Origin of the sequence: Bacillus sp. BD59S, from assembly GCF_007363175.1 — a bacterium.
Taxonomy (GTDB): Bacteria; Bacillota; Bacilli; order Bacillales; family Bacillaceae_G; genus Bacillus_A; species Bacillus_A pacificus.
Window position 1 is genome coordinate 884,387 of sequence record NZ_CP034686.1, and the last position, 922,746, is coordinate 1,807,132.

At 35.2% G+C, this 922,746-nt stretch carries 972 protein-coding genes, 1 tRNA gene, 3 other RNA genes, 14 pseudogenes, 11 riboswitches and 12 other annotated features (2 of these 1013 only partly in view); of the genes and pseudogenes, 721 read left to right on the plus strand and 269 right to left on the minus strand.

Going from position 1 to position 922,746, the window contains the following annotated elements:
- From EKQ63_RS06370 to EKQ63_RS06400, 7 genes are all read left to right on the plus strand, one after another.
- Window positions 1-339: the 3' portion of a MerR family transcriptional regulator gene (locus EKQ63_RS06370; protein WP_143880864.1), read on the plus strand. It extends 405 nt beyond the left edge of the window; 339 of the gene's 744 nt are visible here — the last part of the coding sequence; the start codon falls outside the window, past its left edge; its stop codon occupies window positions 337-339.
- A gap of 51 nt (window positions 340-390) precedes the next feature.
- Window positions 391-717, plus strand: a complete 327-nt coding sequence (locus tag EKQ63_RS06375) for a nucleoside triphosphate pyrophosphohydrolase (RefSeq protein ID WP_087951513.1) — start codon at window positions 391-393, stop codon at window positions 715-717.
- Between the two features lie 197 nt (window positions 718-914).
- Window positions 915-1,775, plus strand: coding sequence for a DnaD domain-containing protein (locus EKQ63_RS06380; RefSeq protein WP_143880865.1), 861 nt, complete (start codon window positions 915-917; stop codon window positions 1,773-1,775).
- Window positions 1,772-3,061, plus strand: coding sequence for a replicative DNA helicase (dnaB, locus tag EKQ63_RS06385; protein WP_143880866.1), 1,290 nt, complete (start codon window positions 1,772-1,774; stop codon window positions 3,059-3,061). The genes EKQ63_RS06380 and dnaB overlap by 4 nt, the downstream gene beginning before the upstream one ends.
- Window positions 3,062-3,244: 183 nt before the next feature.
- Window positions 3,245-4,444: an FAD-dependent monooxygenase gene (locus tag EKQ63_RS06390; RefSeq protein WP_087951516.1), complete on the plus strand. Its 1,200-nt coding sequence runs from the start codon at window positions 3,245-3,247 to the stop codon at window positions 4,442-4,444.
- 136 nt (window positions 4,445-4,580) lie between these two features.
- Window positions 4,581-5,198 carry a hypothetical protein gene (locus EKQ63_RS06395; RefSeq protein ID WP_143880867.1) on the plus strand — a complete coding sequence of 206 codons (618 nt, stop codon included), beginning with the start codon at window positions 4,581-4,583 and terminating at the stop codon, window positions 5,196-5,198.
- 7 nt (window positions 5,199-5,205) lie between these two features.
- Window positions 5,206-5,436, plus strand: a complete 231-nt coding sequence (locus EKQ63_RS06400; protein WP_263053824.1) for a DnaB-like helicase C-terminal domain-containing protein — start codon at window positions 5,206-5,208, stop codon at window positions 5,434-5,436.
- 88 nt (window positions 5,437-5,524) lie between these two features.
- On the opposite strand, the gene EKQ63_RS06405 is transcribed toward EKQ63_RS06400, so the two are convergent.
- Entirely contained in the window at window positions 5,525-6,310 is a 786-nt protein-coding gene (locus EKQ63_RS06405; protein ID WP_143880869.1) for a TrmB family transcriptional regulator, read from the minus strand.
- A gap of 261 nt (window positions 6,311-6,571) precedes the next feature.
- Between EKQ63_RS06405 and EKQ63_RS06410 the strand changes: the two genes are divergently transcribed.
- Window positions 6,572-7,339: a TSUP family transporter gene (locus EKQ63_RS06410; RefSeq protein ID WP_087995468.1), complete on the plus strand. Its 768-nt coding sequence runs from the start codon at window positions 6,572-6,574 to the stop codon at window positions 7,337-7,339.
- Between the two features lie 157 nt (window positions 7,340-7,496).
- Here the strand turns inward: EKQ63_RS06410 and EKQ63_RS06415 are convergent, their stop codons facing one another.
- Entirely contained in the window at window positions 7,497-8,384 is an 888-nt protein-coding gene (locus EKQ63_RS06415; RefSeq protein WP_087995466.1) for a DMT family transporter, read from the minus strand.
- Window positions 8,385-8,917: 533 nt separating this feature from the next.
- Here EKQ63_RS06415 and EKQ63_RS06420 point away from each other — a divergent pair.
- Window positions 8,918-9,463 carry a hypothetical protein gene (locus tag EKQ63_RS06420; protein WP_143880870.1) on the plus strand — a complete coding sequence of 182 codons (546 nt, stop codon included), beginning with the start codon at window positions 8,918-8,920 and terminating at the stop codon, window positions 9,461-9,463.
- Between the two features lie 2 nt (window positions 9,464-9,465).
- Window positions 9,466-10,125: a PspA/IM30 family protein gene (locus EKQ63_RS06425; RefSeq protein ID WP_087951522.1), complete on the plus strand. Its 660-nt coding sequence runs from the start codon at window positions 9,466-9,468 to the stop codon at window positions 10,123-10,125.
- Window positions 10,126-10,169: 44 nt separating this feature from the next.
- Here EKQ63_RS06425 and EKQ63_RS06430 read toward each other — a convergent pair whose 3' ends face one another.
- Window positions 10,170-10,745, minus strand: a complete 576-nt coding sequence (locus EKQ63_RS06430; protein WP_143880871.1) for a TetR/AcrR family transcriptional regulator — start codon at window positions 10,743-10,745, stop codon at window positions 10,170-10,172.
- Between the two features lie 142 nt (window positions 10,746-10,887).
- On the opposite strand from EKQ63_RS06430, the gene EKQ63_RS06435 reads away from it, so the two are divergent.
- Entirely contained in the window at window positions 10,888-12,363 is a 1,476-nt protein-coding gene (locus EKQ63_RS06435; RefSeq protein ID WP_143880872.1) for an MDR family MFS transporter, read from the plus strand.
- Window positions 12,364-12,403: 40 nt separating this feature from the next.
- Here the strand turns inward: EKQ63_RS06435 and EKQ63_RS06440 are convergent, their stop codons facing one another.
- The 5 genes from EKQ63_RS06440 to EKQ63_RS06465 form a co-directional block, all read right to left on the minus strand.
- A complete protein-coding gene (locus tag EKQ63_RS06440) occupies window positions 12,404-12,931 on the minus strand; it encodes a permease (RefSeq protein WP_143880873.1) in 528 nt (175 codons plus the stop codon).
- The gene (locus tag EKQ63_RS06445; protein WP_143880874.1) at window positions 12,928-13,410 is read right to left on the minus strand and encodes a hypothetical protein; all 483 of its coding nucleotides are present in this window, start codon (window positions 13,408-13,410) and stop codon (window positions 12,928-12,930) included. The genes EKQ63_RS06440 and EKQ63_RS06445 overlap by 4 nt, the downstream gene beginning before the upstream one ends.
- Window positions 13,403-13,744 (minus strand): PadR family transcriptional regulator, encoded by a 342-nt coding sequence (locus tag EKQ63_RS06450; RefSeq protein WP_000683189.1) that lies wholly within the window; start codon window positions 13,742-13,744, stop codon window positions 13,403-13,405. Before EKQ63_RS06450 ends, EKQ63_RS06445 begins: the two co-directional genes overlap by 8 nt.
- Window positions 13,745-14,252: 508 nt before the next feature.
- Entirely contained in the window at window positions 14,253-14,513 is a 261-nt protein-coding gene (locus EKQ63_RS06460) for a hypothetical protein (protein WP_000997169.1), read from the minus strand.
- A 442-nt stretch (window positions 14,514-14,955) separates the two neighbouring features.
- On the minus strand, window positions 14,956-15,081 hold the full coding sequence (locus tag EKQ63_RS06465; RefSeq protein WP_000540377.1) for a YjcZ family sporulation protein: 126 nt from the start codon (window positions 15,079-15,081) through the stop codon (window positions 14,956-14,958).
- Between the two features lie 198 nt (window positions 15,082-15,279).
- Here EKQ63_RS06465 and EKQ63_RS06470 point away from each other — a divergent pair, with 198 nt between their 5' ends.
- On the plus strand, window positions 15,280-15,525 hold the full coding sequence (locus EKQ63_RS06470) for a hypothetical protein (RefSeq protein WP_016716656.1): 246 nt from the start codon (window positions 15,280-15,282) through the stop codon (window positions 15,523-15,525).
- A 345-nt stretch (window positions 15,526-15,870) separates the two neighbouring features.
- Here the strand turns inward: EKQ63_RS06470 and EKQ63_RS06475 are convergent, their stop codons facing one another.
- From EKQ63_RS06475 to EKQ63_RS06485, 3 genes are all read right to left on the minus strand, one after another.
- Window positions 15,871-17,280, minus strand: coding sequence for an alpha/beta hydrolase family protein (locus tag EKQ63_RS06475; RefSeq protein WP_087965719.1), 1,410 nt, complete (start codon window positions 17,278-17,280; stop codon window positions 15,871-15,873).
- A gap of 565 nt (window positions 17,281-17,845) precedes the next feature.
- Window positions 17,846-19,021, minus strand: coding sequence for an MFS transporter (locus EKQ63_RS06480; RefSeq protein WP_143880875.1), 1,176 nt, complete (start codon window positions 19,019-19,021; stop codon window positions 17,846-17,848).
- A gap of 294 nt (window positions 19,022-19,315) precedes the next feature.
- Complete coding sequence (locus EKQ63_RS06485) at window positions 19,316-19,627, minus strand: ArsR/SmtB family transcription factor (protein ID WP_060629779.1); 312 nt, start codon at window positions 19,625-19,627, stop codon at window positions 19,316-19,318.
- Window positions 19,628-19,818: 191 nt separating this feature from the next.
- Here EKQ63_RS06485 and EKQ63_RS06490 point away from each other — a divergent pair, with 191 nt between their 5' ends.
- Complete coding sequence (locus EKQ63_RS06490; protein WP_087951528.1) at window positions 19,819-20,403, plus strand: CGNR zinc finger domain-containing protein; 585 nt, start codon at window positions 19,819-19,821, stop codon at window positions 20,401-20,403.
- Window positions 20,404-20,521: 118 nt separating this feature from the next.
- Window positions 20,522-21,076 (plus strand): HPP family protein, encoded by a 555-nt coding sequence (locus tag EKQ63_RS06495; protein WP_143880876.1) that lies wholly within the window; start codon window positions 20,522-20,524, stop codon window positions 21,074-21,076.
- Window positions 21,077-21,195: 119 nt separating this feature from the next.
- Here EKQ63_RS06495 and EKQ63_RS06500 read toward each other — a convergent pair whose 3' ends face one another.
- Window positions 21,196-21,303: a YjcZ family sporulation protein gene (locus tag EKQ63_RS06500; protein ID WP_000505670.1), complete on the minus strand. Its 108-nt coding sequence runs from the start codon at window positions 21,301-21,303 to the stop codon at window positions 21,196-21,198.
- A 154-nt stretch (window positions 21,304-21,457) separates the two neighbouring features.
- Window positions 21,458-21,724, minus strand: coding sequence for a YmzC family protein (locus EKQ63_RS06505; protein ID WP_088326359.1), 267 nt, complete (start codon window positions 21,722-21,724; stop codon window positions 21,458-21,460).
- Window positions 21,725-22,233: 509 nt separating this feature from the next.
- On the opposite strand from EKQ63_RS06505, the gene licT reads away from it, so the two are divergent.
- The 9 genes and pseudogenes from licT (at window position 22,234) to EKQ63_RS06550 (ending at window position 30,466) form a co-directional block, all read left to right on the plus strand.
- The gene (licT, locus tag EKQ63_RS06510; protein WP_087951531.1) at window positions 22,234-23,082 is read left to right on the plus strand and encodes a BglG family transcription antiterminator LicT; all 849 of its coding nucleotides are present in this window, start codon (window positions 22,234-22,236) and stop codon (window positions 23,080-23,082) included.
- A 146-nt stretch (window positions 23,083-23,228) separates the two neighbouring features.
- Entirely contained in the window at window positions 23,229-25,121 is a 1,893-nt protein-coding gene (locus EKQ63_RS06515) for a beta-glucoside-specific PTS transporter subunit IIABC (RefSeq protein WP_143880877.1), read from the plus strand.
- Window positions 25,122-25,215: 94 nt separating this feature from the next.
- The gene (locus EKQ63_RS06520; RefSeq protein WP_143880878.1) at window positions 25,216-26,655 is read left to right on the plus strand and encodes a 6-phospho-beta-glucosidase; all 1,440 of its coding nucleotides are present in this window, start codon (window positions 25,216-25,218) and stop codon (window positions 26,653-26,655) included.
- Between the two features lie 156 nt (window positions 26,656-26,811).
- Complete coding sequence (locus EKQ63_RS06525) at window positions 26,812-27,270, plus strand: MarR family winged helix-turn-helix transcriptional regulator (RefSeq protein ID WP_000198936.1); 459 nt, start codon at window positions 26,812-26,814, stop codon at window positions 27,268-27,270.
- A 19-nt stretch (window positions 27,271-27,289) separates the two neighbouring features.
- The gene (pssA, locus tag EKQ63_RS06530; RefSeq protein ID WP_143881757.1) at window positions 27,290-27,823 is read left to right on the plus strand and encodes a CDP-diacylglycerol--serine O-phosphatidyltransferase; all 534 of its coding nucleotides are present in this window, start codon (window positions 27,290-27,292) and stop codon (window positions 27,821-27,823) included.
- Window positions 27,824-27,845: 22 nt separating this feature from the next.
- Window positions 27,846-28,223: an ATP synthase subunit I gene (locus tag EKQ63_RS06535; protein ID WP_143880879.1), complete on the plus strand. Its 378-nt coding sequence runs from the start codon at window positions 27,846-27,848 to the stop codon at window positions 28,221-28,223.
- 453 nt (window positions 28,224-28,676) lie between these two features.
- Window positions 28,677-29,312 carry a VanZ family protein gene (locus tag EKQ63_RS06540; RefSeq protein ID WP_087951535.1) on the plus strand — a complete coding sequence of 212 codons (636 nt, stop codon included), beginning with the start codon at window positions 28,677-28,679 and terminating at the stop codon, window positions 29,310-29,312.
- A gap of 32 nt (window positions 29,313-29,344) precedes the next feature.
- Window positions 29,345-29,599, plus strand: a pseudogene (locus EKQ63_RS06545) (hypothetical protein); the annotation flags it as partial.
- Between the two features lie 213 nt (window positions 29,600-29,812).
- Entirely contained in the window at window positions 29,813-30,466 is a 654-nt protein-coding gene (locus EKQ63_RS06550; RefSeq protein WP_143880880.1) for a DUF2306 domain-containing protein, read from the plus strand.
- Between the two features lie 98 nt (window positions 30,467-30,564).
- On the opposite strand, the gene dhaQ is transcribed toward EKQ63_RS06550, so the two are convergent.
- Both dhaQ and dhaS read right to left on the minus strand, forming a co-directional pair.
- Window positions 30,565-31,563: a DhaKLM operon coactivator DhaQ gene (dhaQ, locus tag EKQ63_RS06555; protein WP_143880881.1), complete on the minus strand. Its 999-nt coding sequence runs from the start codon at window positions 31,561-31,563 to the stop codon at window positions 30,565-30,567.
- 19 nt (window positions 31,564-31,582) lie between these two features.
- Window positions 31,583-32,149 (minus strand): dihydroxyacetone kinase transcriptional activator DhaS, encoded by a 567-nt coding sequence (gene dhaS / locus EKQ63_RS06560; protein ID WP_143880882.1) that lies wholly within the window; start codon window positions 32,147-32,149, stop codon window positions 31,583-31,585.
- 178 nt (window positions 32,150-32,327) lie between these two features.
- Here dhaS and dhaK point away from each other — a divergent pair, with 178 nt between their 5' ends.
- Window positions 32,328-34,079 (plus strand): dihydroxyacetone kinase subunit DhaK, encoded by a 1,752-nt coding sequence (dhaK, locus tag EKQ63_RS06570; RefSeq protein ID WP_143880883.1) that lies wholly within the window; start codon window positions 32,328-32,330, stop codon window positions 34,077-34,079.
- 317 nt (window positions 34,080-34,396) lie between these two features.
- A complete protein-coding gene (locus tag EKQ63_RS06575; RefSeq protein ID WP_087951540.1) occupies window positions 34,397-34,786 on the plus strand; it encodes a hypothetical protein in 390 nt (129 codons plus the stop codon).
- A gap of 189 nt (window positions 34,787-34,975) precedes the next feature.
- Here EKQ63_RS06575 and EKQ63_RS06580 read toward each other — a convergent pair whose 3' ends face one another.
- Window positions 34,976-35,809: a CPBP family intramembrane glutamic endopeptidase gene (locus tag EKQ63_RS06580; protein ID WP_087951542.1), complete on the minus strand. Its 834-nt coding sequence runs from the start codon at window positions 35,807-35,809 to the stop codon at window positions 34,976-34,978.
- Between the two features lie 294 nt (window positions 35,810-36,103).
- On the minus strand, window positions 36,104-36,586 hold the full coding sequence (locus tag EKQ63_RS06585) for a GNAT family N-acetyltransferase (protein WP_001049722.1): 483 nt from the start codon (window positions 36,584-36,586) through the stop codon (window positions 36,104-36,106).
- 350 nt (window positions 36,587-36,936) lie between these two features.
- Here EKQ63_RS06585 and EKQ63_RS06595 point away from each other — a divergent pair, with 350 nt between their 5' ends.
- Window positions 36,937-37,266: a 6-aminohexanoate hydrolase gene (locus EKQ63_RS06595; RefSeq protein ID WP_087951544.1), complete on the plus strand. Its 330-nt coding sequence runs from the start codon at window positions 36,937-36,939 to the stop codon at window positions 37,264-37,266.
- A 309-nt stretch (window positions 37,267-37,575) separates the two neighbouring features.
- Entirely contained in the window at window positions 37,576-38,700 is a 1,125-nt protein-coding gene (locus EKQ63_RS06600; RefSeq protein ID WP_142940632.1) for an HD-GYP domain-containing protein, read from the plus strand.
- Between the two features lie 152 nt (window positions 38,701-38,852).
- On the opposite strand, the gene EKQ63_RS06605 is transcribed toward EKQ63_RS06600, so the two are convergent.
- Window positions 38,853-38,963 (minus strand): YjcZ family sporulation protein, encoded by a 111-nt coding sequence (locus tag EKQ63_RS06605; RefSeq protein ID WP_000540371.1) that lies wholly within the window; start codon window positions 38,961-38,963, stop codon window positions 38,853-38,855.
- Between the two features lie 403 nt (window positions 38,964-39,366).
- Between EKQ63_RS06605 and EKQ63_RS06610 the strand changes: the two genes are divergently transcribed.
- Complete coding sequence (locus EKQ63_RS06610; protein WP_087995452.1) at window positions 39,367-39,648, plus strand: hypothetical protein; 282 nt, start codon at window positions 39,367-39,369, stop codon at window positions 39,646-39,648.
- A gap of 592 nt (window positions 39,649-40,240) precedes the next feature.
- On the opposite strand, the gene EKQ63_RS30550 is transcribed toward EKQ63_RS06610, so the two are convergent.
- Window positions 40,241-40,456, minus strand: a complete 216-nt coding sequence (locus EKQ63_RS30550; protein WP_372514586.1) for a hypothetical protein — start codon at window positions 40,454-40,456, stop codon at window positions 40,241-40,243.
- A 964-nt stretch (window positions 40,457-41,420) separates the two neighbouring features.
- Between EKQ63_RS30550 and EKQ63_RS06625 the strand changes: the two genes are divergently transcribed.
- The 4 genes from EKQ63_RS06625 to EKQ63_RS06640 all read left to right on the plus strand — a co-directional run bounded on the left by EKQ63_RS06625 (window position 41,421) and on the right by EKQ63_RS06640 (window position 45,641).
- Window positions 41,421-43,157, plus strand: coding sequence for an S-layer homology domain-containing protein (locus EKQ63_RS06625; RefSeq protein ID WP_143880886.1), 1,737 nt, complete (start codon window positions 41,421-41,423; stop codon window positions 43,155-43,157).
- Between the two features lie 138 nt (window positions 43,158-43,295).
- Window positions 43,296-43,610, plus strand: a complete 315-nt coding sequence (locus tag EKQ63_RS06630) for a PadR family transcriptional regulator (RefSeq protein ID WP_001078063.1) — start codon at window positions 43,296-43,298, stop codon at window positions 43,608-43,610.
- A gap of 13 nt (window positions 43,611-43,623) precedes the next feature.
- Window positions 43,624-44,235, plus strand: coding sequence for a DUF2812 domain-containing protein (locus EKQ63_RS06635; RefSeq protein ID WP_088327694.1), 612 nt, complete (start codon window positions 43,624-43,626; stop codon window positions 44,233-44,235).
- A 263-nt stretch (window positions 44,236-44,498) separates the two neighbouring features.
- Window positions 44,499-45,641 (plus strand): S-layer homology domain-containing protein, encoded by a 1,143-nt coding sequence (locus EKQ63_RS06640; protein WP_143880887.1) that lies wholly within the window; start codon window positions 44,499-44,501, stop codon window positions 45,639-45,641.
- Window positions 45,642-46,725: 1,084 nt separating this feature from the next.
- Here the strand turns inward: EKQ63_RS06640 and EKQ63_RS06645 are convergent.
- Window positions 46,726-46,833 carry a YjcZ family sporulation protein gene (locus EKQ63_RS06645; protein ID WP_000505670.1) on the minus strand — a complete coding sequence of 36 codons (108 nt, stop codon included), beginning with the start codon at window positions 46,831-46,833 and terminating at the stop codon, window positions 46,726-46,728.
- Between the two features lie 310 nt (window positions 46,834-47,143).
- On the opposite strand from EKQ63_RS06645, the gene EKQ63_RS06650 reads away from it, so the two are divergent.
- Window positions 47,144-47,557 carry a hypothetical protein gene (locus tag EKQ63_RS06650; RefSeq protein ID WP_088327695.1) on the plus strand — a complete coding sequence of 138 codons (414 nt, stop codon included), beginning with the start codon at window positions 47,144-47,146 and terminating at the stop codon, window positions 47,555-47,557.
- Window positions 47,558-47,643: 86 nt separating this feature from the next.
- Here the strand turns inward: EKQ63_RS06650 and EKQ63_RS06655 are convergent, their stop codons facing one another.
- Together EKQ63_RS06655 and EKQ63_RS06660 are read right to left on the minus strand one after the other, a co-directional pair.
- Window positions 47,644-48,099, minus strand: coding sequence for a hypothetical protein (locus EKQ63_RS06655; RefSeq protein ID WP_143880888.1), 456 nt, complete (start codon window positions 48,097-48,099; stop codon window positions 47,644-47,646).
- 95 nt (window positions 48,100-48,194) lie between these two features.
- Window positions 48,195-48,563: a VOC family protein gene (locus EKQ63_RS06660; RefSeq protein WP_000545706.1), complete on the minus strand. Its 369-nt coding sequence runs from the start codon at window positions 48,561-48,563 to the stop codon at window positions 48,195-48,197.
- Between the two features lie 107 nt (window positions 48,564-48,670).
- On the opposite strand from EKQ63_RS06660, the gene EKQ63_RS06665 reads away from it, so the two are divergent.
- The 3 genes from EKQ63_RS06665 (at window position 48,671) to EKQ63_RS06675 (ending at window position 49,638) form a co-directional block, all read left to right on the plus strand.
- Window positions 48,671-49,060: a YflT domain-containing protein gene (locus tag EKQ63_RS06665; RefSeq protein WP_000448809.1), complete on the plus strand. Its 390-nt coding sequence runs from the start codon at window positions 48,671-48,673 to the stop codon at window positions 49,058-49,060.
- A 50-nt stretch (window positions 49,061-49,110) separates the two neighbouring features.
- Window positions 49,111-49,311, plus strand: coding sequence for a CsbD family protein (locus EKQ63_RS06670; protein ID WP_143880889.1), 201 nt, complete (start codon window positions 49,111-49,113; stop codon window positions 49,309-49,311).
- A gap of 75 nt (window positions 49,312-49,386) precedes the next feature.
- Window positions 49,387-49,638 (plus strand): GlsB/YeaQ/YmgE family stress response membrane protein, encoded by a 252-nt coding sequence (locus EKQ63_RS06675; RefSeq protein WP_000522903.1) that lies wholly within the window; start codon window positions 49,387-49,389, stop codon window positions 49,636-49,638.
- A 181-nt stretch (window positions 49,639-49,819) separates the two neighbouring features.
- Here the strand turns inward: EKQ63_RS06675 and EKQ63_RS06680 are convergent, their stop codons facing one another.
- The gene (locus EKQ63_RS06680; protein WP_143880890.1) at window positions 49,820-50,020 is read right to left on the minus strand and encodes a methyltransferase; all 201 of its coding nucleotides are present in this window, start codon (window positions 50,018-50,020) and stop codon (window positions 49,820-49,822) included.
- Between the two features lie 199 nt (window positions 50,021-50,219).
- Here EKQ63_RS06680 and EKQ63_RS06685 point away from each other — a divergent pair, with 199 nt between their 5' ends.
- The 5 genes from EKQ63_RS06685 to EKQ63_RS06705 all read left to right on the plus strand — a co-directional run bounded on the left by EKQ63_RS06685 (window position 50,220) and on the right by EKQ63_RS06705 (window position 53,610).
- Window positions 50,220-50,555, plus strand: a complete 336-nt coding sequence (locus tag EKQ63_RS06685; protein ID WP_143880891.1) for an STAS domain-containing protein — start codon at window positions 50,220-50,222, stop codon at window positions 50,553-50,555.
- A 6-nt stretch (window positions 50,556-50,561) separates the two neighbouring features.
- Window positions 50,562-51,044: an anti-sigma B factor RsbW gene (rsbW, locus tag EKQ63_RS06690; RefSeq protein ID WP_087951556.1), complete on the plus strand. Its 483-nt coding sequence runs from the start codon at window positions 50,562-50,564 to the stop codon at window positions 51,042-51,044.
- Window positions 51,007-51,783, plus strand: a complete 777-nt coding sequence (sigB, locus tag EKQ63_RS06695; protein ID WP_087951557.1) for an RNA polymerase sigma factor SigB — start codon at window positions 51,007-51,009, stop codon at window positions 51,781-51,783. The genes rsbW and sigB overlap by 38 nt, the downstream gene beginning before the upstream one ends.
- 68 nt (window positions 51,784-51,851) lie before the next feature.
- The gene (locus EKQ63_RS06700; RefSeq protein WP_059304056.1) at window positions 51,852-52,292 is read left to right on the plus strand and encodes a ferritin-like domain-containing protein; all 441 of its coding nucleotides are present in this window, start codon (window positions 51,852-51,854) and stop codon (window positions 52,290-52,292) included.
- A gap of 175 nt (window positions 52,293-52,467) precedes the next feature.
- Complete coding sequence (locus EKQ63_RS06705; RefSeq protein WP_087951558.1) at window positions 52,468-53,610, plus strand: fused response regulator/phosphatase; 1,143 nt, start codon at window positions 52,468-52,470, stop codon at window positions 53,608-53,610.
- Between the two features lie 38 nt (window positions 53,611-53,648).
- Here EKQ63_RS06705 and EKQ63_RS06710 read toward each other — a convergent pair whose 3' ends face one another.
- The 3 genes from EKQ63_RS06710 to EKQ63_RS06720 form a co-directional block, all read right to left on the minus strand.
- A complete protein-coding gene (locus tag EKQ63_RS06710) occupies window positions 53,649-54,506 on the minus strand; it encodes a CheR family methyltransferase (protein WP_087951559.1) in 858 nt (285 codons plus the stop codon).
- 16 nt (window positions 54,507-54,522) lie between these two features.
- On the minus strand, window positions 54,523-57,213 hold the full coding sequence (locus EKQ63_RS06715) for a response regulator (RefSeq protein ID WP_087951560.1): 2,691 nt from the start codon (window positions 57,211-57,213) through the stop codon (window positions 54,523-54,525).
- A 205-nt stretch (window positions 57,214-57,418) separates the two neighbouring features.
- Window positions 57,419-57,670 carry a hypothetical protein gene (locus tag EKQ63_RS06720; protein WP_140168617.1) on the minus strand — a complete coding sequence of 84 codons (252 nt, stop codon included), beginning with the start codon at window positions 57,668-57,670 and terminating at the stop codon, window positions 57,419-57,421.
- Between the two features lie 208 nt (window positions 57,671-57,878).
- Between EKQ63_RS06720 and EKQ63_RS29825 the strand changes: the two genes are divergently transcribed.
- The 5 genes from EKQ63_RS29825 to EKQ63_RS29830 all read left to right on the plus strand — a co-directional run bounded on the left by EKQ63_RS29825 (window position 57,879) and on the right by EKQ63_RS29830 (window position 59,865).
- The gene (locus EKQ63_RS29825; RefSeq protein WP_000359813.1) at window positions 57,879-58,016 is read left to right on the plus strand and encodes a hypothetical protein; all 138 of its coding nucleotides are present in this window, start codon (window positions 57,879-57,881) and stop codon (window positions 58,014-58,016) included.
- 39 nt (window positions 58,017-58,055) lie between these two features.
- Window positions 58,056-58,586, plus strand: coding sequence for a general stress protein (locus tag EKQ63_RS06725; RefSeq protein ID WP_143880892.1), 531 nt, complete (start codon window positions 58,056-58,058; stop codon window positions 58,584-58,586).
- 140 nt (window positions 58,587-58,726) lie between these two features.
- On the plus strand, window positions 58,727-58,930 hold the full coding sequence (locus tag EKQ63_RS06730) for a DUF4028 family protein (protein WP_001970570.1): 204 nt from the start codon (window positions 58,727-58,729) through the stop codon (window positions 58,928-58,930).
- 136 nt (window positions 58,931-59,066) lie between these two features.
- On the plus strand, window positions 59,067-59,378 hold the full coding sequence (locus tag EKQ63_RS06735) for a YbjQ family protein (protein ID WP_000637511.1): 312 nt from the start codon (window positions 59,067-59,069) through the stop codon (window positions 59,376-59,378).
- Between the two features lie 340 nt (window positions 59,379-59,718).
- On the plus strand, window positions 59,719-59,865 hold the full coding sequence (locus EKQ63_RS29830; protein ID WP_176364517.1) for a hypothetical protein: 147 nt from the start codon (window positions 59,719-59,721) through the stop codon (window positions 59,863-59,865).
- A gap of 95 nt (window positions 59,866-59,960) precedes the next feature.
- Here EKQ63_RS29830 and EKQ63_RS06740 read toward each other — a convergent pair whose 3' ends face one another.
- Together EKQ63_RS06740 and EKQ63_RS06745 are read right to left on the minus strand one after the other, a co-directional pair.
- Entirely contained in the window at window positions 59,961-60,266 is a 306-nt protein-coding gene (locus tag EKQ63_RS06740; protein WP_087951563.1) for a hypothetical protein, read from the minus strand.
- A gap of 117 nt (window positions 60,267-60,383) precedes the next feature.
- The gene (locus tag EKQ63_RS06745) at window positions 60,384-61,376 is read right to left on the minus strand and encodes a zinc-dependent alcohol dehydrogenase family protein (RefSeq protein WP_143880893.1); all 993 of its coding nucleotides are present in this window, start codon (window positions 61,374-61,376) and stop codon (window positions 60,384-60,386) included.
- 214 nt (window positions 61,377-61,590) lie between these two features.
- On the opposite strand from EKQ63_RS06745, the gene EKQ63_RS06750 reads away from it, so the two are divergent.
- Window positions 61,591-62,175 (plus strand): hypothetical protein, encoded by a 585-nt coding sequence (locus EKQ63_RS06750; protein ID WP_087995441.1) that lies wholly within the window; start codon window positions 61,591-61,593, stop codon window positions 62,173-62,175.
- 90 nt (window positions 62,176-62,265) lie between these two features.
- Complete coding sequence (locus EKQ63_RS06755) at window positions 62,266-62,511, plus strand: 3'-5' exonuclease (protein ID WP_087951565.1); 246 nt, start codon at window positions 62,266-62,268, stop codon at window positions 62,509-62,511.
- Between the two features lie 53 nt (window positions 62,512-62,564).
- Here the strand turns inward: EKQ63_RS06755 and EKQ63_RS06760 are convergent, their stop codons facing one another.
- Window positions 62,565-62,705, minus strand: a complete 141-nt coding sequence (locus EKQ63_RS06760) for a YflJ family protein (protein WP_000273536.1) — start codon at window positions 62,703-62,705, stop codon at window positions 62,565-62,567.
- A gap of 306 nt (window positions 62,706-63,011) precedes the next feature.
- Between EKQ63_RS06760 and EKQ63_RS06765 the strand changes: the two genes are divergently transcribed.
- Window positions 63,012-63,374 carry a hypothetical protein gene (locus EKQ63_RS06765; RefSeq protein WP_000582785.1) on the plus strand — a complete coding sequence of 121 codons (363 nt, stop codon included), beginning with the start codon at window positions 63,012-63,014 and terminating at the stop codon, window positions 63,372-63,374.
- A 26-nt stretch (window positions 63,375-63,400) separates the two neighbouring features.
- Here the strand turns inward: EKQ63_RS06765 and EKQ63_RS06770 are convergent, their stop codons facing one another.
- Window positions 63,401-63,586, minus strand: coding sequence for a YhzD family protein (locus EKQ63_RS06770; protein WP_143880894.1), 186 nt, complete (start codon window positions 63,584-63,586; stop codon window positions 63,401-63,403).
- Between the two features lie 294 nt (window positions 63,587-63,880).
- Between EKQ63_RS06770 and EKQ63_RS06775 the strand changes: the two genes are divergently transcribed.
- The 7 genes and pseudogenes from EKQ63_RS06775 (at window position 63,881) to EKQ63_RS06815 (ending at window position 72,571) form a co-directional block, all read left to right on the plus strand.
- Window positions 63,881-65,122, plus strand: coding sequence for a metallophosphoesterase family protein (locus EKQ63_RS06775; RefSeq protein WP_143881758.1), 1,242 nt, complete (start codon window positions 63,881-63,883; stop codon window positions 65,120-65,122).
- Window positions 65,119-65,715 (plus strand): annotated as a pseudogene (locus EKQ63_RS06780) (AAA family ATPase); the annotation flags it as partial. The gene EKQ63_RS06775 and the pseudogene EKQ63_RS06780, both read left to right, overlap by 4 nt.
- Window positions 65,716-66,356: 641 nt before the next feature.
- Window positions 66,357-67,487, plus strand: a complete 1,131-nt coding sequence (locus tag EKQ63_RS06785) for an RNA-guided endonuclease InsQ/TnpB family protein (protein WP_143880896.1) — start codon at window positions 66,357-66,359, stop codon at window positions 67,485-67,487.
- Between the two features lie 167 nt (window positions 67,488-67,654).
- A complete protein-coding gene (locus EKQ63_RS06790) occupies window positions 67,655-69,958 on the plus strand; it encodes an ATP-binding protein (protein WP_143880897.1) in 2,304 nt (767 codons plus the stop codon).
- A gap of 41 nt (window positions 69,959-69,999) precedes the next feature.
- Complete coding sequence (gene yhaM / locus EKQ63_RS06795; RefSeq protein ID WP_000726639.1) at window positions 70,000-70,944, plus strand: 3'-5' exoribonuclease YhaM; 945 nt, start codon at window positions 70,000-70,002, stop codon at window positions 70,942-70,944.
- A gap of 258 nt (window positions 70,945-71,202) precedes the next feature.
- Window positions 71,203-71,664, plus strand: a complete 462-nt coding sequence (locus tag EKQ63_RS06805; protein ID WP_088327941.1) for an Imm30 family immunity protein — start codon at window positions 71,203-71,205, stop codon at window positions 71,662-71,664.
- A 578-nt stretch (window positions 71,665-72,242) separates the two neighbouring features.
- Window positions 72,243-72,571: pseudogene (locus EKQ63_RS06815) on the plus strand (hypothetical protein).
- Between the two features lie 9 nt (window positions 72,572-72,580).
- On the opposite strand, the gene EKQ63_RS30670 reads toward EKQ63_RS06815, so the two are convergent.
- Window positions 72,581-72,628, minus strand: a complete 48-nt coding sequence (locus EKQ63_RS30670) for a hypothetical protein (protein WP_223290794.1) — start codon at window positions 72,626-72,628, stop codon at window positions 72,581-72,583.
- Window positions 72,629-73,048: 420 nt separating this feature from the next.
- Between EKQ63_RS30670 and EKQ63_RS06825 the strand changes: the two genes are divergently transcribed.
- The 12 genes and pseudogenes from EKQ63_RS06825 to glpD all read left to right on the plus strand — a co-directional run bounded on the left by EKQ63_RS06825 (window position 73,049) and on the right by glpD (window position 84,426).
- Complete coding sequence (locus EKQ63_RS06825; protein WP_087951569.1) at window positions 73,049-73,993, plus strand: ring-cleaving dioxygenase; 945 nt, start codon at window positions 73,049-73,051, stop codon at window positions 73,991-73,993.
- A 44-nt stretch (window positions 73,994-74,037) separates the two neighbouring features.
- Window positions 74,038-75,015, plus strand: a complete 978-nt coding sequence (locus EKQ63_RS06830) for a ring-cleaving dioxygenase (protein WP_001072550.1) — start codon at window positions 74,038-74,040, stop codon at window positions 75,013-75,015.
- A 120-nt stretch (window positions 75,016-75,135) separates the two neighbouring features.
- Window positions 75,136-75,663: a DUF2199 domain-containing protein gene (locus tag EKQ63_RS06835; RefSeq protein ID WP_087951570.1), complete on the plus strand. Its 528-nt coding sequence runs from the start codon at window positions 75,136-75,138 to the stop codon at window positions 75,661-75,663.
- 570 nt (window positions 75,664-76,233) lie between these two features.
- Complete coding sequence (locus EKQ63_RS06840; protein WP_143880898.1) at window positions 76,234-77,331, plus strand: response regulator aspartate phosphatase; 1,098 nt, start codon at window positions 76,234-76,236, stop codon at window positions 77,329-77,331.
- Window positions 77,332-77,589 (plus strand): Phr family secreted Rap phosphatase inhibitor, encoded by a 258-nt coding sequence (locus EKQ63_RS06845; RefSeq protein ID WP_087995537.1) that lies wholly within the window; start codon window positions 77,332-77,334, stop codon window positions 77,587-77,589.
- A 238-nt stretch (window positions 77,590-77,827) separates the two neighbouring features.
- A complete protein-coding gene (locus EKQ63_RS06850) occupies window positions 77,828-78,700 on the plus strand; it encodes an alpha/beta fold hydrolase (protein ID WP_140168618.1) in 873 nt (290 codons plus the stop codon).
- A gap of 77 nt (window positions 78,701-78,777) precedes the next feature.
- Entirely contained in the window at window positions 78,778-78,978 is a 201-nt protein-coding gene (locus EKQ63_RS06855; protein WP_000449227.1) for a sporulation YhaL family protein, read from the plus strand.
- A gap of 204 nt (window positions 78,979-79,182) precedes the next feature.
- Window positions 79,183-79,398 (plus strand): annotated as a pseudogene (locus tag EKQ63_RS06860) (transcriptional regulator); the annotation flags it as partial.
- A gap of 97 nt (window positions 79,399-79,495) precedes the next feature.
- Window positions 79,496-80,056 carry a glycerol uptake operon antiterminator GlpP gene (gene glpP / locus EKQ63_RS06865; RefSeq protein ID WP_000394283.1) on the plus strand — a complete coding sequence of 187 codons (561 nt, stop codon included), beginning with the start codon at window positions 79,496-79,498 and terminating at the stop codon, window positions 80,054-80,056.
- 228 nt (window positions 80,057-80,284) lie between these two features.
- The gene (gene glpF, locus EKQ63_RS06870; protein ID WP_087951572.1) at window positions 80,285-81,106 is read left to right on the plus strand and encodes a glycerol uptake facilitator protein GlpF; all 822 of its coding nucleotides are present in this window, start codon (window positions 80,285-80,287) and stop codon (window positions 81,104-81,106) included.
- A gap of 13 nt (window positions 81,107-81,119) precedes the next feature.
- On the plus strand, window positions 81,120-82,610 hold the full coding sequence (glpK, locus tag EKQ63_RS06875) for a glycerol kinase GlpK (protein ID WP_088327937.1): 1,491 nt from the start codon (window positions 81,120-81,122) through the stop codon (window positions 82,608-82,610).
- 133 nt (window positions 82,611-82,743) lie between these two features.
- The gene (glpD, locus tag EKQ63_RS06880) at window positions 82,744-84,426 is read left to right on the plus strand and encodes an aerobic glycerol-3-phosphate dehydrogenase (RefSeq protein WP_087951574.1); all 1,683 of its coding nucleotides are present in this window, start codon (window positions 82,744-82,746) and stop codon (window positions 84,424-84,426) included.
- Window positions 84,427-84,622: 196 nt separating this feature from the next.
- Here the strand turns inward: glpD and EKQ63_RS29835 are convergent, their stop codons facing one another.
- The gene (locus EKQ63_RS29835) at window positions 84,623-84,787 is read right to left on the minus strand and encodes a hypothetical protein (protein ID WP_000561154.1); all 165 of its coding nucleotides are present in this window, start codon (window positions 84,785-84,787) and stop codon (window positions 84,623-84,625) included.
- 138 nt (window positions 84,788-84,925) lie between these two features.
- Between EKQ63_RS29835 and EKQ63_RS06885 the strand changes: the two genes are divergently transcribed.
- From EKQ63_RS06885 to EKQ63_RS06900, 4 genes are all read left to right on the plus strand, one after another.
- A complete protein-coding gene (locus EKQ63_RS06885; protein WP_088327936.1) occupies window positions 84,926-85,336 on the plus strand; it encodes a DUF2283 domain-containing protein in 411 nt (136 codons plus the stop codon).
- Window positions 85,337-85,618: 282 nt separating this feature from the next.
- Window positions 85,619-86,152, plus strand: a complete 534-nt coding sequence (locus EKQ63_RS06890; protein ID WP_143880900.1) for a sigma-70 family RNA polymerase sigma factor — start codon at window positions 85,619-85,621, stop codon at window positions 86,150-86,152.
- Window positions 86,153-86,156: 4 nt separating this feature from the next.
- Entirely contained in the window at window positions 86,157-86,564 is a 408-nt protein-coding gene (locus tag EKQ63_RS06895) for a PadR family transcriptional regulator (RefSeq protein WP_143880901.1), read from the plus strand.
- A 7-nt stretch (window positions 86,565-86,571) separates the two neighbouring features.
- Window positions 86,572-87,843: an FtsW/RodA/SpoVE family cell cycle protein gene (locus EKQ63_RS06900; protein ID WP_143880902.1), complete on the plus strand. Its 1,272-nt coding sequence runs from the start codon at window positions 86,572-86,574 to the stop codon at window positions 87,841-87,843.
- Between the two features lie 101 nt (window positions 87,844-87,944).
- Here the strand turns inward: EKQ63_RS06900 and EKQ63_RS06905 are convergent, their stop codons facing one another.
- Window positions 87,945-88,508 (minus strand): hypothetical protein, encoded by a 564-nt coding sequence (locus EKQ63_RS06905; protein WP_143880903.1) that lies wholly within the window; start codon window positions 88,506-88,508, stop codon window positions 87,945-87,947.
- Window positions 88,509-88,596: 88 nt separating this feature from the next.
- Window positions 88,597-90,930, minus strand: coding sequence for an RNA polymerase recycling motor HelD (helD, locus tag EKQ63_RS06910; protein ID WP_143880904.1), 2,334 nt, complete (start codon window positions 90,928-90,930; stop codon window positions 88,597-88,599).
- A gap of 279 nt (window positions 90,931-91,209) precedes the next feature.
- Here helD and EKQ63_RS06915 point away from each other — a divergent pair, with 279 nt between their 5' ends.
- Window positions 91,210-91,455, plus strand: a complete 246-nt coding sequence (locus EKQ63_RS06915) for a cytoplasmic protein (RefSeq protein ID WP_143880905.1) — start codon at window positions 91,210-91,212, stop codon at window positions 91,453-91,455.
- Between the two features lie 82 nt (window positions 91,456-91,537).
- On the opposite strand, the gene prsA (EKQ63_RS06920) is transcribed toward EKQ63_RS06915, so the two are convergent.
- Window positions 91,538-92,404, minus strand: a complete 867-nt coding sequence (prsA, locus tag EKQ63_RS06920) for a peptidylprolyl isomerase PrsA (RefSeq protein WP_071723759.1) — start codon at window positions 92,402-92,404, stop codon at window positions 91,538-91,540.
- Window positions 92,405-92,829: 425 nt separating this feature from the next.
- Complete coding sequence (locus EKQ63_RS06925; protein ID WP_000172692.1) at window positions 92,830-93,024, minus strand: hypothetical protein; 195 nt, start codon at window positions 93,022-93,024, stop codon at window positions 92,830-92,832.
- A gap of 118 nt (window positions 93,025-93,142) precedes the next feature.
- On the opposite strand from EKQ63_RS06925, the gene EKQ63_RS06930 reads away from it, so the two are divergent.
- Complete coding sequence (locus EKQ63_RS06930) at window positions 93,143-93,478, plus strand: DUF1878 family protein (RefSeq protein ID WP_000383660.1); 336 nt, start codon at window positions 93,143-93,145, stop codon at window positions 93,476-93,478.
- Between the two features lie 5 nt (window positions 93,479-93,483).
- Here EKQ63_RS06930 and EKQ63_RS06935 read toward each other — a convergent pair whose 3' ends face one another.
- The 3 genes from EKQ63_RS06935 to EKQ63_RS06945 form a co-directional block, all read right to left on the minus strand.
- On the minus strand, window positions 93,484-94,041 hold the full coding sequence (locus tag EKQ63_RS06935; protein ID WP_000834918.1) for an HTH-type transcriptional regulator Hpr: 558 nt from the start codon (window positions 94,039-94,041) through the stop codon (window positions 93,484-93,486).
- A 298-nt stretch (window positions 94,042-94,339) separates the two neighbouring features.
- Window positions 94,340-94,702 (minus strand): YtxH domain-containing protein, encoded by a 363-nt coding sequence (locus EKQ63_RS06940; protein WP_000030301.1) that lies wholly within the window; start codon window positions 94,700-94,702, stop codon window positions 94,340-94,342.
- A 178-nt stretch (window positions 94,703-94,880) separates the two neighbouring features.
- A complete protein-coding gene (locus EKQ63_RS06945; protein WP_001016840.1) occupies window positions 94,881-95,315 on the minus strand; it encodes an HIT family protein in 435 nt (144 codons plus the stop codon).
- 560 nt (window positions 95,316-95,875) lie between these two features.
- Here EKQ63_RS06945 and ecsA point away from each other — a divergent pair.
- Genes ecsA through ecsC form a run of 3 tightly spaced genes read left to right on the plus strand, consistent with a single transcriptional unit; the run spans window position 95,876 to window position 98,544 of the window.
- Window positions 95,876-96,619 carry an ABC transporter ATP-binding protein EcsA gene (ecsA, locus tag EKQ63_RS06950; RefSeq protein WP_143880906.1) on the plus strand — a complete coding sequence of 248 codons (744 nt, stop codon included), beginning with the start codon at window positions 95,876-95,878 and terminating at the stop codon, window positions 96,617-96,619.
- Complete coding sequence (ecsB, locus tag EKQ63_RS06955; protein WP_087951581.1) at window positions 96,612-97,823, plus strand: ABC transporter permease EcsB; 1,212 nt, start codon at window positions 96,612-96,614, stop codon at window positions 97,821-97,823. Before ecsA ends, ecsB begins: the two co-directional genes overlap by 8 nt.
- 13 nt (window positions 97,824-97,836) lie before the next feature.
- Window positions 97,837-98,544, plus strand: coding sequence for an ecs operon protein EcsC (gene ecsC, locus EKQ63_RS06960; RefSeq protein ID WP_000634125.1), 708 nt, complete (start codon window positions 97,837-97,839; stop codon window positions 98,542-98,544).
- A gap of 145 nt (window positions 98,545-98,689) precedes the next feature.
- Here ecsC and EKQ63_RS06965 read toward each other — a convergent pair whose 3' ends face one another.
- The 4 genes from EKQ63_RS06965 to EKQ63_RS06980 all read right to left on the minus strand — a co-directional run bounded on the left by EKQ63_RS06965 (window position 98,690) and on the right by EKQ63_RS06980 (window position 100,355).
- Window positions 98,690-99,013 carry a hypothetical protein gene (locus EKQ63_RS06965; protein ID WP_088327931.1) on the minus strand — a complete coding sequence of 108 codons (324 nt, stop codon included), beginning with the start codon at window positions 99,011-99,013 and terminating at the stop codon, window positions 98,690-98,692.
- Between the two features lie 64 nt (window positions 99,014-99,077).
- Complete coding sequence (locus EKQ63_RS06970) at window positions 99,078-99,410, minus strand: DUF1433 domain-containing protein (protein ID WP_103627341.1); 333 nt, start codon at window positions 99,408-99,410, stop codon at window positions 99,078-99,080.
- 182 nt (window positions 99,411-99,592) lie between these two features.
- Window positions 99,593-99,910, minus strand: a complete 318-nt coding sequence (locus EKQ63_RS06975; RefSeq protein ID WP_088327930.1) for a DUF1433 domain-containing protein — start codon at window positions 99,908-99,910, stop codon at window positions 99,593-99,595.
- Between the two features lie 115 nt (window positions 99,911-100,025).
- Window positions 100,026-100,355, minus strand: a complete 330-nt coding sequence (locus EKQ63_RS06980; protein ID WP_088327929.1) for a hypothetical protein — start codon at window positions 100,353-100,355, stop codon at window positions 100,026-100,028.
- A 65-nt stretch (window positions 100,356-100,420) separates the two neighbouring features.
- Between EKQ63_RS06980 and EKQ63_RS30455 the strand changes: the two genes are divergently transcribed.
- Both EKQ63_RS30455 and EKQ63_RS30675 read left to right on the plus strand, forming a co-directional pair.
- Window positions 100,421-100,549, plus strand: coding sequence for a hypothetical protein (locus tag EKQ63_RS30455; RefSeq protein WP_254918725.1), 129 nt, complete (start codon window positions 100,421-100,423; stop codon window positions 100,547-100,549).
- 9 nt (window positions 100,550-100,558) lie between these two features.
- Window positions 100,559-100,754 (plus strand): annotated as a pseudogene (locus EKQ63_RS30675) (hypothetical protein); the annotation flags it as partial.
- 55 nt (window positions 100,755-100,809) lie between these two features.
- Here EKQ63_RS30675 and EKQ63_RS06985 read toward each other — a convergent pair.
- The gene (locus EKQ63_RS06985; RefSeq protein WP_071729444.1) at window positions 100,810-101,133 is read right to left on the minus strand and encodes a hypothetical protein; all 324 of its coding nucleotides are present in this window, start codon (window positions 101,131-101,133) and stop codon (window positions 100,810-100,812) included.
- Window positions 101,134-101,200: 67 nt separating this feature from the next.
- Between EKQ63_RS06985 and EKQ63_RS06990 the strand changes: the two genes are divergently transcribed.
- From EKQ63_RS06990 to EKQ63_RS07040, 12 genes are all read left to right on the plus strand, one after another.
- The gene (locus EKQ63_RS06990) at window positions 101,201-102,451 is read left to right on the plus strand and encodes a lipase family protein (RefSeq protein ID WP_088327928.1); all 1,251 of its coding nucleotides are present in this window, start codon (window positions 101,201-101,203) and stop codon (window positions 102,449-102,451) included.
- Between the two features lie 14 nt (window positions 102,452-102,465).
- Window positions 102,466-102,762 carry a hypothetical protein gene (locus EKQ63_RS06995; protein ID WP_001137438.1) on the plus strand — a complete coding sequence of 99 codons (297 nt, stop codon included), beginning with the start codon at window positions 102,466-102,468 and terminating at the stop codon, window positions 102,760-102,762.
- 200 nt (window positions 102,763-102,962) lie between these two features.
- A complete protein-coding gene (locus tag EKQ63_RS07000) occupies window positions 102,963-103,544 on the plus strand; it encodes a TetR/AcrR family transcriptional regulator (RefSeq protein ID WP_087995556.1) in 582 nt (193 codons plus the stop codon).
- Window positions 103,545-103,546: 2 nt separating this feature from the next.
- Window positions 103,547-103,717: a hypothetical protein gene (locus tag EKQ63_RS29840; protein WP_176364518.1), complete on the plus strand. Its 171-nt coding sequence runs from the start codon at window positions 103,547-103,549 to the stop codon at window positions 103,715-103,717.
- Between the two features lie 83 nt (window positions 103,718-103,800).
- Window positions 103,801-104,277 (plus strand): PH domain-containing protein, encoded by a 477-nt coding sequence (locus EKQ63_RS07005; protein ID WP_087995560.1) that lies wholly within the window; start codon window positions 103,801-103,803, stop codon window positions 104,275-104,277.
- Window positions 104,270-105,721, plus strand: coding sequence for a PH domain-containing protein (locus EKQ63_RS07010; protein WP_143881759.1), 1,452 nt, complete (start codon window positions 104,270-104,272; stop codon window positions 105,719-105,721). The genes EKQ63_RS07005 and EKQ63_RS07010 overlap by 8 nt, the downstream gene beginning before the upstream one ends.
- Window positions 105,722-105,816: 95 nt before the next feature.
- Entirely contained in the window at window positions 105,817-106,242 is a 426-nt protein-coding gene (locus tag EKQ63_RS07015) for a hypothetical protein (RefSeq protein WP_142940637.1), read from the plus strand.
- A 4-nt stretch (window positions 106,243-106,246) separates the two neighbouring features.
- A complete protein-coding gene (locus tag EKQ63_RS07020; protein ID WP_087951592.1) occupies window positions 106,247-106,513 on the plus strand; it encodes a CPCC family cysteine-rich protein in 267 nt (88 codons plus the stop codon).
- A gap of 947 nt (window positions 106,514-107,460) precedes the next feature.
- Window positions 107,461-108,402 carry a hypothetical protein gene (locus tag EKQ63_RS07025; protein WP_143880907.1) on the plus strand — a complete coding sequence of 314 codons (942 nt, stop codon included), beginning with the start codon at window positions 107,461-107,463 and terminating at the stop codon, window positions 108,400-108,402.
- 250 nt (window positions 108,403-108,652) lie between these two features.
- Entirely contained in the window at window positions 108,653-108,949 is a 297-nt protein-coding gene (locus EKQ63_RS07030) for a protoporphyrinogen oxidase (RefSeq protein WP_087951594.1), read from the plus strand.
- Window positions 108,950-109,023: 74 nt separating this feature from the next.
- On the plus strand, window positions 109,024-109,500 hold the full coding sequence (locus EKQ63_RS07035) for a PH domain-containing protein (protein WP_087951595.1): 477 nt from the start codon (window positions 109,024-109,026) through the stop codon (window positions 109,498-109,500).
- Window positions 109,493-110,896: a PH domain-containing protein gene (locus EKQ63_RS07040; protein WP_087951596.1), complete on the plus strand. Its 1,404-nt coding sequence runs from the start codon at window positions 109,493-109,495 to the stop codon at window positions 110,894-110,896. The genes EKQ63_RS07035 and EKQ63_RS07040 overlap by 8 nt, the downstream gene beginning before the upstream one ends.
- Before the next feature lie 77 nt (window positions 110,897-110,973).
- Here EKQ63_RS07040 and hmoB read toward each other — a convergent pair whose 3' ends face one another.
- Window positions 110,974-111,477, minus strand: a complete 504-nt coding sequence (hmoB, locus tag EKQ63_RS07045; protein WP_087951597.1) for a heme-degrading monooxygenase HmoB — start codon at window positions 111,475-111,477, stop codon at window positions 110,974-110,976.
- Window positions 111,478-111,605: 128 nt separating this feature from the next.
- Between hmoB and EKQ63_RS07050 the strand changes: the two genes are divergently transcribed.
- The 4 genes from EKQ63_RS07050 to hemY all read left to right on the plus strand — a co-directional run bounded on the left by EKQ63_RS07050 (window position 111,606) and on the right by hemY (window position 117,338).
- Window positions 111,606-113,723: a transglycosylase domain-containing protein gene (locus EKQ63_RS07050; RefSeq protein ID WP_088327921.1), complete on the plus strand. Its 2,118-nt coding sequence runs from the start codon at window positions 111,606-111,608 to the stop codon at window positions 113,721-113,723.
- 177 nt (window positions 113,724-113,900) lie between these two features.
- Complete coding sequence (hemE, locus tag EKQ63_RS07055) at window positions 113,901-114,947, plus strand: uroporphyrinogen decarboxylase (RefSeq protein ID WP_000252612.1); 1,047 nt, start codon at window positions 113,901-113,903, stop codon at window positions 114,945-114,947.
- Window positions 114,948-114,961: 14 nt separating this feature from the next.
- Window positions 114,962-115,897, plus strand: coding sequence for a ferrochelatase (gene hemH, locus EKQ63_RS07060; RefSeq protein ID WP_000726775.1), 936 nt, complete (start codon window positions 114,962-114,964; stop codon window positions 115,895-115,897).
- A gap of 19 nt (window positions 115,898-115,916) precedes the next feature.
- Window positions 115,917-117,338 carry a protoporphyrinogen oxidase gene (gene hemY / locus EKQ63_RS07065; RefSeq protein WP_087951599.1) on the plus strand — a complete coding sequence of 474 codons (1,422 nt, stop codon included), beginning with the start codon at window positions 115,917-115,919 and terminating at the stop codon, window positions 117,336-117,338.
- Window positions 117,339-117,377: 39 nt separating this feature from the next.
- Here hemY and EKQ63_RS07070 read toward each other — a convergent pair whose 3' ends face one another.
- Window positions 117,378-118,730 carry a DUF4026 domain-containing protein gene (locus EKQ63_RS07070; RefSeq protein ID WP_087995576.1) on the minus strand — a complete coding sequence of 451 codons (1,353 nt, stop codon included), beginning with the start codon at window positions 118,728-118,730 and terminating at the stop codon, window positions 117,378-117,380.
- A gap of 241 nt (window positions 118,731-118,971) precedes the next feature.
- Between EKQ63_RS07070 and EKQ63_RS07075 the strand changes: the two genes are divergently transcribed.
- The 3 genes from EKQ63_RS07075 (at window position 118,972) to EKQ63_RS07085 (ending at window position 122,594) form a co-directional block, all read left to right on the plus strand.
- Window positions 118,972-121,338: a DUF6359 domain-containing protein gene (locus tag EKQ63_RS07075; protein WP_143880908.1), complete on the plus strand. Its 2,367-nt coding sequence runs from the start codon at window positions 118,972-118,974 to the stop codon at window positions 121,336-121,338.
- A 104-nt stretch (window positions 121,339-121,442) separates the two neighbouring features.
- Window positions 121,443-121,742 (plus strand): hypothetical protein, encoded by a 300-nt coding sequence (locus EKQ63_RS07080; RefSeq protein ID WP_143880909.1) that lies wholly within the window; start codon window positions 121,443-121,445, stop codon window positions 121,740-121,742.
- Between the two features lie 15 nt (window positions 121,743-121,757).
- Window positions 121,758-122,594 carry an alpha/beta fold hydrolase gene (locus EKQ63_RS07085; RefSeq protein WP_143880910.1) on the plus strand — a complete coding sequence of 279 codons (837 nt, stop codon included), beginning with the start codon at window positions 121,758-121,760 and terminating at the stop codon, window positions 122,592-122,594.
- 60 nt (window positions 122,595-122,654) lie between these two features.
- Here EKQ63_RS07085 and EKQ63_RS07090 read toward each other — a convergent pair whose 3' ends face one another.
- Window positions 122,655-123,509, minus strand: coding sequence for a hypothetical protein (locus EKQ63_RS07090; RefSeq protein WP_087951603.1), 855 nt, complete (start codon window positions 123,507-123,509; stop codon window positions 122,655-122,657).
- 383 nt (window positions 123,510-123,892) lie between these two features.
- On the opposite strand from EKQ63_RS07090, the gene EKQ63_RS07095 reads away from it, so the two are divergent.
- The 6 genes from EKQ63_RS07095 to EKQ63_RS07120 all read left to right on the plus strand — a co-directional run bounded on the left by EKQ63_RS07095 (window position 123,893) and on the right by EKQ63_RS07120 (window position 130,833).
- Window positions 123,893-124,294: a BlaI/MecI/CopY family transcriptional regulator gene (locus EKQ63_RS07095; protein WP_143880911.1), complete on the plus strand. Its 402-nt coding sequence runs from the start codon at window positions 123,893-123,895 to the stop codon at window positions 124,292-124,294.
- Between the two features lie 2 nt (window positions 124,295-124,296).
- A complete protein-coding gene (locus EKQ63_RS07100; protein WP_143880912.1) occupies window positions 124,297-126,195 on the plus strand; it encodes a M56 family metallopeptidase in 1,899 nt (632 codons plus the stop codon).
- Window positions 126,196-126,585: 390 nt separating this feature from the next.
- A complete protein-coding gene (locus EKQ63_RS07105; protein ID WP_087951604.1) occupies window positions 126,586-127,158 on the plus strand; it encodes a TetR/AcrR family transcriptional regulator in 573 nt (190 codons plus the stop codon).
- A 214-nt stretch (window positions 127,159-127,372) separates the two neighbouring features.
- The gene (locus tag EKQ63_RS07110) at window positions 127,373-130,174 is read left to right on the plus strand and encodes a YhgE/Pip domain-containing protein (protein WP_087951605.1); all 2,802 of its coding nucleotides are present in this window, start codon (window positions 127,373-127,375) and stop codon (window positions 130,172-130,174) included.
- 132 nt (window positions 130,175-130,306) lie between these two features.
- A complete protein-coding gene (locus tag EKQ63_RS07115; protein ID WP_223290795.1) occupies window positions 130,307-130,489 on the plus strand; it encodes a hypothetical protein in 183 nt (60 codons plus the stop codon).
- A 38-nt stretch (window positions 130,490-130,527) separates the two neighbouring features.
- On the plus strand, window positions 130,528-130,833 hold the full coding sequence (locus tag EKQ63_RS07120) for a DUF2087 domain-containing protein (RefSeq protein WP_143880913.1): 306 nt from the start codon (window positions 130,528-130,530) through the stop codon (window positions 130,831-130,833).
- A 31-nt stretch (window positions 130,834-130,864) separates the two neighbouring features.
- Here the strand turns inward: EKQ63_RS07120 and EKQ63_RS07125 are convergent, their stop codons facing one another.
- The 4 genes from EKQ63_RS07125 to EKQ63_RS07140 all read right to left on the minus strand — a co-directional run bounded on the left by EKQ63_RS07125 (window position 130,865) and on the right by EKQ63_RS07140 (window position 134,968).
- A complete protein-coding gene (locus tag EKQ63_RS07125; protein WP_143880914.1) occupies window positions 130,865-132,058 on the minus strand; it encodes a hypothetical protein in 1,194 nt (397 codons plus the stop codon).
- 64 nt (window positions 132,059-132,122) lie between these two features.
- The gene (locus EKQ63_RS07130; RefSeq protein WP_000733102.1) at window positions 132,123-132,860 is read right to left on the minus strand and encodes a hypothetical protein; all 738 of its coding nucleotides are present in this window, start codon (window positions 132,858-132,860) and stop codon (window positions 132,123-132,125) included.
- Between the two features lie 581 nt (window positions 132,861-133,441).
- The gene (locus EKQ63_RS07135; RefSeq protein ID WP_143880915.1) at window positions 133,442-133,942 is read right to left on the minus strand and encodes a DinB family protein; all 501 of its coding nucleotides are present in this window, start codon (window positions 133,940-133,942) and stop codon (window positions 133,442-133,444) included.
- A gap of 84 nt (window positions 133,943-134,026) precedes the next feature.
- Window positions 134,027-134,968, minus strand: coding sequence for a helix-turn-helix transcriptional regulator (locus EKQ63_RS07140; RefSeq protein ID WP_143880916.1), 942 nt, complete (start codon window positions 134,966-134,968; stop codon window positions 134,027-134,029).
- Between the two features lie 197 nt (window positions 134,969-135,165).
- On the opposite strand from EKQ63_RS07140, the gene EKQ63_RS07145 reads away from it, so the two are divergent.
- Window positions 135,166-136,179 (plus strand): LacI family DNA-binding transcriptional regulator, encoded by a 1,014-nt coding sequence (locus EKQ63_RS07145; RefSeq protein WP_087951610.1) that lies wholly within the window; start codon window positions 135,166-135,168, stop codon window positions 136,177-136,179.
- A gap of 39 nt (window positions 136,180-136,218) precedes the next feature.
- Here the strand turns inward: EKQ63_RS07145 and yhfH are convergent, their stop codons facing one another.
- On the minus strand, window positions 136,219-136,347 hold the full coding sequence (yhfH, locus tag EKQ63_RS07150) for a protein YhfH (protein WP_000567010.1): 129 nt from the start codon (window positions 136,345-136,347) through the stop codon (window positions 136,219-136,221).
- A gap of 180 nt (window positions 136,348-136,527) precedes the next feature.
- Between yhfH and EKQ63_RS07155 the strand changes: the two genes are divergently transcribed.
- The 10 genes from EKQ63_RS07155 to EKQ63_RS07200 all read left to right on the plus strand — a co-directional run bounded on the left by EKQ63_RS07155 (window position 136,528) and on the right by EKQ63_RS07200 (window position 146,258).
- Complete coding sequence (locus tag EKQ63_RS07155; RefSeq protein WP_087965579.1) at window positions 136,528-137,262, plus strand: MBL fold metallo-hydrolase; 735 nt, start codon at window positions 136,528-136,530, stop codon at window positions 137,260-137,262.
- A gap of 9 nt (window positions 137,263-137,271) precedes the next feature.
- Window positions 137,272-138,261, plus strand: a complete 990-nt coding sequence (locus EKQ63_RS07160) for a lipoate--protein ligase (protein ID WP_062922014.1) — start codon at window positions 137,272-137,274, stop codon at window positions 138,259-138,261.
- 420 nt (window positions 138,262-138,681) lie between these two features.
- Window positions 138,682-139,014 (plus strand): hypothetical protein, encoded by a 333-nt coding sequence (locus EKQ63_RS07165; RefSeq protein ID WP_097610105.1) that lies wholly within the window; start codon window positions 138,682-138,684, stop codon window positions 139,012-139,014.
- Window positions 139,015-139,175: 161 nt separating this feature from the next.
- Window positions 139,176-140,708: a fatty acid--CoA ligase family protein gene (locus tag EKQ63_RS07170; RefSeq protein WP_087951613.1), complete on the plus strand. Its 1,533-nt coding sequence runs from the start codon at window positions 139,176-139,178 to the stop codon at window positions 140,706-140,708.
- Window positions 140,709-140,820: 112 nt separating this feature from the next.
- Window positions 140,821-141,072, plus strand: coding sequence for a hypothetical protein (locus EKQ63_RS07175; protein ID WP_143880917.1), 252 nt, complete (start codon window positions 140,821-140,823; stop codon window positions 141,070-141,072).
- A gap of 89 nt (window positions 141,073-141,161) precedes the next feature.
- Complete coding sequence (locus tag EKQ63_RS07180; protein WP_143880918.1) at window positions 141,162-142,187, plus strand: S-layer homology domain-containing protein; 1,026 nt, start codon at window positions 141,162-141,164, stop codon at window positions 142,185-142,187.
- A gap of 212 nt (window positions 142,188-142,399) precedes the next feature.
- The gene (locus EKQ63_RS07185; RefSeq protein WP_087951615.1) at window positions 142,400-143,455 is read left to right on the plus strand and encodes a sulfate ABC transporter substrate-binding protein; all 1,056 of its coding nucleotides are present in this window, start codon (window positions 142,400-142,402) and stop codon (window positions 143,453-143,455) included.
- A 21-nt stretch (window positions 143,456-143,476) separates the two neighbouring features.
- Entirely contained in the window at window positions 143,477-144,304 is an 828-nt protein-coding gene (gene cysT / locus EKQ63_RS07190; RefSeq protein ID WP_087951616.1) for a sulfate ABC transporter permease subunit CysT, read from the plus strand.
- A gap of 11 nt (window positions 144,305-144,315) precedes the next feature.
- Window positions 144,316-145,173: a sulfate ABC transporter permease subunit CysW gene (gene cysW, locus EKQ63_RS07195; RefSeq protein WP_087951617.1), complete on the plus strand. Its 858-nt coding sequence runs from the start codon at window positions 144,316-144,318 to the stop codon at window positions 145,171-145,173.
- 11 nt (window positions 145,174-145,184) lie between these two features.
- Window positions 145,185-146,258 (plus strand): sulfate/molybdate ABC transporter ATP-binding protein, encoded by a 1,074-nt coding sequence (locus EKQ63_RS07200; protein WP_143880919.1) that lies wholly within the window; start codon window positions 145,185-145,187, stop codon window positions 146,256-146,258.
- A 45-nt stretch (window positions 146,259-146,303) separates the two neighbouring features.
- Here the strand turns inward: EKQ63_RS07200 and cytK2 are convergent, their stop codons facing one another.
- Together cytK2 and EKQ63_RS07210 are read right to left on the minus strand one after the other, a co-directional pair.
- A complete protein-coding gene (gene cytK2, locus EKQ63_RS07205; RefSeq protein ID WP_000830612.1) occupies window positions 146,304-147,314 on the minus strand; it encodes a beta-channel forming cytolysin CytK2 in 1,011 nt (336 codons plus the stop codon).
- Between the two features lie 157 nt (window positions 147,315-147,471).
- A complete protein-coding gene (locus EKQ63_RS07210) occupies window positions 147,472-148,017 on the minus strand; it encodes a TetR/AcrR family transcriptional regulator (protein ID WP_087995376.1) in 546 nt (181 codons plus the stop codon).
- Window positions 148,018-148,186: 169 nt separating this feature from the next.
- Between EKQ63_RS07210 and EKQ63_RS07215 the strand changes: the two genes are divergently transcribed.
- The 3 genes from EKQ63_RS07215 to EKQ63_RS07225 all read left to right on the plus strand — a co-directional run bounded on the left by EKQ63_RS07215 (window position 148,187) and on the right by EKQ63_RS07225 (window position 151,560).
- Window positions 148,187-149,104, plus strand: coding sequence for an alpha/beta hydrolase (locus tag EKQ63_RS07215; RefSeq protein ID WP_143880920.1), 918 nt, complete (start codon window positions 148,187-148,189; stop codon window positions 149,102-149,104).
- Between the two features lie 146 nt (window positions 149,105-149,250).
- Window positions 149,251-150,378: a metallophosphoesterase gene (locus tag EKQ63_RS07220; protein WP_143880921.1), complete on the plus strand. Its 1,128-nt coding sequence runs from the start codon at window positions 149,251-149,253 to the stop codon at window positions 150,376-150,378.
- Between the two features lie 204 nt (window positions 150,379-150,582).
- Window positions 150,583-151,560, plus strand: coding sequence for an HD domain-containing protein (locus tag EKQ63_RS07225; protein WP_088327908.1), 978 nt, complete (start codon window positions 150,583-150,585; stop codon window positions 151,558-151,560).
- A 39-nt stretch (window positions 151,561-151,599) separates the two neighbouring features.
- Here the strand turns inward: EKQ63_RS07225 and EKQ63_RS07230 are convergent, their stop codons facing one another.
- Entirely contained in the window at window positions 151,600-151,932 is a 333-nt protein-coding gene (locus EKQ63_RS07230; protein ID WP_087951621.1) for a winged helix-turn-helix transcriptional regulator, read from the minus strand.
- A 131-nt stretch (window positions 151,933-152,063) separates the two neighbouring features.
- On the opposite strand from EKQ63_RS07230, the gene EKQ63_RS07235 reads away from it, so the two are divergent.
- Complete coding sequence (locus tag EKQ63_RS07235) at window positions 152,064-153,443, plus strand: MFS transporter (RefSeq protein ID WP_143880922.1); 1,380 nt, start codon at window positions 152,064-152,066, stop codon at window positions 153,441-153,443.
- 40 nt (window positions 153,444-153,483) lie between these two features.
- On the opposite strand, the pseudogene EKQ63_RS07240 reads toward EKQ63_RS07235, so the two are convergent.
- Together EKQ63_RS07240 and EKQ63_RS07245 are read right to left on the minus strand one after the other, a co-directional pair.
- Window positions 153,484-154,603 (minus strand): annotated as a pseudogene (locus tag EKQ63_RS07240) (anti-sigma factor).
- A gap of 5 nt (window positions 154,604-154,608) precedes the next feature.
- On the minus strand, window positions 154,609-155,112 hold the full coding sequence (locus tag EKQ63_RS07245; RefSeq protein WP_140168599.1) for an RNA polymerase sigma factor: 504 nt from the start codon (window positions 155,110-155,112) through the stop codon (window positions 154,609-154,611).
- A 118-nt stretch (window positions 155,113-155,230) separates the two neighbouring features.
- On the opposite strand from EKQ63_RS07245, the gene EKQ63_RS07250 reads away from it, so the two are divergent.
- Together EKQ63_RS07250 and EKQ63_RS07255 are read left to right on the plus strand one after the other, a co-directional pair.
- Complete coding sequence (locus EKQ63_RS07250) at window positions 155,231-156,133, plus strand: AraC family transcriptional regulator (protein WP_087951625.1); 903 nt, start codon at window positions 155,231-155,233, stop codon at window positions 156,131-156,133.
- 61 nt (window positions 156,134-156,194) lie between these two features.
- Window positions 156,195-156,560 carry a VOC family protein gene (locus EKQ63_RS07255; RefSeq protein ID WP_088327906.1) on the plus strand — a complete coding sequence of 122 codons (366 nt, stop codon included), beginning with the start codon at window positions 156,195-156,197 and terminating at the stop codon, window positions 156,558-156,560.
- Window positions 156,561-156,808: 248 nt separating this feature from the next.
- Here the strand turns inward: EKQ63_RS07255 and EKQ63_RS07260 are convergent, their stop codons facing one another.
- On the minus strand, window positions 156,809-158,551 hold the full coding sequence (locus EKQ63_RS07260) for a sensor histidine kinase (RefSeq protein ID WP_087951627.1): 1,743 nt from the start codon (window positions 158,549-158,551) through the stop codon (window positions 156,809-156,811).
- Window positions 158,552-158,560: 9 nt separating this feature from the next.
- Window positions 158,561-159,265 (minus strand): response regulator transcription factor, encoded by a 705-nt coding sequence (locus EKQ63_RS07265; RefSeq protein ID WP_000272685.1) that lies wholly within the window; start codon window positions 159,263-159,265, stop codon window positions 158,561-158,563.
- Between the two features lie 141 nt (window positions 159,266-159,406).
- On the opposite strand from EKQ63_RS07265, the gene EKQ63_RS07270 reads away from it, so the two are divergent.
- From EKQ63_RS07270 to aceA, 11 genes are all read left to right on the plus strand, one after another.
- Window positions 159,407-160,255, plus strand: coding sequence for a CPBP family intramembrane glutamic endopeptidase (locus EKQ63_RS07270; protein ID WP_173601718.1), 849 nt, complete (start codon window positions 159,407-159,409; stop codon window positions 160,253-160,255).
- Window positions 160,256-160,289: 34 nt separating this feature from the next.
- A complete protein-coding gene (locus EKQ63_RS07275; RefSeq protein WP_087951629.1) occupies window positions 160,290-160,619 on the plus strand; it encodes a hypothetical protein in 330 nt (109 codons plus the stop codon).
- A gap of 25 nt (window positions 160,620-160,644) precedes the next feature.
- A complete protein-coding gene (locus EKQ63_RS07280; RefSeq protein WP_001006054.1) occupies window positions 160,645-160,944 on the plus strand; it encodes a hypothetical protein in 300 nt (99 codons plus the stop codon).
- Between the two features lie 11 nt (window positions 160,945-160,955).
- A complete protein-coding gene (locus EKQ63_RS07285; RefSeq protein WP_074615152.1) occupies window positions 160,956-161,144 on the plus strand; it encodes a hypothetical protein in 189 nt (62 codons plus the stop codon).
- 133 nt (window positions 161,145-161,277) lie between these two features.
- Window positions 161,278-162,543, plus strand: coding sequence for a M48 family metallopeptidase (locus tag EKQ63_RS07290; RefSeq protein WP_140168598.1), 1,266 nt, complete (start codon window positions 161,278-161,280; stop codon window positions 162,541-162,543).
- Window positions 162,544-162,638: 95 nt separating this feature from the next.
- Window positions 162,639-163,541, plus strand: a complete 903-nt coding sequence (locus tag EKQ63_RS07295; protein ID WP_088327904.1) for a DMT family transporter — start codon at window positions 162,639-162,641, stop codon at window positions 163,539-163,541.
- 84 nt (window positions 163,542-163,625) lie between these two features.
- Window positions 163,626-164,297, plus strand: coding sequence for an S-layer homology domain-containing protein (locus EKQ63_RS07300; protein WP_087951632.1), 672 nt, complete (start codon window positions 163,626-163,628; stop codon window positions 164,295-164,297).
- A 417-nt stretch (window positions 164,298-164,714) separates the two neighbouring features.
- Window positions 164,715-165,374, plus strand: a complete 660-nt coding sequence (locus EKQ63_RS07305; protein WP_087951633.1) for an S-layer homology domain-containing protein — start codon at window positions 164,715-164,717, stop codon at window positions 165,372-165,374.
- A 339-nt stretch (window positions 165,375-165,713) separates the two neighbouring features.
- Window positions 165,714-166,373 carry an S-layer homology domain-containing protein gene (locus EKQ63_RS07310; protein WP_087995371.1) on the plus strand — a complete coding sequence of 220 codons (660 nt, stop codon included), beginning with the start codon at window positions 165,714-165,716 and terminating at the stop codon, window positions 166,371-166,373.
- A gap of 190 nt (window positions 166,374-166,563) precedes the next feature.
- Window positions 166,564-168,153: a malate synthase A gene (gene aceB / locus EKQ63_RS07315; RefSeq protein ID WP_087951635.1), complete on the plus strand. Its 1,590-nt coding sequence runs from the start codon at window positions 166,564-166,566 to the stop codon at window positions 168,151-168,153.
- Between the two features lie 23 nt (window positions 168,154-168,176).
- On the plus strand, window positions 168,177-169,454 hold the full coding sequence (gene aceA / locus EKQ63_RS07320) for an isocitrate lyase (RefSeq protein WP_088327903.1): 1,278 nt from the start codon (window positions 168,177-168,179) through the stop codon (window positions 169,452-169,454).
- 121 nt (window positions 169,455-169,575) lie between these two features.
- Here aceA and EKQ63_RS07325 read toward each other — a convergent pair whose 3' ends face one another.
- Window positions 169,576-170,367: a phosphotransferase gene (locus EKQ63_RS07325; protein WP_088327902.1), complete on the minus strand. Its 792-nt coding sequence runs from the start codon at window positions 170,365-170,367 to the stop codon at window positions 169,576-169,578.
- Window positions 170,368-170,720: 353 nt separating this feature from the next.
- Here EKQ63_RS07325 and cspA point away from each other — a divergent pair, with 353 nt between their 5' ends.
- Entirely contained in the window at window positions 170,721-170,924 is a 204-nt protein-coding gene (cspA, locus tag EKQ63_RS07330; protein ID WP_000301518.1) for an RNA chaperone/antiterminator CspA, read from the plus strand.
- A gap of 190 nt (window positions 170,925-171,114) precedes the next feature.
- Here cspA and EKQ63_RS07335 read toward each other — a convergent pair whose 3' ends face one another.
- Window positions 171,115-171,327 carry a hypothetical protein gene (locus EKQ63_RS07335; protein WP_000412670.1) on the minus strand — a complete coding sequence of 71 codons (213 nt, stop codon included), beginning with the start codon at window positions 171,325-171,327 and terminating at the stop codon, window positions 171,115-171,117.
- Between the two features lie 319 nt (window positions 171,328-171,646).
- Window positions 171,647-171,832 (minus strand): hypothetical protein, encoded by a 186-nt coding sequence (locus EKQ63_RS07340; RefSeq protein ID WP_087951638.1) that lies wholly within the window; start codon window positions 171,830-171,832, stop codon window positions 171,647-171,649.
- 284 nt (window positions 171,833-172,116) lie between these two features.
- On the opposite strand from EKQ63_RS07340, the gene EKQ63_RS07345 reads away from it, so the two are divergent.
- From EKQ63_RS07345 to EKQ63_RS07380, 7 genes are all read left to right on the plus strand, one after another.
- The gene (locus EKQ63_RS07345; protein WP_044792696.1) at window positions 172,117-172,698 is read left to right on the plus strand and encodes a competence protein ComK; all 582 of its coding nucleotides are present in this window, start codon (window positions 172,117-172,119) and stop codon (window positions 172,696-172,698) included.
- Between the two features lie 239 nt (window positions 172,699-172,937).
- Window positions 172,938-173,534, plus strand: a complete 597-nt coding sequence (locus tag EKQ63_RS07350; protein ID WP_087951639.1) for a DUF4306 domain-containing protein — start codon at window positions 172,938-172,940, stop codon at window positions 173,532-173,534.
- A gap of 354 nt (window positions 173,535-173,888) precedes the next feature.
- Entirely contained in the window at window positions 173,889-174,482 is a 594-nt protein-coding gene (locus tag EKQ63_RS07360; protein ID WP_048553998.1) for a TVP38/TMEM64 family protein, read from the plus strand.
- Between the two features lie 56 nt (window positions 174,483-174,538).
- On the plus strand, window positions 174,539-175,102 hold the full coding sequence (gene lepB, locus EKQ63_RS07365; protein WP_000751900.1) for a signal peptidase I: 564 nt from the start codon (window positions 174,539-174,541) through the stop codon (window positions 175,100-175,102).
- Window positions 175,103-175,218: 116 nt separating this feature from the next.
- Window positions 175,219-178,734, plus strand: coding sequence for a helicase-exonuclease AddAB subunit AddB (gene addB, locus EKQ63_RS07370; protein WP_143880923.1), 3,516 nt, complete (start codon window positions 175,219-175,221; stop codon window positions 178,732-178,734).
- Window positions 178,731-182,456, plus strand: a complete 3,726-nt coding sequence (gene addA, locus EKQ63_RS07375) for a helicase-exonuclease AddAB subunit AddA (RefSeq protein ID WP_143880924.1) — start codon at window positions 178,731-178,733, stop codon at window positions 182,454-182,456. The genes addB and addA overlap by 4 nt, the downstream gene beginning before the upstream one ends.
- A gap of 12 nt (window positions 182,457-182,468) precedes the next feature.
- Window positions 182,469-182,756, plus strand: coding sequence for an RNA polymerase alpha subunit C-terminal domain-containing protein (locus tag EKQ63_RS07380; RefSeq protein WP_087951643.1), 288 nt, complete (start codon window positions 182,469-182,471; stop codon window positions 182,754-182,756).
- A 104-nt stretch (window positions 182,757-182,860) separates the two neighbouring features.
- Here EKQ63_RS07380 and gerPF read toward each other — a convergent pair whose 3' ends face one another.
- The 7 genes from gerPF to EKQ63_RS07415 all read right to left on the minus strand — a co-directional run bounded on the left by gerPF (window position 182,861) and on the right by EKQ63_RS07415 (window position 185,122).
- A complete protein-coding gene (gene gerPF, locus EKQ63_RS07385; protein WP_001141566.1) occupies window positions 182,861-183,076 on the minus strand; it encodes a spore germination protein GerPF in 216 nt (71 codons plus the stop codon).
- A gap of 42 nt (window positions 183,077-183,118) precedes the next feature.
- A complete protein-coding gene (locus tag EKQ63_RS07390) occupies window positions 183,119-183,505 on the minus strand; it encodes a spore germination protein GerPE (RefSeq protein WP_087951644.1) in 387 nt (128 codons plus the stop codon).
- 15 nt (window positions 183,506-183,520) lie between these two features.
- Window positions 183,521-183,715, minus strand: coding sequence for a spore germination protein GerPD (gene gerPD / locus EKQ63_RS07395; protein WP_001102341.1), 195 nt, complete (start codon window positions 183,713-183,715; stop codon window positions 183,521-183,523).
- A 6-nt stretch (window positions 183,716-183,721) separates the two neighbouring features.
- The gene (gerPC, locus tag EKQ63_RS07400; protein WP_087951645.1) at window positions 183,722-184,336 is read right to left on the minus strand and encodes a spore germination protein GerPC; all 615 of its coding nucleotides are present in this window, start codon (window positions 184,334-184,336) and stop codon (window positions 183,722-183,724) included.
- A gap of 67 nt (window positions 184,337-184,403) precedes the next feature.
- Window positions 184,404-184,610 (minus strand): spore germination protein GerPB, encoded by a 207-nt coding sequence (gene gerPB / locus EKQ63_RS07405; RefSeq protein WP_001012508.1) that lies wholly within the window; start codon window positions 184,608-184,610, stop codon window positions 184,404-184,406.
- Window positions 184,611-184,624: 14 nt separating this feature from the next.
- Window positions 184,625-184,846 (minus strand): spore germination protein GerPA, encoded by a 222-nt coding sequence (gerPA, locus tag EKQ63_RS07410; RefSeq protein ID WP_001111187.1) that lies wholly within the window; start codon window positions 184,844-184,846, stop codon window positions 184,625-184,627.
- Between the two features lie 96 nt (window positions 184,847-184,942).
- Entirely contained in the window at window positions 184,943-185,122 is a 180-nt protein-coding gene (locus EKQ63_RS07415) for an aspartyl-phosphate phosphatase Spo0E family protein (RefSeq protein ID WP_000462845.1), read from the minus strand.
- A 248-nt stretch (window positions 185,123-185,370) separates the two neighbouring features.
- On the opposite strand from EKQ63_RS07415, the gene EKQ63_RS07420 reads away from it, so the two are divergent.
- Window positions 185,371-186,270, plus strand: coding sequence for a fumarylacetoacetate hydrolase family protein (locus EKQ63_RS07420; RefSeq protein ID WP_173601724.1), 900 nt, complete (start codon window positions 185,371-185,373; stop codon window positions 186,268-186,270).
- Window positions 186,271-186,305: 35 nt separating this feature from the next.
- On the opposite strand, the gene EKQ63_RS07425 is transcribed toward EKQ63_RS07420, so the two are convergent.
- On the minus strand, window positions 186,306-186,590 hold the full coding sequence (locus EKQ63_RS07425) for a hypothetical protein (RefSeq protein WP_143880925.1): 285 nt from the start codon (window positions 186,588-186,590) through the stop codon (window positions 186,306-186,308).
- 106 nt (window positions 186,591-186,696) lie between these two features.
- Window positions 186,697-187,887, minus strand: coding sequence for an ornithine aminotransferase (gene rocD, locus EKQ63_RS07430; protein ID WP_000616655.1), 1,191 nt, complete (start codon window positions 187,885-187,887; stop codon window positions 186,697-186,699).
- A gap of 150 nt (window positions 187,888-188,037) precedes the next feature.
- On the opposite strand from rocD, the gene EKQ63_RS07435 reads away from it, so the two are divergent.
- Window positions 188,038-188,403, plus strand: coding sequence for a YisL family protein (locus EKQ63_RS07435; protein ID WP_000233489.1), 366 nt, complete (start codon window positions 188,038-188,040; stop codon window positions 188,401-188,403).
- A gap of 60 nt (window positions 188,404-188,463) precedes the next feature.
- Here EKQ63_RS07435 and EKQ63_RS07440 read toward each other — a convergent pair whose 3' ends face one another.
- Complete coding sequence (locus EKQ63_RS07440; protein WP_087951648.1) at window positions 188,464-189,018, minus strand: DUF2777 domain-containing protein; 555 nt, start codon at window positions 189,016-189,018, stop codon at window positions 188,464-188,466.
- A 239-nt stretch (window positions 189,019-189,257) separates the two neighbouring features.
- Here EKQ63_RS07440 and asnB (EKQ63_RS07445) point away from each other — a divergent pair, with 239 nt between their 5' ends.
- The 11 genes and pseudogenes from asnB (EKQ63_RS07445) (at window position 189,258) to EKQ63_RS07495 (ending at window position 202,257) form a co-directional block, all read left to right on the plus strand.
- On the plus strand, window positions 189,258-191,105 hold the full coding sequence (asnB, locus tag EKQ63_RS07445) for an asparagine synthase (glutamine-hydrolyzing) (protein ID WP_087951649.1): 1,848 nt from the start codon (window positions 189,258-189,260) through the stop codon (window positions 191,103-191,105).
- Between the two features lie 187 nt (window positions 191,106-191,292).
- A complete protein-coding gene (gene hemH, locus EKQ63_RS07450; RefSeq protein WP_016716850.1) occupies window positions 191,293-192,252 on the plus strand; it encodes a ferrochelatase in 960 nt (319 codons plus the stop codon).
- Between the two features lie 59 nt (window positions 192,253-192,311).
- The gene (katB, locus tag EKQ63_RS07455; RefSeq protein WP_001069174.1) at window positions 192,312-193,778 is read left to right on the plus strand and encodes a catalase KatB; all 1,467 of its coding nucleotides are present in this window, start codon (window positions 192,312-192,314) and stop codon (window positions 193,776-193,778) included.
- 115 nt (window positions 193,779-193,893) lie between these two features.
- Window positions 193,894-194,198 (plus strand): annotated as a pseudogene (locus EKQ63_RS07460) (hypothetical protein).
- Between the two features lie 785 nt (window positions 194,199-194,983).
- Entirely contained in the window at window positions 194,984-195,334 is a 351-nt protein-coding gene (locus tag EKQ63_RS07465) for a YtxH domain-containing protein (RefSeq protein WP_016716852.1), read from the plus strand.
- A gap of 45 nt (window positions 195,335-195,379) precedes the next feature.
- The gene (locus EKQ63_RS07470; protein WP_143880926.1) at window positions 195,380-199,918 is read left to right on the plus strand and encodes a cation-translocating P-type ATPase; all 4,539 of its coding nucleotides are present in this window, start codon (window positions 195,380-195,382) and stop codon (window positions 199,916-199,918) included.
- Between the two features lie 13 nt (window positions 199,919-199,931).
- Window positions 199,932-200,228 carry a hypothetical protein gene (locus EKQ63_RS07475; RefSeq protein WP_143880927.1) on the plus strand — a complete coding sequence of 99 codons (297 nt, stop codon included), beginning with the start codon at window positions 199,932-199,934 and terminating at the stop codon, window positions 200,226-200,228.
- On the plus strand, window positions 200,218-200,451 hold the full coding sequence (locus EKQ63_RS07480) for a hypothetical protein (protein ID WP_016716854.1): 234 nt from the start codon (window positions 200,218-200,220) through the stop codon (window positions 200,449-200,451). Before EKQ63_RS07475 ends, EKQ63_RS07480 begins: the two co-directional genes overlap by 11 nt.
- A gap of 114 nt (window positions 200,452-200,565) precedes the next feature.
- Window positions 200,566-201,183, plus strand: coding sequence for a sporulation membrane protein YtaF (gene ytaF, locus EKQ63_RS07485; RefSeq protein WP_143880928.1), 618 nt, complete (start codon window positions 200,566-200,568; stop codon window positions 201,181-201,183).
- A 20-nt stretch (window positions 201,184-201,203) separates the two neighbouring features.
- Entirely contained in the window at window positions 201,204-201,440 is a 237-nt protein-coding gene (locus EKQ63_RS30560; protein ID WP_074585542.1) for a hypothetical protein, read from the plus strand.
- 175 nt (window positions 201,441-201,615) lie between these two features.
- Entirely contained in the window at window positions 201,616-202,257 is a 642-nt protein-coding gene (locus tag EKQ63_RS07495; RefSeq protein WP_087951651.1) for a helix-turn-helix domain-containing protein, read from the plus strand.
- A gap of 120 nt (window positions 202,258-202,377) precedes the next feature.
- Here EKQ63_RS07495 and EKQ63_RS07500 read toward each other — a convergent pair whose 3' ends face one another.
- Complete coding sequence (locus EKQ63_RS07500) at window positions 202,378-203,613, minus strand: ammonium transporter (RefSeq protein WP_143880929.1); 1,236 nt, start codon at window positions 203,611-203,613, stop codon at window positions 202,378-202,380.
- A gap of 213 nt (window positions 203,614-203,826) precedes the next feature.
- Here EKQ63_RS07500 and EKQ63_RS07510 point away from each other — a divergent pair, with 213 nt between their 5' ends.
- Together EKQ63_RS07510 and EKQ63_RS07515 are read left to right on the plus strand one after the other, a co-directional pair.
- Window positions 203,827-205,128, plus strand: a complete 1,302-nt coding sequence (locus EKQ63_RS07510; RefSeq protein ID WP_143880930.1) for an alpha-amylase family glycosyl hydrolase — start codon at window positions 203,827-203,829, stop codon at window positions 205,126-205,128.
- Window positions 205,129-205,444: 316 nt separating this feature from the next.
- Window positions 205,445-206,347 carry a helix-turn-helix domain-containing protein gene (locus EKQ63_RS07515; RefSeq protein WP_087994578.1) on the plus strand — a complete coding sequence of 301 codons (903 nt, stop codon included), beginning with the start codon at window positions 205,445-205,447 and terminating at the stop codon, window positions 206,345-206,347.
- A 482-nt stretch (window positions 206,348-206,829) separates the two neighbouring features.
- On the opposite strand, the gene EKQ63_RS07520 is transcribed toward EKQ63_RS07515, so the two are convergent.
- Window positions 206,830-207,321: a YajQ family cyclic di-GMP-binding protein gene (locus EKQ63_RS07520; RefSeq protein ID WP_001040152.1), complete on the minus strand. Its 492-nt coding sequence runs from the start codon at window positions 207,319-207,321 to the stop codon at window positions 206,830-206,832.
- A 238-nt stretch (window positions 207,322-207,559) separates the two neighbouring features.
- On the opposite strand from EKQ63_RS07520, the gene EKQ63_RS07525 reads away from it, so the two are divergent.
- Window positions 207,560-208,414, plus strand: coding sequence for a CvfB family protein (locus EKQ63_RS07525; RefSeq protein WP_000281266.1), 855 nt, complete (start codon window positions 207,560-207,562; stop codon window positions 208,412-208,414).
- A 49-nt stretch (window positions 208,415-208,463) separates the two neighbouring features.
- On the opposite strand, the gene prsA (EKQ63_RS07530) is transcribed toward EKQ63_RS07525, so the two are convergent.
- Together prsA (EKQ63_RS07530) and EKQ63_RS07535 are read right to left on the minus strand one after the other, a co-directional pair.
- Complete coding sequence (gene prsA / locus EKQ63_RS07530) at window positions 208,464-209,321, minus strand: peptidylprolyl isomerase PrsA (RefSeq protein ID WP_087951656.1); 858 nt, start codon at window positions 209,319-209,321, stop codon at window positions 208,464-208,466.
- Window positions 209,322-209,451: 130 nt separating this feature from the next.
- Window positions 209,452-209,583, minus strand: coding sequence for a DUF3941 domain-containing protein (locus EKQ63_RS07535; protein ID WP_001120845.1), 132 nt, complete (start codon window positions 209,581-209,583; stop codon window positions 209,452-209,454).
- Window positions 209,584-209,683: 100 nt separating this feature from the next.
- On the opposite strand from EKQ63_RS07535, the gene EKQ63_RS07540 reads away from it, so the two are divergent.
- Window positions 209,684-210,541, plus strand: coding sequence for a YitT family protein (locus tag EKQ63_RS07540; RefSeq protein WP_087951657.1), 858 nt, complete (start codon window positions 209,684-209,686; stop codon window positions 210,539-210,541).
- Window positions 210,542-210,566: 25 nt separating this feature from the next.
- On the opposite strand, the gene EKQ63_RS07545 is transcribed toward EKQ63_RS07540, so the two are convergent.
- The 3 genes from EKQ63_RS07545 to EKQ63_RS07555 all read right to left on the minus strand — a co-directional run bounded on the left by EKQ63_RS07545 (window position 210,567) and on the right by EKQ63_RS07555 (window position 211,820).
- Window positions 210,567-210,764, minus strand: a complete 198-nt coding sequence (locus EKQ63_RS07545) for a DUF3813 domain-containing protein (RefSeq protein ID WP_087951658.1) — start codon at window positions 210,762-210,764, stop codon at window positions 210,567-210,569.
- Window positions 210,765-210,905 carry a hypothetical protein gene (locus EKQ63_RS07550; protein ID WP_000516816.1) on the minus strand — a complete coding sequence of 47 codons (141 nt, stop codon included), beginning with the start codon at window positions 210,903-210,905 and terminating at the stop codon, window positions 210,765-210,767.
- A gap of 105 nt (window positions 210,906-211,010) precedes the next feature.
- The gene (locus EKQ63_RS07555) at window positions 211,011-211,820 is read right to left on the minus strand and encodes a Cof-type HAD-IIB family hydrolase (RefSeq protein WP_001041235.1); all 810 of its coding nucleotides are present in this window, start codon (window positions 211,818-211,820) and stop codon (window positions 211,011-211,013) included.
- 494 nt (window positions 211,821-212,314) lie between these two features.
- Here EKQ63_RS07555 and EKQ63_RS07560 point away from each other — a divergent pair, with 494 nt between their 5' ends.
- The gene (locus tag EKQ63_RS07560; protein ID WP_000531421.1) at window positions 212,315-212,494 is read left to right on the plus strand and encodes a YjzC family protein; all 180 of its coding nucleotides are present in this window, start codon (window positions 212,315-212,317) and stop codon (window positions 212,492-212,494) included.
- A 210-nt stretch (window positions 212,495-212,704) separates the two neighbouring features.
- A complete protein-coding gene (gene clpB / locus EKQ63_RS07565; RefSeq protein WP_087951659.1) occupies window positions 212,705-215,305 on the plus strand; it encodes an ATP-dependent chaperone ClpB in 2,601 nt (866 codons plus the stop codon).
- Between the two features lie 37 nt (window positions 215,306-215,342).
- On the opposite strand, the gene EKQ63_RS07570 is transcribed toward clpB, so the two are convergent.
- Window positions 215,343-215,525 carry a YjzD family protein gene (locus EKQ63_RS07570; RefSeq protein WP_001211116.1) on the minus strand — a complete coding sequence of 61 codons (183 nt, stop codon included), beginning with the start codon at window positions 215,523-215,525 and terminating at the stop codon, window positions 215,343-215,345.
- Between the two features lie 156 nt (window positions 215,526-215,681).
- Here EKQ63_RS07570 and EKQ63_RS07575 point away from each other — a divergent pair, with 156 nt between their 5' ends.
- The 7 genes from EKQ63_RS07575 (at window position 215,682) to EKQ63_RS07605 (ending at window position 221,768) form a co-directional block, all read left to right on the plus strand.
- Window positions 215,682-216,416 carry a lipase family protein gene (locus EKQ63_RS07575; protein ID WP_000028705.1) on the plus strand — a complete coding sequence of 245 codons (735 nt, stop codon included), beginning with the start codon at window positions 215,682-215,684 and terminating at the stop codon, window positions 216,414-216,416.
- Window positions 216,417-216,445: 29 nt separating this feature from the next.
- Window positions 216,446-217,318, plus strand: a complete 873-nt coding sequence (locus tag EKQ63_RS07580; RefSeq protein ID WP_140168481.1) for an NAD-dependent epimerase/dehydratase family protein — start codon at window positions 216,446-216,448, stop codon at window positions 217,316-217,318.
- 53 nt (window positions 217,319-217,371) lie between these two features.
- On the plus strand, window positions 217,372-217,548 hold the full coding sequence (locus EKQ63_RS07585; protein WP_009879752.1) for a ComZ family protein: 177 nt from the start codon (window positions 217,372-217,374) through the stop codon (window positions 217,546-217,548).
- A gap of 232 nt (window positions 217,549-217,780) precedes the next feature.
- Window positions 217,781-218,713, plus strand: coding sequence for a beta-ketoacyl-ACP synthase III (fabH, locus tag EKQ63_RS07590; protein WP_143880931.1), 933 nt, complete (start codon window positions 217,781-217,783; stop codon window positions 218,711-218,713).
- A 31-nt stretch (window positions 218,714-218,744) separates the two neighbouring features.
- On the plus strand, window positions 218,745-219,983 hold the full coding sequence (gene fabF / locus EKQ63_RS07595; protein ID WP_087951660.1) for a beta-ketoacyl-ACP synthase II: 1,239 nt from the start codon (window positions 218,745-218,747) through the stop codon (window positions 219,981-219,983).
- Window positions 219,984-220,089: 106 nt separating this feature from the next.
- Window positions 220,090-220,878, plus strand: coding sequence for a DUF2268 domain-containing putative Zn-dependent protease (locus EKQ63_RS07600; protein ID WP_002194672.1), 789 nt, complete (start codon window positions 220,090-220,092; stop codon window positions 220,876-220,878).
- A 143-nt stretch (window positions 220,879-221,021) separates the two neighbouring features.
- Window positions 221,022-221,768, plus strand: coding sequence for a YjbA family protein (locus EKQ63_RS07605; protein WP_143880932.1), 747 nt, complete (start codon window positions 221,022-221,024; stop codon window positions 221,766-221,768).
- 158 nt (window positions 221,769-221,926) lie between these two features.
- On the opposite strand, the gene trpS is transcribed toward EKQ63_RS07605, so the two are convergent.
- Window positions 221,927-222,916, minus strand: a complete 990-nt coding sequence (gene trpS / locus EKQ63_RS07610; protein WP_000110985.1) for a tryptophan--tRNA ligase — start codon at window positions 222,914-222,916, stop codon at window positions 221,927-221,929.
- Window positions 222,917-222,991: 75 nt separating this feature from the next.
- Window positions 222,992-223,208: a binding site (T-box leader), on the minus strand.
- A gap of 106 nt (window positions 223,209-223,314) precedes the next feature.
- A complete protein-coding gene (locus EKQ63_RS07615; protein WP_071727854.1) occupies window positions 223,315-223,695 on the minus strand; it encodes a DUF3899 domain-containing protein in 381 nt (126 codons plus the stop codon).
- Between the two features lie 319 nt (window positions 223,696-224,014).
- On the opposite strand from EKQ63_RS07615, the gene EKQ63_RS07625 reads away from it, so the two are divergent.
- From EKQ63_RS07625 to EKQ63_RS07645, 5 genes are all read left to right on the plus strand, one after another.
- Entirely contained in the window at window positions 224,015-225,646 is a 1,632-nt protein-coding gene (locus EKQ63_RS07625; RefSeq protein WP_087951662.1) for a peptide ABC transporter substrate-binding protein, read from the plus strand.
- A gap of 127 nt (window positions 225,647-225,773) precedes the next feature.
- Window positions 225,774-226,703 (plus strand): oligopeptide ABC transporter permease, encoded by a 930-nt coding sequence (opp3b, locus tag EKQ63_RS07630; RefSeq protein WP_000534165.1) that lies wholly within the window; start codon window positions 225,774-225,776, stop codon window positions 226,701-226,703.
- A complete protein-coding gene (gene opp3C / locus EKQ63_RS07635) occupies window positions 226,700-227,716 on the plus strand; it encodes an oligopeptide ABC transporter permease (RefSeq protein ID WP_048553963.1) in 1,017 nt (338 codons plus the stop codon). Before opp3b ends, opp3C begins: the two co-directional genes overlap by 4 nt.
- An 18-nt stretch (window positions 227,717-227,734) precedes the next feature.
- Window positions 227,735-228,778, plus strand: a complete 1,044-nt coding sequence (locus tag EKQ63_RS07640) for an ABC transporter ATP-binding protein (protein WP_000854346.1) — start codon at window positions 227,735-227,737, stop codon at window positions 228,776-228,778.
- Window positions 228,771-229,706 carry an ABC transporter ATP-binding protein gene (locus EKQ63_RS07645; RefSeq protein ID WP_000166346.1) on the plus strand — a complete coding sequence of 312 codons (936 nt, stop codon included), beginning with the start codon at window positions 228,771-228,773 and terminating at the stop codon, window positions 229,704-229,706. Before EKQ63_RS07640 ends, EKQ63_RS07645 begins: the two co-directional genes overlap by 8 nt.
- Before the next feature lie 144 nt (window positions 229,707-229,850).
- On the opposite strand, the gene EKQ63_RS07650 is transcribed toward EKQ63_RS07645, so the two are convergent.
- A complete protein-coding gene (locus tag EKQ63_RS07650) occupies window positions 229,851-231,296 on the minus strand; it encodes an MATE family efflux transporter (protein WP_140421274.1) in 1,446 nt (481 codons plus the stop codon).
- 351 nt (window positions 231,297-231,647) lie between these two features.
- On the opposite strand from EKQ63_RS07650, the gene EKQ63_RS07655 reads away from it, so the two are divergent.
- The gene (locus tag EKQ63_RS07655; protein ID WP_087951664.1) at window positions 231,648-233,294 is read left to right on the plus strand and encodes a peptide ABC transporter substrate-binding protein; all 1,647 of its coding nucleotides are present in this window, start codon (window positions 231,648-231,650) and stop codon (window positions 233,292-233,294) included.
- 28 nt (window positions 233,295-233,322) lie between these two features.
- Here EKQ63_RS07655 and EKQ63_RS07660 read toward each other — a convergent pair whose 3' ends face one another.
- Window positions 233,323-233,526 carry a hypothetical protein gene (locus EKQ63_RS07660; RefSeq protein ID WP_000559976.1) on the minus strand — a complete coding sequence of 68 codons (204 nt, stop codon included), beginning with the start codon at window positions 233,524-233,526 and terminating at the stop codon, window positions 233,323-233,325.
- 592 nt (window positions 233,527-234,118) lie between these two features.
- Between EKQ63_RS07660 and spx the strand changes: the two genes are divergently transcribed.
- The gene (spx, locus tag EKQ63_RS07665; protein WP_000258267.1) at window positions 234,119-234,514 is read left to right on the plus strand and encodes a transcriptional regulator Spx; all 396 of its coding nucleotides are present in this window, start codon (window positions 234,119-234,121) and stop codon (window positions 234,512-234,514) included.
- Between the two features lie 49 nt (window positions 234,515-234,563).
- Here the strand turns inward: spx and EKQ63_RS07670 are convergent, their stop codons facing one another.
- Entirely contained in the window at window positions 234,564-235,238 is a 675-nt protein-coding gene (locus EKQ63_RS07670; protein ID WP_048553954.1) for a TerC family protein, read from the minus strand.
- A 342-nt stretch (window positions 235,239-235,580) separates the two neighbouring features.
- Between EKQ63_RS07670 and mecA the strand changes: the two genes are divergently transcribed.
- From mecA to pepF, 4 genes are all read left to right on the plus strand, one after another.
- Complete coding sequence (mecA, locus tag EKQ63_RS07675; RefSeq protein WP_000350710.1) at window positions 235,581-236,264, plus strand: adaptor protein MecA; 684 nt, start codon at window positions 235,581-235,583, stop codon at window positions 236,262-236,264.
- A 72-nt stretch (window positions 236,265-236,336) separates the two neighbouring features.
- Window positions 236,337-237,881, plus strand: a complete 1,545-nt coding sequence (locus EKQ63_RS07680) for a cardiolipin synthase (protein WP_000799204.1) — start codon at window positions 236,337-236,339, stop codon at window positions 237,879-237,881.
- Between the two features lie 79 nt (window positions 237,882-237,960).
- Window positions 237,961-239,205, plus strand: a complete 1,245-nt coding sequence (locus EKQ63_RS07685; protein ID WP_143880933.1) for a competence protein CoiA — start codon at window positions 237,961-237,963, stop codon at window positions 239,203-239,205.
- Window positions 239,206-239,255: 50 nt separating this feature from the next.
- Window positions 239,256-241,082 carry an oligoendopeptidase F gene (gene pepF / locus EKQ63_RS07690; RefSeq protein ID WP_048553950.1) on the plus strand — a complete coding sequence of 609 codons (1,827 nt, stop codon included), beginning with the start codon at window positions 239,256-239,258 and terminating at the stop codon, window positions 241,080-241,082.
- A gap of 117 nt (window positions 241,083-241,199) precedes the next feature.
- On the opposite strand, the gene EKQ63_RS29845 is transcribed toward pepF, so the two are convergent.
- From EKQ63_RS29845 to EKQ63_RS07705, 4 genes are all read right to left on the minus strand, one after another.
- Window positions 241,200-241,373, minus strand: coding sequence for a hypothetical protein (locus EKQ63_RS29845; protein ID WP_000754592.1), 174 nt, complete (start codon window positions 241,371-241,373; stop codon window positions 241,200-241,202).
- 229 nt (window positions 241,374-241,602) lie between these two features.
- The gene (locus tag EKQ63_RS07695; protein ID WP_087951667.1) at window positions 241,603-242,496 is read right to left on the minus strand and encodes a ClpXP adapter SpxH family protein; all 894 of its coding nucleotides are present in this window, start codon (window positions 242,494-242,496) and stop codon (window positions 241,603-241,605) included.
- Window positions 242,496-242,894: a globin domain-containing protein gene (locus tag EKQ63_RS07700; protein ID WP_087951668.1), complete on the minus strand. Its 399-nt coding sequence runs from the start codon at window positions 242,892-242,894 to the stop codon at window positions 242,496-242,498. The genes EKQ63_RS07695 and EKQ63_RS07700 overlap by 1 nt, the downstream gene beginning before the upstream one ends.
- A gap of 180 nt (window positions 242,895-243,074) precedes the next feature.
- Window positions 243,075-243,653 (minus strand): CYTH domain-containing protein, encoded by a 579-nt coding sequence (locus tag EKQ63_RS07705; protein ID WP_087951669.1) that lies wholly within the window; start codon window positions 243,651-243,653, stop codon window positions 243,075-243,077.
- A 146-nt stretch (window positions 243,654-243,799) separates the two neighbouring features.
- On the opposite strand from EKQ63_RS07705, the gene EKQ63_RS07710 reads away from it, so the two are divergent.
- Genes EKQ63_RS07710 through EKQ63_RS07725 form a run of 4 tightly spaced genes read left to right on the plus strand, consistent with a single transcriptional unit; the run spans window position 243,800 to window position 246,565 of the window.
- A complete protein-coding gene (locus tag EKQ63_RS07710; RefSeq protein WP_048553937.1) occupies window positions 243,800-244,171 on the plus strand; it encodes a UPF0738 family protein in 372 nt (123 codons plus the stop codon).
- A 30-nt stretch (window positions 244,172-244,201) separates the two neighbouring features.
- The gene (locus tag EKQ63_RS07715) at window positions 244,202-244,840 is read left to right on the plus strand and encodes a GTP diphosphokinase (RefSeq protein WP_001081482.1); all 639 of its coding nucleotides are present in this window, start codon (window positions 244,202-244,204) and stop codon (window positions 244,838-244,840) included.
- Window positions 244,841-244,858: 18 nt separating this feature from the next.
- A complete protein-coding gene (locus EKQ63_RS07720) occupies window positions 244,859-245,656 on the plus strand; it encodes an NAD kinase (RefSeq protein WP_000673185.1) in 798 nt (265 codons plus the stop codon).
- Between the two features lie 15 nt (window positions 245,657-245,671).
- Window positions 245,672-246,565: an RluA family pseudouridine synthase gene (locus tag EKQ63_RS07725; RefSeq protein WP_087951670.1), complete on the plus strand. Its 894-nt coding sequence runs from the start codon at window positions 245,672-245,674 to the stop codon at window positions 246,563-246,565.
- 48 nt (window positions 246,566-246,613) lie between these two features.
- Here EKQ63_RS07725 and EKQ63_RS07730 read toward each other — a convergent pair whose 3' ends face one another.
- The 7 genes from EKQ63_RS07730 to EKQ63_RS07760 all read right to left on the minus strand — a co-directional run bounded on the left by EKQ63_RS07730 (window position 246,614) and on the right by EKQ63_RS07760 (window position 253,883).
- Window positions 246,614-248,002, minus strand: a complete 1,389-nt coding sequence (locus EKQ63_RS07730; protein ID WP_143880934.1) for a peptidase G2 autoproteolytic cleavage domain-containing protein — start codon at window positions 248,000-248,002, stop codon at window positions 246,614-246,616.
- 127 nt (window positions 248,003-248,129) lie between these two features.
- Window positions 248,130-248,870, minus strand: coding sequence for a bis(5'-nucleosyl)-tetraphosphatase PrpE (gene prpE, locus EKQ63_RS07735; RefSeq protein ID WP_087951672.1), 741 nt, complete (start codon window positions 248,868-248,870; stop codon window positions 248,130-248,132).
- A gap of 74 nt (window positions 248,871-248,944) precedes the next feature.
- Complete coding sequence (locus EKQ63_RS07740) at window positions 248,945-250,105, minus strand: FtsW/RodA/SpoVE family cell cycle protein (RefSeq protein ID WP_088327848.1); 1,161 nt, start codon at window positions 250,103-250,105, stop codon at window positions 248,945-248,947.
- Window positions 250,106-250,251: 146 nt separating this feature from the next.
- On the minus strand, window positions 250,252-251,187 hold the full coding sequence (locus tag EKQ63_RS07745; RefSeq protein WP_087994568.1) for a glycosyltransferase family 2 protein: 936 nt from the start codon (window positions 251,185-251,187) through the stop codon (window positions 250,252-250,254).
- A gap of 6 nt (window positions 251,188-251,193) precedes the next feature.
- Window positions 251,194-251,952, minus strand: a complete 759-nt coding sequence (locus tag EKQ63_RS07750) for a class I SAM-dependent methyltransferase (protein ID WP_087951675.1) — start codon at window positions 251,950-251,952, stop codon at window positions 251,194-251,196.
- A gap of 138 nt (window positions 251,953-252,090) precedes the next feature.
- The gene (locus EKQ63_RS07755; protein ID WP_061183201.1) at window positions 252,091-252,936 is read right to left on the minus strand and encodes a TylF/MycF family methyltransferase; all 846 of its coding nucleotides are present in this window, start codon (window positions 252,934-252,936) and stop codon (window positions 252,091-252,093) included.
- A 122-nt stretch (window positions 252,937-253,058) separates the two neighbouring features.
- Window positions 253,059-253,883 carry a BclA C-terminal domain-containing protein gene (locus EKQ63_RS07760; protein ID WP_143880935.1) on the minus strand — a complete coding sequence of 275 codons (825 nt, stop codon included), beginning with the start codon at window positions 253,881-253,883 and terminating at the stop codon, window positions 253,059-253,061.
- Window positions 253,884-254,048: 165 nt separating this feature from the next.
- Here EKQ63_RS07760 and EKQ63_RS07765 point away from each other — a divergent pair, with 165 nt between their 5' ends.
- From EKQ63_RS07765 to EKQ63_RS07810, 10 genes are all read left to right on the plus strand, one after another.
- Window positions 254,049-255,149 carry a glycosyltransferase gene (locus EKQ63_RS07765; RefSeq protein WP_061183199.1) on the plus strand — a complete coding sequence of 367 codons (1,101 nt, stop codon included), beginning with the start codon at window positions 254,049-254,051 and terminating at the stop codon, window positions 255,147-255,149.
- Between the two features lie 151 nt (window positions 255,150-255,300).
- Window positions 255,301-255,990 carry a class I SAM-dependent methyltransferase gene (locus EKQ63_RS07770; protein ID WP_016716878.1) on the plus strand — a complete coding sequence of 230 codons (690 nt, stop codon included), beginning with the start codon at window positions 255,301-255,303 and terminating at the stop codon, window positions 255,988-255,990.
- A complete protein-coding gene (locus EKQ63_RS07775) occupies window positions 255,987-256,673 on the plus strand; it encodes a glycosyltransferase family protein (RefSeq protein ID WP_001271197.1) in 687 nt (228 codons plus the stop codon). Before EKQ63_RS07770 ends, EKQ63_RS07775 begins: the two co-directional genes overlap by 4 nt.
- Window positions 256,674-256,685: 12 nt before the next feature.
- Window positions 256,686-257,366: a glycosyltransferase family protein gene (locus EKQ63_RS07780; protein ID WP_000651514.1), complete on the plus strand. Its 681-nt coding sequence runs from the start codon at window positions 256,686-256,688 to the stop codon at window positions 257,364-257,366.
- A gap of 14 nt (window positions 257,367-257,380) precedes the next feature.
- Window positions 257,381-258,118, plus strand: coding sequence for a sugar phosphate nucleotidyltransferase (locus tag EKQ63_RS07785; protein WP_087951678.1), 738 nt, complete (start codon window positions 257,381-257,383; stop codon window positions 258,116-258,118).
- An 8-nt stretch (window positions 258,119-258,126) separates the two neighbouring features.
- Window positions 258,127-258,672, plus strand: a complete 546-nt coding sequence (gene rfbC, locus EKQ63_RS07790; protein ID WP_087951679.1) for a dTDP-4-dehydrorhamnose 3,5-epimerase — start codon at window positions 258,127-258,129, stop codon at window positions 258,670-258,672.
- Window positions 258,673-258,687: 15 nt separating this feature from the next.
- Complete coding sequence (rfbB, locus tag EKQ63_RS07795; protein ID WP_143880936.1) at window positions 258,688-259,656, plus strand: dTDP-glucose 4,6-dehydratase; 969 nt, start codon at window positions 258,688-258,690, stop codon at window positions 259,654-259,656.
- A gap of 11 nt (window positions 259,657-259,667) precedes the next feature.
- Entirely contained in the window at window positions 259,668-260,522 is an 855-nt protein-coding gene (gene rfbD, locus EKQ63_RS07800) for a dTDP-4-dehydrorhamnose reductase (protein ID WP_087951681.1), read from the plus strand.
- Between the two features lie 107 nt (window positions 260,523-260,629).
- On the plus strand, window positions 260,630-261,400 hold the full coding sequence (gene fabI / locus EKQ63_RS07805; protein ID WP_000421885.1) for an enoyl-ACP reductase FabI: 771 nt from the start codon (window positions 260,630-260,632) through the stop codon (window positions 261,398-261,400).
- Between the two features lie 294 nt (window positions 261,401-261,694).
- The gene (locus EKQ63_RS07810; RefSeq protein WP_087951682.1) at window positions 261,695-262,228 is read left to right on the plus strand and encodes a spore coat CotO family protein; all 534 of its coding nucleotides are present in this window, start codon (window positions 261,695-261,697) and stop codon (window positions 262,226-262,228) included.
- Window positions 262,229-262,288: 60 nt separating this feature from the next.
- Here the strand turns inward: EKQ63_RS07810 and exsY are convergent, their stop codons facing one another.
- Window positions 262,289-262,747 carry an exosporium assembly protein ExsY gene (gene exsY, locus EKQ63_RS07815; protein WP_001277726.1) on the minus strand — a complete coding sequence of 153 codons (459 nt, stop codon included), beginning with the start codon at window positions 262,745-262,747 and terminating at the stop codon, window positions 262,289-262,291.
- 125 nt (window positions 262,748-262,872) lie between these two features.
- On the opposite strand from exsY, the gene EKQ63_RS07820 reads away from it, so the two are divergent.
- Both EKQ63_RS07820 and EKQ63_RS07825 read left to right on the plus strand, forming a co-directional pair.
- A complete protein-coding gene (locus EKQ63_RS07820) occupies window positions 262,873-263,232 on the plus strand; it encodes a DUF1360 domain-containing protein (RefSeq protein ID WP_087951683.1) in 360 nt (119 codons plus the stop codon).
- Between the two features lie 101 nt (window positions 263,233-263,333).
- The gene (locus EKQ63_RS07825) at window positions 263,334-263,519 is read left to right on the plus strand and encodes a cytochrome C oxidase subunit III (RefSeq protein ID WP_087951684.1); all 186 of its coding nucleotides are present in this window, start codon (window positions 263,334-263,336) and stop codon (window positions 263,517-263,519) included.
- A gap of 76 nt (window positions 263,520-263,595) precedes the next feature.
- Here EKQ63_RS07825 and exsF read toward each other — a convergent pair whose 3' ends face one another.
- The 6 genes from exsF to EKQ63_RS07855 all read right to left on the minus strand — a co-directional run bounded on the left by exsF (window position 263,596) and on the right by EKQ63_RS07855 (window position 268,809).
- Window positions 263,596-264,099: an exosporium protein ExsF gene (gene exsF, locus EKQ63_RS07830; protein WP_088327845.1), complete on the minus strand. Its 504-nt coding sequence runs from the start codon at window positions 264,097-264,099 to the stop codon at window positions 263,596-263,598.
- 167 nt (window positions 264,100-264,266) lie between these two features.
- A complete protein-coding gene (gene cotY, locus EKQ63_RS07835; protein WP_001277715.1) occupies window positions 264,267-264,734 on the minus strand; it encodes a spore coat protein CotY in 468 nt (155 codons plus the stop codon).
- Window positions 264,735-264,876: 142 nt separating this feature from the next.
- Window positions 264,877-266,943: an ATP-dependent helicase gene (locus EKQ63_RS07840; protein ID WP_087951686.1), complete on the minus strand. Its 2,067-nt coding sequence runs from the start codon at window positions 266,941-266,943 to the stop codon at window positions 264,877-264,879.
- Between the two features lie 99 nt (window positions 266,944-267,042).
- Window positions 267,043-267,465, minus strand: coding sequence for a GNAT family N-acetyltransferase (locus tag EKQ63_RS07845; RefSeq protein ID WP_143880937.1), 423 nt, complete (start codon window positions 267,463-267,465; stop codon window positions 267,043-267,045).
- A gap of 1 nt (window position 267,466) precedes the next feature.
- Window positions 267,467-267,985 carry a YjcG family protein gene (locus EKQ63_RS07850; protein ID WP_000765878.1) on the minus strand — a complete coding sequence of 173 codons (519 nt, stop codon included), beginning with the start codon at window positions 267,983-267,985 and terminating at the stop codon, window positions 267,467-267,469.
- Window positions 267,986-268,077: 92 nt separating this feature from the next.
- Complete coding sequence (locus EKQ63_RS07855) at window positions 268,078-268,809, minus strand: alpha/beta hydrolase (RefSeq protein ID WP_143880938.1); 732 nt, start codon at window positions 268,807-268,809, stop codon at window positions 268,078-268,080.
- Between the two features lie 203 nt (window positions 268,810-269,012).
- On the opposite strand from EKQ63_RS07855, the gene EKQ63_RS07860 reads away from it, so the two are divergent.
- Together EKQ63_RS07860 and EKQ63_RS07865 are read left to right on the plus strand one after the other, a co-directional pair.
- Complete coding sequence (locus EKQ63_RS07860; RefSeq protein ID WP_087951689.1) at window positions 269,013-269,924, plus strand: DMT family transporter; 912 nt, start codon at window positions 269,013-269,015, stop codon at window positions 269,922-269,924.
- A gap of 76 nt (window positions 269,925-270,000) precedes the next feature.
- A complete protein-coding gene (locus EKQ63_RS07865) occupies window positions 270,001-270,576 on the plus strand; it encodes a Crp/Fnr family transcriptional regulator (RefSeq protein ID WP_087951690.1) in 576 nt (191 codons plus the stop codon).
- Here EKQ63_RS07865 and EKQ63_RS07870 read toward each other — a convergent pair.
- Window positions 270,566-271,237: a DUF4386 domain-containing protein gene (locus tag EKQ63_RS07870; RefSeq protein ID WP_087951691.1), complete on the minus strand. Its 672-nt coding sequence runs from the start codon at window positions 271,235-271,237 to the stop codon at window positions 270,566-270,568. The two genes, EKQ63_RS07865 and EKQ63_RS07870, sit on opposite strands and share 11 nt — an antisense overlap.
- Window positions 271,238-271,324: 87 nt before the next feature.
- On the opposite strand from EKQ63_RS07870, the gene EKQ63_RS07875 reads away from it, so the two are divergent.
- Window positions 271,325-271,720: a PH domain-containing protein gene (locus EKQ63_RS07875; protein ID WP_087951692.1), complete on the plus strand. Its 396-nt coding sequence runs from the start codon at window positions 271,325-271,327 to the stop codon at window positions 271,718-271,720.
- A 24-nt stretch (window positions 271,721-271,744) separates the two neighbouring features.
- On the opposite strand, the gene EKQ63_RS07880 is transcribed toward EKQ63_RS07875, so the two are convergent.
- Window positions 271,745-272,143 (minus strand): Ig-like domain-containing protein, encoded by a 399-nt coding sequence (locus EKQ63_RS07880; RefSeq protein WP_143880939.1) that lies wholly within the window; start codon window positions 272,141-272,143, stop codon window positions 271,745-271,747.
- Between the two features lie 163 nt (window positions 272,144-272,306).
- Window positions 272,307-273,785 (minus strand): sodium/proline symporter PutP, encoded by a 1,479-nt coding sequence (gene putP / locus EKQ63_RS07885; protein ID WP_087951694.1) that lies wholly within the window; start codon window positions 273,783-273,785, stop codon window positions 272,307-272,309.
- Between the two features lie 307 nt (window positions 273,786-274,092).
- Window positions 274,093-274,330 (plus strand) — a binding site (T-box leader).
- 42 nt (window positions 274,331-274,372) lie between these two features.
- Window positions 274,373-274,617: a binding site (T-box leader), on the plus strand.
- A 52-nt stretch (window positions 274,618-274,669) separates the two neighbouring features.
- Between putP and trpE the strand changes: the two genes are divergently transcribed.
- The 12 genes from trpE (at window position 274,670) to EKQ63_RS30465 (ending at window position 284,703) form a co-directional block, all read left to right on the plus strand.
- A complete protein-coding gene (gene trpE / locus EKQ63_RS07895; RefSeq protein ID WP_140421273.1) occupies window positions 274,670-276,088 on the plus strand; it encodes an anthranilate synthase component I in 1,419 nt (472 codons plus the stop codon).
- Entirely contained in the window at window positions 276,085-276,672 is a 588-nt protein-coding gene (locus EKQ63_RS07900) for an anthranilate synthase component II (protein ID WP_087994561.1), read from the plus strand. Before trpE ends, EKQ63_RS07900 begins: the two co-directional genes overlap by 4 nt.
- Window positions 276,669-277,694: an anthranilate phosphoribosyltransferase gene (gene trpD / locus EKQ63_RS07905; protein WP_087994560.1), complete on the plus strand. Its 1,026-nt coding sequence runs from the start codon at window positions 276,669-276,671 to the stop codon at window positions 277,692-277,694. Before EKQ63_RS07900 ends, trpD begins: the two co-directional genes overlap by 4 nt.
- A 1-nt stretch (window position 277,695) precedes the next feature.
- A complete protein-coding gene (gene trpC, locus EKQ63_RS07910; protein WP_143880940.1) occupies window positions 277,696-278,457 on the plus strand; it encodes an indole-3-glycerol phosphate synthase TrpC in 762 nt (253 codons plus the stop codon).
- Window positions 278,454-279,068 (plus strand): phosphoribosylanthranilate isomerase, encoded by a 615-nt coding sequence (locus EKQ63_RS07915; RefSeq protein WP_087951699.1) that lies wholly within the window; start codon window positions 278,454-278,456, stop codon window positions 279,066-279,068. Before trpC ends, EKQ63_RS07915 begins: the two co-directional genes overlap by 4 nt.
- Window positions 279,065-280,258 carry a tryptophan synthase subunit beta gene (gene trpB, locus EKQ63_RS07920; RefSeq protein WP_087951700.1) on the plus strand — a complete coding sequence of 398 codons (1,194 nt, stop codon included), beginning with the start codon at window positions 279,065-279,067 and terminating at the stop codon, window positions 280,256-280,258. The genes EKQ63_RS07915 and trpB overlap by 4 nt, the downstream gene beginning before the upstream one ends.
- A 3-nt stretch (window positions 280,259-280,261) precedes the next feature.
- Window positions 280,262-281,038 carry a tryptophan synthase subunit alpha gene (gene trpA, locus EKQ63_RS07925; RefSeq protein WP_143880941.1) on the plus strand — a complete coding sequence of 259 codons (777 nt, stop codon included), beginning with the start codon at window positions 280,262-280,264 and terminating at the stop codon, window positions 281,036-281,038.
- Between the two features lie 74 nt (window positions 281,039-281,112).
- A complete protein-coding gene (locus tag EKQ63_RS07930) occupies window positions 281,113-281,472 on the plus strand; it encodes a DUF4029 domain-containing protein (RefSeq protein ID WP_087951702.1) in 360 nt (119 codons plus the stop codon).
- 116 nt (window positions 281,473-281,588) lie between these two features.
- Entirely contained in the window at window positions 281,589-283,088 is a 1,500-nt protein-coding gene (locus tag EKQ63_RS07935) for an L-lactate permease (RefSeq protein WP_143880942.1), read from the plus strand.
- 90 nt (window positions 283,089-283,178) lie between these two features.
- A complete protein-coding gene (locus EKQ63_RS07940) occupies window positions 283,179-283,874 on the plus strand; it encodes a DUF2278 family protein (RefSeq protein WP_087994556.1) in 696 nt (231 codons plus the stop codon).
- Window positions 283,875-283,976: 102 nt separating this feature from the next.
- Window positions 283,977-284,267: a DUF5694 domain-containing protein gene (locus EKQ63_RS30460; protein WP_254912619.1), complete on the plus strand. Its 291-nt coding sequence runs from the start codon at window positions 283,977-283,979 to the stop codon at window positions 284,265-284,267.
- 4 nt (window positions 284,268-284,271) lie between these two features.
- On the plus strand, window positions 284,272-284,703 hold the full coding sequence (locus EKQ63_RS30465) for a DUF5694 domain-containing protein (protein ID WP_254912618.1): 432 nt from the start codon (window positions 284,272-284,274) through the stop codon (window positions 284,701-284,703).
- Window positions 284,704-284,737: 34 nt separating this feature from the next.
- On the opposite strand, the gene EKQ63_RS07950 is transcribed toward EKQ63_RS30465, so the two are convergent.
- Window positions 284,738-285,571 carry a hypothetical protein gene (locus EKQ63_RS07950; protein ID WP_087994555.1) on the minus strand — a complete coding sequence of 278 codons (834 nt, stop codon included), beginning with the start codon at window positions 285,569-285,571 and terminating at the stop codon, window positions 284,738-284,740.
- 350 nt (window positions 285,572-285,921) lie between these two features.
- On the opposite strand from EKQ63_RS07950, the gene EKQ63_RS07955 reads away from it, so the two are divergent.
- Window positions 285,922-286,707, plus strand: a complete 786-nt coding sequence (locus tag EKQ63_RS07955) for a zinc ribbon domain-containing protein (protein ID WP_087994554.1) — start codon at window positions 285,922-285,924, stop codon at window positions 286,705-286,707.
- A gap of 128 nt (window positions 286,708-286,835) precedes the next feature.
- On the opposite strand, the gene EKQ63_RS07960 is transcribed toward EKQ63_RS07955, so the two are convergent.
- A complete protein-coding gene (locus EKQ63_RS07960) occupies window positions 286,836-287,264 on the minus strand; it encodes a hypothetical protein (RefSeq protein WP_074567599.1) in 429 nt (142 codons plus the stop codon).
- Between the two features lie 199 nt (window positions 287,265-287,463).
- Here EKQ63_RS07960 and EKQ63_RS07965 point away from each other — a divergent pair, with 199 nt between their 5' ends.
- The 3 genes from EKQ63_RS07965 (at window position 287,464) to EKQ63_RS07975 (ending at window position 289,947) form a co-directional block, all read left to right on the plus strand.
- On the plus strand, window positions 287,464-288,798 hold the full coding sequence (locus EKQ63_RS07965; RefSeq protein ID WP_087951708.1) for an FAD-dependent oxidoreductase: 1,335 nt from the start codon (window positions 287,464-287,466) through the stop codon (window positions 288,796-288,798).
- Window positions 288,799-288,901: 103 nt separating this feature from the next.
- Entirely contained in the window at window positions 288,902-289,390 is a 489-nt protein-coding gene (locus EKQ63_RS07970) for a GNAT family N-acetyltransferase (protein WP_087951709.1), read from the plus strand.
- A 146-nt stretch (window positions 289,391-289,536) separates the two neighbouring features.
- Window positions 289,537-289,947: a DUF3908 family protein gene (locus tag EKQ63_RS07975; RefSeq protein WP_087994551.1), complete on the plus strand. Its 411-nt coding sequence runs from the start codon at window positions 289,537-289,539 to the stop codon at window positions 289,945-289,947.
- 29 nt (window positions 289,948-289,976) lie between these two features.
- On the opposite strand, the gene EKQ63_RS07980 is transcribed toward EKQ63_RS07975, so the two are convergent.
- The 6 genes from EKQ63_RS07980 to odhA form a co-directional block, all read right to left on the minus strand.
- A complete protein-coding gene (locus EKQ63_RS07980; protein ID WP_087994550.1) occupies window positions 289,977-290,567 on the minus strand; it encodes a class I SAM-dependent methyltransferase in 591 nt (196 codons plus the stop codon).
- A 91-nt stretch (window positions 290,568-290,658) separates the two neighbouring features.
- Window positions 290,659-292,200, minus strand: a complete 1,542-nt coding sequence (locus tag EKQ63_RS07985) for a SagB family peptide dehydrogenase (protein ID WP_143880943.1) — start codon at window positions 292,198-292,200, stop codon at window positions 290,659-290,661.
- A 15-nt stretch (window positions 292,201-292,215) separates the two neighbouring features.
- Entirely contained in the window at window positions 292,216-294,165 is a 1,950-nt protein-coding gene (locus EKQ63_RS07990; protein WP_143880944.1) for a TOMM precursor leader peptide-binding protein, read from the minus strand.
- Window positions 294,162-296,081 carry a putative thiazole-containing bacteriocin maturation protein gene (locus tag EKQ63_RS07995; protein ID WP_143880945.1) on the minus strand — a complete coding sequence of 640 codons (1,920 nt, stop codon included), beginning with the start codon at window positions 296,079-296,081 and terminating at the stop codon, window positions 294,162-294,164. Before EKQ63_RS07995 ends, EKQ63_RS07990 begins: the two co-directional genes overlap by 4 nt.
- A 124-nt stretch (window positions 296,082-296,205) precedes the next feature.
- Window positions 296,206-297,465: a 2-oxoglutarate dehydrogenase complex dihydrolipoyllysine-residue succinyltransferase gene (gene odhB, locus EKQ63_RS08000; RefSeq protein ID WP_000569898.1), complete on the minus strand. Its 1,260-nt coding sequence runs from the start codon at window positions 297,463-297,465 to the stop codon at window positions 296,206-296,208.
- A 133-nt stretch (window positions 297,466-297,598) separates the two neighbouring features.
- Window positions 297,599-300,466: a 2-oxoglutarate dehydrogenase E1 component gene (gene odhA / locus EKQ63_RS08005; protein WP_087951714.1), complete on the minus strand. Its 2,868-nt coding sequence runs from the start codon at window positions 300,464-300,466 to the stop codon at window positions 297,599-297,601.
- Window positions 300,467-301,292: 826 nt separating this feature from the next.
- Between odhA and EKQ63_RS08010 the strand changes: the two genes are divergently transcribed.
- From EKQ63_RS08010 to EKQ63_RS08065, 12 genes are all read left to right on the plus strand, one after another.
- Window positions 301,293-301,502 (plus strand): helix-turn-helix transcriptional regulator, encoded by a 210-nt coding sequence (locus tag EKQ63_RS08010; RefSeq protein WP_000428510.1) that lies wholly within the window; start codon window positions 301,293-301,295, stop codon window positions 301,500-301,502.
- A gap of 2 nt (window positions 301,503-301,504) precedes the next feature.
- Window positions 301,505-301,882 carry a hypothetical protein gene (locus tag EKQ63_RS08015; RefSeq protein ID WP_001109901.1) on the plus strand — a complete coding sequence of 126 codons (378 nt, stop codon included), beginning with the start codon at window positions 301,505-301,507 and terminating at the stop codon, window positions 301,880-301,882.
- A gap of 28 nt (window positions 301,883-301,910) precedes the next feature.
- Complete coding sequence (locus EKQ63_RS08020) at window positions 301,911-302,093, plus strand: DUF3976 domain-containing protein (RefSeq protein WP_001178300.1); 183 nt, start codon at window positions 301,911-301,913, stop codon at window positions 302,091-302,093.
- Between the two features lie 238 nt (window positions 302,094-302,331).
- The gene (locus tag EKQ63_RS08025; RefSeq protein ID WP_254918721.1) at window positions 302,332-303,048 is read left to right on the plus strand and encodes a WXG100 family type VII secretion target; all 717 of its coding nucleotides are present in this window, start codon (window positions 302,332-302,334) and stop codon (window positions 303,046-303,048) included.
- Window positions 303,049-303,061: 13 nt separating this feature from the next.
- Window positions 303,062-303,259, plus strand: coding sequence for a hypothetical protein (locus tag EKQ63_RS08030; protein ID WP_001255351.1), 198 nt, complete (start codon window positions 303,062-303,064; stop codon window positions 303,257-303,259).
- Window positions 303,260-303,508, plus strand: a complete 249-nt coding sequence (locus tag EKQ63_RS08035) for a DUF4176 domain-containing protein (RefSeq protein ID WP_087994546.1) — start codon at window positions 303,260-303,262, stop codon at window positions 303,506-303,508. It begins immediately after the preceding gene.
- 38 nt (window positions 303,509-303,546) lie between these two features.
- Window positions 303,547-303,735, plus strand: a complete 189-nt coding sequence (locus EKQ63_RS08040; protein WP_000516413.1) for a hypothetical protein — start codon at window positions 303,547-303,549, stop codon at window positions 303,733-303,735.
- A 444-nt stretch (window positions 303,736-304,179) separates the two neighbouring features.
- Window positions 304,180-304,593, plus strand: a complete 414-nt coding sequence (locus EKQ63_RS08045) for a hypothetical protein (RefSeq protein ID WP_223290782.1) — start codon at window positions 304,180-304,182, stop codon at window positions 304,591-304,593.
- 155 nt (window positions 304,594-304,748) lie between these two features.
- Entirely contained in the window at window positions 304,749-305,627 is an 879-nt protein-coding gene (locus EKQ63_RS08050) for a WXG100 family type VII secretion target (RefSeq protein WP_087994545.1), read from the plus strand.
- Between the two features lie 2 nt (window positions 305,628-305,629).
- Window positions 305,630-305,824 (plus strand): hypothetical protein, encoded by a 195-nt coding sequence (locus EKQ63_RS08055; protein ID WP_077316981.1) that lies wholly within the window; start codon window positions 305,630-305,632, stop codon window positions 305,822-305,824.
- 171 nt (window positions 305,825-305,995) lie between these two features.
- The gene (locus EKQ63_RS08060) at window positions 305,996-306,244 is read left to right on the plus strand and encodes a DUF4176 domain-containing protein (RefSeq protein ID WP_071727897.1); all 249 of its coding nucleotides are present in this window, start codon (window positions 305,996-305,998) and stop codon (window positions 306,242-306,244) included.
- 50 nt (window positions 306,245-306,294) lie between these two features.
- Window positions 306,295-306,483 (plus strand): hypothetical protein, encoded by a 189-nt coding sequence (locus EKQ63_RS08065; RefSeq protein ID WP_087994544.1) that lies wholly within the window; start codon window positions 306,295-306,297, stop codon window positions 306,481-306,483.
- Window positions 306,484-306,917: 434 nt separating this feature from the next.
- On the opposite strand, the gene EKQ63_RS08070 is transcribed toward EKQ63_RS08065, so the two are convergent.
- A tRNA-Val gene (locus EKQ63_RS08070) sits at window positions 306,918-306,990 on the minus strand.
- Window positions 306,991-307,168: 178 nt separating this feature from the next.
- Window positions 307,169-307,384 carry a hypothetical protein gene (locus tag EKQ63_RS08075; RefSeq protein ID WP_049111720.1) on the minus strand — a complete coding sequence of 72 codons (216 nt, stop codon included), beginning with the start codon at window positions 307,382-307,384 and terminating at the stop codon, window positions 307,169-307,171.
- A gap of 434 nt (window positions 307,385-307,818) precedes the next feature.
- Here EKQ63_RS08075 and EKQ63_RS08085 point away from each other — a divergent pair, with 434 nt between their 5' ends.
- The 6 genes from EKQ63_RS08085 to calY all read left to right on the plus strand — a co-directional run bounded on the left by EKQ63_RS08085 (window position 307,819) and on the right by calY (window position 312,932).
- Entirely contained in the window at window positions 307,819-308,046 is a 228-nt protein-coding gene (locus EKQ63_RS08085; RefSeq protein WP_143880946.1) for a hypothetical protein, read from the plus strand.
- Between the two features lie 155 nt (window positions 308,047-308,201).
- A complete protein-coding gene (locus tag EKQ63_RS08090) occupies window positions 308,202-309,488 on the plus strand; it encodes a D-alanyl-D-alanine carboxypeptidase family protein (RefSeq protein WP_087994540.1) in 1,287 nt (428 codons plus the stop codon).
- 192 nt (window positions 309,489-309,680) lie between these two features.
- Window positions 309,681-310,250, plus strand: coding sequence for a signal peptidase I SipW (gene sipW, locus EKQ63_RS08095; RefSeq protein ID WP_087951725.1), 570 nt, complete (start codon window positions 309,681-309,683; stop codon window positions 310,248-310,250).
- Window positions 310,251-310,312: 62 nt separating this feature from the next.
- Window positions 310,313-310,900 (plus strand): CalY family protein, encoded by a 588-nt coding sequence (locus EKQ63_RS08100; RefSeq protein WP_000172849.1) that lies wholly within the window; start codon window positions 310,313-310,315, stop codon window positions 310,898-310,900.
- A gap of 161 nt (window positions 310,901-311,061) precedes the next feature.
- A complete protein-coding gene (locus tag EKQ63_RS08105; RefSeq protein WP_143880947.1) occupies window positions 311,062-311,814 on the plus strand; it encodes a DUF4047 domain-containing protein in 753 nt (250 codons plus the stop codon).
- 524 nt (window positions 311,815-312,338) lie between these two features.
- Window positions 312,339-312,932 carry a biofilm matrix protein CalY gene (gene calY, locus EKQ63_RS08110; protein ID WP_000053729.1) on the plus strand — a complete coding sequence of 198 codons (594 nt, stop codon included), beginning with the start codon at window positions 312,339-312,341 and terminating at the stop codon, window positions 312,930-312,932.
- A gap of 71 nt (window positions 312,933-313,003) precedes the next feature.
- Here calY and EKQ63_RS08115 read toward each other — a convergent pair whose 3' ends face one another.
- A complete protein-coding gene (locus EKQ63_RS08115) occupies window positions 313,004-313,327 on the minus strand; it encodes a helix-turn-helix domain-containing protein (RefSeq protein ID WP_000578882.1) in 324 nt (107 codons plus the stop codon).
- Window positions 313,328-313,406: 79 nt separating this feature from the next.
- The gene (locus EKQ63_RS08120; protein ID WP_000276223.1) at window positions 313,407-313,541 is read right to left on the minus strand and encodes an anti-repressor SinI family protein; all 135 of its coding nucleotides are present in this window, start codon (window positions 313,539-313,541) and stop codon (window positions 313,407-313,409) included.
- Window positions 313,542-313,882: 341 nt separating this feature from the next.
- Here EKQ63_RS08120 and inhA1 point away from each other — a divergent pair, with 341 nt between their 5' ends.
- The 11 genes from inhA1 (at window position 313,883) to EKQ63_RS08175 (ending at window position 327,022) form a co-directional block, all read left to right on the plus strand.
- Window positions 313,883-316,273, plus strand: coding sequence for a M6 family metalloprotease immune inhibitor InhA1 (gene inhA1 / locus EKQ63_RS08125; protein WP_087951727.1), 2,391 nt, complete (start codon window positions 313,883-313,885; stop codon window positions 316,271-316,273).
- A 171-nt stretch (window positions 316,274-316,444) separates the two neighbouring features.
- Window positions 316,445-317,812 carry an aldehyde dehydrogenase gene (locus EKQ63_RS08130; RefSeq protein ID WP_087994484.1) on the plus strand — a complete coding sequence of 456 codons (1,368 nt, stop codon included), beginning with the start codon at window positions 316,445-316,447 and terminating at the stop codon, window positions 317,810-317,812.
- 238 nt (window positions 317,813-318,050) lie between these two features.
- The gene (potA, locus tag EKQ63_RS08135; protein WP_000720319.1) at window positions 318,051-319,034 is read left to right on the plus strand and encodes a spermidine/putrescine ABC transporter ATP-binding protein PotA; all 984 of its coding nucleotides are present in this window, start codon (window positions 318,051-318,053) and stop codon (window positions 319,032-319,034) included.
- Entirely contained in the window at window positions 319,031-319,879 is an 849-nt protein-coding gene (potB, locus tag EKQ63_RS08140; RefSeq protein ID WP_000715498.1) for a spermidine/putrescine ABC transporter permease PotB, read from the plus strand. The genes potA and potB overlap by 4 nt, the downstream gene beginning before the upstream one ends.
- Before the next feature lie 6 nt (window positions 319,880-319,885).
- Window positions 319,886-320,686, plus strand: coding sequence for a spermidine/putrescine ABC transporter permease PotC (gene potC / locus EKQ63_RS08145; RefSeq protein WP_000714199.1), 801 nt, complete (start codon window positions 319,886-319,888; stop codon window positions 320,684-320,686).
- Window positions 320,687-320,725: 39 nt separating this feature from the next.
- Complete coding sequence (gene potD / locus EKQ63_RS08150) at window positions 320,726-321,775, plus strand: spermidine/putrescine ABC transporter substrate-binding protein PotD (protein ID WP_087951729.1); 1,050 nt, start codon at window positions 320,726-320,728, stop codon at window positions 321,773-321,775.
- 59 nt (window positions 321,776-321,834) lie between these two features.
- Entirely contained in the window at window positions 321,835-322,482 is a 648-nt protein-coding gene (locus tag EKQ63_RS08155) for a phosphatase PAP2 family protein (RefSeq protein ID WP_140168460.1), read from the plus strand.
- Between the two features lie 110 nt (window positions 322,483-322,592).
- Window positions 322,593-324,785: an MMPL family transporter gene (locus EKQ63_RS08160; RefSeq protein WP_087951730.1), complete on the plus strand. Its 2,193-nt coding sequence runs from the start codon at window positions 322,593-322,595 to the stop codon at window positions 324,783-324,785.
- A gap of 101 nt (window positions 324,786-324,886) precedes the next feature.
- A complete protein-coding gene (locus EKQ63_RS08165; protein WP_000490297.1) occupies window positions 324,887-325,303 on the plus strand; it encodes a hypothetical protein in 417 nt (138 codons plus the stop codon).
- 98 nt (window positions 325,304-325,401) lie between these two features.
- Window positions 325,402-326,325 (plus strand): RluA family pseudouridine synthase, encoded by a 924-nt coding sequence (locus EKQ63_RS08170; protein ID WP_143880948.1) that lies wholly within the window; start codon window positions 325,402-325,404, stop codon window positions 326,323-326,325.
- Between the two features lie 91 nt (window positions 326,326-326,416).
- Window positions 326,417-327,022 carry a DUF1648 domain-containing protein gene (locus EKQ63_RS08175; protein WP_087951733.1) on the plus strand — a complete coding sequence of 202 codons (606 nt, stop codon included), beginning with the start codon at window positions 326,417-326,419 and terminating at the stop codon, window positions 327,020-327,022.
- A gap of 40 nt (window positions 327,023-327,062) precedes the next feature.
- Here the strand turns inward: EKQ63_RS08175 and EKQ63_RS08180 are convergent, their stop codons facing one another.
- The 4 genes from EKQ63_RS08180 to EKQ63_RS08195 form a co-directional block, all read right to left on the minus strand.
- Window positions 327,063-327,890, minus strand: a complete 828-nt coding sequence (locus EKQ63_RS08180; protein ID WP_087994482.1) for a CAP domain-containing protein — start codon at window positions 327,888-327,890, stop codon at window positions 327,063-327,065.
- Between the two features lie 465 nt (window positions 327,891-328,355).
- Complete coding sequence (locus tag EKQ63_RS08185; protein WP_087951735.1) at window positions 328,356-329,684, minus strand: (Fe-S)-binding protein; 1,329 nt, start codon at window positions 329,682-329,684, stop codon at window positions 328,356-328,358.
- Window positions 329,681-331,093 (minus strand): glycolate oxidase subunit GlcD, encoded by a 1,413-nt coding sequence (gene glcD, locus EKQ63_RS08190; protein ID WP_087951736.1) that lies wholly within the window; start codon window positions 331,091-331,093, stop codon window positions 329,681-329,683. The genes EKQ63_RS08185 and glcD overlap by 4 nt, the downstream gene beginning before the upstream one ends.
- Before the next feature lie 117 nt (window positions 331,094-331,210).
- Window positions 331,211-332,326, minus strand: coding sequence for a CdaR family transcriptional regulator (locus EKQ63_RS08195; protein ID WP_143880949.1), 1,116 nt, complete (start codon window positions 332,324-332,326; stop codon window positions 331,211-331,213).
- 136 nt (window positions 332,327-332,462) lie between these two features.
- Between EKQ63_RS08195 and EKQ63_RS08200 the strand changes: the two genes are divergently transcribed.
- The 9 genes from EKQ63_RS08200 (at window position 332,463) to EKQ63_RS08240 (ending at window position 340,600) form a co-directional block, all read left to right on the plus strand.
- Window positions 332,463-333,437 (plus strand): YncE family protein, encoded by a 975-nt coding sequence (locus EKQ63_RS08200; RefSeq protein ID WP_143880950.1) that lies wholly within the window; start codon window positions 332,463-332,465, stop codon window positions 333,435-333,437.
- Window positions 333,430-334,101: a response regulator transcription factor gene (locus EKQ63_RS08205; protein ID WP_000049878.1), complete on the plus strand. Its 672-nt coding sequence runs from the start codon at window positions 333,430-333,432 to the stop codon at window positions 334,099-334,101. Before EKQ63_RS08200 ends, EKQ63_RS08205 begins: the two co-directional genes overlap by 8 nt.
- Before the next feature lie 3 nt (window positions 334,102-334,104).
- Window positions 334,105-335,505, plus strand: coding sequence for a sensor histidine kinase (locus EKQ63_RS08210; protein WP_087951740.1), 1,401 nt, complete (start codon window positions 334,105-334,107; stop codon window positions 335,503-335,505).
- Window positions 335,506-335,731: 226 nt separating this feature from the next.
- On the plus strand, window positions 335,732-336,421 hold the full coding sequence (locus tag EKQ63_RS08215; RefSeq protein WP_254912616.1) for a FadR/GntR family transcriptional regulator: 690 nt from the start codon (window positions 335,732-335,734) through the stop codon (window positions 336,419-336,421).
- A gap of 168 nt (window positions 336,422-336,589) precedes the next feature.
- The gene (locus EKQ63_RS08220; RefSeq protein WP_087951741.1) at window positions 336,590-337,309 is read left to right on the plus strand and encodes a (Fe-S)-binding protein; all 720 of its coding nucleotides are present in this window, start codon (window positions 336,590-336,592) and stop codon (window positions 337,307-337,309) included.
- 16 nt (window positions 337,310-337,325) lie between these two features.
- The gene (locus EKQ63_RS08225) at window positions 337,326-338,747 is read left to right on the plus strand and encodes a LutB/LldF family L-lactate oxidation iron-sulfur protein (protein ID WP_143880951.1); all 1,422 of its coding nucleotides are present in this window, start codon (window positions 337,326-337,328) and stop codon (window positions 338,745-338,747) included.
- A complete protein-coding gene (locus EKQ63_RS08230) occupies window positions 338,747-339,457 on the plus strand; it encodes a LutC/YkgG family protein (protein ID WP_087951742.1) in 711 nt (236 codons plus the stop codon). Before EKQ63_RS08225 ends, EKQ63_RS08230 begins: the two co-directional genes overlap by 1 nt.
- A gap of 112 nt (window positions 339,458-339,569) precedes the next feature.
- Entirely contained in the window at window positions 339,570-340,292 is a 723-nt protein-coding gene (locus tag EKQ63_RS08235) for a prepilin peptidase (RefSeq protein WP_087994479.1), read from the plus strand.
- 14 nt (window positions 340,293-340,306) lie between these two features.
- Complete coding sequence (locus tag EKQ63_RS08240; protein ID WP_087994478.1) at window positions 340,307-340,600, plus strand: cyclic-phosphate processing receiver domain-containing protein; 294 nt, start codon at window positions 340,307-340,309, stop codon at window positions 340,598-340,600.
- Window positions 340,601-340,635: 35 nt separating this feature from the next.
- On the opposite strand, the gene EKQ63_RS08245 is transcribed toward EKQ63_RS08240, so the two are convergent.
- From EKQ63_RS08245 to phaQ, 7 genes are all read right to left on the minus strand, one after another.
- Window positions 340,636-341,487 (minus strand): formate/nitrite transporter family protein, encoded by an 852-nt coding sequence (locus EKQ63_RS08245; RefSeq protein ID WP_087951745.1) that lies wholly within the window; start codon window positions 341,485-341,487, stop codon window positions 340,636-340,638.
- A 354-nt stretch (window positions 341,488-341,841) separates the two neighbouring features.
- On the minus strand, window positions 341,842-342,636 hold the full coding sequence (locus EKQ63_RS08255) for a TerC family protein (RefSeq protein ID WP_000383324.1): 795 nt from the start codon (window positions 342,634-342,636) through the stop codon (window positions 341,842-341,844).
- A 91-nt stretch (window positions 342,637-342,727) separates the two neighbouring features.
- A riboswitch (yybP-ykoY riboswitch) is annotated at window positions 342,728-342,892 on the minus strand.
- Window positions 342,893-342,930: 38 nt separating this feature from the next.
- On the minus strand, window positions 342,931-344,250 hold the full coding sequence (locus EKQ63_RS08260; protein WP_087951747.1) for a TrkH family potassium uptake protein: 1,320 nt from the start codon (window positions 344,248-344,250) through the stop codon (window positions 342,931-342,933).
- Between the two features lie 114 nt (window positions 344,251-344,364).
- Window positions 344,365-344,550, minus strand: a complete 186-nt coding sequence (locus EKQ63_RS08265; protein ID WP_001140707.1) for an alpha/beta-type small acid-soluble spore protein — start codon at window positions 344,548-344,550, stop codon at window positions 344,365-344,367.
- A gap of 148 nt (window positions 344,551-344,698) precedes the next feature.
- Window positions 344,699-345,142, minus strand: coding sequence for a MaoC family dehydratase (locus EKQ63_RS08270; protein ID WP_001067916.1), 444 nt, complete (start codon window positions 345,140-345,142; stop codon window positions 344,699-344,701).
- 101 nt (window positions 345,143-345,243) lie between these two features.
- Entirely contained in the window at window positions 345,244-345,768 is a 525-nt protein-coding gene (gene phaP, locus EKQ63_RS08275; protein WP_000448589.1) for a polyhydroxyalkanoic acid inclusion protein PhaP, read from the minus strand.
- A gap of 42 nt (window positions 345,769-345,810) precedes the next feature.
- The gene (gene phaQ / locus EKQ63_RS08280) at window positions 345,811-346,263 is read right to left on the minus strand and encodes a poly-beta-hydroxybutyrate-responsive repressor (RefSeq protein ID WP_087951748.1); all 453 of its coding nucleotides are present in this window, start codon (window positions 346,261-346,263) and stop codon (window positions 345,811-345,813) included.
- 198 nt (window positions 346,264-346,461) lie between these two features.
- On the opposite strand from phaQ, the gene phaR reads away from it, so the two are divergent.
- The 5 genes from phaR to EKQ63_RS08305 all read left to right on the plus strand — a co-directional run bounded on the left by phaR (window position 346,462) and on the right by EKQ63_RS08305 (window position 351,670).
- Window positions 346,462-346,944 (plus strand): polyhydroxyalkanoic acid synthase subunit PhaR, encoded by a 483-nt coding sequence (phaR, locus tag EKQ63_RS08285; protein ID WP_074602806.1) that lies wholly within the window; start codon window positions 346,462-346,464, stop codon window positions 346,942-346,944.
- 151 nt (window positions 346,945-347,095) lie between these two features.
- Entirely contained in the window at window positions 347,096-347,839 is a 744-nt protein-coding gene (locus tag EKQ63_RS08290) for an acetoacetyl-CoA reductase (RefSeq protein WP_000250412.1), read from the plus strand.
- 82 nt (window positions 347,840-347,921) lie between these two features.
- The gene (gene phaC, locus EKQ63_RS08295; RefSeq protein ID WP_000206335.1) at window positions 347,922-349,007 is read left to right on the plus strand and encodes a class III poly(R)-hydroxyalkanoic acid synthase subunit PhaC; all 1,086 of its coding nucleotides are present in this window, start codon (window positions 347,922-347,924) and stop codon (window positions 349,005-349,007) included.
- A gap of 96 nt (window positions 349,008-349,103) precedes the next feature.
- Window positions 349,104-350,297 carry an NAD(P)/FAD-dependent oxidoreductase gene (locus EKQ63_RS08300; protein ID WP_143880953.1) on the plus strand — a complete coding sequence of 398 codons (1,194 nt, stop codon included), beginning with the start codon at window positions 349,104-349,106 and terminating at the stop codon, window positions 350,295-350,297.
- Between the two features lie 23 nt (window positions 350,298-350,320).
- Window positions 350,321-351,670: a TrkH family potassium uptake protein gene (locus tag EKQ63_RS08305; RefSeq protein WP_001204696.1), complete on the plus strand. Its 1,350-nt coding sequence runs from the start codon at window positions 350,321-350,323 to the stop codon at window positions 351,668-351,670.
- A gap of 38 nt (window positions 351,671-351,708) precedes the next feature.
- On the opposite strand, the gene EKQ63_RS08310 is transcribed toward EKQ63_RS08305, so the two are convergent.
- On the minus strand, window positions 351,709-352,044 hold the full coding sequence (locus EKQ63_RS08310) for a DUF3905 domain-containing protein (protein WP_087951750.1): 336 nt from the start codon (window positions 352,042-352,044) through the stop codon (window positions 351,709-351,711).
- 148 nt (window positions 352,045-352,192) lie between these two features.
- Here EKQ63_RS08310 and EKQ63_RS29850 point away from each other — a divergent pair, with 148 nt between their 5' ends.
- The 11 genes from EKQ63_RS29850 to cbpA all read left to right on the plus strand — a co-directional run bounded on the left by EKQ63_RS29850 (window position 352,193) and on the right by cbpA (window position 364,853).
- On the plus strand, window positions 352,193-352,345 hold the full coding sequence (locus tag EKQ63_RS29850; RefSeq protein WP_000240799.1) for a hypothetical protein: 153 nt from the start codon (window positions 352,193-352,195) through the stop codon (window positions 352,343-352,345).
- A 228-nt stretch (window positions 352,346-352,573) separates the two neighbouring features.
- Window positions 352,574-353,650: a putative 2-aminoethylphosphonate ABC transporter substrate-binding protein gene (locus tag EKQ63_RS08320; protein WP_000750887.1), complete on the plus strand. Its 1,077-nt coding sequence runs from the start codon at window positions 352,574-352,576 to the stop codon at window positions 353,648-353,650.
- Between the two features lie 20 nt (window positions 353,651-353,670).
- Window positions 353,671-354,672 carry a putative 2-aminoethylphosphonate ABC transporter ATP-binding protein gene (locus EKQ63_RS08325; protein ID WP_087994475.1) on the plus strand — a complete coding sequence of 334 codons (1,002 nt, stop codon included), beginning with the start codon at window positions 353,671-353,673 and terminating at the stop codon, window positions 354,670-354,672.
- On the plus strand, window positions 354,673-356,430 hold the full coding sequence (locus tag EKQ63_RS08330) for a putative 2-aminoethylphosphonate ABC transporter permease subunit (protein ID WP_143880954.1): 1,758 nt from the start codon (window positions 354,673-354,675) through the stop codon (window positions 356,428-356,430).
- A 170-nt stretch (window positions 356,431-356,600) separates the two neighbouring features.
- The gene (gene phnX, locus EKQ63_RS08335) at window positions 356,601-357,395 is read left to right on the plus strand and encodes a phosphonoacetaldehyde hydrolase (RefSeq protein ID WP_087951752.1); all 795 of its coding nucleotides are present in this window, start codon (window positions 356,601-356,603) and stop codon (window positions 357,393-357,395) included.
- Between the two features lie 15 nt (window positions 357,396-357,410).
- A complete protein-coding gene (phnW, locus tag EKQ63_RS08340; protein WP_143880955.1) occupies window positions 357,411-358,508 on the plus strand; it encodes a 2-aminoethylphosphonate--pyruvate transaminase in 1,098 nt (365 codons plus the stop codon).
- A complete protein-coding gene (locus tag EKQ63_RS08345) occupies window positions 358,505-359,689 on the plus strand; it encodes a saccharopine dehydrogenase family protein (RefSeq protein WP_143880956.1) in 1,185 nt (394 codons plus the stop codon). The genes phnW and EKQ63_RS08345 overlap by 4 nt, the downstream gene beginning before the upstream one ends.
- A 40-nt stretch (window positions 359,690-359,729) precedes the next feature.
- Window positions 359,730-360,512, plus strand: a complete 783-nt coding sequence (locus tag EKQ63_RS08350) for a DeoR/GlpR family DNA-binding transcription regulator (protein WP_048553810.1) — start codon at window positions 359,730-359,732, stop codon at window positions 360,510-360,512.
- Between the two features lie 413 nt (window positions 360,513-360,925).
- Window positions 360,926-363,226 carry an NEAT domain-containing leucine-rich repeat protein gene (locus EKQ63_RS08355; RefSeq protein ID WP_143880957.1) on the plus strand — a complete coding sequence of 767 codons (2,301 nt, stop codon included), beginning with the start codon at window positions 360,926-360,928 and terminating at the stop codon, window positions 363,224-363,226.
- Between the two features lie 248 nt (window positions 363,227-363,474).
- Window positions 363,475-364,104, plus strand: coding sequence for a class II aldolase/adducin family protein (locus tag EKQ63_RS08360; RefSeq protein WP_087951757.1), 630 nt, complete (start codon window positions 363,475-363,477; stop codon window positions 364,102-364,104).
- A 125-nt stretch (window positions 364,105-364,229) separates the two neighbouring features.
- On the plus strand, window positions 364,230-364,853 hold the full coding sequence (cbpA, locus tag EKQ63_RS08365; RefSeq protein WP_087951758.1) for a cyclic di-AMP binding protein CbpA: 624 nt from the start codon (window positions 364,230-364,232) through the stop codon (window positions 364,851-364,853).
- 67 nt (window positions 364,854-364,920) lie between these two features.
- Here cbpA and EKQ63_RS08370 read toward each other — a convergent pair whose 3' ends face one another.
- Window positions 364,921-365,691 (minus strand): divergent polysaccharide deacetylase family protein, encoded by a 771-nt coding sequence (locus EKQ63_RS08370; protein ID WP_001234128.1) that lies wholly within the window; start codon window positions 365,689-365,691, stop codon window positions 364,921-364,923.
- A gap of 338 nt (window positions 365,692-366,029) precedes the next feature.
- Here EKQ63_RS08370 and EKQ63_RS08375 point away from each other — a divergent pair, with 338 nt between their 5' ends.
- Window positions 366,030-366,311 (plus strand): aspartyl-phosphate phosphatase Spo0E family protein, encoded by a 282-nt coding sequence (locus EKQ63_RS08375; protein WP_000495532.1) that lies wholly within the window; start codon window positions 366,030-366,032, stop codon window positions 366,309-366,311.
- 29 nt (window positions 366,312-366,340) lie between these two features.
- Here the strand turns inward: EKQ63_RS08375 and EKQ63_RS08380 are convergent, their stop codons facing one another.
- Window positions 366,341-367,837, minus strand: a complete 1,497-nt coding sequence (locus tag EKQ63_RS08380) for a DUF3149 domain-containing protein (protein WP_087951759.1) — start codon at window positions 367,835-367,837, stop codon at window positions 366,341-366,343.
- A gap of 190 nt (window positions 367,838-368,027) precedes the next feature.
- Here EKQ63_RS08380 and EKQ63_RS08385 point away from each other — a divergent pair, with 190 nt between their 5' ends.
- The 4 genes from EKQ63_RS08385 to EKQ63_RS30160 all read left to right on the plus strand — a co-directional run bounded on the left by EKQ63_RS08385 (window position 368,028) and on the right by EKQ63_RS30160 (window position 371,217).
- On the plus strand, window positions 368,028-368,474 hold the full coding sequence (locus EKQ63_RS08385) for a MarR family winged helix-turn-helix transcriptional regulator (protein WP_087951760.1): 447 nt from the start codon (window positions 368,028-368,030) through the stop codon (window positions 368,472-368,474).
- A 160-nt stretch (window positions 368,475-368,634) separates the two neighbouring features.
- Window positions 368,635-370,329, plus strand: a complete 1,695-nt coding sequence (locus tag EKQ63_RS08390) for a M3 family oligoendopeptidase (RefSeq protein WP_087951761.1) — start codon at window positions 368,635-368,637, stop codon at window positions 370,327-370,329.
- A gap of 138 nt (window positions 370,330-370,467) precedes the next feature.
- Window positions 370,468-371,001, plus strand: coding sequence for a DinB family protein (locus EKQ63_RS08395; RefSeq protein WP_000941965.1), 534 nt, complete (start codon window positions 370,468-370,470; stop codon window positions 370,999-371,001).
- A 99-nt stretch (window positions 371,002-371,100) separates the two neighbouring features.
- Entirely contained in the window at window positions 371,101-371,217 is a 117-nt protein-coding gene (locus EKQ63_RS30160) for a DUF6254 family protein (RefSeq protein ID WP_000038254.1), read from the plus strand.
- A gap of 11 nt (window positions 371,218-371,228) precedes the next feature.
- Here the strand turns inward: EKQ63_RS30160 and kinB are convergent, their stop codons facing one another.
- On the minus strand, window positions 371,229-372,437 hold the full coding sequence (gene kinB, locus EKQ63_RS08400; RefSeq protein WP_087951762.1) for a sporulation sensor histidine kinase KinB: 1,209 nt from the start codon (window positions 372,435-372,437) through the stop codon (window positions 371,229-371,231).
- 207 nt (window positions 372,438-372,644) lie between these two features.
- A riboswitch (PreQ1 riboswitch) is annotated at window positions 372,645-372,688 on the plus strand.
- 93 nt (window positions 372,689-372,781) lie between these two features.
- On the opposite strand from kinB, the gene queC reads away from it, so the two are divergent.
- Genes queC through queF form a run of 4 tightly spaced genes read left to right on the plus strand, consistent with a single transcriptional unit; the run spans window position 372,782 to window position 375,160 of the window.
- Window positions 372,782-373,444, plus strand: a complete 663-nt coding sequence (gene queC / locus EKQ63_RS08405) for a 7-cyano-7-deazaguanine synthase QueC (RefSeq protein ID WP_087951763.1) — start codon at window positions 372,782-372,784, stop codon at window positions 373,442-373,444.
- On the plus strand, window positions 373,444-373,935 hold the full coding sequence (queD, locus tag EKQ63_RS08410) for a 6-carboxytetrahydropterin synthase QueD (RefSeq protein WP_000368413.1): 492 nt from the start codon (window positions 373,444-373,446) through the stop codon (window positions 373,933-373,935). The genes queC and queD overlap by 1 nt, the downstream gene beginning before the upstream one ends.
- Complete coding sequence (gene queE / locus EKQ63_RS08415; protein WP_087994469.1) at window positions 373,928-374,644, plus strand: 7-carboxy-7-deazaguanine synthase QueE; 717 nt, start codon at window positions 373,928-373,930, stop codon at window positions 374,642-374,644. The genes queD and queE overlap by 8 nt, the downstream gene beginning before the upstream one ends.
- Window positions 374,645-374,662: 18 nt before the next feature.
- Window positions 374,663-375,160, plus strand: a complete 498-nt coding sequence (gene queF / locus EKQ63_RS08420; RefSeq protein ID WP_000918895.1) for a preQ(1) synthase — start codon at window positions 374,663-374,665, stop codon at window positions 375,158-375,160.
- Between the two features lie 55 nt (window positions 375,161-375,215).
- On the opposite strand, the gene EKQ63_RS08425 is transcribed toward queF, so the two are convergent.
- The gene (locus EKQ63_RS08425) at window positions 375,216-375,401 is read right to left on the minus strand and encodes a YkvS family protein (protein WP_001165081.1); all 186 of its coding nucleotides are present in this window, start codon (window positions 375,399-375,401) and stop codon (window positions 375,216-375,218) included.
- Window positions 375,402-375,659: 258 nt separating this feature from the next.
- On the opposite strand from EKQ63_RS08425, the gene EKQ63_RS29855 reads away from it, so the two are divergent.
- Together EKQ63_RS29855 and EKQ63_RS08430 are read left to right on the plus strand one after the other, a co-directional pair.
- Complete coding sequence (locus EKQ63_RS29855; protein ID WP_190240639.1) at window positions 375,660-375,818, plus strand: hypothetical protein; 159 nt, start codon at window positions 375,660-375,662, stop codon at window positions 375,816-375,818.
- A gap of 88 nt (window positions 375,819-375,906) precedes the next feature.
- Entirely contained in the window at window positions 375,907-376,509 is a 603-nt protein-coding gene (locus EKQ63_RS08430) for a histidine phosphatase family protein (RefSeq protein ID WP_087951764.1), read from the plus strand.
- 35 nt (window positions 376,510-376,544) lie between these two features.
- On the opposite strand, the gene EKQ63_RS08435 is transcribed toward EKQ63_RS08430, so the two are convergent.
- A complete protein-coding gene (locus tag EKQ63_RS08435) occupies window positions 376,545-377,123 on the minus strand; it encodes a GNAT family N-acetyltransferase (protein WP_087951765.1) in 579 nt (192 codons plus the stop codon).
- Window positions 377,124-377,368: 245 nt separating this feature from the next.
- Between EKQ63_RS08435 and EKQ63_RS08440 the strand changes: the two genes are divergently transcribed.
- From EKQ63_RS08440 to EKQ63_RS08500, 12 genes and pseudogenes are all read left to right on the plus strand, one after another.
- A complete protein-coding gene (locus EKQ63_RS08440; protein WP_000356683.1) occupies window positions 377,369-377,563 on the plus strand; it encodes a hypothetical protein in 195 nt (64 codons plus the stop codon).
- Between the two features lie 25 nt (window positions 377,564-377,588).
- Window positions 377,589-377,906 (plus strand): hypothetical protein, encoded by a 318-nt coding sequence (locus tag EKQ63_RS08445; RefSeq protein ID WP_074602820.1) that lies wholly within the window; start codon window positions 377,589-377,591, stop codon window positions 377,904-377,906.
- 476 nt (window positions 377,907-378,382) lie between these two features.
- Window positions 378,383-378,742, plus strand: a complete 360-nt coding sequence (gene nrdI, locus EKQ63_RS08455) for a class Ib ribonucleoside-diphosphate reductase assembly flavoprotein NrdI (protein ID WP_000959450.1) — start codon at window positions 378,383-378,385, stop codon at window positions 378,740-378,742.
- Window positions 378,729-379,856 (plus strand): annotated as a pseudogene (locus tag EKQ63_RS08460) (ribonucleotide reductase N-terminal alpha domain-containing protein); the annotation flags it as partial. The gene nrdI and the pseudogene EKQ63_RS08460, both read left to right, overlap by 14 nt.
- Before the next feature lie 382 nt (window positions 379,857-380,238).
- Window positions 380,239-381,189 (plus strand): ribonucleotide reductase large subunit, encoded by a 951-nt coding sequence (locus EKQ63_RS08465; protein WP_074543497.1) that lies wholly within the window; start codon window positions 380,239-380,241, stop codon window positions 381,187-381,189.
- Window positions 381,190-381,270: 81 nt separating this feature from the next.
- Entirely contained in the window at window positions 381,271-382,239 is a 969-nt protein-coding gene (gene nrdF / locus EKQ63_RS08470; protein ID WP_001203021.1) for a class 1b ribonucleoside-diphosphate reductase subunit beta, read from the plus strand.
- A gap of 216 nt (window positions 382,240-382,455) precedes the next feature.
- Window positions 382,456-382,836, plus strand: coding sequence for a GntR family transcriptional regulator (locus tag EKQ63_RS08475; protein ID WP_087951767.1), 381 nt, complete (start codon window positions 382,456-382,458; stop codon window positions 382,834-382,836).
- Window positions 382,833-383,531 carry an ABC transporter ATP-binding protein gene (locus EKQ63_RS08480; protein WP_087951768.1) on the plus strand — a complete coding sequence of 233 codons (699 nt, stop codon included), beginning with the start codon at window positions 382,833-382,835 and terminating at the stop codon, window positions 383,529-383,531. Before EKQ63_RS08475 ends, EKQ63_RS08480 begins: the two co-directional genes overlap by 4 nt.
- Window positions 383,528-384,316 (plus strand): ABC transporter permease, encoded by a 789-nt coding sequence (locus EKQ63_RS08485; RefSeq protein ID WP_087951769.1) that lies wholly within the window; start codon window positions 383,528-383,530, stop codon window positions 384,314-384,316. The genes EKQ63_RS08480 and EKQ63_RS08485 overlap by 4 nt, the downstream gene beginning before the upstream one ends.
- Window positions 384,317-384,330: 14 nt before the next feature.
- A complete protein-coding gene (locus EKQ63_RS08490; protein ID WP_087951770.1) occupies window positions 384,331-385,233 on the plus strand; it encodes an ABC transporter ATP-binding protein in 903 nt (300 codons plus the stop codon).
- Entirely contained in the window at window positions 385,233-386,009 is a 777-nt protein-coding gene (locus EKQ63_RS08495; protein ID WP_088326518.1) for an ABC transporter permease, read from the plus strand. Before EKQ63_RS08490 ends, EKQ63_RS08495 begins: the two co-directional genes overlap by 1 nt.
- Before the next feature lie 195 nt (window positions 386,010-386,204).
- Entirely contained in the window at window positions 386,205-387,218 is a 1,014-nt protein-coding gene (locus tag EKQ63_RS08500) for a CPBP family intramembrane glutamic endopeptidase (RefSeq protein WP_143880958.1), read from the plus strand.
- A 29-nt stretch (window positions 387,219-387,247) separates the two neighbouring features.
- Here the strand turns inward: EKQ63_RS08500 and EKQ63_RS08505 are convergent, their stop codons facing one another.
- Together EKQ63_RS08505 and EKQ63_RS08510 are read right to left on the minus strand one after the other, a co-directional pair.
- On the minus strand, window positions 387,248-387,430 hold the full coding sequence (locus EKQ63_RS08505) for a DUF3913 family protein (protein WP_000707103.1): 183 nt from the start codon (window positions 387,428-387,430) through the stop codon (window positions 387,248-387,250).
- 100 nt (window positions 387,431-387,530) lie between these two features.
- Window positions 387,531-387,983 (minus strand): Lrp/AsnC family transcriptional regulator, encoded by a 453-nt coding sequence (locus EKQ63_RS08510; RefSeq protein WP_001175495.1) that lies wholly within the window; start codon window positions 387,981-387,983, stop codon window positions 387,531-387,533.
- 63 nt (window positions 387,984-388,046) lie between these two features.
- On the opposite strand from EKQ63_RS08510, the gene EKQ63_RS08515 reads away from it, so the two are divergent.
- The 3 genes from EKQ63_RS08515 (at window position 388,047) to EKQ63_RS08525 (ending at window position 389,570) form a co-directional block, all read left to right on the plus strand.
- Complete coding sequence (locus tag EKQ63_RS08515) at window positions 388,047-388,538, plus strand: carboxymuconolactone decarboxylase family protein (protein WP_140421173.1); 492 nt, start codon at window positions 388,047-388,049, stop codon at window positions 388,536-388,538.
- The gene (locus tag EKQ63_RS08520; protein WP_143880959.1) at window positions 388,531-389,085 is read left to right on the plus strand and encodes a cysteine hydrolase family protein; all 555 of its coding nucleotides are present in this window, start codon (window positions 388,531-388,533) and stop codon (window positions 389,083-389,085) included. The genes EKQ63_RS08515 and EKQ63_RS08520 overlap by 8 nt, the downstream gene beginning before the upstream one ends.
- 86 nt (window positions 389,086-389,171) lie before the next feature.
- Window positions 389,172-389,570, plus strand: coding sequence for an SseB family protein (locus EKQ63_RS08525; RefSeq protein WP_000435209.1), 399 nt, complete (start codon window positions 389,172-389,174; stop codon window positions 389,568-389,570).
- 27 nt (window positions 389,571-389,597) lie between these two features.
- Here EKQ63_RS08525 and EKQ63_RS08530 read toward each other — a convergent pair whose 3' ends face one another.
- The gene (locus EKQ63_RS08530) at window positions 389,598-390,518 is read right to left on the minus strand and encodes a S66 peptidase family protein (protein ID WP_143880960.1); all 921 of its coding nucleotides are present in this window, start codon (window positions 390,516-390,518) and stop codon (window positions 389,598-389,600) included.
- Between the two features lie 115 nt (window positions 390,519-390,633).
- On the opposite strand from EKQ63_RS08530, the gene EKQ63_RS08535 reads away from it, so the two are divergent.
- Window positions 390,634-391,728, plus strand: coding sequence for an NAD(P)H-dependent flavin oxidoreductase (locus EKQ63_RS08535; RefSeq protein ID WP_088326530.1), 1,095 nt, complete (start codon window positions 390,634-390,636; stop codon window positions 391,726-391,728).
- A gap of 17 nt (window positions 391,729-391,745) precedes the next feature.
- Here the strand turns inward: EKQ63_RS08535 and dltD are convergent, their stop codons facing one another.
- From dltD to EKQ63_RS08560, 5 genes are all read right to left on the minus strand, one after another.
- Window positions 391,746-392,921, minus strand: a complete 1,176-nt coding sequence (gene dltD / locus EKQ63_RS08540; protein ID WP_048553776.1) for a D-alanyl-lipoteichoic acid biosynthesis protein DltD — start codon at window positions 392,919-392,921, stop codon at window positions 391,746-391,748.
- On the minus strand, window positions 392,918-393,157 hold the full coding sequence (gene dltC, locus EKQ63_RS08545) for a D-alanine--poly(phosphoribitol) ligase subunit DltC (protein ID WP_000807310.1): 240 nt from the start codon (window positions 393,155-393,157) through the stop codon (window positions 392,918-392,920). The genes dltD and dltC overlap by 4 nt, the downstream gene beginning before the upstream one ends.
- A gap of 69 nt (window positions 393,158-393,226) precedes the next feature.
- A complete protein-coding gene (gene dltB / locus EKQ63_RS08550; RefSeq protein ID WP_143880961.1) occupies window positions 393,227-394,393 on the minus strand; it encodes a D-alanyl-lipoteichoic acid biosynthesis protein DltB in 1,167 nt (388 codons plus the stop codon).
- Window positions 394,390-395,904, minus strand: a complete 1,515-nt coding sequence (gene dltA / locus EKQ63_RS08555) for a D-alanine--poly(phosphoribitol) ligase subunit DltA (protein ID WP_000770525.1) — start codon at window positions 395,902-395,904, stop codon at window positions 394,390-394,392. Before dltA ends, dltB begins: the two co-directional genes overlap by 4 nt.
- Window positions 395,905-395,916: 12 nt before the next feature.
- Window positions 395,917-396,063: a teichoic acid D-Ala incorporation-associated protein DltX gene (locus EKQ63_RS08560; protein WP_000440293.1), complete on the minus strand. Its 147-nt coding sequence runs from the start codon at window positions 396,061-396,063 to the stop codon at window positions 395,917-395,919.
- 336 nt (window positions 396,064-396,399) lie between these two features.
- On the opposite strand from EKQ63_RS08560, the gene amaA reads away from it, so the two are divergent.
- From amaA to EKQ63_RS29865, 5 genes are all read left to right on the plus strand, one after another.
- Window positions 396,400-397,569, plus strand: a complete 1,170-nt coding sequence (gene amaA / locus EKQ63_RS08565) for an N-acyl-aliphatic-L-amino acid amidohydrolase (RefSeq protein ID WP_087951780.1) — start codon at window positions 396,400-396,402, stop codon at window positions 397,567-397,569.
- A gap of 229 nt (window positions 397,570-397,798) precedes the next feature.
- The gene (locus tag EKQ63_RS29860) at window positions 397,799-397,975 is read left to right on the plus strand and encodes a hypothetical protein (RefSeq protein WP_000929012.1); all 177 of its coding nucleotides are present in this window, start codon (window positions 397,799-397,801) and stop codon (window positions 397,973-397,975) included.
- Complete coding sequence (locus EKQ63_RS08570) at window positions 397,968-398,414, plus strand: flavodoxin (RefSeq protein ID WP_087951781.1); 447 nt, start codon at window positions 397,968-397,970, stop codon at window positions 398,412-398,414. The genes EKQ63_RS29860 and EKQ63_RS08570 overlap by 8 nt, the downstream gene beginning before the upstream one ends.
- Window positions 398,415-398,438: 24 nt before the next feature.
- Window positions 398,439-399,212, plus strand: coding sequence for a hypothetical protein (locus EKQ63_RS08575; RefSeq protein ID WP_087951782.1), 774 nt, complete (start codon window positions 398,439-398,441; stop codon window positions 399,210-399,212).
- Window positions 399,213-399,310: 98 nt separating this feature from the next.
- Window positions 399,311-399,472 (plus strand): hypothetical protein, encoded by a 162-nt coding sequence (locus EKQ63_RS29865; protein WP_016716967.1) that lies wholly within the window; start codon window positions 399,311-399,313, stop codon window positions 399,470-399,472.
- A 2-nt stretch (window positions 399,473-399,474) separates the two neighbouring features.
- Here the strand turns inward: EKQ63_RS29865 and EKQ63_RS08580 are convergent, their stop codons facing one another.
- From EKQ63_RS08580 to EKQ63_RS08590, 4 genes are all read right to left on the minus strand, one after another.
- Window positions 399,475-400,377 (minus strand): aminoglycoside phosphotransferase family protein, encoded by a 903-nt coding sequence (locus tag EKQ63_RS08580; protein WP_143880962.1) that lies wholly within the window; start codon window positions 400,375-400,377, stop codon window positions 399,475-399,477.
- 188 nt (window positions 400,378-400,565) lie between these two features.
- Complete coding sequence (locus EKQ63_RS29870; RefSeq protein WP_000743738.1) at window positions 400,566-400,715, minus strand: hypothetical protein; 150 nt, start codon at window positions 400,713-400,715, stop codon at window positions 400,566-400,568.
- Window positions 400,716-400,733: 18 nt separating this feature from the next.
- Entirely contained in the window at window positions 400,734-400,907 is a 174-nt protein-coding gene (locus EKQ63_RS08585) for a hypothetical protein (RefSeq protein WP_000343560.1), read from the minus strand.
- Window positions 400,908-400,976: 69 nt separating this feature from the next.
- Entirely contained in the window at window positions 400,977-402,341 is a 1,365-nt protein-coding gene (locus EKQ63_RS08590; RefSeq protein ID WP_087951784.1) for an MATE family efflux transporter, read from the minus strand.
- Between the two features lie 184 nt (window positions 402,342-402,525).
- Between EKQ63_RS08590 and uppP the strand changes: the two genes are divergently transcribed.
- Both uppP and EKQ63_RS08600 read left to right on the plus strand, forming a co-directional pair.
- Complete coding sequence (gene uppP / locus EKQ63_RS08595) at window positions 402,526-403,317, plus strand: bacitracin resistance undecaprenyl-diphosphatase (protein ID WP_000796264.1); 792 nt, start codon at window positions 402,526-402,528, stop codon at window positions 403,315-403,317.
- Window positions 403,318-403,505: 188 nt separating this feature from the next.
- The gene (locus tag EKQ63_RS08600; RefSeq protein ID WP_016716970.1) at window positions 403,506-403,970 is read left to right on the plus strand and encodes an SRPBCC family protein; all 465 of its coding nucleotides are present in this window, start codon (window positions 403,506-403,508) and stop codon (window positions 403,968-403,970) included.
- Window positions 403,971-404,007: 37 nt separating this feature from the next.
- Here EKQ63_RS08600 and EKQ63_RS08605 read toward each other — a convergent pair whose 3' ends face one another.
- Window positions 404,008-404,595, minus strand: coding sequence for a thioredoxin family protein (locus EKQ63_RS08605; protein WP_140421174.1), 588 nt, complete (start codon window positions 404,593-404,595; stop codon window positions 404,008-404,010).
- Between the two features lie 33 nt (window positions 404,596-404,628).
- Window positions 404,629-405,060, minus strand: a complete 432-nt coding sequence (locus EKQ63_RS08610; RefSeq protein WP_088326538.1) for a YrvL family regulatory protein — start codon at window positions 405,058-405,060, stop codon at window positions 404,629-404,631.
- Between the two features lie 162 nt (window positions 405,061-405,222).
- Between EKQ63_RS08610 and EKQ63_RS08615 the strand changes: the two genes are divergently transcribed.
- Together EKQ63_RS08615 and EKQ63_RS08620 are read left to right on the plus strand one after the other, a co-directional pair.
- Entirely contained in the window at window positions 405,223-405,642 is a 420-nt protein-coding gene (locus tag EKQ63_RS08615) for a MarR family winged helix-turn-helix transcriptional regulator (protein ID WP_016716972.1), read from the plus strand.
- 135 nt (window positions 405,643-405,777) lie between these two features.
- Window positions 405,778-405,933: a hypothetical protein gene (locus EKQ63_RS08620; RefSeq protein ID WP_000184931.1), complete on the plus strand. Its 156-nt coding sequence runs from the start codon at window positions 405,778-405,780 to the stop codon at window positions 405,931-405,933.
- Between the two features lie 21 nt (window positions 405,934-405,954).
- On the opposite strand, the gene EKQ63_RS08625 is transcribed toward EKQ63_RS08620, so the two are convergent.
- Complete coding sequence (locus EKQ63_RS08625) at window positions 405,955-407,190, minus strand: dicarboxylate/amino acid:cation symporter (RefSeq protein WP_016716973.1); 1,236 nt, start codon at window positions 407,188-407,190, stop codon at window positions 405,955-405,957.
- A gap of 1,330 nt (window positions 407,191-408,520) precedes the next feature.
- On the opposite strand from EKQ63_RS08625, the gene EKQ63_RS08630 reads away from it, so the two are divergent.
- Window positions 408,521-409,864 carry a TrkH family potassium uptake protein gene (locus tag EKQ63_RS08630; RefSeq protein ID WP_087951786.1) on the plus strand — a complete coding sequence of 448 codons (1,344 nt, stop codon included), beginning with the start codon at window positions 408,521-408,523 and terminating at the stop codon, window positions 409,862-409,864.
- A gap of 33 nt (window positions 409,865-409,897) precedes the next feature.
- Here EKQ63_RS08630 and EKQ63_RS08635 read toward each other — a convergent pair whose 3' ends face one another.
- Window positions 409,898-410,290: an imidazole glycerol phosphate synthase gene (locus EKQ63_RS08635; RefSeq protein ID WP_002020776.1), complete on the minus strand. Its 393-nt coding sequence runs from the start codon at window positions 410,288-410,290 to the stop codon at window positions 409,898-409,900.
- Between the two features lie 263 nt (window positions 410,291-410,553).
- Between EKQ63_RS08635 and ytfJ the strand changes: the two genes are divergently transcribed.
- Window positions 410,554-411,021, plus strand: coding sequence for a GerW family sporulation protein (gene ytfJ, locus EKQ63_RS08640; RefSeq protein ID WP_087951787.1), 468 nt, complete (start codon window positions 410,554-410,556; stop codon window positions 411,019-411,021).
- Between the two features lie 108 nt (window positions 411,022-411,129).
- On the plus strand, window positions 411,130-411,219 hold the full coding sequence (locus tag EKQ63_RS08645; protein ID WP_000608225.1) for a hypothetical protein: 90 nt from the start codon (window positions 411,130-411,132) through the stop codon (window positions 411,217-411,219).
- 363 nt (window positions 411,220-411,582) lie between these two features.
- On the opposite strand, the gene EKQ63_RS08650 is transcribed toward EKQ63_RS08645, so the two are convergent.
- Window positions 411,583-411,822 carry a YkuS family protein gene (locus tag EKQ63_RS08650; protein WP_001062582.1) on the minus strand — a complete coding sequence of 80 codons (240 nt, stop codon included), beginning with the start codon at window positions 411,820-411,822 and terminating at the stop codon, window positions 411,583-411,585.
- A gap of 85 nt (window positions 411,823-411,907) precedes the next feature.
- Entirely contained in the window at window positions 411,908-412,147 is a 240-nt protein-coding gene (locus tag EKQ63_RS08655; protein ID WP_000752509.1) for a DUF3911 family protein, read from the minus strand.
- Window positions 412,148-412,206: 59 nt separating this feature from the next.
- Between EKQ63_RS08655 and EKQ63_RS30565 the strand changes: the two genes are divergently transcribed.
- The 21 genes from EKQ63_RS30565 to EKQ63_RS08760 all read left to right on the plus strand — a co-directional run bounded on the left by EKQ63_RS30565 (window position 412,207) and on the right by EKQ63_RS08760 (window position 430,796).
- Window positions 412,207-412,422, plus strand: a complete 216-nt coding sequence (locus tag EKQ63_RS30565; protein ID WP_140168456.1) for a hypothetical protein — start codon at window positions 412,207-412,209, stop codon at window positions 412,420-412,422.
- A 141-nt stretch (window positions 412,423-412,563) separates the two neighbouring features.
- On the plus strand, window positions 412,564-413,460 hold the full coding sequence (ilvE, locus tag EKQ63_RS08665) for a branched-chain-amino-acid transaminase (protein WP_001005497.1): 897 nt from the start codon (window positions 412,564-412,566) through the stop codon (window positions 413,458-413,460).
- Window positions 413,461-413,476: 16 nt separating this feature from the next.
- Window positions 413,477-413,705 (plus strand) — a binding site (T-box leader).
- 72 nt (window positions 413,706-413,777) lie between these two features.
- The gene (gene ilvB, locus EKQ63_RS08670) at window positions 413,778-415,478 is read left to right on the plus strand and encodes an acetolactate synthase large subunit (RefSeq protein WP_087951789.1); all 1,701 of its coding nucleotides are present in this window, start codon (window positions 413,778-413,780) and stop codon (window positions 415,476-415,478) included.
- Window positions 415,475-415,984, plus strand: coding sequence for an acetolactate synthase small subunit (gene ilvN, locus EKQ63_RS08675; protein WP_087951790.1), 510 nt, complete (start codon window positions 415,475-415,477; stop codon window positions 415,982-415,984). The genes ilvB (EKQ63_RS08670) and ilvN overlap by 4 nt, the downstream gene beginning before the upstream one ends.
- A 26-nt stretch (window positions 415,985-416,010) precedes the next feature.
- The gene (gene ilvC / locus EKQ63_RS08680; protein WP_087951791.1) at window positions 416,011-417,021 is read left to right on the plus strand and encodes a ketol-acid reductoisomerase; all 1,011 of its coding nucleotides are present in this window, start codon (window positions 416,011-416,013) and stop codon (window positions 417,019-417,021) included.
- Window position 417,022: 1 nt separating this feature from the next.
- Window positions 417,023-418,543: a 2-isopropylmalate synthase gene (gene leuA / locus EKQ63_RS08685; RefSeq protein WP_087994454.1), complete on the plus strand. Its 1,521-nt coding sequence runs from the start codon at window positions 417,023-417,025 to the stop codon at window positions 418,541-418,543.
- A gap of 76 nt (window positions 418,544-418,619) precedes the next feature.
- Window positions 418,620-419,684, plus strand: a complete 1,065-nt coding sequence (gene leuB / locus EKQ63_RS08690; RefSeq protein ID WP_087951793.1) for a 3-isopropylmalate dehydrogenase — start codon at window positions 418,620-418,622, stop codon at window positions 419,682-419,684.
- Window positions 419,684-421,078, plus strand: a complete 1,395-nt coding sequence (leuC, locus tag EKQ63_RS08695) for a 3-isopropylmalate dehydratase large subunit (RefSeq protein ID WP_088328133.1) — start codon at window positions 419,684-419,686, stop codon at window positions 421,076-421,078. Before leuB ends, leuC begins: the two co-directional genes overlap by 1 nt.
- Window positions 421,056-421,637: a 3-isopropylmalate dehydratase small subunit gene (gene leuD / locus EKQ63_RS08700; protein ID WP_087951795.1), complete on the plus strand. Its 582-nt coding sequence runs from the start codon at window positions 421,056-421,058 to the stop codon at window positions 421,635-421,637. Before leuC ends, leuD begins: the two co-directional genes overlap by 23 nt.
- A gap of 310 nt (window positions 421,638-421,947) precedes the next feature.
- A complete protein-coding gene (gene hisZ, locus EKQ63_RS08705) occupies window positions 421,948-423,210 on the plus strand; it encodes an ATP phosphoribosyltransferase regulatory subunit (protein WP_088328134.1) in 1,263 nt (420 codons plus the stop codon).
- Entirely contained in the window at window positions 423,186-423,821 is a 636-nt protein-coding gene (gene hisG, locus EKQ63_RS08710) for an ATP phosphoribosyltransferase (RefSeq protein ID WP_087951797.1), read from the plus strand. The genes hisZ and hisG overlap by 25 nt, the downstream gene beginning before the upstream one ends.
- 11 nt (window positions 423,822-423,832) lie before the next feature.
- Window positions 423,833-425,122: a histidinol dehydrogenase gene (gene hisD, locus EKQ63_RS08715; RefSeq protein WP_088328135.1), complete on the plus strand. Its 1,290-nt coding sequence runs from the start codon at window positions 423,833-423,835 to the stop codon at window positions 425,120-425,122.
- The gene (gene hisB / locus EKQ63_RS08720; protein WP_087951799.1) at window positions 425,122-425,706 is read left to right on the plus strand and encodes an imidazoleglycerol-phosphate dehydratase HisB; all 585 of its coding nucleotides are present in this window, start codon (window positions 425,122-425,124) and stop codon (window positions 425,704-425,706) included. Before hisD ends, hisB begins: the two co-directional genes overlap by 1 nt.
- A complete protein-coding gene (hisH, locus tag EKQ63_RS08725; RefSeq protein WP_087951800.1) occupies window positions 425,707-426,336 on the plus strand; it encodes an imidazole glycerol phosphate synthase subunit HisH in 630 nt (209 codons plus the stop codon).
- Window positions 426,309-427,028: a 1-(5-phosphoribosyl)-5-[(5-phosphoribosylamino)methylideneamino]imidazole-4-carboxamide isomerase gene (gene hisA / locus EKQ63_RS08730; RefSeq protein ID WP_088328136.1), complete on the plus strand. Its 720-nt coding sequence runs from the start codon at window positions 426,309-426,311 to the stop codon at window positions 427,026-427,028. The genes hisH and hisA overlap by 28 nt, the downstream gene beginning before the upstream one ends.
- A complete protein-coding gene (gene hisF / locus EKQ63_RS08735; protein WP_087951802.1) occupies window positions 427,022-427,780 on the plus strand; it encodes an imidazoleglycerol phosphate synthase cyclase subunit in 759 nt (252 codons plus the stop codon). Before hisA ends, hisF begins: the two co-directional genes overlap by 7 nt.
- Entirely contained in the window at window positions 427,777-428,082 is a 306-nt protein-coding gene (hisI, locus tag EKQ63_RS08740; protein WP_000803969.1) for a phosphoribosyl-AMP cyclohydrolase, read from the plus strand. Before hisF ends, hisI begins: the two co-directional genes overlap by 4 nt.
- Before the next feature lie 10 nt (window positions 428,083-428,092).
- A complete protein-coding gene (hisE, locus tag EKQ63_RS08745) occupies window positions 428,093-428,416 on the plus strand; it encodes a phosphoribosyl-ATP diphosphatase (RefSeq protein ID WP_087951803.1) in 324 nt (107 codons plus the stop codon).
- A gap of 11 nt (window positions 428,417-428,427) precedes the next feature.
- Window positions 428,428-429,444, plus strand: coding sequence for a histidinol phosphate phosphatase domain-containing protein (locus EKQ63_RS08750; RefSeq protein WP_088328137.1), 1,017 nt, complete (start codon window positions 428,428-428,430; stop codon window positions 429,442-429,444).
- A 68-nt stretch (window positions 429,445-429,512) separates the two neighbouring features.
- Window positions 429,513-429,680, plus strand: coding sequence for a DUF4025 domain-containing protein (locus EKQ63_RS08755; protein WP_087951805.1), 168 nt, complete (start codon window positions 429,513-429,515; stop codon window positions 429,678-429,680).
- A 144-nt stretch (window positions 429,681-429,824) separates the two neighbouring features.
- A complete protein-coding gene (locus EKQ63_RS08760; RefSeq protein ID WP_223290783.1) occupies window positions 429,825-430,796 on the plus strand; it encodes a 2-hydroxyacid dehydrogenase family protein in 972 nt (323 codons plus the stop codon).
- A 32-nt stretch (window positions 430,797-430,828) separates the two neighbouring features.
- On the opposite strand, the gene pssA (EKQ63_RS08765) is transcribed toward EKQ63_RS08760, so the two are convergent.
- Window positions 430,829-431,530 (minus strand): CDP-diacylglycerol--serine O-phosphatidyltransferase, encoded by a 702-nt coding sequence (gene pssA, locus EKQ63_RS08765; protein ID WP_000285422.1) that lies wholly within the window; start codon window positions 431,528-431,530, stop codon window positions 430,829-430,831.
- Between the two features lie 181 nt (window positions 431,531-431,711).
- Entirely contained in the window at window positions 431,712-433,598 is a 1,887-nt protein-coding gene (locus EKQ63_RS08770; RefSeq protein ID WP_087951807.1) for an LTA synthase family protein, read from the minus strand.
- Between the two features lie 254 nt (window positions 433,599-433,852).
- Here EKQ63_RS08770 and EKQ63_RS08775 point away from each other — a divergent pair, with 254 nt between their 5' ends.
- The 12 genes from EKQ63_RS08775 (at window position 433,853) to EKQ63_RS08830 (ending at window position 444,864) form a co-directional block, all read left to right on the plus strand.
- Window positions 433,853-434,248 carry a DUF3888 domain-containing protein gene (locus EKQ63_RS08775; protein ID WP_173601331.1) on the plus strand — a complete coding sequence of 132 codons (396 nt, stop codon included), beginning with the start codon at window positions 433,853-433,855 and terminating at the stop codon, window positions 434,246-434,248.
- An 89-nt stretch (window positions 434,249-434,337) separates the two neighbouring features.
- Window positions 434,338-434,519: riboswitch (Lysine riboswitch) on the plus strand.
- A 180-nt stretch (window positions 434,520-434,699) separates the two neighbouring features.
- Complete coding sequence (lysA, locus tag EKQ63_RS08780; RefSeq protein ID WP_143880964.1) at window positions 434,700-436,016, plus strand: diaminopimelate decarboxylase; 1,317 nt, start codon at window positions 434,700-434,702, stop codon at window positions 436,014-436,016.
- A gap of 117 nt (window positions 436,017-436,133) precedes the next feature.
- A riboswitch (SAM riboswitch) is annotated at window positions 436,134-436,242 on the plus strand.
- Between the two features lie 72 nt (window positions 436,243-436,314).
- The gene (locus EKQ63_RS08785) at window positions 436,315-436,458 is read left to right on the plus strand and encodes a YezD family protein (RefSeq protein ID WP_000116161.1); all 144 of its coding nucleotides are present in this window, start codon (window positions 436,315-436,317) and stop codon (window positions 436,456-436,458) included.
- Window positions 436,459-436,544: 86 nt separating this feature from the next.
- Complete coding sequence (locus tag EKQ63_RS08790) at window positions 436,545-437,249, plus strand: phosphoadenylyl-sulfate reductase (RefSeq protein ID WP_087951810.1); 705 nt, start codon at window positions 436,545-436,547, stop codon at window positions 437,247-437,249.
- 38 nt (window positions 437,250-437,287) lie between these two features.
- The gene (gene sat / locus EKQ63_RS08795; RefSeq protein WP_000107515.1) at window positions 437,288-438,424 is read left to right on the plus strand and encodes a sulfate adenylyltransferase; all 1,137 of its coding nucleotides are present in this window, start codon (window positions 437,288-437,290) and stop codon (window positions 438,422-438,424) included.
- Between the two features lie 12 nt (window positions 438,425-438,436).
- Window positions 438,437-439,030: an adenylyl-sulfate kinase gene (cysC, locus tag EKQ63_RS08800; protein WP_000380508.1), complete on the plus strand. Its 594-nt coding sequence runs from the start codon at window positions 438,437-438,439 to the stop codon at window positions 439,028-439,030.
- Window positions 439,031-439,041: 11 nt separating this feature from the next.
- On the plus strand, window positions 439,042-440,664 hold the full coding sequence (locus EKQ63_RS08805) for a nitrite/sulfite reductase (protein ID WP_143880965.1): 1,623 nt from the start codon (window positions 439,042-439,044) through the stop codon (window positions 440,662-440,664).
- A gap of 10 nt (window positions 440,665-440,674) precedes the next feature.
- Window positions 440,675-440,875 carry a DUF3906 family protein gene (locus tag EKQ63_RS08810; RefSeq protein ID WP_143880966.1) on the plus strand — a complete coding sequence of 67 codons (201 nt, stop codon included), beginning with the start codon at window positions 440,675-440,677 and terminating at the stop codon, window positions 440,873-440,875.
- A gap of 86 nt (window positions 440,876-440,961) precedes the next feature.
- Window positions 440,962-441,738 (plus strand): uroporphyrinogen-III C-methyltransferase, encoded by a 777-nt coding sequence (cobA, locus tag EKQ63_RS08815; protein ID WP_143880967.1) that lies wholly within the window; start codon window positions 440,962-440,964, stop codon window positions 441,736-441,738.
- 1 nt (window position 441,739) lies between these two features.
- Window positions 441,740-442,495 carry a sirohydrochlorin chelatase gene (locus EKQ63_RS08820; protein WP_049111557.1) on the plus strand — a complete coding sequence of 252 codons (756 nt, stop codon included), beginning with the start codon at window positions 441,740-441,742 and terminating at the stop codon, window positions 442,493-442,495.
- Window positions 442,470-443,087 (plus strand): NAD(P)-binding protein, encoded by a 618-nt coding sequence (locus EKQ63_RS08825; RefSeq protein ID WP_000283349.1) that lies wholly within the window; start codon window positions 442,470-442,472, stop codon window positions 443,085-443,087. Before EKQ63_RS08820 ends, EKQ63_RS08825 begins: the two co-directional genes overlap by 26 nt.
- A 61-nt stretch (window positions 443,088-443,148) precedes the next feature.
- Window positions 443,149-443,397: a binding site (T-box leader), on the plus strand.
- A 111-nt stretch (window positions 443,398-443,508) separates the two neighbouring features.
- Window positions 443,509-444,864, plus strand: a complete 1,356-nt coding sequence (locus EKQ63_RS08830) for a sodium-dependent transporter (RefSeq protein ID WP_000665439.1) — start codon at window positions 443,509-443,511, stop codon at window positions 444,862-444,864.
- A gap of 30 nt (window positions 444,865-444,894) precedes the next feature.
- Here the strand turns inward: EKQ63_RS08830 and EKQ63_RS29875 are convergent, their stop codons facing one another.
- Together EKQ63_RS29875 and EKQ63_RS08835 are read right to left on the minus strand one after the other, a co-directional pair.
- Window positions 444,895-445,056: a hypothetical protein gene (locus EKQ63_RS29875; RefSeq protein ID WP_001095994.1), complete on the minus strand. Its 162-nt coding sequence runs from the start codon at window positions 445,054-445,056 to the stop codon at window positions 444,895-444,897.
- Between the two features lie 101 nt (window positions 445,057-445,157).
- Window positions 445,158-446,429, minus strand: a complete 1,272-nt coding sequence (locus tag EKQ63_RS08835; RefSeq protein ID WP_143880968.1) for a murein hydrolase activator EnvC family protein — start codon at window positions 446,427-446,429, stop codon at window positions 445,158-445,160.
- 499 nt (window positions 446,430-446,928) lie between these two features.
- Between EKQ63_RS08835 and gltP the strand changes: the two genes are divergently transcribed.
- The 9 genes from gltP to EKQ63_RS08880 all read left to right on the plus strand — a co-directional run bounded on the left by gltP (window position 446,929) and on the right by EKQ63_RS08880 (window position 454,645).
- Window positions 446,929-448,200, plus strand: a complete 1,272-nt coding sequence (gene gltP, locus EKQ63_RS08840) for a glutamate/aspartate:proton symporter GltP (protein ID WP_000821146.1) — start codon at window positions 446,929-446,931, stop codon at window positions 448,198-448,200.
- Between the two features lie 66 nt (window positions 448,201-448,266).
- Window positions 448,267-448,785, plus strand: a complete 519-nt coding sequence (locus tag EKQ63_RS08845) for a ribonuclease FAU-1 family protein (RefSeq protein ID WP_087951815.1) — start codon at window positions 448,267-448,269, stop codon at window positions 448,783-448,785.
- 120 nt (window positions 448,786-448,905) lie between these two features.
- Window positions 448,906-449,011, plus strand: a riboswitch (SAM riboswitch).
- Between the two features lie 94 nt (window positions 449,012-449,105).
- Window positions 449,106-450,422 carry a Na+/H+ antiporter NhaC family protein gene (locus tag EKQ63_RS08850; protein WP_000665478.1) on the plus strand — a complete coding sequence of 439 codons (1,317 nt, stop codon included), beginning with the start codon at window positions 449,106-449,108 and terminating at the stop codon, window positions 450,420-450,422.
- Window positions 450,423-450,650: 228 nt separating this feature from the next.
- Window positions 450,651-451,007 carry a lmo0954 family membrane protein gene (locus tag EKQ63_RS08855; protein WP_000808648.1) on the plus strand — a complete coding sequence of 119 codons (357 nt, stop codon included), beginning with the start codon at window positions 450,651-450,653 and terminating at the stop codon, window positions 451,005-451,007.
- Window positions 451,008-451,057: 50 nt separating this feature from the next.
- Window positions 451,058-451,720 carry a PspA/IM30 family protein gene (locus tag EKQ63_RS08860; protein ID WP_000814138.1) on the plus strand — a complete coding sequence of 221 codons (663 nt, stop codon included), beginning with the start codon at window positions 451,058-451,060 and terminating at the stop codon, window positions 451,718-451,720.
- 106 nt (window positions 451,721-451,826) lie between these two features.
- The gene (gene liaF / locus EKQ63_RS08865; protein ID WP_000716094.1) at window positions 451,827-452,567 is read left to right on the plus strand and encodes a cell wall-active antibiotics response protein LiaF; all 741 of its coding nucleotides are present in this window, start codon (window positions 451,827-451,829) and stop codon (window positions 452,565-452,567) included.
- Entirely contained in the window at window positions 452,567-453,622 is a 1,056-nt protein-coding gene (locus EKQ63_RS08870; RefSeq protein WP_087951817.1) for a sensor histidine kinase, read from the plus strand. Before liaF ends, EKQ63_RS08870 begins: the two co-directional genes overlap by 1 nt.
- Window positions 453,619-454,251, plus strand: a complete 633-nt coding sequence (locus EKQ63_RS08875; protein WP_000598709.1) for a response regulator — start codon at window positions 453,619-453,621, stop codon at window positions 454,249-454,251. Before EKQ63_RS08870 ends, EKQ63_RS08875 begins: the two co-directional genes overlap by 4 nt.
- Before the next feature lie 55 nt (window positions 454,252-454,306).
- Window positions 454,307-454,645, plus strand: coding sequence for a DUF3922 domain-containing protein (locus EKQ63_RS08880; RefSeq protein ID WP_373408446.1), 339 nt, complete (start codon window positions 454,307-454,309; stop codon window positions 454,643-454,645).
- Window positions 454,646-454,667: 22 nt separating this feature from the next.
- On the opposite strand, the gene brnQ3 is transcribed toward EKQ63_RS08880, so the two are convergent.
- Entirely contained in the window at window positions 454,668-456,023 is a 1,356-nt protein-coding gene (gene brnQ3 / locus EKQ63_RS08885; RefSeq protein WP_087951819.1) for a branched-chain amino acid transport system II carrier protein BrnQ3, read from the minus strand.
- Window positions 456,024-456,080: 57 nt separating this feature from the next.
- Window positions 456,081-456,339, minus strand: a binding site (T-box leader).
- A 271-nt stretch (window positions 456,340-456,610) separates the two neighbouring features.
- Here brnQ3 and EKQ63_RS08890 point away from each other — a divergent pair.
- Entirely contained in the window at window positions 456,611-456,820 is a 210-nt protein-coding gene (locus tag EKQ63_RS08890; protein ID WP_000880630.1) for a hypothetical protein, read from the plus strand.
- Between the two features lie 39 nt (window positions 456,821-456,859).
- Here EKQ63_RS08890 and EKQ63_RS08895 read toward each other — a convergent pair whose 3' ends face one another.
- Window positions 456,860-457,636: a class I SAM-dependent methyltransferase gene (locus EKQ63_RS08895; RefSeq protein WP_049111547.1), complete on the minus strand. Its 777-nt coding sequence runs from the start codon at window positions 457,634-457,636 to the stop codon at window positions 456,860-456,862.
- Window positions 457,637-457,744: 108 nt separating this feature from the next.
- On the opposite strand from EKQ63_RS08895, the gene EKQ63_RS08900 reads away from it, so the two are divergent.
- On the plus strand, window positions 457,745-458,596 hold the full coding sequence (locus EKQ63_RS08900) for a YhfM domain-containing protein (protein ID WP_143880970.1): 852 nt from the start codon (window positions 457,745-457,747) through the stop codon (window positions 458,594-458,596).
- 94 nt (window positions 458,597-458,690) lie between these two features.
- On the opposite strand, the gene EKQ63_RS08905 is transcribed toward EKQ63_RS08900, so the two are convergent.
- Window positions 458,691-458,888: a hypothetical protein gene (locus EKQ63_RS08905; protein WP_001978191.1), complete on the minus strand. Its 198-nt coding sequence runs from the start codon at window positions 458,886-458,888 to the stop codon at window positions 458,691-458,693.
- 150 nt (window positions 458,889-459,038) lie between these two features.
- Here EKQ63_RS08905 and EKQ63_RS08910 point away from each other — a divergent pair, with 150 nt between their 5' ends.
- From EKQ63_RS08910 to hmpA, 3 genes are all read left to right on the plus strand, one after another.
- Window positions 459,039-460,136: a site-2 protease family protein gene (locus EKQ63_RS08910; protein WP_088328142.1), complete on the plus strand. Its 1,098-nt coding sequence runs from the start codon at window positions 459,039-459,041 to the stop codon at window positions 460,134-460,136.
- 114 nt (window positions 460,137-460,250) lie between these two features.
- A complete protein-coding gene (locus EKQ63_RS08915) occupies window positions 460,251-460,772 on the plus strand; it encodes a hypothetical protein (RefSeq protein ID WP_087951821.1) in 522 nt (173 codons plus the stop codon).
- A 155-nt stretch (window positions 460,773-460,927) separates the two neighbouring features.
- Entirely contained in the window at window positions 460,928-462,136 is a 1,209-nt protein-coding gene (gene hmpA / locus EKQ63_RS08920) for an NO-inducible flavohemoprotein (protein ID WP_088328143.1), read from the plus strand.
- 197 nt (window positions 462,137-462,333) lie between these two features.
- Here the strand turns inward: hmpA and EKQ63_RS08925 are convergent, their stop codons facing one another.
- Complete coding sequence (locus tag EKQ63_RS08925) at window positions 462,334-462,834, minus strand: Crp/Fnr family transcriptional regulator (RefSeq protein WP_087951823.1); 501 nt, start codon at window positions 462,832-462,834, stop codon at window positions 462,334-462,336.
- Window positions 462,835-463,002: 168 nt separating this feature from the next.
- On the opposite strand from EKQ63_RS08925, the gene EKQ63_RS08930 reads away from it, so the two are divergent.
- On the plus strand, window positions 463,003-463,230 hold the full coding sequence (locus EKQ63_RS08930) for a hypothetical protein (RefSeq protein ID WP_087951824.1): 228 nt from the start codon (window positions 463,003-463,005) through the stop codon (window positions 463,228-463,230).
- A gap of 293 nt (window positions 463,231-463,523) precedes the next feature.
- Here EKQ63_RS08930 and EKQ63_RS08935 read toward each other — a convergent pair whose 3' ends face one another.
- The 3 genes from EKQ63_RS08935 to EKQ63_RS08945 all read right to left on the minus strand — a co-directional run bounded on the left by EKQ63_RS08935 (window position 463,524) and on the right by EKQ63_RS08945 (window position 466,072).
- Window positions 463,524-464,324 (minus strand): sulfite exporter TauE/SafE family protein, encoded by an 801-nt coding sequence (locus EKQ63_RS08935; protein ID WP_000455758.1) that lies wholly within the window; start codon window positions 464,322-464,324, stop codon window positions 463,524-463,526.
- A 117-nt stretch (window positions 464,325-464,441) separates the two neighbouring features.
- A complete protein-coding gene (locus tag EKQ63_RS08940) occupies window positions 464,442-465,440 on the minus strand; it encodes an inorganic phosphate transporter (protein WP_000380267.1) in 999 nt (332 codons plus the stop codon).
- An 11-nt stretch (window positions 465,441-465,451) separates the two neighbouring features.
- Window positions 465,452-466,072: a DUF47 domain-containing protein gene (locus tag EKQ63_RS08945; protein WP_000231448.1), complete on the minus strand. Its 621-nt coding sequence runs from the start codon at window positions 466,070-466,072 to the stop codon at window positions 465,452-465,454.
- 312 nt (window positions 466,073-466,384) lie between these two features.
- Between EKQ63_RS08945 and EKQ63_RS08950 the strand changes: the two genes are divergently transcribed.
- Window positions 466,385-468,427: a transglycosylase domain-containing protein gene (locus EKQ63_RS08950; protein ID WP_000769283.1), complete on the plus strand. Its 2,043-nt coding sequence runs from the start codon at window positions 466,385-466,387 to the stop codon at window positions 468,425-468,427.
- 124 nt (window positions 468,428-468,551) lie between these two features.
- Here EKQ63_RS08950 and EKQ63_RS08955 read toward each other — a convergent pair whose 3' ends face one another.
- The 3 genes from EKQ63_RS08955 to EKQ63_RS08965 form a co-directional block, all read right to left on the minus strand.
- Window positions 468,552-468,980: a hypothetical protein gene (locus tag EKQ63_RS08955; RefSeq protein ID WP_087951826.1), complete on the minus strand. Its 429-nt coding sequence runs from the start codon at window positions 468,978-468,980 to the stop codon at window positions 468,552-468,554.
- A 195-nt stretch (window positions 468,981-469,175) separates the two neighbouring features.
- Entirely contained in the window at window positions 469,176-470,162 is a 987-nt protein-coding gene (locus EKQ63_RS08960) for a Gly-Xaa-Xaa repeat protein (RefSeq protein WP_173601333.1), read from the minus strand.
- Between the two features lie 194 nt (window positions 470,163-470,356).
- Entirely contained in the window at window positions 470,357-471,628 is a 1,272-nt protein-coding gene (locus EKQ63_RS08965) for an ATP-binding protein (protein WP_087951828.1), read from the minus strand.
- A 160-nt stretch (window positions 471,629-471,788) separates the two neighbouring features.
- On the opposite strand from EKQ63_RS08965, the gene EKQ63_RS08970 reads away from it, so the two are divergent.
- Window positions 471,789-472,634, plus strand: coding sequence for a DUF72 domain-containing protein (locus EKQ63_RS08970; RefSeq protein WP_087951829.1), 846 nt, complete (start codon window positions 471,789-471,791; stop codon window positions 472,632-472,634).
- 445 nt (window positions 472,635-473,079) lie between these two features.
- Here the strand turns inward: EKQ63_RS08970 and EKQ63_RS08975 are convergent, their stop codons facing one another.
- The 4 genes from EKQ63_RS08975 to deoD form a co-directional block, all read right to left on the minus strand.
- A complete protein-coding gene (locus EKQ63_RS08975) occupies window positions 473,080-473,274 on the minus strand; it encodes a DUF3924 family protein (RefSeq protein WP_001094859.1) in 195 nt (64 codons plus the stop codon).
- A 119-nt stretch (window positions 473,275-473,393) separates the two neighbouring features.
- Entirely contained in the window at window positions 473,394-473,924 is a 531-nt protein-coding gene (locus EKQ63_RS08980) for a tyrosine-type recombinase/integrase (protein ID WP_000806236.1), read from the minus strand.
- Between the two features lie 107 nt (window positions 473,925-474,031).
- Window positions 474,032-475,843, minus strand: coding sequence for a sensor histidine kinase (locus EKQ63_RS08985; protein WP_087951830.1), 1,812 nt, complete (start codon window positions 475,841-475,843; stop codon window positions 474,032-474,034).
- A 156-nt stretch (window positions 475,844-475,999) separates the two neighbouring features.
- Window positions 476,000-476,707 carry a purine-nucleoside phosphorylase gene (gene deoD / locus EKQ63_RS08990; protein ID WP_000110707.1) on the minus strand — a complete coding sequence of 236 codons (708 nt, stop codon included), beginning with the start codon at window positions 476,705-476,707 and terminating at the stop codon, window positions 476,000-476,002.
- Between the two features lie 189 nt (window positions 476,708-476,896).
- Between deoD and EKQ63_RS08995 the strand changes: the two genes are divergently transcribed.
- Window positions 476,897-477,685, plus strand: a complete 789-nt coding sequence (locus EKQ63_RS08995; protein ID WP_041184453.1) for a hypothetical protein — start codon at window positions 476,897-476,899, stop codon at window positions 477,683-477,685.
- A 4-nt stretch (window positions 477,686-477,689) separates the two neighbouring features.
- On the opposite strand, the gene mprF is transcribed toward EKQ63_RS08995, so the two are convergent.
- The gene (gene mprF / locus EKQ63_RS09000) at window positions 477,690-480,275 is read right to left on the minus strand and encodes a bifunctional lysylphosphatidylglycerol flippase/synthetase MprF (protein WP_087951831.1); all 2,586 of its coding nucleotides are present in this window, start codon (window positions 480,273-480,275) and stop codon (window positions 477,690-477,692) included.
- Window positions 480,276-480,461: 186 nt separating this feature from the next.
- On the opposite strand from mprF, the gene EKQ63_RS09005 reads away from it, so the two are divergent.
- From EKQ63_RS09005 to EKQ63_RS09070, 14 genes are all read left to right on the plus strand, one after another.
- Complete coding sequence (locus tag EKQ63_RS09005) at window positions 480,462-480,851, plus strand: hypothetical protein (RefSeq protein WP_143880972.1); 390 nt, start codon at window positions 480,462-480,464, stop codon at window positions 480,849-480,851.
- 21 nt (window positions 480,852-480,872) lie between these two features.
- Window positions 480,873-481,364 (plus strand): YpuI family protein, encoded by a 492-nt coding sequence (locus EKQ63_RS09010; protein ID WP_000067566.1) that lies wholly within the window; start codon window positions 480,873-480,875, stop codon window positions 481,362-481,364.
- 105 nt (window positions 481,365-481,469) lie between these two features.
- Window positions 481,470-482,384 carry a superoxide dismutase gene (locus tag EKQ63_RS09015; protein ID WP_087951833.1) on the plus strand — a complete coding sequence of 305 codons (915 nt, stop codon included), beginning with the start codon at window positions 481,470-481,472 and terminating at the stop codon, window positions 482,382-482,384.
- A 189-nt stretch (window positions 482,385-482,573) separates the two neighbouring features.
- A complete protein-coding gene (dacB, locus tag EKQ63_RS09020) occupies window positions 482,574-483,698 on the plus strand; it encodes a D-alanyl-D-alanine carboxypeptidase DacB (protein WP_087951834.1) in 1,125 nt (374 codons plus the stop codon).
- On the plus strand, window positions 483,691-484,287 hold the full coding sequence (gene spmA / locus EKQ63_RS09025) for a spore maturation protein SpmA (RefSeq protein ID WP_046955232.1): 597 nt from the start codon (window positions 483,691-483,693) through the stop codon (window positions 484,285-484,287). The genes dacB and spmA overlap by 8 nt, the downstream gene beginning before the upstream one ends.
- Entirely contained in the window at window positions 484,284-484,814 is a 531-nt protein-coding gene (gene spmB, locus EKQ63_RS09030; RefSeq protein ID WP_000029511.1) for a spore maturation protein SpmB, read from the plus strand. Before spmA ends, spmB begins: the two co-directional genes overlap by 4 nt.
- Window positions 484,815-485,103: 289 nt before the next feature.
- On the plus strand, window positions 485,104-485,832 hold the full coding sequence (rluB, locus tag EKQ63_RS09035; RefSeq protein WP_000440556.1) for a 23S rRNA pseudouridine(2605) synthase RluB: 729 nt from the start codon (window positions 485,104-485,106) through the stop codon (window positions 485,830-485,832).
- Between the two features lie 93 nt (window positions 485,833-485,925).
- Complete coding sequence (gene resA / locus EKQ63_RS09040) at window positions 485,926-486,447, plus strand: thiol-disulfide oxidoreductase ResA (protein WP_000742200.1); 522 nt, start codon at window positions 485,926-485,928, stop codon at window positions 486,445-486,447.
- A 121-nt stretch (window positions 486,448-486,568) separates the two neighbouring features.
- Window positions 486,569-488,194 (plus strand): cytochrome c biogenesis protein ResB, encoded by a 1,626-nt coding sequence (resB, locus tag EKQ63_RS09045; protein WP_143880973.1) that lies wholly within the window; start codon window positions 486,569-486,571, stop codon window positions 488,192-488,194.
- A 14-nt stretch (window positions 488,195-488,208) separates the two neighbouring features.
- The gene (resC, locus tag EKQ63_RS09050; RefSeq protein WP_087951835.1) at window positions 488,209-489,366 is read left to right on the plus strand and encodes a cytochrome c biogenesis protein ResC; all 1,158 of its coding nucleotides are present in this window, start codon (window positions 488,209-488,211) and stop codon (window positions 489,364-489,366) included.
- A gap of 302 nt (window positions 489,367-489,668) precedes the next feature.
- Window positions 489,669-490,385 (plus strand): DNA-binding response regulator ResD, encoded by a 717-nt coding sequence (gene resD, locus EKQ63_RS09055; protein ID WP_000426862.1) that lies wholly within the window; start codon window positions 489,669-489,671, stop codon window positions 490,383-490,385.
- Window positions 490,385-492,160, plus strand: coding sequence for a sensor histidine kinase ResE (gene resE, locus EKQ63_RS09060; protein ID WP_143880974.1), 1,776 nt, complete (start codon window positions 490,385-490,387; stop codon window positions 492,158-492,160). Before resD ends, resE begins: the two co-directional genes overlap by 1 nt.
- Before the next feature lie 137 nt (window positions 492,161-492,297).
- Window positions 492,298-492,879, plus strand: a complete 582-nt coding sequence (locus tag EKQ63_RS09065; protein ID WP_087951836.1) for a cob(I)yrinic acid a,c-diamide adenosyltransferase — start codon at window positions 492,298-492,300, stop codon at window positions 492,877-492,879.
- 84 nt (window positions 492,880-492,963) lie between these two features.
- Complete coding sequence (locus EKQ63_RS09070) at window positions 492,964-493,578, plus strand: peptidoglycan DD-metalloendopeptidase family protein (protein ID WP_087951837.1); 615 nt, start codon at window positions 492,964-492,966, stop codon at window positions 493,576-493,578.
- Between the two features lie 29 nt (window positions 493,579-493,607).
- Here the strand turns inward: EKQ63_RS09070 and EKQ63_RS09075 are convergent, their stop codons facing one another.
- Window positions 493,608-494,294, minus strand: coding sequence for a hypothetical protein (locus EKQ63_RS09075; RefSeq protein WP_087951838.1), 687 nt, complete (start codon window positions 494,292-494,294; stop codon window positions 493,608-493,610).
- Window positions 494,295-494,539: 245 nt separating this feature from the next.
- A riboswitch (FMN riboswitch) is annotated at window positions 494,540-494,679 on the plus strand.
- Window positions 494,680-494,841: 162 nt separating this feature from the next.
- On the opposite strand from EKQ63_RS09075, the gene EKQ63_RS09080 reads away from it, so the two are divergent.
- On the plus strand, window positions 494,842-495,420 hold the full coding sequence (locus EKQ63_RS09080; RefSeq protein ID WP_000810855.1) for an ECF transporter S component: 579 nt from the start codon (window positions 494,842-494,844) through the stop codon (window positions 495,418-495,420).
- A 121-nt stretch (window positions 495,421-495,541) separates the two neighbouring features.
- Here the strand turns inward: EKQ63_RS09080 and EKQ63_RS09085 are convergent, their stop codons facing one another.
- Window positions 495,542-495,790 (minus strand): ferredoxin, encoded by a 249-nt coding sequence (locus EKQ63_RS09085; RefSeq protein ID WP_001151996.1) that lies wholly within the window; start codon window positions 495,788-495,790, stop codon window positions 495,542-495,544.
- 297 nt (window positions 495,791-496,087) lie between these two features.
- Between EKQ63_RS09085 and EKQ63_RS09090 the strand changes: the two genes are divergently transcribed.
- The 12 genes from EKQ63_RS09090 (at window position 496,088) to EKQ63_RS09145 (ending at window position 506,001) form a co-directional block, all read left to right on the plus strand.
- Window positions 496,088-497,149 carry a YpbB family protein gene (locus EKQ63_RS09090; RefSeq protein ID WP_087994428.1) on the plus strand — a complete coding sequence of 354 codons (1,062 nt, stop codon included), beginning with the start codon at window positions 496,088-496,090 and terminating at the stop codon, window positions 497,147-497,149.
- The gene (locus EKQ63_RS09095) at window positions 497,139-498,668 is read left to right on the plus strand and encodes a RecQ family ATP-dependent DNA helicase (protein WP_087951840.1); all 1,530 of its coding nucleotides are present in this window, start codon (window positions 497,139-497,141) and stop codon (window positions 498,666-498,668) included. The genes EKQ63_RS09090 and EKQ63_RS09095 overlap by 11 nt, the downstream gene beginning before the upstream one ends.
- Window positions 498,668-499,231 carry a CPBP family intramembrane glutamic endopeptidase gene (locus tag EKQ63_RS09100; RefSeq protein ID WP_001025765.1) on the plus strand — a complete coding sequence of 188 codons (564 nt, stop codon included), beginning with the start codon at window positions 498,668-498,670 and terminating at the stop codon, window positions 499,229-499,231. The genes EKQ63_RS09095 and EKQ63_RS09100 overlap by 1 nt, the downstream gene beginning before the upstream one ends.
- 22 nt (window positions 499,232-499,253) lie before the next feature.
- Window positions 499,254-499,733, plus strand: coding sequence for a LysM peptidoglycan-binding domain-containing protein (locus tag EKQ63_RS09105; RefSeq protein ID WP_001254344.1), 480 nt, complete (start codon window positions 499,254-499,256; stop codon window positions 499,731-499,733).
- Between the two features lie 58 nt (window positions 499,734-499,791).
- Window positions 499,792-500,568, plus strand: a complete 777-nt coding sequence (locus tag EKQ63_RS09110) for a metallophosphoesterase (protein ID WP_087951841.1) — start codon at window positions 499,792-499,794, stop codon at window positions 500,566-500,568.
- Window positions 500,568-501,443 (plus strand): MerR family transcriptional regulator, encoded by an 876-nt coding sequence (locus tag EKQ63_RS09115; RefSeq protein ID WP_143880975.1) that lies wholly within the window; start codon window positions 500,568-500,570, stop codon window positions 501,441-501,443. The genes EKQ63_RS09110 and EKQ63_RS09115 overlap by 1 nt, the downstream gene beginning before the upstream one ends.
- A 77-nt stretch (window positions 501,444-501,520) precedes the next feature.
- Entirely contained in the window at window positions 501,521-502,129 is a 609-nt protein-coding gene (locus tag EKQ63_RS09120) for a genetic competence negative regulator (protein WP_001235392.1), read from the plus strand.
- Between the two features lie 268 nt (window positions 502,130-502,397).
- On the plus strand, window positions 502,398-503,684 hold the full coding sequence (gudB, locus tag EKQ63_RS09125) for an NAD-specific glutamate dehydrogenase (protein ID WP_048527007.1): 1,287 nt from the start codon (window positions 502,398-502,400) through the stop codon (window positions 503,682-503,684).
- 78 nt (window positions 503,685-503,762) lie between these two features.
- On the plus strand, window positions 503,763-503,972 hold the full coding sequence (locus tag EKQ63_RS09130; RefSeq protein WP_143880976.1) for a hypothetical protein: 210 nt from the start codon (window positions 503,763-503,765) through the stop codon (window positions 503,970-503,972).
- Window positions 503,973-504,064: 92 nt separating this feature from the next.
- Window positions 504,065-504,301 carry a DUF3961 domain-containing protein gene (locus EKQ63_RS09135; RefSeq protein ID WP_001983018.1) on the plus strand — a complete coding sequence of 79 codons (237 nt, stop codon included), beginning with the start codon at window positions 504,065-504,067 and terminating at the stop codon, window positions 504,299-504,301.
- Window positions 504,302-504,380: 79 nt separating this feature from the next.
- Window positions 504,381-504,911 carry a peptidoglycan recognition protein family protein gene (locus tag EKQ63_RS09140; protein ID WP_001240643.1) on the plus strand — a complete coding sequence of 177 codons (531 nt, stop codon included), beginning with the start codon at window positions 504,381-504,383 and terminating at the stop codon, window positions 504,909-504,911.
- 109 nt (window positions 504,912-505,020) lie between these two features.
- Window positions 505,021-506,001 (plus strand): YpdA family putative bacillithiol disulfide reductase, encoded by a 981-nt coding sequence (locus EKQ63_RS09145; protein ID WP_087994426.1) that lies wholly within the window; start codon window positions 505,021-505,023, stop codon window positions 505,999-506,001.
- Between the two features lie 37 nt (window positions 506,002-506,038).
- Here EKQ63_RS09145 and ansA read toward each other — a convergent pair whose 3' ends face one another.
- Entirely contained in the window at window positions 506,039-507,013 is a 975-nt protein-coding gene (ansA, locus tag EKQ63_RS09150; protein WP_000822020.1) for an asparaginase, read from the minus strand.
- A gap of 180 nt (window positions 507,014-507,193) precedes the next feature.
- Here ansA and EKQ63_RS29880 point away from each other — a divergent pair, with 180 nt between their 5' ends.
- From EKQ63_RS29880 to EKQ63_RS09165, 4 genes are all read left to right on the plus strand, one after another.
- The gene (locus EKQ63_RS29880) at window positions 507,194-507,367 is read left to right on the plus strand and encodes a YpfB family protein (RefSeq protein ID WP_000738061.1); all 174 of its coding nucleotides are present in this window, start codon (window positions 507,194-507,196) and stop codon (window positions 507,365-507,367) included.
- 128 nt (window positions 507,368-507,495) lie between these two features.
- Window positions 507,496-508,173, plus strand: coding sequence for a (d)CMP kinase (cmk, locus tag EKQ63_RS09155; RefSeq protein ID WP_000361265.1), 678 nt, complete (start codon window positions 507,496-507,498; stop codon window positions 508,171-508,173).
- A 335-nt stretch (window positions 508,174-508,508) separates the two neighbouring features.
- Entirely contained in the window at window positions 508,509-509,657 is a 1,149-nt protein-coding gene (gene rpsA, locus EKQ63_RS09160; RefSeq protein WP_087951845.1) for a 30S ribosomal protein S1, read from the plus strand.
- A 12-nt stretch (window positions 509,658-509,669) separates the two neighbouring features.
- A complete protein-coding gene (locus tag EKQ63_RS09165) occupies window positions 509,670-510,719 on the plus strand; it encodes a type 2 isopentenyl-diphosphate Delta-isomerase (RefSeq protein WP_087951846.1) in 1,050 nt (349 codons plus the stop codon).
- A 316-nt stretch (window positions 510,720-511,035) separates the two neighbouring features.
- Here EKQ63_RS09165 and EKQ63_RS09170 read toward each other — a convergent pair whose 3' ends face one another.
- On the minus strand, window positions 511,036-511,170 hold the full coding sequence (locus EKQ63_RS09170; RefSeq protein ID WP_000513900.1) for a YpzI family protein: 135 nt from the start codon (window positions 511,168-511,170) through the stop codon (window positions 511,036-511,038).
- A gap of 116 nt (window positions 511,171-511,286) precedes the next feature.
- Here EKQ63_RS09170 and EKQ63_RS09175 point away from each other — a divergent pair, with 116 nt between their 5' ends.
- The 29 genes from EKQ63_RS09175 (at window position 511,287) to EKQ63_RS09320 (ending at window position 536,065) form a co-directional block, all read left to right on the plus strand.
- On the plus strand, window positions 511,287-511,898 hold the full coding sequence (locus tag EKQ63_RS09175; protein WP_087951847.1) for a YphA family membrane protein: 612 nt from the start codon (window positions 511,287-511,289) through the stop codon (window positions 511,896-511,898).
- Entirely contained in the window at window positions 511,891-512,784 is an 894-nt protein-coding gene (locus tag EKQ63_RS09180; protein WP_087951848.1) for a YIEGIA family protein, read from the plus strand. The genes EKQ63_RS09175 and EKQ63_RS09180 overlap by 8 nt, the downstream gene beginning before the upstream one ends.
- Complete coding sequence (locus tag EKQ63_RS09185) at window positions 512,781-512,966, plus strand: capping complex subunit for YIEGIA (RefSeq protein ID WP_000979054.1); 186 nt, start codon at window positions 512,781-512,783, stop codon at window positions 512,964-512,966. Before EKQ63_RS09180 ends, EKQ63_RS09185 begins: the two co-directional genes overlap by 4 nt.
- A 124-nt stretch (window positions 512,967-513,090) precedes the next feature.
- The gene (der, locus tag EKQ63_RS09190) at window positions 513,091-514,401 is read left to right on the plus strand and encodes a ribosome biogenesis GTPase Der (protein ID WP_001125893.1); all 1,311 of its coding nucleotides are present in this window, start codon (window positions 513,091-513,093) and stop codon (window positions 514,399-514,401) included.
- Between the two features lie 18 nt (window positions 514,402-514,419).
- On the plus strand, window positions 514,420-515,442 hold the full coding sequence (locus tag EKQ63_RS09195) for an NAD(P)H-dependent glycerol-3-phosphate dehydrogenase (RefSeq protein ID WP_000161775.1): 1,023 nt from the start codon (window positions 514,420-514,422) through the stop codon (window positions 515,440-515,442).
- A 115-nt stretch (window positions 515,443-515,557) separates the two neighbouring features.
- A complete protein-coding gene (locus EKQ63_RS09200; protein ID WP_000369754.1) occupies window positions 515,558-515,809 on the plus strand; it encodes a stage VI sporulation protein F in 252 nt (83 codons plus the stop codon).
- A gap of 370 nt (window positions 515,810-516,179) precedes the next feature.
- Entirely contained in the window at window positions 516,180-516,383 is a 204-nt protein-coding gene (locus tag EKQ63_RS09205) for a DUF2768 domain-containing protein (protein ID WP_001288995.1), read from the plus strand.
- Window positions 516,384-516,431: 48 nt separating this feature from the next.
- Entirely contained in the window at window positions 516,432-517,145 is a 714-nt protein-coding gene (locus EKQ63_RS09210) for a hypothetical protein (protein ID WP_139303897.1), read from the plus strand.
- A 243-nt stretch (window positions 517,146-517,388) separates the two neighbouring features.
- Window positions 517,389-518,867, plus strand: a complete 1,479-nt coding sequence (spoIVA, locus tag EKQ63_RS09215; RefSeq protein ID WP_000416519.1) for a stage IV sporulation protein A — start codon at window positions 517,389-517,391, stop codon at window positions 518,865-518,867.
- 298 nt (window positions 518,868-519,165) lie between these two features.
- Window positions 519,166-519,438, plus strand: a complete 273-nt coding sequence (locus tag EKQ63_RS09220; RefSeq protein WP_001043860.1) for an HU family DNA-binding protein — start codon at window positions 519,166-519,168, stop codon at window positions 519,436-519,438.
- Window positions 519,439-519,558: 120 nt separating this feature from the next.
- Window positions 519,559-520,128, plus strand: coding sequence for a GTP cyclohydrolase I FolE (gene folE / locus EKQ63_RS09225; protein WP_001151482.1), 570 nt, complete (start codon window positions 519,559-519,561; stop codon window positions 520,126-520,128).
- Between the two features lie 215 nt (window positions 520,129-520,343).
- Window positions 520,344-521,093 (plus strand): heptaprenyl diphosphate synthase component 1, encoded by a 750-nt coding sequence (locus EKQ63_RS09230; protein ID WP_143880977.1) that lies wholly within the window; start codon window positions 520,344-520,346, stop codon window positions 521,091-521,093.
- A gap of 29 nt (window positions 521,094-521,122) precedes the next feature.
- A complete protein-coding gene (gene menG, locus EKQ63_RS09235; RefSeq protein WP_001187662.1) occupies window positions 521,123-521,836 on the plus strand; it encodes a 2-heptaprenyl-1,4-naphthoquinone methyltransferase in 714 nt (237 codons plus the stop codon).
- A gap of 31 nt (window positions 521,837-521,867) precedes the next feature.
- Window positions 521,868-522,830, plus strand: coding sequence for a heptaprenyl diphosphate synthase component II (hepT, locus tag EKQ63_RS09240; RefSeq protein ID WP_087994423.1), 963 nt, complete (start codon window positions 521,868-521,870; stop codon window positions 522,828-522,830).
- A 124-nt stretch (window positions 522,831-522,954) separates the two neighbouring features.
- Window positions 522,955-523,401, plus strand: a complete 447-nt coding sequence (ndk, locus tag EKQ63_RS09245; RefSeq protein ID WP_000415885.1) for a nucleoside-diphosphate kinase — start codon at window positions 522,955-522,957, stop codon at window positions 523,399-523,401.
- Between the two features lie 270 nt (window positions 523,402-523,671).
- Window positions 523,672-524,844, plus strand: a complete 1,173-nt coding sequence (gene aroC / locus EKQ63_RS09250; protein ID WP_087994422.1) for a chorismate synthase — start codon at window positions 523,672-523,674, stop codon at window positions 524,842-524,844.
- The gene (gene aroB, locus EKQ63_RS09255) at window positions 524,844-525,929 is read left to right on the plus strand and encodes a 3-dehydroquinate synthase (RefSeq protein ID WP_087994421.1); all 1,086 of its coding nucleotides are present in this window, start codon (window positions 524,844-524,846) and stop codon (window positions 525,927-525,929) included. The genes aroC and aroB overlap by 1 nt, the downstream gene beginning before the upstream one ends.
- A gap of 130 nt (window positions 525,930-526,059) precedes the next feature.
- Window positions 526,060-527,172, plus strand: coding sequence for a histidinol-phosphate transaminase (gene hisC, locus EKQ63_RS09260; protein ID WP_087951854.1), 1,113 nt, complete (start codon window positions 526,060-526,062; stop codon window positions 527,170-527,172).
- Between the two features lie 432 nt (window positions 527,173-527,604).
- Window positions 527,605-528,867, plus strand: coding sequence for a tetratricopeptide repeat protein (locus EKQ63_RS09270; protein WP_001168676.1), 1,263 nt, complete (start codon window positions 527,605-527,607; stop codon window positions 528,865-528,867).
- Window positions 528,868-528,940: 73 nt separating this feature from the next.
- Window positions 528,941-529,477, plus strand: a complete 537-nt coding sequence (locus EKQ63_RS09275; RefSeq protein ID WP_001095923.1) for a ReoY family proteolytic degradation factor — start codon at window positions 528,941-528,943, stop codon at window positions 529,475-529,477.
- Window positions 529,478-529,612: 135 nt separating this feature from the next.
- Complete coding sequence (locus EKQ63_RS09280; RefSeq protein WP_140168448.1) at window positions 529,613-530,086, plus strand: YpiF family protein; 474 nt, start codon at window positions 529,613-529,615, stop codon at window positions 530,084-530,086.
- A gap of 143 nt (window positions 530,087-530,229) precedes the next feature.
- Window positions 530,230-530,742, plus strand: coding sequence for a menaquinol-cytochrome c reductase iron-sulfur subunit (qcrA, locus tag EKQ63_RS09285; RefSeq protein WP_001290418.1), 513 nt, complete (start codon window positions 530,230-530,232; stop codon window positions 530,740-530,742).
- Window positions 530,743-531,417, plus strand: a complete 675-nt coding sequence (gene qcrB / locus EKQ63_RS09290) for a menaquinol-cytochrome c reductase cytochrome b subunit (RefSeq protein ID WP_000932700.1) — start codon at window positions 530,743-530,745, stop codon at window positions 531,415-531,417.
- Between the two features lie 43 nt (window positions 531,418-531,460).
- A complete protein-coding gene (gene qcrC / locus EKQ63_RS09295; RefSeq protein ID WP_000554603.1) occupies window positions 531,461-532,228 on the plus strand; it encodes a menaquinol-cytochrome c reductase cytochrome b/c subunit in 768 nt (255 codons plus the stop codon).
- A gap of 112 nt (window positions 532,229-532,340) precedes the next feature.
- Window positions 532,341-532,931, plus strand: coding sequence for a lipoprotein heptaprenylglyceryl N-acetyltransferase LhaT (locus EKQ63_RS09300; RefSeq protein ID WP_140168447.1), 591 nt, complete (start codon window positions 532,341-532,343; stop codon window positions 532,929-532,931).
- A 24-nt stretch (window positions 532,932-532,955) separates the two neighbouring features.
- Window positions 532,956-533,642, plus strand: a complete 687-nt coding sequence (locus EKQ63_RS09305) for a lipoprotein intramolecular transacylase Lit (protein WP_087951858.1) — start codon at window positions 532,956-532,958, stop codon at window positions 533,640-533,642.
- 107 nt (window positions 533,643-533,749) lie between these two features.
- Complete coding sequence (gene ypjB / locus EKQ63_RS09310) at window positions 533,750-534,538, plus strand: sporulation protein YpjB (protein ID WP_087994419.1); 789 nt, start codon at window positions 533,750-533,752, stop codon at window positions 534,536-534,538.
- A gap of 104 nt (window positions 534,539-534,642) precedes the next feature.
- A complete protein-coding gene (locus EKQ63_RS09315; RefSeq protein ID WP_000499536.1) occupies window positions 534,643-535,323 on the plus strand; it encodes a zinc metallopeptidase in 681 nt (226 codons plus the stop codon).
- Window positions 535,324-535,423: 100 nt separating this feature from the next.
- Window positions 535,424-536,065: a uracil-DNA glycosylase gene (locus EKQ63_RS09320; RefSeq protein WP_087951860.1), complete on the plus strand. Its 642-nt coding sequence runs from the start codon at window positions 535,424-535,426 to the stop codon at window positions 536,063-536,065.
- A gap of 28 nt (window positions 536,066-536,093) precedes the next feature.
- On the opposite strand, the gene EKQ63_RS09325 is transcribed toward EKQ63_RS09320, so the two are convergent.
- Window positions 536,094-536,975 (minus strand): YitT family protein, encoded by an 882-nt coding sequence (locus EKQ63_RS09325; RefSeq protein ID WP_087951861.1) that lies wholly within the window; start codon window positions 536,973-536,975, stop codon window positions 536,094-536,096.
- 269 nt (window positions 536,976-537,244) lie between these two features.
- Between EKQ63_RS09325 and EKQ63_RS09330 the strand changes: the two genes are divergently transcribed.
- The 7 genes from EKQ63_RS09330 to EKQ63_RS09360 are packed head-to-tail and all read left to right on the plus strand — an operon-like array spanning window position 537,245 to window position 542,799.
- Window positions 537,245-537,586, plus strand: a complete 342-nt coding sequence (locus EKQ63_RS09330; protein ID WP_001992677.1) for a nucleotide pyrophosphohydrolase — start codon at window positions 537,245-537,247, stop codon at window positions 537,584-537,586.
- The gene (dapB, locus tag EKQ63_RS09335; protein ID WP_000658804.1) at window positions 537,586-538,386 is read left to right on the plus strand and encodes a dihydrodipicolinate reductase; all 801 of its coding nucleotides are present in this window, start codon (window positions 537,586-537,588) and stop codon (window positions 538,384-538,386) included. Before EKQ63_RS09330 ends, dapB begins: the two co-directional genes overlap by 1 nt.
- A 14-nt stretch (window positions 538,387-538,400) precedes the next feature.
- Window positions 538,401-538,796 (plus strand): methylglyoxal synthase, encoded by a 396-nt coding sequence (gene mgsA, locus EKQ63_RS09340; RefSeq protein WP_000684765.1) that lies wholly within the window; start codon window positions 538,401-538,403, stop codon window positions 538,794-538,796.
- Between the two features lie 11 nt (window positions 538,797-538,807).
- Window positions 538,808-539,512, plus strand: coding sequence for a bacillithiol biosynthesis deacetylase BshB1 (bshB1, locus tag EKQ63_RS09345; protein ID WP_087951863.1), 705 nt, complete (start codon window positions 538,808-538,810; stop codon window positions 539,510-539,512).
- Complete coding sequence (gene bshA / locus EKQ63_RS09350; protein ID WP_087951864.1) at window positions 539,509-540,654, plus strand: N-acetyl-alpha-D-glucosaminyl L-malate synthase BshA; 1,146 nt, start codon at window positions 539,509-539,511, stop codon at window positions 540,652-540,654. Before bshB1 ends, bshA begins: the two co-directional genes overlap by 4 nt.
- The gene (locus EKQ63_RS09355) at window positions 540,641-541,834 is read left to right on the plus strand and encodes a CCA tRNA nucleotidyltransferase (RefSeq protein ID WP_087994418.1); all 1,194 of its coding nucleotides are present in this window, start codon (window positions 540,641-540,643) and stop codon (window positions 541,832-541,834) included. The genes bshA and EKQ63_RS09355 overlap by 14 nt, the downstream gene beginning before the upstream one ends.
- Window positions 541,819-542,799, plus strand: coding sequence for a biotin--[acetyl-CoA-carboxylase] ligase (locus EKQ63_RS09360; protein WP_016717023.1), 981 nt, complete (start codon window positions 541,819-541,821; stop codon window positions 542,797-542,799). The genes EKQ63_RS09355 and EKQ63_RS09360 overlap by 16 nt, the downstream gene beginning before the upstream one ends.
- Window positions 542,800-542,888: 89 nt before the next feature.
- On the opposite strand, the gene EKQ63_RS09365 is transcribed toward EKQ63_RS09360, so the two are convergent.
- Window positions 542,889-543,278, minus strand: coding sequence for a cupredoxin domain-containing protein (locus EKQ63_RS09365; RefSeq protein ID WP_143880978.1), 390 nt, complete (start codon window positions 543,276-543,278; stop codon window positions 542,889-542,891).
- Window positions 543,279-543,685: 407 nt separating this feature from the next.
- Here EKQ63_RS09365 and panB point away from each other — a divergent pair, with 407 nt between their 5' ends.
- From panB to EKQ63_RS09415, 10 genes are all read left to right on the plus strand, one after another.
- Window positions 543,686-544,522, plus strand: a complete 837-nt coding sequence (panB, locus tag EKQ63_RS09370) for a 3-methyl-2-oxobutanoate hydroxymethyltransferase (protein ID WP_087994416.1) — start codon at window positions 543,686-543,688, stop codon at window positions 544,520-544,522.
- On the plus strand, window positions 544,522-545,370 hold the full coding sequence (gene panC, locus EKQ63_RS09375) for a pantoate--beta-alanine ligase (protein WP_087994415.1): 849 nt from the start codon (window positions 544,522-544,524) through the stop codon (window positions 545,368-545,370). Before panB ends, panC begins: the two co-directional genes overlap by 1 nt.
- 12 nt (window positions 545,371-545,382) lie before the next feature.
- On the plus strand, window positions 545,383-545,766 hold the full coding sequence (gene panD, locus EKQ63_RS09380; protein ID WP_087951869.1) for an aspartate 1-decarboxylase: 384 nt from the start codon (window positions 545,383-545,385) through the stop codon (window positions 545,764-545,766).
- A gap of 128 nt (window positions 545,767-545,894) precedes the next feature.
- Window positions 545,895-548,699, plus strand: coding sequence for an ATP-dependent DNA helicase DinG (gene dinG, locus EKQ63_RS09385; RefSeq protein WP_143880979.1), 2,805 nt, complete (start codon window positions 545,895-545,897; stop codon window positions 548,697-548,699).
- A gap of 261 nt (window positions 548,700-548,960) precedes the next feature.
- Complete coding sequence (locus EKQ63_RS09390; protein ID WP_000358352.1) at window positions 548,961-549,131, plus strand: YpmA family protein; 171 nt, start codon at window positions 548,961-548,963, stop codon at window positions 549,129-549,131.
- 7 nt (window positions 549,132-549,138) lie between these two features.
- A complete protein-coding gene (locus EKQ63_RS09395; RefSeq protein WP_014893172.1) occupies window positions 549,139-549,642 on the plus strand; it encodes a cell wall elongation regulator TseB-like domain-containing protein in 504 nt (167 codons plus the stop codon).
- A gap of 18 nt (window positions 549,643-549,660) precedes the next feature.
- The gene (gene aspB / locus EKQ63_RS09400; RefSeq protein ID WP_087951872.1) at window positions 549,661-550,848 is read left to right on the plus strand and encodes an aspartate transaminase AspB; all 1,188 of its coding nucleotides are present in this window, start codon (window positions 549,661-549,663) and stop codon (window positions 550,846-550,848) included.
- Between the two features lie 122 nt (window positions 550,849-550,970).
- Window positions 550,971-551,678 (plus strand): DNA replication protein DnaD, encoded by a 708-nt coding sequence (gene dnaD / locus EKQ63_RS09405; protein WP_000728540.1) that lies wholly within the window; start codon window positions 550,971-550,973, stop codon window positions 551,676-551,678.
- 15 nt (window positions 551,679-551,693) lie between these two features.
- Window positions 551,694-552,341: an endonuclease III gene (gene nth, locus EKQ63_RS09410; RefSeq protein WP_087994413.1), complete on the plus strand. Its 648-nt coding sequence runs from the start codon at window positions 551,694-551,696 to the stop codon at window positions 552,339-552,341.
- Between the two features lie 3 nt (window positions 552,342-552,344).
- Window positions 552,345-552,863: a YpoC family protein gene (locus EKQ63_RS09415; RefSeq protein WP_087951874.1), complete on the plus strand. Its 519-nt coding sequence runs from the start codon at window positions 552,345-552,347 to the stop codon at window positions 552,861-552,863.
- 23 nt (window positions 552,864-552,886) lie between these two features.
- On the opposite strand, the gene EKQ63_RS09420 is transcribed toward EKQ63_RS09415, so the two are convergent.
- Window positions 552,887-555,589, minus strand: coding sequence for a PBP1A family penicillin-binding protein (locus EKQ63_RS09420; RefSeq protein ID WP_087994412.1), 2,703 nt, complete (start codon window positions 555,587-555,589; stop codon window positions 552,887-552,889).
- 65 nt (window positions 555,590-555,654) lie between these two features.
- Window positions 555,655-556,257 carry a Holliday junction resolvase RecU gene (gene recU / locus EKQ63_RS09425; protein WP_000155593.1) on the minus strand — a complete coding sequence of 201 codons (603 nt, stop codon included), beginning with the start codon at window positions 556,255-556,257 and terminating at the stop codon, window positions 555,655-555,657.
- A 103-nt stretch (window positions 556,258-556,360) separates the two neighbouring features.
- Between recU and EKQ63_RS09430 the strand changes: the two genes are divergently transcribed.
- Window positions 556,361-557,386: a DUF2515 domain-containing protein gene (locus EKQ63_RS09430; protein WP_143880980.1), complete on the plus strand. Its 1,026-nt coding sequence runs from the start codon at window positions 556,361-556,363 to the stop codon at window positions 557,384-557,386.
- Window positions 557,387-557,539: 153 nt separating this feature from the next.
- Here EKQ63_RS09430 and EKQ63_RS30165 read toward each other — a convergent pair whose 3' ends face one another.
- On the minus strand, window positions 557,540-557,725 hold the full coding sequence (locus EKQ63_RS30165) for a phage portal protein (RefSeq protein ID WP_087994411.1): 186 nt from the start codon (window positions 557,723-557,725) through the stop codon (window positions 557,540-557,542).
- Between the two features lie 85 nt (window positions 557,726-557,810).
- Between EKQ63_RS30165 and EKQ63_RS09435 the strand changes: the two genes are divergently transcribed.
- Together EKQ63_RS09435 and EKQ63_RS09440 are read left to right on the plus strand one after the other, a co-directional pair.
- On the plus strand, window positions 557,811-558,053 hold the full coding sequence (locus tag EKQ63_RS09435) for a hypothetical protein (RefSeq protein WP_001252039.1): 243 nt from the start codon (window positions 557,811-557,813) through the stop codon (window positions 558,051-558,053).
- Between the two features lie 15 nt (window positions 558,054-558,068).
- Window positions 558,069-558,413 (plus strand): YppE family protein, encoded by a 345-nt coding sequence (locus EKQ63_RS09440; RefSeq protein ID WP_000872959.1) that lies wholly within the window; start codon window positions 558,069-558,071, stop codon window positions 558,411-558,413.
- A gap of 24 nt (window positions 558,414-558,437) precedes the next feature.
- On the opposite strand, the gene EKQ63_RS09445 is transcribed toward EKQ63_RS09440, so the two are convergent.
- Window positions 558,438-558,629 (minus strand): YppF family protein, encoded by a 192-nt coding sequence (locus EKQ63_RS09445; protein ID WP_000242661.1) that lies wholly within the window; start codon window positions 558,627-558,629, stop codon window positions 558,438-558,440.
- 177 nt (window positions 558,630-558,806) lie between these two features.
- Here EKQ63_RS09445 and EKQ63_RS09450 point away from each other — a divergent pair, with 177 nt between their 5' ends.
- From EKQ63_RS09450 to pbuX, 13 genes are all read left to right on the plus strand, one after another.
- Complete coding sequence (locus EKQ63_RS09450; protein WP_048551627.1) at window positions 558,807-559,301, plus strand: YppG family protein; 495 nt, start codon at window positions 558,807-558,809, stop codon at window positions 559,299-559,301.
- A gap of 155 nt (window positions 559,302-559,456) precedes the next feature.
- Window positions 559,457-559,858: a spore coat protein gene (locus EKQ63_RS09455; RefSeq protein ID WP_087951877.1), complete on the plus strand. Its 402-nt coding sequence runs from the start codon at window positions 559,457-559,459 to the stop codon at window positions 559,856-559,858.
- 56 nt (window positions 559,859-559,914) lie between these two features.
- Entirely contained in the window at window positions 559,915-560,469 is a 555-nt protein-coding gene (locus tag EKQ63_RS09460; RefSeq protein ID WP_000862921.1) for an SLOG family protein, read from the plus strand.
- Window positions 560,470-560,566: 97 nt separating this feature from the next.
- Window positions 560,567-560,905 carry a cell division regulator GpsB gene (gene gpsB, locus EKQ63_RS09465; protein ID WP_000622430.1) on the plus strand — a complete coding sequence of 113 codons (339 nt, stop codon included), beginning with the start codon at window positions 560,567-560,569 and terminating at the stop codon, window positions 560,903-560,905.
- An 87-nt stretch (window positions 560,906-560,992) separates the two neighbouring features.
- An RNA gene (rnpB, locus tag EKQ63_RS09470) (RNase P RNA component class B) lies at window positions 560,993-561,383 on the plus strand.
- Window positions 561,384-561,563: 180 nt separating this feature from the next.
- Window positions 561,564-562,703 carry a THUMP domain-containing class I SAM-dependent RNA methyltransferase gene (locus EKQ63_RS09475; protein ID WP_087951878.1) on the plus strand — a complete coding sequence of 380 codons (1,140 nt, stop codon included), beginning with the start codon at window positions 561,564-561,566 and terminating at the stop codon, window positions 562,701-562,703.
- A gap of 61 nt (window positions 562,704-562,764) precedes the next feature.
- Window positions 562,765-562,947 carry a DUF3921 family protein gene (locus EKQ63_RS09480; protein WP_087951879.1) on the plus strand — a complete coding sequence of 61 codons (183 nt, stop codon included), beginning with the start codon at window positions 562,765-562,767 and terminating at the stop codon, window positions 562,945-562,947.
- 137 nt (window positions 562,948-563,084) lie between these two features.
- The gene (locus EKQ63_RS09485; protein ID WP_000493699.1) at window positions 563,085-565,022 is read left to right on the plus strand and encodes an ATP-dependent DNA helicase; all 1,938 of its coding nucleotides are present in this window, start codon (window positions 563,085-563,087) and stop codon (window positions 565,020-565,022) included.
- 101 nt (window positions 565,023-565,123) lie between these two features.
- Entirely contained in the window at window positions 565,124-566,641 is a 1,518-nt protein-coding gene (gene ypwA / locus EKQ63_RS09490) for a carboxypeptidase (protein WP_087994409.1), read from the plus strand.
- Window positions 566,642-566,686: 45 nt separating this feature from the next.
- Entirely contained in the window at window positions 566,687-567,160 is a 474-nt protein-coding gene (locus tag EKQ63_RS09495; protein ID WP_087951881.1) for a GNAT family N-acetyltransferase, read from the plus strand.
- Window positions 567,161-567,299: 139 nt separating this feature from the next.
- Window positions 567,300-568,046, plus strand: coding sequence for a type I methionyl aminopeptidase (locus EKQ63_RS09500; RefSeq protein ID WP_087994408.1), 747 nt, complete (start codon window positions 567,300-567,302; stop codon window positions 568,044-568,046).
- A gap of 116 nt (window positions 568,047-568,162) precedes the next feature.
- Window positions 568,163-568,264: riboswitch (purine riboswitch) on the plus strand.
- A gap of 109 nt (window positions 568,265-568,373) precedes the next feature.
- Window positions 568,374-568,967, plus strand: coding sequence for a xanthine phosphoribosyltransferase (locus EKQ63_RS09505; protein ID WP_087951883.1), 594 nt, complete (start codon window positions 568,374-568,376; stop codon window positions 568,965-568,967).
- A gap of 3 nt (window positions 568,968-568,970) precedes the next feature.
- A complete protein-coding gene (pbuX, locus tag EKQ63_RS09510) occupies window positions 568,971-570,293 on the plus strand; it encodes a xanthine permease PbuX (protein ID WP_087994407.1) in 1,323 nt (440 codons plus the stop codon).
- A gap of 16 nt (window positions 570,294-570,309) precedes the next feature.
- Here the strand turns inward: pbuX and EKQ63_RS09515 are convergent, their stop codons facing one another.
- Window positions 570,310-571,473, minus strand: a complete 1,164-nt coding sequence (locus tag EKQ63_RS09515; RefSeq protein ID WP_087994406.1) for a DUF418 domain-containing protein — start codon at window positions 571,471-571,473, stop codon at window positions 570,310-570,312.
- A 551-nt stretch (window positions 571,474-572,024) separates the two neighbouring features.
- On the opposite strand from EKQ63_RS09515, the gene EKQ63_RS09520 reads away from it, so the two are divergent.
- Entirely contained in the window at window positions 572,025-575,684 is a 3,660-nt protein-coding gene (locus EKQ63_RS09520; protein ID WP_087994404.1) for a dynamin family protein, read from the plus strand.
- Between the two features lie 3 nt (window positions 575,685-575,687).
- On the opposite strand, the gene EKQ63_RS09525 is transcribed toward EKQ63_RS09520, so the two are convergent.
- The gene (locus EKQ63_RS09525; protein ID WP_000369737.1) at window positions 575,688-575,942 is read right to left on the minus strand and encodes a DUF3931 domain-containing protein; all 255 of its coding nucleotides are present in this window, start codon (window positions 575,940-575,942) and stop codon (window positions 575,688-575,690) included.
- 72 nt (window positions 575,943-576,014) lie between these two features.
- On the opposite strand from EKQ63_RS09525, the gene EKQ63_RS09530 reads away from it, so the two are divergent.
- The 18 genes from EKQ63_RS09530 (at window position 576,015) to EKQ63_RS09620 (ending at window position 592,175) form a co-directional block, all read left to right on the plus strand.
- Window positions 576,015-576,482 carry a GNAT family N-acetyltransferase gene (locus EKQ63_RS09530; RefSeq protein WP_087994403.1) on the plus strand — a complete coding sequence of 156 codons (468 nt, stop codon included), beginning with the start codon at window positions 576,015-576,017 and terminating at the stop codon, window positions 576,480-576,482.
- A gap of 21 nt (window positions 576,483-576,503) precedes the next feature.
- The gene (locus EKQ63_RS09535; RefSeq protein ID WP_087951888.1) at window positions 576,504-576,776 is read left to right on the plus strand and encodes a YpbS family protein; all 273 of its coding nucleotides are present in this window, start codon (window positions 576,504-576,506) and stop codon (window positions 576,774-576,776) included.
- Window positions 576,777-576,778: 2 nt separating this feature from the next.
- On the plus strand, window positions 576,779-577,612 hold the full coding sequence (locus EKQ63_RS09540) for a sulfurtransferase (RefSeq protein ID WP_087994402.1): 834 nt from the start codon (window positions 576,779-576,781) through the stop codon (window positions 577,610-577,612).
- Window positions 577,613-577,728: 116 nt separating this feature from the next.
- A non-coding RNA gene (gene ssrS, locus EKQ63_RS09545) (6S RNA) lies at window positions 577,729-577,911 on the plus strand.
- A 21-nt stretch (window positions 577,912-577,932) separates the two neighbouring features.
- A non-coding RNA gene (gene ssrS / locus EKQ63_RS09550) (6S RNA) lies at window positions 577,933-578,116 on the plus strand.
- A 204-nt stretch (window positions 578,117-578,320) separates the two neighbouring features.
- Window positions 578,321-578,484, plus strand: a riboswitch (M-box (ykoK) riboswitch).
- Window positions 578,485-578,829: 345 nt separating this feature from the next.
- Window positions 578,830-579,555, plus strand: a complete 726-nt coding sequence (locus EKQ63_RS09555) for a P-type ATPase actuator domain-containing protein (protein ID WP_087994401.1) — start codon at window positions 578,830-578,832, stop codon at window positions 579,553-579,555.
- Window positions 579,556-579,684: 129 nt separating this feature from the next.
- Window positions 579,685-580,551: a 5'-3' exonuclease gene (locus tag EKQ63_RS09560; protein WP_000757054.1), complete on the plus strand. Its 867-nt coding sequence runs from the start codon at window positions 579,685-579,687 to the stop codon at window positions 580,549-580,551.
- 359 nt (window positions 580,552-580,910) lie between these two features.
- Window positions 580,911-581,051 carry an FbpB family small basic protein gene (locus tag EKQ63_RS09565; RefSeq protein ID WP_048527108.1) on the plus strand — a complete coding sequence of 47 codons (141 nt, stop codon included), beginning with the start codon at window positions 580,911-580,913 and terminating at the stop codon, window positions 581,049-581,051.
- A gap of 329 nt (window positions 581,052-581,380) precedes the next feature.
- Complete coding sequence (locus tag EKQ63_RS09570; protein ID WP_087951891.1) at window positions 581,381-582,574, plus strand: acyltransferase family protein; 1,194 nt, start codon at window positions 581,381-581,383, stop codon at window positions 582,572-582,574.
- Entirely contained in the window at window positions 582,575-583,318 is a 744-nt protein-coding gene (locus EKQ63_RS09575) for a YveK family protein (RefSeq protein WP_087951892.1), read from the plus strand.
- Window positions 583,305-583,925 carry a CpsD/CapB family tyrosine-protein kinase gene (locus tag EKQ63_RS09580; protein WP_140168446.1) on the plus strand — a complete coding sequence of 207 codons (621 nt, stop codon included), beginning with the start codon at window positions 583,305-583,307 and terminating at the stop codon, window positions 583,923-583,925. Before EKQ63_RS09575 ends, EKQ63_RS09580 begins: the two co-directional genes overlap by 14 nt.
- An 18-nt stretch (window positions 583,926-583,943) precedes the next feature.
- Window positions 583,944-584,582, plus strand: coding sequence for a sugar transferase (locus EKQ63_RS09585; protein WP_087951894.1), 639 nt, complete (start codon window positions 583,944-583,946; stop codon window positions 584,580-584,582).
- A 37-nt stretch (window positions 584,583-584,619) separates the two neighbouring features.
- Window positions 584,620-586,056 carry an oligosaccharide flippase family protein gene (locus EKQ63_RS09590; protein ID WP_143880981.1) on the plus strand — a complete coding sequence of 479 codons (1,437 nt, stop codon included), beginning with the start codon at window positions 584,620-584,622 and terminating at the stop codon, window positions 586,054-586,056.
- Window positions 586,057-586,059: 3 nt separating this feature from the next.
- Window positions 586,060-587,274 (plus strand): O-antigen ligase family protein, encoded by a 1,215-nt coding sequence (locus EKQ63_RS09595; protein ID WP_143880982.1) that lies wholly within the window; start codon window positions 586,060-586,062, stop codon window positions 587,272-587,274.
- Complete coding sequence (locus tag EKQ63_RS09600) at window positions 587,249-588,049, plus strand: glycosyltransferase family 2 protein (RefSeq protein ID WP_087994397.1); 801 nt, start codon at window positions 587,249-587,251, stop codon at window positions 588,047-588,049. Before EKQ63_RS09595 ends, EKQ63_RS09600 begins: the two co-directional genes overlap by 26 nt.
- The gene (locus EKQ63_RS09605) at window positions 588,046-589,098 is read left to right on the plus strand and encodes a glycosyltransferase family 4 protein (protein WP_143880983.1); all 1,053 of its coding nucleotides are present in this window, start codon (window positions 588,046-588,048) and stop codon (window positions 589,096-589,098) included. Before EKQ63_RS09600 ends, EKQ63_RS09605 begins: the two co-directional genes overlap by 4 nt.
- A gap of 90 nt (window positions 589,099-589,188) precedes the next feature.
- Window positions 589,189-590,736 carry a glycoside hydrolase family protein gene (locus EKQ63_RS09610; protein ID WP_140168444.1) on the plus strand — a complete coding sequence of 516 codons (1,548 nt, stop codon included), beginning with the start codon at window positions 589,189-589,191 and terminating at the stop codon, window positions 590,734-590,736.
- A 578-nt stretch (window positions 590,737-591,314) separates the two neighbouring features.
- On the plus strand, window positions 591,315-592,175 hold the full coding sequence (locus tag EKQ63_RS09620; protein WP_143880984.1) for a GNAT family N-acetyltransferase: 861 nt from the start codon (window positions 591,315-591,317) through the stop codon (window positions 592,173-592,175).
- Between the two features lie 40 nt (window positions 592,176-592,215).
- Here the strand turns inward: EKQ63_RS09620 and EKQ63_RS09625 are convergent, their stop codons facing one another.
- On the minus strand, window positions 592,216-592,776 hold the full coding sequence (locus EKQ63_RS09625) for a cysteine hydrolase family protein (RefSeq protein ID WP_087994393.1): 561 nt from the start codon (window positions 592,774-592,776) through the stop codon (window positions 592,216-592,218).
- 183 nt (window positions 592,777-592,959) lie between these two features.
- Here EKQ63_RS09625 and EKQ63_RS09630 point away from each other — a divergent pair, with 183 nt between their 5' ends.
- Window positions 592,960-593,220 carry a DUF6123 family protein gene (locus EKQ63_RS09630; protein WP_001195212.1) on the plus strand — a complete coding sequence of 87 codons (261 nt, stop codon included), beginning with the start codon at window positions 592,960-592,962 and terminating at the stop codon, window positions 593,218-593,220.
- 2 nt (window positions 593,221-593,222) lie between these two features.
- On the opposite strand, the gene EKQ63_RS09635 is transcribed toward EKQ63_RS09630, so the two are convergent.
- From EKQ63_RS09635 to EKQ63_RS09645, 3 genes are all read right to left on the minus strand, one after another.
- Complete coding sequence (locus tag EKQ63_RS09635) at window positions 593,223-594,128, minus strand: DMT family transporter (RefSeq protein ID WP_142940647.1); 906 nt, start codon at window positions 594,126-594,128, stop codon at window positions 593,223-593,225.
- Between the two features lie 13 nt (window positions 594,129-594,141).
- On the minus strand, window positions 594,142-594,528 hold the full coding sequence (locus tag EKQ63_RS09640) for a reverse transcriptase-like protein (RefSeq protein WP_000573871.1): 387 nt from the start codon (window positions 594,526-594,528) through the stop codon (window positions 594,142-594,144).
- A gap of 70 nt (window positions 594,529-594,598) precedes the next feature.
- Window positions 594,599-595,471 (minus strand): aldose 1-epimerase family protein, encoded by an 873-nt coding sequence (locus EKQ63_RS09645; RefSeq protein WP_087951903.1) that lies wholly within the window; start codon window positions 595,469-595,471, stop codon window positions 594,599-594,601.
- Window positions 595,472-595,603: 132 nt separating this feature from the next.
- Window positions 595,604-595,648: riboswitch (PreQ1 riboswitch) on the plus strand.
- A gap of 6 nt (window positions 595,649-595,654) precedes the next feature.
- On the opposite strand from EKQ63_RS09645, the gene EKQ63_RS09650 reads away from it, so the two are divergent.
- The 3 genes from EKQ63_RS09650 (at window position 595,655) to EKQ63_RS09660 (ending at window position 597,140) form a co-directional block, all read left to right on the plus strand.
- On the plus strand, window positions 595,655-596,140 hold the full coding sequence (locus tag EKQ63_RS09650) for a QueT transporter family protein (protein ID WP_001026467.1): 486 nt from the start codon (window positions 595,655-595,657) through the stop codon (window positions 596,138-596,140).
- 151 nt (window positions 596,141-596,291) lie between these two features.
- Complete coding sequence (locus tag EKQ63_RS09655; RefSeq protein WP_087951904.1) at window positions 596,292-596,951, plus strand: ribonuclease H family protein; 660 nt, start codon at window positions 596,292-596,294, stop codon at window positions 596,949-596,951.
- A 12-nt stretch (window positions 596,952-596,963) separates the two neighbouring features.
- Window positions 596,964-597,140 (plus strand): zinc-finger domain-containing protein, encoded by a 177-nt coding sequence (locus EKQ63_RS09660; protein ID WP_000358801.1) that lies wholly within the window; start codon window positions 596,964-596,966, stop codon window positions 597,138-597,140.
- 33 nt (window positions 597,141-597,173) lie between these two features.
- On the opposite strand, the gene EKQ63_RS09665 is transcribed toward EKQ63_RS09660, so the two are convergent.
- Both EKQ63_RS09665 and cspB read right to left on the minus strand, forming a co-directional pair.
- Window positions 597,174-597,422: a DUF2564 family protein gene (locus EKQ63_RS09665; RefSeq protein ID WP_000534391.1), complete on the minus strand. Its 249-nt coding sequence runs from the start codon at window positions 597,420-597,422 to the stop codon at window positions 597,174-597,176.
- A 119-nt stretch (window positions 597,423-597,541) separates the two neighbouring features.
- Window positions 597,542-597,739 (minus strand): cold shock-like protein CspB, encoded by a 198-nt coding sequence (gene cspB, locus EKQ63_RS09670; RefSeq protein WP_001161727.1) that lies wholly within the window; start codon window positions 597,737-597,739, stop codon window positions 597,542-597,544.
- 265 nt (window positions 597,740-598,004) lie between these two features.
- Between cspB and EKQ63_RS09675 the strand changes: the two genes are divergently transcribed.
- The 7 genes from EKQ63_RS09675 (at window position 598,005) to EKQ63_RS09705 (ending at window position 604,195) form a co-directional block, all read left to right on the plus strand.
- Window positions 598,005-598,733: a YqcI/YcgG family protein gene (locus tag EKQ63_RS09675; RefSeq protein WP_016717045.1), complete on the plus strand. Its 729-nt coding sequence runs from the start codon at window positions 598,005-598,007 to the stop codon at window positions 598,731-598,733.
- A gap of 138 nt (window positions 598,734-598,871) precedes the next feature.
- Window positions 598,872-599,504, plus strand: coding sequence for a LysE family transporter (locus tag EKQ63_RS09680; RefSeq protein WP_087951947.1), 633 nt, complete (start codon window positions 598,872-598,874; stop codon window positions 599,502-599,504).
- A gap of 19 nt (window positions 599,505-599,523) precedes the next feature.
- Window positions 599,524-599,817, plus strand: a complete 294-nt coding sequence (locus tag EKQ63_RS09685) for a hypothetical protein (RefSeq protein ID WP_000286356.1) — start codon at window positions 599,524-599,526, stop codon at window positions 599,815-599,817.
- Window positions 599,818-599,896: 79 nt separating this feature from the next.
- Window positions 599,897-600,526, plus strand: a complete 630-nt coding sequence (locus EKQ63_RS09690) for a sterol desaturase family protein (RefSeq protein ID WP_087951905.1) — start codon at window positions 599,897-599,899, stop codon at window positions 600,524-600,526.
- A gap of 234 nt (window positions 600,527-600,760) precedes the next feature.
- Complete coding sequence (locus EKQ63_RS09695; protein WP_087951906.1) at window positions 600,761-601,102, plus strand: DUF485 domain-containing protein; 342 nt, start codon at window positions 600,761-600,763, stop codon at window positions 601,100-601,102.
- A 2-nt stretch (window positions 601,103-601,104) separates the two neighbouring features.
- Window positions 601,105-602,655 carry a solute symporter family protein gene (locus EKQ63_RS09700; protein ID WP_001098247.1) on the plus strand — a complete coding sequence of 517 codons (1,551 nt, stop codon included), beginning with the start codon at window positions 601,105-601,107 and terminating at the stop codon, window positions 602,653-602,655.
- 190 nt (window positions 602,656-602,845) lie between these two features.
- Window positions 602,846-604,195 carry an aspartate aminotransferase family protein gene (locus EKQ63_RS09705; protein WP_143880985.1) on the plus strand — a complete coding sequence of 450 codons (1,350 nt, stop codon included), beginning with the start codon at window positions 602,846-602,848 and terminating at the stop codon, window positions 604,193-604,195.
- Window positions 604,196-604,327: 132 nt separating this feature from the next.
- On the opposite strand, the gene EKQ63_RS09710 is transcribed toward EKQ63_RS09705, so the two are convergent.
- Window positions 604,328-605,491 (minus strand): cation:proton antiporter, encoded by a 1,164-nt coding sequence (locus EKQ63_RS09710; protein ID WP_000393891.1) that lies wholly within the window; start codon window positions 605,489-605,491, stop codon window positions 604,328-604,330.
- A gap of 332 nt (window positions 605,492-605,823) precedes the next feature.
- On the opposite strand from EKQ63_RS09710, the gene EKQ63_RS09715 reads away from it, so the two are divergent.
- The 3 genes from EKQ63_RS09715 to EKQ63_RS09725 all read left to right on the plus strand — a co-directional run bounded on the left by EKQ63_RS09715 (window position 605,824) and on the right by EKQ63_RS09725 (window position 609,916).
- Complete coding sequence (locus EKQ63_RS09715) at window positions 605,824-607,497, plus strand: ribonuclease J (protein ID WP_088328166.1); 1,674 nt, start codon at window positions 605,824-605,826, stop codon at window positions 607,495-607,497.
- A 96-nt stretch (window positions 607,498-607,593) separates the two neighbouring features.
- Complete coding sequence (locus tag EKQ63_RS09720; RefSeq protein ID WP_143880986.1) at window positions 607,594-608,424, plus strand: MerR family transcriptional regulator; 831 nt, start codon at window positions 607,594-607,596, stop codon at window positions 608,422-608,424.
- Between the two features lie 136 nt (window positions 608,425-608,560).
- Window positions 608,561-609,916 carry an MATE family efflux transporter gene (locus EKQ63_RS09725; protein WP_087951910.1) on the plus strand — a complete coding sequence of 452 codons (1,356 nt, stop codon included), beginning with the start codon at window positions 608,561-608,563 and terminating at the stop codon, window positions 609,914-609,916.
- A 36-nt stretch (window positions 609,917-609,952) separates the two neighbouring features.
- Here EKQ63_RS09725 and EKQ63_RS09730 read toward each other — a convergent pair whose 3' ends face one another.
- Window positions 609,953-610,618, minus strand: a complete 666-nt coding sequence (locus tag EKQ63_RS09730) for a DUF421 domain-containing protein (RefSeq protein ID WP_087994386.1) — start codon at window positions 610,616-610,618, stop codon at window positions 609,953-609,955.
- Between the two features lie 160 nt (window positions 610,619-610,778).
- Here EKQ63_RS09730 and EKQ63_RS09735 point away from each other — a divergent pair, with 160 nt between their 5' ends.
- The 4 genes from EKQ63_RS09735 to EKQ63_RS09750 all read left to right on the plus strand — a co-directional run bounded on the left by EKQ63_RS09735 (window position 610,779) and on the right by EKQ63_RS09750 (window position 613,401).
- Entirely contained in the window at window positions 610,779-611,357 is a 579-nt protein-coding gene (locus EKQ63_RS09735) for a YdcF family protein (RefSeq protein ID WP_087951912.1), read from the plus strand.
- Window positions 611,358-611,503: 146 nt separating this feature from the next.
- The gene (locus tag EKQ63_RS09740) at window positions 611,504-611,821 is read left to right on the plus strand and encodes a magnetosome magnetite crystal formation protein family (RefSeq protein WP_143880987.1); all 318 of its coding nucleotides are present in this window, start codon (window positions 611,504-611,506) and stop codon (window positions 611,819-611,821) included.
- Between the two features lie 173 nt (window positions 611,822-611,994).
- A complete protein-coding gene (gene nfsA / locus EKQ63_RS09745; RefSeq protein WP_087951913.1) occupies window positions 611,995-612,729 on the plus strand; it encodes an oxygen-insensitive NADPH nitroreductase in 735 nt (244 codons plus the stop codon).
- An 87-nt stretch (window positions 612,730-612,816) separates the two neighbouring features.
- Entirely contained in the window at window positions 612,817-613,401 is a 585-nt protein-coding gene (locus EKQ63_RS09750) for a type 1 glutamine amidotransferase family protein (RefSeq protein ID WP_087951914.1), read from the plus strand.
- Between the two features lie 95 nt (window positions 613,402-613,496).
- Here the strand turns inward: EKQ63_RS09750 and EKQ63_RS09755 are convergent, their stop codons facing one another.
- The 6 genes from EKQ63_RS09755 to EKQ63_RS09780 all read right to left on the minus strand — a co-directional run bounded on the left by EKQ63_RS09755 (window position 613,497) and on the right by EKQ63_RS09780 (window position 618,120).
- Window positions 613,497-614,222: a sulfite exporter TauE/SafE family protein gene (locus EKQ63_RS09755; protein WP_087994384.1), complete on the minus strand. Its 726-nt coding sequence runs from the start codon at window positions 614,220-614,222 to the stop codon at window positions 613,497-613,499.
- Window positions 614,223-614,327: 105 nt separating this feature from the next.
- Window positions 614,328-615,548: an MFS transporter gene (locus EKQ63_RS09760; RefSeq protein ID WP_087951916.1), complete on the minus strand. Its 1,221-nt coding sequence runs from the start codon at window positions 615,546-615,548 to the stop codon at window positions 614,328-614,330.
- Between the two features lie 19 nt (window positions 615,549-615,567).
- Complete coding sequence (locus EKQ63_RS09765) at window positions 615,568-616,017, minus strand: ArsR/SmtB family transcription factor (protein WP_143880988.1); 450 nt, start codon at window positions 616,015-616,017, stop codon at window positions 615,568-615,570.
- Window positions 616,018-616,145: 128 nt separating this feature from the next.
- A complete protein-coding gene (locus EKQ63_RS09770) occupies window positions 616,146-617,360 on the minus strand; it encodes an MFS transporter (protein WP_087951918.1) in 1,215 nt (404 codons plus the stop codon).
- A 6-nt stretch (window positions 617,361-617,366) separates the two neighbouring features.
- Window positions 617,367-617,834, minus strand: a complete 468-nt coding sequence (locus EKQ63_RS09775; protein ID WP_048551693.1) for a VOC family protein — start codon at window positions 617,832-617,834, stop codon at window positions 617,367-617,369.
- Window positions 617,835-618,000: 166 nt separating this feature from the next.
- Complete coding sequence (locus EKQ63_RS09780) at window positions 618,001-618,120, minus strand: YjcZ family sporulation protein (RefSeq protein ID WP_000120179.1); 120 nt, start codon at window positions 618,118-618,120, stop codon at window positions 618,001-618,003.
- 238 nt (window positions 618,121-618,358) lie between these two features.
- On the opposite strand from EKQ63_RS09780, the gene EKQ63_RS09785 reads away from it, so the two are divergent.
- Both EKQ63_RS09785 and hfq read left to right on the plus strand, forming a co-directional pair.
- Window positions 618,359-618,577, plus strand: coding sequence for an aspartyl-phosphate phosphatase Spo0E family protein (locus tag EKQ63_RS09785; RefSeq protein ID WP_002091864.1), 219 nt, complete (start codon window positions 618,359-618,361; stop codon window positions 618,575-618,577).
- A gap of 53 nt (window positions 618,578-618,630) precedes the next feature.
- Window positions 618,631-618,819, plus strand: coding sequence for an RNA chaperone Hfq (gene hfq / locus EKQ63_RS09790; protein ID WP_000400661.1), 189 nt, complete (start codon window positions 618,631-618,633; stop codon window positions 618,817-618,819).
- A 27-nt stretch (window positions 618,820-618,846) separates the two neighbouring features.
- Here the strand turns inward: hfq and EKQ63_RS09795 are convergent, their stop codons facing one another.
- Window positions 618,847-619,449: an HD domain-containing protein gene (locus EKQ63_RS09795; protein ID WP_000400753.1), complete on the minus strand. Its 603-nt coding sequence runs from the start codon at window positions 619,447-619,449 to the stop codon at window positions 618,847-618,849.
- Window positions 619,450-619,621: 172 nt separating this feature from the next.
- Between EKQ63_RS09795 and EKQ63_RS09800 the strand changes: the two genes are divergently transcribed.
- The 7 genes from EKQ63_RS09800 to EKQ63_RS09830 all read left to right on the plus strand — a co-directional run bounded on the left by EKQ63_RS09800 (window position 619,622) and on the right by EKQ63_RS09830 (window position 627,747).
- Entirely contained in the window at window positions 619,622-620,455 is an 834-nt protein-coding gene (locus EKQ63_RS09800) for a flagellar motor protein MotP (protein WP_074540183.1), read from the plus strand.
- Between the two features lie 22 nt (window positions 620,456-620,477).
- Window positions 620,478-621,155 carry an OmpA family protein gene (locus tag EKQ63_RS09805; RefSeq protein WP_048551696.1) on the plus strand — a complete coding sequence of 226 codons (678 nt, stop codon included), beginning with the start codon at window positions 620,478-620,480 and terminating at the stop codon, window positions 621,153-621,155.
- A gap of 150 nt (window positions 621,156-621,305) precedes the next feature.
- Complete coding sequence (locus tag EKQ63_RS09810) at window positions 621,306-621,674, plus strand: response regulator (RefSeq protein WP_000940576.1); 369 nt, start codon at window positions 621,306-621,308, stop codon at window positions 621,672-621,674.
- A 129-nt stretch (window positions 621,675-621,803) separates the two neighbouring features.
- Window positions 621,804-623,807, plus strand: coding sequence for a chemotaxis protein CheA (locus tag EKQ63_RS09815; RefSeq protein ID WP_143880989.1), 2,004 nt, complete (start codon window positions 621,804-621,806; stop codon window positions 623,805-623,807).
- 173 nt (window positions 623,808-623,980) lie between these two features.
- Window positions 623,981-625,621 (plus strand): flagellar motor switch protein, encoded by a 1,641-nt coding sequence (locus tag EKQ63_RS09820; RefSeq protein ID WP_087994381.1) that lies wholly within the window; start codon window positions 623,981-623,983, stop codon window positions 625,619-625,621.
- Between the two features lie 29 nt (window positions 625,622-625,650).
- Window positions 625,651-627,003 (plus strand): transglycosylase, encoded by a 1,353-nt coding sequence (locus tag EKQ63_RS09825; RefSeq protein ID WP_143880990.1) that lies wholly within the window; start codon window positions 625,651-625,653, stop codon window positions 627,001-627,003.
- A gap of 27 nt (window positions 627,004-627,030) precedes the next feature.
- Entirely contained in the window at window positions 627,031-627,747 is a 717-nt protein-coding gene (locus tag EKQ63_RS09830; RefSeq protein ID WP_000403958.1) for a hypothetical protein, read from the plus strand.
- A 33-nt stretch (window positions 627,748-627,780) separates the two neighbouring features.
- Here the strand turns inward: EKQ63_RS09830 and cheR are convergent, their stop codons facing one another.
- Window positions 627,781-628,563 (minus strand): protein-glutamate O-methyltransferase CheR, encoded by a 783-nt coding sequence (gene cheR, locus EKQ63_RS09835; RefSeq protein WP_000582886.1) that lies wholly within the window; start codon window positions 628,561-628,563, stop codon window positions 627,781-627,783.
- Between the two features lie 39 nt (window positions 628,564-628,602).
- Window positions 628,603-629,100 carry a flagellar motor switch protein FliG gene (locus tag EKQ63_RS09840; RefSeq protein ID WP_001020114.1) on the minus strand — a complete coding sequence of 166 codons (498 nt, stop codon included), beginning with the start codon at window positions 629,098-629,100 and terminating at the stop codon, window positions 628,603-628,605.
- Window positions 629,101-629,243: 143 nt separating this feature from the next.
- On the opposite strand from EKQ63_RS09840, the gene EKQ63_RS09845 reads away from it, so the two are divergent.
- The 22 genes from EKQ63_RS09845 to EKQ63_RS09950 all read left to right on the plus strand — a co-directional run bounded on the left by EKQ63_RS09845 (window position 629,244) and on the right by EKQ63_RS09950 (window position 648,063).
- Window positions 629,244-629,708, plus strand: coding sequence for a YaaR family protein (locus EKQ63_RS09845; RefSeq protein WP_000946323.1), 465 nt, complete (start codon window positions 629,244-629,246; stop codon window positions 629,706-629,708).
- Window positions 629,709-629,724: 16 nt separating this feature from the next.
- Window positions 629,725-630,177, plus strand: coding sequence for a hypothetical protein (locus EKQ63_RS09850; protein ID WP_087994379.1), 453 nt, complete (start codon window positions 629,725-629,727; stop codon window positions 630,175-630,177).
- 17 nt (window positions 630,178-630,194) lie between these two features.
- The gene (gene flgK / locus EKQ63_RS09855) at window positions 630,195-631,493 is read left to right on the plus strand and encodes a flagellar hook-associated protein FlgK (RefSeq protein WP_087994378.1); all 1,299 of its coding nucleotides are present in this window, start codon (window positions 630,195-630,197) and stop codon (window positions 631,491-631,493) included.
- 205 nt (window positions 631,494-631,698) lie between these two features.
- A complete protein-coding gene (locus tag EKQ63_RS09860; RefSeq protein ID WP_087994377.1) occupies window positions 631,699-632,562 on the plus strand; it encodes a flagellar hook-associated protein 3 in 864 nt (287 codons plus the stop codon).
- Window positions 632,563-632,582: 20 nt separating this feature from the next.
- Complete coding sequence (locus EKQ63_RS09865; RefSeq protein WP_087994376.1) at window positions 632,583-633,959, plus strand: flagellar hook-associated protein 2; 1,377 nt, start codon at window positions 632,583-632,585, stop codon at window positions 633,957-633,959.
- 22 nt (window positions 633,960-633,981) lie between these two features.
- Complete coding sequence (gene fliS / locus EKQ63_RS09870; protein ID WP_001149509.1) at window positions 633,982-634,350, plus strand: flagellar export chaperone FliS; 369 nt, start codon at window positions 633,982-633,984, stop codon at window positions 634,348-634,350.
- The gene (locus EKQ63_RS09875) at window positions 634,340-634,612 is read left to right on the plus strand and encodes a hypothetical protein (protein ID WP_001058076.1); all 273 of its coding nucleotides are present in this window, start codon (window positions 634,340-634,342) and stop codon (window positions 634,610-634,612) included. The genes fliS and EKQ63_RS09875 overlap by 11 nt, the downstream gene beginning before the upstream one ends.
- 368 nt (window positions 634,613-634,980) lie before the next feature.
- Complete coding sequence (gene flgB, locus EKQ63_RS09880) at window positions 634,981-635,388, plus strand: flagellar basal body rod protein FlgB (RefSeq protein ID WP_002020944.1); 408 nt, start codon at window positions 634,981-634,983, stop codon at window positions 635,386-635,388.
- Between the two features lie 20 nt (window positions 635,389-635,408).
- A complete protein-coding gene (gene flgC / locus EKQ63_RS09885; RefSeq protein WP_042511534.1) occupies window positions 635,409-635,822 on the plus strand; it encodes a flagellar basal body rod protein FlgC in 414 nt (137 codons plus the stop codon).
- 16 nt (window positions 635,823-635,838) lie between these two features.
- Window positions 635,839-636,138: a flagellar hook-basal body complex protein FliE gene (gene fliE / locus EKQ63_RS09890; RefSeq protein ID WP_048551712.1), complete on the plus strand. Its 300-nt coding sequence runs from the start codon at window positions 635,839-635,841 to the stop codon at window positions 636,136-636,138.
- A gap of 22 nt (window positions 636,139-636,160) precedes the next feature.
- Window positions 636,161-637,735, plus strand: coding sequence for a flagellar M-ring protein FliF C-terminal domain-containing protein (locus tag EKQ63_RS09895; protein ID WP_087994375.1), 1,575 nt, complete (start codon window positions 636,161-636,163; stop codon window positions 637,733-637,735).
- 13 nt (window positions 637,736-637,748) lie between these two features.
- Window positions 637,749-638,753 carry a flagellar motor switch protein FliG gene (locus EKQ63_RS09900; protein WP_087951930.1) on the plus strand — a complete coding sequence of 335 codons (1,005 nt, stop codon included), beginning with the start codon at window positions 637,749-637,751 and terminating at the stop codon, window positions 638,751-638,753.
- Complete coding sequence (locus EKQ63_RS09905) at window positions 638,740-639,426, plus strand: FliH/SctL family protein (RefSeq protein ID WP_143880991.1); 687 nt, start codon at window positions 638,740-638,742, stop codon at window positions 639,424-639,426. Before EKQ63_RS09900 ends, EKQ63_RS09905 begins: the two co-directional genes overlap by 14 nt.
- Entirely contained in the window at window positions 639,423-640,727 is a 1,305-nt protein-coding gene (gene fliI, locus EKQ63_RS09910) for a flagellar protein export ATPase FliI (RefSeq protein ID WP_143880992.1), read from the plus strand. The genes EKQ63_RS09905 and fliI overlap by 4 nt, the downstream gene beginning before the upstream one ends.
- Window positions 640,728-640,843: 116 nt before the next feature.
- Entirely contained in the window at window positions 640,844-641,254 is a 411-nt protein-coding gene (locus EKQ63_RS09915; protein ID WP_143880993.1) for a cytoplasmic protein, read from the plus strand.
- Between the two features lie 10 nt (window positions 641,255-641,264).
- Window positions 641,265-642,380: a flagellar hook-length control protein FliK gene (locus EKQ63_RS09920; protein ID WP_143881761.1), complete on the plus strand. Its 1,116-nt coding sequence runs from the start codon at window positions 641,265-641,267 to the stop codon at window positions 642,378-642,380.
- A 3-nt stretch (window positions 642,381-642,383) separates the two neighbouring features.
- Window positions 642,384-642,956: a flagellar hook assembly protein FlgD gene (locus EKQ63_RS09925; protein WP_001143478.1), complete on the plus strand. Its 573-nt coding sequence runs from the start codon at window positions 642,384-642,386 to the stop codon at window positions 642,954-642,956.
- A gap of 21 nt (window positions 642,957-642,977) precedes the next feature.
- A complete protein-coding gene (gene flgE / locus EKQ63_RS09930) occupies window positions 642,978-644,291 on the plus strand; it encodes a flagellar hook protein FlgE (RefSeq protein ID WP_074540169.1) in 1,314 nt (437 codons plus the stop codon).
- Window positions 644,292-644,340: 49 nt separating this feature from the next.
- Entirely contained in the window at window positions 644,341-644,679 is a 339-nt protein-coding gene (locus EKQ63_RS09935; RefSeq protein WP_087994372.1) for a DUF3964 family protein, read from the plus strand.
- Window positions 644,680-644,949: 270 nt separating this feature from the next.
- Window positions 644,950-645,435, plus strand: a complete 486-nt coding sequence (locus tag EKQ63_RS09940) for a LysR family transcriptional regulator (RefSeq protein WP_087994371.1) — start codon at window positions 644,950-644,952, stop codon at window positions 645,433-645,435.
- Between the two features lie 124 nt (window positions 645,436-645,559).
- Window positions 645,560-646,468, plus strand: a complete 909-nt coding sequence (locus EKQ63_RS09945) for a chemotaxis protein (RefSeq protein ID WP_000075958.1) — start codon at window positions 645,560-645,562, stop codon at window positions 646,466-646,468.
- Between the two features lie 647 nt (window positions 646,469-647,115).
- The gene (locus EKQ63_RS09950) at window positions 647,116-648,063 is read left to right on the plus strand and encodes a DNA-binding domain-containing protein (RefSeq protein WP_140168462.1); all 948 of its coding nucleotides are present in this window, start codon (window positions 647,116-647,118) and stop codon (window positions 648,061-648,063) included.
- A 96-nt stretch (window positions 648,064-648,159) separates the two neighbouring features.
- Here the strand turns inward: EKQ63_RS09950 and EKQ63_RS09955 are convergent, their stop codons facing one another.
- Together EKQ63_RS09955 and EKQ63_RS09960 are read right to left on the minus strand one after the other, a co-directional pair.
- Window positions 648,160-648,960 (minus strand): flagellin N-terminal helical domain-containing protein, encoded by an 801-nt coding sequence (locus tag EKQ63_RS09955; protein ID WP_087994369.1) that lies wholly within the window; start codon window positions 648,958-648,960, stop codon window positions 648,160-648,162.
- 240 nt (window positions 648,961-649,200) lie between these two features.
- A complete protein-coding gene (locus tag EKQ63_RS09960) occupies window positions 649,201-650,304 on the minus strand; it encodes a flagellin N-terminal helical domain-containing protein (RefSeq protein WP_001222348.1) in 1,104 nt (367 codons plus the stop codon).
- Window positions 650,305-650,561: 257 nt separating this feature from the next.
- On the opposite strand from EKQ63_RS09960, the gene EKQ63_RS09965 reads away from it, so the two are divergent.
- The 16 genes from EKQ63_RS09965 (at window position 650,562) to EKQ63_RS10040 (ending at window position 662,711) form a co-directional block, all read left to right on the plus strand.
- Complete coding sequence (locus tag EKQ63_RS09965; protein ID WP_143880994.1) at window positions 650,562-651,347, plus strand: lytic transglycosylase domain-containing protein; 786 nt, start codon at window positions 650,562-650,564, stop codon at window positions 651,345-651,347.
- Between the two features lie 62 nt (window positions 651,348-651,409).
- Window positions 651,410-651,634 carry a flagellar motor switch protein FliN gene (locus tag EKQ63_RS09970; RefSeq protein WP_000775712.1) on the plus strand — a complete coding sequence of 75 codons (225 nt, stop codon included), beginning with the start codon at window positions 651,410-651,412 and terminating at the stop codon, window positions 651,632-651,634.
- Between the two features lie 14 nt (window positions 651,635-651,648).
- The gene (fliM, locus tag EKQ63_RS09975) at window positions 651,649-652,635 is read left to right on the plus strand and encodes a flagellar motor switch protein FliM (protein WP_000012366.1); all 987 of its coding nucleotides are present in this window, start codon (window positions 651,649-651,651) and stop codon (window positions 652,633-652,635) included.
- Between the two features lie 10 nt (window positions 652,636-652,645).
- Complete coding sequence (gene fliN / locus EKQ63_RS09980; RefSeq protein ID WP_000680012.1) at window positions 652,646-653,005, plus strand: flagellar motor switch protein FliN; 360 nt, start codon at window positions 652,646-652,648, stop codon at window positions 653,003-653,005.
- Window positions 653,006-653,017: 12 nt separating this feature from the next.
- Window positions 653,018-653,338, plus strand: a complete 321-nt coding sequence (locus tag EKQ63_RS09985) for a hypothetical protein (protein WP_000121176.1) — start codon at window positions 653,018-653,020, stop codon at window positions 653,336-653,338.
- Window positions 653,335-654,093: a flagellar type III secretion system pore protein FliP gene (locus EKQ63_RS09990; RefSeq protein ID WP_001220582.1), complete on the plus strand. Its 759-nt coding sequence runs from the start codon at window positions 653,335-653,337 to the stop codon at window positions 654,091-654,093. The genes EKQ63_RS09985 and EKQ63_RS09990 overlap by 4 nt, the downstream gene beginning before the upstream one ends.
- Before the next feature lie 33 nt (window positions 654,094-654,126).
- Window positions 654,127-654,402, plus strand: coding sequence for a flagellar biosynthetic protein FliQ (locus tag EKQ63_RS09995; RefSeq protein ID WP_001098085.1), 276 nt, complete (start codon window positions 654,127-654,129; stop codon window positions 654,400-654,402).
- A 15-nt stretch (window positions 654,403-654,417) separates the two neighbouring features.
- The gene (locus tag EKQ63_RS10000) at window positions 654,418-655,179 is read left to right on the plus strand and encodes a flagellar biosynthetic protein FliR (RefSeq protein ID WP_001055694.1); all 762 of its coding nucleotides are present in this window, start codon (window positions 654,418-654,420) and stop codon (window positions 655,177-655,179) included.
- Window positions 655,180-655,189: 10 nt separating this feature from the next.
- Window positions 655,190-656,236: a flagellar type III secretion system protein FlhB gene (flhB, locus tag EKQ63_RS10005; protein WP_001030104.1), complete on the plus strand. Its 1,047-nt coding sequence runs from the start codon at window positions 655,190-655,192 to the stop codon at window positions 656,234-656,236.
- A gap of 23 nt (window positions 656,237-656,259) precedes the next feature.
- Window positions 656,260-658,326 carry a flagellar biosynthesis protein FlhA gene (gene flhA, locus EKQ63_RS10010; protein WP_087953061.1) on the plus strand — a complete coding sequence of 689 codons (2,067 nt, stop codon included), beginning with the start codon at window positions 656,260-656,262 and terminating at the stop codon, window positions 658,324-658,326.
- A gap of 14 nt (window positions 658,327-658,340) precedes the next feature.
- On the plus strand, window positions 658,341-659,651 hold the full coding sequence (gene flhF, locus EKQ63_RS10015; RefSeq protein WP_087994367.1) for a flagellar biosynthesis GTPase FlhF: 1,311 nt from the start codon (window positions 658,341-658,343) through the stop codon (window positions 659,649-659,651).
- Between the two features lie 42 nt (window positions 659,652-659,693).
- Window positions 659,694-660,467 (plus strand): flagellar basal-body rod protein FlgG, encoded by a 774-nt coding sequence (locus EKQ63_RS10020; protein WP_087953059.1) that lies wholly within the window; start codon window positions 659,694-659,696, stop codon window positions 660,465-660,467.
- 154 nt (window positions 660,468-660,621) lie between these two features.
- Window positions 660,622-661,458 carry a TrmB family transcriptional regulator gene (locus EKQ63_RS10025; protein WP_143880995.1) on the plus strand — a complete coding sequence of 279 codons (837 nt, stop codon included), beginning with the start codon at window positions 660,622-660,624 and terminating at the stop codon, window positions 661,456-661,458.
- Window positions 661,451-662,176, plus strand: coding sequence for an AzlC family ABC transporter permease (locus EKQ63_RS10030; RefSeq protein WP_143880996.1), 726 nt, complete (start codon window positions 661,451-661,453; stop codon window positions 662,174-662,176). The genes EKQ63_RS10025 and EKQ63_RS10030 overlap by 8 nt, the downstream gene beginning before the upstream one ends.
- Window positions 662,167-662,478 carry an AzlD domain-containing protein gene (locus tag EKQ63_RS10035; protein WP_000425945.1) on the plus strand — a complete coding sequence of 104 codons (312 nt, stop codon included), beginning with the start codon at window positions 662,167-662,169 and terminating at the stop codon, window positions 662,476-662,478. The genes EKQ63_RS10030 and EKQ63_RS10035 overlap by 10 nt, the downstream gene beginning before the upstream one ends.
- Before the next feature lie 62 nt (window positions 662,479-662,540).
- Complete coding sequence (locus EKQ63_RS10040) at window positions 662,541-662,711, plus strand: DUF3951 domain-containing protein (protein WP_143880997.1); 171 nt, start codon at window positions 662,541-662,543, stop codon at window positions 662,709-662,711.
- 24 nt (window positions 662,712-662,735) lie between these two features.
- On the opposite strand, the gene EKQ63_RS10045 is transcribed toward EKQ63_RS10040, so the two are convergent.
- The 5 genes from EKQ63_RS10045 to EKQ63_RS10065 all read right to left on the minus strand — a co-directional run bounded on the left by EKQ63_RS10045 (window position 662,736) and on the right by EKQ63_RS10065 (window position 665,684).
- The gene (locus EKQ63_RS10045; protein WP_143880998.1) at window positions 662,736-663,095 is read right to left on the minus strand and encodes a hypothetical protein; all 360 of its coding nucleotides are present in this window, start codon (window positions 663,093-663,095) and stop codon (window positions 662,736-662,738) included.
- Window positions 663,096-663,106: 11 nt separating this feature from the next.
- On the minus strand, window positions 663,107-663,700 hold the full coding sequence (locus tag EKQ63_RS10050; RefSeq protein WP_087953054.1) for a dienelactone hydrolase family protein: 594 nt from the start codon (window positions 663,698-663,700) through the stop codon (window positions 663,107-663,109).
- Window positions 663,701-663,702: 2 nt separating this feature from the next.
- Window positions 663,703-664,038 carry an antibiotic biosynthesis monooxygenase family protein gene (locus tag EKQ63_RS10055; RefSeq protein ID WP_087953053.1) on the minus strand — a complete coding sequence of 112 codons (336 nt, stop codon included), beginning with the start codon at window positions 664,036-664,038 and terminating at the stop codon, window positions 663,703-663,705.
- A gap of 185 nt (window positions 664,039-664,223) precedes the next feature.
- On the minus strand, window positions 664,224-664,403 hold the full coding sequence (locus tag EKQ63_RS10060; RefSeq protein WP_001025740.1) for an H-type small acid-soluble spore protein: 180 nt from the start codon (window positions 664,401-664,403) through the stop codon (window positions 664,224-664,226).
- A 66-nt stretch (window positions 664,404-664,469) separates the two neighbouring features.
- Entirely contained in the window at window positions 664,470-665,684 is a 1,215-nt protein-coding gene (locus EKQ63_RS10065) for a helix-turn-helix domain-containing protein (protein ID WP_087994362.1), read from the minus strand.
- Window positions 665,685-665,802: 118 nt separating this feature from the next.
- Here EKQ63_RS10065 and EKQ63_RS10070 point away from each other — a divergent pair, with 118 nt between their 5' ends.
- Both EKQ63_RS10070 and EKQ63_RS10075 read left to right on the plus strand, forming a co-directional pair.
- Entirely contained in the window at window positions 665,803-667,071 is a 1,269-nt protein-coding gene (locus EKQ63_RS10070; protein WP_087994361.1) for an MFS transporter, read from the plus strand.
- Window positions 667,072-667,197: 126 nt separating this feature from the next.
- A complete protein-coding gene (locus EKQ63_RS10075; RefSeq protein WP_087953050.1) occupies window positions 667,198-667,722 on the plus strand; it encodes a DUF4398 domain-containing protein in 525 nt (174 codons plus the stop codon).
- Between the two features lie 40 nt (window positions 667,723-667,762).
- Here the strand turns inward: EKQ63_RS10075 and EKQ63_RS10080 are convergent, their stop codons facing one another.
- Window positions 667,763-668,656, minus strand: coding sequence for a LysR family transcriptional regulator (locus EKQ63_RS10080; RefSeq protein ID WP_087953049.1), 894 nt, complete (start codon window positions 668,654-668,656; stop codon window positions 667,763-667,765).
- 160 nt (window positions 668,657-668,816) lie between these two features.
- On the opposite strand from EKQ63_RS10080, the gene EKQ63_RS10085 reads away from it, so the two are divergent.
- From EKQ63_RS10085 to EKQ63_RS10105, 5 genes are read left to right on the plus strand one after another with little or no spacing between them, the layout of a single operon-like run.
- On the plus strand, window positions 668,817-669,809 hold the full coding sequence (locus EKQ63_RS10085; protein ID WP_087994360.1) for an ABC transporter ATP-binding protein: 993 nt from the start codon (window positions 668,817-668,819) through the stop codon (window positions 669,807-669,809).
- Window positions 669,787-670,812 (plus strand): ABC transporter substrate-binding protein, encoded by a 1,026-nt coding sequence (locus EKQ63_RS10090; protein WP_000714695.1) that lies wholly within the window; start codon window positions 669,787-669,789, stop codon window positions 670,810-670,812. Before EKQ63_RS10085 ends, EKQ63_RS10090 begins: the two co-directional genes overlap by 23 nt.
- 12 nt (window positions 670,813-670,824) lie before the next feature.
- Window positions 670,825-672,495 (plus strand): ABC transporter permease, encoded by a 1,671-nt coding sequence (locus EKQ63_RS10095; RefSeq protein WP_143880999.1) that lies wholly within the window; start codon window positions 670,825-670,827, stop codon window positions 672,493-672,495.
- Window positions 672,492-673,754, plus strand: coding sequence for an MBL fold metallo-hydrolase (locus EKQ63_RS10100; RefSeq protein WP_140168440.1), 1,263 nt, complete (start codon window positions 672,492-672,494; stop codon window positions 673,752-673,754). Before EKQ63_RS10095 ends, EKQ63_RS10100 begins: the two co-directional genes overlap by 4 nt.
- A gap of 20 nt (window positions 673,755-673,774) precedes the next feature.
- Window positions 673,775-674,608, plus strand: a complete 834-nt coding sequence (locus EKQ63_RS10105; protein ID WP_087994358.1) for a hypothetical protein — start codon at window positions 673,775-673,777, stop codon at window positions 674,606-674,608.
- 47 nt (window positions 674,609-674,655) lie between these two features.
- On the opposite strand, the gene EKQ63_RS10110 is transcribed toward EKQ63_RS10105, so the two are convergent.
- A complete protein-coding gene (locus EKQ63_RS10110; RefSeq protein WP_000214603.1) occupies window positions 674,656-675,078 on the minus strand; it encodes a YfmQ family protein in 423 nt (140 codons plus the stop codon).
- Between the two features lie 198 nt (window positions 675,079-675,276).
- On the opposite strand from EKQ63_RS10110, the gene ucpA reads away from it, so the two are divergent.
- The 7 genes from ucpA to EKQ63_RS10145 all read left to right on the plus strand — a co-directional run bounded on the left by ucpA (window position 675,277) and on the right by EKQ63_RS10145 (window position 680,316).
- The gene (gene ucpA, locus EKQ63_RS10115) at window positions 675,277-676,071 is read left to right on the plus strand and encodes an SDR family oxidoreductase UcpA (RefSeq protein ID WP_087953043.1); all 795 of its coding nucleotides are present in this window, start codon (window positions 675,277-675,279) and stop codon (window positions 676,069-676,071) included.
- Window positions 676,072-676,279: 208 nt separating this feature from the next.
- Window positions 676,280-676,441 carry a hypothetical protein gene (locus tag EKQ63_RS10120; protein ID WP_000109006.1) on the plus strand — a complete coding sequence of 54 codons (162 nt, stop codon included), beginning with the start codon at window positions 676,280-676,282 and terminating at the stop codon, window positions 676,439-676,441.
- A 161-nt stretch (window positions 676,442-676,602) separates the two neighbouring features.
- Window positions 676,603-677,238, plus strand: coding sequence for a cupin domain-containing protein (locus EKQ63_RS10125; protein WP_087953042.1), 636 nt, complete (start codon window positions 676,603-676,605; stop codon window positions 677,236-677,238).
- A gap of 99 nt (window positions 677,239-677,337) precedes the next feature.
- A complete protein-coding gene (locus EKQ63_RS10130; RefSeq protein ID WP_087953041.1) occupies window positions 677,338-678,429 on the plus strand; it encodes a serine hydrolase in 1,092 nt (363 codons plus the stop codon).
- Window positions 678,430-678,479: 50 nt separating this feature from the next.
- A complete protein-coding gene (locus EKQ63_RS10135) occupies window positions 678,480-679,121 on the plus strand; it encodes a DUF3885 domain-containing protein (protein ID WP_143881762.1) in 642 nt (213 codons plus the stop codon).
- Window positions 679,122-679,279: 158 nt separating this feature from the next.
- The gene (locus tag EKQ63_RS10140) at window positions 679,280-679,855 is read left to right on the plus strand and encodes a histidine phosphatase family protein (RefSeq protein WP_087953039.1); all 576 of its coding nucleotides are present in this window, start codon (window positions 679,280-679,282) and stop codon (window positions 679,853-679,855) included.
- A gap of 89 nt (window positions 679,856-679,944) precedes the next feature.
- Complete coding sequence (locus EKQ63_RS10145) at window positions 679,945-680,316, plus strand: hypothetical protein (protein WP_060630314.1); 372 nt, start codon at window positions 679,945-679,947, stop codon at window positions 680,314-680,316.
- Window positions 680,317-680,334: 18 nt separating this feature from the next.
- On the opposite strand, the gene EKQ63_RS10150 is transcribed toward EKQ63_RS10145, so the two are convergent.
- The 3 genes from EKQ63_RS10150 to EKQ63_RS10160 are packed head-to-tail and all read right to left on the minus strand — an operon-like array spanning window position 680,335 to window position 681,955.
- Window positions 680,335-681,171 (minus strand): alpha/beta hydrolase, encoded by an 837-nt coding sequence (locus tag EKQ63_RS10150; protein WP_242071317.1) that lies wholly within the window; start codon window positions 681,169-681,171, stop codon window positions 680,335-680,337.
- A 60-nt stretch (window positions 681,172-681,231) separates the two neighbouring features.
- Entirely contained in the window at window positions 681,232-681,561 is a 330-nt protein-coding gene (locus EKQ63_RS10155) for a DUF3147 family protein (protein ID WP_087953037.1), read from the minus strand.
- On the minus strand, window positions 681,545-681,955 hold the full coding sequence (locus EKQ63_RS10160; RefSeq protein ID WP_087953036.1) for a MarR family winged helix-turn-helix transcriptional regulator: 411 nt from the start codon (window positions 681,953-681,955) through the stop codon (window positions 681,545-681,547). The genes EKQ63_RS10155 and EKQ63_RS10160 overlap by 17 nt, the downstream gene beginning before the upstream one ends.
- Before the next feature lie 123 nt (window positions 681,956-682,078).
- Here EKQ63_RS10160 and EKQ63_RS10165 point away from each other — a divergent pair, with 123 nt between their 5' ends.
- On the plus strand, window positions 682,079-682,906 hold the full coding sequence (locus EKQ63_RS10165; RefSeq protein ID WP_087953035.1) for a PP2C family serine/threonine-protein phosphatase: 828 nt from the start codon (window positions 682,079-682,081) through the stop codon (window positions 682,904-682,906).
- Between the two features lie 42 nt (window positions 682,907-682,948).
- On the opposite strand, the gene asnB (EKQ63_RS10170) is transcribed toward EKQ63_RS10165, so the two are convergent.
- Entirely contained in the window at window positions 682,949-684,772 is a 1,824-nt protein-coding gene (gene asnB, locus EKQ63_RS10170; RefSeq protein WP_087994355.1) for an asparagine synthase (glutamine-hydrolyzing), read from the minus strand.
- Window positions 684,773-685,043: 271 nt separating this feature from the next.
- On the opposite strand from asnB (EKQ63_RS10170), the gene EKQ63_RS10175 reads away from it, so the two are divergent.
- A complete protein-coding gene (locus tag EKQ63_RS10175; protein ID WP_087953033.1) occupies window positions 685,044-685,610 on the plus strand; it encodes a sigma-70 family RNA polymerase sigma factor in 567 nt (188 codons plus the stop codon).
- Window positions 685,607-686,713 (plus strand): DUF4179 domain-containing protein, encoded by a 1,107-nt coding sequence (locus EKQ63_RS10180; protein WP_087994354.1) that lies wholly within the window; start codon window positions 685,607-685,609, stop codon window positions 686,711-686,713. The genes EKQ63_RS10175 and EKQ63_RS10180 overlap by 4 nt, the downstream gene beginning before the upstream one ends.
- Before the next feature lie 40 nt (window positions 686,714-686,753).
- Here the strand turns inward: EKQ63_RS10180 and EKQ63_RS10185 are convergent, their stop codons facing one another.
- Window positions 686,754-687,827, minus strand: coding sequence for a WD40/YVTN/BNR-like repeat-containing protein (locus EKQ63_RS10185; RefSeq protein WP_087994353.1), 1,074 nt, complete (start codon window positions 687,825-687,827; stop codon window positions 686,754-686,756).
- Window positions 687,828-688,090: 263 nt separating this feature from the next.
- Between EKQ63_RS10185 and EKQ63_RS10190 the strand changes: the two genes are divergently transcribed.
- Together EKQ63_RS10190 and fbpA are read left to right on the plus strand one after the other, a co-directional pair.
- Entirely contained in the window at window positions 688,091-688,990 is a 900-nt protein-coding gene (locus EKQ63_RS10190) for a cation diffusion facilitator family transporter (RefSeq protein ID WP_143881000.1), read from the plus strand.
- Between the two features lie 193 nt (window positions 688,991-689,183).
- A complete protein-coding gene (fbpA, locus tag EKQ63_RS10195) occupies window positions 689,184-689,354 on the plus strand; it encodes a Fur-regulated basic protein FbpA (RefSeq protein ID WP_000098301.1) in 171 nt (56 codons plus the stop codon).
- Between the two features lie 56 nt (window positions 689,355-689,410).
- On the opposite strand, the gene EKQ63_RS10200 is transcribed toward fbpA, so the two are convergent.
- From EKQ63_RS10200 to EKQ63_RS10210, 3 genes are all read right to left on the minus strand, one after another.
- Window positions 689,411-690,082 carry a GntR family transcriptional regulator gene (locus tag EKQ63_RS10200; protein WP_087953030.1) on the minus strand — a complete coding sequence of 224 codons (672 nt, stop codon included), beginning with the start codon at window positions 690,080-690,082 and terminating at the stop codon, window positions 689,411-689,413.
- Window positions 690,083-690,098: 16 nt separating this feature from the next.
- Window positions 690,099-691,064, minus strand: a complete 966-nt coding sequence (locus tag EKQ63_RS10205) for a DMT family transporter (RefSeq protein WP_140168461.1) — start codon at window positions 691,062-691,064, stop codon at window positions 690,099-690,101.
- A 185-nt stretch (window positions 691,065-691,249) separates the two neighbouring features.
- Complete coding sequence (locus EKQ63_RS10210; protein WP_000757655.1) at window positions 691,250-692,437, minus strand: GTP-binding protein; 1,188 nt, start codon at window positions 692,435-692,437, stop codon at window positions 691,250-691,252.
- A gap of 183 nt (window positions 692,438-692,620) precedes the next feature.
- On the opposite strand from EKQ63_RS10210, the gene EKQ63_RS10215 reads away from it, so the two are divergent.
- The 5 genes from EKQ63_RS10215 to fumC all read left to right on the plus strand — a co-directional run bounded on the left by EKQ63_RS10215 (window position 692,621) and on the right by fumC (window position 698,503).
- On the plus strand, window positions 692,621-693,598 hold the full coding sequence (locus tag EKQ63_RS10215; protein WP_087994351.1) for a permease: 978 nt from the start codon (window positions 692,621-692,623) through the stop codon (window positions 693,596-693,598).
- Window positions 693,599-693,610: 12 nt separating this feature from the next.
- A complete protein-coding gene (locus tag EKQ63_RS10220) occupies window positions 693,611-694,483 on the plus strand; it encodes a TIGR03943 family putative permease subunit (RefSeq protein WP_087994350.1) in 873 nt (290 codons plus the stop codon).
- A gap of 112 nt (window positions 694,484-694,595) precedes the next feature.
- Window positions 694,596-695,255: a class I SAM-dependent methyltransferase gene (locus tag EKQ63_RS10225; protein WP_087994349.1), complete on the plus strand. Its 660-nt coding sequence runs from the start codon at window positions 694,596-694,598 to the stop codon at window positions 695,253-695,255.
- Window positions 695,256-695,586: 331 nt separating this feature from the next.
- Window positions 695,587-696,990 carry a Na+/H+ antiporter NhaC gene (nhaC, locus tag EKQ63_RS10230; protein WP_087994348.1) on the plus strand — a complete coding sequence of 468 codons (1,404 nt, stop codon included), beginning with the start codon at window positions 695,587-695,589 and terminating at the stop codon, window positions 696,988-696,990.
- A 124-nt stretch (window positions 696,991-697,114) separates the two neighbouring features.
- Window positions 697,115-698,503 (plus strand): class II fumarate hydratase, encoded by a 1,389-nt coding sequence (gene fumC, locus EKQ63_RS10235; protein ID WP_087953023.1) that lies wholly within the window; start codon window positions 697,115-697,117, stop codon window positions 698,501-698,503.
- 64 nt (window positions 698,504-698,567) lie between these two features.
- On the opposite strand, the gene EKQ63_RS10240 is transcribed toward fumC, so the two are convergent.
- Both EKQ63_RS10240 and EKQ63_RS10245 read right to left on the minus strand, forming a co-directional pair.
- Window positions 698,568-698,990 carry a PH domain-containing protein gene (locus tag EKQ63_RS10240; protein ID WP_087994347.1) on the minus strand — a complete coding sequence of 141 codons (423 nt, stop codon included), beginning with the start codon at window positions 698,988-698,990 and terminating at the stop codon, window positions 698,568-698,570.
- Between the two features lie 360 nt (window positions 698,991-699,350).
- Entirely contained in the window at window positions 699,351-700,136 is a 786-nt protein-coding gene (locus EKQ63_RS10245; RefSeq protein ID WP_087994346.1) for an MBL fold metallo-hydrolase, read from the minus strand.
- Window positions 700,137-700,360: 224 nt separating this feature from the next.
- Between EKQ63_RS10245 and EKQ63_RS10250 the strand changes: the two genes are divergently transcribed.
- Together EKQ63_RS10250 and EKQ63_RS10255 are read left to right on the plus strand one after the other, a co-directional pair.
- Window positions 700,361-701,125 carry a DUF2087 domain-containing protein gene (locus tag EKQ63_RS10250; protein WP_014893866.1) on the plus strand — a complete coding sequence of 255 codons (765 nt, stop codon included), beginning with the start codon at window positions 700,361-700,363 and terminating at the stop codon, window positions 701,123-701,125.
- Window positions 701,126-701,224: 99 nt separating this feature from the next.
- Window positions 701,225-702,634: an MATE family efflux transporter gene (locus EKQ63_RS10255; RefSeq protein WP_087953019.1), complete on the plus strand. Its 1,410-nt coding sequence runs from the start codon at window positions 701,225-701,227 to the stop codon at window positions 702,632-702,634.
- Between the two features lie 206 nt (window positions 702,635-702,840).
- Here the strand turns inward: EKQ63_RS10255 and EKQ63_RS10260 are convergent, their stop codons facing one another.
- A complete protein-coding gene (locus tag EKQ63_RS10260) occupies window positions 702,841-703,539 on the minus strand; it encodes a peptidase E (protein WP_087953017.1) in 699 nt (232 codons plus the stop codon).
- Between the two features lie 471 nt (window positions 703,540-704,010).
- Between EKQ63_RS10260 and EKQ63_RS10265 the strand changes: the two genes are divergently transcribed.
- From EKQ63_RS10265 to EKQ63_RS10285, 5 genes are all read left to right on the plus strand, one after another.
- The gene (locus tag EKQ63_RS10265; RefSeq protein ID WP_014893865.1) at window positions 704,011-704,409 is read left to right on the plus strand and encodes a DUF3942 family protein; all 399 of its coding nucleotides are present in this window, start codon (window positions 704,011-704,013) and stop codon (window positions 704,407-704,409) included.
- A 93-nt stretch (window positions 704,410-704,502) separates the two neighbouring features.
- Window positions 704,503-704,916 carry a BlaI/MecI/CopY family transcriptional regulator gene (locus tag EKQ63_RS10270; RefSeq protein WP_016717115.1) on the plus strand — a complete coding sequence of 138 codons (414 nt, stop codon included), beginning with the start codon at window positions 704,503-704,505 and terminating at the stop codon, window positions 704,914-704,916.
- Between the two features lie 4 nt (window positions 704,917-704,920).
- Window positions 704,921-705,733, plus strand: coding sequence for a M56 family metallopeptidase (locus EKQ63_RS10275; protein WP_087994343.1), 813 nt, complete (start codon window positions 704,921-704,923; stop codon window positions 705,731-705,733).
- 55 nt (window positions 705,734-705,788) lie between these two features.
- On the plus strand, window positions 705,789-706,343 hold the full coding sequence (locus tag EKQ63_RS10280) for a TlpA family protein disulfide reductase (protein ID WP_087994342.1): 555 nt from the start codon (window positions 705,789-705,791) through the stop codon (window positions 706,341-706,343).
- Between the two features lie 18 nt (window positions 706,344-706,361).
- Complete coding sequence (locus EKQ63_RS10285; RefSeq protein WP_087994341.1) at window positions 706,362-707,042, plus strand: prolipoprotein diacylglyceryl transferase family protein; 681 nt, start codon at window positions 706,362-706,364, stop codon at window positions 707,040-707,042.
- Window positions 707,043-707,092: 50 nt separating this feature from the next.
- Here EKQ63_RS10285 and EKQ63_RS10290 read toward each other — a convergent pair whose 3' ends face one another.
- Window positions 707,093-707,638, minus strand: coding sequence for a helix-turn-helix domain-containing protein (locus tag EKQ63_RS10290; protein ID WP_087994340.1), 546 nt, complete (start codon window positions 707,636-707,638; stop codon window positions 707,093-707,095).
- A gap of 150 nt (window positions 707,639-707,788) precedes the next feature.
- Here EKQ63_RS10290 and EKQ63_RS10295 point away from each other — a divergent pair, with 150 nt between their 5' ends.
- Both EKQ63_RS10295 and EKQ63_RS10300 read left to right on the plus strand, forming a co-directional pair.
- Window positions 707,789-709,120, plus strand: coding sequence for a D-serine ammonia-lyase (locus EKQ63_RS10295; protein WP_087953012.1), 1,332 nt, complete (start codon window positions 707,789-707,791; stop codon window positions 709,118-709,120).
- Between the two features lie 154 nt (window positions 709,121-709,274).
- A complete protein-coding gene (locus EKQ63_RS10300; RefSeq protein WP_087994339.1) occupies window positions 709,275-710,522 on the plus strand; it encodes a DUF445 domain-containing protein in 1,248 nt (415 codons plus the stop codon).
- A gap of 32 nt (window positions 710,523-710,554) precedes the next feature.
- On the opposite strand, the gene exsE is transcribed toward EKQ63_RS10300, so the two are convergent.
- From exsE to EKQ63_RS10320, 4 genes are read right to left on the minus strand one after another with little or no spacing between them, the layout of a single operon-like run.
- A complete protein-coding gene (gene exsE / locus EKQ63_RS10305) occupies window positions 710,555-711,511 on the minus strand; it encodes an exosporium protein ExsE (protein WP_071722986.1) in 957 nt (318 codons plus the stop codon).
- On the minus strand, window positions 711,508-712,578 hold the full coding sequence (locus EKQ63_RS10310; RefSeq protein ID WP_087953010.1) for a hypothetical protein: 1,071 nt from the start codon (window positions 712,576-712,578) through the stop codon (window positions 711,508-711,510). Before EKQ63_RS10310 ends, exsE begins: the two co-directional genes overlap by 4 nt.
- Complete coding sequence (locus EKQ63_RS10315) at window positions 712,571-713,014, minus strand: hypothetical protein (RefSeq protein WP_048551833.1); 444 nt, start codon at window positions 713,012-713,014, stop codon at window positions 712,571-712,573. Before EKQ63_RS10315 ends, EKQ63_RS10310 begins: the two co-directional genes overlap by 8 nt.
- The gene (locus tag EKQ63_RS10320; protein WP_001195471.1) at window positions 713,011-713,493 is read right to left on the minus strand and encodes an RNA polymerase sigma factor; all 483 of its coding nucleotides are present in this window, start codon (window positions 713,491-713,493) and stop codon (window positions 713,011-713,013) included. Before EKQ63_RS10320 ends, EKQ63_RS10315 begins: the two co-directional genes overlap by 4 nt.
- A gap of 284 nt (window positions 713,494-713,777) precedes the next feature.
- On the opposite strand from EKQ63_RS10320, the gene EKQ63_RS10330 reads away from it, so the two are divergent.
- The 5 genes from EKQ63_RS10330 to EKQ63_RS10350 all read left to right on the plus strand — a co-directional run bounded on the left by EKQ63_RS10330 (window position 713,778) and on the right by EKQ63_RS10350 (window position 718,876).
- Window positions 713,778-714,416, plus strand: coding sequence for a response regulator transcription factor (locus EKQ63_RS10330; protein ID WP_071722977.1), 639 nt, complete (start codon window positions 713,778-713,780; stop codon window positions 714,414-714,416).
- A gap of 4 nt (window positions 714,417-714,420) precedes the next feature.
- On the plus strand, window positions 714,421-715,521 hold the full coding sequence (locus tag EKQ63_RS10335; protein WP_143881001.1) for a sensor histidine kinase: 1,101 nt from the start codon (window positions 714,421-714,423) through the stop codon (window positions 715,519-715,521).
- A 123-nt stretch (window positions 715,522-715,644) separates the two neighbouring features.
- Window positions 715,645-716,583 (plus strand): ABC transporter ATP-binding protein, encoded by a 939-nt coding sequence (locus EKQ63_RS10340; protein WP_087953008.1) that lies wholly within the window; start codon window positions 715,645-715,647, stop codon window positions 716,581-716,583.
- Window positions 716,584-716,619: 36 nt separating this feature from the next.
- Window positions 716,620-717,729, plus strand: coding sequence for an ABC transporter permease (locus tag EKQ63_RS10345; protein WP_087953007.1), 1,110 nt, complete (start codon window positions 716,620-716,622; stop codon window positions 717,727-717,729).
- Window position 717,730: 1 nt separating this feature from the next.
- Window positions 717,731-718,876 carry an ABC transporter permease gene (locus EKQ63_RS10350; protein ID WP_087994336.1) on the plus strand — a complete coding sequence of 382 codons (1,146 nt, stop codon included), beginning with the start codon at window positions 717,731-717,733 and terminating at the stop codon, window positions 718,874-718,876.
- A gap of 42 nt (window positions 718,877-718,918) precedes the next feature.
- Here EKQ63_RS10350 and EKQ63_RS10355 read toward each other — a convergent pair whose 3' ends face one another.
- Window positions 718,919-719,857: an esterase/lipase family protein gene (locus tag EKQ63_RS10355; protein ID WP_143881002.1), complete on the minus strand. Its 939-nt coding sequence runs from the start codon at window positions 719,855-719,857 to the stop codon at window positions 718,919-718,921.
- Between the two features lie 117 nt (window positions 719,858-719,974).
- Between EKQ63_RS10355 and cls the strand changes: the two genes are divergently transcribed.
- Complete coding sequence (gene cls, locus EKQ63_RS10360) at window positions 719,975-721,186, plus strand: cardiolipin synthase (RefSeq protein WP_143881003.1); 1,212 nt, start codon at window positions 719,975-719,977, stop codon at window positions 721,184-721,186.
- Between the two features lie 51 nt (window positions 721,187-721,237).
- Here cls and pyrH read toward each other — a convergent pair whose 3' ends face one another.
- Window positions 721,238-721,981, minus strand: coding sequence for a UMP kinase (pyrH, locus tag EKQ63_RS10365; RefSeq protein WP_001248049.1), 744 nt, complete (start codon window positions 721,979-721,981; stop codon window positions 721,238-721,240).
- A 378-nt stretch (window positions 721,982-722,359) separates the two neighbouring features.
- Between pyrH and EKQ63_RS10370 the strand changes: the two genes are divergently transcribed.
- The 6 genes from EKQ63_RS10370 to EKQ63_RS10395 all read left to right on the plus strand — a co-directional run bounded on the left by EKQ63_RS10370 (window position 722,360) and on the right by EKQ63_RS10395 (window position 732,493).
- Window positions 722,360-723,631 (plus strand): cation:dicarboxylate symporter family transporter, encoded by a 1,272-nt coding sequence (locus tag EKQ63_RS10370; RefSeq protein WP_000713288.1) that lies wholly within the window; start codon window positions 722,360-722,362, stop codon window positions 723,629-723,631.
- Between the two features lie 24 nt (window positions 723,632-723,655).
- The gene (gene aspA, locus EKQ63_RS10375; RefSeq protein WP_000224194.1) at window positions 723,656-725,095 is read left to right on the plus strand and encodes an aspartate ammonia-lyase; all 1,440 of its coding nucleotides are present in this window, start codon (window positions 723,656-723,658) and stop codon (window positions 725,093-725,095) included.
- Between the two features lie 74 nt (window positions 725,096-725,169).
- Window positions 725,170-726,882: an oxaloacetate-decarboxylating malate dehydrogenase gene (gene malS, locus EKQ63_RS10380; protein ID WP_140421236.1), complete on the plus strand. Its 1,713-nt coding sequence runs from the start codon at window positions 725,170-725,172 to the stop codon at window positions 726,880-726,882.
- A 65-nt stretch (window positions 726,883-726,947) separates the two neighbouring features.
- Window positions 726,948-728,246 (plus strand): ATP-binding protein, encoded by a 1,299-nt coding sequence (locus EKQ63_RS10385; protein WP_143881004.1) that lies wholly within the window; start codon window positions 726,948-726,950, stop codon window positions 728,244-728,246.
- A gap of 2 nt (window positions 728,247-728,248) precedes the next feature.
- Complete coding sequence (locus EKQ63_RS10390; RefSeq protein ID WP_000291931.1) at window positions 728,249-729,181, plus strand: response regulator; 933 nt, start codon at window positions 728,249-728,251, stop codon at window positions 729,179-729,181.
- A 117-nt stretch (window positions 729,182-729,298) separates the two neighbouring features.
- On the plus strand, window positions 729,299-732,493 hold the full coding sequence (locus tag EKQ63_RS10395; protein WP_087994334.1) for a DEAD/DEAH box helicase: 3,195 nt from the start codon (window positions 729,299-729,301) through the stop codon (window positions 732,491-732,493).
- A 100-nt stretch (window positions 732,494-732,593) separates the two neighbouring features.
- Here EKQ63_RS10395 and EKQ63_RS10400 read toward each other — a convergent pair whose 3' ends face one another.
- Window positions 732,594-732,728 carry a DUF3934 domain-containing protein gene (locus tag EKQ63_RS10400; RefSeq protein ID WP_000047591.1) on the minus strand — a complete coding sequence of 45 codons (135 nt, stop codon included), beginning with the start codon at window positions 732,726-732,728 and terminating at the stop codon, window positions 732,594-732,596.
- Between the two features lie 406 nt (window positions 732,729-733,134).
- Window positions 733,135-733,393 (plus strand) — a binding site (T-box leader).
- Window positions 733,394-733,463: 70 nt separating this feature from the next.
- Here EKQ63_RS10400 and asnA point away from each other — a divergent pair.
- Both asnA and EKQ63_RS10415 read left to right on the plus strand, forming a co-directional pair.
- Window positions 733,464-734,447, plus strand: coding sequence for an aspartate--ammonia ligase (gene asnA, locus EKQ63_RS10410; RefSeq protein ID WP_087953002.1), 984 nt, complete (start codon window positions 733,464-733,466; stop codon window positions 734,445-734,447).
- 136 nt (window positions 734,448-734,583) lie between these two features.
- On the plus strand, window positions 734,584-735,012 hold the full coding sequence (locus tag EKQ63_RS10415; RefSeq protein ID WP_087994333.1) for a helix-turn-helix domain-containing protein: 429 nt from the start codon (window positions 734,584-734,586) through the stop codon (window positions 735,010-735,012).
- A 231-nt stretch (window positions 735,013-735,243) separates the two neighbouring features.
- Here EKQ63_RS10415 and EKQ63_RS10420 read toward each other — a convergent pair whose 3' ends face one another.
- Both EKQ63_RS10420 and EKQ63_RS10425 read right to left on the minus strand, forming a co-directional pair.
- On the minus strand, window positions 735,244-735,699 hold the full coding sequence (locus EKQ63_RS10420; RefSeq protein WP_087953001.1) for a VOC family protein: 456 nt from the start codon (window positions 735,697-735,699) through the stop codon (window positions 735,244-735,246).
- A 352-nt stretch (window positions 735,700-736,051) separates the two neighbouring features.
- Window positions 736,052-737,281: an aspartate kinase gene (locus EKQ63_RS10425; RefSeq protein ID WP_087994332.1), complete on the minus strand. Its 1,230-nt coding sequence runs from the start codon at window positions 737,279-737,281 to the stop codon at window positions 736,052-736,054.
- A gap of 199 nt (window positions 737,282-737,480) precedes the next feature.
- Window positions 737,481-737,667: riboswitch (Lysine riboswitch) on the minus strand.
- 192 nt (window positions 737,668-737,859) lie between these two features.
- Here EKQ63_RS10425 and EKQ63_RS10435 point away from each other — a divergent pair.
- The 3 genes from EKQ63_RS10435 to EKQ63_RS10445 are packed head-to-tail and all read left to right on the plus strand — an operon-like array spanning window position 737,860 to window position 741,014.
- Window positions 737,860-738,768: a DoxX-like family protein gene (locus EKQ63_RS10435; protein WP_087994331.1), complete on the plus strand. Its 909-nt coding sequence runs from the start codon at window positions 737,860-737,862 to the stop codon at window positions 738,766-738,768.
- 3 nt (window positions 738,769-738,771) lie between these two features.
- Complete coding sequence (locus EKQ63_RS10440) at window positions 738,772-739,383, plus strand: DUF4166 domain-containing protein (protein ID WP_143881005.1); 612 nt, start codon at window positions 738,772-738,774, stop codon at window positions 739,381-739,383.
- 5 nt (window positions 739,384-739,388) lie between these two features.
- On the plus strand, window positions 739,389-741,014 hold the full coding sequence (locus EKQ63_RS10445; RefSeq protein ID WP_143881006.1) for a YndJ family protein: 1,626 nt from the start codon (window positions 739,389-739,391) through the stop codon (window positions 741,012-741,014).
- 28 nt (window positions 741,015-741,042) lie between these two features.
- Here the strand turns inward: EKQ63_RS10445 and EKQ63_RS10450 are convergent, their stop codons facing one another.
- On the minus strand, window positions 741,043-741,528 hold the full coding sequence (locus EKQ63_RS10450) for an 8-oxo-dGTP diphosphatase (RefSeq protein ID WP_087952996.1): 486 nt from the start codon (window positions 741,526-741,528) through the stop codon (window positions 741,043-741,045).
- Window positions 741,529-741,697: 169 nt separating this feature from the next.
- On the opposite strand from EKQ63_RS10450, the gene EKQ63_RS10455 reads away from it, so the two are divergent.
- Both EKQ63_RS10455 and EKQ63_RS10460 read left to right on the plus strand, forming a co-directional pair.
- On the plus strand, window positions 741,698-742,942 hold the full coding sequence (locus tag EKQ63_RS10455) for an N-acetylmuramoyl-L-alanine amidase (RefSeq protein ID WP_087952995.1): 1,245 nt from the start codon (window positions 741,698-741,700) through the stop codon (window positions 742,940-742,942).
- 255 nt (window positions 742,943-743,197) lie between these two features.
- Window positions 743,198-744,610, plus strand: coding sequence for an S-layer homology domain-containing protein (locus EKQ63_RS10460; RefSeq protein WP_087952994.1), 1,413 nt, complete (start codon window positions 743,198-743,200; stop codon window positions 744,608-744,610).
- Window positions 744,611-744,644: 34 nt separating this feature from the next.
- Here EKQ63_RS10460 and EKQ63_RS10465 read toward each other — a convergent pair whose 3' ends face one another.
- Window positions 744,645-745,178 (minus strand): GNAT family N-acetyltransferase, encoded by a 534-nt coding sequence (locus EKQ63_RS10465; RefSeq protein WP_087952993.1) that lies wholly within the window; start codon window positions 745,176-745,178, stop codon window positions 744,645-744,647.
- Window positions 745,179-745,308: 130 nt separating this feature from the next.
- Between EKQ63_RS10465 and EKQ63_RS10470 the strand changes: the two genes are divergently transcribed.
- Together EKQ63_RS10470 and EKQ63_RS10475 are read left to right on the plus strand one after the other, a co-directional pair.
- On the plus strand, window positions 745,309-746,571 hold the full coding sequence (locus tag EKQ63_RS10470; protein ID WP_087952992.1) for an MFS transporter: 1,263 nt from the start codon (window positions 745,309-745,311) through the stop codon (window positions 746,569-746,571).
- Window positions 746,572-746,599: 28 nt separating this feature from the next.
- Complete coding sequence (locus tag EKQ63_RS10475; protein ID WP_087952991.1) at window positions 746,600-746,878, plus strand: hypothetical protein; 279 nt, start codon at window positions 746,600-746,602, stop codon at window positions 746,876-746,878.
- 19 nt (window positions 746,879-746,897) lie between these two features.
- Here EKQ63_RS10475 and EKQ63_RS10480 read toward each other — a convergent pair whose 3' ends face one another.
- Window positions 746,898-747,362, minus strand: a complete 465-nt coding sequence (locus EKQ63_RS10480; RefSeq protein ID WP_087952990.1) for a hypothetical protein — start codon at window positions 747,360-747,362, stop codon at window positions 746,898-746,900.
- A 90-nt stretch (window positions 747,363-747,452) separates the two neighbouring features.
- On the opposite strand from EKQ63_RS10480, the gene EKQ63_RS10485 reads away from it, so the two are divergent.
- The 5 genes and pseudogenes from EKQ63_RS10485 (at window position 747,453) to EKQ63_RS10505 (ending at window position 752,826) form a co-directional block, all read left to right on the plus strand.
- The gene (locus EKQ63_RS10485; RefSeq protein WP_000661601.1) at window positions 747,453-747,761 is read left to right on the plus strand and encodes a hypothetical protein; all 309 of its coding nucleotides are present in this window, start codon (window positions 747,453-747,455) and stop codon (window positions 747,759-747,761) included.
- Between the two features lie 271 nt (window positions 747,762-748,032).
- Window positions 748,033-748,845, plus strand: a complete 813-nt coding sequence (locus EKQ63_RS10490; RefSeq protein WP_087952989.1) for a polyphosphate kinase 2 family protein — start codon at window positions 748,033-748,035, stop codon at window positions 748,843-748,845.
- A 176-nt stretch (window positions 748,846-749,021) separates the two neighbouring features.
- Window positions 749,022-749,559, plus strand: a pseudogene (locus EKQ63_RS10495) (PadR family transcriptional regulator).
- A 36-nt stretch (window positions 749,560-749,595) separates the two neighbouring features.
- Window positions 749,596-751,344 (plus strand): MFS transporter, encoded by a 1,749-nt coding sequence (locus EKQ63_RS10500; protein ID WP_143881007.1) that lies wholly within the window; start codon window positions 749,596-749,598, stop codon window positions 751,342-751,344.
- A gap of 207 nt (window positions 751,345-751,551) precedes the next feature.
- The gene (locus tag EKQ63_RS10505) at window positions 751,552-752,826 is read left to right on the plus strand and encodes an MFS transporter (protein WP_087952987.1); all 1,275 of its coding nucleotides are present in this window, start codon (window positions 751,552-751,554) and stop codon (window positions 752,824-752,826) included.
- A 43-nt stretch (window positions 752,827-752,869) separates the two neighbouring features.
- Here EKQ63_RS10505 and EKQ63_RS10510 read toward each other — a convergent pair.
- Window positions 752,870-753,139 (minus strand): annotated as a pseudogene (locus EKQ63_RS10510) (3-oxoacyl-[acyl-carrier-protein] synthase III C-terminal domain-containing protein); the annotation flags it as partial.
- On the opposite strand from EKQ63_RS10510, the pseudogene EKQ63_RS10515 reads away from it, so the two are divergent.
- Window positions 753,139-753,531: pseudogene (locus EKQ63_RS10515) on the plus strand (MFS transporter); the annotation flags it as partial. The pseudogenes EKQ63_RS10510 and EKQ63_RS10515 overlap by 1 nt on opposite strands.
- Before the next feature lie 43 nt (window positions 753,532-753,574).
- On the opposite strand, the gene EKQ63_RS10520 reads toward EKQ63_RS10515, so the two are convergent.
- On the minus strand, window positions 753,575-754,558 hold the full coding sequence (locus EKQ63_RS10520) for a ketoacyl-ACP synthase III (protein WP_087952986.1): 984 nt from the start codon (window positions 754,556-754,558) through the stop codon (window positions 753,575-753,577).
- 180 nt (window positions 754,559-754,738) lie between these two features.
- Here EKQ63_RS10520 and EKQ63_RS10525 point away from each other — a divergent pair, with 180 nt between their 5' ends.
- Complete coding sequence (locus EKQ63_RS10525) at window positions 754,739-755,284, plus strand: cobalamin biosynthesis protein CbiN (RefSeq protein ID WP_087952985.1); 546 nt, start codon at window positions 754,739-754,741, stop codon at window positions 755,282-755,284.
- Window positions 755,285-755,767: 483 nt separating this feature from the next.
- On the plus strand, window positions 755,768-757,027 hold the full coding sequence (hflX, locus tag EKQ63_RS10530) for a GTPase HflX (RefSeq protein WP_071722928.1): 1,260 nt from the start codon (window positions 755,768-755,770) through the stop codon (window positions 757,025-757,027).
- Between the two features lie 41 nt (window positions 757,028-757,068).
- Here hflX and EKQ63_RS10535 read toward each other — a convergent pair whose 3' ends face one another.
- Entirely contained in the window at window positions 757,069-758,709 is a 1,641-nt protein-coding gene (locus EKQ63_RS10535) for a peptide ABC transporter substrate-binding protein (protein WP_049110690.1), read from the minus strand.
- 222 nt (window positions 758,710-758,931) lie between these two features.
- On the opposite strand from EKQ63_RS10535, the gene EKQ63_RS10540 reads away from it, so the two are divergent.
- From EKQ63_RS10540 to EKQ63_RS10555, 4 genes are all read left to right on the plus strand, one after another.
- A complete protein-coding gene (locus EKQ63_RS10540) occupies window positions 758,932-760,143 on the plus strand; it encodes an MFS transporter (protein WP_087952983.1) in 1,212 nt (403 codons plus the stop codon).
- 10 nt (window positions 760,144-760,153) lie between these two features.
- Window positions 760,154-761,071, plus strand: a complete 918-nt coding sequence (gene cysK / locus EKQ63_RS10545) for a cysteine synthase A (RefSeq protein ID WP_143881008.1) — start codon at window positions 760,154-760,156, stop codon at window positions 761,069-761,071.
- 79 nt (window positions 761,072-761,150) lie between these two features.
- Window positions 761,151-761,663 (plus strand): GNAT family N-acetyltransferase, encoded by a 513-nt coding sequence (locus EKQ63_RS10550; RefSeq protein ID WP_087952981.1) that lies wholly within the window; start codon window positions 761,151-761,153, stop codon window positions 761,661-761,663.
- 93 nt (window positions 761,664-761,756) lie between these two features.
- The gene (locus EKQ63_RS10555; RefSeq protein ID WP_087952980.1) at window positions 761,757-762,581 is read left to right on the plus strand and encodes a DUF4037 domain-containing protein; all 825 of its coding nucleotides are present in this window, start codon (window positions 761,757-761,759) and stop codon (window positions 762,579-762,581) included.
- A gap of 36 nt (window positions 762,582-762,617) precedes the next feature.
- On the opposite strand, the gene EKQ63_RS10560 is transcribed toward EKQ63_RS10555, so the two are convergent.
- Entirely contained in the window at window positions 762,618-764,252 is a 1,635-nt protein-coding gene (locus EKQ63_RS10560) for a putative polysaccharide biosynthesis protein (RefSeq protein ID WP_087952979.1), read from the minus strand.
- Between the two features lie 220 nt (window positions 764,253-764,472).
- Window positions 764,473-764,695, plus strand: a binding site (T-box leader).
- Between the two features lie 300 nt (window positions 764,696-764,995).
- Between EKQ63_RS10560 and EKQ63_RS10565 the strand changes: the two genes are divergently transcribed.
- Window positions 764,996-766,333, plus strand: a complete 1,338-nt coding sequence (locus EKQ63_RS10565; RefSeq protein ID WP_087952978.1) for a sodium-dependent transporter — start codon at window positions 764,996-764,998, stop codon at window positions 766,331-766,333.
- Between the two features lie 40 nt (window positions 766,334-766,373).
- Here EKQ63_RS10565 and EKQ63_RS10570 read toward each other — a convergent pair whose 3' ends face one another.
- On the minus strand, window positions 766,374-767,078 hold the full coding sequence (locus EKQ63_RS10570) for a polysaccharide deacetylase family protein (RefSeq protein WP_143881009.1): 705 nt from the start codon (window positions 767,076-767,078) through the stop codon (window positions 766,374-766,376).
- Window positions 767,079-767,403: 325 nt separating this feature from the next.
- Here EKQ63_RS10570 and EKQ63_RS10575 point away from each other — a divergent pair, with 325 nt between their 5' ends.
- The 4 genes from EKQ63_RS10575 to EKQ63_RS10590 all read left to right on the plus strand — a co-directional run bounded on the left by EKQ63_RS10575 (window position 767,404) and on the right by EKQ63_RS10590 (window position 769,593).
- Window positions 767,404-767,667, plus strand: coding sequence for a CD3324 family protein (locus EKQ63_RS10575; RefSeq protein ID WP_087952976.1), 264 nt, complete (start codon window positions 767,404-767,406; stop codon window positions 767,665-767,667).
- 160 nt (window positions 767,668-767,827) lie between these two features.
- On the plus strand, window positions 767,828-768,514 hold the full coding sequence (locus tag EKQ63_RS10580) for a DUF421 domain-containing protein (protein ID WP_087952975.1): 687 nt from the start codon (window positions 767,828-767,830) through the stop codon (window positions 768,512-768,514).
- A 110-nt stretch (window positions 768,515-768,624) separates the two neighbouring features.
- A complete protein-coding gene (locus tag EKQ63_RS10585; RefSeq protein WP_087952974.1) occupies window positions 768,625-769,266 on the plus strand; it encodes a FusB/FusC family EF-G-binding protein in 642 nt (213 codons plus the stop codon).
- Window positions 769,267-769,374: 108 nt separating this feature from the next.
- Window positions 769,375-769,593, plus strand: coding sequence for a hypothetical protein (locus tag EKQ63_RS10590; protein ID WP_087952973.1), 219 nt, complete (start codon window positions 769,375-769,377; stop codon window positions 769,591-769,593).
- Between the two features lie 127 nt (window positions 769,594-769,720).
- On the opposite strand, the gene msrA is transcribed toward EKQ63_RS10590, so the two are convergent.
- A complete protein-coding gene (gene msrA / locus EKQ63_RS10595; protein ID WP_143881010.1) occupies window positions 769,721-770,257 on the minus strand; it encodes a peptide-methionine (S)-S-oxide reductase MsrA in 537 nt (178 codons plus the stop codon).
- A 193-nt stretch (window positions 770,258-770,450) separates the two neighbouring features.
- Window positions 770,451-770,696: a binding site (T-box leader), on the plus strand.
- A 66-nt stretch (window positions 770,697-770,762) separates the two neighbouring features.
- Window positions 770,763-771,002, plus strand: a binding site (T-box leader).
- Window positions 771,003-771,154: 152 nt separating this feature from the next.
- Between msrA and ilvE (EKQ63_RS10600) the strand changes: the two genes are divergently transcribed.
- The 6 genes from ilvE (EKQ63_RS10600) to ilvA are packed head-to-tail and all read left to right on the plus strand — an operon-like array spanning window position 771,155 to window position 778,054.
- A complete protein-coding gene (ilvE, locus tag EKQ63_RS10600) occupies window positions 771,155-772,054 on the plus strand; it encodes a branched-chain-amino-acid transaminase (RefSeq protein WP_087952970.1) in 900 nt (299 codons plus the stop codon).
- A gap of 22 nt (window positions 772,055-772,076) precedes the next feature.
- Window positions 772,077-773,792: an acetolactate synthase large subunit gene (gene ilvB, locus EKQ63_RS10605; protein WP_143881011.1), complete on the plus strand. Its 1,716-nt coding sequence runs from the start codon at window positions 772,077-772,079 to the stop codon at window positions 773,790-773,792.
- Window positions 773,789-774,019: an ACT domain-containing protein gene (locus EKQ63_RS10610; RefSeq protein WP_000019911.1), complete on the plus strand. Its 231-nt coding sequence runs from the start codon at window positions 773,789-773,791 to the stop codon at window positions 774,017-774,019. Before ilvB (EKQ63_RS10605) ends, EKQ63_RS10610 begins: the two co-directional genes overlap by 4 nt.
- A 14-nt stretch (window positions 774,020-774,033) precedes the next feature.
- Window positions 774,034-775,041 carry a ketol-acid reductoisomerase gene (ilvC, locus tag EKQ63_RS10615; RefSeq protein WP_143881012.1) on the plus strand — a complete coding sequence of 336 codons (1,008 nt, stop codon included), beginning with the start codon at window positions 774,034-774,036 and terminating at the stop codon, window positions 775,039-775,041.
- 45 nt (window positions 775,042-775,086) lie between these two features.
- Complete coding sequence (gene ilvD, locus EKQ63_RS10620; protein WP_087952966.1) at window positions 775,087-776,760, plus strand: dihydroxy-acid dehydratase; 1,674 nt, start codon at window positions 775,087-775,089, stop codon at window positions 776,758-776,760.
- Between the two features lie 31 nt (window positions 776,761-776,791).
- Window positions 776,792-778,054, plus strand: coding sequence for a threonine ammonia-lyase IlvA (ilvA, locus tag EKQ63_RS10625; protein ID WP_143881013.1), 1,263 nt, complete (start codon window positions 776,792-776,794; stop codon window positions 778,052-778,054).
- A 79-nt stretch (window positions 778,055-778,133) separates the two neighbouring features.
- Here ilvA and EKQ63_RS10630 read toward each other — a convergent pair whose 3' ends face one another.
- The gene (locus tag EKQ63_RS10630) at window positions 778,134-778,361 is read right to left on the minus strand and encodes a hypothetical protein (protein ID WP_143881014.1); all 228 of its coding nucleotides are present in this window, start codon (window positions 778,359-778,361) and stop codon (window positions 778,134-778,136) included.
- Window positions 778,362-778,413: 52 nt separating this feature from the next.
- On the minus strand, window positions 778,414-779,517 hold the full coding sequence (locus EKQ63_RS10635; RefSeq protein ID WP_143881015.1) for a CapA family protein: 1,104 nt from the start codon (window positions 779,515-779,517) through the stop codon (window positions 778,414-778,416).
- A 216-nt stretch (window positions 779,518-779,733) separates the two neighbouring features.
- Here EKQ63_RS10635 and EKQ63_RS10640 point away from each other — a divergent pair, with 216 nt between their 5' ends.
- Window positions 779,734-780,450 carry a DUF554 domain-containing protein gene (locus EKQ63_RS10640; RefSeq protein WP_087952962.1) on the plus strand — a complete coding sequence of 239 codons (717 nt, stop codon included), beginning with the start codon at window positions 779,734-779,736 and terminating at the stop codon, window positions 780,448-780,450.
- Between the two features lie 168 nt (window positions 780,451-780,618).
- Window positions 780,619-781,833: a multidrug efflux MFS transporter gene (locus EKQ63_RS10645; protein ID WP_000179308.1), complete on the plus strand. Its 1,215-nt coding sequence runs from the start codon at window positions 780,619-780,621 to the stop codon at window positions 781,831-781,833.
- 53 nt (window positions 781,834-781,886) lie between these two features.
- On the opposite strand, the gene EKQ63_RS10650 is transcribed toward EKQ63_RS10645, so the two are convergent.
- Window positions 781,887-782,648 carry a DODA-type extradiol aromatic ring-opening family dioxygenase gene (locus EKQ63_RS10650; protein ID WP_087952961.1) on the minus strand — a complete coding sequence of 254 codons (762 nt, stop codon included), beginning with the start codon at window positions 782,646-782,648 and terminating at the stop codon, window positions 781,887-781,889.
- A 204-nt stretch (window positions 782,649-782,852) separates the two neighbouring features.
- On the opposite strand from EKQ63_RS10650, the gene EKQ63_RS10655 reads away from it, so the two are divergent.
- Window positions 782,853-783,776: an alpha/beta hydrolase gene (locus EKQ63_RS10655; RefSeq protein ID WP_143881016.1), complete on the plus strand. Its 924-nt coding sequence runs from the start codon at window positions 782,853-782,855 to the stop codon at window positions 783,774-783,776.
- A gap of 54 nt (window positions 783,777-783,830) precedes the next feature.
- Entirely contained in the window at window positions 783,831-784,436 is a 606-nt protein-coding gene (locus EKQ63_RS10660; RefSeq protein WP_143881017.1) for a pentapeptide repeat-containing protein, read from the plus strand.
- 53 nt (window positions 784,437-784,489) lie between these two features.
- Here EKQ63_RS10660 and EKQ63_RS10665 read toward each other — a convergent pair whose 3' ends face one another.
- On the minus strand, window positions 784,490-785,470 hold the full coding sequence (locus EKQ63_RS10665) for a serine hydrolase domain-containing protein (RefSeq protein ID WP_143881018.1): 981 nt from the start codon (window positions 785,468-785,470) through the stop codon (window positions 784,490-784,492).
- A 388-nt stretch (window positions 785,471-785,858) separates the two neighbouring features.
- Here EKQ63_RS10665 and EKQ63_RS10670 point away from each other — a divergent pair, with 388 nt between their 5' ends.
- The 5 genes from EKQ63_RS10670 to EKQ63_RS10690 all read left to right on the plus strand — a co-directional run bounded on the left by EKQ63_RS10670 (window position 785,859) and on the right by EKQ63_RS10690 (window position 790,588).
- Complete coding sequence (locus EKQ63_RS10670) at window positions 785,859-786,503, plus strand: LytTR family DNA-binding domain-containing protein (RefSeq protein WP_087952957.1); 645 nt, start codon at window positions 785,859-785,861, stop codon at window positions 786,501-786,503.
- A 127-nt stretch (window positions 786,504-786,630) separates the two neighbouring features.
- The gene (locus EKQ63_RS10675) at window positions 786,631-788,145 is read left to right on the plus strand and encodes a succinyl-CoA:acetate CoA-transferase ScpC (RefSeq protein WP_087952956.1); all 1,515 of its coding nucleotides are present in this window, start codon (window positions 786,631-786,633) and stop codon (window positions 788,143-788,145) included.
- Between the two features lie 233 nt (window positions 788,146-788,378).
- A complete protein-coding gene (locus tag EKQ63_RS10680) occupies window positions 788,379-788,822 on the plus strand; it encodes a GNAT family N-acetyltransferase (protein ID WP_087952955.1) in 444 nt (147 codons plus the stop codon).
- Window positions 788,823-788,849: 27 nt separating this feature from the next.
- The gene (locus EKQ63_RS10685; RefSeq protein WP_087952954.1) at window positions 788,850-789,209 is read left to right on the plus strand and encodes a YunG family protein; all 360 of its coding nucleotides are present in this window, start codon (window positions 788,850-788,852) and stop codon (window positions 789,207-789,209) included.
- 53 nt (window positions 789,210-789,262) lie between these two features.
- Window positions 789,263-790,588: a bifunctional S-methyl-5'-thioadenosine deaminase/S-adenosylhomocysteine deaminase gene (locus EKQ63_RS10690; protein ID WP_113741978.1), complete on the plus strand. Its 1,326-nt coding sequence runs from the start codon at window positions 789,263-789,265 to the stop codon at window positions 790,586-790,588.
- Window positions 790,589-790,740: 152 nt separating this feature from the next.
- Here EKQ63_RS10690 and EKQ63_RS10695 read toward each other — a convergent pair whose 3' ends face one another.
- Window positions 790,741-792,123, minus strand: coding sequence for an alpha/beta hydrolase family protein (locus tag EKQ63_RS10695; protein WP_143881019.1), 1,383 nt, complete (start codon window positions 792,121-792,123; stop codon window positions 790,741-790,743).
- Between the two features lie 587 nt (window positions 792,124-792,710).
- On the opposite strand from EKQ63_RS10695, the gene EKQ63_RS10700 reads away from it, so the two are divergent.
- From EKQ63_RS10700 to EKQ63_RS10720, 5 genes and pseudogenes are all read left to right on the plus strand, one after another.
- Window positions 792,711-794,339: a peptide ABC transporter substrate-binding protein gene (locus EKQ63_RS10700; protein ID WP_087952951.1), complete on the plus strand. Its 1,629-nt coding sequence runs from the start codon at window positions 792,711-792,713 to the stop codon at window positions 794,337-794,339.
- A gap of 473 nt (window positions 794,340-794,812) precedes the next feature.
- The gene (locus EKQ63_RS10705; RefSeq protein ID WP_000233907.1) at window positions 794,813-795,484 is read left to right on the plus strand and encodes a hypothetical protein; all 672 of its coding nucleotides are present in this window, start codon (window positions 794,813-794,815) and stop codon (window positions 795,482-795,484) included.
- A 123-nt stretch (window positions 795,485-795,607) separates the two neighbouring features.
- Window positions 795,608-795,988: a BA_1872 family lipoprotein gene (locus EKQ63_RS10710; protein WP_000838922.1), complete on the plus strand. Its 381-nt coding sequence runs from the start codon at window positions 795,608-795,610 to the stop codon at window positions 795,986-795,988.
- Window positions 795,989-796,316: 328 nt separating this feature from the next.
- Entirely contained in the window at window positions 796,317-798,362 is a 2,046-nt protein-coding gene (locus tag EKQ63_RS10715; RefSeq protein ID WP_087952950.1) for a class I SAM-dependent methyltransferase, read from the plus strand.
- A 117-nt stretch (window positions 798,363-798,479) separates the two neighbouring features.
- Window positions 798,480-798,737 (plus strand): annotated as a pseudogene (locus EKQ63_RS10720) (SPASM domain-containing protein); the annotation flags it as partial.
- Between the two features lie 117 nt (window positions 798,738-798,854).
- On the opposite strand, the gene EKQ63_RS10725 reads toward EKQ63_RS10720, so the two are convergent.
- The gene (locus EKQ63_RS10725) at window positions 798,855-799,385 is read right to left on the minus strand and encodes a GNAT family N-acetyltransferase (protein WP_087952948.1); all 531 of its coding nucleotides are present in this window, start codon (window positions 799,383-799,385) and stop codon (window positions 798,855-798,857) included.
- 142 nt (window positions 799,386-799,527) lie between these two features.
- Between EKQ63_RS10725 and EKQ63_RS10730 the strand changes: the two genes are divergently transcribed.
- The 3 genes from EKQ63_RS10730 to EKQ63_RS10740 all read left to right on the plus strand — a co-directional run bounded on the left by EKQ63_RS10730 (window position 799,528) and on the right by EKQ63_RS10740 (window position 802,226).
- Window positions 799,528-800,226: a response regulator transcription factor gene (locus tag EKQ63_RS10730; RefSeq protein WP_087952947.1), complete on the plus strand. Its 699-nt coding sequence runs from the start codon at window positions 799,528-799,530 to the stop codon at window positions 800,224-800,226.
- Entirely contained in the window at window positions 800,216-801,283 is a 1,068-nt protein-coding gene (locus tag EKQ63_RS10735) for a HAMP domain-containing sensor histidine kinase (protein WP_142940688.1), read from the plus strand. The genes EKQ63_RS10730 and EKQ63_RS10735 overlap by 11 nt, the downstream gene beginning before the upstream one ends.
- 82 nt (window positions 801,284-801,365) lie before the next feature.
- Window positions 801,366-802,226 carry a M23 family metallopeptidase gene (locus tag EKQ63_RS10740; RefSeq protein ID WP_087952945.1) on the plus strand — a complete coding sequence of 287 codons (861 nt, stop codon included), beginning with the start codon at window positions 801,366-801,368 and terminating at the stop codon, window positions 802,224-802,226.
- 55 nt (window positions 802,227-802,281) lie between these two features.
- Here EKQ63_RS10740 and EKQ63_RS10745 read toward each other — a convergent pair whose 3' ends face one another.
- Window positions 802,282-803,577, minus strand: coding sequence for an Nramp family divalent metal transporter (locus EKQ63_RS10745; RefSeq protein WP_001030649.1), 1,296 nt, complete (start codon window positions 803,575-803,577; stop codon window positions 802,282-802,284).
- A 477-nt stretch (window positions 803,578-804,054) separates the two neighbouring features.
- Between EKQ63_RS10745 and EKQ63_RS10750 the strand changes: the two genes are divergently transcribed.
- Window positions 804,055-805,014, plus strand: coding sequence for an oxygen-dependent tRNA uridine(34) hydroxylase TrhO (locus EKQ63_RS10750; RefSeq protein ID WP_000246215.1), 960 nt, complete (start codon window positions 804,055-804,057; stop codon window positions 805,012-805,014).
- A gap of 250 nt (window positions 805,015-805,264) precedes the next feature.
- Here EKQ63_RS10750 and EKQ63_RS10755 read toward each other — a convergent pair whose 3' ends face one another.
- A complete protein-coding gene (locus EKQ63_RS10755) occupies window positions 805,265-806,740 on the minus strand; it encodes a hypothetical protein (protein ID WP_143881020.1) in 1,476 nt (491 codons plus the stop codon).
- A gap of 175 nt (window positions 806,741-806,915) precedes the next feature.
- Here EKQ63_RS10755 and panE point away from each other — a divergent pair, with 175 nt between their 5' ends.
- The gene (gene panE, locus EKQ63_RS10760) at window positions 806,916-807,860 is read left to right on the plus strand and encodes a 2-dehydropantoate 2-reductase (protein WP_143881021.1); all 945 of its coding nucleotides are present in this window, start codon (window positions 806,916-806,918) and stop codon (window positions 807,858-807,860) included.
- 55 nt (window positions 807,861-807,915) lie between these two features.
- Here panE and EKQ63_RS30470 read toward each other — a convergent pair whose 3' ends face one another.
- Window positions 807,916-808,044, minus strand: coding sequence for a hypothetical protein (locus tag EKQ63_RS30470; RefSeq protein ID WP_000031873.1), 129 nt, complete (start codon window positions 808,042-808,044; stop codon window positions 807,916-807,918).
- A 140-nt stretch (window positions 808,045-808,184) separates the two neighbouring features.
- A riboswitch (cyclic di-AMP (ydaO/yuaA leader) is annotated at window positions 808,185-808,331 on the plus strand.
- Window positions 808,332-808,475: 144 nt separating this feature from the next.
- Between EKQ63_RS30470 and EKQ63_RS10765 the strand changes: the two genes are divergently transcribed.
- The 5 genes from EKQ63_RS10765 to EKQ63_RS10785 all read left to right on the plus strand — a co-directional run bounded on the left by EKQ63_RS10765 (window position 808,476) and on the right by EKQ63_RS10785 (window position 815,343).
- The gene (locus tag EKQ63_RS10765) at window positions 808,476-810,302 is read left to right on the plus strand and encodes an APC family permease (RefSeq protein ID WP_143881022.1); all 1,827 of its coding nucleotides are present in this window, start codon (window positions 808,476-808,478) and stop codon (window positions 810,300-810,302) included.
- Between the two features lie 593 nt (window positions 810,303-810,895).
- Window positions 810,896-812,056, plus strand: a complete 1,161-nt coding sequence (gene nheA / locus EKQ63_RS10770; protein WP_087994492.1) for a non-hemolytic enterotoxin NHE subunit A — start codon at window positions 810,896-810,898, stop codon at window positions 812,054-812,056.
- Between the two features lie 31 nt (window positions 812,057-812,087).
- Window positions 812,088-813,296, plus strand: coding sequence for a non-hemolytic enterotoxin NHE subunit B (gene nheB, locus EKQ63_RS10775; protein WP_000162968.1), 1,209 nt, complete (start codon window positions 812,088-812,090; stop codon window positions 813,294-813,296).
- Window positions 813,297-813,403: 107 nt separating this feature from the next.
- A complete protein-coding gene (gene nheC / locus EKQ63_RS10780) occupies window positions 813,404-814,483 on the plus strand; it encodes a non-hemolytic enterotoxin NHE subunit C (RefSeq protein WP_087965046.1) in 1,080 nt (359 codons plus the stop codon).
- A 233-nt stretch (window positions 814,484-814,716) separates the two neighbouring features.
- On the plus strand, window positions 814,717-815,343 hold the full coding sequence (locus tag EKQ63_RS10785; RefSeq protein ID WP_088327267.1) for a LysE family translocator: 627 nt from the start codon (window positions 814,717-814,719) through the stop codon (window positions 815,341-815,343).
- A 144-nt stretch (window positions 815,344-815,487) separates the two neighbouring features.
- Here EKQ63_RS10785 and EKQ63_RS10790 read toward each other — a convergent pair whose 3' ends face one another.
- Window positions 815,488-816,144 (minus strand): CPBP family intramembrane glutamic endopeptidase, encoded by a 657-nt coding sequence (locus EKQ63_RS10790; protein ID WP_087952937.1) that lies wholly within the window; start codon window positions 816,142-816,144, stop codon window positions 815,488-815,490.
- 610 nt (window positions 816,145-816,754) lie between these two features.
- Here EKQ63_RS10790 and EKQ63_RS10795 point away from each other — a divergent pair.
- From EKQ63_RS10795 to EKQ63_RS10830, 8 genes are all read left to right on the plus strand, one after another.
- The gene (locus EKQ63_RS10795) at window positions 816,755-817,345 is read left to right on the plus strand and encodes a TetR/AcrR family transcriptional regulator (protein ID WP_087952936.1); all 591 of its coding nucleotides are present in this window, start codon (window positions 816,755-816,757) and stop codon (window positions 817,343-817,345) included.
- Between the two features lie 387 nt (window positions 817,346-817,732).
- The gene (locus EKQ63_RS10800; protein ID WP_087952935.1) at window positions 817,733-818,680 is read left to right on the plus strand and encodes a DNA-binding transcriptional repressor DeoR; all 948 of its coding nucleotides are present in this window, start codon (window positions 817,733-817,735) and stop codon (window positions 818,678-818,680) included.
- 309 nt (window positions 818,681-818,989) lie between these two features.
- Window positions 818,990-819,661: a deoxyribose-phosphate aldolase gene (deoC, locus tag EKQ63_RS10805; protein ID WP_088327269.1), complete on the plus strand. Its 672-nt coding sequence runs from the start codon at window positions 818,990-818,992 to the stop codon at window positions 819,659-819,661.
- Window positions 819,662-819,763: 102 nt separating this feature from the next.
- A complete protein-coding gene (locus tag EKQ63_RS10810) occupies window positions 819,764-820,945 on the plus strand; it encodes a NupC/NupG family nucleoside CNT transporter (protein ID WP_000876168.1) in 1,182 nt (393 codons plus the stop codon).
- A gap of 36 nt (window positions 820,946-820,981) precedes the next feature.
- Complete coding sequence (locus EKQ63_RS10815) at window positions 820,982-822,283, plus strand: pyrimidine-nucleoside phosphorylase (protein ID WP_143881023.1); 1,302 nt, start codon at window positions 820,982-820,984, stop codon at window positions 822,281-822,283.
- Window positions 822,284-822,316: 33 nt separating this feature from the next.
- Window positions 822,317-822,712 (plus strand): cytidine deaminase, encoded by a 396-nt coding sequence (locus EKQ63_RS10820; protein WP_000358524.1) that lies wholly within the window; start codon window positions 822,317-822,319, stop codon window positions 822,710-822,712.
- 145 nt (window positions 822,713-822,857) lie between these two features.
- Entirely contained in the window at window positions 822,858-823,253 is a 396-nt protein-coding gene (locus EKQ63_RS10825) for a DUF2871 domain-containing protein (RefSeq protein ID WP_087952934.1), read from the plus strand.
- A 15-nt stretch (window positions 823,254-823,268) separates the two neighbouring features.
- Window positions 823,269-823,748: a CcdC family protein gene (locus tag EKQ63_RS10830; RefSeq protein WP_087952933.1), complete on the plus strand. Its 480-nt coding sequence runs from the start codon at window positions 823,269-823,271 to the stop codon at window positions 823,746-823,748.
- Between the two features lie 47 nt (window positions 823,749-823,795).
- Here EKQ63_RS10830 and EKQ63_RS10835 read toward each other — a convergent pair whose 3' ends face one another.
- Window positions 823,796-824,026: a DUF896 domain-containing protein gene (locus tag EKQ63_RS10835; RefSeq protein WP_000789788.1), complete on the minus strand. Its 231-nt coding sequence runs from the start codon at window positions 824,024-824,026 to the stop codon at window positions 823,796-823,798.
- A 181-nt stretch (window positions 824,027-824,207) separates the two neighbouring features.
- On the opposite strand from EKQ63_RS10835, the gene EKQ63_RS10840 reads away from it, so the two are divergent.
- Entirely contained in the window at window positions 824,208-825,491 is a 1,284-nt protein-coding gene (locus tag EKQ63_RS10840) for an aminopeptidase P family protein (RefSeq protein WP_143881024.1), read from the plus strand.
- A gap of 110 nt (window positions 825,492-825,601) precedes the next feature.
- On the opposite strand, the gene EKQ63_RS10845 is transcribed toward EKQ63_RS10840, so the two are convergent.
- Window positions 825,602-826,147 (minus strand): hypothetical protein, encoded by a 546-nt coding sequence (locus tag EKQ63_RS10845; protein WP_087994496.1) that lies wholly within the window; start codon window positions 826,145-826,147, stop codon window positions 825,602-825,604.
- Window positions 826,148-826,481: 334 nt separating this feature from the next.
- Here EKQ63_RS10845 and topB point away from each other — a divergent pair, with 334 nt between their 5' ends.
- Window positions 826,482-828,626 carry a DNA topoisomerase III gene (gene topB, locus EKQ63_RS10850; protein WP_143881025.1) on the plus strand — a complete coding sequence of 715 codons (2,145 nt, stop codon included), beginning with the start codon at window positions 826,482-826,484 and terminating at the stop codon, window positions 828,624-828,626.
- 269 nt (window positions 828,627-828,895) lie between these two features.
- On the plus strand, window positions 828,896-830,143 hold the full coding sequence (locus tag EKQ63_RS10855; RefSeq protein WP_143881026.1) for a DUF4153 domain-containing protein: 1,248 nt from the start codon (window positions 828,896-828,898) through the stop codon (window positions 830,141-830,143).
- 126 nt (window positions 830,144-830,269) lie between these two features.
- On the opposite strand, the gene EKQ63_RS10860 is transcribed toward EKQ63_RS10855, so the two are convergent.
- Window positions 830,270-831,235 carry an arsenic resistance protein gene (locus tag EKQ63_RS10860; RefSeq protein WP_143881027.1) on the minus strand — a complete coding sequence of 322 codons (966 nt, stop codon included), beginning with the start codon at window positions 831,233-831,235 and terminating at the stop codon, window positions 830,270-830,272.
- Between the two features lie 293 nt (window positions 831,236-831,528).
- Between EKQ63_RS10860 and EKQ63_RS10865 the strand changes: the two genes are divergently transcribed.
- The 5 genes from EKQ63_RS10865 (at window position 831,529) to EKQ63_RS10885 (ending at window position 837,013) form a co-directional block, all read left to right on the plus strand.
- Window positions 831,529-832,221 (plus strand): FMN-dependent NADH-azoreductase, encoded by a 693-nt coding sequence (locus tag EKQ63_RS10865; protein WP_000522524.1) that lies wholly within the window; start codon window positions 831,529-831,531, stop codon window positions 832,219-832,221.
- Window positions 832,222-832,461: 240 nt separating this feature from the next.
- A complete protein-coding gene (gene brnQ, locus EKQ63_RS10870) occupies window positions 832,462-833,820 on the plus strand; it encodes a branched-chain amino acid transport system II carrier protein (RefSeq protein ID WP_087952925.1) in 1,359 nt (452 codons plus the stop codon).
- Between the two features lie 83 nt (window positions 833,821-833,903).
- Window positions 833,904-834,323 (plus strand): VOC family protein, encoded by a 420-nt coding sequence (locus EKQ63_RS10875; RefSeq protein ID WP_000750836.1) that lies wholly within the window; start codon window positions 833,904-833,906, stop codon window positions 834,321-834,323.
- Window positions 834,324-834,653: 330 nt separating this feature from the next.
- Complete coding sequence (locus EKQ63_RS10880) at window positions 834,654-836,303, plus strand: copper resistance CopC/CopD family protein (RefSeq protein ID WP_140168465.1); 1,650 nt, start codon at window positions 834,654-834,656, stop codon at window positions 836,301-836,303.
- A gap of 89 nt (window positions 836,304-836,392) precedes the next feature.
- Window positions 836,393-837,013 carry a YcnI family copper-binding membrane protein gene (locus EKQ63_RS10885; RefSeq protein ID WP_087994500.1) on the plus strand — a complete coding sequence of 207 codons (621 nt, stop codon included), beginning with the start codon at window positions 836,393-836,395 and terminating at the stop codon, window positions 837,011-837,013.
- Window positions 837,014-837,055: 42 nt separating this feature from the next.
- Here the strand turns inward: EKQ63_RS10885 and EKQ63_RS10890 are convergent, their stop codons facing one another.
- Window positions 837,056-837,961 (minus strand): DMT family transporter, encoded by a 906-nt coding sequence (locus EKQ63_RS10890; RefSeq protein ID WP_000192817.1) that lies wholly within the window; start codon window positions 837,959-837,961, stop codon window positions 837,056-837,058.
- 97 nt (window positions 837,962-838,058) lie between these two features.
- Here EKQ63_RS10890 and EKQ63_RS10895 point away from each other — a divergent pair, with 97 nt between their 5' ends.
- The 7 genes from EKQ63_RS10895 (at window position 838,059) to EKQ63_RS10920 (ending at window position 844,031) form a co-directional block, all read left to right on the plus strand.
- Window positions 838,059-838,928 carry a LysR family transcriptional regulator gene (locus EKQ63_RS10895; RefSeq protein ID WP_087952922.1) on the plus strand — a complete coding sequence of 290 codons (870 nt, stop codon included), beginning with the start codon at window positions 838,059-838,061 and terminating at the stop codon, window positions 838,926-838,928.
- 120 nt (window positions 838,929-839,048) lie between these two features.
- A complete protein-coding gene (locus EKQ63_RS10900) occupies window positions 839,049-839,480 on the plus strand; it encodes an Rrf2 family transcriptional regulator (protein WP_042515328.1) in 432 nt (143 codons plus the stop codon).
- A 71-nt stretch (window positions 839,481-839,551) separates the two neighbouring features.
- The gene (locus EKQ63_RS10905) at window positions 839,552-840,202 is read left to right on the plus strand and encodes a DsbA family oxidoreductase (protein WP_000216664.1); all 651 of its coding nucleotides are present in this window, start codon (window positions 839,552-839,554) and stop codon (window positions 840,200-840,202) included.
- Window positions 840,203-840,259: 57 nt separating this feature from the next.
- Window positions 840,260-840,862, plus strand: coding sequence for a nitroreductase family protein (locus EKQ63_RS10910; protein WP_061131162.1), 603 nt, complete (start codon window positions 840,260-840,262; stop codon window positions 840,860-840,862).
- A 126-nt stretch (window positions 840,863-840,988) separates the two neighbouring features.
- A complete protein-coding gene (locus tag EKQ63_RS30475) occupies window positions 840,989-841,120 on the plus strand; it encodes a hypothetical protein (RefSeq protein WP_000997341.1) in 132 nt (43 codons plus the stop codon).
- 109 nt (window positions 841,121-841,229) lie between these two features.
- Window positions 841,230-842,840, plus strand: a complete 1,611-nt coding sequence (locus EKQ63_RS10915; protein ID WP_143881028.1) for an amidase family protein — start codon at window positions 841,230-841,232, stop codon at window positions 842,838-842,840.
- A gap of 177 nt (window positions 842,841-843,017) precedes the next feature.
- Window positions 843,018-844,031 (plus strand): AI-2E family transporter, encoded by a 1,014-nt coding sequence (locus EKQ63_RS10920; RefSeq protein WP_087952919.1) that lies wholly within the window; start codon window positions 843,018-843,020, stop codon window positions 844,029-844,031.
- 54 nt (window positions 844,032-844,085) lie between these two features.
- Here the strand turns inward: EKQ63_RS10920 and EKQ63_RS10925 are convergent, their stop codons facing one another.
- Entirely contained in the window at window positions 844,086-845,030 is a 945-nt protein-coding gene (locus tag EKQ63_RS10925; protein WP_000715321.1) for an L-lactate dehydrogenase, read from the minus strand.
- 200 nt (window positions 845,031-845,230) lie between these two features.
- Between EKQ63_RS10925 and EKQ63_RS10930 the strand changes: the two genes are divergently transcribed.
- Window positions 845,231-846,667, plus strand: coding sequence for a flavin monoamine oxidase family protein (locus EKQ63_RS10930; RefSeq protein ID WP_087952918.1), 1,437 nt, complete (start codon window positions 845,231-845,233; stop codon window positions 846,665-846,667).
- A gap of 106 nt (window positions 846,668-846,773) precedes the next feature.
- Window positions 846,774-847,697 (plus strand): CobW family GTP-binding protein, encoded by a 924-nt coding sequence (locus tag EKQ63_RS10940; RefSeq protein ID WP_048551979.1) that lies wholly within the window; start codon window positions 846,774-846,776, stop codon window positions 847,695-847,697.
- Window positions 847,698-847,805: 108 nt separating this feature from the next.
- On the opposite strand, the gene EKQ63_RS10945 is transcribed toward EKQ63_RS10940, so the two are convergent.
- The gene (locus EKQ63_RS10945) at window positions 847,806-848,801 is read right to left on the minus strand and encodes an S-layer homology domain-containing protein (protein ID WP_087952917.1); all 996 of its coding nucleotides are present in this window, start codon (window positions 848,799-848,801) and stop codon (window positions 847,806-847,808) included.
- Between the two features lie 353 nt (window positions 848,802-849,154).
- Between EKQ63_RS10945 and EKQ63_RS10950 the strand changes: the two genes are divergently transcribed.
- From EKQ63_RS10950 to EKQ63_RS10995, 10 genes are all read left to right on the plus strand, one after another.
- The gene (locus EKQ63_RS10950; RefSeq protein ID WP_140168466.1) at window positions 849,155-849,760 is read left to right on the plus strand and encodes a TetR/AcrR family transcriptional regulator; all 606 of its coding nucleotides are present in this window, start codon (window positions 849,155-849,157) and stop codon (window positions 849,758-849,760) included.
- 15 nt (window positions 849,761-849,775) lie between these two features.
- The gene (locus EKQ63_RS10955; RefSeq protein ID WP_143881029.1) at window positions 849,776-851,266 is read left to right on the plus strand and encodes an o-succinylbenzoate--CoA ligase; all 1,491 of its coding nucleotides are present in this window, start codon (window positions 849,776-849,778) and stop codon (window positions 851,264-851,266) included.
- A 4-nt stretch (window positions 851,267-851,270) separates the two neighbouring features.
- Complete coding sequence (locus EKQ63_RS10960) at window positions 851,271-851,687, plus strand: MaoC family dehydratase (protein WP_087952915.1); 417 nt, start codon at window positions 851,271-851,273, stop codon at window positions 851,685-851,687.
- Window positions 851,687-852,682, plus strand: a complete 996-nt coding sequence (locus EKQ63_RS10965) for a 3-oxoacyl-ACP synthase (RefSeq protein WP_001020508.1) — start codon at window positions 851,687-851,689, stop codon at window positions 852,680-852,682. Before EKQ63_RS10960 ends, EKQ63_RS10965 begins: the two co-directional genes overlap by 1 nt.
- A gap of 62 nt (window positions 852,683-852,744) precedes the next feature.
- Window positions 852,745-854,541, plus strand: coding sequence for a 6-bladed beta-propeller (locus EKQ63_RS10970; RefSeq protein WP_087994537.1), 1,797 nt, complete (start codon window positions 852,745-852,747; stop codon window positions 854,539-854,541).
- Window positions 854,542-854,764: 223 nt separating this feature from the next.
- A complete protein-coding gene (locus EKQ63_RS10975) occupies window positions 854,765-855,982 on the plus strand; it encodes a substrate-binding domain-containing protein (protein ID WP_087952914.1) in 1,218 nt (405 codons plus the stop codon).
- Between the two features lie 90 nt (window positions 855,983-856,072).
- Window positions 856,073-856,846, plus strand: a complete 774-nt coding sequence (locus EKQ63_RS10980; protein WP_087994503.1) for an ABC transporter ATP-binding protein — start codon at window positions 856,073-856,075, stop codon at window positions 856,844-856,846.
- Window positions 856,824-857,525: a branched-chain amino acid ABC transporter ATP-binding protein gene (locus tag EKQ63_RS10985; protein WP_087952911.1), complete on the plus strand. Its 702-nt coding sequence runs from the start codon at window positions 856,824-856,826 to the stop codon at window positions 857,523-857,525. Before EKQ63_RS10980 ends, EKQ63_RS10985 begins: the two co-directional genes overlap by 23 nt.
- 21 nt (window positions 857,526-857,546) lie before the next feature.
- Window positions 857,547-858,407, plus strand: a complete 861-nt coding sequence (locus EKQ63_RS10990; RefSeq protein WP_087952910.1) for a branched-chain amino acid ABC transporter permease — start codon at window positions 857,547-857,549, stop codon at window positions 858,405-858,407.
- A 49-nt stretch (window positions 858,408-858,456) separates the two neighbouring features.
- Entirely contained in the window at window positions 858,457-859,410 is a 954-nt protein-coding gene (locus EKQ63_RS10995; RefSeq protein WP_140168475.1) for a branched-chain amino acid ABC transporter permease, read from the plus strand.
- Window positions 859,411-859,508: 98 nt separating this feature from the next.
- Here the strand turns inward: EKQ63_RS10995 and EKQ63_RS11000 are convergent, their stop codons facing one another.
- The gene (locus tag EKQ63_RS11000) at window positions 859,509-860,297 is read right to left on the minus strand and encodes a LysR family transcriptional regulator (RefSeq protein WP_088327282.1); all 789 of its coding nucleotides are present in this window, start codon (window positions 860,295-860,297) and stop codon (window positions 859,509-859,511) included.
- A 120-nt stretch (window positions 860,298-860,417) separates the two neighbouring features.
- Here EKQ63_RS11000 and EKQ63_RS11005 point away from each other — a divergent pair, with 120 nt between their 5' ends.
- From EKQ63_RS11005 to EKQ63_RS11075, 15 genes are all read left to right on the plus strand, one after another.
- A complete protein-coding gene (locus EKQ63_RS11005; protein ID WP_087952906.1) occupies window positions 860,418-860,957 on the plus strand; it encodes a DUF4865 family protein in 540 nt (179 codons plus the stop codon).
- A 40-nt stretch (window positions 860,958-860,997) separates the two neighbouring features.
- Window positions 860,998-861,402, plus strand: coding sequence for a tautomerase family protein (locus EKQ63_RS11010; RefSeq protein WP_087952905.1), 405 nt, complete (start codon window positions 860,998-861,000; stop codon window positions 861,400-861,402).
- A gap of 4 nt (window positions 861,403-861,406) precedes the next feature.
- Window positions 861,407-861,727, plus strand: coding sequence for a carboxymuconolactone decarboxylase family protein (locus EKQ63_RS11015; protein ID WP_140168467.1), 321 nt, complete (start codon window positions 861,407-861,409; stop codon window positions 861,725-861,727).
- A gap of 154 nt (window positions 861,728-861,881) precedes the next feature.
- Window positions 861,882-862,325: a MarR family winged helix-turn-helix transcriptional regulator gene (locus EKQ63_RS11020; RefSeq protein WP_087952903.1), complete on the plus strand. Its 444-nt coding sequence runs from the start codon at window positions 861,882-861,884 to the stop codon at window positions 862,323-862,325.
- A gap of 120 nt (window positions 862,326-862,445) precedes the next feature.
- Window positions 862,446-863,501, plus strand: a complete 1,056-nt coding sequence (locus tag EKQ63_RS11025; RefSeq protein WP_087952902.1) for an LLM class flavin-dependent oxidoreductase — start codon at window positions 862,446-862,448, stop codon at window positions 863,499-863,501.
- A gap of 605 nt (window positions 863,502-864,106) precedes the next feature.
- Entirely contained in the window at window positions 864,107-865,510 is a 1,404-nt protein-coding gene (gene cydA / locus EKQ63_RS11030) for a cytochrome ubiquinol oxidase subunit I (protein WP_000448877.1), read from the plus strand.
- Entirely contained in the window at window positions 865,497-866,513 is a 1,017-nt protein-coding gene (cydB, locus tag EKQ63_RS11035; RefSeq protein ID WP_087952901.1) for a cytochrome d ubiquinol oxidase subunit II, read from the plus strand. Before cydA ends, cydB begins: the two co-directional genes overlap by 14 nt.
- Window positions 866,513-868,228, plus strand: a complete 1,716-nt coding sequence (cydD, locus tag EKQ63_RS11040; RefSeq protein ID WP_087952900.1) for a thiol reductant ABC exporter subunit CydD — start codon at window positions 866,513-866,515, stop codon at window positions 868,226-868,228. Before cydB ends, cydD begins: the two co-directional genes overlap by 1 nt.
- A gap of 2 nt (window positions 868,229-868,230) precedes the next feature.
- On the plus strand, window positions 868,231-869,955 hold the full coding sequence (gene cydC, locus EKQ63_RS11045; protein WP_087952899.1) for a thiol reductant ABC exporter subunit CydC: 1,725 nt from the start codon (window positions 868,231-868,233) through the stop codon (window positions 869,953-869,955).
- A gap of 316 nt (window positions 869,956-870,271) precedes the next feature.
- Complete coding sequence (locus EKQ63_RS11050) at window positions 870,272-871,420, plus strand: hypothetical protein (RefSeq protein WP_087952898.1); 1,149 nt, start codon at window positions 870,272-870,274, stop codon at window positions 871,418-871,420.
- Window positions 871,421-871,526: 106 nt separating this feature from the next.
- Window positions 871,527-874,088, plus strand: a complete 2,562-nt coding sequence (locus EKQ63_RS11055; RefSeq protein ID WP_087994505.1) for a glycosyltransferase — start codon at window positions 871,527-871,529, stop codon at window positions 874,086-874,088.
- A gap of 19 nt (window positions 874,089-874,107) precedes the next feature.
- Window positions 874,108-875,238, plus strand: coding sequence for an aminotransferase class I/II-fold pyridoxal phosphate-dependent enzyme (locus EKQ63_RS11060; protein WP_087952896.1), 1,131 nt, complete (start codon window positions 874,108-874,110; stop codon window positions 875,236-875,238).
- Window positions 875,231-875,797: an acyltransferase gene (locus EKQ63_RS11065; RefSeq protein ID WP_087994507.1), complete on the plus strand. Its 567-nt coding sequence runs from the start codon at window positions 875,231-875,233 to the stop codon at window positions 875,795-875,797. The genes EKQ63_RS11060 and EKQ63_RS11065 overlap by 8 nt, the downstream gene beginning before the upstream one ends.
- Before the next feature lie 128 nt (window positions 875,798-875,925).
- Window positions 875,926-876,147, plus strand: a complete 222-nt coding sequence (locus EKQ63_RS11070; RefSeq protein ID WP_140168468.1) for a hypothetical protein — start codon at window positions 875,926-875,928, stop codon at window positions 876,145-876,147.
- 90 nt (window positions 876,148-876,237) lie between these two features.
- Window positions 876,238-876,684 (plus strand): DUF6376 family protein, encoded by a 447-nt coding sequence (locus tag EKQ63_RS11075; protein ID WP_143881030.1) that lies wholly within the window; start codon window positions 876,238-876,240, stop codon window positions 876,682-876,684.
- A 35-nt stretch (window positions 876,685-876,719) separates the two neighbouring features.
- Here EKQ63_RS11075 and EKQ63_RS11080 read toward each other — a convergent pair whose 3' ends face one another.
- The 3 genes from EKQ63_RS11080 to EKQ63_RS11090 form a co-directional block, all read right to left on the minus strand.
- Window positions 876,720-877,058: an EamA family transporter gene (locus EKQ63_RS11080; RefSeq protein ID WP_087952892.1), complete on the minus strand. Its 339-nt coding sequence runs from the start codon at window positions 877,056-877,058 to the stop codon at window positions 876,720-876,722.
- Window positions 877,051-877,392 carry an EamA family transporter gene (locus tag EKQ63_RS11085; RefSeq protein WP_048552020.1) on the minus strand — a complete coding sequence of 114 codons (342 nt, stop codon included), beginning with the start codon at window positions 877,390-877,392 and terminating at the stop codon, window positions 877,051-877,053. Before EKQ63_RS11085 ends, EKQ63_RS11080 begins: the two co-directional genes overlap by 8 nt.
- 143 nt (window positions 877,393-877,535) lie before the next feature.
- Window positions 877,536-878,537 carry a S66 family peptidase gene (locus tag EKQ63_RS11090; protein ID WP_143881031.1) on the minus strand — a complete coding sequence of 334 codons (1,002 nt, stop codon included), beginning with the start codon at window positions 878,535-878,537 and terminating at the stop codon, window positions 877,536-877,538.
- Window positions 878,538-878,783: 246 nt separating this feature from the next.
- Here EKQ63_RS11090 and EKQ63_RS11095 point away from each other — a divergent pair, with 246 nt between their 5' ends.
- Together EKQ63_RS11095 and EKQ63_RS11100 are read left to right on the plus strand one after the other, a co-directional pair.
- On the plus strand, window positions 878,784-879,737 hold the full coding sequence (locus tag EKQ63_RS11095) for a D-alanyl-D-alanine carboxypeptidase family protein (RefSeq protein WP_087994509.1): 954 nt from the start codon (window positions 878,784-878,786) through the stop codon (window positions 879,735-879,737).
- Between the two features lie 245 nt (window positions 879,738-879,982).
- On the plus strand, window positions 879,983-880,585 hold the full coding sequence (locus EKQ63_RS11100) for a nitroreductase family protein (RefSeq protein WP_173601407.1): 603 nt from the start codon (window positions 879,983-879,985) through the stop codon (window positions 880,583-880,585).
- Window positions 880,586-880,704: 119 nt separating this feature from the next.
- On the opposite strand, the gene EKQ63_RS11105 is transcribed toward EKQ63_RS11100, so the two are convergent.
- Window positions 880,705-880,875 (minus strand): DNA mismatch repair protein MutT, encoded by a 171-nt coding sequence (locus EKQ63_RS11105; RefSeq protein ID WP_088327292.1) that lies wholly within the window; start codon window positions 880,873-880,875, stop codon window positions 880,705-880,707.
- A gap of 729 nt (window positions 880,876-881,604) precedes the next feature.
- Here EKQ63_RS11105 and entFM point away from each other — a divergent pair.
- On the plus strand, window positions 881,605-882,885 hold the full coding sequence (entFM, locus tag EKQ63_RS11110) for an enterotoxin EntFM (protein WP_000755519.1): 1,281 nt from the start codon (window positions 881,605-881,607) through the stop codon (window positions 882,883-882,885).
- Window positions 882,886-882,982: 97 nt separating this feature from the next.
- Here entFM and EKQ63_RS11115 read toward each other — a convergent pair whose 3' ends face one another.
- Window positions 882,983-883,747 (minus strand): alpha/beta fold hydrolase, encoded by a 765-nt coding sequence (locus EKQ63_RS11115; RefSeq protein ID WP_001194311.1) that lies wholly within the window; start codon window positions 883,745-883,747, stop codon window positions 882,983-882,985.
- A 239-nt stretch (window positions 883,748-883,986) separates the two neighbouring features.
- Here EKQ63_RS11115 and EKQ63_RS11120 point away from each other — a divergent pair, with 239 nt between their 5' ends.
- From EKQ63_RS11120 to hitS, 3 genes are all read left to right on the plus strand, one after another.
- Window positions 883,987-885,747: an ABC transporter ATP-binding protein gene (locus EKQ63_RS11120; RefSeq protein ID WP_087952887.1), complete on the plus strand. Its 1,761-nt coding sequence runs from the start codon at window positions 883,987-883,989 to the stop codon at window positions 885,745-885,747.
- An 88-nt stretch (window positions 885,748-885,835) separates the two neighbouring features.
- Window positions 885,836-886,513, plus strand: a complete 678-nt coding sequence (gene hitR / locus EKQ63_RS11125) for a response regulator transcription factor (RefSeq protein ID WP_217368355.1) — start codon at window positions 885,836-885,838, stop codon at window positions 886,511-886,513.
- A complete protein-coding gene (gene hitS, locus EKQ63_RS11130) occupies window positions 886,510-887,583 on the plus strand; it encodes an envelope stress sensor histidine kinase HitS (protein WP_140168469.1) in 1,074 nt (357 codons plus the stop codon). Before hitR ends, hitS begins: the two co-directional genes overlap by 4 nt.
- A 23-nt stretch (window positions 887,584-887,606) precedes the next feature.
- Here hitS and EKQ63_RS11135 read toward each other — a convergent pair.
- Window positions 887,607-888,128: pseudogene (locus EKQ63_RS11135) on the minus strand (DUF3139 domain-containing protein).
- 267 nt (window positions 888,129-888,395) lie between these two features.
- Here EKQ63_RS11135 and EKQ63_RS11140 point away from each other — a divergent pair.
- The 5 genes from EKQ63_RS11140 to EKQ63_RS11160 all read left to right on the plus strand — a co-directional run bounded on the left by EKQ63_RS11140 (window position 888,396) and on the right by EKQ63_RS11160 (window position 892,295).
- A complete protein-coding gene (locus EKQ63_RS11140; RefSeq protein ID WP_000818985.1) occupies window positions 888,396-889,115 on the plus strand; it encodes a 3-ketoacyl-ACP reductase in 720 nt (239 codons plus the stop codon).
- A 148-nt stretch (window positions 889,116-889,263) separates the two neighbouring features.
- A complete protein-coding gene (locus tag EKQ63_RS11145) occupies window positions 889,264-889,935 on the plus strand; it encodes an O-methyltransferase (protein ID WP_143881032.1) in 672 nt (223 codons plus the stop codon).
- 133 nt (window positions 889,936-890,068) lie between these two features.
- Window positions 890,069-890,941 (plus strand): aminoglycoside 6-adenylyltransferase, encoded by an 873-nt coding sequence (locus EKQ63_RS11150; RefSeq protein WP_087952884.1) that lies wholly within the window; start codon window positions 890,069-890,071, stop codon window positions 890,939-890,941.
- 117 nt (window positions 890,942-891,058) lie between these two features.
- Window positions 891,059-891,886, plus strand: a complete 828-nt coding sequence (locus EKQ63_RS11155; RefSeq protein WP_088327296.1) for a peptidoglycan-N-acetylglucosamine deacetylase — start codon at window positions 891,059-891,061, stop codon at window positions 891,884-891,886.
- 70 nt (window positions 891,887-891,956) lie between these two features.
- Entirely contained in the window at window positions 891,957-892,295 is a 339-nt protein-coding gene (locus EKQ63_RS11160) for an SdpI family protein (protein ID WP_140421228.1), read from the plus strand.
- Window positions 892,296-892,343: 48 nt separating this feature from the next.
- Here EKQ63_RS11160 and EKQ63_RS11165 read toward each other — a convergent pair whose 3' ends face one another.
- On the minus strand, window positions 892,344-892,952 hold the full coding sequence (locus tag EKQ63_RS11165) for an NUDIX hydrolase (protein WP_087952881.1): 609 nt from the start codon (window positions 892,950-892,952) through the stop codon (window positions 892,344-892,346).
- Window positions 892,953-893,033: 81 nt separating this feature from the next.
- On the opposite strand from EKQ63_RS11165, the gene EKQ63_RS11170 reads away from it, so the two are divergent.
- The 16 genes from EKQ63_RS11170 (at window position 893,034) to EKQ63_RS11250 (ending at window position 910,433) form a co-directional block, all read left to right on the plus strand.
- Window positions 893,034-893,672 (plus strand): pyridoxamine 5'-phosphate oxidase family protein, encoded by a 639-nt coding sequence (locus EKQ63_RS11170; protein ID WP_061182722.1) that lies wholly within the window; start codon window positions 893,034-893,036, stop codon window positions 893,670-893,672.
- 237 nt (window positions 893,673-893,909) lie between these two features.
- Window positions 893,910-894,141 (plus strand) — a binding site (T-box leader).
- Between the two features lie 115 nt (window positions 894,142-894,256).
- Window positions 894,257-894,488: a binding site (T-box leader), on the plus strand.
- 154 nt (window positions 894,489-894,642) lie between these two features.
- The gene (locus tag EKQ63_RS11175; RefSeq protein ID WP_143881033.1) at window positions 894,643-895,938 is read left to right on the plus strand and encodes a homoserine dehydrogenase; all 1,296 of its coding nucleotides are present in this window, start codon (window positions 894,643-894,645) and stop codon (window positions 895,936-895,938) included.
- Window positions 895,931-896,989: a threonine synthase gene (gene thrC / locus EKQ63_RS11180; RefSeq protein WP_143881034.1), complete on the plus strand. Its 1,059-nt coding sequence runs from the start codon at window positions 895,931-895,933 to the stop codon at window positions 896,987-896,989. Before EKQ63_RS11175 ends, thrC begins: the two co-directional genes overlap by 8 nt.
- Window positions 896,986-897,879 (plus strand): homoserine kinase, encoded by an 894-nt coding sequence (gene thrB / locus EKQ63_RS11185; protein ID WP_061182726.1) that lies wholly within the window; start codon window positions 896,986-896,988, stop codon window positions 897,877-897,879. Before thrC ends, thrB begins: the two co-directional genes overlap by 4 nt.
- A 108-nt stretch (window positions 897,880-897,987) precedes the next feature.
- On the plus strand, window positions 897,988-898,197 hold the full coding sequence (locus EKQ63_RS11190) for a DUF6366 family protein (protein WP_061182727.1): 210 nt from the start codon (window positions 897,988-897,990) through the stop codon (window positions 898,195-898,197).
- Between the two features lie 212 nt (window positions 898,198-898,409).
- Complete coding sequence (locus tag EKQ63_RS11195; RefSeq protein WP_143881035.1) at window positions 898,410-900,716, plus strand: glycoside hydrolase; 2,307 nt, start codon at window positions 898,410-898,412, stop codon at window positions 900,714-900,716.
- Window positions 900,717-900,999: 283 nt separating this feature from the next.
- Window positions 901,000-902,001 (plus strand): LCP family protein, encoded by a 1,002-nt coding sequence (locus EKQ63_RS11200; RefSeq protein WP_016717240.1) that lies wholly within the window; start codon window positions 901,000-901,002, stop codon window positions 901,999-902,001.
- A gap of 164 nt (window positions 902,002-902,165) precedes the next feature.
- Entirely contained in the window at window positions 902,166-903,413 is a 1,248-nt protein-coding gene (locus EKQ63_RS11210) for a hypothetical protein (protein ID WP_016717241.1), read from the plus strand.
- A gap of 13 nt (window positions 903,414-903,426) precedes the next feature.
- The gene (locus tag EKQ63_RS11215; RefSeq protein WP_016717242.1) at window positions 903,427-904,116 is read left to right on the plus strand and encodes a response regulator transcription factor; all 690 of its coding nucleotides are present in this window, start codon (window positions 903,427-903,429) and stop codon (window positions 904,114-904,116) included.
- Window positions 904,113-905,474, plus strand: coding sequence for a sensor histidine kinase (locus EKQ63_RS11220; RefSeq protein ID WP_016717243.1), 1,362 nt, complete (start codon window positions 904,113-904,115; stop codon window positions 905,472-905,474). Before EKQ63_RS11215 ends, EKQ63_RS11220 begins: the two co-directional genes overlap by 4 nt.
- Before the next feature lie 101 nt (window positions 905,475-905,575).
- Window positions 905,576-906,397 (plus strand): peptidoglycan-N-acetylglucosamine deacetylase, encoded by an 822-nt coding sequence (locus EKQ63_RS11225; protein WP_016717244.1) that lies wholly within the window; start codon window positions 905,576-905,578, stop codon window positions 906,395-906,397.
- Between the two features lie 14 nt (window positions 906,398-906,411).
- Complete coding sequence (locus tag EKQ63_RS11230) at window positions 906,412-907,068, plus strand: YkyA family protein (protein ID WP_000873553.1); 657 nt, start codon at window positions 906,412-906,414, stop codon at window positions 907,066-907,068.
- 159 nt (window positions 907,069-907,227) lie between these two features.
- Window positions 907,228-907,908, plus strand: a complete 681-nt coding sequence (locus EKQ63_RS11235; protein WP_000119508.1) for an MgtC/SapB family protein — start codon at window positions 907,228-907,230, stop codon at window positions 907,906-907,908.
- Window positions 907,909-908,001: 93 nt separating this feature from the next.
- Window positions 908,002-908,526, plus strand: coding sequence for a GNAT family N-acetyltransferase (locus tag EKQ63_RS11240; RefSeq protein ID WP_143881036.1), 525 nt, complete (start codon window positions 908,002-908,004; stop codon window positions 908,524-908,526).
- Window positions 908,527-908,761: 235 nt separating this feature from the next.
- Window positions 908,762-908,968 carry an alpha/beta-type small acid-soluble spore protein gene (locus tag EKQ63_RS11245; protein ID WP_000113545.1) on the plus strand — a complete coding sequence of 69 codons (207 nt, stop codon included), beginning with the start codon at window positions 908,762-908,764 and terminating at the stop codon, window positions 908,966-908,968.
- Window positions 908,969-909,203: 235 nt separating this feature from the next.
- Complete coding sequence (locus EKQ63_RS11250) at window positions 909,204-910,433, plus strand: bacillibactin exporter BcbE (protein ID WP_131102727.1); 1,230 nt, start codon at window positions 909,204-909,206, stop codon at window positions 910,431-910,433.
- A gap of 53 nt (window positions 910,434-910,486) precedes the next feature.
- Here the strand turns inward: EKQ63_RS11250 and EKQ63_RS11255 are convergent, their stop codons facing one another.
- On the minus strand, window positions 910,487-911,101 hold the full coding sequence (locus EKQ63_RS11255) for a LysE/ArgO family amino acid transporter (protein WP_087968171.1): 615 nt from the start codon (window positions 911,099-911,101) through the stop codon (window positions 910,487-910,489).
- 118 nt (window positions 911,102-911,219) lie between these two features.
- Between EKQ63_RS11255 and EKQ63_RS11260 the strand changes: the two genes are divergently transcribed.
- Window positions 911,220-912,662, plus strand: coding sequence for an aminotransferase-like domain-containing protein (locus EKQ63_RS11260; protein ID WP_087968230.1), 1,443 nt, complete (start codon window positions 911,220-911,222; stop codon window positions 912,660-912,662).
- A gap of 12 nt (window positions 912,663-912,674) precedes the next feature.
- On the plus strand, window positions 912,675-912,842 hold the full coding sequence (locus EKQ63_RS11265; RefSeq protein WP_000816383.1) for a DUF3933 family protein: 168 nt from the start codon (window positions 912,675-912,677) through the stop codon (window positions 912,840-912,842).
- Between the two features lie 111 nt (window positions 912,843-912,953).
- On the opposite strand, the gene EKQ63_RS11270 is transcribed toward EKQ63_RS11265, so the two are convergent.
- Together EKQ63_RS11270 and EKQ63_RS30170 are read right to left on the minus strand one after the other, a co-directional pair.
- The gene (locus EKQ63_RS11270; protein WP_143881037.1) at window positions 912,954-913,919 is read right to left on the minus strand and encodes a patatin-like phospholipase family protein; all 966 of its coding nucleotides are present in this window, start codon (window positions 913,917-913,919) and stop codon (window positions 912,954-912,956) included.
- Between the two features lie 87 nt (window positions 913,920-914,006).
- Window positions 914,007-914,117: pseudogene (locus EKQ63_RS30170) on the minus strand (YjcZ family sporulation protein); the annotation flags it as partial.
- A 210-nt stretch (window positions 914,118-914,327) separates the two neighbouring features.
- On the opposite strand from EKQ63_RS30170, the gene EKQ63_RS11280 reads away from it, so the two are divergent.
- From EKQ63_RS11280 to EKQ63_RS11295, 4 genes are all read left to right on the plus strand, one after another.
- The gene (locus tag EKQ63_RS11280) at window positions 914,328-915,080 is read left to right on the plus strand and encodes a YwqG family protein (RefSeq protein ID WP_087952865.1); all 753 of its coding nucleotides are present in this window, start codon (window positions 914,328-914,330) and stop codon (window positions 915,078-915,080) included.
- Window positions 915,081-915,225: 145 nt separating this feature from the next.
- A complete protein-coding gene (locus tag EKQ63_RS11285; RefSeq protein WP_087952863.1) occupies window positions 915,226-916,386 on the plus strand; it encodes a transglutaminase domain-containing protein in 1,161 nt (386 codons plus the stop codon).
- 107 nt (window positions 916,387-916,493) lie between these two features.
- Complete coding sequence (locus EKQ63_RS11290; RefSeq protein WP_014893815.1) at window positions 916,494-916,691, plus strand: DUF4083 domain-containing protein; 198 nt, start codon at window positions 916,494-916,496, stop codon at window positions 916,689-916,691.
- A gap of 31 nt (window positions 916,692-916,722) precedes the next feature.
- Window positions 916,723-917,184, plus strand: a complete 462-nt coding sequence (locus tag EKQ63_RS11295; RefSeq protein ID WP_087994521.1) for an NUDIX hydrolase — start codon at window positions 916,723-916,725, stop codon at window positions 917,182-917,184.
- A 47-nt stretch (window positions 917,185-917,231) separates the two neighbouring features.
- On the opposite strand, the gene nadE is transcribed toward EKQ63_RS11295, so the two are convergent.
- Window positions 917,232-918,050 carry an NAD(+) synthase gene (gene nadE / locus EKQ63_RS11300; RefSeq protein ID WP_000174881.1) on the minus strand — a complete coding sequence of 273 codons (819 nt, stop codon included), beginning with the start codon at window positions 918,048-918,050 and terminating at the stop codon, window positions 917,232-917,234.
- A gap of 271 nt (window positions 918,051-918,321) precedes the next feature.
- On the opposite strand from nadE, the gene EKQ63_RS11305 reads away from it, so the two are divergent.
- The 3 genes from EKQ63_RS11305 (at window position 918,322) to EKQ63_RS11315 (ending at window position 921,898) form a co-directional block, all read left to right on the plus strand.
- Window positions 918,322-920,202, plus strand: a complete 1,881-nt coding sequence (locus EKQ63_RS11305; protein WP_087952859.1) for an FtsX-like permease family protein — start codon at window positions 918,322-918,324, stop codon at window positions 920,200-920,202.
- A gap of 115 nt (window positions 920,203-920,317) precedes the next feature.
- Window positions 920,318-920,605: an AbrB/MazE/SpoVT family DNA-binding domain-containing protein gene (locus EKQ63_RS11310; RefSeq protein WP_143881038.1), complete on the plus strand. Its 288-nt coding sequence runs from the start codon at window positions 920,318-920,320 to the stop codon at window positions 920,603-920,605.
- Window positions 920,606-920,947: 342 nt separating this feature from the next.
- Window positions 920,948-921,898: a serine protease gene (locus tag EKQ63_RS11315; protein WP_001089039.1), complete on the plus strand. Its 951-nt coding sequence runs from the start codon at window positions 920,948-920,950 to the stop codon at window positions 921,896-921,898.
- 39 nt (window positions 921,899-921,937) lie between these two features.
- Here EKQ63_RS11315 and EKQ63_RS11320 read toward each other — a convergent pair whose 3' ends face one another.
- Window positions 921,938-922,246 carry an ArsR/SmtB family transcription factor gene (locus EKQ63_RS11320; RefSeq protein ID WP_001259915.1) on the minus strand — a complete coding sequence of 103 codons (309 nt, stop codon included), beginning with the start codon at window positions 922,244-922,246 and terminating at the stop codon, window positions 921,938-921,940.
- 107 nt (window positions 922,247-922,353) lie between these two features.
- Between EKQ63_RS11320 and EKQ63_RS11325 the strand changes: the two genes are divergently transcribed.
- Window positions 922,354-922,746, plus strand: the start of a protein-coding gene (locus EKQ63_RS11325; RefSeq protein WP_087952857.1) for an aldo/keto reductase. Its footprint extends 543 nt past the window's final position; 393 of the gene's 936 nt are visible here — the first part of the coding sequence; it begins with the start codon at window positions 922,354-922,356; the stop codon falls past the right edge of the window.

The window sequence follows — 922,746 nt, forward strand, 5'->3', positions numbered from 1 at the left end:
AAGGAATGGCTAGAGGAACACTTTTCAACGGATAGTGTTCGAGCGTTTTATAATAATAAGGAACTAAAAGAAAAGTTTGAACAGCGATTTATGGATGTGATAGGGAAGTTGAAAAAGTATAAGGTAGAAGAGAAAAATCCGGGTCATCAAGACGTTCAAGTTACCTTGAAGGAATTTTTCAATGTAATAGAAGAAGTAACGAATTATCTTGATACACCCCAAAGCGATATAGAGGATATAATCCAAAAATCAAACCTCCCACTATCCGAATTCCCAACCCTCTTCACAACCGAAGAAGAAAACTATATAAAAGAAGCAATGAAGCAGTTTAACACCTAGTTAAACTGCTTTTCCATTATAATAGAAGAAAACCAAACGGAGGGAAATCCCATGCCAACCTACAACAAACTAATCAGAAACAAAATCCCACAAATAATAAAAACTAACGGAAAAACACCTACAACAAGAATCCTACCCGAAGACGAATACATAAAAGAAATCTGCAAAAAAACACAAGAAGAACTAACAGAATACATCGAAGCAAAAACAAAACTCGATAAACTCGAAGAACTATCCGACCTACTAGAACTAATAAACGCCCTAGCCGAACACGAAGGCACAACACTAGAAGAAATCAACAATATCCGAAAAAAGAAAGCAGAAGAAAGAGGCGGCTTCTCAGATCGAGTCTTTCTAATTGAAGTAACCGATAACTAGCCCCTCCTAAGCCCCTTACAAGCCCCTACCAAGTAATAAATCACTAAGAAAAAACATAACAAAACAAAAACACCAACAAACACCGTAGTAGGAGTCGAAAAAAATTTTGAAATAACACGCCAAAAACCCGGCCCTCCTTCCTATATATAGTACAAAGAGGAATTTTTCATTTTTGAACGGAGACGGGAGGAATTAGGATGGCGGTATATCGTACTGTGCAGGTGAATTTTTGGCAGGATGATTTTGTTTTGGATTTGACGCCGGAGGAGCGGTATTTTTATGTGTATTTGTTAACTTGTTCGAAGACGACGCAGTGTGGGATTTTTCCTTTTCCGAAGCGGTTAGCTGAGATGGAGACGGGTTATAATCGGGAGACTGTTGATAAGCTTGTGCAGCGCTTCATTGATTATGGGAAGATTCTTTATGATGCGGATACGCGGGAGTTATTTGTTTTGAATTGGCTTCGTTATAATCCTGTGACGAATACGAATGTGGAGAAGTGTGTGCTTCGTGAGCTTAAGGGTGTGAAGAATAAGGAGTTTGTACATATGTTTCTTCAGAAGTGCGTAGAGGAGGAGCTGAATGTTCCAATGCTTTTAGCGCATTTCGGTATGCCTGGTGAATTGGTTATGGATGATGTTGATCCGATTTGTGAGGAGACAGAGGAAGAAGAGGTTATAGAAGAAGAAATGGGAAGTCGCGTGTTTTCTTTTTATGAGCAACATTTCGGTAGTTTGTCTCCGTTTGCGGTGGAGGAACTGAGTGCGTGGATGGAAGATTTGTCAGAGGAGCTTGTGCTGAAGGCTCTTCAAATTGCGTTTGAGAATAATAAGCGGACGGTTGCTTATGTGAAGGGGATTTTGAGAGGTTGGCACGGGAAAGGATTTACGAAAGTTTCTGAGGTTGAGGCGGATACGGCTAATTTTCGGAAGAAGGATTCGTCTGTTAGTACGGGGGAGACGGAGGAGTTTTTGGCGAGATGTGAGGAGTGGGAGAAGAATGCGCCGTCTGAGGAAGAGTTGCAGCGCTTTTTAGCGGAGCGCGGGTGGCGTCCATGAGTATTCAAAATGTGGAGGCGGAGAAGACGGTGTTAGGTTCTCTATTAATTGATGGAGAGCTTATTAAGGAGTGCCGTTTGACGGAGCAGTATTTTTCGATGCCAGTGCATAAGTCTATATTTCAGTTAATGCGAAAAATGGAAGGAGAGGGGCAACCGATTGATCTTGTAACTTTCACTTCTAGAGTGGACCCGAATTTTTTGAAGGGGATCGGGGGAATGGAGTATTTTATAGGGTTAATGGATGGTGTGCCTACTACTAGCAACTTCTCGTATTATGAGGGGCTTGTTCGAGGTGCCTGGAAAATGTATCAGGCGGGTGTTCTCGGGCACAAGATGGGAGAGCGTCTTATTGCGGAGAAGAGTGAGAAAATTATTGGTGAGACGATTACGGCACTTTGTGAGTTAGAGGAGAAGGACTGTGTATGTGAGTTTGATTTGAAGGATGCGCTAGTTGATTTATATGAAGAGCTTCATCAAGATGCGAAAGAGATTACGGGTATTGAGACTGGTTATATATCGCTAAATAAAATGACGTGCGGATTGCAGGAAGGTGATTTTGTTGTTCTTGGTGCGCGTCCTTCTATGGGGAAGACTGCGTTTGCGCTAAATGTTGGACTGCATGCGGCGAAGTCTGGCGCGGCGGTGGGGTTGTTTTCGTTAGAGATGAGTAGTAAACATTTGTTAAAACGGATGGCATCTTGCGTAGGCGAAGTGTCAGGAGGTAGGTTGAAAAATCCGAAGCATCGTTTTGCGATGGAAGACTGGGAAAGGGTGAGTAAGGCGTTTGCGGAGATTGGTGAGTTACCACTTGAGATTTACGACAATGCAGGTGTTACAGTGCAAGATATTTGGATGCAAACTCGTAAGTTAAAGAGGAAGCATGGTGATAAAAAGATTTTAATTATTGTAGATTACTTGCAGCTTATTACGGGCGATCCGAAGCATAAAGGCAATCGATTTCAAGAGATTAGTGAGATTTCGCGTAAGCTTAAGTTATTAGCACGTGATTTAAATGTTTGTGTAGTAGCGCTGTCGCAATTATCTCGTTCTGTAGAGTCACGGCAAGATAAGCGTCCTCTTTTATCTGATTTAAGAGAGACAGGACAAATTGAGCAAGATGCGGATGTCATTATGCTTATGTATCGCGAAGATTATTATGATAAGGAAACGATGCAGAAAGAGATGACGGAGATTCATGTGGCGAAGCATCGGAATGGACCTGTGGGGAGTTTTAAGCTGAGGTTTTTGAAGGAGTTTGGGCGGTTTGTGGAGATGGGGAATTAAGTGTTGGGAAAATAGTCAATTTGTAATAAAGTTTGATCAAATGTCCTATATTGATAGGCAGGGTTTTTACTTTTCCAGCAAGCGGGTTATTTGTTGAATAGTTCAATACCTATTATTTTGTTGCGGTGAATATACTGGAGGGTATGTTAAGACTTTCATTAGGATAGGAGTGAATAAGTAATTATGAAAAAAGCGATACGCGTCCTTATTTCTGGTGCGAGCATTACCGGTCCGGCACTCGCTTACTGGCTTCATCGTTATGGCTTCGACGTGACTGTAGTAGAACGCGCACCTGCATTGCGCTCTGGTGGATATGGGGTTGATATTCGTGGTGTAGCTGTTACGGTGCTTGGACAGATGGGTATACTCGATCAAGTCCGTGCAGCTGATACAAACATGACCGGTGTGTACTTCGTGAACAGCAAAGGTAATGTTGAAGGTCAATTAAGTGAAGCGAGTTTCGCGAACCAGCATGGTGTGGACATCGAAATCATGCGTGATGATTTGAGTAATATTTTGTACGATTTAACTAAGGACACAATTAAGTACATTTGGAGTGAGTCAATTACTGCTATACATGAAACTGAAGATGGTGTAGAAGTCCAATTTATTCATGAAAAGCCACAGACGTTCGATCTGGTTATCGGTGCGGACGGGCTGCATTCTAATGTGAGGTCCCTGACTTTTGGTGATGAAGCACAGTTTAAACGTACACTTGGTTGTTATATTTCGATTTTCACCCTCGAGAATTACCTCAACCTTGACCACCGCGTAATGCTTTATACAATGCCAGGCAAAACTGTGGGTATGTATAGCGCTCGTGGTAATACAGAGGCAAAAGGTATGTTCCTGTTCCAATCGGAGGCACTGGAGTACGACCGCTATGATGAAGAATCTCAAAGAAAACTTGTAGAAAATGCATTTGTAGGCCATACAGAAGACTGGGAAACTTCACACATACTTAAAACTATGAAAGAGGCGGATGACTTTTATTTTGATGAGATTTGTCAAATTCACATGCCAACATGGTCAAAAGGTCGAATTACATTGGTAGGTGATGCGGCATATGGTCCATCACCTCTATCAGGGCAAGGTACTAGTCTAGCGCTTGTCGGAGCTTATGTATTAGCAGGCGAACTAAAAAATGCGCGTGGTGATCATTCCCGTGCCTATGTTGCTTATGAGCAAGAGATGAGAAAGTTTGTTGAGAAGAATCAAAAAATAGGGAAACTAGCTGCTGGGAGCATGGTTGAAAAATCGAGCTTTAAAATCTTTCTGCGCAATTTCATGTTACGAGTACCAATCCTTATGGTCGTACAGTTTAAGGTAATCTCGAAAATGGTAGCGAAAGCCGCTAACGGGATCGAGCTAAAAGACTATTGATATGAATATGTAAGAAAAGAGCTTTGTCTCCATGATTTATATTACCGCACAAGATTGATTGTAATAACTGTTTCTAGTTAAAAGACTGAAAAATCAATAAATATAAATGGAAAAATTATTGGATAGGGGGAAGTTTATGGGAGATCACTCGAATAAGTCAGATGAAGAACTGGAACGGTTATATTATGAAGGGAATACATGTGCAAGTCGAGATGCAGAAAATAAGTTATACGACAGAGGATATACACTAGATTCTGATAGTGATACATGGGATTTAGCATCAAATCAAAATGATACCCATTCAGTAGGGATTCCAATACCTACTGGACAAGGAACATTCCTTTTGTTTTTAGCTATTTTAATAGGCGGTTTAATCGCTTTTTTCATCGGTGGGTTTCTTGTTATTGCGTACGCGGTTGAATATGCTACATATATTTATATAGGCTTTGTTATATCATTTATACTCATGTATGTAACAAAAGGTAATGCTAGATTTATGAATTTTTTATTCTATTTAGGGTGTTTAGCTCTAGCCACTAGGTTATTTACTAATGTTATTGAACTGTTTGAAAATGTAGATTATGTCACTTTTATAATGAGAGATACTGATGGATTAGGGGTTATTATTAAATACGGAATTATATATATTATATACGCAGCTGTTATTCCCTTATTGTTAATGAAGGTAATAACGGCAATTGTAAGAAAAATAAACTTAAAATCTAATAATAACAATTCTACATTAAATGTTTAAAAAAGAGGTGTCACATAGTTATAAGGTGACACCTCTTTTATTTGATCTAAGAGAAACAGGACAAATTGAGCAAGATGCGGATGTCATTATGCTTATGTATCGTGAAGATTATTATGATAAGGAAACGGTGCAGAAAGAGATGACGGAAATTCATGTGGCAAAGCATCAGAATGGACCTGTGGGGAGTTTTAAGTTGAGATTTTTGAAAGAGTTTGGGCGGTTTGTGGAGGGGAAATAGTGAAAAGACTTGAGTATTACTTTGCGTATAAAATAAAGCATAAGTTTTCCAGTGTATTCACTTATGCTTTATTTTTTGAATATGTTCCTTATTTTCCTATAAAGAAAGATCGTCTCTCTGCAGTAATCCATTGCTCCAAGTCATCTTGGCTACGTCGGACAAGTCGATTTACTAAAACATCATGCCATACATAATCCTCTAATAAGTATATATGAACGGGGTCATCTGTATAAAAAGCAACATTACGCTCTTCAAGTGATGGGCCATAAATCATTTCTTTAGAATCTATTGATAAAATAAACCAATGTTCTGTAGAGAGGGTTTCTGTATAAGTTGTTATACGATGTGCTTCTAGATTTTTAATAGGATTTTCAACATGCAAGGTAATGCCTTGTACTGTGACTTTATCAGCTACCTCAGCTAGGTCCTCTTTTAACGCTTCATACATTTCATCCCACATTGAAATGACAATACGTTGTTCTGCTTTTTTTATTAATGTTTGACAGTAGCTAATGATTGTTTGATTATCTTTTAAAGTAATGACTCGATTATCCGTTTTTTCTTCGGAAGTTTCTAGTTTTTTTAATGAATCACTAATTCCTTCATAAGTAGACTGCCATTCTGATTGCGCCTTCTGTAAAAAGATTTCAACAGGTAGAGGTGAATAGCGGGTAGTGTCATTTATTTCTTCCTTCATGACAATTCCTTTTTCTACAAGGTTACCTAAAATCTCATAAATTCGCGCTCTTGGGACACCCGAATCTTTACTCACTTGATAGGCTGTGACAGGCCCTTGTTTCACAAGAGATACATAAGATTTAGCTTCATATTCATTAAAACCAATTTTTTTAAGCTGTTGTACTATGTAGTCCACTTTTTTGTCCTCCGATGTTTGCTGTTATCCCGCTTTAACGGGCAGTAAGACCCCCACCTCAAAATTCAGCGGAAGCAAAGAAGTTAGGTGGGGGCCGGGCTGCCCGTAAAAGCCCGATTGGTGAGGGCTGATAATCAGTGGGGGATGAACAAAACCCCACTGATTAAAGTTTCACTTTATATTTCAACGTTACAATAACTCTTTACATTTAGCAAATTGATAGTTACTATTACGATAGTGACTAAAGGGGAGGCTACTAATATGGATTTTTATTTAGACCCATCTGTATTAATGATTTTGATTGTTTTTGGGTTTGTGGCTGCATTTATTGATTCAGTTGTAGGTGGTGGCGGACTCATCGCCTTACCAGCTTTATTATTTACAGGATTGAATCCAGCAAGTGCAGTAGCCACAAATAAGCTAGCATCGACGATGGGAAGTGCAACTAGTAATATTGTGTTTTATCGTTCTGGTAATCTTGATTTGAAATCGGCGTTTAAATTATTTCCAATCACTTTCATAGGTTCCATAATAGGGGCGTGGACCGTTCATTTAATGAATCCAGAAGTATTGAAGCCATTGATGCTGGTAATGCTTGGTGCAGTCGCTATTTATACGATATTCAAGAAGGATTGGGGAAGTATTTCTACTCATAAAAAATTGTCTGGTCGACACGTCATTATTTTTACCTTTTTTATTTTTGCTATTGGTTTTTATGATGGATTTCTAGGTCCTGGTACAGGTTCATTTTTAATGTTTGCTCTTTTATTTATTGGGTATGATTTTTTAAAAGCAGCAGGTACGGCGAAGTTTCTTAATTTAGGAAGTAACGTTGGTGCATTGTTCATGTTTATGTATGTAGGGCAAGTAAACTATGCGTATGGTTTTATAATGGGAATTGCTCAAATTGCTGGAGGAATTGTCGGCTCCAAGTTTGCTATAAAAAAAGGAAGCGGGTATGTTCGTGCTCTTTTCATTACAGTAACTTGTTTATTGTTAGCGAAAAATCTGTATGACTATGTGCAGTAAGTAATGTAGAAACGGTGAACTATGCAGGCTACATAAATATAATAATTCCTTTTAACATTTTTTAGATGCTATCTTATTCGAAGATAGCATCTAAAAAAGTCTCATTTAAAAGAGAATGAAAATAATAGTAACGAATATTTTCCCGGGGTATGTTTATCTATTCTACATTCTTTTTATAATTAACCCGTAATAAACTCTTAAAATCCACCTCAGCAATCAACACACTGACTAATATAAGTGTCGCTCCTAAATATCCTTTTCCGGTAAGTGTTTCACCTGTGAAAACGAAAGCAAACCCTGCGGAAAAGACTGGTTCTAATGAAAAGATAAGTCCGGTATGTGTAGGCGTTGTGTATTGCTGGGCGATCACTTGCACGATGAATGCGACTGCAGTGCAAAAGATGCTTAAGGCTAAGATGATGAGCCATGAGTTGATTGTGCTAGGAAGCTTTGGCGTTTCGATAATGAATGAAAAAATAAGACTAAATAGGCCGACGAAACCAAGTTGCACTACTCCAAGTGCAATGGAGTTCACATGTTTCGTTACGCTGCCGGTAATGATGACGTGAATCGCATAAAATAAGGCAGACAGTATGCAAAATATATCGCCGTTACCGATTTTGAATTCGCTCGTTAATGTTAATAAGCCGATTCCTATTATCGTTAAAATGATTCCTACTATAACTTTCTTTTCCGGAATGTGTTTTAAAAATATAGCTGATAATATCGGAATGAAAATGACAGTGAGACAGAGTAAGAAACCAGCATTAGAAACACTCGTATACTTTGTGCCGAAAGTCGCGAAAATGTAAACGATAAATAAGACAGAAGCGAGTATAAATGCATATTTTACCGTTTTAAAATCGATTTTGAATAAATGTTTGTAAAATATTAAACCTGATAAAAGAAAGGCAATAATAAATCGTAATGCGATTAAATTGTATTCTTCTATGCCTTCGAGTCCAACTTTTGTAAGTAAGATGGATGCACCCCAAAAGAATGTAACTAGTAGTAGCATTAAATCCGCTTTTAATTGTAGTTTCATTTCTATTCCCTCGTTATGTATAAAATTTAAAATCCCATACCCCTATCCCCATTGTTTATTTTAATATTAATTCTGAATATTTGTAACTTAAATTTATCGACGGTTTTTTCTCCATAATGAAGAAGCTATTTAAAAATTCCTATCTAACAACATCCGAAGCTGCTTTGCAACAACTTCGGCCAGATGAACATGTATCAGGTCAGCGTATGAACAAAGTGGATGATGCGAGTTAAGAAGGTGGGGTATTCCCGTTCAGTTGTTGAAAGTTCGGATTTGAAGAAGGGTGGTATGTGAGTTGCTAAAGTGAATAAAAATAATGAAACAAGGATCCAATTTCTCTATTTTTTATGGAGAAATTGTTTTTTTTCGTTTTGAAATCATTATGAGAAATTTCTTATATATTTCTCATATATTCATCATGCTTCCTTCACTTTCTTCTCACGTCTACGTTTTACAATCGTATGTATCAAAGGTAAAGGGAGGTCATACATTTTTTACTTATTTCAAAACGAAGGATAGATGGTGGTGAACAGATGAAAAAGAATAAACGTAAAAAATTGCGTTGGTTAAAATGGGTTTTGATCCTTCCGTTACTTCTGGGATTACTACTGTTTGGATTACATAGTATGAAGTTTGAAAGGTGGAATCATGAGAAACATAAGCAAGCAGCATATACTGTTTCTCACGATAAAGAAAGAGAAGCTTTCGTTACGCAAAAAGAGAAATTTAATAACTTTGAGCGAGATAAGCATCATGAAAAACACCATGAAAAAGAGTTTGAAGGTGTATTCTTTATACCATTCCTGTTAGCGTTTGGATTTGTTCTTTTCGGCTGGTACATGCTTCGTAAGTCTGAAGGGAATATGGTTAAAAAGTGGACAGGCATATTCCTCCTAGTTATTGGTGTATTACCAGTTCTTCCGGTGCTCGCATTTGTTCCGATAATTGGTTGGATATATAAAAAATTAAAAGAAAAAAGATTAGCAACTCATATAGATGTATACAGCGATTTTCAAGTGCATCAACAGGTGGATATTTTAGATCAATGGGAAAGAAGTATTCGTAAGGAGGAGAAGTAATAATGGGTATTTTAAAACGTATTAAAAATATTGTAGTGGCGGATGTGCATCAAACGTTAGATAAGATAGAGAATCCGGTTAGTATGTTAAAGCAATATCTTCGCGAGACCGAACAGCAAATTACGAAGGCGGAAAAAGCACTTTCGCATCAATATTATTTAGAAAAAAAATATGAAGCATTAATTTCAGAAACGACTGCTCTTATTGCGAAGAGAACGCGCCAAGCGGAACTTGCTGTATCACGCGAAGAAGATCATATGGCGCAGTTAGCCCTGCAAGAAAAAATTGTGAATGAGAAAAAAGCGGAGTTATACCGCCAGCAGTACGAAATAACAAAAGAGCAAACAGCGACGCTTTATGAACAAATTGACAAACTGCAAAAGAAATATGGAGAATTGCAATATAAAGAACTCGTTCTTGTTTCAAGGTTAAATGCGGCGCAAGCGATAAAAGAAAGCAACAGAGCAATTGATTCGTTCCATACAGAAAGTACAGCGAAAGGTTTTGCACGTATTGAATCTTACGTACAGAAACTAGAAGCAGAAACAGCGGCTAGCAACTACTTTTACAATATGAAGTCTCCGAAGCAACAAGAAGTGTTAGATCAAAATTTACAAGAAGAAGTGCAGCGGGAGTTAGAGAAGTTGAAAGAGAATAAATAGTATGTAAAAAGCCCATTTCATATGGGCTTTTTTTATCGATAAAATTATTCTTTTCCAAACTGAAAAATATCCCGGTTAATAAGTTGGTGGAGATACATATCCATTTCAGTAGCAGAAACTTTTCTTTCATTTTTAAACCACCATGCGTTTAATGAGGTAATTGCCCCTGAATAAAATTCAATGATTAAATCATTTGGCATCGTATGATTTTTACACAGTTGATTTAACGCTTCTATTTCTTGTTTTCTCGTTTCGTGACTTAAATATTGTGCACGACTAATAAATTGTTCATCAGACATTTGTGTTTCTAATATTTTACCGATTTCTTCATGATGTAGGAATTGTTCCATTACTTGAAATGGTTTACTTAATCGATCTGAGACCGGTATTTCAGCAATCATCTTGCCGTATCGTTTAAATCCAAATGTTAATAAAGCATCTTTATCTTCAAAGTGTTTATAAAAAGTTGTTCGGTGTACCATTGCGCGGTCACATATTTGGTTAATTGTGATCGTACTATATTTCTGTTTTGATTGTGTCATTAATTCGAATAAGGAATCCCATAGTAATTTATGTGTACGTCTAATACGTAAATCAAGTTGTTTTTCATTATCATTCATCTACAATTCTCCTTTTTTGTAGATTAAATATACAGTGGCTGAAAATTGATTCTCCCTTTTTAATCTACATATGTATATTATATTACATGTGTTCCGGTGTATTTAAAATGTTTTAAGTAAGAAACAGGAGGAGAATTTGTAAATGAATATGACAACTAAGAGCCCTGCAAGTGGCAAAGTTGATACTTCTAATTTGAAACATACCCCCATTTTAATTGCATTACTTTTAGGGGCAATGGTTGCATTATTAAACGAAACGTTACTTGGTAATGCGTTAACAGTATTAATGAAAGAATTCGACGTAACAGCTTCAACGATTCAATGGCTTTCTACAGCATACATGTTGGTGGTTGGGGTTTTAGTCCCAATTACAGCGTTACTTCAGCAATGGCTTACAACGAGACAGATGTTTTTGATCGCTATGGTAACGTTTTTAGCTGGTACATTAATTGCGGGATTTGCACCGACATTTTCTGTTTTATTAATTGGCCGTATCGTCCAAGCGATAGCGACAGGGTTAATTTCACCGTTATTAATGAATACGATTTTAATTATTTGTCCGCCTGAAAAACGCGGTGCCACAATGGGATTAATCGCACTTGTGATGATGGCAGCTCCGGCAATTGGTCCTACATTATCTGGAGTAATTGTGGATTCATTAAATTGGCGCTGGTTATTCTATATCGTTATTCCTATCGTGATCATTTCCATTATGATTGGAATGAAGTATATTCAAAATGTTTCAGAGTTAACAAGACCAAAAGTAGATTATCCATCTATCCTTTTATCGACATTAGGATTTGGCGGGCTTGTGTATAGCTTTAGTGCATCGGGTGATTTAGGATGGTCCGATGGGAAAGTATATGGTGCTTTAATTGTTGGGCTTATCTCATTATGTATTTTTGTAATTCGACAATTGAAAATTGAGAATCCAATTTTAGAATTACGCGCATTTAAATTTCCGATGTTTACATTATCAGTTGGATTAATTGTCATTGTGATGATGTCGTTATTTTCAACAATGACTTTATTACCGATGTTCCTGCAAACCGTTTTACTCGTTACAGCTTTTAAATCAGGAATTATCATGCTTCCGGGAAGTATTATTAGCGCTATAATGGAACCAATTGCAGGTAAACTATTTGATAAATTTAGTCCGAAAGTTATTATCGTTCCCGGCATTGTGTTAGTAGGGATTGCAATGTTCTTATTTAAAGGCATTACACCTGACACATCAATGTTACAAATTATTATTATGCATAGCGTATTAATGGTTGGACTCATGTTTGTCATGACAGCACAAACATACGGTTTAAATCAATTAACACCAGATTTATATCCGCACGGAACAGCACTGTTTAATACGCTGCAGCAAGTAGCTGGCGCAATTGGTACGGCTATCTTTATTTCAAAAATGTCTTCAGGAACAACTCAGTATATGGAAAGCTCCGCAAATCCAATGGATCCAGTAGAGAAGTTAAATGGTTTAACGTCAGGATTCCAAGGTGCATTTGCACTTGGATTAGTCTTTATCGTTGTTGCATTTATCGTATCGTTGTTCTTAAAAGAAGAGAAAAAGGGAGTAAAGGTAGCAGGGGTTTTACAGAACGAAAATTAAGATTTATATAAAAAGACATCTTTATGATTAAAGATGTCTTTTACATTTCCTCCGTAACATCATACCGAAGCAACTCTTCCTGATTATAAAACCTCTCAAAAATAAGCCCCATAATATAGAAGAATACTAGACCAAAACAAATATGAATAAGTGTAAAAGTAGTGCCAAATGAAGAAAATTCATACACGAGAATTGGCAATTTCGCAGTTGTCCAAACGCCTAAGAAAAATACGATGTACCGAATGCTTGCACCTTTTTTTAATAGTAGTGCTGCGATTGGAAAGGCGACGTAGAGAGGACCAGCTGCAATGCCGCCTAATAATAGAGAGAATAAGATACCATAGATGCCTGATTTTTCACCCATATATTTCATGAGCGTTTCTTTTTTCACCCACTGATCAAGTAGCCCTACAAATAGTAAGACAGGGGGGAGGAGAAACAGCATATCTAAAATGCTATTTCCTGTTAGTTGTAATGCACTCCATCCTAAAGATTGATTTATAAAAGTTAATAGAAAGAGCCCGAGTAGTAAGACGAAAAAGAAGCGATATCTCTTTAGTTCTTTCATACCATCACCATCCAAATGATATAGGAGAATAGAAGAGACATGAGCAAAGCAGATGCATTACGTGCGTAAGCAAAGCTTCGCCCAAATATCTTTTGTTCCATCGGCAAGGTTGTAATTCCTACTGACATGAATGTAGACATAAGTGCCGCAACTTGAGGTAAGCCTGCACCGTGTTGGACTAACGTATGACCAAGAGGAAATACGACAAAGCTTGGAATAAGTGCAATGGATCCGAGTATTGCTGAATACATAATACCTAACACTCCGGACTGTTCTCCAATGATAGAAGAGATAAAGGACGGCGTTAATATAGAAAGCGATAAGCCAACGAAAAGCATGACGGAGAGCATCGCAGGGAGAAGGTTGCGAAACATTTTCCACGACTTCATTAGAGCATCTTTTGTTTTCTTGCGGTCCTTCATAAAAGAAATCCCCGTAAGAATAATGGCTAAAGTATAAAGAATCACGCCGTTAATCATGGTCGGATTCCTGTAAGTCTTTATATTTGCCCAGGAAAAAGGATAAGTTCTTCATTTTTTCTTCAATGTCCATTTGAAAGTCTGCCAATTGTTCCTTTCCAGCAGGCGTAATTTTGTACATCTTTCTCGGTTTGTCTTGATGATCTGTGCTTACGTAAGATTCAATCGCACCTTCGTTTTCTAATTTCTTTAACGTGCGATATAAAATGGCACTATCGATTGGATTGACGGGAAGTTCTTCCTCGCACTTTTGTAGTAATTGCCCGCCGTAGTTATCGCCCTCAGCTAAAAATAACAAAAGAAATGCACCTGTATGTCTTCCTGTATGTTTCATGGGTTTTCCTCCTAGAATGAATTAGGATATATACTGTTAATGACAGTATACTGTTGTTAACAGTATATGGTGCATGAAGTGTTATGTCAATTTTAAAATGTGTAATTCTTCAGAAGAAAAATATAATCGGTTTAATTGTAATTGTTTTCTGATTTTGTTGAGTGACAAAATTAAAGCATGCGGCATTCTCGTTCAAATGTTTATTGAGTGCCTCGGTTGAAATACAACTAACAGTAGCTTCATTTAATTTTGTGCAAAGAGTAACTAAAGACTCAGAACTGATTGTTTGTCCTAAAAATACAAAGAGTAATAGAAGATTCTGTGCCTGAGATTTTTGTTTTGGTTGAATCATACCTGTTTAATACATAAGTTCCTCGATTGGGCTTCATTGTTTATAGCCATAAATTAAAACACCCTTTCATACAGTACTGCATGGAAGGGTACCCTAATTCATTATTTTATTCATTTTCTTAAGTTGATGGCTATGCTCTTATGAGTGCCTACAGTGTTAGTTTTTAAGTTCTAAATTTTTAGAATGAGACATGGAACTTACATGATATTTTTCTCCACCGTATTCTACATCTGCAGAAAAGGTTTTACTCTCATCATCTTTTATATGCCCGTTTATAAAGACGGTTTGAAAATCACTTGGGGCAAATTTATGTCCTGTAATGACTACTTCTAAATTCTCTTTTTCTTTGAAATATTTAATAGTTACTTCTTCGGCCTTTTTTACTATTTTTTGTTCTTCTTTCTTATCATCATTCATGTTACATCCTCCTAAAATGATTAATATAAAAATAATACTCAAACTGGAAAAGATTTTTCTCAATTCAATTCCCTCCATTAATGGTATCTAATATTTAAATCTATACTTTGTGGAATTGATTGAGCTATTAGATCAAAAAAGAGACGCTGTAATTAATGTTTCTTTACAATAAGTGTACTCTTACAGTTTAAGCATACTATTTCTTTTTGTTTGAATACAAGGTGCTGCCTATTACAAGTTAGGAAAATAATACCAAAAGAGGTTAAACGTAATGTATTATATTCATGACTCTAAAAACCCGTTGTTTAAGAGGAGTTTATATAAGGGAGACGTAGTAATCAGTTCATAGGGCATTAACGGATTATATATGTAAATTGAGTGCAGCTAGAGGGGAAATTAATTATTATAAGTAAAAAAAAGACACTCTCAAGAGTGCCTCCCCTTAGCAGCCGAATCCGCCGCCCCAACAGCTAGCGCCAACGATGATTAATAAGATAAAGAGTACAACTAGTAAAGCGAAACCGCCGCCGAAACCGCAGCCTCCACCACAACTACCGCCATAGCCCATATTAACTCCTCCTTCCATAAAGACCATTAATTAATGGATTTAATTCACTTTATGTTTTTACGGATAATCTTGAGCAGGTCCTTTTGAAAAATAAAGGTGCTTAGATTTTAAAAGAGTTGACAACATTATTTTTGTCACCGCTATTCGGCTGATGACATATTGTATTTTATTCTGTGTATTGGGGGAAGGAGGATCTTTATGGCCAATTCTGAAATGATTTTACGATTACTTACGGATTTAAAGATTGAACAGCAAGCCTTAAAAGAGCAGTTGGAAAAAATACAGACAGCTGTGAATACTCTTGAAGAAAAATCAGCAATTGTGGAAGAAAAACCAAAGACTATTGAAGAAAAACCAGCTGTTGCTGCTGCAAAGCAAAGAGCTCATTCTGGACACCCAACATCTTTTCGTGCTTGGAGAGCATCTGCTCAACGGAATTCATAAAAAATATAAGAAAAGAAGACATCTAGTAAGATGTCTTCTTTTGCTTGTACAATCCAAATGAAGTTAAGAAGATATATCTATATTGCTTTAAAAATAAGAAGAAAATAACGATTGTCGACTCCTTTTTTAGTATAGCATGTAATAGTGAAATTTTTCTATGTAATATTGCATATATACGAATTATACAATTTTTATCGTATATATTTTAATTGTCTGTTATTTGTTTTAATTCATTTACTTATATTATTTTTTGAGTGCCCCAGTGATGGGGCCTTTTTTTATAATTGTTTTAAAGTGGAAACCCCTCAAGCATAAGGAGGGGTTCCATAACTAGGGAAATGGTTATTAGTGTTTAATAAGATGAAGCTCAGGATATTGCTTCTGAATTTCTTCTAAATGATTTTCGTTTATCCCTTTTAAAGTTTGATCGAAAAAGCTAGTTACTAGTTTATTAATGAGTTTATAATTTGCGGCTACATCTTCACCGGGTTCATTAATAATACGTGAAAATGCGGCTAAATCTGTAAAACTATTATGATTTGTTTTTGGAATTACAACTGTGTACACGCCAGGTTTTTCAATGGTTTTATTTCTTAAATAGGATATTTCAAACAATTCATCTTGGATTCCGCCTGTCTTTTGATTCTCCGCTTCTTTCATATACTGAATGGTAGCTTCAGCGTTCATCAACATGAATGGTTTCTGAGGGCCGTCTTTAGGCATTGGATCTCCATACAATCCGCCGTCCATATCAATTGCAGCTTTAATACGAGTATCCTTTATTAACATTTGCGCGGCAGTTGCTCCTCCATAAGAGTGACCTAACATGCCGATTTTGTCATCGTCAATTAAATTTGCAATGGCTGTAAAGTTTTTATCAAAATTGCCTTTTATTACTTCGTTTAAAACAAAAGTAGTATCCTGTTCCCAATTTCGAACCATGTTATTTAAAGCGTTAGGTGTAAATTCAATTGGTACGGAATCTATACGTTTTCCATTAGGGAAAATTGTTGTTGCTGCGTATCCTGTGAAATTAAGAGCGATTACTACATAACCTTGACTAGCTAATTCTTCTAACTGGAATGTATTTTGTTGTCCGTATAATTCCATCCCATGGCCGAATAAAAGGAGTGGGAATTTTTCTTTAACTTGAAGTGGCTTAGCACCTTGATAAGAATGTGTTTTTGTCAGCCCTAAATGTGTCGTTACGATATACGGAGCACCTTTTGTTACACCCAATTGTTCAGCGAGGGCGTCTATGTTCTCAAAGTAGGCAGAAGGTTTCCCAGATCCTTTTTCAGCAGGATAGTACACTTGTATCATAAGTTCACGATTTCCATGACTACTACTCGGTACAATGGTTTCTTTTCGATTTGTATCAATTAAATGAAAAGCTTTCGTTCCTACTGTATATTTTCCTGTAGGCTCTGGGAGTGTTAAGATCGGAAAAAGCAAGGGTAGCGTAAACATTGCGATAGCAGTTACGATAATTCCTAACCCTTTTAAAATTTTGATCACTAACTTTTTAGAAACAGCTGTAGTTTTTGGTTTCAAAAAAACTTGTAATGTTAAAACGAACAATAAGAAATAGGCAGGGATCATCCGCCAGTTTGCGTCAATTAATACGATGGTGGCTAATAAGAATGTGTAATTTATTATTAAGATGAATACATTCTTTTTCGTCAACCCGCGCTTGATAAAGATAAGTTGGATGCTAGACAAAAGTAATACAGCAACAAAAATGATTTCTAACATTTTCAGTTTTTAGCTCCTTTCCTAATCATATAAATGTAGATTGCTAAATTGATAATCTATAATCTTATCGGTTATATAACCGTCATTGATAATTGTATGCATGTAAGTAAGTTTAGAATGTTTTCAGATGACATATTAAGAAAAAAGTACTCATACGAGTACCTTTTTCTTAAACCGTGCCCCATAAATGATAAACCATACCGATAACAAAAAAAGCGAGTCCCACAAATAAAACGATTAAAGCAAGTATTCCATTTTTATTATGTTCCATACAGTCAGCTCCTTTTTAGTTATATAGAAAAAAGCCTTTAGTCGTAATTATGGCTAAAGGCTTTGGGTATCATACGTTTAAGTTTATAAAAATTTACTTGGTTATGTATCCCACTATTTGCGGGCTAATAATCAGTGGAGGGTGGACAAAGCCCCGGCTGATTAAAGTTCCACTGTATGGGAGACTTATATCCTGTAATAATGAGAAAAACAATATAATGATTCCGATGGAAATAGGTTGTATATTTGAATGTAATCCAAAATGAAAGAAGAATTTACGGCGTTACTAAATGTATTAACTTGATAATGATGCTTGATTATTAGAATCGAAAAATTTTATTTTTATTATAATTAATAGAAATGAAAGTAGTATAAATATAAATCCACTCCAAATAAGCTGGTGAATACCTAAGTTTGAAATAAACCAGCCTCCAATAGTTGTACCTAAAGTAATTCCGAGATTGGAGAATGAAACGAATAGGCTATTACCAAATTCAGGTGCTTCTTTTGCTTCGCTTATTAACCATGTTTGACCAACAATTAATCCGCCGGCATGTATGATTCCCCAAATGAATACCATAAAAATCATTGGAACAAGGTAGGAGCCTAAATAATAAACCAATATGTAAACAATAGAATATAAAATAGGGAACGATATTACTGTATTTACTATACTTTTTTGTAGGAGACCACCAAATAATTGATTGCCTAAAATCATAACTATACCAAATATAAATAGCATAATACTGATGAGCGATCCATTCATAGAAGTTACTTTTGCAAGGTACTCGGCGAAATAGCTGTATACAGAAAACATGGCCGCAAAAAGGAATGTGACGGTTAAAATATTTAACCATAATCCCGGTTTTCCGAGTATGCGAATTTGTTTGCCAAAGGACATTTTTTCTTTAACAGGCATAGAAGGAAGTGAAATTAATATTCCAATGAATGCAAGAGCGTTAACAAGCGCTCCGAATAAGAAAGCAATTTCTAGTGAAAACTGGTCTGCAAGGTAAGAGGTTAATGGTACACCTAGAGCAAAACCAACTGTAATTCCCATAAAAACTTTTGTAACTGCTTGACCACTTTTTTCAGGGGGGACAAGTTTAGCAGCAGTTACAAGAGCGATTGAAAAGAAGAGTGGGTGAAGAGCTGCTGGTAAAATACGAAAAATAAGCATGATTTCAAATTGTGTTGTATAAGCGTAGATTATATTTGAAATAACAAAAACAAAGATTGCTGTTATTAAAATTATTTTTCGATTCACACTAGAGACGAGCAAAATTAAAAACGGACCAGAAATAGCAACAACTAGCGCGAATATACTTACTAAAAATCCTGCTTGTGCAGTGGAAATACCAAATTTCTGAGTGATTTGTGGTAATACACCGACAATACCCATCTCGGTAGTAATAATTCCGAACACACCTATTGCTAGTGTCAGAATAAGTAAAGGATTTACTTTTTTCATTTGTAAAAATCTCCATTCTTATTATTATTTTGAAAATAAAGTTGATTCATTAACAAAGAAAATGAGCATTATTATAAGTATGATTGGATGTAAATAGTATTAGAATTATGTAATGTTAAATACAATAACAGATATCTAAATAACTAGATATGATATGTTAAAAAATTTTCTCCTTTCTATGTTTTTTGCTTTTATAGGTAGTGCAATTTTATAAAAGAGTAATTGGACACCTGTAAAAAAGCAGAAGGTGTGAAAGCTACTAATCAATTGGTAGTTTGATTAGTAGCTTTTACTTTATAATTCGTTTTGGACATATTCAGAAAACGCCCGTATTGTTTCTTCATTTCGACGATAGTATGTCCATTTTCCAATTCGATCAGAGTCTAGTAGCCCTGCCTTTTTCATAGTTAATAAATAACTAGAAATAACCGATTGGGCTAAGCCAGTTTTAAGCTGGATATCTCCTACACACACTCCAATCTGAAAATTAATTCCTTGTTCTAAATAAGGTTTTTCGTCGAAATGGTTTTCTGGATTTTTTAACCATGATAAAATTTGACATCTTGTTTCATTTGACAATGCTTTATAAATTAATGAAGGTTCCATAAGGATATTATATCTACTTTTATAGATTTGTAAATGGGTTTTGGTGATTTTAAGGGAAGGAGGTATATGTAGATTCTTTTAAATGTGAATGGGATGCTCTAGTAAGGGGGGGTTCTAGATGTGAATTTATAAAAAGTTGTACTTCTGTATGAATTTGGAATATGATTATTTAAAGAGTAGGTGATGAGTACATGCAGGAAACAAAACAATTCCCGCTTATATCTGGAAATCTCTCATTAGATTTAGTGAATACAGAGTTAGTTAGGCGTGGACAACGTTATGATTTATTAATAACAGATGAAGATGTATTAGAATGGATACATGTAATAAAGGTTAATTTGCCTTTTTGGAATGAAAAAACACTTATAGAAATTCAAGAGCGCATGAATCAAGTTACATCTAGCATATTAGAGGCAAGAGAGGTACTGAGAAAACAGTTTGAGGCAATTGCTGATCAGCACGAAATTTCTAATGATTTTATTACGTATTTAGAAAAACAAATTGAGAAGGCACCATTTACATATAAAGTCATTGAACAACGTCTAGTACCTGTCCCAGTTGGAGAAATTGAGGATGTACTTGTATCGATAATTGCATTGGATGCTTTAACCTTAATAACAGAAAATAAGCTTATTTCTCTTAAAAGGTGTTCAAATCCCGACTGTGTTTTATTATTTATAGATAAAAGTGGAAAACGAAAATGGTGTTCTATGAAAATATGCGGGAACCGGAAAAAGGTAGCAAAATTCCAGGATCGAAAATGTGAAGAGGTTTAGGGGATCAACTGATAGCAGTTGATCTTTTTTTTATGTATTTTTAAACTAACCCCTAAAATTAATATTGACCGGTTAGTTTGTTTAGAATATAATTGTTGGTAAATAAAGGAGGAGAATGATGAATCCTATAACAGCAGCTAAGCAGCAAGAGGCTCAACCAATAAGGGTACGATATTTTGCAAAAATGAAAGGGAAAGGAAGAAGTCCGTTACAAGTAAATATAAAAGATTCTTTAATGGGATTATTGGGGGGATTTTTAACAATTCTCACCTTAACATATTTAACGAGTATAACTTCTACAGAATTGTTAATGGCTCCATTTGGGGCGAGTTGTGTATTAGCGTTTGGAGTTTGGAATGCACCGTTATCGCAGCCGCGTAATATTATTGGAGGACATTTGATTTCAACTTTCATTGGTCTATCAATATATCATTTGTTTGGGAATGAATATTGGACAATTGCTTTAGCAGTTGGGATGTCGATTGCTATTATGATGTTAACGAGAACAACACATCCTCCGGCAGGGGCTGATCCAATTATCGTTATTTTAGGGGCATACAGTTGGAGTTATTTAGTAACACCCGTTTTAGTTGGTTCTCTTGTTATTGTAGTTATTGCTTTATTCATCAATAACATGAGTAGTAAAAGAAGCTATCCAACTTTTTGGATATAATTAATAAGGTGAAAAACAATTTGAGTAAGTATCCCGTTTTTCCTATGTCTTCATTTCATATACTTTTTAGTTTACAAAGAAAAGACACCCATATAAGAGTGTCTTTTCCGATAGTTTGTTTAGCAGAAGCAAGCAGCTCCAACGATGATTAATAAAATGAATAACACAACTAGTAAAGCAAAGCCTCCAGCGAAGCCACAGCCTCCACAACTACCACCAAAGCCCATAATAGTTCCTCCTTTAAATAAGAGGGAGAAAACAAAGGATCACTCATGCGTTTTAACGGATTCTATATACTTTATGTTTGACGCATGAATGTGAGCAGGTCCTTTTGAAAATAAAAAAAGACACCTTGAGGTGCCTTCTGTTCAATGGATGTAATTAATATTCGTTAGCATAAAACTCTTTTATTAGCTTTATTTCATTTGTATCCGGATCAAACTTAAATATTTTAATTTGATTAGATTCGTCTTTATAGGCAAATGTATGATCGCCAACTTGGGTCATATTGCTAGTGTTTAAGATAGGGTCACTATCATGATCAGTGATTTCCACAGGTTTGTCACGATCCCAAAATGCAATGACAATGATTAAGATAATAAGGCATATACGTATGTTACGTAGTTCTCTTGCTAGAGGATGCTCCATATGATAGTCTCCTTTTTCATTTGCTAGATTTTGTGTATAAAAGAGATATTTTCGATGAGAATATAAATAAAAAAGACACTGTAAAAAGTGTCTTTTTTATTTGATTTATGCGCGTTGCTTAATAAGACGCTAGTTCCTCAGTATAAATATGAGTAACTATGTAGGGTGATTTCATTATAACATTTTAACCAGTAATGGGTCTATATGGAATTTTTGTAATGATTATGTTTATTTATTCAGAATGATAGATGTAGTGAAAGATAAATGCTACCTGCAGCAATTGTAAAATATAATGATGTTTGCTTTGTAAAAAAATATTCAATAATTCATCATTGCAACCGCTTACTTTTTGTGTATAATGAAGGTAAGTTAATAAGTAAAAGGATTGTTACTGTTCGGCAGGCAAAACCTAAATTGATTTAGAGGCTACGGGTGTAGTGTGGCTTTTGGAATCAGTTTAGGTTTTTTTATTACCTTTTGTGAATTTAAGAAGAAGAAGGCGGAACACTATGAGAATCCATAAAATCTTAAATAACAATGTTGTTTGTACGATGAAGGATAATGAGACAGAAGTTGTACTTATGGGCAGAGGTTTGGGATTTCAGAAAAAAGTAGGCGATACGATTGATGAATCTAAGATAGAAAAGACCTTTGTGCTAGAAACAAGGGAATTATCAGAGAAACTTGCTAGGCTGCTAACTGAAATTCCTGTAGAAAATTTAGAGATTACCGAGAGAATTATTCAGTTTGCTAAGACAGTTTTGCCGGGGACTTTAAGTGATTATATTTATCTTACATTAACGGATCACTTAAGTTTCGCCTTAACTCGGCATAAAGAAGGAATGGATCTGAAAAATACTTTGCTTTGGGAGATTAAGAGATTCTATCAGAAAGAGTTTGAAATTGGTCTACAAGCTTTGAACATTATTGAAGAAGAGACTGGCTTTAGACTTTCTGAAGATGAAGCAGGGTCAATTGCCTTGCATTTCGTGAATGCGCAGCAAGGAGAGCCGGCAATGCAGCAAACGGTGGCGATGACGAAAATCGTCCAAGATATTTTAAATGTTGTAAAGTACCACTATAAGATGAACTTAGATGAAAATTCATTTAATTATAGTCGGTTCGTAACGCATTTACGATACTTTGCCCAGCGTTTAATGCAGAAGGAATTGCATTCGGCAGAGGATGATTTTTTATACGAGCAAGTGAAAAGTAAGTATGAAGAGGCATATTGTTGTACAGAAAAAATTGAAGCATACTTACAAAAAGCACATAATAGTCATCTTTCAAAAGATGAAAAAGTGTACTTAACGTTGCACATTCATCGTGTAACGAAACGCAATGCATTATGTAATTGAATAAACGGGATTGTTACTGTTTGGCAGGCAAAACCTAAATTGACTTGTAATGGAGTGATTCGTATGTATCACGTCGTTACGGTTAGTTTAGGTTTTTTCTTTTATAAAAATGATAAAAGGCATGATTGTAGGGAGGGAAAGTTACTATGAAGTGTGAAAAATTAGCAAAAGACATACTGAAGAATGTTGGCGGGAGAGAAAATATAAGTAGCGTTGTACATTGTGTCACTCGTTTACGATTTCAGTTGAAAGATGAGGGGAAAGCAAATACAGAAGTACTGAAAAGTATGGAAGACATTGTGACTGTTATGAAAAGTGGCGGACAATATCAAGTTGTAATTGGTAACCATGTATCCGACGTATATAAAGCAGTTATTGCTGTTGGAGGGTTTCAAGAAACAGAGGAAGAAAGTGCGGGTGAGAAGAAAAAGAGTAGTCTTATAGATATTCTTTCTAGCATTTTCACTCCTATTTTAGGAGTGTTAGCTGCAACTGGGATGATTAAAGGATTGAATGCACTATTTGTAGCGTTAGGCTGGTTAAGTATGCAGTCAGGAACGTATCAAATATTAAATGCAGTTGGCGATTCGTTATTTTATTTCTTCCCAATCTTCTTAGGATATACAGCAAGTAAGAAATTTGGAGGATCACCATTCATCGGTATGGCAATTGGGGGAGCGTTAGTGTATCCGGCTTTATCCGGTTTAAAAGCAAGTGAGCCATTATATACGCTATTTGCAGGGACGATGTTTGAATCACCAATTCATATTACGTTTTTAGGAATACCAGTTATTTTAATGAACTACGCATCATCTGTTATTCCAATTATTCTTGCTGCTTATTTTGGAGCGAGAGTTGAACAGTCTTTAAAGAAAGTGATTCCGGATGTTGTGAAAACATTTGTACTACCATTCTTAACGTTACTAATCGTTGTACCAGTTACATTTCTCGTTATTGGTCCAATTGCGACGTGGGCAGGGCAGTTTTTAGGACAGGCGACACTTTGGGTTTATCATTTAAGCCCGTTAGTAGCAGGTTTGTTACTTGGCGCTTTCTGGCAAGTACTCGTTATATTCGGTCTTCATTGGGGAATTATTCCGATTGGTTTTAATAATTTAGCAGTGCACGGTATTGATCCGATACTCGCACTTATATTTGCTGCTTCATTTGCTCAAATAGGTGCTGTGCTTGGCGTTTGGGTGAAAACGAAAGATAAGAAATTAAAAACACTTAGTATTCCAGCTTTTATTTCAGGTATTTTCGGCGTTACAGAGCCGGCGATTTATGGTATTACACTTCCGCTTAAAAAGCCGTTTATTATGAGCTGTATTGCGGGAGGAATTGGTGGCGGAATACTTGGTGTATTCGGTACACAAGGGTATATGACAGGCGGACTTGGTATATTTGCACTTCCGACATTTATTAGTCCGAAAGATGGGATTACTGCTGGATTTTGGGGAGCAATCCTTGCGATGGTTGTTTCTTTACTAGTCGGTTTTATTCTGACTTACTTATTCGGTTTTACGAAAAAACAAACATCTACAGAAACAGAGGACACAAGTAAAAAAATTGCTGCATCAAACGATGATGAAGTAATATTTAGTCCTTTCCATGGCGTCGTTATGCCGCTTCAAAATATTGACGATGCTGCATTTGCATCAGGTGCACTAGGTGAAGGTGTCGCGATTGAGCCTTCAGAAGGAAAGTTGTTTTCACCAGTTTCAGGTACGATTTCTGCGCTGTTTCCGACGAATCATGCGGTAGGAATTACGGCAGATTCAGGTGCTGAAATTTTAATCCATATTGGGATGGATACTGTGAAATTAAATGGCGAATTTTTCTCCTCTCATATTGAACAAGGAGCGAGAGTAGAAAAAGGGCAATTACTTATTGAGTTTAATATATCTGAAATTCAAAAGGCGGGTTATATTGTGACAACGCCAGTCGTTGTTACAAATTATGATAAATATAGCATCAAAAAAACAGAAATAGAAAAGATTCAAGCAGGAGATTCCTTACTAAAGTTAGGAGTTAAATAGTAGTACATTTCATACAGGTTCAAACGAAGAAAGGTATTCTTTGAGAATCGTAATACCTTTCCTCGTTCATTCTTATATAAAGGAGTTTTTCTATATGTCTAAAGTTAATTTTCCAAAAGGATTTTTATGGGGTGGAGCAACTGCAGCCAATCAAGTTGAAGGCGCATATGTAGAAGACGGAAAAGGATTAACGACGGTTGATCTATTACCAACTGGTGAGAAACGTTGTGATATTATGAAAGGAAATATTCATTCCTTTACACCGGTAGAAGGAGAGTTTTACCCGTCACATGAAGCGATTGATTTTTACCATCGTTATAAAGAAGATATTGCGTTGTTTGCAGAGATGGGATTTAAAGCGTTACGCGTATCGATTGCTTGGACACGTATTTTCCCAAATGGTGATGATGAAAAGCCAAATGAGGCAGGGTTACAGTTTTATGATAATTTGTTTGATGAACTGTTAAAGCATGACATTGAACCAGTCGTTACGATGGCTCACTTTGATGTACCTGTTCATTTAGTAGAAAAGTATGGAAGCTGGAGAAGTAGAGAGCTTGTCACTTTCTTTGAGACGTACGCAAAAACGATTTTTAATAGATATAAAGATAAAGTGAAATATTGGATGACGTTTAATGAAATTAATATGCTGTTACATTTACCTTTCATGGGAGCAGGATTAGCGTTTAAAGAAGGTGATAATAAAAAACAAATTCAGTATCAAGCAGCGCATCACCAACTTGTCGCAAGTGCGTTAGCTGTAAAAGCGTGTCATGAAATTATTCCAGATGCAAAAATCGGTTGTATGCTTGCTGCTGGTGCGACGTATCCGTACACATGTAATCCAGACGACGTTCAACGCGCGATGGAACAAGACCGTGAATCATTCTTCTTCATTGATGTACAAGCAAGAGGAGCATATCCTGGATACGCAAAACGCTTCTTTACAGATAATAATGTAACAATTGAAATGGAAAAAGAAGACGAGGAAATTTTAAAAGAGCATACGGTTGATTATATTGGCTTTAGCTACTATTCAAGCCGAGCAACAAGTACAGATCCAGAAGTGTTAAAAAGCATAACGAGCGGAAATGTATTCGGTTCTGTTGAAAATCCATATCTTGAAAAATCAGAGTGGGGATGGACGATTGATCCGAAAGGCTTCCGTATTACAGCGAACCAACTGTACGATCGTTACCAAAAACCTTTATTTGTTGTTGAAAATGGTCTCGGTGCAATCGATCAATTAAATGGTGAAGACGAAGTGAATGATGAATACCGTATTGATTACTTACAAAAACATATGATTGAAATGTCCGAAGCCATCCAAGATGGAGTAGATATTATCGGATACACAAGCTGGGGCCCGATTGACCTTGTAAGTGCTTCTACTGGAGAAATGAAAAAACGTTACGGATATATATATGTTGATAAAGATAATGAAGGAAAAGGTTCATTAAAAAGATCGAAGAAGAAAAGCTTCGATTGGTATAAGGAAGTAATTAAGACGAATGGTGAGAGCTTGGAGTCTTAAGTATGAAAAGAAGACATCTTAATGGATGTCTTCTTTTTTCGTTGTGAATAAAGTGCGGAGCTAGATTTCCCTTTACACAAACATAACGGTATACTATAGTTAAGTTAAGTGAACTTAACTATTAAAACCGAAATAACCGCATGGAGGAAGAGTGCTATGACGAGAACGTATAAAGAAATAATTAATGAAATGAACCGAGCCTATAATGAATTCTACATTTTACTATTTCAGGAGTTAAAAGATGAGTACGGTCTTACAGGACAGCAAGAGAGTATGTTATTTCATATTCATTTAAATGAAAACACGACAGCAAATCACATTGCGACTACTTTTAATGTATCGAAAAGCGCTGTGAGCCAAGTGTTATCGAAATTGGAAAAGCAGAAGATGATTTCAAAACAAGTAAATCCTAATAATAAAAGGGAGTATTTCCTTACCCTTGGTCCAAACGGTAGTAAGTATATGGAGCAGTTGTCTGAGCTAGATGATGTATTAATTGAAAAGTATTTTTCAAAAATTGATATCGGTGCTTTAGAGCAAATGACGGATACGTTAAAGAAAATAAATAAGGTGATATTGGAAGAAAAACAGAAAGATCTTGATTGTAATGAGTAAAAAGGAGGAGAAGCATGTGATGAGTTACATACCAAATATGATGACGATAGCAAACTTTGTATGTGGACTTCTCGCTATTCACGCTGTTTTCGTTCACGATATGCATGGTGCAGTCATGTTCATTATTACAGGTATGGTATTTGATTTGTTTGATGGTATGGTGGCTCGGAAACTGGATGCTGTTTCGGAAATTGGCGGAGAGTTAGACTCATTTGCGGATTTAGTTACTTTTGGTGTGGCACCGTCTATTCTTGCCTATAGTGTCGCGTTAAAAGATTTGCAGTCTATTGGGATGATATGTGCGCTTGCTTATAGTATTTGCGGAATGCTTCGGCTTGCGAGATTTAATACACAACAAAGCAAACTCCCGACATTCATCGGAATGCCCATTCCATTTGCGGCAATGTGTCTCCTCATTTTATGTCTCTTAAATAAACCAGTTTCCGTGGCATTTGGCACATGCGTACTTGCTTATTTAATGGTGAGCAAAATCAAATTCCCTCATTTTAAAAAAGATATATCGGAAAGCTTGAAGTCCGAAAGATGGGAGTAATAGGAAAGGTAAGGAGCATAACATGATTCGTATGGCATTAAGATCATTTAACATACAAATATATTGTTTGCTAGGCGTGATGTTACTGGGATGGCTGATGACACCTTTTCGAGCACAGTTTGTAGGGATAAGCATTGGCCTTATAGTTAGTATGTACTGCGCCTGGATTTTAGGAAGGCGTATCGAAAAGTTTGGAAATAGCATCATAAAAAAAGAAAAAGCACCGATGCTTGGCATGATGAATCGATTTGCAGCCGCCATACTCGGCGCGATTATTATGTATGAAATTGAACACCGTGAGTACATGTGGACATTTGCTGCTGGAATTATGGGTGGGTATTTCTTGGTTATTGTTAATTTGGGGTATTATAGTATGAGGGATGAGAAGGAAGAAATATGAGGAAGTTAAGGGATTGCTATATGGCAATCCCTTAATTAATATAATTCCTTAATAGTTTCTTTAGCAAATTCATTAAAAGCATCGAACTCTAAAATTTTATTACAAATTGCAAGTACCTTTTCATTCACGCTAACTGTTTTCCTCTTGTCAGACTTCCATACTGCATTGATGAAAATACTACAAGGGTTGCATGTAAAGATTTAAGAAAAATTTTATATTTACCCCACTTTTTATTTTAAAAGTTTTTCTTATCCTATAAAGTGAAACTTTAATCAGTGGGGGCTTTCTTCATCCCCACTGATTATTAGTTGAACCAATCGGGCTTTTACGGGCAGTTGACCCTCCACCTAACTCCTTTGCTTTCGCTGAATTTTGAGGTGGGGGTCTTACTGCCCGTTAATGCGGGATAAACAACAAAGTCATAGATGAAATTTTAAAGTTAGGGGATTCCACATGCATACAGGAGTTTTAATGAGTTATTTGTATACGTATTTTTTTACTATAATTTTTTGTATTGTGTTTCAAATTGGATTTTATTTTAAAGCGAAAAACAATATATCTATTCGGCATTTTTTATGGGTATATGTTTTTCTATTCTACCTTTCGCTCGTGTATAAGGTGACGCAAATCGCGACTGTATGGGATATAAGTAGATATGAAACGTGGATTCGTGTAAATCAAATCAACTTGAATCTATTTGATACAGTAGGTAGTACTACGTATCTTTTAAACATTGTACTGTTTATGCCGTTCGGTTTTTTACTACCGACTATTTGGTCGCAGTTTAGAAAAATGAAAAACACCGTATGTGCGGGATTCTTTTTTTCATTGGCAATTGAGTTAAATCAATTATTAAATAATAGAATTACAGATATTGATGATTTATTTACGAACACCCTCGGGACGATTATTGGATATTTATTATATAGAGCTTTTAAAATGATATGTAAAAGAGAGGGGGAAAAGCTTGATACCAATTCTTCCCTAGTTATAAAATACGAAGCTGTTTTTTGTTTAGTGTGTTCATTTGTAGGTGCGATGTTAATTTATCATCCAGCTTTATTTGGGAGACCTGTAATTCTCCAATGAGATGTGCGATCTCGTTTATAAAATGATTCTAGTATTTCTTCCAATCAGCACAAGATTCTCTCTATACGTTATTAAGCTATTCAGCAGACTGTAAGATTATCAGTAATCGTACTGGTGAGATTGAAATAAAGACTGACAGTTTCTATCCAAGCTTTTCATTTATGTATGATGCGCAAGAATTATTTATTATTGGTGGAGAAGAAAAATGGTCACATATCGATTATATAAAGAGATTTTTCCATCTTGAGCAGATTACAGATGAGCGGACTGTTGATTTAAGAAAATGAGAGACGAGAAGGAATAAATGAGTAAACCCTCAAGTATAGAACGATATACTTGAGGGTTTTTATGTATGAAGAAGGGCCTTATATCATATATTTTATTCGTCGTTCCATGTAAGTCATTCGGTTTATAAAAACAATGTATTGAATAAATCAGTAAAGAAGGATTTTCTATTTTTCCCTAGAATGAACAGTAATGTAATAAGGAGGCAGTAAAATTTGAACAGGAAAATTTGGTATGTATTTACTTGTTTTGCTTTTTTAGTATCTAGTTATATTGTTGTCCAATATTTTATTATGGATGGATTTCAAACAGGGCTTGTAAAAGTGAAGCTTATGTTTGGATCTAAATTAAGTGCGTTCTGGTATATGATGCTATTTATACATATTACAACTAGTATAGTAGCATTAGTAATTGGTCCGTTTACATTATCCACTAAATTTAGAGAAAGGAATATCAACCGTCATCGAATAGCTGGGAGAATCTATATGGTTGGTATATTATTAGGAGGCGTTTCTGGACTGTACCTATCCTTTTATGCTACGGGAGGATTAGTAGCGAAGCTAGGTTTCGGTTTGTTATCTGTATTTTGGTTAACATCAGCATATCAAGCGTTACATAGGGTTAAGAATAAAAAAATGAAAGACCATCGGAATTGGATGATTAGAAATTATTCTTTAACCTTTGGAGCAGTTACATTAAGAATTTGGCTACCGTTGTTTATCGTTCTATTTGGGATAGAACATTTTGAACTTAGTTACGCTATTATTGCTTGGTTAGCGTGGGTACCTAATTTAATTGTTGCAGAATTATTCATAAGAAAAAGGCTTAATAAAGGAAAATACGAAGGAAATGAGGATTTACATTTTTAATGTAAATTTGCTGTAATATTGAGGACAGAAATTTTTAAATAGCTGAATTTCGTGCAAAAATAGGATGGCCCATTGAAGCCATCCTATTTTTATTTGTATTACCAATTAGCAGTTTCCGTATTTTCTTTCAACCACTTCACCCAATCAGAATCCTCCACCTTAAGCAAACTAAGTGAAACACCCTTCATATCTAAAGAAGTTAGTAGCGTACCAACTTTTACAAATGTAACTTGCAAGCCTTCCAGCTCACATAAACGGCGAATGTCATTTGCGAAAATGTATTGTTCCATTAATGGGGTTGCACCTAATCCATTAATGAGAATAGCGAAGTTGTCACCTTTTCTCCAGCGATAAATGCTTTTTAATTTGTTCATCAGTTCAATCGCTAATATTTCAGAAGAGGATAGCGCTTCTTTACGGTACCCTTTTTCGCCGTGGATACCGACGCCATAAAAGACTTCATCGTCGTTTAACGTGAAAGAAGCTTTTCCTTTCACTGGATTATTGGCAGGTGAAAGAGCGACTCCTAATGTGTGTAAGTTTTCAGTGATAGAATGGCCGAGTGCTGTTAGTTCTTCTAAAGAATGTCCTTCAAGGGCAGCCGCACCAAGTATTTTTTGAACGAAAACAGTGCCAGCGACGCCGCGTCTTCTTTTATTAAAAGAAGCATCATCTTCAATTGAAACGTCGTCATTTACGATGATATGGTCAATTTTTCTTCCTTCTTCTTTGGCAATTTTTTCAGTCTCTAAAAAGTTAGTTACATCATCTTTAAAGTTTTTGATGATGAATAAAATACTCTTATCTTTTGGTATGAGGCGAGTTGCAGCAATAATTTGTTCCACTGTAGGCGGAGTGAAAATCCTGCCGTTTACTGCCGCTGTAAGCATTCCTTTTCCTACATAGCCAACATCAGCAGGTTCATGTCCGCTACCACCGCCGCTTATAATAGCGACGTCTTGCTGCAGTTTTTCGATATCTTTTACATAAATGATGTTATTTGTTTCGTCGTAATTTACTTTGTCGTTATGTTCAAAATAAAAGCCATGCAGCATATCTTGAACGATATGTTGTACATCATTCATAATCTTTTTCATTGCTTTTTCCACCCTTTAATTACTTTGCTGATTGCTCCAGTAATAGTAGTAATTGATTGTTTATCATATTTTTCATGAGAGAAGACATAATGGACGGATCTACTTTGCAGTTGCTTTCAATCCAATCTTTTATCGTTCCGACGAAGCCGTGACTATAAAAGGAGGCAATCGTATTTTTTGTCTCATCAGAAAGGCTGAATCCATAGCTCACAGATAATTCATCAATAATCTTCATATATAAGTTTTTCGTATGCTCAAATAAATAGTGATTAAACGAGTTTTGTTCAATGACTTTAAAAGCATTTCGGTAAAATTTTTGATTTTCATAAAAGTAATCAAATAATAAATCGAAAATGTTTTCCCACGTTTCATAGTCGAGAAAGTCGATAATGTTCTCTTTCGTTTCTTCTCTATAAATCCAGCTTAATAGTTCAAATTTATCTTTAAAATGATAATAAAAAGTTTGCCTACGCATTTGACAGTGTAACATAATATCGCTCACTGATATTTTATGAAATGACTCTGTTTCCATTAAATACTTCAATGAGTTCGCGATTATCTTTTTAGAAATTATAGAAGAGGTCATCTGAATCATCCCTAGAATGTTAGTAATATGAAAATCCTACCCATAAATGAGAGCGGTGTCTTTAGACAGATTGTCCATTTTGTCCGTTTACTATAAAACGCTTTCATTTTAACATGGATAGTAAGAAGAAGATTTCAAATATATCACAATATATTAAAGGAATTGAGGGAGAAGCACAATGAAAAAGATTATAAACAAACCAGAAACATTAGTAATGGAAATGTGTAACGGAATGGTTATGGCTCATCCAGAGCTTGAGCTTTTGAAAAAATATAAAGTCATTAAGAAGAAAGAAATGAACGAAAACAAAGTAACGTTAATTAGTGGCGGCGGTAGTGGTCATGAGCCGGCACATGCAGGATTAGTCGGAAAAGGAATGTTAGATGCGGCAGTGTGCGGAGATGTGTTTGCGTCACCTTCACAAATTCAGGTATATCAAGCAATTAAAGAAACAGCTAGTAAAAAAGGTACGTTATTAATTATTAAAAATTATAGCGGCGATATTATGAATTTCAAAAACGGTGCGCATTTAGCGACTGAAGATGGAATTGAAGTTGACTACGTAAAAGTGGACGATGATATCGCGGTAGAAGATAGCCTATATACAGTAGGACGCCGCGGCGTTGCGGGCGTTATTTTAGTCCATAAAATTGCTGGTGCAGCAGCGGAAGCAGGTATGGATTTAGGAGCGGTGAAAGCTGTAGCAGAAAAAGCAGCTGCTAACGTGCGCACAATCGGTTTAGCGTTAACGTCTTGTACCGTTCCAGCGAGCGGATCACCTACTTTCACACTTGCGGAAGATGAAATGGAATACGGCGTAGGTATTCACGGCGAACCAGGAATTAAACGTGAAAAAATGCTGTCGGCTGATGAATTAGCGAACCGTATGACAAATGATTTAATGAAAGATTTAGGAGTAAAAGACGGCGAGGAAATCGCACTTCTAGTTAACGGTTTTGGCGGTACGCCACTGCAAGAACTTTACTTATTTAACAACGCAGTTACGAGAGAATTAGCAGCTAGAAACATTAAAATTAATAGAGTATTTGTCGGTAACTATATGACTAGTATCGATATGGCAGGTATGTCTTTAACAGTGATGAAGCTAGATGATGAGCTAAAAACATTACTATCGAAAGAATGTAATACACCAGCGTTTAAAGTAGATGGGCCAGTTGAAAGTGTTGAGTATGTAAATGTACTTGAAGAGGCAGAAGAGAAGGAAGTTTCCTTTGAACTAGAAACGGCGGAAGAGCACGCTGTGATTAAAGATAATGTTATTACATTAAACAACATGGTTTATCTCGTTGATAAAATGAGCGATATTATTATTAAAAATGAAGTACCATTCTGTGAGCTAGACACGCATGCTGGTGATGGAGACTTCGGAATGAGTGTAGCAAAAGGATTTAAGCAATTAAAACGTGAGTGGCATTCGATTGTAGAACAAGAAAACGTCACGATCGGATCATTCCTTGACGGTTGTTCGATGATTATTATGGAACATTGCGGCGGCGCATCTGGTCCAATTTGGGGCGGTGCATTCCGCGCAGCTAGTAAAGCAGCAGGCGAAAAACGTGAGCTAACAGTGAAAGAATTTGCTGAAATGTTGCAAGCAGCACTGCAAGGCATACAATCGATCGGTGAAAGATCATTCGGAAGAGGAGCAGTAGTTGGTGATAAAACACTTGTTGACGCACTTGCTCCATGTGTAGACTCTTGGTTAGTTAGCGCTTCAAGCGAAGAAGACATGAAAACTGCCTTTGAAAAAGGTGCAGAAGCAGCAGTTAAAGGAGCAGAGTACACGAAAGAAATCGTAGCTCGCATGGGCCGCGCCGGTACAGTTGGTGAAAGAAGTTTAGGCTATCCAGATGCAGGTGCGCATGCACTTGGGGTTATCTTTACGGAGATTGCGGGTAGTTTGAAATAGGAATAATGTTAGTTTGAAAGAATCCCCTTCATGGTAAGTTGTTTACTGTGGAGGGGATTTTTGTAGTTGATATATATAATTTCATTAAATGTTCTCTCCACAAAGATATGTATTTTATAAATACTGAGATGAAAATTTTAAAAGAAGTAATATGAGTCCTTATTTTTTACGGTACTTATTAATCTTTCTCATCATTGGCTTAGTAATACCGGGGGGGATTATAAATATATTAATTACATAATTTGTCCCTATCAAAATGAACGTTTTTTGCATCTAATATATTGTAAATATATTTTATTTTGAAAGGATGTGATGATATGGCTCATAAATCTACTGGAGTGTTTCGAGTTCCAGTTTCTGAAAATGGGATTATTCCAACTGCTCTCAACATTATGTTAAACAATGATTCACGCTGCCATACTAGTAATGTAACGGTAACTGTTAAGAGAAGTCCAAACACTTCTTTCCCAACTCAAAATGAATTAGTTGAAATCTCTCGTACTTTTGTTTCTTTACAACCGAACAGAACAACTAAGATTGTGTTGTTTACTCCAGAATTCCAAATAGAAGATTTTCTTGATGTTATTATTAGTGGAAATAAAGCTGATGTTAAGGATGTTCTTGTATATTCTTTCTTAGCAGATTCAGCGGGTCACAATTTGTCATCTACTGTTTTCAGAAATGCAGAATACACTTTTGCCTGCTGACAACGTGATGATGTATTCTTTACATCATATCAAGGTGCCATCCTGCAGCATGATATGATAGTAATTTTATTGTGTTGTTATTATATAAGAAAAGAAGACATCGATTAAGATGTCTTCTCTTACTTGTACACTTGGTGTTAAGAAGGTATTATATTGCTTAAAAACCATAAAAAATTGTAGAAACTATTATTAAATCAAATCATGTTCTCTATTAACAAATTTTTTAATTTTATTCCCATATAATACTTTCTTTGGATTTATAATTATAAGTAAAATCGCAACTATTAAATAAAAAATTGCAGTATACATAATTAATTCAATTAATGGTCCATTTATTATGCCAATAAATAAATTAAAGAAAAAATGGATGATAATTGGAACAATTAAATTTTGATTTAAATTATAAAATGTTGTCATGATAATTGTAGTAGATATAATTGCAATCATAAAAAATAAAATATATTTGATTAAATTACTGCCTGTAAAACCTGTAGTAAACCATATAGGAAGATGCCACATTCCCCACCAAAAACCAATAATGATTGAAGATTTTAATGGCGAGTATTTTTTCTGGAGCTCCATTAATGCAAAACCCCTCCACCCTAATTCTTCTCCTAGTGGTCCAGATACAATAGTTTTAACAACATAATAAAGTAACACGCCCCATGTAGTTCTATTAAAAATAGAGTCTGCTTCACTATTAGTCGAAATGAGAAACAGCATTGTCAAAAATATAATTATTTGAATCATACTGACAGTAAGAACGATAGAGTAGTTAAGTTTATTTTTAAATCTATCTTTTACGAATTGAATAAAACTTTGTCCAGAATAAATTCTTTTAAATAGAAACATAAAAGCAAAAGTGGAAGACCAAGCTGATATGCAGAGCATTACATCAAAAATCCAAGTTGGAAAATGTAATAACTTTGTAATTCCTACAAGCAGAAAAAGTGGCCAAAAAATAATGTTGGTTAGTAATATAAAACTTACCACGGGCTTTTTCAGTCTTTTATCTTCAGTCATATACAATCCCACCTTAAGCTAAATTTTTAACATATAATAATGTACTTATTCAGCGCGTCGAGATAATGAACCGAATATTCTTTCTATTATATTTGACATATGTAAATTCCTACAGAGATTTTTCATTGTATATGTTGGAGTTACTTGCCGTTTACGTTATAAGAGATATATACATCTTGGTAAATTTTTAGATGCAATGGGTGTTTCAAGATTTTTTTGCTTCATATGTTAAAGAATATGGAGCAAAAACCAGAAAATGAAAAGATTTATACAGAACTATAGGTATATATAATTTTATACATTTACATAGTTTTTTAATTTTAAACAGTAAACTAATTCTGGATGGTGTCCTTCTTCAATCTCTCCTGTTGGCCTAAAACCCACTTTTTCATAAATCCGCTTTGCGCGTTCATTATCGTGAATAACCGATAAGAATATTTCTTCGCATTTGTACGTCTGAACCATACTATCTATTACTGCTTTTAAAACAGGAACCCCATACCCTATCCCTTGATATTGATGGCCAAGCATCATACTAATTAACTCATATTGCTTCGTTTCATTTCTAAACCCATACGAAGCAAAACCTATTAAAACATCATTATCATATATAGCTTTCGGAGTAAACCCAAACGTTTGGCAAGCTGCAAGAAAGAAAGCATTTGAACCAACCCATCTTTCATATATTTGAATGTGTTTTTCTTGAAGTTTATCTGATTTTAAATTAATAATTTCAAAGAAATTTTCTTCTGTTACATCTATTAATTTTAGATTCATCTTTTCCCCTCTTTCCATTTTTTACATTATCTATTCTAATTCTTTATCGTATTTCTTATTCCTTTATCTTCTTAATCAATAACTCATTAGTATTCCACATACTAATTGCATGAATTAAGAGGTTTCGTGCACTACTTCTTGGAAGTTGATCATGTAGTGCTCTATTTCGTAATTCACTATGTTTTCCAAAGAAAATAATGAAAGGAAAGGCGATGAATACATTTACAAAATGACAAAACTGTAAGAATACACGAATGTTTGTAAGAAAGTTCGATGTTTTCCTTTTTCTTTTTTTATTATAGTGAAAAAGAAGAACGAAATATTCTCTTATGTAGGAAAGGAAGATAATAATGATTGATCTATTAAATAAATGGATGTTAGAAAGTACAGGCAATTTCAATATTGTTGTAGGACTTACAGCACTTCTATTTTTAGGTTCAGTAATTGCACTTATTATTATTTACAAAAAAATTGGTAAACCAGATGAAAGAACAAATGCTATTTATTTTAAAATTATTTCTTGTATGTTTACTACTCAAATTCTAATGAATTGCATATTTATTTCTTTAGTTGGTAAAGATATCGAGAATTTCCGTCAAATCTTTATATTATTTGAAGCTTTTGTATTCTTTATTGGAGCTATTTATTCGTTTAAATTATATAGACAGGAATACAAATAGTTCACTTATAAGAAACAATAAAAAATGTAAACTTTTCATTTTTAGTTTACTGTATATTCTATACATATGAGGTTAATATAACGTCTCATTATCGGTAGCAAGAAAAAGGCGAATTCCAAATTTCAAAAGGAATTCGCCTTTTTCTTTTTCTATAACCCTATCCATCTCTTTATACATTCCTATCATGGCAGTACCCTATTTATAGGTTATGAGAAAGGGTGTTTTTTGCACTATTATCTATTCTTAGATATTATTAATAATATCTATATGAACTTCTTTTTTATTAAAAAAGGTTTGGCGGTGTGTAAAATGATTAAAGGGATTAAAAATATTGAAACGAAAGAACCGATAAAAATGTTTCTATTGGTTCCCTGTAGTATTCTTTTGTTTGATAATATTTATCAACATTTTATTCTTAGAAAGGACTTTTCACTACAGAAACTTTTATTTGAACTCGTATTTTTATTTATTTTTATTTCATTTATTTTATATAATAAGTGTTTACAAAAAATGAATAAACAAATGTTTACAAAATATATTTTTCTTGGAGTAAGTATTATTTATCTTTTGGCATATGATCTTATGTTTATACGTAATCCTGATGCCTCTTTACATATCCCTTATTTAGAGTGCTTCTTATTAATTTCTGCACCTTTATTTTTAAGTATTCAGTATCTGCTATGGGTATCTATTTGTATGATATGTAGATTTTTAATTGCTATTTATTATTTTGACATTAACTATCCAATATCATTAATACTATTGTTTCTAACAATTTTTGTTACGTCATTTTTTGTATTTCTTTCATTAAAATTTTTAGTACAAAAAATCAAAGCATCCTATGAAAAACAAATGAAAGAAACAGCTTTATCGATAATGAGGATAATGGAATTAAAGGACCAATATACGAAAGGACATAGTGAACGTGTAGCAAATTATGCTACTATTCTTGCTAAAGAAACAAATGAATATGATGATAATTCTTTAAAACAATTTCATTTTATTTGTTTATTACATGATATAGGGAAAATAGGTATTCCGGATGAAGTTTTAAAGAAAGCATCTTCTCTTACAGAAGAAGAATATAATATTATTAAGACACACCCACAATTAGGATTAGAAGTCTTCAAAAATATATCTTTAATAAAAGGTAGTGAAGATATAATTCTTTCTCATCATGAAAGATGGGATGGAAAGGGCTATCCTCAAAAACTAAAAGGAAATGAAATACCATTATGCGCAAGAATTGTTGCAATAGCAGATGCTTTTGATGCGATGACTTCTTCAAGAGCGTATCGTTCGGCTCTATCTCCTGAAGAGGCGTATAGACGTATTATAGAAGGATCTGGTACACAATTTGATCCTTCCATGGTAGAGATTTTCAAAAAGGTATTTCCTTTGTGGGAAAAAATGGTCCCCAATTCTTTTCGTTAAAAACACATGTCTGAAATCGATTCTTATTTCAGGTATGATGAATACGAAAAATGAAAAAACAAATTCAATCGTGATAAAAGTTTGGAACTAGATAATGAATAAGGCACATAAAGAAAAGGTACCTATATGTAGGTACCTTTTCTAATAGTTTTTTAGCAGAAACAACTGCATCCGATAATGATTAATAGAATAAATAATACAACTAATAAAGCAAATCCTCCAGCGAAACCGCAGCCTTCGCCGCAACTACCACCATATCCCATAACAATTGTGCCTCCTTTAGATAAGAGGGGAAAACTAGGGTTCATTCCATGGATTTTAATGGGTTCACTTTACCTTATGTTTTAAAGAACGAATGGAGCAGGTCCTTTTGAAAATAAAGAAAAAACGCCATTAGGCGCCTTCCTTTTAGGTAGATAAGACTTTAGTTTTCCAATCTAAAGAAATTTTGTATCAGTTCTTTGTGAGTATATCATAATATCTGGTTGATTTATTATGCATTGTTACATACTTCTCTAAATTCCTCTATTTTTCATTTGATAAAATAAAATCCTAATATTACCAAAAGTTAAATAAATATTTCTACATATTCAAGATATTTACATAAATTACAAAAGTGATACATTTAAGTTGTAAGTTATAAAAACTATTAAAGGGGGATTTATTATGTTCAAGAAATTAGTAGTAGGGCTATTAGCAACTGGTATTGCATTAACAGGAGGAATTGGAGCGGCTTCAGCTGATACGCAAAAGGCTGTGAGTTCGCCGAAGCAAGCAGCATGCTCAATTCCTTATGAGTATTCTAATGGTAAATTCAAAAGAACTCTTTATTACTCAAATGGAGTATATGCTAATAGTTTTACTGAAAATGTTTGTGGCGGGACGATTACATGGCATTTAAAACATGTTCAAAATGGAGTTGCTTTTTACGAAGGTAATTTAAAATAGTAGAGTTTTTGAACCTCATGTATTGAGGTTCTTTTATTTTTGATTTTTAAACTGATTCTCTATAAAAAAGCTAGGATTTCTCTTAGCAAAAGAGTTATATGTCATACAGAAAGACAATTGTATGCAAACTGGATATTTTCAATTTTATTATATAACGTTTATTGAGGGATTAATTGAATTATAGCAATCTTTACGTAAGTTTTATGTGATATTAAAGTTTTTGGGAGAGGTTGAAGTAGAATTTTGTACAAATAAGTAGGAAGTATGGGGATAATATTATAAATAAAGGGCTCAATTCTCAAAAGGGAGAGAGTTGAGCCTGAAGAGGTAATTACTAAGCTCTCGGGTTGATGAAAACTAGTAATTAAATAAAATCGCCCTAGGTTTAAGGGGTCTAGGGTTTCACGTTTTGGTATATCTCACACGACATTATAAAAAGAATAGAACGTACTGAAGATAACACATGAATGTTTCATAAATGTATCAAAAAAATGAACAAATTGTGTTTGAAATAAAAAAGGTCCTTACTATTATGTAAGAACTCTATAAACAAAGAAAAAAGTCGTATGTGCCTCTATATTAGAATTGAAAGTTAGCAAGCAATACTTAAAAAAGTAAAAACGGTAAATCCGTAAACTAATAAGCTACTAGTAGCAAGGAATTTTATAATTTCATGTGTAGAAATAATAGTTAAACATAGTGATATAGATGCACCTATAAAGAATTGGTACTTCGTATGTATATTTGTAAGATTAATTATTACAAGTATAGTTAAGAAAAGTGAAATGAAGTTAAAATATCTTTTCATTGTCATATTTCCTTTCAATGTTTGATCTGTATTTATTATACCGGATTGTACCAGTAATAACATACTTTGTAATGAATCTTAATAGAAATCTTATTTTTCATAAATAAAAAGGCAGTTGTTTCCGCAACCACCTTTCAGCAAAACAAAGCACTTTTTCAGAAATAAAATATGGATGATTCCTAAAAATGTTATAGGATATAATTCCATTTTTATATTTCAAGTGACGAGCTTAATTTATAAGAGAGGAATGACTACATTATATGAAAGCTTGTTTAACAAGGTTACATATAAAAGAGCAGCTAGCAAAGGCTAACTGCTCAATACAAGGAGATACAGAGAAAACTAAATGGTTTTTGGCATACAGCCTATCAACATTATGGACATAATATTGAGTTTTATTCGAAGGAATTCATGTTTTATAAATTAGATTATAATAATATATAATTTAACAAATGCTACGATTGGTTTAGGGTTAATAAGGCAATACATCGCTCCACAGAAATTAGAAAAGGCTGTAGCTTGTATAATGAAATAAGTGATGATATGGCACGAAAGCAAACGCGAGAGTCTCTTAGTATTGTACTAGATAAAACGATAAATGCGTTTATAAAAATGAGGAATAAAAGAAAGGACCCCCTGGAGTTCGGGTCCTTTTAGAAGTGATGATGTTTTCTTGGCTTGGGAAACTGAGAAAATACAAAAATATAATACATTGAGATTTAGAGAATTTCAATACTAAATTAGAGATTATCATGAGGGAGTTATAACGAGTTACTATTTATATATCCACAAGTAAAACAACATAATATCACCATGAGCTTCTATAACAATATGAATTTTTGCATATTTCAAAACCTAATATATCCTTCAAAAAATTTTAATAGTATAATATGTTTTGTCATATTTTTTTTAGATTTTTCGACAAAAAATAACATAAATAGAAACGATATTGGGAGAAGGAATTATGTACACAAAACTACTAAAATCAATTACATCATTATCACTTATTGGTGGTGCTTTACTGTATACAAACGGCAGTGATGTGAGAGCTGCTGAGGCGGGGATTTTTTCTGATGTGCCTACATCGCATTGGTCGTATCCAGCGATTAAAGATTTATCGAGTAAAAATATTATTTCTGGTTATGGAAATGGGAAGTTTGGTTTCGGTGATGTTGCGACGAGAGAGCAAGTTGCAGCTTTAATTTATCGTGCGTTGTTACCGAATAAGCAAGGTGGTACGTTTAGTAATGACGGTGCTTGTTACGTATTACAAGATGGATCCACTTTAAACAATCCGTATCGAGATATTCGCTCAGGATCCACATTGTTTCCAGAAGAGGTTTTAACGTTAACGAAATTAGGGATTTTTAACGGGGATGGAAACGGAGGTTTTAGACCGAAAGATTCTGTTAGCCGTGCAGAAATGGCGCAAATTATTAAAAATGCTTTTCAAGTTTCGGCTAAGCAAAAGCATACATTTAATGATGTTCCGAATGGTTTTTGGGCAGAAGGGGCGATTAGTGCGGTGCAGTCAAACGGGATTGCATCTGGTACAGGCGACGGGAAATTTGAACCTTCTAAAACGGTAACGCGTGAACAATATGCACAGTTTTTATATAATGCTTTGCAGTATAAAAAGCCTGCGGTTGCGGTGCAAGATACAGGGGATGCAGCACTATTAGCAGCATTTAAAGATGAAGTGCAAAAGCGTATTAATGCGTACGAAACGAATATTACACTTCCATATAAAACGACAAATAGTAATACAAAAGAAGTGATGAATACACTTTTTAACGCCTATAAAGAAGTGGCAAGTAAAAATGAGTATACAAATAATAATAGATCGAATGTTTCATATGGACTTTCTGGATCACCTGGAAATTATACGTTTACGCTGAAAATTACATATCGTGAAACGAAAGAACAAACAGAATATGTAATGAAGCAAGCAAAAGCAATTGTTTCTTCTATTATACAAGTTGGGATGGATGATCACGAAAAAGTGAAAGCGATTCATGATTATGTCGTAAAACATGTTTCTTATGATACGTCTTATAAAGCTTACACAGCATATGAAGCACTCGTAAATCGTTCTGCGGTTTGCCAAGGTTACGCACTATTAACTTACCAATTATTAAAAGAAGCTGGAATTGAAAATCATTTCGTAACGGGAACTGGTGATGGACAACCTCATGCTTGGAATCTAGTGAAAATCGAAAACAAATGGTATCACCTTGATACAACATTTGATGATCCAGTGCCAGATGAACAAGGCCGCGTAACATATTCTTATTTCAACTTATCAGATGAGCAAATCGCAAGAAATCATGAGTGGAACCGAGGGGAATATCCGCAAGCTACAACAAATTATTATAGTACATTAACAAATAAAATTGCTGCAGGTGGTACGAAAATCCCTGCCTATCAGCAAATATTAAAAGATACAAAGTTAAATTATTTAGGAAATGAATACATCGCAAATAACTATAATGAATTAAAAAATAAAATGCATCAACGTTATAACGAAAAGTCACCAAAGATCGAAATCCTTTATAAACAATCAATGGATGGCGCATTGCAAGATGTGAAAAAAGCAATTGGGGAAATCGGTTATCCGCAAGGGGCGAGCCGTGTTTCTTATAAAGCGGAGCCGTATAATGCGAAAGAAGGGTATTCTTTAGTGACGATTACGTTTATGTAAAAAATAACCTAGATCCTATGGGATCTAGGTTATTTTTTATAACTTAATTTGACATATACAGTCGAACTGTATAAAATCAAACTATACAGTTTGACTATATAGTTTAGCTATATATTTATCGTTACATTGGAGGTCTTTATGAATAGAGATAAGAATTTACCATTAACGGAAACAACGTATTACGTTCTTTTAGCTTTATTAGAGCCAGCACATGGTTATTTAATTATGCAAAAGGTGGAGGAACTGAGTAATCATCAAGTAAAAATCGCAGCGGGTACATTGTATGGGGCGGTTGAAAATTTATTAAAACAAGGGTTAATAGAATCGGTAAAAAGTGAAGATAAACGAAGAAAAGTGTATGTCATTACGGAACGCGGGAAAGAAGTATTGCATTTAGACTTTATGAGAATGCAGCACATTATTGCCGTTACAAAAAGTTTATTACATGTATAGTTAGGGGGAAACGATGATGTGGAGATTGAAATTCTTTTTAGACTTTGAAAAAGAGGAAAAATGGTTAGAAGAGATGGCTTGGAAAGGCTATCAATTAGAAAGCAATACATTTGGTTATACATTTAGATATACAGAACCAGAAGATGCGACGATTAGAATAGACCATAGAGTATTTAGTAGAAAAAGTGAATTTATGAATTACTGTACATTATTTGAAGATAGTGGCTGGGAGCATATAGCTGGTAATTGGTGGTCAGGTACGCACTATTTTAAAAAGGTAAATGAGGAAAATGAAGATGACATTTTTTCAGATCAAATGTCACGAGCAGGGAAATATAAACGTCTATCTAAAACATTTTTAGAATTAGCGATATGTTCTATTCCGATATTAATTCTATTTATGTTTAATGACACGATTCGTTTAGGAGCACTTGCAAATCCGAAAGAACTATATTTTACGCCAGGACTATGGGATAAGCAAGGTGTATCATTTCTATGGGCATTCTTATTTGAAACACCACTTGCATTGATGAGAGGCTTTGCATGGTTGTTTATCCCTGCTGCAATTGTTATGTATTTAGTTTGTTCGTATAAAGCAAATCGATTATATGAAGAGAGAAGATGATAGGATGGGTCCCCTTAAAGCTGATGCTTTGAGGGGATTTTTTGCATTTATAAACTGTATTTTTTTAAATGGATAAAGGAAATGAGTGCGTATTGGAAGCAAGTTAGTACGATTTTAATTTAGTTGTATAAACATTATATGCTGGAATAACCTTCTTTAAATATTCCATAATTAACCTACAAAAAACATTTTTATATGTTAATATTAAAAAATGTGTACGGTATTTTTTTAATATATTATTTTAAGAATAAGGGGATTCAATTATGAATTTTAAACAATTAATTTTAGCAGGGGCAGTTATTGCATCAACAACACTAACACCTCTAACAAATGTGCAAGCAGAAAATACACTAGGATTTAAAGATGTTCCTGAAAATCACTGGTCTTATCAAGCAATTATGGATTTAAAAGAGAAAAATATTGTGGCTGGTTATGGAAACGGAATGTTTGGTTTTGGTGATAATATTACACGAGGACAAGTAGCTAGACTAATATATGCCTACTTGAAGCCAGTAGATGAACTTAATACACAAAACCCTTTCACAGATATAGAAGAGCATATGTTTAAAAAAGAAATTTTAGCTCTTAATAAAGCTGGTATTATGAACGGATTTGGTAATGGGAAATTTGGTCCAGATAACGTTTTAACGCGTGAACAATTAGCTGTTGTATTAACAAAGGCTTTTAACTTCAAAGCAACATCTACTACTACTTTCAAAGATGTAGATAAAAATTACTGGGCAACAAATGCTATCAGTGCATTACAAGAAAATAAAATTACGACGGGCACAGGTGATAATAAGTTTGAACCACAAAGTCTCGTGACTCGTGAGCAGTATGCACTATTCTTATACAATGCTATTATTAAATCCGAAAAACCAGAAAAAGAGCCTGAGTCAAAGCCTACTGTTATTCCGCAAGATTTAGCAGACGATGATATTTATTATGACAAAGATTATTGGATGAATGGATCATCTGTATTAAAAAAATCTATCTCTAAGGAAGCGCAAAATCTTGTTACTGAAATTAATGCAAAATATAATGCGGAGCTAAAATATATAGGGATAGGCGGTCCACGTTCAGAGGTCGTGTTATTCTCTCCGGTATTAGAAGGGATTCCAGAATTTAATGGGAATTTCACTGTAGAAGGCGATAATGAAAGTAACTTTACCGTTAATTTTGTAATTGATAGAGGTCAAGGTAAGAAGGCGTTAGTAGAGTTAGGGAAAAAATGGATCAATATGATAAATCCAAACTTAGATTTGAGTACAGAGATTGATAATATAGTGGCTTCTAATACACGCACAGGTAATTTTGATATAAATAAAAACAATCTTAAAATAGAGATAAGCTTAGAGAAGCAAAATTCTAGTAGCGATCTAATGAGTGTTAAAATCCACAAGTAAAAAAGAGGAGTGAAATTTCACTCCTCTTTTAATTATATTATTTCTACTGTTATCCCTCATTTGCCCGTAAATGCTCGATAGGTTCAATTAATAATCAATGGGGAAGGGGGCTTACCGCTGATTATAGTTTCACTTTATGTTTGGTGACGCTATATAATTGGAATTAAAAATGGTTTGTTTAGGGTTAATTGTTATTTATATCCTTTTTTGTTTGAGTGTGATAAAATTAATAATAATATTCCTTAGGAGGATGATCATCATTCATACACTTTTAGGTATTATTGGAGCAATTGTTTTACTCGCTTTTGTTATCCACCCCGGTGTTCCAGACAAACGTGTCCCTCTAAAAAATAAACTTGCAGTAATCCTTCCATTGATTGTTATATCCGGGTTAATTTCATTGTATATATAATTTGAAAAAGTACGTAACTTAATTTAGTAAAAACCTCACTAGAACTATCACTATGGCTAATTCTTCACGATAATTACGTGCTAATTCCTTTTTCTTCTGGTTCCTACGTCATATATAAGATATACAGTATAAATTTTATTGGTATGTTACACCGACTTAGCATGTGGTTTTACCTTTAATTAATAGCTTGTTCTCTTATTAATCGCTGCATGGATTACCAAAATATCTAATACAGAAGACCGGCATACATAAACTATTGTATTTCTCAATAAACAAAAACAACTTAACATGGTAAAATAATAGTTGGATGGGAGTCCAATACATATTATTAAAATTAAGATGGTTCAAGTCGGAGGAAGGCACCTTAGGGTGTCTTTTTCTTTTTTAAAATGACAGTTTTGACTTAAAGAAGATACATTTTCAATGGATGATTCCCATGAATATATAAATAAAGTTTATCCATTGATAACTAAGTTGAAAGTGGAAAATATATTGTAATAACAATTTTACTTCTTCTATTTTCATGAATATGTATAATTACATAAAAATTCAAGGGAAAAGAGAGTATACTTTCTTATTGTGTAATAAAGATAAGGCCTGCCTACGGAAATAGGTGGGCTTTTTTTACATATGAAGAAAAGACACTCACATGAGTGTCTTTTCAATAGTTTTTTAGCAGAAGCAAGCAGCTCCAACGATGATTAATAAAATAAACAATACAACTAATAAAGCAAATCCTCCGGCGAAGCCACAGCCGCCACAACTACCACCAAAGCCCATAACAGTTCCTCCTTTTAATAGGAGGAGAAAAACAAAGGTTCACTCATGTGTTTTAACGGATTCCATTTACTTTATGCTTTTACGAATGAATGGAGCAGGTCCTTTTCAAAATAGATTTATTTATTCTTAGAAAGAGTTCAAGGGCAAAATAGGAGAATCTATATTATTCATTAAGAGGGGATAAGTGGAAAATAAAATATCCAAAAATACAGATAGAAATCCGCTTTTATACCTTTCATTAAAATAATACTAGCATTATATATTATAAGGAATACTTGTCCTTAATTGTAAATGAAAGGGGGGAATTGATATGAGTTATGGCTATGGTCATCCTCCTGGAAGATGTCATAAACATCACAATGAAACTTTGTCAACGGGTGTATTACGTAGACATTCCGCTACTTTATTTCTTACTGTGGAAGCTATGAATGTTGATCCAGATAATACTTATACAGTAACTGTTGAAATGTTTGATTGGTCATCAGGTTCTCCGGTATTGTTACCATTAGTAGACCCTTCAACACAAACATTGGCACCTAATCGACGTGTTACTTTTCGTTCAGCAGCTCTTCCTCCAGGAGTTTTTGCTTATGAAGTAAGAATCATTCGTTCGAAAGATAGAGATGTTGTTACGAATGTTTTTGGTCTTAGTGCAATAGTATTTAACCCACAAGAAGGAAATAATGTTTTACAACATGATTTAGCAAAATTAGATCTTAAATAGCTTTTATAAAAGTTTATTTATTGGACAAGATTAAAAAAGAGTAGGATTACATCCTACTCTTTTTTAACATCAATTATATTAAAATTTTAAAAGAAATCCTTCATCATTTTCACATCTTTAATATTCACTGTCACACCTTCAACCTTATCCTTCTCCTCATCTTTAGCAATCGTAATTTTCTCCTTATTATCAACCCATACAAGAAATTCTTCTTTTGCGTCATCTTTATATGTAACGGTAATAGTAGAATGTGCAGATTCTCTCTTTTTTTGATCTAAAGTGATTGTTTTAGGTGTTCCATTTTGAACTGCTGAAACGATAGATTGTATCATTTCTTCGTTGTCTGTTTGAGATTTTGAAACGTTGTTATTTATTGTGCTAAGTATTTCAATGTCTGTAATATTTGCGGATTTTAATTGAAAGGTAGTTTGTGTATGTTCTTGCTTAGCTTGTGAAGCTTTATCTGTAGCCGAGGTGCTTGTACATCCTATTAAAGTGAAAGATAGAGCGGTTAGAGCGCATATAGATATGATTTTTTTCATAGTATCCCTCCTTAATTTTAATTATAACAATTTTCTGTTAATTTAGGTAGTTATTGTAAGGGGATTTATTCTACTAGTTTTGGGATAGAGAAAATTCAAGAGGAGGTTAATCGTAAATAATAACCATCAGGGTCTACGATACGAAAATCCTTCATTCCCCAAGATTGCATTTTAAGGTTAGATTCCACTGGATAATTTTTTTCTAATACATGTTGGTATATTTGTTCGATATGATCAAAAACTATGATAATCTCAACACCTTTACCTTTTGGATTAAGTCCATCTGTTTTTAAATAATGATTTTCATTAAGAATATAATCAGGGGTCAATAATAAAGAAAAATCCCCTAGTTTAATCATTGCACCAGTTGTATTCTTTTTTGAGAATACAAGGGTAAGGATTTCCTCATAAAAACGAATAGACCTTTGCAAATCTTCTACAAATAACTCTAGACGAAAGTGCATATGTACTCTCCTTCTCATTTTTTTTCAAATTTTATGTTTAACATTTCGAAAATGGGTGTACTACATATAATATAACAAATAATTCATTTTAAAGGAGGAAGTTAAAGATGGAAACGAAGTATAGTAAACCTTTTGTATATGAATTTATTACGGAGAAAGAGGTCATGAATGCGGCGAATGATCTAGTGAAGAAAGGAATAGACCAAAAAGATATTTACGTATTAACACACGAGAAAGAAAGGACAGATAGAATCGCAGACAATGCAGACGTAAATACAATTGGTATAAAAGAGGAGGGGCTTGGGACAAGCATTATTAATGTCTTTCAAAAAACGGGAGATCAGTTAAGAAATAAGATGCAGGAGTTAGGGCTTAATGAGGAAGAAGCAAACTTTTACGAAGAAAAGCTAGATGAAGGGAAGATCTTGTTATTCGTTAAAGATTTAGAAAGAGTTGGTGAATGGTTACAAGAAAGAAGATGCACGTATTCTATTTAAATTTGTATCCTTTATATCTATAAATCTATTACGAAAAGGAGATGGAAAATATGAGTGAGAGCGGGCTAAAAGAACAAATTACGGGTAAAGTTGAAAAGAAAAAGGGGCAAGTAAAAGAAGGAATTGGTGAAATTACAGAAGATAGAGAGTTGAAAAATGAAGGGAAGTGGGAGAAGACGAAGGGAACGATAAAAGAAAAAGTCGGAAAAGTGAAACAAAAGATAAGTGATGGGTTGGATCATAAAGAATAATACATGTTTATCAAGCTTTGGTTACATACCAAAGCTTGATAAACACAATATAAAAACAATATAGGAGGGTTAATTGTGGGACTTATTATTACGTGTATTGTAGGTGGACTTATTGGGGCGTTAGCTGGAATGATTACGGGAAAAGACTTTCCTTTAGGTATAGTTGGTAATGTGATTGCTGGATTAATCGGATCTTGGGTAGGTAGTGCATTATTTGGTCATTGGGGTCCTGAATGGGGAGGTATTTTCGTTCTTCCAGCGTTATTAGGTGCAATTGTCTTTATTTTAATCGTTACATTCTTCTCTAGAATGCTACGGAAAGCTTAAGTATGATAATGAATAGTAATCTTAAGTTTATTATATATAGTTATAAAGTGAATGAACTGATAAAAATACATAAAAAAGCATCCAAATTAGTTTAATTGGATGCTTTTTTAATGTAATCTGCATAGGAATGAACGGGGGATGAAGGTCCCCCGTTCATTGAAATTACACTTTCTATTATGTATTAAACCACCGTTACTTTTTCACAATTATTTATTCTTACGACCTGCCGTGGCTCTATATGAGATAAGTCCTCGTTATTACCTATATCAACTACAATTGTATTCGTTAGTATGTTAATAATGGAACCAACTAATTTTGTAGCATGATCGTGTCGATAAGAAAATTGAACAAAATCTCCCTTTTTAAAGTTGTGCTCTTCCATAGATAGATCCCCCTAAAAATAATGTTTATACATTATACATACACAAATTTACAAGGTTTAAACATTTAGTAGTATTTTTTAAGAGTTAAGCCGAGAAAGGTGTAGAAAATTTATTTATAATAAAAATAAAAAAATATGTTTAAAACCAATTTTTATGGGTAATTAAATAGTAAAAGTTTGAGATAAGGGGGCGGAAATAATGAATTTGGCAATACATATTTTGCGAAATGATTTAGGGTATACGGTACAACTTAATGGTGAAATTGATGCATATACGGCATCAGATTTGAAAAATAAGATCATGCCTATTGCAAGAGAGAAAGAGGTTCATATTGTAGTAGATTTTCATAAGGTAGATTATATGGATAGTACAGGCTTAGGTGTTTTTATAGCGCTATTAAAAGCAGTTAAGAAAAATGATGGAAAACTAGAGTTTATTGGTGTATCTAAAAGGTTAAAAAGATTATTTGATATTACAGGGTTAACAGAAATATTAAATTTGAATTCCGATTTTGAAAAAGTAGAAAGAAGGTGACTAGGGATGATGGAGAGATTTGAAAAGATAGAAATGAAAATTCCTGCAAAGGCAGAATATGTGGCTATTATTCGTTTAACAATGGCTGGTGTTGCGAATCGAATGGGCTTTGCTTATGACGATATAGAAGATATGAAAATTGCTATTAGTGAAGCATGTACAAATATTGTACAACATGCATATAAAGAAGACGTTGGAGAAATTGCAATTGTCTTTGGGCTATATGAAGATCGATTAGAAATTATGGTTGCGGATAATGGGGTTAGCTTTGATTTTAATAACTTAAAAAGGAAAGTTGGTCCGTATGATATTAATAAGCCGGTAGAACATTTGCCGGAAAATGGTTTAGGTTTATATTTAATCAATACGTTAATGGATGATATACAAATTATGCATGATGAGGGCATGACAGTTTTAATGACAAAATATATACAAAGAGAGCAGGTGGAGAATGATGGAAATCCAATCTCAACCTACAACTCTTTCTAAAGAAGATGTTATTAAACTCATTGCAGAATTTCAACAAAACCAATGTGATGAAGCACAGGAAAGGTTAGTTGAGCACTATAAAAATCTCGTATATTCCATTTCATATCGTTATTCAAAAGGTGGGCCGATGCACGAGGATATTATACAAGTAGGCATGTTAGGGCTCTTAGGAGCAATAAGAAGGTATGATTATTCGATAGGGAATGCTTTTGAGCCGTTTGCAATACCAACGATAGTAGGGGAAATAAAGAAGTTTTTACGTGATAAAACTTGGGGCATTCACGTTCCAAGGCGAATTAAAGATTTAGGCGGGAAAATTAAACTTGCGATAGAGGAGTTAACAGATCACCTGCAACGTTCACCGAAGATTATAGAGATTGCGGATCATTTAGGACTATCCGAAGAGGAAGTGCTAGAAATTATGGATGCGAAAAATAATTATCGAGTATCTTCCTTAGATGATGTAGTCGAAAATTCATCTGATGGAAGTTCGGTAGCGAGAATTGAATCTGTAGGTGAAGTAGAGCAAGGATATGAAGAGACAGAAAGGCGTCTCGTTTTAAAGGATATTTTTAACGTATTAAATGATACGGAAAAGAGTGTTATTCATTATATATTTGGAGAAAATTTAAATCAAAAGGATACAGGGGAACGGTTAGGTATTTCACAAATGCACGTTTCTCGTATTAAAAGACAAGCGATAAGTAAATTGAAGCAGGCAGCATTTTTAGATACATAAAAATTTTAAAGAATTATGTTTAAAACATGAGAAAAGGGGTAGTTATTAAGTATAGGAGGAGATAGTAAATGTCACACGATGTGAAAGAACTAATCGAAGGATTGAATGAAGATTTAGCAGGAGAATACGCAGCAATTATTATGTATAACCATAATGCAGCTACAGTTTCTGGTATATATAGACAAGTGTTAAAACCTTTCTTTGAATCTGAAATTAGTGATGAACAAGGACATGCCCTATATTTAGCGGAGAAAATTAAGACGTTAGGTGGTACACCTACTACAATCCCTTTACGAGTGAAACAAGTAGAAGATGTGAGAGAAATGTTAGAAGAAGCTAGGAAGTCAGAATATGAAACAATTAAGCGTTATGAAAAGCGAAAAGAACAGGCAGCAAAATTAAATATGACAGAGTTAGTTGTAAAGTTAGAAGATATGATTGCAGATGAAACAAATCATATGGAAGAATTGGATCGTCTTTTAAATGACAAAGCAATGGTGCTAAATTAAAAGTGGAAATAATTTATAGAGTGAAAGAACAAACTCTCATCTCTGGGGGTTTGTTCTTTTGCTGTATAAATGTGTTTGAGTAGGAAATTTTCATTTTATAACTGAGTATGTAATACTAGAAAAATAGAAAATGATAATCGATTTACATTTTAAATAAGAAAAGGGGAAATAACTTGTGTCCATTTTAATTGTAGATGATAATCCGGTGAACATCTTTGTAATTGAAAAAATTTTGAAACAAGCCGGATATCAGGATCTTGTATCGCTGCATTCTGCACAAGAGCTTTTCGAATACATACAGTTTGGAAAAGATTCTTCCAGGCATAATGAAATAGATTTAATCCTATTAGATATTATGATGCCTGAAATTGATGGACTTGAAGTTTGTAGGCGATTACAAAAAGAAGAGAAGTTTAAAGATATTCCTATTATTTTTGTAACAGCTTTAGAAGATGCGAATAAATTGGCCGAAGCGCTTGATATAGGGGCAATGGATTATATTACGAAACCTATAAATAAAGTTGAATTGTTAGCGCGTATGCGTGTAGCATTACGCTTGAAATCGGAATTAAATTGGCATAAAGAACAGGAAGAAAATCTTCGGAACGAACTAGATTTAGCTACACAAGTACAAAGAAACTTATTAAGTTGCCCATTAAGAGAAGAACATATAAAAATTGAAGCAAGTTACTTACCTTCATTCAAACTAGCAGGAGATATGTATTATTGGTATAAAATCGATGAAAACCGCTACGGTATTATATTACTAGATGTGATGGGACATGGTGTATCTGCTTCATTAGTTTGCATGTTTATTTCGTCTGTATTACGTGAAACGATTAAATGTTTAATCGATCCAGAACTCGTTATGAAAGACTTAAATAAATATATGACTCTTTTACATAATGAGAATGACAATATTCCATATTATTTTACAGCGATATACTTAGTTGTTAATACAGAAGATAGAACGATTGAATATGTAAATGCAGGACATCCTTCTGGATACGTTTTAGTTGATGAAACGAATGTAGTGGAACTAAATCGCGGGAGTTGTGCGGTAGGATTTTTTGATGAAATAAAAGTTAAAAAGACCGTTATACCTTTTGAGAAGAACGCCCAAATCGTATTGTTTACAGATGGTGTTCTTGAAGCAATTGCAAATGATGAATTTGAGGCTGAAGAGAAATTACGTACTTTTACAGAAAGAAAATGGGGAGAGTTAGAAGAAGAGATAGAAGGGTTTTACAAGGAAGAACAGAAGAAAGCGCAATCAGATGATATGTGTCTCATTATGATACAAACGAATGCGAAATAAAAAGCGTATGAAATCCAAACAGAGGATTTCATACGCTTTTATTGTATTTTTTGATAGATTTGTTCGTTCGGATTAAATTGGATATAATGCGGCATTATATTTGAAAAACGAAGAGTTTCTTTATTTCCTAAACATAGGAATCCATTGTGACTTAAACTTTCATAAAAGAGTTGCTGTACTTGGTTTTGAAGTTTACTCGTAAAGTAAATTAAAACGTTACGGCAAAGTATAATGTGAAATTCGTTAAAAGATTGATCAGTTACTAAATTATGCTGTGCAAAAATAATGTTTTGTAACAGTGACGGATTAAAATAAGCAAAGCGACTATCCGTTGAATAATAGTTAGAAAATGCTTGTGTACCGCCAGCTTGTAAATAGTTTTTCGTATAAGTTTGCATTTTATTTAATGGAAGAATACCTTGTTTTGCTTTTTCTAATACATTTGTATTCATATCTGTTGCGTAAATAACAGCTTTTTCACTTAATCCTTCTTCGTGAAGTAAGATGGACATTGATAATACTTCTTCCCCAGTTGCACATCCAGCATGCCAAATTCTAATTTCAGGATGCTTTCTTAATTCAGGAATAACATGCTCTCTTAGCGCCTTAAAAAAGATAGGGTTGCGGAACATCTCAGTTACATTGATCGAGAAATCATTTAATAACTGTTCTAAAACCCCTTCCTCATGAATTACTTTTTCAATTAATTTTGAAATGGTAGGGATATGAGAGAGCTGCATTCGATTACAAATCCGTCTATAAATAGATGTGCGAGCATATTGGCGAAAATCAAATCCTGATAGTTTAAATACCGCTTCTAATAGTAAGTCAATTTCTAAGTTCGTGCGCTTATCCGTATCTACTGATGGATCAAAATTATAATACTTATTTTCCACTGAAACAAAACCTCACTTATTTTATTAACCATACACTCATTACCGAATAGAGTTGATGTAAATTTAATGGTTTACTTATATAATCTGAAGCGCCAGCAGATAAACATTTTTCCTTATCATTTGGCATTGCTTTAGCAGTTAATGCGATAATAGGTATTTCATGTAACCCTAAATTCATTCGGATATGTTCCATCGTTTCATAACCGTCCATATTTGGCATCATAATATCCATTAAAATAAGGTCGATATTTGTATTGTTTTTTAGTATTTCTAAACACTCTAGGCCGTTTTGTGCAGTAATGATATTGGCATGTTGTTTTTTTAATGCATTTTGTAATGCAAATATATTTCGATGATCATCATCGACAATTAAAATGGTTTTCTCTTGGAAGACGTTATTAGTTTCTGGAATCACGATAGTCTCCTCAACAACTTCAGCAGGAATAACTTCATCTACCGTTGCTGCGACTTCTAAATTGGATAACTGTATATCATGTAATCCATTTGGAAGGTTAGGAATATATACTGTAAAAGTACTGCCTTCTCCTACATGACTATCTAACGTAATCCAACCACCTAACAATCTAGCAAACTCTTTACAAATAGATAAACCTAAGCCTGTACCACCATACTTTCGAATTGTTGCACCATCTGCCTGTTGAAAGGCTTCGAAAATAAGTTGATGCTGCTCTTTAGCGATACCAATACCAGTATCTTTTACCGAAATTGTCATCCAATCATTACTGATAGACTGCATATCATGACTTAAATTAGTTGTTTCTATTGAATCGAAATGTAAAGAAACGGATCCTGTTTCCGTGAATTTAAATGCATTGGATAATAAATTTTTAATAATTTGTTCAATCCGTTTTGCATCTGTATAAAACAGATCAGGAATGGTGTCACTGTCTTCAACAGTAAATTCTACATTTTTTTGTGCAGCGATATGTAAGAAGTTTTGCTGCATACTTGCTGCCATATCACTTATGTTCGTTGCTTCGAAAATGACGTCTAGTTTTCCAGCTTCTACTTTAGATAAATCAAGTATGTCATTAATTAAAGTAAGCAAATCTTTTCCTGATGAATGAATAACGGTTGCTAATTCAATTTCATCATCGGATAAATGATTATCATGATTTTCTCTTAACATTTCAGATAATAGTAAAATACTATTTAACGGTGTGCGTAATTCATGTGACATATTTGCTAGGAATTCTGATTTGTATTTTGAGCTACGTAACAACTCGCTTGCTTTTTCTTCTAATTCTAATTTAGTGATTTGTAAGTCAGCTGTCTTTTGTTCAGCTTCTTCAGTTCTAGTTTCTAATTGTTCATTCGTTGTTCGTAATTCTTCGGCCTGCATTTGGAGTTCTTCCGCTTGTGTTTGCAATTCTTCTGATTGAACTTGCAACTCTTCCGTCATTGCTTGTGATTCATGTAAAAGAGTTTGAATTCGCATACGTCCCATAATACTATGGATTGTTAAACCTAGATTATCAACAGTTTGTTGAATGAAATCTTGATGTAAGTCTGAGATCTCAGTTACACTTACTAACTCCATTACTGCAATTACTTCATCTTCAAATAAGACAGGGATGACTAGTATATTTTTAGGACGTATTTCTAATAATCCAGTAGTAACGTAACGAAACTCTTTGGGTATGTCCCTAATAATAAAACTTTTCTTTTCTAAAGCAGACTGTCCAATGAAACCTTCACCCATTTTAATGGATTGTTTTCCAATATCAACACCTTGATCGGCGAAAGAAGCTTTTTTCACATAGTAGACAGCTTCTTCAACTTCTTCACGTACATAAAATGCACCGCAAGAAGTTTGCGTTTTTTGTATAATTCCACTCAAAATTTTGTTACCTAACATTTCAATAGAAGATACACCTTGATACATTAAAATTAATTCTGCAAGCTCAGTTTGCAACCACTCTCTTTTCGATATTTCGTCTAGTAGGTGGTTCGTTGTATGAGCAAGATCTTTTATTTCGTCATGGGTGTTTACATGAATTCTTTCCGTAATTTTTTCTTTAGAAGAAATGGATTTAATAGCTTGAATTACATGTTTAATCGTTTTTGTAATGGAATTCGAAATATAGAGTGAAACGATAATAGAAATACAAGAAAGTAAGAACAATAAACTGTATAACCAAATCTCTAATTTATTATTTTCAGTATCTAATTGTGCAGCTCTTTTTTTCGTTAATTGCTCCTCTACACTACGGAAGTCAGTTAGCTGCGACTGTAATGACTGAATTTGAGTTGTGTCGATTGCTTGTATGTTATTACTAGTATTGCTTGTAATTAGTGGGTGAATCTCTTTATTTATCCAACTAGTAATGTTTTCGTTAATCTGTCTTAATTTTTCTTGCTGAGAGGGGTTATCCTCTAATAGAGCAAAAAGATCATGATAATGTTTTTCGTAATCCTTTTCCGTAGCGTTAAGGGATTGAACATAATTTGCATCATTAGAAGTGATAAAGCTTTTCGCTTTATTTTCAATTGTTAGCAATTCTTTTTCCACTTGATTCGTTAAATTAAGAACTTTAAAATCGTGATCAATAATAAAATTACGAGATTTTTGTAAATTAGAAATCTCATTGTTTAGCATAATGAAAGAAATAAGTAAAAACAAAATGATAACTAAATAACCAGCCATAATTTTGTAGCGAATACTAAATTTTGCTTCCGATTTCATTAAAAATTCCTACCTTCAAGGTTATTAAAAGTTTTCTATTTTAAAGAATGAAAAACGTAATATATATTATATCAGTTTTCATAGGGCCAAACTAGAAATCCCCCTATTGTATTAGGGGGCTCGTTTGGAATAGAGGAAATCATTTTGAAGTATAAAACGATATATGAAAAGTAACGATTGAGGGAATAGGGGGATAACAAAACTTTTAAGAAGGAAAGAGTGTTCTTAAAGCTTTTTTTGCATCTATTCCTTCAAAGATAAATAATACAAGTTCTTTCTTTTTGACAGTAAGGAAAAAGGATACTAATGTGCTTAAGTTTTTAATAGAAGTAAGTGTTCCATGTTTACTTATAAATACATTCGTTTGAAATGTTGTCATTACAGCATAAAAATGATGAATCTGCGTTATTGTAGGTGTTTCATTATAAAGAATAGTAGTAGAGTGAATGGCATTCATCGTAATATTCCTTTCCATATAATAAGCATAACAATATAAACATACCCGTTTTAAAAAATGTTAAACATATAAATAAGAAAAAATATAATTATAGTTTTTTACGTTTAGAAAGAGTTACGGAGGGTATACATATACTACAAAGAGATTGACCGAAGATGAATTGTAAGGTTTTATACTTTTACTTTAAATAAAAAGGAGACTGTTACATATGGATAAAATGATAACGGATATTACATTTGATTTCATTTACTTGTTAAGTAGTTCTCTTGTAATTCTTTTATTGTTAGCGTTTTTCGTAAATGGTTATGTGAATAAAAAAATTAGTGTATATAAAAACGAAGAGTAATAAAGAAGCATTATATAAAACTTTAGGAGGTTAATAGTTATGAATATGGATAGAAAAATAGTAGGTGTTTTTCAAAAAATTGATGATGCGGCACTCGTTATTAATGAATTAAAGGAAAAAGGATACCCGGCAGATAACATTTCAGCTATTGCGAAAGATCAAAAGGAAATTGAACATCTGGAAGAAAAATCAGGTGAAAAAGTGAATCATGAAACTGCGCATAAAGCGGATATCTTTTCAGCAACAGGGCTTGTAGCAGGAGGAGTAGCAGGTGGACTCGGTGGTTTATTAACAGGTCTTGGTGTACTTGCCGTATCTGGACTGGGCCCAATTGTAGCAGCAGGACCTATCGCAGCAGCTATTGGAGGGGCCGGTATTGGCGGAGGAGCTGGAAGTTTAATAGGGGCATTTATCGGCTTAGGAATCCCTGAAGAACATGCTAAAAAGTATGAAGAATATATTTACGATGGAAATATATTAATTTTAGTAGATGCAAAATTAGATGATAAGTTAGAAATCTATAAAATATTTGATAAGCATCATGCTTATAACTCTGATTTCTTTAAATAAAATGTAAACAAAGTAAATATCGTTTTTTGGTCTTACAACTTTGGCGCGACCGAGGAGTCGTATGACTATAAGAGAGGAAGGGCTTATAGTAAAAGATCAAGTTCTATTACGTTATTTTAAAAGGAAAGAGGTGTCTATTCGTGATTGTAAAAATATTAAAAGATAGTAGTAATAGTTTCCTTTGTACAGTTCAAAATAAAAATGGAGATCAGTATGTGAAGAAATGGTTTCGTAAACATGAAAACAATGAAGAATTAGGACGACCAACTTTTAAAGAAGTAGAACGCGACTGGAAAGAAAATAGGGAATCGTTTATATATCCTAATGTTAAAGCACTTTATTAAACATAATAGGCATTTTATTCTTACAAAACTGTCACATTCCTGTAAGGTAATTCAATAGATTCGTTGCTTGTTCCATGTCATAATAAAGACATAAGAAAGCTTATTCAAACTACAACTTATTAGGAGAGTGTCAGTCATGATTGTAACAACAACGTCTGGAATTCAAGGTAAAGAAATTATTGAGTATATCGATATTGTAAATGGTGAAGCTATTATGGGTGCAAATATTGTCCGCGATTTATTCGCTTCTGTTCGTGATGTTGTCGGTGGTCGTGCTGGTTCTTACGAAAGTAAGCTAAAAGAAGCTCGTGATATCGCAATGGATGAAATGAAAGAACTTGCAAAACAAAAAGGTGCGAACGCTATCGTTGGCGTTGACGTAGATTATGAAGTTGTTCGTGATGGAATGTTAATGGTTGCTGTAAGTGGTACAGCTGTACGTATATAAGTAAATAAAAAACAGGCTCACCCCTTGAAGTTTATGCTTTGAGGGGGTTTTTTTATTTTTCTTTTGTTCATGACTAAAGTTAAAATAGAGAAGGGCCGACGTACTAACTCGCTTATTTCAAATGTAGTATATTATTTCCAAAGATGAAAGTAATAATATGGAAAAATATATTTAACGAAGATGTTAACTTTATGACAAATAATAAAATTGCTATTTGATGTACGGAGAGAATGAGTGGTATGAATAATTTTAGAGAGTGTATAGTTGATAGAAATAAACGATGGAGCATGTAAAGAGTTATATTACATAAAATTTATAAAGAATTGGAGGCGGTTACAATATGTTTTGGTTAGGGTGCTTTTTAGGATACATTGTAGGTTCCGTTATTACATGTGCGTTACTTTACTTTGGATATCGATCTAATGAAAATAAAAAAGCGGATATGCAAAAGGGGAAGGAGAGGAAAATCAATAAAAAAGGTGTATAGTAGGCGAAAGGTAAGGTGATAGTGTTGATACAAAAATAAAGAACAGTACATATTGTATATGACTACTATGTACTGTTCTGCTTATTCTTTTTGGATTATGAGAAGTTGTTTCCTGTCTTGCTATAAAATTCATAGGCAAAAAAACCAAATAAATAGCCGATTCCGGATCCTAAACTAATGGAAAATAGTGAGAAATCCGGGAAAAACATGCCGAAAATCAAACCGATTATACAGCCAACAAGCATTCCTATAGGTATTAAACTGTCTAATAACAGTTGAGCCTCTTTTGATTTTTTCTTACCCAATTTGCCGTGCTTATATTTATGTTCCAATCTTTTTATTACAAATACTACAATTCCCCCGACTAGTATAATAGGCCAAATTGCCGTAAGTAACCACATGTTAGAGTCTCCTTTCACCTTTTAACATAATTATACTAGATATTTACAATTAGAAGTTTCTAAACGTACTATCTAGTCTATTTAAAAGGCCAATCAAAAAGACTCCTTCAATTGTATTCAATAACTCGTCAAAAACACTTTCCCTTTCGTTTTTTTAGCAGACTGCACAACATCAACCGCTGTTTTCACATCTGCTAAGTCATATGTAGAATGTACTTTCATAAAACGTAATTGCTTATTTTCTACTAAGTGAATTAAATGACGGAACGTTTCTTGCCATTTATATGGTGACACTTCTTTATTCCAATGTCGTAAATGAAATATGTTCGCGTGCACTTTTGCTTTCGTGACAATTTCTGCCCAGTTAACTTGTACACCTGATAGAAGACCAATCGTTAAAAAGTGCCCGTTTGGACGTAAGGAGAAAGCTAATTCATTTCCATCCGGTCCCCCGATAGAATCAATTGCAGCATTTGCACCAATCCCGTTTGTTAATTCCATAACGGTTTCATAAAGCGGGGCGGTGGAAGTATCAATTACATACTCGGCACCAAGGCGCAGTAACTCTTCTGTATGCTTATTATTTCTTGTAACAGCAATTAATCGGAAGTTTAAAATTTGTGATAACTGTGCAAATAGATGACCAATAGCGGATCCGCAAGCATTCACTAATAAAATGTCATTACTCTGTAAGTTTAACGTTTCTGTACAAGTAACCCAAGCCGTAAGTGGATTAATATACATTTGTGCCGCTGTGAAATCGTCAATGGATTCCGGAATAGGGACTACAAAATCAGCTGATGTCTTCACATACTCCTGCCAAGTACCTTCTCCGCGTAACGGTAAAACACGTTTACCGATAAGGTCTCTCGTAACGCCCGCACCTATATCTTCTACAATACCAACACCTTCATAACCAGGTATGTTAGGTAACGGAATTCTATGTGCGTACGCTCCCGTGATTGGAATTAAGTCAGATGGATTAATTGGTCTAACTAACATACGAACGAGAACTTCATTCTCTTTTAATGGTTCTATATTTTTATATTCCACTTGTAATACATCTTTTGGGTTGCCGAACTTGTGAAATTGAATGTGTTTTCCGTGCAAGATAAATGATCCCCCTTAGTTTGATTGGGTTTATTATAGCATTTTCAGCTTGGTTATTTACTTCGTTAAATATATAGGGAATAGAAATTTAAAAAAGGGAATAAACACGAAGAACTAGCCAAACAAAAACTAAAGTTAAAGGCACCCGAAAGAGTGCTTTTATTTTGTTTTTACAAATATAATTTAAAGATTATACATAAATGGGGGATTCAGCATGAATAAAAAGATAATCTGGGGAATTTTAGGGGTTATTGTAATCATCATAGCTCTTGTGAGTATGAACGTATTACAGGAAAATGCTAAAGAAGCAAAAGAAAAAAAGGAACGTGAAGCTAGATATGTTCAAGCGGCAGCGGAATTTTATTATAATATTGAACTAATGGGGTTTGTTGCTACTTTTGTTTTACCGCAATATTCCGAGGTTTGGTCTAAAGCTATTGATGATCGCCGAGACTTTAACGTAGCTATTCATGCTAAGAGAAAATCTCTAAATTCAATGGTGGCTCAATCTTCTGTAATATATAGCGATATGGAAGATCAATTAAAAACAGTGTCTGAAGCTGCAAAAGAAAATCCAAATAAGTACAAAGAACTTTATGATGAATACAAAAAGATGTACGGCACTATTACATCTTTAAAGGAACAAACAGAATCACCTAGTGGGACTCTGGTGACATTTAACCAAAATGCAAATATGTTACTCCAAGAATACAAGAAATATAAAGGGAATATAGAAGTGGCTGTATCTGAGGATATAAAAAATGAAGTAGAGGAGATAAAAGAAAAAAATAAAAAATAATTACAAAATAAAACATATGGCTTAAAAAGAAAAATTATTAATTCTATTATATAGTTAAAGCTTTAAAAGTTTGTGATGGAGGTATTCTAAATGAAGCTATTTAAAGGAAAAGTTGTTTGTCCAAGGTGTGATGGAAATGGTCTCGTTTATAAAGCAGAAATTAAAGATATAAATAAAGTTGTATATGTTTGTGATGAATGTGACGCAACGTGGTTTCGGAATGACAGGTTTGGAATGGATAATTTTGTGGACTATGAGACGTTTCTTGAGGAGAATTCATTGTCTTATATGAAGGCGAATGTTATTCATTTAGGCTATGATTGGTACGAAAGATAGTAAATTTTTCAAAAGCAAGAAGCTACTTGAAAAGTAGCTTCTTCTATTTTTTATTAAGCCGAAGCTTTCTTCATTCTCTCAAGTAAACTAGATAACACATGCGTACGATACGATTCTAGTTTTTTACCTTCATAAGTACGGATACCTAATTTTTTAAGTTCTTTTACATACCAACCTTTGCTTCCGAAATACATGTGATCGCTCCCCTTCAACTTTGTTTTTACCCCGCATTAACGGGCAGTAAGACTCCCACCTTGAAATTGGGCTATGAAGCAAAGCAGTTAGGTGGGAGATCAACTGCCCGTAAATGCCCGATTGGTTCAACTAATAATCATTTGGGATGAAAAGATTCCCCAATGATTAAAGTTTCACTTTATCTGTTCTGATTGCATATGGAGGTACAGGATAATAATGAAGGAAATGAATTTCGCGCGAAAATGGTTAACTTTGTTGCAAAAGACATATATACTAAGGATAGTATATAACGAGGTGGGCAAGACGTGATTATAGAGAAGCACGAAATTCAAATTGACCAAATTACGAGCGGTAAAGTGAATATCTTTACTTTCTATCGAAATAGAAAGCAAATTGATGATCATTTTTTACGATTGCAAGAACCATCGCTTACAGCAAACTACTTCTTCCATTTCCATTTTGATGCAGAGAGCTTGCATCTACTGCAGAAAGAGTTTCCAAGCGTATATCCGTACGACGGTAGTGAAACGATTCACGACTGGACGGAAAAGATGAAAGCAGAATTGCAACATCAGATCCAAACAGGAAAATGGAATAAACGCGTACGTATCGGTAATCGCATTCTAGATGTGGTGTTTACGTGGTGTGACGAAGATATAGTAGAGTGAAAAAGAAGCGGATGACGCTTCTTTTTTTAGCGCTGGAATAAAACGAGCTTACCTGCAGTAGATGTGCAGCGATGTGTTTTTTCATACAATCCTTTTTCTCGTAAAATAGATTTACCTTTTGCTTTCGCTTCTTTTTCAGTTGCCGCCTCGAATGATTCGTCTAATGCTTTAGAACCATCTTTTTCAAAGACTGTTAGAACGTATACTCCCATGAAAATTCCCTCCAATAATAAAAATCAGAATCTTATAACTATTTTGGCATAAATCACTAGAATATGCAAAGAAATATATGACATTGCGTGGTAAAATAAAGTGAAACTTTAATCTTCGGGGAGTCTTTTCATCCCCGAAGATTATTAGCCTTCACCAATCGGGTATTTATGGGCAGTTAACCCTCAGATTAGCTTCTTTGTCTACTGCCCGTTAATACGGGATAAAGGGGAAGTTTTATGGACACTAGATTTACTATTCGTAGTAAAGTACGGAAAAAGAAAGGATCGTTATTTGTGAAACAAGTGAAGTTTATACATGCGGCTGATTTGCATTTGGATAGTCCGTTTAAAGGGATGGAGATGAATGTACCGCAGTCTGTTTGGGAGAGAATGAAACAAAGTACGTTTGAATCATTCGAACGTATTGTTGATAAAGCGATTCAAGAGCGCGTTGATTTCGTATTGCTAGCCGGGGATTTGTATGATGCGGAGACGAGAAGTTTGAGGGCGCAAGTGTTTGTGCGCGAACAAATGAAGAGACTGTCGCAGTACGATATCCCTGTTTTTATTATTCACGGTAACCACGATCATTTAGGGGGAAGCTGGGCAGCAATTGAGTTTCCGGAAAATGTTCATGTGTTTACGGAGCCTTACGTAGAAGAGAAATCATTTTATAAAAATGGTGAGTTGTTAGCTTCTATTTACGGTTTTAGTTATTTGCAACAAGCGGTAACGGATAATATGACAGCGCAGTATACGAAAATGAGTGATGCGCCTTTTCATATTGGTATGCTTCACGGAAGTGTGGAAGGAGATGCAGAGCATAATCGCTATGCACCGTTTCAAATTCGTGAGTTGAAAGAAAAACAGTTTGATTATTGGGCTCTTGGCCATATACATAAACGTGAAATTTTATCAGAAGAGCCGTGCATTATTTATCCAGGGAATATACAAGGGCGTCATCGTAAGGAAATGGGCGAGAAGGGTGCGTACCTGATTGAACTTACGAAACAAGGAACGCAATGTTCCTTTTTCCATACGGCAGATGTTGTATGGGATGAAATCGAAGTCAATATTGATGGACTTGAAACTGTTGATGACCTTATGACGGCAGCATCAACTATGATGAATGAGTGCCGGAGAGAAGAGGAAGGTACGTTACTAACTGTTGTATTTACAGGACAAGGGCCACTTTCTCCTTATTTACGTGATGAAAAACGCGTAGAAGAGATTTTTCATATATTAGCATCTGGCGAAGAACGAAAAGATTTCGTATATGCGATGAAGTGGAAAAATGAGACGGTTTCGTTTGCAGAAATTGAGCTTTTGAAAGAAGAAAATCATTTCGTCGGTAGTGTGCTAAAGGAGTTAGAAGCTTTCACAAATATGGACGGAGTATTGCGCACCATTTGGACATCTCCTGTAGCACGTAATAGTATTGAATCTTTTACAGAGGAAGAGAAGAAAGAGATTCAGAAGGAAGCGGAAAATATTATTTTAGAACAATTATTCCAGCAAGAGAGGGATAAAAAATGAGAATGGAAAAACTCTATATTTATGGGTACGGAAAATTAGAAAATGTGGAAATGGATCTTTCAACGCTGACGGTGTTATACGGTGAAAATGAAGCGGGAAAATCGACAATTCGCTCGTTTATGAAAAGTATTTTGTTCGGCTTTCCGACGAGAGGACAGCGCCGTTATGAGCCGAAAGAAGGCGGCAAGTATGGCGGAGCAATTACTGTACAAACAGAGAAATACGGCCGTTTGAAAATTGAACGATTGCCAAAGACGGCCGCTGGCGAGGTGACCATTTATTTTGAAGACGGGAAAACGGGCGGCGAAGAGATTTTACACGATATATTAACCGGGATGAATGAAAGCTTATTTGAATCGGTCTTTTCTTTTGATATGCACGGTCTTCAAAACATTCATCAGCTTGGCGAAGCGGATATCGGCAATTATTTATTTTCGGCAAGTGCGGTCGGAAGCGATGCGTTATTGCAACTCGATAAAAAGCTAGAAAAAGAAATGGATCAGCGTTTTAAACCGAGTGGGCGTAAACCAGAGATTAACGTGTCACTGCAAGAGATGAAGAAACTGGAAGAGAAGATGAAAGAGTGGCAAGGGTAACTAACTGTTACGATTTATTTAACCAATTATAACGAAAGTTAATTAAATATATCAGTAAGCCCTGCTAGTCAAGTGATTGGCTAGTAGTGAGGGTTAACTGCGGGCAATCCCTAAAGCTGATTGAACTACAACGTGGCTAGAAATGGTGAGCGTGAATGTCGCGAAAGCAGAAAAAATCAATCAGATGGTGCAAGGTTAAATCCTAAACACTAGAACAATGGGTCTTCCGCCTCGAATCATCTAAGTCAAAAGTGATAAGATGAACGTTCAACGACTATCTCGTATAACTGACGAGAGTACACCACAAGCCTATGGTGGTGGAAAAATCCTCTATCTCTAAAGAGATAAACATATAGTCTGCGCTCATGTGAAAACATGAGAAGTTCATAAGAGAACTGGCTAAGGAATTGCGCCCTTAGTTGAACGAGATACATTTAATTAAATCTATCAAACCTCATTGAATATATAGAACGTATGTGCTATGGTGGTTTCAATGAGGTAAGAATAATAATGAAATTTTCACGAGTTAGTCAAGTATCAGAATTAACAGGTTTGCATCCGAGTGCTCTCAGGAGAATGCTGGTGGAACACGCTACTATTCAGAAGAACAAATCTTTCATTAAAGGAGTTACATTCTAATGATATTGGCGAAGAAAGTTAGACTGATTCCAACGCCTGAACAAGAACAAGTGCTTAGAAACCATGCCGGTGCTGCAAGATTCGCTTATAACTATTGTAAAAGAATGAGTGATAGATACTATAAGCTATTTGGAAAATCTGTTTCACAGTTAGCTTTACAGAAACGATTTACAAAGATCAAGAAGCGAAAGAGATATGAGTGGTTACATGACATCAACGCACAAGTTCCCAAACAGGCTTCAAAAGATTTTGATAAGGCGAGAAAACATTCGTTCAAAAAGTACAAAAATGGGTATCACACTTCTTATAAATCAAAAAAAGATTTAATCCAAGGATTTTATGCCAATTATGAAAGGCTGATTATAGGAAAGAAAGTCGTTCATATTCAGTCTATTGGAGAAGTGAAAACAAGCCAACAACTACCAAGAAACAAAAAACCATCAAATCCAAGAGTTACCTTTGATGGTCGTCACTGGTGGATTAGTGTAGGATTCCAAGAATCCTTTGAATCACAAGAACTAACGAATGAGTCGATTGGTGTGGATGTTGGTTTAAAAGAGCTGTTAGTAGCTTCTAATGGTACGAAAGAACGAAATATAAACAAAGATGCCAAGGTTAAAAAACTTTTGAAAAGGAAAAAGTCAGCGCAAAGAGATATGTCTAGGAGATTTAAAAAAGGTGTAAAAACTCAATCTGCCGGATATGAAAAAGCGAAAGCTGAGCACCTGCGGTTATCTAGGAAAATTAAGAATATCCGAAATAACCATATCCATCAAGCAACAGCTAAATTGGTGAAAACCAAACCAATGAGGATTGTTGTGGAAGACTTATCTATCTCAAACCTGTTAAAAAACAAAAAACTATCGAAAGCATTTTTATTTCAAAAATTAAACTTCTTCTTTCAATGTTTATCATACAAGTGCGAGAAGTATGGCATTGCGTATGTAAAAGCTGATAAATGGTTCGCCTCAAGCAAGATTTGCTCATGTTGCGGCGTGAAATACGACCATTCCGTTCAACCAGAAGGACAGTGGAGTTTAAAAATACGTGAGTGGCGTTGTGTTCCATGCAATAGCCATCACGATAGGGATTTGAATGCTTCGATAAATTTATCAAGATGGGTAAAATAAATGCTTGATAATAGGAGGTAACGATACTGCCTCGTGTGGAGTGTTAGACCCCTCGTCCCTTCGGGGCTGCGAGAACACTTTGAAGCACTAACTTGTGTAAATTTGATTGAATTGTATAGATTTAGTTAAGTTTATCGTATCGGAAAATTGGCACGTATGAAAAGCAAGTGGAGCAGTTGAAAGAAAGTGAAGAGAAACTAGCGTCTGTTCGTACAGAAAAAGAGAGTGCAGAAAAGCGAAAGCAAGATTATGAAATATTAGCAGCACTAGAACCTCTCGTTATTGAAAAGCGTGCGCATGAGAAAGTGCTAGAAAACGAGAACGGGCAATTTCCGGTAAACGGAATGGCGCGCTATGAAGCAATTAAGGCGAAGATGGAGCCGCTCCAATTACAAGTTGATTCGCTCCATAAAAAAATAGAGACAGTGCAATCAGAAATAGAATCGATTCAAATAGATGAAGAGTTTTTACAAAAAGAAAGTTATATAGAAGAACTTCGTATGCAGCATATGTCGTATGAAAATGCACGCCAAGAAATGCGTGATATGACAGGAAGTATTGCGAATATAAAAGAAGAAATCGCAGAACTAGAGCAACAAATTGGTGCTACTTTTGAAAAGGAAGCGGTTCTTGCGTTTGACATGAGTTTGGCAACGAAAGAATTAATTACGCAAACCGTACAAAAAGCACGTGAATTAGAAACGCAAAAAGCACAGCTTGATGATCATTTTAAAGTAGCGCAGGAGCAATTAGAAGAACAAGAAGAAAACATAAGACAAATTCAGAAACAAATGTTAGCGGATGAAGAGCGAAATACGTTAGTTGAGAAAGAAAAGTCATTCCAAGATGCGGCGTTTATCGGTATGGGCGCTGAGCGAATGAAGCGCAAGTATGAGGAAAAAGCAGGAGCCGCTATGCAAAAGAAAAAGCAGTGGCAAAGAGTTTGTCTTCTTTTACTTCTTATTAACACAGGCGTTTTATTCACAAGCTTATTTATAGATAACCGAGCGCTTTTATTTATTAGTGTCATTGTTTTTGTAGGGATTGTTCTTGCTCTCGTTTTATATAAAGATCCATCAAGTGGATTACAAGAAGAGCTTCTTACTCTACAGCAAAGTGCTGGCGGGAGACAAAGTGAAGAAGCGATGTCTGTGCGATACCAGTTAGAAAAAGACGAAGAGATTTGTAAGTTATTTGAGCGTGAGTCATATAAGTTGCAGCAAATGGAACGTGTTTATGATAAAGTCGTTTCATCGTATGAGGAATGGGAGAGAGAAACTTTCCGCATCAGTGAACAAGTAGATGCATATAAAACGCGTTATATGTTCCCTGAATTTTATACGTATGCACACATATTGCCGGCGTTTGAGCGTATGGAAAAAATGCAGCAATTATATCGTGAATTAGAGAAGCAAAGCGCGCGAAAATCTTCATTATATGAAATGATTTCGCAATTTGAACATAAACTAGAAACTGTTATCGGTAGTGCGGAGTATAATAAGCTACACGAGGCACAAAGTCGTATGCAAAATGAGAAAGAAAAGCGCCAAACTTGTAAGCAGTTAAAAGAAAAACTGGCGGAATGGCAAGAAGAATATGAGTTTATGCAAGAACAATTAAAGCAACTACTAGTAGAACGAGATGGTTTATGGCATATTGCAGAGTCTACAAATGAAGAAATGTTTTTAGAAGCAGGTAAACTAGCGGAAAAACGTGAAGATGCAGAGAAACAAGTTGGGCGTTTATTACCGCAAATTGATCTGTTAGAACAGCGTTTAACGAGTTTATCATTAGCTGAACATTACGAAGCTGACGGTTATGATGAAAAATTAAAGCAAGAACTGATAGCCGCGCAAAAATGTCTGGCACAAGAAAAAGAATTGACAGAGCGTATTGCGAAACATCGTATGGAAATTGCGAATTTAGAAGAAGGTAGTACGTACGGTGATTTACTACACGAATGGGAAATGAAAAAAGCGCAAGTGCGTGAACAAGTGAAGAAGTGGGCTGCTTATGCGGCCGCAAAGACAGTGTTAACGAAAACGAAGCAATATTATCATGAAGTACATCTTCCTCGTATTTTACAAAAATCAGAAGAGTATTTCGTCTATTTAACGGGCGGACGATATAGTAAAATCTTTTCACCGTCAGAGGCGGAGCCGTTTATTGTGGAGCGTAACGACGATATGCGTTTTTATAGTCATGAACTAAGCCAAGCGACAGCTGAGCAGTTGTATTTATCGCTGAGATTTGCGTTAGCAAAAACATTTGAGCATGATTATCCATTTATTATTGATGATAGTTTCGTGCATTTTGATGTGGTAAGGACGAATCGGACGATTGAACTTATAAAGGAAATTGCAAAGGATAGACAAGTGATCTTCTTTACATGTCATGCGCATTTACTCGCGTATTTTACAGAAAAACAGATTATAAAATTAACGCATAAGCGTAAAGAAAATGAGTTGTAGTGTGCTATACTAAAAGTAACTGATTTGGTGGAGGAATTCGAATGAAAAAGAAAATTGCAGAGTATGAAGTTGGTGAACAAGTCGATATTTTCTTGTTAATTAAAACAGCGACAAAAGGTATCGCAAGCAATGGAAAGCCATTTTTAACAGTAATCTTACAAGATCCAAGTGGAGATATTGAAGCGAAATTGTGGGACGTATCACCAGAAGTTGAGAAACAATATGTAGCGGAAACAATCGTGAAAGTGGCTGGAGATATTTTAAATTACAAAGGACGTATTCAATTACGTGTGAAACAAATTCGTGTTGCGAATGAAAATGAAGTTACGGATATCTCAGACTTCGTAGAAAAAGCACCAGTGAAAAAAGAAGATATGGTTGAGAAAATTACGCAATACATATTTGAAATGAGAAACCCGAACATTCAACGTCTAACAAGACATTTATTAAATAAGCATCAAAACGAATTTTTAGACTATCCAGCAGCGACGAAGAACCATCACGAGTTCGTATCTGGACTAGCTTATCACGTCGTATCGATGCTTGATTTAGCGAAAGCTATCTCAAATCTATACCCATCATTAGATAAAGACTTACTTTATGCAGGCGTTATTTTACACGACCTTGGTAAAGTAATCGAATTATCTGGCCCAATTTCTACAACGTATACGTTAGAAGGAAATTTACTAGGCCACATTTCGATTATGGTGAACGAAATTGGGAAAGCAGCAGACGAGCTGCAAATCGATGCAGAAGAAGTATTAATTCTTCAACACATCGTCCTTTCTCACCACGGAAAAGCAGAATGGGGTAGTCCAAAACCACCATTAGTAAAAGAAGCAGAAATTCTGCACTACATCGATAACTTAGATGCAAAAATGAACATGATGGACCGCGCATTAGGACGCACGAAACCAGGCGAATACACAGAACGTGTCTTTGCTCTTGATAATCGTTCGTTCTATAAACCGACGTTCCATAATTAATAGTGTGAATTGAATGGCCTCATTAAGTGTTAAAAGCTTAGTGGGGCTGTTTTTTATTGAAAATGAAATGAAATAGTTAAAAAGATAGTACAGGATTTTCAGCTATTGAATACGCTAGAAAATTCCCATATAGATCAAGTTTAATTGAAGGGGTGAGAAAATATGGATAAAAAAGAGCCTGTTGAATTTATTGAAAAAGCTGGGGCCAGTATTGTTTCAAAAAATATAATAAATAAAACATGGAAAGGATGATTACTTTTGGATATTAAGAGTCATCTAAAAAGACTATACGATAATCGTTTATTAGAAAATGAAAATGAGATACGAGATTTTAATGAGTCATTAATGGAAGTAATAGAGTACAACGACGTCTCTGTTATTACAGATTTATGTTTAGTTTTGGATGATGAGACTGAGCAATTTGAGGTTATGTTTGGTTTAATTCATGGAATAGAGAGCTTATATAAAAATAATATAGAAGAAGGACTTGCGTGTATTGCTAAAGCTGTTCCGAAGATGATTAACTCAGCAAAAGAATGGGTAGAAATTTTACATTATAGAATTCTTAATCACCCTCAAGTAAGATTAGCATATGGAAAAGTACTTTCGGAATTTGATCCATCAATTACGATTAGTATTAAAGAATTATTGATTGATATAAAAAATGAAGACCCTGATATGTTTAGTGAATCTGTTAATGAGGTAATTAAGAGCATCTAATGTTTAAAGTTGGAAAGATATAAAAGCACATAAGGCAAGTCAACAAGAAAAGAACTTATTATTGTAGTGGAAAGAAAAAGAATAGGTTGTTTAAAAGTGCATACTCTAGATGGTACAACCATCATAGAGTGCTATGTGCAATGATAGAATAAGAAAACGAGGTACGTGCTTAGGCGAGATGACATTTTACTGGGTGATGAATATAAACACACGGAATGTATATAAAACTAACGAACTCGTACAAACTCGTAAGATTTAACGTAGTAGTTGTCATGACATGTAAAAGGTATCATACTGTTACTACAAAACTTACAAATTTATGCTACTTAAAAATGGATGAACTTAAAGCACTTGATTGTCAATTAAAGGAAACAAGTGCTTTTTGCATTTTAGCGTAGAAATTTAAAAGAGCATTATAATTTTATAAGTGTATTAAGTGTTAAATTTTTATTGTTGTTTTATAGATTATAATGGCTATGTACAGTGTACGACGATAGTAGAGGGGAAAATAAAGGGTTGTGTTATTTTTTGAAGTCATCGTAAAGTCCGTTTTAACGGATGGACGTTATGCACAAGTTATCCGCAAAAAACAAGTAAACGTTATGGGCTTCTCCACTGTTTGTCCATATAAAATTGAAGAAGGAAAAAATTATCCTGTTATTCTCGACATTACAGTTTTCGATAATATTGAAATAAACGAAGGAATAGAGGGAGTTAAAAGTTTAAAAAGAATTGATAATTCTTTTAAGTATCGTATTAGTGGAATATTAAATCGTGGTTTTATTGATGCAGGGATTATTATTACAGAGACGAAGATGAAATATTCCTTGAACGCAGTGAATACTTTAACAAGTATGTTGAAATAGAAGCTGATAGAATCAACATTGAATTTGTAAAAAGAGGCTAGTCTCTTATCTTACTTAAACTCATACCACCAACATCTACGATCAAGGTATCCTTTCAATCCATTAAGTTGCCCATCTGGTGTTTCATAGGGGGAGAAATCTCCTGATTTGCTGATGGCGTTGCAACTTTAATTTAGAGTGACGGTTCTGTTCTCCACTAACGTTTTTTATATTTACTAAACCATTCTCCAGTCCAAAATGTTATGCAATAAAAAAATATCTCGAATTTGAGATAAATCACTTGCTTTTTAATCACTTGAGGTGTAAAGTGATAGTAACGAAAGCGATTGAGTCATATGAAAAACATACACTCAGTTGCTTTCGAGTTAAAAACGAAAGTAACTTATTCAGTAAAAACTACGATAAATTTACAAAAACATAATTAAGAATAAATTGAAACGCTAAAAACCATATTAGTTGTGGGAAATGTTATTTTTTAGTTATCACTTGACTAGTAAAATGAAACGGAGGAATAAACAATGTATGAAATTAAAGGGCATCATCACATTTCAATGGTTACGAAAAATGCAAATGAAAATAATCACTTTTATAAAAATGTACTTGGCTTACGTCGCGTGAAAATGACGGTAAACCAAGATGATCCGTCAATGTATCACTTATTTTATGGAGATAAAACAGGAAGCCCAGGCACAGAATTATCGTTTTTTGAAATCCCTTTAGTAGGAAAAACGTACCGCGGTACGAATGCCATTACTCGAATTGGATTACTCGTTCCTTCCGAGGAAAGCTTACATTACTGGAAAGCGCGATTTGAGGAATTTGATGTAAAACATAGTGAAATAACAACATATGCAAATCGTCCTGCTTTGCAGTTTGAGGATGCTGAAGGTCTTCGCTTAGTATTACTCGTTTCAAACGGAGAAAAAGTAGAGCACTGGGAAACTTGGGAGAAATCAGAAGTTCCTGTAAAGCATCAAATTCAAGGAATGGGTTCTGTGGAAATGACAGTTCGTAGACTTGATAAAATGGCGAGTACACTTACAGAGATGTTTGGTTATACAGAGGTTAGCCGCAGCGAAGAGGAAGCAATTTTTCAGTCCATTAAAGGAGAGGCTTTTGGAGAAATCGTTGTGAAATATTTAGATGGTCCTACTGAAAAGCCAGGCCGCGGTAGCATTCACCATTTAGCAATTCGCGTGAAAAATGATGCAGAGCTTGCTTATTGGGAAGAACAGGTGATTCAAAGAGGCTTCCAGTCTTCAGGAATCATCGACCGTTTCTATTTTAAAAGCTTATATTTCCGCGAATCAAACGGAATCTTATTTGAAATTGCGACAGATGGACCAGGATTTACAGTTGATGGAGATGTGGAACATTTAGGAGAAAAACTTGATTTACCACCGTTCTTAGAAGATCAGCGTGCAGAGATTGAAGCGAATTTAGCACCTATTGAAGAGAAGTAATAGAAGAGAAAATATAAAATTTGAAACTATTGGAGGAATATAAAATGAACCAATTAAAAGGAATTCACCACGTTACAGCGATTACAAGTAGTGCAGAAAAAAACTATGAGTTTTTCACTCACGTTTTAGGAATGCGTTTAGTTAAAAAAACAGTAAACCAAGATGACATTCAAACATATCATTTATTCTTTGCAGATGATAAAGGTAGTGCAGGAACAGATATGACATTCTTTGACTTCCCAGGTATTCCAAAAGGAGTACATGGTACGAATGAAATTTCAAAAACTTCATTCCGCGTGCCAACTGATGCAGCATTAGAATATTGGGTAAAACGTTTTGACCGTCTGGAAGTGGAACATACAGGCATTAAAGAACAATTCGGTAAGAAAACTCTATCTTTCGTTGACTTTGATGACCAACACTATCAATTAATCTCGGATGAACTTGATAAAGGGATCGAATCAGGTACACCTTGGCAAAACGGACCAGTTCCATTAGAATATGCAATCACTGGCTTAGGACCTGTATTTATCCGCATTGCAAACTTTAGTTTCTTCAAAGAAGTGTTAGAAAAGGTTCTATTATTTAAAGAGGTTGCGCAAGAAGGAGAATTCTATTTATTTGAAGTAAACGAAGGCGGAAACGGTGCATCTGTCATTGTAGAACATAATACGGTTCTTCCAGAAGCACGACAAGGTTTTGGTACGGTTCACCATGCTGCATTCCGCGTAGAAGATCGCGCTGTATTAGAAGAATGGATCGAGAGAATCAGCAGTGTAGGGCTTCCTTCATCTGGTTATGTAGATCGTCACTTCTTCGAGTCATTATACGCAAGAGTTGCACCACAAATCTTATTTGAATTTGCAACAGATGGCCCAGGGTTTATGGGAGATGAGCCATACGAAACACTTGGCGAAAAATTATCTTTACCTCCATTCCTAGAGCCAAAACGTGAAGAAATCGAAAAATTAGTTCGTCCAATTGATACAGTGAGAAGTACGAAGGAATTTATTAAAGAGTAAAAGTAGAGGTAATAAGTAGGAGAGCAAGTAGTTTTAGCTGATAGCTGGAACTGCTTGCTTTTTTATTTTCGCTTTATGAGTATTTTGCTAAAATGTATGTAAAACTGATGGAGGAATAAAATGACGAAAATGAGTGGGTATACTTGTAGATGCTGCGGTACATATCATGAAGAAATTCCAACGAGCTATGGATCATCAGCTCCTGTTTATTATTATGATGCTGAACCTGAAGAGCGAGAAGATAGATTTGAAATGAACGATGACTTATGCGTGATGGATGGAGAACATTTCTTCATGCGAGGGAGTATTGAAATTCCTATCATTGGTACAGATGAACATTTCATATGGGGTGTATGGGTTTCATTAAGTGAAGCGAATTTTGATAAGGTGAATGAATTCTGGGACAAACAACAATTATTAGAGCCGATGTTTGGTTGGCTTTCGACTGATCTACCATATGAGTTGGAAACAGTAAGTTTAAAAACAATGGTTCATCCGAGACCGAATGGTATTCGTCCTTATATTGAACTGGAACCGACTGATCATCCTCTAGCTGTGGAGTTTAGAGAAGGAATAACAATGGAACGGGTACAGGAAATAGCAGAACAACTTTGTTTAAATAACGAGGATGATGAGGGAGAGTGCTGATATTTGTACAGTGCTCTTTTTTCATTATGTGAAAATCAAGAGTGGAAACAAAGTGTACGATTTCATAAACTCGTTTTTACGGTTCTAATTCGGCAGTATTCAGGAAATGCATTTTTGATATACACTCTATTGTTTAACTTGTGCCAAGATAGAATAAGAATCATGAAGCATTGTACTTAAAGTAATCTTAGTTCGGAAATTTGCTGAGCTAAGGTTATTTTTATCCCGCTTTAATGGGCAGGGCAGTAAGAACCCCATCTCAAAATTCAGGGAAAGCAAATAAGTTAGGTGGGGGTCGGGCTGCCCGTTAATGCCCGATTGGTTTAACTAATAATCAGTGGGGGACGGATAAACCCCCCACTGATTAAAGTTTCACTTTATTTGTTCTACAAAATTTTCTGAAAAATGTTTCTCAAGTTTTTAAAATAGAAATATTTGGTATAATTCATTTAAATTATAAATTTTCTGACAATTATTTTTCAATACATAGAAAAGAGGTGGTAATATACAATTTGGATAATTGTATGAATATCCTAATTTTGTAAGTTTGAGAAAAGGAGATGCGAGTGTATGGGAGCAGATGTAGTAACAAGGGAGCAAATGAAACATTCTTTAGATGATTGGTATCGTGTAATGTTGCAGCAAAATATAGAGAAAGCAACGGAGATGAAGGAAGAGATTGATAGTAAGATTAGTGGTTTGGACGTGGATCAAGATGTATTGCTTTATCATGCGTTGTTGAACTTTAGATATGATGCATTAGTTGATTGGATTGGGGTTAGAGAAGATAGTTTTGATAAAGTGGAAGCTTTCGAAATTCCAACAGAGGGCTTTTTAGCTTATTATTATCACTTTTTTAAAGGGTTTCATTGTACATTAATTTCAAATTATAACGAAGCGAAAGAACAGTATGAGCAAGCTGAGAAGTTATTAAAATATATTGCAGATCCGATAGAGCATGCGGAGTTTAATTATCGGATGGGATATTTTTACTATCAAGTATATCAGCAAATGTTAGCTTTAGATTATATCAAAAAGGCGAAAGAAATATTTTGTGAACATAAAGGTTACGAAGGAAACGTGGCGTTGTGTCATAACTTCATAGGATTATGTTGTATTGATTTTAAACAGTTTGAGTTAGCGGAGGAAAGTTTTAATACCGCAATCCATTTACTTCAACAACATGATAAAGAAGAAAAACATATTTTAATGGTTAGAAGTAACTTAGGGTGGTTATATAGTAGTCAGAATTTATCAGATTTGGCAATTAGACATTTAAGTGAAGTGACTAAGAAAATGCCTAAGCATTTTAAAGCGATTTTTACTGAAGCAGAGGAAAATTATAAACTGGGTAAAATAGAAATTGCTAATAACTTAATAGAACTAGGGCTGAAAATTTGTAATGAGTTGCAAAATAAAGAATTTCAATATCGCTTTATGATATTGAAGGAATTAAATATTAATTCGAGTGCTAATGAGTTAGAGAAAGTAACTGTGGAAAGTATTTCGTATTTTGAAGAACACTCCCTTTTAGATTGTGTTAAGGAATACGCAGAAATATTAGCTTATAAATTTTATCAAGAAGAAAAACATGAAAAGGCTAGTAAGTACTTTTATATTAGTAGTCAAGCTCGAAAAAAACTTTTAAAAGAAGGAGCGTTAAAATAAATGAAAAAAATTAATACATTGATAGCGGGTTTAGTAATACTGCTTTCGTTAGGGCTGAATGCTTTTACAGAGTCTGAACAACATGCTTTAAATAGAGGAGATGGTGGAGGAGCGCCAGCAAGACCAGACTACGTTAACATTGGTGACACAGGCGGAGCACCAGCAGATAATAGAGGCGATGGAGGAGCACCAGCCAACTTCAATAAAGGTGACGGTGGCGGTATTAGCAAACAAGACTCACATGCTGACCATTTTTAAATTAAATAATAAAGTGAAGGGACCTCACAACGAGGTCCCTTTTCTTTTTACGACCAAAAAGAATTGACTTACTTTAAATATGTAACTATAATAGTTACAAAATAACCATCACTAATAGAAGTGAGTAATATTTTTTTTAGTATAAATGTAACTAAATTAGTTACATTTAAAATTAATTATAAAACAACCAAATAATGTAAAAACTTTAAATAGCAACAAGAGAAAGGAGACGGGAATGTTGAAACGGTTTAAGTTTTATATGATTAGCGGTATTGTGCTCGTTTTACTTATCGTATGTAACTTTGTTGATAAGCCGATTGCGAAGGTCGAAGAAGTGAAAGATACTGTTATGATGAAGCTGAATACGAAAGAGAGTATGGCACAGATTGACGGGCAGACGATTTATTTTAAGAAAATTGGTGAGGGGAAACCACCTTTACTTATGCTGCATGGGTTTGGGGGTTCTTCAGATGGATTTAGTGATATTTATCCGGAACTTGCGAGAGACCATACAATTATTGCAGTTGATATTTTAGGGTTTGGGCGTTCTTCTAAGCCAATTGATTTCGAGTATTCGTTTCCTGCGCAAGTGAATTTATATTATAAGTTAATGAAGAAGCTTGGATATGATCAATTCGCAGTACTCGGTCATTCGATGGGCGGAGAGATGTCACTGAATTTAGCGTATTTATATCCGGATGCAGTGACGCATCTCATTTTGGCGGATTCTACAGGAATAGAGTCTTTTCAGCAAAAAGAAAGTTATGAAGTGCCGCCACTATCGACAGACTTACAAACTGTAACTGAGATTACGGATTACAATAAAAATGAAGTGAAAAATAGTCGTGACGATAAAGAGCACTATGATCAGCTGACGAAAATGAGAGAGCGCCGCATTGCGATGGAAGCCGATAAAATTAAGGTGCCGACTTTAATTATATGGGGACGACACGATAAGAGCGTTTCTTGGAAAAATGGTGAACTGTATAATCATCTATTTGCCAATAGTACGTTCCATATCATTGAAAAAGGATACCACGCACCGTTTCGTCAGGAACCAATCGAGTTTATGGAATATGTACAAGCGTTCTTCGCGAAGAATCCGCAATAAAATTTTAAGCATAAATCCACTTCTTTCCTCATACAGTGAAACTAATAAGGCTTGTCTAAGGAAAGGAATGAAGTTGAGTGGAAACTTTACCATGGTGGGTGTATCTTGTAATCGTTGGGATCGTATTAAGTGGCTACATGGTTTTATATACTTCAAAAAAAGAGCAAGAGATGGATAATGAGTTTATTGAAAAAGAAGGCGAAGTATATATGAAGCGTTTAGCAGAAGAGCGAGAGAAACGTAATCAGGATAGTGATAAGGATTCGGTTTTATTATAATTATGGGAGAGTGGATAACATGGTGTTATCCACTTTTTTCTTTATTGAAATATATCAACGATTTTTCGAATATATCAAACACAACTTGGAATATATCAATGATTTTTTTAATATATCGACGTTTCGACAAAAGGTATCGACTTACCGATACGAAGCGACAATGTTAAAGGGTACGATTATTTACCAGGGAAAATATGTAAGTGATTAATACGTCCAAAATGGAAGGTGTTTTTTGATAGTCTATTTATGATAGGAGTATTTTTGTCTATTGCAAAAATCGTTGTATGGATGCTAAATAAGTTTGCAGGAGCAAGTATTACAATTGTAGCAGATACTCCATATGTAATGAATCTTTTGCCCCTTGCATTCATGATTGTAGGTGGTATGGGATCTGAGAAGTTGAAGAAAATATATAAATAGAGGAAAGATTTGAAAGAAATCCCCTACACTAGCTGTTCTTTTCACTTAAATTGTGTACTATAAAGGATAGGACGACATAAAGAAGGGGACATATAGAATGGAATTTCATGAACAAAAGATTTTGCCGGCAGTGAGGCAAATTAAAGATTTGGAAAAGCTATTACATAGTTCGTATGAGTATATCGTTATTTTAGATATTCATGTCGGTCAATTGAAGAGTGTTATATCGCTTGCGAAGCAATATTGTAAAAAGGTATTTTTACATGTGGATTTAATTCATGGCTTGCAGAGTGATGGGCATGCGACGGAATATTTATGTCAGGAGTTTAGACCGTACGGGTTACTTTCAACAAAGGCGAGCGTGATTATGAAGGCGAAGCAAAAAGGTGTTGTGGCAATACAACGCATCTTTTTAATCGATTCGAGTGCGATGGAGAAGAGCTGCAATCTTTTAGATAAGACGAAACCGGATTATATAGAGGTACTTCCTGGAGCATTAACGGACGTTATCGCTGAAGTGAAAGAGCGTACTGGTGTACCGATTTTAGCGGGTGGTTTTATTCGTACAGTGGATGATGTGGAGAAAGCGTTAAATGCTGGTGCGACAGCAATTACGACATCAAAACGCGAACTATGGAAACATTACCAAAAAAAGTGACGAAAATGTGAAATAATTCTGTTGACACCGCTTTCATTAACGGTTAACATTATAGACAAGTTAATAAACGTGACGGAGAAAAGAAGAGATCCACATTTCATTGTTTCTATATAAATTTATATAGAAGCGTGCAAAGCTGTGGGTCTTTTTCTTTTGATAAAAACGAATGGCCATTCATTTTACCTCTATCACATTTGGAAGCGTTTAAATTGATTGTGGAGGGATACTATGTCAGCATTTTTAGGAGAGTTAATAGGGACTGCGTTGTTAATCATACTTGGTGGCGGCGTTTGTGCTGGTGTAAGTTTAAAGAAGTCGTTTGCGAAAGATTCTGGTTGGATTGTAATTACAATGGGCTGGGGCTTAGCGGTAGCGGTTGCAGCGTATGCGGTTGGATCAATTAGTGGGGCACATTTGAATCCAGCTTTAACGATAGGATTAGCATTTAAGGGAGCGTTCCCATGGAGTGACGTACCTGGTTATATCGCAGCACAAATGATTGGGGCAATTATCGGGGCAGTTATCGTATATTTACATTACTTACCACACTGGAAAGAAACAGAAGATCCAGGAACAAAGTTAGGCGTATTTGCAACAGGTCCAGCAATTCCGAACACATTTGCAAACCTTTTAAGTGAAATGATTGGAACATTCGTTTTAGTATTTGGTATATTAGCAATTGGTGCAAATAAATTTGCAGATGGATTAAATCCATTCATCGTAGGTTTCTTAATTGTAAGTATTGGTTTATCATTAGGTGGAACGACAGGATACGCAATCAACCCAGCACGTGATTTAGGCCCGCGTATCGCACACTTCTTCCTTCCGATTGCAGGAAAAGGCGGTTCAAACTGGAAGTATGCATGGATTCCAGTAGTAGGTCCGATTTTAGGTGGATCACTTGCAGGATTATTCCATCAAGTTGTATTTGAAGGAAAACAAAATGCAGCACTTATTTATGTGATTATTGCAACAGTGATTATACTAGCAATCTCTTATATGACAAGCAAAAAAAGTGGAAGCAATACAAATAGTAGAAAAGTAGCATAAGGGGGAAACCATTATGAAAAAATATATTCTTTCATTAGACCAAGGAACAACTAGCTCACGCGCAATTCTGTTCAATAAAAAAGGTGAAATTGTTCATTCAGCTCAAAAAGAGTTTACACAACATTTTCCAAAGCCAGGCTGGGTAGAGCATAACGCGCAAGAAATTTGGGGATCTATTTTAGCAGTTATCGCAACTTGCCTAAGCGAAGCAGATGTAAAACCAGAACAAATCGCTGGTATCGGTATTACGAACCAACGTGAAACAGCGGTTGTATGGGATAAATCAACAGGTAAACCAATTTACAACGCAATCGTATGGCAATCTCGCCAAACAGCTGAAATTTGTGATGAGTTAAAAGAAAAAGGTTATAGCGAAATGGTTCGCGAAAAAACAGGTCTTTTAATTGACGCATACTTCTCTGGTACGAAAGTGAAATGGATTTTAGATAACGTTGAAGGTGCAAGAGAAAAAGCAGAAAACGGCGATTTATTATTTGGAACAATTGATACGTGGCTTGTATGGAAACTATCTGGTGGTAAAGCGCACGTAACGGATTACTCAAATGCATCACGTACGTTAATGTTTAACATTCACGACTTACAGTGGGATGATGAACTTCTAGACATGTTAACAGTACCAAAGAGCATGCTTCCAGAAGTACGTCCATCATCTGAAGTGTATGGAGAAACAATTGACTATCACTTCTTCGGTCAAAATGTACCGATTGCAGGTGTAGCTGGTGACCAACAAGCAGCATTATTTGGACAAGCTTGCTTCGGTGAAGGTATGGCGAAAAATACTTACGGAACTGGTTGCTTCATGTTAATGAACACTGGTGAAAAAGCAGTAGCTTCTGAGCATGGTCTATTAACAACAATTGCATGGGGAATAGATGGTAAAGTAAACTATGCATTAGAAGGAAGTATTTTCGTAGCAGGTTCTGCAATTCAGTGGTTACGTGACGGAATGCGCATGTTTAAAGATGCAAGTGAGAGTGAAGTGTACGCTTCTCGCGTTGAATCAACTGACGGTGTATACGTTGTACCAGCATTCGTAGGTTTAGGTACACCTTACTGGGATAGTGAAGTACGCGGCGCTATGTTTGGTGTAACGCGCGGTACGACGAAAGAGCACTTCATTCGTGCAACACTAGAATCTTTAGCTTACCAAACAAAAGACGTATTATGCGCAATGGAAGCAGATTCAGGTATTGAACTAAAAACATTACGCGTTGATGGCGGGGCAGTTAAAAATAACTTCTTAATGAAGTTCCAAAGTGATATTTTAGACGTTCCTGTAGAGCGTCCGGTAATCAATGAAACAACAGCTTTAGGTGCAGCGTACTTAGCTGGTCTTGCGGTTGGATATTGGAAAAACCAAGATGAAATTAAAGAACAGTGGCATATGGACAAACGCTTTGAACCAACGATGGAAGCGAAAACAAGCGAAGAGCTATATGCTGGATGGAAAAAAGCAATTGAAGCAACAAAAGCTTTCAAATAATCATAAACAGTGTTATAATGGTGATAAGTTAATAATTCGGTAGGAGATTTGGAGAGACCACAACACGCTATAGAGGCGAAATCTATAGCGGAGTTTGTGGTCTCTTTTTTCGTTATCAAAGGGAGGAATTACCATGAAATTTTCAAGTAAACAACGTAAAGACGTATTAAACGGAGTAAATAAACAAGAATTAGATGTGATCGTAATTGGTGGAGGTATTACTGGTTCTGGTATTGCATTAGATGGAGCAACACGCGGGTTATCAACAATTGTGTTTGAAATGCAGGACTTTGCAGCAGGTACATCAAGTCGTTCAACGAAGCTTGTACACGGTGGTCTACGTTATTTAAAACAACTTGAAGTGAAAATGGTAGCAGAGGTGGGGAAAGAGCGTGCGATCGTATATGAGAACGGTCCCCATGTAACAACACCAGAGTGGATGTTACTTCCGTTCCATACAGGTGGTACGTTCGGATCATTCAGTACATCAATTGGTCTTCGTGTATACGACTTCTTAGCAGGTGTAAAACGAAGCGAGCGCAGAAAAATGTTTAGCCGTGAAGAAACGCTGAAGAAAGAGCCTCTTGTAAAACAAGAAGGATTAAAAGGCGGCGGTTACTACGTTGAATATCGCACTGATGATGCGCGTCTTACAATCGAAGTAATGAAAGAAGCAATTGAGCACGGCGCAAAAGCTGTTAACTACGCAAAAGTAGACGGTTTCTTATATAAAGATGGAAAAGTATGTGGTGTACGTGTAATCGATTTACTAGACGGAGAAGTATATGAAGTTTACGGTAAGAAAATTGTAAACGCAGCGGGTCCTTGGGTAGATACACTTCGTGAAAAAGATAACTCGAAAAAAGGGAAAGTACTTCAGTTATCAAAAGGTGTTCACTTAGTAATTGATCAAAAACGTTTCCCATTAGGTCAAGCGATTTACTTCGATACACCAGATAAACGTATGGTATTCGCGATTCCTCGCGGAGGAAAAACATACGTAGGTACAACAGATACGTTCTATGATAAAGACGCAGCTGTACCACAAATGACAACAGAAGATCGCACATACATCATTAATGCGATTAACTACATGTTCCCAAGCGTAAAAATTACGGAAAAAGACATCGAGTCAAGCTGGGCTGGTGTTCGTCCGTTAATTTACGAAGAAGGTAAGAGTGCATCTGAAATTTCTCGTAAAGACGAAATTTGGACTTCTGAATCTGGTTTAATTACAATCGCAGGTGGTAAATTAACAGGATACCGCAAAATGGCTGAAATGGTAGTAGACTACGTAACGAACTTACTACAAAAAGAAGGTCATAGTGCATATCCGAAGAGCACAACGAAACATATGCCAATCTCTGGTGGACATGTAGATGGCTCTAAAGGATTACCAGCATTTATCGCGAAAAAAGCAGGCGAAGGTACGAAATATGGTTTAACGACAGCACAAGCAGAAGAATTCGCAAAATTCTACGGCTCTAACGTTGACGTACTATTTGATCTAGCGAAAAAACATAAAGACGAAGCGAAAGAATACAACATGCCGCTAGACGTTCTAATCCCACTTGTATACGCAATGGATTACGAAATGACAGCAAAACCAGTCGACTTCTTCGTACGCCGCAGAGGCGCTGTATTCTTCAACATCCACTGGGTATATGAGTGGAAAGAAGCAGTAATCAACTACATGGCTGCAAAACTTGGTTGGAGCAAAGAAGAGCAAATGAAATACACAGCAGAACTAGAAAAAGCATTAACAGATGCTGTAATTCCTGTAGATCAACAAGAACAGGCAGCTGCGTTAGCGTAAAAAGAGAAACACCTGAAGGGAGCCCTTTAGGTGTTTTTTCTCTTGACTAAAAATAATTAGAATGTGTTACAATAATGATAGAGTATGTAGTATGAATGTTGCATAAAATAAAGAAGACAGAAGCCTGAGAAACTTCTGCCTTTGTAACCTAACTTGCTATTGTGGTGGTAGTAGGTGCGGTTATAAGACAATTACATTAACGTTTTAGCCGAGAACCGCCCTTACCTTTTCCACGAAGCAGGGTGGTTCTCGCTTTTTTGTATACAGAAATTAGCCACGGACCGACGTATCTTCTACCGATGACAACGCCAGCTCCGGTTAGGATACCGTACACTAATTTAATTACAAACATTGCGATCATATTATCACCTCCCCCCTTTTTTCAAAATGGAAGAGATGATTGCCACACCTACTAGTGATAGCTTATTAAGTCACGTATTAATTGTATTATGTTTTAAAATAGGGAACAAGACATATGAATACGTATATGAGGTGTATCATGAAAAAATTAATTACTTACGACCCTGAAATCCAGATGGCATATCTGTATGTAATTCCATTCACTTCAGAAATTAAGATTGAATCGACTGAAGAATTGGAAGAAAATCCAAAACTAAATTTAGATATAGATCAATTTGAGTGTATAGTGGGGATTGAGTTTTTTGGAGAAAATGCTCATAAATTAAAAGAATTAACACATATGAGTAAAATATATAAAAAGAAAGCTTCAAACGATAATGCATACATATACTCATTTAGAGTTTCTCAGGATAATTATTTGCAAAAAGTGTTATTTCAAAATTTTGTATTTTATTTTGCAGATAAGAAGTATGAAGAATTTATTGGTTTTGATATTATCAAGCCATCTTTGTATGGCCATGGAATATTAGATTCTTTAAGTGAGTGTTAGAAAGAAGGAGGACTCAATGAAATGGGTTCTCTTTTTCATTTAGCGATGAGGGGAATCTTGACGATAGAAAACTAACACAAAACTCTTATTGCAAACTTAAAGAGCGCCTTGGGAGAGAGGCGCTCTTTAGGTGAATGTATTGTAACGAATATTCGGTTTATTATATGTAAGTTGCTGAGGAAGTGTTTTATAAAAAAACGTTATTGCCGTCCTTATTTTTTATAAATTTATAAAACTTTTCCATACAGTGCGTCGTCTAATATATGGGAAGGAGGAAATGATGTGGATGAATTAACGGTAGAAGCGTTTGAAATAGAAGATAAGGAACTCCTTATCGATGAAATCATGAGCAAGTATGGACAAGAGGTCTTACAGCTTGTGTATTCATATGTGAATAATAAAGAGGTTGCGGAGGATGTAACGCAAGATATATTTGTGAAATGCTATAAAGCTCTTCATACATATAAAGGGAATTCGAACTTAAAAACATGGTTATGGAGAATTGCGATTAATCAATGTAAGGATTATATAAAAAGTTGGTATAACAAAAAAGTTATCGTGACAGAGGATGACTTTACGTATATGGGGAGTCAAAAGGAAAGTGTAGAACAAACTGTCATTCAAAATGCGGAGGATTGTGAACTGACTTCTGCAGTAATGAATTTACCGATCAAATATCGAGAAGTGATTTATCTATTTTATTATGAAGAGTTATCAATTAAAGAGATTGCTACAGTAATAGATGTGAAGGAAAACACGATAAAGACAAGACTAAAAAAAGCGAAGGAACTTTTGAAGGAAGGATTGGAGGAATAATCAAATGGAAGATCGATTAAAAGGCCTGCGAAAATCAATGGAGAATACAACGTTTAAACATTTGAGTTTTTCTGATCAGCACCGGAAGCAGGTGCGCGAAAAAATCAATGCTTCGAACGAGAAGGAAGAGGACATCTCGTTAGCGATTTTACAACTCCTCAGTAATGAAAAAACAGGATACGAATTGTCACAGCTGCTACGAGGAAGAGGGATTCGAAAATTCGAAGGAAATGAAGGGTTTTTATATACCGTATTACATCGTCTAGAGCAGAATCGTTTTATTCAATCAAGTTGGGATCATGAAGGAGCGAAATATTATCAATTAAATGATCAAGGAAGAAAGATGCTGCGAAAGGCAGAAAAAAATGCTACGAAGGTACAATTTATACTAAAAGGCTTAGTACAGGAGTGAGGCGGAATTGAATAAAAAAGGGGATCGTTTTGTAAGCGAAGTTACGAATCATATTAGATCAAAAGAAGCAAAGAGCTTTGTAGCAACGGAACTAGATTTTCACCTAAAACAGGCGAAGAACACATGGATAGAAAAAGGTTTGAGTGAGGAAGTCGCTGAAAATAAAGCGGTGGAACAAATGGGAAGTCCGATTAAACTAGGGCAAGAACTTAATAAACTTCATAAGCCAAAGGTGGATTGGTTGTTACTTATTTTATTAGTGGCTGCTATGGGATTAGGTTTTTTGCCAGTTCTAGCTTTTGGATATATGGATGACTTACTAATGAATAAGGTGATATCTGTTATTCTCGGCATTGCAACAGTTGTAGTGATGATGCTGACTGATTACCGGAAATTAGAGAGATTAGGGTGGCTGTTTTACACAATTGGGGTACTTATTTTGTTAATATTATATTGTTTTCCGAGCGTTTCGGTGGCTGGAGAACCGTTAATAAAAATTGGGCCCGTTGCAATTAGTCGTTTAATGGCAGTGCCGTTCTTTTTTCTAGCCTGGGCTTCTTTTTTCAATAATAGTAGGTTGAAAGTTAGGTATCTCGTCGCTTTATATTTATTTTCGCTATATTTATTCTTAATTGGATCCGCTTTTTCAACAATGTTTATTTATATCGCAATGGTCTTCGTTATGCTTTGGTGGAGTAAATTAGGAAAGAAAACGGCAGTGATTATTACAGCTGTACCCATTTGCTTATTTATTATTAGGATGTCCTTTTCTCTGCATTCAGTGAAAAATTACTACTGGCCTACCTTTTTAGCATATATAAATCCAGAGCGTGATGCGCGTGGCGCAGGGTTTATGTATATACGTTTAAAAGAGGCGATGTCGTCAGCAGGTTGGTTTGGTACAGCTGGAGATACAAGGTTCATCCCTGCTGGAGATACTGATTTTGTATTTGCTAGTTTGACTTACTATTATGGATATTGGCTTGCGCTCATTCTTGTCTTAGTTCTTTCTCTTTTTACAGCAAGATTAATAGTCATCTCTTATAAAATAAATGATCGGTACGGTAAATTGCTGCTCGTTGGTGGAGTGACTCTTTTTGTATTCCAGTTCATTTATAATGTTGGAATGATACTAGGATTATTGCCGCATGCTGCTATATCCTTACCTTTTATTAGCTACGGATTAACGCCGACTGTATTTCATGCGCTTTTAATGGGAATCGTACTGAGTGTATATCGACGTAAAGATATGTCGTTTAGAATAAGAAAAACACCTTGATACTTATATAAATTGCATGTAAAAGATTGTATTATTATGATCAAGTATAGACATAAATAGAGAGCAGAAGAGGGGTATGATAAATAACCCTCTTTTCGTGTTTAAATAAGTGCACTCTCTTTAATAGAAATACATAATTCAGAACGAGAAATTGATTCAGCTAGTTGCTGTAAATAGGCGTATTCTTCCGCGTCTATTTCAGAAGTATTAGGATCCAATACAGGTGAAGAAAGAAGTATATCAATCGTAAGTATGTCTGCATCATGAGAGACGATATTATAACCTGCAAATACAGGTTGTTTTAAGTCTTTTACTTTTTGAATCATCTGATGGAATTTCGTAACACTTATATGGATTTGTGCGAATGGAAAGCATTTTTGGGTAGGATTCCCGATGGTCTTTCTAATTTTATAATCGTATACATAGTAGTACTTTTCTTGCTGCTTGAGTGTTTGCAACTCTTTCGTTAATAAGTGGTATTTGTCTGTAAGTCCAGTTGTAAGTGCATCGTGTTCTTCGCCAACTAATAATGTGAAAGGTCTTGGTGAGGAGATTGCAATGGTGCGGACGTTTAGGTCAGTAAAAGTGTGCTTAGATTGTAAAATGGTATGTAATTTTTCGGTAGGAAATTCACCGTCATAAATAGCAATAAAATAATGGTTCATCTTTTCGCTCCTTAACTTTTTTCTAAACTGATATATTCTACTTTAAAGGTGTAAGTCCTGCATAAAAAAGAAAACACCTTGATTGTTATCAAGGTGTTGTAATAAGCTCAAAACTCTCCGAATCAGCCTCAAGAATAAAAGGACTAACCTCGCCAACGCTATAAAGTTGTAATTCATGCATTGCACGCGTACAAGCAGTGTAGAATAATCTACGAACGCTCTCATCGCTGTATACATCTTTAGAAGCATTGTAAATAATAACAGCATCAAATTCGATACCTTTCGCTAAGTAAGCGGGGATCACGACGATGCCTTGCTCATACTCAGCTGAGTTACTCTTCACGAGTTTAATATTCTCGATATGACTAAGCGCTTCGTATGCAGCGGCACTTTCAGCTGCAGATTTACATATAATTGCGATCGTATTGTACTGCTCTGTTTGTAGTTCAGCAACTTTGGCAGTAATATGTTCGTGCAGTTCGCTATCATTCGATACTTTCGTCACTGTAGGTTTCTCACCGTCACGTTCAAATGCGTGAATGTTTTTTCCTTCCGGTACGAGAGCCCGTGTAAATTCAATAATCGGTTTTGTTGAGCGGTAGCTACGAGTTAAGTTAATACCGTTCGTTTCATCTGGTCCGTATAAGCTAGTGAGCGTATTGAAATTCACTGCTTCACTTGCATGGGCAAATATTGCTTGGTTAAAGTCTCCAAGTACAGTCATTCTTGCAGCAGGGAAGAGACGTTTTAAAAACTCGAACTGAAATGGTGAATAATCTTGCGCTTCGTCTACGAGTACGTGCTTAATCGATCTATTTGTTTGGAAGCCTTCAATTAACTCTTTTAAAAGTAAAAATGGAGTTGCGTCCTCGTAATATAGCTTTCCTTCATCTAACATGTTCACCGTTAATGAGCAAATGTCATCCCAGTCTTTCGATTTTTCTCCCGTAACCCATGATGCATCTGTGAATAGTTGTTTATATATACCTGTGAAATTGATAAAGCGCAATGTTTGAACACCTTTACGAAGTGGCTTCAATTTTTTACGGACAATCATACGTCCAAGTACTTTCGCCTCTTTCTCAAAATCGTTAAAGGAGTTGTCGTCAAACTCGCCTTTTTTCTGTAAATATTTATAAGCCTTTTGATATTCATCTTTACTAAGTAGTTCGATTTCTTCTTCTACCCAAGGCTTTTTCAGTTCTGCTTTTTCAAGTGCATCTATTTGCTTATTTAGCCAATCCGTTAACTTCTCAATTCGGCTATGGAAGCGGAGGGAGGAGTCAGTATTATAAAATTGCTCTGTAATTTCTTTCGCAGAGACAATTAGCTTTCCTCTAAACTTCATTCCTCTAAATAGCATACCTGAAGATTCAAGAGATTGTCTGTACGCTCGAATCATTTCGAAAAATTGAGTAGATGCTTTAAAGCGAATGCTTGCATTTCTCGTTTTATAGATAGGGCTATTTGTTTCAGTGAGCATATATTCTAATTGCTCGTATGGATCTTCCACGTCAAATGACTTACTTAGTCTATGATTTAAATATTCTTGGAATGTCACTTGCTGCATATTTTCTTCGCCGAGTTCAGGTAGTACGTTAGATACGTAGCTATTGAACATAGAGTTAGGGGAGAAGAGAATAATTTGATCTGCTTTTAGCCATTCGCGATATTTATATAGTAAGTAGGCGATTCGTTGCAGCGCAGCGGACGTTTTACCGCTACCAGCAGCTCCTTGCACGATAAGAAGTCGGCCTTCATCGTGACGAATAATTTCATTTTGCTCGCGCTGAATTGTAGCGACGATACTTTGCATATGTTTGTTTGTACCTTTTCCGAGTGCTTGTTGTAGGATTTCATCGCCAATTGTAAGGCTCGTATCGAACATAGAATCAATCTTGCCATTTTGAATAATGTATTGTAATTTTTTCTCCACATTGCCGTGAATTACGCCTCCTGGTGTACTGTATTCAGCCGGTCCTGGTGGATAATCGTAGTAGACACTCGAAATGGGTGCGCGCCAGTCATATATAAGAAAGTTTTCTCCGCTAGCATCAGTAAGTGTAGCAACGCCGATATAAATTTGCTCTGCAGCGGATTCTCCTTCTTCTTTGAAATCAATCCGTCCGAAATAAGGTGCTTTATGCATGCGTCTTAATGCGGCAAGTCGATTAAAGGTGTGCTTATGAGTAATTTGTGTGACAGCTAGTGACTGAGCTTGTTGTCTTAAGTTGATAACTGTTTCAAGATAATCATCAAAAGTATCAGTATTCACTTTCACATCATCCCAAAAGTGTTTACGAATATGGATTACTTCTGCCCGGCGTCTGCCAGTTTCGTTTTCCAGTTTATCCATTTGCTGCGTAATCGTTTCGATTACGGTATCTAATCGTTTTTGCTCTTGATCAAGTTTTTTGTTCATACGGTAGCACTCCTTTAAAAGTGAAAAATAGAGGTTGACTGAAGATGTGTTTTGGTGTACAATTAAGATACGGATAAATACGTTCTTTTTGTTTTAGGAAACGTGTTTCTGTACTAATTTAACATAGTTTTTGAATTTAATCAATGATAATAAGCTAAACCTTGATTCCGTGTGGCGTGGATCGAGGTTTTTTTGTGTTTTTCTTTAAGGGAGAATTGCAATTTTATTGAGGAGAATGTAAGTAAAGCAAAGAAGAAAATCAGGAATAGGGGGATACTGATGCAAAAGTATTTTGAGGAAGCACATCGATTTTGTTCTCGTAATAGAAAGCGCTTAGAAAAGGGTGTTATATGTGGTTGTTTCTATTGTTTAGAAATTTTCCATCCAGAAAAAATTACAGAGTGGTGGGATGATGATAACACAGCAGTTTGTCCGCATTGCGGGATTGACTCTATTATAGGCGAAAGTTCTGGATTTAAAATTACAGAAATGTTTTTAAGTAAAATGCATAAAAGATGGTTTTAGTTAAACGAATGAAAAAATAAACTTTCGTTAACGAAGAGGATACATAAAAAAGCTCGGGCCTAAGCCCGAGCTTTTTATTTCATTATTTCTTTTCTTCTTTTTTAGCGTCAGTTTTCTTCTCTTCGAAAAGATCTTTCAAATCTTTATCGTCAACTTTTACGTCAGCTTTTTTGATTTCTTTCATCATAAGGTCGTTCATGAATTCGCCATCTTGTGCTTTCTTCTGAACGATTTCTTTTTTGATGTCAGCTTTAGATTGTTCGAATGATTTTTCTGGCTCTTTAATGTCTGTTACTTTAATGATATGGTAACCGAATTGTGATTTCACAGGTTCGCTTACTTCATCTTTTTTCAGCTTGTAAGCAGCCTCTTCGAATTCTTTAACCATTTTACCAGGTCCGAAGAATCCTAAGTCTCCACCTTTTTCTTTTGAACCAGTATCTTCAGAGTATTGTTTTGCTAACTCTTCGAAAGATTTACCTTGTCCAAGTTCTTCTTTTACCTTTTTCGCAGTTGCTTCATCTTTTACAAGAATGTGGCTTGCTTTAATTTCAGGCTTGTAGTTGTCTTTTAATTCTTTATCAGTGATTGTTTTCTCGATAGCTTTTTCTTGCGCTAATTGAGCACGCACACCATTTTTTATAGTTTCTTCTTTAATACCTTGTTGTTTTAATAGTGTATCGAATTGATCACCGTATTGTTTTTTCATTTCATCGAACTTTTTGTCTACATCTTTGTCTTCGACTTTGTAGTTTTTAATAAGTACTTTTTCCATAACCATGTTGTTTAGTACTTGTTTACCATATTGTTGTTTCATTTGCGTGTAGAAATCTTCTTTTGTAATGTCACCAGCTTTAGAAGTAACAACTTTGTCTGATGATGATGATGTTCCACATGCTGATAATGCGATTACACTTGTTGCGGCTAAGGCAAGCATAGCTTTCTTCATTCAATAAACACTCCTACTATTATGTATTTTTAATTTATCCTATACCGATGAATTTTAGTTCATAAGAGCCCGATTAAGTCTCACTGATACTTTTGCTTTTTATATTGGTAAAGCGCGCTTAACAGGGCTTACCGAGGCTTTAGGATAAAGTTAAGATGCGTGTCATTTATTTCATAGTATAAGCAATATGTACAAAATTTAATATATCATATTTCGACGTGTTTTCATATTGATAAAGAAAAATTAACCAGTACGTGTCAGATTTTGAAGGTGTACCGTAATGGGCATATGCCGCATATACAGAAAAGAGGAGGGGATGGGGATGAATTCTCAACTTATTTTATTACTTGTACTGTTTATTTTATTGGTTATAGTAGGTATAATTTGCTTATAGAGGAAAAAAGTGAGGAAGGGGCTTTCCTTCCTCACTTTCCATGAAATATAATTTCTATATAACTAGAAATTAATAAAATTGTTATACATACATTAATAACCCGAAAGACACCGGGTTGGCGGCTCGCAGATATTTGTTTTCGTTCACACAGTGTATGTGTCATGAAATTCGTGTAAAATATAACAAGAAGTGCGAATGCGACAAAAACAACTGTTATAAGTGTCATGAGGCGAGACCTCCTTTTGGCTAAAATACATATACTTTATATATTGTATCATACGATATTTTGTTCGTGTTATAAAATTCAGAAATAGAAGACTTTGTGTTAGAAAGTGAGGGAGAAAATGGACGTTGTTAGAAGATTAGAACAAGCTGAATACTACGTAGACCTACTATTTAAAATGATTGATGAAGAAAAGTGTCCATTTTATTCTTTGATCATAAAGAAAAAAGCTCGTAAAAAAGATGTTGAACGTATACTACATCTTTGTGAAAAGCTGAACGAACAATATGTAGCGGAGAAAGCAGAAGGACTTCTTTTGTTCGATGCGCTGTTAGATCAATTTGAAAAAGCGCTTCCACATCAGCTCGAAGTACACGAAACTGCGGAAGCGCTAGCAAAACAAGGTTTATTCAAACCGCTTATGAATGAATTCTTAAGCATGATTGCGAAAAAGTAAATAGATTACTTCTTAACTAACTTTTGATCGGATTCTGTAAAGTTCTCTTCAATATCTTCTAATGATTTCTCAAAAATATCGATGAAGTCTTGTCCGTAAATGTTACGCAAGATAGCAATCAGTTCGATATTTTCTGGGAACTTCCCATAAAAATTACGAAGTGCAAGAGCCCCATTAAACACTGAATTATTTTCAGGGTCATACTCCTCCATTAAGCGAAGTAGTAATTCTTCCCCTTTGTCTGTAATTTCAATGTACGTATTTCGTTTATCATCTTCTTTTTTCGAGAATACAAGATAGCCGCGTTCTTCCAACTTTTTCGAGAAGTTAAACGCAGTTGATACGTGCATAACTCCAAACTTAGCAATCTCAGAAATAGAAGCCCCTTTTAAATGATAAGCGATTGTTAAAATATGATGCTCATTAATGTTTAAATCATAAGGTTTAATCCACATCTGCCAATCTTTCTCTACACATTTCCATAACGCTTTCGATAATTGAGCAATGCGTTGGCTGAAAATCATCGCTTCTTTTACCGAGTAATCTTTTTCTCCACTTTTCATATACTCACCCACTTTAACATTCTTTTTCATTACTATCTATTATGCCAGTAAAATAAAAATTAATAAAGTCTTTTTGTGAGAATTGTGAAAATTTTTTAAAAAAATGACATTCTATACAAATCATGCATAACTATGGAAGCGGTTTATGAGTCGTGAATACATGTGTTGTCCATACATGTTAAGTGATAACATATATTGTAAATGCATAAAAACACGGCATATCTATGTGATATGCCGTGTTAAGGTCAATTTATATAAAAAATATTTGTTATATGCAAAAAACTAAGCAGGAATTTGTTTACGCTTTTTCCGGAACAGCTTCTTGTAGTTTCTCAATTGATTTTTGAATGTCCAAAATCTCTTGTTCAATATGTCGTTTGTTTTGAGAAATATCTTGCTTCCAGTTAGAAAGTGTATCGTGCATGTCGTCTTTTAATTCTTGGAACACTTCTTTACCTTCTGAAGCAGTTTCAACGATTTGACGTTTTAATAATTTTGTATCAGCTGTAATATCAGCTAAAGTCTTTTTAATATCATTTCCTTTTTCTTTTAACTTACCGCGCATGTCTTTGCCAGAAGAAGGAGTTGAGAAAAGAACAGCTAGTCCAGCAACTGCTCCGCCGCAAATGACACCTGTAATAAAGGATTTAGCTTTTGACATAAAAGGAGACCTCCTTATTTTTTGTTCGTATTCATGATGTGAAAAAATATGCATATCTTTAAGACGAGGGAAAGGAAAGTGTGCAGTCCCTGGTATCTTAAGTGGAGAAACAAGCCGTGCCATATTTAATCACTTTAGGAAAGTGGCTTGTTATGTATGACTACTTATTATAGTGTCACTATTTCACGCTATTTGCAATTGTACTTGCGATGTTTTGTAAATTTTCCATAGTGTATTCATTCTGATGTGATTTCCAAACAGCACCGAAACCATCGTTTTCACCGTAGCGTGGAATTAAATGAAGGTGGAAGTGGAACACAGTTTGTCCAGCTTTTTCACCGTTGTTGTTAAGTAGGTTAAAGCCAACTGGATTAAACTCTGCTTTAATCGCGTTTGCGATTTTCGGAACGACAGAAAAAATATGTGATGCGATTTCTGGCGTTAACGCAAAAATGTCTTGTTTGTGAACTTTTGGAATAACAAGAGTATGTCCTTTTGTTACTTGACTAATATCTAAAAATGCAAGCACATGTTCATCTTCGTATACTTTTGAGCAAGGGATTTGCCCATCAATAATTTTACAAAAAATACAATTGTCCGCTGTATGATTCATTGATCTCATCCTTTCAAATATCCTTAGCCGTATTTTACCATAATTACATAAGAGAACAAACACGAAAAACAGGAAGCTGACTCAGCTTCCTGTTTTCTGAAGAGGGATTGAAAAAGCATTATCGTAATTTACGTTTCGCAGACACCTCATTTATTTAAGAAATGCACGGTAAATCGGCTAAAGTTTCTGCCGTAGACACCCCATTTTCAAGTGAAATGAATTGCAATCTTTTATAAAATGAAATTGTTTATTTTTTAAAACAGTATATGCTCTTTCAGAGACACCCCGTTTCGAAAATGAAACAAATAATCTGGTTATGTGTAAATTTCTTTGTCCAACATGGACACCCCATTTCATGATGACTTCACTATGTTGTTGTACTCATCAATAGGTGGTCGCTTTTTCAATGTGTTCCTTCTTCAATAATTATGATGTCCGCTTTCGTAATAATATATGCGAACAAATTTAAAATTTTTTTGAACGCATCGATACTATGTAGTACAGCGTAATTTTTGGTAAGATAAATATAGAACGAATATAAATGAAGAAAGTGGTGTCGTATGAGCGAGTTATTGCGTGTAGAAAATGTTACAGGAGGATATACGAAACGACCTGTATTAAAAGATGTTTCGTTCTCTGTTAATAAAGGCGAACTTGTCGGCTTAATCGGTTTAAATGGAGCGGGTAAAAGTACGACGATTAAACATATTATCGGTTTAATGGAACCGAAAAAAGGAACTGTCACAATTAATGGGAAAACAATTCGTGACGATATGACAGCGTACCGTTCTAGTTTTTCGTTCATCCCAGAAACACCAGTATTATATGATGAGCTAACGCTAGAAGAACATTTGAAGTTAACAGCGATGGTTTACGGTGTAGATGAAAAACAATATGAAGAACGTGTAGGACAATTATTACAAGAATTTCGTATGAAAAATCGTTTGAAGTGGTTTCCGTCTCATTTCTCAAAAGGGATGAAACAAAAAGTAATGATTATGAGTGCATTTTTAGTGGAGCCATCTCTTTACATTGTGGACGAACCGTTCGTTGGGCTTGATCCGTTAGCCATCCAATCACTCCTTCAAATGATGGATCAAATGAAAAAGAGCGGTGCAGGTATTTTAATGAGTACACATATTTTAGCGACGGCAGAGCGTTATTGTGATTCATTCATTATTCTGCATCAAGGCGAAGTAAGAGCGAAGGGAACATTATCTGAGCTGCAATTACAGTTTCATATGCCGGGTGCAACGTTAGATGATATTTATATTGCATTAACGAAGGAAGAAGATTATGAATAGCACAGCGTTATGGAAAGAACGATTTCGTCACTTTCTACAAGAAGTTCGTACATATAGTAAATACGTATTTAATGATCATTTAAAATTTATTTTCGTATTCATCATCGGCGCAGGAGCGTATTATTACCAGCAATGGTTACAAACGTTAACACCTTCGTTTCCGACGGCCCTCGTTATGGCAGTGTTGCTTGGGCTCGTATTAACGACCGGATCAATTCAAACGTTGTTAAAAGAAGCAGATCTCGTTTACTTGCTGCCAGTTGAAGAAAAGTTAAAACCGTACTTCACAAAGGCATTTCTTTTTACGTTTATGATTCAGTTATACATAATCGCAATCGTAGCAGCAGCGCTTGCCCCGTTATACTTCCAGCAAATGAAACAAACAGGAGCGGCTTACATATGGATTGTAATCGCGTTTATCATTGTAAAAGCGTGGAATTTATTCGGCGCGTGGGAAAAATCATTCTTAACAGACCAAAATATACAAAGAGCCGATTGGTTCATTCGATTTATTTTAAACGCCTTATTTGTGTATTTCCTTGTAGAACGTACTTCCGTTATGTTTATTAGCGGAATCGTTCTTCTCATGGTGTTATACCTCGTTATCATGCATCAAATGGTGAAGGGAAAGCCGCTGAACTGGGAGTATTTAATTTCTGAAGAAGGTAAAAAGATGATGCTGCTGTACCGCATCGCGAATATGTTCGTTGATGTACCAGCATTAAAAGAGAGAGTAGCACGCAGAAAATGGCTTGATGTCATTCTGTCGATGATAGGCGAAAAGCGTACCTATTTATACTTATATACGAGAACTTTCTTAAGATCTGGTAACTATTTTGGCTTATATGTGCGCCTGCTCGCTCTTGGCGGAGTTATTCTTTACTTTATTCCGTTTTTATATGGACGATTTATCGTAAGTCTTATCTTCCTATACTTAATCGGTTATCAGCTATTAACTTTATGGAAACATCACCGCATGAAAATTTGGCTTGATTTGTACCCAGTAGGCGGAGAAGCGAAGAAAAAAGATTTTCTTACTTTATTAAATGCAATTCTTATTACAGGTAGCGTTATATTTACAATTATATTTGCACTTGCTACGAAAGATTTCATGATGACGGGAATTTTACTAGTCGTAAGCATAGTATTTAGTATCGGTTTCGTTTATCAATACGGGGCAAAACGTATTGAGCGTTTAAATTGAAGGGAATGAACCTATGATTACATATGAAGAAAAGGTTATAAAAGAACTGGAGCAGTGGAAAGCTACATTCATGAAAGATTCTTCTATGATGACACGGTTCTCAAAGAAAGTGCAGACGAAAGTACAACAGCTTATTCCGGCGAAAGTACAAAAAGTATTAACAGAAACGATTCGGATGATGGTGCAAACAATTAGTGCCGGATCAAACTTTATAAAGCCGAAATTAAAAGAGACGAACTGGTCGTTACAAAGACGAGATGATGAAGTACGTAAAAAAATGGATGAGTACAAAAAAATAGCAGCGGCAGAAGGGGCTGGGACGGGAGCAGGTGGTATTCTCCTTGGCCTTGCTGACTTTCCGCTGTTGCTCGGCATTAAAATTAAATTTTTATTCGATGCAGCAACATTGTACGGATTTGATACGAGTGACAAAGAAGAGCGCCTTTTTATCCTTCACGTTTTCCAACTTGCCTTTTCAAGTGACGACCACCGAAAAGAAATATGGAAAGCAATCGAAACATGGGACACAGAAGAAGAAAATCATATGGACTGGGAAAAGTTCCAAACAGAGTACCGAGACTATATCGATTTAGCGAAAATGCTTCAGCTCGTACCAATAATCGGTGCCCCGGTCGGTGCATATGCGAACTATCAATTACTGCAAAGACTTGGAGAAGTAACGATGAATTGTTATCGTATGCGATTGTTGAATAAGGATTAAAAAGAAAGCATCCTAAATGTGTGATTTAGGATGCTTTTTTGTTTTAATGATTAATGCTTGAAAAGAAGAAGGTATAATTCAGATTGTCTTTTTAGCGTTTTAGGCTGAAATTAGTGGTGGAGGTAGTTGACATGTAATAAGGTAATTATGAATCTAGATGATCTAATCCCCATCCAACAACTGAATAATTTTGCCGTTTACTAATTGAAACAAAGAATTTTCTGTTTTTCTGGTCTTTTACATGACCAGAAACTCGAATCATACCACCACTAACGGCAGGCCTGATATCAACTTTAGTCACTATAACATCAATATTTTCTTTTTTCTTAATATGTTCTATGGCAGCTGTAGCAGCTTTTTCTTTTGTTATATTTCTATCGTGAATAAAGGATGTAGTACAACCTATGGCTAAAAATATAATTGCTAAAATGATTAAAATTATAATCCTTTTCTTTTTTGATTGATCCATATTTATCTCCTTAAATTTCTTTATATTATTTTTTATAAAGAAATAATATAAAACGAATCATTAACTAATCGTGTTTTAGTTCAAAATTTTTCGTGGTTGAAATGGTACTGATATGATAGTTATTAGCGTATTCAACTGCAACACTAAATTCTTTGTTTTTGTCATCCGTTACATAACCAGATATAAAAATTGTTTGCAGATCATTTGGAGTGAATTTATATTTAGTAATAGTTACATCTACGTTTTCCTCCTCCTTGAAGTATTTAATGGTTTCTTCTTTAGCTTTATTAATGATTTGTTGTTCCTCATTCTTTTGATCTATCGTACATCCCCCTAAAATACTTAAAATAAATATAAAGAATAGAAAAAAACTAATTTTTTTGATTGTAATATTCATATTTATCCTCCAATAATGACATCTTGATTATATAAAATATCGTGATAGAAGGAAGGTTTTTAGTGAAAAAAGCACTCACTTTTTCTGGTAGCGGGTGTTTTTTAGTTTTTCTTTCTTATAAGGGACACTCCTGAATGAAAGAAACAAACTTAAATAGTTATGTTAAAGTGAAACCGTTAGATTTATTGTTTTAAATCAAAACCTTCAGATGTGGAAATGGAACCGATGTGATAATCATTAGCGTATTCAACATCTGCCGGGAATGTTTTATTTTTATCATCTTTCACATGTCCTGAAATCCAAACACTTTGAAAGTCCTTCGGGGCAAATTGATGTTTAGTAATCACTACGTCTAGATTTTCTTTTTCTTTAAAATATTGAATTGTAGTTTCTGTTGCTTTATTAATGATTTGTTGTTCCTCATTCTTTTGATTTATCGTACATCCCCCTAAAAGGATAAGTGTAAAGATAAAGAATAATCTTATACCGTATTTTTTCATGAATAATCACTCCATAAATGTTGTGTTATATTTCTCTTTACTAAATTTTATATCGACAGAACATTGTGTGGTGAGGTATAAAGAAAAGGCACTTTAAAAGAGTGCCTTTTCTTTATTATTTTAAATGTAAATTTTCACTTGTAGGGATAGAACCTATTGTATATTCATCTCCACCGTATTCTATTGTAATATTAAATGTTTTGCTTTCATCATTTTTTATATAGCCGGAGATAAAGATACCTTGTAAATCACTTGGACCAAATCTATAATCAGTGATTACTACATCTAAGTCTTGTTTTTCTTTGAAGTATTGGATTGTCCTTTCTTGTGCCTTTTCAACTATTTGTTGCTCTTCATTTTTTTGATCCATCGTACATCCCCCTAAAATACTTAAAATAAATATAAAGAATAGAAAAAAACTAATTTTTTTGATTGTAATATCCATATTTATCCTCCGTAAATGTTATCTTAATTATAAGAATATATCAAATGTTGTAGGAGAAAAATGTTTTGAGTAACAAAAATGAAGTTTTAGATTCTACTTTCTATCAATTAGCAGACACAACGTATAAATCTGATAAAGATATTGAAGAAGAAGTTGTTATTATCAATGAAGATGGTCGAAGTTTACAAACATAGGAAAAGGGAGGAACATTCCATGATAAATTGGAATAGGCGCAGTCGTCTTTGTACGAGATGTGAATGGGGAAAAGCAAGTTATGATAGCTTTCTGGGGGACAGAATGAGATAAATTTATAGAGAAAAACTCTTTAGGTGTTCTGATGAAGATAGGGAAGGTATGAAGGATTTAAAAACAGATACAAATTATTTTGTTAAGAAAGAAATTCATATGCTAAAATATTTTACGTAAAAAAGACACTCTAGTGAGTGTCTAATGATTATTCTTTTAATTTTAGATTTTTAGAGTATGATCTAGAACTTATATTATACTCTCCACCCCCATATTCTACACCTACTCCAAACGTTTTGCTTTTATCTCCTTTAACATGTCCATCTATAAAAACAGTTTGAAAATCATTGGGGGAGAACTCATGTCCTGTAATTACTACATCTAGCTCCTCTCTTTCTTTAAAATATTTAATGGTTACCTCTTCTGCCTTTGCTACTATTTCTTTTTCTTCATTTGTTTTATTATTCATACTGCATCCTCCTAAAAGTATAAGTGTAAGGATAATGAATAATCTTATACCATTTTTTTTCAATCAAAATCCCTCCATTAATGTTATTCTATATTTAGAATATATTAAATTATCTGGGAGGGGAAATGTTTTGAATGAAAATGATAAAGTTTTAGATTCTAGTTATTATCAAATGTCAAGGTTTGCTTATCGTGATGATGAGAAGTTAGGAAACAGTATTGAGGTCACCGACAACAAAGGTAATCCTTTACAAAAATGGGAAGTGAGCGAGACGTTCCATGACAAACAAACCGGAATGGACGCAGTAGTCTTTGAACGAGATGTGGATGGGAAAAAGCAAGTTATGGTAGCTTTCCGAGGAACAGAAGGGGATAAAATTATAGAGAAAAACTCTTTAGGCATTCCGATGAAGCCAGGGGAAGGTATGAAGGATTTAAAAACGGATACGAATCATTTTGTATTACGAGAAGGTGTTCATGAACCAGCAGCACCTCCAGTAGCAGGGACTGAGAATGAAGGTTCAAAGAAATATTGGAATGAAGAGAATCAGCGCTGGGAAACACATAATCAATTTGAACAAGCTGAAAGGGTCATGAAACAAGTAACGGATACATATAAGGGCAGGGATGATGTGGAGATATATACGACGGGGCATTCATTAGGGGGAGCTTTAGCGGAATATGCAGCGGCATCTAATGACAATGTAAGGTGTATGTCATGGAATGCACCGAGTGCAAAACATTTGTTACCGCCTGATTTACAAGAAAGAGCTAATAATGGAGAATTTAAAGGTAGAATTGTTTCGATTGTTCACGGATCAGATTCAATCGGTTATGGTCCTTTTGGTCCATATGATGGTCATATAGGTTCAACTTATGCTGTTACACCACCTGTTACGAAAGAAGACCTTTCTAAATTACCATTGGAACAAAGATTATTGTTTGAAGCTAATCGCTTTTTGGACTCCGTAAAAGATAAACCTGGATTTCATTATCAAAATAATAAGTATTTTAAGATGGGTAAAGATGGAAATTTGTCGAGTTCCTATCTTTTGAATTTAGATACAGGAGAAAGAGTATATGATTCACCTGGTAAGTTATTAGGCGGGGGAGAAATTCGTGTAGTTGTAGAGAATCTAGAACAAGCTGTAAGAGATATGAAGCGAAACGCACAAGAATTTCAAGATAGAGTACCAAGGTTAATTTCTAATATGATGACATTATTAGAAACGGCTGAAAGTAGACGGGTAGAAGCTAAAGTAAATAATATACGCGCACATGTAGAGCATTTAAGTTTTTGGTACATACGAACAGCGACGGAAATTTCAGAGTTTATTGAGAAGAAAGCCGATGATTATAAGAAGACGGATCAACAATATTAAGGGAGAAGGTTAGGATGCCGAGAATTTACTTAAATGAAGAAGTATTGAGCCAAGCTTTACAACAATTTGACCATATGATTCAAGATTTAAACCATAATAAAAGGGTTGTAAGTAATGTACATAATTTACTCTTATCAAGCTGGTCTCAACTTGGAGTAGGAAAAAAAGCCATTAGCGATTTAGAATCTTTCAAAAAAGATATTGAAAGAAGAATGGAAGAATTAGAGTCTGATAAAAGAGAGTTAAAGGGTGCGATTGATTTATTAAAAGCGTTAGATCAAAGTTATGATTACATGGGGCCTAAATATTAAATTACAAGAAGCACTCGCAAAGGTGCTTTTTGTAGTTTAATTGGCTGAAAGATTACTATAGTAATTATGGAAGAATATGATTCTGATTCATAAAGTGAATGGAGAAAGTAATATGTAGTTTTGAATCCAACTTGCAAACGATAATTTTTTATTTTACAATTTATTTACCGACCGGTAAGTAAAAATAAGTGAGGTACAGTATGACAAAGAATTTACAAACATCGCAAAACATTGTAGAGGCGTCATTTAAACTTATGGCAGAGCACGGCATTGAGAAGATGAGCCTTTCCATGATTGCGAAAGAGGTAGGTATTTCAAAACCGGCTATTTATTATCATTTTTCTTCTAAAGAAGCGTTAGTGGACTTTTTATTTGAAGAAATTTTTTCTGGGTATCATTTCGTGAGTTATTTTGATAAAGAGCAATATACGAAAGAAAATTTTGCAGAAAAGTTAATCACAGATGGTTTACATATGCTCTCTGAGTATGAAGGACAAGAAGGAATACTGCGTGTTATAAATGAATTTATCGTAACTGCGACGCGAAATGAAAAGTATCAGAAACGTTTATTTGAAATACAGGAAGAGTTTTTAAATGGTTTCCACGATTTATTGAAGAAAGGTGTGGAACTTGACGTTGTGTCACAACAGGCAACGGAAGAAAATGCTCATACGTTAGCGCTCGTGATCGATAATATGAGCAACTACATGCTCATGGGATTCCAGTTAAAGTATAAAGAAATTTGGATTCGGAATGTGAAAAACGTCATGAAGGAGGAGTAAAGATGAAAATGCAAAAAAACTGGTGGCTCGGTTTTCTTGGGTTTATTGGGGTGTATAAAATTCCAGGCATGATAGAAGCTTTTCAAGCGGATGGAAATTGGATGAAGTTAATCGGTTTCATTTGGCTACTTTGGTTCGGGTATTTTATTCCTGAGAAGAAAGAGGATAAATAATAAAATTTCAATTTTATGTAAAGTTATGTAAAATATAGATTGAGAGTATTCATATATTAGATTACTAGATTTGGAGTGGTTACATGGAGCCATTGAAAAATGAAATTCACCCTGACATGGTCAAGGTGTGGAAAGTTCGTGCTGTAATTGAAGAAGGGATCGGTATTCTTGTCATTTTAGCTTACCTTTTCCTCATGATAAAGTTTGATTGGTGGGCGTGGATTTTGTATGTGATGATTGGGCTAACAGTTGTGTTCGCACCATTTTCGTACTTTTTATTCCCGCAACTACGCCAACGTTATTACAGTTATCAATTAAATGAAGAAGAACTTGAAATTCAGCACGGTCTTTTCGTCGTAAAGCGCGTATTAGTACCGATGATTCGTGTACAGCACGTTACGATTGAACAAGGACCAATTATGAGAAAATATGGCTTAGCAGAATTGCACATTTCAACAGCGGCAACTTCTCATAGCATCCCAGGCTTAACGATGTATGAAGCAGAAATGTTGAAAACGAAAATCGCAGAATTGGCGAAAGTGAGTGATGAGGATGTATAAGAGGCAGCATCCAATCACGATGTTATTAGAATTAAAAATAACAGATTTTATACCACTCTTTATTTTCATGTTTAGTTTAAACGGAAAGTTCCCGTTTTGGTATTTAATTCCCGCTGCATTCGGTTTACTTACTATCTTTTCAGTGTTTGAAAAGTGGTATTACACAACATATTGGGTTGAAAATAACGTATTACATGTGAAACAAGGGCTCTTCGTGAAAAAGGAGAGTTACTTAAATAAAGAACGTGTTCAAACGATTAATACAAGTTCAAACGTGTTATATCAAATGCTTGGTTTAAAGAAAATTCAGATTGAAACAGCTGGCGGAGGCGATGATGCAGAAGTTAGCTTAGCTGGTATTACAGTAGAAGAGGCAACAGAGCTTATTGCAATGCTAAATGAGCCAACTCCAGAAGTGAAAGCAGAAGAAACGTTAGACGAAGCAGTAGAAAATACAGTAGAAAACGAAATTGTTACAGAGGAAAAACAATCGACAGAGTATAAATTGACTTGGAAAGAAATTTTATTAGCATCTGTTACATCAGGTCAGTTTGGACTATTATTCTCATTAATCTTTTTCGTGTACCACCAAGTAGATGAGTACATTCCGAAATGGATAGAGAATGGCGTAAAGTCGTATGTAATGGAACATGATATATATGGCTGGATTTTCATGGTAGCCATTTTGATCGTCCTTTCGTGGATTATATCTACAATCGGTTATGCGCTAAAACATGGAGATTTCACAGTGAATCGAAGAAATGATGAAGTTCGCATTTCACAAGGATTACTTGAGAAAAAAGAACTCGTCCTAAAATTGCACCGTATTCAAGGTATTAGGATAAAAGAAAGTATTTTACGTCAGCCATTTGGTTATTGTGCTGTGCAAGTAGAAGTTATTCAAAGTAAAGGAATGGGTGACGAAAAAGAAAAGGTTACACTGCACCCAATCATTCGAAAAGATCGCGTGCAACAGTTACTCGCGCATTTACAATTACCATACGAACTGAATACAAATATTATTTCATTACCAAAAACAGCATTACGCCGCTATCTCATTGATAGTTTCATTTTCTTCGCAATGCTAGCAATCCCGCTTATTGGAATAAGTATATACTCTGAAAAGTACTTCATCATGTGGTCATTACTACCGCTCGCAATCCTCATCTTTACACTTGGATATGCAACATTTAAAACAAATGGTTACAGTGTAAATGGAGAGCAAATTACGCTTGTATATCGCAGCGTCGGAAAATATACAGGGCTTGTTAGAAGAAGACACGTCCAATCGATGGAAAAGACACAATCATATTTCCAGCGCCGTGCAAATCTATGTACGTATAAGTTCTCTAACGCATCATCGGATTATAAATTAGAGCATACGAGAGTAGAAGATGCGGAGAGAATGCAGGATTGGTATAAGAAGAGAATAAGTGAGAATTAATTTGAAAAGGCTCGTCTTTTGCGGAAGGCGGGCTGTTTTTTCATGTGAAAATAATGAATAATATATGGGGAAGGGAAAAAGTGAGGTGAATGAGAGTGAGCAAATTTTTAATTCCGTATTCATTTTCTATATATAGTTTTTTTATTTCAGTAACGGCACTTGATTTATATGATAGGATAGAAAATTTTAATGAGGGGACGTCGCCGAACATAATTGGAAAGGTAATTCAATCTACTTCGCAAATGGGAGTCCTTACATTGTATTTCGGAGTACCTATTATTTTAGGTGGATGTCTTCTTGGTGAGCTATTGTTTAGAGGTATCATTTTACGATTTAAATTGAGCTATATTATATCTTTATTATTATATGTACTTTTAGCTTTTAGTATCGTTTTCGTAACGGTAGGGATTCCAACTACATATGAAGATTCTAATAATTTTTTCATGGGGATAACTGTGATTTACGCTGTTACATTCTTTGTGAGTCGGAATATATGGGAGAAAAAGTTGATAATGGAGTGACAAAATGAAACATACATGTCCATGCTGCGGATATAAAACAATAGAAGAAGAACCACCAGGTACATATGGAATTTGTAATATATGTTATTGGGAAGATGATGGGGTTCAGTTTAACGATCCTGACTATGAAGGCGGGGCGAATGAAGTCTCTTTAAGACAAGCACAGAAAAATTTCATTGTATTTGGTGCTTGCGAGGAATGTTTTGTTGGATCAGTTAGAAAGCCGACTAGTGAAGATGTGAAGGATGCTAGTTGGAAGCAAATTTGTTAAACAAAATGTTATTGATATTTTAAGATGGATTGATCCAGGGAAAAATCCTGTTATTATTCAAACTCCTGAAAATGAACTGACAAACTATTAATTTGATACGCTTAAAAAATCTTTAAGTGTAAAATGTATACAGCATTATTGTAAGTCTACTTTAATTAGTAGGCTTTTTTGTTAATGTCAAACGCTAAGGGATTATTTCATTAAAAACTTGGATTTACGATACGTTAGGAATGTTTCATAAACGGTTGTTTGTAGTTTTTTGAGACTAATAAATAAATTTTTTAATACATAGGCATTAACGTGAATAAAATAAAAGGTCAATTTCTTTTAATGTAAAGAAGTTGGCTTTTTTATTTAACTTTGCTTAGCGTAAGGGATTTTTGTTTCAGAGTACTGTTTATTTTTCAACTTGATGATAATGAGGAGAGATATCTATATACTTTTATGAAGAATCCTTATTTACATTAAGGATTGGAACCTGATTGTTGCCTGAAAATATAGACGGGGGAAAATAATGTAAAAAAAACTATTGTATATTTAAAAACCTTATGTTACATTTTTGTTACAGGAAAGTTACAAACCGTAACTTATATTACGGTTTGTTTTCTTTTGTTTTTCGGTATGTTACGAAATGAGGTTCGTAGCAAAACAACCGAGAATATGTAAAGTTAAAAAAATAGCAACCTAAAAATAGTTTTTCTATGTGTATAAGAGTGTGTGTAGTAAAGAGCCTGGTGAGAACTTTGCGCACATTATTAAAATTCCTTTCTGTCTTTAAAAGAAGAAGAAAACCAACTACCAACTACTTAGGAGTTTTAAGCAATGATAGTAAATGAAATGTACTTCCTTTCCCACACACAAAGTACATCTTTACTTTCAGTCTAATTACTACACAGACTTTTATACATATGCTGTTATCGTTTTAGGGATATATAGGAGGAGAAAAAATGAAAAAGTTATTAATGGTAATTGGACTTACATTTTTAATGTTAGCTGGATGTAGTAATGGGAATTTTGACAAAGCAATGGATGAAGGAAAGACCGCGTTAACGAATAAAGAATATAAAAATGCCTTATCATCATTTGAAAAAGCGCTAGATGAGAAAAAAGACGATTCGGATGCAAAGATGCTTGTAGAACAAACAAAAGTAATGATTGAAGCAGTGAAGTTAAAAGAAGAATCAAAGGTAGAAGAATCAATCAAGTCATTTGAAAAAGTAGAGAACATGCAGAATGGAAATACTACGCTTGTAAAACAAGCAAAGGAAGAACGAACAGCATTACTAGCCATCTTAGAACAAAAAAAGAAGTATAGCGAGCAACTGACGAAAAGTGAAGAGTTAATAAGTAAGAAAAATTATGCAGAAGCGAAAGAGATAGTAAATAAACTAGTTGCAGAAACAAAAGGTAACAAGAACCTTGAAGAATATAATAAAAAAGCGGTAGAATTAGTTACTAAAATTAATGAAGAAGAAAAAAATGCAAAGAGTGAAGCAGCGAAGGCACAAAAAACAAATGTAGTAACGAATCAAAAGGTAGCAACAGAGAGTAATAAAAAAGTAGAAGCAGACAAGACTCAAAAAGTAGCGACAGAAAATAATAAAAAAGTAGAAGCAGACAAGACTCAAAAAGTAGCGACAGAAAATAATAAAAAGGTAGAAACAGGAAAGACTCAAGATACATTTACTTTTGAGAAAGCTAAAGCATATATTAAAAATGAATATAAAGAAGACTATGATTACACACTAGAGAATACGCAAGTAGAGAATGGAAAGAAATATTATCAAATTAGAGTGCATACGACATATAAAATAGAAGGTGCAGGTGGACCAGGATTTACTGGTGTATTTAAAGTATTCGAAGATGGTACAATTATTGAAATGCACTAAATTGATGAAAAAGGTATCCTCAAAGTAATTGAGGGTACCTTTTTTAATATAAAAAAAAGCATCTAGCAAAAGTACTAGATGCAAATAAAAACACAAAGGAAGACAAAATTCTTCCCTTTTCCCGTAAGTAATTATATCAAAAAATTTATAAAAAACTAGTTTTATTTTTAATATAATTGATGTGTGAAGCTATGAAAGTATAAGATTACACTATTTTTGTAGTGTTTTATTGAAAAAAGGAGCTGCGTATATGATTAATTTTAAACCAGAAAATTTGAACCAACTATTAAAAGTGATGTTAATTAGTGCGAATAAGTCTTATGATGCGATTAAAGATTATGAATTTACAGGGGAAGCGGTAGTATTCCGTGTGGATTTCGACCATATTGATGTTTCTCTAATGATTGTAGATATGTTAGGAAGATCAGCTTCTAAATTTAACATTTTGCCATTTGCTAAACCAGATACGAATGAAATAGATTACATTCAGTTTCAAGTGTATGCCATTAATGAAGGGAATTTTAAAGAAATGATTGATATGATGTGAAAAACTATAATTTTACAAATATGTATATACCAACTAATATATAAGTAATACATTCATATAATTGGAGTGATGAAATGCAGCCGTTAGAAAGGGAGATTCATTCTAATATGCTGAAAGTGTGGCGAATTCACGCTTTAATTGGGACGGCAGTTATACTAGCCGTCGTAATTGCGTATTTCTTTTTTATGATCAATTTTAATTGGTGGGGTTGGTTGTTTGGCTTGTTAGTAACAGGAGCTATTATATTTATCCCGCTTGATTATTTTGTGTTTCCAAATTTACGTCAGCGCTACTATAGTTACAGATTAAATGAAGAAGAGATTGAGATTCAAAAGGGAATGTTCGTTGTAAAACGCGTGCTCATTCCGATGATTCGCGTGCAGCACGTAACGATTGAACAAGGACCGATTATGAGAAAATATAATTTAGCAGAATTACATATTTCAACAGCAGCAACTTCTCATAGTATTCCAGGTTTAACGAAAGAAGAAGCTGAGCAGCTGAAAAGACAAATTGGAGAGCTTGCGAAAGTGAGTGATGAGGATGTATAAGAGGCAACATCCGATCACAATCTTATTAGGTATTCGAATTGCGGGTTTATTGCCTTTTATTTTTCTTGTTCTATTTAAATCAGATGGCCAAGTAAAACCTTGGTATTTCTTTCATCTCGTTCTTTTGGCCATATTATTTATTATGGCTATTTTCTCAGCGATAAAATGGTATTTTAAAGTGTACTGGGTTGAAAATAATATTTTACATATAAAGCACGGTGTGTTCATGAAGAAAGAAAGTTACTTAAATAAAGAACGTGTGCAAAATATTAGTACGTCTTCTAACATCTTTTATCAAATACTTGGACTGACGAAATTAAATATTGAAGTGGCAGGCGGCGGTACTGAGCCAGAAGTGATGTTGGCGGGTATTAGAGAAGAAGAAGCGAAGGAACTCATTGCTTTATTACATAAAGAAAGAAGCGTTGTGAGTGAAGAAGGAAGTAAGACGGTATATCAGTTAACAACGAAAGAAATTTTAGCAGCATCTATTACATCTGGTAGATTCGGATTAGTGTTTTCTATGTTAGTCATCCTTTACACAGAGTTCAATCAATTTCTACCAGAATGGCTTATCAATAAAGTAGAAGCGTATGTGATGGATAACGGTGTATATGAATTAATCGTTATGGTGGCGATTTTAATGGCAGTTTCGTGGGTCATTTCTACAGCTGGCTATGCATTAAAATATGCGAACTTTAAAATAGAGCGAAACGAAAATGAAGTTCGCATCGTGCAAGGGTTGTTTGATAAGAAAGAGTTTGTGTTAAAATTACACCGCATTCAAGCGATTACTGTGAAAGAGGGAATTCTCCGCCAGCCTTTCGGTTATTGCTCTGTCGAAGTAGAAGTCATTCAAAGTATAGAAGCGGCAGGAAATGAAGTGATGTTACATCCTTTTATGAAGAAAAAAGATGTGCAGCAGTTACTTACGTATTTACAGTTGCCGTATGAAATGGAAGAGAAAATCGTTCCTTTACCGAAGGCTGCATTACGTCGTTATGTCATCATGGGATGGATTACAAGTGCTGTACTCGCTGTTCCGATCATCGGTGCGAGTATATATTTTAAACAAAATATCGCGTTATTCACTCTCATACCACTATGTATTATATTTACGTTACTTGCATACGCTCGGTATACAAGTAGTGGTTATATGATACGAGAAAATCAGTTAGTCATGGTGTACCGAGGGCTTGCGAAATATACAGGAATCATGCGAAAAAGACATATTCAAGCAGTCGGATACAGTCAGTCGTATTTTCAAAAGAAAGACGAGTTATGTACAGCTGTCGTATCGGTAGCGGGGCATCCTTACAAAGTGAAGCATATGCAAAAAGAAGATGCACTTTGTATATATAATTGGTATAAAGAAAAAGGAAACACCGGCGTGTAACGGTGTTTCCTTTTTGTGTCGTCATTTGTCAATAAGTCGATATAATTTCACATATCGCCGTCTCCAAACGCCAAAACTTAAACTAACACATCAAAAGTAGTCACGAAAGATGGACGAGAGAAAATACTCTTTTGCTGTTCTGCATGTGGATGCGCCTGAGCTGGAGCTTGTCCTTCTGCTTGTGCGGGGCGCTTTTTATGAGCGTTTTCGAATGAACGTGATTCTGTCCAGTCTTTAAAGTTTTGCTCTGTTTCCCACATCGTTAAGATGACATATGTATCGTTACTTAATGGGCGTAGGACGCGAATCGCTTGGAATCCTGGTTCATTTTCAATAAGGCCTGCGCGGTTTTTAAAACGGTTTTCAAATACAGGGCGACCTTCGTCTGTTACAGAAATGTTGTTACAAACGATATAGCCAGGTTGTCCTTTAAATTCGCCAACAGCGTCTAGTACATCATACTGAAGTGATCCTTCTACAGATTCTTCTGTATTTTCTTTATAAAACATATCTTTTTCATCATTTTTTGCAGTGAAATGTGCTTGTTCTAGAGGTGTTTCGTATGAAATTATAGCCTTCATTTTAATGCCCCCTTTAAATGTTTGTTTCCATTATATCAACTCTCGTAAAAAACTTCGAAGATTATATACATAAAGATACTTCTTTTTCAAATAATAAATGTACCATCATTTGGAAAGAAGGCCGATGTATGAAGAAAGTAAAGTGGACTTTGTTAGGTGGGTTAGCAACGCTTGTATTAGCGATTGTCCTTTATAAACTTATCGTGTTAGCTGGTGGCTATATGATGGATGAAAAGCAGCTCGTTTTCCACTCTTCATCACGTATCGTTGACCAGAAAGGGAAAGAAATTACGAAATTATACGTAGAAAATAGAGACCTCGTACCAATCGAGCAAATTCCCAAATACGTGCAGCAGGCGTTCGTTGCGGTGGAAGATTCTCGTTTTTATGAACATCAAGGAATTGATTATCCGTCTATATTTCGGGCTCTTTATAAAGATACGTTAGCTGGTGAAAAGGTAGAGGGCGGTAGTACGATTACGCAGCAACTTGCTAAAAATGTCTTTTTAACTCGTGAAAAAACAGTTACGCGGAAATTGAAGGAAGTCGCAATTTCCCTTCAATTAGAGCAAAAATATACGAAGCAACAAATTCTTGAAATGTATATGAATCATATTTACTTTGGTCATGGAGCTTACGGTATTCAAGCAGCAGCAAAGTTGTATTTTAATAAAAATGTAGAAGATTTAACAGTAGAAGAAGGGGCAATGCTTGCAGGTCTTCCGAAGTCGCCAAACGGATATTCACCTTATTTCTCTCCAGAGAAGAGTAAGCAACGCCGTGATCTCGTATTGTCACTTATGCATAAACAAGGCTATTTGACTGCCGAAGAAAGCGTACGTTATCAAGGGAAGACAATTGCTCTATATAAAAACTTAGATGAGAATGAGCTCGCATATATGCCTTATATTGATATGGTTATAGATGAAGCAGCTCGTTTATACGGATTGTCTCATCAAGAAGTACTCCGAGGAGGATATACGTTTGTTGTTCCGATGGATGAAAAGATTCAAAAGGTAGCGTATAACCAGTTTCAAGATGCAAGGAATTTCCCAGGGAAAGAAGAGGGGGCGCAAGGTGCGTTTTTATTAATGGATAATCGTACGGGCGGTATTAAAGCTGCGATTGGCGGAAGAAAGTACGTCCCGAGAGGGTTTAATCGTGTTTTTGCAAAAAGACAGCCCGGTTCTGTGCTAAAACCACTTATCGTTTATGCGCCAGCACTCGAAACGAAAAAGTATAATCCGTATTCTTTATTAAAGAATGAAAGACATTCTTTTGAAGGGTATGAACCTCAAAATTATAACCATGCGTATTCGAAAGAAATGACGATGTACGATGCAATTGTAGAGTCAGCAAATGTACCGGCAGTTTCTTTATTAAACGAATTAGGGGTAGAAGAAGGAAAGCAATATTTAGAGAAAGGGAATGTTCACATTGCTGATGCTGGTTTAAGTACAGCGCTTGGCGGATTGAAAAACGGTGTTTCACCATTTGAACTTGTGAAAATGTATCGTGCTTTTTTAGCAAATGGCGCTATTATTGAGCCACACGTGATTGATAAAGTGTTAAATAGACACGGCGCAGTCATTGGAGAGTCACCAAAAGTAGAAACGAAAATTTTCTCGAAACAAACGGCATGGTATATGACGAAAATGCTTGAAGGAGTTGTAAAGGAAGGGACAGCGAAAGCCGGTGTATATAACGGGGCGTTAGCAGGGAAAACAGGTACAACGTCCTTACCAAATGACGATAATGGAGCGAGAGATATGTGGTTCGTTGGCTATACGCCAAATTTAGTAGGCGCTGTTTGGCTCGGTTATGATCGTATAGATAAAGAGCATCAGTTGCAAGGAGAAAGTGCGTCCGCAACAAAATTGTTTAAGAAAATTTTAACGAAGGCAAATGTAGAACAGAAAGAGCAATTTATGAAACCAGAAGGTGTGGAAACAATCGGTGCTCCGATTCGGCTGCGCAAGATAGAAGATGTGAAAATGAAATTAGCATTTAGCCCTTTCGGTTTATTTAAAGCGAAATTAAGCTGGACACCACTTCCAGATGAAAGAATTATGTACCGTATTTATAGAGTGGAAAACGGAATTCATACGCATGTAGGTACTGTAAACGGTGCCGGGGAATATGAGGAAAAGTTCGTTAACATCTTTTCAAAACCAAGCTTTTACGTTGTGCCATATAACACACAAACGAATCGCGAAGGAGAAAAGTCAAAAGTAGCTAAACCATAGTTTTTCTCTGTGTTATAATAAGAATGTTATGAAAATAGTAAGCGTTTTTAAGAATGTTTGTGTCAATTTAATGAACAACGTACATAATATTATGCATTTTGTTTTTACAAGCTGTATAGTAAAAAAAGATAAATATCGAACGTATTCGAAGCATTGGTAAGGAAGGGAGCAAGGGTCTTGGTAAGAACTATAAATGAGACATTTTTAAAAGCATGTAGGGGGGAACGTACTGATTATGTACCAGCATGGTATATGCGTCAGGCAGGTCGTTCGCAGCCGGAATATAGAAAGATAAAAGAAAAGTATTCTTTATTTGAAATTACACACAATCCAGAGTTATGTGCTTACGTTACAAAACTGCCGGTTGATCAATATAACGTGGACGCAGCAATTCTTTATAAAGATATTATGTCACCACTACCTGCAATTGGTGTGGATGTAGAAATTAAATCAGGTATTGGCCCAGTTATTGATAATCCAATCCGTTCTTTACAAGACGTAGAAAAACTAGGGGAAATCAATCCAGAAGATGACGTACCGTACATATTAGATACAATTCGTTTATTAACGACAGAAATGTTAGACGTACCGTTAATCGGTTTTTCAGGAGCTCCATTTACATTAGCGAGCTATATGATTGAAGGCGGTCCATCTCGTAACTACCATAATACGAAAGCGTTCATGTATGCAGAGCCAAAAGCTTGGTTCGCTTTAATGGATAAACTAGCAGATATGGTTATTACATATTTAAAAGCGCAAATTAACGCAGGTGCAAAAGCAGTTCAAATTTTCGATTCTTGGGTTGGAACAGTAAACGTAGCAGATTACCGCGTATTTATTAAACCAGCAATGGAGCGTATTTTTGCAGAAGTTCGCACGATGGGTGTACCGATGATTATGCACGGCGTAGGAGCTGCACACTTAGTAAATGAATGGCACGACTTACCGCTTGATGTAGTCGGCTTAGACTGGCGCTTACCAATCGAAGAGGCACGTGCACGCGGCGTTCATAAGGCGGTACAAGGTAATATGGATCCTTCGTTCTTACTTGCACCATGGTCTGTTATTGAAGAACATGTAAAAGGTATTTTAGATCAAGGGATGAAAGAGCCAGGTTATATTTTTAACTTAGGACACGGTGTATTCCCAGAAGTAAATCCAGATACATTAAAACGTTTAACTACATTTATTCATGAATACTCTAAAGGGCAGTTAGCGAAGTAAAGGAGAATTGCTGTATGAAAAAGAAAATTGGTTTGCTTGTAATGGCATACGGAACGCCATATAAAGAAGAAGATATTGAACGTTACTATACACATATTCGCAGAGGAAGAAAGCCAAGTCCTGAAATGCTAGAAGATTTAACAGAGCGCTACCGTGCAATTGGTGGTATTTCTCCTTTAGCTACTATTACATTAGAGCAAGCTAAAAAGTTAGAGAAGCGTTTAAATGAAGTGCAAGATGAAGTCGAGTACCATATGTATCTTGGCTTAAAACATATTGAACCGTTTATTGAAGATGCGGTGAAAGATATGCATAACGACGGTATACAAGATGCAATCGCGCTTGTTCTTGCGCCGCACTATTCTACGTTTAGCGTAAAATCATACGTTGGACGAGCACAAGAAGAAGCTGAGAAACTTGGAAACTTAACAATTCATGGCATTGATAGCTGGTATAAAGAACCGAAATTTATCCAGTACTGGGTTGATGCAGTGAAAGGTATATATAACGGTATGTCAGACGCAGAACGTGAAAAAGCAGTATTAATCGTATCAGCTCATAGCTTACCAGAAAAAATTATCGCAATGGGCGATCCATATCCAGATCAATTAAATGAAACAGCTGATTATATTGCAAGGGGCGCTGAAGTAGCAAACTATGCAGTAGGCTGGCAAAGTGCAGGAAACACACCAGATCCTTGGATTGGTCCAGATGTACAAGATTTAACGAGAGAACTAAATGAAAAGCACGGTTATACTTCATTCGTATATGCACCAGTTGGATTTGTTGCGGAACATTTAGAAGTTTTATATGACAACGACTTTGAGTGTAAAGTTGTAACGGATGAAATTGGCGCGAAATATTATCGTCCAGAAATGCCAAATGCATCGGACGCATTTATTGATTGTTTAACAGATGTTGTATTAAAGAAAAAAGAATCTGTACTGTAAGAAGAAAGGGGGAGCCTGCTTGAGGAAAAAAGTTGTGATCATCGGCGGAGGCATCACTGGATTAACAACAATGTATCACTTACAAAAAGATATTCGTGACAACAACTTGCCGATCGATACATTACTGATAGAAGCATCGGGTAAACTTGGCGGGAAAATTCAAACCGTTCGAAAAGATGGATTTACAATTGAGCGCGGACCAGATTCTTTCTTAGCACGAAAAGAAAGTGCAGCTAGATTAGTGAAAGAATTAGGTCTTGGCGATGAACTTGTAAATAATGAGGCCGGTCAATCATTTATCCTCGTAAACAATCGGTTACATAAAATGCCGAGCGGATCAATGATGGGAATTCCAACGCAAATTACGCCGTTTCTATTTTCCGGGCTGTTCTCCCCAATTGGTAAACTAAGAGCTGGTTTTGATCTATTAATGCCGAGATCAAAGCCAGTATCTGATCAATCACTCGGGCATTTTTTCAGGAACCGCCTCGGAAACGAAGTAGTTGAAAATTTAATAGAACCATTATTATCGGGTATTTATGCAGGAGATATTGATGAAATGAGCTTAATGTCAACATTCCCACAAATGTATCAAATTGAGCAGAAACATCGCAGTATTTCACTCGGTATGCGCACGCTTGCTCCGAAAGAAGAGAAAACTGAACCGAAAAAAGGAATCTTTCAAACAGTGAAAACAGGTTTAGAATCTATCGTAGAATCTCTCGAAATGAAGATGCATGAAGGTACGATAATAAAGGGCACTCGCATTGAAAAAGTTGCAAAACAGGGTGATGGCTATACGATTACTCTTAGTAACGGAAAAGAAATAGAAGCGGATGCGGTCGTAGTGGCAAGCTCGCATAAAGTATTGCCATCTATGTTTGCACAGTACAAGCAGTTTCGTTTCTTCCGCAACATTCCGTCCACATCAGTTGCAAATGTAGCAATGGCTTTCCCGAAATCAGCCATTCAGCGCGATATTGATGGTACAGGATTTGTTGTCTCTCGAAATAGTGATTATACAATTACAGCATGTACGTGGACACATAAAAAGTGGCCACATGCAACGCCAGAAGGAAAAATGCTACTTCGTTGTTACGTTGGACGACCTGGTGATGAAGCAGTTGTAGAACAAACAGAAGAGGAACTCGTTCAGCTCGTACTAGAAGATTTACGAAAGACGATGGATATTACAGAAGATCCAGAGTTTACAGTCGTAAGCCGCTGGAAAGAAGCGATGCCCCAATATACAGTAGGTCATAACGAGCGAATGAAGAAACTCACAACATTTATGGAACAAGAGCTTCCAGGTGTGTATTTAGCTGGTAGTTCTTACGCTGGTTCTGGTCTGCCGGACTGTATTGATCAAGGTGAGAAAGCAGCAAAGCGTGTGCTAGCTCATTTGGAGAAAGTAATGGATACGGAATTAATCGCACAGTAAAGTGAAACGCCTTCAATACGATTGAAGGCGTTTTGTTATTTATTCACCAATAAACATATATAAGTTATTTGGCTTTATCACTGCATCTCCTGCATAAATAATCCATTCTGTTAAGTTATCAAAATCTAAAGGATAACTATTTCCTGCACTCATATCTGCTATAAAATATGGTTCATTAATGAGTATTCCTTGAATAAAGTCTTCTGTAATATGCTGCATTTCAAACCACATATGCTCACTTTTTCCTTCTTCGTAGGAGACACCAAACTTAGCTAGGAAACGAAAATCTTCATTTGATTGTTCAATATGAAAAATGTTGCTGAAATACCCGAAAGTATTCTTCGCATTGTAAGCCATACGAGCCGTTTCACTATTTGTTTTATAAAACATAAGCCCTGTAGCTTCCTCGTGTTCTTTGAAAAAGCTTTCGATACATTCTTCTGAAGTATCAAATTTGAACAAGAGAACAGATGGCGATTGATGGTATTCATCTCGGTCATCCATCCCGCCTAAGAATGTGTTTTGTGCATCTATTGGTTGTAGCTTCACTTCTTCATTCTCAATTGAAGATAATTGATCCATACTCGTTTTATGCCCAATATAAGATAATCCTTTTTCCCACGGAACAGCTACGGTATGTATAGAACCTTGCTGACTATGCGCGATAACGATAGGCTCATTCATAGGGACTTGTCCATTCTCAACGGCATTATTCGCAAATGTTTGAAAGAGGTCACCAATGCCGTAGTAGGAAGAAATACGATTTGGAATAATTAATTCTATTTCTGTTACGCCTGCTCTTAAAAGGCCATGTGTATGAAACCAATATTGCGTAGGCTCACCGTCTTTACCGTCTTCATAAACGGAATGAATAACGTATAAGTCAGGAATGTCAGGTAATAATTCATTTTCAACGTGATATTCAATATAGCTTCTAGATATCACCTTCATTGCTGCACTTGAATCGATTACAAATAACAAATCTGGCGCAAGGTTCCATAAAAACTGTAACTGCTGGAAAAAGCAGTCCAGTACATCACCTACAAATAGCGTGCGAGTGAAAATTTCAGTACCGAAAGCCGCATCTTCAAAATGACGATCTACGATTGTAGAATCTTGTCTATTGTACAGTTTATATTCTTCTGGATCATTGGCCTCATCAATATGCAGTTCATACGGTATGATTGTTTCATCCATATGTAACTCAACGATAAGGCTTATCTCATCATTATAAACAATTTTTAGCTCATCAACTTTAGTAGCGATATTCTCTAGTCGCTGTTTTAACTGCTCAATTGTAATTCTAGTAGGTATAACGGCAATCATATCTGAAAAATGACGTTCTAATGTTCCATTCATAGCTGCGCGGTATGTTTCTGTTTGCACTTCCATCCAATCACTCCTATTCAAATGAATCCATTTTACATGCCAATGAAATATCGATATTTTCTGTTTTCTCTCTCTAACATTATAGAGTGCATTCGTAGAAAGTGTAAAATTATTATTTTGTATTATAGTTTGAAAACGAGTAAAATAGATTAATTTTTTGTAAAACTTGTCGAAATAGCATTCTATATAACGAATCATTTGATATGATAGAAATGCTGAGAAAATATGAAATAGGGAGAGGAAAATGGCTGTGAAGAAATTGTTAAGTGTCTTTTTATCATTCATACTATTGCTTTCATTTACTGGAACTTTAGTACAAGCAGAAGAAACGACTTCTATGTCAGTAGAAAAAGCAATTCAAGTATTTAAGCAGCAAGGGAAAACAAAGGGGACAGTGGAAGGATACATTGTTGGATATACGCAAAGTCCTTCTAAATACACGAAAGATCCGGCTAAGTTTGATGATACAAACGTAGCCATTGCGGATTCGCCAAATGAAACGAATCCAGACAAAATAATGCCTGTACAGTTGCCAAAAGGCGATGTGAGAACGGCAGTAAACGTGAAAGATCATCCTGAAAATATCGGGAAGAAAGTTAGTTTAACAGGGACGCTTGAATTATATTTTAGTAGCCCAGGTGTAAAATCGGTAACAGCTCATAAGTTTCAAGGGGAAGGACAAAACCGTGTTAGCGATGTAGTAGCTTCGCCTAGTGGCGGAGAAGTTGCGAAGGGTACAGCGGTAACATTAACAACGAATACAGAAGGAGCAACAATCTACTATACGTTAGATGGCTCTAATCCTACAAATAAAAGTGTTCGTTATAACGGACGAATTATAGTGAATGAAAATAGTGTCATTAAAGCAATTGCAGAGAAAGAAGGGCTTACTTCTTCAGCGATTTCCACATTTTCATTTACTATCGTAAACAATGAACAGGTTCGTATTCATGATATTCAAGGAAAATCACATATTTCTCCTTACAGCGGGAAGAAAGTCTACAATGTGGAAGGCGTTGTAACAGCGCTTGATAAAAATGGTTTTTATATAGAAGATAATCAGCCGGATAATGATCCAGCTACTTCAGAAGGTATGTATGTGTACAAAAAAGATGCGAATGTAGTGGCAGGAGATCTTATTCAAGTTGATGGAGTAGTTGAAGAATATGTTGGACCTGGATATGCAGAAAGGTTTGAAACAGACTTAACGACGACGGAAATTAAAGCGAGCCGCGTTGCTGTAATCGCAAAAGATCAAGCTTTACCAGCGCCGATTGTACTTGGAGAAAACGGTGTGAAAATTCCTGATCAAATTATCGATAATGATGCATTTGGTTTATTTGATCCAAATGAAGATGCAATCGACTTTTATGAAAGTATAGAAGGTATGCGCGTTACGATGCCAACGCCAAAAATTATTGCACCTCAGAAAAACGGGAATTTATATGTAACAGTGAAAAATGGTGGGAATAAAGTTGTAACGAAATATGGCACACCTTTATTAGATGAAAATCAATTAAACCCAGAGCGTCTTTCTGTAAAAGTACCTCGTGATTATGTAGCAAAAGTAGGAGATACTTTCACAGGAGATATAACAGGAGTAGTCGGATATGATTACGGTGCGTTCCGCATTGCGCCAATAACGGAATTACCATCTGTAGTAGACGGTGGATTTAAGCAAATAGGAGCAAATATTCAGCCGCGTCTTGATAAGTTAACAGTTGCTACATATAACATTGAAAACTTCTCGGCGAATAAAAAAGAAACAACAGATGAAAAAGTAAAAGCGTTAGCGTATTCTATTAAATACAATTTAAAAATGCCAGATATTATCGGTGTAGAGGAAATGCAAGATAATAACGGAACGATTAATGACGGTACAACAGATGCTTCATTAAGCGCAAAACGTATCATTGATGCAGTGCTAGAGATTCGCGGGCCAAAGTATGAGTATGTAGAAATTGCTCCAAACAACAATTTAGACGGAGGAGCACCAGGAGCGAATATTCGCGTCGGTTTCTTCTACAACCCATCACGCGTGAAATTAGCAACAGTACCGAAGTTGCTTGATAAAAACGTTGTCCGTATTGGAGACGACAATCCATTATTTGAAAGTACACGTAAACCACTTGCGGCAGAATTTACATTCCAAGGACAAAATGTTGTTGTCGTTGCAAATCACTTAAACTCAAAACTAGGAGATGCAACGCCATTTGGAAAAGTACAGCCACTCGTATTAAAGAGTGAAGAAAAACGAGTTCAATTAGCACAAGAAGTAAACAATTTCGTACAAGGTATTCAGAAAAAAAACACGAATGCACTAGTTGTTGTGTTAGGGGATATGAACGATTTTGAGTTCGCTAAACCATTAAAAACACTAGAAGGAACAGTCTTAAAAAATATGTTAAACACAGTGCCGAAAGAAAATCGCTACACGTACATTCATGAAGGAAATGCACAAGTGTTAGATCATATTTTAGTAACAAACAACATCGCACCACACACAATTGTAGATCCAGTACACTTAAACTCAAACATTATGAAAGAACACGGACGTGTAAGTGACCACGATCCAGTACTTGCTCAAATTGATTTGAAGAAAGCATCTTAAATAGTTGAGAAAGAACGCTTAGAGATATACTGAGCGTTCTTTTTCTGTAAAAATCATGTTAAAATTAATTAAAAATTCAGTTTTTTATAACAAGGAGGTTAAAGATGCAAGCATGGTTAAATGGAAAGGTAACGAATCAGCTTGCAATTTTTTTTAGTACAATCGTCATGCTTCAATTTCTAGCTGATATAACCGGACTTACGCAAAATTTAGATATTACATATAACTTAATACATACAGTAGCATCTTATATAACGTTTAGTTTAGCAGTTATTTTTACTTTAATCGGCGCGAGAAGAGAGTTAAGTAAATATGCAATTATTTCATTATGTTTAGTGGTAGGTATTAAAGCGATTTATTTTGTAGCGGTCGTTATTTTATGGGAATTGGTTGGTACGCCGTAAAGGGAGGATGATGATATGAGTAGTGAAAATATACGAGTGATAAATGTAAATAACAATAATCTCTATGTAAAAATGTTAGGAGAAGGTGAACCAATCATATTTCTTCATGGAGGACCTGGAAGTGAACACCGCTTTTTTCTTCCCTATATGGCTCCACTAGCAGAAAAATTCCAACTAGTTTTTTATGATCAAACAGGTTGTGGAGAATCGGAAGCACCAAAGAATAATCAATATTCTATGAGGGATGAGGTTGCAAACTTAGAAGCACTGCGTGTGCAATTAGGGTTTGAAAAAATAAATATATTAGGTGAATCATGGGGATCAATGCTTGCATTATTGTATGCAACTACATACCCCGGACGAGTGAATAAGTTACTTTTAACAGCTGCGATAGGAGTTAATGTAAAAGGATTAGAAAGATTTGGAGAAGAACTGCAAAAGAGATTAACGGAAGAAGATAAAGTAGTTATTTCTGAAATAAATGAGAAGATTAAAGTAGGAGAGGCTTCTATATACGATATGTTACAAGTGCTAGATCCGTATTATGTGTTTACTATGGAAACTTTAACTTATAAACAGAAAACAACTTTTAGTAATGAAGTGAACACGATACTAGGTGCAGATATGGTGAAAAATTATGATGTGACTAAACATATAAAAAAGCTCTCGAAAATTCCAATATTAATTGCACAAGGAAGTCATGATATTTTAACTCTTGCTACTATAAAAGAACATTTTACAGAATACATACCTCATATAGAGTTTTTAGAGATTGCAAATTGCGGACATTGGACGGTAGTAGAGCAGCCAAAGCAAATGTGTAATATCGCAGGTAGTTTTTTTGAGAACTAAGAATAAGAGCGTAACTCCCTAAACTAACTCAGGGAATTACGCTCTTATTCGTTCAATGATTTAGTCTGAAATGACTTGAAACGCTTTTCTACAACGATCTCTTTTTTGCAGTCGTCTTTTATATTTTTTTCTATCCCGCCTTACTCCTTGTATATACATAAGTAAGCTCACGAAAAGGAAGAAAACACATTGCGTTATTAAAATATATGGTGACATGCCTTGCAATGGTTGTTTCGGATCATATAAATGAAAAGGAGCTCCGCCTATTGAAGGAAGTATTGTATTTAGCAGGACGTACGGAATGGAGGCGGCTGCGAATGGAAAGAGAATTGCCATATAGTCTTTTTGTGACCATACAGATGCAGCAAGTCCTAAAAGGGCCATTAAACCTGCAAATAAAAAATTAATTCCGATATATACAGTAATGTAAGTGAGAGGCGCATTGAAATATAGGTTTGCGAACATTCCATCAGCATTTATGATGCCTGAACCAACCGTAGGTGTTCCGTCTGGAATGGTTAATTTGCAAAATAATAACGATAAGATGAACGGAAGCGTATAAAGAAATCCTCCGCAAAAAAACGTAACGATATATTTCGCTACTGAATAAGGAAATATAGAAATCCCCTTACTCACAAACGGTTTAAAACCATCTGACTTATCCGAATTATAACTTGTACTAAAGGGAAAACTCGCAATAACTGGCATTAATAATAAATAAACATCCATTTCATTGTCGCGAAATCCAATCCATTTTATATCTGTTGATATAGGTCCGCTTGCAGCGTCTCCTAAATAACGAATGACATAATAATAATGATAAATACAAATAAGAACGAATCCACTAAGCATCATAATGAAAGAAATACGACTACAAAAAGCTTGCTTTATATTTAAACGAAGCGCACGCATCATGACTGAAAAAGCCTCCACTATTTTGATAAAGTGAAACTTTAATCAGTGGGGGGGTTCTTCATCCCCCACTGATTATTAGTCTTCACCAATCGGACTTTTAGGGGCAGCCCGATCCCCACCTAAATTCTTTGCTTTCGCTGAATTTTGAGGTGGGGGTCTTACTGCCCATTAAAGTCGGATAAACTTGTCTATTTTCTATATTACTATTAAATGTAAACATTTTCTTGTTTTTTTTATTTGATTATTTGAAAAAAGGGGAATTTGTTGTCGTTAAGTAAGGTTTAACGGAAATTATATTTTCTAAAATATGGTTGACAATTTAGTATTACATTTGTAATCTTAATTGTAGATTACAAATGTAATACGGAGGAGTGAAATATAATATGACAAATCAATTACCTAAAATATCTGAAGCAGAATTAGAAATTATGAAAGTACTTTGGTCTAACTCTCCACAAACAGCGAATGAAATTATAGAAGTACTAGAAGATGAAATGGACTGGAAACCGAAAACAATCCGTACATTAATTAATCGGTTAGTACAAAAGGAAGCCGTTTCTTACCATCAAGATAAAGGGCGTATGTATGCTTATTACCCGTTAGTATCACAAGATAATTATTTACAAGTTGAAACGAAATCTTTGCTAAAGCGTTTTTGCGGTGCAGCGTTCAAGCCGTTACTTGTTAATTTCTTAAAAGAGGAAAAATTGTCTTTAGAAGATATTAATGAACTGAAACGCATTTTAGATGAGAAGACAGAGGAGAACAAGAGGAAGGATAGATAACAATGATGGACGTGCTTATAAATGTATACCTTTCTCATTTTTTTGATTGGCTTATAGAAACATCACTTATGGCCAGCATATTAGTTGGATTTATTCTATGTATAAAAGTGCTATTTAGAAATCAGTTAACACCCCGGTGGCAATATATGCTGTGGATCGTACTAATGATACGACTCCTTTTACCATGGTCACCGGATAGCTCTTATAGCATTTATTCATTATTTTCCTATCGTTCTAGTGTATCGGAAGTTATTCAAAAAAATACATCTTCACCTGAGAATACAGTGAATAACGAGATGAAACAGACAGTGGAATTAGAATCAAATTCTGAAACTGTGACAAAGAATAGTGAACCTGAGGTAAACGCGAGTGCGGAACAACAGACTACACTTTCTTTATACAAAATTGCTCTATATGTTTGGTTAGCTGGGGTAATCGTATTAGCAATCATCACGTTTATTACAAATAGACGGTTATATTCTTACATAAAGAAACAACCAGATATTACGGATGAACAGGTCGTTACAGTGTTTAATCGCTGTAAGCAGTCTATGAAAATGAAGAAGGCAGTTTCATTACGTCTAGCGGGAAAGATTGCGAGCCCAACTGTTTTTAGTTTCTTTCGCCCGAAAGTATTACTATCAAAAAAACATATGAAAGTATTAAATGAGCAACAATTACAATATGTCTTTTATCATGAGTTAGCTCATATTAAGAGAAACGACGTAGCGGTAAATTGGATTATGTATAGCTTAATCCTATTAAATTGGTTCAATCCGATTCTTTGGTACGCCTACTTCTGTATGCGAGAAGATCAAGAATTAGCCTGTGATGCATATGCGCTTACGTTTATAGATAAAGAGGAGAAAATTGCATACGGTCATACAATTATTACCCTTTTAGAACATTATTCCTATCAAGTACCAAGTCTAGCAAGTTTAAGTAGAAATAAACGAACACTAAAAAGGAGAATCGTTATGATTAAAAAGTTTCAAAAGAAATCGTATCGTCTGTCTTTACTTGGAGTTATTGTTATAGTTGCTATAGCATCCCTCTCTTTATTCAACGCACGTGCAACGGAAGGAAAGGAAAAGCAAGAGGATAAAGTAGAGCAGTCAAAGGATGCTTTCCAAAATGCTGTAGATATGCTGTATGGTACAGAAGAAAATGCGAAAAAAGAATATCATTATTCAGCAAGAGTGTATGAAGAAAAGACAGATTACTTATATTTAGCTGAAAAAGCATTAACAAAAGATGAGTTCCAGCAGTACATAAAATTATCTAAAAAAATTATTAATATACAGAAAAAAGGTGCTCCGAGAGTTTCTGACTATGAGTCAACATTTTTTAGAGAAGAGCGTTTATCAAAAGCCGATCGTGACAAATTATATGCACTTTATGATCAAGCAAAACCATTTGATGACAAAGTGCATGAATCTTTAAATTATACAGTGAAAGAAGCGCAGGAACATGTTGATTTTCAAATTAAGAAGCCGACGTATACAATTGAAGGATACAATCTGAAAGATGAAAAGGTATATTATTTTATTAAGAGAAGACCTGAATTAATTATTGAATTAGAATATACGAACGGAAAAGGAAATTATATAATTTCTCAATCACAAGTTTTTGGGGAAAGCAAAGATTCATTTAGCCACCAGTTTGTAGTGCCTGAAAATATAGAACAGTACGAATTAGAAGGGAATCAAATATTCTATGCTACTGATCACTCGGATAGTAATTTACAAGGTATGAAGATGATTGTTCCAGAAAAAGGGAAAAATAGTGCATACCAAATTGTTATTATTAATCATAGTTTAGAGAACCCAGGAGAAGCAGTATTTGATAAAAATATCAATAAAGAAGAGTTAGAGAAGGTTATGCTTTCTATGTTGAAATAGTAAAAATGCTCCTAGGTTTTTAACCTTTGGAGCATCTTTTTAAAATTACGAAGAAGTTTAGAGTTAAAGAATGTGAAATACTATGATTATAAAAGAAATACACCCCCGTATTCATGCAGATTCTTTACTGTTAGAAGAAGAAAATATTCGTAACAGAAGGATTCAATTACAAAAAAATTGAGTGAAATAAAGAAATTATTATGAATATATTCTAGCTTTCCATACAAGTATATTTTTTGATACACTATGACAGTATCATATAATTTGACTGAAATTTTTTATGATGGAAATAATAAAAAAGAGAACTTGTATAGAATGTAAGCATGTGGTAATATCAAAGATGTACTGATTGACTATATTATCCAATTGGTCATTTTTGGAGGTGAAGATGTGGCGATAGATCGAAAACGTTCTATTATTGAAGCTGCAACAAAGTCTTTTTCAGCGTTCGGTTATAAAGCAACAACGATGGATCAAGTAGCGAAATTAGCGAATGTAGGAAAAGGAACGATTTATACTTTTTTCAAAAATAAAGAAGAGCTATTTGGTGAGATTATTTCTAATTTAATTACAGAAATGAAGCAAGTTGCAGAAAATGCAATTCGTTCAGATGTTTCATTTTTTGAAAATGTACATAGAGCATTATATAGCATATTAGAATTCAGAAAAGAACATCAGCTCATGATTAAGTTAATTCAAGAAGAGCGCGATATGGGAACGAAAGAAGTACAAGAAGTGATGCAACAAGTAGATGTGGAAATTGTCTCTTTCATTCAATCGTATTTAAAGATTGCGATTGCAAAAGGTGAAATTAGCAAATGTGATCCAGAAATTACAGCATTTATTATGCTTCGCTTATACGTATCGCTTATTTTTGATTGGGAAAAAAATCATGAACCGCTAGAAAAAGAGAAAATTGCAGAATTATTCGAACTTTATTTATTAAGAGGATTGTCAAACTAAGATAATCCTTTTATTATTATAAAAAATGACCAATTGAACAAAATGGTCATACATTTAATTTAGGAGGGATAATACAAATATTCACTTCATAGTAAGGAACAGTTGCATAGTATAAATTCGGGGATAAGGCATATGTATGAATCAGTATAGCCTTTTTGTTTGGGTAAAAATGACTGATTGAACATTTTGGTCATTTTAAAAAGGGGGAGAAATGATGAAAGGAAATCAGTTACTTCGTAAAGAGTTCACACAAATTATAAAAAGTAAAAAAATATTAATTCCAATTATCGCGGTTTTATTCGTACCGATTTTATATGCAGGTATGTTTTTATGGGCCTTTTGGGATCCGTATAAACAGTTAGATGATTTACCAGTGGCGGTAGTCAATTTAGATAAAGGTGCAGTATTTGATGGAAAACCAATTGAGGTCGGAAAAGGGCTCGTTGACAACTTAAAAGATAATACAAGTTTTAAATGGGAGTTTGTAAGTGAAAAAGAAGCGAAAAAAGGAATGGAAGGTAGAAAGTATTACATGTTAGTACGTATTCCAGATGACTTCTCAAGTAATGCTACAACGTTATTAAAAGACGATCCGAAGCCATTAAACTTAGAATATATTCCAAACGAAAGCTTAAACTTCTTATCTTCACAAATTGGCGGAACAGCCATTGAAAAAATTAAAGGTGAAGTATCAAGTACGTTAACGAAAACATATGCAGAGAAAATGTTTGATTCCATTCAAGACGTCTCAAAAGGATTAGCAGATGGGGCGGAAGGAGCAAATAAACTACACGACGGATCAAGTGAGCTGCATGATGGTTCAAGTAAAGTAACAGATGGACTTCATACACTTCAAGGAAAGTCTGGGGAGATGAAGGATGGAGTTCAGAAATTAGCAGATGGATCTAATAAATTAGTAGATGGGTCAGGGAAAGTGACAGTAGGTTTAAATACGCTAAATAGCAAAACGGGTGAGGTGCAGATAGGTATAGGGAAATTAGTAGACGGATCTGGAAAAGTAACGAACGGTCTAAATACGTTAAATAGTAAAACAAGTGAAATGCAGACAGGTATCGGAAAATTAATAGATGGCTCTGGAAAAGTAACAGACGGTTTAAATACGTTAAATAGCAAAACGGGTGAAATGCAAAAAGGAATTGATGAATTACATGATGGATCTGAGAAAGTGACCGGTGGTTTGAACAAATTAGTAAGTAAATCCGGTGAATTAAAAACAGGAACAACGGATCTATCAAATGGTATGGAACAACTGGTTGGGGGACAAAGACAATTCGAGGAAGCCTCTCAAAAAATTGAAAAAGGTTTGCAAGATTTAAATAGTAAAGTGAAAAGTTCTGCTGCAGCTTTAGAGGAAATGCAGTCAAAAGGGAATACAGTAAAAGAGAAAATAGATGGAGCTGGGGCGAATGTAAATCAGTTAAATGAACTTACGCAATCAACAGCAGGAGATGCAAAAAATGCAGCGCAAGATGTAGCGAATTTACAAAAGCAAATTGAAAGTTTACCAAAAGAATATCAAGAGCAGTTACAACCATTCATAACAAGTGCTGTAAAAAATACAGCGACAGTTCAGCAAAAAGCTGCCGGAGTAGCAGGTGGAACAAATAAATTAAATGAAGAAGTAAAACAATTAAAAGGCGAAATAAATCAAAAAACAAGTGATGGACAAAACAAACTGCTGAATGCAGCAGAATTACAATCTTTAACTGTTGATATTGAGCGATTATCCAGTGCACAAACAGGGTTTGTTGAAAAATTCCAAGGGTTTGGTGTGAAATTAAATAATGCTAAAGAAGGGGCAAATACATTTAAAAACGAATCAGGTCACTTAATTGATGCGATAAATCAGTTAGCAGATGGCTCGGATAAAGTAACGGGTGGATTAGGTGCATTATCTGCAGGGGCAAATCAAATGGCAGGTGGTGTAAATCAATTAGCAAATGGCTCAAGCCAAGTAACAGGCGGTTTAGGAACATTATCTGCAGGGGCAAATCAAATGGCAGGTGGTGTAAATCAATTAGCAAATGGCTCAAGCCAAGTAACAGGTGGTTTAGGAACATTATCTGTAGGAACAAACCAAATGGCAGGTGGCGTAAATCAATTAGCAGATGGATCTAATCAAGTAACAACTGGCTTAGGTACTCTAAATGGTGGTCTAAATAAAATGTCAACAGGCTCAACCCAGCTAATCGATGGCGTAAATAAACTAGCAGACGGATCAGGAAAAGTAACAGATGGTCTCGTAAAAGTAAACGACGGTTCAGGTGAACTTGCTGAGAAACTTGGCGAAGGAGCAGAAAAAACTGGTGAAGTAAAAGGGACGGATAAAACGTATGATATGTTTGCAAGCCCTGTAAAAGTGAAGACGGAGAAAATGGCGGAAGTTCCAAACTACGGAACTGGATTTACACCGTATTTCTTATCACTCGGTTTATTCGTTGGGGCACTATTATTATCTATCGTATATCCATTACGTGACACAGTTGGTGTTCCAAAATCAGGGTTTAGCTGGTTTATTAGTAAGTTCGGCGTTTTACTATCAGTCGGTATTATTCAAGCTGTAGTAGCAGATATCATATTACTATTCGGATTAGGTGTAGAAGTACAAAGTATTCCGTATTTCATACTCTTTAGCATCGTTACAAGTTTAGCGTTTATCGCATTAATTCAATGTTTAGTAACAGCATTCGGTGATGCAGGACGTTTCATTGCCATCATCACATTAATTATTCAGCTGACAACGAGTGCCGGAACATTCCCGCTAGAATTGATTCCGAAGTTTTTACAACCATTCAATGCTTGGTTACCGATGACATACTCTGTATCTGGATTGAAGGCAGTCGTATCAAGCGGAGACTTTAACTTCATGTGGCAAAACATTGGAATGCTCATGATCTTCATCGTTGTATTATCACTTGGAACAATCGCTTCATTAACTTGGATGCACAAACGACAATTTAGAAATATTGCTGAAAATCAATCGATTGAAGCGTAGAAAAAAGCACCTTTTCGGTGCTTTTTTTATTTTAATGTAGGGCTAAATAAAAGGACAGGAATTGCAACCATTTGAACAGAAGTATATTACATAGGAGCTGATATGATGAAAGGAAATCTTACTTACTAATTTATCGTAAATCCGCTAATCATCTTTCTTGTTTACGCCCTTTCACCTATCTTGTTTCATAAAGAAAAATATATACATATGAAAGATGCACTAGGAATACTTGTAGTTTACTATGTGCTAATTAGTGGGTATTACCTTATGGATGTTGTAAGTGAAAGAATGAAAAAAAACGGTAAAGACAAATAAAGAGTTTTATTACATAAAAACCGATGGAGGATAACAACATGACCGAAAATGAAATCAAATTCAGAGATACAACCATTCGTAATTTTTTCGATAAAGAGGACCGTCTAAAATCGATTCCAGGTCAAAAGAAGAAAAAACTAGTATTGTTAGAGTATTTAATTAGCAAGTTAAATGCGGAGAATCAGTATACGGAAAAAGAAATCAATGCATTCATCAAACAATATCATGACGATTTTTGTACGATTAGACGCGAGTTTGTTGTGCAGGGGTTTATGGACAGAGAGGATAATATGTACCGTATAAATGGGAGAGAAATGTGGACGAAGTGGGAGGAGTTAAAATGAAAAGCTCTGTTATTGAAAACAGAGCTTCTTATTATTTATTTGGTTGCAATATTTTAAAATCGTAGGCGTAAATGGATTTACCACCTTTAACTGATGTAACAATTTGATCCATGTCTTTGATTGTAGTAGTTTTAATTTTTTTACCGGTTGTTAGAGAGTATGTTTCTATAGAATATTTATGTTCTTGTTTTTCATTATAACGTAATACATATAATTGATCGTCTTCAAAATATGTTTGTTCATTATATCTAACGCCATCGGTTACATGGTAATCAATTTTGAATTTAAGATTGACTGCATTTGTTTCTGTATTAAAAGTTATGACATCACCTAGTCCATTTATAAAAAATAATTCATTGTTATGTAGATAAGCGGAATTATTTTTTGTAAATGGTATGGAAGCTGTGGAATTCTCCTCGGAAGAAAGTAAAATTAAATCTTGTTTTAATGATTTTTTATCAATGCGTAATAAATATACTTTTCCTTTAATTGAATTATCATTCTCAATTAAAATCGTATAATAAAAATTTGAGTCACTTAAAATAGATGAGTAACTAGAATACGACATGTTTTTATCAAGATTAATTGTTGTAACATCTTCAAGATGCATAGTTGAATCATTAAATAATAATTTTTTTAAACTATGCTCATTTTTATCTATATCTTGAGTTAAAACTAAAACTTCATCTGTATTAACGCCAGAACTAATAAGATAATGAGGGATATTTCCTTTATGAATTTGCTTTTGATTACCATAAATTACATTTGAATCATAATTGCCAGTAGTGGAGTTACTGCCTGAATTGTAAATGTTAACAAATAAGTCTTGTTTTTTTAAATATATCCTTTGATCTCCTGTATGTTGGTATTTCATTTTATAATTTTTAAAATCTTCTCCAATAAATTTAATATTATCTTTACTTTCTAGTACGATTTCTTTTTTGTTATCAGACACACCTATTCCGCCGAGTTCTAAACCATTCATTTTATATCCATGTGCTTTTTCGTTTTTATCGATGAATATCGCATAACTAATCCCGTTGCCATCCATATCTTGGTCGGCGGTAGAAGAGAGATATATGACAGCTTGTTTATCTTTTAAAAAATCCTTTTTTTCAATATCTTCTTCAGATATCGAATTTACAGTACTGTTTCTAAAGAAGAAAAAATAGATGAGTGCTGCAATTAAAATTACACTTAAAATAAGAATGATTATTTTTTTCACTGTTATGAGCTCCTTTTATAAGAAGAAGTGCAACAACTATAGTTGTTGCACTTCTTCTTCAGTATTAAATATTACGAATTGTTGAGGTTTGTTTTGCGTCACGAACATCTCGTGGATATACACCAGCACCGCCATCTTTATCTAAATCTAGTCCGCCATGAAGTTGATAAGCCGACCAAATTAATTTAGAACAGTTTTTAGCTCCATAATGGGTTGTACTTCTATTTGTAGCAAAATTATAAGAATATGAATCTTTACCTACACGATCTTTTGCCCACCATGCCGCATCATTTTTGTTTTGCCAAGATGTATTTACGGATTTTACTACCGCATCTCCTTTATCTACTTTACGGGATGTAGTACTAATTGTACGAACGCCATCACCTGGTACAGATTCAACAATTGTATTTGAACTATAATACATACCAACATGTCCATGATTTAAGTATGCAGTGTATGAACCCGTATAGAAGAAATCCCCCATATTGCTATTCCCTACTGAAACTGTACCACCACTAGCTCCTAAAGTATTCATTTTTTTACTTGCTTCTTTTTTGCCTTGTTCTTCATCTGCTTTTAGCTCTTTATAAATCTGTTCAGAAACAGCTTCTTTTGTATTCCCAGTGTTGTTTGCTAATTCATTAATACTAGATATTAGCTCTTGTGTACTTACATCGGGCTGCATTTTTTTGATTTCATTTAAGTAAGGTAAATCATCACTTTTTGCCAGAGAAGCAGTAGGTACAATTACAGTAGAAGCTAGTAACCCCATTGTTAATGTTAATGCATGTAGCTTTTTCATAATCCATCCCCTTTGTGCAATTTATTTTTTCTGGGAATTTTACCTGTATTTTATTTAAATGGTAAAATTCTCCTTAATGATAAGTGATAGTTTTATAGCTGTAAATCGTATTTTAGTAATTAATTGTTGAGAAAGTTTGGCTTGTAATAGGTTTGAAAAATAAGGTTATTATGTTTTTAAGTGTAGATAAATTATATGGAAATGTATAATACAGTTTGTGTGAATATTTGTCTAAGGAATTAAAGGAGGGAATGATTATGGCGGGCTTTATAAAAATTATTCTTTAGTCGTACCATTTGTTATAATACGTGATATTCGTAATTTGTTATATTCCCTACGTTTTTTTGTTGAGAAATAAAAATAGTACTTTATTTGAACTTTCACTTTCAGTAATATATATAATTGTCTCAATTCAGTTTTTCAACGAGGGTTCTTACAAATTAGTAGCTTACTTTGTATAGTTCCATTTTAATAGTCATGATTAAAAAGATGGCCAGGTAAATATCTGAGCCATCTTTAAAACATTTTATTCTTCCTCCCACTATATTGGTGGGAGGATTCCATTTTCCCTTTATGAGAAATTATGAAATTGCGTTCTCTAATCGCTCTTTCTGGCGCAGATGATGTGCAAAATGCATAAAAATAAGCTGGAACCATTCTGCTGCATGTAAGTAACCAAGCCCAGGATGTTCGACTTTACAATCCCTAGGGATAGAAGAAAGTGTTGGCTCAATGTCTTTAACATCTGTAATTAATTCTAGAAGCTGTTTCTGTACGTCTTCTTTATTAGCTGGGTTTTCAGGCGTATATCCAGGATGATCTGGTAATTTGATTTTTATGTCTGGGAAAGCCCCCATCATATATACCTTTTCTCCCATATCTGTTTTCTTGTTAGTTACAGAAGGTAATTCAGTTCTGCATTTCGTGATTGCATCTAACTGCATGCGTGTAGCTGAAATTAAGTGATTATACATTTGACCGAGAGACCATTCCTCATGAGAAGGCTTCATCCTAAATTGTTCTATAGAGTACCTTTCTAATTCGTCTATGTAATACGTTGCTAATTCCTCAAATTTCTTCATATTGTTAACTCCCTTTTATGAAAATGCATTTGTTAATACCTACTATAAAGGAGGGCTACTGACAGCATTATGTCAGTAGTGAAATTAAAGTTTTAACATTTTTTTTGCTTCATCACGGATTTTCTCAGAAAGAATTTTTGGCTCAAGTACTTGCACTTGGCTTCCCCAGCTCAATACCCATTGAAACACTTCGTCTATGTTCCTTGATTTCAATAAGACGTGAAAAACGTTATCTTTATGTTCATATGAATCTATAAAAAAATATCGTGATTCAATAATTTTATGAGCAATATGAGATGGAAACAATAAATGGATTGTAACAGTACGACTGCTTTCAGGCTTGTAGTTTTGTAAAGAAAAGTCTTTCGGTTTTGTGAAAAATTCTTGTTCTTGCTGTAATGTATCCATACGATTTAAGCGGAAATTGCGTATTTGTTTTCGAAGTAAACAGTGGGCAACGATGTACCAAATTCCTGAAATATTGACTAAGCCATAAGGATGAACGGTCCGCTTTATTTTTGTAGTTTCTCTCGGTTTCCGATAAGAAAAAGAGATAGCTTGTTCTTTTTGAATAGATTCTTGCAATAGAAGAAGTTGATTTTCTAGTTTCTTTTGTTCAGATTGCTGATGTGAAAATATAGGAGAAAGGAAACGAAAAGTTTCTCGTAATTCCTGGGCTTTCTTTTGTTGATCAGCAGGGAGAACAATTTCAAGTTTCTCTTTTGCTGATCGTGCATGTACAGAAAAAGAAGAAGTAAAAGTTTTCTCGATATAATCACCGTCTAGTAAAAGAGTAACAGCCTCTTCAGGCGTAAGCTGAATGGGGGGCAAGAAATAACCATCCATTAATGAATACCCGTGGCCGGGCATGGCGAAAAGTGGGACGCCAGATTCACTAAGTGCATCCATGTCTCGATAAATAGTTCTTATACTTGTTTCGAATTTTTCAGCTAAGCTTTTTGCTGTAACAGTTTGTCTTCTTTGTAATTCAATTAATATGGCTAATAAACGATCTGTCCGATTCATGAAATATCACCTTCAAATTTTTATAAATATGCTTACTGTAAACTTCTAAAAGCAGTATGTTCTCCCCTCCCATTAACATACTTTTCCCTATGTATAATATTAATATAGTAAAATCATAACAACCGATATTGCAGTTTCCAATAATATACTATATAATCAATTTAAGAAAACGTTTTCATGCAAAGGGGGAGAATTTCGTGTCGACTATAGAGGACGTGGCGAAATTAGCGGGGTTATCAAGGACAACGGTTTCTAGGGTGATTAATAATCATCCATATGTTTCAGATGAGAAGAAAAAAAGGGTTCAATTAGCAATGAAGCATTTAGGCTTCGTTCCTAATTCTGCGGCGAGAAGGCTTCGTAAACAAAAGACGGAAACAATTGCGGTGCTAGTTCCAAGGATTACAAATCCTTTCTTCAGTAGATTTATTGAAGCAATCGAGATTGCTGCTTCTGAACATAAATATAAACTGATTATTTGTCAAACAAGATATTTACCGGAAAAAGAGATGGAGTATTTACAATTATTATCTACGAAACAAGTAGATGGGATTATTCTATGTTCACTAGAAAATTCATGGGAAGATGTAGAGCCATACTTACAGCACGGTCCAATCGTGTTATGTAATGAATATATTGAGGAAGCAAATGTTCCAACAGTGAAGTTTGATCATGCGCAAGGAGCATACATAGCTGCTAAGCATGTGTTAGAACAAGGGTATCGTAATCTTATTTTTTGCCGTGGTAACGAAACCAAAGTCGTTAGCCAACAGCGAAAAATGGGCTTTTTACGTGCGATAACAGAGAAGAGCCGCGAAGTAGAAGCGATCGATTTTCTTGAAAACGCTTTCTCTTGGGAGGATGGAAAACGAATATTCCATGAAGTATTAAAGGACAAAAAAAATCCTACCGCGATTTTGGCAGGAGGCGATGAGGTAGCAGCTGGAATTATCTCAGAGGCGAAACGCCATGACTGGAGTATTCCAGATGATCTCGCTGTTATCGGTTTTGATAATCAAATTTTATCACAGATTACAGAGCCAGGTATTACGACAATTGAACAGCCAATCGATGAGATGGCCCGAAAAGTTGTCGACCTGATGATGGATAAAATCCATACGAAAAATTATCGAAAAAAAGAATTGTATGAGTTTGAACTGGAGCTCTTGGTGAAAGGTTCAACGATGAAGGATACGATGTTATTAGCCTAGTAGACTATGTCTGCTAGGTTTTTTTATGTTCACAAACTACTATTCTTCGTGAACGCAGTCATCACATTTGTTATGGTATGCTTCGTGCTGCTCATCAATTTCTTTCCCGCAGTGCGCACAAGTTTTCGTCGGTAAATTTCTGAAAAACTCCATTGGTTGATCGATCATGTCAATCCCTCCATTTCCATTTCTTACTATCATTGTATTAGTACAAATAACGAAAGTCAACAACTGTTTTATAACAAAATTGAAAATTAATGAAAAAGTTTAGGAAATGGATTATAGTTAACAATGTAGGATGTAAGTAAAACATGCATTTCTACTCGGTTTTAGAAAGGATTGATACATATGAAAATGACTGTTGTCGGCTTTTGGGGCGGCTTTCCAGAAGCGGGAGAAGCAACGTCGGGGTATTTGTTTGAACACGATGGTTTTCGTTTACTTGTAGACTGTGGTAGTGGTGTACTAGCACAGCTTCAAAAATATATAACACCGTCTCATATAGATGCAGTTGTACTGTCGCACTACCATCACGATCATGTTGCAGACATTGGGGTATTGCAATATGCGAGATTAATTACGAGCGCGACAAAGGGACAACTACCGGAGTTACCAATATACGGTCATACGTTTGATGAGAATGGATTTAATTCTTTAACGCATGAACCGCATACCAAAGGAATCGCGTACAATCCAGAAGAAACACTTCAAGTTGGACCGTTCTCGATTTCATTCTTAAAAACTGTTCATCCTGTTACATGCTTTGCGATGCGTATTACAGCAGGTAGTGATATCGTAGTATACAGCGCTGACTCCAGTTATATTCCTGAGTTTATTCCATTCACGAAAGATGCTGATCTTTTCATTTGTGAGTGTAATATGTATGCACATCAAGAGGCTGCAAAAGCAGGGCATATGAATAGTACAGAAGTAGCAAGTATTGCGAAAGATGCGAATGTAAAAGAACTTTTATTAACGCACTTACCGCATACAGGCAATCCAGCTGATTTAGTAACAGAAGCAAAACAAATTTTCAGTGGCCATATTACGCTAGCGCATAGTGGCTACGTATGGAACTCATGAGGTGATATGATGTTATTTATTGATAATAAAGGAATTACAGATCCTAGAATAAACTTAGCAATCGAAGAATATTGTGTGAAGAATTTAGACATTAACGAAACTTATTTACTTTTCTACATTAACGAACCTTCTATTATCATTGGTAAAAACCAAAACACAGTAGAAGAAATTAATGCAGATTACGTAAAAGAAAAAGGTATTCATGTTGTTCGTCGTCTATCGGGCGGAGGCGCAGTATATCATGATTTAGGAAACTTAAACTTCAGCTTTATTACGAAAGATGATGGAGATAGTTTCAGCAACTTCAAAAAATTCACAGAGCCTGTAACGAAAGCGCTTGGTAAATTAGGGGTAAATGCAGAACTAAGTGGTCGTAACGACATTTTAGCTGAAGGCAGAAAAATTTCAGGTAACGCGCAGTTCTCAACGAAAGGTCGTATGTTCAGTCATGGTACGTTACTATTTGACTCTGAAATCGATCACGTCGTATCAGCGTTAAAAGTAAAAATGGATAAAATCCAATCAAAAGGCATTAAATCAATTCGTAGCCGCGTTGCGAATATTACAGAGTTCCTAAACGAAGAAATGACGACAGAAGAGTTTAGACAACTTCTTCTAGAAACAATTTTCGAAGGGGAAACAGAAATTCCAACGTATGAATTAACAGAAGAAGATTGGAAAGAAATCCATAAACTTTCTGAAGAGCGCTACCAAAATTGGGATTGGAACTACGGAAAATCTCCGAAGTTCAACTTACAACATTCACACCGCTTCCCAGTTGGACAAGTTGATGTTCGTCTTGAAGTGAAAAAAGGAACAGTAACAGAATGCAAAATTTACGGTGACTTCTTCGGTTCACTAGATGTGCATGATATTGAAGAACGTCTAACAGGCGTACAATTCGATAAAGATGCATTCACTACAGCTTTAGAAGGCGTAGATATCGCACGCTACTTCGGTAATATTACAACAGAAGATTTCTTACATTTGTTCTTCTAAAAATAAGGGAGGCTGTCGTAACGAGCAGCCTCTTTTTTTTGCGTAGATTGTCGCGTTTTGTCGGTAAGTCGATATATTCGAAAAATCGCTGATATAATTTCATATACCATAAAATCACAAGACATTTGCCCCTTATAAAGGAATATATATATTTAAAAGGAGGCGGATTGAAATGAAGAGGGTAATGTACGTTGTATTATTGCTCAGCTTCGTCATCGGAATGACAGCTTGTAACGATGAAACGTCCCAAAGTCGCACACTTTTATCCGACTTTAATGGGCAGTAAGATCCCCACCTCAAAATTCAGCGAAAGCAAAGAAGTTAGGTGGGGGATCAACTGCCCATAAAAGTCCGATTGGTTCAACTAATAATCAGTCGGGGATGAAGAAAACCCCCACTGATTAAAGTTTCACTTTATCTATTGGCAAACCAGCGAAAGATAATGTTATATATTTTACGCATACAGATAACAGACGAAAGATACAGGAAATACAAGACATGTTTCAAAATAAGAAGTGGAAAAGAAATGAAACATTCAGCACTGTTAATAAGACACCAGATGTCGTTTTTTCAATAGATGAAGACAATACAGGGTTACCGACATTATATGTTACGGTGTATTTTCATGAAGATGGAGCGGACGCGATCAACTTGTTTGGAGAGCATACGACGTTAAATAAAGAGGAACTTACTAAACTTAGAGAAAAGATGAGTGCATATTATCCTAAAATGATTTTTGGTCTAGTTTCATAAATTACTTGCAAATAAAATTCCCTTATCCTTCCAAAGTAAATGAAGAGAAGGTGATCTGTTTATATGCAGTTAATGGAATAACACTTGCCACTTTAATTTTCTTTTAATATAATTAATTTAGAATTTTTAAATATTCTAAATTTTATAAAGGTGGGGTTTGTGTGAATCTCGTTCAATCTTTGGCTGAAACGGCGAAAAAGAAGGGGGATAAACCGGCTTATATATTTATGGATCAGTCGGTCTCATATGACCAATTAAACAAAATGGTCACAAGGTTTTCTAGCAATTTAGCAGCAATGGGCATTGGAAAAGGGGACAATGTCGCATTAGTTGTTGGAAATTCACCACATTTTTTGGTCGGTTTATACGGAACAATGAAAGCTGGAGCAACTGTTATTCCAGTTAATCCAATTTATACAGCAGACGAAATGCATTACATTTTACAAAATGGAGATGTAAAAACAATCATCGTACTCGACGTCCTTCTACCTGTTATACAATCTCTTACAACAAGACTTCCTTCATTAGAAAACATCATCATATGTGAAACCTCATCAGATTTTAACCATACAGAAACCGAAAAAATGAAAACGTTTACCAGAATGATAGGGGCTGGAGATTTAACTTACGAAGGTCCTGAACTAGATGAAGAAGATGTAGCGGTTATTTTATACACTTCGGGCACAACTGGAAAACCGAAAGGTGCTATGTTAACTCATAAAAATTTATATAGTAATGCGAGTGATGTGGCATCGTATTTACAATATACGGCTGATGATCGCGTCGTTGCGGCACTGCCGATGTTCCACGTATTCTGTTTAACAGTGGCGGTAAATGCACCGATTGTGAACGGAGCAACGATTTTGATGTTACCGAAATTTAGTCCGAAAGAAGTATTCCGTATTTGTCGTACGTACGAACCGACGATTTTTGCTGGTGTACCGACAATGTACAATTATTTATATTTATTTGAAGAAGCAAGCGCAGAAGATGTGAAGACGCTTCGCCTTTGTATTTCAGGTGGTGCGTCAATGCCTGTTGCTCTTCTGCAAAACTTTGAAAAACGTTTTGACGTTATTGTTTCAGAAGGATACGGTTTATCAGAAGCATCACCAGTTACTTGTTTCAATCCGCTAGATCGTCCTCGTAAACCAGGATCGATTGGCACAAATATTTGGCATGTAGAAAATAAAATTGTAAATGAGCTTGGGGAAGAAGTACCTGTTGGTGCAGTCGGTGAATTAATTGTTCGCGGGCCGAACGTTATGAAAGGATATTATAACGCACCAGAAGACACAGCTGCGACGTTGAAAGACGGCTGGCTATATACAGGTGACTTGGCGAAAATGGATGAAGAAGGTTACTTCTATATCGTTGATCGTAAAAAAGATATCGTCCTAGTTGGCGGTTATAACGTATATCCTCGTGAAGTAGAAGAAGTATTATATACGCACGAATCAGTAGCGGAAGTTGTCGTAATCGGCGTTCCTGATGAAAACTTAGGAGAAGCAGTACGAGCTTACGTCGTTCTGAAACAGGCTAACGTAACAGAAGAGGAACTCATGCATTACTGTACGTTACATTTAGCAAAATATAAAGTACCAATGAGTATCGAGTTTTTAGCAGAATTGCCGAAGAATACGACAGGCAAGTTGCTGAGAAGAGCTTTGAGAGAGAAAGCGATACAAGTTTAAAAATAGAGGCAACCATCTTTATGAAGATGGTTGCCTTTCTATTTTTTAGCATTGGTTAAGCTAGGGTGCCATATATTTAAACCGTAATATGACTAATAAGGAGGAGATATACGTGGAGCAGAAGGAATTACGTTTGCAACGAGTACAATATCTTATTTGTGACATTATGGATGAAATGAACGCGGAAAGTGAGAAGAAAAACTTAGAAATACTGCAGCAAGTCATTGATCATCTTTCAGGAGCGATAGGTGATTTAGTGGATCCATCAAGCTCGTACTCTATCGATTATTTAGAACGGAAAGTTCATACGGCGCATTATTTACTTTTTAAAAATGAGCGGAAAGCGTACTTATGTAGGAAATAATAGTATTATTTTTGTTTGACATTGATAATCATTATCAATATGATGGTTATGTTGGGTATATTCATATAAAGGGAGATGTCATATTGATAATGATTAAGAAAAAACATGTAAATGCATTTGTTATAGCAGCAACGTTAGTAGTTCCATTTAGCGGTATTATGGCACCAATCGAGAAAGCTGAAGCAGCGGTTGAAATGAAAGCAAATAGTAAACTAGCAGATGGCACGTATGACGTTATTTTAAAGACTTATAAAGATCAAACGAATGATACATCTGTTGCGTCTACATATTTAAAAAATGCAAAAGTAACCATTCAAGGTGATAAAAAAATCGTTACGTTAACAGTTCAAGATAGTAGCTATTTCCAGTATCTTAGAGTAGAAGATACGAATAAAGTAGGGACATTCCATGATGTAAAAGTAATTTCCGAAGATAAAGCGAATAACGGTACGAAAGTTGTTCAATTTGAAATTGATGAGTTTTCGAAAAAACATAATATGCAAATGCATATATTAATTCCAGCAATTAAATATGATCATAAATATCAAGTACAGTTTGAAATTGATGCGAGTGCAATTGAACAGAATCCTAAATTCTCTGACGTACCAGCATGGGCACAAGAATCAGTTCAATATTTAGTAGATAAAGAAGCAGTACACGGTAAGCCAGACGGTACATTTGCACCAGCTGAAAATATCGATCGTAGTTCCGCTGCAAAAATGTTAGCAACTGTTTTACGGTTAGAAATTAAGAAAGATGCAAAGCCATCATTCCCTGATGCACAAAATCACTGGGCAACGCCGTATATCGCTGCTGTTGAAAAAGCAGGTATTGTAAAAGGTGATGAGAGGGGTAACTTTAATCCGAGCGGGTTAATTAACCGTGCATCAATGGCTTCTATGCTAGTAAATGCATATAAATTAGAAAGAAATGAAAATATAAAACTACCGAAAGAATTTGCTGACTTAAACAATCATTGGGGTGCGAAGTATGCCAATATTTTAATCCAAGAAAACATTTCAATTGGAACAGATAATGGCTGGGCTCCAGATAAAGCGGTAAGCCGTGCGGAAGCAGCACAATTTATTGCGAAGACGGATAAGTTGAAGAAATAAAGTGAACGAAAAGTCAGTGAGGATTTTCCCACACTGACTTTTCGTTATTAAAAAAACAAATTCCAAGTTGACACATGCGAATTGCGGAATTAAAATGAAAAGAAATCGAATACATTAGAAGCTAATCAGATAAACTGAAGGCGCACAATGTTCACGTTTGTGAATATATTGTGTGCCTTTTTCTATTGTATAAACTAAGGGGGGATTTAACGATGAAACAGTGGGGAAAGACAGCGTTTATGAAAAGTACAGGTGTTTTATTATCAGCAGTTGTACTTTTATCAGGGTGTGGTTCAGCAACATCCACTAATAATTCTGAAGGAAGTGGAGATAAAAATACAGTTGAGCTTTTAAATGTTTCGTATGATCCAACTAGGGAGTTATATCAAGATTTCAATAAAGATTTTGCGAAGTACTGGAAAGAGAAGCATGGGCAAACAGTAAATGTAAAACAATCACACGGAGGATCTGGAAGTCAAGCGCGTTCTGTCATTGATGGCTTAGAAGCAGACGTTGTTACACTAGCACTTGCTTATGATATTGATGCAATTAGTAAGAAGAAACAACTAGCAGAAGATTGGCAGAAGCGACTTGCGGATAATTCCACTCCGTACACATCAACAATTGTATTTCTTGTACGAAAAGGAAACCCGAAAGGAATTAAAGATTGGGATGATTTAACGAAAAAAGGTGTGTCTGTCATTACGCCTAATCCGAAAACATCAGGCGGAGCACGTTGGAACTATTTAGGGGCATGGGGATATGCGTTGAAAAAATATAACAATAGTGAAGATAAAGCGAAAGAGTTTGTCGGTCAAATTTATAAAAACGTGGAAGTACTAGATTCAGGGGCACGCGGAGCAACGACAACTTTCGTTGAAAAAGGAATTGGTGACGTATTAATCGCGTGGGAAAATGAAGCATTACTATCACAAAAAGAGCTCGGAAAAGATAAATTTGAAATTGTAACACCTCCAATTAGTATACTAGCGGAACCACCAGTAGCTGTTGTGGATAAAGTAGTTGATAAAAAAGGAACGAGAAAAGTGGCAGAAGGATATCTTGAATATTTGTATTCAGAAAAGGGGCAAGAAGTTGCAGCGAAAAACTTCTATCGCCCTCGTAACGAAAAGGTAGCAGAAAAATACGCATCTCAATTTCCGAAGATTCAATTATTTACAGTAGATGAACTATTTGGTGGTTGGAAAAAAGCGCAGGAAAAACATTTTAATGATGGCGGTATATTCGATCAAATTTATAAAAAATAAGGGGGGATGAGGTGAAAGAAGATGAGGAAAAAACGTGTTTTACCGGGGTTTGGATTATCTCTTGGATTTACAATGCTATATATGAGTTTATTCGTACTTATACCACTTTCTATCGTATTTATTCAAACTTCACAGTTAGGTTGGAAGAAATTTGCTGAGGTTGTAACGAGCGAGCGTGTACTGCATTCTTATCAAGTGAGTTTAACGACTTCACTTGCAGCAGCAGTTGTAAATGCCATTTTTGGTTTGCTAATTGCTTGGGTACTCGTTCGTTATACATTTCCAGGGAAACGATTGTTAGATGGATTAATAGATTTACCATTCGCTCTTCCGACTGCTGTAGCTGGTATTACACTGACAACGCTATATGCCGAAAATGGCTGGGTGGGGAAAATATTTAGTTTGTTTCATATAAAAGTAGCTTTTACGCCGCTCGGAATTATTGTTGCACTTACGTTTATTGGGTTACCGTTTGTCGTTCGAATGGTGCAACCGGTACTTCAAAATATTGATAAAGAAGTAGAAGAGGCGGCTTCTAGTTTAGGGGCGTCACGCCTCCAAATATTTATAAAAATCATTTTGCCAGAAATATTCCCAGCCTTACTTGCTGGCTTTTCACTCGCATTCGCAAGGGCATTAGGAGAATACGGATCTGTCGTTTTTATCGCCGGGAATATGCCGATGAAAACAGAAATCGCACCGCTTATGATTATGACGAAACTAGAACAATATGATTACGCAGGTGCAACAGCTGTGGCGACCGTGATGCTTATTATTTCTCTCCTGTTCCTTCTTTTTATTAACATGATTCAAAGCTGGAGTAGAAGGCATGAATTAAAAAGTGAATAGGAGGAGAGAAAATGGAACCAACATTATTAGAAAAGAAAATAGTAAAAAGCGTGTCATCTAAAAAAGATTCAAAGCTTGTACCGAGTATATTAATTACGATTACAGTTTTATTTTTATCTCTCTTTCTATTGCTCCCGCTCGTAACAATTTTTTTGAAAGCTTTTGAAAAAGGATTTGATGTATATCTTGCTGCTATCACAGATCAAGAAGCATTTTCAGCAATTAGGTTAACGCTTCTCGTTGCGTTAATCGTTGTGCCACTTAATACAATATTTGGGATAGCGGCCGCGTGGCTTATTACAAAGTTTCAGTTTAAGGGGAAACAGGTATTATTATCTCTTATTGAACTGCCGTTTGCCGTGTCACCAGTTATCGCAGGATTAGTGTTCGTTTTACTCTTCACACCGAGGGGGGCTCTTGGTGAATGGTTACTCGAACATGGAGTGAAACTTATCTTCTCTGTACCTGGCATTATTATCGCAACAATCTTTGTAACTTTCCCGTTCGTTGCACGTGAATTAATTCCGATTATGCAGGCGCAAGGGAAAAGTGAAGAGGAGGCAGCTTTATCACTTGGCGCAAGTGGCTGGAAAATGTTTTGGCGCGTTACGCTTCCCAATATAAAATGGGGTCTTTTATACGGCATGATTCTATGTAATGCCCGTGCTATCGGTGAGTTTGGAGCCGTTTCTGTTGTATCAGGTCACGTGCGCGGCATTACGAATACGATGCCGCTTCATATTGAAATTTTGTACAATGAATATCAATTTTCAGCAGCGTTTGCAGTAGCGACGTTAATGTCATTAATCGCGGTGTTTACGCTCGTTATAAAAAACTGGATCGAATGGCGAATGGAAAAACGACAATAAGGGGGATTACGGTGAGTATTCAAATTCAAGGTGTATCAAAACAATATGGTACATTTCAAGCGTTGACAGACATTCATTTGGATATCCCAAAGGGTGAACTTGTCGCCTTATTAGGCCCGTCAGGTTCTGGAAAAACGACGTTATTACGAATTATTGCAGGATTAGAAGAAGCGGATGAAGGCTCTATTTCATTTGAAGGGGAAGATCTAACAGACATTCACGTAAAAAATCGGCAAGTCGGTTTCGTCTTCCAACACTATGCGCTTTTTAAACATATGAATGTATTTGAAAATGTCGCTTTCGGTTTAAAAGTAAGAAAGAAAAGCTTAAGACCTTCAGCAGAAGCGATAGAAGAAAAGGTAATAGAATTATTAAAGCTTGTAAAGATGGATGGCTTTGCTAAACGTTATCCAGCTCAATTATCTGGCGGACAACGACAGCGTATCGCACTCGCGCGGGCACTTGCAGTCGAACCGAAAATTTTATTACTTGATGAACCGTTCGGTGCACTTGATGCAAAGGTGAGAAAAGAATTACGAAGATGGCTCCGAAAATTACACGACGAATTTCAAATTACGAGCGTATTCGTAACGCATGACCAAGAAGAAGCGTTAGACGTTGCAGACCGCATCGTTGTAATGAATGAAGGGCGCATTGAACAAATGGGAACACCGGAAGAAGTATATGAAAATCCAGCAAGCCCGTTCGTGTACGACTTTTTAGGAAATGTAAATTTATTTCACGGCCGCGTCCATAAAGGTAAGCTAAATGTAGGATCCGTAGAACTAGAAGCACCAGAGCATAAACACGTTTCAAACGTAGACGGAGTAGCTTACGTAAGGCCCCATCACTTATCCATCTCCCGTACGAAACAAAGTGTAGATGCAATCCCTGCGAAAGTATCATACTCTCACGCAGTTGGACCTGTCGTATATGTAGAATTAAAACGAGATGGAACAGATGAGTACTTAGAAGCAGAAATAAGTAAAGAACAGTTCAAGCAGCTCAGTATTCAAGCGGGTGATGTTGTATACGTACAGCCGAAAGAAGTGAAGGTGTTTATTCCGGAGGATTTTGTTATTTAAATAAAAACCGAACCACCATCTAAATGGCGGTTCGGTTTTCTTTATCTATTTTTTCTCTACTAATTTTTTATTCTTCCAATCTAGTGTGAACGATTTATTAAATGTTTTTTGATCAACATCTTTTACGTTGTTTCCAACCCAGTTTGCAGTTCCAAATGTGTAGCCTGGACGAAGTTGGTAGTCGTCGGCGTGTTTCGTATAAGCGACTTGTAGGTTAGATTGGTCTGTATTTTTTTCAGAGATAACAACAGCAATCATACCCGGAGAGAAACCGCTATTTGTTAGCGCTGGAAGTTGATCCATCGGTATTAAATTACCTTTTGCATCAGATTCATATAGGTATGTGCGAGAGTACATGAACAGTTGATTTCCGTATAAAGAATGGTAGGAATCCCGTGTATAAATACCCCAGTTTTGATTGTTATATCCGTTAAAGAATACGTTCCATTTTACGTTTTTATTTGTTTGGTCAATTAAATTTGTTTTATAGCTTGTTTGTTTATAGCTTACAGAGTCGGACCAAGTTACTTGACCAGTTGCGCCAGCTTCAGCGCTAGGCCCATTTGGCGTTGCAGAAGCTTTAACAGAACCGCCAAGTTGATAAGATACACTAGAGGTTACAGTCGTTTCTTCTACAGCATTTGTAGGTGCTACGTTAAAGAAACGGGCGCTATTATCTTGAAGATTAAAGGCAATATCATATTGTGAAGGATAGCGTAATGTTGCACTAGCGCCAGGGATTGGGTAGTTATCAATAGGCGCACTACTTATAGTAGGATTTGCTTTTAGAAAACTACCAGTTGTATTAATAACGGCAATCTGTTTATCAGCGCTTGGATCATCGATAAAAGTTACCTTTAAAGACATTGTCATATTATCAGTTTGATCATTATTAAATGTATTATAGCTCGTATGTGTTTTTGCATTTTGCCCGATATCTGTTACAACTTGTGACGTCGTTTGAGCGTAAGCAGCAGGTGTTGAAAGTGCCAAAGCGCTACTAGCAAAAACAGCGGAGAATGCTAAACATTTTAAATACGTTTTAGAGCGTTTCATACAATCACTTCCTTTTATTTTTGTCGATATATGTCGTATTTCGTTTATATCGTAACATGAAAATAAAACGGAAGGGATAGTTATGCATAATTGCATAGGTGAGTTTTGGATAGTGAAATTTTATGAATCCTTCTCAAGGGAATCGCCGCTGTATTGTTTATATATTCCTCCTCATCAACTCCCCAACTTGCGTCGCAACATACTCAACATCACTATCAATTTCGTCTAACACGTAAGATTCCAAAATGCCCATGACAGCCGTTCCTAAAAATTTTAAAATGATGTGTTTATCGATGTTTTTATTTATTGATGTGTTTGTGTTTAACTTTTTCTCTATTTCGCCCATGATGAAAATTAATAATTTTTTTTGAAATGATAATGTGCTGTTACTTTTAAATAACGCCGCGAAAAATGGTTTGTGTTCTTTGAAGTATTCAAACCATATGATCGTTCCTTCTATAAATCCTTTGTTTTGTTTCTCATAGCATATTTCTTTTAATTGGTCTAAATGATCGTCCACAATTTTATCTAATAAATTGTACTTATCTAGATAGTGTAAGTAAAAAGTTTTTCGCCCGATGTTTGCTTTTTCGGTAATGTTTTTTACTGTAATTTCGTCGAAACCATCTGTAATTAACATTTCTATAAATGCCGATTGAATGGCGTTTTGTGATTTTATAATTCTTCGATCGATTTTCTCCATATGGTGTTCCTCCGTTGTTGATACACATATTTCTGTATGTGTGTATTATGACCTAAATGCGTAAATGTGGTCATTGAAACAAGTGGTTGCTCGCTTTATTATAAATATACACATGAGTAATAACTCTCACAAGTGTAAAATTAAAAATGAGATAAAGGTGGTTTTATATATGGCAGTTACGAAGAAAAATGTACGATTTTATGCAAGAGGTTTACAAGTTGCAGGTATTTTGAACATTCCCGAAGGTGCTGAGGAAAAGAAACAAAATGCAGCGATTGTTTGTGTGCATCCAGGTAGTAGCTGTAAAGATCAAACAGCAGGGTTGTATGCGGAAAAGTTAGCAGAACAAGGGTATGTAACGCTTGCGTTTGATGCATCGTATCAAGGTGAAAGTGAAGGTGCACCGAGATATATGGAAGAGCCAGCTGCGCGAGTTGAGGATATTCGCTCAGCAGTAGATTATGTAACTACCCTACCTTATATAGATGAAGAACGTATCGGTGTGTTAGGGGTTTGTGCAGGCGGTGGTTATGCGGTAAATGCTGCGATGACAGAACGCCGTATTAAAGCGGTTGGTACAGTTGTTGGTGCAAATATCGGTCGTTTAAATCGTGAGTCTAACCCGATTGGTGTGTTAGAGGCAATTGGTAAACAACGTACTGCTGAAGCGCGCGGAGCAGAAGAAATGATTACAAATTGGATTCCTAAAAATCAGGAAGAGTTAGCGGCAGCAGGTATGACGGATATAGATATTGTAGAAGCAGTTGAGTATTACACAACGCCGCGAGGTCAAAGTGTGAACTCTCCAAACAAATTAAACTTTACAAGTATGGGATCGGTAATTGGTTTTGATGCGTTCCATTTAGCAGATACGTTATTAACGCAGCCGCTGCAAATTATTGTCGGCAGCAAGCAAGGCGCATTCGGTTCTTATAAAGATGGTCATGAGCTTTATGAGAAAGCAGCATCAGAGAAAAAAGACTTACTTGTTGTGGAAGGTGCGAGTCACTACGATTTATATGATCAAACAGAACCAGTAAAAATTGCGGTTGAAAAATTAACAAGTTTCTATAACGAAAATCTGTAAAAGGAATGTTGTTTTGAATTGCACCTCTAATTGTTAGATTTGCGTCTAGCAATTAGGGGTTTTTATTGTGAAGATTGCAGTGCTTAATATTTACGTTTAACGTGCATAACAAGATATAATAGAAGAAATACATAAGGAGGCACGCTGTGAAGAATCTTCGCTATTTCAATATATTTACTATGTTACTTGTATACACACTACTTATGTTTTACATTGGCTGGAACGGCTGGGTTTGGCTTCATGCAGTATTTGGCTGGGAATCTTGGGGATATTACGCTTTCGTAGTCGGATTTATTTCATATGCGTACATTCTCGTGCAAGTGTTTAAGTTTCTGCCATTCCTACGAACGATAGGTTCGATTTGGTTTGCGGTCATACAATACGCGCTTATGCTATTGCCTTTAGCTAATATTATGGTCTTTCTTTTACAGTTTTCAGTGGAGAAAGAAGCGGCAATTATTTGGACAGGGGCGGCTGTGTTAGCTGCATTTATTTTAATCTTTGCGTACGGAGTATTCAACGCATATAGCCCGGTAGTAAGAAAATACGAGGTGCACATACCGAAAAAAGTAGAGGGACGTAAAAGCTTACGCATTGCGATGGCTTCTGATATGCATTTCGGTAAATTGTCTGGTGTTTCGCATTTAAAAAGACTTGTCCGTCATGTAAATGAAATGGAGCCTGATATTATTTTACTGCCAGGTGATATTATAGATGATCATCCAGGTGTGTTCATTCAAAAAAATATGGGACATATTATGAAACAGATGAAAGCTCCACTAGGTGTATATGGTGTGTTAGGAAACCACGAATATTACGGGCGAGCAGTTCCAGAATTCCTGCAAGAGATGGATAAGATTGATATTCGCATTTTATTAGATGAAGTAATTACAATTGAAGATCAGTTTTATCTCGTTGGAAGAAGGGATAAAACTGAGCGAGATCGCCAAAGTTTTGAAAATCTTATGAGTACGGTAGATAAAACGATGCCAGTTATCGCAATGGATCATCAACCATTCGAGTTAAAACAAGCAGCGGATGCTGGCGTAGATTTACTATTATCCGGTCATACGCACCGCGGACAAATGGCGCCAAATCATATTGTAACGAGAAGAATGTACGAACTAGACTGGGGATACGCACAAAAAGGTGCATTCCACGCAATTGTTTCTTCTGGTTTCGGATTTTGGGGACCACCATTAAGACTTGGAAGTAGGTCGGAGATTGTACAGGTGGAGGTTACGTTTGAATTAGTGTATGTAATAGAGAGCTAATGGCTCTCTATTTTTACAAATAAAAAAGGCTCCACATAAGGAGCACTCAATAAAAACAAATGAATTAAAACAAATAACAGACATGTATAATATACAACATTTGTAATTTAATATCAATATATTCGGATTTAAAACTTTCGTTGGTGTTGATTTTATAAAAGAGGTACGATTATAAGAGGCGGCTAAGATAGAGGGGGATTATAAGTGATCATATCAGATATACTATACGGAGAATTTGAAGTGGATCCAGTAGTAGAAGAATTAATCTTAAGTAAGTCTGTGCAAAGACTAAAAGGTATTCATCAAACTGGCGCAAGTTATTTAGTGAACAAGGAATGGAATGTAACGCGCTTTGATCATTCAGTTGGCGTTATGTTGTTAGTTAAAAAGTTAGGTGGTTCAGTAGAAGAGCAAATTGCAGGTTTACTGCACGACGTATCGCATACTGCTTTTTCTCATGTGATTGATTACGTTTTTGATAATAGAAATGAAAGTTATCATGAAGAGATATTTAGTTCTGTTGTGAAAAACTCAGAAATTCCAGCGATTCTTGCAAAGTATGGCTATAACTATGAAGATATTTTATTAGATGATTCAAAGTGGACGTTATTGGAAAGGTCAGCGCCCGAATTATGCGCAGATCGAGTGGATTATACGTTACGAGATATGTATACATATGGGTATATTTCTTTAGAAGAAGCTCACAGTTTTTTAGAAGATGTAATTGAAGTAAACGGAAAAATGGTCCTTCAAAACATCGAAATGGCAGAGTGGTTTACAGAAACGTATTACAAAGAAGTCATCGATTTCTTTATGCAACCAATGAATAGTTACGGAAATGATATGTTAGCAAAAACGCTAAAGTTAGCTCTACACAAAAAGGTTATTCATGCAGATGATTTTCTTCTTGAAGATGATGAGCTAATTTCGAAATTGCAGCAATGTAGTGATCCAGAAGTACATGCTTTATTAAGCAAAGTCCACCCGAATGTAATAGTAAAAGAAGATAGAAACGATTACGATTTGTATCAGAAAAATAAAGTCCGTCTCATTGATCCTCCATTACTTCATGAAGGGGAAGTTGTTCCAGCGTCTGTCGTATCAGAAAAAATAAGGCAGATGAGCGAAATTGCTTATGAAAAAGCGGTGAGAGGGATGTATGTGAAAGTGATTTCGGATTAACAGAAAGAAGGTATCATCACATAAGATGATACCTTCTTTCTATTCATCTAATATTTTCCACTCGTTTCCCCAATCCTTCATCGCGTCAAAAATAGGACGGAGTGTTTCACCTTTTTTTGTTAGTGAATATTCCACGTGAGGTGGCATAGTTGAATAGATTGTTCTCTTTATAATATTTTCTTGTTCAAGTTCTTTTAAGCGAAGAGATAGGGTGCGTGGGCTAATACCGTTTAGGCATCTTTCAAGCTCAGCAAAACGTTTAGGACTATAAAACAAATCTCTTAAAATTAAGAAGGTCCACTTTCCGCCTATTACAGACATTGTTTTTTCAATAGGGCATTTTAATAAAGTTTCTTTATTTGTATTTTCCATATAAACACTCCTTACTATATAAAAGTATAGGTACTATATAAAAAATCAGTACTTTTATAAATGAAGTACTTTATTTATTATAGTCCTAAAGGAATATATAGGTAAATTACTAATTTTTGAAAGGGGAGTAAGTGAGTGGGGTGGCTAGTAGAAATTTAGATGTTCAAACTAAAGAGAAATCAGGTATTATCATTTTAATCGCTTTAGCGATGGGGTTTATTATGGCAACATTAGACGTAACAGTAGTAAATGTTGCGGTAGTGAATATTCAAGAAACATTAGGACTGACATTGTATAGTTCGACATGGATTGTCGACGGATATATTTTATCTTTTGCGGCATTATTATTAGCTGGAGGGGCGTTGGCCAATCGATTTGGAGCAAAAAAAATATATATGATTGGTTTAATTATTTTTGTGTTCGCATCTCTTTTATGTACGGTTGCTACAACGGGGAACACTCTTGTTATAGGGCGGATAATTCAAGGTGTTGGAGCGGCTTTATTTATGCCAAGTTCACTTAGTTTATTAGTAGTATCATTTCCAGATGAAAAGAAGAGAGCTAAAATGTTTGGGATATGGTCCGCAATTGTCTCTATTGCTTCTGGTACGGGCCCTTTTATTGGTGGCCTTTTAGTAAATACATTTGGTTGGCGAAGCATTTTTATTATAAATCTTCCAATCGGGATGATTGGTATTTTAATGGCTTTTGTAATTATTCCAAATGTTTTACCGAAAAAGGAGAAGATAAATGTAGCGAATCATTTAATCGGTATAATTGCAATAACATTGTTGGCGTTTACTCTAATTGAAGGGCCAAGTTACGGATGGTCTTCGCCTCAAATTTTAGGAGGAGTAGTGGGGACGGTATTAACTACTATTCTCTTTGTTTATGCAGAACGAAAATCAAAAAACTCAGTTGTACCAAGAGTGTTGTTCCAAAACGAGACATTTATTTCGGCGAATATAGTTGGATTTCTAATAAACTTTGCGTTATTTGGCGGCATATTTATGTTTGGACTCTTTTTACAAAAAGCATATGTAGCAAGCCCATTTGTAGCAGGATTACAACTATTGCCGATGATGAGCGTATTTGTTATTGGGAATGTATTATTCGCAAAAATGGTGACTAAGTTTAGCTCAAAATCGTTATTATTCATAGCGTTATTTATAGCTAGTATAGGGTCTTTATTATTAATGCTTCTAGTAAATAATGTGAGTTATATAGGAATTGCAATCATTTATAGTGTTGTTAATCTTGGAATCGGTATAGCAGTACCTGCCATGACTACAATTGTAATGAAATCTGCTGGTCGTGAAAATGGGAATATGGCTGGAGCAACTTTAAATGTAAATCGTCAAATTGGTGCATTAGTCGGTATAGCAATTATGGGAATCATTTTAAATGAATCATCGAATTGGTACAAAGGGGCAAGCAATAGTTTTTTAGTTATTGGAATCGCCTATTTATGTGCAGTATTTTTAGTTTGGAAGTTTGTGGAGAGGGAATAAAAAGTAGAGCAGCCCCCCTAGATGCTCTACTTTTCCCACATTACTGATCAAGCCAATTCCAAACCTCAATATCTCCAAGAGTCGCATAACGAACGTGAGGCGAGTTTTGTAATTTTAATAACTCTTTCGACGGGCCTGTAATGACAATTCCATATACTTTTACGCCGTTATCTTTTACATACTCATAACGCTTATCTAAGTTCAGCTCTTTTTCAGGAGTCCAAGTAGTTTTGCTTACAGTTTTTTTATGCTCAGAAAGGATGCGCATCATTTCGATTACTTCATCTTCTTTTGTCTTCGGTCGTTCAGCTTCACTATCAGGGAGGTTTATATGTTCTGGAAATCCGATAACCTCTCCGCTATGCAAGATGAAATCTTCCTCATCTATTCTCTCTTGTCCTGTGTCTAAAGCGTACCATAGAGGAGTGGGCGGCATTTCTTGTGCTCCAAATACGCTATATAAAAGGGATTCTACTTCCTGCAACTTGTAAGGTTTGTCAAAAGATATCGCTACTTCAGCAACGGTTCCGTCATGTACTTTTGCAAGTGTATCCCAAACTTTTTTAGACGATTCTTTTAAGTGATCACCTTGTTTTATTTTTGGATGAACAAAATAAAGATTAGAGTAATTCAATTTGTTTGCCCAAGATTTATTTGTAACAGTTACAGACGATAAGAAGCTTTTCGTTGTTACTGTACCGAATTGAACTTCTTTTTTGCCGACAGTTTTAACTAAATTCATTTCATTTTCTGTACGGAAAAAGGGTTTGATTTTTGTACTGCCTCCAGCGGAACGACTATTTGGAATGGTTGCTTCTAGTGCGAGTGCTGGAATCTCATTTACTTCGGCTAACTTTTTCATATTATAGAAGTAAAGAGAAGACGAAAAATGACCGAAAAAATAGATTGCTATACAAACCGCAAGGACAAAACTAACGGTTTGCCAACGTTGTTTCCATTTTATTTTCCAAAACGGGACTGTAAGATTTAGTGGTGGTAGTTTTTTTCTTTATTGGTTCATTCTTCAAAAGCAACTCATCTAAGTAAGCTTCACATTCTTCACATGTTTCAATATGATTTTCTAACAGTTCCTGTTCATCATGCGTGAGCGTTCCGTTTTCGTACTTCTTCCATAGTTTTTTAAATGCTGCACAACCCATCTGTATCACTCCTTAATGCCTTTCATTTCTTTCCGTCCCCCGTGTAATTCAATTTTCACTTTCGCTAGTGAGAGACCGGTCATTTCTGCTATTTCCTTATACGAGAATCCGTAGTAATCTCGTAGTAGTAGGACATTTCGTCTTTCGAGCGGAAGAGAAGATAAACCTTCTAACCAACTAGCAATCTCATGTTTTACGAAATAAGAGTGCTCTGTACTTGGCACGTTTGGTAAATGGAATTCTTCAATTGTCGTTGTTTTATATTTTTTCTCTTTTCGGTACCAATCGATAAAGGCGTTGTAGGCAATTGTAAATAACCAAGGCCTAATTTCTTCTCCTTTATAATAGTTAATATGGACGAGCATTCGGTAAAATGTTTCTTGCATAAGATCTTCAGCAAAATGGGAATCTCCGGTTAGGGAGAGAAGATAGCGAAATAAATCATGCATATGCTCTGAGTAAATTTCTTCTAATGATTGTTTGCGTTTCACTAATTTCCCTCCCTTCATACATAACAACGAAATACATATAAAAAAGTTACATTTGTTTTTAAAATTATAGTAAAAAACGTCAAGAATTGGATAAGATTCTCTTTTATCATAATACATATAAGGCGGGTGAACAGAGATGGAAAGCTATGAAACACAAATTCAAAGGTCAATTGATTATATTGAGGAAGATGTAATGGAAAAACAGACGCTGCGTAATTTAGCACGTATTGCAGGTTTTTCTGAATCGCATTTTCATCGTGTATTCCAGGCGTTAGTAGGTGATACAGTAATGGAGTACGTTCGAAAGAGGAGGTTAGCCCGGGCAGCTTATCAACTTTCTCATACGGATGAAAAAATTATTGATATCGCATTTGAGCATGGCTTTCAATCTCATGAAACGTTCACGAGAGCCTTTAAAAAATTATTTCAAATGACACCGAGTGAATATCGAAAGCAAGAAATAGAAACACCGATGTATTACAGCGTGAATGTAAAGCAAAGAAAATTAAATCCGTATTTAGGGGGCATACAAATGGAATATCGTATTGTAAATAAACCAGAATTTTTAGTGGCGGGTTATGAACTGAAGACGACGAGTAAAGAAGGGAAAAACCATCAAGACATTCCAGCATTTTGGCAAGAATATTTACAAAAAGATCTTGGAACGACAATTCCGAATCGTAAAGATACGAGCCAATGGGTAGAGCTTGGATTATGTACTGATTTTAATTTAGAAACGGGCGACTTCACTTATATTATCGGAATGGAAGTTACAGGCTTTGAAAATGTACCAAATGAAGTTGCGAAGCGTACTTTCCCAGCAGCAACATATGCAGTATTTACAACGCCGAAAGTTCCTCATGAAGAAATGGTATCGTCTATTCACCAAACGTGGAATGCAGTATTCTCAGAATGGTTCCCGCATTCAGGCTATGAACATTGCGGCGTTACAGAGTTTGAATTATACGATGAGCGTTGCCACGAAGATAAGAGTGAGTTCGCTCAAGTAGAGCTTTGGATACCGGTGAAGAAAAAATAATAGGATAAGGGCGAATCATTGGGAGATGATTCGCTATTTTATACAAGGGAGAAATGGGAAGATGTTCAAAAAATTAGAATGTGTATCTATACATACGAAGGATATAGGAAAATCCGTTTCTTTTTATAAAGAAATGGGAATGGAGCAAAACTGGATTATAGAGAGAGAACTAGAAGAAGGGGTTATTTGGACGTTAATAGGATTGAAGTTTCCAGATGAGAAAAGTTCGGAGTTAGTAATAAGCAATCATCCGGATATTAATTTTATAGAAGTCGAAGTATTAGTAGAAGATGTGCAACAAACGTATGATAGTTTAAAAGATAATAAAGATGTAAAATGGATTCGCGAACCATTTCCAACAGAATCAGGACATGTTGCGGTAATGGAAGCACCTGATGAAAATGTGTTTGTGTTAGTAGGGAAATAGCTAAAATATGGAGATGACCTTTCATAGTGAGTTATGGAAGGTTATTTTTACTTTGTATAGTAGTAGGTTATCGTTGTCGATTTTTGTCGGTAAGTCGATATATTCAGAAAATCGCCGATATATTCGTAAAATTGCATATGTAATTTCATATACCGCTAAAATAACTCATAAAGATGGTCTATATCATTTCATTTACCGCTGAACTCTCCCAGAATAGAAAAAAGAAAAGACGCCACATAGCGCCTTTTCTATGAACGAAACGGAAAAACAAGTATAATCGTCGTTCCTTTTCCAAGTTCGCTATCAATGGAAATCGTTCCGTTATGAGCATGAACGAGCTGCTTTGTAATAGCGAGGCCAAGTCCCGTTCCGATGTTGCTTTCTTCTGTATTTGTTCCCCTATAATATCGCTCAAAGAGAAGTTCTTTCGTTTTATCATCCATTCCTTTTCCGTTATCTGAAATAGAGAGTGTAAATGAATTTCCATTTTGCGAAAGTTTTACGATGACGTTTGTCGTTTCATTATTATGTTTTATGGCGTTTGCGAGTAAGTTTTCGATAATACGCTGGAACCATTTTTCTTCAATAAAATATTGAATTTTATTTGAGCTTGGTACAAATTCAATATTTTGATTTTGAAGTGTCGGATTATTAATGAATTGTAATAATACTTTTTGAACGAATTGATTCATTTCAATATTTACGTGTTGCGCAGGAAGACTGTTATTTTTTAATTGATACGTTAAGCTTAAATCATCAATTAATGTCGTCATATATTGAGATTTCTCTTTCATAACACTACCGAATTGTTGAATGTCACGATCAGTCCAGTTGTATTGCTGTGATTCTAGTAATAAAGCATAGCCATATATAGAGCTTAGTGGTGTTTTTAAATCATGTGTGAGACCGGTAATCCATTCCTCACGTGTTTGCTGCAGTACTTGCCTCATCGCATCATTTTTTTTGAGTGTAATAGAAAGGTGCTCTAGTGAACTTGTAACATCTCGAAACAAGCGGAATGACCATTTTTCTTTACCAGATCGCCTGAATCTGATAGGTTTCCCTTTTTTACTAACAGGTTCTTCGTACTTTCCGCCAGCTATGTTTTTAAGCCAGCGCATCGCATGTAATAACGGTTTTCCAAATTTATTACCGTACCAAATAGAAAGAATAACTAAATAAACAAATACGATAAGAAGGATTAATCCGCATCCGATTAGAAACTTTTTAGTAAATACATCTTCTATTTCATCATCTGGGTAGTAGTGCTCATTTTTGGCAGTTACAACAAGGAGATGATTGCTATTTGTGTCATAAAAGCTAGACGTGTTTTCTTTATGATTCCACGGTTCTTTTTCACTAAGAGCGGCTTGTATAACAGAAAATGTTTTTTTCTTTCCATTTGGATAGGAGAATACTTCTTCGCCAACGCTATTAAAGATTTGAAGTGTTGCTTTTTCTTTAGAAAGTAAATGCTGTTCTTCTTCTGTTAATGTGAACGAATCCGTAGATACAGAAGGGTGCGTTTTCTGGATTGTTTTTAGTAATTCATTGCTTTTTAACATACTGCCGTAAATAACAAGCACATTCTTTTCTTCTAATTCAATTTCCCAATACGTAAATGTATAAGGGCTTTCTATGTGATTCTGTATATATGAGAATAAAGATGCCTTCGTATAAGATGTCGGTACGTCACTAGGTGTATTAAAGTGATAGAGAACTTTTCCGTTTTCCTCTACAACTTGAATCCAATCATTTTTCTCTTTCATTAAGTCTTTTACTTCAGTTTTTAACGAAATATCGCCATCTTCTGAAGAGATATATCTTGCAATCATAAAATTATCAGCATCTGGAATATTCGGTTCATATGAAGTACTCGTAACAAGAAAAATTAAATAAGTGAAAGCAGCTACTACAGCAATTAGTAATGTAACTAAAACAAATACGTGTTGCAGAATAAACTGGATAATGAGTCGTTTATTAAAATTCATATCGTCACCCTACTTTGTAATGAACTTATAGCCAAGTCCGCGAACGGTTTTTATATATTCTGGTTTACTTGGGTCTTGTTCAATTTTTTCACGTAGTTTTCGAATGTGAACCATAACGGTATTGTCATCGCCATTATAGGCTGGTGCTCCCCAAACTTTTTCGTATATTTCTTCCTTCGAAAATACATAGTTCGGATTCTCGCAAAAGAAGAGTAGTAGCTGAAATAGCTGGGCGGAACATTCGACAACATGTCCATTCACTGTCAGTTCTGCGGAATCGCGATCAATTGCAAATCTACCAAATGAACTAGAGTGTGCTTTTTGTTCATGTGTCATTACTTGCTTCATATGTCTTCGGAGTTGTGCTTTCATACGAGCTACTACTTCAAGTGGATTAAATGGCTTCGTAATATAATCATCTGCACCGTGTGCAAATCCAGATATTTTATCTAAATCAGATGCTTTAGCTGTGAGGAAGAAGATAGGGCAATCTGTTTTCTGTCGAATGATGGGACAAATATCAAAACCAGATTGTCCAGGAAGCATGACATCTAAAATAATTAAGTCGTAATCGTTTTGCTGAGTGAGAGATAAAGCTATTTCAGCTGATGTTGCAGTTGTAATATGAGAAAAACCTTCTTTTTCAAGAATGGTAGTTAGTAATTGTAAAATTGCTGTTTCATCATCAACGAGCAAAATATTTGCTTCATACATAAAAAATCCCTCCTAATTTCCTCGAATATCATATCATCTTTCGGTAACTTATGGAATTTTTAAGGAAATTTTAAGGTTTTCTTTCTCAAAAAATTAAGAATCAAATGATATGATAAAAATAACATAGGGGAGGAGATGAGTGTGAATCCGTTTCAAACGATGCGAGCCAGATATTTTTTAATTGTATTTGCACTATTAACTGTAGTTGCAAGAGCCAGTAATGAATTGATAGAAAATACATTTCATATGCAAAATTCTACTTTTATAAATATTCTTATATTCTATATTCTGCCGATTACGTGGATTTTTTTTGAGTATAAAAAACACCGTGTTGCATTTTCATTATTTATTAATAGAAATGAAACATTTAACCTGGTGCAAGTTTTATACATTACGATCATGTTATGCGTGTTTAGTTATGGATATCTTATTTTGTACATGTATAGCTTTGCGTGGATTACACCGACATTTATTATGAACGCATTACGTGAACCGATTATGGATAGCACTGGAGGATATGTTTATCAAGTTATTATGGTCGTATTCATCGCACCAATTATTGGGGAATTTGTTTTTCGCGGATTTTTACTGCAACGCTTCGCAGCAAAATGGGGAACGAGTATAGCGATCATTGTTGTAGCAATATTGTTTGCATTGTTACACGTTGATTTCCTAGGTGCAATTGTATTTAGCGTTGTACTATCAATCGTATATATTCGTACGAATAGTTTACTCATGCCAATCGCTATTCACATGTTAAACAATGCATTTGTAATCGGTGCTTCTTTTTTAATAAATAAAGAAGAGATAATGAGTTTTGCAGATTTCTCAAATTATACGACGTTCTTTCCAGGACTTATTATTTTTATAACAGGATTAAACTTAGTACTCATCTTTTTATTTGTTAACCGCAAATATTGGAGTAAAGAAATGCCCGCTATATATGTAGAGCAGGAAAAAAGCTTTTCAGACGTCGTGGGGAATAAGTAAGGTGAAGAAAACGTTTGAAAAAATATGAAAAGACATGATAGATTCTACGTCTATTACAGATATGTGTGATAAAAGCGTTTGTCATTGGCTGCAACCTGTAGTAGATACGATTGTGTTTCCGGAGTATTACTTATTTTCTAGTACTCATTTAAAAGGAAATATTATTTCTCTTCTTATTGTGTTAGGGGTTTTACTAATATTTGGTCTAATTGTAGAAGAAATGATGAAGCGCATCTTCAGAAAGAATGAAGAGAAGTATATGTGGGTTCATAAAGTATTCGAGAAAGTAATAGTGGCTTTCCTTTTGTTTTATAGTATGAAAGCAATCATTTACTTTATAGTCTTGAAACATCATTCATTCTAAATTTGAAAGGGATGTATAAAATTATATGAATGAAACAATATCATCAAATAAGTTTTTTTATTTGATTGTGCTTAGTATAGTGCTAATAACGACAGTCAACGTTATTCTTCGCTGGGAGGAAGCTTATTTCTTTATGTATTTAGCACTTCATTTGCTAGGGATTTTATGTATTAGTGGCGGCGTAGTTGCTGAAAAAAAGAGTGAAGAAAGCGTTAATTATATGTGTGTGACCGGTCTTATTTTACTTTTAGCTGTACAAGGTATTATGAAATATAGTTCTTTTTCTTTACAAGATTTTAGCTTATTAATGGATGTACTTCCTTAAGGAGGCACGTTATGTTATCTAAGAAGCAAATAGGATATGTACTAGTTTTAATTGGATTTTTTACGCTTATTGTAACGACTTTATTTTTTCAAGACTATGAATATATACGCTATATAAAAGGCGTTGGTTTAATATGTTGGGTGGTAAGTACGTTTCTTATCCCAGAGTATGAACCGAAGAAAGCGTCTAAAGGTAGGTAAAACTCTTCTATTTGTAGAAGAGTTTTTTATGTAAATAAAAGGCTCTCGAGCAATTCGCGTAATAAGCTTGTTCTAATTTAGCGTGTACGAACTTACAATAATAATAGACAGGCAGCATAGAGGAGGGAATAGCGTGAGGAAGGTTATCGGGTGGTCGCTTTTTTTGTACGTTGGGTTTGCGTTATTTATATATTGGTATTTATTTGGATGGAATCATGAACTGATTCCTGACATGTACAAAGGAACGAGTGCAGATCCAGAAACGTTTATGAATGCAAGAGAGCTTACGCTAAGCCAAGATTATTCGCGCGTGAAAAATTTACTATACTTTTTAGCGACGCCTCTTGAATGGATTATTTTATTATTTGTACTTGTGCTTGGTATTTCAAAAAAGTTTGAGAAATGGTCGAAGGAAACGACGAAAATAAGTGTCCTGCAAGTTGCGATTTATTTCTTTTATTTATCATTACTTACAACAGTTCTTGCCTTGCCGATGCAATGGATTAGCCGAAAAGTGTCCGTTGATTACGGTATTTCAACGCAAAGTACACAAAGCTGGATAAAAGATCACGTTATCGGTTTTTGGGAAAGTTATGCGACGATGTTAATTGTAGTTGCCGTTCTGTTATGGCTTATCCGTAAATTCCCGAAGAGATGGTGGTTAGCAGGCTGGGCGCTCTCTGTTCCATTTACAATCTTTTTAACATTTATACAGCCTGTCGTGATTGATCCACTGTATAACGATTTCTCGACGCTGAAAAATAAAGAATTAGAAACGAAAATTTTAGCGATGGCAGACAAAGCTGATATTCCAGCAAAACACGTATATGAAGTAAATATGTCGGAAAAAACGAATGCATTAAATGCCTACGTAACAGGAATAGGACTTAACTCGCGTATTGTAATGTGGGATACGACGCTTAAGCAATTAAAAGATAAAGAAATTTTATTTATAATGGCCCATGAAATGGGGCATTATGTTATGAAACATATATATTGGGGCGTTGCGAGTTATGTGTTGCTATCGTTTATAGGGATGTACCTCATTAGTCGTATTATCAATATGTGTATTCGAAAATGGGGGGATACGCTGCAAATTTCAAAAGCAGCATGTTTTTCAATTTTACCATTATTTTTCTTAATTTCTTCTGTCCTCTCTTTTGTATCACAACCAGCAACAAACTATGTTTCTCGTATAGAAGAACGAGCAGCAGATCAATACGCTTTAGACATGACAAAGGACGGGAAATCTGGTGTAAAAACGTTTCAATATTTATCAAAAACGAGTTTAAGCCAAGTAAATCCTCCTGCGTTAGTGAAGTTTTTCTTATACACACATCCACCAATTTTTGAAAGAATTCATACGTTTGAACAATATGAAAAGGAAAAGAAGCGGTAGTGTACTGCTTCTTTTTTTATGCGTTATTCGAGTTTTGGAAAATTATAGTGTATAATATATGGAATATTCAGTGAAATGTTTAGGAGGTTAATATTTTGTTTCATTCAAAATCAATGCCGGCTATAAAAATGATCCTTTCGATGTCTATTTTCGGATCAATTGGATTTTTCTCTGTTCAAACAGGTTTACCGTCTTTTGAATTAGTATTCGTTCGTTGTATTTGTGCGACTATATTTTTAGCATTATGTTGGCTCGTAACAGGACAATATAAAAGTGAGCAATGGAATAAAAAAGAAGTTATGCAAATATTAGCATGCGGTGTATTTCTCGTTTTTAATTGGGTATTTCTATTTAAAGCGTTTGAAGTTATGTCGATTACAATTGCGATTTCAGTTTATCATCTAGCACCCATTATCGTATTGATGATTGGTAGTATCGTATTTAAAGAGAGACTTACAATGTTTGCTATTTTGTCCATTGTCATTTGTTTTATCGGTACAGTGTTAGTGGCTGGAGTAGATGGAAGTCTATCACTTGAAAAACTTATGTCATCTGGCATGGTATGGGCACTACTTGCGGCACTATTCTATGCTTTTACTACTTTACTAGGAAAAGGAATTCGGCATACGAGTGCATATGCGATGACATTTTTACAAACGTTTTTAGGTATATTTTTATTGCTGCCATTCGTAGATTTTGGCAAGTTTCAAGGGTTAACAGAGATGAATTGGATGATGATTACAGCGACAGGTCTTATACATACGGGATTTGTATATTACTTATTTTTTGACAGTTTAAGAGATTTATCGACGAGATTAATTTCTGTATTAGTGTTCTTAGATCCAGCGGTTGCAATACTATTAGATACAGTCTTTACCGGGTTTAGACCGACTAGTATGCAAATAGTAGGAATTGTTCTTATATTTGTAGGAATGGCATTTACTTTTCGAAAAACGAAGGATGAAAAAATAGTAGTAGAAGAAAAATTCTATTCTTAATTGTAAATAATTAGGTTGAAATGAATTTATAATTTTCAGATTTATTGTATAATATAATTTGCAGGAAAATAAAGGAAAAGGTAGATGAGAGAGATGAAAAAGCTAGTAAAGATAGCGACATCGTTAACACTAATGGGAGGAATATTTGTAGGTGCAAATGGTGTGTCTGCAAATACAGGTATTATCCAAAAATCTAGCCCTAATATTATGATAGAATTTGATGATGTATCAACAGGCCATTGGGCATATGATGAAATTACGAATTTAGTATATCATCGCATTATGTATGGTTATGGAAATGGTAAGTTTGGGACAGAAGATAATATAACACGTGAACAGGCAGCGGCGGTGCTACATCGCGCACTTCATTTAAAGCGTAGTGTGTTTAATGAAAACCCATATGGAGATATTAATGTAAAATCAACAATGTTCCCTTACGAGATTTTACACTTAACAAAGATTGGTATTTTTAAAGGGGACGAAAATGGAAATTTCCGTCCGAAAGATACATTGACTCGTGCAGAATTAGCACAAATTTTAACGAAAGCATATGAGTTGAAAACAAAGAGTCCACATACATTTACAGATATACGAGAAAACCATTGGGCAAGAGATGCAATTAGCGCATTGCAGTCTAATAAAGTAGCGGTAGGAACGGGAAATGGCAAGTTCGAGCCTGAAATGCTCGTTACACGCGGACAATTTGCGAAGTTTTTACAACGAGCAATTGATAATTCTCCAGGGAAAATGGAATAGATAAAGAGAAAGAGAAAGCTCATAATGTGTAGAAGAGGTATCTTCCGCTTATTATGAGCTTTTATTAATAGAGAGGTTAATATTGTCGTATGTTGTAGTTAAGTCGATATAATTGCATTTTTTGTCTAGAAAATGAACTTTTAAAACGTGAAGGATTTCTTTTAAAAAAAGTAGAATATTTATATTATAGAAACACCTTTACATGAATACAGGAAAGAAAATTAGTTTGCGCACAATTCGGTATAAAAATTGAAATTGAGAGCGAATTGGCTCTCCTTTAGTAGTGATTTTCACAATAATAGATTTTTTAAATGTAATATATTACATAAATGGTGCAAAGGCAACATATGTAATATTGGAAAGGATTTCAGTCTATTATTTTCCGTTTTTTCAAATGGAGGTAAAGGGGAGAGGGCAATGAAGAAGAACATGTTACGTATAATGGCAACGGTAACTATTATGGGTGGTTTGTTTGTAAGTACGAATGTTCCAAACGTAAAAGCAGAAGAATATCCAGAAATGATTGTGTTTGATGATGTTCCAGTAAACTACTGGGCATATGACGATATAATGGATGTAGTATACAATAAAGTAATGTTAGGGTATGGAAATGGTAAGTTTGGTGTAGGTGATAATGTAACAAGAGAACAAGTAGCAGCAGTGCTGTATCGTACATTGAATTTGAAAAAGGAAGGACCTTTAAAAAATCCATACAAAGATATTTCTGAGAGAGCAACAATGTTTTTAGATGAAATTTTAGTATTAACAGAGCATGGTATTTTTAAAGGTGATGAAAAAGGAAACTTTAGACCAACTGCACCAGTAACACGCGCAGAAATGGCACAAATTCTTACGAATGCATTTACATTTGAGGTGAAGAAGAACCATACATTTAAAGATGTACCAAATAATCATTGGGCAAAAAATGCGATTAGTGCACTACAGTCTAATCATGTCATAGTAGGAACAGGAAATGGGAAATTTGAACCGAATAAAGTTGTAACACGTGAGCAATATGCAACGTTTTTAAATAGAGCTGTTTTTTATTTTCCAGTAAAAGATGAAGATTATGAATGAAAGTTAAAATATAAGGATATTTAAGTTATATTAATATAATATGTATTAAAAAAAAAGCGCGGGAATTCCACGCTTTTTTCTTATTTAAAATTATTTGTAATTATATCGATTTTCTATTCGTAATTTAGTTTTTCGATTTTAGTGGATAAGAAGAGATTGAATAAAGTGACTTTTTATTGTTTAAATATACGGTTTAGTAACTTTATTATTAATAACGTGTAAATAAAAGTATATGAAATAGAGTTCATAAATTAGACAAAAATCACATGGAAATTATATTGTTACGCTTCCATTAATTCTTTATATTAGAAAAAAATATGTTTTTAGGGAGAGAATACTTTGAAGAAAAAGTTTTTAAAAGTAGCAACAGCTTTAACAATTATGGGTGGAGTGGCATTTAGTGCTGAAGGGACAACAGCAAAAGCTGAATTAGCTGCAAAGCCACAACAAGCAAGTCAGGCGATCTTTAAAGATGTACCAGCAGGACATTGGTCTTATGAAGCAATTCAAACTTTAGCAGAACACGAGATTATGCTTGGTTATGGAAATGGTGTATTCGGTTTTGGACATAACGTAACACGTGAACAAGTAGCCGCTTTAATTTATCGCACAATGGATTTCAGTGAAGTATTCGAGGAAGGCGATATTCTTGAAAATCCATATAAAGATATTAATGAAAGATCAACAATGTTCTTAGAAGAAATTTTAGTATTAACAGAATTAGGTATCTTTAATGGTGATGGAACTGGAAACTTTAGACCGAAAGATACATTAACACGTGCAGAAATGGCACAAGTGCTTACAGTAGCATATGAGTTAGAAGTAAAAGAAACAAAAGGATTTAAAGATGTACCAAAAGGACATTGGGCAGAAAATGCGATTAATGCAGTAGGTTCAAATGGGATTTCAGTAGGAGATGGCAAGGGTAACTTTGCTCCAAACATGAAAGTAACACGTGAACAATATGCACAATTCTTATTTAAAACAATTTTTGAATAAATAATAGAACAAGAAGCTGGTGTTGTATAACACTGGCTTCTTTTTTATGTGTAATGCCGGTGAAAGGATACAGTTTCGTAAAAAAAACGATTAAATTTTCAAAAAAAACTTCCTTTTCTGAAGATTTGTTATATAATATAAAACATAAAATCAAATCTGTTATAAAACAGTTTAAGAAGGGGATGCTAATATGTCGACGCAAACTTCACGGGTTACATTGCCCGGAGAAATGTTGCCAGCGTACAACGAAATATTGACACCTGAGGCGCTTAGTTTTTTGAAGGAACTACATGGAAATTTCAATGAGCGCCGCATAGAACTTTTACAAAAGCGTGCGGAGAAACAAAAGAGAATTGATGCAGGGGAGTTTCCGAAGTTTTTAGAAGAAACGAAGCACATACGTGAAGCGGATTGGACAATTGCTAAATTGCCAAAAGATTTAGAGGATCGCCGCGTAGAGATTACTGGACCAGTAGATAGAAAGATGGTTATTAACGCTTTAAATTCAGGAGCACATCTTTTTATGGCAGATTTTGAAGATTCGAATTCACCAACTTGGGAAAATGCAATTGAAGGACAAATAAACTTACGAGATGCAGTAAAGGGAACGATTTCACATAAAAATGAAAACGGAAAAGAATATCGTTTAAATAGTAAAACAGCAGTATTAATTGTGCGCCCAAGAGGATGGCATTTAGAAGAAAAACATATGCAAGTTGACGGAAAGAATATGTCTGGTAGCTTAGTAGATTTTGGACTTTATTTTTTCCATAATGCGAAAGCTCTTTTAGCAAAAGGAAGCGGTCCATACTTTTACTTACCGAAAATGGAAAGCTATTTAGAAGCAAGGTTATGGAATGATGTTTTCGTATTTGCTCAAAAATATATCGGTATTCCAAACGGAACGATTAAAGCAACAGTATTATTGGAAACGATTCACGCTTCGTTTGAAATGGATGAAATTTTGTATGAGCTTAAAGATCATTCTGCTGGATTAAATTGCGGAAGATGGGATTATATTTTTAGTTTTTTAAAGGGTTTCCGTAATCATAATGAATTTTTACTTCCAGATAGAGCGCAAGTCACGATGACGGCGCCGTTTATGCGCGCGTATTCTTTGAAAGTCATTCAAACATGTCACCGTCGTAATGCACCAGCTATTGGAGGAATGGCAGCACAAATTCCAATTAAAAACAATCCAGAAGCAAATGAAGCAGCTTTTGAAAAAGTGCGTGCGGATAAGGAGCGCGAAGCTTTAGACGGTCATGACGGGACTTGGGTTGCCCACCCGGGACTTGTACCAGTCGCGATGGAAGTATTTAATCACATTATGAAAACGCCGAATCAAATTTTTAGAAAACGTGAAGAAATACATGTTACAGAAAAGGATTTATTAGAAGTACCAGTGGGAACGATTACAGAAGAGGGTCTTCGTCTGAATATTAGCGTAGGTATTCAATATATTGCATCTTGGTTAAGCGGCCGGGGAGCAGCACCAATTTATAACTTAATGGAAGATGCAGCAACAGCGGAAATTTCTAGGGCACAAGTATGGCAATGGATTCGCCATGAAGGTGGAAAATTAAATGATGGCCGTAATATTACACTTGAATTAATGGAAGAGCTAAAAGAGGAAGAGTTAGCAAAAATAGAAAGAGAGATTGGTAAAGAAGCCTTTAAGAAAGGGAGATTCCAAGAGGCGACAACGTTATTTACAAATCTCGTTCGGAATGATGAATTTGTACCATTTTTAACATTACCGGGTTATGAAATTTTATAAAAAGTGAAAAGGGGATGGAACAAATGAAAAACGAAAGAATCGAGAAATTACAAGAGAGCTGGGAACTAGATACGCGTTGGAAAGGGATCACACGTCCATATTCGGCAGCAGATGTAATTCGCCTGCGCGGATCAATTGATATTGAACATACGTTAGCACGTCGCGGTGCTGAAAAGCTTTGGGCGTCGCTTCATACGGAAGATTATATTAACGCACTTGGTGCATTAACAGGAAACCAAGCGATGCAGCAAGTAAAAGCTGGGTTAAAAGCGATTTATTTAAGTGGTTGGCAAGTAGCAGCAGATGCAAATCTTTCTGGACATATGTATCCAGACCAAAGTTTATATCCAGCAAATAGCGTACCTGCTGTTGTAAAACGAATTAATCAAACGCTTCAACGTGCGGATCAAATTCAGCATATGGAAGGAAGCGGTGATACAGATTATTTCGTACCAATTGTAGCAGATGCAGAAGCTGGATTTGGCGGACAATTAAACGTATTTGAACTGATGAAAGGTATGATTGAAGCGGGTGCATCAGGTGTGCACTTTGAAGATCAATTATCTTCAGAGAAAAAATGCGGTCATTTGGGCGGAAAAGTATTACTACCGACGCAAACAGCGGTGCGTAATTTAATTTCGGCACGCCTTGCGGCAGACGTAATGGGAGTACCGACAATTATCGTTGCAAGAACAGATGCGGATGCAGCAGATTTAATTACGAGCGATATCGATCCTGTTGATAAAGCGTTTATTACAGGAGAAAGAACACCAGAAGGATTTTACCGTACGAAAGCAGGTCTTGACCAGGCGATTGCACGTGGTTTAGCATACGCTCCTTACGCAGACCTCGTTTGGTGTGAAACATCTGAACCAAATTTAGAAGATGCAAAACGATTTGCGGACGCAATTCATAAAGAGCATCCAGGGAAATTGCTTGCATACAACTGTTCACCTTCATTTAACTGGAAACAAAAACTAGATGAGAAAACAATTGCGAGCTTCCAAAAAGAAATCGCATCTTACGGTTATAAGTTCCAGTTCGTAACACTTGCTGGATTCCACTCATTAAACTACGGCATGTTCGAATTAGCACGCGGCTATAAAGAGCGCGGCATGGCAGCGTACTCTGAACTACAACAAGCAGAATTCGCAGCAGAAAAACACGGCTACTCTGCAACTCGCCATCAACGAGAAGTAGGAACAGGTTACTTTGATGAAGTAGCACAGGTGATTACAGGTGGTACTTCATCAACGACAGCATTAAAAGGATCTACAGAAGAAGCACAATTTACGAAATAAAAGGAAGGGGCCCCTTTTTGAAGGATGCCCCTTATTATTTTTCGCACGATTCGAGAGTAAATGAAAATATATCGACGATTCGACAAAGAATATCGACTTACTGACAAAAAAGACAATATGATCAAATCCACTCAGCTCTATGCTCACGAATAAACTTCATATCTTTCTCATAATGCTCTAAATGACCTTCATCAATCATTCTTTGGAAATTTACGTCGCCTTCGTTTGCTTTTCTTTTCATATATGTACATAATGCTTCTAATCGCAGTAACACCATACCTAAGTAATCTTCATCCATACTTTTACCGTAGGACCGGACGAATAATTTTATTCTTTTTTTCATACGGCCAGCATGTTGTGCCGATTCATAATGAACTGCCTCGCCTGATTCTGTATAATACGTTCTACTTAAAGGTACACAAGTATAGAGCGTATAAGCGATATCCCAAATTCTTGGTCCAGGAGCAGCAACATCGAAATCAATAACCCCTACTGGCTTCTCGTTATTAAATATAATGTTATATATAGCAAAATCATTGTGGCATAAAACCTCAATATTATTTGGGGTTTGGTCCATAGGTTTCCACTCATCTAATAACGCAAAGTCACTTACCGCATCATGATAAAGGCGAAGCATCTTTGCTATTTCTTTTAACACATCATTAGATCGCATATATTCTTTTAAAGGATAATTCCCAGCCTCTCCTTCAATAAAAGATAAAATCTCTCTATTTTTCTCATCTATACCTAAAAACTTTGGTGCGTAATGAAAACCTTTGTTTTCTAGATGCTGTAATAACTTATGAATTTTTGCACTGTCTGGTCTCAATTCTCGCCGAACAGTATTTTTAGAACGATATACGTTTGAGACGTTTCCCCCTGTAAGCTTTTCTTCGTTGGCGTAGTTTGACATATAATCCCCTCCATTATCAAGACTGTGTGATTATATTGTAACACCTTAGAACAAGGATGTAATCGCATTCAAATACTGTGTTTATTTTCGTTCGAATAAGATATTTATAATTGTATACGCGACTTAATTTGTCAGTTATTTTCAAAAAAGATTGTACATTTTATTTTAATGTGCTATGATAATGTCAGTTGAATAGTTAAATTAAGCAATCCATATATTATCAAGTGCTGAAAACGAACGAGAAAAAGTATGTGAGAACTAGTTTATGTTTCGTATTTGATAATGTGTGGATTCTTTTTTTAGATAGGAAAACTAAAAATTTAAAAAATGTATTTTCTTAGGAGGAAATAATTATGGCAGTAACAGGACAAGTAAAATGGTTTAACAACGAAAAAGGCTTCGGTTTCATCGAAGTTCCAGGCGAAAACGACGTATTCGTACATTTCTCTGCAATCGAAACTGACGGTTTCAAATCTCTAGAAGAAGGTCAAAAAGTTAGCTTCGAAATCGAAGATGGTAACCGTGGACCTCAAGCTAAAAACGTAATCAAACTATAATTTTATAGTTTATTATGGAAAAAAGGATGGCTGCTGCCATCCTTTTTTTGTTGTGGAGAAAGTCTTTCCATCTTAAAATTCGGCGGGAGACCAACTGCTTGTTAACGCTCAATTATTGAGGGCTGAATAAAGTTTTACTTTCTAAACGAGAAAGTAAAACTTTATTTGTTCTTAATTTTTTTTTTGTAATTCATTTTTTATTGGTTGTTCTGTCTACATCTGAAATGGGTAAATCTGCGCCATATAGGCTTTGATTCATATCTTTTTTGTTAGCATTGTTGTTAGAATTTTGTTCGTCTTGAGATGATGTTTCTAACATTTGTTCTTGCTCCTTACTAGGGGTATTCAGAGCATCTGATGGGGCGCTATTAATCTGTTGGCTTAATAGACTTTTTTTCTCCATATTATACAGCTCCTTTTTGGAATTAAATAAAAAACTAATGTAATCATAAATAATCACTTACATATTTTGTGTTTTGAAATGGAATTATATACAAAACTTATATTGCAGATTTAACGAATTAAAAAGTTACTAGTGATGTATAAAGTGGAAGTTCTTAATGGAAATTAAAAACGGGTAACACGTACAAGTACTTTTAAAGAAGTGGATAATTTTCTTATCATTTTTTTAATATGTAATAATATTAAAAATAAAGGGGATATAGAGACACTTGGAAGAAAATATGAAGAAAAGTAAAAGGCTTTCCGAAATGGAAAGCCTTTTACTTTTCTTTTTCAACCTTTTTCTTCTCTCGTTTTTTACATTCAGAGCATTTCGATTTACGAAAAGGCTTTGCAAAAAATAATAGAATGAAAAATAAAGCGAATATAATGCTAGCTGAGTTTTTCACGATCACAATGCTGCTATTTTTCATGTGAATCGTTGGTTGCATTTCTTTTTCTTCCATAGCGGACCTCCATATATTGGATTTTTATTTTAATTATAGCAAAGTTAATTGTCTTAATGATGCGAAATGAGGAAGTAGTTGTAAATATTTATAGGTAGTATAAATAGATTTTGTATAGGTTTGTTTTTATAAAAACGATATATTTTTATTTTGTAATTTAAAAGGTATTTGACAAATAATAAAGTATTGTAAAAAAGCGGAATCTGTAAGCCATTTCCTTTTCATAGATGCTAAAATTATACATGCAGCTGCTAATATAAATAGAAAAAAGGAGATAGTGGAATATGGAAAGTAAAGTAGAACGCTACGTCGAAAACTATGTTGTAAATAAAAATACAATGGCCTTACTTCCTGTAATTCTCAGTGAAAAGAAAATTGTTACGCGAGTTGTTGAAGTGCAAGACTCTTTTTTCGTATTTCAAAAACCTCTAGATATTATAGAAAGAAGTTGTCGCAAGCATGGTTCTAGTTTCTTAGGCAGAAAAGAAGGAACGAAAGAGTTAACTCATATTACACATAAAGCACCAATTGCGATTAGTCCGACCGATCAACTTTATTTTTTCCCTACCTATTCGTATTCTAGAAAAGAGTGCGCGTGGTTATCTCATTTTTATATTGAAAGCAATAAAGAATTAAAAGATGGAAACCTTATTATTAGATTTATAAATGGCTTTGCGGTGAAGTTAGAGATATCGAAAACTAGTTTTGAAAATCAACAAAATCGTACTGCGAAATTGCGAACGGAGTATGAAGATCGTAGGAAAAAACAAGGGAGCCCTTGTTTTAAAGAGATTGATCAAAGGGATGAATCAACATTAAGACCAGCTTATGAGAAAGTGTATTTTGTTAGAGAAGAGGATGTATGAGAGGAAAAGGATGGGGTGACTCATCCTTTTTGATTTCATTATATATCCAGTTTACGTTGTAAGATTTATAAACAAAACGAGAGAAATGTACAAACTTTTTGTTCTCTAAGGGCTTAAGATAATATAAAATTACAATATAATGGTAATTCTCCTGTGTACTTAATATAGTGTGAACATATATCATGTTACATTTGTGAAGTACATAATATTTTTTTCATACTGTATAAAAAGGAGATGGTATGTTGAAAAGGACTATGTTATTTTGGGCGCAATATATTCTTGTTTTGCCTATATTATTGCTTACCTTTATGTTTACTGGTTTTGTTGGTAGTCAGTTAATGATAGGGGCTGACAAACAACATTTTATTTTTACGCCTCAAAATGCTACAGAATATAATCAAATTAGTGAGATTGATAAATTACTATTTTCTTTTTCAATTCAACCAGTTGTCACCATAGTATTTCTTCTATCGATTGTGTACGTACTGACACTGCTTGTTTTTCAAATTATTGAATGCAAGAAGCAAAGAAAGATATTGCATAGTTTGCAATATATGATTCTTATATCAATTTTTATTTACTTATGGTTAGGGATAACACAATTTTCCGCAGTTAGTTTAACTTGGATAGATAATTGGAAAGATTATCTTATGTTTACTCCTGCAACTATAACGAATGAGCAAGATATATATATGGTTGATAAGTTTCTATACAAATTTCGAATGTTACCTATTCGGAGTACAGTATTAATACTATCTTTTATATATTTGTTAATACTTACTGTGATTGACAGTGTACGTTTGCTAAAAAGATTGCTTGTAAGAAATAGCCAATAGAAAAGGGGAATTGTTTGAAGGTAAAATAATTATCCGCTGCTACTTATTTTCGTATAGGTAGAAATAACCTTACTTGCAGTAGGGTTATTCTTATGAAAAAAGACTAATTATTACTTTCTGTATCTTCTTCTTTTTTATAATAACCATTGAGTGATAATCTGGGTACGTTGTCTAAATTAACTTCATATCCTGTCGAATATTGATAGATTATCATAGCATAATAATGAAGGAATTCTAATGAAAGGTATGGAAACTTAATAATTACATCTCCATATGTCGTATCTACCATTTCCTCTTTCATATAGGCAATGATACAGTAGAGGTAGTACTTAGAGTAAAGGGGTAAAGTGTAGAATGGATTTTCAGACAATCAAAGAGTATTTTTCACCAGAAAATATGGATCATATTGTTGAAAGCTATAAAGCGTTCGGACCACTTCTTGGTATTGGGCTACCGATGATAGAGGCGCTAATTCCAGCATTGCCACTTATCGTATTTGTACTGGCGAATGCTGTTGCATTTGGATTTTGGCTCGGTTTTCTTTATTCTTGGCTTGGATCAGTAATGGGTGCCTTACTTGTCTTTTTCATAATCCGCCATTTTGGTCGAAGTCGTTTCTTTTCTTTTGTGAATAAGCATGAGAAAGTACGAAAGGCAATGGGATGGATTGAAAGGAAAGGGTTCGCGCCGATTTTCGTCATCTTTTGTTTTCCGTTTACACCGTCTGCGCTTATAAATGTTGTCGCTGGTCTATCACGCATTAGTGTAAAACAGTTTGGCCTTGCGCTTGCGTTCGGAAAGCTTGTGATGATTTTTATTTTAACGTATATCGGTCATGATTTAATGTCATTTATTCATAATCCGGTGAAATCAGTCATTGTAGCGATTGGTATTTTTATTTTATGGTATGTCGGTAAGAGAATTGAAGTAAAGTTAGAACTACATTAAGAATAGTCTTCTTTGTAAAGGAAAGCTTCATTATTAAAGGATAAGGGGAGAAGCGGATGAAGAAAACTTTGAAAAAAGAAGGCATAGAGTGGATACGAACAATTTTAATTGGTGTATTATTAGCTGTATTTTTTCGAACGTTTTTCTTTTCAACGTATGTTGTAGAGGGGAAGTCAATGATGCCGACATTGCAAGATGGCAATATGCTCGTTGTAAATAAGGTGAGTTATCAAGTGGGGGACTTGAATAGGTTTGATGTTGTTGTGTTTCATGCGAATAAAAAAGAGGACTACGTAAAACGAATTATCGGTTTACCTGGGGATCATATTGAATATAAGCATGATAAACTATATATAAACGGACAATTCGTAGATGAACCTTATCTAGAGAAATATAAGAAAGAGATAAATGGACGACAACTAACAGGTGACTTTACGCTAGAAGAGTTAACGAAGGAAAAAACGGTGCCGCCTGGATATATTTTTGTAGTAGGTGATAACCGCCTCGGGAGCTGGGATAGTAGACATTTTGGTTTTGTAAAAGCTGATACAGTTGTCGGTAAAGTTGATTTACGATATTGGCCAATTCAAGAGGTGCAAACGAATTTTTCAAAAGGTTGATATAATAGGTAGAAGTATAGAAAAAGACAAACTACTCCGTTTGTCTTTTTTCGTGTCCTATAATACAATTATAATAGCAAACTAACGTTCGTTATGTAAGTGAAAGGTGGGGTTACATGTCACTTCGATTTGTGATTGGTAGAGCGGGAAGTGGAAAAAGTACACTTTGTTTACACGAAGTGCAAGAAGAGTTAAAACAGCGCCCAAGAGGGGAAACAATATTATATCTTGTGCCAGAACAGATGACATTCCAAACGCAGCAGGCGTTAATTGGTAGTGAGGATGTTAGAGGTTCTATTCGGGCACAAGTTTTTAGTTTTTCACGATTAGCGTGGAAAGTATTGCAAGAAGTTGGCGGAGCGAGTCGTCTTCACATTGATGAAGTGGGCGTACATATGTTACTTCGTAAAATTGTAGAGTCTCGTAAAGATGGATTATCGGTGTTCCAAAAAGCAGCGGAGCAAAACGGTTTCTTTGAACATCTTGGCAGTATGATTGCGGAGTTTAAACGATATAACGTGACGCCATCAAACGTATATGAAATGTGGCAACAATTAGATGCGCATAGTAGCAGTGCCGAACAAAAGCTATTAGCGAATAAAGTGTATGATTTACAACTACTATATGATGATTTCGAGCGTGCTTTAATCGGAAAATATTTAGATTCAGAAGACTACTTACAATTGCTAGTAGAAAAGCTTCCGCAGTCTGAATATGTAAATGGGGCTGAAATTTATATAGATGGATTTCATTCATTCTCACCGCAGGAGCTAGAAATTGTAAGGCAGCTTATGATTTGCGGAGCGAGAGTGACAATCACGTTAACGCTAGATGAAAAAACGTTAGCACAACCAGTAAATGAACTAGATTTATTTTATGAAACGACGTTAACGTATGAAAAAATAAAACAAGTAGCACGTGAAGAGAAGATAGAAATTGAAAAAACGATTCCACTTATGGAACAGCCGCGTTTTCATTCGCAATCATTAGCGCATTTAGAAGCGCACTACGAAGCACGACCAAATGAAAAATTTCACGGAGAAGCAAGTGTAACGATTCATACAGCCGCGAATTTACGAGCTGAAGTAGAAGGTGTTGCACGTGAAATTCGTAGACTTGTGGCGGACGAAAACTACCGTTACCGAGATATTGCGGTTCTTCTTCGTAATGGGGAAAGTTATTACGATGTGATGCGAACGTTATTTACAGATTATAATATCCCGCACTTCATCGATGAAAAACGCCCGATGTCACATCATCCGCTAGTAGAATGCATTCGTTCTGCACTCGAGATTATTAGCGGGAATTGGCGTTATGATGCAGTATTTCGCTGCGTGAAAACAGAGCTTTTATATCCATTGGACGTAAGAAAAGAAACGATGCGCGAAGAGATGGATGAGTTTGAAAACTACTGTTTAGCGTACGGTGTACAAGGAAAGAGATGGACTTCTGAAGATCCATGGATGTATCGTCGCTATCGTTCTCTTGACGATACGGACGGGATGATTACAGACAGTGAACGTGAAATGGAAGAGAAAATAAATCGATTACGTGACGTTGTAAGAACGCCAGTTATTCGTATGCAAAAAAGACTGAAGCGTGCGGGAACGGTTATGCAAATGTGCGAAGCTGTTTACTTATTTTTAGAAGAGCTTGACGTTCCGAAGAAGTTAGAGGAATTACGTATTCGTGCAGAAGAGAGCGGAGATTTCTTATTTGCGACAGATCATGAACAAGTATGGGAAGAAGTTATGAGTCTTCTTGATACGTTCGTTGAGATGCTTGGCGAAGAGAAAATGTCACTTTCTATGTTCACAGACGTTATGTCGACAGGTCTTGAGGCGCTTCAATTCGCAAACATTCCGCCGTCATTAGACCAAGTGTTAATTGCGAATATTGATCGTTCTAGATTATCAAATGTGAAAGCAACATTTGTCATTGGCGTGAATGAAGGTGTGATTCCAGCAGCACCTATGGATGAAGGTATGCTTTCTGATGAGGAAAGAGATGTTCTTAGCGCTGCAGGTATTGAACTCGCACCAACGACGAGACAAACTTTATTAGAAGAACAGTTCGTTATGTACCAAATGGTAACGAGAGCAACTGAAAAATTGTATATTTCGTGTCCGCTTGCAGATGAAGAAGGAAAGACGTTACTTGCATCTAGCTTTATTAAGAAAATAAAAAGAATGTTCCCTGATGTGAAAGATACATTTATTACGAATGATGTAAATGATTTATCACGTTCGGAACAAATTTCATACGTAGCAACGCCAGAAGTAACATTGTCATATGTTATGCAGCAACTTCAAACGTGGAAGCGATATGGATTTGAAGGCAATTTAGACTTTTGGTGGGATGTATATAATTTCTACGTAACTTCGGATGAATGGAAGCAAAAAAGTAGCCGCGTATTATCAAGCTTATTCTACCGAAATCGTGCGCAAAAGCTAAGTACAGCTGTAAGTAGAGATTTATACGGAGATAAAATAAAAGGGAGCGTCTCTCGTATGGAGTTATTTAACCGTTGTGCGTACGCTCATTTCGCGCAGCACGGTTTATCGTTAAGAGAGCGTGATATTTTCAAACTTGATGCGCCAGATATTGGGGAATTATTCCATGCAGCACTGAAGAGAATTGCGGACAGGCTATTACGTGAAAACCGTACTTGGGCGGATTTATCAATAAAAGAGTGTGAGCATCTTTCTGCTGTAGTAATAGAAGAAATTGCACCGTTATTACAAAGACAAATTTTATTAAGTTCAAACCGTCATTTCTATTTAAAACAAAAACTACAACAAATCATTTTCCGTACGTCAATCATTCTTCGTGAGCACGCAAAATCGAGTGGTTTCGTACCAGTTGATTTAGAAGTACCATTCGGTATGGGCGGTACAGGATCGCTTCCGCCAATGGAATTCTCATTACCAAATGGTGTGAAGATGGAAGTAGTTGGTCGTATTGACCGTGTTGATAAGGCAGAAGATGAAAACGGAACATTCCTACGTATTATTGACTATAAATCAAGCTCAAAAGCGTTAGACTTAACGGAAGTGTATTACGGATTAGCACTTCAAATGTTAACGTATTTAGATGTTGTTACTTCAAATGCGCATACGTGGATGAAAAAAGGCGGCACGGCATCACCAGCTGGTGTATTGTATTTCCACATTCATAACCCAATTGTGGAGGTAAAAGGTGACGCATCTGAAGCAGAAATTGAAAAGGAAATTTTAAAGAAATTCAAAATGAAAGGTCTCGTACTAGGAGATGCTGACGTTGTTCGTTTAATGGATAACAAACTTTCAACAGGAAGCTCTGATATTATTTCTGCTGGTCTGAAAAAAGACGGTAGTTTTAGTGCGCGTTCAAGTATTGCCAGTGAACAAGAGTTTAACGTCCTGCAAAAATACGTACACCATACGTTTGAAAATATCGGGAAAGATATTACAGAAGGCGTTATCGATATTGCTCCTTACAAAAAGGGGAATAAAGCGGCGTGTACGTTCTGTAACTTCAAATCGGTTTGCCAGTTCGATGAATCACTTGAAGATAACCAGTTCCGTACGTTAAAAGATATGAAAGATAGTGAAGCGATGGAGAAAATTAGAGAGGAGGTTGGCGGAGAATGATGGAAAATTGGCCTGAAAAACCAGAAGGTAGTCAATGGACAGATGACCAGTGGAAAGCCGTTGTAGCGAATGGGCGTGATATTTTAGTCGCAGCAGCAGCAGGATCAGGGAAAACAGCGGTATTAGTTGAACGTATTATCAAAAAGATAATAAATGAAGAAAACCCAGTCGATGTGGACCGCCTGCTCGTTGTAACATTTACGAATGCAGCGGCGCAAGAGATGAAAAACAGAATTGGGGAAGCGTTAGAAAAAGTATTAATTGATGAGCCTGGCTCTCAGCACATCCGAAAGCAGCTGAGCTTATTAAATAAAGCTTCCATTTCAACGATCCATTCATTTTGTTTACAAGTTATTAGAGGATACTATTACATGCTTGATGTTGATCCTCGTTTCCGCATTGCGAATCAAACTGAAAATGAATTGTTAAAAGAAGAAGTGCTAGATGACATATTAGAAGAAGAGTATGGAATTGAAGATAATACGATATTCTTTGAACTTGTTGATCGTTATACGAGTGACCGTAGTGACGATGATTTACAACGTATGATTTTAGCGCTTCATACAGAATCAAGAGCACATCCAAATCCGGAAAAATGGCTTGATAAATTAGTAGAAGCATACGATGTGGAAGGAAAGACAATTGAAGATTTAGTGTACGCTTCCTACTTATTAGAAGATGTGAAATTCCAGCTTGAAACAGCAGAACAGCATATTCGTAAAGCGACAGAACTCGCAATGCTCCCTGACGGTCCAGCGCCTCGCGTTGAAACACTGCAAGCGGATTTAGCTTTACTTGGAACGTTATCATCAGCTGCTCGTGAGTCATGGACAAGCGTGTATGAAGCGATGCAAAACGTATCGTGGCAAACGTTAAAGCGTATTAAGAAAAGTGATTATAACGAAGACATTGTCAAACAAGTAGACTCTCTTCGTAATAAGGCGAAAGATGAAGTGAAGAAACTACAAGAAGAGCTATTTAGCCGCAAACCTGAAAGTTTCTTACGAGATTTTCAAGATATGCATCCTGTATTAGAAAAGCTTGTTCAGCTCGTAAAAGTATTTACAGAACGTTTCCAAGCGATGAAACGAGATAAAGGAATGGTTGATTTTACAGATTTAGAGCATTTCTGTTTACAAATTTTAAGTGAACAAAGTGAAGACGGTGAAATGAAGCCATCAGCTGTAGCGCTTCAATATCGCAATAAATTTGCTGAAGTATTAGTCGATGAATATCAAGATACGAACTTCGTACAAGAATCGATTATTAAGTTTGTAACGAAAGATTCTGAGAGTGAAGGAAACTTGTTCATGGTAGGTGACGTAAAGCAGTCGATCTATCGTTTCCGACTAGCAGAACCAGGATTATTCCTAGGAAAGTATAAACGCTTCACGCAAGAAGGATTAGGCGGCGGAATGAAGATTGATTTAGCGAAAAACTTCCGTAGTCGTCATGAAGTGTTAGCGGGTACGAACTTTATTTTTAAACAAATTATGGGTGAAGAAGTTGGGGAAATCGATTACGATGCTGACGCTGAATTAAAGTTAGGTGCTACCTATCCAGAAGGTGAAGATGTAGCAGCTGAACTAATATGCATTCAGCAAACGGAAGAAGAAGTATTAGACGGTGAAGAAGGTGCGGAAGTAGAAAAGGCGCAGCTTGAAGCTCGTCTTATGGCGCAGCGCATTAAAGCGATGGTCGATTCGGGTTATGAAGTGTATGATCGTAAAACGGATAGTATGCGCCCTGTACAATACCGCGACTTCGTTATCTTGCTTCGCTCCATGCCGTGGGCACCGCAAATTATGGAAGAGTTAAAGCTGCAAGGAATTCCAGTATACGCTGATCTTGCGACTGGTTACTTTGAAGCGACAGAAGTAAATATTATGATGAACGTCTTCCGCGTTATTGATAATCCGATGCAAGATATTCCGCTTGCAGCAGTGCTTCGTTCACCAATTGTTGGACTAAATGATGAAGAACTTGCGACGCTTCGTGCTCATGGGAAGAAAGGCTCGTTTTATGAAGTAATGAGCTCATTCTTAAAAGGGGCACCGCTTGAAGAAGAAAAAGAACTACATGATAAATTAGAATGGTTCTACAACTTACTGCAAGGATGGCGTGCATTCGCGCGCCAACAGTCTCTTTCTGACTTAATTTGGAAAGTGTACGGTGAGACAGGTTATTACGATTTCGTTGGCGGTTTACCAGCTGGAAAGCAAAGACAAGCAAACCTGCGTGTACTATATGACCGCGCAAGACAATATGAAGCAACGTCGTTTAGAGGATTATTCCGCTTCTTGCGTTTTATTGAGCGTATTTTAGAACGCGGTGATGATATGGGTACGGCGAGAGCTTTAGGTGAACAAGAAGACGTCGTTCGCATTATGACAATTCATAAAAGTAAAGGACTTGAGTTCCCAGTCGTATTTGTCGCTGGACTAGGTCGCCGCTTTAATACACAAGACTTAATGAAACGTTTCTTACTGCATAAAGACTTCGGTTTTGGTTCGCAATTTATCGATCCTCGTAAACGAATTAAATATACGACATTATCGCAACTTGCGATTAAGCGTAAAATGAAAATGGAATTAATTGCGGAAGAAATGCGCGTATTATACGTAGCATTAACACGTGCAAAAGAGAAGTTAATTTTAATCGGAACAGTTAAGGATGCAACTAAGGAAATGGAAAAATGGCTGGATGCTAGGGAGCATAGTGAATGGTTATTACCAGATCATATACGTGCCGGAGCGTCTTGCTACTTAGACTGGATTGCACCTTCATTATATAGACACCGTGATAGTGAAATACTTCTTGAATTAGGACAAGGGAGCATTCCAGATGAAATTTATGGGTATAGTGCGAGCTGGAAAGTAGAAGTTGTTGACGGAAACACGTTACTTGCGCCAGAGCCCGTTCAAGAAGAGAAACAAGAATTGTTAGAAGCACTTCGTGAGAAAAAGGCCGTTCCGTTAGAAAGTGAACGGAAAGAAGAGGTGTACGATAGATTAATGTGGAAGTACGGATATGAGGAAGCGACATCTCATCGTGCGAAGCAGTCTGTTACAGAAATAAAGAGAAATTATCAATCTGAAGAAGGTAGCGATAATGCCTTTATTAAAAAATTACGTGCACCAATTAAAACACGTCCTCGTTTTATGGAGAAAAAGGGATTAACATACGCTGAAAGAGGTACGGCAGTTCACGCTGTTATGCAGCATGTTGACTTGAAGAAGCCGATTACGGTTGAAGTTCTTCAAGAGCAAATTGCGGGAATGGTAAATAAGGAATTATTAACATTTGAACAAGCAGAAGAAATAGCAATTGAAAAAGTAATTTCATTCTTTGATAGTGACCTAGGTAAACGGGTATTAGCGGCGAAAAGTGTTGAGCGTGAAGTGCCATTTACGATGATGCTTGCAGCAGAAGAAGCATATCAAGATTGGCAAGGGAAGAGCGGGGAATCCATTCTTGTCCAAGGGGTTATTGACTGCATGATCGAAGAGGAAGACGGTATTACGTTAATCGACTTCAAAACGGATACAATTGCAGGAAAATTCCCAAGCGGATTTGATCAGGCGAAGCCAATTTTAGAAGAGCGATATAAAGTGCAGCTTTCGTTATATGCAAAAGCGCTCGAGAAAAGCTTACAACATCCTGTGAAAGAGAAATGTTTATACTTCTTTGATGGCAATCATGTTGTAAAAATCGAAGAATAGAGGAACTTAAAAATGGTAACGGAAAAAACGTTAAGAACGTGTGAAAAAGGACATGAATACTACAAAAGTAGCGATTGTCCAACTTGCCCAACCTGTGAGAACGAGAGAGCGCCGAAAGAAGGTTTTCTCGCTTTTCTTTCAGCACCAGCAAGAAGGGCACTAGAACATCATGGAATTCACACTGTAGAAAAACTCTCAAAGTATAGTGAGAAAGAAATTTTAAAGCTGCATGGTATGGGACCTGCGTCGATGCCAAAGCTTAAAAAAGCTTTGGAGGAACAAGGATTATCATTTAAATAAAAAGAGTATTATGCTCTTCTAGACGAAATAGAAAAGAGTCCATCATGTTAGATGGACTCTTTTACTATCTACCTATAAGGGGGAATCACAGGGCAGCCCTTTCATTACGCTGTTCCAATCTGATCTTGATCGGCCACATCAGAATCAAATGTATTTGTTGCACTAACACCGTTAAACGTATTCACGACAAATCCAACATTGGAAGCTCCGGAACCATTATAAGCTTTCGTATTTTCTTTCGGAGACACGTTATAAAAATCCCCTAAATTGAAAGAACCATTACTGTTTTGAACGACGAGATTTCCAACAACGGAAGGCATACCATCCACCTACTTTACTAAGCTTTTTAATTACTATATGAATTATGGAGCGGAAGGTTCATCCGTAATATATTGACGGATTTGCATAATACGAGAGTTATTAAAAACATAATCAACATTTCCAATTTGAAAGCAGCCAGAATTTAAAAGTGTTCGTAATTCAACATCATTCACTTCGATAAAAGGACATTCATTTACAATGTTTAGTTTTACATCTGTCGTTCTTTTTGGGATTGTGATGTGTTCATCTGTAAAAATTTCAAATGCATCTAAGCGACCTTCCCCTTTTATATAACAAGGGATTTCTCTGTGGACGGCAAGAGCTCTACTTTTTAATTCCATTTGATTTGCATCTCCAACTTGAAATACGGCAGCAATCCCTAAAGAAATAATAGAAACATTTTGGACAACAGACACATGATGTAACATAATTTCTCAGTCTCCTTAACCTGGAGTAGGAGGGACATCTGTGACTAATGGTACAAATGGGCCCTCTGTAACAGTTTCGAATGGTGTATCAAGAATAGAAGATAGTATGAGGAAATTTGCATCCCCAATTAAAAAGAGTGCGGACGATGATACACCGTTCATTTTAATCTGTCCGACTTTTAATTCACGATTTACAACGTTAACATTCATACATACTTACTCCTTTCGGAAATTGCCCGGTATGTGTTGAATAAAAGAGAGGAAGGCTTTGTCGATATCATGTTTCATTGCTTGAATAATGATATCTCGTAAATAATCTGGATCTGTTGAAATCCCTTCATGTGATTGCGCTTGTGATAAATAATAAGGAAGTCTATGCTCCATCTGTTTCTTTATGTCATCAACCATCATTTGTCGATACATTTCATCGAGCGGCGTTCTCTCTTCTTGTTCAAAATGGAGAATTCGATTATATGCTTCTTCATCTAAGTAACGATGCATTTCTTGAAGGATGCCTTGGTAAAAGTCTGGATTTGTGTCAGTTTCAGGGTTGACTTTCAAAGTTTCTGTATCCACTTGAAAGTCTTCAATTTGCTGTCCTTTTGCTGAAAACGGATTTAAACCAATATTTAAAGTCCCATTTAAATTTTCAACTTTTAATTGATCGAATTTGTATTCCACTTTTCCTACAGAAGAGGAGGGGCGATTTTTTAATTCGTTAAGCTCTTCTTGGAGTTGGCGCACTTGATCTTCTAAATTTAGGATGGCTGTTTGTTGTGTTTGAAGAGCTTGCTGAAGTTGGTATAAGTAAGTATATATATCTTGATTCATTTGTGAAACCTCCTTTTCAATAGGGAGGGTAAATATATTCCTGCTATATATTTATGACAAGGATATCTTAAGAAGAACTAGTTGATGGTTTAATAGAAATAATTTGTCCTTTCGCCTGTAATGGGCGAAGGGGCTCTGTAAATCCGCCAGTATTTGAGAATTTGGATAGAGCTTTAATACTTCCAGCAGTACCAATTTGGAATACAGAAGAGGTTGTAATGCTATCAATTTTAATGCTGTTAATGATGATACTTTGGTTTACATAAAAATTCAATACAATCGCCTCCTCTAAGTTGAACCAATTATCGCTTGATCAATTACGTCTGAGTCATTAACAGTCGTTGCACTTTGATAATTGTAGACAGAAACATTATCTCCAACATTAAAAGAGCCGGCCCCGGCGAAAGCGCGTGAATAACTAATAGGCCTAATCGCAAATACATCTCCAATATGAAAAATACCACTTGATCCAATATTGACGATACGAATATGTCCGACCATAGCTGGCATACAAAACACCTTTCGTTTTTAAAGTTTTCTTTTCTACTATTGTATGGGCGTTTTCAATAAAATGTGTGTTTTTTTGAAATAAAAGAAGCACACACGTTATTGCGTGTGTGTATCGAGTGTTTGATTAGGGTGAAAATCCGTATGTACATGCCAAATTACATTTAAGAGCCTGTCCAGTTCTTGGCTACAATCCACTGTTTTTTGAGAAGTCATTCCGTAGCGTTCAGCAAAATAAATCATCTTTTCACGTTTTTTTTCAATCGCTTGCTCAAACATTGAAATCGGCTCCATCTCTAAATGAAATTTTTAGTATATTATGTAGTACATATTATACAAAAAAAACATAAAAAAGAAATGCATTCGCTAAAAAAAGTAAAATTTCTACATTTTATGCCAAATGATAAAGGAGTAACAAATCGGATATAAGAAGAATATTGTAAAAATTAGCGTGTATGAGAAGGTTTTTTTCTTACGGATGCGAATACAATTAAAGTGTATGAGTTTTAGGATGGAGAGTGGAAATATTGCGTTTGGTAACGGCGAAAAAAGATGAAAAGGTATTTGTAGGTATTGTGGATGAAGAGGAAGAAAAGGTATTGCATGTAAGAGAAGCGCAAAGACAAAAAGGGGAAAAGGTTACGATTCCAATTACAATGTTAGAGTGTATTGAAAGAGGAACCGAATGTGTTGAAAAAATGTGTGATATTGTCAATTGGGCGAAGGAAAATGAAGGAACCGCGTATTACCCGTTAACTGAGGTGAAAATATTAGCACCAATTCCAAGGCCAAGGAAGAATATTTTGTGCGTTGGAAAAAATTATCGTGAGCATGCGATAGAAATGGGCGGAGTAGAGTCAATTCCAGAAAATATAATGATCTTTACAAAAGCGCCAACGACAGTTATTGGAATGGATGAAAAAATTAATAGTCATCCCCACGCAACGAATGAACTAGACTATGAAGGAGAACTAGCTGTCATCATTGGTAAGCGAGGGAAACAAATAAAAAAAGAAAAAGCACTTGAGCATGTTTTTGGTTATACCATTATAAATGATATAACTGCTCGCGACATTCAAAGGAAGCATAAACAATTTTTCCTTGGAAAAAGTTTCGATACATTTTGTCCGATGGGACCGTATTTAATTCATAAATCGATGATTAATGCGCCAAATGCGTTACACATTGAAACGGTAGTAAATGGGGAAGTAAGACAAACTTCAAATACAAATAAAATGATTTTTTCAATAGAAGAAATCATTTCAACGATAAGTAAAGGAATGACATTAGAACCAGGAGATATTATCGCAACAGGAACCCCGGCTGGTGTTGGAAAAGGTTTCACACCACCGAAGTTTTTGCATGCTGGTGATGAAGTAGTCATTACAGTAGAAGGAATTGGTACTTTGCGAAATGTAGTGAAGTGAAGAAAAGAGCTATCTTATTAATAGATAGGTCTTTTTTATGGCCATGGAATATTGAAAAAATCTAAAATAGCGAAAATATATAATCCAATGAGTATTAATGTATAAATCCCAATTAGTATAACGGCAAGAGAACTTCTTTCGCGACCAAACCCGATAGCTGTAAGGAAAACAGCAGCCAAAAATGAGATTTTAAGTAGCATGAATGTATGAGGTGTTGAATAGTGACTAAGTAACGTTGTGGATAATAAGAATCCGATGAATGTAATGGAAATGAGAATGGTAGCTAAATAGTTAATATGTTTTCCATATTTCAAAAGCATACAACTACCCCCTTCGTAAAATAAACAGAATATTAAAATTTACTTTACGATAAACTATTAAAAAAAGAAAGAGGCTGTCCTAACATGTAGGACAGTCTCTCTATTATTACGATAATACCGCTTTAATTTTTTGGAATGCCCACTCTAAATCTTCTTCAGAGATTACTAGAGGTGGTGCGATACGAATTACATTTTCGTGTGTTTCTTTACATAATAGACCCGCTGCTTTTAGTTGTTCACAGTAAGGACGAGCTGGCTCGTTTAATTCGATACCGATAAATAAACCTTTACCACGAACTTCAGTAATCATTGGGTTATCAATTTCTTTTAATTGTCCAACTAATTTTTCACCTAATTGAAGAGAACGCTCTGTTAATTTTTCTTCTTCTAACACTTCAAGAGCTGCGATAGAAACAGCACATGCAAGTGGATTACCACCGAATGTAGAACCGTGAGAACCTGGCTCAAATACCCCTAAAATGTCGCGGTTTGCTGCAACGCAAGAGATTGGGAATACGCCGCCGCCAAGTGCTTTACCAAGTATGTACATGTCAGGAGTTACACCGTCCCAGTCACAAGCAAATACTTTACCAGTACGGCCTAAGCCAGTTTGGATTTCATCTGCTACGAATAAAACGTTTTCTTTTTTACATACTTCAAGAGCTTCTTTTAAGAAACCAGCTGGTGGGATGTTAATTCCTGCTTCACCTTGGATTGGCTCTAAAATGAATGCAGCTGTGTTTGGTGTAATAGCAGCTTTTAACGCTTCTAAATCACCATAAGGAATTACAACGATACCAGGAAGCATTGGACCGAATCCACGCTTGTACTCTTCGTTTGAAGACATAGAAACAGCACCCATCGTACGTCCGTGGAAGTTATCTTCACAAACGATAATTTCAGCACGGTTTGCTTCTACTTTCTTCACATCATAAGCCCATCGGCGAGCTGTTTTAATTGCAGTTTCAACAGCTTCTGCACCTGTATTCATTGGAAGTACCATTTCTTTATTTGTTAGTTTCGCAACTTTTTCGTACCAAGGACCTAATTGATCGCTATGGAAAGCACGAGAAGTTAACGTAACACGATTAGCTTGGTCAATTAAAGCGTTAATAATTTTTGGGTGACGATGACCTTGGTTTACTGCAGAATATGCACTTAATAAGTCCATATAGCGGTTTCCTTCAGGATCTTCTACCCAAACGCCTTCTGCTTTAGAAATAACGATTGGAAGTGGGTGATAGTTATTTGCCCCGTATGTGTCTGTAAGTTCGATAATATCCTTAGTTTGAATCATGATTGTTCCCCCTTTTGTTATTACAAGAAGTTTGTAAATACTCTAAATATTATAGCATTTAAATGTAAAAAAGCGAAACATTTCCTGAAAATAAATGAACATGTTATCATATAGAGTGAAAAAGTGTGAAAAGAGGAGGCAAGGGATACGATGGTACATATGCATATTACAGCATGGGCGTTAGGTTTAATTTTATTCTTCGTTGCGTATTCACTTTATTCAGCAGGAAGAAAAGGTAAAGGTGTACATATGGGGCTTCGCCTAATGTATATCTTCATTATTGTGACAGGATTTATGTTGTACATGAGTATTGTGAAAACAGCAACAGGTAGCATGCACATGTGGTACGGTTTAAAAATGTTAGCTGGTATATTAGTAATCGGTGGAATGGAAATGGTTCTTGTAAAAATGAGCAAAAACAAACCAACAGGGGCGGTTTGGGGCTTATTTATTGTCGCGCTAGTAGCGGTAATTTATCTAGGGCTGAAATTACCGATTGGTTGGAAAGTATTCTAATAAAGAAAATAAAACCACCTTATAATCTCAAAGACTTGGGAGATAAGGTGGTTTTTTATTTTATGTCGCATCGATATGCAACTCTTCTCCGTTCGCTTTTGTAAAACGAAACATATTTTTATTTGACGTAGCGTGACGAACGAAATGGTGCTGTAGTGTACAAATCATCTCTTCGTTATCAAATAAAAGAATATTTACTCCTTCGCATGCTTCCTCTTTCGGTAAAAAGGATAAATAATTATGACAATACATGCAATCATATAAAGAGTAATGAAGTGATTGCAATGCCTCTGTTAATAAGGCAAAGACAGAGTCAGGTAATTCCTCAAGCCATTCCGTATAGCTAAGGAGTAATTTTTTACGAATGCGTATCATTTCCCCATTTTGTAAATGGTGCTGTTCGTTGGCGATTTGTAATACATCTTGTTCATAGAAACGGGCTGGTAGCCAATTGTTATTATACAAAATTTCAAACCCATCTTCGGCAATCTCTTCTAATAAAAATGCTTCCTCATTTTCATCATCAAAGAATACCCATTCATTGTTTATATATTCTACATTACCGACCGTATGAGCGCGGGGCTGATTATATAAAATATGTTTACGTTGTATCATACACGATTTCTCCTTTATGAAAAGTAGTTATTCCTGTTATAGACAGTTCGTGCATTCTTTATAACTAGACACATATAGACATAGGTGGGCATACAATAAAACACGTTTTACTGAGTGAAAATGCTATTCCATATGTGGATAGTAGGTTATCGTCAAGTTTTTCATTTTTTTGATCCGCACTCTTAGGGTGGGGATTACTGCACGTTCAAGAAAAGAAATAAGATGGAAGGATGATTTATATGTGCGGGATTACAGGATGGGTGGATTATAAACGCTCATTAGAAGGAGAAAGAGATGTCGTTACGAAGATGGCTGAGACGTTAGCCAAACGTGGGCCGGATGATAATAAAGTTTGGATTAAAGGCAATGTCGCATTTGGACATAAACGGTTAATCGTTGTTGATCCTGAAGGTGGTAAACAGCCGATGACTTGTTTAAAAGATGAAACGAATTATGCCATTTGCTATAACGGTGAACTTTATAACACAGAAGACATTCGAAAGGAATTATTAAGAAGAGGATATACGTTCAAAGGTCATTCTGATACAGAAGTATTATTAGCTTCTTATATTGAATGGAAAGAAGAATGTGTCGATCATTTAAACGGTATATATGCGTTTGCAGTATGGGACGAACAGAAAGAACAAGTATTTATCGCGAGAGATCGATTAGGTGTAAAACCGCTCTTTTATAAATATGACAGTGGGCGATTACTATTTGGCTCAGAGTTAAAAGCGATATTGTCGCATCCAGATGTGAAGGCGGAAGTGACGTTAGAAGGATTATCAGAAATATTCGGACTTGGACCATCTAGAACGCCTGGCCACGGTATTTATGCTGGTATAAAAGAATTACGTCCAGGTCATGCGATGACATTTTCAAAGAACGGTTTATGTATATGGAGATATTGGAATGTAGAAAGTAAAAAGCATGAAGACTCCTTTGAAGAAACAGTAGAGAAAACACGTTTTTTATTACAAGATGCGATTACAAGGCAGCTCGTTTCTGATGTACCACTGTGCACTTTTCTATCAGGTGGTGTAGATTCGAGCGCGATTACAGCAATTGCTGCGAAAGAATACGAAAGATCAGGAAAAGGGCAATTACACACGTATTCGATTGATTACGAAGATAATGACAAATACTTTAAAGCAAATGCGTTTCAGCCAAATTCAGATGCACCATTTATTCATTTGATGACTGAAACGTTTCAAACAATCCATCATCGCTGCGTCATTTCAAATGAACAATTAGCGCAGTATTTAACAGAAGCAGTGCTCGTTCGCGATTTACCTGGTATGGCAGATATTGATTCGTCATTATTATGGTTTTGTCGAGAGATTAAACAAGATTTTGTCGTCGGTCTATCTGGGGAATGTGCAGATGAAATATTTGGTGGTTATCCGTGGTTTTATAGAGAGGATGATTTACAATCGAGTGCATTTCCGTGGATGCGCTCTACAGAAGCACGTGAACAACTGCTAAAGAAAGAATGGAGAAATAAATTAAACTTACAACAATATGTACAGCAGCGCTATGAAGAGTCCATTCAAGAAGTTCCTATTTTAGAGGGAGAAAGCCCAATTGAAGCAAAGAGACGACAATTATTTTATTTAAATATGGTATGGTTTATGACAACATTATTAGACAGAAAAGACCGTATGAGTATGGGTGCAAGCTTAGAGGTACGGGTTCCGTTTGCGGATCATCGACTTGTCGAATATGCTTGGAATATTCCTTGGGAAATGAAAATGTATAAAAATCGCGAAAAAGGTCTATTACGTAAAGCGTTAGAAGGATTACTTCCAAATGAAATCTTATATAGAAAGAAGAGTCCGTATCCGAAAACACATAATCCGCACTATACGAAAGCAGTAACAGTATGGCTACAAGATTTATTAACAGATAAAGGCTCAATTTTACACGAACTATTTGATAAAGAGCAGCTGAGCGGATTAATTGAGTCAGGCGGCAGTGCATTTCAATCCCCTTGGTTCGGTCAATTAATGACTGGTCCTCAACTTTTAGCTCATTTAGCGCAAATTCATGTTTGGTTTAAAGAATATGGGGTAAATATTAAGGAATAGAAGAAAAGCGACTTACTTTTGTGTAAGTCGCTTTTTATTAAAAAAATTGTCATATAAAATTTAAAATCATATTAGAAATAATACTTATTTATAATAATTATTTTGACGTACTTATTATTAGTTGTTATAATTGGAAACAAATGTTCTTGAAAAAGATTCTCATTTATAAAATTGAGGTGTTATATAGATGAAAAAGAAAAAAATAGGTTTACTCGTAATGGCGTATGGAACGCCGGATTCATTAGATGAAGTAGAGGCATATTATACACATATTCGTCATGGGCGTAAGCCATCCGAGGAAGCGCTCCAAGATTTAATCAGGCGCTATAAAGCAATTGGCGGAATTTCACCGCTTGCAAAAATTACGAAAGAGCAAGCGCATAAATTAACAGACTCAATGAATAATATGTTTACAGAGTATGAATTTAATTGTTACTTAGGCTTAAAACATACTGCTCCGTTTATAGAAGATGCAGTAGAAGAGATGAAACGTGATGGAATTGAACAAGCGATTAGTATCGTATTAGCGCCGCATTATTCTACCTTTAGCATTAAGGCATATAACGAGCGTGCAATTCGTCTCTCGGAGGAAATAGGTGGTCCTGTTATTGAGCCGATTGAACAATGGTACGATGAACCGAAGTTTATTTCGTATTGGGCAGATCAAATAAAAGAAACATTTACAAAAATTGAAGATAAAGAGAAAGCAATCGTAATTTTTTCGGCGCATAGTTTACCAGAAAAAATTATTGCAGCGGGTGACCCTTATGTGGAGCAATTACAGCATACAGCGGATTTAATCGCAGCAGCTGCAAACATCCAAAACTATACAATTGGTTGGCAAAGCGCCGGAAATACACCTGATCCATGGATTGGACCGGATGTGCAAGATTTAACGAGAGATTTATTTGAAGAGCATAGATATAAATCTTTCATATATTGCCCAGTTGGCTTTGTGGCAGAGCATTTAGAAGTTTTATATGACAACGATTACGAGTGTAAAGTTGTAACGGATGAAATAAATGCTACGTATTTTAGACCGAATATGCCGAATGCACAATCTATATTTATCGATTGCTTAACTGAAATTGTTTCCAAAAAAATGAAAGAAGTAGTTGACAAAGATCTAATTTTGAATAATAATTAATTTATAATAATTTTAAATAAATAATAATTACTATGAAAGAAAGAGGAGGATCCCCCTAGATGAATCCAAATAATCGCTTAACAACAAACCAAGGTGCTCCGGTTGGAGACAATCAAAATTCTCGTACAGCTGGTCGCCGTGGACCGGTATTATTAGAAGACTATCATTTAGTAGAAAAATTGGCTCACTTTGATCGTGAACGTATTCCAGAGCGTGTTGTACACGCACGTGGTGCAGGTGCTCACGGTGTATTCGTTACGAAAAATAGCATGAAGCAATATACGAAAGCAGCATTTTTACAAAATGAAGGAACTGAAACGCCTGTATTTGTTCGTTTTTCAACGGTTATTCATGGTCAAGGTTCTCCGGAAACAGCTCGTGATCCGCGTGGGTTCGCTGTTAAATTTTATACAGAAGAAGGAAACTATGATATCGTAGGTAATCATTTACCGGTCTTCTTCATTCGTGATGCAATTAAATTCCCTGATATGGTGCATTCTTTAAAACCAGCACCTGATACAAATATTCAAACACCAGATCGTTACTGGGATTTCATGACGTTAAGTCCAGAATCTACACATATGATGACATGGGTATTTTCTGATTACGGTACACCAGCAAGCTATCGTGAAATGGAAGGGTTCGGTGTACATTCATTTAAATGGATTAATGCAGAAGGTAAAATTGTCTACATTAAATATCACTGGAAACCACAGCAAGGTGTACGTAACTTAAGTGCAAAAGAGGTGCAAGAAGTACAAGGAAAAGACTTCAACCATGCAACTCGTGACTTATTCGATGCAATCGAAAAAGGGAATTATCCGAAGTGGGATTTACACGTACAAGTGATGCAATTAGAAGAAACGGATTCTTTAGATTTCGATCCGTTAGATCCAACGAAAGTTTGGCCAGAAGATCGTTTCCCGTTAATGGAAGTAGGGACAATGACGTTAAATCGTAACCCGAAAAACTTCTTTGCGGAAGTAGAACAAGTGGCGTTCTCTCCAAGTGCAACTGTAAATGGTATTGAACCATCTGAAGATAAATTATTACAAGGTCGTTTATTCTCTTATCCAGATACACAGCGTTATCGCCTTGGTGCAAACTACTTACAAATTCCTGTAAACTGCCCATATGCAGCTGTTCATAACCAACAACGTGATGGTGCGATGCAAATCAATCAAAACCCATCTACAATCAACTACGAACCGAGCCGTCATGCTGAAAATCCAGTTGAAGACCCAGCTTACCGCGATTCAACTATGAAAGTAGAAGGCTATGTATCTCGTGAGAAAATTGACAAACCAAATGATTTCAAACAAGCAGGTGAGCGTTACCGTTCATTCTCTAAAGAAGAGCAAGACAATTTAATTGCAAACTTAACAAATGACTTAAAAGACGTAAATGAACGCACGAAATTACTAGCTGTTTGTAACTTCTTCCGTGCAGATCAAGAGTACGGTATGCGCTTAGCACAATCATTAAATGTTGATATTACGCAATATGTAGGAAATGCTCCGAAATAAATTGGAAAAGACGACCGTTTAACGGTCGTCTTTTTGTGTAAAAGATATTTTACATGAGGGGTAAAAGGTGTTATACTCTTGTCAAAAAAGTTTTACATATAAGAGGTGTATTTTGATGGATGTTTTGATTTTTATTATTGCGTTAAGTGTCTTTTTATTTGTAGTGTTTGCTATTATAAAAATGTTTATAGCGATTGGGAAACAAGGTGATGAGCGTGCTGTATTTATAAAAAATAAAGCGATGGCTGAGACGTTTCAAATTGCAATGGGGCTAATGGTACTTGAGATGATCCCTTTTATTTATCATCGTTTTAATGAAACGGTAGGAACACCGTTTAATCCCGTTCGTTTTTAGCTGTAATAGCGATTGCATTTCTTATTATATTAAGTTTGAATAAAAGTAAGTATGGTGATTCGTGAGTGACACGGGGGTATTTTACGTTTAAGTCATGTCGAAGTTTGTTGGTAAATCGATATCCTGTGTCGAAACGTCGATATATTGAAATAATCGCTCATATATTTGAAAAATCGTCGATATATCCGAATAATCGCCGATATATTCTACCCAATACTAGATGGGGTATTTCAAGATGCGAATATAAACACTATGTAACGGTTCCCCTACATTCAATAAAGCTAAGCAGCCTGAGTTCTACAATAGATAGGAACTCAGGCCTTTTTATGCGAAAAATTTATGAAATCTTTTTGGGACAAAACTGAGGACGAGGAAAAGTGCGATTTCACCTAAAATAGCGACAATGATATTAAATAAGAAGGTGCGAAAATTTGTAGTGATATGATTAAGAATTGCGTATTTCCAATAGGATAAGCTCATGAAAATCACTCCCTGAGGCATTTTTTATAGTATATAAAATTTGTTTCGTAAAAGTGCATGTCTTAGTTTGTGATTTGTAAAAAAACAAAACGAATTCTCAATATAATCTCAATAATTGAGCAAGAATAATGTGGAATATATTACCTGTATACTTGCATAAGAATAGAAAAGTTCACAAAACCTTTTTCTGAATTAACATAAAATTTACAAAAAACTAATAAATTGTTGAAATAATGCAAATGAAAATATATACTCGATATATACTTTTTACAAAAAAAGGATGTGACAAAATGGATTACACGTTTACTTAGCTTGGATAGGATTGATTCATTTTACAGACTCAAAAATAATGAAGTGAGGAGAAATGTACATGTTTCGATTTATGAAATCACCAATCGGTATAGCTGTTGGGGTAGCAGCAGTTATATTGGCGTCACCGAAAGCGAGAACGGGGTTAAGAAAATTAGCGGTAAAAACAGTATCTGCTTTTCTCGGTGCAAAAGAACAAATGAAAAGTGCTGGTTCAGAAATGGAAGAAGCTCTGCCGAAAGTGAAAGAAGCGGCACGAAAAGTGGCGGTAAAAACAGTATCACCGATTATCGGAGCAGTAGAAGCAGTGCCGATTACAATTTCTAAATTCCAGGAAAAATGGGCATCTCGTGTAAATGCATATCATTCGAATGAGAGTGTAGATTATGAAAGCCTACCTGTTACTCCTTAAATAGTAAGTGATGTTATTTCATTTACAAGAATAAGGAGGATGATGATGCAGAGTAAATCATTGAAAACGAGATTTATACGATCGTTACCTGGAAGAATTCGAATTGAAATATATAAACTGAAATACAATACAAATATGGCGAACTTGATAGTAGAACGTTTTCGTGACGTGGAAGGTATTTATCAAGTAAGTCCCTCTATTTCTACAGGAAGAGCCCTTATTACTTACGATATCAACAAGACCTCTCTACATACAATTTGTGAAATAATTAAACTCCTAGAAGAACAAATTACAAAGAATAATAACCTTAATAATATGGAAGAAACGAAGAAAGTAGAAGATTCTTCATCTAGTGTAATTTCTTACGAGAAAAAAGGTGAAGGTGTCCCGTTACCGTTAGCGCTTTCTGTCGCTGGATTAGGTGCATTTGGTATAAAACAATTATTTATGGGAAGGTCAGCTTTAGCTAGAAGTCCAGGGCTTTTTTATGTATCGGGTGCTTTATCCGTTGTAACAGGATATCCGTTTCTTAAACGAGGATTCAAAAAAATGGTTGCTAGCAAAAAAGTGAATTCTGATTTAGTGCTTGGCATAGGAACGCTAGCGCTAGCACTTGCGCGAGAAAATATTATCGTATTAGCGGGACTTAGTCTATTAAACTATTTAAATTGGAAGCGTAGTCAGGCGAATATAAATGAAGAAACAGATTCGTACAAAGAAAGGATTTTATCCCCGGAGATTAAAGCATACAGTGAAAGACAATCGAAATGGGGCATGCTTTTTGGCGGAGCAACATGGGCATTTACGAGAAATCCGTTACGCGGAATGGCGGTTTTATTAGCTGCGAATCCAAAACCTGCTGTTTCGTCTGCTGAGTATGCGTGGCGACAAGGGGATCTCGTTGCGCGAGAAAGAGGATACGTTATTCCAAATGAAGGGTCATTATCTCAATTGTCTCGAACGAGAACGGTCGTATTTGACGATGTGTCTCGTATATTCCGTAATGAAGCAGCGGAGATTAGCTGTGTTTCAGAGGATAAAGGGCAAATTTGGTGCACGGCAGCTTCGTTACTAGAGAAAAGTGAGCATGATTGGAAAGATGAGGTTGTGCAACGAGCGAAGCAAACAGGAAGAACGTTAAGGAAAGCTTTTGAAGTTGAAGTTGATGATGAAGGGATAAAAGGTGATATACAAGGAATTCCATCCTTTATCGGTAGTCAAGTATTTGCAAAACGAAATGGTGTAGATATAAGCCTGTATGTGTTAGAAGCGAAGAGGCTGAGCAAAGAAGGATTTAACGTTCAGTTTGTTGCTAAAGGTCAAAAGTGCCTCGGATTGTTAGTTGGATCAAAAATAGCAATTGTTCCTGAGTTTGCAGACATCTTTCTTAAGTTAAACGAAAATAAATGTGCGATAGCTGTTATGGAAAATAGTTTGAATATGAATAAGAGTGTTCTTACGCAATACGGTATTGATGTAAGTTGGCAACATAGCGATGTTGTAGAGCGTGTAGAGCGTATTCGTTCGAATGGGGAAGAAGTATTATTTGTATGTGAAGATGATATTGAATTTCCGTCTGTATCTCACCATGAAATGAAAAATATATTTCAATCTATAGCCTATGCAGAACGAATCGATCTATTGGTGAAAGAACATTTTCGAGTAGCAAAAATGTGGAACATTGCTGGAGAGATGTTGGCTGTTTGGTCTATATTTACTGCACCTGTCATCGCTTTAATGGCGAATGCTCTATCTTTAACATTTTTATCTAGAGCGAAGCGGGTGAGTGAGAAGATTTTTTCTAATAAAGAGATAGGGAATAAGAACGACTCGCCAGTGAGAGAACCTTCTACTAAATGGTATACACTTTCGCAAGAAGATGTAATAAATGATTTACAAGTGGAGAAACAGCAGGGATTAAGTGAGCAAGAAGTGCAAGTGCGACAAGAAAAGTATGGGGTGAATACAATTGAACCGAAGCAGTCTGTTCCTTGGATTGTTTCATTTATGGGCCAATTTAAAGAGTTTACATCGCTTATTTTACTTGGAGCAGCTGGAGTGTCTGTATTATCAGGCGGTGTGTTTGACGGGGTAGCAATGGGCATAATCCTCGTTGTCAATGCAGTAATTGGAACTCTTCAAGAGCGGAAGGCCGAAAAAGTAGTGGAAGCTTTAAATCAATTCCATGCGCCGAATTGTACAGTACTTCGAGAAGGAGAAGAAGTAGAAATAGCAAGTAGTGAGCTTGTTCCCGGTGATATTGTTTGCCTGCAGGCTGGAGACCGTGTACCTGCTGATCTTCGTACTATACATTCTTGGAATTTGGAAGTGAATGAAGCGATGTTAACGGGGGAGTCTCTACCTGTTGAGAAGAAAGTGGATGCTATAGGAGAAGAATGTTCGTTAGCGGAGCGGAATAATATGCTCTTTATGGGTACGTCTGTAACGCGCGGTAAAGCGAGAGCTATAGTAGTAGAAACAGGGATGAGTACAGAAATGGGCTATATGATTTCCTTGATGAAAGGAGAAGAAACAGAGCCTACACCACTCCAGCAAAAGGTGACGTCTATTAGTAAAACATTTATTAAAGGGGCTTTTGTAGCTGGTGGTATTGTACTTGTAGCGGGATTACTACGTGGTTTACCAATTACGCAAATGATTACAACGTCAGTTGCTCTTACAGCATCAGCTGTTCCAGAAGGTTTGCCGATTATGATTACAATCGCTTTAAGCGCAGGGATATTCCGTATGCAGAAGCAAAATGCGCTCGTTCGGAAGCTTTCCAGTTTAGAAACGTTGGGTAGAACAACGGTTATTTGCTCTGATAAAACAGGTACTCTTACGAAGAACGAAATGACGGTTAAAGTGATCGCTACACCAAATCGTGTATGGGGTGTATCTGGTGACGGATATGAACCAGTTGGTAAGATTTCGGATGTAACGTCATCTAAAGTCGCTGCTGCTGTAGAGATGGAAGTAGAAGAAGCGACTTATCATGAAAGTGAAAACACACCATTAGAACATCCAGATTTAGTTCGCGTTCTGCAAATTAGTGTCCTTTGTAATAATAGTAAATTAGAACAAGAAGAGGATCAGTGGATTGTAAAAGGTGACCCGACTGAAGGAGCTTTGTTAAGTTTGGCCTCTAAAGCGGGGGTGTCACAAAAAGATATGACATCATTTGAACGACATCATGAAGAACCGTTCGACTCTGAGACGAAAATTATGAGTGTTGTTTGTAAGGAAAATGAATCAATCTATAAGTTTTCGAAAGGATCTGTAGAGGCGATTCTTACTAAATGTAAATGGTATCAACATAATGGCGAAATCTATCCGTTATGTGATCAAGAAAAAGAAGTGATTTTACAACAAAATGAAGGTTTTGCAGAACAGGCGCTGCGAGTATTAGGTTTTGCGTATAGTAATGGTGAAAATGATGACCTTATTTTTGTTGGATTAGTTGGTATGATTGATCCGCCGAAACCTGAAGTAGAAGAGAGTATTCGTGAAGCGATTGAACTTGGTGTAAAACCAGTCATGATTACTGGGGATCATCCGACTACGGCGATCTCTATTGCGAAGCAGACTGGCATTTGGAATCGTGATGATCATGTTTTAACAGGGATAGAAATTGATAATTTAACAGATGAAGAGTTGGAAAATATCGTGAAAAGCACGTCTGTGTTTGCGCGAGTAACGCCAGCCCATAAATTACGCATAGTAACTGCATATCAAGCTGACGGTCAAATTGTATCGATGACCGGGGATGGTGTAAATGATACACCTGCTATAAAGAAAGCGAACATCGGTATTGCAATGGGGCAAACGGGAACAGAAGTAACGAAAGAGGCTGCCGATCTTATATTGAAAAAAGATCATTTCGGTTCCATTGTGGAAGGGGTAAAAGAAGGTAGAACGATCATTGGTAATATTCGAAAAGCAGTTGGGTGTTTATTAACGGGAAATTTAGCTGAAGTATTAGTGACAAGTGCAGCAGTTATTGCGGGAATGCCCATTCCGTTAGTGCCAATTCAAATTTTATTAATGAATCTCATTACGGATGCTTTACCAGCGATGATTTTAGCTGTAAATCCTGGAAACAAAACGAAGCAAACGAAACGTCAAGATATTGTTGATAAAGAGCTATACAAAAAGGTTGTAACGCGAGGCATACTGCTTGGAGCAGGTTCACTTGCTTTATTCGGTATGAGCTTAGCAGCTGGCGTGCCTCTTGCGGTAGCGCAAACATCAGCATTTGCTGCATTAGTTGCAGGTCAACTTATTCAAACGTTCTCTTGGAGACAAGAAGGATCGGACGAAACGATGCGTGATTGGTCAAAAGATCGTTTCTTTGTGACAGCGTTAGGAACGTCTTGGCTTGTATTATTATCAGCTATATATGTTCCGCCGTTTGCTCGTATATTCCATACCGTTCCATTGACATTTATACAATGGGTACCTGTTCTTCTTGTAGCGGGCACAGTATCTCAAATTTCAAAACCTATTATTAATGTAGTTTCATATAAGAATGATGATTCAAAAAAATTGGCAGTTAATGAACTAGCATTATTAAAAACAGTGTAAAGGAGTAATGAAAATGATACGAAAAATTGTTATTGGATCTACTTTAGCGTTAGCAAGTGCCGCTTTATTACCTGTTGTAAGAAATACACTTCGTTCACTTGTTGAATCAGGGGCAAAAGGTGTGAAGTCTACTTTTGAAACGATTAAAGAAGAAGTGGAAGATATTATTGTAGAAGCGAAAATGGATAGAATGCAAAAACAATTTGAGAAAGAGCTTTCTTATGTTGAAGATGATCATGCTGAAGAGCAAGAGGTAATAGAAGCAGCTGCAAAGGTTGAGGAAAAGGAGGAAGTAAGAAATGACGCATAAAGCTGTTGAACAAAATGTAGATTACCATTTAGAAAAAGCGTTAGAGCATTTTGAACAGGCGCTAGACTTGAGTGTAAAGGTGGCATCAGAAAATAAAGAAATGCAAAAAGAGATTGCTACTAAAATGGGATCTTTTACGGGAGATATTTTTCAATCCGTTCGTGAAAAAGGAAAAGTGAATCGCATGAATATAATGAAGTGGTTCACTTTGCCTCGTTTTTAAAAAGAATTGTTAATTGAGAGGGATATAGGGAGTGTTGTCTCCCTTATCCATATTCCGTACTATGTATGTCACTTTGGATTCTGGAATGTTTAATGAATCGAAGGGGTGAACGAAATGGCAGCATGGATGATGGTCTTGGCATTAACATTTTCATCAAGTATCGATAACTTAGGGGTAGGAATTTCTTACGGCATTCGAAATATAAAAATTAGTCATCTATCAAACTTTATTATTTCGATAATTTGTTTTTTATTTAGTGTAGTAGGAATATATTTTGGCTTATGGCTGTCAAAAATTTTACCTGGGATTATGCCTGTTGTAATCGGTTCGTTCTTATTAGTGATAATTGGTCTCCGAATTATTTTACTAGCAATTCCTCGTAAAGTTCCGGTGCAAGAGACTGAGGGAGAAGTGGCAAGTACAGAAATAAATGGTTTAACGAAAAATATCGGTAAATGTGGTGAAATCGGTTTTGTAGAGTCTATTTTTCTTGGAATTGGTTTGTCTGCGAATGCACTAACGAATGGTTTAGGAGCAGGGTTGTTCGGTTTGAATCCAATTGCCATTTGTATTGCCGCTGCAGTGGGTAGTTTTATTACGGTATGGGGTGGAGTTGCGTTAGGGAGAAAGATTGCTCACGTTCGTATCGGTAAATTCACTTTAGGTCAGTTTGGAACATTGATTAGTGGAACATTATTATTAGTTATTGCGTTTGCTGCATTTTTTGATTAATTCATAGAAGGTGAGTGAAATTGAGATTACTGTATAAAAGGCTAAAATATTCGGAGTTAGAGTCGGAGTTGCAATTAGTTGAAAGTGTTTTAACTTCAGGATACTTTATTTTATTAGATTTGCTCTTTGTGTCTTTCTTATTGATGATACTAACCTTTTCTCTACATCATTCATTTTTTATGGCCATCGTCATATTCGTGAGTTCTTACATAATTTGCGGTAGTGTATTTGTATTATTACGGAAATGGTTAAAATAATTTTAAAAAGCTATCTTGAATATAAGATAGCTTTTTTGTTTGCAAAATATAAACATATAAAGGGACTTCTATCTTGTAAATGGTCAGAAAAATTTGTTAATATAAAATGTATAGTGATGTAGTTATTTTTCATATAATAACTATGGTTATTCTCGTGAATAAAGGGGAATGAGATATGTCTCAAGATCATGAAAAAAGTAATCTTGGATTGTTGTTGAAAAAATTGCTTAAGGAAAAGTCTTTATCGATGCGAAAACTTAGTGCGCTCACTAATATTGATACCGCTACAATTTCAATGATTGTAAATGGTAAGCGAAAGGCGAATCCAAAGCATTTGCAAAAGTTTGCAGAGAGCCTTGATGTTCCGGTAGGTGATTTGTTTGTAGCGGCAGGTTATTCTATTGACACGAAACAGGAGGAGCAATCTGATATTCACGTTTCTATTAATAATATTGAACACTTACTTGAATCTGCTCAGCTATATGATCAAAAGTTTAGTATATCGAATGTAGAGCAGCAGTTAGCGAATTATGAACAATATTCGCAAACAGAAGAAGGGAAAGAAACAATTGAAAAGGGGTTTCTTGAAAAGATTCAAAAGGTAAGCAGTATTGGCCCATTTATTAATGATTTGAAAGAATTGTACGAGAGATTTTCGAAGAAGAAAGGAACGACTGCAGAACTTGCTTTAATGGGAAGTGCGCTTATTTACTTTATATTATCGGTCGATGTAATCCCAGATTATATATTTCCAATCGGCTATTTAGATGATGCGGTTGCGGTACAACTCGTTTTAAATGCACTAATGAAAAGATAAGATGTTTATATGAATAGATAGATGAAGATATTTATATACCAATAGTTTGGGATAATTGTATCGTTATGAATATACGAAAAAGGTGTACCCCGTGTTAGAACGGAGTACACCTTTTTCGTTTTAATTAGCCGATTTTTCTACATACTCATAAGCTTTCTCCCCATGCATTGAAATATCAAGTCCCATATGTTCCTCGTGCTCATCTACCCGGACAGGGAGGAAGAAGTTAATTGCTTTAATAATCGCGTACGTCATGATGATTGTGAACGCATATGTTGCGCCGATTGCTACAAGTTGTTTCAACAGTAACGCGGCGTTTCCGTAAAATAATCCGTTAGCACCATCGCCGTTTACGGCAGTAGTTGCAAATAGTCCTGTCGCAATGCCGCCCCAAGTTCCGCCGATGCCGTGACATCCGAATGCATCGAGTGTATCGTCGTACCCAAATTTTGTTTTTAAGAAAAAGACCGCTCCGAAGCATAATACGCCCCCAATTGCTCCGATAAGAAGAGCTGAGAAAGGTGTAACGAACCCGCAAGCTGGCGTAATAGCGACTAGACCGGAAACGACGCCACAAGCAGCTCCCATCGCAGTCGGTTTTGATTGGAAGAACCACTCTGAAAGCATCCAAGTTAATGCAGAGGCAGCGGCAGCTATATTTGTATTAATAAATGCAGTTAAAGCTACATCATTTAAAGATAATGCGCTTCCGACGTTAAAACCGAACCAGCCGAACCACAGTAAACCAGCTCCTAACATCGTAAATGGTAAATGATGAGGAGAAGAACCGTTTATGTTTTTTCGTTTTCCAAGGAAAATAGCTAATACAAGGCCAGCCACGCCAGATGTAATATGAACGACATTACCACCAGCGAAGTCTAACGCACCAATTTCTCTTAGCCATCCGCCAACGCCCCATACCCAATGAGCGACAGGATTGTAAACGATTGTTGTCCATAGAAGGATGAAAATAAGGAAAGATGAAAATCGCATTCTTTCGGCAAATGCTCCTGAAATTAAAGCGGGAGTTAAAATAGCGAACATGAGTTGAAACATCATAAATAAATTGTGAGGAATGGTAGATGAGTAGTCTGGATTTGGTGCGTAGGTAACTCCGTTTAAACCGAACCAATCGAGTGTGCCGATAAGTCCGTGCCAATCTGGTCCGAATGATAAAGAATAACCAATTATAATCCATTGAATCGAAACGATAGCCATTGCGCTATAACTATGCATTGTTGTACTGAGTACGTTTTTACTGCGAACCATACCCCCATAAAAAAGTGCTAATCCTGGTGTCATTAACATGACCATTACTGTCGCTACAAACATAAAAACTGTATCTCCCGTATTCATTCTCTCTCCTCCTGTAATGTTAGAAAAAATAACATCAATTTGTTATGTTTCATATCATATTCGAAATGAAAGGAAAAATCAACTAAAAATTCAGAAAACTTTATGTATCATGTTAGGAAATCTAACATGGAGTATTTTGAGAAGAGTGAAATCAACGTATGCGATTCGTTCGGATAATTGGTATAATATTCTTACAATTAAAAAACATGGGGGATGCGTGTGGGGAAAATACATACTAGGAAATTATTCATTTGTTTTTGTTTAACTGTCGTTTTGTTTGTACCAATACATACATTTGCAGACGAAAAAAGAGAGTGGCGAGACGAAGTTATATATTCCATTATGATTGATCGTTTTAATAATGGGGAACCAAAAAATGACAAACAGTTAGAAGTTGGCAATTTAGAAGGATATCAGGGCGGAGATATAAGAGGCATTATAAAAAGACTGGATTACATAAAAGAAATGGGATTTACGACTGTTATGCTTTCGCCGCTTTTTGAAAGTGTAAAATACGATGGGTTAGATGTGCGCAATTTTCAGAAGGTAAATGAACATTTCGGAACAGAAAATGATGTGAAAGAACTTGTGCAAGAAGCTCATGCAAAAGGAATGAAAGTTGTATTTCAATTTCCACTTGGAGAAAACGAACAACAAGTAATCGACTCGATGAAATGGTGGATCAAAGAAGTTGATTTAGATGCAAGTTATGTAATACATAGTGAAAAAAAGTCGCCTGCTTTTTGGGATGATGTGCAAAAAGATATGCAAGTGATAAAGAAAGATTTTCGAGTTATGACAAAAGAAGATAGTGAATACAACGAAAAAATAGTAGATGCGTTTTCCAAAGCGGACGTATCGGTGAAACCTTTATATGATGTGAGTAAAAAAGACGGAGCAGCCGCTACATTTTTAGATAATCAAGATACAAAAAGATTTGCTCGTATTGCAAAAGAGAATATGAATTATCCACCATCTCGTTTGAAACTCGCTCTTACATATTTATTAACAACACCAGGTATTCCGAATTTTTATTACGGAACTGAAATTGCATTGGATGGAGGAGGTACGCCAGATAATAGACGATTAATGGACTTCAAATCAGATGAAAAGTTTATGCAACACATAACGAAACTCGGTGAGCTTAGACAAGCGAGACCATCTTTACGCCGCGGTACGTTTGAGCTTCTATACGATAAAGATGGAATGAGTGTACTAAAGAGAAAGTATAAAGATGAAGTGACAGTAGTAGCGATTAATAATACGAAAGAAACACAAAAAGTTGCTTTACCTGCAAGTGCGGTTGGTGAAAAACAAGAGTTAAGGGGATTGTTAGAAGATGAAATTATAAGAGAAGAAAACGGAAAATTTTATCTCGTTTTAAAGCGTGAGGAATCAAATGTGTATAAAGTTAACGGGGAAACAGGTGTGAATTGGCTATTTATTTCTTTAATCGTCGGTGTGAACGTATTGTTTATTGCTTTTTTAATTGTGGTTAAAAAGAGGCGGAAATAAGGGGATATTCTCTTTTGTGTTCAATTAAAAGTGCGTGATGAGGTGAGATGTTTGAGTCTTCTTATCGTATTCGTAATTCTGTATTTTGTGGATAACAGTGACGATGGGGAATTTGTTCGGTGGGACAGGTTAAGGAGAAAACTTTCTCCCTAGTCTGTTTTTCTTTGAAGTAAGACTCTCACCTCGAAATGCAACTGAGCAAAGAAGTAAAAAAATCGATAGAAGCAACAATAATTGAAAATATACTAATTTTACATTACATTAAAGGGTGAAAAGTTTTTTGTTACTCATTGAGGGTTATATTTGAGGAGGAAAAATGGAATTTTACGATTTGGGTATTACCATTAAAGAACTTAGAATGAAAAAGAATATATCACAATCTGAATTGTGTCATGGAATATGTTCGCAAAGTCAAATTAGCAAAATAGAAAAAGGTATGATTTATCCATCTAGCATATTGTTATATCAATTATCTGAAAGACTTGGTATTGATCCAAATCATATTTTCGCACTAACTCAAAACAAAAAACTAAAATATGTAGAAAATGTAAAATGTGTAATGAGAGATTGTACAAAACAAAAACAATATAATGAACTTTATGAAATAGTGAAACAAGAGAAAACCGAAAATAATTTCCAGTTAAAAGAAGATAAACAATTTCTAATATGGCATGAAGCGATTGCTATATTTTATGTGAATAAATCAATAAAAACTGCTTTAAATCTTTTAAATAAGGCACTAAAACTAACTGTAACGAATGGTGATTTTTTATCAGAAAGAGAAATAGATATTATGCAGTCGATGGCTATATTTCATTGGGCAAATAAAGAATATGAAAAGAGTATTACTATATTAAGAAGATGTTTAACTAATTTTAATAAGTTAGATTTCCCTAGAGATAAAGAGGTTAAATTAAAAATCATTTTTAATTTGGGGAAAATGTTAGGTCATGTAAATCAACATGAAGAGGCAATAAAATACAATGATATGGGTATTAAATTAGCTATTAATCTAAATACTTTATATTTATTAGGCGAATTATACTATGGAAAAGCTTGGAACATGCTAAAGCTGAAACAATGTAATGAAGAAGATGTAGCTGATAATATGAAAAAAGCATTATTTATCTTTGAACTAACAGAAAAAGAAGATCTGATAAAAATAGTTAAAGAAAAATATTTTGAACAACAAAATAAAAAAATCACTCATAATTTCTGATGAACATCTTATTATTCTCTATAAAAAAGCACCTTATGGTGTCTTTTTTATGACTTATATCATCAATTATTACAGTTCGTAGGTTTCTTATACCAAGCTTTGTTGATGTATTTACAATTCGCAGGTGTTGAAGTTTTAGATGTATCCCCAGGTGTAGTTATATTATTAGAACACCCTGCAATATATAGACAGAATGTAGTTAATAAAAAACATAGTATTAATTTCTTCAAATAACCACTTCTAACTCTTTTTAATTAACATTTTTCATAAAATAAATTCTTTACTAATTTTACATTACAGGAAAGGGTGGAAAATATTCTTATACTCATAATTTGTTACATTTGATTGGGGAGGGAGGTTTTTGTTCCGATTTTTAAAAGGGTCTTCTTCATTTATGCATAAAATTTATCCGATTGCCCGTAAGCCTAGACTTTTACACGCTAAAAAGAAAAACATCCTCTACATAGAGGATGTTTTTCTTTTTAGCGGTAGTTAATAAATTGTACGTCAATCGGTAAATCAGCGCTACGAACTGCTGCGATAACTGCTTGTAAGTCATCACGGCTTTTTGCTGTAACACGTACTTGATCATCTTGTACTTGTGTTTTTACTTTTAATTTCATTTCTTTAATGATGTTGTTAATTTTTTTCGCGTTATCTTTATCGATACCTTGTTGAAGTGTTGCGCGTTGGCGAACAGTGTTACCAGCTGCCGCTTCAACTTTGCTATAATCTAAGTTCTTAATTGGAACGTTACGTTTTACAAGTTTAGAAATAAGAACGTCTTTTACTTGCTCTAATTTGAACTCGTCGTCAGAAGTTAAAACAAGTACTTCTTTTTCAAGTTTAATATCACTTTTACTTCCTTTAAAGTCATATCGGTTTTGGATTTCCTTTAATGCGATATTAATTGCGTTTGTTACTTCAGGTAATTCTACTTTCGAAACGATGTCAAAAGAACTATCTTTTGCCATAGTTAGCACCTCCAAATATATTTCTAATCTTTTTATGTACTGTACATACTAAAGTATAGCTGAAAACGAGCTTAGACTTAAGTGTTTTCATACTTATAATGATGTAACCTCATTTTATTATAGTGAATTTTGGGCAGTTGGACAAATAAAGGAAAAATCGTGTTATAATTAACTTTTGTTTGGAATGATAAAAAGATAAAAAAGTTAATTTTATATATATAGAAGGGAATTAAAAAATATGTATTTACAAATAGGATCGATTGAACAGGTAACTGTTTTACGCGAAACGGAAATCGGATATATGGTTGGAAATGAAGAAGAAGAAATTTTTCTACATAAAAATGAAGTAGCTGGAGAAATTGAAGAAGGCGATACGATTGATGTATTCTTATACCTTGATCACCAAAATCGTATTTCGGCAACAATGAAGGAACCAATTATTACAACGTATGATTGGAACTGGGTAAAGGTTGTAGAAGTCATTCCTAGTCTAGGTGTGTTTGTTGACATTGGTGTATCAAAAGATATACTAATTCCAGCTGATGAATTCCCAATTTATATGCCAGTATGGCCAGAAGTTGGAGACGAATTATATTGTACGTTAAAATTAACGAATCGTGATCGTTTAATTGCTCTTCCAGCAAGAGACAGTGATATGCAAGAAATCGTTGTAGATGCAACGCCATCTATGCGTAATAAAAACGTAAATGGACGTGTATATCGTTCACTTCAAGTTGGTTCATTCGTCTTAACAGATGAGCATTTCCGTGCATTTTTACATCATACAGAAAGAAAAGAACAAGTTCGCATCGGTCAGCGCGTAACGGGACGAATTATTGATGTAAAAGATGACGGCACAATTAACATTTCACTTCTTCCTCGTAAAGAAGAAGGAATGGAAGATGATGCTGCAGTGATTTATGCATATATGGAAGAACGAGGCGGAGCAATGCCATTTTGGGATAAGAGCTACCCAGAAGACATTAAAGAACGTTTCAATATGAGTAAAGCTGCATTTAAGCGTGCGCTTGGTAAGTTGATGAAAGAAGAAAAGGTTTACCAAGAAGAAGGTTGGACGTACTTTAAGAAATAAAGGAAATAAAAAGCACCACCTTATATTTTACCTATAAGGTGGTGCTTTTTTAATTCCCTTGCTCATGTACAAGAGTGAACGTATCTTTCAATTCACTATCATTTATTTTAATATTTGCTTTTTTTAATTCATTTTGCAATAGTTTTTTGCCGAATATAGGGTCAGAGATACGTTCTTCTTCTAAGTTTTTGCGAATAGAGTCTTTCACTTCATCATAAGGCTTTAAAGCTTTTTTATCAGTTAATTTAATAATATGATAACCGTTTGGTGATGCAACGGGATTGCTAATTTGTCCGACTTTTAGTTTATAGGCAGCAGTTTCAAATTCAGGTGCCATTCTACCTGAATTGAAGTATCCAAGGTCTCCGCCTTTCTCTTTTGATAGCAGGTCTTGTGATTCTTGTTTTGCTAGTTCTTCAAATGAAGCACCAGCATCTAATTTTTTCTTTATTTCTTTTGCTTCATTTTCGTCACTTACTAAAATGTGGCTTGCTTTAATTTCTGGTTTATAGTGGTCTTTTACGTCTTTTTCTGTAATACTTTTCTTAATCGCTTCATTCATAGCAAGTTTGAACTTAATTTGATTTTTGAAATCAGCTTCATCTTTTAAACCATTGTTTTTCAATACGTTTTTAAATTGGTCTCCGTATTGATTTTTCGCTTTTTGTACTTCTTTATCTACATCATCGTCAGATACTTTATATTTTTTCGTGATAACGTCTTGTGCCATCATTTCGTATAGCATGTCTTTTCCATAACGATCTTTTAACTGTTTTTCGAAGTCGCTCTTCGTAATGGTTGAGTCTGTTGCTGTAGCGACTGTATCTGAGTCGTTTTTTTGTCCACAAGCAGATAGCATTAATATACTTAGTAGTGCAGTAATAATGAAAATGTGTTTCCCTCTCATGCTAACACCTCATCCGAATATGTTATCGCTATTGTAGAATATAGAAGTGAACATGAAGTGAATTTTTAATGTTTTTTCCCTGTAAACTGTAAAAAAAGTACACCAACAATATTGTTGGTGTACGATGGAATCAAAGGTGATCGGTCTTTTTAGAATAGGCACGCTTACCTTGCTCTATATTCTTTTGTTCTTGCTCATTTTTTTGCGCGCGTTTTGCATTATTATCGCGTGCTTTTTTGTCGTTATCACTCGTATGTGGCATATGTATCAACTCCATTTCTAAACGTTGTACGTTTATCATTTCCTTTTTCGTAAAGACTATGTATAGCAGTGTATTCATGAATAATGAAGGTGGATTGGAAATGGATTTGAAGTTGAATTATACCGAACTTATAAAGAAGTTAATCGTTGTAATCGTCGCAGGTTTGTTAAATGCGATTGGAATGAATTTATTTTTAACGCCAGCGAAAGTGTATGCAAGTGGCTTTGCTGGATTGTCTCAATTGCTATCACAAATATTAGGTGATTTTTTATCTATTCACATATCAACCGGGATATTATTTAGCTTGTTTAATATTCCTGTCGTTATTTTAGCCTGGAAAAAGGTTGGAAAGGCCTTTACTTTCTTTAGTTTTCTTTGCGTTATCTTTATGACTATGTTTTTAGAAATTATCCCTGTTAGGGCAGTTTCGAACGATATCATATTAAATGCGATTTTTGGCGGGCTTATTTCAGCAATCGGGGTAGGGATTGCGTTGAAGTGGGGGGCTTCTACAGGTGGTTTAGATATAATCGCCATGATTTTATCAAAGATTAAAGACAAGCCTGTCGGTACGTATTTTTTCTTCTTTAATGCACTGATCATTATCGCTGCCGGCTATGTGTATGGATGGGAAAAAGCATTATATACTTTGGTGACTTTGTATGTGTCAACGCGAATCATCGATGCAATTCATACGCGTCATGTGAAGATTACGGCATTAATCGTTACGAAAAATGGGGCGGATGTAAGAAAGGCGATTCACTCACGCTTAGTGAGGGGGATTACAACTATACCGGCAACTGGTGCTTATACGAATGAAAATAAGGAAATGTTAATGATTGTTATTACTCGTTACGAACTGTATGAATTAGAGAGGGTTATTAAACAAGTAGATCCGGGGGCATTTACAAACGTTCTGCAAACGGTTGGGGTATTCGGATTGTTTCGAAAAGATTAAAGAGGACCAAAGCTGGTCCTCTTTTTTAATGTGCATTCGTAATGTTTTGCAACTGCTCTTGCATTTCACGTAGCTGAGCTTTTTCAGCTGTTGAAGAGTTTGCGTAAGCAGAGTGCAAAGCGTTTTTTGCTCTATATACGAGATCTTGTTGCTCGGTGCCGCTTGAACAAGATACGGCATTTGCAACAGCATCTCTAGCTTGTTGAAATAGTAAATTCCCCATTTAGACCCCTCCAAAAGAAGAGTTACTTCTCGCTTTTTCTGCCTCAGCTAATGTACCTCGGTACGGGAATCTTGCATCATGCTTCATAACAGCATCGGCTCCTTGTTGGATAAAACGTTTTGATTTATTCTTTTTACCCATTCGAAAAACCCCCTTTATTTAGCTGAAAACAATCGACGCGCTAACTTTTGCGTCTAATGATAGTATGAGCGTTTGGCGAGAAACTATAAGCAGGGAATTTTTAGATTACAACCCAAGAACCTCTTCTAAATATAGTGCAATGCCATCTTCTTCGTTCGTTAGCGTCGTATGGTTTGCGAGTGATTTTAATTCAGGGATGGCATTGCCCATTGCGATGCCGTGACCAGCAAATTCAATCATTTCAAAGTCGTTATCTTCATCACCGAAAGCGATAATTCGCTCTTGTGGAATGTTGTAATGACTAGAAATTTTTTGTAGTCCAACAGCTTTATTTAGTCCGCTTTTTACAATTTCAATAATCGGCCAAGGTGCGCCCCATTTTCTATGGTCAATTACTTCAGCATGCATATCAGTTAAATGTTGACGAATTGCACTGGAATGCTCGTCATGTGCGTCAATTAATAAGCAAGTTGGATGATCGTTTAAAATATTTAATAAGTCTCCTGTAAAAATGTTTGGAGAACCGAATTCAAAAATATGTTTTTTATCTTCATCAATTTCACGAACATACACATCGTCCATTACTTCAGCGTATATATTTTTTACGCCAAAATCAAAGCAAGCTCGGACAATTTCTTGTGCTGTTGCTAGCTCAAGAGGAGAGTGATGTGTGCCCCACTTTGAATCAAGAGGGTGATGTACGTAAGCGCCATTAAAGTTTACGATTGGTGTATTCAGACCAAGTTCTTTATAGTAATCATAACTAGCGCGGAATGGACGTCCTGTTGAAATAACGACAATATGTCCTTGTTCCTTTGCTTTTGCAATTGTATGTTTCGTTCGAGTGGAAATTATTTTGTTGTCTGTTAATAAAGTGCCGTCTAAGTCTAGTGCGATTAAATGCTGTTTGTTCATAATTTCACCTCTTATAATAATTTATTTTTGTTTCTATCTGTATTTCCGTTTTAATATGCAGAAATAAGAGGTTAAGCTGGGTGAGACCACCAAAGATGGAAACTTCACTATATATCCATCTTACGTCGCAAAGTGTTACGGTGTCTACTATTTCTCGCTGGAAATTAAGAAAAGTCAACATCTTTTTAGAAAGTTCAAACAATGTTTCTTTCATTATGGACAAAATGTGAAAAGGGTTACATTGTTCGTAGGATGAGGCTTATAATGAACATGTAATCTTCTCGTATATGTTTGACTCTCCTTTGAAACTGGCCTATAGTAGGTTGGTTTCTTTTTTTTCTACAAATAGGAAAGAAATCCCTGCTTTAAGCTTGTGTCATTCATGTATATGTACAAGAATGAAATGTAGTACTTGTTTCCTAAACATGACAGACAAGCTTTCTTTTAAAATGGATATACTAATGAGGCAAAGACGTCATGGAAGGAGAATGGAAATGGGACAAAATCGTAGGTTTCGTTCTGGACAAAAAGCGCCGAATGATGGCATTTACGTAGAAATTGGTGAAACGGGAAGTATGGTGAAAGATCCGCAAATGGTAAAACTAACTGCTGGTGAAAAGTTTCCAGATAACACAAATCATAACCGCCAGTGGACATATAAAAGAAAACCGTAACAGAAGCCGCAATCATTATTGCGGCTTTTTTGTCGTTATCCATTTTAATTTCATTTACCGTATATTTTTCAGTCGTATCATGCATGCTCCCTTTTTCTTTTTCCAATAATAAGTTTGAAATACATAAGCAAAATTATTGTATAAAAAAGTCAGTTGGCGTATAATCAAATCAAAGGTCAAAGAAAGTCAAACATTTGGAGGACTGTAAAGATGGACTTAAATCAAATGACAACAAAAACACAAGAGGCGATTATGAGTGCTCAATCTTTAGCGGTATCTCATCATCATCAAGAAGTAGATACTGTTCATCTCTTGTTTACATTATTAGAAGAGCAAGATGGGTTAGCAGTACGTATTTTTCAAAAAATGAACGTCGATATAGAAGCATTAAAACAAGGCGCCGAAAATTTAATTAAGAAAAAGCCTTCCGTAACAGGAAGCGGTGCAGAAGCAGGTAAATTATATATAACAGGTGCTTTGCAACAACTACTTGTAAGGGCAGGAAAAGAAGCAGAGAAATTGCAAGATGATTACATTTCAGTTGAACATGTATTACTTGCTTTTACTGAAGAAAAAGGCGATATAAACCAATTATTTACAAGATTTCATATTACGAAAGATAACTTATTAAAGTCTTTAATGACAGTTCGGGGGAATCAAAGAGTGACTAGTCAAAATCCAGAAGCAACTTATGAAGCGTTGGAAAAATATGGTCGTGATTTAGTGGCGGAAGTAAGAGCGGGGAAAATTGACCCTGTTATCGGACGCGATAGTGAAATTCGCCGCGTAATCCGCATTCTTTCACGTAAAACGAAAAACAACCCGGTTTTAATCGGGGAGCCCGGTGTAGGTAAAACAGCAATCGTTGAAGGGTTAGCACAGCGTATTGTAAAAAAGGACGTACCAGAAGGATTAAAAGATAGAACAATCTTTGCATTAGATATGAGTGCGCTTGTAGCTGGAGCGAAATTCCGCGGTGAATTTGAAGAGCGTCTCCAAGCTGTATTAAATGAAATTAAAAAGAGTGAAGGACGCATTTTATTATTCATTGATGAACTTCACACAATCGTCGGCGCTGGTAAAACAGAAGGCGCAATGGATGCAGGAAATATGTTAAAACCGATGCTTGCGCGTGGTGAACTGCATTGCATTGGGGCGACGACGTTAGATGAATATCGTAAATATATTGAAAAAGATCCAGCGCTAGAAAGACGTTTCCAACAAGTATTAGCAGAAGAACCAACTGTTGAAGATACAATTTCCATTTTACGTGGTTTAAAAGAGCGTTTTGAAATTTATCACGGTGTAAATATTCATGACCGCGCGATTGTAGCAGCATCAGTTTTATCAGATCGATATATTTCGGATCGTTTCTTACCGGATAAAGCAATTGATCTTGTTGACGAAGCGTGCGCAACAATTCGTACAGAAATTGATTCTATGCCAACAGAATTAGATGAAGTAACGCGCCGCATTATGCAGCTAGAAATTGAAGAAGCAGCTCTTGGAAAAGAGAAAGACTTTGGTAGCCAAGAACGTCTAAAAACATTGCAACGTGAATTATCGGATTTAAAAGAAGTGGCAAGCGGTATGAGAGCCAAATGGGAGAAAGAAAAAGAAGATATTCACAAAGTTCGTGACTTACGTGAACATTTAGAGCGTCTGCGCCGTGAATTAGAAGAAGCAGAAGGTAATTACGATTTAAATAGAGCAGCGGAACTTCGCCACGGAAAAATTCCTGCAATTGAAAAAGAGTTAAAAGAAGCAGAAGAAATGGGCGCGAATAATAAACAAGAAAACCGTTTATTACGTGAGGAAGTAAGTGAAGAAGAGATTGCTGATATTGTTTCACGCTGGACTGGCATTCCTGTCGCAAAACTCGTTGAAGGTGAACGTGAGAAATTATTACGATTAGAGCAAATTTTATCAGAGCGTGTCATCGGACAAGAGGAAGCAGTAAGCTTAGTGTCAGACGCAGTTCTTCGTGCACGCGCAGGTATTAAAGACCCGAACCGTCCGATTGGTTCCTTCATTTTCTTAGGACCGACTGGTGTTGGTAAAACGGAACTTGCAAAAACGTTAGCGCAGTCTTTATTTGATAGTGAAGAGCAAATGATTCGTATTGATATGTCTGAGTACATGGAGAAACACGCTGTGTCACGCTTAATTGGTGCACCTCCTGGATATGTTGGATATGAAGAAGGCGGTCAATTAACAGAAGCAGTAAGACGTAAACCGTATTCCGTTATTTTGTTAGACGAAATCGAAAAAGCACATCCAGAAGTATTCAACATTTTATTACAAATGTTAGATGACGGACGCATTACGGATTCGCAAGGACGTACAGTAGACTTTAAAAACACGGTTATTATTATGACTTCAAATATTGGATCTGCTCATTTATTAGATGGATTAGAAGAAGATGGTTCCATTAAAGAGGAATCAAGAGAACTTGTCATGGGACAATTAAGAGGACATTTCCGACCAGAGTTTTTAAATCGTGTCGACGAAATTATTTTATTCAAGCCTCTTACAACGAATGAAATTAAAGGTATTGTTGATAAAATTGTAAAAGAATTACAAGGCCGTTTAGCTGATCGTCATATTACGGTACAATTAACAGACGCAGCGAAAGAGTTTGTTGTCGAAGCTGGCTTCGATCCAATGTACGGAGCTCGTCCGTTAAAACGATATGTACAGCGTCAAGTTGAGACAAAATTAGCGAGAGAATTAATTGCAGGTACGATTACTGACAATAGTCATGTAGTGGTTGATGTAGAAAATAACGAATTAGTTGTTCATGTGAAGTAAAATAAAAAAGAGTTCGGATAAAATCCGGACTCTTTTTTTAGTGTTGTTCTACTGGCTCGTTTGGAATTGCAGCTGAAATTGCTAGTACTAATACCGCAAGAACAACTGAGAAAATAGACGCTTGGTTAAAATCGTATGTACCGCCAGTCATAGAGCCGATTACGTAGCTCATCATATGTACAAGCAAGAACGACCAAATTAATGCCCAAATGAAACGCATATTTTACACCTCTATTCGTTCAATCTGTCCTTATTGTAACACAATTGAAAAAAGAATATAGAAAAATATTTGTAGATTTTTCAACGCAAATTTGCATTCCGTTCATACATTATAAAAGAGTACTTTTATACGTTTAGAAAATAAGGCGGGGGAAAAATGAGTATTACGGAACGTTTTTTTTACTTAGAAAAAGAACCATGTGTCATTTATTTACCGGAGAAGCCAAATGGATTTTCTGTCATGCTTCTAGGTGATTACAACTACTTTATTGAGAATGGTACAAGTTTATGGACACAGCATGCGGGTAGATCTTATTTTTTACATGGCCTTATTGAGGAAGGCTATACAGTCTTTTCTTCTAATTTATACGGAAGACATTGGGGAAACGATCAATCTGTTCGTCTAGCAAAACGCCTATATGACGTTGTTCTGAGAAAAGAGACATTGAATGCGAAAATGCACATTATGGCAGATGGTATGGGGGCACTTGTAGCGCTTGAAATGATGAATAAATACCCTGAATGTATACGCTCTGTCATTATGCTAAATCCGTGTTTAGATTTACCAGAATATGTCGAGTTTGAGAAAGAGCATAAGTTTTTTTACAAGAGACTCGTGAAGGAATTATGTTTAGCGTATGATTCCAAAGAAGAAGAATTAGAATCCAAAATAAATAAGAAATCATTTACGCTTCTTCCGTCTTGTGTACCTGTTAAAGTTTTCGTATCAACACAAGAAAAAAGAGGAAGAAAACAGTTGTTACGTAAATATGAGAAAATGAGGCAATTTAATCAATGTGATACTTCTGTCTTATTCCATCTGCAAGATGTGAAATATAAAATGGTTAGGCAAACGACTGATTTCTTTAAAAAATATGAAGAAGAATTGTGAAGCTCCCATATACATAAATGAGGAGCTATTTGTTTCAAGGGGAAAGGGTTGGTGGTATGGAACGCGTGCTAATTATAGGTGCACTTACGTTTGTAGGTTATCACCTTGTGAATAAAATGATTGCAGAAGGAGTAGAAGTATATGGTCTTGATTTTGATGAATTTGATAGTATGACAAAAATTAATGAAGAGAAGTTATTGTTAATTGGGCGAAATGCGTTATTTACGTATTATTCGATAAGAGATGAAGACGGATGGAGATCCGTAGAGGAAGAGAAATTTGATGCCGTTTACTTTTGTCTGTATGAGCCTAACCAACAAAGGGGCTTTCGAAATGAAAGAGTTATATTACAGTATTTAAAGCGAATTATAAGACTGTGTGAAGAACATAAAGTGAAGTTAAATCTAATTTCTTCTATTGAAGTAGGAAACGCAGATAAGTCCGAAAATAAACGTTTATTTTCGAAAGTGGAAGAAGGATTGAAAAAAGGAGAGGTACAATATAGTGTATTTCGAGTTCCTACATTATATGGTCCATGGCAACCATCTTTTATGATGTATCATCAGCTCATTTTATCAGAACTGGGTGAGAAAGAGTGCCATTATGCGAGTGAGGAAAACGCCAGTGATCTACTGTACGTTGAAGATGTATGTGAATACTTATGGGAAAATGGAAGGAACGAGGAGCATCTCGGTATATATAATTTACTTAGTGGCAAAAAATCGTTATGGAAAAAAGGTATGAACCTTTTACGCGCAGAGGATAAAGTGAATAAAGAGAATGCGGAAGAAAGAGATGGAGCGGCCGAGGATATTTCAATAAAAAGAAATACCCCGTTAGAATACGGTTTAAATAAACAATTGGCACATATGAAAAAATATAAAGAGTTATACGAAGGATAGCGAGCGTGTTACACTATGTATGTGAAAGTTTTAATGGAGAGGAAGAACATAATATGAATGAGAAAAGCATGCAATTTTTACAAATCGCAATGAAGCACTTACCAGAAGCAAAGGCCATTTTAGATGATAATGGAATTGCGCTTGATATGGAGAAAGCTCAACCAGTATTAGAGTTATTGATGAAAGTTATGAACGAAGCATATGAGCTTGGGAAAGCAGATCAAGAATAAAAAGCATCTTTTTAAGATGGAAGAGAGGCCTGAACCGTGGATAGAAGCGGTTCGGGCCTTTTATATTTCGAAAGAACAGGGAAAGGTATGTTTCCTTTTCTTTTCATAAACAATAAGGTGAATAATGCGTTAGCTTTATGTTTTAGCTGAAATATATTCTAGACAAAAATACATTTATGTTTTAAAATTAGTACCAAGTCATAATAATTGATATAAAACGGAGGGCTGCGATGTGAACGTGGGCATTTTAGGGATCGGAAGATATGTGCCGGAAAAAGTAGTCACAAATCACGATTTAGAGAAAATAATGGATACATCCGATGAATGGATTCGTACGAGAACAGGGATTGCGGAAAGACGCATTGCCGATGATACAATAGATACTTCATATATGGCCGTAGAGGCTTCTAAAAAAGCGCTTGAAGATGCAGGGGTTAGCGGAGAGGATATCGATCTTATTTTAGTGGCAACAGTAACGCCAGATCGTGCTTTTCCAGCAGTAGCTTGTGTTATTCAAGAAGCGATTGGCGCAAAACATGCAGCCGCAATGGATTTAAGTGCAGCGTGTGCTGGTTTTATGTACGGAATGATTACAGCGCAGCAATTTATTCAAACGGGAACTCATAAAAATATACTAGTAGTTGGTAGTGATAAACTATCTAAAATTGTAGACTGGAACGATCGAAATACAGCAGTACTATTTGGAGACGGAGCCGGTGCGATCGTAATGGGAGCTGTTTCAGAAGGTAAAGGCGTTCTATCTTTCGAATTAGGAGCGGACGGAAGTGGCGGTAAGCATCTTTATCAAGATGAGTATGTTATGATGAATGGCAGAGAAGTCTTTAAATTTGCTGTTCGTCAACTTGGGGATTCTTGTCTTCGCGTTCTAGATAAAGCTGGTCTTACGAAAGAAGATGTGGATTTCTTAGTACCGCATCAAGCGAATATTCGTATTATGGAATCTGCAAGAGAGAGATTAAATTTACCACAAGAAAAAATGAGTATGACAATTGAAAAGTTCGGTAATACATCAGCTTCTTCCATTCCGATTGCGATGGTAGAGGAATTGCAAAACGGACGTATTCAAGATGGTGATTTAATTATACTTGTTGGTTTTGGCGGCGGATTAACATGGGGAGCAGTCGCTCTTCGTTGGGGTAAATAAGGACTGAGAGAAAAAAAGGAGTGTATTTTGTATGGAAAAAAAGAGGGTCGTAATTACAGGACTAGGAGCTGTTACACCGGTCGGTACAGATGTTGAAACAGCATGGGAAAACATAAAAAGAGGTGTATCTGGAATCGGACGACTTACAAGAATTGATCCGGAACTATTTCCAGCAAAAGTAGCAGCAGAAATTAACGACTTTGAAGTCGAGAAATATATTGATAAAAAAGAAGCGCGCCGTATGGATCGCTTTACACAATATGCAGTAGCAGCAGCGAAAATGGCAGTTGCAGATGCAAAGCTTGAGATTACAGAAGAAAACGGACCTCGAATTGGTGTATGGATTGGTTCTGGTATTGGCGGTATGGAAACATACGAAGAACAATTTAAGATTTTTACTGAGAAAGGTCCGCGCCGCGTGAGCCCATTCTTCGTACCAATGATGATTCCAGATATGGCAGCAGGCCAAGTATCAATCGCAACTGGAGCAAAAGGAATTAACACTTGTTCTGTGACGGCTTGTGCATCTGGTGCAAACTCAATTGGTGATGCGTTTAAAGCGATTCAGCGCGGTGATGCTGATGCAATGATTACAGGCGGAGCAGAGGCGCCGTTAACAAGTATGGCATTCGCAGGATTTAGCTCAGCAAAAGCATTAACATTCAATGAAGATCCAGCAACAGCTTGCCGTCCATTCGATAAAAACCGTAGTGGTTTCGTAATGGGTGAAGGTTCAGGTATTTTAATTCTTGAAGAATTAGAGCACGCATTAGCTCGTGGTGCTCACATTTATGCGGAAATCGCTGGTTACGGTGCAACTGGTGATGCGTTCCATATTACAATGCCGGCTCCTGGCGGTGAAGGTGGCGTGCGCGCAATGCGTCAAGCTTTAGCAGATGCAGGTCTACAGCCAGAAGATATTGATTACATTAATGCGCATGGTACAAGTACGGATGCGAATGAAAAGTATGAAACGATGGCAATTAAAGAAACGTTCGGTGAGCATGCGTATAAAGTAGCAATTAGCTCAACGAAATCAATGACAGGTCACTTATTAGGAGCAGCTGGTGCTGTTGAAGCGATCTTCTCTATTAAATCAATTACAGACGGAGTAATCCCTCCAACAATTAACTATGAAACACCAGATCCAGAATGTGACTTAGATTACGTACCGAATAATGCGAGACATCAAGAAGTAAACGCGGTGTTAAGTAATTCATTAGGATTCGGTGGTCATAACGCAGTATTAGTATTTAAAGCGTATAAATAATAGATGAGATAAGGAGTTTTTTCGCGATATATTGCGAAAAAACTCCTTATTTATTTTTACGTCTTTTTCTCCTTTTGCATATACATAAGAAAAAGGAGGGATAAAGATGGGGATTGTTGAAACTGCTGAGTGGTTACATCTATATTATGGACGGCCAGAAAAGCTGTGTGAGAAGTTTACGAAGTATATCCCGCTGCCAAAAGAAAGGTTGTATCGCTTTTTAATTTCTAAAGGTATGTATCGCCCTGTTATGCGAGGAGAACGAGAAATTAAAGAGTTAGAGAAAAAGGAAGTTTGGAAAGAGTTACGTGCGGAGTATGAGAAACTGAAAAATTGGTTAAAAGGTCCAGATGTCCCTGTCTTTATTCTATTATCAGATTCCTATAATCGAACTGTACAAGAAGAGTATAACGGCAGGGCTGGATTATCTATGCGTCACGTTATTTTCTTATTTGTATGTGGACGGAATTCGGTGGAAGAATTAAAAGTGTTACTAGCGCATGAATATCATCACATATGCAGGTTGCATCAAATTGAGACGAAAGAAACGGAATATACATTACTTGATACGATGATTATGGAAGGGTTAGCTGAGCAAGCGGTAACGGAAAGATATTCAGAAAAAAACAATGCACCGTGGACGACGTATCTTTCAAAAGAAGAGGCTATATATTATTGGAAAAACGTTGTACATGAAAGAATAAGTATAAAGCGAGGAACAAGGGAGCACGACATCTTATTAAATGGATTTCATTCTTATCCGAAGATGCTTGGCTATGCGCTTGGATTTCATATTGTCAAAGATTGTGTAACTTTGGAAGGAGAAGATACACTTTCTTTATTGCCTATAGATGCGAAAGAAATATTGAATAAAGCAAATACATTTCATATATAAAAAAACAGGAGCTCTCTTTCCTGTTTTTTTAGTATTAATAGAAGAAAAAATAATAATTAGAATATATTTCCTTAGGTGGAATAAAGTTAAGAAAAATTGAACATAATGATGGATACAAACAGTAGTGAAGTGAGGGGTAGTGAATGTTATATCTACATGATGTATGGGTAAATTGGTTTGAAGGTGAAGAAAATGGGTATAACGTTTGTCATTTTTACGAATGGCGGAAAGATGATACGATTGAGCTATTAGATCAAGTGCCATTATTAAAAGTAGATGCCACATTATATCATTACATCGAGAACGAATTGTTAGAGCTTCCGCAAAAAATGTTGGAAGACGTACATCATAAGGCTTATATTCGTAAAAATCATGAACGTTTGCAGCAAGAGTATTGCTTTGTAGTTACAGATGGAAAAGGAATTATTGCGATTGACACAATTGGTTACAATATACCGATTCGAAAAAGTAGACTTATACCGCGCCAAGAGCAGATGGTATATGAGATGGTAGAAAACGTACAAGCAGAAAAGTATGAGTTCCAAGTAGAAGAAATAGAAAAAGAACATCATATTTTATCACCATCACCATTCATTATGAATGGCTTAACTCGTAAAGAAAGACAGCTTAAACAATTATTATTTATGGCGTTAGATCAATTACATACAACGAAAAACACAGCAGAGATTCGCTATTGGTTCACAGAGTGGGATCCATCAGCATACGGAATGGTTCAACATATGGAATTTGAAGATATTTGGGCTAAGCTGTATGAGGAAGCGAAAGCAGGTTGGTCTGAGAAGCACGAACAATTATGCGAGCGTCTCGTAAAAGGACAACCATTTTTTGAAAAGTTATGGGAAATGGAAAACGAGCAAAAGGTAAATTAAAAAAACCGCCAATTGGCGGTTTTTTTTAATTTGGTATAACTTAGCTTCAGCAACAAGCTCTTCGTGTCTAAGAACCTTCCGCATAAGAAGACAAAAAGCGTCTTCTATGCGAAAGAACCTTAGCCGTCAGGGCTAAGCAGTCGCCTCCGCTTTATATGTTACCTACGTTTTCTGCTTAGTCCCATTGCGTTTTCTACTTTGCGTAGTTGTTTGAATGCGACGCGGTTTGCTTTTTCAGCACCTTTGTCTAGAATTTCGTCTAGTTCTGGTGAGTTGATTAGTTCGTTATATTTGTCTTGGATTGGACGAATCGCTTCTACGACTACTTGTGCTAGGTCGCCTTTGAAGTCACCATATCCTTTTCCTTCGTACATTGCTTCGATTTCTTCAACTGTTTTTCCAGAGAATGAAGAGTAAATTGTTAATAAGTTAGAGATACCAGGTTTGTTTTCTTTATCGAATTTCACGATACCTTCAGAGTCAGTTACAGCACTCTTAATTTTCTTTTCAATTGTTTTTGGTTCATCAAGCATACTGATCATTGATTTTGGATTCGGATCAGATTTACTCATTTTTTTCGTAGGCTCTGTTAGTGACATAACGCGAGCTCCTACTTTTGGAATGCGAATTTCAGGAATTGTGAATACTTCACGGAAGCGTTTGTTGAAACGCTCTGCTAGGTCACGTGTTAATTCCATATGTTGCTTTTGGTCATCACCAACAGGCACGATCTCAGTGTTGTAAAGTAAAATATCAGCAGCCATTAATGGTGGATAAGTTAGTAATCCAGCTGGTACTGAATCTCTACCTGACGCTTTATCTTTATATTGCGTCATACGCTCTAATTCTCCAACGTAAGCAACTGATTGCATAATCCATCCTAGTTGAGCATGTGCCGGTACTTCTGATTGTACAAATAAAGTAGCTTTTTCAGGATCGATGCCGCATGCTACATAAAGTGCAGCAAGACTGCGGATGTTTTTACGAAGCCCGACGGGATCTTGAGGTACTGTAATCGCATGTTGATTTACAATACAGAAATAACAGTCGTGTTCATTTTGAAGCTCTGTAAATTGCTTCATAGCTCCTAAATAGTTTCCAAGTGTAATCGTTCCACTCGGCTGAATACCAGAAAAGATAACTGACATAAGTAATTCCTCCTAAATTTGAATGCGTGATAGGGAAGAGAAGGCAAACAAAAAAGCCCATTCATCCCAAAAAACTATAGGGACGAATGGACCGCGGTACCACCCTAATTATTTCACTACTGTGAAATCTCTCTAATCCATAATAACGTTTGGATATAACGCCAAAGCCTACTACTCTCGGTTCGGTTTGGAGCTCAAAAGCCCATTCCATACTGTACAATTACTTGTTCACACCAGCCACAAGCTCTCTGAAATTGCCTCAATATGTACTCTTCTTTATCATCGCATACATATAAATTTATTTATTGTTACCTGAGCTCTTTTAAATATGAAAGAACTAAAGTTTTATAACAAAATGTTTTGCTGATTATTATATCATATGGGATAGTGTTTGCAAACTACATCAAAATAGTAAAGCTAATGAAGGTCGAGAACAATCCAAGAACGATACCGGTAATGCAAATTGGATACGTCCATTTGAATGAATATGTTTTATAAATACGTTCTTTCTTATCGACAGGTTCTTCTACTTCTTCAATTAAAGAGTCAATTTTTTTGTTCGTACCAAATACTCTTTGGAAGGCGTAAATTGTTACGTTAAAAAATCCATTTTGAAATATGAATAAAAAACCGCCTATAAGAATAAAAAATAGTGCAATATAAAACGAGATGTTGACAAAATTCAACAAAAAATGCGATGAAACGAGGAATGCGCCAATACTAGAAGCGATTATCGCTATGAAAATTAGTATACAAGTATGAAAAAAAACTTTATTCAAAATGTTCCCCTCCGTCAAAATATTACTAGAATTATTATACTATAAAAGCTATAATATGTACTAGAACTAATTTTTTGAAAATTATACGCAATTAAAGGTCTGATTGCAAGATGATGGTAGCAATGTTAACGTATCCCTTTACAAAAAAATAAAAATATAAACATTTTATTAAAAATTTTAACAAAAAAACAAAAAACTATATTCACAATTGTTGTATTATATGTATAATGAAAATTGTAGAAACTTGGAGATTATTCTTTCAATTCTACTTTTTTACAAGTGAGGGTACAGGAAGTGCAATTAGGGGAGGCAACACAACATGAAGAAAAAGATACCGTTATTACTTGCATCGACGTTGACTGTCAGTATGTTAGGAGCTTGTAGTTACCAAAAAGAGGATAATAAAGCAGGCGCAAAAGAAAAATCCTCAAACAAGCAAGTGTTAAATTTAACTGAGACAGCTGAAATTCCAACTATGGATACGACGTTATCAACGGATGCAGCATCTTCTAACATCATGAATAACACAATGGAAGGGTTATATCGTCTGGGGAAAGATGATAAACTTGTTCCGGGTGTCGCTAAATCTTATGAGAAATCAGAGGATGGCAAAAAGTATGTGTTTAAGTTACGGGAAGATGCGAAATGGTCTAATGGTGAACCTGTAACAGCGAAGGACTTCGTTTATTCTTGGCGAAGAGCTGTAGATTCAAACACGGGTGCCAAGTTTGCTTACATACTATTTGATGTTAAAAATGCGGAGAAAGTTAACAAAAAAGAGTTACCAGTTGAAGAACTTGGTGTAAAGGCAATTGATGATCATACACTTGAAGTGGAATTAGATAACCCTGTTCCTTATTTTGTAAGTTTAACAGTCTATCCAACATTGTATCCTTTGAATGAGAAGTTTGTAACAGAACAAGGAGCAAAATTTGGATTAGAATCCAATACGACACTTTATAATGGTCCATTCGTATTAAATGAATGGAAGCATGAACAAAGTTTCCAACTTAAGAAGAATCCAACGTATTGGGAAAATAAAGAAGTAAAACTTGAGGAAATAAACTTCAATATTGTTAAGGATCGTTCAACTGCTATAAATTTATATGAAACGAAAGCAATTGATCGTGTAGTCTTAACATCAGAGTTTGTAGATAAATACAAATCAGATGCTGACTTTAAAACGATTAAGAGACCATCTACACAATTTATTCGTTTAAATGAAAAGAATAAATTTTTAGCAAATAAAAATATCCGAAAAGCAATTGCAATGTCCTTTGAACGTGAAAACATCGGAAAAGTGATTTTAAACGATGGTTCAGAGGGGATATATGGTTTTGTTCCGAAAGGCTTAGCAAAAGGTCCGAATGGGAAAGACTTCCGTGAAGAAAACGGAAAGCTTATAAAAGAGGATATGAAAGAAGCACAAAAATACTGGGAAGCTGGTAAGAAAGAACTTGGTGTAGAAAAAGTAGAGTTAGAGCTATTAAACTTTGATACTGATGATGCTAAAAAAATCGGAGAGTATTTAAAAGGCCAATTTGAAAAGAACTTACCAGGTTTAACAGTTCCAACAAAAATGCAGCCATTTGCACAAAAATTAAAACTTGAAGCGAGTGGAGATTATGCAATGTCATATGCGGGATGGAGTCCAGATTATATGGACCCAATGTCATTCCTTGAAATGTATACGACAGGTAATGCGCAAAACAAAGTACATTACGCAAACCCAGCGTATGATGATTTAATTAAAAAAGCAAAAACAGAAGTTGATGTACAAGCTCGTTGGGAGGCATTATTACAAGCAGAAAAACAACTGCTTGAAGATGCAGCAATTGCTCCAGTATATCAACCAGGAAAAGCTTATTTACAACGTGGCACAATTACTGGCCTATTAGAACATAAATATGGCGGGGAATTTAGCTATAAGTGGGTTGAACTCAAAAACTAAAAATGGTTTCCATCATGAATAAGGGTATATGCCTATGATGGGCATGTACTCTTATTTTAAAAAAATAAAAGTAAGAATATTTAAAACTATCTTATTGCTTTTGAGAAAAACGGGGAGGTGCTTGACTATGGGACGTTATGTATTAAAACGTTTCGTGTACATGGCTTTGACATTATTTTTAATTACTACACTGACTTTCTTTTTAATGAAATTACTTCCGGGTTCTCCGCTTAAAAACCAGGAGAAGTTATCACCGGCACAAAAAGAAATCATTCTTGAAAAATATGGCTTAAATGATCCAGTACCAGTTCAATATGCACGTTACTTAGGTAACTTAGCAAAAGGTGATTTAGGGGTATCATTCCAATATGATAACCGTCCAGTAACAGACATGATTGTGGATCGCATTGGACCATCAGCACAACTTGGTTTACAAGCGATTATATTAGGTACATTTATCGGTTTAATTTTAGGAATCGTTGCGGCACTTCGTAATAATACGTGGGTCGATTATGGGGCGACAATTATTTCCGTACTCGGGATGTCGGTACCATCATTCGTATTCGCCGCATTACTACAATATTTCGTAGGGGTAAAACTTGGATGGTTCCCAGTAGCATTCTGGAAAGGACCAGAGTTTACAGTAATGCCTACAATTGCTTTATCGATGGCAGTTATCGCAACAATCGCACGTTTCGCTCGTGCAGAGTTAATTGAAGTTATGCAAGCTGACTACATTTTAACAGCGAAAGCGAAAGGAATTAGCCAAGGCGTTATCATTATTAAACACGCACTTCGTAACGCATTAATTCCAGTTGTAACAATTTTAGGACCAATGGTTGCAGGGTTAATTACAGGTACATTAGTTATTGAGCAAATTTATGCTGTACCAGGACTAGGGGAACAGTTCGTTAAATCGATTACAGTGAATGACTATACAGTTATTATGGGAACTACAATTTTCTATAGTGCAATCTTCATCTTAGTTATTTTCATTGTCGATATTTTATACGGAATTATTGATCCTCGAATTCGTTTAGCGGGAGGGAAAAAATGATGAAAGATGTACAAAAATTATCTCCAGACTTATTTCAACAAGCCAATCAAAATAATGTGGATAATGAAGTCATTGCCCGTCCAAGCTTAACGTTTTGGCAAGATGTAAGAAGACGTTTGTTCCAACATAAAGGAGCGATGTTCGGTTTCGTTTTATTAACGCTTATTATCTTACTAGCGATTTTCGGACCGATGGTAAGTAAGCACTCATATAAAGAGCAAGATTTAGGACGTGCGAAATTACCACCGAAAATTCCTGTTATTGAAAATGTTCATTGGCTACCATTTGACGGTACAGATCAATACGGTGTTGACCAATATGAAAAACGTGATATTAAAGAGTATTTCTGGTTTGGTACAGATGATCTTGGCCGCGATTTATGGACAAGAACATGGGAAGGTACGCGTGTATCATTATATATCGCTCTTTTAGCAGCAGCAATTGACTTAGTAATTGGGGTTGCATACGGAGGTATTTCAGCGTTCTATGGCGGTAGAGTAGATAACATTATGCAACGTATTATGGAGATTATTAACGGTATTCCATACTTAATTATCGTTATTTTAATGGTAATCATTATGGGATCTGGTATATGGTCAATTACACTCGCAATGGCAATTACAGGTTGGATAGGGATGTCGCGTATCGTTCGTGGACAAATCCTAAAATTAAAAAATCAAGAATACGTATTAGCATCTCGTACATTAGGTGCAACAAATACACAATTAATTGTAAAGCACTTAATCCCGAACGTAATGGGACCAATTATCGTAATGACAATGTTTACAATTCCAACAGCGGTGTTTGGTGAGGCGTTCTTAAGCTTCATCGGTTTAGGTATTCAGCCGCCATTCGCGTCACTTGGTTCTCTTGTAAATGACGGTTATAAATCAATTCAAACGTATCCGCATATGATGTTCATCCCTGCGGTTGTCATCAGTATATTAATTTTAGCGTTTAACTTAATGGCAGACGGATTACGCGATGCGTTAGATCCAAAAATGCGTAAGTAAAAGAGGGGAGAGGTAAAGATGAAAACATTGTTAGAGGTAAAAGATTTACAAGTCTCCTTTGATACACATGCAGGTGAAGTACAAGCTGTACGCGGCGTTACTTTTGATTTGAAAAAAGGAGAAACATTAGCGATTGTAGGAGAATCTGGTTCTGGGAAATCAGTTACTTCTAAAGCGTTAATGGGATTAATTCCGAATCCTCCTGGACGTATTAAAAATGGTGAAATCGTATTTGAAGGTCGTGACTTAACGAAATTAACAGAAAAAGAAATGCAGCAAGTACGTGGTAAAGATATTGCGATGATTTTCCAAGATCCAATGACATCATTAAACCCAACGATGACAATTGGAAATCAAATTATGGAAGGTCTTATTAAACACCAAGGGATGAGTAAAGCAGATGCACGTAAAGTTGCGTTGGAATTAATCGACCTTGTAGGTATTCCAAATCCAGAAGCTCGTTTAAAGCAATATCCGCACCAATTCTCTGGTGGTATGAGACAGCGTGTAGTTATTGCGATGGCGTTAGCTTGTAACCCGAAATTATTGATTGCCGATGAGCCGACAACAGCGCTAGACGTTACAATTCAGGCGCAAATTTTAGAGCTTATGAAGGACATTCAGCAAAAAACAGAAGCAGCAATCATTTTCATTACGCATGACTTAGGTGTAGTGGCAAACGTTGCGGACCGCGTAGCAGTTATGTACGCTGGTAAAGTTGTTGAAATCGGAACTGTAGATGAAATTTTCTACAATCCAAAACATCCGTATACTTGGGGCTTAATCGCATCTATGCCAAGTTTAGATGGTTCAGAGGAAGAGTTATACGCAATTCCTGGAACGCCTCCAGATTTATTGAAGCCGCCAAAGGGAGATGCTTTTGCACCACGTAACCCACAGGCACTGAAAATTGATTTTGAAATGGACCCACCTTTATTTAAAGTAAGTGATACACACTATGCGGCAACTTGGTTACTTCATGAGCAAGCTCCAGAAGTAAAACCGCCGGCAGTCGTTGAAAAACGCATTCTTCAAATGAAAGCAGGTGAACAACATGACTAAACAACGTGAGAAATTAATTGAAGTAAAAAATGTAAAGCAGCACTTCGACGTGAGTGGTGGTGTTGTCAAAGCGGTTAATGATATTTCATTTGATATTTACCGCGGAGAAACATTTGGTCTTGTAGGAGAATCAGGTTGTGGTAAATCAACAACTGGAAGAACGATTATTCGTTTATATGATGCAACTGCTGGTGAAGTATTGTTCGACGGTGAAAATGTACATGGTAAAAAATCACGCGCAGAGCTGAAGAAGTTCAACCGTAAAATGCAAATGATTTTCCAAGATCCATATGCATCATTAAACCCTCGTATGACAGTAGGGGATATTATTGCAGAAGGTATTGATATTCATGGATTAGCGAAAAACAAAAAAGAGCGTATGGACCGTGTGCATGAATTATTAAACACAGTTGGTTTAAATAAAGAGCACGCAAACCGTTTCCCGCATGAATTCTCAGGTGGACAACGTCAACGTATCGGTATCGCTCGTGCACTTGCTGTAGAACCTGAATTTATCATTGCCGATGAGCCAATCTCAGCACTTGACGTATCAATCCAGGCGCAAGTTGTAAACTTACTGAAAAAGTTACAAAAAGAAAAAGGTTTAACATACTTATTCATTGCCCATGATTTATCAATGGTAAAATACATTAGTGACCGCATTGGCGTAATGTATCGTGGTCAAATCGTTGAATTAACAACAAGTGATGAGTTATATGCGAATCCAATTCATCCATATACGAAATCACTATTATCAGCGATTCCACTTCCAGATCCAGATTATGAGCGCAATCGTAAACGTATCGTATACGATCCATCTCAACATAATTATGGTAGTGAAGAACCGACAATGCGTGAAATTCGCCCAGGACATTTCGTACTATGTTCTGAAGCGGAGTATAAGAAATATAAAGAGATTTATCAATAATAAAAAATCCATTCTTCTATCAAAGAAGAATGGATTTTTTTACCGTTTAAAAGAATTGTCAATATTTCTCGGTAAGTCGATATATTTAAAGAATCACAGATATAAGTTGCCTTTACTAAAGGCTACGCCTTAATTAAACGAGTATTATTGCACCTGAACAGAAACAATCTCCTCTTGTTCTTCAGGTTTAACAAGTGCGTAACGCTCCCACGCTCTACTTTTCCAGCGGAAGAACATAATAATGGCACGTGTCCATTCATCAATAGCAATTGCTAGCCAAATACCAACGAGCCCCATATCTAAATGGAAGGCGAAAAAGTAACCGAGTGGCAAACTCATTAACACCATAGAGAATGCGCCGATTAAAACTGGGTACTTTGCATCACCAGCTGCGCGAAGTGAATTGATGATGACGATATTCATCGTACGCCCTGTTTCAAGTAGTACACTTAGTAAAAGAACGCTTGCACCTAACGCAATAATGTGCGGATTATCTGTAAATAGTCCCATTAATTGTGTACGGAATGTAATAACAAGAGCGACCATACATAAAGTGACTCCAATTGCCCACTTTACACTTTTCCATACGCGTTCATACGCTTCGTCTTTTTCACCACCGCCAACGAGGCGTCCGATAATAATGGCTGTTCCCATACCGATCGCAATCGCGAATAAATAAGTGAACATAGAAATGTTTGTAGCGTATTGTCTCGCCGCTAATGATTCCGTTCCTAAGTATGTTGCATAGTATAAGAAGACAATTTGGCAAGCTTGATACATAACCTGCTCAAATGCAGATGGAATCCCGATTTTTAAAATTTTCCCGATATATTCTTTTGATAAGGTGAAGTAGTATTGTAATTTCACACGGTACTCCATAACGCGGTACAGTAACCAGAAGAAAACGATAAGCGCTATAAGTCGGCTGACAGCAGAAGAAATGGCAGCCCCTTGTACACCAAGCTCCGGAAAACCAAATTTCCCAAAAATGAGTACGTAGTTTCCAGCGATATGAATAATATTCATTCCAAGTGAAATAAACATCGCTTGCTTTGTGAAGCCATGTACGCGGATAATTGCGGCTAATGAATTAATAATAGCTTGAAGGAAAATAGCTCCTCCGACGATGGATAAATAGCTCTGTGCATACATAAGTACATCGCCTTGTAAGTTCATTGCCATCATCATATGTTTTGAAAATAAAAGAAAACCAGCGCTTATAACGAGTCCGACCACTAAATTTAATGTGACGGCTAAAGCTGATATTTTAGATGCTTCCATAAAACGTTTGGAACCGAGGTATTGAGATACGACGATAGCTGCGCCGTTCCCGATGACTTCTAGTACCAAAATAGCGATATGGAGATATTGATTCGCTGCACCAACCCCAGATACAGCATCGTCTGATAATGCACTTAACATGAAAGTATCAGCGATCCCCATCAACATAAATAGAAAAACTTCTAGAAAAATAGGCCATGTTAATAAGAATAAACTTAATTTCTCAGTAGGCCCGTTTTTTGCCTGAATTGCTGCCATGTCCGTCCCCTCTTTATCGATATCTATTTTTAGCAAAGTGTATCGTAACATACTTTCTTATCCTTTGCACTCATTTTAACCTACATATCTTTATTATGAAGGAAGTGCTATTTTATGATAAAAAGAGGAGGATAATTATGCAAAAAGTATTATGGAATATAAAATTCATTTTTGTCTAATAATTTAGAAAATATAAAAATTATTATTTCTAACACTTTAGTAGGGGAAATCGGCAATATGAAACGTTTACAAAGGTTTATTTTTAAACAGAAAATTTTAATAAAATAGAAATATAAATATACAAAAAATATATTTGTGTGTATAATATGAATTGTTAGAACATATATATATTTCTATTTGTTTGAAAATGAAAGGGCTAACATTTTTGTGGAGGGTGGAAATATGAAAAAAAAGATGCCAGTTTTTGTAGTATCAACAGTAGCGATGAGCATGATGTTAGGGGCATGTAGCTACCAAAAAGATGAACCGCAAGCGAACGCAAAAGGGGATAGCGGGAAAAGCGGTACTAAGCAAGTTATTAACTTAATTGAAACGCAAGAAATTCCAACGATGGATCCAGCGTTATCAGCTGATGCAGTTTCTTCAAGAGTAATGACTAATACGATGGAAGGCTTATACAGTTTAGGAAAAGATGATAAGCTTGTTCCAGGTGTAGCGAAGGAATTCAAAAAGTCAGAAGACGGTAAAAAATATACATTTACATTACGTGAAGACGCAAAATGGTCAAATGGTGAGCCTGTGACGGCGAAAGATTTTGTATACGCATGGCAAAGAGCAATTAACCCAGATACAGCTGCGAAATCAGCGTACATTATGTATGATATAAAAAATGCTGAGAAAATCAATAAAAAAGAGATGAGTCCAGATCAATTAGGTGTAAAAGCAATTGATGATTATACATTAGAAGTGGAATTAGACAATTCCATTCCATATCTTGTAGATTTAATGGTATATCCAATCTTCTATCCTGTGAATGAAAAGTTCGTGAAAGAGCAAGGTACGAAGTTTGGTTTGGAAGCGAATACAACACTTTATAACGGACCATTTACATTAAGTGATTGGCAACATGAACGTAGCTTTAAAATGACAAAGAGCGCGTCATATTGGGACAATAAAGAAGTGAAGATTGAGGAAGTAAACTTTAATATTGTAAAAGATACGTCTACACCAATTAATTTATATGAAACAAACGCAGTCGATCGAGCGACGTTATTAGCGGAGTTCATCGATAAATATAAAGGAAAACCAGATTTCCAAACAGTAGAAGATACATCTGTATTCTTCCTTCGTTTAAATCAAAAAGATCCAGCGTTAGCAAATAAAAATATTCGTAAAGCAATTTCACTTGCTTTTGAACGTAAACCGTTCGTTGATACATTATTAAATAACGGTTCTAAGCCAGCAACAGGATTAATTCCTGATAACTTCATTAAAGGACCGGATAAAAAGGACTTCCGTGCTGTAAATGGAGATATTGTAAAACCAAACGTGAAAGAAGCGAAGAAATATTGGGAAGCTGGTAAAAAAGAGCTTGGTAAAAATGAAATTGAATTAGAGTTATTAAACGAAGATGTTGAATTATCGAAGAAAACGGGGGAATATTTAAAAGGTGAGTTAGAAAAGAATTTACCAGGTTTAACAGTGAAAATTAAACAACAACCATTCGCGCAAAAATTAAAATTGGAAGATGCGGGCGATTTCGTCATGTCATTCTCTGGATGGAGTGCAGACTTCCCAGATCCAATTACATACCTTGATATGTTTGTAACGGATGGATCACAAAATAAAATGAAATATTCTAATCCGAAATATGATGAGATCATCATGAAAGCGAAAAAAGATGGAAGCGATGTAAATGCTCGTTGGAAAAGTTTACTAGAAGCAGAAAAAATGTTACTTGATGACGCTGCGATTGTTCCAGTATATCAACGTGGTAGAGCATACTTACAAAGAGAATCAATTAAAAATATGTACAACCATAAATATGGCGGCGATTTAAGCTTTAAATGGGCGTCAGTAGAGAAATAAGAAAAAAGCAGGTGATTACCTGCTTTTTTTAATACGTACGTTTCTTATAAATACCTTTCCCGCCAACCTCGTTCCAGCCGGATTGTACATCCAAACTTTTATTAACAAACTTCATCTTTTCTTTTCCGCCAAAGAGTTTTTCACCAATGCTATTTGTAATGACACCAATCAATGCTGTTATTCCGATGATGAGGGCAGCAACCGTGACAAAATCAATAAAAAAAGCAATCATTTGCAAATTCCCCCTTTGCCTGTCTGTATGTTTATTGTATGAGATAAAAGATAAAAAAGAAAGAAATGTCAGAAAAATATTTAATATATTTTAGAAATCGTATAGACATGAATGAGAATGTTTGTTAAAATAAGAACAAATGTTCTTTTGATTCTCACTTATATAGTCTTACATTTCTTAATTGATTTATCAAAAAAAGGTAAGAAAACGTTCTCTTTTTCATAGAAAAGATTATGAGGAAATAACTATAAATCATATGAAAAATCTATGAAAAGCAAGTGTTAAGAGGGTTGAAGGTTATTGTTAAAGAACAGCTGAAGTAAGTGCGATTATGTTACATAGCAGTGGAATACACGGAAGAGTTTTCTCAATTAGAAGGAAATTTACTGTATATTTCTTGCAAAATCTATTGTATAATGATTATAGAAGTTACTTATTAAAAGTAATTGTTGTTTACTAAAAGTTGTTGCTTACATGAAAAGCAATTTTTGCACTTTGTTTTAAGACAAGGTATCGCGAAAAATTGCTGAATTAAGAAATTTAAACTGTAATTAGTACAGAATTTGTACTCTTTAAGGAGAGTGAGCTTTGTATGGTAACATTATATAGTTCTCCAAGCTGTACGTCTTGTAGAAAGGCGAAATTATGGCTAGAGGAAAATCATATTCCTTATACAGAACGTAATATTTTCTCAGATCCGTTAACGATTGAGGAAATTAAAGAGATTTTACGTATGACAGAGAGCGGAACGGATGAGATTATTTCTACTCGTTCGAAAGTTTTCCAAGAATTAAATGTAAACTTAGAGTCTTTACCACTTCAAGATTTATATAAGATGATTCGTGACTATCCAGGGATTTTACGTCGTCCAATTATGATTGACGAGAAACGCCTTCAAGTAGGTTACAATGAAGACGAAATCCGCCGTTTCTTACCACGTACAGTAAGAACGTTCCAATTACGTGAAGCACAGCGTCTTGTAAATTAATTATAATAATATGAAAACCTTCTACCTATTATATAGTAGAAGGTTTTTTTTAATGTTTCACATTTCGTAATCGAACTCGTTGAACGATAAAGCCGATGCATAAGATGGTAAAAATAAATAAGTAAGGAATGCCTGCAGTGAAACTTGGGTTGTTATGAAAAAAGGTTGCCAGTCTGTCTTCATGTGTGACCATTTTCCCTGCTGTATAAGCGAGAATTGCTGCCCCGCAATAAATGAGGAATGGAAAGCGTTCCATAAGTATTAAAATGAGTTTGCTGCCCCAAATAATAATCGGGATAGAAATGAGTAAACCGATTATTACGAGTAAAAATCTTCCGTGAGCTGCCCCTGCAATGGCGATAACGTTGTCAAATCCCATAACAAGGTCCGCGAATACAATTGTACGCACAGCTTGAAATAAAGTTGTTTTTCCTTGAATAGAAGAAAGATCGTTGCTATTATCAGTTAGTAAATTTACTGCAATTAATGTAAGTAAAATGCCCCCGATAAGTTGCAGAAATGGAATGTCGAGCAAATAGACAGCTAGTATAGTAAGGATAATTCTTAGTACGATTGCTAAAAGAGTACCGATCAAAATAGCTTTATTTCGTTTCGATTCAGGTAAATTTCGGCTAGCTAGTGCGATAACAATTGCGTTGTCACCACCTAATACAACATCGATACCGACAATCATTAGTACAGATGTTAAAAACTCTAAGTCCATTCGTCTGCCTCCATTTATGATGTTTTAATAAGCGAACTATATGTATGCGGTGAAAAAAGAGACTAAAGGATTTTCTCTAATAAAAGTTTCACTTTATTACAGTGTACGGGGGAAGATGGAAATGTATGTCCAAATTTTTTATAAGTGAGAAATCGCCATAATGATATATTTGTGTATAACATCGAATGAAGATAGGTATATAACTATTTTTGTAAAATAAATCGATTTTATTTCCATTCTGGAGAATCTTATCATAAAATGAGAGTACAAGAATCTATTGATTTGTCATATGAGTGGGGAATCCCTTCATAACAATTCTAAGCAGGAAGGGAGAGTTGTATTTTGGATATTGAAAGAATTAATGATCATACGATGAAATTTTTTATTACGTACATTGATATAGAGGACAGAGGCTTTAATCGTGAGGAAATTTGGTATGACCGCGAAAGAAGCGAAGAGCTCTTTTGGGAAATGATGGACGAAGCTCGTGATCATGACGATTTCTTTATTGATGGGCCGTTATGGATTCAAGTGCAAGCAGTCGATAAAGGGATTGAAGTACTTGTAACGAAAGCAGAACTTTCAAAGGATGGACAAAAGTTAGAACTACCAATAGGTGTAGATAAAATTATAGACATTCCTCTAGATGAAGGTATTGAATCATTATTCCAGCAAGAATTAGTGGAAGAGGTAGAGGAACAAGCAGGTACAAACTTTAACGAAGATGGTACGTTTGGTTTTTTAATTAAGTTTAATGATTTTGAAGATGTCATTTCATTAAGCCACCGTCTTATCTTTGAAGATATAAAAGATGAGCTGTATTCATTTGAGGACCGCTATTATGTATATGTGGAATTCGATGAAGTGCTACATGATGAAGAAGAAATTGATCGTATTTTAAGCATTGTTTTAGAATACGGGGAAGAATCCACTTTAACAATTCATCGTGTAAGTGAGTATGGGAAACAAATTGTGAAAGAGCATGCGCTTGAAACAATTCGCAATAATTTTCCTGCTAAAACGTAGGCCGATTTCTGTAGTATGAAATCGGCTTTTTATATGAAGAATAGGAAAGCTTTCTTAGTAAGGAGGTAAGAGATGAAAAATACGTTAAAGTTGATTTTCTTTGTATTACTATTGTTTGCATTATTTGTGTCATTACGTATGTTTATTGATGTAGCATTTTATTCGGATGTAATTGGGATAAAAGATGTTTCGATTTTAGGTATTATTAGTATTTTATTTACGGTATCTGCATTTTTAATTGGCTGCGTTATTTTCTTAGAGAACCGTCATCCGTCAAAAACACTTACATGGCTCATTGTGTTAGGGATTTTTCCGGTATTTGGATTCTTCGCTTATTTATTATTCGGACAGAACTTTCGGAGGAAGAGAATGTTCCAAAAGAAGGCTTTGCTCGATGAACAAGCGTTTTTACAATATAAGGGGCATGAAGATTACGAAGAACGGATTTTGCGCAATCATAAGCATCAAGAGCTGTTATTTCGTTTAGCGGATCGCTTAGGCGCTTTAAATATTTCATTTCAAACTGAAACGAGAACATTAACAAATGGAGATGAAACGTTTCAGGCCATTTTAGATGGATTAAAACGAGCGAAACATCACATTCATATGGAATATTACATTGTGCGTGATGATAAGCTTGGAACAGAAATTAAAGATATTTTAATACAAAAATCAAAAGAGGGCGTAGTCGTTCGTTTTTTATATGATGCGGTTGGAAGTTTTAAATTATCAAAATCATATATTGAAGAATTAAACGACGCGGGTGTCGAAATGATTCCGTTCTTCCCTGTGCGCTTTCCGATTTTAAACGATAAGATTAATTATCGAAACCACCGAAAAATCGTTATTATTGATGGAAACGAAGGATTCGTAGGTGGATTAAATATTGGTGATGAATATTTAGGGAAGGATAAGTACTTCGGCTTTTGGCGAGACACACATTTATATTTGCGTGGTGAAGCTGTGCAAAGTTTGCAACTTATTTTCCTTCAAGATTGGTTTTATATGACTGGTGAGGCGGTGCTAGCCCCTGAATATTTACAAGCGAAAGCAGTTGAGGGGGAGCATTGGGGAGGCGTGCAGCTCGTTGCAGGTGGGCCGGATAATAAATGGGAAACAATTAAACATTTATATTTTGCTATGATTGCTTCTGCGCGGAAATCCATTTGGATTGCAACGCCGTATTTCATCCCGGATGATGATATTTTGTCCGCATTAAAAGTAGCGGCACTTGCTGGTATTGATGTTCGTTTGTTAATGCCGAGTAAGCCTGATAAGCGCACTGTCTTTTATGCATCAAGATCGTACTTCCCAGAGCTTTTAGATGCAGGGGTAAAGATCTATGAATACGAAAAAGGTTTTCTCCATAGTAAAGTTGTCATTGTTGATTCTGATTTAGCTTCAATTGGGACAGCTAATATGGATATGAGAAGTTTTCATTTGAACTTTGAAGTAAATGCCTTTTTATATGATACAGATAGCATTCGAAAGCTTGTTCAAGATTTTAAAGACGATTTAGAAGAATCCAGTGAAATTCACGTCGATCGTTTTCATAAAAGGCGTCTGCATAGACGAATTGTTGAATCAACGTATCGGCTATTATCGCCATTATTATAAAAAGAGATGTCCGAAATTGGGACATCTCTTTTTTAAAGGAATTTGTAATAAATTGTAGAATATAAGGAGCTGAAAGGATGTGATTACGATGTTTATTGCTAAAAGAGAAAACGGAGAAAAAATTAATCTACTCTATCATCATGATGAAGAGCTTTTGCACCGTATGCGGAAAAGGGAAAGTTTCTATTGTATAGCTTGTGGGAAGAAAGTACTAATGAGATTAGGAAAACAAAAAAAGTGGCATTTTGCTCATAAGAAAGAAGATTCATGTTTAGCCTTTTATGAAGCAGAATCTATGTATCATAGGCACGGTAAAGAATTGTTATATAGATGGTTCAAACGTCAAAACTTTCATGTAGATATAGAGCATTATTTACCAGAGATTCAGCAACGTCCGGATATTCTTATAGAGAGAGCAGGGAGAAAGGCTGCGATTGAATACCAGTGCGCGAATCTCTCTATAGAACAGCTGTACAAACGAACCTATTCGTATTGGCGAGCTGGTATACAGGTCATTTGGATTATCGGTGGAAATCAATTGAAAAAGCACTCTGTCTATTGGATGAAATTCTCCTCCCTTATGGCTTTCTCCTTACAATCTTACCCTCAACCACTTCTTATTTTCTTCTGTTCGAAACAAAAATCATTTATGAAATGCACGTTTATGACTTCAGTTTCTACAAGCGTCTCTTTCTCACATATTATATATTTACCAACTGAAACGACTACTTTTGAAATGCTCTTTTCTTCTGTTCCTTTTCAAAAGGAGATATTAGAACGAGAATGGAAGAAGCGAAAGGACTATTTTCGAAAAAATGCTTTGCCTATTTGGAATTATAATCATAAGTCACTATTACGCCTCTTGTATCAATGTAAATATACCCCAGCAAATTTCCCTTCTGAAATTGGTGTGCCGCTTCCGTCCTCATTTGCTTTTCAAACAAATCCATTTATATGGCAAGCTTTTTTATATATGAAGTGTATAGGTGAGCTTGCGGTAGGGGAGTATATTTCCCTTCCATACGTGTGTAGTTATATAAAAAAGTATACGAAAAGGCGTATGCTCCCGTACTTTGCACAGCATATATGGAAAGTAGCAGTTACTGAATATATGACATTTTTATGCTATGTAGGTGTATTGCAGAAAGTAGGGACATATAAGTACCAAAAAAAAAGGAGGATAGTTATGCTGAAAACAGAGGAAGAAGTTATGAAATATGATGAAGTTTGCTTAGCGTATGCCTTATCTTTATTTGAGGAAAAGTACAACATGAGAGAAGGAAAAGGGGATATAATAAAGACTGATCGTGAAGGAATTACATAAGAAAAATCGAATTGTATGTAAGTAGAGATATTTAAAGGAGGGCTTAAAGGATGTCTGAACAAAACACAGCAAAAACATTACCAGATCGTAACGAGATTGAAGAATCAAGTACGTGGCGATTAGAAGATATTTTCCAAACAGATGCAGAATGGGAACAAGAATTCCAAGCTATTAAAGAGTTATTACCGAAGTTAACTGAATTTAAAGGGAAACTTGGTGACTCTGCGAACAATTTACTTGAAGCATTGCAATATGAAGATGAAATTTCAATGCGATTAGGTAAGCTATATACATATGCACATATGCGTTACGATCAAGATACAACAAACTCTGTGTATCAAGCGTTAAATGACCGCGCGACAAATTTATATTCACAAGTATCTAGTAGCACAGCATATATTGTGCCTGAAATTTTATCGATTTCAGAAGATACACTGCAAACATTCTTGAAAGAAAATAGAGACTTAAGTGTATATGAACATGCATTAGAAGAAATTACGCGCCAACGTCCGCACGTATTATCTGAAGCGGAAGAGGCTTTATTAGCAGAAGCATCTGAAGTAATGAGTGCGTCAAGTAATACATTTGGCATGTTGAATAATGCGGATTTGAAATTTCCATCTATTAAAGGTGAGGATGGAGAAGAAGTAGAAATCACACATGGTCGTTACATTCAGTTTTTAGAAAGTGATGATCGTCGTGTGCGCGAAGATGCGTTCAAAGCTGTATATGAAACGTACGGAAAATATAAGAACACATTTGCAAGTACGTTAAGCGGAGCTGTAAAGCGTAATAATTTTAATGCACGCGTTCGTAAATATGACTCTGCACGTCAAGCAGCATTAAGTAATAATAATATTCCTGAAGCGGTGTACGATCAACTCGTTGAATCTGTAAATGATAATTTACACTTGCTACATCGTTACATTGATATTCGTAAGCGTGCACTAGGGCTTGATGAGCTTCATATGTATGATTTATATACACCACTTGTACCAGAAGTGAAAATGAATGTGAAGTATGAAGAAGCGCAAGACATGTTATTAAAGTCTTTACATGTACTTGGTGATGAGTATGTTGATATTTTGAAAGAAGCATATGAAAATCGCTGGGTAGATGTGTATGAGAATAAAGGAAAACGAAGCGGAGCATATTCATCTGGTGCATATGGAACAAATCCTTATATTTTAATGAACTGGCATGATAATGTAAATAATTTATTTACACTTGCTCATGAATTTGGCCATTCTGTCCATAGTTACTACACAAGAAAAACGCAGCCGCACGTATACGGTGACTATTCAATCTTCGTTGCGGAAGTAGCATCAACTTGTAATGAAGCGCTTCTAAACGATTATTTATTAAAAACGACAGAAGATAAGAAAGAGCGTCTATACTTATTAAATCATTATTTAGAAGGATTCCGTGGTACTGTATTCCGTCAAACGATGTTCGCAGAGTTTGAGCATATTATTCATAAGAAAGTACAAGAGGGACATGCGGTAACGCCAGACATGTTAACGGAGATCTACTATGATTTAAATAAGAAATATTTCGGTGATGCTTTAGTAATTGATGAAGAAATTGGTTTAGAGTGGTCTCGTATTCCGCACTTCTACTACAACTATTACGTATACCAATACGCAACAGGATTTAGTGCAGCAACGGCTCTATCTAAACAAATTTTAGAAGAAGGGCAACCAGCAGTAGAACGTTACATTAATGAGTTCTTAAAAGCAGGAAGCTCAGATTATCCAATTGAAGTGCTGAAGAAAGCTGGAGTAGATATGGCATCTCCAGAACCAGTAAAAGAAGCATTGCAAGTATTTGAAGAGAAATTAAATGAATTAGAAGCATTATTATTTGAAGAGAAGTAATAGAAAAGACGAGGAATTTGCCTCGTCTTTTTCTTAATGTCATTTTGTCGATATTTGTCGAGAAAATAAAGTGAATTGTCTTCTTTTTTCTAAATTAGAAGGCAGTTTTACAGTCCATTAAAACCCTTTAAATCGTTTCTTATGGTTGAAATAAGAGAGAGCGATGACAATGACTCCAAATAAAAGAGGGAAGGCAATCATTTTAGGAAAAGCTTGTAGTAGAGAGAGGATGTACAAGAAAAAAGAAACAATGATAGCTAGAATGATAAGTAAAATATACGTTTTTTTCATACAGAACACCTCCAAAATAGCTTTTTTATAGCTTATTCAAAAATGAAAACGTTTAGAATGTGACAAAAGTGTGAAATTCGACAAAAGGGGTTGTCATCTGACGTCGAATCTTGTAATATAATAAGCGTGAACGAATTCACATACAAACATATACCCCTTTGTTTGAACGTGAAAATTTCTCCCATCCCCTTTAATATTTTTATAAGCCGTAAAGAAAAAGACCTGGTGTTTACACCAGGTCTTTTTCTTTTGCTATCCATTTCCAATAACGCTCACATTTTACATCAATCATTTGTACTTTTCGTTTCAGTTGTAATTTTTTTAGTTCACGCTCAATTTCTTGCTTCGAGCAGTCATATATAAATGCTACTTCTTTTGAAGATATAAATTGCGTTGCTTCTAGTAATACCTCTAAAGATGGTAATGGTTCTGGCTCAATTTCACATTTTACAAGTTCTTTTAATAATTGTACGTATACGTCATAGGAATACGTTCCAGCGATTTTAATACCTTCTTCATCTGAATTTGCATGAAAAAATACGAGAGAAGGTATTTCTGTAATATGCATCTCATTTGTAAATTTCAAGTCACATTGGAAAGCTTTTTTTGCGCTAGCTGAATATAGGTCTTTTTTAAATTCTTCTACATCAATATCGCTATCTTTTGCGCATGCAAGTAATAATTCGCAGTTAGGATTTGATACATTTTCAAGGAAAATGTATTCTTGGAGTTTTCGCAAAAACTTCGAACCTGCTTTTCGGCCTTGCAACTCCGCTGCCTTAATTGCCATCGAAACTAAATATGGTGTTGACGATGCCTCTTGCATATGTACCTTTCCATCACATGAAAAACCTTGTAAACTTGTTGTCTTTTCCCACACAAATCGAATATTAGCAGGTTTATTCCATTTGTGTGAGGAAGCGTTCGTTCCGTCCACTTTTCCTGTTACGATATGACGAATAGAGAAGTATTTCCCATATTCAAGCCATAGTTTAATAATAAAGGGCTCAATTTCCCAGCAATCTTTACAAAGTGGATCAATAAATAAATATGCTTCTACAGACTTATGCTCACATGCGGAAGGAGATGGCATATTGATATGCTTTGCTTCCTGTTTATCCATTATATTTCACCTGTTTCGTCTGGAGTATTAACCATATGCTGAGCAGTTAATGCTAAACGTTCAAAAACGAACTCTCTTATATGACCGTGCACTCCTGTATCATCCATTGCTTGCTCCATGCACGATAGCCAAGACTCTGCTCGTTTTGGAGTAATCTCAAACGGGAGATGGCGTGCTCTTAACATAGGATGACCATGTTCTTCAGTGTACAAATTAGGACCACCTAAATATTGTGTTAAAAATTGCTTCTGCTTCCTAGCTGTTTCTGTTAAATCATCCGGGAAGATGGGAGATAGGTCAGGGTGTTTACTGACATAGGAATAAAATGTGTCTACTAATATTGCAATGCATTGTTCACCGCCAATTGCTTCAAATGGTGTCATCGGTTGCTTGCTCATCCTTTTAAACTCCTTTTTCCATGAAATGTATATCTATTGTAGCAATGGAATGTTAGGGAGGGCAAATAAACAGCCTTCATAACGTTCTTTGCTTATTCTACAGATGTAAAAGAATCTTTTCTTTTTCAAAAAGTGAGATGTATCCACTAGTAGAACGTATTCACTAGTGGAATTTTCACTTTAGCGTGCTTTGTTTTGTTTGGCAAGGAAAAAGCGTTTTACTTTATTATTTGTATGACGGATTGGTATGTCGTGTTGCTTTAACAAATGAATAAATGCAGCTTTGCCTGCTTCTTCATCTTGCACTTCAAATTCAATTTCATAATCATCGTGATTGTAATAGAAACTATGATCAAAGACAAGCGTTCCGCCTTCAAATAGTGTTTCGGCTCTTTCAGTTGTTAAACTACCCATATAAGTTAAAGCAGAAACAGGAATTTGTAATTTGTGTAGTTGATCTACTACAGCGCCTTGAATAATTGTATTTGTTTCCATCATCAATCTTGCTTCATCTGCTGTTATAACTTGATGCGTTTCCAACAAGCCGACTTCTGCAGGTTGTTTCAATGTTAATGTATAAGTTTCTCCTTTATGACGAATACGAAGTGCAGAGCCAGCTTCTTTTAATGAGAAGTTGGGTGTTTCAAAGTAGTGATTCACCTGTTTCATAAATCCTTCAATAGAGAATGATTTACATAATGTATTGAATTCTTCTTCTGTAACAATATTTTTAAATTCAATTTCAATTTCTTGTGTCATTGTATGCGCGCTCCTTTTGAAAAATAATTCTTTACACATTATCGCTTTTTCGCAAATTTGGTTCAATGTTTTATTTGTTTGCGTCCATGTTATGATACAATAATACTGTTAAGTAAGACAGGAAGTTGAGATGGAGGAGTTAGAGCATGCAAAATAAAATCCAAGTTAAGAGCGTAGAAAAGAGAGAGAATGCTCTTATTTTTTGTGCGGAAAATAGTGAAATAGCGGTAAAGGAGTTAAGTGCGCGTAATCACGTACTTGTAGACTCAGATAATTTATCATTTTTATATATCTTAGAAAACGAATCATCTTTCATTTATGTAAGCATTCCACACACATGCTGGGAAGCAATGCATGAAGCGATGAATAACGACGTGGTTATGTTCGTTCGCGTGAATGACATTGAAATGGAATTAGAAGGGTTAAAAGAAGAAGTAGAATATTTAGTTGAAAATATTGAAGGTAATGCAAATTACGGAGAAGAACTAGTAACTGCTGTAGAAAAAGTATTTCTATAAGCAAATGGATTGATTTTGGTGGTGGTTGAAATGAATCGAAATTGGGAAGAATTTTTAGCACCTTACCACCAAGCGGTGGCAGAGCTGAAAGTGAAACTAAAAGGAATGCGTACTCAATTTGCAATGTTAACAGAGCATTCTCCAATTGAGTTTGTAACAGGAAGGGTAAAGTCGGTTGCAAGTATTATTGATAAAGCGGAGAAGAGAAATGTACCGTTAGACCGGTTACGAGAAGATATGCAAGATATCGCGGGCCTTCGAATGATGTGTCAATTTGTTGATGAGATTAAGCCTGTTGTAGAATATCTTCGAAAACGAAATGACTTTGAAATTGTGGAAGAACGTGATTACGTCACGCAGAAGAAAGATAGCGGTTATCGTTCTTATCACGTTGTCATTAGTTACCCAGTTCAAACGATTCAGGGTGAACAAAAAGTATTGGTAGAAATCCAAATACGTACGCTAGCAATGAACTTTTGGGCAACAATTGAGCATTCTTTAAATTATAAATATAGTGGACGTTTTCCTGAAGATATTAAAATACGCTTGCAACGTGCAGCGGAAGCAGCATTTTTATTAGATGAAGAAATGTCTTCTATCCGTCTTGAAATTCAAGAAGCGCAAAAAGCTTTTTCAAGAAAGCAAGAAACGAAAGATTCCGAATCATAAACTAAAGGGTGTTGGGCGATGAAATTTACAATTATGTCAAAGGGAGATCAATCATCAGATGCACTGGCAAGCACGATGAAAGAATACTTGCTAGATTTTGGATTTATAATGGATGAACAGGAACCCGATATTGTAATTTCTGTTGGGGGAGATGGAACGCTTTTATATGCATTTCATCGTTATTATAATCGATTGGATGAAACAGCATTTGTTGGTGTACATACAGGGCATTTAGGTTTCTATGCAGATTGGTTACCGACAGAAGTAGAGAAATTAGTAATTGCAATTGCTAAAACACCATTCCAAGTGGTGGAATATCCGCTTTTAGAAGTGATTATTCGCTATGTGAATGGGAGCAAAGAGTCACAGTATTTAGCGATGAATGAAGCGACTGTGAAAAGTGCAGAAGGTACATTAGTAACAGAAGTGGAAATACGCGGAGAGTACTTTGAAACGTTCCGCGGGGATGGCCTTTGTATTTCTACTCCTTCGGGAAGTACTGCGTATAATAAGGCGCTTGGCGGAGCAATTATTCACCCTTCTATTGAAGCGATTCAAATTGCAGAAATGGCATCTATTAATAACCGTGTGTTTCGTACGGTAGGTTCGCCGCTCGTATTGCCGAAACATCATACATGCGTGCTGAAGCCGACTGCAGGAATGAACTTACAAATTACGGTGGACCATTTAACGATGGTTCATCAAGATGTGAAATCAATTCAGTATCGCGTGGCAAACGAGAAAGTACGGTTTGTTCGTTTCCGTCCATTTCCGTTCTGGAAACGAGTTCGTGACTCGTTTGTTGCAGATAAATAGAAAGGGTTTATATATTTGAACAGATTTACATTGAAATGGGATATAGACTCGGCTGAGGAAGGAACTTTGGTTAGAGAATTTTTAAAAACAAAAGGGATCTCCAAAGCCGCATTAACGGATATAAAGTTTCACGGCGGAGCAATTGAAGTAAATGGTCAACATGCGAGCGTTCGCCATCAGTTGCAAGCTGGTGAAGAATTACGTGTCTTTTTTCCGGTGGAGGAAAGAAGTGAAGGGATGATTGCAGAAGATATCCCTTTATGTATTGTATACGAAGATGATGCAGTTCTTGTCATAAACAAAGAGGCGAACATGTCAACGATTCCGTCTAGAGAACACCCGGCCGGAAGTGTTGCAAATGCGCTTTTATCTCATTATGATAAGCAACATCTTGCAAGTACGGTGCACATCGTAACGAGGTTAGACCGTGATACTTCAGGGCTTATGCTTATTGCAAAAAATCGTTTCGTACATCATCTTTTATCGAAACAGCATCAACAAAAAGCTGTGAAAAGAACGTATGAAGCGATCGTTCACGGTGAGATGGTAGAAAGAGAAGGAACGATTGACGCACCGATTGGACGAAAATCGGATAGCATTATTGAGCGAACCGTTTGTGAGGAGGGGCAAAGAGCCGTTACTCATTTTAGAGTGATCGATAGCGCCAATCATAAGACGCATGTATCACTTGAGCTCGATACAGGGAGAACGCATCAAATTCGTGTACATATGGCGCACATAGGACATCCGCTACTTGGTGATAATTTATATGGTGGAAAAAGAGATGAAATGAAACGACAAGCGCTTCACAGTACATCCCTGACGTTTTATCATCCTATTTTAGAGAAAGAAATGTCTTTCACTACACCGATTCCAAGCGATATGCAAGCGGTAGTAACGCATACTTAAAAAGGGAACAAAATTCTTATGTAACGAAGAATTTTGTTCCCTTTTTTCTTAGCGGAATAATATTAAAATTTGATTGTCGCCCGTGCGCTTTATAACGAAAAAGCCACTTTCAGATTTTGTAGCAATGCCATCGTTATTTGGACGACAATATCCATGCGTTTCGCAAGTGCCGTCATCACGTACTAACATTTGTCCGATTAATCCGACAGGAAGCCACTCGGTACGATCTTTTCTTGCTATATATTTGCAAGCTGGATCCCATTCTGTATTTAAAAGAGGTTGTATGTCTTGCGATTCCGTACGTACATATTGACGTTTTCCAAAGCTATCTGTTTTATAGCGTTTTTGCCAACTTAAAGCGCCGCTATTTCCTATAAGAGCGGGGGTGGCGCTAGATATTCCTAAGATGAATGAATCGTTTGAAGTAGCGATTCGAATTTTTTCTTCGCTACTAAATGTAACGAAATAACCTACATCAATAAAAGTATTGTCTACTGTTTCAAACATTTGTGCAAAATCAGTTCCGCTTGCATTGTAAGAAGCGCCATCAATGTACATTTCTCCATTATGAGCAAGCCACTTTGCACCGATATTATGATCGGTTTCATTTGTGCCGTTTGCAATAAACCAAGAATAAGATTCATCTGCTGTGCCGAAGCGCCCCATAATATGGCTACCTGCAAAATGAGCTGTTGATGTATGATTACCTTCCGCATGAGAAGAAAATCCGTTAGCGATAGTCGCGGTTCCTTCTGCATGTGCTGCTTCGCCTAAAGCGATTGTATGTTTACCTTCCGCATGAGAATAAGCGCCACCTGCTGTCGTTTCACTTCCTTCACTATGGGAACTATGTCCAGTTGCTTTCGTTTTTGATCCTTCTGCATGAGAGAAAGAACCTTTTGCATGTGTCAGAAGTCCTTCTGCATGTGAAGCCGTACCCTCTGCATTAGAGTGAAGACCCTCTGCATGTGCATACCTCCCCCCTTTTTTTACTTTTGTATTTTCAGGTGTAGGGGTTTGAATTATGATAGTCTTTTCTGTTTGTATATTGCCTGATGGTGCTAATGCTTCTTTAATTTTTTTTACTTGATTTATAATAGCAGCTGGAATTTCTGCTTCCGCTTTTTTATTTATCGCTACAGGGCTGTTTTCTTCCGTATTCTTCTCTACTTGCTCAGAAGGCACAATCTGTTCAGTATGAGTAGAGAGAGGTTTATCTTTTTGCTGCCTTTTTGTTTTTCGATTATCAATTATGCGGCTCATTACAGCATTTTCTAAAGAGACATATTTGGGTCGAGCTTTGATTTTTGGGGAAGCCTCTTGTCCTTCCAGTTCTTCTAAAGCGGCAGCTCGAATGCTGCACCAGTTGTTAATTCCGTACATGGGCAGATAAAAAGGCGGGCATTTTCTTTTTTGTTTAGAAGATTTTTTCTTCATTCTGTCACCTCCTGCGACAGTATATGCCGTGTAATGAAAAAAAGATGCACTTTATTGCATCTTTTTTTCATTGCTTTAAGCAGTTTTTATATGAGAGCGACCTAAATGATCTGGCATCCCTCGTAAGTTATGAAATTGGGCGGAATTTCTCAGGGACAAAAGGCAGGGAGGAAGGAACGGAAACAGTCTCCATTTCAGGATAACGTAGTCCAGTTAATTTCCCACCAAATACAGCGCCAGTGTCAATATTGACTGTATGATTTACAAAGCGGGGTTCTTTTACGGGTGTATGTCCATATACAACCCAAGCTGTTCCTTTATACTCCTTTGCCCAGTCGCGACGGACAGGAGAGCCGTCAGCATGTTTTTCTCCTGTAATATCGCCGTATAATACAAAGGTTTGTACTTTTTTATCTTGTCTTCCTATGTAATCTTGCCGAATGCCGGCGTGACACACAATTAACCTTTTTTCATCGAGTACATGATATAAAGGGGAGTGCTCGTAAAGTGTGATGAATTTTTCTTTTATCATGTTTTGTTGATGAGAAGGCAGTGCTTCATATTCGGCAACAGTTGTTTCGAGTCCATGAGCGATTGTCACATTACGTCCAAGGAAAAATCGGTATAGTTTATTGCAGTGATTTCCCGGAGCGTAATACGCTACTTTTTTATTTATGACAAGTTCCCATACAATTTCAATCATACGTAATGAATGAGGACCACGATCTGTGATATCGCCAACAAAAGCAAGCTTGCGTTGATCAGGGTGAATCGGCAAGTCACTATTCCAGTTATATCCGAGTTTTTTGGTTAAATCTTGAAACTCTTGGAAGCATCCATGAATATCCCCTATAATGTCATATTTCATATGTAAACCTCCATCATATTTTTCATTAGTATATCTAAAAAAGGATAGAGATAAAAATATACCGTTTTTGTGCTTCAGTTGAACATAAAGATTTTCGTTCTTGAGCGGACGTTTAAAACAAATCCAATCGCTATCATGTATGTGAGTAAGGAGCTTCCTCCGTAGCTCATAAGGGGTAGTGTGATGCCTGTAATAGGTAGTAATCCGATTGTCATCCCGATATTTTGAAATACTTGAAAAGTAAACATTCCGATTGTACCAGCGCAGATGTAACTACCGAAAGGGTCATTACTCTCTATAGCGATATGAATCATGCGGAAAATAAGTAGGAAAAAAAGTGCAATAATGACGCTTGCGCCTAAAAATCCGAATTGCTCAGCGACATTCGTGAAAATAAAATCTGTATGTGGTTCTGGAAAGTATACTTGTCCATTTTCCCAACCTTTTCCTTGCATTTCTCCTGATCCGGTAGCTAAGAAAGCTTGTCTTAATTGATAGCCTTGCGCATCATATTTGTATGGCGCTAACCAGCCGTAGAAGCGATTTAGTTGATATTCTTGTAAAATGTGTGCTTTAAAGAATTTTGTATGAGTGAAAAAAATATACGTTAATGTAAAGCCAGATACAAAGATACCAGAAACTAACCCGAAAATAAAACGCCAACGTATACCAGAAACTAATATCATTGCTGCGAGCATAGCTGAAATTACCATTGTGTTTCCTAAATCAGGTTCCTTTGCAATCAGTAGTAGTGGCGGCAAACTTGTTGCGCATATTTTTCCGAGTAATAGAAAATCGTCGTGTATTGTTCGGTAAAAATATTTCTCATTATGATTAGCTATAATTCGTCCGATGACGATAATTAAAAACAATTTCATAATTTCGGAAGGCTGGAAATTTCCGATGCCTGGGAGCCTGTACCAAGCGGTCGCACCTTTAATTGTAACGGCACCTGGTACTTGAAATTCTAGTCCAATAAGTAGTACCAATGCAAAGCTATATAAATACCAAGCAATTTTTTGATAACGATCGAAATCAATAATCATAATTATACCAATGGCTATGAATCCAATGAAGTACCACTGGATTTGCTTTAATACAAAATTTACATGTTGCAAAAATGGTGGTAAAGAGGCTTGTGCACTTGCAATTGCAAAACAACTAACAATCCCAATGGCAAATAAAATGAATAGTAATACGTAGTCTATTTGATATTGAGAATTTGGATCTTTCAATGTGTGTATTCCTTTCTATCGCCTAGTAAGTATATGGATCATGTCATGATAAAAATAATATACAAGCAGACTATGCATACATTTATTCCACTATTTGTGGGAAGTCATACATCACACGGAAGGAGTAGTGCCTACCGTGTGATGGACTATATGGCATGGAGTTCTTTTGTAATGATATTTAAACAATGGGAGAGACGGGCATGTGTATCGGAAGTTGGAATGAGGTTTGGGAATAACTGATAAAAATTCACGGCATCATCGTGCCATTCGCAAGCTTTTAACAGACTCGATTTATAATGGGTGCTATCTTGTAAGAAACCATATTTTTTGGAGGTTAAAACGAGATGTGAAAAATCTTCACAACCTTCAAGGAATTTGTGATGTACTTGCTGCCCCGTGTGAAGGCGGAATGAACTTAAGGGCTCAGTTATATACATCGCATCACCTTTTGACAGTAAACTGATCCAAGAGGCCATATCAACACTACAACCATATTTTCTACCATTTAAAGTGCCGAAAGGTTCTGCTAATAGATGTTTTCGAAAGAGTACAGTCGTAGGTTCACCAATAATGTTTTGTCCCAGTATAAGCATATGGTTTCCAAAATCTTCCCCGTTTAGTAGAGTATCTTCATCATATAATTTTTTCATGGAGGGATGTTGTTCAATTATATCTCCATTATCATCAATCCAAGTGCGATAGGAGGTGATAAGTGCAATGTCTTGATTTAAATCTTGTTGGAAATAAAACATCATTTTTTCGATTTTATTATTATAAAATATATCATCGTCCATTAAGAAATTTATGTACTCTCCATTTGATTGCTTTAAGAGCATAAGGGCGTTATGAAATTGCCCTAGAGTAGTGGCATTTCGAATGTATGTTATATTTTTATGCTTATGTAAATAATGTCGGTATATTAATTTTTCTGTTTCATTATTTGTACTATCGTCTCCTACAATGATTTCAATATTGGAATACGTTTGTGCTAATGCACTTTCTAGAGCAATTTTAAAATAATGTGGTCGATTATAGGTGGGAATAAGGATGGAAACGAGCGGCAGATTTTTTATATTATTCATATACAACTACCTTTCAGAAATTTTTTGTGTAAGAATAATATCTTGATAACTTGTATGCTCAGTTCTGCCACACCATGAGCCATAATGGGGAGGAGTCTGCATTTCTAGTCCATACTTATTTAATAGGGTAAGAATATCTTTCTCAAGATAGGCAACTGCGAAATTCGGGATTTCTTTATTTAGAACATAACAATTGTCAATTTGATGATAAAAACCTAACGTACTTAGACCTGCATTTAAAAAATAGGAAGATTCAGGGTTAATTAAAAAGAAAGTAATGAAACATCTCCCATCCTTTTTTAAAACTCGAGAAATTTCACTTAAGTAATGTTCCAATTCTTTCGGAAGGAGGTGGGTAAATATAGACGTTAAAAAAATAAAATCAAATGATTCATCTTCATATGGAAACTTGTATTGGGAAGCATCTTCTTTTCCATCAGGATTATAGAATTGATTATATATATCGACATGTTCAAAATGGAAATTGTTACGGCGTGTTGAAATGTTATTTTTGCACCATGTAATTCCCTTAGTGAATAAGTCAAATCCATAATAAGTACCATCATCGTTTAAATAATCCATTAATGGAACCGCCATCCGGCCGATACCGCAACCTATATCTAACACTGTTTCATTTGGTTTTACATTGCCAATTTCAATAAAATACTGCATAAACTCTTTTCCAACTTCTTCAAAGTCACCACCTACATATTGAACGAGTTCTGGAGGTGGAATTAATGTGGATTTTCTCTTATTTTCGTTCATACATTCACTCCGTCCTTATAGTAAAGTAGGGGATTTCTATTGTATATAAGTTCATCAGTTATAGTGAGGGGAACTTTACACGATTGGTTCTTATGAATAAGTAGTGTAAAGTTCCTCTCAAAAAAATAAACTTGTATTCTATTCTTTCCGCCAATAAATACCGAAATCATCAATTTTAGTAATAGGAGCTTGTAAGTTTCTTTCATTTCTGAAATCTGTTACAGCTTCTGCGCATGTTACTAATCCGTAGTCATCAATAATAATAAAGCCACCTGTTGACACTTTATCGTATAAGTTTACAAGACTATCCATCGTTGATTCATACATATCACCATCAAGGCGAGCAATTGCAATTTTTTCTACCGGTGCTGAAGGTAATGTATCTTTAAACCAACCCTTTAAAAATTTCACCTGATCATTTAATAAATCATATTTTCTAAAGTTCTCTTGCACTGTTTCTAAAGAAACCCGTAAGTAATCGAATGTGTGCAAGTAATCACCGTAATCTTTCGGGTATTGTTCTAAGTTAGGTGCTGGTAGACCTTCAAACGAATCGGCAACCCACACAGTACGATCCGTAATGTTGTTTGCTTGTAAAAAACCATTCATAAAAATGCATGATCCTCCGCGCCATACACCAGTTTCAATAAAATCACCTTCTATATTTTCACGGACAACAGTTTCCATAGCTTCGTGTAATTGATTCATACGTTTTCGGCCAATCATACTATGTGCTGCTCTTGGCCAATCTTTGCCGCCTTGCCGCTCACTTTTTGAAACGTTAGGGTCAACGATTTTTAAATTGTGATTTTCTACGTACTGCTTAAGAAATAAAGGAAGCGGAACAGTAACTGGTTCATATGATAGCTCTTTAGATATATGTAACGAAGCAGGTAAGTATGGTTCGTATTCTAACCATATTTCAAATAAAATTGTTTTCTTTAATAATTCAAGATAAAGCTGAACAGCTGATTTATTTTCCATATAAGTGCCTCCTGCGGAATGTCATACAACATTATGACTATGTAGAAAAGAAAGATTTAATGATTGAATTTACAAATGAAAAAGCAGTAAGACTAATACCAGTCTTACTGCTAAGTACAAAATTAAGCAATTTTCTCAATAATAATTGATGCACTTGTACCAAGAGCTAGTGATAATCCAATTCCTGTAACAACTGCTTCAACGAGTGATGGTGTTGTCGTAATTTGTGTAATGGCTTGGATAACGATAGGAGCTCCAAGTGAAATTAAACTTGTGCCCGCTCCCGGCACAGTAACCCCATTAACTTGAATTGCAAGACTTCCTAATACACTTACTGCCGCTGTATAAGCAATAACCGTAATTTTATAAAAACCAGTTTCACTAATTACGAAAGTATCGGCATCCATTTGAGAAATTGCCGTACCAAATTGAGATCCAACGGTATTAAATGGTACTGGATCATTAATTCCAAGAGCTACAGAAATTGCAGCTGAGTTAAAGGCATACAATCCTGCTGGCAGTCCTAACCCAGAAGGTCCAGTTGGCCCAGTTGGCCCAGTAGCACCAGTAGCACCAGTTGGTCCAGTCGCGCCAGTAGCACCAGTTGGCCCAGTCGGTCCAGTAGCACCAGTAGCACCAGTAGCACCAGTTGGCCCAGTTGCGCCGGTAGCACCAGTCGCACCAGTCGGCCCAGTCGGCCCAGTTGGTCCAGTTGGTCCAGTTGGTCCAGTTGGTCCAGTCGGTCCAGTTGGTGCAGTCGGCCCAGTTGGTGCAGTTGGCCCAGTCGGTCCAGTCGGTCCAGTCGGTCCAGTCGGCCCAGTCGGCCCAGTCGGAAGGGTAAACGGCGGTATCGGTGGTAATGTTGGTCCTACAAGATTAGGGTCAAATGCACTAGCTGATAAAGATTCATCGGGATTTAATCCATCTGAATAATTATTATTTGACATAAATTCACCTCCATAAAGCGTTCATTATATAGTAGATGCAAAACCGGAAGAAAATGACACGGACATTTGAATTATTGAAAAGAAATCTTAAACTGCTTGTGCAAGTTAAAAAAGTGGAAAGTTTATTGTATGTATAACATATGAATGATTTGGAAGAGGGTGATTATGTTGACCAAGCAAGGAATTACAATTAGTTTATGTATGATTGTTCGAGATGAGGAAGATACAATCGGTCGATGTTTAGACGCAGTAGAAAAAATTGTTGATGAAATTATTATAGTGGATACAGGTTCCATTGATCGGACGAAAGAAATTGTAGCTCAATATACTTCTAACATATATGACTTTCCATGGATTAATGATTTTGCGGCAGCTAGAAATTTTTCTTTTTCGAAAGCAACGCAAGAATATATATTCTGGTTAGATGCTGATGATGTGTTATTAGAAGATGCGCAAGAGGCATTGAACTTATTAAAAAGAGAATTAGATCCTAATGTGGATGCCGTTTCGATGCCATATCATCTTGTAATGGATTCTAACGGGAAACCTTTATATTGTACAAGAAGATATCGACTTGTAAAGCGTGAAAAACAATTTCAATGGTTTGGAAAGGTGCATGAGTATTTAGCTATTTTTGGTGAGATTTTTAATAGTAATGTTGCGATTACGCATAAAAAAGAAAAGAAAGTAACGAATCGTAATTTGAAAATTTTTCAAGATGCTGTAGTAGCTGGGGAAGAATTGAGTCCGAGAGATTTGTTTTATTATGCGAATGAATCTATGGATAATCAAAAATATGATGATGCAGTTTTACTATATGAAACATTTCTTAATCAAGAAGAGGGTTGGTATGAAGAGAAAATTTATGCATGTGGTAAATTAGGAGATTGCTATGCAAAGCTTGGATCATGGGAAAAGGCAATTGAATCTTGCGTGAAGTCGTTTCGATATGATGTTCCAAGAGGAGAGAATTGTACAAGAATAGGATATATATATATGGAACAACAAAAGTATAACGAAGCGATATTTTGGTTTAAACTTGCAACGGAAGTACCAATGGCGACGGAGAGTCCGTTTCATAGTCCGGCGAGCTACACATGGCTTCCTTATTTACAAATGTGTATTTGTTATAGCAAGTTAGGTGAGCAAGATAAAGCTTATTATTACAATGAATTAGCAGCTTCTTATGTTCCGAATAATGCTGCAATTGAATATAACCGCAAATATTTTCGGAGTGTTTTTGATAAACAATATAAATCGTTATAGGCAGCTTTTTTTAGAAATGGCTCATTGCGATTCTAACTCTAATAGATTAGCTATATAGTAAAGTATCGGCAATGTAACTAGTACTGGTTACATCTATAGACTTTAGATGAAATTTATATTTCAAATTCAATTTGCATAAGGAGTGTGTAAAATGAATTCTCCAAAAAATTCTTTATATGAAGAAAAGTCTGGGCATTATTATAATGCAGTGAATCCGAATGTATTAAAACATATAAAAAAGGAATGGAAAGAAGTTCTTGATATCGGTTGTTCGAGTGGTGCACTTGGAGCTGCCATAAAAGAAAATGGCACACGTGTATCTGGAATTGAGGCATTCCCAGAGGCGGCAGAACAAGCAAAAGAAAAACTAGATCATGTTGTTTTAGGCGATATAGAAACAATGGATATGCCGTATGAGGAGGAGCAATTTGATTGCGTTATATTTGGTGACGTATTAGAGCATTTATTTGATCCGTGGGCGGTAATAGAAAAAGTAAAACCGTATATAAAGCAAAATGGTGTGATTTTGGCTAGTATACCGAATGTTTCACACATTTCAGTATTAGCTCCCTTACTTGCTGGAAATTGGACGTATACAGAATATGGTTTATTAGATAAAACACATATTCGCTTCTTTACATTTAATGAAATGCTACGAATGTTTTTAAAAGCAGGCTATTCAATTAGTAAAGTAGATCGTGTATATGTTGATCATAAAATGTATGAGCCGCTTATTGAGGAATTATATGGTATTTGTAAAAAATATCGTCTTGGAAGTGGCTTCATGGCTGAGACGGTTGTATTTCAATACATTATTGAAGCAGAAAAATCACAATTATGAGTGCAGCAGATAAAACAATATTATTTGTTACGTGTATAAATGATCGGAAAATGTATGCACAATGTGCACGACATATATTACAATTGCCAGTTCCTCCAGGATACACGATACAGTTTATGCCGATTCGGAATGCGAAAAGTATGACGAGCGGATATAATCAAGCAATTTCGCATCCGGCAAAATATAAAGTGTATATACATCAAGATGTTTTCATTGTAAATGTAGGGTTTTTATATGGATTACTTCAATTGTTTCAAGAACATGAACATCTTGGAATGATTGGTATGGTTGGAGCCCAATATGTTCCTCCAAATGGAATATGGAATGTAGGCAGAGGAGTTGTTGGAAAAGTCATTGGTTATATGAATGATTTATTTTATATGGCAAGTCAAGAAAAGCCGTATCATGACTCAAAAACATTTATGCCTGTAGAATGTATTGACGGTTTATTAATGGCAACACAATACGATATTCCATGGCGGGAAGACTTGTTTGATGGGTTTGACTATTATGATGTGTCTCAATCGTTTGAATTTAGAAAAGCGGGCTATACAGTTGGGGTTCCTGTACAGCGTGATGCGTGGTGCATTCACTATCATATCGATGTGGATATGACCAACTATGAAAAGTATAGAAAGATATTTGTAGAGCACTATATGTCAGATGTAAATCAAGACGAATAGAGGGGCTACAAAATGAAAGATCATACAATATTAGTCGTTGTTTGTATAAATAATGAAGAGCTATTTGAACAATGCGAGAGACAAATAAGAAACCTTTTTGTTCCCCCTGGTTATGTCGTACAAATTTTTCCGATACGAGATGCGAAAAGTATGGCGAGTGCATATAACCGAGCGCTTTCATATCCCGCGAAGTATAAGGTTTATATACATCAAGATACTTATCTTATTAATCGAGAGATGTTTTATACACTCATTTCTCTTTTTAAAGATAACGAAAAACTAGGTTTAATTGGAGTAGCTGGCGCCCAGTTTTTACCGAGCAACGGGATATGGTGGGAAGGGAAAAATTTAGTAGGGAAAGTGATTGAGTACAGGAGACAGAATTATCAATTATTAAATTTAGATCAAGTTTTTTATGGGAATCAACCATTTTTGTCAGTTCAGGCAATTGATGGTTTATTGATGGCAACGCAATATGATATTCCGTGGCGAGAAGATTTATTTCAAGGATTCCACTTTTATGATGTGTCGCAGTCTTTAGAGTTTCAAAAGGCGGGTTATTTAATTGGTATCCCTAATCAAGCAAATGTATGGTGTATTCACTACAACGGGGATGAGTTTGATGCGGATACATATGAGAAGGATCGGAAAGTGTTTGTAGAACATTACAAAGATATATTATCTCCATCATAAGGGAGAGATGCAGGGTGAAAGGAATTATTTTAGCAGGTGGAACTGGGTCGAGATTATATCCCATAACGAAAGTAACGAATAAACATTTGCTTCCTGTTGGACGTTATCCAATGATTTATCATGCGGTATATAAGCTAAAACAATGCGAGATTACAGATATTATGATTATTACAGGTAAAGAGCATATGGGAGATGTTGTTAGTTTTTTAGGGAGCGGTCAAGAGTTTGGCGTGTCCTTTACGTATCGTGTGCAAGATAAGGCTGGCGGAATTGCGCAAGCATTAGGGCTTTGTGAAGATTTCGTTGGGAATGATCGCATGGTAGTTATATTAGGAGATAATATCTTTTCTGATGATATTCGTTCGTATGTTGAAGAGTTTGCAAATCAAAAAGAGGGTGCGAAAGTACTGCTGCAATCTGTAGATGATCCGGAGAGATTTGGCGTAGCGCATATTCAAAACGACAAAATAATTGAAATTGAAGAAAAGCCGAAAGAGCCGAAAAGTTCCTATGCAGTCACAGGAATTTATTTGTATGATTCGAAAGTCTTTTCTTATATAAAAGAATTAAAACCTTCCGCAAGGGGAGAACTTGAAATTACAGATATTAATAATTGGTATTTAAAACGAGGTGTACTTACTTATAATGAAATGAGCGGTTGGTGGACGGATGCAGGAACTCACATTTCTCTTCAAAGGGCGAATACGTTAGCGCGGGATATAAACTTTGGTAAACAGTTTAACGGAGAATAGGTGAGAATATGAAAGTTATAGAAACAAACTTTACTGACGCAAAATTGTTAGAACCGAGGTTATTTGGAGATGGGCGTGGCTTTTTTACTGAAAGTTATAATAAGAAGGTGTTAGAAACATTAGGGATTACGTATTCATTTGTACAGGATAATGTTTCATATTCAGCGGAAGCGGGAACGATTCGGGGATTACACTTTCAAAAAAATCCGAAAGCACAAACGAAACTTATTCAAGTTATGCAAGGAGCAATCTATGACGTTATCGTCGATTTGCGAAAAGATTCTCCAACGTTTAGGCAGTGGAGAGGATATATTTTAAGTGCAGATAATCATCGGCAATTATTAGTACCAAAAGGATTTGCGCACGGTTTTTGTACACTTGTTCCGCATACGATTGTTATGTATAAAGTAGATGAGTATTATAGTGCTGATCATGATTCAGGGGTGCTTTGGGGTGATAAAGAATTAGCAATTCCATGGCCGGTAACAAGTCCTATTTTGTCTGACAAAGATCGAATATTACCATCACTCCAGGAATGTGAAGATAGTTTTTGAGTAGGAGAGTTGTTTATGAATATATTAGTAACAGGTGGAGCTGGATTTATTGGAAGTAATTTTGTGCATTATATGTTACAAAGCCATGAAACATATAAAATTATTAATTTCGATGCATTAACATATAGCGGGAATTTAAATAATGTGAAGTCTCTTCAAAATCACCCGAATTACTCTTTTGTAAAAGGGGAAATTCAAAATGGAGAGCTGCTGGAGCATGTTATTCAGGAACGTGATGTGCAAGTCATTGTCAATTTCGCAGCTGAATCACATGTGGACCGTAGTATTGAAAATCCGATCCCTTTTTATGATACAAATGTAATTGGGACAGTCACCTTATTAGAATTAGTAAAAAAATATCCGCATATTAAACTCGTGCAAGTATCAACGGATGAGGTGTATGGATCTTTAGGAAAAACAGGGCGATTTACCGAGGAAACCCCGTTAGCTCCAAATAGTCCATATTCTTCAAGCAAAGCGAGCGCCGATATGATAACTTTATCTTATTATAAAACATATCAATTACCAGTTATCGTAACGCGTTGTTCCAATAACTATGGACCGTATCAATATCCTGAAAAATTAATTCCGTTAATGGTTACGAATGCGCTCGAAGGAAAAAAATTACCGTTATATGGCGATGGATTAAATGTAAGAGATTGGCTACATGTAACGGATCATTGCAGTGCGATTGATGTTGTTTTGCATAAGGGACGTATAGGAGAAGTATATAATATAGGTGGAAATAATGAAAAAACAAATATAGATGTTGTGGAACAAATTATTACTCTCTTAGGAAAAACGGAAAAGGATATTGAATATGTGACAGACCGTTTAGGACACGACCGCCGTTATGCGATTGATGCAGAGAAAATGAAGAATGAATTTGATTGGGAACCGAAGTATACGTTTGAGCAAGGGTTACAAGAAACGGTGCAATGGTATGAGAAGAATGAGGAATGGTGGAAACCATTAAAAAAGTAAGGGGCATATAAATGAGAGAACGGATTATCATAACAGGAGCAAATGGTCAATTGGGAAAGCAACTACAAGAAGAGTTAAATCCTGAAGAATATGACATATATCCATTTGATAAAAAGTTACTAGATATAACAAATATATCCAAAGTGCAGCAAGTAGTACAAGAAATAAGGCCACATATCATTATTCATTGTGCAGCGTATACGAAGGTTGATCAAGCTGAGAAAGAACGAGATCTTGCTTTTAGAATAAATGCAATAGGGGCTCGAAATGTAGCAGTTGCCTCACAATTAGTGGGGGCGAAGTTAGTTTATATTAGTACGGATTATGTATTTCAAGGTGATAGACCGGAAGGGTACGATGAATTTCATAATCCGGCGCCGATAAATATATATGGTGCTTCTAAATATGCGGGAGAGCAGTTCGTCAAAGAGTTACATAATAAATACTTTATCGTTCGTACATCGTGGTTATATGGTAAGTATGGAAATAATTTTGTGAAAACGATGATGCGATTAGGGAAAGAAAGAGAAGAAGTATCTGTTGTAGTGGATCAAATCGGTTCTCCTACGTATGTGGCGGATTTAAATGTAATGATTAATAAGCTCATTCATACTTCTTTATACGGTACGTATCACGTATCCAATAGAGGATCATGTTCTTGGTTTGAATTTGCAAAGAAAATATTTTCGTATGCAAATATGAAAGTGGATGTATTACCGGTTTCAACTGAAGAATTTGGAGCGGCGGCAGCGAGACCAAAATATTCTATTTTCCAACATAATATGCTACGATTAAATGGTTTTTTACAAATGCCTTCCTGGGAAGAAGGATTAGAGCGTTTTTTTATAGAAACAAAAAGTCATTAACATTTTAAGTTAATGACTTTTTTGTTTGCCTTTAAGAGGTTTTATGTTACTATAATTATAGTATCAGGTACTAATAACAAGTATAAGTATTTCTGGGAGGATATATCATGGAACTATTACAAGGGAAAACATTTGTTGTTATGGGCGTTGCGAACCAAAGAAGTATTGCATGGGGAATTGCTCGCTCTTTGCATAATGCAGGTGCAAAATTAATCTTCACATATGCAGGAGAACGTTTGGAGAGAAACGTTCGTGAATTAGCGGATACATTAGAAGGACAAGAATCACTTGTATTACCTTGTGATGTAACAAATGATGAAGAACTTACCGCTTGTTTTGAAACAATCAAGCAAGAAGTTGGTACAATTCACGGTGTTGCACACTGTATTGCTTTTGCAAATCGTGACGACTTAAAAGGTGAATTTGTAGATACTTCTCGCGACGGATTTTTACTTGCACAAAATATTAGTGCATTCTCCTTAACAGCTGTAGCAAGAGAAGCGAAGAAAGTAATGACAGAAGGCGGAAATATTTTAACGTTAACATATCTTGGCGGCGAGCGCGTTGTGAAAAACTATAACGTTATGGGCGTTGCAAAAGCTTCATTAGAAGCGAGCGTGAAATATTTAGCGAACGATTTAGGTCAACATGGCATTCGCGTTAACGCTATTTCAGCAGGTCCAATTCGTACGTTATCTGCAAAAGGTGTAGGCGACTTTAACTCAATCTTAAGAGAAATTGAGGAGCGCGCACCACTTCGTCGTACAACAACTCCAGAAGAAGTTGGGGATACGGCAGTATTCTTATTCAGTGATTTAGCACGCGGCGTAACAGGAGAAAACATTCACGTTGATTCAGGGTATCATATCCTAGGATAATTATAATATTAAATGTTAAAGGACAATCTCAACATGTAGAGATTGTCCTTTTTATTTGTTCTTCGAAAGAACGATTTTTAACGAAAGTTCTTACCATGTGATGAATATAACTATAGTAGTACACGATTTATCCGACTTTAATGGGCAGTAAGACCCCCACCTCAAAATTCAGCGAAAGCAAAGAAGTTAGGTGGGGGATCAACTGCCCATAAAAGTCCGATTGGTTAGGGCTAATAATCAGTGGGGGATGAAGAACCCCCCCACTGATTAAAGTTTCACTTTATCCAGCTACGTATGGAAGTGGGAGGGACGAGTGTGAAGAATAAAAATAAAAGTTCAACAGTTGGAAAACCGTTGTTATATATTGCGCAAGTAAGTTTGGAACTTGCTGCACCGAAAATAAAAAGAATTATCTTAACAAACTTTGAAAATGAGGATCGAAGAGAGGAAAGTAATAGAAACGAAAATGTTGTAAGTAGTGCTGTGGAAGAGGTCATAGAACAAGAACAGGAACAACAAGAGGAGCAGCAAGTGGAAGGGAAAATAGAAGAAGAGGAACGAGTACAAGAACAGCAAGAGCCAGTGAGAACTGTTCCATATAATAAATCATTTAAGGATATGAATAACGAAGAGAGAATTCATTTTTTATTAAATCGCCCTCATTATATTCCGAAAGTAAGGTGCAGAATAAAAACAGCTACAGTCTCATATGTTGGATCAATCATATCGTATCGTAATGGAATTGTAGCGATTATGCCACCAAATAGCATGCGAGATATTAAGTTGTCTATAGATGATATCCAATCAATTAGTATGGCTGGCTTTTAAATATGTAAAGGTGGTAGAAATCTTCTACCACCCCAATAGTTTTTTAGTTTACTTCACTTATTAGATAGAAACGTCGCGTAAGCACTGGATAGCACAGAAACAGCTTAAATCAACAGTAAGGCAAGTGTTAGTCGATACTAATCTTGCATTTGGTACAGCTAAAAACGTACAAATTGGATTATCACCAGGCGGTACAGGAGAACCGTCACCTAATACAACAGTTAATACACGTAGCACAGCACAGCTATCATCATCTACACTTTCCACACGGAAAATTGGAGATTGGCAGCTAACAAGGCTTGCAGATGGTGCAAATGCTTCAAATGCTGTTCCAGCTTTTGTGTATAAAATAAAAGGACGTGTATTTGCTACTGAAGCACTATTGTGTGCCCCTAAAAATGGGATTTCACAACCAGATCCACACGTTGTTGTAGAACAATCTTGTAATTCATTGATGAATTTTACAACGTCAACTACACAATGAGAAGAGCCATGGTGTTTATTTTCGTTACAACTCATTAATGTCACTCCTTATCTTCTTGTTTGTATTTACATTAATAAGATATTGGAGTCGAGGAGATTTGGTCACAATCTCAAGACCTTTTTTTTTAAATAGGCGAAAGAAGATAAGGGAAGGTGGAATCATGCTGTTTACAAGTTGGCTTTTATTTTTTATTTTCGCGTTAGCGGCTTTTAGGCTCACCCGTTTAATTGTTTATGATAAAATTACAGCTTTTTTGCGAAGACCGTTTATTGACGAATTAGAGATTAAAGAGCCGGATGGAAGTGTATCAACTTTTACAAAAGTAAAAGGTAAAGGATTAAGAAAGTGGATTGGCGAATTATTAAGCTGTTATTGGTGTACAGGTGTATGGGTTAGTGCTTTTTTATTAGTGTTATATAATTGGATCCCTATCGTTGCAGAACCGTTACTTGCGTTATTAGCTATTGCAGGAGCAGCAGCAATCATTGAAACGATTACAGGATACTTTATGGGAGAATAATATATTTTCATAATACGAGAAAAAGCGGAGTTTAAAAGAATGAGGGAACGGAAATAAAGAGTTGTTCATATAGTAAATAGACAGAATTGACAGTAGAGGAGATGTTTGCTGTGAGCAATAATCCAAGGCGAAATTCATATGACCTGCAGCAATGGTATAACATACAGCAACAGCACCATGCACAACAACAGGCATATCAAGAACAATTGCAACAACAAGGATTTGTGAAGAAAAAAGGATGCAATTGTGGGAAAAAGAAGAATACAATAAAACACTATGAAGAATGAAACACTCATGCTACTGTGAGTGTTTTTTATTATACATATAAAAAGCGGTATTTCAATGAAGAAATACCGCTTTTTACTAACTAATTTGTGAAACTGTTAATGCTGCAGCACGGATGTCTACAGTTCCAATTAACTCAACTGGTACAATTTGAATTAAGTCACCAGGGTTTAAGTTAATAAGAATAACACCACTGGATACGTCTACTTCACCAGTACCAATAACGTTAGAACGAACCGCTGTACCTGATCCAGGAATAATGTTAGCCGGTGTACCTAATGATAAGAAGAAACGACCAGCCTCTGGTGCAGTAGGTACATTATCAAGACTAATTGTTAATGTATAACTGATTTGATAAATACCAGCTCGTAGAATTCGAATGCCATCTCCGACACTTACTGTATCATTTATTACAGGAACAGGAATATTTGGGTTTGGACTTACGCTAGGTAATAGTAGTGGTGTAAATAATGAAGCGAACTGAGGTGCAGACGCGTTGAAAGCAAAACCGAAGGCAGGTAGTGTACTAGCTGGTTTCGCCTCACAATCGATTTTTGTAAATTCGCAATCAGAAGAGAACATGTTTTTCACTCCTTTATCTGTTTCTACTTTCAGTTAATGAAAGGGACAGGTTCTATGTTCTAGACAAGTTCCCAATTTTAAGAAATTTACATAATAATACTCGTTAAGCATGGATTGGGTGGCAGATAATTCTGCCACCCAATCCATGCTTAACTCATTATTTAGTTTTAAATCGTAACATCACGTAAGCATTGAATAGCGCAGAAGCAACTTAAATCAACAGTAAGACAAGTGTTGGTCGATATTAATCTTGCATTTGGTACAGCCAAAAACGTACAGATTGGATCGTCACCAGGTGGCACAGGAGAAGTATCACCTAATACTACAGTTAATACACGCAATACAGCGCAATCATCATCATCTATACTCTCGACACGGAAAATTGGAGATTGGCAGCTAGAAAGGCTTGCAGATGGCGCGAATGCTTCAAATGGTGTTCCGGCTTTTGTGTATAAAATAAAAGGACGTGTATTTGCTACTGATGCGCTATTATGTGCTCCTAAAAATGGGACTTCACAACCAGATCCGCATGTTGTTGTTGCACATTCTTGTAGTTCATGTATAAAACGAACGACATTAGATACACAGTTGAAATCAAAATCATGTTGATGATCTTCGTTACAATTGCAGCTCATTATGTTCACTCCTTCTCGTGAGTTCTGACATACACTATTACAATATGAGTGGGATATGGTTGATATTACGTTAATTCTTATGATAAAAAGAGGGAATTTATATAGGAGGGATGTACATATTGCAATATAAAAAAAGACATCCTTATTTCGTGGATGTCTTTTCAGGTAAATCTTTTCGCACAGTATACAAAAAGCGAGATATATCTAATTTTTTTCCTCTAAAAAATTGCGGAGAGGAAATATACAATTCTTCTTTCGCACGTGTAATTGCGACATAAAGTAGTCGGCGTTCTTCTTCTAAAGCTTCAGAAGTCTCTGTAACACGATCATTTGCATCTTTTAAAGAAGAAGTATGAGGCAGAATACCATCGCTCGCCCCGAGTAAAAAGACACATGGAAATTCAAGGCCTTTTGCGTTATGAATAGACATAAGCGAAACAGCATCTTTTTGTGGCATTGTTTTTAATGCTTCCATTTCTTTTTGCCCTTGAATTGCTTCATCAATAAATTGTAAATAAGCTGGAATGTCGGTGAAACGAGTAGCAGACTCCATTAATTCTTCTAACATTTCTTCTTGTATATCTTTATGCATCGTAAAGGAAGAACGATCGTTACTTTGTAAGTACTCTAAATACTTTCCTTTACCATGAATAATTTCTTTTAATGCTTTTTTCGGTTCTAATTCTTTTATAAATTTAATAAAATCGATACGCTCATTTACCTTTTTCACTTGAAAAGGTTTTAAGCTCGGATTTAATAATAAGAAATGAAGAAGAGAAGGGAAACGACCTTCCCCATATTTCCATTGTTCACGTTCAATAAATGAAATACAATCATCACGTCCGATATACATCGTTGGCAATATGTTTGAAAGTGATTCTAATCGAAATGGTTCAATTACTAGTCGTAAATGATCCAATACAGGCTTAATTAACGAATGTTCATAAAATGACTGACTCGCACCGTGCTTAATAAATGGGATTTTATGAATGGTAAGCTGATCAAGTAACGAACGGCTTACAGAATGTGTACGATACAGCAAACAAAAATCTTTATAGCTTCGTTCACCGCTATCAACCTTTTCTTGAATGAGCTGCAAAATTTGATTTGCTTCATCAAGAGTTGTAGCCGGTCTTGCGTAAAAAGGTTGTACGCCTTCTTCACGAACAGAATATAGCTCTTTATCAAACCGTTCTTGATTTAGTTTGATCACTTCATTTCCAAGTCCGACGATAAAAGGATTGGATCGATAATTCGTATTAAGGGCGATAATCGTAGTGTTATCAAATTCTTTTGGAAAAGATAAAATAATTTGGTGACTTGCCCCTCGCCAACCGTATATCGCCTGATCGTCATCACCTGCGATAAATAAATTATTTCTTGGCGAAGCTAACAATTTTACAATTTCATATTGAGCATACGATGTATCTTGGAACTCATCTACTTCAATATAGTGGAAACGTTGTTGTAATTGGGTAAGCAAAGGAGCGTTATTTTCTAACATATAATATGTTTCTAATAAGATATCATCGAAATCAATATAATTATATCGTTGTTTCACTTCTTCAAAACGCTCGTATACTTCTTTAAATTCTTGTTCAACGGGTGTTTTTGCTTTTACATCTTTCGGACGATTCAATTTGTTTTTCTCAAGTGAAATCATCGCGAGCATCGTTTCAGCATCATAATCGTCTTTTAAACGTAATTCTTTTAAAATCTTCTTTATCATAATTTGTTTATGTTTTTCGTTTGCTAAAATTTGCTGATTATATCCTTGACTACGAAGTAATTTTAAAAAGACAGAGTGGAACGTACCAGCAACAACGTAGCTACTTGCGGCATGATTCATACCTGGTAAATTCGCTACACGATTTCGGATTTCTTCAGCCGCTTTTTGTGTAAATGTAAGCAATAAAATATTTCGCGGATGAACTTGTTTCACATTTACTAAATAACCTACGCGAGTTGTTAAAACAGATGTTTTCCCGCTTCCGGCACCAGCTAATGTAAGAACAGGACCTTCTGTCGTTCGAACGGCCTCTAATTGTTTTTCGTTTAAAAATACATTTTGTTGTTCGAGAGCGCGGAAATACGCCGCATCTGCATCTTCTTCCATAATTAAATGGGTAGATGTTTTCGGAATATGATATGTTGCACGCGGAATATCAGCGTGCGTTAATGATTTTTGTGAAAATTTTTCTTGTGTCATACATTCACCTTCAAAACTATAGCATCAACATTTAACTTTAGCGGAAGAAAAAGAAAATAGCAATGTAAAAAACAGGAGGGGATACCTCCTGTTTTCAAATTACAATTCTTTTATCATAACGACGTGAGGAATATTTGCTTCCATGAATACATCAGAACTCGTTACATATCCAAGTTTCTTATAGAAATCTTCAGCATGTGTTTGAGCATGCAACTTCAATTTTTGTAGCGAGTTTTCCTTCGCATATGCTTCAAGTGCATCCATAACAATTTTTCCAATTCCTTTTTTACGATGGGAAGCTAGTACGCAAATGCGTTCCATTTTTCCAATCCCATCAATGGTGCGAAAACGCCCAGCACCAACGGGAACATCATTATCATATATAACGACGTGTATGGAAGTTTTTTCAAACTCATCATACTCTTCTTTGGCAGAAACTTGCTGTTCATTTACAAATACTTGCTTACGTACAGAGAATGCATCTCTTAGTTGTTCGTCCGTTTGTACGATCTGTGCATGCAAATTAGTTGTTCCCCTTTCCAAGGCGGAATGTTTCGTGTACAGTCCATGTTCCGTTTTCTAATTGATATAGAAGGTGGAAGCGGTCAATTGGTTGTTCATAATAGAAATCTTTCATACGTAATCGACCTAGTACATCAGCATGCTCTGCATCAGATAAGCCTTGTCCGATTGTTAAATGAGGTACGAAAGCGTATTCGCGTTCTTGTGTAAAGAACCCGCTGTGCATTTCCTCATTTAAGAAAGTAAGTTCTGGTGTTTTTTCTACTTTAAAATAAAGAACATTATTAACAGGTGCGAATGAACCAACTTTTCCAACGTGAAGGGTAAAAGGGTTCGTTTTACTTGCGATTGTATGTAATTCGTTTACAATCGATTCTAATTGTTCGTCTTGCGTCTCAAAGGGTGTTTTCAATGTAATATGTGGCGGAACTAATGCGTAGTGTGGATCATAACGTTTACGCAATCCGTTCGCTTTATCTTGAATCATTTTAGATGGAAAAATTACAATGCCTAATTTCATGTTCCAATTCCTCCCTTTGTAAGTCTAGTTAGATTTTGAGAAAATAACTCTCTTAATCTATTATATCAAATTATTCTGAATACTGCTCTCTATTATTTCATTGATAGCATATGAGAGAAAGCTTTCGGTAAATCAGTTTGCCAATATTTCCACGTATGATTACCTTCAAACTCCTCGTAATACGTGATGAAATTTCTATCTGTCAGAAGCGTATTCAGTTCACGGTTCGGCCCTACGAAATCAGATACTTGTCCATCAGTACGCTTTACAGCTGTTTCTTCTGTCCCAATAACGTGATAAAGCTCTAGCGCCTCCGGATTTTTGAAGTCTTTTGCTAAGTTCATTACTGTTTCATCCACAAATGGTGATTGCATAACGACTTTACCGAATGTATGCGGATACATCAGTGCGGTCATAAAGGAAACCGTTCCGCCAAGTGAATCACCAATTAACACACGACCTTTTCCCATTTGGTACGTTGGATAATTTTCATCGATATATGGCGCAAGTTCATGAGCAAGGAAACGAATATAAGCAGCGTTTTTAACTTCGCTTGGGAAATATTTTTCTTTACGATCGTGTACATTTTTATATGGAATACCGACAATAATTGTACGGTCAATTTCTTCAGTTTCACGAAGGCGCTCAATTACACGGTGTGCTTTACCAAGCTGAAAATAATCTCTGCCATCTTGTGCAATGACTACTGTATGTTTGTGCAGCGGTGTGTAATTTACTGGTAAGTAAACGAGAAGTGTAACATCTTCTTGAAGTGATGCACTATAAAATGAAATCTCTTCAATTCTCCCAATTGTTTGATTCATGTAGATCCCCCTAAATAAAAATTTACTGTAATGATTGTAAGAGCGACGCTTGTAGTGAAAAAGAAAGAAATATTCACTAATAGGTGCTTTCGTTTCTATTTTACCATAATGGTACGAAGAATCTAAAAAATTAGTATTTAAGTTAGGGAAGAAAACGGATATAATGAAGTGGGATTTTTGACAGGTGAGAGGGGAGACGGAATTTGAAACAAGAAAGATCAATCGCGCTACCATTAGCTATTTCCATTATAGCCATTTCATTCGCAGCAGTTTTTGTAAAGATGTCCTCGGCACCATCTTCCATATTAAGTATGTATCGATTATGGATTATCGTACTTCTTATGCTGCCTATTGTTTGGAAAAAACGGGAAGAGTTTAGTAAGATTCAAATAAAAGATTGGGGATTTTTAATCGGATCTGGTTTCTTTTTAGCACTTCATTTTCTTTTATGGTTTGAATCTTTAAAGCATACAACAGTTGCGAGTTCGACAATTATTTTAGCGCTTCAACCAATCGTATCTTTAGTTGGAGGTTTTTTCTTATTTAAAGAAAGAACAACATACTCAGCCATTGCGACAATGGGAATTGCGATATTAGGTGTAGTGTGTATTGGTTGGGGAGATTTAGGACTAAGTGAACAAGCAATTTATGGCGATATATTATCCTTTTTAAGTGTAATAGCAGTTGTCGGTTATTTATTTATCGGCCAAACGACAGTAAAGAAAGTATCACACTGGATTTACAGCTTTACCGTTTTTGCATTCGCAGGTATTTTTATGGGGATTTATAATATAGTGTTGCAAGTGCCTTTTACGGGTTATACAAAGTGGGATTGGACCGTTTTTCTTTTACTTGCGGTCGTGCCGACAGTGTCACACGTCATTAATAATTGGTTATTAAACTACGTAAATGCAACAACAATTTCGATGAGTATTTTAGGAGAACCCGTTGGAGCATCTATACTAGCGTTCTTCTTACTCGGTGAAAGACTAAATGCTATGCAAATGATCGGTAGCATGCTCGTATTGTTTGGTGTATCTGTTTTCTTACTACAGCAACAAAAACGAACAGCAAAAAATGTAGTAAATGAGCCGGCTTATACACAGGAATTATAATGTTAGAGGGGAAAAGAGAAGTTGTAATACTTCTCTTTTTGTTTTACAGAAATATAGGGGAGGAAGGGGGAGGGAAATGGAAGAAATATTAAAGAAGTATATGCAGAACCTTACAACACTAAGTGAAGAAGAGCAGCACATGATTCTCAGTGAATTACAAATTGGAGAATATAAAAAAGGAACAGTGCTCTTAAGGCAAGGAGATGTCCCTTCGAAATGTTATTTTGTATTACAGGGATGTATTAGGCAACATTGTATAGATGAAACGGGGAAAGAGGTTACATCAAATTTCTATACAGAAGAACAAGCAATCGTAAATTTTAATCACCATAAACAAGATAAAGCATCCCCGCATACGTTAACGTGTTTAGAAGATTGTCTAGTTGTAGTTGGCGACCTGCACAGTGAAAAGGACATGTATAAGAAATATTCACAATTAGAAGAAATGACACGCCAAATGATTGAATACAATTTCGGTGAGGTACAAGAAGAACTTTCATTATTCATTGCATCGACACCAGAAGAGCGTTACAAATCATTATTACAAAAACGACCGCATTTAATCAATCGTGTTCCTCAATATCAATTGGCAAGTTATCTAGGTATTACGCCAGAATCATTAAGCAGAATTAAGAAACGACTCAAACAGTAGTGTTTTTTCCACCTTTAATCAATAGCCATATACTAAATCCGAGTTCACCTGCGATCATCGGTAGTTGAAAGACAACATTAAGAATGGAAATCATCGCATCATATTGTGAAAACATTGTATTTATGACGTGAATTACGATATAACCGATAGAAGCCAAGAATAGTAGTATACTAATACATTTCGGTATATGTTTACATAGAAAAGCTACATAACCTAAAACGAAAAGATGTAAGCCGAAAATGATTAACCCTACAGACCAAATGTATTCGAATGCACTGAGAGACAACATCACATATGTTTCTGGATTCGCAATCATACTTTTTGAAAGTAGCAATGCCAATATTAAATTGAATATGGCGATTCCAAGTATTGCTGTATACATAAGACGAAGCAAGGCAGCTAGTAATGAGAGGCTAGTATGAATTGGTTTTAGAAAGAAATAAAGAGCCCACGCGGCGACAATATCAGTAATGAAAATGATAATCCAACCGAAGATTTCCGCTTTGAAAAGTGAATTTGAAGTTTGGATATTATGGAATGTCACGCTCGCGTTTTCTTGTACAACGAGATTTCCATGAACAAAACCGTAAGAAAAAAATGCAATGAATGCCATAACAAGAAGAGAAGAGCCAGCAAGTAATGCATACTTTCGTTCAGTCATAATACGTCCTCCTATCCTAATGGTGTTTTCATTGTAATAGAGAAGAAGAGGAGGTTCATTGACTTAAATCAAGAGAGGAGAAGTTTAGTGGAATTTCCATCAAAAAAAGATGTATGGTTATATCCGATTTTTTTCGTTGTCATTGGAGCCTGTTTTGCTCCAATATTTGCAGGAAGAGAATATTTTCTTTTATTTTTCACAATCCCATTGGCCATCTTATTTATGTGGAGTTGGTTTTCAACAAAATATATCGTCGGAGAAGAAAGAATTACTATTAAATCGGGTTTCGTTAAAAAGCGCATATTTATACGAGATATAAAACGAATTTCAAATACGAAAAATCCAGTAGCAGCCTATGCTTTATCGTTTGATCGACTTGAAATTGTTTACGGTGCACATCAAACAGAAATTATTTCTCCTAAAGATAAAGAGCAATTCATCAATCTCGTTACAAGTAAAAATTCACACATTGAAACAAAGTAAAAGAGTGGCTACGAAGCCACTCTTTTACTTTGGATTTGTCATATAAGGTTGTACATGAATCATACATAGGTCACGGAACTTTCCTTCAGCAGTTGTGACAATTAAGACTGCTCTACCTGCACTTTTTCCAGTAATCTTTACCGTATTACCTTTTGGGTATATTGTGATAACATCAGCATTCATATTTGTCCAAATAAGTTCTGTATTCGTTGCTTGCACTGGCAAAACAGAAGCTGATAGCTCAGTGCTTTGTCCCGTTCTTACTTTTAACTTGTTTTTTTCCATATGAACACCAATGACTGAAATAACAGAAGGAGCAATTGAAATTTTAGGTGGATTAGGTTGTATGTTCAAACAAGACGCAGAAGTATTTGTGATAGGTGAAAATTTTCGTGTTTGTTGTTGCTGGAAAGCTGCTAACATGTTGGAGTCCCCTTTCTGTATAAGTGCTGATAGTACTACTATAAAGGAGTAGTGTTACGTTTAATTTAATGAAACATAAAGAAATTGTTAAATTCGAGCAGAAGATTGTCGAACTTTGATATAAAGAAAGCTCTGCTGATACAATAACAGCAGAGCTTTTCCTTTATAGATTATGATTATGTTGTTTTTCGAAATTCTCAAATTGCTCTTCAATTTCTTTTGAAGGTTGTGTTAGTAAACTAACAATTACGATTACTAGTAAACTAATAGTGAAACCAGGAATCATTTCATATAAGAATTCTTTTAAGAATTTGAATTGAGTCCAAATAATGACTGTAGCGGCACCAGAAATCATACCAGCAAGTGCGCCCCACTTCGTCATGCGTTTCCAATATAAGCTTAATAAAATAGCAGGTCCGAATGAAGAACCAAATCCAGCCCAAGCGTATCCAACAAGAGCTAAAATCGTATCATTTTGTTTAAACGCTAAAGCGCACCCAACTAATGCAATAACAAGTACAGCCATACGACCGACAAATACAAGTTCTTTATCAGAAGCAGAACGTTTAAAGAATGTACGATATAAATCTTCTGTTATAGCACTAGAAGTAACGAGTAACTGAGATGAGATTGTACTCATAATCGCTGCTAAAATCGCTGCTAATAAAAATCCAGTAATAAGTGGGTGGAATAAAATTTTTCCTAGTTCAAGGAAAATTGTTTCTGGGTTAGATAATGTTAACTCTTGTTGTGAGTAGTAAGCAATACCGATAAGGCCAGTAAACATAGCTCCGACAACAGAGAAAATCATCCAGCTCATACCAATTCTTCGTGCGCTTTTAATTTCTTTTACAGAGGAAATCGCCATAAAGCGTACGATAATATGAGGTTGTCCAACATAACCAAGGCCCCATGCAAATAAAGAAATAATCCCTAAAGTAGAGGCACCTTTAAAAATATCTAAACGTGTTGGATCTACAGAACGAATTGTATCAAATGCAGGTCCAAGTCCGTTCGAATTCATAATTGTTACGATAGGAACAAGAATAAGAGCAACTACCATAATGATTCCTTGCACGAAGTCTGTCCAACTTACTGCTAAGAAACCACCAAATAATGTGTAAGCGACAACAACACCAGCTACAATGAATAATCCAACATGGTAGTTCATACCAAATGAATTTTCAAATAATACAGCGCCTGAAACTAATCCTGAAGCTACATAAAAAGTAAAGAAAATCATAATAACAAGTCCGGATACTAAGCGTAGCATGTGAGATTTGTCGTGGAAACGGTGTTCCAAAAATTCTGGGATAGTAATAGAGTTGTTTGCAATTTCAGAGTAGGTACGTAAGCGAGGAGCGACATATAGCCAGTTTGCGTATGCGCCTAGTGTCAGGCCGATCGCAATCCAACTACTACTTAATCCAACGCTAAACATTGCACCGGGTAATCCCATTAAAAGCCAACCACTCATATCGGATGCTCCAGCACTTAATGCTGTTACTGCGGGGCCTAGTGTACGCCCGCCAAGCATATAATCTGTTAAGTTGGACGTTCGTTTGTAGGCGAAATAGCCAATTACTAACATCCCGAGCATGTAAATAGAGATAGAAGTTAAAGTTAACATCTGCGTACTCATGTAGTTCCCCTTCCTTTTGTCATGTCTTTTGATGCGTTATGCATATTTATAATCTATCATGATTATTCTGAAAAATCCATACAGAAATACGAATTTTCAGAAATGTAAGCGTTTTTTGATGTTATTTTACTTTTTTAATATATAATATTCATACAAAAAAACCTTATTTTTAATAGAGTATTTATTATATTTACATAAAAAGCGGTTGTTTTGTCAATATAATATTGAAAGGAAAGAAAAATAAAATTTTTGAAAAAGTATTGACTTGTGAAAAAAGTCAGGTCTATAATGAGTGCAACTTAAAAAAATGCAAGCGTTGATGAAGAAGAGTACACATGATGAACATGTCAGAGAGCTGATGGTTGGTGCGAATCAGTATGGAATTGATGTGGAATGGGCTTCGGAGCTTCCAAACCGAAACGACAGAAGTAGGCTTTGGCGACATGATCTCATCGATACAAGAGACACGTATTGTTTTTGATACGGTAAAGTGCGTTACATTCGTAACGAATTAAGGTGGCACCACGGGAGTACCCGTCCTTTTTATAGGATGTGTACTCCCTTTTTGTGTATAAAAAATTAAATAAATGAAATCGTTGAAGTAAGAAGAGTACGTATATTGGAGACGTTACAGAGAGCCGGGGATAGGTGGGAACCCGGTGCGGTGTCATATACGGAATGGGCTTACGAGAGGTATGCTGAACAATTATTTTCAGTAGGCAACCCGGGTTCCGCCGTTACAAGGATAAGGTATATATTTTGTACCTGAACAAAGCGGGATGCTTTTGCATCCAACACGAGGTGGTACCGCGGTATATTTATCGTCCTCTACATATTTTCGATATGTAGGGGACTTTTTTATTTTTCAGGGCGAGGTGAAGGACATGATGACGAAAGAAGAATTTATAAAACAAAAAAGAGAGAGAAAGACATTTTTAGTAATCGCTGAAGAAGAAGGAGATAGCATTACGCCAATTTCTTTATATAGACGTATGAAAGGGAAGAAGAAATTCTTATTAGAAAGTTCACAGCTTCATCAAGATAAAGGGCGTTATTCTTACTTAGGATGTAATCCTTATGGAGAAGTGAAAAGCGTTGGTACGGAAGTGGAACGAACGATTTTCGGTCAAACAGAAAAGTTACAAGGTAACGTACTACAAGTGTTAGAAGAAGTGATTGCGTCAGCTCAAGTAGACAGTCCATTTCCTTTTTGCGGAGGAGCAGTTGGTTATATTGGCTATGACGTTATTCGGCAATATGAAAACATTGGAACAGATTTACACGATCCATTGAATATTCCAGAGGTACACCTTTTACTGTACCGTGAGTTTATCGTGTATGACCACTTACGTCAAAAGTTGTCGTTTGTATATGTATGTAGGGAAGATGATTCAGCAGATTATGAAGAAGTATACGAAAGGCTGCGAGTATACAAAGAGGAAGTGCTACAGGGAGAAGAAGCGGAAGTAACTGAAATAAGATCAACATTATCATTCACTTCTTCTATAACGGAAAAAGAATTTTGCGTTATGGTAGAAACGGCGAAAGAATACATCGGGGCCGGGGACATATTCCAAGTCGTATTATCCCAGCGTTTACAAAGTGAATGTATTGGTGATCCATTCGCGTTATACCGAAAACTACGAATTGCCAATCCATCACCATATATGTTCTATATCGAGTTTCAAGATTATGTTGTACTCGGTTCTTCGCCAGAAAGTTTGCTATCGGTAAGAGAGGATAAAGTGATGACAAATCCAATTGCTGGTACGAGGCCGAGAGGGAAGACAAAGCAGGAAGATACGGAAATTGAAAAAGAGCTGTTAGAAAATGAGAAAGAACGAGCAGAGCATATGATGCTTGTAGATCTTGGGCGAAATGATATTGGTAGAGTGAGTGAAATCGGCTCGGTTACGATAGATAAATATATGAAAGTAGAAAAATACTCTCACGTTATGCACATTGTATCTGAAGTTTACGGAACATTGCGAAAACAAATGGGCGGATTTGATGCATTAGCGTACTGTTTACCAGCGGGGACGGTATCAGGTGCTCCGAAAATTAGAGCGATGGAAATTATAAATGAGCTAGAGAATGAAAAAAGAAATGTATACGCCGGTGCAGTTGGATACGTTAGTTTTTCAGGAAATCTTGATATGGCGCTCGCCATTCGAACGATGGTTGTGAAAGATGAGAAAGCATACGTTCAGGCAGGAGCGGGTATTGTCTACGATTCAGACCCAGTTGATGAATATGAAGAAACGTTAAATAAAGCGAGAGCGCTTTTGGAGGTAATGAAATGATTGTACTGATTGATAATTACGATTCATTCACATATAACTTGTATCAACTGTTAGGTGAATACGAAGAGGATATTGTTGTCGTAAGAAATGATCAAATAACGATAGAACAATTAGAAGAAATGAAGCCGAAAGGAATTGTGCTTTCACCAGGACCAGGAAAACCAGAGGATGCTGGCATTTGTATTGAAGTGATTCGTCATTTTTATAAGAACGTTCCCATATTAGGTATTTGTCTTGGACATCAAGCAATTATATCAGCATTTGGAGGAGATATTGTAAGAGCAGAGCGCATTAAACACGGAAAAACATCCCGTGTGAAACATAACGGAACGTCAATCTTTTCATACGTGACACAGCCGCTAACAGCGATGCGCTACCATTCTCTTGTTGCAGAGCAAACGAGCTTGCCAGAGTGTTTTGACATATTAGCGACAGCGATGGAAGACGGAGAAATAATGGCAGTCCGTCACAATTATTATCCGCTCTTCGGATTACAGTTTCATCCGGAATCAATCGCGACAGAAGAAGGCGGAAAGTTAATATGTGCCTTTTTAGGCGAAGTGAAAGAGGAGGAAAGAGTATGAATAACTATCTTCGTAAATTAGTGGAGGGACAACATTTAACAGAAGAGGAAATGTATAAAGCAGGGCTTCTTTTATTAAATGAAAACATATTGGAAAGTGAAATTGCAGCTTTCTTAGTCTTACTGAAAGCGAAAGGTGAAACTGCAGAAGAAATATACGGTCTCGTCCGAGCTCTTCGTGAAAAGGCATTACCGTTTTCGAATCATATAAAAGGAGCGATGGACAATTGCGGGACAGGTGGTGACGGTGCCCAAACGTTTAATATTAGTACAACATCGGCATTTGTACTGGCAGGAGCTGGTGTAAAGGTTGCAAAACATGGTAACCGTGCTGTTTCTAGTAAAACAGGAAGTGCAGATTTATTAGAAGAACTCGGTGTAAATATTAGCAGTACGCCAAACGAAATTGATTATTTATTAGAGCATGTCGGCATTGCATTTTTATTCGCACCAGCGATGCATCCAGCATTAAGGCGCATTATGAAAATAAGAAAAGAATTAAATGTGCCGACGATCTTTAATTTAATTGGTCCTTTAACGAATCCGGTGAATTTAGAAACACAATTTGTCGGCATTTATAAACGAGACATGTTACTACCAGTTGCGCAAGTATTACAGAAACTAGGAAGAAAACAAGCACTTGTCGTAAATGGAAGTGGATTTTTAGATGAAGCATCATTGCAAGGAGAAAATCGTGTTGTCATTTTAAAAGATAATGAAATAGTAGAAACGAGTATTGAACCTGAGAAATATGGTTTCTCAATAGTGAAAAATGAAGAGATTAGAGGCGGAAATTCGAAAGAAAATGCAAAGATTACGCTCGGCGTGTTAAGTGGAGAAAAGAGTGTCTATCGCGATACTGTTTTATTAAATGCAGGCCTAGCCCTTTTCGCAAATGGAAAAGCAGAAACGATTGAAGAAGGAATTACACTAGCGGCACATAGTATTGACTCAGGAAAAGCATTAGCCAAACTAAACTTATTAATTGCAGCAAGTAACGAAAAATTAGAAAGGGTGAATTAAAATGGGGACGATTTTAGACAAAATTGTAGACCAAAAGAAAAAGGAAGTTGCGGCATTATATGAAACATATACACCAATAAAAGAAAGTAGAAAGACACATTCACTCGTAGAAGCATTACAGCAGTTTACTGTTATTGCAGAAGTAAAGCGAGCATCACCATCAAAAGGAGATATCAATTTACACGTGGATGTACGAAAACAAGTGAAAACATACGAAGAATGCGGCGCAGGAGCAGTTTCTGTTTTAACAGACGGTCAATTTTTTAAAGGATCGTTTCATGATTTACAAACCGCAAGAGCAGAAAGTAACATTCCGCTTTTATGTAAAGATTTCATAATCGATACAATTCAAATTGATAGAGCGTATGAAGCTGGCGCAGATATTATTTTATTAATTGTAGCGGCGTTAACGAAAGAGAAGTTAAAAGAGTTGTATAGCTACGTACTAGAAAAAGGGTTAGAAGCAATTGTTGAAGTTCATGATGAACAGGAATTAGAAATTGCGATCCAATTAAATCCGCACGTTATCGGTATTAACAACCGTAATTTAAAAACATTCGAAGTCGATTTAAGCCAAACAGAAAAGCTTGGAAAACGATTAAACAAGGAGAAATTACTTTGGATTAGTGAAAGCGGGATTCATTCAAAAGAAGATATTATTCGCGTCAAACGAGCTGGAGCGAAAGGTGTATTAGTTGGAGAAGCACTTATGACATCATCTTCTATTCGTACCTTTTTTGAAGATTGTAAGGTGAACATATGAAAGTGAAAATTTGCGGCATCACTGATGTTGAAACGGCAAAACGTGCTTGTGAATACGGAGCTGATGCACTCGGATTTGTTTTTGCAGAAAGTAAGCGGAAAATCAATCCAAAGAGAGCGAAAGAAATCATTCAGGAGATTCCAGCAACCGTATTAAAAATCGGTGTTTTCGTAAATGAATCAGTAGAAGAGATTCAGAAAATTGCAGATGAATGCGGGTTAACGCATGTGCAACTACATGGGGATGAAGATAATCATCAAATCAGAAGATTGAATATTCCGTCTATAAAATCACTCGGAGTAACTGCAAAGGACGATATGAAAAAGGCTCAAACATATGAAGCGGATTATATATTGTTTGATAGCCCAAAAGAAAAGTTTCACGGAGGAAATGGAAAGAAATTTTCATGGGAGTTACTCACGCATATGCCAAAAGAGTTGCGAGAGAAAACGATATTAGCTGGTGGCTTAAACGCTCTTAATATAGAAGAAGCGATTCGAACTATTCAGCCGTGCATGGTCGATGTAAGTAGCGGAGTAGAGACAGAAGGAAAGAAAGATGTAGAGAAAATAAAACAATTTATTATAAAAGCAAAGGAGTGTTCCAAATGAACTATGCATATCCAGATGAAAAAGGTCACTACGGTATATATGGAGGACGATACGTTCCAGAAACGTTAATGCAATCTGTATTAGAACTAGAAGAAGCATATAAAGAGGCAATGGAAGATGAAGCGTTTCAAAAAGAATTAAATTATTATTTAAAAACGTATGTCGGAAGAGAAACACCGCTTTATTTCGCTGAAAATATGACGAAGTATTGCGGCGGTGCAAAGATTTATTTAAAACGTGAAGATTTGAACCATACAGGAGCTCATAAAATTAATAATACAATTGGTCAGGCACTTCTTGCAGTACGAATGGGCAAGAAAAAAGTTGTTGCTGAAACAGGGGCTGGACAACACGGTGTTGCAACAGCTACTGTATGTGCCCTTCTCGGTTTAGAATGCGTCATCTTTATGGGAGAAGAAGATGTGAGACGCCAAAAATTAAACGTGTTTCGAATGGAATTACTCGGAGCGAAAGTAGAAAGTGTAGCGGCAGGTAGCGGCACATTAAAAGATGCGGTGAACGAGGCGCTTCGTTACTGGGTTTCACACGTGCATGATACGCACTACATTATGGGATCCGTTCTTGGACCACATCCATTCCCGCAAATTGTCCGTGATTTCCAAAGTGTAATTGGAAATGAAACGAAAAAACAATATGAAGCGTTAGAAGGGAAATTACCAGAAGCAGTTGTTGCTTGTATTGGCGGTGGTAGTAATGCGATGGGAATGTTTTATCCGTTCGTACACGATGAAGAAGTTGCTCTTTACGGCGTAGAAGCAGCTGGAAAAGGCGTTCATACAGAACAGCATGCAGCTACTTTAACGAAAGGAAGCGTCGGAGTTTTACACGGATCGATGATGTATCTTCTACAAAATGAAGAGGGACAAATTCAAGAAGCTCATTCTATTTCAGCAGGACTAGATTATCCAGGTGTTGGGCCGGAACATAGCTTGCTAAAAGATATTGGCCGCGTTTCGTATCACTCGATTACAGATGAAGAAGCGTTAGAAGCATTTCAATTATTAACGAAAAAAGAAGGGATTATCCCGGCGTTAGAAAGCTCGCATGCTGTCGCATACGCATTAAAATTAGCACCGCAAATGAAAAAAGACGAGGGGCTTGTCATTTGTTTATCTGGCCGCGGTGATAAAGATGTAGAGAGTATAAAACGTTATATGGAAGAGGTGTAAAAAATGGGAGTAGAAAAAATTAAAGCAGCATTTGAAAATGGCAAGAAAGCATTTATTCCGTACGTAATGGGTGGAGATGGTGGCCTTGAAAAATTAAAAGAAAGAATTCGTTTTCTAGATGAGGCTGGAGCAAGCATCGTTGAAATTGGTATTCCGTTTTCAGATCCAGTTGCAGATGGCCCAACGATTCAAAGAGCAGGGAAACGAGCACTAGATAGCGGTGTAACAGTAAAAGGCATTTTTCAAGCATTAATAGAGGTAAGGAAAGAAGTACAAATTCCGTTTGTACTTATGACATATTTAAATCCAGTACTCGCATTCGGAAAAGAACAATTCATTGAAAATTGTATAGAAGCAGGGGTAGACGGTATTATTGTTCCAGATTTACCGTATGAAGAACAAGACATTATTGCACCGCTTCTCCGAACGGCAAATATCGCTTTAATCCCACTCGTTACCGTAACGAGCCCAATTGAGAGAATCGAAAAAATTACAAGTGAATCAGAAGGATTCGTCTACGCCGTTACAGTAGCGGGCGTAACAGGAGTACGTCAAAATTTTAAAGAGGAGATTCATAGTTACTTAGAAAAAGTAAAATCACATACGAATTTACCGGTAGTAGCAGGGTTCGGTATTTCAACGAAGGAACATGTAGAAGAAATGATTACAATATGTGACGGAGTTGTCGTTGGAAGTAAAGTGATCGAGCTGTTAGAAAATGAAAAACGAGAAGAGATATGTGAATTCATACAGGCAACAAAACAAAAAGAAGAGGCATAAGTCTCTTCTTTTTGTTTTGCGTAATAAATGTTAAAATATACAGAAAATACATATAATTTAGAGGGTGAGAAGGCATGCTAAGACGTAAACTATTATATCTACTTCTAACTGTACCACTATACGCTTGGCTCATTAGCATGACAAAAATAGAGTTGATGGCTCTATTTTTAGGATATGTATTCATCTTTTCCAACTTAAATCGCATTCAAGAACAGTCTATTTTAGAAATATGTCTATTTTCCATTAGTATAGAATTATTTAGTATCGTTTCGATTGTATTATTAAATGAATTATTCAGATGGATCCGTTCATTTGAATTAATGAAATTTGGGAATATTGTATTGCAAGTAATATGTGCTTATATTGTGTTTGTTGTGTTAGACAAAATAATCAGGCAGCAGAGGGTTTTTCAAGATAAGAGAAAATGGAACTGATTCAAAAAAGGAGCTAAATGGCTCCTTTTTTAAATCTGTTGCAAAAACAATTGAAATTTATGTCATCTGTTATATAATAGTTAAAAATTGTATTTTTAATGAAAAGAGATGATAACATGGCCATATTGTTGGCACTTATCCCAATTATGATGATTTTCATTTGTTTATTTTTATTTAAACAAACGTCATTAAGGTCTTCTTTAATTGCTTACGTTGTGTCTGTTGGAATCGTTTTACTCTCGCCAACGTTTCAACTAGGGATAAGTGAAACTGTGCACGCAACGATTAAAGGTTCGTTAATTTGTTTTATTGTTGGGTACGTTTTGTTTTTCGGCATTTTTTTATTTCACCTCATGAACAAAATGGGGTACATCGATCAAGTAGCACGTTTTTTAGAAGAAGTTACGCACGATCGTTTATTACAAATGCTTCTTATGTGTTTTGGTATTTGCCCACTAATTGAATCAGTAAGTGGATTTGGAATTGGCTTTATGGTTGCAGCACCTATTTTTCTATCATTAGGCTATAAACCGTTTCAATCTGTACTGCTCTCGTTTATCGGCTTACTAGCTAGTTCATGGGGAGCAATGGCAACTGGTACGATTATCGGTTCGCAACTTATCAATATGCCTCTTACAACACTCGGTACAAATACAGCGCTATTAAGTATCCCGATGTTTGCTTATTTCGTCATTCTTTCTTTATATGTTGTTGGCGGCTGGCAGGCGGTTATTGAAAAGTGGAAGGAAGGATTCGGTTTCTTTCTATTATTTTCTCTTGGAATCTATCTTTCTAACGCATACGTAAGTGTTGAACTAGCAGGTATATTAAGTTCCATCGTTACCATTACATTTGGCTTTCTTATTGTTAAATTAAAAGGAAAAAACGAACAAAACCTAATAACAGAACATGCTGCTACAACGGAGAGAGAAGTATCTATTATAAAAATTATTAGCCCTTATATATTTCTAACAGTTTGTATTTTACTTTCTCGCCTTGTACCAGTATTCCATGACTTATTGAGATCATATGCGGTTCTTGATTTAAAATCATACTCTTACAAACTAGAGCTACTATATTCGCCAGGTTTTTGGCTAGGTATGACTTGTTTATTTACAATCATTTTCTTCCGAATTTCATCAAATATTATTAAACAATCACTCTCGCAAACGATAAAACAATGGATTCCCTTTGCGATTACGACGACAATGTTTATCGCCATTTCAGAACTAATGGGTGCATCTGGCATGCATGCATTACTGGCAAAAACAGCTGGTGAAACGTTTGGAACTTTTTTCGTTTTCGTTGCTCCGTTTATCGGCGGAATCGGTGGCTTTTTAACAGGTAGTAACGCAGGCTCAAATGCGATGTTTATAAAACTACAAATGCAAACGGCACAAAACGTAGCACTCCCGTGGCAATACGTTACAACACTTCAAAACACCGCCTCGTCAGTAGCGACAATTGCTTGTCCGTCACGGATTACACTAGGTGCGTATTTATGTAACATCCCGTATCGTGAAAATGAACTATTAAAGAAGACGACGTTAATGATTTTTGGTGCGGTGTTACTTGTAGTGGTAGAGGTTATTGTTTGGTATATGTTGAGAAATTAAAAATCCTCCTAACATAGGAGGATTTTTTGCACGATTGGATAATGTTTTAAATATGAACAGCTTCTACTAAATGAATAGGAGATGAAATGTATGCCCCTAAAAAACTACGGCGTGTTAAAAGGTACCGTTATACAATCTAAGATCGGAAAAGGGAAAACTCCTCATTATCAAGTTCATTTACAAGGTGAAGCAGAAGTAGATTATCGTATTGCAATTAATGTAAAGTCGCAAAGTTACCCGTCAGAAGTTTTATATTTTGCAAGCGACAATATTCGGTCAGAAGCGATTCATATTTTACCGACGTTACCGTTTGGTTTTACAGAAATAAAAAACAATGAGCCGAAAGTAGCTTTAGATTATGTAAGAGGTAATGTATTTGATTCGAAACAAATGATTCCTTTACCTGCTGAAAAAGCAGGAGTAGACAATGATTTAAATGAAAAAATAGAACATTATATAAAACGAGCGATAGAAAAAAAAGCAATTATTTACGCGTTCGGTGAAAGATGGGGACCAGAAGAAAATACACCCGATTCTTACTTTCATTTCGAACCAGGAAACGGGATACACGATATTCACATGAATCAAGGAAATGTAGAGAAATGGAAAGGTGATGATGGCATATGGCAAGACGGAGGAATACTCATTCACTTCGAGAAGGAAGAAGAATGGATCGGTATTTTTCTTGCCTTCCAATCACAGTCATGGTGTACCGATGAAGAGGGACATGCTCGTGTGCCGGTTGAGAACTGTAATTATACAAATAAGAGGTTATTATATAAGTAAAGGCCATTGCAAGTTAGATGGCCTTTTTTGCATAATACAATTATTTACAATTGAATTTACTTTGGTAGAATTGAATAGTCAGAATAAAAGGGGAGGGTGGAAATGAAAGAAAATAAACCGAAAGTTCTAATACTGGGATCTTGTCATATGAGTGAGCATGAAGAATTATTATCGGAAAAGAGGCAAGCCGAAATTAGAGAGCTTGTTTCTATCATACAGAAATTCCAGCCAACAAAAATTGCAGTTGAAAGTATTACAGATAAGCAGGATAAATTAAATGAGAATTTTAAACAGTACAAGATAGGTGCATACGAATTAGCATTAAATGAAATAGATCAAATTGGTTTTAGAATGGCAACAAACTTAAAGCATAAACAGGTTATATGCAATTGATTGGATGGGTGGAAATGAAGTTACTGATGTTTGGGATGTACATAAATGGGTGAAAGAAAATCAACCAGATTTATTTGAAGAAATATTTAGTTTGGTACCAGAAATAAATTTAGCGGATACTAAAAGTGTTCTTGAGTTTTACCAAGAAATGAATAATCAAGAAGTATTTAATCAGCTACATAAGTTATATGTAAATATGGCACGCATTGGTGATTTCGGTCAATATGTTGGGATGGAATGGTTAACATGGTGGTATAAAAGAAATTTAATTATGTATTCAAATATTGTTCGTTTAATTGAATCAACTGATGAACGTATTTTATTTATAGTTGGTGTGTCACATTGTTCGATTGTTGCTAGATTCCTTGAAGAAGGAGAGAATTGTGAGGTCGTATTAGCAGACAAATATCTGTATGAAGAACATGCATTTAAATAAAAGGGTATCCAGTTGTAATTGGATACCCTTTTATTTAAATAGAACGCCCTCCTCTTATTTTATAAAAACCAAAACTAACAAGTGTAGAAATACAAGAGAACAACAGTGCCACACTAGAAAACGCAATGAGATACATATTATACTTCATCATTTTTCCAATAAGCTGGTTACTATCGTACTGAAACAGTCCCGCTATTATATTGAATAAAAATAACACGATAAACATGACGATAATGCCGTCTATTGATCCTTTAATGTCTGGTTTACTTAAAGCGATATGGGCCGAAATACAAATAGCGATAAATAAAAATAGCCAAAAGGAAGGATTCAATAAATTGCTTATTGTAAATAAGCTTTTCAACAATACAAATGTTGAAAAGAGCATGTTTTGAACCATTTCTACATTAATAGAAGTAGAAGCGATTGTTTTTTCGAGAGTTGTATGAAATAAGAAATATGAATTTGGTACGAAATAGCGCATTAAAAGGATTAGTGAAGTAATACCGGAAATAATAGGACCAATTCCAATGAAGAAATTCCCAATTCGTTGATATACACTTTTTTGATTGTATTGATGTTGTACGTAACCTAAAGCACCTTGACTTGTATCTGTTGGAAAGAACTGCGTTGCTACAATTTTATGACGGAACAGCACGCACATAATGGCATGTCCAAGTTCGTGAATAGGAACACCAAGCCAAGCCGTTAATAGGAATCCTTTTCTTCCGAAAGCTCTCGACCAATACATTCGTGTGAGAGATTCTAAATAACCTAATAGAAATCCAATTACAATGATAACACCAATTAAGGAAAATAATTGGATTACGCTTGTAAGGAGTATTTGAAAAATTGAGTTTAACAATTCCATTGTTTTTCATCCAATCTGTTAAAAATATTATTTATCCGACTTTAATGGGCAGTAAGACTCCCATCTCAAAATTCAGCGAAAGCAAAGAAGTTAGGTAGGGGGCGGGCTGCCCATAAAAGTCCGATTGGTGAGGGCTGATAATCAGTGGGGGATGAAGAAAACCCCCACTGATTAAAGTTTCACTTTATTCTGTTTCATAATAGCATTATTTTTCAAGATTGCTAACATATATATTTCTTTTGAAAGAAGGATTTCATAATCTTTTTCTAGTAGTCATGTTTTATGTCCCAAGTCATATATTGAATTTGTAACACCCTATATGGTATCTACTTAAGGGGGGGAATGCGAGAATGAAATGTCCGGCGTGTCATACAGAAAATACAGCAGAGGCAAAGTTTTGCGGGAATTGTGGACATTCGTTAACGGAGGGAGCAGTAGCGAGTAGTTCACAGGAAGAAGGTGAGCAACAGGCACGCGTAGCACAAGCGAAGGAAGCTCGACCAAATGAAACGGTAGAGCAAGCAAAGCAGTTTGCAAGTGGCTATTTTCAGTTTTTTAAACACGCATTACAAGCACCGACAGCTATTATGAAAAGTGGTAAGGTTGAAGTACGAAATGGAATTGTAAGTCTTGTTCTTATTTGTTTTTTAGGGGCATGTATTTTTTATAGAATGATGAGTGCTGGGGCAGCACTTACGAGAACATTAGCGCCAGATTTATCTACTCCTTCTTTCTTTGGAGACTCTATAACAGTCTTTTTATTTTTACTCATTTTAACTTTATTTATCGGATTTATTATCTTTGTAAGTGGAAAGATGATGAAATCTTCATTTTCATTTCTTGAAGTATTTGGTGTGTGGGGAATGATAGCGACACCAGCTATTGCTATATTAGTTCTTTCTTTTCTGTTTAGCTTTTTATTAATCTTTTTCTTACCAATTTTATTAGGGCTGTCTACAACGTATATGGCAATTAGTATAATTGTAGCTATAGTAAAACTAGATAACGGCGGATTAGATTCTATTTATACACTACTTATCGCAAATGTTTTAATCGGAATTGCAACATTCATTGTACTGTGGTCTTACATTAGCACGATAATTCAAACCTTTACACAGGGAATAACTGGTCTCTAAAGAAAAGGTGGATGAATGTATGTACAAAGTGTGGGATTCAGTTTGAAGATTGAATCTTATAATGTTGAACTGAATAAATCAAGAGAATAGAACATATGAAAAAGGTACAGTGCACAACTGTACCTTTTCTATGGTTTTTTAGCTGGACCAGGTTCTCTTGAGAAAAAGATATGAAAGAGGAATGTGACTTTGCTTGCTCCTCCTGATGTACTGGCTTGCACATCAGATAAAGAACTAGATGTTAAAGCCGCTTCGGAACGAGGCGGGACGACTATTTTGAGAGTGTCATCTGATTCTGAGGATATAGTAACTGTTATTGTATCATCAGAAAAATTTATAATTTTCACAGTACCAACTGGGAAGATTGATTTATTGGCGTGTGATGCAGAAGAGAAGCGAGTGGCTTTCCAAATAGTTTGTGGGAAAGTGTCATTGTCAGATAACCAAGCGCGAGCGCTGTATAAAGTTGCACTAACGGTAAACTCTTGTTCAAGTGGAAGGGCGGGTTTTGGTTCTCTCGGTTCTTCTGGGAGCTGGACGAGAAGGCCGGCGCACATGTATGTTTCACCTACTTTCGGTAGTTACTGTTATAGCATATTAAACATGTTGTTTATAAGACACGACGGTTACCTATTTAGGCATAGGTTTGTGCACAAAATTTGAAGATGAAATTCTCTTTCTTTACAATGGAAGTAGGTGTTATTTCTATAAAATATGGAAAACGTAAAGAGTATGTAAAAAAGAAGGAGTGGTAAAGTGAATTATGTCATTATTGGCGGAGATGCAGCTGGTATGAGTGCAGCGATGCAAATTGTTAGAAACGATGAAAATGCAAATGTTGTGACGTTAGAAAAAGGTGAGATTTATTCATACGCGCAGTGTGGGTTACCGTATGTCATTAGTGGTGCTATCGCTTCAACGGAAAAATTAATTGCGCGTAATGTGAAGACGTTTCGTGATAAATATGGAATTGATGCGAAAGTACGACATGAAGTAACGAAAGTAGATACGGAAAAGAAAATGGTATACGCAGAGCATACGAAGACGAAAGATGTCTTTGAATTTCCGTATGATCGATTATTAATTGCGACCGGAGTACGTCCTGTTATGCCGGAATGGGAAGGCCGAGATTTACAAGGTGTTCATCTTTTAAAAACAATTCCGGATGCTGAGCGCATATTAAAAACGTTAGAAACGAATAAAGTTGAAGATGTAACCATTATTGGCGGCGGTGCAATTGGACTTGAGATGGCAGAAACATTCGTCGAACTTGGTAAGAAAGTAAGAATGATTGAGCGAAATGATCATATCGGTACAATTTATGATGCAGATATGGCGGAATATATACATAAAGAAGCAGATAAACATCATATTGAAATTTTAACGAATGAAAATGTAAAAGCGTTCAAAGGGAATGAACGAGTAGAAGAAGTTGAAACGGATAAAGGTACGTATAAAGCGGATCTTGTTTTAGTATCTGTCGGAGTGAAGCCAAATACTGATTTTCTTGAAGGAACAAATATACGTACAAATCATAAAGGGGCAATTGAAGTAAATGCATATATGCAAACGAATGTGCAAGACGTATATGCAGCTGGTGATTGCGCAACACATTACCACGTTATAAAAGAAATTCATGATCATATCCCGCTCGGCACGACTGCCAATAAACAAGGGCGACTTGCTGGACTGAATATGCTGGATAAACGAAGAGCCTTTAAAGGTACGTTAGGTACAGGCATTATTAAATTTATGGATTTGACGCTTGCAAGAACAGGTTTAAATGAAAAAGAAGCAAACGGACTACATATCCCGTATAAAACAGTCAAAGTAGATTCGACAAATATGGCGGGCTATTATCCAAATGCGAAACCACTTTATTTGAAATTACTATACCGTTCTGACACGAAACAATTATTAGGTGGACAAGTGATAGGAGAAGAAGGTGTAGATAAACGGATTGATGTAATCGCAATGGCACTTTTCAATAAAATGAGCATTCACGATTTAGAAGATGTCGACTTAAGTTACGCACCGCCATATAACAGCGTTTGGGATCCAATTCAGCAAGCGGCAAGGCGAGCGGAATAGCACTTTTTAAGTGCTATTTTTTTTCGTTAAAAGGGGAATCATCATTTTTGTCGAATGAAGAGGATTGGGAAATGGTTACATATAGGAAAGGGGATCATTAAAAATGTTTGCAACACTTCAAACCGTTCAAGAATCAGAAAAAGAAATATTACGTAATTTGTACGCACTATATCTTCATGACCTCTCTACATTCACTCCTAATATAACGATCGGGCCAAATGGATTTTTTGAATACGAAGATTTGCATACGTTTTGGGTAAATGATGGAATTACTCCGTATTTTATAAAAGCTGAAAATAGCATTGTAGGATTTTTATTATTGTTGGAACGTCCATTTTTGAAGAAGGAAAACGACTTTAGTATTCATGACATTTTCTTATTGAATCAGTACAAAGGAAAAGGAATCGGTAAACAAGTTATTGAGAGTTTGCTAAAAGAGAAACGAGGAAAATATTTCGTTATCGAACTTGTGAAAAATGTACCAGCTGTTTCTTTTTGGAAGAAAGTATATAGGGAGCTAAACATCGAATTTGATGAGAAAATACAGTTAATCGATGATGAAGAATGTCTCGTTCAAACGTTTGAAATATAATGAAATGGATTCTTTTAGTATATTACTTTGAAATTTAACTTTATTTTGAATATATCTTTCACCCTTGAAAACATAGTATGTATCGCTTATATTGTCATATAGTATTTATTTTAAAACAAAGCAATGAACGAACCAGGGGGCACAGTATGGCAATTAATATGAAAACAATCGAAGAATGGATTGCTGAATCAAACACAAGACATGAAGAAGACTTTGGACACGTTATTGAAGAGATGAAAGAAGTATGCGTCGGACTTGATAATGCGACATTAATTTATACGAAAAATGTATTTTGTTTCGGTAAGAAAGTAGAAGTCTTTTTCTTCTTCCAAGACCATGTCGTGATCGGACAAGAAAAAGATGAATATGTTGAAATTGAAAAATTGAAGTATGATGCTATTACACATAGTAACTTAAAAACAAATGATAAAAATACAACGCTAGAATTAAAGTTTGCTAACGGACAAACTATCAATTTAGATAGTTTAAATGACAACTACGGTACGAAAAACTGGTTGTTTGCAAGACAACTTAAAAGTATCTTTAAATTAATCTAGTAAAAAGCAGACCTCAAAGGGTCTGCTTTTTATTTCATTCCTATTACACAAAGGCATCCTCTTTCTTCATAACATTTCACATTTGTAAATCCTGTCTTATAAAATAGATTTATTAATTCTTCAGTCGTTTTATATTTCTCCATATGATATTGAATTTTGAAAGTTTCGGCTACTAATAAAAAAGATCCTTTCGGTTGTAAGACGCGAAATACTTCTTTTATATCTTGTTCCACATCAGGCCAAAAGTAGTGTGTTTGAAACGCGGTTATGAGATCGAAGAAGTTTGTATTGTGAGGAATAGAGGAGACACTTGCTTGATGAATGATTACTTTCCTTGTTTTTACGTCCTGTATATTGGCTTTCTTTGAGTTTTCAACAGCTTGTTCTGCATAGTCAATTCCATATATTTTCCCAAACGGAATTCTTTTGGAAAGAGTATGTATTGTTTTGCCTCCGCCACAACCAATATCTAAAGTAATCGCATCTTTACGTATATGTATTTTTTGTAAAGCCCAATTTGTTAGTCTCGTATGTGCACTGTTCATAATACAAAGCATGGAAGAACCAATTGTCCCGCGAGGATTTTTTGCTTGCTGGATTAATCGTTGTAAAATGCTCAAGTTAAACTCTCCTTTTATGTAAGAATATATACTCATTTCGCTTTTTATAAATTAAGTCCTTTAAAAAAGCACGCCGTTCACCGGCGTGCTTCTAAATACGTAAATCCCCTTTTAACCAATTCCGCGCTCGGTAGGCTCCAACAGGAATTTGAATCAGTGCCGTTTCATTCCCAGCCTCTATCCCGTACAACTGATCACATGAATTTGTATCAAAACTTAGTAAAGGATGCCCAGCCATTCCCATTGCGGTCGCTGCAAAAACGAGTTTATGAACGAGTATACCTGCTTCCATTTGGTGAATGCGGTATCCTCTATAGCCTAATGCATTTGTATAATAATCTTTCTTTCCGACTACATGTAGGCAAAGTGGTACTTGAAAAAGATTTACGTTATCCATCGTCATACTAGATTGAAGGGGATAACGAAGATCTCCGTACCGAAGTGGTTGTATGGAATGCGTTTTACTGTTATAAGCGTAAGCGCCGTTTTCTATATCTGTTACATTATAGAAACATCCATATAATGAGACGCGCGCATTTTCATTTACATACTGACCATCAAGGTCGTTGTAATAAGGGAAGGAGAGGCTCGCTTCTTGTAGTAAAGTAGCGAGCTCGGCTGCATCCCATTTCGTTAAAATAAAGTCAACATCAGGGGAATACCGTTTTTTGCAAAGTTGTAAGAAATCATAAGATAAACGCTCTACTTTTGGCAGTTGTACAGCGTGCACATGATGTTGAAAGTGCTCTTCATGAGCTAGTGTTTGGAAGTGTGTTGTCGATTCAATCATAGAAGCTTCATTTATTTTTGTTATCATCGGATATTCATCAACATGTTTTGACCGAATGAAATGTTCATGTGCGAGCGGCGGGATTTGTTGTAACAACTCATGAGAAGTAACTGTTTTATTTTCATGGTAATCATTGTAAAACCAATCAATTTGCGGCTCTGTGCTGAAAGGAACAACAGCATACACGCTTTCTTCGCCTTCTGACAGTCCGAGTAAATGATTGATTGCACGATCTAAAAACTGAAAATATACGCCATTTGTGTAACCGAACTGTTTGGCACATTCAAGTAATTGTCCGATGAGAACACCACTATCTAACCCTTGAAGCCGATACGAAAAGTTATTGTATTTAAAGTAGTTTTTCCAAAACATAGTGGATACGAATGCAGCACCAAAACAAGAATGTAAGTTACAACGATTTCCAAGTGCTTCCGAAAGATAAGAATCGAAATTTCCTTCGCGTAGTAAGATAAGTCGGTGATGCGCGGCGTCGTAATGGTAAATACCGTCTGGATAATCGTCAATCTTTAAATATATATACAATTCATTTGGATATAAAGCACCGCCGGAAGGGATAGATCTTCGGAATAAAATTTTCTCGCTATTTAGCTGACATAATTGTGTTAAACCAAATGAGCACCAAAGGTAATGACCAATCTCATTCAAAGTAGGTGTAGTAGAAGAGTTAGGTAAAGATAATGGGATTTCTAAAGAGAGAGGAATGATAGGTACATTTCGATATAGTTTATAAGGGAGCGGTGCATCTTCCCAGTCCACTTCATGATTCGGCATAATTTCGTCTATAGAAAAATGGAGATGATGTAAAAAAGTATCCAGCTGCATAGATTCCCTCCTTTACTATGGAAATGGATGCGGATGCGGATTTAATTGTTCATTCGTTAAAGGTTCATTTGTATATCCAAGTGTCATCGGTACAGTATACACTCTATCCAGTCCTGTAATCCGAGTGAGATGGTGACCGAACGTCATCGGTAGCATGCCTGGAATAATGACTTTTACACAATGTAATCCGTTTTTTTCTATAAGAGGCACTGTTTGATTTACAACGATTACCTCAAGTCCAGATTGCCCTAGACGATTTAAAAGTTGATGAAGATCGGATGTTAAATCAAGATCAAATGATTGTAATCCGTTCATTTCTTGGAACGTTTGCATCGGAGCATCGTCACGTAAAAGAAAGTGGAGACGTTCTTCTGCTTCTTTCAATCCGTACAGCATACTGTGGTCTCCCATTTGGCTAACGAGATAAGGGTCTTGTAAGCAGTTTTCGTAGTGCTCTCTTTTTTGTTCAAGCTCATCGTCTGTTATAAGTAACATGCCTGCTATTTCGTGAATGGCACTCTTTAAAGCGCGGATTGGGTCTAAATGAGAGCCACCAGCACAAACAACGTTCATTCCATTTTCACGCGTATTTTTCGCAATTACCCATAGGCTTGGGATGCCGTGTTCCATCGTTGCGTTAAAAGCATGTAATTCATAACCGGTAATCGTGTATAGCCGCTGAATCATTAATTGTAATTCCGTATCATTTGCTGAACTAAGATCAAGGCGGGGAAGAGGTAATGCAGCATACCAAGTGAGCAAAAAGGCGTCACGCTCTACAACTTCTAAAATGCCGTGAAAAATTGCTTCTTCTAAACTACCACCAATGGCACATCCATTTGATGTTTCATATACGAAGGCATCTCGATGCCCGAGGCTATAATAAGCGATTGATTCTGGAATTAAAATTGGCCGGTTTTGTGACAACGAATATCCCCATACCCAGTTTTGTTCAAAGTCAGGATCAAACTGTTTAAATGGAAAACCATCACGATTATAATGTTCATTTGTATGCACACCGAGCGTAAGGGGATTTAGTGCATAATCCTCTAAATCATGAAAACTACCATGCACATTCGTCTTTTTTCCTCGAGGTGACATACCACAATATCGTTCTAAACCTTCTAAAATGGCAGTTGCTTCACTTATTGCAAATGAAAGAGTTCGGCCTGCAACCCCTTCATTTCCAAACATTAATGGCATGTTTATAATAACGTCAGCAAATGGTAATAAAGAATGCTGCATTTTTCCGTTCAACATACCGACTCGGTAATCTAAATAGTCCTTCGTTAAAAATGTGTTTAGTTCATGAATGGAACGACAGCGATATGTTGCATCACTTGTTTTTAAGCTCGGTTGTAATGAAATCGCTGCTGCATCTGCTGTGTCATCAGGTAAATTACTACATACAGGGCAGAGCGGATCTGGAAGAAAAGAATGCCGCGTACATTGCAGCGTTTGTAAGTTTAGTAAAATGAGTTCATTTTCTAAAGAAGAATGAGTATGAGTTAATATTTTCTCTGTTTCTGCGCAAATAAGATGGCACATTTGCAGAATACCATTTTGGGTGGCACGTACATCCCGCCTCGTTACGTTTTCTTCCTTTACCGCATATTTTCGTTGTAGCTCCCACATTTCTTTTTGATCAAATCCAGCGATAAAGCGTCGTCCATCGGCACAATGAGTACATCCTGCTGCAAGAGGATGAATATAAGGACCGATAACCCCTTCACCAAATGAAGTAAAACCACGTAGCCACGGAATATGATTTGACCGGAAAGTTAGCTCAGCGTCATGATGAATCGTAGAAGGAGAGCCGTCGTGTAATACGAGAGCGAGGTCGATATTTTCAGGGATTTCGTCTGCAATTGTGTGTTGGCGAATGATGGAATATTGTTTGCATAATTGATCATGTACATAGTCTGCAAGAACGCCATCTCCTATAAGTAATATATTTTGAGTCATAGACCGTCCTCCTTTGCAATTAATACCCCGTACACACCATCTAAGTTCTCTTTCAAAAATGGTTCGATAGCTAAATCAAACACGAATGGATAAAAATTATGTTCTTCTAAATGTTGCAAGGCAAGCTGTACAGATTGCGTGCTTGGAATTTCTTCTTCCGCTTGTATTTCTAATCTAAAAGAATCTGTGTCATATAAAATAATAGAGGATTCCGGCAAGATATTAGCTCTGTATGGAGTCTCTTCATTTTGAATATGAAGAAGGGATAGTTGTAGTGCGTTTCGTAACGCTAACGTTGTATTAATATTAGATGCGCCGTACCATCGATCATTTATACCGACCCAAACGACTGGAAAACTGAGAATCTCTTCACTTACCGCTATTTTAGGTGTTTCATGAATTGTAGCGAGAGCATCGTAATAAAATCTACAATGTTTATCATGAATTTCGGTTAAATCGACCGTCGTAATTTCTTCTAGCATATGTGAATGCCGCTCATACAATTTATTATTTAAATGTTGTTGTAGCGCCCGGTATACACCTTCTGTCATCGTTTCCCCAGCGCCAATACCGATATCGTTATGTTCAGGAATAAGGTGGTGCATAATTTCTGCTACATATGTTTCAATTCCTGCTAAACCAGCTTCTCGGCGCGCTTCGTTATGAGTCAAACCAGCGCAAATCATAAGAGGTAGGAGGGAAGCTGGACCATCTGATAGCGGTGTAGCTACTTGAATATTACATTGTGATAATGGTAATTGATATAAATCTTGTTCATCCCATACATGGAATATACCAGCTTCTTTAGAAGTTAATGAATCGAAAAAACGGAATAATTCAGTTGAAGTATGTTGGCTAGACCGATGCTCAAGTTGTTCAGAAAAGTCTTCTATCGTATCAATTGTAAAACTTTCATCAGTTGCGAGAGGGTGTTTTATAAAAGGATGCCATGCTCCTTCGAGTGTTTCATAATTTAATAAAAAGAATTGAGGTTCTTTTTCTCGGTAAGAATCATTAGCAACGTGCTTAAATAATTCAAAAACGATTATATTTGCTAGCATTGCAGATGTAATAGGGGAGAAGGCGGCTGATGAATTTTCATTTTGTAAAGTCGTTTCATGTAGCCGATGCCATGCGGATTCCCAGCATTCTTCACGATTAGCCATTACGACAGGACCAGCTATACCAAGTGTTGATAAACAAACGGCTGGTATGAAGTTCTTTCCTACTTCCTTGCAAAACGTGTGAGCTGCTCTTAGGCCATCAATATCTCCATTTTGAGAAACGTACAAAATCCAGTCGAAAGGCTCGAACACTTCATGCAGAGGACGATCAATTGTCGTGTCTATTTCTTGAACAAGTACAGTATTATCTACTTCATGTGCAAGTTCTATTAGCTCATGAATGCGGTCGTAATTCGTTTCTTCATAATCTGTCACAAGGTAATGAAAGGTAGGTAATCCGGATTCTAATAAAGAAGAAACTAAGGAAGTAAGCATATCTCCAGAACCAATTATAAGGACATTCCCTTTGCGGTACGTTTCGAATTTTAATGCGCCTGAATGAGAATCTGCTTCTAGAAATTCAATTTGCGAAGCGTATCTATCAAGCAATGCACTGTTTAATTCATGAGGTGCGTCTTGACTTACATCACGGACAAACCCATTTGTATATAAAATCTCTCCAATTTCAAACACACGATTTTGATAGGGAAGAGGGAGACCATCCGTTATTTCTGCTAAAGAATAATTACCGTTAAACATCGGCATTAATTTTTCAATCCAATTATAAATTCCATCACCGTCCATACGAAATGAACTGGCGTTATTTCGAAAATAGACACCCCCGTTTGAGTCGGGGAGGAAGAAAGTATCCTTATTTGCTTTCAATTTTGCATGAATTGGAAGGTTACTCATTTTAATCCTCCTTACGTTATAGGCATACATTATTAGCTTATGTCATGCGATTTGTCCCATATGAACGCAAAAAAGGCTGTAGAATGATTATTCTACAGCCTTTATATAATAGATTATTAATCTATCAACCTTCTAATAATAATGATTTTGGATCTTCAAGCATATCTTTAACAGCAACAAGGAAGCTAACTGCTTCTTTACCATCAACAATACGGTGATCGTAAGATAAAGCGATGTACATCATTGGACGGTTTTCCATACGCTCGTTATCAATTGCAACTGGACGTACTTGGATTTTGTGCATTCCTAAAATACCAACTTGTGGACTGTTTAGGATCGGTGTTGACATTAGAGAACCGAACACACCACCGTTTGTAATTGTAAATGTACCACCTTGTAGTTCTTTTAATGAAAGTTTGTTGTCACGTGCTTTTTTACCTAATTCACGAATTTCGCTTTCGATTTCAGCGAAGTTTAATTGGTTCGCATCGCGTACAACTGGAACAACTAATCCATCTGGAGCTGCTACTGCAATACCGATATCATAGAATTTTTTAATGATAAGCTCGTCACCTTGAATTTCAGCATTTAATAATGGGAATTGTTTTAATGCTGCAACAACTGCTTTTGTGAAGAATGACATGAAACCAAGACGTACATCATGTTTTTTCTCGAAAGCATCTTTACGCTCTTTACGTAATTCCATGATTGCAGTCATATCAACTTCGTTAAATGTTGTTAACATTGCAGATGTTTGTTGAACTTCTACAAGACGTTTTGCAATTGTTTGACGGCGGCGGGACATTTTCACGCGCTCAACTGGTTTTTCGAATTCAGTTTTTGCAACTGGAGCAGGAGCTGGACTTTTTGGAGCAGCTGGTGCTTCTTTTGGTGCTGCAGCATGAGCTTGTACATCGTGTGGTCTCACACGTCCAAGTGGATCTGTGCTACGTACGTCGTTTAAGTCGATTCCTAATTCACGAGCCATTTTTCTAGCAGCTGGTGATGCGATAGGACGGTTTGTATTTGGTAAACCTTGTAGAGTTGCAGTTTGTTCAGCACTTGGTGCCGCAGCTTTTGGTGCTTCAGCTGTTTCTTGTTTTGGTTGCTCAGCAGCCGGTGCAGGTGTACTTACTGCAACTGGTGCTCCGTTTGCATCTAAAATTGCGATAGTTGCGCCAACTTCAACTGTATCCCCAGGTTCGCCTAGTAACTTCGATACAATACCTGAATCTTCTGCAATGATTTCTACATTGACTTTATCAGTTTCAAGCTCAACAACGCTGCCACCTTTCTCAACTTTGTCGCCTACGTTGATAAGCCATTGTGAGATAGTTCCTTCAGTAATAGATTCTGCAAGCTCAGGTACTTTAATTTCGATCATTTTAAATGTCCTCCCCTTATTTGCCTAACGGTGTGTTTTTTCTTCTTTTGTCTTCGGTAATCTCCATTTGTTAGCCTGACCTTGGGCAGAATATCTGCCCAAGGAACAAGCTAGAAATCTTCATTGTTACTTTTTAGTTGCTGAAAACTTCAATTTCTAGTTTATCTTGACGGAAGTTATACTTTACATCTAAAGCGTGTGCAACAATTAGTTCTTGCTCAGCTTTGTGAGCGAATGGATCGCCGCCAGATGGGCTAGAGCGGTCTGGACGTCCGATGTAACCTGTTTTCACTTTATCTCCAGCTAGTTCGAACAGAATTGGAGCCATGTAATGCCATGCGCCCATATTACGAGGCTCTTCCTGAACCCAAATAATTTCTTCTAAGTTTTTAAAGCGTTTAATAATAGATTGAACTTTCTCAGCAGGGAATGGGTACAACTGTTCAATACGAACGATATGAATTTCATCTAAGTTGTACTCATGCTTACCAGACTCGATTTCTGCTGCTAAGTCAATCGCCATTTTACCTGTACTTAAAACAAGACGTTTTACTTTGTTTGGTTTTGTACCAAGGTTTTCTTGTTCTAAAGCAGGTTGGAAACGTCCTTCGCTTAACTGACTAGCAGTTGAAAGCGTAAGTGGGTGACGTAATAAACTCTTCGGCGTCATCAGTACTAATGGTCGAACAGCTTCTGTTCCTAAGATAGATGCTTGACGACGTAAAATATGGAAGTATTGTGCCGCGCTCGTTAAGTTTGCAACTGTCCAGTTGTTCTCAGCAGCTAACTGTAAGAATCGCTCTGGACGTGCACTAGAGTGCTCTGGTCCTTGACCTTCATAACCGTGTGGTAATAGAAGAACTAAACCAGATTTTTGACCCCATTTTGCTCTTCCAGCTGAAACATATTGATCAAATAATGCTTGCGCAGTATTTGAGAAGTCACCATATTGCGCTTCCCACATAACAAGCGTTTCTGGAGCGAATACGTTATAACCATACTCGTAACCAACAACAGCAGCTTCTGATAACGGACTGTTATGAACAGAGAATGAAGCGTTGATGTTTGGTAAGCGATGTAATGGTGAATATGTTTCATTTGTATCAGTATCGTGTAATACGATGTGACGATGCGCGAATGTACCACGCTGTGAATCTTGACCAGTTAAACGAATTGGCGTACCTTCTTGTAAAATAGAAGCGAATGCTAATGACTCAGCAAGTGCCCATTCAATTTTACCGTTCTCTTCAAGAGCATCTTTACGGCGCTCAAGAATTTTCTTCACCTTCGGATATACGTTAAATCCTTCTGGCCAAGATAATAGACCTTCATTAATTGCACGAAGTGAATCAAGCCCAACACCAGTATCGATTGGCTGAATGCCTTTTGCAACAACATCTGGCACTTTAACGTGAATTGTTGCATCGCTCGTATCAGCTGGCGGTACTTGTGCATAGTCAGATTTTAATTGCTCTTGTATAAACTGTGTAATTGTTTCAATTTCATCTGCATTTAGAACACCAGCAGCTTGTAATTGGTCTGCATAAATTGCTCTTACAGTTGGGTGATTTTTAATCTTTTTGTACACTTGTGGTTGTGTAACTGCTGGGTCATCCATTTCGTTATGACCGTAGCGGCGGTAACCAATTAAATCGATTAAGAAATCTTTTTTGAACAACATGCGATATTGAATCGCAAGGTTAGCAGCAGCAAGACAAGCTTCCGGATCATCAGCGTTCACGTGAACAATCGGAATATCGAAACCTTTTGCAAGGTCACTTGAATATTTCGTAGAACGAGAATCATAGCTATCAGTTGTAAAACCAACTGCATTGTTTGCGATAACATGAATTGTTCCGCCTGTTTGGTACGCGTTCAATCTGCTTAAGTTGAGTGTCTCAGATACAATACCTTGACCAGGGAATGCAGCATCACCGTGAACTAAAATTACGAATGATTTTGAAGTATCTTGTTCTGGAAGACCAGATTTTTTACGGTTTTCTTGAGCCGCACGTGCGAAACCTTCTACAACAGGGTTAACGAACTCAAGGTGACTTGGATTATTTGCTAATGTAACGCGAGTGCTAACTTCCTCGTTACTAACGACTTGTTCTCTACCTAAATGGTATTTCACGTCGCCAGTCCAGCCAGAATTTGCTACTGCGCCTTCTATTTTTGCATGTTTGAACTCAGCAAACATGTGACTATATGGTTTTTCTAATACGTGTGCAAGTACGCTTAGACGACCGCGGTGAGCCATACCAATCATGACATCTTCTACGCCGTTCTTGGCACCTTCTAGCACAATTTCATCTAGAACAGGTACAAGCATATCAACGCCCTCGATAGAGAAACGCTTTTGCCCAACGAATGTTTTATGCAAGAATTGCTCGAAACCTTCAACAGCTGTTAAACGTTTTAAAAGAGCAGTTCGTTTTTTATTTGATAGTGGTTGACGCAATGAATTTGATTCCACCATTTGATGCAACCACGCGCGTTCTTCACTATCTTGTATATGAGAAAATTCATAAGCTAAAGATTGTGTATACACTTCTTTTAATCTATGAATTACATCAAGTGCAGTGTGAATACCTTCTGGTGCATCTTGCCATACTGTTTTAGCTGGAATCGCTTTCAAATCAGCATCGCTCAGTTCGTTCATTGCTTTCTCAAGAAGAGATTGTCCATTTGCAGCATCCTCCATCGGATTGATGTGAGCCAACGTATGCCCGAAAGAACGAATCTGTTCAACAAGCTGAACGACTTTAAGAATCTTTTCAATGTTACCTGTGTTTTGAGGAGAAAAATGTGTTGCTGTGTTGTCCCCTGTTACGACATCATCTTGAAACGAAGGAGCTCCAAAAATTTCAAAAAGCTCTTGTAATTCCGGATCAACAGAACCTGCTCCAGTTACGTAAAGATCATACTGTTCAATAACATAACCAAGGTTCGGACCGTGGAACTTGGCCCAAGGGTTTGTCGTTGTATTCTTCCTCGTCATTTGTTTAAACCTCCCAATGCATATAATCCTTTTTCCATACAAAAAGGTGCATTTTGCTCTTTTCAATAATTGATGAACCAATAATCAATGTAAATGTTTTTCTTTACTCTTATGTTATTACAATAATTTACATAATACCAAACACTATTACTTATCTGTTTTGTAAAAAAACATTCACAATAACTTATCACCCAAGTTAATCTTTCATGTTATAAAGTAATTTTACAGAAAAATAGGGTGGATATATTTGGTATACCTATACGAATAACTAAAATTGTTGCATGTAAATATAAGTATAATAGTTAGAATGTTTCGATAAAAATAAGTTCGAATTATGTATATTGAAATAATAAGCGCTTTCATTGATATTATACAACAATATAACGGAATATAGTATAAAAAATAAAAAATTATGAATTTAGCGTAAACTTTATTTAGATAGTGTTAAATATTGAAAGGAAAGTGAAGGATTTCTACAAAAAAAGTTGCTAAACATAAAAAATGCTTCATAAACAGTTAGTTTCTATAAATATGACGAAAAACACCGTAAAATCAATAACGCATTTCGTGGAATAAAGAGAGAAATGAAATATTTTAAAAGGATAAAACAAATATGGAGATATTAAATTTTAAAAAAAGAGAGGTGGAGATATAGTAACAGTTATTTACATTGTTCCATGTTTCATTACAAAATAGACGTACTGAAATTCAAAAAGTTTCTTCTATATAAATAGCGTGAATAATAATTAAAATGAATGTAAAGGAAGCTTGACGTAAAGTTTGCTTTACGTATATACTCGGTATAAGGGAGGAGGGAGAAAATTCCTTGGAAAATAAAATGGTCGAATACCGAAAAAAATTTGGACTATCTCAAGAAAAATTGGCTGAGAAACTTGGCGTTTCCAGACAAACCATCATTTCAATTGAAAAAGGAAAATACGATCCGTCACTTCCGTTAGCATTTGAAATAGCAAAAACATTTCAGACAACGATAGAACATGTATTTATTTATGAAGGAAAAGAAGGGGAGGAGTAAAGATGAACTATTCACAAAAGTACTTCGTAATTATGGGGATTATTTTTCTATTTATGAGTGGATTTATGATATTAACAGGTATAATGACGCATTCTGCACCGCCGGCTATAACGTATCCATTGCTTGGGATGATGATTATGAGTTTTTGCCTAAGTTACCTGCACCCACAATTTAAAGAAAAAGACGAACGAATGAAACTCATTCGTTATAAAGGAATGTTCGTGACCTTTTTTGCATTAACAGCATATTATCTTCTTTTCTCTATCGGCTTAAACTTAAAAATACTTACACTATCTGCTACTGAACTATTGAACATACTTATGGCACTCACGATGAGTACCGTCTTTATCTCGTTTGTTGTTTTGGCAAAAAGATATTAAGATGGAAAAGAGAAAGGAAGATTAACATATGCAAATGATGTATGCTTTTGGCATTGGACTTGTATTATTTTTAGCCGTATTCTTATTTATTCGGAAAGACGTGCAAGGTGGGACGTTAACGAAACGAGGCTTTTATAAAATGATCGGCTGTTTAGTTGTTATGTTTATAGCGATTATCGTAATGATCGTTTTAATAAATCAGTCACTATAGAATGAACCTTACTTGAGTAAGGTTTTTCTTTTTGTTATAAAATCCTAAAATTCCCACTAAATCCATTTGTTGCATATAGTAGATATTATATAATTTAATAAAATGATAGATAGAGAGCATATTATATGAATAAAAAAACTATCTTCTTTTTATTAATATTTCTATTACTTGTAGCTAGTACTACTTATATAATATGTAACAAACGAGAACAAGTGCCACCAGTCAGAATTTCTATCAAATGTTTAACGAAGCGAAACCAAGGATTTTTGAAGTTAATAATCTATTGGATGAAATTTCAGAAGAACTCAAACACTCTGCCAAGAAATTCCGCGAAGCAGATCAAATGAATTATATGATTGCGAAGGCGAAGTCCCAAAAAAATGTAGAATATTTAAAAGGTAGTATGGACGCGAATTTTGGTGATGGTAGAGTGTCACTTAAAGGTAGTGGAACTGTGATAAATGCCGAACATGAGTTATTTGATAATGCAAACTTTACCTTTAAAGCATTAAACGGTTCAGCAGAATTCAACATACCATATACGGTCGAGGCTGCTAAAGAAGATGTTTTACAACGAAATATTATAGGGGTAAAAATAGAAGGTGCTGTTGCAGAAGAGACGATAGCTTATAAATATAATTCTTCTAAAGGTTTTGGAGAGGAATTAACTCTTACTAGCAAACAAGGAGTAGCTTCTTATGTACAGGGGATTGAGGGATTTTCTTTTAAAAGTGAAAACATGATAGCTTTGCAAGTATACGAAGCGGAAATTACGAAGATTAAGATACCTGATTATATCCCTGTATTAGGTGACTATGATATAGATGTTAAAGGTGAAATCATACTGGGTGGATATGGTTATAAAATCCGTGCAGGTGAAGAATCAGGATTTTCCGCAACAGCACCTAATGGTTATGGTGGAGGATTCTCATTTAAATTTAAGAAGGAAGAGTGAGGATGGGGTTAAAATGCGTAGAGTCACACAAGTAGTAATATGTATTGCAGCGGTACTATTAATTACACTAGCTATGATAAATGGAGAAACGTGGAAAGATAAAATTGTTATTTCGCTGGCTGTTCTTATATTTACTGGATTTTCTCTAGTGTGGAACTCATTTGTTATAAATCTTATGGAAAAAGTCAATAAAAAAAGGGGGAATAAATAAATGAAACTTTTACCGATTGGAACAGTTGTGAAGCTAGAAGATATAGAACAATTTGTGATGATTATTGGAAGAATGGTTACTTCAGCGGATAAGCGTGAGTTCGATTATATAGGTGTTCCTTATCCAGTGAGCTATCTAGGTGATGAAAAAGTATTATGTTTTAATCATGATAAAATTGTAGAGGAAATGCATAGAGGGTATATGACTGAGAGTGAATTGGTCCTACGTGAGAAATTAGTAGAATTGTAAAAAAACGTAAATCTTAAAGATATGATAGGAGAAACAAAATGGGGAAGATAATGAGAATTATTGTAATCATTGGTATTCTTATTCCTCCAGCGTTACTGTGGAGTGCACCTGATATCCCTCTAAATGTTAAACTTCTGTTTACAGGTTTACAACTAACTGTAGGATTCATCGCAGTAGTAGTATTAGAGGTAATATTTAGAAATCGAAAAAAGAAGAGGGCAAAATAGATATAAATTGTATAGAATGACAGATGAAAATATTGGTAGCTAATCTTCTCAATAAAAGAAATTAACAGAAGCAGGGAGAAATCCTTGCTTTATTTTTGTATAGAATTATTAAGTAGAGTATCGTTAAATTAGGATATCTGAGGGGGATAGGGATCTGAGTTAAAGAAACAGTAGTCTTAAGAGTTATCTCACTGATTTCAATGAGTGTAAAAACTATAATTTTAATTACTATACAAACTTAAGTAGCATTTTCTTTTCAGCCCTTTCTTAGTTTTATGGAAACAAAAAAGAGGACTACTTATGGTGTCTGATAGAGATCACCACAAGTTTAGCTTGTGAGAATACCCTATCAAGCCTTGATACTATTAGGTTTTATGCCCCCGGAGAGGCTCGAACACAGAATCTCTATCAACAATCTTTCATGATTATAGCAGATGATAGAGGATGAAAGTTGTTGTAGCGCCGTTCCATAGAGATACTAAACAGGAAACAGTTGATAGGCACACTTCAGAGGGAGAAGTGCTAGATGTAACTGTTAAGGAGATTAGTGAGCTGGAATATAAAAGAGAGAACACTAATATGAACAAATATATTAAAGTAGCTGTTGCTTATAAGTTTAAACCTGAGGGAGAAGTCTATAAACAGGCACAATATAGAAAAGTAACACCTGAGGAAGATATCCAGCAAGTTCAAAACGATGTGTTACACATATTTAGTAATCTGTTTGATAAGTTAGTCTACCTCGAGGGGATTAATGTTACTGAGGTAAGTGAGATAGAATACCGAGCAGGTAGGATAGAGGAAGATGCTGAATTGAGATTCCTCCAACAGATCACACTGGATGGTTGTGTCTCGTGAGGCAGCAATTCAAAGCTACCTCTTTAGTTTTACCTAGAAAGATAAGGCTAGGGGTAGGGAGTTTTCGGATTTTTAAGAGTATAAAAAATATTATTCTGTAAAATTAATTTTATATGGTAAAATATCCTATATAAATATTTAAAAGGGGAATGGCTATGGGGAATATAAAAGTTACTCCTGAACAGTTGCGAAAAGTGGCAGGGACTATTAGATCAACTATCACGAATGCAACTGCAACACAGGAGCGACTAAAACGAGATATTGATATGATTTCTAGTAATTGGTTGGGCTCAACCTATATGAAATTTAATACGGATTTCCGTGATTCATCATTTAAAATGGCACAATTTATAACCATATTAGAGCCGCTTGAGAAGTTTCTACTTGCAACCGCAAAAAAATTTGAAGAAACTGATAATATGGAGGTTGCTAGTTCTGTGGGGTCATTGTATCTACAAGACCGCGTAAATGGTCAAACTGAGTTTTTTATAGGTTCAGCTGAATGGAAAGAAGATGGCCGCCTTGGCGGGAAAGCGGAGGGGGATTTAGTAACAGGAAAGTTTGATATTTCAGAAAACACTCAATTCATGTTTAAGGCAGGACATGGGGAGATTGATGTAAATGCTCCTTATTCCTTTGATACCATAAAGGAAGACTTGTTTACAGGCAACATTATTGGAGGAAAAGCAGGTGTTACAGGTCTAGAGAATACCATTACAACTAGTGCTATATTCGATCAGGAGATGAAGGCAACGCAAAAATTCCTAGATGGTTCTGTAGCTTTTGGAATTGAGGATTACACCTTAAAAGATGATGCAGAGTTAACGGTTCAAAAATATGAATTATCAACAAAAATTGATATCCCAGACTTTATCCCAATAATAGGTGAATATGATTTTGAAGTACGTGGAGAATTAGGATTAGGAACATTTGGTTATAAGCTTCATGCTGGCCAAGAAACTGGTGCGTATGTCGGTGGTGGAAAAGTTGGTGGTGGTTTGTTTGGTAAATTTGTTAAGGAAGGACAAGAGTAATTATGTTTAAACAAGCAAGAGTTATAAAAATTTTTGGATTTTCAGCTTTACTTATATTTAGTTTATTTGCTCCTTATGGGTGGGGGAAAAAATTAGCGTTAATTGCTTTTATAATATTGCTAGCTCTTTTGTCTTTTGGTACAACGAACTTATTAGAATACATAACTAATAAATTTAAAAAAAATAGAGATAAGTAGTTTACTTAAACAAGGAAGAATTCAATTATTGTAAGTATGCTCTGTGTATTATGATAGGGGATACCTATGGTCACAAGTACAGAGGAATTATTTGTGATTTTGAGGGTACTTTAACTTGTAGATTTTAATAATATTTGATTGGTTTTTATAACAATGAAAAGGAGAATATATATGAAACTTTTACCAATAGGAACAGTAGTAAAACTAGAAGAAGTAGAACCGATTATTATGATCATTGGAAGAATGGTTGTATCAGCAGATAAACGTGATTTTGATTATGTGGGCGTCCCTTACCCAGTGGGCTATTTAGGTGATGAAAAAGTATTGTGTTTTAATCATAATAAGATTGTAGAGGAAATGCATAGAGGGTATATGACTGAAAGTGAATTAGTTCTACGTGAGAAATTAGTCGAATTGTAGATTAGTTTAAAAATACATATAGATTTTAAAAACACGATAGGAGAAACAAAATGGGTAAGATAATGAGAACTCTTGTAATTATAGGTATACTTATCCCTCCGGTACTACTGTGGAGTGCACCTGATATTCCTCTAAATGATAAACTGCTGTTTACAGGTTTACAGCTAACTGTAGGATTCACCACAGTAGTAGTGTTAGAGGTTATATTTAGAAATCGAAAAAAGAAGAGGGCAGAATAGATATAAATTGTATAGAATGGCAGATAAGAATATTGGTGGTTAATTATCTCAATAAAAGAAGCTAACAGAAGCAGGGAGAAATCCTTGCTTTATTTTTTTTATAGAATTACTAAGTAGAGTATCGTTAAATTAGGATATCTGAAGGGGAGTACTGTAGGTGAACTGGCGATCTGGTTAAATAAATAGTAGTCTTAAGAGTTATCTCACTGATTTCAATGAGTGTAAAAACTATAATTTTAATTACTATACAAACTTAAGTAGCATTTTCTTTTCAGTCCTTTCTCAGTTTTATGGAAACAAAAAAGAGGACGCCCCCTGAGCCAGCTGGTTTGCTGACTAGAATTAGTCCTCTGTTAACTTGTAGTGTCTGATGGAGACCCCACAGTTTTAGCTTTTGAGAATACCTTCTCAAGCCTTGATACTATTAGGTTTTATGACCCCGGAGAGGCTCGAACTCACGACCTCCACCCTGTCAAGGTGGCGCTCTCCCTGCTGAGCTACGGGATCTTCAAAAGTGCGTATGTAACAGCCTCTTCAATCTTTATGCTAAAGCAATTATATATAATTAACTGAAATTTAGCGATATTTTTTCAGTAAGTTTTAAAAGGGAAATCATATGCAATTATGCGAGTAGTATCTGAAGGGATAATAATGAGAAAAAACTTAGTAGGATGTAGCGGTCGTATTATTTAAGATATTTATCCAAAGGGTTTTCATCGTTTAAATCAACAAGTAAAGGACATAGGAATAATAGAGGTAGAGCGGCATTAGCATGATGAAAGGTGTCATTAGATAGATACTGCCTTCCAAAACAATACGGGCAATCCTTTTCAAATGTCACGAGTATCGACCACACATCTTTTACTTTCCACTTCGTTTTACAATACGTACAACGCGCCATGGAGTTCCTCCTCATTATAAGTTTTCTTCTAGTATATTCCATTCTATTGTACGAAAGTCATTTGTATTTGGTGTGATACAATGTAAGTTGTTTTATTTTTATGTGAATGTATTTAGTAATTTATGATCATTTGCATATCGTTTCATATTTTTGCAGGATGATAGATTTTCAGTTTCAATATCCAAATTGGCCAATATATCCTTTTTACAATTTACTTAAAATCATGTATAACAGAGATACAAGATTATTTTACCCCGCATTAACGGGCAGTAAGATCCCCGCTCAAAATTCAGCGAAAGCAAAGAATTTAGGTGGGAGATCAACTGCCCGTAAAAGCCCGATTGGTTCAACTAATAATCAGTGGGGAATGAAGCCCCCCCACTGATTAAAGTTTCACTTTATAAATATTCAGAAGTAGAGGGAGAATTATTGCAATGGTAAGGAGAATGTTCAAGATGCGCGTATCTAGAAATAGAACGATTTTGATTAATGGTTCGATTCTTGATGTGGATGTTACACATGATGAGTTTTTACAAGAGTTTGTTGAGTGGGTCGATTCTAAAGGTTGGTCGTTTATGGGGATGACAGATGAGATTACACCTGAGGAAGCTAGTCAAAATTTAATTGATTCATTGATTGATGAGAAGGATAAGAAAGAATAATTCTTTCTTATTTTTTATTGTATATTTATGTTCTTCATCGTAAAAGTATGATATAGTAAAAAACAGTAAATGTTCTTCCAATTTAATACAAATTACATGTAGATTGGTAGATTCAATTTTTAAACTGTGAGAGTATAGTGAAAAGGGAGAGTCATATGGTAAATTTTAAGAAAATTTTGGCTTTTATTACCGTTATTTGTTTATTTTTTTTGACACCTATGACGTTACGTGCTGAGACGAATATTGGAGTGAATCCAGAACAAGTGGCACCACCACCTAAGGAAGGGCCAAATGTTTTTGGTCAGTTTGCAACTACGATTGATGCGAAAACTGGAGATGTTTTGTATGACAAAAACGCACATCATCGTGCATTTCCGGCTAGTATGACGAAAGTGTTAACGGCTATTTTACTTATGGAACATACGAAGCCAGAGGATCAATTTACGTTTTCACAATTAGCATTAGATCAAGAGAAGAGTAATTATCAAATTGAGTTTCAACCTGGTGAGACGATTAATAGAAATACTGCACTTATGATTTTAATGGTACTGAGTGCAAATGATGTGTCGTATGCGATTGCGGAGCGTATTGGCGGAAGTGTTGAGAATTTCGCTAATATGATGAATGAGAAAGCGAAGCAATTAGGGGCGACAGATAGTCACTTTGTCACGCCAAATGGATTGCATGATCCGAATCATTATACAACACCATTTGATATGGCTATGATTACGAGAGGTGTGCAAAAGTACCCTGAGATTTTGCAAGCGATGAATACGAAAAGGACGACAGTTACGACATCTAGGCAGACGGTTTCTATTTTTAATAAATCTACTTATTTTGAAAATCCATTTAGTATTGGCGGTAAGACAGGTTTTACAAATGAAGCACGCAATACGCTCGTTCTATTAAATGAGAAGGATGGAAATCGTATTATAAATGTAGTAATGGCTTCTCAAAGACCTGAAATTTATGAAGATTTAAAGCAGATGGCGGACTATTCTTTTGGTCAATTTGTGAAGCAAACTGTACTAGATAAACATAGTTGGCATCAAAAGACAACGTATCTAAATAAAGATATTGATAGCGAGCTTGAAAAAAGTGCAGAAGTGATGCTTAAGAAAGATGAAGGAAAAAATGTGAGGACGATTTTCCGTGCGGCTTCATTAGATAAAGATTCTTTGTATCATAAAGGAATTCATCGTGGTGAGGTAGTTGGGGCAGTTGATATCACAAAGAATAATCAAACAATTGCGACGGTTAATGTTCTTTCTAAAGAAGATGTTACTTTTGCAATGCCTAAAAAAGATACGATCGAGCCTGAAGTAAATGAATCAAACGTGAAAATAATAAGCATTGGGATAGGTGCTGCCATATTATTTGGAGCCATTTTATTTGTAGTGTTACGCCGAAATACAAAAGGAATGAAATCAGAAGAAAAATAAATTACTAGTTTAAAGGGCTGTGAAGAGAATTTGTCACAGTCCTTTTTTATATTTAAAATAACTAATAATTGTAAATTTTCTTATTGCATTTCCGTTTCGTTCGTTATATTATTTACTTGTGTTCTTGTTAAAGAACAATAGTGGATATTGCATACTTCAAATAATATAAAACAACGGAGAGGGAGAGAAACGATGAAATTAATTTGGAAGGTGATTAGCAACGTTATCTCATTTGTTTTATTTGCATTAATGGTTTGCTTAGCTTTTGTAGTTATTTCTTCAAAAGCTAGCGGTGGGGATCCAACGGTGATGGGATATCAATTTAAATCAGTGTTATCAGGATCAATGGAACCAACATTTTTAACAGGATCAATCATTGCGATAGAACCGACGAAAGATGGCTCTAAATATCAAAAAGGTGATGTTATTACCTTTAAAGAAAAAGATGAAAAAATTATCACTCACCGTATTATCGGTGTGAAAGATACAAATGGAAAAGTAATGTATGAAACAAAAGGGGATAACAACAACGGCCCTGATTTAGAACCAGTACTTGCGGAGAATGTCATTGGGAAATATGCAGATATTACAGTTCCATATGCAGGGTATGCATTAAATTATGCGAATTCAAAAGCTGGAGCTGCTTTGCTTCTTATTATTCCAGGTGTCTTTTTACTAGGCTATTCCGCGATTTCTATTTTTAGTGCTATTCGTAGCATTGACGGAGAAAAAAAAGAGAAAAAAGTAGAACAATCCGTCTAGTTCGTTTGGTTATACTTTCCTTTTAGGAAGTTAACAAATATATATATTAAGGGGATATGGACATGACTTTAAAGAAAAAATTAGGGATGGGTATCGCATCAGCAGTATTAGGAGCGGCATTAGTTGGTGGAGGAACATTTGCATACTTTAGCGATAAAGAAGTGTCAAATAATACATTTGCGTCTGGTACGCTTGATTTAGCATTAAATCCATCAACAGTTGTTAATGTATCGAATTTAAAGCCTGGTGATACAGTTGAAAAAGAATTTAAATTAGAAAATAAAGGGACATTAGATATTAAAAAAGTACTACTAAAAACAGATTACAATGTAGAAGATGTGAAGAAAGATAATAAAGATGATTTTGGTAAACATATTAAAGTAACATTCTTAAAAAATGTAGACAAGCATGAAACAATCGTAAAAGAAACAACGCTAGATAAATTGAAGGGTGACACACTTACTGCGGTAAATAACGATTTAGCTGCTTGGTTCTGGGATGAAAAAGGTATTTCAGCAGGTAAATCTGATAAATTCAAAGTGAAATTTGAATTCGTTGATAATAAAAAAGATCAAAATGAATTCCAAGGCGATAAGTTACAATTAACTTGGACGTTTGATGCACAGCAAGGCGATGGTGAAACAAAATAATAAGGACAACAAAAAGAGACTATCGAAAGTGATAGTCTCTTTTTCTGCTAAAAGTGAAATGTAAAAAGAAACATAATTTTTATATCATTTTGTAATTCATTTTATTATAATAAAGATATAGTTCTTGATAAAGAACACGTTGTTCGATAGGAGAGATTAAAATGCTGAAGCCACCTCGTAAATTCAAAAAGATGCTTATATTGCCATGTTTGTGTTCGATTACTTTTTATTTAGGCTCTCAAATGATGACTTATACAGAAGCAGCTTTCATTCATGAAACGAAAGTAGCGGCTACTATTTCTACAGCAAGTATTTTTCCGAAAACAGTTGATCAATTAATAGAACAAGCTAAGCAGCATAAGGAAGTTATTTTGAATGAGTATGAAGGGATGAAATCAAAATTAACTGTTAGCTCCGCTCAAGAGTTAGAACAGGCGCTTGTTATATGGAAGAAAGGGCGAGAGAAAATAGCAATTGAGAGAGAATCGTTACAAAAAGTATATAAATCAATAGAAGAACCTTATAATCAAGTACAAGAAGAGTTAAAAGGAAATACAACTGAATCGAATAAGCAAGTATTCTCGTATGTGAATGCTGGTTTTCATATAGTGAAAGAAAACTGTGAGTATGTTGATAAAGAAGTTAATTTACAGGTGATTGATAAACAAATTCAAGATTTTGAGAAGCTACTAGTAGATGAAACAGCAAAACAATTGAGTGAGGCTGAGAAACAAAAGGAATTAGAAGAGAGTAAGAAACAAGAGGAAGCGAAAAAACTAGAAGAGAGTAAGAAACAAGAGGAAGCGAAAAAACTAGAAGAGAGTAAGAAACAAGAGGAAGCGAAAAAACTAGAAGAGAGTAAGAAACAAGAGGAAGCGAAAAAACTAGAAGAGAGTAAGAAACAAAGAGAGTAAGAAACAAGAGGAAGCGAAAAAACTAGAAGAGAGTAAGAAACAAGAGGAAGCGAAAAAACTAGAAGAGAGTAAGAAACAAGAGGAAGCGAAAAAACTAGAAGAGAGTAAGAAACAAGAAGAGCAGAAAAATAAAGATAGCAAGTAAAATATAGTAATATTCTAGAGTAGATAGGGATCATAAATAAATAGGTGAGGAGAGCACTATCACTCGCCTATTTCTCATGTCCTGCTCATTTTAGTTAGATGGATAAGGCTATTAATTAGTGGGGATAGGTCAAGAAATCAACAATATTATTTTGATTTTTCAACATTTAACTGAAAAATCAAAATAATATTGAGAAATAAAAATAACTGAAAATATTAATAAATATGTGTTGTATTTAGATAGTGATGTTCGTTATAATGAACGTAAGGTTTTTAAAAAAGAACAAATATTAGCTAAGCTAATATAGTTTTAGTTACATCTCTTATTTTAAATAAGAGATAGCAATAAAAATATAAAAAACAGCTAGGGGGAATTGATTGTGAGTCTGAAAAAGAAATTAGGTATGGGAGTTGCATCAGCAGCATTGGGGTTATCTTTAATTGGTGGAGGAACATTTGCATACTTTAGCGATAAAGAAGTATCGAATAATACATTTGCGGCTGGGACGTTAGATCTTACATTAGACCCTAAAACGCTTGTAGATATTAAAGATTTAAAACCAGGGGATTCTGTTAAGAAAGAGTTCTTATTAAAGAATAGCGGTTCATTAACAATTAAAGACGTTAAACTAGCGACAAAGTATACTGTGAAAGATGCAAAAGGCGATAATGCTGGTGAAGACTTTGGTAAGCACGTTAAAGTGAAATTCCTTTGGAACTGGGATAAACAGAGTGAGCCTGTATATGAAACAACTTTAGCAGACTTACAAAAAACTGATCCAGATCTTTTAGCTAAAGATATCTTTGCTCCTGAGTGGGGAGAAAAGGGTGGATTAGAAGCTGGTACAGAGGATTATTTATGGGTACAATTTGAATTTGTAGATGATGGAAAAGACCAAAATATCTTCCAAGGTGATTCATTGAATTTAGAATGGACATTCAATGCTAACCAAGAAGCTGGAGAAGCAAAATAATAAAAAAAGCGGGTATCCCCCGCTTTTTTTAAAAAGAAAAAAGAAGTGCGGTTTGTAAGCACTTCTTTCTATTATTTTTGATCTTGCTTCCATTTTGTAAATTCAAGAAACTCACGAAATTGTTCTTTGGAGACACCTGAGCTCATTGCATCTTTAACGAGTTGTGTCCATTCGGAGTCTAAGTGATTTTCCTTTGTTGTTTCATCATGAAGTAAAGTATCAACTGGAATTTGTAGAACTGCTGCGATTTTTTCAAGAAACTGAATGGAAGGGTTTTTTTGTAAATTGCGTTCTATAGAACTAATGTAAGATTTAGCAACACCGGCTTTTTCGGCAAGTTCAGTTAATGAAATACCTTTTTGTAAACGCAGGCGTTTTATACGTTCTCCAATCATATTTGCGCACCTTTCTATCAATATGTCGTCGTCTTATGATGTCATTATTATAACATAAACTTCGCTAAAAAGAACAAACCTATTGAGCCTGGCTTGATGGTCTCATACGTTGGAAAAAATGTTCGATATCTTGCAAGGCGATACCGGCGTCTAGAGCTTCAAGTATTAAATCAATCCATTCTTGATCCAATGTGTCAGTCTTATCTTTGTACAAATGTAATTCCTCCCTAATTATCGGTCATAACTGCTGCTACAGAATACGTGATAATGCAATCGGATTTTGTATTTATGTAGTGAATTATCAAATATTTTGTAGATAAAACAAAGATAAAATCCCCATTAAATTCCCTCTATGGCGATTATAAAGTTTCTGACAAATATTTTCAATATTTTCAGAAAACATTGTTGAATTGTGATATATTCGTATGCTAACTATGGAATTTTTACAAATATATTAAAAACATTACATGATATGACTAAATATTGAAAAAATATTGAATTTTTAATAAAATTCAATTTGTAATACATATTATTTATTAGGGGAGGAAATAAGGGATGAACAAGAAACCGTTCAAAGTTTTATCATCAATCGCTTTGACAGCTGTATTAGGCCTTTCGTTCGGAGCTGGTACTCAATCTGCATATGCTGAAACACCTGTAAATAAGACAGCTACGAGCCCAGTTGATGATCATTTAATTCCGGAAGAACGTTTAGCGGATGCGCTAAAAAAACGTGGGGTAATTGATTCGAAGGCTTCAGAGACAGAAACAAAGAAAGCTGTCGAAAAATACGTAGAGAACAAAAAAGGTGAAAATCCTGGGAAAGAAGTAACAAATGGGGACCCACTTACGAAAGAAGCATCTGACTTTTTAAAGAAAGTGAAAGATGCAAAAGCAGATACGAAAGAAAAGTTAGATAAACCTGCAACAGGAACACCTGCAGCGACAGGACCAGTTAAAGGTGGGCTAAATGGTAAAGTACCAACATCTCCGGCAAAGCAAAAAGCGTATAACGGTGATGTTCGTAAAGATAAAGTACTCGTTTTACTTGTAGAGTACGCTGACTTTAAACATAACAATATCGATAAAGAGCCAGGCTACATGTATTCTAATGATTTCAACAAAGAACACTATGAAAAAATGTTATTCGGTAATGAGCCATTCACATTAGATGATGGAAGTAAAATCGAAACATTCAAGCAATATTATGAAGAGCAATCTGGTGGTAGTTATACAGTAGACGGAACAGTTACAAAATGGTTAACAGTTCCTGGGAAAGCTGCTGATTACGGTGCAGATGCTGCTAGCGGTGGTCATGATAATAAAGGGCCAAAAGGACCACGTGACTTAGTGAAAGATGCATTAAAAGCAGCTGTAGATAGTGGTATAGATTTATCAGAGTTCGACCAATTTGATCAATACGATGTAAATGGTGACGGAAATAAAAATCAACCAGACGGTTTAATTGATCATTTAATGATTATTCATGCGGGTGTTGGACAAGAAGCAGGCGGTGGTAAATTAGGTGACGACGCAATTTGGTCACATCGCTGGACTGTTGGACCAAAACCATTCCCAATTGAAGGCACACAAGCGAAAGTTCCATATTGGGGTGGAAAGATGGCAGCATTCGACTACACAATTGAGCCAGAAGACGGAGCAGTTGGTGTATTCGCACATGAATATGGTCATGATTTAGGTCTTCCAGATGAGTATGATACACAATATAGTGGTCAGGGTGAGCCGATTGAAGCTTGGTCTATTATGAGTGGCGGAAGCTGGGCTGGTAAAATCGCTGGAACGACGCCAACGAGTTTCTCACCACAAAATAAAGAGTTTTTCCAAAAAACAATCGGTGGTAACTGGGCAAATATCGTAGAAGTAGATTACGAGAAATTAAATAAAGGTATCGGTTTAGCAACATATTTAGACCAAAGTGTTACGAAATCAGCAAGGCCAGGTATGATTCGTGTAAACTTACCTGATAAAGATGTAAAAACAATTGAGCCAGCATTTGGTAAGCAATATTATTACAGCACAAAAGGTGATGATCTTCATACGAAGATGGAAACACCACTGTTCGATTTAACGAATGCAACGAATGCAAAATTCGATTTCAAGTCATTATATGAGATTGAAGCAGGTTATGATTTCCTTGAAGTACACGCTGTAACAGAAGATGGTAAACAAACGTTAATTGAAAGACTTGGTGAGAAGGCTAATAGTGGAAATGCAGATTCGACAAATGGAAAATGGATTGACAAATCATATGACTTAAGCCAATTCAAAGGTAAGAAAGTAAAATTAACATTTGATTACATTACTGATGGTGGTTTAGCATTAAATGGATTTGCTCTTGATAATGCTTCATTAACAGTAGATGGTAAAGTAGTATTCTCTGATGATGCAGAAGGTACACCGCAATTAAAATTAGATGGCTTTGTTGTATCTAACGGAACTGAGAAGAAAAAACATAACTATTATGTAGAGTGGAGAAACTATGCTGGTGCAGATAACGCATTGAAATTTGCACGCGGTCCAGTATTTAACACTGGTATGGTCGTATGGTATGCGGACTCTGCTTACACAGATAACTGGGTTGGCGTACATCCAGGACATGGTTTCCTTGGTGTAGTTGACTCTCACCCAGAAGCAATTGTAGGAACTTTAAATGGTAAACCGACAGTTAAGAGTAGTACACGATTCCAAATCGCTGATGCAGCGTTCTCATTCGACAAAACACCAGCTTGGAAAGTTGTATCTCCAACGCGTGGAACATTTACGTATGATGGCTTAGCGGGTGTACCGAAATTTGACGATTCGAAAACGTATATTAACCAACAGATTCCAGATGCAGGACGTATTTTACCGAATCTTGGTCTGAAGTTTGAAGTAGTAGGACAAGCTGATGATAATTCTGCAGGTGCTGTTCGTTTATATCGTTAATACAGTAAAACTACCGAGAGATTTTTTTTCGGTAGTTTTTTTGTGAGCAATGAATTTTATATAAAAGAAGAAATTATATATAATGTAACTTTACGAATAGAAATTTATTATATATGAAGTCTATATAAATAATGAAAGAATTGGATGAAAATAGTGGGAGAAGGTGAATGAATGAGTGTTTCTTCTATTGTAAATAAACAAAAAGCATATTTTTATAATGGCCATACGAGAAGTATAGAAGTGAGAAAGAATAATTTGAAGAAGCTTTATGAAGGCATTCAGCGTTTTGAAGAAGAAATATTTCAGGCGTTGAAATTAGATTTAAATAAGTCAGTTCATGAGTCGTTTACAACGGAAGTTGGATATGTATTAAAAGAAATTTCCTTTCAATTGAAGCATATTTCATCGTGGAGTAAACCGAAGCGTGTTCGAACAGCGCTGACTCATTTTGGATCAAAGGGGAAAGTAGTACCTGAACCGTACGGTGTGACACTTATTATTGCACCGTGGAACTATCCGTTTCAATTAGCAATTGCGCCACTTGTAGGAGCGCTAGCAGCTGGAAATACAATCGTTTTAAAGCCGTCAGAGCTAACGCCAAACGTTTCTAAAGTGATTACGGGAATGTTAGAGGAATTATTCCAAGAAGAACTTGTAGCAGTAGTAGAAGGTGGCGTTGAAGAAAGTACCGCTTTGCTGAAGGAACCATTTGATTATATTTTCTTTACAGGAAGTGTGGGCGTTGGAAAAGTAGTAATGGAAGCAGCAGCAAAACAGTTGACGCCGCTTACGTTAGAACTTGGCGGGAAAAGTCCATGTATTGTACATAAAGATGCGAAAATAGATGTAACAGCAAGAAGGATTGTGTGGGGAAAGTTTTTAAATGCAGGGCAAACGTGTGTAGCGCCTGATTATATGTATGTGCATGCTTCCGTGAAAGAACAGTTAATTGAAGCGTTGCGACATGAAATTGAGGAGCAGTATGGAAAAGAGTCACTGCACAATGATAATTATGTACGAATTGTGAGTGAACGTCATTTTGAACGTTTATGTACGTTTTTGAAAGATGGTAAAACTGTAATTGGCGGGAACTATAAAAAAGAAACTTTACATATAGAACCAACAGTGTTAACTAATGTTACATGGGAAAGTGCTGTTATGGAAGACGAAATTTTTGGTCCGATTTTACCAATTATAGAATACGACAACATAGAAGATGTAATTGACACGATTCAGCAACACCCGAAGCCGTTAGCGTTATATGTATTCTCTGAAGATAAAGGAGTGCAAAAGAACGTAACGAGTAATATTTCGTATGGCGGAGGCTGTATTAATGATGTCGTCTATCATCTTGCAACGCCATATTTACCTTTTGGGGGCGTCGGAAGTAGTGGATTAGGGAGTTATCATGGGGAAGAAAGTTTTCGGACTTTTTCACATTATAAAAGCATTTTAGCCCAATCTACGGCATTCGATATGAAAATTCGTTACTCTTCTACAAAAAGTGCTTTAAAATTCATACGAAAGTTGTTAAAATGATGATGGTGTTTATCAGTAGGCGTAGCCGTATGATAATAACCCCTTCGCAATGGAAGGGGTTTTTCTGTTCGACATTATGTATCATGCGAAAATGAATCAAACATACTACATAAAGAATAGAAGTGAACGCTTGCTAAATAACCATTTTTGTTTGGATCGAAACAAAAAATAGTCTATAGAACATAAATATTTATTCATGAATATAAAAATTTAAATTTGAGGTAGATAGGACGGGAAAATGAAAAAGATTATTAAAGTTGAAGCAGTAGAAAAACATTTTGGAAATCAAGTGATTATCCCACCGCTTTCTTTAGATATTAAAGAAGGAGAATTTTTAACTATTTTAGGGCCGAGTGGTTGCGGAAAAACGACGTTACTTCGTATGATCGCAGGATTTGAAACTCCAACTAAAGGGAATCTTTTATTAGATGATGAAAAGATTAACGATTTGCCACCATATAAGCGTCATATGAACCTAGTGTTCCAACATTATGCGCTATTCCCACATATGAATGTGGAGAAAAATATTTGTTTCGGTATGAAAATGCAGAAAGTACCGGCAGCAGAGCAGAAAGAGCGTGCTGAAGAGGCAATGCGTTTAACGCAGTTACTTGAGTTCCGTAATCGTAAACCTGCAAAGCTTTCTGGTGGACAGCAGCAGCGTGTAGCAATTGCGAGAGCGATTGTAAATAACCCGCGTGTACTATTACTAGATGAGCCACTTGGGGCGTTAGACTTTAAGTTAAGAAAAGACTTGCAACGTGAATTAAAAAACTTACAACGTAATTTAGGAATTACGTTCATATACGTAACGCACGATCAAGAAGAAGCGATGAGCATGAGTGATCGTATCGTTGTTATGAATAAAGGACATATTGAACAAATTGGAACGCCGAAAGAAATTTATAATAAGCCGAAAACGTTGTTCGTTGCGACATTTATCGGTGAAAATAATATTGTAAAAAACGGGGAAGGCTATGTAGCAATTCGTCCTGAAAATGTAAAAGTGCGTTCGGTTGAAGAGCCAATTTTAAAAGAATACCACCTTGGACATATTGAAGACATTGAGTTTGTTGGAAATATGGAGAAGCTTTATGTACGTGATGAGAAAACATCAGAATTACTAATGGCATATCAAACTGCTGAAGAAGCAGCACAGTGGAGCATTGGAGATAATGTATACGTAGGCTGGGAGCAAGAGGACGAGGTGACCTTAAATTGAAAAAAGGGAAATTACTCGCACTACCTACAGTCGCATGGCTGTTAATCTTCTTCCTAATTCCCCTTCTGTTTGTATTGGCATTTGCCTTCATGCAGCGCGGAGCATATGGGACAGTAGAAATGCAATTTACATTAGAGAACATAGAACGTGTATTTGATCCATTATATATGGGGACGTTATGGGAAACAGTAAAAATTGCGGTTATTACCACAGTAATATGTTTACTGATCGGTTATCCATTTGCATATACAATTACAATTGTCGATCGCAAATATCGTTCGATTCTTTTATTATTGGCAACGATCCCGTTTTGGATTAACTTCCTTGTTCGTTCTTACGCATGGATTGTTATTTTACGTTCACAAGGTCTTGTAAACACATTGCTATTGAAGCTAGGTATTATTAGTGAACCTTTAAATTTACTATATAATACACCTTCTGTCATACTCGGAATGGTATATTCTTTATTACCATTTATGATTTTACCAGTGTATGCAGCGATCGAGCAGCTTGATAAGCGTAAGCTAGAAGCAGCTTATGATTTAGGGGCAACACCAGTAAAGGCATTTTGGAATGTTACAGTACCAATGACGATGTCAGGGATTGCTACCGGTTCTATTTTAGTGTTTGTTTCTTCTATCGGAATGTTTGTTGTATCAGACGTTATGGGTGGATCGAAAGTAGCATTAATCGGAAACGTAATTCAAAATCAATTCTTAGGAGCGCGTGATTGGCCGTTTGGATCTGCGTTATCTATGATTGTTGTTCTATTCTCTGTTCTGTTAATTTACTTATATTATCGTGCAACGAAAGTATATAAATATGATGGGAACGGAGGGGAATAGGCAAAGATGAAGAAGTTTTTAGTTTCTTATTCTTGGTTAATTTTATTGTTCTTGTATTTTCCAATGATGGTTTTAATGGTGTATTCCTTCAATGATTCTCGCATTAATGCGGAATGGGAAGGATTCACATTCCATTGGTATACAGATTTATTTCAAAAACAAGATGTTATTGATGCGTTTGTAAATAGTATGACGATTGCGATTGTAACGACGATTGTAACGACTGTTCTTGGTGTGATTTTTGCAATTGCATTACATCGTTATAAATATCGTTATGAAGGTGCGATTAACGGTCTTGTATATTTACCAATTTTAATCCCTGATATTTTAATGGGATTATCTTTACTTATTTTATTTAGTCAATTAGGTATGGAGCTTGGTAAAACAACAATTATTATTGCACACATTACATTTAGTATTTCATTTGTTGTCGTTATTTTAGCAGCACGCCTTTCTGGTATGGGACGTGATTTAGAAGAGGCTGCGAATGATTTAGGAGCAACGCCGTGGCAAACGTTTCGTTATGTAACGTTTCCAGCAATTGCACCAGGAGTTATTTCTGCCGCATTATTAACATTCACATTATCAATTGATGATTTTGTAATTAGTTTCTTCGTATCAGGACCAGGATCAACAACATTGCCATTATACATTTACAGTATGGTTAAGCGCGGAGTATCACCAGAAATTAATGCACTTTCTACAATTTTAATTGTGGCTATCGTAGGATTAATGGTTCTATCTGAAATCTTCCGTAACAAAGGTGCAGATGGTGAAGAAAACTCTGGAGGACACCTTCCTTTATAATACGAACGATATAGAAAGTACGAGGAGGTAATAAAACCGATGAAATTAATGAAAAGATTAGCCGGCGCAGCAATTAGCTTTAGCCTTGTTGCTGGTGTACTTGCTGGTTGTGGTGAAAAAAAAGAAGAGTTAAACATTTATAGCTGGGCTGACAATTTTGATGAGCAAGTGTTAAGAGATTTTGAAAAGAAATATAACGTGAAAATTAACTATGATAAGTATGCAAGTAATGAAGAAATGCTTGCGAAATTACAAGCAGGTGGCGCGAAGTATGATTTAATTCAGCCGTCTGATTACATGGTTAAAACAATGGCGAAAATGGATTTATTAGCGCCGTTAGATAAAAAGAATATCCCAAATATCGAAAACATGATTTCTAATTTCAAAACACCTGCATTTGATCCAGAGAATAAATATTCTTTAGTATATACTTGGGGCGTAACAGGTATTGCATACAATAAAAAGTATGTGAAGGAAGCACCTACAAGTTGGGCTGACTTATGGAATGAGAAATATAAAGGGCATGTAACTTTATTAAATGATTCTCGTGAAGTGTTAGGAATGGGTCTTAAGAAGCATGGATTTTCAAACAGCACGAAAGACGATGCACAGTTAAAGACAGCAGCAACTGATTTACAGAAGCTACTTCCAAACTTATTAGCATTTGATACAGATAATATTAAACAAAAATTTATTACAGAAGATGCTTGGATCGGAACAGTTTGGTCTGGGGATGCAGCATTTATCGCAAAAGATAATAAAGATGTAGAGTACGTTGTACCAAAAGAAGGCGGTACAATTTGGGCTGATACGTTAGCAATTCCAAAAGGTGCGAAAAACAAAGAGCTTGCAGAGAAGTTTATGAACTACTTACTAGATGAAAAAGTAAGTGTGAAAAACTACGAGTCAATTGGATACAGTAATCCAAATGAAAAAGCTCATCCTCTTCATAGTAAAGAATATCGTGATAACCACATGATTTTCTTAACGAAAGAAGAGTTAGATCGTACAGAATGGCTTGTTGATGTAGACGATAAGTTAAAAGACTATGATCGTTACTGGACAGAGCTAAAAACAAAAGGTAAATAAGTAAGGAAATGCGGTTTCTAAAGTAGAAATCGCATTTTTTCATAGTAGGAGGAAATCGTTTGAAGAAGAAGTTGCATCAATATGAGGTAATGTGTATCGGTTTATTATTTGCTGTATTTGGCATTGTTGCTTGGAGAGTACATGCTGGTGGTGTTACAGTGATGGATACATATGTCAGAGGGTTAGTAAAAGGATTACAAACTGAAAGTTCGCTTACATTTTTCTCACACTATACAAAATTAGGATCTGCCATTGGGATCGTAACTACGCTCGTTATAAGTTTACTTGTTTTTTGGAGAAAACGTTACTATGCTGCGATGATCGTATATCCAGTGGGCATCTTAATAACCCATCTTGTGAATAAAGGGATAAAAGAAATTATGAAAAGGGATCGTCCGTCGCTAAATGAAGCGTTGGATGCACTTGGATATAGCTTCCCTAGTGGACATGCGATGTTATCTATTATGACATTCGGATTTCTTGCTTATATCATTGCGGCAAATTTGAAGAGTGTAGCAGGGAAATATATGATAACCATTTTGATGGGAATAATCATTGTATCGATTGGATTAAGTAGAGTCATTTTAAATGTGCATTATCCAACTGATATTTTAGCAGGCTACTGCGTAGGTGGTATTTTATTAATTATGGCGATTTATTACCATCGTTTACTTACTGAGAGGTTTGGTCTTAATAAAGAGAGATAGAAAAACGTCTAGAAAAACTATTATTATAGTTTTTCTAGACGTTTTTTGTTTGTATGAAGATGTGATACAGTATAAGTGGCAATTGAATTATGTAAAGTAGGTGAAAATGTGTGAAAACAAATGTACATAAAGTAGATAAGTGGGGAAAATTAGGAGCTTTTTTGTATCAGTTCCGTTATACAGTAATAGTAGCATTACTATTGGTTGCGATAGCACTCGGTATATTCGCACCAAAGCTACCAGGCGTATTAGGTGGTGATGGCTTCCAAACGGAAGGGGACTACCAAAAAACGAAAGAAATTTTAGATAAAGATTTTAAGAGGTCTCAAGATACACTTCTACTCGTTTTTGAAAAAAATAAGGGCGTTTCACATGAGGAATTTCAAAAGCAAGTAGAGGGTATTGTAAAAAATGTACAAGAGAAAGAGAAATATGAATCTTTCCATCATCCAGTGCAAAATAAAGAAATGTTACAAGATGATATCGGCTATGCGACAATTTTATTTTCCGGGAAAACAAATAAAGAACGAATGGAAAAGACATTACAATTTGCTGATAAAATCGAAAAGAAAAGTAATGAGGCATTAAAAGTAACGCCTACAGGATTTCCGAAAATTAACAAAGAGATTAATGAAAGAACGCAAAATGATTTAAAAGTAGCAGAGATGATTGGGTTACCAATTGCATTTCTCGTATTACTATTTTCATTCGGTAGCCTTTTGGCATCTATTTTACCAATTGTAAATGGGGCACTTAGTGTTATTAGTACGATGGGCATATTATACTTTATAGGTAGCGATAAGGAACTATCTATCTTTGTGCTAAATGTTGCACCGATGATCGGACTTGCGTTGTCTATTGATTTTGCGCTATTATTTGTAAATCGTTTTCGAGAGGAAGTTGCAAAGCGAACGGTAAAAGAAGCGATAGCAATTACATATCAGACAGCAGGGCGAGCAATCGTATTTTCAGGATTATGTGTATTCGTTGGCCTATCCGGTTTGTTTTTCTTTAAAATCGATTATATTCAGTCCGTCGCAATTAGTGGAATGATTGTTGTAATTATGAGTATTTTATTCTCGCTCACACTTCTTCCAGCGCTATTATCGTTAATCGGTAAACGAATATTAAAAAAGAATCAAGTAGCACATACACCGGCAAAGGCGTGGCGTACATTTGCACAATTTGTAATGAAACATCCAATTGCGATGATTATTGTTGTTACAACATTTATTGTGATTTGCTTATTACCATTACGTACAGCTAATTTGCAGTTCCCTGATGTGGAAGCTTTACCTAAACAAAGTGATACAAGAATTGCATATGAGAAGTACGAAGAGGCATTTAATGAAACTGCAAAAACACATGCTGATGTTACGTTAGTCGTAGAGACGAAAAAAGATATGAAAGAAAAAGAAAGTTTACAAAAGCTAGAAGAAGTCGTTCGGAAGTTAAAAGATGATAAGAAAGTATATGAAGTAAGAAGTTTATACGACAGTTTAAATGGAATGAAATCAAATCAAGTTGCTGGGATGTTACAGTCGCCAGAAGCTGCTAAAATAGCTCCGGTATTTGAAGCGTATACGGAAGGAAATAAGACAACAATCGAAGTCTTTTTAGATACAAAACCACGTACTGAAACTGCTAAACAGTGGGTTCGTGATTTTAAACGAAATTATAAAGAAACGAATGTTACGTATTATCTAGGCGGAATGACGACGTTCCAACAAGAGTTAGAAGATGAAATTAAAGATAAAGTTGCAATTGGTATGTCTGTTATATTTGGATCGACGTTTGTTATATTATTATTTGCATTTCGATCTATACTCATTCCAATTAAGGCGATTATTATGAATATACTTAGTCTAAGCGCAACAATTGGGATTGTTGTTTGGTTATTTGAAGGTGGTCATTTTGGTTTAGAAGCAAGTCCAGTTCTATTTGTTTTACCAATCTTCATTTTCGGTCTCGTCTTTGGGCTTAGCATGGATTATGAAGTATTTCTTATTTCGCGTATCCATGAACTGTATGAAGAAACGGGGGATAACGATCAAGCAACGTTAGAAGGACTTGTTTCAACAAGTAGAATTATTACATCAGCTGCATTAATTATGATTGTTGTAACTGGTGCTTTCGCCTTTACTGATATTTTACCAGTACGGCAAATGGGTCTTGGCGTTGCATTAGCGATATTTCTTGATGCAACAATTATTCGTCTTATGCTCGTACCAAGTTTAATGAAATTGTTTGGAGACTGGAACTGGTGGTTACCATTTCGAAAGAAGAGAGAAAAATCATCATAAAAAATACTCATCTATAAGATGAGTATTTTTTTATGAATAGCAAGACCTACATTTTGCAAATAGTATGTGATAAGAACATTACATATAAGTAGGTGAAGGCAATGTTTCGTTATTTTAAGTTTAAGCTAAATGATACAGTACAGTTTGCAGAAAATGATGGGCATATGTATCGCATTGTCGGTTATCGGTTAGAAAAAGGGTTTTATCCAAAAGATGAATGGACTCATATCATTTATGAATTGCTTAGAGATTTTGATGGGTATACGATGGATGCGGAAGAAGAGGAACTTGTAAAGGTCATTCAAGTAGAGGATGAGTATTACAAAATACAAGAAGTATCAGGCTATCGTTATCCGGTAAAAATGAAGCAAAAACAACAAGTGATGAAAGTAGAAAAGATGGATGACTTATTAGATACGTATAATGATTATAAAAGATTGGCGGATTTCTTTAAAGATTTATCGTATGAACAAAAAGCGGAAGAAGTGTTGCAGGAAATGAGAAGGCGTAGAGCATGAGGGGCAGTCTATTATAAGACTGTCCTCTATTTTTGACGGTGCATCAAAGTGTATTTTCCGTTACAATGAGAGAATCAATAGAAATAAGGTGATACAGTATGGAAACGAAAAAGAAGGGCGAATGGTGCGAAATTACTGTGCCAGCGAAATGGAATGGTATAAGCATTGAGTCGTTATTAAAAATAGAATGGGAAATACCGAAAAAGTTGTTACATCAGCTTCGTATGGAAAAAGGTGTTACTGTTAACGGAGAACAGAGAAGATGGAATGAGCTTTTAAAAGAGGACGAAAAGTTACAAGTCCATATGTTTATGGAGGAAGAATACGGTGTAGAGCCTGAATATGGTGAATTAGATGTAGTATATGAAGACGATCATGTACTCATCGTAAATAAGCCTGAGAAGATGGATACGCACCCTGCTGAAAAAGGCGGGATGGGAACACTTGCAAATCTTGTCGCCTTCCATTTTCAAATGCAAGGTTTAGAGACGAAGGTTCGTCATATTCATCGGTTAGATAAAGATACGACAGGTGGTGTCGTGTTTGCCAAACATAGAATTGCTGGTGCAATTATGGATCGTTTATTAATGGAACGAAAAATTAAAAGAACGTATGTGGCTCTTGTAGAAGGGAAAGTGAAAAAGAAGCAAGGAACAATTGACGCGGCTATCGGAAGAGATCGCCATCATGCGACGAGACGACGTGTTTCTCCAAAGGGAGATCAAGCAATCACATATTATAAAGTAGAGAAGTATTTTAAAAAACAAAATGTTACGCTCGTAACGTTACAATTAGAAACTGGTAGAACCCATCAAATCCGTGTTCATATGAGCTATAATGGTAATCCGTTAATTGGGGATGTTTTATATGGTGGAGGAACAAAATATATGTCTAGGCAGGTGTTACATGCGATGAAGATAAACTTCTTACATCCAATTACGAAAGAAGAGATTGAAGTTGATGTACCATTCCCTACAAAATTAAATGATACAATGAAAGAATTTCAAAGAATGAATGCGTAAAGTGGAAGTTTAAAGTTGAGAAAAGTAGATTTTTGCAGGAATTTCTCTAAAAGAAGCGAAGCCGTTAAGAGAAAAGAGAGGTGAGAATCACTTGATCAAATATAAATATATACTAGGAATATTTTTCGCTTGTCTTTTAGTTACTCTATGTCTCTATCCATATTTACCAGAACATTTGGCGGTACATTGGGATGTAAATGGTCGGCCGAACGAGTTTATGAGTAAACAAGTTGTTATAGCACTTATTCCTTGTCTTATTATTTTCTTACATGGATTGATGTATATTATTTCACATAATATATATAAGTTTAATGAAGAAGAGCATGTCATTATAAGTGGATTTCTAAAGACAATTACTTTATTTATGTTGTTTATCCATATGCTCATTCTCTTTATTAATTTTGGAAGCATGATATCCTTTCAAACAGGACTAACAATTGGGATTAGTATGTTTCTTTTTATGCTTAGTAAGGCGTTTAAAAAAGTTCAGAGTACGGAAAAAGACTCAATCAAATTAAAAAAGATCCGTTTAGTGAGTAGGCGGATTTTTCAAGTGATGGCATGTAGTATATTATTTTCATTGTTTTTGAACTTGAAATGGGGATTTTATGTGTTACTTAGCGTAATAAGTGGTGGTTCTATTTTGTTTATGTTCTACGCTTTATACTCATACATAATAGAAAGTTATGAAACGTAAAAAAGAGTCTTCTCATTATGAGAAGACTCTTTTAATCTATTTACTTCGTAATAAATTGTTGTGTCCAGTAGTTGCCGCTTTCTACATAGCCAACACCGATGTGAGTGAAGCCATTATTTAAGATGTTTGCACGGTGTCCAGCACTGTTCATCCAAGCTTGTACTACTTCTTCAGGTGTACGTTGGCCTTGAGCGATGTTTTCACCTGCAGATGTATAAGAAATACCAAATTTCTTCATCATGTCAAACGGAGACCCGTATGTAGGGCTGTTATGATCAAAGTAGTTATTTTTTTGCATATCTTCAGATTTAATGCGTGCTACTTTGCTTAATTCAGTGTCGATTTTTAAAGCTGGTAAACCTTGTTTTGCACGCTCAGCGTTTGTTAATTCAACAACACGTTGTTCGAACTCGCTTAAAGATTTTGCTTCTTCAGCAGGCTTTTGCTCAGCAGGTTTTTGTTCAGCAGGTTTTTGCGTATTATTGTTTTCAGCAGGCTTTTGAGCTTCTGGTTTTTGCACCTCTTCAGCAGGTTTTTGCTCAACTGGCTTTTGCTCAGCAGGCTTTTGAGTTTCTGGCTTAGCTGTTGGTTGCTCAGTTACAACATTTTCAGTAGGTTGTTGACCAGGAATAATGCAATTTGGTTGGAAGTTTCCTTGTTGCCATTGTGCTAATGACTCAACGCCCATAGATTGTAAGAATGCTTGTAATTCTTGTTGGCTCATTTGTTTCATCATCACTTTTGAATGCTGAATATTTTGAACCTTTATGTTAGATGGTTGTACTGTTGCAGCTTGTGCATCTAGAGAAGATACTCCTAAAGTAAGAGCCGTTGCAGCAGCTACAGATAATAAAACACGCTTTTTCATGATGTGTGTCCCCCTATGTAAAGTTTTAATTTGTTTTCACACGATTTGTTTTTGACAGCCTGTCTGACTGACAAATTCATCGTAGCATAGATTTTGCGAGAAAAAAGATGGAAAAAAATTCATAGACTTAAAATTTACCTAATTTATCCTAAGAGGGGAAAGGCGGAAAAATAAGAGAAACATAGAGTATAAAAGGAATTTTCCGCATTTTTATACTTGGTTATAAGAGGGGGTTTTTGGATAAATGTACCTATATTGAAAATGAAGAATCCTATTGTATCAATGATTTGAGCGTTTTTTTGAGGAATATACTGGATTGATTTTTACAAAACTGTAATGTTTCTGTTGTTCTTTTTTATAATAAAGTAACATATTTTTAATGTTGTAGCGGACAAAAAAGCGGCTATCTCTTTACAAAGACGAAGGAGATAGCCGTTTTCTTATTATTACGTATGTTACGAGTTATTACGAGTTGGTTTCAATTGCTTCTAATAATAAATCAACAATGTGAATTCCTCTCATTTTATGAGAAAGACCTTCTCGTTCAATACCTAATTTCATTTGTAATAAACAACCTGGATTTGCAGTAACAATGGTTGCTGCTTCTGTTTCATACACACGGTCCATTTTGTAATCTAGAAATTCCATGGATAGTTCTGAATGAACAATGTTATAAATACCAGCAGAACCACAGCAGCGATCCGCATCTTTCATTTCACGGTATGTTGCGCCTTGAATTGCTTCTAGTAACATACGAGGTTCTGAAGATGTTCGCATAACATTGCGTAAGTGACAAGAGTCTTGATACGTAATAATTTGCGGCGTGAGTCGTAAGTCATTACGTTTATGGAAATCTAGTTCTACTAGAATAGCAGTAATATCTTTAATTTTAGAAACAAACTGCTTTGCACGTTCAGCCCACTGTGGATCATCTTTTAACAGGTAATCGTAGTCTACGAGGTAAGCTCCGCAACCACCAGCATTCGTAATAATATAGTCGATGTTTAAGTCTTCGAATGCTTTTATATTGCGCTTTGCTAATTCTTTTGCTCCATTCTTCTCACCAGCATGCCCATGTAATGCCCCGCAACAACTTTGTGTTTTCGGAATAACGATATCACAACCAGCTAACTGAAGAAGTTTCATCGTTGCGTTATTTGTTTCTAAAAACATTGTATCCATTAAACAACCTGTGAAGAATGCAACTTGTTTCTTTTTTGTACTTTCAGCATGTAAAAATTCAGGACGATCTTTCATTGCTTTCATTTTAGGAACCTTAGGCAAAACGAGATCCATTGTTGCAAGTGTTTCAGGGAATAACTTCATAATCCCTGTTTTATGTGTTAGCGTTTGTAAACCAGAACGCTGATAAAAACCAATTAGTCCGGTTAATGTTCTCATTCGATTTTGATGCGGGAATAGTCCTTCAAAAACGACTTTACGAACGGCTTTCACGGGCACTGAGAATTTTTTGTTTTGATTTATAATATCACGGGCTTCTTCTAATAAATGGCCATAATTCACACCAGATGGACAAACAGGTTCACAAGCACGGCAGCCAAGGCAAACGTTTAATGTGTTTTCAATATCTTCATCTGGCTCAATTAAACCGTCAACGACCGCTTTCATTAATGCAATACGTCCTCGTGGTGAATGTGATTCTTTATATCCAGATTGAATGTAAGTAGGGCAAGTTGGTAAGCAGAAACCGCATCGCATACAGTTTAGTAGTTCATCTTCACTTAATCGTTCTTTAAATTCCTTTTGAATGTTTTCTTTATTTAATGTTGTCATCGCTCAACCACCACTCTTTTACGAGTGTCCTTCGCGAACATCTTTCCTGGATTCATAATGTTATTTGGATCGAAGGCTTGTTTAATCCCTTGCATAGCAGCAATACCTTCTTTACCTAATTTCATTTCTAAATACGGGGCTTTCATCGCACCAACACCATGTTCACCAGTAATCGTGCCGCCAAGTTCAATTGCTTTCGCAAATATTTCAGCGAAAGCTTGTTCAGCTCTGTGCATTTCTTCTTCATTACGAGCATCTGTCATACAAGTTGGATGTAAGTTACCATCACCAGCATGCCCAAACGTACAAATAGGAATATTATATTTTTTTGCAATGGCATTAATCGCTTCAACCATTGGAGCGATTTGTGAACGTGGTACCGTTGCATCTTCCAGTATTGTAGTAGGTTTTAATCTTGCAAGTGCTGATAGTGCACTACGGCGAGCTGTTCGAAGCGCATCTGCTTCTGCTTCATCTTTTGCAACGCGAACATCAACTGCATTCATAGAACGACAAACGTTAGCCATTTTTTCAATATCTCGATTGACAACTTCAGGCGGACCATCTTGCTCAATTAATAAAATTGCTTTTACGTCAGTTGGTAAACCGATTTGAGCAAACTCTTCTACAACTTCAATTGTCGGCTGGTCTAAAAACTCAAGTGTCGCTGGAATGATTTTATTTGCAATAATAGAAGAAACAGCACGTGCAGCTTCGTTAATATCTTCATATAGTGCAAGCATCGTTTTCTTCGTTTCAGGTATAGGAACAAGTTTTAATATCGCTTCAGTCACGACGCCAAGAGTTCCTTCAGAACCGATAAATAAACGAGTTAAATCGTAACCAGCTACATCTTTTGCCAATTTACCACCAGTACGAATCATATCACCATTTGGTAAGACAAGTTCAAGACCCATCACATAATCACGTGTTACGCCATATTTTAATCCACGTAATCCACCCGAGTTTTCATTAATGTTACCGCCAATTGTAGAAATTTTCATTGAGCTTGGATCTGGTGGATAAAATAAACCTTTTTCTTCTACGGCTTTAATAATATCAAGTGTAATGACACCAGCTTGTACAGTAATTGTTAAATTCTCTTCATCAATTTCTAAAATGTTATTCATATGGCGGAAGATAAGAACAATACCGCCTTTAAGTGGACATGTCCCTGCACAAAGGTTTGTTCCAGAACCACGAACATATACAGGGATTTTGTGAGCGTTACATACTTTTAACACTTCAGCTACTTCATTTGTATTACGAGGAGCAATGACTGCATCAGGCATTGCTTGGAAGTTTGGAGTGGCATCATAACTATACGTTAAACGCCCCATATTGGATGTATCCACATTCTCTTCGCCAACAATGGATACGAATGAATCAATAATTTGTTTTTCTAACATTGGAAATCCCCCTCAAACTGTTAACGTAATTAGTCATAATAAAAAACGTTATCACAGTGCTTTCATTATAATGATAAAAAAGTCGGGGGATTCTTTCTATGTATAATCATCTAAAGATTAATCTGTTTTATCATTCTTTTTTGTATGATTATCTAATAAGAGGAGCGAGAAGTATAAAATGTTTAAGTCTTTGAATTGTTTCGGATCAAGTCCTGTATACTCCTCAATTTTTTTAAGTCTGTAATGCAATGTGTTAATGTGTATATGTAATTGCTCCGCTGTTTGTTTATAAGATTGGTTATAATCGGTAAATAAACGTAAAGTGTGTATAAGCTCAGGAGATGATAGTAAGTTTTCGATGGTGCGCTTTAGAAACTGTTCCCGCGTTTCGGCAGAAATATCTTGTAAGCACATTTCTAAACGTAAATCTTCATTAAATACAATTTGTTTCGTTTCAAGTGATACGGAAAGAGCTTGTAATGCTTGTTCGTACGATAAGTTCATATTGCTTGGCGTAACGGACTGTCCAATCCCGATATATAAAGGAGTAGAAAATAAAGTTTCACAGTCTTGTTTTAATCGTTTTAAAAATTGGTACGTTTGCTCTTTGGAGTTCGTGACTGTAAATAAAATAAATCGATCGTTTCCCCAGCGAACAAATAGATGCTCCTTTGTTAATAGATTGCGTACATGTTGCCAAATCTTACGCTGAAGCATCGTGTCATTTTGATCGATAGAGAACAAAATAAGTTGTTTTTTCTTATATAAATCAATACCAAGTGTTTTGGCACGATCGAGAAAGCTTGGAGACCAGTCTGTATTTTGAAGCCAATCAAAGACAAATGCTTCATAAGAACGGTGTTCAAGTTCTAGTTGTTCTAAAAAGTAGTTTTCATGGATGAGTAGTTCGGTCATTTTACGTAATATTTCTCCGTATTGTGAAATATTTTCAGGTTCACCTGTGATTCCAATGACACCAATTACTTCGTCATGGAATAGTAAAGGGAGATTCATACCTGCCTTTACGCCTTGCAAACGTCGTTCATCCTCTTTTGTAATAATGACAGTTTTCTTTTGTTTTGCGCAGCGGAGTGCGCCTTCATGAAATTGGCCGATTCTTTCTATATCTGTACTTGCGATAATAACGCCTTGTATATTAATGATAATAATATTTTCTTTAATTAGCCTGCGTACTTCTCGTACAATTTTATTCGCTAAATCAGGAAAAAGCATAATTGGCACACCTCAAATTCTATTTGTTGTACATTATATATGTAAATGAAGTAGGAAAGGGAAATTTCACACTTTCCACACATTTATTTGTTATTTTACAATTATAACGAAATCATCCGAAGATGGAGGGGATCTTTTGAGAAAGTATATTTTTCTTCTCTGTTTTTTATTTCTATTAGTAGGGTGTCAAGGAAGTTCCTATACATCGATTGCTAAAGATAAAAGTGTTATTATAACAACGAATATAAAAGAAGGTAGTATTAGTTTTGTTGATAAACATACTAAAAAGTTAATTACGACATGGGAACTTAACGAACCAATGGCAGGGATTGCACTACTTCCAAATGGTGAGGACATACTTGTATATGGTAAGCAGTTAGAGTACATGTATGTATATTCACTAGCAGAAGGAAGGCAAGTGGAAAAATATAAAACAGGAAAAGGCATTGTAAATGTAGTCGTATCAGAAGATAAAAAGCAATTATTTGCTGCTGATCAAAATGCCCAAAAGGTAAGGTTCTTTACGATTAATGGAAAAGAGACAGGGAATGTTTCGACAGGAAAAGGACCAATAACGATGGTAGAGTACCATAACCAGTTATCTGTATTAAACTTTTATGATACGAAGCTAACGACAATTGATACAAAGAAAAAAGAAGTGATGCAATCCTTTACGATTCCACCAGCGTCAACGGGAGCAACAATTAGTCCAGATGGGAAAGAAATATGGATTGGCGGACATGGTGATGGAAATCAGGTGAATGAGAAAGTATTAGTGTATTCTTTGCAGAGCGGAGAAATGGTACGTTCTTTACACGCTCCGTTTATGCCTGTGAATATTACGAAGGATAATAAGTATGTATATGCATTAAGTCACGGTTCGAATACGCTTAGAAAGTTTGATGTTAGCACGTATAAAGAGGTGGCTTCTGTAGAAGTAGGATCGAACCCATTTGCATTTTTGAAGAGCGGAGCAGAAGGATACGTAGCAAGCTATGATAGTGATGAAGTGTGCGTCATGGATATGAAGAATTTGAAAATAAAACAAACAATTAAAGTCGGAAAAGGACCGTTTCAACTCATAGAGAGAGAAGGGAAGGACAATGAGTAAATATAGGGTGCTAGTTGTAGATGATGAAAGTGATATGAGGCAACTTGTTGGAATGTACTTAGATAATTTCGGATACGAGTGGGGAGAAGCTGAAAATGGAAAAGAGGCTCTAAAAAAATTAGAAACGGACCATTATGATTTCGTTGTACTAGATATTATGATGCCAGAGATGGATGGACTTTCAGTTTGCAAAGAAATTAGAAAAACGTCAGATGTACCAATTATATTTTTAACAGCAAAAGGTGAAGAGTGGAATAGGGTGAACGGCTTACGTATGGGGGCGGATGATTATATTGTAAAACCATTTAGTCCTGGTGAATTAATCGCTCGTATGGAAGCTGTGTTAAGACGTTATACAAAGCAAGAGCAACAAGAGGAGATTCAGTTTGGACCGATCCTTATTAATGAAAAAAGTAGGAAGATTGAGGCTGATGGTGAACCGATTTCTCTTACAGTAAAAGAGTTTGATTTACTCTATTTTCTTTGCCAACATACAGGGCAAGTATTTAGCCGGGAACAATTGCTGGAAAAGGTATGGGGATATGATTATGCCGGAAGCACAAGAACAGTAGATACGCACGTGAAAACGATGCGTTTGAAGCTTGGAGAAAGTGGAAACTACATTCAAACTGTTTGGGGTGTAGGCTATAAATTTGAGGTGTAACGTATGTTTACGATGGTACAGAAGCTTTGGCTGACAGTAGTATGTGCAGTATTTGTAACAGTTTCCTTTCTTTATTTTGTATCTTTATACTCGTACGAAAAACTATACGTTGATAATTTAAAAGATTCATTAGTAATGGAAGGGAAGCGTCTTGCTGCGCAATATGATAAGCGCGAAGGAATATCAATTTTTGAAGAGAAAGTAAGAGCATTTGATCAAATATCTAGTTCAGACGTTCTTTTCGTATCGAACCCACGTGATTTAAGCGCATGTTTACCATTTGATGTGCACCATCATTCTCTTATAAGTGAAGGGGACAGGCAAGCATTATTAGATGGAAAAACTGTGACAAAGATAGGATACGAGGAACATTTTGACCGTAATATTATGGGGGTTGTCATCCCTGTTTTAGAAAATAAAAAATTAGTTGGTATTGTATATTCTTATATTCCTTTAAAAAGTATAAAAGACTTAATATATGATATGGGTCTTATTTTAGCACCGTTAGCACTTGCTATAACTTTACTGACAATATGGATTGGTAGAAAAATTATTATTGCTATTACGAAACCACTTTCGCAAATGGAGCGAGTTGCCAATCATTTGGCTACAGGAGATTTCTCAGAACGAATTACAATTTCTTCTGAAGATGAAATTGGGCGATTAGGAAAAGCATTTAATAAAATGGCAAATTCTTTGGAGACAGAAGATGTAAAGCGTAAGGAGTTTTTAGCTAACGTTTCGCATGAACTAAGAACACCGCTTAGTTATATAAAAGGGTATAGCGAGGCTATTTTAGATGGTGTAGCGAAGGGAGCGCAGCAGGAAAAAGTAACACAGCTCATTCATAAAGAAGCAGATCGTATGCAGCGTCTCGTTCATGATTTATTAGATTTAGCACAATTAGAAGGTGAACATTTTCCGTTAAAGAAACAACCTATCGTTTTTTCACAACTGATTGAAGATGTGTTAGATACGTATGAGATTAAGTTTATAGAAAAGAAAATTCGTATTTCAACAAATTTAAATCCAGAAATCATTGTAATGATTGATGAGGATCGTATGCAACAAGTGCTTCATAACGTGTTAGATAATGCAATACGGTATACAAATCAAAACGGGGATATTATGGTAACGCTCAGACAGACAGATGATTACTGTGAATTGAACATAAAAGATACGGGAATCGGTATTGATACAGAGCATTTAGAAAACCTTGGCGAACGTTTTTACCGAGTTGATAAAGCGAGAAGTCGTCAACATGGTGGAACAGGTTTAGGCCTGGCAATTGTAAGACAAATTGTTCATATACATGATGGACAGTGGCGGATTGAAAGCGAAAAAGGGAACGGTACGACGGTTAGTATTAAATTGAAAGTACAGGATGAGGAGAGCATGTTCTAATTTTTAGGGCATGCTCTTTATATGGAAGACAATAATTATACGTAAGATATAAATTAATATGTAATAAATATCGGAATTTTGACGAATTTATGAACAAAACATTTGTACTTCTTATTAATTCGTTCTAAAATAGTTATGATGCAAAGTTCTTATAAATCGTTTCAATTGTTGTTTGGAAGATACTGAGGTGATTTAACTGGAGTACAAATCTATTAAACCGAAAAAGATTTACGAAGAAGTATCTGAAGCTATTTTAACAATGATTAAAAATGGTACGTTAAAACCTGGTGACAAACTACTTCCTGTACATCAATTAGCTGAGCAGTTTCAAGTTGGTAGATCTGCTGTTCGTGAAGCGCTAAGTGCGCTAAGAGCAATGGGCTTAATTGAGATGAAACAAGGAGAAGGTACATATGTGAAGAACTTCGATTCTTCTTCATTAACAAAATCATTAAACAATAGATTACTGATGAAGAAAGAAGATATTTTGAATTTATTAGAAGTACGAAAGGTGCTTGAAGTGGGGGCAGTTCGAGCAGCTGCGGCAAAACGTACGGAAGATAATTTGCAAAATATGAAGCATTGGTTAGATGAAATGGCAAAGAGCGTTGGAGATGAAAAAGCTGGTGAAAAAGCAGATTTTCAGTTCCATATGGGAATTGCAGAGTCTTCGCATAACAACATTTTGCTTGAACTTATGAATCATGTTTCAGAGATGATTGCTGAAACGATTGGTGAATCAAGACGCATTATTTTATATGGTGAACAAACAACATCAGAACGACTTATAGAAGAGCATCAAGTTATATATGATGCAGTGTTAAAGCAAGATGTAGAATTAGCGCAGCAAGCAATGCTAGATCATTTAACAAATGTAGAACATATTGTCACAGGTAGAAACGATATAAATTCTTAATTTAATCTTTTAAAAATCTAATTTTCTGATAAAATAGAGAGAGATTAAGTAAGCGTTTTCTTTAGAAGAGGGAGAGGATAGGCCATGGTTGAGCCTATTTCTTCTCTCCTTAGTCATCTGATGACCATATGTTTGTTGGTAGAGTTGTAAAAAGGGGGAGTAATAATTATGAAAGTTACTTTATTTGTTACTTGTTTAGTCGATATGTTTGAAACAAATGTCGGCAAAGCAACAGTTGAGGTGTTGGAGCGTTTAGGTTGTGAAATTGAATTTCCAGAAGCACAAGTTTGTTGCGGTCAGCCTGCTTATAATAGCGGCCATGTAGAAGCGGCAAAAGAAGCGATGAAACATATGATTGAAACTTTCGAGGATGCAGAATATATCGTTACGCCATCTGGTTCTTGTGCGACAATGTTTCATGAGTATCCGCATGTTTTTAAAGATGATCCGAAGTGGGCTAAACGTGCACAAAAAGTTGCTGATAAAACATATGAATTTACACAATTCATTGTAGACGTTTTAAAGGTTACTGATGTTGGTGCGAGTTTATCAGGGATTGCTACTATTCATAAATCATGTCATATGACACGTATGCTTGGAGTAACAGAGGCACCAGGAATTTTATTATCTAATGTAAAAGGGTTAACTGTGAGAGAGTTACCAAATGTGCAAAATTGTTGCGGGTTTGGGGGAACGTTTTCAGTGAAGATGACTCCAATTTCTGAGCAAATGGTAGATGAAAAGGTAGATAGTGCAATGGAAACAGGTGCTGATTATTTAATCGGTGCAGATTGTGGGTGTTTGTTAAACATTGGCGGACGTATTGAGCGTTTAGGAAAAGAAATAAAAGTAATGCATATTGCTGAGGTACTGAATAGTCGCTCATGAAGGGGGAACATAAGCTATGTCTATGAAAATCAGTGAGAAAAAATTTAATGATCGCGTTGGCGATGGAATTCAAGATTCGTTTATGCGCGGAGCAGTATCGTCTGCACAAACGCGTTTATATACGAATCGCTTAAAAGCAGCGGATGAATTAGGAAACTGGGAAGAATGGCGTGAACTTGGTGAAGAAATTCGTCAACATACGTTAGAAAATCTTGATTATTACTTAATGGAGTTAAGTGAAAATGTATCAAAAAGAGGCGGACATGTGTACTTTGCAAAAACGAAAGAGGAAGCAGCAAAGTATATTCAAGACGTTGCGAAAAAGAAGCAGGCAAAAAAAGTAGTAAAATCAAAGTCGATGGTAACAGAAGAAATTAGTATGAATCATGCGCTTGAAGAAATTGGTTGTGAAGTGTTAGAAAGTGACTTAGGAGAGTATATTTTGCAAGTAGATAATGATCCACCTTCACATATTATTGCGCCTGCACTTCATAAAAATAGAACGCAAATTCGTGATGTATTTAAAGAAAAGCTTGGCTATGAAAATTCTGATGACCCATATGAGATGACCAAGTTTGTTCGTAAACAACTTCGTGAAAAATTTATGGATGCAGAAATTGGTGTAACAGGTTGTAACTTTGCTGTTGCAAATACAGGTTCCCTTTGTTTAGTAACGAATGAAGGTAATGCCGATCTTGTCATGTCGATTCCAAAAACACAAATTGCAGTTATGGGTATGGAACGTATGGTTCCGACAATGGAAGAATTAGATGTTTTAGTTGGTTTACTATGTCGTAGTGCAGTAGGTCAAAAGTTAACAAGTTATGTAACGGTAGCGGGACCAATTCAAGAAGAAGAAGTAGATGGCCCAGAAGAATTCCACTTAGTTGTGGTTGATAATGGTCGTTCTCAAATTCTTGGATCTGAATTCCGTCAAGTGTTGCAATGTATTCGATGTGCAGCTTGTGTGAACGTATGCCCTGTATATCGTCATGTTGGTGGACATTCATATGGCTCTATATACTCAGGGCCAATTGGTGCGGTATTAACACCACTTTTAGGTGGATATGATGATTACAAAGAGCTTCCTTATGCTTCTAGTTTATGCGGAGCGTGTACAGAAGCTTGTCCAGTAAAAATTCCATTGCATGATTTATTATTAAAACATCGTCAAGTTATCGTTGAGCAAGAAGGACGTGCTCCACTTGCAGAAAAATTAGCAATGAAAATGTTTAGTATGGGTGCATCTTCAGCAGCTTTATATAAAATGGGATCAAAGATGGCGCCAGCAGCAATGAGTCCATTTACATCTGGTAACCGTGTATCAAAAGGTGTTGGGCCACTTAAAAACTGGACAGATATTCGTGAATTCCCGGCTCCAAGTAAAGAACGATTCCGTGATTGGTATAAAAATCATAAGAAAGGCGGGGAAAAATAATGACAGGATTAATTCAAAACCGTGAGTCCTTTCTAGATAATATTGCAAAAGAACTTGGACGTGAGCGGAAAACGGAAGGCGTAAAGCGTCCAGCATGGAAAAGTAATGTAAATGTAGAAACGCTAAAAGATTATTCACAAGAAGAATTGTTAGAAGTATTTAAAAATCAATGTACAAACATTCATACAACTGTAGTGGAAACGACAAACGATCGTTTACGTGAAGATATTCAAAAAGTAATCGTTGAAAACGGCGGGGGACCGATTATGTTATCGGCAGATGAACGTTTTGATTCTTATGGATTGACTTCTTTATTTAAAGAAGAGCTTCCAAAGCAAAATGTTGAAGTGAATGTATGGGATCCTGAGAAAAAAGAAGAGAATATGCGTATCGCAGAAAGAGCGAATATTGGAATCGCATTTAGTGATTATACTTTAGCTGAATCGGGTACGATTGTGGTACAAAGTCATAAAGGCCAAGGTCGTTCTTTACACTTTTTACCGACTGTCTATTTTGCTATTATTCCACGTGAAACACTTGTGCCTCGTATTACACAAGCAGTTCAGGATATGAACAAACGTGTAGAAAATGGTGAAGAAGTGGCATCTTGTATTAACTTTATTACAGGACCTAGTAACTCGGCAGATATTGAAATGAACCTTGTTGTCGGAGTACACGGACCATTAAAAGCAGTATATTTCATCGTATAAAAGAGGGGAAAGCAGGCCGGAAAATGGCCTGCTTTTTTAATAGAATAGAGATAATATGAAGTAGAAGTTCTCTCCTTTTTTTGCTATGTTCTTCTGGAAAGGAGAGGAAGGGATGTTCACTTATTTATATGCATTGTTAGTGGGGATGGTGTTTGGTTCTTTTTTTATGGTAATTGCGATGAGAGTTCCACTAGGTGAGTCTATCATTACCCCGCGTTCACATTGTCATTATTGTAAGTATGTGCTAAAGCCAAAAGAATTGATTCCAATCATTTCATTTTGTATACAAAGGGGACGTTGTACGAATTGTAAGAGGGCGATTTCAATTTTGTACGTAGTATTTGAACTTGTAACCGGAATGATATGTCTTCTTACTGTATATATGATTGGGGTGAAACGAGAGCTTATTATCATTTTATCGCTATTTTCATTACTTCTTATTATTTCAGTTACAGATTACATATACATGTTAATCCCAAATCGTATTTTAGCTTGGTTTGCCTGTTTACTCATTTTAGAATGTATTTTTGTACCGTTAGTCACTTGGACAGATAGTATAGTTGGTAGTAGCGTTATATTCATTTTGTTATATTGCATGCAAAAGATATATCCAGAAGGGCTTGGTGGAGGAGATATAAAATTACTTTCGCTGCTTGGATTTATAGTGGGACTGAAAGGGGTTTTTATGATTTTATTTTTAGCATCTTGCTTTAGTCTTTGTTTCTTTGGAGCCGGTATAGTAGTAAAACGTATGAAAATGAGGAGCCAAATTCCGTTTGGTCCTTTTATTAGCCTTGGTGCAATATGTTACATGCTGGTCACGTATACAAAATAGAGAGGGGATAGAACATGAATGTATATATGGATGATCAAAGAAGTTGTCCATACGGGTATGTACCCGCAAATACAGTAGAATGTGCTTTGCAAATGGTTCGGGATTATGAGGTGAATATTCTTTCCCTTGATTTTAATATGGGATGGGGAGAAAGAAATGGATTAGATTTTGTAGAGGCTTTTTGTAAAGAGGGTTTATATGTAAATGAAATTCACCTTCATACGAATGATGTCATCGGTATGCACAAGATGAAACAGAGGATTCATAAGGGAAAGGAAGAAGGGCTCACCTTGTTGTTAAATATGTGAGGAGCTAAAAACTCCAAAGTAAAACTTTGGAGTTTTTAATGCTTCATATGCGCTTGCAATGGAATGATTTCTTCTTGTTGAGCTGCTACTAATTCAGTTTCTTCTTGTTTCACGTCAGGTACTTTCTTTGTTAAGTAATGGTAAACCATACCAACAAATACAGACCCACCAATGATGTTACCGATTGTAACTGGAATTAAGTTATGAATAGCACCTGCAAAAGAAATTGTCTCCGGATGCGGTGAAACTAAAGATAAAGCAAACAGTGATAAGTTTGCAATGCTATGCTCGTAACCAGATAAGAAGAATGTGAAAACGAGCATCATCATCATCATAATTTTTGCTGTATCCCCTTTAACTTGAGAAGGTAAGAAACACGCAAGACATACAAGCCAGTTACATAAAATTGCTTTAAAGAATAATTGCATTGTAGGTGTATTCATTTTTCCTTCTACTACTTTATTCATGAAATGACTGTGATCAATTGCTTCGAAAATTCCAGTTGCATAAAATAGTAAGGCAAAGAATAAAGCACCAGCTAAATTCCCTGCATAACAAGCAACCCAGTTACGAAGTGTATCAGCAATTGTTGTTTCTTTTCTTAAAGTTGCTACAGTGAAGTACATTGTGTTTCCAGTAAACAATTCAGCACCGCCATATATAATAAGTACGAGGGCAATTCCGAAAAACATAGAAGCAGCTAAATAAGTTGCTGGTGAATCTGCAATGTGAAAAAAGTTACCTAATTTAAAACATAGTACAATAATAAAACCGATATAAATACCTGCAAGTGCGGCACGAATGAAATATTGCATCGGGTTTGTATCTAACATTTGTTTTTTGCTCTTAGCCAGTTTGACAACATAATCTAATCCTTGTTCTAGCATGAGTAATACGCTCCTTTAGTACATCATCTATAAAGTGAAACTTTAATCAGTGGGGGTTTTCTTCATCCCCCACTGATTATTAGTTGAACCAATCGGACTTTTATGGGCAGTTGATTCCCCACCTAACTTCTTTGCTTTCACTGAATTTTGAGGTGGGGGTCTTACTGCCCATTAAAGTGGGATAAATATTCCTTATATGAATAAAGTACATGGATTCTGTCATAGTTTCAATAAGTTTGTGCAACATTTCACAAAAAGGACATACATAAACTTGGAAAACGCTTACAAATGATGGTATAATAAAATTTTTTCTGGACATAGAGAGGGGACAAGGAAAAAGAAAAAGCGCTGTAATTACAGCGCTTTTTCGTCTAAATTCTTTTCTATTTTTGTTTCTACTTCTTTCGAGAAGAACCAACCACCAACTGCGATTCCAACTAATACAATCCAGAATGTAAGCTTCCATGGTGTAGATTCTGGGAATGAATGCGGAATTACATTTAATGCAGGGTGTGCTAACGTATAAACTGCTAGTTTCACACCAACCCAGCCTACAATTAAGAATGCTGCAGTTTCAAGTCCTGGTTTACGTTTTAAGATTTGTACGAAAGCAGTTGCCGCAAATCGCATAATGATTAATCCGATAAGTCCACCTACAAAGATAACAACGAATTGCCCAGTATCAAGACTACCAATTGTACCTAATCCTGTTTTTGGTAAAGTCATTGCTAATGCAACAGCAGCTAAAATAGAATCAACTGCGAAGGCGATATCTGCAACTTCAACTTTAAATACAGTCCACCAAAAGTTCTCTTGTTTTTTCTTTGCTTCTTTTTCTTCTGTTTCTTCATCTGTATTCTTTTTAACATACGTTTTAAATAAATGATTACCAGCGATAAACATAAGGTAAATGGCACCGATTGCTTGCACTTGCCATACGTCGACTAGGAACGAAATCATAAATAACGATCCGAAACGGAAAACAAATGCCCCTGCTAATCCATAAAATAGTGCTTTCTTTCTTTTTTCTTCTGGTAAATGTTTTACCATAATTGCAAGAACAAGAGCGTTGTCAGCCGCTAAAATCCCCTCTAGTGCAATTAGGATGAGTAATACCCAACCATACTCCAATAATAATGATACATCCATGTACATTCTCCTCTCATTTCTATAAGTACTAAATAAGTGAAGAATTTCCCCACTATTTAGTTTCCCCATACTCCTGCCTATTAACTTTGGAAGAATTTGGAAATGGATGCAAAAAAGACCTCTGCCGTTAATAGGCAAAGGTCTTGCTAGACATATGTAATAAAAATGCCAACAAAGCCGGAAGAACTAAGTTCTACGTAATGACGACTTTGTTTCCAAGAAATGTTCTTGGACGCTACTCCCCTTTGGAGATATGCTATTGTACTCTCATTATATGGATAATTTATACGGTTGTCAACCTGTTAAAATGTCTTCATTCGGATATTTTATTTTCCGGTTCTTTTTACGTGCAAATGAAAAAGCTAATGTTAAAGGTCCCATCTTCCCAAAAAACATCATAAAGATAATAATAGCTTTTCCAATCATAGTTAAGTGTGGTGTGAAATTCATACTGAGACCGACAGTCCCAAATGCTGAAAATACTTCGAAAGCACTCATCAATAGAGGAACTCGCTCAGTAATGCTTAAAATTAAAATAGCAAAAAAAATAAATGAAATAGAAATAATAGCGATGGTCAATGATTTGACAATGAGGGTATCTTTAATGGATTTTTTAAACACGACAATATCATCTTGTTCTTGTAAAAATTTAAATACCCCAAAAAACATGATTAAAAATGTTGTCAACTTAATCCCACCACCAGTTGAAGCACTACCAGCGCCAATAAACATAAGGAGCATCATTAATAGTAGGGAAGGCTTCGATAAGGCAGAAATATCAACTGTATTGAAACCGGCAGTACGCGTTGAAACTGCTTGAAAATAAGCGGCCATGCCTTCTTCAAATGGGGTAAAGCCTCTCATAGAAAGAGAATTGTGAAACTCGAATATAAAAATAAAAACAGTCGCAATAATATTGACGATTAGAGTAGAAGAGAGCATAAGTTTTGAGTGTAATGTAAGGTTTTTAAAATTTTTCTTTCTTTTTATATCTACGATTACTGTAAAACCAATCCCACCTAAAATAATGAGGGAGGAAATGACGAGATTGACAAGAATGCTGTGAGAGTGGGACATTAAATTATCGCTCCAAACAGAAAAACCTGCATTGTTAAAAGCAGAGATGGAATGAAAAAAGCTATAATAGATCCCCTTAGCAATCCCATATTTCGGAACCCATTCAAAAGAGAGAATGAAAGTAGCGATACATTCGACTGTAAAAGAGAATAAAAATAATGCTTTGGCAAGACGAATGACACCGCCTATATTCGTTTGATTTAATGCTTGTTGCAGTAAAATTCGGTTTTGAAGGCCAATTTTTCTGCCAAGCATAATCGCAATTAAAACGGCAAAGCTCATAATGCCAAGTCCACCCACTTGTATAAGTGTTAAAATGACACATTGGCCAAATAAGGTAAATACTTTTCCAGTGTCCACAACACCAAGCCCTGTAACCGTACAAGCAGAAACGGTTGTAAATAAAGCATCGAGCCATGAAATAGACGTCGTTGTAGCAATTGGCAATTTTAATAAGCATGTACCGATAATTGATAACATAATAAAAGACAAAGTAAGAACACGGGGAGGACTCATGTGAAGGTTAATCCGTTTCATGTTACATATCGTTCCTTTCAGTTTGCTTTTACTAGTATGTGAAAAAGCACCATTATGTATGTTAAAAATAGAAAGAGGCAGAGAATATCTGCCTCTAAGCCATATGTTATATTGTTATCCACGTAATTGTTGTTGAGCTAAAGAAACAAGACGTTTTGTTACTTCACCGCCAACTGATCCGTTAGAACGAGATGCTGTATTAGACCCTAAGCTTACGCCGAACTCTTGTGCAATTTCATATTTAAATTGATCAAGTGCTTGTTCAGCACCTGGAACTAGTAATTTGTTTGTTTTTGCCATGATGATACACATCCTTATGAGTAGTCCAGTCCAGCTAAGTACTTAGCTGAACTGGTACCGTTATTTTATGTGGAACCGACGTACTCATACGCGGAAGTAATCGGTGTGATTAGAAGTTATTGGATAGAAAAAAGAGTAGCAAAAATTGCTACTCTTTTTTTAGTATTGTCGCTGTACCTTCCACGACAATATCATCCGATTGATTATATATATTTGTTTGCAACGTAATGATTTTTTTATCGTCACGTTTTTTGATGACCTCTGCCACAACGCGAAGTGTATCACCGATTTTGACAGGAGCGCGGAATGAAACGTTTTGAGATAAATAAATCGTATTTTTACCCGGGAGTTTCGTTCCAAGGATGGTAGAAATAAAACTTGAAACGAGCATACCATGGGCAATACGTTCTTTAAACATTGTCGTTTTTGCAAAAGAGTCTAAAATATGAATAGGATTCACATCTCCAGTCAATTTTGCAAAATTGATAACGTCCTCATCCGTAATCGTTTTTGTAAGTGATGCTTGATCACCGACTTGAATCTCATCATAACGAAGCTCCGGGACGGTTTGTGCTTCTTGAAATGGATTCATTTTGTCCTCCTTCTTTTCCATATCGAAAAATGCTAGCCATCTTGATGTAGTAGGAGGAAGAAAGAGTTTTGTTTGTGCTGCAGTTAGCTCCCACATTTTTCTTACTTGATGGAAGTAAATAGATTTTTTGAGTTTTCCTCGAACTTTTTTGCGAGTTCCAACTGTTTTGTCTTGAAATCTTCCAAAAAACCTTCTAACTGTTTTTGAGCCTCTTCACGTTGTAATTGTTGTTGTTCAATAAATTGCTTCGTTGTTTCTTCAAATTGACCGCTTGTTTGAGTAAGGATAGACAAAGATGTTTTTGTAGGAGAAACAGTTAGCTGTTGCATATGAGCAGAAAGTTCTTTCCATTTGTCTTGCCACTCGTTAATTTGATCATTTAAGGAGTTTCCAGTTAATTGCTTCACGTAATCTGTATATTGATTATTGAATTGAGTAGTAAATTGTTGCAGTTCTTTTTCCAGTTCATCTACTCCTGATGTTAATTTATGCAAAGCGTCTTGTTGTTGTTTTAATGTTTCTAAAGTAAGTTGCTCTAATTGTTTCCCAGCTGAAGAGAAAAGGGAAAGAGATTGAGACCAGTTTTTCCAAAATGCATCGACCAATTCGTATGGTTTAGTTTCCATTGTTTGACCCCCAAATGTTTTTTTGCATATTGTGAACGCAGATTACTCTGCTGTACCACCAGGTGAAGATGAAGAATCCTTTTCATCCTTTTCTGGAGAAGTGGCAAATGGAAAGAATGCGTTCGTATATAACGTGAAAAACGTTCGCAGCATATTTTGGTAATGCTCAAAAGAAGTTGCACATGTTGCTAAATATTTCTCTCCATATTCAGTTAAAGAATAAATTCTTTTTGCTGGCCCTCCTTCGCTTGTATCCCAAGTAGAAGAAATGAGGTTTTCTTTTTCTAATTTGCGTAGTGTTCTATAGACATTACCTTGGTCAACAGAAGAAAAGCCGATATCCATTAGCATTTGAATAAGTTTGTAACCATGAAGACTCCAGTCTTTTAGACATAGAAGTAAGAAGGGAACTAAGAAGTTTTTTGGCATGGAGTTTGGTTGTTTTGCTTGGGTGTTCTCCAAAATTTCGCGTTGTTCTGGTTCATTATGTAGCATGATTGTGCATCACCTCATGAATCAGTTAGATGGAATTTTTTGCTTATAAGTGCAATTTACACCTATCTGTTTTTAAAGTCAATACATTTGTTAGAAAATAGAAAAAAATAAAATATAGACTTGAAGTTTTATTCAGAATATTAGAAAATAATGAATAGGTTGAATTGTTTCAAAAACGAAAAAGGGAGTGTAGGTAAAGTGATTGATCAAAAATTCGATCCACTACAAGCATGGAAAAATGCTTATGAACAAACCGAAACATTTTGGGGAAAAGCGCTCAATGAAACAATTAAAACAGAAGAATATTCTGCTTGGATGGGCAGCGTTCTAGATTTGAATTTGTTTTATCAAAAAGCATTAAATGATACGACAAAAAATTATTTAGAGCAGGTGAATGTGCCTACGAAAGAGGATATCGCTAGAGTGGCTACGCTTGTTATTAACTTAGAAAATAAAGTGGATAACATTGAGGAGTTTCTAGAAGAGAAGGTAGAGTCAGTAGGACAAGCTCCTACATTAAAGCGCGATGTTACGAAAGTAAAACAAGATATTCGCACATTAGAAACGAAAGTTGATCAAATTTTAGAATTGCTAGAAAAGCAAAATGCAGTACTAGCAAAACTACAAGAACCTGTAAAAGAAGAAGTAAAACCTACGAATAAGCCAGAAAATAAAAAGTGATAATAGCGCTTGTTTATAACATATGAAAGAGAGAGGGAGAATCTCATTTCTATGTATAAACAGCGAAACATAATTATATAGGGACTCCATAGTATGAGTACCAAAATGATTCATAATAGTCGTTCACAAATTCATTTAAGGGGGAAAAGAAATGGTTCAATTAAATGGAAAAGTAGCAATCGTAACAGGTGGGGCAAAAGGAATTGGAAAAGCGATTACAGTAGCGTTAGCACAAGAGGGCGCAAAAGTTGTTATTAACTATAACAGCAGTAAAGAAGCAGCTGAAAACTTAGTAAATGAACTAGGAAAAGAAGGACATGACGTTTATGCAGTTCAAGCAGATGTTTCTAAAGTAGAAGATGCAAACCGACTTGTAGAAGAAGCAGTGAATCATTTTGGTAAAGTAGATATTCTTGTTAATAATGCTGGTATTACAAGAGATCGTACATTCAAAAAGTTAAATCGTGAAGATTGGGAGCGCGTAATTGACGTGAACTTAAGCAGTGTATTTAATACGACAAGCGCTGTACTTCCATACATAACGGAAGCAGAAGAAGGAAGAATCATTAGCATTTCTTCTATTATTGGTCAAGCGGGTGGATTTGGACAAACAAACTACTCAGCAGCAAAAGCAGGTATGCTAGGATTTACAAAATCATTAGCATTAGAGCTTGCAAAAACAAATGTAACTGTAAACGCTATTTGCCCAGGATTTATTGATACTGAAATGGTAGCAGAAGTACCAGAAGAAGTACGTCAAAAAATCGTTGCTAAAATCCCGAAAAAACGTTTTGGTCAAGCTGATGAAATTGCAAAAGGTGTAGTATACCTATGCCGTGACGGTGCTTATATCACAGGTCAGCAATTAAACATTAACGGCGGATTATATATGTAATGAAGTAAGAAAAAAGTGCATATCCATAGCAGGAATGCACTTCTTTTTTTAGAAGGAAATTGACCAAAAAGGAGATAGAAAGATGACTACATTCGCAACAGAATGGGAAAAGCAATTAGAGCTATACCCAGAAGAGTACCGAAAAGCATATCGCCGAGTGAAAAGGGCGAGTGAAATTTTATTACGTGAACCAGAGCCACAAGTAGGATTAACGCCGAAAGAGGTTATTTGGACGAAGAATAAGACGAAGCTTTATCGCTACATTCCAAAACAAGAAAAAACACAAAGAGTTCCAATTCTATTAATATATGCTCTTATTAATAAACCATATATTATGGATTTAACTCCTGGAAATAGTTTAGTGGAATATCTAGTGGACCGTGGTTTTGATGTGTATATGCTTGATTGGGGCACATTTGGTTTAGAAGATAGTCATTTGAAATTTGATGATTTTGTGTTTGATTATATTGCAAAAGCAGTGAAAAAAGTAATGCGAACTGCAAAATCGGACGAGATTTCTTTACTTGGTTATTGCATGGGGGGAACGCTAACTTCTATTTATGCGGCACTTCATCCACACATGCCAATTCGTAACCTAATCTTTATGACAAGTCCTTTTGATTTCTCTGAAACAGGATTATATGGTCCTTTATTAGACGAGAAATACTTCAATCTAGATAAAGCGGTTGATACATTTGGAAACATTCCGCCAGAAATGATTGATTTCGGAAACAAAATGTTAAAACCAATTACGAACTTTGTTGGTCCATATGTTGCTTTAGTAGATCGTTCAGAGAATGAGCGCTTCGTTGAAAGCTGGAGGTTAGTTCAAAAGTGGGTTGGCGATGGCATTCCGTTCCCAGGTGAATCATACAGACAGTGGATTCGTGATTTTTATCAAAACAATAAACTCGTTAAGGGTGAACTCGTTATTCGCGGACAAAAGGTAGACCTTGCAAATATTAAGGCGAATGTCTTAAATATTTCAGGGAAACGTGATCATATCGCCCTGCCATGCCAAGTAGAAGCGTTGCTAGATCATATTTCTAGCACAGATAAACAATATGTATGTTTACCAACGGGACATATGTCGATTGTTTACGGTGGAACAGCGGTAAAACAAACGTATCCGACGATTGGAGATTGGCTTGACGAGCGCTCTAAGTAAAAATAAAAAGATCCAACTAGCATATGTTAGTTGGATTTTTTTTATGTAAAATAACAAAACATAGAAAGGAGAAATTTATATTTTAGGAGTATAATTATGAAGCTTATGACTGGTAAGTTGTTTTGGGATACAGGAGCTTCTATGCCTTGTTATCCATCGTTAGAAAATGATATGATATGTGATGTGCTTGTAGTTGGAAGTGGCGAAGCAGGTGCTCAAATAGCGTATTCGTTAGCGAAAATTGGAATGCGCGTTACACTTATTGAAAAAAATATGATTTCATGTGGTAGCACAGCTGCTAATACAGGGTTATTACAATTTCTTCATGATAAATCGTTAACTTCACTTATCCATACATTTGGAGAAGAAGAAGGGGTGCGAGCATATAAGCTTTGTTACGAAGCGTTACGAACAATGGAGAAAGTTGTACCGACTCTCGATATTGATCCCCAGTTTATTCCGCGAAATAGTTTATATTATGCAAGTAAAAGTGAAGATGTCTCATTTTTACAAGAGGAATACAAAACGTTACAGAATTATGAGTTTCCGGTTGAGTATTTTACAGCATCTGATATTAAGGAACGTTATCCTTTTACAAAACAAGCGGCATTATATACACACGGTGATGCTGAGGTAAATCCGTATTTATTAGCGCATAGCCTTTTGCATAAAGCAAATCAAATGGGGGCTACTATATATGAACAGACAGAGGCCATACATATAAAAAAACGTCAAAATGATTTAATTTGTTATACGAAAACAGGAAATCAAATTGTAGCAAAGAATATTATTATGGCGACGGGTTATGAAGCACTTTTCGGAAAGAAAGAAAAAAATACAACAGTGGAAACATCATATGCAGTTGTGACAAATAAGGTAGATTCATTTGAAGGCTGGCATGAGCAATCATTAATTTGGGAAACAGCAAGGCCTTACTTATATTTTAGGACGTATGAAAATCGTATTATTGTAGGTGGATTGGATGAAGCAATGAAAATTCAAACAATCGGTGATACGAAATTATTGCATAAGCGTGATGTCCTTATTAACATTATAAAAGAGATGTTCCCGCAGTATAAAGATATACAGGCGGAGTACTATTGGGCGGCAGCATTTGGCGGTAGTCATGATGGTCTCCCTATTTTAAAAGAAGATACTAAGATACATAATTTATTTTATGCATTGCCATATGGAGGTAATGGAACTGTGTATGGAATGGTATTTGCTAAAATATTTGAGCAGTTATTTACAAATAAAGAAAGTGAAGATTTTTCTTTATTTAATCGATAGAAAAAAGGTAGCGAAGTGATGGAATGAGAGATATAAAAAAGTTTTTACAAAAATTGCGTCCTGTACAACTCATTGTTTTGTTTTATTTATTAGCAGTAGTTGTATCGGTAATATTACTTAGTTTACCGTTTGTTACAAAGGCTGATGTGAAATGGACATTTATCGATGCCCTCTTTACATCTGTTAGTGCGGTAAGTGTTACGGGACTGTCTGTTGTTACGATTTCAGATACATTTACTACGGCAGGAATTATTATTTTAGCCCTTATTTTACAATTGGGCGGCTTAGGCATTATGGCGTTAGGTACATTCGTTTGGATTATAACAGGAAAAAAGATTGGTTTGCAGAGAAGAAGACTGATTATGGCAGACCATAATCAAGGGAATTTATCAGGTCTTGTAGAATTGATGCGTTCTATTTTAATTGTAATTATTTCAATAGAGCTTATTGGAGCAATATTATTAGGTACAAGATTCTTACTTTACTTTCCAACTTGGCAAGAAGCTTATTTTCACGGTTTCTTTGCAGCTGTTAGTGCAACTACGAACGGCGGATTTGATTTAACAGGACAATCGCTAATTCCGTATAAAAAAGATTACATTGTTCAAATGATTCATATGTTACTTATTATTTTAGGAGCAATCGGATTCCCTGTATTAATGGAAGTGAAACAATTCCTTAGTAAAAGGAGACAGCAACTATTTCGTTTTTCGTTATTTACAAAATTGACGACAACAACATTTTTTGCGCTCGTGGTCGTTGGAACGATTATGATTTTTTTACTAGAACGAAATCATTTTTTAGCAGGAAAGTCATGGCATGAAACAGTTTTCTATACACTATTCCAATCTGTGACGACGCGAAGCGGGGGACTTGCTACAATGGATATACTTGAATTGTCACAACCGACGCTTTTATTTATGAGTATATTAATGTTTATAGGAGCATCTCCAAGTTCGGTTGGGGGCGGGATACGTACAACAACATTTGCTGTTAGTATATTGTCACTATACACTTTTGCAAGAGGCGGGAGAACAGTTAGAGTCTTCAAACGTCAGCTACATGAAGAGGACGTGCTGAAAGCATCTGTCGTTATGACAATGGGGATTTTATTATGTGCCACAGCCCTATTTATTTTATCTATTACGGAAAATGTACCGCTTATGAGTTTAATTGTTGAAGTCTGTTCTGCTTTCGGGACGACAGGACTATCGACAGGTATTACGCCAGATTTAACAACTGTTGGTAAACTTGTACTCATTGTACTTATGTTTATCGGGCGTGTCGGTATTTTAACATTTATACTAGCTAGTGGCGGAAGAGAACAGCCACCTCGCTATAAATATCCGAAAGAGAGAATTATTATTGGATAGTATGAAACCATTCTACCTAACATAGGTAGAATGGTTTTTTAGTCGTTAATGCCAAATTGCGGATGCATAAAAGTATCCTTCTTATTATCTACTTCTTTTTTTAGTAACTCTTGATTTTCTTCTGAAATCCACCCAATATCATTTGTAGGATGGATCCATTCTTCACCAGCCATAATGGCAGGATCTACATCATCACTCCAATTGTGAAGTGGACTGTTCTCGGAATCATATTTACTGTCTCCGATTATGACGTCATATTGATTTATGAAAGGTTGTTGCATCTTTTTTCCTGTTCCTTTAAAAGATGGGAAATTCATTTGATGCGGGAGCGTTTCATCTAAAATGGGTGACTGGACTTTATCTTTCTTCTTCAAAATAAGAGCTCCTTTTTATTATGATTTCTTCATAGGTAGTATTTCCATCTAGCAGTTCTTATGTACTTGTTAACACTTGCCAGTAATAATTATTTTAGCTTGCTTCAAACTAGAGTAGAAAGTGAATTTTTGAGAGCAGGTGAATGTATTGGTAAAAAGAAAAGTGAAACAAAATGCGGCAATCAACAATAATAAAACTCCGAAAGAAAGCTTACCAGATGCAGAATTTGCATTAGAGTATGAAGGAGAAAATAGCGCGAAGTATGCAAATCGTAATTCAAAAAAAGGTAAACAAAAATGAGGCGTTTTTTACAAACGCCTCATTTTTTTGTGGCATTATAAAGGTTTTTTTAATTATTTGTAAATTTAGTGTTCATTATTAGCAGAAAAATGCGAAAAAACATAGAAGTAGCAACGTATTACACAAAAACAAACAACAAACAAAAGATTAATGTTGGTTTAATACTGCTTTTACACTAGTTGTTTATATTTGAGTTGTACATAAGATTTGTAAAAGGAGAGAGAGACAGTGAAAAAAACAATCTTTAAAGCTGTAGCAACTGGAATGGTATTTTCGTTATTAATGGGGTGTGGTGCAAAGAAAGAAGAAAGTGCTGGGGCAAAAGTAAAAGATGATAAATTATCTGGATCATTAACTGTTTACACAGCAATTGAAGAAGAACTTGTACCAATTTATCTTGATTCTTTTAAAAAGAAATATCCAGATGTGAAGCTGAATATTGTTCGTGATTCAACTGGAGTTATTACAGCGAAATTGCTAGCTGAAGGAAAAAATACACAAGCAGATGTTGTATGGGGAACTGCAGCTTCAAGTCTATTAGCTTTAGATAAAAAAGATATGTTAAAAGGATACTCTCCAAAAGGAGCGGATCGCGTTTTACCGCAATTTAAAGATGATAAACAACCAGAAAAATGGGTAGGAAATACTGCATTTATGACGGGGATTGCTATAAATAAAGAAGAATTAAAGAAGAAAAATTTACCGATGCCAGAATCATACGAAGACTTAACGAAACCAGAGTATAAAGGAACGCTTGTTATGCCACATCCAGCATCTTCTGGAACAGGATTTTTAACAGTTTCTGCATGGTTACAAATTATGGGTGAAGATAAAGGGTGGGATTACATGAAGAAACTTCATGATAATATGGCAACTTATACTCATTCAGGTTCAAAACCAGCGAAATTAGCGGGTGCGGGTGAATATCCAGTTGGTGTATCGATGGTTTATAGTGCTTTGAAAGAGAAACAAAAGGGTGCACCAGTTGAAGTTGTATTGCCAAAAGAAGGATTAGGTTGGGAAGTAGAAGCGAACGCACTTATTAAAAAAGATAATGCAAAAAATGAAAAATTAGCGCAAGCATTTTTAGATTGGGCAATTACTGATGATGTAATGAAGTTATACTTCGAGAAAAATGGATTTGCGACAATTAAAAATGATTATAAACTTCCAGATGGATTCCCTAAAGATGTGACGGAAAAGTTATACAAAAAGAACGACTTTAAGTGGGCAGCAGAAAATCGTGACAAAATTTTAGAAAAATGGGAAAAAGAGTTTGGCCAAAAAGCAGAACCGAAAAAGTAAGTGAGTGGGAGAGAGAAAAAATGAGCGAATATTTATCAATTCAACACATTCAAAAACAGTTTGATGCATTTACAGCGTTAAAAGATATTTCTTTTACTGTGAAAAAAAATGAGTTTGTATGTTTATTAGGCCCAAGTGGTTGTGGCAAAACAACATTGCTTCGAATTTTAGCAGGGCTAGAAGAAGCGACAACAGGTAGTATAGCTGTGAATGGAAAAGATATTACAGCATTACCTCCTGGAAAGAGGAATTTCGGAATGGTGTTTCAATCCTATGCATTATTTCCGAATTTAACAGCACTTGAAAACATTGAATATGGCTTAAAGACAAAAAAGTATGGAAAAGCAGAAGTAAAAGAGAAGGCGCTATCGGCGTTAGAACTAGTTGATTTACTGAATGTAAAAGATAAATATCCTGCTCAAATGTCTGGTGGACAACAGCAGCGAGTAGCACTTGCACGTGCGCTCGCTCTGTCTCCGGATATTTTGTTACTCGATGAGCCGTTATCTGCTTTAGATGCAAAAGTACGTGAAAAGTTACGTAGAGAAATGCGTGATTTGCAAGAAAAAGTAGGAGTAACAACTATTATGGTCACGCATGATCAAGAAGAGGCATTAACGATGGCTGATAAAATTGTTGTAATGAATCATGCGGAAATTATGCAGATTGGCACACCAGAGGAGATTTATCAAAGACCAGCCAATCCGTTTGTGGCAGATTTTATTGGTTCTATTAATTTCTTTTCGAAAAATAATGAAGAACATGCAATTCGTCCAGAACATGTAACGATTGTACAAAATGATGGTATGAAAACGATTGTGGAAAGTATGGAATTTCGTGGATCTGTATACCGGACAGAAGTGCGAGTTATAGATGAGAAAACGCATCTATATAATGAGAAAATCGTTGTAGATATATTGGCATCAGAAGTAGAAAAAACAGCTATTAGGAAAGGAAAGCCGATTCAAATCTCTTTCTCAGAAAATCATATGTTGTCATATGGAAAGAAGGTTGTTGTATAGATGGAGATGTTAGAAAATTTAAAGGTAGAAAGTACGAAAAAAAAGATTAAGAGACGTATCGGTAAAGAAGAGTGGGTACAAAGACTATTAATTATTGGTATGATTCTTGCCTTTTTGATAATGCTTGTATTGCCGCTATTACAATTGTTTACACAAGCTTTTTATGATAAGGATGGAGCTTTCATTGGTGTTGCGAATTTCAGTAAATATTTCACAACTCCAACATTAGTTCAATCATTACAAAATACGATATGGGTTTCGGGTGCGACAACAATTATTGCAGTGACACTTGCTTTCGCTTACGCCTATGCGATCGCTCGTACGAATGTATTTGGAAAGCGTGTATTTCAATATGTCGCATTGTTACCATTATTCGCACCAACGATGATGCATGGTATCGCACTTACATATTTATTTGGTAATCAAGGATTAGTAACGAAAGGGATGTATGGTTTATTTGAAGGCATACAAATCCCTTTATATGGACCAGTAGGAATTGTAATGGCTGAAGTCATGTATACATTTCCGCAAGCATTTCTTATATTATTAATTGCTTTCCAAGGTTCAGATTATCGTTTATACGAAGCTTCTAATATGTTGGGAGCGAGTAAAATAAAGCAATTTCTCACTGTTACTTTACCTAGTGTAAAGTATGGATCAATTAGTGCGATGTTTGTTGTGTTTACACTTAGTTTTACTGATTTTGGCGCACCAAAAATTGTTGGTGGGCAATATAATGTACTTGCTACTGATGTATACAAACAAGTAATTGGACAACAAAATATGCCGATGGGTGCAACTGTCGGAATGATTTTATTAATCCCAGCTATATTTGCGTTTGCAGTTGATCGTATTACACAAAGAAAGCAGGCAAATTTCTTATCTTCAAAAGCAGTGCCATATAGAATAACTGCTAATAAGAAAAGAGATGTAGCCTCGTTCATATATTGTAGTGTGATTACACTTATGATTATTCTTTTATTTGTGGCAGTTGGTATTGCGGCAAGTGTGAAAGTATGGCCATATAATATGAGTTTTACATTTGAACATTTTAATTTTTCGAGTTTAACAGGAGATGGACTTGAAGCATTTAAAAATAGTGTAATTGTATCAGCGATAACAGCAGTTATTGGAGCAATTTTAACATTTATGTTCGCATATGCGATTGAAAAAATAAATCAGCTAAAGTTTTTCCGAAAAACAGGCTATTTTTTCTCAATCGTACCTTTAGCAATCCCAGGTCTAGTACTTGGATTGGGATACGTCTTTTTCTTTAGTCAACCAACGATTCAAATACTTGGATTATCAGTAACGAATCCGTTTCATTCTTTATACGGAACAATCGCTGTGTTAGTACTGGTCAATATCATTCATTTTTATTCTATAACATTCGTTACGGCAACGACTGCTTTAAAGAAATTAGACCGAGAGTTTGAGCTTGTTTCGCAGTCGATGGGCATTCCGTTTTATAAAACATTCTTTAGAGTAACGGTACCAATGTGCTTACCAGCAATTTTAGAAATGGTCATGTACTATTTCGTAAATTCGATGGTAACTGTGTCAGCGGTTGTATTCTTATACGCAGCTGACTTTAAACTAGCGGCCGTATCAATCGTAAATATGGATGATGCAGGAAATGTAGCGCCAGCAGCTGCAATGAGTGTACTTATTGTTGTTACAAATATTATAGTAAGAGTTGTATATGAATGGGGAACGAAAGCACTTCGTAACCGAACGTCACAATGGCAAAAAAGATAAAGTGAAACTTTAATCAGTGGGGGTGTTCCTCCCCCACTGATTATTAGTTGAATCAATCGGGCGTTTACGGGCAGTTGATCTCCCACTTAACTTTTTTGCTCCAGCCGAATTTTGAGGGGGAAGTCTTACTGCCCGTTAACGCGGGATAAACAAGAAGGGTGATGGATTGTATGAAAATAGAAGCAGTTATTTTTGATTGGGCTGGTACGACAGTTGATTACGGATGTTTTGCACCACTGGAAGTATTTATGCAGATCTTCCATAAACGCGGTGTTGAAATTACAGTAGAAGAAGCCCGTAAACCAATGGGATTATTAAAAATTGATCATGTAAGGGCGCTAACAGAAATGCCTCGTATTGCGAGTGAGTGGAATCGCGTTTTCGGAAAATTACCAACAGAAACAGACATTCAGGAGATGTATGAAGAATTTGAAGAGATTCTCTTCACTATTTTACCGCGCTATGCGTCGCCAATTCATGGAGTAAAGGAAGTGATTGCTTCTTTGCGCGAAAGAGGAATTAAAATTGGTTCAACGACTGGTTATACGAGAGAGATGATGGACATTGTAGCAAAAGAAGCAGCACTACAAGGATATAAACCTGATTTTCTTGTAACACCAGATGATGTTCCTGCTGGGCGCCCATATCCGTGGATGTGCTATAAAAATGCGATGGAACTTGGTGTATACCCGATGAATCATATGATAAAAATTGGAGACACCGTATCAGATATGAAAGAGGGAAGAAATGCTGGTATGTGGACAGTTGGTGTAATTCTCGGTAGTAGCGAACTCGGCTTAAGTGAAGAGGAAGTGGGGAATATGGATCCAGTAGAGCTTCGTGAAAAAATAGAAGTAGTTCGTAATCGCTTTGTTGAAAATGGAGCGCACTTTACGATTGAAACGATGCAAGAACTTGAAACCGTAATGGAACATATTGAGAAACAACAACTTATTATTTCGTAAAAGGGGAAGAGGATCATGACTGAAAATCACTACTTATTATTAACGCCAGGACCATTAACGACAACAAAAACAGTAAAAGAAGTTATGCTATACGATTGGTGTACTTGGGATGTTGAATATAACACAATGGTGCAAGATGTAAGAGCTAAACTTGTATCGTTAGCAACGAAGGAAGAAGAGAAATATACGACTGTTCTTATGCAAGGAAGTGGTACGTTTTCAGTTGAAGCAGTAATTGGTTCTGTCATTCCTAAAAATGGAAAGTTACTTGTTTGTACAAATGGTGCGTACGGTAAGCGAATTGTACAAATGGCAGAGATGTTATATATAGATGTGGTGGTCAGTCAAACAGAAGAGTGGGAGCCTACTAATATTGTAGAAGTAGAAAAGATATTACAACAAGATAAAGAGATTACACATATTGCAGTTGTTCATTGTGAAACAACGACAGGCATTATTAATCCAATTGTAGACGTATGTAAATTAGGGAAGCAATACGGAAAAGTAACAATAGTTGATGCAATGAGTAGTTTTGGTGGTATTGAAATAGATATCGCTGAGTTGCAAATTGACTTTCTAATTAGTAGTGCGAATAAATGTATTCAAGGGGTTCCAGGGTTCGGATTTGTTATTGCAAAGCGCGATGAATTGTTGAAATGTAAAGGGCAGGCACGTTCATTATCTTTAGATTTATACGATCAATGGGAAATGATGGAAAAACAAAATGGAAAATGGCGTTTTACATCACCTACACATGTTGTACACGCTTTTTACCAAGCACTACTTGAATTAGAAAAAGAGGGCGGAGTAAAAGCACGTTACAATCGATATGATAACAATCAAAAACTATTAGTGAATCGAATGAGAGAAATCGGATTTAAGCCACTAGTAGATGAAAAATATCAATCGCCTATTATTACATCTTTCATTTATCCAGAAGAATGGTTTGATTTTGAGCAATTATACAATGAATTAAAACGTGATGGATTTGTTATATATCCAGGTAAAATTTCAAAAGTAGATACATTTCGCATTGGAAATATCGGTGATGTACATGAGGCAGATATTAATCGCTTAGTTGATAGTATCGCTAAAGGGGTTGTTATAGGTTGAAAGTATTTTGCTTAGGTGGAGCAGGAAAAATTTGTCGTGAAGCAATTTTAGATTTAGTGCAATTTTCATCTTTTGAGACGATTACAGTAGCAGATTTTAACGAAGAAGAGGGGCTTAAAGTAGTAGAATGGCTCAACGATCCTCGCGTTAATTTTGTGAAAGTAGATGTAACGAATCATGAGGATACGGTTGCAAAAATGAAGGGCTATGACATTGTAATGGATGGTACAACAATTAAGTTAAATGGGTTATCTACTCGATGTATTGCAGAAGCAGGTTGTCACGGTGTGAATTTAAATGGATTTGGTGAAGAAAATGATTCGCATTTTATATTTGTTCAAAACGGAAAAACATGTTTACCTGGGTTTGGTATGACGCCAGGTGTAACGCAAATGATGGCGATGCATGCAGCAAATCAGTTACATACTGTAGAGTCAGTTCGTGTAAGTCATGGTTCATATCGTCCCATTGCTTTTTCTGCATCCATTACAGAAACAACGACATATGAATATGATCCACATTTACCATCGCGTACAGTGTATGAAGATGGTGAGTTTAAGCAAGTACCTCCGTTTGCGCGTCCGAGAGAAATTGAATTACCGGCGCCTTATGGTAAGGAAACGCAGTATATCATACCGCATTCTGAAACGATTACGTTAGCAAAAGCAATAGAAAATAAAGGCGTTAAACTAATAGAGACGAGAGGAACTTGGCCAAAGCAAAATATGCAGCTCGTACGTGCATTGTATGATTACGGTATATTGCGTAATGATCCAGTTGAAATAAATGGAAAAGAAATTGGCATAATGGATTGTATTGCGAAGTATTTATTGCAATCGAAAGAAGGACAAGAAACAGAGATTTACGGTTATGCACTTCATGTAGAAGTAATAGGTATGAAAAATAATGAGAAACAAAGACGCGTATTATATCATACACACCCGTTATCTGATGGATCTGTTGTAGGATGGGAAAAATTAAGAGCTTATACGAGAAACGTCGGTATTCCATTTGGGATTGCTACAGAGTTAATCGCAAAAGGGAATGTAAATAAAGTTGGTGTTGTGACACCCGAGGAAGCTTTTGTCAAACCACAAATTATTTTTGATGAACTAAAAAAGCGTGGTATTCATATTCACGAGGAAGTTTTCGTTGAAAAGGAAAGTTATAACTTTGTATAGGTAAGGCAGTGTATGAGGTAGAAATCAATGGGGTGAGGTTATGTCTGTAGTAGGTGAAGAAAGAAAGCGAACCATTCTTGAGAAGGTAGAGTTTAAAGGGAAGGTAAAAGTTTCAGAATTAGCGAGAGAGTTTGCTGTATCAACAGAGACGATTCGTCGTTATTTAGAAGAATTAGATCGTGAAAAGAAGTTGAAGAAAGTGTATGGTGGAGCCGTCCAACTTCCGGGAGCTGGAATAGAGGCACCAATGTTAGAACGAGAGATGCTACATATAGAAGAGAAGAAGCGAATCGGGTATAAAGCAGCAACATTTGTAGAAGATGGAGATGTGATTGCGATTGATGACGGAAGTACACCACTTCAAATGGTACCATATCTTGTACATCGCAAAAATTTAACGATTGTAACAAGTTCATTTCCAGTAGCGACACAATTAATTTCTTCTATTAATAAAAAGATGTTTCACGGTGAAGTTTTATTTATTGGTGGAAAAGTATCTTCAAAACATTCACGCGTATCAGGATCTATTTCGCAGCAAGTCATTCAGCAATTTCATTTTCATAAAGCATTTGTTTCGATTGATGGATTATTACCTGGTTTTGGAGTTTCTAGTTTTGAATTAGAAAAGGCGAAACTGTCAGAAGCGATGATGAAATTAGCAGAGAAAACATATATTTTATGTGATCATACAAAGGTAGGCGTAAAAGGAAATTACCGAATAGCAGCGTTTTCGCGCATTCAACATGTAATTTGTGATAAGAAAATGCCCTATAGTTTTGAAGAGGAAGTTAAAAGGCATAATATTCAATGGACAATTTGTTAAATACGTGGAACTCCCACCTGATTGTGAGGTGGGAGTTTTACTGCTTGCAAATAGCGGGATAAAAGATTTGTATTTATGCAAAAAAAGTGGACACATTTTCGCATCTCTTTCATATAATTTACCAATATAAAAAAAGTTGGTCGAAGGAAAGAAGGGAGAACATGTCAGAACGAATATATAATAAACTTGTATTGTACGCGAATATTTTGCAAAAAATCGGTGTCATCAATGAGAAGGAAAAAAATGAAATTCTTCATACGATAGGTAAAAAAGCTCTTTGAATAAAGGGCTTTTTTATTTTTCACCTTTAAAAATATAAATTTAATGTAATATTCTCGTTGACAATGATAATGAGATTCATTATCATTTATTTGTGTATAATTGATAACGTTTATCAATTATAAAAATTATATATGATAGGGGATATTATTTTGAAAAAAAATTATATGAAGGCGCTAGTAGTAGCGACAACATTAGCAATTCCATTTGCTGCATACTCTACTCCAGCGTTAGCAGCAATAAAAATTGAAGCAAACCAATCGGTGGCGGCAGCTAGTGAACGTACATACGATACTGAGATTAAAATATATAAGGACCAAAAAGACGAGCCATCTATGGTTTCTCAATATATAAAAGATCCTAAAGTAACGATTGCGGACGGAAAAAAAATTGTAACTGTAACAATGCAAGATAGCGATTATTTTCAATACCTTAGAATAGAGGATAAAAACCAACCTGGCGTATTCCATGATGTAAAAGTTTTGTCAGAAGATAAGAGGAAGAATGGAACGAAAGTAGTTCAATTTGAAATTGGCGAGTTTGAGAAGAAGCACAATATGCAAATGCATATACTTATTCCGGCTATTGGATATGATCACAAATATCAAGTTCAATTTGAAATTAAAGATCCAACTGTAGGTGACAAAGAAACAGAGAAAACAGATGATAACTCTAATTCAGGCAATACGGAAACGGATAATCCAATTGATAATCAAAATATGATAACAGATAACAAATTAAGAGAGCTTGTTAATAAAAAAGTATTTAATAGAAAAGATTTAAATACACCAATCACGAAAGAAGAGTTATTACAAGTAAAGGACTTGTTTTTAAATACGAATGAGATACTGGATTATAGTGCATTAAAATATATGCCAAATTTAAAATCTTTAACAGTTGCGAATGCGAAGATAAAAGATCCATCATTCTTTACGAGCTTAAAACAATTGAAACATTTAGCTTTACGTGGTAATGAATTTTCAGATGTAACACCACTTGTTAAGATGGATAATTTAGATTCTCTTGATTTAAGTAATAATAAAATTACGAACGTTGCACCACTAATTGAAATGAAAAATGTAAAAAGTTTATATTTATCAGGCAACCAAATAGAAGATGTAACAGCATTAGCGAAAATGGAACAACTAGATTACTTGAATTTAGCTAATAATAAAATTACGAATGTTGCGCCATTAAGCGCGTTGAAAAATGTAACATACTTAACTTTAGCAGGTAATCAAATTGAAGATATTAAACCGTTATATTCATTACCTTTAAAAGACTTAGTATTAACACGTAATAAAGTAAAAGATTTATCTGGTATTGAGCAAATGAAGCAATTAGAAGAATTGTGGATCGGGAAAAATGAAATAAAAGATGTTACTCCTCTAAGTAAGATGACACAGTTAAAACAATTACACTTACCTAACAATGAGTTAAAGGATATTACTCCATTATCAAGTCTAGTAAAATTACAAAAGCTTGATTTAGAAGCGAATTATATTTCAGACTTAACACCAGCTAGCAATTTGAAAAAGTTAGTATTCTTAAGTTTTGTTGCAAATGAAATTCGTGATGTTCGACCAGTGATAGAACTAAGTAAAACAGCCTACATCAATGTTCAAAATCAAAAAGTATTTTTAGAGGAAACAGAAGTAAATAAAGAAGTAAAAGTACCTATATACGAAAAAGATGGTAAAATTTCTACAAAAATTCGTTTGAAGAGCGAAGGTGGTACGTATAGTAATGATGCAGTTAAATGGAGTACATCAGGCGAGAAAATATACGAATTTGGTGTGAAAGATCCATTTGCGGATACAGGAATCTTCTTCACAGGATCTGTAATTCAAAATGTGGTAGAAAGCCAAGGAGATAACACTTCTAAAGAAGATGAAAAAGTAGAAGCAGTAGAATTTAAAGATGTACCAAAAGGACACTGGTCAGAAGAAGCAATTAACTATTTAGCGAAAGAAAATATTTTCAAGGGATATGGAAATGGACAATTTGGATTTGGGGATCGTATTACCCGTGGACAAGTTGCGTCTTTAGTACAAAGGTACTTGAAATTAGAAAATAAAGTAGAGCAGAAAGAGAGGTTTACAGATACGAAAGGGCATATGTTTGAACAAGATATTGCTACAGTTGCGCAAGCTGGAATTATGCAAGGAGATGGTACTGGTGAGTTTCGTCCAGATGGAGTATTAGCTCGATACGAAATGTCTGTAGTATTATATAAAGTATTTCAGTTAAAAGAAGATGAAAATAATAAAATGAACTTTAATGATGTACCAACTGGTCATTGGGCAGAAGGATATGTGAAAGCGTTAGCGGATAATAACATATCAAGAGGTGATGGAAAAGGAAACTTTTTAGGTGATGATTTTGTAACACGTGAACAATATGCACAGTTCTTATATAACACAATAACGAAATAAAAGATGAGAAAATACGTTATTCTTTGATTGAAAAAGAATAACGTATTTTTTATGTATAAAATGAAGTAGTCAATAGACAGGAGTATAGATATATGAATGGCCCATTTTAAAGAAGAGCTGTGAAACTATATTGACAAAAAGGCATTCTCATGTGATAATTCAATTAAATTTTTAGAATAATCAAAAAATACTCCTTTTACATAGAAAGGATTCGAACATTATATGAATATTACGCCGGGGGTGACGAAATGTTATTTTTTCTAAAGAAATGGAATGAATTAAAAGATGTGAAATCTGAACTAGCACTTCGTGATTGGTTTTATGGTACAAAAATTAGTTTATCACTCTGTACGTCAAAAGAGCCGTTAACTTTTTTAGTAAACGTTGAGGGAAGGGATAAAGGGTTATTTTCAGAAGAAGATTTTATTGTTGTAAACTGTATGTGTGAACCAGTATTTGAAAATGAAGAAAAACCAGCTGCGGAATCATTTATGCATGCAGATATTTATAAAAAAAGTAGTGCAGAATGTATTTTACAAGTACAGACTGTAGATAGTCATTTAATATCAGAGTTGTATGGAGAAGAAGGGGAAGTAACATTCGATAAACGTACCGTGGAACGTGTTTTTGGAAAAGAAGGTATAACAGAAATGACAATTCCCATTGTAGAAGATGAGAAAAGATTCGCTGATTTATTAGAGAATAATGTGCCGAATTTTATTGAAGGTGGAGGAGTAGTTCTCGTTCATAATTATGGCATGATTGTGTGGGGAAAAACTCCAGAAGAAGCGAAAAAATGGTTGGAGGGTATAGAATATTTAATGAACTACCATGTAAAATTGTTAATGATAAAAGGTGCAAAGAGCTCTGTTATATGAAATGTTTGTGATGTCGTTACAAGTCAATAAGTAAATGAAAGCGTTTTAAAAATAATTTTACTCATAAAATATAGGTCTCCTTATTATATATAGATTACATGTTGACATGTAAGGAGGAACATATTTTGCGAGTTAAATATCATTTTCTGCCAAAACAGCAAGTAACATTTTGCAAAATGAACGATTCAGGTAAGAAGGCTCTGCAAATTATGAATGAAACGGGATTTCGAGCAATCCCTGTATTAGCAGAAGATGAAAAGAAATTCATGGGGATTATTTATAAAGTGGATCTTTTAGAAAAGAAGTGTAATGGTGGATTAGAGGAATTAAGAACGGAACATATGCTAGAAGATTCCACTGCATTTATTTTTGAAAAGGACTCTTTTTTCAGAGCATTTTATGTTATTCGTCGTCTTCCGTTTTTAGCTGTATTAAATGATTATAATGAATTTGTTGGCATCTTAACTCATTCCAATGTATTTGATGTTATTGAGGATTCATTTGGTATGCGGACGGGTGGTTATATATTAACAATTGCAACACAAGATTGTAAGGGAACGATTAAAGAACTTGGGACATTGTTGAAAGCATTTCATATCGGTGGACTATTTACGCTAGATAACGGCGATCAATATATTCGCCGCGTTATTGTCAATATAACAGATGAGTTAAATGAAAAAAGATTAAAGCAATTAATCGAAAAAATAGAGAAAAAAGGATTCAGGGTGAGTCATGTAGATTATATTTAAGATGAAAAGGAAAGGGAGCAATTTGCTATATGCAGATTGCTCTCTTTTTTAGTTTGAGTCATGAATCTTATTTTGAAACAGGAGGCGGAGATAATGCTAAATCGGATAAAAAAATAAAATCTGCATGTTCACGAATTTTAGGAATAGAGGTTTCTATAACACGTGATGTAATTTCACCTGGAGGCCCAACGTGTCCGATAGCTACCATAATCGGTTTTTCTTGAAGTTTTTTAATGAGTAATTGGGCTTGTTTTGAAATATGTGCCGCTGTGTACACGTCATCAAAAAATAATTGATTTTCAATAATTGGCACTCCTAATTCTTTCCCGATTTTTGGGACGACACTCTTAGGATTTGTTTTGCTATCTAAATAAAATAAACCGTGTTTTTTACAAGCTGCAAGTATAAGTCGTACAATTCTTTCGTCCGCAGTCACTTTTGATCCCATATGATTATTCATCCCAATTGCATGTGGTACTTCTTGAATCGCTTGTTCGAGTCGGTTGTTTATTTCTTCGTCGCTTAAATCAGTTGTAATTGCTTTTGGTCCAAGCCATTCTTTTTTACCTTTAATCGGTTCCATTGGCATATGTATAATAACTTCGTGTCCTTTCTTATGAGCCGCTATCGCATCTTCCTTTGTGGAAGGAAGAAAAGGCATAACAGCAACAGTTAGTGGAATAGGAAGTGATAACATTTTATCAGTCCCCTTCATATTATTGCCGAAGTCATCAATGACAATAGCTACTTTGTTTGTATGGGCCTTGGCTTGAACAGGAAACAAGAAGGATGGCAAGAACATAGTCAAAATCAGCAATGCAATCGTATATTTGCGCATATAAATAGTTCCTTTCTATAATTATTAATCATCATTATGATTTGCTTTTTTATATAAATTAAACAAAAAATGTCGAAGAAGAGTATATGGAAAATAGAGAATCCGCTATTTAATTGGTGTTTGTAAAAAAAGAAGATGAAAAAATTGTCTATTATTGCGAATGTATTTACAAAGATAGAATAATTTGTAATAATTCTCAAAGTGAGGGTAAAGATTTGTAAATTACAGGGAGAAAATGTTAAATTTTCTGATTCTTCAAATTCAAATATGATTAAGCAGTTAAAAGTCCGATGGAGAAGTGAAGTAGAGAGCATGGAAGTATAATAAGGGGGATATGAATGTTTACTGTAAAAAGGAAGTACACACTAGAAAAGCTTTCACGTGATATTCATATGAAACGTGAAGAGATGATTCAATTAGGTTTAACGAGTGGGTTAAATAGTATGGAGACGATTCAAGTGAGTCAAGAATTGGACAAGCTTATTTTACAGTACCAGTGTTATAAAGAAAAACAAACACCAAAATGGTTATCAATTATAAAGGTACCTATTTTTCAAATTGGGTATGAAGGGAAATCAAGTAATTTTTGGCGAATGCTTGTGGCTGGTTTTATGAAATAAGTATAATTATCCTTTAGGGATAAGGATAATTATACTATGTGTAACGGAATTTCGATATGAACTGTCGTTCCTTCGTTTTCTATACTGTTAATAAAAATATGCCCGTTGTACATCTCTACAATTCGTTTACATATGACAAGTCCAAGACCTGTTCCAGTATCTTTATTAGTAAAGAACGGATGAAAGAGGTGTTTTTGAATATGTTTTGGAATCCCTTTTCCAGTATCTATAATTTGCAATTGTGCGTGTGTTTCATTGTTTGTTATGAAAATAGTTAGTGTATCGCCAGAAGTCATAGCTTCAATTGCATTTTTTGTAATGTTTAAAACCACTTGTTTCATATGGTCTTTTGAGCACCGGATATGAACAGGACGGTCTGGCAAATGTAAATGGAATACAATATTATGTAGATTCGCCTCAGATTGAATAATTAATGCTACCTCATTTAGAATGGTTCTCACATCATATGTTTGTTCAATGATTGCAGTTGGCTTTCCAAGAATAAGAAATTCACTTACAATTTCATTAATTCGCTCTATTTCTTGTTCGATGATGGAAAAATAGAACTGATCTTGTTCATCTTTATATTTCTCTTTCAATAGAGCGACGAGCCCTTTAATTCCGGTAAGTGGATTACGGATTTCGTGGGCTGTACTAGCTGCAAAAGTTCCAACTAATTCAATTTTTTGTAGTTCATTTTGTTGTCTTTCCAGTTTTGTTTGTCGTTTTAACAACATATATTGAGCGAGTAAAAATAAAATTGACATTAAAAATAAAGTAGCTATACATTCTACGGCAACCCACTGGTTTAAAGTTTTTTGATGAATAGGTAACGGAGAAACAGAGACCTTCCAATCTAATCTTTGGAGTGGAGTAGTAAGCATATTAGAATGCGCATCACTTGTTTCGTTATTATCATCGGTTAGAAAAACTACATCATACTTATCAGTTACTTCAAAATGGTATTGTGGCTTAATGGCATTTAAAGATGATGAAATGTAGTCAAAGCGTAAACTTGCTAACAATAAGCCTGAGAGCTCCTTCTGTTTATTAAAAATGGGAGAAGCAATCATAATAGCTTGATGGCCAAGAACACGATCTGTAATGACGGATGATACAGTTGTTTTCTTAGTTTGTAATGCGTTTTGAATATATTTACGATCTGAGACATCAACAGGTGGTCGGTCACCTTCCGATGCGATTGTAATGATACCTTCTGGTGTAGCGTAATATAGACCAGAAAAACGTGCATCGTTTCCATCTGTATCATGTACAATTTCTTTCATCCCATTAATATTTCCAGTCTCGGTTCCTACGACCTTTGCGAGCATTTCTAGGGCAGAAATTGCTTCGCCAAGGTGGTGATCTAAATAGTCTCTATATAAAAAGAGAACCGTATGGGCAACTTGTTTATTTTCTTGTTTCATTTTATACGAATGATATGAATAAAATGTAGCACCAATCCCTATTGTTGGTAGGATAACAAGCAATATATATAAAACTATGCTGTGGAATTTGAATTTCAAATTTGGTACTCCTTCTTTTTTATTATCATTATATATAAACTATGTTAAAATTGTCATGTTTTTATTCAAGAATCATTCATAATATATTTGGGGAGAGGTAATGAATGAGTGAATACTCATTCGGAATTTATATGAAGTACTATGTTGTTCTTTTTATTACTGAGAATTTAAGTGAAGGGTTGAAAGTTGTATGACATCAAATAATGAACGAGAAGATATTTCTCAATCTTTAAAAGTATTTATTGCATTATCTCGTGTACATCGTTCTGTTATGGATACTACAAATAAGTCGATACAAAGTAACGGTTTAAATCCAACTGAGTTTGCTGTATTAGAACTGCTATATCATAAAGGCGGTCAACCACTTCAGCAAATTGGTGAGCGTATTTTAATAGCTAGTGGCAGCATTACATATGTTGTGGATAAGCTAGAGAAAAAGGGACTAGTAAAAAGAATTCCGTGTCCGAATGACAGACGTGTTATTTATGCACAATTAACTGAGGCTGGGGAGAACTTTATTGCTTCTATTTTTCCAGGGCATGAACAAGTTATACATCAGTCTTTTGAAATGTTAACGAAAGAGGAAAAGGACGAATTACTGGATCTATTAAAAAAGATTGGAAAGTATGAAAAGTAATAATATGTTCCAAAGGAGCTTTGGATAAAGAAATCCAAAGCTTTTTTGTTTACATGTAATGTTGGCAGTATATGTTGTATTTTGCTGAAGAATAAAAGGAGATTTGTAAGTAAGCATTGAATTATAGTAAGGATGCATATAATGGAGAGGAGGCTCGTTCATGTCATTTAAAGACTATGAATATAAAAGGCCAAATATTGAAGAATTAAAAGAGAAGTTTACTGTTGCTTTAGAGAAGTTTGATAATGCGAAAACTGCGGAAGAACAAAAACAAGTTATTCATTCAATTAACGAAATTCGCAACGATTTTGGTACAATGGGGAATCTTTGTTACATTCGTCATTCTGTCGATACGACAGATGCTTTTTATAAGGAAGAACAAGATTTCTTTGATGAATTCTCTCCAGTTGTACAAGGGTATGGTACAAAGTATTATCATGCGTTAATTCATTCTCCATTCCGCGAAGAATTAGAGGCGTATTATGGGAAGCAATTATTTGCTCTTGCGGAGTGTGATTTAAAAACATATTCTGATGAAGTCGTGAAAGATTTACAATTAGAGAATAAATTGTCTTCACAATATACACAGTTATTAGCATCTGCAAAAATTGATTTTGCAGGAGAAGAAAGAACGTTATCACAGCTTATTCCATTTATGCAAGGGAAAGAGAGAAGTGAACGTAAAGCAGCAAGTGAGGCGTATTACGGATTTTTAGCTGAGAATGAAGAAGAGTTAGATCGTATTTATGACGAGCTTGTTAAAGTGAGAACGAAAATCGCCAAATCTTTAGGTTTCAAAAACTTTGTTGAACTTGGATATGCAAGAATGTACCGTACTGATTATAATGCAGAAATGGTAGCGAATTATCGTCAGCAAGTGCTAGATTATATCGTTCCTGTTACAACGGAATTAAGAAAACGACAACAAGCACGTATCGGTGTAGAGAAGTTAGCATATTACGACGAAAACTTTGAATTCCCTACAGGTAATCCAACTCCAAAAGGAGATGCGGATTGGATTGTTAATCATGGAAAAACGATGTATAAAGAGTTATCGGCTGAAACAGATGAATTTTTCAATTTCATGTTAGATAATGATTTATTAGATTTAGTTGCGAAAAAAGGAAAAGCTGGCGGTGGATATTGTACATATATTGAGAATTATAAAGCGCCGTTTATCTTCTCAAATTTTAACGGAACGTCTGGTGATATTGACGTATTAACACATGAAGCGGGCCATGCTTTCCAAGTATACGAAAGTCGTAAATTTGAAATTCCAGAATACAATTGGCCAACATATGAAGCGTGTGAAATTCACTCTATGAGTATGGAATTCTTCACATGGCCATGGATGAAGCTATTCTTTAAAGAAGATGCAGATAAATATTACTTCTCTCACTTAAGTTCAGCACTTCTGTTTTTACCGTATGGTGTATCTGTTGATGAGTATCAACATTATGTATATGAAAATCCTGAAGCAACACCAGAAGAGCGTAAGACTGCATGGCGTAATATAGAGAAAAAGTATTTACCGCATCGCGATTATGAAGATAATGATTATTTAGAGCGCGGTGGATTCTGGCAACGTCAAGGACATATTTATAGCTCGCCGTTCTACTATATTGACTACACGTTAGCACAAATTTGTGCACTGCAATTTTGGAAACGTGCAAGAGATAATAGACAAGAGGCGTGGGAAGATTATGTGAATCTGTGCCAACAAGGTGGAAGTAAATCATTCTTGGAATTAGTAGAAGTTGCAAATTTAACATCACCATTTGCTGAAGGCTGTGTGAAAAGTGTTATTACAGAAATTGAAGCATGGCTACATGCAATTGACGACACAAAATTGTAAAAAACATGCGCTTTTTTTCACATGTTTAACATCGACATAACAAGAAAATGATGAGATAATAAAAGAAAATTCAGAATACTAAAGGGGTGTTTCTAATAAGGAGCACCTCTTTTCACCAACAAAAGGGGGGAAAGAAGTATGCTTCAATCTAATATGGATGTGAGTTTAGAAAGTTTGGTGAACTCATTACAGTCTACCCGAAGCACGCTATTATCAGAAATTGAAATGTTAAATGATACAGAAGTGAATGTAAAGCCACGTCGTGATAAATGGAGTATTATTCAAATTTTGCATCACTTGCATTTAGTTGAACAATCTGTTACGTCTGCCCTTGCATATGCTTTACAAAAAAATGAAAGAAACACGACTCCATTTAAAGACCTCCAACTTACGCTGGATCGCACGCATAAACGAGAAGCTCCTCAGCAAATGAAACCAACAGAAACGCTAATGAAAAAACAGCAAGGAATTCAATTACTAGAACATTCACGACAAGAACTATTACACACGCTTCATAGTGTTTTAGATGAAAAAGATCTATTTGAAAATGGATTAAAGCATCCTGTTTTTAATGATTTGAATTTGTATCAGTGGGTTCAATTTCTTGATTTGCATGAACAAAGACATCTTACGCAGTTAAAAGAGGCGAAACACGCAATTTTGCAACGATAATCAGAAGGAAGTGGGAGACCACTTCTTTTTCATACGTGTATAGTTTTCTTTCTTATTTTGGAATACTACATGGAGAAAGATAAGAAGGAGTTGAAAAGTATGTCCAAGAAAAAGAAAGAAGAAGAGCGCGCATGGAAAGCACGTAAAGAAAATCAAAAACCACATGGCAAAGTGAAAGCTTTTGCTGAATTAGTTGAAGGAACAGAAAAAACGTGATGAGTATTTCATCACGTTTTTTGTATGAGTGGAAAAGTTAATAAGAAGGTTGTACCTGTACCTTTTTCACTTATAATATCAATTTTTCCATTCATAGCTTGAATAACACTGAATACGACCATCATTCCAAGACCAGTACCTTTTTCTTTTGTTGAGTAGAAAGGGGATCCAAGGCGTTTTACTTGTTCTTGATCCATACCAACTCCTGTATCTTTTATATACAATTGAATATGCTTATGATCAGGAACTAATGTGAAATAAAGATCACCGCCTTTTGGCATGGCCTCAATGCAGTTTTTTAAAATATTTAACAAACATTGATTTAGTTTTTGTTTTTCTCCCGCGATAAAAAAAGAAGTACTTTGCTTTATATAATGTGTACGCACATTTGTTAAATTAGCAAGCGGTGTAATTAACGATAATGCATGCAGTAGTTCTTCTTCTAACTGTAATGTTTGTTCTTTTTCAATACTTGGTTTTGCAAAGGTTAAATAATCTGTAAGAACGTGATTTGCTTGTTCGATTCCATTGATGGCTATGTCAATATATAATTTTCGCTCTTGCTCAGTGCATGTATCTGACTGCAAAAGTTGTAAAAATCCTTTTGTTGAAGTTAACGGATTGCGAATCTCATGAGAGATGGATGCTGCCATTTCGCCAATTAAATGAAACTTTTCAGCATTCATAAGTTCGTTTTGAAGACGAACTTGAGTTTGTAATATGTGTAGTAAATATAAAATAAGTATCGTACCAAGTATCGTACATAACTCATACACAATAATATGTGGTATATAATCAGTCTTATTTGTAACCTTTGAAAGGAAGAAAGGTATCCAACTCAATCCGTATGTGAGACTGTAGATAATAGCAAGTGCTACTTTTATACGATTAGAGGTTCGATTGAAAACTTTATATGTAAATAGTAGGACAATAAATAGAAGGATAGAACCGATAAGCGATGGGAAAACACCTATTCCTCCTAATAAGAAGCGATATATATTTAGTACAACTAATATAGATCCACCGGCAATAGGACCTCCTGTTAATGTACCGACAATTAATACGATATGACGCATATCAAATTGAAATCCATAATTTGTTTTTGCTCCGAAAGTGATACATAGTATGGTAGCGAGGCAACATAATGTAATAAATATAGTTGAATTTAATTTAGGAGAACGTTTCCCTTTTTGATTCCAAAATAAATGGTATACGAGCATTGTAACAAGGATGAATAATATATTTAAAAAGAGATAAATAATAAAGGGTTTCAGTGGGATGCCTCCTCTCTTCTCACATTAGATTAATCATACTATAAAATGCAAGAAATGAAATGAGAAATAGCGGAAAAATCAGAAATTTTTTCTGGTAGCATACAATATGTTACAATAAGCTTTGTCAATGAAAGAAGGAATTCCGTGTAATGCACGGGAGAGGTTCGCGAACTCCCTCTATAAAAAACTATGGAAACAACAATATCATTAGGTATTGTTTTGTTTTTTTATTGTGACAGTTCAAGAACGTTCTTTCTTCTTATTCGTAGTAGAGAAGGAGAATGAGTGAAATGAAAAAAGAAAAGGCAGTTGTTGTTTTTAGTGGAGGACAAGATAGTACGACATGTTTATTTTGGGCAATGCAGCAGTTTGCAGAAGTAGAGGCTGTAACGTTTAATTACAATCAACGTCATAAGTTAGAAATTGATTGTGCAGCGGAAATTGCAAAAGAGCTAGGAATTAAACATACGGTACTAGATATGAGTCTATTGAATCAACTTGCTCCAAATGCGTTAACGAGAACGGATATGGAGATTACACATGAAGAAGGTGAATTGCCGTCGACTTTTGTAGATGGACGAAATTTACTATTCTTATCATTTGCTGCTGTATTAGCAAAACAAGTTGGAGCACGTCATATTGTAACGGGTGTATGTGAAACTGATTTTAGTGGTTATCCAGATTGCCGTGACGTGTTTGTGAAATCGTTAAACGTTACTTTAAATTTATCCATGGATTATCCGTTTGTGATTCATACACCACTTATGTGGATTGATAAAGCGGAAACATGGAAATTATCAGATGAGCTTGGAGCATTCGAGTTTGTTCGAGAAAAAACATTAACATGTTATAACGGAATCATTGGTGATGGTTGCGGTGAATGTCCAGCATGTCAACTTCGTAAAGCAGGATTAGATACGTACCTACAAGAACGCGAAGGAGCGAGTAACTAATGGATAATTTCTTTGGATTTCGCATTGTAGAAAATTTGCAAAAAATGGACAAGGATATTCAGCGTAAACAGCTTAAATATCATAATAAAAGAGTAATGGTCAGCAAGGAATTTACATTTGATGCAGCACACCATTTACACTGTTATGAAGGGAAATGTAAAAACTTACATGGTCACACATATAAAGTTGTATTTGGGATTAGTGGATATGTAAATGAAATCGGTCTTGCAATTGACTTTGGAGATATAAAAGAAATTTGGAAGAATGAAATAGAAATTTATTTAGACCATCGTTATTTAAACGAAACGTTACCAGCGATGAATACAACTGCTGAAAATATGGTCGTTTGGATTTATGAAAAGATGGCAGAAGCGTTAACAAAAGATAATCGTGTGAATGAATATAAAGGAGCTCGTGTTGAATTCGTTCGTCTATTTGAGACTCCGACTAGTTATGCAGAAGTAAGACGGGAGTGGATGCTCGATGAGTAAAATCCCTGTCTTAGAAATATTTGGTCCGACTATTCAAGGTGAAGGAATGGTTGTAGGACAAAAGACGATGTTTATCCGTACAGCTGGCTGTGATTATAGCTGTGCTTGGTGTGATTCTGCTTTTACGTGGGATGGATCTGCTAAAGATCAAATTAGACAGATGACAGCGGAAGACGTTTGGAATGAGCTTGTAGAAATTGGCGGCGAAAATTTTTCTCATGTTACGATTTCAGGTGGAAATCCGGCATTGCTGAAAAATATTGAGTTTCTTCTTTCTATATTAAAAGAGAATGGAATGCGAACAGCAATCGAAACGCAAGGGAGTAAATGGCAAGATTGGCTACTTCAAATTGATGAGATAACGATTTCTCCAAAACCACCAAGTTCGACAATGAAAACTGATTTTCAGAAGTTAGATGCTATGATTCAGAAACTAGCAGGAAAAGATATTAGTTTAAAGGTAGTAGTATTTGACGATTATGATTTCGAGTATGCAGTTAAGATGCACGAACGTTATCCACATGTACCATTTTTCTTACAAGTAGGGAATGATGATACAAAAACTGGGGATGATGCGATGTTGATTAAAAAGTTATTAGATAAGTATGAGTGGCTAATTGAAAAAGCAGTTAATTGTAAAGAAATGAATAATGCAAAAGTATTGCCGCAGCTTCATGCGTTAGTATGGGGAAATAAACGCGGAGTATAATGAGAAGGGATGTTTAAAATGGCAGGAAGATTAGATGAAGATTTAAAAGATGTAACATTATTAGGAAATCAAAATACAAAATATTTATTTGAATATAGTCCAGAAATTTTAGAGGTATTTGATAATAATCATCCAAACCGTGATTACTTTGTTAAATTCAATTGCCCTGAATTTACAAGCTTATGTCCGAAAACAGGCCAACCGGATTTTGCAACAATTTATATTAGCTATATTCCAGAACAAAGAATGGTAGAGAGTAAATCTTTAAAACTATATTTATTTAGTTTCCGCAATCATGGTGACTTCCACGAAGATTGTATGAATGTTATTATGAATGACTTAATTAAATTAATGGATCCACGTTACATCGAGGTATGGGGTAAATTCACACCACGTGGAGGGATTTCCATTGATCCTTACTGCAACTACGGTCGCCCAGGAACGAAGTATGAACAAATGGCGGACTACCGCATGATGAACCATGATTTATATCCAGAAACAATTGATAATCGTTAATGTATAATAGAAAGAAAGGATCTGTATAACATACAGATCCTTTCTTTCTATTATATTATGCATTTTGATTAATGACAGTATAGTTTTTATGACTAACAACTGTAAGAGGTTCCATATCTAGTTCTCTAAAATTCTCCATAATTGTTATATCTACAATAACGGAGTTTTGATTTACTTTTTGAACACGGCCTTGCATTCCACCTTTAAATTCAATGATATCTCCAGTTTCTGCGATCTGCATAAGCAACTCTCCTTGTTACAGTTTTTCCAAAAAAGAATAATTTGGGATTTTTTATTTTCCTTTATTTTGAACTATGTTTCCTGTTTTGTAAATGTTTTCAAAGTAAAAAATCGAAAAATATTCACTTTTTGTAAGAAAATATCCAAGAATGTCATGTTATTAGAAAAAAAGAAAGGTTTAAATGCAGACATCTTTATATAGGGGTATAATAAAAATGTACAAGAACCTACTAAAGTGGGAGAAATTAGAGGCGGTAAAATGATGTTTGAATTTGTGGGGAGTGTTATAACATTAACTTTATTTGTATTTTCTTATATACATTTAAAAAAGATTCGTCATCATGAAATGACTACATATTTTGATGGGATGGATGGGATACATGCTGGGATCACACATGAGAGTGGCGGGGATATGTAAAGTTGTATAACTTTCTTTTTTTGCGTGGTATGATATGTAAAAATAGTACATAATAGAGTTCGTAAGTGATGAATGGAGAGTGGAAAGAATGAAGATTTCTTTTATTCGTCATGGTCGCTTAGACCGTACTATAGAACCAATGACGGTTACATCCTTTCGTGAATGGATGAAAGGATATGACTTACATACTATAACAGAAAAAGCACCTATACCAACGGAAACAAGGGAAGCGGTTGAAGCGGCAAAATTGATTGTAACGAGTGATCAAAGGTGTGCTGTACAGTCAGCAGCTGAATTAACGGATTCTTTATCTTTTATGCAAAATACTCTATTTAGGGAAGCGGAAGTTCCGACGAGTTTTTATGCTCCAAAATGGTTGAAGTGTAAACCTGACGTATGGATGTTTATCGGACGAACATTATGGATACTTGGTTACCATAAAGGTGTGGAGTCTTATAAGGAAGTAAGAGAGAGGGCAAGACAAGCGGCTTACTTATTACATCGTTATGCTCTCGTACATGGAAGTATTGCTCTTGTAGGGCATAATTATGTGAATGTAATGATTGGTGCCGAACTGAGAGCGATGGGATGGTCTGGTTCTCCTATTTTGCACAGAGAGCCATGGGGATGTACAACATATACGTTTCATGAGGCTATGAATGGAAATATATTGAATACGAATTTAACATAAAAGCACACGATTTATATAAGTCGTGTGCTTTCTTTTTAAGATATAGAAATTTTGATGTTTAATGGTTTTACGAGATGTGCGTAAGGTTCGCCTACAAGCATAACGATTTGATCTTTTTTATAACCTAGTTTTTCGTATAGTGAATAGGCACGTTTGTTTTCTAAATTAACAAGTAATGCGATTTTCTCATACTCTTTTTCAGTTGCATGTATTTCAGCAGCTTCAATCAATTTAGAACCAATTCCTTTTCCACCATATGCACTTGAAACGGATAAGGTATCAATGTAATATTCATCAAGCTCGGCTTCTTTTTCTAACATAATTGATTCATCTTTATGTAATTCTCTTAAGTGATGTACAATTGGTGCATCAAGCATTGTTGCTTCACTACCGTGATAAGCGACAATAACTCCAACTGCACCCCCGTCTTGCTCATATACAAAACAGTTTTCATAGCTCAGTCGATTTCTCTCTTTTGAGAACCATGTTTCAAGTCCTAGTAATACTTCTGTCTCAACTGTGCTACCTGTGATTTTTTCAGCAATTTCGTGCAGAGCGTTATACAATAAAGGTGCTACCAGTTTCGCATCTGTCTTTTTTGCTTTCCGAATCATAGTATCCCTCCTAGTTCTATTTATATATTGTAGCATAGTGGTATGGAATTTTGCATAATTGAATGTCGAAATGTTTGATATAGAGAAGTAGCTATGTTAGTATATGATATTTAGTGGACATCTACTAAAGAGATCTTTTTTGAAAAATAATGAAAATGAAATGAAGGTATAGCATCTGGATAATTTTACAGTTGTTGACCTATAGAATATAAGATAAAATAAAATATTGCATAGAGGTGAAATACATGGATAAAGAATTAGCAAATACAATTTTGGATCAGCTGAAAAATGGTGAAATAAAGGAGTATGTTGTTACGAAAGATGTATTTTATACGTTCAGAGAAGTTTTAGTAAATCGAGAAGACTTTAAACATTTCATTGGTAACGCACAGCGCGGCGGACAGGTCATTTATACATATTCAGAAACGCCACGTTCGTAACTAAAAGAATATAGGGAGGAGACTTATGGGCGATTTTAAACAAGGCATATTGCCGCATTGGGATTATATGTGGAAAGATAGAGCCGGAAATCGATTTATGGGGATGGTCATGTATCCAGAGAAACGAAAGTGTTCGGCAAAAATGCTTCAGAAAATAAAAAGAGCATATGAAGAGGCTGTAGAAATTAAAGTAACTGTACAAGTTCAACATACATATCAGTACGTTGAAGGAATGATTGTGTACTTTGATGAAGAAGCTCCTGTATGTACAATGATTGATAAAGATGAAAATCCGCATCATATATTTGTAAAAGATATTGTGCGTATTGAGCACTCTGAATAATCTTTTCATAAATAAGTTGAATTTCCATAATAATAATCTTTTTCTATAATAGTTATCTTTTAGTATGTAACGCGAACTGAAAGTATATGTATAATATTTAATAAAGTAAAGTTGATAAATGTAATCGTTTTTTAGAACAGATTATCGTTTCATGTCTGTTCTTTTTTGCGTGATGCTGGAGAAATATATTCCTCCAGCATTTGCCGTTTTATGACAAAATATATTGTTAACTTTTTTAAAAATAAGGTTAAATTCGTTGACAACTTTTTTGAAAAGCACTTTATTGACATGAGTTTTAGAATGTTGTTTCATAGTCATTGTATTGAAAAAAATCGACGGTCTTGTCGAAAAGTAAAAGTTAAAAAAAGAAAGAATTTATACATATATCTTGTGTCTTATTTTGAAACGTAATACAATATATAGAGAAATCAAGAAACAACATACAGAGAGTATAGATTGAAAAGGGAGGGTCGGAAATGTTAGTTGCATATGATTCTATGACAGGAAACGTGAAGCGTTTCATTCACAAATTAAATATGCCGGCCGTTCAAATTGGTGAAGATCTAGTAATAGATGAAGACTTTATTTTAATTACGTATACAACAGGTTTTGGCAATGTACCAGAACGTGTTTTAGAATTTTTAGAGCGCAATAATGAAAAATTAAAAGGCGTATCTGCAAGCGGCAATCGTAACTGGGGAGACATGTTCGGTGCAAGTGCTGACAAAATTTCTGCTAAATATGAAGTGCCTATTGTATCAAAATTTGAGTTATCAGGAACAAATAACGATGTAGAATATTTTAAGGAAAGGGTGCGGGAGATTGCGACACATTGAACTGAATAATGAAATCACGCAAATGCAGGACGGTTTTTATCAGCTTCATAAAGATAAAGAGGCATTAGAAGTCTTTATGGAAGAAGCTAGAGAGAATACCGTTCATTTTAATAGCGTGGCAGAGCGAATGGAGTATATGAAAGAACATGATTACTATTACAACGTTCTGGACGAGTATAACTTGGAGGAAGTAGAAGAGGTATATAACATCGCTTATGGTGAAAACTTCGAGTTCCAATCTTATATGGCAGCATCTAAGTTCTACAAAGATTATGCGTTAAAAACAAATGATCAAAAACAATACTTAGAAAGCTATGAAGATCGTGTAGCAATTGTGTCATTATACTTAGGACGCGGTGATGTTGCGAAGGCAAAACAATTCGCAAGCATGATTGTCAAACAAAACTACCAACCAGCGACACCAACCTTTTTAAATGCGGGAAGAAGCAGAAGAGGAGAAATGGTGTCTTGTTTCTTGTTAGAGATGGATGATAGCTTAAATTCAATTGGCTTTAACATTAATACTGCAATGCAATTATCAAAAATCGGCGGAGGAGTAGCTTTAAACTTATCTAAGCTCCGCGCACGCGGTGAGCAAATTAAAGGTATCGACAACGCTGCAAGTGGTGTAGTACCTGTTATGAAATTACTTGAAGATTCGTTTTCATATGCGAATCAACTTGGCCAACGAAAAGGTGCTGGCGCAGTATACTTAAACATTTTCCATTGGGATATTATTGAATTCCTTGATACGAAAAAAATAAATGCCGATGAGAAGAGCCGTATTCAGTCTCTATCAATCGGAATTATCGTTCCAAGCAAGTTCTTTGAGCTTGCTGAGAAAAACGAACCTTTCCATGTTTTCGCGCCTTATACGGTGTATAAAGAATACGGAAAGCATTTAGATGATATTGATATCGATGAAATGTACGATGAATTAATGAGCAATCCTAAAGTGAAGAAGAAGCCGCTAGATATTAGTGCACGTGATATGCTTATTAAAATTGCTATGATTCAGCTTGAGTCTGGTTATCCGTACTTAATGTTTAAATCAAATGCAAATAACCAACATCCATTGAAGGATATTGGAACTGTGAAGATGTCGAACTTGTGTTAAATATGTAGCACCTTCTAGTAGAAATGCTAGTCGAAAACTCCGTTAAACGGGGAAAGCCTCAAATTTGAGGTAACCTACCGTGCTAAATCTTATCTTAGAATGAAAATATAAAAGTTCAGAATGTATCTTATTATTTTGTATAGCAGAGTTATGGGACAACATAAAGTAATAAGAGACTTTCTGAAAGATTAAGATAAGTAAAAGCCTAACGACTATCCCTTATGGGAGTAGAGCGCAAGCGATTGGCGTTCGAAAAGCGGAGCACCTAATCAGGTAATGCTGTAGGTGATGATATAGTCTGTCCTGTATGGTGACATACAGCAGTTGCATGAGCAACGGGCTGAGGAGTAGCGAACTCGGTTGAACATTCGAGACAGAAATCTTCCAGCTTCAAGAAACTTCTGAAATAAATGATTACGGTACAGATGACATTATCCGTCGTGATATTAACTGTAACTTAGGATCGTTAAATATCGTAAATGTAATGGAAAACAAAGAAATTCGTGAAGCGGTTCATGCGGGAATGGAAGCTTTAACAGCTGTTTCTGATATGACAATCATTCCGAATGCACCAACTGTGAAAAAAGCTAATGATGAGCTTCATTCCGTTGGACTTGGCGCAATGAACTTACACGGATATTTAGCAAAAAATAAAATCGCTTATGAAAGTGCAGAAGCGAAAGAGTTCGCTCGTACATTCTTTATGATGTTAAATTACTACTCTATTGAGAAAAGTATGGAAATCGCTAAAGAAAAAGGCGAAACATTTAAAGACTTCGATAAATCTGATTATGCGAATGGCACATACTTTGAAAAGTATGAAACGACAGATTACAGCCCAGTAACTGAAAAAGTTCAGCAATTATTTGAAGGAATTCATATTCCAACAAAAGAAGATTGGACAAGTTTAAAAGAGCAAGTGCAGAAGAATGGTTTATACAACTCATATCGTCTTGCAATTGCTCCGACACAATCAATCAGTTACGTTCAAAATGCAACTTCAAGCGTAATGCCGATCGTAAGTCAAATCGAATCAAGAACGTATGCGAATGCGACAACATATTATCCAATGCCGTATTTATCAAAAGATACGTTCTGGTACTATAAATCTTCTTACGATATGAATCAGTTTAAATTAATTGATTTAATCGCAGAAATTCAAGAACATATTGACCAAGGGATTAGTACAATTCTTTACGTTAATAGTGATATTTCAACACGTGAATTAGCACGTTACTACATCTATGCACATAAAAAAGGCTTAAAGAGTCTGTATTATACAAGAACGCGTAAATTAAGCGTGGAAGAGTGTGTGGCTTGTACCGTTTAATATAAAAAGTGAGACATGATGAGCAGGGTTTTCTGAACCCTGCTCATGCTTAGTTATCATATTTAGAGAAGGGGCGATTGAATGCGTGCGGTAAACTGGAACAAAAAAGAAGATGATTTTAGTTTAATGTTTTGGAAGCAAAACATCGCTCAGTTTTGGACAGAAGAAGAAATCGCAGTGTCTTCTGACAAAAATACTTGGGCGCAATTATCAAAAGAAGAGCAGGTTGCTTATAAGCGTGTATTAGGTGGTTTAACACTTTTAGATACGAAACAAGGCGGCGAAGGGATGCCACTTGTACTTGTTCACCTTGAAAATTTACAAGCGAAAAGTGTATTAGCTTTCATGGGTGCAATGGAAGAAGTACATGCGAAGAGTTACAGTCATATTTTCACGACGTTAGCTACTGAAGAAGAAATCGATGAGATTTTTGACTGGGTAGATACTCATCCGTTACTTGAGAAAAAGGCTGGTATTATTACGAGTTACTATCGTCGTTTATTAAAACCTGAAGTGACGAAAAAAGAGTTATACATGGCAATGGTAGCAAGTGTGTTCTTAGAAAGTTACTTATTCTATAGTGGATTCTTCTATCCGCTTTACTTAGCTGGTCAAGGTAAACTGACGGCAAGTGGTGAGATTATTAACTTAATAATTCGTGATGAGTCAATTCACGGCGTATTCGTCGGTATTTTAGCGCAACAAATCTTCGCGGAACTTTCTGCAGAAGATCAACAAGAAGTGCAAAAAGAAACGCAAGAGTTATTAATGGAACTATATGAAATTGAAATGGCATACACAGAAGAAATTTACACTTCTATCGGTCTTGTAGAGGATGTAAATCGTTTCGTTCGTTACAATGCGAATAAAGGACTTATGAACTTAGGACTTGAGCCGAAGTTTGAAGAAGAAGAAATTAACCCAATCGTTTTAAATGGTTTACGTACAGATACGAAAAACCATGATTTCTTCTCTGTAAAAGGAAATGGTTACGTAAAAGCAACGAACGTTGAAAAGTTATCTGACGATGACTTCGTGTTTAATTTTTAATATATGATCATAAAGAAAAGCTGTCTTATCAATGAATAAGATAGCTTTTCTTTATGATTTTGTTTACATAACACTATTATTTTTGTATAACGATTTTTGTTTGAAAAATTCTATCCGGTTAATGGATAGAATTTTTTTGTAAGTAAATGGGTATTTACAATCTTTTTGTATCGGTGTATTATTTAACTAGTACACCGATACAAAAGGAGGGAAGAAATGAAAATAGAGTTTTCTCCAAATATACCAATTTACATCCAGGTAATGGAATACATAAAAAAAGAAATCGTAACGGGACATTTATTGCCTGGTGATAAAATTCTCTCTGTACGTGAATTAGCGAGTGAATTACAAGTAAATCCAAATACGATCCAGCGTACATTTCAAGAGCTAGAACGGGATGGGGTTGTTGTAACGCGTAGAGGAATGGGACGATATGTAACGAATGAAGGGGAGAAAATTATGGAGCTGCGAAAAGAGATGGCGAAAGAATTACTTCATTCTTTTATAGATGGAATGGATAATTTAGGTTTTTCAGAAGAAGAAATTCTTACAATCCTTCGTTCTTCATTACATGAGAAAAGGGAGGAGAGCGAATGACAGAGCTATTAAAAATAGAAAACTTATGGAAGAGATACGGGTTAAAAGCAGTAATCCGTGAATTAAGCATTGAGATTACGGAAGGGAAAATTGTTGGACTCGTTGGAGATAACGGGAGCGGGAAAACGACGTTATTGAAAATGATTGCTGGTTTGCAGCATCCTTCCGAAGGGAGTATTATAATCGCTGGTAAAAAAGTAGGATTAGAAACGAAAGAGATCGTTTCGTTTATGTCTGATAAGCCAGTATTTGATGATTGGATGACAGTAAAAGATTCTATATTTTTCTATCGTGATTTTTATAAGGACTTTGATATGCAAAAAGCGGTAGATACGATTGCAGAGTTTAAAATACCGTTAGAAGAAAAAGTTACAGCTTTATCAAAAGGGATGGTTGAAAAGCTACAAATTATTTTAACATTTTCGAGGAAAGCGAAGTTATACGTGCTAGATGAACCACTGGGCGGAATTGATCTCGTTTCTAGGGAACACGTACTGGAACTTATTTTACAGTTTTATCGCGAAGATTGTACGATACTAATTTCGACGCACTTAATAAATGAAGTTGAAAATATTTTTGATGAAGTGATCTTTTTAAAAGATGGGGAAATTGTATTGTATGAAAATGTAGAAGAGTTACGTTTTCAGAGAGGAAAAGCTGTTACAGAGGTGTTTAAGGAGGTGTTTAGTAGATGAAGCCGAGCTTAATATATATGTACAATATAAATAAAAAACAAATAATTATTTCTTTGTTATCATTTATATTCGTTGTCGCTGTAGCTTTCGTAAGTTTGGGAAATTATATTAAGCAAGAATCAGGAGAAGTAAGACAAACAATTATAGTTGCTTTCGTTATTCTAGTATATATAACTTTTTTAGCAATGATAGTTATTCAGGCGGTGTCTGCATTTGGAAAAATGACTGAAAGCACATTATTTCGGTTAACATCGATATCCGGTAAAAAGATTGTTTTAGCAATATTGTTATACGCTGTAATTTATTTACTTATTTTTGAATTAATAGGCTCTATTTTTTTATATGGCATTTCTATGAAAATAATAAAAGGTACAGAGCTCTATGAAGTATTATTTACTCAAAGTGTATTCAATCCACTAAAGCACCTCTTTAGTACTATGTTATATGTATTTAATTTATCAAGTATATTGTTAGTTTTACTTTTTACAGTAGCTGGTGTGAAAGTATTTTCTTTGAAAAAGAAAAAAATGGAGTATGTAATTATTTTCTTCTTATTTTTACTAATAACGAAAGTAATCAACATGATATATGAAATGCTAGGCGGACTTGCACCTACATCTAATTTTATTAGAAAATTAATTTATATAGATGACTCAATAGATATAAATTTTATACTATATCCGGAAAGTCTTATGAATTTATATAGTATTGCTTTTTCAATCGGTATATTTGTTTTACTTGTTTATATAACAGGTCGCATAATTGATAAAAAATTAGAAGTCTAAAGGAGGAATAAACATTGGGAAACGTAGTAGTAAAGTTAGAGAATGTTCGAAAAAAGATTGGTGGAACGGAAATTATTCGTGGTTTATCATTTAAAGTTCGTGAAGGAGAAGTGTACGGGTTCCTTGGACCGAACGGTAGTGGTAAAACGACGACGATCCGTATGATGACAGGTCTTATTTCAATGACAGAAGGCGATATTACAATTTGTGGTCATAGTATTCGCACGGAGCGTGAAAAGGCGCTAGAGCAAATTGGAGCGATTGTAGAAAATCCTGAACTATATGATTATATGACAGGAATGCAAAACTTGAAGCATTTTGCGAACATGGCAATTGCACCAATTCGTAAAGAGCGCATTGCTGAAATTGTAAAACTGGTTGAATTAGAGCATGCAATTCATAAAAAAGTGAAAACATATTCACTTGGTATGAAACAACGTTTAGGAATTGCGCAGGCATTACTGCATCAGCCGAAAATTTTAATTTTAGATGAGCCGACAAATGGATTAGATCCAGCTGGTATTCGCCAAATTCGTGATTATTTACAACGTTTAGCGAAAGAAGAGAATATTGCTGTAATCGTATCAAGTCACTTATTAAGTGAAATTGAACTCATGTGTGATCGCGTCGTTATTATTAAGCAAGGTGAGTTTGTACAAGAATACAACTTACATGAACAAGCAAAACATGATGAGACAGTAGTTGTAGCGTTTGAAGTAGATCAAGTTCAGAAAGCAAATGAAATCATTAAAGGAAAGGCGCAAAGAAATGTCATTGTAGTATCTGTAACGAAAGAAGAAATTCCACAACTTGTAAAGAAACTTGTGAATGAAGATGTGCTTGTATACGGAGTTACCATTCAAAATAAAACGTTAGAGGATGAGTTCTTAGCGATTACAGGGGGAGTGAAAGCGTAATGTTTAAATTAATTCAAAATGAATTTTTAAAGTTGCATGCGAAAAAAGGTATGTATATTTTAATTGGTGTTATTGCAGTATTGGAGATTTTGGGAGTTTTAGTGATGCTGAAATGGGGAGACGGAACTGAATTTAAAGGATCATATTTAGATTTTGCAAGTTCAGAGATTGGTTTAATTACTTTGTTTGCAACAATTTTTGGCATTACGATTGCTTCTCGTATGATTACTGATGAGTTCCAAAAAGGTACAATTAAGCAGTTATTAATCCGTCCAAGAAAACGAATGACAGTTTTATTCTCTAAATATATTACAGTGTTACTTACTATAGTATTTATCATAGTTGCTAGCACGTTAATTGCAATGATTATTGGCGGAATTGTAATGGATGGTAGCAAAACAGAATTAACGGTAGGAATCGTAATGAAATCTACTTTATATCAAGTACTTTCACCGTTCTTCTTTGCGACTCTTGCATTTTTCTTAGCAAACGTATTTAGAAAATCTGTATTACCATTAATTATCACGATGTTCTTCTTCTTTTTACAAGGAGCAATTAATATGGCACTAATGATGTTTGCAAAAGGTGTAGCGAAGTTTGTAGTGTTCTTCCATTTAAATTTAAGTGTGTACGATAGCAATAAGCTAGTAAGTGGCGGAATAGAACCAACATTTACAGAGTTTACATTTACAACTTCATTATTACTTGTAGCTGCATACTTTGTTGTATTACTTGTAGCATCAAGTGCATTATTCCAAAAACGTGACGTATTATAATAAAAGAAATCCCCGCTTGTAAAAACGGGGATTTTTATTACATAACTTTCTTGTATATTTCAACTGAAAGAAAAGAATGATTACTATATATGTTATTCGAAAGTATTTGAGAAAAATAGGGAGAATTTCAACTATATTCATATTATAATTTAGTTATCACACCATTTACTTTTACTATCTTTGGGGGTGTTCTATATGCACGATGCATTTTCACGTATAAGACTACGTAGCTTTTTTGGATGGATGATTATAGGGTTGTTCCTTACGATGATCCCATTAGGTCTATCAAATGTTTCTGAGAATACGACGGAGGTTATTTCACAAATAACTGTGTTTTTTGTATTTCCGTTATTTTGGTTATACGTAAAAACCAATAAAAATAATGTTATATTTAACAGTTTTTTTGATAAGCCAGGACGTTTACCGTGGGGATTAATTGTGTTAGCAACGGTAATGGGAATGATTTTTTCAGTTGGTATATCTCATATTCAATTTTACATATTAGCACATACGTTACCGAATTTCTTAGTTACTATGTTAGAAGATGGAAATGTTATTAATACGAGTAACATATATATGACAATATTTACTTTCATTTCATCATGTGTGTTAGCACCTATTATGGAAGAGGTTATTTTTAGAGGATTCTTTTTACAGCGAATGGCTTATAAATGGGGCATTAAAAAAGCTGTCATTATATCTTCCATTATTTTTGGCTTAGGACATTTTGATGTTATTGGTGCGTTCATGTTTGGTGTTGTTATGTGTCTTTTATACATAAAAACAAAAAATATATGGACGAATATAGCTGTGCATGCTTTAAATAATTTCATTGCAACAAGTATGCAATTTGTCGGCGGAGAAGAGAGTAGCGCCATTTCAATTCCTGAATTACAAGCACAAAGTAATTTATGGATCGGTATCGGTCTTACAGTTGTTGGATTACTTTGGTTAATTCCTTACGTTTGGAAACAATGGCGCATGGTAAAAGAAGTGGGTGTGCCACCAGTGCGCTTCATAAATGAGGAAAAAGTAGTGAGTGCATCAGAAGAAAATGAAGTGTATAGTCAAGTGATTGTAACAGATAGATTGATGGCTGTAGAGCTACCAGATGAGGCTGTAAATAAGCTCGGGTTAGAAGAAAATGATTATGTAACAGTATCTGTAGAAGACGATAAAATCGTTATAAAGAAAGCGCATGATAGATAAGTAAAAAGTAGCTCCTTGTGAGCTACTTTTTACTTTGTGATAATTTCCACACGAAAATTATTGCCGTTCTTTACATATTTAATATCTGTAACAGTGCGCACTGCTTTTAAAATCTCAACTTTTTCACCAATTCGAGGGATAGTCGGAACATTGTCCCAAATGCCAAGCAAGTCATCTAATTGTGCCGTTTTTTCATAAAACCAGATTTTCAATGTAAAGCCCCTTTCTCGAACTTTGTGTATTTTAATACATAATATATTATTTTTATTCTTATTGTAAGGGGTTTTTATATATTTTATGAATAAAAATTAATTAATCTTCTGGAAAGATATGTTCAATATCAGGAGTAAGAGATATTTCTGATAATACGATATGAGAAACAGTCGTTGCATATGAAGAAACATCATTGATAAATTCTTCAAGTTCAACGAGTGAAGGAACAGAAATTTTTACAATGTAGCATAAGCTTCCTGTTACTCGGTAACAAAAACTTGCAGATGGATAGGACTGAATAAACTGTTGCATACGTGTTGTATCACCGTTTTTTAAAGTGATTTCTAAAATACAGTCTAAAACAAGTCCTGCTTTTTTATAATCGATATCGATTGTGTATTTTTGGATAACGCCTTCACTTTCGAGTTTACGAACACGTTCTGCAGTAGACGGAGCAGATAAGTTTACTCGTTTCGCCAATTCACGCATGGAAAGGCGACTATCATTATATAATTCATTTAAAATTTTTCGATCAACACGGTCTAGTTGCATTTGTAAATATACCTCCAGTAAAATGATAATTTTTGTAAAGGAAAAATATAAATTAAGATTCATATGAAATGTAAAGAGAACTTTATTTATTTTACAATAAAACTGAAGGGAATAGGAGGAAAAATAATGGCGAGAATTTCATTATCAAATGTAGGAGATACAAAGTTTCAAAGGTTATTAGGTCATAATCCGGAAATATTACATTCGTGGAGTACATTAGAAAATACATTATACAATAAAGGAACTCTTTCAGCAGAGTTAAAGGAGCAAGTGAGAAGAACATTAGCGTATGGGAATGAATGCCCGTACTGTATGGCAAAGGGAAGGCCTGATGATATGCAAAAGGTAGAAGAAATTGGTGTAGCAGTTACTTTTGCGCATACATTTATTCATGACAAAAAGGCGATAGATGATACTATGTTTCATGTATTGAAACAATATTGGACGGAAAAAGAAATTGTAGAGCTTTGCGCTTATATTTGTTTTATTACTGCGTCACAACAATTGGGTTTTCTGTTTCAATTACAGCCGAAAGAAGGAGAAAATGATGAATAATCAAATAGCACTTATCATAATTGATGTACAAAAAGCATTTCAATTACCATACTGGGGTGAGAGAAATAATCTTTTTGCTGAAGAAAACATGAGAATGTTATTAGAACAATGGAGAAAAAGGAAGCGACCGGTTTTTCATATTCAACATGTAAATAAAGAAAATGCGCAGTCGATGTTTTATGAGAGAGCGGAAACAGTCAACTTTAAAGAAGAGGTGCAACCACTACCAGGTGAAGTGGTTATTCAGAAATCTGTTAATAGTGCATTCATTGGGACAAATTTAGAAGAGCAATTAAGAGAGAACAAATGTAATGCAGTAGTGATTGTAGGATTAACGACAAATCATTGTGTGGAGACTACGACACGAATGGCAGGGAATTTAGGATTTAAAACATATTTAGTGAGTGATGCGACGGCTACTTTTAACCGTAAAGGTCTAGATGGTAAAGAGTATAGTGCAGAAGATATTCATAATAGGACACTTGTAAATTTACATGAAGAGTTTGCTACAATTATGACGACAAAAGAAGTATTAAAATTATTTTAAGAAAATAATTGCGAATTATGTAGAAAAAAATAAGAATATTTCGTATAATCTAAGTACAATCATTTTGAAAATAGGGGTGGCATCATATGGAGCAAATTCCGGTAAAGAGAATAGAAGAAGTACTTGTTGTAGCAGGGGATGATAAACAAAAGCAAAAGGAATTTTATGAATTGCTCTTATCTACTGAGTTTTATGTTGCTGGCTCACTAGAAGCAGAGGAAGGGGCAACAGAAGGAATACTTCGCTTGCGTCATTTCCAAGGAGAGGGTAGATGGATCGTTCCGTTCTTTACACAAATGGAATTTGTAAAAGACGTGTTGCCAGAAGGAACACCCCTTATTACGATACGTGGGAAAGAATTATTTAGTAGCATTGAGAAAGATGCTACAGCAGTATTAAATGTCGGTACTGATATAAGTAAAACATTTATTCCAGAAGAAATTGCAGATATCGCATCTGGACGAATTTTTAACTATTATAAATAAAAGGAAAAGCGTAATCGCTTTTCCTTTTTAATTTGAACACGGGGGGGCTACGCCGGAAGAAATAGAGAGTGTTTTATTATGTGTACTTATTGTAGCTGTAGCTCCAAGAGGAATCCCAATGTTTGGGCTTATATGTCCAATCGGTAAACCGAATAGGACAGGTATAGCATATGGAGTAAAATATTCATATAGTATTGTTTGTAATGATTGAGATGGTTTAGAAGGAGTGCAGTCATGACAACTTGTAAAAATAACGCCACTACATTCATTAAACTTTCCAGATAAAAGTAGCTGATTTAACATACGGTCAATGCGATATGGCTCTTCCCCAATGTCTTCAAGCAATAAAAGTTTATTGGACGTATTTATCTCGTAGGCGGAGCCAATGATACTCGTTAACACCGCTAAATTGCCTCCAACTAACTGACCTGTAATTGTACGAGAAGAGCTAGGTACGATACATTCTGACGCAGATAAAATGATTGAATACGGATGAAAGAGTTGATTGAAAGAAGATAAAGAAAGAGAATCTACACCTTTTCCTAACTCTTCAACCATTGGGCCATGAAAAGTAACGAGCTTTGCATAACGTGAAAAGGCAGTATGTAAAGCTGTAATATCGCTATAACCCCAAAAGATTTTAGGGTTTTGCCGAATGATTTCATATTGAATGTGAGGGAGGAGACGAGCACTTCCGTAACCACCTCGTGCACAGAAAACGGCTTTTACTTCATGGTTTGAAAATGCTTCATGTATATCATCGAGCCGAACTTGATCACTTCCCGCTAAATATCCATATTTCTCATAAACACTCTTCCCGATTACTACAGATAAACCCATTTCTTGTAGTACAGTTACACCTTTTAATACGTTTTCAATTGTTGGCGGGCCGGACGGTGCAATAATCATTACTGTATCACCTTGTTGTAATGCATTTGGATATATCATTTTTTTCAGCCTCCTTCACTTTCAATATATTCGCTTCATAGGAAGTTCAACCCTTGTAAAAGAAGGGGAAAGTTTGTCAAATAAAGAAGATATAAAGGGAATAGGAGGAGAAATGATGTTTACAAGTCGAGTCATAGATTTATTACAAATTAAGTATCCCATCATTCAAGCCGGAATGGCCGGTGCGATTACGACGCCAGAACTCGTTGCAGCTGTAAGTAATAGCGGAGGATTAGGAACGCTTGGAGCAGGCTATATGAGCCCAGAACAAATTCGTGAAGCGATTTATAAAATACGGGAACGAACAGATAAGCCTTTCGGTGTTAATTTACTATTAACGAAAGAGATACAAATAGAAGAAGAGAAGATAAACTTGGCTAAGGGATTACTTAGCGGAGTGAATAGAGGATTGGGTATAGAGGAAGAAGAACAGTTAAAGCTTCCAAAAAGTTATAAAGAACAATTACAAGTGTTAGTAGAAGAAAACGTGCCAGTCGTAAGCTTTGCATTTCAAACGTTAGAAAAAGAAGAAATAAATGACTTGAAAAGAAGAGGAATAAAAGTCATCGGAACAGCTACTCATGTGGCAGAGGCGAAAGTACTTGCTGAATTAGGAGTAGACATTATTGTAGGTCAAGGTAGTGAGGCAGGGGGGCATAGAGGAACGTTTATCGGGAAAGAACAGGACGCTATGATTGGGACATTCGCATTAATTCCGCAGTTAGTAGCAGCAGTTCCGCATATCCCGATTGTTGCAGCAGGTGGTGTAATGAACGGGCAAGGGCTTGTTGCGGTATTTACACTGGGAGCAGAAGCTGTTCAAATGGGGTCTGCCTTTTTAACGAGTGAAGAGAGTATTACGCATGACGTGTATAAAAAAGCGGTTTTACGTAGTACAGATACGAGTACAACTGTGACGCGTGCGTTTTCTGGGAAATATGCACGCGGTATTCGTAATGAATTTATAGAGAAGCATGAAGGGAAAGAAGAAGACCTTCCGATGTATCCAGTGCAAAATGTATTAACCTCTAAAATACGCCAACAAGCAGCAAAGCAAAATAATGGAGAATATATGTCACTTTGGGCAGGACAAGCGTCATCATTAGCACGAATAGAATCAGCTCAGCATGTAGTGGAGAGAGTGATGAAAGAAGCAGATAACGTAATTGAACAATTGCAAAATGTATATAGAAAAAGACCACTTGAATAATTCAAGCGGTCTTTTCTTTAGTTTGCTTTATAAAATTGTTGGATGGCTTCATCAATATAAACCCAGCCTTTCCAACCTAAGTGCATGTGATCTTTTAAGAAGTATTTATCATACTCATGATTTGAGAAGTCGGCAATTGGATAGCCAGCTTTCTCAATTTGCTCATGAACTTTCTTGTAGTACAATTCGCGGCGTTCTTTCGGGAAGCCAGCGTAATCGTACCAAGGACCTTTTACAGGAACAGAAATGAAGAGTGGTTTTGCACCAGATTGTTTTAATAAATCAAGTACAATTTGTAGATCTTCATACTCTGGCGATTGATCATAAGCGTCATTTTTTAAGTAGCCTTCACGTTGCTTTAATTTCTTCTTGATTTTGCTGTTGAAGTAATCATCTTCGATACCATATTCGTTAGATCCTGATTCTACTGCACCAGTTTGATCTGCATGTTTACGAGCCTCTTCCCAGTTCATTTGTTTTAATGAAGGGTCAAGCTTTTCTTTATGCGGTTTAATATTAAACATAGCTGTAAATAAATCTTTACGATCTAAAATGTTACGGTAAATATAAGCGAAAGGTTTAGCAGCAAGTGCTTTTACTTTATGCTTTGTATCATCGTAAACGATACCTTCAAGCGAAATTTTAAGTAAAGTTTCTTTCTTAACGATCTCAAAGTTTAATAAACGCTTTGCAATTTGCTTTTTCATTTCAGGTTTTACATCATCGTTGAAAATGAAGTGGTAACCTTGTTGCTTTGAAAAGTTAGGTGCAAAGTGTGTTTCATCAATACCTTGTGGTACAAACCATTGCGGAGAAAGAACGAATACCATTTTCTTATCTTTCAATTGATCCATTGTAGATGCAAAGTTTAATACATGTACAAGGTCTTGTGTTCCTCCGCGTCCAAGAAGGAATGGTGTGAACCCTTCAGGCTTTACTTTGAAATAATTTGATGGATGGAAAGCATCCATACGTGCAAATTCCGATGAACCGTACATCGGAAGGTATTTCGGGTCTGCTAACATCTTTTGCTGTAAAATCATACTTTGAATCTTTTCTTCTTTTAAAGAAGTGGCAGCTTGTTCTACTTTTTCATCGCTTAAAAGCGGAAGTAGAAAGCGCGTCGGAATAAGTAAGAATACAGCAAAAAGGGCCAATGCTAAAAGCATCGGACCAAATTTTGCTTTGTTCATCGGATTTCTTCCAACTTCTTAATAACCATGTTTGGGGTAGCCCACTCGTCACGGTCAAAATCAGAAATAGAAACTTCAATATCTAAACGCTCTTGGAATTCAACTAATAAAGATACTACAGCGAAAGAATCAAGAATACCTTCTTCAAATAATTGAACATCTAAGTTTTCTTTCACAATATCGTTTTCACATACTTCTTCTAAAATATCTAATACTTGCTCTTTGAATTCTGCCATTTTTAAAATCTCCTTTATATCCGAAATATATTATATGTGCAACTTCTTACTAGTTATAAGAAGGGTGCATTAAAAGTATCTGTTAAGGTGTCCAGAGAAAATGAGGAAACCGAAACATACAACGTGGAACGTAATTACAATCGCAAGGACGTGTGTAAATTTATTGTTTGGCCAAAACTTATGCTTCTTGTTTTTTCGTTCGAAAATATCGAATAAAATAAACAGTGCAGCATGATATAGACCATAAATAACATACTGCGCAACAGCGCTTCCTTGGATGTGCCAAATTCCCATAATGAAGAAGTTTAAAAATGCCCCGATATACGAAATAGTGTAACGGTTCTTAATTAACTTTTTCTTCGTTGCAAAAAAGACGAAACGCATGTAAATAAAATCACGGAACCAGAATGATAAACTCATGTGCCAGCGGTTCCAGAAGTCTTTAATATTACGACTGAGGAATGGCTTATTAAAGTTTTCAGGAGTTTTAATTCCCATCATATAACTGATACCAATTACGAACGCACTATAACCCGCAAAGTCAAAGAATAACTGCATGCTAGTAGCGTACATAAAAATCACATTAGATAAAAGTGTATCTTGATTGGCGAATACTGCCTTTACAAGGTATGTTGTTATCAAGTGCGCGATTATAAACTTATACAGAAAACCTTGGAAAATACGGTTAAGCCCTGTATATAGTAAATTTTGATATTCCTCAGCACTAGGTGGCTTTTGGATATCTTTTTGGAATCTACGATAACGATCGATAGGTCCACTTGAAATCGCAGGGAAAAATAAAACGAATTCCCAGAAATTAAAGAAGGAAATTTCTTTAATTAAATTATCACGAACTTCAAAGACCATTTGTACAGCTCTAAATGTTACATAAGACATACCTGCGAAAACAATAAAATGCAATTCAGGTACAAATGGTGCGATTTTTGCCAAAATAAGTGGCAAAATCGATAAAATAACAGCTATACAAAACGTGAATGTACTATTGTTTTGTTTTCTTAAAAGTAAATAGCCTTTAATCAGGGCATATTGCCAAATAATAAATGCGGCTAACATAATCGCTTGCTTCGGTTTATCCGAGAAGATAATAGCAAGCATGACTAATGTTAAAACGGCATTATATTTACGCAACATTTTACCTTTTAATCCAGCTATGATAGTAGGTATTAATAAAATGCCCACTATAGCGAAAAAATAAAATGATCCATATGCGGTCATGCTGTAACCTCACTCAATAATTTTTTGCGATCTACCTTTCCATTTGGTGTCATTGGAATAGAAGATTGATACATGAATTTACGTGGAATCATGTAGTTTGGTAATCGCTCATTGAGTTCTTTTTTGATTGCAGATGTTAATTTGAATTCTTTTTCAAATGAATGTTCTCCAGGAACAACAACCGCTAATAAATAATCGTATTTCTCACCTTTTTTAATTGGAACGATAACTGCTCCTTCTACGTAAGAACACGCACGAAGGTGATGCTCAATTTCTTCTAATTCCATTCGATAACCATGCAGCTTAATTTGGAAATCAAGACGACCATTATAGAATAGAAGACCATTTTCAACATAGCCAGCATCGCCTGTTTTATAGGCGCGCTCACCGTCAATCATAGTAAATGCTTTTTCTGTTAATTCAGGGCTTCCTAAATATCCAACGCTTACGCTTGGACCGACAATTACGATTTCACCTTTTTCACCATCAGGTGCAATCGTTCCATCTTCTTTCATAATAAGAAGGCGGCAGTCTGATTTACAGTAGCCAACTGGAAGTGATTTGTATTGATCAAGCACTTCTTCTGTAACGTGAATACCTGTTACAGCGACAGTAGCTTCTGTTGGACCGTACGTATTCATAATTGTTGCTTTTGGGAAACGCTCAATTAATTTTCTAGCTACTTCATTTGGTAACACTTCACCGCAGAATAAGAATGTTTTCATGTTTGGTAGCATACTCTCAGAGAAAGATGCTTCCATTAAACACATCTCTGCGAAAGATGGTGTGGAAGTCCATACTTGTATATCCGATTGCTCTAAAGAAGCAAACAAGTCTTTTGGACGTGCAATCATATCTTTATCGATTGCCCAAAGTGTACCACCTGTTACTAATGATGGGTAAATATCCATGACAGATAAATCGAATGAGAAAGGTGCTTGGTTTAAGAATACTTGCCCCGTTTGTAAGTTGAAATCTTCTACAGCCCATTTTGTAAAACTTACAAGGCAGTTATAAGTAATCTGAACCCCTTTCGGATTACCTGTACTTCCTGATGTGTAAATAATGTAGAAGTTCTCATCACCTTTTACCGCATGTTCAGGATTTGGAGTGTTCCCTTTATGAGTAAAGAAAATATCTTTTAAGTTGTCCTCACTTACAATGCGAACTGGTAAATCAGTTACAGTTACTTCAGTTCCTGATAAAAGTAGTTTCGCACCAGAATTTTCAGCGATACGTTGTACACGATCAGCTGGGATAGATAAATCTACAGGAATATAAGCATGTCCAGCTTTTACACATCCTAAAAAGTTAATAATCATTTCAGGTTGCATATGGCCATACACCATAATTGGTGAACGATCATCTGGATACTCAGAAGAAATCCAATGTGCTAACGCATCAGAATCTTCCTTTAATTGTTTGTACGTAATTTTCGCATCTCGCCAAACAAAAGCAGTTTGATCAGGCGTTTCAATAGCCCACTTTTCAATTTGTTCTAATAACTTCATAACGTTCCCACCCTAGAATTCATTGTAAATAAATGTACTTGTGTTTGTATCATGGAATCCATACAACCAAAGTAATGCAAATAAAATTGCAAGGTAATAAACCGTCTTTGCAACCCATTGTGTGAGTGGTCGAGACCATATCTCTTTTAATCTTTCCATGTCTTTCCCTCTCTTAATGAAATAATAGCTCTTTGTAGGTATCATGTCCTACATGATTGTGAAAAAAACAAAATTCCACATTTTAGGTAAAAATAAGTCAAAAGGCTCTTTTCTGATATTAGCACTAAATACTAAAAAAGAAAATCCCTAACTTAGCAATTATATTACATTCAGCATCAATTTGTAATGGATTTGATATGTAAATAGGAAGTGGACTGTGTGAATACATAAAAGTGGACTAGAAGAATACGTAAAATATAGTATTTGTGCTTATGAGTCATTCGAGATGAAGTAAACTTTTACATTTCTAGCCCCTTTAAAAAGGAGGAAATTATTATGAATAGAGTGTGGAAGAATCTAATTTCGGAAGAAAATATCGTGAAATGGAGAAGGTATTTCCATAAGTATCCGGAATTATCATTTCACGAAAAAGAAACTTCGCAATTTATATATGATACAGTATGCTCATTTTCTTCTTTTGAAGTAACGAGACCGACGAAGTATAGTGTACTAGCAATTAAAAGAGGAACGGAACAAGGGAAAGTAGTTGCGATTCGAGCTGATATAGATGCTTTACCAATTCAAGAGGAGACAAATAAATCTTATACGTCTGTGAATAAAGGAATGATGCATGCATGTGGGCATGATGCTCACGCAGCTATTTTGTTAAGCACAGCAGAGGTACTGTCAAATATAAAGGAAGATTTTGCAGGGGAGATTCGTCTATTCTTTCAGCACGCAGAAGAGGTATATCCCGGCGGGGGACAAGAAATGGTTGAAGCAGGCGTAATGGATGGTGTTGATTATGTAATAGGTTTACATGTTATGTCAGGACTTGAGAGCGGGAAGATAGGAATTGCATATGGGCCGATGATGGCGGCACCAGACGTATTTACAGTTGAAATTCAAGGGAAAGGAGGGCACGCGGCGAGGCCAGAAGAAACGATAGATCCTATTGCTATCGGAGCACAGATTATTACAAATTTACAACATATCGTATCAAGAAATACAAGTGCTTTTATGCAAAGAGTCGTTTCAGTTACGCAGTTTCATGGGGGAATGGCTGATAATATTATTCCTAGTGCAGCAACTTTAATGGGAACTGTTCGTTCATTTGATCAAGCATTAAGGGTGGAAGCAGAAGAGAAAATTGAGAAAATCGTGAAAGGAATTACAAGAGCACATGGAGGGTCGTATACATATTCGTATCGATATGGATATGATCCAGTTATTAATGATGAATATATTACGAAAGTAGTAGAAGAAAGTGCACTACATTTGTTTGGAAATGAGCGTGTTGTGAAGCTTGAACCTTCTATGGGAGGAGAAGATTTTTCGGCATATTTAAGAAAAGCACCTGGTTGTTTCATTAAATTAGGGACTGGTAATAAAAAGATAGATACTTGCTACCCGCATCATCATCCAAAATTTGATGTAGATGAATCAGCTCTCATTTATGGAGTGGAATTATTTTTAGAGACAGCGATAAGATTACTAAAATCATAGAAAAGTATAAAAAAAAAAGGCAACTGCGCTCTATCGCAGTTGCTTTTATTTCTTTCCGTCAGAGAGGGCTGAGAAAGAACTATGCTCATTTATAGTATATGAATAGCTAACGGACAAGCTTGTACATTTTAATCATTTTTTTAAAAAAAGTTGTTGACAGTGATAATCAATGTCAATTAATCTAAAAGTAGTTGAAATTGATAATTATTATCAATAGGATGGATGCGACATGTTAATGAGAAAAAAATTTCACCTTCTACGGAGGGGATTAAAAGATAAAAATAAAGAAGTTGATCAGCATATGGAATGGCAACGAAATGTAATTCGTTCTGAATATGTAGATGAGAAGAAGAGCATTCAAACAGAAAAAGAGATACAAAGTAAAGGGAGAGGTTCAGTTGAGTAAGTTAGTAATGATTTTTGCAAGTATGAGTGGAAATACAGAGGAAATGGCTGATCATATTGCCGGCGTGATTCGTGAAACTGAAAATGAAATTGAAGTGATTGATATTATGGATTCACCAGAAGCCTCTATATTAGAACAGTATGATGGAATTATTTTAGGTGCATACACTTGGGGAGATGGTGACCTTCCTGATGATTTCTTAGATTTTTATGACGCAATGGATTCTATTGATTTAAATGGGAAAAAAGCGGCGGTATTCGGATCATGTGATTCGGCTTATCCAAAATACGGCGTGGCAGTTGACATTTTAATAGAAAAGCTACAAGAACGCGGAGCTGCAGTTGTGTTAGAAGGACTAAAAGTAGAATTAACGCCAGAAGATGATGATGTAGAAAAATGTTTACAGTTTGGAGCTGAATTTGTAAAACACCTTTCTTAATGGCAGAAGGGAGATGAAGAGCAAGTGCATGAGAAAATCGCAATTAAAACGATGACAGATTATCATTTGTATGATTTTATGCGTTGTCCGCATAAATTTTATTTTCGTCATATAAAAAGAAGAGAACCTTCTTCGTTTGAATGGCAACAAATCGCACAAATGATTGTGAATCGAATTATTAACGAATATTACACACTACCTGCAGGTCAACAAACGAAAATTGTACTTTTAATATTAATAGAAAAGTATTGGAAAAAAGTAAGGGTTAATATGTTTGTTTCAAAGACTGAGTATTACATTGTGTTGGCGAAGCTAACGGATCACTTATTACAGTTTGTTGAAAGAGATAATAGTCAGACACCACCGTTATTTTTATATGAAAAATTTCAAACATATATGGAAGAGTTAGGTGTCCACATGTCATTGACATTAGAAGTTGGTGAGTGGAGTACTGAGTCGTTTGTAATTAAAAAGTATGTTGTCGATGCGGATGAGGAAATGCTTGCTCTTTGTCAAAAGTTAATGACAGTATTCAGTTATAAAGCTTTCGGCATTCTTCCAGGAAAAATTGAAGTTATTAATTTAATAGAAGGAACTAAGTATGATTACATTCCGAAACAGGAAGATATTATAACTGGAATGGTTCATTTATCTAGAATGAAAGAAATGTTACAGCAACCTGAGCATTATACAGAGCGTCATTTTCGTTCTGAGTGTATAAGTTGTGCATTTCGTAGTGAATGCCAAGGGGAAGAAGTAAAGAAAGAAGCGAAACAGAAGAAAAATATCGTACATTAGAGGATGCAATGTTGCATTCTTTTTTGTTATTGACATGAAAAGCTTTTCATCATGTACCGTATATTTGTAGCAGATTTTAATAAAGGGAGGAATAATCAATGAAAGATGAAACGCAAGTATTTCAATGGTTAAAAGAACAGAATGCCCCTTTTGGAATTCAACTGCAAATTTTACAGGCATTTCAACTGTATAAAGTCATTGTTGAAATGGATAAAAAGTTAATGTTATATGAGGAGAGAGAATATAGGGAGAGAATGTAATCTCATCCCTGTAGTATTGCTTTCAGTTGTTCTATACTAGCTAAAAACTCAAGTTCATTCTTTGTTTCAAAGTTATAAATCATATTATGTAGTAAAGGACTGTATTGATAAAAATTTGTGATGCGGTGAATGAGTAATGGATCATGGTGTGAAGTAAGTGTACTGTATTGTTCATATACTGATGTAGTAAATTCATGTCCGAAATCATAATATAGCCCAGCAAAATCAAAGGCAGGATCTCCAATTTGAGCATCACCAAAATCGATAATTCCTGAAATGGTTTTATTTTGGTTATCAAATAAAATGTGATGATGTGTAAAGTCGCCGTGAATGATTGTATTTTGAAATTTGGATGTAGCTAGGCAGGAAAAGAAATTCTCGAATAAACGATTTAAGGCTGATTTCTGGAACGAAGTAAGATTGTTAGTAACATACTTATTTAATTTTGTTTGTAGCTCTTTCCAGTAGGTAAGTGTTTTTTTAATAGGGAATCCTAACGCTATAACATTTTTTAAAGGAATACTATGTAGAGCAGCAAGGAAAGTTGCTAATTGTGTAATAAGTGCTTTTCGTTCTTGTTTTTCTAGTGTAGTAACTATTTCTGTTTTTAAAGGTTCACCATGAATGAGAGTATAGTAGCTACAAAGCGGAATAGCATCAGTATTCTTTTCATAGAATAGGAGATACTTTGGAACTTCAATTTCATGTAGTGAACAAGAGAGAAGTGTGCATAGTTCTTTTTCTAATGGAATTCGCATTGCATATTCCTGTTTTCGCGGGAAACGAAACAGTAGCTCATCATTTACTATAATCGCTACATTATCCCATCCTTCTTCATTTTGTTTATAGGAATGTATAGAAAGATTAGGTAGAGCTTCTTTAATATATTGTTTGTAAGAGTCCATAATTGTTCCTCATTTCTAAGTTAAGTTATTCTATCCCATGATATCAGAATTTTCCATCTATATGTTAAAATATAATTATTATTATGAAGAGGGGGGAGTGTTATGAAGAAAAGACTATTAATCACTTCTCTAATGAACCAGCACCATAAATAGCGATATAAAAAAATCCCCCAGTTCTTTGAGGGATTCTAAAGGTTTTCATTTTGTTGACCAATTTCTTTTTGAGCAATATATAAATTTCCTTGCTCGACTTGTTTTTGAGTAAGAACAGAATCACCTGCATACCCTTTTTCTGTTTTTACAGTTCTTTTTGAACGATTGGAATCTTGTTTCTTCATATAATAAATCACCTTCCATCAAAAATAAACGAAAATGATAAGCACAAGCAATACAGCAGCAAAAATGGTAATACCCATTAAAAACGAAGTGTTTTTATATTTAGGTTGTTTATGTACATCTTGCCGATATCCAGGTGAAATTTCAGGGGCGAATTCTTCGTCGAATGATTGCTTTTTTTCTTTTTCGTCCATATGTATCCACCTTTCTTTTTCATTATGTTATACGTTTAAAGAAAAAATATGCATAAAGAAAACCGCCCTCTATCGTGAGCGGCGGTCTTCTGTTGTGTATTTTCTTTGAACTTGAAAGAGACGGACAAGCAGGAAGGTTGCTCCAAATGCTAGACCGATAATAAGACCAATCCAATATCCTTTTGCTGCCCAATCAGTATAGGTTGCTAATATGTAGCCAAGAGGGAGACCAATTACCCAATAGGCGATCAATGTCATAATTAAGGCGACATTTACATCTTTATAACCTCGTAGTGCCCCTTGTACAGGAGTTGCAATTGCATCTGAAATTTGAAATAAAATCGCAAATATAAGGAATTCTTTTGCTAAATGATGAACTTGTATATCTGTCGTATAAATCGAAGCAATTTCATCATCAAAGAAGTAAAGAAGAATGGAATATAATAGGGCGAATGCAAGTGCTAAGCCAATCCCGATAAATCCATATTGTTTTGCGTTATTATATCGTTTCGCTCCAACTTCAAATCCAACAGAGATGGTCATGGCCATTGCTAAACTTAAAGGAGTCATATATAGCAAGGAAGCGAAGTTCATAGCTGCTTGATGAGCTGCGATTGTTGTCGTACTAAAATTACTCATCATAAGTGTTACCGCAGCGAAAATACTCGTTTCAAAAAAGATAGCAAATCCGATAGGGACGCCAAGTTTTAAGAATTCTTTCCAACTCGAAAGAGAAGGGCGATATAATTGTTTAAAGATATTGAAAGATGCAAAAGGCTCTTTCGTACGAATAATCATAACGGTAATAATTAAAATGCACCAATAGGTTGCTGCAGAAGCAATTGCTGCTCCGACACCACCGAGTTTTGGAAAACCGAAGTTACCGAAAATTAATACATAATTTAATACTACATTAATTGGTAATGATAGTAATGTAATGATCATCGTTGTACGAGTTTTTCCTAATGCATCAATAAATCCGCGTAAAACTGTGTAAGTAAATAAAGGGATAATTCCAATTGCGATAATACTTAAAAATTGTGCTGCAATACGTTCTACAGGTTCTTCTAATCGCATGCCATTTAAAATAGGTGTAACAGTAAAGAAACCGATAAGGATAACAATGAGGCTAGCGAAAATGGCTAAATATACTGCCTGTATGACAACGTGAGGAACATCCTCTTTTTTCTTAGATCCAACGAGTTGTGCAACAATTGGAGTCGTAGCCATCAAAATTCCTGTTAATCCCGTACTAACTGGAATCCATATACTTGTTCCGATAGCAACACCTGCTAAATCAATAGGGCTTGCATGTCCTGACATTGTCGTATCGAAAAAACTCATTGCAAATAATGACATTTGCGTAACGAAAATCGGGAAAAATAGTAATACAAATTGCTTTAATTTTTGTGATAATGAATTAGTTTCTTTCATAAAATCCCCTTTCCGCTAAAAAACAAACTCTAACTATCATACAATTTAATCAAAAAATAGAAAAGAAATACGTGTCTACAACATACGGTATCAATAAAAAAAGGATGCACTTTAAAAAGGGATAAGGTATTATGGTAAGGTGTGAAAAAATTACATATTATTTGTTATTAAGGAGGCACTACTTGTGGCTGATTGGTTAATTGGTTTAATCATGGGTGCTGTTGAAGGTTTAACAGAGTTTTTACCAGTATCATCAACAGGACATATGATTTTAACAGGACACTTAATTGGATTTGAAGACGAGAGAGCGAAAGTTTTTGAAGTTGTAATCCAATTGGGATCGATTTTAGCGGTTGTAGTTGTATTTTGGAAACGGTTATGGTCGTTAGTTGGAATTGGAAAAGTAAAAGAAGGGCCATCGTTAAATTTATTACATATTATTATTGGGATGATTCCTGCCGGGGTACTAGGTGTATTATTCCATAGTGCAATTAAAAAGGTTTTATTTGGTCCAGGACCAGTTGTCATTAGTTTAGTGGCTGGTGGTATTTTAATGATTGTTGCTGAGAAGTTTTCAAAACCAAGTACAGCAAGAACGTTAGATGAAATCACATATAAGCAAGCATTTACAATTGGAATGTTCCAATGTTTAGCACTTTGGCCAGGATTTTCTCGTTCTGGTTCTACAATAAGTGGTGGTTTATTAGCTCGCGTGTCGCATACAGCGGCAGCTGAATATACGTTCATTTTAGCAGTACCGATGATGGTGGCTGCAACAGGATTAGATTTAATTAAAAGCTGGGATGTATTAAGCTCGGCAGATGTAACGTTATTTGCAACAGGATTTGTGACTGCATTCGTTGTTGCGATGCTTGCAATTGTTTCATTCTTAAAATTATTAGCTCGTGTAAAACTAACACCGTTCGCTTATTACCGTTTCATTTTAGCTGCGGTATTCTACTTCTTCATTATGTAAGAAATAGATTCTTGGTAACACCCTATAGAATAGACATTTGAAAAAAGTCTATTCTATAGGGTGTTTTTTTATCGTGAGGGAAAATTTTTACCCTCATATACTTGTATTTCACCATATGAAATATGACATAATGATGTCTATATAATAATTTTAAGGAAATCGATAGTGTATTTGAGAGGGGCAGTTTAGTGAGTTTTGCAATAGAAATAGTAATTCCAGCACCAATTGATGTTGTATTTGATTATGTAAATAATGACGAGAAAATAATGGAATGGAGTACCTTTATGGTGGAAAATAGGTATCCTCCACATGTAGATGTAAATAATCCTCGTGAAGGTGATAAATATATATCCGTGCAAAAGATGGGAAAGAAAATATATGAGTTTGAGGCAGAAATTTTAGAGTGTGAAGCACCTTATATCGTATCAATTGGATGTGAAATGAAGCAAGGCTATACAGCCGCAACTTATATGTTAGAAGAGGATGAGGAAGGTACATCACTTACTTTAATTATAGAATTTGAACCGAAGAATTTTTTATATAAGATTATGTATAAGTTGACTGGATGGATGACCCGTGCAGTATATATGGGTGAAATGGAACGGTTAGCAGAGTGCGTAGATGCTGCATATTCTCAGAAAAAAGGATTGTAATTTTGTTTAATAAAAAACCTGCCGAAATCGGCAGGTTTTATTTTATTACTTTCTCAATCATACTTTCCATTACATGTTCCCAAAGAGAAGTGTCATCAGCTAATGTGGCACGGAAATTAGCGTACATTTCTTTTTGTTTCTCTTCGAATGTTGGGTCTTCTTTTTCAGGCAATGTAGCGCGCATTGAAGTTACTAACTCTTGTACTTTTGGAGCACGTGGTCCCCAAACGGCTTGTTCGTTTCCATCTTTATCAATGAAAATAAAGATTGGAATCGCACGTGCTGTTCCATTTGTTAAATATTGATCCATTAATTCTAAGTTTTCATCGCGAATTAATAATGACATATCAATATTTGCAACTTCAGAAATTCGTTTCATAACAGGCACGCATAAAAGAGCATCGCCACACCAATCAGCTGTTAATACGATAACACGCCAGCCATCATTTTGACGTTCTTCTAATACAGGAAGTAATTCATTTGGAATTAAAAAGTTATTGTAAATGTGCAGTAGCTCGTATTGATTTACTTTCATTTCATTCACATATGTATCAAAGGACATACCTTTATCAGCCCATTGTTGTAAGTTCATAAGTAACACCTCTTTAGTATGATTTGTTTTCATTGTACCAATTTTTATATAGAAAAGCTTGTATTCTTACTCTTTCTTGTCACTTAATAATTTACTTAATAGGAAAAAGAATAGTACGACACATAATTCAGCTATGTTGGATAGTTGCACGCTCTCTATCCAATCGTCAGCGGTATGAATGACGAACCAATCTAGGGTAATTTCAATGATTGCGAAAAGAGTAATAGAAAGCCAATTTGGCATGTTTTGTGTCATTGCATATAGCAGTGCCTTGAAGAAACTGAAGATGAAAAATATAATACCGTCTAAGAAAGTAATTAATAAAAAAAATAGAAGTAAGGCAGTGCGCGACCTATACTCTACACCAGTAATATGAAAGATTCCTACATATACAAAAAATATAAATGCAAAAATTACAATGAGGAACAGAATAACAAAACCAATAATCAAAGTTTTATCTTTTAGATTGAGATTCAAAAATTTGTCTTCTTCACCCACTATCCCAACTCCTTTTTTTGGAAATTCAACTTCATTTTATCATGAAATATCTATTAAAAAACTACGAATTATGGGAAAATAAGGTGACAAAAAGTAAGATTTCATGTAAAATTATTAATAAGGTTTTTATTTAACCAAATGAAATAAAAGGGGCTGTCAAAGTTGTCTCAAAATCGAGAGCAATTAATGGAAGAACTATCGACAAATGTTTTTGCTATGTTCCGCACGTTGCGTAATGATATTGGAAAAATATTTGGTGGTTACATACCGTGGAATGAGTTCATCGTCCTTAGAATATTGAATCGTACGAATAAAGAAATGGTATCACGTGTGGCGAATGAGTTAAATGTGTCGAATAGTCATATTACAGCTGTTACAGAAAAATTAATTAATAAAGGTTTTGTAACTCGTTCACGTTCTACGTCAGATCGCCGAGTTGTATATTTGGAGATTACTGAACAAGGAAAAGATTTAGTTGCAAAAATGGAAGATGCAAAAAAACAATATTTGCAAGAAAGATTTTCTGCGCTTTCAGAAGAAGAAATGAATATAATGATATCTATTTCTAAAAAACTTATTTAAGTCATTATAAGTAAGAAAACGCTTACGTTTTGAAAAGAAGACTTTCCTTATATGAGGAAGGTCTTCTTTCGTATGTAAAAGATTATAAAAAAGAAAATATGTAACATACTACTAATAAAGGAAGGGGGCAGAAATATGACAAATCGAAATGGTAGTAAAGGGAGCGGAAATCAAGGCTCACCGAAATCAGGGCAATTTCAGCAAGAGTTTAGTGCAGAATTTGAAACTGGTAACGATAATAAAGGAAAAGAATATCGTTCGAAAAAGGGAAGTAAATCAAAAAAGGAGTGAATCATTTCACTCCTTTTTGATTTAAGACGCGGCAGATTGATCTGTAGTATATTTTTCTTCTGATTTTGCGACAATCATTGCGCAAATTGCATCACCAGAAATATTTACAGCTGTTCTTGACATATCTAGAATGCGGTCAATACCGATAATTAAGGCAATACCTTCTACTGGTAGATTTACTTGATTTAAAACCATCGTCAGCATTACAAGCCCAACACCTGGTACACCAGCAGTACCGATACTTGCTAGTACAGCAGTTAATACGACTACAGCTAACTGGGAGATAGTAAGTTCAACGCCGTATACTTGAGCGATAAATACAGTTGCTACACCTTGCATAATGGCAGTACCATCCATATTAATTGTTGCACCTAGTGGTTGTACAAAAGAGCTGATTGCTTTTGGAACACCAAGCTTCTCTTGTGCGGTTTTCATTGCAAATGGAAGAGATGCATTAGAGCTAGATGTACTAAATCCAATCGCCATTACTGGTCCGAAATGTTTAAAGAAACGGACAATGCTTTCTTTTGCTAATACTTTTAATAAGCCACCATATACGAAGACACCGTGAATAATAAGTACTAGCATAACGACAATCATATACTTGAACATCGCAGCGACGCCTGCAAGACCCATTTTACCAACGGATGAAGCAAGCAACCCAAATGTTCCGATTGGAGCTAATTTCATAACGAGATTAACGAGATACATCATTAATTCGTTGCCCTGTTCAAGTAATGAATGAATACCTTGGACACGTTTTCCTAAAATAGCTATACCAAGTCCAATTAATACGGCAAAGGCAATAATTTGTAACATGTTTCCATCAGCCATCGCTTTTGCTGGATTATCTGGTACGATATTTAACAATGTATCAACGAAAGATGTTTCGGTTTTTGCCCCCTCATATTTAAGTCCTTCGGTTTTAAAGTTACCGCCAGATCCTGGTTTTATAATAAGTGCAAATGTAACAGCGATAGAGATGGCAACAGCTGTTGTGACGAGGAAGAATGAAATTGATTTTAAACCAATTCTTCCAAGTTGCTTCGGATCTCCAAGACCAGCAGCTCCAAGCACGATAGAAATAAACACAACAGGAACAACTAGCATTTTAATGAGTCGAATAAATAATTGACCAAGTGGATTGAATACATATTGATTTAATGGATCAAAAATGGATGGAGCAGCTAAATTTAAAGTAAGTCCGACAACTAAACCGAGAAATAATGCAATTAAGATTGCTTTTGTTTGTTTCAATAAAATCCCCCCTTATTTTTTGTAAAATAGCTTTCTACATTAATTGTACCGAAAAAATACCTATTTTGACAATATTTTCTGAATATTTAGTATGAGATTTTTGTTTTAATGTAGAGAGGATTACATTTTGTATTTGAAAAACAAAATAGACCATCACATAGGATGGTCTAGGGAAGGGGACAATTTATGTCAATTTAATTAGGGATGGAAGCCATTCAAAGACACTGGGGAATGTCTCTTAAATTAGGGAGGAATAGCTTCGATACATATACTATAAAAGGTAAGTGTGACTTTGATGTGAACATAGAGTGAAAGGGAGAGGGAGTTTTAAATAGAAGATAGAGTAAACAAAAAATAAGACCATCACACAGGATGGCCTAAGGAAAGGGACAATTTATGTCAATTTAATTAGGGATGGAAGTTGTTCAAGACACTGGGGAATGTCTTATAAATTAGGGAGGAACAACTTCGATATATACTATAAAAGGTGAGTGTGACCTTGATGTGAACATAGAGTGAAAGAGAGAGGGAGTTTTAAATAGAAGATAGAAAGATAAAAAATAAGACCATCACACAGGATGGCCTAAGGAAAGGGACAATTTATGTCAATTTAATTAGGGATGGAAGTTGTTCAAGACACTGGGGAATGTCTTATAAATTAGGGAGGAAAAACTTCGATATATATACTATAAAAGATAGATGTGACCGGGGGGTGAACATAGAGTGAAAGAGAGAGGGAGTTTTAAATAGAAGATAGAAAGACAAAAAATAAGACCATCACACAGGATGGTCTAAGGAAGGGGACAATTTATGTCAATTTAATTAGGGATGGAAGTTGTTCAAGACACTGGGGAATGCCTTATAAATTAGGGAGGAACAACTCCGATACATATACTATAAAAGATAGATGTGACCCCTATGTGAACATAGAGTGAAAGATATGAGGATTTAAGAAATGATACATATAAAATGATTGTTGCGAGAGTTGTAGAGTAAGGATAAATATAATAGAAAGAGTCTTGTCATAAAATGAAGTAAAGTTCGAGTATAAATAAAAGTTGAAAACTATGAAAAAAAGGATTATGCTCAACTATATTATAAGAATATAAGGTTTATCCCGCTATTTAAGGTTTTTTATCACGCTTTAATGGGCAGTAAGACCCCCACCTCAAAATTCAGCGAAAGCAAAGAAATTAGGTGGGGGGCGGGCTGCCCATTAAAGCCCGATTGGTTCAACTAATAATCAGTGGGGGATGAAGAAAACCCCCACTGATTAAAGTTTCACTTTATAAGCCTTTAGTTATGAGGGGCAAAAAGGGAGTTAGTGAATATGGAAGTAACAAAAAGACAAAGGCTGTATAATCGTTTTATACGATTAAATCCACCACAAATATTAGCATTAGGTTTTTTCTGCCTAATTGTGGTTGGCGGTTTGTTATTAAAGTTACCATTCGCAACGAAAGTACATATTAGTTGGGTAGATGCTTTCTTTACGGCAACATCAGCAGCGACTGTAACGGGATTGGGAGTAGTAGATACTGCAAGTACGTTTACGATGTTCGGCGAAATTGTAATTATGTTTTTAATTCAAACAGGCGGTCTAGGTCTTATGACAATTGCCATTTTAGTTGTTTGGGTATTAGGTAAAAAAATCGGATTACGTCATCGCTTGTTAATTGGAGAGGCGTTTAATCAGACAAATATAGGTGGTCTCGTAAAATTAGTAAAACGTGTCTTTATATTTTCAATTTGTATTGAGTTTATTGGAGTCATCTTTTTATCATTTCGTTTTATTCCAGAGCTTGGCTTTGGAAAAGGTGTATACTATAGTATTTTTCACGTGATCGCATCTTATAATAATGCTGGATTTGCTCTATGGCCGGATAATTTAACAAGGTATGTAGGCGATCCTATTATTAATATTGGGATTTGCTCTTTAATCGTAATAGGTGGTCTCGGATTTACCGTATTAATTGATATATGGTATAGCCGGAGTTTTCGAAAACTATCGCTTCATTCCAAAATCATGATTATTGGAACGGTAGCGCTAAATGTGATAGCGATGCTTGTGATTTTTGTATTGGAATATAATAATGTGAAGACGTTAGGGAATTTACCTTTAAATGAAAAGTTATGGGCTTCTTTCTTCCAAGGGATTACTCCTCGTACTGCTGGATTTAATACAGTTGACTACGGGGGAATGGAAGAATCATCTATATTATTTACGATGGTTTTAATGTTTATTGGTGCAGGAAGTGTATCAACAGGTGGAGGGATTAAATTAACAACGTTTGTTATTTTAGTTACATCTGTCCTTTCTTTCTTTAGAAAGAAAGAGGAAATCGTATTATTTCAGCGCACAATAAAAATGTCGACAGTAACGAGAGCATTAGCCATTGCCGTTGCCAGTCAAATCCTCATTTTTGCAGCAGTATTTGTATTAATGCTTACAGAAAACTTCAGTTTTATTGAGTTACTATTTGAAACAATTTCAGCATTTGGTACTGTAGGGTTAACGATGGGGATTACTGCGAAGTTATCAGCATTTGGAAAATGTATGATTATGTTTGTTATGTTTTGTGGATTAATTGGACCGTTAACACTTGTATTTTCTTTAGCGCGACCAGCAAAACAAAAAATTAAATATCCGTCAGAAGATGTATTTACAGGATAAGGTATCCCGCATAAGCGAGATACCTTTTTCTTTTTAAAAGAGGGAGAACAATAAGCCGATAAGTGCTACTCGGAATAAAATTGCAATGAGTGCTGCAATTCCGCCGACAATCGCAGCGATACCACCAGTTACAGTAGCTCCGCGGTTATAAGCGTAAATACCTAGTAGTACAGAAACAAGACCGAATAATGTTGGGAAGGTGAAAAGTGATAAGATAGATAAGGCAAGAGCGATAAAGCCAGCCGTTGATCCAGCAGCGGAAGATCTTACATCATCTTTATGGTCCTTCTCATCGTAATCATAATCAATGCGCTGTGGTGCAACCTCAGCTGCATATTCTTCTTTATAGTCACTATAATCACTATCTATTCTATCTCTTTTTTTATACTCATCAAATTTCTCAGTCAAAGTCATGACTCCTTTCATAACAAGGTTCAATAGTAGTATGTATCTCTTTATCTTTTTTATCCCGCTTTAATGGGCAGTAAGACCTCCACCTCAAAATTCAGCGAAAGCAAAGAAGTTAGGTGGGGAATCAACTGCCCATAAAAGTCCGATTGGTTAGGGCTAATAATCAGTGGGGGATGAAGAACCCCCACTGATTAAAGTTTCACTTTATCCGAGTATGTACAGGGAGTAATATCCATTTAAAAGGTGAAGATTGTTTTTTTGAAATAGGAAAAGTTAGTATGACTTCCTCTATTTTGGAAAGTATAAAAAAGAATAATGAGGAAAGGGTGCAATACATAATGGAACATCCAATTGAAAATTTAATGAAAACAGCAATGACAAATTTAAAAGAGATGGTAGATGTAAATACGATTGTTGGAAGTCCAGTTTCAACAGCTGATGGAAATGTAGTATTAACAGTATCTCAAGTGGCCTTTGGTTTTGGAGCTGGAGGAAGTGACTTTAAAGGTGAATTTATTTCCCAAAAACATAATAATGGACAAGGGCAGCATAAAGAGAATAAGCAAAGTCATCCATTTGGAGGCGGAAGCGGGGCTGGGGTTTCTATTAGCCCAGTTGCTTTTTTAGTAGTTGGTTCTAACGGTGTGCAAGTATTGCACCTCAATAGTAGTACGCATTTAATTGAGAAGGCTTTAAATACTGTACCAAGCACTGTAGATAAATTTGTAAATAATCGTCAAAAGTGAACTTGCATTTTTTAGGAATTATGATATATTAGAAAAAGTGCGCTTTATGATGATCGGAATAATTGAACTGTAAATATATATGATGTGTGGAATAAGGGAGAGGAACTTATGATTAATATCAAAAACTTAGTAGTTGGCTTATGTATGTTAGTAAGCGGCTTTGTTGTATATGTAATAAAAGAAAAAGCTCCATTCTAAAACAGACAAACCGTTACTGTCTGTTTTTAATTTGTAAAAAATGTTGACAAGTTATTATATTGATGTTAAAATTTTAATTCGTGTCTCGGTTACAGCTAGTGTAAAGTGAATAAATCTTATAAATATAATACGAAAAGTTTGCGAAAGATCGGGTAGTTTTACCAACAACTTTTGTGAACAAACCCTATAAATTATAATTATAGGCTTTATAGGTATACTAGTGAATCAAGGAGCGGTCAGTGGAACCGTAATGATGAGAGAGAGGTAGGGCTTTCATCCAGTATATGTTACTTTCCCGTTAGGTGAATATAAAAAAGAGGGCTCCTTTTCAGAAGGAGTCCTCTTTCTTTTTGTGTATTGAATTTAAATACGGCTTTCAACTTGTTGGCAAATTTCATCCGTTGTTAAACCATGAGCTGTAATTACCGATCCTTTTATTGAGGTATCTGCAATACCCATCATATTAGAATCTTGCCCAGTTACAACACAACAGTCGCATCCTTGTGCATCATGTTCTGAGTTAAGGGTAACGACCTCATGTCCCTGTTGCTGAAGAGCTTGCTGAACATCTGTTAACGAGTTTTCAACACCAATTTTAGCCATAATTCTCACCTCCTACCATCTAGTTGTTAGTATGCTCAAGTTCGGCGCATATATTTATGAAAGATGGTAGGATATATTCATTTGTTTAGTCGTTATATACACCAGTAAGCATTTGGCTTACGAATTGATCGTTTAAAGTATCTTGGGCGGAAGAAGTATTTGAATGGATGTCGATGGAAGCAATAAAATTGTTATGTTTTTTATTATTTGGTTCTACCTCTACATAATTATCGAATTTACAAAAACCTTTCGTATCCATTAGATCAAATAGTTGAAGCATTTCTACTACCTCTTGTCTCGTTCCTTTAATTTGTACACACGCCATATTGATTTCCTCCTTCATTTTGACAAATTGTTTTTTAAAAATAGGATTATGATTCCGAAATGAAAAATATGAATGTTATTTTTAGACAGCGTTATTTTTATTATTTTCCCCCTTTTTCAGCAAAAGTCATTGTATATTCCCGAATTTATAAAAACGGACGTCCGTTTATTGAATACAATAGATTCGTATCAATTGACGAAAATCCTTCTTTTAAACAAATATTTTTTTTAGTGAAAATTGACGAAAAAAATTTTTTGACTTTTTGTAAACGTTAACAATGTTGTTAAATCAATATAATTAAAGATGTACGTACGAATAAAAATTATAAATTTTCTAAAAATTCACTTGATTTATTTAGAAAGGAGAGTAAACTAGGAAACAATAAAAAATTCATAGAACATAGGAGGCGCTTTCCAGTGAACGAGCAATGGATTTTCTTAAATGGAGAATTTGTTCCAAAAGACGAGGCAAAAGTATCAGTATATGATCATGGTTATTTATATGGAGATGGAGTATTTGAAGGAATTAGAGTCTATAGCGGTAATGTTTTCCGTTTGAGAGAGCATCTTGTCCGGTTATATGAATCAGCAAAATCCATCATGTTAGAAATTCCATATTCTTTAGATGAAGTAACGAATATTGTTGTTGAGACGATTCGACAAAATAAATTATCTAATGGATACATTCGCCTAGTTGTATCGAGAGGAGCAGGAAACCTTGGATTAGATCCTGATTCTTGTAAAAAACCGAATGTAGTAGTAATTGCAGAGCAACTATCTTTATTCCCGCAAGAATATTATGAAAAAGGGATTCCAGTTGTAACAGTTGCAACGCGTCGAAACCGTCCAGATGTATTGTCGCCTCAAGTAAAATCTTTAAATTACTTAAACAATATTTTAGTTCGCATCGAAGCGAAATTGGCTGGAGTACAAGAAGCGCTTATGTTAAATGATCAAGGATACGTAGCTGAAGGCTCAGGGGATAATGTATTTATTGTAAAAGGAAATAAATTAATTACACCACCAAGTTCTGCTGGAGCGTTAGAAGGTATTACACGAAACGCTATTTTAGAAATTGGTGAAAAACTTGGATATGACGTTAGAGAAGAGTTATTTACAAGACATGACGTATATGTAGCTGATGAAGTATTTTTAACAGGAACAGCAGCTGAAGTAATTGCTGTTACGACAGTAGATGGTAGAACGATTGGTTTAGGGCAAACGGGTCCACATACGAATCGTTTATTAGAAGAATTCCGAAAGTTAGTTATAGAAGATGGAGAGAAAATTTACGAAGAAAATAAAGTTGGATAACAACTCTTTATAACATAAGAAAGCGTTGATAGGGAGGAGTAGTTGATTGTGAAGCCTCACAGAGAGTCGGTGGTTGCTGGAAACCGATGGTTCACGTCGACGAACATCGCCCTTGAGTGCTAAGCTGAAGCATTTGTCTAGGCTTAGACGGTAGCTCCGTTATTAGCTAGACTCATTTTATGGGTCACTGAGGCAAGAGTATTCTTGCAAAGAAGGGTGGTACCGCGAAATCTTTCGTCCCTTCAGCACATAGCTGGAGTGTGGACGTAGGATTTTTTTTATTGATAAAAGTTTTTAAAAGGGGGCTTATAAGAACAATGTCTTCAAAAACGGAAGAGAAACTGGCAACTGGTGCACAGCTATTGTTAGAAGCGCTAGAAAAGGAAGGAGTAGAAGTGATTTTTGGTTATCCTGGTGGTGCTGTTTTACCTCTTTATGATGCACTCTATGACTGTGAAATTCCGCATATTTTAGCAAGGCATGAACAAGGTGCTATTCACGCTGCTGAAGGATATGCCAGAATTACTGGCAATCCAGGGGTTGTCATTGCAACGAGTGGACCGGGTGCTACAAATGTGATTACTGGTCTAGCAGATGCGATGATTGATTCATTACCACTTGTAGTATTTACAGGGCAAGTAGCAACAACGTTAATTGGAAGTGATGCTTTTCAAGAAGCAGATATTATGGGGCTTACGATGCCGGTGACCAAACATAATTATCAAGTGCGAAAGGCTTCAGATTTACCTCGAATTATTAAAGAAGCATTTTATATTGCTAGAACAGGAAGACCAGGGCCAGTCGTTATTGACCTTCCGAAAGATATGGTAGTAGAGCAAGGCGAACGATGTAATGACGTACAAATGGATTTACCAGGATACAATCCGAATTATGAACCGAATCTACTCCAAATAAACAAATTATTACAAGCAATTAGGACTGCAAGCAAGCCGTTAATTTTAGCTGGAGCAGGTGTATTGCATGCGAAAGCATCAAAAGAGTTAACGAGTTTTGCTCGTAAATATGAAATTCCAGTTGTGCATACATTACTTGGTCTTGGAGGCTTTCCGCCAGATGAAGAGCTTTTTCTAGGGATGGGAGGAATGCATGGTTCTTACACAGCTAATATGGCGTTATATGAATGCGACTTACTCATTAATATAGGTGCGAGATTCGATGATCGTCTTACTGGAAATTTAGCTTATTTTGCGAAAGAGGCGACTGTCGCGCATATTGATATTGATCCAGCAGAAATCGGAAAAAATGTGCCGACTGAAATTCCTATTGTTGCAAGTGCTAAGCAAGCGCTCCAAGTATTACTTCAACCAGAAGGAAGAAAAGAAGATCATCATGAGTGGATCTCTTTATTAAAGAAAAGAAAAGAAAAGTATCCATTCTCTTATAAACGAAATTCTGAAAGTATTAAGCCTCAATATGCAATTGATATGTTATATGAAATTACGAAAGGAGAAGCGATTGTAACAACAGATGTGGGGCAACATCAAATGTGGGCAGCCCAATATTATCCGCTAAAAAATCCAGATAAATGGGTAACTTCAGGAGGATTAGGAACGATGGGATTCGGATTCCCTGCAGCAATTGGTGCACAAATTGCAAAGCCTGAAGAATTAGTAATTGCAATTGTCGGTGACGCTGGATTTCAAATGACCCTACAAGAATTAAGTGTGTTAAAAGAACACTCCTTACCTGTTAAAGTGTTTATTTTAAATAATGAAGCTTTAGGAATGGTAAGACAATGGCAAGATGAATTTTATAATCAAAGATACTCGCACTCTTTACTGTCGTGTCAACCAGACTTCGTCGCTCTTGCGAATGCGTATGGTATAAAAGGAGTTCGCATAGATGATCCACTTCTTGCAAAGAAGCAAATACAGAATGCGATTGAATTACAAGAGCCAGTTGTAATTGATTGCCGTGTACTTCAATCAGAAAAGGTAATGCCGATGGTTGCGCCAGGGAGAGGTGTTCACCAAATGGAGGGAGTGGAAAAAAGGTGAAGAGAATTGTTACAGCAACAGTTCGAAATCAAAGCGGTGTGTTAAATCGAATTACAGGTGTTATGACACGAAGACATTTTAATATTGAAAGTATTTCAGTAGGTCATACGGAATCATCGGATATATCGCGGATGACGATTGTTGTACACGTTGAAAATGAACAGCAAGTGGAGCAGTTAATTAAACAACTTCATAAGCAAATTGATGTTTTGAAAGTATCAGATATTACAGAAGAAGCGATGATTGCAAGAGAACTTGCACTTATTAAAGTAGCAACTTCAGTAGCGAGAGCGGAATTATATAGTTTAATTGAACCGTTTCGAGCCGCTGTAATAGATGTTGGAAAGGATTCCATAGTTGTGCAAGTAACCGGTACGCAGGAGAAAGTAGAAGCGTTAATTGAATTACTTCGTCCATACGGTTTGAAAGAAATTGCTAGAACAGGTGTAACAGCATTTACGCGTAGTATGAAAAAACAAGATAAGCAAATTATGTTAATTCAATAATCATTTAAATATAGGGGGAAATGAAAATGGCAAAGGTTTATTATGAGAAAGATGTAACGGTAAATGTATTAAAAGAAAAGAAAGTAGCAATCATCGGATATGGCTCGCAAGGTCATGCGCATGCGCAAAACTTGCGTGATAACGGATTTGATGTAGTAGTAGGTTTAAGAAAAGGGAAGTCTTGGGATAAAGCGAAAGAAGATGGATTTTCTGTATATACAGTAGCGGAAGCAGCAAAGCAGGCTGATGTAGTAATGATTTTACTGCCAGATGAACTGCAACCAGAAGTATATGAAGCTGAAATTGCACCAAATTTACAGGCAGGAAATTCTCTCGTTTTTGCACACGGATTTAATGTTCACTTTGATCAAGTAAAACCACCAGCGAATGTAGATGTATTTCTAGTAGCCCCAAAAGGTCCAGGACATCTTGTACGCCGTACATTTAGTGAGGGCGGCGCTGTTCCGGCATTATTTGCAGTATACCAAGATGCAACAGGAGTTGCGACTGAAAAGGCACTTTCTTATGCTGATGGAATTGGAGCGACGAGAGCGGGCGTATTAGAAACGACGTTTAAAGAAGAAACAGAAACAGATTTATTTGGAGAGCAAGCTGTACTTTGCGGCGGAGTAACTGCGCTAGTAAAAGCTGGATTTGAAACGCTAGTTGATGCAGGATACCAGCCTGAACTTGCATATTTTGAATGTTTACATGAACTAAAACTAATCGTTGACCTTATGTATGAAGGTGGACTTGAAAATATGAGATATTCAGTTTCAGATACAGCACAGTGGGGCGACTTCGTATCAGGACCACGCGTTGTAACGGAAGATACGAAGAAAGCGATGGGTGCAGTACTAGCCGAAATTCAAGATGGTACATTTGCGAAAGGTTGGATTGCAGAGCATAAAGCAGGAAAACCAAATTTCCATGCGACAAATGAGAAAGAGAATGAACATGAAATCGAAGTAGTTGGACGTAAATTACGTGAAATGATGCCTTTCGTACAGCCGCGAGTAAAGGCAGGGGTCAAATAATATGAAGCAGATTTTGTTCATGGATACGACGCTACGTGATGGCGAACAATCACCAGGAGTGAATTTAAATGAACAAGAGAAATTGCAAATCGCAAGGCAATTAGAGAGACTTGGTATTAACGTAATGGAAGCTGGCTTTGCAGCAGCTTCCGAAGGGGATTTTCAATCGGTAAAACGCATCGCAAATACGATTCAAAATGCTACAGTCATGAGTTTAGCTAGAGCGAAAGAATGTGATATTCGAAGAGCATATGAAGCGGTGAAAGGTGCTGTATCTCCTCGTCTACACGTATTTTTAGCTACGAGTGATATTCATATGAAGTATAAGCTTTGTATGTCAAAGGAAGATGTATTAGATAGTATTCATCGCTCGGTTACACTTGGGAAATCGTTATTTCCGACAGTACAATTTTCTGCAGAAGATGCGACAAGAACAGCAAGAGATTTTTTAGCTGAAGCAGTAGAAGTGGCGATTCGTGCAGGAGCAAATGTAATTAATATTCCAGATACAGTTGGATATACGAATCCAGAAGAATATTATTCTCTTTTTAAATACTTACAAGAATCCGTTCCTTCATATGAAAAAGCAATTTTCTCTTGTCATTGTCACGATGATCTTGGGATGGCTGTAGCCAATTCATTAGCTGCGGTTAAAGGCGGAGCGTTACAAGTAGAAGGAACAATTAATGGAATTGGAGAAAGGGCAGGGAATGCGGCGTTAGAAGAGGTCGCAGTTGCTCTTCATATTAGAAAAGATTTCTATAAAGCGCAGTCTTCTATGACGCTAAAAGAAATTAAAGCGACGAGTACATTAGTAAGCAGATTAACAGGGATGGTTGTACCGAAAAATAAAGCGATCGTGGGAGCGAATGCATTCGCTCATGAATCAGGAATTCATCAAGATGGTGTATTAAAAGAAGTGACAACGTATGAGATTATTGAACCAGAGCTAGTAGGCGAATCTCAAAATCTATTTGTACTTGGAAAACATTCTGGACGTCACGCGTTTACAGAAAAAATGAAAGAGCTTGGCTATGAATTTACAAAGGAAGAACGAGATGCAGTGTTTGAAGCCTTTAAAAAATTAGCTGATCGTAAGAAGGAAATTACGGAGGAAGATTTACAAGCACTTATGCTTGGTGAAGCAGCATTTGCGGCTCAGCAATATACAATTACGCAACTGCAAGTACATTTCGTATCAAATAGTACACAATGCGCGACAGTTGTATTAAAAGATGAAGAAGGAAATGTATACGAAGATGCAGCTACTGGCTCAGGTAGTATTGAAGCAATTTATAATGCAATCCAAAGAATTTTAGGCTTAGAATGTGAATTGGCAGATTATCGCATACAATCTATTACGCAAGGTCAAGACGCGCTGGCTCATGTTCATGTTGAATTAAAAGAAGGAACGCATCAAGTATCAGGTTTTGGTGTCGCGCAAGACGTATTGGAAGCGTCGGCAAGAGCATATGTCCACGCAGCGGGGAAATTAAAATCTTTTATCCAGCTTGTGAAATAAGTGTTTGACAGGTGAGAGGAGCTATTCTCACCTGTCAATTATAGTTCTGAAAATTCCGTTAAAAGGAGTGTTGAAATTGGAAAAACGTATCGTTTGTTTAGCTGGTGATGGTGTTGGTCCGGAAGTTATGGAAAGTGCGAAGGAAGTATTGCGCATGGTAGAAAGGCTATATGGTCATCATTTTCATTTGCAAGATGAGTACTTCGGCGGGAGTGCTATTGATTCAAATGGGCAACCATTACCACAACGAACACTTGCCGCTTGTTTAGCAAGTGATGCGGTTTTACTAGGAGCAGTTGGTGGACCAAGGTGGGATAGTGCGAAAGAAAGACCAGAGAAAGGATTATTAGCTCTAAGAAAAGGCCTCGGTGTATTTGCGAATGTTCGCCCTGTAACGGTAGAAAGTGCAACGGCACATTTATCGCCATTAAAAAAGGCTGATGAAATTGATTTCGTTGTCGTTCGTGAATTAACAGGTGGGATTTATTTTTCTTACCCGAAAGAACGGACGGACGAAGTAGCAACAGATACACTTACGTATCATCGCCATGAAATTGAACGTATCGTTTCTTATGCTTTTCAATTAGCGAGTAAGCGGAAGAAAAAAGTAACATCTATTGATAAGGCGAATGTTTTAGAATCTAGTAAACTATGGAGAACTGTAACAGAAGAAGTAGCACTTCGTTATCCAGATGTTGAACTAGAACATATTTTAGTAGATGCTGCTGCCATGGAGTTAATTCGGAATCCAGAACGGTTTGATGTAATTGTAACAGAAAATTTATTTGGGGATATTTTAAGTGACGAAGCTTCCGTATTAGCTGGATCATTAGGAATGCTTCCATCAGCAAGTCACGCGGAAAAGGGACCTTCATTATATGAGCCTATTCATGGATCAGCACCTGATATTGCCGGGAAAAATAAGGCGAATCCAATTGCTATGATGCGCTCTGTTGCCATGATGCTTGGGCAATCGTTCGGATTAACGAGAGAAGGGTGTGCAATTGAAGAAGCGATTTCAGCAGTTCTTAAATCAGGAAAATGTACAGCAGATATCGGGGGGACTGAAACGACAACTTCATTTACAAAGGCAGTTATGCAAGAAATGGAAGAGCAAGCGTTAGTAGGGAGAGGAAGATAATGGGGAAAAGGTTGCTAGATAAGCTTTGGGAAAAACACGTAGTTACGACAAATGAAAATGGATTAGATTTATTATATATCGATCTGCACCTTGTTCATGAAGTAACGTCACCGCAAGCCTTTGAAGGCTTGCGGCTTACAAACCGAACGGTACGCAGACCAGATTTAACATTCGCAACGATGGATCATAATATTCCAACGAAAGATGTTTGGAATATTACCGATCGCATTGCGAAGCAGCAACTAGATACACTTCGGGAAAATTGTAAACAATTTCAGGTGCCGTTAGCGGATATCGGAGATGAAGAGCAGGGGATCGTTCATGTTATCGGACCAGAACTTGGGCTCACGCAGCCAGGAAAAACTATTGTTTGTGGTGATAGTCATACAGCGACGCACGGTGCGTTTGGTGCGCTAGCGTTTGGTATTGGTACGAGTGAAGTGGAACATGTATTGGCAACGCAAACGCTGTGGCAAAGAAAACCGAAAGCGATGGGTATTGAGCTAAAAGGGAAATTACAGAAAGGCGTTTACGCAAAAGATATTATTTTACATCTCCTTTCAAAGTACGGTGTAGCAGTTGGAACTGGATATGTAATGGAATTTTACGGAGAGACAATTGGAGCTATGGAGATGGAAGAGAGAATGACGCTTTGTAATATGGCAATTGAAGGAGGAGCGAAGGCTGGTATTATAGCACCAGATGAAAAAACATTTGCTTATGTAAAAGGATGTAAATATGCACCGGAAGACTATGAAACTTTTGAGAAAAAATGGTCTGAACTGTATACAGATTCAGATGCAATGTATGATTTACATATTTCGGTAGATGTGGCGGATTTAGCACCGTACGTTACGTGGGGAACAAACCCGAGTATGGGTGTTCGTATTGATGAAAAATTGCCAGAAAAGCATGATGCAAATGACGAAAGAGCATTTTCTTATATGGGATTAAGACCCGGACAAAGTACGTATGACATTCCAGTTCAGCATGTTTTCATTGGATCTTGTACAAATTCCAGGCTCTCTGATTTAGAAATTGCTGCATCTGTTGTGAAAGGGAGAAAGGTAAAAGAAGGTGTGCGAGCACTCGTTGTGCCTGGATCGAAAAGAGTAAGGGACGCGGCGATGCAAAAAGGACTACATCACATATTTGAAGAAGCGGGATTTGAATGGAGAGAACCTGGATGTTCCATGTGTCTTGGAATGAATCCAGATCAAGTACCTGAGGGAGAGCATTGTGCTTCCACTTCAAATCGTAATTTTGAAGGAAGACAAGGAAAAGGAGCAAGAACACATTTAGTTAGCCCAGCAATGGCGGCAGCAGCTGCGTTATATGGTCATTTTGTTGATATTAGAAAGGAGAGTTATGATGGAGCCATTTCGTATTCATAAAGGTACTGCCGCAGTACTGATGAATGATAACATTGATACAGATCAAATTATTCCGAAGCAATATTTAAAGAGAATTGAAAGGACGGGATTTGGAAAATATTTATTCGATGAATGGCGTTTTGATAATAACCGCCATGAAAATCCTAATTTTCCGCTTAATGCACAAGATAGAAAAGGAGCAAGTATATTAATTACAGGTGATAATTTTGGTTGCGGTTCTTCAAGAGAACATGCTCCGTGGGCGCTTGCTGATTATGGTTTCCGTGTTATTATCGCTGGTGGGTTTGCAGATATTTTTTATATGAATTGTATGAAGAATGGTATGTTACCAATTGTAATGGATAAAGAAATGCGAGAAAAGCTTGCCAAAACGGATGCAAGAGAACAAATAGAAGTAGACTTAGAGAATGAGGTCATTACAACAAGTACGCACAGGTTTCATTTTACAATCGAGAAAATGTGGAAAGAGAAATTATTAAATGGTTTAGATGAAATTAGTATTACAATGCAATATGAACAAGAAATAAAAGAGTATGAAAGAAGGGTAGCTGTATATTAAAAGATAACGGAATATTTAAAATGTATTTACATTCAGAATTAAGTATTATATACTATGTAAAAATTAGAGGAGAAAGGGAGTAAGTATTATGAAAACAATGCAATCTATTAAAATGCTTACACAACTACATCATCATACATAAAGCCCTTGAACCTAGCGTGAAAACGTGTAGGTGCAAGGGTTATTCCCGTTGTACCTACACGCTACTAAAGAGCCTTGTAGGTATATTTTATCTACAAGGCTCTTTTTATTTTCGGTTTAGGTGCATGAAATAAGCATACATTAGAAAGGGAAAGGTGTGAGAATTTCGATGACAAAATGGAAACGGGCAAATCCAAATGGAACGAGAGATTATTTATTCGAAGAATGTACGTTAATTGAAGAAGTGGAGCAAAAATTAAGGCGTACTTTTTTAGAGAGAGGTTATGAAGAAATAAGGACACCAACAATTGAATTTTATGATGTGTTCGCCTTTCAAAGCCGGCCGATAGATGAAGAAAAGATGTATAAATTTTTTGATGAAAAGGGAAGGATTATCGTATTGCGTCCAGATATGACAATTCCTTTAGCGAGAGTGATCGGAACGCAGAGGTGTGATACGCCACTTAAAGTGACGTATAGCGGAAATGTATTTCGAGCGAATGAGTCCCTAACCGGAAAATATAATGAGATCGTACAAAGTGGTATTGAAATTATTGGTATTGATAATGTAAGAGCTGAAATTGAATGCGTCATAAGCGTCATTCAATCACTGCAAAAGGTGAAGGTGCAATCTTTTACAATAGAGATTGGGCAAGTGCAGTTATATAAATGTATTGTCAAAAAGCTCTCCATTCATGAGGAAGAAGAGAGAGTACTTAGAACATATATTGAAAGTAAAAATTATGCTGCTTTATCAAATTTTATTAGAGAAAAGAAATTAGATCGATGTGATGAAACAGTAAGATTACTTGAGAAATTACCAAGGCTATTTGGGAATTTAGAAGTGATTGAGGAAGCAGAAAAACTCGCCTCGAGTAATGAAATGAAAATGGCCATCGCAAGAGTGAAAGAAATATATGAAGCCATTGAAAAACTAGGTTATGGATCTTACATATCAATTGATTTAGGTATGATCCAACATCTAGATTACTATACAGGAGTTATTTTCAAAGGGTATATATATGAGATTGGAGAAGAAATTGTTAGTGGTGGAAGATATGACGAGTTAATCGGAAATTTTGGAGAAATGCTGCCGGCTGTTGGGCTCGCGGTGCAAGTCAATCAAATTGTGAAGGCGATGCAAGAGCAGCAAGAACCATATGAACGAAAGAAAATAGATATTATCATTCATTATGAGTTAAATAGATTAGCAGAAGCGGAAAGATTACGAAATTTACTTCAAAAGGATGGGAAAAAAGTAGAGCTATCCTTATTCTCTAATGTAAACGACACCTTTCAATTTGCAAGAAAAAATCAAATAGTAACGGTCGTTGAGGCACAGAATGAATCGTTAGTGGAATATGTATGGAAAGAGAAATGGGTAGTCCAGAAAGAAGGAGAAACTTCATGCGTAACATTCAAATTGCGTTAACGAAAGGAAGATTAGAGAAGCATGTGATTCCACTCTTTGAGCAGATTGGAATTGATTGTTCAGAGCTCAAAAATAAAGGACGAAAGCTTGTCTTTCAAAGTAAAAATACAGATATCTCATTTATTTTAGTGAAAGCAGTAGATGTCGCTACTTATGTAGAACATGGAGTAGCTGATATTGGTGTCGTTGGAAAAGATATTCTAATGGAAAACGAGAAAGATATTTATGAAATGTTGGATTTAGGAGTAGGCGTGTGTAAGTTTTGTGTAGCTTCTATTCCTACTTATAACCCGAAAAGTTACCGAAAGAAACGTATTGCAACGAAATATCCACATATTACTTCTAACTATTTTCATGATAAAGGAGAGAATGTAGAAATTATTAAAATAGAAGGTTCTGTAGAAATCGCTCCTATTCTTGGATTGGCAGATGCAATTGTCGATATTGTTGAAACAGGAAAAACATTACAAGAGAATGGACTCATTGTATTTGAGGAAATGTGTTCTATATCTGCTCGAATGATTGTAAATAAGGCTGCATTAAAAACTAAAAAAGACGAAATATTCAGTATTATAAATATGATGGAGCAAGAAATTTTGTCAGGAAAATAGGGGGGCTTGTAATGGAGATCGTTTGTGAAGATTTTCAAAAAGCGTTATCGAAAATAAAATTGCTACGAGAAAACGCTAATATAATAGAAGAAACTGTTCAAAGAAATGTAAGCGAAATTGTTCGGAATGTAAGGGAGAGTAAGGATGAGGCCCTATCTTTTTATACAAACAAGTTTGATGGTGTGGAGATGAAAGAGTTTCGTGTAAGTGAAGAAGAAATAAAAAGAGCGAGTATGTTTGTAGAAAATTCATTTTTAGAAGCGTTACAAGAGGCGAAGAAAAACATTATTTCGTATCACGAAAAGCAAAAAAGGCAATCCATATTCGATTGCGAGAGTAAAGGCATCGTTAGAGGACAAATCATTCGGCCGTTAGAAAATGTAGGAGTATATGTGCCGGGCGGAACGGCTTCGTATCCTTCGTCAGTATTAATGAATGTATTGCCAGCAAAACTCGCTGGTGTGCAAAAGATTGTAATGGTAACACCGCCGAGAGAAGGAGGAATTGATCCACATATTTTAGTTGCTGCAAGTCTTGCAGGGGTGGATGAAATTTATACGATAGGTGGTGCGCAAGCAATTGCAGCTTTAGCATACGGAACGGAATCGATTCCGAAAGTGGATAAAATAGTTGGACCTGGAAATTTGTACGTCGCTCTAGCAAAACGAGAAGTATATGGAATAGTAAATATCGATATGATTGCCGGACCATCAGAAATTGTAGTTATCGCTGATGAAACCGGTAATGCAAAATATATCGCTGCTGATTTATTATCACAAGCAGAACATGACGAGAGAGCAACGGCAATTTGTATTACAACAAATATAGAGTTAGCAAAAAAAGTAGAAAAAGAGATAGAAAGACAGTTAGAAACATTACCGAGAAGCGAAATTGCACGTGAATCGATAAATAGAAATGGAGCTATTTGTATCGTTCCTTCTTTAAATGAGGCGCTCCAATTATCGAATGAAATTGCCCCGGAACATTTAGAGTTACATATAAAAGAACCGATGAATGCTTTAGCTTATGTGAAACACGCAGGATCTATCTTTCTTGGACCATATGCACCGGAACCGCTCGGTGATTATGTAGCAGGACCGAATCATGTGTTACCGACGAGTGGAACGGCAAGATTTTTCTCACCGTTATCAGTCGATGATTTCGTGAAAAAATCAAGTTTCCTGTCTTATACGGAGGACGCGTTAAGAGATGTCCAACATCATATTGTAGAACTTGCCAATAAAGAAGGGTTACATGCGCATGCGAGAGCAATTCAAATAAGATTTGAGGAGGAAGAATAATGCGTGAGTTTAGTCAAATACGTGAGACGACAGAAACAAAAATAAAATTAAGTTTGCAGCTTGATGAAGGAAAGAACGTTTCTGTACAAACGGGAGTGGGATTTTTTGATCATATGCTAACTTTATTTGCAAGGCATGGAAGATTTGGTTTGCAAGTGGAGGCGGAAGGCGATGTATTCGTTGATGCGCATCATACAGTTGAAGATGTTGGAATTGTACTCGGAAATTGTTTGAAAGAAGCATTGCAAAATAAAGAGGGGATTAACCGTTATGGCTCTGCTTATGTACCGATGGATGAATCTTTAGGTTTTGTCGCAATTGATATAAGCGGCCGCTCGTATATTGTGTTTCAAGGAGAATTAACGAATCCAAAGCTAGGAGATTTTGATACAGAACTAACAGAAGAATTTTTTAGAGCAGTTGCTCATGCTGCCAATATTACATTACATGCTCGTATTTTATACGGAAGTAATACACATCACAAAATTGAAGCGTTATTTAAAGCATTTGGTAGAGCGCTTAGAGAAGCAGTCGAAAGAAATGCTAACATTACTGGTGTAAATTCAACGAAAGGGATGTTGTAATTGATTGCCATTATAGATTATGGAATGGGAAATATTCGTAGTGTAGAACAAGCATTAAAGTATATTGGAGCAGCGTACATTGTAACGAGTGATAAAGAAGAGATTTTTAGAAGTGATGGAGTGATTTTACCAGGAGTAGGTGCATTTCCAAAAGCGATGGATGTATTGGAAGAAAAAGATTTAGTGCGTGTGTTACAAGAAATCGGGCGTTCAAGAAAACCACTTCTAGGTATTTGCCTAGGAATGCAGCTTTTATTTGAAAAAAGTGAGGAACTACAAGACTGTAACGGGTTAAATTTATTGCCAGGCGTTATTCGAAAGTTAAAGGTTCCTTATAAAATTCCTCATATGGGATGGAATGAGTTAAAGAAAGAAGGAGAGATAGCGCTTTGGAATGGAGTAGAGGACGGTTCTTTCGTATATTATGTCCACTCTTATTACGCAGATTGTCCAAATGAAATTGTGTATGGAATAAGTGATTATGGAGTGAAAGTACCTGGTTTTGTAGCAAAAGGAAATATATATGGCGCACAGTTTCATCCTGAAAAAAGTGGTGACATAGGGATGAAAATGTTGAAAAATTTTAAAGGAGTGGTAGAATCATGGAAATCTTCCCAGCTATCGATTTAAAAAAGGGACGATGCGTTAGACTGTATCAAGGAGAATTTAGTAAAGAAACAGTAATGAATGAAGATCCGGTTGCGCAAGCGATTATATTTGAAAAATTTGGAGCGAAACGGTTGCACATTGTTGATTTAGATGGTGCAGTTGCTGGTGAGTCGTTAAACTTGTCCGTCATTGAAAGAATTTGCAAGGCAGTACGTATTCCAGTGCAAGTTGGAGGAGGAATTCGATCACTTGTAGCGGTAGAGAAGTTATTTTCAGTAGGGGTAGATAAAGTGATTTTAGGAACAGCTGCTCTGTATGATAAGACATTTTTAGAAGAAGCAGTTTTTTTATATAAAGAAAAAATCATCGTCGGAATTGATGCGAAAAATGGTTTCGTAGCAACGAGAGGTTGGCTTGATTTATCTGAAGTTTCTTACATTGATTTAGCGAAACAAATGGAGAATGTAGGTGTTCAAACGATTGTATTTACAGACATTTCGAAAGACGGGACACTTGCAGGACCGAATATAGAACAATTGGAGTTACTACAAAAAAGCGTTTCTACTCGACTTATTGCTTCTGGAGGAGTTGCATCTATTCAAGATGTGAAAAAGTTAAATGATATGAACATATACGGTGTCATAATTGGTAAGGCTCTTTACGAGAAAACGATTGATTTAGAAGAAGTGCTAGAGGTAACAAAGTTATGTTAGCAAAACGCATTATTCCATGTCTAGATGTGAAAGAAGGGCGAGTCGTAAAGGGGGTAAATTTTATAGGGTTACAAGATGTCGGGGATCCTGTTGAAATAGCAGCTTTATATAATGATGCGGGAGCAGATGAAATAGTATTTTTAGATATTACGGCAACGTATGAAGGACGAAAAACAATTATAGATGTTGTAGAAAAAACGGCTTCAAAAGTATTTATTCCTCTTACAGTTGGCGGAGGAATTTCAAGTGTGAAAGATATGTACAATTTACTAAGAGCTGGAGCAGATAAAGTTTCAATTAACTCAGCAGCATTGCGAAATCCAAAATTAATCGAAGAAGGGGCACAGCATTTTGGTTCACAATGTATCGTCGTCGCAATTGATGCTAGAAAAGTAGCAGAAGATAAGTGGAATGTATATGTGAACGGCGGGAGAGTTGATACGGGAATGGATGCAATCAGGTGGGCAAAGCGCGTTACAGAGCTAGGCGCAGGCGAAATTTTATTAACGAGTATGGATGCAGACGGAACGAAAAACGGATATGACCTTCGTTTAACAGAAGAAATTTCAAAAAGTGTTTCCGTACCTGTCATCGCGTCAGGTGGATGTGGTCATGCTGATCACATTATAGAAGTGTTTCAAAAGACAACAGTTGATGCAGCATTAGCGGCATCAATCTTTCATTACGGTGAGGCGACAATAGGGGACGTAAAGAAAAAGTTAAGAAATGCAAACGTTGAGGTGCGGCTATGAAACCTAACTTTTCAAAAGGACTATTACCAGCAGTTGTAATTGAAGAAGATACAAAAGAAGTTTTAATGCTAGCTTATATGAATGAAGAAGCATATGAAAAAACAATAGAAACGAAAAGAACATGGTTTTATTCTCGTTCAAGAAGGTCGTTATGGAATAAAGGAGAAACATCAGGTAATGTCCAACATGTGCAATCTCTTTATTTAGACTGTGATCAAGATTCAATCGTTGTTGTCGTAAAGCAAGTAGGACCTGCATGTCATACGGGAGAAAAAACATGTTTTCATTACAAAATTATATAGGGGGATACATATGAAAAACGCCTTTACATTACTATTTGAAACAATTGAAGAACGAAAGAGAAACCCACTTCCTGAATCATATACAAATTACTTGTTTTCAAAAGGAGAAGATAAAATTTTAAAGAAAATTGGTGAGGAATGTTCTGAAGTAATTATTGCATCCAAAAATAATGATAACGAAGAGCTAGTGAAAGAAATGGTTGATGTATTGTATCACTGCTTCGTGTTATTAGCCGAAAAAAATATATCATTAGAAGATATTATAGAGGAAGTGACAGAAAGAAATGGGAAGCTTTCGAGAATAGGGGACAGAAGAGAAATAGATACATTATAGGGGGAATATGTATGAAGGTGGATTATCACATTCATTTAGAAGAAGGGCCATATTCAATAGGATGGCTAGCTAAAATAAATGAATCATTACAACATTATGAACCGCTAAAAGAAGAAAAACATTCTATGGAATGGCTTGTGAAAACACAAGAACGCCTGCAAAGACGTGTGAATGAAGGACCATTTACAACGAAATGGATTGATTTATATTTAGAAGAAGCTTTGCGAAAAGGGATAAAAGAAGTTGGTATTGTCGATCATTTATATCGTTTTTATGAAGCGAAAGAATACTATGAAAAATATGTTGATATTAGTGATTCGGGGCTTGGACGTTTACAAAAGGAATGGTTAGAACAAGTAAGGGTAGCTTCACTACATGATTTTACAAAGGCAATTGAAGAGGCGAAAGAACGGTGGAGTAAAAGAGGTGTTACGCTTAAACTTGGAATTGAAGCAGATTATTTTATTGGTGGTGAACAACAATTACAATCTTTACTCGCATTAGGAGATTTTGATTATGTAATTGGTTCTGTTCATTTTTTAAATGGCTGGGGATTTGATAATCCAGATACGAAAGAATATTTTAAGGAACATGACTTATATGCTTTATATGATACGTTTTTCAAAACGGTTGAGTGCGCAGTTCGTTCTGAGTTATTTGATATTATTGCTCATCTTGACAACATAAAAGTATTTAATTATCGGTTAGATGAGAATGAACAACTTTCTTATTATAAGAAAATTGCGCGTGCATTAGTAGAAACAAATACAGCAACGGAAATAAATGCGGGATTGTACTATCGCTATCCTGTGCGCGAAATGTGTCCGAGTCCGCTATATTTACAAGTATTAGCTAAACACGAAGTTCCGATTACACTCTCTTCAGATGCTCATTATCCGAATGATTTAGGAAAATATGTGGAAGAGAATATAAAGACGTTACGTAATCATGATATTGCTCACTTAGCTACATTTACGAAACGAGTCCGAACGATGAGATTACTAGAAGAAGTAACAATTTCAAAATGATCACGATTTTTTCATGAAAACCCATCTTTTTGTTCAAAATAAGAAAGAATAAAAAGGAGGGTAAAGAAATGGTGAAACAACAAAATAAACGAAATGCACAAGATGCACAGCAACAAGCGTATACTTCTGAAACGAATGCTACATCTCAATCCGTTATTGAGGAACAAATTAGTGATACAGTTGCAGAAGGAACGATCGATGTGAAGCTTGGAAAACAATCGCAAGAAAAAGAATAAGAAGAGGGGGAGACTTGCATCTCCTCTTTTTTGTGGAAAAGTGTCGATTTTCAAAACTATAATCAAATTCCTTGGTTTTTATATGTGGATTTCTTACAATGAAAGATAAGAGAGATCTTATTTTCTATAGAAGAGGTGTTAGTAGTGGCAAAAATATTAGTAGCAGGGAAAATTCCAGCAATCGGATTAGAACTATTAAAGGATCATAATGTAGAAATGTACGATAAAGAGGAGTTAATTTCTTTAGATGAATTAACAGAGCGTGTAAAAGACAAAGATGCATTGTTAAGCCTACTTTCTACAAAGGTGACAAAAGAAGTGATTGATGCGGCACCTAATTTGAAGATTGTTGCAAACTACGGTGCTGGTTACGATAATATTGATTACTCGTATGCTGGAGAAAAAGGGATTGCCGTAACGAATACACCGAAAGTATCAACGGAAGCGACAGCAGAATTAACATTCGCACTTCTTTTGGCAGCTGCACGTAGAATCCCTGAAGGTGATACGCTATGTCGTACAACTGGATTTAATGGATGGGCACCGTTATTTTTCTTAGGCCGCGAAGTACATGGTAAGACAATTGGAATTATCGGTCTTGGAGAAATCGGAAAGGCAGTTGCGAAGCGTGCAAAAGCGTTTGGAATGAATGTTTTATATACAGGACCAAATCGAAAGCCTGAAGCTGAAAGTGAACTGGAAGCAACATATGTAACATTGGAAGAATTATTACAAACAGCAGACTTTATTACAATTAACTGTGCGTATAATCCGAAATTGCATCATATGATTGATGAGGAACAGTTCAAAATGATGAAGAAAACAGCGTATATTATAAATGCTTCACGTGGACCAATTATGCATGAAGCGGCACTTGCTCATGCTTTAAAAACGAATGAAATTGAAGGGGCAGCTCTTGACGTGTTTGAATTTGAGCCAAAAATTACTGAAGAGCTAAAAGGATTAAAGAATGTGGTACTTGCTCCTCACGTAGGAAATGCAACATTCGAAACGCGTGATGCGATGGCCGAAACGGCGGTAAGAAATATTTTAGCTGTGTTAAATGGCGAAGAACCTATAACACCTGTCAATCAAAAAGTATTCGTTACAAAATAAAAAGAAACCTTCCGGAATCGGAAGGTTTCTTTTTATTTTTCTTTATTTGCTCTTTTTGATGGTCTTTGTCTAAGGAATTGAGATAGCATGTACAAAATATATAGTGGAATAGCAATGAATAAGAAAACAGAAAAATTACCGAATCCTGTTTGGTACATTGTGATAATGATGCCCACTAAAAATAGTGTAATAATGATGCTATATCGTGGAATTGGTACATCTTTTAAACTTGGGATACGAATGCGGCTCACCATTAAAAATGCGAACGTTACAAATACTGTAATAAGAACGATTTTTGGAATGGTATGTGAAAATAATGTTAAGAAAGCAACAAGCCCTCCCGCTGCTGTAATCGGTACCCCAGTGAAGTATTTCATTGAAGTAGAAGATGGTGTTACATTAAATCGTGCTAAACGATATGCTCCGAAAAGAGGGAATAGCCCCGCTATGTATAGTCCGATGATTCCATAATTAGAGAAAGATGTGTAATACATAAGAACAGCAGGTGCTGCACCAAATGTTACGACATCCGCAAGCGAGTCAAGTTCTTTTCCCATTTGTGAATCAACACGTAATAAACGAGCAACACGCCCATCAAGACTATCTAACATCATCCCGATAAGTACTAAAATAGCAGCTGATTTATAATATCCTAAAGATGCATAGCCGATTGACAAGAATCCACTATATAAATTTCCGAGCGTAAATAAGTTTGGAATAGCTGCTCTATACAAAATCTGATCCCTTGCTTTCTGTAATAAATTCTTAATTAGTGTATGAAAGTTTACTTATTTTATCATACCATAAATTTCTTCCTCATACGAAAGAAATTCCCAATTTGTGAAAGATTTCATAGCAGAATGATTTGAAAAATAAGTGAAAAAAGAAGCAACTTTTATCAAGTTGCTTCGTGTATTATTCAAATTTCGTTGTCATAGTTCCAGTTTTATACCGGTTGTTAGGATCGAAACGTAACAAATCTCCATAAATGAGTTTGTCGGAAAGTTTCAATTCCGTTTTTGCTTTTTCAATATTCGGTTGACATAATGAGATGTCTGCTTCTTCACCTGTGTTTCGTTTATAGCACATGTTTTTTGTATACACATAATCTCCCGAAACGAAGCTACCATCACGCATTACCATAAGAGGGTCTTTTTCTTTAATAAATAGGTCAGTTCCAAATTCAACTGATTGATTTGTTTTAATACCAAGTAAATGAAGTAGCGTTGGTTTAATATCAATTTGACCAGACACTTTAGAAATGACTTTTCCTTCTTGACCAGGCACGTGAATGATGAGAGGGACGCGTTGTAATTGCATAGAATCAAACGGTGTAATAGCGTCTTTCCCAAGGAACTGAGCCATAGCTGCGTTATGGTTTTCAGAAATACCGTAATGATCTCCATAAATGACAATTACGGAATTATCATACAGTCCTTCTTCTTTTAATTGTTTAATAAATTGTTTAAGAGCTTCATCCGTGTAACGAACAGTTGGGAAGTAACGGTTTACAACACCACTTTCTGAATTAAACTCATCAACATATTGATCTTCTGGATTTAGAAGAAATGGAAAATGGTTTGTTAAAGTAATGAATTTTGTATAGAACGGCTGTGGTAAAGATTTTAGCTTTGGAATAGATTGTTCAAAGAACTCTTTATCTTTTAACCCCCAACCGACAGACATTTGTTCTGTGCCTACGTAATCATTTAAATTAAAGTAACGATCATATCCAAGTGCAGGATACATTACATCACGATTCCAAAACGTTTTATCGTTTGAATGGAAGACAGCAGAAGAATATCCGTATTTCTTTAATTGTTCTGGTGTAGCTGTATATTCATTTGTTGCATGAGTAAAGAATACAGAACCGCGGTCTAACGGATAAAGTGAATTTTCAACGATAAATTCAGCATCAGAAGTTTTACCTTGCCCTGTTTGATGATAGAAGTTATCGAAATAAAAACTATCTTTAATAAATTCATTTAAAAATGGAGTAATTTCTTTTCCATTTATTTTTTTATTAATAACAAAACTTTGTGTAGATTCCATTGAAATTAAAATTACATTTTTACCTTTTGCAGCTCCAAATAAGTTCTTATCAACTTGCTTATCTTTTGAGTCTGTATAGTTTTTAATTTCAGAGAACCCGTCCCCACTTGCAAATACACGTTCAGCTGAAGATTTAGATTGAAGTGTAATATCAAATAAATGATATGTGTATAAACCTAAATTTTTCACGACAGTTTGACGGTCAAACGAGCGCGAGAACATTTGTGGTTTATAAATAACGGAAACAACAATTTGTAGTGCTAATAGAGCAGTTACACCGCTAAAGAAAGTTCTCTTCTCAGAGCGAGAAAGCGGCGTCTTGTCGCAAAATGCTGGGAATTTACGCGAAAGAAACATTAAGATGATCGCATCTGCGAATAACAGTAATGTTTTATACGTAAAGAGTTCTTTTATACTCGTCCCTAAATCAGCCATATTATTTGTTTGAAATAATACTGGGAACGTAACGAAATCGTTATAAAATCCATAAAACATTGCATTTCCAAATAAAATGAATGATAGTATAAAACTAATTCCAACTATAATGCGGTTTCGGTGTTTAGATGCAAATAAAGCAAAACCGAAAAATAAAAGTAACGCAGCTAATGGATTAATAAAAAGCATAAATTCTTCAAAGAAATTATCAATTTTAATATCAAAAGCTAGCTTGTACACAATATATGTTTTTATCCATAATAAAACGACTGCAACGAGTGCGAATCGCAGTTTTGGAAACAGACGTTGTAGCATAATATACTCCTCTCCTAAAAAGCATGACGGTTCTTGTGGGCCTATTTGATTAGCGCCTCATTTTATATATACGAACAGTCCTTTATTATTATGTTTATTATACTATGAGTATCATTATACGAAAATAAAAGAGAGTTGTGGACTTTTTTATAACAATTGAGTAGAAAAAGGGCAGTAGGAGACAATAAAATGGAGTTTCTATGTATGATTATTATCGTGCGCGGAAAGAATCGTGTAACAATACGGAGGTTATAATGCGAAAATTATTATATTTTATAGTATGCAGTAGTGTTATACTTTTTGCTTCACCAAGTGTGTCGGTAGCTCAATATGATGCACCTCTTATGGAAGATGCCCTTTATTCTGTGTTATTCCCGAAAATAAATAAAGCAATTGAAAAACAATATGGGAGCTTGAAGCCTTATCAATGTCCTAAAATTATTAGTTTAAAAAAAGTGTATAGTGGTACATATTTATTTCAAGCAAGTATTGAAGTGACAAAGTATGAACGTGTTGCCGGGAAAATTGCGCCACCCTTTGAGAAGGTAACGATTACATTTAATAACGAAGAAGGCGAATGGGAAGTGACAAAGGTTTCAGTAAAGCGCTTACCAAATGATACGAAACTAAACTGTAAAAAAGCAATATAAAAAATTGTTTGACAAATAAAATGATCCTTTGGTATTGTTAATAGCAACAATTAGATGTTTGAAAATTAAATAGACTTACCTCATCTACTCTCAAAGGTAGAGGCCGCGATAGGAAAGAGTAAGCTATGGGAGATTTAATGGAATCTGTGATCATAGGTTGAAAGGGACTATTGCCGAAATATAAGAATAACCATCTTATTCATATATTGGGACTGCATTGAATAAATGTAGTACTGTCATAAGATTTATTTTATGGAGAGCTATTTGGAGATGTTGATGCGGTTTCTTATTTTGAGGAGATAACAACTCGTTTATTTTTTCAATATATATTTTTCCTAATAAGAAACGCGTGTGAACATTGTTCCGCGCGTTTTTTGTCTATCTAAAAGCGTGCTGCAATGAATAGAAGATTGGGGTTATGAGTTTTAGAGGAAATAAGGGAGGAATTCAAATGTATTTACACGGCACAAGCCGAATCAATGGGCAAGGACACTTAGAAATTGGAGGGTGCGATACGACGCAGCTAGCAAAACAATACGGAACACCACTTTATGTATACGATGAAGAGTCAATTCGAGGAAAGTGCCGCGCGTTTCATCGTGCTTTTAAAGAAAGTGGTTTCTCTTATCAAGTAGCATATGCAAGCAAGGCGTTCTTGTGCATGGAGATGTGCCGAGTAGCTCGTGAAGAGAATATGTCATTAGATGTTGTTTCTGGAGGAGAATTATATACTGCGCTTCAAGCAGGATTTCCGGCATCGCGCATTCATTTTCACGGCAATAATAAAACAGATGAAGAAATTGTGATGGCTCTTCAGGCAAATATTGGTTGTTTTGTCGTAGATAATTTTTTAGAATTAGAAATTTTGCATGATTTAGCAGTGCAACATGGGAAATTTGTGAACATATTAATTCGTGTAACGCCCGGAGTAGAGGCGCACACACATGAATATATTACAACAGGTCAAGATGATTCAAAATTTGGATTTGGCGTGTCAAATGGTCAAGCGATGCAGGCAATTGATCGTGCTTTACAAAAATCAAATTATAACGTGTTAGGAATTCATTCACATATCGGATCACAAATATTTGAAACGGCTGGCTTTGTGCGAGCAATTGAAGTTCTTCGTCAATTTTTAGAAGCAGTGAGAGAGCGAACAAACTATGTAGTAAAAGTGCTAAATGTAGGGGGAGGATTCGGAATACGCTACACAGAGTCCGATACACCATTAACTCTTGAGACGTATGTGCGAGCTGTAACAAGTGCGGTGAGAGAACAATTTACGTTATGTAATTATCCATTGCCAGAAATATGGGTTGAACCAGGCCGTAGTATTGTAGGTGATGCTGGAACGACACTTTATACAGTCGGATCTGTGAAAGACATTCCTGGTATTCGGAAATATGTATCAGTGGATGGTGGGATGACTGATAATTTAAGACCTGCTTTATATAACGCTCGTTATGAAGCAATGTTAGCGAATCGAGGGAATGATGAGAACGAGGAAGTTGTTTCGATTGCAGGGAAGTGCTGTGAGAGTGGGGATATGTTAATTTGGGATATTACTCTACCGAAAGTTGCTTCTGCGGATTTACTAGCAATTTCCTGTACAGGGGCATACGGGTACTCAATGGCGAATAATTATAATCGGATTCGTAGACCAGCTGTCGTCTTCGCGAAAGGTGGTACATCACAAATTGTTGTAGAGCGCGAAACATATGAAAATATTATTAGGAACGATCGCATACGTATAAAAGAACTTGTTTAAATGAGGAAAAAGGAGTTGTTCGGATGGGCAATTCCTTTTTTATAAAATAAAATAATTAAAATATATCGGAAAACTAGGATTGAAAAAAATCAGAATTGTGATAAAATACAAATACAAAGCTTATCAAGAGAAGCGGAGGGAACTGGCCCGGCGAAGCTCGGCAACCTGCTTATAGAAAGCAAGGTGCTAAATCCAGCAAAATGGAATCCATTTTGAAAGATAAGGTAAAATATATTACCGAACAGTCTTTTCGAAATGGGAAAGATTTTTTTTATGAATAAAAAGGGGGGCTGTTCGCGTGAGCGTACGGGAACATTTTGAGGAAGTATCTGAGAAAATTGAAGCGATGCTTGCTGATATGAAATATGGTTCAATTACAATTGTTGTGCAAGATGGAAAAGTCATTCAATTAGAGAAAAGTGAAAAAGTACGTTTAAAGTAAAAAGCGCTGACTAGAAAAACTAGAGGCGGTTTTAACCTATTTTATTAGGTTAAAACCGTCTTTTTGCTTTTACAGGGGGAAAAAACATGTTGACGTATGAAACGTGGGAAGAAAATGATGTTTCATTTTCAGAAGTAGATGAAACGAAAGGCGCATTATCTGTATTAAGTTGGGCTTATAAAGAATATAAAAGTGAAATTGTATACGCATGTAGCTTCGGAGTGGAAGGGATGGTACTGCTGCATCTTATTAACCAAGTAAATCCATCTGCTAAAGTTGTATTTTTGGATACAAACGTACATTTTCAAGAAACGTATGAATTAATTCAAAAAGTGCGGGAACGATTTCCTTTATTGAATATTATAGAAAAACAGCCAGAACTTACACTTGATGAACAAGCCAAAGCGCATGGTGACAAGCTATGGGAAAGCAATCCCAATCTCTGTTGTAAGATTAGAAAAATTTTACCTTTAGAAGCATCATTAGCGAATGAAAAAGCGTGGATATCGGGATTGAGAAGGGAACAATCAGAAACCCGTAAGCATACAAAGTTTATAAATCTAGATCATCGCTTTCAATCTATTAAAGTTTGTCCGCTCATTCATTGGACGTGGAAAGAAGTATGGAGATATGTATACAAACATAGCTTGCCTTATAACCCATTACATGACATTGGATATCCAAGTATTGGGTGTGAGAAGTGTACGTTGCCTGTAGGAGAGGGTGGCGATTCGAGAGATGGTAGATGGGCTGGGAAAGTGAAAACTGAATGTGGTCTTCATTACCAATAAGATGAATTTGAAAATAAAGCTAAGAGAGGGTATAGAAAATGAGTACAAGAAACGAATTAATAAATCGAATAGACGAGACATACGACGTATCACAAATTAAAAAAGAAATTGGGCTAGATAACATTGCGTTAAGTGATTTAGAACTATTAGCGACAGGAGGATATAGCCCGCTTACTGGTTTTTTAGGAAAGAAAGATTATGATTCGGTTGTAGAAACGCTTCGTTTAGCTAATGGGAGCGTTTGGAGTATACCAATTACATTACCAGTAACAGAAGAAGTAGCAGAGACGCTAAAAGTTGGAGAGGAAGTAAAACTTGTTAACGGTGGAAATGTATATGGTGTTATTCAAATAGAAGATATTTTTGTGCCTGATAAGGAAAAAGAAGCGTTACTAGTGTATAAAACGACGGATGAGGCTCATCCTGGAGTGAAAAAATTATACGAAAGACCGAACGTTTACATCGGAGGAGCTATTGTTCTTACGAAACGTTTTGAAAATAATCTGTTTCCTTCTTATCATTTAGATCCAATTGAAACGAGAGAAGAATTTAAAAAACGTGGTTGGAAAACAGTAGTTGGATTCCAAACGAGAAATCCGGTACATCGTGCCCATGAATATATTCAAAAATCTGCTCTTGAAATTGTAGATGGCCTCTTTTTAAATCCGCTCGTTGGGGAAACGAAGTCGGATGATATTCCTGCTGATGTAAGAATGGAAAGTTATGAAGTATTACTTCAAAACTACTATCCGAAAGATCGTGTCTTTTTAAGTGTATTTCCTGCAGCAATGCGTTACGCAGGACCGAGGGAAGCGATATTCCATGCGTTAGTCAGAAAGAATTTTGGATGCACCCACTTTATCGTAGGGCGCGATCATGCTGGGGTAGGAGATTATTATGGTACTTATGAAGCGCAAGAAATTTTTACAAACTTTACAGTGGAGGAGTTAGGGATTACGCCATTATTTTTTGAACATAGTTTTTACTGTACGAAATGTGAAGCGATGGCTTCGACGAAAACATGCCCGCATGGAAAAGAAGATCATGTCATCTTATCGGGTACGAAAGTAAGAGAACTATTAAGAAACGGTGAGGTTCCGCCAAGTACATTTAGTCGTAAAGAGGTAGTAGAGGTACTAATTAAAGGTTTGAAAAAAGAAGTAGTAACAGAATAGGGAGAGAATGAAATGGATACGAATATTACTTGGCATACAGCTTCTGTTTCAAAAGATGAGAGAAGAGTGAAGAATGGGCATCATAGTTTTGTCATTTGGTTTACTGGTTTATCAGCGTCGGGTAAATCTACAGTAGCAAACGCGGTTGCTCGTAAACTATTTGAAAAGAATATTGGAAACTATGTACTAGATGGAGATAATATACGCCACGGTTTAAATAAAGACTTAGGCTTTTCTGAAAGTGATCGTATGGAAAATATAAGACGGATTGGCGAAGTGGCGAAGTTATTTGTAGATCAAGGGACTGTTGTTCTTACAGCGTTTATTTCACCGTTTCGAGTAGACCGAAAACAAGTTAGAGATCTATTAGCTGCAGATGAATTTATAGAAGTGTTTGTAAAATGTCCAATTGAAGAGTGTGAGAAACGTGATCCGAAAGGGCTTTATAAAAAAGCAAGAAAAGGTGATATTAAAGACTTTACAGGTATCGATTCACCGTATGAGGAACCAGAGAAAGCGGAATTAATTGTACAAACGCACAAGTATTCTATTGAAGAATGTGCAGAACAAATCGTGAAGTACTTACAAGAGCGTAGTTTTATATAGGGGGATAAAAAATGAGTTATGAAAAAGTATGGGCTAACAATGAAAAATTAAATCAAACTGAGAAAAATAAATTAAAAAAAGATGGATTGGAAATCTTTAATGATATTCCTTACTATGCAGAGAATGGCTTCGAATCTATTCCGAAAGAAGAGTGGGACGCATTCAAATGGGCAGGGTTGTATTTACAAAGACCGAAAGAAGCTGGTTATTTTATGATGCGTGTAAATATTCCTTCTGGGATTATTACGAATGCACAGGCAGAAGTGCTTGCTTCTATCGCTGAGGATTATGGACGTGACGTAATAGATATTACGACAAGACAGGCAATTCAGTTTCATTGGTTAGAAATTCATCAAATTCCAGATATTTTTAAAAGATTAGCAAGAGTTGGGTTATCTTCAGCTGGGGCGTGTGGTGATATAACGCGTAATATTACAGGGAATCCACTTGCTGGCATTGATGCAAATGAACTATTTGATACAACTGGCATTGTGAAAGAGGTATATGATTATTTCCAACATAATGAAGAATTTTCTAACTTACCACGTAAATTTAAAATGTCTATTAGTTCTAACATTTATAATTCAGCAAACGCAGAGATTAACTGTGTTGCATTTACACCTGCAACGAAAGAGATAGATGGTGAGAAAAAAGTTGGTTTTCATATAAAAGTAGGCGGTGGGTTATCAGCCCGTCCATATTTAGCTGATGAATTAGATGTATTCGTTTTACCAGAAGAAGTGAAGGCGGTAGCAATTGCGATTGCTACGATATTCCGTGATTTTGGATATCGTGAAAAACGTCATTTAGCTCGTTTGAAATTTCTTGTTGCAGACTGGGGAGCAGAGAAGTTTAAAGAGAAACTAATAGAATATACAGGACCATTACAAAGTAAAGGAGAAAGTGCTCTCAAAGGCTGGAATGCGGGATACTTTTATGGTGTCCAAGACCAAAAACAAGAGGGACTAAAATATGTAGGTTTTAATGTGCCGGTAGGACGCCTACATGCAGAAGAAATGTTTGAGATTGCAAGAATTGCACAACAATATGGAAATGGACAAATTCGTACATGTAATTCGCAAAACTTCATTATTCCGAATGTTCCGCCAGAAAATATAACTGGCTTGCTAAATGAGCCGTTGTTTGAAGCAATATCAGCAAATCCGAAATCGTTTATTGGTCACGCGGTTTCCTGTACTGGTATTGAATATTGCAATCTTGCTTTAGTAGAAACGAAAGAAAGATTACGAAAAATTGCCGAATACTTAGATACACAAATTGCACTCGATGTTCCGATTCGTATTCATATGGTAGGATGCCCGAATTCATGTGGTCAACGTCAAATTGCTGACATTGGATTACAAGGTGTAAAAATGAAAACGAAGGAAAAAGGAATTGTTGAAGCATTTGAAATATATGTAGGTGGAACGTTGTTAAATGGTGGTGCTTATAATCAAAAGTTAAAAGGGAAAATAGATGGAGAGGATCTACCTGATGTACTCGCATCATTTATAAGTTACTTCAAAGAAAATAAATTACCGGCTGAAACGTTTTATGATTTTGTAGGCCGTGTTGGTGTAGAGACATTACAAATAGCGTTAAATAACGTGTTAGAAGAAGTAATAGCGTCTTAGGAGGGGCAATATGGATTTATATCGATTTGAAGCGGTATTAGTGGATAGCATTGTTTCAATTGTTGTTGTTGCTGAAAGTGAAGAACAGGCATTTAAGATGGTGGAGATTGAGCTTGAAAAACATTTTTTACCGTTACCAGAAGTAAAGGAGATTGCTTTATTTGAAAAAAAGAAGATTCGAAAAAGCGCGGCCTTTGTTATTCATGAGTAAGGAACATTGAAATATGAAGAAATGAAAACTTCCATTCATATATAAGGATGGAAGTTTCACTTTAATAGTAGAAATGAGGAGAGATGATGGGAAAAGTATATATCGTTGGAGCGGGCCCTGGAGATTCAGATTTAATTACTGTAAAAGGATTGAAATGTATTGAGAAAGCAGATGTTATTTTATACGACCGTCTCGTAAATAAAGAATTGCTTTCTTATGCAAAGCCTGAAGCGGATTTAATTTATTGCGGAAAACTACCAAATTATCACACGATGAAGCAAGAGACAATTAACACGTTTCTTATTAAATATGCGAAAAAAGGAAAAGTTGTAACGAGGCTAAAAGGTGGGGATCCATTTGTATTTGGTAGAGGAGGAGAAGAAGCTGAAGCGTTAGCAAAGCAAGGTGTACCGTTTGAAATTGTTCCTGGTATTTCAGCTGGAATAGCTGCTCCTGCTTATGCAGGCATTCCAGTGACACATCGTGATGCAAGTGCAAGCTTTGCTATTGTGACAGGGCATAGGAAAGAAGATGCTGCAGAGGAAGTGAAGTGGGAAAATTTAGCGAAAGGTGTAGAGACTTTAGCTGTATATATGGGAGTTAGCAATTTACCCTACATATGTGAACAACTGATAAAGCATGGAAAAGATAAAAGTACGCCTGCTGCTATTATTGAGCGGGGAACGACATCTATGCAGCGCACAGTTGTTGGGACGTTAGGAACAATTGTAGATGTTGCGAAAAAAGAACAAATTCAAAATCCAAGCATGATTGTAATTGGAGAAGTCGTCCGTTTTAGAGAAAAAATCCATTGGTTTGAGAAACAGACAGAAAGTACGTATCAAGTAAGTGGAGTGTTATAAAATGAAAGCCATCTTATATATATGTCATGGAAGTCGCTTGAAAGCAGCGAAAGAAGAAGCGGTTGCATTTATTACGTCATGTATGAACCGTGTAGAGGCAAGTATTCAAGAAATTTGTTTTTTAGAGTTAGCGAGTCCAACTATTGATGAAGGGTTCCGTACATGTGTGAAGCGTGGTGCTACAGAGATTATTGTTATTCCAGTTTTTTTATTAGCGGCAGGTCATGTGAAAAAAGATATCCCGTTTGAATTGGAAAAGTTAACTAATCAATTTTTGAATGTTAAAGTGACATATGGTAATCCGTTTGGTGTATCAGAAACACTTGTTAAATCGGTGTATAGCGGAAGTGGTATTGAACAGGAAGATAAGAATGAAGTCACGTTGCTTCTCGTTGCAAGAGGGAGTAGCGATCCTGAAGTATTAAGAGATATAAACTGGATCGCTTCTTTATTTCAAATGGAAGAGAAGATTAAGAAAGTAGAAGTTTGTTATTTAGCAGCTGCAGAGCCAAAATTTGAGGAGAAGTTAAAGGAAGTTGTAGAACGAAAAGAAAAGAATATCGTTGTACTGCCTTACTTGTTATTTACAGGTTTGCTTATGAAGCATATTGAAAAAGAAGTACGCCAATATGAGCTAGATGAGATAAAAATAAGTCCATATTTAGGGAAGAATGAAGCGTTTCAGTATATGTTAATTCAGAAAACGAAGAAATTATTGAAGGGAGATCAATATGTATCCACTTACAGTGCGAGTTGAGAAGAAACGTGTTGTTGTCATTGGTGGAGGGAAAGTCGCGGGATTCAAAATTATTCCTTTACTCAAACAAGGTGCAGATATAGTTGTGGTAAGTCCTGAATTGGATGCAAATTTAGTGAAACTTGTAGAAGAAAAGAAAATTCGTTGGTATCAAAGGGAGTATGAAAAAAGTGATATTAATGGTGCTTTTTTAGTTGTAGCAGCGAGTAGTGATGCCGTATTGAATGAAAAGGTTGCTGAAGATACGGCAGAAAATCAGCTGGTAAATGTTATTACGAATCCGGAAAGTGGAAATGTTCATTTTCCGGCGGCGTTTCATCGTGGGCTACTTAATATAGCTGTTTCTACTGGAGGAGCGAGTCCGAAACTTGCAAAAAAAATTCGAGATGATATCGCAAATAAATATGATGAGACGTATGAATCGTATCTTGATTTTTTATACGAAGTTAGAATAAAGGTGAAAGAATTACAAATAGAGAAAAGAGAGAGAAATATATTGTTGCAAGAGGTATTGAAGTCGATATATGTTCAAAATGAACAAAAAAGAGAATTGTTCTTACAAGAATTAGAGAGAAGAGTTCATATAGGATAATAAATAAATTGTACTTTACAACTATAAAAATATAATTTATAATCACAAGTAACTTCAATAGATGAAATCGATGAGCAAGAAGAGTATGTATATTTGATACGTTCAGAGAGCTGGGGTAAGGTGTGAGCCCGGTACGATAAAATATACAGAATGGGCTTGCGAGAGGTATGTTGAACATTGTAGTAGGCAGCCCGGGTTCCGCCGTTAAAAGGATAGAGTATCGGAGTTTTTCCTGTACTTGAACAAGTGGGGTTTATCAATCCAATTGAGGTGGTACCACGGTATTAACATTACATATATCGTCCTCTACATGCATATTTGCGTGTAGGGGACTTTTTTATTTTCTAAAGGAGGTGTGCGAGTATGAAATGAAAGTGTATAATTAACAAAAGTTTAAATATTCAGAAAAGGAGAATTTATGATGAAAGAAACACAGCAATGGACGTCGAAAATAGGCTTTGTACTCGCAGCAGCCGGAGCCGCAGTAGGTCTTGGTGCAATATGGAAATTTCCGTATGTTGCAGGTAATGGCGGGGGAGGCGCATTCTTCCTTGTATTTTTACTATTAACTTTATTTATAGGTATGCCGCTTCTTATAGCTGAATTTGTTATTGGACGTAGTACACAAAAAGAGGCAGTTACTGCGTATAAAGTATTAGTGCCAAATAGCAAGTTATATCCTTGGATTGGTCGTATGGGAGTTGTTACTTGTTTTAGTGTACTATCTTTTTATAGTGTTGTAGGTGGATGGATTTTACTATACTTATATTATAGTGTGACAGGAAGCTTCTGGAATGGTGTTGTTGATTATGGGAAATTGTTTGGTGAAACGATTTCAAATCCAGTAAGCGCGATTGGAGCGCAATTTGTCTTTATGCTTTGTACGATTTTTGTTGTAAGTAAAGGTGTAGAGAAAGGGATAGAAAAAGCAAGTAAGTACATGATGCCGCTATTATTTATTTTGTTTATTGCGATCATTGTTCGTGCATTAACACTGGATGGTGCTTTTGCAGGAGTAGAGTTCTTCTTGAAACCAGATTTTTCAAAGCTGACAGCAGATACAATTTTATATGCGATGGGACAATCGTTCTTCTCGCTAACAGTAGGGGCCTCAGTAATGGTTACGTATAGTTCCTATTTGAAGAAAGAAGAACATTTAGCGAAATCAGCAACATCTATTGTAAGTTTAACTGTTTTTATTACAGTACTTGCAGGATTAGCGATTTTTCCGGCGATTTTCGCATTAGGTGTTAAGCCGACTGAAGGACCGGGGTTACTATTTATCGTCCTTCCAGCAGTATTTGCGAAAATACCATTTGGACAATTTTTCTTCATTATGTTTTTGGTGTTATTCTTCTTTGCAACGTTAACATCTGCGATTTCCATGCTTGAAATTGTAGTAGCATCTGTTGCGAAAGATAACGAGAAAAAGCGTCCGTCAGCATCGTTATTAATTGGTATTCTTATTTTTGCAGTTGGAATTCCGTCAGCTCTATCGTTTGGAATTATGAGTGATGTGAAAATATTTGGGAAAACATTCTTTGACTTAGTCGACTTCTCAGTAAGTAACGTATTGCTGCCATTAGGGGTACTAGCTATTTCGTTATTTGTACCAAATAAAATGAGTAAAGAAATGTTAATGAAAGAATTAGAAGTTACGGAAACGAAAGGGAAAACATTATTTAATATTTGGTTCTTCTTACTTCGTTATGTTATTCCAGTAACTGTAATTATTGTATTTTTAAATGCGATAGGCGTATTTAAAATGTTTGCATAATAAAAAGACGGAGAAATCTCCGTCTTTTTATTATGTTGTAGGTGTATTTAATAAACGATTATATGCTTTATAGGCTGTGACGACTGCGAGGAATGATCCGATTAAAAATAAAACTGAGCCGCCAAATGTAAATATCCGGCCAATAAAAGTCTCTCTAGCTTCTTGTATTTCTTGTTGTAATTGTGTATTCATATAACTCACCCCGTAAACTATAGGCATTTAGTTGTAGTCTATGTGGAATGCCTATAGTGTGTGAAGGGGAAATAAAAAAACTCGGTATGCACCGAGTTTTTTTATAATCCGATATAAGGAGATGGATCAACTGCGTTTGTCTTACCGACATTCCATTCTCCAAGATGAAGTTCAAAGTGTAAATGTTGTCCGTATGATTGGCCGGTATTCCCCATAAATCCAAGTTGAGTTCCTTGTTTTACAGTTTGTCCATTCGATACAGAACGGCTACTCATATGAGCATATACTGTTGTATATGTTTTTCCATTAATACGGTGAGATAAGTACACAACATTTCCGTAACTAGATGATAATTCTGAGCGAATAACAACGCCATCTGCAGCGGCAATAATTGGAACAGTTCCTGAAGCAGCGATATCGATTCCTTTATGGTTATCTATAGAGCGCACGCCAAAACCAGAAGTTTTTGATCCAGCTGCTGGTTTAATAAATCCTCCGATGTTTGTATCGTGTGGTGTTGGGGCCGCTTGAGCTGTTTGAGCAGATGAAGCAGCTTGTTTACGAGCTGCTTCCGCCTTGCGAGCTTCCTCAGCTTTACGAGCTTCTTCTGCGCGCTTTTCTTCTTCAATTGCCTTTTGAACAGCTTGACGCTGATTTTCTAAAATGCCTTTAGATTCTTCTAATCCTTCAATCTCTGAATCTACTTTTGCCACTTTCGTATGTAGATCGCTAATAAAAGTTTGTTGCTGTTGTTGGTTATTTTGTAATTCTTGTTGTTTTTGTTCTAATTTTTGCTCGGATTCTTTCAGTTGTTGCTCTTTTTTCTCAACAGCCTCTTTTTCTTTCGTCACAGCATCTTGGTCAGTTGTTTGTTTTTTCACAATATCAGTATCGTTGTTTAAAATTAAACTGACAGAGTACATATTATCAACAAGATCAGCAATGTTTGCAGAATTTGTTAATACTTCCGTAATGATATTTGTGCGAGGTTTTTCTTGCATAGATTGCAGTCGTTGCTTAATAACTTCCTGACGTGTATCTATGTTTGTTTGTAATTGCTCTATATGTTTCTTTTTTTCAGTAATTACTTGTTGTGTTTTACTAATTTCTTTTTTTGTATCGTTTAATTCAGCTTCGTTTTTATTAATAGAAGTAGTTAAATCGTCGATTTTCTTTTGTAATTCTTGAATTTCTTTTTCTATTTGTTCTTTCTCGGCTGATTTATTTTGTAAGTCATTTTGTTTTCCTTCTAATTCAGATTGAATATTAGATAATTTATCTTGATTCGTTTCAGCGTATGCGGGTGAAAGTAACGGGGAAGCAAAAATCGTTCCTGCTGCTAAAACGCTGAACGCTACAAATTTCTTTTTCATGGTTGTCTGGCTCCTTTCCCTATGACTGTTATATATCATAAGAAGAAGAGTGTCTATCGTTGTAACCATAATGTAAAGAAAATTTTATAAAATTACTAAGTTTTGTCGGAATTTATCATTTTTCAACGATAAATTTCACTGTAGATTCATTTTTTATATTTGTGTAACAAAGGTTTGTTTTTAGAGTTTTCTTGTAAAATAAAGGGAAAAGTGAATTTGTTTTATGTAGTGAAATATTAGTTATACATTCAATAAAACACTGGTAAGGAATCGTTCTCATGTTAGGTTTTCTGACATGGGTTTTATTTTTGTCAAGAAAATTATTTGCGTTCGGGCAAACTTATTTTGTTGTCAGATTTTAAATTTTGATTTATGATTTTTAACAGGGACAAAATGTAGTGAATTGTCGAATAATATGTAATACTCTTAATTTCAAGTTTTATAGAGATAGATAGAATGAGAGATAGAGTGACACATCGAAGAGGGGGTTACAACAAATATGAAAAGAATAGGACTTGCATGGCAAATATTAATTGGTCTTACGCTAGGTATTGCAGTTGGGGCGATTTTCTTTGGCAATCCGGCAGTGGTGAGTTATTTACAACCAATTGGTGATATTTTTATCCGATTAATTAAAATGATCGTTGTACCGATTGTTGTAGCGAGTATTGTTGTTGGGGTTGCTGGTGTTGGCGATGTTAAAAAATTAGGTCGACTAGGCGGAAAAACAATTATTTACTTTGAAATTATTACAACAATTGCAATTATTGTCGGTCTATTAATTGCGAATATTTTCCAACCAGGAAAAGGCGTAAATATGGAGCAGTTAACAAAGACAGATATTTCGAAATATACACATACGACAGAGCAAGTACAAAGTCATTCATTTGCAGATACATTTGTAAATATTGTTCCAACAAACATTGTAAAGTCATTAGCTGACGGAGATATGCTTGCTATTATCTTCTTCTCTGTATTATTTGGTTTAGGTGTAGCGGCAATTGGTGAAAGAGGAAGACCGGTTCTTCAATTTTTCCAAGGTGTAGCTGATGCAATGTTTTACGTAACAAACCAAGTTATGAAATTTGCACCATTTGGTGTATTTGCGTTAATTGGAGTTACAGTTTCTACATTTGGTCTTTCTTCATTAATTCCATTAGGGAAATTATTAATTGTCGTATACGGAGCAATGATTTTCTTCGTTGTAGTCGTATTAGGAATTACAGCGAAAATATTTGGAATTAACATTTTCCAATTCTTTAAGATTTTAAAAGATGAACTAATCTTAGCGTACTCTACAGCAAGTTCAGAAACAGTTTTACCAAAAATCATGGAGAAAATGGAGAAGTTTGGTTGTCCGAAAGCAATTACATCTTTTGTTATTCCGACAGGTTATTCATTTAACTTAGATGGATCAACTTTATATCAAGCAATTGCGGCTATTTTCTTAGCACAAATGTATGGTATTGATTTATCTATTACACAACAAATTACATTATTACTTGTATTAATGCTTACATCAAAAGGTATTGCGGGTGTACCTGGCGTATCATTCGTTGTATTATTAGCGACACTTGGTACAGTAGGTATTCCAGCGGAAGGTTTAGCCTTTATCGCTGGTATTGACCGTATTTTAGATATGGCTCGTACAGCAGTTAACGTTGTAGGTAACTCTTTAGCAGCTGTAGTTATGTCTAAATGGGAAGGTCAATATGACGCTGAAAAAGGACAAGCCTACTTGAAAGAAATTTCTAATAAGCAAGCAGCTTAATTATAATTTGAACAAGCTCTCACATAATATGTGGGGGCTTTTCTATATAGAAGGGGAGCAGACGTAATGAAACGTAAATATGGTGACGGTTCTTCGTGGAAGCGACTACTAGAGAAGAATTATACGGTTAAGCAAATAGAAGAGGGAATGCTAGGAATACTGGAAATAAAAAAGGTGAGAGAACCTAGTTGTAAAGAATATGACGGTAAAGAGCTATGTATTGCTGGCAATCAGTATACGTGGATTCAATATTTCATAGACGGGAAAAACTTTGCGATTACCGCTATGTTAGATGATCAAAAAGAATTAGTGCAATATTATATCGATGTGGCGAAAGAATATGAAATAGACGAGCGTGGTTTACCGTATTTTGATGATTTATATTTAGATGTAGTGTTATTACCGAATGGTAAGATGTATGTGCTAGATGAAGATGAGCTAGAGGATGCTTATAAAAGTGGCGATGTTACAAAAGAAGAGTATGAGTTAGCTTGGTACACTACGAAATGGATCATAGCTGCAATAAAAAATAGTGAATTTTATTGGATTTCAATATTGGAAGAAGAAATCAAAAAGTTAAAATGATTATTGTATTCAAATTTTTGTATAATTACCAAAAAAATCTATACAAAAAATAATTGACTTTTGTTTTGTAAGCGAGTAAAGTTAGGGAAGAAATTATTATTAAAAAATAAATATGAAACCTTCTTATAAAGAGAGGCGGAGGGACTGGCCCTACGATGCCTCGGCAGCGGACTCGATTTCAGAGTGCTGTGCCAAATCCAGCAAGCATATGCTTGAAAGATGAGAAGAGCGTTTCTTATAGATGTATAAGACCTCTTCTTGTTGGAAGAGGTCTTTTGTTATTCATTAGAAAAAGGTTGAAACTAGGGAGAGATGGTACTTTGAAAGAAACGAGAGGAAATGGTTTGGCATTATTACCACTTGGGATATTTCTGGCGCTATTTATTGGTTCTGGAATTATTACAGGTGATTTCTATAAATTGCCGATACTTGTAGCAATTTCAATTGCTGTAGGAGTTGCTTTAGCAATGAATCGTAAAGAAAGTTTTCATGTAAAAGTGGAACGATTTGCTAAAGGTGCAGGGAACCCAGATATTATGATTATGGTTCTGATTTTTGTACTGGCAGGAGCGTTTTCTGAAACAGCAAAAGGGATGGGTGGCGTTGATTCTACAGTTAACTTAGCGTTATCAATTTTACCACAAGGATTTATCGTAGCTGGCATTTTCGTTATAGGAGCGTTTATTTCATTAGCGATGGGAACTTCCATGGGAACAATTGCTGCATTAGCACCAATTGCTGTAGGTATTAGTGGGCAAACTGATATCTCAATTGCACTTACGATGGCTACTGTTGTTGGCGGAGCGATGTTTGGAGATAATTTATCATTTATTTCAGATACAACAATCGCAGCTGTACGTTCACAAGGAACAGAAATGAAAGATAAGTTTAAAACGAACTTTTTAATTGTATTACCAGCAGCTATTATTACAATTGTACTATTAGTAATCATTACTTTAGGAAGCGATACGCAGATTAAAACGCATAGCTTTGACTGGATAAAGATTTTACCGTATGCAGGAGTACTTATTACAGCGCTACTTGGTTGGAATGTACTTATCGTGTTAACCGGTGGAACTGTACTATCTGGGGTTATCGGTCTTTTAGATGGAAGTTATACGTTAGAGAGTTTCTTTAAAAGTGTAACGACTGGAATGGGCGGTATGATGGAGTTAGTATTACTTGCTATTTTAATTGGCGGTATGGTCGAATTGATTCAATATAATGGTGGCATTCAATATTTAATGAATATTTTAACGCGTAACATTCGTTCAAAAAAAGGAGCAGAGTTCGGTATCGCTGGTTTAGTAGGTATGACGAATATGTGTACAGCGAATAATACCATTTCTATTATCTTTACAGGTCCGCTTGCGAAAAACATTGCAGATCAATATGAAATTGATCCTCGTAAATCAGCGAGTGTATTAGATCTTTTCTCGTGCTGTGTGCAAGGGTTAATTCCGTATGGTGCGCAAATGTTAACAGCAGCAGGATTTGCGGCGTTATCTCCAATTGAACTGTTACCATATGCGTTTTATCCAATCTTAGTTGGAGTATGTGGAATCATTTCTATATTAATTGGTTTCCCGAGGTTTTCTAAAGTAGCGGAAAAGAAAGAGTATCATAAAACAGCATAATGAAAATGAAGTGTATGAAAAGTAACGAAAGCCGTACAGAGAATGTTCTCTGTACGGCTTTTTATGTGCGGGAAAAGAGTGAATGATCCCATGCTACCATATGTTTTTACAAAAGGCTGAATGCAACTCGGTCTTAAGTCTGAGTTAAAAACGGTTCTTAAGCTCGTTATGGAAAAAAGAAAAAATAGTTAAGATAAGAGTATCAAATCGAAGGGAGGCAAGCACAAGATGAAACAATTTCTAGCGTTTATCGCGGCTGGTATTTTAGCTTTAATTGCTCTTGGCAGTCTTGCTGGTATTGTAGGATTCGCAATTGGAGCAGGAGTTGTGTACTGGAGCTATAAATCATTTGTGCGAGCACAATCATTTTTTGGAAAGTTAGCTTGGGGTATTGTTGGTTTGATCGGCTTGTCCATCGCCCTTTCGCATTCCCCAGCATTAATCGGTATAGCAGCATTAGTAGTTTTATACTACGGATACCGTGAGTGGAAAAAAGAAAAAGATGTAGTTGTTGATTCTGCTCCAGAAAGTTCTAAACCATATAGTAACTTTGAAGATGAGTGGAACAAGTTAATGAAAAACTAATATAAAATCAATCAAATCAAATTTATAAAGTAGAAGAGAGGAAGATTATAATGAAACAATCTTTATTCGGACGTGTACGCGATGCAATTTTAGCGGATTTTCATAATGTGTTAGATGAGAAAGAAAGAAAAAACCCAATTGCTATGTTAAACCAATATTTACGCGATAGTGAGCGTGAAATAACAAAAATTGAGAAGTTAATTCAGCGTCATAAAACATTAAAATCTAACTTTGCTCGTGAGCTTGAGCAAGCACGTTATTTCGTGAATAAAAGATCAAAGCAAGCGATTATCGCTCAAGAAGCAGGAGAATTACAACTACATGAGCGTGCATTAGAAGAAGTAGCTTATTATGAAGGGCAAGTAACTCGATTAGAAGAAATGTATGCAGGTGTTGTAGAGCAAATTGATGAGTTAGAGCGTCGTCTTTCTGAAATGAAAAATAAATTAAAAGAAATGCACGCGAAACGTATGGAATTAATGGCACGTGAAAATATGGCACATGCAAATCGTCGTATGAATACTGCGATGCATAAAATGGATGAAAATAATCCATTCTTACGCTTTGAAGAAATTGAAGATCATATTCGCGACTTAGAAACTCGTATGAACGAGGAGCATGAACGTGATACATTTGATATGAAGATTGCAAAGCTTGAGCGTGAAATGAAAGAAAAGAATGATGTATCGTTAACGAAAGAGTTAACAAAATAATAGTAGTATATTATAAAACAGGCTTATGATATAGTGATAGGAGAAAAGGTGTTGGAAAGCAATGCCTTTTCTTCTATGTATATGTGACAAGAAGGGGGGAGCTGAAATGAAGAAACATTTTTCAAAGACACAATTAATGGGGATGCTCCTCATCATATTTGGATTCGGTCTTTTTCTTGATATGATACTTGGACATTTTGAACCAGGTGGTCTCATTTTTGCATTTATTATGCTTATGTTTGGAAGGCATTATCGTAAAAAGAATCGTTATGTACGGGGAAATGTATTTTTATTTGTTGGTGGTATCGTATTTTTATTCTTCTTATTTTCATCAGCAGCATTTGTTCTTGTCGTATTTGCTTGTTTAGCTTTAATTGGTTATCAATTGATTCAACAAGGGCATCAGCAAAAAGCAATGAAGGTTGAAATTAAAGAAAAAGGGATTATAGATGAAGAGAAGCAAATATATCGTACAGAACCATATTTGAAAAATATGTTTGTTGGCAATGTACGAATGATGGATCATATTTATGAACTTGAGGATATTAATGTTCAATATGGTGCTTGTGATGTGGAAATAGATTTAACAACTGCTATGATTCCAGAAGGAGAAACGGTAATTGTTATTCGGGGTGTCGTTGGTAATATTCGTTTATATGTGCCATATGATATTGAACTGTCTTTAAATCATTCTGTTATTGTCGGACGTGTGCTCTTGCCAGGTCATGAGGAGACAGGGTTTAACCGCAATGTTACATTTAGAACAGAGCAGTATAAAGAGGCTCCTCGTCGTATTAAAATTATTTCTTCGCTTGTCGTAGGCGATACGGAAGTGAGGAAAGTATAATGAAGAAACAAAAAAATATTTCGTGGATGTATATTCGTTATTCTATGTTGTCCTCAGTTAGTATCGCACTCATTTGTACAATTGTATATGTATGGAAAAGCGAGCAACAAGTATATGATTTATTATGGAAGGAATCCATCGCTTCTGTTCCAATTGGCTTGTTTATTATGACTACAAGTTTACTTATCGGGGGAATTGTAGGATATGCAATCGGTTACTATATAGAGCAGCGTATACAAGGATTAAATACGTTTCTATTTGAAGTAGAGCGAGGGAATTTTCCGAGTGATGTTTCGTTTACTGCAGATGATGAATTTCGTGAAGTGGAACGAAAAGTAATCGGTCTGGCTCGTCGATTAGAGGAGCAAGCTGGACTCTTTCAAAAGGTAACGAATGAACGAGCTCATTGGAATGAAGAGATGAGACAAGAAGCGATTTCCCAAGAAAGGCATCGATTGGCGAGGGAGCTGCATGATTCTGTAAGTCAGCAGCTTTTTGCAATGTCGATGATGATGTCGGCTATTAATGAACAAGTAGCTGAATTTCCAGAAACGACGAAAAAGCAGTTACAGCTCGTTGAAAATATGGTTGTAAATGCCCAGTCAGAAATGAGAGCATTGCTTCTTCATTTACGCCCAGTACAGTTAGAAGGTAAGAAACTAACAGAAGGTATAGAAGAATTATTAACAGAACTATCTAGAAAGCAACATATGAAAATTGAATGGTTAATTGAACCGATTCAATTAAAAAAAGGTGTAGAAGATCACTTATTCCGCATTGTACAAGAGGCGCTATCTAACACTTTACGTCATGCGAAGGCAAAGAAAACGGAAGTGCGTCTTCGAAAAATTGATCAATATGCAATATTGAAAATTATTGATGATGGTGTAGGTTTTAAAGTAGGAGTGAATAAGGCTGGTTCTTACGGATTAAGGTCAATACAAGAGCGTGTTCATGAAATTGGTGGGACATTAAAGGTACTTAGTTTTCCAAATAAAGGTACACAAATAGAAGTAAAAGTACCGATTATGATTGAGAGAGGGGGAGAATCATGATTAAAGTATTACTAGTGGATGATCATGAAATGGTTCGAATGGGTGTATCAGCATATTTATCAACGCAGCCAGATATTGAAGTAGTTGGAGAAGCTGAAAATGGAAGAAAAGGTTCAGAGTTAGCTTTGCAATTAAGGCCGGATATTATTTTGATGGACCTTGTCATGGATGAGATGGATGGTGTTGAAGCAACACGTGCTATTATTCAAGAATGGCCAGAAGCAAAAATTGTAGTTGTAACGAGCTTTTTAGATGATGAGAAATTGTATCCTGTTATTGAGGCCGGAGCGACAAGTTATTTATTAAAAACATCAAGAGCGAGTGATATAGCAGACGCTGTACGAGCTACTTATGACGGAGAAACGGTATTAGAGCCGAAAGTTACTGGTAAAATGATGTCTCGTATGCGTCAGAAGAAAGAACAACCTTTGCATGAGGAGTTAACAGAAAGAGAGTCTGAAATTTTGTTATTAATTGCAGAGGGGAAAAGTAATCAAGAGATTGCAGATGAGTTGTTTATTGCCCTCAAAACAGTAAAGACACATGTGAGTAATATATTAAATAAGCTAAATGTAAGTGATCGAACACAGGCGGTTATTTATGCGTTTCGACATCAATTGACGAAATGATAAAGTGAAACTTTAATCAGTGGGGTGGTCCCCACTGGTTATTAGTTTGTACAAAATCTTTTTATTGACGCTAATAAATGTAAGCGTTATCATTGAGTTGTTAACAGTACATACAAAGGGGAGAATGTATATGTTAGTTCAAACTATATTCGGCATGGATAAGTCTAAAAAACTAGGGGATTATGTGAACGCATTACAAGCGCTTTGTGAACAATATAATGTTGAAACAGATAAAATTGCAATTGTTGAGGCGACAGAAGAGTACTATTTATTTTTAGTAAAGCAAGAAGAGTGCTACGATGTTGTCAAAGTAGAAACAGTGGATACAAATATTGATTATTATACGAAAGCGTATAAAATAAGCAGTTTTAATCATACTGCTTATCAAATGTAAAAAACTCCCTTTCGGGAGTTTTTTAGGATGCTTTTATTTCACGAGATTCGGTTAGTAAGGGAACTTTTTTCGCGCCGCTTAGCTTAGCGATTGTAAGTCCGCTAAGAGCTCCGATTAATGCAGGTACTAGCCAACCTATTCCTTCATTATATAAAGGGATAAATTCAAAATATGATGTGATAAATGAAACTGAAATACCACCTTGTTTTAATCCATCAAATACGCTTACGATTGCTGCTCCAATTAAAGCACCTACATAAACAGAGCGATATCCACCGAAATATTTATGCAGTAACGATAGTAGAACAAGTACAATCGCAACTGGATATACAACAAGTAGAATTGGAACAGAGATGGAAATGATTTTTGTTAAACCTAAGTTGGCAACTAATAATCCCAATACACAAATGATACTTGCGAATGTTTTGTATGAAAATTTAGTCAATAATGTTGAGAAATATTGACTACATGCAGATACAAGTCCAACACATGTTGTTAAGCAAGCGAGTGTAACGATAAGAGATAATAAAAGCAGACCATATGGACCGAATAATTGTTGTACGATCACAGTAAGTAATTGTCCACCATTCTTTGCATATCCGAGCGAGACGCTAGTTGCACCGAGCCAGCCAAGCGCACCATATACAAGTACGAGGCCAGTAGCAGCAATAAGTCCAGCTTTGGCTGTTGCGATAGCAATGGATTTACGATCCTTCACACCTTTAGAGCGAATGGTATTTACAACGATAATTCCAAATGCAAGTGCTGAAATGGTATCCATCGTTAAGTATCCTTCCATAAAGCCTTTGAAAATCGGAGAAGTTTGATACTCTTGCATTGCAGGTCCTGATTGTCCAAGTGGTGTAAATACACTTTTAACAAACAATAAGAAAATAGAGAATAATAAAATAGGTGTTAATATATTTCCAATACGATCTACAAGTTTAGATGGATTCAAACTCAGCCAATATACGATAGCAAAGAAGATGATTGTATATACAAAAAGTGCTAGGCTGCTAGAGCGAATCGTTTCTGGTAAGAAAGAACTAACGCCCATTTCATAAGCGACATTTGCAACGCGTGGAATACCCATAGAAGGACCGATTGCGATGTATACAACTACCGTAAAGAATATTCCGAATAATGGGTGGACATGACTTGCAAGTTGCTGCATACCATTTCCTGATAACGAAATTGCGATAACTGTTAGTAGTGGTAAACCGACTCCTGTTAGTAAAAATCCAATCATTGCCGGCCAAAAGTTTTCGCCTGCATTTTGTCCAAGCATGGGAGGGAAAATTAAATTACCTGCCCCAAAAAATAAAGAAAATAGCATAAGACCCGTGAAAAAAATATGTTTTTTTGATACAGTGTTCATTGTTTTTCCTCCTTTATTAAAATTCATTTGTAAGAACACAAAAAACTCGTCCCTAAAGAAAGGGACGAGTTATATTTACCCGCGATACCACCCTAATTTATACATGTAGAATTGAGTCTATATGTATACGGCTTTACAACGTACAACATGATACGTGTTCCTTGTAACGGGGGACAGCCGGTAAGAACTTACTGTAACATTCGGTTCTACTTCTCGGAGATGATTTTCGGCTATGCACTGAACGTTGGCTTTCAGCAAATCGCCAACTCTCTGGGGGACAGTCCTATAACATACTCGTTCTCGTCAATGAATTTTTATTCAAGTATTCTGACAGTATTGTTACATGTTTTTTTTTGAAAGTCAACATTTTTTTGAAAGATATGTTTATATACAGAAATATCGAATTTGATATTCGTTGTAGTAAAAAGAATGGTGAATTGTAAAACGGGAGTAAAATTTTGTAGAGAATTGTAAAGTTTATAGAGAAAGTTGATATTTATAGGAGTAAAGAAGGTATTGTTTGAATTTACAGAGAATAATACAACAATCCACTTGCTGGAAAGAACAAACCAAAAGAGGTGACTGAAATGCTTGCGATGGGAGTATTATTTGGCATTATTGCTATAATTGGTTTTATGTGGTTATATTATTCGCGTTCGTTTAAACAAGCAGAAGTTTTACTCTTTCAAAAAGGTAGTTTGTTGACAAATCAGTCTAGATATTTAGTATGTCCGAAGTGTGGAAGTGCACAGGCCAGAAGTGGAGGATATCAAGAGTGTTGCAAAATTAGATTATGAAAGAAGGAAGCCTCACATTATTTTGTGAGGCTTCCTTCCTTACAACTTCATGGCGCTCCAAATGGTCCAACGATCTCTTTCGATAATAGGAGAGACGTTTTGTAAGGCGGTCTTTACTTGTTGTAGAAGTTGAGAAAGTTCATAATCTGTTAGTTCATATAGAATGGATCGGCCTGTTCGAGGCGATAAATCTTGCAATAATGCCTCTACAGAATCATGTATTTTTCGTATCTCCCATTGTGTTTGAGTGGGGAAAACGTGAAGAAAATATTTTTGTAATTCTTGCTGTATCTTGGTGGTTTTTGGACGTCTTTTTGATTCTATTTCAATGAGTTTTGGGAAGATAGAGAAAAAATATCCACGGATGTGCTCGGGACTTCCAGGGATCGTACAATCTTCAATAGTTCGGTCTTGTACAATAAGTACACCGTTTTTCTTTAATATCCGAGAAGCTTCACGTAGAAATGTAGGAACGTCTTGTAAATGATGAATAACTGCGCGCGAAATAACAATGTCGAATGTATCATTAGGATATGGGACGCTATGTGCATCACCTTGAATGAAAGAAATGTTTGAAAATCCGCTACAATTTTCTTTTGCAGCCTGTAATATTTCTTTTGAAAAATCAAGCCCAACAACACTTTCTGCTCCCATAAGAGCAAGTTCTTTCGTATAAATCCCGCCACCACAGCCTATATCAATTATTCGTTTATTTTGTACGTCTGTAATATTTTTTATCATTTCTCTCCAAGAAATATGGGCGTTTCGCTGTGCGTATGTGTATTTATTATTTGCATCGTGAAAATTAATGGACATGAAAAAGACCTCCTTTCAATGCTTAGTATAGCGTATTTTATAGTGTGTCACGTTTTTGTTTTTTGTATGAAGATTATAAGAGTTTCTTATTGTAAAAGGAGGATTAAGTTGAAAAGGAAATATGTATTGCTGTTATTTGTTATGTTACTAGCATCTTGTAGTCAAGTTGAGCAAAAAAAAGAAACAAAAAAAGTGGAAGAGACGGTGAATGAAGTGAAAGAAACAATAGAGGTAACCGTTATACCAAAAAAACATAAAGAGAAAAAGTTACAGGAATCAGAAGCTAAGGTAGTAATAGACATTATAGAGAAAGCTGAGAAACAAGACATAACAGGTAGCTTTGGTGAACCTGAATATGAAATACAAATTAGTAGAGATGGGAAGAAAGAAACGTATTATGCATGGCTAAGAGGAGAAGACAGACGAGGATGGGTACAACATAAGAAAGCTATGTATATGCTGAATAAAAAAGATACAGAAAAGCTTTTGGCTATATTTCCAAATGTATCAGAACAAAAAGAAGATGAAACACAGGCAGGTCCTTTAACGGAAGTAACAAAAAAAGATTTGCATATTACCGCGTTCCATATTAAAGCGGGCGATCAAAAAGTGAATTATACAGTACGGTATACGATTTCACAATCACTATACAACAAGTTAGAGAAGGAACAAGAATACTATTTGCAGGTCATTTTTCCAGAAAAAGTTCAAAAATTAATTGGAGCAAAAGAGAGTGAAAAAATCTTAGGAGAAAAGGTAAAGGAAGGATATAAACAGTATGAATTGCATGCTACTGTTCCCGTACAAGGTGCTTCAGAATCACAATTAAAGTCATTAGAAACATATTATGAAAATTATGATTTAAATATATTAAATAGTAAAAAAGAAAAAATAGGTGTTTTTCAAAATATTATTCAAATTGTTAAAGAGTATGGTGAAAAAATGAATTTACAAAGATAAAGTGAAACTTTAATTAGTTGGGAGGAATGTAAATTCGTAAAGTCTATATGACCTTTCCTAGGAAATGATAATAGAGAGGGGAGTCCCCTCTCTATTACTTTGCTTTTGCAGATGGCTCATTCATTGATTTTCGCGTAATAAGAAAAGAAATCATAAGAGCAGAAAGGATGATAAAAGCAATAAATACGTGATTTGGCAACAAATCTAATAATAATACGTAGCTAACGGTATAAAAAATAAGAGTTGAAGCTAAAAACGATAAAGCGCCTATTATGAGAGATTGTAAATTCATTCGTGTACACCTCCTTTTATTTATATTTTTGGCTAAAAATGGATTAAATAAACATTATTTCTAACGATAGAAAAAAATATGTCATAATAGAGAAAGAACCGGCGTTAATGAATAAATATGATTCATTAATGAGAGATAAAGGAGAGGAATATGAAAAATAATAAAAAAGGATTATGGGGAATTATTGTTGCCATAGGTTTATTTTTACTTTCTAAGTTAAAGTGGGTATTTGCAATTTTTAAATTAGCAAAGTTTTCAACAGTATTTAGTATGTTTCTATCACTTGGTGCATACGCAGTTATATATGGTTGGAAATTTGGAGTAGCGCTCATTTATTTGTTGTTTATCCATGAAATGGGCCATTTATGGGCTGCGAAAAGAAAAGGTATACCAACATCACCAGCAATATTTATTCCATTTATGGGCGCTCTTATTGGGATGAAAGAGATGCCTAAAAATGCAAAAGATGAAGCATATATTGCCTATATGGGACCTCTTTTCGGATTACTTTCATTTTTACCGGCTATTCCACTTTATATGATAACGAAAGAGCCGTTTTGGGCGCTCATTATTTTACTCGGAAGTATGATTAATTTCTTTAATTTAATTCCGGTTTCTCCGTTAGACGGGGGACGGATTATTTCAGTTGTAAGTACGAAAATTTGGGGAGCGGGGCTTGTTTTACTACTTGGGTATTCAATTTATTTTAAAAGTATTTTAGGCGGATTTATTGTTATTATCGGCTGTATGGAATTATATAGAGTAATAAAGCGAGATGAGCCGATTAAGGAATTAGGATATAGAATTGATGGAATGAAAGAATATGTTGCAAGGCTTGAAGAAGAGTTAAAAGAAACTGGTGCAGTACATCGGAATATATATATGATGCAACATGAAATAAATGTATTAAGGCAAAAAGAAAGAGAGAAAGAATTAAAAACAGGAGAACTTCAAAAGATTGAAGTGTTAGAGTATCTGTTACCAAAGTTTGAGCCACTTGATTACGTCCCATATGAAGATGAAAAAGAAACACATACAATTCATATACGAGAAGCATTTGAATTGTCAGAAAGAAAATTACAGGAATGGGATGCAGACAAGAAACAACAGGAAAACTATTACAAAGTGGATACGAAAACGAAATGGACAGCATTTGCTTGTTATATCGGATTAATGGCTATACTCGGTTACGCAGCTTATGAAGGGTATATGGTTTTACAAGAACATTTGCCAACGAGGAATGTATAGAAAAATATTGTCGAAATGATAGGAAGAATTTATACAGGAATTAGATTTCTACGAGAGAATGTTACAAGTATAGTATCACATTGTAATATCTCTAGTAGAGAAGGAGTTCTGTATATGAAGAAATTGTTACGTGTATTCGGGATTATTATCGTGATGATCATTGCGAGTTATAGCCTTATGAAAGTGCTGTTACATTATGCGAATAAGCCTGCTGATGTAAATACGATAGCTCAAATAGAAGATGTACAAGAAGAGACAAAAGTACTGGATTTTATTCGTATGACACATGAAAGTTATAATAATTTCTTAAATTATGGTAAAGCAGAGAACTATACAGAAGGGGACTGGAACCAATTGAAACAATGGTTTCAACAGCAAGAATCGACTTTGAAAAATATACATACAGAAGTAAAGAGTGAAAAAATAAAACGTGATGTAAATAGAAGCTATGAAATTGCAAAAAAAGGTGTGGAACTTCAAAATATTGAGTATGTAGTTTATGCGCATCGTGTATACCATGACTTGGATATTATCGTAAATAAATATAGAGGTGAAACGAATATCTGGGGTTATACAGAATTTGGAGATGGGAAAGATATAAGGCTAATTGAACAAGCTATTCAGTCTAAAAAATAAGCTAGCTAGTATTCTAGTTAGCTTATTTTTTTTGTAAGTGCAATGTTCATATATTTTTCACAAAAACATCGTGTTAATAGTGATTAAAATCACAATCTGTATTATACAATTCAGTTAAACTAAAAACAGTTAAGGAAATAGAGGAGTGGGATACAATGTTAAGTGAAAAAACAATTGAAATCGTAAAGTTAACAGTACCATTATTACAGGAAAAAGGCGTTGAAATTACAACGAGATTTTATGAAATTTTATTTTCGGAACATCCGGAGTTATTGAATATCTTCAATCATACAAATCAGAAAAAGGGAAGACAACAACAGGCGTTAGCGAATGCTGTTTATGCAGCTGCAACGTACATTGATAATTTAGAAGTTATTATTCCAGTTGTAAAACAAATTGGGCATAAGCATAGAAGTTTAGGTATTAAAGCGGAACATTACCCAATTGTAGGTACATGTTTACTACGCGCAATTAAAGAGGTTGCAGGTGCACCTGATGAAGTCTTACATGCATGGGGAGAAGCTTATGGTGTCATTGCTGATGCATTCATTAGCATTGAAGCAGAGATGTATGAAGAAGCGGCACATAAAGAAGGTGGATGGAAAGATTTCCGTAACTTTGTAGTTGTTAAAAAAGTGAAGGAAAGCGATGTTATTACGTCATTTTATTTAAAACCTGAAGATGACGGGAAAGTTTCTTCATTCATCCCAGGACAATATGTGACGATTCAAATAAATATAGAAGGTGAAACATATACGCATAATCGTCAATACAGTTTATCAGATGCTCCTGGAAAAGAATATTATCGTATTAGTGTAAAGAAAGAAAAAGGTGTAGATACACCGGACGGTAAAGTATCTAACTACTTACAGGATCATGTACAAGAAGGGGATATGTTACCAGTAAGTGCACCAGCAGGGGATTTCGTATTAAATATGGATTCAACATTACCAGTTGTACTAATTAGTGGTGGGGTAGGGATTACTCCGATGATGAGTATGCTAAATACGTTAATTGAACAAGACTCAAAACGTAATGTATGTTTTGTTCATGCAGCGATAAATAGTAATACACATGCAATGAAAGAACACGTTGAGGCAGTAGGTAATGAATACGAACAAGTGAAAGCATACACTTGCTATTCTGCACCAACTGAAAAAGATTTGGAAATGAAGAACTTTGATAAAGAAGGTTTCATTGAAGCTGAATGGTTAGAAACTATTATCCCGACAACGGAAGCAGAATTTTATTTCTGCGGTCCCGTACCATTTATGAAACATATAAATGCTGCACTAACTGATTTAGGTGTAAAACAAGAGCATATTCATTATGAATTTTTCGGTCCAGCAGCAAGCTTACAATAGATGGAGTTTTGAAGAAGCAAAAAAACGAGGTATTATTTCATCTCGTTTTTTATCCCGCTTTAATGGGCAGTAAGACCCCCACCTCAAAATTCAGCGAAAGCAAAGAAGTTAGGAGGGGGTCGGGCTGCCCCTAAAAGTCCGATTGGTGAGGGCTGATAATCATTGGGGGATGAAGAAAACCCCCAATGATTAAAGTTTCACTTTATTTGTTCTCGTAATAGTCGATTTACCGTTTCGCGGCGTATACCGATGAGCTGACCAATTTCAGTTTGTGTTAATATTTCATATATAGGAATGTCACCTAAATATAGTGTGAACCATTCTTGTAAGCGATGAAGACGTTCTTTTGGAGAGACGGTCGTCAATTGGTCGATACGTTGCTGCATCATTCTTAATTTTGACTGTAATTGCATAGCGATATTTGCATATGATGCAGGGTCCGCTTGAAGTTGATTGTACCACTCATTGCTAATTATAGGTTCAACTTCCGTTTTCATTAAAGCGATTGCTGTACCGTGATATTCCTTCGGTGAAATTAAGGAATGGTGAGGTATCGTTTCTCCTGGAACGATAATGTTGAATAGAAATGGTGTTCCATCTTCTTCTATCCTTACTACTTTTAATAAACCTGTTTTTATAAAATATAAAGGACCGTCCTCACCTTGACGGAATAGTACATCTCCTTTGTGTAGAATCAATGTTAGCCCCCCATTTATTAAACATTTCTATTTCTTTTAGTGTATATGTATAAAGACAATATGCTATTTAAACAGCAATTTCATTGACGAAATATATGCTATTACAGTAGTATACTATTTAGTGTGTAATAGTACTAGCAATGAATACGCTGTAGGGGGTTTAGTATATTGTTAGATGCGATAAAAATGACGGATATGAGAATTCCAGCGAATGCCATCATTCATGTAGAAGAGATGAAAGGTGGAGTCGTGTTATCCGTTGAAGTAGATGGCCAAATTATTTATACGATGGCTTATGATGAAGAAACAGATAGTTATGCTGAATTATATGATCGAAGCGATAAGAGGGCGTGCCAAGTACATGAAGACTTTATGGGATGGTCACTTCTTCACTAAAAAAGATGTCAATATGACATCTTTTTTTATTAAAACGATAGAATATACAAAGAAATGAAATATAAGGATAAAATTTGTAATAAATGATTTTGCATTGTTAGCACTTTGTAACTGCAAGTAAATTATTTTTTCGCTATCATAAAGATAACAGTCGCAGTTATAGGAGTGGTCAACGTGAAGAAAGTACATATTTCCAATTACATGTTATTATGTGTTTGTTTAATTTTATTTGTTCTCTTAGGAGGATTTTTATATTCATGTGTATAAAAAAAACGCATTCTAAAAAGAACGCGTTATAAAAAAGAAGTAATGATTAATCTAGTCCCAAGAATAATTAATGTGATACGTAATAAATTAATTACGGCGTTACCGCTTAATTTTGTATTAATATACGCCCCGATTTTTCCACCAATCCATGCACCAGGAATAAGAATTAATGCGTAAATCCAGCTGACATTTCCAAGGGAGATGTGAGTTGCAGAACTTACAATTGCTGATAGAAATACGATAAACATCGAAGTTGCTACAGCAATATGTGCTGGGAATGCAAAAAGTAGCATCATTGCTGGAACAAGTAAAGCACCGCCACCAATTCCAAATAATCCAGATATAAAACCAACTATAAAGGCGATAAAGATAGCGAGAAGCGGTGGGAATTGATAGTGTACAGTGTTTCCTTCGTTATCTGTAAAAGAGCGCTTGATTACAGTCATATTTGATAAAGAAAGGGGTTTTAATTTGTCTCGTAACATAAGAAGAATGGAGACAAAAATAAGAAAAATCCCAAAATATAAAGAAAATGTATCTTGGTTTAAAAATTTATTTGCCCACGAGCCGATGATACCACCAGGGCCACTCCCGATAAATAAAATAAGTCCACTTTTGTAATCTACTCGTTTATGCTTCATATAAGTAAGGGTGGAAGATAGTCCTGTAAAAACGACTGTTACCATTGAGGTTCCTACTGCAAGTTGTGGTGATAGGCTGTGTAATCCGATTAATAACGGAACAATAATAATTCCGCCGCCAAGTCCGACTAGACTCCCGACTGTCCCGGCGATTAGCCCAATGAAAAGTAACATGATGTATTCCAAAATTGCCAACTCCTCTATATAACTTATCCACCAATTATTATACACGCTTTTTCATGAGAAAAAGCTTTGTTCACAAAAAAGTCGTCTTCCTAGAAAAATAAGGAAGACGACTTTTGATTAAAAGATTAAGTGTAATAAAGAGTAAAATAAAGCAGCTAAAGAAGCTGAAATAGGAAGTGTGATAACCCAAGTAATTAACATGCGTTTTGCAGTTCCCCATTTTACACCTTTTACACGATGAGAAGCACCCACCCCTAAAATAGAAGAAGAGATAACGTGCGTCGTACTAACTGGTAAGTGAATGAATGTTGCACCGAAAATAACAAGAGATGATGATAAATCGGCAGCTACACCATTTACAGGACGAATTTTCATAATTTGTCCACCAACAGTTTTAATAATTTTCCACCCACCGACAGAAGTACCAAGACCCATTGCAATTGCACAAGATAATTGTACCCAGAACGGGATGTCGCTAGAAGTATGATAGTTATTAGCCATAAGAGCCATTGTAATGATTCCCATTGCTTTTTGCGCATCATTCGTACCATGTGTATAAGCTTGTAATGCAGCAGTGAAAATTTGGAATATACGGAAATTTTTGTTCGTCTTCGTTAAATTAAAGTTTTTAAAGACGACTTTAAAAATACTGTATACGATATACCCGATAACAAAAGCGATAATCGGTGAAATGATTAAAGCTTCAAGAATTTTTATGAAACCTTTAAAGTTTAATGAACTAAAGCCAGCAGCAGCAATAGCTGCACCTGCGATTGAGCCAATAATGGCATGCGAAGAACTACTTGGAATACCGTAGTACCAAGTAATCAAATTCCATGCTATCGCCGCAAGTAAAGCTGCTAAAATAACAAGAGAACCATTTGGTAAAGCGAACGGATCAACGATGTCTTTGGTAATTGTTTTTGCTACACCTGTAAATGTCATCGCACCTAAAAAGTTCATAATAGCTGCCATAATAATTGCATGTCTAGGCTTTAGAGCTTTCGTTGAAACAGCCGTTGCAATAGCGTTTGCTGTATCGTGAAATCCATTAATAAAGTCAAAAGCTAAAGCGCAAATGACTACTAAAACGGTCAGTATCAAGAGTGTATCCATGATCAAACTCCTTACGCGTTCTTCATAATAATTGTTTCTAATACGTTTGCAACGCTTTGGCAGCTATCCGCTACTTCTTCAAGCTCTTCGTAAATCTCTTTGTATTGAATGATCTTAATTGGATCCTTTTCACGAGAGAATAAGTGCTTAATCGCATGACGGCGAATATCATCACATTGTGATTCATAATCCTTAATCTTAATCGCATTTGTACGAATGTCGACTAATTTTTTGTTAGACATTAATTCAACAGAGTTTGCAATTTCAATCGCACATTGATTAATTGCCTCTACGAATTTAATCATGTATTCATCAGCTTCTGTAATAGAATACATTTCGAATAGACCAGCACTATGATCTAATCCGTCTAATACATCATCCATACTCATTGCAAGCTGTAGGATGTCCTCACGTTCAATAGGAGTAATAAACGCTTTGTTTAGCTCCATAATGATTTCGTGAATAAATGAGTCACCTTTTGACTCATACTCTTTCATGCGCATAGAAAACTCTTTTAAATCGCTAGCATTTTTAATTTTATACTCCACGAAAAACTGCGCGCCTTCTTTTAAATTTTCGGAAACATTCATTAACATTTCAGAAAATTTATCTTTTTTTGATTTAAAGACCATTATTAGTTACCCCCACAAAAGTAATATATGTAAAATATATTGGCTAGTCAATTCTAACAAAAAACTGTCGTTTTTTAAAACATTTTATCGAAAAGTTTACAAAAACTTAACATAACTCTTATTGTTGTATTAATAATATTAATAATCAATATTGAATATCTTACTTGTAGAATGTCCTTTTCTTGCAAAAAGTATGAATGTGAAAGAAAAGCTTTACACTACAGGAAAGACTACGTTATTATAATAAATTTAAAAGGAGGTATATTCTTCCTTTTGAAAAGAAGAGTGTAAACAAACGAAGGAAGTGAACGAATGAAATTGAAGAACACTCACTTAAAAAAAATGCAGGAGTGGTTCAACAAGAGGAAGAAGCTTCGTAATTCATTAATTGTATTAGGAAGTTTGCTCGCTACTCTATTTATTGCTATAAATATAATAATTTCTATTCAAGACATATCTGAATTAAAGCAAGCTGTTCCGCAGCCGACCTTAATTTATGATGCAAATAATGAAGTTGCGACTAAATTAGCTTCTTCTAAAACAGAAGGCGTAAAAAAGAAAGATATTCCTGATATTATGGTTCAGGCCATTGTTGCAGTAGAAGATAAGGAATTTTTTAACCATCATGGGATTTACTATAGTGGAATTATAAGTGCAGTTTTTAAAAATATTACAGCAGGAGAAGTTGTAGCAGGGGGAAGTACAATTACACAACAACTTGCGAAAAATGTATTTCTGACACAAGACCGCACATACTCTCGAAAAATTAAGGAATATTTTTTAACAAAAAAAATAGAGCGTACGTATACGAAAGATGAAATCATTGAAATGTATATGAACCAAATTTATTTTGGTGAAGGTGCTTGGGGTATAAAAAGGGCAGCTAAATCTTATTTTGATAAAGATGTAAAAGATTTAACAATTTCAGAAGCAGCAACGATTGCGGGCTTGATTAAAGCACCATCTGCGTATTCACCTTATAAAAACTTTAACAAGTCAATTGAAAGACGTAATGTCGTATTAAGTTTAATGAAAGAGCAAGGGTATATTTCGGACGAACAGTATAATAAAGAAAAAGAGAGTGGACTTGTGTTAAAACGTGGCGTTGATGATAAATACAAGGGAAAATACTCTCAATATGTAGACTATATTGTTAGAGAGGCGATGGACAAGTACGAATTAACACAAAATGAAATTTTAGCAGGTGGTTATCGTATTTATACAGAGCTTGATCCGAAAAAACAACAGGCCGTAGAAGACGTTGTGAATAATGATAGTTATTTCAAAGATAGTGGCTCAGACCAACTTATGCAAACGGGTGTAGTTCTTATGAATCCCAAAACAGGTGGTGTACCAGCTTTAGTTGGAGGCAGAGGGCCGTATCAGTTTTTACAGTTTAACCATGCAACCCAATTAAAAAGACAACCTGGCTCAACGTTAAAGCCTTTGGCTGTATATGTACCAGCGTTAGAACAAGGATATGAAGTATACGATATATTAAAAGATGAACCATTTAACATCAAAGAATATAAACCACAAAATAGCGATCATACTTTTCACGGTGATGTGACAATGTATGAAGCCGTAGCAAAGTCGTATAATGTTTCAGCTGTGTGGCTATTAGAACAAATTGGATTAGATAAAGGATTGAAATCTTTAGAGCGATTTGGTATTCCATTAGTGCCAGAAGATCGTACGTATCCGATTGCTTTAGGCGGTATGCATGTGGGAACATCTCCATTTGTAATGGCTCAAGCATACAGTACATTTGCAAATGACGGAGTCCAAGTGGAAGCTCATGCAATTAGGGAGATACAAAATGCTGAAGGTGAAACGCTTGGAAAGTGGTATAAGAAAGAGACACGAGTGACGAGCGAAAAAGTTTCTCAAAAAATGACATATTTATTAAAAGGTGTTGTCGAAAAGGGAACGGGCGAAAAGGCGAAAGTTAATAATGTTGATACGGCAGGTAAGACAGGAACTACTCAAATTGTAAATGGCCCGAGCACCGGTGCAAAGGATTCATGGTTTGTTGGATACACACCAGATTTGGTAGGTGCAATTTGGGTAGGATATGATAAAACCGATAGCGATCATTATGTTCCGGGTGGTAGTCAAATTACGACGACAATGTTCCGGGATATTATGAAAAAAGCGAACGCAAATCCAGCTCAAAAAGCATTTCAGTTATCTCTCATATCTGAGGCTGATTATAAAAAACAATTGACTACAATAGAAGAGGAAAAACGAAGAAAAGAAGAAGAGAAGAGAAGGAAAGAAGAGGAACAACAACGAAAACAAGAGCAACAAGAGTGGCTTGATAAAGTGAAAGAGTGGATTCCTTCATTTTGGTAAAAGAAAGAGGCGAATAACGAAATTCGCCTCTTTTTTTGTACAAAAACAACATAAACTTTTAATCGGTAGAGATTTTTGTCTATCTTCATTAGCTATTAATCCATATCTATTGAGATACATGATATTACTCATTAAGTATAATATTTGTACTGCCAAAGGATTCGGAATCGTATGTGACGATTATTTGGCCTTTACTAATAGGTTCGTAAGGTAATTCTTCTTCGTAATTACCGCTATTTTCATTGTGGATAGAAAGTGTCATTTCATCGATTTTTTTATTTTTATACTGATCTTTAATCGTTTCAGCAATTTGGAGTAACGCCTCGGAACTAGAAGCTTTCGTAATAAGCATCCCTTTTATAACTTTTTTTTCATTCTTTGTGGCATTGGAATAAGGAATGTTGCTTTGTTTCGTATATAGAAGTTTGTATGGAGCAGTTTTTCTCTCTGCTTTTGATATAGTGGAATATTTTAGAGTTAAAAAAAATCCTACACATAAAATAATGCATACCATAAGTGCAAACCAAATGCGTATTAGTGACATAACTCTCATTTTCATCCCTCTTTCATATCTTTGACTTCACTATTTATCATACAAAATGAGGATTAAGTTAAAGTAAATTTGAGGTAAAGAAACGTAAAGAAGGAGCACTTATCCTCCCAAATAAGTGCTCCTTTCTATATAAAGAGAGATTTAATGCATGGTTAAACAATACATACTATTATAAATATACTTATTGAGTGAAAATTAGTAAATTCGGAATACAGATAGTGTTGCAGTTGTATCGCCTGTGTTTGGAATAGAAATAGTGTTTGCTGTAGGTTGTACAGCAATCGTTGTACCAGCTTGTAAAGTAACGATTGTAGAGAAAGAAACAGCACTACCGATAACGTTAGTTGAGAAATTGCGAGTAGGTGGTTGGCCATTGAACGAAATACCAAACCCAAACGGTGAAGATCCTGGGAAAGTTGTAGACGCTGAGAAACTAATATCATATACGCCTGTTTCTAAAATTGTTAAAGTATCTGAAGTATCGTTGAAAGCGATATTAGTTAATTCAAATACTTGGTTTAATTGGATGTTTGTTCCAGGGTATATAGTTTGTGGATTTGAGTTTCCGATTGCCGCGATCGTTACAGGAATTGGTGTACCCGCTGGTCCTTGAGCACCAGTAGCACCTTGAGCGCCCGCCGGCCCTTGAATACCTTGAGGCCCTTGAGGTCCAGTAGCACCAGTAGCGCCAGTTGCTCCTCCTCCAAGGCATCCTGACCCGTATTGAACTAGGATAGTTTGGATCTCTGTTATGAGTTTAACTAGTTTGTCGGTCGTACAACAATCTACTTTGAATAACTTAGCGATATACAATAAATAATTCAGCAGGCTTTGTAGTTCAACGTACAACGCTCCGCATGAGAAAGGTGTTGTTCTTAAAATAGTTAATAGATTAGCAATGATAGAATTTCCAATTTGTCTTTGTGCTGGAGATAAATCTAAGCAATTGAGAAATTTTTGTAAGTTATTTAGGGCAGCGATCAAGTTATCGATATTATTTTGAGAAGGGTTTTGAAAGACAGCTTGAATAGCTTGGCCAAGAACTTGAAGCAGTCTAACGAATTCTGTAAGTTCGGACTTAGAGATGTTAATATGACTGCAAGCTCTGACTTCGCAACAATCATTACCATAAAATACTTTTCCTTTATTTTTATTGTTCATCTTTTCATTCTTTTCTTTCATAGAATGAATAGTCATTACTATATATTAAAATGAAATTTATACTAAATCAGTGCTGGACAAACTACCATTTCTAAAAAAATAAGTAAAATATAGAGAAGGTTTTATATAATGTAAAGAAGAAAAGTTCAACATAAAAAACTGCATGTCAATTGTTGAGGGATTTAACAATTGACATGCAGTTCGTGGATTGGATTTTATTTGTATTGATTTAATCTTTCAAGGGCTGTTTTAGGTAAGATTGGAATTGAAATAGTAAAAGTAGTACCATCTTCATTACTAGTCATTTTTAATGTACCGTTATGATTTTGAATAATTTTTTTCGTTACTGCCAAGCCGAGTCCTGTACCGGAATCTTTTGTTGAGAAGAATGGATCAAAGATATATTCTTGAATGGCTGGTGGAATACCAGTCCCATTATCAGTGAAAGTAATACGAACAAAATTATCTAGACGATAACTAGTGATTTGGATAGAAAGTTTTTTTTCTCCTTGAGCATCGACAGCGTTCTGGAATAAGTTTAAAAAAACTTGCACAAGTTCATGACGATCAATATGAACTAAAATATTATCTAATTCGGTAGAAAAATTATAATCAATTGAAATGTTATGTAAAAAGACTTCGCTAGCTAGTAACTGTTGAATATACTCACGTAAAAATGTATTAATTGGAAAGGGCTCTCTTGTAAATTCGCGTGTTTTTGAAATAGATAAAAATTTTGTAATGATACTATTTGCGCGATCTAATTCAGGAATAAGTAAGTTTTTAAATAGTTCTTTATTAGATGGAGAAACAGTTTCTTGTAAAAATTGTAAATAACCTCGTACGGTTGTAAGAGGATTACGTACTTCATGTGCAATACCAGCTGCGATTCGCCCTGCTAATGAAAATTTTTCTGCATCACGTTCTGTGTTTAAATAATGAAAGACACTAATAACTCTAAAAATTTCTCCGTTATAATCACGAATAATTCGGTTATTTAAAATGCCATAGTTTTTGTCTAAAACTTCTTCATTATATATTTCTGTGCCTGTTCTTAATGTTTCAAGAGCTTTAATTTTTTCTTCAGGTAATTTTAGTAATTGTTGAATTGGCTTTCCGATTATATCATTTCGTACTACACCAAAATCATCTGCCGCAGCCTGATTACATAAAGTTATATTTCCTTTATTATCAACAAAGGTTACATGATGTGAAAAAGCATCAAAAATATGAACAAAGTATGTTTCAAGTTGTTTAAATAAAAATAATGAATCGCAAGTAAGCTGAAAATCAGCCTCTTTATTCTCTTTTTGTATGTTTTGAATAGAATGAGTTGATCTCGTTTTCTTTATTTGTAAACCAATCTGTGGATTTTTATATGTGAAATGATGTGGTAATTGATTCACAAGTTCTTCATAAAAACGTACTTTATTTTCTAATTCTTCTATTCGTTTTTCATGACACACAATATCATCTTTTGGAAGCATAAATAAATAACCCCTCAATTTAAAAATTCTTCCATCTAGTATATCATATTTTTATACGGATACTCTTAAAGAAGGGACTACTTAATGAAATTGATTGGTCGAAGTGTTCAGGAAGTGAGTAGAATGGATAGTAGGTGAAGTTAAAAAGGGAGGAATATATTTGCTTTTCATTGGAGTAACAGGGTGGGGAGATCATGCTTCTTTATATATAGATCCCTATGAAAATAGAAATAAATTACGAACATATAGTGAGTATTTCCCTATAGTAGAAGTGGATAGTTCATTTTATGCGATGCAACCTGCACGAAACTATACAAAATGGGCAATGGAAACACCGAAAGATTTTTCTTTTATCGTCAAAGCATATCAAGGAATGACAGGACATATGAAAGGTGAAATTCCTTTTTCTACGTTCGATGAGATGTTTGATGTATATAAACAATCTATTCTTCCTTTAATTGAAGCTGGTAAATTAAAAACGATTTTATTTCAATATCCACCGTGGTTTGATTGTAAAAAGAAAAATGTAGATTTTCTCCGATATACGAAAGAAAAAATGGAAGGTTTGCCGTGTGCAATAGAATTTCGAAATCAAACATGGTTTTATCCAGAAATGAGAGATAAGACGTTACAGTTTCTAGAGCAAGAGAAATGGATTCATACAATTTGTGATGAGCCACAGGCAGGGATGGGTTCAGTACCACTCGTATTAGAAGTAACGAATGCAGAGATGGTGTTAATACGTTTTCATGGCCGAAATGTTCATGGCTGGCTTGATAAAGGGGAAAATTGGAGAGCGGTTCGTTGCTTATATCGCTACAACAATAAAGAATTAGAAGAATGGGTAGAAAGACTAGAACAATTAAAAAAGAAGGCAAAGGACATATACGTACTATTTAACAATAATTCAGGCGGAGATGCAGCTGATAATGCGAAACAGCTTATGAAAATGATGAACATTACATATGGCGAGCCAAAGCCTGAGCAATTAAATTTGTTTGAGTGATAATAAACAAGAAAGGCACTGTACAAACAGGGGGAATGTACAGTGCCTTTCTATATGAAAAAGAGGGGTAACAATGTTACTGAGCGTTTGGTTGATTCATCAATTGTTGGCTTCGTAATAAATGATAATGGTTATCATTATCATTGTCAATGGTTTTCCTGAAAATAAATAAAAAATTTTTTATGAGGTAGTAACGATAGGGAGATGCCTAATAGAAGTTTGGCTAAAGTAAGGAATTGTTTCGAGGTAGATTTCCGGCAAACCCCTGATAAAGTGAAACTTTAATCAGTGGGGGGGTTGTTCATCCCCCACTGATTATTAGTTGAACCAATCGGGCTTTTACGGGCAGCCCGACCCCCACCTAACTTCTTTGCTTCAGCTGAATTTTGAGGTGGGGGTCTTACTGCCCGTTAATGCGGGATAAAGTATAAAAAAAGAACAGCAATTAATGCTGTTCTTTGCTAGTGATGAATTGTTGTAAATCAAAAGGAGTTATCGCTTGGATAAATTCTTTTGAGATAAGTGTTTGAACAAGAGTACTCTCAGAAATAGAAGCACCTGTTTTCTTTTCATAAGCTTGTTTTAATAAATCAAGTTTTTCAGCCGTTTCTTTCGGTAATTCAATTGTTAAAGTGTTCATAATTTCTCCCCCTTACTATTAGAGTACCACTACAATATAGGAGAGACAAGAAAAGAGAATGTGAAACATAAAAAAGGTTACCATTTATAAATGGTAACCTTTTTTATGTATAAGAGTTATTAAGCAATACCGATATACTTTAAAGTTTTTGATGGAGTACTATGATCAAAGAAGTGTTGTAAAAATGCGATATCAACACCTGATTTGTATGCACAATATCCCCAAGTTTTTCGAAGTGTATGTGAGCTAATCCCTTCTAATCCAACTTCTTTTGCAGCTTTGTTTAAAATGTACCACGCATGTTGTCTCGTAATAGATTTTGTTCCTTTTTGAGACTTTAACAATGGTTCATTACGTTTCCAAGTTTTACGTTCTTTCATATAGTCTTCGATCGCGTGCTGTAAGTCTTCATTTACAGCGAACCATTTATGTTTCTTTACTTTTTCATTGTAAAATAAAATGGAATGGCGAACATTTTCATTTTCATCGATTACATCACTAACTTTTAATTGTAAGATTTCGCTTACTTTTAAGCCAGAATTTACAGCTAATACGAATAATAAGCCATCACGTTTCGAAGATTGTAAAAGTATATTTTTGATAGTTTCTAATTGTTTTTCGTTTTGAATAGGTTGTCCTGCTTGTTTCATTTCACGCACTCTCCTCTTTTATATGTGTAAAGGAAAGGATTAACTTGTTTCTTACTATAAAGGGAGAGTGTGAATTTCATGTGAACTCCTAGTGAAATTAAGACAAATTATTTGACTTCTTTTACTTTTTGTAAATTAAAGTAGAATACAACACTATTAGTCGTATTATATACACCGTACTCGGCATGGTGGAGGTCTAAAATATTTTTAACAATAGATAATCCAAGACCAGTACCACCAGTATGACGGCTACGCGATGCATCTAAACGGTAGAAACGATCCCAAATTTTTTCAAGACTTTCTTCTGGAATAGGGTTTCCTGTGTTTTCGATTTCAACTTTTACTGTATCTTCCATTTCCATAACGGAGACTTGTATTTTTTCTCCATCTGGTGTATAGCGAATTGCATTGCTAAGTAAGTTCACAACTACTTGCTCAATACGACTACGATTCGCTTTCACAAATATAGAAGGATCTACATCTATATTCACTTGTAAATGCTTTTCCTCCATGCTAAATAATAACTTTGTATAGACTTGTTGAATTAATTCACCAATTGAGAACGTCGTCATATCTAGTTTGTACGTACCTGATTCTAATTTTGCTAATTCTAACATTTCAACAATAAGTCTGTTCATGTTTTCTGTTTCTTCTAAAATAACATCTGTGTAATACGTCGTATCTTTACTAACGCCATCTTTAATTCCCTCAGCGAAACTTCTAATTACACTGAGCGGTGTTTTTAATTCGTGTGATACACCAGAAATGAATTCTTTTCGCGTTTTTTCTAATTGACGTTCACGTTCAATATCTTGTTGTAATTTTGTATTGGCAACATTTAATCGATCGATTCGGTCTTTTAAATTTACAGATAACGTATTAATACTACCGGAAAGCCCTCCAATTTCATCGTCTGCTGTTACAGGTAATTTCTCGCTAAAATCAAAATTGGCCATTTTTTTTGTAACACGATTCATTTTAATTAATGGTTTCACAATGATTTTTGAGTAGTAGAAGGATAATAAAATAATTACGAGAAATACGATGATTAAGGCATAGACATAATAATCTTTCAAAACAAGCATCGCTTCATTAACAGGTTGCAAGGATGCTATCGCAAAAGCATATTCTGTAATCTCTCCATTTTTCATAATAGGTTTTACAAAGATACTATTCTTTATATTCTCCCCGCTATCTATTATATAAGTGTTTAATTGCTGCGAGTTAGCAGTACCATTTCTAATAAGCTCTGCAAAATATTGAACGGCTTGCAATGTTTCAATATCATTTGCAAGACGAACCTCAGTTCTCGATGGAAGCTGTAACTTAGAGATCGTACCAGTAAACTCAATTTGAGTAACAGTTTTGTATCGGTTTGTAAGTCTATTTTTAGAAGGGTTACCATTAATAGATGAAAAATCTGAATTGGTATATTCGTTTTGCCATCGATTATAATTTGTTGTCAATTTTATTGGTGTTATTGTTTTGTTTTGTAGCAAACCGACGACGTTTATCACATCGTCTTTTTTCAATCCTAAGTTTTCAAATTTCTTATATTCTTCGGGTGTTAAAAGATTATTGAGCGGAATAGAATATGTCTCATTATTTTTAGGATTAAATACATCAATATAGTAATTGTTGTCGCTTTTAATAATGCCATTCGTATTTAAAAATTGCATGTCAGCATTTGTTTTATCATGAAATTCTTGTTTTAGTTTTCGAATTTCTTCATAAGTTTTCCCACTTTTTTCGTACGTATCTACGAACTTTTCAAAAGCAGTTTGAACTGTTTTTACTTTTTTATTAATATAAAATTTCTCTAAAAATAGAGATTGTCCTAGGAAAAATAGGAGGAATATGATTGTAAATAATGTTGATGTTAATAAAAATAGTTTAAAGACGATACTTCTGTTTTTCACTGCGTCACCTCTTGTGAGAAATACTGTAAATGATTTCTTTATTATAACAAACGTTACAAAAAAGTAGAGGAGAAAATCTGTCTCTTCTGGAAGTAGTTTTTAATAAAAAGTCATATAAAAAGAACTCGACAGACGTATGACGAGTTCTTTAATGTATTATTGTTGAATTGCTGCATCTAAAGCGATTTCAATCATTTCGTTAAATGTAGTTTGACGCTCTTCAGATGTTGTTTCTTCACCAGTGAAGATGTGATCGCTTACTGTTAATACAGATAACGCATTTACACCGTATTTCGCTGCTAATGTGTAAAGCGCAGTTGTTTCCATTTCTACTGCTAGTACACCGTAATCTCCAAGCTTTTTAACCATGTCCATGCTTTCGCGGTAAAATACATCTGCTGTTAAAACGTTACCAACACGAACGTGTAAGCCTTTTTCAGTTCCAGCATCGTAAGCTTTCTTTAGAAGGTCGAAGTTTGCAGCTGGTGCAAAATCAAATCCTGGGAATGTTAAACGGTTCATATTAGAATCCGTACAAGCTGTCATTGCAATAATAACGTCACGAACTTTTACGTCTTTTTGAATGGCACCGCAAGTTCCAACGCGAATTAAATTTTTAACTCCGTAGCTTTGGATTAATTCGTTTACATAAATAGAAATAGAAGGAACACCCATACCTGTACCTTGCACAGATACACGTTTTCCTTTATAAGTTCCAGTGAAACCTAACATACCACGCACGTTATTATAGCAAGTAACGTCCTCTAGAAATGTTTCAGCAATATATTTTGCACGCAATGGATCACCAGGTAATAGAATAGATTCAGCGATTTCGCCTTGTTTTGCTTCAATATGTACACTCATGAAAAGTCCTCCTTATAATGTATTGATAGAAATCAATATCATTTGCATTATACACTACGCATTATACACTACGAATCCTTTCAATTAAAATCTTTTTATTATTTGTAATATGTGCAAAACAGAAGGATTTCATAAATTATCATCTAGAATATATATGTAAGAAGTTTTGTATGAATAGAGACTATAAAAATGGTAGGTGATGTTTTGAAAAATCTTGTCATTGGACTCGTTGCTTTGCTATTTGTTGTAGTAGGCGGATTTTACATAAAAAAGTATCAAGAAACAACAGAGACTGTAGGTGATGTTCAGGAAGTAAAATGGGATGTGTCAAATGGAAAAGGAAATGAGAAAGCAGATATTGTGTTTCAATTATTAAATAATAAAAGTAGCGAAGTGCGTGGTGTGAATGATCAAATTCGGGCAGTTATTGTAGACGGACAATTAAAACATGTACAACAAATGAAACCTACATTCGCAGGAAATGGATCATATAAGGTATCTTCTAAAATAGCGAAAGATGAAGGATATACAATATTTTTATATGAAGACAAAAATAAGTCTGTGCAATCATTTGCGAAGAAAGATTTTGGGAAGGAAATAGAGGAGAAAAATAAGAAAAAAGTAAAATTTCCAATCGATAGTGTACTTACAAAAAAAATAGGGGAGTATGAAGTTTCTCTTTTATTCGGTGCACTGCATCCGAATGAGCCAGTGACGTTAACATTTCAATTTCAAGCGAAAAAGGGTGAAAAATTGAAATTACATTCAGAGAGAGGAGAAGTGGAGGCGCTCTATATTGTGGACGAAACGAGAGAAAATTTTTTATATGCAATCCCTGTTGATACAGATGGACAATTACAATACCGTATTACATTTCCTGCTGAAGGAACGTACAAAATATGGGGAGATTTCTATATAAATGGTAAGAAATATGAAAAAGAATTTATTGTACAAGTTCAAAAAAGAAAAAACAGCTAACTATTTAGCTGTTTTTTCTTTTTCCTATTAATTTTGTTACAGAGAGCATTGTAATTGGTAAAGAATGATTCTTTCTAAATGCTAAATATTTACCGCTCCATGCTGGTTTATATTTTTCTTTAAAATGTCGTAACCCGCTGAAACTATATGTATAACGAACATTATTAAAGATGGCAGCAGCAACCCGTTCAGACCAGAAAGATTGTGTCGATAAACCTACATTTGAAAGTGGTGCCATACCAATATTAAAGGAGTGGTATTCATTTTCTTTTGCCCACTGGAATAGGTGGATGAAAATTGCATCCATAATACCGCTAGGCGCATCTGGATAATAGCGCATTAAATCAACAGACAATGATCCGTCTTGATATACGGGCATAAATGTCGTGAATGCAATGATTTTTCCATCTGCATCAGATAATGTAGCGATAGGAGCACGGCTAATATATTCACGATCAAAGTATCCGAGTGAGAAACTTTTCTCTTTTTTTCCACCGAGCCACGCATCTGAAACTTTTTTTAATTCTTCAAATAGTTCATCTGAGAACGGCGGCTGGTGAATAGAGAATGTATAGCCTTCTCGTTCAAAACGGTTGAAAGTCGCTCGCATACCGGCACGTTTTTTTCCTGTTATTGTAAATGTGTTCAAATTAACGACAGCTTCTTCACCAAGCTTAAAGAAGTTGTAACCAAAATCATGATATAAACTCATCCATTTACTTTCGATTTGGTAGAATACACAAATGTATCCAAATCGGTCAGCTTCAGCTAAAAACTCTTGTAACACAGTACGGTAGGAGGAAGGATCTCCAATTGGATCACCTAGCACAACAAGACGTTTTCCAGTTATAGAGAAGAGAAGGAGCGCTTTCCCATCACTACTAAAGAAGAATTGTTTATCACCTAAAAAACCTAAATGACTAAGTACATTTCCACCATGTTCATCTAAAAAGTTTTGCAATCTTTTATCATTAGCTGGTTGCCCGGGAAATTCATTTCGATAACGATTAGCAATGAGTGAGCCAATCAGTAAAAATGTAGGAACGAAAAAGGCAGCTGCTAATGCACTTCGTTTTACTTGCGTAATATTACGAACGACAAAATCAGGTTTAAAAGCTTCTTTTGCACCTGCAAATAAAATACCTAAGTTTTTATATAAATATAAAGTTATAAGTAAGAATATAAAAACTTTTACGATATCAGAAAGTGAGACTTCCATTTTCTCGCGTACAAATCTTTTACGAAGCATATATAATACAGCGAGTACAATTAATAAAATAAACGTTTCTTCAATATCAATCCCTTTTAGCGTATTAAAGATAGCTGCTCCGATTAAAGAAATAATCGTCATATAGTAAGAACGCTTTGTTCCATAATATATGCCTCGTGAAAGGATCAGGAGGAGAATACCGAATGTTAGTGATAAGCTAAAAGAAAATTGAATAAGATGTTTTGGAGCTAGAATATGTAAGGCGTGAGCTCTGTTTATACTTGTCGGTAGAATGGTCGATAAAATAACCATTAATCCAGCAAATACTGTTAAAGCAGCAGAGGCCCATGAACCTAGTTTTCCTAGAAAATCACGCTGCAAAGTCCATATAACACCAGTTGTTTCTAATGCAGGCGCAATAAAAGGTTTGTCTTCAAACTTTTTAATGGCCACGCCTGTCATTTCAAAAGCTGCAAAAATAAGACCAAGGCAGAATGGTAAAATGTAATAGACGAGGCGATATAATAACATAGCAGGTAGTAATACGCCTGTATCAATGCCATATTGTCCGAGCCCAGTTAAAAAGACAAGGTCAAATGAACCAAGTCCACCAGGTACAAGACTAACAACACCAGCTAAAGCAGCAATGACATACACGCCTAAAAACTTTTGAAATTCGATATCAATGCCAAATAATATTAGTATGACGTACATAACAATGCCAGCAGATACCCACTCAACTAATGAGACTAATGAGTATAAAACAGTTGGGTTTTTCTCTTCTTCTCCTTCAACTTGTCCTTCGGTTTGCTTTGGTTTTCTATTTTTTAGTTTAGAAAAGCCGATGTATATAGGGACGAAAAGGGCGAAGAAGATCAAAACAGGCCATAGCCACGGTTTTTCATGCAAAATAAAACTTGTGTCTAATATTCCAATAAGACCGAGGAATGAAAGAATAGCGAGTCCGTTAATAAAAGCAGTTGTCATCCAGGCGATACTTTTAATAAGCTTGCCATTTTCTTTTATGTATGGACGATAAAGCATTGTACGTACACCCGCTCCAACGAGACCACCAAATCCAATAAATCCATTTAAGGTATTAGCAATCCAGGAGATACGAAAAATCTTTTGGACTGGTATATCAGCTTTTAAATAACGAAGCATAACATAGTCGTAAAAGAACATTGTTGATACGGCAAATGCACCAAGTGTAATTGCTAAAAAGACTCCTCCGGTTGGAATGTTTTTAATTGTATTGATTGCTTCTAAAAAAGAAATGCCTGCTAATTCTTTTTTTGCTTGAAAGAATACAATGGTTAATACAACAAATGGGAAGATAATTTTCCCGATTTGTAAGAAACGTTTCCATGAAAACGACATAAATACAACTCTCCTTGTATAAGAAAACTGAGACAATAATATTATTATGACAAACTTCAAGAAAAATAAAAAGGTAAATTCCTGTATAAGGAAGCTATTTTTTATAGGGATTATATTTAAAAGAGTATTTCGTTTGTCAGAAAATTAAGTTAAAATAAATTGAAAGAAGGAAGAGAGGGGAATTAGATGATTATAATAGGTTATGCGGGATATGAGCTAGAGAAAGCAAAACCTAATACGTCAGAAGATTTTTTTAATAGATCTGAAGTGACATATATATTAAATGATAAAGAAAGAACCTTTTCTGTTTTATATATTCGGTATTTTGAAGAAGTTTTACAAGAAATTACTCCTTTTGAAGGAAATCCGGTATGTAAAGTAGAAAATCAAGACATATATTTGCGGGAAATTGTAGCGATCTGTTGTTTACTGAAAGAGAATAAGCTTCGCATGCAAAAACGTTTGTATTTAAATAATATAGAAGAATTCCAACAATATTTTGATGAGGAAATAGTCGTGAAAGTACAAGAAATATTGGCTGAATTACATAAAAATAAAAGAGTAGAAATAGCGTGAAATGGCAAAGGAGAGGGAAAAATGTCTAATCTAATGGTGGAAAATCAAACAGAACAAGTTTCTATGTTTTTAGAAGATGTTATTCATTTGATAACCAATTATGTAAATTATCATACGTTGCCTTCTTTATTAGAAGAGACACCGGCAGGAAACGAACAATATTATAAAGGGTTATTAGCGTCAATAAGACGTCTTCTCGTTTTTTGTGAAGAAGGGCATGATGCGTGTTTTGTTTTGTTAAATAGCCAGCCATTTCGAAAGACAGCAGCTGAAAAGATTTTATATAAAATTTATCATCAAGTAATTGCAGAGTTTTTTTCACCAAAGAGTGATCATTGGTATGAAAATAGTCGATCTGCTTATACAGGGAAAAACTCCATCGTTTTTCAACAAACGCCACCTGCATCTATAGAGCAAGTAATGAAGAATTTAGAAGGTAAATTTCAATTGATGCGTGAAGAACTAGAATATTATGAGACGGATTACCAAACAAAGATGTTACACAAATATTAATTGTGAAAAAGAAGCTAAGGGTACTTAGCTTCTTTTCCTTTTGTACAGTTATATAAGGGATTTCCTTTGAATATATTTAAGGGGATAGCATTAAGGAGGTGTAACATGAGTCAGCAAGGTGTATTCACAGATTACTTTCATGAAGTAGAAAGCTGGTGTGAAAGTGTTCTTCACGTGTTAGATAGCCGTGCAATGGAAGTGTATGATGTCCATATGCTTGCTTATAAAATTCAAACGTTATTAGACCGTATGAAAGAGCATGAGTATGATACAGATGCAGAGTTTATGTATGAAATAAGTGATGATGTAGAACATATTCAGCATCATTTGCAGGAAGTATTCGTGCAGGCAGAAGAGGAATATGAACTATGTGAAAGAGGGGATAGTGAACGAGCTGTTCCAATTGGAGGGCATACACTCCCGCCACTACCTTATCCATATAATGCGTTAGAACCGTATATTTCTAGAGAAATTATGATGTTACACCATGATAAACATCATCGTAGTTACGTAGAAGGATTAAATAAGGCAGAGAAGATGATGGAAGAAGCGAGAAAAACAAATCAATTTGATTTAATTAAGCATTGGGAAAGAGAAGCGGCCTTTCATGGATCAGGTCATTACTTGCACACAATATTTTGGAATAACATGAAAAAAGGTGGCGGCGGAAGTCCAAGAGGGGCTCTTTCACACCGGATTGAACAAGATTTTGGAAGTTTCTTGCGTTTTCAAAAACATTTCACAGAAGCAGCCTCTAAAGTGGAAGGTTCAGGATGGGCAATTCTCGTTTGGGTTCCGCGATCGGGAAGATTAGAAATTTTGCAGAGTACACTTCATCAATTATTTACACAATGGGATACGATACCGCTCCTTGTACTAGACGTGTGGGAACATGCGTATTATTTACAATACCAAAATCGAAAAGATGAATATATTAAAAATTGGTGGAATGTTGTAAATTGGCCGGATGTAGAAAAAAGATTTGAAAGTGCAAAACAAATTGAATGGACGCCATATTAGACGCATATTGTATGCGTCTTTTTTATATCACGAAGGCTTGAATATTGAGGGCTAATGGTTAGTGGAGAATCAACAAAGCCATAACTGATTACAGTTTGGTTTTATTGGGGGAGAGGGAGATTTCGTTCATATTTTAAAAGGCCAAGCATACACTTGTACAAAAAGTGCCAAAAGGACGTGGGGGGAAATATGAGACGAATTTGTGTAATCATTACGCTTCTTATTATGTACGCAAGCGTTATACCAATTCCTACATATGCAAAGATGAACAGTAATGTCAGTGCTCGAAATGCTGTATTAATGGAGCAACAGTCAGGTCGCGTATTATACGGAAAAGCAGAACATGAGCCACAAAAGATTGCTAGTATAACAAAAATTATGACTGCCTTGTTAGCTGCTGAATCAGGAAAAATGAAAGAAATGGTCTCGGTTAGTAATGAAGCAGTGAGAGTGGAAGGCTCAGCAATTTATTTAAAGCCTGGACAGAAAGTGAAGTTAGAGGACATCGTATACGGACTTATGCTTAGATCTGGTAATGATGCAGCACAAGTAATTGCTGAAAATGTAGGAGGGAGTATAGAAGGGTTTGTATATTTAATGAATGAGAAGGCGAAACAAATTGGAATGAAAGATACTCACTTTTCAAACCCGCATGGTTTAGATGGAGATGGATCTCATTATTCGTCTGCCTATGACATGGCACTTTTAACAAGGTATGCAATGGGGAACGAAACTTTTAAGAAGATTTTTGGGACAAAAACGTATAAATCAGATTCGTGGGATTATCCGTGGAGAAACAAACATAAACTTGTGACGTCTTATTATGAATTTGCAACAGGAGGAAAAACGGGTTTTACGAAGAAAGCGGGACGGACGCTTGTTACAACAGCATCAAAAGATGGACTAGATCTAATTGTCGTAACTTTGAGCGCTTCTAGCGATTGGGATGATCATATGAATTTATTTGATAAAGGTTTTGAACGTTTCAAACAAACAAACGTTGTAGGACAAGGAGCTCTTGCTGAAATAACTGAAAAGAAATATGCGAATCATGTTTATACGAAAAATAGTTTTGCGGTACCTTTAACTGAGCAGGAAAGAAAGGATGTCGTATTAAAAGTTGAACTTGATAAAAGTGCGAAACTTAAGGATGGAGTAAAGGTTGGGAAGACAGAAATTTATGTTGGCAATGAGAAAGTTGGAGAACGAAATTTATTTTATAGTAAACGGAAGTTAGTAGCTACAACGGGAATGTACTGGAATAATGTGAAAGAAATTTTTTCTCATATGATAGGTGTTGGAAGCGATGGTTAATCTCGTATGGGTAGCGATGGCAGTCATAGGGATCGTATATGCCATGATCAATGGAACGATGGAAGCAATAAATAAAGCAGTATTTGATGGAGCAAAAGACGCAGTAACAATTTGTATAGGACTGATTAGTGTTTTAGTATTTTGGCTCGGTTTAATGAAAATTGCAGAGGAAGCAGGGTTATTAAAAAAGTTAGTTACACTTTTTATGCCGATAGTCAAAAGGCTGTTTCCAGAAATACCGAAAGATCACCCGTCAATGGGATTTATTTTATCGAATATGATGGCTAACTTTTTTGGGTTAGGTAATGCTGCGACCCCTCTTGGTATAAAAGCGATGGAGCAATTGAAAGAGTTAAATGGGGGAAAGGATTCGGCGAGCCGTTCTATGGTGACGTTTCTTGCGTTAAATACATCAGCGATTACTTTAATTCCTACTACTGTCATTTCGATTCGAATGACGTATGAATCAGCGAATCCTACTGAAATTGTTGGGGTAACATTCATTGCACAAGTACTCTCTATGATCGGAGCGATTTGGATTGATCGCTATTTTTACCGAAGAAGGAGTAGGAAGGGGCGGAAAAAATGAGTATTGTTAATACGATATCATTATGGGTAATCCCTTGTGTAATTGGTTTTATCCTTTTATATGGAACGATAAAGAAAGTTCCGACGTACGAATCGTTCGTTGAGGGGGGGAAAGAAGGGATTCAAATTGCAATCTCTATTTTACCGTTTATGGTTGGAATGCTCGTATCTATTTCTATATTTCGAGCTTCAGGTGCACTAGATGCAATGATATCAGTAATGAAGCCGATGTTAGATTTAATTCATGTCCCAGCAGAAATTGTTCCACTAGCACTTATACGTCCTATTTCGGGCTCTGCTGGTTTAAGTATTACGACCGATTTAATTGCCACATATGGACCAGACTCATTCATTGGACGATTGGCTTCTACAATGCAAGGGAGTACAGATACGACTTTTTATATTTTAACGGTATACTTCGGAGCTGTTGGAATTAGAAAAATGGGGGATGCATTAAAAGTAGGACTTTTTGCTGATTTAATCGGAATTATTTGTTCGATTGTGTTTGTTTCTTTAATGTTTAAGTAATACTATTCATTTTTTATGCTATTTCGCTTATAATACGTATACGACCACTATTAAGGTGTTGCTTAATAGTGGTTTTTTTATGCGGTATTTTTGACAAAATAATGAACTTTTATTGTAAGCAATATGAAAAATATGGACAATAATAAAAGGTAAAAACATGATTTGACCTTTATATGTTTATTATCATCGCTATGTTGTTTAAGTCAGATGAAGCGAAAAGCCGTCAAGCGTATGCGGTTGCCAAGTCTTTCTAATGTAAGGTAAGATAAATTCGAGGTGAAAAAAAGAAATGGAACGATTACAAAAAGTGATTGCGCAAGCAGGTATTGCATCGAGAAGAAAGGCTGAGGAATTAATTCAGCAAGGAAAAGTGAAAGTTAACGGAAAAATAGTGAAGGAGTTAGGAACGAAAGTAACTCCTCAAGATAAAGTAGAAGTAAATAACATCCCTCTTGAAAAAGAAGAACCTGTTTATTTTTTACTATATAAACCAACTGGCGTAATTTCAAGTGTATCAGATGATAAAGGAAGAAGTGTTGTAACAGACTTTTTCCCGGAAATTACACAACGTTTATTCCCAATCGGACGCTTAGATTATGATACGTCTGGCGTATTATTAATGACAAACGATGGGGACTTCGCAAATGTATTAATGCACCCTAGATATAAAGTTGAAAAAACATATGTTGCAAAAATAAAAGGGCCTCTAACAGGTGAGAAAATCCGCATGTTAGAACGCGGTGTGACGTTAGAAGACGGAAAAACAGCACCAGCGCGTGTGAAGATTATTTCTTGGGACAAGCGTAAAGAAATGGCGATTGTACAATTAACAATTCATGAAGGACGTAACCGTCAAGTACGTCGTATGTTTGAAGCGTTAGACTGTAAAGTAGTGAAACTAAAGCGTGAACGCTATGCCTTTTTAGAAGTGGGTAGCTTGCGACCTGGTGATGCAAGAGAATTGACACCGCATGAGGTGAAACAATTGCGTGCATTGGCTTCTACAAAGCCTCGCTAATCGATATTGTGAAACTTTCACCAGTGGAATGCTCCGCTGGTGATTTATTAAAAATACATATATTCATCACTCGTCGAAGAGAGGGGAAACAATATGAAAAAAAATCGCTTATTATTTCGCGTTATTATTCTGCTCATTTTATGTGGTGCTGTAGGATTTACACTTTATCAAGGATATTTCACTAAAGAAGAGAAAATGGAAATTGGAAAAGAAGCACCTAACTTTGTTGTGACAGATTTAGAAGGAAAGAAAATTGAGCTAAAAGATTTTAAGGGAAAAGGTGTATTTTTAAACTTTTGGGGTACGTGGTGTAAACCTTGTGAGAAAGAAATGCCTTATATGAATGAACTATATCCAAAGTATAAAGAAAAAGGCGTTGAAATCATTGCGTTAGATGCAGATGAAACGGATATTGCTGTTAAGAATTTTGTGAAACAATACGATCTTAAGTTCCCCGTTGCAATCGATAAAGGTGGAGAAATTATAAAAACGTATGGAGTAATACCATTACCAACAAGCTTCTTGATTGATAAAGATGGTAAGGTGATTCAAGAGATTAAAGGTGAACAAACGAAGGAACAATTGGAGGAGTATTTAAAGAAAATCACTCCGTAATAAAGAAAGCCGTTACATAAGTGGCGCTTACCTATAGCGCCTTCGATTTAAAAATTCTGAGTATTGTGGTAACTTTAGGTTAGAATATACAATAGTACATATAGATACAGGGGCGGTGAGAGTGTTGAAAGAAATTAAGTGTGAATGTGGACATGTAAATCCGATAGGAACTGTTTTTTGTGAAGCTTGCGGGAAACCATTTGAAAGCAATGAAAATATAAAACTATTGGATATGCGCTATGAGGGGAGTGCTCGAAGATCTCTCACGCAAACAAAAACGATAGTCGATAAAATTTGGAGTTTTTTCTCTTCTGTAAAAGTCGGTGTGTGGCTCATTGTAATTACTTTAGCTGCATCAGCGATTGGAACTATTTTTCCGCAAGAAATGTACATAACTCCAGGGATTGCACCCGCCGAATATTATAAGCAAGAATACGGATTTTTAGGGCAATTATACTATCAATTAGGTTTTAATAATTTATACGGTTCATGGTGGTATATAATGTTAATTGCTTCAATTGGTATTTCTCTTGTGATATGTAGCTTAGATCGTGTCATTCCACTTTATAAAGCTTTAAAGAAGCAAGGGGTAAAAAGACACCCTAGCTTTTTAAAGAGACAGAGATTATATGGCACTGGTACACCGCAAGAGGGAGATTTTGAAAAAGTTCAAAAGAATTTAAAGAAAACGAACTATAATGTGAAAGTGGAAGACGGAAACGTTTTAGCAGAAAAGGGACGTTTCTCGCGTTGGGGTCCATATGTAAATCATATCGGTCTTATTATCTTTTTATTCGGTGCGATGCTTCGTTTTTTACCGAGTATGTATGTAGATGAAACGCTTTGGTTACGTGATGGTGAAACGAAAGAAATACCAGGGACGGATGGCCAATATTATTTAAAAAGTGAGAAGTTTATAAAGGAAGTTTATGATAAAAGTAAGGACAAGGAAGTTTTTGATGAAGCAATTGACCGTGTAGGTGATAAAATGATTGCGAAAAACTTCCAAACGAATGCCGTATTATATAAAGCGGTAGGTGAAAAGGTAGCTGGACAAAAACCAAAATTGGAAAAAGTAAAGGAAGTTGAAATTCGAGTAAATGAACCGCTGAAATTTGATCAATTTGCTGTTTATCAATTGAGTTATAGAGAAAATGAATTTAAAAGTATGTCCTTCCGTTTGCAAAATAAAGAAAATAATCAAAAGTGGGGACCGATTAAAGTTGATTTAACAAACCCTGCAGAAAAATATGATTTAGGAAATGGTTATTCTTTAGAACTATTAAGCTATTTCCCTGATTTTTATTTTGATGAGAATGGAAGACCAAATACAAAAACAAAATTACCAAACAACCCTGCATTTGTATTTAAAATGTTTACACCTGAAACACCAGATGGTGAAGTGAGTTTTGTTGGTATTCAGCAAAATATAGAACCTGATGGGAATAACAAATATAAAATGTCCTTTGCAGGTGTGGAAATGCAAAATGCAACAGCACTTACTGTAAGAAAAGATTTAACGCTTTGGATTCTCGGTATTGGAGGATTTATATTTATGGTTGGTGTCATTCAAGGAATGTATTGGAATCATCGCCGTATTTGGATACAACGCGTTAATGATGAATGGTGGATTGCAGGACATACGAATAAAAACTGGTTCGGTTTAAAGAAAGATATTGAAAGAGTACTAGAAGGTACAGCAATTCCGCAACCAAATGATAAAATAGTCGATAAAAAAATTAGTTAAGGTGGGGAAACGATATGGTGCAAATAAGTAGTAACTTTCTCTTTACCGCATTTATTTTATATTTAATTGCCACTCTGTTTTTTGGGGGAGCAATTAAAGAAAAGGGTCATAAATGGGCAAATATAGGAATAACGATTACAATTTTAGGGTTTATTGCACAAACAGTTTATTTTGTAACAAGGTGGATCGCATCAGGTCATGCGCCAGTTAGTAACTTTTTTGAATTTGGTACGTTTTTCGGCATGATGCTTGTCGGAGCATTTATTGTCATGTACTTTATGTACCGCGTAAGTATAATCGGATTATTTGCATTACCGGTTGCGCTTTTATTAATTGCTTATGCAAGTATGTTTCCAAGGGAAATATCACCGCTTATTCCATCTTTAAAAAGTAATTGGTTACATATTCACGTGACGACTGCGGCTGCAGGACAAGCAATTTTAGCAATTAGTTTTATTACGGGTGTTATGTATTTATTGAAAAATGTAGATCAATCAGTGAAAAGTAAACGTACATTTTGGCTAGAGACGGTAGTATTCACACTTGTTTGTACAGTTGGGTTTATTGGAGTAACAACGGTATATTCTAGTATGAAATATGAAGCGAAGTTTCAATGGATTGATAAAAATGAACAACAAGTGGAAATGAAATACAATCTTCCGGCTTTAGTGGGGCCGCATGAAGGGAAGTTACTGACAGAAAATAAATTAGAGCCGACAGTTGAAGTTCCGGCAATTGTAAATGCGAAAAAATTAAATACTGTTATTTGGTCAGTGTTAGTCGGAACGTTACTCTATATCGTATTAAGGCTAATTTTACGTAAACGAGTATCAGCGGCGCTTCAGCCGTTAGTGAAAAATACGAATAGCGATTTGTTAGATGAAATAGGATATCGTTCTATTGCAATTGGATTCCCAGTTTTCACATTAGGTGCATTAATTTTCGCCATGATTTGGGCTCAAATAGCGTGGACACGTTTTTGGGGCTGGGATCCAAAAGAGGTTTGGGCGCTTATTACTTGGCTCTTTTATGCTGCGGTATTACATTTACGTTTATCAAAAGGATGGCATGGAGAGAAGTCAGCATGGTTAGCGGTAATTGGTTTTGCAATCATTATGTTTAACTTTATTGTAGTAAACTTAATTATCGCGGGTTTACATTCATACGCATAGAGAAATAAAATAGGAGAGTGTATGTCACTTTCCTATTTTATTTTTGTCAACTTTTCTTCTTTTTTGAGAAAAACATGACAAAGTAGCGGTTGATTTTGTAAAATGATGTCGAGGACATTATATACTGTTCAAAAAAAATACATAGTTTTGGAAAAAAATTGAACAAACTTTATTATTCTTGTGAAGCATAATATGGGAAGTGAAACATTTAGAAGATTGCTTAAATAAACGAGAATAGCGCAACATAATAGTATAGAAGGGTAGGTGTGAACCGTTGTGGTAAAAGTACGCAACGGGTAGAAATGGAAAATGAATCAAGAATTTTAATTGTAGACGATGAGGATCGTATTCGTCGTTTGTTGAAAATGTATTTAGAGAGAGAACAATACACAATTGAAGAAGCAGACAATGGTGATACAGCTTTAGAAATGGCGCTGCAAAATGATTATGATTTAATTTTATTAGATCTTATGATGCCTGGTAAAGATGGTATCGAAGTATGTAAAGGGGTTCGTGAGAAGAAAGCGACGCCAATTATTATGTTGACAGCAAAAGGTGAAGAAGTAAATCGAGTACAAGGGTTTGAGGTAGGAACTGATGATTATATTGTGAAACCATTTAGCCCACGTGAAGTAGTGCTTCGAGTGAAAGCGGTCTTACGCCGTTCTGTACCAACAACATTCTTTACACAAGATACAACGACAAAAGATGTTACTGTATTCCCGCATTTAACAATTGATAATGATGCACACCGTGTTACAGCAGATGGTAATGAGGTGAACTTAACACCGAAAGAGTACGAATTACTATTATTCTTAGCGAAAGCGCCTGATAAAGTATTCGATCGTGAGCAATTGCTAAAAGAAGTATGGCAATATGAATTCTTCGGAGATTTACGTACAGTTGATACGCATGTAAAGCGTTTACGTGAGAAGTTAAGTAAAAAATCACCCGATGCTGCCAAGATGATTGTTACCGTTTGGGGAGTAGGTTACAAGTTTGAGGTTGTGAACGACTGATGCTTTGGAGAAGTGTAGTAGGGAAGTTATGGATGACCATATTGCTTCTCGTTTCGTTCGTGCTTGGATTTGTTGCGATTTTACTTTCACAGTTTTTTAGAACATATTATGTTGATATGAGTGAAGCTAGGCTTCAAAAAGTTGCAACAAGTGTTTCAGAGTTAATTGAAGAAGGTGCCGATGTAAAAACAATTGAGAATATCGCATACAAATTCTCTGACCCACTTTCAAGGATCATTATTGTAGAAGATGGTAAAGAAATATCTTCTTCACCGAAACAAGAAGGATTAGTCACTCTTACAATGGATGACTTAAAAGAAGATAAAGAATTAGCGGCTGTGTTTACAGACAAAAAAGAAATTAAGAATAACATTAGAAAAGCCTCTAATAGTAGAAAGAATAAAAATACTGAAAATGATATTATGATTGTCGGAAAACCAGTACAGTCAAAAAATCAAAGTGCAGTGTTTGTATACGAATCTTTACAAGTACCGATACAAGGTATGGAAAGAACGACTGATTTTATATTCTTATCAGCAGGGATTGCGATTATATTAACAACTTTCTTTGCATTCTTCTTATCTACTCGAATTACAGCACCCCTTCGTAAAATGCGTGAGGTTGCTTTTGAGGTATCGCGTGGGAAGTTTGATGCAAAAGCTCCTATGGTATCCCAAGATGAGATTGGTGAGCTTGCAACAGCCTTAAATCAAATGGGGAAACAGTTGAAGTTTAATATGAATGCCCTGCAGCAAGAGAAAGAACAGTTAGCTAGTATTTTAAGTAGTATGGCAGATGGGGTTATTACATTAAATCAAGAGGGTGAAGTCGTTGTAATTAATCCGCCGGCTGAACATTTCTTACAAGTTTGGCAAGAAGAAAAAGAGATAGAGCTCAGTAAAAAACTACCTTCTGAACTTGTTGAACTATTCCATCTCGTTGTAGAAAGCGAACAACAACAAGTGGTTGAAATTAATTTACAAAAGGGTAATTATGTAGTTCTTATGACGCCGCTTTACAATCAAACGAAAATTCGTGGGGCTGTAGCTGTATTGCGTGATATGACGGAAGAACGCCGTCTTGAGAAAATGCGCCAAGACTTTATTGCGAACGTATCACATGAACTTCGTACACCGATGGTCATGCTCCAAGGGTATAGTGAAGCAATTTTAGATGATATTGTGCAAACAAAAGAAGAAATTAATGAGTTTGTTCAAATCATTTATGATGAATCCGTTCGTTTAGGGAAACTTGTAAATGAATTGTTAGATTTAGCGCGTATGGAAAGTGGTAATGTAGAGTTACATATAGGTGAAGTTGATATTCATCCTTTCGTTGAAAAAATAGGTCGTAAATTCCAAGGAATTGCAAAGAATAAAGAAGTCGCGTTAACGGTTGATTTCAAAAATCCAATTGAGCAATACCCGTTTGATGCAGATCGTATGGAACAAGTATTGACGAATTTAATTGATAACGCAATACGTCATACGAACGCAGGTGGACATGTAACGCTTGTAATTGATACGAAAAATAATGGTCTTATTTTTGAAGTACAAGATTCGGGCGCTGGTATTCCAGAAGAAGATATTCCATTTTTATTTGATCGTTTCTATAAAGCTGATAAAGCAAGAACACGTGGAAAAAAAGGTGGAACAGGACTCGGGCTTGCGATTGCAAAAAATATTGTGCAAGGCCATGATGGGAAAATTGCTGTTTCAAGTGTTGTTGGAGAGGGAACTACATTCTCTGTATATTTACCGAATCGTATAATTTAGATATGTGTTTTTAAAGTTGATAATGAATAAAGTTCTACTGTTGTTTATTTTTTTGTAAAATCGATTAAATAAATAATAGTAGAACTTTTTTTCTAACTTAGTCGAATGAAGAATCATGAGAGGGGTGTCGTAAAGCGATGAAATTATATACAAAAACAGGAGATAAAGGGACAACAAGTGTAATAGGCGGCAGAGTGGATAAAGATAATATCCGAGTTGAAGCATATGGCACAATAGATGAGGCGAATTCTCATATTGGATATGCGATGACTAAACTACAAGGCGGGTCTTTCGGAGATATTTATAATGAACTTGAAACGATTCAACATGAACTATTTGATTGCGGGGGAGACTTGGCGATAGTAAGCGAGAAAATTCCTTATAAACTAAAAATTGAAATGGTCGAAAACTTAGAAAGTAGGATTGATTCGTATATAGAAGAAGCACCGCCGCTAGAACGGTTTATTTTACCAGGTGGAAGCGAGTCGGCAGCTGCTATTCATATTGCACGTACAGTTGTAAGGCGAGCAGAACGATGTATCGTGTCCCTGCAAAAGGAAGGAGAAATAAATGAAGTCGTTCTAAAGTATGTAAATAGATTATCTGATTATTTATTTGCAGTAGCTAGAGTAATAAACGCTCGATTACAAGTAAAAGATGTAGAGTATAATCGCAGTGCAATCGTTTTTCGTGATAAGAAAGAGAAGGAAGTGGAGTGATTCACTTTCTTTTTTTGTATAGTTTTTTCTGTAATATACCAAAATAGAGAAGGTATGGTCGTAATTAGAAAACGGAGGATGTATATGAAAGCTTTAAAATATGGCGTCATGTTATTGACAGTACTATTTTTATCTCAATTACATGTGTACGCAGAGGGAAATCAATGGGCATGGCCTGTTGAAGGACAGATAAGTGATTATTTTGGAACAAGGCACGGAAAACACTACGGTATAGATATAGCGGCACCGATCGGCGCGCCTGTGTTAGCTATTCAAGAAGGTAAGGTAACAAAGTCTTATTATTCAAGTAGTTATGGAAACGTTGTTTTTATTAAACATGGAGAATATGAGGCTGTGTATGCACATTTAAATAAGAGATATGTAGTTCAAGGGGATTATATTTCAAAAGGAGAAATAATTGGAGAAGTAGGAAATACAGGAGAATCCCGAGGTGCACACTTACATTTAGAAGTCCATCAAGGAAGATGGACGATGGCAAAAAAGAATGCGATGAATCCATTGCTTGTTTTACATGAACAAAGAAATGAAGCAGTTTCTTCATCGTTATACGTCGTCCAAAAAGGCGACACTCTAGTTAGCATTGCGCGGAAATTTAGAATGTCAGTTAAGGAAATTCAAGAAAAAAATGGGTTGCAACAAGAGCTGATTTATCCAAATCAACAATTATATGTAAAGTAAAAAAAGAGCTAGTTTTAACTAGCTCTTTTTTACCAAAAAATAAAGACACATATAAATCCAGAAATAGCTAAGTAGCTATATAAGTAAAATACTTTCGCTCTTGTTTTTTCGTTTGTTCGAAATAGTACAATAGTTGGTTCAATTAAACCAATTGTCAAACAAAGTAAACCAAGAAGCATACAACCAATTGAAATAGAGTACAGGGCGATTTGTGGTGCTTGAAATGGAATCATCCATTTTAATAAAAATGCAATGAGTGCAGTGTAGCAAATGCTGCCGATGTATTTATTCAATGGTGCATTAGAACGGAAGCCTGGAAGTTTTTTTAAGAAAGAGCGGGAAACAACTTCAGTTTGTAAAGATGTATGCTCTTCTATTATTTTTTGAGCTTCTTTTCCTTTTTGAAAAAGGGATAATATCCAGTTTCGCTCACCTTGAAAAATAAATTGTGAAGTTGTCAAATAATGATCAACCTTTACTTTATTCCAACTCTTCCATGGATGACGCTCACATAATTTTAATTTACTTTCTGTCTTTTTATCATACTGATAAATACTGATGCCGTCTTCATCGAAAGCAGCATAGTATGTCTCGCTTGAGAATGTGCCTAAATCAATTGGACAGTAGAAAAGTAATTCTTTTTTTAAGTAAAAGTATTCTTTCCTTAAGTTTTTTTTCATTGTTTCTCGAATAGAGTGTCTCTTCTCTTTCTTCATGACATTTCCTCCATAATCCAGAAAATGTTCTTATCTTAACAATTCAACATCTTATCACTTTTAATTATATATGACTAGGGGATTCATAGGAGAAATGCCGAATACTAAAAAATATGGGGTGTATTGTAAAATATAATGAATAATCTTGGTTATGTAAAATTAATAACTTATTTTTAATAAGTTACGATTTTTTTGTTCACAATACGATCATGTTGTTGTATAATGAAGTAGAAAATAGAATATCGGTCTATCTTCGGGGCAGGGTGAAAATCCCGACCGGCGGTGATGAACTATATGTTATTTTGTTCTAAGCCCGCGAGCCGTTAAGGCAGGATTTGGTGTGATTCCAAAGCCGACAGTACAGTCTGGATGGGAGAAGATGGAGGTTCAAGCGTTCAAAAAAGATAGGTATTTGAACGTCTGTTTGATGTGCCTTAAATTCTCCCTTTGTGTAAAACACAAAGGGTTTTTTCGTTCTATGAAAAAGTAGGCATAGCAGAACCTTTCCACTTTCCATGAGATGATCGATGGAAAAGGAGAGAGAAAGATGAAACAAAAAAACAGTGTAGTGCAGATGGTGAGTGTAGCAATGCTAAGTAGTATTGCATATTTACTGATGATGTTGGATTTCCCGTTCCCAGGGCTTCCGCCATTTTTAAAAATTGATTTTAGTGATGTGCCAGCTCTAATTGCTGCGATTATTTTCGGGCCAGTTGCAGGGGTTATTGTAGAAGCGATAAAGAATATTTTACATTACGGGATTCAAGGGAGTTTAACGGGAGTACCAGTTGGAGAAATTGCTAACTTTATTGCAGGATGTTTATTTATTGGACCAGCAGCTTTCTTATTTAGGAAGTATCGTACTGTTAAGAGTTTAACGACAGGATTAATGCTAGGGACAATTACAATGGCGCTCATTATGAGTGTGTTAAATTACATCATCATATTCCCAGCTTACACTTGGTTTTTAAATTCACCAGCTATGTCTAGCGAAGCGATAAAAACAACGGTTGTAACGGCAATCTTACCATTTAATTTGATTAAAGGAATTGTTGTGACAATTGTATTTGTAGCGTTATTCTCACGCCTGAAAGTATGGGTATTTGCAAAAATGAAAAATGCATAAATATAAAATAAAACCATTAGTAGTATATACTACTAATGGTTTTTTATTAAGGAGACTGACAATAGAAAACAAAAAATACCCCTCAAATGAATGAGGGGTATTTTTTGAAGTTAATAAAAGACTATTCGAATTTTAAAGCATCGCCGTCGAATGATTCGTCAGCAACTTTAATTGAGTCAGTTGGACAACCTTCGAATGCATCCATCATATCTTCAAGTAATACATCTGGAATTTCAACGATACCTTGGTTATCGTCTAATGTTACGAATGCAATACCTTCATCATCATAGTCATAAATGTCTGGTGCAGCAGCGCCACAAGCACCACATGCAATACAAGTATCTTTATCAACGATTGTATATTTTGCCATCTTTTTTCCCTCCTGATAATATGTATGTGAAAAGCTCGCCATAAAAATTATAACCTTATTGTAAAACGGTTTTTAAAACTTTTCAACATAAAATTATAATGATAATCCTTATCAATTAGAGTGTCAACTAATTTTTGCATTATGTCATAAGATTTTCAAAATACGTAAATGTTATTTCGTTTGGTACAATATAATATATACAAGTATATATTGCCCATATGATAAGTTTAATGAGTAACGGTAGATGGCGCAATCATATCAAAAGCAATTAAGTTAGATTGAAAGGTGGAAGCGGTAATGCAACTACAATATACTGTATTGTATTGTTTAAAACAATTGAATGGTGAAAGAACCGTTTCTTCTATTTATTATTTATTAAAGGGAAAACGTTCTTCGCAAACGTTACAAGATGGAAATATGTTCCGAATTTCTTTTTTGTTTGGAATATATAAATCGTTAAATAGAACTGAATATGATCGTGAAGTTGCAAAGTTGTTGCAAGCAGATTTGATTCAAGAAATACATGAAAATACATATTTGTTAACACCTAAAGGTAACATGCAGTTACATACATGGGAGGAAGGGTATGCTTTTCCAGTCCATTTGCATGGTTTGCACTATGGTGAATTAGGTGAAACGTTTTGGAAAAGATTATCTTTAATTATTCAAACTGTATCTAATTTACAACAGAATAATACGAAGTTTATTCCTATTCAACAAGATACAGAAATAATGGTGTGGGTGAAGCGGTTTTTAACAGGTATGCCGTATAGGCGAAGTGAATTGGCGAAAAGATTATGGAAAGAAATACATAATCTTTTAGGGAAATGTGATGTGATAGAAGCGACGATTGTAACATATAGATTAACAGGATATGAACGTATCGGTTGTACATTGCAGCAGTTAGCGGAAATTACGAAACGAGATATTTTCAGGGTATATTTTTTATTTTGGGGTACAATTCATTTCCTTATACAAGAAGTTCGCGATAAAGAAAATGAATTTCCGTTATTAGCTGAGATTATCTCTTATCCAAATGAGAGAGCTGAATTATTTAGTTTATCAACGAAAAAAACATATAATTTTTGGAGACAAGGGCGCTCATTAGAAGAAATAGCGACAATTAGAAATCTAAAGGTTGCAACGATAGAAGATCATTTTGTTGAAATTGCTTTGCGAGAAAGAGATTTTTCTATCGAGATGTTTATGGAAAAAGACAAAATAGATAAAGTAACAGAAGTAATTGATGCATTACAAACACGTAAGCTGCGTGAGTTGAAACAAGCGGTTGGAGAGGGTATCTCTTATTTTGAAGTTCGTCTTGTATTGGCGCGGATGGAGGGTATAAATGAAACTTGAGGAATATTTATATAGGTGGTTTGGATATTCTGAATTTCGTCCAGGTCAAAAAGGGGTAATTACAGATTTATTGGAAGGAAAAGATGTTATAGCGATGCTTCCGACCGGAAGAGGGAAGTCTATGTGCTATCAACTTCCAGGGCTCATGCAAGAAGGGACAGTACTTGTTGTATCACCATTATTATCTTTGATGGAAGATCAGGTTACACAATTAAAATATGTTGTGAAAAACCGAGTGATAGCATTTAATAGTTTTCGGACATTACATGAAAAAAGAGAAGCGATGAAAAGGTTAGCTTCCTATAAATTTATTTTTGTTTCACCTGAGATGTTGCAGTCGGAAGTGTTAATAAGAGAATTGAAGAAAGTTCATATTTCATTATTTGTTGTGGATGAAGCTCATTGTATTTCGCAATGGGGTTATGATTTTAGACCAGATTATAAAAAACTAAATGTAGTTATTGAAAATATCGGGTCTCCTACGGTGCTAGCATTAACTGCAACAGCGACGAAAGATGTACTCCGAGATATAGCAGAGAGTTTGAATCTGAAGAATGTGACGCAGCATGTGTACTCTATTGATCGTCCAAATATAGCAATGGAAGTACAATTTGTAGAGACGATAGAAGAGAAGAAAGAGGCGCTTTTGGAACAGGTGATGTATTTACAAGGGCCGGGGATTGTATATTGTTCAAGCAGAGCGTGGACAGAACGTTTAACGGAATATTTAAGAGGAAAAGGCGTTACTGGTGTCGCTTTCTATCATGGTGGTATGGAACATGAAGAGCGCATGTTAATTCAACAGCAGTTTATGAATGACCAGTTGCAGCTTGTAATATGTACAAGTGCTTTTGGTATGGGAGTAAATAAATCAAATACGAGATATATTATTCATTTCCACTATCCGACTAATATAGCTTCTTATTTACAAGAAATCGGAAGAGCTGGAAGAGATGGTGAACCTAGTATAGCTATTTTATTATGTAGTCCGTTAGATCACGATTTACCAATTTCAATAATTGAAGATGAATTGCCAAGTCAGTCACAAATACAATTTTTATTTTCTTTACTGCAGGAAAGAATGTTTCAAACGAAAGAATTACCAATAGAAGAGGTAGAAGAAATTTGTTATAATGCAGCAAGATTTAATGAACAATATTGGCGTTTCATCCGCTATCATCTTGAAAAGCTTGGAATCATACAACAGAGAAAATTAATATTAGAGAGCTTGTCAGATGAAATTATGACAAGATTAATAGCTGAAGTAGAAATCAGGCTACGTAATAAATATAGTGAGCTAGAAAACATGAAATCATGGATACAAGTGAAAGAATGTAGACGTGAATATTTGCTGCGACAGTTCGGTTACAGAAAAGAGGGCGAGTTAAAGAATTGCTGCGACTATTGTCATATTACAAAAATAGATTATAAAAAAAGACAAGCGCAACAATCGGATTTCGACTATAATTGGGAAACAGAGTTACAAAAGCTTTTCGGTCTAGAAAAGATGGGGGAATGATGAACATTCAAAGGCATAATATTGAAGATATGAGTCCGAAAGAAATAAGGCTGAATCTGTATATCACACAGTTCATTATTATCGGTATCGGTTGTTTACTAGCATACATACTATTCCGAGATATAAAATCGGTGTATAGTCTGTGGAAATGGGAACCGGTGTCTATACTTATAATAGGTGGCTTGTTAGCGATTGGTATTGTGTTATTAGATTATGTTGCAATGCGAGTATTTCCAGAGTCTTGGTTTGATGATGGGGGTATTAATGATAGGATGTTTCAAGGGATGTCAGTTATGCATTTACTTGTTATTACATTCATTATCGGCTTTGCAGAAGAATTTTTATTTAGAGGTGTAGTGCAGACGCACTTTGGAATTGTAATAGCGAGTTTCGTATTTGCAGTATTACATATTCGGTATATAAAAAAGCCATTTTTGTTTTGTTTCGTCTGTTTCATTAGTTTTGTCTTTGGTTATGTATTTGAATGGACAGGAAATTTGTTTATAACAATCTTTGCACACTTTCTTGTTGATTTTATAATGGGGCTCCAATTAAGAAAATAAATGGAAGGTGGTGGTGAACAACATGAGAAGACGAATTCCTGATTTTGAAGAGGAATTAGAAGTTGAGCGAGTGGAAGAAAAAGAAGGTTTACCGCCGCGTAGTGAAATTCATAGAAATAAAGAGAAAAAACAAAAGTTTAAAATGAATCATATTTTCGTCCGAGTTTTAACATTTCTATTCATATTACTACCAATTAGCATTTTATGGTATACGGATAAATATATTCAGGTGAAAAGTGATGGTAATAACGCTGGAAAAAGTGCATTTGAGGTCATTTTCTTTGATTCAGCTAAATCTCAGTCCGAGGCATCATCTGAGAAAGTTGTCACGCATACGGTGAAAGAGGGAGAAACCTTAGAAAGTATAGCGAAGCAATATTTTTCAGATGAAACTGGGATCGAAGTGATTAAAAAGTATAATGATTTACAAAAAGATGAAGTGAATGTAGGTCAAGAATTAAAAATTCCGATAAAAGATAAGTCCACAAAGCGAGAGAGTTAGTAAAATACTTACTATAAAAACTGGGAATTATCTTTATGAGGAAGGGAGTAAAAAATATATGATATGGATTATCTTATTAAGTACTCTCGTTTGTATTGGTATTATATTTCTTCTTGTAATGTATACGGAAGCAACGCGTGATACGGTGCTAGAACATACTTTAATATTTGAAGAATTTCCGAAAAGTTTTAAAAAAGTAAATGTATTCTTTATATCAGATATTCATAGAAGGGGCATTTCAAATTCGTTAATTGAACAAGTAAAAGGAAAAGTAGATCTTGTAATTATTGGTGGTGATTTAGCGGAAAAAGGTGTCCCTTTATCGAAAATCTCTGCAAATATACAAAAGTTAAGAGCGATAGCTCCTGTATATTTTGTATGGGGAAATAATGATTATGAGATTGAATATCATGAATTGGATGCTTTATTATTAGAAAATAATGTGAAAGTTTTAGATAATACAAGAGTTGTATTTGAGTCTGAATTAGGAGAGAAGATTTGTTTGCTCGGTGTAGATGATGTTGGTTTGAAACGTGATCGTTTAGATTTAGCGTTGGCTGATTGTAAGGAAGATGGTTTTCGCATATTAATTAGCCACAACCCTGATATAATAAATAAAATGTCTGGAAAAGAACAAATTTCACTTGTGTTAAGTGGACATACACATGGAGGACAGATCCGATTATTCCCATCTGAAAAATATTTAAAAGGTGGCGTATATAAGCATTCAAATATGACTCTTTTTGTTAGTAATGGGTATGGAACAACGTTGGTTCCACTTCGCTTCCGAGCACCTGCTCAAACACATATTATTACGTTATGCGGAGGGAAATGATGCCAACTCTAAACGGAAAATATAATATAAAAGCTGTTTCGAATATAATTGGAATTCAACCAAGTACGCTTCGTGCATGGGAAAGACGATATCAAATGATTGCCCCAAAGCGGAATCATGCGGGGCATCGATTATATACAGAAGAGCATATTCAAATTTTGAAATGGTTAATGGACAAGGTTTCTTCCGGCATGATGATTGGACAAGCAGTTCAATTATTAGAAGGGAATCGTTTGCAGAATAATGTTCAAAATGAAATACATTACGATAGAGAAGTTGTTTTAGTGGACGATATACTACAAGCTTTGTTAAAATTTGATGAAATTACAACTTCTGCATTGTTAAACGAGGCTTTTAGTATTTATGCAACAGAAAAAGTTGTAGCAAGTATTGTTCTTCAAGTGTCAAATAAATTGTTAGCGTTAAAAAATAATAATGAAGTTACAATGGTGCAATTCCAATATGTCGTATCATTTTTACAAACGCGTCTAGGAATGGTATATCATAATGCATCATCGTTTTCTTCTATACACAAAGTTGTCGTGTTAGAAAGTAATATGTTGAAAGGGTTTGTTTTCTCAACGTATTTACGATTAAAAGGATATGATGTGATATATATTCGGGCAAGCTTAGCGGAAGATAGTATTTCATTAGCTGTTGAGCAAATAAGACCTAAATATGTAGTGATTTCTTTTGATGACGGACGAGAACGGAAGAACGCAATGAGCTATGTGGATTTTTTGCAAGAAAAAAATGAGAACCTTTCTGTTGGGGTTATAGGAGGAATAGGTGCTCGAGATCAGTTGAACATTCAAACAAGCCTAATTGGTGATACGAAAGAAGAATGGGATGATTGGTTAAACATGTTAGAATAGTTGTTCGAAAAGAACCATCTATTTTCTATTTCATATAATAAAAATTATATTCATTGGTTGCGTAGGGAGGGTATGAGATGAGGCTGGAACGATTAAATTACAATAAGATAAAAATTTTCTTAACATTTGATGATTTATCTGAAAGAGGATTAACGAAAGAAGATTTGTGGAGAAATGCACCGAAAGTACAGCAATTATTTCGTGATATGATGCAAGAAGCAAATAAAGAATTAGGATTTGAAGCGGATGGTCCGATTGCAGTTGAAGTATTTTCTCTACAAGCGCAAGGAATGGTCGTAATTGTAACGAAAGAACATCAAGAAGCGGATACAGATGATGAATTCCGTGACGAGTTTATTGAAATGCAAGTGACTCTAGATGAAAGCGAGCATATCCTTTATGAGTTTGCTACACTAGATGACGTAATTAACCTGTCGAATCGTTTATATAACCTTGATGTAACTGGCGGAAAATTATACACGTGGGATGGGCGTTTCTATCTTTGGATGGAAGAAGAGGAGCAAATTCAATTACTGAAGGCAGATTTTATAGCTATTTTAGCAGAATATGGTAATCCGTCTACGGCAACTATTTATCGTCTAATGGAGTATGGTAAAGAATTAATGGCTTCTCAAGCAATTGAACAAATACACAATTACTTTGTGAAAAAACAAAACCTTAGCTAATGTAACATAGCTAAGGTTTTGTTTTTTTACTTTACTTAAATGTATCTTTTCAAAGTACTGTACATGAATAAAATAAAAAATATTTAAATATTTAAGTATTTTACTTTTCTAAAAGTAATAAAAGGACTATAATGATAGTGAAAACGCTTGCAACGGAAAATACTTTGTATATATTTGTTAGCGTTTTCTATTGCATTCCAAATTTAACGGTGTATACTAGGCAATGAAGGTTTACTAAACAAGTGAAATTACAGGGGGTTTACTTACTATGGTAGCCGAAAAGGGAACTCAAACAAAAACACAACAACAAAGGGAACAACATTTTGAACTATTGAATTCAACACAAATTGTTATCAGTGAAGCGTTAGAAAAATTGGGTTATCCAAACGAAGTATATGAATTATTAAAAGAACCAGTTCGTATGATGACAGTGAAAATACCAGTTCGTATGGATGACGGGACTGTTAAAATATTTACAGGATATCGTGCACAACATAATGATGCTGTTGGTCCAACGAAAGGTGGAATTCGCTTCCATCCGAATGTAACAGAAAATGAAGTGAAAGCACTTTCAATTTGGATGAGTTTAAAATGTGGTATTGTCGACTTACCATATGGCGGAGGTAAAGGTGGAATTATCTGTGACCCACGTGAAATGTCATTCCGTGAGTTAGAAAGATTAAGCCGCGGTTATGTACGAGCAATTAGTCAAATCGTAGGGCCGACGAAAGATATTCCAGCTCCAGATGTATTCACAAACTCTCAAATTATGGCATGGATGATGGATGAGTATAGCCGTATTGATGAATTTAACTCGCCAGGATTTATTACAGGTAAGCCACTTGTATTAGGTGGATCACATGGACGTGAAACAGCAACGGCGAAAGGTGTTACAATTTGTATTCGGGAAGCTGCAAAAAAACGCGACATTGATATTAAAGGTGCGCGCGTTGTTGTTCAAGGATTCGGTAATGCTGGTAGCTTCTTAGCTAAATTTATGCATGATGCAGGTGCGAAAGTTATTGCAATCTCAGATGCTTACGGCGCATTGCATGATCCAAATGGATTAGATATTGATTATTTATTAGACCGTCGTGATAGCTTCGGTACAGTAACAAAACTATTTAATAATACAATTTCAAACAAAGAATTGTTAGAACTTGATTGTGACATTTTAGTTCCAGCTGCAATTGAGAATCAAATTACAGAAGAAAATGCTAATAATATTAAAGCGAAAATTGTTGTTGAAGCTGCAAATGGCCCAACAACATTAGAAGCAACTAAAATTTTAACAGATCGCGGAATTTTACTTGTTCCAGACGTATTAGCTAGTGCTGGTGGGGTAACAGTATCTTACTTTGAGTGGGTACAAAATAACCAAGGTTACTACTGGACTGAAGAAGAAGTAGAACAACGTTTAGAAAAAGTAATGGTAAGATCATTTGATTCTATTTATGAAACAGCACAAGTTCGTAAAGTGAATATGCGCTTAGCAGCGTATATGGTCGGTGTTCGTAAAATGGCTGAAGCAAGTCGCTTCAGAGGTTGGGTATAATACCATATCATGAGAAAACGTGATTCCTTTCGAGGGAATCACGTTTTTTTGTTGAAGTATTAGAGTGAGGTGTTGTAAATGGGAAATGAAATGATGGAACGAGTAGAACAATTAGAAGAAAAGGTTAAGAGGTTAGAGGGAGAACTCGTAAAAACGAAGCAAGACCGAAAAGTAAGTACCGCTCGGGTGTTCGGAGAAGGATTATTGTTTTTAATACTTGGTGCGGTTGTAGTAGGGCCGATTATCGCTTTTATATTAGTAATTATTAATTGGTTTGTTGAAAAATAAAACAAAACTAAAAAGAACGCTTGTTCTACTCGAACAAACGTGCTATACTCTCCTTAGATAAACAAAACGGAAATGATTTTAAGGAGAGATAAATGATGAAAATGACAGTAGACCAAAGATTTATGATGCCAGCGGATGTTGTAGAACGAGTGGAAGTATTAAGAAATAAACAAAGTAAGCGCGGCACATTATTACAATCAGTAAATAAATTTTTCGGTTTAGATACGAAAGAAGATTGTGTTTGGTTTTACGGTTTTTATGGAGTTGCTGTAAGTATTTTATTATTTATGGTGTTCACATCAAATATTTTCGATTTTCTCTTCGCGTAAGAAATATGCTATAAGGACATTACTACCGAATACATATATAAGGAAGTAAGGTAATCTTCTGAAGCGGGAGTTGGTAGTAATGGCGATGTTTCCTATAGAGCGTAACTATATTGGATATGGAAGTTCACGACCGGGAATTCCTCTTTCTAAAGTTAGGTTTATTGTAAGTCATGATACGGGGAATCCTGGTAGCAATGCGATAGGGAATCGAGATTATTTTAATGAAATACAACCGAAAGCTTCGGCACATACATTTATAGATGACAAAACGATATTAGAAATTATTCCTATAAATGAAGTTGCCTATCATGTTCGATATGGTGTGCCGACAGATAATGACTTATATGGGTATGATGCTAATAAGGCTGCCATTGGAGTGGAGCTTTGTTATGGCGGTGATGTTAACTTTTGGGAAGCATATACCCGTTTTACGTGGTATCATGCGTATTTATGTCAAAACTTCGGCTTGAATCCGAAAAAAGATATTGTATCACATAAAACACTTGATCCAGCTAGAAAGATTGACCCGGAAAATGTATTAGGGAAACAAGGTATTAAATTTCAGCAGTTTTTAGCAGATGTCTATCGGATGTACGTTTCGTTTAGATGACAAATATATGAAAAATGAATACAATAAAGATAGGTGCCTACTGCTGTAAGTAGGTTTTTTCTTGTTTTTATAAATAGTGTATTGGTAGAAGACTAGGAGTGAACCGAGTATGCAGAAAGAAACAGCTATCATAATTGGAGGCGGTCCGTGCGGATTAGCAGCAGCAATTTCGTTGCAAAAGGTAGGGATAAATCCATTAGTAATTGAAAAAGGAAACATTGTAAATGCGATTTATAATTATCCAACTCATCAAACATTTTTCTCTTCTAGTGAAAAATTAGAAATTGGTGAAGTAGCTTTTATTACAGAAAATCGTAAGCCAGTTCGAAATCAAGCACTTGCGTATTATCGCGAAGTAGTAAAGCGTAAGTCTGTACGTGTAAATGCTTTTGAACGAGTAGAGAAAGTTCAAAAAGATGGAGAAGTTTTTCAGGTTGAGACGACAAAGCGTGACGGAAGTAAAGAAATATATATAGCGAAATATATTGTTGTAGCAACTGGATATTATGACAATCCAAATTATATGAATGTTCCAGGTGAGGAATTGAAGAAGGTAGCTCACTATTTTAAAGAAGGACATCCTTATTTTGATCGAGATGTAGTCGTTATAGGTGGGAAAAACTCGAGTGTAGATGCCGCTTTAGAGCTTGTGAAAGCTGGTGCGCGTGTAACGGTTTTATATCGCGGAATTGAGTACTCACCAAGTATAAAGCCGTGGATTTTGCCAGAGTTTGAGGCGTTAGTCCGAAATGGTACAATTGACATGCATTTCGGGGCTCATGTGAAAGAAATTACTGAACATACATTAACGTATACAGTTGATGGCGAAGCATATACAATCCAAAATGATTTTGTATTTGCGATGACTGGTTACCATCCTGATCATAGTTTCTTAACAAAGATGGGTGTTCGGATTGATGAAGAGACAGGACGTCCAATTTATGCAGAGGATACGATGGAAACGAACGCTGAAAATATTTTCATTGCAGGTGTAATTGCTGCTGGAAATAATGCAAATGAAATATTTATTGAGAACGGTCGATTTCATGGGGATGCGATTGCGCAAACCATTGCAACAAGAGAAATATAAAAAGAAGCTGTCGAAATAAACTTCGACAGCTTCTTTTTTAATCGTGCATAAACATGTTTTGGATTGCTTCATGAGAAGTTGTATTCTCTAATGCAACTAATAATTTAATACGTGCTTTTTGAGCGTTTAAACCGTATGTGAATACAATACCCATATCTTTTAATTGTTTGCCGCCACCTTCATATGAATATACATCTTGAACGATGCCGTTGAAACAGCGAGAAACTAATACGACAGGAATTCCTTTATTTATTAGTCGCTCTAGACTAGGAAGTGTTCTTGGAGGTAAATTACCTTGTCCAAGCGCTTCAATAACAATCCCGTCTACCGGAAGATTTTCAATTGCTGCTAACAATGTATCGTCCATACCAGCGTACGCTTTTAGAACGACTACATTTTTAGAAACCTTATTTACTGAATATGTTTCGTGATGTACTAAAGCATGGTGGAATACAACACCACGTTTTGTTACCATACCGATTGGTCCATACTGTGGACTTTGGAATGTTGCTACATTACTTGTATGTGTTTTCGTTACGTTTGTGGCGCAATGAATTTCGTCGTTTAATACGACTAAAACGCCTTTTTCGGCAGCTTCACTACTGCTAGCGACTTTTACAGCTGATAAGAAGTTATATAGACCATCAGCACCTAATTCATTGCTAGAGCGCATTGCGCCTGTTACAACGATCGGAATAGTTGCTTGTACTGTTAAATCTAAGAAATAGGCCGTTTCTTCTAATGTATCCGTACCATGCGTAATGACTACGCCATGAATGTTGTCTTGTTTTACTCTTTCATCAATGATGACTTGTAATTGTAACATTTCGCTCGGTGTCATATGAGGAGATGGTAGATGAAACACATCTTCAACGATTAAATCAACATCGCCTTCTAAATCAGGAATGAATTTTAAAAGAGGATTTTTTTCACCTGGTTGTACGACCCCAGTTTCTTTATCTTCCTCCATTGCAATTGTTCCGCCTGTGTGTAAAACTAGGATTCTTTTCAATGCTTATACCCCTTTCAAGTAAAAAAATACATTTAGAACATAACATGTTTTGAGTAAATTCGACAATGGAAATGTATAAAAGTATGCCTCGAAAATGACAATAAAATGAACTGCTATATGTACGATGTATAAAATTACGAAACGAAATGTGCAAATACAGTATAGGAGGGAGCCATTACGTTGAAAAAGATGGAGAGAATGCTTATTCGTATATTAATAATACAATTCATTTGTCTTTCTGTTGTACAATTGTTATTTATACATAAGTCATCAGTGAAATATTTATCTAAAATTGTTTATTATGAAGGTGTCATGGTAAAAAACAAAGCAGAAATCTTACAGGTGAATAGGTAGTTTTCATTTTCTTCTATGAAGGATTATGCTACAATAATTGAGGATTTAATGACGTGAAGCAAATGAGAAGAAGCAGGAGAATACCTGCTTTTCGTTTTGTTTTATAAGTGAAAAAATGAGGTGTTACAATGGATAAACGAATTTCAATTGCTATAGATGGTCCAGCAGCTGCTGGAAAAAGTACAGTTGCAAAAGTTGTAGCGAAGAAGCTTTCTTACGTTTATATTGATACAGGCGCAATGTATCGTACGATTACATATGCAGCTCTTGAGCAAAAAGTTGACATTGAGAATGAAGAACAGTTAATGGAAGTTGTAAAAAATGTGAAAATTGAGTTTCAGCAAGGAGAAAATACACAACTTGTATTTTTAAATGGACAAGATGTTTCGGAAGTCATTCGTACACCTGAGGTGACGAATCGAGTATCGATTGTGGCGAAACATCGCCTTGTTCGTGAAGAAATGGTACGCCGTCAACAAGAGTTAGCAGAAAAAGGCGGCGTTGTAATGGATGGCCGTGATATTGGTACACATGTGTTACCAGATGCTGAAGTGAAGATCTTTATGCTTGCTTCTGTTGAAGAAAGAGCAGAGAGAAGACATTTAGAAAATATGAATAAAGGCTTCGATTCTAATTTAGAGCAGTTAAAAGAAGAAATTGCTCAGCGTGATAAATTAGATTCAGAACGTGAAGTTTCTCCTCTAAAAAAAGCTGATGATGCATTGGAATTAGATACAACTTCTTTATCAATTGAAGAAGTTGTCCAAAAGATTATGAGTATTGTTTCAGGAGTGTTTGCGAAATAAAGAAAGGGCATAGCCCCTTTCTTTTTTTTATTTCTATAGAAATGTAAAGGATACGTGAATTGTGAGTCTCTTTCCTTGACAAATGATCAGATTTGTAAGAAGTTAATAAAAGAGGGATAAAACTTTCAGAATATATTCGCTATTATATTTCAAAACATACTTTCTTCAAGATGATTTTGCTGTATACTATTTATATAGGTTTAATATATTTTCTAGTGAAATGTATGAAGCTTACGTATGTGATGATAAATTCTTAAACATGCAAATGGAAACAATTGTTTTCATTTCGTATATACATAAAAAATGCTTTGTCAATTCTGTAGGGAGGTATTTCCATGGTAGAGAAAATGAATGAAGAAGTTATGGATTCAAAAGAATTACAAGTTGGTGACGTTGTTACAGGTTCTGTAACGAAAGTTGAAGAGAAACAAGTGCTTGTAAATGTTGGATACAAAACAGATGGCGTAATTCCAATTAGTGAATTAGCTAACGTTCATATTGAAAAAGCAAGCGATGTTGTAGAATTAGATCAAACACTAGAATTAAAGATTATTAAATTAGAAGAAAATGATCTTGTCTTATCTAAACGTGCTGTTGATGCAGAAAAAGCATGGGTAGAATTACAAGAGAAATTTACTTCTGGTCACGTATTTGATGTTACCGTAAAAGATATCGTGAATGGTGGATTAGTTGTGGACCTTGGTGTTCGTGGTTTTATCCCAGCTTCACTTGTAGAAGTACATTATGTAGAAGATTTTACTGACTATAAAGGAAAAACATTAGCCGTGAAAATTGTTGAATTGGACCGTGAAAAAAATCGTGTGATCCTTTCGCATAAAGCGGTAGTAGAATTAGAACTAGATTCTAAGAAGAAAGAAGCAATTTCTTCATTAAAAGAAGGAGACGTTGTTGAAGGAACAGTACAACGACTAACGGACTTTGGTGCTTTCGTTAATGTTGGGGGTGTGGACGGTTTAGTTCATATTTCACAAATTTCACACGAACGTGTAGAGCAACCTTCTGAAGTATTAGAGCAAGGTCAAAAGGTAAAGGTGAAAGTGTTATCTGTGGATGCTGATACACAACGTATTTCTTTATCAATTAAAGCAGCTCAACCAGGACCTTGGGAAAATATTGCTGGTGAAGTAAAAGCTGGAGATATTCGTGAGGGAATAGTAAAACGTCTTGTTACATTTGGTGCATTCGTTGAAATTTTACCTGGCGTCGAAGGTCTTGTGCATGTATCTCAAATTGCAAACCGTCACGTGAAAAATCCAAATGAAGTATTGGAAATGGGACAAGAAGTAAAAGTGAAAGTACTTGAAGTTCATGTAGCAGAGAAACGTATTTCTTTAAGTATAAAAGAAGCGCTTGAGGAAAATAATGTAACTGAAGATTATAGTCAGTATGAACCGAATGCTGATTCTGCTACTTTCCAATTAAGTGACATTATTGGTGAACAACTGAAAAAATTAAAGAAATAAAGAGGGGTACAAGTGGTAAGGGCAAAACGTAAATTAGATCATATTGAATACGCTCTTTCTACTGGTCAGTCTCGTACGCATGGCTTTCATGATATTGATTTTGTGCATCAAAGCTTGCCAAATTCAAATTATGACACAATAACATGTGAAACAAAAATCGGCGAACTTTCACTAAGTTCGCCGATTTTTATCAATGCGATGACTGGTGGTGGAGGAGAGAAAACGTTACATATCAATGAGCAATTAGCATATGTAGCGAAACATCATAACCTTGCTATGGCTGTAGGTTCGCAAATGGCGGCATTAAAAGATGAAAGTGAGGCTGCTTCTTATAAGATTATCAGAAAGGTAAATCCAAATGGTATTTTCTTTGCTAATTTAGGTAGTGAGGCAACTATCGAACAGGCAGAGCGTGCTGTTGATATGATTGAAGCGAATGCATTGCAAATTCATTTAAATGTCATCCAAGAGTTAACGATGCCAGAAGGAGACCGTGACTTTACTGGTGTACTTCGGCGCATTGAGAAAATTGTTTTAAATAGTAAAGTTCCTGTCATTGTGAAAGAAGTTGGATTTGGGATGAGCAAGGAAACAATGCAACAGTTAGCGAGCATAGGTGTAACGGCAATTGATATTGGCGGACAAGGTGGTACGAATTTTGCTGCTGTTGAAAATGAAAGAAGACAGCGAATGCTTTCTTATTTTAATAACTGGGGCATACAAACAGCAACCTCGATTATTGAAGCAACCTCTACAAATAATAACCTCTCTTTTATTGCATCTGGGGGTATACAAACAGCGCTTGACGTAGCGAAAGCAATCGCATTAGGGGCGAATACAACTGCTTTTGCTGGATACTTTTTACGCATTTTAATGCAAGATGGCATCGAGAAGTTAGTGGATGAAATTGATCTTTTACATACAGATTTGAAATTTATTATGACAGCTCTCGGTGCGAAGACGATAGAAGAGTTGCAATCTGTACCTCTTGTTGTAAAGGGCGAAACGTATCATTGGTTAACGCAGCGTGGAATTGATACGACGCATTATAGTAGGAGATAAAAAATCAACCGTTTGGTTGATTTTTTTTGTATTCTATTCGTTTTAGTAATATAAGGCGAGGGATATAATTAATATTCTATAAAAATAAAGTTATCTATATATATGAGTATTTAATTAAAAAGTTTCGACTGAAAAATGTAGATAGTGTGCAATTGAATTCTTGAAGAAGGTTTAATTTTGCTAAGGGAAAAGGGAAGGGTAAAAAATAAATTGTAGAAAGATTCGCAGGTGAAATATTATTTTGATATAAATAAAAATTATGAGGGATATATGAAAGACGGTTTCGTACCATATCGAAACCGTCTTTTTGTATTCACTAGTGCTGATTTTGTTTTCGAGCTTGTTCTGGTGTATCAAGTCCAGTTGCGCCTGGATATTGTAGTGATTGGTCACGGTCAGATTCAACGCGGCGTGATTCTCTTAGTTTTCGTTCTTGACGATCTTTACCCATAATGAATAGCACCTCCTTATTAAAAGTGTTGCTGTTATATGAAAAAACTATGCGTGAAGAAAGTGGATTAACTTTCATAAAAAGTTCCCATAATGGAAAACATAGGAGGTGAAATGATGGAAGGGAGTACTTTTTATTTTGTAGCTTGGATAGGGTGGATTATTGTAACCTTTTTTATGAAAAAGGACTCTATTCGGTGGAAGATAAGCGCCTGTATATTGATTTTTATTATTTGCTCTCCGTTACATGTAACGATTGCTTCATTCACGGTATCAGTAAATGCACTTTTACTTTCTGTTGTTGCTTTTATAGGAATCGCACTATATTCTATTTGGAAAAAATTATATAGCTTACTTTCGGCACTTATTATTGCAATGTTATATACAAGTTTTCATTTGTTAGAAGTATATGATCCAATTTGGATTGTGGTGGACAGATTGTTTTTGTTAAGTGGTGCACTTGTGTATGCATCGGTCTTATTACACGAAGATCGCATACTACGATTATGTTCTCTTTATATAGGAATGTTACAGGGGGAATTGCTAGTGACACTTATTTTTCGGAAACTACATTTTCCTTATGATTACGGAAGTTTAGCATTTTTTGATATCGTCGCCGTTTCTACATTTTTTATGGCAATTTTGTTTTGGATTGCGAAAGCATCAGTATATATGGAACAGTTCAAGAGAAAAACACGTAAAAGAAAGGCGAGGGTAATACATGACTGAATATACACCGGCCATTTTATGCGGCGTAATAGCGGGGACAGTAACGAGAGTGCTAATGCTCCGGACAGATACGCGGCAATATCCGACGAGGCTCCACGGGAAAATTATTCATATTGCGATGGGGTTAATTGCGGCGGCTTTAGGAGCGATTGCGATTCCGTCTATATTGAAAAAAGATTTTTCTGCCATTACGTTTCTTACGTTGGCAGCAACACAGTTTCGTGATGTGCGTAATATGGAAAGAAATACATTGCAACAATTAGATGGTTATGAGCTTGTACCGCGTGGGAATACATATATTGAAGGAATTGCATTAGTTTTTGAAAGTCGCAACTATTTGGCGATGTTAACGTCGTTTGTAACGACGTTTGCCTATATAGGGTTCCGTTCATGGATTGCTGGAGTAGTTATGGCTATCATCGCATTTTTTATCGCGAAAAAATTAATGTCTGGTAAGAGGTTGCATGATCTTGTTGATATCGAGCATGTTCCACTTCGTTTTGAAGGAGCGGGACTGTATATTGATAATATTTACATTATGAATATTGGATTGCCAGCAAGACAAGAGGAAATTATGAAGTATGGAATGGGTTTTATTTTAAGACCGAAATCAATTGATGCGATGGTGACAATCTCTAACTTAGGACAACGACAAGCTATTTTACATGATGTTTCTGTTGCTTTAGGGATTTATAGAGATTCTGGTACGCCGGCACTTGTACCGTTAGCAAAGCGTGATTTAGAAGATGGCAGGGTTGGAATCTTTGTCTTGCCACAAGATCAAGATGCGGAGAAAGCAATAGGTGTCATAGGGAACGTGCCGACGTTAGAAAGTGCTGTTCATATGTCATCGGAAGCCCCGAAAGGAAGGGGAGATAAGAGATGATGTTAGAAAGTGTAATTCTTGCAGTTATTACAACGACCCCGGAGAAATTTGCTGGTGGTGCTCCTCTGTTTACTTGTGAATCTACAGAGGAATTAGAATTTGTTGCAAATAATTTAGAGGCAATTCTAGATGGCATTGCGCATCGCTTACAAGAGAATGTATATATTATTGTGAAACATTAGCAACGTGTGTTATAATGTGAGGTGTTTTGATACGTTGAGAAATATTCTGGAATGCAAATCCCTTCTTGCACAAAGAAGGGTTTTTTACATAATAAACAGAAGCAAGTTGAAAGGATGAAAGTATATGCCGAAACCAGTAATAGCAATAGTAGGCCGCCCGAACGTAGGGAAATCTACTATTTTCAATAGAATTGTTGGAGAGAGAGTTTCAATCGTAGAAGATATTCCAGGTGTAACGCGCGATCGTATTTATAGCGCTGGAGAATGGTTAAATCATGAATTTAACATTATTGATACAGGTGGAATTGATATTGGAGACGAGCCATTTTTGACACAAATTCGTCAACAAGCTGAAGTGGCAATTGATGAAGCGGATGTTATCATTTTTATGACAAATGGTCGTGACGGTGTAACAGCAGCTGATGAAGAAGTTGCAAAAATATTATATCGTTCAAATAAACCGGTTGTACTGGCAGTAAATAAAGTGGACAATCCGGAAATGCGCAGTGATATTTATGATTTCTATGCATTAGGATTTGGTGAGCCATTCCCAATTTCAGGTACACACGGATTAGGATTAGGTGACTTATTAGACGAAGCTGCACAGCATTTTCCAAAGATTGAAGAAGACGGATATGATGAAGATACAATTCGTTTCTCTTTAATTGGACGTCCAAACGTAGGGAAATCATCACTTGTAAATGCTCTTCTTGGTCAAGAGCGTGTAATTGTTAGTAATGTAGCAGGAACAACTCGTGATGCGGTCGATACACCATATAGTAAAGATGGGAAAGATTATGTAATTATCGATACAGCTGGTATGCGTAAAAAAGGGAAAGTGTATGAAAGTACAGAAAAGTATAGTGTACTTCGTGCACTAAGAGCGATTGAACGTTCTGACGTTGTTTTAGTCGTTTTAGACGGTGAAGAAGGAATTATTGAACAGGATAAAAAAATCGCTGGATACGCTCATGATTCAGGGCGAGCTGTCGTTATCGTTGTAAACAAATGGGACGCAGTGAAAAAAGACGAGAAAACAATGAAAGCATTTGAAGAAAACATCCGTGCTCATTTCCAATTTTTAGAGTACGCACCGATTGTGTTCTTATCTGCGAAAACGAGAAAACGTACACAAACGCTAATACCGGTTATCGATGAGGTAAATGAAAGTCATAGTATCCGTATTCAAACGAATGTATTAAACGATGTAATTATGGATGCGGTAGCGATGAACCCAACGCCAACGCATAACGGTAGTCGTCTGAAGATTTTCTATGCAACACAAGTTGCGGTAAAACCACCAACATTTGTTGTGTTTGTAAACGATCCAGAACTATTGCATTTCTCATATGAGCGTTTCTTAAAGAATCGTTTACGTGAATCATTTGGCTTTGTGGGAACGCCGATTCACATTATCGCTAGAGCAAGAGACTAATGGAGAGGATGTGATTTTATGACAAAAATCACAGTAGTTGGAGCAGGTAGCTGGGGAACAGCGTTAGCGATGGTATTAGCTGACAATGGGCATGATGTACGTATTTGGGGAAATCGTTCTGAGCTTATGGATGAGATTAATACAAAACATGAGAATAGTCGATATCTTCCGGGAATTACATTGCCAAGCACAATCGTAGCCTACTCTTCTTTAGAAGAAGCATTAGTAGATGTAAATGTAGTACTGCTTGTAGTACCAACGAAAGCGTATAGAGAAGTACTACAAGATATGAAGAAATATGTAGCGGGTCCGACTACTTGGATTCATGCAAGTAAAGGAATTGAACCTGGTACGTCAAAACGTATTTCGGAAGTGATTGAGGAAGAAATTCCAGAGGACTTAATTAAAGATGTTGTTGTACTGTCTGGACCGAGTCATGCTGAAGAAGTTGGGTTACGTCAGGCGACAACTGTTACGTCTGCAGCAAAGCGTATGGAAGCGGCTGAGGAAGTACAAGATTTGTTTATGAATAGTTACTTCCGTGTATACACAAATCCAGATATCGTTGGAGTTGAACTTGGTGGTGCGTTAAAAAATATTATCGCATTAGCTGCTGGGATAACTGATGGTCTTGGATTAGGTGATAATGCGAAAGCGGCATTAATGACGCGTGGTTTAACGGAGATTGCTCGTTTAGGAAGAAAAATGGGTGGAAATCCGTTAACATTTGCTGGTCTAACTGGTATGGGTGACTTAATTGTAACTTGTACAAGTGTCCATAGCCGAAATTGGCGTGCTGGGAATTTGCTTGGAAAAGGACACTCTTTAGAAGAAGTGTTAGAAAGCATGGGTATGGTTGTGGAAGGTGTAAGAACAACGAAAGCTGCGCATGAGTTGGCAGAGAAAATGGAAGTGGAAATGCCGATTACAGCTGCTTTATATGACGTCTTATTCAATGGGAATAATGTAAAAGATGCAGTGGGCTCATTAATGGGGCGTGTTCGAAAACATGAAGTGGAAGCTATACCTGACTTACTTTAAAGAAAAGCGACAGAAGTACAATTGTACTTCTGTCGCTTTTTATTTTTTTGGGTCTTTTCACCATTTTTTTATTTTTGCATAGGATGAAGAGTAACTTGAGGAGAGGGTGAAAAGAATGGATAACAACATTTTTAATAACATTGAAAAAGAAGCAAAAGTGAATAAAGAAGATATTTTTAAATTAGCATCATCTGTACAAAATGCGAATTTACGTGATGAGACTGTACTTCGTCAATTGATTCATCAAGTGGCTCTTATGGCAGGACGTGAAGTGCCGAAAGAACAAGAGGATCAAATTGTAAAAGCGATTATTAACAATAATATGCCGACAGATTTTGGCTCGTTAAGCAAAATGTTTAAAAAATAAAATATGAGAAACAAAGAGTTTGTAGATTGCATATGATAGCCATGAAAGTATGGGAATAGAGCTGTTTTGGGCATATTTGGTCAACCGAAGCGAGTGTATCACTCGCTTCGGTTTTATTTTTATCCCGCTTTAATGGGCAGTAAGACCCCCACCTCAAAATTCAGCGAAAGCAAAGAAGTTAGGTGGGGGATCAACTGACCATAAAAGCCCGATTGGTTCAACTAATAATCAGTGGGGGATGAAGAAAACCCCCACTGATTAAAGTTTCACTTTATCTAGATTTGTAGTAAAATGTTCTTTTTGTATTTGTTTAAAGATTTTAATTTGTTAAAATAGTATAAAAATAGATTGATAAAAAGGGGGTGTGTATATGTCGGAAGGGCTTATAAAAATGTGGTTTGCTTTAGGGGCAATTGGATTTATGTTTTTTGCAGTAAGTTTTATTTTGCTAAGCAGATATAAAATAAAGAATAAATTTTTGAAAGGGATTACAGCGTTGGTAGCGTACACCCTTATGATTGTATCAGGAATTGTTATTTTTCTTGTTGTATTTAGTGGACCTGTACAGCAGTAAAGGGCATGGTACGGAGCGAGTTATATTAGTATGAAAAGGTGATTACTAGTGAAAAAAATCCATATTATTTTAATATTTTGTTGTATGAGCATTTTAACAGGATGTCTGTATCCAAAAGAAAATATGAAACAAAATGCTGTGCCTTATGAAGATCAGTTGCAGGTCGTTCAAAAAGCTGTTGCGACATTTAAGGAGCAAAATGACGGGATATTGCCAATTAAGACGCGGGATATGAATACGCCTATTTATCAAAAATACCCAATCGATTTTCAAAAGATTTCTCCGCGTTACATACAAGAAGCGCCAGGGAATGCCTATGAAAGTGGGGGAGTATATCAATACGTATTAATAGACGTTGAAACAAACCCGACAGTAAAGTTAATTGATGTGAGGATGGCTGAACAAATTCAGCAATTATCATTAAAGCTTAGGATGTATCGAGATGAACATCAATATCCACCATTTAAAAAGGTAATTTCAGATGGTGTGTATGAATTAGATTTCAAAAAACTTGGATATAAAGATGTACCGCAAGTGACAAGTCCGTATTCTGGTAAAGGACTTCCGTTTGTAATTAATGAAAAGGGAGAAATTTATGTTGATTATAGAATCGACTTATATGAAGCGTTGAAAAAAAACGAAGGGCAAATTAAGGAGGGGGAAGATATTCGGAATATACTTTCGAAAGATTCTCCGTTTGTACCTGCGTATTCTTTACCGTATACGGTAAAGAATGGAGAACCAATTTTTTTAAAATCATAAGTCATGAACCTTTCTTTTAGTGAATAAGTTCTAGAAGAAAGGTTTTTTATGTTACACAACTTGCGATGCAAACAAAAGGTATTTTTTTAATAGTCATATGAAATTGGACAAAATTATATGATATATTGTCCGCACTTCTAGAATACCATTATATTATATCAGATATTATAGGCAACGTTAGAGAAGGTATTAGTTGACTATAAACGTGGAATTATTCCCAAAAATATTGAGGGAGGGAATCACTTGGAAAAGGTAGATATTTTTAAAGATATTGCGGAACGCACAGGCGGTGATATTTATTTTGGAGTTGTAGGAGCTGTTCGAACAGGAAAATCAACATTCATCAAAAAATTTATGGAACTTGTAGTTATTCCTAATATTGAAAATGAGTCTGACCGTCAAAGAGCGCAGGATGAACTACCTCAAAGTGCTGCTGGCCGTACAATCATGACGACGGAACCGAAGTTTGTTCCAAACCAAGCGGTTTCTATCGAAGTAGATGAAGGTCTTGAAGTGAATATTCGATTAGTAGATTGCGTCGGATATACAGTTCCAGGAGCAAAAGGTTATGAAGATGAGAATGGCCCGCGCATGATTAATACTCCTTGGTATGAAGAACCTATTCCGTTCCATGAAGCTGCAGAAATCGGAACACGTAAAGTAATTCAAGAACATTCAACAATTGGTGTTGTAATTACAACAGATGGAACGATTGGTGAAATCCCAAGAAGAGATTATATAGAGGCAGAAGAACGCGTCGTAAATGAGCTAAAAGAAGTCGGAAAACCTTTCATTATGATCATTAACACTGTACAGCCGTATCATCCAGATACAGAGCAATTGCGCCAAAGCTTATCTGAAGAATATGATATCCCAGTCATTGCGATGAGTGTTGAAAGTTTAAGAGAAACAGATGTATACAATGTACTTCGAGAGGCGTTATTTGAGTTCCCTGTTTTAGAAGTGAATGTGAACCTTCCGAGCTGGGTAATGGTGCTAAATGAAGGGCATTGGTTACGCCAAAGTTATCAAGAAGCCGTTCAAGAGACTGTGAAGGATATAAAACGTCTTCGTGATGTAGACCGTGTCGTATGGCAGTTTAGTCAGTATGAATTTATTGATCGAGCGAGCCTAGCTGGCATTGATATGGGGCAAGGCGTAGCAGAGATTGATTTATATGCACCAGATGAATTATATGATCAAATTTTAAAAGAAGTAGTAGGGGTAGAAATTCGAGGGAAAGATCATTTATTGAAGCTTATGCTCGATTTATCTCATGCGAAAATAGAATATGATCAAGTGGCGGATGCCCTGCGTATGGTAAAACAAACAGGATATGGTGTAGCGGCGCCTGCGTTAGCTGATATGAGCTTAGATGAGCCAGAAATTATTCGTCACGGTTCAAGGTTTGGTGTGAAATTAAAAGCTGTAGCACCATCTATTCATATGATTAAAGTTGATGTGGAGTCCACGTTTGAGCCAATTATTGGTACTGAAAAACAAAGTGAAGAACTAGTTCGTTACTTAATGCAAGATTTTGAAGATGACCCATTATCAATTTGGAATTCTGATATATTTGGACGTTCGCTTAGCTCAATTGTTCGGGAAGGCATTCAAGCGAAACTATCTTTAATGCCAGAAAATGCGAGATATAAATTAAAAGAAACGCTAGAAAGAATTATTAATGAAGGATCTGGCGGATTAATCGCGATTATATTATAAGAAAAAATCCCTCTCATCGTAGAGGGATTTTTTTAATTTTCGCATACAAAATAGAGAAATAAATAGCCATTATCTAATATATTGTTGTAAATTGTCAAGTTTCATCAGATTTTCACATTTTAAGAGTAACAATTTCCTTAAAAATATTGAATTATAAAGGAGAATCGTATAATATAGGCGTTGATAATGATTTATCTACATCTTTGTAGTATAGAATTTGTAAAAATTGCCTACAAATGAAAGTAAGACTCATTTTATGATCATTATACAGTCTTATCTTTGGGAGGAGGTGAATGGCATGAACAAGACAGATTTAATCAATGCTGTTGCAGAAGCAAGTTCCCTTTCTAAAAAGGACGCAACAAAAGCAGTAGACGCTGTTTTTGATTCTATCTTAGAAGCTTTAAAACAAGGTGATAAAGTACAACTGATCGGATTCGGTAACTTCGAAGTTCGTGAGCGTGCGGCTCGTAAAGGTCGTAACCCACAAACAGGTGAGGAGATTGAAATCGCTGCAAGTAAAGTACCTGCATTCAAACCTGGTAAAGCGTTAAAAGATGCGGTTAAATAATCCTTACATATTAACAGGGAAGAAGAGTTTCCTTTTTGGAAACTCTTCTTTTTGCTTTTAAAAACATAAATATGCTAGAATGTGTTCGTATCACTTTTAGGTTTTCGGGAGGGCTAGCGGATGGCAAAAGTTAATTTAGAACAAATTGAACATGCAGTACGCCTTATTTTAGAGGCAATCGGAGATGACCCAAATCGTGAGGGAGTACTTGATACACCAAAGCGTGTTGCAAAAATGTACGCAGAAGTGTTCTCAGGTATGCATGAAGATCCGAAAGAACATTTGCACAAAGTGTTCGGAGAAGATCACGAGGAGCTTGTACTAGTAAAAGATATACCGTTTTATTCGATGTGTGAGCATCATTTAGTTCCATTCTATGGAGTTGCTCACGTTGCATATATTCCGCAAGGCGGAAAAGTGACAGGGTTAAGTAAATTAGCTCGTACTGTAGATACAATTGCACGTCGTCCACAACTGCAAGAACGTATTACATCAACAGTAGCGAATTCTATTATGGAAGTACTAGAGCCGCATGGTGTAATGGTAGTAGTAGAAGCGGAACATATGTGTATGACGATGCGCGGTGTGAAAAAGCCAGGTGCAAAAACAGTAACAACAGCAGTACGTGGTGTACTAGAAAATGATGCTGCAGCACGTAGTGAAATTTTATCTTTTATTAAAACGAAGTAAAGAAAAGTGGGAAACTGCTTTTCTTTTTTTTTTTTTTTGTAAATAAATGATATAGTTTTAGCAAGGCAGAGTGAGAATAGAAAAGCTACTTAAAAGAATAGAAGATGTTATTTAGTTCGATAGAAGTTTGGAAAGAGTAGCCAAGTTTTGGTTATAGAAAATAGAGTGTATGTGTTATAATAAGTTTTATGAATTAGAAAACAAGGGTGATTTTTGTGTGTGACATCTACGGAGGGTATGCGGGTATAAGAGAGAAATTGATGGTGAAATTACGCCATCCTTATTTTATAAACTATATTGAAGAACCATTTATTGATGAAGAGAAAATAGCATTGTTATATGGTGCTTTAAAGGGTGCAAATTTACATATAGAACAAATTGAGCATTATGTAGTAACGATTATGCTTGTGCAAATTGCGCTTGATACACATGAAAGAGTATCGAATAAAGTAGGGGAAGAAGCGAATGAATCGCATAAGCGTTGCCAGTTAACAGTGCTTGCTGGTGATTATTATAGCGGGTTATATTATTACTTATTGTCTATGAATCGTGATATCGTTTTAATTCGTGCGCTTGCTGAAGGAATTAAAGAAATTAATGAACACAAAATAATGTTATATCAAAAAGCGCATAAAACGATGGATGACATACTGGAAAGTGTAGTAACAATTGAGTCTGCACTTTTGCAAAAAACATGTGATCATTTTCATTTATCGCATTGGAAATCGTTTATAACATATGTACTAGGGAAAAATCGTCTCCAAAAAGAATGTGAACTACATGTTGAAAAACAGCATTCACCTGTTTTTCAAGCGGTTCAAGAGATTTTGAACGATCAAGCGGATGCAGAAACAGTTATGAATGGATGGATGATGGAACTCGGAAAGAAAGCAAATAAATTTTTAGAAAATCACACAGATATAAGCGAAATAAACTCTGTGTTAAGAGATAAATCGAAGACATAAGCAATTTTACATTGGAAGAAGGTACGAGCATGCAACAATCAAAAGAAGAAAGAGTACATGATGTATTTGAGAAAATCTCTGATAAATACGATGTAATGAATTCTGTAATTAGTTTTCAAAGGCATAAAGCGTGGCGTAAAGAGACGATGCGCATTATGGATGTAAAACCAGGTAGTAAAGCGCTTGATGTCTGCTGCGGGACAGCGGACTGGACAATTGCGCTAGCTGAAGCAGTGGGTGAACAGGGCAAGGTTGTTGGTTTAGACTTCAGTGAAAATATGTTATCTGTTGGTAAGCAAAAGGTAGAGGCTTTACAATTAAAACAAGTAGAACTTCTACACGGGAATGCAATGGAACTTCCATTTGAAGATAACACATTTGATTATGTAACGATTGGATTTGGTTTACGTAACGTACCGGATTATATGCACGTATTAAAAGAAATGACGCGTGTAGTAAAACCTGGTGGGAAAGTAATTTGTTTAGAAACATCTCAACCAACAATGATTGGTTTTCGACAAGGTTATATTTTATACTTTAAATATATCATGCCGTTATTTGGAAAGTTATTTGCGAAAAGTTATAAAGAATATTCATGGCTGCAAGAATCTGCTAGTACATTCCCAGGTATGAAAGAATTGGCTAATATGTTCGAAAAAGCTGGACTTGAACGTGTGCAAGTGAAGCCATTTACTTTTGGGGTAGCAGCGATGCATTTAGGTATGAAACCAGAATCAAAATAGAAAAAAGAAGTTTTAGGTTAAGGTGAACAATATGAAGTTACAACTTATGTACTCTTTTTTACGATCGGATATTAATGTGATAGAAAAAGAATTAAAAAAGACAGTTGCTTCTGAACAGCCATTAGTAGAAGAGGCGGCATTACAACTTATTGAAGCTGGTGGGAAGCGAATTCGTCCTGTATTTGTGTTGCTTGCAGGGAAATTTGGAGATTATAAGTTAGACGCAATTAAGCATGTAGCTGTTGCGTTAGAACTTATTCATATGGCTTCTCTTGTTCACGATGATGTTATTGATGCAGCGTTTTTACGACGTGGTAGTGCAACTGTGAATGCGAAATGGGGAGATCGTATTGCCATGTATACAGGGGACTATTTATTCGCTAAGTCTCTTGAATGTATAACGAATATTGAAATTCCAGAGGCACATCAGGCTCTATCGCATACCATTTTAGAAGTTTGTAAAGGTGAAATCGAACAAATTAAAGATAAGTATGACTATGACCAAAATTTAAGAACATATTTAAGAAGAATAAAGCGAAAAACCGCATTATTAATTGCTGCAAGTTGCCAACTAGGAGCGATTGCTGCTGGTGCTAATCGTGATACAGTAAGTCGTCTGTTTTGGTATGGCTATTTCGTAGGGATGTCGTATCAAATTATTGATGACATTTTAGACTTCGTTTCCACAGAAGAGAAACTTGGAAAACCTGCTGGTGGTGATTTATTGCAAGGAAACATTACGCTTCCTGCTCTATATGCTATGGAAGATCCGATCCTGTGTAAGAAAATCAGATCTGTACATGAAAATACAACAGCGGACGAAATGAAAGAAATTATTGAGGCTGTAAAGAATAGTGCTGCTATTGATAAAGCATTTGCGTTTAGTGAACGTTATTTACATAAAGCATTAGAAATTATAAAACCACTCCCACGTGGACAAGCAAAGTATGCATTACAAAATGTAGCAAAGTATATTGGAAAACGAAAATTTTAGTGTTTTTTCTAAAAAATAAAATAATCTCTCTATTTCAAAACTATTGCACAATTGTGATAAGGGTGTTAATATGTGTGTGGGGATATACAATTACATACATAATTCAGAAGTGGAGAGATTTTTTATGGAAAAAACATTTCTAATGGTTAAACCAGACGGTGTACAACGTGCCTTCATTGGGGAAATTGTAGCTCGTTTTGAGAAGAAGGGCTTTCAATTAGTTGGTGCAAAATTAATGCAAGTCACTCCGGAAATTGCTGGACAACATTATGCTGAGCACACAGAGAAACCTTTCTTTGGTGAATTAGTAGACTTTATTACATCTGGCCCTGTATTTGCAATGGTATGGCAAGGTGAAGGTGTAGTAGATACAGCTCGTAACATGATGGGTAAAACAAGACCACATGAGGCAGCTCCTGGAACAATTCGTGGAGATTTCGGTGTAACTGTTGCGAAAAATATTATCCATGGTTCTGATTCGTTAGAAAGTGCAGAGCGCGAGATTGCTATTTTCTTTAAAGAAGAAGAATTAGTTGACTACTCAAAATTAATGAATGAATGGATTTACTAATTATTTTGAAATAATTTGTAAACGCTTTAATCACTGTGATAATAGTAGAAAGTGCAAGGAGAATAGGGGTATTCTTCTTGCACTTTTTTTATTTCTATTAGTTACGAAGTTAGAGCTGTTATGATATATTGATATGTAAAGTAAAGGCCTATCGGAGAATAAGCGAATGGCTGATGTATTCATAACTCTTTCATATTTTTAGAGTAATGAAAGATAATATTATTGCTTAATATAGCGAGATAAATACATATACGAAAAGAGGAATAACGTATGCGATATATTACAGCTGGTGAATCTCATGGTCCACAACTTACAACGATTATAGAAGGTGTTCCAGCCGGACTACCATTAGTAGCGGATGATATAAATGAAGAGTTAGCTAGAAGGCAAAAGGGATATGGGCGCGGTAGACGCATGCAAATTGAAACAGATCAAGTGCAGATTGTAAGTGGTGTTAGACATGGAGAGACATTAGGTTCTCCAATTGCACTTGTTGTCGAAAACCGTGATTTTGCACATTGGACAAAAATTATGGGTGCAGAGCCGTTAACGGAACAAGAAGAAAAAGAAATGAAAAGGAAAGTAACAAAACCAAGACCTGGACATGCTGATTTAAATGGTGCGATTAAATATGGTCATAGAGATATGAGAAATGTACTGGAACGTTCTTCGGCTCGCGAAACGACAGTACGTGTTGCTGCTGGTGCGATTGCTAAAAAATTGTTAGCGGAACTTGGTGTTGCAGTAGCAGGCCATGTAATTGAAATTGGCGGTGTTAAGGCTAAGGAGACTACGTATCGTTCAATTGAAGAATTAAAAAGTATTACAGAAGCATCACCTGTCCGTTGTTTAGATGAAGAAGCTGGTAATCAAATGATAAAAGCAATTGATGATGCGAAAGCGAATGGTGATTCAATCGGTGGCATCGTTGAAGTAATTGTGGAAGGGATGCCGATTGGAGTAGGAAGCTATGTGCATTATGATCGAAAACTAGATGCAAAATTAGCAGCCGCAATGATGAGCATTAATGCTTTTAAAGGTGTCGAGATTGGAATTGGTTTTGAAGTAGCACATAGACCGGGTAGCGAAGTTCATGATGAAATTTTGTGGAATAAAGAGCATGGATATACACGAAGAACAAATAACGCGGGTGGTTTAGAAGGCGGTATGACGACTGGAATGCCAATTGTTGTGCGCGGAGTGATGAAACCGATACCTACACTATATAAACCGCTTCAAAGTGTCGATATTGATACGAAAGAGCCTTTTACAGCAAGTATTGAACGTTCAGATAGTTGTGCTGTTCCAGCAGCTAGTGTCGTTGCAGAAGCGGTTGTAGCTTGGGAATTAGCTACAGCTTTAATAGAACAATTCGGATTAGATCGTATGGACCTTATTCGTGAAAATATTGAGAAACATAATGAATATGCGAGGGGATTTTAATGGGAAACATACATATTCAAACGAAGTCAAAAGAATATGATGTACACGTTGGAAAAGAAGCGTTGTCACATTTGATAACAATTGTTCAAAATATGCAGCCAGCTGTGTCTAATGTAATGATCATTTCAGATGAAGCTGTTGCATCTTTATATTTACAGACAGTTGTAGATGCGTTGCAAATAGAGCAAAAAGTATTTTCATTCGTTGTACCGAGTGGTGAAAAAGAGAAGTCCTTTGAAAATTTCTATGCGGCTCATACGTCAGCTCTTGAAAATAAATTAGATAGAAATTCTTTAATTGTTGCACTTGGAGGTGGGATGATTGGAGATTTAGCTGGTTTTGTTGCTGCGTCATTTATGCGTGGAATTCGCTTTGTTCAAGTTCCGACGACTTTATTAGCTCACGATAGCGCAGTAGGCGGGAAAGTAGCAATCAATCATCCGTTAGGTAAAAATATGATAGGTGCATTCCATCAACCAGAAGCAGTCGTATATCATACGCCGTTTTTACAGTCTCTTCCTGAAAAAGAGTGGCGCTCAGGTTATGCAGAAGTGATAAAACATGCTCTAATTGGTGATGTAAAACTATATCATTGGCTAAAAGAAGAAGTGCAAACATTAGCAGATCTTCGTGATGAGAAATTAATCCACATATTAACGAAGGCGATTCCTGTAAAGGCAAACATTGTAGCACAAGATGAAACAGAAAAAGGTGTACGTGCTCATTTGAACTTTGGGCATACGTTAGGTCATGCTCTTGAAAAAGAACTAGGATACGGAAATATTACTCACGGTGACGGAGTAGCAGTTGGAATGTTATTTGCTATATTCTTAAGTGAGCAAGTGTATAAGGTTAATCTTGCTTATGAAGAGATGAAGCAGTGGTTTTTAAAGTACGGTTATCCAAAAATGCCACGTGATTTGAATGTAGAACGCCTCGTCGGGTTGATGAAACAAGATAAGAAAGCGAATGCAGGAACAATTCATATGGTGCTTATGCAGGAATATGGGGTAGTAAATGTCGTATCTATTCCAGATGAGACTGTTCATATTGCGTTAGAGGCATTTCAAAAGAATATGGTATAAAGATAGGTAACAACTGTGAAGAGCCTATTTAGAAGTGTTTTCGTAATAGTGACGGTTATGATAAACGATTATAGTAAGGGAGTATAACCATATTGTAATCGTATTGAATAAAACGACTGGGGGAAGAAAAATGAGAGTAAAAGAGCAATTGTTAACTTTGAGAGCATATGTACCTGGGAAAAATATTGAAGAAGTAAAAAGGGAATATGGGTTATCAAAAATTGTGAAATTAGCATCGAACGAAAATCCATTCGGTTGCTCAGCGCGTGTGACAGAAGCATTAACTTCTTTAGCGAGCCAATATGCCCTTTATCCAGATGGATATGCCTTTGAACTGCGGACAAAAGTAGCGGAACATTTAGGTGTAAAAGCAGAACAACTACTATTTGGTAGTGGATTAGATGAAGTCATTCAAATGATTAGCCGTGCATTACTACACGAAGGAACAAATGTTGTAATGGCGAATCCAACATTCTCGCAATACCATCACCATGCTGTTATTGAAGGAGCAGAAGTTCGTGAAGTACCACTTAAAGATGGCATTCATGATTTAGATGCGATGCTAGAGCAAGTAGATGATAAAACGAAGGTCGTATGGATTTGTAATCCGAATAATCCGACAGGTACATATGTAGAGAAACAAAAATTACTTTCATTTTTAGAATCAGTTCCTAAGTCAGCGCTCGTTATTATGGACGAAGCATACTATGAATATGCGGGGGCAGAAGACTATCCGCAAACGTTGCCACTTCTTGACAAGTATGAAAATCTTATGATTTTACGCACGTTTTCAAAAGCATATGGTTTAGCAGCTTTCCGTATCGGATATGCGGTTGGTAATGAGCGGTTAATTGGGCAACTAGAAGTAGCAAGGTTACCATTTAATACATCGACTGTAGCGCAATCTGTAGCACTCGCTGCATTAGAAGATCAAGCATTTTTACAAGAATGCGTGAAAAAGAATGAAGAAGGTTTAAATCAGTATTATGCATTTTGTAAGGAATATAACGTATTCTATTATCCATCTCAAACAAATTTCATTTTCTTAAAGCTCGGTATTCCTGGTAATGAGGCTTTCGAACGATTAATGAAGAAAGGCTATATCGTTCGTTCTGGTGCTGCATTTGGTATACATGATGGCATTCGTATTACTGTCGGTTTGAAAGAAGAAAATGATGAAATTATAGAACTGTTGAAAGAGCTTGTAAACGAGCAAGTAAAGAAAGAAGAAACATACTCTTAAGAGTTTGTAAAGGCTCCTAATATAGGAGTCTTTTTTATTTAAATAAAGAAGAACTGTAAAGAGTTCGTGCGGGCTAATAATTAATAAGGGGAGTTATTTGCACGGTCATAAAAGAAAACGGTACAATAGAAAGTAGTAATGCGGTATCGGTGTCATATTTGAATCGTTATCAGTGAAAGTACAAGAAGAAGTATGCTCATTCTAAAGGTTGCGTTCTTACACTTAGTTGCTTATGATAAAGTGAAACTTTAATCAGTGGGGGGATGTTTATCCCCCGCTGATTATTAGTTGAACCAATCGGGCTTTTACGGGCAGTTGACCCCAAAACTAACTTCTTTGCCGTAGCTGAATTTTGAGGTGGGGTCTTACTGCCCGTTAATAGCGGGGTAAATGAACAGAAAAGAATATTTTTTAGAATTAAAGGAGACGTTTATGCAAAAGTTTGAACAAGCTGTTTCATATATTGAAAATGGTGAAGCGGAAAAAGGGTTACAATTATTAAAAGAACAATTAAAAATTGCGAATGATGAAGAGAAGTATGATATCGCTCGCTATTATCATACACTGGGATTTACGGATGAAGCGTTAGCTATTACAGAAGACTTACGTTTATTGTATCCAGAGGAAAGTGAATTCACTGTATTTTTAGCAGAATTATATATTGATCTTGACAAAGAAGATGAAGCGATTGAGGTGCTTCATGATATTCCAGAAAATGATGATTTATATGTTCAATCGTTATTACTTGTTGCGGATTTATTCCAAATGCAAGGTTTCGATGATGTAGCAGAACAAAAACTATTAAAGGCGAAAGAAATGATGCCTGACGAGCCTGTCATTACGTTTGGATTAGCAGAGTTATATAGTAGTAAAGGTGAAGAACAAAAGGCAATCACTTATTATGAGTCGCTATTAGCGGAACATAAAGTAATGGGTGGTGTTGTCATTGCGCTACGCCTTGGAGAAACGTTAAGTGCGATTGGAAATTGGGAAGAGGCGATTTCTTACTACGAAGCAGGTTTAGAGGAACAAAAAGATATTCACTCATTATTTGGATATGCCTTCACGTTATACCAAGGTGAAGAATACCAACGAGCAATTGGTGCTTGGCAAGAACTGAAAGAATTAGATCCTGAGTATGCATCGCTTTACATGTATTTAGCGAAAAGCTATGAAAAAGAAGGGATGCTTCAAGAAAGCTATGAAACACTTCATGAAGGAATTAAAGTAGATGAGCTTTCTGTACCATTTTATGTAGAATTAGCAAACATTGCGGCGAAATTAGGGAAAATTGCGGAAGCAGAGGAAGTACTTCAAAAAGCGCTTGAGTTAGATCCAGGACATTTAGGTGCAACATTAAAATATGCGTACATCTTAAAGGAACAAGAAAAATATGAAGAGTTAATCGCTGTTGTAGAGCGTGCAATTGATAGCGGAGAACCAGATACACAACTACTTTGGGATCTTGCATTTGCAAAAAAACAATTAGAAATGTATTCGGATGCATTAAAACACTATGAAAGTGCATATACTTCTTTTAAGAATCATCCAGACTTCTTGGAAGAGTACGGTTATTTCTTATTGGAAGAAGGTATGCGAAAAGAGGCGAAAGAAGTATTTACTCAGTTAATACAACTAGACCCGACACAAATTCATATTGAAGAATTGTTATATAATTTAGAGGATTTTTCATAAGTTGGAAGGAAACTGAATGCCGCTTCTTGAATCTAAAAAGAAAAGAGAAAGACAGAGGAGGGACTTAATTGCTATGAATACCCCTGTTTCTGTAAACGAGAAGAAGGATTTTGTAAAATGGTTTTTGAATAATTACCAACTGAAACAGCGTGAATGTGTATGGATTTTGAATTATTTAATGAGTCACGACCAATTGATGCATAAAGTCCACTTCGTAGAGCATGCAAAATATTGTCCGCGTGGCTTAGTAATGTCCGCGAATTGTGTAAAAGATACACCGTTTCACTTTTTTAAACAAAATGTTATGACAACAGATGCTGAAAAATCGTTTCATGATATTCGTTTAAATCGAGATGAGGATATTTATATTCAACTCAATTTTAAATCATCGTTTCAAAATGCCAACTATGTAGCTGTATTAGAAGAAAACCCGTATTTACCAAAGCACATTGAAGTAAATGAAAAAGATCGTTTACTTGCAGAAAGGTTTTTAGAAGAAAGTGTATTTTCTTTTAGAAGAGAACGTCTTCTAAAGCAAATTGATGAAGCGCTGGATAAGCAAGATAAGGAAGCATTTCACAGGTTAACAGCGGAGTTAAAGATGTTATAGAATTCATTTGGATTCATAAAATTTTACAAATTTCAGACTTTTTAAGAAAAACTACCTTAATATAGGTAGTTTTTCTTTTTTTACCTCTTTTAGTATGGTTTAATATATATAAAGTGAAAGTTCTGTCATTTTCAGGTGAGGGAGGGAAGAAATTTGAAATGGATTGTAAAAGATGTGGAGCAGTTTGAGCAAGCAAGAGAATATGTAGATACGGGTGTTATACCACTTTTATCAATTTCAGCAGCAAAAGAAATGAAAACGGTAGTAGAACAAGGGGAATTTATCGAATTGTTGAGTATGGAGCTAGAAAGAGAATATAAAGGAAGAGTGCTTTTACTACCTGCATTTACGTATTTAGTAGAAAGTCAAAAAAACGAAAAAGGTCGTTTGCAAGAATGGACAAATCATTTGAGAAAGCAAGGTTTTAAGCATATTGCTTATGTTACAAGTGATTTTTCATGGAAAGAAGATATGCAAGAATTGCAGGGAGATTTATTTTGGTTTCCTTCATTAGCGTTAGAACAATTTAGTGATCAAGCGAAAAGAGAAGTGATTCATGCACATATAAAAAATATCATGGTAATGTTAGAAGAAAAATGGGGAAAATAATAATAAACAGAAAGTTCTTATTATTATGAGTAGTATGATATTGACCTGTGCATGAGCGTATTATATCATGATAGTGTCCTAGTTTTTATTTTTTATATAATTTATCACGAGGGGACAATTTCTGATAGAGGGGGGAAATTTTCGTGAGCGAGAAAGAACATCGTGTGTCAAGAAGACAGTTTTTAAATTACACCCTTACAGGGGTAGGAGGCTTTATGGCAGCGGGTATTTTAATGCCGATGACGCGATTTGCGCTTGATCCGGTGTTAAGAAAAGAAGCGGGAACGGATATGGTTGCTGTTGCACAAGTAAAGGATATTACAACAGAGCCGAAACGTTTCGACTTTAAGGTGAAGCAGGTTGATGGTTGGTACAAGTCCGAAGAGCCAAAATCAGCTTGGGTTCATAAAGATGAAAGCGGAGACATTGTTGCGTTCTCTCCAGTATGTAAACATTTAGGATGTACGGTTAACTGGAATTCGGACAAAGCACATCCGAATCAATTCTTTTGTCCATGTCACGGGGGTCGTTACACAAAAGACGGAATTAACATTAAAGGCACGCCGCCCCTTGCTCCACTTGATGTATACGAATCTAAAGTGAAAGATGGAACGTTGTATCTAGGAAAAGCGAAGCCAAGAGGGGGTGCAAAGTAGATGCTAAATAAAATTTATGATTGGGTAGATGAAAGGTTAGATATTACACCAATATGGCGTGATATCGCTGATCATGAAGTACCTGAACATGTAAACCCGGCACATCACTTTTCTGCATTCGTTTATTGCTTTGGTGGACTTACCTTTTTCGTTACTGTAATTCAAATTTTATCTGGAATGTTTTTGACGATGTATTATGTGCCTGATATTAAAAATGCTTGGGAATCGGTTTATTATTTGCAAAATGAAGTTGCATATGGGCAAATTGTTCGTGGTATGCACCACTGGGGTGCTAGTCTCGTAATTGTAATGATGTTTTTACATACACTTAGAGTTTTCTTCCAGGGTGCGTATAAAAAGCCTCGTGAGCTAAACTGGATTGTTGGTGTTCTTATTTTCTTTGTTATGTTAGGTCTTGGTTTTACCGGATATTTATTACCGTGGGATATGAAAGCGTTATTTGCTACGAAAGTAGGGATTCAAATTGCAGAGCAAACGCCGCTCATTGGTCCTTACATTAAAACATTACTCGCTGGTCATTCCGAAATTGTTGGCGCTCAAACATTAACTCGCTTCTTTGCTATTCACGTCTTCTTCTTACCAGCAGCACTTCTAGGTTTAATGGCCTTCCACTTCATCATGATTCGCAAACAAGGTATTTCCGGTCCACTATAAGAGATTGCTAAATTAAAGGGGAAAGAACTAAAGGAGGGAGATTATGCATCGCGGCAAAGGGATGAAGTTTGTAGGAGATTCTCGGGTACCAGTAGCTCGGAAACCAAATATTCCAAAAGACTATTCTGAATACCCAGGGAAAACAGAAGCATTTTGGCCGAACTTCTTGTTAAAAGAATGGATGGTTGGTGCAGTTTTTTTAATCGGTTATTTATGTTTAACAGTGGCGCATCCGTCACCGCTTGAAAGAATGGCGGATCCAACTGATGCTGGATATATACCACTTCCAGATTGGTATTTCTTATTCTTGTATCAGTTATTAAAGTATTCTTATGCTTCTGGCTCATTTACTGTAATTGGAGCGTTCATTATGCCAGGGATTGCGTTTGGCGCATTACTGTTAGCTCCATTTCTTGATCGAGGCCCAGAAAGACGCCCATTGAAGCGTCCTGTAGCAACGGGATTTATGCTTTTAGCAATTGCATCGATTATCTTTTTAACTTGGGAATCTGTAGCACACCACGACTGGGAAGCTGCAAAAAAACAAGGAGCAATTGTAAAAACAGCACCAGTTGATAAAAATGATGACGGTTATAAATTAATGCAAAAAAATACTTGTTTAACATGTCACGGTGACAATTTACAGGGCGGGGCAGCAGCACCGGCACTGCAAAATTTAACTTTAAAGCCAGAAGAAATTGCTAAAATTGCGAAAGAGGGAAAAGGTTCCATGCCTAAAGGTGTATTTAAAGGTACAGATGAGGAGCTGAAGAAGCTTTCGGAATTCGTTGCAAAGTATAATAAAAAATAATAAAAAGCTGACTACAAAAAATTTGTAGTCAGCTTTTTATTTTGATGATAGAAAGTTTACTATATAATAGAGTAGAGTCTGATGAAAGAATGAAAGGTGTTGGACATACAACTTGGTTTACTTGTATGCAATGTTAAGACAACGCTCCGTATTATTATTTTTATTAGTTGTTAACATACTAGGTACGATATACGGATTTATATGGTATGGAAATCAATTAAAAGAAACTTCACCTATATTTTGGCCGTTTGTACCCGATAGCCCTATGGCAAGTCTCTTTTTTGTCATTGTTTTAATTGCTTTTTTAATAAAAAGAAATTGGGGATTAATAGAGGCGCTAGCGATTGTTACTTTAATAAAATATGGAATATGGGCTGTTGTTGTAAATGCGGTTATGATTTATGTAAAAGGTCCTATTGGCTTTATCGGGTATATGTTAATGCTTTCACATTTTGCGATGGCAGTACAAGCAGTGCTATATGCACCGTTTTACCGTATAAAAAAATGGCATTTTGCGGTAGCAGCTATATGGACATTACATAACGATGCAATTGATTATTTGTTTTGGCAAATGCCGAGATATGGAATTATGCATTTGTTTGTAGGGGAAATTGGTTATTTTACGTTCTGGCTAAGCATTGTTGTGCTTTGTATGACATATTATTATTGCTTACGTGAGAATCGAAAACAGTTTTCTTTATAATCGTTAGAACATTAGGGGGAGAAAATGAAGAAAAATACGAGTGGTACAAAAATATTGGATCGATTGATTACGATAATTGTTTCATATAGCATAGCATTTTCTATATTTGCACTCGCAACAACAGTGGTGGTGTACGGAAAATGGTTATATTATTTTGAAATTGATTTTTTAAACATTCCAGACTTAGCGGATATGACGAAGGCTGATATTAAAAGAAATTATGATGTGCTTATCACATATTTATCTCCGTTTTATGACGGGGCATTACAGTTTCCAACATTAGATATGTCCACAAATGGCCGTATTCATTTTGTAGATGTTAAAAATATTTTAGTGAAAATTCAATATGTGATGTATGCGACAATTATGATTGCAATAATAGGCGGGATTTATTTATTAAAAAAGAAAAATGAAAAGTTTTTACTGCACGGATCAATTGTAACAATTATCTTTCCGATAGCGCTTATGTTACCGATCGCTATTAATTTTGAAAAGAGTTTTGTATTATTCCATAAGCTTTTATTCAGTAATGATTATTGGATGTTTGATATTGAAACAGATCCGATTATATTAATGTTACCAGAAGAGTTCTTTATGCATGCAGCGTGTGCTATTTTATTATTTATTTTATGTGGTAGCATAATTTGTTATAGCTTATATAAATATTTCGTAAAAAAGAAAAGGATTTCAAAAGAAAAATTCTCTGTTTAAAGAGAATTTTTTTGTTTGTAAAACGATAATATATTTTTCGGTCCAGTTCTGTTCTATTCTTGTCCAAATTAACATATTTTGTACTAGTAGTTATAGGGGGGACCGTGATGAAGAGAACATTAGTTGGATTGATAGCATTTCTAATTATAATGTTTCCGTTACGTATATATGCTGAAGAGTGGAGTGAACTAACAGGGTTGTTGGATGACTCATTACAATTAGTGAAGCGTAATGAAGATGAAAAAGCAGTACAAGTATTACAACATTTCTCGGAGCAGTTTGTCATAAAGGGGAATGAAAAGAAGCAAGAAGTAACGCCAAATCAAGTTAGAGTTATTTCTTTAGCTTACGACAACGCGAAACAATCTCTCGTGGAAGAAGATGTAAGTAAACAAGTTAAAATTGATAATGTGCTAGCACTGCAGCTCGCTGTTGATGCACAAGTATCGAAGTATCAACCACTTTGGATGGAAAGAGAAGGGAAAGTAATGGGTGCCTTTTCTCAAATGGAAAAAGCGATAACAAAAGAAGATACGGGACAGTTTCAACAAACGTTAAACACATTTTTACATGAATTTAATATTATTTATCCAAGCTTAATGATAGCCTTGCCAGAAAACGAAGTGCAGCGTGTAAATGCACATTTATCTTATTTGGATGAATTTCGTAACGTTATGTTAAAAACGAAAGGTGGGCAAATGCAAGTAGGAATCATAAAAGGGGATTTACAAAAGATATTTCATACAGTAAAAAAAGACGAAATTGCACCCTCTCTCATTTGGTTTATGACAATTACTGGAGGTCTTATTTTATTCACATTAACTTATGTTGGATGGAGAAAGTATAAAGGGGAGAGAGAAAAAAGAAAAAGTAATGTCCATTCTAAGAATAGATAATGTAATAAATAAAGATACGGATTGTAAGGTTTATTCATTGACAATGGTGGCAGAAGAAAATAGAATGAGAAGTACTATAATTAAAACTTCAATGGAGGTTCATGATGTTTTATTTAATTTACTTCGCGATCATTTTGATCATACCGTTGTATGCACAGTCAAAAGTACGTAGTGCCTATAGCAAGTATTCACAAGTTTACTCAACATCAGGTATGACAGGAGCAGAAGTGGCTCGGAAAATCTTAGATGAGAATGGATTATACAACGTAGCTGTTGAAGAAACACCAGGTCATTTATCAGACCATTATGATCCAACTGCAAAAACAGTTCGATTATCAACAGATAACTATTACGGTCATTCAGTTGCTGGTACAGCAGTTGCAGCACACGAAGTAGGACACGCAATTCAAGATGCAAAAGATTATAACTTTATGCGTATTCGTCATTCGTTAGTGCCAGTTGCAAACTTTGGATCGAATATTTCCTGGATATTTATTATGATTGGTATTTTTGCATCGATGGCTAACATGATATTTTTAGGTATCATTTTAATGGCAGCAGGTGTTGTGTTCCAACTTGTTACATTACCAGTTGAGTTTGATGCATCCAAGCGTGCAATGCAACAAATTGAAGCGTTAGGTATCGTATCAACTGATGAATATGGGCAAGCTCGTAAAGTATTAAATGCGGCAGCATTAACATATGTAGCAGCTGCAGCTGTAGCGGTATTTGAATTATTACGTCTCGTATTGATTTATACTGGTATGCAGCGTAGCGACGACTAAAGACTATCAATTTTGATAGTCTTTTTTTGTTGTATGGATTGAATTATATAATTATTGCAAATAGAAATAATAGAAGTAATGCGGAAAGGCGGTGGGGGAAATGAAATATCCAGACCATTTAGTAAAACAAGTGAAAGAGCGTAGTGCTCCTTATCAATTAGAAGGTTTTTTAAGTGGACAAGGTCCTGAAAATCCTAAATTTATGTTGTTAGGAGAAGCGCCTGGTGAAACGGAAATTCATAATGGGATTCCGTTTAGCGGGAGGGCAGGAAAACAATTAATGGGTTTTTTAGAACGTATTCACGTTACAAGGGATGAAGTATATATTACGAGCGCTGTTCGGAGTAGACCTTATAAATGGCGAGAGAAAAAAGAACGAAATGGTGAAATCATACAAAGAAAGTATAATAGAACGCCAAATCAAGGAGAAATAGTTGCCCATGCGCCTTTGTTAGATTATGAATTAGAGAAAATAAATCCGAAGCTTATCGTCACGCTTGGCAATATCGGTCTTCAACGTTTAACAGGAAAAGATAAAAAAATCACAGATGTACACGGACAATTATTAAAACAGCCCATTCAAAAATTAAAGGATATGCAAAGTGCAGAGTTTACATGGTCAGAGAAAGAATATCATATTTTTCCGACATTCCACCCTGCTTCCATTTTTTATAATCGGAGCTTATTGGAGCTTATTTATGAGGATTTAGAGAAACTTAAGCGATATGTAATAAAAAACTAGAAAAGCTAAAAAGCTTTTCTAGTTGTGTTTATGTATGTAATGGATTTTTATTTTCATCCAATGTAAAACCTTCACCAACTACATCATGTACGTCACTTACAGCAACAAAGGCGTGAGGATCTACAGAAGTAATAATGTTTTTTAATTTCACAATTTCATTTTTAGCAACAACGCAATACAATACGTTCCGTTCCACTTTTGTATACGACCCAACAGCTTTTAAAAAGGTTGCTCCGCGCTCCATCTCACATAAAATTTTGGCAGCAATTTCATCGTTTTTATCTGAGATAATCGTTGCTCCTTTTGCTGCATAGGCTCCTTCTTGCATAAAATCAATCACTTTCGCTCCGATAAAAACAGCAACTAACGTATACATACCCTCGCGATATGATAAATAGGTAAGGATAGAGACGATAATGACGATAGCATCAAACATAAACATCGTTTTCCCCATACTCCAGCCAACATATTTATGAGCGAGTCTCGCGATAATATCTACACCGCCAGTAGTTCCGCCGTATTTAAATATGATCCCAAGACCGATACCAATAAATGCTCCGGCGAATAAAGCAGCGAGTGTCATATCGTTTTGTAAGTTTACATGTAAGTTGAGAACTTCGTAACGCTGAAAAATCCATAGAAATAAAGATACGCTAAAGGTGCCGATTAGTGTATATATAAATGTCGTTCTTCCAAGTAACTTCCAACCAATAAAAAATATAGGGATATTTAAAATTAAGTTTGAATAAGAAGGGTCAAACTTAAATAGAAAATACAATAATAGTGTAATACCGGTAAATCCACCTTCTGCAAGGTGATTTTCAATATTGATATTCACAATACCGAAAGAAAAAATAGCGGAACCGATTAAAATGAAAATGATATTTCGAATCTTCAAATTTGATGTCATATAGAAATCCCCCTAATTATGTAAATGGCATTGCTCCGCTGAAACGGTAAAACATAATGATAAGTAATTCTCGTTGCTAGTGAAAATAGTGAAGGCTATAAAAAAATGATTGGCTTAGGCTGATCTTTTGCAAAAATCGCAAAAGAAAGTTTCACTTTATTATAATCTTTCCCAAAAAGGGTCGCAAATAGGTGTTTGGCGGGGAATAATATTTGTCAAATCGCGATGAATTGGCTAACATGAAAGAGGAAGGATTAGAGGTGAATTGTATGGAAGCGAAAACGATGAAGGATATGCAGAAAGAAGTAGATGCATATATTGGTCAGTTTAAAGAAGGTTATTTCAGTCCACTTGCAATGATGGCTCGTTTAACGGAAGAAATGGGGGAGCTTGCAAGAGAGGTTAATCATTATTATGGTGAGAAACCGAAGAAAACAACTGAAACAGAACGTAGTATTGAAGAAGAGCTTGGAGATGTATTATTTGTTATGATTTGTATGGCAAATAGTTTAAATATTGATTTAGAAACAGCACATAACATTGTAATGAATAAATTTAATACGCGCGATAAAGATCGCTGGACACGTATTGATGAGGGAGAGAAAGAATAATGAAAGAAATTAAAGTAATTATCGCTGGACCAAGAGGACGTATGGGACATGAAGCAGTTCTTCTTATGGAAAGAACGGAACATTTTAATTTAGTAGCAGCAGTGGATTATAAGCATGGTGGAGAGAAAATCTCTGATTTACCTGGAATGCCAGCGTTAGATACACCTATTTACGCGGATTTACATACTTGTTTAGAGGAAGTAGAAGCAGATGTGTTGTTAGATTTAACAACGCCAGAAGTTGGAAAACAACACGTTACACTAGCAGTTGAGCGTGGACTTCGTTCTGTTATTGGTACAACTGGATTTACAGAAGAAGAGCTAAAACAATTAACCGAGACTGCAAAAGAAAAAGCAGTAGGAACAATTATCGCTCCAAACTTTGCAATTGGTGCAGTTCTTATGATGAAATTCTCACAAATGGCAGCGAAGTACTTCCAAGATGTTGAAGTAATTGAATTGCATCATGATCAAAAGTTAGATGCACCATCTGGTACTGCAGTAAAAACAGTAGAATTGATTCGTCAAAATCGTGAATCAAAGCAGCAAGGTCATCCAAATGAAGTAGAGCAACTAAAAGGAGCTCGTGGTGCAAACGTAGACGGTATTCACATTCATAGTGTACGTTTACCAGGACTTATTGCACACCAAGAAGTAATGTTTGGTGGAGACGGACAAATGTTAACAGTTCGTCATGATTCATTCAATCGTGCATCATTTATGTCTGGTGTAAAACTATCAATTGAGACAGTAATGAATCTAGATCATCTTGTGTACGGTTTAGAAAATATTATCGACTAAAGGGGAGACAACGGATGAAAATTGCCTTAATCGCACATGACAAAAAGAAAAATGACATGGTTTCGTTTGCATACGCATATAAACCAATTTTTGAACAACATGAATTATTTGCAACAGGAACGACAGGGCTTCGTATCATGGAAGCGACCGGTTTAGTTGTAACGAGATATCAATCTGGTCCTCTTGGCGGCGATCAAGAAATTGGTGCAATGATTGCAAAAAATGATTTAGACATGGTAATTTTCTTCCGCGATCCATTAACAGCACAGCCGCATGAACCGGATGTGAATGCATTGCTTCGTTTATGTGATGTATATGCGATTCCACTTGCAACGAATATGGCGAGTGCTGAAATGTTAATGCACGCATTAGAGCGAGGAGATTTAGATTACCGCAAGTTAAGAAAATGAGGGGAACAATTATGAGTGGATTACATATATTAGCGTTTGGTGCTCATGCCGATGATGTTGAAATTGGCATGGCTGGTACCATTGCTAAATATACGAAGCAAGGGTATGAAGTAGGTATTTGTGATTTAACAGAAGCTGATCTTTCTTCTAATGGAACGATAGAGTTAAGAAAAGAAGAAGCAAAGGCGGCAGCTCGTATAATGGGAGTAAAAACGAGATTAAATTTAGCGATGCCAGACCGTGGTTTGTATATAAAAGAAGAGTATATACGTGAAATTGTAAAGGTGATTCGTACATATAAACCAAAACTAGTTTTTGCGCCGTATTATGAAGATCGTCACCCAGATCATGCAAATTGTGCAAAACTTGTGGAAGAAGCTATTTTTTCAGCAGGAATCCGTAAATATATGCCGGAACTTTCACCACATCGTGTGGAGTCTTTTTATCATTATATGATTAATGGTTTTCATAAACCGAATTTTTGTATAGATATAAGTGAGTACCTCTCTATAAAGGTGGAAGCATTAGAAGCGTATGAAAGTCAGTTTTCAACAGGGAGTGATGGTGTGAAAACGCCGTTAACAGAAGGTTACGTTGAAACTGTAGTCGCTCGTGAGAAAATGTTTGGAAAAGAAGTTGGAGTCTTATATGCCGAAGGATTTATGAGTAAGAAACCGGTTTTATTACATGCTGATTTAATAGGGGGATGTAAATGAAATTAAAAATAGGTATTACATGTTATCCTTCAGTAGGTGGTTCTGGTGTTGTTGGAACAGAATTAGGAAAGCAATTAGCGGAACGAGGGCATGAAATTCATTTTATTACATCGGGTTTACCATTCCGGTTAAATAAAGTGTATCCAAACATTTACTTTCATGAAGTAACGGTAAATCAATACTCTGTATTTCAATATCCACCGTACGATTTAGCATTAGCGAGTAAAATGGCAGAGGTTGCACAAAGAGAAAACCTAGACATTTTACATGTGCATTACGCAATACCACATGCCATTTGTGCTTATTTAGCAAAACAAATGATTGGAGAGCGTATTAAAATTGTTACAACCTTGCATGGAACAGATATTACTGTGTTAGGTTCCGACCCTTCGTTAAATAATTTAATTCGTTTTGGTATTGAGCAATCCGATGTTGTGACGGCTGTCTCGCACTCATTAATTAACGAAACGCATGAGCTTGTAAAACCAAATAAAGACATTCAAACGGTATATAACTTTATAGACGAACGTGTATATTTCAAGCGTGATATGACTCAATTAAAGAAAGAATACGGTATAAGTGAAAGTGAAAAGATACTCATTCATATTTCAAATTTCCGTAAAGTGAAACGTGTGCAAGATGTTGTTCAGGCATTTGCTAAAATTGTTACAGAAGTAGATGCGAAGTTGCTTCTTGTTGGAGATGGACCAGAATTTTGCACGATTTTACAGTTGGTGAAAAATTTACATATTGAAGATCGCGTCTTATTCTTAGGGAAGCAAGATAATGTTGCAGAGCTACTTGCGATGAGTGATTTAATGTTACTTCTATCAGAGAAAGAGAGTTTTGGTCTTGTTTTATTAGAAGCGATGGCGTGTGGTGTACCTTGTATCGGAACAAGGGTTGGAGGTATTCCAGAAGTCATTCAACATGGTGAAACAGGATATTTATGTGAAGTTGGCGATACGACGGGAGTGGCAAATCAAGCCATTCAGTTATTAAAGGATGAAGAACTTCACCGTAATATGGGAGAGCGAGCAAGAGCAAGTGTTTACGAGCAGTTCCGCTCTGAAAAAATCGTCTCACAATATGAAACGATTTACTATGATGTACTAAGGGATGACAAAAATGAAAAGATTTAAAAAAGCTAGTTCTATTATTGAGACTTTAAAGCAACAAGGACATGAGGCCTACTTTGTCGGCGGAAGCGTACGCGATCTTATTATCGATAGGCCGGTTGGAGATATTGATATTGCGACATCTGCTTTACCAGAAGAAGTGATGGGGATATTTCCAAGACATGTTCCTGTTGGTCTTGAGCATGGAACTGTAATTGTTGTAGAAAATGGTGAGCCTTATGAGGTAACTACTTTTCGAACAGAGAGTGAATATGAAGACTTTCGAAGACCAAGTAGTGTTCAATTTGTTCGTTCATTAGAAGAGGATTTAAAACGTCGTGATTTCACAATGAATGCAATTGCCATGACAGAAGAAGGCGAAATGGTTGATTTATTTGCTGGACAGGAAGCGATTCAAAAGAGAGAAATTGTGACAGTGGGAAATGCTGCGGATCGTTTTCAAGAAGATGCCCTGCGAATGATGCGTGGTATTCGGTTCGTAAGTACGTTAGGTTTTTCTTTAGAAATGAAAACGAAACAAGCAATTGAAACATATGGACATTTGCTGGAACATATAGCAATTGAGAGAATTACAGTGGAGTTTGAAAAACTGTTAACTGGCACATATTGTGTGAAGGCTCTCAAAGAATTAGTAGAAACAAAACTATTTTCTCATCTACCATATTTACAGATGTCAGAAGAGAGATTGTTAAAAGCTACGCAGTATAAATGGGATTCTTTTGAAACAGACATTGAGGCATGGGCGTTTTTCTTATATTGTATCGGGGAAGAACATCCAGCTGTCTTTTTACGTCAATGGAAGTTTTCGAATAAAAAAATAAAAGATATCGTCGCAGTTTTATTAACAATCCGTAAGAGAAAGGAGAAGGATTGGGATACAGTTCTTCTTTATAAAACGGGAATTCATATCGCTGAAATGGCAGAAAGAGTATATGAAGCGATGATTGAAAGCTATGATCATACAGCTGTTAACCGGGTACAAACGTTGTTTCAAGCATTGCCAATCAAGAGTCGACAAGAGATGAATGTGACTGGGAATGATTTGTTAAACTGGGCAAGCAAAAAGCCAGGTCCGTGGGTTGCTGAAATGATTCAAAAAATTGAAGAAGCAATCGTACAAGGAAACGTAGGTAATGAGAAAGAGTGTATAAGGGAGTGGCTGCAAGAATGCAATCTACTATAAGAAAGCAGTTATTGCAAGTTTTTTCGGAAGCAGATGGCGAGTTTGTATCTGGTCAAACGATTAGTGATAAACTTGGTTGCTCAAGAACTGCTGTGTGGAAACATATGGAGGACCTTCGGAATGAGGGGTATGAACTTGAAGCTGTACGCCGATTAGGATATCGAATTGCAAGTAAGCCAGACAAAGTGACTGCGAATGAAATTCAGTTAGGGTTACAAACGAAACATATTGGTAGAACAGTGTATTTTGAAGAGTCTGTTGAATCGACGCAGTATATTGCAGCAAAACTTGCTTATGAAGGTGCAGAAGAAGGAACGATTGTTGTGGCAGAAGAACAAACAGCCGGTAGAGGTCGTTTAAGTAGAAAATGGCATTCACCAAAAGGAACAGGAATTTGGATGAGTATTATTTTACGTCCATCAATCCCGGTTCATCATGCACCACAACTTACTTTGTTAGCCGCTGTTAGCGTTGCGCAAGCAATTGAAAAGTGCACAGGTGTAAACGTAGGAATAAAATGGCCGAATGATATTTTAATTCAGGGGAAAAAAGCTGTAGGTATATTAACAGAAATGCAAGCTGATCCTGATAAAATTAATGCTGTCATTATGGGTATTGGTATTAATGCGAATCAAAAGCAAGAACATTTTGATGAGGAAATTCAGCATATTGCTACTTCTTTAGCGATTGAATCTGGTAAGCCAATTGTTCGTGCGGAGCTTATGCAACAAATCTTTTTACAACTAGAAAAATTATATGAAGAGTATTTACAAAATGGTTTCTCTGTCATTAAAATTCTTTGGGAAAGTTACGCTGTGAGCATCGGGAAAGAAATTAACGCTCGAACGATGAGAGAGACAATTACAGGGATAGCAAAAGGAATTACAGAGGATGGTGTATTGCTTCTAGAAGATCATGAAGGAAAAGTACATCACATTCATTCTGCGGATATCGAAATTAAGTAAAAGAAGTTCCTCTTTTGGAACTTCTTTTTTATTTCAATATTTTTGAAATGAGTTTGCGGTGCGATAATGAATTTTTTAGTATTTACTTGTCATTTGACGATTACTTTTCCCTCCATTCCTTTAAGAAGGTGATACCGGCATATTAATTCATATGTACCAGTATTTTTAGGTTTCATGGTAATATTTTTTTCTTTTCCTGACTCGACTACGACGTCAATGCCGAGTTTTTTTACTGTAAAGGTGTGCTCCCTCTTGCCTTTATTTTTCAATAGCAATGTTGTTGATTCTTCAATTGGAATCGTGATGACGTTCGGTTTAAAGTAATCATCGTTTAGCTCGACTTCAATCACTTTGGCAGACTCAACAGGTTGTGTTACGACGTTAATTGAGGCAAATACATTGAGGGAATTTAAAGTTGTTACTCCCACAAGCATCACAAGAAAACCGATGAATCGAAATAACCATGTACGTATAGACATTAGCAATTCTCCTTTTGTAAGTATGTTTCCTCAATTAACCTGCATCATTATTTTAAGAGTTATACTATGCATGTAAACAAATCTGTTTATCTTTCTATGCATGCGTTATTTAAAAATTTCACATACCGTAATAAGGATAAAAATTATTTTTTCAAAAAAATGTAGTAATTCCTTTTTAGAGTTTGCTATAATTAGTTCGAATGTGGGCAGTATCAGAGCGAACTGCACCATAATTCGAAGCAATACGAAAAATAATAACTTGGATTCTGCCTTGATCCAATAACGGACTGGGACAGAGGGATGAATAATGCCGACTAACACACAACCCTTCTGCCCTTTTATGGCCAGAGGGGTTTTTTATATGATTTCGGCCATCTCCTCTCTCCTGTATAAAGGAGGAGTAGTTTTTGAAAACAAAAACAGATTTTTTAAAAATGAAAGAGCAAGGTGAGCCGATTACAATGCTAACGGCGTATGATTATCCATCTGCTAAGTTAGCAGAAGAGGCGGAAGTTGATATGATTCTAGTTGGAGATTCCCTTGGGATGGTTGTGCTTGGATACGATTCAACAGTACCTGTAACAGTAGAGGATATGATTCATCATACGAAAGCTGTACGCCGAGGAGCGAAAGAGACGTTTATTGTAACTGATATGCCATTTATGTCGTATCATGTGTCGCCTCAAGATACGATGGTGAATGCACGCCGCATCGTTCAAGAGAGTGGTGCTCATGCACTGAAGGTAGAAGGTGCAGGAGAAGTGATATCAACGATTCATTACTTGACAAATGCGGGGATTCCTGTTGTAGCGCACTTAGGCTTAACTCCTCAATCTGTAGGAGTATTAGGTGGGTATAAAGTGCAAGGAAAAGATGCTGAAAGTGCAAAAAAATTAATAGAAGATGCGAAGAGATGTGAGGAAGCTGGTGCGATAGCACTTGTATTAGAATGTGTGCCAATGCAGCTAGCAGAATTCATTTCGAAGCAACTAACAATTCCAACGATTGGAATTGGAGCAGGACAAAAAGTAGATGGGCAAGTACTCGTTTATCATGATCTTATTTCATACGGCGTAAATCGTGTTCCGAAATTTGTGAAGCAATATACGTCTGTTCAAGAGGAGATTGTGAGAGGAATTTCACAATATGTTACTGAAGTAAAGACAGGACAATTTCCAGAAGAAAAACATTCATTCACAATGAAAGAGGAAGAATGCTTAGCGTTATACGGAGGAAACCAATAATGAAAATCGTAACTACAGTGCAAGAGATGCAGCAAATTACAAACGAACTGCGTGCAAGTGGAAAAAGTATTGGTTTTGTCCCAACGATGGGGTATTTGCATGAAGGCCATGCGACTTTATTACGTCAGGCAAGAGAAGAAAATGAAATTGTAGTGTTAAGCGTGTTTGTTAATCCGCTACAGTTTGGACCGAATGAAGATTTAGATCGATACCCTCGTGATATTGATAGGGATGAAAATGTAGCAAAAGAAAACGGTGTAGATTATTTATTTTATCCGAGCGTGGAAGAAATGTATCCAGCAGAACAAACGACAACAGTTGAAGTTGTAAAGCGTACCGATGTATTATGTGGCAAACAAAGACCGGGTCATTTTGCTGGTGTCGCGACTGTACTAATGAAACTATTTAATATTACATTACCAACGCGTGCTTATTTCGGTATGAAAGACGCTCAGCAAGTTGCTGTCATTGAAGGGTTTGTTGCTGATTTTAATATTCCGGTTACAATCGTACCAGTAGATATTGTAAGGGAAGAAGATGGATTAGCGAAAAGTTCTCGTAACGTGTATTTATCACAAGAAGAGCGTGAAGAAGTTCCTCATTTATACCGTAGCCTATGTGTAGCGAAAGAAAGAATTGAGGCAGGCGAACGGAATGCAGAAATCATTACAACTCTTGTGAAAGAGTATATTGAGGCGCATACGAAAGGTACTGTAGATTATGCTGATTTATATGCTTATCCTTCACTACAAGTAATGGATAAAATTGAAGGACGAATCATTTTAGCGATTGCAGTTAAATTTGAGAATGTACGATTAATTGACAATATAACAGTAACGGTTAAATAAGGGGGAGCATCTATGTTTCGCACAATGATGAGAGCGAAGTTACATCGTGCAACAGTAACAGAAGCAAATTTAAATTATGTAGGTAGTATTACAATTGATGAAGATTTAATGGATGCAGTAAATATTGTAGAAAATGAAAAAGTACAAATTGTAAATAATAATAATGGTGCTCGCTTAGAGACATATGTTATTAAGGGTGAACGTGGTAGCGGTGTTGTTTGCTTAAATGGTGCAGCTGCAAGGCTTGTACAGCCAGGAGATAAAGTTATTATTATTTGCTACGGTTTAGTGGCAGAAGAAAATATTCATAAACAATCGCCGAAAATTGCAGTATTAGATGATGATAATCAAATTATTGAAATGTTAGGTGCTGAAAAAGCAGGTACGATATTATAAGTAAGAAGGCTATCTCTATTACGGAGATAGCTTTTTTGTGCATCTTTTCATTAAGATGAGATAAAACGTGGTATAGTAACATTATATAATTTTGTGTTTGATAGGTAAGAAATTGAGGTGTTACATATATGAGTAAGCGTTATGTCGTTGTGGATTTAGAGACGACAGGGAACTCCTGGAAGGATGGGAAGGATAAAATTACCCAAATTGCAGCTGTTGTAGTGGAAGATGGAGAGATATTAGAGATTTTTTCATCTTTTATTAATCCGAAGAGAGAGATTCCGCCATTTATTACAGAACTAACAGGGATTGATGAGAGTATGGTTAAGCAAGCCCCGTTATTTCAAGATGTAGCCCCGATGGTTGTTGAGCTATTACAAGGTGCAGCTTTCGTTGCACATAATGTTCACTTTGATTGGAATTTTTTAACGGAAGAATTAAGGCAGGCTGGATATACAGAAATACATTGTCCAAAAGTTGATACAGTTGAGTTGGCGCAAATTCTTTTGCCAACGGCTGATAGTTATAAATTACGTGATTTAGCTAAACAACACGAATTAGAGCATGATCAACCGCATCGTGCTGATAGTGATGCTCTTGCAACAGCGGAATTGTTTTTACAATTTTTAAATGAAATTGAAAAGTTACCACTTGTCACCTTGCAATCGCTTTATGAATTGAGTGATGTGTTTCAAAGTGATATAGCGGATGTACTTTCTGAAAATATTTTAAAGAAAATGATGCATGGTAAAAAAGGAGCAGAGGGATATGAAGTGTATCGAAATATTGCGCTTCGAAAACGGAATTATTCTTTAAACCTAAGTGAAACATGTGCATTTAAATTTGATGCTTTCTTGCATAAGACAATTGATAAACTTGCGTTGAATATGCCAAAGTTTGAAAAAAGAGAAAGCCAACAGAGTATGATGAAGGAAATATATACAGCGCTAAGAGATTCTAGGTTTTCACTAATTGAAGCAGGAACAGGAACAGGGAAGACTCTTGCATATTTGCTTCCAAGTATTTATTTTGCAAAGAAAAAAGAAGAACCTGTTATCATAAGTACCCAAACTGTACAACTGCAACAACAAATACTAGAAAAAGAAATTCCATTATTACAGAAAATAATGCCATTTTCATTTGAAGTAGCTCTTCTGAAAGGAAGAAAGCATTATCTTTGTCTACATAAATTTGAATATGCTTTGCAAGAAGAAGAGAAGAATTATGATATGGCGCTCACGAAGGCAAAAATTTTAGTGTGGTTATTGCAAACGGAAACGGGCGATCGTGATGAATTAAATATTCCTGAGGGCGGAAAGTTACTTTGGAACCGTATTTGTAGTGATGTACATAGTCCGGGCGGGATGCAAAGCAACTGGTATAGTCGTTGTTTTTATCAACGAGCAAAGAATAAAGCATTATTTGCAGATATCGTTATTACAAATCATGCGTTATTATTTCAAGATTTTTCAAGTGAAGAACCATTATTTGCTTCATGTGAACATATTATTTTTGACGAGGCTCATCATATTGAGGAAGCGGCAAGTAGAACATTAGGTGAACAGTTCTCCTGTATGTATTTCCAGCTAGTTTTATCTCGTCTTGGTACGCTAGAAACAGATGATGTACTTTCTAAAGTATATAAAATGATGAAAAAAACAGAACAAGCCTCCCGTTCGACTTTCCGCATGGTAAGTCATAGTTTGAAGGAATTGAAATTTGATGCGGATGAGCTATTCCAAATGTTACGTGCATTCATCTTTAAACAAACAAAGCAGGAACAAGGGATCAGCAATATGCCACTCATTTATCGATATAACACGGAAGTAGAAAAAGGAAAGTTATGGGATAGTATTACCGAGTTAACAAATCGTTTTGTATATGATGTAAGAAAATTACTCTCTACACTTGAGAAGCAAGTTGATATATTGCAAAGTAAATTAGAATGGGAAATGCATGTTGTTACAGGTGAATTTATGCATTTAATTGAGTTATTGAGAAAGATGGCGCAATCTTTACAAGTGCTCATTTTAGAAAAAAATTCATATGTGACATGGATGGAAACTGAAACGAAGGGAACCATTCATTCAACTGTTTTATATGGGCAACCTGTTCATATTGGTGAAAGATTTGCTGATAAATTTTTAACAGAGAAAAAGAGTGTTATTTTCACATCAGCAACGCTAACAGTAAACGATTCATTTGACTATATAAAAGAAGAGCTAGGTTTACATGATTTTGCTCCAAATACATTACAGGTCCCATCACCATTTCGTTTTGAAGAACAGATGAAATTAATGGTTTCAACGGATGTGCCTTTTATTAAGCAAGCAAGTAATGAAGAATATATTGAATCTGTGTCGGCTCATATTGCAAAAATAGCGAAAGCTACAGAAGGTAGAATGCTTGTTTTGTTCACTTCGTATGAAATGTTGAAAGAAGCGTATACGAATTTGAAAAATGATGAGGAATTAGAAGGCTATTTATTATTAACGCAAAGTGTGAATAATAAGAGCAGAAGTCGTCTCATTCGTAAGTTTCAAGAGTTCGATAAATCAATTTTATTAGGAACAAGTAGTTTTTGGGAAGGGATAGATATACCTGGAGATGCCCTTAGTTGTCTTGTTATTGTCCGCCTTCCCTTTACGCCTCCTCATCAACCGATGATGGAAGCAAAAGGAGAGTGGTTAAAAAATCAAGGAGAGGACGTATTCGCTAAGTTAGCACTCCCGCAAGCAATACTGCGTTTCAAACAAGGATTTGGTCGTCTTATTAGAACAAGTACAGATACCGGGACGGTGTTTGTATTAGATCGTCGTTTGACAAGCGCTTCCTATGGAAAACGTTTTTTACAATCAATTCCAACTGTTCCGCTTTATGAAGGCCCTCTAGAAGAATTGTTAGAACAATTAAAGGAACGGTTAACTGAATAAAGTGGGATAAAATTGGAAGAAAAAATACGCCTGAAGTACATGTAAACTTCAGGCGTAAAAAATGTGGGTAGGAGGAATTTTATTTTTCTTACTTCTTGTATACAAAATGTATTGGTTTTCGACTTGAAACCTTTTTTTGCTGTACATGTCCTGCTATAATAGATGGGTGATGAAGCAGGGGTTGTAAAGAATGTACTCTTATTGTAACCGCATTGCGTTCTTCTATAATTAGAAATTTTTGTGTAACGGAGGAGTTTTTTCATGGATAAGAAAATCGAAGTCTTATCAACGACGCGTATTAAATATTCATCTGACTTGTATAAAATCGTTGATAGTTTGAATCGTACGTTAAAAGAGCAGGACCTCATGTTCGGATTAGCATTAGACGAAAAAGATAAAGAAACAGCTGTATTTACGATTTACAGAACGTAGTGATACAATGAAAAAGTGGATCTTTGCAATCGTTATCGTAATCGTTGCTAGCGGAATATATGGGGCGTATGTTTATAATAAAGCAATGGAAAAGAAAATCCCTAAAGAGGCAAAATCTGTAGAAATTGCAAAAGAAAAAGCAAAGCTTGTAAAAGTAAAATCTGTGGATTATTATAACGGAGAATCTTCATATACAGTCGTACAAGGTACAGATGAAAAAGGAGAACAACTTATCGTTTGGGTGCCTGAGAAAAAAGGGGAAACTATAGTAAGGAAAAAGAGTGAAGGTATTTCTGAAAAAGAGGCTTTACAAAGAACGATTGAACAAGTCGGAGATGACAGTAAAGAGCACAAAAGTAAGCCTAAAGAAATTTTAAAAGTAAAATTAGGCTTTGAAAACAATATACCATTATGGGAAGTTACATATATTGATGATGAAAATCGTTATAGTTATTACTATCTTGCATTTAAAGATGGTCAGTTTTTACGACGATACAGCATTGAAAAATAGATGTAGGGGGAACTACAAATGAAATTAGCAAAGCGAGTAGCTGCTTTAACACCATCTGCAACTCTAGAAATTACAGCAAAGGCACAAGCATTAAAAGCAGAAGGCCACGATGTAATTGGATTAGGGGCAGGAGAACCTGACTTTAATACGCCAGAACATATTATGGATGCTGCACATAAAGCGATGTTAGAAGGACATACGAAGTATACACCAACAGGTGGGTTACAATCGTTAAAACAAGAAATTGTGAAGAAGTTTACTCGCGATCAAGGAATTGCGTATGATCCGTCTGAAATTATTGTATGTAACGGCGCAAAGCATGCATTATATACATTATTCCAAGTGTTACTTGATGAAGGTGATGAAGTTATCATCCCGACACCTTACTGGGTAAGTTATCCGGAACAAGTAAAGCTTGCTGGTGGTAAGCCAGTTTATGTAGAAGGCCTTGAAGATAATGAATACAAAATTACAGCGAAGCAGCTGCGTGAGGCAATTACAGAGAAAACGAAAGCAGTTATTATTAATTCACCGAGCAATCCAACAGGAATGATTTACAGCAAAGAAGAATTACAACAGCTTGGAGAAGTATGTTTAGAACACGATATTTTAATCGTTTCAGATGAAATTTATGAGAAATTAATTTATGGTGGAGCAGAATATACTTCGGTTGCCCAGCTTTCTAATGCATTAAAAGAACAAACACTTATTATTAATGGTGTATCTAAATCTCATTCTATGACAGGATGGCGTATTGGATATGCAGCAGGAAATAAGCAGCTTATTAAAGCGATGACGAACTTAGCGAGTCATAGTACGTCAAACCCTACTTCAATCGCTCAATACGGCGCAATCGCGGCATATGCAGGCTCACAAGAACCTGTAGAAACAATGCGTCAAGCATTTGAAGAGAGATTAAACATTATTTATGATAAATTAATTCAGATCCCTGGCTTTACTTGCATTAAACCACAAGGTGCATTTTACTTATTCCCTAATGTAAAAGAAGCAGTAGCTTTATCAGGATACGAAACTGTTGATGATTGGGCAAAAGCTCTATTAGAAGAGGAAAAAGTAGCTCTTGTACCAGGTACAGGATTTGGTGCTCCAAATAACGTTCGTTTATCATATGCAACATCTCTTGAACAAGTGGAGAAAGCATTAGAACGTATTCATACGTTTATGAAAAGTAAAGTGCAAGCTTAATTGTATATTTTATTAATGTAATACAAAAAAACCTTCCTACATGATAGGGAGGTTTTTTTGACGAATTGTGGCAAAAAGAAATAGCGAAAGGTGTGTTATACTAGAGAGCGAGGTGTTTGGTGATGAAAAAGAAAATGATGTTACAGTGGTTTGAGCAGGGAAGCATTGCAATTCCAAAATTACTTATGATGCATTATAAAAAATTAGGGTTAAATGAAACGGAATTTATGGTTGTACTTCATGTACATACATTTTTAGAGTCGGGCAATTCGTTTCCGACTCCGTCAGAGATTTCAGAACGGATGACGATTACCGAAATGAAATGTATGGAAGTCATTCAGGCATTGATTCAAAAAGGTTTTTTATCACTAGAAGGTGGACAAAAATCAGAAGCGATGATGTGTGAAAGTTATTCTTTACAACCGCTATGGGAAAAAATATTGCATTTCTTAATGAATGAATCAATAGAGGAAGAACAAAAAGAAATAAAGCAACTGCAAGTAAATTTATATACAGTATTTGAAAAAGAATTTGGAAGACCACTCTCTCCATTTGAATGTGAAACGTTGGGAATGTGGGAAGATCAAGATCAACATCATCCGAATTTAATTCAAGCGGCCCTCAGGGAAGCTGTAATGAGTGGTAAGCTTAATTTCCGATATATTGATCGTATTTTATTTGAATGGAAAAAGAATGGTATTAAAACAGTAGACCAAGCCCAAAACCAAGGACGAAAATTTAGAGCAAATCAACAAAGAACGCAGCAAACAACAAAACAAGAGACGAAATTTACTGGAAAAGTGCCTTTTTATAATTGGTTGGAGCAGTAATGTAGGAGGAAGTATATGTTAAATAAAACGCAAATTCGCTATTGTTTGGACACAATGGCGGATATGTATCCAGAAGCACATTGTGAATTAATTCATGATAATCCGTTTGAACTAGTAATAGCGGTGGCGTTATCTGCACAATGTACAGATGCACTTGTAAATAAAGTGACGAAAAATTTATTTCAAAAATATAAAACACCAGAAGATTATTTAAGTGTTTCGCTAGAAGAATTACAACAAGATATACGTTCTATTGGTTTGTATAGAAATAAAGCAAAAAACATTCAAAAATTGTGCCAGATGTTACTGGATGATTATAACGGAAAAGTTCCAGAAGACCGTGACGAGTTGACGAACTTGCCAGGAGTAGGGAGAAAAACAGCAAATGTAGTTGTTTCGGTAGCGTTTGGTATTCCGGCAATTGCTGTTGATACGCATGTAGAGAGAGTGAGTAAACGGTTAGCGATTTGTAGATGGAAAGATTCGGTGTTAGAAGTAGAAAAGACATTAATGAAGAAAATTCCGATGGATGAATGGAGCGTTACACATCACCGTATGATTTTCTTTGGACGTTATCACTGTAAAGCACAGCGACCACAATGTGAGGAGTGCCCTTTACTAGAAGTATGTCGTGAAGGAAAGAAGCGAATGAAGGGGAAATAAAGGATGGAGCGAGTGATAGAAATACCGAAAGAATTTCGATGCTTACCATTTTTTAAAGAAAGTAAAAATTCGATTGTGTATTATACAGAACAGTCTTTTGAAGAAACAATACAAAATACTTATTTTATATATGATATGGAAAGACAATATGAGCCGTGGAATGAAATTGAAAATAGTATTCCAGTATTATTGAATGTATGGAAAAGTAAGCATGAAGACATTGCGACACTTTTTCGAAACAGAAATAAGCAAGAAGCTGAAGGGCCAATGATTCTTTTTGCAGCACATTTGTTATCAATTGTATATTGGCTAAATGAACAACCTGTTTATAGTTTGAACGAAATGGAAGATTTCACGAGTAAATTGGAAGTACAACCAGTTAATTTTATGGAGAGATATTTGTTCATTATAAAGAAACCGAATAATTATCATTCTTATATTCAGTTAGCGCAGTTGTATATTGAAATAGAAAAGTTATATGTAAAGAAAATGATAACAAAAAAGAAGTCCTTTTCTCGTTAAGAGAAAAGGACTTCTTTTTTGTATTAAGACTCTGTTGTAACAACATTTCCGTCTGCGTGTGGTGTATCTTCGCCGGTATTGTGTTGTTGCTCTTGTTGTTTCTTAGCTTCTTCTTCAGCTTTTTTTCTAGCTTCCTCATCAGCTTTCTTTTGAGCCTCTTCTTGCTGTTTACGTTGTTGCTCTTGTTGTTTTTTAGCTTCTTCTTCAGCTTTTTTTCTAGCTTCCTCATCAGCTTTTTTTTGAGCTTCTTCTTGTTGTTTACGTTGTTGTTCTTGTTGTTTCTTAGCTTCTTCTTCAGCTTTTTTAGTAGCTTCTTCTTGTTTTAATTTATCTTCATTGGCCTTTTTCTGAGCTTCCTCATCAGCTTTTTTCTTAGCTTCTTCTTCAGCCTTCTTCTTAGCAGCCTCATCTTCAGCTTTCTTCGCGTCTGGAGTTCCTCCAGGCGCAGTGAAGGATGCACCAACGGCAGGGCTTGTTCCAGTACCTTTTTTCGCTACTACAGAGAAGCTGTAAGTAACGCCTGGTTTAATACCACCAAGAGTAGCTGTCGTACCTTTTATTGATAAACTACCACTTGAACCGTCAGTCGCTTTATAGCTTGCGGCATACGCATCAACTTCTGCTGGTCCAGACCAGTTTAGTGTAACTGTGCTAGCGCCATCAAAAGTGACATTAAGACCACTAGGTGCATCTACTTTAATTTGTTTCACTGCATCTTTTTTAGCGCCTTTTACGTACAATTCACCATTTAATTCTTGTACAGAAGAAGGGCGTTCGAAACGAGTTTTATCTGTAGCGAATTTACTCATCATTACTTGGAACATTTGCTGTGCAATTCTAGTATAACGATCACTAATGTAGTTTTCTGGGCCATTTTTTTCGTAACCAGTCCATACTGCCATTGTATATTGCGGTGTATATCCAGCGAACCAGCTATCTCTGTTTGCATCAGCTGGTATACCATATTCTTTTATAACGTCTTCATCAAAGTTTTGTGTTCCTGTTTTACCGGCAACATCAACACCTGAAACGTATGCTGTTGGACCAGTACCGCCAGAACCAGGTCTTACTACGTCACGAAGAACGTCAGTAACCATGTAAGCTGTGTAGTCTTGCATCGCACGTTGCTCTTTCGGTTTAAAACTTTTCTTTTTCCCATCTGGGAAGATAACTTCTTTTACGAAGTGCGGTTTATTGTAGTTCCCACCATTACCAAAGGCTGCATATGCACCTGCTACTTGTAATGGTGAACTATCGTTACTACCAATTGCTGTTGATTCAAATGTTTTGCCGTCTTTAAATGTCATACCTAAACCTTCAGCAAACGCTTGTGACTTAGGAAGACCAACCGCTTGGGCTGTTTTTAAAGCTGGGATGTTTAATGACTTTTTCAAAGCTTCACGTAGTGAAACGTCACCTTTGTAACTATTTGTTGCATTTCGTATTTTTTTACCATTGGAATACGTATATTCTGAGTCATTTAATTGATGGTATGTAGACCATTGTAAATTTTCAATTGCTGGTCCGTAGTCGAAAATTGGTTTCATTGTTGAACCGACTTGGCGTTTTAAATCAGTCGCCATATTATGACCTTTGAAAGTAGACTTACTTTCTTTACGCCCAGCTCCAATTGCACGAACTTCTCCAGATTGTGTATCCATAAATACGAATGATCCTTGGAATTGATCGTTCGGATACTTAATAAGATTGCCATCCATAATTTTTTCAGCATAATCTTGAGCATCTTGATCAAGTGTTGTATGAATCGTCAAACCATCTGAACCAATATTTACATCAGGATATTCTTTTTCAACTTCTTTTACAACCGCATCTAAAAATGCTTGATACTTCATCTCAGTTATTTCGGAAGACGGTTGAAGACCCTCTGTTACTGGGATTTTAACTGCGTTATTCATTTCTTCTTTTGTTATATAACCATGCCGATTCATTAATGACAATACGACATTACGACGATTTGTTGCTCGTTCAACATTTTCCTTTTTGGTTGGATCATAAATGTTTGGACCTTGGGGTAAACCAGCGAGCATAGCAGCTTCATGTAATTGCAAGTCTTTTAAATCTTTACCATAATATTTTTGCGCTGCTGTCGCAATACCATATGAACGGTTACCTAAATTAATCTTATTTAAGTACATTTCTAAAATCTCATGTTTAGAGTATTGTTGCTCTAATTTGTAAGATAGGTACCATTCTTGTACTTTTCTCTTTGCAGTTTTGTCCATCGTTAGAAAATAGTTTTTGACTACCTGTTGTGTAATCGTACTACCACCTTGAGATCCGAAACCTCCAGTGACATTTTCCATAACTGCTTTTGTAGTTCGTTTAAAATCAATTCCATTATGATCATAGAAACGTGAGTCCTCAGTTGCAAGGAATGCATTTTCAACTACTTTTGGAATTTGATCATACGTAACGTGGGTTCGTTTTTCAGCACCGTATTCATAGAAAAAGTTCCCATCTTTATCAAGAAACTTTGTTGATAAAGGATTGACGAGTTTTGATTTGTCTAATTTTGGAGCGTCCTTCACCATAACAAAGAAAGCGGAAACGCCAGCTACAAGACCAACGATACCAAGAAGTAGACAACCTATAAGGAATTTTTTAAAAAAGGAGCCTTTTTTCTTTGGTTTTTTCTCTGTATTTGTTTCTTGCTTTTGATTTTTTACATGATTTCGTTCTGTACGAGAACGATAATTATCTGACATTATACTTTCTCCTACCTTTCATTCTCTCCCCAAAAGTCGAAAAAAGAGCCTTAGTGATGACTCTATCACGAAAAATAAACCGTGTCTAGTACACGGATATAATCAATCCGAGGGTGATAACCGCATGATAATAAAGATCCATGCTCTACTATTTCTTCTTTCGTAATCGATTTTCGTCCACCAGTATTTTGACGATTCCAAAATGCAATAATATGTTTTGCATCTAATAAATAAAGTTCATCAAAAAGTGTAAATTTAATAATAACAAATGCAATTCCATTATGAGCGATTACTTGCTTCATATGCTCAATTTGATGAAGGTGGAAGTTTTGAAGTGGAAAACTCGTTTTATTTTTTGTTTCTTTCGCTTCAAAATCGATGTATTTCCCTTTATATACACCGTTGTAATCTGTTGTAGAAGGTTGTTTAAAATACGCTTCTTTTACCACTGCAGCACTTCGAGCGGGGTAATCTACTTTTACAATTTGAAGAGGTGTAGGTTTTTTATGTACACATGCAATATTATGGGTTAAGTAATATTCATTTGTTTCATTCAATTCCTCTTCAAGGGACATACCTCTGTTACTATAAGTATGTTTTTTAATTGGTGTTTTATGAGGTTGTGAAGCTTGATTGTACCGTTTTCCATTTGGGTAACGAATGGTCATAGTGTGTCCACTCCCAACTTGCTAAGAATTACTTACAAAGGTGATTATAACAAAAAATGAAAAAAGATGTGACCTTTTTGAAGAAAGGTATGATGACTTATTCATGTTTACATGGAATGATTATGAAAAAATTAAACAATATCGTAAAAATACGGTCTGTACAGAGGAAGAAAAAATAATGGTTTACAACATGAAGAGGGAAATAGAAATAGCTAATATGGACAACATTTCTCGAACGCATTGTTATCAAGAATATTATGTAAGAAATAGTGAAATTAGGTGGGCTTTTTTAGCGAGTATGGTCTCGAGAAATGCAGGATGGAATATGACTGATTTACAAGGGAGGTATTATGCTACTGTTTTACCTCAAACAGTAAAAAAACATTTGTTTTTGACTTATGAAGAAGCGAATTGGATTATTTTTTTAGATGTATTTCCTCAGCTGTTGTTATATGAAGAAAGTAAGAGGAGGCAGGTGCCACTATTCCATTTGTTACAATATTTCAACGTATCCATTTTTATGGAAAAAGAATGGATATATTTTTGGGAGAAAAAAGATATAAATAGACTTATGACAGCGCTTATTATAAATGAACAAAATAAAATTCAAAAACCAATTATTGAGAATACATATTTTAAAAAACATGTATTTCATACAGCACTTTTTAAATTGCAAGAAATGCTTCATGTTAGTGCTGTTATTTTTCCAACCGTTGAAGGGAAGATGTATGGTTTTTCAGTTTATCAATTTGAAACGTTACAGAAGCGTATAGAACTAGGAAAGAAATTAGCAGCGTTACTGTTTCATCCGAATTACAAAAGTTTATTCCATAGGTTTGCATTGCAAACGATACACACAGGATCAAGAGCAGATTATGAATGTTATGTAAGAGAAGCTAGAAAATCTTGTACACCAGCTCTTAGAGAAGTTTATCCTGTTGTTGCACATGATGAAATAAGTATGAGAGATTGGTTTTGTAGAGATACGGAAATAAATGAACTATTTTTACCAGAAGAGTATAAGGGTGAAGTCGATATAACAGAATGGTATAAAAGAAAGAGGGAGCAAATCTATATTGCTTCCACCGTAAATCGTTTTGTTAAAAGGATAGAAGAGTTCGTGATATAATAAAAAAGAAGTCCTGTCTTCATTTATGAAGACAGGACTTCTTAATGTGAAGTAACCCTGCTACGAGTAAAAATTCAATCTCAAAACGTAATGAACATAAGAGATTAAGGATACTTCAGAAATTAGCTTTTTATAAAAGTGCTAAAGTTCACTTTATGTAGCAGGGAAGTTTGGACCATCTAATTTTGGATTTCCAGTTTCGGGTTTATTTTGTTTGTTTTGTTTGTTTTGTTTTTTCTTTTTTTCGTTTTTGTTCTTTGTCATTTTCATGCACCTCCTTTTTGTATTGTTACCATTTCTATAAATGACATACAAAATGATTTCTTTGACGAATAACAACTAGTTTTGTCATGTGGGCAGGAGTGAAGAATCATTCGGCGAAATTACATGACAAAGGAAAAGCAAAGAAGGAGGCGTTTTGTATATGGCGATGGTTCAGAAGGAAGATGTAATGAAAACAATGGATCAAATGTTAAGTTCTCTCGATTTGCTGGAAATGAATATAGGGATTAGAATGAATCATGCATTAAAGGATAAGAGTGAAAAAATATGCAACAAGATAGAAATAACAGAAATGCATATTGAGCATATGGAAAATAAATTAGTGCATCACGAAGAAAAAGGGAATTGGGTGAAGGCATTTCAAAACGTCGTAGTGAGTGCATAATAAGGTGGGAATAAAATGAAGTATGAAGCATTAATACAGTCTTCGGAAAAACTTATGCAACATAATAATGAAGCAAATGTGAAAAAAAGAGAAATGATTGAATACGATTTTTATAAGGATATGAAACCGTTTGTAGATATGGTAGATGAGGAATTAAAAGTGTGGAAAGAATTAGCTTATGAATGGATTAAGGAAGAAAAACCGAAGTATATACATGTACAGCAAATTGATCAAGTGTACGATAATTTACAAACAAATGTGTTGCAATGTTTTGTAAATAAAGGTAAAGGTAAGCGATTCTTTGAAACGCATCAAGCCATTTCGTATACTTTGCAAAATATAATTGAGCAATGTAAGTAACAAGAGGGGAAACCCTCTTGTTTTTTATGCTTCTGTCATTGTTGTAGGCTTTGTTGCACCGTTTATTTCTAATTCTTTTATTAATGTTCGGTAATCTGAAATGCATATTTTTCCTTCGAGATACCAATGTCTCGCAAAGTCTAACAATTCATTTACATTCTCTGTGTAATACCCCTTTTTTTGAGAAAACGCTTGTTTTAAATCCCCTAATACCATGTTGATTCCTCCCCCATGAGAATCTTCTTCTTCATTATCATAGCATGGAAGGGTTTTCTTTTATAATTTTTTAAAAATTGAAACTTCCGACAAAAATAGACAGATACTTCGTCACACAAATTATTTTACAAGTACATATTATATATGTAGAAACTTATGAGAAGGAGGAGAGAATGCATGTTTCAACAATCTAACGTATATCAGCAATCTAATCCATATGCACAGCAAAATATGTACCAATATAATACGGATACATATTTACGTTATAATATGTATCCTTTCGAGCCTCATTATGGAAATCAAAATTATTACCAGCCATTTGAAGTGTCGTTTATGAATCAACCGCAACAACCTTATATGAATCAACAACCGCAGCAGCCCTATATGGATCAACAACAGCAACCTTATATGAATTCGCAATACTATATGCCACCACCATCTCCCTATAATCAACAAGCGATGTTTTATCCACCAAAACAACCGTATCCGACACAAAATAAACAAAAGCAACAGCAACAACCAAGTCAATTTTCTAGTTTTGTTTCCCAATTTAAAAATTCAGATGGTAACTATGATGTAAATAAAATGATGAATACAGCTGGACAAATGATGAATGCGATGAATCAAGTAACAGGCATTGTAAAGCAAGTGGGAGGTTTTTTTGGTAAGTAATTTTGGAGGGTTGTCTATAAAAAACATTGTATATGAAATAAAGGACTAGACAAATTTCCTTAGAATAAATGGGTATATATAACAAGCGGCTTACCCTCTTTTCTCATACTGTAAAGTGTAATCAGATTTTTTTTATGAGAGAGGAGAGAAAAACTATGCATCATTGTCATCCTTGCTTTGGAGGGCATAAGCCTACAGGACCTATTTGTACAACGGCTCCTGTCATTCATCCGACGAAACAATGCGTAACACATTCTTTTTCAACAACGGTGGTGCCACACATTTTCCCAACGCATACAACACATGTACACCATCAACAAATTAAAAACCAAAACTTCTTCCCACAAACAAACTCAAATGTAAATGTTGTGGACCCAATCGACCCAGGATTCGGCGGATGTGGACCATGTGGCCATGGTCATCATCATCACCACCACGGTCATCAAATATCCCCATTCGGACCAGGACCGAATGTATCACCGTTTGGACCAGGACCAAATGTATCACCAATAGGTCCGAATATTGGACCAAACGTTGGTGGAATATTTAAAAAGTAAATGATATGTTAGAACTAGCGAAATGCTAGTTCTTTTTTTGTAATTGGAGTGTTGATATGAAAGTTATTGCAGTAACAGGCTATAAGCCATTTGAACTTGGAATATTTAAAAATGATCATCCAGGAGTAGAATGTATAAAAAAGGCGCTACGTCGTAAATTAACTGCTTTTGTAGAAGATGGTTTAGAGTGGGTTATAATAAGTGGCCAGTTAGGTGTAGAATTATGGGCTGCTGAAGTTGTTTTTGAAATACAAGTAGAATATCCAGATTTAAAATTAGCGGTATTTACTCCATTTTTAGAACAAGAAGAAGGTTGGAAGGAAGATAACCGTGAATATTACGAATTTATTCTCTCTCAAGCAGACCATGTTGATAGTATCACGAAACGGAAGTACGAAAGCCCAGAGCAATTTAAATTAAAAAATCAATTTTTTATTGAAAAAAGTGATGCACTTTTAGCTGTATATGATGAAGAAAAACCAGGGAGTCCTAAATACATTGTAGAAGCGGCAAAGAAAAAAGGAGAAATAGAAAATTATCACAGTTATTTCATTCTTTTTTCCGATTTACAAGATATAATAGAAGAGGAACAGTGGAATAATGCTGAGTAATATGTAATATAGTACTCGTATATATGATTGACAAAAAGCATTGTTTCTGAAAAAATTTAGTTAATGAAAGTTTTGGCAAAAATTTGAGGTGAAGAAAATGATTTCGGATAAAATTAAATTAACGGCGAAAGATATTTTAGAAAAAGAATTTAAAACAGGTATGAGAGGTTATCAACAAGAAGAAGTAGACAAGTTTCTTGATATGATCATTAAAGATTATGAAGCTTTTCACAAGGAATTTGAGCAATTAAAGCAACAAAATGCTCGTTTAAAGCGTGAACTAGAAGAACAAAAGCTAGCAGCAACGCAAGTTCCACAACAACCAGTTGTACAAACACCAGTTGCACAACCGGTATATAACAACACAAATACGGACATTTTAAAACGTCTATCCAATTTAGAAAAAGCTGTATTTGGAAGTAAGTTATACGAATAATTTCTGGTGATAAAAAGGTTAAAGCATTTTACATAGAAAAAAACATTGCAAAATCTTTTTGTTTCCACTATACTAATGGATGTCATAACGTTTGGGTAATCGCTGCAACGCCAACGTTGTAGAGGAAAGTCCATGCTCGCACGGCCTGAGATGGCTGTAGTGTTCGTGCCTAGCCAATTCATAAGCTAGGGTATTCTGGCTGTAAGGCTGGTTTAACGGCAGGGAAAAAACCTAAGTCCTTTCGGATATGGTTTGACTACCTTTAAAGTGCCACAGTGACGAAGTCCTTGAAGAAATGATAGGAGTGGAACGAGGTAAACCCCACGAGCGAGAAACCCAAATAATGGTAGGGGAATCTTTTCCAAGGAAATGAACGATGGGAAAGGACAGGTTGTATAACCTGTAGATAGATGATTGCCACCGGAGTACGAGGCGTGGGCCGTTTGCAGTACAAAGGAACAGAACATGGCTTACAGAACGTTATGAACCAACTATGAAATAACTCAGCTCTCCTTTGTTAGAGGAGGGCTTTTTATTTGTATGAAGTTATAAATTATGAGTTAAAATGGTTAATGAGAAAATTCTTCGTAAAATGTAATAATTAATAGGATAAATGGCTATTAATTATTGTTTGAATATACATAAGAGGTGAATGCAAATGGGAAAAGTTACTTTAATCGCAACAGCGGCAATGGGTATTGAAGCTTTAGTTGCCCGAGAAGTTCGTGATCTTGGTTATGAATGCCAAGTAGAAAACAGCAAAGTAACATTTGAAGCAGATGAAAAGGCGATTTGTCGCACGAATTTATGGTTACGTACTGCGGACCGTGTGAAAATTAAAGTTGGCGAATTTAAAGCGACAACATTTGATGAGCTGTTTGAGAAAACGAAAGCATTAAACTGGGGAGATTATATTCCAGAAAACGGTGAGTTCCCTGTTATCGGTAAATCTTTAAAATCTGAGTTATTCAGTGTTTCGGATTGCCAACGTATCGTTAAAAAGGCTGTCGTTGAAAAATTAAAAACAACATATAAACGTACAACTTGGTTTGAAGAAGATGGCCCGTTATTCCGTATTGAGATTGCAATGTTAAAAGATATCGCAACATTAACAATTGATGCAAGCGGTGTTGGGCTTCATAAACGTGGATACCGTGTGGATCAAGGGGAAGCGCCATTAAAAGAAACATTGGCTGCGTCTTTAATTAAGTTAACAAACTGGAAGCCAGATCGTCCTTTCGTAGATCCTTTCTGTGGATCAGGTACAATACCGATTGAAGCAGCATTAATTGGACAAAATATCGCACCAGGATTTAACCGTGGTTTTGCATCAGATGAGTGGGGCTGGGTAGGTAAACAAAACTGGCGTGAAGCTCGTCAAGAAGCTGAAGATTTAGCGAATTATGATCAACGACTGCAAATCATTGGATCAGATATCGATCATCGTATGATCCGAGTTGCTCAAGATAATGCAGAAGAAGTAGGTTTAGGCGATTTAATTACATTTAAACAAATGCAAGTAAAAGATTTCACAACAAAAGAGGATTATGGCTATGTTGTAACGAATCCTCCATACGGAGAACGTTTAAGTGAAAAAGCACTTGTTGAACAACTGTATAAAGAAATGGGACAAGTATTCCGTCCATTAGACACATGGTCGGCGTATGTATTAACAAGTTACGAAGCGTTTGAGAAGTGCTACGGAAAAGATGCATCGAAGAAACGTAAACTGTTTAACGGATTTATCCGTACAGATTACTACCAATACTTCGGAAAACGTCCACCTCGTAATTCATAGTATAAAACTCCTCCAGCGCGCATATACTGGCTATTATGCAATGCGTAAAGGAGGAACTGATATGGATAGTTTCCAATTATCAATGATTCAAAAAGCAATTCACCGCACGTATGATGAGCTCGGAAAAGAAGTGGATAGCCACAGTGTGATTGTAGATGAAATACAAAAAGCACAAGAAGAATATTTGTCAGCTCTTTCACATGAAACAGCGATTGATAAACGGTATTTAAAGTCATTAATATAGAAGAAAATTTTCCTTTTTCGAAAGGAAAATTTTTTTTCGTGTATTTCTATGTATTACAACAGGGGAAAGTGGCTGCACACATATGAGTAGCAGTTGCTATATCTTTTATAGAAAAACTTTTTGGTTGGAGGCTAAGGATGTTTACTGAGAAGAGATTACCATTTGAAGTAGGGAAACAAGACAATTTTTATGATAAGTTGAATGAGTGGATTGGAGATGTGTTTTACGACATCCTTCCGGAAAAAGGCTTTGAAGAGCGTGATGAACAAATTTTTATGGCGTTTCAATTAGAACGTGCTTTCCAAGAAAAGAAAGTTATGTTCGCAGAAGCGGGTGTAGGAACCGGGAAAACAATTGTATATCTTTTATATGCAATTTGTTATGCACGTTATACTGGAAAGCCAGCGATTATCGCTTGTGCAGATGAAACGTTAATTGAGCAGCTTGTGAAAGAAGAAGGGGACATTGCTAAATTATCTGAGGCATTAGGCTTATCGGTAGATGTAAGACTTGCCAAATCAATGGATAATTATTTATGTTTACGTAAACTTGAAGATGTTATGAGTGGACGAGCTCCAGAAGTAATTGAAGATGTATACTACGAATTACCGCAGTTTGTATTTGACCACGGTACGATGCAAAACTTTACTCACTACGGTGACCGAAAAGAATTTCCGCTTTTAAATGACGAGGAATGGTCAAAAGTAAATTGGGATTACTTCCAAGATTGCTTTACTTGTGATTCTCGTCATCGTTGCGGTCAAACTCTATCACGTGAACATTATCGTAAAGCAGCAGATTTAATTATTTGTTCTCAAGATTTCTATATGGATCATATTTGGACGTACGATGCTCGTAAGCGTGAAGGACAAATTCCGTTATTACCAGAAAGTAGTTGTGTTGTATTCGATGAAGGACATCTTGTAGAATATGCAGCTCAAAAAGCTTTAACATATCGTTTAAAACAAACGATGATGGAGCAACTTTTAACGAGATTGTTGCAAAACGATATTCGCGAGGAGTTTGCACATTTAGTAGAAGAAACAATTTGGCAAACAGAGCGATTCTTTGATGTGTTACAAGAAAATAAAAAGGAAATTGCCGGTTCTGATCGTTTAGAGATTACTGTGACAGAAAAAGTAACTGCCGAAGCGAAGCGACTTTATGCGAAAATTGGTGAAGTTGGTGATGCATTAGTATTTGAAAGTGAAATGCATACAGTAAACACGTATGATTTAAATATCGTTGATGAACATTTAGATGTATTAGAGCACTCGCTGCGTCTATTTATGCACGAGAAAAATGTAATTACATGGGGTGAAGAAGGTGATGGAGCCTTCACGTTAGTAATTATGCCGCGTGCAGTTGAAGAAGTATTACAAGAGAAAGTATTCTCGAAGAAAATCCCGTATATTTTCTCTTCTGCTACATTATCTAACAACGATTCATTTGCATTTACAGCAAATAGCCTAGGGGTAAAAGATTACTTATCATTCTCAGTTGCCTCACCGTTTGATTACGAAGAACAAATGGCAGTAAACTTACTATCGCATACGAAAGAAAATGAATGGGAAAGAAAGTGTCAATATACACTTGAAAATATACAAAAAACAAATGGACGTACACTTGTATTATTCCGTACAACACAAGAACTTGCAGCGTTTAAAGAATACGTAAGTAAAGAACAAATGTCAGTTCCGTTCTTATATGAAGGAGACCAAGAAATTAGTCAGCTCGTTTCTCGTTTCCAAAATGAAGAAGAGACTGTACTTTGTGCCGTTCATTTATGGGAAGGTTTAGATATTCCAGGTTCATCATTATCACATGTTATTATTTGGTCATTACCATTCCCTCCAAACGATCCTGTGTTTGAAGCGAAGCGTAAACACGTAAATGATCCATTCTGGGATGTAGATGTACCATATATGATTTTACGTCTTCGTCAAGGGATTGGCCGTTTAATTCGTACGAGCGACGATAAAGGTGCTATATCAATCTTCTTATCTGATACAGAAGATGAGAAAGTGGTAGAAGCGGTGAAAAACGTACTACCAGTAGAAGGTAAAGAATTGTAAGGAGAAAGCTTGGCGCTTGCCAAGCTTTTTTTCTATTATAAAAGGAATTTAGATTTTCATGTCGAATTAAGATTGTGGTAGAAAAAGGAGGTTTTTATACGATGACAGTAGCTACATATGAAGTAGAAAAACAATTTTTAACATATGTGAAAAAGATACAGAATTACGGAGAAGCATTAAGCTTAATGTTTTGGGACTTGAGAACAGGTGCGCCTAAAAAAGGTGTAGACCAGCGTTCAGAAGTAATTGGCATGCTTTCATCAGAAGTATTTGCCATGTCGACTTCAGATGAGATGGGGAACTATTTAACAGAGCTTGAAACTTTAATAAGTGAAGACAAACTTTCTGAAACGACGAAGAAAATGGTTGAAGAGTGTCGTAAAGAATATGATAGAAATAAGAAAATTCCACAAGCGGAATATGAAGCGTATGTGAAATTAGAAGCGAAAGCAGAAAGTGTGTGGGAAGAAGCTCGCGAAAAATCTGATTTCGAAATGTTCCGTCCGTATTTAGAACAAATCGTTGAATTTAAAAAGAAATTTATTACATATTGGGGTTACGAAACATATAAATATAATACATTATTAGATATGTATGAGCCGGGTATTACGGTAGAAGTGTTAGATCACGTATTTGGTCAACTTCGTGAGCGTATCGTTCCACTCGTAAAAGAAATATCAGAGTCGCAAAAGAGATTAAAGACAAGTGCTTTATCAGAACATTTTTCAAAAGAAAAACAAAAAAGCTTTACATTAGAGCTATTAAAGCAATTAAATTATGACTTTGAAGCAGGTCGTCTTGATGAAACGGTACATCCATTCGAGATTACATTAAATAGAGGGGATGTTCGTATTACGACACGCTATGACGAAAAAGATTTCCGTATGGCTGTGTTTGGAACAATTCATGAATGTGGTCATGCTGTATATGAACAAAATATTGCAGAGAAATTTGAAGGTACACCGCTATGTAGTGGCACATCTATGGGTATTCATGAGTCACAATCATTATTCTTTGAGAACTTTATCGGTCGTAATAAATCATTCTGGAAGAAAAATTATGATTTATTAAAAGAGTATAGCGATGGTCAATTCAATGATATATCAGTAGATGAGTTTTACGATGCGATAAATGAATCGAAGCCTTCATTTATTCGTATAGAAGCAGATGAGCTTACATATCCGCTTCACGTTATGGTTCGTTATGAACTTGAGAAAGAATTGTTTGATGGCACATTACAAGTGAAGGATTTACCAGCGGCTTGGAATGATAAGATGGAAGCATATTTAGGCATTCGTCCGGCTAACGATGCACAAGGCGTATTACAAGATGTTCACTGGGCTGGGGGTTCATTTGGATACTTCCCATCTTATGCGCTTGGTTATATGTATGCAGCGCAATTTAAGCAAAGGATGTTAAAAGATATTCCGAACTTTGATGCATTATTAGAAGAAGGAAACGTAACACCAATTCGTGAATGGTTAACAGAAAACATTCACCAATACGGTAAAACGAAAAAGCCACTTGAAATTTTAGAAGATGTAACAGGTGAAGGATTAAACGCAAATTACTTAGCCGATTATTTAGAAGCGAAGTATAGAGAGATTTATGAGTTATAAAAAGAGCTGCTTACTTGCAGCTCTTTTTTTAAAGGGGATAGAAAAATGGAGTATACTTATACAGTAATGACGCAAGAAGAAGCAGAAGAAATTGCATACAACTGGCATTATGAAGGGAAATATTCCTTTTACGATATAGAGGCAGATGAAGAAGATTTAGCTGAATTTTTACATGATGAAAGTAGAGGGGATCATACATTTTCTGTGAGGGAAAATGGCACTCTCATTGGTTATTTTACTGTTTGTAAAATAAATGCTGGAACGGTTGATATAGGTCTTGGAATGAGACCTAATATAACTGGGAACGGATTTGGTTTACAGTTCTTAAACGCTATACTAGCTTTTAGTAAAGAAAAATATGGATGCAAGTATATAACACTATCAGTAGCTAAATTTAATAAGAGAGCAATTAAAGTGTATAAAAGGGCAGGATTTGAAGTGGTTGGAACGTTTATACAGAAAACAAATGGTAGTTATTTTGAGTTTTTGAAAATGAATTATATATGTAAAAATGCATAAAAAAACAGAAGAATCTCCTTCTGTTTTTTTATGCAGAAATGAATCATACTTTTTGTAATTGGAAGTTTTGAAATTTTGGAAGAGGATGTGTATGATTGAAGTTTAATAGTAAATAGCAAGTTTAGTAAGGAGAGACAGCATGAGTATAATTAAAACGAAAAATGAAATAGAGTTAATGCATGAATCTGGAAAATTACTTGCTTCATGTCATAGAGAAATTGCGAAAATAATGAAACCGGGTATTACGACAAAAGAAATTAATACGTTCGTTGAAGCATACTTAGAACAGTATGGTGCAACATCTGAGCAGAAAGGGTACAACGGATATCCATATGCGATATGTGCATCTGTAAACGATGAAATGTGTCATGCGTTTCCGGCCGATGTTCCTTTAACTGAGGGTGAGATTGTAACAATTGACATGGTAGTAAACTTAAATGGTGGTCTTTCAGATTCTGCTTGGACGTATAGAGTTGGAAAAGTTTCTGATGAAGCAGAAAAGTTGTTGTTAGTAGCTGAGAATGCTTTGTATAAAGGGATTGATCAGGCGATAATCGGTAATCATGTAGGAGATATTGGCTATGCAATTGAAAGTTATGTAGCAAGTGAAGGTTTTTCTGTCGCAAGAGACTTTACGGGACATGGAATCGGTAAAGAGATTCATGAAGAGCCAGCAATTTTTCATTTTGGGAAGCAAGGACAAGGGCCTGAGTTACAAGAAGGAATGGTAATTACGATTGAGCCAATTGTCAATGTAGGTATGCGATATTCGAAAGTAGATTTAAATGGATGGACCGCGAGAACGATGGACGGGAAATTATCAGCTCAATATGAGCATACAATTGCGATTACAGAAGATGGACCAATTATTTTAACGAAGTTATAATTGGGAATGAAAGAGTTTACAAAACTCGAACGAAAATGATGATTTTATAAAATTTGTCCGTGTTTTATTAATAAAAGCTTTTCAAAGTATAAAAAGTACGTTATAATCCTTCTATAAAATAAATAGTTAGCTACACTCATATAATCGCGGGGATATGGCCTGCAAGTTTCTACCGAAGTACCGTAAATACTTTGACTATGAGTGAGGACGAATATATTTGCTTGTTTAGCATTCTTTTTTTGCGAAACTCCAAAAGCGCGTCTCTCACTTGTAACGAGTGGTGGCGGCTTTTGGAGTTTTTTTTATTGCATAAGAGGGGGAACAAACATGAAAGTATTACAAGAAAAGATTTTGAACGAAGGAAAGGTATTATCTGGTGACGTATTAAAGGTAGATGCTTTTTTAAATCATCAAATTGATCCAGTACTTATGCAAGAAGTCGGAAAAGAATTTGCTAAACGTTTTAAAGAAGAGAACATTACAAAAATCGTGACGATTGAATCTTCAGGCATTGCACCAGCGGTTATGGCTGCATTAGAACTTGGTGTAAAAGTGATTTTTGCTAGAAAGCGTAAATCGTTAACGTTACAAGATAATATGTATGTTGCAAACGTATATTCATTTACAAAACAAGAAACGAATGAAATTTCATTATCTCGAAATCATATCGATGAAAGTGATCGCGTTTTAATTATCGATGACTTTTTAGCGAACGGTCAGGCTGCTTTAGGTTTAATGAGTTTAGTTGAGCAGGCAGGAGCAAGTATTGCAGGAATTGGGATTGTTATTGAAAAGGCATTTCAAGATGGAGGAAAGAAGCTTCGTGAACAAGGAGTTCGTGTTGAATCACTAGCAGAAATTGCATCACTTGATAATAACGCAGTTACATTTGTACAGCAAGAAACTGCGGAGGTGAAATAAACGATGAAGCAACATCCATTTAAAATCGCATCACTTGGTATGCAGCATATGCTTGCAATGTATGCTGGTGCAATTATCGTTCCGCTTATTGTGGGCGGCGGACTTGGTTTAAATCAAAAAGAGTTAACGTATTTAGTCTCAATTGATTTATTAATGTGCGGCGTTGCGACAATTTTACAAGCATTATCAAATCGCTTTTTCGGTATTGGACTTCCAGTTGTACTTGGTTGTACATTTACAGCGGTTGGCCCGATGATTGCAATCGGGAAACAATACGGCGTATCCTCTATTTATGGAGCGATTATTGCTGCGGGGTTATTCGTTGTTATTTTTGCGAAATTATTTGGAAAGCTTGTAAAGCTGTTTCCCCCTGTTGTAACAGGATCTGTCGTTACCGTAATTGGAGTTACACTTGTTCCTGCCGCTATTAATGATATGGCTGGTGGAGTAGGAAGTAAAGATTTTGGTAGTCTTGAAAATTTAGCATTAGCATTTGGTGTGTTACTATTTATCATCATTATGTATCGTTTCTTTGACGGATTTATTCGTGCGATCTCTATTTTACTAGGTCTATTGTTCGGTACAATCGTTGCGGCATTTATGGGGAAAGTAAGCTTGCAAGCGGTTGGAGAAGCAGATTGGTTCCATGGTATTCAGCCATTTTACTTCGGTACACCAACGTTTGAATTAACGCCAATTATTACGATGATTTTAGTTGCTTGCGTAGGGATTGTAGAAGCGACAGGTGTTTACTTTGCATTATCTGATATTTGCAATAAAAAGATTGGTGAAAAAGAATTAACAAAAGGGTATCGAGCAGAAGGATTAGCGATGGTGTTAGGTGGTATTTTCAACGCCTTTCCGTATACAACATACTCTCAAAACGTAGGACTTGTTCAATTAACTGGAGTAAGAAATCGCGTTATTATTTATACTTGCGGTGGTATGTTAATCGTTCTTGGGTTCATTCCAAAAATCGCAGCTATTACAACAATCATTCCGAAATCAGTACTTGGCGGTGCAATGTTAGCGATGTTCGGTATGGTAATGGCATATGGTATTAAAATGTTAAGTAGCGTTGATTTTGGAAGACAAGAAAACTTATTAATCGTTGCATGTTCTGTTGGAATTGGGCTTGGGGTTACAGTTGTTCCGACACTATTCTCACAACTTCCAGAAAGCATTCGTATTTTAACAGATAACGGAATCGTACTTGGAAGTGCGTCAGCAGTCCTTTTAAATATCGTATTTAATATGGTGCCGCAGCGTAAAGTGAAAGTAAAGGAAGAGCCAGTGTCTATGCAAAGTGCAGTAAGAGAAGCGTAAAAAAAGCAAGGTCTCATTACGAGACCTTGCTTTTCTTTTTAAGTGGCATCATTTTCCCATACGTACCAAGACGCCATATATATTCAAGTGGTCCGTATTGGTAACGTGACAGCCACCAGCGGCTAATAAAGATTTGCAGCGTGTAGAAACCGATGCAAAATAGTGGTCCTACCCATAATGGAGCAAGATAATCATTTTTGAACAATATTCCGAATACAAGCAACGTAACCATTGTATGCGAGATATAATTTGTTAATGCCATTCGACCAACGTACTGGAACGGACGTAATATCTTTTGCCATTTTTCTTTTTGTAATAAACGCATGAGCGTGAAAATGTAGAATATGAATAATGTCTTTCCGCTTATCATCGTGATACCCATAAGTGAAAATGGTGTGTATGGTTGATTGTTCATAAAGAAGTAAACCATAATAAACCACATCGGTAATGTTAAAATGAACATAATGATTTGCCATTTTTTAAGTTTTGGATCTAATTCCTTAGCACGGCGGAAAATGTCTTTTTTACCGGCATATAATCCGAGTAAAAACAATCCTAGTGTTTCAGGAAGCATAATAAGACTGTTACTTATTGCTTCAGAGTAGAAAGAATAGAATCGGTCTGTGATTTGTAAGCCCCAGTTTTCTAACGGCATAATTGCTGTGGAAAGGCCTAACTCCTCTACTGGCACGATTAACATGAGGAGAGAACCTAATAATGAGAATAGTTGCATGAAACTTAATAGTACAATTGACCAAATTAAAATAGTTCGTGGCTCTCTCTTATAAAATAAAAATAAGAAAAAACCAGTAATTGCATAAGTATGTAAAATGTCTCCGTCCCATAAAAGAACGTAATGCAAGAAACCAAATAATAATAAAATAAGTAAGCGACGAACAAATAAAGTTTTTGGACGATCTGTTTTTGCCTCAGCACGATTCATAAAAATATAAAAACCTAATCCGAATAAAAACGAAAAAATGGTATAAAATTTCGTTTGAATAAACATATCGTAAAATAGGCGAATGTAGCTGTCTATCCCTTCGTAAATTCCTGTAATATCACGTGAGTCAACGCCAGCAATAACAGGCCAGTTCACAAGAAAAATACCTAATACAGCTATTCCTCTAATAATATCGATGGAGTGTATCCTCTCGCCTTGTGAAATATTTTGTGTCATTATTTTCCTCCTTGTTAAGTAATTCCCTTTTATTATACAAAATGTAAACGGGAGGGTATATAGGTAATTTCCAATTTTTAAAACTGTTAAGATGTGCATTATGAGATATAATAAGAGTGCACAACAAGTTTTACCTTTTTTCAAAACAGGCAGTGAAGCTCCTTCTTATAAGGGGCTTTCTTTATGAAAAGTGTTGATAATGATTCTCTTTAATGATAAAATGTATTCAAAAGTGATAATCATTATCAAAAAAAGGTTGGTGCATGAGTATGGTATATGCATTAGTAGCAGGTACAGTTGCTGTATATGCAGTTATTGCAAAGTATGTTTTAAATGGAGTAGGAACAGCAAAATGAGTGATATGACATGAAATCCCTTTCATTTGTAAAAAGAATGAAAGGGATTTTTTATTTTTAATGAGAATATGCTGAAAATTTAGTATGATAGTAAAGTGAAACGGTAATCAATGAGGGGATGTATCTCTTGTTTGATTATGAGCTCGCAAATAGCGGGGAAAAGTATATACATCTTGGATAAAGGGGAACAAGGGGATGACAAACATAGTACAGACAAACGGTATGAAAAAACTTGTTTGTTTTTATGAAGAGTGGCAAAAACACGGCGATGCAGAGAATAGTTTAAAGTTGTTTGAAGTAATTCAAAAATATAAACGAGAGCAGCTTATGATAGCATTCTGCGGTCACTTCTCAGCAGGGAAATCAACGATGATGAATCATCTATATAAAGCGCAGTTGTTACCGACAAGTCCAATTCCGACAAGCGCTAACGTCGTTAAAATTGAAAAGGGATTTGATCGTGTTGTTGTAACGATTAAATCTGGAGAGCAGTACGAATATGACGGTGCATATTCAGCAGAAGAATTAAAACAAATTTGTAAAGATGGCGATGAGGTAATTGGTGTTCATATTTATCGGAATGATGCTCCAATTCCTGAAGGTGTTATGCTAGTTGATACACCAGGGATTGATTCAACAGATGATGCCCATCAATTAGCGACAGAATCAACGCTGCATTTAGCAGACGTAATTTTTTATATGATGGATTATAATCACGTCCAATCGGAAGTGAATTTACAATTTGTTAAAGAATTGAAACAACGTAATAAAACGGTTTATCTCGTTGTAAATCAAATAGATAAACATAAAGAAAATGAATTATCGTTTGCGGATTATAAAGATAGTGTAAAACAATCGTTCTCTAACTGGGATATTGAAGTAGATGGCGTGTATTATACTTCATTACGAATGATGAACCATCCACATAACGAAATTAGAAACCTAGAAACATTAATTACTTCTATTATGAAAGAAAAAGAGCAGTATGTAAGCGAGGGAATGGAGCGAGAAACAGAATATTTAATGGGGGAACATTTCTCGTTTATTCTTTCTGAAAATGAAAAAGCTCTTTTGAAATATGAGGAAGAGTTAGCATCACCGCTTTCTATTTCAGAAATAGTTGAAAGGAAAGAGGAGCTAACGGAAACGAAACATCGCGAGGCTAGTAGAGAGTCTCATGTGAGAAACGAATTTATAAAAGGCTTACAAGCTATATTAGATAACGCGTATTTAATGCCATTTGAAATGAGAGAATTGGCAAATGCGTACTTAGAAACGAAATTAACAAAATTTAAAGTTGGTTTACTATTTGCGAAAGGAAAGACTGAGCAAGAAAAACAGAGACGTTTAGATGCTTTTTATTCTGCTTTGCAAAAGACTGTCGAAACGCAACTTGATTTTCATGTGAAAGAATTTATTGTTGCCTTCTTAAAAGAAGAAGGTTTGTTTACAGAAGAGATTGGGAAAGACATATATGCTTTAGAAATTGCTTTTGGACCAGAAATGTTAGCTGAAGTAATTAAACAAGGTGCAGGTTTCACTGGTGATTACTTACTTCTTTATACAGCGGATGTAGCGAATGAATTAAAGAAACGTTATTTTACAAAAGCACAGCAAATTTTTGATAAAAGTGCAGTCGTTTTAAAGCAAAAGGTGAAAGAAGAAGTTGATCGTATTGAAGAAGAGATTGAAACATATACGATGTTGCAAACGGCGAAAGAAACACAATTGCAATACAGTAACAACTTGGAGGCATATGAAGGCTATTTACAAAATGTTTGGCATGAGCGTGTTGCTACACCAGAAGGGTTGCAAATAGAAGAGATATTGCAAAGTAAAAAACAAATTGTAAGTGAGAAATTCACACTACAAGAGCAGGAAGTTGTAAATGATAACGTAGCGGCTCATGAGGAAGAGATAAAAGGAACGGCAGCTTTAAATATTCAGCGTATATTAGAGAAAGTGAAGAAAGCTGAAACGATATTAGAGCCATTGCCAGCGCTGAAACATGTACAGCAAGAGGTAATAGAAAAAAGGCGCCGTGTGGAAACGAAACAATTTACAGTAGCGTTATTCGGAGCTTTTAGTGCTGGGAAATCATCATTTGCCAATGCATTGCTTGGTGATAAAGTACTTCCTGTGTCACCAAATCCGACGACGGCAACGATTAATCAAATTTTGCCAGTTACTGAGGAAAAACCACACGGAACAGTAATGGTTCAATTTAAATCAAAGCAAGCCTTATTAGAAGATATGAAAGCTGTTTATAAACTGTTTCATTATGAAATTACTACGTTAGATGAAGCGTTAGCACAGATTGATAAAGTTATGAAATACCCTTCACCAACTGGAAAGCAAAAAACAACATTTAGCTTTTTACGAGCTGTACAAAAAGGGTATGATACGGTTTCTACGCATTTAGGTGAGCAAATACAAGTTACATTAGATGAGTTTTCTGATTATGTAGCGAATGAAGAAAAATCTTGTTTTGTTGAGTACATGGAGCTTTATTATGATTGTGCATTAACAAGGCAAGGGGTAGCGCTTGTAGACACACCTGGAGCAGATTCTATTAACGCCCGCCATACAGACGTTGCGTTCCAGTATATTAAAAACGCAGATGCTATTTTGTTTGTAACGTATTATAATCACGTGTTCTCTCGTGCTGACCGTGAATTTTTAATTCAGCTTGGTCGTGTAAAGGATACTTTTGCTCTTGATAAAATGTTCTTCTTAATTAATGCGGCCGATTTAGCAGAGTCTGAAGAAGAACTTGAAATGGTAAAAGGTTATATCGCAGACCAGCTACTGCAATACGGTATTAGAAATCCACGTTTATTTGCAATTTCAAGTTTATGTGCGCTTGAAGAGAAACAAGGAAAAAATATTGAGAAAGACAAGTACGGTATTTTACAAAACTCTGGGATTGCTAAGTTCGAGGAATCATTTACATCCTTTATGATGAGAGATTTAATGCTCGTATCTGTTCATGCTTTATATGGTGCATTGCAAGGGGCAGATCAGCTGTTAGTAAATATGATAAATGGTGCAAAGCAGGGGAATGAAGAGAAAGAGAAGCAAACGAAAAAATATGAAGCAGAGCGTGATCAACTACTTCATATTATTTCATCATATAGTGTGCTTGCTGAAGAACAGGCGATGCAAAATGAAGTGAAAGAATTGCTTTATTACGTGCAACAACGTCTATTCCTACGCTATAACGATGTGTTTACTGAATTTATTAATCCAGCATCGCTTCGAACGGATGGAAATGTGAAAGTGCAGTTGCAGCAGTGTGTTATGGAATTAGTAGCATTTATTCAGCATGATTTATTACAAGAAATGCGTGCGACATCATTACGCCTTGAAAGATGGATAGATGAAGCGATGAAGCGTGCAAAGAATGAAATTGTGGTGAACTGTAAAGTAGAAAATGAATCAATTTCTATGAATGGAACAGTGGAATATGAATATAAAGATATTACACATAAAGAACCGTTCCCTTCAGTTGAAATAAAAGATTTCAAAAAAGCATTGGCACACTTTAAAAACGAGAAAAGCTTTTTTGAAAAGAATGACAAAGCCTTTATGCAAGAAGACGCTAAATCTGTATTAGAACCTCTCGTATCAAACTATGTAACTGATGAAAAAGATTTATTTGTTCATCATTATAAGCAAGAGTGGGATTTGAAATGGAACTTATTCCAAAAAGTGATGCAGCAAGATGTGATGAATTATTATGAAAGTGTATTATTTGCATTGGCTGAAACAATTGATGTATCACTATATGAACAAAGTAAGGAACAATTGCAAAAGCAATTAGTAGAGATTGAAAAAGAAATGTATGTGATGTAGTCGTTATGAGAAAAAGATTCGTTCAATTTTCTTTTGTAGTACTGTATCTAAAGATTTGACAAACCCAGCAAATTCATCGGTAGAAATCATATGAGTAAGAACGAGTCGTCTGCCGTCTGGTGTTTCACCGCATAAGACGAATGAAGAGAATTCATATGTTTTATTTTCTACTACTAATTTTGGATGGGAATACGTATCGCTCTTTTTCTTCTTTCCATCAATAGAGATGACGTTGCATTTTTTCTCATTGTTGTCCATGGTGAATCCCTCCTTTCTATTACTTATGGTAGACAAGGAGGGTTTAGAACAATAGAGAAGGGGGAATTTTTTATGACTGTTGTAATAGAACGTATTTCAAAAGAAGCTATACCGAAGTCTTTATTACTACTTGCTGATCCAAGTGAACAGCAAATTGGTGCATATGTACAAAGAGGGATAACATATGTAGCTAAGCAAGAAGATAATGTAATCGGTGTATATGTGATTTTGGAAACAAGGCCGAAGACGATGGAAATTATGAATATTGCGGTTGTAGAGCATTTGCAAGGAAAAGGAATTGGAAAGAAGCTATTAAGTCATGCTATAGCAACTGCTAAAGGATATGGTATGTCAAAACTTGAAGTTGGTACAGGCAATTCAAGTGTTTCACAACTTGCTTTATATCAAAAATGTGGATTTCGTATTTTTTCTATTGATTTTGATTACTTTTCGAAGCATTATGAAGAAGAGATTATTGAAAATGGGATTGTATGTCGTGATATGATTCGGCTTGCAATGGAATTGAATGAGAACGTATAACTTATTTAGGGGGAAGAGAAGATGGAAGTACATAAAGCAATTACAGCACATTCTCGTAAACAAAATGAAAGTGTAAAAGCATGTTTACAATTAGATGCGCAGCGTGAAGCAGCTATTGAAGCTGCTGTATCTCTTGCGTCAAATGGGAAAGAATTTTCGGTTGATGTCATTAATGCTGTAACGAAGCAAATTAACGCTCTTGCAAAAAATGGTGTTACCTTGCAGCGTAAATATGTTACAAAAGAAATGGTTATGGAGTATGTAAGTCGTTTGAAAGAGAAAGAAGGTCGTTAAAGATGATAGTTACAGTCGAATGGTTACGTGAGCATATAGAAGATGAGAACGTCCGTATAATCGATTGTCGTTTTGATTTAGCGAATCCTAATTGGGGTAGAGAAAAGTATGAGGAAGAACATATTCCTCATGCATTATATTTTGATTTGAATTTAGATTTATCAAGTCCTGTAACAGAACATGGTGGTCGTCATCCGTTGCCAAATATTGAGGAGTTTGCGGACAAGCTTTCGCGCGCTGGTATTGATGAACACACGACAGTAGTTGCATATGACAGTCAAGCGGGTGCAAATGCTTCTCGTTTCTGGTGGTTACTAAATTATGTAGGACATGAGAAAGTATATATATTAGATGGCGGATTTCCAGCATGGAAAGAGAATGGACTACCGATAACACCGGAAATTCCTGTTGTTATACGAAAGACATTCAAAGCAAATATACAAGATCATATGCTTGTAACGATGGAAACGGTGAGAGAGAATATTCATGCAGGTACAGATGTTGCATTAATTGATTCCAGAGAGCCAAAACGTTATGCTGGTGCAGAGGAACTTGTTGATCCAAAAGCAGGGCATATCCCAACGGCAGTAAATTATTTTTGGAAGGATGGAATGCTGCAATCAGGGCAATTTAAGAATGAAGCTGGGCAACAAGAACGATTCCAAAATCTTTCGAAAGATAAGGAAACAATTGTATATTGTGGTTCTGGTGTTACAGCATGTCCAAATATCGTTGCATTGAAATTAGCTGGATTCCAAAATGTTAAATTGTATGCAGGTAGCTGGAGTGATTGGATTTCTTATCCAGAAAATCAAATTGCAAAAGAAGAAGATTAATCACTTGCATGCAAAAATAATTTGTATTAAAATAAGGTCACAAGCAAGAGATTGTTCAAAAAACTTTGTATTTTACACATTGGAAACAATGTGATAATATAACGACAAGTAAATAATACATCCTGCGGTGTACGTAACTTATTTATGTCTAAAACCGATGTTAGTTATACGGAAGCTCAATATTTAGCGACCATCATCAAGCCTTCCTTGTGGAGGAAGATGTACGGTAACTGTGAGGGCATCCACCTGCGAGTAGCGGGTTTTTGGACATTTACGAGGAGCGGCACGTGCGGGGGTCTTATTTCAACTAACATTATATAAAATTCCTACGGTGTACGTAGCTTATGTATGTCTTAAACCAATAAGTTTAATATGGAAGTTCAATATTTAAATGTAGCTAACATGCCATCTTTTTAAGAAGGAAGTTACAAACATTTGTGAGAGCATCCACCTGTGAGAGCAGGTTTATGGACATCTAGAGAGAACGGCATATGTGGGGCTATATAAAAACCTTACGTTTTATACGTAAGGTTTTTTTGTTGTATACATATATCCATGTTATCTGGATTCACCTGTGAAGTTTCCGTAATAAATATAGCACTTTCTGTCTTTATTATATCTAGGTTAGTTTGTTATACCTTTCGAAAAAAATGTAGGCTACTGTTGACATCTATTTTAAATAAGAGTAACATTTTCTATGTAATAAAAATAAGTCTCTGTTAGGTGAGGCTCCTGTATAGAGAAATGCTACTGCCCAAAAATGTCGAGAGACGCCAATGGGTCAACAGGAATGATCGAATTAAGGTTTTTCTTAACGTAGCTGGTAATGTACCTATGCTATACAGTGCTAAAACTCGGCGAGGGAGAGGTCCGTAGATTTCTAATTGTATTAGGAATCGTTTATTTGTGTATGTCATGGCCTTTACTCTTTTCGGAGTAAAGGTCTTTTTGTTACAAAGCTATGAGTAATTTCATAGTATAAACTATAAAATGAAACGAGGAGGTGAGGAGCATGTCAAATTCTGACTCGGTTCCGTTACCCATATACTTCAAATCAAAAATATATGATGTAGGCAGGAAACGACTTGTTCCTCCCTTTATATTTATCATCATGTAGCGTTTATATGTATGTTTAAGCGCTAGACGCTTTCACAGTAAAGTGGATAAATTGAGAAACAAAGCGTTTCTTCCTATGTTCTAAAGGAGGAGACGATAATATGTTATATGCAAACAAAACTGTGGGTAACACGTCATATAAATTAAGTAAAAAATCAATGAAAGAACAAACATTGCTTCAAAAAAATAAAGATTTATTAATTGAAATCGCAACGAGAGATGTAAAATCTGTATTTGCGTATTTTAAAACAACAAGAGATGGATTATCTATGAAAGAGGCACAAAAACGTATTCAAGTATACGGCCGAAATGAATTAACTTCAAAAAGAGCTCGTATTGCGGAAGTGATGATGAAGCTAGGTGGAATGATCCCAGGTTTTTCAAAACAAAATGTGAGAGATGGATTACAATGTGAGAAGATTACTGTGTCTCGAGTAGAATGTTCTAGTGTAACAGGTTTAAACGGTGAATTAAAAATGATGGATTTGCCAGTACAAGAGCTTGTTCCTGGAGATATGATTTTCCTTTCAGAAGGTGATACAGTACCAGCAGATGTACGTATCATTTATGCAAATGATCTATTAGTAAATGAATCTGTGATAACAGGAAACGATGCGAGTATTGAGAAATTTGAAAGTTGCTATCATCTTGAACGCAAACGATTTATTCCTTTGAAAAGAATGAAAGACTATAATCCACTTGAACTTGAAAATGTATGTTTCAAAGGGACGTATATTGTTAGTGGAAATGCAAAAGCTGTAGTAGTTTCAACTGGGAAAAATACGTATACAGGGATTCTTCATACTTGTTGTAGTAGAACGTCTTAATGCGTAAATGATGCTAAATATACAAAAACAATGTATAATAGACAAAGTTGAAAAACGTAGAATGGTAATCTATTTATATAACCTTACGTGATGACGTGAGGTTATTATTTTTTTGGTAGGAGAGGAATTATGAAAAAAGTATTATTAGTTGATGGTATGGCACTATTATTTCGTGCTTTTTATGCAACAAGTGTCTACGGGCAGTTTATGAAACGACAAGATGGTACCCCTACAAACGGGATTCATGGTTATATGAAACATTTATTAACGGCAATGCAAGCAATTGAACCGACACACATCGTAACATGCTGGGATATGGGAAGTACAACATTTAGAACAGAATCGTTCTCAAATTATAAAGCGAATCGTGCAGCGCCGCCTGAAGAATTAATTCCACAATTTGATCTAGTGCAAGAAATGACTGCAAAATTATCTGTTCCAGTTATCGGTATGAAAGGGTATGAAGCCGATGATTGTATCGGTACACTGGCAAAACAATATTGCAATGAAGCGGAAGTTTATATTTTAACAGGTGATACGGATTTACTTCAGCTTGTTGATAAGAACGTTACAGTTATGCTTTTGCGTAAAGGAATTGGAAATTACGAGTATTACACACCGGAGAAAATTATGGAAGAAAAAGGTGTAGAACCTTGGCAAATTGTTCATGCGAAAGCTTTTATGGGAGATACAAGTGATAATTATCCAGGTGTAAAAGGTATTGGTGAAAAAACAGCATATAAGCTTATACAAGAACATGGTACAGTAGCAACTGTACTAGAAAATGTGGCATCATTAACGAAAGCGCAACGTACGAAGATTGAAAGTGATTTAGAGAATTTAAATATTTCATTACAATTAGCACAAATTCATTGTGAAGTTCCTATTTCATGTTCACTAGAAGAAGGATTACACACAATAGATGAAGAAAAACTACGATTCGTTTGTGAAGAAATGAATTGGGGAAGACCTGAAATGTTAATCAATATGTTGTAAATAGTTTGAAAAGAAGGATGTTGCATGAGTCGAAGTTTGACTAGGTGACACCTTCTTTTTTATTTTGAAAAAAAGAATTTTAGTAGATGAAAGTATATGGAATGGAGCTTGAAATATATAAATATTTCGACAAGGTAAAATTGATATAAGATGACGTAAATGGCGATTTATGTAATGAAATGAAGCAACTACAAAAATGTTTTACGTAGATCTCTTTTTCGTGTTCACAAAGTTGTCAGAAAATAAACGGAATTTTCATGTAAAGTTCAAATGGAATTCACAACAATCAATTATTATAAGAACAACCAGATAATTCGTTATCTTTTATATAAACCATCCCCCAAGGAGGACAATAAAAAATGAGAAAAAAAGTGAGAAAATCTTTTAAACAATTATTAATTGAAAATAAACAATCACTATTAAATAATAAAGAAAATATGAAAGAAATTGAGGAACGAATTGAGAAACGACATGTCGCATATAGTGGCTCGAGCAACTAAATAAGGTAAAAAAAGATAGCCGATAAAGGCTATCTTTTTTGTTTTATATTGAAATAACTATATTTCCCTCTTTAATTTTTGTAAATATACAAGATATTTTCATAGTGTTTTTCTACCAATTTTTTTCATTTTTCGAGGTTGAAATTGGTATATACCAATTTAAGAGAATTTCTATTCATAATATTACAAAAAATGTTACAATACATTCAAAATTACGCTATAAATCATTTTAATATGAAAAATTGGAATGAAAAGAAAGGAGAGGAATATGAATAATGGTGTCGCTTTGAAATGATTATTATCATTTCATTAGGAGTTGATATAAAACGATGGATAGGTATGAAGAACTGGATTCAATTCGAGGAATTTCCTCATTGGTAGTAATGATTGGTCATCATTTAATGATTTTTTCAGTATTTCAAAATTACAGTTATGAAGATAATAAACCATTTGTTATGTATCTATTAAAAGAAACACCTGCTCGTCTAATTTTTAGTAGTGGTAACGAATCTGTTATTATCTTTTTTGTTTTGAGTGGATTTGTTTTGTATAGATCCATTCAAAACAACTACGATAGTTATGGGTCCTTCCTTTTAAAGCGTATATGCAGAATCTATATTCCATATATTGTAGCAATACTTATAGCTATTTTATGCCAAACTACAATGAGTGAATATGGAATTTCTCATTTAAGTGAATGGTTTAATCGCTCATGGACGATTGAAAGTTCTTTAAGCCTAATCGTGCAGCATATATTATTGGTTGGGAAATATAATACAGATGCATATAACGGCGTAATTTGGTCACTTGTTCATGAAATGCGAATATCAATAATTTTCCCGTTAGTTTTGATGGTTTGTTTACGAAAAACGTTGAGAGATTCGTTATTGATATTGTTTAGTTTTAGTATATGTTCTGTCGGGATTCTATTATTATTTCACTCAAGTTTAACATTAACAAGCTATGCATTAACCCTGCATTACACAGTACTGTTTTTACTAGGGGCACTAGTTGCGAAGTATAAAAATAATGTAATAGTTTTTTATAGTAATCGTACTAAAAATGAGAAAATTGCATGGTTTTTATTAGCGATTTTACTTTATATGTATGAAGGGCTTATCGGAGAAATTAAAGTGCTCAATAATTTTATATTGCGAGACTACGTAGTAGCGATAAGTGCATGTTTATTTGTCATATTAAGTTTATCAGTATCAACTTTTTCGTCGTTGCTGCGTAATAAATACTTGTTATATTTGGGGAAGATTTCTTATAGTCTTTATTTATACCATATCATATCGTTATTTTCCCTTATATACATGCTCCATGAAATATTACCGTTGCCTATCATTTTAATTTTTTCACTCGTTTTTTCATTTATACTTGCAATGCTTTCGTATATATCTGTAGAAAAATTTGCATTCAGAGTCGGAAAGTATGTAACAAAGCAAGCGAATAGAAAGAAGAAAGGGTTATCTGTAAAGAATGATGTGCAGAATATGAATCAGACAAAGGCGGTGAAATAATTGAAGCAAGAAATTAGTATGAAGGATTTTCAACAGTTATTGAAAAGAAGGATAGTAACAATTTTTTTGACGATGTGCTGTTTAACTGTTTCTCTAATTCTTATCTCTATGTACGTATTAAAGCCTTCATATCAATATTCAACACAAATTCTCGTTGGGAATCTAGATGAGTTTAATAAGGAAAATTCAACAAATAAAACACAGGAAAATAAGCAGCTCGTAACTTCGTATGTTGATATTTTAAAAAGTCCACTTATTATTTCAACCGTCAAAAAAACTTTGAAATTAGAGCAATCAAGTTATGAATTAGCTCAAAAGATTTCAGTAGTGAATATGGACAATTCACAAATTGTTACTGTTACAGTAAAAGATTCGGATTCTAAAATTGTAAAAGAAATCGTAAAGTCACTGGCAGAACAATCTCAAAAAAGTTTTCAACAGTATACGAATGTACAGGGAGTAAAAATATTAACTGACCCTGAGTTACAGGAAAATGCAGAAAAGTTGTTTCCGAAATTTCAACTTATTATCCCTATCTCTTTACTTGTTAGTTTTTTTGTTGGGGTAGGTTTAGCTATATTTCGAGATTATTTTGATGAGCGTATATACGTGGAACAAGATTTGGAGAAAATAACAACAATCCCTGTTATTTGCTACATAAATATGAAACCGAAAAGAAAAAAGAAATCTACAGAAGTTGATACGCAATCATCTATATATCGAGGTGAACATGTCGATGTTTAAGACAAAGAAACAGCTTCCATTTGATCCGCATAATGCTTTAATGAAAGAGCAGTTTTATACGCTGTATCACGAGTTGAAAAAATCGGGGAAACAAGTGTTCACAATTAGTTCAACGAAGGATAGAGGCGTTGTTGCCTCGCTTATAGTCAATATAGGGCTAGTGTTTGCAGAAATGAAAAAAAAGGTGTTACTTATCGATGTGAATTTTTCCGATCCTAAGCTACATCTACTATTACAAAGCAACCATACGAAAACAGTGAATGATATAATAAGCGATTCCTCCTGTAGTTATGAAACTTTCTCTAGTAACTTATCTAAATACTTATATTGTATTCCTGCAAAAAAAACAGTACACACTGGTACACCTTTAGTTGCTACAGATGAATTTGATTATGTAATTGCAAAATGGAAGGAAGATTTTGATTACATTTTCTTGTATTCCTCTGAAGTATTTGAGCTTCCTGCTACGCACATGATTGCAGGGAAATGCGATGGAGTGGTCTTAGCGGTTAAAAGGAGAAAAGATTCCCTACATACTGTGCAAAAAGTGATAGCAAATATAAAGAAGAAAGAATGTGAATTAATAGGTATAGTTTTATATTCTTGAATGTGGGGGTAACGATCTATGATTCGTGAAACAAATCAAGCCAAGTTGTATACGATTCCGGCCCAAGAAAAGACCAGTATTTTGAATCGAAGTATAAAGCGCTTGTTTGATATTATATTTTCACTCATATTGTTACTAGTAACGCTGCCAACTATGTTGTTTTTTTGTATTATAATTGCTTTCGAAACAGCAGGAGCTCCAATTTATTTTCAAGAACGTTTAGGGATGAATGGAAAGAAATTTAATGTATTTAAATTAAGGTCGATGGTAAAAGATGCTGAAATAAATGGACCGCAATGGGCAGATGAAAATGATCCAAGAATTACTAAAGTTGGATCATTTATAAGAAAAACGAGAATTGATGAATTGCCGCAACTTTTCAATATTTTAAAAGGCGATATGTCTTTTGTTGGACCTAGGCCAGAGAGAGAGTATTTTTATAAACAATTTGATGCCTATATTCCGGAATTCAAGGAACGTTTAATTGTGAAGCCAGGGTTAACAGGATGGGCACAAATAAATGGCGGGTATGATCTTGATCCAAAAGAAAAGTTGAAATGGGACATGGAGTATATTGAAATGAAAACGATTAAGATGGACATTCATATTTTATGTAAAACTGTTTTAATCGTATTGAATGGTAATGGTGCAAGATAAATATATGTAAGTAGGTTGCTTGCAAAGGAGAACAGGTATGGGTAGATCGATTTTAAATAATATTATCCATCTATTTTATAGCACGATTTTAGCTAATCTTCTTCAGGCTGTGAGTTTAATTGCTTTAGCAAATTTTTTTAATGCACAAAATTATGGGATGTTTAGTGTTGCTATAGCAGTGACGTTTGTTATGTTATTTTTTACAGATTTAGGACTTACGAATACGTTTCTTCGAGAAGGGGCAAAAGATGGAATAGACTTAGAGATGATTTTATCGTCGTATATAAAGGTAAGGATGATTCTACTTATTTTTATTTCTATAATTGGCTATATTGCTATTCATTATATGTATGCGGATAAAAATTTGATTTATATGATGATAAACGTAATGTTTTTCATGTTAATAGGATTAACTTGGCAAAATATAGGGATTGCCTACTTTCAGCTAACGGAGCGTATGAAGTATATAGCACTTATTAAAGTTGTATCAGCGGCAGTTGTCAGTATCATTACATGTTTTTGTATTTTCGGAGAGTTACCAGTTTATATAACTGCGCGTTTATATGGATTGGGTTATATGATTGGTGGTATATGCAGTATATATGTAATGAAAAGAAAGACGAATGTGAATATGAAAGTTGTAATTCATAAAGCGTTGTTTTGGCAAGTAACACCTTTTATTATTAGTGGTTTTTTAATAATGGGTACGCCACAATTAGCACCTATCTTACTTAACTATACACTGCCATTAAGTATGTTAGGTGTTTTCGCGGTGGCGTATCGGATGCCAGCGGCTTTATATCAAGTACCGGGGGTGATTGCAGGGGCGTTTTATCCAGTGCTCTTTAAGCATTATAATCAGAATAAATTAGAAGAGCATACGAAATTAAACTTACTTCAAATAAAATTAATGGCGATCGTGGGAATATGTATGACGCTAGTTTTATATCATTTAGCACCTTACTTTATTTCTATATTTTTTCATGAGGAATGGAAAAATGCAGTAGAGCCACTCCAAATATTATCATTTCTCATTGCACTGCAAAGTTTAAATATTGCTATAGCTGATGGTTTAACAACGAGTGGACGTCAAAATAAAAGAACGGTTGTGCAATGTATAGCATTAGTGATAGGTGGGATTATGCTTTATAGCTTTAGTAGTATTGGTGGAGTGATAGGAGCGGCTTATGCTATGGTTTTATTTGAAATTGTAGCCTTAGTTGGGTATATAGCGGTAAGTGTAGTGAAGGGGAAAATTGTATTTCAAATTGTCATACCTTATACAATTTATTTTGGCGTAACTTTTATTGGGGTGCAATATATATTGCATACATATCATTTCATTGCGCTCGTTCTTAATACGTTAATCGTAGTAGTGGGTATATTCCTATATGACTATGAGCTGAAAAAACTTCTTCTCTCGTTTATAACAAAAACACGTAAAAAGGATTATATTACGAAACAGGGGATATAGCCTATGGAAAATAATATGAAAATATCGATGAAATGGATTATGCTCTTAATATTATTTGTCATGTTAAGTAAATACAATATATATATTGGATTTTCGCTGAAGATATATATGATTTTTTTAGTCATATATTTTTGTTTAACAGTTAAAAACTTTCATATTCAAAAGCTATATTTTCATGAAGTTGTATTTTTACTATTTTATTTCATTTATTGTTTCAGTGGAATTCTTTCTATATATTTACATGCTAGTATTCGTATGATTTTTGGTGTGTTACTTGTTTTAGGGTGTTATTTTATAATGAGAAATTTAGTAGGAAATGTTGAAATAGCAACACTTGAATCATCTATTGTCTATGTGGGAATTATATTTAATATTGTAAGTCTAATACTGTATATAGTCGGTTTACAGCACTTTGGATTGTACGGTGGAGAAGAAAGAGAAATTTTTGCCGGACTATTAGTTGATAGAGGATACCCAAGGTTAATTGGTTTGCTAGATGATCCTAACATTTTTATTTTTTATAATACAATATTTTTTATGTATTATATGACAAACCTACATAATATAACGAACATTTTAGGATTGATTTTATGTGTGACGACAAGTTTTTTAACTTTCTCAAGGGGAGGGATATTAGCACTTGTGCTCGTCGTTTTTGTATATGTATGTACATCTAGTTTTGCAAAAAAAATAAAAATAATAATGTGTTTACTATTGTTTGGTGTAGTAATCTTCAGTTTATCGAATAGTGTAATGGGTGGCCAATTGGATGACATATTGAATAAACGAATTTCTGATTTTTCGCATGATAATGGAAGTGGAAGATTTACATTATGGGAAGCTGCTTTTAAATATTATGTATCCAATCCATATATCGGAATTGGTGCGTTTAATTTTTCGAATTATTATGAGTTTCAATTTAATGAAAAATTATATGTGCACAATACATTTTTAGAAATTTTGTCTGAATCGGGTACAATTGGTTTTCTTTTATATAGCGCTTTTTTATGCATATTAATGTTTAAATTAACGCAGTATACTCTATTTCGTGAAAAACCGTATCTTTTATTGACTATGATTGGATTTTTATTTCAGATGATGTCATTGTCACTCATTATTAACGAAGCGTTCTTTTTATTTTTAGCAATAGTTGTGAAGTACATTTCAATATATGAAGGAAGGGGAAAGGTAGATGGTAAAATGTCTATCAGCACATAATAAGGCGCCTCATGTTTCTGTAATAACACCTTCTTATAATAGTATACGATTTATAGGTGAGACGATTTTATCAGTACAAAATCAATCATATGAAAATTGGGAAATGATTATCGTTGATGACGCTTCAACTGACCAATCTGCTACAAAAATTAAAGAGATAATAGAAGGGGACTCGCGTATTAGGCTAATATCATTAAAAGAAAATGTTGGTGCTGCGAAATCTCGGAATTTAGCGATTGAAGAGGCGAGAGGAAGATATATTGCTTTTTTAGATAGCGATGATATATGGTTGCCAAATAAATTGAAGACACAATTGTTATTTATGGAAGAAATGAATGCGGCCTTTTCGTATGCATCGTATAGTTTAATCGATGAAAACGGTAATGAACTAAATCGAGAAGTGAATGTACCAAAATCTGTTGATTATTATCATTTGGCAGGAAATACAATTATCGGTTGTTTAACAGTAATGATTGATCGTGAAAAAATTTCCCATATTGAAATGCCTAATGTGCAGCCGGAAGATACAGCGCTATGGCTAAACTTATTACATGAAGGGCATGAAGCGAAAGGAATACAGCAAGTGTTAGCGAAGTATAGAATTGTGGAAAATTCTGTTTCGAGAAATAAAATGAGAGCGGCTTTTCGGTATTGGAAATTATTAAAGGAACAAAAACGATTAAATGCGGTGCAAATTTTTTACTATTTTAGTAAGTATGCTTTTCATGCCTATAGAAAAAATAAAATCAATGTAGTTGGGAAGACGCAATTATGAATATATTGTTGATGACAGACAAATTGATAACTGGAGGAGCTGAAAGTTATTTCTGTAAATTGGAAAGCAATTTGCGTGGTGAGAACTTTACAGTTTATACAGCTGCAGGTGATGGAGAACTATATGAATCTCTTACTAGAAAAGAAAATTTCATGTTGCTTAGTCGATGGAATCATTTGAGAAATATTTATTACTTGCGAAGAGAAATATGTGATCGAAAGATAGAAATTATTCATGCAAATAGTTTACGAATGGTTTTATATTCAATTCTACTTCAAAAGTTTATGAAAAAAAAGATAAAGGTTTTGTATACGAAACATAATGTAACGATATTAGAAAAGAAAATGCCAATTCTTTTTCGTTATTTCATGAATAAATATGTGAACAATATTATTACAGTAAGTGAGTTTGAAAAAAATAATTTAATTTCAATGCATGTAGCTGCAGAAAAAATAAAGACGATTTATAACGGTGTGGATATTGAAAAGTTTTTATTTCGGCAGAAAAAGGCAGAATCTACTTATCATGTAGGGATATTAGCTAGATTATCCAAAGAAAAAAACCATCAACTATTTGTAAAAATTGCAAATGTGTTGAAAAAGAGAGATGATTTTAAGTTTTATATTGCTGGTGATGGACCAGAGAAAGAGTCTATTATGAAAGAAATAGAAAAGTATGGATTGCAGCAAAATGTAAAGATGTTAGGGAATATTTCGGAACCACATAGATTTATAGGAAATATGGATGCCTTACTTTTATTATCTTTTCGTGAAGTGTTTCCGATGGTGGTAATTGAAGCGATGGCCACAGGAACACCAATTATTTCAATAGATGTCGGCGGAATAAATGAAGCGGTAATAGATGGAGAATCAGGTGTTTTGATATCTGAATATTGCGAATTTAGGTTCGTAAGTGCGCTTGAGGACTTAAAAGAGAATGAAGAAAAGGTGAATGGTATTAGACTGAAAGCACGAGAGAAAGCAGAGAGATATTTCTCGTTAACGAAAATGATAGAAGAAACGAAAGATTTATATGAATTAAACAAATGACTGTAGAAGTCGTTTGTTTTTTATTATAGAAACTTTTAAGATAAAACTCACATATTATATGAAAAAGGTAATATGAGGAGTGAATTTATTTTGTCAGAATATATTTCTTCCCAAGAAGATTGTGCACCAGAAAATAGCGTTCATATTGATTGTTTTGGAGCAGTTCCAAACTCGGGAAATGATAGTTCATTAGCAATTCAGCAAGCTATAAATTATTGTGTAGCGAATCGAATTTCGACGGTTAGAATTACAGGGGTAAATACGTACAAAATTGTAAAGCCGATTGTTATTAAATCAAACGTAAGATTAGAGCTTGATCCTACTGTTACGTTGCAAATTGATGGAGATTTTAATGCGTTTGAACTGCAACAAAATGCGTCTATAACAGGTGGTACAGTTCAAGTTATAAATCCACTGTTTCAATCTGCAGTTATGTATGTTTCTGGTTCACAACAAATAGAAGTTCCTAATTACTCTCTTATATCAAATATAAATATATTAAATGCAACGTCGTCATATAAAGGAAAGGCTATACACTTTTATTGTCAAAAAGCATGGGATTATATTAGTTTTTTTCAAGTTAACTTTATTCAAATTAAAAACTTTCAAACTGCAATACATTTAAAGACAGAATTTATAGATGATATAAATACACCTTGCTGGATTAACGCAAATGTATTTCAATCTATATTTATTGATGGATGTCAGTATGGGATTGAAGTAGATGGAAATAGTGATTTGCCAAATGAAAGTTCAGGCAATACATTTCATGATATTCAAGTACAATGTAGACAGCAAACGAAAAAAGTAATTCGTTGTACGGGTGCCTATAATACATTTGATTGTATGATTTGGGATACGTACCGGATGAGTAGCGAACCGATTGTCATTGAATTTTCTTCTAATTCGCATCGTAACTATCTTTTTTCGAATTTACTTTCCACAACGATTGTCGATAAAGGACAATACAATGTTTGTAAGTCTACCTATGAAGAATCTCTTCGGGTTCAGTTGCCAATTACGTTAAATAAACCACATTTAATAGGGAACCAAGATGATATATTAGTAAATGCTCAGCAGAAGTATACTGTTAAGCAAGCAAGTGGGAAATTACCTTACGGTGGGAATCTTGCAAATTGTTTTAATTTAATAGATGAACAAAGTGTAAACTATATCGATGTTCCAGATAGTAATCCAGTTGTGATTGAACTAGATTTTACGAAAAATCCAATCCAAATGCTGAATTGTTTTGGCATGTATTTTGGGTGGGGAGAGAGCCCGAAGAAAATTAAAATTGAGTATGCATTAAGTGCAACTGGAAATTGGGTTGTTGCATCGGATGTTCCATTAAATGTAGGCGATACAATTATATCGAATATGAAGGCGAGTCAACTATATAAAGTAAGAATTACACTCAGTGGTTACGTTCAAGACCATAAACGTTTTCGAATTAATCGTATGTTTGCGAGGTCTTCTATGGAGAATGGAAATGCTTGGTTAGCGACAACAGGCGGAAGAATGTTTGGAGATATTGAAATAGAAGCAAGTAAAGGTATCGTCATGAAGACTGCTAGTGGAGCGAAATGGAAAGTAACGATTAATGAGGCTGGCCAACTTATTACGACTAAATTAACTTGAGATGATGCTCGGTTATAAATGCTTGGACGAGTTATTAAGTAGTACGATAAAGAGAATGAAAAAGAGATTGTAATTTAGTTTCAACCAAACTACAATCTCTTTTTGTTTCATTTAATCCCGCCAAATCCAAGTCCAAAGGTAATTTCGTACATTTCGAGGAGTAATCCGTATGAAGCGTTCACCGTCAAAGAAGCAATTAAAATTTGGAAGTGTTTGATCTGGATTTTCTGGAACAAAGGTGACGATGTTTTTGTTACTCGTAACGGTTACTGTGATTGATGGATCTGTAGCGAGATTTGAAGCAGTAATATTTTAATCATAAGATAGATGGTTTTCAATCGAAAAATAGATTCTACATAAAGACTAGTACTACTACTAGCAGGAATATTAAAAATAACGATAGAACTATTTTTTATATGGTTAATGTTGCATCAGTATGTTTTTTATTGCTATTGTATTTAATTCTTATAGGAATGTTGTCACCTCATATTCGTGGTCAAAATAGGAACAGATAAAGGGAAACATGTACAAGGTGATTCGGGAAGAATAAATGAAATGTCTAGATAAGGGGATAGAGTATGGTTAAATTAGAAATTAGAGTAGAGCGTCTTAGGGAAGAACAAATTGGCGATATTGTAGTATTATCTTCTTATATTGGCTGGGATTATAACAGAGAAGAAATTGAAACGGTTTTTCACTCAGGTATTGTATATGGCGTATGGAATGAAAGAAAAGAACTGATTGCAAGTGCTGCAATTATATTATACGGAGAGGCGTTAGCGTCAATAGGAATGGTAATTGTACATCCAGATTATAAGGGGAGAGGGATTGGAAAGGCGATAACGAGTGCATGCATGAAGAGCGTATCGGCTCAAACTCCTATTATGCTTATTGCTACGGACGAGGGAAAGCCTTTATATGAAAAATTGGGATTTAGAGCAGTAAGTTATGTTTCTAAATACATATGTAACTCGTACAATGTGTATAATTATTGTATGAGAAATGAAGATTATATGATGAATTATGAGGAGTGTGATTTAGAAGAAATAATAAAATTAGATGAATATGCGTTTGGAACAAATAGAAAAGAGTTTTTAAAGAAAAGAATTATGCAAAGTGAACAATGTGTCGTTGTAAAGGATAAGGAACAAAATGTATTAGGTTACGGTTTAAGCATACAAACACCAGAAAATAAAATAATAGGGCCGGTTGTTGCTAAAAATGATGCGATGGCAATGAGAATTGTACATGCTTTAGCAAGGGGACATAATGGGAGATTAAGAATAGATGTAACAGAAGGAAAGGACGATTTTCTGAAAGAGTTAGAGATTGCTGGTTTTAAAAGGGCGAATATACCACCCATTATGTTGAAAAATAGTGATCAATTATTGAAAAGAAATGGAGAACTATACAGTATTGCAGCGCAAATTTTTGGCTAAAAAAGAATCCTTTTCACGTAAGGATTCTTTTTTAGTTCATTTAATCACGATATTGATCATGAGTCGGCTGAAAGAGGTCTTCCTCGATATCCCTCACCATAGAAAAATGATCAACGTTATAATGCCCATGTAAAGTTTTATTGTGGTGACCAATAATTTGTTCTGCAGACAATACGTCAGAATCAGTTGTGGAATGCCCGTTTTTAATTAATGTAACATCAAAGCCTTGTACAGTTGCAGTCCTCACAGCAGTATCAATACAATGCTCTGTTTTACATCCACCGATAACAATATGGTTAATCTTTTCTTCTTTTAAAAGTTCAAGTAAAGAAGTGCCATAGAATGCGTTTGTGGCTGCTTTATTAATAAGGATTGCAGACTGAGGTACTTGAATTTCATTATGTACTTCAAAGCCTACGCCGCTACCAGAAGCAACATCGATATCTCTTACGAAAACAATAAGGGCATTTGAATCGATTGCTTTCTGCACGGCTGTATTGAGTGTAGATAATAATTCGCTTTTACGAAAAACTTCACTTTCTTGTTCATTTCCATCCATTAATTCTTGCTGCGCATCGATAATTAATAGTGCTTGTTTCATCATGTCTCCCCTTTAATATGGAATAAGTTCCACTGTACATATTCCTTCATATTGTAAAGAAATCCTCCATTTATAAGCGAAGTAGACGATTGATTTACAAAGTTGTCAAAGAAATTTCATTCTCATAGCGTATAAAAACATGTATGATAGGAAGTGGAGAATTTTTGAGTAGGTGGGAATAACATGCAAACAGTAGAAGATTATCTTTCATTCTTACATACGAAAGGATTTAAATTATCAGAGGAAGCACAAGGATTTATTATGTTCGGACAAGGATATACGGGTGCATCTGATGGCATTGTAAACGCAGCAATAGAAGCGACAATTAAGCATCAATTGCAGTTTGATGGCAGTTATTTTGTTGCGTTATTAGAACGATTGAAAGAAGAAGAGATTACAGATAAAAAAAGCGCTAAGGCTTTTATGCGGAAGTTACAAGCGTAACTTCACGCAGCCTGCGCTTCTTTTTTTGTTTTAGAAGGTAATTCAACAAAAACCATGCCTAGGAAAATACAGAGGCATCCGATAATAGCGGAAATAGAAAGTTGTTCGTTTGCAACGAGAACGCCTGTTAAGGCAGCGAAAACGGGCTCCATTGCGAAAATAATTGCTACTCTCGTTGGAGACGTATGTTTTTGTGCTGATGTTTGAATGAAAAAAGCAATGGATGTCGCGAACAGGGAAGTTAGAAATAGAGCAAATAAAAAGGAAGAATTCGTCCATAGTGCTACTGAAAATAATTTTTCCCAATCTTCAAACAAAAAGGCGCAAATAGAAGAAAACATACCGACAGCTAATACTTGCGATGTGCTTAACAATAAAGGTGATATTTTCTTAGAGAAGAAGCCGTTAACGAGAATATGAGCAGCGAAAGCAACTGCACAACCGAGAACGAGTACATCTCCAATGTTTAATTGAAAAGAATCACCTGCTGTTAATAAATATAAACCCGCTGTTGCTACAGCAATGCCAATTACGATAAAAATAGTAGCTTTTTGTTTTAAAAAGATAAAAGACAAGATTGGTACCATAACGATACTAAGCCCTGTTAAGAAACCTGCTTTTGAAGAAGTTGTATACAGTAAGCCGAATGTTTGTAATACATAGCCAACGCATAAAAAGAACCCAACGGTTAATCCAGCGAGGCTACTCTGTTTTATATCTTGTTTGGAAGTTTTTTTTGAGAAAATCATTTGAACGAATAATAAAATGATTCCAGCGAATAAAAATCGTATACCATTAAATGTAAATGGACCGACGAAAGACATAGCATTTTGAACGACGACAAATGTAGCTCCCCAAATAAAAGACACAAATAATAAAGCAAGAGGAGCAATCCAATCTTTTTTCACACTCATACCCCCGTTAATTTTGTAAGATAGCTTTTCTAGCTAATTCATCAGCAACTTTATTTTGACTACTTGGAATCCACTTAATAAAAAAGAGATCGAAACTTTTTATGTACTGCAGTGCTTCCTCTAATAGTGGTGCAAACATTTTATTTTTTGCGTATTCTTTTTCGACAGCTCGCTCGACAAGTTGTGAATCTGTACGAAAAGAGACAATGTTATAATTATGCTCCATGCAATATTTTAATGCCGCAAGTAAAGCGTGATATTCCGCTTCATGATTGGACATTGTCCCAAGGGGTAATGATAATTGTACAGCGGGTTGAACCCCTTTAATAAATACGCCTGCACCAGAAGGACCAGGATTTCCTTTTGATGCACCATCAATATATACTTCAATCAAAATGAGAAACCTCCAAATGATAAGATGATCCCCTACTTATATGTTTCTTTGAAGTAGGGGATAGAGTAACTTAGCCGATTGTAATACTATAACGACATGTAAATGTTTCATTCGCTTGTAAAGATTGAATTCCTTTTTTTTCCTTGAAATCTTTTGCTGGATTTACTTCATCAGCAATTCCATACCAAGGTTCGATACATAAGAAAGGAGCATTCTCGCCTGGTGTCCATACGCCGACAAATGGGAATCCGTCAAATTCTACTTTTACGAATTTATTATGTTTATGAGAACGGATGGAGATTTCATCCGTATTCATATTTTCAAAAATAAGTGCATCGTTTTTAAATAGGTCGTATGTAAGTGGCAATTCATTCGTACTTTCAGCAATTAGTTGCTTCGTATTTGAAAGGTAAGGCCCTTCTAATATGCTCGTTTCTAAACGTTCTGAACCATTAAAAGATAGATGGTAATCTGTAAATGATTCGCCCTCTAATAATGGGAAATTGAAACCAGGATGTGCGCCGATTGAGAAGAACATCTCTTTTGAAGAAGGGTTATTCACTTCGTATGTTACATGAACGATTTGTCCGTCTAGCTCATAAGAAACGAGTAATTCGAATTCGTATGGGTATTTTTTTAATGTTTCTTCATTACTAGTAACGATATAAGTGATTTTCGTTTCACTTTGTTCTTTTACAGAGAATGTAAGATCCCGAGCAAAGCCGTGTTGTGTTAAAGAATAAGCTTTACCGTCTACGTAGTATGTATTATCTACTAATCGGCCGACGATAGGGAATAAAATTGGTGCACGGCGTCCCCAATAAGTAGCATCACCTTGCCATAAGTATTCTGTATTGTCTTCTTTTAAGCGAACGCTTTGTAATTCTGCACCTTTGTCAGAGATGGTAACGACCACTTTTTCATTTTGAATTGTTGCAGTCATGAAGTAAAACCTCCTAAATCTTTCATATATTTCATTATACGTTGTCTAAAAGAAAAAGGGTAGTTCATGGTAGGAATCTATTGACGAAAGGGGGGCTACCGCGTAAAATATAATCTTGTTGCTTAAAAAACGAATAACGTGGTTCGAAACCATCCCACGTAAAAAAACTAAGGAGATTTTGTCATGAATATTAGAACTTTAGTCGGTAATGGTATTTTAGCGGCATTATATATTGCTGTTTCTATGCTTATTCAGCCATTTGGCTTTACGAATGTACAGTTTCGTATTTCAGAGATGTTTAATCATCTCGTTGTATTTAATAAGAAAGCAATTTACGGAATTGTATTAGGTGTATTTTTAACGAATCTCTTTTTCTCACCTATGATCGCTTACGATTTAGTATTTGGAGTAGGGCAATCTATTCTTGCATTAGTTGCAACAATTATTTCTATGCGATTTATTAAAGGTGTTTGGGCTCGTATGATTTTTAATACAGTTATTTTCACAATTACAATGTTTATGATTGCAATTGAACTTCATCTTGCATTTGATTTACCATTTATGTTGACTTGGTTAACATGTGCAATCGGTGAATTTGTTGTCATGGCAATTGGTATGCCTGTAATGTACTGGATTAATAAACGAGTACAATTTGAAAGATTTATGTAATAGATGAAAGAGCTATTCCTATAGGGATAGCTCTTTTTGCATGTGATAATATTGAATATAATTCTTTAGCTCTTGATAAAATATAATAAAATAAAGTGAGGCTTTCATTAGCTGGATACATATAAGAAGTCTTACATAAGGGGAATCTAGTATGAAATATAAAATTCATTGGTTGTATAAAACAAAACGCGGTTTGCAGACGGAATTAACGACAGATTATATGAACATAGAAGAAGCACTTCAATTTGCGGAGGATTTCGAGAAAACAGGAAGAGTGAAAGCATTATTATTTTACGATGAAATGGCTGCAGAATGGTCATTAAAGGAAATGAAGAAGCTGAGCAAACAAGTGGAGGAAGAACCCCAAGAAATACTCGTTTATTTTGATGGGGGGTATGATGTTCAGACGAAAGAAGCTGGAGTAGGTATATGTGTATACTATAAAAAAGGGAATAAACAATACCGAATTCGCCGTAATGCATATATAGAAGGCATATATGATAATAATGAAGCGGAATATGCATCATTACTATATAGCATGAATATACTCGAGGAATTAGGAATTAAGTATGAAGCGGTCACGCTTCGCGGAGATTCTCAAGTTGTACTGCAGCAATTGGCTGGAGAATGGCCTTGTTATGATGAACATTTAAATCATTATTTAGACCAAATTGAGCAAAAGGCGAAGCAAATGAAATTAAAACTTGTATGTGAGCCTATATCAAGAAAACAAAATAAAGAAGCACATCAATTAGCTACGCAAGCATTAGAAGGAACAGTGATTGATAGTCATAAAGAAATAACCGAATAGAGGGGTGCAAAGGTGGATAAAAAGCAACTCATTACAGAGGTAAATGACTTATTAGAAACGTATTGTGAAGGATGTTTTTTGCGAGAACATAATCGAAAAACAAATAGTAAGTATTATGCTCATTCCTTTTGTATAAGACAATGTACAGTTGGAGAAACATTGAAAAAGTATGGGGAACAGTTGTCATGAAAAAACATCCAGAGAAAACTCTCTGGATGTTTTTTAGTGCTTCGCTTCATTTAATTGATGCTCGCACTCGCTTAATTTCTTTTCCTCATTTATTAAAAACGGCTCATCTAAATCTGTTGCCACAGATTTCATAATCTCAAGCTGAGAGCGAGCGGCTTCTACAGCAGTAGTCGCATGCTCTAATGTATCTGGATCCATTGAAATTGTCGCTGATCCTACCATTTTTTGTGCTGTTTCTACACGGAATTTCACTTCTTCAAAATCATTTACTTCTGATCCCATTAATAATTCCTCCTTTGTATAGTGCGCATTTCACATAGTTTTTGCTCTGGAAAACGGAAATATACAAAGGAATAACAAAGGAGGTTACCAAGTAAGGTAACCTCCTGTCATATGTTGGATTAAAGTTTTACTACGTTAGCAGCTTGAGGTCCACGGTTTCCTTCAGTGATATCGAAAGATACTTCTTGACCTTCTTCTAAAGCTTTGTAGCCTTCGCCTTGAATAGCAGAGAAATGTACGAATACATCGTCAGCGCCTTCAATTTCGATAAATCCAAAACCTTTTTCGTTGTTAAACCATTTTACTTTTCCTTGCATGTTACAATTCCTCCCAGAAAACATTTACGTTTTTTCATTTAGTGAAATTCATTTGAAAAGATAATATAAACTAAAAATGCTATAATCTTGAATATTCTGCTAAATGATTAATTTAAATATACACGAATTGGGAGAATTTAGTCAAGTAAGCGATTTTATTTTTTTGTATTTTTAAATAATTTTTTAGCCAAATTTTTTAATAGGTATAGGACAGGCCGAGTATGTAATAGTCTTAATTGAACGCTATACATAATGAGGTGAAAGAATGAATGAGTCTTATTTATTAGATAATGAAGGAATGAGAACGAGAAACGACATACCGAATTGGGTTGCAAAGGAATTTCAAAATTTTTCGAGTGTTGTGCTAGAACCAACTTTTCCGTGTTATTTCGGCTTAACAGCTTTAAAAAAGAATGAACTTCGTTATTCATTTCTCTCTCATAATGATTGGAGTCATTTGCCACATACAATGTTATCTTTTTTAGAGTTAATGAAAGAGCGTCCAATTGTAAGAAGAGGATTTTTTCTTTTTGTAGAACCGGAATGTGAGGAGCAATCACTGGAATATTACCGTGATTACTTTTGGAAAGTACTACAATATTTACATGAAAACGATAAGGAAACATGGCCAAAGCAAATTCCTGAAGACCCAGACCATTACTTATGGGAATTTTCATTTGGCGGGGAACCGATATTTGCATTTGGAAATGCACCAGCTTATAAACAAAGAAAAACTAGGCATTTAGGAAATTCTCTCGTTATTGGATTTCAGCCACGTACTATATTTGATGGATTAGAAGGGGATCGTCCTAAAGGAGCATATTCTAGACAAACGGTCCGCGAGCGAGTTGAAAAGTGGGATCAGCTGCCGAAACATCCTAACATTAGTCATTATGGTGATCCGGATCATCGTGAATGGAAACAATACTTTATAGGAGACGATGTAGAACCGTTAAAAGGAAAATGTCCTTTTCTTCATAAGATAGAAAAGTAAGAGTCATCATCTAGATGGCTCTTTTGCATATTTTGGATAAAAAAGGGTATTTTAGTAGTAAATATTTTGATGAAAGCTAGTCTATTTTTAATCATTACATCATTACTTAATAGTAAAGGAAGTAGAAAGGATAGAGTGATGTTTGGAGCAATTATACAACAAATTGTATTAGGTATTTCATTAGCTGCGCCAGTAGGTCCGATTAATATTGAAATGTTAAAACGAGGAATTGAACGAGGTTTTTGGCATGCGTGGGTTGTTGGAATTGGTGGAATGACTGCAGATATTTTGTTTATGCTTCTCATTTATTTCGGTTTATCTTCTCTGTTTATGTATACATATGTACAAGCTTTTATGTATTGCACAGGGTTTTTCTTATTATTTTATTTAGGATTTCAAAGTGTAAAACAAGGAATTTCTCACACGAATATGGAATATAAAAAGGAAGAGGTAGGTGGTCTTAAACAATCGTTTATGGCAGGTTTTTTAATTGCGATATCCAATCCTCTAAATCTTGTTTTTTGGTTTGGTATATACGGAAGTACACTTAGCTCATTGCTTACGAAGGTAACGAAACAAGAAGCCTTTTTGTACAGTCTTTGTATTATTGTTGGCATTATTTTATGGAATTTAAATATTGCTTTTTCTGTCCATTTTGGCAGAACTTTATTAAAGCAAAAAGCACTTGGCTATATAACAGCCGGAGCAGGTATTATTTTAGTAGGATATTCTATCCATTTTGCATACAAAGCTTTACAGTTGTTCACATAAGATTGAAGGGGAGATTTTTATGTATCGAACCACTATTGACGGAAAAGAAATCATTATTACGTTAGCACCAAAAATCAGAAAAGAAATTATTGATAGAAATCCACTATATGAAGCAGTATTTCATAATGCAGCAAGATTACTACAAACAAAGCAACCAACGTTTGCTGTAAATCATGAAATATTTGGACTTATCATTGGAGAGGTACAAAGAGGAGAAGTAACAGTGTTTGCGGTGGAACATATTATTCCAAAGCAAAATATATTTGGACCGAACAATTTTTTCTCGACAATAGAGCAACAGGCAAATTTGTAAAGCGTATAGAATAAGATATAGAAAAGAAATAGTCGTAACGATATTGTTGCGACTGTTTTTTTGAAAAGGGGGAAGGAAGATGAAGAGGGTGGGGAAAGAGTTCTTTTTACAACATGATATCGTTATTATGTATAGTATTTTATTTGTTTTTATTATTATTTTAAAAATGCAATTTTTCACATGGATCGGTTTGTTAGCTTGTTTATTTGGGATTATTTTTTATACGCTAAACGAATATATGACACATCGATTTTTATTTCACTTAAAGCCACCTAAAAACGTATTTTTATTAAAAATGTTAAGAAGGTTGCATTATGACCATCACGTATATCCAGATGATTTAAAACTTTTATTTTTGCCTGTATGGTTTAGTATACCGAGTTTTACTATATATTTATTTATATCATACGTGATAACCAAAAGTGTTACCATTACACTTTCATTCGGAATCGGAATGATTATTATGCTTCTCGTTTATGAATGGAAACATTATATTGCACATAAGCCAATTCGTCCCGTCACTAAGTTTGGTAGGTGGCTAAAAAAACAGCATATATTACACCATTATAAAAATGAAAAGTTTTGGTTTGGTGTTTCAAATCCAGTATTCGATTTCATATTTGGAACGCTTAAAGATGGAAAAGACGTTGAATTAAGCGAAACAGCTCGTAATTTAGAAAAAGAGAAAAAAACAGAAGTGGTGCGATAAGCACTACTTTTTTATTTTGTTTTAATGAGTATAAAAGTTTCACTGGCACGTAAATTTTATGTTAAAAAAGTATATTAAAAACTTAGGGAAAAATGCCGAAAAATGTCTATCGAAAAATCTTTGCAGGAATGTATGGATTGTCTAAAATGAAAATAAGTTTCTGAATATTTATAAAATTTAGTCTTTAGGTATACAAGGGGGAATTGTATTTCTAGTAAGAGAGGGGATTAGAGAATGAAACGAGATGATACGTCAGCACGTAAGTTGCAAAAAGAGGTGAATTATACAGAAGTTGTTCAGTCAGAAGAATTTCAGTTGTTATTAAATACGAAAAAGAAGTTTATCGTTCCGATGAGTATTTTCTTTTTAAGTTTTTTTATTGCGTTACCTATTTTAACATCGTATTCAAAGGTACTCAATACACCAGCATTTGGTGATGTTACGTGGGCGTGGATATTTGCTTTTGCACAATTTATCATGACGTGGGCTTTATGTATGATTTATAGCAAAAAAGCAGAATCCTTTGATGAAATCTCCCGAAAAATTCTGCAAGATATGCAAAAGGGGAGGGGCTGACTTTGAATACAACCGCTTTTGCACTATTTTTAATCATCGTACTTGGTACACTCGTCATAACTTATTTTGCATCGAAGAAAACGAAAAATGCGAGTGAGTTTTATACGGCTGGAGGGGGATTAACTGGTTGGCAAAATGGTCTGGCCATTGCGGGAGATTACATGTCTGCTGCATCCTTTCTTGGTATAGCCGGAGCGATCGCGTTAACTGGTTTTGATGGATTCTTTTATAGTATCGGTTTCTTAGTTGCTTACTTAGTTGTATTATACTTAGTTGCAGAGCCACTTAGAAATTTAGGGAAGTACACGCTAGCAGATATGATTGCGGCGCGTTTTGATGCGAAAAAAGTTCGCGGAGTTGCAGCGCTTAATACGATGACGATTTCGATTTTTTATATGATTGCACAATTAGTTGGTGCGGGTGCACTTATTAAATTATTATTAGGGATTGAATATACGACATCAGTTTTAATCGTTGGTACATTAATGACAGTGTACGTTATTTTTGGGGGAATGACTGCGACAAGCTGGGTACAAATTGTTAAAGCTGTATTACTTATGGCTGGTACATTTATTATTTCTGTTATCGTTTTCGCAAAGTTTAATTTTAGTGTGACGGAGATGTTCGCTCAAATGAAAACTGCTACACCTTTAAAAGATTCGTTTTTAAATCCAGGAGTAAAGTATAAGGATGGTCTTGATACGCTATCTTTAAATTTAGGACTAGTCCTTGGTACTGCAGGATTACCACATATTCTTGTTCGCTTTTTTACAGTACGTGATGCAAAAACAGCACGTCAATCTGTAGTATATGCTACTTGGCTAATTGGCGCATTTTATATTATGACAATTTTCTTAGGATTTGGTGCGGCGGCATTCGTAGGGAATGAAGCAATTATGAAAGCAAACCCTGCTGGTAATATGGCAGCACCTTTATTAGCTAAAGCATTGGGCGGAGATTTCTTATTTGCTTTCGTATCAGCAATTGCCTTTGCAACAATTTTAGCTGTAGTGGCAGGCCTTGTATTAACAGCAGCATCAGCATTTGCGCATGATTTTTATAATGAAATTATCCGCAAGGGGAAATCAACGGAAAAAGAGCAAGTATCCATGGCTCGTTATGCGTCTATTGGAGTAGCTGTATTATCTATTATACTAGCGTTATTTGCTCAAACGTTGAACGTAGCATTTTTAGTTTCGTTAGCGTTTGCAGTTGCAGCGAGTGCAAACTTGCCAGTTATATTATTCACAATATATTGGAAGCGCTTCAATACAACAGGTGCCATCTCTGGTATGATTGTTGGTCTTGTATCAGCTATTGTTCTTGTAGCGTTAAGCCCAAATGTATGGAACCCTGTAGCTGGAAAAGCTATATTTGTTGGGGAAGCGATATTCCCATATACGACACCTGGAATTATTTCGATTCCGCTCGGATTTCTTGCAGCGTATTTAGGAACTGTTTTATCTAGTAAGAAAGAAGATGCAGCGAAATTTGATGAAATTCTCGTGAAATCTAATACTGGGCATGGTATTAGTGACGCGTCTTCGCATTAAAAAAGAGGAGCTTTTCGATAGATAAGAAAAGCTCCTTTTTCTTTTGTCATTTTCTTGTAAATAATACTGCTTTGTAAGTAGGATTTGTCTTAATTTTGTGGAATGAAAATAAGCAGGGAGAAATTTAAATCATCATGGTACCAGCGCAGCTTTTGTGAAAAATAAGTTGTTATGGAAGGTGGAAGAAATGATGAAAACGAAACAGACTGATGAATTATTAGCAAAAGATGAGCAATATGTTTGGCACGGAATGCGTCCCTTTAGTCCAAATAGTACAATGGTAGGGGCAAAAGCAGAAGGGTGCTGGGTTGAAGATATACAAGGAAAAAGATATTTAGATGGTATGAGTGGTCTTTGGTGTGTGAATAGTGGATATGGCAGAAAAGAGCTTGCAGAGGCAGCTTATAAACAATTACAAACATTATCATACTTTCCGATGTCACAATCACATGAACCGGCTATAAAGCTTGCAGAAAAATTAAATGAATGGCTTGGAGGAGAGTATGTTATTTTCTTCTCTAATAGTGGTTCGGAAGCGAACGAAACAGCTTTTAAAATAGCAAGACAATACTATGCGCAAAAAGGTGAACCACATCGTTATAAATTTATGTCACGTTACCGCGGCTATCATGGGAATACAATGGCAACGATGGCAGCGACGGGACAAGCACAGCGTAGATATCAATATGAGCCATTTGCTTCAGGATTTTTACATGTAACGCCGCCAGATTGTTATCGTATGCCTGGAATAGAAAGAGAGAACATTTATGATGTAGAATGTGTAAAAGAAGTAGATCGGGTCATGACATGGGAACTAAGTGAAACGATTGCAGCTTTTATTATGGAACCAATTATTACAGGCGGAGGCATTTTAATGCCGCCACAAGACTATATGAAAGCTGTTCATGAAACGTGTCAAAAACACGGTGCCCTGCTTATTAGCGATGAAGTGATTTGCGGTTTTGGACGTACAGGAAAGGCATTTGGATTTATGAATTATGATGTGAAGCCTGATATTATTACAATGGCAAAAGGCATTACGAGTGCATATTTACCATTATCAGCAACAGCTGTGAAAAAAGAAATATATGAAGCATTTAAAGGAAAGGGAGAATATGAATTCTTCCGTCATATTAATACATTTGGTGGAAATCCTGCAGCTTGTGCACTAGCACTTAAAAACTTAGAAATTATGGAAAATGAAAATTTAATTGAGCGATCTGCACAAATGGGCTCGCTTTTATTAGAGCAATTAAAAGAAGAAATCGGAGAGCATCCACTTGTTGGGAATATTAGAGGAAAAGGTCTACTAGTTGGAATTGAACTAGTAAACGATAAAGAGACGAAGGAGCCAATTGATAACGACAAAATTGTCAGTGTTGTAAATGCTTGTAAAGAAAAAGGGTTAATAATAGGCCGAAACGGTATGACAACAGCAGGATATAATAACGTCTTAACATTAGCGCCACCACTTGTTATTTCAAGTGAAGAAATTGCCTTTGTTGTTGGAACGTTGAAGACAGCGATGGAACGCATTTAGTAATGATATGGATGATGAACCAGCACGAACTATTTTTGAAAACTGGTTAAAAAAGAACAAGATCGTTTAAAGACAAAACAAAAAAGAGATTACTATCTTATAAGATAGTAATTTCTTTTTTTAATATGAAACTTATTTACTTGCTTTCATTGCTTTATCTTTTGCACCAAAAGTGTATTTTAACATTGGTGGTGTAATCATTGTAGTTAAGATAACGACAATAACGATAGCTGTAAAGTAATCTTGTGCTAGTAGACCTGAAGAAAGTCCTGTTCCTGCGATGATAAGTGCAACTTCACCACGAGAAACCATTCCAGAACCGATAATTGCAGAAGACTTAGCATCAAATCCAGTCATTCGTGCACCTAAGCCACAACCGATTAGTTTCGTTAATACAGCGATTACTGTTAATGCTAGGATGAACCAAATTTGATCGCCAATACCGTCAAATGTAATATTCATACCGATACTTACGAAGAATACTGGAACGAACATAGCATAAGCGATTGGTTCTACTTTTTTTTCTACTTCATGTTTGTAATTCGTTTGAGAAATAGCGATACCAGCTGCGAAAGCACCGATAATACCAGCAATTCCTAATAATTCGCCGAAATATGCGAATGAGAAACAGATGATAAGAGCCGCGCTCACGATAGACTCAGATACGCGTAGTGGTGATAACCAGCGCATAATCGCAGGAACACCTTTCCAGCCGATTAAAATAATAGAAGCGAAGAATACAACTTTCTTCAAGATAATCATTGTTAAGTTAACATCGTCTGTACCTAAGAAGCTCATTGCAAATGCTAATAAAATAACGACAAGAATGTCATCAAATACAGCTGCGCCCAGCATAGTTGTACTTTCACGTGTTTTCATCTTTCCTAAATCGCGAAGTGTTTGTACGGAAATACTAACACTTGTCGCACATAGAAGTAATCCTAAAAATACAGCATTCCCTTGTTCCATTCCCATAACAAGACCAGAAACGTAACCACCTACGAATGGAAGAATGATACCTCCAAGTGCAACAGCTAAAGAAGAATTACGATTTGCGTTTAATTCTTCTAAGTCTGTTTCAAGTCCTGCCATAAACATTAAAAGAATAACACCGACATTACTTAATTGTGTTAGAAGCTCTGAATTTTCAATCCAACCTAATACAGCTGGACCGATAACGATACCGACAATTAATTTACCTAGTACAGAAGGTTGACCTAATCTAACACTAAGATCACCAGCAAGCTTTGTACTTAATAAAATAAGTGCAATTTGAAAGAAAAATTCGAATTCCATCGGATCCTCTCCTTATCATTTTTATTTTTATCATACGATTTCTCGGAATTTGCCTAATGAAAATATGTAAAACCCATTAAACAAAAGGTCTTATTACAAGTTCTTTTGAACTCGTAATTTGAACCTGTAATTAATATATAATAGATTTTACAAAAAATCAATGAAAAAATGGGGGCTTTTTTAGAGAGAGACTGTGTAATTGGGGATATACATATAAGAGTAGCGTGTGAATTTATATATGTATGAAATGGTATGAAGTCCTTTTTCATTACAAATAATAAAGCCTAAATGCTATTTCACGAATTATAAATGTGAAAGGGAGGACTTATCATTTGAAGTCATTAAAAAACAACTTGTCTATCGTTGCTTTAGGTGGAGTAAATGAAATAGGGAAAAATATGTATGTTATTCAATTTGAAAATGATATTGTCGTTATTGACTGTGGATCAAAATTTCCAGATGAAAGTTTATTAGGAATTGATTTAATCATTCCAGATGTCACCTACTTACAAGAAAATAAAGAAAAAATTCGCGGATTAGTCGTGACGCATGGACATGAAGACCATATTGGCGGAATACCATATTTTTTAAAACAACTAAACGTACCAATCTATGCTACGAAGTTAACGTTAGGTTTAATTGAAATTAAATTAAAGGAACATAACCTTCAAGATGATACAGAATTAATCGTTATTCATTCAGAATCAGAAATTGATTTCGGTGCTATTAAGACAACTTTCTTTAAAACGAATCATAGTATTCCAGATTGCCTCGGTATTGTTTTTCATACACCAGAAGGTACTATAGTACATACAGGTGATTTTAAATTTGATTTAACACCAGTTAATAATCAACATCCTGATATTCATAAAATGGCTAAAATAGGTAGTGAAGGTGTATTAGCTTTACTATCTGAAAGTACAAATGCAGAACGACCTGGATTTACCCCATCAGAAAGGTCGGTAGGGGAACGGATAGAGGAAATATTTATGAAAGCAAATAGGAAAGTGATTATTTCTACTTTTGCTTCTAATGTGAATCGTGTTCAGCAAATAGTTGAAGCTTGTATAAAAACAAATCGAAAACTGGCTTTGCTCGGCAGAAGTATGGTAAATGTAGTAGAAGTTGCTCTAGAGAAAGGGTATCTAAATATTCCAGATGGTATGCTAATTGAAGCAAATGAGGTAAATAATTTAGATCCAAAGCAGGTCGCAATACTTTGTACAGGAAGTCAAGGAGAACCAATGGCAGCTTTAGCGCGTTTAGCTAGTGGAAACTATAGGCAAGTAGATGTTTTACCAGAAGATACAGTTATTATAGCTGCGACTCCTATTCCAGGAAATGAACGTAATGTTTCGCGAATTATCGATAACTTATTTGCATTAGGGGCAAGAGTGATTTACGGATCAGGCAGTTCTACTGGAGTCCATGTATCTGGCCATGCATATCAAGAAGAATTAAAGTTAATGCTCACATTAATGAAGCCAAAATATTTTATCCCCATTCATGGAGAGTTTAGAATGCTACATCACCATAGCTTGCTAGCGGAATCAATTGGTGTCGAAAAAGAAAATATCTTTATCGTTCGTAATGGAGATGTTGTAGATATAAGTAATCAAGTGGCAATTCAATCGAGAAAAATACAAGCAGGAAATATATATGTAGATGGATTAGGAATTGGTGATGTTGGAAATGCATTATTACGTGATCGAAAACAACTTTCAGAAGATGGAATGCTCGTTATAGTTATTACTTTTAATAAAGTGGATGGAGAAATAATTTCAGGTCCTGATATTATTTCTCGTGGATTCGTCTATGTTCGTGATTCAGAAGAATTTTTGAAGGAATTAAATAAATTAGCTGTTATTACGATTAATAATATAAAGAAAGAGAAAGTGAATAGCTGGGGTATTTTGAAAAGAGAAGTAAGAGAAGCTTTAGGGAAGTATATATATACGAGTACGAAAAGAAAACCGATGATTCTTCCTATAATTATAGAGGTGTAATAATGTATAAAAAGAATTCTCTTAAGGGAATTCTTTTTTGTTTTGAAGATAGAATGAACATATAATGAAATAAATAGAAATGGAAGGGAATAAAAGATGTTATTAAACAAACGCTTTACAATTGGAGAAATGGCAAAAATGCATAATATAGCGGAATCTACTTTACGTTATTATGATGAAAAAGGAATTTTTCATCCGTCCATTGTGGACCCACAAACAAATTATCGCTATTACACAATCGATCAATTTTCACTATTAGATACGATTAAGTTTTTACGCCAATTAAATATTCCATTAAAGGAAATTAAGAAATATATTGATGAAAGAAATCCAGCATACGCACTCAATTTGTTGGAAAAACAACAAGAAATGATGTTGAAAAAACAAAGAGAAATTGAGTATGCTTTGGCGAAAATGGAGCATAGAATTCATTTGATTAAGGAAGCAACAAAAGCAAAAGCTAAACAAATGGTAATGAAAGAGATCCCGCGGCGAAAAATTACAGCCATTGCAGTTGCTCCAAATACGACGGATGACATGTTTGAGTACTACATCCATTCGTTGCAAAAAAATATGAGACAAATGGATGATAGTCTATTTTCAGGAGATATAGGTGTGACAATTTCAAAAAAAGCATTAATGCAAAAGGAGTTTCAAGCATATAGTAGCGTATTTATTCTTTTGGATTATATGCCGTATGAAGTGCATACTTCAGATGAAATTAAAGAAGGTTTATATGCTTGTTCTTATCATCATGGACCGTATGAAGAAACAGATGCAACGTACAAGGAGTTACTTACATACATTGATAAAGAAGGTTATGAAGTACAGGGAGATTCGATTGAGATTGGATTAATCGATTGGTCTGTAACAGAAAATCCAGAGGAGCAAGTAACAGAAATTCAAATTCCTGTAGTAAAAAAATAAGATGAAAACCTTTGAATTGATTACAAATTTACATTCATTCATATAATTCAGTTACCTATTTTTAATTCTCTCTTGACCTTCAAGTTACTTGAAGGTTTAAACTGTGAACAGAGAGTTGAAAAAGGAGCATAATAGTATGGAAGCAACAGAAAAATTAAGAGAAAAACCAATTAAAAGTTTATTTATTTCTTATTTAATACCAGCTGTTCTAGGAATGGTATTAATGTCGGTTAATATTGTAATTGATGCGGTAATGATTAGTCGGGGAGTTGGAGCAACTGGATTGGCAGGAGTAAACGTGGCTATTCCAGCGTTTTCAATTTTCTTCTCTATTTCATTATGGATTGGGATGGGCGGGGCAACGTTATATTCCATTGCATTAGGTGAAAATAAAATTGAAAGAGCAAGGTCTATTTTTACTCAATCTATGACGGTAGCAGTTGTTATCGTAGGTGTTTTAGCGGCTATTTGCTTATGGAGAATAGAGGATTTAGCATACTTATTCGGTGCAAATGAAGTGATTTTACCGTATGCGTTAGATTATTTACACGTATTATTAACATTTGGAATGATATATGTTTTAGAAAATATTTTAAGTACATTTATACGAAATGATGGAAATCCAAATTTAGCAATGGCAGGTTTAGTTGTAACAGCTGTATTAAATATAGTGTTTGACTATATCTTTATTTTCATCTTTAAATGGGGCGTAACAGGAGCTGCTTCAGCAACTATTCTTTCGGCAGCGATTGGTTTCCTTGTATTATTAACGCACTTCTTTAGAAAAAGTAGTATTTTAAAATGGACGAAATTCCATTTTGAATGGGATACAGTTAAACAAATTATGATAATAGGTTTTCCAAGTTTTACAGCAGAAAGTACAGTAGCGATTGTAACGATTGGTTTTAATATTGCATTCGTTCAATATGCAGGAGAAGTAGGAGTTGCTTCTTATGCGATGGTGAATAGTATTCATGCGATGACATTACTATTATTCTTCGGCGTTGGAGCAGCGTTACAACCAATTGCTAGTTTTCATTACGGTGCAAATTTATCAGAAAGATTGCGTGAAGGATTGCAGTTTGCAGTGAAAATTGCAGTTGTACTTGGAGGCGTTGCAATAATTGTCGGATTATTCTTCGGGAAATATATTATTGGTCTATTTGATGTTCAATCTCCAGAGTTATTGGAGTTAACATTAACAGGTATTAGCTTGTTCTTTATCCAATATGTATTTTTAGGTTATAACATTGTGTATGGAGAGTACTTCCAATCAGTGCGACAAACGAAAAAATCAGTACTTATTATAATGAGCCGAGGGTTACTATTTATTATTCCATTATTATGGATTATGCCGAAATTATTTGGGATAAACGGAATTTGGCTCGTTATGCCAGTAGCTGAAGTATTGACAGCGATTATCGTATTTACGATGAATCGTATGAAACATCCTGTGCCATTAAACATGGCAGGCGAGAAAGAAGCAATATGATGAAGAAAATCCCCTTGAACAAGTAAGGGGATTTTTTTATTGTTTTAGACTAATTGCAAAAGATCCATCTGTTTCTTGAACAGATGCAAAGGCAACGTTTTTAATATTTGTGATGCCTTTTTCTTTTAACTCTTTATATAACCACCTTTCGTCCTTATGAATTAACTTTAAGTTATCGTATTGAATTTGTGAATCAACGATAAGAGCAATTGGTAATCCGGCATACTTAACATCTATGTTCAAATCTTTCGGAGTTAATGGTACAAGTTCACGCTTTGGTAAAATGCTAATGGCTCCATTTGCTTCTAAAATAGCGTATTCAATTTCATGAACACTCGGGTATCCTGCAACGCGAAGGTTAGAAAGTAATTCAGCAATGGGATATCTACTTTTTTGTAAGTTCTCAAAAATAATGTCACCATGTTTAATTAAAATAATAGGGTGACCGAGAATGAAACGGTTTAGTTTGTTGAATAAGCTTAATTTTGTAAGAATTAAATGTAAACATGTAATAACGATCATACCGAGAAAAGCTTGCAAAGCACCAGAGACTGGTATGGCTTGAAAAGCTAAATAAGATAAAAAGATAATAGCACCAAAATCATGAGGAGTTAGTTGTGCTAAAGCAGATTTACCGAGCATCTTAAGCGATAGTAAGAATAAAATAAAAAAGAACGATACGTTACATAAAAAGAGAAGCAATAGGGACACTCCTTCGTGCAAAGTTGTACTTACTGTTCCCGAAAGGAATATAAATATTACTTTCTAGAGGATAAATTAGGTTGAATTGGAATTTGTCTGTATACAAACAAATAAATGGATATTATCATGAAAGAAGCAAAGAACATAGGAGAATATGGATATGAGAAAGAAGAAAATAATTAATTATATAATAGCAATTATAATGGTTTGCGCCGTTTATGTGGGATTTTTACAATATTACATATATAAGCATGGACATATGAAAGCGACCTACGATGCGGATTACATCATTGTATTAGGCTCGAAAGTCAACGGAACGAAACCATCGTACTCATTGCAATATCGTATTGATAAAGCAGCTGAGTATTTACAATCGCATGAGAAAACAATTGCTATAGTATCTGGAGGGAAAGGAAAAGGGGAAGATATTTCAGAAGCATTAGCAATGAAAAATGAATTAATGAAATTAAAAATTGCAGAAGATCGCATTATCATGGAAGATAAGTCAACGAGTACAGATGAAAATATTAAATTCTCAAAACCTTTAATTCCGGACAATATGAAAAAAGGAATGATCGTAACAAACGATTTCCACATGTTTAGAGCGAAAAAAATAGCAGCTAAGCAAGGGTTACAATTAGAAGGTCTTCCGGCCGAAACACCGCAGCGAATTGTTATTCCATCGAATATACGTGAGTATTTAGCCATTACGCAATATTGGTTTATGAATCGAATATAGTGAAAGTGATCCCGCCTAGCATTCTAGGCGGGATCTTTTGAGGAGAATCTTACAAATATGTCACCTTAATGAAAGGTAAAGCGATAGTTTCTAAAATGGATTCCTGACATAATGAAGATAACAAAAACTACTTAGAGGTGAATCGGATGAAAGGAAATAATATATTATCTTCCCTATGTTACTTTAGTATCTTTTTTGCACCATTTTTACTACCAATAATCGTGTACTTCGTTGCGGAGGATGAAGTGAAATACCACGCGAAAAAAGCATTTTGGTCACATATTTTCCCGTACGCAATTTTATTTGGAGGATTAGCGATATCAGGAATATACGGTTTAGGATTCAATCAATCTGAAGGTGCTGGAATTGGAATGATGATCACATATGCAGTGTTCATTCTTGTAGGAATTTACTACTTTATTTGGAATATCGTAAAAGGTATTAAAGTTTTGAAAGCGGCGTAATAAGATAAGAAATAATCTGATGTACATCTGTCGGTATAATTTCATTTACCGTACTAATAGACGTTTTAAAAAGAGCAATTCAAAAAGAATTGCTCTTTTTGTGCTTATAAGTTGTGAATATTGAAAAAGATATGTTAATTTTTCATTATGAAGAGAAAAAAGGAGTGTTTTTCATGAATGAGATCATACATAAAATGGAGCAACACGTTTCAGTTCGTAAATATAAAGAAGAATCAATTTCAAAAGAGGTAATAGAAAGAATGGTGCAAGCTGCTCAGCATGCGGCGTCCTCACATTTTGTACAGGCGTATTCTGTTATATATGTAACAGACCAGGAATTAAAGGCTAAACTAGCAGAGTTATCCGGAAATCGTCACGTGAAAGACTGTGCAGCGTTTTTTGTTTGTTGTGCAGATTTAAAACGACTTGAAATGGCATGTGAAAAACATGGTACCGAGATAAAGCATGAAGGAGTAGAAGATTTTATCGTTGCGACAGTAGATGCTTCACTTTTTGCGCAAAACTTAGCGCTAGCAGCAGAATCGTTAGGATACGGTATTTGCTATATTGGTGGAATTCGTAATAATCCGAGAGAAGTGAGTGAATTGCTTCATTTACCGGATAAAGTATATCCTGTATTCGGAATGACAGTCGGTGTACCAGATGAGGATCATGGAGTGAAACCACGTTTACCAGTAACAGCTATCCTTCATGAAAATGGATATGATGAAAAGAAATATGATGAATTATTAAACGAATATGATGAAACGATGAGCGCGTATTATAAAGAAAGATCATCAAATCAAAAAAACGTAACATGGACGGAATCAATGAGTTCATTTATGTCTAAAGAAAAAAGAATGCATATGAAAGAGTTTTTAAGTGAAAAAGGATTTAATAAGAAGTGAGCAAAGGGGCAAACCTGTGATGCAGGTTTGCCTTTTTTGGAGGAGAAATGTAATTGTCTTCGAATAAGTATAGGGGGAGGAGATAATATGAAAAAAGCTTTAATTTTTTTGTTTGATGGATTTGCAGAATTTGAAGTGAATATAGCGAGTTTATTTTTGATAAGTAAGCAATTTGAAATAATAACAGCAACAGTAGACGGCAAAAAAGTTACAGGAGAAGGCGGTTTTTTGTGTCAACCACATGTCTCTATCAAGCAAATTAAAATAGAGGACTATGAAGTGTTTATCGTACCAGGCGGACATATTTTTGTTCATTTAGAAAATGAACAATTGTTATCTATTGTGAACAAATTACATAAGCAAAATAAATGGATAGCGGGTATTTGTGCAGGAACATCTTTATTACATGCAGCAGGAGTGCTGAATAAGAAGAAATTCTCAACATCATTAACATCAGATGAAAAACAATTAGCACATTTACATGAATGGGAATATAAACAAAACAAAGATGTAACTGTTGATGGGAAAATCATAACAGCAGTAGGGTCTGCATATGTTGAATTTGCTACTGAAATAATGAAGCAACTCAATTTATTTAATGAAGCTGAAGCGAAGGAGAACTTGCAATATTTTAAAAATGTAACAGAGATTTGTGATGAAACGTTAGTTTAAGTGAAAATAAAAAGCGGCATAATAGCCGCTTTTTATTGTTATTACGTTTAAAAATATTGAAAACTTATCCGTTATGACACAAACTAAAGCACCTACTATAACGAATGCAAACTTTCAATAAGAAGATATATGCCCGTGCAACTTAAAAGGATGTACGTAAATATTTTAAAAATCTGTTGATTAAGCCATTTGAAAATAATTTGACCTATATACAAACCTAGAAATACGATTGGAATAGCGTAAAAACTTGATTCCCAAATTGTCTTGTTTGTGCCAGTAAAGAGTATTTGCGTTAGTAGACTAATGAAATATATAAATAGATAAAAAGCTAAAGTAGTTGCTCTCAGCTTCTCTTTTTTTGTATCAGTTCCTGTAAAGTACAGTAACAGAGGTGGTCCCGGCATACCGATACTTGTCGTTAAAAGACCGGATAATCCTCCCACTAAGAAATCTCTAGATTTTGTTGATTGAATCTTAAAGTTACAGATTAGCATCAACGTTAATAGTAAGAGCAGGATGCTAATTGCTAATTTAAACGTGTTGATGTTAATGGAAACGAAAATGAAAATACCAAAAGGAACACCAACTATACTTCCGACAATTAATCTTTTCAGTAGAATACAATCAATGTCCATTCTTATTTTCCAAATGAGTGATATAGAAATAATGAATGATAAAATGATATTTATTTGTATAGCTTCTTGTGGTAGAAATAACATGAGTAAGAAAGGTGTTGCCATAATAGAAAAGCCAAAACCGGTACTCGTTTGTAAAATAGAAGCTACTAATATAATACAAATGAACATGAATATAGTATTCAAAAAAGCCCTCCTACATAATCAAATTTCATTAATATTTTAATATAAAGTAAAACTTTAATCAGTGAGGGCTTACTACCTAGCAAATCGCCGCTTGTTATGTTGCGGTTAATATTCCAATGATGATCCTGTAGCCTTAAAATATTTTTCTCGTGAAGGCGTCATTACTCGGATTGCTAATAAACAGGAAAGGAAAAGGATGAGTAACGAGCTACTTATTACAGTCATTTGAACAGAAAGAAATTGTGCGGACGCCCCAATTGCTAAAATGAAAAAGATTTGGATGAAACTTTTTATTGAATCAAACACGCTATCAATACGTCCGATCATATGTATAGGGATGTTATTTTGATAAAATGTGATAAAGCCAGTACCAGCAAATGATGAAGAAATGCCAAGTAAAATGAAACCGCCTGCCGCGACTATAAATGAATTTGAAAAGGCGAAAATTACATAGCCTATTGCTGTGAAAATTGTCCCTAATCCGATACAATATTGAATTGGTAAACGTTTGGAAAAGAGAGAGACGAGAAATGAACCGGAAACGTAAGCAGCGCCAGTTATACTAACAAGCATGCTGTATTCTATATCGGTTAAAAACAGTACTTGTCTTGTAAAAACAACTTCTTGTGAATCAAGTGCCATAGCGACAAGCATAGTCGCTTGAAATAAAACGAATATGAGAATAATGTACGTTTCCGTTCGAGCGAACGAAAAAACTTGTTTCCAATCACTTCGTAATGTTTGTACGAAAGTATTTGTAACTTCTTCGTTTTGCTTTGTTTGTAATGTAATGTTTGGCAAGAAGTAAATAAGAATGGTAGAAAGAAGAAATGAAAGTGAGTTGCAGTAAATTACAAAGGCTGCTGAGTACGTGGTGAGAAGTATTCCAGCAAGAGCTGGACCGATAATAAAAGCCCCGCTTGTACAAAAGCTACTCCAAGCGTTGAATTGAGCGCGTTCTTCAGCAGGTATAAGCATTGTTTTATAAGAAAATGAAGCTGGATCGAAAAATGATGTAGCAATGCGAGTTAAAAAGATAAAAATATAAATGGCCCAAATAGAATCAAATAGTGGAATACAGCCAATGAGAGCTGCTCGAATGATATCTGTGATGAGCATAATAGAGCGTTTGTTTAATCGATCTACTATGCTACCAGACCATATTTTTGTAACAACGGTGGCAATTGGGCCAACAATCCATAATCCTGCTACAGCAGCAGGGGAGTTTGTACTATTTAATACCAGTAAGTTTAGGGCGATTAGATACATAAAATCACCTAAACGAGAAATCCCTGTTCCCGACAATAATAATAATTTATTTTTCATGAGCAGCTGGACCTTTCTTTCATTGTTTTTTTATCCTGCAGGAAATAGCGTATTCCTCTTCGGAGTTTGATTGACGAGCGGTTTTGTTTTCCCAGCGTAATAAAACTTGTGTAACCTCCCAAGTAAGCTGTTGTAATTCCTCTGGAGTTAAAAACAAATGAGAAATAATATGACTGCCTGTATTCGTTCCCTCTGTGCCGCTTTCTTCAATATAGAAATGAGCAGCTTTTGCTTTATAATATTTTTCAATAATCCCTCTTTTTTCCTTCGTGTCTACTAATTCAAGTAACCCTCCATCATATAAAATTTGAACGTGATAATGTACGCTACCAGCAGATTTATTTAGTTTAGTAGCTACTTGCTTTGCAGTGAGTGCTTCGTCTTTTAAAAGGTGAAGAATTTGAATGCGGGTTGCATTGGAAATAAGCTTCTGCTGCTCAGCTGAAATAGTAAGTCTATCTTCAAACATTATTACATCTCCTTTCTTATAATCTAAATTTATTGTACATTCTAAAAAATTAGAACGTAAGAAAAATAAATCGCCTTTTTCCTCTGTTTTTCGACATAAATAAAAATAGCATGTACATAAACATGCTATTAAGTAATAGTAGATTCTTCATTAAGTTTCCCGCGATAAAACAGGTAAAGCCATATAAAACTTACAAATATACAGCATGTAGCTAGAAAACTACCAATTATTTGAGGAGAAAGGATTTCTAATAGCCATCCTGTAATGAACATAGAGAACTGTATAAGTGAACCGTAAATTGAGTAATGAAAGGAAAAAACTTTACCAATCATACTTTCGTGCGTGTAAGTTTGAAGTAATGCCGTATCAAGTGGAACGATGATTCCCCCTGCTATACGCATACAGAGTAATGTAATGATACCGAAAATAAGTTGATCGGATAGAATGAATCCAAGAAAGAAAAAGCCTTGTAGGAAGTAGGCCCAACCAAATGCTTTTTTCATTTTTTCTTTATTGCTGGATATGTAAAGATTAACGAGAAGGCTTCCTATCATAAGCCCAGCCCCTTGAACCGTATATAAAATCCCAATGTTCGTGTGGAAAATTTTTTCGGCATAGATCGTTAGAAATAGCTGATAAGCGCCACCAATAATCCCCCATGAAACGCCGACAAGAATTAATGTTAAAATGATTTTTGTTTGTAATATGTATGTATATCCATCTTTTATATCAGTCAAAAATGCTTTTTTCTTATTAAAATTAATATGAGCAGGGATACTCATACTATAAATAAAATAGGCTGAAACAAAGTAGGAAAGGCTATTTACTAAAAAAGCGAACTCAATATGTAAAGACTGTGCAATTATCCCGCCTAAAGAAGCCCCCATAATAGACATAAAACCATTCATTGTACTAGAAAGAGAATTAGCAGTTACGAAATGATTTTGATGTACGATGTTTTTTAAGGTTGCTTGTTTAGCCGGCTCAAATAAGCAAGAAAGTACAGATAAACATATATTAGTAATGAAAATAATTTCAATTTTATAGCTGGCGAATAAGTATGTAAGGACTAGAATTCCCCGTGTAATATCGGTAAAAATCATAATATTCTTTTTAGAAAAACGGTCTACAATTCCGCCTATGAATGGACTAAGAAGGAGCTGTGGTAAACCTTTACTTATAAAAGTAAGTGCGATCATAAACGGAGATTCCGTTATGCTATAGACGAATGTTAATAAAGCTACTGTATGAAACCAATCTCCAAGCACACTTAATGTTTGCCCATAAAATAGTTTTTTGAAGTTAGTATTTGTTTTAAGAAGCGCGGAATAAGAAACTGACATAAAAGATTAATCCTTATGTAATAATGATGCTTGAACTTGTTTTTTCCACTCACTTAAATACACTTTCTCCTCTGTAGGGAGTCCGACAGGTAAATGTGCAATCAATTCTAAACTATTTCCGTCAGGATCGTTAAAGTATACGGCGGCATGCGCTAATTCAGGAAAAACAATCGGTTCAATTGGCTCCATTCCAAAATCTTTTCGTGCTGAAATGCCTTTTTGGTTTAGCCAATGTATCGCATGTTCTAAATCATGTAAGCTTACTTGAAAGGCGATGTGTCGTAAAGAGGGATGATAATTTACTTTGTATTCTGTACCTTCCCAAAGACCGAGCCAACTTTCATTTTCTTTAATCCAAAAGAAAGCAATATCATCTCCTCTTTTATATAATTTCAGTCCAAGTGATTCATAAAAAGATATTGATACCTCTAAGTTGCGGACAGGTAAATGTGCTTCGTAAAGACCTTTAATCATTGTAATCCTCCTAAGTAAAAATATTTCTTATTTCATAGTAAACATTTTTTTATGAGTTGAAATCAGAAAAAGGAGGGACATAAATTCATACGAAAGTATGAAAAAACAGCTCAAATATGAGCTGTTTTCTTATAGTTTTTCGTTCATTTGTTAAGGATAGGATATATTAGTATCCGTATCCGCCGCCACCCCAACAGCTACATCCGATGATGATTAGAAGGATGAATAGTACGATAAGCAAAGCAAATCCACCGCCGAAACCAGCGCAACTTCCACCATAACTCATATGTTTTCCTCCTTTTGAGTAAGTTAATCTATATAATTCATGGACTACTGTATACAGTATGTTTTTCGTATGGAAAAGGAGCCAGTCTCTTTTTTAATTAGACAAACGCCTGTATGGTCATTTTGATTGTATATGGAGCTAGGGGTATGTGAAGAAATCGTTATATATTTCGCGATTTGTTCATAAAAAATATAAAAATTGTAAAAAAAACCATTTTTATATTTTTTTATGAGAGGATTTGTACTATAATTTTACAAGTAATATTATGGGAAAAGGGAGTTTTAGTGAAGAGATGGAGATGGGACAACTACAAAATAAAATAGAAACTAAAAAGAAAGAGCTAATTCAACTTGTTGCTAGACATGGATTGGATCATGATAAAGTTTTGTTATTTAGCCGAGATTTAGATATACTTATTAATAAGTTTATGAATGTGAAAGATAAAGTACATAAATAAATAATTTGTAGTTTTTTATATTAAGATATTCAACAAAGAGGAGAGAGATATATTTGGAACATTTACAAGAAGAGCTATATAAACAAATAAAAGAAGAAAAAGGTATTGTTACAATTTTTTTAAAGAGTGGCGTTAGAATAGTAGGGGAAGTTGTTGCAATAGACAAATTTACCGTTTTAATGTTAGTTGATGGAAAACAACAACTTATTTACAAGCAGGCTGTATCAACAATAATGAAATAAGACACTCGTACTGAGTGTCTTATTTCATTATTGCTTGCAGGCTTCAACGTCAATGCCGGCAGCTAATAATTTTTTTTCACCATCTTGCTCAATGATTTTTTGTAATTTAGATAGGAAAGAATCAAAGTTTGTATGCTTTGCTACTTGGAATGTCATTTTATGCTCAATTGGCAGCCACGTATCAATATCAGCTTCGTTATGCTGAATTTTTACCTCAAGCTTATCAAGTGCGTTAGCAACTTTTGCTTCGTACGTTTCTTTCGCTTCAAACTCCATCCATAAATCATATAATTCCTCGCCGAGAGAACCTTTTAATGTTCGTTTAATATTTAAAATTGCTTCTTGTTCATTTATTTGTTTTTGTAATTGTAATTCATGACTATTCATTGTATCAAAAGCAGGAATGTCACCAGCTTCTGCTTCGACTAGATCGTGAATAATCACCATTTTAAGTAATTTTTCGATATTTACTTTTTGATCTAAATAAGGTTCAACTAAAATGGCCATTAGAGACATGCGCCACGTATGTTCAGCAACGCTTTCTTGACGTCCGTTAGAAAGCCAGCTATGTCGCATTTCATATTTTAGTTTTTCTGCTAGTGCAATGACTTGTAAAATGTTATGTTCCATCGTGATCCTCCTCATATTTCCATACTATAATTCTAATATGGAAATGAAATGTGTCAATTTCATGAGTATATTGCGATAAATAGATGATGAGCGTATAATACTTATTATATGTGAAAACGCATTATTAAAATAAAAAAATGTTTTATAAAAATGAAAAGGGAAGGGCAGGAATATGGGAGACGAAAATCAAGTGTTTGCTAGACCAGAAAGAAAAAAAAGGAAGTTTGATATTTCTAGCCCAGTGGGCATAATAGTAGGTTTTGCTATTGTAATAGCAGCAATTATGCTTGGCGGCGGTGGAATAAAAGCTTTTAAAAACTTTTTAGATGTTTCATCTATTTTAATTGTTATAGGGGGAACAACAGCGACAATTGTTGTGGCATATCGATTTGGAGAAATAAAAAAATATACGAAAAGTATTTTTACTGTTTTACATAGAAAAGAAGAAGATTTAGAACAGTTAACGGATTTGTTTGTTGATTTTTCGAAAAAATCTAAAAAACACGGTTTACTTTCTTTAGAAGTTGATGGAGAGCAAGTAGACAATCCTTTTATTCAAAAAGGAATTCGATTAATGTTAAGTGGTTACGATGAAGAGGAATTAAAAGAAGTGTTAATGAAAGATGTTGAAACGGAAGTGTATGAGTTAAGAAAGGGAGCGACATTATTAGATAAAATTGGTGATTTCGCTCCCGCTTGGGGTATGATAGGGACTTTAATTGGTCTTATCATTATGCTTCAAAACTTGCAAGACACGTCGCAAATTGGTACAGGGATGGCAGTTGCAATGTTAACGACATTGTATGGATCAGTACTTGCAAATATGATTGCAATCCCTCTTGCTGAAAAAGTGTATCGTGGTATTGAGGATTTATATACAGAGAAGAAGTTTGTTATTGAAGCGATTTCAGAATTGTATCGTGGACAAATTCCGTCTAAATTAAAGTTAAAACTCGATACGTATGTATACGAAACAAAGATAAAAAAAGTAAAACGAGCAGCCTAATATTGCAAGGAGTGGTATGGTTATGTTGAAACGACCGCAAAAGGGATCGCCTCGTTGGATGACGACTTTTACAGATTTAACGATGTTATTATTAACTTTCTTTGTATTACTAGTTGCTACTTCAAAGCAGGATGCAGTAAAATTGTCAAAGATGCTTGAAAAGTTTAGTGATACGGAGCAAGTAGATGCAAAAGTAATGGAAAATACAATACCAGATATTTCTCATGAAAAAAATGATGAAAAAATGATCTCGAAAAAAAGAATGGATGAATTATATAAGAAGTTAAAAGCATATGTAGATAATAACGGGATTAGTCAAGTGAATGTATATCGAGAGGATACGGGAGTAAGCGTCGTTATAGTAGATAATTTAATATTTGATACGGGTGACGCGAACGTTAAACCAGAAGCGAAAGAGATAATAAGTCAATTAGTTGGGTTTTTCCAATCGGTACCAAATCCCATTGTTGTAGAAGGTCATACAGATAGTAGACCTATTCATAATGACAAATTCCCTTCTAACTGGGAGTTGTCTTCAGCAAGAGCAGCAAATATGATTCACCACTTAATCGAAGTGTATAATGTGGATGATAAAAGGCTAGCTGCGGTAGGATATGCAGACACAAAGCCAGTTGTACCAAATGATTCACCGCAAAATTGGGAGAAAAACCGTCGCGTTGTCATTTACATAAAAGAATAGTATATTATCATTTTAATAATAAAATAATAAAAATACGAAAATTCTTTTAAAAAAATATTAAATTTTATCATTTTATTTTGTATAATGAGTGAGAATGATAAGGTGAAATATTAAGATATATTTATACATAGAAGGAGAGAATCAAAAAGAATGGCACATAAAATTTTAGTTGTAGACGATGCGATGTTCATGCGAACGATGATTAAAAACTTATTAAAAAGTAATTCTGAATTTGAAGTAATCGGAGAAGCGGAAAATGGAGTGGAGGCAATTCAAAAGTATAAAGAACTTCAACCTGATATTGTTACATTAGATATTACTATGCCAGAAATGGACGGACTTGAAGCATTAAAAGAAATTATTAAAATTGATTCAAGTGCAAAAGTTGTCATTTGTTCTGCAATGGGACAACAAGGTATGGTATTAGATGCAATTAAGGGTGGAGCAAAAGACTTTATTGTAAAGCCATTCCAAGCAGATCGTGTAATCGAAGCGTTAACAAAAGTAGCAAACAGCTAATATAGAAGGGGTGCCACAAGGAATCTAAACATTGATAGCGGATATGCGTGTGGCCCCCTTTTTTCTTGCTTTAAAACACTAAATTGTTATACATAAATGAAATGTTTGTTAGACAGGTAGGGGATTAAAATGCAAACAGATCTATTAAATATATTTTTTGAGGAATCAGAAGAACATTTACAATCGTTAAATGAAAATGTGCTAACTTTAGAACAAAATCCCACTGATATGGATGTTGTGGGAGAAATATTCCGCTCAGCCCATACATTTAAAGGTATGTCAGCGAGTATGGAATTTACGGAAATGGCGGATTTAACGCATAAAATGGAAAACGTTTTAGATGAAATTCGTCATGGGAATATAGTTGTAAATGCGGAAATTATTGATGTGATTTTTGAGTGCATTGATAATTTAGAGAAGATGGTTGCAGATGTGCAGCAAGGTGGAATGGGCAATATTGATGTAGTTGCAACGAAACAGAAATTAGAAGCATTATTGAATGGCAATATAGAAATTCCTACTGAACATATAGAACAAGAAACTATAAATAACGATGATGAAGCTTCACATGAAGTGCATATAACTGTTGAGCAACAAGCTATTTTAAAAGCAGTACGTGCCATTATGTGTATTGAAGCGCTGCAAAATGTAGGTAATGTACAAAGAACAGTTCCAAGTATTGAAGAAATTGAAGCAGATGCTTTCGGATTTGAGTTCACAGTATTTATGGATACTGATCAAAGTGAAGAAGAATTAAAACAAGTAGTGCTTCATGTTTCTGAAATTGAGAAAGTAGAAGTGAAGCAAGCACATATATCAAAAGAAGTAGTTTCGGGAAAATTGGCTACACAAGAAGCCATACAAGAAGTTTCACAAGCGGCTACGCATGTGGAATCAACTAAAGAAGTATCTAAACAATCTACTAATGCTACACCAGCTAAAAGCGCTGCAAAAACGAAAAATGGTAAAGTGGAAAATCGTTCCATACGTGTTCAATTAGAAAAAATCGAAAGATTAATGAACATGTTTGAAGAAAGTGTAATTGAGCGTGGTCGTATAGATGAATTGGCACAAGCAATTCAAAACAAAGAATTAATTGAGCATTTAAATCGATTAGGCGATATTTCAAAAGATATTCAAAATGTACTTCTAAACATGCGTATGGTGCCGATTGAAACAGTCTTTAATCGTTTCCCGCGTATGGTACGTATGTTAGCGAAAGATTTAGGGAAAAAAATCGATTTACAAATTACAGGTGAAGATACTGAAGTCGATAAAATTGTTATTGATGAAATCGGTGATCCGCTTGTTCATTTAATTCGTAATGCAATTGATCATGGGGTTGAAACTGTTGAACAACGTCGTGATGCAGGTAAAAATGAGACAGGTACGATTAAATTAGAAGCGTTCCATAGTGGAAATCATGTCGTAATTCAAATTACGGATGATGGAAATGGAATTCATAAAGGGAAAGTATTAGAAAAAGCGATTAAAAATGGTGTTGTAACAGAATCTGAAGCAAATAAATTAACAGACCGTGAAATATTTGATTTGATCTTCCAACCAGGATTTAGTACAGCTGAAGTTGTATCAGACCTGTCTGGACGCGGCGTTGGATTGGATGTAGTGAAACATACAATCCATAGTTTAGGTGGACATTTAATTATTGATTCTGAAGAAGGAAAGGGAAGTACATTTAGAATTGAACTTCCATTAACGTTGTCTATTATACAATCTATGCTTGTTCAAACGAATGATAAACGTTATGCTTTACCTCTTGGTAATATTGTTGAAGCAATTCGAATCAAGAGAGAAGACATCCAATCCATACAAGGAAAAGATGTGTTAAATTACCGTAATCAAATTATTGAAGTGAAGCATTTAAGTACGGTATTTGGTGAGAAAACAGCAGATGAGGCGTTTGCGTCATATGATGGTCAAATGGTTCCTGTGTTAATTGTTCGTAATACACATCGCAGCTATGGACTTATTGTAAACACAATTATCGGTCAAAGAGAAATAGTCTTAAAGTCATTAGGTGACTTCTTTGCAGAGAGTTCTAATTATTTCTCTGGTGCGACAATTCTCGGTGATGGACGAGTGGTCCTCATTTTAAACCCAGAAGGTTTATAATAGGAATGAAGGAAAGCTCCCCACTTGTATACAATTGGGGAGCTTTTTGGTTAATCGTTACTAATCTAAAAATGGGAATAAATACATATTAACGTTTTATATAATAAGTTTGTTAAAATAAAATGAGAGTTTATATCATTTGATAGAAAAACAGAAATGAGGAGGCAGAGAAAATGCCTGAGCAACACACAAAAGGGGATACGAGCACAATTGTGCTAGAAAAAGAAAATGAGCATTTAACGCCTCAAGAATGCGATATTCTTGGCGAAATTGCAAATATATCATTTGGTTCAGCTTCGACTGTATTATCAACAATCTTAAATAGGCAAGTAAGCATTACTGCTCCTCGCATCGAATTGGTAGATTTATATGATTCAAGCGACGTCGAAGTTCCACACGTTGTATTAAACATTCATTTTACAAAAGGATTAGATATGGAAAACCTTCTTGTCCTTAAGCAAGATGTTGCATTATCCATTGCTGATTTAATGATGATGGGAACAGGTGAAGTGGAGGACGGAAAAGAACTTGGTGAATTAGAGCTAAGTGCTGTACAAGAAGCGATGAATCAAATGATGGGGTTCGCAGCTACATCTATGTCTGAATTCTTCCAAGATACAGTAGATATGTCTCCGCCGACAATTAAAGTTGTAAAGTTATCAGAAGAAATGGAGAAAATCTCGGAAATCGATGGGAATCAAACGATTGTTAAAGTATCGTTTGATTTAAAGATAGATAATCTTGTAAACTCTAAACTTGTGCAAATTGTTTCAGTTGAACATGCGAAACAAATGATAAATAAATTAATGCAATTATCTGGTGAAGTAGAAGAGCAAGACGAGCCAGCAGAAGTAGTGGAAACTGAGATTGTAGAAGAACAAGTTGGAAAAGAGCACTTAACGCAAGAAGAGAAAGATGTCCTTGGTGAAATTGCAAATATTTCAATTGGTTCAGCTTCAACAGTATTGTCAACACTATTAAATCAGCCAGTTACAATTAGTACGCCCAATGTAGAATCAATCAATGTTCGTCATTATGACGGAGTACCAGTCCCGTTTGTTATTTTAAATGTTGATTTTGTTGAAGGACTAAAGAATGAGAATGTATTCGTATTTACGAAAGATGTCGCTTTAACAATGGTAGATTTAATGATGATGGGAACAGGTGAAGTTGATCCGGAGAAGGAGCTTAGTGAATTAGAACTGAGCGGTATTAAAGAAATCATGAACCAAATGATGGGGCATGCTGCGACGGCGATGTCAGAAATGTTTCAAGAAAAAATGGACATGACGCCACCAAATGTTAAATTCGTAACGTTAAAAGAAGAAATGGAATATTTGGGAGAGTCAATGAAAGTGGACGAACTCGTTCAAATTACGTTCAACCTTGAAATTGGCGACCTGCTTCAATCGAAAATGTATCAAATTTTACCGATTTCAGAAGCGAAAGAAATGGTAAGACGACTTCTATATCCAATGGTGGAAGAAGAAGAGATTGTTACGGAAGAAATTGAAGAAGAAAAAGTTGTAGAACCTGTTGTGCAACCTATTGAATTTAAAGAAGTAAAACAGATGGAACCAGTATACATGGACACATCCATCCTACAAAATGTAGAAATGAACGTGAAATTTATATTTGGAAGCACAGTGAAAACAATTCAAGATATTTTAAGTTTACAAGAGAATGAAGCGGTTGTGCTAGATGAAGATATTGACGAACCAATTCGTATTTATGTAAATGATGTATTGGTGGCGTATGGTGAACTTGTAAATGTAGATGGATTTTTCGGAGTAAAAGTGACGAAATCGCTATAAGTCGTTGAAATAGGAGTTTGAGCTAGTAGATGAAAAACGTAAAGTTTTTTCTAATGAGCTGGTTATGCATACATGTGTGCTTGCTCTTCCCGCTACAAAGTAAAGCGGAAGAGCAAAATGTGCCAGAACAAAATATAAATGAAGTGAATGTGCCAGAAGAGAATAAGGAAGTTCAAGAACAGCTAGAACAAGTGGAAATGAAGCAAGATAAAGAGGAACAACAAGAAGCAAAAAATAAACAAGGAACCGAAAAAAAGATAGAGACGGATCAAGGGGTTATTACAGTAAATAAGCCGGAATTAAAAGTTGGCGAAGAAGTGCTGGTTATTGTAGAGCCGAAAGAGAAAAATGTTCAAAGTATAAAAGGTATTTTGCGCTTGCCAAAAAACGGCGATCAGTATGAACAAGAAAGAATGCTATCGTTTAAGTATGAAGAAGAAACGAAGCGATGGATTGCTAACTACAAGGTCGAGACTTTTGATTTGCAAGGTGATTGGAACCTTCAGCTCATTCAAAGTTTAAAAGAAAATGAGAAAGAAGAGCTCTTAGAAAATGAAGTGAAAGTCCCGCTCATTCGTATAAATAATGAAACGCCAACAATAGATAAAGAGATGCCGAAGTTGCATAAGGTTACTATCGACGAGGCGAAGGGGAACGTAATCGAACGAAAACAAGGCGATTCTATACGTGTAAGAGTGAAGGCAACAGACGTAGAATCAGTCGTGAAAGAAGTTCGTGTTACATTAAAAGGAAAAGAAAATAAAGAGATTACATTTTTATTAGATTACAATAAGCGCGACATGGAATGGCAAAAAGTATTTGAAATAACGGATGCGTTGCCAAGTGGGACATACGGACTACTTGTAGAGGTAGTAGATGCGGCTGGAAATAAACTGATTGAAGCAAGTGAGTATGTCGTTTCTGTTTTGGAGCAAAAAACAGAAGAGGATAAAAAGATAGAAGAACGAGAGAATAAAGATAAATTAGAAAATAAATTAGAAGATAAGAAAGAAACTGAGAAGCAGGAAGACTTGAAAGTGGAAATCCCGCTTCCAGAAGAAAAACCGCCAGTTGTTCAAATTCCAAAAAAAGAAGAGAAAGTAAACAATTTTATAAAAGAACCATTGAAAGAGAAAGAAAAAATTACTTATGTTATAAAAGAGCCTCTCACAGACAACAAGGAAGTAAATAAAACGAAGGCTCAAAAAGATAAAGATAATAACAATCAAGTCATTTCGAAAAAGAAAGAGAAAAAAGAAGAGCCAGAAGAGAAGAAAGAAGCAAAAAGTGAACAGGGAATACAAGCTTCTAATGTATTTGCTATCATGTCAGGTTTATTCGTACTATTTTTAGTTTTAAAGAGTAATAAAGAATGGGGCTAAGTATTACATAGTAGTGGAGGCGCTTAAATGGAAATTAAACGTACGACAATTGAAGATAAGACGCTACAACCATTAAAACAGCCTGCAGCTATTTCGGAACATGAAATTCAGAAAGAACGAAAGCGTAGTAATTTAGTGTTTACTGGACATTCTAAAATTATTACGAAAAATAATGAAATAGGGATTTTACTTGCAAGTTTAGGTGATGGAAAGGTTATGAAGGAAATGCTTTCTAAAGAGATGGATACAGTACTGCAACTCTTTAAAAAGCTACATACGTTATCTGGAGAAGGAAAGCAAACAGATAAAATATTTGAACAAGTAATGAGAAGCTTGCAAGGACTTGTTAAGCAAGCGCATATAAAAGAACTTCCTTTGTTAGATGGAACGTATGATTTCGCAGAAGTACAACTATCATTTGGTAGAAAGGTACATATTCCGTTATTAGATGTAAGTGCACTCCTTTCTAGAGTGGAAAGTGATTCGTCAGAAGGGAATATAAATTTAATGGTAACGGTTATTACTGCATATATAACGAAATTGTCTAACGAAACCATTTTAATTAGCGTTACAGATCGCACTGCTAAAGAGCGGGATGTAAGCGTATGGAGAGCACTTGCAGAAATGAATATGACACAATTATCACAGGCTTTGAAACATACGATGCAAGAACATAAATGGTCTATGACGTTTCTTTTTCTCTTTGTATGGATTGTTGCTATTATTTTAATTCGAGTTATATAAAAAGGTCGTCACTTTACATTGTGACGACCTCTTTTATATTTTTTCGTAGAAGAATGTATCGAAGCGCTGAAGATTATAACGTTCAGGTGTTAAAATTTGTTCAGTACTACCAACAAATAATACGCCGCCTTTTCGTAAAGCACGACTAAACTTTTCATAAAGTTTTACCCTTGCTTCTTCAGTAAAGTATATCATTACGTTGCGACAAATGATTAAATCGTAATTTGTATCGAACGACTGCATTAACAGGTCATGCTGCTTGAACGTCACGTTTTGCTTAATGTTTTGGTGTAATGAATATATATCATTCTCTTTTGTGAAATGACGCTCTTTTAAATCGGCAGGTAATTCTTTTAAAGAACGTTCTGTATATTGACCGCGTTTTGCAGTTTCTAAAATGTGAAAATCAAGATCTGTTGCTTGTATTTCAAAACGATATGGAGCTAGGTGCTTCGATAAAATTAAAGAGAGTGTATATGGTTCTTCACCGGCAGCGCAAGCGGCACTCCATACTTTTAATTTTCCGTTATTTTGCTCGAGTAATTTTGGTAGTGCTTTCGTCTCTAACGTTTGCCAACGTTCTTTATTTCTAAAAAACTCTGAAACGTTAATTGTAATATAGTCAATAAAACTTAAAAATAACTTTTGATCGGTACGTAAATTGCTTAGAAAACTAGTGTAGTTCTCAAAGCCCTTTCTCGAAATAAAAGCATCGATTCTACGACGCATTCTATCTTGTTTATATGAAGCGATATCCATATTGAATTGTTGTTTAAAACTCGCGATAAAATGATCATAATCTTGTTCAATTATCATATTTATAATAGGCACAATAACGATATTGTGCCTCCCCCTTTACATCATACGGATTTTTTGTTCAAAGTTTTTTTTCATCTGTTTTTCATGTAAACCTGGTAAATCATAAATAACAGCATCAATTCCTGCTTCTTTTGCAACGTCAACGGGAATGACAGATGTATGCTTGTCCCCATTATAAAAACAGAGAACTAAATCGGTATCTTCGATTATTTGTTTTACAAAAAACATATAATCTGATCGGTAAATGGAGTCGGAAGGATGATCAAAAGCGACATACTCGGCTCCGTGTTTTTTTAAATAATCAACGATTTCTTGAAATTCATCTGTTACTGCTTGTAACGGTTGTAGCGTGTAAAGGCATAAATTTTGAGCGAGTCGTTCGTTTTCGACGAAAAAACGAAGTACCTCATTTTCAATAGATTTATAACATAATATGTAAATTTTATGTTTGTGAGCATAGTCAGTTAAAAATTTTTTTATTTCTTCCTGATCTAATGCTGTTAATTGATTTGAACCACAAAGAAAAATATTCATAGATTTGTGCCACCTCATGCTAAATTGTAACATATCTTTTATAAAAAATAACTGCAAAATATTAGTGTTCAGAGTATAATTATAAATAACTGGATTTTACGATTAAGTTTAGGAAGAAATAAAAAAATAAATAGGTGATATATATGCTGCGTTCGATCTCGCATAATCCAATTTTATCGCATATACCGCCTGCTACTCAAATGCCGAAAGAAGCAAATGTCAGGACAGGACTTGCATTTTCGGATAATTTGCATGCAGATCCAAAAAAAGATAAATTGTTAGAACAAATGGAAGCATTTGTCGATAACATTGGAGAAATTAAAGAGAAAATTGAAATGGAATTAACGCTTGATAATGTAATGGAATACAAAAATACAGTAAAATCATTTTTGAATTTTTACGTAGATAATGTATTGCAATATAAAGATGTCATGTCGCGCCATCCACGTTATGGCTATTCACAGAAAATGACGATTGTGAAACAGGCGGAAATGGGATTAAATGAGTTAGAAGATGTTATGAATTTAATTAATACGAAAACGGGACATTTAGAAATGTTAAATCAGATTGGAGAAATCCACGGTTTAATTGTAAATTTAGTATTGTAAAAGGGAAGGAAACGATATGTACATACAATTATATGAAAAGCTCGTTATTATTCAAAAAGCATATGAAAACATTCAAACGCTTGGAGAACAAATATATGAGAATTTGAAACATAAAAATGTAAATGCAGTTCAAAAATTGCAAGTAGAGCAATTGCAGTACATTGATGGTTTAAAAAAGTTATCAAGTTCATTTGAAGAAATGGTTGTTCAGTTTTGTAAAGAAAAGGGAATCGAATCTTTTCGTGTAAGTGCATTATTTTTGCATTTTTCTAACGAAGAAATTGAAAAAATGGAAGAATTACAAAAAAATGTAGCTGGATTAGAAGAGAATGTAAAAATGATTCTTTTGAAAAATCAATATTACTTAAACGTACTATTAAAAACTACAGAAAGTATTGTGGATTCCGTTTCCGAATATAATTTAGAACGAAACAATAATTCACAAATCTTTATGAACGAACTATTGTAAAGGGGAAGTGAAACATTATGAGACTGTCTGATTATAATACGCCGCTATCGGGTTTGTTAGCGGCACAAATGGGATTACAAACGACGAAACAAAATTTATCAAACATTCATACGCCTGGTTATGTGCGTCAAATGGTGAATTACGGATCGGCTGGAGCAAGTCAGGGCTATTCACCGGAACAAAAAATAGGTTACGGTGTACAAACGTTAGGTGTTGACCGTATTACAGATGAAGTGAAGACGAAACAGTTTAACGATCAATTATCCCAACTCTCATACTATAACTACATGAATTCGACTTTATCACGTGTAGAATCTATGGTTGGAACGACAGGAAAGAATTCATTATCTAGTTTAATGGATGGCTTCTTTAATGCCTTTCGTGAAGTCGCAAAAAATCCAGAACAACCAAATTACTACGATACATTAATTTCTGAAACTGGGAAGTTTACAAGTCAAATAAATCGTTTGGCAAAAAGCTTAGATACAGCAGAAGCACAAACGACAGAAGATATTGAAGCGCATGTCAATGAATTTAATCGTCTTGCTGGTAGTTTAGCGGAAGCGAATAAAAAAATTGGACAAGCAGGTACACAAGTGCCGAATCAACTTTTAGATGAACGTGATCGTATCATTACAGAAATGTCTAAGTATGCAAATATAGAAGTGTCTTATGAATCTATGAATCCTAATATCGCGAGTGTTAGAATGAATGGTGTTTTAACAGTAAATGGACAAGATACATATCCACTTCAATTAAATAAAGAAAAAGAACCAATGACTGCTGAAATTTACGGTTCGGAAATTCCTTTAACGAGTGGAGCAATCCAATCAGCGATCGATACGAAAGCGAAGATTGCTAGTTATAAGAAAAACCTTGAAGAACTAATGAGTTCTGTAAAGAATGAAGTGAACACAGTAATGGGGAAAGAGTTCTTCGTTGGAGATCAAGCGAAAGATATGAAATTAAACCCTGAATTTGCAAAAGATGTTTCGAAAATGAAAATATCAGCTGAAACGGCAAATAAACTAGCAGCAATTACAGATGGGAATTATAAAGAAGGTCTTTCTTATAAACAAGCATTAGATCAATTCGTAGTTGGTGTTGCATCTGATAAAAGTGCAGTGAATGCTTATCAAAAAATTCATGGAGATTTATTAGAGGGGATTCAGCAAGAAAAGATGGGTGTTGAAGGCGTTAATATGGAAGAGGAAATGGTTAATTTAATGGCCTTCCAAAAATATTTCGTTGCAAACTCTAAAGCTATTACAACTATGAATGAAGTGTTTGATAGTCTATTTTCGATTATTCGATAATGAGAGGTAAAAACAAAACCCTTTCCTTTTATGTTTGAAGAGAGAGCCAGCAGAGTGTAGAAGCGGTCAGTACCTAATAGTGGACCTATCGGTGTGAGACCAGAGATACGGGGCGGTAGAGGGATAAGTTAGGTAAGGAGGGAGCCGGAAATAATTCTGGTTTCTTCTTCAAATTAATTTGAAATAGATAAAGGAGGAGATAGAAATGAGAGTATCTACATTTCAAAATGCAAGCTGGGCAAAGAATCAGTTAATGGATTTGAATGTGCAACAACAATATCACCGAAATCAAGTAACTTCAGGGAAGAAAAACCTTCTTATGAGTGAAGATCCACTTGCAGCAAGTAAATCATTTGCGATTCAACATTCATTGGCGAATATTGAACAAATGCAAAAAGATTTAGCGGATTCGAAAAATGTATTAACACAAACTGAAAATACTTTACAAGGTGTTTTCAAATCTTTAACGAGAGCAGATCAATTAACAGTTCAGGCGTTAAATGGAACGAATAGTGAAAAAGAATTGAAGGCCATCGGTGCAGAGATAGATCAAATTTTAAAACAGGTCGTATATTTAGCGAATACGAAAGAGCAAGGTCGTTATATTTTTGGTGGTGATAGTGCGGAAAAGCCACCATTTACAGAAGATGGTACGTATCAAGGTGGACAAAATGATGTGAACTGGCAACTAAATGACGGTTATGAATTAAAAGCATTTCGTAACGGCGAAGCGTTATTATCCCCTGTTATAAAAACATTAAAACAGATGAGTGAAGCGATGCAAAACGGGGACCAAAAAGCGTTACAACCGTTATTAGGAGAAAATAAGAAAAACTTAGATGGCATCATTAACCGTACAACTGAAGTTGGTTCAACAATGAATACAATGGAGACGTTTAAAACGATTTTAAGTGAACAAAATCTAGCACTTCAAGAAAATCGTAAAGAAATTGAAGATGTTGATTTAGCGGTAGCGATTTCTGACTTGGCGTATATTAATGCGACGTATGAAGCGACGCTTAAAGCGGTTAGCACGATGAGTAAAACGAGTATTTTAGACTACATGTAATCTATAAGGAGTGAGAAATTATGGCAGGAACATTAACGGGTATCGGTGGTAGACAACAAATATGGAACCTCGGAAATAATATGATCGATACATCTAACTTTGTAGAATTAGAAATGCAAGCGTTAGAAATGAGAAAGACGCCTTATGCTAATGAAAAGAGCCAACTTTCACAAGATAAACTATTATATACAAGTTTAAAATCAGAATTTAGCTCTTTTACACAAACTTTTAAAAACTTAGCGGCTTTTAAAGGAAATGAGAAAAAGGTAACAACATCACAAGACGGTTATATTAATGTAAAAGCTGATGGTGGCGCGATTGCCGGAACTTTTAATATGACGATTACACAGCTTGCGCAGCGTCATCAAATAGCTTCTAAAGAAATTGATGTAGATGCAAAGCTTAATAGAGATGAAACATTAAAACTAGGTGGTAAAGAATTAAAAGTAACACCTGATATGACATATAAAGATTTAATTAATAAAATTAATGATGGAGATTACGGCGTATCAGCTTATACACTTGGGAATAAAATTTTCATGACCTCAAAAAAAGAGGGAGAAGATGGAGTAATTAATTTTAAGGACAATACATCTACATTGTTTCAAGATATAGGGTTAGCTAGTAAGGATGGCGTAGCGGTTAATGTAATTAATGAAGCGCAAAATGCCGAATATACGATTAATGGTATTAAAGGTAAAAGTTCTACCAATACAGTTGAAGCTCTTCCAGGTGTGAAAATTGAATTATTGAAAGTAACTGAGCCGAAAGTAGAAGGAACACCAGATGCAGGTACAACAACAGAACCAAAAGCAAAAGGGATAGATCTAAAATTCACAGTAAGTGACTCAAACGTAACAGACGCAGCAAATGTTATTAAAAAAATGGTTGCGGATTATAATAAGGCTGTTTCAACAGTAGATATCTTTGCTGGAAAAGGCGGGGCGTTCCAAGGGCAAGCTATTATGCAAAGTGTGCGTCAAGCTATGAACAATGTTGTAACATTTTCACAAGATGGTAATTACTTATTCTCATTTGGTATTCAATTAAAACAAGATGGAACGATGGAAGTTAATGACGAAGCATTAACGAAAGCGTTAAAAGAAAAACCGGATGCAGCGAAGCAGTTTTTCTTTAGTTCTAACGGTTTAGGAAAAATGATGGAAGAGCCACTTGATAAGTTATTTGGTGATAAAGGTGTAGTCGGAGAGAGAGTAAAAAGCATTGACTCACGTGTAAGTGATTTAGATAAAAAGATTAAAGATATTGAGACGCAAAACTTGCAAAAACAAGATGAAATTGTGAAGAAGTATCAAAAACTAGAGAGTACATTAGCGGCGCTAGATAGCCAATTAAAAACAATTAAAGCAATGACAAAACAAAAAAGTGATGATTAATGAAAGGTAAGGAAGTGATTGTATGCAAGCATGGCAACGTTATATGCAAAATGATATTATGACGAGTAATCCAATTAAAAATACAATTTTTATTTATGAAAGATGTATTGTAGAGTTTCGTAATTTAGAAGAACTGCTACATGCTTTTAAACTACAAGAAGGAGATGCACTTCTTGAAAAGTTAGAACGTATTTTTGAAGAATTAAAGCTTCAATTAAATCCTGAAATTACGAAAGATTTATATGATAGTTTATATGGCTTATACGATTGGATTAGCATTCAAATTCAAACAATGAAAGTAACACGTGAAGCAAAAGACATTGATGCGATTGTAAAAGTGTTACAAGATTTAATAGACGGTTACCGCGGAGCACTTGAAAATGAACAATGATATTTATCGGACGTTTGTCGGCTGTTTTAATGAAATCGGTGAATTACAAGTGTCAGATGAAGAGTTTGCTGAGAAGAGTGAAATGTTAAATCGCTGGATGATGACATTGGATGAGGAAACGCGTGCGCAAGTTGCAGCAGAAGTAAGCCCATTCATTATTAAGGCGGCACAACATATTCGAGATAAGCAAAAGATTTTGGAAGAAATGATTATGACAAATGATGGGCGCATGAAAGCTAATTCATTTTACGGTAAATTTTAGTGCTAGAGTTTAGAAACGGATTCCCCTTTTAAGAGGGGATCCATTCCTTTATTTAAATAAAGATTTCCGCTGATTGAGGTTTCATTTTATGACTGTAATGAAAAATAGTAGTAATCTAAATAATGTGAAAATGAACTTTAGTTTGTAAATCATAGATTGAAATATTTCATAGATTATTGCGTGTATACAGTTTTTTTGTATTCTTTTTTATATTTTTGTATTTTTCTAAAGACAACAATGGAAAAATGGAATAAAATATGTAAGGGTACATGATTGTTAATATTTTAATAAACACATATAAGAAAATAAATAATGAAGTGAAACTTCCATCAGTGGATCATTAAGTAAAAAAAGAAAGGGTGTGGAATATGCCAGATTTAGTGAGTGATGTAGGCCATTATATGAATTATTTAGTGACGAAACGAAATACTGTTTCTAGTAATATTGCAAATGCGAATACACCCGGCTATAAAGCGCAAGATGTAACATTTGCTGAGCAAATGAATAAAAGTAGTGCATTATATAAGAACAATGCTGCAGACTTAAAGGGCAATCCAGATTTATATCAAACGAATGAAATGCACTTACCGACAGTAAATACGAAAAATACATATGCAAAGATTCAAACAAAATCAATGCAAACGAATAAAGATGGAAATAGTGTGGATGTAACGACAGAAATGCTAGATTTAATGAAAGCAAATCAGTTATACGGTATTTCAATTAACGCGATTAATACACAATATGCAATTAACCAAGCGGCACGCGGACGTTAAAAGTAGAAGGAGAGACAACGATGTTTCAGGCAATTAATGCAAGTGGCTCAGGACTAACGACAGCGAGAAAGTGGATGGAAGTTACTTCAAATAATATTGTAAATGCAAATACAACGGCGGCTCCGGGGGCAAATTTATATGAGCGTCGTAGTGTAGTGCTAGAATCAAACAATAGTTTTGCAAATATGTTAGATGGGTCTCCTACTAATGGGGTAAAAATAAAAAGTATTGAAGCAGATAAAACTGAAAACTTAGTGTATGATCCAACACATCCGCATGCAAATGAAGAAGGATATGTACGTTATCCAAATATTGATGTGACTGCTGAAATGACGAATGTAATGGTTGCCCAAAAAATGTACGAAGCAAATACAAGTGTATTAAATGCGAATAAAAAAATGCTTGATAAAGATTTAGAAATTGGCCGAGGATAAGGGGGAATATAGTAATATGAAAATCCAACCAATGTTAAATACGCAACCATTTGGAGCAATTCAGTCAATTGGTGCACCGAAAAATTCTCAAACATCAGTAGTTGAAGGGAAAAAGTTTATCGATTTATTGGAAGATATGAATCAAACACAAAACAATGCGCAAACAGCAGTATATGATTTACTAACTAAAGGGGTAGGAGAAACGCATGACGTTTTAATTCAGCAGAAGAAGGCTGAGTCTCAAATGAAAACGGCTGCCCTCGTACGTGATAATCTTATTGAAAATTATAAGTCACTAATTAATATGCAAATTTAGGAAAGTGGACGGGTGTGTTTAAATGGAAAAGATGAAAAATGTTATCCAATCGTTAAAAACGTGGCATAAGTTAGTAATCGGTGCTGCGCTTTTAGCGATTGTAACAGGAGCACTTTTATACTTCACCTTGCCAGATAAATATGTTGTTGTATATCAAAATTTAAATGATACAGATAAGCAAGAGATTACAGCAGAATTATCAAAGTTAGGTGTCGATTATCAGTTAGCGGCCGATGGATCGATTCGTGTGCAAAAAAATGATGCTCCATGGGTTCGAAAAGAAATGAATGGGATGGGCTTACCGTTTAATTCTAAAAGCGGTGAGGAAATTTTATTAGAAAGCTCGCTCGGTTCAAGTGAGCAAGATAAAAAAATGAAGCAAATTGTCGGTACGAAAAAGCAATTGGAGCAAGATATTGTAAGAAACTTTGCGACAGTTGAAACGGCGAATGTTCAAATTACATTACCTGAAAAAGAGACAATTTTTGATGAGGAAAAAGCAAAAGGAACAGCTGCGATTACGGTTGGTGTGAAGCGTGGCCAATTATTAACTGCTGATCAAGTTGCGGGTATACAGCAAATGATTAGTGCAGCAGTTCCTGGCGTGAAAGCAGAAGAAGTAAGTGTGATTGATAGTAAAAAGGGTGTCATCTCAAAAGGAGCAGATGAAGCGCATTCTACTAGTTCTTCTTCTTATGAAAAAGAAGTAGAGATGCAACAACAAATTGAAGGTAAATTAAAGCAAGATATTGATGCAACATTAATGACGATGTTTAAACCGAATGAATATAAAGTGAATACGAAAGTATCTGTAAACTATGATGAAGTTACACGCCAGTCAGAAAAATATGGTGATAAAGGTGTACTTCGTAGTAAACAAGAGCAAGAAGAGAGCTCTACTGCACAAGAAGGAGCAGAGACGAAACAAGGCGCTGGTATTACAGCGAACGGCGAAGTACCAAACTACGGTACGAACAATAATCAAAATGGTAAAATCGTCTATGATAATAAAAATGGTAACAAAATTGAAAACTATGAAATAGATAAAACAGTTGAAACAATTAAGAAACACCCAGAATTAACGAAAACAAATGTTGTAGTATGGGTAGACAACGATACGTTAGTAAAACGAAAAATAGATATGACTACTTTCAAAGAAGCAATCGGCACAGCTGCTGGGCTTCAAGCTGATCCGAATGGAAACTTTACAAACGGTCAAGTTAACGTTGTAACTGTTCAGTTTGATCAGCCGAAAGAAGAGAAGAAGAAAGAACCAGAAGAAAGCGGCATAAACTGGTGGTTATTCGGTGGAATTCCAGCTGGTTTATTAGCGATTGGTGGTCTAGTATGGTTCTTCTTAGCAAGACGTAAGAGAAAGAAAGAAGAAGAGGAATATGAAGAATACTTAGCAGAAGAGGAAATTGCTGCAAGTAATGAAAGTATTATGGAAATTCCTGAAGAAAAAATAGTACCAGAACCAAAACCTGAACCAGAAGAACCGAAAGAACCAACGTTAGATGAACAAGTACAGGATGCTACGAAAGAACATGTAGAAGGTACTGCAAAAGTAATTAAAAAATGGTTAAATGGACAGTAAGGGAGGAACAACGATGTTAGATGAAATCTCCTCCAAAGAAAAAGCTGCCATCCTTATTCGTACATTAGAAGAAGGGGTGGCAGCAAAAGTCATTGAATATATGACGGCTGAGGAAAAAGAAGTATTACTTCGTGAAATCGCGAAGTTTCGTGTATATCAACCGGAAACGTTAGAAAATGTACTAGGGGAGTTCTTGTATGAATTAAATGTAAAAGAATTAAACCTAGTGACTCCAGATAAAGAATATATTCGTCGCATATTTAAAAATATGCCAGAAGACGAACTAGAAAAATTATTAGAAGATCTTTGGTATAACAAAGATAATCCGTTTGAATTCTTAAATTCACTTACAGATTTAGAACCACTTCTTACTGTACTTAATGATGAATCGCCACAAACGATTGCGATTATCGCTTCTTATATTAAACCGCAGCTTGCTTCTCAATTAATTGAGAGATTACCAGATCATAAGCGAGTAGAAACGGTAATGGGGATTGCGAAGCTAGAGCAAGTAGATGGTGAATTAATAAATCAAATTGGGGATTTATTAAAATCAAAATTAAATAATATGGCATTTAATGCAATTAATAAAACAGATGGCTTGAAAACAATAGTAAACATTTTAAATAACGTTTCACGAGGTGTTGAAAAAACAGTCTTTCAAAAGTTGGATGAAATGGATTATGAGTTATCTGAGAAAATTAAAGAAAACATGTTTGTATTTGAAGACTTACTCGGACTTGAAGATCTTGCACTTCGTCGTGTGTTAGAGGAAATTACAGATAATGGTGTTATTGCGAAAGCACTTAAAATTGCAAAAGAAGAAATTAAAGAGAAATTATTTACATGTATGTCTTCAAACCGTAAAGAGATGATTCTAGAAGAATTAGACGGCTTAGGACCGCTTAAGATGACGGATGCTGAAAAGGCACAGCAAACGATTACAGGCACAGTGAAAAAGCTAGAGAAGGAAGGAAGAATTATCGTTCAAAGAGGTGAAGATGATGTCCTTATTTAAAAACAGAATTCCGAAGAATTCTGTTTCTTTTTCTGAAGAAACGTATGAATTACAATTTCCAAAACCAATACCAGTTCAAGTAGAAGAAGAAATACAGGTGGACCATGAAGAGCTTCTTGCACAGCAACAATCATTACATACTGAACTGAATCAACTAAGGCAAGAACAACAAATGTTAGAACGAGAGCGTCAACAGTTATTACATGATCAAGAACAATTTCAAATACATGTACAACAACAGATGAAAGAGATAGAATTCGCACGTATACAGTTTCAAAAAGAACAACAAGAAACAGCGTACGAATGGACGGAATTATTATGGGATCAATCTTTTCAACTAGCAGAAAAAATTGTGAATCAAGCAGTAGATTCGCGCTTACTTGATGTGTTACCCATTTTAACTGGCATCGTTCAAACGTTGCCGACTTCGTTTGAAAAATTGGTCATTACCGTACATCCAGAAACATTTGAACGCATCCAAGAAGAGAAGGAAAATACGAAAGAATATTGGTTACTACAATTAGTAGAATGGAAATATGATTTCTCCTTACAGTTCGGTGAATTTGTTCTAGAAGAAGAGAAAGAGTTCTTTGAATTTAAATTTGCACCTATATTTGCGAAACTTCGCCAGAAATGGGAAGAAGAGAAATTATTTGAGGAGCAAAATGTATGAATCGACTATTAATGAATGAAAACCAAAAATGGAATACGTTTATTGAAACGCCGTTTTATACGAAAGTCGGTAAAGTTCATAGTGTACAAGAGCAGTTTTTCGTAGCAAAAGGGCCAAAGGCGAAAATTGGAGATGTTTGTTTCGTTGGAGAACATAATGTTTTATGTGAAGTGATTGCGATTGAAAAAGAGAACAATATGTTACTTCCATTTGAACAGACAGAAAAAGTATGTTATGGAGATTCAGTTACACTAGTTTCAGAAGATGTTGTTGTACCTTGTGGTAATCACTTACTCGGAAAAGTATTAAGTGCAAATGGTGAAGTGTTAAATGAGAACGTTGAAAATATTCCATTGCAAAAAATAAAACTAGATGCCCCGCCTATTCATGCATTTGAACGTGAAGAAATTACCGATGTATTTGAAACGGGAATTAAATCTATTGATTCTATGCTAACAATTGGTATCGGTCAAAAGATTGGTATTTTTGCAGGTTCTGGTGTTGGTAAATCTACTTTACTCGGAATGATTGCGAAAAACGCAAAAGCTGATATTAATGTTATTAGTTTAGTAGGAGAACGTGGCCGAGAAGTAAAAGACTTTATTCGAAAAGAATTAGGTGAAGAAGGAATGCGAAAAAGCGTCGTTGTTGTAGCGACGTCAGATGAAAGTCACCTAATGCAACTTCGTGCAGCGAAGCTTGCAACATCTATTGCTGAATATTTCCGAGACCAAGGCAATAACGTACTACTTATGATGGACTCTGTTACTCGTTTTGCTGACGCGCGTAGAAGTGTTGATATTGCCGTTAAAGAGTTGCCAATCGGTGGTAAAACACTCTTAATGGAAAGTTATATGAAGAAGCTATTAGAGCGCTCTGGGAAAACACAAAAGGGATCTATAACAGGTATATATACCGTACTCGTCGATGGGGATGATTTAAACGGACCTGTACCAGATTTAGCGCGTGGTATTTTAGATGGGCATATTGTATTAAAGCGTGAACTTGCAACACTCAGTCATTACCCTGCTATTTCAGTGCTAGACTCAGTGAGTAGGATTATGGAAGAAATCGTTTCGCAAACTCATTGGCAACTTGCAAATGAAATGAGAAAAATCTTATCTATTTATAAAGAAAATGAATTGTATTTTAAATTAGGAACCATACAAGAAAATGCAGAAAATGCTTATATTTTTGAATGTAAAAACAAAGTAGAAGGTATAAATACGTTTTTAAAACAAGGTCGATCTGATCGTTTCCGATTTGATGATATTGTTGAAGCGATGCACCATATAGTATAAGACCTCTGCTCAAGAGGTCTTATTTTTTTGTTTTTTAATATTTCACAGATTTTTTTGGAAAAAAACTATATAATAGAAAAAGAGAGCGTTATAATAGGAAGGGGCTATTAAAACAGGTGGATAAGCAGCAGTACGACACGATAAAATTGCAAATAAATCAAGAAAAAGAACAGATTTTGAAAGAAGTGTATGAATTAACAGCTGAAAAAAGAAAAATAGAACAAAAAAAAGAATATGATTTATATGTAGTAAAATCGCGTAGTAAAGTCGTACAAACTGGGCAGCGTATAATGGCTGGTATGCTTTCCTCACATACGTTTTCACCTGAAAGAATAGAAGAATGGAATCGGAAAATTAAAAAAACGGAAGATTTTATTCGAAAAAATAAAAGCCTTTTAGAACAAGTAAAAGAAAAAGAACGTGTCATTGATGAGATGTATCAAGAAGATTGTAAAAAGCTTGCGAAATTACGAGAAAAGCAGGAAGAAAAAATGCTTCTTGATTTGAAAATGTGTATGAATGGATGAGGTGAATATAGTGATACAGTCTGTATTACCGGTGCAACAAAGTTTACCTCCGCAAAAAGAAAAAGGGCTAGAAGTACAATCAAAAAGTGAAGATTCTTCATTCAATCGTACGATGAGAATGGAAAATAAAAAGCAGCCGAAAACGGAGAAAATGAAACAAGAAGAAGCACCAAAAGAAGAAAAAAAAGAATATATTCTTTCTAAACAATCAGTAACGAAAGAAGAGCCAATTGTAAAGAAAGAAGAAAAAAAAGAGACAGAACAGTTGTTATTAGCTGTATCTGAGCAAATGGTTGCAATTGAGCAATTACGTGTGCAGCCAGAATTGTTATATCAATACATACAAAAAATACAAGAGCTGTATAAAGAATATGGAAATATAAAACTTAACGAATTACCTGCAGCTGAATTACAACAATTACAAGAGCTCCTTTCAAATATGAATATCAAAAATGCTATATGTTTAGAAGATACAATGCAAACGGTATTAGATAAAGTGACGATGCCAGAGCAAACGATGCAAGTATTGAAAGTAGTAGAAACAGAAACTTGTAATATTGCAAAGAAACAAGAAGAGTCCAAAGAATTAGATGTAGATCTTCCGAAAGCTGAGAGCGATGATGTAAAGATAGAGTTGCCAGAAGGTGATGTATTCAACGATTCAAGTTCTGCGGGTGCGGAGTTATTAAATAAAGCAACGAGTACCGATTCAATAGGGAAATCTAATAGTGGCGCTGAGAAAGTTTCATTGCCTGATTTAGGAAAGAAAATGGAAGCACAAGTAGAAGCACTGCAAAAATTTGTAGTGAAACAAGAACGTGTTTTATTTCAGTTAAATCCAGAAAAACTCGGTACATTAACAGTGTTTATGAAAAAGCATGGAGATCAAATTGATGTTCACGTAGAAATGGAAAAACACGATGCGAAAAAACGGGTTGAAATCATTTTTGATGAATTGAGACTGAAGTTAAAAGAAAAAGAAATCAATATTCAAATTAGCTATTCAGATAAAGATGAAAATCGAAAAGAACAGCGAGAACAAGAGCAAAGACAAAAACAAAAATTAGCAAGTCCGAAACATGAAAAACAACATGCAAAAGAATTTGCGGGATTATTGGAGGAATAAAGTGTGCCAACAGTTGGATTAAATACAACGAGTACAAATCATATTCCGTTACAAGCAGGAGCACAAACAAAAAATGCATCTGTTACTGGTGCACAGTCGACAGCTCAACAAGCAAACGGAGTATCAGCAAATACTCAAAAAACACCCGGTATTATGGATAAAGATGATTTCCTGAAACTTTTCTTAGCAAGCTTTCAACATCAAGACCCGTTTAATGCGATGGATATGAACCAAATGATGAACCAAACAGCACAGCTATCGCTTATGGAGCAAGTACAGAATATGACGAAAGCAGTAGATAAATTGCAATCAACGATGTATTCGACAGCTCTTGATGGAGGGATGAAGTTTTTAGGAAAGTACGTTAGAGGTGTAAGCAATAATGGAAAGCAAGTGACTGGTCAAGTAGAAACAGTTCGACTTGCTGAAAATAACGATGTGCAACTTATTGTTGATAATCAAGTTGTCTCACTTCGTTTCATAGAAAGGGTTTCTGATAAACCGATAACAGAAACTAATCCGGAAGATGAGAAGAAAGATGATATAGAAAAAAATGAAGAGGTTAAGCCAGATTAATAAAAGGAGTGTACAAAGGTTATGATTAAAGCGTTATATACAAGTATTACAGGGATGAATGCAGCACAAAATGCATTAAGTGTTACTTCAAATAATATTGCAAATGCACAAACAGTTGGATATAAAAAGCAAAAGGCTATTTTTGATGATTTGCTATATAATAATACGGTTGGTTCACGTGGTGATGGTGCTTATGCTGGTACGAATCCAAAGAGTATTGGTAACGGTGTAAAGTTCAGTGGGACATCTACAGATTTTAGTGATGGTTCTATTACTTTAACTAGTGATAAGATGGAGACAGCGATAGAAGGAAACGGTTTGTTTTTAGTTGGTGATCGTAATGCTGGAAATGTAGAGTATACGAGAAAAGGGTCTTTCGGTGTATCGAAAGATAACTATGTTACAACTACAGGTGGACAGTATGTGCTAGGTTATGGTGTGAAAACAGGAACACAAGAAATAGATTTTTCTTCACGACCAAGCCCAATTCATATTCCGATGGGATCAGCTGTTGGTGGGATTCAAACAGATAAAGCGACAATAGGTGGAAACCTTCCTAGAAACCAAAATGCATTATCTCACGAATTCACAGTTTTTGATGCGGAAGGAAACTCGTTAACGTTACGTGTAAATATTAAGCAAAAGACTACAAAAGAGAATGTAGATGGTAAAGAAGTTGAAAAGCCAGTGCCAGGCGAATATACATATACAGTTTCTGTAAGGAATGATTCTAAAAACGAAAAAGAATTTAAGCCTGTCGAAGGCATGACGGGCGAAAAAAATCTTAAATTTGATACATTAGGAAATTTAAAGGAGACAGATGAGGCTGTACAAAAAGATCCAGTAACTGGTGAAATTACTAAAGGTGGATCTGTTCAAATTCCTTTTGGTAGTGGTCTAACACTTGATTTAAGCGGATTAACAAATTATCCGACAGGGAAAACTATTTCTACCACAGAAGTAACGGGGCGCCCAGCTGCAATTGCAAATGACTATTCTATTTCTGACGGTGGTTTCGTTATGATGAAATATTCAGATGGTAGTATGAAAGTTGTAGGACAACTAGCTGTAGCTACATTCCCGAATTCAGGTGGATTAATGAAAACAGGGAATGGAAATTACGTTGCGACACCATCAGCGGGTATTCCAGGAGTAGGTGTTGCTGGTGAGAATGGTGCAGGGAATGTACGAGGGTCAGCAAAAGAAAGTTCAAACGTAGATTTATCTGTAGAATTTGTTGATTTAATGCTTTATCAACGTGGATTCCAAGGAAATGCGAAAGTAATTAAAGTTTCAGATGAAGTATTAAATGAAGTTGTAAACTTAATTCGATAATATATCATAAAGTAAAATTGTAATGTAGTAGAAAGGGTTTTTTTTTCGTATGACGACAAGACAAGAACGAATTTTACAATTGCCTTTTTTCGAAAATAAACGTGAACTTGCCGAGCAAGTGTTAAAAATGGAACGAGAAGAGCATATATATTTACCTGATCAATTTGAAATTAAGCAAGTACCTCCATATTCATTTGGCGAAAGGCAATCAATCATTGGCCGTATTCATGAGTTTTATTTCGTAAGTGTTGGTAGTGAAGGAGAATGGAAGTATCAACTGTTTAAGGACGAGATGAAGTGCCGTGAGTTTTTTATTACACTATCAGGGATAACGGATCAGCAGATTGCATTTTGGTTCAATAACATTGAGTTATTGAAAAGCTCTTAAAAAGATCTAAAAAGACCTTAAAAGCTCTTTTTAGGGTTGAAGAGAGGACCCAGCGTTGTTTTGGAGCGATTAGTGCCTAATAGGACCTCGACTGGTGTGTAAGGACAGAGGTATGGAGAGTTACTAGGGTAGTTGAAGAAGATGTAAGCGAAGTGTAGTTGCAAAAATGGATCTATGGAAGGTTACTGGGATGGTTAATCGTTTTATGGCAGACCGGTGCTTTTCGATAGTATGTGACGATAGATTTCTATAAAAGGAGAGGTGAGGAGGATGGCGCAGAATAAGTATCGCGTTACATTCATTTCGCCAAGTGAGGTTGAGCAGCGGACTGTTATGGCGGCGAGTAGTTTGCCGAATTTAATTCGTCAAGTAGAGAGTATTATTGCTGATCCGAACGGTTATTTTGTAAATGATAAAAAAAATAATTGCTATTTTAAAGTGATTAAAGAAAATGTTACGTTTATTCAATATGAGTTACTATTTTCGGATAAGGAAATTCATATTGAAAAATTAAAACATATAGCACCAGCTATATTGAAACAATTATTTAAAAAAATAAATGATCCAGAATTATATGCACTTGCGCTACTTGATGTTGATATAGCGACGAAAGAATATGTGCTAGAAGAAATGGATTCGGAGCTAAGAATAAGAGTAGAAACGGAGCTTTCGAAAAAGTGGGAAGCAATGCCGACAGAAATTGTAGGAGCACAAGAAGTGTTATTAGAAGCACTTGCTTCGTTTATACAAGATTAATTGTCTTTTTAAATAAATGAATCGTCCAACTATCTATATTTTTTATATAGATAGTTGACTTTTTCTCTTTTATAAAGCTTAATAATTAGATATACGGAATTAATGGAAGGGGAGCGACACCTTTATGTCACAAGCACAAAGTATTTTATTAGAAAGCGGAACAAATGAATTAGAGATTGTTACATATACTGTTGGTGAAAACCTATTCAGTATTAACGTAATGAAAGTACGTGAAATCATTAATCCATTCCCTGTTACAACTGTGCCAGAATCTCATCATGCAGTTGAAGGTGTTGTACAAGTACGTGGTGAAATTTTACCTGTTATTAACTTAGCGACAGCTCTTAATTTAAAATCGACAAAGCCACTTGATCAAACGAAATTTATTATCTCTGAATTAAATCAAATGAAAGTTATTTTCCGTGTTGATGAAGTGCATCGTATTCAACGTATTTCTTGGGAACAAATTGATGAACCAGCTTCATTGTCTATGGGACTAGAAGAAACGACATCTGGTATTGTAAAGCTAGATGGGCAAATCATTTTGCTATTAGATTATGAGAAAATTGTATGCGAAATTAGTGGTACTGGTTATGACAATAAATCACTTGCAGGGTTAGAACAGAAAACAGATCGAGCTGAAAAAGTGATTTATATTGCAGAAGATTCAGCAATGCTTCGCCAAATATTAGAAGAAACATTATCATCAGCTGGATATACGAAAATGAACTTCTTCAGCAATGGTGCAGAAGCGTTAGCACAAATTGAAAAATTAGCGAAAGAACAAGGGGAAAAAATGTTTGAACATATTCACTTGCTAATTACGGATATTGAAATGCCGAAAATGGACGGACACCATTTAACGAAAGTGGTTAAAGATAGTGAAGTAATGAATCGTTTACCGGTCATTATTTTCTCTTCATTAATTACAAATGAATTATTCCATAAAGGCGAAGCTGTAGGAGCAAATGCTCAAGTAAGTAAGCCAGATATTCAAGAGTTAATTGGTTTAGTTGATAAGTTAGTGCTGTAAAAAACGTTTTGAAAAGCTTTTTTAGCTGGAATAGAAGCTCTAACCATGCGTAGAGCGGTCAGTGCCTAATAGAGCCCTATGCGATGTGAGACCAGATATATGGAGTGGTTTTAGGTTAGTAGAAGAAAAGAGCCTTTAATTGAGGGTTTGAAGAATGATATATAACTCTATTTTTTTAGTAGGGAGGAGGGAACTAGCCACGTGTAAGTAGTACTGGCTAGTTCCTTTTTTGCATTCTATACTTTACTGTACAGGTAGAAAGATTAAACGTTTCTGGAGTGTTTGTGGCTGTATGAATAGTCTCTACTTCGAGATTTTCAATTCGTTTAATGAATAAATAGCGGGCTTGTTTATTTGAAAATATAAGAGAGCGTATTTTTCGAATATGCTAGTAAGGTTGCGGAGTAACGCAAACTTTTTCGGTGAAAATATATCCGAAATACCATATAATATAATTAATATGTAATTATACATATTAATTAAAAATAATTTTTCTATTTCTATACTTTCTATACATTTTTATATGTTTAATATTTGACAGATAATTTCGAAATGTTATAATATGGATATGAAAAAATTGCTATTTTCTGAGAAGACATGGGAGTCAGATGAGAATTGTGAAAGGATGAGGGGGAGTGACACAGATTATGTATCACCACACAGCAATCAATGTATTAAGTCTTTTACAAAACATGTCAAATAATAAAATGAACGATATGCAACTAGAAGCGGAATTTAAAAAAATAGAAAAACAATTCCAAGTAAAATATGAAGAACTAGTTGATTTATATAATAGAATAGTATTATTTCAAATAGATATAGAAAAACATGGTGGGATGCGAGCATATGAAAAATCAGCGATTACATGGCTGAAGACTGAGCTAGAGTTACTGTATGAAGTGTATCAATTTTCCCAACGTCACGGTTTAAACATTATTAATATTTCAAAATACGTTAGTAAAAAAGAACTAAATCTTTTTCCGAAAACAGAAAGTCAATTACAAAATACGTATTACAAATTAAAAAAATGTGAAATACCGTTTGAAAATATTGAAAAACAAAAACCAGGACGAAAGCGAAAATATACACCTGTCAAAGAACCAATTGTTGAAATAAAAAAAGAAAACAAACAAGAATTAAGAAATGAAGTTCCAAATACAGAGAACGAAAAAAATCTTGTAACAGTTATATCTGGCATTGTTGATAATTTTGAAACGATTAGTCAGTGTAGTGAAAGAAAAGAGCACGAGCTACATCAGTTTATGGAAGGAATCTATAAGCTTTCTAGTATGGCTGCAGAGCGTTCAAAAGATGAAAAGAATGCTCGTGGTCTCGAAGGCGAATTACATGTATTACGAGCTGAAAATGAAAGGATCAAGCGAGAAAAGGAAGAGCTTGTTCATGATATAAAAGAAATGACGCATCATTTAATTCATTTCATTACGAGTTCTGATATCGATCAAATTCGCACATTGCCTTTCTTTGTAAAAGAATGTAAACAAGATTTGCATAAATTAGGGTTATATAACGCACAAGACGGTAAAATGAAAATTATGGTTGATCGCAGTGGACAGGTTATGACTGTAACGCAGTAATAAAATTTGGGTACAAAATAAAAGGGAGATACATAGTTTATATGTATTTCCCTTTTGTTTTGTATGGAATCGTTTCAAAGAAGGAAGATGATTTTTTTAAGATTGTAGTAACTTGGAAACCATTTGCGGTATTTGATTTGCTTGTGAAACCATACTAAGTGCAACTTCAGTTAACAATTTAAACTTTAAAAAATCGCTCATTTCCTGCGCCATATCCGCATCTTCAATTCGGGATGCAGCATCTGTTAGGGCCATACTTTGGCTATTTAAATTTTCAATATTAAACTGTAAACGGTTGATCATAGCCCCGAGGTCAGCGCGGTGAAGTGATACATTTTGTAAAGCTTCTTCAATTTTACGAATCGCCGCTCTTGCTTCTTGTTCTGTTGAAATGTTGATGTCATGTTGTGTAGGGGAAGGGGAGATATGTTTCGTTACATTTACCGTATGACCAATATCATCTAACGTAACAGGTCGGTTTTGTCCGTCAAATACGGATAAATCATTAAACTCAGTCGTCTCGCCAATATAGCAAATTTGTTCTGTTAAAGATTGAAACTCTTTATTTAGTGAATCACGGTTTTTATTTGAATTTGTACCATTTGCAGATTGAACAGCTAAATCACGCATGCGCTGTAAAATATTCGCCACAGTTTGAAGAGCAGCTTCCGCTGTCCGAAGCATCGATATCGCATCCTCATTATTACGAATCGCCACACGCATACCACTTGCTCGTGCATGCATACGAGTCACAATTGCAACATTAGCTGGATTATCAGAAGCATGATTCAACTTCTTACCAGTCGCCAAATGCTCCATAGCAACATTCATACGTTTTTCATTCTCATATAGCGATTGCCTAGCATTCATACTCAAAACATTCGTACCAATACCCATAATAGACACTCCTTATAGATTGATATAGTCGGTATCTCTTAATCTAATAAACAGCTATGAACAGAAAAAGAGACTTATGCTTATCTTCTAGTTGTGTTTTAACATGAGAGGGGATAAAGATAGGCACTGACCGCTTCTACGCCACGCGGATGCTCTCTCCCATCAAAAAAAGGAAGGTTTTACAAAAAATAAACCTCTCCGCAAGCAGAGAGGTTTATTCATGAAACTAACTCAAATGGCTTATTGTAATAATTTAGAAACCATTTGTGGAGTTTGGTTTGCTTGAGAAAGCATGCTGATACCAGCTTCGTTCAAGATTTTGAACTTAGTCATTTCAGACATTTCTTTCGCCATGTCAGCGTCTTCGATTTGAGAAGCAGCTGAAGCCATGCTAGCAGATTGGCTCTTTAGGTTGTTTACGTTAAAGTCAAGACGGTTTAATGTAGCACCTAGAGTTGCACGGTTAGAAGCAACTGTTTTTAGAGCCGCATCAATTGCATCCACTGCTGAAGATGGATTTGATGTGTTTGGTGTACCAGCTGTAAGACCAGTAATTGCTGTGTTAAATGCAGCTTGAATAGCGTCAGCTTTATCAGCTTTATCAGCTGGATCAGCTACTGTGTAATCATTAAATGCATTTTCTACATTTTGAACGTTAGTTTTATTAGTGATAAAGCCTTTAATTTTATCAAAAGATTCTTTTGCAGTGTTAACATCAAGTGCAAAAGTAGATGGATCAGCATTCTGATCTGCCTTTACAAGTCGAGCCATTGTAGCTTTTGCTACATTTAAGCTTTCAGCTGATAGTGTTTCAGAACCGATATTTACAGTGTCAAGACCTAACTGATTAAGAGTAACACCTTTTAAATCAATAGAAATTTGTTTGTTAGTGTCAGCAGAATCTAAAGTTTGTATCTTAACGCTATTGTCAGCCTTTAATAAAGTTTTATCATTAAATTCTGTATTGTCTGCAATGTAAGAAATTTGTTCTTTTAATTGACCAAATTCTTTTTGTAGAGCTTGTTGGTTGTCAGCTGTGTTCGTACCGTTCGCAGATTGGTTAGCGATGTCACGCATACGAAGTAAGATGTTAGATACAGAGTTTAAAGCTGAGTCAGCTGTACGGATTAATGACATACCGTCTTGTGTGTTGTTAGCTGCAACTCCTAATCCGCTTTCACGTGCACGCATACGAGTTGCGATTGCAAGACCTGCTGCATCGTCAGAAGCGTTGTTGATACGTTTACCACTTGATAAACGGTCCATAGCGTTGCTCATTTTTGCTTGGTTTTGGCGCATGTACTCTTGCGTACGCATGCTATTAATGTTTGTATTAATTCTCATGATTAAGAACCCCCATTTTTTTATATTGACTTTTCTGCAAATTGAAAAACGGTAATATGCGAAAAAATCAATTTCGAGATTTATTGTAATCCCTGTCATAGCGGGTGTCAACTAAAAATTCGAATTAATAAATATAAAAAAATAACAGTTTAACAATATATTCATTTTTTTATTACAATATTATTAAAAGGATTATTGCAAACTTTAAAAAAAAACTCTAATATTAGATTATCTTTGTTTACCGAAAAGGTGATATTATGTTAGTTGGAAATATAGTAAAAGAAGTGCTTGCATATAAGAAAGGACAAATTCAGCAAAAGCTAAGTAGTCCACAAGCATTCGTTAGTAGTCGTTTTCAAGAGAAGTTGCAGAGTGAACCTGCGAAGGAGACGAAGGGTACTACGCAGCTGGCAAAGGTAGAGGATATGAGTCAGCCGGTACAATCTACGAAAATAGAAACGGTCGTAAATAAACCGGAACAATCTATTAATAAAGTAGAGGAAGCGAGTAAGCCTGAAGAAAAGGCTGAAACGAAGAGCGTAGATGAAGTGCAAGTCGCACAAAAAGAGTTTGAACGACGTTTCCCAGAAACGAAAAATGAGGCTGCTGATACGTGGGGATTAACGAAGAAGTATAATATTCAAAAAATACGTTCTTCTAATGAAGGAAAGTATGAGGATATTATAGATCGTGTAAGTCATACATACGGAATTCCGAAAACGTTAATTCAAAAAATGATTGAAGTAGAATCTGATTTTAATCCGAAAACGGTGTCACATGCAGGAGCGATGGGGCTTATGCAGCTTATGCCAGCGAATGTGAAAGAGATGGGTATAAAAAATCCATTTTCACCGGCTGAAAGTATTGAGGGCGGCGTGAAAGAGTTAAGCGGTTATTTGAAGAAAAATAACGGCGATCTCGTACTAGCGCTTGCATCTTATAATGCAGGTCCTGGTAATGTGAGAAAGTACGGGGGCGTACCACCATTTAAAGAAACGCAAGGATATATTAAAAAAATATTAAATATCGACGTTTCAAAATAAGAAGTTTCATATATAGAGAGAACATGAAATTTTCGTGAACATGATATGGGAGTTGGCTAGATTTGAAATTACAAGATGATATTCCGTTAACAATTTATTTTGAAATCGGAAATACGAAAAAGAAAATTGAAGATTTGCTTCATATTACGAAAGGTACATTGTATCGTCTTGAAAATTCAACGAAAAATACGGTGCGTCTTATGCTTGAGAATGAAGAGATTGGAACCGGAAAGATTTTGACGAAAAACGGGAAGATGTACGTTGAAATCGTTGAATTGAAAAGGTAGGGAAGGGGATTGTCATGAGTGGCGAAAAATTAAGCCAAGAGCAAATTGATGCCCTGCTGAAGGCGGTAAATGAAGGCGAGGAAATGCCAGCTTTCGCACAAGAAGCAGGAAAGCAAGAGAAATTTCAAGAGTATGATTTTAATAGACCGGAGAAGTTCGGTGTTGAGCATTTACGTAGTTTGCAAGCAATTGCTTCTACATTTGGTAAACAGACGTCACAGACGTTGTCAGCGCGTATGCGTATTCCGATTGAGTTAGAGCCTTCTACGGTTGAGCAAGTTCCATTTACGAGTGAGTATGTGGAGAAAATGCCGAAAGATTACTATTTATATTGCGTTATTGATCTTGGCCTTCCAGAGCTTGGGGAAATTGTTATTGAGATTGATTTAGCATTCGTTATTTATATTCATGAATGTTGGCTTGGCGGAGATAGTAAGCGTAACTTTACGATGCGCAGACCACTTACCGCATTTGAGTTTTTAACACTGGATAATATTTTTATGCTCCTTTGTAAAAATTTAGAGCAATCATTTGAAAGCGTTGTTGCGATTGAACCAAAATTTGTAACGACGGAGACAGACCCGAATGCATTAAAGATTACGACAGCAAGCGATATTATTTCATTATTGAATGTAAATATGAAAACGGATTTTTGGAATACGACGGTGCGCATCGGAATTCCGTTCTTATCTGTTGAAGAAATTATGGATAAGTTAACATCTGAAAATATTGTGGAACATTCTTCAGATAAACGTAAGAAGTATACGTCTGAAGTGGAAGTGAAAGTAAATCAAGTGTATAAACCAGTTCACGTTGCGATTGGTGAGCAGAAGATGACGATGGGTGAGATTGAACAAATTGAAGAAGGCGATATAATTCCGCTGCATACGAAAGTTTCGGATGAATTACTTGGTTATGTAGATGGAAAGCATAAATTTAATTGTTTTATTGGAAAAGATGGAACGCGTAAGGCGCTCTTATTTAAAAGTTTTGTAGAGTAGGAGGATCCATATGAAGCATGAAGTATCTCCTGTGTCATTAATGGGATTAGAAGATTTTGCAGGAAAGCGAAATGAAGCAAGTAAAGCACATATTGATACTGTTTCAGATATTTCGATTGAACTTGGTGTAAAGCTTGGAAAGGCATCTATTACGCTCGGTGACGTGAAGCAATTAAAAGTTGGCGATGTTCTTGAAGTAGAGAAAAACTTAGGACATAAAGTAGATGTGTATTTAAGTAATATGAAAGTTGGCATCGGTGAAGCGATCGTAATGGACGAGAAGTTCGGTATTATCATTTCTGAAATTGAAGCTGACAAGAAGCAAGCTGCGCTTATGAAAGCGCAAAGTCAAATGCAAGATAAAGAGTAGAGGAGGAGTCATATGTCGTATATGACGACCTTATTTCAAGTCGTTTTACTGTTTGGTGCGCTCGGCTACGGTGCATATTATATGACGAAAAAGACGCGCAAGCAGCAGTTTTTTAAACAAGGTGAAAATGGCCATATTCAAGTAAAAGACGGCGTGTATTTAAATCATCAAACGAGTGCCTTTTTATTTGAAGTGGATGGCAAGCAAGTGTTCACTGTTATTAGTAATAACGGTGTACAATCTGTGCAATTAACAGGAACAGGAAATCAGTTTCAACAAGCGCTAGAAGACGCGGTGAAGAGTGAAACGAAAAAAGTAGAGGATCCATCATGAGAATAAAGAAACAGTTATCATTATTAGCCGTTATTTTCGTATTTTCTATCGTTTTTTCAATTATTTTTGTAAATCCAGCGTATGCGGCCCCGAACGGTTTTATTAATTTCGAAAATGGAAAAGAGTTTACGAGTAATTCAAGTGTACAGTTATTTGCGCTCGTTACCCTTTTATCATTATCTTCATCTATCGTTCTATTATTTACACATTTTACTTATTTTATGATCGTTCTTGGGATTACACGTCAAGGACTTGGGGTAATGAATTTACCACCGAACCAAGTACTTGTTGGACTTGCCTTATTTTTATCACTCTTTACGATGCAGCCTGTTCTTGGGCAGCTAAAGAGCGATGTGTGGGATCCGATGACAAAAGAGAAGATAACAGTAAGTCAAGCTGCGGAAACGACAGCGCCGATTATGAAAGAGTATATGTCAAAGCATACGTATAAGCATGATTTAAAAATGATGCTGAAAGTGCGCGGAGAAGAGTTGCCGAAAGATTTAAAGGATCTTTCATTATTTACGCTCGTACCATCCTTTACGTTAACGCAAATTCAAAAGGGATTGTTAACAGGGATGTTCATTTATTTAGCGTTTGTATTTATAGATTTGATTATTAGTACACTTTTAATGTACCTCGGGATGATGATGGTACCGCCGATGATTTTAAGTTTACCGTTTAAAATACTCGTTTTCGTATATTTAGGTGGATATACAAAAATCGTCGACATTATGTTTAAAACAGTCGCCTGAAGCGTTTGATGCTATGTGATAGGAGTCATATAAATGAATACGTCACCAATTATAGATATTTTTCAAACCTTTTTTTATAAAGGGGTTATGATTTTAATGCCGGTTGCCGGCGTTAGTATGATTGTCGTTATTATCATCGCTGTTATTATGGCGATGATGCAAATTCAAGAGCAAACGCTAACGTTTTTACCGAAAATGGCGAGTATTGTACTCGTTATTATCATTTTAGGTCCGTGGATGTTTCAAGAGTTAACGACGCTTATTTTAGATTTATTTGATAAAATTCCATCGCTATTGCGTTCGTACTAAGATAGGGGAACTGAAATGAATATGGAATTATGGGCGGCGACGTTTTTTGCGTTTTGCCGCATTACTTCATTTTTATATTTTTTACCGTTTTTCTCAGGTCGATCCATTCCAGCGATGGCGAAGGTTACATTTGGACTTGCTCTTTCCATTACTGTTGCCGATCAAGTTGATGTCTCTCACATAAAAACAACTTGGGACGTTGCAGCTTATGCTGGTACGCAAATTGTAATTGGATTATCACTTTCAAAAATTGTAGAAATGCTGTGGAACATTCCGAAAATGGCTGGGCATATTTTAGACTTTGATATCGGTTTATCACAAGCAAGTTTGTTTGATGTAAACGCAGGTTCACAGTCTACTTTACTATCAACCATTTTTGATATATTTTTTCTCATTATTTTTATTTCACTTGGCGGCATTAATTATTTCGTTGCCACGATTTTAAAGTCGTTTCAATATACAGAGGCGATTTCAAAATTGCTGACGACTAGTTTTTTAGATAGTCTACTCGCAACGTTATTATTTGCGATCACATCAGCGGTTGAAATTGCTCTTCCGCTTATGGGAAGTTTATTCATCATTAACTTTGTTTTAATTTTAATCGCAAAAAACGCTCCGCAATTAAACGTTTTTATGAATGCGTATGTTATTAAAATTACATGTGGTATTTTGTTTATTGCGATGAGTGTACCGATGCTCGGTTATGTGTTTAAAAATATGACGGATGTATTGCTTGAGGAATATACGAAACTATTTAACTTTTTCTTAACGAAGTAGGGGGACGCATATGGCAAAGGATAATAAAACAGAAAAGGCCACCCCGCAGAAGCGTAAGAAATCGCGTGAAGAAGGGAATATTGCCCGGAGTAAAGATTTAAATAATTTATTTTCCATACTTGTGTTAGCAGTTGTCGTTTACTTTTTCGGAGATTGGCTAGGGTTTGAGATTGCCAATTCCGTATCGGTGCTGTTTGATCAAATTGGAAAAAATACAGATTCGACCGAGTATTTTTATATGATGGGGATTTTACTACTAAAAGTATCAGCTCCGATATTAATACTCGTATACGCTTTTCATTTATTCAATTATATGATTCAAGTCGGTTTCTTATTTTCTTCTAAAGTTATTAAGCCGAAAGCGTCACGTATTAACCCGAAAAACTATTTTACGAGATTGTTTAGTCGTAAAAGTTTAGTAGATATTTTGAAATCACTGTTTTATATGGGGTTAATTGGTTATGTCGCTTACGTTCTCTTTAAAAAGAATTTAGAGAAAATCGTGAGTATGATTGGATTTAACTGGACGGCGTCACTTACTGAAATTATTAGGCAAATTAAATTTATCTTTTTAGCTATTTTAATTATATTAATCGTTCTTTCTATTATTGATTTTATTTATCAAAAATGGGAGTACGAACAAGATATTAAGATGAAAAAAGAGGAAGTAAAACAAGAGCATAAAGATAATGAAGGGGACCCGCAAGTAAAGGGGAAACGAAAAAACTTTATGCACGCCATATTGCAAGGAACAATTGCGAAGAAGATGGATGGCGCAACGTTTATTGTAAACAATCCGACTCATATTTCGGTCGTACTCAGGTACAATAAACACGTTGATGCAGCACCAATTGTCGTTGCAAAAGGGGAAGATGAGCTCGCATTATATATACGAACGCTTGCCCGTGAACAAGAAATACCAATGGTGGAAAACCGTCCGCTTGCTCGTTCTTTATATTATCAAGTCGAGGAAGATGAGACGATTCCAGAAGATTTATACGTAGCTGTAATTGAAGTTATGCGCTATTTAATTCAAACGAATGAACTTGAAGTATAATAGCGCGTTTGGAGGAGATCTCTTTGTTTAAGATAGATTCTGCAAGAACCTATTTTTCTATCTTTTTAGCAGCGTCATTCGTAGTGGCGCTCTTAATTCCACTTCCACCATTTATACTTGATATCATTATCGTTTTTCTACTAAGTATGTCAGTGCTTATTTATATGCGAGCGACAAGTATTAACGAGTGGGATGAATTAAAGTCATTTCCGACGATGTTGTTATTAATCGGGATTTTCCGCGTATCGATTAACGTATCGACGACGCGAGCGATTTTGACAGACGGAAATGCCGGACATGTTATTGAAGAGTTCGGCCAGTTCGTAATTGGCGGGAACTTATTAATTGGTATCGTTATTTTTACAGTATTAATCATATTCCAGTTTATCGTTGCAAACGGTGCATCTCGTACAGCTGAAGTAGCAGCTCGTTTTACACTTGATTCTTTACCAGGGAAACAAATGTCTATCGATGCGGATTTAAATCAGCGTATTATTTCAGAAAAAGATGCACAGGCAAAACGAAAAAAATTAAATATGGAAACAGAGTTTTACGGGGCGATGGATGGTGCCGGGAAGTTCATTAAAGGGGACGTTATTTTCGGGATCGTCATTTTATTCGTAAACATTATTTTCGGCTTAATTGTCGGAATGATGCAGCAAGGAATGACTTTTGCAGATGCGGCTCTTCACTATACACAGTTAACTGTCGGTGACGGAATCGTAAACCAAATTGGATCGCTTATGCTTGCGATTTCAACTGGTATTATCGTAACGCGTGTATTTGACGGTTCACCGGATACAGTAACGGAAGGTATCTTTAAAGAGTTATTAGCGCATGAAGTCGTTGTCTATGCGCTTGGTGGTTTATTTATCGCAATGGGTATTTTTACTCCGCTACCATTTCTACCATTCGCACTCGTTGGTGGAACAATTATCTTCTTAGGAATTCGTAATAAAAACCGAATTAAGAAAGAAAAAGAAGACGAGCTTCAAAAAGAAATAGAAATGATTCAAGGCGAAGATGAGCAACTGCAACAAGTGGAAGATTCATTTGGCGTATTTACAGATAAATATCCAATTATTGTAGAACTCGGCTTAGATTTAGCAGCACTTGTAAAGCAGAAAATTAACGGGGAAACAGCTCGTGATAAAGTTGTTCTTATGAGGAAGTCGATTATTACCGACCTTGGTATTAACGTTCCTGGAATTAACTTTAAAGATAATACGAGTTTTAGACCACGCGGACGTTACATTATTCGTATTAAAGGTGCGAAGGCAGCTGAAGGTGTTTTAAAATCAGGTTACTTATTAGCACTGAAAACACCGAACGTAATGGCCGATTTAGATGCAGAACCAGCGAAAGATCCGATTTTCGGCGAGGATGGATATTGGATTTTAGAACATATGGTACAAGATGCACAAATGAAAGGCTATCAAGTATTAGAGCCACTTAGCATATTAATTACGCATTTAGATGTTGTCGTTAGACGTAATCTGCATGAGTTAATTCAGCGTCAACATGTAAAAGACTTAATTAACTCCCTTGAAAATGATAACGGCGTTTTATTAGAAGAGATTAAGAAGAAAGAAATCGACTTATCACTCGTTCAAAATGTTATTAAGCAATTGCTAAAAGAAGGTATTTCTATTCGTGATTTACCAACTATTATTGAAGGTATTATTGACGGAAAAGAAATTTATCAAAATCATGTTGACGGCGTAACGTCATTCGTCCGTGAATGTATTTCAAAAGTGATTTGTGAAAATGCGAAAAATCCTGACGGGAAAATATATGCGGCGCTCTTCTCAGATTCAATTGAGTTAGATGCAGACGTTGTGAACAATTCTTATCAAGGTTATTTATTAAACTGGGATTTAGATTTAGAAACGCGAGTCGTTGAGCAAGTACAACGCGTATTGAAACAAGCGAGGTTAATGGGAAGAGAGCCAGTATTATTAACGCGTAGAAAAGATTTCAGGTTTGCGATTGTAAGACTTCTTGAGCGTTATCAAGTAGAAGCGCAAGTACTTTGTATTAGCGAATTAGCACCAGAAATTGTTGTAGATCAAATTGCCTATATTGAATAGTAGGGGGTGAAGTAATGGAAAGTACAGAAAAGAAAGAAGCGTTAATGCGAATAAAAGCAGCTTCGAAAAATGAATTGTATCGAAAGTTATTTGACCAATATGGTACAGACTATTATTACGTTGTAGATGAAAGTGTAAAGCGAAATATCCCGTTTTTTTGGAAAAAGAATTATGAAATGTTAGTTGCTTTTCCAGAGGATAAACAGGAAGAAGTGAACGAAGGCACAGCTCAATTTCATGAACAATTAATGGATGTTGTAAATGAGCCTTCAGAACAAATTGTGAAGGCGAACGGAATTCAATCGGTACTGCACAATTTAGAAAACGTGACGACTCCTATGTCGTACGCGGCGATGCAAACAGGAAATAGTGAAGAATGGGCAAGAAAGAAAGAGAAACTATTAAAGCTGTTTGAAAAAGGTATCGTCGTTGTGAAACAGACAGAAGAAACGAAAGTAACGAAAAAGCAAAAAGCTGTGAAAAAAGTCGTTCCTGTCAAAAAAGAAGAAGTAGTTGCAAAAAAAGAAAAGCAAGAATCTGTACCATTTATTATTCAAAAAGTAATTCGCATGCTAGAGCAAAACGATGTAGAACAATATTTCATTCATGCATATGCTGAAAAGTTAAAAGTGAAGTTTGAGAATGCAACGATGATTACAGAAGAAGAAGTAATCGAATATATATTGGAAGATATGAGCTCTCATTTCAATACGGAAAATGTATTTGAAAAAGAAGTACAAACAATTGCATTAATCGGTCCAACTGGTGTTGGAAAAACGACGACACTTGCGAAAATGGCGTGGCAGTTTCACGGTAAGAAAAAAACGGTTGGTTTCATTACGACCGACCATTCTCGCATTGGGACAGTTCAGCAACTGCAAGATTACGTAAAGACAATTGGATTTGAAGTAATCGCTGTGCGTGATGAAGCTGCAATGACAAGAGCACTTACGTACTTTAAAGAAGAAGCGCGCGTCGATTATATTTTAATTGATACAGCTGGAAAAAATTATCGTGCGTCAGAAACAGTGGAAGAAATGATTGAAACGATGGGACAAGTAGAGCCGGATTATATTTGTTTAACGTTATCAGCTTCGATGAAAAGTAAAGATATGATCGAAATCATTACGAACTTTAAAGATATTCATATTGATGGTATCGTATTTACGAAATTTGATGAAACAGCAAGTAGTGGTGAATTGTTGAAAATTCCAGCGGTATCATCAGCTCCCATTGTATTAATGACAGACGGACAAGACGTAAAGAAAAACATACATATCGCTACAGCGGAACATTTAGCGAAACAAATGTTACAAACATCATAGAAAAGAGGTGAAGAATAAGGCAATTGTCTTATTCAATCGAGTATGAACGGTCTTTATATAGGTTCTATGGGCATGATGAATTACATGCAGCGCATTAATGTTCATTCGAATAACGTTGCAAATGCCCAAACGACAGGATTTAAAGCAGAAAATATGACTTCTAAAGTATTTGATGTACAAGACACATATCGCCGCGGTGACGGAGCTGTAACAAATATCGGTTCAGTCGATTACGCTGTAGTACCAGCCGCAACGCATGTGAACTTAGTACAAGGAAATATACAAATGACAAATAGTGCTACAGATTTCCTTTTAGATGACGGAACTGCTGGCACAGCTTCGTTTTTCGTTACATCTAAAAATAATGAAACGTTTTTAACGAGAGACGGTAGTTTTACATTAAATAGTGATCGTTATTTACAAACAACTTCAGGCGCTTTCGTAATGGGAGAGAATAATGAACGTATTCGTATTCCAGAAGGAGCAAAAGTAGCTGTACAAGCAGACGGTACGTTATATGATGCAGTGACGCAAAACAATATTGCTCGCTTGCAAACAAAAACAGTAGGTGCAGAAGCGAATAATCGTCTAATACAAAGAGAGAACAAAAGCTTTACTCTAGCAGAAGGGAACATTGCTGATTTACCGAATGGAGTAGGGACAGTAAAAAATTATATGCTAGAAAATTCAAATGTAGATATGACGAAAGAGATGGCTGATCTTATGACAGATCAAAAAATGATTTCAGCGTCACAACGTGTTATGACTTCATTTGATAAAATTTATGAAAAAGAAGCGAATGAAATATTGAGATAAGGGACTTCCATTAGCGGAAGTCTTTTTCGTTTAAATTTCAGAATTATCAATTGACTTTATAGGTCTGTTTTTTTATATTAGTAGGTATACTAATAACTACTAACGTACATACATTGTTTTGAAATGAGAGTTATTTAGATTGTGAGGAGTACTAATGGATGAAATTATAAAGGAATTACAAAAGTTAGGTTTTTCCCAGTACGAATGTAAAGCGTATATTGGATTACTAAAACATTCCCCAGTAACTGGTTATGAAGTGAGTAAACAAACAGGAGTACCTCGTTCTATGATTTACGAGGTACTAGGTAAGTTAATGGATAAAGGAGCGGTACATATTGTACCTTCTGAACCAGTGAAATATGTACCAGTACCAGCTACCGAATTAATGAATCGAATGCGAAAAGACTTTGAGAAGTCCTTTGAATTTTTAGATGAGAAATTAAATGGTTTAGAACAAGAGCGACAAATAGATGTAATTTCGCATATTCGCTCAAATGATCGTGTTTTAAAAGAAATATGCAATATAATTAATAGAGCGAAGGAAGAGTTATGGATTTCTGTATGGGAAGATCAAGTGCATGAAATTGAGCCATACATTCATCAAAAGGAAGAGGAAGGTGTACATATATTTTCAATCTTATTTGGCGCTCCAGAAACAAAAATAGGCGCGACGTTTCACCATAATTATATGACGCCCCACGTTGTTGAAAAGAGAATGGGTGGTCATTTAACTGTAATCGCACGTGACGGAGAAGAAGTATTAATTGCGAACTTCTCAAATGATAGCACTTCATGGGCTGTTACAACGTATGACCCAGCTCTAGTTCTCGTTGCTACAGAGTATGTGCGGCACGATATTATGGTTGAAGAAATCACGCAGGAATTTGGAGCTGATAAGTTAGATACGTTATGGCGTGAAAACATAGATTTAGTTCATGTCGTAACAGGAAAACGAACTTTAGAAGGAATGGAGGATGATATGGATGAGTAAAGCTCAGGCACATGTAGCTTTGCAAAGCGATGATACATTTCAGCAAGGAGTAAAAGATTGTTTACCAACTGTATTTGGTTATTTAAGCATCGGTATAGCAGCCGGTGTAATTGCAAAAACAGCAGGTTTCTCCATTATTGAAATTGCGTTTATGTCCACTTTAATTTATGCAGGTTCTGCCCAATTTATATTAGCTGGTATGTATGCAGCTGGTGCACCTGCTTCTGCAATTATTTTCACCGTATTTTTTGTTAATTTACGTCATTTATTAATGAGTGCAGCACTTGCACCTTATTTTACGAAAATTCCTCTATTCAAAAACTTAATCATCGGTTCGCAAATTACAGATGAAACGTTCGGCGTTGCAGTGCAGCACGCGGCGCAAAAAGGATATTTAGGTGAAAGATGGATGATCGGGCTTAACGTAACAGCGTATTTAAATTGGATTCTTGCTACTATTATTGGCGGGCTATTTGGTGAGTGGATACCAGACCCACATACGTACGGAATGGATTATGCATTACCAGCAATGTTTATCGGATTATTTGTACTTCAGCTCATAAGTAGTAAACCGAAGCTAGCAATTCATCTTACAGTTGCAATTGTAGCGATTATAATTGCATACGTTGCACACTTATTTACGCCTGATAGTATAGCAGTTATTATAGCAACACTATTAGCTGCGACGATTGGAGTGGTAATTGAAAAATGGAAATGAGATTAGACGTATTATTACTTTTATTAGCAGCAGGTGCTGTCACACTCGTGCCACGTATTTTACCTCTACTCGTATTTAGTAAACTACAAATTCCAGACTGGGGTTTAAAATGGTTAAATTACATACCAATCGCGATATTAGCAGCACTTTTAGCGCAAGTTTTATTTATGCATGAGACGGTGCAGTGGGATTACCTTATCGCAGCAATTCCAACATTTCTTGTAGCAATATATACTCGTAGTTTATTAGGAACAGTATTAACGGGAGTGATTGTGATTATTTTGTTACGTTTCTTTTTCTAAAAAGGATTACGCTCATATAATAGCGAAAGGTGTAATAACATGAAAAATATAGGGGTGGTGTTATGATACTTTTAACGATAGGAGCAATTTTGTTAACGTTGTTTATTTTCTTTATTATCGGCTTCATTACGTTTATGATGTTTGTTGATAAGGCGACACCTCAAATTTATTACTCACCTTGTGAATCAGTGGCAGTGAAATCTAAAGGTAAAAATAGAAGGAAGAAAAGTTGAAAGTTGGCTTTTCTTCCTTTTGTTTTACATCCCCGAAAGAACTAACAACAATAACCCAAATAGAAAACTAATAAAGGAAAGAAAACCGATACATATCGAAAACACACGATTATTTCTCCATTCGCGCCAAAAAATGATAAATCCTAAAATACAAAGGAAAAACCAAATGGGCAAGAATATGAGCTCACTAATTTTCTCGGGGAGTAACGCATAAAAAGTTGATAAATATAAAATCCAATTTGTAAAAAATAAAATGCAAACGATAATAGATTGTAAGTAGGGACGTTTGGAAAACTTCCCTTTTTTGACGGTTACAAAAATAATAGTTAGCGCTGAGAAAAAGGCAATGAATATGAAAATAAGTAAGAGTACTGTAAGTGTCACTTAGATCTCCTTTATAAGATTGTTTTTGCAAGAAATGAATCTATTATATTGTATGCTTGTTTTGTAGAGTGCTCGTTATATTTTTCAGTGTACGGATTTAGAAAACCATGTTCACCGGATAGTTGTTGCATTTCTAATAAAGGATTATTTTGTTGCTGTAATGTTTGCATTAAAGAGGATACTGAAAAACTAGCTTCTTTTTCAGGGAAAATAAGTAAGGTAGCACATGTTGGTTTCATATGAATATAGTCACGTATACGGGAACCGTAACAGCCGATAATAAAGTCTATTTTCGGATTGTTACTACATAGCCATGAGATCGTAGCACCAACACTAAAGCCGATAAGTCCAATATGTGTGTAACGACTAGAAAGATGCGTAATCAATTCTTCAATTTGTTTTTGGCCATTATTAAATCCAATATGATTCATAAAAAAACGATATGCTTTTTCTTCATCACTATAATGAAATGCTTGTTGCGGTTGTATAAGATTAGGACAGAATACATCTATATGAGATGAAGTGAAGTGTTGGGTAACGTGATGCATATGGTCGTTCACACCATATATTTCATGAACAACAACGAGAGCTAATTTTTTCTTCATCGTTACAATATACCTTTATGAAACTTAAATTCTTTCTCAACAAGGCATATGCGCAGGTGGAAGTTTTCATACCATTGCTCACGCCCTCTTTTTTTCGCTTCTTTATGTAAGGCGTTTTGTTTCCAATTTTCAATTGCTTCAAGTGATTCCCAATAAGAAATGGTGATTCCGAGTCCTGAATGATCACGTGCACTTTCTACACCTAAAAATCCAGGTTGCTGTTTTGCAAGTTCCTCCATTTTGTCGGAAACTGTACTATAATCTGCTGTATCATTTGATAAATTGGAAGTGAATATAACTGCATAATAATGCTTGTTCTTTTCTAAATCAGTTTTCATTATTTTTCCCCCTTAATGTATAGTGTGAATAATTAATCCATAGTTTGTATTTTAGCAGGTCACAAAAAGAAAAAAAGTAGAAAATTCTTATTTTTTAGCTCCTGTAAAATAGAAGATAGAAGAAATTTATAATAAGTAATCTAAAAAAAGAGAAATGCCACTTCAAAAAAATGAAGTGGCATTTCTTATATTTCCTCTAAGCTATTAACTGGAACTGTTAATTCGCGTCCTGGGTTTTTTACTTCATATATGCGGGCGGTTTCATTGCTTTCGTCGACGTGTTGAATCATAACAGGCATGCCTTGAAAACTAACATTAGCTTGCTCCGCTGACACAGAAAGCTCTTTTGCACGTTGAATATTCATTTATATTCCTCCCATCATTATTATCTTTGCTAAAAAGGAGGAATAATATACCATTTCGAGACATTCTTAAAGTTTTTGTATTATTTGTAATGTTTCTTTAATAAATGAGGAGAAGATGGAATCAGGATAGCTATCTATCGCTTGAACTGCATCTTTCGCTTCTTTTAAGGCAGATTTTTTATCTTGAAGTTCTATATGGCAAAGGGCACGATAAGACCCAGCAGTTAATACCCACGATTGATCAAGTGGATGACTCATATAATCTGGTATGGTAGCGTGTTTTAATGTTTCTAAAGCTTCCTTATAACGTTTTAAACCATACAAAGATTTTCCTTTTTCAAGATAATACAATCCGTCGTCTTGAAAAATGGGCTGATCTTTTAGTTTTTCTCGAAACTGTTCTAGATGTTTTAATGCGATTGTATATTCATTAGTAATCGTGTTGTAGTAGTAAGCTTTTAAAATATCAATAATCGCAATGGATAGAGTATCTTCTGTAAAAATGGCAAATTGCTCAGATTTTTTTATGTAATATAAATATTTTTCTTTATCAGCTGTAATGACTTTTTGGTAAGATAAAATCCGGTAAAATTCGTCTGTTTTATAATACACTTGATGTTTTTTTGAAAATGCAAGTGCGTCTAAAATGACTTTTTCACATTTTTCATAATTGCCGTATGCAAGTAAAATAATTGCTTCTTTTAAGTATAGTTGTATATGTGTAATAAGATCCATTTCTAAATTCTTCGTTTTATATTCATCACGAATTGTGCTGATCATCTGTAAACATTCTTTATATTTTTTACGTTTGAACAGCATATAGTAAAACAGTAGTTTCGTTTCAGTGCTTTCTCGATATAATGTGTATTTTTCAAATATAGAAACAGCGGTTTCAACGTAATATTCAATATGATAATCGTTCATAATAGCTGCTCCTGTTATGAACTGTTTATATAAACGTGCTGTATTTAAAGTAAGAGGTAATTCTTTTTGAACGATAGGTAGTAAAGTCTCATATACTTCATCGCATTTATTTGCTTTTATTAATGGCTCCATTTTTTGAATGATTGCTACAATTTCTACATCATCTTCTTCTAATAAAAAACTTGTTTCACATTCAAGTTTTTCTGCAATATATTGTAATGTTTTCATGGAAGGTGTAGCTTTACCATTTTCAATTTGACTAAGCATACTTTTTGTCATTTCCGAACCTGCTAGCTCAGTTTGTGTAAGTTTTTTTTCTTTTCGCAATGCTTTAATTTTTTCGCCGAGAGTTGCCATATCATTGCTCCTTTATATTTAAAAAGTTAAATTGTATTTAACTTTTTGTTGTGGAAATTGGAAAGCTGATTATATAATAAGTTTAACACAATTTAACTTTTAAGGGGAGAGTGTCAAAATGGAAGATGTAAGTATAGGTCAAACTGATTCAAGAATGAAGATTGCAACGAGAAATATCATTTTAATGATGATTGGAAAAATGACGTCTTTATTAGGCGCAGGTATTTATACGTTCGCAATGGGGTTATACGTACTAAAGACAACAGGTTCAGGAATGGGGTTTGCTACTACGCTCGTTTGCGGGTCGTTTCCAAGGATGATTTGTGGTCCGATTGCAGGTGCTGTAGCAGACCGTGTGAATCGAAGATGGCTTGTCATTGGTACGGATTTATTAAGTAGTTTAACAATGCTTATTATGTTTATCCTTGCTACAATATTTGGACCATCACTTCTTTTTATTTATGTTTCAGCAGCATTATTATCAATTTGTGCAAGTTTTTATTCTGTTGCATTAACTTCGTCTATTCCTAGTTTAGTAGATGAGGGGCGTATTCAAAAAGCGAGTGCTTTAAATCAAACGGCGGCTTCTTTATCCAATATTTTAGGGCCAATTATTGGCGGAGTCGTATTTGGTTTCTTTTCCATTCAGTTGTTCTTTTTGTTAAATAGTATTACGTTCTTTTTAGCAGTTATTTTGCAATTATTTATGGTATTTGATTTATATAAAAAAGAAGTGGCTGAGAGTAAAGAGCATTTCTTGACGAGTATAAAAGAAGGTTTTTCATATGTAAAACGACAACATGAAATATATGGTTTAATGAAAATAGCATTGTGGGTAAACTTTTTTGCTTGTGGGCTAACCGTTGCACTGCCATACATTATCGTCCATACATTGCATTTATCTTCAAAGCAACTCGGTACTGTAGAGGGAATGTTAGCAGTCGGGATGCTAATGGGTGCGATTGCTTTATCAGTGCGTAAAGAAGTGAATAATCCGTTTCGTTCTATTTACACTGGACTGTTTTTATTTGCGGGGTTAAGTTTATGTACAGTCTTTCCGTTGTTAGTTATTATTCCAAAAGTAGCGAGTTTTATTTACTATATTGCATTTATGATGTTAACGGGTATAGCAATTATGATTGTAAACATTCCGATGCAAGTACATATGCAAAAAACGACAGATCCGAGCTACTTAGGGCGTGTGTTTGGCCTACTTGAAACAATTGCGACTGCAATCGCACCGCTCGGTATGATTGTATATGGATTATTATTAGATATGTTACCAACTAGCATTGTTATGATGACAATAGGCGGAGGTTTATTGTTAGTTGTATTAGTTGGAGTAAGGCAACATATGGCGAAAAAGCAAGTGGATGTGTCTGCTTAAAAATAATAAAATAATAAAAATTTGACTTATCATTATAAAAATGACCAAATTAGTATTTTAGTTTTTGAAACTCTTTTTCATGTATGTTAAAGTAAAGTGAGCAGGCAAAGAAAAGGAGAAAACATCATGAAAAAATTAAGTTTTGTTATGCTTTTTCTGTTAGTTGTAATGGCTGGATGTAGTAATTATGACACATATATTGAAACAGGTATGCAATCATTGAAAGATGAAAAATATAGTGATGCAACAATGTGGTTTGAAAAAGCAGAAAAAGAGAAATCAGGAAATGAAGCGAAATCATATAAAGAAATGGCTGAGAAAATGGATCATGGAGCAACAGCATTAAAAGACGGTAAGTATTTAGAAGCGAAAGACATTGCAAATGAAGTGTTACAAATGAAAAAAGACGCTGCACTTGAAACAGCTGTAACATCAAATGCAGAGAATATGCTTCAAAAAGCAAAAGATGTAGAAGAGAAAGTAAATGAAAGAGTAGCTAAGCGTAGAAAAGTAGAAGAAGAAGGAATTGATAAACTTATTAAAGCTGTTGATAGTATAGATGACGTGAAAGAAAAAGAGAAAAAAGTTTCAGAAGCATTAGATAAGGCTGAAGAAGCACAAGCAAAAATTGAAGCGAAGAAAAATAAATAGAGTTATAGTGTAAAAGGCTGTCGTGTATAACGACAGCCTTTTAATTTTTTGCTGCATAAGAATTGATGCTCTGTAGTAAAAAAGAAATAATTTTAGAATTCCATCTGTCCTCATGATGAATCGTATAAATGTTACGTTGAAATTCAAATCCAGGGATGGGTATGTAGTGTAGTTCATTTCGTTGTACTTCCTGCTCAATAGCAAGTTTAGAAATAAAGGCAACCCCATTACCGTATTTTAAAATTTGTTTTATTGTTTCTAATGAATCTAATTCAATTTCTGATTGGAATGTAATGTTATGAGCTAACATCCATTTTGTAAGTAAATCCCTCGTTGTAGATGGATTACGATGCAGTAATATCCGTTCCTTTTCGATATCTTGTAATGATACATTTTCTTTTTTTGAAAAATGATGTTCTTTGGAGAAAGCAAGAACAAGTGTATCAGGCATTATATTTGTCTGTTTTAAAAGTGATTCATCAAATGGTGCTGCGGAAATTACACCGAGATCAATTTCATGATTTTGTAGCATTGTTCGAATTTCAGGAGCTGTTTTTACCATCAGTGTTATTTTTATATTTGGAAATTCACATTGAAATTGATGAACAATTTCTGGTAAAAGATATGTCGCTGGTACATAACTAGCGCCAATTGTTATAGCACCTTTATGAAAATCTTTAAATTCTTGCGTGACCCGCCTAGCTTCCTTCATCAGTGCATCTATTTTACAAGCATAATGATGTAATGCCTCACCAGCCTCTGTTAAGAAATATCTTCCAGAACGTAATTCAAATAAAGGAACACCGAGTTCCTCTTCTAAGCTTTTTATATGGAATGTAATAGTAGGTTGTTTAACTCCAAGCTGTTCTGCAACAATCGTGAGCTTTTTGTATTTCTTAATAAGCACTACAATTTCTAATTTTAAGAGATTCATGGCAAGTTGCCCCTTTTTCTTCTAACTATAGAAAAAATCTATAGAAATAAATAGTTTATTAGAAGTTTTTTAATTTAATCTTTACAGTACATTAACATTCAGTATAAATCTTCCATATAGAATGAAAGCAGGTTAAGAGTGAGGGGAGAGAGGTGAAACGATGGATATTAAAATTAGTGGATTAGAAAAATCATTTGGAAAAGTACAAGCGTTAAAGTCGTTACAAATTGTTATGAAACAAGGTGAATTCACCACACTTTTAGGACCTTCTGGATGCGGGAAAACGACATTACTTAGAATGATTGCAGGACTGGAAGAGCCAGATAAAGGTGAAATATATTTTGGAGATACGTGCATGTATTCTTCTTCTAAAAAAATAAAAACATCTCCTCATGAACGTAATATCGGTATGGTATTTCAAGATTTTGCTTTATGGCCACACATGACTGTATTTGAAAATGTTGCATTTGGTTTAAGAGCTACAAAGCAAACGAATCAATTACGGGAAAAAGTAGAAGAGGCAATAAAGCGAGTTCGCTTGCAAGGGATGGAGAAAAGATATCCGCATGAACTCTCTGGCGGACAGCAACAACGTGTCGCATTTGCTAGAGCCATTGTAACGAAACCGCATTTTATTTTGTTTGATGAACCGCTTAGTGCACTCGATGCAATTTTGCGAGAAGAAATGCGATTAGAGCTTATGGATATCGTTCATTCTATTGGTTTAACGGCATTGTATGTAACCCACGATCAAACAGAAGCGATGTCAATGTCAGACCAAATCATTGTCATGAAACAAGGAGAAGTATTGCAAAAAGGAACACCAGAAGATATTTATGTGAAGCCATCTCATGAATTTGTTGCAAAATTTGTTGGTAAGGCAAATTGGCTTGTAGAGGGGAAACAAATGGTTCGCCCAGAGCATGTGAGCTGGACGAATAATGACCTGTGCGAAATGTATACAGGTAAAATTCAGCACGTTACATATGTAGGGGAACGTTATGAAGTGAAAGTAGACATGGAGACACGCGGTGTATGGACAGCTTATCACAATAGTAAGCTAAGCATCGGGAAACCAGTTTCGTTATATGTACCGAAAAAATGTATTCATCATATAGGGGGAGAATCGTATGAAGAAATTCAGTTCGCTTAAGTCTTTATTTGTATGTACTTTATTATTTTCTGCAGTAGTAACAGGGTGTAGCTCAAAGACAGGTAATGCAGATGCAAAAAGTAAAACTACGAATGAAAAGAAAATTGTTGTATATAGTGCAGGACCAAAAGGATTAGCAGAAAAAATTCAAAAGGACTTTGAAAAGAAAACGGGTATAAAAGTGGAAATGTTTCAAGGAACAACAGGTAAGATTCTAGCGCGAATGGAAGCCGAAAAGAAAAATCCAGTCGTTGACGTAGTCGTACTTGCATCTTTACCAGCGATGGAAGGATTAAAAAAGGATGGACAAACGTTAGCTTATAAAGAAGCGAAACAAGCTGATAAGCTTCGTTCTGAATGGTCGGATGATAAAGGACATTATTTTGGATATAGTGCTTCAGCGTTAGGGATTGTGTATAACACAAAAAATGTGAAGACAGCACCTGAAGATTGGAGTGATATAACGAAAGGAGAATGGAAAGGGAAAGTGAATCTTCCAGATCCAGCACTTTCAGGTTCAGCTTTAGACTTTGTAACAGGATACGTGAAAAAGAATGGAAAAGATGGATGGAATTTATTTGAACAGCTTAAGAAAAATGAAGTTACAGTAGCAGGGGCAAACCAAGAAGCATTAGATCCAGTTGTAACAGGAGCAAAAGATATGGTTATTGCGGGTGTTGATTATATGACGTACAGTGCAAAAGCAAAGGGTGAACCAGTTGATATTGTTTATCCAAAAAGCGGAACAGTGATTAGCCCACGTGCAGCAGGCATTATGAAGGATAGTAAAAATGTTGAAGGTGCAAAAGAGTTTATTGATTATTTATTATCTGATGATGTACAAAAACAAATTTCTAAAGCATATTTATTGCCTGGTAGAACAGATATAAAAGCTGAAAATAGACCAAATGTGGAGGAGATTCCAGTATTAAATATTGATTGGAAAACAGTTGAGAAAGAACAAGATGAAATAGGAAAACAATTTAAGAAAGTATTTCAATAAGATGGTGATTACATGGTAAATCGATTCGGATCAGTAAGGCAAGTTGGGATGACGGTAGCGTTGTTACTTGTGGCGATGTTAATCGTCATTCCACTTTTTCTCATTTTACTTTCTAGTGTATATGAAAATAGTAGTTGGAATTTTTTTAAGCCGTTTGAAGTGATGCAGAGTGGTGGATTAGCTGGGATTTTTCTAAATTCGATGCTTCTAGGTCTACTCGTAGTAATAGGAGCAACCATCTTTGCATTTCCACTGGCTTTCATTATGAGCAAAACAGATGTTGGAAAGTATAGCAAGTTAGATATTGTTTTTATGATTCCATTTATGACTCCGCCGTATATTGGATCGATGGGCTGGATTTTGTTCATGCAACCGAACGGCTATTTCGAACAGTTTTTTCCGATGCTAAAGACGATTTCATCTTCGTTTTTTAGCTTAGGAGGTATGGTTTTAATTATGAGTCTGCATTTATTCCCATTTCTATACTTTATGTTGAAAAACACGTTACTTCAAATTGGGAGTAGTAAAGAAGAAGCGGCAGCAGTTCATGGTGGAAGCTTTTTCTATCGTTTAAGAAAAATCATATTGCCGTTATTAGTATCAAGTTATGTAATGGGTGCTTTACTCATTTTCGTAAAGACGATTGCTGAATTTGGAACACCGGCTACATTTGGACGAAGAATAGGATTTCATGTGTTAACATCAGAGATTCATAAATTTATTTCGAGTTGGCCAATTGATTTTAGTAGTGCAACAGCATTATCTTCTTTATTACTTAGTGCATGTATGCTCATTTGGTATATGCAAAATGTATTAAATCGAAAGTATTCATATGCCATGGTTAGTGGAAAAGGTGTGAAATCTAAAAGATATACTTTGTCTATATTTACGCGTGTTGTAGCATGGTTTTATGTAATTGGTTTATTAATCGTATCAATTGGAATCCCGTATTTTTCAATATTGATTGCTTCTTTATCAAAATTAAGAGGGGGCGGCTTACATGTAAATAACTTTACAACGAGCCATTATGAAGCATTATTTACAATCGGATCTCCAGGATTAGAAGCTTTATGGAACAGTTTTCTCTTTTCGCTTATAACAGCGATTATAGCTGTTATGATTGGCGTCTTTTTAGCACTTATGATCCGAAAGGGGAAAAGGTCCTCTGAAAAATGGCTGGATATGTGCGGTATGTTACCGAATATGGTACCAGGAATCGTGATGGTTGTAGGGCTTATTTTATTTTGGAATTCTCCCTATATGCCCCTGTCCATTTACAATACACCAGTCATGGTTATCGTAACGTATGTCGTTCTTTTTTTACCTTATACAGTGCAGTATGTAAAAGCATCGCTCGGGCAAATTGATGATTCTCTTGTGCAGGCAGGAAGTATTTTTTCTGGGAATTATATGTATATTTTTAGAAAAATAATATTACCTCTTATTATCCCAGGTATTCTTGCCGGATGGGCGATGACATTTACAATCTCGATACGAGAGTTAGTAGCATCGCTTCTCGTACTACCTCCATCAGTAGAAACGTCAGCAACATTTATTTTTGCTCAATTTGAACAAGGAGAAGTATCTATTGGAATGGCGATGGCTGTCGTATCAGTTGGACTTACAACACTATGTTTATTACTTCTGCAGCATATGGAGCAAAAAAGAAAAGGGGTAGCATGATGAGAATAGAAGTGTGGGGAGGAGCGGGAGAATACGGTCGTTCTTGCTACTTCGTAAAAAATAAAGAAACGAAAATAGTATTTGATTGTGGTATTAATCGATCATATGAGGATAGTTATCCAAAAATAGAGAAGGAAGTTGTACCGTTTTTAGATGCAGTATTTTTATCACATATTCATGAAGATCATACGATGGGTTTACCTTTATTAGCGAAGTATGGATATAAGAAAAAAATATGGACAACTCGTTATACGAAGGAGCAACTTCCCGCTTATTATAAAAAATGGAGAAACTACAATGTGACGCAAGGATGGAATGTACCTTATAACGACCAAAATGTGAAAGATTTAAATTATGTATATGTTGATGAGATTAGTAATCCGAATGAATGGATACAGATTACTCCTACATTGCGGTTTCAATGGGGGTATAGTGGGCATGTATTAGGAGCTGTTTGGTTTTTAGTGGATATGAGCCATACATATATATTTTATTCTGGCGATTATTCAGCAGAGTCTAACATACTACGAGCGAATTTACCTGAGAAATTACGTGGCGATATAAAAGTTGCAATTGTAGATGCCGCTTATCATACTGATGATGTTTCGCAACATGAACGAGTAAACGAACTATGTGCAGAAATTGAACGTGCTGCAGGAAATAAAGGGATAGCATTATTACCTTTGCCACCCCTTGGTAGGGCGCAAGATATCGTATTGTATTTATATAAAAAATATAAAGAACTTCCCATTATAGTAGATCAAGAAATTTTGGATGGATTCCAACAGATGTTCGTATATAAAGATTGGATCAAAAATCATGAAGAACTTGAAGAGCTAATAGAGAGTTTAAAAAGAAACATAATAGTTATGGATGATGACAGTGGTATGCAACATAGTTATGGAATAGTTGTAATGAGTGATGCAAATATGCAAACGAAACGAGCGCAGTTATATTATGAACAACTTCGGAATGAAGAACGAAATTCTATTATCTTTACTGGACATATTGCGAAAGGGAGCTTTGCAGAAAAAGTTTTGAAGGAACGTGTAGGTAAAGAATGTAGGGTGAAGCGAGTTCCATATAAAGTTCACCAAAGTATAAGAGATGTGAAAGAGATGTTAAATACATTATTACCAGAACATACGGTGTTAGTACACGCATTGAAAGAGGATACGGATCGATTACAGAAAAAGCTTAGTACGGAAGGGTATGAAAATATATATTCACTTACTATGGAACGTATAGAAGTCATTTGAAATGTAAAGGGGATAGGTATATGAAAAAAGTATTTGTATGCGTAAGTATTTTCTTTTGTTGTTTCCTTTATAACGTTAAGGAAGGATTTGCTGCAAGTCCAATGACACCTAGTTTTGAAGTGAAGTTATTATTAAAGCCAGAACAAGTACTAGGTCCTAACAAAGAGATGAAGCAAGATGTACTAGAGCATTTTCAGACTGGTACAAATTATGAAAGAATACAAGTTCAGTTTTTAGATACGGCAAATAAAGATTTAAGTAATGGAGGCTGGTTTGCCAGAATTCGAAAGAAAGAATTTAGTAAAGATTTTGAGCTAACATATAAAAAAAGATACCCGATTCAAAACGGTGTAATTCAAGATGCACTAGTAGTAGCTAAAAAAGATGGATTTGATAGTAAAACTGATAATTATGAGGCAGAAATAGACTGGGGATTTGAGAAGAAAACGTTAAGTATTTCAAATAAGAAAAGCTACAGTGCGAAAGGATATGGAGTACTTGATTTACCAAATGAACGAGACGCCCAAAACATGGTAGTAGAAAAGTTACCAGGGAAAATGAACAAATGGTTGTATACGAATTGGGGAGAAGAGATGTTAAGGGATTCTCGTATTTACGGTCCTGTATTAATGAAAAGGTATACAGGTGAGTTTGAAAATAGTAAAACGAATATTGAAGTTTGGCCACTAAGTAATACAGGGAAAATAGAAGAGGATTTCGTAATAGAAGTGTCGTTTAAAACAAATGAGGAAAGTATTGCAAAAGAAAAAAGAGAATTATTAATGAAGAGTTTAGAACAAAAAGGATGGCTGTTACCAAAAGATAGTTTGAAGACAGAGCTTATTTTTCAGTAAATAGTAAAAAGGAATCCATATGCCATGGATTCCTTTTTATATGAGTATTAAGCTAAATCAGCTGACACAAACATATCACTGTTTTGAAGGTTTTTAGAGCGTAAACTATAAGCAACAACCTTCTTTTTATATTGCTTTACAACATCAACATGCTCTTCATGACTATAAATATAAAATGTAAAATCTTTTTTGCCGCGTTTTGCATTAATAATTAAAGGAGTACCCTCATTGTGTGGCGGTGCATAATAGCGATCTAAAAATAAACCTTCGTTAAAATCATGAATAATTTTAGATTTCTGTTCGCCTTCTACATTATTTCCGTGAATTGTAATAGTCACATTCTCTTCTTCAAGTTGTGGATGTGTTTCGTACTTGCTAATAATGGATTCAATAACAGTGTTAGGAAGGCTAGAAACGATAATTTTAAATGCCCCAAATACAACTAACATTACAATAAACCAAGTCGTCATAGTATATCATCCCCTTTATTCTATTTAATAATATAACTCATATGGTAATAGTACATATGGTGAAGTTTTGTATAATTTGTGAAAATTTTTCCTTTTTATGAACATTTTTTAACAAATGGAGGTGTGCAAAGAATACAAGGGAATATTTGGTATGATAAAAATGTAAAGGTTTTTTATTTATTATAAGGGGGTTATCAAATGGGGAAATTAGATGGTAAGGTCGCTTTTGTTACAGGAGCTGCGATGGGGAACGGAGCTGGAATTGCTCATGTGTTTGCAGAGCTGGGGGCAAAAGTATTACTTGTTGATATTTCAGAGACAGTTCATGAGACTGCCAAAAATATTGTTAGCAAAGGGTTAGATGCTGCGAGTTATGTAGTCGATGTGGCTGATATTCATGCTGTAAAGGAAGTAACGAAAGATGCATATGAGAAGTACGGAAAGATTGATATATTAGTAAATAACGCCGGCGTTATTCGACTTGCAAATTTTTTAGATATGTCAGATGAAATGCGTGATTTTCAATTCCAAGTGAATATTAATGGTGTATGGAATTTTTCTAAAGCAGTATTGCCATATATGATTGAGAAAAATTACGGGAAGATTGTGAATATGTCTTCTGTAACAGGAACGTTGGTTGCTGATGAAGGTGAAACTGCATATGCAACGACGAAGGCAGCAATTTGGGGATTTACGAAAGCGTTAGCACGTGAAGTGGCAAAACATCATATTACTGTAAATGCAATTTGCCCAGGTTACATTATGACACCAATGGCAGAGCAAATAGCAAATGAATCCGATCCAAATGAGCCGAGTAATGTAATCGATGGAATTGCTTCAGGTGTTCCTTTAGGACGTTTAGGGAAAATTGAAGAAGTAGGTCAGTTAGCAGGTTTTTTAGCATCCGATGAATCAAGCTACATAACAGGTACACACATTGTCATTGATGGTGGTAGCACATTGCCAGAAACGGTTTCAGTCGGTGTAAAGTAAAAGGATTATGAATGAGAGTTTTAGTTCTTTGAATGATAACGCTAGAAGAAATCTGAAAGAGATTTCTTCTAGCATTATCATGTTATGTACTATTATTAGAAAAATCAATTTTGTTACAAAAAGTTGAAATTGAAGTATTTTAAAAGAAAAAGGTTTATAATAAAAATATAACTAATAACCACATTACTAATTATAAGGAAGTGTAACTATGAGTACTGTAACAATCGTGTATGGTATTATTCTTTCCACAATTATCGTTTTATTTTTCGTTGGGGTTTCACGTTATATTCATAAATGGAAAGAAGGCGTTGCGAAATTAAATCACATTGAAGAAGAACTTAGTGATTTAATGTTACATCATGGTAAGTAAACATTTATTTTTTAACTAAACAATGTGAAGGATATCACAAAACATGCTCTCCTTATGAAGGCATGTTTTTTTGTTATGTGAATGATTAGGCACATTCATACATTTTTTCCATACGATACAGTGTGAAAGTAGAAATGTTCGGAGTGGAAAAGAGGGATAAAATGAGTAGTTCAGGCTATGTTCCAGATAATAAAAATTTAAAGAAAAGCTCAGGAACTCCAAACCTTTTCTTTGATTCGAGAAAAAATGTCTTTTTTAAAAGGGATGAGAAAAACGTTGCATATGAAGTTACGTCCACGCAGTTACCAGCAATGATAGGTGGAGCGTTTGTTGATTTATTTATGACAAAAGGGCACATGCGAGAACCACATTGGCATCCGAATGCATGGGAATTGGATGTTGTTGTATCAGGAGCAGCAGTTACATCTATCTTAAATCCCGAAACGAATCAATTGCAAAATTATCATGTGAAAGCGGGGCAAACTGTATTTATTCCAATGGGATGGTGGCATTGGATCACAGCAGTAACAGAAGAAGTACAATTGCATTTGTTCTTCAATAACGATCAGTTTGAAACAGCAGAAGGGTCAGACATACTTAGATTAACACCGCCAGAAGTATTTCAAGCTGCATATGGTGTAAGTGCAGAAAAATTAGAGAAGGACCTTTCGCCAATTAAGGAATCAGTTGTAATTGGTCCTCCTAACTCAAATCGAATAAATAGTGTGAAAAAAAGTGACGAATCAAATATAGTCGTTACGTTAAATGGACAAATAACATCATGTGAAATAGAGTAACTCTTTCCTTCTAGGAAGAGTTACTCTATTTTGTATAATTTTGTAATTTGGTTTGTTATAATTATGATGTTGAAGGGAATGTATTAGAGGGGGTATATTGTGAACATATTAAAGATTATAGGAATAATTGCAGGGGTCATTATAGTAGCTGTTATAGCTTTCTTTGTTATTATGAATTACTATTTGTCAAAAGAAGATCCTGATTACGTATTAAAGTACATAAAAGAACATAAAGAAGATGAAACATGTTCATTACTTATTAAAAGAAATGGAGAAGTATTAACTTCTATAAATGAAAATAAAAAATTGCCATTAGCAAGTATGGCAAAAATCGTAATAGCAGTTGAATTTGCTAAGCAAGTGTCAGAAGGAAAAATAAGTCGTGATGAACAAATTTCATTGCACGAGCTAGAAAAATATTACGTTAAAGATACTGATGGTGGAGCACATCCTAACTGGTTAGAAGATGCCAAAGCGAGAGAATTAGTGAAAAATGGACAAATCGCTTTAGAAGAAGTCGCTAAAGGAATGATTCATTATAGTTCTAATGCAAATACAACATATTTGTTAGAAAAGCTTGGAATAGAAAGAGTAAATGAAAGTATAAAAGAGTTAGAGCTTACTAGTCATGATAAGTTCACTTCTTATACCGCTGCACTATATATGAGAGGATACGTAGAAAAAGAACTTCATGTGCCAGAAAATCAGTCATTAAAAACGTTACGTAACATGTCAAAAGATGAATATAATAAACATGTGTTACAAATACAGGAATGGATGAAAGATGAGGAAGAATGGAAAAATCGGGATATTCCATTAAAAGTAGATATGGAATTTCAGCGAATTTGGTCAGATCGATTAGTGGGTGCGAACGCTAAAGATTATATGAGTATAATGGAAAAGATAAATAGTAGAAATTATTTTCCAAAATCAATGCAAGAAGAGATCGAGAACATTTTCAAAGGAACAGTTAAAAATAGTAAGTTCGAATATGCTGGTCAAAAAGGTGGTTCTACCGCATTCGTATTGACAAAAAGCTTGTATACTACAGATAAGAAAGGGAATAAAGTAGAAGCTGTCATTATGTTTAACGGTATAGAAGATCAAATTGCATATCAAAAGTTGAGAAATAATGTAGACTATTTTATTCGAGATATTATAACAAGTGAGGAGTTTAGAAATAAATTATAATAGAATAATTTTATTATGTAAACAAGATGCTATTAAAGATAGGTGTTGAGATGAGGTTGAAGGAGTATATGGTTGAAACGTTTCCAAATTTAGAACTTAGACCACCTCTATTTTATAATGGGGATATGGGTATTCGCTTTAAATTAGGTGTGAACTATGATTGCACTAATATTTATGAAAACTGCCCATATTTAGAAGGCGTTTATAATAGAGCCATTACTTTATTTCAGTCTTTACATTCCAAAACAGATGATATGTATATTGTAGTGGATGTAAATGACTATGCAGACGGTGAAACTTTCAAACACAAATTGAATATCTTTTCTAAGCATGTAAAAGAGAAGTCTGATTTGTTTAAGTTACAGAAAAATACAATCCCTTATGTTTTTCCAGAAGACGATGAAGACGGGGTATATAAAACATATAGATATACTTTGAAATGTAAAGTTTCAGACTTGAAATACATTCCTATGATAAAAGCAATTTGTAATCAAGATATGGGGATAAAACCGCGTATTTTTCATAGGGTGTATTTCATAAATATTAACAAGAATACTATATTTCACATTTATGATGATAGAGGTTGTGATGTATTAGCTACCTCTCCTAATACAATTAGGAATATGTATCATACATATAATGATTGGATATTAGAATACGACAGAAATAAAATTGATAAAGTATTTAATTGAATGTAGTCTATTTTAAATGAGGGAAATACCATATGGGGTGTTTCCCTTTTATTAATATGAAAATCAACATTTAAATTTGAAAGCACTTATTATAAAGGTAAAGGGATTTGATGGTAATGTATTGAATTTGGGTAGAAACGGAAAAAGGAGATGAATAAATGACAACAATATATTTCGTTCGCCATGCCCATTCTACCTATACAAAAGAAGAACGGGAGCGACCTTTATCTGAAAAAGGACAATTGGATGCAGAAAACGTTACAAGCTTATTAAAAGATGCACATATTGATGTAGTGATTTCTAGTCCGTACAAAAGAGCAATTCAAACTGTACAAGGAATTGCGAATACATATCATGTATCAATAGAAATAGAAGAAGATTTACGAGAAAGGTTATTAAGTTCAGAGCCAGTAGCAGATTTTAATGATGCTATCGAGAATGTGTGGGAAGATTGGAGTTTTGCATACGAAGGCGGAGAATCGAATGATGTAGCGCAAAGGCGTGCTGTAATATGTATGCAAAATATATTAAAAAAATATAAAGATAAGAATATTGTAATAGGAACTCATGGGAATATTATGGTATTACTCATGAATTATTTTGATTCAAAATATGATTTTCAATTTTGGAAAACAATTCGTATGCCTGATATATTTAAGTTGAATTTTCATAATGAAGATTTAGTTTCTGCCGAAAGGATAGAGAATACGGGTCATCAGATAAATAATTTGTAAAAGTTTATCAAAAAAAGAGGAAAGAGAGATGTTATTGTAGAAGTATGACTTTGTAACATAAAAATTATATGTTAAAGGAGGCTGTTTACATGTTTGAGAAAGAGAAAGAAGGGCTTATTGAAGTTCACAACGTATATGAAATTGTACCAGCAGATGGAACAATTATTGGTATGGCAACGGAAGAAGAAATGGAAATTGCTGCTGAACTAGAGCTGCAGTACTATGCCCATTCTCGTTTGCTAGAAGCAAATATTCAGTTAGACGGTTCCTCCTACAAAGAGTTACTTCAGGAGTTCCAGGAGTACGAAAGAAAATCAATGAGCTTTTGGCGAGCAATACATAAGCGTTTAGCTGTGCCATGGGCATGGGTATTACGTATTGATGTTGCGAATGGCCCTATTTATGTAAGTAATGGGAATTCATATTACGAAGAAATCGATGATGAAGAAGATTATGAATAGATAAGTAAGGAGGCAGCTTTAGTTGCTTCCTTTTTTTATTTTTAGAGAGTGAACCGCTTCAATGATAATATCTGGTCGATCATTTTCTATTCCGTGACCAGCATGTTCGGCAAGTATATATTGGCTATTTATTGAGATTTGTAATTGTTCATGAATCAGTTCTTGCCACATTGCTTCAAGTTGTGTCGCTTCCTCTTTTTGCATGCCGCCCTTAGTCAACTGAGTAATAGAATATTGAGGGTCTCTACCAATAACGATTAAAGGTACTTCTAATGTTTTATAGAGTTCTTTTATTGAGCGAGCACAATTTTTCCACTCCGATAGTTCAGAAGCTGTCGTTTTATATAATGTAGGAGAGGTAGAAAATTCAATGTACTGTCTTGATTGACCGGCTAGCATTGGTTTTAGTTCATTAGAAAGCATGTCTACATCCATTTTGGAGTATGTATGATATTTTTGAAGCCACAGATCATCCGAATCAGTCTGATCAGAAATTGGTAAATGAAGTTCATCTAATCGGTGTAAGTTCATGGAGGTAGAATCAACTAAAATAAGTGCTTGCATCTTATCTTCATGTAACATGGCAAAATGTTGTGCGCATAGGCCTCCGTAGGAATGACCAATTAGAATGATTGGGTCGTTAATATCTAGTTTTTGTAGTAACATACGAAGTTCTTTTGTTGTTTGTAATGTAGTACGTGAATGATTCCTTAGTTCACTTTTTCCGTAACCTGGGCGATGGTAGGAAACGACTGTAAAGTGCTGTGAAAGCTTTTCTATAATAGGAAACCAATCATAAAATGAGCAAGTCATTCCGGTTTGAATGACTACAGTTTGTTTACTACTTCCTTTCATATATACTTCTATAGTTTGCCCCAATACCTCTACAAATTTATAAATAGTAACCCCTCCTAACTAAGTTTGAAATAATTTTTGACAAGCGAAAACGATGCACCAGACACCTATACCGAACAGGATAGATGTACTAAGTGAAAACGAATTTTTCAATCCAATATAGACGATAAATAATAATAGTGCGGATGCAGGGAATCCATATAATACGCCTATAGCAAATTGACTTAATTCTTGTTTGTTCCCGCCTTCGAAAGAAATCCAAAATAGGCTTAGTAAACTTACGAGAGGAAGGGCAGCGATAAAACCACCTATCGTACTATAATGTTTAGCTACTTCAGTAATAACACCGATAATAAGTGCGGAAACGATTACTTTAACGAGGAAATGCATATTTAGCCTCCTTCGCTAATAACGAAAAAGCTTTTTCGACTAATTGTTGTTCTTCTTTTGATAACTGTGATTCTAATATTTTTATCTTTTCTTTATCTAGTAAAGTATGCTTTTCTAATACTTCAATGCCTTCTTTCGTTAAAGTAAGGTTCACAACTCTTTCATCTTGTTTGTTTCTTTCTTTCATGATATACCCTTTTTGAATAAGGCGCTTTACGTGTTCAGATGCTGTGTTATGAGAGAGAGTAAGCTCAGTAGCGACTTTTCCAATTGTTATATCTTTCTCACGAGAAATGATTTGTAAAATACGAATGGCTTGGTGAGAAAGGTTGTCTTCATATTCATATCGTAAGTGATAATAAATACTCTCCCAATGCTGATTGATGTCTTTCATAATAAGCCCTCCTATTTTTTTGTGTCGTATAATAAGATATATTCGTTAGTATAGAAGTAAAATCCTTTTATTTGGATAAAAAATGTTGAAAAAGTTTATTTTTATTGAAATATAAGGTAATCTATTTGTAAAGGTATACATTCAGCAAGAGAGAGGATGATAGCTGTGAATACATTCAAATGGATGAGTCATGAACAGATGTATGTAGATGAAATACATGTTGAAAAATGTGGTCCTCTTTCAGTCGGCGTATATGGGGGAAATCAAGAGAGTGATGCATACGAACGAGGAGATGCGGTGCTTGCTTGGTGGGATCCGGAATTACAATTTGAATTTGTTATGATTTTTGATACACACCACAAAACAAAAAATATTGATTATATAATAGAAGCCATTTCAGAAAGAAAAGAGAAACTAACAGAGTTATTTTCCTACCCAACACATTTAGCTTTTCATCATACACATATGTACTTATTAGCGTTATTTACAGATGAGTTGTTTATTGAAAAATGTGATCAAGATGATGAGGAACTTGCATGCTTAATTTGTTTGCGAAAAGGTGAATTTTTATATTGGTTATCAGTCGGTGATTGTTTCGCATATTTATTCCATTCTGAGAAAACGAAAAATGGTAAAGGGCGATTAAATAAACGGAAGAATTACGAATATATTGGTAGGAAAAATATTTTTGCAGCAAATACACCTTGTTTTACGTCAGGTGTAAGAGGATTAGAAAAAGGAATGAATCACATCGTAATGGCAACGGACGGTATTTTAGAGTGTGATAAACGAAGGTTTGATGATGACCAATCTTTAATAGAAATATTACACGACGGAAGTTGCTTACAGATTGAGCCAGTATTAACAAATGTACTGCAGTGGAAAGGCAGAGATTGCGCCACAATTATTGGATGGTCCATTGACACTGAAAATAAACGATGCGCTAATTAATATAAAAGGAGTTCAAGGTTTTTATCCTTGAACTCCTTTTTGTTAAGCAATATGGATGTGATATGTTTTCAACCATTCATTTACTTGCAGCATGTATTCCATAGCACTTCTTGCTTCAAAATTGTTAATTTCTTTATTACTTTCATTGGCAATCGAAAGTAATGTGGAATGATTAATAAGTGAGAAAATAGGATTGTTTTTATTACTGCACATGTCGAGTGATAAATGACGGATTGTTTGTAAATAATGTGGGTCTTGTGAAGTTGGGTAAGCACTTTTTCTTCTATTACGCACATCATCAGGTAAAGCAGTTTTTAGTGCTCTACGTAAAATGCCTTTTTCAATATTATCAATGCTTTTTATGTTGAAAGGAACGTTCCATAAATATTCAACTAATCTATAATCGCAAAACGGTACACGAACTTCAAATCCTACAGCCATACTCATACGGTCTTTACGGTCAAGTAAGAACGGAAGAAATCTCGTTAAAAATAAATAAAACATTTGACGTTGTTTCGCGGATGTTTTACTTTCGCCTTCAAGAGTAGGTACTTCAAGTATCGCTTCTTGGAATCGTGTATCAATATAGTTTTTTAAGTTACATTGGTTACTTACTTCATTTAGTAGAAGAGGAGATGTATTTTTCCAATTTGTTAGCCAAGGAAACTTATCTACATAAAGTAATTCTTCTTGATGAAACCAAGGGTATCCACCGAATACTTCATCAGCAGATTCGCCGGATAAAGCTACGGTCGCATCTTTTTTCATTTCGCAAAATAGTAAATATAGTGAAGTTTCCATTTCACCAGCACTCGGTAAATCTTTTGCACGAAGGGGAACGAATAAGTGATTTGCTAATTCTTCAGCATTCACAATAATATCATGATGAGATGTCCCTACATGTTCAGAAACGCGTTTTACCCAAGGAGCGTCTAAACCAGTGCGAGCAAATGTCAGTTCGAAATCTTTTGCACTATTTACAAAGTCAATGGAATACGTATGAAGTGTTTTGTTTTCAGCAGCAAATTCTTTTCCCGCTAGTGCAGTAATACCGCTAGAATCTAATCCTCCTGATAACATACAAACGAGAGGAACATCGGCAATTAATTGTCTTTTTACTGTATCTTGTAAAATAGATAAAATATGTGATGATGTATCTTCTATAGAATCTGTATGGACCTTACTTTCTAAATTCCAATACTTCGTAACTACTTTTTTATCACGTGTGAATGTTATAGAATGTCCAGCACGCACTTCTTCAATATGTTTAAAGACGCCACATCCTGGAGTTCGAAATAAGCCTAATCCAAATATTTCATTTATGCTATCCGCATCAATTTTAGCAGGGACAGATGGATGTGCTAATAATGCTTTTATTTCAGATCCGAAAATAATGCTGTCATTTCTTTCAGTATAAAAGAGTGGCTTTACGCCTAAATGATCACGTGCTAAAAATAATTGTTGCTTCTGATCATCCCATAAGGCGAAAGCGAAAATTCCGTTTAAATGTTGTACGCAGTCTTCTTTCCATTCTAGATAAGCATGTAGTAACACTTCTGTATCTGAATGCGTTTCAAATGCATGACCGCATTTTTGAAGTTGCTCTCTAAGCTCACGGAAATTATAAATTTCTCCATTATAAGTAAGAGCATACGTATAATCACCAGTATGAAATGTCTTCGGCTGTGCTCCGCCTTCGGGATCAATTACAATTAAACGCCGGTGTGCAAAGGCAGCACGAGGTGAAAACCAATATCCTTCAGCATCCGGACCGCGATGCCCAATACTATTTGCCATCTTTTTTAAAATAACATGTTGATTTGAAAGGTCTTCTTTCCAATCTACCCAACCTGTAATTCCACACATACATATCTCATCTCCTAATTTAAAATGTTGAAAAGTAGATTAATGAAATAAAATGTACACTAAGTTAAAGAATGACTATATAAATAGTGTACTACATGAATCAAATTGCAGACTTGAGAAAATTTTCTTTGAACGCATAGTTATGTGAGACAATGGGTAAGGGAAAGTATTCCATTACATACAAAAAATAATAAAAAGATGAGAGGAAATATTTTTTTAGACGTTATATAGGGTGTAAAAGCTTTTACAAAAAAATAAGGGGAATCGCTACATGAAATCAAATGAGAAAAATTATATAAAAAGATTACAGCGACAAAAAGAAGATGCGCTAGAATTTGTTGTCGATACATATTTACCACTCATAAAGGGAATCACGCATAAAGTTCTACTTCCAATTCAAAATGATGGACTCATAGAGGAATGTATAAACGATATATTTCTTTCCATATGGAATAATGCAAATAAGTTTCATGGAGAGCCGAATGATTTTAAAAAATGGATAGCGGCGATTGCGAAGTTTAAAGCAATTGATTATTACCGGAAAGCAACTAAAAAAGTAGAAATTATTTCAGATGAGTTCCATATTAGTACGGAAAAGTCAGCAGAAGATGAATTAATCGTTATGGAAGATAGGGAAGAGTTATTGAAGCTTATTAATCAATTAGAACCGTTAGATCAAAAGGTGTTCATTATGAAATATCTTCTTGGTATGAAGACAGAAGAAATAGGAGACAAGTTAGGGTTAACTCGGGCAGCGATAGATAATCGTGTGTATCGTGGAAAAAAGAAACTACAACAAAATGCTACGAAAATTAGTTTTGGAGGTAGTGTCATATGAAAGACATTTATGAACTATTAAATGATATTGATATAGATGAGAAAGAACTTGAGGAAATTGAGGCTTCTAAAATTGAAAAAGAAAAAGTGAAGCGCAATGTAAAACAATCGATGCGTACGAAGAAAAAGATGAAAAGTTGGAAAAAAGGCGTTGCTGCTGCATCTATTTTAGTAGGATTATCAGTTGCAACGCTCGGTATCGGGTTTCCTACATATGCCGGGGGATTGCCAATTGTAGGTGACATATTCCGATTTTTAGATAATGGTAGAACAGGGCTATATGAAAATTATAAAGAGTTTTCGACTGAGTTGAATATGACGAGGGAGAGTAATGGAGTTAAGGTTACACTCAATGATGCTGTATTTAACGGAAGAACTGTAACAATAACGTATTCTATTGAAAGTGATAAAGATTTAGGAGAAAATCCAAACATCCTTGAATCCTTACAGGTTGTAGGTTTTAATGGTATGACTGGTAGCTCTAAAATTACAAAAATAGGGGATAAAAAGTATGTGGGTATGAGTACAGCAAGTGATGTTGATGGTAAAAAAATGAATGTTGCAAATATCAAGTGGGAGATAGACAAAATAGAAACAATAGATGGAAAAAAATCAATAAAAGGAGATTGGAATTTTGCGTTGTCTTTAAATGCTATGGAAAGTAAAGAAATGAAACTCAAAGGAAGTACTGAAAATGAATTAATAAAAGTAAATATAGACAAAATGGAAGTAACCTCGATGTCCTTTATCGTTTTTTATAATCAAGAAGAATCTAAGGCATTAAGAAGTATATGGGATAGTGCTGATGTGGAATTAGAAATAAAAGATGATTTAGGAAATAAATATGCAGGTGAAGGAAATGGTGGAAGCAGTACAGTAGCGGAGCCACATAAAAGTAGTTGGAGTACTACATTCCAAAAGTTGAACGAAAATGCAACAAAGCTTATCGTTACACCGCGTGTTCATTTAAGAGTTCATACACCAGAAAACTTTGGTGGAGTGGAGTTTATTAATGGAATCGAGAAGAAAATTGAAGTGCCGAAAAAAGAAGCGAAGAGTAAAGATATAGTGTTAGATGGTATCGTAATTGATTTAAAGAAATAAAAGAAAGACTGCCTAAAACGATTAGGCAGTCTTTTTCTTCTTAAGAACTAGTAACAAGTAAAGCATGCGGATGTTGCGTTTTATATTCATCTTTCCAAGGAATATTTAGTTGTTCCCACGATTCGCCGCTATCAGTGGATTGAAACAGGCCATTGTTATTTAAATTGTAAAACGTATGTGGTTCTGCTGGATTTGTCGCAAACATTGAAATAACTGTACCGATTGCTGATGGTAGACCTTGCTGTACTTGCTGGAACGGAGTATCTTTCGTTTTACGATAAATATAAGATTCATAAGGAATACGGTGATGAGCGAGGTCAGCGCTTGGTGCGGCAGAAACGAGAATTGTATCACAATCAGCTGGATCGATAGCCATGCTGTATAAATAATGATGTTCAAGTCCTTCGCTGCATGAGATCCAGCTGTTTCCACTGTTATAACTTTCGAGGTATGCGCGATCAGGTCCGCCCATAAATCCGTCACCACATGATGCATAAAGGCGATTTGGAGCTTCTGGGTGCATAAGCAATTGATGAGCATCGATAGGAGCACCGAATTTTTTATCCATCCATGTATGCCCTCTATCATTACTTTGAATAACAGCACCAGCTTCAATTGAAACATGGATTGTATTTGGATTATTTGGATCAACTGTAATCCAGCGTACGTGATGGGTAAACGGTCTAGGCGGGAAAGCCCACGTATAAGAAGATAATAATGATTTCATATTTTTCAGTTCCGTCCACGTTTCACCACCATTTTCCGAACGGAATAAAGCACTAGGTTCTGTTCCTACATAAACGACGCCATATCCGTTAACTTGTTCATTAGGGCTTATTGTAATAGAAGTGATCGAAGAATGTAAAATACCATCTTCATTTGGAAAATCAAAGTAACGATATGAATCTCCAATTGGTTTCCACGAATCTCCGCCATCGTCGCTTAACCATAAGCCTCGTCCAAATGTCCCGCAATATACACGGTTTTGTTGAAACGGGTCAACAGCGATACAGGTAGGTTGCATATTTTGTAAGTGATAGGATGCTTCATAGTTACCATATCGTTCTTTTACAACAACAAGTTCACGCTCCATACAGAGAAATAATCTTTTCAATTTCGTCCCCTCCTTAAAAATTCCTTCCTTAGTAAACAATATGAAAATAAAAAAGAAGTAGTCTTGTTTTTATTTGAGAAAAAGGACTTGTTTGAAAAATAGCGAAGTGTGTATACAGAGGAAGTGAGGTAAAGTGAAACTTTAATCAGCGTGTGGCATCCCTACTGATTATAAGCTTTCACCAATCGGGCATTGATGCGGGATAAAGATGGGGAGTTTGTTTCATACTAACATACAGATATTGCACTTAAAGGAGTATTGGTATGGGACATTCACATGATCACGGTCATTCTAACAATAAAAAGGCGCTGCTAATCGCTTTCGTATTAACGACAAGTTTTATGATTGCTGAAGTAATTGGCGGATTTGTAACAAATAGTTTAGCACTATTATCTGATGCGGGGCATATGTTAAGTGATGCGGTATCTTTAGCTTTAAGTTTACTTGCGTTTAAGCTTGGAGAAAAAACAGCAACAGCTGCGAAAACATACGGGTATAAGAGAGTCGAAATGTTAGCAGCATTATGCAACGGTGTCGTTCTTATAGTCATTTCAGTATACATTTTCATTGAAGCAATTCGCCGTTTTACAGAACCAGTTGAGATTGCTAGTAATGGGATGCTCATTATTGCTGTACTTGGTCTGCTTATTAATATTTTATCAGCTTGGATATTAATCAGAGGCGGAGATGTGAAGGGGAATTTAAATTTAAGAAGTGCTTTCTTACACGTATTAGGCGATCTATTAGGGTCAGTTGGAGCGATTATTGCAGCGCTATGTATTAAATTTTTCGGGTGGACTGCTGCAGATGCGATTGCTAGTATTCTTGTGTCCATTTTAGTCATTATTAGTGGATGGCGTGTAACACGTGATACGGTCCATATATTAATGGAAGGTGCACCACAGCACATAAATGTTGAAGAGGTAAAAAGTACATTATTAAATATTACGGTTGTAAAAGAAGTTCATGATTTGCACATATGGTCTGTCACATCTGATTTTCAAGTATTAACTTGCCATTTGATTATTACAGGTAATGAAACGCAAAGTGTACTAAAAGAGGCTTCGGATGTATTAAAGGAAAAGTTTCATGTAGAACATGTCACCATTCAAGTAGAGATAGATGGTGAATTTAATCATAGTGAGACAACTTGCAAAGTATGAAAGAAAAAGGATAAGAAAAAGTGTCATAACATTTTTCGCGCGGCATACATATATATAATGTGGCCACAAATACTTTGTAAGGTAAATATTTCATGAAATTACTTTACTTATAACGAGTCATCTTTTATAATCAAAAGTGGTAATTGATAGAGATTATCATTTTCAATGATCGTAGAAAGGAGTTTTTTAAAAGATGAGTAGTCAACTCCGTTTTGCTGTTGAAAATCGTAAGAGGCATTTAATTGATGAGTTAATTGGAGCAGGTGTGTTTAAAATTCGCGACCGACAATTATACGAGCTGTCTTTAGAGGAATTGGAAAAAGAGTACGAAGATATGGAAGATTATGCAGATATTCAGGCGTAGCTATATAGATTAATAAAAGATGAGCTGGTTACGATTTTATGTAACCAGCTCTATTATTATTTCGTAGAAATTATTTTTGATATTTCTTTCATTGGACGGAGCCAGTTTTGAGACATCATTTGTTCCATTTGTTTTTCATCCTTCTTTTGCAGTGCTTGAATGATTGAGTGATGTTCTTCAATAGATTGACTTGCTGGAACAAAGTTTTGGAAAAACAAGTATTCAAGACGTAAAACGTGAAGTTGCATATTTGCTAGAAAGGGCTCAATATATTGATTTTTAGCAATAGAAGAAATTGTATTGTGAAATTGTATATCTAGTTGTAACGCTTGTTTTGCGTTTTTCTTCTCTATAGAGCGCTGAAAATCATCATTTATTTCAGAAAGTAGTTTCAAATCAGCGTCTGTAATATTTTGAAGTGCTTGCTTTCCTATAATAGAGTGAAGACCAGCCATCGTCTCATAAATGATCGGAATGTCGTCTAACTTAATAGGAGCAATTTTTGTTTTTTGCCCAGGTACCATTTCCACCAATCCAGAAAGTTCTAATATTTGCAGTGCTTCTCTTACAGGTGTTCTACTTACTCCTAGTGCTTCAGCCAATTCACCATCATTAATTTTTTCGTCAGGCTGCAGTACACCTTCAATAATCCAATCTTGTAGTTGATTTAAAACGAGTGATTTTGCCGAAAATCTTCCTTGTTTTTTATAATTTTGAGGGATAGGCATTGTGAATTCCATCCTTTCATTGTATATTTTCCTTTTTCTCATGAACAAACTTTAATTTTGGTTTCCCTTCATCCGGTTTTTGACTTAAAATGAGTACCATTACAATGACACAAAAAGCCCCTAATAACTGAAAAGATTGAAACGGCACATGTAATATAAGTACAGAAGAAATAATAGCTGCGAGTGGTTCAGTACATCCGAATAATGTCGTTTCTTTCGGAGTCAAGTATCGTATGCTGTCTAAGTATAAATAAAAAGCAATAAGTGTCCCAAAAATGATGACAAATGTGATAAGTGGTAAGGTATTTAGTTTTACATATTTCATCGTTGATAATAAAATGAATTCTTTCGTAGAAATAAAGTGTACAATCGTTACACCAATACCTCCAATAATCATGCCCCATCCAACGATAACTGAGGAAGACCATCTATCTAGTAATTCCTTTGAGTATAAACTATAAAAAGCAAGAGATAATCCAGATAAAATTCCCCAAATGATAGCTGGTGTAGAAACAGCTAAGTTATGTATAGACCCGTTTGTCAGTAAGAGAAAAGTGCCTACTAATGAAAGAGCAATTGAAATGAAATCAATTTTTGATGGACGAACGTTCCATTTGAAAAGTAAGTATACAGTAATAAATATAGGAGCTAAATATTGCAATAATGTTGCGACGGCAGCATTTCCTTCTTTAATAGAAGCGAAGTACGTGTATTGTACAGCAAGCATACCGAATAGGCCAAACAATATCATTTTAGTAGCATCAGATCTTTGTTTCCATATGCTGAATATTTCTTTTTTTCTCGTTCCGAATGATGAAATAATGAGCAAGATAACGCCCGATATAAGCAATCGAATTGTAACTAACCATTCAGTAGAAACATGTTCATATTGAAAAAGTTGTTGTGCAGTTGTTCCGGATAATCCCCATAAACAAGCACCAATTACAACCATAATGATTCCTTTTAAACGATTTGGATTCATCATGTATTGATTCCTCCTTTCAAAAAATATATTGTATACAATATGCAATATATCACGAAATGAATAAAAAATAAACTGAAAATTCTCACTTGATGTAAAGCTGTTATTCAGATTAAAGAAGTTTGTTAAATAAGAGAACGATAAAATAGAAAGGCTTTCGTTTACGGAAGCCTTTCTATTTTAAATTATGAAGTGTAAGTAAAAGCTGGAATAGGATCAATGAATGTATCCCAGTTTTGTGCCATTTCTTTTTCTGTTAATAGACAATCATCTAATGATTGTTCAATTAAAGAACGGTTCATATCAATTCCGATAAATACGAGTTCGGTTATTCGATCTCCATATCGCTCGTTCCAGCTTTTCAATACTTCGGGTTCTTCTGTAATAATTTGATTTCTTTCAGTTTCAGGTAATGCCGCTATCCATTCACCGGCTCCTTGAATTGTAATAGAGGAACCCGCTTGGGATAGAAGCCCTATCATATTATTACGTGATGCGAGCCAGAAAAAGCCTTTTGCTCTTACGACATCCACAGGCCATTTTTCTAGCCAATTCATAAGGCGTTCAGGATGGAAAGGATATTTACGGCGATACACAAAGGAATTGATGCCATATTCTTCAGTTTCAGGTGTATGATGTTCACTATTTAATTCTTGTATCCAACCCGCCGATTGACTCGCTTCCTCATAATTGAATAAGTTTGTATTTAAAATTTCTTGCAGTGGTACGTTGCTAAATGAAGTTTCAATAATTTTTGCACTAGGATTTAATTTCTTAAGTAAATGATGCAGCTCTCTCACATCTTCTTTTTCTAGTAGGTCTATCTTATTAAGGAGAATTACATTTGCAAACTCAATTTGATCTATTAATAAATCAATAACTTCCCGAGTATCGTTTTCATCAATTGCCTGCTTACGGTCTAATAAACTTTCACCATCTGCAAAATCATCCCAAAATCTATTTGCATCTACAACAGTAACCATTGTATCGAGGCGACAATTTTTTGTTAAGTCAATGTTCAGAACATCGTCTGTATACGTAAACGTTTGGGCAACTGGAATCGGCTCACTTATACCGGAAGATTCAATAACTATATAGTCAATATCACCGTTTTCCACAAGCCGATTCACTTCTATCATTAAATCCTCTCGTAGTGTGCAACAAATACAGCCATTTTGAATTTCTACTAGTTTTTCCTCCGTACGTGAAAAACCACCTTTTTTGATAAGGGATGCATCAATGTTTACTTCGCTCATATCATTAACGATAACAGCTACTTTTAAGTTGTTCTTATTAGTCAAAATATGATGTAGTAAGGTAGTTTTTCCAGCTCCTAAAAAACCACTTAATACAGTGATAGGTACTTTTTTCATGAAATACTCTCTCCTTTAAATCGTAATAATTACGTTTTATATTAAATGATGGAAAAGGAAAAATCAATAATAAATCATAATGGTTACGATTTAAGAATAGGAATAGACTATAAAATTTGTGCTGTAGCAGGAAGCTTTTGGACAAGCACTTGTTTACATATAAGTAAAATGGAGGCGAGAAGGATGGTCTTTAATAGGGTTTCAAAAGAATTAATAGGAATAGCTCTTATTGCTATGTTTCTCTTTTTATTATTTTTTGTAGATTTTACAAGTTTAGCAAATTTGCATAAAAGTATGCCAAAAGAATGGTTGAATGTGAATACGGTGTTTTTAAGTATTATATTTGAAGCAATACCATTTATTTTATTAGGGGTAATTGTTTCTTCTCTCATTCAAGTGTTTGTGACAGAAGATATGATTCAAAAAGTAATGCCGAAATCTCCAATTGTTGCAATGGTTCCAGCAGTATTTGTTGGAATTCTTTTTCCAATGTGTGAATGTGTCATTATACCAATTGTAAGAAGGCTCATTCAAAAGGGGTTACCACTTCATGTGGGCATTGTTATTTTACTAAGTGCACCTATTATGAATCCAGTTGTTCTTTTATCTACTGTATATGCGTTTCAAAAAAATGATTACATTGTATATGCACGCTTTGGGGTAACAATTCTTGTTGCTCTATTCATAGGTTTAATTGTGTATTATCGCTATCGCGAAAGAAATGTTTTAAAAGACGTAGAGGTGTCAGTTCAAAAAAACAAAAAAAAGAGTTGGAAAGATGTTACGAATCACACTGTAGATGAGTTTTTTGATACTGGTAAGTATTTACTGATTGGTGCTTTTTTAGCAAGTGTATTTCAAACATTTTTTGATCGGAATGTACTGGATGCAGTAGCACATAACGAAGTAATTGCCCCAATTATTATGATGGGATTTGGTTATGTTTTATCCATTTGCTCTGCGGCCGATTCGTTTATAGCGGCATCTTTTGGACATGTTTTCTCTGTAAAAGCACTTCTCGCATTTCTTGTGTTTGGGCCTATGCTCGATATGAAAAATACGTTCATGTTGTTTGCATATTTTCAAAAGAGATTTGTATTCTTTTTGATTGGAATTATTATTTTATCGGTGTACACAATCGTGCAAATTACAACGTTATAGGAGATGAGAAACGTGGAGGGAAAGGAACAGAAGGCCTATCATCGCTATATTCGTGGCATTATTTTAATTGGTTTAGCAATGCTCTTATTTAAACTATTTGTAACCGGGAATATTTATAATTTTATCGCTCCAAAAATGATTAAATTTACGTATATAGCTTTTGTAGTAATTTTACTTCTTGGTTCATTACAAGTTTGGGGAGATGAGAGAGAGGAACAAGATGATTGTAATTGTTGTGTGCATCATAGGGAATTGAAGTTAGGGTTAAAAAGATATTTTGTATACGTTTTATTTGTTGTTCTAATTATTAGTGCTTTTTTATTAGGAGGTGTAACAATTGATGGAAGTTTAGCAGGAAAAAGGGGTATGAATCAAAGTGTACAGGCGAGAAGTATGGAAAAGAACGAAAAAGAGGGAATACAGGCAAATTCTAATGGGAAAGAACAAGATGAAACTTCGAATTTAAAAGTGACTGATCAAGCGGAAGAACAATTAGCAAAAAGTATGTTGGGACAACGAAAGATACAAGTAGAGGATAAGGATTATGTTCAAACAATGAGTATAATTGGTCAAGATGTAAAAGGATTTAAAGGGAAGGAAATTACATTCTCAGGGTTTATATATAATGATAAGGATGTGACAGGTGATAAAGCGGTAGTGGCGCGATATGGCATAACTTGTTGTATTGCGGATGCATCAGTCTGGGGGATGATTGTTGCAGGGGAAAACGTAAAAAAGCTCCCACAGGAAACATGGGTGAAAATAACAGGTTTGTTGGACGAAACGACATATAAAGGAGCACTATTTCCACTTGTAAAAGTAAGTAAAGTAGAGAAAATCAATACGCCTAAAGATCCGTATGTATACGATGCTTTACCACAATGAAAAAGAACTAATTCTTCATATTTTCATGAAATAGACTCATAATTGCGGTAACAAAAAAATAAAGATAAGAGTAATTTGGTTTGTTAAAAATATGGGTAGAAGGAGATATGCGATGAGCTGGGTTACTCATAAACCAACATTTGAATTTGATAATTATAGCCATTTTATTCGGGCAAATACGGCGTGGATTGGGCATTTAGACTTTGCATATGATTTAGTAAGGTTTGAAAAGCCGGAAGTATTAGTCGAGTTAGGTACACATTTAGGAGCTTCTTTTTTCAGTTTTTGTCAAGGGGTAAAGGATGGGGGATTATCTACAAAATGTTTTGCTGTAGATACTTGGGCGGGAGATGAGCATACAGGTCCATATGGAGAAGGCGTTTATCAAATCGTAGAGAAAGTCGTAAATACGAGTTATCCCAATATAGGTAATTTAATTCGTTCTACTTTCGATGAGGCCGTTGATCAATTTCAAGATGGAACGATAAACTTGTTGCATATTGATGGCTATCATACGTATGAAGCAGTTTCTCATGATTATAAAACATGGTTACCGAAACTTGCGAATAACGGTATTGTGTTATTTCATGATATTGAGGTGAAAGATCGAAACTTCGGCGTGTATAAGTTTTGGGATGAAGTCACAGCAAAGCACCCTCATTTTCAGTTCCAGCATTCATATGGACTCGGCGTATTATTCCCGAAAGGTTGTAGCGATAAGTTTGTGGAAATACTTAAAAACAAAGAAGAAATACAAAATATGTATAAATAAAAGGGAGCATGCATCATTTGAATGATGCGTGCTTTTTTGTTTGGAGAATAATGATATTCCTTTAAACGGTAAGGATAATAGTAAAAAGTTTTTTGGTGGCAAATATTAAAAAAGTTACTCTTTGATTGTTAAATATAAAAAATGTAACATTTTTTATATTTTCCATTGCGAAAAGTAGCATCTACTTTTACAATAGAAAAGGTGTCCAATATATTATACTGGAAAAATAAATCGAAATAATATGAAAATTTTGTTTTGTCTTCGCTAATTGTATATTACATACATGTAAGACGACACACGTCATGTTATCGACTTGTAAGGAGAGAAAAAAATGAAAAGTGTAAGATTACCATCGATGCTAGAAATCATAGTTCTTTTATTACTATTTCTTGCTGTTGTCTTTTCCTTCCAAACGATTTTTGATCTCCCAATTCAATTAGCGCTATTTATTTCATGGTTTTTAGTAATTGCGCTTGGATTAAGATTAGGATTTCGTTATCAAGAATTGCAAGATGCAATTACGAAAGGGATTTCTAACGGATTAGAAGCAATACTGATTTTAGTTGCAGTAGGTGCTTTAATTGGAACATGGATTGCTGGTGGCGTTGTACCAACATTAATCTATTATGGGTTAGAATTTATTCACCCTAGCATATTCCTATTAGCAACATTAATTATTTGTTCGATCACTTCTATCGCAACAGGAACATCATGGGGAACAGTTGGAACAGCAGGTATTGCTATGATGGCGATTGGTGAAGGGCTTGGATTACCACTTCCACTTGTTGCTGGTGCAGTTCTTTCAGGAGCTTATTTCGGCGACAAATTATCACCACTTTCTGATAGTACGGTTCTGGCAGCTTCTATGGCGAAAGTAGATGTTATTGCTCACGTTCGAGCTATGCTCGTATTAGATGTTCCGGCTTACATTATTACTAGTATTATGTTTACTGTAGCTGGTTGGATGTATGGCGGCGATAACGTAGATTTAAATCGAGTAGAGTTTTTAAAAGAAGCTTTATTAAAGCAATTTGATATTAAAATATGGATGCTTGTTCCAGCGGTCATTGTTATTGTTCTATTAGCACTAAAGAGACCGTCTATGCCAACAATTGCAATGGGAGCTTTAATTGGTGCAATTTGGGCAACTCTTTTCCAAGGAATGAACTTTGGAGAGGCGATTGGAACAGCGTATAACGGATTCTCAATTCAATCTGGTGTTGAATTTGTGGACAAGTTATTAAACCGTGGTGGAATTAACGGTATGCTTGGATCAGTAGCCGTTATTATTTTCGGTTTAGGATTTGGTGGATTACTTGAAAAACTAGGTGTTTTAAAAGTAATCGTATCAAAATTTGAGAAGAAATTAAATTCTGCAGGTAATGTAACATTGTCTACATTAATCGTGGCATTCTTAGCGAATATATTTGGTTGTGCAATGTACGTATCATTAATTTTAACACCGAAAATTATGGAAGAAAGCTATGATAAATTAAAAATAGACCGACGTGTATTAGCACGTAACTCAGAAGTAGGTGGAACGTTAACTTCAGGTATGGTGCCATGGTCTGATAATGGTATTTTTATGGCTGGTATTTTAGGTGTAGCAACGTTCTCATACGTTCCATTTATGTGGTTAAGCTTCGTATCGTTAATTTTAGCGATTATTTACGGATATACAGGCAAATTTATTTGGTATGTTGATGATGCTGAAAAAGGAAAGCAAGCATCATAAAAAAATACCTTCTGTGATGGCAGGAGGTATTTTTTTTATGCACACGAGTGAGAATTCTTATCATTTAAGAGAAAGTCTGTTATTATAAGAGATGTAGGTATTTTATTTTCAAGGGGATGAAAAAATGGAGTACAGAATTGAAAGAGATACATTAGGAGAAATAAAAGTTCCAGCTGATAAATTATGGGCAGCACAAACACAACGTAGTAAAGAAAACTTTCCGATTGGAACAGAGCAAATGCCGCTTGAAATTGTAAAAGCATTTGCCATTTTAAAGAAGAGTGCAGCACTTACTAATAAAAAATTAGGAAAGCTATCAGAAGAAAAAGCAGAAGCAATTGTGACAGCAGCTGACGAAGTGATTGCAGGGAAATGGAATGAACATTTTCCACTTGTCGTATGGCAAACAGGGAGTGGTACGCAGTCAAACATGAATGTGAATGAAGTAATTGCAAACCGAGGGAATCAAATTTTGAAAGAGAAGGGATCTGACGTACATATTCATCCGAATGATGATGTGAACATGTCTCAAAGTTCAAATGATACTTTCCCAACTGCGCTTCATGTAGCATGTGTACTCGCAGTAGAAAATCACGTGTTACCAGCACTTACCAAATTAAAAGAAACGTTAGCAGAAAAAGTAACTGCATTTGAACATATTATAAAAATTGGTCGTACACATTTACAAGATGCGACACCGTTAACATTAGGACAAGAAATTAGTGGATGGCACCGTATGCTTGAAAAAACAGAGCGTATGATTGCAGAGAGCAATACATATATGAAAGAGCTTGCGATTGGTGGTACTGCAGTTGGAACAGGTATAAACGCCCATCCTAAATTTGGTGAGATGGTATCTGAGGAAATTAGCCAATTTACAGGTAAGCAATTTATTTCTGCACCAAATAAATTCCATGCATTAACGAGTCATGATGAAGTTGTATATACGCATGGTGCATTAAAAGCATTAGCAGCGGATTTAATGAAGATCGCTAACGATGTGCGCTGGCTGGCAAGTGGTCCACGTAGTGGGCTAGGAGAAATTATTATTCCAGCAAATGAGCCAGGAAGCTCTATTATGCCAGGTAAAGTAAATCCAACGCAAAGTGAAGCATTAACGATGGTTGTAGCACAAGTAATGGGAAATGACGCAACAATCGGATTTGCAGCGAGCCAAGGCAATTTTGAGTTAAATGTATTTAAACCTGTTATTGCATATAACTTCTTACAATCTGCTCACTTATTAGCAGATGCAATTGTTTCATTTAATGATAATTGTGCAGTTGGTATTGAAGCAGATGAAGAAGTCATTAAAGAGAATGTGAATCGTTCATTAATGCTTGTTACAGCATTAAACCCTCATATCGGATATGAAAATGCAGCGAAAATTGCGAAGCATGCTCATAAAGAAGGGTTAACGCTAAAAGAAGCAGCGCTGCAATCTGGACTACTAACAGAAGAACAATTCGATGAAATTGTCGATCCGAAAAAAATGATTGCTCCGAAAGAGTAATAAAAACGCCAAGATTCTTTGTTTAGAGTCTTGGTTTTTTTATTACTGTAAGTGCCAAAATATATTATTTGTTAGCAGACATATTCAATATTTTCATATGTGGGCAGTTTTCTTTTAAAAGCGCAATGAATTTTTCTTCTTCTTGTGGTATGAAAGTTGTCACAGAGTCGAATAAATTATAATGGATTTCTAATTGCTGTCTAGTCCATTTCTTTGAATGAAGTTTTTTACCAGAGTATTTAATGTGGCGAATATCTTCAAAGGGAATTTCAGTACGTAGTATGAAACCATGTTTTACGACAAGAGATGATTCCGTTACGTTGTAGTGAGAGAAATAGAATGAAGAAAGATTCACGATATTTAGCAGCATCATGAGGGTGAAAAAAATAGAATTTTCATTTTGGAAGAATAGCGAAATGAAAAAAATCATGATAAATAATGTAATAAAAATGACGTGAAATGGATTTTTTTTCGCTTTAAATTTCAAGTTAGTCACCTCGGTATACGTGTACTTTAACTAAATTAAATCATAACATCGTAATAAAACGTGTGAATATGCATAATTGCATATTCACACGTTTTATTATTCATGTAAAATTTCTTGATGGGATAAATTTAAAAGAAGTTTTGTAATAGTGGAGTGGCATGAAGTGACTTACAAGAATAGAAAGATAGTGTTAGTCATAATTAGTTGTATAATCATTATGGGTAGTTGTGCTAATAAATTTGTTGAGGATGGAAATCGAAAACATATATTTGTAGAGGTAAGTAAGGTTTTAGTAGAGACTGTAAATAGAATATATAAAAAGTAAAAGGTGTTTTCTTATACGGAAACACCTTTTTTTAGTTAAAATTGAATGCTGAAGTTTTGGAATGTATGAATACCAGTCCCGTGTTTGATTAGCTCTTTATCATTTAAATATTGAATAGCATATTTCACCTCTTTCAATATAACAGGTGAAAGGCCGAGGGTATGATGTGAACCAAAAATTTGTTTAATAGGAAAGACGTTTGTAATTTTATTTAGAGACTGAACTAGATCTACAGGATTTGTAGATGGATAAAATGCAAAAATCGTGCCCTCATAAAGTAAATCTCCCGTAAATAAAAACGCAGTTTCATAATCGTATAGGCAAATATGTCCCGGTGAGTGACCTGGGGTATGTATAATTTGAATCTTCCTATTTCCGATATCAATAATGTCTCCATCTTGTAGTAATTTTGTTGGTGTTCCTTGAAAAGGCTTGAATGTTTCAGGTTGAAATGTTTTAGGTGTAGGTAAAGTGATATCTCGAGCGATGTCATGCCTAATTTGAGTAATAGGAAGTCCTTTTATCCCGTTAATGAGCCAATCTGCTTCTAAAGCATGTACATAGATCTCTTCATATTGTGAGTGACTACCGATATGATCCCAATGGACATGTGTTGTGACAACAGTAATTGGTAAGGTTGTTAGTTGGTCAGTTATACGCTTCAGATTATCGATACCTAGTCCAGTATCAATAAGGAGTGCAATAGTATGGCCTACAAGTAAGAAGGAATGTACTTTCTCCCAATGTCCATATTCACTAATTGCATATGTATTTTGGGCAATTTGTTTAACAGTAAACCAAGGGTCGTCCAGAATAGTCATGTTTTGTTTCACATCCTATCGTAATTCATATATTAAATACATTCGCTTTTTGTTGCTTTATGTCCTTTTTAAAGAATATCCAATAGACGTTTTTATAAAAGTTTATAAAATAGGTAAACGAAACATTGAAAAGTTTGTTTTTGTTATGTTAAGATGATGAAGTGATAATAAACGTTATTAAGATTTGTCTATTTTAAAATAAACATTTTAAAGGAGTGTTTAGTATGAGTGATATTTCAGAGAAGTTTTGGGACGCTTCAGTTGAGGAGTTGAAGAAAGGGTATGTATTTGAAGCGGAAGCAGAGGAATATATTTGTTTAGCTTGTGGAGAAGCGTTTATAAAGGGTGTTATTTATCAAGATAATCAAGTTTTGTATGAAGCAGAAAAGTTTGTACAATTGCATGTGCAAAACGAACATACGTCGATGTTTGATTATTTATTAAACCTAGATAAGAAGTATACGGGTTTAACTGATTTGCAAAAGAAGATGGTTCAGTTTTTCCATATGGGGCTGAATGATAAAGAGATTGTAAAAGAGATGGATGGCGGAAGTACTTCAACTATCCGCAATCATCGGTTTACCCTTCGAGAGAAAATGAAGCAAGCGAAAGTGTTTTTGGCGTTAATGGAACTTTCAGAAGAAAAATCAAAAGTACAAACGAAATTTGTACCCATTCATAGAACAGCAACGATGGTAGATGATCGCTACAATATTACAGAAGAAGAAAATGATGAAGTGTTAAAAACGCATTTTACAGAGGGATTAGATGGACCGCTTTCTAAATTTCCAAAAAAGCAAAAGCGTAAATTAATTATATTACGTCATTTAGTGACGAAGTTTGATAGTAATAAAAAGTACACTGAAAAAGAAGTAAATGCTATTATAGAAAGCGTATATCCGGATTTTGTAACTTTGAGAAGATATTTAATCGAATACGGGTTTTTAGATAGAACAGCTGATGGAAGCCAATATTGGGTGAAGTTATAATAACATAGAAAAGAATATGAATAGAAGCACACCATTACAACAAATATACAAAAAGAGGGAAGTTGAAAAACAGATTTTTAATAAAAGGAGACATGAAATTTGAAACCACCTACAAATAACAATAAAGAAGGTGCGGAGTCACATAAGTTAGAAAGTGAGAGTAAACCGATTTGGAAATCGATGTCCATGTTTTTAGTACCGTTACTATTAAGTAATGTACTACAATCAGTTGGACAATTATTCGGTATGGTAGTAGTAGGAAGGTGGCTTGGAGTGAATGATTTAGCGGCTATATCGGCATTCTTCCCATTATTTTTCTTACTTGTTTCATTCGTAATTGGTATTGGTTCAGGGAGTTCCATTTTAATTGGTCAGGCGTTTGGTGCAAAAAACGAAGATCGTTTAAAAGCGATTGTTGGTACGACGCTAACATTTACCTTTATTATTGGAGTTGTGTTAGCGATAGTAGGTAGTATTTTTGCAATGGATATTATGCGCCTTATGGGGACGCCAGAAAATATTGTTGAAATAAGTGTACATTATGCACGTATTTTATTTATATCGATGCCAATCTTATTTTTATATTTCGCATACACAACGTTTATGAGAGGTACAGGAGATTCTAAAACGCCATTTTACTTTTTAATTGTAAGTACAGCGCTAAATATGATCTTATTACCAATCCTTATTTTTGGGTGGTTAGGTGCTCCAAAATTAGATGTGTATGGAGCAGCATATGCTTCTGTTATATCTACAGTTATTACGTTTATTGTCATGTTAGTGTATTTAAAGAAGAAAAATCACCCGCTACAATTAGATAGTACGGTAAGGAAATATCTTCGAATGGATTGGGGTTTATTAAAGTTATTACTACGACTCGGTATTCCAGCAAGTATTAATATGATATTAGTTTCATTATCAGAAATTGCGGTAATCGCGTTTGTAAATCGTTACGGTTCGGATGCAACAGCAGCTTATGGCGTTGTGAACCAAGTTGCAAGTTATGTACAAATGCCAGCCGTTAGTCTTGGTATTACAGTCTCCATTTTTGCTGCACAATCAATTGGTGCGAATCAATTTGATCGATTGCAGAAAGTTGTGAAGGCCGGAATTATTATGAACTACGTCATCGGTGGTGTGCTAATATCTCTCATTTACTTGTTCTCAAGAGACATTCTAGCACTATTTTTAACGAGTCAAACTACAATTGAAATTGCTCATAGCCTAGTTATGATCACATTATGGAGTTATTTAATTTTCGGTCATGCGCAAATTATTAGTGCGACAATGCGAGCAAGCGGTACAGTATTATGGCCAACTGTTATTGGCGTCGTATCAATTTGGCTTGTTGAAGTACCTGTAGCGTATTACCTTTCTTACCATACAAGTCTTGGCATAGAAGGGATATGGATTGGATACCCAGCAGCATTTATTGTCAGCTTAATTTTACAGTATGCATATTATAAGCTTTCATGGCAGAAGAAACGAATTACACGATTAGTGAGTTAAACACAAAAAATGCCCCTAAGTTATTATACTTAGGGGCATTTTTGTAAAGGGATGTTTATCCCGCATTAACGGGCAGTAAGACTCCTACCTCAAAATTCGGCTGGAGCAAAGAAGTTAGGTGGGAGATCAACTGCCCGTGGATGCCCGATTGGTTCAACTAATAATCAGTGGGGATGAACAAAACCCCCACTGATTAAAGTTTCACTTTATAAATAGCTTTTTAAAGTAATATCAAAATGTTGTCTAATGAGTTTATTATCACTCATGTAAAACTCCCACGCTTTTTCTGGTTCACCGATAATTTCAAAAGATTCTTCTGTAATATATAAGGCGCAATTATCCTCTAGTGCAATGCCTTCTATATTACCTTGATGATTTTGTAAAAAGGAATGGAAGGCGTTCATTCTATTTAATTGATTATAATGTGGACAAAACCTTTTGTTCACAATTCCCCAGCCGTTACTCTCTATATAACCAGAACCTTCATAATCTGAGCGGATACTAGATGTGAACCAACACATAGCACCAGCGCTACACCCTGCAATGAGCGTTCCTTGCTGCAGAGCCAATAGTAATTTTTCATCGAGCTTATGTTCTTTCCATTCTGTAATCATTTGAATATAGTTCCCGCCACCGAGATAAATTAAATCAGCAGACTGAATCATTTCGTCTATTTCATATTTTGAAGGTGTATCGGCTATAATACGTAAAATTTGTACTTCACAGTGTAATTGTTTTTCGAATGTGTCTAAAAATAATTTTATATAGCTTTCATCATCATGACTAGCTGTAGGAATGAATAATACTTTCGGATACTGTTTATTTGTTAATTCTATAAGTCGCTCATTAATAGGCGAGTGATTTGAATCTTGTAAATCACCGCCACCAATGACAGCTAATTTCATAGTAAAGCACCACCTAATCATTTTCGTTATATAAAAATTCGATAGAAGAGAGTTACATTCCTTCTCTTACGTAATGAATAAGTAGAAAATGGGGTTTAAATATATTGGAATAATAAAGGTGATAGTGGCTATATAGGAAAATGAATTAGAAACAGTTTATCCCGCAATAACGGGCAGTAAGACCCCCATCTCAAAATTCAGCGGAAGCAAAGAAGTTAGGTGGAGGATGAACAAAGCCCCTACTGATTAAAGGTTCACTTTATTGTTATATAATGCTTCTTACTATTGTTTCAAAAAATGGAAACAATATGTTTAAATAGATATAACGAAGCATGAATTCATATTGAATGAGTGCTTATCCTTTAAAAAAGAATTGGAAATAATAGAGATTTTACAAATGAGTTTTTACTTTTAATAGGAAGTTGTATTACAATATGGTAAAATTATTTCCAAAGAGGGAGCGTGAAAAAAGTGGATTTTCGATTTGAATTTACAACGAAGGTGAAAGAATACTTGGATGATGAGAAGGATGAAAAAATAATAAAAGATGGACATAGAGATATCATTTTTCAATATTTATATCCACTAGAGAGTGAAATTGGTATTTATAAAAATCCTAACTTTACTTTTTTTGCATCAGGAAGACGCTCGCATATCGTATTAGAAAACATTGAATTTAAAACAGAGGTAAATGTAAAAAGTAACATCATTGAAATTACAAAAATAGTGGATAATGTCGTTATTCCGTTAGATACTATAGTAGCGAAAGATCGGGAATTATTTGCACTAGGGCGCAATGAGAAGTTTAGTGTGCAAATATTAGAGCAGTATCTGTTTGAAACATTTGGAGAAAAGTTAGGTTTACAGTGAATGGGATTTGGGAGTGAATTTTAGTGTATAGCATTCATAATTGACCTTTTATTTCATTTATACTACAATTCGTAGTGTGAAAGGAGCTATACGATGTTTACTCAAAACTATAAGCTAAATGAACAAGGGTTAAACCATTTCTTTGGACCGCTTGAAGCAAAGATTATGGAGATTGTTTGGTCTAGTGAGGGTATTACGATTAAAGAAGTACAGCAGAAATTAAGTGAAGAATCACCTGTAAATTTTAATACTGTAATGACAGTTATGAACAGGTTAGTAGAGAAATTACACTTAGAAAAGCAGACTATGAAAAGAAGTGGAATATATCGTGCTGTACAAACAAAAGATGAATTCTTATCCAATCAAACGAAGAAAATGACACAGGAATTGATGGGGGAATTTGGTGATTTAGTTGTAAATCATATGCTAGATGAATTAGAGCAAGTTGATCCGACTTTAATAAAAAAGTTAGAAGATAAATTGAGTCAGTTAAAAAAAGAGGATTAATGAAATGAAATGGCAAATGCGTAAAATCGTATTGTTAGCAGTCATTGTTAGTTCCCTCTTTTTTAGTATGTTAGTGTATTACGTTACATATCCATTTCTGTTTCAAAATAAGGCGTTCTTTCTTTCGAATTTTTGCTTGTTTCAGTTAGAAAAACATATGAAAGAATTATCATTCATTCGTATTATAATCGCTGGATTTCTACTACTTACTGTGTTTATCGTGTGCAAAAGAATGTGGCGACAATTTTTTGATACTAAAAGATTACAAAAAGTACTTATTCCCTTCGTTCGAAAAGGAAAACAAATATATATATTGCCGACTGCGGAAGTTGCGGCATTTACAATTGGGTTATTTCGTCCGAAAGTTGTCATGTCAGAAGGGATGCTTCAAACTTTTTCAGATGAAGAAATGGATGCGATTATTTTTCATGAAGAATATCATCAAAACAATCGAGACCCATTAAAATTATTTTGTTTTACGTTATTAGCAGAAGGAATGATATACATCCCGATATTAAAAGGGTTATTGCAGCGCTATCATGTGTATCAAGAGTTAGCTGCAGATAAGTATGCAATGCGGAAAATGAAATCTAAATTCGAGTTAGGAAGCGCATTATTAAAATTAATTAAAATAAAGACAATGGAAAATCGATGTGTGACAGCTTCATTTGCAAAAACAGCAATCAATTTACGAATCGAGCAAGTGTTACATGAAAAAGTTGTTAAGCTCAATATGCCGTTACATACAAATTCGGTATATGTAACAGTAGGTTTATTTTGTATGTCGGTTGTACTGATTGTCGGAGAGTGCATATAGCCTCTTTTTTTAAGTATTAACACTACTTGATGTAGTGTATTTAGGAGGAAGAAAAGTGAAGAAGCTAATTGCGATAATACTGGCCGGAGCACTAATTTGGGCCGGAGTGAACTTTTATAATACAAAGAAAGAAGAAAAGGAAAGAAAAGAAAAACAAGCGGAGTTACAAAAAACAGAAGTATTACCACAAGTAGGATTTAAAGCACCAGACATAACATTAAAAGGATTAGACGGGAAGCTATATTCGTTACATGATGCAAAAGGAAAACCGTATCTTATTAATTTTTGGGCATCATGGTGTGGTCCATGTGAAATGGAGGCACCTGACTTAGTTCGTATGTATGATAAATATAAAAAGGATGTTGAAATCTTTGCGGTAAATGCAACAATAGGAGATCCAGTGCAAGAAGCGAGCGCTTTTGCGGATCGTCATGGATTTAAGTTTCCTGTTTTACTAGATATGGACGGAGTAGCTGGATTAGATTATAAAGTATTTTCTTTACCAACGACGTTTTTTGTTAATAAAGATGGAATTATTGTAGAGCAAGTACGAGGCGTATTACCTCCAGATCAATTAGAAGAGAAATTTAAGAAATTAATTGAGAGTTAAAGAGGGGATTTTGTATTAATGGAGTGGATCGTGAGGTTACAACCTGTATCTCTTATAATTGGAAGTCTATTTGGATTTATATTGATGAAACGAAAGATGAAGAACGAAAGTGTACCATATGAAAAAATGATGGATGTAGTAACAAATGCTTTTCTAATCATTGTATTTGTATGGAAATTTGCACCGGCAATTATAAATCCAGTATGGGCTTTTAAATCGCCATTGCAAGCATTATTAGCTATAGGAAGTATGAAACATATTATAGTAGGATGTATAATTGCGAGTGTATACATTGTTTGGAAAAGTAAAAAGGAGCAATTTTCGCTTCGTATTTTACTTGATGCATTGCCTATTGGGTTTTGTATGAGTATTATTTTTTATTTTCTATTCCACCACAAAATAGGTGTACAAACGACACTGCCTTGGGGTGTGAAAATATATGAATCTAAATTTATATATCATCCCATTTTCGTATATGAGATCATCCTTGGTCTTTGTATACTGGGCTTGTTATGGATGAAAAATGAAAGACTCGGAAATGGAAAGAATATAAGTGTTTTTCTAATAGTTGAGGGGTTTGCTCATATTATTATTTCGCTTATTAGTGAACAAAATTCGGTTTTATTTGGTTTATCGATGCAGCAAATATTCAGTTTTTTTGTTATGAGTTTAGGAATTTTGTTCGTGCCGAAAAGATAAAAATAGCCATGTACGGAGGAATCCGCACGTGGCTATTTTTATTACATCTATTAAAAAATTGGCGGAGTAACAGAAAATAAGACAATCGCATTTTTCTCAAATTGATTTACCCATTTATGTTTTAAATAAGCGGGTATTTTTACGCTATCACCCGTTTCCAATATGTATTCTTCTTCATTTAAATGTAATGTGATTTTTCCTTCTAATACAAATGCTAATTCTTCACCTTTATGTTCTAGTACATTTTCTGATGAAGCTGTATTCGGCGGGACGGTCATAATCGCTGTTGCTAAATTTCCTGTGAAATCAGGTGATAGCATTTCATATGATAAATTATCGATAATCATTTTTTTTCGTTTATGAGAACGTACAATTAAATCGTCTGTATTTGTATCTTCCAGTAAAAAGCTAAATGTTGGAACATCTAACGCTTTAGCGAGTACTTTTAATGTTTGGATAGAAGGGTTAGCAGATCCGCGTTCAATTTGACTTAACATAGATGGCGTAATATTGGCCATCTTTGCTAGCTCTTTACTCGTTAAACCTTTTTCTTTTCTTTGTTTTTCAATTTTTTTACCAATATCTATATTTTCCATATTGAAAATCTCCTTAATAATAATTAAATTATATTTAAATAAATTAAATTAAAATTAACTAAAATGAATAATTTGTGTTAAACTATATTAAAATTAATTTAATTATAATTTATTAAATCGTAAGCTACAAGGTGATGAGGAGGAAGAAGAATGAAAGAAATAGAGAAATTAAAAGAGGAATATCCACTATTAAATAAATTAATTGAAACAGAAGAAGTGTTTTGGGTGAATCCGAACATGGAAAAGTATGAAACGGCAATAAAAGATTCACCACTTAATGAAGAAGATGTAAAAGATGCGGAGGAGAGGTTAAAGCGTTTTGCACCATATATTGCGAAAGTTTTTCCTGAAACGAAAGAGACTGAAGGCATAATTGAATCGCCTTTAGTGAAAATCCCTTCAATGAAACAAGCTTTAGAGAAACATTACGAGCAACCTATTTTAGGAGAATTATTATTAAAATGTGATAGTCATCTTCCGATATCAGGATCAATTAAAGCTAGAGGTGGTATTTATGAAGTGCTGAAGCATGCTGAACAATTAGCTTTGCAGCATGGTATGTTAACAGTAGAAGATGATTATTCCATTTTAGATAGTGATACATGTAGAGAGTTTTTTGCAACATATTCTATTGCGGTAGGTTCGACAGGAAACTTAGGATTAAGTATTGGGATTATGAGTGCGAAGTTAGGTTTTAACGTAACGGTTCATATGTCAGCAGACGCGAAACAATGGAAAAAAGATTTGTTAAGAAGTAAAGGTGTAAACGTGATTGAATATGAGGCTGATTATAGTAAAGCAGTAGAAGAAGGAAGAAGGCAAGCGGATGCTGATCCTAGCTGTTATTTTGTCGATGATGAAAACTCGCATGATTTGTTTTTAGGATATGCAGTCGCAGCATCACGATTACAAAAGCAATTAGAAGAGTTAGAGGTTGTAGTAGATAAAGATCATCCTTTATTTGTTTACCTTCCGTGTGGAGTAGGAGGAGGACCTGGCGGAGTAGCATTCGGTTTAAAGTTATTGTATAAAGACAATGTTCATTGTTTCTTTGCAGAGCCAACACATTCTCCTTGTATGTTACTCGGCTTAATGACAGGCCTTCATGACAAAATTGCTGTTCAAGATATCGGAATTGATAATGTAACAGATGCAGATGGACTTGCGGTAGGAAGGCCATCTGGATTTGTCGGTAAAACGATGGAACCATTTTTGAGTGGAAATTACACAGTAAGTGATGAAGCGTTATATAGATTGTTAAAAGAACTAGCTGATACGGAGAATATTGATTTAGAGCCTTCTGCACTAGCAGGTATGATAGGCCCAGTGAAAATATGTAAAGAAGATGAGTATTTACAAAAGCACCAGTTAACAGAGAAGTTGAAAAAAGGTACTCATATTGTGTGGGGAACGGGTGGAAGTATGGTTCCTAAAGATGTAATGGATGAATATTATAGGAAAGGTTTGGAATTAACGATATAAGAAAAATGAGGCTAGTTGTAGCCTCATTTTTTCATGTACATAAAAATCTTTGTTATTTTCACAATAGTTCTTTATAGTATATATAAAGGATAAATAATATGGAATAAATACAACAAAAAAGCTTTATTTTACATAATAAGAGGATGTGTATACGATGTCATTACAGACTAAATATATAGCGGGTATTTCGCTTGGGATTATGGGTATCGGCTTTGCGGCTTCTATCCCTTTTCAAGGAACGGTAGCAGGAGAGATTATACAAGGGGGATTTGAAGCTGGATTGGTTGGTGGACTTGCGGATTGGTTCGCAGTTACAGCATTATTCCGTCACCCGATGGGAATTCCAATTCCGCATACAGCTTTGTTACCTAAAAACCGAAAGAGAGTAACGAAAGGGCTCATTCATACGTTAGAAAATGAGTGGCTGACGAAAGAAAGTATTACAAATAAAGTAAAAGAGATGCAGCTAGCACAAATGGTGCTGCAAATTGCTGAGAGAGAAATGCAGTCTGATGCTGTGAAAAAGGGGATTGTAACGATTGCTGAGAAAGCAATTGTTTCAATAGATACAGAAAAGTTAGCTGTTATTATTGAAAAAGAATTAAAAACGTATTTGCATACAATTAATACAAGTAACATATTGCAAGTGCTTGTTGATCAATTAGTTGTGCAAGAATATGATGAAAAGACACTTGATTACATATTAGTAAAAGTGAAAGATTGGACAGCGCAAGATGAAGCGCGTTATCAGCTCGGAAGCTTAGGTATGAAGGCGATGGAAAATATAAAAGTGGATGGATTCTTGCAGTTTACTTTGAAATCATTTATGAATATTGTAGATGAAGATAAAATTGGCGGTATTTTGCAGAAATTTATCATTAGCAATATTAACAGCTTACAAGATGCAGATAATAGCACGAGACAACTTATATTAGCGAAAATTCGTCAAGAAATTATAAATGTAAAAGAAAATGAAGCGTTACTACAAGAATTAGAAAATTGGAAAGAAAAATGGATTGCTAATTGGAATGCTACTGACAAAATAAAAGAGATGCTGGAGCAAGTACAACAAAGAGCAGTTGTCTTTGTAAATAACGAAGAATTTGCGGATAAGTATGTTATCCCATTTTTACAAACACAAATGAATAAAATAAAAGAGGATGAACAGACTGTTCAAAAAATAGAAGAATGGTTACAAAAACAAGTTGTGAAGCTTGTTGAAAATAACCATTCGAAAATCGGAAAACTTGTACAAGAAAACCTTGATAAGTTAGATGATAAAACGTTAATTGAAATGATTGAAAATAACGTTGGTAAAGATTTGCAGTGGATCCGAGTAAACGGAGCTGTCTGCGGATTTATGATTGGATTAGTATTAGAAGGAATTAAAGCGATTATATGAGAAAAACCTTCCGCAATTGCGGAAGGTTTTTCTTATTTTTCAATAACGCTCATATTTAAATTATAAGCTTTCTCAATATTTAACTTGTACGTGCCATTTCCAGTTTTAATTGAATTTTTATACCAATGTTCTTGGTTGTTTAATTCTGGATGCTCTTCTGAAGAAGTATTTTCTTTTTTCGTTACATCTTCTACTTGTTCCCAAGGTGTGCTTCCCTGTGTTTCTTTTTGATTCGTTACTGCTGTTAAAGATACATCACTCTCTTTTGCAAGATGGACAGACACTCTTGAGCTTTCTTGTACAAACCAATTATTTTGTAATTGACCTGGATAAAGAGATAGTTCGTTATTTGAAGCACGGATTTCCACATTTTTATTTTTCGGAAGAACAAGCGTTGGTTTCACTTGTGGTGCCGAATTCCATAACGTATGTTGAACGGGTAATGATTTTAATGTTACGTACATCGTTTCCCCAGTTGTTTGAACCGAAAGGAAATCTTCTTGTTTTAAATTGAGTTTTTCATTAGCTTTCGTCGTCATTTCATATGTTCCAAGAAGGTGAATTTGATTTGTATCATTGCCCTCTATTGTTAGAGGATGATGCCCTGCATCCACTACAATTTTTTTGATAGATTCAGGTATATCAAGTTGTCCACCTGGAATATTACTCGTTTGGCGAGTGGTATGCATAGAATAACGAACTTCATCTAGTAATCCAGTTGATAATAAACAGTAAAAAGCAATGCCAACACTTCCTAAAACACCGATAAAGAAAATACTAAAAATATCATATTTAATAAATGATTGTTCCTTCTTAGAAAATAGAAGGTAAAGTAAGATTTCCACGCCAAGTATAATAAGTAAAACAGGCCACCATGCTGTTAAAGAATCTAATGCTTGCGTGCCTTTTATAACTGAAAATAGTAAGAAGCAACCTAATGCAATAATAGAAAGCCCCATTGAAAATGTTCCAACGCGCCATGTTCTCATTCTTTCGTACCACCTTTATTTTCTTTATTTCCAAGTAACAATTTAAAGCCGCCACCAATTAAGAGGAGTGCAACGATAGATGTTTGGAAATAGCGATAATACAGCTCGCTAAGATGAATGTTAAATATAGTTGCAAAGTAATCATTCAAAATAGGAAGGACTGTTTGATCTAATAAATAATAACCACCGAGTGCAATTAACCCAATACCGATCCATCTTTGATGATTGATAAAATAATCAATGATAGGTTCGTCATTTACACGTTCTTTTCCATACTTTGCAGTTTGTTGTAAAGCGTCAAAAAAGCTATAGAACCAAATGATCGGTACTAAAAATAAAAACGCTGAAAGTCTTAATAAGTCGAGTAAATATATGGAAAGTAAAAAGGCTGCCATAAGCTGAAGACCGCGGCGCTGCAAGCCTAAATACATATGTCCTGCTCCAGGAAACATCGCTAAAATAGAAGCGAATGTTTTACTTTTCTTTCCTTGCTCACGGTGCTCTTCAAAATCTTCAAAAATAGTGCGGTCAACTAATTGCTCACCACGTTCTTTTTTCTGGAGTTGCTGAACAACATCGAAGAAATTGTAAATCCATAAAACAGGTAATGTAATAAGGAAGATAAGAAAACTTTCTTGCGATGTTAAAAGTGCAACGAAAATAATCATACTTCCGATTCCTGTACAAGCTACTAAAAATGTAAGTCCACGTTGCATAAGCCCTAATTGAAAATGACCAAGTCCAGGGATGATGGAAAGAAGAATGATATAAAATCGTTCGCTCTCTTTAGAGGACTCTGTCAATTCTCCGGTTGCTTGTTTTTTCGATTGGTTAATAATCGTGATAACTAAATCTAATAAGTTGACCACCCATAACACGGCTAGTAAAAATAGAGAAAGAAAAGCAATATCACGCGCTCCCAATGCTATTGTACAAAATACTGCAAAGATAAATAGAAATACAGCCCCTCCGCTATATAAAATAAACCGTCCAAATTTCTTTAAATATAAATGTCCAAGCCCGGGAATTAGCCCTAATACAAGTGCTAAAAAGGGATTTTTATTCATGCTTTGAACCTCCGTCCTTTTTGGATGTGTCTACCGATTTGTTTACAATTTGTTGTGAGATAGAAGACTTGTTATGTTTTGAAGATTTCTCGAAATTTGATGTCGCTGTGAAAATATATTGGAATAAACCACTTACCATAAAAATAATTGTAGCCGCAGTCGCAATTATGTAGTGAACGATGGTGCGCTTTAGTGAGTTTGTTTTTATATTTTCATTAGGTTGTAGCGTTTCAAAATTAATTTGCGTCATAACTTCGTTCGTAAATGAATCATCATTTATCATTGGAAGGTTTTCCTGTTGTTCATCAATACTTTCCATATAAAGTGCTAAACAATGATCACATTCATAAAGATGTTCTTCCATAGATTCACGTTCATTGCTTTCTATAACATCTAATGTATAATTGCGCCAATCTTCTTTTGAATAATGCATCATAGAAACTCTTCCTCCTTCCAATGTTTTTTAATCCATTTTCTTGCCCGATACAGTTTCATTTCGACTGTTTTCACTTCGATGTTTTCCTGTAAAGCAATTTCTTGATAACTTTTTTCTTCTAAGTAATGTGCGAGAACGACGTCACGGTAATTTTCGGGAAGTTCTCTCAGTTTTTGAGCAATGAGTAATTTTTGCTCTTTCGTCAATAATAAAGCCTCGATATTATGAGAGGATTTTATATTTTCCTCAGTTTCTTTACATAAGGATAGCTCTTCGTTTTCTCTAGCTTTTTTTCTCTTATAATCAATAGCGTGATTGGTGGCAATACGCGCCATCCACGTTTTTAATCCACGAAATTGATAATTTGGGAGAGAGGCGTGAATTTTTACGAATACTTCTTGTGTAACATCTTTTGCATCTTCTTCATGCCTTAAAATAGAAAAGATAACTTGAAAAATATAATGACGATATGTTTGCACAAGGATACGAAAAGCATGTTCGCTTCCTTGTTGTGCTTTTTCAATTAATTGTTTTTCCTCAATCGGTCTCTCCCTCCTTTTTGACGCATTCTATTATATAGACGTAAAGAATGATAAGTCACCCTACACATTTTGTAAAAAAAGAATAATATATTTTTTGCAGGAGAACTAGATGAAAAAAAGGTGTGAAAAAATGGTAAAGAGAAGTATATAATGAGCAAGTAGGAAATGTTACCGGGAGAAAGGATGTGAATGTTAGTAGGGGAAGTTCCATACTAACAAACATGAAAATTAAAATATTAATAGCAGATGATAATTCTTTTATTAGAGAAGGCATGAAAATTATTTTAAATACATATGAAGAGTTTGAAGTAGTAGATACAGTAAATGACGGAAAAGAAGCAGTGGAATATTGCAAAAAGAACGACGTTGATATCGCTCTTTTAGATGTTCGTATGCCGAACATGAACGGGGTAGAGGCGACGAAATTTATTTGTGAAGAGACGAAAACGAAGCCGCTTATTTTAACGACGTTTGATGATGATGAATATATTTTGGATGCAGTAAAAAACGGAGCGAAAGGTTATTTATTAAAAAATAATGATCCAGAGCGTATTCGTGATGCGATAAAAGGAGTATATAACGGGCAAACAGTTATGCAAGATGTCGTTCTCGATAAAATTAAGTCTAATTTAATGGAAAGTAAGGAGGAAGAATGTAAAATAGATACAAGTCTTTTTACAGAAAGAGAGCTGAGTATTATCGCATTAATTGCAAAAGGCTTTTCGAATAAAGAAATCTCGAAGCAACTTTTCATATCAGAAGGAACAATTGCAAATTATATTACATCAGTTTTAGGGAAAACTGGACTTGAACATCGTACACAAATCGCGATTTATTATTTGACAGGGAAAGTAGATTAAAGATATGGAATTTTGGTTAATTGTAAGTAAATTAATTGTCTTTATATATATTGTGTTTAGTTACATTTATTTAAATGTAGAGAACTTACCATGGATTATATTTACTTTGCTTTTATATCTTTCTGTAAACGTGCTGATTTCTATATTTAAAAAAGCTACGTACAAAAACATATTAACTTGCGTATCAATTGGTCTAGTTATGTTATTTACATGGAAGATTCATTCGTTCTTTATTTTGTTTTTACCATTGAACTTATATGAAATTATATTCCGTTATATAGAGAAGAAATGGCAGCTATTTATCATTATGATGATTCCTATTATTTTTACAAATGAAAGCATTCGAATGACATACGGATTAATTGTTGCATTTTCTTTCCTCGTATTAATTATGGCAGAACGGTATATATCGCGCGTATTAAAGCTTGAATCACAAAATGATAAGATGCGAAAAGATATGCAGCGATTGACGAAAAGCTTACATGAAAATAAAGAGTACATAAGGCAATCAGAATACACATTTAAGTTAGAAGAGAGAAATCGACTTTCTCAAGAAATTCATGATAAAATTGGCCACTCGATGACAGGTGCACTTATTCAAATGGAAGCAGCAAAGAGGTTAATGGAGATAGATAAAGAAAAATCAGCCGAGTTATTACAAAATGCAATTCATATTTCAATAGACGGAATTGAAAGTATTCGGGTGACATTAAAAAATATGAAACCACCAACAGAGCAAATTGGCATTCATCGTATGAAATTATTCATAGAGGAATTTGCCAGTAAGCATGATATAAATATTCCTTTCGTATATAAAGGGAATTTAGATATGATTTCACCGATTCAGTGGAAGATTATCGGTGAAAATGTTACGGAGACATTAACAAATGCGATGAAATATGCTGATGCGACAGTTATTTCAATCGATATTCATGTACTTAACAAGATGGTGAAAGTACAAGTGAAGGATAATGGCAAAGGTGAAGTACTTGTTAAAAAAGGTCTCGGGATTATGGGGATGGAGGAACGAACGGCATCTGTAAATGGTAAAATTATTGTAGATGGGACAAGTGGTTTTTCAGTAACAATGTTGCTGCCGATATGAGGATGAATCATCTCATATGAAAAAAGTGAATAATCTCATGTGAAAAGAATGAACTTCTGCACTGAGCAGGTTCATTCTTTTTGTTTATACTAAAAGCAGAGAAACCGAAATAGGGGTGAAACGATGAATACTTTAGAAATTAAAAATTTAACGAAAAAATTTGGTGATTTCATCGCAGTTGATAATATGTCTTTATCTATTAAAGAAGGAGAAATATTTGGCTTTTTAGGATCGAATGGTGCTGGTAAGAGTACGACAATCAACATGATTGCTGGTTTGTTAAGAAGTAATGAAGGTGAAATTAGCATACTAGGAAAAAATATAAAGAAACATAATCGATTTGCGAAGATGAATATCGGTATCGTTCCGCAAGATATTGCGATTTATGAAGAGTTAACAGCTTATGAAAATGTGAAATTTTTTGCTGGATTGTACGGATTACGAGGAGCTGAATTAAAAGCTAGGGTCGAGGAAGCTCTTCAATTTGTAGGACTTAGCGATAAACAGAAAAGCTATCCAAAGAACTTTTCTGGTGGGATGAAGCGAAGACTGAATATCGCTTGTGCAATTGCTCATAGACCGAAGTTAATTATTATGGATGAGCCGACAGTTGGAATTGATCCCCAGTCAAGAAATTATATCCTGCAGTCTGTTCGGAAATTAAACGAAATGGGAAGTACGATTATTTATACGAGTCACTACATGGAAGAGGTAGAAGAGATTTGTACGAAAATAGCTATAGTAGATCACGGTAAAGTGATTGCAGAAGGTACGAAAGAACAGTTAAAAGCGATTATTACAGATACGAAAGATATTTGGATTGAAGTGAAGTCAGTAGAAAATTTAGATGTAGAGAAGTTAAAAGAGATAAACGGTGTGAAAGCTGTTCAAATTGAAGAGAACGTAATTAAAGTAAACTCGGATGCAGGATTAAACAATTTAAATAAAATTATTCAGCACTTCATTAATCATGATATTGAAATTCGTTCGTTAGAGGAGCAGGCTCCGAATTTAGAAACGGTATTCCTTACGTTGACTGGAAGAAACTTACGAGATAAATAAAAGGTAAAAGAAGAACAGTAAAGGGAGGTTCATCAATTGAACATCTTCAATATTGCAATTATGCATATGAAAAGAGATTTCAGAGACGTAAGAACTTTAGTTTTTATGTTAGCATTTCCAATTGTGCTTATGCTTGTATTAGGAACAGCATTAACAAACGCATTTAATAGTGATAGTCATTCGATTAAAGATATACAAGTGCTATATAAAGATGAAGCGAGTAGCACATTTTCTCAATCGTTTGCAGCATTTACAAAAGAAGTCGATAAATCAGGTATTCATTTTCAAAAAGCTTCTGAAGGTATAGATGGAAAAGAAGAAGTAAAACAAAATAAATATGCTGCTTATGTAGAACTAAAGAAAGATGGTGCGAAATTTTACGGAAGTGACAAAAGTAGTATTGAGGGAAGTATTGTGGAAGGAATGCTTACAACATTTGTTGATAAGTACAATGTAGCGGTCGAAGTTGCAAAAGTAGATCCTACTAAGTTGAGCACAGTTATTTCAAACGGAAATCATAATGATTATATAAAAGAAACATCCTTACAAGCTGCAAAAAAACCAGGTTCTATGGATTACTATGCGGTTGTAATGACAACGATGATTGCATTATATGCTGCAATGGGAGCGAGTTCTTTAATTCGAAGAGAACGAATACGTAAAACAGGAGATCGTCTCATTGCTGCACCTATAAGTAAAGCTGAAATATTCATTGGGAAAGTACTAGGTAGCCTAGTAGCAAATGCCCTGTGCATATTACTCGTCATGTTATTTAGTAAATTTGTTTTTCAAGCGAATTGGGGCAATCATCTTGGAATCATATTTCTTATTTTATTAACACAAGTCTTTCTAGCAATTAGCTTCGGTTTAGGAATCGGATATATTACAAAAACAGCTGAAGCATCAAGAGCAATTATTATGGTAGTAGTGCAATTAGCTTCTATTTTTGGTGGTGCATATTTCGTAGTAGAAGAAAATTTCGTTACGAATTTATCACCATTAACGTGGGCAAATACAGCTGTTATGAAAATTATTTATGCGAATGATGTAGGGGCAGCACTACCAGTCATTTCTTTAAACCTTGGAATATCAGCACTCTTTTTATTAATTGCAATTATTGCATTACGTAGACGGGAGGGGCTATAGTATGAAAGATATTTTATGGCTCATACAAAAAACGTTATCTGTACTTTTGAAAAATAAAAAAGGGTTATTCATTATTATTAGTTTGCCAATAATCGGAACGCTCATCTCTTTTTCGATATACGGAAATGCAGGGCAAGGAACGTTAAATATCGGGATTGTAAATAAAGAAAATGAGCCGATAGCAAACGATACGATAAAGTTTTTAGAAGGATTAAATCATGTGAATGTGAGTAAGGTTAAGGAGTCTGAAGTGGAAGATAAACTCACTTCCAAAAAACTTGATGGAGTTATTACATTAGCTTCTGGTTTTTCCAAAAGTGTTCGAGAAGGGAAACCAGATCATATTGAAATTTCATCGATTAAAGGTGATCAAGTAACAGGATTTATAAAATCATATTTATATAATTATATTGATAATATAGCAGCTATTAGTAAAGTAGCAGGAACAGATCAAAGTACATTTGATAATATGTACGCAGGGTATCAAAAAAGTTCATTTAAAATGAAAACTGAGACGCTAGAAGATACTTCGAAAAATAAAGATATGACAAATCAAACGATGGGTTATCTTATTATGTTTATGCTGTTTTCAGCAGTGAACTTATCAGGATTTATTTTAAAAGAAAAAGAGAATAGAACGTACTTTAGATTATTATCAACACCAATTGATGGAAAGAAATTTATATTATCCAATATCGCAGTAAATATGATGATATTAACATTGCAAATTGTCATTGCAGTATTATTTCTGACGAATGTTTTTCATACAAATATTAATATGCCTTTCATAGTAATGATTGGTGTGCTTATGATATTCGCTTTAATCGCAATTGGTTTATCATTAGTCATTGTGTCTTTTTCAAAAAGTTCAGCTGCTTCAAATGCAATGCAAAATTTAGTGATAGTACCAACATGTTTGCTCGCTGGATGTTATTTCCCGTACGACATTATGCCAAATGCAGTACAAAAAGTAGCTAATTTCCTTCCGCAGCGTTGGTTATTAGACACGATAGCAAAACTACAGCAAGGAATTCCATTCTCTGAGTTGTATTTAAATATTTTAATTTTATTCGCTTTTGCAATTGCATTCTTCTTAATTGCGATTTATAAATTTGGAAGAAATAATGATGCGAGAAATTTTGTTTAATGTGAAAAGGTGTGGCTTAATGCCATACCTTTTTTTTGAAATTTAGAGTATCTTTTGTAGTATAGAAATGCTTTTGTAGAGCACTTCGTTATGTGAAGCATGCACAACATATTTATTTCCCTCTAGAAGAAAAACGCTATGTAGAACAGCGTTACCGTCACCATGTTTTGTAATTAAATCACCGACGACTTTGCCGTCTGTCCATTTCAGTTTGGGATGTGAAGGGACGACTTGTAAATATTGAATTGTTTCCTCTCCATCTCCGGCAATGAGTGTCGTTTCAATATTTCTTTTTTGTATAATAAATCTATTTTCATTTAATGTATCGAGGAAAGGGTTTTTCGTTTTCATCTTACTATAAGGAAGAAATGTAATAGAAGAGCCAGATCTTATAAATAAATAATTTTCGTAATCTTTACAAGGAATAACATCTTGTAATCCTGGAAAGTAAATGTGTATCGCCTCAACTTTATTCATTTTATGTAAGATGCTTAAGTAACAAATATATTGTTCCATATAAAAATGAACGATATTTATTTTAGAAGAGGCATGGATAGGGAGACTACCTCCAGTCCAATAACTATAATTTGGTGGAGATCCAGCGTTTGGTGTGCAGAGTATTATAAGTTGATTCACATCATTTTTATATGTTGCACTTTGAACGTAAGAACGTCCAAGAAGACCGCCCATACTATGACAAATTAGATTTAGTTTATCGCAACCTGTAACCTTTTTAGCATAAGCAATCGTTTGTAATAAATATTTTTGTGTAGAAAAAACAATACGTTGCCGCCAGTCATAAAAACAGATGAACAAGTCTTTATTTCGTTCGTATCCCATACTTTCTAGCATCATGATGAATGGTTCGTAAACAAATGCAGATAGTCCAAAACTCCAATTACCAGTGCCGGGAATAATAATATTGCTCATTGAACCGAAAAGACCTGGGATAAAAACAATAGGAGTTTTTCCTTTTCTCATATTCGTATCTCCTTTAACTGTTTAGTATCAATAAAAATAAGAAATACATTTCGTATGAAAACATATTTAAATGAAACACTACGAAATAGTAAGGAATATGATTGGAAGGAAACCAAAATGATTAAAAAAATATTAAGAGTTACTTCTATTATTATTGCTATTTTCGTTTTTATTTTAATTTGGATGCATATTGACGTTACCTTAGGAAGGAAAATGGAAGCTGGTAAAAATATGCCGACAGAGTATGCTCCCCACTATAGTGATTTTCAATTATATGTAGAAGGGAAGTCGTTTTATAAACAGTTATTTACTGATATAAGAGAAGCGAAGCAATCTATCTACACGTACTTTTTTATTTTGTCAGATGATAAAAGTAGCCATACTTTTTTAAACTTATTAAAAGAAAGGGCAAAAGAAGGAGTAAATGTTTATTTATCCGTTGATCGCATTAATGATTTATCATTTGAAAGAAAGAAGATAAATGAATTGCGGGAAAGTGGTGTACATTTTACATATAGTAGAAAACCTGAATTGCCATTTGGTTTTTATTCACTGCACCATCGTAATCATCGCCGTATTACGACGATTGATGGGGAGATTGGCTATACAGGTGGTTTTAATATAGGAGATGAGTACTTAGGTAAAGATAAGAGATTTGGATATTGGCGTGACTATCATGTGCGACTTAAAGGTGAAGGAGCAAAAGATTTAGAAGAACAATTCGTTTTAGATTGGAAACGAGATACGAAAGAACATATAAAGAGAAGTACGAATAAAGCTAGTAAAGGGAACACGTTACATACGATGGTGAGTTACAATGGACATTACGTTGCTGAAAAATATGTGAAGTTAATAAACGAAGCGAGGCATTCGGTTGTCATTACGACCCCGTATTTTATAGCGAAAAATAAAGAGTTAATGAACGCTTTAATCGCGGCACAAAAACGTGGTGTTACAGTAAAAATACTTTGGTCATATAAACCAGATATCCCTCTTATTAAAGAGGCAGCATATCCTTATATTCGTCAAGCTGTTAATAATGGAATTAAAGTATATGGTTATAAAAAAGGAATGTTCCATGGCAAATTAATGGTTATTGATAATGAACTAACTGTTATTGGTACGACAAATTTTACTTCGCGAAGTTTCAATATAAATGATGAAATGAATTTGTATATTCATGGTGGTTCAATTGTAGGGCAAGTTAATGAGGCATTAACGGAGGATTTTCATGATTCAAAAGAGATGACGAAAGAATTTTTTGAAAAGTTATCATTCTGGGAGCGCTGTAAAGAGAAAATTGCGGGATTGATTGATTTTTATTTGTAAATTTTAATGAAAAAGGGGCCTTTTATAGACCCCCTTTTTTATGATTAGTAATTATTTTTCATGCACAAGCAATGAAGCATCATCATTAATCAACGTCCCCACATGTTCACCTAAGCAAATTCTTTTCATTACTCCAGGCTCATCAAAGTTAAAGACGTGTGCTGGTAAATTATAATCACGGGCAAGCAATAAAGCGGCTTGATCCATTACTTGTATGTTTTGCCTAACAATATCGTTATAGTTTAGTTTTTTGTACATTTTTGCTGCTTTATTATGTTTTGGATCACTAGTAAAGACGCCATCTACTCCTTGTTTTGCGACTAATATAGCATCACTATTCATTTCAATGGCTCTTTGAACACTTGGGTAATCTGTCGTAACGAACGGTTGCCCGTTACCACCTCCAAAAATAACGATATACCCGTTATCTAAATGGTGGACTGCACGTAGGCGAATGTATGGTTCAGCTACAGCATTAAACGGGATGGAAGTCATAACGCGCACTTCTTTATTTGTTTTACTTGTTAAAACGCCGCGTAGCATTAAGCTGTTAATGATTGTACCTAACGTACCGATATTGTCAGCTTCTACACGATCGATTCCCCATTCTTCCGCTAGATGCCCCCTAAAAATGTTACCCCCACCGATGACGATGGATACTTCGATACCTAAATCAACGATGGATAAAATTTCGTTTGCGATATGTTCTAATCGTTTGGAGTTAAAGCTATTTCCGGTTTGATCGGCAAGTGCACCGCCGCTTAATTTAATTAAGACACGTTTATATGGCCTCATAACAATTCCCCCTATATAGATCGCAATAAAAAAGGAACAAAGGCGAATGCCTTTGTTCCTTTTTAAGAAAATGAAAAAGAAAAGAAGAAGATAAGACGAATTGCTTTGTATAGTTTTTCATATCATCCACTCCTTTTCATTTTGATTTGTAGTAAGTATATATCTTTTTGATTATACGAAAGAATCTGACTACTTATCAAGTATATTTTATATCTTTTTAATAAAAAGGTGTCAATGAAAAAGGAAAGAAAAATTTTCGAATTTTTTGTGACAAACTTGTAGGTTTTTGTATGATTTTGTAGGTTCCCCTATATGATGTGTGAGTAAGCTTTTTATAAATACTAAATGAAAGCGTTCGCATAAAGGGGATGAACATAAATGAAAAAATTCGGATTGGCAACACAAATTTTTGTCGCGCTTGTTTTAGGGATTGTAGTAGGGGCAGTCTTTTATGGCAATAAAACGGCGATTTCTTATATCACACCAATTGGGGATATATTTATTCACTTAATTAAGATGATTGTAGTACCAATTGTTATTTCTGCATTAATTGTTGCAGTAGCTGGTGTAGGAGATATGAAAAAGCTTGGGAAACTGGGCGGTAAGACAATTCTTTATTTCGAAATTATTACAACGATTGCTATTTTAATGGGATTACTCGCAGCGAATATATTCCAACCAGGTACTGGCGTTGATATGAATAACTTACAGCAAAGTGATATTTCTTCTTATAAACAAACAGCAGATGCAACTGAGAAGAAAGGTTTTGCTGATACAATTGTTCACATTGTACCGAAAAACGTATTTGAATCGATTGCACAAGGTGACTTATTACCGATTATTTTCTTCTCAGTATTATTCGGTTTAGGAGTTGCGGCAATTGGGGAAAAAGGAAAGCCTGTTTTTAACTTCTTTGAAGGTGTACTCGAAGCGATGTTTTGGGTTACAAATCAAGTTATGAAATTTGCACCATTTGGTGTATTCGCATTAATTGCGGTTACGGTTGCAAAATTTGGTGTAGCAACACTACTTCCTTTAGGAAAACTAGTGCTAGCTGTATACGTAACTGTTATACTATTCGTTGTGATTGTATTAGGTATTAATGCAAGAATGGTTGGCGTAAACATTTTTACATTAATGAAAATTTTAAAAGAAGAACTTATTCTTTCATTTACGACAGCAAGTTCAGAAGCTGTTTTACCTAATATAATGAGAAAAATGGAAGAGTTCGGTTGTCCAAAGGCAGTTGCCTCTTTCGTAATTCCGACAGGTTATACATTTAACTTGACTGGATCGGCTATTTATCAAGCGTTAGCGGCATTATTTGTTGCACAAATGTACGGTGTGCACATGTCACTGACAGAGCAAATAACGTTATTATTCGTTCTCATGTTAACATCCAAAGGTATGGCGGGAGTTCCAGGTGCATCGTTCGTTGTTGTATTAGCAACGTTAGGTTCAATGGGGTTACCACTAGAAGGTATCGCGTTAATTGCGGGAATTGACCGCATTTTAGATATGATTCGCTCATCTGTCAATGTATTAGGAAATGCATTAGCGGCCATTGTTATGTCGAAGTGGGAAGGCGAATTCGATAATGAGAAAGCAAAACAATATGTAGAAACAGTCAAAGAAACAAAAGCAGCATAAGAAATCGTTAAGGAGTGAATAATCATGGCAACATTAACTGAAGTTAAAAATGGTGTTCGAATTGAAAAAGATTTTTTAGGTGAAAAAGAAGTACCAAACTATGCATACTACGGCGTACAAACAATGCGTGCAGTTGAAAACTTCCCAATTACAGGATACAAAATCCATGAAGGTTTAATTAGAGCGTTCGCAATTGTAAAAAAAGCTGCAGCGCTTGCTAATACAGATGTAGGAAGATTGGAATTGAACAAGGGCGGCGCAATCGCAGAAGCTGCTCAAGAAATTCTTGACGGGAAATGGCATGATCATTTTATTGTCGATCCAATCCAAGGCGGAGCAGGTACTTCAATGAACATGAATGCAAATGAAGTCATTGCCAATCGTGCTCTTGAATTATTAGGAATGGAAAAGGGAGACTATCATTATATTAGTCCAAATAGTCATGTAAACATGGCGCAATCAACAAACGATGCATTCCCAACGGCGATCCATATCGCAACATTAAACGCATTAGAAGGTTTATTACAAACGATGGGTTATATGCACGATGTATTTGAATTAAAAGCAGAACAGTTCGATCATGTGATTAAAATGGGTCGTACACATTTACAAGACGCTGTGCCAATTCGTCTTGGACAAGAATTTAAAGCGTACTCTCGTGTACTTGAACGTGATATGAAACGAATTCAGCAATCACGTCAACATTTATATGAAGTAAATATGGGAGCAACTGCAGTTGGTACAGGCTTAAATGCAGATCCAGAATATATTGAAGCAGTTGTAAAACATTTAGCTGCAATTAGTGAACTACCACTAGTTGGTGCAGAAGACTTAGTAGATGCAACGCAAAATACGGATGCTTACACTGAAGTATCTGCAGCACTTAAAGTATGTATGATGAATATGTCTAAAATTGCGAATGACCTTCGCTTAATGGCATCAGGTCCACGTGTTGGCTTAGCGGAAATTATGCTACCTGCTCGTCAACCAGGTTCATCTATTATGCCAGGGAAAGTAAACCCTGTTATGCCAGAGGTAATTAATCAAATTGCGTTCCAAGTAATTGGTAACGACCATACAATTTGCCTTGCTTCAGAAGCAGGTCAATTAGAATTAAACGTTATGGAACCAGTACTTGTTTTCAACTTACTTCAATCCATTAGCATTATGAATAACGGTTTCCGTGCCTTTACAGATAATTGCTTAAAAGGAATTGAAGCGAATGAAGATCGCTTAAAAGAGTATGTTGAGAAGAGTGTAGGAATTATTACAGCCGTGAACCCTCATATCGGTTATGAAGCAGCAGCTCGCGTTGCGAAAGAAGCAATCGCGACAGGGCAATCCGTTCGAGAACTTTGTGTGAAAAATGGTGTACTGTCACAAGAAGACTTAGAGTTAATTCTAGATCCATTCGAAATGACGCACCCAGGGATTGCAGGAGCAACTCTTTTAAAGAAAAATTAAAAGAAGAGGGGGACAAGCCCCTCTTTTTTGTTTACAATATAGAAATGCTATATATGAATAGAGGTAGGGATGTTATGAGCAAGTTTACAGTAGCTTCTAATGGTTCATTAGAAACGACATTAAGAGGAGTAGAAGTATTATCAACACCACTTTTAAATAAAGGGGTCGCTTTCACGCAAGAAGAAAGAGAAGAATTAGGTTTAAAAGGGTTATTACCGCCAGCGGTTTTAACATTGGAAGAACAAGCACGCCGAGCATACGAACAATTTTGTTCTCAGCCTGATGATTTATTAAAGAATGTATACTTAACAGCGTTACATGATCGAAATGAAGTATTATTTTATCGTATTTTAACAGATCATTTACGCGAAATGTTACCAATCGTCTATACACCAACTGTAGGTGTAGCGATTCAAAGATATAGTCATGAATACCGTAAACCACGTGGTGTGTATTTATCGATTAACGATCCGTCAGGTATTGAAGAAGCATTTGCCAATATTGGTGCAACAGCAGAAAATATTGATTTGGTCGTTGTAACAGATGGAGAAGGTATACTAGGAATTGGTGACTGGGGCGTTGGTGGTATTAACATCGCCATCGGAAAATTAGCTGTTTATACAGCCGCAGTTGGAATCGATCCTAGCCGCGTATTACCGGTAATTTTAGATGTAGGTACAAATCGTGAAGAATTATTAGACAATCCATTTTATATTGGAAATCGTCACCCTCGTATAACAGGTGAAGCTTACGATGAATTTATTGATACATTTGTACAAGCGGTAAATAAGCAATTCCCGAAAGCACTTTTACATTGGGAAGACTTCAGTTCTCGTAATGCACGAAAAATCTTAGATAAATATCGTCATGATATTTGTACATTTAATGATGATATTCAAGGTACAGGTGCAGTTTCCCTTGCGGCTGTATTATCGGCAGTGAAAGCTTCAGGTGTACCGTTAAGTGAACACCGCGTTGTTGTATTTGGTGCTGGGACGGCTGGAATCGGTATCGCAGATCAAGTTAGAGATGCAATGGTCCGCGTAGGTGTATCAGAAGAAGAATCATATAAGCGTTTCTGGTGTATTGATCGTAACGGATTAGTTACAGATAATATGGAAGATCTTCTTGATTTCCAAATGCCGTATGCAAGAAAAGAAGCGGAAGTAAGTAAGTGGAAGCAAAATGATGTAATCGGACTTGCTGAAGTTGTGAAACATGTAAAACCAACAATTTTAATCGGTACATCAACGGTTGCAGGCGCATTTAAAGAAGAGATTGTTAAAGAAATGGCTTCTCACGTAGAAAGACCAATCATTTTACCGATGTCGAACCCGACGCCACTTGCTGAAGCAAAACCAGCCGATTTAATCGAGTGGACAGAAGGAAGAGCGTTAGTTGCAACAGGAAGTCCATTTGAACCAGTTACATACAACGGTGTAACGTATGTGATTGGACAATCAAATAACGCACTTATTTTCCCAGGTCTTGGTCTTGGAACAATTGTCGTACGTGCAAGCGTCATGACGGATGGCATGTTTGCAGCAGCAGCTGAAGCAGTTGCGAGCATGGTAGATACAAGTCAGCCAGGAGCACCTATTTTACCAGAAGTTGAAGAGTTACGTAATATCTCGGAAATGGTAGCAATTGAAGTAGCGAAAGTTGCTGTTGCAGAAGGTGTTGCTAGAGAGAACTTAAGTGATAACGATATCAAGATTGCAGTGAAAGAAGCAATCTGGGAGCCTGAGTATCGCCAAATAAAAGCGGTAGAAAAGGTTAGAATATAGAAATAAAGCCCGTTTATAAATATAAGCGGGCTTTCACTTTTATTACTGAAAAAAGAATATAGGAAGTGGCACCTTTGAATTGGAATCAATTATGGAAGAAAGACATATCCCTTTTAATTATATTAATGGTTGTTGTTCCGATTGCTGGAGAGCTTAATTTTCATCCGTTTAATGATACGTTTCGCGTTAGCTTTGGGACGCCGTTATTCTTCTTTTTATTACTATTTTTAAGAAGAATACCAGCAGGAGTTGCAGGTATTGTTGTTGGTATATGTGTAGTCCTATTCCGCGTATGTCTTGACTGGATCATGCAAGGTTCATTTCATATGACAGAATCATTTTATTTGCGTTATCCTGTGTTCTTCTATTATTTTATTTATGGCAGTCTTTTTTCACTTTGCAGGGTAAATAAGTTCCATCAGAAACCAATTATTATTGGATGTCTTGGAATTTCAATTGAAATTGTTGCAAGTATGTCGGAACTTGCGTTTTATCACATGTTAGTACTAGGTACAACAATAACAATTTCTGAAGTAAATAAACTCATCATTATTGCTATTTTTCGTAGTTTCTTTGCACTTGGCTTTTTAAATATGATGAATTTATATGAAACGAAATTAAAAGAATCACAAGTGCGAAAAGAAAATGAAAAAATGTTAATGCACTTATCCAATTTATATGTAGAATCTGTTCATTTGAAAAAAACGTTACAAAATGCAGAATTAATTACACAAGAAGCGTATCAATTATATCGAAATTTACAAGTAAGCAATCATTCGAATGGTAAAACAGCATTGAAAATAGCAGGAGAAGTGCATGAAATAAAAAAAGATAATCAAAGGATTTTTGCAGGATTATCTAAACTGTTATTAGATAAAAATGTGGCTGAGTACGTAGAAGGTCATGAGCTTACAGAAATGATTGTAAGAATAAATGAAAAGTATGCTGAAATGCTAGAGAAAGATATACGTTTTTCTAAACATATAGAAGGAGAGCATGCTGCATATCACGTGTATACAGTGCTATCAATTTTTAATAACTTAGTTGCGAATGCAGTTGAAGCAATTGAAGATAGGGGTGTCATTCGCATTAAGTTATATAAACGAGAGCAAAATGTAATCTTTGAAGTAATTGACGATGGCCCTGGTATTGTACAAAAGTATAAGAAATTAGTATTTAAGCCTGGGTTTACTTCGAAGTATGATCAAACAGGAACACCGTCCACAGGTATTGGACTTTCTTACATTGACGAAATGGTAACAGAGCTCGGCGGAGAAGTAAGGTTAGAAGACAATGAAAATGGGAAAGGGTGTAAGTTTATCGTTTGTTTACCGGGGTGCAGTTTAAAGCGGGAAGGGGAATAGGTTTGTATTATTATATTGTAGATGATGATGAAGTTTTCCGCTCGATGCTTTCGCAAATTATTGAGGATGGCGATCTTGGGGAAGTAATTGGAGAATCGGAAGATGGAGCGTTTATTGAAGCGGAACAGCTAAATTATAAAAAAGTGGATATTTTATTTATTGATTTATTAATGCCGATGAGAGACGGCATTGAAACAGTTCGCCATATAGCATCTTCATTTACTGGGAAAATTATTATGATTTCCCAAGTTGAATCGAAACAGCTCATTGGTGAGGCATATACACTTGGTGTGGAATATTATATTACAAAACCACTAAACAAAATAGAAGTAGTATCTGTTGTACGAAAAGTGATAGAACGTATTCGTTTGGAACGTTCTATATATGACATTCAAAAATCATTAAATAATGTGTTTCAGTGGGAAAAGCCGCAAATGCGTAGTGAAACAGTGCAAGAAGGGAAAAAGATATCAGATTCAGGACGCTTCTTACTATCAGAACTCGGTATTGCGGGAGAGAACGGAAGTAAAGATTTACTTAGTATGCTGGAATATTTAAATGGACAAGAAAAGGCGCAAACATTTGAATTTGGATTTCCTGCGTTGAAAGATATTTTTCACCAAATTACACTGAAAAAATTAGGGGAACTAGCTTCAGAGGCAGATATAGAAAAGGAGAGAAAAGCATCTGAACAACGTGTAAGAAGAGCGATTTATCAATCATTGAACCATTTAGCTTCTCTTGGACTAACAGACTTTTCAAATCCGAAATTTGAAAGTTATGCTCCGAAGTTTTTTGATTTCACTGTAGTTAGAAAACGGATGACAGAAATGACAAAGGATGGGGTAGCGACTTCTGGCCATATACGAATTAATACGAAAAAATTTATTCAAGTGTTGTATTTTGAGGCGAAACGACTGATGGAGATAGAGTGAAAAGGTGCTTATAAATAAGCATCTTTTTTTGTTAAATCAACATTTTATATTTTCTCGTTAAGCATGTAAAATGTTAAGTAAGAGAAAATGGTTTTACATTAAGGAAGTGTCAAAACAATGAGTTTTACATTAAATAAATCGATTATTAAAGAAGTATGTGGAGAAACCTCATATAAAAGAGGCGAAGCTTATTATAAATCAAATAAAGTAATCGTGAATTACTATGATGAAACGAAAGAAATTTGTGAGGCGACGGTAAAAGGGAACGAGGATTTCCATGTTACAGTAGAAAAAGCTAAGAAAGGTGATGTTGTTGCGAGATGTAGTTGTCCTTCGTTAGCATCTTTCCAAACGTACTGTCAACATGTTGCAGCTGTATTGATACAAATAAATTATAACCAGCAAACGGGTGGAATGGGCTCTGTTAGTAGCAGAAATGATCAATTAACAAACGGGATGTTTCAGTTGTTTGCAGATAAACCACTGAGGCCAAAAAGTAAACAACATCGGTTTGATACACGTGAAATATTAGATGTTGCGTTTATATGTTCACCAGTAGCGACGAAAAGCGGTGGGGCTCTTCTTGGAATTCAGTTAAAACTTGCGAAAACATATTTTATAAATCATATGAGAGAATTTCTTTCTAAAGTGGAGAAGAGAGAGACTTTTCATTGTTCCAATGAATTTACATATACGCCAGATGTACACAGTTTTAAACAAGAAACAGACGCGATTATACAACAACTCATTAAAATATATCATAATGAAAAAATGTATGAAGATGCACTAGAAGTACATGCGAAACAAGATGAAAGTATGATATTTATACCGCCAGCTTCGTGGAATGATATGCTCTCTGCACTTTCTAGAGCCGAGTATGTACAGCTGAAACAAAAGGAGCAACTGTTTCAGGGATTACACATTTCAAAAGGGTTATTGCCATTACATTTTGAGTTTACGAAAGGGAATAATGGCGGGTTTACCCTTCATATAGACGGTCTAAATCGTGTTCGAGTTATGGAGATGTATAACAACGCTCTTTACGATGGGAAATTATATCATTTACCTATGGAAGATTGTATGCGACTTATTGAATTACAAAAGATGATGAGTCGCTCAAATAGCAATCAGTTTTATATTCCTGAAAATAAGATGGAACATTTCGTAGCGAAAGTTGTGCCTGGATTAATGAAACTGGGAACAGTGCGCATTGATGAAGTAATATCCGATCGTGTTGAAACGCCGTCGTTAAAAGCAAAGCTGTATTTAGATCGAGTAAAAAATCGTTTGCTAGCAGGGCTTGAATTCCATTATGGAAACGTCGTGATTAATCCGCTAGAAGAAGACGAGCAACCTTCCGTTTTTAATCGTGATGAGAAAAAGGAAAAAGAGATTTTAGACATTATGAGTGAAAGTGCTTTTGCAAAAACAGAAGGTGGCTACTTTATGCATAATGAAGAAGCTGAGTATAACTTTTTATATCACATTGTTCCAACGTTAAAAGGTTTAGTTGATATTTACGCGACAACAGCAATCAAATTACGTATTCATAAAGGGGATACAGCGCCACTTATTAGAGTGAGAAGAAAAGAAAGAATTGATTGGTTATCATTTCGTTTTGATATAAAAGGAATACCGGAAGCAGAAATTAAAGGGGTATTAGTTGCTCTTGAGGAGAAACGTAAATATTACCGATTAGCGAATGGTTCTTTATTATCACTAGAGAGTAAAGAGTTTAATGAAATTAATCAGTTTGTAAAAGAATCAGGTATTCGAAAAGAATTTTTACATGGGGAAGAAGTGAATGTTCCGCTTATTCGGAGTGTAAAATGGATGAACGGACTTCATGAAGGTAATGTTTTAAGTTTAGATGAGTCTGTTCAAGATTTAGTTGAAAGCATTCAAAACCCGAAAAAATTAAAGTTTACAGTGCCACAAACTTTACATGCTGTAATGAGAGAGTATCAAGTATACGGATTTGAGTGGATGAAGACACTCGCCTATTACCGTTTTGGCGGTATTTTAGCAGACGATATGGGACTTGGAAAAACGCTGCAAAGTATTGCTTATATAGATTCTGTTTTGCCTGAAATTCGAGAGAAGAAGCTGCCTATATTAGTCGTTTCACCGTCCTCGCTTGTTTATAATTGGTTTAGTGAATTGAAAAAATTCGCTCCACATATTAGAGCAGTTATTGCAGATGGAAATCAGACAGAACGGCGAAAAATCTTAAAAGACGTAGCGGAATTTGATGTCGTCATTACGTCATATCCGTTACTGAGAAGAGATGTAAGGTCGTATGCGAGGCCATTTCATACACTATTTCTTGATGAAGCACAGGCGTTTAAAAATCCTACAACGCAAACTGCAAGAGCAGTGAAAACAATTCAAGCTGAATATCGTTTCGGACTAACGGGAACGCCTGTAGAAAATTCATTAGAAGAGCTATGGTCTATCTTTCATGTTGTATTTCCAGAATTATTACCAGGAAGAAAAGAATTCGGTGATTTAAGGCGTGAAGATATTGCGAAGCGCGTAAAACCGTTCGTATTAAGACGACTAAAAGAAGATGTATTACAAGAGCTTCCAGATAAAATAGAGCACTTACAGTCATCGGAGTTATTACCAGAACAAAAGAGATTATATGCTGCTTACTTAGCGAAATTAAGAGAAGAAACATTAAAGCATTTAGACAAAGATACGTTACGTAAAAATAAAATTAGAATTTTAGCTGGCTTAACGAGATTAAGACAAATATGTAATCATCCGGCTTTATTCGTTGATGATTACAAAGGGAGTTCAGCTAAGTTTGAGCAACTGTTAGACATACTAGAGGAATGTAGAAGTACTGGTAAGAGAATTTTAATCTTCTCTCAATTTACGAAGATGCTGTCCATTATTGGTCGTGAATTAAATCGTCAAGCAATTCCATACTTTTATTTAGACGGAAATACACCTTCGCAAGAACGTGTAGAACTATGTAATCGATTTAACGAAGGAGAAGGGGACCTATTCCTCATTTCTTTAAAAGCTGGTGGTACGGGTCTTAACTTAACGGGTGCCGATACGGTTATTTTATATGATTTATGGTGGAATCCAGCTGTTGAACAACAAGCAGCAGATCGGGCATATCGAATGGGGCAAAAAAATACAGTACAAGTTATTAAATTAGTAGCACACGGAACCATTGAGGAAAAAATGCATGAACTACAAGAGAGTAAGAAAAATTTAATCGCTGAAGTGATTGAACCAGGAGAAGAGAAATTATCATCAATCACGGAGGAAGAAATTCGAGATATTTTAATGATTTAATAAAGAAAGCTATGCCTTCAAATGTATGAGGGCATAGCTTTTTTGTTGTAATAATTATATTTTGTTTTGTACAAAGTAAAGAAATTAAATGTTATTTCAATTATTTCTTTGTACCTTTACTTTTGTATGGCTTTGCAGCTTTCTTTTTCTTTGCGCTTGATTGCCAACGGTTCCATCCTTTACTTCCTGTACCTTGTCCTACACCTTTTTTCGGTTTTGCTTTCGTTTTACTCATATAATCACTCCGTTATATAAAAATCTTATTTGATAATAGTCAATGATTTAGAAAATACTCTTTATAAATGACTATGTTTGTTTTAAGTAAAAACAAACTGCTTGAATGCTATAGTATATCATGAATTTGCAAGTAAACTGAAAGGAATTACAAAGAAAATGAAAATAATACGAAATACTGCGGATTCTATATTTCGGACGATTACATTAATTGTTGTATATATGTTAGTTTCTGTTAGTGAAACGTTTTTTGGAATCCCCAGACAAAAGAAGTAAAAAAGGTATATTGGAAACAATCAATAAAGCCGTAAAATAAAGAATTGAAAAATATTTTAAAACTTTTTGTTGACTTTATTTATTTTTTGTATAGAATAATCATTAATAAAATGTTTCAGAGATGTGACAACAAAACGACTATGAAAGGACGAGTAGTAGTAGGACGTAGTCTAAGCGAGTCAGGGGTGGTGTGAGCCTGATACGAAGCCTATTATGAAGAACCTCCTGGAGTTGCTAACCGAAATCCTTGAGAGGAAAGTAGACTTAGCCGGGAACTTCGCCGTTACAAGAAGAACAGTATCGAGATATTTCATCTCCGTATTGTATAAGTGAGCAACCTCTGTTGCTAATTTGGGTGGTACCGCGGAACCAAAGCCTTTCGTCCCAGTTTTTTGGGAAAGAAGGGCTTTTTTTGTTGGCTTCTTTTCACAACATCCAAACATTTTAGGAGGAAACCACCATGTATCAATCATTAATGACAGTAAGAGAGACTCAAATCGCAATTAAGGAAGTTAAAACATTTTTCGAGGATCAATTAGCAAAACGCCTTGAATTATTCCGTGTATCTGCACCATTATTCGTAACGAAAAAATCAGGATTAAACGATCATCTAAACGGTGTAGAACGTCCAATTGAATTTGATATGTTACATTCAGGAGAAGAATTAGAAATTGTTCACTCACTAGCGAAGTGGAAACGATTTGCACTGCATGAATATGGATATGAAGCTGGTGAAGGTTTATATACAAACATGAACGCGATTCGTCGTGATGAAGAACTTGATGCAACACATTCCATTTACGTTGACCAATGGGATTGGGAAAAAATCGTTCAAAAAGAATGGCGTACTGTAGATTACTTACAAAAAACAGTACAAACAATTTATGGAATATTCAAAGATTTAGAAGATCACTTATTTGAAAAATATCCGTTCCTTGGAAAGTATTTACCAGAAGAAATTGTTTTCATCACTTCCCAAGAACTAGAAGATAAATATCCAGAATTAACACAGAAAGATCGTGAACATGCAATTGCGAAAGAGCACGGTGCAGTCTTCATTATTGGAATTGGTGATGCACTTCGTTCAGGTGAAAAGCATGATGGACGCGCAGCTGATTATGATGATTGGAAATTAAACGGTGACATCTTATTCTGGCACCCAGTACTACAATCTTCATTTGAATTATCATCAATGGGAATTCGTGTTGATAGTAAATCACTTGATGAGCAGTTAACGAAAACAGGTGAAGACTTCAAACGTGAGTACGATTTCCATAAAGGTATTTTAGAAGACGTACTCCCATTAACAATTGGCGGTGGTATCGGACAATCAAGAATGTGCATGTACTTCTTACGAAAAGCACATATCGGTGAAGTTCAATCTTCTGTATGGCCTGATGATTTACGTGAAGCTTGCAAGAAAGAAAACATTCATCTGTTTTAATAGAAGAGAGAGAATAACTCAAAGAGTTATTCTCTCTTTTTTATTGTGTAAACGAGTGGTTTACAGCAGATTTTACCAATAGTTTCTTTCTTTTTCATCTCCCATTATGTCATAATTTGTTAAAGGAGGGGACGTTATGAGCTTAGGAGAGCAGTTAAAAAAACTACGAGAGTCAAAGGGATTTTCACAAGAGGATGTTGCTAAAAAGATTGGCGTGACGAGGCAGGCGGTATATGAATGGGAAAATGATAAAAGTTATCCGGATATTGATAATTTAATTTTACTAAGTGAAATGTACAATGTTACGCTCGATGAGTTAATAAAAAGGAATCAAAACATTAAAGAAAAAATACATATTGATGAAGAAGATGAGGATTTTGAGAAAGAGAACGAATTTGGTTTTTATATTGGATTTGGTTTGTTAATTATGAGTGCTTTCGTTGAATATGAAAAAATACAGGTGATTGTATTAGGCGTTGCATTATTCATGATGGTATTTTACTCAGATGTGAAGAAAGTTATTTTGAATGAATATAGATCGTTTTTTCATAGAAAAGAGCGATAAAATATAAAATGAGAAGAGTCAGTGATATTTCCTAGGAAAAGGTAAAGCGAATAATTAAATTATTTCATAATGATTTTTGGATGTTAGTGATATGTTAAAGAACTGTTTGGATAGAGTCTTGAAATCTATGTGTAAAATGAAAATATATTTTTAAAAACTCAAACAAGCATAACCACGTTCTGGAGTGAGGACGTGGTTAAAAATATAGTAGTTTCATTTATAATACATCAATTACTTGTTACCGAGTTCTTCCGCTAAACCGATTAAAATCCCTTCGGTTCCACGAATGTAGCAGAGACGGTAAGAGTTCTCGTATTGAACTACTTCACCAACGAGTTGAGCACCATGCTTAGTAGTAAGCCTAGATACCATTTCATCAATGTCTTCAACGGTGAACATGACGCGCAAATAACCGAGGGCATTGACAGGAGCTGTCCGGTGATCTCCTATAGCGGGCGGGGTAAGAAATCGCGAAAGTTCAATTCGGCTATGACCATCTGGAGTCACCATCATAGCAATCTCTACGCACTGCGAACCGAGTCCGGTTACGCGACCAGCCCATTCACCCTCTACAGTGGCGCGCCCTTCGAGTTTTAACCCAATCTCCTCGAAGAAAGAGATTGCATTATCAAGGGATTCTACAACGATGCTAACATTGTCCATTCTGAGTAATTTATTTTTTGACATTGTCTTTATCTCCTTATATGTAAAAGTGTATTATCTAATCATCTTCTTAATTATACTATTAAAAATTACAAATTCCTTTCAAACAAAAACACCTTGTCACAGTTTAGGAAAATATGACAAGGTGTTTTTAAGTATGTCATATAGTATCTTGTTAACAAACAATACCGAGACTTCCTTGCAAAAATATTTCTATCCTGTACTACATTAAATGATCCGATTGTTGTATAGAATTAATTGTATTTTTTTAATGACACATAAATTTTTTGTCACTCTATATAATGCAAACAGCTTTCTATTTTTAATAGGAAGGAAATAGATTCATATAATTTGTTTTAAGTAGTACCGCTGGAAATTAACTCATTTGTACTAAAGGCTCGATTTTCGCCATAAATGATTGATGCAGCGCCTCAACACCTGTCACTAAATGAAGGCGGTCAATAACGACAGACACTTTAATTTCTGATGTACTTACCATTTTAATATGAATATTTTCTTCTTTTAAAGTAGTGAACATATTCGCAGCAACACCTGGATTAGAGACCATACCAGATCCTACAATTGATACTTTTGCTAAATGATTTTCATATTCTACTGATTCATAGTGAAGTGCCTCTTGATTTTGTTCCAATACTTCTAATGTTTCTCTTAAATCATTAGAATGGATGGAGAAGGAGAGATGAACAGTTCCTTCATTTGTAATACTTTGAATGATGATATCTACATTAATATGTGCCGCTGCTAATGTAGAGAAAACAGTTGAAAGTGAACCTTGTTCTAATCCTTTCACTGTGATGCGTGTAATATTATCTTCAAATGCAATACCTTTAACGATTGATTGTTGTTCCATGTTACATTCTCCTTTTACAATTGTTCCGTTTTCTTGTTCCATACTTGAGCGAACTTCTAAAATGACATTATGATTTTTAGCAAACTCAACAGCACGCGGGTGTAATACACCAGCACCGAGGTTTGCAAGTTCTAACATTTCGTCATAAGAAATTTCATCTAATTTATAAGCATCTTTTACAACTCGTGGATCCGTCGTGTATACGCCAGTCACATCTGTGTAAATATCACATTTTTTTGCGTTTAGTGCAGCAGCTAATGCGACAGCAGTTGTATCAGAACCGCCTCGTCCAAGCGTTGTAATTTCAAAATCTTCACTGACTCCTTGGAAACCAGCTACAATAACAATCGTGCCTTTAGTAAGATAAGACTGAATTCGATCTGTATTAATTTCAGTAATCCGTGCACTACTATGTACAGATTCTGTCGTAATACCAGCTTGCCATCCTGTTAATGAAATCGCGTTATACCCTTTTGCTTGTAGTGCCATCGTTAATAATGAAATAGTTACTTGCTCTCCTGTCGATAGAAGCATATCCATTTCGCGTTTACTTGGATTTTCTGTAATTGCGTTAGCAAGTACTACAAGTTCATCTGTACTTTTTCCCATTGCTGAAACGACAGAGACGATACTATGTCCTCGTTCATATTCTTCAATAATTAAATTTGCTACATGTTGAATACGCTCAACACTTCCGACAGAAGTGCCACCAAATTTTTGTACAATCGTTTCCATTGCGAATTCCTTCTTTCATCCATTTTTAAGAATAGATTAGGACATATATAAATCCCAATATTCCTGTAGTTACCAGAGAAAAACAAAAAACACCATCTCAAATAAGTGAGGATGGTGCTGTTACAGGAAAAGGGAAACAGAAAACGGAGCTAATAAAAAAACCGCCAAAAAAGGAATACCATAAAAATGATATCTCTTTTTTGTAGATAGCTCTTCATACGTACACGTCTGTACATATGACAGTTCTGTTTCTATTCGAAAACAGCCCCAATCGATACATACAGAGAAATATATCGATTTCGGCAATACTTCCTTTCATCTAATTTCATAGACATCTCTGTGTCTCCATTAGAATACTCATAAGTATCGCAACCTCTATCTCACGTTTTAGGCGAGAGTGTTTGATTTATGAAGTTGTTGGTAACATTTGTTTTATAATAATTTAAATTTTTTGGGGAATCAAGTGTTTTGTATAAATTTTAAAAATTCTTTCTTTTATGAAAGGAAGTTTGTGAAAAATGTAGCAAAATAAATTTATTGCATGTACATTAAACTTATAGCGCATAGGAGGTGGAAGAATGAAGGGGAAAAAGCCTATTTATGTTTCGGCAGAAATGAATACAACAATGGAAAAATTATGGGAATATACGCAAGAACCACATATACATACAGAATGGGATGCTCGCTTTACTGAAATTTCGTATTTAGAGAAAAAAGAAGGAGAACCGCAGAAGTTTTTATATAAAACAAAAATCGGATTTGGACTTGAAATAGCTGGTGAAGGGGAATCGATAGGTGAAATAAGAAAAGAAACAGGTGAACGGATTTCTTCTTTAAAATTTTGGACAGACAATCAATTATCACTTATTCAAATAGGGCGTGGTTATTGGAAGTATACACCGTGTAAAGAACACATTCATTTTGAGACACAATATGATTATGATACGAGGTTTGGTCGTATAGGGAATGTAATAGATTTCTATATGTTTCGGCCATTATTAGGCTGGGCGACAGCTTGGAGTTTTGATGCTTTAAAATTATGGTTAGAAAAGGGACTTCATCCTAGATTGCTCATTAGAAGAACAATGACATATTGGTTCGTATGTTTTTTATTTGCTTTCGTATGGATGTATCAAGGAATAGTACCGAAACTAGTGTTTACTCATTCAGAAGAAGTAAAAATGTTATATGTGATGATTGGTTCAACTGAACATAGTATTTTTGTACTTAAAATAATTGGATTACTAGAAATTACTTTTGGTGTCCTATGGCTGTTGCCATTTCCAAAACGAAAAGTATTTGTCGTACATATTTTTATGTTAATAGCCTTAACGATAGCGGCAGGATTTACGAATGTCGCAAGCTTTACAGAGCCGTTTAATCCAATTACGTTAAATCTACTTCTAATTGGATTATCGATTGTCGGTTATATAAATAGTACGAATTTGCCAAGTGTAAAAAATTGCAAGAGGAAGAGAAAGGGATAATGTATGGCTAATATGTATGAAAGACTATTAGGGGATTCTTATAAAAAACTTCATCCGAAATTACAGAAACGTTATGAGATTACAGAAGAAAATAGCTTTATTGGAGAAGGAAAGATGGATGAAATTTACGGTGGTTCTTTTTTCGTAAAATTCATATTAAAAATTGCATCGAAGTTTCGAATGTTTTTCTCTGAGAGAGGTAAGGGAGTGCCATTTACAATACATAATACCGCTGAGCGTGATGAACATGGACATGAACTTGTGCGGTGGAATCGTACTTTTTATTTTCATAATAAGAAAAGATATTTTAACGCCGTTATGCAGTTGGATGAAGGGAATAATGAAATTGTAGATTGTTTTGGTGAACCACACATACTTGTTTCTACATTGAATTTTCATATTGATGAGGTGGGGGCAATGCATATTTCCTCAAAGAAACAATGGTTTTACATGTTTGGAAGCAAAGTTCCGTTACCTAGATTCTTATACGGAGAGGCCAACATTGTAGAAAGTTATGATGAAACACTACAATGCTTTCGAATTCATGTACAAGTACGCAATCCATTAATTGGTTCATTATTTTCATATAAGGGAACATTTGTGGAGAGGAAATAAATAATATGAAAAATATAATAGTTGGACTTGTTTGTTATATTGTTTTTCTAATATGTGATTGGTCAAATATAAACCCAGTGGAAGCAATTATTTTATTATCTATGTTGTTATTTATACCGATGTCATTTAGCATCATTGATAAGAAAACAAGAAATGGATCATATGTATTCTTTTATAAATTTGTATCGTTTTTATATCCAATCGCAGCAATTAGTGCAATGCTAGCTTTCGTAACAAGTCACTATTTCTTTGCGCTATTTTGGTTTGTATATACAGGAATTGTCGCGTTATTTGGAGTGAGTAGATTACTAGAAAGAGGATGGAAACCGTTAGAAGAAACGGCAATCGATAGTGCGTTTATTTATTTGTTTTTAGGTGGTTTCTGGTTTTTTGCCTCAGTAGCAAAGATTTCGATTATGCAGTTTACTTCTGACATTGTTCTACTCACAGCTGCACACTTTCATTATTCGGCGTTTCTATTGCCATTATCAGCTGGTTTAATAGGGCGGAAGAAAGAAAAGAGCAGTAAAGTATATGATGCAATTATGTTTATTATAGTCATTTCACCGATGACAGTTGCGATTGGAATTACATACTCAAGGATATTTGAATTTTTTGCAGTGTTCCTATATTTATGTGCTATTTATGGTTATGGGATTTATGTTTGGCGCACGAAATTTAATGCTATCAGCGCAAAGATTCTCCTGATCATATCGTCTAGTACACTCATGGTAACAATTATGTTTTCACTTATATATTCGTATGGGAATTTGAAACATGTAATGACGATTACAATTGCCCAAATGGTTTGGATTCACGGTGTTGTGAATGGAATTGGAGTAGCGTTACCGGCATTTGTCGGCTGGATGATTGAAAAGAGTGTTCCGAACTATAAATATTACGGGAAACCAATGAGCAGATTAAGAGGAAAGGCGACAGTTGGTGAAGCATTTTTACATAACAGAAATGTAATAGATAGTAAGGAATACAACGGTTTAGTTGATAAAATGAATGATTTTCATAGTGAAGCATTTGACGTGACGAAGATACCTTTAAGCATTATTCGGTTTTATGAAAATACAAAAGAGTATGAGTTACAATCGCATATTAAATGGACTCGTTCGTTCCGCCTGTTTGCATTTTGTTATGAGAAAATGAGTAAGCGTGTAGGACAAATACATTTAGGAATGGGCGGCAAGTGGGAAACAATGCACGGCTCTATCATAGGGGTAATGGATGAGAAGGATGGAAGGGAGAATGTAAGAGCTTGGTTAAGAAAAAATGAAGCAGGAGCATCTATTTTTGTAGCTCTTTACTCAAAACATACGTATAAGAATGAGACATATATGAATATCGCATTACCTCTACCATATTCGAATATGACGGGGATTTTAAAATTACGCAATGATCACGACGATTTAATTATTACTAGTAAGCTGAGAGGAAATGGTAAGGGAGATGAGGGAATCTATTTACATACTCGTTTTTTTACAATCCGTTTACCGTTAGCTGAGACGTTTATTATTAAAGAGGCAAAAGGTCAAATGCTAACAGCTCACCATGAAATGTGGATATTCAGAGTTAAGTTTTTAGAAATTGATTATGAGATTAAGAAAATAGAGGAGAAGTAAGAAAAGCTTGGAGAGATTCCAAGCTTTTTTACGTATGGGTAATGGTCATAGCGACTTGTTTATCTAAGTCTTTGTCCCAAACACGTTGAATTTCAAACGTACCTTTTTCAAAAAATAATGGAAATCTTTCTTTAAACCAATCTTGCATAGGAAGATTTAGTGCTGTATCGATTGGTACCCATAATAATTTGCCTTCAGGAGGATTCGAAAGGAGTTCACCTTCAAATGAATCTGTCCAATAGTTAAATACCATATATCGAACATTTTCTTTCGGATTTACATATTCATCTAATCCCTTAAAGGTTAAAGTTGAAACAAGTAATCCAGTTTCTTCTTTTACTTCTCGTTTAGCAGCTTGAACGATACTTTCTGGAAAATCTACTTTTCCTCCGGGAGCGATGTAACCAGGGAAGCCAAGATGATTGGGGCGCTGTATTAACAATACTTTGTTATTCTGCTGAATCATACACATTGTATACATACGGTGCTCTATATCTTTCCAATTGTAGCTCATATGAATCTCTCCTCTTAATAAAATCTTATAGTTTTTAACTATAGTTATGTATGACAAAAAATACAATAATAATACAAAATTATACAATTTTGATTGACTATTACTAATTTTCAGAACTATAATTAGTCTGTTATATAAATACATCGTACTTGAGAGGGGAATATATTCTATGAAAAATAGAATAATTGCAGCAGGAATAATTGCAGCTAGTATATTATCTTATTCATCTAGTAGTTTCGCGCAAACGAAAAAATTTCCAGATGTCCCAGCTAAACATTGGGCAGAAGACTCTATTTACTATTTAGTAGAGAAAGGTGCAGTTACAGGTAACGAAAAAGGAATGTTTGAGCCAGGAAAAGAAATCACTCGTGCAGAAGCAGCTACAATGATGGCTCAAATCTTAAACTTACCAATCGATAAAAATGCTAAACCATCTTTCGGTGATTCTCAAAACCAATGGTATACCCCATTCATCGCAGCTGTAGAAAAAGCTGGCGTTGTAAAAGGGAAAGGAGCGGGCGTATTCGATCCAACTGGGAAAATTGACCGAGTTTCAATGGCCTCTCTTATTGTAGAAGCTTACAAATTAGATTCTAAAGTAAATGGTACTCCAGCAACTAAATTTAGTGATCTAGAAAAAAGCTGGGGTAAAGCAAAAGCTAACATTCTAGTTGAATTAGGGATTTCTATTGGAACTGGTGACAAATGGGAGCCCGAAAAAATTCTAACTAAAGCAGAGGCAGCTCAATTTATAAAAAAGGCAGATGCTCTTAAAATAGGTAACCCTTTAGTAGAAAAGGTAGTTATTATTGATCCTGGTCATGGAGGATTTGATCCGGGGAATCCAGGGCAAGGCGTAGAGGAAAGTAAAATTGTATTTGATACATCTTTAAGATTACAGAAGTTGTTAGAAAAAAATACACCTTTAAAAGCTTTGTTAACACGTGAAGAAAACGGAAATCCAGGAAGTAACAAAAATGAATCTCTTGCGAATCGAGTAAAATTTGGTCAAGAGAACAATGCAGATATATTTGTAAGCATTCATGCAAATTCTTCTGAAAAACATGATGGTCATGGAACGGAAACATATTATTATAAAAAATCCAAGCGTGGAGAAGAGACACAGATTGAAAAGGATAGTGAAGTATTAGCGAATAAAATTCAAAATAGAGTAGTAGAAGCACTACATACAAGAGATAGGAAGATAAAAGACAATCACTCACTTTATGTAGTAAATAATAATACAGTACCAGCAGTTTTGACAGAGCTTGCCTTTATTGATAATGATATAGATAATGGTAAATTAGCTACTGAATCAGGAAGACAAATTGCTGCTGAGGCAGTTTATGCTGGTATTTTAGATTATTATGAATGGAAAGGTTTCGATGTTGCAAAATATCGTTTAGCTAAATAACAATGTTGATTGCTAAGCCCATCGTCTTTATATAGATGGGCTTTTTATGTAAGTTTATGTAATTTTGTATCGGAATAAAAAGATATATCGTATTATACTAATTATGAATAAAATAATGGTAGATTAGTTTATTTTTATCACGTATACTTTTACTGTTGACTAATTAAGAGTTTGTTAGTTTAATAGGGAAAATTATACGATAAAGGGAGGCAAGTTAACACGGGACAAGCATATAAAAAACGTGTTAAAAAATTTATGAAAAAAGTTATTTCTAATGTGTTAGCAGTGACAGTCGCGCTTCAAGTAGTGATGGCTCCAGCAACTTCGTTTGCATCTACAAAAGAATTTCCAGACGTTCCAAAAAATCATTGGGCACTTGAAGCAATTACTGATTTAACGTCAAAAGGAATTATTGCAGGTTACGATAATGGTAAATTCGGCTTCGGAGATGTTGTAACTCGTGAGCAAGTAGCAGCATTAATGTATCGCGCATTAAAACCAGAAGCAAAAAGTGATTATAAAAATCCATACTCTGATATTAGTGCAGGAACGACAATGTTCCCAAAGGAAATTTTAGCATTAACAGATATGGGGATTTTTGTAGGTGATGATAAAGGAACGTTTAGACCGAAAGAATCATTAACCCGTGCTGAAATGTCTGTTATTTTGCAAAGAGCATTTAAATTAGAAGTAAAAGCACCACATACATTTAATGATATAGATGCATCATATTGGTGGGCAAAAGAAGCAATTAGTGCATTGCAATCTAATGGTGTATCAATAGGGAATGGACTTGGAGGATTTGATCCATCAGGTGTATTAACACGTGAAAGCTATGCACAATTGTTATATAAAGCGATGCAAATTAAAAAGGATGTTCCTGCTGAACAGCCTTCATATATTAATCTAGATGTGACATTACCATCTAACGTAACAGCGCAAGAGATTGATAATTATATTCAAAGATTCCATCCAGATAGCCCGTTAGTTGGAATTGGACAAGACTTTATTAAAGCGCAAAATGAGTATGGTGTGAATGCACTATACTTAGCTGCACATGCAATCTTAGAATCTGGTTACGGTAAATCAGAAATTGCATATCGTAAACATAATTTATTTGGTTTAAGAGCATATGATCGTGATCCATTTGCATATGCAAAATATTTACCGTCATACGGACTAAGTATTTCATATAACGCTGATTATGTAAAAAAGAACTACTTAGAAGATGGTGCAAGATATTTCAAAGGTTACACATTGCCAGCAATGAATGTTATGTATTCAACAGATACAGCATGGGCTGGGAAAATCGCTAATATCATGGAACGCATTAAGCCTTTTAATAAAGCAGATTACCAAAATGCAAAACGACTACCGAAAAACCCTAATACATTAAATGTAGAAGTATTAAGTGAAGCGATTCCTTATACAGATTATGCAAAAGATGCAAAAGCTACTGTCCAATCTGTAGGATCTTACTATCAAGTTCCATTCCCGTTTAACAATCCAATTAAGAGTGTACCAAATGTGACACAAAATGAAGTTGGAAAATTAGAAAATGGTACAAAAGTAAATGTATATCGTGAAGATCCAAATGGCTGGGTAGAATTTTCATTTGAAAATGCGCAAGAAAAATATTGGACATTGAAGAAGAACTTAAAATTATAAATAAAAAGGTGTTTTCATTTATGAAAACACCTTTTTATTTATATTCATCAAGCGATATTCCATAATATGTAATATCCATAGGTTCACCAGATTTTACAACATGTTGTTTAAACGTCCCTTCATGTTTCATTCCGATTTTCTCCATAATTCGCCATGAACCAGGATTATTTGTAAAAGCTGCTGCGAATATTTTATTTAAATGTAGCTCGTTGAATCCATAGTGTAGTAGTGCTTTCGCCGCTTCAGTACCAAATCCGTTTCCCCAATAAGGTTTTCCAATCCAATAGGCCAGTTCTCCACGTTTATGGATATGATTTAAATTGAAATTAATCACACCTATTAATTTTTTAGTATTCTTAGCTAATATAGAAAAAATCACAACTTTTTTATCAGTTTCTGCTTGTAGCATATGTGTAATAAAATCTTTTGCAGAGCCTTTTGGGTATGGGTGTGGAATAGATAGGGTTGTTTTAGCAACATCATAATCGCCAGCTAATTTTTCGATTACTAGAGCGTCATATAATTGTAATGAGCGTAGTATGAGTCTTTCTGTCTCAATTGTTTTCATATATTATCTCCTTTATGTTTTTGATAATATTACCATAAATTTGATAATTTCATATATAATTAGATTGAATATTATTAAAAATAAAACATTTTATTGGGAGGATTTAATCCTTCGAAAAGAGGAGAGAGGTATGCAAGGAGAAATACCAACAGAGAAAAAATTAAGTTATATCGGTAAATTGCTATTGCCAGTTAAAGCGTCACCACATTTTAAATTTTTATGGATTGGGCAATTGCTTTCGACTTTAGGTAGTTCGATAACGATGGTTATTTTGCCAGTCGTTGTGTATTCATTAACTGGTTCAACAGTTGTAATGGGAATGACTATGGCAATGTACATGCTTCCTAATATTCTTGCGTTACCGTTTGCTGGATTAGTAGTAGATCGAATGGATCGGGTGAAGGTAATGTTATTTACAGATATAATTCGCTGCGTATTAATGCTATTACTTGCAATACTTATATTTATGGATGTTTTAACAATTCCACTTCTATATGTACTTGTAGCATTATATGGACTTATGGAAGGGATATTTCAGCCAGCATATGCGGCTGTAAGAGCGAAAGTATTTGTACCAGAAATTCGAAATGCAGCTAATGCATTAACGCAAATGAGCAATCAAGGTATACGACTAATTGGACCGGCTCTTGGAGGATTGATCGTTTCAGTTGCATCTGCCGGAATAGGGTTTGGACTAGATGCAGTAACATATTTGTTATCATTTTTTTGTTTATTATTTTTAAGAGAAATAAAGTTTAAAAAAGTAAAACCTATTGAAAAGAAAAAAGTCGATTATAAAAAAGAGTTTATGGAAGGTGTTTTTGTTTTAAAAAGTCATCCGTGGCTATGGATTACAATTTTAGTCTTTTCTTTCATCAATATTTGTTATGCAGGAATTATCGTCGTATTAATCCCATGGTTATTTAATGTTCATCATCATTTTGAAGCATATGTGTATGGATTAGGAATGGCATCCTCTGGTGTTGGAGCTGTAGTTGCTGCGCTAATATTCGGCGGGAGAGAACGGTGGTATAAGCGGGGAATACTTGCCTATGGTGGTGTTTTAATAAGTGGTTGTGCGCTTTTAATAATGCCGTTCATTACTTGGGCACCTGTTTTAATTGTATTAATGGCAATTGAAGGGTTCGGTATGATGATATTTGGACTCATTTGGGAAACGAGTTTACAAGAGCTCGTGCCAGAAGAAGCATTTGGAAGAGTGGCAAGCCTTGATATGTTAGGTTCATTTGCTTTATTGCCACTAGGTTATGTAGCTGTAGGATGGTTAGCTACTGTCATAGGTGGCGAGATAACGATTATAACATTAGCTATTTTAGTACTTGTAACAATTGGAGTAGCATTATGTGTGCCGAGTATTCGAAGATTTGATTGATGATATAAGGGGAGGGGGAACGATTTATATGATTATAGAAGATTTGAAAGATATAGTCGCAAACGAATTGGACAACCAATATACTTTGCAGGAAAAGATCTTTGAAGCAAAAAATTTCACAGTCTATATTGCTACGCATAGAGAAAATAAGCTAGCATATAACCAACTAGTATTAATAAAACATTTTTGTAATGAAAAGCCTTCCGTGCATATTTGGCATAAGAAAATTAGCACCGATGCAACAAAACTGGATATTACAAAAGAAGTGACAGAAGCAATTCAATCTGGTTTTATAAATAAAGAGTAAGCCCTAATCAAATTAGGGCTTACTCTTCATTAAACACAAATGTTTGTTTCATTTGTTTACTCTCATTTATCGGATGGCCGTTGTAAGAAAAGTTCTTTTCTTCCCAAGTAATCACAACTTTAAAATTATGGCTATTAAAGTCTAATGGGAATACGATGTAGTCAAAGCTTGTATGACTTTTGGAAAAATTTTCATTAGGTGTAGTAGGTTTAAAGGTAGCTTTAGAGGTAGGATTGTTATCAAGTATTTCCACGGATACGTTTGATACATCATGACCGATGTTTTTTACGAGTAAACTATATGTATCAAATACACCCTGTTTTGGTTGGATTGCTTGCTTGTTTGAGTTATGAGATTTATCAATTTCGATATACCACTGTTTAGACTTTGATGCAATTGGTAGGGATTGAAATGTGTATGCACTAGCTTGTATTGGTAGTGCTAAACATATAAGCGTAAAGAGAGTTAATATTTTTCGTTTCATTTTTTGAGAGCTCCCATTCTTTAATGAATTTGTTTGTTATTTTCTTCTCTTTTTAAGATAATATACCATGCGGTTTAGGGGGAGGATATATTGAAAGAGCTCGTAAGTATGGGAAGCAGTATTTTTCTACAATTATTATTTTTGTATATATTTATTTCTGGTGTTTTATTAGAACTCAACCCATGGTATGCAGTAGTTGTTTATGTGACTATTGCTATAATAAGTCTTCTTCTGGGGGTATACTCGATGATTTTCTCTATGAAGAGAAGGCCGAATACTCTTTTTCTAACATTACCAGGTGGAATTATAATAACATTATTTTCAATGTTAATCATTGGATTTACAGTATTTGCTTATTTTTTACCAGAAGGAGGTATTCCGCCTGTCATTCGTTTGTAGTATGAGTGAATCGATGGAGTTCCTATTTTATTGTTAGTCTTTCTAAGTAAGCGACATACATCTTAAAAAAGGAAACTGTGTAGAGATTTTTTTGCATAGTCTCCTTTTTTGTTTTTGTAATTAATAATAGGTGTGCTTAAAGGTATATTGGTGAAGTTAATTTATCGATATAAAAAAAGTAGAGATTGTTTTTCGAAAAAAATTTAATTTGAAAAAAATCCCAATGGATATGTTAAAATAACATTGTCATACAACAAGGGGGATTTGTTTTATGGAAAATGTACATCTTGCTAAAGTAGACTTAACGAAAAAAATTGAATCAAAGTCTAAGTACAATAGGAAACTCGAAAAATATCAAAGGCGCTTATTGGCGTTGCAGCAAATAGTAAAAGAAGAAAAAATCGCAGTTATACTTGTTATGGAAGGCTGGGATGCGGCTGGAAAAGGCGGAGCGATTAAACGAGTGACAGAGCACCTTGATCCGCGTGGGTTTCAAGTAAATCCAATTGGAGCACCAGCACCTCATGAGAAACGGTACCATTACTTGCAACGGTTCTGGCGGAAACTTCCTCAGTACGGGCAAATTACTATTTTTGATCGCTCATGGTACGGCAGGGTATTGGTTGAGCGGGTTGAAGATTTTGCTACAAGGGAAGAGTGGAAGAGAGCGTACGATGAGATCAATGATTTTGAAAAACTACTAACAGATGATCATTATATAATCGGGAAGTTTTTCTATCATATTAGTAAAGATGAACAGTTAAAGAGGTTTAAGGATAGAGAGAACAATCCTTTAAAAAGATGGAAAATTACAGATGAAGATTGGCGTAACCGTGAAAAATGGGACGAGTATGTTGAAGCAATGGAAGAAATGTTTGAAAAAACAAATAAGCCCAATGCAAAATGGCAAATCATCGCGAGCAACGATAAATTATACGCACGTTTGAAAACGTTGAAAGTGATTATTTCGTTAATTGAGGATTATTTTGTAGAGCATGGTATAGAATTGCCTTCTTATTATTATGAAATGAAAGAAGGTAAGGCAGAACACTTTGAAACAAATCAAGATGTAGTTGTAAAATAGTACAAAGTTTGTATATGAAATATAAAGTAGAGATACCTTGTAATTTTGAATAACAAAATTACAAGGTATTTTTTATTTAGAAACATTTTACAATTAATGAAATAAGATATATAATCAATAATCATATTAACATTATTAATATGATTATTGATTATATAGTGTGTGGGGGTCTTATTGTGAAGGGAAGAGATGTTGTTTTAGGTTTACTAATGGAAAAAGAATTATCGGGTTATGATATTAAAATTGTGTTTGAAGACGTATTTACTCATTTCTTTGATGGAAGTTTTGGAATGATCTATCCAACGTTACGTCAGTTGGAAAAAGAGGGGAAAATAAAAAAAGAAGTTGTTATGCAAGAAGGGAAACCAAATAAGAAAATGTACTTTATTACAGATGAAGGGCGTGAAGAGTTTTATCAATACATGCAAACGGATGTAGAGAAAGATGTTTTACGTTCAGATTTTTTAATGAGGATGTATTTCGGTAATTATACCGATGATCAGGCGATAAAAAAATGGATTAAGGACGAAATTGAAAGGAAAGAAGCATACATTGCGGATCTACGTCTGAAATATGAAAAGTGGAGAGAAGGTATTACTTTTGTTGAGGAAATTTCACTCGATGTAGGTATCGCATCGTATAGTGCTCAAGTTGAGACATTGAAAAGAAAACTAGAACAATTAGAAGCAAAAAAACAATAAAACAGAAGAATGAAAAACACGTTCACAATAAATAAAGGGGTGGATGAATATGGAGCAATCAAAGGGTATTAAGATTGTCCTTTTAATGTGTTTAGGTATATTTCTTTGTATGATTGATACGACAATTATGAATATAGCTTTACCAGCGATACAAACGAGTGTAAATACTTCATTAGAAAAGATGTCTTGGGTATTAAATGTTTATACAATGACAATAGCAGTACTTGCTATTCCACTAGGGCGGATAGCTGATATTTTTGGGAAAGCAAAGATGTATATTGTTGGTTTGATTATTTTTGGTGGCGGGTCAGTGCTGTGTGCTTTTGCTAATACAGGGGATTTTCTTATCTTTTCTCGCTTTATACAAAGTATAGGGGCAGCGATTTTATTTCCAACTAGTATGGTAATTGGTGTATCTGCAATGCCATTAGCTAAGAGGCATGTTGCACTAGCAATTTTAGGTGTAACACAAGGATTGTCAGCTGCAATGGGACCAGTAATAGGTGGAGTTATTACGCAAAATTTTGGTTGGAGATGGGTGTTCTTCGTAAATGTTCCAATTTGTATTCTTGGAATCATTTTATGCTACACTATGTTAAAAATAAAAAATGAAGAACGTATTATCTCAAAAATAGATTGGGTAGGACTACTATTAAGTAGCTTAGCAATTTTCTCTTTTACTCTCATATTAGTAAAAGGAAATACATGGGGATGGCAAAGTAATATAGCTTTGTCTTGTTATGCACTTAGTACTATTTCTCTTATTCTATTTGTTCTAGTAGAGCGAAAGATTCATAATCCGATGGTGAATTTAAATTTATTTAAAGATCGAATGTTTGTCGGAGCATCTATCGTTGTCATATTAAGTAATGTATTTTTAATTGGAGTTACTGTATTACTTCCAACATTCTTAACGAAAATACAAGGTCGAACGGAAATTGAAGCAGCTTTTTTAGTGACACCTATTTCAGCAATGATATTTTTTGTCTCACCAGCTGCAGCAACTTTAATTAAAAAACTCGGAAAAGTAACTATTATTTTATCAGGCTTTCTTGTTATGGGCTTATCTTATTATTGGTTGCAAATGATTGATGTTAACTCAACAAATATAGAAATTATTATTCCATGTATGATATTGGGTGTTGGGTATGGTTTAGTAGTAGGTCCAATTACAGTTTTAAGTGCTTCTTCGTTTGAAGGGGAATTATTAACTGCTTCTCAAAGTGTTGTGTCAATGTTGCGGCAAGTAGGTATTGTTTTAGCGGTCGCAATATTTGTATCTAACTTAACTCACAACTTAACTGTAAATAAAGAGAATGTATATCGTTATGCAGAAGAAAAGGTGCGTAATATTCATGTGAGTAGTGTCGAGCAAGCTGAGATATTACAAGTAACAAAAGAAAAAATAGAGAATCAAAGTATAGAAACGAATGTGGAAAAGCATCAAAATGAAAAATTTGTAGGGTTAAATAAAGAGAAAAAAGACGAATTAATTCACCAAAAAGTAGATGAAGTATTAAATGCTGTTCCAGTAGAATATCGAGATATAAAAAGAGAAGAAGTTATGAATCAAGTGACAAATGAAGTTGAAAAACAAGAGGAAAGTATAAAGAAAGAAGTACTCGCATTTTCGAATGATGTAAACCATTATGCTAAGAATCAGATGGCTATGAGTTTTACAGATTTATATAAAGCAAGTGTGCCAATTATTTTAATTTGTGCTTTAGTAAGTTTGTTATTTTGGGAAAGAAAGACTTTGAGTAAAAAGAGAAGGGGGAGAGTGGTAGAGGGAGCATAAAAAAACAGGCTAATAGTAGTCTGTTTTTTTTATTATGTTCTCCTTGCATATTGTGAATAGTAATATTTTTAATATAGCATGGGAGAAGATGAATTCGGTTAGAGAGTTTTTTAGAATGAAAGAGAAGGATGGAAAATGCCATTGAATATGTAACGTTAAACATAGTACATTAACAAGAGGGTTTCATTTCAAAGGGAGGATGAGGAATTGTTAGATAGGGCGGGAGCTTTAAAAAGTAATCGAATGTATACAGAAGAAGAACAACAAAAATTATACAAAAGAACATTAATAATCGTAAGTATTTCACAAATGTTCGGCGGAGCTGGGTTAGCTGCTGGCATTACAGTAGGTGCACTTCTTGCGCAGCAAATGCTTGGGACAGATGCATTTGCAGGTTTACCGGCTGCTATGTTTACAATGGGATCGGCGATAGCGGCTTTCTTTGTCGGGAAGTTATCGCAAAAACATGGTCGTCGCATAGGACTTGCAGCAGGTTTTATAGTAGGTGGACTAGGGGCTATTGGAGTTGTATTGGCTGCAATAACAAATAGTATTATTTTTTTACTAGTTTCTTTACTCATTTACGGTGCAGGTACAGCTACGAATTTACAAGCTCGTTATGCAGGTACAGATCTAGCAGACAAGAAGCAAAGAGCAACTGCCATTAGTATTACGATGGTAATGACGACTTTTGGTGCAGTCGCAGGTCCAAATTTAGTAGGTGTAATGGGAAGGTTTGCTCATTCAATTGGAATTCCTGAACTTGCTGGCCCATTCATATTATCAGCGGCAGCGTTTATACTGGCGGGTCTTGTCCTTTTTGTTATGCTACGTCCAGATCCGTTACTTATTGCTAATATGATAGAAATATATAAACAAGAGCATACATATAAAGGGAAACCAATAACAGAAGAGGCAATAGAAAACAAGCGAGGTATTACTGTTGGAGCTATCATAATGATACTTACACAAATCGTGATGGTTGCAATTATGACAATGACGCCAGTTCATATGGGACACCATGGTCATGCTTTAAGTGCAGTAGGTCTTGTAATTGGTTTTCATGTAGGTGCAATGTATCTTCCATCTCTCGTTACAGGAATGTTAATTGATAAAATTGGCAGAACTACGATGAGTATAGCTGGTGGAGTAATCTTATTAGCAGCAGGTGTCATAGCTGCGATAGCGCCAAGTGATTCTTTAATACTATTAATCGTTGCTTTGTCTTTACTTGGATTAGGGTGGAACCTCGGTTTAATCAGTGGTACTGCTCAAATTGTTGATGCAACTATACCTTCCACACGTGCAAAAACACAAGGGAAGATAGATGTGTTTATTGCGTTAGCTGGAGCTTCTGGTGGAGCGATGTCAGGAATGGTAGTAGCGAATTCAAGTTATGCGGCATTGTCATTAGCTGGAGGAGTGTTAGCTTTCATGCTGATTCCTGTTGTGATATGGTCTCAAAAAGGAGAAAGAAATTAAAGAAGAGGTTCTAGTTATTGACTAGAACCTCTTTTTCATACATTTAACTTAAATCCCACTCCACAATAAGGCCTAAATGTGTAAGACCACCACCAAATCCGTACAGTAAAAGTGTGTCTCCGTTATTTAATTTCCCTTCTTTTCTAGCTAAATCTAGAGCGAGTGGAATAGAGACAGAAGATGTATTCCCCATATATTCCACGCTCGTTAATGTTTTTTGTATTGGAATTTGAGATTTTTCACAAATAGATTCAATCATGCGTAAGTTAGCGCTATGAGGAATGAACCAGTCTATATCATCTTTTTGCATATCTCGTTACAGGAATGTTAATTGATAAAATTGGCAGAACTACGATGAGTATAGCTGGTGGAGTAATCTTATTAGCAGCAGGTGTCATAGCTGCGATAGCGCCAAGTGATTCTTTAATACTATTAATCGTTGCTTTGTCTTTACTTGGATTAGGGTGGAACCTCGGTTTAATCAGTGGTACTGCTCAAATTGTTGATGCAACTATACCTTCCACACGTGCAAAAACACAAGGGAAGATAGATGTGTTTATTGCGTTAGCTGGAGCTTCTGGTGGAGCGATGTCAGGAATGGTAGTAGCGAATTCAAGTTATGCGGCATTGTCATTAGCTGGAGGAGTGTTAGCTTTCATGCTGATTCCTGTTGTGATATGGTCTCAAAAAGGAGAAAGAAATTAAAGAAGAGGTTCTAGTTATTGACTAGAACCTCTTTTTCATACATTTAACTTAAATCCCACTCCACAATAAGGCCTAAATGTGTAAGACCACCACCAAATCCGTACAGTAAAAGTGTGTCTCCGTTATTTAATTTCCCTTCTTTTCTAGCTAAATCTAGAGCGAGTGGAATAGAGACAGAAGATGTATTCCCCATATATTCCACGCTCGTTAATGTTTTTTGTATTGGAATTTGAGATTTTTCACAAATAGATTCAATCATGCGTAAGTTAGCGCTATGAGGAATGAACCAGTCTATATCATCTTTTTGCATATTTGCGGCATGTAATAGTTCTTTTATACCTGCTGGTACTGTGCGTGTTGCCCATTTATATACTTCTCTCCCATTTTGAACGATTTTTTCATTTGTTTGCAGCGGTGTGTCATTCATAGTAGTAGATAAATTTGTTCTGTATAGATGAATACCGCCGTGCCCATTTGTGCCCATATGAGCAGCAATAAAGCTCGGTTTGTTTTCATCTCTTTCTAATAAAATAGCGCCAGCACCATCGCCAAATAAAATGCAAGTCGTTCTATCGGTGTAATCAGCAACTTTAGATAATGTCTCTGTTGCTACGACAAGTACTTTTTCGTGTGATCCAGAAGTGATTAAGCTATTACCAACGTGCAGGCCATATGTGAAACCAGCGCAAGTGGCATTTAAATCAAATGCCATTGTATGAGGTATGTTGAAGTATTGTTGTATTTGGCAAGCAACACTAGGGAAAACGTAATCAGCAGTAGTAGTAGCGACAATGACACAGTCAACATCTTCTAAGTTTTTCTTATATGTTGTACATAAATTTTCAATTGCTTTAATGGCTAAGTTTGAGGAGTATTCATCTTCGCTAGCTATTCTTCTTTCCTTCATTCCTGTTCTTTGTACAATCCATTCGTCATTCGTATCAATCATTTTTTCTAAATCGTTATTAGAGAGTATTTGATTGGGAACATGAGTACCAATTGCAGTAATACGGGATTTAGAATTCATAGGAACAGCTCCTAACTATATTTTATAACCTGATACTAATATCAGGTTATAAAATTGTCAATAACGATTTTTGTTGTATTGAAACGATAATGCTTAATGTACTATGAAGGAATTTGGTGAGTGTTGTAAAAATAATATACGAGAAGTTTTTAAAATTGATAATGAAGTGAGTTGAGCTCCTTGAAAACAGTTTTACGCATGTTGCCTGTTGTCATTATTTGTAGCTTTATTCTTATTATTTTTTCAGAGAAATCTTATGCTTGTGATTGTATTAACGTATCAGCAGAAGAGGCCTTTCAAAAAAACGATGTAGTGTTTGAGGGAAAAGTAATTGAGGTTGGAAGGAAAGAAGGGGTTGTAATTGAAGTATTATTTGAAGTGAAGAAAATTTGGAAAGGGACAAATTCTTCGCAAATTATTGTATATACAAATGGTGGTGATTGTGTATTTCACTTTGTGGAAGGAGGAGAGTACTTAGTATATTCTTCTCAAAGAGGGTCTGAAAAACAATTACACACAAATAGTTGTAGTAGAACGAAGAGATTAGATGAGGCAGGGGCGGACAAAGTGGCTTTAAGTCAAATTGCAAAAGAGTCTGTTCCAACGAAGGAAGTGGATTTAAAAGGGGAGATGGTGAGCGGTTTCAGTAGGTGGCAAGTTGCTATCATTTCCATTTGTCTATTATTAATCATTGTTTTTGTTGTGAGAAGAACACGCAAAAAATGACGATTAAAGTAAAAATACAAAGATTTTCTTTCTGTTTCTATAGGTGGTTTAATCTTGTGAAAGCGAATTACTTATGCTACACTTTATGTAACTTAAAATGAACGGAGGGGCTTCCTTTGATCTTAATCAGATTACGTCTCAATACTTTGTGCCAATAATTGAATAGCGCTCAAAGGCTCTGTCTGTGTACAGAGTGAACGGGATTGGTCTGCCTATTTTAAAGGAACCCTTTACTAAGCTTATATGTGAAAAAGAGGGAGGGACGAATACGCCCTCTTTTTGTTTTGCCTTTATAAATAGAATGGGATCGTATAGGTGAACACTTATTGTGGATACGTATATGATTTTGGGACTTTTTGACTATGAGATAGGATGAAAGCATAGCTTTCTTCTATTTCTTTGGTGAACCCTTATCCGTTTACGAAAACACAGGCAGCGACCTGTGTTTTTTATTTTACGTAATCGAAATGGAGGAATAAATATATGGAAGAATTATTACAAAGAGCAGTTTTAGTTGGAGTAAATTTAGGCAATGAAGATGATTTTGCATATTCGATGGAAGAGCTAACGAATCTTGCAGAAGCTTGTGATGTAGAGGTAATTGGGCAAGTGACGCAAAATTTACAACGAGTAAATCCGTCACATTATATTGGAAAAGGAAAGATTGAAGAAGTAGCAGCCTATGTAAATGAAGTAGATGCGAATATGGTGATCTTTAATGACGAATTATCTCCTTCACAAATTCGAAATTTAGAAGCGGATTTAGATTGTAAAGTAATTGACCGTACCATATTAATTTTAGATATTTTTGCGCAACGTGCGAAAACGAAAGAAGCGCAGCTGCAAGTAGAAGTGGCCCACCTTCAATATATGATGCCTCGTTTAATTGGTCTTCGTGAATCGTTAGGAAGACAGAGCGGCGGAGTTGGTACGAAAAATAAAGGTGTCGGTGAGAAGAAATTAGAGTTGGATCGTCGTAAAATTGAAGAACAAATTTCAGTTTTAAATAAAGATTTAGAAGCTCTTGTTGCGCAGCGTCAAACGCAGCGAAAACAACGTAAGAAAAATGAAATTCCTGTTGTAGCATTAGTAGGTTATACGAACGCAGGAAAATCAACGACGATGAATGCGATGCTTGAAATTTACAATGGTACAGAAGAAAAACAAGTATTTGAAAAAGATATGTTATTCGCGACGTTAGAAACATCGGTGCGAAATATTGATTTACCAGATAACAAATCATTCTTATTAACAGATACAGTTGGATTTGTAAGTAAATTACCGCATCATCTTGTGAAAGCATTCCGTTCGACATTAGAAGAGGTAGCGGAAGCAGACTTACTTATTCATGTTGTAGATTACGCAAATCCAAATTATGAACAGTTAATTGATATTACAAATGAAACGTTAAAGAAAATTGGAGTAGAAAATATCCCAACAATCTATGCTTATAACAAATCAGATATGGTAGATGTTGAAATTCCGAAAGTACAAGAAGACCGTGTTTATTTATCAGCGAAGAAACACGTTGGAATTGAAGAACTTGTAAAAATGATTCGCTCACACATCTATAAAGAGTATACGAAGTGTGAAATGTTAATTCCATATGATCAAGGACAGGTAGTTTCTTATTTCAATAATCATGCGCACGTTCTATCTACGAGTTATGAAAACGAAGGTACGAAACTAGAAGTAGAATGTAAGACGAGCGATTACGAAAAGTATAAGCGTTTTGCAATTTAATAAAAAAGGCGATCCTAATATGTTTTAGGATCGCCTTTTTCTTATTCTGTAATAGAGGCCCACTTATAAGAATAAATTCCTGCAAATGGACGAACAACAACACCTTTTACTGTTGGACGTTCTAAATATACAAGTCCTGATTGGAAGATTGGAGCGATAGCTGCATCATCTTCAAGTAAGATTTTCTCAGCATCTTGGAACGCTTTCCAACGTGCTGGTAAGTCAGTTACTAAAGTAGAGCTCGTTTTTTCAATTAATTCGTCGTATTGTTTGTTTGAATAACTCATCTTATTAAATGGTCCGTCTGTGACAAACATATTTAAAAATGTTGTAGGATCAGGATAATCTGGTCCCCAAGTAGAAAGTGAAATTTCAAAATCACCATTTCCTTCACGATCTAAAAATGCCTTTACTGGAAGTGGTTGTAATGTAATTTTTAATCCAGGTAAGTTTTTCTCTAATTCACCTTTTAAAAACTCACTAATTTTTTTATCGTTAGATTCATCAGTTGTTATAATTGAAAGAGAAGCGTTTTGTAAATTTGTTTCTTTTTTCGCAGTTTCCCATAGTGTTTTAGCTTCTTTCACATTTGTTTCTACTTTTACATTACTTGTACTGCGAAAATCTTTATTGTCAGGTCCTTTTACGAATCCTTTTGGAACGAATGCATTCGCAGGTATAGAACCATTGTTTAAAATCGTTGTTGCGATTCCTTGTTTATCAAAAGCAAGAGAAATAGCTTTACGAGCATTTTTGTTTGCTAATAAAGTATTCTTTTGACTAAATCGGAAAAACGTCACAGAAGGACGTTCCATTTTCTTTAAGCTAGGATCTTTTTGATATTTATCAACAAACTCTGAATTTATCGTAATACGGTCTACTTGTTTGCTTTCAAATAAATTAACAGCTGTTGAAGTATCTTTTACAATATTTACATTAATTTCATTTAATTTCACATTTTTATTATCCCAGTAGTTCGGGTTTTTCGTCATTTTATAACTTGTATCATGTTTCCATTCACTTAATTGGAAAGGTCCGTTATACACTACATTTGCAGCTTCAAGTCCGTAATTTTTCCCTTGTGCTTCTACAACCTTTTTGTTTTGAGGATAAAATGTTGCAAATCCCATTAAACCTAAAAAGTATGGGACAGGGTGTTCTAACTGTACTTCTAATGTTTTATCGTCAATTGCTTTTACACCAAATGAGTCAATTGGCAATTCTTTTTTATTTATTTTTTCTGCGTTTTTAATATCGAACATAATATGTGCGTATTCAGAAGCGGTTTCTGGATTTACGGCACGTTTCCATGCATATTCAAAATCATGAGCAGTTACTGGATCGCCATTTGACCATTTTGAATCGTGTAATGTAAATGTATATGTTTTTCCGTCTTCACTCAGTTTGTATGATTCAGCAGCTGCAGGAACAGGTTTATTGTCAGGACCAGGCATATATAATCCTTCCATTACGTTGTTTAATGCAGCGTAAGAAAATCCATCGGTTGCGATAGATGAATCAAGTGTAGAAATTTCCCCAGCTTCTACAATGTTTAATACCTGTTTTGAAGATGCTTTTTTCTTTTCTCCGGTAGTTGTTGCCTCTTGTTTTTGACCACATGCTGTTAAAAACATAGATAATGTGATTGAGAGTGCAACGATCCCTTTTGTTTTTTTCTTCATATTTGTCAACCTTCCCTTCATCTCTGCCTTAGTATAAAAGAAAATATAGAAAATTTCTATAAATAAATCCGATAAAGCATATAGAAAAAATATATTATGTGAAAAGTGATATTTCTGGAAAAAGAAATGAAACCAGTATAGAATAGAAATGTTTCAAAAGTCAGAATTTATTACACCTACTGTAATAAATATATATTTTGTACAGGAAGGAGAGATTCATATATGCAGGCAGTTTCGCAAAAAAACACAGTAGAAACACCGACAATATATCGAATATTATTTGCGATTAGCTTCGGTCATTTTTTAAATGATTCGATGCAAGCAGTTGTGCCCGCTTTATTTCCTATTTTGGAAAAAACGATGAATTTATCCTATATGCAAGTAGGGTGGATTGCGTTTGCATTAAATATGACGTCATCGATTATGCAGCCGGTTTTTGGTATGTACTCGGATAAGAAGCCGTCACCATTTTTATTACCGCTCGGTATGTTTTCAAGTATGCTCGGGATGATCGGACTTGCATTTGCACCGAATTTTATTATTGTTATTATTTCTGTTTTATTTATCGGATTAGGTTCCGCAGTCTTTCATCCAGAAGGTGCCCGAGTGGCTTATATGGCGTCCGGTGCAAAGCGGGGATTAGCGCAAGCGATTTATCAAGTGGGAGGAAATACAGGGAATTCTTTAGCTCCTATTTTTACAGCGTTAATTTTCGTTCCGCTCGGTCAAATTGGTTCTTTAGGTTTTACAGCCTTTGCAGCGGTAGGCATTGTATTATTAATTTTCGTATCAAATTGGTATAGAAATGAATTAGCAACTGGCGCTGTGAGAAGAAAAAAGAGGGCTGCGCTTGAGGCGGAACATGCGATTGTCAGTACACATATTAAATTTGTTATTTTACTTCTTGTTTTTCTTACTTTTGTACGCTCTTGGTACGGTGCTGGTATCGGGAATTTTTATCAATTTTACTTAATTGAGCATTACGGTTTATCGATAAAAAATGCTCAGTATTTCGTATTCGCATTTATGATTGCTGGTGTGTTAGGAACTTTCTTCGGTGGTCCATTAGCGGATCGATTTGGAAAGAAAACAATTATTGTATTTTCAATGCTAGGTTCAGCACCACTTGCACTTTTATTACCTCACGTTTCGCTCGTGTGGGTTGTACCGCTATTTTTATGTATCGGTTTTATTAGTTCAAGTAGTTTTAGTGTAATTGTTGTTTATGCGCAAGAGCTTGTTCCTGGAAAAGTAGGAATGGTATCAGGATTAATTGTAGGGCTTGCGTTTGGACTCGGTGCTTTAGGCTCTGTAGTTCTTGGGAAATTGGCTGATATATATAGTCTACAATTTATTATGTTACTATGTAGTTGTCTACCATTAATTGGACTTACTTCATGGTTATTACCAAGTGATAAGAAAACGATAGAATAGGGGATGCACTATGAAATTATGTGAAAATGTAACAGAATTAATAGGAGATACACCTGTCGTCCGATTATCTAAATTTATTCCAGAAGACGCAGCAGAAGTGTATGTAAAACTAGAAATGTTCAATCCATCGCGCAGTGTGAAAGACCGTGCTGCATACAATTTACTGCACGTTGCTGAAGAGAAAGGTCTCATAAAACCAGGAGATACAATTATTGAACCAACGAGTGGGAATACTGGGATTGGTTTAGCAATGAATGCAGCTGCTAAAGGATATAAAGCAATTTTAATTATGCCGGATAATATGTCTAAAGAAAGAATTAACTTATTGAAAGCATACGGGGCAGATGTAGTTTTAACACCGGCAGAACAAAGAATGCCAGGAGCAATTGCGAAGGCGTTAGAACTACAAAAGCAAATTCCAAATAGTTTTATTCCCCAGCAATTTGAAAACCCAGCAAACCCGAATGTTCACCGTTATACAACTGCACTTGAAATTTATGAACAAATGGATGGAGAGCTTGATGCTTTTGTTGCAACGGCAGGAACAGGCGGAACGATTACAGGGACTGGGGAAACGTTAAAAGAGAAACTACCAAACTTATATATTGCGGTAGTAGAACCAAAAGGATCACCTGTTTTATCAGGTGGTGTTCCGGGTCCTCATAAGCTAGTAGGAACAAGTCCAGGGTTTATCCCGAAAAACTTAAATACAGAAGTGTATAACGAAATTATTCAAATTGCAGACGAAGAGGCTTTAACGACGATGAGAAACTTAGCTAGACAAGAGGGATTATTAGTTGGGCCGTCTTCAGGCGCTTCTGTTTACGCAGCGATTATGATTGCAAAACGATTAGGCGCTGGTAAAAAAGTTTTATGTATTGCACCTGATACAGGTGAGCGTTATTTGAGTATGGGATTATTTGAATGAAAAGGATAAAAACACCGTACTCGTAAAATCGTTACGAGTACGGTGTTTGTTTTAGGTTGTAAAGAGGGGGAGAATAAAAATGAAACTATTAAAACCAACACATGAATATAGTGGAGAAATTATGGAATATAAACATGCGTTTTTACAATCAGGAGAACAACCACATGGCAGTAGTTCTTTACAAAATTTTGATTCTCTCGATGAATGGTTTGAAAAAGTGAATATACAAGAACTTGGGGAAAACTTAAAAGCTAATCGAGTACCATCTAGTCAATTTTTAAGCTTTGAAAAAGGGGAACTTATAGGTTTTGTGAATATTAGACATCGATTAAACGAAGAATTATTGCGGGAAAGTGGTCATATTGGATATAGTGTACATCCAAATAAACGTCGTCAAGGTTACGCGATAAAACAATTGAAACTCGCATTATATGAAGCGCAAAAGTTAGGATTGCAGAAAGTGTTAATAACTTGCGATAAAGCTAATATTGCTTCGGCTAAAACGATTCAAAAGGTTGGCGGTGTGCTAGAAAATGAAGTAGTTTCTTCTCATACTGGGGGAATTGTTCAGCGTTATTGGGTAGAAATATGATTTAGTGGAACATTGAACAGGGAATGCAATGCATAATATCGAAATAGATAAATGAAAAGTTAAATGCGTACTGCAATTATAGGGGGAAATGAAGTGGAATTAAAAGAGAAAGCAATAGAAATGTCGGAGATTTATAGGCAAAATCCGAAAGTGGAGGCTATTATTTTAGCTGGTTCAGTAGCTAGAAAGCTAGAAGATGAACATTCAGATATAGAACTACATATTTTATGGTCAATGCCACCAGAGGATGAGGATCGTAAAGGGCCTATTAATTATATTGGTGGAACAATTTTGTCATACCATCCTTACGAGGAAGAAGAATGGTCGGAAACATATTTGACGAAAGAAGGAATTAAATTAGAGATTAGTAACTTTTTAACAGAAACAGTAGAGAAAGTTATTGAGGATGTGGTGGTTCAATATGATATTAGTTATGAAAAACAATGTATCGTATCATCCGTGCATGACGGAGTTAGTTTGTATGGGGAAGAGAAAGTAAATGAATTAAAAGATAGGGTGATGGCATATCCAGAAGACCTAGCGAAACGGATGATTTCAGAAAATCTTTGGTTAAGTAATCGCTGGCATAATCGAGAGGCACTTTTAAAACGAAAAGACTGGCTTATGCTATATGATGTTATTTGTGAAGCACAAAGAAATATATTTGGGGTCTTATTTGGTTTGAATAAAATGTATGTACATCACCCGGCGTTTAAATGGATGCCATATAATGTGGAAAGAATGATTATTAAGCCTGAAAACTTATATGAGCGTATGGCGAATACGTTAATAGGGAAACCGGAGTATAGTATACAGGAGTTAGAAGTGTTAATCGAGGAGCTATTACAGTTAGTAGAACACCATGCTCCGGAATTACATATTGCTGAACAGCAAAAGCGTATTCAATATGCGAAATAAAAAAAAAGAGATGTAACCCTTGTTACATCTCTTTTTTTATTTTACTAATTTCCCCAGTATAGGTAAGCGTTGAATTCTATCACCGAGAATATGTGAAGCAAGTCCACTAGTTAATACGAATAAAAGGTAAACAAGTCCTCCTACAGCGCCACATATAACAACAATGAGAAGTGATTCGATATAAGATTGTCCAGGAATTAACCATGTTAAAATTGCTTTTAATGCAATTACAACAGCAGACATTGCTGCTGAGTAAATTGTAATAAGAAATACTGTTTTTGCTGTCTCACCAATTTTAAATTTCGCAAACTTAACGATGCAGTACAACATAATACTATTTGAAACGAGGTATCCAAGAATAGTTCCAAATACAGCGCCGTGTCCACCAAATAAATGTAAAAGTGGTGTATTTACTACAACTTTAACGAGAATACCGACTGAGAAAGCAATCATCGTTTTTCTTTGATAATCGATTCCTTGTAAAATAGCTGCTGAAACTGTGAAAATCGCACTTAATATAGCAGACGGTGCAAATGAAATTAAATATTGTGATCCACCAAGTGCAATTTCAGGATTTACATAAACCATGCGGAATGCATCGTAAGCGATACTAGCAAGACCAAATGCAGCCGGGATAGTGAAGAATAACAAGACTTGAAATATCTTTGAAATTTGTTCTTGTAATTCTTCTAATTTCCCGCTTGTATAAGATTTCGTTATAGCCGGAATGATTGTTAAAGAGAATCCAGTTGCAAGTGAAGCTGGAATCATAATTAACTTTTGGGCATAGTTCGTTATATAAGCGAAAACTGCATTTGCTGTTTCTAACGGCTCTCCCATCGCTCTAAGGACATCAGCTACAGTATATTGATCTACTAACGTGTAAAGTGGAATTGCGATGCCGACAAATACAATTGGGATTGCATAACGAAGTAATTCTATATAAATATTTTTTAATGGGATATGGGATGCTCTTGATTTTAATTCACCTTCGGGAGGTTTTAACCCATTATATTTTTTCCAGTACATCATTAAAATAGAGACGCTTGCAAGTGCTCCAATAACAGCGCCAAACGTAGCGACTGCAACAGAAGAAGCTACGGAACCGCCTAATAGTTTTGAGACGATGAAGCTACCAACTAAAATGAAAACAACACGTGCAATTTGTTCCACAACTTGAGAAACAGCACTTGGTTTCATATGTTGAAATCCTTGGAAATAACCACGTGTAACACTCATAGCTGGTACGATAATAAGTGCAAAACTTAATGCTCGCATCGTAAGTGTTACGTCAGCGATAAATTGTGGATCTGGTGTTTTCGAGCGAATAATAAATTGTGATATGTACGGTGCTCCAATAAATAAAATTAAAAATCCTAAAAAGCCCATAAACAACATTAATTTTACACTAGAGTGATATAATTTTTTGCTTGTACTATAATCACCAAGTGCATTATGCTTTGCAACAAATTTGGAGACGGCAATAGGAATACCCGCTGTTGAAAAGCTTAATAAAATACCGTACCAAGAGTATGCATATCCATATAAAGCAACCCCTTGCGTTCCAACTAGTAATTGAAAAGGGAAGAAGTATATAAAACCTAATATACGTGAAATCATTGTGGCCCCGCTTAATAAAGCAGTTCCTTTTAAAACTTTTGACGTAGACAAAATTCTTTCCTCCTACTCTTGCTGTCTTGCATTCATCGTATACTACTATAAACCTGCTAGGGAAGTTAATACAGTATAAACCATAAATGTTCTAATACTATTCATTTAAAAGTCATATTTTGAATTTTTAAATAGAATGTAATACATAAAAATTCAAAATATAAGTTGACACTATTTTTAATGTATGATAAAAATGATAGTAATCAATTCGGAAAATAATATTTGGGCAATGAAAGGGTATAGTAGTGAATATCTCCCTATTTCAGAGAGCTGATGGTTGGTGTGAATCAGTATATAGATTATTCATGAAGTTCGTCCTGGAGCATCTTTCATAAATCTCACATTATGAGGAAATGAAAGACGGTAGTTTATACCGTTATCAAATAAAGTGGTGAAGATTGTTTCACAACTAGGGTGGTACCGCGATATTTATCGTCCCTACGTATTTACGTAGGGACGTTTTTTATTTAGGTCTTACTTTGTTGTGGCTTCATAACTAGGGTGGTACCGCGATATTTTATCGTCCCTACGTATTTGCGTAGGGGCGTTTTTTATTTAGGTCCTAACTTTGTTATATCTTCATAACTAGGGTGGTACCGCGATATTTTTGTCGTCCCTACGTATTTACGTAGGGGCGTTTTTTATTAGTAGGGAGGAAGTGAACGTATTAGAAAAGAGTGTGGATAGAACAATATAAATACCGAATTGTAAAACAGAAAAAGATAAAGAGAGGAGATTAACAAATGAATTCACAGCAATGGACATCGAAATTAGGTTTCGTATTAGCTGCGGCAGGTTCAGCGATTGGTCTAGGGGCAATTTGGAAGTTCCCGTACATGGCCGGAATTGGAGGGGGCGGCGCGTTCTTCCTTATTTTCATCGGTTTCACATTATTAATTGGCTTACCGCTATTATTAGCTGAATTTGTTATCGGAAGAAGTACACAAAAAGAGGCCGTTGATGCGTATAGAGAAATCGCACCAAAAACACCATGGCCATGGTTAGGGAAATTAGGGATTGTAACATGTTTCATATTACTTTCTTTCTACAGTGTTGTAGGAGGCTGGATTTTATTATATTTATGGAATGCAATTACAGGTAGACTATGGGAAGGGAATGGCGCATACGAAGCTACGTTTGGTGAAATCATTTCCAATCCGTATTTAGCAGTTGGATCACAGCTATTATTCATCCTTATTACTATTTTTATCGTAAGTAAAGGTGTACAAAATGGTGTTGAAAAAGTAAATAAATATTTCATGCCAGCACTATTCGTTTTATTCTTTGTATTAATCGTTCGTGCACTTACATTAGATGGTGCTGGAGAAGGCGTTCGTTTCTTCTTACAACCTGATTTCTCACATGTAACATCAGAAGTTATTTTATATGCGATGGGACAATCGTTCTTCTCACTATCAGTCGGAGTAGCAGTAATGGTAACGTATAGCTCATATTTACCGAAAGAGGAAAGTTTACCGCGTTCAGCATTTTCTATCGTAGCTTTAACGCTTGTGATTACATTACTTGCAGGACTTGCAATTTTCCCAGTAGTGTTCGCATTTGGAATGGAACCATCTCAAGGACCGGGACTATTATTTATCGTACTGCCAGCTATTTTTAGTAAAATGGCATTCGGAAAATTATTCTTCATCGTTTTCTTACTACTATTCTTCTTTGCTACTATTACATCAGCCATTTCGATGTTAGAAATTAGCGTGGCATCTTTAACTGCAAAAGGTAAAGGGAAACGTGAAAAAATGGCTTTAATCGTAGGTTTATTAATCTTCGTTGTTGGAGTACCATCAGCACTATCATTCGGTATATTAAGTGATCTGAAGATTTTCGGAAAGACAGTCTTTGATTTAGCAGATTATGCAGTTAGTAACGTACTCATGCCACTTGGTGTTTTATTGGTTTCTATCTTTGTTCCTTTAAAAATGAAGAAAGATGTATTAATGAAAGAGCTTGGTGTAAGTAAAAATAAAGGCTATAAATTATTCGTATTATGGTTATTCTTACTTCGCTTCATCGCACCAATTGCGATTATTATCGTATTCTTAAATGTACTTGGCATTATTTAAACAAAAAGGTAGCGTATCATTGTATGATACGCTACCTTTCTTACTTTGTTCTTTTTTGTAGTTCGTTTACTGTTACGAACTGATAGCCCTTCTTAGATAAAGAGTCTAAAATACCTTCAATGGTCTGTAAACTTTCATTAGACTCATCATACATAGAGTGCAGTAAAATGATAGAACCTGGTTTTACATTTTTATTAACATATTCAATTTTATCAGCAGCAGATTTATAAAAAGTATCAGGTTCAAGGTCCCAGGTGATTGTTTCGATATTGTTTTTATTTAAATAATAGGGCAGACCAATTAGCTTTTTCCCGTTAGGTGGTCTAAAATCAATTGCGCCTGTAAATCCTATTTGGCGGATTAATGCATTCGTTTTTTCTATTTCTTCTTTAATAAAAGAAGGTGTTTTAAAAACCATTCTGTTATGAGAATATGTATGGTTTCCAATTTGGTGTCCAGATTGTACGATAGATTCTCCTAACGATAGGTTTTTCTCCAATTCATTTCCAATTAAAAAGAAAGTAGCTTTTGCATTGTATGTATCTAGTAGCGGTAATATTTGTTTTACATTGTTAGTAGGGCCATCATCAAAAGTTAAAGCAATCACCTTTTCATTTGTTTCTACTCGATTTGTTAAATCTCCAAATAATTGAAAGCTTCTTGCATTCATCAATTTGTATGTTCCGAATAATGCTACAGTAATAATGAATATTGTAACGATTGTAATGATTTTTTTCTTCTTCATAACGCGACCTCACTATAGTTTTTGATTGGACTAAAAAGTATTATATCAAACTAAGTAATTTCATGCTTTAAAAAGGATGTGGATGCAAGGGGAAGGAATTTATCATATAATGTAATGAAAAAGGTATATTAGGAGGTGTTTACATGGCGATTATAATTCAATTGCCGGACACTGCAGCGTCTCATGCAAAGCCAAGTATGGAAATGGCGATACTTTGCGTGAGGTAGACAAGTAATATACAATCGCCTAAATGAGCTTGAATCATTTTTATATTTGGCTTTGCACCTTATTGAAATGAACCATAAAAAATAAGGGGCGAGCAGAAATGAAATACGTTAAAGCTGCGACGGTTTTACCAGAGAGTTTAATTACTGAAATTCAAAAGTATATACAAGGTGAAACAATTTACATTCCAAAACAAGAAACAAAACGTTATAAATGGGGTACACGATCTGGAGGAAGAAAACAGTTAGATGAAAGAAATAAAGCGATTAAAGAAGCATTTAAAAGTGGGATTTCGGTTCATCAACTTGCAGAGGAGTATTTTCTTTCCGGAGAAACGATTAAAAAAATAGTGTATTCTAAATGAAGATAAAAGAGTCTAGTTCAAATATTATTTTGAACTAGACTCTTTTTGCTTTGTATGTACGGGATATATTGTGTATAAATGGACAAGATAATAGAAAAAATGTGCCGTTTTTTTACTAGAATATAGAGCATTTGAGTGAAAAGCAGAAAGGTGAGCATATATGAATCATTTAGGACAAATAACGATAGAACTATTTTTTGGTTTTTTTGTGCTATTGATTGCTACTAAAATATTAGGGAAGACACAAATATCTCAGTTAACGCCATTTGATTTTATTTCTGCCATTGTTCTCGGAGAATTAGTCGGAAATACTATATATGATCCGGAAATAAAAGTATGGTCTATTTTATATGCAGTACTTGTATGGGTAGTGTTAATCTATTCAATAGAAGTGATAACACAAAAATTTAGAGGGACGAGAAGTTTTTTTGAAGGCTCCCCTTCTATCATTATCCGTAATGGAAAGATTGACCGAGAACAATTAAGTTCAAATCATTTGGATATTAATCAATTACAACAAATGCTTAGACAACAAAAAGATATTTTTTCAATTCGAGAAGTTGAATATATGATATTGGAACCTAACGGAAACATAAGTGTTCTGAAAAAGAGCGAATATGAATCTCCTACTATAAATGATTTAAGTTTAAAACATAAGCCTGTATACTTACCAATTTCATTAATTAGTGACGGAAAAGTAGTGAAAGATAATTTGAGAGAAGTTGGTTTTGATGAAGGATGGCTGTATAAGCAAATAAAACAAAAGGGGATTACTAAGTTTGAAGACGTATTATATGCGGAATGGAAAACAGATGATGGCTTCTTTTGTCAGGAAATGCAGCGGTAGAGAATAAGTGATGTATGTAATGTTTGTTTCTAAGTTATCTTTTACATATCAAAAAACGTAATCATTGTATACAATAAAACTAGATCAACAATTTGTATGGAGTGATAAAGATGGAAGCTTTTATTAGAAGTGATCAATACAATTTTATAAAATCACAAGCTTATATTTTAGCGAATGGGCATGCAACGGCAAATGATAGAGGTGTCATTCAAGCGTTAAAATCATTAGCAATTGAAAAAATAATACATGTATTTGAGAATTTAACGGATGAACAGAAAGAGTTAATTGATACGGTATTAACAGTTCAAAATAGAGAAGATGCAGAATCATTTTTAACGAAAATAAATCCGTATGTGATTCCGTTTCAGGAAGTTACAGCGCAAACATTAAAAAAATTATTTCCTAAAGTGAAAAAGTTGAAACTTCCTGATATGGAAGAATTGGATATGAAAGAACTATCTTATTTAAGCTGGATTGATAAAGGGTCAAGCAGGAAATTTATTATAGCGAAAAATGATAAAAATAAGTTTGTTGGTCTGCAAGGAACGTTCCAAAGTTTAAATAAAAAAAGCATTTGTTCATTATGTCATGGACATGAAGAAGTTGGGATGTTTTTAGTTGAAATTAAAGGTGATATACCAGGAACTTTCGTTAAAAAGGGAAACTATATTTGCAAAGATGGTGTAGCTTGTAATCAGAATATGAAGTCACTTGATAAATTACATGATTTTATTGAGCGATTAAAGAAATAAAATGGAAGACCTCTAGTACTTAAACTGGAGGTCTTTTATTTTGAGAATGGTAATAGATTTCCTTTTTGAGAGATATAATTTATAAATACAACATAGGAGAGCTGAAAAATGCTTAAAAAGTTTTTGCTTTCTTTACCGGATGTTTTACTTGTATGCATTGTTATCTACATAACATACACAACTACTCTTAGTTTTGTACAGATGTTAGTAATTTCAATTGCAATCGTTGGTGGTCTTGTTATAAGGATTTGTAAAGATGTATTCACGTATATAAGGTGGACAATGAAATTGAATATGTTGAATAGCTATAAGGAGAAAATAAAATGACTAATAAAAAGAATAAAGCTAAAAATGAGATAATACTTTGGACATTAACAGCTTTTGTTTTTATCGTTGTATGGTATTTTTATCAAAAATAAAAAGGCATCGTACTAAAAAGCACGATGCCTTTTTATTATTTTTTTTGCCAATTTTCTTTTATAAAGTCTTCACGGCCAGATTCCTTTTGCTCAGTAGCGTATTTTTCTGGGTTCTTTTTATAGAAATGTTGATGGTATTCCTCGGCTTCATAAAAAGGTGCAGCCGGGCGAATTTCAGTTACGATTGGCTCTTTAAACATACCGCTTTCTGCAAGAGCTTGTTTTGATTTTTCAGCAAGCTCTTTTTGTATTTCAGTATGATAAAAAATAGCGGTGCGATAAGATGGACCACGGTCAAAAAATTGTCCGCCATCATCAGTTGGATCGATTTGTGGCCAGTATAAATCTAGTAATTTTTTATATGGAAAAATAGAAGGGTCGAATGCAATTTGTACAACTTCTAAATGACCAGATGTACCAGCTTTAACTTGTTCATATGTTGGGTTTTCTACATGACCACCTGCATAGCCGGAAAGTACTTTATGAATACCAGGAAGTTCATCAAATGGCTTTACCATGCACCAAAAGCAACCGCCTGCAAAGGTTGCGAGTTCGTATGTTTTTTCGGACATTGCTGTAATCCTCCTAAATATATATGTTTTATATAGTATTATACAAAACGTTTTATTGCGCAATAAAAAAGATTCGAAAATATATGTATTATTAAAAATATTTTCTGAAAACATGTTGACAATGAAAAGAACAACGTCCTATAATACGTGTAACAAATAAAAGTGAATTAAGAATTTTCTAACTTTATATGTTGCATATGCAAAGAAGAGGAAAGTAGATGATTATGATCGTTTCAGAGAGCTGCTCCTAGGCTGTGAGGGTAGTAACAATCGAATCATTGAAGATCACCTCGGAGCATCGCTTGCGAAAGGGAAACTGAGTAGAGGGCGACGGCATCGTCTCCGGTAAAAGGACGGGGGTCTAATTGGACCTACAGAGCTTATATTTCGTGAGAAGTATAAGGAAGCTGAGTGGTAACGCGAAACTCTCGCCTCAGCAATCAAAGCTACTAAATTGTAGTAGTTGATTGCTGAGGCGAGAGTTTTTATTTTAAAAATACAATAAGAGAATGCGTAGAAGAGGAGAGTAAATGATAAAAATTGTTTCAGAGAGCTACCTAGATGCTGTGAGGGTGGTAACAATTTCATTATTGAAGATCACCTCGGAGCACTACTTTTGAAAACTAGTAAAAAGTAGCGGAGTTGTTTCCGATAGAAAAACAAAAGTCTAATTGGACTTGCAGAGCTTATATTTCGTGAGAAGTGTAAGGAAGCTGAGTGGTACCACGATTCCCTCGTCTCAGCAATGGATCACTACAAGTATGTATGTAATCGATTGTTGAGACGAGTATATTTTTAAAAATTATATACTGAATATTCTGTTAAAATAACTCGTCTCAGCAATCGATATGGAAATGGATTGCAAAAATAGAGAGAAAAAAAGAGGAGCGATGTGAGATGGGAAACCAGTACATTTATATGAATGGGGAATTTGTAGAAAAAGAAAAGGCAGTTGTTTCAGTATATGATCACGGTTTTTTATACGGAGATGGTGTATTTGAAGGGATTCGTAGTTACGGTGGAAATGTATTTTGTTTAAAAGAGCATGTAAAACGATTATATGAATCAGCAAAATCTATTTTACTTACAATCCCACTGACAGTTGAAGAAATGGAAGAAGCGGTTTTACAGACACTTCAAAAAAATGAGTATGCAGATGCCTACATTCGCTTAATTGTTTCAAGAGGAAAAGGGGACTTAGGACTTGATCCTAGAAGTTGTGTGAAACCGAGCGTTATTATCATTGCAGAACAATTAAAGTTATTCCCACAGGAATTTTACGATAATGGACTAAGTGTTGTATCTGTTGCATCAAGACGTAATACACCAGATGCATTAGACCCACGCATTAAGTCGATGAACTACTTAAATAATGTACTTGTAAAAATTGAAGCGGCACAAGCAGGAGTGCTAGAGGCCCTTATGTTAAATCAACAAGGATATGTTTGTGAAGGATCTGGAGATAATGTTTTCGTTGTGAAAGATGGAAAAGTGTTAACACCGCCTTCGTATTTAGGGGCGTTAGAAGGTATTACGAGAAATAGTGTTATCGAGTTATGTGAGCGATTGAGTATCCCATGTGAGGAAAGACCATTCACTCGCCATGACGTATATGTAGCGGATGAAGTGTTTTTAACAGGAACGGCAGCAGAATTAATTCCAGTTGTAAAAGTTGATTCAAGAGAAATTGGGGATGGGAAACCAGGAAGTGTAACGAAACAATTGACAGAGGAATTTAAAAAGTTAACGAGAGAAAGAGGCGTACGTGTTCCAGGACTTGCAGAGAGCTTAGCATAGAAAGGGAGAGGAGTTAATTGAAATGGAGCAGCAGTATACAGCATGTGAGAAATTACAGTGTGAAGAAGTGACAGGTGCCGGACACGTGATTCAATGTTTGAAAAAATTAGGCGTAACGACTGTTTTTGGTTATCCGGGCGGGGCGATTTTGCCAGTATACGATGCGTTATATAGAAGTGGTTTGAAGCACGTTTTAACTCGCCATGAACAGGCTGCCATTCATGCGGCAGAAGGATATGCGAGAGCTTCTGGAAAGGTCGGGGTAGTCTTTGCTACCTCTGGCCCGGGAGCGACAAATTTAGTTACAGGCTTAGCGGATGCTTATATGGATTCGATTCCTTTAGTTGTCATTACAGGGCAAGTTGCAAGGTCCTTAATTGGTAAAGATGGATTTCAAGAAGCGGATGTTGTTGGAATCACAGTACCTGTTACGAAGCATAATTACCAAGTTCGTGATGTGAATCATTTATCACGCATTGTACAAGAAGCTTTTTACATAGCCGAAAGCGGGCGGCCGGGACCAGTATTAATTGATATTCCAAAAGATGTTCAAAACGAAAAGGTAACAAGTTTTTACAATGAAGTAATTGAGATTCCAGGGTACAAAATAGAGCCTATGCCAGACAGTATAAAGCTTAGAGAAGTAGCTAAAGAAATTTCAAAAGCTAAACGCCCACTTCTTTATATTGGAGGAGGTGTCATTCATTCGGGTGGATCTGAGGAACTAATCAAATTTGCGAGTGAGAATCGTATTCCAGTCGTTTCCACTTTAATGGGACTTGGTGCATATCCGCCGGGAGATCCGTTATTTTTAGGAATGCTCGGTATGCATGGAACGTACGCGGCAAACATGGCAGTCACAGCATGTGATTTACTGCTTGCTTTAGGTGTTCGTTTTGATGACCGTGTAACAGGAAAATTAGAACTCTTTTCTCCCCATTCCAAAAAGGTACATATTGATATAGATTCTTCGGAGTTTCATAAAAATGTAACTGTGGAATATCCAGTTGTTGGGGATGTGAAAAAAGCGTTACACATGTTGTTACATATGCCGATTTATACACAGACAGATGAATGGCTTACGAAAACCGAGGAATGGAAAGCGGAATACCCTCTTTCCTATAATCAAAAAGAAAGTGATTTAAAACCGCAACATGTTATTAGCCTAGTAAGTGAAGTAACAAATGGTGAAGCGATTGTTACGACAGAAGTAGGACAGCACCAAATGTGGGCTGCGCATTTTTATAAAGCGAAAAACCCAAGGACTTTTCTAACATCTGGTGGACTTGGAACGATGGGATTTGGTTTCCCGGCGGCAATTGGTGCTCAGCTTGCAAAAGAAGAAGAACTTGTTATTTGTATTGCAGGTGATGCTTCTTTTCAAATGAACATTCAAGAACTACAAACAATTGCTGAAAATAACATCCCTGTCAAAGTGTTTATTATAAATAACAAATTTTTAGGGATGGTAAGGCAATGGCAAGAAATGTTTTATGAAAATCGTTTGTCAGAATCGAGAATTGGATCACCAGATTTTGTGAAAGTGGCAGAAGCATACGGAGTGAAGGGGGTAAGGGCAACAAATTCAACAGAGGCGAAACAAGTGATGCTAGAAGCATTTGCTCATGAAGGTCCTGTCGTAGTTGATTTTTGTGTAGAAGAAGGTGAAAACGTATTTCCGATGGTTCCGCCAAACAAAGGGAATAACGAAATGATTATGAAGAGGTGGGAAGAATGAGTCATACTTTTTCACTCGTTATTCATAACGAGCCAAGCGTCTTATTACGTATAAGTGGGATTTTTGCTCGGCGTGGTTATTATATTTCTTCTTTACATTTAAACGAAAGAGATAATAATGGTGTTTCTGAAATGAAACTCACAGCAGTTTGTACTGAAAATGAAGCGACATTACTCGTTAGTCAGTTGAAAAAATTAATTGATGTACTGCAAGTAAATACATTATAAGGAGTGTATGGAAAATGAAAACGTATTATGAGAAAGATGCAAATGTAGAGTTATTACAAGGGAAAACAGTTGCGGTAATTGGTTATGGATCTCAAGGTCATGCGCAGGCGCAAAATTTACGTGATTCTGGTGTGGAAGTTGTAGTTGGTGTTCGACCAGGTAAGTCTTTTGAAGTAGCAAAAGCAGATGGGTTTGAAGTAATGTCTGTTTCAGAAGCAGTTCGAACCGCGCAAGTTGTACAAATGTTACTGCCAGATGAACAGCAAGCACATGTGTATAAAGCAGAAGTAGAAGAGAATCTCCGTGAAGGGCAAATGTTACTTTTCTCACATGGATTTAATATTCATTTCGGACAAATTAATCCGCCAAGTTACGTAGATGTAGCAATGGTCGCGCCAAAAAGTCCAGGTCACCTCGTTCGCCGTGTATTCCAAGAAGGGAATGGTGTTCCGGCATTAGTCGCAGTACATCAAGATGCAACAGGCACAGCATTACATGTAGCACTTGCGTATGCAAAAGGTGTAGGGTGTACACGTGCAGGTGTAATTGGAACGACATTCCAAGAAGAAACGGAGACGGATTTATTCGGAGAGCAGGCAGTACTGTGCGGCGGGGTAACTGCTCTTGTGAAAGCTGGTTTTGAAACATTAACAGAAGGCGGGTATCGCCCTGAAATTGCATACTTTGAATGTTTACATGAATTAAAGTTAATTGTGGATTTAATGTACGAAGGTGGATTAACGAACATGCGCCATTCTATTTCAGACACAGCAGAGTTCGGAGATTATGTAACAGGATCGAGAATTGTTACAGATGAAACGAAAGAAGAGATGAAACGAGTACTTACAGAAATTCAGCAAGGCGAATTCGCGAAGAAATGGATTTTAGAAAACCAAGCTGGGCGTCCAACGTATAATGCGATGAAAAAAGCAGAGCAAAATCATCAGTTAGAAAAAGTAGGGGCAGAGCTTCGTGAAATGATGAGCTGGATTCATGCACCGAAAGAATTAGTAAAGAAATAGAGTAAGAGATTATAAGTAAAAATACGTAAGAGGGGATTTGACAAGATGAGAAGTGACATGATTAAAAAAGGTTTTGATAAAGCGCCGCATCGTAGTTTATTAAAAGCAACTGGTTTGAAAGATGAAGATTTTGATAAACCGTTTATAGCTATCTGTAATTCTTTTATTGAAATTATTCCAGGTCATAAGCACTTAAATGAGTTTGGGAAACTTGTTAAAGAAGCAGTGCGTGCAGCAGGTATGGTTCCATTTGAATTTAATACAATTGGAGTAGATGACGGTATTGCGATGGGGCATATCGGTATGCGTTATTCGCTTCCGAGTCGTGAAATTATTGCAGATTCAGTAGAAACGGTTGTAAATGCCCATTGGTTTGATGGTATGATTTGTATTCCAAACTGTGACAAAATCACACCTGGTATGATGATGGCGGCACTTCGTATTAACATTCCAACTGTTTTTGTTTCAGGTGGTCCGATGGCGGCCGGGAAAACATCTAAAGGAGAAGTTGTCGATTTAAGTTCTGTGTTCGAAGGAGTAGGAGCATATCAATCTGGAAAAATTTCAGAAGAAGAGTTAAAGGATATTGAAGATCATGGCTGTCCATCTTGTGGTTCTTGTTCCGGTATGTTTACAGCGAACTCTATGAACTGTTTATGCGAAGTATTAGGGTTAGCTCTTCCTGGTAACGGGAGTATTTTAGCTATTGATCCAAGACGTGAAGAATTAATTAAACAAGCAGCAGAGAAATTAAAGATTTTAATTGAAAGAGATATTAAACCACGAGACATTGTAACGGAAGAAGCAATTGATGATGCTTTCGCGCTTGATATGGCGATGGGTGGCTCAACAAATACAGTGTTACATACACTAGCACTCGCACATGAGGCAGGACTAGATTATGATATGAGCCGTATTGATGCCGTTTCAAGACGTGTACCACATTTATGTAAAGTAAGCCCTGCTTCCAATTGGCATATGGAGGATATTGATCGCGCGGGCGGGATTAGTGCAATTTTGAAAGAGATGAGCCGAAAAGAAGGGGTACTTCATTTAGATCGTATTACTGCTACGGGGCAAACATTAAGAGAAAATATTGCTCATGCAGAGATTAAAGATAAGGAAGTTATTCATTCTCTTGAAAACCCTCATAGTGAAGAAGGTGGATTACGTATATTAAAAGGAAATCTTGCGAAAGATGGGGCAGTTATTAAAAGCGGAGCGACCGAAGTAAAACGATTTGAAGGACCTTGCGTTATTTTTAATTCACAAGATGAGGCGCTTGCGGGCATTATGCTTGGTAAGGTTAAGAAAGGGGATGTAGTTGTTATTCGCTATGAAGGACCAAGAGGTGGCCCTGGTATGCCTGAGATGTTAGCACCAACGTCAGCGATTGCAGGTATGGGATTAGGTGCAGATGTTGCGCTATTAACGGATGGACGTTTCTCTGGTGCCTCACGTGGTATTTCAGTAGGGCATATTTCACCAGAAGCAGCTGCGGGCGGAACAATTGCACTTCTTGAACAAGGGGATATCGTTTGTATCGATGTTGAGGAAAGATTGTTAGAAGTAAGAGTGAGTGAAGAAGAATTAGATCAGCGTAAAAAAGAATGGAAACGACCAGAACCGAAAGTGAAAACGGGCTGGCTTGGGCGTTATGCACAAATGGTAACATCGGCGAATACAGGTGCAGTCTTAAAAGTCCCGAATTTCGATTGAGCCAATTTAAAAGAGATAAGGATGATATGAAATGGTGCAAAAGGTAAAGGAGAGAGTGAAAATTGAAGATATCTTAATGGCCCATAATTGCATGAAAGATATCGTTATTAAAACACCGTTACAACGTGATACAGTTTTATCTGAGAAATATGATTGTGACGTTTATGTAAAAAGAGAAGATTTACAATTGATTCGCTCTTTCAAAATTCGTGGTGCGTATAATTTAATTCAAAGCTTACCGAAAGAACAATTACAAAACGGTGTTGTTTGTGCAAGCGCTGGTAATCACGCACAAGGGGTAGCTTATACGTGTAATTTATTGAAGATTCCGTCAAAAATTTTCATGCCAACAACAACACCGAAGCAAAAAGTATCACAAGTTCAATTTTTCGGTGGTGATTTCGCAGAGATTGTATTAGTTGGTGATACATTCGATAGCTCTTTTCAAGAAGCACAGCGTTATTGTGAAGAAAATAGAATGACGTTTGTTCATCCATTTGATGATCCGTATGTAGTTGCTGGTCAAGGGACTGTGGCAATTGAAATTATGCATGATATGGAGAAACCAGTTGATTATATCTTTACAGCAATTGGCGGTGGTGGATTAGCATCAGGTGTTGGTACATATGTGAAAGGTGTTAGTCCTACTACAAAGGTTATTGGGGTAGAGCCAATGGGAGCTGCATCTATGAAAGAGGCTTTTCTTCAAAATGAAAATGTAGCGTTAGAGAAAATAGATAGTTTTGTTGATGGAGCAGCAGTTAAAAAGGTAGGAAAGTTAACATTTGAAACGTGTAAAGATGTAATTGATGACATCGTTTTAGTACCAGAAGGAAAGGTTTGTACGACGATTTTAGAACTGTATAAGAAAAATGCGATTGTAGCTGAACCAGCTGGTGCACTCTCTATTGCGGCGCTTGATTTATATAGAGATGAAATAAAAGGTAAAACAGTTGTATGTACGCTAAGCGGTGGAAATAACGATATTGATAGAATGCAAGAGATGAAAGAACGTTCTCTCATTTACGAAGGATTAAAACATTATTTCATCATTGAATTCCCGCAGCGTTCAGGTGCGCTAAGAGAATTTCTTGATAAAGGATTAGGACCAGAAGATGATATTACGCGCTTTGAGTATATTAAGAAACATAATAAGGAAAATGGTCCAGCGTTAGTCGGAGTAGAGTTAAAACATAAAGAAGATTACGCGCAGTTAATTACCCGTTTTAAAGAAAATAATATTCAATTTATGGAGCTTAATAAAAATCCTGTTTTGTTTGATTTGCTTATTTAATAGAAGGAAAAAGTTGGTATCCAAATAAAAAAGATAGAACAAGCAAGGAAATATAATGCTTGTTCTACCTTTTTTATAGTTAAACTAGATATTCATTAAATTCAAGAAGAATAAAGCTAGCTAACCAAAAAAATATCGCAATACGAATGATTACATACATAGTAAATTCAAAGGTAGTAAGTGTTCGTACCCGTTTTAGTTTTTTTAGAAGTCTAACAGAGCAAAGTGAACATAAAAGTAGGACGGCTATAGATATTTTATAAATATTTTCTAACAAACTTACATTTTCTAATAAGTCTTTCAGCATGTTTATCACCTATTCTGTAAAGTATGTTACAGAGAAATAGATTTTGCGTTGTTTAGTTTCGTTTGTTTTTTATGTTCCCTGTATCATCAATTTCTACATCAGTTGAAATGGTTTGTAAATATTGTAGAGCTTTTCTCTTTTCCTCCTCATTCACAGGGGAAACTTGGTTGTTTCGAATGATGTAAGGATTGAATGACATTTGGACATCCTTTCCTTTAAAAGTTAAAGTTAATACGCCAGTTTCGGCGCTTTTCCCGCTCACATAACTTGGGAATAAAAAGTTACCTAATGAATAAGCGATAGGAACTTTATTATAATACTCAAATCCTTGTAACCAATGCGGGTGACTCCCGACAATCGCGTCAGCTCCAGCTTCTACCATTTTAGGTACATATTGTTTTTGGTATTCTACCGGACGATTTGATTTTTCAACGCCCCAATGCATATAGACGATTAAATAGTCTGCATCTTTCTTTTGCTCTTTAATTGTTTTTGTTACAAGATTTAAATCATACCCGTTCGCAACACCAGGTTTATTGTCACCAGCTACCCAATTTGTATCAGGCATAAATCGAACGAAGGAAAGAAATTTGAACTTTTTCCCTTTTACAGTCATTTCTCTTGCTGTATATGCATCTTTTGTATTTTTTCCAGCTCCAATGTAAGGGAATTTTAATTTTTCTACGTGAGAGATTGTATCTAGTAATCCCTCTTGCCCGTAATCAAGTGTATGATTATTCCCGATATTTACGATGTCATAACCGGTGTTTTTTATAGCTTGAAGCGTGGATGGATCACTTTTAATCCAAAACAGTTGTCCAGGAGCTTTCTTTTCTCTCGTTGTAAATACAGACTCTAAATTAACGAAAGAAATATCAGCTTTTGTTATTTCTTCTTTTACATGCTGGAATGGATAATCAGACCCGTTTTTTTCGATTACCGGACGTAATTGCCAATCGAACATTGTATCACCAGAAAAGGTGAGGGTAATTTCCGGGTCTTCTATTTTCTTTTCACTTGTTGAAGCGGTTTTACTAGATTTGTTTTGCAAATCGGGTTTGTCTTTCGCTTTTGAAATAAAAGAGTAGTTAACTAATAAAACAATTGGTGTAATGCAAAAAGCTATTAACAGAAATCGTTTTAGTAAAGTTTTCATAAATACCTTCCCTTTTGAATTTATACCGCAATTTGTGGGTAATAAAACTCACGTTAATTGAAGTTTTACATTATGTATAACTACAAAAAATTGCGATTTATGTTGTGGAAAACATTTGTTAATATTCTCAATATTAAGTTAACATATAGATAACCTGTAAATCAATGAATAAACCAAAATATAGAAATAAAGAATTCGAAGGGTGAAGAATGAGAAATGGTTATATTAGGAGCAGTTGTAAATGGGATTTGTATTATATTTGGTACTTTACTTGGTAAATTATTTAGTAGAATTCCAGAAAGTATGAAGGGAACCATAATGCATGCAATCGGTTTAGCGGTTACTGTGCTTGGACTTCAAATGGCATTGAAAAGTGAAAATTTTCTTGTTGTTATTTTAAGTTTAGTAATTGGTACGGTAATCGGAGAATGGTTACAATTAGAAGAAAAATTAAAACTGTTAGGGGATTGGCTAGAAAATAAAGTTGGATCGAAGGGAAAAGGAAGCATATCAGAAGGTTTTGTAACAGCTACTTTAATTTTTGCAATTGGTGCGATGGGGATACTTGGTGCACTCGACAGTGGGATTCGCGGAAATCATGATATTTTATTTACAAAGGCGATTATCGATGGATTCATTTCTATTATATTAACGACAACTTTAGGAATTGGCGTAGTATTTTCAGCGATTCCCGTTATTTTATATGAGGGTGGTATTGCAGTTTTTGCAACACAAATTAATAGTGTTGTCCCGAAAGAATTAATGAATCAATTTATAGTAGAAATGACAGCTACAGGTGGTATTATGATAGCCGCTATCGGATTGAACTTACTCGGATTTATTAAAATTAAAGTCGCAAATTTACTTCCAGGTATATTAGTAGTTGGAATCATTGTTTCACTTATTTATGGTTATAGTTTAATGGATTATTAACCAACTTCATTTAGTGGGAGTTGGTTTTATTATGAAAAAAATGTGGGATTGTAGTGATTTTCACTAGAAAATAGCGGGTTTTGTAGTAAATCTTACAAGTAAAGCAAATTACTAAACTTTTTACAAGAAAGGGTGTAGAATGGGTATCTAAAGAAAGAAGGTGTGAAAATGGCCAGCTGGAAACGAAATTTAATGATTTGTTGGCTAGGTTGTTTTACCACTGCAGCCGGTATGAGTTTAGTAATTCCTTTTTTATCTTTTTATATTGAGGAATTAGGTGTGACTGGCACTTCTAGTATTGCACAGTGGTCGGGACTTGCATTTGGTGTAACATTTTTAATGGGTGCGATCGTATCACCAATATGGGGGAAGCTTGGTGATATACATGGACGGAAATTGATGCTAATTCGTGCTAGCCTTGGGATGGCGATTATTATGACGCTTATGGGGTTTGTAACGGATGTATATCAATTAGTCGCACTAAGATTTTTAATGGGAGCAGTATCTGGTTTCCTTTCAACCGCGATGACATTTATTGCAGCAGAAACTCCGAAAGAACATTCAGGTTGGGCAATTTCTACAATTTCAACTGGTGGCGTGAGCGGTTCTTTACTTGGTCCATTACTTGGAGGATATTTGTCTGAGTTAATTGGAATGCGCCATGTTTTTCTTGTTACAGGAGCTTTTTTATTCCTTTCCTTTCTCATCGTTTTTTTCTTCTTACATGAAGAAAATCACTCTGCTCAAGCAAAAAAAGTACAAACGAAAAAAGTATGGACGATGGTTCCAGCTAAGCATTTAATTATTAGTTTGTTTGTAACAACATTTATTATTCAACTTGCTAATATGTCTGTTCAGCCAATTGTTACATTATACGTGAAAAATTTAGTTGGTCCTCAAACTGCGCATATTGAAACAATTGCGGGCGCCGTTATGTCAGCGACAGGATTAGCTGTTATTTTGGCAGCACCAAGACTCGGACGATTATCAGATCATATCGGTCCTCAAAAAACGTTAGTTGTAGCGTTGTTTGCTGCAGGAATTATTTTTATTCCGCAAGCATTTGTAACCTCAGCTTGGCAACTATTAATTCTTCGATTTTTATTAGGTATCGCACAAGCAGGATTATTACCTTCCGTACAAACTCTACTAAAACAACATACACCAACCCATGTAACGGGACGAATATTTGGATATAATCAATCGTTTCAGTTTTTAGGAAATATGATTGGACCAATACTTGGTGGACAAATTGCAGCGCATGCTGGTTTTCAATATGTTTTCTTCTCTACATCATCACTATTGTTTATTGCGTGCATTTGGGTTTATTTTCATAATAAGAACGAAGAGGTATCAGAGAAACGACATTTGGAAGTTAGTTAACTAGGTGAATAAAAAAGAAAAGGATGAAGCAATGATTGCTTCATCCTTTTTATTTAAAATTGGAGACAAAGATAACTTAACGTACCAAGCTCGTAACTGCGGTGAATGACTTCACCAATATTTTCACCACTTCCCATAGCGATAAATAAAGGAACGAAATGCTCTGCTCTTGGTACTGCTAATTGTGCATGAGGGGCATTGTTCTCCCAATTAAATAATGCATCTTTATCAGTAGTCTGCATATGTTTAATAATCCAATCATCAAATTCAATTGCCCATTGTTCGGGTGTCGTTTGATTCCATTTCAAAGCTCGTAAGTTATGAACGGTAACACCGCTCCCGATTACTAAAATATCTTCTTGACCAAGTCCTTTTAGAGCTTCTCCAATCTTAAATTGCTCTTTTGCAGGTAGGAATGGATTGACTGATATTTGGACAACAGGAATATTTGCTTCTGGATACATGCGATGCAGAAGAGTCCATGAGCCATGATCTAACCCTCTCGTCATATTATGATGAACTGGAATACCTTTATTTTTAAATTTTGTTTCTAACATGGATGCAATGTTAGAAGAACCTTTTGCACGATATTTAATTTCGTATAATTCAGGGGGAAAACCTCCAAAATCATAAATTGTTTCATATTCTTTATCTGATGAAGAAATCGTTAATACTTCGCTTTCCCAGTGAGCGGTGAAAATAACAATTGCTTTCGGTTTGTATGTTTCTCCAAGGGTTTTTAAAAAACTTGTATATTCTGTATCTTGAATAGCCAGCATCGGTGATCCGTGTGCTAAAAATAATGATGGCATCATAATAGAAACCTCCTAAAAATATAATAATTACTTTATGTAAGTAACTATATAATTTTATTTTCAGTTCGTCAATATATTAGTTTAAGAGCTAATTGGAGAAGTGAGTCATTTGTCATAATGAAGGCAATTGCATATAATACATAATAAGAATAATGAATGGATATTCATTTTTTGAGATACATAATAGAGTTGGGGGCTGACGAAATGAACGTACAGGAAAGTTTCGTTACGGCATTGGATGGATCAGACATTTATTTACGCAAGTGGTTACCAGAAGGTGAACCGAAAGGGATTATTCAAATTGCACATGGTATGACAGAACATGCAGGTGTTTATACAGACTTTATTGCTTCGTTATTAGAAGCAGGGTATGGTGTTTATGCACATGATCATAAAGGGCATGGGAAAACAGTGAAAAGAGAAGAAGATTATGGTCATTTTAAACCAAATGTAGGTTGGAATGAGGCTGTGTCTGATGTTATTTTTGTATCAGAAACGATAAGAAAAGAGCAGACATGCCCGCTATTTTTACTTGGACATAGTATGGGTTCTTTTTTATCAAGGCGTGCTGTACAATTGAAAGGTGAATTGTATGATGGATTCCTTATTTCAGGAACTGGTGGAAATCCAGGGTTTTTAGGAAGTATCGGTCATAAAGTAGCGACAATCGAGATGAAACTACGCGGAGCGAAAACGAAAAGTCCGATGCTAAACTTTTTATCTTTCGGAAATTTCAATTCGCACTTTAAACCAAATCGTACAAAATTTGATTGGCTATCTTCAGATAACAGTCAAGTAGATAAATATATTGCGGATCCATTATGTGGATTCATTTGTACGACTAGTTTTTATCGAGAATTATTTTCTGGTGTATTAGAAGTAAATAAACTAGAAGAGTTTAAGAAAACACCGCAAAACCTTCCAATACATATTTTTTCAGGAGATCGTGATCCTGTTGGAGATATGGGGAAAGGTGTAAAAGAAGTATATGAAAATTATAAAAAATGCGGTGTGAAAGATGTAACACTGCGTTTATATGAAAATGGAAGACATGAAATGTTCCATGAAGTAAATAGAGATGAAGTATTTCAAGATTTGATTTCTTGGTTAGATGGACATATTGTATGAGAAGAAACCTCACTTTTTGAAGTGAGGTTTCTTTAAGGAGATGGAGGAATAGTTATGAGTGAATTTGTAAATAAAGAATATGTAGAAATAGATTTTCAAGATATTTTGATTAAAGAAGAGGAATTGAAGAATTGTACGTTCATAAAATGCCGTTTTAGAGGGATAGATGCATCGGAAATTTCTACTGAAAATTGTAATTTCATAGAATGTGATTTTACCGGTGCTCTTTTTAACGCTTCTATCCATCAAGGAACTACATTTGCAAATTGTAAGCTTGTTGGTGCGAATTTATTTGTATCGAAGTTTGAAGAATGTAAAATGACTGGCTCTGATTTTGAAGAAGCGAATTTAGATGGAATAACTATCATATCGGGTGATTGGTCATACACGAATTTAAGGTTCGCGAACTTAAGTAAACAAATGTTAAAAGGTATACGTTTAATTGAAGCGGACTTATATGAATGTAATTTAGAAAAAGCAGATTTACGTGAGGCTGATTTAACCGGTGCACAGTTAGGTAAGGCGAAACTTAGCGGTGCAAATTTAAAAGGAGCGATAGTTGATAGAATTGATTTTACAAGTTTCGATTTAAAAAATGTGAAATTAGATATAGCGCAGGCAGTTGCAGTAGTAAGGTGTTATGGGGCTAAGGTGAACTAAATTGTTTGAAAAACCGTTCAAAACGCTGAACGGTTTTTCAAATCATAATAGATTTAAAAATTATTTTCTATATAAGAAGCGATATCATTAGCAAGAGTCGATGTTAATAGTGTTGATACATTGCTTAAAATGATGATTGTAGCCTCTTTGTCAATTAATCGTAAATAGGAGGACGTAAAGCCGTTAATTCCTCCGTGATGAAATATAAGTTTATTATTTTTTTTAGTTATAGCAATATTCCAACCGTAACCATATCCGTAAGATTCTGCAGTAAGCATACGAGACGTCATCCTACTTGATAAGAAGCGATTTTCTTTTAGCGCCTTATCAAATCTATATAAATCTTCGGCCGTAGAAACTAATCCACCAGCTGAATATGAATTAGACATATGAATAAATGATGCGTTCTGTAGGCCATAATTTGGATGTAACTCATAGCCAGTTGCTTTATGCTTTTGAATAGTGTGATTCAAATCAATACTTGTGTTCATTATGGAGATTGGATAGAAAATTTTCTTTTTAAGAAATTCCTCATAAGATATTCCACTTATAACTTCAATAATTTTTCCTAATATAATATAACCTGAATTCGAATAATTGAATTTTTCACCAGGTCTAGATTCAAAGGGACATGCAATAACCCATTGTATTAGTTCATCTGGTGTTCGAGGTTGACAAGATTGCGATAAAAAATCATGTTGTGCAGTAATATTACCAACTCCAGCAGTATGATTTAATAAATGCTTGATCATAATTTGATTTCCTTTTGGGAAATTAGGAATGAATTTATCTAAAGTATCATGTAGTTGTAATTTTTTCTCTTCTACAAGCATTAAGATTGAAACTGCTGTGAAAATTTTAGTTATTGATCCGATACGAAACTTTGTTGTAGAGGTATTAGGTATATCCCAATTATAATTAGCTTTTCCAAATGATTGCTTATAAAGAGTCTCTTCTTTATGGGCTATTAAAATTGTTCCGTTAAATTTCTCGATATTTTTATATAAAAATGAATTAATGTATGAATTTAGCAAATTTCAGGCACTCCTTTAAATGTTGGATTATTCGTTACCTGAAATGTAATCCAACGGCATAGGCAATTCCCCCTTAAATGAAATGTTTTTTAGAATACTTTTCTATTTTATAATGTAAGATATGTAAGAAGCAAGTGGATTTAAAGTCTATGAAAGTAAGAAAATCGATAGTAATTGAAGCAGGTGAACGAAGTAAAGTTGCACTACATTTATAAGTAATTTGGAATTATAGTGAAGAACCTATCACGAATCAACTGTGCATAAAAAATTGATTGGTTTAATTGATAATTAGTTGGGATGGAAAAAAACACTGACTAAGGTTTCATTTTATAAAGCAACTGATGCTCGTTCATAATAGTAGTATAATAGTGAATGAGGTGTTAATAGAATGGAAGATAAAACATTAGGTTTACTATTAGATGTTGTTGGGGAATTATTTTCAGATGAAATTTCAATTGCTGTATCGAATACGAAAGAATATATATACTATCGGCCAAGTAAACGAATTGATTTAAAGATTAGCGCCGGGGATCCTATAAAGGAAGGAACGATTGCTCATAAAGCAATGGTGACGAACCAAAAAACCTCTGAGTTTATGAATCGGGATGTTTTTGGTATTCCTTATCATGGTATGGCTGTCCCATTTTCAAACAATGGGAAGCTTGAAGGTTGCGTGACAGCTATTTATCCAGCTTTAACGGACGGAAAGTCAGTCGTTACTTTAAAAACAACGGACGGATGGATTCCGGTTCCTTTTTCAAAGGTCATGTATTTAGAGGCGAAAGATAAAAAGACGTATGTGAATGCAGAAGAGTTAACAGGGACACATAAATACTCGTTACAAGAATTCGAATACTTACTTCCGAAAGATGCATTTATTAGATGCCACCGTTCCTTTATTGTAAATGTGAATCATATTAAAGCGATTTATCCTGATACGCATTCAACTTTTTTACTTTCTATGGATAATGGTGAAAGGGTACCAGTAAGTCAGTCATACGCTAGTTATTTTCGTAAGCTTCTAGGATTCTAAATTATTCTGCTTTAGAGGTTAGATTCGCTGTTTTGTCTGAATTTTTGCCATTGTATACTGAAATCCCTATTTAGATACTGTTAAAGTGTAAAATAATTATGAATATTCATAGGGAGAGGAATTACATATGGAGAATAATTTGGATAGAATTAGGGATGAACGTCTGAAAGATCGCGTAGTTACACCTGAAGAAGCAGCTTCATGGATTGAAAGTGGAATGACTTTAGGCTTAAGTGGGTTTACACGTGCAGGTGATGTAAAAGCAGTCCCATTTGCGCTTGTAAACCGAGTTAAGAATGATACATCTTTTAAAGTAAATGTTTATACTGGTGCCTCTTTAGGTTCTGATGTAGATAAATTATTTGCGGAAGCAGGGATTTTAGGGAAAAGATTACCTTTCCAAGCTGATGCGACAATGAGAAAAGGAATTAATAACGGAGATTTTTTATTTGTGGACCAGCATTTATCTCATACAGCAGAGTTACTTCGCGCTGACGTTATGGATGTAGATTTTGCTATTTTGGAAGCGGTTGCGATTACTGAGGATGGAATGATTATTCCAACGACTTCAATAGGAAATTCTTTAGCGTTTTCTTTAAATGCTAAGTCTATCATAATTGAAATGAATATGGCCCAATCCGCGCAGCTAGAAGGGCTGCATGATTTATATGAACCAGGTAAACAAGGGGAAAGACTTCCAATTCCGCTCGTAAAAACAAATGATCGAATTGGAACGATTGGTATCCCGATTGATGCTGATAAAGTGAAGGGGATTGTATTTACGAATCAACTGGATTCGCCATCAACAATTGTTCCTCCGGATGAAGAAACGGTTATTATGGCACAGCATTTAATAGAGTTCCTTCGAAAAGAAGTTGAAGTAGGCAGGTTAACAAATCGTTTAGCACCGTTACAATCGGGAATTGGTTCAGTAGCTAATGCAGTTCTGCATGGAATGTTAGATTCCGAGTTTGAAGATTTAGAAGTGTATTCTGAAGTTTTACAGGATGCAGTCTTTGATCTTATGGATGCTGGAAAAGTCAATTTTGCCTCCTGCTGCTCGATCACGCTCTCAGAAGAGAAAATGCAAAAAGTATTTTCTAACTTTGAAAAATATCGTGAAAAATTAATGATGCGTCCGCAAGAGATTTCCAATCATCCTGAAATCATTCGTCGCCTTGGGTTAATTTCGATTAATACTGCTTTAGAATTAGATATATACGGAAATGTAAACTCTACTCACGTTTTAGGTACAAAAATGATGAATGGTATTGGTGGTTCTGGTGATTTTGCAAGAAATGCCCGCCTAGCTATCTTTGTTACGAAATCGATTGCGAAAGGTGGCAACATTTCAAGTATCGTTCCTTTTGTTTCACATGTGGACCATACGGAACACGATGTAGATGTTATCGTCACTGAACAAGGGTATGTTGATCTAAGAGGGATGGCCCCAAGAGAAAGAGTGGAATTAATTATAGAGAATTGCGCACATCCAATGTATCGTGATCAGCTAAGAGCTTATTACGAAGAAGCTAAAACGAGAGGTGGACAAACTCCTCATGTTTTAGAAAAAGCTTTTTCTTGGCATACGAATTATGCTAAAAATGGAACAATGCTTGAAGCGGTAGTAGAAACTGTATAGGTGTGTATCGTTAGAAATAGTAAAACGAAAGATTAAGTTTGAAAAAAATTTTACAAGAAGAAAACGCCAACTTTCAAAGATGGCGTTTTTTCTTTAAATACATTGTTACAAGCCGTACTGATTAAAGTTTCACTTTATAAAAGTAATCTCTAATTCATGAAAATAAGAGGTTTTTTTAATTACTTTTCGAATCATTTTAATAGTTTACATATCGAAAGTGAGGAGAAAGAATCATGAAGATAAGAGAAGCGTTATTAAGTGAAGCAAATGAATTAAGTGAACTCGCACTACAATCAAAAGCGACGTGGAATTATAGTGAAGAATTCATAATTGCCTGTAAGGAAGATTTAACTATTACAGAAGAGTATATAAATAATAATTTTGTATATGTTTTTGAAAACGATAATACGAAGATTGGATTTTTCTCATTTTTAAGTAATGATAAAGCTCTCGATTTCCTGTACATTCATCCTCGTTACAAAGGGAAAGGCTACGGGAAAATACTTTGGAAGTATGTAATAGAAAAAGCAAATGAACTAGGCTTAAAAAGTTTTACGATTGATAGTGATCCGAATGCAAAAGGATATTACTTGAAAATGGGCGCACAGTTAATCGGAGAGACACCATCAAAGGTCTTTAAGGATCGTTTACTGCCTCTTTTGAAATATGATGTGTAAAACTATTAATAGTAGGAGAAGCTGAGAATGGATCATGTAAAGAGAAAGCAAATATATGAAGCACTAATAAGATCGTGGTCGATTGAAACAAGCTCAAAGTGGACAATTGAAAATCCAGCAAAGGGACAGTGTGGTGTTACAGCTCTAGTCGTTCAAGACATATACGGAGGAGAGATTAAAAAGACAAAAGTAAGAGAGGCGTGGCACTTTTATAACTTTATAGATGGACAGAGGTTTGATTTTACAGAGGCTCAATTTAATGAAAAACTGAATTATATGGATATAGAATCAAATCGAGAAGAAGCATTTGCAGATACAAATGAAAAACAATATAGCATGTTGAAGAAAAAGATAACGAAAGAATTGAAATTATCTTTTGACTCTTAATCTTTAATAAGTTACTATAATGGTGGTAACTTATTAAAGGGAACTTCATAGAGTTGAAAGGGGAAATACTTTTGAAAACAACTTATGTAAACGCTACAATCGTAACGATGAATGAACAAAATGAAGTGATAGAAAATGGATATATCATTGTAGAAAATGATCAAATTATAGATGTGAAGAGCGGAGAATTCGCTAATGATTTTGAAGTAGATGAAGTAATTGACATGAAAGGAAAGTGGGTTTTACCAGGGCTTGTCAATACACATACACACGTTGTAATGAGTCTCTTAAGAGGTATTGGTGATGATATGTTATTACAACCATGGCTTGAGACGAGAATTTGGCCACTTGAAAGTCAGTTTACTCCAGAGCTTGCGGTCGCTAGTACGGAATTAGGATTACTTGAAATGGTGAAAAGTGGTACAACATCATTCTCTGATATGTTTAATCCAATTGGAGTAGATCAAGATGCAATTATGGAAACGGTATCAAAGAGTGGAATGCGAGCTGCTGTTTCAAGAACTTTATTTAGCTTCGGAACGAAAGATGATGAAAAGAAAGCCGTTGAAGAAGCTGAAAAATATGTGAAGCGTTACTATAATGAAAGTGGTATGTTAACTACGATGGTTGCACCGCATAGTCCATATACATGCAGTACAGAACTGTTAGAAGAATGCGCACGTATTGCAGTAGAAAATCAAACGATGGTTCATATTCACCTTTCGGAAACAGAGCGTGAAGTACGTGATATTGAAGCACAGTACGGAAAACGTCCAGTAGAATATGCAGCAAGTTGTGGGTTATTTAAACGCCCAACAGTTATTGCACACGGTGTAGTATTAAATGAAAATGAGCGTGCATTTTTAGCAGAACATGATGTTCGAGTAGCACATAACCCGAATAGTAATTTAAAACTAGGTTCTGGTATAGCGAATGTAAAAGCGATGCTAGAAACAGGAGTGAAAGTAGGTATTGCAACAGATAGTGTGGCATCAAACAACAATTTAGATATGTTTGAAGAAATGCGCATCGCAACATTATTACAAAAAGGTATTCATCAAGATGCAACAGCGTTACCGGTTGAAACAGCTCTTACACTTGCAACTAAAGGAGCGGCTGAAGTAATCGGCATGAAACAAACAGGATCACTTGAGGTTGGAAAGTGCGCTGATTTCATTACAATTGATCCGTCTAATAAGCCTCATTTACAACCAGCGGATGAAGTGTTATCACACCTTGTATATGCTGCTAGTGGAAAAGATATAAGCGATGTAATTATTAATGGAAAACGTGTCGTTTGGAATGGCGAATGTAAAACGTTAGATGAAGAGCGTATTATATTTGAAGCAAGTCGTTATAAACGAGGTTTACAAAGATAGGTATTTTTAGGCTGTGGAGAAAGACTTCTCCACAGCCTGTTTTTTGTCTGAACTTTTTTTATTAATAAAACAGAAGAGAATGATTTAGATAAAATCACTAGTTTCAAAAATCCTTCACGTAATAATGATTATATGAAGGATTTAAATGTTTCTTATTTTTTTGTCTCGTTGACCCATTTAATAATGTCCTGGATAACGTACTCAGGAACATTAGCAGGGATTTCATATTCACTAGGAAGGCTTAATGCCCCATCACCCTCCGTGAAGAAATGATTCAATTTTGGGTATTCATTGAACTGAACATTCTTGCGGTTTGAAAGCCCTTCCTGCCATTTTGTATATTCATTTTTTACTGTTACTTGATAATCGCGTGTTCCTTGCAGAATCAGTAAAGGCTCTTTTCGTGATTTTGCTTCTTCAACTGGACGCCACCTAGAAACATCATACATAAAATGGGGTGACCCAAAATTGTAGCCAGCTGGAGGGTGGTCAGGATTGAAAGTAGGATCCTGGATAAAAGCGACTTGTCTTTTTAGTTCATCCATTACTTCCTTTGGCGCCCTGAGGTATTGATTCTGATCAATGGCAATGTCAGTTAATGCCCGTGCAGGTGGTGCGAGTAAGATACTGCCTCTAACAAGTGAGGAAGGTGCTTTGCTTAGTATACGCGGCATTGTGCCAGCTCCTAGACTATGTCCAAGAATGAAAATATTGTTTGGATCAATGCCTTCCTGCTGCGCTGCTGATTTTGCTGCATATATGGCATCATCTGTAGTATCACGGTCTAACGTAACAGGTTCTGCACTCATCTTTAATGCGTGTTCTAAGGTGCGTTTTTCATAGCGCAACACTGCAATTCCGTTGGACGAAAGGCCTACCGCAAGGTCTCGTAAAATTTTTGTTCCCATATATGTGCTATCGCGATCATGGATGCCAGCACCATGAACAAGAACAACTACGGGTAGCTTTTCACCAGGCTTATGTTTCGGAACCGTTAATGTCGCTGGTAACGGATAGGTGGAATTTCCGATGACGATTTCACGTTCTTGATAAGAGTCAGGTTGATCATAGCTAGGATGCGGGATGGTATATGATTCCTTGGGAGGCCTTTCTCCAATTTCATCTACTTTCCCGCCAGGTGTAAATTTAAGGAGTAGCGGTATGGTAGTTCCTTCGATAACTGCTGGCATTTCCACCGTCTGATGGACTAAGTTTCGTTCTTTTATCACGGGGGGCCCCATGCTTTTTATACCGATCCCGCCACTCTGTGTCCACCAGTTTTGTAATGTGTTTGCTGTAAACTTGGATTGAAAAGCAGCAGACGTCAACTGAAGTGCCTCTGCATACTTATCTTGCTGGAGATATTCAAAAAATAATGATGTACGCTCCGTTAAAGAGACTCGTTTTTTTTCTACAGATGGTTCCTCACGTGTATTTGCGTGAATAGCTGTTGTAAGCGGAAAAGATGAAATGCCTAAAGAAAAGAGCAGGGTAAAGGAAAGTATTGATTTTTGTATTTTCTTTTTTTTATTCATGTTTTAACCTCCAATATGTGATGGTGAAAAATAGGTATGATAAATTAAGGTCCTGTTGTAACAATGTCTAAATCATTGATATGTTCATCTAAAACCAACAGTTCTAATTTTGTCGTAATCGCTCTGGTAATTCCTAACCTTTCTTCCTTCACTTTATATTTTGACTATACGAAACAAAGTTCACGTTTTTCTTACTTGATCCTTACAAAATCCTTAAGTGTATAAGATTTGTAAAATATCACTTTCTACTTGATCTGAATTCCAAAAAACAAAGTGGCATTGCTGAATGGAGATAGGAAGATATCCCAACCAAACTGTACCCTATACGTCTATTAAGTTAGTTATGGGGAAATTTACATGAAACAGAAGAAAAGTTAAAATAAAAAGAGAGGTATGCAATAAGAGATTTTTTATAAATACTTGAGCGAACAGCGCAGATTAAATATTCAATCTTTAGCTATCCTTTTTTAAAGAGTAGCTTTTTTCTTGAACGAATAAATATTCAAAAGAATGTCGCATCTTTCTGGTAGTATTTCTGCTATAATATATTACGCTTTATAATATTTTATATTTAAGGAGAACAACTCATGAAGCGAAAAAAGAGCCATTTAATGGTAATGGCACTTGTTACATCTTTATTATTAACAGCTTGTAATAATAAGGAAAATAAAAGTGATAAAGAGGCAAAAAAACAAGTATTAAATGTAACAGTATCAGAAGAAATTCCTTCTCTTGATACAGCGAAAACGATGGATGGTACGTCAGCACACATTATGCAAAACATATTTGAAGGATTGTATGCATTAGATGATCAAGATCAGCCGATTCCAGCAGTAGCAAAATCGTTTAAAAGAAGTGAAGATGGTAAAAAATATACATTCGATTTGCGTAAAGATGCAAAATGGTCAAATGGGGACAATGTGACAGCGCATGATTTTATGTTTGCGTGGAAACGTGCAATTATCCCTGAAACAGCGTCTCAATATGCGTCCATGCTCTTTTACGTGAAAAATGCGAAAGAGATTAATAAGGGAACAATGCCTCTTGATGCACTTGGGGTTAAAGTTATAAATGATTATAAGTTAGAAGTGGAACTAGAGCAGCCAATTCCTTATTTTTTACAGTTGTTAACACTACCTATATATTTACCACAGCATGAATCATTTTTGAAAGAACAAGGAAAAAATTATGCATTGGAACCTAATAATCTTATATATAACGGTCCATTTGTATTAGAGAAATGGAAGCATGAACAAGAGTTTCAATTAAAGAAAAATGCTACTTATTGGGATGAAAAGAAAGTGAAATTAGACGAAATAAACTTTCAAATTGTAAAGGATACAATGACGGTTGTTAATTTGTACGAAGCTGGTGATTTGGACCGGGTGCCTATTAATTCTCAATTTGTAGACAAGTATAAAGGAAGTAAGGAATTATATATGTCGAGCGAACCTGGAATTGCTATGCTACGTTTTAACGAACAAAATAATGCGTTAGCAAGTAAAAAGGTACGTCAATCTATTTCATTTGCGTTAAATAAAGAGGACTTTGTTGCTCATTTTATTAATAACGGGGCAAAACCTGCCAGTGGATTGGTACCAGTTGGTCATGTAAATGAAGAGACTGGTAAAGATTTTAGAAAAGAAAACGGAGATCTTTCTTCATACGACTTGCAAAATGCGAAAAAGATTTGGGCAGAAGCGAAAAAAGAACTTGGAGTAGAGCAAGTAAACCTCGAGTTTTTAACGTTTGAACAAGATAATGCAAAACGTATGGCAGAATATATAAAAGGTGATTTAGAAAAGAATTTGCAAGGATTAACGATACAAATTAAACAACAGCCATTTAAGCAAAAATTACAGTTAGAACAAACAGGAGCTTACGATATATCTATGGCAAATTGGGGACCTGACTATAAAGATCCAATTAGTTATTTAGAACTATTTACGACGGGTAATCTGAATAACAAAATGAATTATTCTAACCTTCATTATGATGAGTTAATAAAGAAAGCGAAAACTGATTTTGTACTAGAACCAGAGAAACGATGGGGAGCATTGCTAGAAGCTGAGCAGGTATTATTAGAAGATGCTGCGGTCGCACCGCTTTACCAAATTGGCTCAGCTTACGTACAAAAGGATTATGTAAAAGGAATTGAAAAGCATCAATTTGGTGGTATTTATACTTATAAGAATGCTTATATTGCTAATGAATAAATACAAAAAACCTTACTTTTTAAAAGTAAGGTTTTTTTTACAGAGGACCGGGAAATCCTTTGGTGGTGTTCCTAGCATATAAAGAAGAGAAGTGCAAAATTGTAGTTACACATTCATAAGAAGTTGCAACAAATAATATTGAGCAGTTTGTTTAAGTAAAGAGAAGAATAGAAATATAGCATACAAGGAATAAGGGAATGTAGTACAGATCAGCATACAAGCATTTTCTTTCTGTAACTATGTTTGTTTTTAATTATATAAAAAAATATTAGGTTATATATTTTGTCCTTGGTATACTTAAAAGGTAATTTGGGGTATTAAGATGAATTGATAGAGGTGTTTGTGTGTAATTATTTGAGTATTATAAAAAAAGGGGACGGTTTAAGTGTTTAATTGGGACAGGGATTTTTCTCTTTGGATTATATTGTCTGTATAATAGTTGGGGTGATGTTAATTGGGGAGAAATAATATTTATGGTTATAGCTTCGTTTGTTTTTGGGGGGATTGGATTTTGGCAATTAAGAAAAGGGAACTTATTAGAAGAGAATATAGCTAAAAATGATTTGAAGTTTTGGGATATTGATACTTATGTTTTACTAGAATTACCTCAAAATAATAAACATTACGGTTTATATACTCCCGATGGGGCCTATATAGTAGGAACAACTATGGTTTCAACTGATATAATTTCTTCAAAATTACCTTTTTTAAAAAACAAGCAAGTTATTGGATTGGAAGCAAAGGATGGGGAAACTCTTGCATATTTTCATAGTGAAGTTGAAAACTATGATTGGGCTATTTATGACTCAAATTATAATTGTGTAGGTATGTTTAAAGAAAATATGATACAAGGATTTGGAATGGTACGTGGTTCTTTAATGAATGAAAAAGAGATAAGACTTTCTGAAGTAGAAGTTGAATTTGATTTTTTCGAAACTTCTTTTCGTACAATGGATAACCGGATATTAATAAACTGTAAAAGAGGATATATGCCTTTGGAATGGAGCGAAAGATTCGGATTAAATGTACCTATTATTAAATTAGGTAATAATATTTCTAATGCTGAAAAGATATTTGGTTTAGGGGTTCTTTTCTACATTTTAGAAACAATTAAAGTAAGAAAAAGTAGGGTTTTTAATGATTAGAGTTTCAAAAATTATTTAAAAAAGAAATTGAAGAAAAGCAGTGATTCTTTTTAGGTGTTGATGTTTTTGAAATAGTTAAAGAATAAATCTTAATTCACATATACATAAAAAAGGGGAATTTCTATGAAATCATTACGTTTATTTATGATTCTCACTCTTGTTGTATTGTTAAGCGCGTGCAATACAGCGACACAAGTTACAAAGGTTCAAAAAAATGGCGAAACGACTTTAAAAATTGGTTCTCTGCAAGGGTATTACGATGTACAAACACTTAAAGCTGAAAAAGGAAATGTGGAAATCCCTTATGAAGCAGCTGTTGAAGAAGGTACGATTTTATTACAAGTTACAAAAGATGATAAGGTTATTTATGAAGAAGAAATCACTTCTCAAAAAGAAGGTTTGCTTTCTTTTGAAGCTTCAAAATCCGGATCATATGATTTAATTGTACGCGTGAAGGGTGAAAAAGAGAAAGCAAAAGAAATTCAAATACATACTAAGCTATGAAAAAACGGCAAGTGGAGTGCACCCGCTTGCCGTTTCCGTTTTCAGTTGATTCTGTCACAACATATGTTTATCAATTTAAGAGGTGATCTTCCGAAATTCCTAATGAAGTTAAAATAAGAGATCAACAAAAAATATGTTACAACCTTGGCGTGGTAGTAACGGAATTTATAACTCTCTTTTACACGATAAAAAGACTGGGTTTGATACATTTTTATTCGAAAGAGATGTAGATGGTAAAAAGCAAGTAGTAGTATTTAGGAGAAGGGACATAAGGTGATGCTCTTTTTGGAGAAGGTGTCCTAGATCTTACTACCGATATTGATTATATATGGGGGGAAATAAGTTGAAAAGCATTGAAGTTCTAAATACATATATTGAAGGGAGTTCTGTTGCAATCCCTACGTGGTTAAAGCATCTAATTGAGGCAGAGGAGATACATCAAAACTATGAGAATGTACAAGTACTTGGTGCATTAAAAACAGATGCGGTGTTGTACTATGTACACCGTACGCTGCAAGTGTTGGATGGACTGTCTTTAGATGAAGAAGCATATCGTATTATTGAAAAGGTACTAACGTATAGTGAGCTTGCAAAGGTAGGATCTTTAAAACAGCGGGAGCAATGGAAGAAAAAAGGGATCAATCTATTGGTACATAACGAGGGTTCTGCTGATATCTTTAGTGATATTCAGTTTATTGAACGTGTAGAGACAAACTTAAACTCTACTGAGTATTTGTTTATTCAAGATTTAATTAGAACACATGGATTAATCGGGCAGTATATACGCGGGGAGGCTCGTTTGGATTCTCATGTTGATTTAATTAACACATATAAAGAAGAATACGGAGACGTTAGGTTAAAGGAGATTCTATACTATCTTAACCAATGCATTATTGAGGGCGTATCAAAAGCTTTGTGGAGTGAAGTAAAGAACGATGTGAAGATTACAATTGATGGTCTGTTTGATGGTTATATGGAGCCATTTACTTCTCGTATACATAGACTAACGCCAAAACATAAGGAGTCAGCATTTGAAAAAGATATAATTATGGGGAGCGAGAAGAGTGACGTTCAAACATTCCTATCTAATAAGGATTTGTGGTATGTAGAACCTTCTATGCATGCTCTTAGCTTTGAGGATATTTGGACAGTTTTTGTTATGTTAAAGAATGAGATAGGCACTAGAAAAGTTCAGCATATACATTTCGAGAAATTGATGCAGCAGCTACATTATGATTTCAAAGGCGAAAAAAAGGACAACGTGTACCGTAAGCGAGTTATTGAGAAGTATCTACGGGAGTACCGTGAGAACGAGAAACCGAATACAACGCATGTTTCTTTTCAGGTTAAAGTCGATGAAGATATGAAGACTGCGTATGTGTCGTTTCGGTTTTCTGCTGTAGGTGAGGCGTTAATAACCTTCTGTGTAGAGGCAGAAAAGGTAGATATGATGCATGCTCGGGCAAATGTGCTGCTGTTTGATTTCTTCGGGTTACGAAAGGATGCATATGATAGATTCCATAACGAAGAAGTGTATCTGGAGCATATGAATAGCTCGGCTGATGATAAACGAATTATTCTTGATTATATAAAGGGAGATACGATTGTAGATGTCGGAGCCGGTGGTGGTGTCATGCTAGACATGATTGAAGAAGAGACCGAGGATAAACGAATCTACGGTATCGATATTTCCGAAAACGTGATTGATACGTTGAAAAAGAAGAAGCAGAACGAGGGGTGTTCTTGGAACGTCATTAAAGGGGATGCAATCAATTTAAGCAGCTCATTTGAAAAAGAATCGGTTGATACGATTGTATATTCTTCTATCCTTCATGAGCTGTTCTCTTATATCGAGTATGAAGGTAAGAAATTCAATCATGAAGTAATTAAAAAGGGGCTGCAGAGTGCCTATGAGGTGTTAAAGCCAGGAGGTCGTATTATCATTCGTGATGGCATCATGACCGAAGATAAAACGTTAATGCGTGTGATTCATTTTAAAGATGTAGGCGGAATGAAGTTCTTAGAGCAGTATGCCCATGAATTTAAGGGGCGTATAATCCAGTATGAGGTACTTGCAGACAATACAGTCAAAATGTCTGTTAACGATGCAATGGAGTTCTTATATACGTATACATGGGGCGAGGATTCCTTCGTTCATGAGGTGCAAGAGCAGTTTGGAATATTTACGCCAAACGAATATAAGGACTTCGTAAAGGGTATCTTTGGATATAAAGTAAACATCGTTCAAGCTATGAACTATTTACAGGATGGATATACACAACATCTTAGCGAGAAAATCGAGTTTAAAGATGAGTCTGGGAATGCTGTTGCGCTACCGGATAGTACATTCTTTATGGTTTTAGAAAAGAGGTAATGATGTTGAAAACCTTTAAAAATATAATTTTAAGAAACTTAATTTAATAGTCTTCAGTTAAAGAGCGTATTTTTAGAGTAATGAAAAATTCCTAATTTCTTAACTTTATACCGAGAAACATATCCAAGTGGGGTAGTGACGATTAAAACCGGGAATATTAGAACAACATCGCTAGCTGAAATTTATCAAAACGCCCCTGTGTTTCAAAACCTTCGTAATACAGATAAGGATAAGGGGAAGTGTGGTGTTTGTGAGGGATCTCGTTCTAGAGCATATGCAATGACGGGGGATTATATGGAAAGTGAGCCTTTCTGCGTATACGTACCAAAAGCATTGCGAAAACAGAAAAAGAACATAAAAAAGGGCTATGAGTAAAAGCTTACTCACAGCCCTTTTTTAATGTTTTATAATGTATAGTACTTCGCATCCGTCATTAAAAATTCGCTACCTATAACTGTTGTACTGAAACAAGTTTTTTACACATGTATTCTATTAAACCGATTTTAATAAAGAATAAAAATTCGTATCATAGGGAATGTCATCTTGATACATATAATTTTTTAGAACGCCTTCTTTTTCAAAGCCTAATTTTAATAGCACTTTATTGGAAGCTTCATTTTCAAGAAAGACAATTGCTCCGATCCGTTTTAAATGAAGTGTGTGGAAACCGTATGATATAACTTCAGAAACAGCTTCTGTCGCATATCCCTTACCCCAGTGTTCAGGGAGAAAGGCATAACTTATATTGGCCCGTTTATGCTCAGAAGACCAATCGTGAAAACCAATTGTTCCAATGAGTTCTTTCTTGTTTTTTAATTCGATTCCCCATTTTATACCACTTCTTGCATTGTAACTCAACTTAAAGTTATGAATGATTTGTTTTACTTGATCAATATCCTGTAATGGCTTTTGCCCATAATAGCGTAGTACGTCAGTATTAGAGAAGCATTGTAGTATACTCAGTGCATCTTCTTCGGTAAGTTCTCGTAAAATGAGTCGTTCAGTTTTCAATATAGGAAACATACTTTCACTCCATTTCTTTTGAAACTAGAATGTGTTGTTATTATATAATTTAGTCTGAAAATAAAGATTATTCAAGAGGGAATTATAGTTTTGATTTGTGATAAAATTGATTGTGGAATATATTTCAAAAAGAGGTTTGTATATGGAGAAAAATTCAATTTTAATTGTAGATGATGATCAAGATATTATTAGATTTATGAACGTGAATTTAATGCAAGAAGGTTTTAAAGTTTTTAGTGCTCATAATGGAGAAGAGGCTTTAGAAATTATAAATAATAATAGCATTCAACTTGCTATTTTGGATATTATGATGCCACAAATGGATGGGATAGAATTGTGCAGAAGGATTAGAGAGAAACATAGTTTACCAATTATGTTTTTAAGTGCAAAATCATCGGATGTAGATAAAGTTGTTGGATTTAGTACGGGAGCAGATGATTATATAGTGAAGCCGTTTAGTACAATTGAATTTATAGCGAGAGTGAAAGCCCAGTTAAGAAGGTATACATATTTCAATCAACATGCTGTCCAAGTGATAGAAAAGAAAATAAACATTAGAGGTTTAGAAATAGATGAAGTGTCTAGAACAGTAATGTTATATGGAGAAACAATCAATCTTACAAAAACGGAATATGATATTTTGTATTTAATGGCAGCTGCAAAGAATCGTGTATTTACTATTGAAGAAATATATGAGAGCGTTTGGAAAGAAAGAGCCTATGAAAGCAATAATACAGTAATGGTTCATATCGCAAGATTAAGAAATAAAATTGAAGAGGATCCAAAAGAACCGAAGTTTATTCAAAATGTTTGGGGAGTCGGATATAAAATTGAAGATTAAATCATTACAAGGCATTAGAGCTAAGTTTTTTACCGCATTCATATGTAGCATCTTGTTAGCAACTGTAAGTATAATAGTGTTTCAAATTTTAATTGGAAATATATATAGTCATGTTACTGCATTAGAGGAAAAATATTCATTTTTATATTTTATAGTTTTTTTGATTTTTACTACGACATACTTTGCATGTATGACAAAAACAATGATGAAAAGATTGTCTGAAATTAATAAGAACGTGAAGGAAATAAGTAATGGTAATTTTGAAGTACATATACCTATTTCAAAAAATGACGAGATTGGTGAATTAGCGACGAATGTAAATAGAATGGCCAAAAGTTTAAAAGAGTCTGTCGAGAATGAAAAAAAATCACAGGAAATGAAAAATGAAATGATTAGTAATATTTCGCATGACTTACGAACACCTGTAACATCTTTAATCGGTTATGCGGACTTATTAGGAAATAAGCTGCATGCAAATGGAGAAGAATGTGAACAGTATGTAAGCATATTAAAGCGAAAAAGTTATGAATTAAAAAATCAAGTAGATGAATTATTAGAATACTGTCAAATAAATTATAGAGAGATTGAATTACATAAAAGTGTAGTAAATATGAAAGCGTTAATGGAACAAATTATGATTGATTTTGTACCACAACTAGATGATGCTAATATGAGTTTTTGTATGAAAGGTGATAAGGAGTTACATGTGGAAATGGATGTAGCGCTTATGGTGAGGTTATTCGAAAATATAATTAGTAATAGTATTATGTACGGGAAAGACGGAAAGGAGATTTTAATTCAAGTTTCTAAAAGAGACATGAATGTTGAAATAGAAATTAAAAATTTTGGACCATGTATTCCAGATGAGAACCTTCCTTACGTTTTTGAGAAGTTTTATCGTGGTGAAAAATCACGCAGCTCTCATACAGGTGGAAAAGGAATGGGACTTGCAATTGCGAGAAGTATAGCAAAACTTCATAAAGGGGATATTTCTGTACGTAGTAACGATACAGAAACAGTTTTCACTATCGTTTTACCGCAGTATAAAGAAATGTAAGAAAGTCGTAAGTATTTCTTACGTATGTTGTAATTTTCAATTCGTATCATGTAGAACAAAGATATGAGAGTAGGGATACAACATGTGGAAGAAATATGTATTAGTAATTTTAGTTGCTTTTTTACTTATAAGTTGGAGTGTAGTTTATTTAGCTAAAGGTGTCATATCAGTCATTGTGTGGTGGAGTATACAAGCCTTTAGCTTCGTATCAAGCTTTATTTTGATAGGGTCAGTATTACTATTTGTGTGGAAAGGCATTTTTAGAAAGCGGATAGATAGTATGCTCCTCTTCATAGTTCTTTTTTCTATAATTGGAGCTTGGCCCTTAGGATGGTTTGCTAATATAGGGGGACTTGCTTACCCAGCAGATATACATTCTATGAGCCCTAAAGTAGTCGTGCGCTTTCCTTTGAATGAACGAGCGTTAGTGGGATGGGGCGGTGATCGATTAGAAACGAACTATCATGTTATAAAACCAAATGAACGATGGGCATATGATATTATTATCCCGCCTACTGAAGTCAAAAGTAGTAAGTTAGAGGATTATGGAATATATGGTGCAGATCTACTAGCACCAGCTTCAGGAACAGTTGTATCAATCAATAATGATGAAACAGATTTAATTCCAGGATCAGATGATTTTCAGTCAATGGCGGGAAATCATATCTATTTACGACTAGATGAAACAGGCACATTTCTGATTCTTGCCCATTTAAAGAAAGGGTCAATTCATGTGAGGGAAGGACAACATGTGAATGAAGGAGAGTTTCTTGCTCAAGTAGGAAATTCAGGAAGTTCAAGTGAGCCCCATTTACATATTCATCATCAAAGGCAGGATCCATCAAAGGTAAGTATGTTTTTAGCAGAAGGATTGCCACTGTACTTTCAAACTGAAAAAGGTGCGATGATGCCGGAAAGAGGGACATATATAAGAGGTAATTAGAAGAGAATTACTTCACTAAAAAAGGTATTCCAATAAACTGGAATACCTTTTCTCATTACCCTACAAATGTTTGATACAGTAAGAAAATATTTAAAATGATAACAAGTATAGCAATGATCCAAGCGATAAAGGTAGTGATGCGGTGATTAACGAGTGCACCCATAATTTTTTTACTACTTGTAAACATAATAAGTGGTACTAATGCAAAGGCAATACCGAATGATAAGACGACTTGACTCATGACTAGAGCGTAAGTTGGATTTACACCTAAAGCGATAATAACTAATGGTGGAATCATTGTAATAAATCGGCGTAAGTATAACGGAATATGCATTCGAATGAAACCTTGCATAATAATATCACCTGACATTGTACCGACAGAAGAGCTAGATAGTCCTGCTGATAAGAGACCAATTCCAAATAAAGCAGCTGATACAGGACCGACTAAGTTGCTAAACTGGTTAAAAGCGACATCAAGATCTTCGACATGCAAGCCATTTTTAAAGAATAGTGCAGCAGCAACAATTAGCATACTTGCATTAATTGCTCCTGCGATAACCATTGCGATAATGATATCTATAAATTCGAAGCGGAAAATCTTTTTCTTTTGTTCATCATTTGTTCCGACTACGCGGCGCTGCGTTAAGGCGGAATGTAAATAGATTGCGTGCGGCATAACTGTCGCACCTAAAATTCCGGCTGCAAGTAATATACTGTCTACACCTTGGAATTTTGGAATAAATAGTCCTGAAAGTAAAGGGCTTAATTCCGGTTTTGCATAAAAGACTTGTACACCAAAAGCGATAACAACGATAAAAATCATTCCTGTTATAATAGCTTCTAATGGACGGAAGCCTCTACGTTGAAATTCAAGAATAATAAATGATCCAGCAGCTGTAATTAAAGCTGCCGGTAACATCGGAATCCCAAATAATAAGTACAATCCGAGTGCAGCTCCAATAAATTCAGCTAAATCAGTCGCCATAATAACGAGCTCTCCTTGAATCCATAAACCGATGGAAACAGGTTTTGGGAAGTTTTCTCGAGCGATTTCAGGAAGGTTTCTTCCTGTAGCGATTCCTAATTTAGCAGATAAAGTTTGGATTAATACTGCCATTAAATTAGAAGCAAGAATTACCCAGAGTAATAAATATCCATATTGTGATCCAGCAGCAATATTTGTCGCGAAATTGCCAGGGTCAATATAAGCGACTGAAGCGATGAAAGCAGGACCTAAGAATGGTAATAGTCTTTTTAAACCTTTCGTTTGTCCGCTTAATGCTAAATGCGCTGATTGAACAGTTGTACTTTGAGAAGGGACATGTTCATCTTTTGATATATCTTTATTCATAGTAGTTTTCCCCTTTGGTATGTTAACTTGTTGAAATTATTGTAAGTATTCTTATTCTTTATTTCAATACATTTAAATGTATTAGGTTATATTTTTTATTTGAACATAAATGTTTCCTTAGTGCAAATTATATGCCTTAATACAATGAATGGTGTGGTGTTATTAAAAATTGGGAGTTTATGGTGTGATGAGGCGGGGAAACATAATGAATTAAAGGGCTGTTTTTGAAATTTATGTGAACATAAAGCTGATAATACAGCATATTAATTGATGGAATTGCATTTGTATGATATATAATATATTGGGATTACAACATAACCATAGTGTTTTGATGTGTAATCTTGTTTTTTATTTTTGTTAACTGATAGAAAATAGTATAAAGAAAAGAAAATGGAATTCATTTTCTTATTATATATGTTTTGATATGAACGTTAACTTATACATGATTTAAAAAATTAGATAGGTGGTAGAAATACATTGGCAACTACAAAACCATACAGAGTATTACTATATTACATGTACACAACAATTGAAAACCCAGAAGAATTCGCGGCAGAGCATTTAGCATTTTGTAATTCACTTGAATTAAAAGGAAGAATTCTTGTAGCAAAAGAAGGTATTAACGGAACTTGTTCTGGAACTGTAGAACAAACAGAGAAATACATGGAAGCAATGAATAATGATCCACGTTTTGACGGTATCGTATTTAAAATAGATGAAGCTGATGGTCATGCATTTAAGAAAATGCACGTACGTCCTCGTCCAGAGTTAGTTACACTTCGTCTAGAAGATGACATTAACCCACACGAAATAACTGGGAAGTATTTAGAGCCAAAAGATTTTTATGAAGCAATGAAACAAGAAGATACAGTTATCATTGATGCGCGAAATGATTATGAATTTGATTTAGGTCACTTCAAAGGTGCGATTAAACCTGATATCGAATCATTCCGTGAATTACCAGATTGGATTCGTGAAAATAAAGAAGTACTTGAAGGTAAAAAGATTTTAACGTACTGTACAGGCGGAATTCGTTGTGAGAAGTTCTCTGGTTGGTTAGTTCGTGAAGGTTATGAAGATGTAAGCCAGCTTCACGGCGGAATTGTAACGTACGGAAAAGATCCAGAAGTACAAGGTGAGCTTTGGGATGGACAATGTTACGTGTTTGATGAGCGTATTGCTGTACCAGTAAACCAAAAAGAACATGTTATCGTTGGTAAAGACCACTTTACAGGTGAACCTTGTGAACGCTATGTAAACTGTTCAAATCCAGAATGTAACAAGAAAATTTTATGTTCCGAAGAAAACGAAGCGAAATATTTACGTGCATGTTCTCATGAATGTCGTGTAAGCCCACGTAACCGCTACGTAATACAACATGAATTAACGGAAGAACAAGTAGCTACTGCATTAGAGCAAATCGAAGCAGGGAAGTAAGCTGAATTCGTATAATAAAAGGGGTACTCCAAGTTTTATTTTGGAGCACCCTTTTTTTATTATCCGGTCCTGTTATTTGTCGGTTTTTGTCGGTAAGTCGATATATTAAAAAAATCGCTGATATATTTTGAGTTGCGCTGATATATCTTAAAAATCGCTGATATATTTCGAGTTGCGCCGATATAATCGGAAAATCGCTCATAAAAATTTCACTTACTGCAGCGCGCCAAGAATTTGAAAATAACCTTCTTTAATTTTTATCTTCTTTCTCTTTAACGGCAGAAAGTACAGTTTGTTTTACCCAAGCTTTTCTTCGTTTATGCTGTAGACCCCATTGGTATAAACTTTGGGCTCCTAAAATAAGTGAAATGACAATGCCGCTAATCGCAATTAATAGAGCGAAAAATTCAAGAGGTGACGATATCTTGTTTGAATCGGTGTTTCTTAACAGGTCAATCATAGTAAACCCTAACATTTGGCCCACTACAGAGTAGAGCGTTAAAATTAATAATAAGAGGCTATCTTTTTTAGAGGCGACATTTTCTTGATATTTAAACAAACTATCAAGATTTTGTTTCGCGTTCGAGTATAGAACCTCAATATTAAAAAGTTTTCTTAAACGAAAGAAAATATCTTCACTTTGTGATTGGGATACTAATTCTAAAGAAAAATAATTAGCAGTGAACGAATTGATCGAATAAATTAATTTCTCTATTTCATTAGTATCTTGTTCAATGTTTAGCTCAGCATAGGCGTTAGCCATTTTTAATAAAACAATTTTATGAAATAGGTTTAATAATAAAGCGTAATAAAATTCTCCGTACATTTGACTAGCAAGTTTAGCGATTTCACGTTCTCCTTCATTTGTTACACATGTAAAAATATGTTCTTCCATTATGAAATAACGATTTGGAGCCCATCTCTGGTAAGCGTGTTTTTTTAAATAGTCATGAATGTAAGGAAGGTTATTTGCACTCACATATGGCTTACCATCACTTGTTAATCCGGAAAGACTAGAAGTACGATAAACATCCACTTGATTAAGTTCCATTCCTTCTTTTAGTGACAATAAAGTTTGGACGTACATTCTTTGGTCTTCGAAGAAAGGGAAGGTTTGAAAGTATGAACTTCTTAATCTCTTCTTTTCAAAGAAATCAGTTACGCCATGAAATAAATAACCAAAAATGAATTTTTCAACTTGGGAATACTTTTTTCCGTTACATTCAATACAAATAGTCTCATTTGTATCATTTTTAGTTTCAAGTACACGGAAGCGAGCAGCGAATTCGATTGCTTCGGATAAAGTCATGTTTGGAGCAGTGTTTACTTCTGTTCGAATTGTTAAGAAGCCAAGTTCATAAGGACAAAGTGTTACATCAATAGAGTGTATCTTGAATGGGATTGAAATAAGGTTTGTTGTTAAATGTCCAGTTAAGTTAAGGTCCTTTGAATAACGTTGCAAGCCCTTTTGATGCTCTGAGTGAGGAAAGAGAATTTTATTGGTAAATGAAAGATAGTATGCTTCCATATTTTGATGTGAAACTTTAAACTCCCCATAATATGTATTTTCATCATCGAGATGATCGAGCCGAAAAGGACGAAAATCGTTTTTTTGTAAGAAAGGGAACATCTGTTGTTCATATCCAGCTTTAAACGAAAACGGGAATATAAATTGAAATACAGCTGTTGCTACATCTTTTTCCTCAATTACTTGTATTGCCTCCATCTACATTGTTTCCTTTCCATATATGATATAGAAACAACATGCCCAAATTTATTTGAAAATAACCACTGTTTTATACCCAGTTAAGAGTGAAAATTCAGCTTATTTAGCAGAGGACATGTATAATATTATGTATATTAAAAGTTATAAAATTGTATTTTGAAAAGGGGGATGCTGTATGAGGATTTTAGTATTAGGCGCTGGTGGAGTCGGAGGATTTTTTGGTGGCAGATTAGTCGAAAAGGGAGAAGATGTTATATTTCTTGTTCGTAGTAAACGAAAAAAACAATTAGAGGAAAGAGGACTTGTAATCCGGAGTGTTAACGGGGATTTTTCGTTTCAACCGAAATTAATAACGAAAGAAGAGAGAACTTCTCCATTTGATGTTATTTTATTTTCAACAAAAGCGTATCACTTAAAAGAGGCAATTCAAGATTTGAAGCCGTTTGTTGGCGAAAATACTGTAATCATTCCATTGTTAAATGGTATCGCCCATTTATCGCTATTACAAAAAGAATTCGGTGAGGAAAAAGTAATTGGCGGTTTATGCTTTATCGAGACGACGTTAAACGATCAAGGAGAAATTGTACAAACTAGCGCTGCCAACAGACTTGTGTTTGGAGAAATGAAGTCTCAAAATTCAGAGAGAGTGAAGCATATTTCTAAAGCATTTGCAGGTACGAAATCTAGTTTTGTTTTAAGTGAAAATATTACGCAAGATATGTGGCATAAATATTTATTTATTACTGTAATGTCCGGTGTGACAACGTTAATGCGTGCACCAATTGGACCAATCCGTGAAAGTGAAGGCGGCCGTGATTTTATCCGTAATGTGTTTGAGGAATCTGTACAAATCATGAGAGTATTAGGAGCTCCCGTAAAGGAAAATATTGCCGAGGAACATATGAAAACGATTGATAAAATTTCGTATGATATGAAGTCATCAATGCAACGTGATATGGAAAAGGGTTCGTTTATTGAAGGGAAGCACTTGCAAGGATATTTACTGGATGTAGCAGAGCAATTTTCAATAGCGGCACCATTATTAGGCACTATATATCAAAATTTAAAGGTGTATGAAGAGATGATCTTTAACAGATCTGTAATAGAATTAGATGTATGAAAAAATAAAAAAGAAAGCAATATATAAGTGTATTGCTTTCTTTTTTTATGACAAATTATTTATTTCTTTTTGTTCTATCTGTCAAATTTATTTCCTGTTCACGTTTACCATATAACTGATTAATTTCATTTGCTACTGCATCTAAATAGGAATCGGAAAAAATAGGCTTCTTTTCTTTAGACATATGGGTCTCCTTTATCGATTTTTTAGTATTCATTATGTATATTTCTCAGTGGATTATGCACAATCATTTTAATTTTTTTCTTATTAAAAATTTTTGTTTACTTTTTGAAAATAAAGGAGTATTATAATCCACAGTTTCAATTTTCTAAATCGCTGAAACCGCATGGTACGGGGGACCCGTTCTTATGGATTAGTTCTTAATTCAATGGGGTGAATCCTTGAAAAAGGTAGGGCTACTCAAAGGCCCGAATCCGACAGCTAACCTCGTAAGCGTTATATTGAGAAGGAAGGTGGAGCTTGTGCGACAAAAAATATAATGTCTACAAGTCTATTTCGTTATGGCTTGTAGACATTTTTTGTTTTCTGAAGAAATAGTTTGCTGGCTATAACAAGCAGAATCGTTCGTACAAAATTATTGGAGAGTGGACAGCATTGGTTTCATCTATTAAAAGATTTTTAATTGGAAGACCGTTAAAATCAACGGAGCTTGGAGAACAAAAGCTTAATAAAACGAAAGCTTTAGCTATTTTATCTTCTGACGCATTGTCATCAGTTGCTTACGGTCCAGAGCAGATTTTAATTGCTTTAGCAGGAGTTGGAGCGATAGCTTATTGGTATTCTATTCCAATAGCTGTTGGGGTATTAGTATTATTGACAGCCCTTATTTTATCTTATCGCCAAATTATTTTCGCTTATCCGCACGGCGGAGGAGCGTATGTTGTATCAAAAGAAAATTTAGGGATGAATTCAGGCTTAATTGCTGGAGGATCTTTATTAGTCGATTATATTTTAACTGTTGCAGTAAGTGTGTCTGCAGGTACAGATGCGCTCACGTCTGCCTTTCCTAGCTTACATGCACATAGTGTGATTATTGCAGTTGTATTTGTTATATTTATTACCATCTTAAATTTAAGAGGGGTAACGGAATCAGCTTCCGTTTTAGCATATCCTGTTTATTTATTCGTTTTAGCATTATTTATATTAATTGGTGTAGGGATTTATAATATTTTAACTGGTCACGTGTCACCGAACTTACACACGCCGATTGGAACACCAGTTGCTGGGATTAGTTTGTTTTTACTGCTACGAGCATTTGCATCAGGAAGTTCTGCTTTAACAGGTGTTGAAGCAATTTCAAACGCAATTCCAAACTTTAAAGATCCAGCACCTAACAATGCAGCGAAAACATTGCTTGCAATGGGTGCATTACTTGCAGTTTTATTTTCAGGAATTGTGTTCTTAGCTTATTATTACGGAATTTCTCCAAGTAAAGAAGTAACAGTTGTTTCACAAATTGCTGAACAAACATTTGGACGTAATTTCATGTACTATTTCATACAAGGTACAACAGCTTTAATATTAATCCTTGCTGCTAACACAGGATATTCTGCGTTTCCGTTATTAGCAGTAAACCTTGCAAAAGATAAGTTTATACCAAGAATGTTTACGATTAGAGGAGACCGCCTAGGTTACTCAAATGGAATTATTATACTTGGAATCGCATCGATTATTTTAATTGTAGCTTTCCAAGGGCAAACAGAGCATTTAATTCCGTTATATGCAGTAGGTGTATTTATTCCATTTACCCTTTCTCAAAGTGGTATGGTATTAAAATGGCTTCGTGAAAAACCGGAAGGATGGGCTTTACGATTAACGGTCAATTTAATTGGTGCAGTCATTAGTTTTATCGTAATGAGTATGTTCTTTTTAACTAAATTTGCACAAGTTTGGTCAATCCTTATTTTCTTACCTGTAATTATCTTCTTATTCCACCGAATTAAGAAGCATTATGATGCAGTAGGAGACCAACTAAGTTTAAAAACTTGTGAACGGATTGTTCCGATTGAAGGAAATGTAATTGTCGTTCCAGTAGCTGGTATGACACATGTAGTAGAAAATTCATTGAACTATGCAAAGTCTCTTTCAGCAGATCAAGTTATTGCTGTATATGTCGCTTTTGACAGAGAAGAGGAAAAGAAATTTGAAGAGAAATGGAAGAAGTGGCAACCTGAAGTAAGGCTTGTTACTTTACATTCTCATTATAGAAGTATTATTCAACCGCTAACAAAGTTCATTGATACAGTACAGTATAAAGCGAGTGAATCAAATTACCGAGTTACGGTCGTTATACCACAATTCATTCCGAAAAAAGGTTGGCATAACATTCTTCATAATCAGTCTAGTTTACTCATTCGTGCGTATTTACTCTATAAAAGAAATGTTGTTATTACGACAGTTCCATATCATTTGAAAAAATAAGGAAATTTTTTAAGGATAGCTTCGCGAAAATGAAGCTATCCTTTTTGTGTATATGCTATGCATAATTGCATACGGGGTTAAAAGTTATATTAATATAATTTCGTCGGTTATTTGCAAGTAGTGTTTTCTGTTGTGATATGTAGATATTTCAATCGATAAAGTGAATCGGATTATATTTTGAAATAAGGACATGAAGGCTTGAAAATAAAGGGAATGAAAATACTTCTTTACGTTATATAAATAGCTGTGTTTAAATGACCTTACAGTACAAAACTTATATGAAAACAAAATGGAATTTCATATTTATGTATGTGAATTAGTTTAAAATGAATAATATTTTTATGTAATATATTCACTGTATCAATGTGGGAAATAAGATGAAATAGAAAATTCATGCAATGTTATTCATACTAACCACATATGAAAAGTTTTATAACGATAAGTAAGTACTGTAGCAATAAAATTGGGGAGAGATGGTTCGTGCGTGAATCGCGGTGAGAACGTTCTCTATTTTAACCATCTCAAATTATGGGCAAGAAAATAGAATAATAAAATGCGATAGTAATAGTTGCTAATACATAGGAGGAGTTAAAGTGAAAAAGACTTTAATTACAGGGTTATTGGTTACAGCAGTATCTACGAGTTGCTTCATTCCTGTAAGCGCTTACGCTAAGGAGGGGCAAATAGAAGTGAAAACAGTATATGCACAAAATGTAATTGCTCCAAATACATTATCCAATTCAATTAGAATGTTAGGATCACAGTCACCGCTAATACAAGCATACGGACTAGTTATTTTACAACAGCCAGATATTAAGGTGAATGCGATGAGTAGTTTGACGAATCATCAAAAGTTTGCAAAGGCAAATGTAAGAGAGTGGATTGATGAATATAATCCGAAGCTAATTGACTTAAATCAAGAGATGATGAGATATAGTACTAGATTTAATAGTTATTACAGTAAGCTCTATGAACTAGCAGGGAACGTAAATGAGGATGAACAATCAAAAGCAGATTTTACAAATGCATATGGAAAACTACAATTGCAAGTACAAAATATCCAAGAGAGTATGGAGCAAGACTTATTAGAGTTAAATCGATTTAAAACGGTATTGGACAAAGATAGTAACAACTTATCAATTAAAGCTGATGAAGCAATAAAAACACTGCAAGGATCAAGTGGAGATATTGTGAAATTAAGAGAAGATATTAAAAGAATTCAAGGGGAAATTCAAGCTGAACTAACTACTATTTTGAATAGACCTCAAGAAATCATTAAAGGTTCTATTAATATCGGTAAACAAGTATTTACAATCACAAATCAAACTGCACAAACGAAAACAATCGATTTTGTTTCTATCGGTACTTTAAGTAATGAAATTGTAAATGCTGCCGATAGTCAAACAAGAGAAGCCGCTCTTCGCATTCAGCAAAAGCAAAAAGAGCTACTACCACTTATTCAAAGGTTATCACAAACTGAAGCAGAGGCGACACAAATTACATTCGTTGAAGATCAAGTAAGTAGTTTTACAGAATTAATCGATCGTCAAATTACAACTTTAGAAACGTTATTAACAGATTGGAAAGTTCTAAACAATAATATGATCCAAATTCAAAAGAATGTTGAAGAAGGCACATATACAGATAGTAGTTTACTTCAAAAACATTTCAATCAAATTAAAAAAGTAAGTGATGAAATGAATAAGCAAACAAATCAATTTGAAGATTACGTTACAAACGTTGAAGTACATTAAAAATAAGTAACGATATAGGGAGAGAAGAAAAATGACAAAAAAACCTTATAAAGTAATGGCTCTATCAGCACTTATGGCAGTATTTGCAGCAGGAAACATTATGCCAGCCCATACGTATGCAGCTGAAAGTACAGTGAAACAAGCTCCAGTTCATGCGGTAGCAAAAGCTTATAATGACTATGAGGAATACTCATTAGGACCAGAAGGCTTAAAAGATGCAATGGAAAGAACAGGTTCAAACGCTTTAGTAATGGATCTGTACGCTTTAACAATTATTAAACAAGGTAATGTTAACTTTGGAAATGTATCATCTGTTGATGCGGCTTTAAAAGGGAAAGTGATTCAGCACCAGGATACAGCTAGAGGAAATGCGAAGCAATGGTTAGATGTATTGAAGCCACAGCTTATTTCAACGAATCAAAATATCATTAACTACAATACGAAATTCCAAAACTATTATGATACTTTAGTTGCTGCGGTAGATGCAAAAGATAAAGCGACTCTTACGAAAGGTTTAACTAGATTATCAAGTAGTATTAATGAAAATAAAGCGCAAGTGGATCAGTTAGTAGAAGACTTGAAAAAATTTCGAAATAAAATGACGTCGGATACGCAAAACTTCAAGGGTGATGCAAATCAAATCACATCTATTTTAGCTAGTCAAGATGCAGGGATTCCGCTATTGCAAAATCAGATTACAACGTACAATGAAGCGATTAGTAAATATAATGCAATTATTATCGGTTCATCTGTTGCGACAGCTCTAGGGCCAATTGCAATTATCGGTGGTGCAGTAGTTATTGCTACAGGTGCAGGAACACCACTAGGGGTAGCATTAATTGCGGGAGGCGCAGCGGCTGTAGGCGGTGGTACAGCTGGTATCGTATTAGCGAAGAAAGAACTTGATAATGCACAAGCTGAAATTCAAAAAATAACAGGACAAGTTACAACTGCTCAATTAGAAGTAGCTGGGTTAACGAATATTAAAACACAAACCGAGTATTTAACAAATACAATTGATACTGCAATTACAGCGTTGCAAAACATTTCAAACCAATGGTATACAATGGGATCAAAATACAATTCTTTACTTCAAAATGTGGATTCAATTAGTCCAAACGACCTTGTTTTCATTAAAGAAGATTTAAACATTGCGAAAGATAGCTGGAAAAATATTAAAGACTATGCAGAAAAGATTTATGCTGAAGATATTAAAGTAGTAGATACGAAAAAAGCATAATTGAATACGAATCGTTAGAGCGTTAAGTGTTGATGAATGATTTGAAGCTCCTGTTCAGTTGTGAGCAGGAGCTTTTGATATCCTTATAAAGAGAATAGGTGAAAAATATGCAGAAAAGATTTTATAAAAAATGTCTTTTAGCGGTAATGATTGCTGGGGTGGCAACGAGTAACGCATTTCCTTTATATCCTTTTGCAGCAGAACAAAATGTAAAGGTGCTACAAGAAAATGTGAAAAACTATTCCCTTGGACCAGCTGGATTCCAAGATGTAATGGCACAAACGACATCGAGTATATTTGCAATGGATTCATATGCAAAATTAATTCAAAATCAACAAGAGACGGATTTAAGTAAAATAAGTTCGATTAATAGTGAATTTAAAGGGAATATGATTCAGCATCAAAGAGATGCAAAAATTAATGCAACATATTGGTTAAATAATATGAAGCCTCAAATTATGAAAACGGATCAAAATATTATAAATTACAATAATACTTTTCAATCGTATTATAATGACATGTTAATAGCGATTGATCAAAAGGATAGCGGAAAATTAAAAGCGGATTTAGAAAAGTTGTATGCGGATATTGTAAAGAATCAAAATGAGGTAGATGGATTATTAGGGAATTTGAAAGCTTTTCGCGATAGAATGGCGAAAGATACAAATAGTTTCAAAGAGGATACAAATCAGTTAACATCGATATTGGCAAGTACGAATGCTGGTATTCCAGCTCTAGAGCAACAAATAAATACATATAACGATTCGATTAAAAAGAGTAATGATATGGTCATTGCTGGTGGCGTACTTTGCGTAGCGCTAATAACATGTCTTGCTGGCGGGCCGATGATTGCGGTTGCGAAAAAAGATATCGCAAATGCAGAAAGAGAAATCGCCAATTTAAAAGATAGAATTTCAGGAGCACAAGCAGAAGTCGCAATTTTAACGGATGTAAAAAATAAAACAACAAATATGACTGAAACGATCGATGCAGCAATTACAGCACTACAAAACATATCAAATCAATGGTATACAGTAGGTGCAAAATACAATAATTTACTACAAAACGTAAAAGGAATTAGTCCGGAAGAGTTTACGTTTATAAAAGAAGATTTACGTACAGCGAAAGATAGCTGGAAAGATGTAAAGGATTATACAGAAAAATTACATGAAGGTGTGGCAAAGTAAACAGTGGACTAGTTCTGCTGTTTATTTTTTTATCTTGTTTTTTGTGAGAGTTGAACTTGTAATTTTATATATAAGTTTTCATGTGTTTTATCCATGAGGCTTTGGGGTAATATTTAGTCAAATTGATACTAATAACCTAGATAAATTTCTAATCAAGCCTTTTATATGTAATGTTTTAATGAAAAAAGCTATACTGTAAGCAAAATTAAAAATTGGAAAGGAAATACTAGAACATGGAAAATTATTTGTTATTTATCCTTACAGCAATGCTAATCATAATAATGCCTGGTCCTGGTTTTGCACTAGTTACAAAAAATACTATCTCGCATGGCAAAAATGGTGGGATGAAGACTGTTTTAGGAACGATATCTGGAATGATGATTCATACAATAATGGCTACGCTAGGACTCTCTGCCATCCTAATGAAATTCTCTATGTTATTTATATTTATAAAATATGCTGGGGCTTTTTATTTGATTTTCTTAGCTGTAAAGTCAATTAAAAATGCTTTACATAAAAAAGAAGATATGTCAGGTTCAGTAGAAATGGACTCTAAGGATATTGGAGCGATGAAAAGTTTTAGACAAGGGTTTACTACGGCAATTTTAAACCCAAAAACGGCTGTGTTTTTCCTTAGTTTTCTACCCCAATTTATTGTGAGTAATCAAAATCATTTCCTCCAATTTCTTTTGTTAGGGCTCACATTTACGACTTTGACCGCAATATGGTATTTGTTTTATATCTCACTCATACGTCAATTAAGAACTTTTTTAAGAAAAGAACGAGTGAACCGTATAATGGAGGGGATTACGGGCACAGTACTATTAGTATTTGGAGTTAGATTATTTTTCCAAAAATAAAGATGTAAAAAAACCACAGTTTACATCCAAACTGTGGTTTTTTGAAGTGCAAGGAATTACACAAATCATTAGTCGCTATCTAACTTGTAATCCCTGTTTATTAATATTTATTTCAAATTTTTTAACTCTGCAACAGGAACAAGTCTAGTTTAGAATGAAAGTAATGCAATTGTTTAACATATGTATTGCCATAACATATGCAATGGATCTCTTAGAAATAAGATAAGCCGCAGTAAGTATCACCGAGCCAGGTAAATAAATAGCAATATCCGAAAGCTGGTTCGTATGAAGAACTGTAAAAATTATAATCGAAATGATAGATGCAATTGCAGTACCAATGTAATGCGAAAAACGATTTAATATTATATGACGAAATACAATTTCTTCAAGCATTGGACCTAGAATACCAAATACAAGTAATGTAAATATAAGAGGTATCTCCGTACCCGTTTCAAGGAGCTGTTCTTGGTTCTCTGGCTGACCAGTTGCTAGAAAACGCATAACAATCTGTTCCACAATTACCGTAAATAAAACTACCATAGGAATACTTACTATTTTTAGAATTGTCTTCTCTTTGAAATAAGTAAAGCTTTCAATAATTTCTTTCCTAAAGAAAATTATTCCCACAATAGCAGGTATAGTCAAACCGATGGCACTAAGAGCAAATTCTGATTCAACTATATTGCTGTTAGTTAAAAGTGATATGCCAAATAATAGGAACAAACCAATTTGAAGTAGTGCAAACAGTGTATAAATTATTAGCATAATAATTTCTTTTTTGTTCATTTTTATAAAGTTCACTTTATTGCCCCCATAATTAAATTACTTATAATCTTTAATTTTTCTTTCTGCATAACGTTCTCCTTTATTTATATAAGATTTTAAACCGGACGGTTCGGTCCGGAATCTAATGATACTATAAGTTTTTAGTTTTTTAAACCCTTTTTCCAAAGTATTAACAAAATCAAAATAGTAAAAAAGCAAATATATTTATATCTCAGTTGCTTTGTTGCAATTTAATTCCAGTAATCATTAATGATTAACCTTTCAATAGAATGAAGTGAGAGTGAGAGTAGTTTAAACCCTTTAGCTAAACATATTAATAAAAACTATATAATAGTCATATGTCTATACACTAAAATTAACTATATAATTTTTACATGTTCTACGATTTTAGGTAAAATTAGTTGTATAACATGACCGAATTAAACAATTGGTCATGTTTCTTTTGACAGAAAGTTCATTCGGATGATATAGATAATGAAATTTGACTAACCTCTTTTCAAACTGTATTGTTTGAGGTTTCCACAAGGTAGGAGTGATACTATATTTCTGTACCAAACTTATTTATAATTACAATAAAAAATTATTTGGGATATTAAGCTCGTTTTTATTAGGAGGATTACAAAGCATGACTAAAGTTGATAAGGTAAAAGAAAAAATTATTGAAACATCTTTATATTTATTTAATACTAATGGGATAACTCGCACATCCATCCAGGATATAATGACAGCTACTGAACTGCCTAAAGGATCTATTTATCGTAGATTTAAAAGTAAAGAAGAAATTGTCCTTGCTGCCTACGACAAAAGTGGTGAGATTATGTGGAGTCATTTTCATAAAGCAATGGAAAATAAAAAGACAGCAATCGATAAAATTCTTGCAATTTTCCTTGTATATCAAGATGCAGCTAATAATCCTCCTATTGCTGGAGGCTGTCCATTACTTAATAGCGCAATCGAAAGTACTGGAGTATTTCCAGAATTACAAAAAGCAGCAGCAAAAGGTTATGATAATACAGTAATGTTAATGGCCTCTCTCATAAAGGAAGGAATAGAGAAACAAGAGCTTAAAGAAGATATAGATATTATATCACTCGCTTCTTTTCTTTCATCTTCAATGGAGGGGGCTATTATGGCAAGTCGCGTATCTAACGATAATATACACCATCATTATTTTATTGAACAAATAAAACATCATCTTTTCTCTTATTCTAAATAAGTGAGAACTTGCATTGTTTCCATACGATTTTTATAAATTTAAATTGAATATATACCCTTCATAAAATGTATCTTCTGTTTATGAGGGGTATTTGAATAGACTTTAGCAAAGGGAGCTTTTTAGATGATGTTTCATGTTTCTTATTGAACGGCTTTGTTATCGTTAATACAGAAAAAGCAATAAAGAATGAATTACATATAAACTGATTTATATGTTGTAAGTGTTTCTATATTGAGTTTGTAAATCTACACAATAAGGTTTCATTGTATATAATACGTAGAATAGAAGTTCAGTTAGATAAAATTCGATAGTCGAATTTTTTTGCATAAAGCTGTATAATGCTTGTAACGAAAGGGAAATACAGGAAGGGATTTGTAATGAGTTACTATGGATAAAGATAAACAACAATTAAGTGTCGAAGTTGCAAGATTATATTATCAATCAGATTATAGTCAGCAAGAAATTGCTAATAAATTAAATATTTCAAGACCGACGATCTCTAGATTATTAAAATACGCGAAAGAAAAAGGATTTGTCCAAATTAGTATAGCTGATCCATTTGCTGATTTAGATAACGTTGGAAATTTACTGAAAGAAAAGTACAACTTGTTAGAGGCGCATGTCGTATTTTCACCTGTTCCAGAATATGCAACGATTACAGAGTATATAAGTAAATATGCTGCTGAGTATATGGAAAAGACGGTTAAAAATGGTGATATCGTTGGTGTAAGCTGGGGAATGACGATGTATGAAATCGCTAGAAAAATCGTACCGCAACATGTAAAAGGTGTAGAAGTTGTCCAGCTAAAAGGTGGTATTAGTCATTCGAGTGTAAATACATATGCGAATGAGACGATAGCTTTATTTGCAGATGCTTTTCAAACGACGCCTAGAAATCTACCTCTTCCAGTTATATTTGATAATGCAGTTACAAAAGAATTAGTAGAGCAGGATCGACATATTCATCACATTATCGAAATGGGAAAACAAGCGAATATTGCAATTTTTACTGTAGGAACAGTGCGAGACGAAGCGCTATTATTTCGATTAGGTTATTTCGATAAGGATGAAACAAATTTACTCAAAAAACAATCGGTCGGTGACATTTGTTCACGTTTCTTTGATGGAGACGGAAATATTAGTAGCGAAGAAATTAATAAGCGTACAATTGGAATTGAGCTAGAGGAACTGAAATTAAAGAAACGCTCTATTTTAGTTGCAGGTGGTAATAGAAAAATAAAAGCAATTGATGGTGCGTTACGTGGTGGGTATGCAAATGTATTAATTATCGATCAACATACGGCTAAAGAATTGTTGCATTATCAAAAAGGTTAAAAATAAAAGGCTTTCTCAAGATATTAATTTTGAGAAAGCCTTTTATTTCGTTATGTATGAAGTATAGAAGTCCTTTTTGGAACACAAATATCCTTTTTAAAAAATAATTATGGATATTGAGATACATACTACCATTGTTAATAGAAAAGTTTGGATTTTAAATAGTAAGCGTTTCTTAGTTAAAATGAGCTTTACTTACTACAGGGAAAATCCTTTTTGAAAAGAATGAACAAAATTTCAAAAGTGTATTTACATTTGTTCAACTAAGGGTTAGAATGAAGTTGTTAAAAGATATGAGGAGTGAAGATAATGAACATTGCAAAGTTAATTGACCATACAATTTTAAAAGCTAATACTACTAAAGAAGATGTTATGAAAGTAATCGAAGAAGCAAAGGAATATAAATTCGCTTCTGTTTGTATTAATCCTACATGGGTAAAGCTAGCTGCTGAAGAATTAGCTGGACATGATGTAGATGTTTGTACTGTAATCGGTTTCCCATTAGGAGCAAGCACGACTGAAACAAAAGCATTTGAAACAAAAGATGCGATTGCAAAAGGTGCAACTGAAGTTGATATGGTAATCAACATAGGCGCTTTAAAAGATGGCGATAACGAACTTGTTGAAAAAGACATTTATGAAGTAGTACAAGCAGCAAAAGGAAAAGCTCTTGTAAAAGTAATCATTGAAACTTGCCTATTAACAGATGAAGAGAAAGTACGCGCTTGTGAATTATCAGTAAAAGCTGGTGCTGATTTCGTAAAAACTTCAACTGGATTCTCAACTGGCGGAGCCACTGCTGAAGATATCGCATTAATGCGTAAAACAGTTGGACCAAACGTTGGTGTAAAAGCATCTGGTGGCGTTCGTACACGTGAAGATGCAGAAAAAATGGTAGCTGCTGGAGCTTCTCGCGTTGGAGCAAGTGCTAGTGTTGCAATCGTATTAAATGATGCAAAAGGTGCTACAGATAACTACTAATCATTAATGATGTCAAAAGCAATAGATACACAAAGTAAAGTGTATCTATTGCTTTAACAATTGAAAAGAATGTAAGCGGATACGAATGGGAGGAGACGGCTTATGAAATACTTAATTGGTATTTTTGGCCTCGTATTGATTTTAGGTATCGCTTGGCTTGCTAGTAATGATAGAAAAAAAGTCAAATATCGCCCAATCATAACGATGGTTATATTACAATTCATTTTGGGGTTTTTATTATTAAATACAAGTATAGGGAATATATTAATTAGCGGAATAGCAGATGGTTTTGGAGAGCTATTAAAATATGCCGCTGACGGTGTGAATTTCGTATTTGGTGGATTAGTAAATCAAAAAGAGTTTTCGTTCTTTTTAAGTGTATTAATGCCAATCGTATTTATCTCAGCTTTAATCGGTATTTTGCAACACATTAAAGTGTTACCTATTATCGTAAAATCTATCGGTTTAGCATTAAGTAAAGTAAATGGAATGGGGAAACTAGAATCATATAACGCTGTTGCTTCTGCAATTTTAGGACAATCTGAAGTGTTTATTTCAGTTAAGAAACAACTAGGATTATTGCCAGAGAAAAGAATGTATACATTATGTGCATCTGCAATGTCTACCGTTTCAATGTCTATCGTTGGATCGTATATGGTGTTATTAAAACCGCAATATGTTGTAACCGCTTTAGTGCTTAACTTATTCGGTGGCTTTATTATCGCTTCTATCATTAACCCTTATGAAGTTACTGAAGAAGAAGATATGTTAGAAGTACAAGAGGAAGAGAAAAAGACTTTCTTTGAAGTATTAGGAGAATATATTATAGACGGATTTAAAGTTGCGATTACAGTAGCAGCTATGTTAATTGGTTTCGTTGCTCTTATCGCATTCATTAATGCCGTATTTAAAGGTGTAATCGGTATTTCATTCCAAGAAATTCTTGGTTATGTATTTGCGCCATTTGCATTTATTATGGGTGTACCTTGGCATGAAGCTGTTAATGCCGGAAATATTATGGCAACAAAATTAGTATCGAATGAATTTGTCGCTATGACAGATTTAGCACAAGGAAACTTTAATTTCTCAGATAGAACGACAGCGATTATATCTGTATTCTTAGTTTCATTTGCAAACTTCTCTTCAATTGGAATTATTGCAGGAGCGGTTAAGAGCTTAAATGAAAAGCAAGGGAATGTAGTCGCAAGATTTGGTTTGAAATTACTTTTCGGTGCAACATTAGTAAGTTTCTTATCAGCAACAATCGTAGGCTTATTATTTTAATAGATTCATATCATATAAAAAGGAATGGTGATTGTAATGAGAATGGTAGATATTATTGCGAAAAAACGTGACGGTAAAGAATTAACGACTGAAGAAATCAAATTCTTTATTAATGGATATACAGACGGAAGTATACCTGATTATCAAGTAAGTGCACTTGCAATGGCAATCTTCTTTAAAGATATGACAGATCGCGAACGTGCAGATTTAACGATGGCAATGGTGGAGTCCGGAGAAACAATCGACTTATCAGCAATTGAAGGAATTAAAGTAGACAAACATTCAACTGGCGGTGTTGGTGATACAACAACATTAGTACTAGGACCATTAGTAGCTGCTTTAGATGTACCAGTAGCAAAAATGTCTGGTCGTGGTTTAGGACATACGGGCGGAACAATTGATAAATTAGAAGCGGTAGAAGGATTCCACGTTGAAATTACGAAAGAGCAGTTCATTGATATTGTAAACCGTGACAAAGTAGCTGTTATTGGGCAAACAGGAAACTTAACACCTGCAGACAAAAAGATTTATGCATTACGCGATGTAACAGGAACGGTTAACTCAATTCCTTTAATCGCAAGTTCAATTATGAGTAAAAAAATTGCAGCTGGTGCTGACGCAATCGTACTTGATGTGAAAACAGGTGCTGGCGCATTTATGAAAACAGAAGAAGATGCAAAAGAATTAGCACATGCAATGGTACGTATCGGAAATAATGTAGGACGTCAAACGATGGCTGTTATTTCAGATATGTCACAACCACTTGGTTTTGCAATTGGTAACGCTCTAGAAGTGAAAGAAGCGATTGATACGTTAAAAGGTGAAGGTCCAGAAGATTTAACAGAATTAGTACTCGTATTAGGAAGTCAGATGGTCGTACTTGCGAAAAAAGCAAATACATTAGAAGAAGCTCGTGAAATGTTAATTGAAGTGATGAAGAACGGAAAAGCAACTGAGAAGTTTAAAGAGTTCTTAAGCAATCAAGGCGGAGATAGCTCAATTGTAGACAATCCAGAAAAAATGCCACAAGCGAAGTATGTAATTGATGTACCTGCAAAAACTTCAGGTGTTATTTATAACATTGTTGCAGATGAAATCGGTATCGCAGCTATGCTACTTGGTGCTGGCCGTGCAACGAAAGAAGACGAAATTGATTTAGCGGTAGGACTAATGTTACGTAAAAAAGTGGGCGATGCAGTAAAAGAAGGCGAGCCATTCGTAACAATCTATGCAAATCGCGAAAATGTAGAAGATGTAAAAGCTAAAATTTATGAGAACATTTCTATCGCTGAAACAGCAGAGGCTCCTAAATTAGTGCATACAGTTATTACTGACTAATCATCATTACACTTACTTTGAGGGGGAAATAATATGGATAAGAAAAAATATATTGAAGAAGCAAATAAGATGTTAGAAAAAGCATATATTCCGTATTCAAAATTTCCTGTTGGTGCAGCGTTAGTTACGAAAGAAGGTAAAATCTATACTGGTTGTAATATAGAAAATGCTTCTTATGGCTTATGTAACTGCGCAGAAAGAACAGCGATCTTTAAAGCAGTATCAGAAGGTGAGCGCGACTTTAGTTACTTAGTTATTACAGGAGAAACGGACGGACCGATTTCACCGTGTGGTGCTTGTAGACAAGTAATCGCTGAATTCTGTGATCCGAAAATGCCTGTATTATTAACGAATGTAAAAGGCGATGAAAAAGAAGTAACTGTTGAGCAGTTACTGCCAGGTGCTTTCTCAATAGAAGATTTAAAATAAGTTGAAAAAACATTCCACAAATATGAATTGTGGAATGTTTTTTTATATTTAAATATTGAATGTAATATTTTGTTCATATTCCGTTCATAAACTTTGCGTAAAATGATTGCAGCGAATATGGAAAGTTTACAGCAGGAGGAATAGAATGAAGAAATTATATAATGCAGCATTCATTTACTTAATTATCGGTTTATTATCAGGAGTATTTGCAAGAGAATACTCGAAAGCACAAGGGATTAAAGGGTCCACAATGTTGCAATTGGTGCATACACATGTATTAGTGCTCGGTTTCGTATTCTTTTTAATTGCTTTCGCTTTATTTAAAGTGTTTCAAATGCAAGAATCAAAGAGCTTTTGTGCATGGTTTGTTGTTTATAATGTAGGAGTAATCTTTACTATTGCTACAATGCTATGGAGAGGTCTTCTACAAGTAAATGGAACTGACTTTAACGGTTTAAGCCATATGGCTGGATTAGGTCACGTTATTATAAGTATCGGGCTCGTTTGGTTTATGATTTTGCTCAAAAAGTCTGTTAAATAGATAGGAGTGAAGAGGATGATAGCACTTTTATCAAGTATTGTAGCAGTTTGTATGGCTGTTGGGGTAATGTTTCTTCGCTTGAAAGCAGCGAAAAAGCCGGTAACGAAAAAGAAAATAATATTGCCGCCAATTTTTATGAGTACTGGCGCAATGATGTACTTCTTACCAGCGTTTCGATTAACATCGTTAGAAATAGTAGAGGCGATTAGTATAGGACTTATTTTCTCTATATTTCTTATTAAAACAACGAAGTTTGAAATAAGAAATGAACATATATATATGAAACCGTCAAAAGCATTCATATTTATTTTAGTTGGATTATTAGCAGTGCGAGTAGTAATGAAATCATATTTAAGTCAATCAATTGATTTAGCGGAGTTAAGTGGAATGTTTTTCTTACTCGCATTTGCGATGATTGTGTCGTGGAGAATTACGATGTATCGTTCGTTTACTAAATTAGAAAAGACAATAAAAAGAGCTGGAATTTCTATATAGGAAATCCAGCTCTTTTTATGTTTTATTGAAATTCTTTAGCGTAGAACTCATTTGCTTAATTTTAAACGTATTTGAGCATCTTGTAATGCAGCTGGTGTCACGTTAAGACCATTTTGATCAACAATTTTTGTGTTTAATAAAATGGAATCTAAGCTTCCACGAAATGTTTGTGTATAGTTTTGACGCAACATTTGTTGTTCTTGTTTTTCATCAACTGTTAATCCAGATACTTTTTCTTTTTTTGATAATTCGTTAATACGGAATAAAATGTTTTTCATTTGTTTCACCTCTAGTTGGATTTAATAATATTAGTTACTTACTAATATATAGTCGTTTAATTTTAATTATGTCAACAACATCTAAAAAGGTTAAAAATTGACGAAAAATTGTAACAATAATAAAATGAATTGATTAGATAATTATTTTTTTAATCATACATAGAACGCTAGGGGGATTATTATGAAATCAACATTTTTTGCTCAAAATAGAGAACGATTAGTAAACACATTACCAGATGAATCAATTACAATTTTATTTGCTGGACAAGCACCTCATATGTCAGCGGATGCACATTATAAGTTTGTGCCGAATCGGAATTTTTATTATGTAACAGGAATCGATGAACCAAATGTTATTTTCATGTTGAAGAAAATTGGAAAGAGTGTTGAAGAAACACTATTCATTGAAAAGTCAGATCCAGTAATGGAAAAGTGGGTCGGTAAAACAGTTTCTAGCGAAGAGGCAGAGAAAATTTCAGGTATAAAGAAAGTTGTATATTTAGATAGCTTTGAAAAGACAATGTCAAATATATTTTTTACAGAAAATGTGAAGCATCTATTTTTAGATTTAGAGCGTCGTGAGTGGAATGGTACAGAGACAAAAACATTAGCGTTTGCTAAACATGTAAGAGAACAATACCCGCACGTAACAATTAGTAATGTATATCCAAATATTTGTGAATTACGAGTGTTTAAAACAGAAGAAGAAATTGAAATTATGAAAGAAGCGATTGCTGTAACGAAAGACGGTATTTACAACGTACTTAAGCATGCAAAAGCAAACATGATGGAATATGAATTAGAAGCCCAGTTTGATTTCACACTGAAGTCATCTGGCATTAAGCATCATGCGTTCAATACAATTTTGGCGAGTGGGAAAAATGCTACAGTTCTTCATTATGAAGATAATGATGCACAAATTCAAAATGGTGACTTAGTATTACTAGATTTAGGTGCTCAAAAAGACTACTATAACGCTGATATTAGTTATACATTCCCGGCAAATGGAACATTCTCTAGTCGCCAAAAACAAATTTATAATATTGTATTAAAAGCATTGAAAGAAACAACAGAGATTATTAAACCAGGCTTAAAGTTCGCTGCATTAAATGAGCATGCTAAAAAAGTACTTGCAGAAGGGTGTAAAGCGGTTGGTTTAATTCAAGAAGACGAAGAGCTTTCTAAATATTATTATCATGGTGTCAGTCATTTCCTTGGTTTAGATACGCACGATGTAGGGACATACAAAGATAGAGTTTTAGAAGAAGGTATGGTTATTACAATTGAACCTGGTCTTTATATTGAAGAAGAATCAATTGGTATTCGTATTGAAGATGATATTCTTGTAACGAAAGACGGATACGAAAACTTGTCAAAAGATATCATTAGAGAAGTGGAAGAGATTGAAGAGTTTATGAGAGAAAATAATGTACATGTAAAAGAAGATGAGGTTGTTACGAAATAACGATTGGGAAAGACGCTCAAGTTTGAGCGTCTTTTTATTTTGTTCATTTGAAACCGCGATATTTCTTCGAAAAGCATCTTCAATTTATAAAGTCAATTATATTCCAAATGTCAATGTATATGTTGATTATGCCCGGATGAAGATGGGGGAGTATGATCTGGGAATGTCACGAATACGACAATGATAATTACCACACTAATTGAAAGTAATAACAAAAAACGCCGTTGAATAAAAGCAGAAAAGATTTCTGATAAAAGCTGAATCATACATGACATAGTTATCGTTATAGTAAGTAAAAGACTAATGAACAGTATACTATGAGCTTGTTGAGCATTTAGCATTTCTGTAATCATTGCTCCCATCATACTTGCCATTAATCCAGAGAACATTCCTTCTAAAGCAGTGTACAGGTGAAAACGTAGACCAACTAAAAAACCGATACAACCACTAATTAATATAGCAAGCAAAGTAGAATAGAGTAATTCTCCTTTAAAAAGAATACCGAAATAAAAACCGATACTTAAACCGATACTCATACTAAAAGACATAATAAATACCATATACTCCATTAGGGTACCCTTATGTTTAGACATATATGATGTAATAAGAATCGAGATACAACAAAGTGTTAAGGCTGTTAATGTGTAAGCGAACATTATGATACCTCCCTGTCCTATCATTCATTTCATCATATGTTCATATGGAGAGTTCTTATGCTTATTTATATCTGCAAATTATCTGCACAATTTAATAAATGTAAGCAAGTAGGCGCTTGATTTTTTTGAGCTCCTTTTTTATTTGTGAGCATGTGAAAGAAATTGTTATATGATGAGTTTCTATTGTGAAGCAATAAAGAATAAGCGTATAATATTATAGTTATCCCATTACTCGGGGTAACCCGCGAATGATAAATAAGATTGTTGTTTTATCATCGCTTATAAACAGATAGACAATGAAAGTAACACTGGAATACAGATAGGGAGTTATAAAATGAAATTAATTATTGCCGAGAAACCAGATCAAGGTTTGGCTCTTGTTTCACAATTTAAATATCGCCGGAAAGATGGATATTTAGAAGTAGAAGCGAATGAGTTATTTCCAAATGGAGCGTACTGTACATGGGCAATTGGTCATTTGACGCAGTTATGTAATCCAGAACATTATCACGCAGAGTGGAAAAAATGGTCACTTCATACGTTACCGATGATTCCTGAACGATTTCAATTTGAAGTAACAAAGTCGAAGTATAAACAGTTTAACGTTGTGAAACAGCTGTTACATAATCCTGGGGTGACAGAAATTATTCATGCGGGCGATGCTGGGCGCGAAGGGGAATTAATTGTACGAAACATTATTAATCTTTGTAACGTACAAAAGCCGATGAAGCGTCTTTGGATTTCCTCTTTAACGAAGCAAGCTATTTACCAAGGATTTAAAAACTTGCTTGACGAATCAGATACAATCAATACGTACTATGAGGCGTATACAAGGTCATGTGCGGATTGGGTCGTTGGTATGAATGCATCACGTGTGTTTAGTATTTTGTTAAAGAAAAAAGGAATGAATGATGTATTTTCAGCTGGTCGTGTACAAACACCGACACTCGCGTTAATCGTAAAGCGTGAAAAAGAAATAGAAAACTTTAAGTCAGAGCCGTTCTGGGAAGTGTTCGCAACCTTTAATATAGAAGGAAAGAAGTATGAGGGGAAATGGGAGAAGGATAGTGAATCCCGCTTAAAAGACCCTGATATGGCGAATAAAATTGCGGCATTTTGCCAAGGTAAACCGGCTGTAGTAAAAGAGATGAAAACGGAGCGTAAAGAGTTTCAGCCGCCGCTTTTATTTAACTTATCATCACTACAAGCAACGGCAAATAAAGCATTTAAGTTTTCACCGAAAAAGACGCTTGATATAACGCAAGCACTATATCAAAAAGGGATTGTTTCTTATCCTCGTTCGGATTCCAACTATGTGACCCAAGGTGAAGCAGCGACATTCCCTGATATTTTACAGAAGTTAAGTCAATTTGATGAATATAAAGGTTTATTACCAGCTCCGGTTGAATCGATTATGAACAATAAGCGTTATGTGAATGAAAAGAAAGTAACAGATCACTATGCAATTATTCCGACAGAGCAAGTTACAAATCCAAGCAGACTATCAGGTGATGAAAAGAAAATTTACGATATGATTGTAAGAAGACTTATAGCAGCCCACTATGAAGTTGCGATTTTTGACTATACAACGATTGTAACGCTTGTAGATGAACGTGCTGAATTCATTTCAAAAGGAAAACAGCAAATTCAAGAAGGATGGCGTAAAGTTATTTTCCAAGACGATAAAGATGACGAAACCATTCTTCCAATTGTAGCTGAAGGTGAAGAAGGAAAAGTTGTAAAGGTGAAAGTGAAAGAGGGAAAAACACAACCACCGAAGCGTTATACAGAAGGACAACTTATTACGTTAATGAAAACAGCTGGTAAGTATTTAGAGAATGAAGAGCTAGAGAAAGTATTAAAGAAAACAGAAGGTTTAGGTACAGAAGCGACTCGTGCAGGAATTATTACGATGCTGAAAGACCGTAAATATATAGATGTGAAGAAAAACCAAGTGTATGCGACTGATAAAGGAAAAGTATTAATTACCGCAATCGGTGATAAAATACTAGCTTCACCGGAAATGACTGCAAAATGGGAACAACGTCTTGCAGAAATTGGGGAAGGTACAGCATCACCAGCTACTTTTATGGAACAGACGAAAAAGTTATCAGCTAAAATTATAGAAGATGCAGTTGAAATGTCTGAGAAGTGGGATTTCACTGGATTACATGTTGAATCGATTGAACGAAAAGGCTCGAAATTTACAACAGGTAAAAAGGTTGGTAGCTGTAAAAAATGTGATGGCGATGTAATTGATAAGTCAACGTTTTACGGCTGTTCTAATTACAACACGACACAATGTGACTTTACCATCTCGAAGAAAATATTAAGTAAAACAATCTCGCAAAAGAATATGACAAAGCTCTTAAAAGGTGAAAAGACAGATTTAATTAAAGGCTTTAAAAAGGGCGAGAAAACATTTGATGCGAAGTTAGAGTGGAAAGATAATAAGATTAATTTTGTGTTTGAGAATTGAGTTGTTTCAACAAATAAAAAAATATGATAATTAAAATGTATCCTATAGAATAGACACTTAAAAAAGTCTATTCTATAGGATATTTTTTTGAATAAGGAGTGCTATTTGTTTTTGTTTGAAATAAAATATACAATAAAAAATTCTTTATAATTGATAATTATTTATTGTAAAACAATAAAATGTGTATTAAAATCATTATCATGATAAATCAGTGAGATGCTTTTTATAGAAAGGTAACAACGCTGTTTTTTATTAGAGGGGGTAAAACTATGAACAATCACAATTTGATTATTGAAAATATGGATAACCCTCATGAGTTGGAGAGAATGTATAGAAAAAACCCGAAAGCTTTTAAAAAGTCATTCTCACAAGCATGGGATGAAAACTCTGATTCTCAGGTGCTAGCTGCCTGGTATGAAAGGTTGCATTTCAAGGGAAAGACAAATGCAGAAAAAATATCACTGTTTCAAAAAGGTTTCTTATTCATGGGCATGTTAGCTATTCTAGCTGGGCTAAGCACTAGAATCATTTTCCACTTTGTCGAGCAGGAAGCAATTGCTCCAATTAACCTAGCTTTTGGTGTAATTCCCTTTATCGCTGCTTATTTTGTTTACAATAATACCCCGAAAAAAAGTATTATTTATTTCCTTGCAGCGCTGTTCTTAATTGCCGGTTTGTATCTTAATATGTTGCCATTAAATTATAAAGACAGTAGTATTCTTGTTTATTTACATCTTCCTATATTGTTATGGGTCTTAGTAGGGCTTGCGTTTACCGGAAATGAATATTCAAAAGGTAGTACAAGATTAGCTTATATTAAATTTAATTTAGAATATGGTCTTCTCTACGCGAGCATGGCAGTGAGTGGAATGATACTAGCAGTATTCACCATGCGATTATTTAGCTTTGTTGACTTGGATATAGGAGAATTCTATTTTAGTAATGTTGTTTTATTTGGAGCTGCCGCTCTCGCTGTAGTGGCTGCATACTTAGTATCATTGAATCTTAAACTTGCTAAAAATATTACACCATACATATCTAAAATTTTTAGTCCGCTTGTCTTGATTACATTGTTTATCTATCTAATAACGGTAATTTGGGTCGGGAAAAATCCATTCTTGGACCGCAATTTCTTAATGGCCTTTAACGGAATACTCCTTGGTGTATTGGCTGTTACTATATTTTCTATCGTTGAGAGTGATTCAGATGAGAAAAAGAACATTTCAGACTATATAAATTTTTCCTTAATTGTTCTGGCGCTTATTATTGACACTGTCGCTTTATCAGCCATCATATTCAGACTTTCTTCTTACGGGATTACACCTAATAGACTTGCTGTGTTAGGGGTAAACATACTGATCTGGGCAAATTTAATTTGGGTTATGTTTTCCTATATGCGTTTTTTGCAAAACAAATCAGGACCGACAGCTATCCAAGATGCCGTTACGAAGTATTTGCCAATTTACGGACTTTGGGCAGCTTTCGTTATATTTACGTTTCCGATAATTTTTAATTAGGAAGGTTTTGTTAATGTAACGACAAGTTAATTCTTCTATAACGTATAAAATCTTTAGAATTGATAATTATCGTTCATCCTATAATTTCTTGATAATAAAAAACGTCCCAAAGTAGGACGTTTTTTATTATATATATTGCCGTTTTTTCTTAATAAGCAACAAAACTTGCGAAACACAAGCAAGTACCGGTAACTCAATCAATGGTCCAATAACTAATGCGAGAGCAATAAGAGGCTCATCTGGAAAAGCTGTTACAGCAATAGCGAGTGCAACAGGTGAGTTTCTTGCTAACGTTGTTAAGTTTAGACTTACTGTATCTTTATAAGATAAACGCATAACGCGCCCGATAAATTGTCCTAGTACAAAATTAATGATGAAGAACAATAGAACAGGAATGAGTAATAATAAAACGACATTCATATTTTGTAGTAAATATTTACCTTGTGATGCAAACATCGCTACGATTGCTAAACTTAAAAATACAATTTGGGCAGAGCTGAAAAACGGAATGAGTTTATTCTCAAGCGTTTCAGCGTTTTTCAGTTTATTCATAATGAATTTTGTAGCGTGTGCAAGTAAAAATGGTAAGACGATTACGATAACAATACTCTCTATTAAAACAGAAACGGCTACAGTCTTCATGACACCAGCGAATAAAAATAAATAAATGGGAAGTAGTAGTACTTGCAAAATTAAATTTACAGGTAAAATCGCAGTGGAAAGTGCTACATTTCCTTTCGCTATTTCAGTAAAGATTAAGTACCAATCTGTACATGGAGTAACCATTAGCATTATAAATCCAACCCAAAGTGCTGGGTGATCTGAAAGAAATAGTGCTCCTAATCCCCAAGCGAGTAAAGGAGTCCATAAGAAGTTAATAGTAAGACTTGTTCCAGCAAATTTTAAATTGCGAAATCCGTTTTTTATTTCTTTTAATGGGATGCTGAGGAATAATCCATATAGCATGAAAAATAAGAAGGGAACAATAAATTTGTCTGAATACATATGTATGAAATTAAATTGCCCGAGTATAATGCCGCATGTAACAGCAAAAAGAAAAATAAAAGTTTGAATTTTTTCTATAGTGCTCATGAATAAATCCTTTCTAAATATGAATTTTCCTCTCTAATTTTATTATACAAGTAATAGAGGTGTATTTGGTGTTCAATTGTATTTTAGTTAATGTTTTTAATTTGAGATTTATTTTTTTATTAAAAGCTACTTGACTAAAGTAAGTGGCTATATTACAATCACTTACATAAGGTAATTAAATAACAAAAAGTTTTTTGTATCTTTACTTAAGGTATCTATTGGAACTTTTTATTAGAATAAGAATTTTTGTGATGATGAATAATGAATATGATAAGAAAGTTTAGGTGGAAAAAATGGGATTATTTAGCTCGTTATTTGGTAAAAAAGAAGAAAATACAAAAGTAGAGGGGAATAAAACAATGTCAAAAGTATTATTTGTAAAAGCAAACGATCGTCCAGCGGAGCAAGCAGTTAGTTCAAAAATGTATGAAACATTTGTAAGTACTTATAAAGAAGCAAATCCGAATACAGAAATTACAGAGTTAGATTTATTTGCATTAGATCTTCCTTATTACGGAAATATTGCTATTTCAGGTGGATACAAACGTAGCCAAGGTATGGAGTTAACAGCTGAAGAAGAGAAGGCAGTTGCTACAGTAGATCAATATTTAAATCAGTTTTTAGAAGCTGATAAAGTTGTATTTGCGTTCCCATTATGGAACTTTACAGTACCAGCACCATTAATCACATATATTTCATACTTATCTCAAGCTGGAAAAACGTTTAAATATACAGCTAATGGCCCAGAAGGTTTAGCTGGTGGTAAGAAAGTAGTTGTGTTAGGTGCTCGTGGTTCAGATTACTCTTCAGAACAAATGGCTCCTATGGAAATGGCAGTTAATTACGTAACAACTGTACTTGGATTCTGGGGCATTACAAATCCAGAGACTGTTGTAATTGAAGGGCACAACCAATATCCAGATCGCTCACAACAAATTGTTGAAGAAGGTCTAGAGAACGTTAAGAAAGTAGCGGCGAAATTTTAATTAATTGATAGTAAAATGGAAAAACCAACATGGATGACCATGTTGGTTTTTTAGTCTATTTTTCATGTTAAAAAATGTATATTTATAAAATAAAAGAAAAGTTTGAAAATAGTATTGCAAAATATTATATAGCAAACTATAATGAGTTCAAGAATAGTTGATAATTAAATTAAATATTCAGAAAATTCAATTAGTTAAAATTGGAAAATGAGATAAGGAAATTTGAATGGGGGTTATATTATGGCGAATAAAGTACCGTTTTCGTTCATAGTAGTTATTGGATTAATGTTATTTGCACTATTTTTTGGAGCAGGAAATTTAATTTTTCCGGCAATGCTTGGTCAATCGGCAGGAGAAAATGTATGGATTGCTAACGCTGGATTTTTAGTAACAGGTGTTGGATTACCATTACTAGGTGTACTAGCATTTGGTTTTTCGGGTAAAGATGATTTACAGTCATTAGCAAGTCGTGCTCACCCAGTGTTCGGGATTGTGTTTACAACAGTTTTATACTTGGCGATTGGCCCGTTATTTGCAATGCCAAGAACAGGAAATGTTTCTTATGAAATTGGTCTTAAACCGTTTATGCCAGAGGGATTAGGTTCTACACCTTTAATTCTTTTCACAATTGTATTCTTTAGCATCACTTGTTTTTTTTCGCTAAATCCTGCGAAAATTGTCGATATTGTTGGAAAAATCTTAACGCCAATTAAGTTAACTTTCATCGGTATTTTAGTAATCGTTGCTTTTATTCATCCGATTGGAGAAATGCAAGCACCAGTTGAAGCTTATACATCACATGCATTCTTTAAAGGATTCCAAGAAGGATACTTAACGATGGACACGCTTGCATCATTCGTATTCGGAATCATCATCATTAATGCAATTAAAGAAAAAGGTGCAAAAACGAAAACACAAATTATGGTCGTTTGTGCAAAAGCAACAATCATTGCAGCATCTATTTTAGCAATTATCTATACAGCACTTTCTTATATGGGTGCTTCAAGTGTTGCAAAGCTTGGACATTTAGAGAACGGCGGAGAAGTATTAGCGAAAGTTTCTAACTACTATTTTGGATCATATGGCGGAGTATTATTAGGGTTAATGATTACAGTAGCTTGTTTAACAACTAGTGTGGGACTTGTATCAGCATGTTCTTCATTCTTCCATAAGTTATTCCCAAATGTTCCTTACAAAGCAATTGCAATCACGCTATGTGTATTTAGTGCAATTGTTGCAAACGTAGGATTAACACAGTTAATCGCAGTTTCTGTTCCAGTATTAACAGCAATTTATCCACTAGCAATCGTATTGATTTTCTTAACATTCTTCCATTCATTATTCAAAGGAAGAGCTGAAGTTTATCAAGTGAGCTTAATCGTAACATTTATCATCAGCTTATTCGATGGATTAAGTGCAGCTGGAGTTAACATTGAAGTAGTAAGCCAAGTGTTCACTAAATTCCTTCCGATGCAGGAAGTAGGATTAGGCTGGATCTTCCCAGCGATTATCGGTGGATTTATCGGATATGGCATTAGCGTTGTAAAAGCAAAAAATCAAGTTCAACCAGCAACTAGAGCGGATAAGAAAATAGGTTAAATAAAAAAGTTATAGAACTTGTTTCTATAACTTTTTTTGTTACTATTAATAATGAGAAAAAATAAAGTAGTAGGGGAAATAAAATGAAAAAAACAATTGATCATATCGGCATCGCAGTTCGAGATATAGATAGTACGATACGTTTTTATGAAAAAGTGTTGTCAGGAACTTTAATAGATCGTTACGTAAGTGAAGCGCCTGGTGTTGAAAGTGAAGTAGCCATTCTTGAAGTGGATGGAGATAGAATTGAATTGCTTGCGCCGACAAATAACACCACGTCACCAATTGCCCGATTTATAAAACAAAAAGGTAAAGGTGTTCATCACGTTGCATATCGAGTAGATGATTTAGATGTAGCTTTAGAGGAATTGAAAGAACAAGACATTCGAACGTTAGAGCATACGCTTCGAATTAATAAACACGGCAGAAGATTAATCTATCTTAATCCAGCGGATACAGAGGGAACAATCATAGAGTATTGTGATTATCCGGAAGAGAAATAGAAGAAGGATATTTTTAAGAAGGTGTTACGTAATAACGTAATACCTTTTTTATTTATGCATTTCACACTTTCTTCACAAATGATTCACGATAACTTTTCCTCTTCAGGAACTTACATAAATATATTTTATGATATAATAACAATCTACTTTAAAAATGTAAGTTGTATCTATGAAGGTAGTTACTATTGTATTAGAAGTTTAGAGGTGAGAGAGAAATAAATAGTTATACTGTATAGAAGATTATATTTAATCAGGTTAATATTTCGTCCGAGAATCCAACTCGGGAAGTAAAAATAATGAAAATATAGCGATGAGGAAGAAAGAAGTGAAATGAGTGTGAAAGTAATGAAAAGGTTAGGGACATTGTTATTCATTGTATGTGTGCTTATCATATTGATACCGAAAAGTGCATCTGCTCATGCATACGTTGTGAAATCAAACCCTACTGAAAATGAAACATTGAAGAAAGCACCGTCTGTTGTGAAAATCGAGTTCGATGAGGACATACAAATCTCAAGTTTTAATACATTGTACGTGAGAGATACATCAGGTAAAAGGGTCGATTTAAAAGATGCTCATATTGATAAAAAAAATAAAAAGCTATTAGAAGCTGGATTGAAAGAGAATCTTAAAAATGGTCTCTACTCTATTCAGTGGAAAGTGATTTCAGCTGATGGACATCCAATTCAAGGAGTTATTCCGTTCCGAATTGGATCAGCAGAAGCGGGAACAGACGATATACAAGTAGAAGAGATGGGGTATGTCCCACAAATAGACATGATTATGGAACGTGGAATTTTATATACAAGTTTCTCGCTGTTTATAGGAGTGATATTTTTTAACCTTATTATGTATAAAGGGAATGCAACCTCGGTTCGATCAAGGAGTAAGAATATAATATGGATCTCCTTATTAGGGATATTGATTAGCTTGTTATTCAATCTACCACTGCAAGCGAAAATAAATGCTGATGTTTCATGGTTAGAAGCATTCAATCCTTTACTATTAAAAGAAACGTTACAGCTTTCTGTTTTTAGTTATGTATGGGTCACTCAAATGGCTTTAATTAGTTTGCTTATAATCGTTACGTATTTTGCGATGAGGCGTGAGAAACTATCGTCGTTTAAAGTATGGAGTATTCCAATAGTATTGTTTATCGGGATACTTGTTATGAAAGCCTTTAATAGTCACGCTTATGGTTTAAAGTTTAAAGACATTGCTGTCGTTATGGATTTTCTACATTTATTCGCAGCTTCATTATGGATTGGCGGTCTATCAACCATTATTCTTCTTTTACGTAAAGAGGACGACAAGTGGAGTATGTATTGGGATATGATTCAGCGTTTTTCACCGTGGGCAACATGTGCTGTCATTGTGATTTTAATAACAGGTCTTTTTAACAGTACATTTTTTATTCCAACAATCCACTCGTTATTTGATACGAAGTATGGATTAGCTTTATTAGCAAAGGTACTTTTATTCATTTTCATGGGGATATTGGGAATTATTCATTATGTGAAAGGGAGAATGAGAGCGGAGCAAGGATTAGGTGCTACGGTGAAAGTAGAGTTTATCATTGGAATTATCATTTTCGTAATCGTAGCTTTTATGACAAATGTACAAACACCACCGATGCCTCCTACTGGACCTTTTACAGAGAGTAAACAATTAGATAATGGATATGAAATGACGCTAAATGTAAGTCCTAATAGAGTAGGACAAAATATATTCCATATTACTTTAAAGGATGAGAACGGACAACCCGTTACTGATATGGAACAAATCATATTAACGACTCAATCGTTAGATATGAATATGGGAAAAGGATCATTTAAAGTTTCGGCAGTTTCACCGGGAGAATATGAAGCAGAAGGTATGTATATTAACATGACAGGCAACTGGAATATACAAGTACATGGATTAACGAAATCGCTTGATAGCTTCGATACGGATTATAAATTTATTGTAGGTGGCAGATAAAGTGAAACTTTAAGCAGCCCTCATCAATTGGGCTACCCGGCGAATAGCGGGATAAAGGGTAGGTATAGATAAAAAGGAGCTAATAGAAAATGAAACGCATAAAAAAATTAGGAACAACAATGATCGCAACAGTAATTGCAATGGGAATTTTTTCGTTACCTGTTAGTGCGCACGTTACTGTGAAGCCAGCAACTTCTGACATCGGTTCTTGGGAGACTTACACGATAAAAGTACCAGTTGAAAAGAATGTAGCAACAACAAAAGTTACACTGAAAATACCGTCTGGTGTGGAATTTCAACAGTATGAACCAGTGCCAGGGTGGAAAATAGAAGAGCAAAAAGATAATGCCGGAAAAGTGAAAACTGTAGTATGGGAAGCAACAGGAGAAGGGATTTTACCTGGCCAATTCCAGCGGTTTACTTTCGTCGCTAAAAATCCGGATAAAGAACAAAAAATAGCTTGGGATGCATATCAACAATATAAAGACGGAGAAATTGTTGAATGGACAGGCGATGAGAAAGCTGAAAAACCGCATTCACTTACTACAATTGCAAAAGGTACGTCATTAACAGGAGAACATGGTGAAGTATCTAATGTAGAAAAGAATGAAGGTACTAGTAATATGCAATTGATAGCGATTGTTTTATCTATTTTGGCAATTGTATCTTCGGTAGTTACGTGTGTTTTTGTAGTGCGTCGTAAAAAATAAGATATAAAAAAGAGCCTACAAATAGTAGGCTCTTTCTCATATTTATTTCACTTCAACCTGCTGCCTTACAGCAAGTGTTTTCGGCTTTATATTTACAAAACAAATGCTCACAACAATAAATAATAGGCCAATAAATAAGCTCATTGTAATGGCTTCATGTAAGAAGATTGAACTTACAATAATAGCGATAAGGGGAATAAGGAATGTATAAGCCCCTACTTTACTCGCTTCACCAGCTCCAACGAGTGTGAAGTATGCAAGCCACCCCATTGCAATAACAAAGAATGAAATAAAGAGTAGTACACTAACAAATGGCATACTCCAAGCAATACTAGACCAACTTTCAAATTCTGAGCCAAATCCGATTAAACAAAGACCACCGATAAGAAGCTGAATTGTTACCATCCAAATGGCATTCACACGGTGACCAGTTTTCTTAATAAATACTGTTCCAAGTGCCCAGCCAATCGCACATCCTAATGCAAGAAGAATGCCAATGACAGAAATATGTCCAGTTAAACTACTAGAGCTAATAACACCTACACCAATAAATCCGAGTACAAGCCCGAAAATTTTTAAACCGTACATTGTTTCTTCAAGCCATATCCATGAGAAAATACCAAGTAAAACAGGTTGTAAAAATACGATAGCGGAAAATAGACCAGCAGGCATATATTGCAGACCAACAGTTTGTAACCCGTAAAATATAATGATGTTAAGTAAAGAAGAAATAACGTATAAATGCCACGTTTCTTTTAAATGTAATTCTTTGTATTTGGGTAGAGCGAAAAGGAGTAAAATGAATCCTCCAATTAAAGTTCGAACGCCTGCAAATAAAACGGGTGGTGTATAATGCAGGGCAAACTTAGATAAAGGCCAATTGATTCCCCACATAAAAACGAGGAAGGTAAGGATTATGGCCGTCTTAGTTCGAGAAAGCTGTGTCACGGTAAGACCTCCTTGTTGTTATTCATTTCACTATGATATGATATCGAATGTAATAAATAAAATGAATCTTTTTTATAAGGAGTATAAGTGATTAGTTATGACCATTACACAACTGCAAGTATTAATAAAAACTATTGAGTTAGGTAGTTTTACAAAGGCTGCCAGGGTGTTAAATATGACGCAGCCAGCTGTAAGTCATGCCATTTCAAGTATTGAGTCAGAGTTAGGAGTTACGATTCTTATACGTGATAAACGACAAGGATTACTCGTTACGGATGTAGGAAACAGAATTCTTGTACATATTAGAGAGATTTTAAGCAGTGTAGAGAAGATTGAACAAGAAGTTGCGATGGAGAAAGGACACGAAGTGGGGACGATTCGAATTGGGAGTTTTCCGAGTGCTTCTGCACATTTCTTACCGAAAATGATAAACCATTTTAAGGAGAAGTATCCGAGCTTAGAGGTCGTTCTTTGCGAAGGAACAATTAAAGAAGTTGAAGATTGGTTAATATCGAGGGTTGTTGATATAGGAATTGTTATTTTGCCTAATAAAGAGATGGAGATTGTCCCGTTAACGAAGGGAAAAATGGTTGCTATCTTAAGAGAGGATCATCCCCTTTGTAAGAAGGACTCTATTACAATTCGTGATTTGGAGAATGAACCGATCATATTATGTAAGGGCGGATACGAACCACCCATCATTGATATGTTTAAACAAGCCAACGTACCACTTCGGGCTGAGTATGTAATTTCGACCGTTACTACCGCTTTAAATATGATTCAAGAAGGGCTAGGTATTGCAATATTAGCTGAATTATCTTTAACGAATTTACCACAGAATGTGCAAACGAGAGAATTGGAACCGCAAGTATGGAGAGAAATTGCTTTAGCTGTTCCTTCATTAAAGGATTCTTCAATCGCTGTACAGCTATTTATTGAAGAATTTCAAGCGCTATTTGCAGAATAAAAAGGGGTGTCTCATATATCATAATGGGGCACTTTTTAATTTGCTTATAAAAAATCTATGAAAAGGATTGACTTATTTTTTAGTTGTAACTATAATGATTACATCGAGGTGGTGATTACGATGAAAATTAGTAGCCGCTTTTCCATAGCTGTTCATATTTTATCTATTTTGAAAAACAATCCATCTTCACTTTGTACTTCAGACTATATGGCTGAAAGTGTCAATACGAATCCGGTAGTCATTCGTAAAATGATGTCGTACTTGAAACAAGCTGGCTTTGTTTACGTAAATCGTGGACCGGGTGGCGCGGGATTACTAAAGGATTTACATGAAATCACATTGTTAGATGTGTATCATGCAGTGAACGTAGTCGAAGAAGACAAGTTATTTCATATTCACGAGCAACCGAATCCAGATTGTCCAATTGGGGCGAACATTCAAGCGGTGTTAGAAATTATTTTAATTCAGGCACAATCCGCGATGGAAGAAGTTTTGAGAAATATTACGATGGGGCAGTTGTTTGAAACTTTGCAAGAAAAAATGAATGTTTAAATAATATTTATATTTTTTTATCATTAATGTAACTGATTTGATTACAACTGTAAAGGTAAGGTGTAAAAGTTATGACTGTAAAAATGAAAGTATACTCAGATTTTATATGTCCGTTTTGTTTTTTAGCAAAAGGTCCATTAGATGAGGTAGCGAAAGAGAAAGATGTAGAGATTGAATGGATGCCATTTGAATTACGTCCAAGTCCATATTCAAAAATAGATCCATGGAATGAGCCAGAAAAATTAGGTTCATGGGATGCTTTCATTCTTCCGACAGCGAAGAAGTTAGGAATTGATATGCGCTTGCCACGTGTTTCACCACATCCATATACACATTTAGCTTTCGAAGGATGTCAATTTGCGAAAGAACATGGACTAGGTAATGAGTATCATCACCGCGTATTCACAGCATTTTTCCAAGAAGAGCAAAACATTGAAGATATTGATGTGTTAACAAAATTAGCGGTAGAAGTAGGACTTCCTGAGGCGGAATTTAAAGCTGCTTTAGTAACTCGTAAATATAAAGAAAAGCATCAAGAAGCAATTCAGCACGCATATGATGAAGCGAATATTATGGCTGTTCCAACTGTCATGATTGGAGATGAAGTCATTCAAGGGCTTGCTAGTAAAGAAACACTAGAAAGGGTCATTGATAAAGAAATTGAAAAGGATAAAACAAATTCATTTGAAGGTATGCAATGTAATACCGATGGATATTGCTAATTCGCTTGTTATGAAATAACAAAATAAATTATAAAACAAACATTTGGAGGAATTAAAATGTCAGCAACTACAACAAACTTAAAAGAAGCAATCGTGAACCGCCGTTCGATTCGTAAAGTAACAAAAAACGATGCAATTACGAAAGAAAGAATTGAAGAAGTGTTAAAAACAGCTTTACACGCACCAACATCTTTCAATATGCAAAGTGGTCGTATGGTTGTATTAATGGATGGAGAGCATGAAAAGTTTTGGGATATTGTGAAAGAAACACTAAGAGCCCGCGTACCAGCAGAAAATTTTGAGGCGACTGTAGAAAGACTAAAAGGCTTCCATGCAGGTGTAGGAACAGTTCTATTCTTTGAAGATCAAGCAACTGTAGAAAAAATGCAAGAAAATGCCCCATTATACAAAGATCAATTCCCATTCTGGTCTCATCAAGGAAATGCGATGTTACAACATACTGTGTGGATGTTATTATCTGCTGAAGGAATTGGGGCGTCATTACAACATTACAACCCAATCGTAGATGCTGAAGTGAAAGAAACTTGGAACATTCCAGCAGAGTGGAGCTTAGTAGGTCAAATGCCATTTGGTGAACCAAACGAACAACCAGCAGAAAGAACGTTCTTGCCTACTGAAGATGTATTGAAATTTTATTAAGATATACAATATGTAACGAGAAGGAAGCTGTACTTAAAAACAGCTTCCTTTTTTGTAGTGGTGTTAAATTATGCGCATTTAGGGAAGAAATATAAGAAATAATCCGGTGAGAAGGGAATTAGAAAAATGAATGATGAGAAAAAATATACAGTGGTAGGTACTGATGTTGAGGAAGTAAAGCGTTTAAATAAAAATTCAGGGTTAACGTATAATCAAGTGAAGGAATTATTAGCGAAGCAAATGCAAAAAAAGAAGTAATGAAATTGAAATTCTTCATTTTTTCATTTAGCATTTTTATTAAAGAGAGTTATAAAGATAACTCTCTTTTTCAATGCAATTGAGCAACTGTTAGAGTGGAGGAAACAACATGAAGAAGTGGGTAAAGATAACGTTATCGATCGCTGGAGGTATTGTCCTATTGGCATGTGCCGGAGGGTATTACGTGCATAAAAATTATTTTCCAAAGGAACCTGAGCGTATTGTATATGATAAAGAAAGAGTGTTAAAACCGATACATAATCAGCTCAAAGGAATTAACATAGAAAATGTAAAGATAAAAGAAAAAGAAGTCGTAAATGCGACTGTAGATGAGCTTCAAAAAATGATTGATGATGGGAAATTATCATATGAAGAATTAACGAGTATTTATCTTTTTAGAATACAAGAACATGATCAAAATGGAATAACATTAAATGCTGTTACAGAGATTAATCCAAATGCAATGAAGGAAGCGCGAAAGTTAGATAAAGAAAGGTCTTTCAATAAGAAGTCAAACTTATACGGCATGCCGGTTATCGTAAAAGATAATATACAAACAGAAAAGTTGATGCCGACAAGTGCAGGCACGTATGTGTTAAAAGACTGGATTGCAGATGAAGATGCGACGATCGTGAAGAAGCTGAAAGAAGAAGGTGCTTTCGTTTTAGGAAAAGCGAATATGTCTGAGTGGGCAAATTATTTATCCTTTACAATGCCTAGCGGATATAGTGGGAAGAAAGGACAAAATTTAAATCCGTACGGTCCAATCACATTTGATACTTCAGGATCAAGTTCAGGATCTGCTACAGTAGTTGCGGCAGATTTTGCGCCGCTTGCAATCGGAACAGAAACGACTGGATCGATTGTAGCACCAGCGACGCAGCAATCGGTAGTTGGATTACGTCCATCACTAGGTATGGTGAGTAGATCAGGCATTATTCCATTAGCTGAAACACTTGATACAGCAGGACCGATGGCAAGAACGGTAAAGGATGCTGCAACGTTATTTAACATAATGGTAAGTTATGATGAAAAAGATGCTATGACAGAAAAAATGAAAGATAAAGAAAGAATGGATTATACGAAGGACTTATCAATAGACGGTTTGAAAGGGAAAAAAGTAGGAGTACTATTTTCAATAGATCGACAAGATGACAATAGAAAAGAAGTAGCACAAAAGATAAGAAAAGACCTTCAAGATGCAGGTGCAATATTGACTGATGATATTCAGTTAAACGCTGAGGGTGTAGATAATCTACAAACATTAGAATATGAATTCAAACATAATGTTAACGATTTTCTTTCAAAGCAAAAAAATGTACCGGTAAAATCGTTAGAAGAGATTATAGCGTTTAATAAAAAGGATAGTAATAGACGAATAAAATATGGACAAACATTAATTGAGGGATCTGAAAAATCTGCTATAACGAAAGATGAGTTTGAAAAAGTAGTGCAAACGAGTCAAGAAAATGCAAGAAAAGAGCTAGATAGATATTTACTAGAAAAAGGTTTGGATGCTCTAGTTATGATTAATAACGATGAAGTTCTTCTATCCGCTGTAGCTGGTTATCCGGAATTAGCGGTTCCTGCTGGATATGATAAAAATGGAGAACCAATCGGTGTAGTGTTTGTAGGGAAACAGTTTGGTGAAAAAGAGCTTTTCAATATTGGATATGCGTATGAGCAGCAGTCTAAAAATAGAAAATCACCTAAATTGTAAAAGGTTAAACGAAAAAAAGAGCTCAACTGAAGTAAGTAGGTGGGCTAATATAAATAGAATCTAACAATATAAAAAGAAAAAAGGATTCTTCCTAATTAGTAAGAAAGATTGTCTAAAGAAGTTCATAAAATGTAATATATTCAATTTCCATCCATTGAAGGGGGAGGTTAAATTTTAATGAATGAAGTGAAAAATTTCTTTCGAAGTAGAGGGTTTCAACGGTTTCTCGTTTTAATAATATTAGCGTTAGTATTATATGGATTAAAAAGTATGATCAATTTAATATTAATTACGTTTATACTGACATTTTTAATGGATCGATTTCAACGTTTTATTTCAAAGAAATTGAAAGTGAATCGGAAAATTGTTATTGCCTGTTTGTATATCATATTAGTTTCCTTTATTGGCACGACATTGTATAAATATTTACCTGTGTTAACGATACAAATTTCGCAATTGATTTATCAATTTAAATTGTTTTTTCAAAACCCGCCTGATAATGAAATCATTAAATATGCACTTTCGACAATTAACGGAATGGAAGTATCAAAGTATATAGAACAAGGTGTAGATGTCATCTATCAATCGATAGCAAATATAGGGAAGGTAAGTTTACAAATATTATTGTCTCTCATATTAAGCCTATTTTTCTTATTAGAAAAAGAGCGTATTATTACCTTTACTTCTAAATTTAAAGAGAGTAAGCTAAAGATTTTTTATGAGGAGATTGCATATTTTGGCGAAAGGTTTGCAAGATCGTTCGGTAAAGTAATTGAAGCGCAGTTTTTGATTGCAGTTGTAAATTGTATTCTTACTGTTATTGCATTAATTGTTTTAGGATTTCCGCAGCTTCTCGTATTAGCTGTTATGATTTTTCTACTAGGATTAATTCCGGTTGCAGGTGTAATTATTTCTTTATTTCCACTTAGTATCATTGCATATAACGTAGGCGGAGTTATGTACGTTGTATACATACTTATGTTCATTACAGTCATCCATGCTCTTGAAAGTTATTTTTTAAACCCGAAGTTTATGTCTGCGAAAACGAATTTACCAATCTTTTATACATTTATGATTCTCATCTTTTCAGAACATTTCCTTGGAATATGGGGGCTTATTATTGGGATACCAATCTTTATCTTTTTCTTAGATGTACTTGATGTAAATAATGAGGAATCGATTGAAAAATAGAAAATAAAGTAAAAAGCAATCCAATAAATTTTGGATTGCTTTTTGCTATACATATTAAAGAACTGGAGCCATTGTTTCTTTCAATACTTGAACAGAGTGATCGAATTTTAATTCTTCGTCTTCACTTAATTCTACTTCTAAAATTTCACGAACACCGCCGCGATTTAAAACAGCAGGTACACCAATATACACATCTTTTTGACCATATTGACCTTCTAAGTAAGCCGATACAGTTAATACACTATTTTCATCATTTAAAATCGCTTTAGTAACACGTAGAAGTGACATACCGATACCGTAGTAAGTTGCACCTTTTCGCTCAATAATATGGTAAGCTGCATCACGAACGTTTATGAAAATTTTGTCTAAATCTTCTTGATTATACGTGTTGTCTTTTTCAAGCAGTGTCTGTAGTTTTTGGATACCAACGGAAACGTGGCTCCAAACTGGAAGTTCAGTATCGCCATGTTCGCCGATAATATAAGCGTGAATGTTGTGTGGACCAATATCGAAGTACTCACCTAACATATAGCGGAAACGAGCGGAATCAAGCGTTGTACCAGAACCGATTACACGTTCTTTCGGTAAACCAGATTCTTTCCAAGTTACGTAAGTTAAAATATCTACAGGATTTGTTGCGATTAAGAAAATGCCATCAAACCCGCTATCCATAATACTGCGAACGATTTGTTTAAAGATTTTAGCGTTTTTCTCAACTAAATCTAAACGTGTTTCACCTGGCTTTTGTGGTAATCCAGCCGTAATGACTACAAGGTCAGCATCTTTACAATCTTCATAGCTACCTTTCCATACTCTAGTTGGTGCTGGAGCAAATGGAACGGCATGACTTAAATCCATTGCTTCTCCTTCAGCTTTTGCCTCGTTTACATCAACTAAAACAAATTCTTCAGCTACAGCTTGGTTAATCATGCAGTAAGCATAACTACATCCAACTGCTCCTGTTCCTACTAATACAACACGGTTAATCCCTTTTTTCATTTCAAAATTCCTCGCAATTTCATTGATTTTATTATGTAAGATAATACGTCTTACTTCTACAGAATCATATCTAGTTTATTACATTTTATAAAAGATATTCAAGTATTTGAAAATGTATCCGTGCAATTCTTTGCATGAAACATAGGAAGTAAGTGAACCGAATATAATTCAGTAAAATCCTTTGTAAAAGGGGAAATGGCATGGGGAACCCATTAACAATGGAAGAAATGCTTCATATTATTCATGCAGGGCTTGTTAAAAAGAATAACCCAAAACGAATTACGATTGCCGGTGCAGGGATTTCTGGATTAGTTGCAGGTTCTTTATTAAAAGAGGCTGGGCATGAAGTAACGATTATAGAAGCAAATAACAGAATAGGTGGCAGGGTGCATACGATTCGGGAACCATTTAGTGTGGGTTTATATTTTAATGCTGGACCGATGAGAATCCCTGATACCCATAAGTTAACCTTAGCGTATATTCATAAATTTAAACTACCTTTAAACCTTTTTATAAATAAAACTTTTGCAGATATCATTTATACGAATAACATTCAAACAAGATTGAATGTGTTTGAAAATGATCCAAGTGTACTTGAATATCCGGTTTTGGATAAAGAAAGAGGAAAAACGGCAGAAGAGCTAATGCTTGAGGTATTAGAACCAATACTAAATTACATTAAGAAGGATCCTGATAAAAATTGGCTTATCGTTGAAAAAAAGTATAAAACGTATTCGCTTGGTTCATTTTTAATGGAGTATTATTCAGATGGTGCAATAGATATGATTGGGGTACTTCTTGATATGGAAGCTTATATGGGAATGTCCTTAATTGAAGTATTACGTGAAATGATTTTCTTTACTTCAACAACGAAATATTATGAAATAACTGGTGGAATGGATAAGTTATCGAATGCATTCTTACCACAATTAAGGGAACATATTTTAATGCAGTATAAGGTTGATAAAATTATACAAGAAGATAATAAAGTAATGTTACAAGGAAATCATGAACAAACGTTAGAGCAATTTACAATAACAAGTGATTTTGCTATTATTACAATTCCATTTTCAGCGTTAAGATTTGTAGAAGTTCAGCCATATCATTTATTCTCTTATTTTAAAAGACGGGCAATTCGTGAATTAAATTATATTGCTGCAACTAAAATTGCAATAGAGTTTAAAAGTAGATTTTGGGAGAAAGCGGGACAGTGTGGTGGGAAATCTATGACTGATTTACCGATACGGTTTACATACTATCCGAGTTATGGCATTCATACTCCAGGACCAGCTATCGTTATAGCAAGTTATACGTGGGCAGATGAGGCATTAACATGGGATAGTCTCCCGCAAAGAGATCGTATTCGTTACGCATTAAAAAATTTAGCAGAAATATACGGTGACATCGTCTATAGTGAGTTTATCACTGGAACATCTTTTAGCTGGAGTAAAAATCCGTATTCTTGCGGTGCATTTACAGCTTTCGAACCAGGCCAAGAGCTCGAGTTATTTCCGTATATTACACCACCATCTGGAAAAGTACACTTTGCAGGAGAGCATACGACATTAACACACGGATGGATGCAAGGAGCAATAGAGTCTGGAGTTAGAGTTGCATATGAAGTAAATGAACAGTGAATCTCTTATATTTACAAATGGTCATTCTTTTAATAAAATGATAAATATAAATCGTAATTATTACGCTTTGAATACATTTGAAGTAAAGAAATGGATGGTCGGTTGAATGAATAAAGTGGAGATTCATATATTAGGTGGTTTTTTAGGTAGCGGAAAATCAACATTATTACAAAATTTATTGTTAGCAGAGAAAAAGAAGAATAGAAAAGTTGCAGTATTAATGAATGAGATTGGTGAATACTCGGTAGATACAGATATTATTGGAAAAGAGAATGTTTTAAGAGAACTTCTGAAAGGATGTATTTGTTGTACATTAAAAGAAGAGCTTGAAATACAATTACATTCGTTATATCAACAAGAAAGACCAGATGTCATTTATATAGAAACGACAGGTGTTGCGCATCCAATTGAAGTGTTAGATGCATGTGTATCACCAATTTTAGCACCTTTCTTAGAAGTGAAATCCATCGTAGTCGTTTTAGATGCAGTAAGGTGGTTAAATCGAAGTATATTAAGTGCAAATGTTCAGCAATTATTGCATGAGCAATTGAAGTTTGGTAGCCATGTTTTAATTAATAAATCAGATTTACTAACAGATGCGGATAAGAACAAAGTAATTGAAGAAGTGAAAGCAATAAATAATCATGCAAAATTGTTTGAAACAAAATATTGTAATATATCTTTAGAAGACATAGAGGAAGCTGAATTTACGAATGATGGGGAACATGAGACACTACATGTAAAACAGCATTTACATATACAAACGATGACGTATCAATTTACGAAACCGATTGATCAAGACAAATTATATGAATGGCTTTCGAACTTACCAGATAGTATTTATCGTGTAAAAGGTTTTGTAAAATTCCATGGAGATAAATACCCTCACCTATTCCAATATTCGTTCGGAGTGCCGACTTTACTGGAACAAGACTTCGGTTTCCCAACGAACTTAGTAGTAATAGGGGAAGGGCTAGATAAGAACCAATTGGCTGAAGGGTTAGAGAAAGTGGAACTTAATTCTAACTAACATTAAAGTGAGCTGCCCCATAAGTTGCTGAAACGACTTATGGGGCAGTCTTTTATTTTTTATGAATAAGCATATAGATACTTGTATTCATTTTAAATAGTCACTCTTTTAGTATTTTCGTTTTCCAAGAGAAACGTTTACACTAGTACTAGAGTCTCTTCTAAATTCAATTTTGCGACCATCTAATTCTGTTGTTCGAGAGCTTGCAGTAGGGTTTTTAATTAGACTGTACAGATTATCCGCTTTAGTTGGTAGTAGTGTGTTTAGAATTTTTTTCACCGGCTCGTTTAATACAGAATCATCACTATGAATAGACATTCTATATGCGCTGTCATCATAGGGAGAAAAATTAAAATACATAATGCCATCATATGTTTGACCAGTTTTAGTATATACATAGTTATAATCGGTTTTTAAAAATCCAGAATCAATTAGTATATTCTCAATTTCTTTATACTTATCCTCATCTTTTGCAGGAATAGAATCAGGAATAAAATAAGGGTTTACATTAATTGCTTTATACATAAACGTTGCAAATTGTTCTCTTGTTACATTCATTTCTCCGCCATATTTATAGTCTCCAATTCCTTTTGTAATGCCATTACTATACAATGAACGAACAGAGTTTGTTGCCCAATGATTATTTGGGACATCATAGAAAAGGTCATTTGTTTTTACAGGTAGGTGAAATGCTTTTTGTAAGATAACAGCCATTTCATATCGAGTTAATGTATCATCAGGTCTAAATTTGTCAGTGTTACTGTCCCCTGTCATAAGTCCTTTTTGAGCAACTGCTTTAATATTGTTTTCAAACATATGCCCATGAATATCAGAGAAATGTTTATTTGTAGATCCGGTATTTTCTAGTTTTAAGTATCTTGAAATAATCGCAGCTACTTGCCCACGAGTTACATTGTCCCCAAATCCAAATTTTCCGTTACCATAACCACTAATAATCTTTTGTTCAGTTAAACGGTCAATCGAATCTTTAGACCAGTGATTTGTTGGTACATCAATGAAATGTTCAGTTTGTGCATGAGCATTCGTTGCACCAAATAATGTGGCGGTAATTAAGCCTGTTGCGAGTACATGTTTAAAATTCATTATGATTCCTCCTAGGTATATAAAAATTTTTCTCACTCATATCCGATACTTATAAGTGATAATCATTTATATATTATATTAGTATATTCCAATTTTGTAAAATATGGATTTATTTTCATAATATTTCTTAAATGTATATGGTGTTATGAGAGGGTGGGAAGTGTAAAAAATTCAACTGACGGGCGTTTATATATTCTGATTAGGAATGCATTATAAAATGCTCATTAATTAATAGTTAGTCAAAAGAAGCCGATCTTTATTGGGGTATAGAAAGACAGTTGCAGATTTTGTCTAACAATAATAATTGTAAAATTCGGAAATATATTTATAATCAAATCTAAGAGGTGATTCAGGTGTCAGAAAAAATAATAATGGATGTAAAAAACCTAACAACAAAAGGATTAGAAACGAGAGAGAAATTATTGTGTGCTGCAGAAGAAGTATTTGGTGGTAAAGGGTATTACGAGGCTTCTATCGTGAATATTACACAAGAAGCAAAGGTAGCGCACGGAACTTTCTATAATTACTTTCCATCTAAAAAAGATATATTTGATGAATTGATTCGCAGATTGAACCGTGAGTTACGCTTAATTATTAAAGAAGAAATGAAGGGGATATCAAGTTATGAAGAGGCACAAAGAAGAGGTTTTCAGGCATTTTTTCGGTGGGTGAAAGATCGTCCTAATCTATATAACATTGTACAACAGGCGGTAGTAGTTGATGATAATTTATATAGATGGTACTATGCAAAGCTCGCAAATGGATTTTTAAAAAGTTTATCAGCTGGTATGGAAGCAGGAGAGTTTAAACAACTTGATACAGAAACAATTGCGTATTGTCTTATGTCAATTGGGCAATTTCTAGGTATGCGATGGGGGTATTGGGAAGAGAAAGATGTTCCAGAAGATGTATTTGAAGCAGCGATGTCATTAATATTTGAAGGATTGAGAAAGAGATAAGGGAGTGGGGAACATATGCAAGGCATTGCTTATTGGATTGAAAAACGGGCCTATTTACATCCAGATCGCATTGCCATTATTACAGAAGAGGAGGAAATGACATATAAGCAGTTACATGAGTATGTAAGTAAAGTAGCCGCATATTTCATTTACGAATTAAATGTGAAAAAAGGAGAAAGGATAGCTATTTTATCGCAAAATAGCTTGGAATATATTGTGCTTTTGTTTGCTATAGCAAAGGTAGAATGTATTGCTGTTCCACTAAATATACGGTTAACAGAAAATGAACTTATATTTCAGTTGAAAGATAGTGGAACTACAGTTTTATTTGTAGAGGAAACATTTCAAAATATGGCATTGTCAATGCAGAAGGTATCGTATGTACAAAGAGTTATTTCGATTACAAGCTTAAAAGAAATAGAAGATAGAAAAATTGTTAACTTTGTAGAGATAAATGAAAGCGCATCCTTTATTATATGTTATACCTCAGGGACAACTGGAAAACCGAAAGGAGCTGTACTTACACAAGAAAATATGTTTTGGAATGCGCTTAATAATACATTTGCGATTGATCTAACTATGCATGACCGCTCTATTGTATTATTGCCTTTATTTCATATTGGTGGTATTGGCTTATTCGCATTTCCAACTTTATTTGCAGGCGGTGTAATCATTGTTCCAAGAAAATTTGAGCCAACCAAAGCTCTTTCTATGATAGAAAAACATAAAGTGACTGTTGTGATGGGAGTACCTACAATTCATCAAGCATTAATAAATTGTTCAAAGTTCGAAACTACAAATTTACAATCAGTTCGCTGGTTTTATAACGGTGGTGCTCCATGTCCAGCAGAGTTGATGAGAGAATTTATAAATAGAGGATTTTTATTTGGTCAAGGCTTTGGTATGACTGAAACATCACCAACCGTATTTATGCTTTCAGAAGAAGATGCAAGACGTAAAGTAGGCTCAATTGGGAAACCAGTTTTGTTTTGTGATTATGTACTTATTGATGAAAACAAAAATAAAGTTGAGATTGGTGAAGTTGGAGAGTTACTTATAAGAGGGCCAAATGTAATGAAAGAGTATTGGAATCGGCCAGATGCAACAAAAGAAACGATTCAAGATGGTTGGTTATATACGGGAGATTTAGCTAAAGTTGATGAAGAGGGTTTTGTATACATTGTCGGTAGAAAAAAAGAAATGATAATTTCCGGTGGTGAAAATATTTATCCACTTGAAGTAGAGCAAGTCATTAATAAGCTTTCGGACGTATATGAGGTAGCGGTCGTTGGTAGGAAACATGTAAAGTGGGGAGAGACTCCAATCGCCTTTATTGTGAAAAAGAGTAACAGTGCATTAACTGAAAAGGAAGTCATTGAACATTGTCGTTTATTTCTAGCAAAATATAAAATACCGAAAGAGATTATTTTTCTAAAAGAGTTGCCTAAAAATGCAACTGGTAAAATTCAAAAAGCACAGTTAACAAATCAATTGAAAAGTAGGTGAAGAGGTGACGGTGTATAGCACGGGTCAAAAGGCGTCATGTAGTAAAACAATAACAGAAACGGATTTTGTATTATTTGCAGGTTTAAGTGGGGATTTTAATCCGATCCATATAGATCATGAGTATGCGAAAAAAACTAGATTTAATCAAAGAATAGCACATGGTTTACTAACTTCTAGTCTATTATCGCAATTGCTTGGTATTCATTTACCTGGAAAAGGATCCGTTTATATGGAGCAAACTATTAAATTTACAGCGCCAGTTTTTATAGGAGATACAATTACAGCAACGGCTACAGTACAAGAATTTATGATAGAAAAGAGAGTTTTGAAATTGTTAACAGAGTGTCATAACCAAAAAGGAGATTTAGTATTAACAGGTGTAGCTACAATGATGGTGCCAAAAGAAGGGGGAGTAGTCTAATGAATATTGGGATTGAATCGACTGGTGTTTTCTTCCCAAAAGACGTAGAGACGGCTGCAGATCTATCTAAGAAAACAGGCATCCCTGAGAAAATTATTATAGAAAAGTTTGGTTTATATGAAAAACATGTCGCAGATGAAACGATGCATGCATCAGATTTAGCTATTGCTGCTGCAAAGCCAATATTATCAAAAATAGATCCTCAATCGATTGATGTAGTCATTTATTTTGGCAGTCCACATAAAGATTACCACGTATGGTCTAGTGCCCCAAAAATTCAGCATGAACTTGGATTGAAAAATGCTTATGCTTTTGAAATTATGAATGTTAGTTCTTGCTTTCCTATTGCTCTCAAAGTCGCAAAAGATATGCTCTACTCCGATAACTCAATTGAAAATATATTATTAGTAGGTGGATGTAAAGAATCTCAAATTGTAGATTATGATAATCCACGTTCGCGTTTTATGTTTAATTTCGCTGATGGCGGAAGTGCAGCTTTAGTGAAAAAAGACGCTAGAAACGGTGAAATATTAGGAAGTGCGATTATAACAGATGGTTCATTTCATGAAGATGTTCGTATTCCAGCAGGTGGATCGAAGCAGGTTGCGAGCTACGATACAGTTGAGAATCGACAGCATTATATTGATGTAATAGATCCTATTAGTATGAAAGAACGTCTAGACAGGATTTCAACTCCTAATTTTGACAAGGTTATTCGGGAGTCGTTAAGAAAAAGTGGATTTACTCCTAAAGATATTAAAGTATTGTTACCACTGCATACAAAACGTTCTATGTTAATAGAATTGATACAGGGGCTAGGGCTAGCAGAAGAACAAGTTGTATATTTAGATCATTATGGACATATGTCAGCGCTTGATCCTTGCATTGGTCTTCACTTTGCAAATGAACAGGGAAAATTACAGGCCGGAGATATTGCAGTAGTAGTTAGTGCAGGGACTGGGTATACGTGGGCAGCTACTGTGATTAGGTGGTAATAAAGATGAATTTTATCAAAAAAATTATATGTTGTTTTTTCATTGTTACTGTGAGTCTAGGGATGTTTGCTTCTTTAGGAAGTGCCTCTGCTGTAAAATATGTAAAATCATGGGGGAGTGAGCTAGATGCTTCTAAGTTATTAAGGACACCAGTGGCGATGGCAAGGGATGCAAAAGGATTTTTATATGTTGTTGATATGGGGAATAATAGAATTTTGAAAATAGATAAGAATGGAGAAGTTGTTGATGCTATAGGGACTTTAGGTGAAGGTCCGGGACAGTTTAATATGCCATTTGGTATTGCTGTTGATAAAGAAGGTAATATTTTAGTTGCGGATACAGCGAATTATCGTATTCAAAAATTTAATGAGGAGTTTCAATTTATTAAAAGTTGGGGCACAAAAGGTAAAGGAAGTGAGCAGTTCTCGTTTCCTAGGGAAATTGCAGTAGATAGCGATAACAATTACTATATTACGGATGAATACAATCATCGTATTCAAAAATATAGCCCGGATGGGCAGTATATTCAAACAATAGGGAGTTATGGAAAGGCGAATGGAGAAATGGCTTTACCACAAGGAATCGCGATAAATAAACAGGACGAGGTCTATATTGCAGACACATATAACAATCGTATTCAAGTGTTTGATAAAAAAGGGGAGTTTCAACGAGTAATCGGAACAGGAAGTGCAGGTTTAGGCCCATATCAATTCTACCATCCAAGAGGAATAAATTTTGACTCAACATCTGGATCGCTATATGTAGCAGATACATATAACAATCGGATAATGAAATTTACAAATAAAGATCAATTTTTATATACAGTAGGTAACTTTTTTCAGTTTGTTTATCCTAATCAAGTTCTTCCGGATGGTAAAGGGAATATCTATATAACGGATACGGGAAATAATCGTGTACTTTTATATAATGAGGTAGGCCTAACAGCGGTAATGAAGAAAACCCTAGGTAATGAAAGGAATGGAAATACACAATATGCAGGACCTTATGATGTCGAAAGAGACACGAATGGAAATGTTTTTGTATCTGATTCCTTTAATCATCGAATTTTGAAATATGATATATCTGGGAAGGTTGTTGGGAAGTGGGGAAGTTTATTTGGTGCTGGTGGACCATTAGGATACGGAAGTCTTCCGGGACAGTTTTATGTTCCAAGACAAATTGCAACGGACCGTTACAATAACGTGTATGTATCTGATTCTGTAAATCATCGTATCCAAAAATTCAACAACTCAGGGATAGTGCTTGCTTCATATGGTTCATTTGGAGTATTACCAGGTTTTTTTCAATTTCCATCTGGAATAGCTATTGATAGTAAAGGAAACATATTTATAGCTGATTCAGAAAATCATCGTATTCAAAAACTTAATCCATTCTTTGTATATATGAAAGAATGGGGGAGAAAAGGAAGTGGAGAGGGAGAGTTTTTTCAACCTATGCAATTAGCAATTGATTCAAAAGATAATGTTTATGTTGTTGATCGGATTAATAATAGGGTTCAAAAATTTGATAATGAGGGTAATTTTCTTACAAAATGGGGTACAAATCATGGAGCTGGAAACTTAGATCCACTAGAAAATTGGAGAGAGGGTCCAGGAGATCTCTTTTTGCCAATAGGAATTGAAATCGATATAAATAACACGGTGTATGTCACAGATACTTCTAATAATCGTGTGAATATTTATAATGAAAATGGGGATTTTTTAGAGTCTTTTGGAAGTTTTAATGGTATATCAGGGCAGTTTTTCTCGCCACAAGGAATAGATGTGGATAGCCAAGGGAATATCATTATTACAGATGGTTTACTACAAAGAATTCAATTTTTTAAGAAAGCTAATTAATTTTGGATAATCAAAATGCTGGTTAGAAAGGATAGGAGTTTAATAGATTGGGAATGCGGTTAAAATATTTATATCAAATTGTAAAGGTGTTTAATTGAAATCGTAGAAGATACATGTATACTAACAATCTCGTTTATATTATTCAAAGGAAAAGTCATAATTACGGTTGGGTAACTTTGGCGTGTTTGATTCTATCAGAAAGTAAAGTATGGGGAGGATCACAATGTCGATGAAAAAACGTAAATGGCTAAGAATGATGGCTACTGGTTGTGTTTTAGGATCGTTATTCATAACGGCAGCTTGTTCAGGAAAGAAGGCAAGTACAGAAGATGAAAAGACGATTAAAGTAGGGGTTCTTGCTTCATTAACAGGTCCATTAGAATCATATGGAAAACAAACAGTGAACGGATTTGAATTAGGGTTAGACTATGCAACGGGCGGAACTGGGAAAGTGGAAGGGAAGAAGATTAAGTTTGTTGTAGAAGATACGGAAACAAAAGCGGATGTAGCGGTTAAAAAAGCTACGAAGTTATTAGAAGAAGAGAAAGTCGATTTTTTAGTCGGATCGTCTAGTTCAAGTGATACATTAGCGGTTTTACCACTAGCTGAAGAGTACGAAAAAATAATGGTTGTAGAACCAGCAGTAGCGGATAGTATTACCGGGAAGAACTGGAATAAATATATTTTTAGAACAGGTAGAAATTCATCTCAAGATGCAGTCGCTGGTGCGGCGGCAATCGCTAAAAAAGATGTGAAAATAGCGACGTTGGCACAAGATAACGCATACGGCCGTGAAGGAATTGCGGCGTTTAAAGCTGGAGCAAAGAAATTAGGTGCGAACATTGTAAACGAGCAATATGCAGATACAAATTCGACTGACTTCACTGCAAATATTCAAAATATCATTAGTTCAAAACCGGATTATTTATTTATCGTTTGGGCAGGGGCAAATTCACCTTGGAAACAGTTGAAAGATATGAATGTGGAAGCGCAAGGTATTAAAATTTCTACAGGTGCACCAGATATACCAGCATTAAAAACGATGGATGCGTTAGTAGGAATGCAAGGTTTTTCTGTTTATTATCATACACTCCCGAAAAATAAGGTGAATGATTGGTTAGTGGAAGAACATAAAAAACGATTTAATGGTGCGGTGCCAGATTTATTTACAGCAGGGGGAATGTCAGCGGCAATTTCAATTGTAGAAGCTTTAAAGAAAACAAAAGGTGATACAGATGTAGATACATTAATTAAGAAAATGGAAGGAATGGAATTTGATACGCCGAAAGGAAAGATGAAATTTAGAGAGAAGGATCATCAAGCGATGCAGACGCTTTATTCTATCACATTGAAAAAACAAGATGGTGTTGATTATCCGGTGCCAGTATTAGAGCGAGAATTAACGATGAAAGAGACAGAACCACCAGTTCAAAATAAATAGACTGAATTTTCTGTTGTTTTTGTATAAAGAGGGGGATACCCTCTTTATACGTATTGCTTTCATACTGAAAGCTTTAAAGGGAGGGATTTCGTGACACATTTGCTAGAAACGAAAAATCTTAGTGTATCTTTTGGCGAGCATCATGTTATTAAAGATGTGAATGTAACAGTACAAAAAGGAAAGCTCATTTCCATTATTGGACCGAATGGTGCAGGAAAGACAACGTTATTTAATTTACTAAGTGGACAAATTTCTCCAACAAAGGGTGAAGTATATTTTAAAGGACGAGAGATTACAAATTTATCAATTTCAGATCGAACTCGATTAGGAATTGGTCGTTCTTTTCAACTTACAAATATATTCCCAGAGTTAACGGTACTTGAAAATGTCCGTTTAAGTGTTCAATCATTCGTACAAGATTACTATAGTTTTTTCCCGAGTCCAGCAAAATTAAAGCAACAAGTTGGAGAGGCGAGACGTTTCTTAAAAACAGTATTACTTCAGGAGAAAGAACATGTATTAGCGAAAGATTTAGCGCATGGAGAAAAACGAAAGTTAGAGCTTGCAATGTTATTAGCTTTAAAAACAGATGTGTTATTACTGGATGAGCCGACGGCAGGTATTTCGGTTGAGGAAGTCCCAGCTATATTACAAGTGATTGAAAATATTAAGAAACATCCAGAGAGTACAATTGTACTGATTGAACACAAAATGGATATGGTACTAGGTTTGTCAGACCATCTTATCGTTTTATTTCATGGAGAGTTATTGGCTGAAGGTTTACCCGAAGAAATTATGAAAGATGAGCGTGTACAAAGTGCTTATTTAGGGGGATTATATAGTGGCACTATTACAAGTGAATAATATAGAGACGTATTTAGATCAGTTTCATATTTTACAAGGGGTGTCTCTTGCTGTTGAGAAAGGAACGATTACTGTACTGTTTGGAAGAAATGGTGCAGGGAAGACTACGACATTACGTTCGGTTATGGGATTTCACCATATCGCACATGGTGAAATTTATTATGATCGTACACAAGTAAATGGATTATCTACACATTTAATTTCAAGGAAAGGAATAGGGTATGTACCAGAAAATCAAGGCATTTTTCACGACCTGACAGTAGAAGAAACATTCGCTCTTGCTAGAGGTAAGGGTGAAGAAGCGGAAGAAAAAATAGAATGGATGCTTGAACTATTTCCAGATTTAAAGCAATTTTGGCAAAGAAAAAGTGGACTCTTAAGCGGGGGACAAAAGCAAATGTTAGCAATTTCAAGAGCATTTATTAATAGTGATGGTTTACTACTTATTGATGAGCCGAGTAAAGGCTTGTCTCCTATTATGATAGAAAAATTAATGATAGCTATTTTGAAAATGAAGGAGAAAACAACAGTTTTACTCGTTGAACAAAATTTTATGATGGCTAGTCAAATTGGTGATTATTTTTATATTATGGATAACGGAAAAATTGTTCATAACGGTTTTATGCATGAATTAAAAGAGGATAAGGAAATGTGTCACAAATATTTAGGAATCTCTTAACATGAATCCGGGGTGAGAAGGATGGATGTGTTAATCAATTTATTTGTAAATGGGATTTCAACAGGGATGCTCATTTTTTTATTAGCATCAGGTCTTTCACTTATTTTCGGTTTAATGAGCGTTTTAAACTTTGCACATGGTGGTTTATTTGCGTGGGGAGCGTTTACAGGTGTTTGGCTATTTAATATGACAGGTAGTTATGTATTAGCGTTAATTGGAGCAATAGCTATGGGAATGTTCCTTGGGTTCATTTTGGAAAGATTCCTTATTAGACCGGTATATGGCAATCATGTTCGCCAGCTTCTTGTGACGCTTGGAGGAATGCTTGTACTTAGTGAATGTATTAAAATATTTTGGGGACCTAATCCAATTGGTGCGAAATTACCGTTATGGCTACAAGGAAGTTTTACATTCGGAGGCGTTATATTAATTAAATATCGTCTATTCGTTATCATAATTGGGATCATCATATACATTGCATTACTATTATTACTCAAAAAAACAAAGATAGGTCTTATGATACGCGCAGGTGTAATGGATAAAGAGATGGTTCAAGCGCTCGGTATTAACGTAAAAGCGATATTTTCTTTCGTCTTTTTATTAGGAGCAGGAATGGCAGCGTTGGGAGGCTTCTTATTAGCACCGTATTCAGGCGTTATTTTCGCCGAGATGGGTATGCAGTATGCGATTTTGGCTTTCATAGTAGTCATCATTGGAGGATTAGGAAGCGTGCAGGGTTCAGCAATTGCTTCTTTAATTGTCGGATTAGCGGGTGCTTTTACAGCATATTTTATACCGGATTTATCACTTGCAATCAATATGTTAATGTTACTATTTTTCTTAATAGTGAAGCCAAACGGACTTGTTGGTGAAAAGGGGTGAAATGGTGAACAACACATCAAATCGAATTAAAGTATACTTCGGAGTATGTATGCTCATTTGCTTAAGTGTATTTCCATTCGTAAATGATTCACGGAGTTTATTAATTTTGTTCACTCAAATCTTCATCTTTGCTATTTTTGCAATGAGTTTTGATGTATTGCTTGGATATACCGGAATTGTATCGTTCGGCCATTGTATGTTCTTTGGAATCGGAGCATATAGCGTAGCGCTTTTATTTGATCGGCAAGGAGTATCTATAACAAACTTTTTAATAGGACTAGTAGCTGCAATCATCATTTCAGCAATTGTTAGTTATATAATCGGCTTACTTTCTTTACGTCTGAAAAGTCATTTTTATGCAATGTTAACACTTGCTATTTCACAGTTATTTTTTGTACTTGCTGAAAAATGGCGCGGGCTTACTCATGGAGGGGATGGTTTTACATTTGGTGTACCAGACGTATTCCGTGATCGTTTTACGTTTTATTATGTAACACTTATATGTTTACTTATCATTTTTGTTCTGTTACGTCTTTTCACCAAATCTTCTATTGGAAAAGTATTAAAGGCAATTTCACAAAATGAGCAACGTGTTGAAGCACTAGGATATAAAGTTCTTCATTATAAAATTATTGCTAGCATTGTTGCAGGAGTAGTAGCTGCGATTAGCGGTGGTTTATTTGTTATCACTTTACGCTTTGTTAATACAGCTGTATTTTCAATTGAAATGACATTAAATGCATTATTGATGACAATGATTGGAGGCGTTGGAACGTTAATTGGAGCAATTGCAGGAGCTGGAATTATTGAATCTCTGAAATATTATTTATCAGAATTAGCCACAGAGTATCCGATTTTTGAAAGATGGACGATTATTCTCGGTTTATTGTACATTATCGTATTGCTAGTTTTCCCGAAAGGATTAGTTGGCACGGTTAAGGGACTGAAGAATATGAAACGGAATAAGAAGGAGAAAAGTGCAGAAGTGGAGCAAAATGTGTGAAAAATCAATTGTATAGAATATGAAAATCCCTCTTTTAGATTCGTAAAGGAGGGATTTTTATTGCTGTATGTAAATTTAGTTCGTTTATAGCTATTATATTAATCAAATAGTTCATCAGGGATTTGTTTGAAAGAACTTTGATTCGTAAAGAAATGAACAGCTAATTTCTCAATTGGAACATTTTCAATTGGTACTAATTTATCATTTTTAATCGGTAAAAAGGCTATTCCTTTTCCGTCCTGAATAAACTCTTCTATAAGCGAATAAGAATCTAATTGTTGAAGTTGACGCTGAGATAAATTATTTTCTTTTAGAAATTGTATGGTCTTATTCCTAAAAGGGCACTTTTTGTCATTACTAACGAAGAAGAGTTCCTTTGAAAAGTCAATGGTACACTTTTCTTTCGCTTTTAATAAGCCTATAGAAATTGAAGTGGAAAATCCTTTTTTAAACACTGTGTCCGGGTAATCCTCATAAGTAATGACCATATCAACTTTTTGTTGTTGCAGTAATTTTTGCAAATGACTACTATTTTCTACATATATTTGATAATTCCTGAAATTTTCTTTAATGCGCTTACTTACATAATTAGTTAAAATCGATTGTGACGTCGCGATTATATAAGAAGACCTACTCGTTTTAATTTTATCTTTCGCTTCTTCTAATAGTGTTAATATTTGATTTGTGTAGTCTAATAAAATGTCACCAGAAGGTAATAAAGAAACGCCTTTGTTATCTCTATGTAGTAAAGGTGTTTCTAACTCTTGTTCTAATTTTTTAATTCGCTCAGTTACGTTCGGTTGAACATACCCTAACTCTTTCGCAGCTTTACTAATAGAACCTTCGCTAGCCACAGTTTTGAATATAATAAGATCATTTATTTCCATTTATCACAGCCCCTTATACGATATCATTATAAATGATACCAAACATAATTTATACCTATTTTACGTTAGTTAATCATCGGTTTATCATTGTGTATATAAGATGGAAAGTGAGTGATAAACATGATTGGAATGCAATATAAGGTCATTTTGCCAAAAGATTATGATATGGAGATTATTAAGAAAAGGGTAAAGGATAATGGGTATAAAACGGATGGTTTTCAAGACCTGAATTTTAAAGCTTATTTAATTACTGAGGCAGATAAGGACGGAAATTTCTATAACTGTTATGCACCTTTATATATTTGGAATTGCCATGAAGGAATGAACAAATTTATCTTTGAAGGGTATTACGATAATATTTTACAATCGTTTGGATGGCAACAAATAAATATAGGTGTTCCATTAGTTGTTAATGTAAAAAATGATTTTAAGAAATGCAGATATGTTGTTGAATATGAAGGAAGTATTTCTCCAAGTGAATCATTGAGTGGGATTCAATCTATCATTGTGGATCAAAAGGTAGAAAATTGTTTAGGAAATGTAATAGTATATAATCCAGATAAATGGGGATATAGCCAGTTTAATTTTTATGAAGAGAAGCCTGATATTACAGCGAGTAAAGGTGTTACAGCATATGAGATTTTGCACATTTCACTATGAAAGTATGTTGAAGTTAGATTAAGAAAAGGAATGAAAATGTATGCCTTTTGTGAACGTTTATTATCATGAAAATATATTAAATGAAGAATTGAAAAAGATAAGTGAATGTATTCATCTTTCATTAATTGAACATTTTAACATCCCTGAAAATGATTTTTTTCAAATGTTTTTACCTTATCAACAAAATCACTTTTTATATAATCCATATTATTTATTAGAAAGAGGAGAAAAGAGAACAGAGAATATGATGTATGTTTCTATCACATGTGGACCGGGAAGAACGATAAAACAGAAAAGTGATCTATATCAGTCGATATCCTCGAAGGTTTCTGAATGTTCTAGTATAAAAAGTGCAGACATTTTTATTACTCTAACCGAGACAGTTGCTGAAAATTGGTCGTTTGGTCAAGGATTAGCGCAATTGGTAAAAATGAAAGGGGAGTGAAATAATGAATGAATCCATTGAATATTGTATTCAAAAGAAAATGAGAGAAATGGCACCTGTATTTGCACATTATAGTGAAGAGATACTGTTCGGGGAAGTGTGGAGGGATGACACTTTAACATTACGAGAAAGAAGTTTATGCACAGTGGCGGCATTAATTAGTCTTAATCAGACAGAACAATTACCATTTCATTTGCGACTGGCCAAACAAAATGGAATTAAAGAAAATGAATTGATTGCATTAATAACACATATGGCTTTTTATGTTGGTTGGCCCAAAGCAGTGGGAGCTTTACATATAGCAATGAATGAAATGGAAAGTTAAGAATAATGATAAGAAAGAATTCATTTAAACATGAATTCTTTCTTATCATTATTTATGCAATACTCTTAATGAGATATTTTTCACGTTTTCTCTTGCTTTTTTATCACTTGCGTAGTAAAGTGATAGTAAGATTCACGATAGGAAGTGATCAAACATGCGTGATAATACGATAGGATCATTAATATGGTTACGTTTAATACGATTTACGAACCAAAGTAATCAGATGTCAAATGAGTTTTTAAAACGTTTTGATTTAACGACTGCTCAATTTGATGTGCTTTTGCAAATACGTACGTATCAACCACTAACACAAATGGAGTTAGCTGAAAAGGTAACTGTTACACAAGGCGGTATTTCTCGAATGTTAACACGTCTTGAAAAAGAAGGATATATTGTGCGAAAACAAGACTGGAAAACGAAAACAATTAGTCTTACAGAGCAAGGGGAAGCAGCTTTAGAAAAAGCACTGCCAGAGCAACTTGCATTTCAATCTTCGTTTTTTGATGATGTATTAAATGAAGAAGAGCAGAAAATATTATACGAGCTAATGACGAAAGTTCATAAGCATAGCGAAAAAAAAGAATTACCACATGAGTAATTTTTTTTACACCATCAATTGATTAGTCAAGTGATGGTGTAAATAATAGCGATATACACTTGACTTACCAACGTTTTAATAAGAGAAACGAATAACACTTTATTAAAGGAGAGAACAAATATGGAAAAATACCGCATGGATACAAGTAAAGGAATGGAGTTTGGATTATATTCGATTGGGGATCATGTTTTAAATCCGCATAATGGAGAGAAAATTAGTGCGGAACAAAGAATTCATGAATTAATTGAAACAGCTAAGTTAGCAGATGAAGCTGGACTTGATGTATTTGCTGTCGGTGAAAGTCATCAAACGCATTTTACAACGCAAGCTCATACAGTGATTTTAGGGGCGATTGCACAAGCTACGAAAAATATAAAAATTGCAAGTTCAGCATCGATAATAAGTACATCTGATCCGGTACGAGTATACGAGGACTTTGCTACACTTGATTTGATTTCTAGTGGACGTGCAGAAATTGTGGCTGGTCGTGGATCTCGTATTGGGGGATATAGTTTACTTGGTTATGACGTGAATGATTATGAAGAGTTATTTGAAGAGAAGATGGATCTTTTATTAAAAATCAATAAAGAGGAACATGTAACATGGAATGGACAGTTCAGAGCACCGCTTGCGCATGCATCGGTTATTCCAAGAGCTAAAAATAATAACTTACCGATTTGGCGTGCAGTTGGTGGCCCACCAGCTAGTGCGATTAAAGCAGGACGTGCAGGTGTACCAATGATGATAACAACACTAGGTGGCCCAGCTATTAACTTTAAAGGATCAGTAGATGCTTACCGTGAGGCGGCTGCGCAAAGTGGATTTAATCCAGCGAGTTTGCCAGTTGCAACAACGAGTTTATTTTACACAGCAAAAAATTCACAAGATGCACTTAGTGAATACTATCCTCATATTAATGCTGGTATGCTTACGCTACGCGGTGGTGGGTATCCGAAACAACAATTTACAAATGCAATAGATTACCGTGACGCGTTAATGGTTGGTAGCCCGCAACAAATTATCGAAAAAATGCTTTACCAATATGAATTGTTTGGGCAACAACGTTTTATGGCAGAAATTGATTTTGGTGGTGTACCATTTGATAAAATTGAGAAAAACATTGAATTAATTGCTACTGAAATTTTACCGGCTATTAGAAAACATACAGCAAAATAATTTGAAAAATACCGAGAGTCTAATCGATTCTCGGTATTTTTTTATGTATGAATTTAGTTTGAAAAAATGACAATAAAATGAATTTTTAGTCTAGAAAGAGGGAGTATGTTTTCTATTTTTGAATAACATTATTTCGTGTTTGAATTTTAGAAATACAATTTTCTCTTGACAAAAAAATAACGAATTTACTCATTGGTTAATAGGACATTTTTTTGTAGAAAAGTCAAGTGTATAAAGAGAAAAACGATTATTTTATTGATGCAAAGATAAGTCTCATATTAAAAAAACACATTTTATCGATGAGAAAAATCTAATTCAAAAAAATACCAAAAGACATATTTCAGACAAAATGATGTCAATAATACGTCAAAAATCAGCTGAATTTACTATGCAAGTATATTATACAATTCGATTAACGAATAAAACACTACAGAAATAGTGAAAAGGTAAAAAATAGCATTACAATAGTTTGAAAAACTGAAACTTCATATTTTTCGACAATACATACAAAATATTTTTGTCTTTTCGTATTTCTTAATAATTGAGTTTGATAAGATTGCTCAATTAACTTTTATTATAAAAACTATGAAGGAAGTGATTGTAGTATGGAAACGCTCGAATTGGCACGAATACAATTCGCATCAACAACGATTTTCCATTACTTTTTTGTTCCGCTGTCTATTGGTTTAGCTTTTATCATTGCGCTAATGCAAACGTTGTATGTGGTAAAGGGACAAGAAATTTATAAGAAGATGACGAAGTTTTGGACACAAATATTCCTTGTAAACTTTGCGGTAGGTGTAGTAACTGGTATTTTACAAGAATTCCAGTTTGGTATGAACTGGTCAACATATTCACGTTTCGTAGGTGATGTGTTTGGTCCATCACTTGCGATTGAAGGGTTATTAGCATTTTTCATTGAGTCTACATTTCTAGGGTTATGGGTATTCGGTGAAGATAAATTACCGAAGCGAATTCATCTATTATGTATTTGGCTCCTTTCAATTGGAACAATGTTATCAGCATTTTGGATTTTAACTGCAAGTGCATTTATGCAATCGCCAGTAGGATATGAAATGGCAGCAGATGGACGTGCACAAATGAATGATTTCTTAGCAATTATTCAAAATCCACAATTATGGGTGCAATTCCCGCATACAATTACAGCGGCAATTGCAACTGGTGCATTCTTTATTGCAGGTGTAAGTGCATGGAAAATAACGAAAGCGCAAGAAACTGAGGTATTTAAAAAATCGTTCCGTATTTCTATCATTGTTGGAACACTTACAACTGCGCTTGTATTATTCTTCGGTCATGCGCAAGCACAACAATTAATTAAGACACACCCAATGAAAATGGCGGCAGCTGAAGCGTTATGGAATACGAGTGAAGATCCAGCGCCATTTACAGTATTTGCGAAAATTGATGCAGAGAAGAAAGAAAATTCGTTTGAAATTCAAATCCCGTATATGCTAAGTCTATTATCATTTGATAAATTTAGTGGTCAAGTAGAAGGTATGAACCAAATTCAAAAGCAATATGAAGAAAAATATGGGCCTGGAGATTATATTCCACCAGTACACACGATGTTCTGGAGCTTTAGAGCGATGGTAATGAGTGGAACATTTATGCTTCTTCTAGGAGCGTACGGATGGTTCTTATCAAGAAAAGATCGATTAGCTGAAAAAACTTGGTATTTAAAATTAATGGTGTATGCAATTTCACTACCGTTTATCGGTAATACAGTAGGATGGATTATGACTGAAATGGGACGTCAGCCTTGGGTAGTTTTCGGTGTTATGAAAACAGAAGATGCTGTATCTCCAAATGTTACGTTCGGGGAAGTGTTATTCTCTTTAGTTTCATTCACATCACTATATTTAATTATAGGTGGAATTACTATTTACTTATTCGTTCGTATCATTAAAGGTCATGAGAATAAGAAAGCGAAACAGGATTCTCAAAGCCATGATCCATTTGATAAGGAGGATGAGTATGTTATCTCTTAATGAGTTGTGGTTTATTATTATTGCAGTTTTATTCGTTGGCTTCTTTGTACTTGAAGGTTTCGATTTCGGTGTAGGTATAGTTTCAAGGTTTTTAGGAGAAAACGATTTAGAGAAAAGAATATATTTAAATACAATTGGTCCATTTTGGCACGCGAATGAAGTATGGCTTGTTTGTGCAGGTGGCGCTATGTTTGCGGCATTCCCGCATTGGTATGCAACTTTATTTAGTGGGTTTTACATTCCGTTTGTATTTATGCTTCTTGCTTTAATTATTAGAGGTGTTTCCTTTAAATTCCGTGCGAAAATAGATAATCATAAATGGAAAGGCTTTTGGGATTGGGGTATGTTTTTAGGAAGTTTACTACCGCCTATCCTTTGGGGAGTTGCCATTGCTAACTTTATGGTAGGTATTCCAATTGATGAGACGAAAAATGCTGTAGGTGGATTCTTACAATTACTTCATCCATTTGCATTACTTGGAGGAGTTATGTTCCTTCTGTTATGTATTGTTCACGGATTGCAATTCCTTACTATACGTACAACAGGTAAGTTAAGAGAACGTGCACGTATTGCCGCGTTGAAAATTGCACCACTTGCAATTATAGTACTTCTTGTTTTTGCGGGTGTAGGGTTATGGAAAACAGATATATTCACTGGTCATGGTACAGAGTGGATTATGGTTCCGATTGGAGCTTTTGTAGCATTATGCGCGTCAACATTATTAAATAAAAGAAGAAGAGATGGTTGGGCTTTCGTTATGACGAGTTTAACAATCATTTTACTAAGTGCGAGTGTGTTTGCCGGCATGTTCCCACGTGTTTTAATTAGTTCGTTAGGGTCAATATACGATTTAACAATTTATAATGCAGCATCAGGAGATTATGCACTAAAACTGATGACGTATTTTTCAATTGCTATATTGCCATTTGTTTTGGGAAGTCAAATATGGAGTTTCTATGTGTTTAGACAACCTGTTAAGTCAGATAAAGATTTGGAGTACTAATGAAAAGAAAAAGAGGACTTCCGTCGTATCCTGGTAGCCGAGTTTTATATGTAGTTTTAACAATCATTAGCATTTTAGAAGCTATAAGTATTATTGCGCAAACAGTGTTTTTAGCGAGGGCTATTACGTTTTTATTTCAGGGAGAAACAGTACAATCTGTGTTAAATGAAACGGTGTATTTTGGAATCACGTTTGCAGTACGTCACATATTGGTTCGAATATCGCAAATATTAGTTGAACGTTTTGCTGAAAAAACAGGATCGCTACTGAGAAAACAATTAATAGAGGCGTATTTCACATTAGGTCCACGGTATGTTCAAACTGTTGGAACAGGTCATCTGGTTACCTTATCGATAGAGGGTATTGAGAAATTTAAAACATATATTGAATTAACAATTCCTAAAATGATAAGAAGTAGTATCGTACCGGGACTAATTGTACTATATGTTTTTACACTAGATATTGAGTCTGGAATCATTTTAGTTGTAACGATTCCAATAGTAATTATTTTTATGATCCTACTAGGATTAGCAGCGCAGAAAATGGCGGATAGCCAATATGAAACGTATCGTGTTCTTTCTAATCATTTTGTAGATACGTTAAAAGGATTAGAAACATTAAAGTATTTAGGTCAAAGTAAACAACACGAAGGAAAGATTGAAAAAGTAAGTAAAAGATATAGAAAAGCAACGATGCGTACTTTGCGAGTTGCTTTTCTTTCTTCTTTTGCATTAGATTTCTTTACGAGTTTATCAATTGCATTTGTGGCGGTCGGATTAGGGATACGTTTAATAGATGGGACAATTGTACTATTGCCAGCCCTTACGATTTTAATTTTAGCTCCGGAATATTTCTTGCCGATTAAACAAGTTGGAGCAAATTATCATGCTACGTTAGATGGACAACTTGCAATGGAGCAAATAGAAGAGATTTTACAGCAACAAAAAGAAATAGGGAAGAAAGAATCTAATGTAGATCTAATATGGAATTCCTCTAGTAACTTGAAATTACAAGATGTAAAAGTAAAGAATGATGAATCTGAAAAAGCTATATTAGAGGGAATTGATTTTACTTGGAATGGAAACGGTGCTATAGGTGTAATTGGTGAAAGTGGGGCAGGGAAATCGACGTTAATCGACGTATTAGCTGGATTTTTAACTCCTTCGGGTGGAAAAATGATTGTAAATGAAGTGGAAATTGACGGGTCTACTCGTGAAGAGTGGCAAAAGAATATTGCTTATATTCCGCAGCAACCTTATATTTTCCCGCTTTCATTAAAAGATAACATTTGTTTCTATGAAACAAATACAACTGATGAAGAAGTGGAAAGGGTTATTAATGAAGTCGGTCTTCGTTCACTCGTTACATCGCTTCCAAATGGAATGTATGAAAGAATTGGAGAAGGTGGACGTATGCTGAGTGGCGGACAAGAACAACGTGTCGCTATGGCGCGTGCACTTTTAAGTAAAAAGCCAATTATTTTATTAGATGAGCCTACGGCACATCTTGATATTGAAACTGAATTTGAAATAAAGAAAGCAATGTTACGTCTGTTTGAAGGTAAGTTAGTATTTCTTGCAACACATCGTCTTCACTGGATGAAACAAATGGATCATATTCTTATTTTAAATAAAGGGAAAATGATAGAAAGCGGAACGTATGAAGAACTTGTAAAGAATGAGGCATTACATGTTCACAGGAAAGAGAGGGGATAGAGATGAGTAACTGGATTAAACCGTATATACAGCAAAACAAAGGTAGAATGACTGTAACTATTTTCCTTGGTCTGCTTGGAGTTAGTTCAGGTGCGATGCTACTTTTCATTTCAGGTTATTTAATCTCTAAATCTGCTCTTAGACCAGAAAATGTAATGGCTGTATATGTTCCTATCGTTGCAACACGTGCGTTTAGTATAGGGCAAGCGGTATTTCATTATTTAGAGCGTTTAGTTGGACACGATGTTGTACTACGCATATTAGAAAAGATGAGAACGAAACTATATGGAATAGTAGAACCACAGGCGTTATTTTTTCGTTCACGATTTCAAACGGGCGATATGTTAGGGATATTATCCGAAGATATAGAGCATTTGCAAAACTTATATTTACGTACAATATTTCCTAGCATATTAGCATTAGTTGTATATAGCATATTCGTACTTGTTATCGGTACATTTGACGTAGTGTTTGCACTTATTGCAGGGTGTATGTTAGCTATTATCGTTTTTCTGCTTCCATTTGTATCGTTACTTTTAATGAAGCAACATCACGTTACTTTAAAACAAGGAAGAAACCGTTTGTATCAACAACTAACAGATGCTGTTTTTGGATTATCTGATTGGCAAGCAAGTGGTAGAAAAGATGAATTCATTGATAAGTATGTAAAGCAAAATGCTCAGTTGTTAAAAACGGAAAAAAGAATGAAGCATTGGAATCATATTCGGGACAGTATTATTCAATTAGTAGTGGGTATTGTAGTTATTTCAATGATTATATGGACTGGAAATGAGGCAGCAAGAGAACAAATTGCTCCTACCGTTATTGCGGCTTTCGTCTTAATGACGTTATCTGTCACAAACGCATTAATTCCTCTTTCAGATGCTATCGATCGAATTCCATCATATGTAGAATCTGCTCATCGTCTAAATCAAGTAGAAGGTGATAGTGTTTTACAGGATGAAGAGGAATTACATGGAGATAAAGATTATGTTGCATCAAAACATATAGACATTGAATTAAATCATGTATCGTATAGTTACCCAGATAGCAATGAATTTGTATTGAAAGAAGTATCACTGGAAATAAAGGCAGGAAAGAAAATCGCCATTTTAGGAAGAAGCGGAACAGGAAAATCTACTTTGTTAAAATTGTTAACAGGTGCGCTAAGCCCGTTACATGGTGAAGTTTTATTGAATAGTGAACATGCTCACACGAATCTTTTATCAAAATATATTTCTGTATTGAATCAAAAGCCGCATTTATTCGATACGACAATTGGAAATAATGTTCGAATCGGCAAACCAGAGGCAACGGATGAAGAGATATGGAATGCTTTAGAGAAAGCACAATTAGCTTCGCATATTGCTTCTCTTCCAGATGGATTACAAACAAAAATGCATGAGATGGGAAAAAGATTTTCTGGTGGGGAAAGACAACGGGTTGCTTTTGCAAGAACGCTAATGCAAGAAGCACCAATCATTGTACTAGATGAACCTACAATCGGCTTAGATCCAAAGACAGAATTATCTTTAATAGAAACGATGTTTTCTGCAACGGAAGAAAAGACAGTAATTTGGATTACGCACCATCTTGTAGGAATGGAGCATGTTGATGAAGTAATATTCCTTGATCGTGGTCAAATTGTGATGCAAGGTAGTCATGAACAACTTCTGAAAGAAAACAAAAAGTATCGTATGCTTTATGAGTTAGACAAAGGAATATAATTTTATCCGACTTTAATGGGCAGTAAGACCTCCACCTCAAAATTCAGCGAAAGCAAAGAAGTTAGGTGGGGGGCGGGCTGCCCCTAAAAGTCCGATTGGTGAGGGCTGATAATCAGTGGGGGATGAAGAAAACCCCCACTGATTAAAGTTTCACTTTATTAAGTATGTAATGGAAAAATAGCTACGCCTAATGGTGGAGCTATTTTTTGTTTTGAAATAAATATTCTATTCTTTTTTTTTGATGGATGGCAAATGTATATGATCATTACGAATGAAAAATGAATTTCATATTATACATATAATGGAGGGGATATACATGAAGGAGCAGTATAAAATTATTGTTTTAAGTGATGAATCATCAAGGGAGAAGATTCAAAATACATTAGACAAAAATAAATGTAGAACAATCGTTCATCTTGTAGACGTTTCATCTATTGTTCAAATAGAAAATTCTTTTCAATATATAGTCATTTGGAGAATAGACGCAGCAAAACTTACAAATGAATTGATAAATAGGGGCGTGCAAAGTACAAAAATTATTAATTTAACAAAATACATGTATGAATGGAGGAATAAATTAATTTCTATCTATCAAATAAATCCGGATCTTATGTCTTTATACATTTCTATGAAAAAAGCAAAGGGTGATCCGACGTATGAATTGTTTGCGACGGGCTTGTCTTATCCGCATTGTGGCATAAGTACGGAGCTCCTCTCAAAAAAGTCAATAAAACTAACACTTCCATCGCAAGATTTATACTATGATTATTTAATAGCATCACAACTTCTATCAAACAATCATTCCTTTCAATATTGTTTGATAGGAATAGCTTATTTCTCGTTTTATTTTGACATGTCGTTATCATCTGAATCATATAGAATTCACAAAGTATATTATCCATTGTTTCAGGACGGTCATCATACTGTAGTTCATTCTCCTCTACTCACTGATGGGTTCTCACACCTAGATACGCCGAAACCGCTTTTTTCTATTTTTAATTTACATTTTGAGTATATTTTATTAGATGAACTAAAAGATGAATCATTGATACTGCCCTGGATACACGCTGAATGGAATACCACTCCTCCTCACATTCCTTTTGAAGAACACGGGAAAATAAGAGCAGCTTCACATGCTAAATTGTTATATCCTCATACTTTAGTTGAAAATAAAACGATTTTCAAAAAATATTTAGAACTATTGTTAAAACATGATATAAAACCACTAATTGTTGTATTTCCTGTTACTTCACATTATTTCAATTGTAGTAGTAAGAAATTAAAAGAAGATTTTTATAACGTTATAAACGATTTTCAATCTCAATATTCTTTTCAAATTATAGATTTATTTGATTCGCCATTATTTTGTGATGATGATTTTTATGATAGTGATCATATGAATAAAAAAGGTGCAAATAAAATGTCCGTGTTATTAAATATGTTTATTCAGGAACGAAAAGTATGATATTTCATTTCATGTCTGCATAAAAGTATATAGGCTCCATTCGGTTAAAGTAATGTGATTTTTGTGTCGCGTATATAAATAATATGCGAAGAGGTGAGAGAGTAAAATGAGAACTCGTATTGAAAGAAATGAAGAGATGATAGATAAACTTCCGTTGGTAAGTGTATTAATTCCTACATATAATCGTCCACGCTACTTTGAAGAGGCGTTATGTAGTGTGTTGGAACAAACGTACCCTAATATAGAAATTATAGTTGGAGATGATAGTACGAATGATGAAACAGAAAAGGTATTACAAAAATACTTATGTGATCATTCAAATATTACTTATATAAAAAACAGGTCAACTCTCGGACAGTTTGAAAATGCTCTAATATTATTTAATGAAGCGAGCGGTGAGTATATAAATTTTTTAATGGACGATGATATCTTTCATGTGGATAAAATTGAAAAAATGATGAAATATTTTTTCAATGATTTAAATAATGAAATTAAGCTTGTAACATCCCATCGTCAAGTAATTGATGAAAAAGGGAAAGAACTACGACATATTTATTCAACTGTCCGTTTATTTAAAGAGGATACGATTATAGAGGGAACAGAATTAGCAAATAGGGTAATTGTCGATCAAAAAAATTATATTGGAGAACCGACAACAGTTTTATTTCGTAAAAATGATTTACAAGAACCGTATGGGATTTTTGATAAGAGGAGGTATCTTTGTAACGTAGATATAGCTTCATGGTTATCTTTATTAAGTAAGGGAAAAGCAGTATATATAGCAGAGACACTGAGTTACTTTCGGTTACATCCAGATCAACAGTTAAATGAATCTAATAAAATGATGGATGGATTAGAAGATTTTTCACATAGTATTCTAGCAGGAGAAAAATATGGTTTCTTATCTAACGAAAAAGAGTTAGATAAAGCGATAACTAATTTTCTAGATTATGCAAGAAGGATAGTTCCATCATCAATATTATATACATTAGACTATTATCAAAAAATTAAAGAAAAGAAAATAAACATAGAAAAGAAAAAACAACATATAAATAATAATTCGCCTTTACCGAAAGTAAGTATACTTATTCCTGCGTACAATAGGCCGTATTACTTGGAATTGGCGCTTAACAGCGCTCTGAATCAAACATATGAAAATATTGAAATTATTATTTCTGACGACAGTACAAATAATGAAGTCAATACTATGATTCAACCGTATTTACGTGAATATGAGTGTATTACATATGCTAAAAATGAAACTCCGTTAGTTGCTGAAAACTTTAATAAGTGTATAGAACTTGCGAACGGGGATTATATAAACTTTTTATTAGATGATGACTTATTTCATCATGAAAAGATCGAGAGAATGATGAAATACTTTTTGACGTTAGAAAATATTTCATTTGTGACGTCTTATCGTGAACTGATTGATGAGAACGGAGAGATATTACCACCTTCAACTTTGAATATGAAAATTGCGAAAGAAACTACACTTTTTGAAGGAAAAGAATTAGGGAATTACATATTGAAAAATTTAAAAAATATAGTAGGTGAGCCGACAACTGTTCTGTTTAATCGGAACTTGTTTGAAGGGAAGTTTGGGTATTTTAAAGGGAAGGCTTATTCTGCTATTAATGATATTGCAACTTGGTTAGATATGATGAGGAAAGGGAAAGTAGTTTATATAAAAGAGCCTCTTAGTTATTTTAGACAACATAGTGGACAAAATCAAAAACAAATGCATTTTATTTTCATGACAATTGACGAGTGGATTGAATTAATTATAGATGCATATAATAGTGGATTTTTAAGTTCTGAGAGGGATTATAAAGAGAGCCTATCTTATTGTTTAGAAAATGCGGGATTTATAGTTAAGGATGCAGTAAGAAATGGAGAACTAGATCAAATTTATAATGAAAAGATTAAAAAAGGATTAAACAAGCTAGTTGCTCATATGTTTGAGAAAGAATCTTGTTATTGTCAATATTGCAATCAACAATTTGAAAAATTTTTACCTTGGCCAGCAGATTATGATTTTCCGAAATATAAATTTGAGATGTGGAATAAAGATACAGGGATATGTCCAGTTTGTAGTTCAATGGATCGTGAAAGATTGTATCGTGCGTACATTGAAACGGAAACGGACTTGTTAAGTAGAAAATATACTATGCTTCATATTGCACCTGAAGTGAATTTAAGGGATTGGTTTAACGAGTATAAAAATATTACGTATGTATGTGGAGATATAGAACCAAAGGATCCATTAATGAAGGAAATTGATGTTACAAGTATTACATATGATAGTAATACGTTTGATGTAATTTTATGTAGCCATGTATTAGAACACGTTCTTGACGATGATAAAGCAATGCGAGAGTTATATAGGGTTTTAAAACCAAATGGATGGGGAATTATTCAAGTACCAATCGTAATGAATGTAGATTCTATTATAGAGAATAAATTAATTGTAACACCACAATTAAGAAAATTAGCTTTTGGTCAAGAAGATCATGTGAGAATTTATAATCAATCGGGATTCATTCAACGATTAACGAATGCAGGATTTAAGGTGGAATTATATAACATAGCTGAAAGACAAGGAATGAAAAGTGCGAGGAAATTTGGATTATCTGAAACAGATATGCTCTATATTGTCCGAAAATGATAGGAAGGAATAGATAGATATGGAGAATATTCCTTTTTTACGTGCTTCAACTGTACCAGTAATTGAGTATTTAGATGAATTGAAGGAAATTGATGCATCGCACATATATACGAATTATGGACCTATAAATCAACGTTTTGAACAAACAATTATGTCGGGATTTTTTCAGAACAAGGGAGCTGTTACAACAGTAGCAAACGCAACGTTAGGGTTAATGACGGCCATTCAACTTAAGAAAAGAAAAAAAGGAAAGTATGCCCTCATGCCTAGTTTTACATTCCCTGCAACTCCATTAGCGGCTATTTGGTGTGGTTTGGAACCTTATTTTATTGATATTGCAATAGATGATTGGTATATGGATAAAACAGTACTCTGGGATAAGATTGAAGAATTAAAAAAAGAGGTTGCAATTGTTGTCCCGTACGCAACTTTTGGCTCATGGATGAACTTAGAAGAATATGAAGAATTAGAGAAAAAGGGTGTTCCGGTTGTCGTAGATGCGGCACCGGGATTTGGATTAATGAATGGAGGGATGCATTACGGTCAAGATTTTAGTGGAATGATCGTATATAGCTTTCATGCAACAAAGCCTTTTGGAATTGGTGAAGGAGGGCTCATATATAGTAAAAACGAAGAAGATATACAACGTATTAAAAAAATGGGTAATTTCGGATTTGATACAAATCGTGAATGTACGATGATGGGATTTAATTGTAAAATGTCTGAATATGCAGCCGCGATTGGGATTGCAACTATGAAAAAATGGGGTGACAAATTAAAAGAACGCACCCGTATTTCTGAATGGTATAAACAATTGTTACAAAGTAATGGATTAATGAAAAAAGGGTGGCAACTCCAAAAGACAGAAGCAGTTATTCAGCAATTTATGCCTATTCTTTGTCCGGAAGAAGTTCGCAATATACAAGTAATAGAAGAACTGAAAAAACAGAAAATAGAAGCTAGATTATACTTTTCGCCATCATGCCATCAACAAGTTTTTTTTAGAAATTATAAGTCTACAGATTTAATAGAAACGAATAAAATAGCAAAACGAATAGTAAGTTTGCCTTTATGGGAAGGAATGACGAAAGAAATAGTAGAACAAATTGTAATCTGTTTAGGACAGAAGGTGGTGTCGGCAGATGAATAGTTTTTATAGTCAAGAAGAGCTAAAGAAAATTGGATTTTTATCTGTTGGGAAAAATGTATTGATTAGTAAAAAAGCAAGTATATATAATCCAGGTGTTATATCAGTTGGTAATCATGTAAGAATTGATGATTTTTGCATTTTAAGTGGCAAAATCACAATTGGAAGTTATTCGCACATATCAGCGTATACAGCGTTATATGGAGGGGAAGTTGGGATAGAAATGCATGACTTTGCAAATATCTCAGCTAACACAATCGTATATGCAGTACTAGATGATTTCAGTGGGAATACATTAATGGGGCCAACCGTTCCGAATCAATATAGGAATGTGAAAACAGAAAAAGTTATTTTAAAAAAACATGCGATTATTGGTGCTAATTCTATTCTTTTTCCAAATGTAACTATAGGAGAAGGCACGGCAGTAGGTGCGATGAGTATGGTGAAAAAGAGTTTAGAAGATTGGTATATTTATGCTGGAGTTCCCGTAAGAAAAATAAAACCTCGTCAAAGAAAGATGCTAGAGTTAGAAATTGATTTTTTAAAAAACATTCCTTCTTAACAAAAAGAAGGAATGTTTTTTATTTTTATGGTGCAGCAGAGTGTGTATCTTAACTTATTATGTTTTAAATTTTGCTGACCAAGGCAATACTGAGCCATAGTGAATGTAAAGTTGGAGGGCGAGCGTATATGTTTGATGAGGATGGGATTGTTTTAATTATGGAACCGGCTGATGAAAGAAATTTGAGGAGATTTATTTTTTCAGTACCAAAGTCAGTGTATGAAAAGAAGGGGCTTATATTACACTATGGAACAGCTATAGGACAAGGATATACGGATATAATTGAAGATATTATTAGCGTACATATAGAAGTAGATGTTGTAACGGTAATTGGGCATGTAAGAGGGTAAATAGCTATTTGAAAAAAGGTTATAAGTAATGTAGCTAGAAGTTAGGATAGAGAAACTTACAGACAATTATAAAGACGAAGGGAGCCTAAAATGAAAATAAAATCAATTTTAGTAGTATTTATAGTTACAATTGGTTTGATGGGATGTTCACTCGTTGAACAAGGAAAGAACTCCATAGATTATGCTCAAAAAGCGACAGACTATGTAAACGAAATAAGTGCGTTTGCAAATGATGCACCAGCTTTAGCTGAAAAGGCCGTTAATGATAGCGAAGCTCGAAAAGAATTAGAAACGAAGCTTAGTGAAATTAAACAAGATATACCCGTTTTTAATGAATTAACACCGCCTGATGTAGCAAAGGATCTTCATCAGCAAATCGTCGGATATAACGAAAAGTTAAATACGTTAATTGATACGGCGATGATAAAGATAGAAGAAGGGAAAGTGAATGTAGAAGAGTTTAAAAACTCTGAGCTTATGCAGACGGTAGATCAAGTTCGAGAGTTGAAAGAGAAGGTGCAAAATTTAGGTCAATAGTAAAAGGCTCCGTTTATCACAAACGGAGCCTTTTACTATTGGATACAATAAACGATTACACCAACGATAATAATCGTGTTGCCGATGAGTTTACGTTTCGTTATTTTTTCTCCTAGGAAATACCAACCGAAAATTAATATGATGATATAACTTAAGGATTCTAATGCTGATGCTTGTTTTAATGCCATGCCCTTCATGGCGATAACATTTAATCCAGCGTTAATTACAAATAAAGAGTAGCCGATAATAACATAAGGATTTACATATTCTTTTATTCTAGAATCGTATTGTTGCAAAGTAGCTTTTTTTAATAATATTTGTGAGTAATTAGCTAAAATTATCCCGAAAATAAACAATAACATATAACTATTCATCTTTTGTCACCACCACAATTCCGCCGATAATAATAGCTGCACCAAGTAAATGATTCCACTGAATCGTATCTCCAAATAGAAATACTGACCAAAGCATTGACCATAGTATAATAATCCCGCGATGTGAATATGCTTTTGATATTTCGAAATGTTTAATTACTTGTTGCCATAAAATTGCATATCCAAATAAAAGTATAACTAGTCCGAAATAAGCAATAAAAAATGAGATGGAAGCAATGGGAAATTTAGCCGCCCATTTCATGTAAACCATAATGATAGAATATATCAAAAAAGCTACATGTAAAAATAAGTAATTTTTAATAGTTGGTTTCATTTATTCACTCTCTTTTGCATATAAATATATATTTATACCTAATTTTTTTAATGATAGATATTGGAACGTATTTAGTTTAATCTTTCACATTCCAAATTATATAGTATCATGGCTTTTATTGTAAAACAATAAAAGCCATGTATTCATTTTTTCCAAGATTCTATAATATGTATCGTTTTATTTGTCGCATCCAACTCTACTTGAACACCGATAGGTATGGTAATCATTGGATGTGTATGGCAACAATCGAAGTCTGCTAGAAAAGGAATTCTTTGATTTTGAAGTACTTCTAATAGTATTTCAAAAGGTTTTCGATTTGTACCACAATGATCAAATTGCTCATGTTTTCCAAGAATGATACCTGAAATTTTATCGAATACACCGTTAATTTTAAGGAATGAAAAGCTTCTTTCAATAGTAGCTGCATCTTTTGAACTGTCCTCAATAAAGAGAATGTCACCCTCTTGAATATGTGGCATATAAGGGCTACCCCAAATTCCTTGTATCGTGTTTAAATTCCCGCCAATAATACGTCCAGTAGCTTTTCCGTCAATTACTGAAATCCAATCGTTTGGTCGAAGTTCTTTCTCCTTCGTCTTTTCTTCCCAATTAATAAATTCATCTGACCAAAATAATGGTTGTTTTATATGATAAGGAAGAGAATGATCATGTAGTAAAGTTTCAGCAAAATATTTATATGTGTAATCAACAAAAGGTTCAAATTCGCCAAAAGAAGGGACGAGAGCTGGTCCATAAAATGTAGGGATTCCTGTTTTGGTGTAAATTCCTAGTAATAAAGCAGTTGCATCTGAATACCCAATCATTATTTTAGGGTTATTTAGAAAAGCATCATAATCAATATAAGGTAATATTGAATTTGAATTCATGCCACCAATTGTTGACATGATACAAGAAACATTTGGATTTCTTATTAAAGCATTCAGTTCCTCAGCACGCTCTTGTATACTACCCGAACGATAGAAATCATATCGACCTGTTAATGAACCTTCTAATATATAAAACCCTTTCTGTTGTAAGTAAGATTTTGCTCGTTCAAATCTTTTTGGAGAAGTGTAGGTTGCTGGTGAAGAAGGGGAGTAGATCCCGACTGTGTCTCCGTATTTTAATGATTTTGGAAGTAGCATTTGTATGAATCCCTTCTATTAAATAGTTTATCTCGCTATTTGATGGATAGCCCGATTGGTGGGGCTGATTAAAACGAGATTTTATTATTGAATATTCTTACGTTTCAATATTGTAAGTTTAACATAAATAAATTAAAATAATCATTGCTGTATATGAATAAATATACTTTTTACCTTGACTATATAAAGGAATTGTTGTTAAGGTTAAATGTGAGTGTATAAAAGGTTTGCTAAAGGAGTTTTGAAATGAATCGGTTAAAATGGGGAAGGATGACAGTCCTATTAGTCATTATTTTAGGGATATGTTGGTTCTTATTCCAAGGAAATCAAAAGAGCATAGCGAATGTAGAGGGACAACCTTTGCAAGTGGCAGAACTACCTAAAGCAGGATTTACTGAAAAAGTAGTCCCGCCAAAGTACATCCCACCAGAAATTAACGCAAAAGCAGCTATGATTATCGATGCGAGTGATGGAGATATTATTTATCAATATAATGAAAATGAGGCTTTTGCACCGGCTAGTATGTCTAAGATGATGACAGCGTATCTCTTACTAGAGAGTATACATAACGGGAAAGTTCGCTGGGAAGATCCAGTAAAAATGAGTGCGAAGGCGGCACAAACAGAGGGAGCGAGAATCCCAGTACAAGTTAATGACACATTAACTGTTAAAGATTTATATCATGCATTAATGATTGAGTCAGCTAATAATTCAGCTGTGGCTTTAGCAGAACATATGGCAAAATCGGAGAAAGATTTCGTTCAGCTTATGAATGCAAAAGCGAAACAGTTAAAAATGTCGGAACATGCTAAATTTGCAAATGCTTCTGGATTACAAGAGCCAGATGGAAGTGAAACAAAAATGACGGCTGGTGATGTAGCAAACTTGGCGTATCATCTTATAAAAGATTACCCAGAAATATTAGAAGTGACTCACTTACGTCAAAGTCAGTTAGCATTTAATAATATTAATGTTATAAGTACAAATGATATGTTAAACAAAAATAATAAAGCTTTATATATAGAAGGAATAGACGGATTAAAAACAGGATTTACAGATAGCGCAGGGTATTGTTTTACGGGTACAGCAAAACAAGGTGATACTCGTATTATTACAGTTGTTATGGGAACAAAAGGTAAAACGAAGCGTTTTACAGAGACGAATAAGCTAATGTCTTATGCATTTGGCTTAGTTAATTAAGTGAAATACTGAGTTGGATCCTCATATAAGAAAGGCGATGTATTGTTACCTATTACCAGTAACAATACATCGCCTTTTTATTTTTAATATTAGGGAATAAAAAGGTAAAATATGTGAGTATTATTATTTGAGTTTAATATTATTTATTGATAGTATAAAGTTAGAAACTTATTAATGATAAGTTTTGGGAGGCAGATTATAATATATACATATGAAACAGCCTCAAATGAAAATTGGAGGGAATTATGATGGCAAAGGATTTTTACTCAGCAATTGAAGACAGAAGATCTATTTACGCAATTAGTAAAGAGCAAGTAGTTTCTGATGAGAAAATTCAAGAAGTGATTTATCACGCTGTAAAACATACACCTTCAGCTTTTAACTCTCAGAGCGCTCGCGTTGTCGTCTTGTTAGGAGAACAACATGATAAGTTATGGGATATTACGAAAGAAACGTTACGAAAAATTGTACCTGAAAATAACTTTGCATCTACTGAAGAAAAAATGAATGCATTTAAAAGTGGTTATGGAACGGTTTTATATTTTGAAGATAGTCAAGTGGTAGAACAACTGCAAGAAAACTTTACATTATATAAAGAGAACTTTCCGATTTGGTCTCAGCAATCCTCAGGAATGTTACAATTTGCAATTTGGACAGCTTTAGAAATTGAAGGATTCGGTGCTACATTGCAACATTACAATCCGTTAATTGATGAAGAAGTGAGAACAGAATGGGGAGTTCCAAAAAGTTGGAAACTTACTGCGCAAATGCCGTTTGGTAAACCGGTGGTATCTGCTGGTGAAAAAGAATACCAACCTTTAGAAAACCGTGTGAAAATTTATAAATAATGTAGGAATGAGTGGGGGGATTTTTCATCCCCCACTCATTATTAGTTGAACCAATCGGGGTCTTACTGTCCGGCGAATAGCGGGATAAAAGGTGAACAGGGATACAACCTGTTCACCTTTTATAAGTAATAAGGATTTTTTTGATAGGAATTTTTCATCTGATTTTTTAATTCGTTTTTACGTGTTTCAATAGTTGATATTTTTTGTAAGGTAATAATTGAAACGAATTGAAAAAAAGCATAGTACAGTTCTATATTTTTATTGATAGGATTATCTATTATATTTTTCATAAATATACCTCCTTTTTGATTTCGCTATTTGTGGGCAATAAGGCTTCCATCTCAAAATTCAATGTTAAGTGGAGAATACCGACCTGTAAAAGTTCGATTGGTTTCCGGGTAGGGTGGATAATATTTGTATGGATTAAGGCACCACTGTATATATGATCCACTGTATATATGATAATATAAATATCCTTAAAATTCCATATGCGGTAGAAAATAGTTAGTGGAATATACATTTTCGTCAAATAAGAACAGAATTTTTGAAGTTAAATCTTACAAATCGTCAAATCTTTTAAAAGCGATAGATAGTATCAAAAATAATTTTCTAAAAATATTATACTATTGATAAAAAAAAGTGTTTTTCGTCATGATAAGAGTATACTTCATAGGAGGAACTATAATAGGAAATACATTCTTTGCATTGTGTTAGATGAATAGAATTTTTTTTAAGTGGATAGAAAATATATACTAAGATAATGAATGGTATGTCGAATTTTCAATAAAATACATAAGAAATATAAAAAAAACATTGCAAAAAGAGTAAGTTTAATGGTAAAGTTCACATGAAGTTCACACAGATTTCACTTCGCTCGTTTAAAATGAACTCTGTGTGAAAAATAAAACTCTTGTTAAAAAATGGAACTTAATGAATATTTTACTTTGATAATATTGTAAAGTATTAAGTTTATAAGTTTTTTTTAAGAGGATAGTAGGGAAAGGAAGTAAAGACAACTTATGAAAAAAGTAATTGCAGGTTTAGCAGCAGCTTCAGTAGCAGGTGTTGCAGTTCCAGGTATGGATTCTGCTCATGCACAAGTTTCAAACGAAGCGCTAAAAGAAATTAATGGACAAACTCAAACACAAACGACTGTAACTGAAACAAAAACTGTAGAAACAAAATCCGACTTAAAATACACAGTAACTGCTGATGTATTAAATGTTCGTTCAGGTGCTGGTACAGGACATAGCGTTATTTCTAAAGTAAAACAAGGTCAAGTACTACAAGTAATTGGACAAGAAAACGGTTGGTTCAAAGTAACTGTAAACGGTCAAACTGGTTATGTAAGTGGTGACTTCGTAACGACTGGTGGTAAAACAGGAACTACTGTTCAACAAGGAACTGGTACTTACACAGTAAACGTTTCTTCACTTAACGTACGTACAGGCCCAAGTACATCTCATACAGTATTAGGCTCTGTAAATAAAGGTAAAACAGTACAAGTTGTTGGTGAAGTACAAGATTGGTTTAAAATCAACTTCAATGGTGGAACTGGATACGTAAGCAAAGACTTCGTAACAAAAGGTGGTTCTGCTGTATCTAACCAAACACAACAACCAACTACAAACAACAATACTACTACAGTTCAAACTGGTGGTTCTTATGTTGTTAACACTGGTGCTTTAAAAGTACGTACAGGCCCAGCTACATACAACGCTGTAATCGGTGGTGTAACAAACGGTACAGTATTAAACGTTACTGGCGCTGAAAATGGTTGGTACAAAATTAACCATAACGGCCGCACAGGTTACGTAAGTGCAGACTTCGTTAAGTTTGTAAAAGGCGGAGTAAACAACGTTACAAATAACAATAACGTTACAAATAACGTTCAACAACCAGGTAAAGACGTACAAAAACCAACAACTGGTGGAGATACATCTTCAATCGCTGGATTCGCTAGATCATTAAATGGTTCACCATACAGAACAGCTGGTACAACACCTGCTGGTTTTGATTGCAGTGGATTCATTCACTACGTATTAAATCAAACTGGTCATAAAGGCGCTCGTCAAACAGTTGCTGGATACTGGAGCTCTAAAACAAAAACTAGCAATCCACAACCAGGTGATTTAGTATACTTCCAAAACACTTATAAATCAGGTCCTTCTCACATGGGTGTTTACTTAGGAAACGGTCAGTTCATTAGTGCAGAAACTGATGCAACTGGTGTACGTATTAGTTCTGTAAGTAACTCTTACTGGAGCAAGCACCTATTAGGTTACACAAAAGCATACTAAGAAAAAGTAGATTATATACTTTTCCTATAGAGAAAAGGCTTTCCAGGGAAACTTGGGAAGCCTTTTTATAGTTTCATAAATTGGGATGTAATAGTTTTCACTGTAACTTCCCGTTTAAAAATCGAGCGTATAGATCATGAAAGTAGTTGGGGCGGAATAAGTTTGCTGCATGTCCTGCTAACGGTATTTCTTTATATAAAACGTTAGGAAGAATGGACTTTAAATCAAAAAGACAAGATTTATAGAGATGATCATGTTCGCCCATTACCCATAGAATAGGGTGGGGAAGTGATTTTAATTTAGATTTTAAATCGAATTCTAACCGATGACGTAATGATTGGGCAATAATTGATGAATGTAATTGCAATCCGAACCGATAATAAATATTTCTTGAAATGACTGCGAATGGATTTGCCTTTAGTATGCCACTTGGAAAAATGGTATTTGCGTATTGAGAGAGCCATTTCGAGTAATCGTCTCCTCGCTTCTCCCAAAACTTTTGAAATACGTTATATAAAAGGGAAGGGTTATTATAATGTCCACCAATATGACAAATGCTCAAAACTTTTTCTGGATGCATTTGTGCAAAAATGGTAGAGATATAACAGCCGTAACTTAAAGCGCAAATATGAGCTTTTTGAATGCCTTCTTTTTCGTATAAATTCAATAATTGATCAACGAGACGCTGTAATGAAAATTCGATAGCTTCTCCTTTATCATCGCCGTGACCTAATAAGTCATAAGTAATAATGTTGTAAGAGGCGGAAAATCGTTTATGCTCTTTTTTGAAAGCACGACGATTGCCGACTAAACCATGAATAAAAATAATTGTTTCCTTTTTAGAATGTATATTTGTTTGCAAAAAGGATACTCCTTTCAATAACTGGAGATTTATATAGTATTGTAAATTGGTTATCTATCATTCACATAGAACAATATTAAGCGCCAGGTAATAATATCAGATATTTATATCTGTTGTAAAGATGAGTTTTTATGTATATTTTGTAAAAACAGAAAAAGTGTGTTTACATTCAGTTTACATTTGTATTGTATTCTATTTTTAGAAAGAACAGTTTTGTTTAACACGAGGAGATGACAGAAATGGAAGTTAGAAATGAAATAAAGAAAAAAGGGAGTTGGAGGCAGTTTTTACGCCTTATTCAAGATACAAATCCTCCGAAAGGGATTCTTGTTTTTGCGTTATTCATGAGTTTGCTTTCTACGGGAGCGAGTTTATTTATTCCGATGTTAACAAAAGGATTAGTAGATAATTTTTCACTTTCGTCAATTAGTACAGGACAAATTGTTGGGCTAGTTGCATTCTTTATTATGCAAACTATAGCTGCAGGATTATCTATATATTTACTAAATTATATCGGGCAGAAAATTGTAGCCGGACTGAGAGAACGTTTGTGGAAAAAGGTACTTATATTGCCAGTATCTTATTATGATCAAAATAGAACAGGCGATACAATTAGCCGAATGACAAATGATACGGGTGTTGTGAAGACATTGATTTCTGAGCATTTGTCAAATTTATTAACAGGCGGTATTTCAATTGTCGGATCATTAATCGTATTATTTGTTTTAGATTGGAAAATGACACTTTTACTTTTAACGGTTATTCCATTATCAGTACTGATCTTAGTTCCACTAGGACGAAAAATGTATAAGATTTCAAAAGCACTTCAAGATGAAACAGCTTCTTTTACAAGTGTGCTAACGCAAGTATTATCAGAAATTCGTTTAGTGAAATCTTCGAACACAGAAAAAAGAGAATATGAAACTGGAAATAAAGGTATCGAGAAGTTATTGCAATTTGGTTTGAAAGAGGGAAAAGTGCAAGCGTTAATTTCACCAGTTATGTCGTTTGTTTTAATGGCATTGCTTGTTATTATCGTAGGATATGGTGGAATGAGAGTTTCTAGCGGTGCATTAACAACAGGAGAACTTGTAGCGTTTATTTTATATTTAGTTCAAATTATAATGCCGATGAGTCAATTATCTATGTTCTTTACACAATTCCAAAAGGCAATTGGTGCAACGGAAAGAATTAATACTATTTTAGAATATGAAGTAGAAGACCATGAAACTGGTGTGAAAGTCACAAATGCTAAGCAACCAATTGTTCTTGAAAATGTACATTTTGAGTATAACGAAGAAGAGCAAGTGTTAAAGAATATTGATTTCACAATTGAATCAGGAAAAGTAACAGCAATTGTAGGGCCAAGTGGTAGCGGGAAAACGACGTTATTCTCACTATTAGAACGTTTTTATGAGCCAACTAGCGGTGCTATTAAATTAGGGAAAGATGCAATTACGAACTATTCATTACAGTCATGGCGACGTCAAATTGGTTACGTTTCACAAGATAGTCCGTTAATTGATGGAACGATCCGTGATAATATTTGTTACGGTGTTGAGGGAGAAGTGACAGATGAAGAAATTGAAAAAGTAGCGGCGATGGCATATGTTGATGCATTTATTCATGACTTACCAAATGGATATGCAACAGAAGTTGGAGAACGTGGTGTGAAACTTTCTGGAGGACAAAGACAGCGAATTGCCATTGCTCGAGCGTTACTTAGAAATCCACAAATTCTGATGTTAGATGAAGCAACTTCTAGTTTAGATAGTAAATCTGAGTCTGTCGTTCAAAAGGCATTAAATAACTTAATGAAAGGCAGAACAACGTTAGTTATTGCACATAGACTTTCTACTGTTGTAGATGCAGATAAAATTATCTTTATAGAAAAAGGGAATCTTACAGGTAGTGGTACACATGATGAATTGTTACGAACACATGACATGTATCGTGAATTTGCAACGCAACAATTGAAAATTAAAGAGGCGGCATTATAAAATGAATAATCAGTGGGGCTCATACTCCGCTGATTATTCATTTTTAAAAGTTTGATTAAGGATGCTAACTAGAAAGGAAATGGTTTCTTTGATACCTAATATTTTAATAGTAGACGATGATCCACATATTAGAGAACTTGTGTCTGTATTTTTAGAGCGAGAAGGTTTTCAAACATATGAGGCAATTGATGGTATAGATGCACTTCAAAAAATAGATGAAGTGAAAGTTGATATGGTTATTCTTGATATTATGATGCCGAATATGGATGGGTTTGATGTATGTTTCGAATTAAGGAAATACTATGATATTCCGATTTTAATGTTAACTGCTAAAGGAGAAACGTCTCAAAAAGTAAAAGGATTTCATCTTGGAACGGATGATTATCTTGTAAAACCATTTGATCCGATAGAATTAGTAGTGAGAGTTAAGGCGTTATTGAAACGTTACCAAATTACAGTATCGCAATCCATTCAAGTTGGGAATGTACTGTTAAATCGTAAAACATTTGAAGTTACAATTGGAGAACAAACGGTTACGTTACCGTTAAAGGAATTCGAATTGCTCTTTACTTTAGGCTCTAAAGCGGGGAGAACTTGTTCGAGAGAGCAATTAATTGAAGATGTATGGGGATATGATTTTGAAGGGAATGAACGCACACTAGACGTTCATATAAATCGGTTACGTGAGAAGTTTCAAGAAGAGAAGTCGAAATTTAGTATTAAAACGATAAGAGGATTAGGGTATCGCTTAGAGGTAAGTAAATGAGAAGAAGAGAACGAATGAGTAAGTTGAAGGTGCTGAAAGTAATTGGAGCGGTAATAGTACTATTTTCTTTCCTGACTATAATTTGGTCTATAGCCTTTTATGTATCATCAAGTGTAATGAATGCCCTTGAAATACGAGTATCGCCTTTTATTACTTTTTTAATTAGTGATATGGTCGGCTTTGTATTTATTATTCTTATTTGGGTATTGATTGGAGTATTAATGAGACCGAAGCGAGAGGCGATGATTTGGGCGATTATTGAGCCAATACAAAAAATTGCAAAAGGGGACTTCTCCGTAAAAATAAGAAATGAAGAGAAGTATGATGGGGAAATTGGTGTGCTCGTAAAAAGTATAAACGATATGACAGATGAACTGAATGTGATGGAGAAAATGCGCCAGGAATTTGTTTCGAATGTTTCTCATGAAATACAGTCACCATTAACTTCTATAAAAGGATTTGCTAGAGCACTACAAGATACTAATCTTCCTGAGGAAAAAAGAAAGCATTATCTTACCATTATTGAAACGGAAACGACGAGATTATCTAAACTAAGTCAAAATTTACTGAAGCTTACCCTTTTAGAGTCGGAAGAATATACACCAGAAAGGGCGACTTATCGATTAGATCAGCAGTTAAAGCAAATTGTGTTAAATAGTGAACCGCTCTGGGCTGAAAAAGAAATTGAATTGGAACTTGATTTAGAGAAAGTGCACATTACTGCTGATCAAGAAAGTATGAGTCAAGTTTGGATTAATCTAATTCATAATAGTATTAAATTTACTCCAAGTGGTGGCACAATTACAATCCAATTAAAAGAATATGAGAAAGTAGTGGAAGTGCGTATTCGCGACTCGGGAATTGGGATATCAGAAGAACAGAAACAACATATTTTTGAACGTTTTTATAAAGCGGACTCTTCACGAAATCGTGCTTATGGAGGAAGTGGCTTAGGTTTAGCTATTGTAAAGAAAGTGCTCGACCTTCATCAAGGAGAAATAAAAGTCGAGAGTGAGGAAGGGAAGGGTACTGAATTTATTGTGTGTATTCCTAAGTATAAAGAGAAATAGTGTTAGGGGCATATCTTCTAACACTATTTTTCTTTATACATACATTTACCATTGCTGCAGCTATACTGATAAGCTTTTCCTTCACTATTCATACGGTATGAGTAATCAGATTCTTTATCTTTTTAAAGTCAACGTATGCTTCTGCACCGTTTTTATCATCATCAATATCAACGAATTGAACATGGCGTATAGAATAATCTATCTTTTCACTTAAACTTCTTTCTTGTAAGTTTGTATGAATACTGTCTACTAACTCGTCAAACAATGACCAGTTTAAATTAAGATTTTCAAATGACTCAGTATGTCTTCCTAAAATGCCATTGTCTTGGATTATATTATTATTATCGTATGTATAAGAGTATGTAAAATAAGGTTCGTCTTTATATACGACTTCTGCATAATAGCCGATATTATAAAGAGGAGTATATTTTCCGGTTATGTTTTGTATTTCTTTTTGCTTATATCTTTTTTATAGTATGGAGATATTCGTTAGTATCTTTTTCTATTACTTTATAATGTAGTGGATTACCAAATATAAAGTACATGGCCAAAAATATGATACATAGTCCGACTGCGGTTAGTGATAAGAACCGTTTTTTCTTTTCATACGCATACACATACACTCTCCTGTGTGGAATTTATTTCTATTTTACATGAATGATGGCAAAAACATGAGAATTATAAATAAGAACTTTCGATAGTTACCTACAAGTAACCTACGCACATGAAAGTGCATCATTGCCTTTTTACATAAATATAGTTACACTTTTAATATAATAATAAACAACTGAGACGATTAAGGAGTGTTATACTTGGCAGAATTATTACAAGGCAAAAATGCTTTAATTACAGGAGCAGGTAGAGGTATTGGTCGTGCTGTAGCGATTGCATTAGCGAAAGAGGGCGTAAATGTAGGTCTTTTAGCTCGTTCAGAAGAAAACTTAAAAGCTGTAGCGAAAGAAGTAGAAGCAGAAGGCGTAAAGGCTGTTATTGCGACTGCTGATGTTTCTTCATATGAAGAAGTGACTACTGCGATTGAGACGTTAAAAAACGGTTTAGGATCTATCGATATTTTAATTAATAACGCTGGTATTTCTAAGTTCGGTAAGTTTTTAGAACTAGACGTTGCTGATTGGGAAAAAATCATTCAAGTAAACTTAATGGGTGTATATTATGCAACTCGTGCAGCTTTACCGAGCATGATTGAACAACAATCTGGTGATATTATTAATATTTCATCTACAGCAGGACAAAAAGGCGCACCTGTAACAAGTGCATATAGTGCTTCTAAATTTGGTGTTCTTGGTTTAACAGAATCGTTAGCGATGGAAGTTCGTAAGCATAACATTCGTGTAACAGCTTTAACACCAAGTACAGTAGCAACTGATATGGCTGTAGATTTAGGATTAACTGATGGAAATCCTGATAAAGTTATGCAAGCAGAAGATATTGCAGAGTTTATCGTAGCACAGTTGAAATTAAATAAACGTACATTTATTAAATCAGCAGGACTTTGGTCTACTAATCCGTAAGGGATACATGTATAAACAAAAGAAGGGATATCTATTTTGTAATGAAGTAGATATCCCTTCTTTATTTTTTGTATATGAGACAGAATTTTCGGTATAATCAAAAGTGGATAGTAGAAAAGCATTGAAAAATTGAAGGGATGGTATTTTCATGAGTATGATTGAGAAATGGACGGCCGTTGATCAATATGTGAGTGATGTATTAATACCGAAAGATTCTACATTAGAAGAAGTTCTTCAAGCAAACGCTGCAGCTAATTTACCAGCACATGACGTATCGCCAACGCAAGGGAAGTTTTTGCAACTATTAGTTCAAATTCAAGGAGCTCGAAACATTTTGGAAATTGGTACTCTAGGTGGATATAGTACGATATGGCTTGCAAGAGGATTGTCATCGGGAGGCCGAGTTGTTACATTGGAAGCAAGTGAAAAGCATGCTGACATTGCACGTAGCAATATTGAACGCGCTAATTTGAATGCTAGAGTTGAAGTGCGAACAGGATTAGCTTTAGATTCTTTACAGCAAATAGAAAATGAGGAGTATGAACCATTTGATTTTATCTTTATAGACGCCGATAAACAAAATAACCCTGCTTATTTTGAATGGGCACTGAAACTATCACACCCTGGCACTGTAATTATTGGGGATAACGTAGTACGTGCAGGAGAAGTTATTGACAATACGAGTAATGATCCTCGCGTACAAGGGATACGTCGCTTCTATGAGCTAATAGCTGCTGAGCCACGTGTAAGTGCTACAGCGCTTCAAACAGTCGGAAGTAAAGGGTACGATGGATTTATAATGGCAGTCGTAAAAGAATAACGAAAGGAGATAAATAGAATGAAAAAGATGTTTGAAAAGTTATAACATGTATCGTATACAACGCAGTTAGCTCGTGGACCTCCAACATACTTAAAAATATAAATTTATATTAAAAATTGGAGGTTAAGAATAGATGAGAACTGAAAAAGAAATGCTAGACTTAATTATGAATACAGCAAAAGAGGATGAAAGAATTCGAGCTGTCATCATGAATGGATCGCGTGTAAATCCAAATGTGAAAAAAGATTGTTTTCAAGACTTTGATATTATGTATGTTGTAAAAGATATACAATCTTTTACATCTAATCATAATTGGATTCATAGATTTGGAGCAATAATGATTGTACAAATGCCAGAAGAAATGTCATTAGTTCCACCAGATGGAGACGGGAAGTTTCCGTATTTAATGCAGTTCATGGATGGAAATCGGATTGATTTAACATTAGTTCCGGTTGATTTAATAAAAAAGTTCGTTGGACAAGATAGCTTAAGTAAATTACTTCTCGATAAAGATAATTGTATGGAAGAATTCCCGCCAGCAAGCGATAAAGATTACTTAATAAAAAAGCCTACAGAAAAAGAGTTTTTAGGTTGCTGTAATGAATTTTGGTGGTGTAGTACGAATGTGGCAAAAGGGTTATGGCGCGAGGAACTTTCTTATGTAAAAGGAATGCTTGAAGGACCAGTGCGAGATATGTTAATTGTAATGCTAGAATGGCATATTGGTATGAAAACAGACTTTACAGTTAATGCAGGGAAGTTTGGAAAGCATTTTGAGCAATATTTCGAAGGAGATATGTGGGAGCAATTTAAAAAGACATTTTCTAATGCAGAATATGAAAACATATGGGAATCATTCTTTGTCATGGGTGATTTATTTAGGGAAGTGGCGAATGAAATTGCTAGCGCTTATGGATATCAGTACCCGCAAGGTGATGATGATAGAGTGACCAGTTATTTAAAACACGTGAAAGCTTTGCCGAAAGGTAGTACATCAATTTATTAATAATAGTAAGCAGTAAGACTGTCCAAATTATGGACAGTCTTATTTTGGTTTATGAATAAGAATTTCTCTAACAAAGTGTAGAGGAATCACATATGAAATTTTAGGGAGGTTTTTATCATGTATTATTTTTATTCGCCACAAATGTTTGCTCCATATCAATGGGGACTAGAACGAAATGTTTCGTATACTTATATGCCATATAACTCATTTTATTATGGAGACTATATAAACTCATTGCCATACGCATATATCCCTCAAAATTATGAAGTACAAATAAAAGCAGATGAGCGTGGATCGTGGACACCATTTTCTTGGGTTGAAAAATATGCGTACGCATTTTCAGGACCGTACAATAAAGCGGAAGTTGCTCTTACATTTGATGATGGACCGGATTTAGAATTCACGCCAAAAATATTAGATAAGTTAAAACAACATAATGTAAAAGCGACTTTTTTCCTGCTTGGTGAAAATGCAGAAAAGTTTCCGAATGTTGTAAAGCGTATTGCAAATGAAGGACATGTAATTGGTAATCATACGTACAGTCATCCTAATTTAGCGAAAGTAAATGAGGCTGAGTACCGTAATCAAATTATAAAAACGGAAGAAATATTAAATCGTTTAGCTGGTTATGCACCGAAGTTTATACGTCCGCCATACGGTGAAATACTTGAAAATCAATTAAAATGGGCGACAGAGCAAAATTTTATGATTGTACAGTGGAGTGTGGATACAGTTGATTGGAAAGGTGTAAGTGCTGATACGATTACAAATAATGTGTTAGGGAATTCATTTCCTGGAAGTGTCATCCTCCAGCATTCAACACCAGGTGGGCATTTACAAGGATCTGTAGATGCACTAGACAAAATCATTCCGCAGTTAAAAACGAAAGGGGCACGTTTTGTAACACTTCCAAGTATGTTCCAGACATCAAAAGAAAGAAAGTGAATGTGTTATAAATTGGAAAAATAAGGTTTGTGTCGTATAATGAAAGTGTAAGTTAGGGGGGATATAATTGATTGATGCACTAGTAAACATAGGAATAAGCATATTGCTTGGTGTTATATTTATACTTGCGGCAATTATCCTTCAAAAAAATCCACCGACCGATATTAATGCGGCATATGGTTATCGTACGAAACGATCTATGAAAAATAAGGAATTATGGGATGCGGGTAACAGGTATAGTGCAGAAGTAATGAAGCAAAACGGATTCATCATGATGTTAATTGGAAGTGTTATTAGTATACTGTTTAGATATCCACATACAATAATAGCGATTATGGTGGTTATGCTGTTATTAATTATTCGTTTATTTATACGAGTAGAGAGTAGATTAAAAATACTTGAACAATAATGAAAAAATAGGACTCCATGCAGTATGATGCTAGGAGTCCTATTTTATCTATAAACTATTCTTTTCTAGTAAGTCTTTTCCTTGTTCAACAACAAATTCATAGTATGCAAGATCATATGGATAAATATCATCAAAGGTTATCGTTATCGGTTTATTGCTCAAAACAGAAGTAGCTGTCAAAGATGAAATCTCTCTTTTTAATAGTTGTAGAAAAGAAGTTGCATGTATTTTCATCACATCGTCTACTTCTTCACCCGGTGCGAATGGAAGTGGATCGATGACATTGTGAAAATACATATGGCAAAACTCGCGATCCGTAAGATTTGAAATTTCATAATCTATTGTAAAGATTCCTTTATATGCTAGATCAGTAGTTTGAAAGGAAAGACCTAATTCTTCCTCAATTTCACGAAGGCCACCAATTTGTACATCTTCATCATGCATAATATGTCCAGCTGAAGTAATATCCCATATACATGGGGCTTCTTTTTTATTTTTAGAGCGTAATTGGAAATATAAGAACATATCTTCATCATCTTTTTCTACAAACCAACAATGAAATGTTTCGTGCCAATCACCGTCACGGTGCACTTCATCACGTAATTTCTTCCCAAGTGTATTTCTTTCAGAATCAAATATCGTTAACCACTCTGTCATTTTAATTCCCCTTTCTGCAAATTTTATTATACAATAACTGTATTGAATTTTGGGAAAATAAAGAAAAAGGGGTCGTTATTAGTGGGAATAGAGAGTAAGAAAATAAAATCGATTATTTCAACAGAGGAAGAATTACGGGGAATATTGGGGCAACCAAGTGAACGAGCTTTAAAAAAAGTTATTTCATCATTAGACCACCATTGCGTAGACTTTCTGTCTAAATCTCCTTTTCTAGTATTATCTACGGCAAATAAATTAGGAGAGTGTGACGCTTCGCCGAGAGGAGATGCACCTGGATTTGTATACGTATTAAATCATAATAAAATTATCATTCCAGAAAGACCGGGCAATCGTCGTATAGACTCCATTTTGAATATTATTTCCAATCCACGTGTAGGATTAATCTTTTTCATCCCAGGTCTTGGGGAGACACTCAGAATAAATGGCCGAGCGTATATAACAAACGACGAAGAAATTTTGCAAGAAATGCAGGTAAATGGACGCAATCCGCTACTTGGAATTGTTGTTGAAATAGAAGAGTGTTATATTCATTGTGCAAAAGCTTTTATTCGTTCTAATATGTGGGATCCGGAATCTTGGTTACATAAAAAAGAGTTACCTTCAGCAGCAAAAATGTTGCTGGAGCATGCCAAAGTGAATGCTTCAGAAGAAGATGTTGCACGTTCTTTAGAAGAAAGTTATAGGGAAAGATTATATTAAAAAAATTACTTTTTAAATATAGTGTTGAGGTGTGAAACTCTAAACGTTTTAGAATGAGACTTTAATATCAATCTTGTTAGTTTGTAAGTGATGAATACATGTGCAAGAGTAGAAATCTATATGAGATGATTTGTTATTTTAAAATAAAATGATTCGTATTTTTAAAAATAATGAACAAAAATAGGCTTGCTTTTTAAAAAATTGATAACTATAATAAGTTAACAAATAGACATGAACGAAAAAGTAATGATAAGGATACGAAATCATTTTTACGGTTTACAGAGAGGGAAGTCAAGGGTGTGAGCTTCCTAACACGAGAAATGATTTTACCACCTTTGAACTTCAATAGTGAACGAGTAATCTAGTAATTATTGACGGTATTAGCCGTTATCTGAACTTGAGCAATCTAGGAGGAAATATGTCTGGATTGGAACAAGGGTGGAACCACGAAAACACATTCGTCCCTTTCCTAGGGATGAGTGTGTTTTTTTTATGGATTACAGATTGAAAATTTAAAATAATCAAAAAATAGTATTGATTTTGTTTTTTATGCGAGTATAATGAGTTAACAAATAAACATGAACGAAAAAGTAACGATAAGGACACGAAATCATTTTTACGGTTTACAGAGAGGGAAGTCAAGGGTGTGAGCTTCCTAACACGAGAAATGATTTTACCACCTTTGAACTTCAATAGTGAACGAGTAATCTAGTAATTATTGACGGAATCAGCCGTTATCTGAGCTTGAGCAATCTAGGGAGAAATACGTCTAGGTTGGAACAAGGGTGGAACCACGAAAACACATTCGTCCCTTTCCTAGGGATGAGTGTGTTTTTTTATTACTTTGAAAGGAGGTGCTGTAACATGAAACGATTTGTACGTACGGAAATAACCACCAGCTGCATGATTGAAAAGCAGAGCAAGGTGATTGATAAAGATAAAAAATAAAATTGTAGGAGGAGATTAGAAGATGAATAACGTTGTTAATGTAGGGGTGTTAGGATTAGGTACGGTCGGAAGTGGTGTTGTCCATATTTTGAAAGAACATTGCAAAAAAATTGCACTTGATACAGGATATGAAGTGAAAGTGAAGACAGTCGTTGTACGTGATTTAGAAAAAGAACGTGATGTTTGTATTGATGGAATCGTAGTAACAAGTCATGTCGATGAAGTTCTAAATGATTCAAATATTGATATTGTAGTAGAGGTAATGGGCGGAATTGAAGAAGCGAAGCAGCATATTGTTAGGGCTTTACGAAATAAGAAACATGTCGTAACAGCAAATAAAGATTTAATGGCTGTATACGGTGCAGAACTTCTCCAACTGGCAAATGATAATGATTGTGATTTATGTTATGAGGCAAGTGTAGCGGGCGGTATTCCGGTGTTAAGAGGGTTAACAGACGGATTAGCATCAGATCAAATTGAAAAAATAATGGGAATTGTAAATGGGACAACAAATTACATGTTAACAAAGATGAGTCAAAATGGATGGTCGTATGAAGAGGCTTTACAGGAAGCACAAAAATTAGGTTTTGCAGAATCGGATCCGACTGCGGATGTAGATGGGCTAGATGCGGCTAGAAAGGTAGCGATTCTTGCAAACTTAGGTTTTTCGATGAATGTTTCTTTAGATGATGTGCAAGTGAGAGGGATTCGAAAGGTTGAAAAAGAAGATTTACAAATGGCTGAAAAGTTAGGATTTACTATGAAATTAATTGGTAAAGCAGAGAAACAAGGGTCAGCCATTCATTTAAGTGTAGAACCGACACTTTTACCCAGTCATCATCCATTATCGAATGTAAATAATGAATTTAATGCGGTATATGTTCACGGTCAAGCGGTAGGAGAAGTAATGTTTTACGGACCAGGAGCTGGGAAGTTACCGACTGGATCTGCTGTAGTAAGTGATATTATTTCAATCGTTAAAAATATGAATCAAGTTCAGAAAAATAAAAGTGCGTTAAAAGAACCAGAACCGTATGAATTACAAGGGGATGAAGAAGTTGTTTCGAAATATTTCTTACGTATTTCATTACGAGATGAACCTGGGATGTTGCAAAAAGTAACAGAATGTTTTGTTAATTTTTCTGTAAGTTTAAAAGAAGTGATTCAATTACCTTTAAATCGTGAACTTGCAGAAGTCGTTGTTGTAACACATCAAACTTCAAAGTATCAATTCGAACGAGTTTTAGGAGCGATAGAAGATGTCGCAAGTGAAATAAACAGTTACTACATTATTGAGGAGGAAAAACAATATGTATAAAGGATTATTAAAACAGTATGCTTCTTATTTACCGGTCAATGAAAATACACCTGATGTGAGCTTACTGGAAGGTAATACACCGCTTATTCCGTTATTAAATATATCAAAACAATTAGGAATTCAGTTATATGGTAAGTATGAAGGAGCGAATCCGACAGGTTCTTTTAAAGATCGTGGTATGGTAATGGCAGTTGCGAAGGCGAAAGAAGAAGGTTCAGAGGCCATTATTTGTGCATCGACAGGTAATACATCAGCATCGGCTGCCGCATATGCGGCACGCCTTGGAATGAAATGTATTATCGTAATACCGGAAGGAAAGATTGCACATGGAAAATTAGCGCAAGCAGTTGCCTATGGTGCTGAAATCATTTCAATAGAAGGGAATTTTGATGATGCATTAAAGGCTGTAAGAAATATTGCAGCAGAAGAGCCAATTACATTAGTAAACTCAGTGAATCCTTATCGAATTGAAGGGCAAAAAACAGCAGCGTTTGAAATTTGTGATCAGTTACAAAATGCGCCAGATGTTTTAGCGATTCCTGTTGGAAATGCCGGGAATATTACAGCGTACTGGAAAGGTTTCTGTGAATATGAGAAAGAAAAAGGCTATAAGAAGCCACGAATTCACGGATTTGAAGCGGAAGGAGCAGCTGCTATTGTAAAAGGGCATGTAATTGACGAGCCAGAAACAATTGCAACAGCGATTCGCATCGGTAACCCAGCAAGTTGGTCATATGCAGTAGAGGCTGCTGAGCAGTCTCACGGTGAAATAGATATGGTATCAGATGAAGAAATTTTACATGCGTATAGAGTATTAGCAAAATTGGAGGGGGTTTTCGCTGAGCCAGGATCGAATGCTTCATTAGCTGGCGTAATGAAACATGTTCAATCTGGAAAAATCAAAAAAGGAGAAACAGTTGTTGCAGTTTTAACTGGAAACGGCTTGAAAGATCCTGATATTGCAATTTCTTCTAATACATTAGACATTGCAAGTGTTTCAAATAATATAGAACAAATTAAAGAGCATATTAAAGGGGTGATTATGTCGTGATACCATTCAGTATTCGTGTTCCTGCTAGTACAGCGAATGTTGGACCTGGATTCGATTCAGTAGGAATAGCATTGTCATTGTATTTACATGTAGTAGTAAAAGAGAAATCTAATAAATGGCAAGTGATCCATTCTTTTGATGAGTCGATTCCGACAGACGATAAAAATTTAATCGTTAGCACGGCATGTAAAGTGAGTCCTTCTTTATCACCTCATATAATCGAAGTTACTAGTAATATCCCATTAACAAGAGGGCTAGGAAGTAGTGCGTCAGCAATTGTAGCTGGGATAGAGCTTGCGAATCAAATAGGCAACTTGAACTTAACGACTGATCAAAAAGTTCAAATTGCTACAAATTTTGAAGGTCATCCTGATAATGTTGCTGCTTCTATATTAGGAGGAACTGTAATCGGAGCACTTGATGGAAAGAATGTTTCGGTTGTAAGAATTGAAAGTAAGGAATTAGGCGTCATTTCTCTTATTCCAAATGAAGAGCTAAATACAGATGAAAGTCGATCTGTATTACCAGATGTATTCCCGTTTCATGAAGCTGTTAAGGCTAGTGCAATAAGTAATGTATTAGTAGCTGCTTTATGTCAAAAGAGATGGGAAGTTGTAGGCGAAATGATGGAGAGGGATCATTTTCACGAGCCGTATCGTTTAGAGCTTGTACCGTTATTACCATCTATTCGTAAATGTGCAAAAGAATTCGGTGCATACGGTACAGCGCTTAGCGGTGCAGGGCCGTCTATTTTTATATTAACGCCGTATGAGAAACGTCAAGAAATTGCTGAGCAATTAGCAAGAGTATTTACGTCTATGAAAGTGTGTGAGCTAGAAATTGATCATAGAGGGATTACTGTAAATAAGGAAGAACATATTGGATTATAAAAAAAGCTAGCATCGCTAGCTTTTTTTATGTTGTAAATATGTTTGCGTATAAAAGAAAAATATTAATGTATAATTTAGTAAAGAGTGTATTCATTTGGAGGTGATCGTATGAAGAAAGAGTCACCGGAAGAAAAAAGAGAACGTATAAGGCAAAATGAATTGAAAAACAATCCTACCGGTTCTTTACATGATGGACTCAACAGAGCTGAAACGGGAAGTCCAGTTGATATGACGGGTGGTATGAATTGGAAAGGTACAGCGCTAGTAATTTTATTGCTAGTTTTAGCGTATATTATATACACTTATTTTTTTAGTTAAGAAATGCATGTTAAAGCTTTGAATGATTTGCTTTTATAATTAGTGAGGATGAAAAAAACACGGTTATTGTACTACATATATTAAGCAGATTATAGTTGTCCATATATATTTATTTTTAATACCCAAAATAGAGCTAGCATTATGCTGGTTCTATTTTTTTGCCACATTCCTGTAACAAAGCCTCTGTATATTCAGTGGTGGAGGTGCAGAAGATGAAAAAAATGATAGCAATATGTCTTCTTACAACGATATCATTGTCGACTTTAGTCGGGTGTGATGTAAAAGGTAGCAATACTGTTCAAGAGTCTAAAATAAAGAAAGCGACGTATAAAGAGTTTACTTATGATGTAAATCCAGAGACTTTCACGTTAATTGTAGAACATGATGGCGTAAAGGAACTGGCATCACAGCCTTTGCCGAAAATGAAGGTGTTGAATGTAAAAAAAGATAAGGATCGTACATCTTGGGAATATCCAGATCAAAAAGTAAAAGTGAATCTAGAGAAGAAAAAAGATCACTTAAATATTGAAGTGGAATCGACTGGTGCAGAAAGCTTTACTTGGCCGAAAGTACAAGCTGAAAATTATACACTTCCGTTATGGGAAGGGAAACAAATTCCGAGTAATGATGAAAATTGGAAGAAGTTTTTAAAGGATGATGCCTATTCATTTGCTGAATCATTTTCTATGAAGTTTTTCGCGTTAAATGGTTCGAAATATTCGATTGTATATATTTCGAACAATATGTTTAATAATGAATTGAAATTTCATTCGGATCCGAAAATAGGATTTGATTTTATACATGAATTTCCGCGTATAAATAAAAATAAAACATATGGATTTCAAGTATATGTGACAAATAATGATGCAGTAAGTATTGCTAAACTGTATAAAGACAATATCGCTCGAAAAGGTGAATTTAAAACATTAAAAGAAAAGGCTAGAAAAAATAAAGAGATAGAAAAGCTTTACGGTGCAGCTCATTTTTATTTTTGGAATCAAAATGGCTTATCAGAAAGTAATGTAAATTGGCTAAAGCTAAGAGAGAAAATAAATAGCCCTGTGTTTAGCCATATAAAAGAGCTTATTCAAAAATATAGTTCAGAGCCTGGAGAATTAAATGTATTCGATCAAGTAAGTAAACAAGATTTCATTGATAAGTATCAAAAAAATGTTATTTTGCGTTATATAAATGAAGTATTATCAATGAAGGAATTATATAAAGAGGATATTTTCCAAAGAGTGGATCAGAAGGCTAGTGAGTTATTAAACAAAGGTGTGGATCATTTATCAAAGATGGAGTTATATAACTTAAATAAGCATGTATTAAAGTCAGCGCTCGATGATGCAGTTGAAGAAGTAAGTAAATGGGGTAAGGCAGATGGAACGGATATTATAAAGGAAATGAAAGCTGCAGGAATAGATAATGCATGGATTGGGTTACCGAACTGGGAACAAGGGTATATGCAGCCTGATTTCGTGACAGAAGCTAAGAAAATGGGGTATTTAGTTGGTCCGTATGATTCTTACCATTCTATTCACGAAAAAGCTGATAAAAATTGGAATACAGCTTCTTTTACTGATCCATCGTTATATGAAGAGGCAACTGTGACGAAGAAAAATGGAGAAAAGGTACAAGGATTTTTAGGTAGAGGGCGAAAATTAAATCCAACTTTATCTCTTCCTAGTGTAAAAGAGAGAATGAACGATATATTACAAAATGGACCTAAATATAATTCATGGTTTATTGATTGTGATGCGACAGGTGAAATTTATGATGACTATTCGGCCAAACATATAACAACACAAGAACAAGATTTAAAAGCAAGGTTGCAACGAATGGATTATATTGCGCAAGAAAAAGGTATGGTAGTTGGTTCAGAAGGCGGAAATGACTTTGCAAGTAGCACGATTGCATTTGCTCACGGCATTGAAACGCCTGTTATTAAATGGGACGATGAAGATATGAGGAAAAATAAAAATAGTCCGTATTATGTGGGCGGATATTGGTCACCGAATCAAAATGTTCCAGAAAAATATGCAAAACAAGTACCATTAAAAGAAGAATATAAACAAGTATATTTAAATCCAGTATATTCGGTACCGTTATATAAATTAGTATACAATGATTCTGTAATTACAACGCATCACTGGGAATGGGGAAGTTTGAAAGTAAAAGATGAGGTAGGAAGCCGTATGTTATATGAGTTATTGTATAATGTTCCTCCGTTGTATCATTTAGATGAAGTAGAGTGGAATAAGCATAAACAAGAAATTACGCAGCACCTGAAAGTTTGGAATGAAGTTCATGAAAAGGCAGTAAAAGAAGAAATGACGAACTTTGTATATTTGTCAGAAGATAAATTAGTTCAATCTGCATCATATGGAAAAGATATTAAAGTTATTGTGAATTTCTCAAATGAAGAGATAGAAATAGATAAGGCGAAACTAAAAGCAAAATCCGCTTTCATTTATAATCATGGAAAAAAAACAATGTATACACCGCTCGAGAAAAAATAATGTGAAATGTATTGTTGCATTACTAATTTTTCACATAAAAATTGAAGGATTTGAAACGGATAAATTTATAAATCTGTAATTTAGGATGTTGGGAAATGTTAAATTTTTGAAGTTAAAAAATAGTGACTTGCCAAAAATAAGCACGAGAGTATAATGTGAAATGTAATACATATTGGATTCATTATGTAACCTTACAAAAATGTAAGGTGTTTGAAAGGAAATTCAATATGAAGATTGCTAGACATACATTATACTAGGGAAAGAGAAAGAGAGGCGAATGAAGATGAGCTCTGAATTAGAACAAAATACGAGAAGCAATAAAAAACGTTCTAAAAGAAGGTCAATAAAATGGTTCATTTTAATTCCATTTTTCCTACTTATTTTTGGAGGAGTAGGATATGGATCGTTTATATATAACAAAGCAAAAGCGGTTGTAAGTGATGCGTATGCACAAATTGATAAGTCATCGAAGCGTGATAAAGAAGTTGAACCTTTAAAGGATAACATCTCCATTTTAATTATGGGTGTAGATGGTAGTGAAATGCGGAAAAGTCAATACGGTGAAGCTGTTCGAACAGATGCACTTTTATTAGCAACAATTAATAAAAATGATAAGTCCGTTAAGTTAGTAAGTATTCCGCGTGATTCACGTGTTTATATTCCATCTAGAAAGAAATTAGATAAAATTACACACGCACACGTATTTGGTGGTGTTGAAAGTACACGAGATACAGTGGAAAGATTTTTAAATGTTCCTGTGGATTATTATGTGAAGTTTAACTTTGAATCATTCGTACAAATTGTCGACTCAATTGGTGGTATTGACATTGATGTACCAGTTACTTTCACTGAACAAGATAGTAAAGACCAAGCGGGTATGATTCATTTAGAGAAAGGTTACCAACATTTAAATGGGGAACAAGCACTTGCACTTGCAAGAACGCGTAAAATTGACAGTGATGCAATGCGTGGTCAAAGACAACAACTTGTAATAGAAGCAATTGCTAAAAAAGCGATGTCTGTTCAATCAATTAGCAAAATGGGCTCTTTACTTGATGCGGTTGATAAAAATATGAAAACGAACTTAACTTTTGATGATATGCTTGCTATTACAAAAAATATGGCAGGATCTAATTTGGAAATGGAAAAAATGCAAGTAGAAGGTACAGATAAACGTATCGGAGGTATTTATTATTACATTCCAAATGAAAAAAATGTGAAAGATATTTCGAACAAATTAAATAATCATCTAGGTGTAACACCAAAACCAGTTCGAAACGAATAATAAAAAAAGATTGGCTTTCGCCAATCTTTTTTTATCGGAATGGATTTGTAACTTTTCTGTAACGATTTTTTATTTTAGAAAAATTATACTCATATGTATGAGAATATTGGAGAAGCAAAAAGTAAAGGGGAATAATTAAAATCTGTAATAAGGAAAGATATCATATGCAGAAATGGATAGGCATTATGGGAATCATTTTTATGTTAACTGGATGTAAAATGTCTGAAGCTCCAACAAGTTTAATGGGTGCTCCTGCCAATGAAAAATGGATTAATGAACTAAAAGAGCAAATAGATAAAGATTTGCCTGTAAATTATCGATTGCTAACTCCAATGTCTAATAAAGATAAACAGATGATCTGGTCAATGGATTTTAAACAAGATAATAAGAAAGAAGCCATCTTATTTTATAAATTGCCGAATGAAGATCATAGCGTATATTTAGCTGTATATGAAGAATTCGGAAATGGCTGGAAAGTAAAGTCCACGCATAGATTTGATGGTGGAGATGTAGATATCGTTGAAGTTGGTGATTTTACAGGGAACGGGAAGCGGGAGCTATTAATCGGAATTTCTGTCAATCGTGAATCGTTAGAACATGTTATGTATGTTTTTTCGGAAGAAAATGAAGATATGAAGGAAATATATAATCGAAGTTATACGAAGTTATTCATAGAGGATTTAAATAAAAATGGACTGAAAGATATAAGCCTAGTTACGTATGAAAAGGATGAGAAATTGACAGTTGAGTTCATGGAACAATTCAAGACTTTATCTGAAACGTCATTCGATCCGTTTATAAATAGCATTCAAAGAATACAAATGGGCCGCATTTCTAAATCACTAAAGGCGGTTGTAATTGATGCAGGTGTTGGCGCTCATTCAGGGATAACGTATGTAGCAAAATTTGATAAGGGTCATTATGAGCCACTACATATAGATGGAAAAGAAGACTTATTCAATGATTATGTAGTGGAAAGCAAAGATATAAATGAAGACGGCATTATTGAATTTGTTCGTACAGTGCGTCCAAAAGGTTGGGAAGAGGTATCGTACGGAGAGAGTACGATGTTTGAACGTTATATTCAGTGGAGTGAAGAGGGAATTAAACCGATAGAAGAAAGATATGTAAATATAGAGAAAGGTTATTTTGTCAAAATCCCGCAAGCGTTAATTGGAAAAATAACTGTTCCAGTTCAGCAAGAAGCATCAGATGTACAAAAATTTATAGATACTACGAAAAATGAACTATGGCTTGAAGTCCATATATTTAAGCGGAAAGAATGGTTCAAAATAAAAGGATACGAGGCAGCAGTAAAAACGGCTTCTCACGTATATGCCGTACCGAAACAACCACATTTTGAAAAGGTGAAAGAATATGTAAAACCGCTAGCGGATTATCAACAAGAGTAGGGAGGTGGGAATTATGCCAACAATTTTAGTTTTAGAAGATGAAATACCTATTCGTAGTTTTATCGTATTAAATTTGAAACGCGCTGGATTTTATGTATTAGAAGCTAGTACGGGAGAAGAGGCGTTACAGATTTTATGTGAACATACTGTTGATGTAGCATTGCTTGATGTAATGTTACCAGGAATGGATGGTTTTCAAGTTTGTAAAGCGATCAGGGAAGAAAATAAAAAAATCGGTATTATTATGTTAACCGCACGTGTGCAAGATGAAGATAAGGTACAAGGATTAGGAATTGGTGCAGATGATTATATCGCAAAGCCGTTTAGTCCAGTGGAATTAACTGCACGTATACAATCGTTATTAAGAAGAATAGAAGTACATGATGAAAAAGCAAATATTATCACATCTGGCCCGTTTTCATTAAATGTTATAGAAGAAAGATTATATAAAAGTGGACAATTAGTTGATTTAACCCCTACAGAGTATATGATATTACATTATTTAATGAATCAGGCTGCAAAGCCGGTTTCACGTGATGAAATTTTAAATATGATTTGGGGAACGAATTATGTAGGTGAGACGAAAGTAGTAGATGTAAATATGAGGCGGTTACGTCAAAAGATAGAATGTAATCCGTCAGAACCTGAATTCATTCTTACTGTGTGGGGAAAAGGATATGTGTGGAAGGAAAGTATAAGATGAAAAGAAAAGTGACTTTATATTTTATGACGGTCATTATACTTATGCTTGTATTATTTGAAGTCGTATTTTCAGTCTCCATTTATCGTTATTATTATAATGGTATTGTGCAATATATAGAATCTCATGCGAAGACAAGTACACGATTTTTCTCTGAATACAATTCCCTATACTTTATTCGTTTGCAAGAATACAGCGGTGATATAATTGAGAGCTTTCAGTTAGAAGGAACAGAATTACAATTAATTGATCGACATGGTACGATTATACAGTCTTCAAGTGGACAAAAGGTAAAAGGTAAAATAGTTATTCCGTATTCGTTACTAGAAGGAGAAATGTATCATCAAGTGACTACTACGAAAGATAATGTGAAACAATTAGAAGTGATTAGTCCGCTTATTCATCAAGGACAAACGATAGGTGTTTTGAAATATACGACTGTTTTAACGAATGTAAATGCAAAGATTATCGAAATCATTATGTTTACTATTTCTGTAGGCATTGTTATTTCAGGAATTGTCTTCTTAATCAGTAGACGATTAGCAAATTCGTTTGTTAGACCTATCGAATCTATTATTCATGCTTCTTCACAAATTGCAGAAGGTACATTAAAGAAAAAAATTAAAGAGGATTATCCTGGTGAATTAGGTGAATTGGCACATAGTTTAAATCATATGTCTAATAAAATAGAAAAAGCGGAACAGATGAAAAATGAATTCATTGCTTCGATTTCTCATGAAATACGAACGCCTTTAACTGGAATTAAAGGTTGGAGTGAGACGTTAAAAACGGTAGATCATTTAACGGAAGAAGAGATAAAGCAAGGCATGGGAATTATATCAGGTGAGACAGACCGATTGATTCATTTAGTAGAAGAATTGCTAGATTTTTCAAGATTACAATCAAATCATTTCAATTTATATAAACAAAAGGTGCAATTATACGATATACTAGAGGAGACGATTTGGCAATTAACTCCTAATGCTGAAGAGAAGCAAATGCAATTCATCAAAACTATAGAACGAATCGAATTGATAGGAGATCGAAATAGACTAAAGCAAATTTTCTTGAATATTGTTCAAAATGCCATTAAATATTCACATAAAAATGGTAAAGTATATATTGAAGCGACTAAAAATGAAGGACAAGCAGTGATAAAGGTGAAAGACGAAGGGATTGGAATTGCTAAAGAGCATTTACCGTATATAGAACAGTCATTTTACCAGATTAATAACCATGCTACAGGTGCCGGTCTTGGTTTAGCTATCGTTAAAAAAATGGTAGAGCTTCATGGAGGTACACTTAGTTTTATAAGTAAAGAAGGAATAGGAACAACTATTTTGATAAAACTCCCATTATAATACATATATAGGTCTGTTTATATAGTGTAATAAAATAAATAGATGTATAATTATATTGGGTGATTTATATATAAGATTAATAGGGAGAGGAATTCGATAGAATGGAAAAAGCTTTTAACATTAAACGAGTAGTAGTCGTTTTAATAGCGATTGCAGCAGTAGCTATTGGGTATTTCATGTTTCAATCCATTACTTCACCAGCAAAGGCTGTTGCAAAACAAGAAAACGTAGTACAGCTTGCAAGTGAACAACCGAAAGTAGAAATGAATAAAACGGCACCAAGTCGTTTTAATGGGAAAGAAAGAAAAGTTGCTTATCTTACATTTGATGATGGCCCAGGGAAATATACGGCTGAATTATTAAATATGTTAAAACAGCATGATGCGAAGGCGACATTCTTTTTAATTGGAGCGAATGTAAAAGAATTTCCGGATTTAGTGAAACGTGAAAATGCAGAGGGTCATTATGTAGGTATGCATAGTATGACACATAATTTTGCAAAGTTATATAAAAATGGCGAGTATGTAAATGAAATGAAAGAAGATCAAAGCTTAATCGCAAATATTATTGGAAAATCACCTAAATTAACACGTCCGCCATACGGTTCGATGCCTGGATTAAATGAAGGTCTTCGAAATAAAGTAGTAGAGGGCGGTTTTAAAGTATGGGATTGGACAATTGATTCATTAGACTGGAAATATAACAAAGTGCAAGTTGATGCAGCGGCAGCTCAAATTGCTCAAAATGTAATAACAAATGCAACAAAACCACAGGAAGTTATTTTAATGCATGACATTCACCCACAATCAGTTGCTGCTGTGCCAGCAATTTTAAAAGGGTTAAAAGAAAAGGGTTATGAGTTTGAAGCTTATCATGAAGAGAGTCACTTCCCAGTGAATTTCTGGCATGATAACCGTATGTAATGGAGGAATGAACGTTGAAGTATGGAAAAGTAGCAGTAGTTGGAGCACTATCAGTAGGACTATTAACAGGTTGTTTCGGTGAAAAACCAGAAGAAAACTTATATACAGCTTTTGAAACAGCGGCGACACAAGAGAAATCATTAGTTGATGAAGCGAAAAAATTAGAGAAGTTAGAGAAGGAAGGTCAAGAACTATATTCTCAAATTTTACAAGAAGGTAAAGATCATAATGACGCTGTTATGAAGAAAATAGAGCAAGCTACTGCAAATGTAGATGATCGTGAAAAAGCATTGAAAAATGAGAAAGAAATGCTAGAAAAAGCTCAGAAAGAAACAAAATCTGTTCAAGGAAATATAGAGAAGCTTGAAGATAAAAAGTTACAAAAACAAGCGAAAGCAGTAGAAGAGTCGTATAAAAACCGTTATGATGCATTCCAAAAGATGAATGAAAATTATACGAAGGCGTTGGCGACTGAAAAAGAACTGTATGAAAAATTAAAAGTAAAAGAAACGAAATTAAAAGAGATTGGTGAAAAAGTTAAGGCTGTTAATGAATTAACTGTGGAAGCACAAAAATCAAAAGAGCAATTTAACAATTTTACAAAAGAGTATAATGACAGTAAATTAGCATTCTACAAAGATGCAGAGATTAAGATTAAAGATCAGAAATAAAGAAGAGTTTTAAGCGTAATAAAAAGCCGGAGAAACATCGTCACAAATGTTTTTTCGGTTTTTTACGTTAAATGAATAGAAAAGACTGGAATTGATATCATAAAAGAGTTATAGTGAATTATTCTAAGGGAAACATTGTTAAGTAAGGAGAATGGAAATATGTCATATGAATTTTTACTCAAATTAGGTTTAGCACTCTTTTTAGGATTATTCATTGGGATAGATAGGCAGCTAAAGAATAAACCACTTGGTGTGAAAACAAGTATGGTTATTTCTGTAGCAAGTTGTTTAATTACGATGGTTTCAATTGAATCTGTACATGTATATTCTGTTCCAGGGCATACCAATATGGATCCCATGCGTTTAGCCGCTCAAATTGTGAGCGGAATTGGTTTTCTTGGAGCAGGTGTTATTTTACGAAGAAGTAATGACGTTATTTCTGGATTAACGACTGCCTCTATGGTGTGGGCTGCTTCAGCTTTAGGTATAGCGATTGGAGCAGGATTTTATTTACAAGCGACGGTTGCTATGATTTTAATTATTTTAGCAATTAATGTACTTCCGCAACTGGTGAAAATTGCAGGACCGTATTCATTAAGACAAAAGGACTTGTCTATTAAAATTACTGTAAAAGAGCATCATGAGTTAGATGGTATATTTAAGCAGATTAAAAATTTAGGAATGCATGTAAAACGCGTGAAGATTAAAGATATAGATAGTGGAGCATTTCAGCAACTGGAGATGGTTATTTTAGCTCCAGAAGATTTATATACAACAGAGTTATATAGTTCCCTAAAAGAGATAGATCGTGTTGTTTCAGTTGAAGTGGAAAGTAGATAAAGATGATAAAAAAGAGTGAAGTGAATTCACTCTTTTTTATTTGGATTTTTAAGGAAAGAAATTGATATAATGGTGAATAACAAGGGGGGAGAAATGTTGGAAATACATATTAGAAGAGCGATAAAAGATGATATACCAGGTATAGCAAAGGTCCACGCTGATAGTTGGAAAACGACATATAAAGGCATATTCCCTAACGAGATTTTAGAAAATATAACATATGAGCAACGGGAAAAACAATGGGAAAATATTTTTCAAAAAGAATGTAATCATCAATTTAGATTTGTAGCAGAGACGTTAAATGGAGAAATAGTTGGATTCATCGATGGAGGAGCAGAAAGAATTGGTACATATAATTGTGATGGAGAATTATATGCGATTTACCTTTTACAAGAGTATCAAGGAATGAAAATAGGACAAAAGTTATTTCAAGCTTTACTATCTGAATGTACAAACAATAATATGCGATCACTTTTAGTATGGGTTGTTACGAATAACCCTTCTAAAACGTTTTATGAAAAATTTAATCCAGAAAAAATTGATACAAAATTTTTAGAGAGATTACAGGTGGAAGAGACAGCATATTGTTGGAAAGATATCAATAATATTATTATGTAAAGTATACCTCTTTTGTTTCACTCGAATGGTTTGGACATAATGCGAAAGATATATGAAAAAAAGAAATGAAAGTACTAACAAATAGAAATTTAGAAGTAGTAACTTCTTAATATAAAATGATGTAAGAGTCTCTCATTGTAGAGACTCTTTTTTTAAAATATAAATAACCAAAAATTACCATGTATCTAAATTGAAATTTAACACAATTTATATATAAATAAGGAGGTGATTGGTAATGGCTAGAAATCGTAATTCTAATCAATTAGCATCACATGGAGCACAAGCGGCTTTAGATCAAATGAAATATGAAATTGCACAAGAGTTTGGTGTACAACTTGGCGCTGATACTTCTTCACGTGCAAACGGTTCTGTAGGCGGTGAAATTACAAAACGCCTTGTAGCGATGGCAGAACAACAACTTGGTGGCGGATATACTCGCTAATTGTAGAAGGTTATAGGAGAAAGGAAGGATTCTTCCTTTCTTTTTTTTCAATTAATTGGTATGGATATATTGTGAACTGGATTCAAAGAATAGGAATAATACTATATTTTCCCCAATTTCTTTTGTTGTGAATGGGAAGTAGTAAAAATGTAATAGCCCTGGTGGAATGAAAAGTTACGTTCCAGCAGGGCTATTATATGGTAAGAAATATATGATGAAAGGTTTCGAAGCCAACATGTTAAAAAAAGAAAACTGTTGTTTGATTGCGCTTGCATCAGTTCCACTTGTTATGACATTAGGGAATTCAATGCTCATCCCAATTCTGCCGACTATTGAAAAGAAATTACATATTTCATCGTTTCAAGTATCCATGATTATTACCATTTATTCTATCGTAGCGATTCTACTTATACCGATTGCTGGTTATTTATCAGATAGATGGGGACGAAAGATGGTAATGGTTCCGAGTTTGCTGATTGCGGCTATAGGAGGAGCGATAACTGGTTGGGTATCTTGGAAAGTGGATAATCCCTACACTTGGATATTGATTGGTAGAGCGATTCAAGGTATTGGTGCTGCTGGTGCAATGCCAGTTGTTATACCGTGTGTTGGTGATTTATACAAGGATGAAAAACAAGTTAGTACAGGTTTAGGAATCATAGAAACATCCAATACATTTGGGAAAGTTCTGAGCCCTATTTTAGGGTCTGCTCTTGCTGCCGTTGTATGGTTCTTACCCTTTTGGGCGATTCCAGTTTTATGCGTAGTATCAATTGTTTTATTACTTGTTCTAGTAAAGGCAAAGAAACAAGAGGGAGAAGTACCACCACTTAAAGAGTTTATAAAATCAATTCTTACTACGTTTCGTGAAAAAGGAAGATGGTTAATTGCCATTTTTGCATTAGGTGCAATTATTATGCTTATTTTATTCGGAATTCTCTTTTATTTGTCAACTATACTGGAATCAAAGTATGACATTCATGGTATATGGAAAGGGTGTGTGCTTGCGATCCCATTACTTGTACTGTCAATTAGTTCCTATATGGCTGGTAAAAAAATTGGAGATAATCAAAATGTGATGAAGAAATGTATTTATATTGGTTTTTTAATGGCAGCTGTATCAGTCATTATTCCTTTATTTATAAAAGGGATTTATTTACTACTTCTTTGTCTCGTTATTATGGGGATAGGAATTGGTATGGCGCTCCCATGTTTAGATGCTTTAATTACACAAGGAATTGAAAAGGAGCAAAGGGGAACGGTTACGTCATTTTATAGTTCAATGCGATTTATCGGTGTAGCAGCTGGACCACCTCTATATTCTTTTTTCATGAAAGGTGCTGACCATGAAGTATTTTATTTAACAAGTATATTCGCTGGGATCGGTGCTGCTATAGCGATCATTTGGATCAAACCAGCAAAAGATGCAAAGACGGTAAAACAGAAACCGGAACCTACTTCATAATTTGAAAGAGAATTGCATGATGTTTTCATTAACATGCAATTCTCTTTCGTTCATTAAGAATAAATAACTTGTTTTAACATATAAAGCGCGACCCCCCATATGATGAGACCAGAAAATTTATTTAATAATACGATTGTCTTTCCGGTTGAGTCTAGCCTTTTTAAAAATTTCCCCGCTAAAGCTAAGCAAATAAACCAAATCCAAGAAACAATAATAGTAGCAACTGTAAAAGCCCATTTTTCACTTCCTATGTATTGAATCGAATTGGTTCCAATTACACCGATTGTATCTAAAATTGCATGTGGATTTAATAATGAAACCGATGCAGCGAAAAGTATTTGTTTTTTTACTGGCATGCTTATTTCTTGTTTTATATCGTTGGAAGGGTTACTTCTCCAAATAACCAACCCCATATATAGGAGAAAGAAAAAGCCAATCATATATAACGTGTTAGTTAGCCAAGAAAAAGTAAGTAGTACAAGGGAGACACCCTGCACTGCAATTAATATGAGTAACGTATCGCATATAGAGGCAGTTAATACTACAGGAGCTGCTCTCCAAATGTTTGGTTGGCTCGCACCTTGGTTAAAGACGAAAACATTTTGGACGCCTAATGGAATAATAAGACCAAATGCAAGAATGATACCATGAATAATTGCTTCACCCATCATATTACCTCCTATTTAAATTCATTATGATAGTGTATATTGTATAGAAGAAATGAAAATTTGTATCCATCCATACGGTTGGGGAGGTTGCCAACCAAAAAGAATGTAAGGTGATATGATGGAAAGATTCGTTTGGAAACAAAATACGTCTCTAGCGACTCCTTTGTATAAACAAATAGAAACGTATATAAAAGAAAAAATCGTTAATGGAGAATGGACTGTTGGAACGAAATTACCTTCACAAAGAGATTTGGCACATACATTTGGTGTGAATCGAAGTACGATTGTAATGGCTTTTGATGAACTAGTCGCAAAGGGATACATTGAAGGGAATGGCAGGAAAGGAACAATTGTTGTAAATAATAATGAGAATGCTTCAACATACGCACCCCCGCCTAATTGGCAGTCTTATGTAGAAACAGGAATTCATTATCCGAATCTGCCTGCTATTCAAGAGATTAATCAAGCTGAGTTTTATCCGCATGTAATTCGTTTAGGAACAGGTGAGCTCGCGCCAAGTCTTTTACCTGAAAAAAAGATGAAAGTAGTAATGAATAAGCTTTTAAAATCAAACGTGATACTTGGGTATGAACAGCCAAAAGGTAATCTTAATTTAAGGAAGCAAATTGCGGACTATTTAAAAGGACATGGTATATATGTATCTCCTGACTCTATATTGATTGTTTCAGGAGCAATTCAAGCGCTTCAACTTATTTCTATTGGGCTTCTTCCGAAAGGAGCGTCAATTTTATTAGAAAAACCATCATATTTATACTCTCTCAATGTTTTTCAATCAGCAGGAATACGTTTAATTGGAATGCCATTGGATGAGAGTGGGCTAGATGTGTCATATATTGCGAAATATAAGAAGCAATTTAATGCTTCTATTTTATATACAATCCCTTCTTTTCATAATCCAACGAATTTTAGTATGGATACGAAGAAGCGGACAGAAGTGATGGAGGTATGCAATGAGATTGGATTGCCTATTATAGAGGACGCAGTGTATCAAGACTTATGGTTTGATGCTCCTATTTCGAAACCTTTAAAAGCATATGATAAAAATGGGATCGTACTACATATTGGAAGTATGTCTAAAGTAATTAGTCCAGGATTAAGAATTGGATGGATTGTTGGATCTGAGCCAGTCATTCAAAGATTGGCAGACATAAAAATGCAAACAGATTATGGATCGAGTTCTATATCGCAGCAAATTGCCGCCGAGTGGTTTAAAGATGGATTGTATGAAGAACATTTACAGTTTGTAAGAGGTGAGCTTACAAAACGTAGGGACTTTATGGTGAGTATGTTAAAGAAGTATTGTAGTGAAATAGCAACATGGTATGAACCGACAGGTGGTTTTTATATTTGGTTACATATGAATGTATCCGTTTCGAACCGTAGCTTATTTGACAAAGCTTTGAAAGAAAAGATTTTATTAAATCCAGGTACTTTGTATGATAGAAGTGCAAATCAATTTTTGCGCCTATCCTATTCATACGCAACGTTAGAAGAAATTGAAATAGGTATAAAAAAACTTGCACAATTAATAAAAAAGTAAGAGGAGAAAGTAATGAAACAATATGTAATTTGCCAAATTATCAATGGAGAAAAATATTTAGCTGCTTATGCGGAGACGAAGCAAGAGGCAATTGAAAAAGCAGAATTGTTAGGATTACGAACTGGAAATCGATACACAGTTATTACTGCAGAGGAAGCTGAAGGTTTAACGTATCCGTAACCAATGTATAATAAATTATACAGGAAGTAAATAAGCCTAGTAATATATATAATATTACTAGGCTTATTTTTTTTGAAAGCGTTACGTGTTCTCGTATGAAAAATAATAGTGTTATGAGTCAAGTTGACGGAAATAACGATTCGTTTTTCGGTCCTGATTTCCGTTTCTATATTTATCAATATATTGTCTGAAGTTCCACGATTGTAAAAACTTATTTGCGGCATTATAACCAGAATTGTAAAGCCAATCTTTCTCTTCCTTTGTTAACTCAAAGTTTGTACTAGTAATGGCCCCTGTTGGAATTGTAATTGTTCTTGCTTTAGATTCTTTGTCTAAATGACGTAAATCATGGGCTTGCATCATCGTTTTAAATAGTCCTTTGAACATGGAGATAGGCTCATTATAGTGGGCAGGATCAGCTTGGATCGCATCTTTTACGAAATGAAATCCAAAAGTCGGCCAGCGAGGAGAGGTAGGTGAGTCGAAAATCCAAATCGGATAATTGCTTAAAATCCCTCCATCAACCATATAACAAGGTTGCTTCCATTTAGGGGTTCTCCATTTTACTGGTTCAAAAAAGAAGGGGATTGTACTACTCATTCTTACAGCTTTAGCAATAGAGAAGCGATAATTTAAAAATCCGTAGTTCGGTAAGTCATCAGGAAAGATAACCATTTTACCATTACTTATATCAGAAGCAATAATTTTAAGCTTGTTTAGATCAGGTAAATCTGTAAATAAGTGAACTCCTTTTTTTCGAAGTAATTCTTCAATCCATTCTTCGATAAAAATATTAGAGTAAATACCAAGAGTAGTCCATGCGCTTAATCCTTTTCCGATAAATGGGATTCTGTCAATAAAGGTTCTCTTCGTAAATTTATTATAATCAATATCTGTTATAATCGTTTTTAGCTCTGAGCAAGAGTATCCTGCTGCTAGGAGCGCAGCGATAATCGAACCAGCTGATGTTCCAGCTACACGTTCCCATTCATAGCCTTTTTCAGCTAACGCGCAAATTGCCCCTACATGCGCAATTCCGCGTACACCGCCTCCTTCAAAAACACCATCAATCTTCATAAATCATACTTCCTTTCACGTGAAAAATTTGAAAATGGAAAAAAAGCACGTATAGTACGTGCTTTTTTACAATAGTTTTTAAATTTACTAGCAGCCTACAAAGCCGCCCCAACAGCTAGCTCCGATGATGATTAGAAGGATGAATAAAACGATTAATAAAGCGAAACCTCCATAACCACATCCACCACAACTACCTCCTTATATTAAAAATAAAAATGAACGAGGGGAAAATGTACTGGAAGAAATAATGAACTATCGTGTTTGTAGGAACAATGTATACTATGCTTTTTTAAACTTGTTCGCGTATGAAGGAAGAGCCCGTTTTTTGGAGGCTTGTTGTTTTTATAAAGAATGGAGTATAATTTTTGTGCGATGATACAAATAAGTATGTAAATATAAGGAGAATGTATGAATAAACAAATTGAAGTATTAATTGATAAATATGGGCTGACGCATTTAAAAGAGGAACTTATGAATACTGTATTTCCTTGTATAAAAGTTGTGCCAAAGCAGGAGGAAACAGTAGCGATAGGTAGTTCGAAAATGGGAGGGGTTCCTGACTTGCCATTTACATTTGAATATCCAACGCATAAAGGAAATCCGTTACAGTTTATTGCACAATTTAATTTAAAGGATTTACAAAATGTTGGTATGGTTCATGATCTTCCTAAGACAGGGATGTTATATTTCTTTAGCGTTGAAAATTACTTTGAAGAAGATGTGAATCCAACCGAAGCGGGACGTGTGCTTTATTATGATGTTCCTGTTGAGCAATTACGGAGAGCGGATGAATTGCAAACGAATTATAACCAGTGTGCGACTACTTTTGAACTGACATATAAATTGCCAGAGCTTTTCATTGAAGATGAGGATGATTCAGATCGTTTCTTACAATTACTTGAAGAGCTAATCCCAGATAACTACGATAACCATCAAATATTTGGTGAGCCATTTTCTGTACAAGATGAGGTATTGTACGAAACTGGACAGTATATGGAAATAGACCCACAGCAAATAACGCTTTTATTCCAAATTGACTCAGATACTAAAAATTGTAATATGATGTGGGGAGATTTAGGGATGCTTTATTTCTGCATTGGAAATGAAGACTTGAAAAATCGACGTTTTGAAAATGCATGTTGTGTATTACAAACTTGTTAAGGAAGAAGGTTGTTCTTATAAAAAGAACAGCCTTTTTACAATGTTAAATATGCATAATCTCATATGACCTATACGAAAAAGTATTGTATACTCTGAAACTATACGATACTTTTTCGTATAGTTATAGAATGTAAGGAGTGACATGATGGGAAAGACAAGTAAGTATGTGACAGCTGCCGCACTTTGTTCAACGATAGTAATGGGAGGCTTACAGGCTTCATCTGTATCTTATGCAGCTACGAATTCAACTGTAGCGACATCACAATCAGATGCAAAGTTGTTAAATGATTTTAGAAAAGAATTAAAAAAACAGGTTGATAATCGAGAAGAAAATATTACAATCACATATAAAACGAAAGATAGAAATGCTAGAAATGTGATGGACCAATTGTATGGCGAGTTTAATAAAATTGTAGATGTAGACGAGTATGTAAAATATAATGTAGCCTCTACTAAATATTCTATTAAAGGGCTACCAGGAAACTATACGTTTACACTGCAAGTTAAGTACCGTGAATCAAAAGAGCAAACACAATATGTAAAATCCCAGGCGAAAGCGATTATAGGCTCGATTGTAAAACCAGGAATGGATGAGCATGAGAAAGTAAAAGCTATTCATGATTACGTTGTAAAACATGTATCGTATGATACGTCTTATGGAGCATATACAGCATATGAAGCGTTAGCGAATCGTTCTGCCGTTTGCCAAGGATATACGTTATTAACATATGAATTGCTAAAAGAAGCGGGTATCCAAAACCATATTGTAACAGGTACAGGAAATGGACAAGCTCACGCATGGAATTTAGTAAACATTGAAAACAAATGGTATCATCTTGATACTACATTCGATGATCCGGTACCGGATAAAGCTGGGCGTGTAACATATTCATATTTTAATATGTCTGATGAACAATTAAGTAAAGATCACGACTGGGATCGTAGTAAATATCCAGCAGCAACTACAAGTTACTTTGGGGAATTAACAAACAAAATAAAAACGGGTAGTCCAAAAACTGCTGCATATGAACAAATGTTAAAAGAAACAAATTTAAAATACTTATCTGCACAATACGGGGCAGAAAATTACAGTGAATTTAAGAAAAAACTACAGCAACAATTCGCTTCTAAGCCAGAAAAGGTAGAAGTACGATATAAGCAATCTATGGATGGAACAATGCAAGATATAAAGAAAGTGTTAAATGAAATAAATTGGCCAAAAGGTGCAAAGCGTGTATCTTATCAAGTAGCACCTTATAGTGCGATGGCAGATTATTCATTAGCGACAATTACATTTACGTATTAAGCAATGAAAAAGAGCATCTGTAAAAGGTGCTCTTTTTATATTTGTTTATCACTTTAAAATATTGGGAATTATGTGATAAAATAACAAGGAGAGGATGTGAATGCTGAATGAACTTCTTCGAAAGTAATATATTTACATTGATATATACTTGTTTAGTAATCGGACTTATCGTTTTGTTTTTCATATCATTTACTTTGTTTATTAGAAGAGTATTACAAAGCAGTGCTGCAAAGAAACACCACGCGATTAATATGAACCAGAAGCTAGATCGAATTATTGAATTGCTTGAAAAAGATAAGAAATAGTGATAGAAGAAGTATGAAAAGGGGAAAGAGAATGGCTAATTATATAAAAGAATTACGTGAAAAGGTAGGACATGATTATGTTTTCTTAAACTTTGCCGGTGGTTGTGTATTTAATAAAGAAGGAGAAGTATTACTGCAAAAAAGAGGAGACTTTAACGCTTGGGGCTTTCCAGGTGGCGCAATGGAGATAGGAGAATCGGCTGCGGAAACTGCAATTCGAGAAATAAAAGAAGAAACCGGGTATGATGTAGAAATAAATGAGCTTATTGGAGTGTATACAAAATATTTTCAATCGTATCCAAATGGAGACAAGGCACAGTCAATTACAATGTTCTTTTCATTCTCAATAGTTGGAGGCGACAAAAAAGTAGATGGTAATGAAACGTTGGATTTGAAGTTTTTCCCGTTGAACGACATACCACCGTTGTTTTGTAAACAGCATGAAGATTGCCTGCAAGATTTATTGGAGAAAAGAGTAGGGGTATATCGTTAACATATAAAAAAGAAGCTAAATGAGATTAGCTTCTTTTTATGTTTTACTTACTTCCACCAATCATCAAACATAGATGCTGGAACTTGTCTCTTATGTTCGCTCACTGTGTAACGTTTTTCAATTTTTTCTGCAACGTCAGTTGGAACTGCTTTACCTTCTAAATAGTCATCAAGTTGATCGTACGTAATACCTAACTCTGTTTCATCAGCTTGACCTGGTTTTTCATCTAATAAATCAGCTGTTGGCATTTTTAAGTAAAGTCGCTCATCCGCACCTAATTCTTGTAATAAGGCACGTCCTTGACGTTTCGTTAGTCCCGTTAATGGTAATAGGTCTGCACCACCATCTCCGAATTTTGTAAAGAATCCTGTGACAGCTTCTGCGGCGTGATCTGTTCCGATAACAAGGAGACCGTTTTGTCCACCGATTGCATATTGTGTAACCATGCGGATACGTGCTTTCACGTTACCTTTATTGAAATCTGTTAATGATTCACCTAATAAGTTTTCGTATTGATTTGAGAAAGCATCAACTGTTGACGCGATATCAAATGCAACAGATTGATCAGCTTGAATAAATTGTAATGCTAATTGTGCATCGTCTTCGTCTTTTTGCACTTTATAAGGAAGGCGCACGGCGATAAACGTTGCGTTACCACCTTCATTACGAATTTCCTCCACTGCAAGCTGAGCTAAACGTCCAGCTAATGTAGAGTCTTGTCCGCCACTAATTCCAAGTACAAATCCTTTCGCACCTGTTTTTTTTACATAATCTTTTAAGAAATCAACACGTTTACGGATTTCTGCTTTCGGATCAATTACAGGTTGAACGTGTAATGCTTTCATAATCTGTTCTTGCAATGTCATTATGTTTTCCTCCTATTCATATTAAAGCGGTAAATAAGTTTATATGTATATTGGTACATACTTCTATCCTTTATTATTTCGCAAAATTAACGAATATACAATAGGATGTGTGTATGAATATGAATGTAGTCATTATAATGAAAGTGTTTCATTTAAGCAATTTTTTTGAAACCTTTCAATAATGTAAGGTTTTTGTCATTTGAATCGATGGAAGGTATTTCCGTACTTTACTAATATAAGAACATAGTTAGTAGAAGGGCGGAGAAGTAATATGAATATTAGAGAACTCGCATATCGGAATGTGACGCGAAATAGACGAACATATTCAGCATATTTTTTAAGTAGTGCATTTGCTATTATGGCCTTTTTTGTGTATTCATTTTTTGCGTTTCATCCGGCATTAAGTGCTGGACAATTAGGCAAGTACGTGTTCGTAAGTATGTCTTTTGCACAGTCCATTATTTACTTATTTACATTTTTCTTTATTTTATATTCGATGGGAATGTTTTTAAAAACGAGAAAGCGTGAACTAGGAATTTTAATGATGTTAGGTATGACGAAATATCAATTAAAGCGTCTTATCTTTTTTGAAAATATTATGATTGGGATAGGAGCAATTATTTTTGGAATTCTAGCAGGAATGTTATTTTCTGGAGTATTACTATTTGTAGCTCCCATGATATTAAAGTTAGATATTTCCTTACCTTATTACATTCCAATGAAAGCCATTGTTGTAACGAGTATTATGTTTTTTGTATTATTTATGATCATTTCATTGTTTAGTGCAGGAATGATTCGAAAAAATAAAATTATGAAATTGTTTAGAGGATCGGCAGAAGCGAAGCCGGAACCGAAAGCATCCATTATTTCTTCTATATTAGCAGTCATATTGCTTAGTGCGGGATATGCAGGAGCACTTATGTCACACGGTGCAATGGTATTTATCATGATGATTCCTGTTACAACGGTAGTCATTATTGGTACGTATTTGCTGTATAAGCAGTTGAGTGTCTTTATTATTAGACTATGTAAAAAAAGTAAACGTTTCTATTGGACACAGACAAATATTATTACGTTGTCAGATTTAGCTTACCGTATGAGAGATAACGCAAGAATGTTCTTTATTGTAACCATCATTTCAACTGTAGCATTTTCAGCAATAGGTACATTAGTTGGCTTTACATCAATGACAAAGGCGATTATGGAGAGACCAATTGCGTTTCACTATCATTCTAAGCAAGGAAATAGTAATGAATCACAGCATTTGAAGATGATTGACGAAGGGTTAAAGAAACATAGTATAGCAGCTTCAAAAACTAATATTTCAACGAAGAAAACGGAGGAGCAGTCGTTAAGAAGCGCCACGTTTATAAAGGAATCAGACTATAAGGAATATGCGAAGTTAACAGGAGAACCTTTTCATGCGGTATCAAAAAAAGAAGTTTTATTTTTGACAGTTGATATACCAGGACCACCGATGAAAGAAAGAAAAGAAATTACGTTACCGCATTTGAATGAACGATTAAAAGTGAAAAAAGTTAATACTTCTTCATTAAGTAAAATAATAAGAGGTAACATTTATGTAATCTCTAACAATCAGTATGATGCATTACAAGATGGATTTAAAGAGGAAAAAGATTATGTGTACAAAACAGAAGGAAAGAAAGATGAAATTGAGGTTGGTAAAGAACTAACGCATCAGATGAAGCCTTATGAAGAACATACAACGTTTAGTGCAGAAGAGTACGAACAAAACCAAAGTTTACAAATTGCAGGACCAATTCTATTTGTAGGTTTCTTTATTGGTATTGTATTTTTCGTATGTGCAGGAAGCTTCCTTTATTTCCGTTTGTTTTCTGACTTAGAGGATGATACTCGTTTGTTTGAAATGATTCGAAAAGTAGGCTTAACGAGCGGGGAATTATCGAAAGTAGTTACAATCCGATTGGGACTTTTATTCTTTGTTCCAATATGTGTTGCAACATTACACGGGGCAGTAGCGTTAACTGCACTCGGACAAATGTTTGAGTACTCACTATTTAAAGAAAATGCCATTGTATTAAGTATTTTCATAGGAATTCAAGTTGTATACTTCTTACTGATTCGATCTCGTTATTTAAAACAATTGAAAGAGAGATTACGTATTCGTTAAATGTGTTTTTTTAACTTGAGTACAAAATTTTCTAAAAAGAGGCAAGTATTACCAAAAAGTGATAAAATGGAAAAAGCGAGGTGGAAAAATTAATAAAAGTAAGGGGGGGAGTAATATGAAAGCAACAGGAGTTATTCGAAAAGTAGACGAATTAGGACGAATTGTTATTCCTAAAGAATTACGTGATGTATTGGGAATACAAATCAAATCACCACTTGAAATTTTCGTAGAAGAAGATAAAGTCATTTTACAAAAATATCAACCTTACAATGCTTGTCAAATAACAGGTGATGTTTCAAATCGAAACATATCATTAGCAAATGGAAACATTACTGTTAGTATAGATGGAGCGAAATATTTAATAAAAGAAATAGAAAAGTTTTTAAACAAGAGTGAGGTTTAGTCTTGATTCAAATTATTTTTAAAATTCCATATCATTCTTTAAAAACTATAAAAGGACCATTCAATTGGTCCTTTTATTTATCTCGTAATTTTTCGTGTCTAAAAATTACGAGATAAATAAAGTGAAACTTTAATCAGTGGGGGGCTTTATCCCCCACTGATTATCAGCCCTCACCAATCGGGCTGCCCATTAAAGCGGGATAAAAGAGTAGTATAAAATTTGTAAGCCTTATTGAGAAATATTTTTAAGAAAGGAAAACGAAACACATAAAACGAATGTTACATATAAGTGTTTTCAAAAGTGGTCTGAAATGAAAATAATATATTTTCAGGAGGGATTACGATGAATAGTAGTACAGCGAATAAACAAAAAGGTATACAATTAATTCCTTTTACAGTAGATAAGGTGGTTGAACAAGTAAATGAAATTCCGCCAGGTGTGCAACTCATTCATGCTCCGCAAGTATGGGAGAAGAGTGCGAAAGGAAAAGATATTGTTGTTGCCGTATTAGATACAGGGTGTGATATGAATCATATAGATTTAAAGGATCGTATTATCGGTGGAAGAAATTTCACGAAAGATTACGAAGGGGATCCAAATATATATCTTGATAATAACGGACACGGTACTCATGTAGCTGGGACAATTGCAGCGACTGAAAATGGTGTAGGTGTTTTAGGGGTCGCACCACTCGCTAAAATGTTAGTGTTAAAGGTTTTAGCAGGAGATGGTTCTGGAAGTTATGAGCAAATTATTGAGGCAATTCATTATGCTGTAAATTGGAGAGGACCTAATAAAGAAAGAGTTAGAGTCATTTCCATGTCACTTGGTGGCCCACAAGACGTTCCAGAATTACATGAGGCAATTCAAAATGCGGTAAAGCAAGATGTTCTCGTCGTATGTGCTGCTGGGAATAATGGAGATTGTAATGATAATACGGAGGAACTAGATTTCCCAGGTGCATACTCAGAAGTAATTGAAGTCGGTGCCGTCAATTTAGAGCGGAAAATCGCATGTTTTAGTAATTCAAATCAAGAAATTGATTTAGTGGCACCAGGCGATGGAATATTATCTACGTATCCTGAGGGGAAATATGCGGTATTAAGTGGAACTTCTATGGCCACACCGCATGTCGCTGGAGCGCTGGCATTGCTCATAAAGCAGTGTGAAAGGGAATATGGTAGAAAGTTATCAGAACCAGAAATATATGCACAACTTATTAAAAGAACTGTACCTTTAGGATATGAACGTACATCTGAAGGGAATGGTTTATTAGATTTATTAAAAGAATAGAACATACAAAAAACATCTCATAATTTTATGAGATGTTTTTTAGTATGGTTCTGTCGCATGTATTATGACATCTAATAAACCGGGGAATCTAGCATTTAAGTCATCTTCACGAATTGAAATGAAACGTTGAGTTCCTTCAAGGCGTGTATACATAACACCGGATTCACGTAAAACTTTGAAATGGTGTGATAAAGTTGATTTCGCGATTGGGATGTTTAACGCGCCACAAGATTGTTCGTTTTTTTCTAGTAGCATAGTTACAATTTGTAAACGAATTTGATCGCTAAGTGCATATAGAACAGAAGAGAATTGAATTTCTTCTCGATTTGGATGATAGAGAGTACGCATTTTTTCACCTGCTTGTATAAGTTAATATATTTGCACTATAACATATAAAGTGGTATATTTCTATTGTTCTAATATATTCGAACAATAGAAATATAGGGGGAGAAAAAATGAAGTATACAAAATTGCAAAAGGCAGGACTACATATTTCAAAATTGGGGTTAGGAACAAACGCTGTGGGGGGACATAATTTATATGCTGATGTGAATGAGGGAGAAGGAAAACAATTAATAGAAGAAGCTATGGGGCAAGGGATTACCTTTATTGATACAGCAGATTCATACGGTTTCGGCAGATCAGAAGAATTGGTAGGGGAAGTATTGAAGGGAAAACGTCATGAAGTTGTACTTGCTACAAAAGGTGGAATACAGCCCTTATTAAATGGAGAGGTTTATATGAATAATGAACCAAGCTATTTAAGAAATGCTGTGGAAAATAGCTTAAGAAGATTGCAAACTGATTATATTGATTTATATTATTTACATTTTACAAATCCAGAAACA

What these genes read in the sequence shown, in the direction of transcription:
- EKQ63_RS11020 (WP_087952903.1), top strand. Translation starts at nt 861,882, where the DNA reads ATGCGTGATAATACGATAGGATCATTAATATGGTTACGTTTAATACGA.
- EKQ63_RS09515 (WP_087994406.1), bottom strand. Translation starts at nt 571,473, where the DNA reads ATGACACAAAATATTTCACAAGGCGAGAGGATACACTCCATCGATATT.
- brnQ3 (WP_087951819.1), bottom strand. Translation starts at nt 456,023, where the DNA reads ATGAACACTGTATCAAAAAAACATATTTTTTTCACGGGTCTTATGCTA.
- phaP (WP_000448589.1), bottom strand. Translation starts at nt 345,768, where the DNA reads ATGGAAACTAAACCATACGAATTGGTCGATGCATTTTGGAAAAACTGG.
- EKQ63_RS07600 (WP_002194672.1), top strand. Translation starts at nt 220,090, where the DNA reads ATGGGGATTGTTGAAACTGCTGAGTGGTTACATCTATATTATGGACGG.
- EKQ63_RS10680 (WP_087952955.1), top strand. Translation starts at nt 788,379, where the DNA reads ATGAAGATAAGAGAAGCGTTATTAAGTGAAGCAAATGAATTAAGTGAA.
- EKQ63_RS07660 (WP_000559976.1), bottom strand. Translation starts at nt 233,526, where the DNA reads ATGATTGCTTTTTTTATTGATTTTGTCACGGTTGCTGCCCTCATCATC.
- EKQ63_RS10970 (WP_087994537.1), top strand. Translation starts at nt 852,745, where the DNA reads ATGTTTGCTTCTTTAGGAAGTGCCTCTGCTGTAAAATATGTAAAATCA.
- EKQ63_RS06925 (WP_000172692.1), bottom strand. Translation starts at nt 93,024, where the DNA reads ATGACACTTATAACAGTTGTTTTTGTCGCATTCGCACTTCTTGTTATA.
- EKQ63_RS11105 (WP_088327292.1), bottom strand. Translation starts at nt 880,875, where the DNA reads ATGAAAAATATAATAGATAATCCTATCAATAAAAATATAGAACTGTAC.
- phaC (WP_000206335.1), top strand. Translation starts at nt 347,922, where the DNA reads ATGACTACATTCGCAACAGAATGGGAAAAGCAATTAGAGCTATACCCA.
- EKQ63_RS10310 (WP_087953010.1), bottom strand. Translation starts at nt 712,578, where the DNA reads ATGAATAAAAATCCCTTTTTAGCACTTGTATTAGGGCTAATTCCCGGG.
- EKQ63_RS07865 (WP_087951690.1), top strand. Translation starts at nt 270,001, where the DNA reads ATGGAAGAAATATTAAAGAAGTATATGCAGAACCTTACAACACTAAGT.
- EKQ63_RS09005 (WP_143880972.1), top strand. Translation starts at nt 480,462, where the DNA reads ATGATTATAATAGGTTATGCGGGATATGAGCTAGAGAAAGCAAAACCT.
- EKQ63_RS11085 (WP_048552020.1), bottom strand. Translation starts at nt 877,392, where the DNA reads ATGAAACCAACTATTAAAAATTACTTATTTTTACATGTAGCTTTTTTG.
- EKQ63_RS10710 (WP_000838922.1), top strand. Translation starts at nt 795,608, where the DNA reads ATGAAATCATTACGTTTATTTATGATTCTCACTCTTGTTGTATTGTTA.
- EKQ63_RS08390 (WP_087951761.1), top strand. Translation starts at nt 368,635, where the DNA reads ATGTCATTTAAAGACTATGAATATAAAAGGCCAAATATTGAAGAATTA.
- EKQ63_RS11090 (WP_143881031.1), bottom strand. Translation starts at nt 878,537, where the DNA reads ATGCTACTTCCAAAATCATTAAAATACGGAGACACAGTCGGGATCTAC.
- EKQ63_RS07245 (WP_140168599.1), bottom strand. Translation starts at nt 155,112, where the DNA reads ATGAAGGGAGGGAAATTAGTGAAACGCAAACAATCATTAGAAGAAATT.
- EKQ63_RS11060 (WP_087952896.1), top strand. Translation starts at nt 874,108, where the DNA reads ATGGAGAATATTCCTTTTTTACGTGCTTCAACTGTACCAGTAATTGAG.
- cydC (WP_087952899.1), top strand. Translation starts at nt 868,231, where the DNA reads ATGAGTAACTGGATTAAACCGTATATACAGCAAAACAAAGGTAGAATG.
- dnaD (WP_000728540.1), top strand. Translation starts at nt 550,971, where the DNA reads ATGAAAAAGAAAATGATGTTACAGTGGTTTGAGCAGGGAAGCATTGCA.
- EKQ63_RS09825 (WP_143880990.1), top strand. Translation starts at nt 625,651, where the DNA reads ATGAAAAACGTAAAGTTTTTTCTAATGAGCTGGTTATGCATACATGTG.
- EKQ63_RS07415 (WP_000462845.1), bottom strand. Translation starts at nt 185,122, where the DNA reads ATGTTTGAGCAAGCGATTGAAAAAAAACGTGAAAAGATGATTTATTTT.
- cobA (WP_143880967.1), top strand. Translation starts at nt 440,962, where the DNA reads ATGGGAAAAGTATATATCGTTGGAGCGGGCCCTGGAGATTCAGATTTA.
- ndk (WP_000415885.1), top strand. Translation starts at nt 522,955, where the DNA reads ATGGAAAAAACATTTCTAATGGTTAAACCAGACGGTGTACAACGTGCC.
- EKQ63_RS06720 (WP_140168617.1), bottom strand. Translation starts at nt 57,670, where the DNA reads ATGAATGCCATTCACTCTACTACTATTCTTTATAATGAAACACCTACA.
- EKQ63_RS09535 (WP_087951888.1), top strand. Translation starts at nt 576,504, where the DNA reads ATGGAAGTACATAAAGCAATTACAGCACATTCTCGTAAACAAAATGAA.
- EKQ63_RS09015 (WP_087951833.1), top strand. Translation starts at nt 481,470, where the DNA reads ATGAGTCAGCAAGGTGTATTCACAGATTACTTTCATGAAGTAGAAAGC.
- hisD (WP_088328135.1), top strand. Translation starts at nt 423,833, where the DNA reads ATGGAGATCGTTTGTGAAGATTTTCAAAAAGCGTTATCGAAAATAAAA.
- EKQ63_RS08130 (WP_087994484.1), top strand. Translation starts at nt 316,445, where the DNA reads ATGAGTGTTTCTTCTATTGTAAATAAACAAAAAGCATATTTTTATAAT.
- EKQ63_RS06680 (WP_143880890.1), bottom strand. Translation starts at nt 50,020, where the DNA reads ATGGAAGAGCACAACTTTAAAAAGGGAGATTTTGTTCAATTTTCTTAT.
- dhaK (WP_143880883.1), top strand. Translation starts at nt 32,328, where the DNA reads ATGAAAAAGATTATAAACAAACCAGAAACATTAGTAATGGAAATGTGT.
- EKQ63_RS08445 (WP_074602820.1), top strand. Translation starts at nt 377,589, where the DNA reads ATGGGCGATTTTAAACAAGGCATATTGCCGCATTGGGATTATATGTGG.
- EKQ63_RS06390 (WP_087951516.1), top strand. Translation starts at nt 3,245, where the DNA reads ATGAAAAAAGCGATACGCGTCCTTATTTCTGGTGCGAGCATTACCGGT.
- EKQ63_RS10885 (WP_087994500.1), top strand. Translation starts at nt 836,393, where the DNA reads ATGAAACGCATAAAAAAATTAGGAACAACAATGATCGCAACAGTAATT.
- EKQ63_RS06415 (WP_087995466.1), bottom strand. Translation starts at nt 8,384, where the DNA reads ATGAAACTACAATTAAAAGCGGATTTAATGCTACTACTAGTTACATTC.
- EKQ63_RS08090 (WP_087994540.1), top strand. Translation starts at nt 308,202, where the DNA reads ATGGTAAATTTTAAGAAAATTTTGGCTTTTATTACCGTTATTTGTTTA.
- EKQ63_RS09305 (WP_087951858.1), top strand. Translation starts at nt 532,956, where the DNA reads ATGAAGAAAAATACGAGTGGTACAAAAATATTGGATCGATTGATTACG.
- EKQ63_RS08075 (WP_049111720.1), bottom strand. Translation starts at nt 307,384, where the DNA reads ATGGCGCGTTGTACGTATTGTAAAACGAAGTGGAAAGTAAAAGATGTG.
- EKQ63_RS09810 (WP_000940576.1), top strand. Translation starts at nt 621,306, where the DNA reads ATGGCACATAAAATTTTAGTTGTAGACGATGCGATGTTCATGCGAACG.
- yhaM (WP_000726639.1), top strand. Translation starts at nt 70,000, where the DNA reads ATGAAAAAGAAAATTGCAGAGTATGAAGTTGGTGAACAAGTCGATATT.
- EKQ63_RS09900 (WP_087951930.1), top strand. Translation starts at nt 637,749, where the DNA reads ATGTTAGATGAAATCTCCTCCAAAGAAAAAGCTGCCATCCTTATTCGT.
- EKQ63_RS10725 (WP_087952948.1), bottom strand. Translation starts at nt 799,385, where the DNA reads ATGTTTCCTATATTGAAAACTGAACGACTCATTTTACGAGAACTTACC.
- bshA (WP_087951864.1), top strand. Translation starts at nt 539,509, where the DNA reads ATGAAATTAAAAATAGGTATTACATGTTATCCTTCAGTAGGTGGTTCT.
- EKQ63_RS08325 (WP_087994475.1), top strand. Translation starts at nt 353,671, where the DNA reads ATGAGCGAATATTTATCAATTCAACACATTCAAAAACAGTTTGATGCA.
- EKQ63_RS09180 (WP_087951848.1), top strand. Translation starts at nt 511,891, where the DNA reads ATGACTGAATATACACCGGCCATTTTATGCGGCGTAATAGCGGGGACA.
- EKQ63_RS10445 (WP_143881006.1), top strand. Translation starts at nt 739,389, where the DNA reads ATGAAAAATATAATAGTTGGACTTGTTTGTTATATTGTTTTTCTAATA.
- EKQ63_RS11080 (WP_087952892.1), bottom strand. Translation starts at nt 877,058, where the DNA reads ATGAATAGTTATATGTTATTGTTTATTTTCGGGATAATTTTAGCTAAT.
- ilvB (WP_087951789.1), top strand. Translation starts at nt 413,778, where the DNA reads ATGTCTTCAAAAACGGAAGAGAAACTGGCAACTGGTGCACAGCTATTG.
- EKQ63_RS08590 (WP_087951784.1), bottom strand. Translation starts at nt 402,341, where the DNA reads ATGAAAGAAACTAATTCATTATCACAAAAATTAAAGCAATTTGTATTA.
- EKQ63_RS10570 (WP_143881009.1), bottom strand. Translation starts at nt 767,078, where the DNA reads ATGAAGAAGAAAAAAATCATTACAATCGTTACAATATTCATTATTACT.
- EKQ63_RS10030 (WP_143880996.1), top strand. Translation starts at nt 661,451, where the DNA reads ATGAGTAAAGCTCAGGCACATGTAGCTTTGCAAAGCGATGATACATTT.
- EKQ63_RS06700 (WP_059304056.1), top strand. Translation starts at nt 51,852, where the DNA reads ATGTCACACGATGTGAAAGAACTAATCGAAGGATTGAATGAAGATTTA.
- EKQ63_RS10955 (WP_143881029.1), top strand. Translation starts at nt 849,776, where the DNA reads ATGCAAGGCATTGCTTATTGGATTGAAAAACGGGCCTATTTACATCCA.
- EKQ63_RS10740 (WP_087952945.1), top strand. Translation starts at nt 801,366, where the DNA reads ATGTGGAAGAAATATGTATTAGTAATTTTAGTTGCTTTTTTACTTATA.
- odhB (WP_000569898.1), bottom strand. Translation starts at nt 297,465, where the DNA reads ATGATCGAAATTAAAGTACCTGAGCTTGCAGAATCTATTACTGAAGGA.
- EKQ63_RS07915 (WP_087951699.1), top strand. Translation starts at nt 278,454, where the DNA reads ATGAAAGTGAAAATTTGCGGCATCACTGATGTTGAAACGGCAAAACGT.
- EKQ63_RS10910 (WP_061131162.1), top strand. Translation starts at nt 840,260, where the DNA reads ATGTCAGCAACTACAACAAACTTAAAAGAAGCAATCGTGAACCGCCGT.
- EKQ63_RS10880 (WP_140168465.1), top strand. Translation starts at nt 834,654, where the DNA reads ATGAGTGTGAAAGTAATGAAAAGGTTAGGGACATTGTTATTCATTGTA.
- EKQ63_RS08605 (WP_140421174.1), bottom strand. Translation starts at nt 404,595, where the DNA reads ATGAAAACAAATCATACTAAAGAGGTGTTACTTATGAACTTACAACAA.
- EKQ63_RS08065 (WP_087994544.1), top strand. Translation starts at nt 306,295, where the DNA reads ATGGGTAAGATAATGAGAACTCTTGTAATTATAGGTATACTTATCCCT.
- EKQ63_RS09905 (WP_143880991.1), top strand. Translation starts at nt 638,740, where the DNA reads ATGTCCTTATTTAAAAACAGAATTCCGAAGAATTCTGTTTCTTTTTCT.
- EKQ63_RS10895 (WP_087952922.1), top strand. Translation starts at nt 838,059, where the DNA reads ATGACCATTACACAACTGCAAGTATTAATAAAAACTATTGAGTTAGGT.
- EKQ63_RS11235 (WP_000119508.1), top strand. Translation starts at nt 907,228, where the DNA reads ATGTCATATGAATTTTTACTCAAATTAGGTTTAGCACTCTTTTTAGGA.
- EKQ63_RS06525 (WP_000198936.1), top strand. Translation starts at nt 26,812, where the DNA reads ATGACGAGAACGTATAAAGAAATAATTAATGAAATGAACCGAGCCTAT.
- rsbW (WP_087951556.1), top strand. Translation starts at nt 50,562, where the DNA reads ATGATGGAGAGATTTGAAAAGATAGAAATGAAAATTCCTGCAAAGGCA.
- spmA (WP_046955232.1), top strand. Translation starts at nt 483,691, where the DNA reads ATGGTTAATCTCGTATGGGTAGCGATGGCAGTCATAGGGATCGTATAT.
- fumC (WP_087953023.1), top strand. Translation starts at nt 697,115, where the DNA reads ATGGAGTACAGAATTGAAAGAGATACATTAGGAGAAATAAAAGTTCCA.
- EKQ63_RS08220 (WP_087951741.1), top strand. Translation starts at nt 336,590, where the DNA reads ATGAAAGTTACTTTATTTGTTACTTGTTTAGTCGATATGTTTGAAACA.
- hmpA (WP_088328143.1), top strand. Translation starts at nt 460,928, where the DNA reads ATGTTAAGTGAAAAAACAATTGAAATCGTAAAGTTAACAGTACCATTA.
- EKQ63_RS08650 (WP_001062582.1), bottom strand. Translation starts at nt 411,822, where the DNA reads ATGGCTAAAATTGGTGTTGAAAACTCGTTAACAGATGTTCAGCAAGCT.
- EKQ63_RS10180 (WP_087994354.1), top strand. Translation starts at nt 685,607, where the DNA reads ATGAAAGACATTTATGAACTATTAAATGATATTGATATAGATGAGAAA.
- EKQ63_RS06445 (WP_143880874.1), bottom strand. Translation starts at nt 13,410, where the DNA reads ATGATTAACGGCGTGATTCTTTATACTTTAGCCATTATTCTTACGGGG.
- liaF (WP_000716094.1), top strand. Translation starts at nt 451,827, where the DNA reads ATGAAGAAACATTTTTCAAAGACACAATTAATGGGGATGCTCCTCATC.
- EKQ63_RS09480 (WP_087951879.1), top strand. Translation starts at nt 562,765, where the DNA reads ATGGATAGTTTCCAATTATCAATGATTCAAAAAGCAATTCACCGCACG.
- EKQ63_RS10025 (WP_143880995.1), top strand. Translation starts at nt 660,622, where the DNA reads ATGGATGAAATTATAAAGGAATTACAAAAGTTAGGTTTTTCCCAGTAC.
- EKQ63_RS07585 (WP_009879752.1), top strand. Translation starts at nt 217,372, where the DNA reads ATGAATGAGAAAAGCATGCAATTTTTACAAATCGCAATGAAGCACTTA.
- EKQ63_RS08835 (WP_143880968.1), bottom strand. Translation starts at nt 446,429, where the DNA reads ATGAAAAAGAAATTTGTAGCGTTCAGCGTTTTAGCAGCAGGAACGATT.
- pyrH (WP_001248049.1), bottom strand. Translation starts at nt 721,981, where the DNA reads ATGAGGCCATATAAACGTGTCTTAATTAAATTAAGCGGCGGTGCACTT.
- EKQ63_RS07570 (WP_001211116.1), bottom strand. Translation starts at nt 215,525, where the DNA reads ATGCGTTTCATTTGGGCATTAATTTGGTCGTTCTTGCTTGTACATATG.
- EKQ63_RS07705 (WP_087951669.1), bottom strand. Translation starts at nt 243,653, where the DNA reads ATGACACAAGAAATTGAAATTGAATTTAAAAATATTGTTACAGAAGAA.
- EKQ63_RS07870 (WP_087951691.1), bottom strand. Translation starts at nt 271,237, where the DNA reads ATGACTGAACGAAAGTATGCATTACTTGCTGGCTCTTCTCTTCTTGTT.
- EKQ63_RS07880 (WP_143880939.1), bottom strand. Translation starts at nt 272,143, where the DNA reads ATGTTAGCAGCTTTCCAGCAACAACAAACACGAAAATTTTCACCTATC.
- cls (WP_143881003.1), top strand. Translation starts at nt 719,975, where the DNA reads ATGATTAAAAAAATATTAAGAGTTACTTCTATTATTATTGCTATTTTC.
- EKQ63_RS06580 (WP_087951542.1), bottom strand. Translation starts at nt 35,809, where the DNA reads ATGACTGAAGATAAAAGACTGAAAAAGCCCGTGGTAAGTTTTATATTA.
- EKQ63_RS11315 (WP_001089039.1), top strand. Translation starts at nt 920,948, where the DNA reads ATGAATAGTAGTACAGCGAATAAACAAAAAGGTATACAATTAATTCCT.
- EKQ63_RS09760 (WP_087951916.1), bottom strand. Translation starts at nt 615,548, where the DNA reads ATGAAAAATAAATTATTATTATTGTCGGGAACAGGGATTTCTCGTTTA.
- EKQ63_RS10020 (WP_087953059.1), top strand. Translation starts at nt 659,694, where the DNA reads ATGAACGGTCTTTATATAGGTTCTATGGGCATGATGAATTACATGCAG.
- leuA (WP_087994454.1), top strand. Translation starts at nt 417,023, where the DNA reads ATGAAGCAGATTTTGTTCATGGATACGACGCTACGTGATGGCGAACAA.
- EKQ63_RS07070 (WP_087995576.1), bottom strand. Translation starts at nt 118,730, where the DNA reads ATGGAAGTGCAAACAGAAACATACCGCGCAGCTATGAATGGAACATTA.
- EKQ63_RS06435 (WP_143880872.1), top strand. Translation starts at nt 10,888, where the DNA reads ATGAATATGACAACTAAGAGCCCTGCAAGTGGCAAAGTTGATACTTCT.
- EKQ63_RS10400 (WP_000047591.1), bottom strand. Translation starts at nt 732,728, where the DNA reads ATGAGTAAAACGAAAGCAAAACCGAAAAAAGGTGTAGGACAAGGTACA.
- EKQ63_RS10905 (WP_000216664.1), top strand. Translation starts at nt 839,552, where the DNA reads ATGACTGTAAAAATGAAAGTATACTCAGATTTTATATGTCCGTTTTGT.
- dltA (WP_000770525.1), bottom strand. Translation starts at nt 395,904, where the DNA reads ATGAAGTTATTAGAACAAATTGAAAAGTGGGCTATTGAAACGCCTGAT.
- EKQ63_RS09170 (WP_000513900.1), bottom strand. Translation starts at nt 511,170, where the DNA reads ATGGGTAAAGATCGTCAAGAACGAAAACTAAGAGAATCACGCCGCGTT.
- EKQ63_RS09840 (WP_001020114.1), bottom strand. Translation starts at nt 629,100, where the DNA reads ATGAATATTTTTCTTTGTGGTTCAAATCAATTAACAGCATTAGATCAG.
- EKQ63_RS08105 (WP_143880947.1), top strand. Translation starts at nt 311,062, where the DNA reads ATGCTGAAGCCACCTCGTAAATTCAAAAAGATGCTTATATTGCCATGT.
- EKQ63_RS07930 (WP_087951702.1), top strand. Translation starts at nt 281,113, where the DNA reads ATGCTAAGACGTAAACTATTATATCTACTTCTAACTGTACCACTATAC.
- EKQ63_RS10585 (WP_087952974.1), top strand. Translation starts at nt 768,625, where the DNA reads ATGGAAGCTTTTATTAGAAGTGATCAATACAATTTTATAAAATCACAA.
- EKQ63_RS10150 (WP_242071317.1), bottom strand. Translation starts at nt 681,171, where the DNA reads ATGAAAGGAAGTAGTAAACAAACTGTAGTCATTCAAACCGGAATGACT.
- EKQ63_RS11265 (WP_000816383.1), top strand. Translation starts at nt 912,675, where the DNA reads ATGAAACAATATGTAATTTGCCAAATTATCAATGGAGAAAAATATTTA.
- dapB (WP_000658804.1), top strand. Translation starts at nt 537,586, where the DNA reads ATGAAAGAAATTAAAGTAATTATCGCTGGACCAAGAGGACGTATGGGA.
- EKQ63_RS07495 (WP_087951651.1), top strand. Translation starts at nt 201,616, where the DNA reads ATGTCTCAAGATCATGAAAAAAGTAATCTTGGATTGTTGTTGAAAAAA.
- EKQ63_RS09450 (WP_048551627.1), top strand. Translation starts at nt 558,807, where the DNA reads ATGTTTCAACAATCTAACGTATATCAGCAATCTAATCCATATGCACAG.
- EKQ63_RS09365 (WP_143880978.1), bottom strand. Translation starts at nt 543,278, where the DNA reads ATGTCTATACGTACATGGTTATTTCGATTCATCGGTTTTCTTGTGATG.
- queD (WP_000368413.1), top strand. Translation starts at nt 373,444, where the DNA reads ATGGATAATTTCTTTGGATTTCGCATTGTAGAAAATTTGCAAAAAATG.
- EKQ63_RS09530 (WP_087994403.1), top strand. Translation starts at nt 576,015, where the DNA reads ATGACTGTTGTAATAGAACGTATTTCAAAAGAAGCTATACCGAAGTCT.
- EKQ63_RS08820 (WP_049111557.1), top strand. Translation starts at nt 441,740, where the DNA reads ATGAAAGCCATCTTATATATATGTCATGGAAGTCGCTTGAAAGCAGCG.
- rfbC (WP_087951679.1), top strand. Translation starts at nt 258,127, where the DNA reads ATGAAAGTTATAGAAACAAACTTTACTGACGCAAAATTGTTAGAACCG.
- EKQ63_RS09440 (WP_000872959.1), top strand. Translation starts at nt 558,069, where the DNA reads ATGAAGTATGAAGCATTAATACAGTCTTCGGAAAAACTTATGCAACAT.
- flhB (WP_001030104.1), top strand. Translation starts at nt 655,190, where the DNA reads ATGGCAAAGGATAATAAAACAGAAAAGGCCACCCCGCAGAAGCGTAAG.
- cmk (WP_000361265.1), top strand. Translation starts at nt 507,496, where the DNA reads ATGGATAAACGAATTTCAATTGCTATAGATGGTCCAGCAGCTGCTGGA.
- EKQ63_RS10075 (WP_087953050.1), top strand. Translation starts at nt 667,198, where the DNA reads ATGAAAAAATTAAGTTTTGTTATGCTTTTTCTGTTAGTTGTAATGGCT.
- EKQ63_RS07840 (WP_087951686.1), bottom strand. Translation starts at nt 266,943, where the DNA reads ATGACACAAGAAAAATTTTCACAAAAATCATTAACGCACGCTGATATT.
- EKQ63_RS08635 (WP_002020776.1), bottom strand. Translation starts at nt 410,290, where the DNA reads ATGAAAGGAGTCATGACTTTGACTGAGAAATTTGATGAGTATAAAAAA.
- EKQ63_RS09830 (WP_000403958.1), top strand. Translation starts at nt 627,031, where the DNA reads ATGGAAATTAAACGTACGACAATTGAAGATAAGACGCTACAACCATTA.
- glpD (WP_087951574.1), top strand. Translation starts at nt 82,744, where the DNA reads ATGAAATTTTCAAGTAAACAACGTAAAGACGTATTAAACGGAGTAAAT.
- ecsB (WP_087951581.1), top strand. Translation starts at nt 96,612, where the DNA reads ATGAATAGCACAGCGTTATGGAAAGAACGATTTCGTCACTTTCTACAA.
- EKQ63_RS10395 (WP_087994334.1), top strand. Translation starts at nt 729,299, where the DNA reads ATGAGTTTTACATTAAATAAATCGATTATTAAAGAAGTATGTGGAGAA.
- prsA (WP_071723759.1), bottom strand. Translation starts at nt 92,404, where the DNA reads ATGAAGAAAGCTATGCTTGCCTTAGCCGCAACAAGTGTAATCGCATTA.
- EKQ63_RS07185 (WP_087951615.1), top strand. Translation starts at nt 142,400, where the DNA reads ATGAAACAGTGGGGAAAGACAGCGTTTATGAAAAGTACAGGTGTTTTA.
- EKQ63_RS08955 (WP_087951826.1), bottom strand. Translation starts at nt 468,980, where the DNA reads ATGAGAGTTATGTCACTAATACGCATTTGGTTTGCACTTATGGTATGC.
- cheR (WP_000582886.1), bottom strand. Translation starts at nt 628,563, where the DNA reads ATGATAATTGAACAAGATTATGATCATTTTATCGCGAGTTTTAAACAA.
- EKQ63_RS10840 (WP_143881024.1), top strand. Translation starts at nt 824,208, where the DNA reads ATGAAATCAACATTTTTTGCTCAAAATAGAGAACGATTAGTAAACACA.
- asnA (WP_087953002.1), top strand. Translation starts at nt 733,464, where the DNA reads ATGTATCAATCATTAATGACAGTAAGAGAGACTCAAATCGCAATTAAG.
- EKQ63_RS08185 (WP_087951735.1), bottom strand. Translation starts at nt 329,684, where the DNA reads ATGACAACATTAAATAAAGAAAACATTCAAAAGGAATTTAAAGAACGA.
- EKQ63_RS10575 (WP_087952976.1), top strand. Translation starts at nt 767,404, where the DNA reads ATGAAATACGTTAAAGCTGCGACGGTTTTACCAGAGAGTTTAATTACT.
- EKQ63_RS09095 (WP_087951840.1), top strand. Translation starts at nt 497,139, where the DNA reads ATGAAACTTGAGGAATATTTATATAGGTGGTTTGGATATTCTGAATTT.
- EKQ63_RS07050 (WP_088327921.1), top strand. Translation starts at nt 111,606, where the DNA reads ATGAAGAAAGTAAAGTGGACTTTGTTAGGTGGGTTAGCAACGCTTGTA.
- cysC (WP_000380508.1), top strand. Translation starts at nt 438,437, where the DNA reads ATGGATACGAATATTACTTGGCATACAGCTTCTGTTTCAAAAGATGAG.
- EKQ63_RS07750 (WP_087951675.1), bottom strand. Translation starts at nt 251,952, where the DNA reads ATGAACGAAAATAAGAGAAAATCCACATTAATTCCACCTCCAGAACTC.
- helD (WP_143880904.1), bottom strand. Translation starts at nt 90,930, where the DNA reads ATGAACAAAAAACTTGATCAAGAGCAAAAACGATTAGATACCGTAATC.
- dltB (WP_143880961.1), bottom strand. Translation starts at nt 394,393, where the DNA reads ATGACCGCATATGGATCATTTTATTTTTTCGCTATAGTGGGCATTTTA.
- EKQ63_RS07360 (WP_048553998.1), top strand. Translation starts at nt 173,889, where the DNA reads ATGGATTTTCAGACAATCAAAGAGTATTTTTCACCAGAAAATATGGAT.
- EKQ63_RS11000 (WP_088327282.1), bottom strand. Translation starts at nt 860,297, where the DNA reads ATGGAAATAAATGATCTTATTATATTCAAAACTGTGGCTAGCGAAGGT.
- EKQ63_RS06440 (WP_143880873.1), bottom strand. Translation starts at nt 12,931, where the DNA reads ATGAAAGAACTAAAGAGATATCGCTTCTTTTTCGTCTTACTACTCGGG.
- EKQ63_RS11155 (WP_088327296.1), top strand. Translation starts at nt 891,059, where the DNA reads ATGTATTATTTTTATTCGCCACAAATGTTTGCTCCATATCAATGGGGA.
- EKQ63_RS10125 (WP_087953042.1), top strand. Translation starts at nt 676,603, where the DNA reads ATGAGTAGTTCAGGCTATGTTCCAGATAATAAAAATTTAAAGAAAAGC.
- EKQ63_RS06930 (WP_000383660.1), top strand. Translation starts at nt 93,143, where the DNA reads ATGGACGTTGTTAGAAGATTAGAACAAGCTGAATACTACGTAGACCTA.
- ilvE (WP_087952970.1), top strand. Translation starts at nt 771,155, where the DNA reads ATGGGAAACCAGTACATTTATATGAATGGGGAATTTGTAGAAAAAGAA.
- cysW (WP_087951617.1), top strand. Translation starts at nt 144,316, where the DNA reads ATGGAACCAACATTATTAGAAAAGAAAATAGTAAAAAGCGTGTCATCT.
- EKQ63_RS10425 (WP_087994332.1), bottom strand. Translation starts at nt 737,281, where the DNA reads ATGGAAACGATTGTACAAAAATTTGGTGGCACTTCTGTCGGAAGTGTT.
- EKQ63_RS06980 (WP_088327929.1), bottom strand. Translation starts at nt 100,355, where the DNA reads ATGGATATTACAATCAAAAAAATTAGTTTTTTTCTATTCTTTATATTT.
- EKQ63_RS29865 (WP_016716967.1), top strand. Translation starts at nt 399,311, where the DNA reads ATGAAAGATGAAACGCAAGTATTTCAATGGTTAAAAGAACAGAATGCC.
- clpB (WP_087951659.1), top strand. Translation starts at nt 212,705, where the DNA reads ATGGACTTAAATCAAATGACAACAAAAACACAAGAGGCGATTATGAGT.
- nheC (WP_087965046.1), top strand. Translation starts at nt 813,404, where the DNA reads ATGCAGAAAAGATTTTATAAAAAATGTCTTTTAGCGGTAATGATTGCT.
- pssA (WP_143881757.1), top strand. Translation starts at nt 27,290, where the DNA reads ATGAGTTACATACCAAATATGATGACGATAGCAAACTTTGTATGTGGA.
- EKQ63_RS10480 (WP_087952990.1), bottom strand. Translation starts at nt 747,362, where the DNA reads ATGAAACGAAAAATATTAACTCTCTTTACGCTTATATGTTTAGCACTA.
- aroC (WP_087994422.1), top strand. Translation starts at nt 523,672, where the DNA reads ATGCGATATATTACAGCTGGTGAATCTCATGGTCCACAACTTACAACG.
- EKQ63_RS07005 (WP_087995560.1), top strand. Translation starts at nt 103,801, where the DNA reads ATGGAGCCATTGAAAAATGAAATTCACCCTGACATGGTCAAGGTGTGG.
- EKQ63_RS11255 (WP_087968171.1), bottom strand. Translation starts at nt 911,101, where the DNA reads ATGGGTGAAGCAATTATTCATGGTATCATTCTTGCATTTGGTCTTATT.
- EKQ63_RS10060 (WP_001025740.1), bottom strand. Translation starts at nt 664,403, where the DNA reads ATGAATATTCAACGTGCAAAAGAGCTTTCTGTGTCAGCGGAGCAAGCT.
- EKQ63_RS09445 (WP_000242661.1), bottom strand. Translation starts at nt 558,629, where the DNA reads ATGGTATTAGGGGATTTAAAACAAGCGTTTTCTCAAAAAAAGGGGTAT.
- EKQ63_RS09815 (WP_143880989.1), top strand. Translation starts at nt 621,804, where the DNA reads ATGCAAACAGATCTATTAAATATATTTTTTGAGGAATCAGAAGAACAT.
- phnX (WP_087951752.1), top strand. Translation starts at nt 356,601, where the DNA reads ATGAAAATAGAAGCAGTTATTTTTGATTGGGCTGGTACGACAGTTGAT.
- potD (WP_087951729.1), top strand. Translation starts at nt 320,726, where the DNA reads ATGAAATTAATGAAAAGATTAGCCGGCGCAGCAATTAGCTTTAGCCTT.
- yhfH (WP_000567010.1), bottom strand. Translation starts at nt 136,347, where the DNA reads ATGATCGATCAACCAATGGAGTTTTTCAGAAATTTACCGACGAAAACT.
- EKQ63_RS08430 (WP_087951764.1), top strand. Translation starts at nt 375,907, where the DNA reads ATGAAGATTTCTTTTATTCGTCATGGTCGCTTAGACCGTACTATAGAA.
- EKQ63_RS10120 (WP_000109006.1), top strand. Translation starts at nt 676,280, where the DNA reads ATGAGTACTGTAACAATCGTGTATGGTATTATTCTTTCCACAATTATC.
- EKQ63_RS09950 (WP_140168462.1), top strand. Translation starts at nt 647,116, where the DNA reads ATGTATCACCACACAGCAATCAATGTATTAAGTCTTTTACAAAACATG.
- msrA (WP_143881010.1), bottom strand. Translation starts at nt 770,257, where the DNA reads ATGTCCGAAAAAACATACGAACTCGCAACCTTTGCAGGCGGTTGCTTT.
- EKQ63_RS08560 (WP_000440293.1), bottom strand. Translation starts at nt 396,063, where the DNA reads ATGGAAAGATTAAAAGAGATATGGTCTCGACCACTCACACAATGGGTT.
- EKQ63_RS11215 (WP_016717242.1), top strand. Translation starts at nt 903,427, where the DNA reads ATGCCAACAATTTTAGTTTTAGAAGATGAAATACCTATTCGTAGTTTT.
- EKQ63_RS10080 (WP_087953049.1), bottom strand. Translation starts at nt 668,656, where the DNA reads ATGAATCTCTTAAAATTAGAAATTGTAGTGCTTATTAAGAAATACAAA.
- EKQ63_RS10350 (WP_087994336.1), top strand. Translation starts at nt 717,731, where the DNA reads ATGAAAGATATTTTATGGCTCATACAAAAAACGTTATCTGTACTTTTG.
- EKQ63_RS09325 (WP_087951861.1), bottom strand. Translation starts at nt 536,975, where the DNA reads ATGACATCAAATTTGAAGATTCGAAATATCATTTTCATTTTAATCGGT.
- EKQ63_RS10205 (WP_140168461.1), bottom strand. Translation starts at nt 691,064, where the DNA reads ATGAATCCAAATCGTTTAAAAGGAATCATTATGGTTGTAATTGGTGCT.
- hisG (WP_087951797.1), top strand. Translation starts at nt 423,186, where the DNA reads ATGCGTAACATTCAAATTGCGTTAACGAAAGGAAGATTAGAGAAGCAT.
- EKQ63_RS07995 (WP_143880945.1), bottom strand. Translation starts at nt 296,081, where the DNA reads ATGAGTAACCTTCCAATTCATGCAAAATTGAAAGCAAATAAGGATACT.
- EKQ63_RS10070 (WP_087994361.1), top strand. Translation starts at nt 665,803, where the DNA reads ATGGAAGATGTAAGTATAGGTCAAACTGATTCAAGAATGAAGATTGCA.
- phnW (WP_143880955.1), top strand. Translation starts at nt 357,411, where the DNA reads ATGACTGAAAATCACTACTTATTATTAACGCCAGGACCATTAACGACA.
- EKQ63_RS10670 (WP_087952957.1), top strand. Translation starts at nt 785,859, where the DNA reads ATGGAAGATAAAACATTAGGTTTACTATTAGATGTTGTTGGGGAATTA.
- addA (WP_143880924.1), top strand. Translation starts at nt 178,731, where the DNA reads ATGATGGAAAATTGGCCTGAAAAACCAGAAGGTAGTCAATGGACAGAT.
- EKQ63_RS07825 (WP_087951684.1), top strand. Translation starts at nt 263,334, where the DNA reads ATGTTTGCTGTGAGCAATAATCCAAGGCGAAATTCATATGACCTGCAG.
- EKQ63_RS08350 (WP_048553810.1), top strand. Translation starts at nt 359,730, where the DNA reads ATGTCTGTAGTAGGTGAAGAAAGAAAGCGAACCATTCTTGAGAAGGTA.
- EKQ63_RS07435 (WP_000233489.1), top strand. Translation starts at nt 188,038, where the DNA reads ATGGTACATATGCATATTACAGCATGGGCGTTAGGTTTAATTTTATTC.
- EKQ63_RS08495 (WP_088326518.1), top strand. Translation starts at nt 385,233, where the DNA reads ATGTTTAAATTAATTCAAAATGAATTTTTAAAGTTGCATGCGAAAAAA.
- EKQ63_RS30460 (WP_254912619.1), top strand. Translation starts at nt 283,977, where the DNA reads ATGAAAGAAAATAAACCGAAAGTTCTAATACTGGGATCTTGTCATATG.
- EKQ63_RS09850 (WP_087994379.1), top strand. Translation starts at nt 629,725, where the DNA reads ATGTACATACAATTATATGAAAAGCTCGTTATTATTCAAAAAGCATAT.
- EKQ63_RS09985 (WP_000121176.1), top strand. Translation starts at nt 653,018, where the DNA reads ATGTCGTATATGACGACCTTATTTCAAGTCGTTTTACTGTTTGGTGCG.
- rocD (WP_000616655.1), bottom strand. Translation starts at nt 187,887, where the DNA reads ATGATTCAAACTAAGGATATTATCGAACTTACAGACACATACGGGGCA.
- spmB (WP_000029511.1), top strand. Translation starts at nt 484,284, where the DNA reads ATGAGTATTGTTAATACGATATCATTATGGGTAATCCCTTGTGTAATT.
- EKQ63_RS10055 (WP_087953053.1), bottom strand. Translation starts at nt 664,038, where the DNA reads ATGAAAACTGATTTAGAAAAGAACAAGCATTATTATGCAGTTATATTC.
- ilvC (WP_087951791.1), top strand. Translation starts at nt 416,011, where the DNA reads ATGGCAAAGGTTTATTATGAGAAAGATGTAACGGTAAATGTATTAAAA.
- EKQ63_RS10065 (WP_087994362.1), bottom strand. Translation starts at nt 665,684, where the DNA reads ATGGCAACTCTCGGCGAAAAAATTAAAGCATTGCGAAAAGAAAAAAAA.
- resC (WP_087951835.1), top strand. Translation starts at nt 488,209, where the DNA reads ATGGTGCAAATAAGTAGTAACTTTCTCTTTACCGCATTTATTTTATAT.
- EKQ63_RS10660 (WP_143881017.1), top strand. Translation starts at nt 783,831, where the DNA reads ATGAGTGAATTTGTAAATAAAGAATATGTAGAAATAGATTTTCAAGAT.
- EKQ63_RS10215 (WP_087994351.1), top strand. Translation starts at nt 692,621, where the DNA reads ATGGTCTTTAATAGGGTTTCAAAAGAATTAATAGGAATAGCTCTTATT.
- EKQ63_RS10110 (WP_000214603.1), bottom strand. Translation starts at nt 675,078, where the DNA reads ATGACGACTTGGTTTATTGTAATGTTAGTTGTATTTGGGGCATTTAAA.
- EKQ63_RS11240 (WP_143881036.1), top strand. Translation starts at nt 908,002, where the DNA reads ATGTTGGAAATACATATTAGAAGAGCGATAAAAGATGATATACCAGGT.
- EKQ63_RS09070 (WP_087951837.1), top strand. Translation starts at nt 492,964, where the DNA reads ATGAAAGCTTTAAAATATGGCGTCATGTTATTGACAGTACTATTTTTA.
- EKQ63_RS07475 (WP_143880927.1), top strand. Translation starts at nt 199,932, where the DNA reads ATGATACGAAAAATTGTTATTGGATCTACTTTAGCGTTAGCAAGTGCC.
- EKQ63_RS07760 (WP_143880935.1), bottom strand. Translation starts at nt 253,883, where the DNA reads ATGTCAAATAATAATTATTCAGATGGATTAAATCCCGATGAATCTTTA.
- hisB (WP_087951799.1), top strand. Translation starts at nt 425,122, where the DNA reads ATGCGTGAGTTTAGTCAAATACGTGAGACGACAGAAACAAAAATAAAA.
- EKQ63_RS09585 (WP_087951894.1), top strand. Translation starts at nt 583,944, where the DNA reads ATGATTCGTGAAACAAATCAAGCCAAGTTGTATACGATTCCGGCCCAA.
- EKQ63_RS08500 (WP_143880958.1), top strand. Translation starts at nt 386,205, where the DNA reads ATGCACGATGCATTTTCACGTATAAGACTACGTAGCTTTTTTGGATGG.
- EKQ63_RS09330 (WP_001992677.1), top strand. Translation starts at nt 537,245, where the DNA reads ATGGAAGCGAAAACGATGAAGGATATGCAGAAAGAAGTAGATGCATAT.
- EKQ63_RS07680 (WP_000799204.1), top strand. Translation starts at nt 236,337, where the DNA reads ATGAAAAATACGTTAAAGTTGATTTTCTTTGTATTACTATTGTTTGCA.
- EKQ63_RS09275 (WP_001095923.1), top strand. Translation starts at nt 528,941, where the DNA reads ATGAATACCCCTGTTTCTGTAAACGAGAAGAAGGATTTTGTAAAATGG.
- EKQ63_RS07080 (WP_143880909.1), top strand. Translation starts at nt 121,443, where the DNA reads ATGCAAGCATGGTTAAATGGAAAGGTAACGAATCAGCTTGCAATTTTT.
- EKQ63_RS08030 (WP_001255351.1), top strand. Translation starts at nt 303,062, where the DNA reads ATGCGTAGAGTCACACAAGTAGTAATATGTATTGCAGCGGTACTATTA.
- EKQ63_RS06785 (WP_143880896.1), top strand. Translation starts at nt 66,357, where the DNA reads ATGATATTGGCGAAGAAAGTTAGACTGATTCCAACGCCTGAACAAGAA.
- EKQ63_RS29825 (WP_000359813.1), top strand. Translation starts at nt 57,879, where the DNA reads ATGGATAAAATGATAACGGATATTACATTTGATTTCATTTACTTGTTA.
- EKQ63_RS09395 (WP_014893172.1), top strand. Translation starts at nt 549,139, where the DNA reads ATGAAAAAGTGGATCTTTGCAATCGTTATCGTAATCGTTGCTAGCGGA.
- brnQ (WP_087952925.1), top strand. Translation starts at nt 832,462, where the DNA reads ATGGCGAATAAAGTACCGTTTTCGTTCATAGTAGTTATTGGATTAATG.
- EKQ63_RS08165 (WP_000490297.1), top strand. Translation starts at nt 324,887, where the DNA reads ATGTTTCGTTATTTTAAGTTTAAGCTAAATGATACAGTACAGTTTGCA.
- opp3C (WP_048553963.1), top strand. Translation starts at nt 226,700, where the DNA reads ATGATGAAAGATGTACAAAAATTATCTCCAGACTTATTTCAACAAGCC.
- odhA (WP_087951714.1), bottom strand. Translation starts at nt 300,466, where the DNA reads ATGACGAGGAAGAATACAACGACAAACCCTTGGGCCAAGTTCCACGGT.
- EKQ63_RS10200 (WP_087953030.1), bottom strand. Translation starts at nt 690,082, where the DNA reads ATGCCTATCCCTCAAAATTATAAAAAACAAGGAAGATTTTCGGCAAAA.
- EKQ63_RS10210 (WP_000757655.1), bottom strand. Translation starts at nt 692,437, where the DNA reads ATGAAAAAAGTACCTATCACTGTATTAAGTGGTTTTTTAGGAGCTGGA.
- EKQ63_RS08525 (WP_000435209.1), top strand. Translation starts at nt 389,172, where the DNA reads ATGGAGCAAATTCCGGTAAAGAGAATAGAAGAAGTACTTGTTGTAGCA.
- EKQ63_RS09355 (WP_087994418.1), top strand. Translation starts at nt 540,641, where the DNA reads ATGAAAAGATTTAAAAAAGCTAGTTCTATTATTGAGACTTTAAAGCAA.
- EKQ63_RS08510 (WP_001175495.1), bottom strand. Translation starts at nt 387,983, where the DNA reads ATGCAACTAGACCGTGTTGATCGAAAAATTTTAAATGAATTATATAAT.
- EKQ63_RS30475 (WP_000997341.1), top strand. Translation starts at nt 840,989, where the DNA reads ATGAATGATGAGAAAAAATATACAGTGGTAGGTACTGATGTTGAGGAA.
- ytaF (WP_143880928.1), top strand. Translation starts at nt 200,566, where the DNA reads ATGGCAGCATGGATGATGGTCTTGGCATTAACATTTTCATCAAGTATC.
- EKQ63_RS08980 (WP_000806236.1), bottom strand. Translation starts at nt 473,924, where the DNA reads ATGAAACAAGCAGGACAACCTATTCAAAACGAAAAACAATTAGAAACT.
- EKQ63_RS06935 (WP_000834918.1), bottom strand. Translation starts at nt 94,041, where the DNA reads ATGAAAAGTGGAGAAAAAGATTACTCGGTAAAAGAAGCGATGATTTTC.
- exsY (WP_001277726.1), bottom strand. Translation starts at nt 262,747, where the DNA reads ATGAGTTGTAACGAAAATAAACACCATGGCTCTTCTCATTGTGTAGTT.
- flgC (WP_042511534.1), top strand. Translation starts at nt 635,409, where the DNA reads ATGTTTCAGGCAATTAATGCAAGTGGCTCAGGACTAACGACAGCGAGA.
- EKQ63_RS10335 (WP_143881001.1), top strand. Translation starts at nt 714,421, where the DNA reads ATGGAATTTTGGTTAATTGTAAGTAAATTAATTGTCTTTATATATATT.
- menG (WP_001187662.1), top strand. Translation starts at nt 521,123, where the DNA reads ATGCAACAATCAAAAGAAGAAAGAGTACATGATGTATTTGAGAAAATC.
- EKQ63_RS11320 (WP_001259915.1), bottom strand. Translation starts at nt 922,246, where the DNA reads ATGCGTACTCTCTATCATCCAAATCGAGAAGAAATTCAATTCTCTTCT.
- EKQ63_RS10500 (WP_143881007.1), top strand. Translation starts at nt 749,596, where the DNA reads ATGGAGCAATCAAAGGGTATTAAGATTGTCCTTTTAATGTGTTTAGGT.
- EKQ63_RS09645 (WP_087951903.1), bottom strand. Translation starts at nt 595,471, where the DNA reads ATGACTGCAACAATTCAAAATGAAAAAGTGGTCGTTACCATCTCTGAC.
- EKQ63_RS06520 (WP_143880878.1), top strand. Translation starts at nt 25,216, where the DNA reads ATGTCTAAAGTTAATTTTCCAAAAGGATTTTTATGGGGTGGAGCAACT.
- EKQ63_RS07715 (WP_001081482.1), top strand. Translation starts at nt 244,202, where the DNA reads ATGAATCGAAATTGGGAAGAATTTTTAGCACCTTACCACCAAGCGGTG.
- EKQ63_RS06970 (WP_103627341.1), bottom strand. Translation starts at nt 99,410, where the DNA reads ATGAATATTACAATCAAAAAAATTAGTTTTTTTCTATTCTTTATATTT.
- EKQ63_RS07090 (WP_087951603.1), bottom strand. Translation starts at nt 123,509, where the DNA reads ATGATGCGTGCGCTTCGTTTAAATATAAAGCAAGCTTTTTGTAGTCGT.
- EKQ63_RS07625 (WP_087951662.1), top strand. Translation starts at nt 224,015, where the DNA reads ATGAAGAAAAAGATACCGTTATTACTTGCATCGACGTTGACTGTCAGT.
- EKQ63_RS06495 (WP_143880876.1), top strand. Translation starts at nt 20,522, where the DNA reads ATGAATCCTATAACAGCAGCTAAGCAGCAAGAGGCTCAACCAATAAGG.
- EKQ63_RS09695 (WP_087951906.1), top strand. Translation starts at nt 600,761, where the DNA reads ATGAAACGAGATGATACGTCAGCACGTAAGTTGCAAAAAGAGGTGAAT.
- EKQ63_RS08290 (WP_000250412.1), top strand. Translation starts at nt 347,096, where the DNA reads ATGGTTCAATTAAATGGAAAAGTAGCAATCGTAACAGGTGGGGCAAAA.
- EKQ63_RS08975 (WP_001094859.1), bottom strand. Translation starts at nt 473,274, where the DNA reads ATGAACACTTTAACAATTGAATTACCGAAAGAAACGGCTGAAAAACTT.
- ilvD (WP_087952966.1), top strand. Translation starts at nt 775,087, where the DNA reads ATGAGAAGTGACATGATTAAAAAAGGTTTTGATAAAGCGCCGCATCGT.
- EKQ63_RS09145 (WP_087994426.1), top strand. Translation starts at nt 505,021, where the DNA reads ATGCAGAAAGAAACAGCTATCATAATTGGAGGCGGTCCGTGCGGATTA.
- gerPD (WP_001102341.1), bottom strand. Translation starts at nt 183,715, where the DNA reads ATGAATGTTAACGTTGTAAATCGTGAATTAAAAGTCGGACAGATTAAA.
- EKQ63_RS06645 (WP_000505670.1), bottom strand. Translation starts at nt 46,833, where the DNA reads ATGGGCTTTGGTGGTAGTTGTGGCGGCTGTGGCTTCGCCGGAGGATTT.
- EKQ63_RS07950 (WP_087994555.1), bottom strand. Translation starts at nt 285,571, where the DNA reads ATGGAATTGTTAAACTCAATTTTTCAAATACTCCTTACAAGCGTAATC.
- EKQ63_RS07720 (WP_000673185.1), top strand. Translation starts at nt 244,859, where the DNA reads ATGAAATTTACAATTATGTCAAAGGGAGATCAATCATCAGATGCACTG.
- asnB (WP_087951649.1), top strand. Translation starts at nt 189,258, where the DNA reads ATGTGCGGGATTACAGGATGGGTGGATTATAAACGCTCATTAGAAGGA.
- EKQ63_RS07380 (WP_087951643.1), top strand. Translation starts at nt 182,469, where the DNA reads ATGGTAACGGAAAAAACGTTAAGAACGTGTGAAAAAGGACATGAATAC.
- EKQ63_RS10755 (WP_143881020.1), bottom strand. Translation starts at nt 806,740, where the DNA reads ATGGAGGCAATACAAGTAATTGAGGAAAAAGATGTAGCAACAGCTGTA.
- lepB (WP_000751900.1), top strand. Translation starts at nt 174,539, where the DNA reads ATGAAGAAAACTTTGAAAAAAGAAGGCATAGAGTGGATACGAACAATT.
- EKQ63_RS07030 (WP_087951594.1), top strand. Translation starts at nt 108,653, where the DNA reads ATGATTAATTTTAAACCAGAAAATTTGAACCAACTATTAAAAGTGATG.
- glpP (WP_000394283.1), top strand. Translation starts at nt 79,496, where the DNA reads ATGGAATTTCATGAACAAAAGATTTTGCCGGCAGTGAGGCAAATTAAA.
- EKQ63_RS07275 (WP_087951629.1), top strand. Translation starts at nt 160,290, where the DNA reads ATGATAGATTCTACGTCTATTACAGATATGTGTGATAAAAGCGTTTGT.
- cytK2 (WP_000830612.1), bottom strand. Translation starts at nt 147,314, where the DNA reads ATGAAACGCTCTAAAACGTATTTAAAATGTTTAGCATTCTCCGCTGTT.
- EKQ63_RS09620 (WP_143880984.1), top strand. Translation starts at nt 591,315, where the DNA reads ATGGTTAAATTAGAAATTAGAGTAGAGCGTCTTAGGGAAGAACAAATT.
- EKQ63_RS08515 (WP_140421173.1), top strand. Translation starts at nt 388,047, where the DNA reads ATGAAATGTAAAGAGAACTTTATTTATTTTACAATAAAACTGAAGGGA.
- EKQ63_RS09960 (WP_001222348.1), bottom strand. Translation starts at nt 650,304, where the DNA reads ATGAGAATTAATACAAACATTAATAGCATGCGTACGCAAGAGTACATG.
- EKQ63_RS07575 (WP_000028705.1), top strand. Translation starts at nt 215,682, where the DNA reads ATGAGTATTACGGAACGTTTTTTTTACTTAGAAAAAGAACCATGTGTC.
- exsE (WP_071722986.1), bottom strand. Translation starts at nt 711,511, where the DNA reads ATGAGAACATGGCGCGTTGGAACATTTTCAATGGGGCTTTCTATTATT.
- EKQ63_RS07555 (WP_001041235.1), bottom strand. Translation starts at nt 211,820, where the DNA reads ATGAACAAACAGCATTTAATCGCACTAGACTTAGACGGCACTTTATTA.
- EKQ63_RS10285 (WP_087994341.1), top strand. Translation starts at nt 706,362, where the DNA reads ATGGAGTGGATCGTGAGGTTACAACCTGTATCTCTTATAATTGGAAGT.
- EKQ63_RS10535 (WP_049110690.1), bottom strand. Translation starts at nt 758,709, where the DNA reads ATGAAGAAAAAAACAAAAGGGATCGTTGCACTCTCAATCACATTATCT.
- EKQ63_RS30550 (WP_372514586.1), bottom strand. Translation starts at nt 40,456, where the DNA reads ATGAAAAGATATTTTAACTTCATTTCACTTTTCTTAACTATACTTGTA.
- EKQ63_RS06425 (WP_087951522.1), top strand. Translation starts at nt 9,466, where the DNA reads ATGGGTATTTTAAAACGTATTAAAAATATTGTAGTGGCGGATGTGCAT.
- EKQ63_RS09520 (WP_087994404.1), top strand. Translation starts at nt 572,025, where the DNA reads ATGACAAACATAGTACAGACAAACGGTATGAAAAAACTTGTTTGTTTT.
- EKQ63_RS10965 (WP_001020508.1), top strand. Translation starts at nt 851,687, where the DNA reads ATGAATATTGGGATTGAATCGACTGGTGTTTTCTTCCCAAAAGACGTA.
- EKQ63_RS10830 (WP_087952933.1), top strand. Translation starts at nt 823,269, where the DNA reads ATGATAGCACTTTTATCAAGTATTGTAGCAGTTTGTATGGCTGTTGGG.
- nfsA (WP_087951913.1), top strand. Translation starts at nt 611,995, where the DNA reads ATGAATGAGATCATACATAAAATGGAGCAACACGTTTCAGTTCGTAAA.
- EKQ63_RS08440 (WP_000356683.1), top strand. Translation starts at nt 377,369, where the DNA reads ATGGATAAAGAATTAGCAAATACAATTTTGGATCAGCTGAAAAATGGT.
- EKQ63_RS09200 (WP_000369754.1), top strand. Translation starts at nt 515,558, where the DNA reads ATGGATAACAACATTTTTAATAACATTGAAAAAGAAGCAAAAGTGAAT.
- EKQ63_RS10645 (WP_000179308.1), top strand. Translation starts at nt 780,619, where the DNA reads ATGGCCAGCTGGAAACGAAATTTAATGATTTGTTGGCTAGGTTGTTTT.
- EKQ63_RS09105 (WP_001254344.1), top strand. Translation starts at nt 499,254, where the DNA reads ATGAGAAGACGAATTCCTGATTTTGAAGAGGAATTAGAAGTTGAGCGA.
- EKQ63_RS07520 (WP_001040152.1), bottom strand. Translation starts at nt 207,321, where the DNA reads ATGGCAAAAGATAGTTCTTTTGACATCGTTTCGAAAGTAGAATTACCT.
- EKQ63_RS10685 (WP_087952954.1), top strand. Translation starts at nt 788,850, where the DNA reads ATGGATCATGTAAAGAGAAAGCAAATATATGAAGCACTAATAAGATCG.
- EKQ63_RS08480 (WP_087951768.1), top strand. Translation starts at nt 382,833, where the DNA reads ATGACAGAGCTATTAAAAATAGAAAACTTATGGAAGAGATACGGGTTA.
- EKQ63_RS06605 (WP_000540371.1), bottom strand. Translation starts at nt 38,963, where the DNA reads ATGGGATATGGTGGTAGTTGCGGCGAAGGCTGCGGTTTCGCTGGAGGA.
- EKQ63_RS10100 (WP_140168440.1), top strand. Translation starts at nt 672,492, where the DNA reads ATGATGAGAATAGAAGTGTGGGGAGGAGCGGGAGAATACGGTCGTTCT.
- EKQ63_RS06575 (WP_087951540.1), top strand. Translation starts at nt 34,397, where the DNA reads ATGGCTCATAAATCTACTGGAGTGTTTCGAGTTCCAGTTTCTGAAAAT.
- EKQ63_RS10945 (WP_087952917.1), bottom strand. Translation starts at nt 848,801, where the DNA reads ATGAATTTTAAACATGTACTCGCAACAGGCTTAATTACCGCCACATTA.
- EKQ63_RS11165 (WP_087952881.1), bottom strand. Translation starts at nt 892,952, where the DNA reads ATGACAGAGTGGTTAACGATATTTGATTCTGAAAGAAATACACTTGGG.
- EKQ63_RS07755 (WP_061183201.1), bottom strand. Translation starts at nt 252,936, where the DNA reads ATGGAAAATAAATCAGCTGTTCAGCTTTATCTTGAATTATTAAAGAAA.
- EKQ63_RS11210 (WP_016717241.1), top strand. Translation starts at nt 902,166, where the DNA reads ATGCAGAAATGGATAGGCATTATGGGAATCATTTTTATGTTAACTGGA.
- EKQ63_RS09720 (WP_143880986.1), top strand. Translation starts at nt 607,594, where the DNA reads ATGTTATTAAACAAACGCTTTACAATTGGAGAAATGGCAAAAATGCAT.
- EKQ63_RS06490 (WP_087951528.1), top strand. Translation starts at nt 19,819, where the DNA reads ATGCAGGAAACAAAACAATTCCCGCTTATATCTGGAAATCTCTCATTA.
- EKQ63_RS08830 (WP_000665439.1), top strand. Translation starts at nt 443,509, where the DNA reads ATGAAAGAAACACAGCAATGGACGTCGAAAATAGGCTTTGTACTCGCA.
- EKQ63_RS09740 (WP_143880987.1), top strand. Translation starts at nt 611,504, where the DNA reads ATGAAAGGAAATAATATATTATCTTCCCTATGTTACTTTAGTATCTTT.
- EKQ63_RS07780 (WP_000651514.1), top strand. Translation starts at nt 256,686, where the DNA reads ATGAAAGATCATACAATATTAGTCGTTGTTTGTATAAATAATGAAGAG.
- putP (WP_087951694.1), bottom strand. Translation starts at nt 273,785, where the DNA reads ATGAGTACGCAGATGTTAACTTTAACTTCTATCTCTATTTACATGCTC.
- EKQ63_RS08520 (WP_143880959.1), top strand. Translation starts at nt 388,531, where the DNA reads ATGAATAATCAAATAGCACTTATCATAATTGATGTACAAAAAGCATTT.
- EKQ63_RS08020 (WP_001178300.1), top strand. Translation starts at nt 301,911, where the DNA reads ATGCAAATGATGTATGCTTTTGGCATTGGACTTGTATTATTTTTAGCC.
- EKQ63_RS07765 (WP_061183199.1), top strand. Translation starts at nt 254,049, where the DNA reads ATGTTGACCAAGCAAGGAATTACAATTAGTTTATGTATGATTGTTCGA.
- EKQ63_RS11195 (WP_143881035.1), top strand. Translation starts at nt 898,410, where the DNA reads ATGAAAAAAATGATAGCAATATGTCTTCTTACAACGATATCATTGTCG.
- EKQ63_RS09595 (WP_143880982.1), top strand. Translation starts at nt 586,060, where the DNA reads ATGGAAAATAATATGAAAATATCGATGAAATGGATTATGCTCTTAATA.
- EKQ63_RS06485 (WP_060629779.1), bottom strand. Translation starts at nt 19,627, where the DNA reads ATGGAACCTTCATTAATTTATAAAGCATTGTCAAATGAAACAAGATGT.
- EKQ63_RS09685 (WP_000286356.1), top strand. Translation starts at nt 599,524, where the DNA reads ATGTATCGAACCACTATTGACGGAAAAGAAATCATTATTACGTTAGCA.
- EKQ63_RS09505 (WP_087951883.1), top strand. Translation starts at nt 568,374, where the DNA reads ATGAAAGTATTACAAGAAAAGATTTTGAACGAAGGAAAGGTATTATCT.
- EKQ63_RS06635 (WP_088327694.1), top strand. Translation starts at nt 43,624, where the DNA reads ATGATGTGGAGATTGAAATTCTTTTTAGACTTTGAAAAAGAGGAAAAA.
- trpB (WP_087951700.1), top strand. Translation starts at nt 279,065, where the DNA reads ATGAACTATGCATATCCAGATGAAAAAGGTCACTACGGTATATATGGA.
- EKQ63_RS06465 (WP_000540377.1), bottom strand. Translation starts at nt 15,081, where the DNA reads ATGGGCTATGGCGGTAGTTGTGGTGGAGGCTGCGGTTTCGGCGGCGGT.
- sipW (WP_087951725.1), top strand. Translation starts at nt 309,681, where the DNA reads ATGAAATTAATTTGGAAGGTGATTAGCAACGTTATCTCATTTGTTTTA.
- EKQ63_RS08235 (WP_087994479.1), top strand. Translation starts at nt 339,570, where the DNA reads ATGTTCACTTATTTATATGCATTGTTAGTGGGGATGGTGTTTGGTTCT.
- EKQ63_RS07000 (WP_087995556.1), top strand. Translation starts at nt 102,963, where the DNA reads ATGACAAAGAATTTACAAACATCGCAAAACATTGTAGAGGCGTCATTT.
- EKQ63_RS10435 (WP_087994331.1), top strand. Translation starts at nt 737,860, where the DNA reads ATGAAGGGGAAAAAGCCTATTTATGTTTCGGCAGAAATGAATACAACA.
- EKQ63_RS07775 (WP_001271197.1), top strand. Translation starts at nt 255,987, where the DNA reads ATGAGTGCAGCAGATAAAACAATATTATTTGTTACGTGTATAAATGAT.
- hitS (WP_140168469.1), top strand. Translation starts at nt 886,510, where the DNA reads ATGAGAAGAAGAGAACGAATGAGTAAGTTGAAGGTGCTGAAAGTAATT.
- EKQ63_RS11075 (WP_143881030.1), top strand. Translation starts at nt 876,238, where the DNA reads ATGAAAATAAAATCAATTTTAGTAGTATTTATAGTTACAATTGGTTTG.
- EKQ63_RS11005 (WP_087952906.1), top strand. Translation starts at nt 860,418, where the DNA reads ATGATTGGAATGCAATATAAGGTCATTTTGCCAAAAGATTATGATATG.
- EKQ63_RS09940 (WP_087994371.1), top strand. Translation starts at nt 644,950, where the DNA reads ATGGCGCAGAATAAGTATCGCGTTACATTCATTTCGCCAAGTGAGGTT.
- EKQ63_RS10460 (WP_087952994.1), top strand. Translation starts at nt 743,198, where the DNA reads ATGAAAAAAGTTATTTCTAATGTGTTAGCAGTGACAGTCGCGCTTCAA.
- EKQ63_RS09990 (WP_001220582.1), top strand. Translation starts at nt 653,335, where the DNA reads ATGAGAATAAAGAAACAGTTATCATTATTAGCCGTTATTTTCGTATTT.
- gerPA (WP_001111187.1), bottom strand. Translation starts at nt 184,846, where the DNA reads ATGCCAGCTATGGTCGGACATATTCGTATCGTCAATATTGGATCAAGT.
- EKQ63_RS11100 (WP_173601407.1), top strand. Translation starts at nt 879,983, where the DNA reads ATGATGGCAAAGGATTTTTACTCAGCAATTGAAGACAGAAGATCTATT.
- EKQ63_RS06845 (WP_087995537.1), top strand. Translation starts at nt 77,332, where the DNA reads ATGAAAAAAATTAATACATTGATAGCGGGTTTAGTAATACTGCTTTCG.
- EKQ63_RS10915 (WP_143881028.1), top strand. Translation starts at nt 841,230, where the DNA reads ATGAAGAAGTGGGTAAAGATAACGTTATCGATCGCTGGAGGTATTGTC.
- EKQ63_RS10580 (WP_087952975.1), top strand. Translation starts at nt 767,828, where the DNA reads ATGAATCATTTAGGACAAATAACGATAGAACTATTTTTTGGTTTTTTT.
- EKQ63_RS08855 (WP_000808648.1), top strand. Translation starts at nt 450,651, where the DNA reads ATGAAACAATTTCTAGCGTTTATCGCGGCTGGTATTTTAGCTTTAATT.
- EKQ63_RS08230 (WP_087951742.1), top strand. Translation starts at nt 338,747, where the DNA reads ATGACAGGATTAATTCAAAACCGTGAGTCCTTTCTAGATAATATTGCA.
- fabF (WP_087951660.1), top strand. Translation starts at nt 218,745, where the DNA reads ATGGAAAAAAAGAGGGTCGTAATTACAGGACTAGGAGCTGTTACACCG.
- EKQ63_RS10995 (WP_140168475.1), top strand. Translation starts at nt 858,457, where the DNA reads ATGCTCATTTGCTTAAGTGTATTTCCATTCGTAAATGATTCACGGAGT.
- EKQ63_RS07525 (WP_000281266.1), top strand. Translation starts at nt 207,560, where the DNA reads ATGTATTTACAAATAGGATCGATTGAACAGGTAACTGTTTTACGCGAA.
- gpsB (WP_000622430.1), top strand. Translation starts at nt 560,567, where the DNA reads ATGATTTCGGATAAAATTAAATTAACGGCGAAAGATATTTTAGAAAAA.
- EKQ63_RS07230 (WP_087951621.1), bottom strand. Translation starts at nt 151,932, where the DNA reads ATGGAAAATACAAATAAAGAAACTTTATTAAAATGCCCTATTGAAAAA.
- EKQ63_RS30160 (WP_000038254.1), top strand. Translation starts at nt 371,101, where the DNA reads ATGTCCAAGAAAAAGAAAGAAGAAGAGCGCGCATGGAAAGCACGTAAA.
- EKQ63_RS08085 (WP_143880946.1), top strand. Translation starts at nt 307,819, where the DNA reads ATGGTAAGGAGAATGTTCAAGATGCGCGTATCTAGAAATAGAACGATT.
- nrdF (WP_001203021.1), top strand. Translation starts at nt 381,271, where the DNA reads ATGCGTGCGGTAAACTGGAACAAAAAAGAAGATGATTTTAGTTTAATG.
- EKQ63_RS07955 (WP_087994554.1), top strand. Translation starts at nt 285,922, where the DNA reads ATGAAATGTCCGGCGTGTCATACAGAAAATACAGCAGAGGCAAAGTTT.
- EKQ63_RS11055 (WP_087994505.1), top strand. Translation starts at nt 871,527, where the DNA reads ATGAGAACTCGTATTGAAAGAAATGAAGAGATGATAGATAAACTTCCG.
- leuD (WP_087951795.1), top strand. Translation starts at nt 421,056, where the DNA reads ATGGAGCCATTTCGTATTCATAAAGGTACTGCCGCAGTACTGATGAAT.
- EKQ63_RS06505 (WP_088326359.1), bottom strand. Translation starts at nt 21,724, where the DNA reads ATGGAGCATCCTCTAGCAAGAGAACTACGTAACATACGTATATGCCTT.
- ecsA (WP_143880906.1), top strand. Translation starts at nt 95,876, where the DNA reads ATGAGCGAGTTATTGCGTGTAGAAAATGTTACAGGAGGATATACGAAA.
- EKQ63_RS06450 (WP_000683189.1), bottom strand. Translation starts at nt 13,744, where the DNA reads ATGAAACATACAGGAAGACATACAGGTGCATTTCTTTTGTTATTTTTA.
- EKQ63_RS29855 (WP_190240639.1), top strand. Translation starts at nt 375,660, where the DNA reads ATGATGTTTGAATTTGTGGGGAGTGTTATAACATTAACTTTATTTGTA.
- EKQ63_RS09735 (WP_087951912.1), top strand. Translation starts at nt 610,779, where the DNA reads ATGAGAAAGAAGAAAATAATTAATTATATAATAGCAATTATAATGGTT.
- EKQ63_RS08535 (WP_088326530.1), top strand. Translation starts at nt 390,634, where the DNA reads ATGTTTACAAGTCGAGTCATAGATTTATTACAAATTAAGTATCCCATC.
- EKQ63_RS10800 (WP_087952935.1), top strand. Translation starts at nt 817,733, where the DNA reads ATGGATAAAGATAAACAACAATTAAGTGTCGAAGTTGCAAGATTATAT.
- EKQ63_RS08355 (WP_143880957.1), top strand. Translation starts at nt 360,926, where the DNA reads ATGATAGGGGATATTATTTTGAAAAAAAATTATATGAAGGCGCTAGTA.
- hisA (WP_088328136.1), top strand. Translation starts at nt 426,309, where the DNA reads ATGGAAATCTTCCCAGCTATCGATTTAAAAAAGGGACGATGCGTTAGA.
- fliN (WP_000680012.1), top strand. Translation starts at nt 652,646, where the DNA reads ATGAAGCATGAAGTATCTCCTGTGTCATTAATGGGATTAGAAGATTTT.
- ilvB (WP_143881011.1), top strand. Translation starts at nt 772,077, where the DNA reads ATGGAGCAGCAGTATACAGCATGTGAGAAATTACAGTGTGAAGAAGTG.
- EKQ63_RS09085 (WP_001151996.1), bottom strand. Translation starts at nt 495,790, where the DNA reads ATGGCAAAATATACAATCGTTGATAAAGATACTTGTATTGCATGTGGT.
- EKQ63_RS09945 (WP_000075958.1), top strand. Translation starts at nt 645,560, where the DNA reads ATGTCACAAGCACAAAGTATTTTATTAGAAAGCGGAACAAATGAATTA.
- EKQ63_RS06715 (WP_087951560.1), bottom strand. Translation starts at nt 57,213, where the DNA reads ATGAAATCGGAAGCAAAATTTAGTATTCGCTACAAAATTATGGCTGGT.
- EKQ63_RS09460 (WP_000862921.1), top strand. Translation starts at nt 559,915, where the DNA reads ATGAAAGTTATTGCAGTAACAGGCTATAAGCCATTTGAACTTGGAATA.
- EKQ63_RS30565 (WP_140168456.1), top strand. Translation starts at nt 412,207, where the DNA reads ATGAAAAATATGAATGTTATTTTTAGACAGCGTTATTTTTATTATTTT.
- EKQ63_RS06650 (WP_088327695.1), top strand. Translation starts at nt 47,144, where the DNA reads ATGAGTTATGGCTATGGTCATCCTCCTGGAAGATGTCATAAACATCAC.
- EKQ63_RS10820 (WP_000358524.1), top strand. Translation starts at nt 822,317, where the DNA reads ATGGATAAGAAAAAATATATTGAAGAAGCAAATAAGATGTTAGAAAAA.
- mgsA (WP_000684765.1), top strand. Translation starts at nt 538,401, where the DNA reads ATGAAAATTGCCTTAATCGCACATGACAAAAAGAAAAATGACATGGTT.
- EKQ63_RS11245 (WP_000113545.1), top strand. Translation starts at nt 908,762, where the DNA reads ATGGCTAGAAATCGTAATTCTAATCAATTAGCATCACATGGAGCACAA.
- katB (WP_001069174.1), top strand. Translation starts at nt 192,312, where the DNA reads ATGAATCCAAATAATCGCTTAACAACAAACCAAGGTGCTCCGGTTGGA.
- EKQ63_RS08210 (WP_087951740.1), top strand. Translation starts at nt 334,105, where the DNA reads ATGTTTACGATGGTACAGAAGCTTTGGCTGACAGTAGTATGTGCAGTA.
- EKQ63_RS06515 (WP_143880877.1), top strand. Translation starts at nt 23,229, where the DNA reads ATGAAGTGTGAAAAATTAGCAAAAGACATACTGAAGAATGTTGGCGGG.
- EKQ63_RS11310 (WP_143881038.1), top strand. Translation starts at nt 920,318, where the DNA reads ATGAAAGCAACAGGAGTTATTCGAAAAGTAGACGAATTAGGACGAATT.
- thrC (WP_143881034.1), top strand. Translation starts at nt 895,931, where the DNA reads ATGTATAAAGGATTATTAAAACAGTATGCTTCTTATTTACCGGTCAAT.
- EKQ63_RS09795 (WP_000400753.1), bottom strand. Translation starts at nt 619,449, where the DNA reads ATGGAACATAACATTTTACAAGTCATTGCACTAGCAGAAAAACTAAAA.
- EKQ63_RS29875 (WP_001095994.1), bottom strand. Translation starts at nt 445,056, where the DNA reads ATGAATACACAATTACAACAAGAAATACAAGAAGCTAGAGAGACTTTT.
- EKQ63_RS09140 (WP_001240643.1), top strand. Translation starts at nt 504,381, where the DNA reads ATGGCGATGTTTCCTATAGAGCGTAACTATATTGGATATGGAAGTTCA.
- EKQ63_RS06835 (WP_087951570.1), top strand. Translation starts at nt 75,136, where the DNA reads ATGACGAAAATGAGTGGGTATACTTGTAGATGCTGCGGTACATATCAT.
- ypwA (WP_087994409.1), top strand. Translation starts at nt 565,124, where the DNA reads ATGACAGTAGCTACATATGAAGTAGAAAAACAATTTTTAACATATGTG.
- ilvA (WP_143881013.1), top strand. Translation starts at nt 776,792, where the DNA reads ATGGTGCAAAAGGTAAAGGAGAGAGTGAAAATTGAAGATATCTTAATG.
- EKQ63_RS10330 (WP_071722977.1), top strand. Translation starts at nt 713,778, where the DNA reads ATGAAAATTAAAATATTAATAGCAGATGATAATTCTTTTATTAGAGAA.
- EKQ63_RS10695 (WP_143881019.1), bottom strand. Translation starts at nt 792,123, where the DNA reads ATGAATAAAAAAAAGAAAATACAAAAATCAATACTTTCCTTTACCCTG.
- EKQ63_RS10860 (WP_143881027.1), bottom strand. Translation starts at nt 831,235, where the DNA reads ATGAGCACTATAGAAAAAATTCAAACTTTTATTTTTCTTTTTGCTGTT.
- EKQ63_RS29835 (WP_000561154.1), bottom strand. Translation starts at nt 84,787, where the DNA reads ATGATCGCAATGTTTGTAATTAAATTAGTGTACGGTATCCTAACCGGA.
- EKQ63_RS09570 (WP_087951891.1), top strand. Translation starts at nt 581,381, where the DNA reads ATGGATAGGTATGAAGAACTGGATTCAATTCGAGGAATTTCCTCATTG.
- EKQ63_RS10040 (WP_143880997.1), top strand. Translation starts at nt 662,541, where the DNA reads ATGATACTTTTAACGATAGGAGCAATTTTGTTAACGTTGTTTATTTTC.
- deoC (WP_088327269.1), top strand. Translation starts at nt 818,990, where the DNA reads ATGAACATTGCAAAGTTAATTGACCATACAATTTTAAAAGCTAATACT.
- EKQ63_RS10795 (WP_087952936.1), top strand. Translation starts at nt 816,755, where the DNA reads ATGACTAAAGTTGATAAGGTAAAAGAAAAAATTATTGAAACATCTTTA.
- EKQ63_RS08755 (WP_087951805.1), top strand. Translation starts at nt 429,513, where the DNA reads ATGGTGAAACAACAAAATAAACGAAATGCACAAGATGCACAGCAACAA.
- EKQ63_RS11295 (WP_087994521.1), top strand. Translation starts at nt 916,723, where the DNA reads ATGGCTAATTATATAAAAGAATTACGTGAAAAGGTAGGACATGATTAT.
- EKQ63_RS06640 (WP_143880887.1), top strand. Translation starts at nt 44,499, where the DNA reads ATGAATTTTAAACAATTAATTTTAGCAGGGGCAGTTATTGCATCAACA.
- EKQ63_RS07650 (WP_140421274.1), bottom strand. Translation starts at nt 231,296, where the DNA reads ATGTTACGATACACTTTGCTAAAAATAGATATCGATAAAGAGGGGACG.
- EKQ63_RS29870 (WP_000743738.1), bottom strand. Translation starts at nt 400,715, where the DNA reads ATGAAGAAACAAGATTCCAATCGTTCAAAAAGAACTGTAAAAACAGAA.
- EKQ63_RS08115 (WP_000578882.1), bottom strand. Translation starts at nt 313,327, where the DNA reads ATGATTGGAGAACGTATAAAACGCCTGCGTTTACAAAAAGGTATTTCA.
- EKQ63_RS10135 (WP_143881762.1), top strand. Translation starts at nt 678,480, where the DNA reads ATGAGGTTGAAGGAGTATATGGTTGAAACGTTTCCAAATTTAGAACTT.
- fliS (WP_001149509.1), top strand. Translation starts at nt 633,982, where the DNA reads ATGCAAGCATGGCAACGTTATATGCAAAATGATATTATGACGAGTAAT.
- queF (WP_000918895.1), top strand. Translation starts at nt 374,663, where the DNA reads ATGGCAGGAAGATTAGATGAAGATTTAAAAGATGTAACATTATTAGGA.
- EKQ63_RS09115 (WP_143880975.1), top strand. Translation starts at nt 500,568, where the DNA reads ATGCCAACTCTAAACGGAAAATATAATATAAAAGCTGTTTCGAATATA.
- EKQ63_RS10855 (WP_143881026.1), top strand. Translation starts at nt 828,896, where the DNA reads ATGAACAATCACAATTTGATTATTGAAAATATGGATAACCCTCATGAG.
- resA (WP_000742200.1), top strand. Translation starts at nt 485,926, where the DNA reads ATGAAAAAAAATCGCTTATTATTTCGCGTTATTATTCTGCTCATTTTA.
- EKQ63_RS07340 (WP_087951638.1), bottom strand. Translation starts at nt 171,832, where the DNA reads ATGGAAGAAAAAGAAATGCAACCAACGATTCACATGAAAAATAGCAGC.
- EKQ63_RS10930 (WP_087952918.1), top strand. Translation starts at nt 845,231, where the DNA reads ATGGGGAACCCATTAACAATGGAAGAAATGCTTCATATTATTCATGCA.
- EKQ63_RS30470 (WP_000031873.1), bottom strand. Translation starts at nt 808,044, where the DNA reads ATGTCTAAAGAAAAGAAGCCTATTTTTTCCGATTCCTATTTAGATGCA.
- fbpA (WP_000098301.1), top strand. Translation starts at nt 689,184, where the DNA reads ATGAGTAGTCAACTCCGTTTTGCTGTTGAAAATCGTAAGAGGCATTTA.
- EKQ63_RS08890 (WP_000880630.1), top strand. Translation starts at nt 456,611, where the DNA reads ATGCTTGCGATGGGAGTATTATTTGGCATTATTGCTATAATTGGTTTT.
- nhaC (WP_087994348.1), top strand. Translation starts at nt 695,587, where the DNA reads ATGAAAAGTGTAAGATTACCATCGATGCTAGAAATCATAGTTCTTTTA.
- EKQ63_RS08260 (WP_087951747.1), bottom strand. Translation starts at nt 344,250, where the DNA reads ATGAAACGGATTAACCTTCACATGAGTCCTCCCCGTGTTCTTACTTTG.
- EKQ63_RS09080 (WP_000810855.1), top strand. Translation starts at nt 494,842, where the DNA reads ATGAAACAAAAAAACAGTGTAGTGCAGATGGTGAGTGTAGCAATGCTA.
- dnaB (WP_143880866.1), top strand. Translation starts at nt 1,772, where the DNA reads ATGAGTATTCAAAATGTGGAGGCGGAGAAGACGGTGTTAGGTTCTCTA.
- ecsC (WP_000634125.1), top strand. Translation starts at nt 97,837, where the DNA reads ATGATTACATATGAAGAAAAGGTTATAAAAGAACTGGAGCAGTGGAAA.
- EKQ63_RS07960 (WP_074567599.1), bottom strand. Translation starts at nt 287,264, where the DNA reads ATGTGCGCCGGCCTTCTCGTCCAGCTCCCAGAAGAACCGAGAGAACCA.
- pbuX (WP_087994407.1), top strand. Translation starts at nt 568,971, where the DNA reads ATGAAGCAACATCCATTTAAAATCGCATCACTTGGTATGCAGCATATG.
- EKQ63_RS09540 (WP_087994402.1), top strand. Translation starts at nt 576,779, where the DNA reads ATGATAGTTACAGTCGAATGGTTACGTGAGCATATAGAAGATGAGAAC.
- EKQ63_RS08620 (WP_000184931.1), top strand. Translation starts at nt 405,778, where the DNA reads ATGACAAATCGAAATGGTAGTAAAGGGAGCGGAAATCAAGGCTCACCG.
- EKQ63_RS10450 (WP_087952996.1), bottom strand. Translation starts at nt 741,528, where the DNA reads ATGAGCTACAATTGGAAAGATATAGAGCACCGTATGTATACAATGTGT.
- EKQ63_RS06475 (WP_087965719.1), bottom strand. Translation starts at nt 17,280, where the DNA reads ATGTTAGAAATCATTTTTGTTGCTGTATTACTTTTGTCTAGCATCCAA.
- EKQ63_RS09565 (WP_048527108.1), top strand. Translation starts at nt 580,911, where the DNA reads ATGAGAAAAAAAGTGAGAAAATCTTTTAAACAATTATTAATTGAAAAT.
- EKQ63_RS09650 (WP_001026467.1), top strand. Translation starts at nt 595,655, where the DNA reads ATGAATATTAGAACTTTAGTCGGTAATGGTATTTTAGCGGCATTATAT.
- EKQ63_RS10475 (WP_087952991.1), top strand. Translation starts at nt 746,600, where the DNA reads ATGATTATAGAAGATTTGAAAGATATAGTCGCAAACGAATTGGACAAC.
- trpE (WP_140421273.1), top strand. Translation starts at nt 274,670, where the DNA reads ATGATGACGAAAGAAGAATTTATAAAACAAAAAAGAGAGAGAAAGACA.
- EKQ63_RS08585 (WP_000343560.1), bottom strand. Translation starts at nt 400,907, where the DNA reads ATGGACGAAAAAGAAAAAAAGCAATCATTCGACGAAGAATTCGCCCCT.
- glpK (WP_088327937.1), top strand. Translation starts at nt 81,120, where the DNA reads ATGAAAAAATATATTCTTTCATTAGACCAAGGAACAACTAGCTCACGC.
- EKQ63_RS10295 (WP_087953012.1), top strand. Translation starts at nt 707,789, where the DNA reads ATGAAAGAAATAGAGAAATTAAAAGAGGAATATCCACTATTAAATAAA.
- EKQ63_RS08915 (WP_087951821.1), top strand. Translation starts at nt 460,251, where the DNA reads ATGAAGAAATTGTTACGTGTATTCGGGATTATTATCGTGATGATCATT.
- EKQ63_RS07500 (WP_143880929.1), bottom strand. Translation starts at nt 203,613, where the DNA reads ATGAATACGGGAGATACAGTTTTTATGTTTGTAGCGACAGTAATGGTC.
- EKQ63_RS07075 (WP_143880908.1), top strand. Translation starts at nt 118,972, where the DNA reads ATGGCTGTGAAGAAATTGTTAAGTGTCTTTTTATCATTCATACTATTG.
- EKQ63_RS07085 (WP_143880910.1), top strand. Translation starts at nt 121,758, where the DNA reads ATGAGTAGTGAAAATATACGAGTGATAAATGTAAATAACAATAATCTC.
- EKQ63_RS09195 (WP_000161775.1), top strand. Translation starts at nt 514,420, where the DNA reads ATGACAAAAATCACAGTAGTTGGAGCAGGTAGCTGGGGAACAGCGTTA.
- EKQ63_RS08395 (WP_000941965.1), top strand. Translation starts at nt 370,468, where the DNA reads ATGCTTCAATCTAATATGGATGTGAGTTTAGAAAGTTTGGTGAACTCA.
- EKQ63_RS06995 (WP_001137438.1), top strand. Translation starts at nt 102,466, where the DNA reads ATGCCGAGAATTTACTTAAATGAAGAAGTATTGAGCCAAGCTTTACAA.
- EKQ63_RS08305 (WP_001204696.1), top strand. Translation starts at nt 350,321, where the DNA reads ATGAGAGATATAAAAAAGTTTTTACAAAAATTGCGTCCTGTACAACTC.
- EKQ63_RS10085 (WP_087994360.1), top strand. Translation starts at nt 668,817, where the DNA reads ATGGATATTAAAATTAGTGGATTAGAAAAATCATTTGGAAAAGTACAA.
- ypjB (WP_087994419.1), top strand. Translation starts at nt 533,750, where the DNA reads ATGAAGAGAACATTAGTTGGATTGATAGCATTTCTAATTATAATGTTT.
- EKQ63_RS11050 (WP_087952898.1), top strand. Translation starts at nt 870,272, where the DNA reads ATGAAGGAGCAGTATAAAATTATTGTTTTAAGTGATGAATCATCAAGG.
- EKQ63_RS08875 (WP_000598709.1), top strand. Translation starts at nt 453,619, where the DNA reads ATGATTAAAGTATTACTAGTGGATGATCATGAAATGGTTCGAATGGGT.
- amaA (WP_087951780.1), top strand. Translation starts at nt 396,400, where the DNA reads ATGAATAGAGTGTGGAAGAATCTAATTTCGGAAGAAAATATCGTGAAA.
- EKQ63_RS10610 (WP_000019911.1), top strand. Translation starts at nt 773,789, where the DNA reads ATGAGTCATACTTTTTCACTCGTTATTCATAACGAGCCAAGCGTCTTA.
- EKQ63_RS08475 (WP_087951767.1), top strand. Translation starts at nt 382,456, where the DNA reads ATGAAAATAGAGTTTTCTCCAAATATACCAATTTACATCCAGGTAATG.
- queE (WP_087994469.1), top strand. Translation starts at nt 373,928, where the DNA reads ATGAGTAAAATCCCTGTCTTAGAAATATTTGGTCCGACTATTCAAGGT.
- EKQ63_RS07285 (WP_074615152.1), top strand. Translation starts at nt 160,956, where the DNA reads ATGTTATCTAAGAAGCAAATAGGATATGTACTAGTTTTAATTGGATTT.
- EKQ63_RS10705 (WP_000233907.1), top strand. Translation starts at nt 794,813, where the DNA reads ATGGTTATAGCTTCGTTTGTTTTTGGGGGGATTGGATTTTGGCAATTA.
- EKQ63_RS07425 (WP_143880925.1), bottom strand. Translation starts at nt 186,590, where the DNA reads ATGCTTTTGAAATATGGAAAACATATTAACTATTTAGCTACCATTCTC.
- mprF (WP_087951831.1), bottom strand. Translation starts at nt 480,275, where the DNA reads ATGTCGTTTTCATGGAAACGTTTCTTACAAATCGGGAAAATTATCTTC.
- EKQ63_RS07545 (WP_087951658.1), bottom strand. Translation starts at nt 210,764, where the DNA reads ATGGGGAATTTACTATTTCAACAAGCTAGAGATGCTGTTGCAAATGCC.
- EKQ63_RS08580 (WP_143880962.1), bottom strand. Translation starts at nt 400,377, where the DNA reads ATGGACTCTTACAAACAATATATTAAAGAAGCTCTACCTAATCTTTCT.
- cydB (WP_087952901.1), top strand. Translation starts at nt 865,497, where the DNA reads ATGTTATCTCTTAATGAGTTGTGGTTTATTATTATTGCAGTTTTATTC.
- EKQ63_RS07470 (WP_143880926.1), top strand. Translation starts at nt 195,380, where the DNA reads ATGCAGAGTAAATCATTGAAAACGAGATTTATACGATCGTTACCTGGA.
- EKQ63_RS07040 (WP_087951596.1), top strand. Translation starts at nt 109,493, where the DNA reads ATGTATAAGAGGCAACATCCGATCACAATCTTATTAGGTATTCGAATT.
- EKQ63_RS08370 (WP_001234128.1), bottom strand. Translation starts at nt 365,691, where the DNA reads ATGCGCAAATATACGATTGCATTGCTGATTTTGACTATGTTCTTGCCA.
- dacB (WP_087951834.1), top strand. Translation starts at nt 482,574, where the DNA reads ATGAGACGAATTTGTGTAATCATTACGCTTCTTATTATGTACGCAAGC.
- aspB (WP_087951872.1), top strand. Translation starts at nt 549,661, where the DNA reads ATGAAATTAGCAAAGCGAGTAGCTGCTTTAACACCATCTGCAACTCTA.
- EKQ63_RS09675 (WP_016717045.1), top strand. Translation starts at nt 598,005, where the DNA reads ATGAATGAGTCTTATTTATTAGATAATGAAGGAATGAGAACGAGAAAC.
- cspB (WP_001161727.1), bottom strand. Translation starts at nt 597,739, where the DNA reads ATGCAAGGAAAAGTAAAATGGTTTAACAACGAAAAAGGTTTTGGATTT.
- EKQ63_RS07210 (WP_087995376.1), bottom strand. Translation starts at nt 148,017, where the DNA reads ATGGAGAAAATCGATCGAAGAATTATAAAATCACAAAACGCCATTCAA.
- EKQ63_RS09560 (WP_000757054.1), top strand. Translation starts at nt 579,685, where the DNA reads ATGAAAAAAGTATTATTAGTTGATGGTATGGCACTATTATTTCGTGCT.
- cotY (WP_001277715.1), bottom strand. Translation starts at nt 264,734, where the DNA reads ATGAGCTGCAATTGTAACGAAGATCATCAACATGATTTTGATTTCAAC.
- EKQ63_RS10000 (WP_001055694.1), top strand. Translation starts at nt 654,418, where the DNA reads ATGAATATGGAATTATGGGCGGCGACGTTTTTTGCGTTTTGCCGCATT.
- EKQ63_RS07135 (WP_143880915.1), bottom strand. Translation starts at nt 133,942, where the DNA reads ATGAAGAAATTTGAGGAATTAGCAACGTATTACATAGACGAATTAGAA.
- EKQ63_RS08530 (WP_143880960.1), bottom strand. Translation starts at nt 390,518, where the DNA reads ATGATATATCCAAATGCATTACAACAAGGTGATACAGTAATGATTATT.
- EKQ63_RS07655 (WP_087951664.1), top strand. Translation starts at nt 231,648, where the DNA reads ATGAAAAAAAAGATGCCAGTTTTTGTAGTATCAACAGTAGCGATGAGC.
- EKQ63_RS09430 (WP_143880980.1), top strand. Translation starts at nt 556,361, where the DNA reads ATGTTTACATGGAATGATTATGAAAAAATTAAACAATATCGTAAAAAT.
- cspA (WP_000301518.1), top strand. Translation starts at nt 170,721, where the DNA reads ATGGCAGTAACAGGACAAGTAAAATGGTTTAACAACGAAAAAGGCTTC.
- EKQ63_RS11070 (WP_140168468.1), top strand. Translation starts at nt 875,926, where the DNA reads ATGTTTGATGAGGATGGGATTGTTTTAATTATGGAACCGGCTGATGAA.
- EKQ63_RS09750 (WP_087951914.1), top strand. Translation starts at nt 612,817, where the DNA reads ATGAAAAAAGCTTTAATTTTTTTGTTTGATGGATTTGCAGAATTTGAA.
- EKQ63_RS08940 (WP_000380267.1), bottom strand. Translation starts at nt 465,440, where the DNA reads ATGGATACACTCTTGATACTGACCGTTTTAGTAGTCATTTGCGCTTTA.
- EKQ63_RS09770 (WP_087951918.1), bottom strand. Translation starts at nt 617,360, where the DNA reads ATGTCAGTTTCTTATTCCGCGCTTCTTAAAACAAATACTAACTTCAAA.
- trpA (WP_143880941.1), top strand. Translation starts at nt 280,262, where the DNA reads ATGGGAGTAGAAAAAATTAAAGCAGCATTTGAAAATGGCAAGAAAGCA.
- panD (WP_087951869.1), top strand. Translation starts at nt 545,383, where the DNA reads ATGTTTCGCACAATGATGAGAGCGAAGTTACATCGTGCAACAGTAACA.
- EKQ63_RS07140 (WP_143880916.1), bottom strand. Translation starts at nt 134,968, where the DNA reads ATGAATCGGACAGATCGTTTATTAGCCATATTAATTGAATTACAAAGA.
- EKQ63_RS07645 (WP_000166346.1), top strand. Translation starts at nt 228,771, where the DNA reads ATGACTAAACAACGTGAGAAATTAATTGAAGTAAAAAATGTAAAGCAG.
- phaQ (WP_087951748.1), bottom strand. Translation starts at nt 346,263, where the DNA reads ATGCTACATAATGAACCAGAACAACGCGAAATTTTGGAGAACACCCAA.
- EKQ63_RS29860 (WP_000929012.1), top strand. Translation starts at nt 397,799, where the DNA reads ATGTTAATGAGAAAAAAATTTCACCTTCTACGGAGGGGATTAAAAGAT.
- EKQ63_RS10785 (WP_088327267.1), top strand. Translation starts at nt 814,717, where the DNA reads ATGGAAAATTATTTGTTATTTATCCTTACAGCAATGCTAATCATAATA.
- cysK (WP_143881008.1), top strand. Translation starts at nt 760,154, where the DNA reads ATGAAATTATGTGAAAATGTAACAGAATTAATAGGAGATACACCTGTC.
- EKQ63_RS10810 (WP_000876168.1), top strand. Translation starts at nt 819,764, where the DNA reads ATGAAATACTTAATTGGTATTTTTGGCCTCGTATTGATTTTAGGTATC.
- EKQ63_RS07820 (WP_087951683.1), top strand. Translation starts at nt 262,873, where the DNA reads ATGCTGTTTACAAGTTGGCTTTTATTTTTTATTTTCGCGTTAGCGGCT.
- trpD (WP_087994560.1), top strand. Translation starts at nt 276,669, where the DNA reads ATGAATAACTATCTTCGTAAATTAGTGGAGGGACAACATTTAACAGAA.
- EKQ63_RS08425 (WP_001165081.1), bottom strand. Translation starts at nt 375,401, where the DNA reads ATGCAGATCGCAGAAACTGGAGATATCATTGAATTTAAAGGTGGAATG.
- EKQ63_RS10420 (WP_087953001.1), bottom strand. Translation starts at nt 735,699, where the DNA reads ATGTCAAAAAATAAATTACTCAGAATGGACAATGTTAGCATCGTTGTA.
- EKQ63_RS06655 (WP_143880888.1), bottom strand. Translation starts at nt 48,099, where the DNA reads ATGAAAAAAATCATATCTATATGCGCTCTAACCGCTCTATCTTTCACT.
- hepT (WP_087994423.1), top strand. Translation starts at nt 521,868, where the DNA reads ATGAAGTTACAACTTATGTACTCTTTTTTACGATCGGATATTAATGTG.
- aspA (WP_000224194.1), top strand. Translation starts at nt 723,656, where the DNA reads ATGGCAACATTAACTGAAGTTAAAAATGGTGTTCGAATTGAAAAAGAT.
- EKQ63_RS07255 (WP_088327906.1), top strand. Translation starts at nt 156,195, where the DNA reads ATGTTCAAAAAATTAGAATGTGTATCTATACATACGAAGGATATAGGA.
- EKQ63_RS11250 (WP_131102727.1), top strand. Translation starts at nt 909,204, where the DNA reads ATGTTAAAAAAAGAAAACTGTTGTTTGATTGCGCTTGCATCAGTTCCA.
- EKQ63_RS10035 (WP_000425945.1), top strand. Translation starts at nt 662,167, where the DNA reads ATGGAAATGAGATTAGACGTATTATTACTTTTATTAGCAGCAGGTGCT.
- EKQ63_RS07215 (WP_143880920.1), top strand. Translation starts at nt 148,187, where the DNA reads ATGGCAGTTACGAAGAAAAATGTACGATTTTATGCAAGAGGTTTACAA.
- flgB (WP_002020944.1), top strand. Translation starts at nt 634,981, where the DNA reads ATGCCAGATTTAGTGAGTGATGTAGGCCATTATATGAATTATTTAGTG.
- EKQ63_RS09500 (WP_087994408.1), top strand. Translation starts at nt 567,300, where the DNA reads ATGAGTATAATTAAAACGAAAAATGAAATAGAGTTAATGCATGAATCT.
- EKQ63_RS08170 (WP_143880948.1), top strand. Translation starts at nt 325,402, where the DNA reads ATGGAAACGAAAAAGAAGGGCGAATGGTGCGAAATTACTGTGCCAGCG.
- EKQ63_RS10145 (WP_060630314.1), top strand. Translation starts at nt 679,945, where the DNA reads ATGTTTGAGAAAGAGAAAGAAGGGCTTATTGAAGTTCACAACGTATAT.
- EKQ63_RS06905 (WP_143880903.1), bottom strand. Translation starts at nt 88,508, where the DNA reads ATGAACCATTATTTTATTGCTATTTATGACGGTGAATTTCCTACCGAA.
- dltC (WP_000807310.1), bottom strand. Translation starts at nt 393,157, where the DNA reads ATGGCAGAATTCAAAGAGCAAGTATTAGATATTTTAGAAGAAGTATGT.
- folE (WP_001151482.1), top strand. Translation starts at nt 519,559, where the DNA reads ATGGCAAAAGTTAATTTAGAACAAATTGAACATGCAGTACGCCTTATT.
- panE (WP_143881021.1), top strand. Translation starts at nt 806,916, where the DNA reads ATGAGGATTTTAGTATTAGGCGCTGGTGGAGTCGGAGGATTTTTTGGT.
- EKQ63_RS09315 (WP_000499536.1), top strand. Translation starts at nt 534,643, where the DNA reads ATGTTTTATTTAATTTACTTCGCGATCATTTTGATCATACCGTTGTAT.
- EKQ63_RS08360 (WP_087951757.1), top strand. Translation starts at nt 363,475, where the DNA reads ATGTTATTTTTTCTAAAGAAATGGAATGAATTAAAAGATGTGAAATCT.
- licT (WP_087951531.1), top strand. Translation starts at nt 22,234, where the DNA reads ATGAGAATCCATAAAATCTTAAATAACAATGTTGTTTGTACGATGAAG.
- EKQ63_RS09075 (WP_087951838.1), bottom strand. Translation starts at nt 494,294, where the DNA reads ATGAAGAAAGAGAAGAGACACTCTATTCGAGAAACAATGAAAAAAAAC.
- EKQ63_RS07130 (WP_000733102.1), bottom strand. Translation starts at nt 132,860, where the DNA reads ATGAAAAAGCTACATGCATTAACATTAACAATGGGGTTACTAGCTTCT.
- EKQ63_RS09485 (WP_000493699.1), top strand. Translation starts at nt 563,085, where the DNA reads ATGTTTACTGAGAAGAGATTACCATTTGAAGTAGGGAAACAAGACAAT.
- EKQ63_RS07745 (WP_087994568.1), bottom strand. Translation starts at nt 251,187, where the DNA reads ATGAATAATATAAAAAATCTGCCGCTCGTTTCCATCCTTATTCCCACC.
- EKQ63_RS08965 (WP_087951828.1), bottom strand. Translation starts at nt 471,628, where the DNA reads ATGCTTCCAAAAGATGATATTGTGTGTCATGAAAAACGAATAGAAGAA.
- EKQ63_RS06535 (WP_143880879.1), top strand. Translation starts at nt 27,846, where the DNA reads ATGATTCGTATGGCATTAAGATCATTTAACATACAAATATATTGTTTG.
- opp3b (WP_000534165.1), top strand. Translation starts at nt 225,774, where the DNA reads ATGGGACGTTATGTATTAAAACGTTTCGTGTACATGGCTTTGACATTA.
- EKQ63_RS10550 (WP_087952981.1), top strand. Translation starts at nt 761,151, where the DNA reads ATGAAACTATTAAAACCAACACATGAATATAGTGGAGAAATTATGGAA.
- EKQ63_RS11290 (WP_014893815.1), top strand. Translation starts at nt 916,494, where the DNA reads ATGAACTTCTTCGAAAGTAATATATTTACATTGATATATACTTGTTTA.
- EKQ63_RS07325 (WP_088327902.1), bottom strand. Translation starts at nt 170,367, where the DNA reads ATGTCAAACTACGCCAACGAAGAAAAGCTTACAGGGGGAAACGTCTCA.
- EKQ63_RS10590 (WP_087952973.1), top strand. Translation starts at nt 769,375, where the DNA reads ATGCTTAAAAAGTTTTTGCTTTCTTTACCGGATGTTTTACTTGTATGC.
- glpF (WP_087951572.1), top strand. Translation starts at nt 80,285, where the DNA reads ATGTCAGCATTTTTAGGAGAGTTAATAGGGACTGCGTTGTTAATCATA.
- resE (WP_143880974.1), top strand. Translation starts at nt 490,385, where the DNA reads ATGCTTTGGAGAAGTGTAGTAGGGAAGTTATGGATGACCATATTGCTT.
- EKQ63_RS10630 (WP_143881014.1), bottom strand. Translation starts at nt 778,361, where the DNA reads ATGCTGAAAGACTTATTAGAAAATGTAAGTTTGTTAGAAAATATTTAT.
- EKQ63_RS06755 (WP_087951565.1), top strand. Translation starts at nt 62,266, where the DNA reads ATGAAGCTATTTAAAGGAAAAGTTGTTTGTCCAAGGTGTGATGGAAAT.
- EKQ63_RS29840 (WP_176364518.1), top strand. Translation starts at nt 103,547, where the DNA reads ATGAAAATGCAAAAAAACTGGTGGCTCGGTTTTCTTGGGTTTATTGGG.
- aroB (WP_087994421.1), top strand. Translation starts at nt 524,844, where the DNA reads ATGGGAAACATACATATTCAAACGAAGTCAAAAGAATATGATGTACAC.
- EKQ63_RS06625 (WP_143880886.1), top strand. Translation starts at nt 41,421, where the DNA reads ATGTACACAAAACTACTAAAATCAATTACATCATTATCACTTATTGGT.
- EKQ63_RS07535 (WP_001120845.1), bottom strand. Translation starts at nt 209,583, where the DNA reads ATGCCACATACGAGTGATAACGACAAAAAAGCACGCGATAATAATGCA.
- EKQ63_RS07605 (WP_143880932.1), top strand. Translation starts at nt 221,022, where the DNA reads ATGTTATATCTACATGATGTATGGGTAAATTGGTTTGAAGGTGAAGAA.
- asnB (WP_087994355.1), bottom strand. Translation starts at nt 684,772, where the DNA reads ATGTGTGGAATTACAGGTTGGGTAGATTGGAAAGAAGACCTTTCAAAT.
- EKQ63_RS09420 (WP_087994412.1), bottom strand. Translation starts at nt 555,589, where the DNA reads ATGTCAGATAATTATCGTTCTCGTACAGAACGAAATCATGTAAAAAAT.
- EKQ63_RS07550 (WP_000516816.1), bottom strand. Translation starts at nt 210,905, where the DNA reads ATGGGTAAAAAGAATAAATCAAAACGTTTTATCCAACAAGGAGCCGAT.
- EKQ63_RS09130 (WP_143880976.1), top strand. Translation starts at nt 503,763, where the DNA reads ATGGGAAATGAAATGATGGAACGAGTAGAACAATTAGAAGAAAAGGTT.
- EKQ63_RS11015 (WP_140168467.1), top strand. Translation starts at nt 861,407, where the DNA reads ATGAATGAATCCATTGAATATTGTATTCAAAAGAAAATGAGAGAAATG.
- EKQ63_RS07940 (WP_087994556.1), top strand. Translation starts at nt 283,179, where the DNA reads ATGCCCCTAAAAAACTACGGCGTGTTAAAAGGTACCGTTATACAATCT.
- EKQ63_RS07250 (WP_087951625.1), top strand. Translation starts at nt 155,231, where the DNA reads ATGGAAAGCTATGAAACACAAATTCAAAGGTCAATTGATTATATTGAG.
- EKQ63_RS08630 (WP_087951786.1), top strand. Translation starts at nt 408,521, where the DNA reads ATGGAAGTAACAAAAAGACAAAGGCTGTATAATCGTTTTATACGATTA.
- EKQ63_RS09415 (WP_087951874.1), top strand. Translation starts at nt 552,345, where the DNA reads ATGGAGCGAGTGATAGAAATACCGAAAGAATTTCGATGCTTACCATTT.
- EKQ63_RS08245 (WP_087951745.1), bottom strand. Translation starts at nt 341,487, where the DNA reads ATGCTAGAACAAGGATTAGATTATGTTGTCAAACTGGCTAAGAGCAAA.
- EKQ63_RS09775 (WP_048551693.1), bottom strand. Translation starts at nt 617,834, where the DNA reads ATGATTAAAGGTCTTTACGAAGCACATTTACCTGTCCGCAACTTAGAG.
- EKQ63_RS09625 (WP_087994393.1), bottom strand. Translation starts at nt 592,776, where the DNA reads ATGAAACAAGCACTATTAATTATCGATGCGCAGCAAGAATTAATGGAT.
- EKQ63_RS08060 (WP_071727897.1), top strand. Translation starts at nt 305,996, where the DNA reads ATGAAACTTTTACCAATAGGAACAGTAGTAAAACTAGAAGAAGTAGAA.
- EKQ63_RS06825 (WP_087951569.1), top strand. Translation starts at nt 73,049, where the DNA reads ATGTATGAAATTAAAGGGCATCATCACATTTCAATGGTTACGAAAAAT.
- EKQ63_RS10990 (WP_087952910.1), top strand. Translation starts at nt 857,547, where the DNA reads ATGGATGTGTTAATCAATTTATTTGTAAATGGGATTTCAACAGGGATG.
- EKQ63_RS08945 (WP_000231448.1), bottom strand. Translation starts at nt 466,072, where the DNA reads ATGGTCTTTAAATCAAAAAAAGATAAATTTTCTGAAATGTTAATGAAT.
- qcrC (WP_000554603.1), top strand. Translation starts at nt 531,461, where the DNA reads ATGCATCGCGGCAAAGGGATGAAGTTTGTAGGAGATTCTCGGGTACCA.
- EKQ63_RS10140 (WP_087953039.1), top strand. Translation starts at nt 679,280, where the DNA reads ATGACAACAATATATTTCGTTCGCCATGCCCATTCTACCTATACAAAA.
- EKQ63_RS08655 (WP_000752509.1), bottom strand. Translation starts at nt 412,147, where the DNA reads ATGGCGTGTGTACAAATTAAAGGAACGAGACAAGAGGTAGTAGAAATG.
- fliM (WP_000012366.1), top strand. Translation starts at nt 651,649, where the DNA reads ATGAGTGGCGAAAAATTAAGCCAAGAGCAAATTGATGCCCTGCTGAAG.
- EKQ63_RS06500 (WP_000505670.1), bottom strand. Translation starts at nt 21,303, where the DNA reads ATGGGCTTTGGTGGTAGTTGTGGAGGCTGTGGCTTCGCTGGAGGCTTT.
- EKQ63_RS06945 (WP_001016840.1), bottom strand. Translation starts at nt 95,315, where the DNA reads ATGAATCATACAGCGGACAATTGTATTTTTTGTAAAATTATTGATGGG.
- EKQ63_RS10155 (WP_087953037.1), bottom strand. Translation starts at nt 681,561, where the DNA reads ATGCATTTCCTCGTTAAAGTAATCGTTTCCGCACTTATTATCGGTGTT.
- hisE (WP_087951803.1), top strand. Translation starts at nt 428,093, where the DNA reads ATGAAAAACGCCTTTACATTACTATTTGAAACAATTGAAGAACGAAAG.
- EKQ63_RS10715 (WP_087952950.1), top strand. Translation starts at nt 796,317, where the DNA reads ATGGGGGGAAATAAGTTGAAAAGCATTGAAGTTCTAAATACATATATT.
- EKQ63_RS09600 (WP_087994397.1), top strand. Translation starts at nt 587,249, where the DNA reads ATGGTAAAATGTCTATCAGCACATAATAAGGCGCCTCATGTTTCTGTA.
- EKQ63_RS09725 (WP_087951910.1), top strand. Translation starts at nt 608,561, where the DNA reads ATGGAAGCAACAGAAAAATTAAGAGAAAAACCAATTAAAAGTTTATTT.
- EKQ63_RS09935 (WP_087994372.1), top strand. Translation starts at nt 644,341, where the DNA reads ATGACGACAAGACAAGAACGAATTTTACAATTGCCTTTTTTCGAAAAT.
- qcrB (WP_000932700.1), top strand. Translation starts at nt 530,743, where the DNA reads ATGCTAAATAAAATTTATGATTGGGTAGATGAAAGGTTAGATATTACA.
- EKQ63_RS08750 (WP_088328137.1), top strand. Translation starts at nt 428,428, where the DNA reads ATGAAGGTGGATTATCACATTCATTTAGAAGAAGGGCCATATTCAATA.
- EKQ63_RS06460 (WP_000997169.1), bottom strand. Translation starts at nt 14,513, where the DNA reads ATGAATGATGATAAGAAAGAAGAACAAAAAATAGTAAAAAAGGCCGAA.
- EKQ63_RS08810 (WP_143880966.1), top strand. Translation starts at nt 440,675, where the DNA reads ATGGATTTATATCGATTTGAAGCGGTATTAGTGGATAGCATTGTTTCA.
- EKQ63_RS07335 (WP_000412670.1), bottom strand. Translation starts at nt 171,327, where the DNA reads ATGGAGAAAAAAAGTCTATTAAGCCAACAGATTAATAGCGCCCCATCA.
- EKQ63_RS09860 (WP_087994377.1), top strand. Translation starts at nt 631,699, where the DNA reads ATGAGAGTATCTACATTTCAAAATGCAAGCTGGGCAAAGAATCAGTTA.
- EKQ63_RS09800 (WP_074540183.1), top strand. Translation starts at nt 619,622, where the DNA reads ATGGGAGACGAAAATCAAGTGTTTGCTAGACCAGAAAGAAAAAAAAGG.
- EKQ63_RS10415 (WP_087994333.1), top strand. Translation starts at nt 734,584, where the DNA reads ATGAGCTTAGGAGAGCAGTTAAAAAAACTACGAGAGTCAAAGGGATTT.
- EKQ63_RS09680 (WP_087951947.1), top strand. Translation starts at nt 598,872, where the DNA reads ATGTTTGGAGCAATTATACAACAAATTGTATTAGGTATTTCATTAGCT.
- EKQ63_RS10440 (WP_143881005.1), top strand. Translation starts at nt 738,772, where the DNA reads ATGGCTAATATGTATGAAAGACTATTAGGGGATTCTTATAAAAAACTT.
- EKQ63_RS09010 (WP_000067566.1), top strand. Translation starts at nt 480,873, where the DNA reads ATGTCTAATCTAATGGTGGAAAATCAAACAGAACAAGTTTCTATGTTT.
- EKQ63_RS09065 (WP_087951836.1), top strand. Translation starts at nt 492,298, where the DNA reads ATGAAATTATATACAAAAACAGGAGATAAAGGGACAACAAGTGTAATA.
- EKQ63_RS10845 (WP_087994496.1), bottom strand. Translation starts at nt 826,147, where the DNA reads ATGTTCGCTTACACATTAACAGCCTTAACACTTTGTTGTATCTCGATT.
- EKQ63_RS09955 (WP_087994369.1), bottom strand. Translation starts at nt 648,960, where the DNA reads ATGGGTATTGGTACGAATGTTTTGAGTATGAATGCTAGGCAATCGCTA.
- EKQ63_RS10260 (WP_087953017.1), bottom strand. Translation starts at nt 703,539, where the DNA reads ATGAAATTAGCTGTCATTGGTGGCGGTGATTTACAAGATTCAAATCAC.
- leuC (WP_088328133.1), top strand. Translation starts at nt 419,684, where the DNA reads ATGGGGAAAAGGTTGCTAGATAAGCTTTGGGAAAAACACGTAGTTACG.
- EKQ63_RS09495 (WP_087951881.1), top strand. Translation starts at nt 566,687, where the DNA reads ATGGAGTATACTTATACAGTAATGACGCAAGAAGAAGCAGAAGAAATT.
- EKQ63_RS11120 (WP_087952887.1), top strand. Translation starts at nt 883,987, where the DNA reads ATGGAAGTTAGAAATGAAATAAAGAAAAAAGGGAGTTGGAGGCAGTTT.
- EKQ63_RS08910 (WP_088328142.1), top strand. Translation starts at nt 459,039, where the DNA reads ATGAAAAATAATAAAAAAGGATTATGGGGAATTATTGTTGCCATAGGT.
- EKQ63_RS10650 (WP_087952961.1), bottom strand. Translation starts at nt 782,648, where the DNA reads ATGATGCCATCATTATTTTTAGCACACGGATCACCGATGCTGGCTATT.
- EKQ63_RS11280 (WP_087952865.1), top strand. Translation starts at nt 914,328, where the DNA reads ATGAATAAACAAATTGAAGTATTAATTGATAAATATGGGCTGACGCAT.
- EKQ63_RS06540 (WP_087951535.1), top strand. Translation starts at nt 28,677, where the DNA reads ATGCATACAGGAGTTTTAATGAGTTATTTGTATACGTATTTTTTTACT.
- EKQ63_RS10225 (WP_087994349.1), top strand. Translation starts at nt 694,596, where the DNA reads ATGAGCTGGGTTACTCATAAACCAACATTTGAATTTGATAATTATAGC.
- aceB (WP_087951635.1), top strand. Translation starts at nt 166,564, where the DNA reads ATGTCGACGCAAACTTCACGGGTTACATTGCCCGGAGAAATGTTGCCA.
- rfbB (WP_143880936.1), top strand. Translation starts at nt 258,688, where the DNA reads ATGAATATATTAGTAACAGGTGGAGCTGGATTTATTGGAAGTAATTTT.
- EKQ63_RS08240 (WP_087994478.1), top strand. Translation starts at nt 340,307, where the DNA reads ATGAATGTATATATGGATGATCAAAGAAGTTGTCCATACGGGTATGTA.
- EKQ63_RS11065 (WP_087994507.1), top strand. Translation starts at nt 875,231, where the DNA reads ATGAATAGTTTTTATAGTCAAGAAGAGCTAAAGAAAATTGGATTTTTA.
- prpE (WP_087951672.1), bottom strand. Translation starts at nt 248,870, where the DNA reads ATGAAATATGACATTATAGGGGATATTCATGGATGCTTCCAAGAGTTT.
- EKQ63_RS07855 (WP_143880938.1), bottom strand. Translation starts at nt 268,809, where the DNA reads ATGAATCAAACAATTGGGAGAATTGAAGAGATTTCATTTTATAGTGCA.
- EKQ63_RS07515 (WP_087994578.1), top strand. Translation starts at nt 205,445, where the DNA reads ATGGAATTTTACGATTTGGGTATTACCATTAAAGAACTTAGAATGAAA.
- EKQ63_RS08960 (WP_173601333.1), bottom strand. Translation starts at nt 470,162, where the DNA reads ATGAAAGAAAAGAATGAAAAGATGAACAATAAAAATAAAGGAAAAGTA.
- EKQ63_RS09360 (WP_016717023.1), top strand. Translation starts at nt 541,819, where the DNA reads ATGCAATCTACTATAAGAAAGCAGTTATTGCAAGTTTTTTCGGAAGCA.
- EKQ63_RS09875 (WP_001058076.1), top strand. Translation starts at nt 634,340, where the DNA reads ATGAACAATGATATTTATCGGACGTTTGTCGGCTGTTTTAATGAAATC.
- EKQ63_RS08645 (WP_000608225.1), top strand. Translation starts at nt 411,130, where the DNA reads ATGATTAATATCAAAAACTTAGTAGTTGGCTTATGTATGTTAGTAAGC.
- aceA (WP_088327903.1), top strand. Translation starts at nt 168,177, where the DNA reads ATGAAAAACGAAAGAATCGAGAAATTACAAGAGAGCTGGGAACTAGAT.
- glcD (WP_087951736.1), bottom strand. Translation starts at nt 331,093, where the DNA reads ATGTTAGAAAAACAAATTATTGATTCATTCGTATCCATTGTTGGCGAA.
- hisI (WP_000803969.1), top strand. Translation starts at nt 427,777, where the DNA reads ATGAAACCTAACTTTTCAAAAGGACTATTACCAGCAGTTGTAATTGAA.
- nth (WP_087994413.1), top strand. Translation starts at nt 551,694, where the DNA reads ATGTTAAATAAAACGCAAATTCGCTATTGTTTGGACACAATGGCGGAT.
- EKQ63_RS06480 (WP_143880875.1), bottom strand. Translation starts at nt 19,021, where the DNA reads ATGAAAAAAGTAAATCCTTTACTTATTCTGACACTAGCAATAGGTGTG.
- EKQ63_RS10730 (WP_087952947.1), top strand. Translation starts at nt 799,528, where the DNA reads ATGGAGAAAAATTCAATTTTAATTGTAGATGATGATCAAGATATTATT.
- EKQ63_RS10160 (WP_087953036.1), bottom strand. Translation starts at nt 681,955, where the DNA reads ATGAAAGACATCAATCAGCATTGGGAGAGTATTTATTATCACTTACGA.
- der (WP_001125893.1), top strand. Translation starts at nt 513,091, where the DNA reads ATGCCGAAACCAGTAATAGCAATAGTAGGCCGCCCGAACGTAGGGAAA.
- EKQ63_RS06395 (WP_143880867.1), top strand. Translation starts at nt 4,581, where the DNA reads ATGGGAGATCACTCGAATAAGTCAGATGAAGAACTGGAACGGTTATAT.
- EKQ63_RS09390 (WP_000358352.1), top strand. Translation starts at nt 548,961, where the DNA reads ATGGATAAGAAAATCGAAGTCTTATCAACGACGCGTATTAAATATTCA.
- EKQ63_RS07265 (WP_000272685.1), bottom strand. Translation starts at nt 159,265, where the DNA reads ATGTATGAAGCAAATATTTTGCTCGTTGATGATGAAACAGCAATTTTA.
- EKQ63_RS07770 (WP_016716878.1), top strand. Translation starts at nt 255,301, where the DNA reads ATGAATTCTCCAAAAAATTCTTTATATGAAGAAAAGTCTGGGCATTAT.
- EKQ63_RS09090 (WP_087994428.1), top strand. Translation starts at nt 496,088, where the DNA reads ATGCAACTACAATATACTGTATTGTATTGTTTAAAACAATTGAATGGT.
- lysA (WP_143880964.1), top strand. Translation starts at nt 434,700, where the DNA reads ATGTATTTACACGGCACAAGCCGAATCAATGGGCAAGGACACTTAGAA.
- EKQ63_RS11225 (WP_016717244.1), top strand. Translation starts at nt 905,576, where the DNA reads ATGGAAAAAGCTTTTAACATTAAACGAGTAGTAGTCGTTTTAATAGCG.
- EKQ63_RS06630 (WP_001078063.1), top strand. Translation starts at nt 43,296, where the DNA reads ATGAATAGAGATAAGAATTTACCATTAACGGAAACAACGTATTACGTT.
- EKQ63_RS09690 (WP_087951905.1), top strand. Translation starts at nt 599,897, where the DNA reads ATGAAGAGGGTGGGGAAAGAGTTCTTTTTACAACATGATATCGTTATT.
- EKQ63_RS10275 (WP_087994343.1), top strand. Translation starts at nt 704,921, where the DNA reads ATGAAATGGCAAATGCGTAAAATCGTATTGTTAGCAGTCATTGTTAGT.
- EKQ63_RS08375 (WP_000495532.1), top strand. Translation starts at nt 366,030, where the DNA reads ATGTTTACTGTAAAAAGGAAGTACACACTAGAAAAGCTTTCACGTGAT.
- EKQ63_RS07100 (WP_143880912.1), top strand. Translation starts at nt 124,297, where the DNA reads ATGATGGACGTGCTTATAAATGTATACCTTTCTCATTTTTTTGATTGG.
- EKQ63_RS10565 (WP_087952978.1), top strand. Translation starts at nt 764,996, where the DNA reads ATGAATTCACAGCAATGGACATCGAAATTAGGTTTCGTATTAGCTGCG.
- EKQ63_RS08905 (WP_001978191.1), bottom strand. Translation starts at nt 458,888, where the DNA reads ATGAATTTACAATCTCTCATAATAGGCGCTTTATCGTTTTTAGCTTCA.
- EKQ63_RS07035 (WP_087951595.1), top strand. Translation starts at nt 109,024, where the DNA reads ATGCAGCCGTTAGAAAGGGAGATTCATTCTAATATGCTGAAAGTGTGG.
- EKQ63_RS09665 (WP_000534391.1), bottom strand. Translation starts at nt 597,422, where the DNA reads ATGGGATCAGAAGTAAATGATTTTGAAGAAGTGAAATTCCGTGTAGAA.
- EKQ63_RS09655 (WP_087951904.1), top strand. Translation starts at nt 596,292, where the DNA reads ATGAAATATAAAATTCATTGGTTGTATAAAACAAAACGCGGTTTGCAG.
- EKQ63_RS08100 (WP_000172849.1), top strand. Translation starts at nt 310,313, where the DNA reads ATGACTTTAAAGAAAAAATTAGGGATGGGTATCGCATCAGCAGTATTA.
- EKQ63_RS09555 (WP_087994401.1), top strand. Translation starts at nt 578,830, where the DNA reads ATGTTATATGCAAACAAAACTGTGGGTAACACGTCATATAAATTAAGT.
- EKQ63_RS08180 (WP_087994482.1), bottom strand. Translation starts at nt 327,890, where the DNA reads ATGAAAAAGCGTGTTTTATTATCTGTAGCTGCTGCAACGGCTCTTACT.
- EKQ63_RS07560 (WP_000531421.1), top strand. Translation starts at nt 212,315, where the DNA reads ATGGGACAAAATCGTAGGTTTCGTTCTGGACAAAAAGCGCCGAATGAT.
- EKQ63_RS09120 (WP_001235392.1), top strand. Translation starts at nt 501,521, where the DNA reads ATGAGGCTGGAACGATTAAATTACAATAAGATAAAAATTTTCTTAACA.
- EKQ63_RS08485 (WP_087951769.1), top strand. Translation starts at nt 383,528, where the DNA reads ATGAAGCCGAGCTTAATATATATGTACAATATAAATAAAAAACAAATA.
- EKQ63_RS10465 (WP_087952993.1), bottom strand. Translation starts at nt 745,178, where the DNA reads ATGAAAACAATTGAGACAGAAAGACTCATACTACGCTCATTACAATTA.
- EKQ63_RS29830 (WP_176364517.1), top strand. Translation starts at nt 59,719, where the DNA reads ATGTTTTGGTTAGGGTGCTTTTTAGGATACATTGTAGGTTCCGTTATT.
- EKQ63_RS08435 (WP_087951765.1), bottom strand. Translation starts at nt 377,123, where the DNA reads ATGATTCGGAAAGCAAAAAAGACAGATGCGAAACTGGTAGCACCTTTA.
- EKQ63_RS10190 (WP_143881000.1), top strand. Translation starts at nt 688,091, where the DNA reads ATGGGACATTCACATGATCACGGTCATTCTAACAATAAAAAGGCGCTG.
- EKQ63_RS10175 (WP_087953033.1), top strand. Translation starts at nt 685,044, where the DNA reads ATGAAATCAAATGAGAAAAATTATATAAAAAGATTACAGCGACAAAAA.
- EKQ63_RS08385 (WP_087951760.1), top strand. Translation starts at nt 368,028, where the DNA reads ATGACATCAAATAATGAACGAGAAGATATTTCTCAATCTTTAAAAGTA.
- EKQ63_RS09780 (WP_000120179.1), bottom strand. Translation starts at nt 618,120, where the DNA reads ATGAGTTATGGTGGAAGTTGCGCTGGTTTCGGCGGTGGATTTGCTTTG.
- EKQ63_RS06965 (WP_088327931.1), bottom strand. Translation starts at nt 99,013, where the DNA reads ATGGATCAATCAAAAAAGAAAAGGATTATAATTTTAATCATTTTAGCA.
- fliE (WP_048551712.1), top strand. Translation starts at nt 635,839, where the DNA reads ATGAAAATCCAACCAATGTTAAATACGCAACCATTTGGAGCAATTCAG.
- dhaQ (WP_143880881.1), bottom strand. Translation starts at nt 31,563, where the DNA reads ATGAAAAAGATTATGAATGATGTACAACATATCGTTCAAGATATGCTG.
- malS (WP_140421236.1), top strand. Translation starts at nt 725,170, where the DNA reads ATGAGCAAGTTTACAGTAGCTTCTAATGGTTCATTAGAAACGACATTA.
- EKQ63_RS10975 (WP_087952914.1), top strand. Translation starts at nt 854,765, where the DNA reads ATGTCGATGAAAAAACGTAAATGGCTAAGAATGATGGCTACTGGTTGT.
- EKQ63_RS30465 (WP_254912618.1), top strand. Translation starts at nt 284,272, where the DNA reads ATGGGTGGAAATGAAGTTACTGATGTTTGGGATGTACATAAATGGGTG.
- EKQ63_RS11145 (WP_143881032.1), top strand. Translation starts at nt 889,264, where the DNA reads ATGAGTATGATTGAGAAATGGACGGCCGTTGATCAATATGTGAGTGAT.
- gerPF (WP_001141566.1), bottom strand. Translation starts at nt 183,076, where the DNA reads ATGCCTTCCGTTGTTGGAAATCTCGTCGTTCAAAACAGTAATGGTTCT.
- EKQ63_RS07020 (WP_087951592.1), top strand. Translation starts at nt 106,247, where the DNA reads ATGAAACATACATGTCCATGCTGCGGATATAAAACAATAGAAGAAGAA.
- rluB (WP_000440556.1), top strand. Translation starts at nt 485,104, where the DNA reads ATGGAACGATTACAAAAAGTGATTGCGCAAGCAGGTATTGCATCGAGA.
- EKQ63_RS09845 (WP_000946323.1), top strand. Translation starts at nt 629,244, where the DNA reads ATGCTGCGTTCGATCTCGCATAATCCAATTTTATCGCATATACCGCCT.
- EKQ63_RS07110 (WP_087951605.1), top strand. Translation starts at nt 127,373, where the DNA reads ATGAAAGGAAATCAGTTACTTCGTAAAGAGTTCACACAAATTATAAAA.
- EKQ63_RS10105 (WP_087994358.1), top strand. Translation starts at nt 673,775, where the DNA reads ATGAAAAAAGTATTTGTATGCGTAAGTATTTTCTTTTGTTGTTTCCTT.
- ytfJ (WP_087951787.1), top strand. Translation starts at nt 410,554, where the DNA reads ATGACTTCCTCTATTTTGGAAAGTATAAAAAAGAATAATGAGGAAAGG.
- hisF (WP_087951802.1), top strand. Translation starts at nt 427,022, where the DNA reads ATGTTAGCAAAACGCATTATTCCATGTCTAGATGTGAAAGAAGGGCGA.
- fabI (WP_000421885.1), top strand. Translation starts at nt 260,630, where the DNA reads ATGGAACTATTACAAGGGAAAACATTTGTTGTTATGGGCGTTGCGAAC.
- EKQ63_RS10370 (WP_000713288.1), top strand. Translation starts at nt 722,360, where the DNA reads ATGAAAAAATTCGGATTGGCAACACAAATTTTTGTCGCGCTTGTTTTA.
- EKQ63_RS10875 (WP_000750836.1), top strand. Translation starts at nt 833,904, where the DNA reads ATGAAAAAAACAATTGATCATATCGGCATCGCAGTTCGAGATATAGAT.
- EKQ63_RS10900 (WP_042515328.1), top strand. Translation starts at nt 839,049, where the DNA reads ATGAAAATTAGTAGCCGCTTTTCCATAGCTGTTCATATTTTATCTATT.
- spx (WP_000258267.1), top strand. Translation starts at nt 234,119, where the DNA reads ATGGTAACATTATATAGTTCTCCAAGCTGTACGTCTTGTAGAAAGGCG.
- hisZ (WP_088328134.1), top strand. Translation starts at nt 421,948, where the DNA reads ATGACAAAATGGAAACGGGCAAATCCAAATGGAACGAGAGATTATTTA.
- EKQ63_RS06915 (WP_143880905.1), top strand. Translation starts at nt 91,210, where the DNA reads ATGCAAAAGTATTTTGAGGAAGCACATCGATTTTGTTCTCGTAATAGA.
- EKQ63_RS07990 (WP_143880944.1), bottom strand. Translation starts at nt 294,165, where the DNA reads ATGACTCAAAATATATTACTTATAGGAGATGGCGTTCTTGCAGACTAT.
- EKQ63_RS07180 (WP_143880918.1), top strand. Translation starts at nt 141,162, where the DNA reads ATGATTAAGAAAAAACATGTAAATGCATTTGTTATAGCAGCAACGTTA.
- EKQ63_RS10865 (WP_000522524.1), top strand. Translation starts at nt 831,529, where the DNA reads ATGGGATTATTTAGCTCGTTATTTGGTAAAAAAGAAGAAAATACAAAA.
- EKQ63_RS10290 (WP_087994340.1), bottom strand. Translation starts at nt 707,638, where the DNA reads ATGGAAAATATAGATATTGGTAAAAAAATTGAAAAACAAAGAAAAGAA.
- EKQ63_RS06410 (WP_087995468.1), top strand. Translation starts at nt 6,572, where the DNA reads ATGGATTTTTATTTAGACCCATCTGTATTAATGATTTTGATTGTTTTT.
- flhF (WP_087994367.1), top strand. Translation starts at nt 658,341, where the DNA reads ATGGAAAGTACAGAAAAGAAAGAAGCGTTAATGCGAATAAAAGCAGCT.
- EKQ63_RS07095 (WP_143880911.1), top strand. Translation starts at nt 123,893, where the DNA reads ATGACAAATCAATTACCTAAAATATCTGAAGCAGAATTAGAAATTATG.
- hemH (WP_016716850.1), top strand. Translation starts at nt 191,293, where the DNA reads ATGAAAAAGAAAAAAATAGGTTTACTCGTAATGGCGTATGGAACGCCG.
- gltP (WP_000821146.1), top strand. Translation starts at nt 446,929, where the DNA reads ATGAAAAGAATAGGACTTGCATGGCAAATATTAATTGGTCTTACGCTA.
- EKQ63_RS09220 (WP_001043860.1), top strand. Translation starts at nt 519,166, where the DNA reads ATGAACAAGACAGATTTAATCAATGCTGTTGCAGAAGCAAGTTCCCTT.
- EKQ63_RS07900 (WP_087994561.1), top strand. Translation starts at nt 276,085, where the DNA reads ATGATTGTACTGATTGATAATTACGATTCATTCACATATAACTTGTAT.
- prsA (WP_087951656.1), bottom strand. Translation starts at nt 209,321, where the DNA reads ATGAGAGGGAAACACATTTTCATTATTACTGCACTACTAAGTATATTA.
- EKQ63_RS06760 (WP_000273536.1), bottom strand. Translation starts at nt 62,705, where the DNA reads ATGTATTTCGGAAGCAAAGGTTGGTATGTAAAAGAACTTAAAAAATTA.
- EKQ63_RS08255 (WP_000383324.1), bottom strand. Translation starts at nt 342,636, where the DNA reads ATGGATGTATCATTATTATTGGAGTATGGTTGGGTATTACTCATCCTA.
- EKQ63_RS08995 (WP_041184453.1), top strand. Translation starts at nt 476,897, where the DNA reads ATGGTAGGTGATGTTTTGAAAAATCTTGTCATTGGACTCGTTGCTTTG.
- EKQ63_RS08015 (WP_001109901.1), top strand. Translation starts at nt 301,505, where the DNA reads ATGAACTATTCACAAAAGTACTTCGTAATTATGGGGATTATTTTTCTA.
- rfbD (WP_087951681.1), top strand. Translation starts at nt 259,668, where the DNA reads ATGAGAGAACGGATTATCATAACAGGAGCAAATGGTCAATTGGGAAAG.
- topB (WP_143881025.1), top strand. Translation starts at nt 826,482, where the DNA reads ATGAAATTAATTATTGCCGAGAAACCAGATCAAGGTTTGGCTCTTGTT.
- EKQ63_RS09100 (WP_001025765.1), top strand. Translation starts at nt 498,668, where the DNA reads ATGAACATTCAAAGGCATAATATTGAAGATATGAGTCCGAAAGAAATA.
- EKQ63_RS06685 (WP_143880891.1), top strand. Translation starts at nt 50,220, where the DNA reads ATGAATTTGGCAATACATATTTTGCGAAATGATTTAGGGTATACGGTA.
- gerPC (WP_087951645.1), bottom strand. Translation starts at nt 184,336, where the DNA reads ATGAATCAAGATATATATACTTACTTATACCAACTTCAGCAAGCTCTT.
- EKQ63_RS06420 (WP_143880870.1), top strand. Translation starts at nt 8,918, where the DNA reads ATGAAAAAGAATAAACGTAAAAAATTGCGTTGGTTAAAATGGGTTTTG.
- EKQ63_RS07970 (WP_087951709.1), top strand. Translation starts at nt 288,902, where the DNA reads ATGTTTGCAACACTTCAAACCGTTCAAGAATCAGAAAAAGAAATATTA.
- EKQ63_RS10825 (WP_087952934.1), top strand. Translation starts at nt 822,858, where the DNA reads ATGAAGAAATTATATAATGCAGCATTCATTTACTTAATTATCGGTTTA.
- potA (WP_000720319.1), top strand. Translation starts at nt 318,051, where the DNA reads ATGAAAAAGATTATTAAAGTTGAAGCAGTAGAAAAACATTTTGGAAAT.
- EKQ63_RS06740 (WP_087951563.1), bottom strand. Translation starts at nt 60,266, where the DNA reads ATGTGGTTACTTACGGCAATTTGGCCTATTATACTAGTCGGGGGAATT.
- EKQ63_RS07350 (WP_087951639.1), top strand. Translation starts at nt 172,938, where the DNA reads ATGTTGAAAAGGACTATGTTATTTTGGGCGCAATATATTCTTGTTTTG.
- EKQ63_RS07985 (WP_143880943.1), bottom strand. Translation starts at nt 292,200, where the DNA reads ATGCAGCTGGATACTTTTTTACATCATCTCCATTTTTCTATAGACGAA.
- nadE (WP_000174881.1), bottom strand. Translation starts at nt 918,050, where the DNA reads ATGACATTGCAAGAACAGATTATGAAAGCATTACACGTTCAACCTGTA.
- EKQ63_RS10745 (WP_001030649.1), bottom strand. Translation starts at nt 803,577, where the DNA reads ATGAATAAAGATATATCAAAAGATGAACATGTCCCTTCTCAAAGTACA.
- EKQ63_RS08270 (WP_001067916.1), bottom strand. Translation starts at nt 345,142, where the DNA reads ATGAATCCATTTCAAGAAGCACAAACCGTCCCGGAGCTTCGTTATGAT.
- EKQ63_RS09765 (WP_143880988.1), bottom strand. Translation starts at nt 616,017, where the DNA reads ATGTTTGAAGATAGACTTACTATTTCAGCTGAGCAGCAGAAGCTTATT.
- EKQ63_RS06735 (WP_000637511.1), top strand. Translation starts at nt 59,067, where the DNA reads ATGATTGTAACAACAACGTCTGGAATTCAAGGTAAAGAAATTATTGAG.
- EKQ63_RS06595 (WP_087951544.1), top strand. Translation starts at nt 36,937, where the DNA reads ATGATTGATCTATTAAATAAATGGATGTTAGAAAGTACAGGCAATTTC.
- EKQ63_RS07345 (WP_044792696.1), top strand. Translation starts at nt 172,117, where the DNA reads ATGGAAAGTAAAGTAGAACGCTACGTCGAAAACTATGTTGTAAATAAA.
- ilvC (WP_143881012.1), top strand. Translation starts at nt 774,034, where the DNA reads ATGAAAACGTATTATGAGAAAGATGCAAATGTAGAGTTATTACAAGGG.
- EKQ63_RS06750 (WP_087995441.1), top strand. Translation starts at nt 61,591, where the DNA reads ATGAATAAAAAGATAATCTGGGGAATTTTAGGGGTTATTGTAATCATC.
- EKQ63_RS09205 (WP_001288995.1), top strand. Translation starts at nt 516,180, where the DNA reads ATGTCGGAAGGGCTTATAAAAATGTGGTTTGCTTTAGGGGCAATTGGA.
- EKQ63_RS09865 (WP_087994376.1), top strand. Translation starts at nt 632,583, where the DNA reads ATGGCAGGAACATTAACGGGTATCGGTGGTAGACAACAAATATGGAAC.
- EKQ63_RS08825 (WP_000283349.1), top strand. Translation starts at nt 442,470, where the DNA reads ATGTATCCACTTACAGTGCGAGTTGAGAAGAAACGTGTTGTTGTCATT.
- EKQ63_RS09605 (WP_143880983.1), top strand. Translation starts at nt 588,046, where the DNA reads ATGAATATATTGTTGATGACAGACAAATTGATAACTGGAGGAGCTGAA.
- EKQ63_RS06830 (WP_001072550.1), top strand. Translation starts at nt 74,038, where the DNA reads ATGAACCAATTAAAAGGAATTCACCACGTTACAGCGATTACAAGTAGT.
- EKQ63_RS06770 (WP_143880894.1), bottom strand. Translation starts at nt 63,586, where the DNA reads ATGGGAGTATACGTTCTAACAGTCTTTGAAAAAGATGGTTCTAAAGCA.
- EKQ63_RS06840 (WP_143880898.1), top strand. Translation starts at nt 76,234, where the DNA reads ATGGGAGCAGATGTAGTAACAAGGGAGCAAATGAAACATTCTTTAGAT.
- EKQ63_RS10245 (WP_087994346.1), bottom strand. Translation starts at nt 700,136, where the DNA reads ATGACTATTCTGGACGACCCTTGGTTTACTGTTAAACAAATTGCCCAA.
- EKQ63_RS07510 (WP_143880930.1), top strand. Translation starts at nt 203,827, where the DNA reads ATGCGTGTGGGGAAAATACATACTAGGAAATTATTCATTTGTTTTTGT.
- EKQ63_RS09895 (WP_087994375.1), top strand. Translation starts at nt 636,161, where the DNA reads ATGGAAAAGATGAAAAATGTTATCCAATCGTTAAAAACGTGGCATAAG.
- gudB (WP_048527007.1), top strand. Translation starts at nt 502,398, where the DNA reads ATGGTAGCCGAAAAGGGAACTCAAACAAAAACACAACAACAAAGGGAA.
- EKQ63_RS07010 (WP_143881759.1), top strand. Translation starts at nt 104,270, where the DNA reads ATGTATAAGAGGCAGCATCCAATCACGATGTTATTAGAATTAAAAATA.
- EKQ63_RS09710 (WP_000393891.1), bottom strand. Translation starts at nt 605,491, where the DNA reads ATGGAATTCGAATTTTTCTTTCAAATTGCACTTATTTTATTAAGTACA.
- EKQ63_RS10835 (WP_000789788.1), bottom strand. Translation starts at nt 824,026, where the DNA reads ATGAAAAACATTTTATTCCGTATTAACGAATTATCAAAAAAAGAAAAA.
- EKQ63_RS10635 (WP_143881015.1), bottom strand. Translation starts at nt 779,517, where the DNA reads ATGAAAACTTTACTAAAACGATTTCTGTTAATAGCTTTTTGCATTACA.
- EKQ63_RS09965 (WP_143880994.1), top strand. Translation starts at nt 650,562, where the DNA reads ATGTTAGTTGGAAATATAGTAAAAGAAGTGCTTGCATATAAGAAAGGA.
- recU (WP_000155593.1), bottom strand. Translation starts at nt 556,257, where the DNA reads ATGACCATTCGTTACCCAAATGGAAAACGGTACAATCAAGCTTCACAA.
- EKQ63_RS08805 (WP_143880965.1), top strand. Translation starts at nt 439,042, where the DNA reads ATGAGTTATGAAAAAGTATGGGCTAACAATGAAAAATTAAATCAAACT.
- EKQ63_RS10300 (WP_087994339.1), top strand. Translation starts at nt 709,275, where the DNA reads ATGTCATTACAGACTAAATATATAGCGGGTATTTCGCTTGGGATTATG.
- deoD (WP_000110707.1), bottom strand. Translation starts at nt 476,707, where the DNA reads ATGAGTGTACATATTGAAGCAAAACAAGGCGAAATCGCTGAATCTATT.
- EKQ63_RS08195 (WP_143880949.1), bottom strand. Translation starts at nt 332,326, where the DNA reads ATGCTTTTTCCTGATTTAGCGAATAAAATTGTACGAGAAGTACGCAGG.
- EKQ63_RS10490 (WP_087952989.1), top strand. Translation starts at nt 748,033, where the DNA reads ATGGAAAATGTACATCTTGCTAAAGTAGACTTAACGAAAAAAATTGAA.
- EKQ63_RS10340 (WP_087953008.1), top strand. Translation starts at nt 715,645, where the DNA reads ATGAATACTTTAGAAATTAAAAATTTAACGAAAAAATTTGGTGATTTC.
- EKQ63_RS07670 (WP_048553954.1), bottom strand. Translation starts at nt 235,238, where the DNA reads ATGGACTTAGAGTTTTTAACATCTGTACTAATGATTGTCGGTATCGAT.
- EKQ63_RS09525 (WP_000369737.1), bottom strand. Translation starts at nt 575,942, where the DNA reads ATGGACAACAATGAGAAAAAATGCAACGTCATCTCTATTGATGGAAAG.
- bshB1 (WP_087951863.1), top strand. Translation starts at nt 538,808, where the DNA reads ATGAGTGGATTACATATATTAGCGTTTGGTGCTCATGCCGATGATGTT.
- EKQ63_RS06430 (WP_143880871.1), bottom strand. Translation starts at nt 10,745, where the DNA reads ATGAATGATAATGAAAAACAACTTGATTTACGTATTAGACGTACACAT.
- EKQ63_RS08040 (WP_000516413.1), top strand. Translation starts at nt 303,547, where the DNA reads ATGGGGAAGATAATGAGAATTATTGTAATCATTGGTATTCTTATTCCT.
- hisC (WP_087951854.1), top strand. Translation starts at nt 526,060, where the DNA reads ATGAGAGTAAAAGAGCAATTGTTAACTTTGAGAGCATATGTACCTGGG.
- inhA1 (WP_087951727.1), top strand. Translation starts at nt 313,883, where the DNA reads ATGAACAAGAAACCGTTCAAAGTTTTATCATCAATCGCTTTGACAGCT.
- EKQ63_RS08045 (WP_223290782.1), top strand. Translation starts at nt 304,180, where the DNA reads ATGAAAGTTGTTGTAGCGCCGTTCCATAGAGATACTAAACAGGAAACA.
- EKQ63_RS07155 (WP_087965579.1), top strand. Translation starts at nt 136,528, where the DNA reads ATGAAAATGACTGTTGTCGGCTTTTGGGGCGGCTTTCCAGAAGCGGGA.
- entFM (WP_000755519.1), top strand. Translation starts at nt 881,605, where the DNA reads ATGAAAAAAGTAATTGCAGGTTTAGCAGCAGCTTCAGTAGCAGGTGTT.
- EKQ63_RS08035 (WP_087994546.1), top strand. Translation starts at nt 303,260, where the DNA reads ATGAAACTTTTACCGATTGGAACAGTTGTGAAGCTAGAAGATATAGAA.
- EKQ63_RS08845 (WP_087951815.1), top strand. Translation starts at nt 448,267, where the DNA reads ATGAAACGTAAATATGGTGACGGTTCTTCGTGGAAGCGACTACTAGAG.
- EKQ63_RS06895 (WP_143880901.1), top strand. Translation starts at nt 86,157, where the DNA reads ATGGAAGATCGATTAAAAGGCCTGCGAAAATCAATGGAGAATACAACG.
- EKQ63_RS10050 (WP_087953054.1), bottom strand. Translation starts at nt 663,700, where the DNA reads ATGAAGAAAAAATTAGCTCTCGTTGTTGTTCATGAAATATATGGTGTG.
- EKQ63_RS10540 (WP_087952983.1), top strand. Translation starts at nt 758,932, where the DNA reads ATGCAGGCAGTTTCGCAAAAAAACACAGTAGAAACACCGACAATATAT.
- sigB (WP_087951557.1), top strand. Translation starts at nt 51,007, where the DNA reads ATGATGGAAATCCAATCTCAACCTACAACTCTTTCTAAAGAAGATGTT.
- EKQ63_RS06660 (WP_000545706.1), bottom strand. Translation starts at nt 48,563, where the DNA reads ATGCACTTTCGTCTAGAGTTATTTGTAGAAGATTTGCAAAGGTCTATT.
- EKQ63_RS09590 (WP_143880981.1), top strand. Translation starts at nt 584,620, where the DNA reads ATGGGTAGATCGATTTTAAATAATATTATCCATCTATTTTATAGCACG.
- hmoB (WP_087951597.1), bottom strand. Translation starts at nt 111,477, where the DNA reads ATGAAGGCTATAATTTCATACGAAACACCTCTAGAACAAGCACATTTC.
- EKQ63_RS07850 (WP_000765878.1), bottom strand. Translation starts at nt 267,985, where the DNA reads ATGAAATTAGGCATTGTAATTTTTCCATCTAAAATGATTCAAGATAAA.
- ucpA (WP_087953043.1), top strand. Translation starts at nt 675,277, where the DNA reads ATGGGGAAATTAGATGGTAAGGTCGCTTTTGTTACAGGAGCTGCGATG.
- EKQ63_RS07440 (WP_087951648.1), bottom strand. Translation starts at nt 189,018, where the DNA reads ATGATACAACGTAAACATATTTTATATAATCAGCCCCGCGCTCATACG.
- EKQ63_RS09135 (WP_001983018.1), top strand. Translation starts at nt 504,065, where the DNA reads ATGATGAAAATGACAGTAGACCAAAGATTTATGATGCCAGCGGATGTT.
- EKQ63_RS11095 (WP_087994509.1), top strand. Translation starts at nt 878,784, where the DNA reads ATGAATCGGTTAAAATGGGGAAGGATGACAGTCCTATTAGTCATTATT.
- EKQ63_RS10470 (WP_087952992.1), top strand. Translation starts at nt 745,309, where the DNA reads ATGCAAGGAGAAATACCAACAGAGAAAAAATTAAGTTATATCGGTAAA.
- EKQ63_RS10655 (WP_143881016.1), top strand. Translation starts at nt 782,853, where the DNA reads ATGAACGTACAGGAAAGTTTCGTTACGGCATTGGATGGATCAGACATT.
- EKQ63_RS08055 (WP_077316981.1), top strand. Translation starts at nt 305,630, where the DNA reads ATGTTTAAACAAGCAAGAGTTATAAAAATTTTTGGATTTTCAGCTTTA.
- EKQ63_RS11010 (WP_087952905.1), top strand. Translation starts at nt 860,998, where the DNA reads ATGCCTTTTGTGAACGTTTATTATCATGAAAATATATTAAATGAAGAA.
- EKQ63_RS10700 (WP_087952951.1), top strand. Translation starts at nt 792,711, where the DNA reads ATGAAGCGAAAAAAGAGCCATTTAATGGTAATGGCACTTGTTACATCT.
- EKQ63_RS10250 (WP_014893866.1), top strand. Translation starts at nt 700,361, where the DNA reads ATGAGTGATATTTCAGAGAAGTTTTGGGACGCTTCAGTTGAGGAGTTG.
- EKQ63_RS09320 (WP_087951860.1), top strand. Translation starts at nt 535,424, where the DNA reads ATGAAATATCCAGACCATTTAGTAAAACAAGTGAAAGAGCGTAGTGCT.
- EKQ63_RS08330 (WP_143880954.1), top strand. Translation starts at nt 354,673, where the DNA reads ATGGAGATGTTAGAAAATTTAAAGGTAGAAAGTACGAAAAAAAAGATT.
- EKQ63_RS09820 (WP_087994381.1), top strand. Translation starts at nt 623,981, where the DNA reads ATGCCTGAGCAACACACAAAAGGGGATACGAGCACAATTGTGCTAGAA.
- EKQ63_RS07935 (WP_143880942.1), top strand. Translation starts at nt 281,589, where the DNA reads ATGGCCATATTGTTGGCACTTATCCCAATTATGATGATTTTCATTTGT.
- EKQ63_RS11285 (WP_087952863.1), top strand. Translation starts at nt 915,226, where the DNA reads ATGGGAAAGACAAGTAAGTATGTGACAGCTGCCGCACTTTGTTCAACG.
- EKQ63_RS06725 (WP_143880892.1), top strand. Translation starts at nt 58,056, where the DNA reads ATGAATATGGATAGAAAAATAGTAGGTGTTTTTCAAAAAATTGATGAT.
- trpS (WP_000110985.1), bottom strand. Translation starts at nt 222,916, where the DNA reads ATGTCAGTTATCTTTTCTGGTATTCAGCCGAGTGGAACGATTACACTT.
- EKQ63_RS07700 (WP_087951668.1), bottom strand. Translation starts at nt 242,894, where the DNA reads ATGAGCAAGCAACCGATGACACCATTTGAAGCAATTGGCGGTGAACAA.
- EKQ63_RS07730 (WP_143880934.1), bottom strand. Translation starts at nt 248,002, where the DNA reads ATGAAGAAAAAATCTTCTAAACAAAAAAGAAAATGCCCGCCTTTTTAT.
- EKQ63_RS07025 (WP_143880907.1), top strand. Translation starts at nt 107,461, where the DNA reads ATGAAAAAGTTATTAATGGTAATTGGACTTACATTTTTAATGTTAGCT.
- flgK (WP_087994378.1), top strand. Translation starts at nt 630,195, where the DNA reads ATGAGACTGTCTGATTATAATACGCCGCTATCGGGTTTGTTAGCGGCA.
- EKQ63_RS29845 (WP_000754592.1), bottom strand. Translation starts at nt 241,373, where the DNA reads ATGAAAAAAACGTATATTTTACTTATCATTCTAGCTATCATTGTTTCT.
- EKQ63_RS09175 (WP_087951847.1), top strand. Translation starts at nt 511,287, where the DNA reads ATGGAAGGGAGTACTTTTTATTTTGTAGCTTGGATAGGGTGGATTATT.
- EKQ63_RS07120 (WP_143880913.1), top strand. Translation starts at nt 130,528, where the DNA reads ATGACCGAAAATGAAATCAAATTCAGAGATACAACCATTCGTAATTTT.
- EKQ63_RS11175 (WP_143881033.1), top strand. Translation starts at nt 894,643, where the DNA reads ATGAATAACGTTGTTAATGTAGGGGTGTTAGGATTAGGTACGGTCGGA.
- EKQ63_RS07305 (WP_087951633.1), top strand. Translation starts at nt 164,715, where the DNA reads ATGAAGAAGAACATGTTACGTATAATGGCAACGGTAACTATTATGGGT.
- EKQ63_RS06600 (WP_142940632.1), top strand. Translation starts at nt 37,576, where the DNA reads ATGATTAAAGGGATTAAAAATATTGAAACGAAAGAACCGATAAAAATG.
- EKQ63_RS10640 (WP_087952962.1), top strand. Translation starts at nt 779,734, where the DNA reads ATGGTTATATTAGGAGCAGTTGTAAATGGGATTTGTATTATATTTGGT.
- EKQ63_RS10455 (WP_087952995.1), top strand. Translation starts at nt 741,698, where the DNA reads ATGAAAAATAGAATAATTGCAGCAGGAATAATTGCAGCTAGTATATTA.
- addB (WP_143880923.1), top strand. Translation starts at nt 175,219, where the DNA reads ATGTCACTTCGATTTGTGATTGGTAGAGCGGGAAGTGGAAAAAGTACA.
- EKQ63_RS10095 (WP_143880999.1), top strand. Translation starts at nt 670,825, where the DNA reads ATGGTAAATCGATTCGGATCAGTAAGGCAAGTTGGGATGACGGTAGCG.
- EKQ63_RS06975 (WP_088327930.1), bottom strand. Translation starts at nt 99,910, where the DNA reads ATGAAAAAATACGGTATAAGATTATTCTTTATCTTTACACTTATCCTT.
- panC (WP_087994415.1), top strand. Translation starts at nt 544,522, where the DNA reads ATGAAAATCGTAACTACAGTGCAAGAGATGCAGCAAATTACAAACGAA.
- EKQ63_RS08225 (WP_143880951.1), top strand. Translation starts at nt 337,326, where the DNA reads ATGTCTATGAAAATCAGTGAGAAAAAATTTAATGATCGCGTTGGCGAT.
- EKQ63_RS09475 (WP_087951878.1), top strand. Translation starts at nt 561,564, where the DNA reads ATGGGAAAAGTTACTTTAATCGCAACAGCGGCAATGGGTATTGAAGCT.
- hemH (WP_000726775.1), top strand. Translation starts at nt 114,962, where the DNA reads ATGAAAAAGAAAATTGGTTTGCTTGTAATGGCATACGGAACGCCATAT.
- EKQ63_RS06380 (WP_143880865.1), top strand. Translation starts at nt 915, where the DNA reads ATGGCGGTATATCGTACTGTGCAGGTGAATTTTTGGCAGGATGATTTT.
- EKQ63_RS10520 (WP_087952986.1), bottom strand. Translation starts at nt 754,558, where the DNA reads ATGAATTCTAAATCCCGTATTACTGCAATTGGTACTCATGTTCCCAAT.
- EKQ63_RS08300 (WP_143880953.1), top strand. Translation starts at nt 349,104, where the DNA reads ATGAAGCTTATGACTGGTAAGTTGTTTTGGGATACAGGAGCTTCTATG.
- EKQ63_RS08870 (WP_087951817.1), top strand. Translation starts at nt 452,567, where the DNA reads ATGAAGAAACAAAAAAATATTTCGTGGATGTATATTCGTTATTCTATG.
- EKQ63_RS08265 (WP_001140707.1), bottom strand. Translation starts at nt 344,550, where the DNA reads ATGGCAAAAACAAACAAATTACTAGTTCCAGGTGCTGAACAAGCACTT.
- nrdI (WP_000959450.1), top strand. Translation starts at nt 378,383, where the DNA reads ATGTTAGTTGCATATGATTCTATGACAGGAAACGTGAAGCGTTTCATT.
- EKQ63_RS06885 (WP_088327936.1), top strand. Translation starts at nt 84,926, where the DNA reads ATGAAAAAATTAATTACTTACGACCCTGAAATCCAGATGGCATATCTG.
- hflX (WP_071722928.1), top strand. Translation starts at nt 755,768, where the DNA reads ATGGAAGAATTATTACAAAGAGCAGTTTTAGTTGGAGTAAATTTAGGC.
- EKQ63_RS08895 (WP_049111547.1), bottom strand. Translation starts at nt 457,636, where the DNA reads ATGTCCATTAATTTTCACGATGCAAATAATAAATACACATACGCACAG.
- EKQ63_RS06665 (WP_000448809.1), top strand. Translation starts at nt 48,671, where the DNA reads ATGGAAACGAAGTATAGTAAACCTTTTGTATATGAATTTATTACGGAG.
- pepF (WP_048553950.1), top strand. Translation starts at nt 239,256, where the DNA reads ATGTCTGAACAAAACACAGCAAAAACATTACCAGATCGTAACGAGATT.
- EKQ63_RS10675 (WP_087952956.1), top strand. Translation starts at nt 786,631, where the DNA reads ATGGAGAATAATTTGGATAGAATTAGGGATGAACGTCTGAAAGATCGC.
- exsF (WP_088327845.1), bottom strand. Translation starts at nt 264,099, where the DNA reads ATGTTCTCTTCTGATTGCGAATTTACAAAAATCGATTGTGAGGCGAAA.
- EKQ63_RS06940 (WP_000030301.1), bottom strand. Translation starts at nt 94,702, where the DNA reads ATGTCAAAAGCTAAATCCTTTATTACAGGTGTCATTTGCGGCGGAGCA.
- EKQ63_RS08050 (WP_087994545.1), top strand. Translation starts at nt 304,749, where the DNA reads ATGGGGAATATAAAAGTTACTCCTGAACAGTTGCGAAAAGTGGCAGGG.
- EKQ63_RS10270 (WP_016717115.1), top strand. Translation starts at nt 704,503, where the DNA reads ATGTTTACTCAAAACTATAAGCTAAATGAACAAGGGTTAAACCATTTC.
- EKQ63_RS07810 (WP_087951682.1), top strand. Translation starts at nt 261,695, where the DNA reads ATGGAAGTGGGAGGGACGAGTGTGAAGAATAAAAATAAAAGTTCAACA.
- EKQ63_RS11220 (WP_016717243.1), top strand. Translation starts at nt 904,113, where the DNA reads ATGAAAAGAAAAGTGACTTTATATTTTATGACGGTCATTATACTTATG.
- EKQ63_RS07975 (WP_087994551.1), top strand. Translation starts at nt 289,537, where the DNA reads ATGGCAATTAATATGAAAACAATCGAAGAATGGATTGCTGAATCAAAC.
- kinB (WP_087951762.1), bottom strand. Translation starts at nt 372,437, where the DNA reads ATGCTCGTATACCATTTATTTTGGAATCAAAAAGGGAAACGTTCTCCT.
- EKQ63_RS10355 (WP_143881002.1), bottom strand. Translation starts at nt 719,857, where the DNA reads ATGAGAAAAGGAAAAACTCCTATTGTTTTTATCCCAGGTCTTTTCGGT.
- EKQ63_RS09995 (WP_001098085.1), top strand. Translation starts at nt 654,127, where the DNA reads ATGAATACGTCACCAATTATAGATATTTTTCAAACCTTTTTTTATAAA.
- EKQ63_RS06610 (WP_087995452.1), top strand. Translation starts at nt 39,367, where the DNA reads ATGTTCAAGAAATTAGTAGTAGGGCTATTAGCAACTGGTATTGCATTA.
- EKQ63_RS09580 (WP_140168446.1), top strand. Translation starts at nt 583,305, where the DNA reads ATGTCGATGTTTAAGACAAAGAAACAGCTTCCATTTGATCCGCATAAT.
- EKQ63_RS07710 (WP_048553937.1), top strand. Translation starts at nt 243,800, where the DNA reads ATGCAAAATAAAATCCAAGTTAAGAGCGTAGAAAAGAGAGAGAATGCT.
- EKQ63_RS08790 (WP_087951810.1), top strand. Translation starts at nt 436,545, where the DNA reads ATGTTGACGTATGAAACGTGGGAAGAAAATGATGTTTCATTTTCAGAA.
- EKQ63_RS08860 (WP_000814138.1), top strand. Translation starts at nt 451,058, where the DNA reads ATGAAACAATCTTTATTCGGACGTGTACGCGATGCAATTTTAGCGGAT.
- fliI (WP_143880992.1), top strand. Translation starts at nt 639,423, where the DNA reads ATGAATCGACTATTAATGAATGAAAACCAAAAATGGAATACGTTTATT.
- EKQ63_RS09805 (WP_048551696.1), top strand. Translation starts at nt 620,478, where the DNA reads ATGTTGAAACGACCGCAAAAGGGATCGCCTCGTTGGATGACGACTTTT.
- EKQ63_RS07160 (WP_062922014.1), top strand. Translation starts at nt 137,272, where the DNA reads ATGTTATTTATTGATAATAAAGGAATTACAGATCCTAGAATAAACTTA.
- EKQ63_RS08770 (WP_087951807.1), bottom strand. Translation starts at nt 433,598, where the DNA reads ATGCTACAACGTCTGTTTCCAAAACTGCGATTCGCACTCGTTGCAGTC.
- EKQ63_RS10815 (WP_143881023.1), top strand. Translation starts at nt 820,982, where the DNA reads ATGAGAATGGTAGATATTATTGCGAAAAAACGTGACGGTAAAGAATTA.
- EKQ63_RS07540 (WP_087951657.1), top strand. Translation starts at nt 209,684, where the DNA reads ATGGATTTGAAGTTGAATTATACCGAACTTATAAAGAAGTTAATCGTT.
- EKQ63_RS10315 (WP_048551833.1), bottom strand. Translation starts at nt 713,014, where the DNA reads ATGATGCATTATTCAAAAGAAGATTGGCGCAATTATACATTAGATGTT.
- EKQ63_RS08775 (WP_173601331.1), top strand. Translation starts at nt 433,853, where the DNA reads ATGCGAAAATTATTATATTTTATAGTATGCAGTAGTGTTATACTTTTT.
- EKQ63_RS07465 (WP_016716852.1), top strand. Translation starts at nt 194,984, where the DNA reads ATGTTTCGATTTATGAAATCACCAATCGGTATAGCTGTTGGGGTAGCA.
- dhaS (WP_143880882.1), bottom strand. Translation starts at nt 32,149, where the DNA reads ATGACCTCTTCTATAATTTCTAAAAAGATAATCGCGAACTCATTGAAG.
- EKQ63_RS07695 (WP_087951667.1), bottom strand. Translation starts at nt 242,496, where the DNA reads ATGGATAAACAGGAAGCAAAGCATATCAATATGCCATCTCCTTCCGCA.
- EKQ63_RS08950 (WP_000769283.1), top strand. Translation starts at nt 466,385, where the DNA reads ATGAAATTGAAGAACACTCACTTAAAAAAAATGCAGGAGTGGTTCAAC.
- EKQ63_RS11305 (WP_087952859.1), top strand. Translation starts at nt 918,322, where the DNA reads ATGAATATTAGAGAACTCGCATATCGGAATGTGACGCGAAATAGACGA.
- EKQ63_RS10940 (WP_048551979.1), top strand. Translation starts at nt 846,774, where the DNA reads ATGAATAAAGTGGAGATTCATATATTAGGTGGTTTTTTAGGTAGCGGA.
- EKQ63_RS10920 (WP_087952919.1), top strand. Translation starts at nt 843,018, where the DNA reads ATGAATGAAGTGAAAAATTTCTTTCGAAGTAGAGGGTTTCAACGGTTT.
- EKQ63_RS06470 (WP_016716656.1), top strand. Translation starts at nt 15,280, where the DNA reads ATGGCCAATTCTGAAATGATTTTACGATTACTTACGGATTTAAAGATT.
- cydD (WP_087952900.1), top strand. Translation starts at nt 866,513, where the DNA reads ATGAAAAGAAAAAGAGGACTTCCGTCGTATCCTGGTAGCCGAGTTTTA.
- rpsA (WP_087951845.1), top strand. Translation starts at nt 508,509, where the DNA reads ATGGTAGAGAAAATGAATGAAGAAGTTATGGATTCAAAAGAATTACAA.
- EKQ63_RS09270 (WP_001168676.1), top strand. Translation starts at nt 527,605, where the DNA reads ATGCAAAAGTTTGAACAAGCTGTTTCATATATTGAAAATGGTGAAGCG.
- EKQ63_RS08205 (WP_000049878.1), top strand. Translation starts at nt 333,430, where the DNA reads ATGAGTAAATATAGGGTGCTAGTTGTAGATGATGAAAGTGATATGAGG.
- EKQ63_RS07300 (WP_087951632.1), top strand. Translation starts at nt 163,626, where the DNA reads ATGAGAGAGATGAAAAAGCTAGTAAAGATAGCGACATCGTTAACACTA.
- EKQ63_RS06375 (WP_087951513.1), top strand. Translation starts at nt 391, where the DNA reads ATGCCAACCTACAACAAACTAATCAGAAACAAAATCCCACAAATAATA.
- EKQ63_RS10925 (WP_000715321.1), bottom strand. Translation starts at nt 845,030, where the DNA reads ATGAAAAAAGGGATTAACCGTGTTGTATTAGTAGGAACAGGAGCAGTT.
- EKQ63_RS08025 (WP_254918721.1), top strand. Translation starts at nt 302,332, where the DNA reads ATGTTTAACGAAGCGAAACCAAGGATTTTTGAAGTTAATAATCTATTG.
- EKQ63_RS09455 (WP_087951877.1), top strand. Translation starts at nt 559,457, where the DNA reads ATGCATCATTGTCATCCTTGCTTTGGAGGGCATAAGCCTACAGGACCT.
- EKQ63_RS11270 (WP_143881037.1), bottom strand. Translation starts at nt 913,919, where the DNA reads ATGAAGATTGATGGTGTTTTTGAAGGAGGCGGTGTACGCGGAATTGCG.
- dltD (WP_048553776.1), bottom strand. Translation starts at nt 392,921, where the DNA reads ATGAACAAAGCAAAATTTGGTCCGATGCTTTTAGCATTGGCCCTTTTT.
- trpC (WP_143880940.1), top strand. Translation starts at nt 277,696, where the DNA reads ATGGGGACGATTTTAGACAAAATTGTAGACCAAAAGAAAAAGGAAGTT.
- dinG (WP_143880979.1), top strand. Translation starts at nt 545,895, where the DNA reads ATGAGTAAGCGTTATGTCGTTGTGGATTTAGAGACGACAGGGAACTCC.
- EKQ63_RS11025 (WP_087952902.1), top strand. Translation starts at nt 862,446, where the DNA reads ATGGAAAAATACCGCATGGATACAAGTAAAGGAATGGAGTTTGGATTA.
- EKQ63_RS06585 (WP_001049722.1), bottom strand. Translation starts at nt 36,586, where the DNA reads ATGAATCTAAAATTAATAGATGTAACAGAAGAAAATTTCTTTGAAATT.
- EKQ63_RS09705 (WP_143880985.1), top strand. Translation starts at nt 602,846, where the DNA reads ATGAAAACGAAACAGACTGATGAATTATTAGCAAAAGATGAGCAATAT.
- cysT (WP_087951616.1), top strand. Translation starts at nt 143,477, where the DNA reads ATGAGGAAAAAACGTGTTTTACCGGGGTTTGGATTATCTCTTGGATTT.
- EKQ63_RS11200 (WP_016717240.1), top strand. Translation starts at nt 901,000, where the DNA reads ATGAGCTCTGAATTAGAACAAAATACGAGAAGCAATAAAAAACGTTCT.
- nheB (WP_000162968.1), top strand. Translation starts at nt 812,088, where the DNA reads ATGACAAAAAAACCTTATAAAGTAATGGCTCTATCAGCACTTATGGCA.
- EKQ63_RS07260 (WP_087951627.1), bottom strand. Translation starts at nt 158,551, where the DNA reads ATGAATTTTAATAAACGACTCATTATCCAGTTTATTCTGCAACACGTA.
- resD (WP_000426862.1), top strand. Translation starts at nt 489,669, where the DNA reads ATGGAAAATGAATCAAGAATTTTAATTGTAGACGATGAGGATCGTATT.
- EKQ63_RS07390 (WP_087951644.1), bottom strand. Translation starts at nt 183,505, where the DNA reads ATGTTACATCATGTGTCTGTTGTCCAAAATGTTTCTATTATTTCTTTA.
- EKQ63_RS07280 (WP_001006054.1), top strand. Translation starts at nt 160,645, where the DNA reads ATGAATGAAACAATATCATCAAATAAGTTTTTTTATTTGATTGTGCTT.
- EKQ63_RS10090 (WP_000714695.1), top strand. Translation starts at nt 669,787, where the DNA reads ATGAAGAAATTCAGTTCGCTTAAGTCTTTATTTGTATGTACTTTATTA.
- EKQ63_RS09435 (WP_001252039.1), top strand. Translation starts at nt 557,811, where the DNA reads ATGGCGATGGTTCAGAAGGAAGATGTAATGAAAACAATGGATCAAATG.
- EKQ63_RS07640 (WP_000854346.1), top strand. Translation starts at nt 227,735, where the DNA reads ATGAAAACATTGTTAGAGGTAAAAGATTTACAAGTCTCCTTTGATACA.
- EKQ63_RS11150 (WP_087952884.1), top strand. Translation starts at nt 890,069, where the DNA reads ATGAGAACTGAAAAAGAAATGCTAGACTTAATTATGAATACAGCAAAA.
- sat (WP_000107515.1), top strand. Translation starts at nt 437,288, where the DNA reads ATGAGTACAAGAAACGAATTAATAAATCGAATAGACGAGACATACGAC.
- flgE (WP_074540169.1), top strand. Translation starts at nt 642,978, where the DNA reads ATGATTAAAGCGTTATATACAAGTATTACAGGGATGAATGCAGCACAA.
- EKQ63_RS11260 (WP_087968230.1), top strand. Translation starts at nt 911,220, where the DNA reads ATGGAAAGATTCGTTTGGAAACAAAATACGTCTCTAGCGACTCCTTTG.
- EKQ63_RS07480 (WP_016716854.1), top strand. Translation starts at nt 200,218, where the DNA reads ATGACGCATAAAGCTGTTGAACAAAATGTAGATTACCATTTAGAAAAA.
- EKQ63_RS06670 (WP_143880889.1), top strand. Translation starts at nt 49,111, where the DNA reads ATGAGTGAGAGCGGGCTAAAAGAACAAATTACGGGTAAAGTTGAAAAG.
- potC (WP_000714199.1), top strand. Translation starts at nt 319,886, where the DNA reads ATGAAGAAGTTTTTAGTTTCTTATTCTTGGTTAATTTTATTGTTCTTG.
- queC (WP_087951763.1), top strand. Translation starts at nt 372,782, where the DNA reads ATGAAAAAAGAAAAGGCAGTTGTTGTTTTTAGTGGAGGACAAGATAGT.
- cydA (WP_000448877.1), top strand. Translation starts at nt 864,107, where the DNA reads ATGGAAACGCTCGAATTGGCACGAATACAATTCGCATCAACAACGATT.
- EKQ63_RS11190 (WP_061182727.1), top strand. Translation starts at nt 897,988, where the DNA reads ATGAAGAAAGAGTCACCGGAAGAAAAAAGAGAACGTATAAGGCAAAAT.
- EKQ63_RS09110 (WP_087951841.1), top strand. Translation starts at nt 499,792, where the DNA reads ATGATATGGATTATCTTATTAAGTACTCTCGTTTGTATTGGTATTATA.
- EKQ63_RS09630 (WP_001195212.1), top strand. Translation starts at nt 592,960, where the DNA reads ATGCAAACAGTAGAAGATTATCTTTCATTCTTACATACGAAAGGATTT.
- EKQ63_RS09185 (WP_000979054.1), top strand. Translation starts at nt 512,781, where the DNA reads ATGATGTTAGAAAGTGTAATTCTTGCAGTTATTACAACGACCCCGGAG.